Raw genomic sequence first — 922,746 nt, forward strand, 5'->3', positions numbered from 1 at the left:
GTAAATAAAACTGGTAATGTGCCACTGTCAATACTTGCCGATCTCTCAGCCCATTGATATTTTTGAATGACCTGCTGCACTAGGAGATCGTAATCTGGCTCTCCAGTCCCCACAACTTGATAGCTGTATGCCTGTAAAAAATCCTCACCTTTAACCAAGTTTCCGCCAAGGGTTGCACTTGTGGTGCGGCGTTGATTCTGTGCCAATACCCCATGACTAGTAGCGATCGCTGTCCGAATTGAACGCACATGGAAATCCACACCCACCAAAATATCAGGGTTATATGCTCGCACTTGACTGATCAGGCGATCACCAACTTGTACTAAATGATCGGTGCTGGGTTGAGATGTGGAATCAAGTTCTGGTTGATACTGAAAATCCGAAGCAAACTCAAAATCTGCCGCCTCGCCAATTTCCGCAGTTTGCACAGCCGCAGCTACTAATTCATCCAATCGATTTAAGTCCGTAGAACTAGCAAAACCAATTTTGCCATTAACGATTACCCGTAAAGCTACGCCTTGTTGTGCCTTGGTTTGTAGGGTTTTAAGACGGTTATTCTCAAATTCAATCGGGGTATCTTCGGAACTAAGATAGTATGCCTCCGCCGCCGTGGTCGAGGTTTTAGCTTCAGCTATTAATTTTTCTAAGATGGTTTCTAAGGTCTTTGGAGTCGCTACAGTCACAGGATTTAGGTATTGAATTACTTGATTTACTATAACTTAGGGAATAGTGATTAAGAGGAAATCTCTCATTAAAAACAGAGCCTGAAAGCATCAGTAAACTTGAATTCCATGCTTGGATAAATCATTACCAAATTTTTCATCCATTCTAGTGTATGCAGTTCATAACGATCTCGTGCGTCGAGCTAGCCATGCGAGCGATTCATGAACTTAAGTTGGCTTAAGATGGGAAGCATTTTCCGAATTTGAGTAGTAAACGAATATCACCTTTGATGCGGATTTTGCCAGTCAGAATTGCCAAAACAATATTTTGATATTTTCGCAAAAAAGCAATCCAAGTTTTACTATCTGCTTCGACGATCAGATCGGGTTTACCCACCAATCCATCATGAACTTCACAAACTTGATTAAAAATATTGACCGTGAACTGTGAAAATTCCTGACTAGTAAATAAGAAATGGTAGGTCGCGTTGAGACCTTTGGATTGATTCGGTTGAAAAGTTAATGACAAGCCGTTCCTAAAGCCTGCTATGGAAATGGGCGTTAGGCTGTTGCGAACCAGCTTGATCTGCTTGTGGGGAAAACGTTTAGCGGTGTGAGCTTCGGCATCTGAACCAGAAACAACATACACTGTCTCGACCTTATCTTGAAGTGGTTTGACGACCTCTTGAATAAATTCTTTACGGTTATGCAAAAAGGGAGCCATCACATCTTCACCCGCAGGGCAGGAAGCGAGACAATAGGCGGCTTTATAATTGGCTCCAAAGGATAAACTTTGCCACATACTTGCCGAGTCCGCCTCGCCCACTTTGCGCTCGTAGTCTTTCGCCGTTTTACTTTCGGCAATATTCTTTACCCAATCAGTAAATCCTCCTAAAAATTCGCGATAGTTGTGGGTATAGCAAGCTGAGAAATTGAAACTGCCATCCGAGGCGATCGCCCCCACGGGACAGGCAGCTACACAGAGTTTGCACTCCACGCAAGGGTTGTAATCAATCGGGCGATCGTATTCTGTCACCTCAGCATTTAACAGCACAGTACCCAAGAGAATGAAGTTGCCAAATTTGGGATGAATCACATTGCGATGAATGCCCATATGTCCCAATCCTGCGGCGACAGCGATCGGTTTGTGAGAAACCACCCAGACATTTTTGCCGACATTGAGAAAGTCTTGGGCTTCCATCGGAAATCCCATCGCTGGATTGATAGCCCTAATCCCCCGATCTTCTAATTCTCTGACAATTTTGCGAGCGATCATGTTGACATCCTCCCCCGTGTGGTGAAATTCCACATTGGCGACAGAGCGGGCAGGATTGCGAACATTATCTCGATTCATGCGACAGACAAAACTAATCAAACTTTTTGTCTGCGGAAAAGCCTGTAATAGCTTAGCCCGTTGATCGTCCATTTCTGGTTGATTGATACTTACAAAACCCACATCATCAACACCCAAATCTAAGCAGAACGAACGCAACCAATCGCGATCGAGCGGTGATGAGATCATATATTGAGAATTCTGCTCTTGAGATTTTTGTTGCGATCGCAAAAGCTTCACGGTGGGATGGTCATCAAATTTTGTCATGGGAGCTTCCTTAAAATTTAGTGTTTACATAGCTTTGGTTTTAGGCAGAACCTTACGGAAAACAATTTTGTCAATGCCAGATGCATAAAATTCTCGAATCCGTGCTTCCTCCTCGAATCCGTTATTGCGATAAAACCTGCGAACGTATTCAAAGTCTTCGGTTCCAGACGTTTCCACTAATAAAATACGTTCACCTCGATCGCCTAGTGTTTTCTCTACATGCTGTAGCAGGGTCTTCCCGTATCCTTTCTTCTGGTGATTCGGATGCACCGCAATCAAATATAAATTCCATGTTCCTTCGGTCATTCGCTCAGGTGCGACGTAAGCAACTCCGACAGGTTTGTCGCTGTAGTAGGTCAACCACAAGTCTCTAGATTCTGTTTTGCAGTTGAAATATTGATGTATCATTTGGGCGAGAGATTCGATTTGCTCTGGCTCAAACAAACCCGTTGCTTCTGCTAAAGCAATTACATCAGAGATGTCATCAGGGGTAGTTAATCTAATCATAAAGGGAACATTCATGTATGGGGGAGTCGTTAGTCTTCGATTATAACCAGCGACGTACTTTGGCTTTGTAGCGTAGATACTGATCGCCAAATTTCCGCTCTAGGTAAATCTCTTCGCGCTGAATCACTCCGATTTGGACTACCGCTAAAAGTGGTAATAATAGGGGGAAAGCCCAGACTGCATTGAGTAGCAAGCTGATACCGATATAGAGCAATGTAAGAGACAAATAGAGCGGATTGCGACTGAAACGGAAAACTCCATCCGAGACGATCGCTGTAGCAGGTTTTGCAGGATCGATCGCCGTTTGTGCCTGTGTCATCGTCTGAAATGCGGAGGTCGAGAACCATCCCGCAGCAATCAAAGCTAACGCTGCCAAAGACAGAGATATTGAAAGAGGCAAAAAGCTAACTGGGAAAAAGAAACTGAGTCCTAATCCGATCGCTAACGTAACTCCATACAGAGCGGGTGGAAAAGCAATTACTCCAGGGTTATCCACAGTCTGTTGGTTCTCCGAAATTTGTTCATTCATGGGAAAGAAAGTATCTCCTTGTAATTGATTAAGTAATTGATTAATGCGTCATACTCTTCATCACACTGCCCATAATTTGCACCCGCGCCCAACGAGGTAAGGGCGTAAGTGAGTAAGTCAGTAGTTTGGTTAACAGTCCAGGCAACACGAAAGATTTTCGCCCCAAAGCATTCAATGTCCCTTGAGCCACTTCCTTTGGATGCAGAACCTTACCCATCTGCATTCGCGCACGGTCAGCAAATCCACTGTTGGTTGGACCGGGTGCAGAGGCAATCACATCCACACCCGTTGGAGCTAGTTCAACATACAGTGCTTCTGCTAGAGTTTGCACATAAGCTTTAGTAGCTGCATAGTGGGCGGCAAAGGGCATTCCCTGCAAACCTACGATCGAACTCATGAGTACCAACCCGCCACGCCCCTGATTCGCAAACCGCCGCCCGAAGTACCAAGAGAGTGCCAAGATGGCACGACAGTTCACGTTTAGCATTTCCATTTCTTGCTCTAATTGGGAATTGAGAAACGATCCAGATGTACCAAAACCTGCCGATGCTACCAGTAACCCAACATCCAAATCTTGGGTGATAGTCGCAAGGGTATCAACTCCTGTTTCTACTGCCAAATCTAGGCGCACCACTCGCGTATCAATCCCATACTGCTTGCTCAAGTCGGTTGCCATCTGCTCCAAAACATTCTGACTGCGTGCTACTAAGACAAGATTTAATCTGGCTTCAGCCAATCTTAGAGCCATTTCTTTACCGATTCCAGAGGATGCCCCTGTAACGACAGCCCAAGAGCCATAGCGGGAATACAATCGCTTTTGCCAATTATTCATACTGGTAATGTCCACAAAATTGACTTTTTTTGATTTGAATGAGCTAATGGGGTGCATGTTCAGACTGCCAGCGATCGCTACTCATTACGAACTGCGGATCGGACAGGATGGGAAGGAAATGCTGCCGCTCAAATCCATTCAAGTTATACCCGGGGGTAAAGGGAACGAGATTAAATTGCATAAAAGCGCGTAACCGATTCGCAATAGTTTTACGAGCAAACTGCCCACTTCAAACGCCGAGACACCCTGTAAGCGTGCCGCACGTTCAAACATCCACCAAGGCAAATCAAAGGCAAAAACAGGACTGCCCAGCACCTTGCGAATGACCCCAGCCATATCATAGGCGGACATGAGTTTGGAACCAGTTGGACGAAAGCGCTTGCCTGCATAGCGATCAGGAGCCATCAATAGTGCAACGGCAACGCGAGCGATATCCTCGTTAGATGGGGGGGCATTGCGGCTATGCCCAGTCAAGATGGGAAAAAGCCCCAGTAAAGATGCAAAGTCAATCAACCGCAGATAGTTATCGACAAAGTATCCAGGATTGAGATTCACGTAGGCTATATCGGGGATCGCCGCCAACATCTGTTCCACTAGCCACACTTGGCGCGTATGTAGGGAGGGATGGTTGGCACTTGCTGTCCATTGACTGAGTCCTACGATCGCTTCCAGTTTTACCGCTTTTGCCGCAGTAACAAACACCGCCGCACTCTGGATCATTAAGGGATGCATCGGTGGGCAATAATAAGCCCGTACCGTTCCCTGCATTGCTGCCGTCATCCGATCCACATCGAACATATCAGCAACGACGGTTTCCGCACCGAGGCGATCGAGTCGTTGGCTCCTAGTATCACGAGAGCGGACGATCGCTCGCACGGGAAAACCTTTCTCCAACAGTTGGGCTACCACAGCCCTGCCCGTTTTGCCCGTTGCCCCCGTGACTAAAATCTTAGGGCGATGACTGACATGAACCATTAAAACCTCCACAGTTATAAACTACTGCTATGCGTTTTTTGGGAGATAACTTTTTTATCAGCTTCTTTGATTCAAAGTTTTTACCTCCGATAAGAGGGATAGCAAATCTTGCCACTTCTGTTCTCCAAGGTGCTGTCTTACATCGGTTTGGGCTTGTTCCCATAAAGGCAGGGCTTGTTCCAGAACCGATTTTCCGTCAATCGTCAAAGATGCTAGCTTGATCCGCCGATCTTCGCCTAGATTGAAGGCGACCAATCCCCTCTGCTCTAACAACTTGATGTTGCGAGTGATAGTGGTTTGATCCGTCAACAACTCTTGAGCTAACTGGGTGATAGGCACAGGCTCTAATAAGTGAATCGCGACTAACAAAGTAAATTGCGTTTGCACTAAGCCAACTGGACGAAATGCGGCATCATACTGTTGTGCCATAATCCGTGAAGCCCTGCGAACATGAAACCCCATGCAGGTCATAGGCACTTGATAGGCGATCGCAAGTTTAGGCTTTGGAGTTAAATTAATCATATAATATGTATATACATATAATTTAATCTTGTCAAGTACCATTTGTGATTAGAAACTTCACCAATCATTTACGCTGTAGCTGCCCTACTAATAACTAAAATCAGCCCAACTATCAGTTTTCTGGGTAACACAACTAATTTGTAAAAAAACAAAAGACTTTTTAAGTAAGTAACTTAACTTTAGTAGAATACTACTCAGAAAAGCTCAAGATTTTGCTAGTAGACTAGTTCTTAAGTCTAATTAGGGATAAGGTATCTTACCTTAGTCTTTGGGGGTGCCATCAAAGAAGCTATAGAAGCTTTGCTCGCAACTGATGTTAATACTGTATTTATTGGGAAACTGCAATAGTATTAAGAAACCTTTGTCTTTAAGATTTTTGGGGCTTAGGTTCAGTAAGATTTAGATAAAGATTAATTTATCAGCTTAAATTTTCACATCCTCAACTCAAAGAATATGACTGCTTCAACTTTTAATACAACGAAATCGCAAGAAATTTTCAATCAGGCAAAACACCTAATGCCCGGTGGGGTAAGTTCCCCCGTGAGAGCATTTAAGTCCGTCGGTGGTGAGCCAATTGTATTTGATCGTGTGGCAGGGGCGTATGCGTGGGATGTGGATGGGAATAAATATATTGATTACATTGGTAGCTGGGGTCCCGCTATTGTTGGTCATGCTCATCCAGTTGTGATTGAGGCGATCGTTAAAGCCACCTATAAAGGAACAAGTTTTGGCGCACCTTGCATTTTAGAAAATATCTTGGCAGAGATGGTGATTGATGCAGTCCCAAGTATTGAAATGGTGAGGTTTGTAAGCTCGGGTACCGAAGCCTGTATGTCAGTGTTGAGGTTAATGCGTGCCTATACAGGTCGAGATAAAATTATCAAATTTGAGGGCTGCTATCACGGTCACGCCGATATGTTTTTAGTGCAAGCTGGTTCTGGGGTGGCTACTTTAGGCTTACCAGACTCTCCAGGTGTACCTAAATCGACAACAGCTAATACTCTGACGGCTCCTTATAATGACCTAGAGGCAGTTAAAGCACTATTTGAAGCAAATAAAGGGCAGATTGCGGGAATTATTATTGAGCCAGTAGTAGGAAATGCTGGTTGTATTATTCCTAAGCCCGGATTCTTAGCAGGATTAAAGGAACTTGCCCATGAAAATGATGCTTTATTAGTATTTGATGAAGTCATGACGGGATTCCGTGTTTCTTACGGTGGCGCACAGGAAAAATTTGGCGTAACTCCAGACTTGACTTGCCTTGGGAAGGTGATTGGGGGTGGGTTACCCGTGGGTGCCTATGGTGGTCGCAGGGAAATTATGGAAATGGTTGCTCCTGCTGGATCGATGTATCAGGCGGGAACTCTATCGGGAAATCCGATCGCTATGACTGCGGGAATTAAAACCCTTGAGTTACTTAAACAAGCTGGTACCTATAGTCAATTAGAGGCTACTACGAAAAAATTGGCAGATGGGATGCTGGCGATCGCTCACGAAACTGGTCATGCTGCTACAGGTAATCAAATCGGGGCAATGTTTGGACTATTCTTTACAGAGAAGCAAGTTTATGACTACAACGATGCCAAAACCTCTGATTTACAAAAATTTAGTAAGTTTCATCGGGGTATGCTTGAGCAAGGCATTTATTTAGCTCCATCCCAATTCGAGGCAGGATTTACATCTTTGGCACATTCTGAGGCAGATATAGAGGCAACCCTAAATGCTACTCGTTATGTTTTGATTCAGATCAAGCCCTAAAACTCCTAAAACTTAAAAGCCGCTCAATTAATCCTTAAATCATTTACCAGATCATTTATCATAGGCTGAATTGCTTGGAAATAAATCAAGATCACAAACTTGGAAATATCTGAATAGTGTTAATTATTAATGGACATATTACGATCGCTAGTTATTGGTCTGTATTTAGAGCAACCTATTACTTGGCTTCACAAAATTGATCCTCGGGTTAAGTTGTTTTGGCTTCTAACTTTTTTACTATCTCCCACCTTGGCAAACCCTTTGTGGCGGATTGGGATAGTGGTGATTTTAATTGTATTAACCCTAAGCTCGGGCATTCCTGAACGGGTGTGGAAGCAGCAAATGGCTTTGATTTTAGTCCTAGCTAGTTTGGTATTTTCCCTAATTGCCATCTCCGCCGACGGTTTGAATGTTAGTCACCAGCCGCGCCGTCCCATTCCGGAAGTGACTTTGCCCCAGCCCACAAATTATCAATACGCATGGAAGTTTAGTGCTATTCAAGTTAGCAGGCGATCGCTAGACGTAGGCATTAGAGTAGGGGCATTAATTTTTACGTTTCTGTATGCTCCAACCCTTTATCTTTTAACAACTTCTCCCGAAGAAATTACTACTGCCATCAGTGCTTTAAGTTCTCCCTTAAAACGGTTCAAAATTCCCGTTGTCGAAATTACCCTAACCCTAACCCTAGCTTTGCGGTTTGTACCTTTAGTATTAGAGGAAATTCAAAATTTGGTGCGGGCAGTGCGAACCAGGGCAATTAATTGGAAAAAACTGGGCTATAAACGGGCGATCGCTCTATGGTTAGTGGTGGCAGAAAGACTAGTAGATAACCTATTTATCCGTGCCGAACAAACTGCTAGTGCTATGGAAGTAAGAGGCTTCACAAACCCCAATCATCATCAGGTACGTTGGACTAATCTTAAACTTATGAGAGTTGATTTCATCCTTGGGGTAATCTTAATTATGTTCTGGGGACTACGCATCTGGGTTGGAGGCACAAACTGAGGTGGAGCATACATTTTTACTAGAACCTGGTCGCTGGAAGTTGGAAGGAACTTGGATTGAACGCAAGGCTGAGCCTACTCCTGTTAAAGGTCGCACCCTCATAACATGGACAAAGGATGGCTGGTTTACGATGGCAACTAAGTTAACTTTTCCTGAGGCTAATTTACCCGAACAAACTCTAACCTATAAAGGTCGCCTAGACCCTGACGAACGCCGATTCTCTTTTATCTTGCAGCATAGTGTGATGGGTAAAATTGAAGGGGAAGGGTGGGTATCCCATGAGTCAATTATTCAAAGGTACTGGGTGATGGATGATAAGCAACTGCGAACGGGATTTCAAACTACCTATAGACAAAGCGACGACTGTTATCATCTCTGTAATGCCGTTATGGCTGGCACCTCTTTTATTTCCAATATGGAAGCAGTTTTAACCCGCTCCTAGCATTTTTAATCGGTTATTATTTAGTGATTGTGGACGGGGTTGATGGGATTGTTTGAGGCTGATATTGCGGTGTAACTAATTCTCCCAATCGATCATCGGGGGGCCAATAGCGAAAATAGGCTCTACCTACAATATTTTGTTCGGGTAAAAATCCCCAAGCATGGGAGTCAAGACTATTATTACGATTATCACCCATCATCCAGTAGCTACCAGGAGGCACAGTAAAGCTCATGGTTTTGCCTTTTTTAACTATAACTGGTGGGATAAAGCAATTAGGGCATAGGGCGGGATCATTAGTCGGTAGGGTATAGTCAGGGGACTCTTTGATATAAGGTTCATTTAAAGCCTGATCATTTACAAATACTTTGCCATCGTGAATTGATATGCGATCGCCCGGTAAGCCAATTAAACGTTTGATATAAACCAAGCTGGCATCGGGTACGGCAGGTACAGCGGGGGGATTAAATACAAGCACTTCGCCCCGTTCTGGTTTGCGAAATCGATAGGAAAGTTTTTCAATGATCAGGCGATCATTAATCTGGAGGGTTGGCTCCATCGAACTAGAGGGGATATAACGAGGTTCAGCAATAAACGTGCGTACCCCAAACACGATTAATCCTGCTACTGCTAGGGTGGGTAAATATTCCTTGGCTAAATTAGTAAGCTTGGAGGAAGAAGATTGAGGCTGATCTGAAGACATATTTATTTACTATGCGATTTACTGGTGATTTACTATTTTGCGATTGCTGCACCAACTAAAACATTATCATTACCGCCCAGATTAAATTCAGTATGGATAGCTCGTAAGGCAATAGACGCAACATCTTGATGCACTACACAACTAACTTTGATCTCCGAGGTGGCAATCATTTCAATATTAATATTTGCCTGTGCCAATGCCTTAAACATACGAGCAGCAATACCCGGCTGGTTAATCATACCTGCTCCTACAATACTCACTTTGGCGATCGCCCCGTCACTAATCACATCTCGGTATCCTAGTTTAGACGCTGCCTGTTGTAAAACTGTTTCTGCCAAATGCAAATCGGAACTGGGTAAGGTAAAAGCAATATCATTGGCATTTTGATTAGGTTGGGACTGAATGATCATGTCCACGCAAACTCCACGCTCTGCCAGTTGTTGTAATAATCCCGCAGCTATACCTGGGCGATCGGGAACTTGAAGAATTGCTAATTGTGCCTGATTTTGATCCAGTGCTACACCTCGAACGGGAATCTGGTCAGCAGCAGGGTTTACTGGTATAAAAGTTGTAATGATCGGAACATCAAAGTATTTTTGTAATGTGGCGATCGCCTGTTTACTATCCTCCGATGCAATCACACAACTAACTTTAATCTCCGAAGTAGAAATTAATTGAATATTCACACCCGCCTCTGCCAAAGCAAGGAACATCTTGGCAACAATGCCCGGTCTGCCCACAATGCCCACGCCCACAATGCTAACCTTGGCTATTTGGTCTTCAACTACTATATGTTTAGCTCCTAGACTTAAACTATTAACCAAAATTTGGGAACGCTCTAAATCTTTTTTGCTCACGGTAAACGCAATGTCATTAAGGCGATCGCTACCAACAGTTTGTTTATGTACGGATTGGATAATTAAATCTACGTCAATGCCAGCTTCAGCAAAGGCTCCAAATAACTTAAAGGCAATACCAGGGCGATCGGGAATATGAAGTAAAGCAATTTTGGCTTGATCTTGGTCAATACAAACCCCATCGACAAATTTATTTACTTCTAGGGTGTGAAGATTTCCACTGGCAATAGCTGGGGCTGTAACAATGGTGCCGAGATCATCTAACCAACTGGAACGTACCGCCAACTTAATCCCAAAATTTCGAGCAATTTCCACTGCTCTTGGATGTAAGACCTTTGCCCCTAGGCTTGCTAGTTCTAGCATTTCATCACAGCTAATTTCCGATAGTAGTTGAGCATTGGGTACCAAGCGTGGATCGGTGGTTAAAATTCCGGGGACATCGGTATAAATTTCACATAAATCTGCCTGTAAAGCCGCAGCGATCGCCACCGCCGAAGTATCAGAACCACCACGTCCGAGGGTTGTGATTTCATAGGAATCTTGAGCAATACCCTGAAAGCCTGCAATTACTACTACCCTGCCTTGATCTAGCTCAGCCTTAATTCGAGCAGTTTCAATGCTTAAAATTCTTGCCCTTGTGTGTCGATCTTCAGTAATAATGCGGACTTGATTCCCCGTTAGAGCGATCGCTGGTAATCCTAGGGTTTGTAATCCCATTGCTACTAAAGCAATACTAATTTGCTCACCTGCCGCTAGTAATAAATCTAGTTCTCGTCCATTGGGCTGATCGGATAGGGATGTCGCTAATTTGACTAAACCATCAGTAGTTTTCCCCATGGCAGAAACCACAACTACAACTTGATTACCCTGAGTTACCGTTTTTTTAATGCGATCGCTTACGGCTTTAATTCTGTCGGCATCGGCTACGGAAGACCCACCATATTTTTGAACAATTATTGTCATTGAAAACTGGTCTACTAATTTAATTGGCGTTAAGTTGAAAAAGTGAAAAGGATTTTGGTTTTAATTCAACCATTAATTTTTTAAGGCATCACAAACCAGAATAAATTCTAATTTATTTAGTTTATCTTTAGTCTTTATGTTTAAGATTTAAGATATTTAGACTAATGAATATTATTGCTCAATGATCCCTTGATACGCTCTGGCTAATTGTTTGGCAATAGTAGTCCATGAGTATTTTTCTAAGGCATACTTACGTCCATTCTCCCCCATTTTTAGTCGCAGTTGAGGATTATTTAAAAGATCGGCGATCGCCTGTGCCAAAGAATTAATATCTCCATCTATAATTAAGCCCGCCTCCGCAAAAGTAATTTCATCAGCAATTTGTGCACCTGAGGTTGTAATAATTGGTAGCCCAGAAACCATCGCTTCAGCTAAGGCAATACCGAAATTTTCCGAATAGGTTGGTAGCACAAACAAATCCGCACCTTGTAATAGTAAGTCCTTTGCATATCCACTCACAAAACCAACAAATACAACCTTATCTTCTAAATGAAGTGATGTAACTAAATTCAGTAAAGATTGCACATATTTCTCTTCTCCAGAACCCGCCATTAGAAGATAAAAGTCTTGGTGATGTTTGCTTAATTCTGTTAATGATTCAATTAATAAATCTGGACGTTTTTTATAGTGAAGACGGGAGAGAAATAGAATGATCGGAATATTTGGAGACAAACCATACTTATTTCTTAATTCTTGCTGGGCATTGGGAATAATCTGTGGAGGTATAACTCCTAAAGGTAGAACTATTTTAGGTGGCTTTAACCCAAAATTAATGACATCTTCCTTTTCGCCTATGGAAGTACAATGAATAGCGGCTGCTTGATCTAAGTTACGCCTTTCGATTAAGTAGGTATAAATTTGCTTTCTTAACTTACTTTGCGCTAATGCCCAAGGGGCTAGTTGCCCCATAGTTCTAGTTGTATAAGGCACTCTTTGCCATTGAGCAATAATAGCCGCACAGCTAGGCAAATAGGAAAATAAATAGTGATTGTCTAAGATGTCATAGTTACGGATATTTCGCCATAGCCATCGGGTAAAACTAAATGAAGGTAAAAAATCTTTGATTTGAGCAAAGCGTGGAAAAAACCAAACTGGTAGCCCTTGATATTCAACACGTTGCCATAATGGTACATCTAATAACCTATCGCCATCGTCATTAGTAGTAGCAATTTCCACATCAATTCCTTCTTCTCTTAACGCCATTACCAAATTCAAAACAACCTGCGTTGGACCACCCAGCTTAGGGCTGATCGAAGGAATAATATGTAAAACTTTCATTTATGCAAAACTTAGTACAAAATTTATTCAAAACTCATTTGGGTGGCGGATCATAAGCTACATTCTTGTTAATACCCAAAAATCCTGGAAGTTGCTTAGCTAAGAATATTAACCCAATAACTGGCAACATTGAAGTCGTAAATACAATTAAACTTCGCATAGAAATTGCTGCCGTAAAAAAGCCTAAGGCATTAACAACGATACCATAACCACTAGTTTCAAACTTAACTGTGCGAGACCACCAACTAGCTAACATACCTAAAAGTAATGATATTGCTATTACTGCAAAAATCCCCCCTAGCATATAGCACTCACCCAGATAGGTTGAAGAAACAGTCCAACCCTCTGCCCCTACAACATCTTCAATAGAAACACTTAAACCCTCTGGTTTGTCGTGCCATAAAACCCTAGGAATAGGCTTAGTTAAAAATACAACTATCAGTTCAAGACCTAAAAAATCATGATTCTTAGGAAAGGCATCTATTAATAAACCCATGGCAGCAAGGTTAAAATCCACTTTCAGAGTTTCTTGTGCCTGTTCGTTAAATTTACCTGAAGCCAAATAATTTAATATGCCGATATCTCTGAATCCCAACATGTGGTGGGTAGCAAATAGGATGCTATAACCGGCAATGCCAATAGGAATAGCAACATTGAAAAAGGTAGGACGCTTTAATGTTAAAAAATAACCAGCCAAAAAAGTAGCAACATAGGAACAAAAGACATTTCTTGTCCCACTAGCAAATCCTTCAAATATGGTAAACACAAAGATAGATATCACCAGATATATTTGCCAACTAGGAAATAATCGCCGATTATTTAAGATAATCCCTGTTAAGGGGGGGATGGCATTAGCCAATATATTCCATTCAGATATAAGTGCGCGCCAATCTCCTAAACGTCCTCTCCCCCAAGGTACGGCGAAACGCGGACCTAATAAAGCCTCAAATACTCTCATGGGATTGAAATTTACCGACGACAACATATTAAAATAGGCAAGAATGGCGCAAATTATCAACAACCTAAATAGAACTGTATTTGGAATATTACTAAAATCTAACCAACGGGGTGTTTTTGCCTTAGATATGTTGATATGGCGACCAATTGCCAAGCTCGCAAAACCTATTAATAAAACTTTTAGGGCGGCAAGTGTTTGTTCGGAAGTCAAAAATTGATTGAAATCGGGTTGTGGGTATAAAAATTCTACTAATGATAAAAAATACAGAGACAATATACATACCAGATCGGCTCTAAATAAATTCTTTAAGCCCTTTCTGCCATCACAAAAAATACTTATGGCTATGGATACTGCGACTATAATTGCCACTTGACTCGCCATAAATGTAGGAGTCATCTCTGCATTAATACTAATAAAAGCAAAAATTAAGCCAGAAATAAAAACACTTGTTCCTGCTGATGTTGCTTGGGCAGAAGCTTTATTAAGGTTGGGCAAATTTGGCTGTGGGTACTGAGAATTTTTAGGTGTATTCATAGGGGTGGTGGATAAAACATTGATGAGAAATATAAAAATCCCATCCTATTTACAAAAGGCTAGAGTTTTAACTTCATAACGCTGTAAAGTCCTAGATATCTGCTCTGAATTCATCAAGATTTTAACATCCCCAAGCTTTTTTTCATTTTCGGTAATGGTTACACTTGTAATCACGATAATTTTTATGGGTATTTTGGGTTTAATTTCTTAAGCTTTTCCTAGTTTTACGGGGTTGGTTTCGAGACTGTGGCAAATTATTAAGTTATGGAATCGATCGCCCTTAATGACACTATTGTTAACTTTCTTAAGCCCAAGATTACTACCTGTGGGCTAGAGTTAAGTGGATTTGAGGCTTTAGAGTTACTAAAAACTAATCCTTATCTTGTGATTCTGAATCAGCATAGACAGCCTCAGGGATTATTTACGACAGAGTGTGTATGCAAACATTATGGACAATCCTTAGCCGAACTGGATTTGCAACCCTTACCTGCGATCGCCGATCAAACTACGGTACGAGAATTTTTAGATCGTCTGTGCCAGTATGATCATTCCGCTAGTATTTGGGCTGTAGTTGATCGCCGTAATCAATATTTGGGGGTTATTGAGGTTTTATCCTTAATTCGTAGGGTAGCACAGGTGCTTAATCATCAAGCTCTTCATCAATTCACTACGCTAATCGAGCAGTTACCTTTTCCCGTGTCGATCTGCGATCACAAGTATGGAGTAGTGGGTGCTAACGAGCTGTGGCAGCAAGAATTTGGTAGCTTAGCATGGCGTGGAGAACGACTGATCACATCTCAGAGCAAGTCCCAGCAAAGCACATGGCAAATTACCCAAACTGAACTAAGTGGAGATTTATCTGGATTATGGATGGCGATCGCTCAGGATATAACTGCACAGGAGCATTTGGCAAAGGAGTTATCCGAGCAAAACATTGACCTAGTCAAACTTAATCGGATCAAAGATGAATTTATCGCCTGTATTAGTCATGAACTGAAAACACCTTTAACCTCAGTAATTGGGATGGCAAGCCTATTGAGTACAGAAACCATTGGTGACTTAAATGAACGCCAAAAACGTTATGTCAGCATGATTCATCAAAATGGTAGGCACCTGACGTTTATGATTGATAACGTTATGGACTTAGCAAAAGCTGAAACAGGTCAACTAGAGCTATATCCCGATGTTTTATCCATAGGCGAAATTTGCCAACAGAGCATCCTCAAAACCCATAAACTACTTCAACAGGACAATAACTGGGCTAAATCTCCAGATCATCTGGATATAGATATACATATTGATGCAGCAGTTGACCAGATTATTGCCGATGGAATGCGCCTACAGCAAATGTTGGTTAACTTGTTATCTAATGCCATTAAATTTACCGAAAGTATTCCGCAGGTGAAGCTATCAGTACAGATGTGGGAAGGTTGGATTGCCATCTGTGTCAGCGATCGCGGCATTGGTATTCCTCAAGATAAACAACATCTGATTTTCCAAAAATTTCAGCAACTCGAAAATATCCTTACCCGTAAATATGATGGAGTGGGACTAGGATTAGTCTTAACCAGACACCTAGCTAGGCTGCATGGAGGAGATGTCACTTTTATTTCTGAAGTGGGAAAAGGAAGTGAATTCACAATTTTATTACCCCCTGCACCTCCGCACCTATTAAACGTTCCAGAGCAAATTCGCAATGCCTCTAGTAAGTTAGTCCTAGTGGTTGAGCATATTCCCGAAGATATTAGTCATGTAATTACAGTTTTAGGTGGCATGGGTTATCGCTCCGTAGTCGCCCGTTCTGGTACCGAGGCATTAGAAAAAGCTCGAAAATTACAGCCTAGCTTTATTTGTTTAAGTCCAGATTTGCCCGTACTGTCTGGTTGGGATGTTCTATCATTACTTAAAAAAGACCCCGCCACCGCCACAATCAAAGTACTAGTTACGCTCAATGATAGTGCTAATAATCTTGGAACTGAAGCGGATTGGTATATTCCTAAGCCTATCCAAAGCTCAGATTTAGAATTCCTCAAAGCGATCGCCCCAACTAGTCTTAATAAACTCACAATTTTACATATTGGCGAAACCCATAGGCAACTTCTGCCATTAATTCAAGGATTAGAGTGTCAAGTTCTAACGGCAACAGACATTAGTCAAGGTGAAATTTTGGGGAAAATATGGCAACCTAAATTAGTATTACTGGATTATGCGATCGCCGAAGCGTCAACCAAATTAAAAAGAATTAGTCGCTCTATTCTTAAAAATCTACCCATACTACTAATTCATGAACTGGGTATGGATCAAAAGTTAGATCAAAAATTCTTAGAAGAAGAGATAAGTATTTATACCAAGTTTACCAATCTAAATCTCTATTTCCTCAATCAACTAACCTCCATACAAATCAATAAAGCTATTCAAAAAGCTACAGGCAATCAAGATTCAGCAACAATTGGTTTATGTGATTTTAGCAATAATGGCAATCACGATCAATTAATTGAGTCACTATTTCAGTACCTATTAATATCTGGGTTTAAGCCTTATATATTCCATGAGCCAAGTCACATTTCATCATCAATTAATAATCAAAATAATCACCAAAATATTGATCTTCTAGTAATTAAACTAAATTCCGAAAACTGGAAAGTCCAGAGTCAAATATTTAATAGGCTCAAACTAATATCTGTACCAATTATCATAATTAATGAAAGTAATAACCCTCTTGACTTAGATAATTTTGACTTAGATCACCTGAAACAAAAGCAAATACCTGTAACTGTTTTACCTTATTCAGAAGCGATCGCATTATTAATTCCCACCCTAGAAAAATATATCTGTAAATAACCTATTAAATAACCTATAAATAAAAATGACTCAACATTTCTGTCAAGCCACCATTGTTAATTAGTTTTTGAGCTAATTTATTAATTATTCTTAGCATTTTCTAGGCAGATAAAGAATTACCATCCGCGCTTTTCCAGCCCCTTGGCATTTTTAGATCATCGGGATCAACATAATGACATGTTGCTTCATCTAAACAAATTAATGCCCAGCCATTTTTATTAACATCAATTAACTTATAAGAGGATTCTAAAACAAAAAAACCTTTGTGATTGCGAGTTTCAGGCTTAACTCTGACATTTTCTACGTTTTGCATTTTTTATATCTCCGTAATTATAGTTTGAACTTAAGAATGTGATTTTTATAAGGGTGTAGCCTAAGCTACTTAATAATCACCAGATTATCATCAGTTCAAGACATATTACGTTAAGAATTCCTGACTAATAATGCTTTAGAGGTAAAGTTAAATGAGCTTTAATAACGTTTTATTGAGAACTAATAAAAAACAATCAATTAATCAGTAAATTATTAAACCATTAGGATTATTAAGTCTCTAAAATCCATTTCTTTACCCTTTCCAAACTTGCCCAATTAGGACGGCGGCGTAATCCATCTTCAAAATTTTCCACAATTTCTTCTTTTAAATCTGGTAACACGGTTAGTAAGGTATGTGCTAATTGAATATGCTCTCTGACTCCACTTTGGGCTGTTTCTAGCATGGCGATCGCCAAATTAATTCGAGCTTGGGGATCTTCAGGGTTAAGTTTGACAGATTTTTGGGCAGCTTTTAAGGCTAAAGTTGACTGCTTATTAATTAAATACAACCAAGATAGACAAATCCATGAGCTAGCCACCTTGGGAGATTGATCGCACACATCTTTAAATAAAGGAATTAATGTAGCTGCATCTTCTCCCGCTTTATATCTTTCTAATCCCTGATTAAATAATTCTTCAGCCGTTTCCTTAGTCATTTTTGTACTTATGTGTCTATGAACGTATATAACAATTAGCTTGATTTTAGTGATTAAACTTCAATATTTATATTTTGAAGGTAAAAATCCGAAAAAGTAATGTAGCTTGTAATTCACCCCAATTACGAGCTATTCCTAAATCTATAGATAAATTAGAATGGGAGCAAAAAATAGAGCAGACATAATTATCTGCCCTAGATATAAATTATTTAGCTTACTTACCCTTAGCAGGAATTTCCAGAGGAGCAACCTTTTCCTTAAAAGATTTACCCGCCGAAAAAGCAGGAACTGTAGTCGCAGGAATTGTCATCTTTTCTGTGGTCTTGGGATTACGTCCCTCACGAGCTTCACGCCGACGAGGTTCAAAAGAGCCAAAACCAACTAAAGTTACCTTACTGCCTGTAGATACAGCTTCGACAATTGCTTCTAACGTGGCGGTTAGAACTTCATCAGCAGTCTTTTTATTCACACTAGCTTTCTTAGAGATCGCATCGACTAATTCACCTTTATTCATAATTTTATGAAACTCCTATAGGCTATGATTTTCAATAGTTTATTCTAGTGGCAATATAGTGATTGTGTATAGTCAAAACCTTTAATTTATATACATTTGAGCAATTTATTCACAATAGTTATCAAAACTGTCCCTAAAATCACTAAAATCCCATGAGGTTTTCGAGATAATTTGGATTATTCTGTAAGGTACTGATACTAAATGCCAAAATTTTAACCATATCTTTACCTATCAATTGATTTAGTAAAACCTAGTAATCTTCTACTAATCTGGTCAAACAAACTAATTTAATTCATAATATTCCTGTGTTCATTAGCTCAAATACGACTAACTTCTAACTAATCCCAATCCTTAAAAGTAATAGATTCATCTGTACCACTACCTTTAATTACAGTTAATTATGTCCTCATTATCAACAGATGTAGTATTTGGTAAGTTTTTGGAACCACTACCAGCCACCGATGAATATTTGACCATAAATTTTTCACCTACTTCAACATCTCGGAAAGAGCGTTGGCGTAATAACGGTATCTCCGCCGATTTTTTAGGGGATTACTTTGGGTCATTTTTCCCAATTTCTGAGGATTCTCAAGCCATTATTGATAAGCGTGAAGAGATTAAAAGTACCGTTAGCTTTATTGCCAATGAATTACTAGAAAATGCTATGAAATATAGCGATCAGATTTCTAGACTACCAGTAAGTATTTCTTTGCATCTTTACGAAACTGAGCTAGTATTTGTGGCAGCAAATCATGCCCACATTAGTACTGTTGACGGATACCAAAAATTTATTCATGAACTTATCAATTCCGATATTGATGAACTGTACACTAAGCAAATGGAAAAAGCAGCTACAGGAGAAAGTGGCTCCAGTATGGGACTGTTAACTATGATCAATGACTACAACGCTAGCTTGGGGTGGAAGTTTAGGTCATTGCTGGATAAACCAAATATTTTTCAGGTCATTATCATGGTCAGCCTTGCAGTTTAACCAACAGTTACCAATACATTTTAAGATTGATTCAGAGAGGAATGGATTATGGAAATAAAAACTAGCGATTATCGAGTTTGGTACGACCCTGAAAATTCGACGGTTTTTTGCAGTGGTTATCTTCGCCTAGATGGGGCAGAGGAATATCAACCAATTATGGATTTATTGATCAATGCCATTAACGATCAACCCGCAATCACCGTTAATTTACGAGAGTTAGAGTTTCTCAATAGCTCTGGGATTAGTATGCTTTCTATGTTTGTGATTAAAGTGCGCCAAAATGGCAAAATTCAATTAATATTCGAGGGATCAAGTAAAATTTTGTGGCAAACTAAGTCATTAAAAAATCTGCAAAGACTAATGCCATCAATTAAACTAGATTTTGCCTAAATTTTAACTAAATGCCTATAGTAATCACAAGGGTTTGTGAGAGGGGCTAAGGGGTGAAGCCCCAACACCTACTCAATCCGTTTAGGGTTGCTATAAATTTCAGATAGAGCAAATCTTAAATTAATTTGACTTAATTATGAATAGCTTTGATCCTTCAAACTATGAACTACTTTTGGCAGAGTTAGCAAATCTACGGCAGGAAGTGATCAGCCTCAGACAAGCTAAGTCAGATTTAGAGATAGCTATTGAGACGATTACTGCCCATGGTGATGCTGTAGTAGCCGAATTACAGTCATCTAATCAAAAATTGGAAATTGAAATTTCTGAGCGACTGCGCGCTGAAGCATCCTTGCAAGCAATCCTAGAAACAACCTCAAGGGATAAAGATGATTTAGAGACCATGCTACAGCTAACAGTTGAGCATAGCGACTATTTAGAAAAATCCTTGCAAGAGGAGGTCAATGCCGCCAAAAATATTGCTACTATTGATGCGCTTACCAAAATTCCTAATCGTCGCCGCCTTGATGAGTTTATCAATCAAGAATGGACATTAATGATTCGGGAAAAAACCTCAATAGCGTTTTTACTGTGCGATATTGATTATTTCAAGCCCTATAATGACAACTACGGACATCCAGCAGGTGATGAGTGTTTGATGCAAGTTGCCCAAGTGATCGCTAAATCTTTACATCGTCCTTCCGATCTAGCGGCTCGGTATGGAGGAGAAGAATTTGCTGTGGTTTTACCCAGTACTAATGCTCAAGGGGCAATTAAAGTTGCGGAAAAAATTCAGAGCGAACTTGCCCTACTGCAACTTCCCCATCAGTTCTCTAAGGTTAATAAATATATAACTCTCAGCATAGGTATATCTTCCACAGTCCCCAAGCAGGCATCTACACCTCAAAACTTTATTAACAATGCGGATTTAGCTTTATATCAGGCAAAAAAGCAGGGTAGAAATCGCTACGTGTTTAAGTCGTTTGATGCCTCAACTGTTATTGAAAATAGTACTAAAAAATGAACTTAAAATCACCATAGCTGCTCAAACCCTAGCTCATAAAGTTGTTAACCCCCATGCCAGAATCTAATCAACCAGAGTTTAACCAAATCAAGCCTGATGAACTGCTGCGGGAGTTACAGTCTTTGCGAGAGCGAGTTGCCCAGATCGAAAGTGATAATCAGGATTTGCGGATTGCTCTAGATACAACTACTCAACATGGGGATACGATTGAGCAGCAATTACATGAAACTAATGAACAATTGGCTGCAGAAATTTCCGAGCGTAAACTAGCTCAGGCGACTTTAGAATCGATTTTAGAAATGGTCACGGAAGATAAACATGACCTAGAAATCATGGTGGAGACCATGGCTGAGCATGGGGATACGGTTGAATATCAGCTTTATAGTGATGCCGTTGACTTTATGCGTCGCAGTGAAGAGCAGTTTAGAGCGATCGCCGAAGCAACACCAATAATTATGATGATTGGGCATCTACCCGATGGCTTAATTACCTATGCTAATTCTACCTGTACCCAAACCCTTGGTGTTGCTCCTCAGGCAATTAGAGGGCGAAAATTACAGGAATTTTATTGCGACCCCGATGACGAAAAACATTTAGCCGCAATCTTGGCAGAGCATGGGTATGTGAAAAACTATGAAATGCGGATCAAAAAAGGTGATGAATCAATTATTTGGGTGGCAGCCTCACTTCATGCCTTAATCTTATCGGGACATTCTACCTATCTCAGTACTTTTTACGATATAACTGCCCGTAAGCAGGCAGAACTGGCATTACAGGTTTCTGAAAATCTATTAAGAGAGCAAGCAGAAGTATTAGAATCGTTAGTTGCCCGCCGTACCCAAGAATTACAAAGTACCGAAGCGGAATTACGATCGCTATTTGAAGCGATGACCGATACAATTTTGGTCTATAACCAGCAAGGTGTCTGCCTTAAAGTGGCACAAACTAACTCTAGTCGCTTAGCATTATTCTCAAATCGAGTGCTGACCAGTGTCCGTGATATTTTTACGCCCGCCTTAGCCGAAATTCATATTAAATTAATTCAACAGGCACTAACCCAGCAACAGAGCTTAACCATTGAATATTGCCAAGAATTTTCCGATCGCCTTGCTCCATTTAATCATCAATCTAATCGTACTAATACAGAAGTATGGTTAGCGGCTACGGTTTCCCCTTTATCAGAGGATCAAGTAATTTGGGTGGAGCGAGATATTAGCGATCGCAAAAAAGCCGAAGCTGAACTTAAAGCGGCAAAAGAAGCAGCGGAAATTGCTAATCGTGCCAAGAGTCAATTTTTGGCAAATATGAGCCATGAATTACGCACTCCACTCAATGCGATTTTAGGTTTTTCCCAACTGATGCTGGATGATCATTCTTTAACTTCGACCCAACTGGAAAATTTAAAAATTATTGAAACCAGTGGGGAGCATCTTTTATCGTTAATTAATGATGTCTTGGAGATGTCAAAAATTGAATCAGGAAAAGTAGTTTTAAATGAATTTAACTTTGATCTACATGGACTCCTAGATCGCCTAAAAGATATGCTTAACCTCAAAGCCGAGTCTAAGGGACTAACTCTTGATTTTATCCAAGTTAATGAAATTCCCCGCTATGTCATTGGTGATGAGGTGAAGTTAAGTCAAGTTTTAATTAACTTACTCAGTAATGCCCTGAAGTTTACCCAAGTGGGCGGAGTGACATTGACTGTAGAAGCTTTACCGATCGCTCCGATTCAAGCACCAAACCAAACATCTTCCCAAATTAGATCAGATATCTCAAATCACCTTGTGCATTTATTATTCCGAGTTGAAGATACTGGGATCGGAATTTCTAAAACTGAGATCCCAACTATATTTGATGCTTTTATTCAAAGTCAATCGGGACGCAAATCTCAAGAAGGTTCGGGGCTGGGGCTGACAATTAGTCGTAAATTTGTGGAATTAATGGGAGGAGAAATTAGGGCTGAAAGTGCCTTGGGGCAAGGTTCGGTGTTTAGCTTTGATATAGAGCTTCTATCAGGGGATGTAATTTTACCTAAAATCTTGGAAGATGAAGTACTGATTGAGTCGGATGTTGCCCTAGGTGATAATAATGCTTTAAATTTGCGGATTTTGCTGGCAGAGGATAATGTTGTCAATCAAAAAGTGGCATTACGGATGTTGCATAAACTAGGCTTTAGTGCCGATGTAGCGATGGATGGAGAGCAGGTTTTAACTGCCCTTGAGCGTCAGGTTTATGATCTAATTCTGATGGATGTGCAAATGCCTAATTTAGATGGTATTGAAACCACAAAATGTATTTATGAAAGATTCCCCGCAGGCGATCGCCCCATAATTGTTGCCTTGACTGCCCATGCTATGCAGGAAGAACGAGAGCGTTGCCTAGCCGCAGGGATGAGTAACCATCTAAGTAAACCCGTGCGCCTAGAGGAGTTACAAAGAATTCTCGAGCAATGTGTTGGTCTTGTGGGAAAGTAGCACCATGCTAAATAAATCTGGAAATATTCTGATCGTTGACGATAGCTCCATCAACCGCAAGTTACTGGCAGCAATTTTGTCTATGCAGGGTTATCAAATTTGGGAGGCTGCCTATGGCAAAGATGCTCTGGAGAAAGCCCTTAGCGACTCACCCGATCTAATTTTGCTGGATGTAAATATGCCCGATATGAGTGGCTATGATGTCTGTGCTGAACTTAAGCAAAACCCCGAAACCAAGGATATTCCAGTAATTTTTGTCACTGCCCTAGAAACCCTATGGGATCGGATCGAAGGTTTTTCCGTAGGGGGGGTGGATTACATTCATAAGCCCTTTGAAAATATTGAAGTGTTAGCAAGGGTAGATACCCATATTCAATTACGGCAGTTGCAGAAACAATTACATCGCCGTGCCCAGTCCCTAGAACTCCAAAATACGATCCTCCAAAATGAAATTTGCGATCGCTTTGGCGTTGACCCAGAGTTTTATAAAGACCTGGAGTTAGCAGTCGAACGGCAGGAGTTCAAGCTTTACTATCAGCCCATTGTTAATTTTAATACGGGTAAAATTTTAGGTTTCGAGGCGTTAATTCGCTGGCTTCACCCGAGTCATGGCATGATTCCTCCCGATCGCTTTATTCCCGTGGCTGAATGTACTGGATTAATTAATCCCATAGGAGAGTGGGTTTTGTCCGAAGCAATTAGTCAATTAGCGACTTGGAAAAAGTTATTCCCCCAGAGCGATCGCTTATCCGTCAGTGTTAATGTTTCAGCTAATCAGTTATTAAATAATTCCTTGGTTAGCTATATTCGTAAGGTTTTACAGAGTAATCAAGTTAGTTGCAGCCAATTAAAACTCGAAATTACCGAAAGTGCTTTGGTCAATGATCCTGATGCCACTGTAGAAATTCTCAAGGAATTCAAAGACCTAGGCATAGATTTATACATTGATGATTTCGGCACGGGCTATTCTTCTCTTAGTCGTCTGTATGATTTCCCCGTGGATGTCCTGAAGATTGATCGATCATTTATCCAAAAAGGTAGATGGGCAGTGGTGAGGGCGATCATTCAAATTGCCGTAGCTATGGATAAGGAGATTATTGTCGAAGGCGTGGAAACCTTAGAAGAGTTGAATGCTCTTAAGCAAATGTCTTGCTTCCAGGGACAGGGATATTACTTTTATAAACCCCTTGATGCTAGTGCAATTACCCAACTGATTGCAGAAGAGTTGCAAAAAGATTAACTTTCAATATATTTACTGAATTTTGCTCAATTTTGCTCAATCTGACAATGCACCAAAACTGCCGTAATGTTGTCATAGCCATTTAGATCATTTCCAAGCTGGATTAAATCTTGAGCCGCAATGCTTAAATCACTATTTTTGTCTATGGATTGGAGTTGTTGCCAATGATCTTCAACCACGTTATTATCACTCAGTCCATCGGAACATAGTAAAAATAGACTAGTACTATCCAGATTAAAAAAGGCGATCGCTGGCTCAAGGGATGCCGAAATATTAGGTCCAAGTGCTTGGGTGAGTTGATGGGCATCGCCACGGCTGTAAGCAATCGTCTCGGATACACCTTGATCAATTAATCTATTGGCGACTTCATGATCACGGGTAAGTTGAGTTAAGCCATCGGCGGTAATTTTATAAATTCGACTATCTCCAATATGGGCGATCGCCACTTCAGTCCCATAAATAACCAAAATTACTAGGGTTGTTCCCATCCGTCCAGCATCTCGGCGCATTTCCGCTTCATTCCGATCATAAATTTCCTGATTAGCGATCCCAATAATTTCCGTTAGTTTCTCTTGACTAGGTAGCCCCGATGTCCAAAAGGGCTTAAAGCTTTCCGCAATTGATTCCAAGGCGATCGCACTTGCGACTTCACCGCCGTCATGACCACCCATACCATCACATAGAATAAATAAGCCTCGATGGGTCTGAAACTCTGGCTGACTGTGGCTCACGGTAGTCATAAATTGACTAAAGCACCTAAATCCATCTTCATTATGCTCCCGTTCTTTGCCCACATCGCTTAATGCGGCATACTTAAGACTAATTAAGTGGGAATTGCATAGTTCTGGATCGGTAACATCCTCCCCCACATCACCACTGGTTATATCTCCTGAATCAGCCAATCCCGAATTAGCCAATTCCAAAGGATCAGTATCTTCTGAATTTTCTGAAGTGATAATCTCGATCCCACAGTTTTGGCAGAATTTATTAACATCAGGATTATCGAATCCACAGGCAGAACACTTAATCATAGTTTTTTTCACTTATTAAAAAATCTAGCGTAAAACCTGACGACGAAAATCCCTAGGACTTATACGCATAGGATCTTGAGGATTCCATACTCCCAGTTCTAATAGCCTTGCCTCTGACTCTAACATCTTGAGCTTATTTTCATACTTAACATTGGGAGGAAAAACATCAGCAAGGACATAGCCTTCTTTAACTAATTGGGCATTCACTAAGGTATTACCCTGCCAAATATATGCCTGTAGGCGATCGCCCCTCTCTTTCTGTTCTTGATCAAACTCTAAAACAACTGGTTGATCTTTTACTAACTGTTCTAGTCTTTGGCGGGCTAAGTTGCCCCAAGGTTCTTGCTCTTTCCAAGGTGCCGCAATCCCCAACAGACGAATTCGTGTGGTTATGCCAGCATTAGATTTTGCTGCTACAGTTTGCCCAGTTAAAACCCGTGTTACTGTCCAAATTTCACCACTTGGAGCCTTTGGCGATCGCCACCAAACCTGCATTACCAAATTAACTGCAATCAAAACAATTACACCTAGAAAAATCAGAGGTATTCTATTAGCCATCATCAATCAGCCCCAACCTAGTAGGAAACTAAGCTAAAAATCGGAATATTAGCAGGTAGCGCCAATCGCCCAGACAGAAAAGATAGCTCAATTAAAAAGGCAAAGCCTACAACAATTCCCCCTCCTAATTCCACCAACTTAGCCGTAGCGGATGCAGTTCCCCCCGTAGCAATTACATCATCAACAATTAAAACTCTGCTGCCGTTACCAAAAGCATCTTGGTGCATTTCTAGGCGATCGGTGCCATACTCCAAGGCATACTCAGCTTGATATACAGGTGCAGGTAGTTTTTTCGGTTTACGCACAGGAATAAAGCCCGCTTGCAATTTATAGGCGATCGGTGCGCCCAGAATAAAGCCCCTAGACTCAATTCCCACCACATAGTCAATGTGCAAATCTTGAGTTAGGTTAACTAATCCATTAGTGATTTCTGATAAACCTTGTGGATGTGCCAATACTGGAGTAATGTCTCGAAACATAATACCGGGCGTGGGAAAATCAGGAATATCACGAATTAGGCTTTTTATATCCATAGGGCTTTTTTACTTAAATTTAGTTAAATTTACTGGAATTAATTGCACCGCCTTTCCGCCTAACTTTTACCACTCAATTGCTACCAATGGCAAGAGTCGCCTTAACTTTTCATATTCTGAATACAGGTATTCTGGATAGAGAAATTATGGGTATAAACCCTAAGGGTTAAGAATAACTTAAGTATTTAAGTCAAAATAGTAGTAACCAATATTGTTAAGTATGATTTTTGATGAATGCGATGAAGACTGTAATTAATAGTTTGCCCATTTTAGCGATCGCCCCCAGTCAAGTAATTAGAGGGCAGGGCATAGTGCATAAATTAGTAGATTATTTACCGACTTGGTTACAAGGATCAGGAAAGTCTGCCCTTATAATTTCAGGTACAAAGTCTAAAGCATCCGTAAAAACCGCCTTGGATCAAGCAGACATACCCATTCATTACGCCGATCCCATTGAAAATTGTAGTGAAGTCAACCTCAAAAAACTACAGGCAGAAATTACTAAGCACCAGCCCCATTTCATCATCGGTTGTGGTGGAGGCAAGGTTTTGGATACGGCAAAATTAATTGCCCATCAACATAATTTGCCGATAGTGACAATCCCTACGACAGCAGCCACCTGTGCCGCTTGGACAGCCTTGAGTAATGTTTACACCGAAGCAGGTGCATTTAGTTATGATGTAGTGTTAAGTCGATGTCCAGATTTAATCTTAGTTGATTATGATTTAATTTCCACTGCCCCTCAACGTACTTTAATTGCAGGAATTGGGGATGCGATCGCTAAATGGTACGAAGCCTCAGTCAGTAGTGGTAGCAGTGATAAAACCTTAGTAATTGCCGCCGTTCAAGAAGCGAGAATTTTACGGGATATTTTATTTCAGAAATCCACCGAAGCATTACAAAATCCCACAGGCAGTGTATGGCAAGAGGTTGTTGATGCCACAGTTTGTCTAGCGGGAATAATTGGTGGGATGGGAGGAGCGCAATGTCGCACTGTTGCTGCCCACGCTGTCCATAATGGTTTAACCCATCTGCCTCAATCGCATCATACTCTTCACGGAGAAAAGGTCGCCTATGGTATTTTGGTGCAACTGCGACTGGAAGAGTTTCAGGGCAACCAACTAGCAGCTACAGCCCGCCAACAACTTTTAAAGTTTTATAGTGAGATTAAATTACCCCAAAATCTAGGTGACTTGGCGCTAGGAGATATTACCCTTAAGGAATTAGAAACAGTGGCAGCGATCGCCTGTAAAGGTGGATCAGACTTACATAATCTACCCTTTTATGTCCATGAACATCAGCTAATTGCCGCTATGGTTTCGACAACTGTACCGCTTGTTGCGGCTTGATCAATCAGTAACTAATTAAGCTGGGGTTGATTCAGAAATGGTCGCCGAGCTAGGTTGAAACCGACTGAGAACCCAATTCCAAAACATTTGCCATAGAGTGATAAACCAATTGCCCTTTAGTTCTTGGAACATTTCCATATTCAGATGAAAAGCATAATTAGCCTCATCCACAATTTTGTCCTGAGTGGCATCATCGACCGATAGGGTATCCAACAATGCTCGATACTTTTTCTTATATTCCCCATGATTTTTAATAGTAGGAAATTCATAGAAAGCCGTACCATTGCCATCTTTTAGTCCCATCGCTTGCTTGGCAATTTTTTTGAGAATTTGTCCACCCGATAGGTCACCCATATAGCGGGTATAGGCATGGGCAGCCAACAGTTCGGGAGTATTATTAGAAACCGCTTGAATATGCTTTACATATTTTTTGCAAGCTTCGGAGGGTTGGGCTAGATTGCGCCAGTCGGTACCATAGTAGTATGCTAAATCCTGCTCTAGGCTTTTTTCTCTCCAGAGATCGGGGGTATAAAGACTACTTAAAACTGGATGATCTTTGTGCCGAGTTAGTTCAGCTTCTAGGGCAGTATAAACAAAGTAAAAATTTGCAGCCAATTTACGGTAGGACTCTTTATCAATTACGCCCTGTAAAAAGCATTTAATAAAATCTGCCCCTTCTGCCATGGAATGAGACTTGGCGGTACCATCCCGTAATTTTGCGGCTAAACCACTATTTAAATTAGAACTCACTGTGACTCCTGATTATTTACTACTATTAAAAGATTTTTATATTTGTATATATAGCGTTTAGAGCGGTTAGATTGCAGCATTTGTATAAAATTTGTATAAATTTGTATAAATGGATTGGCATAAAGCTGTATAACTGCAAACCAATCATAATTATAAAATTTGATCATGGCGAAGTATGAGTACTGACATAAATTTTTACGGTTAACCCAGCTATACTAGATTTCAGATATTAATTTAGATATATTAAGAGGAAAAGACCTTGGTTCTAAGCGGTTATGAGTACCTTCTGGTATTTTTGATAGTCTGTACCCTTGTTCCTGTCTCAGGATTAGTTTTAGCAAAATTTCTTAGTCCTGCGATCGCATCTCCAACCAGCCGCACTACCTATGAGTCTGGATGTGAACCAAAGGGTGGGGCATGGATTCAATTTAATATTCGCTATTATATGTTTGCCCTTGCCTTTGTAATTTTTGATGTAGAAACTGTGTTTTTATATCCTTGGGCAGTGGCTTTTAGTCAGTTGGGATTACTAGCTTTCATTGAAGCTTTAATCTTTATTGCGATTCTAGTTTTAGGTTTAGTATATGCTTGGCGCAAAGGAGCTTTAGAATGGTCATGAAAGCAGAGAATGTTAGTTTAGATTTTAGTATTGAGGATCAAAAACAACGCTTAATCAATCCCATCGAAGAATCAAGGGTAACCCAAGATTTATCTAATAACGTAGTGCTTACCACCCTGAATGACCTCTACAACTGGGCAAGAATGTCTAGTCTGTGGCCCATGCTCTATGGCACTAGCTGTTGTTTTATTGAGTTTGCGGCAATGTTGGGATCAAGGTTTGACTTCGATCGCTTTGGTTTACTACCTCGTTCTAGTCCCCGTCAAGCAGATTTAATTATTACGGCTGGCACAGTGACCATGAAAATGGCTCCCGCTTTAGTTAGGTTGTATGAACAGATGGCAGAACCTAAGTATGTAATTGCTATGGGTGCTTGTACGATTACAGGCGGTATGTTTAGTACCGAGTCTTACACTACAGTGCGTGGAGTCGATAAATTAATTCCTGTGGATGTGTATTTGCCCGGCTGTCCACCCCGACCCGAAGCAATTTTTGATGCCATTATTAAGCTCCGCAAAAAAATTGATGCCGAGGGTTATAAGGACAAAGCATTTACTAATCAAACCCATCGTTTCTATAGCGTCAAGCATGAACTGAAAGTAGTTGAGCCAATTTTAACTGGTAAATATTTAGAACTACCCACCCGTATAGCTCCGCCCAAAGCTTTAGTGGAATCTGGCATTCCTTTGCCAGCGTTGGAAATTGCCAAGAAGCAGGAGGTAGAAATTAATGGCTGAAGAAATTAAAGCATCAGAGGGGCTGGAAGAAACCACGGCGATCGCTATTACAGATAAAATTTCTGGTTGGCTGACGGAGAATGGTTTTAGTCATGAGTTTTTAGGCTTAGATCATCAGGGTATTCCGATCCTTAAAGTCCAGCGTGACTATTTACTGCCTTTTGCTACAGCCTTGTATGCCTATGGATTTAACTACTTAATGTGTCAGTGTGGTTATGACTCTGGAGCAGGTGCAGATTTGGTCAGTACCTATCATTTGGTGAAGCTTACGGATAACCCTCAAACTAAGCCCGATGAAGTGAAAGTGAAAGTATTTTTACCTCGCCATGACCCTAGGGTACCTTCGGTATTTTGGATTTGGAAATCCGCAGATTGGCAGGAACGGGAGACCTATGATATGTATGGCATTATCTACGAAGGGCATCCAAACCTGAAACGAATTTTAATGCCTGAGGATTGGGTAGGCTATCCGATGCGCAAGGATTATATTACTCCAGATTTTTACGAGCTACAGGATGCTTACTAGGTCTTGAAGTTTAAGTCACTTTTTACCACACTATAGGGCTAAGCTGCCCTTTTTTTATGTTTACTCCCTTCCCACTATAAAAATGGACTTGATTAAATGGGCTGAAGGGTTTGCCTCCTACACTCCGTATCAAAACAATCACAGAAAGGCTGTACTGAGGTAGATATTTCTTTTGCGGGGTAGATTTATTTATGCTAGTTTTTCTAATTCATGGTGTCGCGACTCAAGATTCAGGTTACGGAGATCAATTCAAGAAAAAAGTTAAAGAAATTCTGACTCAGAAAGATAAAAAACTCGTATTACCCATTTTTTACTCTAGCTTTTGGGGACATTCGTTTAAAAACAAAACCGATCAACTCTTTAACTGGGTTCGCTCGGATGTTAACGAATTGTCCGAAAAATGCAAGGAACTAAGAGGTAGTGAACAGGACATCTATCGCTACCAAGAGCATCGTGAAGGCTTTATTGCCAGATTTTTTGGCGACTTCTTGACCTATCTCAATAATGATAGAGGCGCATCAATTCGCAGACAAATCTTTCATCAATTCCAAGACTTTGTTAATAACCATCCCGAGGAACAAGAAATAACGATCTCCTCCCATTCTCTCGGCACATTAGTTCTCTGGGATCTCCTTTTCGCTAAAGACTTACCCGAAAATGATTCGGCTTACGAATTTCGCAAAATATTTAACTCAAGTAACTCTAAGTATAAATTAAACGGACTTGTGACAATGGGATCACCACTGCTATTCATGCGCCTCAAGCAAAATATAGACTTTTCCGCAGTTGATGAGTTTGTAGCCACAAACAAAAACAAGCTCACTTGGATAAATATCATTCATGCTTCAGATCTAATTTCCTATCCTCTTGGTAATGCCATTAAACACGATAAAGCTAAGAATTTCTTTTTTACCGATCAATATCTCTGGATGCACGCCAACGGGTCAGAATCAGGTGCTTTGCGATTTGGTCAAGCCCACGCTGGTATGGCTTTAGGTATGGCAGATGCTCACAGCTCTTATTGGAATAATGATGTTGCTGCGGACTTAGTGGCTTCCCTCATTAGAGGAGACATAACTACCTTAGCCACTCAAACAGTACATACAGGTTGGAGAAGTTTTAACAAAGATTTAAGTTAAAATCCTTAGATCACAAACAATTTTATCTACTAGAAGCCAACTTTGAGCCTAGTTGTATGTATCTGCCAGATTGTATAGAAAACGAAGACCTAAATGTATAATAAATGCAGCAATTATCTCAAAATGAATTCGATAAAATTAGCCCCACGGCGTTATTAGTGGCATACGCCAGAACTTTTACAGACATTCACTACACTAAGCAATTATCTGAGGCAGTTAATTCCCAGTCTGTAGTTGAAGGTCTTTTAGGGCAGAAATTAGAGGAAGTTGCAGAAATTACGGTTTTAATTGAGAGTCGCTATCGCAGTATAGATCGGGCGATCGCCATTTTAAAATCTAAAAAAACATCTAAAAATAATTCTGGGCAGATACTAGAAATTGCCTCAGGGTTATTGCCTCGGGGCATGATTATGTCTGAGGATACTAGTCTTAGGTTTGTCGAAACGGATTTGCCTTTGATGATTGAGCAGAAAGCTAATTTAGTTAAAGTTTTAGTTGGCGATCGCCTTAATCTTCACTTTAAGCCTGTTGATATCACTGCTCTATCTAATCACTTAAAAGACTGTATAGAGTTACTGGATCGGAATCAGCCCGTCATAATTTTATCTGAGGGTTTACTGATGTATTTAACCCATGCTCAAAAACAACAAGCATTTGCCAATGTCCGTGAATTATTGGAATTATTTGGCGGAGTCTGGATTACTACGGATTTAGTGACGGTCAAGGCGATTAATCGGCGTAAGCAAATTAGTCCAGGACTAGGACAGATTTCACAAATGGTATCCCGACTTAGCGATCGCCCCATTGGAGATACTTATTTTCAAGATACAGAACAGATAGAAGATTTTATTACTGTCCAAGGATTTAAATGCGATCGCACCCCAGTTTTAAGCTTAATCAATCTAGATCAACTTAACTGTTTACATTCATTAAATATTAATCCCGAAATTGCGGAGGCAATATTAAGCGATGCCTATGTCTATAGTCTTAGTGTTTAAGTACATTGCATTACAGCCTATTTCACTACTTGGTTCCCCGCCTGTACGCCGAAAAGACTGTAATATCTCTTGATTAACAAGTTCTAACTTAACCACAGCTTAACTACATTGATAATTAGGTTAATATAGCTTCATAGTTTTGTTAACTTCTCTTAATTTTTCTCGTAACTAATGATTGAGATCAAATCCATCCAAGCACAAGTAAAGTCAAGATTTAGCCACAAGTTTGATATAGAGCTATGGGCGATCGCCACGATTTATTTTGTTCAAGGTGCTATGGGCTTATCTCATCTATCGGTCAGTTTTTTCCTGAAAGATCAGCTTAAACTCAGTCCTGCTGAAGTTGCTTCCCTCATTGGTATTGCTATGGTACCTTGGACAATTAAGCCCCTATATGGCATGATTTCTGATGCTTTCCCCATATTTGGCTATCGGCGGCGACCTTACTTGGTGCTATCTAGCCTTTTAGGGGTGATGGCTTGGGCATGTATGGCAACCATAGTTAATTCTGCGGGGTTGGCGATGGTAATGATTGCTATTGCCTCTATGGCGATCGCCTGTTTTGATGCCATTATTGATGCCTTGGTAGTCCAAAGAGCGAGACTAGAATCCGAAGGTGATGCTGGTTCTCTTCAGGCTTTTTCTTGGGCGGCAATGTCCGTAGGAGGTATTACTTCAGCCTATTTTAGTGGATTTTTACTAGAGCATTGGGGCGCAAAATTTGTATTTGCAATTACGGCTGGTTTACCTTTACTAGTGACCTTAGCAGCATTTGCGATCGCCGATCCACCTATTAATCAATCAGAATCTGTTTTTGAAACTACTAAGCAACAGTTTAAGCAATTAGTTACAGCCTGTACAAGCAAGCAAATCTGGTTACCCATGTTGTTTATTTTTCTATGGCAAGCCACACCTAGTGCCGATTCAGCATTTTTCTTTTTTACAACGAACGAACTTAAATTTAATCCCGAATTTTTAGGGACAGTGCGTTTTTTTACCAGTTTGGCAGGGTTAGGGGGAATATGGATATTTCAGCGATTTCTGAAAGATATTCCCATGCGGCGGATTTTTTTGTGGACAACACTGATCGCTACAGGTTTAGGTATGACTAGCTTAGTGTTAATTAGCCATGTCAATCGCAGTTGGGGAATTGACGATCGCTGGTTTAGTTTAGGAGATAGTTTAATCTTGACCGTTGCTGGCAGAATTGCCTATATGCCTGTATTGATTTTAGCGGCTAGGCTCTGTCCTGAAGGTATAGAAGCTACCCTATTTGCCCTGTTAATGTCAGTTATGAATTTAGCAAGCCTCTGTTCATCCCAATTGGGGGCGGGTTTGACTTACCTACTTGGCGTTACCGATGTGAATTTTAAGAATTTGGGCTTATTGGTAACGATCGCAAATTTAAGTAACCTTCTGCCGTTACCTCTTTTAGGCTGGCTTCCCAATGAGAAAGTAGTTCAGGTAGTAGCGCAGCCAAGTATAGAAGCAACAAAGTTAGAACCAATCAATCCTGAATTTGTAGGCTCAATCCCCGAAGTCAACTTAATTTCCAAATAATCCAAATAAAGCGATCGATCTGCCAGACTGAACCTAATCTCGCCGTACTGTCAAAATTGTCTTCTGTAGTGCAAATTTCACTAAACTATAACCTTATATCCTGCGGCAATCACCGCCGCTTTAATACTTTCAATGGTTTGATCAGAGTTAACTATAACTAGCTTAGTTTGGGAATCGGCTTTAACTTCTGCCTGGGGAGCGATCGCCTGAATTGCTTTGGTGATCTTATCTGCACAGATGGCACAAGCCATATCGGGTACTTTCAGTTCTAGGAGCATATAGAATTTAGAGTAAAGTTTACAGATCAAATTTGGAGATAGACTAAGATTATAGAGCTTACCGCTTGTCCGCAGTTAGTAGGGAGAATTAATCTATGGCGATCGCTACGCAACCACAAACTCTTGTAGATTCTATATCCTTAGCAGAATTTTTAACACTTCCAGAAACTAAGCCTGCTAGTGAATATATCAACGGTAAAGTTTATCAAAAACTAATGCCCCAAGGAAAACACAGTACCCTACAAGGACGCTTGATGTATTTAATCAACACGCGAGGTGAATCTAATCGCCTTGGATATGCTTTTCCTAAACTACGTTGTACCTTTGCGGGGCGGGTAATTGTGCCAGACCTTACGATATTTGAGTGGAAGAATATTCCCCTTGATCAAAATGGAGAAGTGCAGAATCGCATTGAAATTCCTCCTGATTGGATCATTGAAATTCTCTCTCCTGAACAGTCTTCGATCAGGCTAATCGAGAAAATCAGTTTTGCCATAAAAAATGGGGCAAAGTTAGGATGGTTAATCGATCCAATCGATCGCAAGGTATTAGTATTTGAGGGCGATCACCTACCTGAGCTTAAAGAAGATGATGATAATTTACCAACTTTAAAAGTTTTTCCCGACTTGCTTATTTCTGTTCGAGATTTATTTAATCTGTTAACATTTTGAATCAAATTTTGGGACTAATTAAACTAGTTTTGGGGTGATAATCGACTGCGTAGAGCCTCGGCAATTTCTGCGGGAACTAGATGATCTACCTGTCCTCCAAACTCGGCGATCGCTTTGACCACACTACTACTTAAAAAACTATGCTCATTAGAGGTTGCCAGAAATATAGTTTCAATGGTGTGATTTAAGGTTTTATTGGTATGTGCCATTTGTAGTTCCATTTCAAAGTCGGAAACTGCTCGTAAACCCCTGATCAAAATTTTGGCACCCTGTTGTTGGGCATATTCCACCGTCAGACCTGTAAAACTATCAACTTTAAGATTATGTATATGCTTAGTCGCTGCAGTAATTTGCGCAATCCGTTCTTGTACTGTAAATAAAGGGGTTTTATTAGGGTTTTTTAATACTGCCACTGTCAGCATTTCCACCATCTGGCACGATCGCTCAATAATATCTAAATGCCCAAAGGTAATTGGATCAAAGCTGCCCGGATAAATGGCAATTAAGTTTTTAGGCACTGGATTTATAGAATTAATAATTTAAAGTACGCTAAGGATTATAAATGGTCAGCACCTAGATATTTAGCGATCGCAGGAGAATAGATTTCATAGATTAAAGTCAAGGGTACGCCACCATGCCACAACAGATAATGCCTACCCCAGTAAGGATCAGGATAACCAAAGGCTTTAACTAATTCAGGACAGTAACCTTGATACACTCCTTTTAGGTCTCGATATAGCTCCGTAAATTCTTGATTCAGACTTTTCCAAATCGGCAAACTGGGGTCTTTTAAGTACTGTTCCATAGTTGAGGCTTGCCACCACGAAGTTGCATGGGAAAAAATCTCACCCGTAGTTGCACTTTTTAACCAAATTTGTCTTCTAATCCGTGGGGCTGGAATTTCATCAATCCCAATCAAAGTATTATCTGTGACATTCCCAATATCGGTCATGGCAATTACATCAACGACAATATCTGACTGGGTTAGCAGTTGCAAATGACGGGTCGGAGCTCCATCACCTAACAAAAACATCTGCCAATAGGGAGACATGCGACTAAAGGGTAAGCCAGTCCGAATATCTTCACTGTTTCCTATCCAAATCGGATTTGTAATACTGTGCCATGAATTTGGAACTTGAACTAGGTCTGTCAGAATTTGCATGAAGGACTAAATTTATCTTAATATTACTTTATATAATATCCTGATCCGATGATTAAACTCTAAATCACGGTGTTATCAAAAATTTTGCCCTCGGTATCGATCGCTTTAATTTTTAGTTGTTGATTACTGACCGTCACAGCGATAAAGCTTAATCTTGCTTCGGAATATGCGGTAAAGTCTGATTTGCCAACGGGTCTGGTATTTGCCCCGCCCCCATGCACGATGTAGGTTGTGCCATTTAAAACTAGCGATCGCTCGTAGTTATGATCATGTCCACATAGGTATAGAGGAACTTTATATTTCTCAAAAAGGGGGGGTAAACTTTCTATCAAAATTCTGGTGCTACCATGCAAACCTGAAGAATATACAGGGTGATGTCCAAATACAATTTTCCAAGTAGCTTTACTTTCACCCAGAGACTGTTCTAACCATTGTAGTTGTCTCCCCCAATTACTGTCACTAGCCCCATCAATATTAGTATCTAGGGCAAAAAATTGGACTTGGTTTTGGCTAAATGTGTAGTAGCGACTAGTCATATTAAATAAGGGATATTTGACCTCATCGTTACCATTGTTAGTAATGACATCGTGGTTACCCAATGCCGCATAAAACTTAACGCCATTTTGTAGTAGCGCCGCATAGGGTTGCTCAAATACCTCTTTAACTCGCTCAATTTCACCAATACCATAGATATTGTCTCCAGCCAAAAGCACCGAAGAATAAGGACTCTGGTTGTAATAATTACTCATAGCATTAGCAACCGCATACTGCCCCTGATCGCCCATCCCTGTATCTGCGACACCTACAAATTGCCAATCCGAATTTTTTGACTGGATGGTAGATTGTCCAACTAGCTGTAGTCCCAGACCTGCTACAAGTCCAGACCCACCTATACCAAATAAAACTTGCCGACGGCTGATAGTCATAAATCCCTCAAAGTTAGCTAAAGGTTAAATTCAAAAAGTGAAGTCATATTTTTTATGTCTTTTTTATGTCAAAGTCCAGACTTCATCAATGGGTAAGGAAGAATAATTGCGTTCACTCAGAAAGTCAGAAATTGTGCTAGCTTGCGGAAACTCTGACTTAAATCCATATACTAATCTTTCTAACAATGCCTTAGATAGTTGTTTGGAAAATTTTCCTCTGAGGCAACGTTCATACCAATCAATTAACTCAGATTCTTTGACGATACCTCGTACACGACTCCCCCAGCTTATTTGATTAGCAATTGTCTCTATAACCCTTGCATCAGCATCTCGGCAAACAATGACAACATTATCGCTTTCAACTTGATTGGTGATTGATTGGGCACGTTCTTGGTTAAGAGTTAAATGCTTTACCTGAATCGCTGCGCCAAAGTTAGCCCACATATCTAAACCCCTATCTGCAGCATTGGTAACACCAACACGATAAATATGAGCGGGAACTTCCCAACTGTTACTTCCTAGTTCAAGTCCAAGCAAAACTTTAGTAAGGTCTGAAAACTCTGCTAGTAGGTTTGTATTTTTAACTGGAATACTAACTTTTACTGTAGTCTCAAGAGCATTGACAATTGTCTCAAAGAGGCTATACACAACTATTTCATAAGCCTTATCTACACTCCTTCTGATCTCACTTTGGCTAGTAAATTTTATTAATAGCTCACTAAGATCAAAGTTCTCTGGCAAAGAGGTCTCAATAAATGTAATGACGCTGGCAACTGTATTTTGACGCTCGCTAAATCTGAGATAGATATAATACTCAACTCCGCCATTTGTTCTTTTATTCTCATGGTCAAGAACTGCGAGTAAATCGGGCGGCATTGCTTTTTGATTCCAAATGTCATGCTGATAATTTGCTGATGAGGTGGAAACTTTACCTATAAGCCTTCTTGTAACTTTATTTCGCCAATGAATTGATGGGTTTTGGTAAGTATCTTGCTTAAGAATTTGAATATCTTTTTGAATGCGTGACCTTCTCAGTACCTCAGCAATTTGAATGGGCTTATACATATCAACTCTTGCTTTTCTGACAATGCTATCAAGCCTTTCTTTGGCTTCTTGAACTGTAGGCATTAAACTTTACCAGTTATGTATTTTGAAGTTTTTTCAAAAATGAGGCTAAGTTGCCCACTAGTTTGAGGTTTGGGGTAATCAGGTATATTACTCGGTTTAATTATTGCATCAAGAACGGAGCCAACAACAGCACTAACGCAGGGAACTGCAACTGAATTCCCAACTTGTTTACGAGTAGCTTGGTAATTACAAACTATTTTATAAGAATCAGGAAATCCCTGAAGTCTAAGCATTTCACGTTCTGTTAATCTTCTTTTCCCGTTGACCAGTAAATAATTATATGAAGCTCCTGCTCTTAACGCACAAGAGTAAGGGTAAGCACTGATGTTTCCGCCTTTATTTTCATGCCAGATGGTTATCTGTTCATGCTGTTTTTTAGCAAGAGTTTTTTCTATACGATTTTTTTGAATTCTTTCAGATGCATAGTAAAAACTTGGGACTTCGCTTTCTAAAATTTCTGATAATGGTTTCATAGGAACTCTATCTTCAGCCCAAACAAAATGACATGACTCTTTAAAACCAATAATAAAGATTCGTTCACGCTTTTGAGGCAAGCCATAATTCAAGGCATTTAGAATTTTATAGTCAGTATGGTAACCAAGTTCTTGAAGAGTTTGTAAAATTCGCTGTAGAGTCTTTCCTTCATTGTGACCCTTCAACTGCTTTACATTTTCTAAAACAAAAGCTTTGGGTTGTTTTGCTTCCAATATTCTGGCAATGTCAAAGAATAAAGTACCTCGAACGTCTTCAAATCCTTTTAAGTCTCCACAAATACTAAAAGGCTGACATGGAAAACCAGCTAGTAAGATATCATGATCGGGAATATCACTCGTACTCACTTTTGTAATATCACCAACGGTCACCTCATCAAAATTTGACTTGTAAGCAACTTGGGCATCTGGATCTATATCGCTAGAAAACACACAAGTTGGATTAATATTTCTCTGGTTACAGGCTATTTCCGCCCCAAGCCGAAATCCTCCAATTCCACAGAATAAGTCAACAAAGCGAATTGATTGATACATTTTACTGGCTAACAATATTTATAGATTTTAACTGAGAGTCTATAGCAACTGCCATTAAGGGTAATTTCTTCTGACTTTAAGTTACAAAGTAATTTACCTAAAACTGTGTGGTGGCAATTAAGTGAGCGCAGGCAAACCCTGAAAACGCTACAGCATTTAAACCTTGAGCAGGAAAAGTACTATCTCCTACACAATATAGATTAGCGATCGCTGTGCGGTTAAAAGGCATGCCCAACAGTCCCATAAGTTTACGCTTAGGAATAGCTCCGTAGGTACCATCGATTCTACCTAAAAATCTACGATGGGTGCGGGGAGTACCGACTTCCATATAGTCTAGGTTTTGGCTTAGGGTAGGAAATATCTTCTCTAGGCGGGCAATGAGCTTATATGCCTCTTCTTCTTTTTTTTGTTCATACTTTGCTTGGGAGAGATTTTGCCAATCATCAATCCAACTGGGAGTAAAGGCATGGACAATATGGTTCCCAACTGGGGCTAAACTGGGATCGAGTAAAGTGGGAATAGAGACAAAGATCGTACCGTGGGGTTTTTCCATATCCTGCCAGTCTTCGAGCAAAATATGATGACAAGCTGAGCCTGATTTAATTGCTTCTGCTTTAACACCCAAATGCAAGCTTAAAAAACTAGGAGATTTCTGGTATCGATTACGCCACTTAACTTCGGACTTGGGTAAATTTTCCTGTTTGAGTAAGTGATCGAAGGTATCCCATCGGGTGGCATTGGAAACCACAGATTTAGCAGTAAGAATTTCACCGTTGCTTAGTTTGACACCAATATTACCATTTGCGGTTTTGGGGATAATTTCTGTAACCCTGATCCCATATTTAATATGACTACCAAATTTTTCTAGTCCCTCTGCCAATGCTTCACCAATTCTGCCTACCCCACCTTTAGGATAATTAATTCCTCCGTAGTGGCGATCGCTAAAAACCATCCCTGCATTAATCATCGGCGTTTTATCTGCAGGCATGACTGACCAGATATAGCACTCCATATCAATGAATTTCAGTAATTCTGGATCGTGAATATAGTGTTTAGCCACATCGCCGACATTTTGGGGTAAATACTTGACTAAACCCAGACAAGCTAAGGGATTTTGGAAGAATACCCGCATTAAATATCTGTACTCTTCCAAGGATAAAAGCTCGATCGCATTCAGACAATTAAATACATCCCAGCAGGCATCATAGAATTTACGAATACCTACCCGTTCATTTGGAAAGCGATCGCCCAATTCTTGGATAAATGTTTCATAGTTACGATCGACCTTAATATCTAAATGGTTAGGCAAATGATAATGCACCTGAGAGTCATCGGGAATAGTTTCTAGTTTCATACCCACGGCAGCTAAGGCACGGGTTAAAAGATTGGTAGTTCCCTGTTCACCAAAGCCAAAAATCATGGATGCACCGACATCAAACCGATAACCATTGCGCTCAAAATAGCCAGCACTACCGCCGGGGATCAAATATTTTTCTAAGACTAAAACTTTTATGCCTTTAGCTGCAAGTTGAGTCGCAGTTACTAAGCCGCCAATTCCTGAGCCAATTACAATTACATCTGCGTCAAGCATGAATTACTTAAATTTGATTATTTATAAATTGAATTACCGAGTCTAATCCCACTTGGGTTTTAAGGTTAGTAAAAACAAAGGGTTTTGCCCCGCGCATTTTTAAAGCATCCCGTTCCATTACGCTTAAATCTGCACCAACGTAGGGAGCAAGATCAATTTTATTAATTACTAATAAATCGGATTTAGTAATACCAGGTCCACCTTTGCGGGGAATTTTATCTCCAGCAGCAACATCAATCACATAAATTGTTAAATCTACTAGCTCAGGGCTAAAGGTAGAAGCCAAATTATCTCCACCACTTTCCACAAATATTAATTGCAGATTATTAAAGTCTTTTTCTAATTGAGCGATCGCCGCTAAATTCATGGAAGCATCTTCACGAATGGCAGTATGGGGGCATCCACCTGTTTCTACGCCCACAATCCGATCACGACTTAAAGCCTGACTGCGAACTAAAAACTGAGCATCCTCTTGGGTATAAATATCATTGGTAACTACGGCAATTTGATAATGCGATCGCAAAGCCTTACACAGACAATCTACTAAAGCGGTTTTCCCCGATCCCACTGGACCTGCTACCCCAACTCGAAAAGCATTCATGGTTAATCTTTTTTACTTGATCTTACTACTTGAGCTAATATACCAACTCCCATCAGATTTTTTAGGGATAGCGATTGGGACGACGATGGCGACTACGTTCAGCCTTATCCCGTTCATAGGCGATTAATTTACCAAAATATTCATGTTTAGTCAGATTCATAGATAAAAATATATGTTTGCGAGCATTGCCAAACCCCTTGCGGGTAAAGAAATTAATGGCGGCTGTATTCGTGGGATCGGTGTCCACTAGCATCGATCTGGCTCCTTCCTCAATCATGCGCTCGACAATTTTATCCACCAACCTATCGGCAACACCCCGCCGTTGAAAACTAGGACTGACACCTAACCACAGAATATAACCATAGGTCCAAGAAGATTTCGTAATAACTGTTCCCAAAACAAACCCACTCAACTGCCCGTCAATTTCGGCAACTAAACAATACTCAGGGTCAGTGTTATAAAGTCCAATGACTTCCCATTCATCCCAAGTGCGATAGAGATAGGGATAAAGCTCACTGGTAAATAAACTTTCGCCCAGATGATACACAGGGGCAATGTCATCGATCGCCATCTCCCGAATTCCCACATCTAAAGACTTACTAGACATAATATCCAAATTTTCTAGCTCACTTATTTCTACTGTGGAGTTTTCCACTGTTACTTCTGCGGTGGAGTCTGGAGCATTAGCCATGTTATTCCTCGTAGTAGTCATCTTGGTTTTCGGCTTGATCATCATCTTGATCTTCCACATCCTCAATATCCACTATAGGCTGTCCCCGTGAAAGCATGTATCTGGTTAAATCACTAAATACATCTCGCCGCAAATAGGGATAGTCACTTACCCATAAATTAATTTGCGGTAAATAGGCATCGGTAGTGATCTTGCTCACACGCCTAAATTTGGGGTCATTGGAAAACAAAAGCATACACACTGATTGCTTCAGCTTAATGCGTTTATATTCACGACGCATGGGAACTCTTAAGGTAGTTGTATAGCCCGTGCGATCGCCAATCTCTAAATTAAAAAAGCTTTGGGTATCATAGTTAACTGCTAACCGTCCTCTTTGATCAAAATCCTCCTGCCGTGATAACACTTCTTCAGACAGATAAATATCTAAAACCTGCGCCTGCCAGAACCCACATTGAGATAAACTCCGCAGTTTAGTATTTTTCCTAATTGCACTAATGACTGGACCCAGCATCCAATACAGACCGCCTAAGCCCGCACAGATAAACATTAATAGCCCAAAAAAATTATCAGGCGTGCGGTTATACAGCAGCGAAAAAGTTACTAGTAGTGCCACAGAGATTAAAATGCGCCTAAATACATCTTGGCTACTACCCCAGAAGTACTGATATTGATCGGATGTTGGTACCGCAGGAATCAATTCATCAAATTTCTTGCGTTTTAGGGGAGTGATCATCTAGAGCTAAATTTTGACTACGAAAAAACCTGATGACGGGATTTACACCTACAACCTACTGATATGGAAGTTCCCATTATGTTTGTTTATTATGACTTTAAATGATTCAAGCATTAGCATAAAAATTAACGATGGCGCAGCAAATAGGTTTAGAATATTTGTTTACTAAGGCGTTTGGGCTTTATTATCTAAACCTGTAAAAGTAATGAGTAGTATTCAAAAACAATTAGAACAATATACTCAAAGGCGATCGCAGGAGGTTTTATTAGTTACCCTTGATATTGATGGCACCACAGAAGAAGTAGTAGTTTTTAAGGGATTTTCTAGCTGTCTGAGCCGAGCTACAGCCTATGATCCAGATGTGCCAGTCATACCAGAGAATGCCCAAATCATTACTATCGATCGCCTCCAAGCTCCCTATAACCCTAGTCAACCAAATTACATTGAAAGGAGCTTAACTTCCTTAGAGTTTATCTTTGAAAAGCATTAAAAACTAAACACAGTACGGAGGGTACCAATCGTAATTAGCCCGTTATTACTGTTATTGTTGCCATTAATAATAAACTGCAAATCTGGGGTAATACTAATATTTTCGGAAAGGGGAAATTTATAGAATGCCTCAATATTAGTCTGAGTGCTATTACCTACGGTGCGTTCAATAAAAGGTTGTCCCACGGCGATCGCAGCTAGGGCTTTTTCTCTGAATAAATTAGGAAATGCTACCCCTGCTGACCAAGTATAAGGATTAATAGTGGAAATGCGATCGCTAATCCCGCCAAACCCAAACCGCCCAAATATTGCTACCGTAGGATTAATCAGCCATTCTAGGTTGACACCACCAATATTAAAATCCAAATTACCAATCGCAGCACGGGTATATTGTAATCTTGCCGCAAATCCTGAATCCTTGGGCGCAAACTCCAGTTCCGCCGTTAGTTGATAGGGATCACCACCGATGCCCCCGTTGGTTAAAGCACTAGAAGCCGCAAACAGGTTATTACCAATGGGATTTTCTGTAATACCAGCCACTGGACTAGCTCCATTCCCCGCCACATAGCCAACCTTAATGTTAAAAGCGCCCCCGCTCGGATTCCACTCTATTACTCCACCTGCTCCAGTATTAAGAGGCAATATTAATGGATTATTAATAAATAGTCCCGATGAAAAATCATGAGCCTCATCATTGGCAAAACTATTTAAGTCAAGCTTATCGCTCAAATCAATTTGCGGACCGATCGCTACTCTAATATCTTGAATCGGCGAAAAATCATAGCGTAAAATTCCCAGAGTTACGGTACTGCCAGACCCCGCATAGTCCACATCGCTATTGGCAAAAATACCATCAAGGAATGAACCAAGCCCAGAGCCACCATTGCCTGTTTCAAGGCGGGTTACTAATAGGTCTTCACCTGTAAATGTCGAATTTAACTCCAATCTGACCCTAGCTATAGCTGTAGTATTGGCTGTTCCAGAGTTACCAGAAAGAGTGCCATTGGGAAGCAGAATATTAGCATTACCTGAACCGCCTCCTGAGAACGCTAAAACCACTTGCCCTGTTAACTTTGTCGTTGTTGAAAATTGCTGAGCTTCTAGGGTTTCCGTTTTAGACTCTAAGCTATCAACTCTACCTTTAAGAGCAGTTAATTCTGTGGCAAATTCCGCTTGTAATTTTTGTAAAGTGGCAAGGTCTTCTTTCCCGACTTTGTCCGCTAAGCCCGTAGATATAATCTGATTAATTTTATCTAAACACGCATTTAAACCTGCTGCAAATTCATACCGACTCAAGACACGATTACCCCTAAAGGTAGCATTGGGATAACCTGCAATACAGCCATACCTTTCCACCAGTGATTGTAAGGACGTAAATGCCCAATCCGTAGGTTGCACATCGGATAATTGCGACACAGAGGTAACTTGGGCAGTAATATTTTGACCTTTCCCCTCTTCGGCGTGCCTTAAAAATGGGGAGTTAATTACAGACTCTGGCTCTGCATAGGCAGCTTGAACTTTATAAATAGAGCCTAAAAGTCCCAATACCATTAGCGATCGCCATATATTTTTCATATTTTTTTAATCCCTGCTCACAGTTAAATTTTTTACATAGTACCAGTAATTTAGAAAATATTAATCATTCTTATTCTTAATAAGGTTTTAACTAAAATCAGGATTGGTCTAAAAATTATTAAAAAACAAGTCCCTAAATCAGTCCAAAAAGGACTATTGCCAATCTGTAAATCAGGTATATTGGGTCTATGTACGAGCCTTAGCTGAGATCAAGCAATTAACACTATGAGAATAAAGGATTCAAACATCTTGATTTTGTCTAGAATGGGTCGAATATTACTCTTAGTCTTTACTCTCACTCTTGTTAATATCAGTACTAGCTCTCAAATTAATACTGCTAATACAAATTACTCTCAAGAACAATTAGCTGAACTCAGAAAAATAGCACCTAACTTTAACCTTGCCCTCAATAAGTCTCAAACATGGACAGAGTTAGCAGAGAACTGGTTAGAATCTGGCTCACCTTTGAAGTATTTCCAAGTTACAAGTAGTCAAGATATTAAGGCTCTAGCTGTAAAATTTCAGGAAGTTGCCAAAAGTTCAAAGCTTACCTTACCCGCCATTAAGTCTGCGCCCGAAAATCAGGTTAAGTTCTTGACAGCCCTCGCCCCAAAGCTAAAAGGGGATCGTCGGTTTACCAAGATGTATGAAGCGATCGCCTCTATTCAATTAAAACCTCAATTAAACCCAAATACTTCTAAGCCAACTAATTACAGTCTTGGTATTTTTATATTTCTCTGCATATTTGCTCCCCTTAGTTATATAGGCTTTATGAAGCGCAGTTATATTCTTAATAAAATTAAGACCTTACAAGGTTCTAGTCAGAATTTATCTATGCAACTTGATTCTTCCCTTCTGTCGGACTCTTTAGCCACACCCAAATGGTTGCAAGAATGGGAAATAGAAAATATAGAAAACTTTGATTCTGGATTTCACCCTGAGGCACGCATCCCCACAGTTCTTGATCGCGAAATTCCCGAAGATGTCCAAACTCTTGCCCTAGAAGCAGCAAATAGGGTTTTATATGCTCTCCAAGTCTCTGATCAGCACTCGATTTTCCTATGCGATGTGGTCAATCAATATGTGCCGAAGGTTTCCCAAAATATTACCTATTTTTATTACGACCTCTTCTGTCAGCTTAATGAAAAAATTGAAGTATATGATGGGCAAAAACAAATCAAAAAAAAGCTAGTAGGTGTGGGATTAAGTAGCTCACTTTTAAAAATAGAGTTTGTGGAGTTTGACTCGGATTCCTCTAAATTTAATCCTTCAACCATTGAGTTAAATCTCAGTTCATTTAATTTAAGTCTTGAAACTCAACTATTACAAATTTCCAGTTGGCTGATTTTCTTAAGTCAGGAATTAGCGAATTTTACAACTAGTAAGGTAACTCCTCTTATAAACTCCAAAACAGTTAATAAAACTGATTCTAAAAATAATAAAAGCGATCGCAAGTTGCGTCAAAAAATTATAAACTTGCAAACCCTATTACAAAAAATAGCCACTTCTAGTTCTATAGAATCTAAAATCGAAAAAACCCAAGAGTTTTATAGAGCCAATACCCTTCATACATCCACCGATGAGCTAATTCAAGACCTAATTCAAAAATCCCGTGAAATTGCTGCTATAAACTGCAAAAACTGGCACTCTCAAAATCCCAATCAATCTAGTGCAGCCCGACAACCCTATGAATATTTAAATTTGGATGCCAATAGTTTTGATGCCTTTAAGTATGAAATGCTGAAATCTAAAAATATCAAGCTGTCCCTAGAAAATGCCCAAAGTACATTGATTGGCTACAAAGAGTTTTTTGCTCCCGCAGCTTTTTACCAAGTCTTAATGAAGACTAAATTTGATAGCTAGGATGGTGTCAACCTAAAACTCCCCCTTCTAAATCTTAAAGTTCTTAAAACTCTTAAAACTTAAGAAAGGAGAATCTAGCCCTGAGCTATTTGCAAAAAATAATTTTAGCTTTTCTTTAACAGTGTATTTACACCATCCAGATCAGACTACGGGAGCAAAAACTATAACTAATCAGGAATATTAACGAGCCAAGAAAGCTCAACAGTTACGAGATTCCCTGACTGCTCTAGGTATTAATGGGTAATCCTTATTTTTTAGATTTGGACTTCAAGAGCGATCGCAAATAAAACTACAAATCTTCTTTTGAATTATCTAATACTAACGATTTCCAGAGTCCAAATGCAATCTTAAACTGCCAGATAGCTACACCAAGAGATATCGGAATCGCAATAAGTATACCAAAAGCGAGAGAATCTGGATTTCTGTGCCTATAACTCACTTGTGCAAGTGCAATGATATTTTTTAGGTAGTTGTAGCAATGATTTCCAGTACAAGTATATAAATAAAATGTTATCCAGATAGCATAGCTAAATACCCCGAGAAATTCGATCCCATTCAAAATAAAGCTAAAACTTGGATGCTTTGTAAAGCTGTGTATTTTTGATAAAAACTTCATTCTAGGAACTGTTTCTCTTACCTATTCCTAGTTTAAGCTGCGAACAATTAAGGTATAGCTGCCTCGTCCAGACTTATCCGAAGCATTAGCAATAACTCTATAGGTACCTGTGGAGGTCAGTTGCACAGTAATTGCAGAATTTTGCTCAGAACGGTCATTCTCTTTGATGATTTGGAGATCGGGAGAAACTAAAGCCACATAGGGTCTAAAATCCAAACTGCTTAATTCAACTTGAATTCTCTGTCCTGCTCTGCCCATAAAGCTAAAGGTTTCATAGAGGCTGCCATCACGGGGAAGTACGTTACTGTTTAATCCTAAAGTTCCCCTGAGTTGCAAAATCACCCCCGCATTGTTCTGGGGATTATTGCTAATGGTTGAGGCACCTAGTTTAGCACTTAGGGTAAATCGCCCATAATCTCCCGGATCGGAGGAGTTCGCAAACAGGGTATAGGTTCCTGATACAGGTAAAACTACTCTAATTCTGGCTGTACCTTCGTTATCATCAACGGCAATTCTTCTACCCCTTGGGTCTACTAATGCTAGATAAGGATTTAGATCACGACTAGTCATCTCTACACTGAGTTTTTGTCCTGCTCTACCGCTAAATCGAAAAGTTTTGTAGGCACTACCATCAGAGGCTCTAGGATCATTGGGGGTTAAAACAAAGGTCTTCAGGTTTCCATCTAAATTAAAAAGATTATTACCCCGTTCTTGTCCGTTGGGATTTCCATTGGGATTATTGAAAGCTACATTTTCATTAACTTGTCCCCGTGGGGCAGTACTAACAAATTGCCTAACTGTATTAGCATTGATCGCAAAGCCCAAGCCCACATTTCCTTCGCCGGGTGTGAAGATCAGAGTATTGACCCCAATTAATTCACCACGACTGTTTAGCAAAGGTCCACCTGAGTTACCCGGATTAATGGCAGCATCGGTTTGGAGTAGTTGGCGATCGCTATCAATTCGACTGATAATGCCCATAGTTAAGGTTCCCGCAAATTGCCCAAAGGGATCACCAATTGCAAAGGCACGTTGACCGACCTTAACAGGACTAGAAGAAGCAATATTAAGTTTAGGTAAGTTGGGAGGTACATTTTGAAGTTGGATCAGGGCAAGGTCTGGATTACGGCTTCTAGATATAACTCTACCTTGAAGTTTTTGCTTATTGGCAAGGGTGACAACCACAGCATCAGAATTTCTAACCACATGACCATTGGTTAACACGATGCCCTTAGAGTCGATAATACTCCCGCTTCCTGTGGCACCACCTGCCCGAATCGAAACCACGGCTGGACTAGCAATTTGATAAACCCGAACCGTAATGTCTTCATCGTTGGTAGTTGTCTGAGCATAGGTTGCTGGAGTTATCCCCACTGCTCCTGTGATGATTAAACTAGAAGCCAATAAGCTTACTAATCCTCTAGTCATATCCCTGTCTCCCAATTGGTGATTATGTAATTAGCTTTGACATTTGCTTTGTATGTAGACTATTGATGATTACAAATAGTTCTTTACAGTGATTATTTACTGGTTAATTCAAATGTGAATTCCCGTAATTAAAACAAAAATAAGATTGACATACTGTTAAAGTCATTACTAGATACTTAAATTATAAATGATTCAATTAGACACCACTACCAGCAACCATCTACTTACCATCGATCGCAAATTAGATTCAGGGTTACATGGTGAAATTTCTATTCCAGGTGATAAATCTATTTCCCATCGAGCTTTGATGTTAGGAGCTTTGGCATCTGGAACAACTACTATTCGGGGCTTACTCCTCGGTGAAGACCCCCGCAGTACAGCCAAATGTTTTCAGGCGATGGGTGCGGAAATTTCCGAACTTAATTCCGACCTAGTTACAGTCCAGGGTATTGGCTTGGGTAATTTACAGGAACCCCTTGATATTCTGGATGCGGGTAATTCGGGGACAACCTTACGTCTGATGTTGGGGGTATTGGCTAGTCATGAGCAGCGTTTTTTTGCCGTAACTGGGGATAAATCCTTGCGATCGCGACCTATGCTCAGAGTAGTTAAACCTTTACGGGAAATGGGCGCAGAAATTTGGGGACGGGAACAGGGCGGTAAAGCTCCTTTGGCAATTTCAGGCAGAAATCTCCAACCCATTCATTATCAGTCCCCGATCGCCTCTGCCCAGGTTAAGTCCTGTATTTTATTAGCAGGTTTAATGATTGATGGCGAAACCATAGTTGCGGAACCAGAACGGTCTAGGGATCATAGTGAACGAATGTTGTCGGCGTTTGGTGCCAAGATCAAAGTGGATGGGAATACTGTATATTTGCAGGGGCGATCGCAATTACAGGGACAGGAAGTGACAGTACCAGGGGATATTAGTTCGGCTGCCTATTGGTTAGTCGCGGGGGCGATCGTGCCAGATTCGGATTTGCTAATTTTAAATGTAGGGATAAACCCAACCCGCACAGGCATTTTAGAGGTTCTCTTAGAAATGGGTGCAGATATTACCCTTGAAAATCCTAGAGAAGTAACTGGCGAACCTGTGGCAGACTTGCGTGTGCGTTCTAGTCAGCTTAAAGCCTGTGCCATTGGTGGGGCGATCATTCCCCGACTGATTGATGAAATTCCAATTTTGGCAGTGGCAGCTTCCTTAGCAGAGGGAACTACAGTAATTAGGGATGCAGCAGAACTGAGAGTAAAAGAAAGCGATCGCATTACCGTTACCGCTAAATGTCTAAATCAAATGGGTGCAAATATTACAGAGTTGCCTGACGGAATGGAAATTAGGGGTGGCTGTAGTTTAAGTGGGGCTGAGGTTGATAGTTGTGATGATCATCGCATTGCTATGAGTATGGCAATCGCCGCTTTAGTCGCTAAGGGTAAAACTATAATTAGTCATGCCGAATGTGCCGCAATTTCCTATCCATCGTTTATTCCGACCTTGCAAAAACTATTTTAGCTTTCTATAAAGATACTTCCCCTTGCATGACCATTTCCCCCTTAGGCTCTGGTGGGGATTGCTTGGGTTCTAGGGTAATTACTACGGATTTAGCTCCCATCAAGATTTGATTAATGGGAACTCGCAGCATCACAGTACCAGTTTGGTCAGGCATAAATTCAGCTATGTAAGTTTTTTTGCCATCCACCAATGCCCAGAGACAATAACTCATATTACTAGGCGGCATGGATAGTTTTTGAATAGTAAGAATACCTGAGTTGGCTTGGGTGGCAATTACTAGACTACCAGAGGCGGCGGGAACTTCACCCATACCTTTTAAGGCTAATAGTCGATTGTTAGGTTGCTTAAGGACGGCGATCGCCTGTTGATAACTAGATAATTCCCCTTGGGCGATCGCTAACTGTTGCCTTGTGTGATAGCTATCAAAGCCAAGCCCAACCAATAAAGCAGCCATGATTCCACCAATAAGGTAGGTTTTATTAGAAATTCTATGGAAAAAAGGCTTAGATATTTTGATCGGAGATTGGATATAGGAATTAGATTCACTAGCTAGATCGGCATCTAATAGTTCGGCATTTAGAAGAATTTGCGATCGCAGGTGTTCAGATGGATAGTCTTCAGGTAATGCCAAGGGCAGCAATGATAAAACCTCTTGTAATTGATCTACTTCTGCAACTAGTTCGGGATGTAATGCTAATAGTTTATGAACTTCTGCCACTTCTTCGGTGGTTAAATCGCCTAAGACATAACCTGCTATTAGTTTTTCCCATTCCTGAAAGTTTAGATCGGGGTTTTGATCAAAATTTTGATAGCTCATTGCTGTTGTACCATGCTCGTGAAAACTTTATATTTAAGGCTTTTCCTTTAAGACTTTTCTGAGGGAAATTAGTCCCTGCCTAGCCCAAGACTTGATCGTACCGAGGGGAATGCCTAAATCCTGAGCAATTTCTGATTGACTGCGACCTTCGTAGTATGCCATTTCTAAAACCTGTCGATGTCTTTCGGGTAAGTTTTGGAGAGCGGCTCTTACCTGATCTGAAATTTCATGCTTAGAGACTTTTTCCATAGGATGATCGGGAACTATATGAGCTATAGCCTGTTGCCATTTTTGTAAAGAAGAAGATTGCGATCGCAGCTTACGAATCCGATCAATTGCCCGAGACCGAGTCATGACCATCAAAAAGGCTTGCATTGATCCACGGGTCGGATCGTAGGCTGTTGTTCGACTGAGGTTGATAAATATATCTTGGCTTAAGTCCTCAGCATCATGCTTATTACCTAAAATCTTCAAAGCTAGTCGATACACTAAAACACCATAGCGATCATACAAAGTTCCTAAAGCTTCACGATTTCCCGATCGCAGTGCCAGAAACAATTCCGTATCAGTTTGAGTAGAAATAGGCATATATTGACTCAAAATAGCTGGGTGGTGGAGGTAAGCTAAGTTAAATTCAAATCTTTGATTGTACTTAGTCTCTCCTTAATAGATTAAAGCTAATTGTAGTTTCTAGTGCCTCAATTGCATGAATTGCCTTGAGTGAATTGCTTTGATTAAACTACCCCACGCATAAATCCGAGAGGCTCCTCTGCTTGAATAATGCGATCGCCCACGGGTTTAATTGATCAGGAAATCGCCCGCCCGTTGGCAAAAGCGATGTAGAACTGGTTAATAATCGTCTGAGCTAAGGAACAAATTGCTTGAATTAGTTGGTTTGGCGATCGCTTTTTTCTCCTTTTAATTGCTCTGCTAATAAATCTTCGACATCACTTAAGAAGCGATAGAGTCCGTAGGGAGATGGGAGAAAATCACCAACCATAGTTAATTGTTCACATTATTCCTTGGCATTTATTAGCCAGTCCATATTGTCCTAATCCTTTGCCATACTTAAGTTAAGGAAAGTTAAGTAATCAGATGAAGAATCCGTAGGCTATTACTTCACTTCCTTAGGATCAAACTTGGCAATTTTACCCTTCTTCACCGCCACAACTACATCAAAAGTCGTGCAAAGCGAAAGTGTTGTGTCATCCTTTTTGCTGTACAAGTTAACCACAGAACCAGCTCCTCCGGGTTGAATACCGATGGGGGTTAGGTCTTTGGCATATAGTTTACGCAATAAATCTCCACTACCGGGTTTCCCCTTGACGGCGGTAATCTGATCGATCTTAGCTTGAGAGGAAGGAGCTTCGGCAATCTTAACCTCGGCGGCAGATGCTTGAAGAGAATTGAGATTAAACGACTGAAAAGGAACGGTAGAAATTGAGACAATACTAGCGATCACAGTTGTAGCAAATAGAGAAGTGAGTTTCATATATGTATCCTTTATGTTCTGTGTACATTCTGTTTACGCAGGGATAAAAGAAATGGATGAAAAATTGCTGAATTTTAATTTTTAAGGCTAAATATTTTAGAAATCACATCTGCCACAACCTTGTCAGGGGTAGAAGCTCCAGAGGTAATACCAATTTTAACTTTGCCTTGAGGCAACCAATTTGGGGACTGGGTTAAAGGCTCACCTAAAGGCTTATGCTCAATTGTATTGGCAGAAATAATGCGATCGCTACTATCAACATGATAGGAAGGTAAACCTTTGGCAATGGCGATTTCCTGTAAGTGGGTAGTGTTAGAGGAATTGTAGCCACCTATAACAATCATTAAATCTAATGGCTCTTCAACAATTTCTAACATGGCATCTTGACGTTCTTGGGTGGCATCACAGATGGTGTTATAGCTCAAGAAATGCTGGTTTAAATTTTCTACCCCGTACTTGACCATTACGGTTTTCTCAAATAGTTTCCCGATCGCCTCGGTTTCACCCTTAAGCATGGTGGTTTGGTTAGCAATCCCCACTCTTTGTAGATGTAAATCGGGATCAAATCCTGTGGATACAGCCTTACTAAATTTGGTCAAAAATTCGGTGCGATCGCCGCCATTGAGCATGTAGTTAGAGACATATTCCGCCTCTTCCATATTCAAAACAACTAAATATCGCTTAGCATAAGAAATTGTGGCGATCGTCTCTTCATGGCTATACTTACCATGCACAATTGAAGTAAAATCAGCTTTCTTATGTTTCTCCACCCGATTCCACACCTTAGATACCCAAGGGCAAGTCGTATCAACAATTGTGCAGCCAATCTCATTGAGTAATTGGGTTTCTTGAATACTGGCACCAAAGGCAGGGAGAATTACCACATCCCCAGTTTTAACGACAGAAAAGTCTTTATTACCCTTAGCATCTGCCTCAATAAACTGCACCTGCATTTCCTTTAATCGCTGATTAACCGCAGGATTATGAATAATTTCATTGGTAATCCAAATGCGCTCTGTGGGAAATTGTTTTCTCGCCTCATAGGCAATGGCGATCGCCCGTTCTACGCCCCAACAAAAACCAAAGGACTGCGCTAAATAGATCGTGACATCACCTTGGGTATATACATAGTTAGCATCACGAATTGTTTGGACTAAATCACTGTAATACTCAGTTTTCATATTACTTTCCACTTCTACCTCATGCCCAAAGCCTTGGCGATGATAGTTAGGAGATTTTTGGAGTGATCGCCTTAAAGCCTGAGTATCTAGTGTATTTTCCATAGCAGTTTTTTACGGTATGTTTCGGAGTGTATTCTTACAATTAAGTATTTTCGATTACCAAGTATGATTCCTATGATTCTAATAAGAGATTCGAGAAACATTGTTTATTTTAACTGCTAATCGTGGTTGCAAATTGGATTAGTCTTTGGTTCTCAAGATTTGATTGCTGCTGCTACGATCGCTTGAAATAATCTTTGTTGAGACAGATCATTACTTGCCATTTCTGGATGCCACTGCACAGCAATCGCCCAGGGATGAAGTTTATGTTCAATTGCCTCGACTACTCCATCGGGAGCCTTTGCCGCTATATCCCAGTTTGGTGACACATTTAGGATGGCTTGATGATGCCATGAGGTTACTTCCGCAGTAGTTACTCCCATAGCGATCGCCAATTTAGTATCCGCTATCACCTCAACTGTATGGATTGTCCCTTTGGTCTCTTCTTCGTGATCATGACGATGGGCAATATCTGTACCAAATAGATCCGGAACATGGGGAACCAAATCTCCGCCATCTGCCACATTTAACACTTGTAAGCCTCGACAAATTCCTAAAATTGGCACATTTTGACTTAAAGCTAACTTTGCCAAGGCAATTTCAAAGCGATCGCGCTCTGGATCAACAGCATAAACCGCAGGATGAGACTCCCCATTATAAATTTCTGGCTCAATATCTCCCCCACCCGCTAAAATTACGCCATCTAGCTTAGATAACAATACACTGGGATCAGACTCACCCGGGGGCAGCAGTAAAGGAATTCCGCCCGCATCTCTAACTGATTTAACATAAGAACTTTGCAGACTATAGTCACCTTCGGCATTTTTGCCGTACATTGTGATCCCAATTATTGGTTTGAGCATTTCTAAAAAATCTGTGTTGATATTTAGTGAATATTCTAAAACTATGAATTTGAGGAAGAGTTAAACCCTATTAAATACCACCTATTAAATCTTAAGAGTGGAAATAATTAGATCAGTTTATTATCCGATCATTATCAACTAAGGTTATGGAATGTAGCCAAATAATTTTTCGATCTAAAAAACTTTATTCCTGAAATTAGTGAATAATTAACATTGTTAGTTTTTAGTACTAATTCATAGACTTTTTAGTCTTATCCATTAAATCTCCCTAGAAAACCTATTTATGACGTTTGATCCTTTAAAAGATGGGAAAAGTCGCATTGAGCTTGTCAGTTCGATGGGTACCGATTTAGATGTGGTCAATGATGCCAGAGCTAGTTTTGAGAAATCTTCGACTGAATTAACCGATAAAGATACCAAGCTGATTAATTATTTGATTAAGCATCATCATACCAGCCCATTTCGAGGAGTAGTATTCAAATTCAAAGTTAAAGCCCCCCTTTATGTGTGCAGACAATGGTGGAAGCACACTGTCGCCTCTAATCATAATGATGAGCAGCTGGGTTGGAATGAAAAAAGTTTTCGCTATGTGGCTGCTACAGATGAGGAGGATTTTTATATTCCTCAAGTATTTAGACAACAATCGGAGAGTAACAGACAAGCAAGCGGAGGAAAACTGCCTTCGGATTTAAATCAACAGGCGATCGCTATCTATGAACGGCAATGTCAAGCTAGTTATGCTACATATCGAGAGCTTCTAAACTTAGGAGTATCACGGGAACAAGCAAGGGGCGTGTTAATACCTAGTGTCTATACTTCTTGGGTTTGGACTGTATCTTTGCAATCGGTTCTTCACTTTGTGGGATTGCGATCAGGGGAAGGTGCTCAATCAGAAATTGGTGCCTATGCCCAAGCGATCGCCCAGTTAATTGCCCCAATCGTTCCAGAAACAATCAAAGCATGGCAGTCTTCTAATTCCCAGTTTTAACTGCCTAATTTTAATAGTTAGCTCATTTCTAACATTCTCTGGATCGGGCGCAGTGCTGCTAAGCGAGTTGATTCATTTAAAGTAATTTCAGGGGTACGGTTTTTCATTGCCAAATATAGTTTTTCTAGGGTATTTAGGCGCATGTGCGGACATTGATTGCAGGCACAGTCATGCTCTGGTGGGGCTGGAATTAAAATTTTGCTAGGGGCAGCTTTTTGCATTTGGTGAATAATGCCAGATTCAGTCACAACTATAAATGTAGAGGATTCATGATTCTGCACATATTTCAGTAGGGCTGTAGTTGAGCCAATAAAGTCAGCGTGCCTAAGCACAGAGGTTTCACATTCAGGGTGAGCTATGACTTGAGAATTTTGGTAAATTTGCTTTAATTCCACCAACTTGCGTTCTGAAAATATTTCATGCACCATGCAGCTACCCTGCCACAGTAATAAGTCCCTTCCTGTTTGTTCCATGACATACCTGCCCAGATTGCGATCAGGAGCAAAGATAATAGGCTGATCCTTGGGAATTTGGTTAATAATCTTGACTGAGTTAGCACTGGTACAGATGATGTCGCTCATTGCCTTAATTTCCGCAGTGCAGTTGATATAAGACACAACTAAGTGATCGGGATGGGCAGCCTTAAATGCAGCAAATTCCTTGGGTGGACAACTATCGGCTAAGGAGCAACCTGCCTGCATATCGGGAATTAAAACCTGTTTATGGGGATTTAAAATTTTGGCTGTTTCTGCCATGAAGTGTACTCCTAAAAATACAATCACATCGGCATCGGTTTTGGCAGCCATCTGGGATAAGCCCAGGGAATCACCTAAGTAGTCGGCAACATCCTGTAAATCAGCATCTTGATAATAGTGCGCCAAGATTATGGCATTCATTTCTTGCTTTAGGGCAGCGATCTCCTTGAATAGATCAAGCGGAATTTTTGGTGTTGTTTTTAGTTTAGTTAAAGTTGCAAACATAGCGACCTCGGAGAAATTATAAGGTTTCTTAGGTGGATAAGGTACGGTACAAAATCAATTTCTTAAGTTCAGAAATATGCCAGAATGCCTGATCGATTTGTTTTAACCGTCTTAATAGTAGGATTAATTATTATTTTATATTAAATTATAGTAAAAATCACCAAAAATACAAAGAAAATATTTATGAGCCTTTGATTTCGGCAAATTTGTTCCTAAGCTTGATTCCTGCATCAACAAAAAAAGATAGCTACCTGTATTAGCAGCCATCAACATTTCTACCTAACCTTTGGGTGCAACCAACTAAATACTTAATTTATTAAATCCAATCGACTTCGGAGTTTTTGCTTACTTACGCATCTGAAGGCGTTGCAGGAGTCTAGCAAGTGGTTCTGCCAAATTTGTGTAATCCTTAGCTAATCTTGCTTGAATTTGGGTGAGGCGATCGACCTCAATGATTATATCTGTAGGATATTTTTCTAAAAACTCAATTACAGAGATTTTATTATCATCGGCAAGGGAGGCAATAATGGCAGCCTTGATCGCTTCTACTGAGGCTGAGTCAGTACCCGGCGGGCGTAATGCTTGTCCTAGGTCCTGTAATAACAATTCAATCAGATAAGAATTTAAGAATTTATCAACCACCACAAGGTTTAGATCGTACTGCTTAATATCAATGGTTACCCCCAAATAGCCCCGCACTAGGTTGGGATCAAGTTTAGCCGTTGCCAAAAGCCCAGATAGAAGGTCTGATTGTTCACCAGTATTAACCAATTTTCTCAGATCGGCTACTGGTAGCGATCTTTCCCCTCCAGAGGCTCGGAAAGATATTTGCTCAGCCGCATTAGCATTAGGTAAGTAAGAAAATATTCCTATACAGATAGAAAATAGAACTTGAGAAAGTGCAGTTTTAATTGAGGGCGATCGCATAGATGTAATTATAGAGATTGATAGAAGTGAATAGGGATGTTTTATCTGCCAGACGGACCAGGGAGCCTAATTCCCTCAGTTGCTGCTCTATATACCTCTACTGTAGAGGAAAAGTCAATGGGTAATACAGCTACTACATTCTCATCGGGACGAGGAATTATGACCCAACCCTCTAATACCCCACCGTGGGCAGTTTCAACCGCAGCAACTCCAGATTCCATAGCTGTTTTGACTTCGGAGACATCACCGCGAATCATTACACAAAATCTAGCACTACCACACCTGAGATAGCCAACTAATGTCACTCTTCCTGCTTTGACCATAGCATCGGCGGCGGCTAAAACCCCGGGAAAGCCTCTAGTTTCCAGTGCGCCTACTGCTTGTTGTGGTGCCATTTTAATTGATCTCCTAATTTTTTCTGAATTTATGTTGTTGAAATAGAATGAAATTAAATGAATTTGATTGAACTAGATTTGGGAATGGGGAGCTAGCTAGGATAGAACTCTTATTTAATTTATTTAATCATCCCAAGAATATGTAACGTCTCGTATTGCTATTTTTAATGATTAATATTTTTGTTAGTAATTTTATTGGTGATTTTGCTGATAATTTTTTAAATGGAATTACTGAAATGGGGCTGAAACTGCGGTGTAATCGATGGGTAAAACCGTAACCACATTATCGGCGGGATTTGGCACAATATAATGAGCAAACAGCTTACCATTATGGACATTTTTTTCTACCGCTTCTACCCCTGCTTCTACGGCTGCCCTAACTTCAGCAATGGTGCCTCGAATTGTGACTGTAAATTGTCCATTTTCCGAAGGTTCATAGCTAACTAATGTAACTTTGCCACTTTTGACCATAGCATCAGCCGCCGCCAATATGCCCGGAAATCCAATTGTTTCAATTACGCCTACTGCTAATGCCACAGAAAGTCTCCACGATTATTCAATTTAAATCTATTCGATCAGCTTTTCAATTTTAGGAGGCTAATGACCATAATTCAAGTTCTGCCCAGTGAAGTAGTAAATTTAATTGCGGCGGGGGAAGTAATTGATTCGTTGGGAGCAGTGGTTAGGGAGTTAGTGGAAAATGCGATCGATGCCCAAGCTACACGCATTTACATTACGGTTTGGACTGAAAGTTTAAGTATTCAAGTTAGGGATAATGGGCATGGGATGAGCCCAGGTGATTTAGAGCAAGCTGCCACCGCCCACACTACCAGTAAAATTCATACTAAATCTGACTTACGCCAAATTCAAAGCTTAGGCTTTAGGGGTGAGGCTTTACATAGTCTGGCACAGCTATCCGATTTACAGATATGTAGTCGAGTTTCCGAACTAGAGGCGGGTTGGCAAGTAAGTTATGACAGCTTTGGTAATGCTATTGCTTCTAAAAATATTGCGATCGCCCTCGGCACCATTGTGACAGCCCGTCATATTTTCCAGAATCATCCCGCTCGCTTAGATGGCTTACCTAGTATTTCTCAACAGTTACGCAAACTTCAATTACTCGTCTCAGAAATGGCGATCGCCCATCCCCAGATCACATGGCAAGCTACCCTAGATCAAAAACACTGGTTCACGATTTGGGCGGGAGCAAATGCTCAGGATATTTTGCCGCAGGTTGTGAAGTCTATCCGTGCCGAGGATTTAGTGCATGGTAGCGCAGGAGATACAACTATCACGATGGGCTTACCCAATCGCACCTCTCGCCACCGTCCAGACTGGGTAAGAGTGGCAATTAATGGCAGATTTATTCAGATTCCTGAACTAGAACAAACTATTATCTCGGCTTTTAGTCGCACTCTACCCCGCCACCGCTATCCAGTATGTATTGCCCATTTATGGGTTAATCCAAGCAAAATTGATTGGAACCGTAGCCCTGCTAAAAATGAGGTGTATTTACATGACCTTAAGGATTGGCAAGATCAAGTTACTAATTTAATTACTAAACTCCTCAAATCTCCTGAACCAAGGGTATCTGCGGCGGTAAATCAACTGCTGCGCACGGCTGAAAGTAATACCAACTATCAGGCTAATGTTTCCCATACCTCTCAACTTAAGGTTTTGGCACAGGTACATAACACCTATATTTTGGCAGAGCGCTCAAGTGGTCTATGTTTGATTGAACAACATGTTGCCCATGAACGGGTACTATTTGAAAATTTAGAAACTCAGTGGGAAATCATACCCCTTGCATCCGCCATGATTGTTAAAAACCTATCGGATTTGGCAGTAGAAAGGCTAAGAGCTATTGGCATAGATATAGAAGAATTTGGAACGGTGTGGGTGGTGCGATCGCTGCCAAAGATTTTAATTGAGTCTTTTCCAGATATAGATAATCAATCAGGCGATCGGGAAGAAGTATTAATTGAATTAGGCTCGCAGGATATATCCCAAGCTAAAGCCACAGCTGCCTGCCGTAGTGCCATCCGCAATGGTACCAGCCTTGATTTGCCAGTCATGCAAGACCTTGTAAATAAATGGGAGCAAACTCGTAATCCCCATACCTGCCCCCACGGTCGCCCAATTTGTTTGGCTTTAGAGTCTACCGATCTAGCTCGATTCTTTCGGCGTAACTGGATCGTGGGGAACTAAGCTTGCATTTGAACTTCAAGGAAGTAGATAAATGTAGAGATCGCCCTTAATTGACTGGGCTAACTATCAGCAGTCCCAATTATACAGAACCCCTGAAAAATCCAAATTCTTCAGAGCAGAAGCCTTAATCCAAAAGTTACCTACACCAATGTCACCCCACTCAATCGAAATCTTTTCCAGTTCACCTGGATCAAAGTCAATCTGGAACAGCAAGACGTATGGCTCCTCATTCTCTGGCAAATTCTTTCTAAAATCGTCTTGAGTAAAGTTAGGATAACCGCCGAGCCGATGCCCGCTTACAAACCTCTCTTGATACTCATTATAAAGCGCGCGATTATTTGCCTGAAACACATCCCAGATTTCATTCCCAATCAACTTCTCAAATTGATAATCACAGCTAGAAATTGGTGCAGCTTTGAGGGTAAAACTGAGAGTAAAACAATCATTTCGATGAGGGGTATACGAAGAGAAAACATAAAAGGGTATCAAGTCTTTATCGTAGTCCCATAGCGTAGGCAGAAAATCGAAATCTGTAACGAGATTATTTTCGTTTAAATCTAGTTCTGGAAAGTAGAGAACCCGAAATTTGGATTGTCTCGTAGGATTTTCAAAATCTAGACCATACATTCCATCTTTGGCAATGTAAAACTGGAGGATTCCTGTTGTCGGAAACCCTGCTAAATGTGGAACTTCATCAAAGTTGATTTGTGCGAGTAAATAGAGGTATTCGCCTTCTGGCGTTGTAGGATATTCAAGGTTTTTAGGTAAATATGGAAACCCTGCAAACTTGCTTTGCCAGAGCGTTGCTTCTCTAGTAAATCGTGTTTGAATATCGATGTACGATTTAATTGTTGGTTCGAGCTTGCTTCTGAATCTTTCTAAACTAGTCGGGAGATCAAGATCGACCATATTTTTAGTACTCGCAATAATTTCACATACGGCACTTATCTCAGAGAACCAAGACTAAGAAGTTTAACGTTTGATTAGACTGGGACTTTTTGTATAGTATCTCAATTTTAGGTGAATAGCAGGAGAACTTCAGCATAATCACCCTATGGAAATCTGCATTGATTTACTTACTAAAATTGATTTACTTACTAAAGTTCAAAAATTTTGTCATCTGGATTAACTACTTACTTTCTCTCTAAAGCAATGAATTATGATGATGGATTTTTAAGATTTACCCCATTTATTGAGAATATTATTGATTTCAACTTTATAAAAGGCTTAAGATAAACATCAATGTAGTCTTTTATCTCGATACTTACTAGAAAAAACCCCCGATTATTATTGAGTTCGGGGACTTGGTTGACTAAGCAAATGTAAATAAAATTTAGTGAGTTAATCCTCAGCAGGCTTGGCAATATCACCCACCTTGAACCCCTTACCGTTTAAGACCTTACCCACAGATGAGCCACTATCCACTTCTGTCAGTTGAACTCGACCAATGCGAGATGTTTGTCTTCTCAGAACTTTACCTGTGGCTGGGTCTTTAATTTCTTTAGTGACTCGTTCTACGGAAACAATCATGCCTGGCTTGAAACCATCCTGTCCACCCTTATTAAATGTTAAAGAATTACCACTGACATCCGCCACCACAGCCGTAACATTAGGTAAAACTGACGGTAATGCTGACACTCTGCTAGAGGCAGAAGCTAACTGAGTCACGATCTGTTGTACGGCTTTTTCACTGGCTGAACTCAATAACTTGTCTGTATTACTGGTAGCAGAACCCGCAGTTCCTAAACCACTGATTACGGTAGAAGTATCACTTTGTTCTTCGGTACCAGCCCCATCGGCGGCAACAATAATTTCACCCGTAGTAGTACCAACCATTCTTGCAGCTAATTTTACCTCTGCCACATTTTTAGTAGTAGCACTGCCAAATCCAAATAAACTTCCACCTGAGGTATTGGTCTCTAGGTTAAAGCGGTTAACAGAGCCAATAATTAAAATATCTGCACCTAATGCTCGACCAATTTGTGCGGCGGTGGTTGCTTCTATTCTGCCCGATGCCCCCAAATTTTGCTCTTTGAGAATTTCTTGAATCCTGCTGCGCTCAATTACGATGTATGTACCATCTTTGACAAGGCTATTAGTAATGAGGTCACTGATCCCTTTGGCGGGACCACCTGCACCAAATAAACTGTATCCCGCCCCAGTTAGTCCAGTACTGGCAAACTCAAAGTCTAAAACTGCCACTCGCTTTTTGGTTTTAACTTGAAGTTGCTCTACCCCTTGGGCATAGGTAGCGGCGGGTAAAGCTATAGTATTGGCACTAATTAGTCCCAGAATTGCTAAAGAGACGGTTAACCCATTGGCAATTTTCACCTGACTTGCTCCTCAAAATTATTTTAAGTACTAACATATCATTCTTCAGTTAACAGTTGATCCAACAGACTTTGGCTCAAATATAGATAATGGATGATATTGCGATCGCTAAAATGCTCAGGGTTAACTAACTATTTTGATAAACTGTCATAATTTTAAACCCAAGATCAGTTCAAGATTTCCTAAGCCTGTTTTCAGTATTTCTATGACTCCCAAGCTCCAAGCCAGATTAGATAGCTACTATCAGGAGGTGTCGGCGGTAATCCTTGCTCGGCAAAACCCCATTACAGGACTATTACCTGCCAGTACTGCTATCAATGCCCACGGTAATTACACCGATGCTTGGGTGCGAGACAATGTTTATAGTATTTTGGCAGTTTGGGGCTTGGCTTTGGCATATCGGAAATTAGATAGTGATCGCGGGCGCACTTATGAGCTAGAACAAAGTGTAGTTAAGCTAATGCGGGGCTTACTATTTGCCATGATGCAGCAGGCACAAAAAGTCGAAAAATTTAAAGTGACCCAAGCTCCCCTCGATGCCCTTCATGCTAAATACAGCACTGCCACGGCTGCCACTGTAGTTGGCGATGATCAATGGGGACATTTACAACTGGATGCTACATCTCTGTATGTATTGATGTTGGCACAGATGACTGCTTCAGGCTTGGCTATTATTTTTACCATTGATGAAGTTAACTTTATTCAAAATTTAGTCTATTACATTGGGCGTGCCTACCGTACCCCCGACTATGGCATCTGGGAACGGGGCAATAAGGCAAATCATGGTAAACCTGAACTCAATGCTAGTTCTGTGGGGATGGCGAAGGCAGCTTTAGAGGCGATCAATGGACTAGATTTATTTGGAGTTAGGGGCAGTCAAGCATCGGTAATTCACGTTTTACTAGATGAAATTGCTCGGACTAGAACGACTTTGCGATCGCTTTTACCAAGAGAATCCAGTTCCAAGGAAGTAGATGGGGCATTATTAAGTGTAATTGGCTATCCCGCCTTTGCTGTGGAGGATCAAGCTTTAGTGGATCGCACCCGCAACAAGGTGATTTCCAAGCTGGAAGGCAAATACGGCTGTAAAAGATTCCTGCGGGATGGACACCAAACCGTCATTGAAGATGCTAAGCGTTTGCACTATGAGCCGTGGGAACTAAAGCAATTTGAGCATTTGGAATGTGAGTGGCCCCTGTTCTTTACCTATTTAATGTTAGATGCGTTATTTAGAGGCGATCGCTCCGAAGCAGAGGCATACTTTCAAAAACTTCAACCTCTGTTAATCGAAAAAGATGGCTATCAGTTATTACCCGAACTATTCTTTGTTCCCAGTGCCAATATAGAAGCAGAACGGCAGCAACCCCAAAGTCAACCCCGTCTCCCTAATGCTAATCTCCCCTTGGTGTGGGCGCAGAGTTTGTATCTATTGGGGAAATTATTACGAGAAGACCTGCTAGCGATCGGAGATATTGATCCCCTCGGACGACATTTACAAATTACTAACTATCGCCTGCCTGTGGTGCAAATTGCGCTCTTAGCTGAGGATAAAAATTTACAATCCGAACTTGCTACCTATGGGATTGAAACTCAAACGCCCAATCAAATTGCCCCAATTCAAGTCCGACAAGCGGAAGATTTATCTAAAATTTATTATCACATTGGACGCAACGATAAACTCCAACTTACGGGCAGACCAATTCGGCGACTTCGGAGTCTGACTACTTCAAGGATGTTTCGGATTCGAGGGGAGGCGATCGCTTTCTTGCCATCGTTTTTAGATCAAGCACAGTTTTATCTCACCCTTGACTATCATTTTTTAGTTTCCCAAATTAAAGGGGAATTAGTCTACATCCAAAGGCACTGGCACCATCGGGGGCGACCAACCATGACTTTGCTGCTAACCCATCGCATGTTTGAAACCGAAGGCAAAGAAGCAGCGATCGCCCAATCGCCATTTCTCCAACTCCTAAAGGAACTGCAAAACGGCACCTGTAATGGGGTAACTATTAAGTTAGGTGGACTGCATCAACTGCTGATCACTGCTGCCACAGAACGCATTGACTTTATCCATGATTTCCAGTTTTCGGAGTCAGCTTTAACAGAAACGCCGCCCATTTCTGAATATTTGCAAACGGATATTAATGCCAGCTATCCCTTATCCCATACCCAAGAATTCCTATTGGAATCAGAGCGAGATGTATCCCAATTATTATTACGCTTGCAAGCATCAAGGAACCTATATGAACAAATAGATTTACTGGAAACCCTAACCCAACTGCGAGGACAGGAATTTGATACCAGATTACATGGCGAATATTTAGCGATCGCTGATCTATTAAATGAAGTCTATGCTAAGGCAGGAAAGTGGCGGTTATGGACAATTATTCGGCGGGCTGCGGGTTTAATGGGTAAAACTGATATTGGTTTGGGTGACGCTGTTACTAGTATTTTGATTCAAGGCAAACAAATTGCCGTAGGGAAATCCTATAGTGAAGCATCTTTGATTACTGACCCCATCCCCTCGGCGGAAGTAATGGCAAAAATTGAAGAATTCCGTAGTGCTGATATTAGAGAGCGATCGCTGACCCAAGAAATTATTATCTATCTCAGTGTGTTAATTAAAGCTGAACCTGAGCTATGTGATGGCTTACTCACCCTCCGAGTTGGCTACTTAATTCTGCTAATTACCAGCGAGCTAGCACAGGAATTAAAAGTTACCCAAGACGAGGCATACGAACATCTGATGGGGCTGAGTCCTTTTGCGGTTAAAAGCCGATTGCGTCAAGTGCTAGTGGGCTATGATAACCTTAACCAAACTTTATTTCGCCAAGAATCCCTGCAAGTAAATCTGCAACAAGAGATTAAATGGGTAATTCCCACAGATATTAATTTATCCCAAACAGATCAACTCCAAGATCAACATCAGGATCAAGATCAAACTGAACAATCCTATTGGTTGCAACAACGCCAGCGTGATGGGGGACTTAATCGTGTTCCGAAAGGTTTTTATCCTCAAGTCTGGCAGGTAATGCAGCATTGTAAGGGTATTGTGATTGGGGATAAGCTCGATCGCCGCAATCGCCTAGATAGTGACATAATTTTGGCAGAAATGACCGCAGGAGAGAAAAACTTTGCCCTTCGGATTGAGCATCTATTGAATAAAATCCAAGCTCCTGAATATCGTCAAGTTAATACGGAGGCATTGATTGAATTAGCAGCAATCGCCACCCAAAATCCCGACCTACAAATAGATGACTATATCGTATTGGATGTGTTAATTGGTCACGCTGTGCGCTTGGCTTGGTTAGATCAAAACTGTAATGAATGTCAAAACTATGATCTGCACAAAGGATTAGCTTGGCGATCGTTTTATGAAACCTCACCTAGTGTATGTGCCACCTACATTGCTAAGGCTCTAAGATTCCTGATGGAACTAGCTCCTAAAATGGTTACAGTTAACTCTTAAATCTAAACACAGTTATTCAGCTATTGCTCTTGCCCCTATCCCAATTCCCAACTCATAATCAGGATGATAATTAAAAACATCTTTGTGCAGTATTTGGCGTATGGTCTGCAATTTTATAACTTTGACGTTTGCTTATAACTACTGTGGCTTAGGCGAATTACTTATATTTTGACAACCGATCGCATAACCAGAATAATAAGTCTGATCCCGCTTACCAAAAAGCTGGTACCGATTATCCCTAACTTGTTCGTAGGTGCGATCACCCAACCATTTAACTCCGGGGATCAACCGATATGCTGTTACAAAAGCATTACCTAGGGGTAATAATCTCCCGATTTCTTCTGCTGCCGCACTTCCCTGCCATTGGGTTTGGGGTGGATTGGGATCAATTAAAATCATGCCCATGTTATAGTCGACTGCTGTAATTCCTAACTGCTCTAAAGTTACCTGATTCTGCATCGGCGCATATTCAAACTGGAAACCTTGATCAATTTTTTCGAGAACTTTGACTAAATTCACACAGAGATTACAGTTACCGTCATAAATTACTTGCTTTTTAACTTGTTTGTTCTGGTTTGCGTTCATAGCGAATTTCTACCACTGTATGCACATTTCCCCGTGGGCTAAAGTCTCCCTTAATATGTACCCGAATTGGATCACTAGCTTTGACAAAATCATCGAGGATTTGATTTACTACCGCTTCATGGGCGATAGTGCGATCGCGATAGCTATTGATATAGAGCTTGATCGCTTTAAGTTCAACCAGTAATTGATTAGGCACATAACTTAAGTAAATGGTGGCAAAGTCAGGATAGCCAGAAAATGGGCATTTGCAGGTAAATTCGGGCAAGGTAATATGCACATCATACTCTCGGTCGGGACGGGGATTGGGAAATGTAGTTAGGCTATTTAAGGAGATCGCCCGTTCTCCATACATTTCGATTTCAATAGCTGAGGTCATAGGTAGATTTGTTAGATTTATTAATAGATCGATATTTAATATTTATTTACATTTTAGCGATAAGTACCAACCTTAAAGGATTTTTAAGAGAGACGAAAAAAAGGAGATAGATAAATTTCTACCCCCACTATTCGCATTAAAAATCTATGACTTTTTGATGAATAAACTAGCTGAATAAATTAGCTAACCTTGCCGTAGAAAATACCACGGATAATTACTTCCTTAGGTTCAATCGCACCTAAATCGGTACCAGAGTTCTGCTCAGTTTCAAAGGTTCCGGCAATTTCCCCAGTGATACTATCAATCTTAGAAATTTGCAAAGACAATTTACCCTTACTAGTAGAGTCATCTTTAGTACTCTTCTCAAACTGATCACGCTTGGCAGGTAAAGCCTCCGCCGCATCATAGCCAATTGCTAAGCCACGACCCTTGGGATCGATAAAGTTGGCACCACGATAGGTAGGAATATCAGTTTCACCCTCAAAGTCTGTAGAGGTAGTGATCCCGCCTAATCCGGGTTGAGTTGTAGCAGTATAGCCCTTGATGCTAAATAGAATTGCTACTCTTTCCCCACCGGGCATTTGTACAGTAATTGGTTGGTAATCTAGTCCTTCTTTTTCTTCTAGCTTGAGGCTGCCATCGGGTAGAGCCGTAACTAATGCTTTAACATAGTCGATACTAGAAGTAGCACGAGTAACCAATTTACTGGCGACAAATTCTGGTTTTTTGCGTTTGTTGGCACTTTCTTCTTTCACAAAGAAACTGGTTGGTTGCAGGCACATTTCTGTAATTTGGACAGTCTTCCCAGTGTCAATGGGGATAATACCACGACCACGGGATGACCCCAATACATCGGGACATTGGTTAGCTAATCCAGTACCTCTAATTTGATCGTAGGTCATAGTTCGATCTACAGCAGCGATTGCTCGATCAGAGAAAGGTACCAATGTAAAAACCAAGCTGACACAGACAGCTAAAATAGATTTAATAGTTGATTTGATTAAAGTACGATTTAAAGTGCGATAGCCCATAATTAACCTTTTAACTCATGATTTAACTAATTTATTTGAAACACCAGAGAATCTTGCTATAGACTAAGCTTAGTATCCTCAATCAATAGTGATAGTAAAATTCCAATCATCATATTAACTTGCAGGAGGGTATTTCTTTTGGAGCAAATTGATCAAAGTGTTTCTTTAAGTTTAGACAATATAGAAGCATTATCTACACAAATAAAATTGTTAGCTTTACAGTCTCAGCATGATCCCTTAGAACTTCTACGGATTCTGAGAATTTTGGAGCAACTACACCTAGAGATTTGTAACGATATATTTCAGCCCGCCTTACCCACAAGTCGTCATGCCCTATTTGATTTTCTAAGAGACCTAGAATCTAATGGAGGTTGGCCCCACATCTATCGGCGTAACCTTGCCCAGGTATTTGATCGCCTTGAATTTTTGTTATCTGATCAGGTGATCCACAATGCAGATAATGATCTTAGTAGATGATGATCCCCTAACAATAAAGAAATTTATTGCGAATATAAAAAAATCATTAAGCGATCCCCAGTTGCGTACCTTTTCAGGCACAATAAAAATCAATAAATCGAGACCAGCTTATATAGAGCCTGTTTCATATCTCATGAGTAGCAATTGTTTTTAGCATCAAGCGAATAAAGCAAAGATTGAGTTTAGCTGTAGCATTAACGAGAGTTCTCTCAAAGTTCTTAACTAAGATTTTGCATCTTTCAACCCAAGCATTTGACCTTTCAATTACCCACCTTGTCAGCACAACTACAAACCCAGACAGACCTTTTTCTGCCTTCTGTTGCTTTGATACCTTAGGAGAAATTTCAAACCTAATCTTAGTCATAATCTCAGGATAAACCTTCTGTAAATCAGTCGTCAATTTTTCGATATGATAACCACTATCCAGCAATATCGTAGTTAGCGTAATGTCATCTGGCTTCGATTTGAAGTAATCAATGTTAAACGTTAACATCTCAATCAGTCCTTGGTCATCTGATACATTTGCTCTTGTTAAATAGGTAAAGAAAGGAAATCCCCAGAGTGTCAACGGCTAAATGTCTTTTGATCCCGTTAGTTGCTTTGTAGGAGCAGAAGCCCTTGGATTCTATACTTGCATTACAAGTATTTTTCACTGCTTGTGAGTCAATGATGATTAAAGTTGTCCATTTTGATTTTTTTTGACTGTTCACGGGCTGTTGCATGTAAAGCTTCCATAATCGCAGTAAATGTACCTGTATCTTTCCACTCCTTGTAGTATCGATACACTGTAGAGAATGGTGGTAAGTCTCGGGGCATATCTCGCCAATTACAACCGTTTTTGAGTTGGTAGAGTATGCCGTCTAAAATTTGTCTTTTTGTCCAAGTTGGCGGTCTAGTTTGCTTTTTCTTTGGGAGCAATGGTTCTATAATTTCCCATTCTTTATCTGTTAGGCTACTTGAGTATGGATTTAGCATTTTCTAAGCATCATAAATCTTGCTCATAATAAATATGAAACAGGCTCTATAAAGGTCTTGAAGGTTCAATAACCCTTTAGTAACTAATTTACTTTTTATCGTTCACAGCGATGTTTGGCAACCCAAGCATCTTTTTTTTATTTATTTTTATGAATAGTTAATTTAGGAGATATTAATTTTGGGGGCAGTATATTACTGAATACGCTGTATGAAATCTTAAGAATGTGGCTTGTAATTTAGTGATACCTATGGATATTCAAAGCATCATTCAAGGCTATGCTCAAGGGCATTTTTTGATGTCTGAGGGAGATAACCAACCCGTGGAATGGTATTACAGTAGTAAGCGCACTTTAATTCCCCTAGATCAAAGATTTACCTATCCCCGATCGCTCCAAAGAAGCCTGAATCAAAATCGGTTTGAGGTCAAAATTAACAAAGCTTTTAATGAAGTTGTGGCAGGATGTGCAGATCGGGATACAACTTGGATTTCTAATGAACTCAGGCAAATTTATGCGGCTCTTAATCAAGCAGGATGGGCGTATAGTTTTGAAACCTGGTATGAAGGTAAGTTGGCAGGGGGCATTTTAGGGATCAGCATTAATGGCGCATTTATTGGGGAGTCTATGTTTTATCGAGTGCCAGATAGCTCCAAAGTGGCAATGGTAAAGTTAGTCGAACATTTGCGACCGCGGGGTTTTGTTCTATTTGATGCCCAGATGATGAATCCACACTTAGCAAGATTTGGTGCCTTGGAAATTAGCGATCGAGACTACAAAAAGCTCTTAAAAACTGCCCTAGAAAAATCATGCTCTTTTATTTAGGCTTCAATTAAGTTTGAAATTTAGGTATTAAAGTGTTAAAAGTATTAAAAATTTGGACTAAATATTTATAAGTTCTGGAGTTCAATCAAATCACTTTATAAAAAGAGTTAAAAGGGCTGAGTTATAAAATTATTTAAATAGTTCTTCAAATTGAAAATCAACTATGACCAACCTTAACCCCAGACAGCAAAAGGTGTTGTGGGCAACTGTAAATCACTACATTGCCACGGCGGAACCTGTTGGGTCAAAGGTGATAGCTGAAGGTTACAAATTTAATATTAGTCCAGCCACCATTCGCAATATTATGGGCGTACTGGAAAAGTCGGGATTACTATATCAGCCCCATACTTCTGCAGGGAGAGTGCCATCGGACTCAGGCTATCGAGTATATGTCGATCATTTAATTCACTTAGATAAAGCCGCACATACGATTCCAATCTTGGAGCAAAAACTAGAACAAAAATTTGATGCGATCGCCTACCAAAATTTAGAACATCTTCTCCGCAGCACCGCCCAAATCTTAGCTACCTTTAGTGGTTGCATTGCCATGATTACTAGTCCTAATCTGCAAACTGCCCGCATTCGCCATGTGCAATTGTTAATGGTCGACCATCAAACTTTAATCCTAATTTTAGTCACTGATACCTATAACACCACATCGGTAACGGTGAAACTACCCCCAGATATGGAGGTAAGTAGCCTAGAGTCGGAAATCCAAATTTTAACTAATTTTCTTAATACCCATCTGCGAGATCAGTTAATTACAGATTTAACTAAGCTGCGATGGCAGGAACTAGATCAAGAATTTCAGCAGTATGCTCAGGTCTTAACCACTTCTCTAAAAGAACTTGCTGCCATTTGCAATCCACCCGAAATTAATCAAATATTCATTAGTGGACTAACTGAACTATTACGCCAACCAGAATTTAGTCAATTGAACCAAGTACAAGCAATTATTCAACTGTTAGAAGTGGATCAAGCATCTTTATTTCCTCTAATTTTTAATAATGCTTCTAATAACCCTGCTAACGCCTTAACTATTAGAATTGGGAATGAAATTTCCCTAGAGCCAATTCAAAACTGCACCCTAATTTCAAGTACCTATAGCTATGATGATGTGCCTGTGGGTAGTGTGGGGGTTTTAGGTCCAACTCGGATGGATTACGAACGGGCGATCGCTTCGGTGCAAGTAATAGCACATAATTTGTCTGAAGCAATGAATCAAAGGCTATAACTAATATAAGCTGAGCATAAATCTGAGGTAAAAAAATGCGACTATTAGGATTGATTGTAACTGTGGGCATAGTTTTATATCTAGTCACATCGTCACTTAATAAGCAAACTAAGCCAGATGCAGTAAATCAAAATCTTTTAGATAAACCCGCAGAGGTAAGAACTGAAGTTAATAAGGCACTAGATGCTACCGAAAAAGCCAGACAAGATGCCTTAAAACAAGCCGATCCCAAAAATTAAGGCTCCAAAATCAAAAAAGATTTATTGTGATGCAGAGTTCTAAAAGCTCTAAGTTTTAACGTTATAGGCTGTGGATTAATATAAACTTGAAGGTTAATTTAGTCTAGCAGCAAAAAATGGCAACGTTTTTATTAGAAGTAGGTACAGAAGAGTTACCAGCAAGTTTTATCACCGATGCCCTGAAGCAATGGCAGCAGAAGATTCCTCTGAGCCTTACGACAAATTATCTAACCGCCACTAAAATTAGCTGCTATGGTACTCCCCGCCGTTTAGCTGTGGTCATTGAAGGTTTACCTAGACATCAGCCCGATCAAACCCTAGAAATTAAAGGTCCTGCCCTTGGAGCCGCTTATCAAAATGGTGAGCCGACTAAAGCATTATTGGGTTTTACCCGTTCTAAGGGTATAGAAATTGCTGACTTAGTAGTTAAAGAAACAGAAAAAGGTAGCTTTGTATTTGCTTACCAAGAAGTACGCGGTAGAGAAACCGATGAAGTATTGACAGAGATAGCTCCCACATGGATCACAGGTTTAGAAGGAAAAAGACTGATGCGCTGGGGTACAGGTGAGTTAAAATTTCCCCGTCCGATTCGCTGGTTAGTTGCCCTATTAGATCAACGAATTATTAGTCTGAGCCTAGAAAATGTCAAAAGCGATCGCCGTAGTTGGGGACATCGAGTTATGCATCCCCGCCCTGTAATTATCGATACAGCTAGAGACTATGTGGCTACCCTCAAGGAAGCTTTTGTGGTTGTAGATGGAGTTGAACGCAAGCAGAGAATTTGTAGCCAGATTAAAGGGGTATCGGAGTTAATGCGGGCAGAGGCAGAGATTCCCGAAGCACTCCTTGAAGAAGTAACGCAATTAGTGGAGTATCCCACCGCCGTTGTGGGCGATTTTGATCAAGATTTTTTGGCACTGCCACCTGTGGTAATTAAAACCGAGATGGTGAGTCATCAACGCTATTTTCCTTTGTATGATCAAAATAATCAGCTTTTACCCAAATTCATTACGATTTCCAATGGTGATCCAGATAAGTCTCGATTAATCGCCGCAGGTAATGGCAGAGTAATTCGGGCAAGGCTATCCGATGGTAAATTTTTCTATGATAGCGATCGCTCTGTATCCCTAGAAAGCTTTTTACCCCTATTAGAAAAAGTGACATTCCAAGAGCAGTTAGGATCGGTGTCTGCAAAGGTGGAACGGATTATCCAAATTGCTGCGGCAGTTACTGAAGTGATCCCGAATCTCGAGCTAACTACAACAGAAACTGACCAAATTAAACGTACAGCCCATCTCTGTAAAGCTGATTTAGTTGCGAGCATGGTTAAGGAATTTCCGGAACTTCAAGGGATTATGGGTAGCTACTATGCTCGATCCAGTGGTGAAGATGAAATTGTTGCCACAGGCATTTTAGAACATTACTTACCAAGAGGCTCGGGGGATCAATTACCGCAAACCTTGACGGGTAAAATTGTAGCAATTAGCGATCGCCTTGATACGTTAGTGGGAATTTTTGGATTGGGATTAATACCCACTGGTTCTTCCGATCCCTTTGCCCTCAGACGATCTGCTGCTGCTATTATTCAAATTGCTTGGGATAGTAAGTATGAACTTAATTTGGTAAATTTAATCACATCTGTAATTCAGATTTATCAAGATCGGATAACTTTACCAGATCAGAATATTCATAAAAATTTATGCAAGTGGTTTCTCCAACGTACCGAGACTTTACTTAAGGAAATCGGAGTTGACTATGATTTAGTAAATGCAGTTATTGGTAGTCATGATTCTGCTTCCGCTTTAGAGAATATAGTCTTAATTCGCGATCGCGCCTTATTTTTACAAGCAGCCCGTCAAGATGGCAGCCTAGGTCAAGTCTATGGAGTCGTAAACCGTGCCAGCCGTCTGGCAGAACAGGGTAATCTAGCCAGTGAAGTTACTGATATTAGCCAAGTTGTTGATCTTGGTCGTTTAACTCAGCCTGCGGAAATTTCTCTGTATAGGGCGATCGCATCTCTACCACCACATAATCCAGAGCATCCAAACTACAGTCAACTGTTAAGAGCTTTAATTGAGATTACACCGATCCTGAGCCAATTTTTTGAAGATGTCATGGTTATGGATGAGGATTTACAAGTACGCAGCGATCGCTTAAATATGCTGGCAGTTATTCGGAATTACAGTCGAATTTTGGCAGATTTTAGTGCAATTAATCCTAGTTAATTAATGACAAACAACTCATGCTTTATTTATCCGTTAAATATAAGTTAAACTGAGTACTCCCTGAAATAAAGTAATAAATCTAGTTAATTCTGCTTATGCCTAAACGCTATACCCTAGACCCAGCCGAAGGGCTTCGTCGTGCTGAAGAACTGGTTGCTGCTGCCCCTAATCGTTATCGGATTACTGTTCAGGTGGCAAATCGGGCTAAACTCCGCCGTTATGAAGAAGCTGATGATTATGATGATCATTTTCTCAAGCCAATTATGCGAGCGATCGTGGAAATGTCTGACGAGTTAACTCAACCAGAAATTCTCAGTGATTAGATGCTAGTTAATAGGTGAGTGAATAAATACTTAATGAGCGGGGAGGGTTGGCGACTGGGTTACTCTCCCGATGCCGAAGTTTTCGTAGGCTTAGTGGGTGCGGAAAATTGGGCGATCGAGCTTACCGAACAAGAGCTTACGGATTTTTATCGCCTTAGCTTGCAACTAATTGAGACTATGGCAGCAATGCAAGCAGAACTTGCCGACGAAGAAAAACTAACTTGCTCTGCCCAAACCACAAATATCTCGATAGAAGCCTCTGGTTTTGCGGATAGCTTTACGATTCATCTCCAACTATTAAACGGGCGCAGAGGCGAAGGGATTTGGACATCAAGGGCGATCGCAGAAATTTTAAGGACATTAGTGCAAATTTACCCGTAATTAAAAACAGACTTAAAGTCACTAAAAATGGGGTGAAACGGGGTATCAGTTTATTTTTCACTGAATTACTCGGGTGGAGAATTTTGATTATTGGCAACACCTAATCGATTTTATGCTCTCTGATTTACCCATGCCTAACTTTCCCTAATTATTGCTCTCTCCTTAACCATAAAGAGCTTATATTTTTGTGTTCAGTAGTTTGATATGAAAATTCATCTACACTTTGTAAGCTTAAAAAAACGCCTAATCCCCCCATAGGTCTTTCCTCAATGGGCTGACTTAAAATTGATTCATCGAACACTCTTTCCCTTGGATCATAAGGCAAACCAGTATCAGCAATTGTGATTTTTAGGTTTTCTGGCTCAATTTCAGCATGGATTTCAAGTATGGATTCAGTCCCAGAATTTCCACAGCCATGAACAATTATATTTGTGACTAACTCATCTACGGACAATCTGAGTTTATATGCCCTTTTAGAAGAAATTCCTGCTTCTTGACAAACAGCCATAATGTACTGACCAATGCTCTTGAGAGAGCTAAGATGAGCAGGTAAAGTCAGGGTTTTCACGATTGTTTTAATTCCAGTAACTTAGTTGCAGTGATCTAAAATGAGTTTCATGCTCCAGCTTTTTATACCATTTCCCATAGTGAGAATCACTTTTTTACAATCTTAAATTTCAATCTTAAATTTTAAGAGTCTAGTTATTTGACCAGCTATTTGTCAAAAATATAGCAAAGTTTGAGAGTAAAATTAGACCGTAATTACAAAAAATTGACGAATGCTAAAAGCTGGAATTGTAGGGCTACCCAACGTAGGCAAATCTACATTATTTAATGCCCTAGTTGCTAATGCCAAAGCAGAAGCTGCTAATTTTCCTTTTTGTACCATAGAACCCAACGTAGGTACAGTCACAGTTCCTGATGAAAGATTGGATACTCTGGCAAAAATTGGGGGTTCTGCCCAAATTATTCCCACCCGTGTTGAGTTTGTAGATATTGCTGGATTGGTCAAGGGTGCCAGTAAAGGTGAAGGCTTGGGTAATCAGTTCTTGGCTAATATTCGTACCTGTGATGCGATCGCCCATGTGGTGAGATGTTTTGATAGCGAGGATATTCACCATGTGGAAGGCTCTACCGATCCCGCCCGTGACATTGAAATTATTAACCTTGAATTGGCTTTATCTGATCTTGCCCAAATTGAACGCCGCATTGATCGCACCCGTAAAGGAGCTAGAAGCGGAGATAGTGATGCTAAATTTGAATTAGCAACCCTAGAAAAAGTGGCAGAATTCTTAAACGAGGGTAAGCCTGCCCGCCGTGCTAATTTAAATGCAGAGGAAAAAGAAGCAATTGCAGTTTTACAGTTATTAACCCTAAAACCTACGATCTATGCTGCTAATGTCTCGGAATCAGAATTGGCTACAGGTAATAAATATGTTGAAGAAGTGCGGGCGATCGCCAAGACAGAAAATGCTGAAGTCATTATTATTTCTGCCCAAGTTGAATCAGAGTTAGTAGATTTGCCCGAAGCAGATCGTAAGGATTTCTTAGAATCTCTTGGTGTAACCGAAGGTGGACTAAAAAGCTTAATTAGAGCCACCTATCACCTGTTGGGATTGCGTACCTATTTCACCGTTGGACCCAAAGAAGCAAGGGCATGGACAATTAATGCTGGCATGACTGCTCCCCAAGCCGCAGGGGTAATTCACTCTGATTTTGAAAAGGCATTTATTCGTGCCGAGACCGTAGCTTTTCCAGACCTAGTGGCAAATGGCTCCATGAAAGCTGCTAAAGAAAAGGGCTTAGTCCGTAGTGAAGGGAAAGAATATATTGTTCAAGAAGGTGATGTAATGCTATTTCTAACCAGTGCCTAGGTGCAAATCTTGCCTATTCCGCTAAAAGTTGCCGCAGTTTAGGAATAGCTTGCCGAGTCCGTTGATAACCTTCAGCAATAATCAAATCCGCTTGATGAAAATCAAAGATGCCATATTTACATAAATCTGGTTCTATCAGCAATTCAGGCGGATCAATCTCTAGATTCAGCTTTGTTACTTTCTGCTCCATAATGTTAATAGTAGTACCGATAATATCAAAAATATTAATTGGGGATTCATTGTTAGGTAGCCACTGTTCTAGCTTCCCTTTCAAGTTTTCAGTCAAAATATTGTAGTGCGCTCGGATTGCTTTAACAAAGTCTTGTTCAACCTCTTTCTCCATTTCCTCATCTTTCTCTAAGCTGTTTCCTTCGTTGTTGTCCTCTAAATTTGGGTTTTCTAGAACTGCGGCTATGTAATTATGATTTAGGTTTACAGCTAAAACCACATCTGCCCCCATTTCTCGTACCACATTGACAGGGACAGGGTTAACAATGCCCCCATCACCCAGATAAAGATCATTTTTCTTAAATGGTGTAAATACTCCCGGCATGGAAATACTGGCTCGAATTGCGTCTGCCATCAAGCCTGATTGTAAACGCATCTCCTGCCCTGAAACTAAATCCGTGGCGATACAGCAAAATGGAATCTCTGCTTCTTCAATTTTAAGATTTTTGATTTGGTCGGTTAGTAGGTTATAGATTTTATTACCGTCCAGAAGCCCTTGATGGGGAAATACCAAGTCAAAATAGGAAAGCATCATCTTCCAACTCAACTCTCGGACAAACACCTCCAATGCTTTAATTTCGCCTGCGGCATGTACTCCACCCACAAATGCCCCAATACTTGAGCCAGCAATATAATTAATCGGAATCTGTGCTTTTTTTAGAGCCTTAATTACACCAATATGCGCCCAACCTCTGGCTCCACCACTACCTAGAGCTAATCCCAATGTTTTAGTCATACTCATTTAAATTTTTATAATAAATTTTTTATAAATTTCCTAAGTAAGTTTCCCTAGCATACATTGTTATTCAAGTGTTGATTGGATAAGGATTAAGCACTTTACAATGAAGATTTCTCACTGTAATTGCTAGGGGTAATTCACAACTCATGGAACTCAAGCAACTAGACTGGTAGATGCAGCGACCTTTAAAATTTTGAGCCATGATGGGGAATTATAAAAAAGTAAAAATCAAAACTAGAAAATTAAAAAAATTTGTTCTCTTACTAATTTTTAGCTTTACTCTCTATGTAATTAGTAACCTAGTATTAATTTCACCTAATCTTCAAAATATTCCCTTTGCTGCCGCCCAACCCACTCGTTCAGAGATTCGTGGGGTATGGATGACTAATAATGACCTAAATATTATGCGCGATCGCCGCAAACTCAACGATTCCCTAACTCAATTAAAGAGACTAAACTTTAACACCATATATCCCGTAGTGTGGAATTCTGGGTATGCCATGTATCCAAGTGCTACTGCCCAAAAAATCGGAATTCAAAATTTTTTATTCAAAGGTACTCAGGGGCAAGATATTCTGGCAGACGTTATTGCTCAGGCACATAGTCAGGGTTTACTAGTAATTCCGTGGTTTGAGTTTGGGTTTATGGCTCCCACCACATCTGAATTAGCGGTAAATCGTAAAAACTGGCTCACGGTAAAGCGCGATCGCGGTCTTAATTCTATCAATGAAGATGGAGAAGTGGTATGGCTTAATCCTTTTCACCCAGAAGTGCAAGAATTTATTACTAATTTAGTGTTGGAAGTTGTCTCTAACTACGATGTGGATGGAATTCAATTTGATGACCACATGAGTCTGCCCAAGGAATTTGGCTATGATGACTACACCATAAATTTATACAGAAAAGAGGCGTTACTTAAAAATCAAGCCTGTGCACTAAGTCGGCGTAGGATAGCATCAAAACCCAAGCTATTACCCAAAGTAGTATCACAAGCCAAAGATTCTAAACCTATACCCCAACCGAGTCCTCAAAATTGCCTAATCATTCCCACTGAACCATCAATTAATGCTGATGATCCAAATTGGGTAAAGTGGAGAGCTAATAAGATTACTGAATTTATGGTGAGGCTGAATAAAGTTGTTAAACAGAAAAACCCCAAGGCAATATTTTCCGTTTCACCCAATTACTTTGACTTTGCCTATAAAGAACAGCTTCAAGACTGGGTAGCATGGGTAAGACAAGATATAGTGGATGAATTAATTGTGCAAGCTTATCGTCCCGATTTACAAGGTTTTCTGAATTTAATCAATCGACCTGAGATCGAAACAACAAGACAAAAAACTCTAACAGGTATTGCCGTACTATCTGGCTTAAGAACTAATCCCGCCCCAATTCGTCAGATTCAATTGCAAGTCCAAGCTGTGAAAGAACGGAATTTAGGTTTATCCTTTTTTTACTTTAGTAGTCTATGGAATTATGGTCCAGAGCCGATTGCCGAACGCCAAACCCAATTTAGAAGCTTTCTTAGCAGTCCGATTCGGAATAATGATTTTGGTCCGCTAATTAACTAACTCTTATCAACTAGGAATACCTAATTCCCGCTTCTTTTAAGAGTTTAAGAGCTACCCCAAGGCGATCGCAGTCAGCAATTAAACTTACACGCACATATCCTTCCCCACCTCGACCAAAGGCATTGCCGGGCGTAATCACAATCCCAGTGCGTTGCAATACATCCAAAGCAAAATCCGTAGAGCCGATTCCCCTCGGACAGGGAACCCAGAGATACATTGTGGCATAGGTTTTAGGAATATCCCAGCCCAATTGCCCTAGACCTTCAATCAGAAAATCTCGGCGTTCTTTGTAGCGATTACGCACAATTTCCAAATAGCTATCGGGTAGATTTAAGGCTGTTTCTGCCGCAGTTTGAATTGCCGAAAAAATTCCATAGTCTAAATTAGTTTTTAATGTGCGTAGGCATTGAATGACATGACGATTACCCACCACAAAGCCTACACGCCAGCCAGCCATATTATAGGTTTTAGATAAAGTATGAAACTCTACCCCAACATCTTTACCCCCGGGAATTTCTAAAAGACTGGTGGGTTGATAGCCATCAAAGGCAAGCTCGGCATAACATAAATCATGAACTAGTAAAATTTGGTATTTTTGGGCAAATGCCACCATATCCTCAAATAATTTCCGAGGAGCGATCGCCGCTGTAGGGTTACTAGGATAGTTAAAATACATCACCTTAGCACGTCTAGCTACATCTTCAGGAATGGAATCCAGATCAATTACCCAGTTATCCTCTGGCTTGAGAATTAGCTCATAGATTTCTGCCCCTGCAATTAAAGGTCCACGGAAATGGGCAGGATAGGCGGGACTAGGCACAATTACTAAATCACCTGGATCAATGAATGCCAAAGCTAAATGGGTCAAACCTTCCTTAGAGCCAATTAGAGGCAGTGCCTCACCTTCAGAGTCCAGATTAACATTGTAACGGCGGTGATACCATTCAGTGATTGTGCGGCGAAAATTTGGGGTGCCTTCAAAGGGGGGATAGCCATGATTGCGGGGGTCTTGCAGGGCAGCGATCGCACTTTTAACTACGGGTTCTGGCGTTGCCCCATCGGGATTACCCATCCCCAGATCAATCAAGTCCAGTCCTTGCGCCCTTGCTCTAACTTTTAATTCATCTAGTCGAGCAAACACATAGGGGGGAAGATTTCCCAATCTTTGAGCAGGCTTCAGCCAATTTAGCATAGTAAAAATAAAGATCACAGACTAATCAATTTACTATTTCTTGAGACTAAATGGTTATATAAATCACACTAATTAGCGGAACTAGAACAACTGACTATCGGGATTTTTATAAATCATTTTTGGGTTTTGGATCATAAAGCTACTTTGCTATGGCTTTGCTAGGCGGCAGATTGACATTTTTGGCTAAACCAACAACTTGTAATAGCCAGATCGACCACCAAGTAATATCAACTTCCCACCACCGCCAACCACATTTCGCCACTTGGGGATAAGCATGATGGTTATTGTGCCATCCCTCTCCGTAGGTAAGTAGGGCTGCCCACCAGAGATTACGGGAATTATCATTACTGGCAAAGGATTTGTATCCCCACATGTGGGTAACTGAGTTGATCAGCCAAGTGGTATGCCAAAGGAGTACGACTCGCACAAATACTCCATAGATAATAAACGACCATCCACCCATGAGGTAAAGTAAGCCAGCTAAGGGAATTTGCAAAGCTAAAAAGTAACGATTGAGCCAACGGTAATAGGGATCACGATCTAGGTCTGGGGCAGAACGTTTATAGAGCCTGTTTCATATCTATTATGAGCAAGATTTATGATGCTTAGAAAATGCTAAATCCATACTCAAGTAGCCTAACAGATAAAGAATGGGAAATTATAGAACCATTGCTCCCAAAGAAAAAGCAAACTAGACCGCCAACTTGGACAAAAAGACAAATTTTAGACGGCATACTCTACCAACTCAAAAACGGTTGTAATTGGCGAGATATGCCCCGAGACTTACCACCATTCTCTACAGTGTATCGATACTACAAGGAGTGGAAAGATACAGGTACATTTACTGCGATTATGGAAGCTTTGCATTCAACAGCCCGTGAACAGTCAAAAAAAATCAAAATGGACAACTTTAATCATCATTGACTCACAAGCAGTGAAAAATACCTGTAATGCAAGTATAGAATCCAAGGGCTTCTGCTCCTACAAAGCAACTAACGGGATCAAAAGACATTTAGCCGTTGACACTCTGGGTATTTAACAAGAGCAAATGTATCAGATGACCAAGGACTGATTGAGATGTTAACGTTTAACATTGATTACTTCAAATCGAAGCCAGATGACATTACCCTAACTACGATATTGCTGGATAGTGGTTATCATATCGAAAAATTGACGACTGATTTACAGAAGGTTTATCCTGAGATTATGACTAAGATTAGGTTTGAAATTTCTCCTAAGGTATCAAAGCAACAGAAGGCAGAAAAAGGTCTGTCTGGGTTTGTAGTTGTGCCGACAAGGTGGGTAATTGAAAGGTCAAATGCTTGGGTTGAAAGATGCAAAATCTTAGTTAAGAACTTTGAGAGAACTCTCGTTAATGCTACAGCTAAACTCAATCTTTGCTTTATTCGTTTGATGCTAAAAAGAATTGCTACTCATGAGATATGAAACAGGCTCTATATTGATCGTATTTAAAGAACTCATCGTGGGGGTAAAAAATCCACATCATGTGACTCCACCAAAAGCCTTTACTTGCCGCATAGGGGTCTTTAACCGCATCTTCAGTAAAGGCATGATGGGAACGATGTCCCGACACCCAAAAAATGGGACCGCCTTGCAATGAAAGTGCGCCGAGGGTAGCAATTATATATTCCAACCACTGGGGTACTCGTAAACTGCGATGGCTAAGTAAGCGGTGATAGCCCAAACAGACACCAATGCTGCCAAATAGCCAATGAAGACAGATCATTACGCCCAAGGCTGACCAAGAGAAAAACCAAGGTGCTAGTAATGCCAAGATATGAATGGCAGAGAAAAAGATGACGGCTGACCAATCAAGAGATGGCGGTTTTTCAGGTTCAGTTCGGAATAGAAAGGATTTCATAGGTAATTAAATTAATGAACTTGTCCACGTTGAGCTTCAGCATCTATAGGATTGATTAAATACACCCTGAGAATTTGCCAGAAAATGCCAAGGAATATGGGTAACTTTTGCAGAGTTTTGATGATCTGGGGGCGATCGCTATGCTCAATAGCTAGAAGTTGGAAATTATAGTCAGAGCATTTTTCTAAGTGGAGGAAAAAGTCGGGATGACTGGTATCTAAAACCGCAGGAAAAGCACTAATGGCAGTATTGTTAGTATTAACTATGACTTCTTTGTTATAGGCACGGGCATCTAAACCAATGGAAGTATAAAAATCCGCACGCTCAAATACAGTCAGGGTATGGGTGGCAAATACAGTTAATAAGAAGAATCTTGACCATAGTTTCGCTTTCCAGTTGTTCCAGAGTTGGGGCTGAGATCGCAATAGTACTTTAAAGAAATCTCCATGACGATTTTCATCTTGACACCAACTTTCAAAGTAGCGAAAGAGAGGGTAAAACTGATGCTCGGGATGCCTCTGCATGTGGTAATGCACTAAAATATATCGCCAGTAACCAATTTTTTCCGATAGGTAAACAGAATAGATGACCCATTCAGGTTTAAAGAAGGTATAGCTACGGTTTTTGGTCATATTCACTAAATCTAGGGACAGATTAAAATCCTTCATAGATTTATTTAAAAACCCCGCATGACGAGCTTCATCCCTTGCCATCAGATTAAAAGCCTCTGCTAAAAGTGGACTACGATTGCCTAGCTGCCGTGATAGTTCTTTAAATAGTAAAAATCCTGAAAATTCCGAAGTGCAAGAGCGTTCTAGGAAATCAATAAAAGCAGCACGGGTTTTACTGTCAATATGTTCCCAAGATTTTTCAAACTCCTCGTCTCTTTTAAAGTGATGGCGATTGTAGTCGGTGCGAAGTTCTTGGACAACTGCTTCTAGTTCTACCTGTTGGGATGATATATCCATTTGAGCTACAGCATCATAGTCCGTAGTATAGAATCGTGGCGTTAATAGGGTTTCTTTAACTGGAACTTTAACCCCTGCACGGAGGAGTTCTGAGTCTGATTGAGTTGTTACCATTTTTTTAGAATTAATTTTTAGAATTACTTGGCATTAACTTAGAAAGGCTAATAAAGGATATTTTTTTAGATGCTTTTTTGAAAAAACCGAATCATTTTCTGATCTTCGCCTTTGATATGGTGAGTTAACCAATCGGTGAGAAATTGGATAATGTCAGTGGTAATTTCAGCTTGGCGATCGCTCCTCGAAAATCCCTCTGATCAAAATCTGTACTTAGTTCTGTGGCAGGTGGATAACTGGTATAGCGTGGCACGGGCTGATTATATTTATGCAATAAATTAAGATCAAATTTAACTGCTTGGGATAAGGTACTCATCTATGTCCATTCCTATTTTTCTTAAATCAGTAATTAATTTTGGTACAGCTTGTTGAACAATCAAGGGATACTTTAGGGGTGTGGGGCGCAGCCCCACGCAGGGGTTACACTCCTGTACCCCTTACTACACAAATCCACAAAAGACTGTAATCAGTTGAGGTGTCAAAAAATCATGCCACTACTTGCCCGTAGTGTTGTTTATGATGATGTTCCGTACTGCCTTGCCGCTCTTGCTTGGTAATTAGCTCAAATACATGACTACCGATCGCTGCCCTTACATCTGCCTCTAGTTCATCCACTACATTACGGTTAAGAGTAAAAGCATAATTGGCTTCAGCAATAATTCTCTGGATGGTCGCTTCATCCAAAGCTAGGGAATCCAATGCTTGGCGATAGGTTTCTTTAAATGCTCGTTTTGCTTCAATTGTCGGTAGTTGATCAAATTCGTATAAGGCAGTACCGCGATCGCTGGGTAAATCCAAAGCAGAACGAACGATTCCTTTTAATGCTTGTCCTCCTGATAAATCCCCCATATAGCGAGTGTAGGCATGGGCAATTAAACATACAGGATCTGTCTTAGAAATTTCACGGATGCGATCGACATAAACCTTGCCTGCCTTGAGGGGAGTAATTTCTGCCCGCCAGTTATCTCCATAATAGAAGGTCAGATCCTGCTCTAAACTTTGCTGGCGATTTAGTTCGGGGAAATATAACTTGCCAACAATGGGATGCTGAATATGTAGCCGTAACTCTTCTTCGATCGCACTATAAACCAAATAAAGATTTGCCAGTAATTTACGAAATGGTTCCCGTTCTACAATCCCCTTGAGAAAGCACTTCATAAATGCAGTATTTTCGGCAGCAGTGTGAGATTTTTCTGTACCTTCTCGCAGTTTAGTGGCTAAGTTACTATTCATAAATTCCTCTGAAAATTCTCTAAAAATTAGGTTTATTAAGCTGTATGACAAGATAAATACGCCCCCAATCAATTTCATAATTGCTTGAGAGTATCAAGTTATCAATGATTTCAGAAATTTTGCTAGGCTAAGAACCGTTTACTTATCTAACCAGCAATGTGAGCAATCCTCTTTTAAGCTAATAATGCCTTGATCGCATTGCTCAATTAAAGGAACAAGTTCATCATGAAGTGCCTGTAGCTGCGTAATTGTTTTCTGAATATGTTCGACTTTTGCTTTCAGGCGATCGCGAACGTTATAGCAACAATCCATGCCATCCCTTTGTTTTAGCGCAAGAATTTCCCCAATTTCTTCCAATGTTAATCCTAAGGACTTAGCACGAGCAATGAAAGTGAGTCTTTCCAAATCTTGATCGGCATAGAGTCGATACCCTGATTCAGAACGATTTGGTGATGGAATCAACCCAATACGCTCATAGAAATAGAGAGTTTGGGGATTTACACCTAATTTGCGTGAGACTTCACTTACTTGCAGCATCATTTACCTAATGAATACCTATAAAACTTGATGGCGTTATCATAAGCCCTATACTTAAGTATAATGTCAAGCCCTCACCCACATTAAGAAGGTAAACTTATTAAGACTTACGCACTTAAATTTACAAAGTAGTGATTCAAAGGAGTTTGAGGTCTACGTCCTCAATTGGGAACCCCTTTCAACTCTGGTTTTTTCTCTTATACTGCGTAAGTCCTGACTAGGTAATTAATTTGAATTCATGAGCAACTCTAATAAAATCCGAGCGATTATTATCGATCCTGCGGTTCCCGAGCGGTTAGTAATTCGAGAAGTTGAGCCTCCTGTAGCATTACCCAATGAGGTGATCGTCAAAGTTGCGGCATTTTCCCTCAACCGTGGTGAAGTACGACGTTCTCTAACTGCGGAAGCGGGATGGCGACCTGGGTGGGATTTTGCGGGAACTATTGAGACTGAGGCTAAAGATGGTTCTGGTTTGCCTGTGGGAACCCGTGTAGTGGGATTTTTACCTGCTGGTGCTTGGGCAGAAAAAGTAGCGGTGCCAACCCATGCGCTCGCCCCTCTTCCCGATGCTGTGGAATTCAAAGTTGCGGCAACTCTTCCCGTGGCTGGATTGACTGCCCTCCTGTCCCTAGAACGAGGAGGACTATTACTAGATCGCTCGGTATTAATTACAGGTGCTTCTGGGGGAGTTGGGTATTTTGCCTCTCAATTAGCGGCTGAAGCGGGAGCGATCGTTACAGCCCAGGTTCGTCACCCTGAATTAGTGGAATTTGTCAAAGCAGCAAAAGCAGATCGAGTGATTGTTGGCGATCAATTCGATCAGTATGCCCCCTACGATCTTGTGCTTGACTCTGTGGGTGGAGAAGTCCTACCTAAAGCATTGGAACAACTGTCCTCAGATGGAACCTATGTGCTATTCGGAGCTACGGCTGGCGCAAATATTACCTTCAATGCCTCTCGATTTTATGGCAAAGGCGGCTTAAGTTTGTATGGATTTATTCTCTTTCACGAACTGAAAAAACAACCCGCTGCTGTCGGATTAGCTCGGTTAGTGAAATTAGTTGCCAATGGTTCTTTAGTTCCGCATATTGATGTAGAAGCTCCGTGGAGTGAAGTTGCCCAAGTCTCTCATCAGTTAAACGATCGCCAGTTTCTCGGCAAAGCTGTTCTCCACATTGAACCTTAAGGAATTTAGGTGTAAAAATCGGGCTAAAGTCCTTTTTATCTTGGTTTTAATTATAGATGATGGTAGATGTAGGCTTTTGAAGATTTGATTTGGATTTGCAATTTATATTTGAAATTTGTTAAGTGCTGCAAATCAATTTATTTTTCGATACTTATTAAACAATCTGCCCCAATCCACTTCGCTTAAACTACATATATACCAATCCTCTTAGCTTAAAAATCAGCATCAAGAAAAGAATTTATGTACGCGTACGGAAATTTCCTAGTCGAACTAGAAGGCATTGAAGTAATTAATTCACCTACCCAAGTAGCTAAGCTATCCGAGGACTACTTTCGCTTTAGCCCCATCCTTACGCCAGTTTTAGAAAATAAAGTTGCTGATTTGGTATTAAGACCTAAAACTGAAAGTGAAGTAATTCAAATCGCCCAAGCCTGCGTCAAGCATCGTATTCCCCTGACTGTGAGAGGGGCTGGCACAGGAAACTATGGACAGTGTGTGCCATTAAATAGAGGCATAATTCTTGATATTACTCGGATGCAGGGAATCAAGTGGCTGAAGCCGGGCTTAGCTTGTGTGGAGGCAGGGATTAAACTGGGGGCATTGGACAGAAAAGCCCAAGAAATTGGTTGGGAAACACGCATGGTACCTTCAACCTTTCGGAGTGCTACAGTCGGTGGGTTTATTGCGGGGGGAAGTGGTGGAATTGGTTCAATTTTGTATGGGCAACTGCGCGATCGCGGTAATCTCAGGGCTGTCAGAGTTGTTACCCTCGAAGACACTCCACGCATAATTGAATTGCGGGGCGACGATGTTCAAAAAGTGAATCACGCCTATGGTACCAATGGGATTATTACGGAACTGGAAATTCCCCTTGCTCCTGCCTATGGTTGGGCAGAATGTATTGTGGCATTTAAGGAATTTGAGGTGGCAGCAAATTTTGGGCAAGCTTTAGGTAATGCCGATGGGATCATGAAAAAAATGATTAGTGTCCATGCGGCTCCTATTCCTAGCTTCTTTATCGCCTTAAAATCCTATATTTCTACCTCAAGTCATTGCGCTTTAGTCCTAGTGGCAGAGTCGGATTTAGAACCATTTAAGTCCTTAGTTCAAGAGTACAAGGGAGAAATTTGCTACGAGAAATCTGCCCAAGACGCAAGCAAGGGTTTAACTTTGGTGGAATTTTCTTGGAATCACACTACCCTCCATGCCCGTACTGTCGATCCATCCTTAACCTATTTACAAAGTTTGTTCCCTGATGTGGAAAAGGTTATGGAGATGTATAGATACTTTAGCGATGAAGTCATGATGCACCTAGAGTTTATTCGCATGAATGGCAAAATTATTCCCGCAGCGATTCAGATCATGGAATTTACAACTAGCGATCGCCTAGAGGAAATTATTAAATATCACGAAGATCATGGAGTTTTAATTGCCAATCCCCATACCTATCTACTTGAAGATGGTGGCATGAAAGCGGTCAATCAAGAACAGCTAGACTTTAAGCGACTAGTTGATCCCTACGGGTTAATGAATGTGGGCAAAATGCGAGCTTATTTATAAGTTATCACAGCGATCACCACAAACGAGGTTAAGGTTCAACCTAAATCTGCAATACCTTATAAACTGTATCTAAATCCACCTGATCTGTAACTATGGCACTACCGATCGCCTTGGGCATAATAAATATTACTTTGCCACGGTCGACTTTTTTATCTTGGGACATGGCGGCAATAATTTGCTTGGGGTCAATATCTTGAGGTAATTTTGTCGGTAATTTTGCCTTATAGATTAATTCTAATTGTGCCTCTTGATCGCTTTGTTGCCAAAATCCTAATTCCACGGCGATCGCACCCGCAATTACCATCCCTAGTCCCACCGCTTCACCATGATTAAATTTGCGATAATTTGTCACCATTTCGATCGCATGACCGACCGTATGACCATAGTTCAGGATTGCTCTTAGGTTTCCTTCTTTTTCGTCTTTACTGACAATTTCAGCCTTTGCTTTGGCGCAGTGAACCAAAATTAGGTATAAAGTTTCAGGTTGTAAGTAACGGATTTGATCTAGGCGTTGGCAAGCAGATAATTGCTCAAATAATTCCCGATCCCAAATTACCCCGTACTTAATTACCTCAGCCATTGCGGCTCTAAACTCACGGGCGGGTAGAGTTTTTAAGACTTCGGGATCAGTCCAAACTAAACGAGGCTGATGAAATGCCCCTATGAGATTTTTGCCTTGGGGATGATTAATCCCAGTTTTACCACCGATCGCCGAATCCACCATCGCCAAAAGTGTAGTCGGTACCTGCACAAAATCCAGTCCCCTGAGCCAAGTCGCAGCCGCATAGCCCGCCATATCGCCAATTACGCCCCCACCCAAAGCCACAATGATTGAAGATCGCTCTAATTTATTATGCAAAGCGGCATCATAGATTTTTTGTAAAGAGGCTGCGGTTTTAAATCTTTCGCCTGCGGGTAAAATCAAACTAGCGACCTCAAACCCTTCTGATGCTAAGGAGTTAACAGTGCGATCGCCGTAGTGCTTAAAAATAACAGGATTAGAAACTATTAAAACCTTCTTACTTTTTTTACCTAAGCCCAAGTTTATTAATTTCTCGCCTAATCCTTCCAGACTGCCCGCAGCGATCGCAATTTCATAGCCCTGAGTTTGTTTATTTGGGAAATCGACGGTGATGGTTGTGGTTGTCATAATTGTCATAGTTGCAAATGTGATTAATTGAAATTACTGTTGGTAAACCCTACCTTTCCATGCCCCACCCTTACCCTGCCAGTGTCGCCAAGCCGAGTCCATAGTCATGAGTGTATATAAAAAAGCGATCGCAGGTAAACACAAACTGAGCCACCACGGACACCGATAAAACCTAATTGTAGGGATATAGGAAATTGTCATGATCGTTAAAGTCAAACCTGAAGCAATCGTCACATAGTTCTGCCCTAGCAATAACCCCAGAACTAAGCCCAAGGGTGGCAGGATATAAATAATGCCCATGCCAATTAGGGTACCAATTAATAACAGAGGGGAGTAGTTAAGCTGCGTGTAGGCGGTGCGAGCTACCATATCCCAGATGGTTTGCAGATTAGGATAGGGTCTAAGACTACAGGTGGTATCACTTAATCCCAGCCAAATTTTACCCCCAGTGGATTTTACGGCTTGTGCCAAAGCGCAGTCATCAATTAAAGCTTGACGGATCGAACTAATGCCACCAATTCGATCTAAGGCTGTGGTTTTAATTAAAATACAACCTCCTGCTGCGGCTGCCATGGAATTTTGTGGATTATTAACCCAAGCAAAGGGATAGAGTTTTTGAAAAAAGAAGACAAAGGCAGGAATGAGCCACTGCTCCCATCGGCTTTCGCAGCGCAGGCGTACCATGATCGAGGTTAAGTCTAGGTTTTCAGTTTCTGCCTTGGCAACTAGATTTTGTAAGTTATGCGACCCATGACAAATATCTGCATCCGTCAGCAAAATATAATCAGGATTGAGGGTTTGGGCATAGCGGGTGCCCTGTGCCATTGCCCATAGTTTCCCTGTCCAGCCAGTGGGTAACGGTTGAGAATTAATAATAGTTATATTCTTAGCTGTCTGTTTTGCCGTGTCGTTGGCGATCGCCGCCGTGCCATCGGTACTTTGATCATCTACTACAATAATTTGGACGGAACCTCGATAGGTTTGGGTGAGAAGCGATCGCAGGGTTATAGGTAATAAATCGGCTTCATTCCGGGCAGGAATCACTACACAGATCGAAGGATAGGGATCAGAATTATTGGTATTAATAGAAGAATCCGCATCTAACTGCTGATCACATCGCCAAAAACCACCCCATCCCCCAATTAATACTAACCAGATTAATAGGGACAGCACAGAGAATCCGAACCAAATTTGAGTGAAATTAGGCATTAGTTAACTAAGGGGATTATTTAAGGATTTGGTTTAGCAGGAGTTAGGGTTGGTGATGAAGTTGGAGTTGGTTGGGGTGATGGCTGTAAGGTGCTTTCCAGAGCATTTTGAGCAGATAAGCCATCCTCTGGAGTACCAAAATACCATAGAGCCACAGCCGCCTCAGCACGGGTGACATTTTTTTGGGGTTGGAAAAGGGTTGTATATCCAAAGCTGCGACGAATATTGGATAAATCCCCAAGCTTAAAGTCCGCTAATACAAATTTGAGACTTATCGGACTAATGCGATCGCTATCTTGAAATCCCCATGCTTGTTTGACTGATTCTAGGTTAGCGGCAGGTATAGCAGCACGAATATCTAAAGGGATTTTCCATTGCAATAACATTTCTCGACTGATGGGATCGTTGGGGCGAAATCTACGACTGGTATTAGCAACACTAGGATCGGTGGGAATTAATCCCACATTCGCTAAAGCCTGAATTACAGGAAAATCTGGATCACTAGGGGGAATATCAACAAAGACAGGAGTGCTGTTAGCATCAGCCAAACGAATTTGACGGGTAGGACGACTGGCATAAAGACGATTATTAGTATTCACCAGCCATCGGGCATATTCACGTTTTTGGATTAAGTCATTGGGCTTGAATTGATTATCAACTTTAGCAGTTATCGTTCCCAGCTTTTGTAAATCCGTAATTGGCGATCGTAAAGCCTCGGACAGAGTCTCAATATCGCTAAAACCATTAACCTGATTAGTCTGTGTAGCAGTTGACGGTACCTGAGCAGGCGTAGAAGTATCTATGTTTTTATTAATTTGGGTATTAAGGGTATTAAGTTGTGGGTCTCGCAGATATTGCAAAAAGATATGGGTAGAACTTGGAGAAGTAGTGGAGTTAGCTGGTGAGTTTTCTGGAGCAGAAGGCGAATTAGTAGTATTAGCTGGAGTAGTAAGAGATTGAATGGAAAGGGTCACTAATAAATCTGATTTTTGGACGACAAAGTTACCATCGGGTGATCGCAAAATTACCCGCCATTGTTGTTTAGTAAAGGCATCATCATAAAATTTAGAAACTTGGGAAACTGAATCTGCGGTTATCCAATGGGCGGAAATATTTGCAGAAATATTTTGGGTACTAATCCAATCGCTTTTTTGGAGGACTGCTTGGGGATAGATGGGAATATCACTACTAAAATCCTTGGGTAAAGTTTGCTCCACAGGTGAAGAATTAGCTACGGTTCTGGCAGTTGGAGCGATCGCCCCTTCTACTGTTGTGCCGATACCTGTGCCTTTGCAAGCACTTAAGCCTGTGATTGAGGCGATAATTAAGCATAAATAAATACTAATACGCCGAAGCTGATCAAGCTGATTCATATTCCCAAAGTTTCTAGGTCTAAGTTAGAAGCAGCACTAGCTAATTCCTGAATGTTGCTTAAATCCGAGATATAGGGTAGCACTCCTAGTACAGGTATAGATGTTAGAGCTTGAATTAGATCGACTGGAGCGAAGTCCTCAATATTGTTTTCTAAATTAGTATCTGGATCAGAATTTGGATTAGAGCAACTTAAAACTATACCCCGCAGTTTAATTTTATACATTCTTGCCAAAGCCACATTTGCCACTGCTTGAGCGATCGCCCCTAATTTTAACGACACTACCAATACAGTTTCAATATGCCAATCCTTAGCTAAATCTGCCACGGTATATTCATAGGTGATAGGTGAACCCAGTCCTCCTAAAGCCTCGACTAATACGCGATCATATTTATTTTGTAAAGTTTGAAAATGTTGCCAAATTAATCCCAAATCTAAAGGTTTATTTTCTCTGAACATGGCGATTGCTGGGGCAATGGGAGTTGTAAAAAAAATCGGCGTAATCTCCTCTAAACTCTGGGTTAACTTAAAGGTGGAATGAAAATATTCCCGATCGCCCACGCCAGACTGCACGGGTTTATAAATTGCCAAACTAGAATCAGAGCGATAAATTTGCTGATAGGCGGCTAGGCTAGATGTTAAAACAGTTTTACCCACACCCGTATCTGAGCCAACAATCAATAAAGGTTGCATTAATAGCTTATTAAAAATAAATAATTAAATTAGAACCATAGGACTAAGGCACTCAAATTCACAAAGCTGATATATGGGAGTTTGAGGGCTACGCCCTCAGTTGGGGCTTTGCCCCAAACCCCTTTCTAATCAAGTTTTTTCTTCTACTGCGTAAGTCACTGACCAATAATTAGGAAACCACCCAGACCGTAGCCTAGGTGGAATGTGGTGTGAGGAGTGAACGGAAACTTTCATTTCCGCTTAGTTTGATCATAACCGATTCTCAGGATCATACCGAATTATCATGATGAATTATTGCACTGAATTAATTTGGGCAGATTAAGGTCGGTGAACTCAGATCATGGGTAAACCTTGATAAATTGGCGATCGCATCTCCCTTGACTGGGTGCAACCAATTAGGGGCAATTTCAGCTAGGGGCAACATTACAAACGCCCGATCGCACATGCGAGGATGGGGTATAACCAAATTATCCGACTCTAAAATATCGTTTTCATACAGTAACAAATCTAAATCTAGGGTACGGGCATCCCACTTAGCACGGCGGATTCTGCCAAACCTTACTTCTACTTCTAGTAATGTTGTCAACAAAACGGCAGCAGTTAGAGTAGTTCTAAGAATGGCACAACCATTAATGTAATCTGGCTGGGGTATATCCGATAGGGTGATCGCCTTAGTTCGATACCAATTGGAAACTGCCTGGACTTCAATTTCGCTGTAATCATTCAGCTTCTGCACTGCCGCTGTCACAATCTGTAAAGAATTGCCAAGATTACTACCGATGGCGATCGCCGCACGTTTCATGCCCTATTCAGATACCAATGGCTGTCGATATAGTTTAGCTCCCAAGTTCCGTAACTTAGTTTCTAATTGATCATAACCCCGATCTAAGTGATGTAGTCCTTGCATTTGGGTTTCTCCCTCTGCGGCTAAGCCCGCTAGTACCAATGCTGCCGATGCCCGTAAATCGGTTGCCATCACTGGTGCACCAGATAAAGAACTAACTCCATTAATCACGGCGATATTACCTTGCAGTTTAATATTTGCACCCATACGACATAATTCGGCAACGTGCTGGAGGCGATTTTCAAATACGGTTTCCTTAACAGTGCTATTGCCTTCACTGAGAGTTAATAATGCCATAAACTGCGCCTGCATATCCGTGGGGAATCCGGGATAGGGTAAGGTCTCAATGTGGGTATGCCGATATTTTTCTTTGCCTTCAATCCGCAAGCGACTGGAGGATTCTTGGACTACTTTGGCACCAATTTCTTCTAACTTAGCGATCGCCGCCGTCAGATGATCGGGAATCACAGGGGAAATAGTAATAGTAGAACGGGTAATCGCAGCAGCAACCATAAATGTAGCAGCTTCAATGCGATCAGGAATAATACCAAAATCCGTAGAATGTAAGCGAGGAACCCCATCAATCACAATAGTCTTAGTCCCAGCCCCACGAATTTTTGCCCCCATTGCCCGACAAAAGTTAGCCAGATCAACTACCTCTGGTTCTTGGGCACAGTTTTCAATTACAGTTTCCCCTTCCGCTAAAGTGGCTGCCATCATCAAAGTTTCCGTTGCGCCCACACTAGGAAAATCCAAGTAAATTTTTGCCCCCTGTAACCGAGATTGACGACAATAGGCTTGGATAATACCCTGATCAATAATGACATCAGCCCCCAGTGCCTGCAGTCCCTTAACATGTAAATCCACAGGACGAGTACCAATGGCACAACCACCAGGTAAAGGTACTCGAGCTACTCCCATCCTTGCTAAAAGTGGACCAATTACAAAAAAACTGGCACGCATTTGACTCACTAAGTCGTAGGGCACATGGGATTGGGAAATGTTCTTAGCATCAATATCTAAGGCTCCCCGATCGGCTGTTACTTTGACCCCCACAGCCCTCAGAATATCAATCATCTTCTGCACATCAACAATGGCAGGTACGTTACGAATGCGAGAGCTACCAGAACAGAGTAAAGCTCCCGCCATAATTGCGAGGGTAGAATTTTTGGCACCACTGATGGGAACATGTCCACTTAGAGTTGCTTTACCTTGAATACGGAGAACTGATTCAGGTCGATCCTGACTGTTGCTCAGCATAGTTTGAATGCTTTCAGATTGTGTAACTGGCAAAATACTCTTAACCCTCACAATTAAATAAATTTGGACTAGATTCTACTCTATAGTTTCCAAAATGTAATGTTTTTTTGATGATCTGGTCGAAAAGTATGGAGAAAATATTTAGAATCACAAAAGAATCACAAACGAAGTACAAAAAAATAAGCCCTTTAACGTAGAGCTTATCTTAAAAATTTGAGACTTGAAAAGGTAAAGGAGCTAGGTAATCTAGATTTTATGCGACTGAAGTCATTTTGTGATTGTATGCTTCTAGCTCAGCATTCATCTCTAAATGAGCAACTAGGGCATCATAATCCCTAAAAATACTGAAGGTACGATCCATTTTACTGATCTCAAAAACCAGACGAACTTGAGGTTGGAGGGAGCAAAGCGCCAAATTAGTTTCGTGGGCGATCGCCGTCTTAAAGATTTTTAGAAGCATTACTAGTCCATCGCTATCAAGAGATTCCACATACTCCATGTCAACAAGGATAGTGATACTAATTGGCTGGCTCAGAGAATTTAGGTGTAAGCAAGCCTCGACTGTTTCTTGTATTTCCAATGCCGCTTGTCGGTTTAAAATCGCATAACTTGGTTGCATTAGAGTAATTTTATGCTTACCAAAGTTACCAAGGAAGGGCTTCTGCTCAAGTTTTATGGAGTTTTGCATAATGTCTCCCGACTAATTTGACCCCGATTAATTTGACAAGATTATGCACGATGCAGTCTGATTTCGTAGCATCGCAGGATACATTATTAAGTTTTTTAAATCCTTCTTTTCGCAGTTATGAATTTTGAGATTTAATCTCTTGAAAGGCTTGCTCAAAATCAGTAGTAGTAATTTTTACAGTGCTAATTCCCAAGGAAGGATTAGCTTTAAGCTCAGACTGGTAACGCCGAATTGCAAAGATCGCCGCCCGATTACTCAAAAATGCTAGATCGGCTCCATTCCAATTTTGAGTTAATTCTGCCCAGTATTCTAAATCTAAGTCCTCGGCACAGGGGCGATTGCCATTATGAATTTCTAGTATTTGTGTCCTTGCTGCCAAATCCGGTAAATCAACCTTAATATGTAGTTCAATCCGTCCCGATCGCAATAAAGCTGGGTCTATAGATTCTGGGCGATTGGTTGCCGCTACTACTAGGATACCTGTCGATGGGTTAATCCCATCTAGTTCGGTTAATAACTGTCCCAGTAGGCGATCGCTAATGCCACTATCTCCTTGATAACTACCACGGGCGGGAGCAAGGGTATCAATTTCATCTATAAATATGACGCAGGGTTGTGCTTGACGGGCTTGACTAAAAAGTTCTTTAATAGCTTGCTCTGAGGCTCCCACCCATTTACTAACTAATTCCGATGCACTGATTGCAATAAAATTTGCCTTTGCTTCCGTGGCGATCGCCTTAGCTAATAAAGTTTTACCCGTACCCGGTGCGCCAGCCAATAAAATTCCCCTAGGTGGGCGTGCTTTCACATGGGCATATAGTTCAGGATTGCTTAAATATCCTGATACTGCCTCTTGTAAATTATGCTTAATCGCATCCAGTCCGCCAATTTCCGACCATTGCACTCGGGGAGATTCTAAGGTAAGCGATCGCAAAACGGCGGGTTTAACTTTTAACAAGGCAGCAATAAAGTCATCAGTTACTACTTCTAAGCTTTCAGGAATTGATTTTAGATCAGTAACCTGACGCTCAAGGGCAATATAGGCAGCGGTTTGGCATAGTCCCTTAAGATCAGCACCGACAAACCCATGACACAGATTAGCGATCGCTCCTAAATCCACATGATTGGCAAGGGGCATATTCCGAGTATGGATTGCTAAAATTTCCTTTCTCGCTGTGGCATCAGGAATGGGAAAAATAATTTCTCGATCAAACCTGCCCGGACGACGTAAAGCTGGATCAAGGGCATCGGGAAGATTGGTGGCTGCCAAAATCATTACGCCCGAATTACCTTTAAATCCATCCATTAACCCCAACATTTGGGCAACTATGCGTTTTTCTACTTCACCTTCCACCTGCGATCGCTTGGGCATGAGGGCATCAATTTCATCGATAAAAATTAAACAAGGTTTTGCCTGTTCTGCCTTTTGAAATAACTCCCGCAGTTTTGCCTCCGCTTCTCCATAGTACTTACCCATAATTTCTGGAGCAACAATGGCAATATAATTTACCCCCAAGGTTTGAGCTAGCGATCGCGCGGTTAGAGTTTTTCCTGTCCCTGGTGCTCCCACTAATAAAATGCCCTTTGGTGCCTCTATCCCTAGTTTCTCTAAAATTTCTGGATGCTTTAATGGAATTTCTACTAGGTTTTGCAGTTGAGATAGTGTTGCCCCTAATCCTCCCACTAGATTATTGATATTTGAGGTTTGGGAAATATTAGAAGCGGCGGATGAGTATTTAGGCTGATCAGAATTAGACTGTGGATTAGATTTTGGCGATCGCTGAGCAGTTTTTTCAGGCTGATCTTGATCTTCATCAATAGAAACTTCAACCTTTTTTTCAACTTTCTCAACTTTAAAATTGGAAGTAGGGTATTGGCGGGGAATATTACCTCGACGGGGAATGCTACTCAGAGGGCGAGTTGTGACTCTAATTTCAGTTTTAATATTATCTTGGTTAGAATTATCTTGATTAGATAGATCAACTTGATCAGCTTTTTCCTGTACCCAATTGATTAATTGATCTAAATTTAGTTTTTGCTTGAGGTCATCAATAAAATCTTCGACAAACCCTTCCACCAAAATTTCTAAGCCAGAATTTACTTGATCTGGATTGTTGGGATTATTTGCATGAAAGGAGTTGTTTTCTTGGCGATCGCTCATGATTTTAGTTTTTATAACTTAGTCTATCTAAACTTGTCTAACCAAAGCTTGCTAATTACAAGGCTATAAACTATGGACTGAAATCTTAAACCGCTTGAAACGCTATGGAAAAATAATTACAGAATCTTAACTATCGGCACCTGTTAACTTTAAGCTGAGCTTGGGTAATATTTGGTGGTAGAGTAAAACCAAAATAAGCAGGCTTTACGGATACAGTTAAAGTTAAAGGTCAAGGAAAGGGTAATTTATGTCTAACCAAAAACAAAGGCAAGTAAATCAGTTTTTTGCAAACTTAATTGCCAAAATCAGAAAATTACTCATCAAAATTGGTAGCCCTTTTCGGATCAGCCGCCGCACCGTCAGAATGATCCAAAATCAAAGTCGTTCCTCCCAAGCTGGCTTTGTTTTACCCACAGTGACCCTTGTAACCGTAGTTGTTACCCTTCTCGTAGTTACCATGGTTGCCAGATCGTCAGATCGTGCCAGAAGTGCATCTAATGCCAGAACTGAACAAGTCTATGCCAATATTACTAAACCCTCCGTTGATCGAGCCAGAGCCAAAATTGAGGCACTAATAAGTGGTTATCTTGACCGATTACCTCCTGAAGACCAAAAAGTGTCAGATTTATTCACTGCAGATGGAGGAAAATATACCTTTGCCGATGAAGTACGTTTGCAAGTTAATACAGATTTTTTAAATGCAGCAACAGCGCCGACTATCGTACCTGTCGTTCCACCCGCAATCGGTGACACCTTTATTAACATAGCAAAATATCCACCATCCCCTAACACAGACCCACTGATTAATGGTGAGACCAAGTCAATTTATGGGGTAAGGGAGTTTGTAAATACTGCATGGAAATTCCCCATAGATACCGATAACGATGGATTCTATGACACCTATGGTTTATACAGTATTGTCTTCAAATCACCGCCAAGTCCAGGATTGACTCCCACTGCACCTACTTATAGACAACCAGCTAAAGGCATTGAGGTTCGATCTTTCCCCGTAGATGAAACATCCTTAACTGATGATTGCGCTGGTTCTGACAATGGTAACGTGGCAACGTATGATGGTTGGACTCAAAAAGGGAACAAAATTGCTAAAAGCTTCTTTATCTATGCCCTTGCAGTTCCAATTACTGATTTAAGTGTTGTTCCCGCCACCGAACAAAGTAAATATAAGTTGTTATCTAACCAAGTAAACACCCCTTTTTATGGTGTGCAATTACAGCAAGATCGGCGCAGGTTACTTGGGAATAATTTTGCAGCCTTCTTTGAAAATGATTTGGAACTTGCCCGCCCAGTCAAGTTTCGTATAAATGGTAGGGTCTATACAAGCGGAAATCTCATGGTTGGCGCAGTTAGTGCCACTAACCCAATTACTTTTTATAATATCAGTAGTCCCTATTCCTGTTACTACAATGAAGATAATTCTTCAATTTCTGTAGCAGGGAACTTGCTCGAACAGGATGCTATTAGTACTGGTAGTGACATATATAAAAATGCTGATGGAGTAAGAATTCATCTATTTAAAGGAAAGTCAGGTGATCAGAGTATTACCCCTGACACAGCCGAGAAGTATTTTGTCACCTCTGATACTACTGTTACCAACACTGGGCAAGAATCAGCAAGTAATAATTTTGCCTTCAATCAGCGTATAAATGCACTTGTTGAAGCTGCTATTGCTAGGGGTCCAAGTTCAGGTGACCCAGCAAGTGTCATAGACAGCACCGTCCTACGCGTAAAAGAAGAAGGAATTTCACAGGATATAGCTAGACGTAAATCATTACAAGAATACTTTAAATTAAGAACTCGCAAGGTTCCATTCATTGAAGTTCCTGCCACTGGTGCCACTAATGTCCAAATCTATGGTTCTAGTTATGTAAGTCTTGCAACTCCCACTGGCTTGCCAGGATTATTAACCGTCCTAACTGCGGATGGGAAGACTGATTTGCAACCTCCCTTAGAGTGGTTAATCCCCTCAGATGTAAACGCAGGTAATTTTTCATACACGGCGGGAAGTTACCCTTTCTCTGGTAGAGCATTCTTAACAGGTTCCAGTACTGATAGCTTAAACCTTAGATATTCAACTCCTCTTGTATCTCCAGCCGCCCTAGAGCTTACCAAAGAAATAGATAACAAGCAAAAATACATTGGCGATCGCATAAAAGTCGGAAATAACTTACCCCTAAACTGGGTCAAGAAAGTCGGAACTGCAAACAAATTTGTAACGGGTGAAAACTACTATTTAACAAAGGATGGCTCTATCAAATGGAATAGCTTAACTAACATAAATAATCCAGACCCAATTGAACGTACCCGCACTTCACAAATTCAAGAACTCGCATCCTTAGGCGATCTGAGTCGTGGTGGTTTTTGGGAGCAATCTTCATCTGCTGATCCCGATCAAAAATTTCCAACAAGTACACCTGTCACTGGGGGATTGAGAGTAGTTACCAATGCTGGCATTTTTAGTCGTCAGGCAGCTAATACTTTTCTGCCTAGATATGTCAGTGGTGTTCCTGACAACCCCACTACAACAACCATAGATGAATCGGGCACCCCCGTTGAAAATAAAGTAACCTTACTACCTTCAGGTACTCTACTAAATACAGCACTATTTAACCCCCCCATAGATACAACGCTTACTCCTAACGATGCTAAGCAATTTGTAGTATGGCCCGATTCCATGCCCATGACTGGTACCGATACATCTCCAACAGGCAAAAAGGGTGACCTGCAAATGCGCGCAACTGCGGTCTATCACTATAAGTATAGTATCTATAATTCCCTTGACACGACAAGTGCGGGCTATCAAAAACCTGTTGCCTGCGTTAGCAGCTACTATGATCCCTCCACTGCAACCACAGCCAAAAATGCTCCAATTGGTGCTAATCCCGCCCCTTGGAATCCCGATCCTAGCGGCAGATCAAATAACGGCATTGTTTATAACGTTGGTTCTACCTCAGCTAATATCACTCTATCTGGGATTTCCTATACGGATAATACTGGGATATTCTCTGGCTACGCGGATGGGGCTGTCAATCCTTACAATGGCAGCATTAATTTAGGCGATCGCCTTGCCTATCAAGCTAATTTGATATATCCCAACGGACGTTTTGTTAATGAGCCTTTGCGTAATACCCTCATTAAAGTAATTAAAGCTGGTGGGGCTGCTGCAACCGCACAACTCAGCTTATCCGACCAGTCTACCCTTGACTCAAATATTTGTGCCCTTCAGATCATGCAAGTAGGCGGTACTCCTTTAACTGTCGTCACTGGTACAATCCCAACTGTAAATGGCGTTCAGATTCCCCACGGCTCCTTTAAAGAGGCGGCATTCCTAGACGGGCGTGAAGTAAAGGCACTCAATCGCAACGAAACTCTAACCGAAGGAGCTAATGGAGTTGGTACTGGTGGTTTATCAGCTATCTCCCAAAATCGAGCCGATATTTATGATCTAGAAATCGAGCAAAGACAACCGCTAGAAATCCGTGTTACGGATATAGACATGGATCGCTTACGCGGTGCCACAGCTACTGGGTCTATTAATTCTGGCGTACCTACTGACTTCCTTCTGCCCTATAGCGGTGTTATTTATGCCACCCGCGAAGATGCCTTAGTTGATCAAAGTTATTTTGATACTGACGGCTCTGGCAATCCTAAGACTACTGATTCTACCAAGCGATCGCTTCTGAGTCCTTTGGACTTTAAGCTCGATCCTACCCGCCGTCCCAATGGCATCAGGTTAATCAATGGATACCGTTTATGGCGTAGTAAATTGACAGGAAACTATGGAAATGTTGATGGTACCAAAGCCATATCTGATACTACTTATACCAGCTCTTATTACAATGTTGGAGAAAAGGGATTAATCCTAGCATCTAACCTTCCTGTATATGTGAAATCACAAATAGACCCAACTATCGCAGTTCCAGATGATAACTCCAAATCTGGCTTTAATGTTCATACCCAAGAAGAGTTTACAACTGCACTTAATCTCACTAACTATTCCAATTTCTATACACGAAATACCTTAAACCCTAACTTTTCCTGTCGCCCCGGAACCCCTAGCCTTCCCAAATGTACAGTTGGAGATGAATGGAGACCAGCTACCATACTTGCAGATTCTCCAGCTATTTTATCCGCCTCATTTATTGATGGGTATCGCTCCGATGGTGACTTTGACATTAGAAATAATTCCAACACCTCCACTAGTATCAACTGGCAATCATTACTCAACTCTAATACCGAAAAAGTCAAGGATAGTAGCTATGTAATCCAAAGACGCAGACAGGGCTTTTATAACAATAACTTTGTTACCAGTGCCAATTGGCTCACACCAGCCTTAAATGCTAGTGCTACAAACCGTTCTAATCTTTTCCCTGCTAAAAACAGTAGTACAGACACTAATCTTGAAAAACGAAGTTCCTATAATGCTAATGGTGTTACCCCTATCCAACGTCGGGCTGCCTTTGGGGAATACAGCATGGAAATTTGCCGTAAACTACCCGTGGAGAATTGTGGACTCAATGATTGGGATAAAAAACTAGCTGGTACAACTGTTCTTCCTAGTCGCAGTGGTGGTCTTGCTACTGAAAAAACCCCTGAGCCAGCAAATCCTGCCACCGACCCCGTAGCTCCCCGATATATTTCCACTGCTGATGAAAGATTCCCCCGTCGAGTTTCCTTCCTCCGTTATGATGATATTTATGCCGATGGCAATCAGGCTTTAGTCTTAGCAAGTAGCTGCCCCGGCAATAATCAGACTTGGCCCATACCTATTGGTGTTAATAGCGGCAACTCTACCAGTGGCTATACTTATCCGCAACCACTAGGAAACCTATCTACCCCCTATAGAACATCTAATCGCAATACCTACGGTGATATTGCCTGCCCCCCACCTACTGCTGCCACGATCACTATTTCGACTCCAACTAACTTGCTCGAGGGTAGATTAAGAAATAACTTCACAAATTTACCTTTAACTGTTAACTCGGTTAATTATGCAACTCAAACAATTGCTGCGGGAGGAGATAGTCCTTTGCCCTTCAGTATTTATCCATTTACAGTTACGGGTAACAACTTAAATGTAGCCTCTGGAAATGTCACTGCTAATATTGCCATTGATGCCCAAACGGGAAGTGCAACCTTGGCAAGGGTTGGACCTTTAACTTTCTCTTCCATTACTATTCCAGACAGTACAGTGGCAAATCTACTTCCTGCAACCATAGCTACAGCTAATGCCACTCTCACGGATGTTCTAGGACAAGTATATACTGCAGATGCAAGTTGTCCAAACGGTTTGGGAGGTACATTGGCAAAAGGAACGGCAATTACTAGTGTGACATTTCAAAATACTACAGCCACTCAAACTTGCAATGTTGCGGCTCTGGTAATTAGAGATAACTTGGATGAGGCAGCTGAATCCTTTACTATTCGCTTGAGTTCTCTTGTTAATGCTACCGCAGGTGCATCTCTCACTGGAACTGGTAATATTGGGCAAAACCCCACTGTTACAAATACAGTCAATAATGATACTACCAATACTGGACCTGCAGCAATAGGTTGTCCCAAACCCGCTGATAGTTATACTCCTTATACGATTCAAAGTACTAATACCACTACAGCTAACGATGATGATGGCTTTATTACAACTATTACTAATAATCGCACAAGAACACTGACCCCGGGTCAAAGCAACTGTCCTACACCTACACCTACACCTACACCTACACCTACACCTACACCTACACCTACACCTACACCTACACCTACACCTAGTGGTCCTGGTGGGATGCTTACGCCTCCAGCGTTTGGCATGCTTCATCCTTCAATAAACTCCTTCAGATATTCTGGAATGACAGGGGCTGCACTTTTACCAAGTTTATCTAGTCCCTTAGCCGCAGCCTATCCAAATAGCAGTGGTACATACCCAGCAACAGCTACTTGTGCAGGAGGTGCAACAATAACATCCTTTGAAGGCAATACTGTTACCTACGACTGTGCAACTGCAACTCCTCCACCTACAAGGTTTAGTGGTAATAGTATTTTTGGGGCAAATAGACAAGTTCCCATTAAGCCTAGGGATCCAGTTAGTAGTACTGATGGTTTTGCCCCGATGCTACCTGGTATGAGTAACACTTCACCAGCAGTTACGCCTAGAGCATTGTGGTTCCGAACTACAACTAATACTAATGATCCTATAGGTACAACCAGTAGCACGAATTACGGTTATAGCGGTAATAGTACTAGTAATCAAAAAAATCTGATGATTTATAATCTCAGTTGGCCCTCTATCAGTTCAACTAATAGTAATCTAGCCAACCTCAATATGCCTACTAGGCTCGTATTACCAGATACCGCTTGTATAGATACCTCTGATGGTTCTGTGGATACTTTATGCTTGAAGCAAGGAACTTCTTCTAGTTTAGTTAACCTTAATCTATCCAATCTAACTTCAAACCCTTATTACCCAAGTACTTCTGCTAGTGCTGCGGGTACAAGTACTACTATTCCCGCTTCCGCCTATGCCGTATGTGGGGTAAATGGGGCTTCCCAAAACTACCAATCTGCAGAAAATAATGGGCAAACTGCAATTACTGGCGGCTCTTGTCCAACTAACCCTAGGGCGGCGATCGCCAACGCTATGGCAGCTAATACAGCAACAAGTTTCCGTAGTGATAACCTCAATCCCGAAAAACTTACATTTAAGGGTATGGGTTCTACCGTTACTGGTATTGGTGTAACTAATCCCCCAACAATAACTGGACAAATAGTATCGGGGAATAAACTTATCAAGATCACTGCTACTAATACTAATCAGGTCAACAGAGTTAATGTTATTAATCTAACTGGACTAGATAGACTTAACCTGCCAGATAATACATTTCCTACTTCTGAAACTGATTTAAATACTCTAAAACCCGACCTTTGGAAGACAGCCTGTCCAGCTACGGAGCAAGGTTTAACACCTAAAGAATTAAAGGATAGGACTCTGCGTCTTGTTGCTAATCCGGGGCAACCCTCTCCTGTGTTTATTTTACGCAGTTGCGAAACCCAAGATTTGCTTCTAAATAACATCAAACTCCAACTAGATGGGGTTGAACCTAATAATGTTTTTTGGGTAATTCCAAGGGTAACCGCAAATACAACTAACGCATCCAATGCTCTTACTATTAAGGCAAGTTCTGCATCAACTGCTTCTGTGGTTAACGGAGGAACTGGATATGCTGTCGGAAATATTTTAACTGTTCAAACAGGTTCAGGTGCTCTTAATCCTAATCCTGTTCTTCCTACACTTCCTTCCACTCCTGTGAAGCTAACAGTATCTTCTGTAAATGCAGGAGTCATAACAGGTGTTAAAGTTTCAGATTCTGGTGACTATACAACATTCCCTGCAAATCCTGTTTCGGTTACTGGTGGTTCTGGTAGTGGGGCTACTTTTAACTTATTCCCCTCGACTGTGCTAAGTGGTAACTTTATAGGAATTATGCCTGCAACTGGTACTCCAGTTGCCAGAAACCTAGCTACTACCCTGAACATTAAAAATACAGCACCATCTAATGCAGGAATTAATGTTTCGTTAAGGAGTACTCGCTTTTTAGGCTTTAGATCGTTTAGGGCTGATGCACTTGCAACTACACCCCCTGAACTTTCAGATGGAATTGATTCACAGTCTCTGGTGGTGGCTATGACTACAACTAACGAGCCAATCGTTCTTCCTGTTTTACAACTTCACTCTCCTACTACCACTAATATTCCTACAGCTAGCACTACAACCCTGCCTCAATCAACTACTGTTGATAACAACGACAGTATGACGGGTGATCCATCCGTAGTAAATCCTAATACAGGACAGTGGACACAGAGAGCGAGAGAGGGTGAGGTAAATGTATATTTTGTTGCAGGTTCTACTCCATCGCGATCTAAAGTTACATACACTACTTCTATAGCTTCCAGCTCTTCATTTAATTCTATTAGTTCAAACACTGCTGTAAATACGGCTGAGACTGGAGGTGGGTTACATAATTTTGTCCGACTGCTGGAGAATTGGACAAACAAGAACTTAAAAATACTGGGAGGATTTATTCAAAATAGTAATAGTGCCTTTGGTACGGCTCCGTATTCTAGTACCGCACCCTATGGAGATGCTTCTAATGCCACAGGTACAAACTCCGTCCCAAGCACCAGCGACATTCAAACTCTATTTATTAATCCATTTAGTAATGCTACAGCTATTCAAGCACTTAGTGGATTTAAGAAAGTATATCAAACGAGCGTTTCACAAAGAATTCCTTACTATGCAGCACCCAATCGACTTTGGGGATTTGATGTGGGCTTGCTAACTCAAAATGCTGATCGATTTGCTCAGAGGTTCAGTGTCCCAGTACCTGGATCAAATGAGTTTTTCCAAAATGTTGACCCACAAGACCCTTGGGTAGAATCACTTCTATGTGCGGCTCAACCAGATGATCTTAGTAAGGTTAATAATCCTTCCACTATAGACAATTACCCAATCAATAGTGGTCTAACAGTTAAAGCTGGTACTGCTCCAGAGGCTTATACAACCTATGCTCTTTATGGCAAACCAATAACGGGTAACACTAAAGCACTCAACTGTCAAACAAATGGGCACCCTTTAAATTACAAGAAGTTAAAATCAGATTTAAGTTCAGCACCAGGTTAGAAATTGGTTGTAAAGTTGTAAATGTATTTATCATTGCATCTAAAAATTTCTAAGAATTTCTAAAAATAGGTATTAGCTATGATTAAATCCAAAAGCAATTTCATTTATTTCTTGAAGGCATCACGCAAAAGTAATTCTTCGGGATATACTCTTCTGGAAGGGATAGTGGCTTTGGTCGTAGTGGGGGTTTTGATAACTTCTGTAGCACCAATGCTGGCTTTAACAACTGCATCTAGGGTACAAGCACGCAGGGTAAACTTGGCTGCTCAAGCATTAAGATCGTACCTTGATGGATTGAGGGGTGGTACCTTGAAGCCACCATCCGTATTTATTGTGACCACTCCCTCACTATTTGTTCAACCAGATTTTGGAAAGCCACCTAGCACTTCGTTAGTTAACTATTTAAGCAATCCTGATCAGGGAACTTTAATTGATACGAATAATAATGGATTTAGCCCTTCCGATTCAGAAGATTTAGTGATTCAAGCAATTCGACCTGTAGCGATTTGCGATAATACTACTGGAACTCTTTGTCCAATAGCTACTAATGACCAAAAAGCTACTGAACTATCCATTGCAAGTGCATCCGGTTATCGGTTAGCTGTAAGAGTTTATCGAGCAGATGCTTTTGATAATAATCAGACTCCTAATCAAACTATTCAAGCTAATACTTCTATTGGTGGTGTTGGCTCTAAGAATAATCCATTACTTCAGGCAGTTGTAGAGATATATCCAAATATTCCCATTGGTACTAGTGATGGGTTAAATAGTATTACGGCTAGAACGAAGAATGGTTCATAGGTAATCGACCATTTGTCAATGAGATTTGATAACTTTTAGAAATAAAATAGAAATTGAAGAAGATAATGCTAAAAATCATTCTGCATAAGTTATTAATAAACGGAAGAAATAATCAACATAGAAGAATAAATGGCTTTACATTAATTGAGCTATTGGTAGCACTTATAGTTGCTTCGATTATTGTGGGAAGTTTATTAGGATTTTTGGTGAATATTTTGGATAGGGATCGGAAAGAACAAGCTAAATCCGATGCTCAAGAGGAAATTCAGTCTGCCCTTAACTATATTGCGGAAGATTTAAGTAGTGCTGTCTTTATATACGATGCCGATGGACTATATCAAAAAGGAGCAGATACTGATTACGTGGCAAATCAGTTACCCCATAGACAAGTTGGTTCTCAGTGCAGACCAAATCTGTCAACACAATACTGTACACCAGTATTAGTTTTTTGGAAATCCACTACTTATGATGTTAACGATGCGGATAAAGATAAATCCCAACCAAAAGGTGGTAATAGTTCAACTCGCAGATTTGTGAACTGTTTACCTTTCCCTTCTGATAATCCAAGTGTATGTAACGGTAGTTCTATTCCTACCTACTCTTTGGTGGTCTATTACTTGGTAAAAAATGATAATAGCAGCATAGGAAATAATGGTACTAGACTATGGTCTGATACTAGTAGAATTGTACGTTGGGAAATGAAAGACGGGGTACCTTGGAGTTGTAAAAATCAATCAAAATCTGATGATCTAGGTGACCCTACAGTATGTCCAGTTGGTGATCCAAAATATATTGCGACTAAGGATGGTGATGGGAATATATTCTTTCCATCTGGATTCACTCCATCCGGTGGAGGACCACCAATTAGCGGCACCCCAACTAGTGGCACCTGCCCTACTGGGCGTACTGCCCCATGTATTGACTATTTAGTTTTGCCAGATAAAGGCTTTAAGAGGTTTGATATTGTTAATGCCACTGGATCATTATCTGATCGGATGAAAAAATGGCGGAAGTCTCCAGAAGTTTATAATTTTCTCGAGAACCCTTTTCAGGTTTTGGTAGATTATATTGATGATACTCCTTATGAACTAGCTCAGGATGATGGAGTTGTAAACAATTCACCAATTAATATTAATATTAAGCCAAATACTCAAGGCTCTTTATCTACCACTGCTAGCCCGTTCGTAAGTTCTAGCAATGATAACTGCAATGATCCAAATACAGGAGTTGGAAGTTATAGTTCTACTGGAGCAGCTATTTTTGCACAGCGAGTCCCACCAGTTTTTAGTAGTACAGCACAGTTTGGGGATATATTTGTTAATCCAACGGGTTTAAGTGGTTTTTATGCTTGTGTGAATGCCAACAACATTTCTGCAAGGGTTTATATTAGAACTAATATACTTGCCAGATTGAATAAATCTTCCTATAGTTCCAGACAGCAACCATCTGTTACGAACCCAACAGCCGTTGATTTGTACCAAAGTTATACTCCTACTTCAAACGTCAGGGTTTTTGGTAGAGGGATTTTGAATTTTCAATAGTTTAACTAAAAAAATGCTTAGAAGATATTTTGTAACTTTTAAAGGTAATAACTCCAAAAGTCAGGCTGGTTATACTTTGCTTGAGCTTTTAGTCGTGATTCTTATGGTAGGAATTTTATCGGCGATCGCTGCACCGGGCTGGGTTAGTTTTCAAAATAATCAGCGGGCTAGAACATCACAAAGTAGGGTTTACTCCGCAATTAAAGAAGCTCAAAGCGTGGCAAAAGTAAAAAAAGTGGCATATCAATTCAGTTTTAGGAATAATAGTGCTGATGGACTAAATACTGGAGAATATGTGATTATTGATTCTAATACTAAACCCACTGATAGCAATGGCTGGAATAATTTGACTTGGCAGAAATTGGAAAGTGGAGTTACTCTTGTTTCAAGCGTAAGTAGTATTAAAGAGTCAGGTGTCGAAGTTTATAGTTTTAATTTTAATTATAAAGGGGAAGCTAAAGAATTAAGTAATGTATATTTACAAATTCAACAAAATAACTCTACTAAGTATTGCCTATTTATCCAAGATTTGCTGGGTAACCTAAAGTCCTATTATCTTGACCTTAATACAGTTTTCGATAGTTCAGCTACAAGTGATTGCGCTAAGTATAGTAAGTATTAATTAGTTATAATTTCAGTACTTTTGAGTAATGTAGTTCGGAAAGCACAGGAACTGCCTGAAGAAATTCAAGACGAAAATGCAGAACAATTTATGGAAGATATAGAAAATGAAATTAAATGGCAGGCGACGCTCTCAAAACCTCAAATTAGTTTGATTCTTACAGAACTTGGACTAAAGGCGTTAAATGAATCAGAAAATGGTGAGACACAACAAATACGTTTTCTATTCTCATCTAGAATATGACAAGTTGTTGAATAAATCATAGATTATTAACTTATTGCTGTATGTCAGCTCGATTTAGATCGCTTTTATATTACTTGCTCACAAGGTTGGTGTTGGCTCCATTGCTTTTATGGGCGATCGCTAGCTTGGTTTTTGTGTTAATGCGGGCAACTCCGGGTGATCCTGTGGATGGAATTTTAGGAGCAAAGGCTCCATTGGTGGTAAAAAATGCTTTGCGGATTAAGTTAGGTTTAGCAGGCTCGTGGGGTGAGCAGTATTTAAGGTACATGGGAGATTTACTGCATGGCAATTTAGGAGAATCTCTGACTAGCTCGGGAACTAAGGTTACGGAAATTATTGGTAATTTTTTCCCTGCTACGGTGGAACTGGCATTTTATAGTATGGCGATCGCCTTAATTGTGGGGGTAAGTATTGGAGCGATCGCTGCCTTAAAACCGAATACAGGTTGGGATTTATTTGGCAGATTGTTTGGAATTATTACCTATTCATTGCCATTGTTTTGGATGGGGATGGTGTTGCAGTTAATTTTATCAGTACAGTTGGGCTGGTTTCCCATTGGCACTAGATTTCCTGCAACGATGACTCCACCAGAATTTATCACTGGTTTATTTACCGTTGACTCTTTGCTCAAAGGTGATATAGACTCATTTTTTACAAGTTTGCATTACCTATGTTTACCTGCTTTGAGTCTGGGGGTTGTGATTAGTGGTATTTTTGAACGGATTGTGCGCGTGAATTTAAAAGATACGTTGCGATCAGATTATGTGGAAGCAGCGATCGCTAGGGGGGTGAATTCTCGTTCTGTACTAATTAATCATGCCTTAAAAAATGCTCTAATTCCTGTAATTACGGTGATGGGCTTGACCTTTGCTTCTTTATTAGGTGGCGCAGTTTTAACTGAGGTAACTTTTTCTTATCCGGGGTTAGCAAATCGCCTATTTCAAGCTCTAGTAGCCCGTGATTACCCTGTGGTGCAGGGAGTGGTAATTATGTTTGCCCTAATTGTCGTGATTGTAAGTATTGCGATCGATTTAATTAATGCGTGGATAGATCCTCGTATTCGGTATTAGGAATAGCCAGGGGAGCGAGAGGAGTTTTGAGATTATAGTCCTTAGCTTCTGGAGTCACAATTCCACCCGATACAATAATTTTAAACGCGTCTTCCACAGGCATAGAAAGGTTAATTACATCAACTTCTGGCACAATTACATACCAGCCAGTAGTGGGATTAGGGGTTGTGGGTAAAAATACGCTGATCATATTTTGTGGCATGGCATTGGCAATTTCTCCACCTAAGGAACCAGTCACAAACCCTAAAGCCCATAAACCCGGACGAGGATATTCGACTAAGACTACTCGGCGGAACTTATTGCCAGTATCAGTCAGTAAAGTACCAAGCAGTTGTTTTAAGGTTTTATAGACATCTCCAGCAAGGGGAATGGACTGTACGAAAGCTTCACCTGTTCTGAGGAGCCACTGCCCCACAAAGTTACGAGCCATCAAGCCAACTAAAACTATTCCCAGTAAAGGCACCGCTAAACCTACTGCCAAGTTAATCAGGTTGACAAGGAGGGGATCGAGACTGACAAAGGGATTAAGCCGTTTGGGAATGCGGGTAAGCAGATCAATACTATAGGTGGTTAGGCTAAAAGTAACCCAGATGGTGGTAGCAAGGGGAATGATTACTAGTAATCCGGCAATTAGATCATTTTTTAATGCTTGTAAAAAGCGATTTGGGGTATCTGGTTTTAAGTTACTTTTTCTTGGGCTCATATTGTTTTCCATTTATTTTTACATTGGTACCTGATCAGATGACTAAAAGAATATAAAAAGTTGCTGGAGCCTCACTGCAATCGATTTAATAGGATGAAGTTGATATGATGTTTCCTGCCTTTTAGTATTTAAACTTAAATTTAGAGTTAACTTTAAAATTAAATTTAGAATTTAGACGGACTTTATTAAGTATAGCTTTGTGTACTTTTATGAAGTGTTGTAAATCAAGAATATCTCAAACCCATTAATGTTACAAGTTGCTTTAGTTTATCCCCAAATTCCCCCTAATACTGGCAATATTGCCCGCACCTGTGCTGCGACTAAAACCCGCTTACATTTGGTAGAGCCTTTGGGGTTTGAAATTAGCGATCGCGCCCTAAAAAGAGCAGGTTTAGACTATTGGCAATATACAGATTTACAGATTCATGCCAATTTAGAATCTTTGGCGGCGGTGGCGGGTCGATGGGTCTGTTTTTCGGCAAGGGGGAAGCATGATTTTCGGAAATTTGAGTTTACAGAGCAGGATATTTTACTATTTGGTAGTGAAACTAGTGGACTGCCCCCAGAGGTTTTAGCTCAAAATTTGACTGTGGCAATTCCCATGGATCATCCCAAGGTGCGGAGCTTGAATTTATCGGTGAGTGTGGCGATCGCTTTGTTTGAGGCACGGAGACAGTTAAATCTGTAATTTATTTTTATTTCACATCTAATTCTGAAATTAAATCAGTTACTGCTTGCAGGCATTGTTGGGGTTGATCGATAACTTCGGCTAGGTTAAAACTAACGACGATCCAGCCCGAATTGAGTAAATAGGTGTGGGAGATTTTTTGCTGTTCTTTGAGAATTGGATCATTAGGCTCATCAATGGCGATCGCTAGATGCAGATTACTCACTGGGTCGATGTAGGTAAATTCAGGACTATAGATATAGTTAAATCCGGGAATTGGAATAGTTACGCCTCTGTAAAAATTTTTGGAAAGATGCTTGGATAGTTTGTGGTTGAGGGCTTGGGCAAATGCCGATGAGTCATTGCTTGAAATTTCTGTATCTGTGTTTTCATTGGCGGCTAAAGCTTTCTGGGCAATTTTGCCGTTAGTACTTTTAAGAACTTCTAAAATCTTGGGCTGACGAAAGACTCTCAAATACTCAGCAGTGCGAGTCTGGGCGTTTTTTTGTTCATGTTCACTGTGGCGGCGGGAGTAGGAAGCAAGCAGGATAAAGTAGTTTTCGGTTAGGGCTGTATGATCACGCAAACGACTTTTATAGGTCAGATATTGAATCTGGAGTCGCCAGATAATTGTCCCTAACCCAAATAGCAAAATGATAACAATAAAGCCAGGATTAATAAAATTACCAACAAAGCCTACAACTGCCATAAGACTAATAATAGCGATCGCTCCTTGGATAATATTTACTGGTTCTGGGGCGGCAGGGGGTGGGGTAGGGGGAACCTCGGCAAAGGTAAAAACAGGTGGTAACTCACGCATTACCTTTTGGATTGGAATTGGAATTTGGATGTGCATAGCCCAAGGTTTTGAATTGATGCAATTTTAGCTTACAAATAATCAGGGCAAATATTCAGGCAGGTTGATATAGCCAGATGCGAGAGTATGTAGAAGTTTTTGCGTGACTTGTAATGACAAAATACTTAAGGATTTGGATAGGTCAGAGCGATCGCTTGCTTCGCAAAATAAGCTAGTTAACTGCTGACTTAGTTTAATAGCTTGGGGATGAGATAGATTAGTCAAGGTTTCGGCGATTGCAATTAGATTCAAGCCTAGAGAAATAGAACCAATGGGAGCAAAGATATGGGGGTAGGTGCTTGCTAGTCTGAGTAAGGAGCAGCAGCGGGCATAGGCATATTGTGTATAGGTAAATTGCGGAAAATTTTGGAAATTCGGAGTGTAGTTTAGTCTGAGATCAGCATCTGCTAGTTGTTCTAGGCAAGCTTGAATATAGGAATCTGTGAGCGTAAAGTTAAGCATTCCCTGATCTGTTACTGCGATCCTTAGCTGAGAATTTAGCTGATAGTTTAAAAATATAGATTGCTGTAGGGTTTGAGCAATTTCTAAGGGTGATTTCTGGAGTTTTGAGCTTACATGATGGGCGATCGCTGAGGTGTAATGGCAGTCATAATCGGGATAGCAAAATCTGACGGGAATTAACTCACGTTCATAGTTATCAATTTGAGCAAGTCCTAAGGTTAAAATTTGTCTGATTTGCTCAGTTGGAAATAAAAACATTATTGCCGTGGTTACTCTAAATGCTCTTTAAGACTATTTATAAAACTAATGGCTCTATCCTTGCTAATACTTCTTCCATTAATTCCATCGATATTCGCTCTATCAAAAAAGCTCCTCTAGCTTTCCAGTCAAGGCTCTTGATTTGATCGCAAAGAACCACGCCGTAGGTTTGTAAGCCTTCAGGTAATAACACCTCAAAATTCAAACCCTTTTGCTTGCTGGTTATCGGACAAATAATTGCTAATGAAGATAGTCGGTTATATGAACTTGGAGAAATTACTAAGGCAGGTCTGAATCCAGCTTGCTCTGAACCTATCTGAGGAGAAAAGTTGATTTTGAGAATATCGCCACGTTCAGGTATATAGCTGCTCAAAGGATTTCTTGCCCAATGGCATTGCCTGTGGAAATTTCTAGATGAAAATGCTCAGGAGTCATATCTTTCAATAGTTCCTCTAGGGTATATTTTTTGCGTTTCAATGGAGCGATCGTCAAGCAATTATCTGATACGGAGATACTTACAGAGCTTCCTTCTTGGAGTTGAAGGCTCTCAGCTATATGTTTAGGTATGCGAAAGGCAAGACTGTTTCCCCATTTGGAAATTGTGGCTTTCATTCTGTTTAATCTAGTATCTACACTGTATATACTAATCTAAATGCTTGGTTATACAACTTAAGTTCAACTAAAAATTGCTGTAAGAATATCAATGTGAGTCCAGTTAGATGCTAGCCATCAAATTATTAAGCACATTAATAAACACCAAGCTAACCAGAATTATCGCTTTAATTGGGATTTGTGCCTATGCCAATCCATCATGGGGTATTTGTGTGGTTGATTTGCCAACGAAGATCGCAGGAATTGTGCAAACTCCACAACTAAAATCAGCAAGAGTGGGGGTATATGCAAGTAAGTTAGATAATTTAGCTAACCCAATTGTGAATATTGATGGGGATAAATATTTTACGCCCGCTTCTAATCTTAAGTTATTCACCACGGCGGCGGCTTTGGAAATTCTGGGGAAGGGCGATCGCATTAAAACCAGTTTATGGCTAGATCAAAACCGAGAAACTCTATGGTTAAAAGTTGAGGGTGATCCTAGTTTTACCGAGGATAATTTAAAGTCTCTGGTGAAATCTCTAGCTCAATACCTACACGTCAATGGGATTAGGGCAATCTCTGGCAATATTAAAACTTCTACTCAGATTAGAGGTTCAGGTATAGGGCAAGGCTGGCAGTGGGAAGATTTACAGGAAGATTATGCAGCGATCGCTAATGCCTTTATTCTGAATGAGAATGTTTTAGATTGGACAACTGCTCCGACTCGGATTAATCAACCGATTAAATTTAGTTGGGATCGCCCAGATTTGGCACAGGGTTGGATCATTGATAATCGGGCTATTACGGTGGATGCTTCCATCCCAAATTCTTTAAAAATAGAGCGATCGCAAGGACAAAACAAACTCATAATTACAGGTAACCTGCCCCAAAATACTCCACCTGAACTAGGTGCAACCGCCGTACCAGATTCTGAATCACATTTTTTGAGGCTCTTGCGATCGGAAATGATCAAGCAGGGAATTAAATTTAAACCTGAACTTAAAAATCTATCTAAAAATTTGCTTGAAAATCAATCAATGCCAGCGATCGCTGTTGCCACTATTTTTTCACCTCCTCTAGCAGAATTGATTAATACAACTAATAAACAAAGTAATAATCTTTATGCTGAATCTTTACTCAATAGAATTGGCAGTTTTTCCAACCCAGATTCAGAACTAGACTCAAGGGAACAAGGCATAGATATAATCACTAAGTTTTTAGCAGATAAAGGTATTTCCGCAATTGTTATGGCAGATGGTTCGGGGTTATCAAATTTAAGTTTAGTCACTCCCAAGACGATCGCTCAACTTTTAACCATAATGAAAGATAATTCCATATTTCGAGACTCCTTACCGATCGCAGGTGTAGATGGAACCTTAAAAAATCGATTGCAATCCTTTAGTAATATTCAAGCTAAAACTGGAACTTTAACAGGTGTAGCAGCCTTGTCGGGCTATATCCAACCACCTAAATATCCAGAAATTGGGTTTAGCATCATTATTAATAATTCCACCCTATCTAACCGTGAGCTAACTCAAAATTTAGATGCGATCGCCCAGCTATTAAGCTCCGTTGAAGTTTGTAATTCAGTACCTTGACCTTGAGATTAAATATTTAGATTAAATATTGACAGGGAGATTATCGCCCCAATATGATTACCCAATTTCTTGGAGAAGGGAAGACTCTCTCGCCGATGTTCCGATCATCTTTTTTAGCTTTCCTCTAGCATCCATTCTAGCGATCTCAGTCCCAGTTGTAGTTCTAGGGGAATACCCACAGCTTTTCCGAGCCTAGGGCGTAATTTAGTGGTAGCGATAAAGTTTTTTACCTGCTCGATCGCTCCCCATTCATGTAGATGCGTAGCCAGACTATCTAAATGCTCTAAATATTCCGCTTCTGATAAGGGAAATGATTGTTGTTCTAGGTACCGCCACATCACCTGTAGCCAAATACGTCCTTGACTGCGGCGGAGTTGCAAATCATAGGAATGTCCCCATTTAGTCTGAATAAGTTGCTGTAGGTCTCGACCATTCATGGTGCTAAGGGGTGATTTTATCGTATTCTATCTCAAGTTTATTATAGTTAAGGGCAATGCCTAGACTTAATGATTGCTTAAAATCGTGGCGGGTGCAAACAGGCTAGTATTCTAAATATTCTCAAGATGGGCTGTAAAGTTTAATTAGGTATCAAAAAATTAGGCTATGGAAAAATTAACTCTAGCAATTGATGTCGGTGGTAGTGGGATCAAGTCGATGGTCTTAAAAGCAGATGGCACTCCCCATACCCAAAATCTGCGAGTTGAAACCCCAAAGCCAGCTAAACCAGAGCCAGTTATTGCGGCGATCGCCGATCTAGCTAATATCCACAAAGAGTTTAATCAAGTTTCTGTAGGATTTCCCGGAGTTGTGCGCCAAGGCATAACCAAAGGAGCAATTAATCTTCACCCCGATTGGGATAATTTTGATTTAGGCACTGTACTCTATGATCGACTGGGTAAACCTGTGCGAATAGCAAATGATGCTGATGTGCAAGGATTAGCAGCGATCGCAGGTAGAGGTACAGAGTTAGTCATTACCCTTGGTACAGGCTTCGGCTCGGCTTTATTTATTGACGGTCGACTAGTACCAAATCTGGAACTGGGGCAGCATCAGTTTCGCAGTGGCGATACCTACGAAGATCGGCTAGGACAACGGGCATTTGATAAGGTTGGGCAAAAACTATGGAATCGAAGACTTAATAAAGCTATAGATGCGATCGCCAACCTTTTTAACTATGACTATCTATATATTGGTGGTGGTAATGCTAAAAAAATAGCACTGAAACTTCCAGAAAATGTCAAAATTGTACCGAATATATTTGGATTAATTGGGGGACTGGCTCTATGGTCATCACAATTAAATCACTGGGAACAATCTTAATCTGAGTTTCATCTTAAAACATAGGTTGCATAAGCCTCAAAATCAATGTAATTAAACCTTTGAGCCAATTTTTTGAGATACACCTATGAAATTACCAATTCTTGCTGCTACAGCTATTTTAATCCTAGCCGCCCTACCTGCTCAGGCACAGAGAAGATCTGAGCGCATCACCTGCTATCGAGAATGGAATGTGATTAGTTGCCCGGGCTATGGCGAGTTTACCATTCGTAATGATCGTAATAATAACTACAGAAGGGATGACGATAACTATAGACCCTACGATAATAGTCGGTATAACGACATAAATGGACTACAGGCAATTAACCAAATCTACTTTGAAGTCCTAGGACGCAGAACTGACTTAAGTGGAGCTAGAACCTATATCAATAATCTCAATAATGGTTGGACTTTGCAAAGGGTGCGTGCTGACGTTGCTTACTCCGCAGAGGCTGAACAGGTAATTAATCGAGCCTACCAAGAGATTCTGAGACGAGATGTTGATCCCAGTGGACTAGAGACTTATAAGCGGTTACTTGCTAATGGCGGCACGATCGCAGATGTGAGACGAGAGTTAGCCAGAAGCCCAGAGGCTCGACTTAGATACTAGATAATTTAGATATGAGATTTAGCTACTAGACAATGACAATAGAACATGTGGGTAGAATGCAAAAGCAAGCCGAAGCTTATTTATCACTAGATAAGCCCCTAAAAGCGATCGCCATCTATGAACAGATCATCAGCCAAGAACCAAACTTTGCACCTGCCCATAGTGAGTTAGCAAGGGTATTAGAATCTCAAGGTTGGTTAGAATTAGCCATACCCCATTATGCCCAAGCGTTGACCCTAGCCCCTAATAGTTATAGTTTGGATTCCCATCTTAATTTTGGCAAACTCCTGCACAGTCGGGGTAATATTGACGGGGCGATCTCCAGCTATCAACGTGCCATCAATATCAATCCTCAGTATATTAGAGCCTATCAGACATGGGCAGAGACCTTAATCCAGTCACAAAGGCTAGATGAGGTATTAACATTGTATGCTCAAGCTGAACTTTACGATCTTGATTTAATTGGTGCCAAGGACTATAGCGATTTGGGAATTGCCTATATTAACCAAGGAAAAGTCATAGAAGCGATTACCTGTTTTCAAAAATCTATTTCCATTCAGCCCAGCTATGCCAGTGCCCACTGCAACTTGGGGAATGCTTTATTACAGCAAAATAACTACAAGGAAGCACTTATTAGTTTTTATGAAGCTTTGAGCATTGATCCCGAATTTGCCGAAGTATATTTTAACCTTGGCATTACTTTAACCAAAATTAATAGACACGATGAAGCTATCGCCTGTTTTGAAGCAGCCCTATCCCTAAATCCTGAATTTAAGGAGGCATATAGTAATCTAGGCTTCATGACCACCCAAGCCCCAAATTTATCGATCAATTCAAATGCAAGTTAAAGTCCAAAATGAAATTTAAATTAAATCTTTACAAGATTGACTAGACAAGATCAGTGATTACCAATACAATGTATCGGCAAACAAAGGTATCCTGTCACCTTTTAGGAGGTCGCTATTCCCGAACAACTAAACCTGACTGTGAGTTTGAGAGGCAGCCGCGAAGTCAAGGAAAACTATCAAATATTTCGCCTCACTGGTCTGTTAGATGCTTTCTCTGAACCCGATTTTCGTCGAGTTGTCAGTAAATGTATTGATGATGGACCCACAAATATAATTTTAGACCTGTCAGCAATTGATTTTATTGACAGTTCAGGTTTAGGCGTGTTGGTGCAGATGGCAAAAAAAACCCAAAGTGTAAATGGGAAGCTTCAAGTAATCAGTAACCCCCGTGTAACCCAGACTGTAAAATTAGTAAGATTAGAACAGTTTTTGTCTCTACAACCAAATATTGAATCAGCTCTTGAGAATTTGGCGAGTGGTGCGGCTTAGGGGATGACTTAATGTCATTATTCAAGATTCCAAATGCTACGGTCGCTGAAATTTCTACACCCTCACTTGCCTATATTGGTGATGCGGTATATGAGTTGCATGTTAGAATGTACTACCTCAGTCCTCCGCGTACAGCCAGTGCCTATCATCAACTTGTCGTAGCAAAAGTTAGGGCTGAAAATCAAGCCAAGCAACTTGATCGCCTCATTCAAACGCTATTTCTTAATGATGCAGAGTCTGACCTAGTGAAAAGAGGACGTAATGCCGCAGGTTACGCCTCTCGGAACATTGATCCAGCAATTTATCAAAAAGCAACGGGTTTTGAGACTTTAATTGGTTACCTCTACCTCACTGATCACGATCGCCTGCACCAAATTTTTGAACAAATAGACCATGAAATTTAAAAACAAAGCCTCCATCGGCAAGCCCAAGCGTTCTTCTGAGCAATCCTCTAGTGGGGATCAGTATGAGCGCAGAGATAATTGGGAAAAACCAGATCGATCTCAGGCTTATGATCGGCGAGATCGGCATGAGCATGATCGTTCCTTTGATCGAAATAGAGAGCGCTCTGAAGAAAGACTAAATGAAAGACCGAATAGATATACTCCCCCTCGTCCACAACGCAAATCATCGGAAGAGTGGGATCGTCCAGAGCGTCTTGATCGCCGCGATCGCCAGCCCTTATCTCATAATCAATCAAATCAAGAGCCTAGTAAGCCAGTGCTTAAGGCTTCGGGTTATGTGCCTAGACCTGATCGTGATCGTTCTGATTCCCCTGATCGCTCATTTAATCAAGAAGATGATCGTGGGTTTGAACCACCTATTAAGCCAATCAGAAATCGTAACTCAGATTATAGCGATCGCTATTCGGGCTATGGATCAGATCGACCAGAAGGAAAGAAAATTGAAAGATCGGAAGGTCGTAAATTTATAGCTACTAGATCGTCAGACCTTAAAGGATTTAAATCAGAGCAAAGATTTGATCGCAATAAAGATAATTCTGACTCCCAAACTTCTGCTAGTTATGACCTAGAAGAAAATCCAGACTTAATCTATGGTCGCCATGCGGTTTCCTCTGCAATTTCTGAAGGGGGAAGGTCAATTCATCGCATTTGGGTTACACCGAAACTGCGCTATGCCCCAGATTTTTTACCCTTGGTTACAGCCGCTAAGGCGATCGGAGCCGTAATTGATGAAGTTGATATTAGTCGCCTCAATCAAATTACTAACTATGCTAAACATCAAGGTATTGTGGCACAGGTGGCTGCCTACGAATATGTGGAACTAGATGAATTGATTGCTACAGCCAAAGCCAAATCTAATCAGCCCGTGATTATTGTTGCAGACAGCATTACTGATCCTCATAACTTAGGTGCCATAATTCGCTCGGCAGAGGCTTTAGGTGCACAGGGAATTGTGATTCCCCAACGTCGGGCAGTGGGAGTAACTTCTGCGGTTGCTAAGGTGGCGGCAGGAGCTTTGGAAAACTTTCCTGTGGCAAGGGTAATTAATCTGAATCGGGCGTTAGAGCAGTTAAAAACTGACGGATTTTGGATTTATGGTACGGCTGCTGATGCGGGGCAACCTGTGCATAAGGTTAAATTTGATGGGGCGATCGCTTTAGTCGTCGGGGCAGAAGGAGAAGGATTAAGCTTAACGATTCAGCGATCCTGTGATATTTTAGTCTCAATTCCCCTTGAAGGAAAAACCAACTGTTTAAATGCTTCTGTAGCTACAGGTATGGCGTTATATGAAATATTTAGGCAGAGATGGGTAAATAAGTTAAGTTTGAACACTATGTAAGAAATACCTAGTGTAAGATAGTTGTAAATTTTTATTAAAGGTGTTTCAGTGATGGAAGTAACTGATAACTTAAAGGAAATATTTATCTCTTTTGTAGATACAATTGGAGTCGCTGTATGGGTAGAAATAGTTACTGAGTCTCCAACTTGCACATACTACTTTGGTCCTTTTTCTGGTATTGCTGAAGCAGAAATTGTTAAAAGCGGCTATGTGGAAGACCTAGAGAGCGAAAAAGCCATAATTAAGTCAATAGTAGTTAAACGCTGTAAGCCTCAAGAATTAACCATCTTTGACGAATCTGCGGATGATCTCCTTAACGGCAGTACCCACAAATTAGTTTTGACCAATCAGATTAGTTAATTGCAGATATAAATACTAGGTAATTAGCCAAGTTGCGGTTTTAGTGATTAGGCGGGCGGGATAAAGTTGATCATCCTCTGATTCTGCCATCACTGCTTTTAAGGCATTTTCCTTACCTGCGCTTGGGACTAGGAATAGAATTTGTTTGGCTTGATTAATTAACTGGGCAGTAAAGGTTAAACGCGGTTGTTGATCTTTCTCTCCGACAGTAATTAAGCGATCGCTCACAGTTAGAGCCTTGGTATGGGGAAATAAAGATGCGGTATGTCCATCATCGCCCAGCCCCAATAAAATTAAATCAAAATTGGGATATTCACCAATATTAAGGTTAAAAAATTCCTGTAAGTGGGTTTCATATTTTTGAGCAGCGATCGCTGGATCAGATTCATCCGTAGGCATTGGATGGATATTTTCGGGTGGAATAGCCACATGATCTAACCAAGCTTTACGGGTCATACCTTCATTACTTTGGGGATCGGTAACAGGGACATAACGTTCATCGCCCCAAAATACATGCACTTTTTGCCAATCTAGGTTTTGTTCTGCCAATTTTTCGTAAAGGAGCTTGGGAGTACTGCCGCCAGAGGCTACTAACGTAAATTTATTATTAACAGCTATAGATTCTTGGTAAGCATTTAACACTAACTCTAAAGCTCTAGCAGTTAAGGCAGAGCGATCGCTTAAAGTTTCAACATGTCTAGAAATATGAATATTCTTAACCATAATCTGAGTGGATTTCTAAAATTTTGTAGTGTTTTGTGTGATCTTTGACTGTTCAGCTTTTCAATGGTTTAATTTGGGAAAGGCAATTGTTACGGAAATCTTAAGCCGAGGTACTGCCCTATGACTCCATCTATTATGCGTTTGTTTTGGAACTTAGTATATCAAGCCCAACCTAATCTGATCCTGCACCTTGAAGATGATAAGCTAACAAACTGGTTGACCGATCAGGTAAGACAAAGATTATGTCTAGATCGCCACCAAGAAGACGATCTAAGTAGTTATATTAGCGATCGCATTCCTCTAATTCGGGATATTGCCAGTAATCAATAAAAAATGCAAATAAATGCAGTTTAGCGATCGCCTTAAGCCCATAGCTCATAATGTCTTTGCCGATATGGACAAAGCCAAGAGCCTAATTCAAGGGCATAGCTTAATTGATTTATCCTTAGGTTCTTCAGATTTACCCACATCTCCAAAAATTTTAGAAGCGATCTCCACCGCTTTAAAAGATCCCCAGACCCACGGTTATTCCTTATTTGCCAGTACTAAAGACTTTCGCATTGCCGTCTCGAATTGGCTCATTAACCGATTTGGTATAACTGTCGATCCCGAAACCGAGGTTTTACCATTAATTGGCTCTCAAGAAGGAACAGCGCACTTACCCCTAGCTATTCTTAATCCCGGCGACTATGCCCTTTTACAAGACCCTGGCTATCCGTCCCACTATGGCGGTATTCATTTAGCCTCTGGACAAATTTATGGGATGCCTTTACGGGCAGGGAATCAGTATTTACCTGTATTTGCTGATATTCCCAAGCCGATTGTGACTGCGGCAAAAATGATGGTGTTGAGCTACCCCCATAATCCGACGACGGCGATCGCTTCTTTAGAATTTTTGCAGTCGGCAGTGGCATTTTGTCAGCTTCACAATCTAGTTTTAGTCCATGATTTTCCTTACCTTGATCTAGTGTTTAATGGGGCAAAGGCTCCATCGATTCTCCAAGCAGACCCCGATCGCAGTGTTAGCATTGAGTTTTTTACCCTGTCTAAGTCCTATAACATGGGGGGATTTAGGGTTGGGTTTGCCGTTGGTAATCGCAATTTAATTCAGGCACTACGTGAAGTCAAAGCTGTAGTGGATTTTAATCAATATCAAGGCATTATGCGGGGAGCAATCGCGGCTCTAAATAGTAAAGACGGGGAAATTCTGGCAGTCGCAAACACATTTAAACACCGTCGAGACGTTATGGTAAATGCCCTTCATACCATTGGCTGGGACGTACCGATCCCCGATGCAACTATGTATATTTGGGCGCAGCTACCACAGCAACTGAGGAAAAAGTTTGATTCCGTAAAATACTGCTTAAATTTAATCCAATCTACGGGAGTGGCTTTATCACCCGGTAATGGCTTTGGTAAATGTGGAGAGGGTTATGTGCGGTTAGCATTGGTACATCCGCCTGAATTGCTTACGACAGCAGCACAGCGTATTGGTGATTTTAATTCTGGACAATTTTAGGACACAAATTTAAGACGCAAATTTAATAATTAATGCAATAACTGGCTCAAAATCTGATTCTGCCCTATATGATTAATCTTAATCAAAGCTATGGAGATCGCAGCCAATAAGTATAAATAGGCATTAGGCAAATCACAAAAACTAGAGCAAACAATATCTTAAGATGAATATGGTTTGGATTGTTGTTACTATACACTTGCTATTGAGCTTGGGACTACTCTGGGCTAGTTGGCAAGCTTGGCAATTGAGGGTAGTTTTAAATTCTGTAGCTAATACAGTAAATGGCTACGCCCGTGCCTGTGAGCAAGGATTATCGGTTTCACCACCAGCAATTCTAATTGCCCAGCAAGGGGCGGCTGTTGCTAAAGTGCAGTATAAAAATTTATTACCGCAAATCAAACGAGTCCAACTGATTCTATCTATCGTCAGTCGGTTACAGTCATTGGGTAAATTTCGGAAGAATTCTAGAAGGAGCGATCGCTATGGCAAACGGCACAGGTAAATTTATCGGCGGATTTTTAATCGGTGGTGCTGTGGGTACGGTTTTAGGTTTATTGCTTGCTCCCAAAACTGGGAAAGAAACCCGCAGACTATTGCGTAAATCGGCAGATGCCATTCCTGAAATTGCCAGCGATATTGCCAATGATATTAGTGCCAACGTGCAGCAGCAAGCTGATCGCTTTACAGAACAAGCAGGAAAAACCATTGATAGTACGATTGAAAGAATGCAGGAGGCGATCGCAGTGGGGAAAGATGCCAGCCAAAAGTTACGCCAAGAACTCAATGCTATGAAGGTTCCCAGCATCAATGCAGATGAAGATAATTTATGATCGAGCCGTTGTTTTGGTTGGGATTATCAATTTTACTGGTGGCAGCAAGTTTAACTGCTCTGCTAGTAACTGCTATTCCTGCCTTTCAAGAGTTAGCCAAAGCGGGGCGCAGTGTCCAAAAACTAGCAGATACCCTTTCCCGTGAACTTCCTCCCACCCTCGAGGCAATCCGATTAACTGGACTGGAAATCAGTGAATTAAGCGACGAATTAAATCAGGGTGCCAAAAATGCTGGGGAAGCGGTTAAGCAGGTAAATGACAGTATTAAAGGGGTTAAGAAGCAGGCAGAGAGTGTATCTATAACTACCCGTAGTGCTTTTGCGGGCTTAAAAGCAGGGTGGAAGGCATTTAGTAAGCCTAAACGTAAAAATGGTAATCCCCTTAGGCAACTCCCTGAGGCATCACAACGCAATCAAATAGCTGATCGAACTGATAGAGATGATGTAATTAATTCAAGAGATGAATAAGTTATGGTGCTTTGGAACTATGCCACACCTGGGATCCCCGATGAGATGTTTGACCGCTTACCTGGTATTCCCCTGAGTAAATGTGAGGTGAGGTTACTCCTAATTAGTCATTTACGCCTGCGATCGCATTCTGTATTTTGGGACATTGGCGCAGGTACAGGCACGATCCCAGTGGAAGTAGGATTACTATGTCCTAGCTGTAAAATTGTAGCGATCGAGCGGGATCAAGAGGTAACGGGTTTAATTGATCGCAATTGCCAGAAATTTGGGATTAAAAATGCAGAAATTATTAATGGGAGTGCGCCAGAATGCCTAGATGTTCTTACAGATATTCCAGATCGAATTCTAGTAGAGGGTGGGCTAACAATTAAAGAAATTTTGGAGTACTGCTGGAATCGATTAGCGACCGGGGGCAGAATCATCGCCACTGCTGCCACCCTTGAAGGACTGTATAAAATATCTGAAAGCTTTTCTCAACTACAAGTTCGCAATATAGAAGTAGTACAGTCATCTTTTAACCGCCTTGAAACTAGAGGTAACCGCCAAATTTTTGCGGCAGTTAACCCAATTTTTATTTTAAGTGGGGATAAAATTAGTTAAAAAATTAGTTAACGATTAATTAAGTCTCGAACCGTACTAGATGCTGCAATCCCGGAACAGTAGGCACCCTCAAGATTTTTGCCAGCACACCAATCCCCTGCACAAACCAAAGGTAAAGGCATTTTAGTAGTTAAACAATCAACTTCTAAAGCCTCTTCCACAAGGGCATATCGCCACCGTTGCAACTGCCACCACTCTGGTTGACTCAACCAACTGTCCAAGTATTCCCCCGCCTTCAGTAAAATTGCCTTACCTACTTTCTCTAAGTCGGTTTCTTCTAGGGAATGTCGTGCAAACTGCGAGGTACTTTGAAACACAAATACTGGTTGGGTAACTTGGTCGGGATGTTTACTGCTGTCATAGCTGATCCAACTTAAGATAAAATCATCAACGCAGCGAAAAGCTCGCCATTGCTCAGGTATAGCTTGAGTTTTAGCATATCCCGCCATAACTGTAATATTGGGATGAAACTTGACTGACTGCACGGTCTTAAGTAATTGAGAGTTTGCCCCCAGCACGCTTTGAAATAATCCTAAAAATTGTGGTGCAGGTATAGTGGAAACGATTGCGGACGCAAATATTTGTTCACCAGTTTCGGTAGTCAGATACCATTGTTGGTCTTGAACTTTAACCTCAACAATTCTAGTTTTCAGTAAAATATCTTGATCTGTGGCTAAATGTTTGGCGATCGCTGTCATCCCGAAGGGAGAAGTATAGCGGGGATAAAGCCAACCCGAACTAGAGAATTGACTACCATCTGGACTCAATTGAGTGATCGAACGTGTCCATTCTTTGACAATACCCTGTTGTTCCAGACTATGAATAAATCTACCAAATACTTCATTGTGGACACTGACATACTGAGCACCGTGATCTGCCCAAGTTCCCTGCAATCTTCTGGTCGCTAGCCGTCCGCCAACACCTGCCGCCTTTTCTACAATTTTGATATTTAGCCCTGCCTGTCGTAATTCCTTCCCACAGCTTAACCCTGCTAAACCTGCCCCAATCACCACCACATCATACATTACTTAATTTCTCCAAATAGGTCGTAATGATCAGCACCCGTAATTTGCACAGAGAGCATTTCTCCCAAGCTCGCTTTATGCTGAGGGTCTTTAAGATATACTACTCCATCCACATCCGGGGCAAACCTAGGCGATCGCCCAATTAATTCTCCAGTTTCAGGATGCTCTTGCTCAATTAAAACATTAACGATCTTACCGATTTCCGCCTGATTTTTACGCAATGAAATGTCCTGCTGGACAGCCATAATTGCATCTTTTCTTGCCTCTTTAATTTCTTCAGGAATTTGATCAGGCAAGTCATAGGCAGGAGTACCCTCTTCCGCCGAATAGGTAAATACCCCAACGTGATCAAACTCATGACGCTGTACAAATTCTAAAAGATGTTGAAACTGTGCCTCGGTTTCGCCCGGAAATCCTACAATTAAAGTCGTTCGCATCACCGCATTGGGAATTGCCGTTTTAATTTGTTCAATAATTTTGTCATTAACCCGACCATGCCAAGGACGATTCATTGCCCTGAGCATATCAGGATGGGAGTGCTGAAGTGGTAAATCTAAATAAGGCAATACATTTGGGATAGATTGCATAGCTTTAATTACTTTCGGGGTCAAGCCTGTAGGATAGGCATAGTGCATCCGAATCCAAGGGACATCTACCTCACCCAAAGCTGTTAAGAGTTCTGCAAGTCTAGGTTGCCCATATAAATCTAGCCCGTAATTAGTAGTAATTTGGGAAATTAGGATCAGTTCTTTGACCCCCTCACTCGCAAGGCGATGTGCCTCAGTCACGATGGATTCAATAGATCGCGATCGCTGATTACCTCTAAGATGGGGGATTATACAAAAAGCACAGCGATAGTCACAACCCTCTGCTACCCGCACATAAGCCACAGACTGATTAGTAGTACGGTACCTTGGCACAGTTTCATCGGCAATATATGTTGGCTCTTGGGATATTTCCTTAACTCGTTCTCCCGCCTCTGCCCGCTCAATTACATTCACAATTTTATGGTAGTCTCCCGTTCCCACCAATGCCACTGCCTCTGGAATTTCATCAAGTAGGGTTTGTTGGAAATGTTGCGCCATACATCCTGCTATTACGATTCGTTTTCCCATTTCCGCCAGTTCTACCAAAGCTCTAACAGATTCTTCTCGCGCTGCTTCAATAAAACTACAGGTATTAACAATTACATAGTCTGCCAACTCTTCATTACTATCCACCCCATAGCCAGCTTGCACCAGTAGTCCTAGCATATGTTCAGTATCTACACGATTTTTTTCACAGCCCAAATGGGAAATGGCGATCGTGGGCTTGATAGTTGGAATCATAAATGTCTTGCCAGAAATAACTTTTGCGTGCTGTTTAACTTTAGGTATTGTCAATAAATAGAGATGAAATGATCAAAACTTAAAACCCCCAAAAGGTGGATTTCCAATCAGGGGTAATTTTGTAAGAAATTGACTTTAGAAATAGACCTTAGAAATAAATTAAATGACTATTTTTTCTTCCCAGTATTAATTTTAGGTGGCTCTCTAAAGAAGATCGCAAAGAAAAATAGACCGATTAGACTAGCAAAGATTAGAACGTAGGTAATAGTTTCCATAATTTTTCCGTAAATTGTTAAGCCTTAAATTAAGCCTCAGCTCTAACACGAGTAGATTTGTCTCCAACTTTTTGGAAGGCACCCCATTCTACTTGCTCTTCATCAAGCTCTGGGTCAATACCTGCAAATACATCACGGAACAGAGTTCTAGAACCATGCCAAATATGACCAAAGAAGAAGAACAGAGCAAACACTGCATGGGCAAAGGTAAACCAACCCCTAGGGCTAGTGCGGAATACCCCATCCGAACTGAACTTATCTACATCAAAGTTAAAGGTTTCGCCTAGTTGTGCTTGACGAGCGATTTTCTTAACAGTAGGAGCATCAGTAAAAGTTTTACCGTTTAGCTCTCCTCCATATAGGGTTACAGAAATACCCGCTTGCTCAAAACTATATTTAGATTCAGCTCTCCGGAAAGGAATATCAGCTTTAACTATCCCATCTTTATCCTGTAAAACCACAGGGAAGGTTTCAAAGAAGTTAGGTAAACGTCTTACAGTTAATTCACTACCATCTTTATCTTTAAATACTGGATGTCCAGCCCAAGCTTGAGCTACACCATCACCACTGTTCATGGCACCAACACGGAATAATCCACCCTTAGCTGGGCTATTACCTACATAGTCGTAGAATGCTAGTTTATCGGGAATAGATGACCAAGCTTCGGATAGGGTTGCTCCCGATCTTAATTCTGCTTGAACACGGCGATCAATTTCCTGTTGGAAGTAGCTATTATCCCACTGATAGCGAGTAGGTCCAAACAATTCAATCGGCGTAGTTGCTGCACCGTACCACATAGTTCCCGCTACAACAAAGGCTGCGAAAAATACCGCTGCAATACTACTAGAAAGAACAGTTTCAATATTTCCCATTCTGAGAGCCTTGTATAAACGCTCAGGTGGACGTACAGTCAGATGAAATAGCCCCGCCAAAATGCCAACGATACCTGCGGCAATATGGTGAGCCACAACCCCTCCTGGATTAAAAGGATTAAATCCGTTAGGTCCCCATTCAGGAGCCACAGGTTGAACATGTCCAGTCAGTCCGTAGGGATCGGACACCCACATTCCAGGTCCAAATAAACCAGTTAAGTGGAATGCGCCAAAGCCAAAACAGAGGATGCCAGATAAAAATAAGTGAATTCCGAACATTTTGGGCAAGTCTAGGGCTGGCTCACCAGTGCGTGGGTCTCTAAAGAGTTCCAAATCCCAGTTAACCCAATGCCAACAGGCAGCCAAAAACAATAACCCTGAAAGGACAATGTGAGCTACAGCTGTACCTTCAAAAGTCCATAAACCTGTATATTTTGCTGCTTCACCAGTTACACTCCAACCACCCCAAGAATCAGTAATTCCTAGCCTCGCCATAAAAGGCAATACGAACATACCCTGTCTCCACATGGGATTGAGAATAGGATCGCTAGGATCGAAAGTTGCTGTTTCATAGAGAGCCATTGAACCTGCCCATCCAGCGACAAGGGCGGTGTGCATGAGGTGAGTAGCAATCAGTCTACCTGGATCATTCAGGAGAACTGTATGCACTCGATACCAAGGTAATCCCATTTGCTAATTTCCTTTATATAAATGATCTTAACGATTTTTATTTTATGCCAACGGGACATTCAATTGTTGAACATAACAATCTTGAGAAGTCCTAATTGGGTTAATATTACCCTAATTATGTAGGTTTATGTGAATGATTGCTCCATTATTTTGCTGACTTGTACTGATTTGATCTAGGTATCGTGGTCTTTTAGCGAAATTGCTGCTATGGGGTAATTTGTTTTTTATTAATTGCAGATCCTCAAAAAATTATGAATTTCATGATATTACGCACGTTTGCTACCGCTATTTTGCCCATACTTATACTAGTAAATTTACCTTTGGGTGCTAAATCTCAGCCAATTTTGCCCTCCGAAGCTCCTCCCGTGTTGACTGCTCCTCCGATTGAAGCCATCCAGACTCCTGATGGCAATGTCACGCCTGTGAATGGGAGTGTGACGGTTAAATTGATTAATAAGACTAACGCTAGGATTAAATTCCAATTTTTGGGTAATTTGGGTACCCGTCAAACTATTCTGGAGGGGCAAGCTGAGTCTCGTTTGTTTAAGTTGTCATTACCTATATCCTTAACTTTTAGGCGTATAGATAACGGATTTTTAAAAGTTGATTTACGGACAAGGGATAATGGGCTGCTGGAAGTAGAGTTTGACTTGACCGCAGATTTTAATGTCGATCGCATTAGTTTATGGGTGAGTCCATCTGGGGAAATTTATCTGAATTGACTTTATAAAATGACTTCCAAGTTAAATTCCAGAACGAGTTTTAGTGTGACTCTATAGGTGAACATGTTAGCCTAAGGTAAAAGCAGGATTTTTAGTTGTTAAATGAATTCAAATACTTTTTTCCCATTGTTGGTTCTAGGCTTTGCCTGCTTAATTTTAGGCTGGAGTTTACGCAAAGCTAATGGCTTTAATAAGCTTAGTTTTTTAGCTTGGCTACAGGGATCAATGTTGGTTTTACCTTGGATTGCCTATTTTGGTTTATTTTTAAGCGGTATATTTATCAGCCTTGCTGGGCTTTTATTATTGCTTTCTATATCGACGATCGCCTACATCTGGTTAGGAAGATTTGTGCGTAAAGTTCAGAATGAGCAACCTAAGCCTACTTTAAAAAAACAGGTGATTGCTCCAATCCTTGAAATAAAGCCAGAACCTAATTTAAAAAGCAAGTCAGAAGTAGAGATAGGCTCTAAACTTCAACCTGAAGATATTAAAAAGATGCAGGGCATATTTGGCATTGAAACTTTTTATGCCACCGAGATCGTCCCCTTTCAACAGGGATTAGTATTTAAAGGCAATATGAGGGGGGAAGCTGAAGCAGTTTATCATCATTTATCTAAGAGTTTAAGCGATCGCCTTGGGCAAAGGTATGAGTTATTTCTTTTGTCTGGTCAAGACTCCAAACCTGTGGTTATGATTTTGCCAAATCGAGGAGAATTAGTAACTGAGACTAAACCTCAGCAAATTTTAGCGGTGATTTTAATAATTTGTACAATACTCACCTGTCTTGCATTGGGAGCGCAGTTGGGAAATATTGATTTGAGTCTGCATCCTGAGCGGTTTTTAGAAGGTTTACCGTTTGGTTTGGGGATTGGGGCAATTTTACTGGTGCGGGAGTTAGGCTGGCGATGGATAGGACAGAAGTATGAGGTCAAGTTGGGTTTGCCTTTTTTCTTGCCTTCTTCGCAAATGGGAGCTTTCGGTGCTTTTAGTCGAATTCAGTCGTCATTACCTAATCGTCAAGTTTTGTTTGATTTAGCGATCGCTCCTGCTATTTGTAGTGGGTTATTATCTCTACTATTTTTAGTGGTGGGTTTATTACTCTCAGGTCACCATGATGGCAACTTGCAGATTCCTAGCCAAATTTTCCAAGCGTCGGTATTGGTAGGAATTTTAGGAAAGCTAACTTTGGGTGGGGCATTGCATATCGATTTAGTGGAAATTCACCCTTTGGTAGTTTTAGGTTGGTTGGGACTGGTAATTACGGCATTAAATCTTTTGCCTGCGGGTCAGCTAGATGGGGGCAGAATTATTCAGGCTATGTATGGCAGAAAAACTGCTGGTACGGCTACATTGTTGACTTTATTGGTGTTGGCGATCGCTACTTTAATTAATCCTTTAGCACTGTATTGGGGCGGAATTATTTTGATTTTACTTAGGGATCAAGAGGGGATTATGCACAATGAGTTGAGTGATTTAGATGGCGATCGTGATGCTTTGGGCATATTTGCTCTATTTTGGATGTTGATAACTTTACTACCCATGACGGCAACCGTAGCGGAGAAATTGGGCATAGGAGGCTAGTGGCTAAATATCCATTTTTACTGAGACTAGGAGCATTTTTAGGAATTTTATTAGGGTTATGGCTCCCCATAGCTTTGCCAGTTTATTTAATCTTCAAAGAAGCCAGTAGTGTATCCCTCGGAATTTTACTCTACATTTTATTCGTAGGATTAATTTGGGTATGGGGACGTAAGGTTGAAGGCGTAGGTCGCCCCTATTATTACTATGGCTTGGGAAGGCATCCTGAAGGAAATCATTACTTTTTTTTAGAGCTTTTAGCAGGTTTTGGTGTTGGCTTTATGGCTTTATTTTTATTGATGGAGCTGCAAGTTAGTTGGGGGTGGTTAAGTTGGCAGCCAAATATTGATTGGATTAGTGCTATCGGTTCAGGCGTGTTAACAGGTCTAGGGGTAGGTTTTGCAGAAGAATTACTATTTCGGGGGTTGCTATTAACTGAAATGGAAAAGGATTTTGGCACGGGGCGATCGCTGTGGTTGAATAGCAGCTTTTTTGCGATTACCCATTTCATTAAATCTGAACCCATTCAAGTCTTAATCTCTCGTTTGGTGCAGTTTCCGGGTTTGATGTTGTTAGGAATGACTTTAGTTTGGGCAAGGCGATCGCAAAATGGCAGTCTGGGCTTAGCAATTGGTTTACACGGTGGATTAGTTGGAGCCTTTTACATTGTTAATACCACTAGCTGGATTCGAGCTAATCAAGTCGTACCTGAATGGATCACAGGCATAGGAGGTAATCCTTTAGCAGGCATTATGGGTTTATTGTTTTTAGGAGCGATCGCCTTGGGGATTAGATTAAAACCCAAATCTTAAGTATCTAAACCTTAAGTAAAATGCTTTAGTAAAAATTACGACACCCGTTTTTGTAGAGATGCTGCTCTTCGTTTTGCAGTTTCATTGTCAGGAGCGATTTCTAGTACCCGTTGATAGGACTCTAGGGCCTGAGGGATTAATTTTTTCTTCTCATACACATGCCCCAAGTTATTTATCGCAATTACATATTCGGGTTGGAGAGCGATCGCTTCTTTATATTTTCTAATTGCCAGATCAAACTGTTGCTGAGAGAAATAGGCAAAACCTAGGGCATTATGCACTTCTGCCATTCCTTCTCCCCCAGATTTTAGGGATTTTTCAAACTCAGAAATTGCCTTAGCATAGAGTTTTTTATTTAGGTACACGCTCCCCAGTTTGTAATAATCGATGGGCGTTCCCGTCTCTTTTTGTAGTTTTGGCTGTAAATCACTAATTACTGATTCTAACTGCCGACTTTTATAAATTTGTCTTACTACTAACCACCCCAAGATACCTAAAATTGTGACTAATGTGGTGAGGTAGGCGATCGCTAATAAACTATCCATGAAGATTCTATAAAATTTTATCCTTAGTAATCCTATGGTAAATTACCTCATTACCTAAGTGTAATTAATAAAATATTCCTCTATAAAATATTTCTGTGTAAACATAACTTTAAACTTATAAACAAACTGAGAAACAAATCAGCAATTAAACTTTGGAATAAATTATTCATACTAGCTTCATAGTATATTAATTCTTAATTCAAAGAAAAACCCTAAAACCTATGTCTTTCAATCTTGGTAAGCCCATAACCTTAGCAATGTTAACAATGATGCCGATCTTATTTGGTGGTGAGCTAGTAGCTCTGGCAGACAATTTTGGAGCGATCGCCCGTTCTCGTAATACTGGAGATAAAGGCTATGCTTGGAATTTTTCTACTAGAGAGCAAGCAGAACGCAGGGCAAGACGGGAATGTGCAAATGTTTCAGGTGCTGATGATTGTAGAGCATTACTGTGGTTTAAAAATGCCTGTGGTAGCATCGCTGAGGCATCCAATGGGGGAGCAGGTACAGGTTGGGGTACTGATGAGGCTCTGGCAGAACGGTATGCCCTTGAATCCTGCAGCACAGTGGGTTCTCGGTGCCGTGTGGTTAGGACCTTCTGCACTGATTAGTATTACTGACTAGGATTTATTCTGAGTATCATGGTAGATAAGTAAAATCAACTGAAAAGCTAATCATGGCAAATGACGGTTTCAATGTATTAGTTGTTGATGATAACGAGATGAATCGTGATACTCTACGTCGTCGCTTAAAATATGAAGGCTTCACGGCAGAGTTAGCTTCTAGCGGTAAAGAGGCAATGACAATGCTGCGATCGCAACCCTTTGATTTAGTATTACTAGATATTATGATGCCAGGTATGGACGGCTATCAGGTACTGGAGGCAATTAAAGCCGATAAAGCCTTAAGTAGTATTGCCGTGATCATGGTGTCTGCCATTGATGACCTAGATAGCATGATGCGATGTACAGAACTTGGTGCCGATGACTATTTAACTAAACCTTTTGATCCTGTCTTATTGAGAGCAGCGATCGCCCGATCCTTAAAGCGCACACCCACAGTTGCTCCTAAACCAGTCAACCAAAAAATTACTACCCTCCAGAGTGAAACTAAGCTCCAATCTGATCCCCAAATCTCTAAGACATCTAAGGAACCCACAAATCCTCCAGACATAAGTTTGCAAGAAATTGTGACCCAGATAATCAATACAGGGCAACTAACGCGCAAGTCTTATATGCACTTCAGTAAAGCCATTTTTAATGGTTTATTTTCCTCTACTCCTCTAACCCAAGTTCAGTACGGGCAGATTAATATTATATTTACCTATCTCCAGTCTGGACGCATCAAAGTTATAGACTAAGACTTCCTCCCTCTGAAACCAGTTTTTTAGAAATGCCTACCCAAAGATACTTATGTAAGGAATTGGCATAACTTTCTATTTTAAATTCCTAGCAGGATTTAGAATTGTCTTTATAACTAATCTATAAACTAACTAATCTATTAGCTTCTCGATCGCTATCAATACATTGAATTACATTGAATAATGCTAAATGGAGAATAAAATGCCTTACGAAAATGCTGTACTAGATGATAAAGACCTTCAAGCTGGTTTATCGGGAATTAATCCCAAATTTGGAGACTTTGTTACCCGTGTTGCGGGCGAAGCTTGGGGGTTACCTCTAATCGATCAAAAAACCAAAGCCTTTATCACTATTGCGGTTGATCTAGTTAATAATACCCAGATCGGGATTGGTAGTCCTTTTGAAGCTCATGTCAATATGGCGCTCAAGCAAGGTGCAACTCGTGAAGAAATCGAAGAACTGTTACTATTTATGGCAGTTTATGCTGGCTTTAATAAATCTGCTAGTGCCTTTGTTGCCCTCAATCAAGTTCTCGGCAGTTCTAATTCCGATTAAATACTTAAATTAGCCTTATCCATTGCATCCTAGTGTATGCTTTCACCCAAAAGAATTTATCTGTAGAAACTATGAAAAAAAGGACTAACTACTACAAAGATTTATCTGCTGATTATTCAAAACCTGGACTAGTTTCTGAAGAATTAAAGGCAAAACTTATAGGTGATGCTGAAGCATTTATTGCTCTCAAAGAAGCAACTCTACCTCAAATCGGAGATGATTATACTACCGCCCAAATTGAGCTAGAAAATAAAGAATGGTGGCCCACCCACTGCGAGGCACTTCGACAAGGCAGGGGTGACTTATTAACTGGTGAATATCGAGATGACTTAGTTTATCTTTGCCAAGATGGACCTTTTTATGGACTAGGTGAGCAGAAAGAACGAGAACAACATTGGTGGGCATTAATTGCTCAACCCGGGGTAACTATGTGTTGGCCAATTGTGCAGTTTTGGTCAGAATTTGTCCACTTTGAGTGGAAATGTGTTGATGATGCAACCAATGAAACTCTTGCCAAAGGTATGGTTTGCTGGGTAAGACGTGGACACCGTGGTGGTTGCTACTTTAAGAGCGAACAATTAACCTTCTATAGGGATGTCTTTGCTGCCCCTGAGTTACTAACATTAATCACTACATAATCAATCAATATAAATCAATACATAAGTTTGGCAGAGATTTGGGTAGATAAAGGCTCATTCCCTAATCTAAATCCTGCCAATTTAGTCCTCAATAAACATCCTACGGAGATAAAGATATGACTGAAATCAAAGGTAAAATTGGCGTAATTATTGAAGACCATTTCGATCAAACTGAATACCGTCTCTTTAATGCTCACTTCCCTGAGTATGGCTATGAAGTAGAATATATTTCCCATCTTTGGGGACAGCCTGCTTTGCATTTTGGTGGTAATCCCGATGATGGAATTTATGACCCCATTGAAAAAGTTACAGTTACCACAGAAATTAATGACATTAACCCAGATGACTATAAAGGGTTTATTTGTATCGGTGCCTATGCCACAGATCGATTGAGGTATCAGGCTAGTGTTAAAAAAGGGCAAAAAAATCAAGCTCCTGCCGTTGTATTTCTGCGTAAGGTAATTAATAATCCTAAGATTAAGCTTGGGACAATTTGCCACAGTCTATGGCTATTTTGTGCTGATTCCGATTTAATTAGAGGAAAAAAAGTTACCTGCGCCCATAATATTATTTGTGATGTGGAAAATGCTGGTGGTGATGTGATTTACGAAGGTGATGCCACCGCAGATTTAGTAATTGACGGCAATTTGATTACAGGTAAACATCCGGGTGTAACTATGCAGTTTATCGAAGCCTTTGTTAAAGAAATCGAATCTGCGTCTTAGTTACTCATTACTCTATATATTTCAACTATTCTCACCTATGGCTCCTACCCTTGGCGTTAACATTGATCACGTGGCGACAATTAGACAGGCACGCAGGGGTATAGAACCTGATCCAGTGGCGGCGGCTGTGATTGCTGAATTAGCTGGGGCAGACGGGATTACAGTGCATTTGCGCGAAGATCGGCGACATATTCAAGATCGTGATGTTCGCATTTTACGGCAGACGATTCGCACTCACTTAAATCTGGAAATGGCAGCAACGCCTGAGATGGTGGAAATTGCCCTAGATATTAAGCCCGACTACGTTACTCTGGTTCCTGAAAAACGGGAAGAGATTACTACGGAAGGAGGCTTGGATGTGATTGGTTTGGGCGATCGCCTAACTAAAATCGTAGTAGAATTACAAAATGCCCAAATTCCTGTCAGTCTATTTGTTGATGCTGATCCCAGTCAAATTAAAGCTTCAAGCCAAACAGGGGCAAAATTTGTGGAACTGCACACTGGTACCTATGCCAATGCCAAAACCGAAGACACCTTAAAACACGAACTAGACTTTTTATCCCTAGGTTGTGAACTAGCACTGGAACTGGGGCTACGAGTTAATGCTGGACATGGGCTAACTTACTGGAATACGAAAGCAATCGCCCAGCTTAGGGGGATGGAAGAATTAAATATTGGTCATAGTATTATCAGTCGTGCTGTCTTGGTGGGCTTAGATCAAGCGGTTAGAGAAATGAAAGCATTAATAATTTAAAATTTTTAAAATTTAACTTAATGGCACCGTGATTCAAAACAATCCCTTGATCTGATTGATATGCTGATTAAATTCCTCAACTTGAGTACAAATTAACTTTGCCCGATCGCTAATTTTTTGCCAATCTTGATTATGAATTGCTTGGGGTAAAAATAAATCCGTAGAAATGCCCACTGCGATCGCCCCAGATTTAAGAAAATCGATCGTATTATCCACCGTCACTCCACCCGTAGGAATCAGGGGAATATTTTCCAGTACGGGCTTAAGACATTTAATATATTCTTGCCCCCCAAGGGTTTTTATAGGAAATATCTTGACTGCATCCGCTCCCCACTGCCAAGCTTGCAAAATTTCAGTTGGAGTCATAGCACCAGCAATAATTGGGATATGGGCATGATTAGCTAATTGAATTAAGTTTTGATCGACATGGGGCGTGAATACGAATTTACAGCCGATCTTGATCGCTTGCCTAGCCATATCTATATTTAAAACTGTACCCGTCCCAATTTGACAATGGGGTAACTCTGCCACAAGTTGAGGAATTAAAAGCTCTACAGATTCAGTATTCCAAGTAATTTCTAGGAGTCTAATCCCGCCATAAGCAGCAGCGATCGCCATTTTATAGGCAGTACTAACATTGGCAGCACGAATTACTGCGAAAATCCGATATTGTTGAAGTAAACTAATCCAGTGGTTCATAACGATTAAATTAGACTAGATCATGTCACGGGCGGGAAATAATTATTACCATACTTTGCAAGTGCATTACCAAGCTCCCCAAGCGGAGATCAAACTTGCCTATCGGAAACTAGTAAAAAAATTTCATCCCGACTGCAATCACGACCTCAATAACCACGATCAAATTTCCGCAATTAATATTGCCTACGAAATCCTAAGTAATCCCCAAACCCGTGCCTCCTACGATCAAAGTATGGGACTTAGCACTAAGGTTTCTAAAAACTCTAATACCTCTAATGTTTCTACCGTAGTTAAAAAGCGATCACAGGGGTTAGATGAAGATGGCAAACTTGATCTATGGCTAACCCAAGTATATGAGCCGATCATAGAAATTCTTAACCAAATTCTGGACAACCTCGATGATCAGATTGATCAACTTGCTGATGATCCCTTTGATCAGGATTTATTAGATAACTTCCAAGAATATATTCAAAATTGCCGCAATGCCTTTAACTATGCCCAGATATTATTCCGTAAAATGCCCAATCCTGCTTCGGCGGCGGGAGTAGCTGCATACCTATATCACTGCCTTAACCAAGTGGGAGATGGTATTGAAGAGCTTAATTATTTCACCCTTAATTTTGATGATCATCACTTGCACACGGGGCAGGAACTATGGCGAATTGCCGATGAAATGCGTAGCTATGCTTTTGATGCGGTGAGAAATTTATCCCGATGAAACCTTAATGAGAAGTTGGCAATGGCTAATTATGGCATTACATTTTCGGGGATCGGTTGCCCCCATTGTTTTGCCACGGGTGTTAATGTTTACAGGGTTTGCCTATGGGGTGGCATGGCTTTATAAGCTCCACTATATTCCCACGTCTGAAGTCCTAGAAAGCCTTACGGGTAATGTAGTTTATAACTTGGTCTTGGGGTTGTTACTGGTATTTAGGACAAATGCTGCCTATGACAAGTTTTGGGAAGGACGGAAATTGTGGGGAACTCTGGTAGTTAATATTCGGAATCTGGCTAGGGAAATCCAACTAGGAATTATTGAAACTGATGAGAAGTCTAAGGCTGCAAAAATCAGGGCTATTAGGCTTTTAAGTGCCTTTGCGATCGCGACTAAGCTGCATTTACGCCAAGAACCCATTGATCAATCTCTCCAATCTTTAGTTTCACCATCGGAAGTTCTCAAACTAGAACAAGTGTCAAATCCCCCCTTAGAAATTACATTTTGGATTAGCGCATACCTGCATCAGCAATATCGTTGTCATCAGCTAGATAGTACACATTTGCATCTGGCAACTGATACGCTAAATAGCTTAATAGAAGGTTTAACAGGCTGTGAACGCATTAGTAAAACCCCTATTCCCCTTGCCTATAGTATTTATCTGAAACGCTTGATTTTAATCTATTGCCTTAGTCTGCCCTTTCATTTTGTCGCAAGTTTGGGACTATGGACAGCCGCCTTTGTGGGATTGGTGAGCTTTATTTTATTGGGTGTCGAAGAAATTGCTAATGAAATTGAAATGCCCTTTGGTACCGATCCCAATGATTTACCCTTGGAGCAAATTTGTCAAAATATTATCGACAACGGCGAAGCTGTAATCGCTTTTACCCCCGATACATTAAACTTCAATCCCGAGCATAGCCTTTAATACAAAATATAAGCCGATAAATCCACTGATGACAGCACTGAATAGAGCGATCGCTGTAACTGGTTTTTTCAGAAATGGTGCCAGGGGTTGCAATGCCGCCGTAAATATTCCTACTACAATCACAATTAAGTATTTAGGATAGTTCAGAACATTTTTAAAGAATTCTTTCATATAAATTTTTCAGTAGTTATTTCCTTATCATCCTAAACTCAAAACTGGATTTGGCAAACTTTCAATAATTTGGATCATCTCTGACTCAAAGCCCACCAACGCCCGATTAGTTTTACCGCCGATATAAAGACTATTACCAGATTTAAGTACCCAAATTTGCGAGTGACTCACATAGCTCATGATTACACCTAGCATCAATAGCCCAAAGCCAGTATAGGCAATAGGAATACCCGGATCAGATTTAATTTGTAACCCCGTGCTACCTACCAGTTCTTTAATGGTTAAAGTTACGCCATTAACTTCGGTGCTACCTCCTGCTCTCACCGTGGATACTAAGTTGCCTTTCTCGTCATAGATCAGTAATGTGCCTTGTAAATCAGGAGTGATTAGGGTTACTCCCGCACTGAGATCGGGTTTAGTTGGTAACCATGCTCCCCACACCTTATTATTAGTACCCTTTGCCTGTAACGCCGTCATCGGTAATTGCAGGACTGGACTGGCATTTAGGGTAAAACGTACCGCCGCAATATCCCAGTTCGCTTGATAAAAAGTAATGCCATCGTAACGCAGGGGTTTATTAACATAAATAGTCTGACGATCCAGTTCTTGTCCAGATTTGTTATCTAAGACGGAAAGATCGGAATAGAACTGATCGATCGCCCCACTGGGTGTATATTCAATCCAAAAGCGATTAACTTTTACAGACCAAGTTTTGGGAATATGTGACCAAATACCCGCTTCAGTGACATTTTTAATTGAAAAAGTTTGCCCACTGGGGATCATCTCCTGCCCGATAAAACCTGCCAATGCCCCCCAAATTGCCCCTAATAAAATTAGCAACATACTGGCATGAACCAAAATCGGTCCAATTCTGCCCACAAGTCCTTTACGGGCATAGAGTTGATCATTCTCTTGAAACACAGCATAGCCAAATTTAGTTAAAACGGGCGCAATTTGATCCAGCGATCGCCCTACTAATTCAGTACTTAATGCCAACTTATTAAAACTTTGGGGCTTGGTATAGTAATGCCAGCGTTTTGCCACCTTGAGCATGGGTAGCTGACGGGTAAATGTACAAACGGTTAAACTAGTACCGAATAAAATTAGTAATGCTAAAAACCACCAAGTGCTATATACATGATTAAGCCCCGCTAATAGCAAAACCTTATAGGTTAAAAACCCAAATAAAGCGGGATGCTCAGGATAGTTCTGCTGATAGAAATCTAGGGTCTCTCCCTGCTCAATGACGGTACCAGACACACTAAAAAGGGCAATGATTAGCAACAAAGCGATCGCAAACTTTAAGTTTCCTAGGATTGGTAATAGTTCACGGCGCAGAAATTTGGGATTGAAGTTTAGCAAGATACTTAGGTACTGTAAATGAGAAAGTAAGCGAAACAGTAAACTTCTATTTTAATATTTACTTGCTCGCAACTTGGGTTTGTAAAGCCTTAATCTCACGCAAAATAATCATTAATCCTTTATTTTGATGCTCTAGTTTTTGAGAAATACTGTCTAGCTTCTTGTCGAGGATATTTAAGGCAGCCTCTTGTTTTTGGACTCGGGTAGATAACGTATTGATGCGGGCTACTACTTCTCGTTGAATGAGGTTTTCAATACCCTGAGCAAGCAGAGTTTCAGTAGCAGTAAGGCGATCGAGTACTCGTTGGGAATTGCGGGAGTCCTCAGTGGGGATAGCCCCGGCAACTGCTGGCACGCCAGTATGCAGGAGATGGTCAATTTTAGAAATTAACACCTCTGGTTCAAACGGCTTTTCCAGAAAATCAAAGTCCCAAGGTTCAGGTACATTTTCCGCCACTTGTTCCCTTAGCCCCGAAATCATAATTACGGGAATGTCCTTGAGGGTATCAACTCGACGCAGTGCCTGTAAAGTCTGGTAGCCATTATATTTAGGCATTACAAAGTCAAGCAAAATTAGATTTGGTGCCACTTTTTTCGCCGTATCAAGCCCTGACATCCCATCATTTGCTTCTAGAACTTCAAACTTGTCTGCCAATATGCTCTTTACCATTTTGCGGATCATGATGCTGTCATCAATCACCAGTACTTTACTTATACTCATGTACAACCCGCCTACTAATTTGTATGATTGTCAGGGTTCTTAAAGGTTTAGTCAAGAGCATGATAAGCCAATCCACAGATCTTGAAAAATTAGGACTCTTGAAAAATAAAGCTAACTCGATCACCCTTACCTAAAGCAATGCGATCGCCTGCGCGTAATTTATGGCGGTTACCTGCGGGTAAAGCAACATTATTTACATAGGTACCATTGGAGCTACCAGTATCTTCAAAATAAAAGGCATTACCTTCAAACCTAATGTCAGCGTGAACACGGGAAACAATATCTGAGTCGGGGAAACCAGAAACATCAATGTCGGGAGGAATCATATTATTGGGTTTACCAATGTGAATCACCTGTAAATTAGTTGGTAGTTCTAACTTGATGTTAGTTTGCACATGAATTAAAAAAGCTCCCAATTGCTGAAGTTGGGTACGAGGGTTAGGTTCTACAGCAACAGGCTCAATCAACTCATTTAAATCGGCTTCCGATAAATTAGGAACTGGTAGAGATTCTTCTTCATGGAGGCTGGATGTATTTTCAGTTTCTTCTGGCATATTTTTAATAGATTGACTAGCAGATTTTAAGTTAAAACCACAACTTCCACAAAAGCTGGCATCGGACTGAACGGTACCACCACAACTTGGACAAGTGCTGATAGTAATTATGGGTAAAGGCGTATAACAGGAATCACAATATTCTGCACCATCTGGATTTTCATGGGAACAGTTAGGGCAAATAATCATGGTTAATTATTTTGGGAAGTTTAGTTTGATATTTAGTTTGGTATCTGCAAAATGGTTTTGGACACCATTCGAGTTTGCTTGCGTTCTGCTTCACTGAGATCGGTTCCTGACTGTAAAGTCGTAGCATTGGCTTGTAAGACCGTTGCTGCTTGATGATCCCCCATTTGCAAAGCGGTTTTTGCTGCTGATTGTAGCATTGTTACTGCCCCAGTGCGATCGCCCTGTTTTAATTTAGTTTCTGCTAATTGGGTCTGACGATATTTTGCCACTGCAAGCATACTGGTCTGCACTTGGGGATTGATTTGCGGGCGGAAGTCTTTAATTAAAGTTAGATCGGCTGTAACTTCTGGAGATAGGATATTTTCCCGTTGGGTTTGCGGATCATCGTAGCGAATTTGGGCAGTTACGGCTGTAAATGTATTGGTATTGGGGATTGAGACATTTTGCTGTGGATTAGGGTTAATATTTTGGTTAATATACAAGTTGACGAGAATTGTGCGATCGTTCCCTAACATTAAGTCTCCCAACCGCACAGTATAGGTATCTAAAATTTTTTCGGGGTCTAGTTCAATGGTTTCGGGCATAACTTGGGCGATCGGTTTAAGTTCAGCCAGCCGTACATTAGGTGCAAGTTTAAGAATTAAATGGGCATTGGTTAAACTAACGGACTGCACCCGCCGTAAGAGTTTATGAAATTCAGAGGTGGCTTGACTGGGGTTTTCAATATATGCCATAGCACCGCCTCCCGCATCGGCAATTTTTTCTAAAACATCTTGATTCCAATAGTCACCAAAACCCAGAGTATGAAGGGTCATGCCATATTCGGCGGCTAGTTGGGAAAACTGCAAACAGCGATCGTTACTACCATGCTCATTTTCCCCATCGGTGAGGACAAATGCCTGACTAATAGCGTTTTTCTTTGCCTTGCTCAGTTCTTGGAGGGCGAGTTTAATTCCTTCATCAATGCTGGTACCACCCGATGCACGTAGAGATTGAATATTGTCCTTAACGGCTTCAGGATTGGTTAAGGTTTGACTAGCTACTACTACTTTGGCTTTGTGATCAAATCCCACGACGCTGATGTAGTCTGTATAGCTCATTTGATCGATAAGCTCTCTAGCCGCCTTTTTAACCGTATCAAGGGGTTGTCCGCCCATAGAGCCACTGTGATCTAGAACTAAGCATAGATTTAGTGGACTAGTGCTAGTAGTAATACTGCCATCGACTGAAACCGTAATTGCCAGTTGACGTTGGCTGGTGCTTAAAGAACTATCAAGGTAGCGATCGCTAAAGTCGCAGGACAGATTTACACTCATACAGATAGCTTTTGGTTAAGATTTACCTAGATCATATCTAACTCGAGGCAAATATCTCTATGAAAACCATCACCACAGGGAATATTTTAAATAATGGCAATAATGGAGCCGCTATGGGAGCAGTTCGAGTAAAGGTGAAGCTAACAAGTGTTTTTGAGGAAGGATTAGTGAGCCTAGGTTCTTTACATCCTAAACATCTCCGTACCTATGAAACTATAGGACTAGTGGATACGGGTGCCTTAACTCTGGTGATTCCGCCTGAAGTTGCAGATACCCTAGGATTAAAGATACGAAAACAACAGGTTGCTCGCTTTGCCATTGGGGCGCAGGAAGTAGTAGGGTTAACTGAGTCTGTTCTAGTTGAATGTCAGGGTAGAACTGCGGCTATAGAGGCATTAGTAGTTGGCGATGAGGTTTTAATTGGGCAAGTAGTTTTAGAATTGATGGACTTTGTAGTAGATTGCAAAAATCAACAACTGATTCCTAATCCCCAAAATCCTGATTATCCCGTCGCCATGATTAAGTAATGCCCAACAATTTTTTAGATTCCCAATTCAGTAGTCAATTTAATAGTCAATTAAACAGCCAATTTATTAAGCCAGATGGTTCCAATCGAGAAGTGATCCGCCAAATGGGTTATGCGTTTGTGGACTTAATTACGGATGAGGTGTTGGCTAATCAGTCCCAAGATTTTGTGAAGGATGCCTCGGTATTAAAATTAGATATTCCCAAGGTGGGTATGGATTGGCAAGATTTGCTCCTAGAAGTGCGATCGCAGGTATTACCCCGTAGTCTTAACCTTAACAATCCCCGTTATATGGGACACATGGATAGCGTACCTTTAGCAATTACGATTTGGGCGGATGCTTTAGCCAGTGCCATTAATAACAATATGCTTAGTAGTGAGTTGGCTCCACTATTTACCCGCATTGAGGCAGATTTAATGTCATGGTTTGGACAGTTATTTGGTTTGGGCGATTGCAGTTTCGGCACATTAACCAGTGGTGGCAGTTTGGCGAATATTACGGCATTGTTAATAGCACGCAATCATAAACTTCCTGAAATTAAATCCGATGGGATTAAGAATAGTATTAATGATAAATTAGTCGCTTTTATTTCCGATGCTGCCCATACTTCCTTTGATAAGGGCATGAACGTGATTGGACTGGGTAGTAAAAATTTGATCAGGGTCGAAACTAATGCTTCAGGACAGGTTAAGCCAGATATTTTAGAGGCAAAGATTCAAGAGCAGTTAAAGTTAGGTAATATTCCTTTTTTGGTCGGGGCGATCGCAGGTACAACGATTACAGGGGTAGTAGATCATATTCAATCAGTTGGAGAAATCGCTCGGAAATATAATTGTTGGTTTCATGTGGATGCCGCCTACGGAGGAGCCGCAATCCTTTCCCCCAAATGGCAACATTTATTATCTGGCATAGAACAAGCAGACTCTATTACCTTTAATCCCCAAAAATGGATGTGGATTGCCCGCACCTGTGCCATGCTCTTGGTTAACGATCGACAGCACTTAATTGATGGCTTTGATCATACACTGCCCTATATGGCGGATAATTCCTTAAATTTTGGTAATTTTAACTTGCAGGGAACAAGGCGCACGGATAGTTTAAAACTCTGGCTGGCGTTGCGATCGCTAGGTTTAGATGGTTACGCTCAACTTATAGATAACTCCATGCACAAAGCTCAGGCATTAAGAGTGTGGGTTGATAATTCTGCTGATTTGGAACTAGTTTGTGAACCGACGATGAATATTGTCTGTATACGATCGCTTAATCCCGATCTAGATAATAGGAAACTCCGCCAACAATGGATTGATCAGGGTAAGTTATGGTTATCTTTACCACTATGGCAGGGAGAACGCATTCTTAAAGCTGTAGTTCTGCATCCCTATGCTCAGTGGGATTAAGCACTTGATCCTTGGAGTCATTAAAACTATCTATAGAACTTAAGTTTGGGCTTTTAGTAGATTATTTGCCAATACAAAATTTACTAAAGATTGTATCTAAGACTGATTCAGTAATCTCTTCACCTGTGATTTGTCCCAAGGCATGAATAGCTTCGCGCAGATCGATTGTCCAAAAGTCCAGAGGTAGAGCGATCGCTCCTAAAACTCTTTCCAAAGCTTGGACTGCTGTTAATAAACTTGCCTTTTGTCTTTGATTAATCGCAACTTCCAAATTAGCGGAACTGATTGAGCCTTGATGGACAGAATTAAGAATAGCTAACTCCAATTGATCAATGCCTTGAGCAAGGGCAGCCGCCGTATAGACAATGGGCTTTTTCTCAAAAACTGATGGCAGTATGGGCGGATAAGTTGGTAAATCCATTTTATTAATTACTAAAATTATGGGGTGATCGCCATCTGTCTTTAAGTCAGTAATTAGTTCATAAATTTCTTGATCCTGATCTGTCCAGCCAATTTGGGCATCAATTACCAGTAAAACTAAATCAGCAGACTTTACGCTAATTAGCGATCGCTCCACACCAATTTTTTCCACAATATCCTCCGTCGCTCGAATCCCCGCCGTATCCAAAACCGTAACGGGAATACCGCTGACAATTAGCTGAGAATCCACCACATCACGGGTGGTACCAGGAAGATCGGTGACGATTGCCCGATCAGTTTGACTCCAAGCATTTAGTAAGCTAGATTTACCGACATTTGGTCGCCCTGCGATCGCAATTTTTAAGCCCGAACGTAATAGTTGTCCTCGATCTGCGGTTGCCATTAATGTATGTGCCTGATCGGTCACTTCCTGTAAATCCCTGAGTAGATTATCCAGATTTAAAGGGACTAAATCATCATCGAAATCTATTCTTGCTTCTATTTCCGCCAGAATATCTACACATTTAGCCCGCATTTGGCGAATGGGATGTGCTAATTTCCCTTGGAGGGAGGCGATCGCAGTTTGGGCGGCTTGGGGAGATTTTGCCCCGACTAATTCTTGAATACTTTCCGCTTGGGTTAAATCGATTCTGCCATTCAGAAATGCCCTTAAACTAAACTCACCTGCTTCGGCTAGTCTTGCTCCTTGTTCTAAACAAAGATTTAATACCCTTTGTACGGGCATAATGCCACCATGACAATGGAACTCAATCACATCTTCACGGGTAAAGGAGCGCGGAGCTTTCATTATGAGCATGAGGCTTTCATCAATTACTTCCTTCGTAACTGGATGTTTAATATAGCCGTAGAGAATGCGATGGGTTTCCCAAATTTGATTATTTGAATTATGAAAAAGAGAACGGGCAATTACTTCGGATTTAGAACCTGATAACCTAACTATACCAACACTTCCTTGTTCTGGAGCTATGGCAGTGGCGATCGCTGCGATCGTGTCATGATGATTCATTAATTTAATTAAGTCTATGTTTATGGTGGGAAGGGAGTATTTGGGGTAATTCCTAAACCTCGGATTGCTTCCAACATCCCTTTCGCTTTATTTAGAGTTTCTTGATATTCCATTTTTGGATCGGAATCGGCAACTATACCTGCCCCTGCTTGGACGCTGAGAACTCCATCTTTGACAATCATTGTCCGAATAGTGATGGCAGTATTTAATTGTCCTTCAAAGTCGTAATAGCCATACGCCCCAGCATAGGTACCTCGGCGATCGCCCTCTAGGTTATGAATAATTTCCATAGCTCGAATTTTAGGCGCACCACTGACCGTACCCGCAGGGAAACAAGCAGCCAGTAAATCCCAAGCGGTTTTATCGGGTTTAAGTTCACCCACAACATTACTAACAATGTGCATGACATGGGAATAACGTTCAATGGTCATCAACTCATCCACAACTACTGTGCCGCTTTGACATACTCGCCCTAGATCATTTCTACCCAAGTCAACTAACATGACGTGTTCGGACACTTCCTTGGGATCATTAAGTAGGTCTTCAGCTAATGCCAAATCTTCGGCTATGGTTTGTCCACGGGGTCTAGTGCCTGCGATCGGGCGGACGGTGGCTTTAGTTTTCCCATCAATTTTATCTGCTTTAACCATCACCTCTGGACTAGAACCAATTACCTGCCAATCGCCAAAATTAAGGTATGCCATGTAGGGGGAGGGATTGACTATGCACAGGGAACGGTACAAATTAAAAGGATCACTACTATAGGGAGTGGAAAAACGCTGAGATAGTACCACTTGGAAAATATCCCCCGCCTTAATATGCTCTTTTGCCTTTTCTACACCCTGCTGGAATGCTTCGGCAGTAAAATTACTGGAAAAATTTACAGGTGGTTGAGTCTTAGGGTTTGTCCAATTCAGAATATTCTGCTCATAATTAAAAGGCGATCGCAATTTAGCAATTAATAAACTCACTCGATCACAGGCATTTTCATAGGCAATTTTAGGATCGGTATGATTGCGTAAATCCGCATAGGCGATCGCCCAAATTTTGCGTTTAACCTGATCAAATACTAATAAACTATCAATCTGCATCCACAGTCCATCGGGCAGATCATGATCTCCACAGGCATACACTGGTACCCTTGGCTCAATCCATTTAATTAATTCATAGCCCCAAAATCCAATTAAGCCACCCGTGGGGAAATCTAATAACTTCACAGGTTTAATCGGTTCTAAACAAGCAGCTAAATGCTCTAGCGGGTTGCCAATATGAGTTTCAGTGGTGCCATCTCGCCAAGTTTGGATCGTGCGATCGCCCCGTGCCTCTAGTCTCCACAATGGATCACAGCCTAATAAGCTATAGCGTCCTATCCGTTCTCCACCTTCCACTGATTCCAGTAAAAAACTATAGGGCTGTCCTGCACATACCCGATACCACGCCGCCACAGGTGTATCCATATCTGCCACTAATTCTTGGTAAACAGGAATGAAATTACCGTTCTGGCAAAGTTGAGAAAAATCAGAGAAGCTAGGCAGAGTCATGGGATTTTAGCAAGATGTTATTAGAAGTCTCACGGATTCAGAGACCTAATTAATTATTAATTCTATGTATTAATTCTATGGTTATCAGGGATCAAATCATAGCGAGCTTTGTGATTGCTTTCCTTCTTGCTTATTTTCTGAGGACAGAAGTAATGATCACAGTGATAGTAGCGGAAGCGATGAGGCTAAAGGCAAGTTGAACTACCCATTGCGTAGCTTTCTGGTAATTGTCAAACTTATCATTAAATGCCTTATTCTCTGAAGATAAAGCATCAAGCTTAGTTAATATTTCCCTAAGATAACCATCATTGTCCACTTTTTCTTCTTGTGTAGATGTCATAATCCATAAATCTCCGTATGTTACTTACTATCGTTAGAATTACCAACTAATTTAATTCTAGTTGATTCTACTTGAGCCTGATTCTTACTAAACTTGCTGTCAAACACTTTGCTAGAATAACTGCGCCATCGTTACTCACTACCCATGCTAAAAGCTTATAGATATTCTGTTCCTACTACTGTTCTAGCGATCGCCTTAACTAGTCAATTAATCGCAATCAATCCTAGTTATGCTGAGCAGGGCAGGACAATTCAGCTTAATGGACAACCTTGGGTAGGGCAGTGGATTAAAGATAATTCCAGTATTTACCTCCAAGATGATTGGATGCGGGTCGCCTTGGGCATAGAACTCATGGATAGCGATCGCCCCCAAGCACAAAGATTACGGTGGTTTTCCGTGCCATTTTTTGCCGCCGTTACCTACGATCAGCCTGTGCAAAGACGGTTTTTAGATATTAAGGATATTTCTAAAGAGTGGCGGACAGAGATTGTTGGTGAAATTTTACGCATCTCTACTCCCAATAGTTTGATCAGTTCTATTCGCCGTTCTAAACAAAACTATGGACAGAACTTTGGCAAAAATCTTGGTGATCGGATCGTAATTGATCTAGATCGGGCAACTCCGTGGCAAGTGCAACGAGATAAAAATGTCATTAGTTTAGCGATCGCTGCGGACTTAGCTGCTAATCTCCCCAAATCCTTAAATAATCAATCGGGAAATCTGGTCAAAGCCGTTGAAATTCAATCTGAACCCAAGCAGACTATTATTAAAATTCAGACTACCCAGCCAATTACCCCTACAATTCAAACCCTTGGTAATCCCTATCGACTGATCGTAGATATTCAGCCCACCTATCAACCGCCCGATCTAACAATTGCTTGGGCAAAAGGTTTAATTCGTAAGCAACAAACCGTTACCCTAGTTGAGGCGGGGCAACCCTTACGATTTTCCGTAAATTCCTTAATTGTGAACTTAAAAGAACCCAGTATTTCCATGCGACCAATTTGGAGTGATCCCGATGGTATGGTTGGGACTTCATCTTTGCGGGCGATCGCTGAGGTTTGGCAAGCAGCAGGGGCAATTAATGGTGGGTTTTTCAACCGTGATCGAAAAATGCCCGTGGGCGCAATTAGAGAAAGTAAACGCTGGATGGCTGGAGGAGTATTAACCCGTGGCGCAGTGGCATGGAATCCATCAGGTAATGTATTTATGGATCGCCTGATTTTTGGGGAAGAAATTATCACTAACCAAGGCAATATTGCTTTAACCCATCTAAATAGTGGCTTTGTCCAAAATGGTTTAGCACGATATACCCCTAACTGGGGATTGACCTATACCCCCCTAACCGAGAATGAAGTAATTTTTGTCATCACAGGCGATCGCATCACCGCTCAATTGCAATCAGGAGCAGCAGGTGACGGTAAAATTAATATTCCTGATAATGGTTATCTGCTTGTGGCACGCAAGTCCCCAGAGCTTTTATCCCGACTATCTGTGGGAGATCAAATTAAAGGAATCACCAATATTAAACCCGAAGCGTTTAGTGATTTTCCCAATATCCTCGGAGCTGGACCACTCTTACTTAAAAATGGAAACCTCGTCCTTGATGCTGCCTTAGAACGCTTTTTACCTCCCTTTGATACCCGTGGAGCCTCTCGTAGTGCGATCGCTACAACTAATATTCCCGCACAAGTTCTCCTGACCACAATTCAAGCTACACCCGAGGGCATCCTACCCAGTCTTAGACAAACCGCAGATATTCTTAAGAAAATGGGGGCAGTCAATGCTCTAAATCTTGATGGTGGCGGCTCTACAACTTTATACTTAGGCGGAGCTATATTGAATCGTTCAGTGGGTAGCGTTGCGCCTGTACATAATGGACTGGGCATTTTTATTAATTCTACGGAATCCCTAAGATAATCACTCACATAACCTTTCACAATATGGAAACAGGTGTCGATGAAGTTGGTAGAGGAGCAATTTTTGGCGTGGTTGTGGCAGGGGCAGTTACCATACCCGATCATCAGTTTGACTACCTGAAGAGTATGGGGGTTAAAGATAGCAAAAAACTTAGTCCTAACCAAAGAGCTAAATTAGATCGGGTTATTCGTGCCGTAGCCGATTGTGGCATTGGCTTAGCCACAGTTGCTGAAATTGAAGAGCTTAATATTCTTAACGCTAGCCTTCTGGCAATGGAACGGGCGATCGCTCAACTAAATACTTTTCCAGCCCATTGTTTCATAGATGGCAATCAACGCCTTAAATTTCAGGAAATTCCCATGATTCCCCACACCACCGTTATTAAGGGTGATTCCATTTACCTATCCATAGCAGCAGCTAGTATTATTGCCAAGGTATGGCGCGATCGCCTGATTACAGAACTGGCACAGGAATATCCTAAATATGATCTAGCCCGAAATAAAGGCTATGCCACTCAAAGACATCGAGATGCACTTTCAATCTATGGCATCACTAATTTGCATCGTCAGTCCTTTTGTACTAATTTCTTAGCCGCAAAATAGCTTAAAAATAACAAGCAATCAGAATTTAAAGCCAAGCAGTCAGGCGATCGTAGAGCTTGTCAGTCGGAATTACGCCTTCAATTCGATCCACAGGCTGTCCATTTTTAAAAATCACCATAGTCGGCAAAGCACTAATTTTATATTGGGTAGCAAGGGCGGGATAGGTATCGGTGTTAATTTTGACAACTTGAGCTTGATCCTTAACCTTTGCACTTACTTGCTCTAAAATTCCTGCCATAATTTGACAGGGACCACACCAAGGAGCGTAGAAATCAACTAAAAGTGGTAGTTCTGAACCTTCAATTAATTCCTCAAAACTATTAAATTGCTTTTTGACAGACATACGCAAGACCTCATGATTTCTACACTTATTTTACTACTACCAGTCAAGACGAGTAAATGCGATTTGCGTAACTTTAGAGTAACAATAGAGAGATATGCTTTGGTTTTGACTCCTAGTTATCTCTGAATCAAGATGTCCAAATCAAGTCTAGTATGTACTTTTGGGTAGTTAAGGTAATTAATGAAAGAAGAATTATTAGTACAGCTAGCTAAGTCTCTTTTATATGAAAAAGCTTTAGTCAAGTTAGATGGAAAATTTGTTGGGGCGATCGCTTCAATTCCCAAAAATAAAAATAGTCAAGACTTGAACTACAACGAAGTTTTTATTCGGGATAATGTGCCTGTTATGATTTATCTATTACTTGAGGGAAAGTATGAGATTGTCAGACATTTTTTAAATACCTGTCTAAGGTTGCAGAGCAGTCAATTCCAAACTAGAGGGATATTTCCTACCAGTTTTGCCGAGATTGAGGGAAAGTTAGTTGCTGATTATGGACAAAGAGCAATTGGAAGGGTTTGTTCAGTAGATGCCAGTTTATGGTGGGTAATTTTAGCTTATATCTATGTGAAAAAATCTGGCGATCGCACTTGGGCAGCTACCTTTGAAGTTCAGAGCGGTATCCAACATCTACTCAATTTAATTCTGCATCCCTCCTTCCGTGATTCTCCTACCCTATTCGTACCCGATGGGGCATTTATGATTGATCGAGCGCTGGATGTGTGGGGAAATCCTGTGGAAATCCAAGTGCTTCTGTATGGTGCCCTCCTAAGTGCTGTGGGCTTAATTCAAGTTGATTTAGAAGAGAAAGGATATACCGATTGCCAATCTTCGGCTAGTGCTTTAATTGATCGACAACTCTATCAAAAATCCTATGCGATCGCTTGGCTAAAAAATCTGAGAAGCTATATGCTCAAGCATTATTGGGTTAATTCCAAAATCGTCCAAACTCTGCGCCGTCGCCCCACGGAACAATATGGAGATAGTGTTACTAATGAATACAATATCCAAACTGAAACCATTCCCCATTGGTTACAGGAGTGGTTAGGCGATCAGGGGGGATATTTAATTGGTAATGTACGCACGGGCAGACCTGATTTTCGTTTTTTTACCCTCGGGAACTGTCTAGGGGCAACCTTTGATTTAATTAGTCCCGCCCAACAGCGATCGCTTTTCCATTTAATGTGCCAAAATCAGACAGCTTTATTTGCCCAAATGCCTTTAAGAATATGCCATCCCCCGTTGGATAATGAGGACTGGCGTAAAAAAACGGGATACGATCGCAAAAATCTACCTTGGTGTTATCACAATGCGGGACATTGGCCCTGTCTATTTTGGTTTTTTGTGATTGCTACTTTGCGCCATAAATGCCATCAATCTTCTGTCGATCATCTGGGGATCGATATTTTGTTACAAGATAACTACGAACTCTTGGCAAGAAGGTTACCCCAGCAGAATTGGGCAGAGTATTTTGATGGACCAAATGGGGTTTGGGTCGGTCAACAGGCAAGACTATATCAAACTTGGACAATTGTCGGATTTTTATTAACCCATCACTTCCTAAAAGTGAATCCAGAAGATACTAATATTATGGACTTACCAAGTCTGAAGGATATCGAAAATGCTTAATTTTCAGACCAGTAAACTTTTAGAAGCCAATCGCCTATTAATTTCTGATATTGATCATACTTTACTAGGCGATCGCATTGCGCTAAAGGAACTCATTGATTATCTGCAATCATCAGAAATTGCCTTTGGTGTCGCTACTGGGCGTTCGATTGAAAGTGCTAAACAAATTCTTGAAGAATGGGAAGTTCCATTTCCTGATCTATGGATTACATCGGTTGGTAGCGAAATTCATTATGGAGAAGCTACGCAAGTAGATAATGATTGGGGCGAACATATTCATGATCAATGGCAACCTGAACTAGTGTGCGAGGCGATCGCTAAGTTATCAGGAATTAAGCTGCAAAGTGCTGAAGGACAACGCACCCACAAAATCAGTTATCTTGTTGATCCCACAAAATCACCTTCGATTAGCGAAATTCAATCACATCTGCGGCAACATCAGCTTCAAGTTCAAGCAATTTATTCCCATCAGGAATTCTTAGATATACTGCCCCTAAGGGCTTCTAAAGGTAATGCGGTGAGTTATTGTGCAAATAAATGGAACTTCTCAATGGAAAAAATCTTAGTAGCAGGAGACTCAGGCAATGATGAGCAAATGCTGACTAGTGGAGCAAATGCCGTAGTCGTAGGAAACTATAGTTCAGAATTAGAAAAATTGCGTGGACGGGATCAGATATACTTCGCTAATGATAAGTATGCTCAAGGGATTTTAGAGGCGATAGCCCACTATAAGTTTTGAATCTAAAGGGATAAACTATTTTGGCTGCCCTAACAACTCCAAAAACTCAGCTTCATCTAAACATTTAATACCTAAAGCCGTCGCTTTTTCTAGCTTGGAGCCTGCATCTGCCCCCACGATCGCATAATCTGTTTTTTTGCTCACAGATTCCATTACTTTTCCCCCTGCTTCTTGAATTAGGCGTTTTGCCTGATCTCGTTTTAGGTTGGGCAGAGTACCTGTAATTACAAAGGTTTTACCGCTCAAAGCCGAATTTATAGGTGGTTTAGTAGATTCCCCTTGAAACTGTAAACCCGCATTTTGCAGGCGCAGAATTAAATTTTGATTACTGGAGATTTGAAACCATTGCTGCACTGCTTGGGCAATTTCCGTACCGATTCCATAGATTTGGGCGATCGCCTCAGAGTTGGCAGTTGCTAATAATTCTACCGAGGGAAAATGATCTGCTAATAATTGAGCATTGACGCTACCCACATGCCGAATGCCTAAACCATACAGTACCCGTGACCAAGGTTTAGTTTTAGAACTATTAATTGCCTCAAGTACTTTTTCGGCGGATTTTCTGCCCGTGCGTTCTAGGGTTAAAAGTTGATCTAGGGTTAAATCGTACAGATCGGCGATCGCCTGAATTAAATTTTGTTCTACTAATTGGCTGATTAATTTTTCTCCTATCCCCTGAATATCCATCGCATCTCGGCTGACCCAATGCTCGATCACTCCACGCACAATGGCGGGACAACTGGGATTAATACAACGGGTAACTGCTTCGGTTTCAGGTTTAATTACGGGTTGATCACATTCTGGGCAGGCGATCGGCATTGTAAATCTGGGAGCAGAACTCGGACGTAACTCGGGTAAAACTCGCACAACTTCGGGAATAATTTCCCCTGCTTTCCGCACAATTACGGTATCGCCAATATGGAGGTCTAGGGTTTGCAGGCGATCGCTATTATGGAGAGTTGCCCGTGAGACGGTAGTTCCTGCCAGTAAAACTGGTTCTAGCTCTGCGACTGGAGTTAATGCCCCTGTTCTCCCCACTTGGACGGTAACGGCTTTAACAATAGTCGGAACTTCTACGGCGGGATATTTCCAAGCGATCGCCCAACGGGGAAACTTTTGCGTAAATCCTAACTGGGATTGGGTATTGAAAGCATTAATCTTAATCACTACGCCATCGGTCATGTAGGGTAGGTTAAATCGATCTTGCTCCCAGCGATCGGCGAAGCTTTTCACGCCTGCTAAATCTGGATAAATACCTCGATTAGGATTGACCTTGAAACCAATTTTTTGGAGAAATTCTAATGCCTCTGATTGAGATTGAACTTGAGCTTGAATTTCAGGTGTATTTTCTGGTAAGTGTAAGGTGTAGGCAAAAAAATCTAGGTTGCGATCGCTAACTTTACGGGCATCTAATTGTCTAAGGGTTCCTGCCGCTGCATTTCGAGGATTGGCAAATAGGGGTTCGCCAGATAAAGCTCGGATTTGATTAATTTGCTCAAAACTCTGTAATCCTAAAAACGCTTCACCTCTGACTTCAAGAATGGCGGGAGGATTTTCTAAATTTAAGCGTAGGGGAATCGAACGAATTGTGCGGACATTGGAAGTTATATCTTCGCCGTTAGTACCATCACCTCTAGTGGCACCTCTGGTTAAAAGCCCATGTTCGTAGGTTAACGCCAGCGCCGAGCCATCGATTTTTAGTTCACACACATATTCAAAGTTGGAATGTTCTAATAGGCGTTCACATCGATCCGCCCAAGCCTGCAGCTCTGCTTCTGTAAAGGCATTTTCCAGACTATATAGGGGAATATTGTGCTGTACCGATGTAAACTGCGTAGCTGGACGTTCGCCAACTCGTTGGGTGGGGCTATCCGTGGTAATTAGTTCGGGATAGGTATGTTCTAAATCCTGTAGTTCTCGATAGAGGCGATCGTAAACCTCATCACTCAAGGTCGGGGCATCCAAAATATAGTAAGCATAGCTGGCAGCTTGGAGAATTTTTTTTAGCTCCTGCGATCGCAACCTAGCTTCAGCGTTATCAAAATTATTTGGCATTTGTTATTGATGATGCAACGATAGAATTTAATTCTAATTGAGGAATAAATCTACAAATCCCCTAACTTGTAATTTTATGAAGTTAAATTCTTCAAACCTGACTACCCTCGATCGCCCTAAGCATTATTATCTGTGGCTATGGGTGGGAATTGTGGCTGTGGTCTTAACCAGTGAAATTGTGGCAAGACTAGGGGGAGAGATGCTGTGGTTTCAAGAAGTAGGCTATTTATACATGTATTGGCGGCGGCTGGCAATCCAGATTGGTTTAGGAGGTACTGTCTTAGCGATCGCTTTAGTATATCTATTCCGAAATTTACAAATTGCCCAAAAGCTTAAATATGCCGATCTGCCCAGTGATTCTTCACAGAGAGCACAGTTAAAGTATCAGATAAAAGCCCAATTCCGTCCAAATGATCCCCAATCACTAGCACTTAGGACTCAAGTTAGAAATCAAGTATCGGCAGCATTTAAGTATGTACCGACTTCTCTACGCTTAAGGTGGCTACTGCCTTTGGTTTTGGGGTTAAGTTTTTTGATTTGTTTATTAGTGATTCACTATGGACAGGTAGCGATCGCTCCGATCACTCAATGGCAGACCACATTAAATCAGTCCAGTATTGCCCCCCCTGCATTATTTCGACCAGAGCTAATTAGCCAATTAATTCAAACCTTAACCGAAACTCGCTTGGCAGTTCTAACTTTTGGTGTAGCGATCGCTATGTTAGTTTATCCTCAGTTTTTGCTTAGGGCGATCGCCGTTTTAATCAGTGTATTCACAGCATGGGTGATCTCACGGCAATGGATGCGGATTATTCCTTACTTCCAACCCACCAGTTTTGAGCGCACTGAACCAGTTTTTAATCAAGACTTGAGTTTTTATATATTCAATTTACCCACCTTAGAAATTTTAGAGTTTGGGCTGGTTGGTATTTGTCTATATGGTTTTATCGCTGTATTTTTAACCTATTTACTATCGGGAAATAGTCTGAGTGAAGGTAAATTTATCGGCATTTCCCACAATCAGCAGCGTCATCTTTACGGACTTGGTGGCGTATTAATGTTGGTGGTTAGCTTCAGCTATTGGTTGAATCGCTATGAGCTTTTATATTCCCCACGGGGCGTTTCCTATGGTGCCAGCTATACCGATATTGTAGTGCAATTACCTGTTTATACAGGCTTGAGTATTTTGGCATTGGCGATCGCTGGGTACTTAATTTTGCGCTGGCTTAAATTTCATCGTCAGCCAGTCAGCCGTAAACCAATATTTGCATCTATAGCTATCTATTTATTAATGGCGATCGGTTTAGGTGTGGGTTTACCAAGTACTGTGCAATCTTTGATCGTGCAGCCCAATGAGCTTGCCCGTGAACAGCCCTATATTAAGCGCACCATTGCTTTCACCCGTGAGGCGTTTGGACTAGAAAGTATTGATACTCAAGTTTTTAATCCCCAGGGCAAATTAACGGAACAATTAATTCAAAAAAATGACCTCACAGTTCGCAATATTCGGCTTTGGGATAAACAACCACTCCTTGCTACTAATCGTCAACTGCAACAAATTCGGCTTTATTATAGTTTCCCCGATGCCGACATAGATCGCTATACCATTACTGAAGAGAATCTAGCCACAACTCCCAATAGTCAGCAACAGGTACTAATCGCCGCTAGAGAACTAGACTATGCTGTCGTACCACTAGAAGCACAAACTTGGGTAAACCAGCATTTAATTTATACCCACGGCTATGGCTTTACCCTTAGTCCCGTTAATCGCGTGGGAGCAGGAGGATTGCCTGAATATTTTATTAAAGATATTGGTGCGACCGCAGGCAGTCCCCTTACCACCTCTAGTAAAGGCATACGGAATAGTATCCCCATTGGGCAGCCTCGCATCTATTACGGGGAGAATACAAATACATACGTGATGACGGGTACAAAGGTCAAGGAACTAGACTATCCCAGTGACAATGATAATGTCTATAACATTTACGACGGCAGAGGCGGAATTTCCCTTAATTCGTTTTGGCGCAGGATACTTTTTTCCAAATATTTGAATGATTGGCGGATGGCGGTAACTCCAGAATTCCTACCCGATACCAAGTTAATGTTTCGGAGGAATATTAGGCAAAGAATTAAGGCGATCGCTCCGTTTTTACGCTATGACAGTGATCCATACCTAGTGGCAGCCGATGCTAAATCTCAGCCCGATGATCCTAATTCGCTCTATTGGATTGTTGATGCCTATACCACTAGCGATCGCTATCCCTATTCTGATATTGCGAACGAAGGCATTAACTACATTCGGGACTCTGTCAAAGTTGTAATTGATGCCTATCACGGCACAGTAAATTTCTATATTGCCGAACCTAGGGATCCAATGATCCGCACATGGGCAAAGATTTTTCCTGAGTTATTTAAGCCCCTAAGTGCGATGCCTGAGGCTTTACGTCAGCATTTGCGCTATCCTGTGGATTTATTCTCGATTCAATCGGAACGCTTGATGACCTATCACATGACCGATCCTCAAGTATTCTATAACCGTGAAGATCAGTGGCAAATTCCCAACGAAGTCTATGGCGACAAACCCCGTCCTGTCGAACCCTATTACCTAATTACTAGCTTGCCCAGCGTTCCCTTTGAAGAATTTATTCTATTATTGCCATTTACACCTAAACAACGCACAAATTTAGTAGCTTGGCTGGCGGCGCGATCAGATGGGGAAAATTACGGGAAACTTCTCCTTTATACATTCCCTAAACAAATCCTTGTCTATGGCACCGAACAAATCGAGGCAAGAATTAATCAAGATCCTATTATTTCCCAACAAATTTCCCTGTGGAATCGTCAAGGCTCTAGGGTAATTCAAGGTAATTTATTAATCATTCCCATTGAGCAGTCTTTGCTGTATGTGGAGCCAATTTATCTGGAATCTACTCAAAATAAATTACCTACCCTCGTGCGTGTAGTTGTTGCCTATGAAAATCAGATTGTGATGGCGCAGACTTTACCACAGGCGATCGCAGCAATCTTTAAACCAGAGGCAGAGGTAACATCACCCATAGTTAGACCAGTTAACTCTCCCTGAATATAGATTAAATACAGAGATTTTTAATGAAATTTTTCGTCTAGCCTGAATTCGCAATTATTAGATTTTTGTTAAGGTTTGGAATGATGCGATCTAGGGTGTTCCAGAATACAAATTTAACCTCTGGGCATTTTCTAGCATAGAGCTAACATATAAATCTAGTTAATTTATTTCTTAGAATACTTAAAATTTATTTTAAAGACGGGCATTATGAAAACTAAGCTGAAGAGCAAAAATAATTCCATATCGGGAATCCCCAAGAGTAACCTGTCCTTAGCAAGTTTAAAGAAGAAAGACAAAAAGAAAGATAAGAATAAACTTAAGAAACAACAAAAGGCTAAACTCCGTATCCCTGAACGCAAGGTTTTCTATCACATTTCCGAAGCAGAGGGTAGTTCCAAACTCTCTGGTAAAGCCTATGAGAGAGAACTCGCGCGCTTACAAGTGGAATTAGTGAAAATGCAATACTGGGTTAAACAGACAAATACCCGCATTGTGATTATTTTTGAGGGGCGTGATGCTGCCGGCAAAGGTGGAACGATTAAACGGATTACTGAACCACTAAATCCTCGTGGTTGTAGAGTTGTGGCATTGGGTACCCCCAGCGATCGCGAAAAAACGGAATGGTATTTTCAACGTTATGTGACGCATTTACCCGCCGCAGGAGAAATTGTCTGCTTTGACCGCAGTTGGTATAACCGTGCTGGGGTAGAGCATGTCATGGGGTTTTGTACTGATGCCGAGTATCAAGAATTTTTACAAACCTGTCCCGAATTTGAGCGGATGTTAGTGCGATCGGGAATTATTTTGATCAAGTATTGGTTTTCCGTCAGTGATGATGAACAGGAACGCCGTTTTCAATCTCGTACTACGGATCCCGCCCGTCGATGGAAACTCAGTCCAATGGATTTAGAATCCCGCGATCGCTGGGTAGAATATTCCCAAGCCAAGGACACCATGTTTGCCTACACGAATATTCCCGAAGCTCACTGGTTCACCGTAGAGGCAGATGATAAAAAATGCGCCCGTCTTAACTGCATTAGTCATTTCCTCAGTAAAATTCCCTATGTGGATATGACCCCCGCACCTTTGCAGCTAGCTCCGCGCAAAAAAGCTCCCCATGACTATGTTCGTCCACCCCACAATGAGCAATTCTTTGTGCCGAAGCGATATTAAACCTAATTAAACCTAGGTAGCTCTAACTGTAAATATGCCCTGACAGTAACAGGAACCGTTAACTATTGATAAATCATTAAGCTTAAATTCGTCGCCAAGTTTTTTTAATATTTCCGTCAAGCTTGCCAAAATATCTGCATCTTCGGTAATCGCGATAAAATTTCTGCCAACAGCTTCCGTGAATAGTGATGCCTCTAGGCAGTGCTGTAGATCGTTAGGGGTTAACTGTAATTCCAAATTTACTTGAATTGGCTCTAATAGTTTCAGTGCCTCTCGACGTAAAACTTGGGGGGTATTGAGATGGATTTGGCTAGAGGTTAAAGATAAATTGCTTAAATGTAAGCCCTGATAGACAACGCCCGTAGCTGCAACTTTGGCACTGGGAATAAAGCCCTTGAGAATTTCGCCATCTTTGCCCCCAATTTCAATGTCGAGGGAGTGTACTGCTTCTACCTGCGATCGCAGCCACAACTTAATTAGGGGGGATAACACCGAACGAATAACTGCTGACATGAAAATTTAAAGCAAGAATTAAATAGAAAAATTTTAAAGATTGGAAGATTTAGGAAAATAAAGGAGCTAGGGTATCTCGAAATTTAACCACATTACCAATTACAGCGATCGCTGGCGGTTGAAATTCAGAGTCATGCACTTTTTCGATCATATCCCCAAGGGTTCCCACCAGTTCGGCTTGGTCAGCACAGGTACCTTGACGAATCAAAATCATAGGCGTATCAATCGCTAACCCTGCATTAATTAACTGGGGAATAATTTCAGGCAGATTGTGCAACCCCATATAGATCACAATTGTTTCTGAGCCTGTGGCGATCGCTTGCCAGTTAATCTTAGGAGAATATCTACCTGCGGCTTCATGTCCAGTCACAAAGGTCACAGAGGAACTATAATCTCGATGGGTTAACGGAATTTGAGCATAGGCAGGAACGGCAATCCCAGAGGTAATCCCCGGTACCACTTCGACTTCAATCCCTGCTGCCAGTAAATCCGCCATTTCTTCACCACCACGCCCAAAGATAAATGGATCACCACCCTTGAGTCGAACGACAACAGCCTGCTCCTGAGCTTTAGTAATTAGTAACTCTGTAGTTTGGGATTGCAAAAGCGAGTGATTACCCCGCCGTTTACCTGCATTAATTTTTTCTGCTAGAGGGTTGATCATTGCCAAAATTTCGGGACTGACCAAGGCATCATAAATTGCCACATCACAATGTTCGAGGAGACTTTTACCCCTAATGGTCATTAACCCCGGATCGCCCGGTCCCGCTCCAACTAAATAAACTTTACCCATCCTGCTGTCTAAATATTGACCTGATTAAAATTACAATAGCTGATAAAAGATGGTGTAGGTTCTCAAGTTTTTAACCTATGGATTTTGGAGTAAAAAAGGCTGCACCCGAATTTGCCCATAGAAGTCTGACTGTACCAGTTCTACTTTAGCCTGAGCTGATAAAAATAACAGTCCTGTAAACACGCCCACTCGATCGCCAAAAACTTTAGCTAACTCAGTAATATCAGTTTCCATAGGGTTTTGATGAAAAAACAACTCTAGCTGCATTGCCATTTCCGAAAGGTTTTCTTTGTGTGCTAACTGGGCGATCGCTCGTAATGCTACCTGTCGGGCTTGGGGACGGTTACGACTGGGATTAGGACGCTTACCAGGTTTCTGTCCCATAGTTTGTGCCATTTCTTCCAACTGGGCAATTAACTCGGCTAGGGTGGTTTTTCGACCTACGGGAGGCAGTGCCACAGGGCGGCGTTTAATTACCTGATCAAAGTTAATGGGCTTATTAGTGGGATCGATGCCAGAAGATTCGGCAAAATCTAAAAATTCATCGACTGCTTCTTGATTCAAAGTTACAGCTTGAGATAGGGTCTGAGCCTTCAGTAAAACCAGCATCGAGGCATAGAGTAAAGCCTGTCCTGATTCATAGAGATCACGGCGATCGTCACTAATCAGTCTTGCTAAAAACCGATCAACCACATCTATAACCTGCACGTCCCACGGATCAATCTCACCCCGTTCGGCAAGATCAATTAATAGGGCGATCGCTTCTTTAGTTACAGAATCAGTTACTGAAGAAGTTATAGAGCCTGTTTCATATCTCATGAGTAGCAATTCTTTTTAGCATCAAACGAATAAAGCAAAGATTGAGTTTAGCTGTAGCATTAACGAGAGTTCTCTCAAAGTTCTTAACTAAGATTTTGCATCTTTCAACCCAAGCATTTGACCTTTCAATTACCCACCTTGTCGGCACAACTACAAACCCAGACAGACCTTTTTCTGCCTTCTGTTGCTTTGATACCTTAGGAGAAATTTCAAACCTAATCTTAGTCATAATCTCAGGATATATCTTCTCTAGTTCTTGGATCAGTTTCTCGATATGATAACCACTATCCAGCAATATCGTAGTTAGCGTAATGTCATCTGGTTTCGATTTGAAGTAATCAATGTTAATCGTTAACATCTCAATCAGTCCTTGGTCATCTGATACATTTGCTCTTGTTAAATAGGTAAAGAAAGGAAATCCCAGAGTGTCAACGGCTAAATGTCTTTTGATCCCGTTAGTTGCTTTGTAGGAGCAGAAGCCCTTGGATTCTATACTTGCATTACAAGTATTTTTCACTGCTTGTGAGTCAATGATGATTAAAGTTGTCCATTTTGATTTTTTTGACTGTTCACGGGCTGTTGAATGCAAGGTTTCCATAATCGCAGTAAATGTACCTGTATCTTTCCACTCCTTGTAGTATCGATAGACTGTAGAGAATGGTGGTAAGTCTCGGGGCATATCTCGCCAATTACAACCGTTTTTGAGTTGGTAGAGTATGCCGTCTAAAATTTGTCTTTTTGTCCAAGTTGGCGGTCTAGTTTGCTTTTTCTTTGGGAGCAATGGTTCTATAATTTCCCATTCTTTATCTGTTAGGCTACTTGAGTATGGATTTAGCATTTTCTAAGCATCATACATCTTGCTCATAATAGATATGAAACAGGCTCTATAGATGTAGTTACGGCTTCTGCCACGCTAGTTTTTCACTCCTTGCTCTTGAGCTTTAATTTGCTCACTAATCGCATAGGCTTGGATCGAAGAGCTAAGGAATGGAGTATCTCGAACGGACTGATTTGCCAATGTGAAGATGGGATTTGAGGCAATACCTGCCACACTGGTAAAAATTAAAGTTACCACGATCGCCACCTGCAAAGACTTCATACCGTCTGCCGTCCAAGTTGGATTAACTGGGTAATTTTTCACCGCCTCAGACATTTCTTGCGGTTCCTTCACCACCATCATTTTTACTACCCGAATGTAGTAGTAAATAGACACAACACTCATTGCCAATGCCAAAATGACTAAACCGTAAGCCTGAGCTTGCCAGCCCGCCCAGAAAATGTAAATCTTGCCAAAGAAACCCGCCAATGGGGGAATTCCACCCAAAGATAGCAAGCACACGCTTAAACACAGGGTTAATAAAGGGTCTTTTTGGTACAAACCGCTATACTCACTGATTTGATCGGTTCCAGTTTTCAGAGCGAATAGGATCACGCAGCCAAAGGCACCCATATTCATAAATAGGTACACCAACATATAAAACACCATACTGGCATAACCCGCTTCGGTACCAATTGCCATCCCCAGAATTACGAATCCTGCTTGTCCAATGGAGGAATAGGCTAACATTCGCTTCATACTGGTTTGGGCGATCGCTACCACATTTCCTAAAACCATACTCAAAATTGCTAACACCACAAAAACGTAGTGCCACTGGTCATAGATCATTGGAAATACAGTGACCATAAAGCGAATGGCAAGGGCAAAACCTGCAACTTTAGAACCTATGGATAAAAATGCTACCACTGGGGTCGGTGAACCTTCATATACATCGGGAGTCCATTGGTGAAAAGGTACCGCCGAAAGCTTAAAGGAAATACCTGCAACCACAAATACCATAGCAATAATTAACCCCAGACCACCAAGGGGCAGACGGGCAGCAATTTCATGCAAATTCGTATAACCACCTGACAAACCATAGAGCAGGGACATGCCGTATAAAAATACCGCCGAACTAGATGCTCCAATTAATAAATATTTTAAGGCTGCCTCATTGGAACGGGGATCACGCTTGGCATAACCAGACAGCAAGTAGGATGAAATACTCAATGTTTCTATGGATACAAACACCATCACCAAATCATCGGCACCCGCAAGGAACATGCCACCCAGAGTAGCCGAAAGCAAGATCGTAATGTATTCACTGATGGCGATGCCTGATTGCAGAAAATATCGCTCGGAAATTAGGATCGTAAGGACTGAAGATAAAGCAATTGTGCCTCTAAAAATAATACTGAGCTTATCTCCATTAAAGCTATCCACAAACGACAAAGGATTAGGCAAGCTAGACCACTGCCAGATCAGTACCACGACTGCACCCAATAATCCACTAATAGCGATCGCAGGCAACCACTTGGAAGTTTTAGAAGAGACTAAATCTGCAACTAATGCTACGAGCAAGGCTACGACTATAATTGCTTCTGGTAGGATCACCCCAGAGTTTAATACGACATTGAGATTTGCAAAGTCCATACGCGTTGGAAGTATTAGAGAAATTTTACCTAAGCTAGATTGTATCTCCCAATGCAATCCTAAAGTTAGCATAGCCATTGAAATTATTAAGGATCAACATAAACCATAGATTAAGCGATCGACTTAAGTAAAAATTGCGCCTCCCTGTAAACGTTGATAGTGATGTTGAAATTCGGTTTTTAAGGCGGGAAATAACTCTAGGGTTGGGTCTTTTTTCATAATGCGCTCGGCGGCAGCACGGGCAATGGTATAGATTTCTTGACGGGCAGCCTCATCACTGAGGCGATCGTCTATGGAAAAACCAGCATGACCCGATTGTTCCTTACCTTCATCTTTACCCTTACCACGCAGTTCAAAGTCCCGTTCCGCAATAAAAAAACCATCTTGGGATTGTTCTAATACTTTTAAGCGTTCGATCGCCGTCTCGGATTTAGAAGCACTCATTAATAAACAAAAAGATTGGGCTGCGCCTCTGCCTACCCTACCCCGTAATTGATGCAGTTGTGCCAAACCAAAGCGATCGCTATGCTCAATTAACATCACCGAGGCATTGGGAATATCAACGCCGACTTCGACTACGGTGGTTGCTACTAAAATCTGGGTTTCTAAGCGACGAAATTGACTGATTGCTTCATCTTTTTCGGCACTACTCATCTGTCCATGCAGTAATCCCACCTTAAAATTCGGAAATATACTGGCTTGCAAATGTTCTCGCTCCTGCACTGCTGCCCTAATATTCTCCATTTTTTCTGATTCTTCCACCAAGGGCAGAACTATATAAGCCTGTCGTCCCTGTGCTACTTCTCGGCGAATTAGATCGTAGGCATCCTTTCGTTGTCCCGCTTTTAATAGGGTGGTGTGAATCGGTTTGCGTCCGGGGGGTAATTCATCAATAATACTGACTTCGATTTCGGAATTAGTGAGATAAAGTGTCCGAGGAATGGGAGTCGCCGTCATAATCAACACATGGGGATCTTCCCCTTTCTGTAATAGCTGCGATCGCTGATCCCGCCCAAATCTATGCTGCTCATCAATTACTGCTAAACCCAACTGATTGAAATTTACCGTATCTTGAATTAGGGCATGGGTACCGATCAGTAAAGGTAATTCTCCCGTTTCCAGTTGGCTTAAAATTTGGCGGCGTTTCGCAGTTTTAGTCGAGCCAGTTAGCAATTCCACGGGTAGATGCAGCAGAGTAAACCATTCCAATAATTTGCGATAATGCTGCTCTGCTAATACTTCGGTGGGAGCCATAAACGCTGTTTGGTAGCCTGACTCGATCGCTGACAATAAAGCATATACAGCCACAATGGTTTTACCCGAACCCACATCTCCTTGGACAAGACGATTCATGGGATTTGGTCTTTGTAAATCTTCTCTAATCTCGGCGATCGCGCGCTTTTGGGCATTAGTTAACTGAAACGGTAAAATCTCCTCTAGCTTCTCAATTAACTGACTACGAGGAATAAACTGGATCGCTTTTTGTTGTTGACGACGATAGAGAGCTACTAAACGACGGTAAAAATATTTATCAAAACTAAGCCGCTTAATTGCTGCATTTAATTTTTCGGTATCATCGGGGTAATGAATCTGGGCGATCGCTTCGGGTAATCCCAGCAAATCATAATCATCCTTAAGCTTTTGGGGAATTGGATCGGCAAGCTTACCAACCGCAGGTAAACATTTAATAATTGTGCCTCTGACTAATTCGGGACTGACTCCTTCAGTTAAAGGATATACAGGTACTACTCTGCCAATGGTATTTGATTCAATGCGATCGCCTGTATGATCCAAAATTTCTAAATCATAATTCTCCAACGTCAAACCATATTTACTCCGCTTTACCATTCCTGATGCTGCCACGGTAGAACCCACAGGATATAAACGTTTTTGTTGTTCTTGCCAACCCCGATTGCTGTAGCGTTTCCCCATCCAAAAACGATTGAGCTTAATCTGTCCAGAGCGATCGCGCAAAAGAATTTCTACAATCGTTAAGTTCTCATTTTTAGGACTGGTAAAGCAATTAAACCGCCGAATCGTACCAATTACTGTAACTGTATCACCATCATTTAAATCAGCGATCGCCACCTGTCGTGCATAATCAATGTGATCACGGGGAAAATACCGCAACATATCCCCCACAGTTTCAATATCCAGCAGCTTTAATTTAGAAATTTGACTACCATTTAGACCTTCCACCTCACTCAACAGAGTTTCAGGCTTGAGGAATTTAGTTTTAGTAGTAACTAAAGGTTGAGTTTTCGGTTTTTTCTGCTTCGGTGGCGGGGATTCTGCACTAATTTCCTTACGCCGCACTTCATACAGTAGTCTTCGGGTTTCTGCCACAATAAACTGACGACGGGCAATGGATAAAGAGTCATATTGCTTAAATTCCTGAGCTAAAGTTTTGGCTTTGCGGCGATCGCTCTCCTCCCAATTTAATTGCTGTGCCAAGCTCAAGTGCATAAAATCAGCAAATAGATATTGCCTACCCTGCAAATTACTAAAACTATGCTCTACTTCAATGGTTAATGCTTGTTGTAGCCGACCGATATCAACTGGACTCACCATAGCTAATTAGCAGTTCCAAACCATTTTTATTTAAGGATATCTATTAGTTTAGTTGACTAGGCAAGGGCAGCAAAAATATGATCTCCCTCAAGATCGCCTATCTCAAAAATCTGGATTAAAAAAGTGGCGATCGCTTGGATTACTAAATTTTTGGTTTCAGTTACAATAACTGAGAAGATTATGATTAGTCGGAGGTTAGTATGCTTGTTTAAATTCCTCAAAAGAGAGCCAGTAATCACAGTACCATTAATCAAATAAGTGGACAGCAACAACAGGAAAAGAAGCTCGAAGGAGGAAGAGTGTACGCTATTGCCTTTGACATGGATATTGAGTCGCTGAAGTTGAACTACGGAGACCCCTATAATAGGTATTGCAAAGAAATGGGTTTACCCGCCAGCAAGGTAGTGTCTATATTTGGGAATAAAAATAAAATATTAATGCTGTTTCCTGCGTTGTAGCTGCGATCGAAGTCTCCAGATCGCTTCCTTAGTTTTCTACATCGGTAAGAGATATTCGTATGCTGAGAATTGAAGAACTTAACGATCTAATGCCAGCCGTTCAGCAAGGTGGAAGAACATAACAAATCTATTTTCTCTTGGGCTGAGAGTTATAAGTTAAGAGTTAGGAGCTTCTCGAGGAGATTGTGAGAGCCACCTGAAAAGACACCTGTGAGATTTTTAGTAACTTATTTAGGAACTTATATGGCTTACCCTAACCTTCTGCTAAACATGAAATGGCTGTAATTATTGCAGGAGAACGGAGTGGAGTAGGTAAGACCACAGTAACCTTGGCTTTATTGGCAGCAATGGTATCTCAGGATCAAAGTGTCCAGTCTTTTAAAATTGGTCCCGACTACATTGACCCCATGTTTCATAGCAAAATTACGGGAAGAGCCTGTCGGAATCTTGATCCAGTTTTAACGTCAGAACAGTATGTGCAGTCATGCTTTGCTAAATACTCTCAACCTGCTGAATATGCCCTAATTGAAGGGGTAATGGGATTATTTGATGGGTCAACGGGTCGGGATGATACTGCCAGCACTGCCCATATTGCGCGGTTACTAAATATTCCCGTAGTTTTAATTTTGAACTGTGCTAGTACTTCTCGATCTATAGCAGCGATCTCCCACGGGTATCGAACCTTTGATCCAAGAATAAATATAGCTGGGGTAATTTTGAATCGGGTGGGTAGCGATCGCCACTTAGAATTATTAACACAGGCATTAGAACCCTTGCATCTACCAATTTTAGGAGTGCTACGCCGTCAAGATGACATTACTATTCCCGATCGCCACTTAGGATTAATACCCACAGGTGAAATAACTAATTTTAATTTAGTGCTGGATCGCCTCACACAATTGGGTAAAACCTGTTTTGATTGGCAAAAATTATTACCTTTAATGAAAACCGAAGCCCCGACCACCGCAAATATCTTGGAATCAAATCTAATTAAACAGCCAGTCAGAATTGCGATCGCCCAAGATGCTGCCTTTAACTTTTACTATGCAGATAACTTAGATATGCTTAGCAATATGGGAGCCGAACTAGTCCCGTGGAGTCCAATTCAAGATACAGCTATACCTCCAAATATTCAAGGTTTATATTTTGGTGGTGGATTTCCTGAAGTCTTTGCCCCACAGCTATCCGCTAATCAATCAGCAAGGAACTCGGTAAAAACAGCAATTAAATCAGGCATACCCACGATCGCTGAATGTGGCGGTTTAATGTATCTCTGCGATCGCCTTGAAGATTTTGATCATAATTTATATGCAATGGTGGGGATTTTTCCAACTACGGCAGTAATGGGTAAAAGGTTAACCCTTGGCTACCGTCAGGCTCTAGCATTAACAGATTCTTGCTTAGTTAAAACTGGCGATCGCATTTGGGGGCATGAGTTCCATCGTTCTACTTTAACGGAATCTAGTAATTTGCCTTTATTTAACCTATCGGGTTTTGACTCTGGATTACAATTCCCCGCCGAAGGGTGGCAGAAATATCAAGTTCATGCTTCCTATGTGCATCTGCATTTTGGGGCGCAACCGCATTTAGTAGAGAGATTCTTAGGTTGCTGTTTGGGATATTAGATATTAGTCATATCTTCTAAGCTTTGCATCCTAGGAATCCTTGCCGCAGTTCTGTTTCATTTAAGTTCCGTCCAATAAAGACGATTTCATTTTTACGAGTTTCCTCTTTTTGCCAAGGGCGATCGCTTTTCCCATCAAAGATCATGTGAACTCCTTGAAATACAAATCGATTAGCTTCTCCATCAATATTTAGAATCCCTTTCATCCGAAAAATATCTGCACCTTTGGTACTTAAAAGCTGATCCAGCCACTCATTGAGCTTGATGCCGTCCATTGCCCCACTTTCGACAATTGCCACAGATTTAACGGTTTGATCATGTTCATGATGGTGGTGGTGATCATGGTGATGTTCGTGATCGTGATGATCAACTTCCTTATGCAGAAAGTGCGGATCGATTTCTAAGGCTCGGCTAAGGTCAAAGGCTCCCACATCTAAAATAGAAGACATTTCCACCTGAGCGGATTGAGTATGATAAATTTTGGCGATCGCATTCATGGATCGGATTTTTGTTTCCAGTGCTGTGAGGATTTCTGGAGTAACAAGGTCAATCTTATTTAATAAAATTACATCGGCAAAGGCAATTTGTTCTTGGGCTTCGCTACTATCCCAATGCTGAGAAATATGCTTAGTATCAACCACAGTTACCACAGCATCTAAATGAGTTTTAGCTTTGACATCATCATCACTAAAAAAGGTTTGAATTACTGGCGCAGGATCAGCCAAACCCGTAGTCTCTATTAATAAATGATCAAAGTTGCGTCGCATCAGTTTAGTGATAATACGGATCAAATCACCCCTAACTGTGCAGCAAATACAGCCATTATTCATTTCAAAAATTTCTTCATCGGTGCTGACAACTAGTTGCTGATCAATGCCAATTTCGCCAAATTCATTGACAATAACTGCCACTTTCTTACCATGCTCATAGGTCAAAATATGATTGAGTAGGGTGGTTTTTCCTGCCCCTAAATATCCTGTGAGTACGGTTACAGGCACGGATGGTTTGGCAATCACATTCATAATATCTAAATTAATCGATAACTTAAAATCGCAATACTGTTTATAGGTTAGCTTATTAGGCTAGCTCATAGGTTAACTAATCAATACAAGTACTGGCTCGGAAATATCTTATAAACCTAAGTACTTAGTAATAATTACTCATGACAGGAATAATAAAAACCTAAGGCGATCGCTACCATATAGACCATAAATGCCACTACATACACAAAGTTACCAATAGCTACATCTGCTTGGAGAAGATTGAGTTTGCCAAAAATGTAAAACCAATCATGGGTAACAGCTTCACCCCCAAGTAAAGGTAAAAATTGAGTTCTAGCATCTTTCATATAGCGGGAAACATCAAAAAGATTGATCGAAACCCAAAATAGAGTGATAGCCCCAGAATATCTTTCTTGACGGATGAAAAAGTAGACTGTAATACCTATGGGAACAATAAGCTGCATCAGAGTTCCCCCCAGAAACATGATGAATTCACCCAAGAGCCTAAAAATAGCATGACCTGCTTCATGCACGATTAGATCAAAGTTATGAATAAATAAAAAGTTGTCATAATCCATCGCTCCCCTAAACCCATAGATAGCGAGTAAAAATATAAACCCTGCCTTGCCGAGATCAATTCTTATCTTTGGCTGTTGAGGAGAAGAATTAGGATTACGAGGTGTCATAGTTCCTAGGGGCGAATAATTACCTCTTGCAGAACTCGGATTTGAGTTTTAGGGTTGTATCCTACTAAGCGAATGAAAGATTTAGGATGATCTTCCACACAGGATTGAATTTCCTGCATAGCTTCGGTTACATTCTGGGGTTGATGCTGCCACTGCCAACTCCGCCAACTATTTTGTGCCTTTTCACGGGGTGTGGCAATTTCCAAACTTAAACGTCCACCCTGTCTAAGTCCATTTTCTAGTAAGCGTTCAATCTCAGTGTAAGTGCCAGATAAATTATTAGGTAATTCTTGTAATGGAGTTGATGCGTGATCTTTAGATAAATAATCCTTGGCAGGTTCTGAAGTAGATATTGGTGGTACGGCGATCGCAATAGTTTTTTGCCCAGTGGTGTACTCCTCAACCAATCCCCTAGACTGCACCCGTTGCTGTTCATGTACCATCATATTTCCCAACTTAATCAAGTAGGGTAAGCCAAAGTTAGGAGACTGTTGGAACTTTACAGTTAGATCAGGATTATTAACGATATGGGTGGAGACCTTATTTATGCCAATTTCCCGAATAAAATCTCGTACCTGTTGATCATAAACCTGCGATCGCAATGCTCCAAAAAAGTCTATAGATTGATGAGGAAAATTACTAATTAGTTCTTCAACATTCTGTTCAGTTAAGCCATCTGCTTTAAAAATTCCCGTCACAATCCCAATCCGATCTTCCTTTGTTGGCTCCCAATAAAATTTCTCCATTCTGCCATCTCGCAACAACGGCGCATACAGAGTGGAAAAGTCATTACCTGTAAGTAAAATTGGCACACGACTAATAGGTTCAGTTTCATAGCTACCGGGCAACTGCACATCGGTTGGGTTATCAGCAATATTCATCAAGGTGCCATTTACAAGCTGAGTGTTCACCGTGTATTGGGTAGAGCTATCAACCCTTCCCGCCCCAGCATCAATATCATTAATGAGTAGCACACACATTTTGCCCCTAACTTTAATGAGGTCGGCTGCCTCACGATACCGAGTCCGAATTAGCCGCACTGGATCACCAGCATCGGGACTTTCCAACTCACCTGCGGACATTCTGACTGGCTCAATTCCCATGAGCTTAAAGACTAATTCACACTGAAATGATTTACCTTCACCTTTTCTACCATGAATACCCAAGATTAAGGGCACAGTTAAACCGGGAAGATTGAGAAAATTTTTGGTGATATGTACCGCCAACTTATCCAAAAAACGGGGAGAAATGTAATAGTTCATGATCAGTGAGCAGAACCCAGATTTTGATCTAGGTAAATATTGTAGTTAAATTTACATTTAGTCCTAAAAGTTAGCATATTTATTGAAAATCTATTTGCAGTGGTGTTATAAATTAGTTTTATTAAATAATTAGGATATGATCACAGCCGCTGTTGTTTACATAGTAGTATCAGTTCTGCTCATAGTGGCATCATCTCTAATTTTTCTCAAGGCGTTGCAGTCCTTAAGACAGGGAAGCAGTATAAAGCCTACAGAAATTTCAGGCTCTAAACCTGTGGTATTGAGTGAGCTTAAAAACCGTGAAGAAATTATTGCCCAACTGGAACGGCAATTTCGCAGCAGTCCATCAGACCTATAACCATGTCTATAAATCAAGCTTGATCTATAGATTATAAACTATGTCTAATCGGTATCCTGAATATCCCGAAGGGGATGTAAACTTTGCAGAGCGACGTCGGCAACGCAAACAAAAGCTGCGTGAAGAATTTTTTAAAGATAAAGCTCCTGCCCTAAAGATGGCTTGGCGAATTTTTGTGTCATCGGGCATATTAATAGCTGGGGTTTGGCTGGTCTCCTTACCAATGTGGAACTTAACCAGTTCTAATCAAATACAGGTGCAGGGGGTGCGCTTACTATCAGCTAATCAATTAAAAGAACAAATTGTAATTCAGTATCCTTTATATATTTTTCGGGTGCAGGCACAGGCGATCGCCGCCCAGTTGGAAAAAAAGGCTCCAGTTTATAATGTGGTTGTGAAACGGTCTTTATTCCCTTTGAAATTGACTGTAATCGTGCAGGAACGTCAGCCAGTTGCCAATGCGATTTTAGATGGGCAGTCAGGATATATAGACCTGAAAGGAGTGTGGATTTCTGAAAAAAGTTATCCTCCTAATTTGAAAAAACCTGAACTTACGGTACTTGGGATAAATCAACGGGTTTTAGGGTTATGGCGGCGGCTTTATACCCAGATTAGTCGTAGTCCTATTAAAATTTTTAAACTAGATTTTCGCAGTGCTGATAACTTAATTTTAAGTACGGAACTGGGCTTAATTCATTGTGGTGACTATACCTACGACAAAATGGAAAAACAAATCCAAATGTTAGATCGCCTCAGAAATTTACCGAAATCCACAACCAATCTGAAATTCACCCATATAGACTTAATTAACCCTAACTTTCCCGTAGTCGATGGGGTAAAGCCCACTCAAACTGAGACTAAGCCACAGGTAAATTGATATTGGTAATTGTAGTAACAGATGTCACTGATTTGGAAAACTAGCTTAAAAACTAAAATTTATACTGTCACTTAACTATTACTCAAAAACTGCGATCGCATAATGACATCGGATAAATCCAAACAAACAGTCTTATTCATTAGTAATGGACATGGGGAAGACTTAAATGCCAGTGAAGTCTTAAAGGCACTAAAAGAAAATTATCCCAATATTAAAGTTGCCGCCCTGCCCATGGTTGGGGAAGGTAATGCCTATAGAAAATTAGGAGTTGAGATTATTGCGCCAACGTTGAGTTTGCCGTCGGGTGGATTTGTATATATGGACAAACGCCAATTATTCACAGATGTGCAGAAGGGCTTATTAAAACTGACATGGCAACAAATTAAAGCGGCAAGGGCATTTGCTCAAAATTGTGATCTAATATTTGCGACAGGAGATATTGTGCCTCTAGCGATCGCCCGTCTGACTGGATGTCCATATACCGCTTTTATTGTTTCTTCCTCCGCCCATTATGAAAATCGGATGCAGCCTCCTTTTGTAATAAATTGGTTAATGCGATCGCCTTTATGCAAGAAAATTTTTACCCGTGATGCCTTTACTGCCCAGTTAATGAAACAGCAGGGTATATCTAAGGCAATATTTGCGGGTTATCCGATTATGGATGTACTTGAACCTAAAGGTATAGATTTGGGACTTAACCCTGAGATACCGATGATTGCCCTATTACCAGGTAGCCGACTCCCTGAAGCCTGTCAAAATTTGGGCTTAATGTTGGATTTAGTAGTAGCGATCGCTGAGGAATTTTCCCCCAGTCCAGTGCAGTTTAGAGCAGCCTTAGTTCCTAGTATGTTGTCACCTGAAATATTAGAAAAAATTGCCCATGACCATAATTGGCAGTTTGAGCCGCCGCATAAATTTATGATTGATCAAGGAGAAAAGCTGATTGAAGTTCTTTGCCCTAATAATAGCTTTGCCGATGTTTTGCATCAATGTAACTTAGTAATTGGTATGGCAGGAACTGCTGTAGAGCAAGCTGTGGGGCTAGGTAAACCTGTAATTCAAATTTTGGGGCAGGGACCACAATTTACCTATTCCTTCGCCGAAGCACAAATGCGCTTATTAGGAATATCAGTTCAAACTATCGGTAAAACTTCTGCTACTGCAACCATCTTAAAAGAGGCAGCCAACCAAGTTAAGCTAACCTTACACAATCCTGAATACCTTAATGCTTGCAAAAATAATGGCATTGAACGAGTGGGATTAAAGGGAGGTTCTGCCCGCATTGCCGATCACATTGCCAAACTGATTTAACAGATCATCATAAGTACATTTGCTTAGGCTTCACCCCCTGTGGGATAGTTCTTTGAAGCATTTTGAGGCTATAAAATCTAAATTCGATTTTCCCATACCTACAAACGTAAAGATGTGTTAAGCTGTCTCAATAATAGTTGCTACATAATAGGTTAAACCTAAGGTAGAATCTTATTATTTAGCAACAAAATTTTCCAGTTCAACGCTTTATCAGCAAATACTGGTTGTCAGTTTTAGAGTTACGGGTTTCGTGATTTCTGAAAACGGCAGCAATAATTAGTTAACTCAAATTAAGTCTGTTTAAGTTTATTAGGTTTAGAGGATTTTAATTTATGACCATTGCAATCGGGCGATCGCAGCAAGCTGAAAGAGGATGGTTTGACATCCTTGACGACTGGCTAAAGCGTGATCGATTTGTATTTATCGGCTGGAGCGGTCTTTTGCTCTTCCCTACTGCATTTTTAGCGGTTGGTGGCTGGATGACTGGCACCACATTTGCTTCTTCTTGGTACACCCACGGATTGGCTTCTAGCTACCTTGAAGGTGCTAACTTTTTGACTGTTGCTGTGTCTTCTCCTGCTCTCAGCATGGGACACTCTCTCTTACTACTTTGGGGACCTGAGGCACAGGGTGACTTTACCAGATGGATTCAAATTGGTGGTCTATGGACATTTGTAGCACTACATGGTGCTTTTGGATTGATTGGCTTTATGCTCCGTCAATTTGAAATTTCCCGTCTAGTTGGTATTCGTCCTTACAATGCGATCGCATTTTCTGGTCCAATCGCTGTATTCGTATCTGTATTTTTACTCTACCCCCTAGGACAATCTGGCTGGTTCTTTGGACCTAGCTTTGGTGTTGCTGGCATTTTCCGCTTTATCTTGTTCCTACAAGGCTTCCATAACTGGACACTTAACCCCTTCCACATGATGGGTGTAGCTGGTATTCTCGGTGGAGCTTTACTCTGCGCTATTCATGGTGCAACCGTAGAAAACACCTTATACGATGATGGTGAAGGTTCTAATACTTTTGTAGCGTTCAATCCAACCCAAGCAGAAGAAACCTATTCCATGGTGACTGCTAACCGTTTCTGGAGCCAAATCTTCGGGATCGCTTTCTCTAACAAGCGTTGGTTACACTTCTTTATGCTTTTCGTACCTGTCACTGGATTATGGTTTAGTAGTGTTGGTATCGTTGGGTTAGCTTTGAACCTCCGTGCCTATGACTTTATTTCCCAAGAAGTTAGAGCTGCAGAAGACCCAGAATTTGAAACCTTCTACACCAAGAATTTATTGTTAAATGAAGGTATTCGCGCATGGATGGCTCCTCAAGACCAACCTGCAGAAAAATTCATCTTCCCTGAGGAAGTTCTACCTCGCGGTAACGCACTATAAATTCGTCTGAAAGGAATAGGGTGTTGGCTTCTAAGTAAATTTTGGCAGCTAACACCTTTACCCGTTATAACTGTAATATTAGAAATCTTAAGAAACCATACGGGAGAAACTACCTCGTGACTGCAACTATTAATTTCAATAATTCTCTAGGAGTAGGCGGACGTACCCAAGATACTACAGGCTTTGCTTGGTGGTCTGGGAATGCCCGTCTTATTAATTTGTCTGGAAAGCTTTTGGGTGCTCATGTTGCCCATGCTGGCTTAATTGTATTTTGGGCAGGTGCTATGTGCTTGTTCGAGGTCGCTCACTTTGTCCCTGAAAAGCCCATGTATGAGCAAGGGCTAATCCTATTACCTCATCTTGCCAGCCAAGGTTGGGGTGTTGGTGCTGGTGGTGAAGTAATTGATACCTTTCCATATTTTGTTGTCGCCGTACTTCACCTGATTTCATCGGCGGTTTTAGGTTTAGGTGGTATTTACCATGCTCTGCGTGGACCTGAGGTATTAGAGAACTACTCAGCTTTCTTTGGTTATGACTGGAAAGACAAAAACAAAATGACCACCATTTTGGGTATTCACCTAATTTTGTTGGGACTCGGTGCTTTCTTATTGGTAATCAAAGCCATGTTCTTTGGTGGTCTTTATGATACTTGGGCACCTGGTGGTGGTGATGTTCGTGTTATTACTAACCCTACCGTTAATCCATTGGTGATTTTTGGCTATATCCTTAGCTCTCCCTTTGGTGGTTCAGGTAATATCATCGGTGTAAATAACCTTGAAGATGTGGTTGGTGGTCATATTTGGATTGGCATCATTTGCATCAGTGGTGGGATTTGGCATATTGTTACTAAGCCTTTTGGTTGGGCAAGGCGTGCGCTGGTTTGGTCTGGTGAAGCATACCTTTCCTATAGTTTAGGCGCGTTATCTTTGATGGCATTTATTGCTACTTGCTATGTGTGGTTTAACAATACTGTTTACCCCAGTGAGTTCTATGGTCCCACTGGTCCTGAAGCTTCCCAAGCTCAAGCTTTGACCTTTATCATCCGTGACCAAAAATTGGGTGCAAATATCGGTACTTCCCAAGGTCCTACTGGTCTTGGTAAATATTTAATGAGATCGCCTTCTGGAGAAATTATCTTCGGTGGTGAAACCATGCGTTTCTGGGATGTGCGCGCTCCTTGGATTGAGCCTTTGCGTGGTCCTAGCGGCTTAGATATTGACAAGCTCAAGAATGACATTCAACCTTGGCAAGCTCGTCGTGCGGCAGAATACATGACCCATGCGCCTTTGGGTTCAATCAACTCTGTCGGTGGAGTTATCACTGAAATCAATGCCGTTAACTTTGTATCACCTCGCTCTTGGTTATCAACTTCTCACTTTGTCTTATTCTTCTTCTTCTTAGTCGGACACCTCTGGCATGCTGGTCGTGCGCGTGCGGCTGTCGCTGGCTTTGAAAAAGGAATTTCCCGTGAGTCTGAGGCTGTGCTTTCGATGCCAGACCTTGATTAATTTGCTAAGTTAATTGGCTAAATAGTTAGGGCAAAAGGTTTACTATCCCTCGGTGATGAAACTGGGGGATTTTTTATGGGGATTTATCCTTCTTCAACAATACTCCCGATTTATCGGCGGGAAAATATCAATGCAACCCCAAGGCACTGAGATATAGAGGTAAAACTTGACCTATAGTAAAATTTTGTTCAAAATACAGACGAGAGTTGATTTCTAAGGTCTGCTGCAAGCTAGGATTATCTGCTAGTTTACATATATATTCGGCGAGTCCTGCGGCATCACCATTACTAAAATATGCCCCACATTTACCTTGGTCTATTAAATCTCTGAGATAGCTATTTTGAGGACAAATTGCCGCGATTGCGCGTCCAGAAGCAAGAACACCGTAGAGCTTTGATGGAGTGACAATCCCCTCCATATCAGATTTAATGGTGACAAGGGATAAATCAGCAGAACTTAAAGAGTAAGACAGGTGTTCTCGAGGCTGATAGGGTAATAGGATCGCATTTGGTAAGTTGCCACTTAGGACTTCAGCCTCTACCTTTTTCTTTCCGTCTCCATCTCCAACAAATACAAATCTAATGCGGGGATGATCTTTTAAGATCGTGGCGCAGTCAATCAGGGTTTTTTCATCATGACAGCGTCCGAGATTGCCAGAGTGCATAACAATGAAGTAGTCTTCCCAGTTATTTTGCTTGATGAACCAGTTATCAGCTTTCGGAACTGGCTTAATTTCCTCTGGATTAGCCCAGCTAGGAATGACGTAGATTTTATCTTTGAGACTGGCATCCTTTGCTAAAATTATGGTTTTCATGGATTCGCTCAGGACAATTAGCGATTTAGCTCTCCGCCAGATTTTATGATTAGCATATTGCCAAAACTTAGCGATCCAGTTTGCTTCGCTGATTACACCTAACTTGATCGCAGCATCAGGATAAATGTCATAAATTAAGCAGGTATAGGAATGCCCAAATAATTTGTGATAGAGCCATCCCACCAAAGGCAAGAAAGGGGGAGCGGAGGTAATTAGAAGATGAGAGCCACGGGACATTCTGCGCCGCATTTTGACTGTGCTACGCAGAAAAAAGATAATGCCATTAAGTAACTTACCCCTAATCCGTTTAGATAAAAGCCTTGAACTACGGGAGCGTTTTACAAAAACCTGATCAAAAAATTCTTCTACAGGGGCATCTAGTTGGTTATAGGCGTAGCCAGGTTGACCCGTAAATACTTGAATAGAATGTCCTTCCCTAGCGATCGCTACCGCCAATTCACTAATTAGCTGTCCTGTGGGTGCATAATCAGGGGGATAGAATTGCGTAATTATAGTTATCTTGACTGGCTGCACAATTTAATCACTATTGATAACTGTTGCTACTAATCATAGTTAGCTAGTTATTTATACCATAAAATTTCGATTAAGGTTGCGTTAAGAAAAGCTCAAAACGTACTCAAGAATTTATAACTCTTGTTTTTACAGGTTCGGCGGGGTTGCCCACATATATAGTCATGGGTTCTAGCGATCGCCCTGTAACAGCCCCAAGACCAAGAACAGCCCCTTTCCCTACGGTAACTCCAGGTCCGATTATCGCTTTTGCCGCAATCCAACTTCCCTCGTGAATATGAATTTCCCTTGCTATGAGCTTAAAGTGGCGATCGCTCCAGTCATGATTACCCGTACACAGATAAACTCCTTGGGATACGCAAACGTGATTTTCAATATGGACAGGGGCAACATTATCAATCCAAGCATTTTCGCCAATCCATACGTGATCGCCAATGGTTAACCGCCACGGAAATTTGATTGAGACATTAGATTTAATTCTGACTTGAGTACCAATCTTGGCACCAAATAAACGCAGTAACCATACTTTAAACCTAGAAAATGGTAACCAATAGGAACGTACCAAAGGAAATCCCCCATAGTACCAAAGCAGTTGCTTAACTAATGAGGCTCCGGGTGTATATGTACCCAAGGTGTATTGGTCTAACTGCATGAACATCCTATGCCTAAATTATGATCTGTTGATTTTAACGATTTAATTTTAACTGTTTAATTTTAATCCTTGAATTACTTGTAGGCTATTACCCGCATAGAGGCGATCGCTAATATTAGTAAAACCAGTTTCAGTTAAAAGCTTTGACACATCAGTATCGATAAATTGCCAAGCAGTCTCGGTTTCAAATAGTTGAAAAAATATAGTTACTCCCGCTTTAAAGAACCAATGATTAGACTTATGAAAATCCACGATCGCAAAGGTACCATTAGGTTTTAAGACTCGATAAACTTCTTTAAAGATTTGCTTAAGTTGATCGGGCTGCATTTCGTGCATAGCAGTATTGGTTAACACTAGATCAAATAGGCAATCACTAAAGGGCATTTCCTCGGCAAAGGCTTGAATATACTGTGCCTGCGGAACATTCTTCTTAGCTCTTTTGAGAGACAGGGGCGAAGCATCTAAACCCGTAACATCCTGGGAATACTGCACTAAAATTTCCGTTGCCTGCCCACTACCGCAGCATAAATCCAAAACTTTAGTATCTGGCTGAATATCTAAATCTCGCAAAAATAGTCGCCGAAACCTATAGTCGCCGCCTACGCTAATTGCCGCTAGTTTAGATACAGTATCGTAGAGCCATTGGTAACGATAGCTCCATTCTCTGAGAATTGTTGCCATGATCTTGCGGTTCTCTAGGTTATATTTAATTTACCTACATATTCTATATCCATCAAAAATATCTATGGAAAAACCTGCTGTTACCGACTACACAATTAATCCTGCGATCGCTAAGCGATGGAGTCCTAGAACTTTTGCCAATACACCCGTAGCTCCTGAACATTTATCTAGTCTATTTGAAGCCGCAAGGTGGTCAGCTTCCTGTTATAACGATCAGCCTTGGAATTTTATTGTTGGTACCACTGAAACTCCTGATACCTATAACCAAATCCTCGATTGCCTGGTTCCCTTTAATGTCAGTTGGGCAAAATCGGCACCTGTATTAATCTTGGCGATCGCTAGAACCACTTTTAGCCATAACAACAAGCTGAACGACTGGGCAGTTTATGATGTGGGACAAGCTGTAGGCACCTTAGCAGTCCAAGCCACAAGTTTAGGTTTATATCTGCACCAAATGGCGGGATTTGATCCAGCAAAAGCCGTTGCCAATTTTAACTTGCCTGAAAATTTTAAACCAGTTGCGGCGATCGCCTTGGGCTATATCGGTGATCTTGATGGTCTGCCTGAGGATATTAAAATCAAGGAACTCCAGCCCCGTACCCGTAATCCCATCTCCAGTTTTGTTTTTGATAAAGCCCTATCTTGAAAGTTTCTAGCAGTCAACCACCAGCGATCATAATTTTAAGTGAATCTAACATAGCGATCGCTCGGCAGATTCAAAATCATCTATCTGGGGCAGTAATCTATGGCTTAGAGCATCGCACCCAATCCGCAGATGTAACCTATGCCAAATTTAGTGATCTGCTCCAGTTACTTTTTAGTCAGGGGCATCCGATTATTGGTATTTGTGCCGCAGGAATTTTAATTCGCACCTTAGCACCACTACTGACAAGCAAAAGAGCCGAACCGCCCGTAATTGCGATCGCTGAAGATGGAAGTGTAGTAGTACCTTTGCTCGGTGGTTTAAATGGTGCCAATGATCTGGCTAGACAAATTGCTGATGGACTAAGTACTAAAGCGGCAATTACAACGGCGGGGGATTTACGATTTAAGACCACACTTCTGTCTCCGCCGATGGGGTGGCGTTTGGCTAATACCGATGATCAGGCTAAGACCTTTTTAGCAGATTTACTGGGGGGCGCACAGGTGCGGTTAATTGGTCATGCCCCTTGGTTAAGTAATCTACCCCTATCTACCATAGCTCAGGATGCAAGTCATACCATTGAAATTATCGAAAATTTGGAACAAGAGCCGCAACCAATACCTAGTTCAACCTACCTAATTTATAAGCGCATACCCAGTTCGGGAAAGGTGTCAATTATTGGTACAGGACCTGGTTCAAACCAATGGATATCGGCACAAGTTAAAGCGATCTTGCAATCAGCTACGGACTTTGTTGGCTATAAAACCTACTTAAATCTGGTGGCAGAATTTACTAAAAATCGCCAAGTTCATGCTTCGGATAATCGGGTGGAACTAGAACGGGCGGAACTAGCCTTGGATTTAGCAGCACAGGGGCGATCAGTGGTAGTAGTGTCCTCTGGGGATGCGGGGATTTATGGCATGGCAACGGCAGTATTTGAAGTTTTAGATCAAGTAGCTAAACCCGAATGGCAATCCATTGATATTGAAGTTGCTCCCGGTATTTCAGCGATGCAGGCTGCTGCTGCTCTGGTTGGTGCGCCCTTGGGACATGATTTTTGTGTGATTTCGTTATCGGATATTCTCAAACCGTGGGAAATTCTGGCACAGAGAATTAGTGCTGCCGCCCAAGCAGATTTTGTCATTGCTGTTTATAATCCCGTATCTCAAACTCGCACATGGCAGTTAGCTAAAGCTAAGGAAATTTTATTACAATGGCGATCGCCTAATACCCCAGTAATTTTAGGACGTAATTTGGGGCGAGCAGGTCAGGAAATACAAGTTATTACCCTAGCTGAATTAGCTCCCGAACTGGCAGATATGCGCACAGTAATCTTAGTTGGCTCTAGCAAAACTCGAATTGTAAAATGGGGCGATCGAGTTAAGGTTTATACACCTCGGACTTACTTTGATTAAAAACTCTAGTTAAAATAAGATCATGCTAGCTGAGATCGAGTGCTTACCCTTAGGAGTAGGGCAGAATGGCGAAGGAATATGCCTTGATTTAAGATTAGGGCAGCATCATTTTTTGCTCGATTGTGGCTTAAAGGATTTATCCTCTCTGGAGTTATTTGCAAGAAAGTTGGCAGCAAAGGAGCATCACTGGTCGGGTTTGTTTTGTAGCCATGCCCACGCCGATCATAGTAGAGGTATTGATGCATTACAGGCGATCGCCCCAGATTTACCAATCTACACATCCGCAGTAACCGCACATTTACTAACTCTCAATTGCCCATCCGCTTCCCTAGCCTCAATTTTCCCTGTAGATTGGGGAGAAACTATAGAGATAGAACCAAATTTATTAATAAAACTACTTCCCTCTGGACATTTGCCCGGTGCTGCTAGTATCTGGCTGACCTATTGCACTCAGGATCAAGATTATAACGTTTTATATACTGGGGATTTCTACATCTCTAATTCTCGCTTAGTTCAAGGTTTGAAATTGGAACAATTCCGAGGCTCTAGCCTAGATGTATTAATCCTTGAAGGTAGTTTAGGTACTACGAAACATCCCCATCGGCGCACTCAAGAACAGAATCTCATCCATCAAATTAATCAGGCAATCGCATCGGGATATTCGGTTTTGTTTCCTGTCCCTAAGGTGGGAATTGGGCAGGAAATTTTAATGCTGTTGCGAAGTCACCATGCGTTTACGGGTAAGGATTTGGATATATGGATTGATCGTGGGATTGGGACTGGTTGTGATTTGTATATGGAAATACTGCCCTATTTGCCCCTATCAGTTCAAAACTTCGCTCAGCATCAATCGCTATTTTGGGATAGTCGTATTAGTCCTCGGATTCAGAGCCTAGACTTAATTAATCAGTCCAATTATAAATCTTCCAATCCCGCAATTATATTGGTGGATCAAGACAATGATTGGTTACATGATCCAAAGTTACAAGCACAGTTAAAAGACCAATTGCAAGGCTCTAATTATCAAATTTTTGTCCCAGAGCAGAATCTAGAATTAAAAACAGAACTCACTAATTTCCATATTCCTTTTTCTACTTATCTATTAGCGGAACACTCTGATATATCTGGTACAACTCAATTAATTCACAATCTTAAACCTCAACATGTGGTTTTTATTCATGGTAATTCCAACTATTTAGCAGATTTAGCAAACCTTGATGAATTGAGCAATCGTTATCATATCCATTGTCCTTCGGTTTCCATGAATTTGGAACTACCCCTAGGAGATTCATTACATATTTCCCATCCTCAAAATCAATTGTCGCCATACGCAGGGGAACTATCTGAACTTAGCTCTGAAGTGATGCTATCTCTACCCATAGAATTAACACAGGATCGGCGGTGGCTCGATTTTTCCGATACAGGGCTAATTGAAGCCAGATGGCAAGGGGAAGACCTATTAATTCGAGGAATCTCCCCTAGAGAATTATCCCAAGCAGTATTTAATCAGCGATCGCCCAGTAAGGATTCCATTCAAGCATCTTGTATTAGTTGTCGTTTTTATAGTGGGCAGTTTTGTCTGAATCGTGAATCTCCACTTGCGGGCATGAAAGTAAGCTCTGATGCCTATTGTCAAGGGTTTGAAAAAATTCCTGCTGATATGTAGTAAGATTTAGGGAACAAGTATGGCTAGATATGGAATTTGTTTTACAGGCTATAGCAACAATTCGCCGCTGGTGGTCAGAGTTTACCCTCCAAACCAAATTGATGGCATTGGTAACTTTGATGGTATCTCTCCTCATGAGTGGAGTGACCTTTTGGGCAGTTAATGATATTCAAACCGATGCTAGACTCAGTGATACAAGATTTGGTCGAGATTTAGGCTTACTCCTAGCAGCAAATGTATCCCCATTGGTGGCACAGGGCGATCGCACTGAAGTGGCAAGGCTTTCCAAAAAATTCTTTGATAGTAGTTCTAGTATTCGCTATATTCTCTATGCCGATCCAACGGGAGAAATTTACTATGGCATTCCCTTTTCCGTCAGTGAAGTACAGAATTCCCTAAGTTTAAGGCGCAGGATTCAACTACCTGAAAATCCCCTTAGCAGTGCTGATCCAACTTGGGTAAAACAACATAATACGCCCCAAGGTGAAGTTACCGATGTGTTTGTGCATTTGGATCATGAGGGAGAAGATTTAGGAATTCTGGCGATCGGCATTAATCCTAATCCTACGGCAGTGGCTTCTTCCTCCTTAACTTTGGATGTGACTACAGCCGTATTTGTCTCGATTTGGATGATGGTAATTTTAGGCGCAGCTTCCAATGTCGTGACCATTACCCGACCGATTAAAGAACTAGTAGCAGGAGTCCAAAGTATTGCTGGTGGGAATTTTAAGCAGCAGATCGACTTACCCTTTGGTGGCGAGCTAGGGGAATTAATTCGCAGCTTTAATAAAATGGCAAAGCGGTTGGAAAGTTATGAAGAACAGAATATTGAGGAACTCACTGCCGAAAAGGCTAAGTTGGAGACCTTAGTATCAGCGATTGCCGATGGAGCTATTCTGTTAGATTCCGAGCTGAAGGTTATTTTAGCTAACCCTGCTGCCATCAAAATATTAGGATGGGAAGATCGACAGGCGATCGGGATTGATATTACCGAAATTCTTCCCCAGTCAGTGAATCGGGAAATCAGCATGCCTTTAACCGAAATTGTCAAAGGAGAACGAGAAGGAGCCGAGTTTCGGATTACTTCAGAATCTGGAGAAACTTCCCTTAGATTCTTGATCATGAGTGTTATAAGTGCCAGTAATGCCATTAAAGGTATTGCCATGACCGTACAGGACATTACCCGTGAAGTGGAACTAAATGCTGCTCAGAGTCGGTTTATTAGTAATGTTAGCCATGAATTGCGGACTCCTTTATTTAATATTAAATCCTTTATTGAAACTCTATATGAATATGGAGATGAACTCACCGAAGACCAAAAACATGAATTTTTAGATACTGCTAATCGGGAAACAGATCGCCTTACCCGACTGGTAAATGATGTCCTAGACCTATCTCGCCTAGAGTCTGGTCGCCAGTTCCGCTTTGATGCTACGGACTTACCCCAAACCATTGAGCAAACCTTGAGAACCTATCAGCTTAATGCTCGGGATAAAGGAATTGAACTACACAAGGAAATTGCTGCTGATATTATGCCTGCGTGGGGTAACTACGATCTGTTGCTTCAAGTTTTGGGGAATCTGGTGGGGAATGCCCTAAAATTTTCTAATTCTGGTGGTAAAGTTGTTATTAAAGCATACAATTGCCAAGAGCCTAGTCCCAATGATCCCCACCATTTAATTAATCGGGTGCGTGTGGAGGTTAGTGATACGGGAACAGGAATTTCGCCTGAGGATCAAAAACGGATATTTGATCGCTTCTATCGCATTGAGAATAAAGTCCATACCCTTGAAGGTACTGGCTTAGGACTATCAATTGTCCGTAATATTGTCGAGAAGCATCATAGTTGCATCCATGTTAAAAGTGAATTAGGTGTAGGTACTACCTTCTGGTTCGATCTGAGCGTATTTCAAGATAAGTGTGATTTGCCACAAGTTTTAAATGCGGAAAGTTTAACCTTTGAATCTGCTGATGTGAGGACTCCTGAGGGGGCTTCAGCAATTAGCCTTGAGCTTGCCTAAAAAACAGCTAAGATAAGTAAAAACTCTCAAAATAATCTTTCAAAATAAACTCTAATTCCTTGAAATCACATCTTCATCTTTCCCAACGGGCAACTCAAACTAAAGAGTCACAAATTCGTGAAGCATCTCGGTACTGCGTTAAGTATGGCGCAATTAATTTGGCTCAAGGTTTACCCGATTTCCCCGCCCCCGAGGCGTTGAAACTTGCTGCTCAAGAAGCAATTGCGGCGGATCACAACCAATATGCAGATACATGGGGATTAGAATCTCTGCGGGTGACGATCGCTGCTAAATTGCAAAGGGATAATCATATTGAGGCTGATCCTGATCAAGAAATTACTGTATGTTGTGGAGCCACGGAGGGTCTAAATATTGCTTTAATGGCGGTGATGAACCCAGGCGATCGCTGCTTAATTTTTGAGCCATTTTACGAAAACTATATCCCTAACCTTGCTACTGTCGGCGGTATTCCAGAATTTATCACCTTGGAAGCTCCAGACTGGGAAATTACCCGAGAAAAACTAGATATAGCATTTGCTAAGGGCTTAAAGGCGGTAATTATTAATACCCCTGCTAACCCCACGGGCAAAGTATGGACATTGGCGGAATTAGAACTATTGGCGGAATACTGCGATCGCTATGATGTCTATGTAATTACCGATGAGATTTATGAGTATATTCTCTACAATGATCAAGATAATCAACATATCAGTATGCTCAGTTTACCCGGTATGGGAGATCGCACCATTGTCGTAAATGGATTTTCTAAGACCTTCTGTGTAACGGGCTGGAGGCTCGGCTATACCGTGGCGAACCCCATTTTAACAGCAGCAATGCGGCGCATCCACGACTTTTTAACCATTTGCGCTCCTGCGCCTCTCCAGTATGCAGCTTTAGCAGCTTTGGCATTTGGTAGAGAGTACTATCAAACTATGGCAAGGGATTATCAACGCAAAAGAGACCTACTCTTCTATGCCCTTAAGGATATGGGTTTATCGCCAGTGCTGCCCCGTGGAGCCTACTATATTTGGACAGATAGTTCGGTTCTAGCGGATGATGCTAATACCGCAGCATTAAAATTGGCGCAGGAAGCTGGGGTGGCGGCGGTACCGGGTAATTGCTTTAGTAATCCCAGTCGCGATCGCATTAATGGACTCAGGTTTTGTTTTGCTAAAAAAGATGAGACTCTTGAAACGGCAGTGCAAAGAATGCAAAGATACCGACTCAACCAATAATCTCGCCCAATAACATAAAGGGTAGAGCAATTAGGGGATATTCCTAATCTGATTCATCTCTCAAATTAATAAATCAGATTAATAAATTCAAATCAACCAAGAATTTAATCGCTAATTATGAACTCCCTGGTTATGGAAAGGTTCAGTTTTCTGCCCCAGTTTTTGCGCTTGGCGGGCATTAATATTCTGTCTAACCTGATGGTACCTTTAGCAGGTCTAGTTGATGTTGCGTTTTTAGGACATTTGGCAATTCAGCACTTAGCAGGTGTAGCACTAGCCACAATTTTATTTAACTATATATATTGGAGCTTTGGGTTCCTCCGCATGGCAACTACGGGAATGACTGCTCAAGCAATGGGAAGAGGCAATCGCCCAGAAATTTTGATCATTGGCTTGCGTAATTGCCTTTTAGCTCTATGCCTAGGACTGTTGATTATAGCGTTACAGCATCCCTTTAGAGAAATTGGGTTTGCACTTTTACATGCCACACCAGAAGTACAGTTATCGGGAAAATCATTTTACAATGCCCTGATTTGGGGCGCACCCGCTACTTTAATTAACTTTGTATTGATAGGTTGGTTTTTAGGACAGGCACAGGGTCGTAAAGTACTACTCCTATCTGTCATTGGCAATGGTGCAAACATTAGTTTAGATTATCTATTGATTGTGAAACTAGGCGGGGAAAGTGCGGGTGCAGGGGCAGCAACTGCCATTAGTCAATACATAATGTTGGCGGTGGGAGCTATTCTGGTTGCCCATCAATGGCATGAATATACAGGAGCATTAAATCAACAGGAGTTGCGATCGCAGATATTTAATCCATCGGCTTTAAAAGAGGCTTTTTCCCTAAATGGTGACATTTTAATTCGTACCCTTGCCCTTATTTCCACCTTTGCCATATTTACTAATTTAAGCTCAGCCTTTGGGACTATTATTTTAGCTGGGAATACTTTATTACTGCAGATCGTCACCCTGTCTGCCTATTTTGTGGATGGATTTGCCTTTGCTACGGAAAGCTTTGCGGGTAGGTTTTATGGTCGAGAACATAGAGATTACCTTAAACCTTTGATTCAAGTTGCGGGAGCTTTTAGTTTGGGATTTGGCATAGCGATCGCTTTGTTAGCTTGTATATTTCCAACTCCTCTATTCAACTTGCTCACAAATCATTTAGAAGTGGTAAATAGTGCAAGTGATTATGTCCTGTGGTTATTACCCGTTTTGGCGTTAGGCAGTATTGCTTATATGCTTGATGGTTATTTTTTAGGCTTAACGGCAGGTAGAATTTTGCGAAAATCGGCTCTCATGGCATCTTTACTAGGTTTTCTTCCTTTATCATTCATGGCTTGGCAACTTAAGAATAATCATCTTTTGTGGTTAGCTTTGACAGGGTTTATGGTGGGTAGGGCTGTAACTTTAGCTCTCAAACTTGATAAAACCTTGCAACTTTCCTAGGGCAATTCTGCGCTATCATTTAAAACCTCTGAAAAAATTCTAAAAAAACTTCTAGGTTTCCCCGAGCTTATGAAACATACCCTGTCTGTTGTTGTTGAAGATGAAGCAGGAGTGCTTACCCGCATCGCTAGTTTATTTGCCCGTCGGGGTTTTAATATTGAAAGTCTAGCTGTGGGAACGGCTGAGCAAAATGGTTTTTCCCGAATTACGATGGTAGTACCTGGGGATGATCATGTGATTGAACAATTGACTAAGCAACTCAATAAATTAATCAATGTGATAGTGGTTAAAGACCTAACGGAAATCCCCTGCGTGGAAAGGGAATTAATGCTAATTAAAGTTAATGCCGCCCCCGCCCATCGTTCTGAAATTATTGAAATAGCTCAGATTTTTCGGGCAAGGGTAGTTGATGTTTCCGATGATTCCCTGACCTTAGAGGTAGTTGGCGATCCGGGTAAAATGGTGGCGATTATTAAAATGGTGGAAAAATTTGGTATTCGTGAAGTGGCACGCACGGGTAAGATTTCTCTAATTAGAGAGTCAGGTGTCAATACTGAGTACCTAAAAGTTACTTAAAAATTAGAAATAAAATAATACTACATAGGGGAGATACAAGTGCAGTTACGCCCTAAGTTTTTAGCACGGTACAAAGCATAGTCTGCTTGTTTAAGGAGATTATAGGTATCTTGGTTATTTGACTTATCAGCGATCGCAATCCCAATACTCACAGTTATATCCAGACTTAAATCTAGGTCTTGTAAATTAATACTAATGGGACGATTGGCGATCGATTGCCTAATTACCTCTGCTAACTCTAACGCTGGGGCAGCCTCTAAATCTGGAGTAATGCAAAGAAACTCTTCCCCCCCATACCGATATAAGAGACTATCCGCTCTGCTACTATTTTGGAGCCGTCCAGCGATCGCTTTTAAGACTTCATCTCCTACTAAGTGTCCATAGTGATCATTTACCAGCTTAAAGTGATCAAGGTCAATCATCATCAAACTAATACACTTATGCTCTGTATGACCGATGAGAGTATCTGAGACCAAGCTTTCTAATAATTTTGGCAATCCCTCATCCATAGCTCTACGATTGAGCAGATTGGTAAGTTGATCAGTTAATGATAAAGATGCTAATAATTCATTGCGGGCTAATAATTTTTGATTGGCTCTTGCCAAAGACTTTGCCATTAGACTAATTCGCAGTCCCGCCCTTACCCTAGCTCTAAGTTCATAGGGATTAATCGGCTTGGTTAAAAATTCATCGGCACCAGCATCTAGCCCCAAAACCCGATAATCAATCTCAGAATGGGCAGTCAGCAGAATGAAGTATGACACCCTTAAATCGGGATACTCAAGATTGGCTTTAACCCTTTCACACAGAACCACTCCAGAAATATCTGGCATTGCCCAATCACAAATAATTAAATCAGGTTGCACTTCTATAATTAACTTCCAGCCAATTTCTCCGTTAGCAGCAGTTTCAACCCTATAACCTTCAGAGCTTAGATGCTTGCATGTTAGCTTTAATAAAACTGGATCATCATCAATTACTAAAATTCTGAGTGGATCGCGTCTGGCATCATATCTTAAGCTTTGCACAGCATGAATTTGTTCATTATTCGTAGATGGCACTTGCATTATTGACAAATTCAGAGGCTAGTGTTGATAAACGTTCATAAACCTAACTCCTAATCATAATACCCTCTTAGTAATTCACAAGTGTCACTGTTGTATAAATTTATTATCTTGATTACTTGATTGCTCCGTTCTTAGTGAAAGATCAAGTTTTTTTGGTGTGAATAACCAGTACCCTCACTTTAGATTTCTTGGTAGCAATATCTAGGTCTACAGGATCATTCTGATTTTCTGCTAGGTCAAGTTCTAAGCCCAAAAACTTTAAAGAATGACAAACAAGTTCACGGACAATCTCTGAGTTTTCACCTAATTCAGCAGTAAAGACTAGCGCATCCATACCACCTAAAATCATCAGCATCGAACCAAGGCATGATCGCAACCGATGAACATAAATATCTAATGCCTGTTTTGCCCGTGAATTATCGGTATCCATTGCATCTGCATCTTCCAAGACCTTAGAAGTACTCACCACACTTGATTGATTACCTGTTTCTAGCTCAACTTCTAACTTAACAGTGGCAGAAGTAGCATCAGTTCCATTTTCCTCCCGCATCATTTGATATAAAACACTTGTATCAATCGATCCAGAACTGTAATCGATCATTAAACCTTCTAAAGGAGTAAATCCTGTAGCTGTATCAATGACCTCCCCATTATGTACAGCAGCAAGGGAACAACCTTTATCTAAATTACAAGTGATCAATCGTAACTCCTTCAAATCACGATTTAAAACTTCAGCAGCCCTTTCTGCAGAATATTGATGGGTACTTTCATTAAGCCCATAATGGCGTTTATCAATTTCTGTAGGAGAGCAGGGAGATTTGGAAATTATAGAAAGCGCAGCAATATTTTTAGCATTTGAAGAATTCACTAGTTCCATATCACTTTCATCACTGGGTTCAGCAGGTGGATCAGCAGCTATATCTCGCCAGTCTAAGTCTAATTTTGCACAAATTTCAAAAAAGGTATAACGCTCAATTGGTTTCCCGCCAAAAAATCGCCAAATTGGTTGCCGTGTTTTGATGCCAATTTCAATCGCAAGAAACTCTTGAGTCCAGCCTTTAGTATCAAACTGTCGCCTAGCCTTTTTAATTCCCGCCTCTGATGCTTTTAATGACCGCTTAGATATAAAAAACTCCTGTTCCTAATTCTCTAAATCTATACTAGCCAAATCTAATAAATCAAAACATATATATTTGTAATAAACTCAAGCATCTGTAAGGGAAGTATAAAAGTTTGGAATCTAATGTATAAGTCTAGGATTTAACTTATTTCTAATGGTTCATGATTAGAGGATATATTACTCCATTTAATTAGCTCTATTTTTATAACGGGAACGAAGTAATTTGATTAACCAAATAATTAGCTAGTGCTGCTTGATTGCAACTTTAAAAAATTATTCAGGGCATTAGTAAGTTTAGGGGGCCATCGACGGATTTTGCTTACCCATTCAATATCTTGATAGCGGGGGTCGGTTTTAGGAACTGAAACCCAATTACTTTCAGCCTCCCCTGTCTTTTTTTGTTCCCATAATAGGGCTGTGAAAGCTGCACGCATATCGACAAAGTTGGGATATTTGCGTAATAAATTTTTTATGGTTTTTTCTGCTTGCTTAACATCACCAGTTTCGTAAAGGGCAAGGGCATAGTTGGCACGGGCAAGGGCATAATTGGGTTCAATTTCAAAGGACTCTTTAAAGTCTGCGATCGCTTCATTCCACTTACCTAAACTAGCTAGGGCATTACCCCGATTATTATAAGCATCGGCATCTTGGGGATCGAGAGCTAGGACTTTATTGTAGTCAGCGATCGCCGCTTCGGGCTGGTTTAAAAATTGTAGTGTGGCACCACGATTTAAGTAAGGATCGGGGGCAGAGGGAGCAAGTTCAATGGCTTTGGTATAGTCAGCGATCGCCTCTTGCAGACGATTTTGGCTAGATTTAGCGTTACCACGATTACTCCATGCTGCGGCATTATCAGGAAATTGTTCGATGATTTCTGTCCAAAAGGTTTCCGCTTGGCTAAATTTACCTTGATTGGTGGCAGTGATGGCTTTAATTGCCAATTCATCAAGAATTATTTGGCTGGGATTTTGAGTTGGATTTTTAGGTTCGGCAGCGATCGCAGGTGTAGTTAAAAGAATTGATAAAAATACGGTCAGAAGAGTTTGTAGAAAGTGACGCATGGTTAATCTTGTTCTAGGCTTTTAATTAAATTTGTTAATAAATCTGGTCAATAAATCTGGTCAATAAATCTATGATTAGCCGTCTGGAGAGCAGCAAAGGCATCTAGTTTATGGTTGCGGGCTAGGGCAATTAAATCAAATAATAAATCGCCTAGTTCTAATTCTAATTGCGATCGTTGATTGGGGTCATTATTACCTACATTAAGATCAAGATGCTCTAGGGATTGTTGAAAGTGTTGCCAAATTGGTTCTATATCTTTGGCAGTATAACTACTGGCTATTTGGGTTTTGTCGATAATTTTTGTGGTTGCCATAATTGGCGGTAAAGTTCGAGTATAGCGATGCAGTTTATCGTTGAGATTATATTCTCCTTTTTCTGCGGCTTTTATTTGCTCCCAATTTTGATGAATCTCTGTTAGGCTTTCAACTTGCAAATCGGTGAAAACATGGGGATGACGGCGGATCAGTTTTTGGCTAATGCCTTGGGCAACTTCAGTAATGGTAAATTGATTATTGTCGCTGGCAATTTGTGCCTGTAAAACCACCTGTAAGAGTAAATCTCCTAATTCTTCGGCGATCGTGTCGGTATCCTGACTACGAATAGCATCAACAACTTCATACGCCTCTTCAATAATGTAAGGAATTAAAGTTTCTGGAGTTTGAGCTAAATCCCAAGGACATCCACCATCGGGCGATCGCAACTTAGCTACGACTTCTAATAATTCCTGTAAAGCCGAGAGTTTTGCATTCATTGTAATTATATTTGGGGCAAAGGGATAATTTTGCTATCTTTAATTTAGCGAATTTAGCGCAGTTTGGATAATCAGCTTTGTCTAATCAAATCCCTAGCTCCCATCAAACCTCCGATCAAAAATTAAACACTTTAATTCTGGTACCCCAAGGAGCCGAGTATCAAGCTGTAGTTAAAGGTCTAAAACATTACCTAAATCCTCAGCAAATTTTACCTATACCCATAGGCTGCGTTGCTGTTGGTAAATATTTAGAAACCCTCACTAATCCTCAGCAATTTACGCAGGTGATCCTGATGGGCTTGTGTGGCAGTTTAAATCCCAACCTGAAGGTGGGAGATATTGTCGTCTATGCCCAATGCTTTGATCTAAGTAGTGGCAATATTTTGGAATGTGAATTTAAACCTAAAATTAGTAATAAATTTACTGTGGTTAAGTCTGTAACTAGCGATCGTCTAATCTATCTAGCTGCCGAAAAACAAAATCTTTACAAGGATACTAATGCTGATGTTGTTGATATGGAAGGATTTGCGGTTGTTAATTTTTTTCGTAAGTTAAATATCCCCGTAGGCATGATTCGCGTAGTTAGTGATGATTCTGGGCATGATTTACCAAATTTAGAACAGGCGATCGATCAAAATGGCAACTTGAAACCTTGGCAGTTAGCGATCGCTTTAATCAAACAACCCCATGCCGCCCTGAGATTAATTAGTGGTTCCTTAATGTCTTTGCGAGTGCTTTCTCAAATTTGTTTAATCAATTCTTTAATCAGCTAAAGTCCAAATTTTTACTGTAAAGTCCGCCGATGCAGTTGCTAAAAGCTTACCGTTAGGACTAAAGCCCAAACCGATCACCCAGTCCTTATATCCGGTTAATTTTGCTAACTCCTGCCCCTCTAAATTCCAAATCCGCACCGTTTGATCTTGAGAAGTCGTTGCCAGATATTTGCCATCGGGACTAAATGCCACATTCCGAACTACGCCTGTATGTCCTTTGAATTCTTGGATCAGTTTCCCATTCAAATCCCAGAGCCTCGCTGTTTGATCCGAAGATGCGGTTGCCAAATATTTACCATCGGGACTGAAAACCACCGATCGAACCCAATCCTTATGCCCTTTCAGTTCGGTAATTAATTTGCCATTAATATCCCACAGTCTAGCGGTTCCATCTGCCGATGCCGTTGCTATATATTTACCATCGGGGCTAAAAGCTGCTGCCCATACTAACCCCTGATGCCCCAGAAAATTTGTAATTACTTGCCCTTGGCGATTCCATAACTTAGCGGTGAGGTCGGAAGAAGCGGTTAAAACTAAACTACCATCAGGACTAAAATTCACAGAAGTAACCCAGTCTTTATGCCCCTTAAATTGACTAATTAACTTACCATTAACGCTCCAGATTCGAGCAATGCCATCCTGCGATCCTGTTAAAACCTGAGTGCCATCAGGACTAAATTTACTGCTCCAAATAATGCTGTCATCTTGCTTTAGTTCGATCGCTTTACCTGTGCTGCGATTCCAAATTTTGGTGGAGCCATTGGAAGACGAAGTGACAAGATAGTTACCATCGGGACTAAAATCTACACTCAGAGCACTGGTACTATGTGCCTGAAATTGTGATTGTAGAGAAACTGTCAGCTTTGAAATTTGCGATGGAATTTGGGCTTGAACTGGGTTTTGAATTATTTTTTGAATTGGTGTTTGACCTGATGGAATTTGCCCAACTTGAAGTATGGCGATCGCTGGAATAGAGATAACAAGACTAGGAATAGACATTTAACTATATTACTGCACTAAAAAGCGGAAACTGGCAGACATCACGATAATATATTGATCATCATTTATTAAAATTTCCTTAATACAACTCCATGCTAACCGATAGCGATCGCGTACAGGTTTTAAGCGAAGCATTACCCTACATTCAAAAATTTGTGGGACGGACAATTGTGGTCAAGTACGGTGGTGCTGCCATGAAAGAAGAAGAACTGCGCCAAAAAGTAATCCGAGATGTAGTGTTTATGACCTCCGTAGGCATTCGTCCCGTGTTGGTGCATGGCGGAGGACCTGAAATTAATGTCTGGCTAAGCAAGCTCAATATTGAACCGCAGTTTATTAACGGGTTACGGGTTACCGATGCTGCCACAATGGAAGTAGTAGAAATGGTGCTGGTGGGTCGAGTTAATAAACAAATCGTCGAATTGATTAACCTTGAAGGCGGATCGGCAGTGGGACTATGTGGCAAGGATGGCAACCTAATTCGAGCTAGACCTCAAGGAAATGAAGCTATAGGTTTTGTCGGTGAAGTAGCAGGAATTGATACTAAGTTACTACATACCCTAATTAAGGCGGGGCATATTCCCGTGATTTCCAGTGTTGCCTGCGATGAGACAGGTCAGGCATATAATATCAATGCTGATACCGTAGCGGGAGAAATAGCTGCTGCCCTTGGTGCCGAAAAACTGATCCTGCTTACGGATATTCCCGGTATCCTTGAAGATCGCTATAACCCAGATAGCTTAATTCGCAGTATTGATATTCAACAGGCAAGGGAGCTAATTCAGCAGGGCGTGGTAAATGGTGGCATGATTCCCAAGGTACAGTGTTGTGTGCGATCGCTGGCTCAAGGTGTAAAAACAGCCCATATTATTGATGGCAGAGTTCCCCATTCTTTACTGTTGGAAATATTTTCCGATGGTGGAGTTGGTTCCATGCTAGTGGCATCAGACTATACATCTGACTAGATAAATGTGGCTAGATAAATGCTGCGGTCTAGGTCTCAGGTTTTTGGTAAGATTTGCAAGGAATTACACGAATTTTGGAATATCTTGTGAATATCAGCTATTTTAACCTAGCCCCCGTTATATATAACTAATATGCAGGGTATAAGCATTAGTCGCATTACTCTATTGTTAGCGATCGCCGCAATGGGGGTAGGGATAGTCCTAAGTATCCAGTTTCTGATTAATCCTTTTTCCTTACCTTGGGTCGAACTAGATCAACCTGCAACAATAGCTCAAACCTTAAGTTCTATTCAAACCCTAGATCAAGTTAAAGCCGAGTTATTAGACTCTCAATTTTTGCTTGGTGATCAACCCCTAATACTGAAGGATAATTTTCAGGTTTATCCAGTTTTAGATAAAGACTCGAAGGCAATTCGACAAATTAGAATTTATCAAACCCTAGGAGCTGATTTGTGGCAACAGCAAAAAAAGTTTAGATTAATTAAACAAACGGAAGTTACCGAACTAGAAGAAGCATTTATTAAAGCCCCATCTCTAAAATATCAAGCTCATCCTCCCCAAATTAAGGAAGGCAATACTTTAGCTCTGACTCAACTCCAATCCATTCCATCTATTAATGGCGAAGCTCCCAGTCAAGGGCTGTGGTTTATGGCGATCGGTAAACTCAAAGAAGGAGTATATGGTCGAGTATTTTCCTATATGCCCAATCAAGCTATCAATATGGAACTGGAATGGACAAATCCTAACGGTAAAATACCCCACTGGCAAAGATTTCTCACCCTCCAAAATCCCGAACCTGATTTAGTTATCGATCAAACCCAAAACTTAGACCCACGGTTTTTAGTTTTTCGCCTTGAGGCTACCACTAATTCTACTAATCCCCTCCAGTTTCGTACCTTGAATCTCCATGAGGCTCCAGCTATGCCTAAGATTTATAGTGATGCCTTAGTTTTGGCAAGTGGTGGATTATGGTCACCTGCCTTAGCAAAATTTGAGTCCTTAAAAGCTGATTTGCAAGCTAAAAATGACCAGTGGGAACCAGTAATCCAAGAACAGTACGACCTCATTCGCTACCATGCCCAGATTACCGCCGATTTAGCGCAAAATCTTGATGCCGATTATGGGATGAACTCCTTGGCTCTAGCTATGAATGGACAGTGGGTCGAAGCTTTCCAAAATTTGCAAGGGTCTGAGTTTGTTGCCAAAAGTGTTATAGATACCTTAGCAACCAAGGCAGGAAATATATGGCTAAGGGTAGATGCGGCTTTGGCAGTGGAACCGATCCCAGAAATAGTGCTATGGGGCAGCGTAATTGTACTGCAATGGGATGATTTACCTACGGCTGAACAATGGCTGCGATCGCATTGGCAATTTCCCAAACGAGATGTTTCTGAAGCGATTAGCCTATTACAAAGATTAGACTTAGCTCCCTTAGGCATAGACCCGCAGCAGTTTATCGGCACCATACAATTATTGGGCAACTCGACCGATCGCCCATGGCAAATTACCCCGCCGCCTTTACTGGATGGACAAACTTGGTATGAGGTAGATATTTCCGTAATTCGGGATCAAGAAGTATGGCGGAATGCCCCGTTTCCTAAATTGGCAAAAAGATCGAAGTTAATGATCTGGAAGGCTTTGGGACTAGAAACCAATAATATCCTCACCGTAGATGTCCCCAATAGGGAGGGAGAAACCATAGATTTAATAGCTCAGTCAATTTGGGTAGGTGAAGATGGGCAAATTAAGCTTTTGGCAACGGGTGCGCCAGAGTTAGGGCAGAGTTTAACCAATGCTTTGGGGTTAGTAAAGGGCGGTAATATCTTTTTTGAGGCACGTGGCACCTACGATACCTTAGGTAATTTAAATTCAGGGGTGTTTGACCAAATTTCCCGAACTATCTATCAGCAATTGTCAGCTTACGGCAAAGTATCAGTTAGTGAGGCGGAATTAAGCCAAAAACTATCACGGTGGTCACTAGAACAGGTCAATCTCCAAACTAAAACTAGTAAAGACATATTATTAAAAATTGATCGAGACAAAGTTGATCTGGGCGATCGCTCTTATCCTATAGTCATGATCTTTAGTAAAAATGGTGATTTATTATTTGAGGACATTTCCCCTAGTGCGCCAAATCAATGGGTAGCATTACTTCCCGGTGCCGAACCCCAAAAGATTTTAGTCAAAACCAATGGTAATTATCAAAGCCTAGCTTTAACACCCTAATGCGGCATAGATGTTTAGTTTATCAATGCGATCGCCCAGTTCCTTATCTGCAGGCATGGAGATGGCAGCAACAATTGGTAAAATTACGCCAACAGGAGCAAATCGAAGATGTTTTAATAATTTTAGAGCATCCATCGGTTTATACCTTAGGGCAGGGTTCCAGTTGGGAGTTTGTTAAATTTGATCCGCAGCGATCGGACATTGAATGGCATCAAATCGAACGGGGAGGAGAGGTAACTTACCATGCGCTGGGGCAGTTAGTGGCTTATCCAATCTTAAATCTGAAAAACCATCAACAGGATTTACATTGGTATCTACGACAGTTAGAAGCAGTAATTATTAGAGTTTTGGGTAGCTATGGCATTAATGGCGAACGAATCACAGGATTAACGGGTGTATGGGTCGATGGTAAAAAAATTGCCCAAGTGGGAATCAAAGTTAGTAAATGGGTAACTATGCATGGGTTATCCCTGAATGTAAATATGGATATGACAGGATTTGGGCAAATTGTGCCTTGTGGCATCAGCGATCGCCAAGTTTGTCAACTGCAAGAATTTATCCCTACCATCAACCTAGAAACAGTGACACAAAGACTGATCGATGCTTTTACGGAGGTGTTTGCTCTTGACGTAGTGATGACTCCTATCCCTTTTCAACTATTTTGTGACACGACCGAATATCGGTGATGACTAAAATGCCAGATTCATAGTCAGAGGCTTTATTATAAAATGGTATTAACTTTTCCTTAATGTATTCTTTTGCTTTATCTAAATCCCAATCCCAAGCTATTGTTTGTTTGCCTTCCAAGTAGCTCCACCTAATACTTAAATCCTCTTTTAATATTTCTGGTAGTTTTTGGGAAACTTCTCTTACCTCTGATGGATACAAATAAGAAGCATGAAATTCATTGTTTTCAATATTGTGACATCCCATCAAAGCATTGATTAGTAAAAATTCTTTCCCCTCCATATCATGAGAAATGATAAAAGATGGCATAGCAAAATTTTCGCTTCCTGATAATAAAAGATGAAGGTTTGCCATCCAATCTTCCCCACGAGTTTCTAATTCAGGGAAATAGTCAATACTATCCGCCCAAAAAAATTTAACAGCCTCAAACCCAGTCTCTTCTATTTCTTGAATGAAGTATGAGGAAATAAGAATGGCTCCATATCCCATAGACATAGCTAAACTCCTAACTCTTTTTACCAAGCAGTATTGTGAATTTAAGCTGCCACACAATCATCTTTAATAACTACTCCTTTCCCATTAAAAGATTAGGTATTGGGGGCGTTTGCCCCTAAGAAGAGGTTGCCCTCCATTTAATTAGCACATGAATATTTATGGACTTACAGAATTTTAAACAGATTTTTAATAAATTGAGCCACGATTAGTAAATCCAATAGGCTAAAATGCGATCTTAGGTTATTAATGAATAAACCATGCTTGATCCAGATTTAAAGACTATTCAACTCAATCAACAGGAGTATGAACGGTATTCTCGCCATCTTATTCTGCCCGAAGTCGGAGTAGAAGGACAAAAAAAATTAAAAGCTGCCAGTGTCCTTTGTATTGGAACTGGTGGTTTAGGTGCGCCTTTATTAATGTACTTAGCTGCTGCTGGGGTAGGACGCATTGGCATTGTTGATTTTGATATTGTTGATGCTTCAAATCTGCAACGTCAAGTTATTCACGGCACTTCTTGGATCGGTAAGCCCAAAATTGAGTCTGCTAAAAACCGGATCTATGAAATTAATCCCCATTGCCAAGTTGATCTGTATGAGACCATGATCAGCTCGGAAAATGCCCTAGAAATTATGGCTCCCTATGACATTGTGGTCGATGGCACAGATAATTTCCCTACCAGATATTTAGTTAATGATGCCTGCGTATTATTAAATAAGCCCAATGTCTATGGTTCTATCTATAGATTTGAGGGACAGGCAACGGTATTTAACTATAAAGGTGGGTGGTTGCGTCCAGATAACTGGGATAGTTTATCTGCTCCAGAAAAGAAAAGCTTACGGGATAGCGATCGCGACTGGATTTATGATGCTAATGCTACAGCCCCTAACTATCGTGATTTATATCCCGAACCACCCCCTCCTGGTTTAGTGCCTTCCTGTGCTGAAGGTGGAGTTTTAGGAATTCTGCCCGGTATTATTGGCGTAATTCAAGCCACGGAGACCATCAAAATTATTTTGGGTAAAGGCACAAATCTCAGTGGAAGACTTCTACTGTTTGATGCTCTAAAAATGAGCTTTAGAGAGCTAAAACTGCGTCCTAATCCTGTACGTCCCGTAATTACTCAACTTATCGATTATCAACAATTTTGCGGTATCCCCCAAGCCAAAGCTATGGAATCAAACGATCAAACTCAAATCCCTGAAATTACGGTTACTGAACTTAAGGATCTAATTAATAATCCAGATTATGTAATTATCGATGTGCGTAATCCCAGCGAATGGGAAATTGGCAGAATTCCGAATACAACTCTGATTCCACTACCTGATATTGAAAATGGGAATGGGGTAGAGCAGGTTCGGTCTTTAGTGGGCGATCGCAAGTTAGTGGTACATTGTAAATTAGGCGGGCGATCGCTTAAGGCACTGGGTATTCTCAAACAAGCTGGCATCGATGGGATTAATGTCAAAGGTGGAATTATTGCCTGGAGTGAAGAGATTGATAGTTCTATTCCCAAATATTAGATAACTATTAGACCTATTTGTTCGCCACTAATATTAGCCCTAAGCCCCATGACTAAGTGCTTGTGATAAAATCGGAACGTAGGCTCAAGCCCTAACTGAGAACTATGAATGCTTTAACGATCAGCCTAGAGTCCGTAATCGATCTTACTGACGAACAGTTCTTTCAACTTTGTCGCAAAAATAGCGATCTCAGGTTCGAGCGCAATGCTCAAGGGGATATCACAATTATGGCTCCAGAAGGCGGCTGCACAGGAATGCGTAGTGCCAGCATTACCACCGATCTAGTGATTTGGAATCGCAAAACTAAGTTAGGCTTCACGTTTGGCTCATCCACAGGATTTAAACTTCCGAATGGAAGCGATCGCTCACCTGATGCCTCATGGATTTTAAAGGAGCGTTGGGAAGCGTTAACGACCGAACAACAAGCAAAGTTTGCACCGATTTGTCCAGATTTCGTTATTGAATTGATGTCGCCTAGCGATAATTTGAAGGTTACGCAAGCCAAGATGCAGGAATATCAGGATAATGGCGCAAGGCTAGGCTGGCTGATTAATTGCAAAGATCGGGAAGTAGAAGTTTATCGGATTGGGAAGCCTAAAGAAGTTTTGCAAAATCCGAGTTCCCTTTCTGGGGAAGATGTTTTACCTGAATTTGTTTTGAGCCTTACGGAAATTTGGTGATTTGGTAATTAAGATGCCTTCTACGTAATGTAAAAAGAGATTTGCCCCTTTGAAATAGGTATTGAAAAAGCGCAAAATACTTTGGTTTGTGCAACTTGCTTTTAGCTTAATTGCTGGTGCAACTGGCACACTAATTATAACTAGCGTTCTCTGTAGGTAACTCATATTTCTTGCCATTAGTTTTTCTTTCACTTAGCGGATACTTTCAACTTTTCCTAACCTTGTAAATCTAATCTCAATTCTTCTACGGGAACTATCAGAACCGCGATTAATTGGTGCCAAACCTCCCTGTGGTGAGACTAATTGAGCAGCAGAGTAAGCTCGAAATTCTAAATTTTTTAAACTAGGGATTGACTGTAATAGATTCATCACTGCTAAGGCACGCATCAACCCCAAATCAGCATTAGAACCAGCCGTAAGTTTATTAAATGGGACTTGACCGCTAGCAACTAGTTCTAGGTTTTGATCTAAGTTACTTACTGTTGCGCCATTAGCTTGACCATCAGTATGTCCAATAATTTCAATGGTATTAATTTGATACTCCTGAGCATTAGCGGCGATCTTAGTTACTAAATTTTGCGTAATAAAATCTGATAAAGCTGGAGGAATATCTGCACTTCCAGATGTAAATTGATAGGCTCCTGTGTCTTGAATAATAATTATTGGCGGAGCTTCTTTAGGAATTTCTGGATTTACTAAACCTGACTTATTTAATAATGGCTTGATTAAAATCAAGAGAAGAAGTAGGCTCATGATCATAAAAGCATTAGACATCAAATCTGTAAAAGATGCCCAAATATTTATGTCTTCTGTATAAAGTGGCTGTCTTCTACGTTTGCTCATTACTAACTAGATTTATAATCAATTATTTATATATCCATCTCTGAATTATGCATTTTTAGGTAATTAATTAGTTTATCAATTGAATTATCAAGAGATTTTAAGAGTTTATTTAATTCTGAAACTTGGCTGCCATAATTAATATATCTTAACTCTTCAGCATGTTTATCAATTTTGGTGCTAAGTTTATCAGTCAAATCATTCCCAGTTTTAATATCTCTCAATAGTTCCAGTATTTGAGTCTTAAAGTCCGTTGTAAATTGCTGTATCTGTAACTTTGTATTATTAAAAATTTCAGATTGATCCTTTTGTTGTACTGATGTTTGACTTCCTACATTAATTAGTTCTTGAATTAGACCATTACTTGTTCTGAGTGCGATCGCAAACTCATCTAAATTGAGAGTCTCTTCAATATGATTAAGCCTATCCTGAATTTGAGATATAACTGTATTAATAGTATTCAGTCCTTCTTCCCCAGAACTAATAACTGTGTTTAAAGTAAGTCGTTCGCTGTTAATTGCTTGAAGTATATCAACAGAAATTTGTTGGAACCTTTGATTGGAAATAATTAAATTTTGAACTTGATCGCTAATATTAGAAGCTTGTATTAATGAATTATTGACAGCATTCATAATGTCTCCTAAAGCAGCAATATTAGATTCAGCTTTTTGTAACTCCTGACTAGCACTATAGAGCCTGTTTCATATCTCATGAGTAGCAATTCTTTTTAGCATCAAACGAATAAAGCAAAGATTGAGTTTAGCTGTAGCATTAACGAGAGTTCTCTCAAAGTTCTTAACTAAGATTTTGCATCTTTCAACCCAATTACCCACCTTGTCGGCACAACTACAAACCCAGACAGACCTTTTTCTGCCTTCTGTTGCTTTGATACCTTAGGAGAAATTTCAAACCTAATCTTAGTCATAATCTCAGGATAAACCTTCTGTAAATCAGTCGTCAATTTTTCGATATGATAACCACTATCCAGCAATATCGTAGTTAGGGTAATGTCATCTGGCTTCGATTTGAAGTAATCAATGTTAAACGTTAACATCTCAATCAGTCCTTGGTCATCTGATACATTTGCTCTTGTTAAATACCCAGAGTGTCAACGGCTAAATGTCTTTTGATCCCGTTAGTTGCTTTGTAGGAGCAGAAGCCCTTGGATTCTATACTTGCATTACAAGTATTTTTCACTGCTTGTGAGTCAATGATGATTAAAGTTGTCCATTTTGATTTTTTTTGACTGTTCACGGGCTGTTGAATGCAAAGCTTCCATAATCGCAGTAAATGTACCTGTATCTTTCCACTCCTTGTAGTATCGATACACTGTAGAGAATGGTGGTAAGTCTCGGGGCATATCTCGCCAATTACAACCGTTTTTGAGTTGGTAGAGTATGCCGTCTAAAATTTGTCTTTTTGTCCAAGTTGGCGGTCTAGTTTGCTTTTTCTTTGGGAGCAATGGTTCTATAATTTCCCATTCTTTATCTGTTAGGCTACTTGAGTATGGATTTAGCATTTTCTAAGTATCATACATCTTGCTCATAATAGATATGAAACAGGCTCTATATAACCTTTCAGGAAAGTTAGTCGTCTTAAACAAATCCCCTGCTTCTTTGAGACGCTCTGCCCCTGCGGCTATGGTTCCAGACGCATCCATAAATCTCAAGCCAATATCACGAGCCATCTCTCTTGATTGATTATTAGCATCTAAGATTTCTTGAGCAGGTCTTTGAAATGCTTGTTCTACTACTTCTCTAACTGCAACTCCAAATCTTATTAAGAATTGATCAAATTGGTCTGTCATCCTCTCAATACTTCTATCTAATCTAGTCCTATTCCTAGCTAGATAGACGTTCTCAAAATAATCTTCAAGATAGTTGAAAATCTGAAATTTAAGCCTATTGGTATTAAAAAAAAGATTAATAAAATTAAGAACTACAGCACAAGATAGAGCAAATAAGCTACTAACAAAAGCGATCGCCATACCCTGTAATGGTTCTCTAAGCACATCGATTAAATTATTACCGCTAATATTTTCTAATGAGGGAATAAGGCTGCTTAAATTAATGGTTAGCCCTAGAAATGTACCAACCAAGCCAAAGGATATTAATAGATTTGGTAGAGTACTACAGAAGTTTTCAATAAACTCATAACTGCAATTCCATAATTTTTGTTCGTTGTAAGCATGATCGATGATAACCGTAACATTAACCTTCTCTAAGTCAAATTCTTTAAAACGCCCTTCTAACTTCTTAATGAATTGATGATCGCTTAATGATTCATTTTGAAGCCTTTTTGTGTTTTTATACAAATCTCTTAAAGAAGACCAGAGTAAAAATCTCAAAAAAACTGAAATTAAACTAAAGCCAATGCAAGTATAAGCAATTAGAGAAACAATTACGTTGCCTTGTGCTAAGTTTAGTATTTTATCCATTAGCTTTGATATTTTGGTAGTGCGTCAAAGTAAAGTAGAGTAGGTGCAAATATTATCCCAAGTCCACTTTCTATTGGTTAAATTAGCTCTCTGGGCAGCAGTTGTCTTTTTTCGAGAGTGAATCCATATCCAATTAAAAAATGTGACTAATAATCTGACTGCTATTTCAGTCCACTCCCATAACTTGCTGAATTTATGCTGTCGTCGATGAAATCTACCTGTCTGTTGCCTTAAAATACCATTCGTCCTCTCTATTCTTTGAGTGCGATCTTTGCCGATATAGTGTTCTACATATTCTGCCAACACTCTCTCATATCCTCCCCACCCATCAGTATTCCAATGCTGGCAATCGGTCTTTCCTAACTATCTCCTCAATTAATTCATCCGTATGTTTTCCTACTCTTGCCGCTAAAATCAATCCACTATCATTACCTATGCTTACCCCAATCCAACAGTCTCCTGACTCAAGTTCTGTTGGTAAGCAGTTTTTCTGTTTTTTCCTACGAATGACCACATTTCATCACTACTGATTTCTTCTGTCTCTACTGCTTTAACTTCTTGGTTATGAACCATTTGGGCTTTCTGTGAGGCTTGTCTAATTATGCTAACCACTGTGTTATATGCTAATCCACTCAATCTTGCTATACCTCGTAAGCTTACTCCTTCACTTTGGCTTTGCAGGACTAAATGAATCTTTTCTGCATCTATATGCCGATGATAGTAAATCGTATCCAAGGTCTCCACAAATGTCTTCTTACATTTAGGACATTCATACCTGACGTTGCCTTTGCTGGTTGTACCATGTCCATAAACTTTATGATGTCCACACAATAGGCATTCCATGTCTTTATCTACTATCTCTTTTCTCTATACTACCTCATCTTGATGCACTACCTAATTATTTGAGATCAATAAAAAATTCAAACTTCTTAAAAATGAGCAAGGAAAGATAAATATAGATTATAAAAACTTACCGTAAAGAAATTGGGAGCTTTATTTTCTTATAGGCTTTTGAAGAGGATACTCTTGATCATGAATAGTAAACATATTTGGATTTTTCAGAATATCTAGCATTTCAGAGGCTTCTATTGCTCTAGCAGTATCTGCCTCCGTCCAATCTGTTACGTCAAGATAAATAGCATCTTCAGATCGACCTTCATTATTAATTCCTGGCTCAGTAGCTATCCCGATAATATGATGAACATCTGGAAACTTAAGTTTTACAACAGAGCAGCAAGCTTCTAATAAATTTCTGCGTGATTCCCGATATTGTTCGTAATTCATCCAATCAAATTGTGGAAGTGTTAGAAAAACGTAGAAGGCTTCTTGGGTTGATTGACAACAACCATAACGAGTTGCACGCCTATCCCTAGGTGCTGATTCGATTAGACCCCAAAGCGCTCCTGCAAGGATTCTTCTGCGAAAGCGTGATTCCCGTGCCAGAAAACGTAGAAGGGGTTCTGTTCCTTTGACATTAGGATGAGTTGCAAAATACTGCGTATCTTCCAGCACGTGCTTACTGAAGGACTCAATCAACTTATCCCAAATATAGCTGACTCTATCAGCCGAGATCTGAGCTTGACGCTGGGGGCTTTGACTGAAGTCCTCCCAATGACCTTCATCGAAGCAAAGGTGAGTAACTCGCTCAGTAGCAGCAGTCGATATAACAAAATCGTGTTCATCCTTTTCATTTATATTCTTTAGGTAATATGCCAATAGATCTTCTTCACTTGCGGCAATAACAACCGTATCGGATCTAAGAAGTTGCTCTTTTTTGGTTAAGTAAGAAACAAAATCTGAAATAGTATCCAATGTACCTAAAACAATATCTAAAGATGTGTCACCTAGAATATGAACAAAAGTATGACTTGGATCAATATCTCCAATAATAAATGGGATACCATCATTGTCATTTATATAATGTTCATCACCTTTAATGGAAGTATTAATTACGAGACTACCACTACCTCCAAGTTCTTGTTGACAGCGCTTAGAATCTCCATGTGCTACAACAATTAGGTGAAATATTGCTGTTGACAAATCAGGCAAATCAAGGGGTAAAGGTATGGTACATAGATGATCTAAAAAAAGGTGATTTTGGTTTCGCTTAATTAACCTTTCAGCACCCCATAGTTGATCTGCTGATTTCTTTACTGCTTTTTTAAACCATCTGTTCCAATCAAGCCCAAGTTGATCGCTATTTGGAAACTGGCAATCTTTGTCTGAAAAAATAATAATGTGATTCTCGAAAACTACTAACAAATCACAGAGTTCTTTCCCTTCCCTTCCTTTACCTAAGCCTTGATCTCTGAATACTCCTGAATAGCTCCAAAGTGACAAAAATGTACGATCACAAAGAAGTTTTAAGTAACGTTCAGATTCAGTAATGCCATCTGCTCGTAAAATAGGCATAATTAATTGTAGGTATTTGCGACTCTGAGACTTTTTTACTTTATCATCACCTTAAACTGGTTGAGTTAGATTATTTTGCGAATTCCTAATAAAAGTCCGTCATATAGGAACTAGGCTCATTTGGTTTAGTTTTAACTGAAATATCTCCGTTGACAACAACCTGACAAGCTAAACGGTAATTATCTGGTTTGCGTTTGAACTTAAAAGTTTCAAAATCAGTACGGGGTGATAAATTTTCTATACCTTTCGTAATTTCCACCACACAGGTACCACATTGACCATAGCCTCCGCAGTTTGTTAGTTTTTCCATAACAACCTCTTCATCGAGTTCAACGGGCTTAGGAGTTAATTCTTGTCTCATAGCGATCGCCTAAAATCAACTAATGAAACCAACAGGAACCCAATATTTAGTATTTGAGGCACTTGATACCTTGAAGGTGATTAAATGATACTTTTTCAATCCAGATACAGGAATTTGGTTTATAGAGGGTTTAAGTCCTATAACTAATATTGCTAAAATTATGCCTAATAGTTCTATTGAATTAGCAAAGGTTGAAGAATGAGCCAAGATGTTAAAGCCAGAATTAAAGAGCTTTTTGCCATAGGCGATCGCCGTCACATACAGCAAGGTAGAACTGGTGCAGTTAACCTGAATGAGTTACTCATGCCTGAAGAAGCAAGCGAATTATCTAAATTATTAAATCAACTGCCTTCTAAAAAGCCTAGTCCTGTGAATTTAACTAAATCTGCCTGACATTCAAATCAAAAACTTAATTATTATGGTTAATGGCAATCGTTTTGGGTCACTAATTTTGAATATAGGCTTGGGTCTAATTGCGATCGCCCTATTATTTCCCTTAATTTTTGTTATAATTACTTCCTTTGCTCCAGCTACATTTAAGCCCACTGAAGGTTTATTTCCTAAAACTTGGACGGTTGCTAATTATCAAAGGGCATGGCAACAGGGAGAATTTTTATTAGCTTTTTTTAATTCAACTTTTGTAGCGATCGCCGTTACAGGCTGTCAAATCTTTACCTCGGCTTTAGCTGGATACTCCCTAGCTCGTTTGAATTTTAAGGGACGTAACGGGGTTTTATTAATTGTCTTAGCAACTTTAATTATTCCGTTTCAGCTATTAGTAATTCCCATATTTTTAGTATTGAAATGGGGACACTTGGTTAATACCTATGGTGCCTTAATTTTACCTACGGCTGCCAATGGTTTTGGCATTTTCTTAATCCGTCAGTATATTCAAACTATTCCTATTGAATTAGAAGAAGCTGCTACTTTAGATGGGGCAAATCGCCTACAGGTATTGTGGAATGTAATTTTGCCCTTGACTCGTCCTGCCTTGGTAACCCTATTTATTTTTACCTTTATTGGCGAATGGAACGATTTATTTAAGGCTTTGATTTTTACAACTAGACCCGAATTAAAAACGGTTCAGTTGGTTTTATCAGGATTTCAAGAACTATTTACGGCGGATTGGTCGCTATTAATGGCGGCAGTAGCGATCGCTACAATTCCTGTGATGGTTTTATTTGCGATCGCTCAAAGACAATTTATTCGAGGGGTGGCAGCTACTGGAATTAAAAATTAGCAGAAATTAGAGCTAAAAATTAGAACTAGCGGGTAGCGTATTTTTTGGAAATTTTACGCAAGCGAATCGATTCAGGTGTAACTTCCAGAATTTCATCGGGTCCAATATATTCCAAAGCCCGTTCCAAGTTCATTTCAATCGGTGCCTGTAGTTGGACGATGTCATCAGCACTGGCAGCCCGCATATTAGTTAGCTGTTTACTTTTACAAATATTCAACTCCAAATCTTGGGGGCGGTTATTTTCGCCAATAATCATGCCTTTATAAACTTTGGTACCGGGCTTAATAAAGAACACACCACGATCTTCGGCATTCTTCAGAGAAAATTCTGTGGCTACGCCTTCTTCAAAGGAGATTAAAACCCCATTGCGCCGAGTATCAATATCCCCAGCCACAGGACGATAATCAAGGAAGCTATGGTTCATGATTCCCGCACCACGGGTGGCACGCATAAAGTCTCCTCGGAAGCCAATTAGACCACGGGCAGGTACGATAAATTCCAGTTGCGATCGCCCACCCAAAGACATCTGCATATCTACCATTTCGGCACGGCGTTGTCCTAAGCGTTCGATACAACCACCCACAGCCTCTTCAGGGACATCCAGCACCAAAGTTTCATAGGGTTCGCACTTTTGTCCGTTAATTTCACGGTAAATAACCTGAGGCTGGGTAACCTGAAACTCATAACCTTCACGGCGCATGGTCTCAATTAAGATACCTAGGTGCAATTCACCTCTTCCTGCTACAGCAAAGCGATCGGGAGATTCGGGATTTTCTTCCACCCTTAAAGCTACGTTGGTTTCTAGTTCACGGAACAGGCGATCGCGCACTTGGCGAGTGGTAACTAATTTGCCTTCTTGTCCCACAAAGGGTGAGTCATTAATGCAGAAGGTCATCTGTAAAGTTGGTTCATCTACCTTAATCATGGGTAGAGCTTGGGGATCGTTAGGACAGGTAATGGTTTCTCCAATATTGGCAGTGGCAAAGCCAGCGATCGCAACAATATTTCCCGCCGAAGAGCTTTGTAATTCCACCCGTTTTAAGCCATCAAATCCTAACAGCTTAGTGATTTTACCCTTGGTAATAGTGCCGTCAGCAGAGATTAAAGCCGCTTGCTGTCCAGCATTAATGGTGCCGTTGTGGATTTTGCCAATGACAATCCGACCTAAATATTCGGAATAATCCAAGGTCGTCACTTGCAGTTGTAGGGGTTTTTCTGGATCACCAACGGGAGGAGCAACGTGATGCAAAAATGCCTCAAATAGTGGCTTCATGTCCACGCTTTCATCCTCTAGCTTTTCCTTGGCAAAGCCTGCTAAACCAGAGGCAAATAGGTAGGGAAAATCACACTGATCATCATCAGCACCTAGTTCTAAAAATAGATCAATAACTTTATCGATCGCCTTAAATGGCTCTGCGGAGGGACGATCAATTTTATTGACCAAGACAATCGGGCGTAAACCTTTTTCCAGTGCTTTTTTAAGTACAAATCTAGTTTGGGGCATAGGTCCTTCATTGGCATCCACAATTAAAATGCAGCCTTCGACCATACCAAGTACTCGTTCCACTTCACCACCAAAATCCGCGTGTCCGGGCGTATCAACAATATTAATTAAAGTATCTTTGTAGCGAACGGCTGTATTTTTGGATAAAATTGTAATTCCACGCTCACGCTCAAGATCGTTAGAGTCCATGACACATTCAACAACTGCTTCACCAGCTCTAAATGCCCCAGATTGTTGGAGAAGTGCATCAACAAGGGTAGTTTTGCCGTGATCAACGTGGGCGATGATGGCGACATTACGGATAGGTAAAGACATGAGATTGGTAGATTTTTAATGTTTCTTCATTTCGATCTTAGCAGCAAATGATCTTACCCGTAAATTGAAACAGTAGCGGAAAGTACCATTTACTACTATTTACTTGGATACTTTACTTAGATACCTAGTGAGAGGCTGTCGCTTAGGGAATACTATAATCAAGAAGGAAATCCGCCTTCTGCTATCATCAAACAACTAGGATCACTTCAGTAATACTAGACATAAACTAGAAATAACTTAACAGCGTCATTAACATCCCTATATGGCTAAAACCCAATACGAAACCATTATTGGACTCGAAACCCATTGCCAACTGACAACCGAGACTAAAATTTTCTGTGGTTGCTCCACTCGATTTGGGGTGTCTCCCAATGGTAATGTCTGTCCTGTGTGTTTGGGAATGCCAGGAATGCTCCCTGTTTTGAACGAAAAAGTGTTGGAATATGCAGTTAAAGCAGGACTTGCCTTGAATTGTGCGATCGCTCCCCTCAGTAAATTTGATCGTAAGCAATATTTTTATCCCGATCTGCCCAAGAATTACCAAATCTCCCAATACGATCTCCCCATTGCCGAACATGGCTGGTTGCAAATTGAGCTTGAAGATGCCATCACTAAAGAAGCCAAAAGTAAAAAAATTGGCATTACTCGTCTGCACATGGAAGAAGATGCGGGTAAATTAGTCCACGGGGGCAGCGATCGCCTTTCGGGTTCTAGTCATTCTTTGGTGGATTACAATCGAGCGGGTGTCCCATTGTGTGAAATCGTTTCGGAACCTGATATTCGCTCTGGGGCTGAAGCTGCGGCATACGCTCAAGAATTACGTCGTATTTTAAGATATTTGGGTGTATGTGACGGCAATATGCAAGAAGGTTCTCTGCGTTGTGATGTCAATATATCCGTGCGTCCTGTGGGTACAGAAAAGTTTGGGACTAAGGTTGAGATCAAAAATATGAACTCCTTTAATGCCATTCAACGGGCGATCGACTTTGAAATTGAGCGTCAAGTGGAAGCTTACGAATCAGGCGAACCAGTGATTCAAGAAACTCGCCTCTGGGAAGAGAATTCCCAACGCACCATCAGTATGCGCACAAAGGAAGGTGCCAGTGATTATCGCTATTTCCCTGAGCCAGATTTAGTAGCGATCGCTGTTCCAGAGCAAACCTTAGTTAAATATCAATCTGAATTACCCGAATTACCCGCCGCCAAACGGCAAAAATATCGAAATTTGGGTTTAACCGCCTACGATGCTCAACTGATTGCTGACGATCGCTCTGTAGCAGAGTATTTTGAAGCTGCGATCGCCCTCGGTGCCGATCCTAAACAAGCATTTAATTGGATTATGGGGGATATTACTTCTTATCTAAAAGAACAAAAGCTCAAAATTGCTGATATTCCCCTAAACCCAACAGTTTTAGCAGAGTTAGTATCTTTAATTACCGATGGAACTATTAGTAGCAAAATTGCCAAGGATATTCTGCCTGAACTTTTGGTAAATGGCGGATCGGTTAAAGCATTGGTCAAAGCCAAAAATCTCACAGTGCTATCTGGGGATGCCTTAGAAAAAATTATTGATCAAGTAATTGCTGCAAATCCCAAGGAGCTAGAACAATATCGGGCAGGTAAAACTAAACTATTGGGCTTCTTTGTGGGACAAGTAATGAAAGCCACCAACGGGCAGGCTGCACCTCAAGCTACTAATCAATTACTCAGCCAGAAACTTAATACTTAGCTAAATGAGATACTTCGCTAATTTTTAACTTCCTTAGCTGCAACGCTAGCAAAATAAAACCCTAAAGCTGATCCAGTTAGAGAACCTAAAGCTACTAGAATTAAGCTAAAAATATCCTTTACCTCGGTAAAACTAACTGTATTAAAGGCAAAGGCGATCGCCAGTAAAATTACAACTACCCTAGATATGGCAGCACAGAGTTGAAGATGGAAGTGGAATAGTAAATAAGATAAGGCGATCTATTGGAAAAAACTAGTAATATTCCAGTTCTTCGATATGGAGTTCTTTTTGTTCATCATTAAGTAAAATTTGCAAATAATGAAAGAATATGAACTATGAATAACAGCAAAGTTCCTGAGGGTATCAATAAATGGAATTGGGGAGCATTTTTACTCACTCCATTCTGGTTGCTTTCCCATCAGGAATGGGTTGGGTTGATTTGTTGGCTACCTCATTTAATATTCAACATAAACTTAGCGTTATTGATGTCAAGCCACAACAAACTATTAGGAGCCAACTTAATTATTTTCACAATAGTAGTTAGACCCATTCTTTTTATAGTTTATATTTGCGTAGCATTATATTTTGGTGTATACGGGAACGTTCGTTTTTGGGGAAAAACAAATTTAACTAGTGTGAAAGAATTTAGAATCCATCAAAGGAAATGGGCAATAGGTGGAATATGTTTTGGGATACCATACTCTTTACTCAATTTTTACTTATGGGAAAGATTTATAGATTGGGAATATTTCATTATTAATCAATACTGACTAAATAACACCTATGATTCGGAGAAGCTTAATCGTAAAACCATAGTAGTCTGCGATACATTGCTAATTTTTAGGTTCCTTTGCTGCAAGAGTACCAAAATAAAAGCCCAAAGCTGACCCAGTTAAAGAACCTAATGTCACTAGAATCAAGCTAAAAATATCCTTTGCCTCAGTAAAACTAACTATACTAAAGGCAAAGGCGATCGCCAGTAAAATTACCACTACTCCAGATATAGCAGAAATGGTAATGACTAAAATCAGGGTAATTGCTGTGCCAAATTTACTAACCTTATTAGCATCAGGATTAGAACTAGTATTTGCGATCGGTTTATCTATTTCACCCATAACCTAACTTTTTATTTACAGGACTTACGCAGTATCGAAGAAAAACCTAGATTTAAAAGGGGGTTTGGGGCAAAGACCCAACTGAGGGCGCAGCCCTCAAACTTCCTTTAGCCAGCACTTTATAAATTTTAGTGCGTGAGTCCTAATTTAAAATATTTTAAAGTTATTGAAAGCGGTAACTCCTTGCCTAAAAAATACAGAATTAGGCAATAGGAACTGTAAGTTGTATAGATGGTCTTAGCTCTAAATTAGCAAACCACTGCGCTAGAAAAGGATACTGATTTTTCCAATCATCACTAATTCGTAGGCTTAAATAGCCCAAAGCCGATAAAACACTAATATCTACAATTGTCCAGTCATCCCCCATCAAGTAGGTATAATTTACGAGTTTTTGTTCGCACACACCTAACAGCCGATCAATAATTTTCTGTAGTCGCAGGGTATTGCCAACACTTGCTTGCTCACCCTTACGTTTCTCCATCCATAAAGCTATACTATTGTCAGCGATCGCATCACCTAATTCTTCCCATTGCCGACACTGAAGCTTAATCGAGGCGGGATAAAAACTAGGTTCAGGATATACCTCGTCTAAGTATTCTACAATCAGGGTCGAATCCCACAGAGTAGTACCATTTTCATCCACAAATACAGGAATTTTACCGATGGGAGAAAGTTGATAAAACTCGGCTGATCTATTTGCCAAATCTACTTCTTGGGCAGTATAACTTAAATTTTTCTCGGCTAAAACAATTCTGACCTTGCGGGCGTAGGGCGATCGCTGGGCATAATATAAAGTTCTGGACATAGTTTAAATCTCATTAATTCTAAATTACGAGAATCAGCTAAACTTATACTATTGACATAAATTTAACCACACAAATTTTAAAAATTAGGGGATATTAAAATCATGGAAGTTAACTTCTTAGGATTAGTAGCAACAGCAATGGCAGTTTTTGTACCCACTGCATTTTTGTTAATTCTTTATATTCAAACTGCTAGCCGTGACGAAGAAGCTGCCAAAAAATAATCAAGGTAAGCTTGAATGCTACATTTGCCATCTAAAACATTGACATTGGCGGACTTTCTTAAATTATCGGAAACAAAGCCCGCTAGTGAATATATTGATGGTCAAATCATCCCCAAACCAATGCCACAAGGAAAGCACAGTGTGATTCAAGGAGAACTTATATCTGCTATTAATCATGTAGTTAAACCCAAGCTCGTCGCCCGTGCTTTCCCTGAGTTACGTTGTACCTTTGGAGATTGCTCTCTAGTCCCAGATATTGCGGTATTTACTATAAATCGTATTCCCCGTGATCAAAATGGTGAGGTTGCTAATTCATTTACTCTTTATCCAGATTGGGCGATCGAAATTTTATCCCCAGATCAAAGCCAAACAAAGGTTACAAAAAATATTCTGCATTGTCTAAAATACGGAACCCAGATGGGTTGGTTAATTGATCCCAATGAGCAAGCGGTATTTATCTTTAGACCCAAACAGGAAATAGAAATTTTCGATCAGCCAAATAACTATCTCCCTGTACCATCCTTCGCCGATGAACTGAAACTAAGCAATAACGATTTATTTTCTTGGTTACTCGAATAAGTTTGAGTGGCTTTTAGGAAAATCCAAAAAATTAGGGCGCAAGTTAATAACTCACCCCCCACTAATTAGGCAAACTTAAAACTAAAACTTAAGGAGCTAGAGCATTTCCTCTTAATAAGCTGCCAATGGTTTTAGCTGTGATTTTTAACTGGACAAAGGGGTTGGCGGGAACTACGGTTTTGTAAAGATAGCTATCAAAGGTCATTTTCTGCACATCTTTATCCGCACACATTTCCACAAATGCTTCACGGCTGGCATCAGAGTTATAAAATACCCGTTGCAGAATATCTAAAACCTTATAGGTAGCACCGTACTTTTTGTCCCAACGTTTTAGATAAACCTTAAGGTCAGCTTCGGTAGGAATGCGGGTATTATTCTGGGAAAATTCCACGATCGCTTCCGCACACATCCGTCCAGACTTAGCTGCAAAGTAAATCCCTTCACCGCTAGATTTAGTCACATAGCCCGCCGCATCACCAACTAAAGCCACTCTACCCACAACCCGCCGAGGTCTTGGATGTTCAGGAATGGGATGAGCTTCTACTTTAATAATTTCACCACCTTCAATGCGATTATGGGCGCGGGTACGAATCCCTGCTTGCAACTTTTTAATATCCCGTTGATGGGGCTTCATGGTTCCAGTCCCAACGGCAACGTGATCGTATTTCGGGAAAACCCAAGCATAGAAATCCGTGGAGACATCATTGCCCACATACATTTCCGCTAGGTCTTCGTAATATTTCATTTTATCATCGGAAATTTTAATCCGTTCTTGGAAGGCGATCGCATAGTTATAATCACCCGCATCAATTGCCTTTGCCACAACTGAGTTAAAGCCATCTGCACCGACAATTAAATCTACTTCCAAGGATTTTAAGGTACCTTCGATTCCACCATCGGACATATCGGAATAGCTAATGGTGTAGGGCTTATTGCCTTTTTCGACAATTTTTATATCTAAAACTCGACCATTAATTAGTTTTGCCCCTAAATCCTTGGCGCGATCGCGGAGAAAAGCATCTAATAACTCTCGGCGACACATACCAATATACTCACCTTCATTCTCAATTTGAATGTCAACTTCCACATTGCTAGGGGAAATCATCTTCATCTTGCGAACTTTACGGTCAATAATGCGATCAGGAATATCAAATTCGGAAACCATACACAATGGGATCGCCCCACCGCATGGCTTAGCGTTATCTAATTTACGTTCAAATAAGTAGGTTTCAATCCCAGCTTTTACTAATGTCTCAGCCGCACAGGAACCAGCAGGTCCGCCGCCTATAACCGCAACTCGTAATGTCATGTTATCTGCTTTTTAACTTTATGCCATACTAACAGCGACAATAGTTGAGACTCAGGGATCGGACATTTATTTTAACATTTAGTTATAAATACCTGATGCGTAAATCCCAATGGACAAATACAAATAAGAGTAAGGCGATCGCTGACCCTGTGGTTAAATAATATGAATATACAGCGTCTGAAATATTTAGCACTAATGGATAGTAAACATTAATACTAAAGCATCAGTGCAGTTGAGCTATGGTTGTGTAATTAGTAAATTTGGAGATTTGTAGATATGGGTCGCGCCAATAAAGTTGTACTTGCTTATTCTGGTGGTGTTGATACATCTGTTTGTATTCCCTACCTCATGCAAGAATGGGGCGTAAAAGAGGTCATAACTTTAGCGGCAGATTTAGGTCAGGGCGATGAACTAGAACCGATTCGCCTTAAAGCCTTAGCCTCTGGAGCAACCGTATCTTTGGTGCAAGATGTTACTGCCGAATTTGTTAAGGACTACGCTTTTCCTGCCATTCAAGCCAATGCCCTCTACGAAAATCGCTATCCCTTAGCTACAGCCTTGGCAAGACCCTTAATCGCTAAAATCTTGGTGGATGCAGCAGCAGAATATGGCGCAGATGCAGTGGCACATGGTTGTACGGGCAAGGGCAATGATCAAGTTAGATTTGATGTGGCGATCGCTTCCCTCAATCCCTCATTGAAAGTATTAGCACCCGCCAGAGAATGGGGCATGAGCCGAGAACAAACCATTGCCTACGGTGAAAAATTTGGCATCCCTTCCCCCGTCAAAAAATCCTCACCCTATAGTATTGACCGTAATTTATTGGGACGTAGTATCGAAGCAGGGATTTTAGAAGATGCTTGGAATGAACCTCCCGAAGAAATTTATGACTTTACTAAAGCGATCGCTGATACTCCCGATCAACCTACCTATACGGAAATTACCTTTGAACAGGGTATTCCCGTTGCTGTCGATGGCAATGCCCTATCACCTGTGGACTTAATTAAAACCTTAAATGCGATCGCTGGCGGTAATGGAGTTGGACGCATTGACATGGTGGAAAATCGCCTTGTGGGGATTAAATCCCGTGAAATTTATGAATCTCCAGCAATGGTGGTTCTAATTCAGGCACACCGTGATCTAGAAAGCTTGACCCTCACCTCAGACCTAGCTCAATACAAACGGGGGATTGAAGATACCTACGCCAAAATGATCTATAACGGTTTGTGGTATAGTCCGCTCAAGTCTGCCCTTGATGCCTTTATTAAAGATAGCCAAACCCAAGTTTCTGGAACAATTAGAGTTAAATTCCATAAGGGTAGTGCCATCATTGTTGGTCGTAAGTCAGAAAATTCTCTCTATGATGAAGAATTAGCTACCTATACTGAATCCGATCAATTTGATCACAAAGCTGCCGAAGGATTTATCTATGTTTGGGGTTTACCCACAAGGGTATGGTCACAAAAATTGAGGGGATAAGATTTAATAATGCTTGTTGGTCTCAATTTCTGAATATCAAAAGATGGGAAAAGAAAAACGTAAGGCTGGAAAAGGTTTTGGAAAAGTACTGATTCCACCTAATCTTGATAAATCATTTGATTTTGAGGAATTAGCTAAGGGTAGTTCTATTCTGGTAGCGTGCGTAATAGGACAGGATGGCGTAGCCATTGCTGATTTCTCTATATGTCTAACTTATGATGAACTTATTAGCAAGTTTGAATACCTCAAAGCAGTTACTGACATTGTATTCCATCCTTCTCAGATTTACTTGGCAAGACGCAGACAACTTGAGCATGGCAAAGGCTTACTAACTCTTACCCCAAAAAGCTATCGCCAAGCCTGTGGACTTGCTGATGAGTCTGATGGCGAAATTATTTTCAACTGGTGGACTTTACCTGAGTTAAAAAAATCGCAACCGAGGAGCTATATCTTTGGTGGGAGTAGAATCATTTCTGAGTTATCAAAACCATTAATAAACTATTCAGATGATCGATTTCCAGTAATTTGTCATGCTGTTCCATTTAAAGCTGATGATCAAGAGATAAGTTATGCTCATCTGTTGTTTACTGTTTCTTTTGATCCCAGTCAAGTAGTAAAGCAGCGAGAGATTTGTCTTCTTGAAAGAGAAACTCAGACACTAATAGAATTATTTATTCCAAATGCAGAAAATGCAACTGTTGATATTCGTAAATTGCGTGATTACTGCTTAAATCAAAATCACGATGAAGGCAAACACAAATCTCGCCTATTTTTAACTATACTGGGAATGACTGCTAGGGAAGCAGAATACCTACAATTAAGACTTCTTGAGGTTGTTAAGACTAACGAAGCAAAACTAGGAAGACGTGATCAATTTGGACAGCGTTATACTCTAGACTTCATACTTGAATGGAAAAATAGAAGGGCAAATATCCGAAGCGGTTGGATTATCGAGGAAGGTTCTAATATACCAAGATTAACAACTTGTTATCCCTTATAGAAAATAGAGATAAAAATAAAATGACTACAAACACAATTAAATTACTTGATGTAGTAACCCTAACGACTGATTTACCTGAATATAATCTATCCCGTGGACAAGTGGGAACTGTGGTTGAAGTCTTAGGAAATGGTAAGGCTTTTGAAGTTGAGTTTAGCGATCGCTCTGGTCGAACCTACGAATCAGTTGGATTAACCCCAAATCAGATCATGGTCTTGCATTTTGAACCGATAATTAGTGAAATAAGTCCAGTAATGGTTTAGTTATGTTGTAGGTATTTTTATCTGAGGGTATTAGGGGGAAGCTTATGTCATCACCAGCAATTACGACTGTAGTTAAAATCATGGAATCTTGACCAATTGAGGTGCAAGATAGTGTTGCCGAGCATCTAAAAACATATATTGACGAGCTTCAAGATGAAACCAAATGGAATAAATCCTTTCAACGAACTCAATCAGGTTTGATCGCTGCGGCAAAAAAGGCTAAACAAGAAATAGCAGCAGGTAAGGCTACCACAATGAACTACGAGTCAAATGTACTTCCATCTTTTTGGGCAGAGTATCAAAATTAGAAGGTGATACTGTGACATGGTTTTGGATTGGTAGCCATGATAATTATGAGAACTTCTTTGGCTAAAGTACTCCCCATAAAACTACTTGATGTGGTGATTTTAGCGATCGCTTTACCAGAATATAATCTAGCTCGTGGACAAGTGGGAACTGTGGCTGAAGCCGTAGGAAATGGTAAGGCTTTTGAAGTTGAGTTTAGCGATAAGGACTGTACGTTTACCAGTTTCATTTTAGAAATAATCAGTGTTGGCATCCAAAAACTCTATGGCTTTTATTTCAGGTCAAGTTCAGCGATCGCCTCTAAACTCTGGTCATAACCCGATTGATTACCTTGCTGTTCATAGAGGGTGGGAGCTTTTTGATAATTACTTTTTTAAATTTCGTCTGCATCAAATTCTTCGTCTTCAACAATATCTGGTACTGCCTTAGTTGCGGAAACCACAGCACCCATTGCCAATTTTTCTTTGACTAGGGTTTCAATTTCCTTAAACAATTCAGGATTGTCCTCTAGGTGCTTTAGCACTTTTTCTCGACCTTGGGCGACATTTTCTCCTGCATAGCTATACCATGCCCCTTTGCGAGTCAGAATTTCAATTTCTTCGGCAACATCCAGTAAGCATCCCGCCACAGAAATCCCTTTACCGAAAATAATATCAAACTCAGCAATGCGAAACGGGGGGGCAACCTTGTTTTTTACAACTTTGACTTTGACCCGATTACCATAGTCCTCGGTTCCTTTTTTCAGGGTTTCCTGCTTGCGAATATCCAGACGCACAGACGCATAAAACTTCAGAGCAGTACCACCAGTAGTTACTTCGGGTGAGCCATAGACCACACCGATTTTTTGCCGTAGTTGATTTAAAAAGATCACCGTACAGTTGGAGCGTCCAATATTACCCGTGATTTTACGCAGTGCTTGGCTCATTAATCTTGCCTGTAGTCCCATGTGCGAGTCACCCATTTCTCCTTCGATTTCCGCGCGGGGAACAAGTGCCGCCACAGAATCGATCACCACAATATCCACTGCCATTGATCGCACTAATTGATCGACAATTTCCAGTGCCATTTCGCCCGTATCTGGTTGGGATATGAGTAAATTATCAATATCTACGCCTAATTTTGCCGAATAGTGGGGATCGAGAGCATGTTCAGCATCCACAAAGGCAGCCGTTCCTCCTTGTTTTTGAATTTCGGCGATCGCATGGAGTGCTAGGGTAGTTTTACCCGAACTTTCAGGTCCATAAATTTCAATGACTCGACCCTTGGGTAAGCCGCCACCTAATGCTAAGTCTAGGGTTAACGCCCCTGTGGAGATAGTTTCAACCTTCATGCCCGTGGCTGCGCCTAGCTTCATAATTGCGCCTTTGCCATGACTTTTTTCAATTTGTCCTAGGACTAAATCTAAGGCTTTTTGTTTTTCAGCGTTATCAACGGGAGCTTTAGGGGCTGGCTGGCTAGCGGATTTTGATTTAGGAGGCATGGGAATCTTAAGCTTTTTAGATACGATACATAATACTCTAGTGCAGGAAATATGGCAGATCATACCCAAGAATTACGACGGTTAATGCAAGTAGTGGGCATCTCAAGTTTTAGGAGTCTAGGTAGTCATTCGCAAGTCAGCTTAAATGCGATCGCTAAATTGCGTAAAGGGCAAGCAGATTTAATTAGTTATAAAGACTTAGCCAGTTTAAGTAAGAGTTTAAAAATTTCCTTGGAGGATTTAGTGAGTAAATTCAGTCAAATTCAGCCTATATCTCCCAATCAAGTAACTGAATTAACCAAATCAGATAAATTAGAGGTTCAGCAAGAGGTAGTAGCCAAATTAGAATCCATGCTGTTGCAATTACCCACAGCTGCCTATGCCATTACCAAAAATCCCGATCTTCCTGCTCGGAACCTGTTAGCGTTATTTCGTCCCTTGGAAAATTTATTACGGGATTGGGGCATCGAGGCGATCGCGGCCGTGGGCATAGAGATAGAATATAATCCTCAGCTCCATCAACCTATGGATGGCTCGGAATCAGTGCAAGCGGGCGATCGGGTTTTGGTGCGTTATACAGGTTATAGGTGGGGCGATCGGCTATTGTATAGAGCTAGAGTGAGCAGAATTACTCCTAATCCTTAAGGTTGATCTGAATTTATATTTCTGGCAAACTTTTGTTCAAGATGAAATTTTTAAGAGTGCATCAAAATAAATTTGACCATATCAAACCAGATAAACTTAACTATCGAAGTCAATTAATTATTTCCCTAGGAGCTTTTAGGTGTTGAGTTGGATACTAGAACCAATTAGTTATCAGTTCATGCAAAATGCTTTAACGATTGGGGTTTTAATTGGGATTTTATGCCCTGTGGTCGGAACTTACCTGATTGTGCAGAGAATGTCATTGTTAGGTGATGTCATGGCTCATTCTGTGTTGCCGGGGTTGGCAGTGGCTTTTTATTGGAAGATTAATATTCTGGTCGGTGCATTTGTGTCGGGCATGATTAGTGCGGTGTTGATTGCTTGGCTGCGATCGCAAACTAGAGTCAAAGTCGATGCAATTATGGCATTAATGTTTAGTAGTTTTTTTGCTCTGGGCATTCTATTAATTACCCTTCTCCGTAATCGCTTAGATTTAGATAGTTTTTTATTTGGTGATATTTTAAGTGTGACCCGTGAGGATGTATGGCGTACAGGAATTATTACTGTAATTGTCTTGATTTTGGTTAAGCTAACCTACAAGGAAATGTTGTTTTATACCTTTGATCCAATTGGAGCTAAAGCCGTAGGGCTGCCCGTGGATTTAATTTATTTAGGGCTGATGGCAGCAGTAACAATGACAATTATTGCCAGTATGCAGACTGTTGGTGTCGTTTTAGTGGTATCAATGCTGATTGGTCCAGGGATATCGGCTTACTTAGTGGTCAAAGAGTTGTACGGCATGATGCGGTTAGGGGCAGTATTTGGGGTGGCAGCAGCAGTGGGGGGAATGTATGTTAGCTACTACTTAAATGTGCCATCGGGAGCAGCGATCGTCTTGTTTAATCTGGCTATTTTTTTAGTAACCTTATTTCTTACCAGTGATTTCAAAAAATTGATCCGAAAATTTGCACCAGAAAATTCATAAATGTATAGCTAAGTAAATTTAATTAACTCCCGAAGTTAGGACTAGATTCAGCTTAAGTTTAATTAAATCCAGTTGTGCCAAACCCAAATTCACTTCACCTTGGATGACTATGCCAGTATTAATAAGGCGATCGAGTAACTCTAAAATTGAGGCATCGCTACTGGGTTGATCGGGGTAGTAAGCACCCTTAGCGGGTAGGAGTTTCCCAGCTTCACCTAAATCTAAATTTAAGTCTTCAGGATTGATTTCCAAAACTTCACACAGGGTTAAAATCTGTTGTTCTAGTGCCTGCAAACTGTTGGCGGCTCGCTCGATTTCTGTTTCTGTCAGTTCTCCTGAGTCCATGCGCCGAATTACTTGAGCCTCCATAAGCTGACGTAGGAGTTCCACAACTGTCATGACTAGGGGAGCTAGACCAGATTTATTGGGCTTGATCGGCAGATTTTCAGTCACAAGTTCCTAGTTAAAAAATCTAGTTAAAAAATAAATTAATCACAAAAGTGATAGGGCGGTAATGGCTTACTTAACTCTAACTGCCAATGGGAATGCTGTAACTGCCATTTTGAAATTAAGATTTGTAGTTCCGTAATTTGCAGAGAATTTGCCAGAAAATATACTCTTAAAAATTCCCCTGACTGCGGGGTAGTCACTTGATGTTGGACTGGTAATATCGAAATTAAAGCTTCACATTCCTGTTGTTGTTGCGATCGCTTTGTTTGCTCAGCAAAAAATTTAGTGCGTTTAGCTAAAAGATAATCTTTACCTTTAAGGTTTTGAGTTGATTCTAGTTGAGATTTTGGAGTTTGAGATTCCCTAACTATGGCAGTCATGGTCAAAAGATATTCAGCGTATCCCTTTAGTTTTTGTAGTTTGCTTAATAGTTGCTCTTGTTCAGATTGTAAATATGCTTCTAAACCTGCTTGAGACTTAAAAACCGTACCAAAGCGTAGGGGTAAAAGGGTCTGTTCCCTAAAAAGCTCATAAATCAGGCGATCATGATCAAGGACAGCTTGAATCAGAATTTCCTCACCACTGGATTTTAAGAGTTCCATATCGACATCTTTGATCACTGCCATTACTAATTGCCCGACTTGGATATATTCGATTAATTTTCCTGTTAAACCTATAGGCTGAGTTTTGGGAATAGGACTAGCTAAGATGGAGATCGCATAAATCATGGTTTGCGCTTAAGTTCTTAGGGCAGGTTTAAACCAATACTTCTATGAAAATCCGCTTGGACATTAGCCGTAAGCTTGCGAGAAATTTGTCTAACCAGTTGCCCAAGGATGGCATCGCCAGTTCTTTCAATTAAAGGCTTAGGCATAATTTTAATAAAATCTGGAAAATGTAAAGTTACAGTTAACTCCAGTTGCCATTCCACACTGGTTAAATCTCTGGCTTTTGGAGGTAAATTTAGATTGGGATTATCGCCCTTGGGTAGCAGTTCTAGGACCGCTCGAAAATCCACCTCATAGCCTTGGGCGGGATAGTTAGGAATAGGAATTGTCTCAATTTTATATTTTTCTTCCTCTTCAGGTAATAGGTGCAAGCCAATTTTAGGCTCTAGGAAAAACCCTAAGGCACCAACTTTACCAATAGTCAGGGCATAGCCATTATTGCCCAAGGGATCGACTTTCATGGGACTGGCACAACGGCGAAACCAACCTTGATGGGTATTCAGATAAGTTTTAATGGTCTGGCGATCGCTATACAAGTCCATATATCCCAAGAAACTATTACGAAACTCACCTAAGGGGCGATCTTGGGGTTTAGTAGATTTCTTCTGTGGGGCGGGTTCAGCTTTTTTGGGCTTAGGCGCGGGGTTTTCGTCATCTTCTAAGTCATAATCCTCATCGGGCAGTTCCGCAATATCATCAAAACTAATATCCTCAATTTCTGAATTAGCCTTTATTTTGGGATTAGGTTGTTCTGAGGAGTTGGAAGGCATAGTTATTTACGGTAATAAACTTGGTTGTTCTGAACTTGAAAATACGCAAAATATGGTTTTAGGAGATACCTAATATTATTGCTGATCGCTTTATCTAAAAGTTTTTACTCGTATCAAAAAATTATCAAAAATGCTGACTAGGAACTAGATTTTGTAGTATATGCTAAGTAAATATTGCAAAGATTAGTGTGAATCACAATTGCCGACTAAAAAACCATGAGACGGGTATTTAAGCAAAAACAACAGCAACTTCCCAATTGGCTCATATTAGCGATCGGGTTATTTGTATTAGCATTTTGGAATTGGCAATTAGTGCTGGCGACCTTGATTGGGGCTACAACTTTAATCTTGGTTTATCTTGCTCAGGATTGGGACTGGAATTTGATCTTGGCAAGGCTACAAAAGTTTTTAAATAGCTCTAACCGTTCCATCATCTTCGCAGCGATCGCTGGCAGTACTTCTATCATCTTGAGCTATGTGGGCTTAATGGTTTGGAGCAGTGTAGATAACCATTGGTTGGCAGGTATGGCAATTACCCAATCTGTGGCGATCTTGGGTGGTTTAGTTCTTCTATTTTTCAAAACTATTAATCAATGGCAGCAACACTCACAACAAAATATTAACTATTTAACAGCTCAACTAACTTCCGATGATGAATTAGAAAGATTAATTGCGGTCAAACAACTAGCTCAAGCTCTGCGTCAAGGGCATTTACCCCTACCTCAAGAACAGGCGATCGCCCAGTATTGCCAAATTCTTTTAGGTCGAGAACAGGCTGAAACTGTCCGCAGTGCTACCCTAGAGGTCTTGGAAGAGTTAAAGTATTTACCTTAAATTCAATTTTAATTTTCAACTTAATTTGAACTGTCAATAATGTCTACATCAACCATCAACTTGCAACTGAATGGGCAAGAGCAAACCTGTCCTGCTAACTTAAATATGCCTGATTTATTAGTCAGCTTAGGTTTAAATCCTCGACTGGTGGCGGTGGAGTACAATGGCGAAATTTTACATCGTCATCTTTGGAGTGAGACTAATTTGCAAGCAGGCGATCGCCTAGAAATTGTCACGATTGTAGGTGGAGGTTGATATGTTTAGATGATTCAAGGTTTATGGATAACTGCTGATGCAATTTGAGTGGGATGAAACAAAAAATCTTGAAAATATTCGTAAGCATAAGATCGATTTTGCTGATGTTCCCACAATGTTTGAGAATGATATGCTAATTGATCTGGATGATCGCTTTGACTATGGTGAAGAACGCTAGTTTGGAATCGGTTTTCTCGGTCTTGGCATAGCAGTAGTAATCTGGACGGAACGTAAAAATGATGTAATACGAATAATTTCAGCAAGAAGAGCTAATCGTCATGAACAGCAAAAATTTGAAGAGTACCTCTCGTACTAATTGGGCAGCCCTAGAGTCAAGCTCAGAGGATAATATTGACTACTCTGATATTCCCCCACTTGAAGATGAATTTTTTGAACGTGCTACCTTACGCATTTCTGCGGAGCAAGCCCGAAGCTTAGTTAAGATTGAGCCAGATATAAAGCTTTGGTTTCAAAAGCAAGGAGTGGAATATAAAGCTTTAATTAACGAAGTTTTACGCCAATACATCAAAGAGCATAACTAATAAAATATAACTAATTTAAGATGTTAGATCATAATCCTCTGCCTATAGGTTCCTTTGGTAATTGGAAAAAGCTGCAAAACGGATCAGATATTCGAGGTGTAGCGATCGCAGGGGTTGTCGATGAACCCGTTAACCTTACACCCGAAATTACGCAAATTCTTGGACAAGCATTTACCCAGTGGTTGACACAGAAAGTTAATAAACCTGTTGCCGAGCTAACTATTTCCGTAGGTCGAGATAGTCGTTTATCGGGTTTAAGTCTGACTGAAGCAGTAATAGCAGGAATTACGAGCATTGGAGCTAGGGTGTATGACTTTGGTATGGCTTCAACTCCCGCCATGTTTATGAGTACGATCGCAGAAGGATTTAACTGTGATGGCGCAATTATGCTAACAGCTAGTCATTTGCCCTTTAATCGTAACGGTTTAAAGTTTTTTACAGCGGGTGGGGGCTTAGAAAAACAAGATATTACTGAGATTTTGGCATTGGCTGAGGCTGGGGAATTTCAAGAATTAGCGATCGCTCCCAGTTCAACAAATCAGATCACAAAGCAAGACTTTATCTCTATCTATAGCCAGCAACTTGTTCAGAAAATTCGTATACAGGTTAATCATCCCCACAATTTTGACCAACCACTGCAAGGCTTAAAAATTATTGTCGATGCTGGTAATGGTGCAGGTGGCTTTTATGCAGCCCAAGTTTTAGAACCCCTAGGTGCAGATACTACAGGCAGTCAGTTTTTAGAACCCGATGGTAATTTCCCCAACCATGTCCCTAACCCAGAAGATAAAGTGGCAATGGCATCAATTTGTCAGGCAGTAATTGATCACAAAGCGGATTTTGGCATTATTTTTGATACCGATGTTGATCGCAGTGCCGCCGTGGATCAGTTTGGGCATGAGCTTAACCGTAATCGTTTGATTGCCCTAATGTCAGCAATTATTCTGCAAGAGCATCCCCATTCTACGATCGTGACAGATTCGATCACCTCTGATGGTTTGAATGAGTTTATTACCAAAGACTTACAGGGAACGCACCATCGGTTTAAGCGGGGTTACAAAAATGTGATTAACGAAGCCATTCTCTTAAATCAGTTAGGAAAGGAATCTTGGCTAGCGATCGAAACCTCTGGACATGGGGCATTAAAAGAAAATTATTTTCTTGATGATGGAGCCTATTTGGTCAGTAAGTTATTAATTGAACTGGCTAAATCTAAATTGGCAGGTAGAAACTTAACGGATTTAATTGCTAACTTAAAAGAACCTGTAGAAAGTAGTGAATTTAGAATCAAGATTACTGCTGAAAATTTCAAAGCTATTGGGAATGAGGCGATCGCCCAACTTCAAATCTTTGCCTCTCAACAACCAGATTGGGAAATAGTTCCTAATAATTACGAAGGAGTAAGGGTTTCCTGTAGTTCAGACAGTGAAAATGGTTGGTTTTTATTGCGCTTATCTTTGCATGATCCTGTCATACCTCTCAATATTGAATCTAATATTGCAGGTGGAGTGACTAAAATAGCGACAAGACTTTTATCCTTCTTACAAACCTTAGAATCTGTATTTGATCTGAGTAGCCTGAAGAATCGCGAGCTTCAGTAACTGGCTAATCTTAATAACTGAGAATTTTAGATAGAAATTGCTGGGCACGTTCTGAGCGGGGAGTCCCAAAAAATTCTTCCTTGGTTGTATCCTCAATAATACTGCCGTGATCCATAAAAATCACACGGTGAGCGACCTTACGAGCAAATCCCATTTCGTGGGTAACCACCATCATTGTCATGCCTTCAGTTGCTAGTTCCACCATGACATCTAAAACCTCATTTACCATTTCAGGATCAAGAGCAGAGGTTGGTTCATCAAATAGCATCACAATTGGATCCATTGCCAAGGCACGAGCGATCGCCACCCGTTGTTGTTGTCCACCTGAAAGCTGTCCAGGGAATTTATGAGCTTGCACAGTTAAACCTACCCGTTGTAGTAGCTGCATTCCTTTGTCTGTGGCTTCCTGTTTACTGCGTTTTAATACTTTAATGGGAGCGATCGTCAGGTTATCAATTATAGTGAGATGGGGAAATAATTCAAAATGCTGGAATACCATGCCCACTTGCGATCGCAGCTTAGGTAGATTAGTTTTAGGGTTACCTACAGAAGTGCCATCCACCCAAATATCACCCTGCTGAAAAGACTCCAAGCCATTGACACATTTAATTAAAGTGGATTTACCTGAACCCGAGGGACCACACACAACCACAACTTCACCCTTATTTACCTGAGTTGTGCAATCATTCAAAACCTGAAACTTACCGTACCATTTAGAAACTTTTTCGAGGGTAATCATGGAAATTCTCCTTATCGGGCAGTACTAAGATTAGATTGAAGTCGTCTGACTAGGCGCGAAAGGGCAAAACTCATCAGAAAATAAATTACAGCCACAAAACTATACATCTCCACTAAGCGACTATCTCGTTAGGCGACTTTAGTGGCGGCACCAAGGAAATCGGTAACGGAAATTACATACACTAGGGAAGTATCTTGGAATAGAACGATGGTTTGAGGTAGCAAAAAATAGGAATCATATTTCTAAATCCTTGTGGCAGAATCACATATCGCATTTGTTGAAGATAGGAAAATTCCACTGCCTTCGCTGCAATGTTCTGGAAGGATTTATCCATAAATAATCTCCTTAGTTAATTTGATTTGTATTACTATACCTTTGCTTATGCAGAACAATATGTGTCAAAGTTGCCTGTTTACTTGCAAACGAGTTAATAGGAACTTCGTCTTTCTGCTTCTTGTCGCAAAGCAATTAGAGTTTTAATCAGACTATCGCTATAGATACTGAAAAATAGACTACTGGGCGTAGAAGGACTCGGTTCCACATTAACTGTATTGGTAACTAAAACCTGATTGGGAGAAATCACTTCAATTTGCCATACACCATTCAAAGACTTAATACTTTCCCCTGTTTGCATTTCAAAGGTGATTAAACTAGGATAATCTGCGGTAGCAGCGATCGTTAATTTACTACTTTGACTAAAAAATAGAATTTGAACTACATTAGTTTGTTCATAAACCGTATAATTCCCTTTGCTCTCCAAAATTTTAACGGAAGTAACAGTAGGTAGAAATTTGGGGAAATTACGATAATCCGTGAGTACCTTCCATGCTTTTTCAATTGGGGCATTAATCAGTATCTTGCTCACATAATGTCCATCCTGACCTGTAAGAATTACCTTACCTGCAGTTAAAGCAGTTTGTTCTTGCTCTGATAATTCGGATAATTTAGATAGCTTGGATAATTTATTGATTGGACTAGATACTTCAGCCTTAGAAAATTGTGAAGTTCCATATAGAGTTTGCCCAGGTAATTGTCCAGTTAAAATAGTGAGAGCCAATGATAATATAAGCGAGGTTTTAGGATACATGTTGAGTTGCAGGTTGATGTGCTTTTAATAATCAGTTCGAGTCTGTGACCATTTTGTGAGCTTGAGCATAGGTTAGATGACTCCTAAAACAATCATTAAGATTCATAGTTCCTCATGAATTTTCTCAAAACCAATCTTAAAGCCAAATTCTAAAACCTAAAATGCTGCTGTACGACCGCAAAACGAGAACAATCCCAATAATCAATATGAGAGATAATTAATTCATCACTACTGATTTCCAATTCACTCCTCCCCGTGACTGAAATGCGAGGTTTCCAAGGTAGCGGAGCATTCCAACTCATTGTCCATCGGGTATGAATTCTATGATTATCTAGCTGTATATCATGGAGTTCTAATTTGAGGTTAGAAAACCAATAGGTAATGAATCCAATCATTTTTTTGTATTGGTCTAATCCTCGAAATTCATATACAGGGTCTTTAAAGAAAACATGAGGATCGTAGATGCTGTAGGTTTGAGCCTCAGGGAACCTAGCATAGTCATCTTTTACAATCTCTAGAAGCTGCATAGGGGTTTGTAATGTCTTGTAACATTTTGTTAAAATACTATTATATTCCTTCTCCGTATTTACCTGCGCCAATATGCCGATTAATGAGTCTTTGCTCGCCCAACTTTCCGATCAAGATTTATCTAGGCTGCAACAGTTCGATCGCTTTTGGCAGAATTATCGCCTTGGTAACAATAAAATTCCCAATCTGATTACCGAAAATCATCAACTCCTCTCTGGGACTGACTGTGATGTGGCGATCGCTGGAGGGACATTAGGGATTATCATTGCCTGCGCTCTGCAAAGACGGGGATGGAAAGTTGTGGTGATTGAAAAGGGAATTCTCAAAGGTAGGGTACAGGAGTGGAATATTGCCAGACGGGAACTAGAGGTATTACTGGAATTAGAATTACTGAGTGAAATAGAGTTAGAGTCAGCGATTGCTACTACTTATAATCCCGGACGAATTGGCTTTAAAGGAGGCGAAGAGATATGGGTGCGGGATGTTTTAAATCTTGGTGTTAGTCCTGTAATTTTATTAGATATTTTGAAAGAACAGTTTTTAGCGGCAGGGGGGCAGGTTTGGGAACATACAGAACTAGAGCAAGCGATCGTTCATCCCGATGGTATAGCTCTGCATTTAGTCTGCGATCGCCAACCTCGACTTTTACAAGCACGATTATTACTGGATATGATGGGACATTTTTCTCCAATTGTGGCTCAAGCCCGCCAAGGTAGCCGTCCTGATGGAATTTGTATGGTTGTGGGTAGCTGCGCCCAAGGCATTCTTCCTAAGGATTTTGGTGATCTCTTCTATTCATTTACATCTATTTCCCATAGTTGTCAGTATTTTTGGGAAGCTTTTCCCGCCCAAGATGGCAGAACCACATATCTATTTACCTATGCCGATCTTCACCCTGATCGCTTCACATTTCAGGAACTGTTTGCCGAATATTTTACCTATTTACCCCAATATCAGGATGTGGCTCTAGAGGAATTACATTTAAACCGAATTTTGTATGGATTTTTCCCTTCCTATCAGCGATCGCCCCTGCAAACTAATTGGGATAGAATTTTGCAAGTAGGAGATAGTAGTGGTAGTCAATCACCCTTGAGCTTTGGTGGATTTGGAGCTTTAATTCGCCATCTCCAACGTTTAACCGCAGGTATTTGTGACGCTCTAAAATGGAATCTACTCAGTCGCAAAGATTTACAACGATTACAGCCTTACCAGCCCAGTCTTTCCGCCACATGGCTATTTCAACAGGCAATGCGAGTACCTATGAATAAGTCTTACCATCCCCAAGCAATTAATGAACTGCTAATTCTCACCTTTCAAATTATGAAAAAGCTAGGTGATCCAGTGCTTAAGCCCTTTTTACAGGATATTGTGCAGTTTCCTGCGCTCTCCCAAACCATGCTAGGGATGATGGTTGCTGATCCAGTATTGGTATCAAAAATTGCCCTTAAGGTTGGACTACCTAGCCTCTTAAATTGGCTACAACATTTTGCTTTGTTGGGTAGTTATGATCTGTGTTATCGCCTTGCTAATTCAACTATCCCTTTATTCCAAAATCTTTTACCAGAGCATCAGTATGTCCTTACCTGCCAGATCAATGCGTGGAAATATGGATCAGGAATGGATTATCACTAATAGCTGCTATCAGCCACACAGATGCCCTGACATTTAATTCCATTGCTAGCAGTACGTTGACAATGGGGACAGAGGACTATTTCTTGCTTCACTTTGCCGAGATTCGACTCTAAATTCTGATTTGGTTTGTGATTAATTGAATGATTAACTGGATGATCAGTCGAAGAAAGTTGAGAGGTCATAGGTTAGTAATATTAACGATTCCACTTGGGGCTAATTTTTGTAATTAATGTAAATAATTCGTTACAATACCTAATATAGCATCACCATTTAGCAAACTTTTATCTAGTACTACTTATCTAAACCTGAAGTGAAAAACTATGTATCTAACCTGGCTAGACAGTAACTCTTGGTTAATTGAGATTGCCAACAAACGCATCTTACTTGATCCTTGGCTAGTTGGATCTCTGACGTTTGGTGATACGCCCTGGTTCTTTAAGGCAGATCGCCGCTCACCTTTACCTGTTTCTATTTATGAAAATATAGATTTAATTTTGTTATCCCAAGGGTTACCAGATCATGCTCATCCCCCCACTTTAAAAGTATTAAGCCGTATCATTCCCATCGTTGGTTCCCCTAGTGCGGCAAAACTAACTCAAGAGCTTGGATATACTAATGTCACAGCTTTAGCCCATGATCAGGTATTTAGCATTCCCAATTTACTGGAAATTCACGCAGTTAAGGGTTCCCCCACAGGTCCAACCACAACTGAGAACGGATATATTCTCAAAGACTTAGGAGAAGGAACTTCTCTTTATTACGAACCCCACGGTTATCACACTCCTACAATTCAGGCATTTGCCCCCGTTGATGTGGTGATTACTCCCATTTTAGACTTAAGACTACCATTGCTAGGAACTATAATTCAAGGACAACAGGGTGCTTTACAGGTGGCGAAGTGGTTAAAGCCAAGGATCATATTACCGACGGCGGGGGATGGGGATTTAATTTATTCAGGATTTTTACTAAATTTCCTGAAGGCAGAGGGTAGTGCGGATATGTTGCGATCGCAATTCCAATCTCATAATCTTGATACCCAAATCCTTGAAGTGAAAGTAGGAGAACGGCGGCAAGTATCACAAACCCGGAATGATGCAGTTGCTTCTAGGTAATTAATTATTGGAATCCCAGCCACTGGTATAACGCTTTAGTTCTTGAGTCAGGGCAAGATCGTTTGATGCAGTTCTAGCTCCAGTTTCGGCTGCCCAACGTTTAAGATGATTAATTTGCTCGTGGGCGATCGCTGCTAAAGGCACAGTTTCTTTAATTGCCAGCATAATATCTGCGGTGGTAAAGTCGCGGCGATTTTGGGCAAATCCGTGGTGCATCCCATCAATAATGACCTGTTCAATCTCAGCTCCGCTAAACTCCTGAGATGCCTGGGATAAAAGAGCTAAATCAAATTCTCGTAACCGATTGGGGCGCAGTCTCTGTAGATGCACTTTAAATATTTCCTGTCTTTCCGTAATTGTCGGTAAATTCACAAAAAAGATTTCATCAAACCTCCCTTTTCGCAATAATTCGGCGGGTAAAATCTGCACATTATTAGCTGTGGCAACGATAAATACAGGCGTAGTTTTTTCCTGCATCCAAGTAATTAAGGAGGCAAATACGCGGCGACTAGTTCCCGAATCACTATCACTGTTAAGGTGGATATTCCCAAAGGCTTTATCGATTTCATCAATCCACAGGACACAAGGAGCGATCGCTTCCACTAACTGAATCATCTGGCGCACGCGGCTTTCACTTTCTCCGACAATTCCGCCAAATAAACGTCCTGAATCCAGTCTGAGCAAGGGTAATCTCCACTCATGGGCGATCGTCTTCGCAGATAGGGACTTACCCGTGCCTTGAATTCCTACTAGTAAAACGCCTTTAGGATTAGGAATTCCATACCGCCTTGCCTCTTCAGTGAAAGCATTTTGCCGTTCTTTGACCCATTGTTTCAAGTTCTCCAACCCGCCCACACTCTTAAGGGAGTCTTTAGTGGTAAAAAATTCTAAAATCCCCGTTTGCTTGATTGCTCTTTGTTTTTCCAAGAGGATTACTTCAATATCAGAATCATCAATCTGTTGCTTAGAAGCTAAGGCTGTGGCTAACACCCTCTGAATTCGCATCCGACTTAATCCTTGACAAGCTTTAACTAACTGCTCCCATGCAAGTCCCGTAATTTTTATGGCTTCAGGGGCGATCGCATTCTGAATTAAATTAGCAATTTCTAGGGTATTAGGTAAAGGAAAATCAATCACTGTCACCTCTTCCGTAAGTTCCGATGGTAACTCTAGGTAGTGACCAGTAATAATTAAAATCTTGCGGGTGCGGGTTAATTCCCTTGCCAAATTCTTAAGCTCTCTAATAATGGGAATATTACTGGGAGTATGGGGATTTTTAAGAAATGGATGCAGTCCCCGCATGATATATATGGTTCCATCCCTTTCAGTAGGATTACTAATCCGTAGCAATGCAGGCATAATCGCACCTTTATCGGTATGATTATCGTCCCAGCCTCTAACAATATCCCAAAATAAAATTTGACGCTCGGGTTGAGATTGAGCCGCAATTAAAGATATAGCTTCTTCCACAGGTTCTTCCTCGATCGCCACAATATATAACAATGGATAACGCGATCGCATCATTAAATCCACTTGCTTGATAAAACTGGAGTGATGAGTTTGGGTATCCATATCTAGGGTAAGAAATCAGTAAATGATGAGCGGTAAAATGAGGGGTAGTCCTAAAGATGTAAGGATAATTAAAAAGCTCTTGAGGTATAGATTACATTGATTATCTCCAAAATACTCAGTGAAAGTTTGATGCTGATTTGAGGCTTGTCAGTTAGTTATATGGTCAATCTTTCGGCTATCAAAGTTAATCTAATCGTTATACTTGTGTTGTTGAATTTCTAGCTAAACTTCTCAAGCTTTTATATAGATAGCCTTATAAGGATCATTACTTGTTTGGCACTACCCATAGGATTACTCCTAGTCAAAGGATTACGCTTTATAATATGCCCATGACTACAACTTTTACAGCTACTGCTTCGGGACAATATTGGACTTGGAGAGAACAAAAAATCTACTACGTCCAAGCGGGTCAAAATTTATCTTCTCCACCCTTACTCTTAATTCATGGGTTTGGGGCATCTACCGATCACTGGCAGAAAAATATTAGTGAACTCAGTCGTGAATTTGAAGTGTGGGCGATCGATTTATTAGGATTTGGGCGCTCGGCTAAACCAAATTGGCAATATGGTGGCGATCTATGGCGGGAACAACTCCATGACTTTATTAGCGAAATTATTAAACGTCCCACAGTTTTAGCTGGAAATTCTATCGGTGGCTATGCCTGCTTAACCGTTGCCGCAGATTATCCCGAATCAGTTGCAGGTGTAATTTTACTGAATAGTGCTGGCTCATTTACCGATACGAATCCACTCGGTGCCAAAAAAATTAGTCCTTTACAGAAATTCCTACGAGATCTATCCCAATCTTTACTTAAGCAATCTTGGGCAATTAGTTTATTATTTCAGTTTGTAAAACAGCGATCGCAAATTCGTAAAACCTTACTTAAAGTCTATATCAATAAATCTGCCGTAACTGATGAACTGATAGCTAATATTCAACGTCCTGCTAATGACTTGGGAGCGATCGATGTGTTTAGGTCTGTATTTTCTAGCCCCCAAGGGAAAAAAGTAGATGAACTACTTCAAACTATGAACTGTCCGCTTTTAGCAATTTGGGGTGAGGCTGATCCGTGGATGAATACCCAAGCCCGTGGAGCTAAGTTCAAAGAATATTATCCGTCTCTAACTGAGCATTACATTAAGTCAGGACATTGCCCCCATGATGACACTCCTGAGTTGGTGAATCCGATTATTAAAGACTGGTTAAAAAGTTGGGCTTAGGGAGAATTAAGATAGCTTTTTAGATCGGAGAAAATTGGTAAAGAAGTAACTCCCATATTTACTAAATCAGGAAATTGGCTTAATCCATCAACTATATTCTGGGCGAAGTTAAATTGGGGATCATTTCCATAGTTGATTGTGAGATATTTCAGCAACTCTAGAGCGTAATCGCTAAAGTTAAGAACATCGGCAATACAAGCCAACTTAAAAATTCTCTCTGGAGTTTTAGGCAGAGATGAAGTACTCTCTCCGATTAAATCTCGAAAATAAAAGACATCTCCCCAGAGTATATGACCTGGATGGATTTTTGATTGAATCGGTGAATTGATGCGATTACGGCGTCCAACCAAGATTTCAAATAAACTGAAACCATTGTTTCTCATAAATATATCCACATCAGCAAATAAGGGCTGACCAATGTAAAGTGGAAAAAACTGGTAGTGCGTCAAAGTAAAGTAGAGTAGGTGCAAATATTATCCCAAGTCCACTTTCTATTGGTTAAATTAGCTCTCTGGGCAGCAGTTGTCTTTTTTCGAGAGTGAATCCATATCCAATTAAAAAATGTGACTAATAATCTGACTGCTATTTCAGTCCACTCCCATAACTTGCTGAATTTATGCTGTCGTCGATGAAATCTACCTGTCTGTTGCCTTAAAATACCATTCGTCCTCTCTATTCTTTGAGTGCGATCTTTGCCGATATAGTGTTCTACATATTCTGCCAACACTCTCTCATATCCTCCCCACCCATCAGTATTCCAATGCTGGCAATCGGTCTTTCCTAACTATCTCCTCAATTAATTCATCCGTATGTTTTCCTACTCTTGCCGCTAAAATCAATCCACTATCATTACCTATGCTTACCCCAATCCAACAGTCTCCTGACTCAAGTTCTGTTGGTAAGCAGTTTTTCTGTTTTTTCCTACGAATGACCACATTTCATCACTACTGATTTCTTCTGTCTCTACTGCTTTAACTTCTTGGTTATGAACCATTTGGGCTTTCTGTGAGGCTTGTCTAATTATGCTAACCACTGTGTTATATGCTAATCCACTCAATCTTGCTATACCTCGTAAGCTTACTCCTTCACTTTGGCTTTGCAGGACTAAATGAATCTTTTCTGCATCTATATGCCGATGATAGTAAATCGTATCCAAGGTCTCCACAAATGTCTTCTTACATTTAGGACATTCATACCTGACGTTGCCTTTGCTGGTTGTACCATGTCCATAAACTTTATGATGTCCACACAATAGGCATTCCATGTCTTTATCTACTATCTCTTTTCTCTATACTACCTCATCTTGATGCACTACCAAAAAACTCTACTTCAATTTTCCCAGCCAAAATACTACGTTCTAAAATCCAACTAGCACCCTTAAGTACGTCTAAATCGGCACCTTGAACATCTATTTGGAGGAAATCAATTTCACTTACTCCTTCTATTTGGCAAAAATCATCTAGGGTTGTAACTTCTATATCCACTTCAAAGTCAAGGTTCATAAATTCGGGTAATTCCTCAAACCTAGATATATATGGTTCATTAGGTGGATAAAGCGAACTGCACATAGGGTTTTTAGTAACATAGAGTTTTGACTCACCAATGAAACTACTTAAGCCTATTGGCACATGAATTTCTGTCCAATTTACTTGACCACTTTGCCGTCTTATTTTAATGTCAGCATTTGCGATTGCACAGGCTTCTGGATCGGCATCAAACCCATAGATAGTCAGGTTAGGGGCGAAAACCTCCCATCCTTGACTACCATAGTCATCATCAGCCCTTAATTTTCGAGAGCCAACATTACAAACGGTTATATGTAGAGAGTCTAATCGACCGCTTTGCTTAAGACTTTGAAGAAAAATAGCCATAGTGCAATAGCATTTAAAAGAACTAACGTTATACTTTACTATTTTGTAGCAATCACATTCAGGCTAATACTATAACCAAGGTAAGAAATGGTACTACAGTCATTAAAAAGATTGAATTCAGATACTCGCTTATAACCCGTAAACCCGACTTCATTCAAATACATCGCTAAGGTGTCAAAGTCAAATCCAACTTTGTGAACATCATATTCATTAACCTGTCCACCAAACATCATTCTCATAATATTAAAACGATTTCTAACATCTAATTTAGGTTGAGAATAAAGCCAACACAGAATCTGTATGTCTGGAACGCTAATCATTAGCTCGCCGCCAATTTTTAGGACACGATGCCATTCTGCAAGCGTAAAAATTAATTCATCATCTAAACCATAGTAAAAGTGTTCTAGGACATGACTAGCATAAATGGATTCAATTGACTGATCTTCAAATATACCTAGATCACGGGCGTTCCCAATAAAGTCAACTTCAGGACGATCTTCAACATCAAAGATTTTCCAATCAGGATGTGCAGTTGTTCCGCCAATATTTAGTTTCATATATTCCCCACTTCTTAAAACTAATTAATTTGTTTTAAGAATAAAGTGTACTTCTTTTATGGAGTGACATCTATGTAGCAACATTGAAATAACTGGGTGAATTTAGATCAAATAACAGTAGAAATTACCATCAAAAATCACAATAGCGATCGCCAAGGTTTTCAGATAATTGCATAAACAAGCAAATTTGGGTATCTGCGTCTTATCATAGAGCAAAGTAGTCAAAGTAGTCGTCTATATTAATCATCTGCTAATCCCGTGAACGAAACGATTAAAAAACTGCCGTGGCTAACCTGTGTAGTGATTATATTTTTCTATTGCCTCTATGGTTGGGGTTTAACTGTAATCAGTGCGCCTATACTTTACTGGGCGATCGCATTCGGGGCATCAGCTTTTTTAAGTATGACAATTACCTATTCTTTCTTAGTATCTTTACCCACGATTTTATTGGCTTCAATTTTTGTAATTACGCCTTTGCTGTTAGATGTCAGTGTCATTCGCGGTGGTGATGTTTTGCTTTTATTGGTTAATAATTTTCGCAATGTATTTCTATTTGCCACCTTAGCTGTGGTGATCGCAATGCTGTGGTTCTCCCCATTATTTTGGTCGCATCGAGTCTTAAAAACTAGCGATCTAAGTACTAAGAAAATTATTGGCATTTTAACGTTTTGTAGTTGGGTAGGATTGGGATTAGGAAGACTCTTGGGAATATGGTATTAACCGTAATTGGTTCCGGTGCTTGGGGACTAGCTCTAGCTCAGTTATGTGAGGCTAATGGGCATCAAGTAGTTGTGTGGTCAAGGCGTAGTAAATTAAGTTTAGAGACTGCGATCGCCCAGGGTGAGATTATTATTTCCGCCGTATCTATGGCAGGGGTAAGAGCAACAGCCCAGCAATTACAATCTTTATCCTTAAACCCTGAAGCAATTCTAGTCACAGCAACGAAAGGGCTTGATCTTGAAACTGGAGCCACGCCTTCACAAATTTGGCAAAGTACTTTACCCAATCATTCCGTTGTAGTTTTATCGGGACCTAACCTATCCAAAGAAATTAGTCGAGGATTACCTGCGGCGACGGTGGTAGCTAGTTCTAATTTAGCGGCGGCTATATCTGTCCAAAATATCTTTGCTTCTAAAAATTTCCGTGTTTATACTAACTCCGATCCCATTGGCGTGGAACTGGGGGGAACCCTTAAAAATGTAATAGCGATCGCTGTGGGAGTATGTGATGGGCTGAAACTGGGCACTAATGCTAAGGCGGCTTTGATTACGCGATCGCTACCAGAAATTATGCAGGTAGGTAAATATTTTGGGGCGCAACCAGAGACTTTTTGGGGCTTATCAGGTTTAGGAGATTTACTGGCAACCTGTAGTAGTAACCTCAGTCGTAATTATCAAGTGGGTTTTGGTTTAGGGGAAGGGAAAAACCTAGAGCAAATTCTTCAAGATTTAGAAGGAACCGCCGAAGGTGTAAATACAGCTAGAGTTTTGCATGACTTAACTAATCGAACGGGGCTAACTTTACCAATCTGTGGATATGTTTATCGCCTACTAAATGGTGAAATAACACCAATCCAGGCTGTAGCAGGCTTAATGGATCGGGACTTAAAAGCAGAGTTATAAACCTAATTTGCAGCCCAAGCAGGAACCATCTGCCAAACATCACGCAGTTGTGGATCGAGAATTAGATAATTTGGCTCGAATTTCTGCACTAGTTTCCAGAATTTACTAGAGTGATTTAAGTGGATCGTATGACAGAGTTCATGGATCAGCACATATCTAACTAGGGCTGGAGGTAGAAATAGCAGTTTGTAATTTAGGCTAATGTTTTTAGATTGGGAGCAACTTCCCCAGAGCGTCTTTTGCTGTCTAATCGTAACTTTACTGAAGGGTAAACCGATCTCAAGGCTAATCCTTTTCAACTCCTTGGCTAAATAGCGATCGCCCATACTCAATAGCCAATGGCGTAATAATTGATGACAGAGATCAGGAGAGTTGGTATTTAAAAGTAACTTCAGGTTAGGATTTTCGCTATATTTTCCAGCTTTGGGAGTAGTTATATTGTCTTCATAATTTACTTGCCATATTTGAGCGATCGCCTGCAAATTAACTTCACTGGGCAGTAGTGGTTGGGACTTATGAAACTCGGTTCGGGCTTGGGCATTACCTAAGGTTTTGGTTATCCATGCTTGCTTTGCCAGTAAAATCGGTTCAATTCGAGTTTGATCGTAGTCCTTGGGGACAATTACCTCTAATCCATGTTCACTGGAAACCCTTAGTCTTAAATATTTAGCGCGATCGCTAATCCGAATTGTGTAGGCTGGTAATAGGAATTTAACCATTGTCGAAGTATTAGTTTAGGTTCTTATAATCTGCGTCTGAAATTATCCTTCAAATTTAATCTATGACTTCTATAACTAAAATTGGTCTAAAGTCTATATTTTTGACTATGGCAAGTGTTTCTATTTATATGCTCCCACCAGTTTTTATTTCTGATAGCCAGATTAATATTATTTTTCCTGCAAAAGTTTCGGCTCAAGAGAGCTTTAAGCAATATAAAGCGCCTAGGCAATTTTCGTTTAGTTATCCTCAGTCATGGGAAATTGTCGAAAATATCAGCAGAGATGGCACAAAGACTGTGTTATTTTCACAAAAAGGAGCCACCCATCCCTTCTTAGGTACCGTTTATATGCGGGTAACTTTATCGGATTCTTTGTTTCAATACTTAGTTCAGAGGAAGCAAAATTCATCATTTAGCCAAAGAAAGAATTTACTTATCAACTCACCAAAATCATCTGGTCTTGTGGTGATAAGCCAAGGCAAAATAAGTGGACGTAGATACATTCGGTTTGAAGGTGATCAATATCAACGTTTTTATAACTTAAAAAATACTAATTTCTTGATTGAATATTCAGACCAATTCGACCTTTTGATTGAGACAGCTATAGTCGATCAATTAGAAATCGGCAACAAACAGGTACTTAAGTTAGATAAAGAATCCTATGTGAAGTACAATCAAGAGCTAAATACAGTAATTAGTTCCTTAAAAATAGGCTAAATAACCTTTGAGAATCAAAGGCAAGCAAAGGCAAGCAGGATAGAAAGATCGCTAGGTTAGTGACATTTTTAAGTATCCTAAGTTTTTAAGTATCATTGTGGTGGCAAAAGCGGCAAAACAATAGTGGCAAAATAATATACCAGAGGAGCAGTAAACACATAACTATCAGCTCGATCTAAAATACCGCCATGACCGGGCATAATTTGTCCAGAGTCCTTAACCCCAGCATCTCGCTTCATCATTGACTCAGTTAAGTCACCTAACAGACTGGCAACCCCAATCAATAAACCCAACGCCCCACCAGTGAAATACCATGCTGACCAATGCAGATAATATGCTCCTGTTAAAGCTACGGTCACACAACTGAGTAGTCCAAATGCTGCTCCTTCTACGGTTTTCTTGGGACTAATATCTGATAATCTTGTTCGCCCCACTAGTTTGCCGATTGTATAGGAGCCAATATCTGAAGCCCAAATGCAAGCAAATGTTAGCAACACAAATATGCAGCCTTCACTCAGTTGCCAAGGATAGGAAATATTACTATCTAAGCCTCGCAACCTGATCCAATAACTGGGTAAGTAGCCACCATAGAATAATCCCAAAACCGAAGCAGAAATATCGGCGATCGTGGCAAATTTAGGTTGAAATAATAAATAAAAGCAGATAAATGTACCAGCTATGGGCAGAACCGCATCAGCAAATTCGGGCTTACTCTGGCAGACTATTAATAAAACTTGACTGACAAATAGGGTGGTTTTAACCGCAGGCTCTGACCCTTTTGAGCGAGCTAATTGAAAATATTCCTGCTGCCCTAGGAAAATGAGCAAACTAAAGGCGATCGTAAAACCCCATCCTCCAAACATAATCGCCATTAAAGCTAGAGGAATAGCAATAAGAGCACTGATGATCCGAACCCAAGGCATCTCTTAACTCAACTTTAAGATGATTGTAGCAAGCTTATACATGAAATCAGTCCTCTATAATCTAAATAATTTAGTTTTAATGTTCTGTTTAGAATTGCTTTTTAGAATTAATGGCTATCAATAATAATTACTATGAAATTTTAGGAATTACGCCTTGGGCTAATGAGCGGCAAATTCGATCAGCCTATCGTGATTTGAGTAAACTTTATCATCCTGATACCACAAAGCTGAGCCCCGAGGTTTCCTTAGAAAAATTCAAAGAACTAAATCAGGCGTATGCGACCTTGAGCAATCCCGATCGCCGTAAATCCTATGATCAATCTATTCAGTTTACTCGCTCCTATACGTTTACAGTTAAAACTCAAGCCCATCAACCTCTCAGCTATGATAATGGACTTCCAAGCGAACGACCACTATCGGCAGGGGAATTATTTGCCCTATTTATAATTGGCTTAAGTTTACTAGTTTGTTTAGGCTTGGCGATCGCTGTAAGTATTTTAAGAGGAGATCAGTTACTATTTGCTGTTCCTTAATGGCGTTTACCAGTGATGATATAGGCGACTCTTTGTCCCACATTAGCGGCATGATCTGCCATGCGTTCAAGATGATGAATTGCTAAAACTAAAAGCATGATTGGCTCTAAGCTGGTTTCAGAATTTTTTTGCTGGGCAATCAGGTTATAAAGATTAGCATAGTCGGAATCGACCGCATCATCCTTTTGCTTAATTTGCAAGCCCAAGTCTGCATCTAGGTTAGATAAAGCACTTAAACTTAAAGCTAACATTGCTCGACAACGATTAGACATAACTTCAACTTCCGCCATGCAGTTTGGGGCGGGATAGGAGAAGAGTTTTATGGCAATTTCGCCTAGGTTTTCGGCATAGTCACCAATGCGTTCTAAATCTCGAACTAAATGAATCAAAGCCGTTAACAATCTTAAATCACGGGCAACTGGGGATTGCAAAGCTATTAAGTCCATACAATCCACTTCAATTTGGCGGTAATATTGATCAATGCGTTTATCCTGGGCATCAATTTCCATAGCAGCTTCCAGATTGCGATCAAATAAAGCGGTATGTGCCAGCCATGAGGACTGTTCAACTAAGGCTCCCATGCGTAGAGCATCCTGTTCTAGCCGTCGCATTTGCCGCTCGAAGTGAGGTTTAGAATATTTCTGCCCTGAGGCTGGTAGTTCTAGCATTAGACTATCAATACAATCCCAAACATGAATTAAAGTGAACCTGCCTACATATCAATATATAGAATATACAGACCTTTCTATAATTGGTACCAATTTTAAGGCAAGTTTATGATTTTAGCGATTAAGGTTGGGATAAGAAGTGATTTAGATAACTTTATTACCCCGTTTTCCTCCTGGTAGTGGGCAGAGTTAATAGTGATAATTCCGAATTTTGGAGCTATTGGGAAACCGGATTAAAACCATCAGGGCATCTGATTTCTTTGATCAATTCACCAATTTTAATAAATCTAACTTTAGGGATCAGTTGTTGTGAGTTTTGTTTACCTTGGCAAGTCAGAGAGGCAATGGTGTTGATGCCTGAGGGTAATTGATTGAGGTAGGAAATCCCAATAAAGATGGAACTTTGATCCTTAGCCTGATCTGGATTCTGGTTTTTGAAAATAGCTAGAGCCTGAACAATAAATTTCGGCACAATTGGTTCAATTTTGTAGCTAAATACTTCACTACTAATTTCCGCACCAAAGCCTAGGTCTTCTAATTTGGTAGCAAATTGATTATTTTTAGCAAAATATTCGCTCTGGGCAGCATGAATGGTACTTAATACGGTTTGAGCTTCGGTTTGGAGTCGGCGATTTTGGCGGGCGATCGCTTCGGCTTTTGCCTGAGCCTGAATGTCAATAATTTTAATATTGTCGGGGATTGTTGCCTGATCAGATACCTTTTCGATTAAGGTCATGATTTCGATCGCTTGTCCTTTGACCTTATCTATGTAAAACACTCTGCCATCGGCAGTAATTGCCACTTCAATATCAGCATTAGCATCGGTGGTGGGGAACTTAACTTGCCATCTGCCCACGGGAGTTTGATCTGGGAATGGTTGGGCGATCGCACTCAAATTGACACTTAAACCACAAACTACGCCAATTATGCTCACTTTTAACTGCCTTAATATGTTCACGATCTTAGGTTTCACAAGCTTAGGATTTAACTACATCTCAGACTATATCAACAACTATATCGACAATTTTGCTGGCTGCCCCCCGTTGTCCACAAATTGCTTGCAGGCGATCTCGCATAATCTCTAATTTTTCTGGTTGCTGTAATAATTCTAGTAAAGCCGATCCTACTGTAGCTGCGGTTAAATGCCCAAAGAGTTCAGGAACAATTTCCTCCCCTGCCCAAATATTTGCCCATGCAAACAATTTTTTGCGTCCATCTTTAGGATTCAGAAAGGACTTGATCACAAAATAATTAATTAACTTGGCAAAGCCTGTACCAATGATCGGTAAATTCGCTAAAATTCCCCCAATTCCATCCCAACTTCGCATGGCATCTAGTTGATTTGTGGGTAAAACAATCAGCATTGGTACGCCAAAGGCAGCCAGTTCCGCCGTATTTGCCCCTACGGTGGTTAAACAAAGTTCACAGTCTTGCCATAGATCGTGGGCGGGGAACTTAGTATAGATTTCCACATTGGTACCTGATGCGGTTTTGAGGTAAGGCTGGGGCTGATCAATTAGCGTGGCAGTAGCTCCTGCAACTAAATCAACTACGGGATTCGGTTCCGCATATTTAGCTAGTTTTTCTGGTGTGAGCGTGGGAGCAAGGGCGATCGCAAATTTCAGATTAGGTAACTTAGATTGCAAATAATCGGCGGCTCCCAACATTAAAGGTACTCCCTGCATCAGTTTCATGGCTTTAGAACCGGGCATAAGTACGATCTTGGATGCTTGGTGGTTCTGAATTTGAGGAGAAACTTCTTGATCCACCATCAAATCCCCAACTACGGAGACTTTTGAGGCATACTTAATGGGAATTTTAATACTGGCATTTCTGACGGCATAGCGATCGCCCCAATTTAGCCACCGCGCCTCCCATTCCGCATAAATTATGGTTTTATATCCCAAGCGTTTGCCAATTATGATCGGAAATACTTGATCGCCACCCAAGAAAATCACCACACCATCCTGAGACCAATCCCAATCAGGAGTTCGATTCCAAAGTAAAAAATTAAAGAATTGTTCGGGTGGCAAAACTCGATCTACATTGGGAAAATTCTGAGCAATACTGGACTCATTACCACTGGCATGGGCGCAGGGTGATAGGACTATGGATATACGGAAATTAGAGTTTTCGGGTCTCTGTGCTAACTCTCTCAACACAGGATATACCCAAGTTGTCAGTTCCCCAGGAGCATTGGAAAGAATTAGAATATCTGTAATTTCGCTCATTAATTCATTTCGTTAATTTCATTGGTTGAGATGAAAAATCGAGATATAAAGAAGACTTCAAGGTTGAAAGCGCAAATGTTGCAGCGATCTTACTTGGGCAATAGTCTCAAAGTCACGATCATTATGGATTAAGAGTAAATTTTTTTCGAGAGCGATTTGAGCTATACAGCAATCGATTGGACTACGAACAGTAAGCCCTTGTCGGCGTAAGTCATAGTAAATACGGGCAGCCGCTTTCCATGCTTGAGCTGTGATCTCAACGTAATCTTGTGTTTCGAGGTAAATAGAGAGGATAGACCATTCTTGTTCATTTAGGCTTCCTTGCAGTAACTCAAGTTGAGTAAATCGGGTGAGTAAAATTTGCCGATCAGAAATCAATGTTTCAAGCTGCTGGCGAACTTGCCCCGTCTGATCCCGAAAGAGACTAATCCAAACTGATGTGTCAATCAGTAGCATGATTAATTTCTCTCAGTATCTTATAGTTGAAATCTGGAGAAAATTGAATTTTTCCTGCAAGGTCAAGTAAATTCCTCTGGTGTCCTGATGAGTCAGAGTCAACACTTCTGGAAATTACCAGCTCTTGGAGGGCTAGATTTATCAACTCTAGCTCAGTGTTAAGTTTAGTCAGTCTTAATGCCTCATTGAGAAGAGATTCATCAAGGGTAAGGGTAATTTGCATAGGATAAAATAATCACAATAAGAACGTCAGATTTTTCAGCCCGTAAGGAATCGCTAGGAATTATCATACTGTCTAAGGTGGTTGTTCTAGCTCCGCCCTATTATTCCACCATACAAGAAATGTAGCGATAGAATTAAATGCTCTACCTACCAATTTAACTCAAATCTATGAGTGGCGATCGCCTTACCATCCATCCCACTGCTGATGGGTCTAGTACATTTTTCTCGGAACAGTGGCAAGAAGCTTTTCACAGTGTGCATGGGGCTAAACAGGAAGCGATCGCCAAGTTTGTTTTACCTTCAGGGATTTTAGAGAAACCACAGGATTGTATTCGCATTTTAGATGTTTGCTATGGCTTGGGCTACAACTCGGCAGCCGCAATTGAACTTCTAGCTGAAAAAGGAATTGCTAATCAGGTGGAAATCATTGCCCTTGAGCTTGATCGGTCAGTTCCCCAGCAGGCGATCGCCTCGAATTTACTAAATATCTGGACAGATGAAGTAGCTACAGCCCTAACAAATTTAGGTAGAGACCTTAAACTCCAAACTCAAATTAGTGGCAAAAGCTTAAATATGAATTTGATCATCGGTGATGCCCGCCAAACTCTCTTCCAAGTGGCGATCGCTTGGGCAGATGTAATTTTTCTTGATCCTTTTTCACCCGCCCATTGTCCCCAGTTATGGACAGTAGAATTTATGCAGCTTCTTGCTAATTGCCTTAAGTCCGATGGTTGTCTAGTCACCTATTCCTGTGCATCGGCGATCAGAACAGCTTTGATTATGGCAGGTTTAAATATCGGTAATACTGTTCCTGTGGGTAGGCGATCGCCCGGAACCATTGCCGCTTTTTCCCCCTACCCATTACCACCTATATCTTTAGCAGAACAAGAACTGCTCCAAACCCGTGCCAGCATTCCCTATCGTGACCCTAATTTAACTGCAATTAAGGAAGATATTCTTGCGGATCGGCAACAGGCACAGCAGATGTCTTCCCTAGAATCCACATCCAGATGGAAGAAACGCTGGTACAGTATCTAACTTTCCTGCAATCTAGTTAAGATCAATGGACAAGGTGCATTAACCCTTACATAGTCAGATACAGAAGTTCCTAATAACCGATCTAAATCTGGAATTCCTTTAGCGATCGAAGGGCGGCGATCGGGTGAACCCAAAACTAAGAGACTAGTATTACTCTCATCGGCAGCCTTGCAGATTTCTTTGCCAGTTTCTCCTGTTCCTAGAAATAGCTTGTAGGGAATATTTAAGCGTTTAAGTTTTTCGATCGCCTTATCAACCACTGGATCGGAATCATCTTTTTTCTTGCTTACTCTTGTTAAATAGATCGCAGCATCCTTAAGTCCACTAATAATAGCGATCGCCTGATCTAAAGCGTGCTGACCAGAGGGAGAACCATCCAAAGCCACCATCACATTGCGAATACTTTTAATATAGACATCATCCTTAACTAAAAGCATTGGTACCGAAGCAAGCTGAAATACATAGGTACTGACAGAATTATTCAAGATCGATTGCAATCTCCCCATCCCCCTCGAACCCATAATCAAGAGATTAGGTTTAAGTTGATCGGCAATTTGACAGACAATATCCTTCGCATCCCCCTCTTTCAGGATAGCCACTGAACTATTATTAACCCCTAGTTTTAATTCAGCCCTTTCTTTTTCTAGGATTTTCTCCCCCGCCAACCGATATTCTGTCACTCCCTCCACCGTTGCTTGCATGGGAATAACATGGAGAATTGTAATTTGCGTACGTTGCATACTAGGGAGTTGCAGCAACATATTCATCATTTCCCGCGATCGCCCAGAACCATCTACAGTTAATAAAATACTTTCAAACATATTATTTAGAGGAATTTTCTTACTAAGTTTTTTGCAAATTTTTTGGTAATTTAAAAAGCGGACTAAGATCATCTTAATTAATCAACTGCGATCGCCTAGGTAAAAGACTTAAAATGTTGCGTATCTTAAAATATTGAATAAATATTCAGTAATATTCCGTAAGCACATAAGTAATGAGTATTTTTACCCTCCAATCCATCAAAAAAGACTTTGGCATCAAAGAAATCCTCAAGGAAGCCAGCTTCAGCCTTGGCACTACCGATAAAATTGGCTTAATTGGTACCAACGGTTCAGGTAAATCTACCCTCTTAAAAATGATTGCAGGGCTAGAATCAATCGATGGCGGACAGTTAATCGTTAACTCGGGAACCAAAATTGTTTACTTACCCCAACAGCCCAACTTAGATGAAAGTCTCACCGTCCTTGAGCAAATATTTCATGTTAAATCCAGTCAAATCAATGACCATTGGGAAACGGAAACCAATGCCAAAATTATCCTCACTAAGTTAGGTGTCACTGACTTTAAAGCAAAAATTGGACATCTATCGGGCGGCTATCGCAAACGCATTGCCCTAGCTACAGCTTTACTCGATGATCCAGATGTTTTACTCATGGATGAGCCGACCAACCACCTAGATGCTCAGTCCGTGGAATGGCTCCAAGGTTATCTGAATCGGTTCCGAGGCGCAATTCTGCTAATTACCCACGATCGCTACTTCTTAGATAAAGTCACAAATCGGATTTTAGAAATTGACCGAGGTGATCTGTTTACCTATAGCGGCAATTATTCCTACTACCTGGAAAAAAAAGCGATGGCAGAGGAATCAAATCTCAATACCCAACGCAAACACAAAGGCTTACTCCGCCGTGAATTAGAATGGCTGGCAAAAGGACCCAAAGCTCGCAGCACCAAACAAAAGGCAAGAATTGAACGGGCTTATGCTCTTAAAAATACGGAATTTAAGCAGGCTCAAGGCAAGGTTGATATATCCACCGTGGGAAGACGGATTGGCAAAAAAGTTGTAGAAGTGCAAAATATTTCTAAAGGCTATGGCGATCGCACTTTAATTAAAGACTTTAGTTACGAATTTTCCCCCGAAGATCGCATTGGTATTATTGGTGCTAATGGCGCAGGTAAATCCACCCTGTTGGAAATGATTATTGGCAGACTTACCCCTGATACAGGTAAAGTAGAAATTGGCTCCACCATCCACATCGGCTATTTTGATCAACACTCCGAACCCCTCGATACTGCCCAACAACAACGGGTAATCGACTATCTTAAAGAAGAAGGGGAATTTATTAAAATCTCCGATGGCACCGAAATTAGTGCTTCGCAAATGTTAGAGCGATTTCTATTCCCTGGGAATCAACAATATGCGCCCATTGCCAAACTATCAGGCGGCGAAAAACGGCGGTTATTTTTGTTGCGAATTTTAATGAGTGCGCCTAATCTCCTGATTTTAGATGAACCCACCAATGATTTAGATGTCCAAACCTTAGCTGTTTTAGAAGAATATCTTGAAGATTTTAATGGTTGCGTGATTACCGTATCCCACGATCGCTATTTTCTAGATCGAGTTGTAGATACTATCCTAGAGATCGAACCCACTGGCGATATTCGTTCCTATCCTGGTAATTATTCTACTTATTTAGACTATAAAAAACAGGAAGAAGTCGAGAAAAATCCTAAAGCTCAAATAAAAATAGAGGATACTAAGTCCAAATCAAGCTCTGTCAAGCCTAGAAAATTATCCTTCAAGCAAGCCCGTGAACTAGAAATGTGGGAAACTAAAATTCCTGAACTAGAAGCTGAAAAACAGGCGATCGAAAAAACTCTTTATTACTCCCCACCTGCAGGCTTTACTGAAATCCAAAAATTATCCCAACGCCTATCCGACCTAAACCATGAAATCGAAACGGGTACAGAACGCTGGCTGGAATTATCTGAATTAACTTAGAGGTAATTGAGGAAATATATCTATCTCTAAATATCATCGCTTCTGGCACCATCTTAATTTGATAAGCTATTAGGGTAATCTATCAACCTCAAATATGTATATTGCTTTGAAAGTAGCATGGGCAGTAATTGCCGCTTCTTTAATCTTTTTAATTTTATTACACAGCCCCAAAGGTGACGGACTAGGTGGTATTGGTGGACAGGCACAGCTATTTGCCAGCACCAAAAGTGCAGAAACCAGCTTAAATCGCCTAACTTGGATTCTCACAGTTTTATTTCTAGGATTAACCATAGTCCTAAGTGCAGGCTGGATTCCCAATAATGTCAGCAAGCCCACACCATCAGCATTAGTATCACCCATAGACCAACCTCAATCCTCAATTCCCCTGAATCTTGAGGCACAAACTGAGTCAATCCCTCAACCTGGAACCTAGGCTTAAGCGAAATATAGAGTAAATAAAAAAAGCCCCAATCAATAATTTGAAAGGGGTTTAATATTTTATGCAATCTAGTTAGTTCTGTGGCGGATTGGCAGGAACTCGATTATTTTCTAGGATTTTTGTAACCTCGGCACCTGGTTGATAGGTATAACCAAATTGAGAGCGATCGCTATCATCCAGAATCCTCGGAGTTACTACAATTACCACTTCATTACGAGTTTTTTCCGTTTGTTGACTGCGGAATAAAGCCCCAATAATTGGTAAATCTCCCAAGAAAGGCACCTTAGAAACTGTCTCTCGATCAAGGTCTTGAATTACTCCAGAGATGATCAAAGTTTGATTATCCCTTAAGCGAATTTGTCCCGAAGTCAAAGTTCTGCGAGATAATAGTGATGCTGTATCCCCATTACCCAAGCGCACAATTTGGGATGGAGCTGTTACTGAAGGCGAAATCGACAGATTAATGAAACCATTATCATCAACACGGGCAATATTAATATTTAAAGTTAATCCTGCCTGTTGAATATTAGGTTGGACGGTGGTGGTTGTCACCTGATTAATTGTGGTTTGATTTTGCACAGTTCCCACCAATACATCCTGGGTCAAGCTCACCTGAGCAGTTTCACCTTCCTGTACAGTTAAAATTGGGTCAGTCAGGATTTTAGCTGTACCATTTTGGATATTAGATTGCAATCTCGCTAAAAACTGGCTGGGATACTGGAACAAAGTCGGCAAACTAAAAGTCACAGTAGTTGGGGTACCACTAGTGTTGCCAGAGGGAGGAGTACCAGGGGTAACATTAGTAATACCTGGCTGGAGAGGATTTCCTGAACCCAATGGGGAGATAGCTGAGTTAAGTACACTAGTAAGTAAACCAGTAGTTGGATCAATAGTAGCAGGATTAATAAAGGGAGTACCTGTAATCGGATTAGTAATTACTGGGCGACCAAATAGATTAGTACTGGCATCTCCAGCCGTAGAAGGACGATTTTGTCCAAAGTTGACAACCGCCGCTCCATTATCAAAGGTAAAGAATGTATCATTTATCCCAAACGAAGAACTAGCAGTCTGGATTTGATTTCCTTGAAGGGTTACGTCCACAATTCGGACATTAACTGAAACTTGACGCTTTCTGGCATCTAACCTACCCAGTTGAGCAGCAGCATAGTCAACCAAGCTAGGCGCACCTATTAGAGTGATCGAGTTATTTCGCTCTTCCGCCGCAATTTGTAATCCCCGCAGAGGTAGGATTGAATTAGCAGATGGGGTCAAGCTTTCTAAAGTAGGTATCGTCTCAGTAGGAATGGTTACGTTAGTTATTCCACCCGCAGTACCAACCTGTGCTGTCGTCACCCCTGGCACTGGTCTTTGACGGTTAACTGTTCTTTCTGCCCCTAACCCCAACAGGAACCCTGAAGCCTCACCCACGCTCACTTGGTTCAAACGATAACTACGGGTAACAATATTCTTTAGGTTGATTGGTAGCTTAGCAGCCACAAAAATTGTCTTGCCAATTCTACTAGCATCAAGATTACTCAAACGCAGAACGCTGTTAAAAACATCCTGAGCAGTTTCGTTCTCAATATCTAAGGATACCCGAGGACCACCTGAAGTTGCGGCAGTTGTGGTAGTACCGGGAGCAGAGTCATCGGCAAACGCAACATTCAAACCTGCCACACGGGCAATTAAAGTTAAAACATCCCTGACTGGAGCCTCCCTAAGGGAAATACGAGGAACTCTTTCTGCGCTACCTAAATCAATAGTGTCTGGTTTAATACTAAAGGTGCCAATGGAAATATCCCCTGATGGAGCAGGAATTGGTCTTCTTTGAAATGGAGGAACTATACCTTGAACTGCCCCAGGCAAAGGTTTTGAGTTTATAGAGGGAGAAGTTAAAGTTGGGGTAGTGGTTGGTTTTGCTTGAGCAATTTTAGGTTTGCCATTAGCATCCGTAATTGTTACCTTAGATTCAAATAATGGTTTAATTATTGGTGAATTTTTGGAATCAGGGGTAGTAGCTTGAGCTACTCTAACTGGAAGAGACAAGCTACTTATATCAGCTTGCACCTCATTACTTGCCTCAGACGGTAAGGCAGCTAATAAAATTTGCGGGCATACTGATGTCAGCGCAAGGGAACAAAATAACAATTTAGTATTCATATACATAACTCCTCTAAACCACTCCATAAATCATAAACTTACAAATAGAAATCTAACTAATTACTAATTAAACCTTGAAAATTATTTCTTGGTAGCTGCTGCTGCCTGAGCTAATGTCTTAATTTCTTCATCACTTGCGGGTATATAGGCAACTAATCTAAAAGTTACGCTAAGAACTGGCGGCAGTCTAGCAATTTGAGCCTTTTGTTGTTCTGGGGTAAGGTTACCAGGATTACGTATGGTTACATTCTGTCTTTTTGTTAGTTGAATATCCTGCACCACAATTAAGGTTTTAAGAGACTCAATACTTCTAAGAATTGTGATTAGGTCACTATAAGCTGCGGCAAACTGGATATTGAGTGTTTGAGTTCTATACTGTCCCTCGGGTACAATTGGACCAGGCGGAGTGGGAGAAAATGACTCCAGAAGATTCCCACTCAATTGAATTGGACTCACATTACTAGATTTAATTAATTTATTGAGATCAATTAACAAAGTATCCATAGAGTCCTGACTTGGGAGTAGAGATAATACGGTTTCACTCCGCTCCTTGGCTGCAGCAACTTTTTGGGGCAAGTCAGCTTTTTGTTTAATTTGCGTATCTTTATCAGCTATGCTTGCTTTCTTGCTATCAATTCCCGACTTAGTTGTATCTATCGTTGTCCAGAGCGGCTGAACAAAATTAAAGAATATATAACCTGCAGTGGCGATGCCAATTACACCTAGAGCTATGCCCAAGGTTTTAGCTGAGAGGGTCTGACCGAATAGTACCACTCCACCTGCATTTTCTTCAAAATCAGCACCAATGTTAGCTGTCATTGTGCAACTACTCCTTTTTCTTGTAGTAATTTAACTCGCGAAACTGCACCTTGAGCATCAGACTTTTGCAAATCCGCAACTAGTTTATCTGTAGTGGTGTCAGTTAGAGATGTTGTAATCTGATAGTCGACTAAAGTAATATTGACACCCTTAACTGGAGGTTTTTGCTTTGCTGAAACCAACTTAGTTTTGGTTGGGTCTAGATATGGCGATTTTTGTAAAACCAGAAGAAAATCATTAGCCTCATCAAACCCAGTAGATTGTCCTGTTATAGTAAGATTTTTCCCCGATTCAGCTATTGTAAACACTTGAATGGTTTCTGGTGTCCTGACTCTGATGTCTTGAAGAACAACGGAGGTGGGTATATCTTTTGTAATTAGGCTTGCTAAGGTCTGTGTACGGGCTTCCGCAGCTTTAACCTCCGCCTCCGAACCAGCTAGTACTTTCAGCTGGGCATCCAAAGCACTCTCCTTAGTAGTTAGCTGTCCAAGTTCTGCTTGTAAGGAATTAACTTGAGATTGGAGATAAAAGTAAATACCACCAACGATCGCCAATGCAACTAAAGCTACTGCCCCACCTCCAATGAGGAACTGAGAATCAGCAATAGGTGCGGACACTCCTTGATCTAGAGTCTCTGGCTCTCGATCTTTTAAAAAATTTATATCAAGCTTATACATAACTTAAGGCTCCCTCACACTTAAACCCAACACGACTGACATTCCCATTCTTTCTTGCTTGGGAATTTCGACATCACTACTTATTGACAATGCTTCAAGGGGATCAACTTGGGATGCGGCAATTCCAAGTCTTTGACTGAAAAACTCACTGAGTTCACCAATACATGCTCCAGGTCCAACAATTAATAGTTGGATTACATCCGAACCAGCATTTTGACTAGTATGAAAGTCAATGGAACGCCTTAGTTCATCAGCTAGATCACCTAAAACTCGAAATATGGCGGCATCACCGGGACTACTACCTTGACCAGAAAGTCCTACGGTATCGCTATTTTGAAATGGTACACTCATTGCTGCGAGCATATCCATATCGGTGTTACGCCTAGGAGGAAGGTTAATTGCCCGTAGCTGAGCATTTTGAATTTGAGCAGTACCTATGGCTACAGTCCGAGAAAACTGGGGTACTCCATCTACAGCTATGGTAATTTCTGTGGATTCATACTCAATGTCAACGATCGCCACTGCCTCTGCTGCTGAAGCAAACCCCGACAAACGATCTTTTAAGGCTCTAATCAAAGCAAAGCTCGTAACTTCTACCACCTCTGTATTAAGTTCAGCCGTCTGCATAGCCTGTAAATACATATCTGTCACTTCTTTGGGTGTGGCAACCATTAAAATCTCTAGTCGTTCTACCCCATCATCATCTAAGGTAGTGCCAAGTTTTTGATAGTCAACATCAGCATCCTCTCTAGGAAAAGGTAAATATAGGCTGGCTTCTTGGTTAAGAACCATTTCCCGTAGTTCGCTATCGGATATCTCAGCAGGCAATCGAATCAACCTACTTACTGTTTCTCGCCCGGGGATGGCAGTGACAACTTTTTTTTCTTTAATTTTCTTTTCGGCGATTAGAGAGCGAATAATCTCTCCTAATACAACTGGATCATTTATACGTCCTTCCTCGACCACTCCTTCGGGCAGAATAGTACTAGCATGACTTACTAGTTTAAAGCCAGATTTCCCCTTGCGGCGGACTTGAACAATGTTAACTCTTTCTGAGTTGATTTCAATGCCAATCCCCTGAGCTTTTACATTGAAGAGCTTGCTTAGACTACCAAAACTTAACTGAGATAACATAAGTTTTTAGATATTTACACTTTGACTCACACCAACCTAACTGTGATTTCAAGAATTGAAATTTCAATATTTAAGTCCAAGATTAAATTTGTTAGTTGGATTAGAACAGCACTTAATTTAACTATTTGGGTAAATTTAAATATTGATAGTCAATCCTAAATTACACAAGACAATATTACACAATTTAAGCTAAATGAACTATAAATTTTGGGTAAATTTATTTTTATTTGGCTAAGTTTGTTGAAAAGTTTAAGCTAATCCAAACCAATTCAGGTAACTCCTTAGAAATTGTTCACCATAGACTAGAGAAAATGTGGCAGCGATCGCTAAAAAAGGTCCGAAGGCAAAGGGTTGTGTTTTAGCCAAGTTAATTAATCTAAGTATAAATACTCCCACTAAAGAACCAATCACCGCCGCTAGGAATAAAGTTAATAAAACCTGTTGCCACCCTAACCAAGCTCCAATCATCGCCGCAAGTTTGGCATCTCCTGCTCCCATTGCTTCTCTCTGTAACAGCCAAGTACCTAAAAATCTAACTGCATCAACCAGCCAAATGCCTACAACTGCACCTAGGACACTAAAAATTAATTGATCTAGTAATGACTTGCCTGACGATATGCCAATACAAATATGAAAACAAATTCCTGAAAATAGCCCCAATTGGGTTAATGGATTAGGTAGGGTCATGGTGTCAATGTCAATTACTGCTAAGGCAATTAAACAACTGACAAATAGGCAATAACCTACTATAACTAGGGGAGGTTTAGTAATGAAATTAACTGTAACTAGCCAAAATATTAGTGCTGTTAAGAATTCAATCAATGGATAACGCCAAGCTACTTTTTGATGACAATAGCGACATTTGCCTTTAATTAAAAACCAGCCAATAATGGGAATGTTATCTATGGGCTTTAGTCGGTTAAAGCAACTTGGACATCTTGAGGGTGGATAGAGAATAGAAATGCCAGCAGGCAGCCTATAGATCACCACATTGAGAAAGCTACCAATGCTAGCACCAAAAATAATTGCTAGGGCTTGAAATATTAGGCTCTCTAACATTTAGGCTGAGGATATTTAGATATCTAACTAAAGTGAATAACTCTAAAGTAAATAAAGTTTATTAGCAATCTTAAAGCAACTGAGGCGATCGCCCAAGAAATTAGCGCAGAAATTTAAGCCGTAGATAATCATGACAAAAAGTTCTCAAGCAAAGTATCGAATTATAGGACTAGTAGGGCGGGGGCAGTTTGGTCGAGTATTTTGTGCGCGCGATCGCTTAGCTCATAACCAATTAGTCGCTCTTAAGGAATTGGAACCACGCCGATTTCCCACTAATCAATTTTTGCGAGAGTTAAGATTTTTATTATCTTTACGCCATCCCCATATTGTTAGCTGTATTTCTGTGGATTACAGTCAGAATCGCCGTTATTTGGTGATGGAGTATTGCGAGGCTGGCACCTTAAGAAATTTAATTGACGGGAATTTAGAGCGATCGCCTAGCTGGCAAAACAACTTACCCCAACATAATTTACAGCAATATCTTAGGTTGGTGATCGAAATTTTAGCAGGCTTAAAATATGCCCATAGCTTGAATATTGTCCACTGTGATATTAAACCTGAAAATGTTTTATTGAAGCTGACAAAAACAGGATGGCAAGCTAAGATTTCTGATTTTGGCATTGCCCGCTTAGCACAGGAAAACGATAAGCCTGATAATAATGGCTCACCCGGCTATATGGCACCAGAAAGATTTTATGGACAGTATTCCCATGCTTCCGATCTCTATGCTGTGGGTGTAATTTTGTATGAATTATTAACTAAAGAACGTCCCTTTAGCGGCAACCCCATAGAATTAATGTATGCCCATTTAAATCAAAGGGTTAAGGTGCCAGATTATGTGCCAGATGTATTAAAAACTTTTTTGTATAAAGCCTTAGAAAAATTACCTGCTCGTCGCTTTAAAAGTGCAGACCAAATGCAAGAGCAATTAGAGCCAATTTTGTCGGCATCACTGACTTTGCCAATTGGCGAAAATCCAATTTGTGAAAATCAAGCCTTAATATCTAATAAACCTGATCCGAACACCTTAAGTTTTGCGATCGTGGAAAAAAGTTTGACTGAACCTATCATTGCCCTAGGCGTATTTGCACATTCTAACCTTAGCTTAAGTTTTTATAGTGCCAGTCAATTCCTATTAACAAGGAGGAACCTATCATCAATTTTAAATTTTAGAAATTCCTTTACTTTTACGGCAAAAATTACCGATTTGGCAATTACCCAAGATCATGAATTCGTAATTACGAGCGAATCCATAGGTATGATGATTAATAACTTTCAAGATTATCAAGTTTTATACACTGCCGATTACAATGCTAATCAAAAATTTTACTGGGCGATCGCTAATCAATGGCTGGGCGTGTTGACTGCAACTCCAAATTCTGGGCAATTTCAACTGCAAATTCAGAGACTTGCAAAAACATTTATAAAACCAAATTGGAAGTCATTAATAATATCGAGTTTATTAAAAAATTCGGAAATTGTCGCTCTCTTAGCAATTGATCATAACCATTTAACAGCCATCATCAGTAATTCTACTGCTAGTAATATTCACGTTATTTCTCGGCGGGGTAATCTGATAGCAACCTATGCTTTACCTGTGGGAGTTGTAATGGCGATCGCCAGTGACCAAGTTGGAAGAATCTTAGTTGTGACGGAATTAAATTATCTACTGCTCATAGATTGGCGACCCTATCGATTGCAACGGGTGGAATTAGGCTATCGACCACAGATGATCAAAGCTACAAAGTGGGGCTATATAACCACTCAAGGGGAAACTAATTCTCTATTAAGTTTTATGGACGAACAGGGTAATTATGTAGGGGAATATGCAGTTACAGGTCATGTAGAGGCGATCGCCTGTATTAGTAATAATGTCTTAGCAATTGCGGTTAAATTCTTAACTAGTGAGATGAATGATGGCGGTGGCAAGCTTTTACTTTTAGACCTAAGGCAACTGAATTTAGATTTAGTGTTCTAACCCTCTTTGTTCCCTTTGCATTGATGGCTTTAATAAGATTGCTATGATTAGCTATTAGACTTTACATTGATTACCTAACAATATTCTTAAAGTAGTCTTAAACTAGAAAGAGAGTTGCCAAAATTCCATTACTTCAAAACCCTTAATTAAAATCCTCAAAATTTAATATGTCCATTGCCGTTGTCATCGCTGTTCTTGCAGTTTTAGTTATAGTTCATGAGTTAGGACATTTCCTTGCGGCAAGGTTGCAGGGGATTCATGTTAATCGATTTTCCATTGGGTTTGGACCAGCATTATGGAAATATCAAGGGAGTCAAACTGAATATGCCTTGCGATTATTTCCCCTCGGTGGATTTGTGGGCTTTCCAGATAATGACGAAGAAAGTACAATTCCTGATGATGATCCTAATTTACTTAAAAATCGACCCATTGGCGATCGGGCAATTGTGATCAGTGCGGGCGTGGCAGCTAATTTAATTTTTGCCTATTTAGTTTTAGTATTAATGACCGTCAGTGTGGGTGTGGGCAGTGTTGATCAACCAGGGGTAAAAATTTCAGTTAATAATCCAGATTCTCCAGCAGCGATCGCAGGCTTGCAAGAGGGGGATGTAGTTTTAAGTGCAGACAGCATAAATTTTGGGAAAAGTCTTAAAACCCTAGATCAGTTTCAAACTCTAATTGCCTCTAAAGCTAATCAGCCTTTGGATTTAAAAGTAAAGCGATCAGAGCAAATTCTTGATCTCAGCGTTACCCCCCTCGGGGACAAGGGTAAAAGTAAAATCGGAGTCAGGCTGAGTTTTGTAGGTAAACCCTATCGTCGTCCCGTGGCTAATTTCGGTGAAGCATTAGCGATCGCTGCTGAGGATTTCCAGAATTTAGTAGTTTTAACCGTAAAGGGACTGGTGCAGTTGGCAACTAATTTTGAAAATACCGCATCTCAAGTGGCTGGTCCTGTGGCGATCGTGGCAATGGGTTCGGAGCTAGTGAAATCAGACTTTAAAAGCATCTTTGACTTTACGGCAATTATTAGTATTAATCTTGCCATTATTAATATTCTGCCGTTACCTGCCCTTGATGGTGGACAGTTAGCTTTTCTCTTAATTGAGGCTGTGCGTGGTGGCAAACCTTTACCAGAAAAATTCCAAGAAACTGTAATGCAAGGTGGATTAGTCTTGCTACTAGGTTTAGGTGTTGTGATGATCTTTAAGGACTCTTTTAATTTGATCAAACAAAGTTTATCGATGTAAAAAGTCTATGACCTTAACTAAATCAAAAATTTATACTGCCACAGAATATCTGGAGTTTGAGGTAAATGCTGAAGGTCGCCATGAGTATATTAATGGGGAAATTATACCAATGACTGGGGGAACACCAAATCATAATGATATTGCCAGCAACCTCCTAATTATCATCAAACTTGCCCTTAGGGGAAAACTTTATCGCACTTTTATTACGGATCAAAGACTGTGGATTCCACAATTAAACAAGTTTACCTATCCTGACGTGATGGTTGTGTCTGAACCTATCCAATTACAGGCAGGGCGAACTGATAGTATTACCAATCCCTTACTGATTGCCGAGGTATTATCTCAAGGAACAAGAAGTTATGATAAGGATGAAAAGTTTACAGCTTATCGCACAATCGCCAGTTTTCAGGAATATTTGCTAATTGATCAGTATGCCCCCAGTGTTGAACAATATACAAAAATCAGCAATCATCAATGGATTTTTCGAGAATATAATAATATAGGTGAAATAGTGGCTTTGGAATCAATTCCTGTGGAAATTGCGCTGACAGATTTATATCAAAATATTCAGTTTGAAGCTCCTTAACTAAGGGAAAATATGAGCATCGGATAGAAATCACCTAACCAATTTTAACGAATTTTAGACTTAAAGAACTAACTACTACACTAATTGAACTAAGTGCCATAGCTAAACCAGCGATCGCAGGATTCATGGAAATACCAAAGTTGGGATACAGCACACCCGCAGCGATGGGAATACTCAGGGTATTATAGGCAAATGCCCAAAATAGGTTCTGGCGAATTTTATGAAAAGTAGCTCGACTCAATTTGATGGCAGCTAAGACATCGCTAATATCATTTCGCATCAATACCATATCTGCTGTTTCCATTGCCACATCCGTACCTGATCGCAACGCAATTCCCACTTCCGCCTGAGCTAATGCTGGAGCATCATTCACCCCATCTCCGACCATTGCCACTTTATAGCCTTGATTTTGTAATTGAGCGATCGCCTGTGCTTTACCATCGGGTTTAACTTCAGCAATCACCCGCTCCGAATTTATATTTAAGCTTTGGGCAATTACTTGAGCAGTTTCAGAGCGATCGCCAGTAAGCATCCATACCTGTAACCCTAAATCTTGTAAAGACTTAATCAGTTGAGGAGCTTCGGGTTTAATGGGGTCTTGAATGGCAATAATGCCCATAAACTCAGAATTAACAGATACAAATACAGGGGTTTTACCTTGATCAGCCAGATGTTTCGCCTTTACTAGCCACACCTCAGGAATATGCACATGGCGATCTCTTAACCAATCTTGATTTCCTACTAAAATTACTTTACTGGCAACTTTGGCTTGCACCCCTGATCCAGTTTCAGAGATTTCTGCTGATTCTATAACTAAGTTATCGCTCTGGGCTTTGGCAATAATTGCCGTCCCTAAAATATGGTTTGCTCCAGTTTCAGCATTAGCAGCAATTTGAATCAGATTAATATGGTCGTTAATTGGTAACACGTCAGTAACTTGCGGTTGTCCAAGGGTTAAGGTACCTGTTTTATCAAAGGCGATCGCTGAAAGGTCATAGATTTTTTCTAAACTAGCCCCACCTTTAATTAAAATACCCTGCTCTGCTCCAATACCTGTTCCGACCATAATGGCACTGGGAGTAGCTAAGCCCAAAGCACAGGGACAAGCCACTACTAAAACCGTAATTGCCTGTTTGAGGCTAAACAAAATTTCTGCCTGTATTAATCCCCACCATACTAGAAAAGTCAAAGTAGCGATCGCCATGACTCCATAGGTAAAATAGCCTGCTACGGTATCAGCTAAATGTTGAATGGGAGCTTTACTTGCCTGTGCTGCTTCGACCAAGGATACAATGCGGGCTAAAGTTGTATGCTCTGAGGTTTGCATAACTTCTAGGGTAATTACCCCCGATAGATTGAGGGTGGCACCTGTAACCCTAGAGTTTACTTGCTTAATTACAGGCATTGACTCCCCAGTAATCATGGACTCATCCACACTGGTAATACCTTTAATAATGGCACCATCAATGGGAATTTTTTCACCGGGGAGGACGATTAGGCGATCTCCAATTTGTAAATCCTCCACAGCAGTTTGGACTTCTAATTCCCCGATTATTAACCTTGCCCTCTGAGGTTGTAAGCTCATAAGTGTGCGCATAGACTGAGATGCTTGGTTTGTAGCTATGGACAAAAGCGATCGCCCCAACAATACAAACCCCAACAACATGACTGGCTCTTCAAAAAAACAATCCCAGCCCAATTCTGGTTTAACTAAGGCAACAACACTGGCAAAATAGGAGGAAATTACACCTAAGCTTACCAAGGAATTCATATTTGGCACTCGAAACCATAGCCCCCTAAAGCCATCTCGCCAAATCTCCCAACCTGAAGTAATTAAAGCCACCGTAGCGATCGCTGCATGGGCAGACATATTCCCCAAAATTGTCATGGAGCCTAAATGTCCAACAATTGCCAGTAAAATTAATCCAATCGCCAGTAAAAGTTCTAACTTAATTGGTTTAATTGTCGAGTTGCCAGAATTTTTGTGATTCTGACCATTAATATCGGCTAAGTGCTTACTTGGATGCTTACTTGAAATGGGCGACACCGTAAATCCCAACTGAGAGATTGCACTAGTAACCTCAGCCAAAACAAGGTCTAATTTAGTTTCAGGATCATAGGCGATCGCCACCCGCTCTGTAATTAAATTCACACTGACTGCCCGCACCCCCGCACAAGTTAGTAGCTTTTTCTCTACCGCAGCCACACAACCTGCACATTTCATCCCCTTAACCTCTAGGAATAACTGAGTAGAGATCGCAGAGACCGTAGTATTAGTCATGAAATTTCAAAATTACTCTTTAAAAATTATCTATCTCACTATCTTACAGATTTTCTATCCTACAAAAATTATAGGTATCTCTATAACTAAGCGATCGTCATTTCGCTATCATTTTTCCACTTAAATACCACCTACGACTAAGTATATAGTACCTATCCATAGATAGATACACTGACCACTGCAGGTATATGTATAAATTGTCAATAGTAGATGGTACACACTCAGCTATATTCTGATATATGGGAATTAAGCTACCAAATCTGATTTCTCAAAACAGTATTTATAACAATCTGGGTATTAGTTTTCCTAATATTAAGAATATAAAACTATAATCCTACTTTATTGCAAAAGCTCCGCCGTAGCGATATTCTGGATCATAGGATCGTAAAGTCTGTTACATATTCAATAATGACTATACCCGTCGCGATTAAACATCTAGCAGGATTTATAGTTGCTATTGACTAAACCAACGTCCCAACACAAATACAAAATTCATAGGAGAATTTCGGAGAACCCGATATGGCGATCGCTGTAGGAATGATAGAAACTCAAGGCTTCCCCGCCGTTGTAGAAGCAGCCGATGCAATGGTAAAAGCAGCCCGTGTGACCCTCGTGGGTTATGAAAAAATTGGAACTGGACGTGTCACTGTAATCGTGCGCGGAGATGTTTCCGAAGTGCAGGCTTCTGTTGCTGCTGGAGTTGATGCGGCAAGGCGTGTAAATGGAGGTGAAGTTTTATCTACTCACATCATTGCTCGTCCCCATGAAAACCTGGAATATGTTTTACCCATTCGCTATACCGAAGATGTAGAAATGTTCCGTGTTTAATCACTTGTTTAGATCAGACTCACAATCTTAATTTCACACTCTTTCACTTTCACTCTCAATAATTTAACGAAAACGCATAATTAAGGATAAATACTCATGGCAATTGCAGTTGGAATGATTGAAACCCTAGGTTTTCCCGCCGTTGTAGAAGCAGCCGATGCGATGGTAAAGGCAGCCCGCGTCACCCTAGTTGGTTACGAAAAAATTGGTACTGGTCGAGTGACTGTAATCGTCCGTGGCGATGTATCAGAAGTTCAAGCATCCGTAGCGGCTGGTGTTGAATCAGTCAAGCGTGTTAATGGCGGACAAGTTCTTTCTACCCACATCATCGCTCGTCCCCACGAAAACCTGGAATACGTTCTACCCATTCGCTACACCGAAGCAGTGGAACCATTCCGTGAAAATGTTAGCGGCATCCGTCCTCTTCCCGTTTCTAGACCATAATGCAAATAGCTAGAGTCCTGGGTACAATCGTCAGCACCCAGAAAGAACCTAGTTTAACCGGGGTAAAGTTCCTCCTTTTACAAATATTGGATCAGGAGGGACAGCCATTACCGTTATATGAGGTTGCAGCCGATAGCATTGGTGCAGGCATTGATGAGTGGGTATTAGTAAGCCGGGGTAGTGCTGCCCGCCAAATTCCTAGAGGCGAACAACGCCCTGTTGATGCCGCGGTTATAGCAATTATTGATTCTATTAATGTCAGCGATCGCCTGATTTATAGCAAAAGAGAACAATATCGTTAAAGCCTGTTAATAACTTAAACGTAACTTCAATTTAATATTTTTACTTTCTGATTTAGTTAGGAGAATTTCCCTATGGCAGTCCGTAGTTATGCGGCTCCTCCCACGCCTTGGTCAAAAGGATTAGCTGAACCCAAAATCGATAAATCCACCTATATTCACCCTTCCGCTAATATTATTGGGGATGTCCGCATTGGCGCTAACGTTTTAATCGCCCCTGGAACTTCGATTCGTGCCGATGAAGGTAAGCCTTTTTATATAGGCGAAGGCACAAATGTCCAAGATGGTGTAGTAATTCACGGGTTAGAGCAGGGTAGAGTTACAGGGGATGATCAAAGTTCCTACTCAGTTTGGATTGGTAATGATACATCCATTACCCACATGGCACTGATTCATGGACCTGCCTACGTTGGCGATCATTGCTTTATTGGCTTTCGCTCCACAGTTTTTAACTCCAGAGTTGGTGATGGTTGTATCGTGATGATGCACTGTCTGATTGAAGATGTGGAAATTCCACCGGGTAAGTATGTCCCATCTGGTTCTATTATTACCTCCCAAGAGCAAGCAGATCGTCTATCGGATGTACAGGCAGGAGATACTAAGTTTGCTGAACATGTAATTGGTATTAATGATGCGTTACGAACGGGCTATCGCTGTGCCGATGACATTGCCTGTATTACTCCAATTCGCGTCCAAAATAATCCCAAAACTTCTTCTAATTCACCTTCTAATTCACCTATAAATGTAGAAATAGTTACTGGCATGAATTCAACTATTAGTTCAACCACTTCAGGTAATATCTCAGGTAATCAAATTGTAGAGCAGGTAAGACAACTCTTGTCTCAAGGCTATAAGATCGGCACCGAGCATGCTGATGATCGACGGTTTCGTACCAGTTCATGGACAAGCTGCGCTCCTTTTCAATCTATTCGAGAGGCAGAGGTAATTGCTGAATTAGAATCCTGTCTGAACGAACATAGCGGCGAATATATTCGACTGATTGGCATCGATACTAAGGCAAAGCGCAGAGTTTTAGAGCAAATCATTCAACGTCCCCATGAAAAGGTCGTATTTAATGCCTCTGCTCTTAATTCTTACACAGCCCCCAGTTCTCGTAATAGTTCCTCTGGATTTCCCCCCAGTGGAGTGATCGCTTCTGACGTAAAAACAACTATAAATCAACTTCTAGCCCAAGGTAATCGAGTGACAGTGGAATGGGTGGATGAGCGCAGATTCAAAACTGGTTCTTGGCAGACTGCTGGTGCTATTACCTCCCTATCCCAATTAGATCAAATCACCAACGAACATCAAGGGCATTATGTCAAGGTCATTGGTACTGATCCTAAATCCAAGCGTCGTCTGGTGGAAGCGATCGTGCAGCGTCCTAATGGTAAGTATGTAGCCAATGCAGCTAGTCCTAGCAAGAGTAGTTCTAATACTGCGACTGTAGTTGGCTCTGACGTAACAACAACCATAAATCAACTTCTAGCCCAAGGTAATCGGGTGACAGTGGAGTGGGTAGATGAGCGCAGATTCAAGACCGGTTCTTGGCAGACTGCTGGTGCTATTACCTCCCTATCCCAATTAGATCAAATCACCAACGAGCATCAAGGACATTATGTCAAGGTCATTGGCACTGACCCTAAATCTAAGCGTCGTTTGGTGGAAGCGATCGTACAGCGTCCTAATGGAAAAGTCCTTAGCGTTCCCCCTAAAGCTGTAGGTTTTGGTACAGTGGCTACTTCTACGAAGGCTAACTCTTACTCTTCCAGCTCATCTCCAAGTAGTCTTAATTCTGATGTAGCAAGCCAAGTTAGCCAACTTTTTGGTCAAGGACATCGGGTGACAGTGGAAGCAGTGGATAGCCGTAGATTTAAGACTGGTTCTTGGCAGACTGCTGGTACTATTACTACCCTTTCTCAACTGGAACAAATTATTCAAGAGCATAGCGGTGAATACGTACGAGTCATCGGGACTGACACTAAAACCAAGCGCCGAGTTTTAGAACTAATGGTGCAACGCCCCACTAAGTAAAGACATGCTCTTACAGCCACTACATTCAGTCAATTATTCTGATTTTCATGTCAGTGGTGATGTCACTATCCAACCCAATGTAGCGATCGCCCCTGGAGTGTTAATTCAAGCTGATCCCGATAGCCAAATCATCATTGAGTCTGGAACCTGTATTGGCATGGGTACCATTATTCATGCCTTTAAGGGTAAAATCGAGATTAAAGCTGGCGTGACTATCGGTACTGGAGTTTTAATTGTGGGAGCAGTCAAAATTGGGGCAAACGCGTGTGTTGGCTCAATGACAACTGTATTTAATACATCTATCCCTAATGCCGACTTGGTAATAGCGGGGTCTTTACTCGGAATAGATATATCTAACCGTTTAGAAAAAAAATCAGAAAAACCTCAAGTATTGGTAAATTCAGCTAAGGTAGAGCCTGATATTTCCCAGATTTCAACCCAGACTATAAATCAACCTCTCCCATCCTTTGAGAATAATCAATACCAAGAACCCCAAGCCTATAAAACAACTCTAGTTATTGAGTCATCCTCTGAGGTGCAACTAACTGAATCATCGAGCGATCGCTCTGAGACTTCTATTGTAATTAAGGAATCGATCAAAGGCACTGAATCCACTCCCCAAGTCTATGGACAGGAAAATCTAAATCGATTGCTGGCAAAGCTCTTACCCCATCGGCAGTCTTTAAATCGTCCTCTTAACGATAATAAAACCTCTTAACTACTGAAATTAACTTGAATAAAGGCTTAATTGTTGTTTTAGGAGCTACTGCCACTGGTAAAACCAGTCTAGCCATTAAGCTAGCTCAAAAATTTAATGCTCCCATTCTTAGTGCAGATTCTCGGCAGGTATATAAACATTTTGATATTGGTACATCTAAGCCTAACCTTACGGAACGGCAGGGAATTTCCCACTATTTAATTGATATTGCTGAACCCAACACCACTCTGACCCTAGCGGAATATCAAGGACAAGCACAAAAATTAATTGCTGAGTTCCATGCCCAAGGAATTACGCCAATTTTGGTTGGAGGTACAGGTTTGTATATCAAATCTATAGTTGCGGGTATGCAAATTCCTAGAGTTGCACCTAATTATTACTTGCGATCGCAGTTGTTAGAGCTAGGACAAAGCCAATGTCACCAAATCCTGCAACAAGTTGATCCCCGATCTAAAATTCATGCCAACGATCAAGCTAGAACCATTAGGGCTTTAGAAGTATTTTATGTAACTGGAAAACCCCTAACTGAGCAACAGGGTGAACATCCGCCCACCTATCCTATCTGCCAAATTGGTATATCCAGTCCTCCCCTAGAAATCTATAAAAAAATTGTGAGCGATCGCATCGAACACATGCTCAAGCAAGGATGGCTCGAAGAAATTAAATTTATCCAAAATCAGTATGGCAGCGGTTTACCTTTACTATCCACATTAGGCTATAAGGAAATGGGAACATACCTATCAGGACAAATCAATCTTGAACTGGCAAAAGAATTAACTGTTAAGCATACCCTGCAATTTGCTAAACACCAGAGAACTTGGTTTAACTCAAAAAGTTACGGGGAGGTAAATTGGATTAATAACCCCCAAAATTTTGACTCAAGTTTTAACAATATTGAAGACTTACTTAATTTTATCCATAATTGAGAAGATCGGAAGATACATGCCCACAAGGATTGAACCTACCATACCCCCCAATACTACAATCATCAGAGGCTCCATAATACTAGTTAAAGCTTTGACTGCCTCTTCCACTTCATTTTCGTAGAAGTCAGCCACCTTCATCAACATTTTATCCAGTTCCCCAGTTTCCTCACCGATTGTGATCATCTGAATTGCCATCGCTGGAAAAACCTCTTCTTTCTCAATAGCTGGAGCAATTTGCCCTCCCTCTCTTACCACTTGCCTTGCCGTAGCTAAAGCATTGGTTAAAACTTGGTTGCCAGCCGTTTCACCCGTAATTTCCAAGGCACCTAGAATTGGTACACCTGCTCTCGAAAGGGAGCCAAAAGTACGAGAAAATCTAGCTACAGCAGTTTTTCTAAGCAAATCACCAAATAGAGGTAATTTAAGGTAGAGTCCATCTAAATATAATTTGCCAGGGGGAGTACTGTAAATATAACCATAGATAGCACCGATGATGACAATTACGATTGGAATAAGGAGAACTTGAGGGCTTCTTAAAAATAAGCTGATATTTACTAATATTTGCGTAAAAGTTGGCAATTCTCCACCCAACTGCTTAAATACACCTTCAAAGGTGGGTAGTATAAATACACACATCCCTACAAAAATTAAAACTGCAAGAATTGATACTGTAACTGGATAGGTCATAGCTGACTTAATTTGGTTATTGAGCCGTGCTGAATCTTCTAGCAATTTTGCCAAGCGACCTAATACATCATCCAACACCCCCCCTGCTTCACCTGCTTCAACCATGGCACAGTAAAGTTTATCAAAACATTCAGGTTGTTTACGCATGGCATCAGAAAGATTGGCTCCCTGCTGCACATCCGCAAGAATGTCTTTAAGAGATACTTTAAGCTTAGGATTCTCACATTGATCTGTTAAAACACCTAAGCCTCTTACTATTGATACGCCAGCATTTACAAGGGTTGCTAACTGACGGGAAAAAATTGCCTTATCCTTGACAGTAACTTTCTTTATAGACATGGATAGTTTTTCAAGGCTAAAACCATCAGCTACTTCCTTAATTTCTACAATCGAGAAACCTTGCTCACGCATTTTATCCCGAGCTTCTTTGATGGATTCGGCAATAATAGTTTGTTTTACCGAGATGCCTTGGGCATTTTTAAGATCGCATTTAAATTTGGGCATACTTTTACCTATTTTAGAGACCTATGGTTAACCACTAATGGAGCGGGACTTAATAAGAGATTGATCCTTGGGATCGTACACAGCCTTTTTACGAACTACAGAAGCTGGATTTGGACCAACCAAACGATGTAATTCCTCAGGACGAGAAGTTTTAGAAATTGCAGCTTCAAAGCTAATCTCACCTTCTTTGTATAAATCTGCTAAAACTGACTCTAGGGTCTGCATGGACTCTTTACCTCCCGTTTGGATAAACCCATACATCTGTGCCGTTTTACCTTCCCGAATCAGGTTAGAAATTGCTGGAGTTACGATCATAATTTCCTGTGCCATGACTCGACCAAACTGCCCAGGTTGGGGATTCGCCCGTGGAATTAAAGTTTGGCTTAGGACAGCAACGAGAGAGTTAGATAATTGCACCCGAATTTGTCCCTGTTGACTAGGTGGGAATACATCTACCATTCTATCTACGGTTTGGGCTGCCGAACTAGTATGCAATGTGCCGAATACCAAGTGCCCTGTTTCTGCTGCCGATACTGCTAATTGAATTGTTTCTAAGTCTCTCATTTAGGGCAGCTTTGAGCGCAAAAGCAAAACTTTTAGTATCTTCACCAACCTGTCTTTGATTAATGACACTTTTGACAGATTCGTAGACAAATTCAATGGGGTCTTCAACCGTCAGAATATGCTCGGCTCTAGTTTTATTAATGGTTTGGATCATTGCTGCTAGGGTTGTCGTTTTACCTGATCCAGTCGGACCTGTTACTAGTACTAATCCCCTAGGTTTCTCCGATAATTCCTTCACAATTGGGGGTAGCTTCAAATCATCCATGTCGGGAATTTTAGAAGATAATGCCCTTAAACAAGCAGCAACTGTTCCTCGATCTTTATAAACATTGACCCGAAATCTAGCTAAGCCCTTAACTCCGTAGGAGCAGTCTAGTTCCCAATTTTGCTCAAATATTTTACGCTGATTATTGTTTAACATCGCAAAGATCAGCCTTTGGGTTTCCTCAGGGGTAAGTGGATCGCGATCGGTAGGTGTGAGATGTCCACTAATCCGAATATAAGGAGGTAAACCAGCCGAGATATGAAGGTCAGAAGCTTTGCGCTCCACTACCTCTTCCATTAAGTCCTCAATAATATAGTCCATTACCATAGTTGTATTCTCCTCTATTCTTCTATAAGTTTAAATATCTCTAACCGTAGTACAGTAAGGGCACTCGATCATTTCTGGTTTTAAGATGGCATGGCAAGTTGTACATTCTAGGCTGGTTTTACGTTTTGCCCGTTCTTCCGCTTCTCGCCCTTTATCTGTGTAGGTAACACGCAAGACTTCTTCAAGGGTGGTTCTACCTTCACGCACTAGATCAAAGCTGTAAGCCATAAGAGTTTTCATCCCTTCTGCTACCGCAATTTCTTTGATCGCATCAGTGGTTGCACCTTTATTAATCGCACTTTGTAGCCGCTCGGTCATTTTCATGATTTCATAGCAGCCAACTCTACCTTTATAGCCGTTGCCTCCACATTTGGGACAGACTCGACCTCTACCTGCTTTAGCCGCCGCAATTTCAACGTGACCAATAGTATTAGCTTTATAGAAGGTTAGTTCCATATCGCTTTTTGGTAGTCCAAACTGCTCAATTTCCTCTTTAGAAGGGTTATAGGGAATGCGGCAATTATCACAGACTTTACGCAGTAGCCTTTGTGCTAAAACCCCAATTAAGGCTGTACTGGTCATAAACGGTTCTACCCCCATCTCATCAAGACGGGCGATCGCACTGGGAGCATCGTTGGTATGCAGAGTTGTTAATACTAAGTGTCCAGTTAAAGCAGCTTCAATGGCAGTTTTCGCAGTTTCTTTATCTCTAGTTTCTCCCACAAGGATCACATCAGGGTCTTGACGAAGGAATGCCCGTAAAATCATGGGAAAATCCATACCCTTATCTCGAATCACTTGGCACTGGGTTAAACCGGGCAAGCTATATTCAATGGGGTCTTCGGCGGTACTAATATTAATACCAGGATCATTTGCTTCAGCTAGAGTTGAGTAAAGAGTTGTGGTTTTACCTGAGCCAGTTGGTCCTGTAACCAAAATCAGCCCGAATGGTCGCCGTGCCATGTCTTGCATAATTTTTAAGCTTTCAGGATCAGTAATTAGTTTATCTAAACCAAGCTGAGTATTGGAGTTGTCTAGAATCCGTAGTACGATCTTTTCACCGTAGGGAGTAGGTAATGTACTGACCCGAAAATCTACCCTGCGCCCTTGGAAGTTACGCTTAAGTTTGCCATCTTGAGGTTTACGGCGTTCAGCAATATTCAGGTCAGAGATAATTTTGAATCTTGAGGTAACAGCGTTAACAATCTTACGTGGCAGTTGCTTATCTTCATCGGTAATCATGGGTCTGAGTACCCCATCTTTGCGGAATCTAATTCTTAACTCCTTTTCTTGAGGTTCAATGTGAATATCTGATACTCCCTCTTTAAGGGCACGGACAAGAATTTGATCAACAAGCTTAATAATCGGAGCGGAATTTTCACCTACGGATTTGTCGAGATCGTCATCGGGATCGGAAACATCTGATAATGAAGCTCCTTCATCAAAATCTGCTATTTCTAGGTCTTTTTCACTGACCGAATCATTACTTTTACTTTTTGTAACTTGCAGATCAATAATTTGGTCAAAAATTGTGAGGAAATCTTCTTGGGAAATCACCCTCCTCTTAAGACTGAGCTTTTGAGCATCTGCTATGCGTTTAAGTTCAGTATCTGCTTTGGAGTTAGCAGGTGAGACTAGTGCTACGAGTAGGGATGATTCGTCCTTTGACAGGGGGAGAACTTGATATTCTCGACATGTGGCAATTGGAACTACGTTAGCTTCGATCAGTTCACTTAGTTTGGCGGGGTTAAACTTTTCAATTTCAATGGCGGGATCTATGCTTTCCAGCCCATAGAGTATTTTAAGCTCAAATAGGTTAACTTGCTTATAAAAGCGAACAATACCAGGAGCAAGTGCTTGACCAATAATGTCTTCTAGGGCGGCAACAAGTGTTATTCCTGATTCTTGGCTTTTTTTACGAGCTTGGTCAAACTGTTCTTGCGTGGCTTGCCCATCTGCAATCAATTTTGCTTCAAAGGGAGTTCTGCCACTTCTAATGGCAAGGGCATTAACTCTATTGGTGGGAGTAGATGGGGGCATAGCTATTTTGAAATCAGGTGAGCAAAACTATTATTTAGATACTTAATCAGATACTAAGATATTAGCGTTGATATTAGCGTTTTAATTAACTTTTAGAGGTTAAAGATTGAGATAAAAATAATTTTTGTTTTAACTCAGCCCTTATTTCTTCATAAATAAATCATCATTTCTCTTAAATTGCTAGTCTTAATTCCTATTAAATATTTCTAAATTCACCTAGAGATTGACTAAGGTGACCTTGGTGCGAATTTAGTAGGCGATCGCTTGCCTCGGAATCTAACCCTGTCCAGTGCATTAGTAATGCTAATTTGACTCGATTTCCAGATTTTTGTAATAGGTCTGTGGCAGTTGAACGGTCGAGACCGGTTAAGTCCATGATGATTCTGGTGGCGCGATCGCCCAGTTTAGAATTAGTAACAGCCACATCTACCATGCGATTACCAAAAACTTTACCCAACTGCACCATTACCCCTGTGGAGATTGTATTTAGTACGAGTTTGGTGGCGGTACCAGCTTTGAGCCTTGTTGATCCTGCTAAAACTTCGGCGCCAACCAAGGGGCGAATTTCTAAATCATAATTTGTGGGTACTTGATCGGCTGGGACGCAGGTAAAAAATATGGTCTTGGCTCCGATCGCCTGTGCTGTTTTTAAAGCTCCATGGACATAGGGAGTTGTTCCTCCTGCGGTGATTCCGAAAACCACATCATTTTTAGTTACCTTTGCCTGGGCGATCGCTTCAGCTCCGTCCTGTTCTCGATCTTCTAAAGCCTCTGAACTTCTAACTAAAGCGGGTAATCCCCCTGCAATAATCCCTTGAATTAGATCAGGGTCTGTACAAAAAGTAGGTGGACATTCGGCGGCATCTAGGACTCCTAAACGTCCACTGGTACCAGCCCCCACATAAAATAAGCGCCCACCTGATTGGATGGCTTGGGTAATTAGGGCGATCGCCTGAGCAATATGTTCATTTTCTTTACCCACGGCAGCAACAGCATAGGTATCTTCTTGGTTAAATAACTCTACTAATTCAGCAATGGAGAGGCGATCAAGATTTGCACTTTTAGGATTTGCCTGTTCGGTGAGCAGATGTCCACGTTCTATGGTCATAGGTTAGGGATGGTAATTTGGGTTCAATTAGTTTCAACTTTGAGGATAAAGTTTAGGGATCAAGTTTGAGTAGAGGGATGCCAATTAAGCTAATATAATTTGGCTCGGGTTTTATCAAAAATTAATTAACTAACATAACTTTTTATCATGACTCCATCCCCTGAAGTAATCAAGCAAATGAAGCAAATGGTGGGAATTGCCGCCGCTCAACGGGTAAAGTCGGGCATGGTAGTAGGACTCGGTACTGGTTCCACCGCTGCTTTTATGATCGAAGAATTGGGTTCCTTGCTGGCTTCGGGTGCATTGACAGATATTATCGGAATTCCCACTTCCTTTGAGTCGATTGTGTTAGGAAAGAAGTATGGAGTTCCCATTCGCTCTTTGGATGATGTGAGCAAAATTGATATAGCGATCGATGGTGCCGATGAAGTTGATCCACGTAAAAATTTGATTAAGGGTGGTGGTGCTGCCCATACCCGTGAAAAGGTTGTGGATACGATCGCTGATACTTTTATTGTTGTAGTTGATAGTTCTAAATTAGTAGATAAATTAGGTTCTACCTTTGCTGTGCCTGTGGAAGTAATTCCGATGGCGATCGCTCCTGTCACTAGGGCAATTGAGAAATTGGGCGGTGTGCCTGCTTTACGTATGGGTGTGAGAAAAGCTGGTCCAGTGATTACCGATCAGGGCAATATGGTTATAGATGTGAGATTTGCGGATATTCCCGATCCCTTGGGGCTGGAGCAGGCATTAAATAATATTCCAGGAGTGCTAGAAAATGGTTTATTTGTGAATGTGACTGATGTAGTTCTGGTGGGAGAGGTTAAGGATGGAGTGCCTTTAGTCCGAGAATTTTAACGACGTTTCCAAAATACATCCAAATATACCCAATCAAGACTACTAACAGCTATAGAGATAGTTGTCGATCAACCTAGTTCCTGAATATTTAGGTTGAAGATAGTATCATGGGTTAAATATTCTGGAATACTGAGTGGCTGGGCATGGTTGATTCTGTTGATTTAGTAAAATTGCGATCGCAACTGATGGAAACCTACCGCAAGGTAACGCCCTTAGAGCGAGTGATCATTCAACTAGCATCTGTGATCTATGCCCCAACTAACAGAACTGATTTTTTAGACTGTCTGCGTACCGTCGTCAAAGAGGAATACCTAAAACAATTAATCCCAGCCAGTTTTAGAACGATTGTTGAGCGGCTTGTTAAATTTGAACTATTAGTACAGTCTAATCTAGGTATTGCTTGCCATCCTGCTTTTGTGGAAATTGCTACCCGTGAAGCGATAAAATCGGGAACCTTTGAGCCAATGGTGCTGAAGGTAGAATCGGAATTACCCATTGCTACCTCCTATAGGCAGGATGTGCGGCGTTTTACTAGTTTTGCCCATCTAGTGCGAGAGGCAAGGATTGGTATTTATCGGCAGGATATGCCCTTTGTCAAAAAGCAGATTCAAGATTTTCTGTCCTACTCCTACACTAAAGAAAAAGTTGAAGTTATCGACCTCCTGCACCTCGTGTGTGATAACCCCTTTGCCCCCGAGTGGTTTAGCACCTTATCACAGGATTTCTACGAACAGGGAATGGCAGCAATCTTAGAGGCTTCAGAGTGGAAATTAACTAATGCCGATGGTGCGATCGCTTTACTAGAAAAAGAATTAACTAATAAGGGTAACCATGCGTCTCCTAAACTCTATGGGCTATGGATTCAGCAATTATTACTCAGGGGCTATGTGGAAACGGCGCAAATTCATTTACAAAAGTTAGAGCAAAACCTAGAACAAACCCCTGAACAAAAGACAAACCTGAAACCAGAAAACTATCAAATTCTGTGGGGTTGGTCAAAATTTCTAGTCGGAGATAATGCGGGGGCGATCGCCGATCTAAGCAAAACCTTGGGTAAAAAAACTAAACAAGAGCAATCATTAGCAGTATTAATTCTAATTTTGGCATTAATTAAAGATGGAAACTATGATAATGCCGCCACATTTGCCAACTCCCGATCATTTAATCTAGCAGTTCCCAGTATTAGTAATCGCCTTAAGGCTCTCATTCAATTCCAGCAGGGGGATCAATCTCAAAAAAGCCTACTGAGCAATCCCATTGCCCTCGATCGCCTAAATTACCAAGTTGAACACCATGATTTTAATAATTGCCTAGATGTTTTAATTTCCAGCCTATGTATATATTGGGTGGATCAGGCAACAGCCAAGGCTAAATTACCAAATATTTTATTTAAGTTTTGTCGGCAGGCTGAAGCTGCAGGATATAACTGGATTGCCCTCCAAGCTGAACGGTTGTTAGATAAAACTCATCCGCTTAAAAGTTCCGTTAGACTTAAAACTCTTCCCCAAGAAGCACAGCTAATTTCTTTAGTTGATCTTATTCAAATTCAAGAACCCTGGGAAATTTCCCTCAATGCCCTGACTCGATTACAGTCCATCCCGATCGCTCTGCCCAAATCTGGAAGCGGGTTTCGGTTGGCATGGTTTATTACTCTGCGTCAGCAAAATTGGACAATTCAACCTAAGGAACAAAAAATTAGTGCTAAAGGGGTATGGAGTGCAGGACGAAATATTGCCCTTAAACGCCTGAAAAAATCGGGAGAAGTGGAATATCTTTCCGACCATGATTTAAAAGTTTGCGCTCACATTGAAGTGGAGTCAGACTATTACTATGGCAGTGGAGAATATGAATTTAATGAACGGGCAATCGCCGCTTTAGTTGGACATCCTTTGGTATTTTGGGAGGATTCACCTACGACCCGTGTGGAAATTGTCAAAGGGGAGCCAGAGCTATTAGTAAGGCAGGGAACCAAGGATCGATTAATTTTAGAATTTTCTCCCCCCATTGTTGAGGATCAAGAAATTACCGTAATTAAGGAATCACCCACCAAAATTAAAGTCATCGAAGTTTCCCCTGAACATCAAAAAATTGCCGCAATTTTAGGGAATAAACATCGACTTGAAGTGCCTGCGATCGCCAAAGATAAAGTACTAAATGCCATAAATTCCATTGCTAGCATTGTGACGGTACATTCGGATATTGGTGGGGGTACTGAAGTGGAACAGGTTGAGGCTCTAGCTACGCCCCATTTTCATTTATTACCTGCAGGCAGTGGGTTGAAAATTGCTGTCTTAAGCCGTCCTTTTGCCACTGGTGGCTCCTACTATCAACCGGGTAAAGGTGGCGAAACTGTAATTGCCGAAATTGAAGGTAAACGTTTGCAAACCACCCGCAATCTTAAACTAGAGCAGAAATTAGCAACCTCGGCGATCGCTGACTGTCCCACCCTATCTGCCCAAATTGCCACCGATGTCGAATACATCATAGATGACCCTGAAACCTGTTTAGAAATACTTTTAGAACTGCAACAATTAGGCGATCGGGCAATTATTGAATGGCTACAGGGGCAGAAGTTTAAGATCAGACAACAATCTGGTTTAGGGGATTTACGCTTAACAATTCAACGCCAAAATGATTGGTTTGCCGCAGGCGGTGAGTTAAAGCTGAGCGAAGAAGAAGTGATGGATATGCAGCGACTGATGGAACTGCTCGGACAAACATCCAGTCGGTTTATTCCTTTGGGTGATGGCGAATTTCTGGCATTAACCCAAGCTCTGCGGCAACAATTAGATACCCTGCGTGCCTATTCGGAAAAGCATGGTAAGGGGCAACGGTTCCATCCCTTAGCAGCTATGGCTTTAGAGGATTTTGTTGATGCCGCAGGGGAGGTCAAAGCCGATCGCCATTGGCAGTCACACCTCAAACGCCTAAAGGAAATGAAAGACCTGCAACCACAGGTACCCAAAAACCTAAAAGCAGAACTGCGGGATTATCAAATTGATGGCTTTAACTGGATGGCAAAGCTGGCGCACTGGGGTGTAGGTGCTTGTTTGGCGGATGATATGGGCTTAGGTAAAACTCTACAGGCATTAGCTCTAATTCTCAGTCGAGCAGCAGCAGGAGCGACTTTAGTGGTTGCCCCCACTTCGGTATGCTTGAACTGGGTCAGTGAGGCGGAACGGTTTGCCCCTGATCTAAATATTATTCAGTTTGCCAATTTAGATAAAAATCGCCAAGAGACAGTCGATCATCTCAAGCCCTTTGACCTGTTAATTTGTAGCTATGGGTTACTGCAACAAGAATCTGTCGCGACTATGTTGGCGCAAGTTCAATGGCAGACGGTGGTTTTAGATGAGGCACAGTGGATTAAGAATTTTGCCACCAAGCGATCGCAGGGCGCAATGCAACTGCAAGCAGGATTTAAGCTCATTACCACTGGAACTCCCATTGAGAATCACTTGGGCGAACTATGGAATCTCTTTCGATTTATTAACCCCGGTTTATTGGGTTCCCTTGAACGGTTTAATCAAGACTTTGCGAATCCAATCGAGCGATCGCAGGATCAACAGGCAAGGGAAAGATTACGCAAACTGATCCAACCCTTTATGCTCCGCCGCACCAAATCCCAAGTTTTGCAAGAATTACCCCCGCGTACCGAGATTCTGCTCCATGTGGATTTAAGTCGAGATGAAATTGCCATGTATGAGGCTCTGCGACGGCAGGCGATCGATCGCTTAACTAATAGTGATGCCACGGGTGGGGCAAAACATCTGCAAATGCTCGCGGAAATTATGAAACTACGGCGGATGTGCTGTAATCCTCAGTTGGTAATGCCAGAGCAGCCGATTCCTAGTTCTAAATTGCAATTATTTGGTGAAGTCATAGGTGAACTGTTGGAAAATAACCATAAGGCTTTAGTATTTAGCCAATTTGTTGATCATCTCCAAATTATTCGGGCATACCTAGATCAGCAAAACATTAGCTATCAGTACCTAGATGGCAGTACTCCTGCCAAGGAACGCAAAAAACGCGTTGATGCCTTTCAGTTGGGGCAGGGCGATGTATTTTTAATTAGTCTTAAGGCAGGAGGTACAGGCTTAAATCTTACGGAAGCGGACTATGTAATTCACATGGATCCTTGGTGGAATCCTGCTGTTGAAGATCAAGCTAGCGATCGCGCCCATCGCATCGGACAACAACGACCTGTTACCATCTATCGTCTGGTTGCAAAAAACACTATTGAAGAAAAAATTGTTGACCTGCACCACCATAAACGGGAACTGGCGGATAGCTTGCTAGAAGGTACTGACAGCAGTGGCAAAATTTCTACCGATGACTTACTTAACCTAATCACCAGTAATACCTAAATTTAGATTTTAATTTAGACTCTAAAGCGGGGTTGAAGATTATTCCAAACAAAGCCTTAGGTTATGGTAACTTCAATTTACCTCTGGTAAAACATCGAATTAGAAATCGAGTTCAAAATCGAATTAAATATATATGAATGAGCGATCGCTGCATTTGTCACCCGAAGGCATTAAAAAAGTAAATCTGGCTCTAGCTGCTAAAACCATGACCACCGAGCGGTTAGCTATAGAGTTAAAGTTGGCGAGCTTATATGTGAATAAATTTTTCCGAGGTGAAGCGATTCCCACCCAACTATTTGCCCAAATTTGTGATGGACTAAGCTTAAATTGGCAGGAATTATTTGATAAATCTGCACCACCTCCCGCCACCTTGAGCATTGACAGCACCGTGCAGGAAATCCGCCAAAAGTGTCACGAAAATCTAACCAAACGCTGTAATCGCATTAGAATCCCTGACATGACCGAACCTAGGGAGCTAAAAGAGGTTTATACCAGTATCAATATTGTTGAGGAAATCGGACAACTACGGGAAAGACTGAGTTTTATCAACGATCGCTCTGGCATTTTGACTAAGATTGGCGATCGCCTGAAACGAGATGGGAATGCCGAAGATTTAGATCGATACCTGAGCCGAGTTGCGGTGAAATCTGTACCCGCCCTCAATGCCATCAAAGAATACAGTAAATTAATCATCCTCGGTGGTGCGGGCAGTGGTAAAACTACTTTTTTAAAGTATTTAGTCCTGCAATGCCTCAATAGTAACTTTCACGGTGAACTGGTTCCCCTATTAATCTATCTTAAGGATTTTGCCGAAAGTTCTAAAACCCTACCAGAATATATCCTAGCCACATTTTTAAGCTATGGCATTAAAGACTTGCACCATATTGAGCAATTTTTAAATCAAGGCAATTTACTAATTCTCCTAGATGGCTTGGATGAAGTCGATCAACCGAAACAAAGACAGGTAATTACGGAAGTTAAAAATCTCGCCGATCAGTTTCATCGCAATCATATTTTTGTGACCTGTCGGGTTTGTGACTATCGGTTTGAGCAATTTTCAGAGGTACAGATTGCTAGATTTAATGATGAACAAATTCAAACATTTATTCGCCAATGGTTTAATAATCGGGATATTACCAAAAACTTTATGGCAGCGATCGCTGAAAATCCAACCATCAGAGAATTTGCCGAAAATCCCTTACTTTTAACTTTTTTATGCTTAATCTTTGAGTCGAAAAGTAGTTTTAATTACCTTGAAATTATTGATAAGTGTCTAGGTTTATACTTAAAGAAATGGGATCAAGAACGAGATATTACGACTAGAAACTTACCCATAGAACTTAATGCTTGGAGTCGTCTTGCTCTTCTAGGCATGGATGCTGGTAAGTATATATTTAAGGAAAATTATCTGATAGCATCTCTTTTTTCTCCTACTCAATCTAATCAAGAGCTAGATTTAAAAGCCATCCTCAAAAATGGCATCCTTACTCAGAGACACGAAGATACCTATGCTTTCTCCTACAGTCCATTTCAAGAATATTTAACAGCCAAGAAAATTGCCGAAAGTTCTAATCCCCAGGCATTAAATTATTTAATATCTCGATTTGAACAACCAAGGTGGCAAAATGTAATTCTGCTAACATCAGGAATGCTAGAAAATGCCGACGAATTAGTGATTAAACTACATAAAAAAGCTAATCAAATACTAGAAAAGCAACAAAATATTCAAGAATTCTTAGACTGGATTAATAAAAACTCCAACTACCTAAGAGTTTCCTATCAGCCTAGTACCTTACGCGCCTTTTATTTAGATATTGACCTGAATAACTTTCGGATTCAAGATCGGAATCGCGCGATCGAAATTACCCGCAATCGTACCATTGACAGACTAAAGGAACGCTCTGGTGATACCACTGGCTCTGCCATAAAAAAGCCTCTAGATGAAGATACTAGCGGCATCTCTGTTACTTCCTTAAATCCAGATTACGACCTCGCAATCGCCCTTAATCATCACCTTGCAATATATGTGGCTAATCATTCTATACTCTACCTAGCAGGATTATTGGAACCGCAACTAAGGCGATCGCTGCAAGTGCTGAAGGAGCAACTACCCGACCCCTCAACTGAAGCAGATAAGTTTAATAGTTGGTGGCAAAGCTATGGCATGAACTGGTCGAAGGACTGTCGCAGTCTTTTAATTCAGCATCGTAAGGGTACGCAAGACTGGAGCTTTAGTGCTACTGAAGAAGCTTTACTCAGGCGTTACCATGATGCCCATGTACTTTTAGTGAACTGCCTGAATACCAGTGCGATCTCTCTATCTGTGAAGCAGGCTGTTTTAGATACGATGTTTTTACCAATTTGGCAGCAACCTTAAATTAATTACCAGATCGGGGCTATTTCAGAAATATTAGCAACACCGTGATTAGGAACTAAATCTCAATTCTAGGTATTTGATCAACCGCCATAAATTGCCTATAAATCTATGACTCTCAATGTAGATTCAGTGGTTCTTTGCGTTTATAATCTGATCGCTAGCTCCATAGTCTATCTATAGTCAATAGATTAATCTATCGGTAAAGTTTTAGTTTAAGAATATAAAATTATTAAAGTACTAAATTATCTTTTTGTAACTTTAGGGATTTTAGGGCTACATTGATAGGTCTTATACAAATCATGTGTTTATGCCGTCCAGTGACGAATTAAGTAGTGGTAGATTACTACAAAGGAGTTTGCTCCCTCAAGCTATCCCTAGTTATCTGGGGCTAGATATTGCTGCGGATGTATGGACAGCGGTGGATTTAGGTGGTGACTATTATCAATTTTTAGAGCAACCAGGAATTTTGGGTGTAGCGATCGCTGACTCTTCGGGAAAGTCTGTGGCTGGTGCCATTCATGCTGCTTTATTTAAAGGACAATTAGACGCTTTTGCGACCCAAGGAAGACTGCGGAACCCTACCACGGTGATGACATCGCTGAATCAATTACTATGTGCCACTAATACCGATGATGCTGTAGCTCTAGCCTATGGAGTTTTAGACCTAGAAACCTATGAATTTCAAATTGGGAATGCGGGAATTCCTGGTCCAGTTATCTATCGTGCTGCCACAAAAAGCTGTGAAGAAACAGTCAATCCCTCTATGGCACTGGGTCGATACGAAGGCATCCCCTACAGAACCCTAACCAAGCCTTTTAATGAAGGTGACATCGCCATTTTCTTTAGTGATGGATTATACGAAGCGAGCAATGCCAATGGAGATGAGTTTGGTACTGCTAATGATAAAGGTATTAGCCCGTTAAAGTTTGTCATTAGTAGTTTGGCTCACCTCCCCGCCGCAAAAATTTTGGTTGGCTTAAAACTGGCACTAGATAAATTTACGGGACGGGAAATTCCCGAAGATGACGTATCCATTGTGGTGATTAAGCTGAACCAAAAGGTGGCGATGACCAAAACTCGGGACTGCCCCTACCAAGAAGCATTACAGGCATGGATGCGCTCTGATGAAAAGGATGATTCCGCTTTACTGCGTGGTACCAGATTAGTTGAAGCTTTAGGCTGGGCAAAGGCGCAACCAAGTTTAAGTAGACTGGATACAGAATTTTTAGAAGCCAGTGAACGGGTCAATGAGCGCGAACAAATGCAGGCTCAATTACTAGAGGCCGCTACTAGTAGGGCTGCGGCTGCCGATCGCCTCGAAAAACTGAGTCAAGACCTTGCCAAAAGCCTAGAAAGTGAAAAGCAGCAACGCATTCAAGCGGAAATGGGAGAAATTAGTGAGCGAATTGTAGCTCTGACCATGTCCTCTGAGGCATTATTTCTTTCCCATAATCACATTGAAGCTTTAATTTCTAGCGTGATAGCTGGGGTTAAAATTCGCCAACTCACTTCCCAAGTTACCAATGGCATTGCCCACCTGAAAGCAAATACGCAAATTCGCACGATCACCGCCCTAGAACAAGTAATTTACGGAATCCATGAATACAACCGCTATGAAGGACATGGTTTTTGGGTAAATAAAGTCTGCTTCAGTGCCGATGGTAAGTTTTTGGTTTCCGCTAGTAGCGATCGCACGATCAAAGTTTGGAATATCAATGGCACATTACTACAAACCCTCTACGGACATACTAATTGGGTTACAAGTGTTGCTATTAGTCCCAACGGGAAAATGATCGCCTCTGCTAGTCGGGACAATATGATTAGGCTGTGGAATTGGGATCAAACCATTGGTGCCTTCAAAGAAACTGGCTCCACTATGCTTAAAGGACATGATGGTCCAGTCCTAGATGTCTGTTTTAGCTCTGATGGTGAATACATTGCCTCGGCGGGAGAAGATACAACCGTAAGGCTATGGAAAGCCAATGGTACCTTAATTAAAACTTTTCGAGGTGGACATGAACGCTGGGTTACCTGTGTTGCTTTTAACCCCAATGGGAAAGAGGTGGTTTCAGGAAGTGCTGATCGCACCCTAATTATTTGGAATATCAATGGGGCTGTGGTTAAGACTCTCAAAGGACATGATAGCTTTGTGGAAGCTGTGGCATACGAGCCCCACGGACAGGCAATTATTTCTGGTAGCCGCGATCGCACCATGAAGCTTTGGGGTAGTGATGGAGTACTTTTACGCACTTTCCACGGACATACGGATAAACTTTGGAGTGTTGCCTATTCCCCTGATGGTAAAACCATTGCCTCCGCAGGTAGCGATCGCACGATCAAAGTCTGGGATACCGATGGCACCTTACTCAGAGACCTAGCTGGACATGGCGATGCCGTTAATAGTATAGCTTTTAGCCCTGATGGCAAAAGTCTAGCTTCTGCCAGTCGGGATACAACCGTAAAATTATGGAATATTCGCGGTAATCCCCTGCGGAAACTCTTAGCACAAGATGATGTTTGGGCAGCAGCCTTTAGTCCGAACGGTAAATTTATTGCCACTGGTGGTAAAGACAAAAATGTAAATATTTGGAATATGGCGGGAAATTTAGTAGCGAGTTTGTCTGGACATAATGATGCCATCAATAGCATTTGTATTAGCCCTGATAGCTCCGTGATTCTATCGGCAAGCACTGACAGTAGTATTAAATCCTGGAGTCCTGATGGTAGGGCGATCGACACCCTCAATGGTCACAGATCAGAGGTTTATTGCCTGAGTTTTAGATCCGATGGACAGGTATTTGCCTCTGCCAGTGCTGATAACAGCGTAAGGCTATGGAGCGCAGATGGAGTATGGTTACAAACCTTAAATGGGCATACCGCAGAGGTCTATGCCGTTTGCTTTAGTCCCGATGGCAGTATGTTAGTTACAGCAGGCAAAGATAAAATCATTAATCTCTGGAGTTGGGATGGCAGACTGGTTTACAGCTTTGAGGGACATAGTGCTGAAGTTTTGACCCTCTGCTTTAGTTCAGATAATAGTACCTTTGCCTCGGGTAGCATGGATCAAAGTGTAAAAATTTGGAGCGTAGATGGTTCCCTCCTTAAAACCCTGAATGGTCATAGTGCCGAAGTTCGCAGTATTTGTTTTAGTCCCGATGGCAAAACCATAGCCTCCGCTAGTGAAGATACTCTGGTACAACTTTGGAGCCTAGATGGTACTTTACTAAGAACCTTTAACGGACATAAAAGCGCAGTCAAGAGTATTTCTTTTTCAGCCAATGGCAAAATCTTGATGTCTGCAAGTGCGGATAAATCCGTAATTCTCTGGAACTTGGATTTAGATAATTTGCTCATGCGGGGTTGCAGTTGGCTACAGGAATATCTAAAAACCAATACAAATGTATCCGAAGAAGATCGCCGTAATTGTTTAGGTGGCTGTAGTTGGCTGTATAAGCACCTTAAATCTAATGCTGCCAGCTAGGGAAACCTTTTCTTTTTAGAATGGAATATCATCTTCCTTGGCAATAACTGATGCCGCAGGAGGAGCATACTTAGCAGGAGATGGGGCAATTGGACGGTTTAAATCACCAGTTTTAGCTGGAGTAGAAATCTCTTTATCTATGGGGTGGATACGCTGGGCAGTTAGTTCGGTAACTTTTTCCTTGTAACCATTGCGTTCTATTACATTAATGCGAAGACGACCTTCAATAATCAAGAGATCGCCCTTTTGATATTTTTTTTCTATGATCTCTTTAGCTAAGTTATTCCAGCCTGTAACCTTGAGTCGAGCGGGAGTATCTTCAGCATTTTTGCCGGGAAACTGTACCAAGAAACTGGAAACCTCATTTTGGTTGTCTGGGGTGGATCGCAGTTCTGGCTCTGTAAAAACTTCAGCCATTAGAATAAAGGTATTCATAACTTAAACCTGCTCTATATTTTTACTTTAGCTTTATCTTGAATCTCTGCACAGTTAAATTAACTAAATAAATTAACTAAATGAGTTAACTAATGAATTAAACCAATTAATCATTAAACTGGTTTAATCCTACCTTCAATCATTACCAATTCATCCTCAAAATTCAGACAAATTTGCAGATAATGACAAAATATCCTAGTTCTGAAAACACATAAAACTTACCCTACTAACACCATCTCATCTTTAGCAATTCTTTAGCGATCGCATTTACGCTAATATCAACTTGGAAATTTAACTTTAATGATGAGTAATATTATGTCAAATTTAACAAGCACAACTGGGGCAGATGCCATTGATGAAGCGATCGCCAGAGGTATAGACTTTGATGGTTCTCAAATTCCCGATGCTCCCCTAGCTCTGTATCACAAGGTCATGGCATTAGAGGCAGGTCGGCAACGCAGTGGGGTAATTAATACGATGCGATCGCGGATTGTCAGAATTGGGGCAAAACATATTCCGCAAGCTGAACTAAATCAACTCCTCATAGATGCCAATTTCAAACCCCTCAAGGATAAAGAAATCGCTTTTTATTACGGTACTTAATTAGGTAGTGACAATGGAACTGCCGCAGCTATATCAGATTAAGGCACATCTGGATTTGATCCTTTTAGCACTAGAGGCATTAACTGAGATTAGTTCGGAAACGATGCTCCAAGCGGCAGTAGAGTTAAAGTTACATAATATTCTGAGCGATCGCCTAGTTTTATGGAGATTGAGGCAAGCTAATCCTTTCCGCAAGGGCAGCAGTGGTAAGACTACAAGTGGTAGAAAAAAGTTAGATGTGGATGAGGCAAAAGCGATCGCCCTAATTACCTCTCATATTGCCAGTAAAGAACAAAGGACTATTCGTGAGGCGGTCGCAGAATTAGAAAAATGTACACTTAAAAAGGCTTCTCCCCATCAACAAAGGATTTTAGGTGATTACCTAGATCGGTTTTATTCCTTGTACGAAGAAAGAATGGCGGAAGCAACTTCCAATCAAAATTTGGAAAATCTAGCACTAAAGCTATTAATAGATTTATTGTTTTATAGCTCCGTTACAGGCTCACGACGATTATGGATGTCTTTATTAGAAATGAGTTTAGTTGAGTCAAAAAACTCACTGAATTAACCTTCAGCTTTTTAGGTAGTGTATGGATAAGCTTGAAGATTTTTAATTTTTTAGTTTAGAATCATTATCATATTATTTAGCTAAGGTGTACATAATCGCAACTGCTAGAACCCCAAAAATTTAGTAGTTAAAGTAGTTACGGAGGATGCCCGTTGTCTTATTCTTTCTTTAATTTCATATCTCCAGTTGCTAAAGCCAGCCTCGGATTAGTGACGGCAATCTTAATAGTAAATATTAATGAGCCAGCGATCGCCCAGACTCGTTTTCCCAAGGCTGACCCCACAGAATTAATTAGCCGAGGTAAAAAACTTTGGGATGCCCAAGATATAGCAGGAGCATTGGATGCCTATACTCAAGCAGCAGCCCTAGTACCAAATAATGCACGAATTCAAACTAGTATTGGATTTCTTTTAACTCAGCAGCAAAAATACCCCGAAGCGATCGCTGCCTTTGAGCGTGCCACAACCTTAGATAAAAATGATCCAAGACCATTGATAGCCTTAGGCTATGTATATACACAACAGCAAAGATTACCTGATGCTTTAACAGCATACCGTAGAGCTATTAGACTTGATCCTCGTAACGCTGATGCCTATTTAAGTATTGGCTATGTTTTAACCCAGCAGCAGGACTTTTTAGGAGCGGTGGCAATTTATCGACAAATTATTACCCTTCTTCCTAACAATATTAAGGCATATCTCAGCTTAGGCTACTTACTCCAACAAAAGGGCAACTTAGATGAGGCATTTAATACTTATATGAATGCTAATCGCCTTGATCCCAACAATCTTGATGTATTGGTAGCTTTAGCTAGTGTCAGTGAAAGTAAAAATGATCCCCAAGAAACCCTGGAAATATATCGCCGAGTTTTAGCGATCAATCCCCGTCACTTTAAAGCCAATATGGCGATCGCCCAATACTATCGAAATCAAGGCAACTACGATGAGGCGATAGCAACCTACAGACGTATGACAATGGGACAATTAGACGCTGACACTTCTGCCCAAGTTCAAAAAGCGATCGCAGCAACCTATCTTAGACAAAATAATATTGCAGGCGCAATTGTTGCCTATCGAGATATTTTAGCTCAAAACCCTGAAGATGGATCTGCCTACCTTGCCCTTGGTAAACTACTAATGGATCAAGATCGTAAACCTGAAGCTAATCAGGCACTAAAGCAAGCAGAACGATTATTTAGTGCCAAGGGAGACCTAAAATCCCTTACGGAAGTCAGAAAAATTTTAGACCCAAACTATGGCAACTAAAAGCGATCGCCTCTGCGTCCAACCTTACCCATATTCAGGGAGTCCCCAATTCCTTGGATAATCCCCTTACCAATTAGACCAATTCCCCTACCTAGGACATTTTTAAGTACATAAACTAACGCAGTACCAATAAATCCTGTAAGCGTACGCAGTCGGGGAGTAACAGCATCTTGTAATTCCAGTAAAAGCGTTACTAATAAAGACACACCAGTCAACTGGGCAAGTTCACGACTACGGGGGGCATAGACATCAATTTTATTAATCCCAGATTCAGTAAAAGTAAAGAGATGAAATTGACTCTCATAAATTGCCTGTGCCTCTCCCCACCAACTCTCAAGCCGATAATGCCAAGAAAGATCATTGCGAAACCTTTCAATTTCACGGCTAGCAATTAGATGGTAACTGTAAAACTTTTGCTTAATTTCCTCCACATCCGCAAAATGATTAAGTAATGGCTGCATTACTGCATTGGCTACTTGAATGAGCAAATTATTTAAAATTGCCTCAGACCTAGCGATCGCCTCTGGGGTATTAAACTCATACAAGCTATTATTAATTATTAGATCTGACTTAAAGAGTAAATAGTTATAGAGATCAAATACAAAGGGAATTTTTGCTAAAATTGCCTCCTCCACAATTTTTTGATCCTCTAGGAGAATGCTGACCACTTCTACAGGCTGGTCATTATTATATAAGGTGTAATATTTACCAAGAAACTTAGTGGTTGCCGATCGCCACAAATCAGTTGAAATCAGAGGCATTTTTTCTACTAACTGCCCAGTAGATAGCTGTGAGTTTTGCAACTCTTCCAGTAAAAGCTCAAATTCCTGCAAAACTATCTGCAAAAGTAGTCGTTTTTTATCTTCTTTCAGAATATCAATTTCTAATGGGGTAGAAGTCTGATTTTCTAAGCTCAGTTGTATGCTTTGTAAAGCAGATTGAGAGAGTTTTTTCCACGCGGATTGATAAATATTGAAGCCCAAGCCCGTAACTCCATTACTTTTAGAATTAGACTTGCTTTTAAACTTGCCCTTAAATTTAAGGCTGGAGTTTTTGTCAGATACCAGTTGTTGTGGATAAAGCGGGTAAAGTACCTGATCAACTAGCCACCTTGCTGCCCTTAACTCTCGACATCTCCCCTGAAGCACCAATATCTCTATTAAATTTAAGCGAGAACTAATTAACTGCTGCTCAATTCCTTGTAGGGTACTATCAATTTGTTTAAGCCCAGCATTGCGCAAAGTGAGCCGAATTTTAACCAGAGCTTCATCCATCCTAAGACTCCTTAGTTACCTCAGTTTTTAATTCTTTAGATTCCAAATCAGGACTAATTCCAAATGCTACTCTTAATAGAGGTGGGGCAATGAAAGTAGTAATAATAACCATAATAACGATCGCAGCATTCAACGATTCCGATAAAACCCCACTGGATGAACCAATGCCCGCAAATACTAACCCCACTTCGCCACGGGGAATCATGCCCACACCGATCGCCCAACGATTAATCCCCGGTTGCCCAAATGCGCCTAGACCAGTTGCTACCTTACCGACAATTGCCACCACAATTAAAAATGCTGCAATGATCAACCCTTCACGATTAACTGGAATTAAAGGATTCAAGACCCCGATATTAGTTTTTGCCCCCACGGTCACAAAGAAAATTGGTACTAATAAATCCGCCACAGGTACTACTTGTTTTTGCAGTTCGTTGCGTTCATCGGATTCATCTAAAATTAGTCCTGCCGTGAATGAGCCTAAAATTGCCTCTAAATGAATTGCATTCCCCAGATAAGCCATGGCAAAGGCAAAAATAAAAGCAGGCGTAATAATTTCACCTCTGGTTTTGAGATTAGTTGCCACTGATACATACAATTTATTTACTAATTGTCCCAGCAGCAAAGCCCCAACTAAAAAGCTCGCAGCACTAATAATTAGGATGATCACATTCCCCAAGTCCACCGTTCCCGTCTTAGCTAAACTGGCTACTATTGCCAACACAATAATCCCTAAAACATCATCGGTGACTGCTGCACCCAAAATAATCTGCCCTTCCTTGGAGGTTAATTTACCCAACTCAGACAGAACTCTCGAAGTTATGCCAATGCTAGTTGCAGTTAGTGCTGCCCCAGCAAAAATAGCAGGAATCGGTGCCATCCCAAATAAAAATATTAATCCAGCAGTACCCGCCGCAAATGGAAGTACTACGCCAATTACAGCCACTACTACAGCCTGAGCCCCAACTCCCAGTAGTTGCTTTAGATCGGATTCTAGCCCAATTTCAAACAGTAAGATAATGACACCTAACTCAGATAACAGTAAAACCACATCACTAACTTGAGTAAATACAGCTGACACCTCAGAAGCTGGTAAGCCTAAGGTTGTTTGCAATAGCCACATAATTACTGAGTCGGAACCATCACTGCCACTTTCGGGAAATGTTAACAGTTTTAAAGCTGAAACCCCAACTATAACTCCCGCTAAAAGCTCACCTAAAACTGGGGGAAGACCTAGCCTATTTGAAATTTCACCACCAATTTTACTAGCAAGATAGATGACAACTAGACTGAGTAGCACTCCTGATAGGATAAACGGTGCATGATCAATACTTGGTTCACTACTCACACTCGCAATCAAAAAATTCATTAACACCTCTCAGCTTTAGAGCACTTCATGACTTACTCCCTTCCCAGTGCAAGATTAAGGTATTAGGGTGTAGGAAAGGAATATCTGACCTAAAAAGTATAAGTGAATATGCCCAAAAATTTTGTAGCCAATCAAGCTATAGTTTTTCTTCTATTTCAGAATCGGCTAGAATAATTGCCATGCTCAGAGCGGAAATTCATGCAAAATACTCGCCTTACAGTAATTACCAATACTAGCCTATCAAGATTAGAACGCTGGTTCTCAAATCCTTGGCGACGTATATCTTTGTACATTATTTCTCCTCTATTGGGCTTTTTTTTAGCTTCGATCATTTCCACAGTTTCGGGTGCTAAATCAGCTTTTGATCCCTATGTTGCTGCGGCATTATTATTGGTAACGGAATTAATTAGCTTTGTTGCCTACAGAAGAACTAAAGAGAAGCGATCTTTATATTTAGAAATCTTAAATCTCTTAAAAATTGGTTTGATTTATGGCATGTTTTTGGAGGCATTCAAGCTTGGTTCTTAGATACTATTATTAAAAATAAAAAATAAAGAGGCGATTAGAAGCTAATGCCCCTCGATTATATTCAGTTGAATGATGACTATTTAGGCATTTACCTTAACTTCACTAATTACAGCATCCACTGCTTCAGGACTGTTTGCCTCAGAGGGTGGAACTAACTGCCAGAACTTGGGAAGATAGGTTGACCAGTTTTCCAGAATAGTTTTTGCCTTAGGGCTACCTGTGCGATCGCCTGTCAATTGAATTAACTCTTTTAACTGCGCTTCGCCTGCTTGGGTAGCGACTCGTTGCACTTTTAGGCTTTCTTTGCTGAGATATTCCTTAAAACGGTCGTCTTCATCCAAGAAGTACGCAATTCCCCCCGTCATCCCCGCACCAACATTTCTACCAGTTTTACCCAGTACGACAATTACGCCACCAGTCATGTATTCACAGCAGTGATCGCCTGCCCCTTCAATGACTGCCTTTGCCCCAGAGTTCCGTACCCCAAACCGTTCTCCAGCCTTGCCATTGGCGAATAGATAACCACCCGTAGCTCCATATAGACAGGTATTCCCAATAATGACGTTTTCGGCGGGATCGATCACGGCATCTGGCTTAGGTTTGATCGTAATTTCTCCGCCATGCATACCTTTACCGATATAATCATTCCCTTCGCCAATGAGAATTAAGTTCATGCCTCTGGAATTAAATGCCCCAAAGCTTTGTCCTGCACTGCCGATAAATTCCAGATTTAAGCTACTAGCTAAACCAGAATTACCATAGAGTCTAGCAATTACCCCTGATACTCTTGCGCCAATGGAGCGATCGGTATTCACGATTTTATAGGACTTAGTTAGATCAGTTTGGTTGTGAATAGCAGATTGAATTTCTGCATCCAACAGCATTTCATCATCTAAAACATATCCGTTAGTGTGGGGTTCCTCGTCATGGATTAACCAACTGCGATCGCTTCTGGTATCAGGTAGTTTAGTTAAGCAGTCTAGGTTGAGATTTTCTAGTTTTGCCAGTTTTACATTTTGGCGCTGGGATAAAAGATCGGAACGTCCAATCACATCGGTTAAGGATTTATAACCTAACTTTGCCAGAATTGTCCGAATTTCTTCAGCAACAAAATAGAGGAAGTTAACTACATGTTCAGGGGTACCAGGGAAGCGTTTGCGTAAAGATTCTAGCTGTGAAGTGACACCGACAGGGCATTTATTGGTATGACATACCCTTGCCATAATGCAACCTTCAGCAATCATTACAGCTGTACCAAAGCCATACTCTTCTGCACCCATCATTGCTGCCATGACCACATCCCAGCCTGTTTTGAATCCACCATCAGCCCTGAGTAAAACTCGATCGCGCAGTTGATTTTCTAATAGGACTGTATGTACTTCGGTTAAACCTAACTCCCAAGGTGCACCCGCATGTTTAATAGAACTCAGAGGTGAAGCACCCGTGCCGCCATCATGTCCAGAGATCTGGATAATATCCGCATTTGCCTTTGCTACCCCTGCGGCGATCGTGCCAATACCAATTTCGGCAACTAACTTTACGGACACCTTAGCTTGATCATTAATTTGGTGCAGGTCATAAATTAGTTGAGCTAAATCCTCAATGGAGTAAATATCATGGTGAGGTGGTGGCGAAATTAGAGATACTCCGGGCTTCGAGTTCCGCAGCATGGCAATATATTCGCTCACCTTGGGACCAGGTAATTGTCCGCCTTCGCCGGGTTTTGCCCCTTGAGCGACTTTAATTTCTAATTGATTAGAGCTAACTAAATAAGCGGGGGTAACGCCAAACCGACCCGAAGCAATTTGTTTAATGGCAGAATTAGCGGTATCGCCATTTTTTAACCCCTTAAGGTGGGGGAAAGAGGTGGAAATTCCCGTTTCAGGGTTCACGTCTTCAATGGGTTGATAGCGGGCTGGGTCTTCACCACCTTCACCACAGTTAGATTTACCGCCGATACGATTCATGGCGATCGCTAAAACCTCATGAGCTTCACGACTTAATGCGCCTAGGGACATTGCCCCTGTACAAAACCGTTTAAATATTTCACTGGCAGGTTCAACTTCAGAAATATCAATGGCGGGGCGATCGCTGGTAAATTCCAATAAATCTCTTAAAGCTGTCGGAGTACGACTTTGTAATTGTTTGCGATAAACTTCATAGTGATCGTATCCCTCTCCTGTCACCGCCTTATGCAATGCCTTTGCCATTTCAGGACTATTCATGTGGTATTCGCCACCATTTTTGTACTGAACAAAGCCATAGTTTTCCAGTTTCTTAGCGTGTAGTTCGGGAAAAGCTTGGTGATGCAAACTGATAACTTCTGAGGCAATATCTTTGGCTTGCATGCCACCCACACGAGAAACAGTACCCCTAAAGCACAGGTCGATTACTTCCGAACTCAGCCCGATTGCTTCAAAAATTTGGGCACCGTTATAGCTAGCTAAAAGCGAAATTCCCATCTTAGAGAGAATCTTTAATAATCCATCTTCCACTGCCTTGCGGTAAGCCCCTTGAACTTGGGTAATCGATAACTGTTTGATTTTGCCCTGCGACATTTGCATTTGGGTTTTGGGCTTACCAAACCACTGCCGCACAGTTTCAAACGCTAAGTAAGGACAAATGGCACTGGCTCCATAGCCAATTAAGCAAGCAAAGTGATGGGTACTCCAACATTGGGCTGTTTCGACAATAATCGAAGCTCTCATTCTTAAACCTTCAGCAATTAAGCGGTGATGCACTGCCCCTACTGCCATTAACGGAGGAATAAAAGCATTTTCGGCATTGAGAAGGCGATCGCTCAAAATCAGAATCTTACTACCAGCATTCACCGCTGCAACAGCTTGATCGCAGAGGTTAATAATCACCTGCTGTAATCCTTCTGCCCCTGCGCTTAAAGGGAAAGTAATATCTAACTTATGATTGTTAAAGTTCGTACCTTGAATTTCTGCTAGTTCAGCCTCATTCAAAACCGGACTCTTAATTTTTAGTTGACGGGCATGTTCGGGTTTAGCTTCTAGTAAATTACCGCGATCGCCTAAATTCATCGCCAAAGACATTACCATCCCTTCCCTAAGAGGATCAATGGGAGGATTTGTTACCTGAGCAAAGCGTTGCTTAAAGTAATCGTAAAGCAAATGGGGATTATTAGACAAAACTGCTAAAGGCGTATCATCACCCATGCAGAAAGTCGGTTCCTTCCCTTCCTGAGCCATTGCCTCGATTATCATATCCACATCTTCAAAGGTATAACCAAAGGCGGTTTGGAAGGTAAGAATAACTTTGTCGTCCAGTTGAGGCTGATCTAAAAATGACTGAGGTGATAGAGTCTGCTGGTATTCCTGAAGCCATGTGCCGTAGGGATTTGCCGCGGCAATGCGTTGTTTAATATCCCAATTTCTGAGAATTTCATGGTTAACCAAATCCACAGCAATTACCTGTCCAGGTCCCAGCCTGCCTCGTTCGAGGATTTCCGATTCATCCACATCCACAGAACCAGCTTCGGAACCAACCACCACCAAACCAGTAGTGGTAATTAAATAACGGGCGGGGCGTAACCCATTACGATCTAGGGCTGCTCCTACGGTTTTACCATCACTAAAAGCTAACAGGGCGGGTCCATCCCAAGCTTCTTGCAATCCACTGTAATATTCGTAGAAATCTACAATCTCTTGATGATCCTTGAGATCGGGCTGACTATCATACGCTTCTGGCACTAAAATCATTAGGCTTTCTAAGGGACTGCGACCACTTTCGACTAAAAGCTCTAAAACGTGATCTAAAGAAGCTGAATCGCTTTCTCCATCTTTGATTACGGGCAGAATTTCACTGATGCGATTACCCCAGTTAATATGAGCTAAATCCTGTTCCCTTGCCTTAAACCAGTTAATGTTACCCAAGAGTGTATTAATTTCGCCATTATGCCCCAAAAAACGCATGGGCTGTGCTAGGTTCCACTTGGGCATGGTATTAGTGCTAAAGCGACGATGGTAAAGGGCAAAGGGAGTAATATAATCTGGATTTTTCAGGTCTTCATAAAACTCGCCTAGGACTTCCGATCGCACTAAACCCTTATAGACAATGGTGGAATTAGATAGAGAAACAATGTAAAAATCTTGCTGCCACTGGGGATAAAGCCTTTCGATTTCTAGCTTAATACGACGACGGGTAATATACAAACACCGTTCTAGGGAAGCTCTACCATCTTTACCATCGGCAAAAATCACCTGCTCAATCTGGGGTTGATTTGCTTTAGCTTGACTACCTAAAACCTGTGATCGCACGGGGACAGTCCGCCATCCTAAAATTTCCAGACCCTCTTCTGTGGCAATTTTGGCAATAACTTCACGGGCTAAAGCTTGATATTCAGCTTCTTGGGGTAAAAAGATCATACCGACGGCATTGCGATCGCCATTTAATTTAGGTACAGACCCTATACTACTTACTAAATCTTTGGCAATTAAATCCCAAGGTACAGCCGTCATGATCCCTGCACCGTCACCTGACTCTTTATCAGCACTGCAACCACCCCTATGCTCCATACAGTCAACAGCTCTTAAAGCTTTAACGATCAAATCATGGCGGGCATGACCCTCAACATCGGCAATAAAGCCTACACCACAAGCATCACGCTCTTCAACAAGCCAAGATTGACCAGGGATGGATAAATGATTTTTCACAACGGGTACAGCCATCAAAAGTTTATATATATGTCTAGTCTAATTATTTTAGTCCCACTTAGTTCATGTTGTGGCTTAAGATACTAAGTTACTACGGGTTTGATCCACTGACTCCTATTCTATAACTTAAATAAAGATTTTTGGCGTTGCATAATTGAGTATGAGTTCAAGCAAGAGAAAAGGTGTATCTCAATGATACGGAAATACTGTACCGATCATTTGGTATAATTTCAACAATTTACTTATAACTTCATTACTTTATTAAAGGATTAGAAAATCTTGTCTCGCAATACTTATATTCCCTGTTTACTTAACCTACTTTGCCAATATGGCTATGACGGTGCCACCCTTAGTAAAATCTCTGAAGCCACCGGACTTGGTAAAGCCAGTCTTTATCATCATTTCCCCAATGGTAAGGATGAAATGGTAACAACGGTATTAAACTTTTTGGCGGATTGGATGGAGCAGAATATTTTGCCTGCACTCAAAACCGAGGGAAGTATATTAATCAAAATGGAACGTATGTGCGATCGCCTTAATGAAGTCTATGCAGGTGGAGAAAAGCCCTGTCTATTTGCGATTTTGCTGATGGGTTCATCCCGAGATATTTTCCATGATCAGGTGAAAGTAATTCTGCTTAAATGGATCAATGAGATGACAGAAGTTTTAAGTGCATCAGGTTTAGATACAGCTATAGCTAGGGGAAAAGCAGAAGATGTAGCGATCGCTATTCAAGGTGCTTTAATTTTAAGTCATGGGTTAGATGATGTTTCCTTGTTTCAAAGGATAATTAGACAGTTGCCGCAAAGGGTATGTGGCTAAGATTAAGAATGAAGTTGTAATTATGATTTGTTGAGACTTTTACATGGCAACCGATCCATCAAGCTGAGGAAGATTTCATCACTTCTAATTCATTGCTATCTAAATTTATTTTTAAGTATTTTTACTGATTAACCAATAGGTGGTCATGTTACCTTTACCCTTGATCGGAATTTCACCCCTTTTCTCAAAGGTATATCGATCCTTAAGTTGAAGATAGGTTGCCTCGGATACTTGAATTCTTTGTGGCTCTCCGTGGGACTCCATGCGACTGGCAATATTAACCGCATCTCCCCAAATATCATAAACGAACTTATTGGAACCAATTACACCTGCAACCACAGCCCCAGAATTAATCCCGATGCGGAGGCTCATGGGTTGGTTAAGATGATTTTTAAATTTAGTAATTTCTGTCAGCATACTTAACGCCATATCAGCAATGATTTCGGCATGATCTGGTCTAGGGTTGGGCATACCACTGACAACCATATATTGATCACCAATGGTTTTAATTTTCTCTAAGCCATAGTCGTTGCTTAAATGATCAAAATTGGAAAAAATATGATTAAGGAGTTCTACGGTTTCGCTGGCAGAAAAATGAGAACACACCTGCGTAAACCCAACTATGTCGGCAAATAGTACAGAAACTGCATCATAGGCACAGGCGATCGGTTTGCGAGTTTGTTTAAGGTGTTGGGCAATTTCTTGGGGGAATATACTTTGTAGTAATTCTTCTGATTGTCTATAGTCAATTTCCATAGATTCTAAAAGCAGTTCATAGGCTATTTCCATATTTTTCTGCTGGGAAATATCAATGATTACTCCATCCCAAACAATGTCTTTATTAATTGATTGATGGGGCTGTGCTAAGATTCTGACCCACCTAGCTGCACCAAGCTCTTGCACAAGTCGATATTCGTAGTCGAGATTGCTAAGTTGGCGTTTTGATTCCTCTAAGGCTCGATATAGCTCCATCCGATCTTCAGGGTGAACCACATCAAAAATCCATTCAAAGGTTTCCGTAAATTCTTGAACAGTTATGCCAAGGAGTTGTTTGATCCTAGGGCTAAGATATGGCATTGTGACTCGACCATCTTGATGGGATATGGCTCGGTAAACTACACCGGGGATATTGGCAATGAGGGCAGCTAATTGTTGTTCTTTTTCTTTGATCTGATTGGTGAGAATTAGCCGATCGCCTGATTCCTTTTGTAGTTGGATATTTTTTTCTTGCAGGTGACGTTCTATATTTTGACGAGTTTGAATTTCCGCTTGGAGAATTAGGTTTTGTTCCTTCAGCAGTTTTTCCGTTTTGAGCCTACTCTGAATCTCTTTTTGGAGCAGAATATTTTGTTCTTGCAGGACTTGATCTACTTCTACCCGATGTTCAACTTCTTGTTCGAGAAGGTGATTTTGCTGTTTTAGTTGATTTTTAAGATGGCAAATAGTCAATTGGTTTTCGACTCGGGCAATGACTTCTTCCACCTGAAATGGTTTCGTAATATAATCAACGCCGCCAAGGTTAAAAGCCCTCACTTTATCCAGAACTTCATCAAGGGCACTAATAAAAATAATGGGAATATCTTTGGTTTTAGGACTGGACTTTAGCCTTTGGCAGACTTCATAGCCATCCATTTGCGGCATCGTAATATCCAATAAAATTAGATCGGGAGCAGATGTTTGTACGGCAGTTAGAGTCATCATGCCATTGACAGCCTTACGCACTTTATACCCTCTTTCACTGAGCATACTTGATAAAAGCCGAATATTATCAGGGCGATCGTCAACTACGAGAATGTCAGGAATGGTAGTTCGAGGTGAAAAATTACTATCTATAGTTCTTATGTCTAAAGTATTTATGTCTAAATCAGTGGTACCATCTATATGCTTAGCGGCGATCGCCTGCCAGTCTAAGTTTAATTTTTGAGAAATTTCGACAAAATTCAAATAATCAATGGGCTTGCCGTTGAAGAAACTATTTACGGTCGGACGGGTTAAGCCCACATCAATCGCCAGCGCACTTTGACTAGGGTAAGAGCTTTGTCGTAGCGCAAGCTGTACCCTTTCTATATGTTCTGGAGCTACTCGGATCGACCTACCCATAGCTTGAAGAATTACTTAAGAACTCTTTTAATCTTACAACTTTTACGGAAGTTTTACACCTATGACTTTTATCTTTAGATAGATGTTAGACAGTCATGGCTTTCAATAGTATTAGTAACAAAGATTACATTGTTATTCCCTTCTGACTTTAAAGATTCAAGAAAGATTCAAGAGTCTAGGGAGTATGGCAATAGAGTCTGAATCGTTAAAAATGTGCTGAAAGTCATGATTACTAAATGTTTGGAGCTATTGCAATTGTCTAAAAAAGTAGTAATATTTAAGCCCAATGGTCGGCTGGATGCTGAGTCTTATGCACAGATAAGAACTGAGGCAATGGCGATCGCTAATACAAATCCCGATATATTAGTGGTGGACTTAGAAAATATTGCATTTGTAGACAGTAGGGGTTTAGGGCTATTAATTACCCTATTAAAGTTAATGCGGAGTAGAGAAGGACAATTGGTTCTGTGTTCAGTCCGTCAAGAAGTTCAGGCTTTATTGGAGTTAACGAATACTGATCGCTTGTTTGAAATTTCTGAACATTATCCTAGTAACTTAAATTAGGAGTAGTTCACGAAGGTGGGTACCAAAACATTCCTTTGATTCCTTCTGGATCGGGACTAAAGCCTAATTGTTGATAAAAAGTAACCACATGACCATCTGCAAATAAACTAATGTTACTAATATCTTCTTTGCGGAGTAAATAGATCACCTCACGCATTAGCTCTTTACCCAAACCTCGCCCTTGGAACTCTGGATGCACAACCACATCCCACACCGTGGCATTAAAAGCATGATCGGAAGTAGCACGGGCAAAGCCAATTAGACGCTTAAAGCTTCCTTTTTTGTGCCACATCGTTACAACTACAAAACTATGCTCGATCGCAATCCGCACCTTCCGAATAGGACGACGAGACCAGCCGACAGAATCACATAGCTCCTCTAACTCGTATAGATCAAGATCGCGATCGCTACTAAATAAAATTTCCCCATCACAGTTAGGTACTGAGTTATGTATGGAATTAGATACAGATCGAAACTTGGATCTTTGGTCAGACACACTAGAGTCATTACCGCTAAATAAGTTTTTCCAGAAGCCCATTGGTAATTAAATTCAAGCTTAAGCGGCTACAAAATATTTCTAAGAATTGTATCATGCTCAAAAATTTTACCTTATTTCTGCCTATGGCTACTTGTCTCCCCGTGAAAAATTAAGTTATCGGTGGACTGAGCTCCGTTTAATTAGCTAAGTAATTTCCAAAGCTACTACCTACTTTTATAGAACTAAGGATTGAGCATCGGTTTCCAGTAATTTAGCAAGGTCTTGTAAAAACTTGGCGGCATCAGCACCATAGATAATGCGGTGATCGGCAGTCAGGTTAACTTGCATTTGATTGCGCACTGCGATCGCTCCGTCTTTGGTAGCAACCACTTGGGGATGAGATGCACCGATAGCTAAGATCGCACCTGTATTTGGTGGCAAGATAGCATCAAATCGATCTACTCCAAACATACCTAAATTGGAAATAGTGAAAGTTCCCGAATTATATTCTTCTGGTTGCAGTTGTTTGGCTCTTGCCCTTTCCACAAGGGATTTCCAGTGACGGGATAGGCTGTAAATATCACTTTCGTTTGCCTTAGGTAGCACGGGTGTAATTAAACCACCATCTTCCATGGCTACGGCGATCGCCACATTAATATCGGATTTATAAACGATACCCTGATCACTAAAACTAGCATTAACTATGGGATGCCTTTGGAGGGTCACTGCTACCGCCTTTGCTAACAGAGCTGTTATGGTTACACCTTTAGATTTAATCTGCTTGTAAAGTTCATCTAAACCAGTGGTGGTGATGGTATAGCCCACATGAAAAGTCGGAACACTTAAACTGGCATTCATGTTACGCACTACAGCATTTTGCAGAGTTGTGAGGGGTTTAGTAGTTCCCAGTTGAGGCGTATAGGTGACTTTGGGAGTGGTGGAAACTGGGGCAGAGGGAATTGACGCAGCGATCGGTTCAGGTGCCTTTACTGATACTTTAGCAGGGGTGGCTTGAACTGGAACTTGCAACAGGGCAGTAACATCTTGCTCAGTAATTCTGCCATTGGGTCCAGAACCGTTAATTTTAGCTAGGTCTAGGTTATTTTCTTTAGCAATGCGTTTTGCTCTAGGAGTGGCAATTAGACGATCGCTTTTGGCTATAGCTGGGGTTTCAACCTTAGTAACCACTACTTCAGGAATAGCTGTGCCAGTACTAGTGCCGTTAGTAGAAGCCGCAACTGGCTCAGAGGTTTGGCTTAGTTTGGACTTAATATCAGCAATTTCGGCAACTGTTTCTGCCACATAGCCTAGGGTACTACCTACGGGTGCAGTTTCTCCCGCAGGTACGGCGATCGCCCCTAAATAGCCTTCATAGAAGCTTTCCACATCCATATCTGCCTTATCAGATTCCACAACTAAGACGGTTTCACCCTTTTCTACTTTGTCGCCAATGGATTTAACCCAAGCCGTGATTTTACCCTCGGTCATCGTGGAACTTAAAGCGGGCATGAAAATTTCGTAGATCATGGAAAACTTGCTATGTATTTGATGTAACTAGTTAATTTTACATACCTAAGCAAGGATTAAAACATGGAATTGATCGAGAATTTTAGATTTGCATTTCCTTTGGTACTGATGTCCATAGTCTGTGGGTGTTTGGTTCTTCCACTACCATCGATATTAATCCCATATCAAGGTCTCGGCGGCAAGCAGGTACTAGTTTTTGGACTTCACCTGCAAGATTTGTCGGGAGAAATGCCTTTCCTAAATAGCTGATCGCCTGCATTTTCTGCCCTAAAACTGATATTTCAATATTGTTTGTATCTGATAACTTCACAATCATTGGTTTAAATATTTCCAATATTCAGGTAAATAATTACCCTCTTACTATCTCGGAATTATTGGTTCTGTTCTGTGAGCGATCGCTAATGGTATTTGTAATTCCTATGTCAATAATCTGTGCGGAGAATCACACAGTAATCATAAAGTTAGAAATTATCCAAGAGTCATATTGGTCTCTATAAATTTCAGCGTTTGGTTGATCTGATGTTGATTATTTCAACGTTTTTAGGGTTTTTTCCAAGAAAAAGACGGAATTAAAGCTTTCCGTGGGACGACCGTAAATTATAGGGGTATAACCTAAAGCCCGCCGCACTTCTCGATTTTTAATACTGTGTAGAGAACGATTTTCGGTAATTGCCTTGGCTATGGCGATCGCCAATCCTTCACCTACAGATACATTAAATTCCACAATCCTCCCCGCCGCCGTTCCTAGTCCCCCAAATCCAGAGGTTGGACCTAAAACCGCTAAATTTTGACGCTCTTGGGGCAGAGTATGGCGAAATCCATAGTTAAATGTGGGCATATTTAATAGGTCTAAGTTTTTTACCCCTTCACTAGTTGCCCTTGCTCTTAATCCCTTAATCCCTCCGCGCACATCTAAGTGATAAGTAAATGTACCTAAAGCCTCATCGGCTGGTATGCCCCCCTCGGTCATCACCGTGGCAGATAGCTCCTCAATCGGATTAGCAATTTGGGCTGTAGTGCGGATATATAACTCTTTCATAATTTCCACCTTAGTAGCCCCAAGACTGAGATAAAATCGCTTGACTTTCTCAGCAAATGCCTGCATATAAGGCTCAGGTTTGGCACCACTATTACTCAATTTGAGGGCTGTTTCGGCAGTGGTATAAAACAACATAGCGTTGTAACTAAGTCGGTCATCTAAAACCGCAATATTGGCACGATCCAGAATTCCTTCTGGGTTTTGGATACTGAGATTATTTTGTCCATGAAAGGCTGTTGTAAATGCCAGCGATCGCACATCCGCAGAATCATTAGTACCTTGATAAAGAGTTCTGGGATTACCTTCACTGGTGAGTAGAGTCACTAAAATTGCTTTTTCCTGTTTGGGATTATTGCCACTAGCTACTTTTAACCATGTCTGTGCCTCTTGATCCCGTGTATCTAAGAAGCGACGAATTAGTTTTAATTCAATTCTGCGGAGTTGTTTAATAGTTAAGCCATAGGTTTCAAATGCTAATCCTATCCCTAAGCTACTATCGGGCAGTCCCAAAGCACCAAACCCCGTCAACATTTTTACACCCGCCATTTCTGCAAATTTACCGCCTTGACTCGCATCAATAAATTGTTGGGCTGTGTATTGTTGAATAGTATCCTTTGGAGGATCAGAGGAGACAGTGACCGTAAAACTACATACAGAGTTTCCCGCCGACAATACCGACTTCAGTTTTACGTTACCAATTACATCAATTTTGGCTTGGGCAAGAACCTGCTTAAACGCTGCTGCTGCTTTAAATCGATCAAGGGCAATGGTTTCTGTTTTAGTTATGTCTAAAAACTCTTGATATAGTCTGCTAGTGGGTGCGAATTTCCCCAACCTAGAGCGCATATCCCGAGGAATTTGATTACGATCCAGATATGCTAATCCCCCTCGGACTAAATGTCCACCAATGCCATGCTTAATATTTCCCTCAGTAATTAACCCAACTTTTGCAGATTGGTTACGTTGCTTTAGTTCCCGTTGTACTTGGATGGCAGTCATGACCCCGGGGACTTCATCACCAAATACGATTACGTCATAGCTCTTAGCCTTAGGATCAATGTTAGGACAAGTAATTGCGGCTAGGACTGGATTACCAGAAAACTGAGCGATCAGAACACTGAGAAGGAGGATATGTCTACGGATTTTCATATTGTGGCTTAATTCTGAGCGATCGCCCATTGTCGTAACGCTCTCCTTAAATCCGTAGGGACTCTAACTGTTACTTTAACCCATGACGAATAATCCACTGTAGGTATAGATAATAGATAAGTTATAGATAATATAGAAATATCGACTAAGCCAACGGGGAATCGGTGATTAACTCAAAGCAAGCTCCTATTAAGCTCTGCAACTTTAACATTAATTTCAATTGGAATTCAAGGGCTTACCTTTTTGATGGCTCTGCCAAAATGAGGCTTTGGGGTAAGTATCTTTGTCAAGATGTCTTAAAGTTTGTTTTTTATGACTGTCTCTTAGTAAGAACCGAAAAAGCTGCCTTTGCCTTTTGTAAAGATTCTAGCCATTCCGTTTCTGCCATACTATCAGCAACAATTCCTGCTCCCACTTGTCCCCACAGGCGATTATTGCACTTGAGTAAAGTCCGAATTAAGATATTCAAGTCCAAATTACCTCGACTATCTATGTAGCCACAGGAACCATAGAAAAGACTACGACGCACGGGTTCTAGACTCTCAATTATTTCCATACATCGTACTTTGGGACAGCCTGTAATTGTGCCACCGGGGAATACTGCCCGAATTAAATCAACATTATTAAAATTAGGACTAAGTGTGCCGATGACATTACTAACTAAGTGCATAACATGACTATAGTTTTCGATCGCTAGCAATTCATTAACCTGCACCGTACCCCAATTAGAAACTCTACCTAAATCATTACGTTCCAAATCTACCAGCATGATATGTTCTGCCTGCTCTTTGGTTGATGCCATTAGTTCTTGGGCATAGAGGCGATCCAATTCAGGGGTGACTCCACGGGGACGGGTACCAGCAATCGGTCGAGATTCAATGCGATCGCCTTGTAAACTCACTAATCTTTCAGGAGAAACACTAATTACTTCTCCCCAGGGGCTGCGCCAATAACTAGCAAAGGGGGAAGGATTAAGTTGGTGTAATTGCTTATATATATCCCAACCATCGGTAGTAGTATCAAAGAAAAATCGTAAAGATAAATTTGCCTGAAAAATATCACCTGCTTGGATGTGCTGCTGTGCCTGTTCTACCATCGCTATATAGTCGCTTTGATCCGTACAGAACTGAATAGATGATTGAATAGATGAGGCTGTAGAAACCAGATTTTTATTAGATATTTGATAATTAGATAGGCGATCGCCCATTGCCTCTAAATCACCTTTAGAATCTGCCCCTAGCCACACCGCATTAGTTAAATGATCGATTACGGCAAAATTACCAGGTTGGTACCAAAAAGCCACAGGAAACGGTAGAGTATCTGCTCTGAGATGAGGTAATTTCTCAATTTCCCATGCTAAGTCGTAGCCAAGCCAGCCTAAATAACCGCCGATAAAAGGTAAATCATCGGGATTACTTGAGTATGTACTCTCTGTTTGTATTTCCTGTTGTATTTTCTCTACGCAACTGAGAATTTTACCCAAGGGTGGAGTCCAGATGCTTTGTGGTTTTGCCCCTAGGATGGAATAGCGAGACGTTTTAGATAGAACCTGTGATGGGCTTTCTAGCAGGGTTGTAACTGATTCATGAGCAAATAATGCTTGCCATACGTCAGAACCAGTGAGCTTGGATATTTGCTTTTGCCAATAGATCAATGTATCAAGTACCTGCTTATTTAGTCCTCTAAAAAATGGAGAGCTTCGGTGCGCTCATGGGTAGGACTTTGCTTTCCTTTGTCCATAGCTTTATTTAAGTAATAACTTAAGTAATAGTCCTTGATCGCATTACTGACCTTATCTAGATCGGCATTTTCGTTGGGTAAAAGTTGTCGCCAAAGCTCTATAGGTATTGCTACCGCAGTTAGTTTGCCTTCACTATGAGTTAAATATTCCAAATCTGTAATCATAATTTTAATAGTTTATTTGACAGTTAAATTTGACAGTTTAAATTAGTGAGAAAATTCCTGAAAAAAAACGCATGGATTGATTAAATAAATTTTCAAAGCGATCGCTCCAAGTCGCAATAGGTTTCTGTGGTTGCCATTTTGCCAAGATTTCATAACCGAGGGGGGTTAGGCGAAAGCTATCCGTAATACCTTGACCATCGACTTCTCGCCGTAATACACCCACATCAATTAGCCACAGCAGGGAATTTTCTACGGTAATTAAATTAGCAAATTTGGTTAGGTAGCCATTTTTTAAGCCTTCTTCGGCAGCGATCGCTTTTAATGACACCCCTTGATTGGATAAATCACTTAATAGTTTTAGGGTAAATGGCGAAGACACTATAGCTTTTTCTGCCCTGACGATACTAGCTGGGGAATACTTCATTACAAATTGTTGGTTATTAATGCTAATTATCCCAGATTTTCTTGAATTTCTGAGAAGCAACTAATGCTAAACTCAAGTTCTATCCATCGGGAGAGGTGGCAGAGTGGTTGAATGCGGCAGTCTCGAAAACTGTTATGGTGAAAGCTATCGAGGGTTCAAATCCCTCCCTCTCCGTTTTTACTTTTTATTATTGCGCCTTGTAGCATCATCCTCATCATCATGATCTCCGATTTCGTCGCATCTTCCGAGCAAACTTCTCAACAACTGTCTCAACAACCGTCTCAACAAGAAGTACAAGAGCTTTTTAATCAAATTGCCCCCATGTATGACCGCCTCAATGACTGGTTGAGTTTAGGGCAGCATCGAGTTTGGAAGAAAATGGCGATCGCTTGGACAAATCCCAAAGCAGGAGATACATACCTAGACCTTTGTTGTGGTAGTGGGGATGTGGCAATGATGTTGGCACGCAAAATAGCCAATAAAAATCACACTGGACAGGTATTTGGGGTGGACTTTTCCGAATCTCAACTAGCGATCGCCTGCCACCGTACCCAATCTTTACCCCATCTGCAACCCTACTTAACTTGGCAACAGGGAGATGCTTTACATTTAGAATTTCCAGATCAGACCTTTGATGGTGCTACCCTATCCTATGGCTTACGCAATGTCCTTGATATTCCCAAATGTTTAGCTGAATTATATCGAGTTCTTAAGCCTAAGGCTGTTGTGGCAATTTTAGATTTTCACCGTCCGTCCAATCCCCAAACACAGCAATTTCAACAATTTTATTTAAATAATTTGGTGGTTCCCATTGCTAAACTATGGAATCTGGAACAGGAATACGCCTATTTAATGCCGAGTTTGCAAAGATTTCCCATCGGTTCAGATCAGGTAAAACTAGCGATCGCATCTGGCTTCTCAAAAGCAACTCACTATCCAATTCTGGCGGGACTAATGGGAATTTTAGTTTTAACCAAATAATTCTATGGGTCTGGGGTTAGGGTGGTTTATGGTAAATTTTGATAGCCCTAACTTTTAATTTTTATCTATGTCCACCCATGCAGAGCCTCCAATTCGCTTCGGTACCGATGGTTGGCGAGGTTTGATTGCCGATGAATTTACCTTTAAAAGATTAGGAACCGTTGCACCCTTAGCAGCACAGGCTTTGGCAGATAGCTTTGGCAATTATTTTCACTCCAATCATCCCAGTAAGACCATTATCATAGGTTACGATCGCCGCTTTTTATCCCCAGAATTTGCTCAATATATTGCTAAAAAAGTTGCTGCGGTTGGCTTTGATGTGCAGTTATCTCAAGGATTTGCCCCCACTCCCGCTTTTAGTTGGGCAGCTTTCAGTCAAAAGGCTTTAGGTGCTTTGGTAATTACTGCTAGCCATAATCCCGCAGGTTACAGTGGCTTAAAGATTAAAGGAGCCTTCGGTGGTTCCGTATCCCCAGATTTAACGAAACAAGTCGAGCGGAAATTAGATGCTGGTTTAACTCTGCCCCAAGTTAATACAGGTAAAATCACAGTTTTTGATCCTTGGGAAAGCTATTGTCAGGTGCTGCGATCGCTTGTGGATATTCAGGCAATTCAAAATTTAATTTCATCAGGGGAATTAACGGTTTTTGCTGACCCAATGTATGGAGCGGCGGCAGGTGGTTTAGCCAAAATTTTAGAACTACCTATTCGCGAAATTAATAGCAAATCCGATCCGACATTTGGTGGCTCTGCCCCTGAGCCTTTACCCCGTTACCTTTCAGCTCTATTTCGTAAGGTGAGAAGTTTTCATTTTGCTAATCCTGATCAATCTTCTCCTAAGTTATCCGTAGGCTTCGTGTTTGATGGGGATGGCGATCGCATTGCGGCGGTGGATAGTACAGGTAATTTCTTAAGTTCGCAAATTCTGATTCCGATCTTGATCGATCACTTAGCAAAGCGTAGGGGATTTACGGGCGAAGTGATTAAAACCATTAGTGGATTGAATCTGATCCCTAAAGTCGCAGCCCTCCATAATCTCCCAGTTTTTGAAACTCCCATTGGCTATAAATATATTGCCGAAAGAATGTTATCAGGGATTGCTAAACCCTTACTCGGTGGCGAAGAATCTGGGGGGATTGGTTACGGTACTCATATTCCAGAACGGGATGCTTTACTTTCAGCTTTGTATTTACTAGAAGCGATCGCTATCTCCAAGCAAGACCTGAGTACCATATATGACAACCTGCAAACCCAAACAGGATATAAATCTTACTATGATCGCATTGATAAACATTTAGCCAGTAGCGAAGATAGTAAAAAAGTTCTGCAAATTCTCCAAACTGAACCATTCATAGAAATTAATGGGAGAAAAGTTATCAGCATCAATACTGTAGATGGATTTAAATTTGAGCTAGAAGATGCCAGTTGGCTTTTAATTCGTTTTAGTGGAACGGAACCAGTTTTGCGGCTTTATTGTGAAGCAGCTACTCCAGAATTGGTTAAACAAACCCTAGGGTGGATTAGCGATTGGGTGAAAGTAGTGGTATAGATTTGCGGTTTAACTACATTTACCTTTGAAGCTTTAATTTAGGTTCTTAATTTTCTGTAATATGCTAGTCTTGGCATATTTGTAATGTGAGTAGTTTATTTTTGAAGCCTGTTGAGTGGATTGGAAGTTCCCTAGATGATTTAAAAGATTTCCCAGACGAGGTTCAGCAAGTGGTTGGTTATGCTCTGTATATCGCGCAATGTGGAGATAAACATCCTGCTGCTAAGCCACTTAAAGGTTTTAAAGGTGCTGGTGTTGTAGAAATGGTAGAAGATTTGATGGAGATACTTATCGGGCAGTTTATACGATCAAATTTACTGATGTTGTTTATGTTTTGCATTCCTTTCAGAAGAAATCGAAACAGGGTATTGCCACTCCAAAGCAAGATATGGATTTGATTGAAGTAAGGCTAAAACGAGCTAAAGAACATTACTCTGAGCATTACAACAAGAAATAAAGAAAGGTGCAAAATGACAGAAGAAATTAAGGTACAAAAAAGTAGTGGTAATGTGTTTGCTGATTTGGGATTAGAGAATTCTGATGAGTTGCTGGTCAAAGCAGAACTTGCTTATAAAATCAGTAGTATCATTACTAAGTTAGGAATAACTCAAGTTGAAGCGGCTAAACTATTGGGAATTGATCAGCCTAAGATGTCAGCTCTAATCAATGGCAAGTTATCAGGCTTTTCGACTGTAAGGTTGTTTAGATTTTTAAATTCTCTAGGTCGTGATGTGGAAATTGTAGTGAAAGATAAGTCTAAATCACGTTCTCAGGCTCGTACTCTGGTTGTCGATAAGTAAAGTGATCGCTATATCAGGCGATCGTTTAACTACATCTACTTTTAAAGCTAACAAATTGTTTGAATATTATAGGTATAATTCCCAGTATTGCTTAGCTTGGTTATTGTCATGCGTAAACAAATTACTGAATATACATCACCTCTGGATGCTTTAGTAGCTTTGACTAAGCAGTTATACAGTTATGAGATTAAATATCAAACTGATTCTGCCGACTTTTTTTTACAATATCAACAGGGGAAAACAAGCGATGATGAAGACGCATTTGATTGGGCAAGTAATTACCGTCATTATCTAGCTTTACGCCAAGAATTAGAGATTAAGTTAAGAAATGTCGCGTAATAGTTTTAGGGATTATTTCGATCAAATAGATCAAGTTTTGGAAGCTTATCCTAATGTCTATGTAGAGAATTACAATGCCACAATTTTATCTAGTGAGCGAGCTAACCTGAAACTTCGATTGCGTTTTTATTTCAAATATTTGCTTTCTATCAGTGAGGCTTTAGTTGTTGTAGATAATCAAATTACGGCGATTGATTATCGCTATCATTTCCAAGATGGACAGAACAATTTGATTTTTCGCTATGACAATACGCCCCATTTCCCTAGTTTGTCGAGTTTCCCTCACCACAAGCATTTGGCAGATCGAGTAATTTCTTGTAATCAGCCAAGTATTGCGACGGTCATTCAAGATGCGATCGCTTTTCTTAAGGAAGTTGAAAGTAATGATACAAATTAGCGATCGCTATATCAGGCGATTATTTAACCACATCTGCTTTTAAAGCTACCAAATTGTCTGAATATTGGATAAGTTACTGATTTTATGGTCTTTGGTAACTAGAGGCAGATTAAGATATAGAGAAGTTGCGGCAATAATGCGATCGCCCATTTCTGGGACAATTTCACGTGGGATTTGAGTAAAAGCTTTGGCTACTGGCGTATCTAGTGGAACTACAAATAAGTTCACAAGTGGATCGTCTATTAGTTGTAAAAGCTGCTCTAGCGAAATTGAGGGAATTCGATTTTTCTCAACTAAATAATTCATTTCCACAAGAGAAATTGCAGATATAAAAATTGATTCGCTATTGTTCAAAGCATTATCAAGAGCATTCACTGCATTTATTGACAATTTCTCTGGACTTCGCAGATACCAAATAATTGTGTGGGTGTCAGCAACAACAGCGCTCATAGTTCAATATCCTTAGGGAAATTTGCCCACATTTCTTTTCTATTTGTGGAGAGTTCTTCTTCTGTGAGGTTAATATCTGCATTTGCCCATAAGCCTTTGATGCTTTTGCTTGGGGATTTAGAGGCTGTTTTGGCTTGCAAAAATTCGGCAAATTCTAATAGTGCTTGCTGTTTTTCGGTTGGTAAGGTTTTGATGACTGCGATTAACGTTTCTTCGATTTTAGGTAGTGTTTGCATGGTTTTGATTCCGTTTAATTGTTAGATGATTAGAAAACTAATTTTCTTCATTCTTTTCTCTTAACCCGTTTTTTCTTCTCGACTTTGAGCAATGGCGCATTTAGGGCTTCATAGAGACTGAATAAATATTCAATGCGGTTTAGTTCACTAACGAAGGGTTGGGGACGATAACAAAGGTCTACGGCTTTGTCTAGGGCTTGATGTGCCTTTACCAAGTCGGGCGGCATAGTAAGAGGATCGTAAAGATCGGCGAGGCTGCTATCGGGATATTTTGCTCTTATGTCTAATACTGCTTGTGCGGCAGTTTCTACTTTTTGCTTTTGTTTATCATTTGTAGTTTCAGGGAATGGATAGTTGTTGTAAACGATTGTATTGGAATAGCGAAAATCACTTTTTAGTCTTCCACAGACATACTTAACCCAAGTCATGTGCATTTCAGAAGTGAGAACACCAAAAATATACAGATCACCATTTGGAATAGTAATACAGGTATCACTAGCGATCGCTTTGCTATCAAAAAATCCCATTGGAATATATTTTCGATTTTCTGATGAAACCCTTGGTACGAGTACATAGTTACTATTAGGCTGTCTATTTTCGGTGAATACTGTAGGAAAATCTGCCCACTTTACTGTCGCTTGCTTGGTACTCGATAGGCGCATTTGACGAACCTTGTTTACTCGCTCCATCAGTAATGGTAATTTCTTTAACTCATTTGGTTGAATATCTGTAAGCCAAAAGCACCAGCGAGTTTTTCCATTTAGAAATTCATCTGCTGAAATAAAAGGTCGAATAAATTTTGTACCAGATTGCTCTTGATAAGTATATTGATTTTTATCTTCATCAGTTAGCAAGAGATTACCACCATCAGTAGGTTGGCTACCTTTGAGCATTTCAGGCACATTACAAATCGGCTTACCTCTTTTTAAAATGATTAAATCATTTCCTTCAGTTAAGTATGGATTAATATTTTTCGCTTTTCTCTCTGTTGGTTCGCCTTTAATATCTACATACTCAAAAAGCCTCTTGTTATCAACATTCTGTAACCCAAAGCCAATGATTACACAATGCACAGCCGCATTACCTTTTGCCTCATTACTCCATCTAAAAGTACGATGAGCAAAATGAATCTTAATTTTGTATTGGTTGTAAAGTTCTTGCCAGAGAATCCCGACTTGCTCACCTTGAGAAATTGAACTTGTACTAACAAAAGCACAACGAATATCTGTATCTTGAATTAGCTGAGCAGTCTTGATATACCAAGGCGTTACATAGTCCAATACACCCGCACCATTTACCCCAGCAAAGATCACCTCCATATCTGCTTTCTGAGCAGCATTTTGTAAATGTTTTCCGACAAATGGAGGATTACCTAAAATGAAATTTAACTTCTCTTTTGAAACAACAGACTCCCAATCAATCCGCAACGAATTACCATGCACAATTTTCGCCGCCTTCTTCAAAGGCAACCGCACAAAATACTGCCCAAACTCATTACTCACCTTCACATTCATCTGATGGTCGATTAACCACATCGCCACCTCAGCAACCCGCACCGCAAACTCATCATACTCAATCCCCGCAAACTGATCCACATCTACTTGAATAATTGAGCTAACATCCGTCACCAACTGTCCACTCTTATTCAACTCCAACAAAATCAAAATCTCTAAATCGCGCAACTCTCGATAAGTAATAATCAAAAAATTACCGCAACCACAAGCAGGATCGAGAAAATGCAAATTTGCAATCTTGTTATGTAACTCCTCTAATTTGCCTTTACTACCCTTAGCCTTCTCAAACTCCGCATAAAGATCATCCAGAAAAAGCGGTCTAATCAACTTTTGGATATTCTTCTCAGAAGTGTAATGTGCTCCCAAATTTCGCCGTTCTGTCTGATTCATCACCGCCTGAAACATCGACCCAAAAATTGCAGGGGAAATCTTACCCCAATCAAATCCACAAGCCTCAAGCAACATCTCGCGCATCGGCTTATCAAACGCCGCAGGTTGCAATGGCTCCTCAAATAACTTCCCATTCACATAGGGAAACTGCGCCAAATTCTCATCTAAATTCTTTAAGCGACGTTCATTTGGCGTATTCAAAACATGAAAAATCGAAGCAATATGCATTGCCAAATCACTGCCATCTTCCTTCGTATGCAGATCGATATATTCCCAGAAAATCCCCTTATTAAAAATCCCCGTATCATCAGCAAACATACAAAACAACAGCCGCACCAGATACACCTCTAAGTCATGCCCCGTGTAGCCAATCTCCTTAAGGCGATCGTGCAGCTTGCCCATCAACTCTGCCGCCGCAATATTGACAGGATCTTCATCCTTATAAACCCGTTTCTCATATCCCGCAATGAAGCCGAACAGATGCACATGACTAACAAAGTCCTGTAACTCAAACTCTGTAGTAGTGTCACTCTCTAAATCGTAAAGTCTGAATTTCTGAAAATCCGACACCAAAATATATTTCGGTAACTCATGCTCCTTCAATCCCGAAAAATAGTCTTTTGCCTGTTGAAATGCTTTATCTAAGCTCTTACCCCGTGATTTATGCTCAACTAAAATCACCCCTTTCCAGAGCAGATCGATAAATCCCTGCTTTTTGTCTAATTTCTTTACTGAATGCTCAAAGGTTGCCACCCGCCGCCGAGAGATACCAAACACATTAAAAAAGTCATCCCAAAAAGATTTTGCCTCGGCATCTTCTGAAGATTCATCCTCCCACTTCTTAGAAAAGGCGATCGCTCTTTGCTTAATCTCATTCCAACTTAGCGGCATATCTGGAAATCTTGAATTAAAATCTTAGCTAATCTTTATACTAACATTCACTTTCTAGGACATTTATAACGAACTTACACCCACCTCTAATCAACAAACAAGAACTTGAAAAATCTCTGCTTATAGCCTAAATATTAGCTAACTAAAGAACTGCTTGCTCACAGTCCGCTTTAATCTGGGCTTTTAGCTGATCTAAATTCGCAAACTTCCGTTCTGGACGCAGGAATTTTATGATCTCTACATTGATTTCACTGCCATATAAGTCTCCCTGCCAATTAAAGATATGTATCTCGATCGCCCGTTGATTTGGATTTTCTGAATTAGCGATCGTAGGTCGAATACCAATATTCATAACTCCATTCACTTCATTTATAGTCGGAGCAATTAAATCACCTGTTAAATTATTAGTTACTCGTACCGCATAAACTCCATCTCTCGGCAGAAATTTTTGGGGATGGGTTTGAATATTTGCCGTTGGGAATCCAATAGTTCTTCCCAGTTTTTGCCCAGTAATTACGGTTCCAGTCAGGATATAGTTACGTCCTAGCAGATAACTAGCACGACTGACATCACCCATTGCTAATGCCTCACGAATGGTTGAACTACTAATACGAACACCATTAAACATTACCTGCTCAGAAATAATATCTAGGCGATCTCCCCAAATTTCCGCCAAATCTGCCACTGAACCCGCACGCTGATAGCCAAACCTAAAATTAAAGCCCACACTTACTTCCTGGGCATGAAGTTGATTAATTAAAATTTGGTCTATAAATTCCTTAGGGCTGAGTTGCGCCAATTTTGCTGTAAAAGGTAATAATACTAGCTGTTTAATCCCTAGTTTTTCCAGATATGCGGCTTTTTCGGGTAATGGGGTTAATAAAAGGCGGGGAATTTTACTAAAAAACTCTTGAGGATGGGGATCAAAGGTAACAACCGTAGGTACTAGACTGGGATTCGCTAAAACAGGGGCAATTACCCGTTGATGTCCTCGGTGCAAGCCGTCAAAATTACCCAAAGCGATCGCTGTAGGTACAGTAATTTGTTGAATATCAGAAATTAGTAACACCATTTTCTAGTGTTTTCTTGCTGTCCTTGTCACGTCAGTTTGCAGATTATTGCGCTTATTAGCTTTATTTTAAATTTATTTTTATTAATGTAGCTAGACTAAATCTAGTATTGATAACTAAATTTCAAATCTAACTAATTCCTAAAACTAATATCAAATGTCTAATTTAATTTCTGATCAAATTACAGTCAATGTCAAACTATTTGCAGCTTTTCAAGAAGTAATTTCTCAGCCAGAAATCTACCTAGACATACCACAGCATAGTCCAGTGTCTCTAGTTTATGAAAAATTAGCTACCGCCCATCCTGTGCTTGAGCAGTGGAGAGCAGTAACAAGGTATGCTATTAACCTTAACTTTGTTGACGAAACCACATTGCTCCATGATGGGGACGAAGTAGCTCTAATCCCCCCCGTGAGTGGAGGTTAGGGGCAAAATTAAGCTTCTTGATTTAAGAATGGGAGTAAGGCGATCGCCCGTGCTTGTTTGATTGCTTTGGTTAAATCTCGTTGTTGTTGAGCAGTTAAACCTGTGATGCGTCGAGGTAAAATTTTTCCTCTTTCGGTAATAAACTTACGCAGCAAATCTACATCCTTGTAGTCAATGAGGGCTGTAGGTTTAATTGGAGAGAGTCTTTTACGAAAAAAAGCCATGATAATTACTTGATTTCCTTATGTACAGTATGTTTATTGCAGTGAGTACAGAACTTTTTAAGCTCTATTCTTCCTGTGTCGTTACGACGATTTTTGGTGGTGGTGTAGCGAGAAACGCCGGGCGATCGCTTGTCAATATTGGTGCGACACTCGGTGCATTCTAAGGTGATGATAATACGAACGCCTTTAGCCATTGTTTTAGCCTAAATTTTTGATCTTAATTATTTGAAAGCACGGTCTAACACTCTATCACGGTTCAATTAAATCTGCAATTGTGATTATAGGTTTTTAGCAGATGTAATAATATTTTGCCAATTCTGAAGCCAGATTAGTAACTGTTGAGTATTAATTTTTGTCTTCGGTGGATTGAGTAAACTTTCGATTTCCGCAGGTGATCCTCCCGTTTGTTGCACCCAAGCTTTGACCAAAGCCTCTTGATCCTCTTGCGGAGAGATACCAAGTTTTTGTCTCAGTTTTTTCTGCTCTGCCTTAGCGATCGCCTGCCACACAAATTCATGTCTTTGTGCTTTTTGCAGAATTGATGAAAGAGCCTCTATATATGCCTGACTATTATTTATAGATACTGACTCTGGAGCGATTGGTGCGCCAAATCGACGATTATTAGCGATGATAAATATTACTAAAACTACAAATGCCTGAACTATGCCCACAAATAGAGGTGTTGATATTAAGTAGTCAATCCAACTTTTTACCCCTTCCAAATTTTCATCGGCATTTTGATCTTTATAGCCATGAATATACTCATCCACATAAATTGGAATATCACTTGAGTTATCTAAGTTAGATAATAAACTGGCTAAAAACTTAAAGTTTCCCTCTTCATTTTGATAGGCATTGGCAGCGAGGTAAGGAGTAACAGAAGCAATAAATGTACCTTGGCTTTCCTTTTTCCACACTATGATCCCAAATTCATCATCTAATAGGTTTGTCTGTGGGAGAATGCCGTCTGCTTGTGCTAGGGACTTAATATTACCTAAAGCCAACTTTTCATCTGGTCGATTTTCCTTTGGTTGAGGCAAGCGAGAATCACCTCTACGGCGGGTTGTTTCGATTTTGACATTACCAACTTTACTGGAAATTAATTCACTAAAAGGAGCCTGCGTGGTTTTAGCACTTACCCCCAAAATTACTAAGTTATTACCTTTGTTTAGCCACTCTAACTCGGCATAGCTAACACTTTCTATTTCTGGCTTAATGCGGATTAAGGTTATAGGAGAGTTGCGCTTAAGTTTTTGTAAAGGTTTTTGCCATCGCTCAATTTTTATGCCTTGGGCTGTCATAAACTCATACCAAGCTCCATAGCCACTGGGGGAACGATTATAGGTAGAACCCGCTAAAACTTGACTACGGTTAGGAGGGACAATCACAGTTAGTAAAATTACTACGGCGATCGCTATTACAGCTACCCATTTTTTGCGAAACTTCTTAAGCATACTAGGTATTAGGTATCTAGGTATCAGGAGAATTAAGGGGCATTAACCTGTTGGCTGATCCGTTCATAGGCGGATTGGCAATGATTAAAAACTTCACTGGAAATGGGTCGATCGCTAAAGCACAGTTGCTCATGGGTTGATAGTAAAACTTGATAGTGATCGGAACTTGCTAAGTTTGCGACTAAATTCCGATATTCGCCATCGGTTAAACTATATTGTTGGGGAATAATTTGGCGATCGCTTAATAACTGCAGCATTCCCATATATAAAGCTCGGCACGCTTCAGCATAGTTACCTTCTAGTTGATATTTTCGGGCTTGTTTTAACCACTGATCTACAGAATAGATAGGTATGATCTGAGGCTGAGGATTAACCATACCCCAGTTCAAGATTTGATGAGAAGAGGTAAGCCAATAGTTGCGTATTAACCGAAATAGTATTAACCCTAGCCAAGCGACAGCCAAACTTAAAATAATCCAAGCCACCCAAACTAAAACATCGTATAGCCAGTCTGGAAAGCCAATGCCTATATCCACAGCTTTTTTTAAAGCTATCGCTAGGTTGAACTCAATCCACTCTTGGACACGTTGTTGTAATTGCTGAACTTGCCAGCCCAAACTAGAGGTTTCAAAATCCTTACTAGCCATGCCATTCAGTGATTAACCTAGAGCCGAATTTAGCTGTAACTTTATCAACACCAAACTGCCACAACTGTCGCAATAGGTTGCCCATCGTTTCAGGATCAGCGATCGCCCAGATATTAATTGCTAAACAGACTATGCCTAAGCTTAATAAAATAAAAGTTGGAGCCATGACCACACCCACGACAAACCATGTAAAGACATGCAGAATCATGGTTAAAGCATAAATTACAGATGCAAGAATAATCGGGGATAACCTAGGCGATCGCCTGCCCACAAAGATAAGAGTTTGAAGTGTAGCGATCGCATTTGCTGGCACTAAAAAAGCACAGATCGATAGACAATGGCATCTGGAAAATTCAAACAAAAAACTAAAATCAAGCATTAACTTCTATGAATTCTATTTTTTATTAATTAATGATAAATATTCATAGCTCCCATGGTAGGTTACAAAGCCTAGTTATACCTATAACTTAATGTTAATTAAAGAGAGTGTGAATTAAAGAGTCTTTTGCCACTGCATAGATTTAGGAATCGAGCTCACCAGCGCACCTATATAACCTTGGGGATAGGAGAATTGATAAATCATCCAATTTAAGGGAATCTGATTTACTTTCAATCCAATAATTTCTCCTTCTTTCCAAATTGTCGATACTTGCGATAACTTATCTAAACCTTCACCTGTGGCTTTGAGATATGCCTCTTTTACTGTCCAGACTTTCAAAAAGATATTTGGATCGGTTGATGTGCTAATGATTTGAGCTTCTTCTTTACTAAAAAATCGGTTTGCCAAATTAGGAAACGCATCTCTCGGTTTTTGAAACTCCAGATCAATTCCCACCAAACTATTCAATGTTACAGCGCATACAGCCATGTCCTCAGAGTGCGATAGATTAAATTGGAAGTTCCGATCTAAATTCTGATCTAGAGCCAAAGTTGGTTTACCCTTGGCGTTATAGATAAATTTAATTTCCTCTGGAGCAAGATTAAGATATTTACCCAGAATAATGCGTAAATTTGCCCTAGCAACTATAAAGCGATGACGATGAATATCAAACCTATAGCGATCGGCTCTGGCTTTTTCATCTTGCGTTAACAGTAACTCTAGGCTCCGAATTTCAGAACTTGAAACATTTAAGCTAATACTCCAGATGATAATTTGATCCAGATTAAGCATGATTTCAACATTAAGTTAATTAATCGATTTAATTAATGGGTTAGTTAATAGGGCTTTAGATAGTGGGCAAATTCTTCCGCAAAGGTGCCATTAATAATTGCCGATCGCATTTGTTGTGTAAAGCGAATTAGTTCCGTAATATTGTGAATGGAAAGCAGGGAATAACCTAAAACCTCTTGCGATCGCAATAAATGCCCTAGATATGCCCGACTGAAATTTTTGCAGGTATAACATGGACATGCAGAATCAATGGGATCGAAGTCTCGGCGGAATTTAGAATTTTTTAAGTTCCAGCGATTTTCACCAGTGGTACCTACTTGGGAATGATCTCGAACCAAAACGGCTCCATGTCGTGCCAAACGGGTGGGAATGACGCAATCAAATAAATCCATCCCTGCGGCTACTGCCTGCGCCATTTCTCGGTGGGTACCTATGCCCATTAAATATCGAGGTTTATCTTCAGGTAAAAGTGGAGTGATCGCTTGGACAATTTTGGCAATTAGTTCGGGGGGTTCACCCACACTTACGCCACCGATCGCATAGCCAGGTAGATCAAAACTAGTAATTTCTCGGGCTGATTGTTGCCGTAAATCCACATATACTCCGCCTTGGACTATGCCAAATAACGCTTGATCGTGACTTCTAGTATGAGCTTTTAGACATCTTTCTAACCATCTGGTCGTGCGATCGCTAGCATTTTTAATTTGGTCACGAGTGGCAGGATAGGGGGCGCATTCATCAAACGCCATAATTACATCGGCACCCAGCAGGTTTTGAATTTGAATAGATTTCTCTGGGGTGAGATTAATCATTTTGCCATCACGGGGAGACTTAAACTTTACGCCTTCATCACTAATTTCCCGCATATCACTGAGGCTAAAGACTTGAAAGCCCCCAGAATCAGTTAAAATCGGTGCATCCCATGCCATAAATTTATGTAATCCTCCAGCTTCTGCCACTAAATCCTCACCTGGCTGTAAATGGAGGTGATAGGTATTTGCCAAGACCATTTCTGCTTGACATCCTTTAAGCTGATCTGGGGTTACGGTTTTGACATTGGCTAAGGTACCAACGGGCATAAATCTGGGAGTATGGACAATTCCATGAGGGGTATGAAACTCTCCTACTCGGGCAGAAGTACTACGGCATTGGCACTGCACCTGAAACTGAAATGGTTTTGTCACTGTTATTGCTATCCTAATCCCGCTATATTTCGCCACGGTAGATCAGGATAGCTTAGTTGGCGGTGGTTGGGTAAGGGTTTTATCAGTAATAATTATCAAATTTTCAACATTCTTAAGAGTTATCTCTTTTATCCAGATTTCTTGATCACTAAGGCTACATACTTAACAAAAAGTATTTATCAAATCATAAAATTACCTGATAATTTAAGGTTAGTTTAAACTTTTCCTAAAAGTTAAGATGGATTCTAAGTGAGGGGATATTGCGCTGCTATTTATCTATATTCAGATGTGTTTCAGTTAAGTCATGTATAAAAACATTATTGAAGACTTTGTAGTTAAAAAAGCCAGATACCTCATCGCTCAGCAGGAATCAGAAACCAGTAAAGATATAGATTTATCTGCCGTAGCTGCGATCGCCCTCAATAATTTGCAACCTCTTTATGCCACCACCTTAAATGGTTGGATTAATCAGCGTTTGAATGCTAGTAAAAATTTTCACAATGAGATTGAAACAGCCGTAAATAATGCCCTTAAAAAAGTGCAACAGGGCGATCCACTCAATAGTTTTTCCCCAATTCCAGAAAGTGAGCTATCTTCCCCAGCATATTCTTTAGTTAAAATTAGCCAGATTCTAGGCAAAGAAAATGTGCGGTGGCGAGAAATTCCGAAATTATTAGAGTTAGCGATCGCCGAAAAATATGCAGAAAAAAATTCAGCCAAAACTAAAAACAAGGATGAAGGTGAAACACATATAACAAATCGTAACTTACTTAACCACCTCAAAACCCACTTCCAAAGTCCTAGGTACACCCATAAAAGCGATCGTCAAATTTCAGAACGCCCGTTTTTCGAGCAACAAGTACTAGATTCCTATCTTTTAAGAGCCAAGCTGCGAATTAGTAACGTTATGGAAAAGATAGTGGAAGAAGCAGTTTTGAACATAATGAGTGAATGGTCAACAGAAATGAAAGCCCAGGTTAATACTGAAGCGATCGTGGCATTTGCCCTGAATCGACTGCCACCTATGTATGCCACAAGTGAACTAGGTTGCCGATTTTTGCGCTCTAGGGCGATAAACCAACTTCATCAAGAGATAAATTTAATTGTTTCTGATGCCCTTGTTCATGTTAGAAGAATGCCCGAGTATAATAATACCCCCCTCCCTATCTACCAATTAGATGATGAAATGGCAAAAGTGATTCCCAAGATTAGCTCCATATTGAAGCGATCGGATGTGAATGCGGATAATTTGGTTAACGTTCTTGAAGAATACTTTGGCTAAGGTTTAGGGAATTCCTTAGAGATTCTTTGACGATTTCGACATCAAGCTATGGGTAACATCAACAATAGGCAATAAGGTGCGAAAGCTGGTAATATTAAAAAAATCTGTAATTATCACTACTTAAAGCCATGGCACCTAAATCAACTGTTATTGCCCCTTCAATTTTATCTGCTGACTTTAGTCGACTGGGAGATGAAATCCGTGCAATTGATGCTGCTGGTGCCGACTGGATTCATGTGGATGTGATGGATGGACGCTTTGTGCCTAATATTACCATTGGACCTTTAGTTGTAGAGGCAATTCGCCCTGTAACTAAAAAGCCCTTGGATGTGCATTTAATGATTGTAGAACCTGAAAAATATGTGGCAGATTTTGCTAAAGCTGGAGCCGATCATATCTACGTTCATGCTGAACACAATGCTTCTCCCCATTTACATCGCACCTTAGGACAAATTAAGGAATTAGGTAAATTAGCAGGTGTGGTTTTAAACCCGGGTAGTCCTTTGGAGTTAATTAAATATTCCTTGGAATTATGTGACTTGGTCTTAATTATGAGTGTTAACCCTGGTTTTGGTGGACAGAGCTTTATTCCTGAAGTTGTTCCTAAAATCCGTGAACTACGCCAACTCTGTGATGAAAAAGGGCTTGATCCTTGGATTGAGGTAGATGGTGGACTTAAGGCAAATAATACTTGGCAGGTTTTAGAGGCTGGTGCCAATGCGATCGTGGCAGGTTCGGCGGTATTTAAAGCTAAGGATTACGCCAAGGCAATCGCTGATATTCGGAATAGTAAGCGTCCAGAATTAGTTTTGGCTTAGGCAGATATTTGCTTAACCACAGTCAGGGCAGAATAACTAACTCCTGCTGTACCTTCACCGGGATGGGTGCAATCTCCCACTAGCCAAATATGCTTTAAGGGGGTACGGTTGGCAAAGCCGAAAGGTGAAAATGTAGAAATACGCATACCAAGTCCCCCAACCATACCCTGATCACGCCCTGTATAACGGATAAATGTTTGAGGGGTGGCAGCTTCTTGATAAATAATTGTATTTTCCAAGTTAAAGTACTTACTCAGTTGGGCGATCGCCCGTTGGGAATACTTAGATTTTAAGGTTTGGTAGTCTTCGGTTTGCCACTCTAATATATCTGTAAATTCCGAAGCGATAATGGTTGCCTTGCCTGTGGGTGCCCTGCCGTCTCCTGCTTGGCTTACGGATACAAAGAGGGAACGCTGATCGGTATAGCTATCTAAAAACTGTAAATGGGGTGGACAGCGATCGGGAATAGCTTGGTGATCAACACCTAAATATAATACAAATGCCCCCGAAGCAGGCTTGAGCTTTTCTACTCGGCGTTTGTAACCCTGCGGAGCCTGATCGCCCAATAACTTTACCAAACTTTGTACTGTGACGTTGGCAACTATATGATCGGCTGATTCCCAATTTAGGGCTTGACTAAGCTGATTATAAACCTTGACCTGCATAGATTTAGGGTCGATCGCTTGTACGGTGTGGCGCATATACAGTTTGCCTCCATATTTTTCTAATGCCTCTACTAGGCGATCGCTTAGTACCTGCATACTCCCCTTGAGGTGCCATAATCCCAGAGGAGATTGGGAAACTGCCAAACTAGTAGCGGCATAGAGCAAAGCAGTCTCTTCGGCATTAACTTGGGAATAGAGTTTAAGCTGGAGGTCTAAAAAAGTTCGCAATCGGCGATCGCGATCTAAACCAAAACCCCTGAGGGCATCTCCCACCGTAGAGAGGGTAAAAGGCACGGTAGCTAAAGTATCCCAACGCATCGCTTTTAGTAATTGTGCTAAGTCCCAAAGATTACGGGGTGGTAAGATTGGGTCTCGTAACTGAAATCTCCAACTAGGCTGAAATAAATTCTGTAAAAATTGCCAGAAAGGTTCACTATGGGGAAATTGTCGCTGTCTTTCTGCCTGCCACTGCGTAGGGTCTCGCCAAATATTTATAGGCTCAGGTTCATCGGGTAAATATACGGCACAGGCAGGATCACAAGGGGTAGCTTCAGGTATATCTATGCCCAGTTCTGTAAAAATACGGTGATGAATTCCGCCCACTTCTAGTCCAGCCACTTGAGTTGCGCCCACATCAAAGGTAAAACCTTGACGCTTAAAGGTTGAAGCACAACCACCGGGAATGATCGCTTGATCGTATATTTCTACCTGAAAGCCACGCTTTGCCAATAATGCCCCAGTAGTTAGTCCACCGATGCCAGCACCAATGATAATTACCCGTTGTGACCTAGATTTAAGTAACATGATTTTTAATATTTCTTTATTAATCTTAACTTTAATCTAGCCCTAGGGAGTCTGCTACCACTGAATTAAAAAGTTGATTGCAAGCCCTAAGTCAGTAGCCTAAAAATTCTGTCTGGTAGCTTACAGTCTATTTCCGTAGACCACAGCATAGGTAAAAATTGTCACTAATATAATCACAACGTACAGGATTCGAGATGTATAGTTAAGGTAGGTTATCGCAGTTTTGTGTCCTTTACTTCTTAATTTTTCTAGGACTAAACCAACTAGGATGCAAAGTAGGCAAAGGGTAAAAAATACATAGAAGCCGTATTCGATCGCCACGGTATAGCCCGTATCCGAAAGCTGATTATTAATAGAAGTCAATAGCACAGCACTAGATAGCAAAGTAGCGATCGGCACCGTCAATCTTTCCTTTGCTAAATTTTCAGAAAAGTAAAGGGTGCTACCAAGTACCAAAGCCAACAAAATCAATGGTAGTAGGGTTTTGACTAGAAATACAGAAAATTGTCGTTGTAGAGTAATAATTACACTCAATCCAGAATAATCAATTCTCAGATTAGTATTAAACAACCGAGGATTTCCCCTTGTGGAATTACTACTAAAGGTCTCACGGGCATACTGGATATCTTCAAACCGCCAGAGTTGTAGGGATTGATAGGGCTTTTTTCTCTGATTTTTAGGAGTTTCAGACAACTTTAGTCCAAACACATCGATGACGTAAATTAAGCGATCGCTGGGAACATTAGTATTCTGAAAGTAAATTTGTAGTTTTTGCTGATCGAAGGGATAGTCACGGAAATCAAAGCTACCCTTAAATTCTCCCTGAATTTGATAGAGGCGATAATTCAATCCATTTATGACTTCTGAGCGCAGTGGCTTAGTCGCATCAAATAATGGCAGATTTTGATTGACGCTGTTGGTAACCCCATTGGGAAACTGAATTGTAGTAGGGGTAATATTGTCTGTGTAGCGCATCCATAGATAGAAGTCGGCACTAAAACTAGATTTACTTTGATCAACCCGCCCTATCTTATTAATGTCGATGCCCGTATATACGACATCTTGTCGCCAAAAATACTGCTTTTTCAGCTTAAAAGTCAGTTCTAAAATATTGCCGGCTTTCAACTCTTCCTCTAGGTTAATGGATGCCAAATTCTCGATGGGGCTGAATTGAATAGGGGCTGAAATAAAGCGTTGGCTGACATACTTTCCAATGCGGACAGGAGGAGTATTGTCGTGGCTGCTATTAAAGTAAATGAGACCATTCAAGCCCTTGATTCCCAACTCTCGACTATTGATTTGCTCTAATTGATTACGAATTTTTTGTCGATCTGCTCTGATACTACTGGGGGTATTTTCAATCATTGCCTTTTGTAAAGCCCAAACGATAACCCTCGCCACATCGTAATAGGCGGCTCCCACATAGCTGGCAGGCTCGCCGTATCTTTTCTGATAAAGTGTGGCAAATTCTTGGGCATCAACTCCTGCACTGTCAAAGATTAGGGGAGTGGGAATGTAGATGCCTTCAAGAAAATAGCCGGGCTTTTGTTTTTCTTCTTCATAGTCAGCAAACAGTTGCGGCGCTGTCTCTCGTGCCAGACTTTGGCTGGCAAATAGGGAGGTTTTTAGTCCCCGCCGCCGCATTGCCACAATAAAATCTTTACTGGCAATTTCTTCCATGGCTAGGAATACTACGCCAGCATCTGGTTTAGTGGCTAGTTCTTGAATAATGGAGTTAACCGAAGTCGTCAAATCTTTCTGTTTTGGATCGAATTTCCAAACATTTTGGATTTTGCCTTTGCGTTTAAATGTCTCTTCAAATGCCTGATCTAGGGTTCTGCCCAAACGATCATCGGAATAGATAATACTAGCAGTCGTCAAATTCAGAGCTTTCTGCATGTACAGAGCTACTACACTCCCTTGGATGGAATTGGTAAATACAGTCCGAAAATAGTAGGGATTGTTGGCGGTAATGAAGTCCTCACTGGCTGTACCAGTAATGGCTGGGATTTCTAAATCCTTGTACCCTGGGGCAGCTTCCACCGCCGTAGAACTGTTGAGGTGTCCTAGTACAGCTAATGCCGGAGATTTGGCAATCTGTTGGGGAATTTGACGGGCAACATTACGATCGCCTTTATCGTCAAAAATTAATAGTTTTAGGGGATGACCGTTTACTCCACCTTGTTGATTGACGGTATCTAGGTACAGTTGCGTACTTTGAATCATCTCTTGGGCTGCCTCACTGCGAATTCCAGTTTTTGGTGCAACCACTGCTAGGTGAATTGGACTTGAGGAAGCTGATTGAGAAAACTGTACCCAGACAAAACTAATTATTAATACCATAGTGAGAGTAGCCAAGACGATCGCCCCTAGCTTCCTAGTATTACGAACATTTCTGAACTTGGCACGAACTTTTTTGAGCTTAGAAAGTAGGGTAAGCAGTTTCATGGTTTATGAGGTCTTAAGTTCAACTCAAACTATCCCTAAACACATACCAGTAAAGTAGAATAATGCCCAAAATTACTAAGCAGTAAAATACTTGGGAGACTAGATCAAGCTGATTTGCTCGCACTGTCTGCCCCTTTAAAACTAGGAGATCGTGAATGATCCCAATCACAATACAAAATATACTCAAGGCGAAGAAGGTATGAAACACATACTCCAAAGCCATGGTGTAGCCGACATCAGGTAACTGTAAATTTAAACCCACCAACAGGACAATACCCGTAATCAGTGCTGATACAATCACGGGCGGGCGTTCTTTTGATAATCTTTGGGGGAAGTATAGGGTCATAAAAGGGACAAAAGTTAGTAAGAATAGTGGTAGGAGGTTTTTAGACAGAAAGATGACGGAACGCCGTTGCATGGTAATCGTGGCACTCATACCTGAATAATCGGTAGGATTATTGCTATGAAATAGGTGAGGATCACCAATGCTGGAATTTGTTCTAAATGTTTCTTGGACATACTGAATACCCTTAAACTTCCACTGTTGTAATCCTTGGTATGGCTTTTGATCATCTTGATTTTGATCACTATGGGGTAAGCGTAAACCCACAGTATCAATGACGTAAATTAAGCGATCGCTGGGAATTGTATTATTTTGAAACTTAATAGTAAGTTTTTGCTGATCAAAGGGGTAATTACGCAAATCAAAGGTATTTTTAAATTCCCCTTGGATTTCATACAAATGATAATTTAAGCCATTAACTGTAAATGAGTCTAGGGGCTTCTTGGGGTCAAAGAGCGGTTGATTAGGGATCAGGTTATTCCCATTGGCAAAGGTAACATCTTCAGCTTGTTCATTGCCGCCACTACGAAACCACAGATAAAAATTAGCAATAAAACTAGAAGTACGCTGGTCAATTTTACTAAGCTTATTTATATCTATACCCGCATAGACCACATCCTGTTTCCAAAAGTAGTCCTTGCCCAAGTGGAGCAGATTTCCTGATTGGAGTTGACTGGGCAGATCATCAATAGCCTCAAGATTAGCTGCTAGGGTAAATTGTTGGGGAGCGGAAATTAGTCTGCGTTTTTGAAATTGGGCAATCCGAATAGGGATATCGCTGCTATGACTTTCATTGAAGTACAGGGTTCCTGTTAACCCTCTTAAAGAACTACTGGGATTGTTAATGGCAGCAAGGGCATTGCGGGTTTCTTGACGATCTTGGTTCAAGCTTTCTGGGGTTAAGTGTAAATTTGCCTGACGCAGTGCCTCTACCCCAGCGATCGCCGCCTCGTAGAATTTAATTTCAGCGTAGGTGGGTAATCTCCCGTAGGTTTTTTGATACTGACTAGCAAATTCCTGAGCATCTAAGCCTGCACTGTCCAAAAGAATCGGTGAATAGCCATAGAAATTATCCGTAAAAAATCCCGCCTGAGCTTGCTCCTCTTTATATTTACTAAAGCGGTTGGCATAGGCTTCCGTTGCTGCTAGGGGAAGCGCAGAAAAAATGGGTGTTGTCAGTCCCGCCCGACGAATCGCCACAATCACTGCCTCTATTTCATTGGGATCACGGATGGTTAAAAAAAGCGGGACAGAATTACCATCCGCCTTAAGTTGACGCACAATTGTCTGAATGGATTGCTCTTGCGCCTCTGGATCAACATCACCGATATATTGAATTCTACCGCCTTCAGAGGTAAACAGGCTGGTAAAAAGTGGAGCTAGGGCGAGGTCAAAGGATTTGCCTGAGCGAATAATACTAGCGGTCTTAGACTTTAAGACTGACCTCATGTAGAGAGCAATAAACTTTAATTGATCGGAGGACTTAGGGACGGTTCGGAAAAAATAGGGATTCTGATTTGTTAATTGATCTAGGATATTTATGGAAATGACGGGTAATTGATTTGCCCGATAGATCGAATTCACCTGAAGAGTCAATTCCGAATTCTGATGTCCCAGTATTAGTAATGACGGACTAGCAACTGCGGCTGTGGCTGCGGCTTTTGTTCCTTCTATGGTTCCTCGATCATCTAAGGCTAAAAGTTGGAGAGGATGTCCATTGATCCCCCCTGTCTGATTTATCTGATTGATGTATAGTTCAATACTTTGGCGAATCTCCTGTCCCGCTTTGCCGTTTTGTCCACTTAAGGATAGAACCATGGCAATGGAAATGGGAGAGCTAGCGTTGGTTTTTGGCAATAGCCCCACGCCAAGGACGATCAATAAAATCATGCTCAAGGAGATCGCTAAATACTTTAGATATTTAATCCCCTGTTTTACATCGATTGCAGGAAATCTCATAGCTACCGTTTCCTAGAAAATATTTTTAAACACCAGATTCTAGGACATTAAACCCTTAGCATTATGTTAAACCAGTATAGATAATGTGCCAAGTTCAAGTTTATGGGAAGATTCAAGGTGCGTCTTTTTCGTCATTACCCTTATGTCATTACCAGATAGAAAGGTTTTGCCTATACTGAATCAAGCGATCGCAGTTTTTCAGTTTTGTCCATAGTTTTCTAGTGCTTTTTTAGTGATGAACCAATTTAGCCACGGCGTTACCCTGTTTTTAAGCCTTTTAGTCGAAGCTATGCCCTTTTTACTATTGGGGGTACTGCTTTCTGGGCTTTTGGTCATGTTTGTGGACGAAGGTAAATTAATTAAAGTTATGCCTAAACAGCCAGTCCTAGGCGCATTAGTTGGCAGTATGTTGGGGTTTTTATTTCCCGTGTGCGAGTGTGGAAATGTACCTGTGGCGCGCAGGTTAATTGCTCAAGGAGTACCTGCACCAGTGGCAGTAGGCTTTTTACTATCTGCACCTACAATTAATCCCATTGTGATTTGGGCAACTTGGACAGCATTTCGAGACCAGCCTGAGATTGTATTTTTACGCGTTGGGTTTTCCTTGGCGATCGCTACGATTATCGGCTGTGTATTTGGCACTCAGAAAGATTTGCGTCCATTTTTACAGCCCCAAATATCTAGTCAAAGATCGCTGCAAATAGCTAATAACATCGCCGTAAGTGAGCCTCAGTCCGTAGTTCCAACGGGAACATTTTTCTTGGGACAGCCGCAAATCCCCCTTGAAAACATCAAACTATCAATATCTTGGTCGGAACGGTTTAAGCTGCTGGTGGATACCATGATTAATGAATTACGAGAATTAGGGGGAATTTTAGTACTGGGTAGTGCGATCGCTGCGATAATTCAAGTCGGCATTCCTAGGGATATAATTCTCAACTTGGGACAGGGGGCAGTCAGTTCGGTGATCGCCATGATGACTTTGGCAGCAGTGGTATCAGTTTGCTCAACGGTTGATGCTTTTTTTGCCCTTTCCTTTGCTTCAACTTTTACTAGTGGCTCGATTTTGGCATTTTTAGTATTTGGTCCGATGATCGACTTTAAATCCATAGGTTTGATTCTAACGATTTTTAAAAAACGAGCCGTGGTCTATTTATTTTTACTCGCTGCCCAACTTACATTTTTAGGCTGCCTGTTTATAAATTTGCGTATAGATTAAATACTGATAATAGGTTAAATTAACGAAAACAGACTTGAGGACTTCATGCAACGCAGGCAATTTATCCGATTGGCACAGACTGGTTTGATTGGTTCCCTAGCTACGGGATTAGCCATAGCCGAAAGAGCGATCGCTGCCCCACCTAAACCCGAAACCTTGAGCATAGAGTGGTTAGGGCATATGTCTTACCTATTTACAGGACAGGGGCAAACAATTTTAAGTCATCCTTTTCGCCCTGCTGGTTGTACTGCCAATTTCCCCGCTCCCAAGCCCAAAACCGATTTAATTTTAATTGGCTCCAGACTCTTAGACGAAGGGTTCCTACAGGAAGTACCGCAGAATACTCAGCTTCTCTATCTGCCCGGTGCCTATCGTGTAGGGGGAATTAATCTTCAGGGCATTCGCTTTGAGCATGATCGTCTTGGTGGTCGTAGGTTTGGGTTCAATGTGGCATGGCTATGGCAACAGGCAGGGATTCGGATTCTGCACATGGGCGGCTCAGCTACCAGTATTAATACCGATCAACGGATTTTGCTAGGACGACCAGATGTTTTAATTGTGCCAGTGGGGGGCGGGGAAAAAGCATACAATGCTGCTGAAGCTAAGGCAATAGTTGAAACCTTAAATCCCAAAATCGTCATTCCCACCTACTACCTCACCAACAAAGCGGCAAGCACCTGTGAACTGGCAAAAGTAGATGAGTTCCTAGCACTGATGCCTAATATTAAGGTTAATAATATTACCAAATCTAAGTTACAGCTAACTGCTGCCAGCCTGCCTGAAACTATGTCCATATCAGTATTTAGAACATAATGGCTGATGTCGATCTGCTAACTGCAGAAAATCTATCTAAGTCCTTTGGCGGGATTCAAGCGGTAAAAAATGCCTCAATTAGTGTGCCATCAGGTTCAATTACAGGGCTAATTGGTCCGAATGGGGCGGGTAAAACTACTTTTTTTAATTTACTATCTAATTTTTTGGTGCCAGATAGCGGTACGGTTTGTTTAGATGGGAAGCCTATTCATGGTAAACCTCCCCACGCGATCGCCCAGATGGGTATGGTTAGAACATTTCAAGTGCCTCGGGTGCTTTCACGGCTGACGGTATTAGAAAATATGCTACTTGCTGCCCAAAATCAAACGGGTGAAAAGTTCTGGAATGCTTGGTTCCAAGGGGAAAAAATTGCCAAGGAAGAAAAATTACTGAAAGCCAAGGCTAAAGATATTCTGGCATCCGTGGGCTTAAGCCAGATGGCGGATAAATATGCAGGGTCAATGTCGGGTGGACAACGTAAATTACTAGAGATTGCCAGAGCGTTGATGACTGATCCCAAGATTGTGCTTTTAGATGAGCCAGCAGCAGGGGTAAATCCAGCTTTAATCGAGGAAATCTGTGGACATATTCAAGCTTGGAACCAAAACGGGTTAACTTTTTTGATTATTGAACACAATATGGATGTCATTATGTCCCTGTGCGATCGCATTTGGGTATTGGCAGAAGGACGAAATCTTAAAGATGGTAAGCCCAGTGATATTCGTAGTTCTCCCGAAGTTTTAGAAGCATATCTGGGTAGTGATTAATTTTATTCATGGATTTTATAAAATATGGCAATTTCCCAAGTCAGTGTGCATGAGTTAGTTAATTATTTAAATCAAAACTTAGATCGAGATAATTTACCTGATGCTTTAGCAGTGCAGTTAATAGATGTACGTGAACCAGAAGAACTAGCGATCGCTCACCTTGATGGATTTATCAATTTACCCCTAAGTCAGTTTGCTAATTGGGGCAATCAAATTCACAGCTTACTTGATCGAGATACGGAAACCCTTGTCCTTTGTCATCATGGTGTGAGATCGATGCAGATGTGTCAGTGGTTAGTCCAACAGGGATTTACTAATGTTAAAAATATTGCCCACGGAATTGATGCCTACTCTCAACTGGTAGATGATTCTATCCCTGTGTATTAAATATGAGTGTATTAAGAATTAACTAATCAAGTTTCTCCTTGGTTAAGGCTGCCTAGTATCAGCTATGATCATGGTTAGGAATCATCAAATCGATTGACTATGAACTTGAGTAAAGTGGCTCGCTCCAATAGCTTAACTGTAAGATTACTCAGGGAAGGAATTTTAGAGTCTGTCCATGAATGTGAAGCTGCTGTCTCCGATGCCAAAGGCAGGATTTTATCAATGGCAGGAAGCTCTCAAACTGCTACCTTCGTTCGTTCAGCCCTTAAACCCATTCAGGCGATCGCCGTTTCAGCTACGGGAGCGCAGGATCGATTTAATTTATCCGAAAGTGACCTAGCCATTATCTGTGGTTCCCACCAAGGTACGGTTAGCCAAGCAAGACAGGTATTCAATATTTTATGGCGGTGTGATGTGGAGCCAAGTGCTTTACAATGCCCAATTCCTCAAGGTGGTACTAGCCCATTGCAATACAACTGTTCAGGTAAACACGCTGGCATGATCGCTGTTTGTCAACAGCAGGGATTACCCCTATCTTTTTATATGAGTCCCAGTCATCCAGTCCAAGAACTAATTTTACGAACCCTATCCGAACTTTTACGCATGCCCGCCGCCGAGTTTATCAGTGTCCATGATGATTGTGGCGTTCCTACCTATCTCTTAGAAATTGGACAAATGGCATATCTCTATGCTCAACTGGCATCCCATAGTCAACTGCACCTAGAAAGAATTACCCGTGCTATGACTCGTCATCCCGAAATGGTATCGGGAGCAGGACAGTTTGATACGGAGCTAATGCGGTTAACCAATGGCGAAATTGTCAGTAAATCTGGAGCAGAGGGCGTGCAATGTCTTGGACGGGTCGGAGAAGGACTAGGACTGGCAATCAAGGTTATGGATGGGGCGAAACGAGCTAAGCACGCTGTAGCTATTCATTTGTTACGACAATTAGGTTGGATCAGTCCTGTAGTGGCTGAGTCTTTGGAGGATAGTTTCACAGTAATTGGCAGATATAACCGCCTTGAGGTAGTGGGTGAACTTTCCTATCTTTAGTTTCTATTTTTGACTGATTCCTAAACCGATGAATACTGATCGGGATACCAACGATAATCCCTTAAATTAATTTTATTTAGGGAAAACTTAATGCCTTCCTGTTCTAAGAGCGATCGCTGGAGATAATCGCCGCCATTGCGAAAGGGAGACTCGGAAATTTCTCCTTTAGCATTGACAACTCGATGCCAAGGAATATCAGAGGTTTGAGGATCGACCCTATATAACGCATAGCCCACAACCCTAGCTTTTCCTACTAACCCACTAAGCTCGGCGATTTGTCCATAGGTGGCAATTTTACCCTGAGGAATTTGGCGAACAATGGCATAAATGCGATCATAGGACGATGCACTTACACCCATAACTCTTGCGCTGCCAGCCTAAAACTGATCAAGACCTTTTGAGTACTAACCATGTCTTCTACTGTAAATATTTGTTTGGCTTCTTTGATAATAATAATTATCCATAGTGCTTCGGGTAAAACTAGATTAATAATGATTACCAACTTTACGATGATGGGTGGCAGTTAGGGCATCGGGCTTAGCAACTTTACCTTCCTCCGCCGTAGCATAGACGATCCAATGATCACTGGCTTCCATTCTGCTCAGGACTTCACATTCCAAAAATGCTAAAGCATCAACCAGGATAGGTGAACCATTTTTCGCAACTTGAGTTTTAACCCCAGCAAAGCGATCGGCACCGGGTGCAAACCTTCTCAGAAAATGCTGCATGAGTTTGGCATAATTACCTTCTTCAAGGACATTTAATACAAAGCGATCGCCCACATGCATAAAAGACTCAATTGCCCGATCCTTTGCTACAGCGATCGTAATTCCCAGGGGTTTAAAACTAGCCTGCATTACCCAGGATGCTAACATTGCACTTTGCAGTTCCCCTTTTTGGGCGGTAATAATATAAAGTCCCCCTGCTAGTCGCCCGATTGCCTTGTCTAAGTCAGCATCTAAAGCTTTAATTTGCTTGATATTTTCTTTACGGGTCAATAACTGCCCCAAGTCTGTACCTGATTCTTCACATAGTTGATAGGTAGCTTCCGTAGGAGTTTCACGAATATTAATCAACGGGAAGCCCACACTCAATCCCAAATCCTTAAATCTATTATTTAATAAATCAATGGACTGGTCATCGCCACCGTAGGACTCAAAAATTCCCACTAATTGTTTTTGCTTAGCACTTCCTAAAATCGCACTGATGGCAGTTTGGGCAGATTCCAAGAAACTTGGTGCAGGTGTAACCACAATTCCTGCGGCATGATCTACCACTTCTCTTAGTTCTTGCAAATCAACCGATCGCAAATCGAGCATTTCCACAGCAATCCCAGTTTTGGTAATCCCCTTGGCAATTGCTTGAGACAGGCGATCGCTATAACCATAATCCGAGACATAAAATACAGCTACATTGGTTTCGCCCTTAGTTTGATTTTGACTCCAAGTGCGGTAATTCTCCGTCATTTCCACTAAATTATGGCGCAACAAGGGACCATGCCCCGTAGCAATAGTAGTAATTGTGGGTAAATCATCCATTCGCTTCATTGCTGCTAACACAGATCGGGCGTTAGGTGCCATCAAGCAATCATAATAAAACCGATAATCAGGGGCGATCGCTGTTAAATCCTCATCAAAAATGCGATCGTCACAAAAGTGCATACCAAACACATCGCATGTGAAAAGAGTTGATGTCCCATGATCGTAGGTCAGCATCGTATCGGGCCAGTGCAAATTCGGCGCACTTACAAACTGTAAAATATGCCCATTACCCAAATCAATCTGATCGCCATTTTTGACAATCTGTCGCTTAAACGGGTGATGAATTAAATCCTCTAAAAACTGAATAGCAACCTTTGCTCCCACTACCGTAATCTCTGGAGCTAATGCCAAAACATCTTTCACTAACCCACTGTGATCTGGCTCAGTGTGGCTAATTACTAGGTAGTCTATTGTTGTAACATCAATTTCGGCTTGGAGCGCATCTAAGTAAAGCGATCTAAACTTGGCATGGGAGGTATCAACTAGGGCAATTTTTTCTCCCCTAATAATATAAGAGTTGTAGGTAGTCCCGTTCTGCAATCCAAACTCAATATCAAATCGATCTCGATCCCAATCAAGCGATCGCAGGGTAGTAGTATCAGTTGCAATTTCCGCAGTTTGGATCGTGAGTCGGCGCTGACTTGATAGTTGACTTGCTACAGGAACAGAAGCTAAAGACACCATAATTCAAACCTCTTAAATATCTTAAATAATTTATATATTCAGTAAAAATCCCCAACCCCTAGCTTCAGTTTAACCCTTAGATCAAAGTTTAATTAATTGATAGTTCTAATACTTGTCATCAGTTATGACTTATTCACCAATCCTAAACTCTCAGTTTTAAGTCGATTTTAAGTCAGACTTTGACCATATTCGGAGATTAAATTGCTTAAATATTAACGATATATGGAATATTCATCAGTCTGTGATAATTAAAGCAAATCGTAGAATATCAGAAAAAAAAAGAGCTAGAAAAAATAATGTGAATTAGTAGCCATAAAATTCTCTCCAAAATATTTGGACATTTTCTATACTTTGTAAAACCCAGAGATTATTCAAACTCATTTCTGGTATGGTTTTAAGCAAATTAATTAAAATTATGAAATTGTAAAAAATAAACTTAACTCCAAATCTTAGAATTTATAGTTTTAAGGTATTTTCGCCTAATATTTTAACTTGATATATATTTGAAAATATGCGTGTAGGTAGTAAACCGTTCTTAAAGCATAAAATTTAGATTTTGTCTGTTCTTAGTGAACTTGTTTAATTGAAAGAAGTAATGTAGTTTTACTTAGGATTAAGTTAATAACTTAAGTGTGTGTGGAGCCGTAACTGTCAAACCTGTATCCGTAAACTAAATACAAATTTAACGGTATAGTCAAACCAAGGAGGCTAAATTTGAATAGACTACTTTCTTCAAAACAAAGATTAAGATTTGAGCAACTAACTACCTTAACCACTAGGTTAACAAAATTAATCAGTACTTCAGTAGTTGTTTTAGGAGTATTCACCCCCGTTCATGTGGCAAGTGCCGCAAATCCTTTAGACTTGGGCAAAGAGGCATACTCGGCTTTATCATCTGTAATTCCTGATTATAGTCTAGCAAATACTAATCCTTCCAAGCCTAAGAATGTACTTGCCAATCAGCCAATTCCTCGGTCTTTACAGGTGAAGGTAGGCATTTCAGATGTTAGTAGTACAGTTCCCAGATTAGATTTTGAGCCGACTCCAGATTTATCCTTAATATCGGAATCCATAATACCAATCCTGCTAAAGTCAAATACAACTGGCTCACCAACTCAGTTCCATGTTCTAAGTGCCTCTAAGAAACCTTATGAACTCATAGCAACGGAATCTAATCTTCTCCCAAACCCCAACGATATTCAGAAATCTAATCTAAATCAAAAGCCAAGTAAAATCTCTAGTCAACTGCTCGAAAATCTAGAGTCTGGACTTGAATCTGTTGTTAGTACTGCAAGTTTGGTGCCTGAGCTACCAGCTTTAGTTGCTAAGGTTTATTTGCCCGATACCTCAGATTATGGATTATCCTCCAACTTCGTTTGGCCAGCCCAAGGTATGCTCTCATCACGATTTGGTTGGCGCTGGGGAAGATTACATCAAGGTATTGATATTGCGGCTCCAGTGGGAACTCCAATTTGGGCTGCTGCTGGTGGTGTAGTAGATTATGCAGGCTGGAATAACGGCGGTTATGGCAATATGATAGATATACGTCATAGCAACGGAAGCATTACTAGATATGCCCATCTTAGTGCTATTTATGTAAGACAAGGACAGCCAGTTAATCAATCTCAAGTTATTGCTGCTATGGGTAGCACTGGCTTTAGTACTGGTCCACACCTACATTTTGAGATTCGCCCTAATGGACGTTCGGCAATTGACCCAATGGCATTTTTAGCAAGGATTATTACTCCCAGTTAAATGTAGCTTAAGGTTTGGTTGATAACTATCACTGCCAGCTAAGGTTTAGGCTTTCTCCAAGAATTAGAGAATTTTTGAATAAAGCCAAAAATCTTATTTGTACGAGTGGTAGTCTCTTCAGCTTTTTTTACTTTCTTGGGCGGCTCACCTTGCATTTTTATAATTTCATAAACATTAAAATTCTTGGCACTGGTTGATGATGCCCCTGTAGCAAAATTAATGGTTCCACTGCGATTAATCACAGCTTTTTCTTTAATCAGTTCATATACTGCTTCTGTAACTAGTAATTCGCTGCCTACTTCTCGATTAGCGGACTCAACTCTACCTACTAGATTGGCAGCATCGCCTAAGGGTATAAGAATTTCTGGCTTATTCACATCCACCGGTACTAATACAGTTGTGCCGTAGTGAATGCCAATGCTCATTTGTAGAGGACGATAGGATAGTTGTTCTAAATAGGTATTTAAATCTGCTAGAGCTTTAAGCATATCCAATCCCGCCCACACTGCTCTTTCTACGGGAGTATCAATCTCACTAATGCCGAATATAGCTAACATTTTTACGCCCATGTAGTTGGAAATTACACCACCGTAATCGCCCACAACTTTCTGCATAGTGTTAAAGTAACGGCTCATGATGTAGAGAATGTCGTAGTGAAAGTTGACCTCATCGAAATTAGTGGCACCACGGATAGAAGCAACTAACATAACCACAGGTCGATCATTGGCGATCGCTCCATGGGCTAATTGCCCTTCAACAATATCTATATCTTCGTTATCAATGACCATCCGCCTAATTGCAACATCACCTGAGACCCTAGTTTGGCAGGCAAGGCGAATATGCACTGGGAAGTCTAATTTTTTAGCTAAAGCCCTTTCAGCACTAGTTGGCGCACTGCAATTTTGAATGCCGTCAAGAATCATAATTCGACAGGTAGAACAGTAGGCATTACCACCACACACATGGGTATGATCTATGCCACCAGCGAGCAAAGCAGCTAAGACCGTTGTATCAGAATCACTAATTTCTACGAATTGCTTATCTGGCAGACAATTGATTTGCGGCATAGTTTTAGTAAAAGGCTTAATAAAAGTAAATTCTCAGCAGTTACATGACATATACGTTATTTACAGGGTTTTAGATTTTAACTCCTTCTAACCCGTATTTCGCATCCCTGCCGCAATCCCATTCACAGTTAAGAGTGCACCCCGTAGTAGCTCGCCTTTAGAATAGCGCGATCGCATGTCTGATTTATGTTGACGCAGCCGTTTGATTAAAGAAGCTTGGATAAATCCTAACGGCACAATGGAACCATTCCGAAGTTGAACCGATCTTTGCAGGTCGCGATCGCCATCTAGTAACCGCTCGTGGTTAGTAATTTGTAATACCACCTTGCAAGTCCGCATATACTCCTGATTAATCTGCGTAAACATCTGCTCAAAGGTTTCTCTATAGCTCGGTTCCGATAGTTCTCGCACATAGTGGTGGGCAATTTGCAGATCGGCTTTCGCCAAGGTCATCTCCACCTTAGAAATTACTGTCTTAAAAAATGACCATTTAGAATACAAAGATTGCAACAGAGTTAAATGCAGGTCAGGGTTTTCATTTAAGAACTCTTCCAAAGCTGTACCCACTCCATACCATGAAGGCAATAAAAACCGACTTTGAGTCCAGCCAAATACCCAGGGTATTGCTCTTAAGCTAGCTAAATCTTTTTTCCCAGCACGGCGGGCAGGACGAGAGCTAATTCGCAGTTGGCTAATCTCTTCAAGGGGGGTGACTTGATGAAAGAAGGTGGCTAAATCAGGTTGCTCATAGATTAATTCTCGATACACACTTCGCGATCGCTGTGCTAAGTCTTCCATCAGTTCTAGCCAAGCGGTTAAAGTGCCGAAACTGTTGGGTAGCAGTCCCGCTTGAATTACGCCAGTGGTAATACTTTCCAGGTTGTATAAAGCCAACTCTGGTAAAGAATACTTAGAAGCAAGGACTTCTCCCTGTTCCGTAATTTTAATCCTGCCATTTAGCTGATGCCCCGGTTGTGCCAAAATTGCCTCGTAGGTTGGACCACCGCCCCTGCCCACGGAGCCGCCCCGACCGTGAAAAATCCGTAACTCTACTCCAAATTTTTGGGCAGTAAGTTGCAGTGATTGCTGTGCTTTGTATATTTCCCAGTTGCTACTTAAAAATCCTGAGTCCTTATTACTGTCAGAGTACCCTAGCATCACTTCTTGCAGATGGTCTTGACTAGCAAGGTAATTGCGATAAATCTCGATTTGGAATAATTGCGTCAATACCTGCGGGGCATTTTTAAGGTCTTCTACGGTTTCAAATAAAGGCACGATCGCTAGGGTGCCTGAACCTTTTGCCACATCATATAATCCCGCCCCTTTTGCTAGTAACATTACCTCTAAAATATCGCTTACACTATGATTCATGCTGATAATGTAGGTATGGCAGATGCTAGGGGAAAATTCCTTTTGCAGTTTTGATACCATCCGTAACGTGGCGATCGCTTCAATGGTTTTATCAGAAAATCCCGCTAAATCTCTGGGTATAAGTGGACGACGAGTTTGGAGTTCATGGGATAGCCATGCGACTTTATGTTCCTCTAGTAGCTCTGAATAGGGTTCTCCCAAGGTCTGTAAATGGGCAGCCACTTCAGCGATCGCCTGCTCATGGCGGGTACTTTCTTGTCGAATATCCAAGTGAGCGAGGTGGAATCCATAGACTTCGACTTGACGGATCAAAGCTTGTAAGTCTTTGCAATTTAACTTGGTTTCAGTCAAACTTGATTGCAGCAAATATAACTCTTCTAAAAATTGGTTGGCATTACGGTAGATACTGCGATCGTCATCGGGAATCCTTAACACAAACTCCGAAGCTTCCCAGCCCGTAGATTTAACTTTAAGATTGCGATCGTAGGTATTCTCTAATCGTTTGCGAATATAGGACAACTTAAATCGATAAGGCTCATAGCGAAATCTGACAGCACAGGACTGATAAACATCAGGCATATAAAACTGATCTTGACTCAATGAGTCCAGCAAAGACTGGGATACATCGGTTAATTGCTGGGATAGAGACATACTGCCAATCAGTTTATTAACGGAGCTAATATATTTTCCTAAAACTAGACCACGTTGATAGCAGGCAGTTTGCCAAGTGATTTCAGGGGTGACAAAGGGATTGCCATCGCGATCGGAACCAACCCATGACCCAAACTTACAAAAATTAGAAGCAGGTAACTTCATGTGAGGAAATGATTGCTTTAATGCCCGTTCTAGGCGATCGTACAAAATGGGAACAGCATCAAATAAAACCTCTTGGAAGTAATGCAAGGCGTAATCCGCTTCATCTAAAACCGTAGGCTGAGACTGATTAAGTTCATCAGTACGCCACCACACCCGAATTTCCTCTGCTAGTCGCTCTTGTAAAGCCTGCGCCTCCCAGCTTAGGGAACTATCTGGTATAAAGCCATCTAACTGCTTCAAGATTTTAGCAATGCTGCGCTGTTTATCTAAGATCGTATGGCGCACAATCTCCGTAGGATGGGCAGTAAATACCAGTTGAATATCCAGTTGATCAAGTAAGGTTTGAATATAGCGATTGGGGACATTCTGCCGTTTTAATTCAGGAAAAAGCCAACGAAATGTACCTACGGGAAACTTTGACTCACCCATAATGTGATCTGCACGCTGCTGGCTAGTTTCCTCCTGTTCATAGTTTTGTTCAATAATGTTAATAAGCTGAAAATAAAGAGCAAAGGCACGGGCAGCCGTAATTGCTTGGGGTAAGTCAAGGCTTTCTACCACCTTTAATACTTCTTGGGCGGGATAGGCGGGAGCTTGTCCTTCGGGTGAACACATTGCCCGTAATTGGCGTAAAAGATCAACCAGTTCCTGTCCACTTTCATCTAGCAAGACTGATTCTAAAAGCTCTTCCATTACCTTGAGGCGGTAGCGAAAACGAGAGTCAATTACTCGTAAAGCATTTTCTTGATCAATAACTTGAGCCAGTGAAAGCTCTAGGACTGAGGAACTCATCAAAATTTCTCCAAATTTGATCTTTATATAGAAAGTCTTAAAAAGTCTTTAATTTCTTTACTACCCAAGTCTAGCCGTAAGCGTTCTAAAAATTTTGTATAACCTGAACTAATTATCCACAACTAGGCTAAAGATCGATACAAATATCGGTAAAGTTTTTTAATATCAATTTGAAGATCGGAAGCCAAATCACAAGGAAAATTATAAATCTTGATTTTGCCAGCGTTGCCGATAAATTAGCTCTAGATCATTGCCTGCACGGCGAAATAGGCGAATTTGCTCAGAATGTAGAGCTAAGAATAAACGATGAAACGCCAAAGTGATAATAGAAACGACCAAACCCGTGGCTGTGGAAATTAAAGCCTCACCGATGCCTTGGGTAATACTACTGGAACGGGCATTACTGGCAATATCTCCAACTTTTAAGTTGCTAAATGAGACAATTAAGCCAATTACCGTACCTAGCAGCCCCAAAAGCGGAGCTAGGGAAATTACGCCCTCTAAGATTTTGTCCCCACGCATCATACTTGCCAGTTCGTCATCGGCATTATTTTCTAGGGCAAGGCGAAATAACTCTGGATCGGGTTTACTGTCTGGTTTAATCAGTGCCAAGGGTGCCAATAAAAACCGCCCAATGGGTGTATGCTCTGCTAACTTAGCAATTTGAGTGGCTCGATCAAAGTCTTGATAGGCAGTAATTAGAATTTGACTAGCAGTTTGCTTTTCATTGATTAACGTGGTGATCCAAAACCAAGAGCGTTCAGCAATCACAGTTATAGCCATTACCGATAGTGCCATCAAAGGTAACATTACGGGACCACCAGCTTTAAATAAATCGCCCATTTAGTGCTATAGCCTGAGAGTTTTTGCGCTATTATTTTAACTCTTTCTTGGATGGATACTAAGTTTAAGAGCTAGGGTTTAAGGGTTAGTTAGTTTCAGAGACAGCTTAAGAGTTATGGGCTTGTTGATTTGTCCCTATTACCTTTAACATTACCTGTAGGATGTTGTCCAAGCTACTAAGAGATTTGCCTAATCACAATATTCTGCATATAAATTCAGCGCACAGCACATAGATATTAATAAGTTTAAGTAGTAAGTACAAGGAGAAATAAGATGACGGATCGCTTACCCGTAGGAATTATTGGGGCATCAGGCTATGGAGGAGTACAGTTAGTAAGGTTACTGTTAGAGCATCCCTTAGTAGAGATCACATATTTGGGGGGTAGTGGTAGTGCTGGTCAAACTTTTGCTGACTTGTATCCCCATCTGGGGCATTGTATTAATATGGAGATCGAGGATTGTACACCTGCGGAAATTGCAGCAAGGGCAAAAGTTGTATTTTTATCTTTGCCCAATGGTTTAGCTTCTAAATTAACTCCAGAGCTTTTGGCTTATGGCTGTAAGGTTTTAGACCTATCGGCAGATTATCGATTTAAAGATTTAAGTGTGTATGAAGCTTGGTATCAGGGCGGTACCCGAACCGATCAAGATGTTGCCCATAAAGCTGTGTATGGGTTACCTGAACTGTATAGCGATCGCATTGCTGAAGCTGATTTAGTTGCCTGTCCCGGTTGCTATCCCACGGCGAGTTTATTGGCACTTTTGCCACTGTTAAAACAAGGATTAGTCGATCACACTACTATTGTTATTGATGCTAAGTCGGGAACATCGGGCGGGGGCAGACAGGCAAAGACAAATTTACTCTTGGCTGAGGCTAGTAACTCTTTAGGAGCTTATGCGATCGCCTCCCATCGCCATACTCCCGAAATCGAACAAATTGCCAGTGCGGTATCAGGGCATGAGGTGCTATTACAATTCACTCCCCACTTAATTCCCATGGTGCGTGGGATTCTAGCTACGGTATATGCCAAATTACGAGACCCCGGATTTACCAAAGATGATTTGCTTACTATTTACAAGTCTGTCTATCGCTCTTCCAAGTGGGTTAGGGTTTTACCCAGTGGTGTTTATCCTCAAACGAAATGGGCAGTGGGGACAAATATGTGTTTCATTGGCTTAGAGGTTGATCCCCGCACGGGTCGGATTATTGTGGTGTCGGCGATCGATAATCTAATGAAAGGGCAAGCATCTCAGGCAGTGCAATGTCTGAATATTATGATGGGATGGGATGAGTCTCTGGGTATTCCCAAACTGCCTTTTTATCCATAGATTTATGCTTACATTTATCTTTAGAGCTATGGGTTAGGCGAAGGAAGTGTAAAGTCAATGGTAATATTACTTAAGTTCATAAGCCGTTAGACCAACCATTATGCGTGTACTAGCTTTAGTCCCGGGCGGAATTGGCGATCAATTACTGATGTTTCCGACTTTAGACAGCCTCAAACAAATCTATCCCCAAGGATTAATTGATGTGGTTGTCGAGCCGCGATCGCAAGGAGCTTACCGAATTTCACAGTCAGTTAATAAAGTTTGGAATTTTGATTTTAAGGGTATCAATAGTCTGGCAGACTGGGGTAACTTAATTGGTACAATTCGGGATCAAGAGTATGATGCCGTGTTCTCCTTGGGGCAGCGCTGGTCAGTGGGGTTTTTACTCTGGCTGACAGGAATCCCCAATCGGATTTCCTATGCGGGACAGGGAGATATATTTTTGACGAGGGCTATTCCCTTAAATCGTGATCAGTATGCCGCTAAGATGTATCACGACTTGCTCCAAGGCTTAGATTTAAACCCCGAATTTTCTGGTATTAAGGTTAGTATTCCTAAAAAAGATTTAGATTGGGCAGAAGCTGAGCAGATTCGCTTAAATATTAAAGAGAGTGGTTATATCTTAATTCATGGTGGTTCCAGTGCTTTAGCTAAGCAAAAGGGTATTGATAAAATTTATCCCGCTACGAGTTGGGCGAAGGTGATCGAGTCTTTGCAAACTAGACTAGTCAATTTACCTGTGGTTTTAATTGCTGGTCCAGAGGATGGAGATTTGGTTAAGGAACTACAAGAGCAGGTTTCTAAGCCCCTTTTAGTAACCTCACCACCAGATATAGGCAAATTAGCAGGCATAATTGGTGCAGCAAATCTCCTTTTATGTACGGATAGTGGTCCTATGCACATTGGTGTGGGTGTTGGTACTAACTTGGTGGCGTTATTTGGACCGACCGATCCAGAGAAACTGCTACCTCAGGAAAAACGGATTATTGCGATCAAATCTCCTGCGGGTCAGCCGATTAGTGCGATCGCCCCCGAAGATATAATTGCGCGCTTGTTCCCTTAATTCCCTCAATATGGATTAGATTTTCTGAACATGGAGCAGGACTGGCGTTGGGATTTTTGGTATCCGCTTCCTTTATATCCCTATAATCTTAGGCGCACGGTGCGGACTGAGATTGTTAAGGATCAAATTTGGGCATTCGATCAACTGCAAGGTATTTTCTATGTGGTAGTGCCGATTCGCATGACTGTGGTAAAGCTGGAAGCAGGAGGATTAGTAGTCTATGCCCCGATTGCTCCAACTGCAGAATGTTTAAAGCTATTAAGGGAATTAACAACTGTCCATGGGGAGGTTAAATATATAATTCTGCCCACAGCATCAGGTCTGGAGCATAAGGTGTATGTGGCTCCCTTTGCCCGACATTTTCAGCAGGCTCAAGTTTATGTGTCGCCCAGTCAGTGGAGCTATCCCCTTAATTTACCCTTAAGTTGGTTAGGTTTTCCCCGCGATCGCACCCATATCCTGCCCCAAGATTCATCTCAGACCCCCTTTGCCTCAGAATTTGACTATGCGATTTTAGAGCCAATTAATTTGGGTTTAGGAACCTTTGAAGAGGTGGCTTTTTATCATCGGCGATCGCAAACTTTATTAGTTACTGATATTGTGCTATCCATTCCTGACAGCCCACCTGCAATTACCCAACTCGATCCCTATCCGTTACTATTTCACGCCAAGGAGGACGCTGCTCACAATCCTGAAGATACCCCCGCAAATCGGATCAAAGGCTGGCAACGTATTGTTTTATTTACCTTTTATTTCAAGCCCCATGCCCTAGAAACCCTAAGCTTAGGTGCAGCATGGCAAAATTCTTTTGGAGCTAAGGAGCGATCGCCCAAGACCTATTTTGGTTTATATCCATTTCAATGGCAGGATCACTGGAGAGCATCTTTTGAAAATTTATGCAGACATGGGCAATTATTAGTTGCACCAATTTTACAGACTTTAATTCTTAAGCGATCGCCGCAAAAGGTGAGGTATTGGGTAGAAAAAGTCAGCCGTTGGCAGTTTACCCGCATAGTTCCCTGTCACTTCCAAGCAGAGATCAAGGCAACACCAGCAGAATTTAAGCAAGCATTTGTATTTTTAGATGATCAAGTTCCTAATCCTTTACCCGATCAAGATTTTCAATTATTAAAGGCGATCGAACACAATCTAATTAAGCTTAAAATTTTGCCCAAATAGTTTCTAAATTCCAATGAGTCTAGAATGTGCAACACCCAGTCCTTAATCCAGTGTTTAATTAAGATGCTTGAGATGCTCTTTAGGTAAGATAAACTTCTGCTTTGGTTTTCTGCGCTTTTGTAGTTTTTGGCGGAGTGATTCCATGTAGAGATAAAACACAGGTGTAATATACAAAGTCAACAGTTGGGAAAATACTAAGCCTCCCACCACTGCCAATCCTAGAGAACGACGGGCATCTGCTCCCGCCCCAAAGCCCACAGCAATGGGTAAAGAACCGACTAAGGCGGCGATCGTTGTCATCATAATTGGACGAAAGCGAACTAGGCATGCTTCATAGATGGCTGCACGGGGGGGCTGGCGATTTTCTTTTTGGCTAGCGATTGCAAAATCAATCATCATAATCCCATTCTTTTTCACAATTCCCACCAGTAGAATTACACCGACAAAGGCATAGATATTTAAATCCATTTGGAACACCATCAATGTCAATAAAGCACCAAATCCTGCTGATGGCAAACTGGAAAGGATAGTGAGGGGATGGATAAAGTCTTCATAGAGAATCCCCAAGACAATGTAGATGATAAAAATTGCTGCCAAGAGCAGAAATCCTAAGCCTTGCAAAGAAGACTGAAATGCCTGGGCAGTACCTTGGAAGGCGGTGCTAATGGTTGCAGGTAAAATCTCTTTTGCCTGATTTGTAATAATGGCAGTAGCATCACTCAGAGAAATCCCCGGCTTTAAGTTAAAAGAAATGGTGACGGCAGCTAGTTGTCCCACATGGTTAACCGATAAAGGTCCTACGGTTTTTGTTAAAGTGGCGACCGTACTTAAGGGAATTTGTTGTCCATTGCTAGAACGCACAAATAGCAGATCGAGAGCATTAATATCTTCTTGATATTCAGGAGCAAGTCCCATGATTACCTGATATTGATTTTCAGGGGCATAGATTGTCGAAACTTGACGGGTGGCATAGGCATAGGAAAGCGTTGATTCAATTTGTTCCGCGGTTAATCCTAGTGCTGAGGCGCGATCGCGATCAATATTGACCTTAACTTGAGGATTTTTGATTTGCAGGTCGCTATTGACATCCTGTAATTCTGGGATTTGCTTCAGCTTTTTCTCCAGTTGCGGAGCATATTGGTATAACTCATTCAGATCAGTACTAGACATGGAGAACTGATATAAAGCCTTGGTCTGTTGACCACCAATCCGAATTTGGGGCGGATTCTGTAAAAATACCCTAATTCCGGGAATGCCTTGCAGTTGAGGTCTAAGCTCTTGCACGATCGCATCCGCATTCTTTTGGCGATCATGGCGGGGTTTCAGGCGCATGAATAACCTCCCATTATTAGCAGAAGCATTAGGTCCCCCTGCCCCAATGGTAGAGTTGACAGCATCAATATTAGGATTTTTTCTAATAATCTCAACTAACTGCTCTTGATGTTTTGCCATCTCTGTAAAGGAAATCCCTTGGACAGCTTCAGTAGTTGCCGTGAGTTGTCCTAGATCGTCATTGGGAATAAAGCCTTTAGGAATGGCAATAAATAGATAAACGGTGACTAAAAAAATCAATCCCGATAGCACCATAGTTACCCGATGATGTTGGAGAGATTTACGCAAACTCCAGCTATAAAAACGGATAAATATGCCCTGATGTTCTGGTTCACTATCTTGATTATGATGATTATGTTCGCTTTCATGGGTCTTATGTCCATGCGATCGCAAAAATCGACTGGATAGCATTGGCGTTAAACTAAGAGATACAAAGCCAGAAACTAAGATAGCGATCGCCATAGTCACGGCAAACTCTTGAAATAACCGCCCTAAAATTCCACCCATAAATAAAATGGGAATAAACACAGCCACAAGGGAAAGAGTCATGGATAAAACCGTGAAGCCAATCTCTTTGGAACCATTCAAAGCCGCTTGAAACGGACGTTCTCCCATTTCTAAATGGCGCACAATATTCTCTAATACCACCACGGCATCATCAATTACGAATCCTACGGACAGGGTAAGCGCCATTAGGGATAGATTATCTAGGGAAAAATTGAGGCGAGACATCACCGCAAAGGTAGCCATAATGGATAACGGTAACGCTAGACTGGGAATGATCGTAGCAGAGAGATTTTTGAGAAAGATAAAAATCACCATTACTACGAGGGCAATGGAAAGGAGTAAGCTAAACTGCACATCCTCCACTGAAGCTTTCACCGTTTGGGAGCGATCATACAGAATCTCCATGTCAATGGCAGCGGGAATCTGTGTCTGAAAGTTGGGAAGAATGGCTTTAATTGACTCAACAATTTGGACTGTATTAGTACCAGGTTGACGTTGAATCGCCAAAATAATTGCCCTAGTGCCGTTATACCAGCTAGCTAGTTTATCGTTTTCCACACTATCGGAAATTTTGCCAATCTCTTCTAAATGAACAGGTGCGCCATTACGGTATGCAACTACTAGAGGACGATAGGCGGCGGCATTATTCAGTTCAGCATTAGATTCTACGGTTAGGCTCTGCTCTTGTCCATAGAGAGTACCCACGGGCTGATTGGAATTTCCTTGGGCGATCGCTTTAGCGACTTCATCAATGCTAATACCTTTAGTTTGCAAAGCTTGGGGATCGAGTTCAATGCGAACTGCATATTTTTGGGAGCCGAACACCTGTACCTGCGCCACTCCATCCACCATCGATAGCCTTTGTGCCAGCATCGTATTCGCATATTTATCCACTTCCGATAGAGGCAGAATGTCCGACTTTAGAGCAATATAAAGAATTGGTTGATCGGCGGGATTAACTTTGCGATAGGAAGGTGGAGTGGTTAATGTAGTAGGAAGTTGTTTAGCAGCTTTGGCGATCGCCGACTGGACATCTTGGGCGGCTCCATCAATGGGACGATTAAGAGCAAATTGTAAAGTAATCTGAGTACTGCCCACATTACTAGTAGAAGACATGGAATCTAAGCCTGCGATCGCCGAGAATTGCTGCTCCAGAGGAGTTGCGACCGATGCTGCCATGGTTTCTGGACTAGCACCGGGCAAATTGGCTGATACTTGAATAGTAGGAAAATCGACACTAGGTAAATCACTAACAGGTAAAGATGTATAGCCGACGATGCCAAAAATCAGGATTGCTAACATAATTAGCGTCGTCATAACGGGGCGGCGAATGAATGGCTGGGAGATATTCACAGTCTTGCTCCTGTAACTTGGATATTAGTTTTGAGATGTTTGTTTGGGAATGTCTTTAGATTGATCGGGAGATTGATTTTTCTCAGCAATCTTCACGGTAACTATGGATTTAGGCGTGAGATTAAATTGCCCATCTATGACTACTGCTTCCTTAGCCTTTAAGCCTTCTATAATTACACTTTCATTGCCCACCGTAGTTCCAACTTTTACCGATCGCATATCTACGGAATTATCGGGTTTAACTACATATACAAATTGTCCTTTCTGCCCAGTTTGAATCGCTGTGGAAGGTACGACGATCGCATTTTGTGCCTGAGTGAGAAGCAACCGTACATCCAGTCTTTGTCCGGGAGATAGTTGAGCTTTAGTATTGGGAAAAGTTGCCTTGAGTAAAACCGTGCCAGTGGTGGTATCAACAATACTATCGATAAAAGTTAATTCCCCTTTAGGGTTCTGATTAAGCTTTTCAGCAGATTTCTTAGTGCCAGTATTTCCTCCAATATTAGCGATTACCGTAAGTTTGTGCTGGGCTGAGTACTTTCTCACATCGAAGAGCGATCGCTCTGGAATTGTAAACCTGACATAAATTGGCTTGACCTGACTAATGACAACCAAAGGACTAGTATCATCAGCTTTGACAAGATTACCTTGATCCACATTCAGGCTACTGGTTTTACCATCTACAGGTGAAAAAATTGTGGTGTAGGATAACTGCACTTTGGCACTCTCAATCGCCGCTTCTCCAGCCGCTATCTCTGCCTTTGCCGCTTCAATATCCGCCTTTGTTCCCTCTGCTGCTGCGATCGCATTTTCGATGGCATTTTGATCAGCATTTAGGGTGGCTTTGAATACGGCTGAATTGGTTTGAAACTCCTCTAGCTGCTGTTTACTGGTGACTCCCTGCTCCAACAGACTGGTATATCTTTGGGTTTGAACATCGGCATTTTTAGCTAGTGCCAAGTCCTTAGCCTTAGTAGCCCTTGCTTGATCAATGAGAGCGATCGCCTTAACTTGATTTGCTAGAGCCTGATTAAGCTGCGCTCGATTTTTTGCCTGATTAGCGATCGCCTGCTGCAAAGATGCTTCTAGGGGAAGAGGATCGATTTTGAATAGCAAATCCCCCTTTTTAACAGCTTGACCTTCCTTAAAATTAACTGCTATTAATTGTCCCCCCACCTGAGACTTTACAGCTACGGTTGAATATGCCTCTACGACTCCATTACTGCGAATTTCCACAGGGATGGTTTTCGTCATAGCCATAGCTATTTCTACAGGCACAGGCGGTCGAGCCTCGGTTTGGGAATTTGAAGTACCACAGGCAGAAATTACCCAAGGCAAACTTAATACAACTACTCCAGACACAAATAGAGATAAATGTGAATAGCTCATGCAGATTGCCCTATGGAATTTACGATATTATGACCGCAATAAATTTAACAAATAAATTTAATTAGTTAGATAAGCTAACAGTTAGCTATACAATACTATACCTGTGATCAAATCGTAAGTCTAGGTATAACTTTAAAACTTGAAATAAACCCTTGAAAACTTGCAGTTAAAATTTGTAGTTTATGAACCCAGAGCAGCTTTCCGAACCCCTAGCCTCCGAGCAATGTGCTAATAAGGTCATGGAAGTTTTACCTGTGGTGATGAAGTTTCTCCGTGCTGAAATGCGTAGCCATAAATCCTCTTCGCTTTCGGTGCCGCAGTTTCGAGCCTTAGCTTTTTTGCATCTTAGCCCCGGTAGTTCGCTTTCCGATCTAGCTGAACATTTGGGTGTAACCAAAGCCACCGCCTCAGCTATGGCAGAAAGACTAGTCCAACGTGATCTGATCACTCGTTTGGAGCATCCTCAGCAACGACGACAGGTAGTACTAACCTTAACTGCTGAAGGCTTAACTCTTTTACAGGAGTCTCGTCAATTTACCCGCAACAAAATTGCTGATATTTTGAGTCAACTGCCTCCGCAAGAACTGCAAGCGGTGGAAACAGGCTTAGCTAAACTTGGCAACTTATTTATGATTTCTTAGGGTCTAGGGAGATTCTATGCCGTTCCCAGTCAAGGAACATAGGAACCAAAGAGCAAATGTATGTCATAACTAGACTAAAATAATCGGGTTCGGTGAATGTGCTTAAGCTGAATCGAGCTATTAGTAGGGAGCATTTGGTTAATCATCTGGTTAATCATAAATATCACTTGATCAGGCTTTAGCACAAATCCATCAGGGCATTGCCCCCCAACATACCGTATCGACTGATTATCAATTAGTTCCAATTCATAGAGCCGATCGCGGAGTTCCAGCCTATATTCCTGTCCCGATTTAGAAACTTTGGGTATAAGGATAGAAATGGATTCATTAACTTGGGCGATCGCATCTCACCACCAATAAACCCGATCGCCTATTCCTCCAATATCCAAACATCGATTGTCCCTTACCACCAACAAACTCTGATCGCTTGTCTATGCTTTTGTTTTATAATGAGGTGAGTTATATCGTGCAATGTAATGACACTAAATAACTTATTGGAAATGAAAGGGATTATTCATCGCGATCCCGATATAATGAGTGGAGTTCCAGTTTTTAAGGGAACGAGAGTTCCTCTGCAAACTTTTTTTGACTATCTTGAAGGCGATGGAGGCTTAGCTGAGTTTATTGATGATTTTCCTTATCTGAAATCACAAGTCATGAGAGTTTTGGAAAGTGCCGCTAAATTATTAATTGCTCAGGAACGTTCTGCTTGACGATTATATTATTGGATGAAAATCTTTTGAGTAGAAAACTCAAGCAGCCTTTTCTATCTAAAGGTCATGAAGTTTACAATATTGATGATATGGGATGGCGTGGATTTAAGGATAGTGAAATTCTTCGCTTAGCTGAGAATCATCCTTTTGAGGCTTTTATTACTGCGGATAAGAACTTGCGTTATCAGCAAAATTTAGTGGGAAAGAGTTTGAGGATTGTGGTTTTGGATGCTCCTAGTACTAGACCTGATTATTTACTTCCGTTGATGAAACGAATAAGTGAAGTGATTACATCTTTACCCGCAGGAGTTGTCATATCAATCAATGACTCGTGTGAGTTTATATAAATTTGTTCTAAATCTTAAACAGCGATCGCCGTCCGTCAAATTTATCTAATACTTCCCCTCTGAATCATTCAATAAATTTTCAACGGCAATCTGTTCTTCTTTACTGTCACCATAATCATAAAGAATCATACAAAACTGCTTTAGTTTTGTTTCTTTGAGAGAAAATTGTTCATATTGTTTTGGCAAAGATTTTCGATCCATCTTTATCAAAGCATAAAACCTCGGCGGTATATAGAAGTTGTAAAAATCTACTCCATCAATAGTACATTTCTGCGGCTGAAATCCCATATCGCTATATGGAAAATTAGTTCGACAAAAGAGTATAACTTCATACTCATCTTTTAACGGAGTTTTTCCTTCAAGAATATAGAGCCTGTTTCATATCTCATGAGTAGCAATTCTTTTTAGCATCAAACGAATAAAGCAAAGATTGAGTTTAGCTGTAGCATTAACGAGAGTTCTCTCAAAGTTCTTAACTAAGATTTTGCATCTTTCAACCCAAGCATTTGACCTTTCAATTACCCACCTTGTCGGCACAACTACAAACCCAGACAGACCTTTTTCTGCCTTCTGTTGCTTTGATACCTTAGGAGAAATTTCAAACCTAATCTTAGTCATAATCTCAGGATATATCTTCTCTAGTTCTTGGATCAGTTTCTCGATATGATAACCACTATCCAGCAATATCGTAGTTAGCGTAATGTCATCTGGTTTCGATTTGAAGTAATCAATGTTAATCGTTAACATCTCAATCAGTCCTTGGTCATCTGATACATTTGCTCTTGTTAAATACCCAGAGTGTCAACGGCTAAATGTCTTTTGATCCCGTTAGTTGCTTTGTAGGAGCAGAAGCCCTTGGATTCTATACTTGCATTACAAGTATTTTTCACTGCTTGTGAGTCAATGATGATTAAAGTTGTCCATTTTGATTTTTTTGACTGTTCACGGGCTGTTGCATGTAAAGCTTCCATAATCGCAGTAAATGTACCTGTATCTTTCCACTCCTTGTAGTATCGATAGACTGTAGAGAATGGTGGTAAGTCTCGGGGCATATCTCGCCAATTACAACCGTTTTTGAGTTGGTAGAGTATGCCGTCTAAAATTTGTCTTTTTGTCCAAGTTGGCGGTCTAGTTTGCTTTTTCTTTGGGAGCAATGGTTCTATAATTTCCCATTCTTTATCTGTTAGGCTACTTGAGTATGGATTTAGCATTTTCTAAGCATCATACATCTTGCTCATAATAGATATGAAACAGGCTCTATATGAACGTAATATTGGCTCATGCGTGCCTAAATCCACAGACGAGAACAAAGGCTGTGAAGATACGTGCGCTCTCCATAGCATTGATAGAAAGAAAAGTTTTAATTTATAAAAATCAACATCCTCAATTAAATAAAGAGGTTGGTTAGTCAAAAGATCATACTGAATTATCTTATTCAAAAATGATTTTGATAGAACTTCGTATCCATGTTTATCAAATTGGTCAAATTTTTTCTCGCATTCACTGCAAACTATAGTCGGATCATAAATTCCCTTTAGAGATCTTTTTGAGGTTAGTATTCCTTTGTCAACCCTAATTACTCTATAAGGACTTCTTTCTTCATGTATTCCCCAAGGACTATTAGCAGAACGATTATAAAAACTCTGTGGAATGATATGTGCTTTAACAAGCTTTGGATGATAGGAAAGACAAAGTTTACATTTCATCATTGATTTAGAAAATATTGTTTTTATCCAAAGCCTTTAGCTTTAGCTTGTTCAATTGAAATAATGTATGGATGCAGTAGATTATTATCTTGCAGATATCTTGTAACTTTTCTAACATTCTTGGTCGTAACAACTTTAATAAATTCTTCTTGTTTAGCAAGAAAAACCATCAATGCCAGATCACCAAAGATGTCAAAACCCAATAGTTTTTTGGTGTTGCCTCTCAATGAATTTTGAAGATAGCTACCTAAATTAGAAGTTTCAGAAACATAATGCCCTCTTCCTCCTGTAACATCTGAAATGGATTTGACTTTATCAAGATATTTACGAACTTCTAAGGGTGGTAAATTGTTTATTGCCTCAGCTTTACAAAATTGATGATTCAAAACCGATAAAGTCTTTCTACAAGGAATAGGGTGCTTTTTATGAATTGAACAAGCTCCTTCTCCATTAAGTAACGGACACATCCCTATGTTAATACGACGAGACTTTAAGTAATCTAATTCACTCTTACTTTCTTTTACATATTTAATTAACTTGTCTAAGTAAGTTCTTAACTTATCTTCATTTACTACATCATTATTGAAATTATCAGAAATCAATAATGCTTCCGCGAGAGTTATGCTAACAGGAAGATCACAGCAGTTGTTGCAGCCTTTGTGACAAAATACTTGACCGCCAGAAGAGGTGTAATTTTCTATCCACGTTTCTATAAATGAGTCAAGTTGATTATAAACTTGCTGGATTTCAGATTTTAGGACTTCAACAGCATTCATTACTTATTTCTAGTTTTAGTTTATCTGGCTTCAACTCTAACATACTCAATATTTGCCAGATTGATTTTATCGTCATAGATGAAATTCAGATTGCCATGATCGCAAATACTATGTCTACCGACCGCAATCGTTGTGACTATTTAAGTATGCCTGCAACCAAAGCTCAAATCCAAAAATTCCTCAATTTATGGGTTAGTGCAATCCTCCAAATTCCCTATAAATTTTAAACCGAATTTTAAGATAGGCTAACCCGATGGATATGAGTAAGTTTGATTAGCGCATCGGAAGAATTTAGAGTAATCATTTGGTTAATCATGAACATAACTTGATCGGGCTTGAGAATCCAACCGTCAGGAGTTTGACTACCCACATACCTTAAAGACTCACCATCAATTGACTCTAGCAAATATAGGCGATCGCGGATTTCCATCATGTATTCATGCCCTGATTTTGAGGTTTTAGGAATCAGAATAGAGGTGGTATCTTTAATCTGAGCGATCGCCAGATCCAAAACATTCCGATCAATTTCATTAAATGTAAGAATATATTCAGCCTTAGTAATGGCTCGTTCCGCCGAAATCGCTTTTAGATCTATTTGCTCAACTGCATAAATCGGCATATCCGCAGGTAGCTTAGAAGATAGCCGTTCCCTAAATTCCAGAATATCCATTGTTTCTGAGAGTTCAAAATCGGCAATTTTACCCGAACTGGTAACACCCAAAGCTAAGGCACTGGCGAGGGAAAACTTAGGCGTGGGATGGAAACCTTGACTGAATGCCATGGGAATTTCGGCTCGGCGTAGCGATCGCTCTAATAGTCTGATTAAATCCAGATGGGAAACTAAAGCCAATTTACCTAATTTACCAAATGTAATTCTAATTCTCTGCACAGGTTCTGATGCCTTCTGATTTGCATTCCCCAAAAATTCAGGAATAGGAGGCGCAGGAATAACAATATTATGTCCAAAGTCAGGGCTACATACTCCACACTTAGAGCAACCATGAAAGGAACAATCAGGAACGGTAACTGCAGTGATCGCCTTTTGCCAGTCTTCCTTTAGCCAATTTTTATCGATCCCCGTATCAATATGATCCCAAGGTAAAACCTGATCCATATTTAAGTCAGGACTAGTCCAAGTTAAACCTGCTAGTTCTAGGGACTGCTGCCAAGCTCCAAAAGCCCGTTCCGCATTTTCAAACCAAGCATCCATTCCTGCCCCTAGTTGCCATGCGGTTTTTATCACTTTTCCTAAATGGCGATCGCCCCGACCCAGAATATCTTCCATTGCTGAAATTCGCACATCGGTATAGTTCACTTTTACCCCCCGTAGCTTCCGAAATTCTGATTTAAGCAGTTTCTGTTTACGCAAAAAATCCTCTGGCGAAACTTGGTGCCATTGGAATGGAGTATGGGGTTTAGGGGTGAAGTTGGAAATAGTCAGATGCACATTGAGAATTTTACGATTTGGTAAGCGACATTCCTCTTGTAATAAGGCGATCGTATCGACAATGCCAATTACATCCTCATCGGTTTCCGTGGGTAAGCCAATCATAAAGTAGAGCTTAACTTGATTCCAACCCTGTTCGTAAGCAATTTTTACGCCCCGTAGGAGTTCTTCATCGGTAAGTCCTTTATTAATTACATCTCGTAAACGTTGGGTTCCCGCCTCTGGGGCAAAGGTTAAACCCTGCTGTCTGCCATCTTCACTTTTCAGAATATTGGCAATATTTTGATCAAAGCGATCGACTCTTTGACTGGGCAACGAAAGGGAAATATGCTGATTTTTAAGGCGATTTTTAATTTCCATACCCACGGAGGGTAATGCCAAATAATCAGAACAGGAAAGGGATAAAAGGGAAAACTCATTATAACCTGTTTCCTTCACTGCCCTTTCAATGGTACTAACCACAGCCTCTGGTTTGACATCCCTAGCTGGACGGGTGAGCATTCCGGGCTGACAAAACCGACATCCTCTAGTACAACCTCTTCTAATTTCGATGGTCAGGCGATCGTGAACTGTCTCTACTAAAGGTACTAATCCAATACTATGTTCAGGCATAGGCGCAGCCACTCGCCGCAGGATTTTGGCAGGAATATCACCACGGTTGGGAATTACGGCACCATCTTGGTAACGATAAAATTGTGGTACATACACCCCATCCACTTGAGCTAAATCCAGCAATAACTCTAGGCGAGATTTTTCTGCTAATTTGCCCAGTTTTATGACCTCCCCAATCTCAGGCAACAGTTCTTCCCCATCCCCTAGGGCAAGAAAATCAAAAAAGTCAGCATAGGGTTCAGGGTTAGAGGTAGCAGTTTGTCCACCCGCAAAAATTAATGGAACATGATCTATGGCATTGCCTTCTTGGTTACGTTCCTGCCAAGTAAGGGGAATATGTGCCAAGTCCAGCATTTCCAGAATATTAGTGGCTCCTAGTTCATAACTAAGACTAAATCCTAAAATATCAAATTCCCTTAGGGAACGTTGAGACTCAACTGCAAATAGAGGTGTATGAGTTTCACGCAGCTTAAGAGCTAAATCAGGAGCAGGTAAGTAGGAGCGATCGCACAGTTGTCCCGATTGAGCATTTAAAATACTGTAAAGAATAATATGCCCCAAATTAGAGGCTCCCACTTCATAGATTTCTGGATAGGTCAAGCACCAGCGCACTAATGCCAACTCCCAAGGTTTATGCACAGCCCCCAGTTCATTACCTAAATACCGAGCAGGTTTAAGAATATCAGCCGTGATTAACTCAGAAATAGGTGCAGACATAATCCAATAAGAACAAATAGGAGACACTGAAATTTTAGCCGAGTCATCCATTAAAATCGAATATTTAAGATTGCCATATTTCAGATTTGAGATAAATCAACATTTTTAAGACACACATTATCTTAATTGATGCCTTTAAGATCAATACGAGTAAAGTCTTTCTTGCTCTCACTATATTCCCTTAATATTCGCTCTCTCATAATTTTTGAAATATTATTCTTATGTATTCTCAAATTAAATTCTTAGCATGAGTATTCCCGAAATCGTTGAAACCCAAAGGCAGTTCTTCAATACGGGTGTGACTAAAGAGCTTAAATTTCGGCTGGAGCAATTAAAGCTATTAGCGAAAATTACCGAAAATAACGATCGCAGAACTTTAGATGCCCTCAAAGCAGATTTACACAAACCAGCGATCGAGGCTTATGGTTCTGAAATTTTAGTCACCCTAGGGGAAATTAAATATACACTCAAGCATCTCAAAAGTTGGGTCAAACCGCAGAAAGTACCAACTCCCCTCAGTCAATTCATTGCCAGCAGCTATATTTACACTGAACCTGTCGGCGTAGTTTTAATTATTAGTCCGTGGAACTATCCCTTTCAGCTTGCTATTGCCCCCTTAATTGGCGCGATCGCGGCGGGGAATTGTACCGTAATTAAACCCTCAGAATATGCGCCCCATACCTCAGCCTTGCTTGCAGAATTAATTTGTGAGAATTTCGATCCTAGATTTTTAACCGTAGTCCAAGGGGAAGTGGAAACCAGTCAGGCACTCTTAGCAGAGAAATTTGATCATATCTTTTTCACGGGTGGTACTGAGGTGGGAAAAATTGTCATGGGGGCAGCAGCCAAGCAACTTACACCTGTAACCCTCGAACTCGGTGGTAAAAGCCCCGCCATTATTGATGCCGAATGTGATTTGGATTTAGCGACAAAACGCATGATTTGGGGCAAGTTTTATAATGCAGGACAAACCTGTATTGCCCCAGACTATGTTTTAGTCCATGAATCTATTAAGTTCGCTGTCATAGCTAAAATTAGGCACTATTTACAGGAATTTTACGGTAATCAACCCCAACAAAGCCCCGACTATGCCCGTGTAATTAATCAGCGTCAGTTTGATCGCCTAATTGGATTAATCAAAGATATAGATCAAGCTCAAATTATTATCGGTGGACACAGTGATCGCCAAACCCTATATATTGCTCCAACTGTAATTGATGTTCATGCCGATCAGTTAGATACCAATCTCATGCAAGAAGAGATATTTGGTTCAATTTTACCGATACTTACTTATAAAAATTTGAATGAAGCGATCGCCTATGTAAATGCCAAACCTCGTCCCCTAGCTCTATATTTCTTTTCGACTAACAAGCAAAATCAAGATCGACTTATTCGTGAAATCTCCTTTGGTGGTGGCTGCATCAACGATACAATCATGCATCTTTCTACACCAGAATTACCCTTTGGTGGCATCGGTAATAGTGGTATAGGCAGCTATCACGGTAAGGCATCCTTTGATACGTTTTCCCATCGTAAAAGCATTCTTAAAAAATCATTTCTCTTCGATCTAAAATGGCGATACCCACCGTATAAAATTAGCTTTGAATTAATGAAAAAGCTAATAAACTAAAGATCAGAAATGCCTATATTTAGGATTAGAGCCTAGTTGATATTCTCACAATAACTATGGCGATCGCATCCCATCAATCTCTTGAGCAATCTTCTACAAGTTCTCAACTATACGAACAAAACTTTTGTCTATGGGTAGAGTAAGCAAATTTACCGAACTAGATATGGAGAATTTGCCTGCACTGCTCCGTTTAGCTTTAGTAACTATTTTCACCATTTTTATGAATGTATCTTTTTGAACTCCACAATACCTATTGAACTCTTCTAATGGCTTTTTACTTAAAGCATTAATTGGTTTTCCTAAATTTTATACTTTTACTCTATCCTAAGAGTTTCGCAAGAGGTCTAATATTTACCAGAGGAATAATTGGCTTACACTGTCGTGACTCAAACGATCAAGATCTTGTCTAAGCGCAGATAACTCACATACTTGCAAGTATAAAGTGTAGAGATGGCAATTAAACTTTGCTGTTGAAGGTTTTGTCTTTATATTTGTCAGAGTTGCGGAAAAATCAAGCTCAAGTAAAACTAACACTCGATCACATTATTCCATTAACCCAATGTGAAACTAATGATTTAAGTAACTTACAAACTTTATGCTCAGCTTGCAATAGGCATAGGTATAATAAGCACGATCCCAGATTTCAACGCCGTTTTAGTGACTGATTCAGTAGTTGGTTTGCGGAGAGTTATTTAGATTACTTCTTATTACGATCTTAACGTGATGCTCTAACCGTCTGAGCTATGTATTCTTAGGCTTAAAATATAATACAAGTTAAGCTAGGTTATGCTTATAAGGCTTGTAAAAAAACTAGTGTATTTGGCATGGGACAGAATCTAACATTTCCTATCAGTGCTGTGGTAGGGCAGGAAGCAATTAAAACTGCATTACTCTTAGCCTCTATTGATCCAATGCTAGGGGGAGTAGCGATCGCTGGACGTAGAGGAACAGCTAAGTCAGTCCTAGCAAGGGGAGTTCATGCTTTATTACCACCGATTGAAATTGTGGCAAACTCTATTAGTAACTGCGATCCAACCAAGCCTGAAACGTGGGATTCAGCTACAAACCCAGATATAGTCGAAACAAAAGTAATTCCAGCCCCTTTTATCCAAATTCCCTTAGGTATAACTGAAGATAGATTAATAGGATCGGTGGACGTGGCAAAGTCGGTGCAGCAGGGCAAAACCATCTTCCAACCTGGCTTATTAGCAGAAGCTAATCGGGGGGTACTGTACGTGGATGAAATTAATTTACTTGATCCCCAAATATCTAATCTTTTACTCGCAACTTTAAGTAATGGAGTTAACCAAATCGAACGTGAAGGCATAAGTTTTCAGCACCCCTGTGAGCCAATTCTTATTGCTACATATAATCCCGAAGAAGGAGCTTTAGGGAAACATTTGCTGGATCGCATTGCTATTCATTTATCAGCCGATGAGGTTTTAGGTATAGATGATCGGGTAGAAGCGGTGGATATGGCGATCAGTTATGCTAATTCTCCCGCAAGTTTTTTAGCTCAATATCAAGGGAATTTAGACAATCTGCGTACCCAAATTATTTTAGCGAGGGAATGGTTAAAGGATGTTCAAATTAGCTCGGCTCAGATTAATTATTTAGTCCAAGAAGCAATTCGGGGCGGAGTTCAGGGACATAGAGCAGAACTATTTGCTCTAAGAGTAGCAAAAGCTTTGGCAGCGTTAGATAGCAGAGTAAATGTCAATGCTGATGATTTGCGTACTGCCGTCGAATTAGTAATTGTTTCCCGCTCAACCATCAAGCCCGAACAACAGCAACCTCAACCACCTAATGCTCCACCCCCACCTCCTCAAAACTCTAATCAAGATCAAGAAAATCCTGAGGAACCAGAGGATGAAGAAGAGCCAGAAGAAACCCAAGAGCCACCTAGCATACCTGAAGAGTTTTTATTTGATCCAGAGGGAGTAATTCTTGATCCAGAGGTAATGTATTTTGCTCAAACTTTTACTAAACAAGGAAATTCTGGCTCGAGAAGTTTAATTTATTCCCAAGATCGAGGACGCTACATTAAACCCGTATTACCTCAAGGTAAGGGTGATCGCATAGCGGTCGATGCCACATTAAGAGCTTGCGCTCCCTATCAAAAAGCACGCCGTTTAAGGAACCCTCATCGTAAAGTGATTGTGGAAAACCCTGATATTCGTGCTAAGAAATTAGCAAGGAAAGCAGGAGCATTAGTCATATTTCTGGTGGATGCTTCTGGATCAATGTCATTGAATCGAATGCAATCAGCCAAAGGAGCAGTATTAAGACTTTTAACTGAAGCATACCAAAATCGAGATCAAGTTTCTTTAATTCCATTTCGGGGTGAACAGGCAGAGGTACTTTTACCACCTACGCGTTCTATTGAAGCGGCAAAAATTAGATTAGATGTATTACCCTGTGGTGGTGGATCACCTTTGGCACATGGCTTAACCCAAGCAGTCCGTGTCGGTATCAACGCCAAAGCATCTGGAGATATTGGGCAGGTAATGATCGTAGCCGTTACGGATGGTAGGGGAAATATTTCCTTAGGGCGATCGCTAGGTGAAACAATTGATCCAGAAAATAAACCGAATATTAAAGAAGAGCTTTTAGAAATTGCCAAAAAAGTTAGAGCTTTGGGAATAGCCCTATTAGTGATTGATACTGAGAATAAATTTGTTTCTACAGGATTTGCTAAAGAGTTAGCAGCGGCGGCAGCAGGCAAGTATTATCATCTACCTAAAGCTTCCGATCAAGCGATCGCCAATGTCACTAGAAATGCAATTAATGATATGCGGAATTAACTTTTACTAATTTACAGTTTTTTATAGGTTTGTGTAGTATCAGGTACAAGGTTGGAACCCCTGCGTGCGCTGTATCTCCACCCCCCCAGAAGATCCCGAGGATTGTTTCATTCTTCATAAAAATGAAAAGACTAGAATGAAAAGACTAGGCAATAAATATGAGTTAGAATACTACAGCTAAAGATAGTATAAAAAATCGGAAAAGAGTCTAATTGATTATCTAAAAGAAATACCAGATTTTCGAGAAGCAATTGGGCGTAGACTGTGGTTGATATTGTTAATCATGATTATGGGCATAACCAGTAGAGAATATGGATGCCGAGGGCTAGGAAGATTTGTCAAGCGTTATCGATGAGGCAAAGCCCAAATATGTCATCTGGGAAAACGTATTTGGAGCGATTTATACGGGCAGACTTGATGAATTCTTGTGAGGACTATAGAGCCTGTTTCATATCTCATGAGTAGCAATTGTTTTTAGCATCAAGCGAATAAAGCAAAGATTGAGTTTAGCTGTAGCATTAACGAGAGTTCTCTCAAAGTTCTTAACTAAGATTTTGCATCTTTCAACCCAAGTACCCACCTTGTCGGCACAACTACAAACCCAGACAGACCTTTTTCTGCCTGCTTTTGCTTTGATACCTTATACCAAATCGTTAAATACGAGCTACAGATAAAGCTTCTAAAATATAATCCCACCCAACAATCGAAGCAATTACCTCCTGAGTCATAACTTCTAACCTTTCCCGCATTAATGCACGCAACTGGTCAAGATCTTTTGGCAGTTTCCACCTCAACCCTAATTTGAAATGCTGCCACACTCTTTCAATGGGATTAGTCTCAGGTGCATGGGCAGGCTGAAATAGCAAAATAATATTTTTAGGAATCTTTAACCGTTTTGCTCTGTGTGCTCCTGCTTGATCCACTTGCATAACGATGATGTCACCTTGAAAATATGCGCTTACTAAGTTCAGAAATACTTGGAAGCATTCACTATTAAGGTGAGTAAATTCATAGAAAAAGCTTTCCCCTGTTGATGGTTCTACAATTCCATAGAGGTAAGTTGCCTTAAACTGCCACTGAACTTTACCTTTGGGTTTGACTCCTCTTGCTGTGATCTTCCTTCCACTAATTGTCTTTAACCCAATTCGTGTTTCATCTTGACAAAAGAATCTCACTTTGCCATTTAGTCCGATTATATTAATGCCAAACCAAGCAATCATGCTTATAATACTGGCAAGGTTTTTTTATATGCTTCTACTTGCTCTTCTGACTTTCCTGCGCTGACTGGACGTGTCACTTTCGGTCTGGCTTTCAGCCGATATCGGACTAGATGATGCACAGTTTTATAGTTTGATTTGATTCCTAATTGGTTCTCTAACCATTGGCAGATCTGCCCATAACTTTCAAAGCCTTCTGCTTCTTCCAGCTTTTTTATCAATGCTTTCTGCGCCCATTGTGGAATACTCTGTTTTCGCCCTGTTCTAGGTTTATGTCCTAATAGTCCTACTATTCCCCCTTTGCGATAATTCCCTAACCAATCTTGCAATGTAACTCGATGCCGTCCCAGTATTGTCGATGCTGTCTGGATTGTGCTTGCTTGTTTTGTTTTTAACAGATACAGCATCTGAATTCTTTCTTTATCTGATGCGGTCTTTTGCACTCTCAGCATATGTTTTAGCTCTTCTTCACTTTCGCTGATCTCTAATTTGTATAGAGCCTGTTTCATATCTATTATGAGCAAGATGTATGATACTTAGAAAATGCTAAATCCATACTCAAGTAGCCTAACAGATAAAGAATGGGAAATTATAGAACCATTGCTCCCAAAGAAAAAGCAAACTAGACCGCCAACTTGGACAAAAAGACAAATTTTAGACGGCATACTCTACCAACTCAAAAACGGTTGTAATTGGCGAGATATGCCCCGAGACTTACCACCATTCTCTACAGTGTATCGATACTACAAGGAGTGGAAAGATACAGGTACATTTACTGCGATTATGGAAGCTTTGCATGCAACAGCCCGTGAACAGTCAAAAAAAATCAAAATGGACAACTTTAATCATCATTGACTCACAAGCAGTGAAAAATACCTGTAATGCAAGTATAGAATCCAAGGGCTTCTGCTCCTACAAAGCAACTAACGGGATCAAAAGACATTTAGCCGTTGACATACTGGGATTTCCTTTCTTTACCTATTTAACAAGAGCAAATGTATCAGATGACCAAGGACTGATTGAGATGTTAACGTTTAACATTGATTACTTCAAATCGAAGCCAGATGACATTACCCTAACTACGATATTGCTGGATAGTGGTTATCATATCGAAAAATTGACGACTGATTTACAGAAGGTTTATCCTGAGATTATGACTAAGATTAGGTTTGAAATTTCTCCTAAGGTATCAAAGCAACAGAAGGCAGAAAAAGGTCTGTCTGGGTTTGTAGTTGTGCCGACAAGGTGGGTAATTGAAAGGTCAAATGCTTGGGTTGAAAGATGCAAAATCTTAGTTAAGAACTTTGAGAGAACTCTCGTTAATGCTACAGCTAAACTCAATCTTTGCTTTATTCGCTTGATGCTAAAAACAATTGCTACTCATGAGATATGAAACAGGCTCTATACTTGGTAAAGAAAAAATATTAGTAATAAAAAATGCGCCAAAGCTACGACAGTGATTTAACAGATCAGGAATGGGAAATAATTGGAGGAATGCTACTAACCCCATCAAAGCTAGATAGACCAGTAATTGTAGATAAGCGAGAAGTCGTGAATGGTATTTTCTACATATTCAAAAATGGCTGTACATGGAAAAACTTACCGCATGATTAACCGTATATTTCTACTTCCGAAGATGGACATTCATCGGGTTAATGGTAGAGATAAATCAGAAATTAAGTGAACGAGTAAGGATAGAGGATGGAAGAGAAGCAACAGCAAGTTTGGCAAGTCTACATAGTCAAACGGTGAAGACAACGGAAAGTGCAGGGAGCTGAGGTTTTGATGGAGGCAAAAAAATCAAGGGTAGAAAACGGCATATTATCGTAGATACTCTGGGATTATTAGTAGGAGTGGTTGTACACACTGCTGACATTGGAGAACGAGCCAGTGCAAAGTTACTATTAGAAAGCTTAAAATATCCATTGACAAGACTAAAAAAGATATTAGTAGATAAAGGATATTCTGGAGCAGAGATGACAGATTGGGTTAAAGAAAACTTTAATTGGGTCTGGGAAGTAAGTAAAAGTCCAGATAATCAGAAGGGATTTATAGTGGAATCGAAACGTTGGGTAGTAGAGAGAACCTTCGCATGGTTAGGTAAATGTCGGAGGCTGAGTAAAGACTATGAATATCATGAAAAAATGTCTGAGTCCTTTGTATACTTGTCTTTAATCCGCATAATGCTCAGAAATTTGTCCCCCGTGAATTCTTAAATGGGTTCTAAGAGAAACTCACGAATTTTGGTTTCGTTAAAGGCTCCTTGCTCCCTCAGTTCTTGGGCAATATTCTGTCCGTCTATAAATTCTTGTACTAGGTATTGTCGCCCCTCTTGTTCAGTATGTGCCAAAAGTTCAGGAATTTGAGCATGTTTGCCCAGCTTTTCTAATTGTTCTACCTCTTGCTGAAAAAGTTCGCTGGCTTTCTGCATTCCTACGCCAGTATAAGTAAATTGCTTAATTACACATTTAGGTTTCGATGGCTTACCCTCATCCTGTGCTAGTAAAGTTTTACCAAAAACACCCTGCCCGATTACCTTAAACGCACGATAGCGATCTTGAATTAATAATCTTGCTCCACACTTAGCGCAAAAATTGGCATTGGAATGATTGACAGTAATACAGGCAAGGCACAGGCTCATAACTATTAATTTCCCTGTCGTTTAAGGCTGTTATAGCCATATTAATATATTTTACCAGTGAGAGGCTCAGAAATTTAACCCGCTATTCGCAATCTTAGGTGCTTTTTTAAGTAGACTTTATAGCTCGACACAGCGCAGTCCAGCAAATATTTGGCGTACATGGGGTTGGTACCAGTTCCGAAAAGACGATCGCAAAGTATAGGAACTACTAGCCCAACTGCCGCCCTTAAGCACATAGTGTTGTTGATCGAAATAGGGACTGGAATACCCAGAATATGGATAGGGCAGAAAATTCGGATAGGGATGAAATAAACTAGATGTCCATTCCCAGACTTGACTTTTACCAAGCAAGCGATCGCCCAAATAGTTAGCTGCTTTTTCCCATTCTGCTTCTGTTGGTAATCTCATACCTGCAAAATTAGCGTATGCCTTAGCCTCATACCAATTAAGCCCACAAACTGGACGGTCAGGATGATCGCCAAAAATCTGCCAATGTAAGGCTTTTGATACCTGCTCCTTTTGTAACCATTGCCATCCCGCTTGACTCCACCATTTTTGATCGCAATAAGCACCCGCACTTATAAAGTTTTGATATTGTCCTTGTGTCACAGGATGGGCAACAATCCTAAAACTATCCACATACACTGCATGGGCGGGACTCTCATTATCCATAGCATTAGGGCGATCGCTACCTTGCGTAAAATACCCAGAGGGAATTGTAATTAGTTCAGGCTCACCAATTTGGCTCAGGCTTTGTTTCAGACTTTCAGTTAATCCATCAGTTAATATAATTGGGGATGGAAGTTGACCCTGCAACTGTAAAACTATAGCTATGGTCTCAGCGTGTTGGCTTTCATGTTGAATCAACCATTGCCACAACTTTTCTTCTTCTTGGGATAACGAGCTAGATTCTAAGTAACCTAGCAGGCGATCGCTCACCAAATTCACATAATCAAGTACTTCAGATATTTGCGGTAATCCCACTCGCTCCGACTTTGTCAATCCATCCACCGTAAATAACTGTCTATACTCTGGCTTGGTGGGAGCTAAATCCGCGTACTTAACTACTATCCAATCATCCCAAACCTGAGCAATATGTCCAAGGTGCCAACCTACGGGACTAAATTCGGGATGTATCTGGGTTGAGAAAACTTGATAATCTAACTTCTCAAATAGAGATAAAGTATTGCTACGGCAATCCAAAAAGTCTTTCTGAATCAGGGTTTTAACAGATGAATTCATCTTGGCTTGACTAAAAATCTAAACTAACTGAACAAATAACTGAACAAAAACTGAAAGCAAGAATGTCTCCCAGAATACACTAATAGCCCATAGCAAATGTGAAGGATCACCTAGCTAATGCTAAACTATGACCGATAACGAGTTCAAAGTTAGCCCCATGGAAACCTTGCGAGAGGAAAATAATCGACTTCAACAGGAGTTACAGCAACGAGACCTCCTTGTTCAACAGCTATCAGAGGAGATACTGCGCCTTGTTAAGGGTAATATTGCCTTTCTGCCCAATCAGGCTTTAACTGATCAACATGCCGAGGAAATGCGATCGCTTAACCATAAACTCGCTAATGCCGAAGAGCAACTTATCCTCAGCCAACTTTTACTCAAAGAACGAGATCAGCAAATCCAAGAACTGCGCCATGCCCTAGCTGAGTCAAATGCTCGCTCCCAAGACTTGCAACATAAAATAGAGAACTTACCCGCCGTCTATGGTAATAAATTTTCTGAGCGGATGGAACCAGTCAAATCCAAAGTTGAAGAACTGCAAAAACAAAATAGCCAACTAAATTCTGAAGTCCAAAATCTTAGCCATCGCCTTGCCCATAGTACTCCACCACAACGCATTGAAGTTCCAGAAATTCAAACATCAGGTCTGTCTTTACCAACCTTTGGCGATGATTAACTGGACTTAATTAAGTATGCTTTATAGGTGTGATTTTATATGATTTCGCAAACATGACTAAAGACATAATGGCAACCTGTGCCGAACTCAGCAAACTCAGAGACCTTGTAAACCAAAGATTTGGCTTTAATTTCACAACTACAGGAAATTTCTGGCTTCCCTTAGTGTGTACAGCTAGAGGTACTATCTATGGTGAGGTGATCACTCAAGTTGCCCCTAATCAATACCATCAGCCCTATCATTTACCCGATCGCCACAGGCAGCCTCTATACCGCTTAGGATTTAAACTCCTAGATTATCTCAACGCTCCTCCTGCGGTTTATTTACTCCAGTTTGATATAGTTCCTCTATTTGAAAATGAGGTTGAGAATGATGGGAAGTTTTTATTTGATCGCCTAATCCCATTTCCCGATCAACCTGCGATCGCTTCTGTCGGAGTGCAAGAACCAAATTTATACGAGTGCCATCTTCTTTGTACGACTAACCAGCCTATCTACGATCTGGTGATTAAAGCCAAATAATTACTTGGTTTGATAATTCAGTTTGGTGACTCAATAACTTCAGGTTTCGATTCAGGAGTAACAGGCGGATTTAACTTTGGTGATGTGATTGGGGTAGCAGTCGGCTTAGTTGCCACACTAGATTGAGGTCGAGACTCAGGTAAAGCTAGTTCAATTTGATCCAGATTATCCACAGGTGCGGTTTTGGCGATCGCTGGCACAACAGGTTCTACTTTTTTAGCTTTTTTCTGGACTTTGACTTCAGGTTCGACTCGAATTGGTGGCTCAAATGACCGACCAGTCGTTGGTGGAATTAGCGGCATTAAGGGGCGTAAAACTTGTGCGGATATTCTCTGGGCATCTTGGGATTTAGTAACAGCAAAATCCACAAAGGGCAGTTGCTCTATTTTTTCAGAACTATTTTTAGCTTCAGGAGGGAATAACTCTAGGTTTTGAATCGTACTAGATTTAGTATCATCTTTTGCTGGTTTAATTAACCGATTTAGTCCCGAAGGATCAACCCACAGATAACCAATGGTTGCACTGGAAATCAGCAGTAGGATCATAGAGATAATTCCCACAGGACTGAGCAACTTAAATGTTGATTCTGGCGATTCTTGAGAATATTCTGGAGAATTTTGCTGATATTGATCTTCTAATTCTGATCTGGGGAATATGTCTGTAAACTCTGTAGTGATTAGGTCTTGAAACTCTTCATCTAGGGTATTTTCTAAACCCGTTGGTTGTTGATCGTCCAAGTAGGATAAATCTAAATTTTGCGTATTTGGCTCTGAATCTGGTTCTAAATATAAGTTGAAATCTGAGTTTGCAACTGTATTTGGATGAATGTTAGTTAAACTAGCTTCACCTTTATATCTGGCTAGTTCTTGATCAAGATTAAGCTCTAAACCAGCAAGAGCTGTCTTTAATATAGGATTTACTGATGTCATAGCTTCATAAAAAAATTTATAATAAAACTTCTAATGATTCTGAAAAGCTTAGGCTTTGACCATACCTGATAATAGATAAATTTCTTGAATATCCTGTGGTAAAAGTTCTGTAATCGCCAAACTTGCCCTAGCAATCAATGCCTCAATATCTTTAACTTGATACCCCTCCCCCTCGGAGCGTAAATAGGCAGCAATGCGACTGGAACTCCAATCAAAGGTCTGGGATAAAACTAGCACTAACCGTAAATCCTTTGGTAATGCTGCTAATGCTTGATCCAGATACCATAAAAATGGCGGGGAAGTCAAAGCTGGGTTATAGTCCATTACGTTGTTATTTTTAGTGGCGGTTTTAATGTTTTTAATATTGTTGCGATCAAATTCGTTAATTACCACGGCGGCAATGTCTGTCAGAAAGCTTTGCAAAGAGTTACTAATTTCTAGATCAATTAACCTTAGCTCTTGAAAAATTCGCTTCCATACCTGTACAAATAAATAATCTGCCTCTATGGGCGATCGCTCTACATCATGGGTCAAGGTATAAATAATCTGTCCATATCGACAAAAAATTAAGACTAAATATTTCCCCGACTGTGGCTCTGCCCGAAATGAAGTCAGAAGTTCTTGATCTGTTTTTCCAATAAGAGGCTTAACCAATGGATGATTAGTTTCTATAGGTTTAAACACCATATATATCGAACCAAATTACTAACTTTAATCATAAATCTAATCCAATAAACAGGCAGGCAAATTTGCACCAGATTAGGCTATATTCACATACCCATTGATCAAATAATAGATTAAATAACTTAATTCAATAATTTTAATAAGTAAGCTTAAGCTATGGAAAATTCTAACTTTCACCCCCTAATCATCCAACTTAGCGATCGCATTGAAGCAATCTGGCACCAATATCTAAATATCTCCGACTATGAAATGCCCGCAGACCTGGGCTATGTGGAAGGCAAACTGGAAGGAGAAAGACTAACAATCCAAAATCGCTGTTATCAAGCTCCCCAATTTCGCAAACTCCACATCGAGCTAGCACAAGTCGGTAGCAATCTCGATATTCTTCACTGTGTTATGTATCCTCAATTTAACTATCCTTTACCAATATTTGGAGCAGATTTAATTGGTGGTAAAGCGGGAATTAGTGCAGCGATCGTGGATATTTCACCTACAGTAACTATTCCTGACACCATCAGTGAGCCAATTAGAGCATGGCAAGCATCCCAACCCCAGTTTAGCCAGCCTCGAGAACTACCTGCATGGGGGAAAAATATTTTTTCAGAATTTTGTATATTTGTCCGACCTCAAGGGCAGCTAGAAGAAAATTTATTTTTGCAAACCCTCGAAAAATACTGCACCCAAGTTTGTACGGTTGCTTCTGAATTAGAGTCTGTTTCAGAAGAGATCAAAACCATCATTCAAGATCGTCACCGCCATTACTGTCAGCAGCAGCAACAAAATGATAAAACTCGACGCATTCTCGAAAAAGCCTTTGGGAAAGAATGGGCTGACCGCTATATGAACACAGTTTTATTTGATGTGGTCTAACTCAATTTCTATAAATTTATATTTGAGTTCATAAAAATTAAAAAATAATTGAGACAGCACCCTCAAGACTGTTTGGCAAACCTTGACTAGATAGTTTATATTTAGTTGAACAGAAAAACTTAATTAGATTTAATATTTAGTTAAGCTTAATATTAAAGCAGCATTACCACCACTAACATACTGCCGTAGTCACAATGATTAAAGATAATGTTTTAGAGCTAGGCAATCATAGCTCTCGAGATGAGAAAGCAGCTTTGGCAGCAGATGCCGAACAAATTACCCGTCGCCAAGTCACTCCATCCCGTAATAACACTATCACCAGTACAAGGCAGCAGGTATTACCCGATTCCGAAACTGAAAATATCATGCTTAGTAGCGCAGCTAAAATTAAAGTGATTGGTGTTGGCGGTGGTGGTGGCAATGCAGTCAACCGTATGATTGCCAGTGAAATTAGTGGCGTTGAGTTTTGGTCACTTAACACTGATGCTCAAGCTTTACTGCAATCTAGCTCACCCAAACGCTTTCAAATTGGGCAAAAAATTACTAAAGGGCTTGGTGCTGGTGGCAACCCTGCGATCGGACAAAAGGCAGCAGAGGAATCAAGAGCCGAAATTGCCCATGCCCTCGAAGGAGCCGACCTAGTATTTATTACTGCGGGAATGGGTGGTGGAACTGGGACTGGTGCTGCTCCAGTAATTGCAGAAATTGCCAAAGAAGCAGGGGCATTAACCGTTGGGATTGTGACTAGACCCTTTACCTTTGAAGGAAGAAGAAGACTTCAGCAGGCTGAAGAAGGCATAGACGCGCTGCAAAGCCGAGTTGATACTTTAATTATTATTCCCAACAATAAATTACTATCGGTCACAGCAGAACAAACCCCAATCCAAGAGGCTTTTCGAGTTGCTGATGACATTCTGCGCCAAGGCGTACAGGGTATATCAGACATGATTACTATCCCTGGGTTAGTTAATGTGGACTTTGCCGATATTCGAGCAGTGATGGCAGATGCAGGTTCTGCATTACTAGGTATTGGTATCGGTTCTGGTAAGTCTCGGGCAAGGGAGGCAGCGATGACAGCAATTTCCTCACCGTTACTAGAATCTTCCATTGAGGGCGCAAATGGTGTGGTGTTCAATATTACTGGTGGCTCTGACCTTACTCTTCACGAAGTTAATGCTGCTGCCGAAATTATTTATGAAGTGGTTGATCCCAATGCCAACATCATATTTGGGGCAGTAATCGACGAAAAAATGGCAGGGGAAGTAAGAATTACCGTTATAGCCACAGGATTTAGTAATAACCCTGATGGTTCAACGTACCGCAGGTCTTCGACTTTAGGTGGATTTGATGCGAAAAATACTAAGCCTAGTTTGGATATTCCCGACTTTTTGCAACGCCGTCGTCCTAATCGCTCTTAGCTAATATGCAGTTAAGATATTAAATAATAATTATCTGGATTTATATAAGGTGATTCAATCAACTAAGGCTAAGTATCAATCAAGATTTATCCCTGTTGCAGGAACAGATGATCGGCTCAGGCTATTTGCTGGTTCTGCAAATATTCCATTAGCTCAAGAAGTAGCTCGGTACTTAGGAATGGGACTTGGTCCAATGGTGCGTAAAACCTTTGCCGATGGAGAAATCTATGTCCAGGTACAAGAATCTATCCGTGGTTGTGATGTTTACTTAATTCAGCCTACTTGCCGCTCAGTTAATGATAATTTAACCGAGTTGTTAATTATGATTGATGCCTGTCGTCGTGCCTCTGCCCGTCAGATCACTGCAGTCATGCCCTACTATGGCTATGCCCGTGCCGATCGCAAAACCGCAGGTAGAGAATCTATTACTGCCAAATTGGTGGCAAACTTAATTGTCAAGTCTGGGGCGGATCGGATTATTGCCATGGATTTGCACTCAGCCCAAATTCAAGGATATTTTGATATTCCCTGCGATCATGTTTATGGTTCACCGGTTTTATTTGATTACCTTTTGAGTAAGAATTTACCTGATATTGTTGTGGTTTCTCCAGACGTAGGTGGGGTGGCTAGAGCTAGGGCATTTGCTAAAAAGCTAAATGATGCTCCGATCGCAATTATTGATAAACGTCGTCAAACCCATAATGTGGCTGAGGTCATGAATGTTGTCGGTGATGTGGCGGGGAAAACAGCAGTATTAGTCGATGATATGATTGATACGGCGGGGACTATTCATGAGGGTGCTAAAATTCTCAGAAAAGAAGGTGCGCGCCAAGTTTATGCCTGTGCTACCCATGCGGTATTTTCGCCCCCAGCGATCGAGCGGCTATCGGGAGGTTTATTTGAAGAAGTAATTGTCACGAATACGATTCCTTCGGATGCTCAATTCCCACAGCTTAAAGTTTTATCCGTAGCTAACTTAATTGGCGAAACAATTTGGCGGGTACATGAAGATACTTCCGTAAGTAGTATGTTTCGTTAATTTAACCTTGCCATTCTAGAGTTATGACTAAACCCAAACCTAAATATATTTCCTCGGAGCATTATCGACAGATGTTAGTTCGGGATGGCGATCGCCGCTTTCAGGAATGGCATAGTAAGTTCTTAAAATATCAAAAAGATTTTATTAATCGAACTAAATAATTCGTTCACCACTGGATGCGCCCATTAGATAAAGTAGGCTCATGCGGGTAGCAACGCCATTGGTTACCTGTTTATCAATTAGGCTCAGGCGGGGATCATCCATCAAATCTGAACTAATTTCTACGCCTCGGTTCACTGGTCCAGGGTGAAGAACTTGTACTTTAGGGGAGCATTTAACTAGGCGATCGCGGTTAATGCCAAATTGAGTATGATATTCCCGTAGGCTAGGTACTAGAAACTGCCCCATGCGCTCAGTTTGCAGGCGTAAAGTCATAATGAAATCCGCATCTTCTAAAGCGGGTGCTAGGGTGTGATGAATAGTTACCCCATAGCTACTAAAATCTGCAGGTAGTAAAGTTGGGGGAGCGACTAAATGCACATCAGCCCCCAAGGTAACCAAGCAATAAAGATTAGAACGGGCAACGCGGGAATGGAGTATATCGCCAACAATCAGAATTTTTTTGCCTTTTAGATCATGGACGGATGGATATCCCAGGTTTAAGTAACTAGTTAATGTAAATAAATCGAGTAAAGCCTGACTGGGATGCTCATGTTTGCCATCACCTGCATTTAAGACTCCCACATTACCACTTAGTTTATCCATATCCTGAGCGATCGCTAGTGGTACTCCTGAAGCTTGATGCCGAATCACCATAATATCGGTACCCATTGCCAGAAATGTGCGGGCAGTATCTAAGATCGTTTCACCTTTAGATAAAGAAGAACTACCCGGGGCAAAATTTAACGTGTCTGCTGAAAGTCGTTTTGCTGCTAACTCAAAGCTGTTGCGAGTGCGGGTAGATGGCTCAAAAAATAAATTAGCAACGACCTTACCTTGGAGAGTTGGAACTTTTTTGTTGCGCCGAGATAAAACTTCCCTAAAGGAGCAAGCTGTTTGGATTACCAATTCATAATCAGATACCGTAAAATCCTCTAAGGAAATTACATGTCGCCAAGTTCTTGTACTCATTCAGTTAAATTAATAATCACTCCTACTGGCGCAGGCAGAACCATATCACTGGGTAAAAAGGTGCGAGATGTTACTAGAACTAGGGTAAAGATAAAAATCACAAAAATAATTATGGGAGCAATGTACTGACGGAAGAATTGCATAGGTTTAGAAATCAGTGTGTTGTTCTAGGTATTGGTTTATATCTTCAATTAAACGGCTCAACTCAGCCTCTGTGGTAAGTCTAATCCGATCATCCCTAAGGGTAATTAAAACTTTGGCGGCATAGGGATTAGCCCAAATATTAGGATTACAGAAAATTTCTAAAAATACCTCGCCCGTATGTTGATATTCCAGATTGGGTTGGGGAGATGATTTGGTTTTTGCTACATCCCCACTGGGCTTTACCGCCACTAGTCGCAGTCTTTCCATCAGTTGATTAATGTGCGATCGCAACTCACGGGCAGACTCGGGCGAAAAATTAATATCAACGGAACCTTCTTGCAGATTAATCTTGAATTTAGGTAGCGGTCGAGGCATAGAAACAAACTTTATAGTCTCAACATTTTATAGCAGTTTTACTGAACCCGACTAAGTAAAAATAGTCCTGCCCCTAAACCAATTAAATTAGGCAACCAAGCTGCTGCGATCGCACTTAAAATTTCCACCTGCCCCAAGGCTCCACAGATAAATAGCAACAAATAGTAGCCAAAGATAATCAAAATACTTAACCCAAATCCCCTCGCAGCACTGGTTCGTTGCGGACGCATACCCAAAGGGGAACCAACCATAGCAAAAACCACACAAATAAAGGGTAAGGCATACTTTTGCTGGAGGCTTACCTCTAGTTTTTTTACCTCCTTGTAATTACCTGATGCTCTGACTAGCTCAATATGGTTTGCCAATTCACTAATATTCATTTCAGCGGAATTACGCTGCTCATTTGCCAAATCCAAGGGCGCACGGGGTAATCTTAGTTGTTGGCGATCAAATCTCAAAATGCTGCGATAGGAACCATCGGTACCAATTAAATAGGTCGTACCATTTTCTAAATCCCAGACATTGCGATCGGGTAGCCAAACGGCGGATTCTGCTGATAAGACCTGCTGTAAAGTACCTTGGGAAAAGTCTAGGATCGTCAACCCTAACATCTTAGTGCCATCAAAGCGACGGGCATAAAAACTGCGAATTAAACTTTGCTCTTTACCTCCATTAGGTTGGATAACTTCCCCATACTGCTGGTAAAAAATATCCTTGCTCTTAAACTGGGGATTATCTTGTTTTAAGGCAGACTTTAAAATAGTTTTAGCTTGCCAATTGGCAGATGGCACCACCACTTCACTAAATAAAAAAGTCATCCCCGAAATAAACAAACTGAGGACAAGGGCTGGAACCACTAAACGATAGGGGCTTACACCCGAACTTCTTAAAGCTGTAGTTTCGCCATCCGTAGAAAGCCGACTATAGGAAATAAGAGTGCCCAGTAACACGGACATCGGAAAGGAATACATCATGAATTGGGGTAGCTGCAAGGCAAAAATCTGAAGTGCCGTCACAATACCTAAACCTGCATCGGTAATTAACCGTACTAACTCAAATAGTGAACCAATCACAAGGGCGATCGAGGAAAAAGCCCCAACTCCAAATAAAAATGGAGCTACCATTTCATTACTTAAGTAGCGATCCATGATCGAAATATAGGGAACCCAGTGCCTATGGCTTGATGACTTAATTTTGGTACGAGTTGATTTAGTTACGCTTGCCATTATCTAGCACAAAAGTTTATAGAATTTTATATGAATACTAATATTAATAATGAGTAGTTTGGGATAAACCCTTAAACCTGAAGTTTAAAACTGAAAGTTTTCACCTAAGTAGTATTTGCGAACTTCAGGATTACTGGCAAGTTGTTTGCTGGTACCTGCAGCTAAAATTTCTCCATCTCTAAGGATATATGACCGATCAGTAATTGCTAGGGTTTCCCGAACATTGTGATCTGTAATTAGTATGCCAATATTGCGATCGCTCAGTTTGGAGATAATTTCTTGAATTTCCGCCACAATAATTGGATCAATGCCAGCGAATGGCTCATCTAGTAGTAAAAACTTAGGATGAATCGCTAAGGCTCTGGCAATCTCGGCTCTACGTCTTTCTCCGCCTGAAAGTTGAATGCCTTTACTATTGGCTACAGATGTCAGTCTAAATTCCTCTAATAGTAAATTAATTTCAGCTTGTCTTTGGCGCAGGGGAATATGAGCTTGTTCCATCACTAATAACAAATTATCACGCACGGATAAGTTCTGAAAAATAGTTGGTTCCTGTGCCAAATATGCCATGCCCAGTCTTGCCCGTTGATGAATCGGGAGGTCGGTAATATTGCGATCGCCCAAAAATACTCTTCCCTGATCTGGTTGAACCAAACCAGTCGTGATATAAAAGCTGGTGGTTTTCCCCGCTCCATTGGGACCTAATAAACCTACGATTTCCCCTTGATCAACATTAAAACTAACTTGATGTAAGACTTGGCGTTGACCATAAACCTTACTAACATTGTCAAGGGCGATCTTCATTTTTTTATTTTTATGCCTATTTATACCTTAAACTTTGCCTTCATTACCTTAGCAGCATAAGCATAGCCCCCATCAGCTCCATCGATAAAATGTACCTGCCGACCATTGCGCTCAAATACTAAACAAGTCATCAACGCCCGATCAGAAACATGAAACCCATACACTAATCTACCATTCACATATTCTGTCTCCAAATAATTTAGCAGTTGTTTCCTTTGCGCTGTAGTACTAGAAATCACCATCCTTAATAAATCATCAAACTTGCGGTAATCAGTGGCATCTGTAACTATATTTTTATAATCACCCCAATCAATATCCGTAGTTTTGAGCTTAAGTTTGATCACAATCCATGCCAATAAGTTCTCAAGGGTAATTTTTAATAGATAAGACTGCCGACCTAGCCAACTAGTTTTTTTTGATTTGGCTTTGGTTTCCGAGGATAGTTGCTTTGGACTAAAACTCAGATTTAATCGCTCAGGACTCACAGGGTTAAGTTTATGCTCTGCTCCATAAATTTTACTAATTTTTGTAATTACCCGTTTATATACCTGATCCGATTGGGATTGATTTGCGGTAGTAGCTTGCACAATTAAACTCAAAATCTCACCATGCCTACCATTAATATCCTGCCAACGACATTCTAAGCCTGCAAAATTTGTCACTCCATCACTGCTGTGATGTTTGAGTTGATAGGTATCTGAATCCTTGACTAAGCGTGTAGCATAGGTTAATCCCCCACCTTTGAAAATGGCTTGACTATAGTTGGGTGAAACTTGCAACTTTGCAACCCTAATTTCATGTTCACGCATAACTTTGGCAACGGGAATAATTCCTACCCTTAGATCAATGGCAAAACTGTCTTTGACTAGATTTTGGATGTTAATCAAGGCATTCTGCGCCGATACCAATAGGTTTGCAGGAATTAAGATCGAGGCTCCATCGCCACCAAATACAAAGGGGATGTCAATAGGATCAGCAATATTTAACATTGCCACAATTGTACAGGCACCCACTAAGTTCACATTTTTATAATGTCCCGTTTCTATCAGGATAGTGGAGTTGACAATATCAGTAATAATAATGAACCAACTAGACGGCATTGACGCAAAATTAGCCAACTCTGTAATGTCGATAAACTCATGGATATAGGGTAAGTCACTGTAAAAGCTTTCCTGTAAGTCTGATGTCATATTTTTACACTTTTGAGTTTATTACCTTACACCCCTTAAGGCTAAGATCGCACTACCATAGGCTGCTTGATTATGCTGAGGTTTAATTATTTCGGTATCCAGATACTTTTGGCGAATTACCGTCCATAGCGAATTATTGGCACCTCCACCCGTGGTCAATATTTTTGTCGGAGCAGATGCACCAAGTTCTTGCAAAAGTTGATAGCCATCTCCTTCAATCTTGGCAATCCCATCGAGTAAACCATAGAGAAATTCATGATTACTGGCAGGGCGGGGTGTGATCCTTGGCAGCATTTGGGGATCATTAATGGGAAACCTTTCGCCCATTTGAGGCAATGGATAGTAATTCAGATTAGTTTTAGGATTATTTTGTAAATCATTGAGTAAATCGCTATTGCTGACAATATCTAGGCTGAGACTTGCTAATTCGGCATCAGTAAAAAACTGCTTTAGAACTGCCCCGCCAGAATTTGATGCCCCGCCAACTAACCATAAATTCCCGAAGCGATGACTATAGATACCATAATCAGAATTTGTGATCGGCTTGGGACTAAGGATTTTTAATACTAAAGTGGAACCTAACGAAGTTACAGCTTCACCCACAGATTTGGCACCACTGGCAATAAATGAGGCAGTACTATCGGTTGTACCCGCACAGATTAAACATTGGGGATTAATTTCCCACTTAGTAGCAGTTGCTGGTTGAATTTTGGTGATCGCTTGACCGGGGATTAAAACTTCTGGTAATAACTTGCTAATTTGCAGACTAGTTTTCAGACTAATTTCTAAACCTTGGAGCCAATCGGGATATTGTAAATTTTGGGGATCATAGCCCAGCTTTAGAGCATTGTGGTAGTCACTAATTCCCAGTTGTCCGTGCAGTAGATAAGATAGCCAATCTGCCTGATGAAGAAAATAATAATTTTGCTCTTTAAAGTTTAGATTAAAGTCTAAATTTTTAACTAGCCATAACAGCTTTACTAGACTCGATGTGGAACTAATCGTAATATTCCCCACTGGAGCGATCGCTCTTAATTCTGCTAAGACCTCACTACCTCGTGTGTCATTGTAAAGTAAAGTTGGATAAATTGCTTGTCCCAAGGAATTACAAATTAGCACCGTAGAAGAAGTACCATCAATAGCGATCGCTTGCAGCTTTTGTCTAACTTCTATAGGGATTTGACTAATTACAGCTTTTAGTGCTAACTCCCAACTTTGAATATTATTAATTTCATAACTGGTTCTAGTTTCAGCGACTATACTTTGGTCATTATTAATGGCGATCGCCCTTACCCCCGAAGTACCAAAATCTATCCCTAAATACATGCCAAATATTCCTGTGAGATCTTAATAACTCCATTTATCATTTTCTACCAAATCATGACAAACTTAGTTACAGAGAATCACAGGATTATTGATTATGGCAAATGAAGAACATCTTGCCCTCATTCACAAGGGTGTAGCAACTTGGAATCTGTGGCGACAATCCCATCCCCATATTCAAGACCTAGACCTTTCCGATTGTGATTTTACAGGAGCTAATCTGAGTGAAGTTGACTTTGCAGGTACAGACTTACAAAAAGCAAATTTTTCAGGGGCAGACCTCAGCAGAGCTAAACTACGGCGGGCAACCTTTGGTGAGACCAATTTCAGTAATACTAACCTCAGTGAAGCCGATTTACGCCGAGTTAACCTGTCAGGGGCAGATTTACGGGGAGCAAATCTTAGTACCGCCGACTTAATTGGCGCCGATTTACGACGAGCAACTTTGGAAGGAGCAATTTTAGCTGAAGCAGATTTAAGCCGCACTAACTTAGTTGGAACAAATATGACCGATGCCAATCTGAGTATGGCAAATTTTACGGGTTCAGATTTATCGGGTGCTATTATGATCCGTGCCGATTTAAGAAGGGCAAATATTAGCCGTGCCAACCTCAATGAAGCCGATATTAGTAGAGCAGACCTATCTGGTGTGGATTTTAGCGGTTCTAATCTCAGCCAAGCTAATTTTGAGGAGGCGAATTTCCTTGGCACTAATTTTAGTCGGACTAATCTGATCGAGGCAAATTTTAGTAACACTAATTTTAGGGAAGTTGACCTAAGTGGGTCTGATCTAATTGGGGCTGATTTAAGCAATGCTAACTTTGCTGAGGCTGATCTACGCCGTGCTAACTTGGTGGGTGCCAATTTTAATAATGCTAATCTTAAGGAAGCTGACCTCAGTGGTGCCTATTTAATTGGAGCAACTCTTGTTAATGCCAATATTGTCAGAGCAGATTTTAGGCGTGCCAATTTAATTGGGGCAGATTTAACGGGAGCAGATTTAACGGGAGCAGATCTAGTGGGAGCAAACCTCAGCGGAGCAAACCTCAGTGACTGCAATTTAACCTCCGTGAGTTTAACTAGTGCCGATTTAAGTATGGCAAACTTTGCGAACTGTGACCTTACCAATGCTAATTTATCCCGAGTTCAGGCTTTATCAACTAATTTTAGTGGGGCAATGTTGACAGGGGCAAATTTAGAAGACTGGAGCGTTAATTCTAAGACTAAGTTGGATGATGTGGAATGTGATTACATATACTTGCGTGCCAACCAAGAGCAACGACTTCCAAGTATTGGCATATTTGCCCCCGGTGAATTTACCCAACAGTTTATGATGCTTACTGATCGCCCATAATGCACTGCATTCCCTATAAAAATTTCACTATTCTTAACAATAAATTTTGAGTTCCAGTTTTCGGGTATATTGCCATTTGAAGCATACTGTAAATTAATTAACAATTTTTATGCAAGCGATCGCTAAATTCTTCGGGCAAATCTTAAAACTGCTACAGCAATCTTGGGCAGAACTTGGTCAAGCACCTAGGAGATTATGGGTTTCTGTAGTGGCGATCGCTCTAGTGGTAAGTTTAGGAGCCTGCAGTAGTAATAGCTCAGAGATTACTCCCCCACCTAAGCATAATTTAAATGCCATTAAGCCAGCACCCACTAAGATCACAATTACGGAAGTTTCACCACCCCTCGGAATTCAAAAACTCAGTCGATATTTTGATGCCTACGAGCCTCAGGTTAAGATTGTAGAACCCAAATCCGATCAAGTACTTATGGATACAAAGGTTGCCATAAAATTTGACGTTAAGGACTTACCAATCTTTAAGAATCCAGATTTAGGTTTGGGTACGCATATCCATGTCATTCTCGATAACCAAGAATATAAAGCGAGTTACGATCTGAATCAACCCGTAGTCTTTGAGAATCTGACCGCAGGCACCCACACAATTAGAGCCTTTGCTTCCCGTCCTTGGCATGAAAGCTTTAAAAATGAGGGAGCCTTTGCTCAAACTACTTTTCATGTCTATACCAAAACTAGTGAAAATACCCCCAATCCTCAATTACCATTGCTAACCTATAGCCGTCCTGTGGGTAACTATGGGGCTGAGCCAATTATGTTAGATTTTTACTTAAAAAATACGCCTTTGCACGCTGCCCTACTAGATGAAGACCCAGCTAAGGACTGGCAAATTCGGGTTACAGTTAATAATCAAAGCTTTAATATCGATCAATGGCTACCGATTTATATTAAGGGCTTAAACCCTGGTTTAAATTGGGTCAAACTAGAGTTCCTTGATGCCGCAGGACATGTGGTTCCTAATCAGTTTAATAGCACTGCCCATTTAATAAACTATCAACCCGGTGGTACTGATACTTTGTCTCGCTTAGTAAGAGGAGAAACTATCGAAGGGATTGAAGCGATCGCTGACCCCAACTATTTCCCCAATGACTCTAAAAAAGCTAAGGAACCTGAAGCCAAGGAGCTTAAATCTGAACCTACGGTACCTAAGCCGACACAAGAGCCTACTCAAGTAGTTGCCCCCAAAATCGAACCCCTTGAACTCAGTACACCCAAGCCTGAAACTCCTATAGCCAAAGAAACGCCCGTTAAACTTCCCGAAATTCCTAAAACTATCCCAACACCTAAAGTAGTTATTCCTGAAGTTATTTCAACTCCAGTTACGCCAATTACTAAGTTGAAAATTTCTGAGCCTACTGATACTGAGGATTTCCAACCTGTAGAACAAATCGCTAAGCCCACAGTTACGGAAGTTAAACCAGTTACTCCAGTTATAATTGCACCCAAGTCCCCTGAGCCTGAACCTGCTGTTGAGCTTTCTAGTCCTGCTACTTCAGAACCTGCCGTTAAACCCATAGAATCAGAATCATTACCTAAACCATCAAAAGGATTGGATAGTCTAAATTTAGGTGAAAGATTAAAGCAGGCACGGCAGAAAAAAGTTACTATCACCGATCCCCAAACCAAGCCTGAAGCTGACCTAAAAGTTAATTTGAAAGAAGAAGTAAAAGCAGATGTGGAGATTGATCCCCAAATCAATACTAAGACTGAGCCAAAGCTTGATTAGGTAGATTTAGGTAAATTCAATTTTTGATAAATACCAATGGCTAAAGTTTTATGTTTAGGAGAAATCCTAGTAGATCAAATTGCATCTCCAAGTAGCGAAAAGATCAGTAAGTATTATGGTGGTGCACCTGCAAATGTTGCCTGTGGTTTGGCTAAATTGGGTACAACTTCGGCTTTTATTGGTTGTATTGGGACAGATCAAATCGGAATCGAGTTATTAGAAGTTCTAAATAATAATGGGGTCGATACATCAGGAGTGCAAATTCACCCCTCCGCTCCTACAAGGCAAGTTTATGTGCAGCTTGATCAAAATGGCGATCGCCACTTTAAAGGCTTTGCGGCTCAAACGGATAATCGCTTGGATGATCAAAAAACAGTATTTGCCGATGCTTTGCTGAATGCTGCCGATTTACCTGTTAGATTATTTGAAGATGCTGAATTTTTGGTGTTAGGGACATTAGGACTTGCTTCCGCAGTGACGGCAAAGGCAGTACATCGGGCATTAGATTTAGCTGAGGATAACTTTATAAAAGTAATCGTTGATGTTAACTGGCGACCAATATTCTGGTCAAATCCCGATCAAGCCCCTAAACTAATTAATGACTTAATTTTACGGGCTGACTTTGTCAAATTTTCCGCAGAGGAGGCAGAGTGGCTGTATCAAACTTCTAATCCAAGAGCGATCGCCCAAGAATTCGATCATCTTGAAGGTGTAATTGTGACCAATGGAGATCAGTCATGTCGCTATTATCTGGGAGAATATACTGGGCAGGTTTCTGCTTTTAAGGTGGAGGTTGTAGATGCAACTGGAGCAGGTGATAGCTTTTTGGCGGGTTTTTTACATCAAATTTGCCAAATTAACTTAGATCTGCTTGCCGATCCACCAATTAGTAGTGAAATTATCCGATACGCATCTGCGGTTGGTGCCATTACGACTATGGGTATGGGGGCGATCGCTGCTCAACCCAATGGTTTACAAGTACAAAATTTTTTAAAGGAAAGGATATAAATATGGGCGTTTGGGGCGTAGATAGTTTTGAAAATGATGATTCCGCCGATTGGATCACCGAGTTTATCGCACAGCCCAGTATTACTGCGGTGATTGATACCTTGACCTTAGCGGCAGAAGCGGGCAATGATGACTATTTAGAGTTGGCTGAGGATGCGGCTGTAATTGCGGCGGCAGAAATTGTGGCGGCTCTTAACCACCAACCCAGTGCCGATTTACCCGATGAAATTGCTGAGTGGGTTGCTAGTCAAAATGAGATCGATACGGATTTAATTGATTTAGCTCTACAGGCGATCGCCAGAGTTAAGAGTAATTCTGAACTCCAAGACCTATGGCAAAACAGTACTAGCTTAGATGAGTGGCTGACAGCCGTAAGTAACCTAGAGGAACGTTTAAAATCCTAGGTTTTAATTTTGTAGTCAGTTATTTACCCAGCTATTTAAAAGCTTATTTAATCAGTTATCAATAATCAATTAGTTTAATTTCTCCATTAATTCATCTTTTAATTTATCTAAAATGTCCAAGCTCAACATCACCATCGGTTCCCGCAAAAGTCAACTAGCATTAGTCCAAAGTCATTGGGTACAGGCAGAACTCCAACAAGCATATAGCGATCGCACCTTTACAGTTCAAACCATGAACACCCAGGGCGATAAAATTCTGGATGTGGCACTATCTAAAATTGGGGATAAAGGGCTATTTACCAAAGAACTAGAAGATGCCATGCTCTCGGGAGAAGTGGATTTTGCTGTCCATAGTCTTAAGGATTTACCGACAAATTTACCCGATGGGTTAATGTTAGGTGCAGTAACAAAGCGAGAAAACCCTGCGGATGCCCTCGTCATTAATGCTAAATACAAAGACCACAAGTTAGACTCTCTGCCTGCGGGTGCTGTCATTGGCACTTCATCGTTACGGAGGTTGGCACAGTTACGGCATTACTATCCCCATCTAAGTTTTAAGGATATTCGTGGTAACTTAAATACCCGTTTAGCAAAGCTTGATGCAGGGGAATACGATGGCATTATTTTGGCAGTGGCGGGATTAGAACGATTGGGTATGGGCGATCGCGTTGATGAAATTATTAGCCCAGATATTTCCCTTCATGCCGTAGGACAGGGAGCTTTAGGGATTGAATGTCGCACTAATGATGAGGAAATTTTAAATCTGTTTGCCCCGATCGCCGATGTGGAAACCACCCAAAGATGTTTAGCAGAACGGGCATTTTTACGCGAATTAGAAGGCGGCTGTCAAGTTCCGATTGGTGTAAATACTGCTATTGAGGCGGAAACCCTCACCTTAAAAGGTATTATCGCTACTTTAGATGGAAAAACCCTAATTAGAGGGGAAGTGACGGGGGGAGTTAAAGATGCAGAAGCGATCGGCATTGAACTAGCTAATCAACTTAAGGGTAAAGGCGCACAAGCAATTTTAGATGTAATTATTGCCGAGAATAGAAGCTAAGTCAGAAATCTTTTATGGGTTTGTGTAAGGGGGTACAGGAGCGCAACTCCAGATTAGAATTTGTGTAATCCGATTAATCTTACGCAGAATTGCCTAAAATGATTGCAAACAGGTTCTATAAATCTACGGGATTAACAGCGACTATCCCCTCACCAGCATATCGATTAAAATCAACTGTATTTAACGTCAGAATATGGGTAATTCCATACACCTTCATAACAGCAACAAGATGAGCATCATGAACCTGAATGCCCATAACCTTAAAAGTATTAGTTAACCGCCTCCATTCAGGATAAACAGCTTGAACATCTGGAAGAATCGGGAAAAGACGCTCTACAAGTCGTAAAAGCTTATCTGCTTGTTCAGAACTTAGACCAAACCCATTGCGATCACAGGGTCATGTAGCAACATTTCTAAACTCAATACAATTCTGTGATGCAACTTGCAGTCTAATCCCATCAGTTTGTAGATTACGAATAGCAGTGCGAATAGTTTCGTGAAGAGAATGATTGCGGTCACATAGACGCAGCAAAATATTAGTATCAACTAAATACAACATACCTAAAGATGCTCTTCATAAATTCCATCACGGCTTACCACATAGTCTGATAGTAGAGGGATACCCTCAGTAATAGTAACAAGTTCATCAATTAGGCGATCGCTTAGTTCTTGGCTTTCATTAAGGTTATGTGTTTCTTGCCAAGTCAGATATTCCACAAAATCTAAAATCTCATGTAATCTCATGTAATCTCATGTAATCTCAGTGGCGAAAGCCTACTTATTTTGCTAGTAATGTTGTCGTGGTGTCCATAGCATTTATACTCAAGTTCATCTCATTGTTTAAGTATACCTAGTAGATGAGCATAGATAATTTGGCAGTTGAAACGAAGTTATGGGCAAGGCTTATTCAAACTGTTTTGTCGGTCAATATTTATTTGCTTTACTATCTACTAGCCCAATATTCCCTCCAAAGGAATGTGATTACTTAGAGTGAACGTCTTGAAGAATTTATTTGCTTAAATTAGTCGCTTGAATTATGCATAATCCCTGCCCCACGGATACCATTTCTCCTTCAGTGCAAAGAAGATCAATTACTGTTCCTGCCACATCAGCCACTATATTCATTTCCATTTTCATCGATTCTAAAATCATAAGGCGATCGCCTACTTTTACTTCTTCACCTTTTTTTACAAGAATTTGCCAGACATTTGCAGGAATATGAGATACCACTAGTTCGCTGTTGGGTGGTAAGTCAATACTTGTTTGATCCGATGGCACTTCAGCAGAAGTATTCTCATCCATTAATAGATCATCAGCAATCCACCGTTCTCGCTCTGCCTCAAATGCAGCCTGTTGATTAGCTTTAAATGCTGCGGCTTCAGGGGCGATCGCTGCTAGGAATTCATTATATTTACTCAGGCTAAAAGTCTCATGTTCAATGCGTAACTTAAATCTGCCGTGGATAAAGTCCCGACGATGCTGGAGTAATTCTGCCTCAGACACTGGATAAAACCGAATTTGATCAAAGAAGCGTAACAACCAAGGTTTTCCTGCTTCAAAGTCTTCAGTTTGGGAACTATCATAGCGATAGGTATTCCACATTTGAATTGTGCGCCCAAAAAACTGATAGCCTCCTGGTCCTTCCATGCCATAAACACACATATATGCCCCCCCAATACCCACTGCATTTTCAGGAGTCCAAGTCCGAGCAGGATTATACTTAGTTGTCACTAGGCGGTGACGAGGATCAATGGGAGTGGCAACGGGTGCGCCTAAGTAAACATCTCCCAAACCTAGGACTAGATAGCTGGCATTAAAGATAATTTCTTGCACTGCTTCGATGCTTTCCAGTCCGTTAATGCGGCGAATAAACTCAATATTGCTAGGACACCAAGGAGCTTTAGGATTGACCGATCGCACATATTTTTCAATTGCCAACTGCGTTGAAGGATCATCCCAAGATAGAGGTAGATAGACAATTCGAGTGGGAACTTCCATGTCAGCGATCGCAGGTAGTTCAGATTCGGCATTGATCAGAGTTTCTAATAGGCGTTCAAGGGATAGGAGCCGATGATCGTAATGAATTTGTAATGATCTAATCCCCGGAGTTAAATCCAGAATTCCTGCTAATGGATGTGCCTCTAACCACGACATCAAAGCATGAACCCGAAACCGCAGATTCAAATCCAGTACCATTTCGCCATATTCAATTAAGATATTATCATCTCCCGAACGGCGATATTTTACGGCAATTTGATCATTAGAACCATCAATCTTATGGAGAACTGCCTCTGTATTTAGAGAATTTAGGTTCAGGAAAGGAGAAGAGAGTGGAATAGATTTTGTCTTTACGGCTTGTAAGGTCGTAATTTCTTGATCCTGTTGTGATTTTAGTTGTAGTGCCTGTTCGTGGGTGATGCGAATGAATCGAACGGTATTACCCGGTTTAAGTTGTCCAATTTTCCATATTTCCCCAAGGGCAATCGTGGCGGGACAAACGAATCCTCCCAAACTCGGACCATCCACCGCTAGAATAATTGGCATATCGCCAGTAAAATCGATCGCTCCGATGGCATAGGCATTATCGTGGATATTGGAAGGATGTAAACCTGCTTCACCCCCATCTTTTCTTGCCCACTGGGGTTTAGGTCCAATTAATCGAATGCCAGTGCGGGCGGAGTTATAGTGAACTTCCCAATCCGTGGAAAAGAACATTTCTATATCTTCAGGGGTAAAGAAATCAGGAGCACCGTGGGGACCGTACAATACGCCAATTTCCCAATGTTCAGGATATACAGGGATAAGATTGCTAGATAAAGATGAAGGGGCGATCGCCTGATCAGGATTATTAATAGAATTTAGTTTGAGCACATCCCCAACTCGTAAAATTCTGCCACAATGTCCGCCAAATTTACCTAAAGTGAAAGTAGATTTACTGCCTAAATAATCAGGAACATCAATTCCATTCCGCACAGTTAAATAGGCACGCAGTCCATTGCCGATGATACCTTTAATCTTTAAAATACTACCCCTGCTCACAGAAATTGCTTGCCAAAACGGAATAGAATTACCGTCTATTTCCGCCTCCATTCTTGCCCCTGTGAGACAGATAATCGTATCTGTATTAAATCGTAAAGTTGCCCCATTGATCGTGAATTCTAAACCTGCTGCTGATTCAATATTTCCCACTAAGCGATTGCCATAGCGTAAAGCTAAGGTATCCATTGCCCCCGAAGGTGGCACCCCAATATTCCAATAGCCCACTCGTCCAGGGTAGTCTTGAACAGTGGTAAAGGTTCCTGCCGCTAAAACATCTATGGTCTGAGGAAGATAGGCAAAGGAATTGAGAAAGCGGGTATTCAGATTTCCTGACGCAAACCTCGGATCGGCTAAAATTTGGCGCAAATAATCTAGGTTAGTTTCTATGCCTGCAATCTGACTATGTGCCAAAGCTGACTGCATCTGAGTGATCGCCTCGGTTCTGGTCTCTCCATAGACAATTAATTTTGCCAACAAAGGATCGTAGTAAGGTGTAACTTCTGTTCCTCTTTCAATCCAGCGATCGCACCTTATCTCTTTACCTTCATTAAAAATCTCTTCAGGAAATCTCACATCAGTTAAAATCCCCGAACTAGGCTGAAAGTTTTTCGTAGGGTCTTCAGCATAAATCCGCACTTGAATCGAATGCCCTTGGGGTGAATGTTGATAGGTGTCAAAAAAGCTACTATCCCCTGCTGCCAGCCTAATCATCCACTCGACTAAATCAACACCCGTGACCGTTTCCGTAACTCCATGCTCGACTTGCAAACGGGTATTCACCTCTAAAAAATAGAATTCTTGGCGATCGCAATCAAACACAAATTCTACGGTTCCTGCCGATTGATAATTAACCGACCGACCAAGCCTTAACGCTGCCTCGTATAGTTCTTGCCGTTGTTCATGCGTAATTTCTGGGGCAGGAGTTTCCTCTATCACTTTTTGGTTACGTCGTTGCACCGAACAATCGCGATCGCCCAATGCTAAAACTCGACCTTCACCATCACCAAAAATCTGCACCTCAATATGCCGAGCAGTTTCTACAAATCTCTCTAAATAAATGGCACTTTGCTTAAAGTTATTCTGACTCAACCTTTGTACTGTAGCATATAGTTGCGGCAATTGTTCTTGACTGCGACAAAGCTGTAACCCAATCCCGCCACCTCCTGCGGAACTCTTGAGCATCACTGGATAACCAATCTGCTCTGCTGCTGTTAGTGCTTCTTCTACACTACCTAAAAGTCCAGTACCAGGTAATAAAGGTACTTGATTTTGTTCTGCTAATTCACGGGCGGTATGCTTTAGGCCAAAACTTCGCATCTGTTCTGGAGTAGGCGCAATAAAAATAATTCCTTCTCTGGCACAAGCTTCCGCAAATTCCGCATTCTCACTCAAAAATCCATAGCCCGGATGAATCGCCTCTGCTCCCGTTTGTTTTGCCGCCTCTAAGATTCGTTCCCACCGTAGATAGCTTTCCGATGCTAAAGCCCCACCGATCGCTACTGATTCCCTTGCCATCGACACATGCAGACTATAGGTGTCCGCCTCAGAATAAACTGCCACGGTTGATATGCCTAAGCGATCGCATGTTCGTATAATCCGACAGGCAATTTCACCACGATTAGCAATAAGAATTTTAGAGAACATAGTAATTAAGTAGTCAGGTAAAAATGAGAATATATGAAAAGGATAACTTTTACCCTCAAAACTCTATCCCAATATCGTCAGGGAAATTAGAATCAAGTAATTCTGTTAAGCTATAAGGGCAGACATCAGGTAATACTTTTTTGCTAATCGGTGTTTCACTTAAAACCTGTGCTAATCCCAGTCGAAAGCCCTGTAGCAATGCTTTATCTAAGTAAGACTTCAAGCTAGGATTGTCTTGTAAAAGGTCATAAATTTCTTGTCGTTGCAATTGAATTGTTACCTGCCAGCTTCGAGTTCGCTTTTCTGATTGATACTGCCATTTTAAGAGATGTCCGATTAGCAGACCTAAACGATTTCTAAGTTCTTGTTGTTGCTGCTTACCCAAAGATGTGATCTCCTCTATTAAATTGTCAAAGTCTAAATGATCTAGCTTTCTTCGTTGCAAAAGCTCTGTCTGCTCAATTGTCCAAGCGTAAAAGTCTGATTCATATAAATTAGTTTGCATATATTCCTAATTCCTCTTTGTTATAATTATCACATTAAGTTTAGTCCTGATCGCAAGTCCGAATTATCTGACAGGCAATTTCACCACGATTAGCAATTAAGATTTTAAAGAACATAAGTGAATAGTTGATATTATCAGTAGAAAGTCTTGGGCGATAGCGAAAGTTATGGTTCCATTAGAAAATTTAAGTCTGATTATTTATTACAGAATTTGCTATCTCAATAACAGTTTTTTTCTTGCCTAATTTAATTGCAACCGTATATAAATACCCATTCTGCTCCCACGAAACATGGCTGAAATTTCCATGACAATTTGCTCCACAAATTCCCGCAACATAATAGCCGTCTACTCCTTTAGTGAGTGATACAGCACCACTTTCAGAATAAGATTTTTCATAACGCCTAGGTTCAAGATTAGATAAGCCTCGAAGATCCGATATGGATTTTTTAAAACGAATAGCTAAACTAGGCGAACTGGAAGTTAGTTTTTCTCCACTGAAGAAAGCAACATTTGTCTGATAACGCTCTAATAGCCCCCAAGTTATTCCTATAGAATATCTATTAGTATTAGTTCCATAAGCATCTATGTAGGCATAATGTTTTCTATCTTTTAGATATGAAGGAATTGGTACTGTTGAAGGAAAAATAAGCGGCACTTTGGTCATCTTTAGTAACTTGGAGATACATGGCCTAAAAATTGGATCGACTTTTTTTAGTGCTAGCTTTTTATAAATATCTGAGCTATCGCTACAAAATTTGGCATCTTCAGTATCAGCTAATTTCCCAATTTCTTCTAGACTAAATGATTTCAATCGATCTTCAGCGATAGTTTGCTTTTCGGGGATTTGGACTTCAACTTTTGGTGTGTTGTATTTAAGTTGTAGAGTTGCGGATAAAAGTGTAAGGATAACTAATTCTTGTATTTGCATAAAATTATCGCAATAACTCCATAGCCTTATCAGCTTGAGCCACTGGCACAAATAGATGATCGTGGTAGTAAGCTGAAACTGGATTAGTACTAATATTATGCTCGGAAAGTTTGGTGGCGATCGCTGCGATAAATCCTACGGCTTCCAGACTAGAATGCACTGACAGCGTAATCATCCTAAATACCGAGTTATAGGAAAGTGCAGCCTTATCAGCATGTTGGCGGAGCAGAATTAAACTTATACCTTCATCTTCTTGAAATAGGCATACAGGATTGAATTTGATCAGATCCTCCAACTTTTGATTAACGGTACAAAATACATACTCACCATCTCGCAGGACGGGCTGCATTGACTTCAATAATACCGACAGATTAGTTTCACCAGACATTTTTGTATTTTAAGAATCTGCATCCCAAATCAGTAATTGAATCGGTGTAGGATTATAGGCATTGCAAGGATTATTAATCTGAGGACAATTAGAAATCAGGAATAGTACATCCATCTCAGCCCGCAGATCGACAGTGCTACCAGGATCAGAAATTCCATCCACAATCTCTAAAGTGCCATCTTCACTGACAGGAACATTCATAAAGAAATTGATGTTACTGACCAGATCCTGTTTCCCCATGCCATAATCCTTCAGAGCATAAAGATAGTTCTCCACACAGGCATGAAGCCACTTCTTATCCAATCCATACCGCACGGAATTACTCTCCCGACTGCAAGCCCCACCAGATGTGTCATGCTTACCGCAAGTATCATTCAGAACTGTCATTAGAACATTGCCATCACTGGAATAGAGCTTTGTCCCTGTTGTGATAAAAATATTGCCTTGATTTCTAATTGTATCAGGCGCACTATAGCGATCGCTGGTATCCGCCGCATTATAAATCAATACATCCACTGCCTGATTTCCACCTAAATCAACTATTCTCAAGGTTTGACCTTTTTTAATTAATTGCATCCACGGACGACGGGCGGGTAGCACCTGATCATAAATCGCTTCTTTGGGATCGAGTGCTTTAAGTTCAATTGATGTAGCTAACATAATTTAATTCTCTAATTCTCTAAATTTCTCTAAATACGTGGTTTCTATGTAATTAACGGGATAGGATTGATAACTCGGCAAAATAAGCATCAGTATTTTGGAAGCCTCGTACTGCTTCTGGACAACTGGTTCGACAAAGATCGTCACTCATAGGCTCAGGGGAATTCCAAACCGTAACTTTAATGGGACTTGGATCGTAAACAGGATTAGGGTCAAGTACATGGGGCGTATTAGAAAGCACTGCTAATACATTCATCTCAGCCCTCAAGTCAATAAAATCACCCGCCTGCGCTACTTTCTCCGCCCAGATCAAGTTACCATTACCATCCACAGCTACATGGGCAAACCAATTTACATTGGGCATAATATCTCGCTTGCCCATATTCCGCTTTGCTAATGCCAGTAAAAAATTATCACGGGAACTGCGATAAAAACTATCTTCACCATACTTAGCAGAATTCGTAGCAACATTACTACAGCCTGACAAGGTATCGTGATGACGGCAGGTATCTTCTGTAATCGAGAACAAAACTCTTCCCATATCAGAATATAAGAGCTTTCCTTTTTTTAGAAACGCATTAAATTGAATCTTGGCGGTATCGGCGGCATTGTAGCGTTCAATTACGTTGTCAGCATTGTAACAAAGAAAGGAAATACCCCTAGAACCTTCGGGAGCAGCTATTCGCAATGTAGTTCCCTTTTTAATAATTCTTGACCAGTATGTTCCTCCAGGAATTACTTCATCCCAAATAACTAAGGCGGGATCTAGGTCAGTATTAAGATCAAATAGTGGCTTTGTCAGCATGATTTACTCCTTGATGAATTAATTACGAAGCGCATGTCTGCAATAGCGAAAGCCCAGGAAGCCCCGAACAAGTCGCCATTAAGACTCCTGTTGGTTGACTCTCCCGGGCTTTTATCCCGCCGTGTGACTAATTGATCAAATTGATCAAGTTTTACAAAAACTTTTTTTAATTAGCTGCTTCTCTCGGACCAGCCTTAAAGTTGTTTACACCTTAATCGGAACCCTAGAAGCTAATATTTATTAATGTTTTAATCATAATCCTAAAAATGCTAATCACTTCTGTATTCATTAATACATTTAAGATATTTATAAAATATTTGACAAAATTTAAGATTGGTATCTACAGGCACAAAAGTTTTTAGACTAAGTTGATAGGTTACGCCTGTATCTGAACCCATACAATTAAGAGTTTTATAAAAGTTTTAAATTTATAGGTTCAAGTTAAAAATTTGTTTGCTTCTAGGGTTCCGATTTGACTGTCCATTTCAAATGCTGGTCCGAGAGAGGCAGGGTAATTCTAAGGTAGCTATAGAATAATGTTGCTTTAGAGTTACTTACACGGCGGGATAAAAGCCCGGGAGGAGCTTCAGCTGTTGCTGCTGGATGTTTCTTCTGGGTTTTTGTTTTTTAAGATTATTCACCTAACCTAAAATCTCTATGAAATTGCGATCGCTCCTTTCCTCTCTTCTCCTGTTCATTGCCACCCTAACGCTGACAATTAGTTGTACCAACCCCGCAACTAATGTGGAAACCAAACCTCCCGTAGCATCAACTCCAGATAAAGTGCAGGTTCGTCTGGGATTTAGTGCTTGGCCCGGCTGGTTCCCGTGGCAGGTTAGCCAAGAACAAGATATATTTAAACAAAATAATGTAGATGTCGATTTGAAATGGTTTGACGGTTATTTAGAATCCATAAGTACATTAACCGCAGGACAAATTGATGCCAATAGCCAGACTCTAGGAGATACGGTTAGCTCAGTTGCTGGTGGTGCTGATCAGGTAATTGTTTTAACCAATGATAACTCTACGGGTAACGATAAAATTATTGTGCGTAAGGGTATTAATTCCATCGCCGATCTAAAAGGTAAAAAAGTTGCAGCGGAAGAAGGAACAGTTGATCACTTTCTGCTTTTACTAGGACTCCAAAAATCTGGCTTAACTCCTAAGGATATTGAATTTGTACCTTTAGAAACTGGTAAAGCTGCAACAGCCTTTGTGGGTGGTCAAGTCGATGCAGTGGCTGTATTTGCCCCCTTCACTACTCAAGCTCTAAAACTAGCGGGTAGTAAGGAGCTATTTAGCTCTAAGGATTTTCCAGGTTCAATTTCCGATCACTTGGTATTCACGCGTAAATTTGTGGATGCCCATCCTGATCAAGTACAAGCAATGGTAGATTCTTGGTTTGCAACTTTGGACTATATCAAAGCTAATCCTGCTAAAGCTAATGAAATTTTAGCTAAACGGGCAGGCGTATCTCTGGATGAATATAAACAGTATGCTGATGGTACCAAGATTTTTACAATTGAAGAAAATCTAAAGGCATTTGAAGATGGCAAAGATCGAACTTCTTTGAAATTTGCGGCAAGAGAGATGAGTAAGTTTCTATTTGATATTGGTTTAGCTAAATCAACCCCAGATGTAGATAAATTATTTGACGATCGCTTTGTCAAGGCATACGCTCAAAAAGCCAAGAAGGCTTAATTATTGTGGAAATTTAGATTAACTACAAATGCTATGAATGAAAGCCATGAGGAGCAGAGATCAATTAGGGAGTTTATCCGACCCCAAAAAGTTAACTCCAGTGTGTTTTGGCAAATTGCTGAAGATATCCCCCCCCGTTTAAAGATGGTTTTCACCATTACTTCCATTGCTCTTCCTTTTTTGTTATGGTGTGGAGTTAGCATCTTTGGACAGATTGATAGTAAGTTTTTACCTTCTCCTTGGCAAGTATTCATAGCATTTGGAAGACTGTGGAATAGTGGAGAACTGCAAAAAGATACAATCGCTAGTCTATGGCGGGTAGGAGTTGGTGCCTTATTAGTAGCCCTATTTTCGATTCCAATTGGGGTTTTGATGGGGAGTTTTGCTAGTATTCGTGCCTTGCTAGAACCTCTATTCGGATTGGTGCGGTATATGCCTGCTCCCGCCTTTATTCCGTTACTAATTCTCTATTTAGGAATTGGCGAAGAACCTAAAATTATGCTGATTTTTATTGGCGTATTTTTCTTTAATTCTTTAATGGTGATGGATACAGTTAAATTTGTACCAAAGGAATTAATTGAATCGACTTATATTCTTGGTGGGAACCGAACTTCAACCCTATTTCAAGTAATATTTCCCTATGTGACCCCAGGAATTCTAGATGCCTGTAGAATTAACTTAGCCGCCGCTTGGCAGTTAGTAATTGTGTCTGAGTTAATTGCCGCCACTGAGGGACTAGGACGAAGAATTAGCGTGGCAGGTAGATTTCTTAAAACCGATGAAATTTTTGTGGGATTGATTGTAATTGGCGTGATTGGTCTATCCTTTGACTTGTTTTTTCAAGCCATGATTCGCTTTTCCTGTCAGTGGGCAAGCCAAAAACGCTAGGCTTCTAAATTAACTCAGTTTTTCTACCGTGTACTTGATTTACTATGTGCTGGTTTTATGTATTTGCAAATAAAAAATCTCTATAAAAGTTTTCCAATTAAGTCGGGAGAATTATTAGTCCTCAAAGATATAAACATGACGATCTCCCAAGGTGAATATATTTGTGCTGTGGGAGCATCTGGATCTGGCAAATCCACACTGTTACGTCAAATTGCTGGACTAGACCGTCCGACTACTGGGGAAGTCAGAATTGATGGTCAGCTAATTACTGCACCTGGACATGATCGCGGCATGATTTTTCAGCACTATACCCTTTATCCTTGGATGTCGGTTTTAGAAAATACAGAATTTGGACTGAAGTTATTAGGTGTGCCTAAGAAATTACGCCGTGAGCAAGCTAGTTACTATTTAAGTGTGGTCGGATTAACCAATTTTGCCCAAGCTTTACCGAAACAATTATCTGGTGGCATGAAACAACGAGTAGCGATCGCCCGTGCCTTAGCCTCGGAACCCAAGGTATTACTAATGGATGAACCTTTCGGGGCATTGGATATTCACACAAAAGAATCTATGCATGAGTTCATGATTGATCTCTGGCAACGTACTAACATTACAATTTTTATGATTACCCATGATGTGGAAGAGGCAGTATTTTTGGCAAATCGCATCTATGCCCTTGGCTCTCGTCCGGGTACTGTCCGCAAAGAAATTACAGTGGAATTGCCTGATCGCAGCTTTGCCGTTAAGCGTCATCCGATCTTTCACGATTACCGTGATGAATTAATGGAACTACTGCGTCAGCATGGTAAAGAAGCGATGTAGAAAATATGATTTAGATAATCACCATCTTTGAACAATTTGAATTTGCATAAAAATCATATAAAAACATAAAAAAAGGATAGCCCTCAGACTACCCCGAACTTTATTCTAAGTTGTTAAAACTGTAAAAAATTAGTCTATAGACTTACACAGATACAGCTACACGCACAGGAGCAGCATAAATACCTTTAGCATACTTAGCTGCAAATTCATCTAAGGATACAGCCTTAATCTTGCTGGCATTACCGGCAGTACCAAATTGGTTATAGCGATCGGCGCAAACTTTCTGCATATACTTAATAGATGGCTTCAGGAAGTGACGAGGATCAAACTCCGCAGGAGCAGTAAACAATGCCTCACGCACAGCCGCAGTAATTGCTAAACGGCAGTCGGTATCAATATTAACTTTGCGTACCCCATTTTTAATGCCTTTTTGGATTTCTTCCACAGGTACACCATAGGTTTCAGGAATTTCGCCACCGTACTGGTTAATTAATTCTAGTAAATCTTCAGGCACAGAGGAAGAACCATGCATTACTAAGTGAGTATTGGGCAAGCGGCGGTGAATTTCAGCAATGCGATCCATAGCCAAGATTTCGCCTGTGGGCTTGCGGCTAAACTTGTAGGCACCATGACTAGTACCAATCGCCACCGCCAGAGCATCCACTCCAGTTTGATTAACGAAATCGACAGCTTCATCGGGATCGGTTAACAGTTGATCATGGGAAAGTGTGCCTTCAAAACCATGTCCATCTTCCTTATCACCCTTGCCAGTTTCTAAGGAGCCAAGACAACCTAATTCGCCTTCAACGCTAACACCTACAGCATGTGCCACTTCAACCACAGAACGGGTTACTTCCACGTTATACTCATAGCTAGATGGAGTTTTAGCATCTTCTTTTAATGAGCCATCCATCATCACACTGGTAAACCCATGACGAATTGCCGAGAAGCAAGTTGCAGGTCCATTACCATGATCTTGATGCATAGCAATAGGAATATTCGGGTAGGTTTCTACTGCTGCTAGAATTAAATGCTTAAGAAAGTATTCACCTGCATATTTACGGGCACCACGGGAAGCTTGCAAAATGACTGGACTATCAGTTTCGGCTGCGGCTTGCATGATGGCTTGGATTTGCTCCATGTTGTTAACGTTGTATGCTGGGATGCCATAACCATTTTCGGCGGCATGATCCAACAAAAGACGTAATGGGACGAGTGCCATATAGAATTCTCCTAAAGTTCTTGAAAAGTCGGTAATTCGATTAATTAAAATCTTAAGACATTTTGATCAATTCTTAACTATAGATATTTTTCTGCATACAAATTTATGACTGCTATCTCCATCGTCTGGCATCGTCGGGACTTACGCTTACAGGACAACCCTGCTCTGGCAAAAGCAGCCGTAATCCCCAATAGTGAAACCGTAGGAATCTTTATTTTTGATCCAGATATTCTTAAAAGCCCAGAAACTGGTGGAGGCAAAGTTGACTTTATGTTGGGATGCCTCAAGGAACTACAACAGAGCTACAGAGAATTAGGAAGCGAGTTACTATGTTTTTATGGTAACCCTAAAGAAGTCTTAGCCAAGTTGGCACAAGTCCTAAAACCCCAAAGACTATTTTTTAATCAAGATGTTGAGCCTTCAGCAATTAAAAGAGATCAAGCAGTAATCCAAGAATTATCGGCAATTGGGATTGAGGTTAAAGGATTTTTAGATATTGCCTTACATGCTCCACAGGCGATCGCCACCAAATCAACGGGTGAACCATACAAAGTATATAGTCCCTTTTGGAAAAACTGGATTACCCAACCTAAGCCTTCTCCTTTACCTAAGCCCCAAAAACTCCTAGGTTTAAAAAACTGTGATGGACTCGATGCCATACCATTACCCAGTCTTGCTGAGTTAGGATTTAGCCATAATCAAACCATACCTGCATCGGGTGAAGAGATCGCCCAAAAGTTATTAACAGAATTTTGTGACTCTCAAAAACTATATAACTATAAAAAAGATAGAGACTTTCCTGCGATCGATGGCACTTCTAACCTCAGCCCACATTTACGATTTGGTACGATCGGGATCAGAGACTGCTGGGCAGCTACAGTGGCTGTAATGATAGATGCAGAGGCAGATATTACATCAGAACAGGATCAAAGAAATGCTCAAAAATTGGAAGGTATTCAAACTTGGCGACAGGAACTAGCATGGCGGGAATTTTATCAGCATGTATTATTTCATTTTCCCCAACTTAGTCAATCTGCCTATCGTCCCCAAATGCAAAGATTTGCATGGGATCAAAACCATGAATATTTCCAAGCATGGAGTAATGGACGCACAGGTTATCCCATTGTCGATGCCGCAATGCGTCAGTTAAACCAAACTGGATGGATGCACAATCGCTGTCGAATGATCGTAGCAAGTTTTCTGACCAAAGATTTAATCCTTAACTGGCAGTGGGGAGAATTATATTTTATGCAAAAGCTGATCGATGGAGATTTAGCAGCCAATAATGGCGGTTGGCAATGGAGTGCATCCAGTGGCATGGATACTCAGCCTTTAAGGATTTTTAATCCCAGTTCTCAGGCTTTAAAGTTTGATCCTGAAGGGACATACATACGCAGATGGTTACCAGAATTAGTACATTTAACTACTGCTGAATTGTTAAGCGGCAATATCTCTAACTATCAATTGCAGAAATCTAATTATCCTGCTCCTATAGTTGATCACGCTATTCAACAACGCAAATTTAAAGAGCGTTATCAGTTGTGTAAATAATGGATAGCCTGGTAGTGCATCAAAGTAATGTAGCATAGCAAAAAATATAAAATGCTTATTGTGTAGTCATCATAAAGTTCATGGACATAATACTTAGGTATGAATGTCCTAAATGCAAAAAAAACATTTGTAGAGACTTTTGACACGATTTACTATCATCGGCATATAGGTGTAGAAAAGATTCATTTAGTCTTGCAAAGCCAAAGTGAAGGAGTAAGCTTGCGTGGAATTGCCCGATTAAGTGGATTAGCATACAACACAATAGTAAGCATCATTAGGCAAGCCTCGCAGAAAGCTCAAAGGATTCATAATCAGGAGGTTAAATCAGTAGTGATGAAATGTGGTCGTTCGTGGAAAAAACAGAAAAACTCCTTACCAACAGAACTTGAGTCACAAGACTGTTGGATTGGGGTAAGCATAGCGGATAATAGTGGATTGATTTTAGCGGTAAGAGTCGGAAAATATACTGATGAGTAAATCGAGGAAATAGTCGTAAGTACTGAAGGTAAAACGGATTACCAGCATTGGAATACAGATGGATGGGGAGGATATGAGAGAGTATTGACAGAAGAAGTAGAGCATTATAGAGCCTGTTTCATATCTATTATGAGCAAGATTTATGATGCTTAGAAAATGCTAAATCCATACTCAAGTAGCCTAACAGATAAAGAATGGGAAATTATAGAACCATTGCTCCCAAAGAAAAAGCAAACTAGACCGCCAACTTGGACAAAAAGACAAATTTTAGACGGCATACTCTACCAACTCAAAAACGGTTGTAATTGGCGAGATATGCCCCGAGACTTACCACCATTCTCTACAGTGTATCGATACTACAAAGAGTGGAAAGATACAGGTACATTTACTGCGATTATGGAAGCTTTACATGCAACAGCCCGTGAACAGTCAAAAAAAATCAAAATGGACAACTTTAATCATCATTGACTCACAAGCAGTGAAAAATACTTGTAATGCAAGTATAGAATCCAAGGGCTTCTGCTCCTACAAAGCAACTAACGGGATCAAAAGACATTTAGCCGTTGACACTCTGGGATTTCCTTTCTTTACCTATTTAACAAGAGCAAATGTATCAGATGACCAAGGACTGATTGAAATGTTAACGATTAACATTGATTACTTCAAATCGAAGCCAGATGACATTACCCTAACTACGATATTGCTGGATAGTGGTTATCATATCGAAAAATTGACGACTGATTTACAGAAGGTTTATCCTGAGATTATGACTAAGATTAGGTTTGAAATTTCTCCTAAGGTATCAAAGCAACAGAAGGCAGAAAAAGGTCTGTCTGGGTTTGTAGTTGTGCCGACAAGGTGGGTACTTGGGTTGAAAGATGCAAAATCTTAGTTAAGAACTTTGAGAGAACTCTCGTTAATGCTACAGCTAAACTCAATCTTTGCTTTATTCGCTTGATGCTAAAAACAATTGCTACTCATGAGATATGAAACAGGCTCTATATTGGCAAGGATCGTACTCAAAAAATAGAGAGGACTAATAGTATTTTGAGTCAACAGACAGGAAGATTTCATCGACGACAGAATAAATTTAGCAAGCTATGGAAGTGGGCAGAAATTGTAGTGAGATTTTTGGTTACTTTCGTGAATTGGATTTGGGTTGATTCTCGGAAAAATACAACTGCTTCCCAGAGAGCCAACTTAACTACCGAAAAGTGGAATTGGGGTAACGTTTGCTCCTACAGCACTCTATATTGACGCACTACCGATAGCCTTGTATAAATTAAAATTTTATTGATTTTTTATCGATATAAAGTTACTGAAAACTATTCGATCAAACATGGGGCTTGTATAATCTCCACAACCAAGTAAAATTACACCAACACCACACTGCCAACCTAAACCATGTTCAAAAGTATAACCTCAAAGATCATTGCTTCCTGTTTAGGATTAATAACTTGCTTCTGGATCGTAGCTTGTCAACCAGAAACTCCAACTCCCCCTACAGCAACTGTGGCGACCGATCAACTTCGGTTGGGTATCGTCCTTCCTGCCACTGGTGACTTAGCCTCTATTGGCGCACCTATGGTTAAAGGGATTGACTTTTTAATTGATACTGTCAATAACTGTGGTGGAGTGTTAGGCAAACCTATTCAAGTATTTAAAGAAGATGATCGGACGGAACCAACAGCGGGTGCAGAAGCAGTAACTAAACTAGTACAAGTTGATAAAGTTGGAGCGATCGTAGGTTCTTTTGCTAGCAGTGTCTCGACCGCAGGCATTGCCGTAGCAGCCCCCAATAAGGTGGTCATGATTTCCCCCGGCAGTACAAGTCCAGTATTTACAGAAAGAGCAAAAAAAGGTGACTTTGATGGTTATTGGTACCGTACTGCTCCACCTGACACCTATCAAGCTGCTGCCCTTGCTAACTTGGCATATAAAAAGGGATTTCGTAAAGTTTCTACGGTCGTAATTAATAATGACTATGGGGTCGGTTTTGAAAAAGTGTTTGTGGCAAAATTCAAGGAACTTGGAGGTCAAATCTTAAATGAAGCTAAACCAACTCGCTATGACCCTAAAGCTACTACCTTTGAAGCAGAGGCAAGAAGTGCGTTCGGTGGTAAACCTGACGCTGTAGCGGCGGTACTTTATCCTGAAACTGGAGCCCCACTAATCAAATCCGCCTACGAACAAGGATTAACCGAGGGTGTCACAATTATGTTAACCGATGGTGTGCAAACCGAAGATTTTCCCAAGGCGATCGGGAAATCTGCAAGTGGCAAACTGATTTTAGAGGGTGCTATTGGCACCGTTCCCGGAGCTAGTGGCAAGTCCTTAGATACTTTTAGTAAAGCATTTACCGCAAAGACTAGTGAGTCCGTAGGAGCATTTGTTCCCCATTCTTACGATGCTGCTGCCTTAGTAGCACTTGCGGCTGAATCTGCTAAAAGTGGATCGGGCGAGGCAATTAAGTCTAAAATTCGTGAAGTTGCTAACCCTCCTGGTACCGAAGTTACAGATGTATGCGAAGCTTTAAAATTGGTTAAGGCAGGGACAGAAATTAACTACCAAGGGGCGAGTGGTAATGTTGACCTTGATGAACTTGGTGATGTGAAAGGTAGCTATGATGTATGGACAGTTGAACCAACAGGTAAAATTAAAGTAATTGATAAGGTATCCCCATAAAGAATATGGCACTAGACATTCAAGCGGCACCTACAGGTGATGTTGTATTGTACTTACCCTATTGTAAAAGGGAGCAGCAACAGGCATTACCCTACGCTATTAGCCTTTATAAAGTTGGCAACTTACAAGGGGAAAGGCAAGTAGAGGGGGCTCCATCCGTTCCTTTCTCTGCTTTTTGGAAGGTTTCAACTTTACCTGTAGACCCCATTATTTGTACGGTTATATTCACAAATGAAGTAAATGAAGAATACAAATATGAACTGGAGATGCAAAGTCTTGAACTTGTAAGGTATTTAATTGAAGTTATCCTTGTAGATCGAGAAACACAGATAGTCGATTTTCCCCAAGCTTTTTACGCAAAATTATTTAGGTTAAAACTTGATGCGTTTGAAGGCAATTAATGTATAATCCTGAGCTTAACAAGGGATTAAATCGAATTACTAAAATTATTACTGAGAGATTAATAAAGTGTCGTACACTACTTCAAAACGTTCTGAAAGACAAAAGCAAATCACCAATATTGATTCGTTGGTTTTAAAAATAGCTAGACAGGTGTATAGGTTGTACCAAGAGTCTTATCCTGAATTACCAACTCCCTACGGCATCGCAGTTAATCGTGGAACTATGACTGGTAAACTTATTTACTCTCATCCTATTCTTTTGCCGACGGAAATCTTTGTGCCAATTGAAATTATTGAATCAAGTGAATATCACTAGTTTGTACCTCAATTGCACTTAATTTTTACTTAAAATGAGGCGATTCTATAGGTTATTTTTAGTTGTTTATTCTCTATTATGGGTATTACCTGCTCATGGGGATACTTCTAGTAAATGTCCAGATTCTTTTCAGGATTTAGCGATCTCCCTTAGTCAAGACTTACCAAGCTATCTAAATCGTACCTACACCAGGCTAAAAATTAATCAGCAAGCTATAGTTGCGAGCTTACCAGACCTTAATCCCTTACCCTTAGTAACTGGTGATAGGAATTTACCTTCGCCCTCACAAATGTTTATATCTGTCTTAAGTGGGAAAGTCGGGCAAACTAAAAGTGAGACTCATCCCTACTGGTTATTTATAGTGAAGACAGAGAAAGGATGGCGGTTAGCAATGGCTTTTACTAAAACTGGTAATGCTCCTATTCAAGATATTAGTGATGGGGCGATCGCTGACGCTACAAGCACTTGGCTTAGGGATCGTTGTCATTAACTTGAGATTGTGAATTAGTGTTAATATTTTAAGTACAAACTACTGCAATTTTAAGTTCATGAGTAAAGTTTATGAATGGTTCGATGAGCGACTAGAAATAGGTGCTCTAGCTGAGGATGTTACGAGCAAATACGTTCCTCCTCACGTTAATATTTTTTATTGTTTGGGTGGAATTACCCTCACTTGCTTTTTAATTCAATTTGCTACAGGGTTTGCCATGACCTTTTACTACAAGCCCACTGTGGAAGAAGCATTTGATTCCGTTCGCTACATCATGACCGAAGTTAATTTTGGATGGTTAATTCGTTCTATTCATCGCTGGTCAGCCAGTATGATGGTGTTGATGATGATCTTGCATACTTTCCGAGTTTATTTAACTGGTGGATTTAAGAAACCCCGTGAGTTAACTTGGGTAACAGGCGTAATTCTTGCAGTTATTACTGTTTCCTTTGGGGTAACAGGATATTCCCTACCTTGGGATCAAATTGGCTACTGGGCAGTAAAAATTGTATCTGGGGTACCAGAAGCAATCCCTATAGTTGGCGGTACACTAACTGAACTACTTAGAGGTGGAGCTAGTGTGGGACAAGGCACATTAACACGTTATTACAGTCTCCATACCTTTGTATTACCTTGGTTAATTGCTGTATTCATGTTGTTACACTTTCTGATGATTCGTAAACAAGGGATTTCTGGTCCTTTGTAGTTTTTAGCTATAATTTAGTTCAAATGGAGAATTTTTATGTCCAAAATCGAAAAACTACCAGATTTGAATGATCCAGTACTTTTGGCTAAATTAGCTAAAAACATGGGTCATAACTATTATGGTGAGCCTGCTTGGCCCAATGATTTACTTTATATTTTTCCTGTGGTAATTTCGGGCTCGATCGCTTTGTGTGTTGGTTTGGCTGTTCTTGATCCCGCTATGATTGGCGAGCCTGCTAATCCCTTTGCTACGCCTTTAGAGATTTTACCCGAATGGTACTTATATCCTGTTTTTCAAATTTTGCGTACTGTACCTAATAAACTTTTAGGTGTATTTCTGATGACGGCTGTACCCCTAGGTTTACTGGTTGTACCCTTTATAGAAAATGTCAATAAGTTTCAAAACCCCTTCCGCCGCCCGGTGGCAATGGCAGTATTTCTCTTTGGTACAGCTTTCACCTTATATCTCGGTATCGGTGCTACCTTACCAATTGATAAATCGTTAACCTTAGGGTTGTTCTAAATTTTTTCATACATATTGAGACTTTAATATTAGAACGTTGGGAAGATTAAGTTAATTAGTCTTCCTTTTTCTTGCGTAAAATTTTTTTTAATAAAGCTTGAATAAGACTAAATCATTAAAGTGAGGAGCAATTATAGTTTAGCAAGACAGATTTAAACTAAAATTTGGGTAGAAGCATCTTAGGGTTAATGGCAAAGAAAATTGTACGAGTTGGAGTAGCAATCATCTGGAATAGCGATCGCTCTAAGATTTTAATTGATAAACGCTTACCCAAAGGCGAATTTGGTGGTTTTTGGGAATTTCCAGGTGGCAAACTTGAGGAAAATGAAGATGCGATCGCCTGTATCCATCGTGAAATCCGTGAAGAATTAGGCATTGAGATTGTAGTGCATGAGCATTTAGTCACCGTAGAACAAAACTATGGCGATCATTTTTCCTTAAATCTAATTGTGCATCAGGCAGGCTATATTAGTGGTGAGCCTCAAGCTTTAGAATGTGCCGAGATCAGGTGGGTAGGTTTGCATGAACTACATGAATACGCCTTACCCCCTGCTAACTCTGAAATTGTGGAGGCATTACTTAAACTTGGCTAATACCTGCACTAATTTGGGTAAATATAAATCCACATACTGTGACCATCCCACCACCACATCCTGTTGATGTGCCAAATTAACTGGATCAATGACATCGGGCTGATATTGAATTACTGCCCCATCTAAATCACAGACAGTTACACTTGCAAATTTTGCCATTGCCATCGGTGCCACGGTATCCCATAGTTTCACCCGCCGATTGAGATAAAAATATAGTTCGGTATTACCCATCAGCACTTCCATGACCTTTAAGCCAAATCCGCCCATATTATAGAATTCAGTTTCAGGAGCTAAGTTTTGGATTTCTTCACCATATTTACGTTGATCTTTGTCCCCGATTAATAACCTGTGGCGATCGCGCAAAGGCGGAGTTTTCGGAATAAGCTGAATGGGGTAGTTATCTCCCGTTTGGGTAAATAGCCCCCCGATCGCACTGCCACCATAAAACATCAAATCTCGTTCTGGGGCATAGATCCAACCCATACTTGGCTGATTATGTTCTAATAAACCCACCATGACCGCATAGTTTTCGCCACCAGCAATAAAATCATCGGTACCATCAATGGGATCAATCAACCACAGACGATCATGATCTTGCTGCCAAATCTGCATTGAGTCGGGATTTTCTTCGGTAATGATGCCATCGTCAGGGAACCATGCTTGAAATTGAGCCGTACAAATTTGATCGATAGTGCGATCGACCGTAGTCACATAATCTAAATGCCCCTTTTGGATCACCTCGAACTTATCTTGGCGTAGTTGTTTTGCCTTTTGTCCAACTTGGCGAATAAATGCTCGAACTTGATCAAATTCAGTAATGGGATTCACGGTTTACTCCATGGGAAAGGTGACTAGGGGGAGCATCTTTGGAAAATAAACGAAAATATAGCGATCGCCCCAATTCTTTAATCGGGAAAATTAAATAGGTAAAAGGATTAAAGGTGACAATAATATCTCGAAAATCTCGTTTTGCCAGTCCTAAAATCGCCCAAGCCACAAAATCGGGAGACATAATACCAATGGGGTTGAGATTACTTTTAAATGCCCCTAATACTAACTTACGCACTACACAGGGCGCATCTAACCGCCGTAGGGTAATTAGATCACCCAGGGTACGCTTAGACATCTCATACAAAGGACTAAATGCAGGATTGACTTCAGCTTCAGAGGTATTGATCCAGACTTCTTTCAGTGCTTTATGTTTGGATTGCTGTACCGTCTCAAAAAATATCTCCATCAGTCTCCATGCCGAGAATGTATTAATCTCAAAGGATTTTTGAATTGCCTCAGGGGTGCGATCTCCGTGGGCATTAGCACCATGATTAATAATTAAAATATCAACTTTTTGTAAGCGTTGAGTTAATTCCGCTTCGTGACCCACTGACCATTTAACTACTTCCACATTTTCGCCGAATTTCTCGCCAAATTTAGGGTCACTACTAGTTAAAGCAATCACCCTTGCTCCTTGAGTTTGTAACTGAGCTACAAGCGATCGCCCCAAAGACCCATTGGCACCAGTCACAGCGATAGTTTTACCTTTTAATGCCAAAGCTGTACCTAAAAGCTTATCTATTAATGTAAAGGTACTGCAAAAATATGCCTCGCCGCGATCAAAATGATGCCGCCAGTGATAGGTGCGGTTTACTGTCCACTCCGTTGGAATTGTGGTTAAATCTCCGGGTTTATGGGTTAAATCCGTCGCCAGCAACCATCCTCCTGCCCTAGCGATACTAGTAGTGAGAAATAATAAAGAATAAAGACAGCCAATTACTAAACCGTAACTCTGCCCGAACCAGTAACCTAAATAGGCGATCGCCCCTGTCAAGATCACCATTACCATAGCTTCAGGAACGTCATTATGCCACTGTGCCTGACGGTATGCTTCAATGCTAACCATACTTAGATCAGCGCGATAGGCTTTATGGTGTAAAAGATGCCCTGCTTGAAGGGGCTGCCAGTAGTGACCAGCAATGTGATATAAGTCACGAATAACTTCGGCTATGACTATGGAAACAACAGCTAAAATTAACTCTACAGAGTAATTCATGAGTCTAAATACGGCTTAACAATCGCTTCATGATTCTACATCTTTAGTAGGAGGATTAATCACCTTGGGTAAACAATCCGAATAACTGTGGTGCTGCTCAACTAAATTACGCTGGGAGTTTCTACTACTTCTAATGTTCCAATATTGGGAAAAAAACGCCCAACTGTAGCGGCATATTGCAGATAGCGATCGCCATGCACCTTAATTAAGGCTGCTTCTTCGTAACGAGTTTGCAGAGAAATTAATAAAGTAAATTGACACCAACCCATCACTAGCCAAGGGCAGGGAGTTAAAAGTAAATATGCCCCTAAAGTGGTAAGCATGCCTGTGTAAATGGGATTACGGCTAAATTGAAATAAGCCACTTGTTACTAATCCAGTGGGTTGCGGATCAACTCCCATCCGCCACGATAACCCCATTTGTGCCTGTCCTGTAATTGTCAACCCTAGACCTAAGCTTAAAACTACCCAACCGATACTTTGAATTGTTACAGGTAGTTCCCATACTCCTAAAGCTGAATCACCTAGAACTGCATAGAAAATTGCCCAAACACAAAAAGCGGTCATGTAAAAGGCGATCGCTGCTCCCACTAGTTTTTGAATCGGATCACGGTTACGGCTAAATGCCATGGCAAAGGTTCCAGTTTGCAACCATAGTCTTACTAAGGGTAAAACAAAACCACTTAAAAAAAAGATCAGTACACTTACAGGCACTAAGGAATTAGTCATTATTTTTGTCAGTATTTTCAATAATTATTTAATTAAGTGAATTTAATTTAATGGGTTTAATGATCACAACAGATAATTTTCCATACTAATTTGTGCTTGAATCTGATTAGCTGTAGTACAGAAGCCTGCAATCAGGATAACTTCGACCCCTGAACACAAAATAGCTCCTGACACCTTCTGGGGAATTGCGCCGCCAATAAACATAACTAGGCTAGATACAAATAACCAGGGAAATCCTAATTGTTGCCAGATCAGCCCACCAATAATCCCCACAATAATTGTCGTTATAATCGATGCTACGGGAAGGCATTTGTAAGCACTATTGGTGTAGCGGAGGATGGCATGATCCCAAACCGCCTTGGGCTTAAACTCTTTGTAGTAGGTTAAAACTTCGGCTGTAATTAATACGAGTGTTGCCAACCATACCCCCACTACGATAACTGGCTGAGATGCCCATCCTAAACCCGATTGATAGCAAAAACTAAAGGCAGCAATTACGGAAAGCGGAGTTAAAAGAACATGACCAAAAAAACGAGGCTGACTCAGCAACAGCAATATTTCTCCTTCCCCAATCCATCGCCCGATGCTGACAATAAAGTTATCGTAGGTAATAGCTACAATAATAATCATCAAAACAACCAGACCTAGTTGATGGGACTGCTGATAGAGTAAGAAAGTCCAACCCAAAAGAACTAGATGGCATATAGTAAAAATTGGAAAAAGAACCGCTGCCATGTTTAATCCTTAAATTTTGTAAAATCTGGGAACTATTGCTTTATACCTTATCAATCAATTTTTAAGCAATATCAAGAATCACAAAAAAAATAAACTTTATATTTTCATTACATTTTTGCCAAATTTGCCTAGTAATAGCTATTTCTCAGCTTTAAATCTTAATTTTTATATTAAAGAAACAATACTTTTTGTAACGAATTGCAAATCAAAAATAACTAGCAAGTTTAAACAATAAATCATTAAGAAATTATGAATAAATAGCGATCGCTACAAAACTCTTAAGAAATTCCACAAACTTAAAATTGCTGCATTAGAATTGCTGCTAACGTAATTCCAAAATTAACTGTAAAAATTAATCTTTATTTAATTCTCTATTTAATTCCGATGGTAGCAAGCACTCAACCCCCACAAATTGATACTTCGCAAACGACATCTCAGACCAAAATACTCAAAAATTTCTGGTATGGCATTGAGCATAGTGCCAGTGTTTCTACTAAGCCCAAATCTATAACGTTTATGGGGCATGACTTGGTACTTTATCGCGGTAGTAATGGACAGGCGATCGCCCTAGATGGACGTTGTGTACATAGGGGTACAGACCTAGGTGCAGGTTGGGTGGAAGGTGATTGTATTCATTGTCCCTATCACGGCTGGAAATATGAATCTAACGGTGCTTGTAGTCTTATTCCTGCTAATCAACCCGGTGTAGTGATTCCCCGACGGGCAAAATTACAGTCCTATCCAGTTCAAGAAAAGTATGGTTTGATTTGGCTTTTTTGGGGAGACTTACCACCAGAAGAATGCCCTTCAATTCCCATATTGCCCGAGTTTGATCAAGCCGGTTGGCGGAGTATCCACGGAGATTTTAATTGGGAAGGTCATTACAGTCGAGTTATTGCCAATACCATTGATATGGCTCATGCTCCCTTTGTCCATGCCAGTGCCTTTGGGCGTAAGGATTCACCTGCAGTACAGGCATATAAACTAGAGTCGGGGGCATGGAGTGCCAGTGGTTTTATTACCTTTGAAACTAAACCAGCTTACTCACTTAAATTTATTTTGGGTAACGATCCGCCCGATGGCATTTTTAGGGCGACTTTTTATATGCCTAATGTCTCTAGGGTAGATTTACAATTTGGCAGGTTTCAGTTTGTATTATTCTTGGTGCATCTACCTGTAAGCGATCGCCAAACTATTACCAAATGGCTACATATCCGTAATTTTATTCTGACCCCTTTAGTGGATGGCTTTATGCGGCGAGATGTGGTCAAAACCTTTGTTCAAGATAATCAAGCTGTCAAAATTCAGGCAGGGGCAGCACCCGATGACCTCACAGTCGAAATTCATGCACCCTCGGATGCTTTAGAACTGGCATATCGCAAATTTTATAATCAAGCGGTGGAGATGGGATGGGTTTAAGGAGTTTTTCCCTTTCATTTTCATCTCATGAGGATTGAATTCATGAATCATCTTGCGGAAACCCAAAGTCTTTATTTGCGGAAACATGCGGAAAATCCAATTAACTGGTGGTATTGGTGCGATCAGGCTTTGGAATTGGCGCGATCTCAGGACAAGTTAATATTTCTATCCATAGGCTACTCTAGCTGTCACTGGTGTACGGTGATGGAAGAAGAGGCATTTTCCGATACCGTGATTGCCAACTATATTAACGAACACTTCATTGCGATTAAAGTTGATCGAGAGGAACGCCCTGATCTGGATAGCATTTATATGCAGGCGTTGCAAATTATGGGGGAAAATGGCGGCTGGCCCCTCAATATGTTTTTAACCCCCGATGATTTAATTCCTTTCTATGGTGGTACCTACTTTCCCATTGAAGCTCGCTATGGTAGACCTAGTTTTCTGCGGGTTTTACAATCTTTGCATCAGACCTATACAAATAAACGGCAAGAACTACTAACCTATAAGTCGCAGATTATGCAAAATTTGCAGGCTATTAACCAACTCCAGCCGTCACCTATTCCCCCACAGGAGATTTTAAATCTGGGAGTGCAGAAATGTAGTGAAGTTGTGCAGAATCGGGGACAGGGAAATTGTTTTCCGATGATTCCCTATGCTGATTTAGTCCTACGTCGCAGTCGATTTCAGGATGCGGATATTTTAGGAAGTAAAGCGAAGCAGAGAGGATTAGATTTAGCTTTGGGCGGAATTTTTGATCATGTGGCAGGAGGATGGCATCGCTATACCGTCGATTCAGATTGGACTGTACCGCACTTTGAGAAAATGCTCTACGATAACGGACAGATTATGGAATATCTGGCAAATCTTTGGTCTGCAGGGATAAAGGAAGATGGCATCAAAGTGGCAATTGCTCGCACTGTGGAATGGTTGCAAAGGGAAATGACTGCTGAAGAGGGATATTTTTATGCTTCCCAAGATGCCGATAGCGAAGGGCGAGAAGGAAAATTTTGGGTATGGAGTTATCAAGAACTAGAGCGAATTTTGACAAAATCAGAACTCCAAGCTCTAACAAAGGAATTTACAATCACGCCCGCAGGTAATTTTGAGGGTAATAATGTTCTAAAACGCAGATATGGATCGCGGTTATCATCTAACACGGAATCAGCCTTGGATAAGCTATTTAATCATCGCTACGGTCAAAATTTAGCACGAACGGATATCTTTCCTCCCGCCTGCGATCGCCAAGCTATTAAAAATCGGATTTGGCAAGGTCGAGTTCCCCCAGTTACCGATCCCAAAATGATTGTGGCTTGGAATGCGTTGATGATTTCAGGTTTAATACGGGCATATATAGTATTTGATCAGGAAATTTATCGTCAATTAGCCGTAAATGCGATCACATTCATTTTGCAAAATCAATGGCAAGTTCCGCCTCAAACCCAAACTGCCAACCTTAAAACTAGACTGCATCGAGTTAACTATGGCGGTAATCCTGCGGTTTTGGGACATTCAGAGGATTATGCTTTATTGATCAAGGCACTTTTAGACCTTACCCAAGCCTGCCCTAATAGTATTTACCTTAATCATGCCATACGGGTACAGGCGGAGTTTGATCAATATCTGTGGGATGCCGATCACGGCGGCTATTTTAATACGGATATCAATCCCGATCTGCTAATTCGAGAAAAAACCTACATGGATAATGCTACCCCTGCTGCTAATGGCATTGCGATCGCTAATTTAATTCGGTTGAGCTTACTTACAGAAAATTTAGAATATTTGGATCGAGCAGAAAAAGCCCTTCAGGTATATGCAGGGGCGATCGCTAATAGTCCAATTGGTGTCCCTAGTTTAATCACAGCCCTTGATTGGTGGTATAACCAAACCCTTGTCCGCACCACTAAAAAACTATACCTAGAGCTTCAAGCTAATTACAATCCTGTGATTATACTGCAAGAGGTGAATGAGTTACCCCAAAGAGCGATCGCTATGGTATGTAGAGGATTAGCCTGCCTAGCACCCGCCACTAATATTGATATGTTCAAGTCACAGGTTGCCATTACCCAAACCCGCACTTGATTTTAGATTTGATCCAATACCGATCTGCTTTGGTACCTACCAGATTATTGAAATATTCCAAAAATATACCAAGATTGAGTTAAAAGTTAGCAAGTGTTAACAATCCCATCACTGCCAAAATAAATTTTTAGATATTTCTGAAAATAATTTTCCACAGAGTTTTCCACAACTTTAGCAAAGTTTTCCACAGGTTAACCATGGGTTTCCACAGGTCTAAATTTGATGATCTGATGCTAGCTATGGGCTAAGGGGAAAGTGCGATCAGGGTTGGGGAAAACAATGTAAAGCATGAAAATTATTGCCAAATGTAACAATAACAGCTTGAAAATATCGATTATAAGCTGTCAAGTCCCCTAAAAAGCTCTAAAATCCTACTAGGCGATCGCATTGACAAGCCCGATAATAAGCCACAAAATGTAAAGCCTATTAGCCCATTAAGTCCAAGTCATCATTATGAATTCTAATGTCAGCATTTTGGCGGAAATCCCTGAAGAACTCCATGAAACTCTAAAAAACTATCTTGAAACGCACCCCGACTGGGATCAAGATCGAGTATTTGCTGCTGCCTTATCTTTGTTTCTATTGCAAAATGGGAACTGTGAGACCGTCAACTCATCCAGAAGCTATCGCAGTGCAGCTAAAGTGTACTTGAATAGCCTGTTTCAGCATTCTGCCTAGAATTAGCTTTAACAAGTTAAAGACAAGTTAGAATATTAGCCAGTAAATTTCTGCGAATGACAATAAAAGACTAAAGACTATGGAAGGAATTGATTCGCTGTTTTCAACTCAAGCCATAATGATCATGCTTTTGGGTGCTTACGGTGTCGCCATGTGGATGTTTTTAAGTAGTGCGCCTAAGGTACATACGGTGATGGTGTCGGACTTGGAGCAAGCCAGAATCTTTTATGAAAGTCAGCTAGAATTACCGATCGCTGATATACCGCTGCATTATTACGGTTATGAGCAGACCCTTAGTACTACGATTGATCCCATTTATTTACCCAATGAAGGTCGCCGCAGTCGCAAAATTAAACCTGAAGGACTCTGGTACCAGCTAAAAAAGAATACGCAACTACATATTGTTCCGGGTGCTAATCAGGGCGATCGCAATCGAGACCGTCACATGTGTTTTAATCGGGACTGCGTGGAACAGGTACTATTACGGATTCAAATGCGAGGAATCAAGCATAAAATTCGCAGTGAAAAGCCCCTCCAGTTTTTAGTTAAAGATTTTGATGACAAGGTGATTGAAATTGCTGAAGTTGTAAGCTAATTATGGAATTTAGGCGATGGCAGCCCCTAGATCGATTGGCGATCGCTTTAATTGCAGTTTTGACTGTATTAATTGGGTTATTACTTCTCAATGGTGATCAAACTGTTCCCTATGTGCGTAATTTTAGCTGGGATCAGCAGCAGATTAGTGCCAATGATCAGGCTTTTACCATTACCTTTAGTCGTCCGATGGCGCATCAAAGTGTGGAGCAGCACCTAAAACTAGAGCCACCTGTAGGGGGTAAATTTAGTTGGTCAGGACGAAAAATGGCTTATACGGTTACCACTCCTCTTATCTATGGTCAAACCTATAAACTCACCCTAGACAATGCCCACGATGCCTTTGCCAGTAAGTCTGTAATTAAACCCTTTAATAGTAGTTTCTCTACACCTGATCCTGCTTTTGCCTACATTGGCTTATCCGCAGATGAGATCGGGCGTTTAGTTATTTATGATCTACCTAAAAATACCAAACAAATTTTAACTCCTGCTAACCTAACGATTTTAGACTTCAGAATCTATAGCGATCGCTCCAAAATCTTATTCTCGGCTGTACCTAAAACCTCTGGGTTTATTAATCCGTTAGAACAAAGACTTTATACAGTTAGCCTATCTTCTAGCAATGAAGTCAATAAGCCTAAACTAGTTTTGGATTCAGGAGATTTCCAAAATCTAAAATTTGATCTGTCTAGTGATGGTAAGGCGATCGTGGTACAAAGATTAAGTCGAGTTAAAATCGGACAATATGGGCTATGGGTAATTCGGGATGGAGAAGAACCAAAATCCTTAGATAATCAACCAGGTGGAGATTTTTTAATTGCCCCAGATAATGAATCCGTAGCGATCGCCCAGGGGGAAGGTGTAGCGATATTACCTTTACAGGAAGGCGGTACCCCTTTAGATTTTTTACCCAGATTTGGTACGGTTTTGAGCTTCAGTAAGGATGGGGCAGAGGCAGTAATGGTAAAGTACAACAAAGATTACACGCGATCGCTATTTCGAGTCACAAATCAGGGAGTGCAAACTGAAATTTTGAAAACTAAGGGATCGATTCTATCCGCCGAATTTGATCGGGCTAAGCAAAATATTTATGGCATCTTTACCGATGTTAAACAAACCGCAACTAGCTATCAAGAAACTCCATATATCGGCACCATTAATCTTAAAACTGGTCAATTACAAAGATTACAAAATCTCCCACTATGGCAAAGAGATACTAAGCTCAGCCTTGCCCCCGATGATACAGCGCTGCTATTTAATCAAGCGTTAGAGGCATCAGCTAATCCCTTTAGTCCAAGAACTAAGATCGATTTTCTGGCTCTGCCTGATAACTTGTCTAATAATCCTAATCATAAAGATAGGGTATTAAGTGAAAATCCAACGGAGAATTCTGAAAATAAAATTGCTCAAGTTACATCTAAAAGCCAGTTATCCGATCGCTTTCCTGAAATTCTCGGTACCCATCCTGAGTGGCTTCCCTGATATACTGCTTTCCATTAATTACAACTAATTAAAACCAGTAAAAACTATGATTCCCGGTGAATACTTTGTCGAAGTAGGAGAAATAATCCTCAATGCCGATCGCCCCACTACCAGACTAACCGTGGCAAATACAGGCGATCGCCCCATCCAAGTTGGATCACATTTTCATTTTTATGAAGTTAATGATGCCCTAGAATTCGAGCGAGAAATTGCCAAAGGAAAACGTTTAAACATTCCTGCTGGCACTGCTGTTCGCTTTGAACCGGGAGATCAAAAGGAAATTATCATAGTACCCTATGCAGGTCTTCGAGAAGTCTATGGATTTAATGCCAGAGTGGAAGGCAAACTAGACTAAGTAAACCTGTGAAGACTTAGGTTTGATCAAGTGCTGGGAACTGATCGTAATTGTAATTAAGCTAGGGTTTCAATCACATCAGAAATAGGAAAGCGCACCTTTGCCAATTCAGCATACTTATCATCACTGGCACGATACCCAGCTGCACAGGCTACCACCGTGGCATAACCCTTAGTAGGCAGTTCCAGCACCTTATCATAATTAGCTGGCTCTATGCCTTCCATAGGGCAGGTATCCACACCCACAAGAGCGGCAGCCGTCATAAAGTTACCCAAGGCAATATATACCTGTCGAGTTGCCCACTCATTTACAGTCAGACTTCTAGGTCCATTTACCACATCACTGACTATGATATTACGATAGCCACTCAAAGACTCTGGAGCAACACCTCGTACTTCTGCTGTTCTTTTGATAAAACTATCAACATGATCAGTAGTCAAATTTTTCTTGATCGTAAACACCACAAAATGTGAACAATCAGTTACTTGGGATTGATTCCATGATACAGGCTTCAGCTGTGCTTTAATCTCAGGATTAGTAATTACCAAAAATTTCCAAGGTTGTAAGCCATAAGAAGAAGGGGTCAAAAGTAAAGATTCACTTAATGCCTCCCATTTGGACTCAGGGATAACTTGATTAGGATCAAATTTTTTCGTTGCATACCGCCATTTAAGGGATTCTAGAAGTTGAGAAGTACCTATGGACATAGACTTTACTCTTATAAATTTGGAGCTTTCATGTACTCGATTAGTTTAGCAAAATTTTCGGAATCATAGACAATATTCTCGAACTATCGAACAACTGACTGAATTTGTAAACTGAATTGTAAAAAGAGCTAAATTTGCAAAAACAAACCTATATTTAGGTTATATCTCCACACTCTCTTGCAGAGACTATAAACTTTAGAGTTTTATGCCTAATCTACTTGATAATTATCTATCCCATGCTCAGTTAGTTCCCGATCAGGTATATTCATTTGCGGATTTAGCATTCCCCACTGACGGAATCAAGTTTGAGTACCAATCTCAAGTTTATACCCGCCCTTACATCATTTTTAATATGGTGTCTAGTGTTGATGGCAAAGCTACGACTAATCACGGTGAACTGACAGGCTTAGGATCAAGAATGGATCGGAAAATCATGAACCGTCTGCGATCGCAAGTAGATGCGGTTTTAGTGGGTGGGGAAACTCTAAGGGTTGATCCATTTATTCCGACCATACCCCCAGAGCTTTTAGATGAGAGATGGCAAAACTTTTCAGGGCAGCCCTTAGGCATTGTGATTAGTAATAGTGGAAATTTACCCTTAGATCATCGTTTTTGGCAGGCAGGCAAAGAATTACGGATTGTATTTCTTGGGGTACCAGCTAGTTTAGAGGCAGAGAAACTATTGGCAGAGAAAGCACAGGTATTTAGACTGTCAGATACAGGTATAGCAGGGATGTTAGATTTCCTATGGCAGCGATTTTCTGTAAAAAGACTTATGGTAGAGGGTGGTGCCAGTGTGAACTACGAATTTATTTCCCACGGTTGGAGTGATGAGATATTTTTAACTTTATGTCCTAAGTTAGTGGGCGGGATCAAAAATACCTCGATTTTGGGCGGAAATGACTATGGATTATCAGATGCCCTTGGAGTTTTGCCTGATTTAGAATTGCGATCGCTCTATCATCATGAAAACGAGTTATATTTACGCTACAAAATTGAATTTGCTCAAGGCTAATATTTATTACAACTGCACTTAAACTGGGCAGCGATTTTGCATGGTATTTCTCCGAGCTTGATAGGCATTTCTTCGTTCTTGGGCAATCGCTTTTTGGCAGAGATTAGTAGTTCTTTTAAGCTGAGTTATAACCTTAATCACACCGACATTCCCAGTTGATTGCAAGATCGGGATACTTTGGTAGGACTGTGCCGAAATCTTTTGTAAATAAAGTGTGGTGTTAGGCATTGGCTAAATTTAAGAATTACGCTACACCATAACCATAGCAGACAAAAACAGGCTCTCACTGTTGTCAGTAAGAACCTTGAATCCTAGTTATAAACTTAATACTAGATAATTCCCCAAAAGTGAAGAACACCTTGTCCAGTTATCAATTCAACAGCGATCGCAGCTACGAAGCCGATCATAGCAAGACGACCGTTCCAGTTTTCAGCACCGTTAGTAAATCCAAAAGTCCAAGCGTTACGATTATCGTCTGACATATTTTTTAGCTCTGTTAATTTGTTAACACTAAGAAATGTAACATAATGTTGAGCGGTTTGCAACATATTTATCTAATCCCATTGCAAATATCTAAAGAAAAACTTAAATATTAGCTGCTTGATCACGTTCTGAGCTACTACTCTACTGAGCTAATAGTCAAAGCAATTTGATAAAGCTGACGGCGGGGTAATTTTGTCACTTCTGCTAGTTGCCGACTTGCCTGCGATCGCGATATGCCATCTGCCATAATTGCTATGAGTTCTGATTTAAGCTGCATTTCTGTCCACACTTTGGTATCACTAATAGGTAGTCCCGCTATAACTAGGGTAAATTCGCCTCTGGGAGCATGATTACGATAGTGGGAGATCGCCTCTAATAAATTTCCTCGCCAAAATTCCTCATGGAGCTTGGTTAATTCTCTGCCGATCACGATTTGCCGATTTTCACCTAAAGCATTGATCAAGTCTTGTAGAGTTTTAATTAGCCTATGGGGAGCTTCATACAAAATCATGGTGCGTGGTTCCAGTCCCAGTTGTTCTAGTTGCGATCGCCGTAATTGGGAATCTGTTGCTAAAAAACCAGCAAAGGTAAAACTGCTAGTCCCCAAACCTGAAGCCACCAAAGCTGTGGTACAGGCACTAACTCCAGGAATTGGAATTACGGCAATATTTGCTCCTATGCAGGCTTGAACAATCTCTAACCCCGGATCAGAAATACTGGGCATCCCTGCATCACTCACAACTGCAATATTTTTACCTTCCTGTAAAAGGGCTAAAAGTTCAGGAATGCGACCTTGACTATTATGACTGTGATAACTAATTTGCGGAGTTTGAATCTGAAAGTGATGTAGGAGTTTACCCGTATGGCGAGTATCCTCGGCGGCAATTAGATCGACATTTTGTAGGGTCTTGATCGCCCGCATGGTCATGTCCTCAAGGTTACCGATGGGAGTTCCTACTAAATAAAGTGTACCTAACGCCAATTTTTATTCTCCAACTCTCTGACCTGTCGTTCTAGGCGATCGATCCGCCCTCTCAGTTCATCCACCTCATTTTGTCTTGGCACACCTAAGTCCTGTAGGGTATTGCGAATTTGCTTTTGAATTAGGGTTTCAAAATTTACCTGTTCTGACTTAAAGCGATCAGCAAAGTCATTAATAAATTCCGAAGCTTGATCCGAGTTAATTTTGCCATCTTTGACATATTCATCGGCAACTTCTTTCAGTTTCTCTACCATTAAAGAAGTAGTACCAACCCCAATCATTAAAAGTTGCTTGAGTAGATTATTGTTGTCCATAGTGCCGATAGTTCCTAAGTCAGTGAGCCGATATTACCTACAATTCTGCCTTAAATTCTGCATTAGGTTGAGAGAGAGTTTAGGGTGATCGCCTCATAGTTAGATCGGTTTTCTTCCCCAAGTTTAGCGATCGCAGTGCCAGAATATATGAATCTTTATGAACTCTAACCGAGGAACTATCCAAAATGTTTGAAATTCAAGATACAGGTTCTAATAATGCCTTACTAACATACTTAAAAAGTCAATCTCCAGAAGCTATTGAGTTAGCGGCAAAAGGCGTTAGTCCAGAAATTCGCCAAATTATTAATCATAATATTCAAGGTTTAGTGGGAATGTTGCCACCGCAGCAGTTTCAGGTCTCTATAACCACCACCCATGAAAATCTCGCTAATCTGATTGGGTCAGCGATGATGACAGGCTATTTTTTAAGCCAAATGGAAACTCGGATGAAACTTGATTCAGCTTTTGGTAATAGCTTTTCCCTCTCAAACCCAGAGCAGATTAATGAATTTAATGAAGTAGATAAACCTGCCGCCGAATAGTCATACTACTTATGCCCGTGAAACCTAATTCCTAGGAATATATCGTATAAAAATCCACCAAAATCATTAAGCTTTAGTAGTCCTAGGCTTTGGGGGGCATCATTAGCATCTAGTAACGGCTTCATTTGACTGTAGGCACTTTTATAGTTATACCAAGGGACAGAGGGCCACAGATGATGGATAAGATGGTAGTTCTGTCCTAAGAGTAGGATATTTAGTAAGGCACTAGGATAAACTCTGGCATTTTTCCAACGGGAAGTTTCCTTAAAAGGTCGGTGGGGCAGATAGTCAAAAAATAAACCCAAAGCTAAGCCCATGATTGCAGCTGGGACAAACCAGAAATTGAGAATATAGCTTAAAAAGTGAAATTCATACCCTGCAATTAATACACATACCAATATTAATCGGCTAATACCCCATTCTGCCAATTCATACTTGCGCCAGAGTTTTCTTTGAAAGAAAAATACTTCATGGTAGAAAAATCGCACGGCAATTAACCAAAGTGGTCCGCCTGTGGAAACAAAGTGATCGGGATCATTCTCTGGGTCATTAACATTGGCATGGTGCTGCATATGTACCCTTGTAAATACAGGATAGACAAATCCCTGCAATACGGCAGAAATATGTCCCATAGCGGCATTAACAATGCGATTGCGGTGAGCTACTCCGTGGGAAGCATCATGAATAACTGTGCCTAAAACGTATAAAGAAACAAAATTTGCGATAAACACTAGCCAATGCGCCCAATGCCAGACCCAATAGCCAGTAGTTGAGGCGATCGCTAGAATAACAGAACCAATCAGTAGGCATAAAGTGGGATTAAAGCCTTGAGGAGCTCCCATTAGACTAATTGGTACAGTCAGGGTTTTCCCTGTCTGCTGCATGTTTACACTCCTTAAGTTATCTAAAGTTATCTAATAAAAATGTCTAATAAAGATTAGAGTTTGGATAAATAGTTTGTACAAAAAATATAAATGGAAAGCTGATCCAAGTTAATGGAAACTTCCTTTCGTAGTATAGGTTAATCCTCGGTCATTATATATAGATTTGTAAAGGATTTGGTGTGGTTATAACTAATTTCAATAGGTTTAGGAATTGAGTTCAAGATTAAAGTAGTAGTTGGGATTAGTAATAGATTAGTAATTCTTAATCAAAAAAAGCTGTAATTATGGCACAGGTTAAATTAGAAAAAATTTTTAAGCGTTGGTCATCAACCGATGGAGTAGAGTCAATTAACTTAGATATTGCCGACGGCGAGTTTGTGGTTTTAGTCGGACCTTCAGGCTGTGGTAAGTCTACGATTTTACGCATGATCGCTGGCTTAGAACAACCAACCTCTGGCAATTTATATATTGGAGATCGCCTTGTCAATCAAATTCCCGCCCGACAACGGGACGTGGCTATGGTGTTTCAGAACTATGCTCTCTATCCCCACATGACGGTGGCAGAAAATCTGAGTTTTGGGTTGAAAATGCGAAAAATTGGCGATCGCACTGCAATCAATCAACGCATTCACACTGTCGCCGCATCTCTGGGCATTGAGCAATTACTCACCCGCAAACCTGCCCAACTATCGGGAGGACAACAGCAAAGGGTGGCATTAGGTCGAGCGATCGCCCGTGAACCCCAAGTATTTTTACTAGATGAACCTTTATCTAATTTGGATGCTCAACTGCGAGATGACACCCGTGGTGAACTGAAACTACTCCACCAAAAACTAGGTATCACCATGATTTATGTCACCCACGATCAGACTGAAGCTATGACCCTTGCCGATCGCATAGTTGTCCTTAATCGGGGCAGAATTCAACAGGTGGGCAGCAGTAGCGAAATTTATCATAACCCCCAGAATTTAATGGTTGCCACATTTTTGGGTAGTCCTCCCATGAATATTCTGACCGTCGTTTATCGTAATCACTCATTTGTAGTGGATAGTAATACAGGTGGCAGTAATGGAGCTAGTCAAGTTATAGATTGTCCAGAAACCATGCGATCGCTGTTAATCTCAGCAGAGGGACAGTCGCTAAAATTGGGAATCCGCCCTGAACATTTACAGCCTTTAGTCCCCCACGGACAAGGCACTCGTATAGATTTAAAAATAGTGATTGTTGAGGCTTTAGGCAATCGAACTTTGATTAAAACTTGTTTAGTTGATGATCCTGAGCAGTTTATATATTTAGAGGATCGTACTAATCGGCTTTGGCATGCAGGTGACTCAGTATGGGTAGAGTTTAAGCCAGAGCATTTATTTCTGTTTGATCCCACCAGTGGCGATCGCATTAGTTGATCCTACTAGTATTAGTTGCAAGTATTTACAATTGCTTGAGCTAATCCCTCTAGGGTAAATTCCTGTGCCTCAATATCGACTCTACCTAATAATTCTCTACAGGCGATCGATGTTTGCGTGCCAATAGAGGCGATCTGGACTGAGTCTAATAGTTGATCCCATTCGTCTGGTAAGGCTTTAGAAATTAACTGATGGAAGTTTCTAACGGTTTTGGAACTGGCAAAGGTAAGAATATCGATTTGGTGAGTTTGGAGCGATCGCAATGCAATTTCATCTATATCCTGAGGACAACCCGACTCGTAGGCAGGAACAGCATCAACTTTTGCCCCTTTCTGTTCAAGTTCGGTAATTAACACTTCTCTGCCGCCCGATTGTACCCGTGGGAATAAAATCCTTGAGTTCACACATTCAGGAAACCTAGCAACTAGAGAGTCGGCAATAAAATCTGAGGGAATTAAGTCGGGAATAAGACCTTGGATTGATAACAGTTCGCCAGTTTTGCGACCAACCACAGCAATTTTAAGATGATGTAAGCTGCGACTATCTAAATTATGAGCATGGAGGCGTTGGAAGAAGAATTCTACGGCATTGGCAGAGGTTAAAATTAACCAGTTGTAGGTTCCAATTTGGGCGATCGCCTGATCCAGAGGTTCCCAGCTAGCTGGCGGAGTAATTACTAAGGTCGGTACTTCCACAACTTCTGCGCCTTGATGTTCTAGGAGTTGTCTAAACTGGCTAGATTGCCCTGCGGCTCTAGTAATCAAAATTGTTTTTCCTGCTAAGGGCTTAGGTTTAAGAGGCTGATAGAGCCATTCATGATACTTAACCACATCACCCACAACAATTACGGCGGGGGAAAGCTGAGTTGGAAGTTTTAACTGAATATCCGCCAAGGTACCTGTCCAGATGCGTTGATTAGCTCTACCTGCCCATTGAATTATGGCGATCGCTGTTTCTGGGGATTTATACTCTTTTAACTTAGCCAACAGGCTGGAAAAATTAGCTGTCCCCATGAGAATCACTAGGGTTGGGATTTGTCCTAAACCCTGCCAAGGCAAAATTTCTAAATCATGTCCAGTTAACACACTAAAGCAAGAACTCAAGTCGGCATCAGTAACTGGAATACCTGCCAACATCGGCGCAGCGATCGCTGAAGAAATCCCCGCCACAATCTCGAATTCGCAATTTGCAGCATGGAGGGCAGTCACCTCGGAAACCGTCCGCCCAAAGATCATCGGATCACCACTTTTTAGCCTTACTACTTGATAATTCTCTGAATGATTAGCCAGACATTCTGTAACTAAAATTTGATTAATTTCTGCCTGGGTAATTGCCGTCTGTCCGCCCCGTTTGCCCACAGGGATTAACTTACATGACTTGGGGACTATTTCCAGAAGCTTTGGATCGGCAAGGGCATCATAAATTAATACTTGCGCTGTGCTGAGAATCCTATGTGCCTTGAGCGTTAAATATTCAATCCCACCAATACCTGCCCCGACAATAAAGACTTTTCCCATAATTTTAAGTTTTCGTCAATTCGCCGATAAGGTCAGTTCATCTAGGTTCCATAATGCTCCACCAATGGGGGAAAACTTCACGCCTTGAATGCGATCGCGAACCGCAGAAAGAGATAACGGTGTAACTAAGTGAATTAGGGGTAATTGTTCCTGTACTAATTGTTGAAACTGGGCATAAATTGCCTTGCGCTTATTTTCATCCACCTGTTGTGAGGCATCAATCATTAAATTCTCAATTTGCTTTTCCCAATCTGCCACTTTATAACCGGGAATGGGTGGTTGTCCTTCATCTGCACCTTTATTAAACATGTGCAGGTTACCCGTAGTTGACCACAGGTTAATACTGCCGTGGGGTTCAATCCCACCTGTAAAGCCTAGAATTATGGCATCCCATTGCTTAGAGTTATCCAGCTTATCAACCAGAATATTAAAATCAATGCCCGTGAAATCTACAGTAATGCCAATGTTTTCCAGATCATTTTTGATTTGCGATCCCACCTGTCCCCGCACAGGATTACTACCAGCATTAGTGAGTAGGGTAAATCTCACTAAATTTCCGTCAGCATCCAATAGTTGATTTTGAGAATTATAACGATAACCAGCATCCGTGAGGATTTTCTTTGCTTTGGTAGGATTATATTCGTAAACCTTTAAGCCTTTAGCAGGAGATAAATAGTAGGGACTAGGTACAGAGATTGGGGAATTTTGTTCTTCTCCTAACCCCACATAGAGATTTGTAACCATCGTTTGTCGATCTATGGCATGGGCGATCGCTCTACGGAAATTGACATCATTAAACCATTTAGATTTTTTAGGTTCCACGAAGGGTTGATTAGTCTTTGCGTCTCGCCCTTGATTAAGGTTAAACATCACAAATAGTTCCCCCGTGGCAGCACCGCCATTATAGATTTTAAATTTATCCCTTGCCTCGGCGGATTTAAGCAGTTGAAAATCTTTGACTCTGGCACCAAGATCAAAAATATCTAACTCCCTAGAGCGGAATTTTAAGAGGGCAGTATCACTAGAATCGAGAATTTGCAGAACAATATTTTTAATAAATGGTTTAGGTTGATCCCAGTAGTTGGGATTGCGTTTATAGATAAATCTTTCGCCCGGACGATAATCAGCAAACATATAGGAACCACTGCCCACAATCTGATCTAAGGGAGTCTTGATCGACCACGTTTCTAGGAATTTAGGCTTGCCTGCGGCATCATTTTCCTGAAGCGTTTTTTCTAAAATATGTTTTGGTAAAATACTGGTACCACCCATATACCGCACAAAGGGGGCAAAGGGTTCAGAAATAGTGAACTTGATCCTTCGGGCATCCAACTTTTCTAGTTTAGGTAATTCTCGCTTTTTGCCAACTCTCAAGACATCTCGGCTGCTAGTGGGAATCCTCTCATCGAAAATTAGATTAAAAGTGAAGACAACATCATCAACGGTTAAGGGCTGACCATCTGACCATTTTAGGTTATCCCGCAATGTAAAAGTTACCTCTAAGCCATTGGGAGCAACTGCCCATGATTCTGCTAATTCTGGTTCTAACTCCGCCGTCAGTCCATTGGTTTTGAGTAAGCTGCTAAAAATATAACCTAGCACTCCAGAACTGGTAGCATCGGTGGTCAAAATTGGATTGAAAGTTTTGGGGTCTTGGACAATAAAATCGACGAGGCGATCGCTCCGACTAGAATTAACTGCAGGGGAACCACAACCAATAATAAAAATTGAACAGACAGCCGTTAGCACCAATAATAAAATAACTTGAAACTTTTTACTGACTTGGCGTTTACGGTATCTACTCATGGTGACAAATCATAGGGACAAAATGCGGAATTAACCTAATTATGATTGACCTAATTATAGAGAGTCTTAAGTAAATTGTGTAAAGGTAAATTCTGTAGAGGTTGCAGATGAAAGTTAGAGATGAAAGTCATATTGCGATCGCAGTCCCGTATGATCGATCAGTAAGTATGCTTGACCTCATTTTGATTCCTACTATCCATGATTACCGTTGCACTGCCCAAAGGCTCTTTACTCAAAGATTCGATCGCTATTTTTCAATCAGTTGGTTTAGACTTTAGTGCCTTTCTTGATCCCGCTAGTCGGCAATTACAAATTACTGATCCCACAGGCGTAGCACAGGCATTATTAGTCAGGGCGCAGGATGTTTCGGTATATGTGGAATATGGACAGGCACAGCTTGGAATTGTGGGAGAAGATGTTTTACGGGAAAAAATGCCCAAGGTGGCACGGTTACTAGATTTAGGATTTGGTAAATGTCGGATGTCGATCGCTGTTTCTAATCAAAGCCCCTATCGTTCTGCCCTGGATTTACCGCCGCATTCCCGCATCGCTTCTAAATCCGTAAGAATTGCCCGTGAATATTTTCAAAGCCTAGATTTACCCGTAGAAATTATTCCCCTCTATGGTTCGGTGGAATTAGGTCCAATTACAGGCATGTCGGAGGCGATCGTGGACTTAGTATCCACGGGTAGAACCCTCAAAGAAAATGGCTTAGTGGAAATCGAAGTTTTATTTGAAAGTACCGCCAGATTAATTGCCCATCCTTTAAGTTATCGAGTTAACAGCGATCGCCTTAGTGATTTAGTCAACAAACTAAAAATTACAGCAGCGAACTAAAAAAAGGTTATATTCTACTATAACTGTACAAAAACATGCTTTCCGCTCTTGTATGCCTGAGCCTGACATTAGTCTTTACAGAAACCAAATTTTGCAGCTAGAAGCAGAATTAAATTATGTTAAAGCTCAGTTGGCGCAAGTAACACAACCTGGTAGTAATTGTGGGCTGACCTGTGATGACTATGTGCAGTTACTATTTGAGGTTGCCTTTGAGGGTTTATGTATTCATACCAATTTTGTAATTGTTGATGTTAATGCTGCCATCTGCAAACTCTGGGGCTATGAGCGGCATGAAGTAATTGGCACGAATGGCTTAAACTACATTGCGCCTGAATACCACGAGATCGTTAAAACACACATTAGGAATAACTACCCCCATACCTACGAAGTTGAAGGGATCAAGCGAGATGGTTCAAGGTTTCCTATGGAGGTTCAAGGTAAATCTATTCAGTGGCAAGGACAAACAGTTCGCGTAACCGCCGTTAGAGATATTAGCGATCGCCAAAAAATAGAAGCTGCCCTCATTGACGCAAAAATCAGGTATCAAGCTCTGTTTAACCATAAATCTGAAGCTGTATTTATTAATAGTTTTACAGAAACAGGAAGACCTAGCCAATTTATCGAAGTTAATGATACTGCCTGTAAAAGCTTAGGATACACCCGTGCAGAGCTTCTGAATATGAGTCCTAGTGACATCATGCCCAAGGATTTCTTTTGCAAAAGGGAGGTGATTGAAACCCTGCGTAGTCAAAAGTATGCAACCGAAGAAATTTTACACCAAACCAAGGATGGCAGAATTTTCCCTGTAGAACTGAGCCTGCATGAAATAGAAACTGTTGAAGGTAAACCGATTGTGATTGCCTTTGCCCGTGATATTAGCGATCGCAGGGAAGCCGAAACCGCCTTAATCGAAGGGGAAAAAAGGTATCAGGCTTTATTTGACGCCAAGGCAGAATCCGTATTTATTCATAATTTCAACCATGAAGGCATACCCAGTAATTTTATTGAAGTGAATGAAGCTGCTTGTATAAGTTTGGGTTACACCAAAGCAGAATTGCTGCAAATGTCGCCACGGGATATTACCCCCAAAGGTTATAAACCACCCATTAACATTCCCCAAAAATTAGCTCTGGATCAATTTGCAATCTTTGAAGCTCAACACCAAACCAAGGACGGCAAAGTTGTTCCCGTAGAAGTTAGAGCAGTTTTACTCGAGTCCACTGAAAATTTAGTTATAGATTTTGTGCGGGATATTAGCGATCGCAAAGCTATGGAGATGGATTTAGAACTAGTAGCATCCTTAGACTATTTAACCAAAATTCCCAATCGGCGACAGTTCGATCATTTTTTAGAAATAGAGTGGCGGCGCAGTTGTCGAGAGCAAACAAACATATCGTTAATTTTGGCGGATATTGATTTCTTTAAGCCCTATAACGATTACTATGGACACCAAATGGGGGATGAATGTCTGCAGCAGGTTGCCCAAGCGATCGCCCAAACCATCAAACGCCCCGGAGACCTAGTGGCAAGGTATGGTGGTGAAGAATTTGGCATTATCTTACCAACGACTAATCGAGATGGGGCAATTTTTGTTGCTGAAAACATCAGACAGGCTGTTAAGGATTTAGGCATTAAACATGAACGATCAACTATTAATCCCTATGTGACCCTAAGCTTAGGTATAGCTACTTTGACTTCCACCTCCGATCAGTTCTCAATTTTAATTAAAGCTGCCGATCTCGCCCTTTATAATGCCAAGCAATCAGGTAGAGATCGCTGCTGTACTAACTAACTTAATAACTTATTAACTTACCCCTGCCTTCATCAGGTCTTACATTCAGGTCTTACATAAAGTTTTAAATTTGGCAGATTTTAAGCTCAGAATTATAAACAACTAAGCTGTTCATTAAATCAGGCTTACAGGAATTTCAATCTAAACCCCAATTATATAAGTGACCTATGACTCAACCCAAATTGGCAATTACCATTGGCGACCCTGCAGGCATTGGCACGGAAATAGTGCTTAAGGCTTTGGCAAAAGTTTCCCATGATCTTGCTAGTTTTACAGTGATTGGCGATCGCTCGGTAATTACTAGCACCTATCAACTCCTTAAAAAATATGATCTCCAACTAGCCGATCCCGACTCCCTAGAAATATTAGATACCAATACCCATCTGCCAATTACTTTAGGTGAAGGCAATCAAAATAGCGGAGAAGCAAGTTTTCATTATCTGGATACAGCGATCGCTCAAACCCTAACAGGTAAATTTCAAGGTATAGTCACCGCCCCCATTGCCAAATCCGCATGGAAATTAGCAGGACATTACTACGCAGGGCAAACCGAACTGTTAAGTGAACGCAGTGGTAGTAAAGATACAGGAATGTTATTTGTCGCCCGATCACCTCATACAAACTGGGTAATGAGAACTTTACTAGCAACCGTCCATATTCCTTTAGCTCAGGTGCCAAAAGTTTTAACCCCGCAGTTAATTGAACAAAAATTAGAATTACTCAGACGATCGCTATGTACAGATTTTCAACTTACAACTGCAAAAGTGGCGATCTCTGGACTAAACCCCCACAGTGGCGAACAAGGACAACTAGGTACGGAAGAACAGGAATGGCTAAACCCGTTAATCGAGAGCATACATCAATCATGGAGCGATCGTAATTCTAAATTTGAACTGATCGGGGCAATTCCCCCTGATACCCTGTGGGTAAATCCCAATTTAGCTTGGCATAATCCTCATAAAGTTCATCTTGGCTATGATGCCTATGTAGCCCTATACCATGATCAAGGCTTAATTCCTGTCAAGCTGCTGGCATTTGATCAAGCCGTTAACACCACAATTGGACTCCCATTTATTCGCACTTCCCCCGATCATGGTACTGCTTTTGATATTGCAGGAAAAGGTATTGCCAAATCAGATAGTTTAGAAGCAGCGATCACCACTGCCATAGAACTAGTTCAAGTTAGAGTTGTAAATAATCCAAATTAAATACTAGACAGGCTCTAATAATTAAGCTATATTTAATTTCCGTGTAAAAAAGGATACTGAAAGTTTGTGCTTTTAAGTCCTTGCAGGTGAGTAGTAAATCGCAGCCCTACCGCATTAAGTTTCTGAGAGCTAGGCTTTACCCAAAGTTCTAAACATTACGTCAGAAAGTTCTACATTCATCTTCGTATTGAAGTAAGAGGATTATTTTCATGTCTGTTGGTATTCTTGGTACAAAACTTGGTATGACCCAAGTCTTTGACAGTAATGGTAATGCTGTTCCAATCACAGTGGTTCAAGCTGGTCCATGCACAATTACGCAAGTTAAAACTCCTAGCAAAGAAGGCTACAGTGCCATCCAAATTGGCTATGGGCAAACAAGAGCAAAATTAGTTTCAAAGCCAGAATTAGGACATCTTAAAAAGTCCGACTCTTTGCCAGTCAAGCATTTACAAGAATATCGAGTTGCAGACACATCCAGCTATCACCTTGGGCAAGAACTCAATGTTAGTCAGTTTTCCGAAGGGCAAGTAGTAGATGTAATTGGTACCAGTATTGGTAAAGGTTTCGCAGGCTATCAAAAACGTCATAACTTTAAGCGTGGACCAATGGCTCACGGCTCCAAAAATCATCGTGCTCCTGGTTCTACTGGTGCAGGTACAACTCCTGGTAGGGTTTATCCTGGTAAGCGCATGGCAGGTAGATTGGGTGGCAAGCAAATCACCACTAAAAAGCTAATTCTTGTCCAAGTAGATACGGAAAAGAACCTACTTTTAATTAAGGGTGCTTTACCTGGTAAACCTGGAGCATTAGTGAATATCGTACCTGCAAAAGTTGTAGGCAAGAGGAAGGAAAAATAGATGATTACTGTACAAGACTGGGATGGTAATAATACTGGTGAGATTAGCCTAGACCTTAAAACAGCTAAGGAAACAACAGCTAATGGTATTGTTCACCGAGCTTTGATTAGACAACTAAATAACCAACGTCAAGGCACTGCATCCACTAAAACTCGTGCTGAAGTTAGAGGTGGAGGACGTAAACCTTGGAAGCAAAAAGGTACTGGTAGAGCCAGAGCAGGTTCTAACCGATCGCCCCTGTGGAGAGGTGGAGGCGTTATATTTGGACCTAAGCCTAGGGATTTTGACATTAAGATGAATCGCAAGGAAAGACGCTTAGCCATAACCACTGCACTAGCAGGAAGAGCAAGCGATCTAGTAGTAGTTCAAGACTTTAATGGGCAACTACCAAAGCCAAAAACCAAAGATTTGGTAAATGCTCTAAGTCGATGGGGTGCAGAGCCACGTAAAAGAACTCTTTTGATAACCGATCAAAAGCATGAAAACATTGAACTGTCTGCTCGCAACGTTAGAAACTTAGTTTTAATTACAGCTGATCAGTTAAATATCTTTGATATAGTCAATGCTCACAAACTAATTGTCACAGCGACTGCCCTCGATAAAATTCACTCTATCTATTCAGCTAAAGTCACAAATAACGTACAACAAGAGGTAGAAAGTCATGGGTAGAAAGCTTCAAAAAGTTTTTGATCAAAGAAGACTGCCAGATGTGATCCGTCGTCCCCTAATCAACGAAAAAGCTACACTTTTACTTGAAAATAATCAATACACCTTTGACGTTATTCCTGACGCCAATAAGATCGAAATCAAGGTGGCTGTTGAAACTCTGTTTTCAGTAAAGGTCAAATCTGTAAATACTCACACCCTTCCTGCTAAAGCTAGACGTGTCGGTAAATTTGCTGGCAAACGACCTCAATACAAAAGAGCGATCGTGACCCTTGCTCAAGGCGACAAAATAACTCTATTCCCAGACGTATAAGGAAAAAATCAATGGGCATCCGCATATACAAACCCTATACTCCTAGCACCCGAGGGCTAACGGTATCCGACTTTAGCGAAATCACTAAATCAGAACCAGAAAAATCTCTAACCAAACATATTCACCGTGCGCAAGGACGTAATAACCGAGGAGTTATTACCAGTCGTCGCCGAGGTGGAGGTCATAAACGGCTCTATCGTATCATTGACTTTAAGCGCAACAAAACTAGTATCCCCGCCGAAGTTCTCGCCATTGAATATGATCCCAACCGTAATGCTCGTATTGCTTTAGTATCCTACGCAGATGGCGAAAAGCGATACATCCTTCATCCCAAAGGGCTACAAGTCGGAGCATCTATTCAATCTGGTGAATCTGCTCCCCTCGAAGTTGGGAATGCCTTGCCACTATTCAGTATTCCCCTAGGTACCATTGTTCATAATGTCGAACTGGTTCCTGGTAAAGGTGGGCAGTTGATTAGAGCTGCGGGTGGTGGTGCACAAATTGCCGCAAAAGAAGGTAACTTCGTTACGCTTAAACTCTCTTCTGGGGAAGTACGAATGATCCGAAGAGAATGTTACGCCACAATTGGACAGGTAGGTAATACCGAACAAAGTAACTTCACCTTGGGTAAGGCAGGGCGCAATCGCTGGAAAAATCGCCGCCCAATGGTTCGTGGTTCAGCTATGAACCCTGTGGATCACCCCCATGGAGGTGGTGAAGGTTGTGCTCCAATCGGTCGTCCTGGACCAGTTACACCTTGGGGTAAACCAGCCCTAGGCTATAAGACTAGGAAGAAGAAAAAACTTAGTAGCTCATTGATTGTGCGTCGTCGCCGCAAGGGTTCCAAACGTGGTAAAGGAGGACGTAATGCTTAGTAGTTTTGACAAACTTTTTGACAAATTTATGATTTTTAATCAAGACTTGAGGATACTTTTATGTCTCGTTCGTTAAAGAAAGGTCCATTTGTGGCTGATAGTCTCCTTACTAAAATTGAAAATCTCAATGCTAAGGGTGAAAAAACGGTAATTAAAACTTGGTCGAGAGCTTCTACGATCTTGCCTCAAATGATTGGACATACTATCGCTGTTCATAATGGGAAACAGCATGTTCCAGTCTTTGTAACAGAGCAAATGGTTGGACATAAACTCGGAGAGTTTTCCCTAACTCGTACATTTCGTGGTCACGCTAAAGGTGACAAAAAGGCAAGGAGATAAAATATATGATCTTATCTGAGAATGAAGTTCCAGCCATAGTTAAGTTTATACGGATGTCTCCCCACAAGGTAAGACGAGTACTCGATCAAATTCGCGGTCGTAGCTACAGAGAGGCTCTAATCATACTTGAGTTTATGCCATATCGAGCTTGCGAACCAATATTAAAACTTTTACGGTCTGCAGCGGCAAATGCTGAACATAATAATGGATTTGATCGGGCTAACCTTGTAGTTAGTCAGGCCTATGCAGACATGGGAAGTAGTCTAAAGCGGTTTAGACCTCGAGCACAGGGTAGAGCCTATCAAATTCTTAAGCCCACCTGTAGTATCACCATCACAGTTAAACCAATGGAGGAATCATAACTATGGGACAGAAAATTCATCCAACTGGTTTACGGCTTGGTATTGTCCAGCCTCATTTATCCAAATGGTTTGCTGATACTGATAGATACCCTATCTTAGCTGCAGAAGATTATGAAATTCGTCGTCATATCGAGAAAACCCTAAGTAGTGCCGGAATTTCCAGAATTCTAATTGATCGTAAAGCCGATCAAGCTGATATAGAAATTCGTACGGCTCGACCTGGTGTTGTGGTTGGAAGGCAGGGAACAGGTATAGACCAGCTTCGTAAAGGATTATTTGAATACCTAACTAAAGTAGGTAGTATTAAGAAGTCTGGTACCAGCCAAATTCGGATTAACGTTGTGGAAGTTGCTAAGGTTGATTCTGAAGCTCCTCTCATTGCTGAATATATTGCCCAACAATTGGAACGTCGCGTTTCCTTTCGTCGCATAGTCAGACAGGCAATTCAAAGAGCCCAACGAGCGGGAATTGAAGGGATAAAAGTTCAAATTGGTGGTCGTCTTAATGGTGCTGAAATTGCTCGTAGCGAGTGGGTAAGAGAGGGGCGAGTACCCCTACATACTCTTCGCGCCGACATTGATTATTCCTATAAAACTGCCCAAACTATTTATGGAGTAATTGGAGTCAAGGTGTGGGTATTTAAAGGAGAAATTATTCCTGGAAGAGAGGAATCAACACTCCAACAGGAACAACCACGCCGCCGCCAGCAACGCCGTCGTACACAATTTGAAGATCGCTCAGGAGTTGGGGAGAGTTAATTTTATGTTAAGTCCTAAACGTACTAAATTTCGTAAAACTCAAAGGGGTAGAATGTCTGGTCCCGCAACAAGGGGTGCCAACATTGACTTCGGAGACTTTGCTATGCAAGCTCTAGAACCAGCCTGGATTACATCTAGACAGATTGAATCTAGTCGTAGAGCCATGAATCGCTACATTAAAAGAGGTGGCAAGATTTGGATTCGGATATTTCCAGATAAATCAGTTACCCAACGTCCAGCAGATACTCGTATGGGTTCTGGTAAGGGAGCCCCAGAATATTGGGTATGTGTAGTCAAACCCGGACGGATTATGTTTGAAGTTGCTGGAGTGACTGAAGAAACTGCTAAAGAAGCTATACGTCTTGCTGCAGCCAAAATGCCTATAAAAACAAGATTCATTAAACGTGAGAAGGAGTAAATAAATGTCACTCCCCAAAATTGAAAAAATTCGGGAATTATCTGATGCTGAAATATCCACTGAGATTTTGGCAATTAAAAGAGAGTTATTTGAATTAAGACTAAAAAAGGCAACTCGTCAACCGTTTAAGCCTAGTGATTTTGGCTTTGCCAAGCATCGTTTAAGTCAACTATTAACTATCGAAAATCAACGTAAACAAGCTGTGAATGGAGGGCAAAACTAATGGCTATTAAAGAGAAAGTCGGACTAGTTGTTAGTAATAAGATGGATAAAACAGTAGTTGTGGCTGTAGAAAATCGTTCATCCCACGGCAAATATGGAAAAATTGTGGTTCAAACTCGTAGGTTTAAAGCCCATGATGAGCTTAATGCCTGCAAAGAAGGTGACCAAGTCCGTATTCAAGAAACTCGCCCACTCAGTCGTACTAAGCGTTGGCAAGTGGTTAATGTAATCAATTCCACATCTACTTGATTTAAAGTTTATTTGATTAAAAGTCATGATTCAACAAGAAAGTTACTTGAATGTAGCGGATAACAGTGGAGCTAAGAAGTTACTTTGTATCCGTGTCCTTGCTGGAGGAAGTCGTAAGTTTGCTGCGGTTGGAGATGTAATCATAGCAACTGTCAAGGATGCAACTCCTAATATGCCTGTTAAGAAGTCTGATGTGGTAAGAGCTGTGGTAGTTCGCACTAGGAATACAATTAGACGAGACTCGGGTATGAGCATCAGGTTTGATGATAATGCTGCTGTTATTATCAATGCTGAGGGTAATCCTAAAGGTACTCGCGTATTTGGTCCCGTAGCTAGAGAGCTAAGGGATAAAAACTTTACCAAAATTATATCTCTGGCACCGGAGGTACTCTAAATGTCTAAAAAATTACCAACATATCAAGGCAACGCTACATCTTTCAAGATGCATGTTAAAAAAGGTGATACTGTTCAGATTATATCTGGAAGCTATAAGGGAAAAGTGGCAAAAATTCTAGCTGTCTTCCCTAAGACTAGTACTGTTTTAGTTGAAGGCGTAAACCTCAAAACAAAGCATGTCAAACCTCAAGGTGAGTCTCAACCAGGGGAAATCGTTACCCGAGAGTTCCCGATTCACAGTTCAAAAGTGATGGTGTATTCAGATAAGGAAAAATTAGCAAGTCGCATTGGCTATACAGTCACTGAAGCAGGCAAAAAGGTCAGAACTCTGAAAAGAACCAACGAAATTCTCAGTTAATTAAATTTCTGGATTAAATTACTGTTAAATTTCAATTTATTTTCCTGACCAAGACCAGGGTATCCACTCAATTAGTTCATCAAAAGCAATGTCAAATCGATTTAAAGATAGTTATTATAGCCAAGCTATACCAAAGTTGGTAGAGCAGTTTAAGTATACTAATGTACATCAAGTACCTAAGTTTGAAAAAGTTGTTATTAATAGAGGCTTGGGGGAGGCAGCTCAAAATTCTAAGTCTTTAGAAGCATCTCTAGTTGAAATAGCTGCTATTGCTGGTCAAAAACCAGTAGTTACAAGAGCTAAAAAGGCGATCGCTGGCTTTAAAGTAAGACAAGGTGTTCCTGTTGGTATGATGGTGACCCTAAGACGGGAACGGATGTACGCATTTTTAGATCGATTAATTAATTTTTCCTTACCTCGAATTCGTGACTTTCGTGGGGTTAGCCCTAAAAGTTTTGATGGTAGAGGTAACTATACTTTGGGTATACGCGAACAGCTAATCTTTCCAGAAATTAGCTATGACAGCATTGACCAAGTTAGAGGTTTAGATATTTCAATTATTACTACAGCAAAGACAGATGAAGAGGGGCGAGCTTTGCTTAAGGCTATGGGTATGCCCTTTAGAGATCAAAAGGATCAATAGGAGGTAAAGATGGCAACTAATGATACTATTTCCGACATGCTTACAAGGATTCGTAACGCAACTAGTGCTAAGAACCAAGTTACAGCAATTCCTGCAACTAAAATGACTCAGAGTATTGCGCAGGTATTAAGACAAGAGGGCTATATCAGTGATTTTGAGGAAATTGGCGAAGGCATAGATCGACGTTTAATGCTTTCCCTAAAATATAAGGGTAAAAATCGCCAGCCGATTATAACTATGCTTAAAAGGGTTAGTCGTCCTGGTTTACGAGTTTATTCTAATCACAAGGATTTACCGAAGGTTTTAGGAGGAATTGGTATTGCCATTGTGTCAACGTCCAAGGGAATCATGACTGATCGCGAAGCCCGTAAGCAAGGTGTAGGTGGAGAAATACTCTGCTTTGTTTATTAATTTTAGTTTACTGAATTAGGAGTATCACTTATGTCCAGAATTGGCAAGCGCCCAATCAATATTCCCCCTAAAGTTAGCGTGGCGATCGCAGGTCAAGATGTTACCGTCAAAGGGGCTAAAGGGGAGTTACATCGCACATTATCTCCCAAAATTGAAATAGTTCAGGATGGTAATAACTTACAGGTAAATCGTCGTGATGATTCAAGATCAGCAAGACAGCTACACGGTTTATCTCGTACGCTTGTGGCTAATATGATTGAGGGAGTCTCTAATGGCTTTCAGACTCGCCTAGAGATTCAAGGTGTGGGTTATCGTGCTCAGGTACAAGGTACCACACTAGTTTTAAATGTTGGTTATAGTATTCCAGTGCAGATTAATCCTCCTTCTGGCATTGATATTAAAGTCGAAGGAACTACCAACGTTATTGTCAGTGGTATTAATAAAGAAGTAGTTGGTAATGTCGCTGCCCAAATTCGCTCAGTCCGACCACCTGAAGTTTATAAAGGTAAAGGTATCCGCTATGCAGGTGAGGTTGTCCGTCGTAAAGCTGGCAAGACTGGGAAGAAGTAAGTGAAATTAATATAATAATTTTGAGACGTTAAGGATATGAAAACAAGTCATAAAGAGGCTACTCGTAGTAGACATAAGCGGATAAGACGGAAGCTTTCTGGCACTCCAGAGCGTCCTCGCTTATCAGTTTTTCGCTCAAACAAACATATAGTTGTGCAGATAATTGATGATGCCAATCAACATACTCTTGTTGCAGCATCTACCTTAGAGTCGGAGCTAAAAACTAGTCTAAGTTCCACCGCAAATTGTGAAGCCTCTGCTAAGGTGGGAGAGTTAATTGCCCAACGAGCGATCGCTAAAGGAATATCTCAAGTTGTATTTGATCGTGGCGGCAATCTTTACCACGGACGTATAGAAGCATTGGCTGAAGCAGCACGGGCATCGGGACTAGTTTTTTAGTATCCTGTGAAGGTAAATAAACAGTAAGTAATTAGTTAAATTGAATCAGTAAATTGAATTAGTTAAATTGGTAAAGTAAAGTGGCAGAACGTAAAAATAAAGACAGTCGTAATAGCAGTCCTAGAGATGCTGGCACTCCAGAGGGTGGACGCGAAGATAAGCGTGGTAAAGGTAAGCGCGGCGAAACCAAAAAAGCCAATGATCGTAATGCTCGTGGGGAAAAAGAGTCCGAGTGGCAAGAGCGTGTTGTGCAAATCCGTCGTGTAACCAAGGTAGTAAAAGGTGGTAAAAAGCTTAGCTTTAGGGCGATCGTCATTGTTGGTAATGAAAAGGGACAAGTCGGTGTTGGTGTTGGCAAAGCCAGCGATGTAATTGGTGCCGTTAAAAAAGGCGTTGCCGATGGCAAGAAACACTTGATTGAAGTACCCATCACTAAATCTAATTCGATTCCCCATCCCAGTCATGGAGTTGGGGGTGGCGCTCAAGTTATGATTCGTCCTGCCTCGGCTGGTACTGGAGTAATTGCTGGTGGTGCGGTCAGGACTGTTTTAGAACTAGCTGGGGTAAAAAATATTCTTGCTAAGCAACTAGGTTCTGGTAATCCATTGAATAATGCTCGTGCTGCGATCAATGCTTTGTCCACATTACGGACTTTTAGTGAAGTTGCCAAGGCTAGAGATTTAACGCTAGAAAATTTATATACTTAATTAACATACTTAAACGGTTATGAAATTAGAAGATTTAAAACCACAAGCAGGCTCACAGCATCGTAAGCGCAGAGTTGGAAGAGGTATTGCTGCTGGGCAGGGTGCAAGTTGTGGTGTGGGAATGCGGGGACAAAAATCTCGATCTGGAAGACCAACCAGACCAGGATTTGAAGGTGGTCAAATTCCTTTGTATAGACGGATTCCTAAGCTTAAGCATTTTACGGTAATTAATAAGCGTGAATATACTCTTATCAATATTGCCAAACTTGAGCAACTAGCTCCTAACTCTGAGGTGTCCCTAGAGTCGCTAATTGCATCGGGAATTATTACTCAAAATGACGGTGACTTAAAAGTTCTAGGAAATGGGGATATATCTATTCCCTTAACAGTTCATGCCAGTGCTTTTTCCGCAAGTGCTAAAGCCAAGATTGAAGCCGCAGGTGGAACTTGTGTTTTAGTTTAGTATGATTAGATATAACTAATTTACTTTTTTACACTGGTTTTTATCTTGGTTTTATATTCAGAGGTAGGCTAAATAATGGTAGTCAGTAAAGGGAAAGCACCTTCTGCTCAAGAAACATTTATGCAAATGGCTCAAGCAAGTGGCTTAAGAGGTCGCCTGCTTGTAACTATAGGTATGCTAATTTTGGTAAGGTTAGGGATATTTTTGCCTCTTCCGGGTATTAATAGGGCGATCTTTGCTGAAGCTGTTAAGAATAACTCCGTAGTCAATTTTCTAGATATTTTCTCTGGAGGGGGATTGTCGGCTTTGGGTATTTTTGCCTTAGGAATTATTCCTTATATTAATGCCTCAATTATTATGCAGTTAATGACCACTGCCCTGCCAACTCTGGAAAATCTTCAGAAAAATGAAGGAGAGGCAGGAAGAAGAAAAATATCTCAATATACAAGATATGTGGCGTTGGGCTGGGCATTATTGCAGAGTTTTGGTATATCTATTTGGGTGCAGGGGACTGGTGCAGTTGTAAATCCAGGTATTGGATTTTCCCTTGAGACTATGGTTGCTTTAACAGCTGGTTCTATGTTTGTAATGTGGGCAGGCGAACTGGTTACGGAAAGAGGAGTTGGTAATGGTGCTTCTCTGCTAATATTTGTGAGTATTGTTTCTGGGTTACCGCGATCCCTTGGCAGCACGATCGCCCTTGCTCAGGCAGATAGTTCTAGGGTTGGTGGTGTTCTCCTTTTATTATCAATCTTCTTAGTAATGATTGTATGTATCGTCTTTGTCCAAGAGGGTACCCGCAGAATTCCAATTATTTCCGCCCGTAGGCAGGTGGGGAGAAAGCTATATCGTGAGCAGTCTAGTTACTTACCCTTGAAGTTGAATCAGGGTGGAGTTATGCCAATTATCTTTGCTTCATCGGTTTTAATCCTGCCTTCTTTTATAGGGCAAACCTTTGCTAGTAACCAGATTGTTGCCTCAGTGACTAGTTTTCTCGCCCCTAATACTTGGGGATATGTTTTATTCTATCTAGTCCTAATTCTAGGGTTTAGCTATTTTTACTCTTCTTTAATTGTTAACCCTGTGGACATGTCCCAGAACTTGAAAAAGATGGGTTCAAGCGTGCCAGGAATTCGTCCAGGTACTGCCACTTCTACTTATTTAACTAAAGTTTTGAATCGTTTAACTTTGCTGGGGGCGATCTTCTTGGGTGCGGTGGCAATTATTCCTACGGCGGTTGAAAGGGCGACAGGTGTGGCAACCTTTAGTGGGATTGGGGCAACGACATTATTGATTTTGGTGGGTGTGGCGATCGAGACTTCCAAGCAAATTCAAACCTATGTGATTTCTCAAAAGTATGAGGGTATGGTTAAACAATGAGTGTTTTAAACAACCCAATTAGAGTAATTTTAATGGGTCCTCCTGGTGCTGGGAAAGGAACTCAAGGAGAGATACTAGCAGCATTATGGCAAGTACCTCGAATTGCGCCAGGTGATATTTTTCGAGCAGAGATTAAGGCTGAGACTGAATTAGGACTTAAAGTTAAGGCTTTTAGTGATTCTGGTAAGCTCGTTCCCGATGAAACTGTGATTGAACTTATGCGATCGCGGCTTAATCAACCTGACACAAGTTCTGGCTGGATATTAGACGGATTTCCTCGAACTGTTGTCCAAGCTGAGTCCCTTGATATGTTACTAGCAGAGATGTCTCAAGTTTATGATTATGTGATCAATTTAGAGGTACCTGATCACATTTTAATTGAGAGGCTCTTACTTCGAGCTAAACAGGATGGCAGAGTTGATGACACGGAAGATGTGATTAAAAATAGGCTTCAGGAATACTATGCAAAAACTAAACCTTTACTGGATTTTTATGGTCAAAGGGTTATAGTTATTGATGGAACCCCAGTTCTTAGTGAAGTCACCAAAGATATTCAAAATAAGCTAGGCTCACTATAAATTAGTATATTCATTCATATATTCGGAGAAAGATTTTTTGTCTAAAGAAGATTCAATTGAAATGGAAGGTACTGTGACTGAGTCACTGCCTAACGCTATGTTTAGGGTGGATTTAGATAATGGTTTTAATGTCTTGGCTCATATTTCTGGCAAGATTCGTCGTAACTATATTAAAATCCTGCCTGGTGATCGGGTTAAAGTTGAGTTAACCCCCTATGATTTAACTAAAGGTCGAATTACCTATCGACTAAGAAATCAAGGGGGAGGAACTAAAAAGGGTATATAGATAATCTGACACTCAACCTATATGGCGGATAGAAGTTCTGCTTTAGGAGTACTATTTACTTTATCTATAAAACTTTTAAGATTGCTCATGAGTTGAGGGTCTTTATCTTGGGGCGTGAATACTTGTAAGATCATTTCTGAACGGAGCTTGTAAATATCTTGGTTTTTCGGTTCAGTTTCGAGTTGATTAGTATATATACTCAAAGCATCAAACCAATATCCATACTGACTATAGAGTTGAGCTTTTTCAATATTTGTCGTGGCTTTAGCGATCGCCTTCTGCATATCACCATCTAACCTACTTAGTAAGATTGAACCAACGGTTTGTAAATTACTACTTGCTGTACTGCCTCGCATTCTTAATTGCCAGACGTATAGTTTATCAGGCTTTAAAGCTGGTGCGTTTTTGGGAAGAGTTAACTTATACAGTCCACTTTTTTCAGCGATCCCTTCTACTTTGAATAGAACATTGCCATCTCGATCTGTGGGGTCTTTTAATTCAAAAATAGTTTTATAGGGGAAATTAGCACTATCAGCTAAATACCAATAAAAAGTGGGTCTTTCTGAGGCTGTTCTGCCGCCATCATCAGGAACCAAGGGAATTACCAGGGACGTATTAATGGAACGAACAGCACCCCCAGTACCACTAGAAATAGGGATTCCCAGTCCGTAGGGCTTTTGAGTTGGGGCAGAAATTGCTACTCCACTTAGACTCAAGAACACGGATAAAACTGAAGTAGCTAAGATTTGTTTAGTTTTTGATAGGTTATTCATATGGAAATCTCACTGAGATGAGTTTGGCTGTAAGCTATGACAATAATTGGGAGCTATAGGTTGCCAGCTTGTGATGATTGCTGACTCTGAGTATAAATCTTAAGTCTGATCTGGATGATCTTAAATGATGATAATCACTATGGAGTAAATTCTTAATCACTTAACTACAGTGATATTTTTTTATCCTAGCAAGATTAATATATCTATGATTTATTAATCTTGCTAGCAATATAGTTCCTAAAGCAAACTATAGAATTAAGTATAGTTCTACAGCTAAGGCAATGGGTGAACAAGTACCAAAAACTATGCAACCTTCTAATACTTTTATAGTATGTGGACTAGGGAGTCTCGGACAAAGTTGTGTGCAGGCAATCTGTGATTTTGGTGGTAGTGTTAGGGCGATCGAGCAGGCGCAACCATTGACATGGGAAATTCCAGAACTACCAGTATTGCTGGATAAATTGGTTATTGGTGATTGTCGCCAAGCAAGAATTTTAGAGGAAGCGGGAATTTATGAGTGTAGGGCGATTTTGCTGGTTACTAGTAATGAAAGAGTTAACCTAGAGACGGCTTTTGCGGTGCGATCGCTTAATCCTGATATTCGTTTGATTGTGCGATCTGGTAAACAAAACTTAAATGATCTACTCCAAGAGCACTTAGGTGATTTTATTGCCTTTGAACCCACTCAGCTACCTGCACCTACTTTTGCCTTAGCTGCTTTGAGTGATGAAATTGTCGGTTTTTTTACCTTAGATGACCAATTAGTAAGAGTTGTGCAAAAGCAAATTGATCAAAGCCATAAGTGGGCAGAAGTAAGAATAATTTATGAACTCAATACCCGTAATCGCCAAATTTTAATACATAAATCCGCACAATTCTCTGATCAAGAAACAACAAATACCTTATTTAATCGCTTGGAATTAGATACCCGTATTAGGACTGGAGATACTTTAACCTATATTGAGTTAGCAGATTCCGATCTATTAGAGCGATCGCAGGCGAATCAAAAACAGGACGGAAGCCAAAAATTTGATTCCAACTTAATCTGGACAAATTTTCAAGCCAATTATATCAACTTTCAGCAGTGGCTTTCTGAGAGTCGAACCCGAATGGCAGCAGCGTTATGTGGGGTAGTAGTTATCGTATTGACTATAGTCGGGACTATTCTGTTTAGACTCTTCTATCCTGGGATTAGCCTTCATGACTCTTTCTTTACTACGATTTCATTAATCCTAAGTGGCTATGGAAATATTTACAGCGCAATTGTAAGTACTGATCCTGGACCACAGTGGTTAAGATTTTTCGGGTTAATTCTTACTATAATTGGAACTGGACTTTTAGGTTTACTCTATGGGCTTTTGACAGAGAGCCTTTTAAGTGCAAGGTTTCAGTTTTTATCGCGCCGTCCGCCTATACCTGAAACAGACTATGTGATTTTGGTGGGTTTGGGAAGAGTGGGACAGAAAGTAGCAAAATTATTGCAGGAATTTAGTCAGCCCTTAGTTGCCATTACGAATTTAGAGATTGATCCCACGCTTTTACCTAATATTCCAGTGATATTTGGCAATATCAATAGTGCTTTGGAAAAAATTAGCCTTACTAAAGCTAAGAGCCTAGTTGCTGTTACCGATGATGAAATGCTGAATTTAGAATTGGCAATGATGACCCATGCAGTAAATCCCCAAAGTCGCCTAGTAATTCGGACATTTGAACAAAGTTTTAGTAAAAATCTTGCCCAATTACTACCCTATGCTGAGGTTCTCTGTGCTAACTCAATTTCTGCGGAAGCATTTGCGGCGGCAGCCTATGGAGAAAATGTGATTAGTTTATTCCGGCTGCATAATCAAACGGTTCTGGTTACAGAGTACTTTGTGGAAACTGGTGACACTCTTAATGGCTTAATTTTGGCTCAAGTTAAGTATGGCTACGGGGTTGTACCTGTATTGCATCAGGAACCTCATAGTACAGCTAAGTTCATGCCCAGTGATGATACAAGATTAAATCATAGCGATCGCTTGGTGGTTTTAGCTACGATTAAAAGTCTACAAGTAATTGAAGTAGGCACATTAATTGAACCAAATTGGTATGTGTATATTGAGAAGCCTATGAATAAAGAGGCAATATTTGAAGGCGCAAATGTGATTGTACGAGTTTGCAACTGTTCGATGCCTAGGGCAAGGGAAGTAATGGAAAATTTACCGAATCGTCTGAATTTTGCTTTATATAAGCTACAGGCTCAAAGGTTAGTACGAGAATTGCTTAAAGCTCAGGTGACTGGATATATAATTATCTGATTGTGCTAATACTTAAGTATTTCAGGAACCTAAAAGTCTAACTTTCAAGTCTTATTTTTAGAGTCTTTGGGATTGCTAGTTATTTCTTGAATATGATGAAAAGTATTAAGCGACTGGTTGTATATGCCCTGCGTCGTTGTCGTAAATTTCTTTTGGCAGTAGTAATTACGACGTTGTTAGCAATTTTGGTCAATCCCTATTCAGCCCATTCATTGGATTTATCAGATTTATTACGCATTGTGCCTAGTGTAATTCAAGTAGTAGAGATTTCTAATATTTCCGATACCGATGAAGTTAAATTGGGTAGCCAGATTAATCGTAATATTTTGTCTCAGGTGCGTTTGAGTCGAAATCGGGAAGCTAATAATCTGGTTAAAAGCATTGGTGCGGAGTTAGTCCCTCAGAGCGATCGCCCCAATATTCCCTATACATTTCAAGTTGTAGATGATCCTGATATAAACGCTTTTGCCACGATGGGGGGCTTTGTCTATATAAATACTGGTACTATTGCCGCCGCAGATAATCGAGCGCAATTGGCTAGTGTGATTGCCCATGAGATGGGTCATATTGCGGGTAGGCATGCCCTAGAACAGGTGAAGCAACAGGCAATTACCCAAGGGATTGTGTCTATTGTGGGTGCTGATCGCAATCAGATTGTGAATATTGGCACTGAGTTGGCTTTGCGGTTACCTAATAGTCGAGAAGCAGAATTTGATGCCGATCGCCGTGGACTCCAAAACCTGAATAATGCCGATTATGCTGTGCAAGCTATGCCAGATTTTATGCAAAAGTTAGCACGGAGTTCTAATAATGCCCCTGATTTTTTAAATACACATCCTGCGGTTAAAGATCGAATTGTGGCTTTGAATCAAATGATTAGAGATAATAGCCTTCAGGGATACAAAGGTTTGGATAATACTGCATATCAAAAACGCTGGCGATCGGCGAGATTTTAGGACAATTTATTTGACATTACGTTCCGAACTCTCCCAGCCTGCGGGTGCCATGATAATTAATTCTCCCGTACTTGTTAACTCTAGGCGCAGATCGGGGTTTAGCTGACACAAACGCTCAAATTGAGAGTGATCGGCATGGAGAACCATATCACTGACGTTTAATATTAAATCCGTTGGAGATTGAGCTACGGACATAGACCTAAGAGTATTTAATGGTTTAATTTTATATTTTAAAGAGTCTTAAGAACATCTACCAAAAGCTTAATATCATCCATAGTGTTGAGATATTGTAAAGAAGCCCTTAGGCAATCTGGCGTGGGAATTGAGCGGATAATAATTTGATGATTTGTCTCCAAATATTGAGAAACCTGAGCATGGGACTGATTAGCGATCGCAAAACTAACTAATCCACATTTTGGTGGTTCCTTTTTAATACATTCTACGTTAGGAACTTCCTGTAAAGCTTCCCATAGATATTTACTGAGTTCGCAAATACGAGCATATCTTTCAGTCTGATTTCCAAAGGTATTCCCTTGGGCGATCGCTGTTTTTAAAGCTCCATAGAGAGGATAGGTAGAAGTTGCCACTTCAAATTTTTGAGCATCCTGTCTCCATGCCACTGTAGGAGAGCCATAAACCAAACTGCGCCAACCCGCAAACGTAGGCTGTGAACTAGCAAAAATGCGAGGATTAATATAAAGTCCACCCACGCCTAAAGCTCCATTCCACCACTTATGACCAGTGAAGGCATAAAAATCCACATCTAAAGCTTGTAAATCTAAGGGTAAAACTCCCACGGACTGAGCCGCATCTATGGCTACTAGGACATCTTGAGCATGGCAAACCGTAATGATTTCTGCTAAAGGTAACACTTGTCCTGTATTCCAGCAGATATGACTAAACATGACCATGCGAGTTTGCGGCTGGAGATGCTTTTGAATGGTCTCGATCGCCACGGACTGATCGGCATTTACAAATAATGGAAAATAGTCAACTTCAATGCCAAACCGAGCTTGCAAAGATTTAGCGATCGCCAAAATACTAGGATGCTCACAATCAGAAATTAGTAACCGATCTCCTTTTTGCCACTTAAAACTCCACAGGGCAATATTACAGCCGTGGGTCGTATTTTCAGTGAGGGCAATGGTTTCAGGTTTTACATTAAGTTCGTGGGCGATCGCCGATTTTAATAAGCTAGTCTCTTGGTTTACCCAACTATTAGCAGCGATGGAAAAAGAACCAATGGATTCGACATAGGCAAAGTTTTCCGAAATTTTAGCTAAGACTTGATGAGATAAGACCCCTTGTCCTCCAAAGTTAAAATAGGTTTTGTTTGCTAGGGCGGGATAGAGCGATCGGATAGCTGCGAGGTTAAAAGTATGCGGGGCGGTCATTTTGAAAACTCCTGTGTCAGTCACTGTCTAAGTCATATTTGTGATCTTTTCAGTTATCTTCGCATGAGCCTTGGTAGTCGGTGCTTAAAGCCACAGAGAATTTCCCAAGAAATTGTACCGAGAATCTCTGCCCAGCGATCAGCATTATTGTCTTCACTATTTCCGAGGATCGTCACCACATCGCCAATCTTCACTTCAGGTACATCGGTCACATCGATTAAGCATTGATCCATCGTAATGGTGCCAACTTGAGCTACTGGTTCAGAGCGATCGCCCACAGTGACAAAAAGCTGATTAGATAAGCCCCTAGGCACACCATCGGCATAACCGATCGCTACGGTGGCAATACGCATATCCTTAGGAGCAATAAAGGAATAGCCATAGCTAACTCCAGTACCAGCAGCAATATTTTTAACTTGAGTAACTCGAGCCTTTACCTGCATGGCGGGACGTAGGGATTCTTTTAACTGTGTTTTTAGATGTATTTTTAAATGAGGAGCAGGATAAAACCCATATACACCTAGACCACAGCGTACTAAATCATAATGCAAATCTGAATTAGTCATCATGCCCGCCGTATTAGCAATGTGTATAAGATGGGGTTGAATATTAAACTCTTTGAGTAAACTAATTACCTGCTTAAATCTCTGGTGCTGAAGCCGCAAAATAGTCTGATCAGACTCATCCGCCGTTGCCAAATGGGAATAGATACTATGAATTTTTAGGTAAGGCAAACTGTGAACCAGTTTTATAAAATCCTTTGCCTCCTGCCAAGAGGTTCCCAGACGAGACATACCCGTATCAATTTTAAGATGAACTAGCACAGGAGAATTAATGACAGTACTAACAGAATGCTCCTCCCATGCTTCATTCAATATCTGGTTAAATGACAGTGCTTGATCAATGGTGCAAATCGTGGGTTGTAATCGGTTCTCGGCGATCGCTTTAATTTCATCGGGACTATTAGTTGCTCCCAAAATTAAAATTGGGGCGGTAATTCCCGCATTGCGTAACTGCACACCCTCGACAATTGTAGCTACCCCCAGCCAAGTTGCCCCTGCTTCTAATACGGCTTGACTAACAGCGATCGCTCCATGTCCATAGGCATCAGCTTTAACCACTGCCATTAATTCTTTGGAGTCAGATAATAAACTTTTTAAGGTGCGAATATTATGCCTAATTGCGGATAAATCAATCTCAACCCAAGCTCTATAGTTTTGCTTTAGCATCAGCTTAAAATTATTTATTTTAGAAATTATTTATTTTAGATACTTACTTTACATATTCACTTTATATATTCACTTAGTTGAATCCACTGCTCCACACTGAGGTCTTCTGCCCGCACCTGTGGATTAATTTGGATTGCTTCTAAAATATTTACGAGACGATCGCGATCAATAATTGCCCCCAAGTTATTGCGTAACATTTTACGTTTAGTGGCGAATCCCAGCTTGATGATGGTTTCTAGGAATTTTGGATCAGAGGCAGGTTTAACAGGCGATCGCGGTAATAAACAGACTACGGCTGAATCAACCTTTGGCGGTGGGGTAAAAGCTTTGGCGGGAACATCACAAATAAAATGACATTCTGCCAGATACTGCACCCGCACACTCATCGCTCCGTATGCCTTATGTCCTGCCTTTGCCACTAGGCGATCGCCAATTTCTTTTTGGACTAATAATACAATTTGCTCAAACTGCGCCACGGGCTGACTGATGGAGCCTAGAAGTTTTTCTAAAATTGGGCTAGTAATGTTGTACGGAATATTAGCAACGACTTTATTGCAATCTGGCAAAGGTAGGCTCAGAATATCACCTTCAATTAGCTCTAATTTCTGTTCTAAAATTGGTTCAGCAAATCTATGGCGTAGGTTTTGGCACAGGTCACGATCAATTTCTACAGCAACAAGCGATCGCACCAATGGTAAAAGTTTCACAGTTAAAATGCCCGTACCAGGTCCGATTTCTAAAATGCGATCGGTTAGTTGTAAATTTGCAGCTTGGAGAATTTTTGCCAAAGCCTTATCACTTTTTAGCCAATGCTGCCCAAATTGCTTACGAGGATGAATCATGAATTAACGATACAATAAATACCTAAAATAAAGAATTAAAGCTAAGTTCAAGCTGAATCAGATTGAATCAGATCAAGCCGAATCAGAGTATCACACACAGTGGCAGATAAAAGCACAGATAAAAGGGCAGATAAAAACCCAGATAACAGTAAAAGTTCATCTTTTCAGATTCGTCTGGCGCACCAACGGGACGTACCCCACATTTCTCATATTTTAGTAACTAGCTTTTATCATCAATGTCCCCCGTTGCTTTATCCTTTAGCAGTATGGTCGATTTCCCTAGATTTAGGACTGAGGCTTTTAGACTATAGCCCCTACTATGCCTGCCTAGTTGCGACTTCAATTTTAAGTTCAGAAGCGATCGCCACCCTCGAAGTCAACCTTAAAGATATTCCCACCCTAAAATCGGGCAAATCTGACTATTGGTTCAACTGGCATACTACCGAACAACCCTACATTTCCAATCTGGCAGTTCATCCCCATTGGCGAGGGCAGGGCATAGCCTTCAAACTATTGACTACCGTGGAATCTAAGGTGCGTTCGTGGGGATTTAAGTATGTTTACTTGCATGTCCTAGACAGTAATAATTCTGCCTTGAAACTGTATCAACTTTCGGGCTATCAAGTTTATAAGATTGATCCAGAATTTAGCTTTAATCCCTTTACCTCTGGGAAAAGACTATTAATGCGTAAAGCTCTGTAACTATCGGTAGTGCTATACAAAAGTGTAGGCAAATCTGTAACACTTGCTGAAGCTTTTACAGGTAGTCATTTTTACACCATAAAGGCTAAAGCCCAAAAGCCTTGGTAAATGGACATACTACACATATCTGATGCACTACCTAACTATATAACAAAGTCCTTATAGAGAAAATACCTGCCCATCATAGAGCAATCGAGTAATACCTTTTTGAGAAAGATGCGATCGAGTGGCGTAAATTAACGAACTAGGGAACTTAATTACCTTTTGGTTAGGGGTAGAAAACCGCCGCGCCGACCTGTGATTATCAAAAACTGGTAGTGCCTGTAGATTAATTTCATCCGTTGGCACCTTACCTAAGTCCTTAAAATCTCGCATTGGTCTGGTCACAATTTCCGAGGCTTTATCAACCACAATGTAGCAGATATGAGATAGTTCGGCTTCCTCTAAGGGCAGAATCGAGAGAATATTGGCAACCGAATTTAGGTCAGGATTAATCAGACCAGAAGCTGAATCCTCATCAAATTCGTCATCCTCGGGGTCTAGTTCGTCGTCTTCATCAAATTCGTCATCAATAATATCTTCTTCATGGACTAAATCATGAACTAAATCTTCGACTACACTTTTCTGCTCATCAAAATCTTCTAAATCGTCACTATCACTAAAGTCACTAGGCAATTCTTCTTCAGTAATTTCTACTGGAGCTTCTTCAATAATTTCTTTAATAACTTCTTTAACTTTAATAACTTCTTTAGTAAGAGGTGTAATTGGCATAGGTCTGATTGGGGCGGCGGGTCTGCCTAACTCAACCACAGCTTTGGGGCTTTCGGTCTCTTCTATCGCAGCTAATAGTTCTAAGTCAAGTTGGCTGGCTACTTGGTTAGTTGATTGAGTAATGGATTCAGATGCAATGGGTTTGCTCTGGTTCTTGATTTGTTTATTAGATTTTTGGGCAGATTTTGGAGATTTAGTTTGTTTTTTCTGCACAATTTCCTTGTATGCTTCGGGCGACATCATTTCTTGTAATAGGCGAAGGGTAGTACTCGGACTTATGCCAAATTGTTTGGACAACTTAGCTGTAGATAGGTCAGTCTCACAGTACAGACGCAATATTTCTTGTTTGTCGGCGATCGCCAATTTGGAGGAACTCATTTACACAGAAAAAATAAACAGAAAAAATTGAAGCTTCCTATTATATTAGCTCTTAGAACATGGGTTCTTACATTTTTATGTTGTTTTCCCGATGTTGTTTTCCCACAAATGCCGATCATAACTTGCTCTTAACAAATAAATTATGATCCTATGCTTAGATATTGATCAAACGGCAATGGATCAGGGTTATGAATGTTCTGTTTCTCTTCATTTGGTCATTGGCTTTTATTGGTGGCTGCGGAGTTAGGACTTTTTTTGAGGGGACAAGCTTTCCTTGGTTAGCTGCTGTGATTATGCTGGGACTGGGAGCGATCGGGGCGGGGCTGATCCCATTTAGGTTGATGATGGTTAATCGATGGGTGTGGCTGATGGCAGGGTTAATCGGAGCATTTGCCACTTTTTATATCCAGTTTCGAGTTCCTCAACCTTTGCCCAATGATATTTCTAAACTGGCACCGCTAAATCAGGTAACGATTAGGGGAGAGTTGTTGGATTCACCCATGACTTCGGGTAGTGGCAGAGGTAAGTTTACCCTCGCAGCAAGGGAAATAAAACTAAGTTCGGGAGAGCAGAAATCTGTAGAAGGTAAACTCTACGTTACTACCCCTTTGACCCAGGTTACGGGTTTAAGACCATCTCAAAGTATTGCCATCACGGGCAATTTATATTTACCTCAACCTCCTAATAATCCTAGTGGGTTTGACTTTAAGGCATTTTTGGGGCGATCGGGAATTTTTGCTGGACTTAGTGGCAAAAGTCTGAAGGTGCTGAGTGATCCGCCTATATTCGGTGATTGGTGGATTCGGAATCGAATTGTGCGTACCCACGTGACTGGGGCAGGAATGCCTGAAGGAGCCTTACTCAGTTCTTTGGTATTGGGAAATCGAACTATAGATTTACCCTCAGATATAAAGCAAACATTTATCGAGGTTGGTTTAGCAGCAGCACTGGCAGCCTCAGGCTTTCAAGTTTCTATTATTTTGGGAACAGTTTTAGCAATTACCAGTGATAACTCTAATAGGCTTAAATTTATAGCTGGAACTATTAGCTTGGTGGGATTTTTGCTCCTAACTGGCGTGAGTCCATCGGTTTTACGGGCTGTGGTCATGGGTATGGGTACTTTGACAGGTTTAGTTATTGGTCGCCAAATTCGTCCCGTTGTGGGTTTAACTTTAGCGGCAATGATTTTGTTAATAATTCAACCCCTATGGATTAAAGATTTAGGATTTCAGTTAAGTTTTTTAGCTACCTTGGGTTTAGTAGTTAGTGCTGGGGCGATCGCCAAAAAATTAGAATGGCTGCCACCTTTGCTTGCAACTTTATTAGCTGTACCGATCGCTGCTTATTTTTGGACTTTACCTCTGCAACTCTATGCCTTTGGCAAAATTAGTGCCTATAGTATTCTTGCCAACGTCTTAACTACGCCTTTAGTATCATTGGGAACCATAGTGGGGATAGTAAGCGGTCTGCTGGGGATATTTTTTGTACCTTTAGGGGCTGTAATTAGTTGGCTACTAACTGCTCCCATGTCATTAATGATAGCGATCGCTAATGGGATTCGGTCTTTACCTGGAGCTATTACCAATGCGGGATCAATTGCTCTATGGCAGGTACTACTAGGCTATGGCATTATTTTGGGGATTTGGCTTGTGCCTAGGGTTAAAAAACTATGGCTCCCTTTTTCTGTGATTTTTCTAATGATTCTATTTATCCCCGGTGCTATCACTAGATCATCGTTATTTCAAGCTTTAGTAATCTCTAGCGATCGCACGCCTGTCATGCTAATTCAAGATCAAGGCAAGGTAGCTTTAATTAATAGTGGAGATCAGCAGATTGCCAATTTCACCCTAGTACCATTATTTCAAAAGGTGGGGATTAATCAAATTGACTGGGCGATCGCCACTGGTTCGGAGCGTAACATATCCGCAGGATGGCAGGTTATTAAGGATAAACCAATTCCGATTAAAAATTTTGCTAGTTCTGTACCTATTAGCTTAACTGACTCTTTAGCCGATTCTGGTGCCAGTGTTACTGCTTTAAAATTAAACCAACCTTTAGAATTTACCAATCAGAGTCAAATTGAACTAATCAATCAAAGCCCCAACCTGATTCGGATTCAAACCGCTGATACTTCTTGGCTGCTAATGACTGATGCCAAACCAACTTCCCAAAAACAGTTACTTAATCAAGCTCAATTACTTCCCAAGCTAAAGGCAAAAATATTCTGGTGGACGGGAGAAGATTTAATTCCAGAATTATTAGAAGCAGTTCAACCTACTACAGCGATCGCTTCTACTTCCAGTCAAAATAAGGCAAATCAGAATAAAGTTACAATTTCTGCCGACACTATTAGTAAATTAAAAGCTGCCAATATTGATTTCTATCAAACTAATACCGATGGGGCGATCTCATGGACAAATAATCAAGTTCAGGCACTTAAGGATCGAGATGATACTGAATCCCCAATTTAACGAGATTGACGTTGTGCAGTTAAAATTTGGGCTAGAGCCTGTTGAATTTCCTCTGATGTCATAGAATTTTCCTGAGGATCAAAATTATCTTAGCCCAGTCCAAGGTAGTAATTTAATCCTGAGAGACAAATCCGCGATCGCTATCCAAAAATGCCACAGGTTCAGTTAAGGTAAATTCTCCTGCTAAAATCCATGATTTCAAAGCTTCAGCTACTTGTTCCGAGCGATAAATACTGGCAACTGGCGCAGTTCTTACATTTATGCCATCAATTCTAATTGTTCCAGACTTCAATGCCGCATAGCTTACAGTCCCAAAGGAGGGTTTAACTCGGCGGGCGATTGCAAAATCAAACACCGAAGTCACAATCTCCGAGTCTGGAACCGCAGCTTTAGCCACAACTTCTTCATCAATCACTGGTAAAGGAATCCCCACACCTAGCATCAGCGATGAGCCATAATTACGAAAATAGCAACCCCTTACCCATTCAGGCTGCATTTGCTTAGCATCACCGATTAGAGCTAAAGTTGCAGCAGGAGCTACAGGTGTACGATTCGGTAGGCGTTTTTGTAAAGGAAAATGTTGAGTTCCTTCCCATGCCACATAGCCAATACCACCGCCCATAAAAATTTTGGTACCAATACCAATTAGGCGTAAATCTGGATCATTCCATAATGGCGCGATCGCTCCCGGATTAGCATAGACAGCATTACCTAAACGGGGATTTAATGCCCCCAGATAAGTATAAAGAATCTGATCTCCACTGTTTACACCCACAATAAAATTTTGATATAAGTTACGCGGATTAAATAGGTAAAACTGATTAATACTATCTTTAGTAATTGTTGTCTCAAAACTGGCACGAGGATAACAGTCATTAGGCTTACCAAGTACCTTAAGATTTACAGATTTACCAGCAATCAAGTCGGCAATAATATGACCACCTCCACGATTGACCGTCATCTCACTATCAGGTTCTTGACTTGCTCCTAAATATAAATCTACGGCTCCTAAGCCTCCATAAACTGATACCCCATCTAGCCAGCAGCTACGAATTTTAATCGGTGGATCGGTCTGTCCCAAGTTAATAACTGCTCCAGAAGATTCCATCGGCTCAAAGGTACCTGTGGTAATTACATCGACTTGGGTAGTAGCCTGTTTAACCCCAACTTCCAGCACTAGTTGCTTTAGTTCTGTAACAGTAAGTACCTTAGCTGTAAGGTTTTGAATCTTGGCATTAATTTCGGCAACGGTTTGAGCCATAGAAATAACTCTTTACATTTTTGTTTACACTTTTTTAACAAAGTTTCTGTATCAAAAGCTACTATTAGTGTTATATTAAATTAGTAGCAATACACACAGAAACTTATAACTTAAAAGAGCTTAATATGAACGACACTCAAAAACAAAGAAAGGTTGAAGCCTCCTTAAACCACAAGGCTAACATTGCTGCTTCTCTAAAACACCGCTTGGAAGTAGCCAAGAATAATAAAGACAAAAATCTTATTAGCCTATTAGAGCAAGAAATGAACCAAGTTGGTATCTAGGTAGTCTATACCGAAGTAGTTAGTAACTTAGTTACGAAGAGCCGCCAACCTAGGGCGGTTTTTTCATGTCAATGTTGATCTTAAACTGTTGATCTGAAATAGCTGCTAAAGCCAGTTGAAATTGTAACCTAAATACTTTGATCCATACTTGCTAAAGCACAGCCTATAATTAGTCCAGAGAATTATCAAGAAATTATCCAGATCATTAAGAGCCATGCCCCAAACCTATTACTTCATTGCTGCTAGTCGTAAATTTTTGGTTGAGCAAGAACCATTAAGTGAATTCCTGAAAGAAAGGGCTAAAAATTATAGCGATCGCCGCAAAGAAATTGACTTTTGGTTTATTGAAAATCCTGCCTTTCTCGAAGCTCCAGAATTAGCTGCAATTAGAAATATTTGTCCATCCCCCTCTGCCGCAGTTATCTCTACTGACCCCCAAGTGATCCGTTGGCTCAAGCTAAGATTAGAATTTGTCGCTGTGGGTGAATTCATAGCTCCAAGTACATCCATACCCGATCCCTTAGCTGTATTAAGCTTTAGTTAACCTTATAAATTATAAATTTTGATCACTAGCCAATACTAGGTAGGGAATATCAGGAATGATAAAATTAGGCTAAACAAGTAATAACCCTCAAATCCATGACTATAGAAGAACTAGACATACGACTGTATAGAATTACTGCCCTGACAGAGGCAAATACCGCAAATATTGCAAAACTTGAGGTGGAATCAAAAAAGTGGGATGAAAGATTCTTTCAACTGATCCGAGATACGCTAAATTTCTCCCGCAATATTCCCGCAATATTATAGTCACGGCGGCTGTGGTTACTGTAGTAACACCTTTGCTTAAAGAGTCGGTAACTTTTGCTCTACAACTGATTAGGGAAGCACGATAACAGAATTCCAATCGGAGCAGGAATCATCTCCCCACGACTATCTAGAATTTGTACCAAAACCAAGTAGCCCACTCCCAACAAAATGGCAATAGCCCCCGTAAACACTGCTAACCATTGCGATCGCTGCATAATTACCTCAAATTTATCTCTGAAATATATTGAATTTATCTAGGCTTGGCGCAGATTTTCCCATAGCTGTTTATATTCTTGATTACTAGTTTCTGACAAAGGCAAAATCAATTCACTTTTAGCTAAAATCTGATCAGGTGGAAACTTAAGTATATTACTCGTAACACTTTTCGGGAGTTTTCCTAGATCAGGATTAGTGGCAGTGGCATCGGTTAGGGCAGTAATTTGATTGGCGATCGCTGGTGTTAAACATAAATCCAACCAATCTTGACCAAAAATTTGATTTTCTGGACGGTTAACTCGCTGGGGGAATACCCAAAGATCACTCCAGAGAGCAGTTCCCTCCGCAGGAATTACCACCTTAATATCAGAATTTTGTTCTGCGGTATTAACTATGTCCTGAGACCAGCCCACTGCTAACCAGCTATCACCAATTAAGAGAGGTTGCAAATAGCTATCAGAGGTATAGGTTAAGACCTGTTGATTTAATGCCTGTAATGCTGGTGTTAATGGAGCGATCGCCTTAATATTGGCAGTATTGTAGGAATATCCTAGCTTTTTTAAGGTTAAGCCAATTACTTCACGAGGATCATTAGGTAGGGTGATTTTTCCTTTTAGCTCCGTCCGCCATAGATCAGCCCAGCCATTAATCGGTATATCCAGCTTATCTGAACGATAGGCGATCGCCGTTAGTCCCCAACGATAGGGAATACCCCACACTTTACCATTACGCGTAACTGCTTGCTTCCATAGAGGCGATAGGTTTTGCCATTGGGGAATTGAAGTTATAGTAAGAGGAGAAATTAGGTGCTGGGCGATCGCTAAATCTAGCCAAGCATCACCCAAACTGGCAACATCAGGCACTTTAACTGGTTCTACCGTATCTTTCAGGAATTTCCAAATGGCATCGGGAGTAGGTTCAGTTTTCAGTTCCGTCGGCTTATTAAACTGGGTTTCAAAGGCTTTAACTATCCGACTGGGAATTGCCCCTGCTAATCCTAATATTCTTAATCGCTTTGGATCGGCAAATAGGTCACAGCCGCTTAATCCTCCCCCTAGAGTGATCGCTGCCCCACCAATTAATACATCTCTTCTCCGCATAACTCTAGTCATAATTAAGGAGCTTTAGGAGGAGTTGAACGCCTTGTAATCGGGATTAAATAAGCAATAATTGCTCCACCGATAAAACCTGCAACATTACGAGTAATTGGCAACCAATCTGCGGTGCGACTAATCACTGGGGCGATACCAAATGCTACAAATAGCATTCCCCACAGAGGTGTAAGAATTAATGCCCAACGCAGAGCAAAGGTTTCCCCTTCCCGTCGAGGTTGACCTGCAAAGCCAAAAATTAAGCCGCCTAAAATCGAAGTTAATAAAGTTAAAACCCATTGCTCCTGAGGTAGTCCCGGTACAACATTACAGCCATCCTGTGCCAAGCAAGTGGTAATTGCCGCTAAAGATGCCAGAATTGCCTGATCCTGCCCCTGTTCTCTAACAAAAAACTGATTGCCATAGCGTGACTGCAACTCAATCCAAAATCCCCTAGGCAGAAGGCTGTACACCTCATCACCCACATTGAAATTGAGAAGATTGCGATCGCGGGAATCTGCGACTAACAAAACACTGCGCTCATTCAAATCCCAAAAATCTTTTACTGCCCGTCCCGGAGTCAGATCAACTTGGGTAAGTACTCGCAATTTCCAACCCGTCTTGGCTTCAAATTCGGTAATGTCCTTATTTAACTTAGTCTCTTGAAAATCACTTAAAAACTTACCTAAGTCAATCACATTGGTCATTTGTTGAGGCAATAGTTCGGGTGCATCAATAGCATAGGAAGAATTAGGACTACTAAGGGTGATGATTAGCACTGCTAAACAGGCGATCGCCAAAGCCAGATAACGATGGAGGAAATTGAACATAAACAGCTTTATTAAATTAAGGATGAATTAATAGTGAAATAGCAGAAATAGATAGTTTTAATAAATCTTTACTTAATTGTAGGCTCAAACCTATCCCTATGGGACACTTCTACCAGATTAAAGTCCCAATCTTGCGGTAAATTGTGAACAGTCCATTACATAAATCATAATTTCAACCCTAATGAAGGCATATCTAGCAGCAGCCATACAAATGACCAGTCTTCCCGACTTACACAAAAATCTGGCACAAGCCGAAGAATTAATCCAACTTGCCGTCAATCGTGGGGCTGATCTGGTGTGTTTACCAGAAAACTTTTCTTTTTTAGGGGACGAAGAGGCTAAAACCCAACAGTCACAAGAAATTGCTGAGCAAAGCATGAAGTTTTTGCAAACCATGGGAAAACGCTATCAAATTACGTTACTCGGCGGCGGTTTTCCCGTACCTCAAAATACCAATAATCCCAAATCTGGCAAACTTTTTAATACGGCGGTCTTAATTGGTAAAGACGGACAGGAACTGGCTAGGTACCATAAAATGCACCTATTTGATGTAAATCTACCCGATGGTAATACCTACCAAGAATCAGAGACGATCGAGGCGGGTTCCATTGCGCCACCAATTTATTACTCTGAAGAATTAGGGAATTTAGGCTTATCGGTTTGTTACGATGTCAGATTCCCTGAACTCTATCGCTACCTCTCCCTTCATGGTGCCAATGTTTTATTTGTCCCCGCCGCATTTACTGCCTATACAGGTAAAGATCACTGGCAAGTTTTGTTACAGGCACGGGCGATCGAAAATACTTGCTATGTAATTGCTCCCGCTCAGGTGGGTCGTCATAATCCCCGCCGCCAGTCCCACGGTCATGCCATGATAGTTGATCCTTGGGGGGTAATTTTAGCGGATGCTGGAGATCAGCCCGGGGTAGCGATCGCCCCCATAGAACCATCTCGATTAGAACAAGTCCGCAGGCAAATGCCTTCTCTCCAACATCGGGTATTTAAAAACTAGGAAATGCCAGATTCCTATAACCCTAACGCCTCTGCCATAACTGCAATCGGGGCTGGTTTTTCTATCCAAAACTCCAAAGCGATCGCTCCTTGATGCAGTAACATTTTTAAGCCATCTATGGTAACTAAACCCTGAGCCTCAGACATTTGCAAAAACTTAGTCGGACGGGGTGTATAAATTAAATCGTAGGCGATCGCCCCTTGGGGAATTAAACCTAACTGAGATGCAGTCAAAGGTGAACCTAAATCATGCCCCATTCCAATAGGCGTACTATTAACCACTAATCCTGCTGAAGGTAATAAATGCTCAAGATCATGCCAAGTATGTACCCGTAAATCATCTACCTGAAGTTGCTCCGTCATAGCTCGCCTAAATTCCCGTAGTTTAAGTTGATCCCGTCCAATTACATGCACCACAGGACAACCCAGTTTCAAGCAGCCTGCCACCACCGCCTTTGCTGCCCCGCCATTCCCTAAAATCACCACGGGTATACTTTGCCAATCTCGATCAAGGATTTGTAAAGGCACTAAAAAACCATGCACATCGGTATTAGTCCCAATCCAGCCCCGTTCAGTGCGTTTAACCGTATTCACAGCCCCCACTGCCCTAGCTACTTCCGTAATTTCATCTAGTAACGGGATAATTTCTTGCTTATGGGGAATTGTCAAATTAAAGCCAAGGACAGAAGTGATCGCACCTAAACCCTTAAATGCTATTGCCAAGTTCTCAATCTTTACTGGCAACGGTATGTATACATAGTCCAAACCTATGGCTGCGATCGCCGCATTATGCATTACTGGAGATAAACTATGACTCACTGGATCACCAATGATGCCTAAAATTTTAGTAGTTCCTACAACTGTCATTTTTTAGCTATTCAATTTAACTTTTCTGCTTTCTAATATTGTTTTAGCAGCAATAAACATTAATAAGACAGTAAATAACCCGATCCAAAGTTAAAAACCTTCAAAGAAATTTCATAAAATCAAATTTTTTACTAAATAAATGCTATGTAAATATATCTACGATAGAATAAGCCCTAAGTATGTTTAACATAAAGGAGTGGTGTGATGCGTAATCTTTATCTAGCAACGATTTTTCTGTCCACAGTTTGGCTGGGGGCTTGTACAACTGACAGTGGAGTTACTATTAAATGTACCATTAAGGGAGAAACCAAAGAATTTGTAACATCTCCCGGCAGAGAGGACTGCGATAAAATTAGAGCGAGCGGTCAAACTGATACCCCCGGACCTGTTACGACAACGACTGCACCTGCCAAAACAGAGCCAGACAAAAAAGAACCTCCCATCTTTGCTAATCCTGTAGTCTCGAAAACACCCATTAGTTTTGTGGAACCTACCAACAAAAAACAAAGACAAGATGAACTAGTATCCAAAGTTACAGGTATAGAGCGAGACCCATTTATTACTATTCCTGGTAGTGAACCAGCCCCCGCAGTCTCTGTCCCCCGCCCTGTTATCCGTTCCACCAATCGTCCTCAAATATCGATAAAACCAGTGGAGCCGCCCTCTACAGCTGAAGCCAGTGCTGTTCTTGTCAGTGGAATTTTAGATATTGCTGATGGTAAGTATGCGATCGTCAATGCTCCCGGTGAGCCAACATCTCGCCCCATCTCTCTAGGGCAAACCTTTGCAGGAGGTAAGGTATTATTCAAACGGGTTGAAGATATCTCAGGAACTACCTTTGTAATTCTTGAGCAAAATGGGGTCGAAGTTTCAAGACCAGTAGGTAAGCAAACTGTCGCTGAAGCCCCAAAACCAAAATAAATCTGCAATTCTGGTTTTATTCAACCAACTTGAAGAGCAACTCTAAAATCAAGTGGGGAGAGCTTTCTACCCCATAGTTTTTTTGACTTACTTTCTTTTTATCTTATTTTTTAGGAGCCATTAACATGGTGATATTACGTCCTTCTCGCTTAGGAGCCTGTTGAATTTCAGCGATCGGTCCTAGGTCAACTGCCATACGGTTCAATAGTTCTTCAGCAAGATCAGCATGTTGGATTTCTCGCCCCTTAAACATTACGGTTGCTTTAACCTTATCTCCTTCTTTTAAAAATCTTTCGGCATGATTAATTCTCACTTGATAGTCATGCTCTTCAATTTTGTAGCGCATCTTAACTTCTTTGACATCAACTGTATGCTGCTTTTTACGAGCCTCACGGGCTTTCTTTTCCTGCTCAAACTTAAACTTGCCATAGTCCATAATCCGACAGACAGGGGGATCGGCTTTATCACTTACCAACACTAAATCCAGCTCTTTTTCCTCAGCTAGTTTAGATGCTTCACGCGGGGTCATAATTCCTAGTTGCCCGCCATCGGCATCGATGACACGGACTTTTGGGAAGCGAATACGTTCGTTGATTGTGGGTAGATCTCTGGTCGGTTTTTTCATGCAGTAATTTTTAGGTGGTAGTTTAGTTTAAGTTGTTGAATGAATTAAGTTAGCTAAATTGATAATTAATTGTAGCACTTGACATAAGTCGATGTTTACAGTATTGAGGTTTTTAACTTAATCTTAACAGGTGTTTTAGTTAACCTGCCTAAAGAAGTCTATAAATAAATCTGCTAAATGTATCGTTTGACTATAAGAACGTAATATAAACATAAAAAACAAGTTTTGCGAATTGATCAGACGTTAATATATTCTGTACAAAATCAAGAACTCAGCAATTAATACAATTAATATTTGTTCAAGTAATCCCATGACTCAAACTGAAAAAGAAAAAACTGAAAAGAAGGATATTCCCGTAAATATCTATCGACCTGCTAGTCCATTCGTGGGTAAGTGCATTTCCAATGAACCATTACTCCGTGAAGGGGCAATCGGTATCACGCAGCACGTTAAATTTGATATCTCTGGTAGTGAACTTCGCTATCTAGAAGGGCAAAGTATTGGTATTGTTCCTCCCGGCACTGATAAAAACGGTAAACCTCACAAACTCCGCCTTTATTCTATTGCTTCTACTCGCCTTGGTGATGACCTTGATAGTAAGACTGTATCTTTGAGCGTAAGAAAGCTCGAATACAAAAATGAAGCTGGGGAAACAGTTGAAGGGGTCTGCTCTAGCTTTATTACAGGGTTAAAACCGGGTGATGAGGTTAAAATCACTGGTCCTGTGGGTAAAGAAATGCTATTACCTGATGATCCTAATGCCAATATCATTATGATTGCTACTGGAACAGGAATTGCACCTTTTAGAGCCTTTTTATGGCGGATGTTTAAGGAAAATCATCCTGAATATAAGTTCAAAGGTTTGGCTTGGTTGTTTTTTGGAGTAACTACGGAAAGTGCAATTTTGTACAAGTCCGATCTTGATTGGCTATCCTATAAAAATAAACTCAATTTCCGATGTGACTATGCCCTCAGTCGGGAACAAAAAACTGCTGATGGCAAAAAAATGTATGTACAAAATCGGATGGCAGAGTACGCTGATGAGCTATGGACATTAATTCAAAAGCCTAATACTCATACCTATATTTGTGGGTTGAAGGGTATGGAAGATGGTATTGATGAGTTTATGATTGCCACTGCCGCTAAGAGTGGAGTTGACTGGAAAACCTATGAAAAGGAAATGAAAAAAGCTGGTCGTTGGCATGTGGAAACTTACTAATTCTAATCTTTGATTAAAAATAAAAAAAGCTATGGGGAGGGTTAATCTTCCCCTTTTTAATATTTATCAACCAGATCAACTAGAACTGCTTTTTCCCAAATACTAAAATGGCGATCGCCAAAACTAAAAGGGCATAACTCAAGATATAAATTCCATTGCTAAAGAGATCGGTTAAAGGGGGCAGAACTCCATAGACAGCTTCGTTTTTAAGATTGGCACGGGACAGATCGGGCAGAACCAAATAAATGATCCGAGTCACCGTTTGTAGGCTTTCATTTTTAGAAATTTCCCCCAAAGCTAATAAATCTCGACTAAAGTTGCCCATTAGATAGGTAGCAAAGGTCAGAAAAGCTGCTAGTAAAGAACTACTAAATGTACCAAATAGGATGGCGATCGCTCCTAGTAACATTAACTGCCCAAATATATAGAAATTGGCAACTAAAATTGAGTAAATGGGTAAGGAAATCTTGGCTAAACTTAGTACTACCACATAAATTACTGTCATTATCCCAACGATCAGAGCTAAAACTGAGGTAATACCTAAATGCTTACCCAAAATAAACTCGGCACGACTCATGGGTTTAGCAATCAACACAAAGATGGTGCGCTTATCAATCTCTTTATTCACCAACGTCGTACCCACAAATACTGCTACAATCAGCCCGACTATTTCAATTGCGGCAATGCCAACATCAATAATTATCTTTTTTTCGCCGCTAGCGGAAAGCTGGGGCAGGAGATTAACAGCAGCTACTAAGATTAAAGTAAATAATAAAGTTAGGTATAGTACCTGTTCGCGCAAGGTTTCACGAAAAACATTGAAAGCAATGACGCTAATTCGACCTAAATTCATAATTCCGTGCAATTTGTAGTTTACTTAAGATAGATTTTAAGCATTTAGTTGCACCAATTTTTTAAATCCTTACAGGGTATTTTTATGATCACGGAGATAGAGCCAATAAACCCACTAAATCCGCAGGTAACCACGATCGCATCTAATAACGAGAATCCAGAGCCTAATCAGCCAACTAATCTCAAAAATAAGTTAATTAATAGATTACTGATCGGCATAACTTTTCCTTTAATTATTATTAATGGTTGGTTGGGGCTAGAGTTTTTTCGATTTTTTCAGCCTATTTTCAGCATTCTCATTGCCGCCTCGATTTTGGCATTTTTATTAAATTATGCAGTGGGCTTGGTAACTTCTACCCTAGGCATGAAGAGAGGTAGTGCTGTTTTATTGGTGTTTTTATTGGCAGTTTCGGTGTTGGCTGCGGTGGCAGTGGTGCTAGTCCCGATCGCCTTAACCCAGCTTAATGAATTAGTAAAAGGTTTACCGAGTTTAATTGAGTCGGGTAATCAGCAGTTAAATAGCTTGCAACTGTGGTATCAAGAGCAGAATATTGATGTGAATATCCGTGGCATTGCCATTCAGCTTACTGATCGCCTGTCGGGACAGTTACAGTCACTGACGGGAAAAGTCTTGGGATTTGCCCTAGATACCGCAGGGAGTGTTGTTAATCTGTTATTGATTTTAGTAATGACCTATTACCTGTTATCCTATGGCGATCGGATTTGGGCGGGTATTTTTAGTTGGTTTCCCAATAGCTGGGGTGGACAGGTACAAAAATCCTTACGGCAAAACTTTAAAAATTATTACATTGGACAAGCTACATTAGCATCCCTTAGTGGCAGTTCTGTGACTCTGGCATTTCTAGCGATGAATGTGCCTTTTAGTATTTTATTTGGCTTGGCGATCGGAATTATGGGTTTAATTCCCTTTGGTGGTGCCTTAACTGTAAGTATTATTTCGTTTGTATTGGCACTGCAAAATTTTTGGCTAGGGGTAAAGGTTTTAGCGACGGTAATTATAATTGACCAAATTATTGCTAATGTGATTGCCCCCAGAATTTTAGGAGATTTGACGGGTTTAAACCCTGTATGGATTTTAATTTCTCTGTTTGTGGGCTTGCAAATTGGTGGCTCTTTAGGTTTAGTAATTGCTGTACCGTTGGCGAGTGCGATTAAAAGTACAGTCGATAGCCTTAGAAGTCTTCCAAGTAATTAAATTTATAATTAACTTTTTTTAACTTGATCTAGGCTGGATTTAAGTCCAATCACCAACAAAATATTAGTAATAGTCAAGAAAGACTCAGCCCCACCATGCAGCCAATCCACATTAGCTAAAGAAGTGCCATAGACAGTTTGAGCGTAAATCCCCGCAGGAATGGTAATTGCTACAAATACGAGGGTACCGTAAAAACCCCAGAGTGATAGTTTTGGTAATCTTTTCGATCTGGTAATGAAAAACAAAAATAGCAAATAGGGAAAAAGGGATAAACCGAACAGAGATTCTTTTGTCATTAGGCTTTTCATTCAATATAGAGTTTACAATCATACGGAATTAATCCGCTTTGTAGCAATCTCTTAAAATATAGGGAGTATAGCGAGTTGCAAATATGGAGGAGCAAATAAAATCATACCTACAGCAGAACAAAAAACTCGATGTTATGTTTTATGTTGCTGGTTTACTTAGTTTTACTTGCCCGTAAACATAGTTCGCATGGATGAGCGTACAGGAAATATATTCTTCCTTGCTGGTGAGGAGAATATTATAGAGAGATATCCCAACGATAATTGGAGGTACATTGGACGAATAAGCCCAATTTTCAAGTAATGAGTCGAAAAGAGTTGCATAGTTATGTTCTCGATCACCGAGAAGATCAAGAGGCATTTTATATATATGTAGATAAACTTCACGCAGAAGCCAACTGGGTTGAGATGCCAGCAGTAGAATCTTTGGAGGATTTGGAAAAATACCCAGAATTTACTAGACATTTTCAGCGCGGTTCTGGGGTAAAAAATAACGCCTAAACATAATTTTTGAATATAGCTTAATGACTCGATCGCTCACAGTATTATTAATTATTCCCACTGGGATTAAAGCGGCAATTGGTGGCTATGCTGGAGATGCTTTACCTGTGGCAAGGGCGATCGCTGCGGTGGCAGATACTGTGATTACCCACCCTAATGTCTTAAATGGGGCAAGTTTATTTTATCCCATGCCCAATGTTTTGTATGTGGAGGGCTATGGGTTAGATCAAGTCGCTTTGGGAAATTGGGGGCTACAGCCAGTGCATTCCAACCGAATTGGGGTAATTTTAGACCGAGGTATAGAACCAGAATTAGAATTACGACATCGACAGGCGATCGCTGCGGCTCAAGCAACTTTGGGATTAACTATTACTGATACTGTAATTACCGATCAAAATTTGGGAGTAGAACTACAAATTGGTAAATCGGGCGCAACCTGGGGAACCATTGCTCATCCTGATAGTTTGCTTCGGGCTGCTGATTATTTAGTAAATGTTTGTAAAGTGCAGGCGATCGCCGTAATCACGAGATTTCCTGATGATACTGATAGCCTAGCATTACAAAATTATCGCCAAGGACGGGGAGTAGATGCCCTAGCAGGTGCTGAGGCGGTAATTAGTCATTTACTTGTACGGGAGTTTGCCATTCCCACTGCCCATGCTCCAGCCTTATCTCCATTACCCCTTGATCCTAGTGTTTCAGCTCGGGCGGCGGCGGAAGAACTAGGCTATACGTTTTTACCCTGTGTTCTGGTGGGGTTAAGCAAAGCACCTCAGTTTATTACTACTAAGGGAAATACTGATTTAGTTATAAATTTAACAAAAGCGATCGCCCGAAATCATATTGATGTCATTATTACCCCAGAAAGTGCCTGCGGGGGAACAGCAATTTTAGCTTTGCAAAAACTTAATCATATTCACTACATTTTTGTACGAGAAAACACTACAGCGTTGCAGGTGTATCCCCAAATGTTGGGCTTAACGGGAACTACTGTGAATGGATATTTAGAAGCGATCGGGGTTTTAGCCGCAATTAAAGCTGGTGTTAATCCACAGGCACTGAGATGTTGATTATATTTTGTGGGCAACATGAAAAGCAGATACGAAGGAGAGATGGAGGCGATCGCCTCGATGATGATGTAATATTTTTCGTAACTGAGCAAAGAGGTTAATTCTGGTCTCGGTAGTTAGGGCAATGTATGGAGATAGAGTACTTAATAGCAAAAGATAGTCATCGAGGCTATAAACAACTTCGTAAATGGAGGAGTCATAGCTCAGATGGTTAAAATAGCCAGAATCAATAATAATTTGACTAAATTTTAGAAAATCGGCTTGATGATTTATTCTACTTTCATATCGCGCATAGACAGGGATAGAGGGTGCTAAAGCCTGATAAGTGTTATTAACTAACTGATAGGTTTCTTCGTCTACCTGTGGTGGAGTATTCCATAATAGGATAAGACTGCCTTTGGGTTTTAATGCTGCTGCTGATTTTGCATAGGCGATCGCAGGATCAATCCAATGCCATGATGTGGCGGCGAGGACAGCATCGAAGTAATTAGATTTCAGTTCCCATTCCTCAAAAGCCAAATTTTGGATTTCCACAAGCGGATAATTCGCACAGTTCTGTTTTGCCAATTCTGCGGCTTCATTATTTGGCTCCAGACTCAATAACGAAAACCCCAGCTTCGCAAAGTCGACAGTGGCGATCGCTGGACCACAGCCTAGTTCCAAAATTTGAGCATGGGGTGGCAGTTGGGCAAGTTCAATTGTGCGGTCAATAATTTCTGATGGATAGCGAGGTCTCACCCGATTATAGGCATCGGCAACTGAACCATGCCAAGTCTTTCTTTCATCTAAATTTTTTCCAGCATATTCCTTAGCTACCTCTGTCCAACTTTTTTGATCACCACTCTGATCACCATGAATTGTAGTAGTATCGGTCATTTTAGCTTTCGGACTGGATAAATTTTGCAAATCAGTCATAAAATTGACTTTAGCTAGTAATGCTAGTTTACTACTTCTTAATCGCAGCTATTTACAACCCCATTTAAGTAAACAATAAGCATTGCGATCAAAATCCTAGGCTTAAAGTGTATTTTGGAGCTTTTAATACCAGAGAACAAAGTCCAGTAATAGAGGCTGATAAAATTTGCGATCGCCTTGACTAAGTATTAACACTGACGAGTCTTTGCTCAAATATAGCTTCAAATATAAATTTTGAAGACATAGGCTTAACATCCGTTAATTAAGTTCATGGACGTAACCTTAATATTTTAGAATTGCTTCAATATAAATAGTAAATAAGCTTTGGGTGCAGCAAATTTTATGCGCCTTCATGGAAAAAATAATATATGACTATTGGATACCTTGCCCTAGTTCTACACGCTCACCTTCCCTTTGTACGGCATCCAGAAAGTGACTATGTTTTAGAAGAAGAGTGGCTATACGAGGCAATTACTGAAACCTATATCCCTTTATTAAAAGTTTTTGAAGGCTTAAAGCAGGATGGTATCGACTTTAAAATTACCATGAGCATGACTCCGCCCCTGATTTCTATGCTCAGCGATCCTTTATTACAAGAACGCTACGATCTACATTTAGCCAAGTTGCAAAAGCTAGTTCAAACTGAGTATGAAGTTAATAATCATGGGCATTTGCGTTATCTAGCTGATTACTATGTCCAAGAATTTGCCGAAGTGCGATCGCTCTGGGAAAAATATAAGGGTAACTTAGTTATTGCCTTTAAACAATTTGTCGATAGCAATAATCTGGAAATCATTACCTGTGGGGCGACTCACGGCTATTTACCCCTGATGCAAATGTATCCACAAGCAGTGTGGGCACAGTTAAAAGTGGCAGTCGATCATTATGAAGCGGCGTTTGGCAGACCTCCCAATGGGATTTGGCTCCCTGAATGTGCTTACTTTGATGGCTTAGAGCGTATGATTGCCGATGTGGGCTTACGCTACTTTCTCACCGATGGACATGGCATTTTATATGGAAAACCCCGCCCCCGTTATGGTACCTATGCCCCCATTTTTACGGAAACTGGTGTAGCAGTATTTGGACGAGATCACGAATCCTCGCAACAGGTATGGTCATCGGAGGTAGGTTATCCGGGCGATCCAGTATATCGAGAATTTTATAAAGACCTTGGTTGGGAAGCAGACTACGAATATATTAAACCCTATATCATGCCCAATGGACAGCGCAAAAATACGGGGGTTAAGTATCATAAAATTACTGGTCGTGGTATGGATTTGAGTGCAAAGCAACTGTATGATCCTTACTGGGCAAGGGAAAAAGCTGCCGATCATGCCAGCAATTTTGCTTTTAACCGTGAGCGTCAGGTGGAATATTTACACAAAGTCATGGGACGCAACCCGATTGTAGTTTCTCCCTATGATGCTGAACTATTTGGGCATTGGTGGTACGAAGGCCCTTGGTTTATTGACTATCTAATCCGTAAGTCTCACTTTGATCAAAGCACCTTTAGTATGACCCACCTTGCAGACTATTTACGCCAAAATCCAAATCAACAAGTAGCTCGACCTGCCCAGTCTAGTTGGGGTTATAAGGGCTTCCACGAATATTGGCTGAATGAAACTAATGCCTGGGTTTATCCCCATTTGCATAAAGCGGCTGAACGCATGATTTCCTTATCCCATCGGGAGCCTGTCGATGAATTGGAATTAAAGGCACTAAATCAAGCAGCGCGAGAACTTTTGTTGGCACAGTCTTCGGATTGGGCATTTATTATGCGAACTGGGACTATGGTTCCCTATGCTGTCCGCCGTACCCGATCGCATTTATCCAGATTTAATCAACTATTTGACGATATTAACGCTGGCACCATAGATAGTGGCTGGTTAGAAAAGGTGGAATTTATGGATAATATTTTCCCTGAAATTGACTATAGGGTTTATCGCCCCTTGGTATAGCTTATGCCATTGCTAGTGCCTAGGGTAAAGATAAAATGTTAGGGTATAGTCAAATCTAGTCAAATAGATAAGTAGTCAAACAGTAAGAGTAAATTGATTCTATGGCTCGTCGTCGCAGTTCATCCCCTAATTCTCCTAATTCCTTCACATCCTCTGGTATGAGTTCAGGGGTAAAGTTAGCGATCGCTGCCGCTATTTTTGCCTTAGGACTTGGCTTAGGAGTGGCACTATCTACCCTTAACCCTACGCCCCAAACCATTGATGCCATTAGTTTAGATGTAAATGCTCCCAGTCGGGATTTTTGTAATAACTATGGAGCTTCGGCAATGGTGATGACAAGCCACGTCTATGTTACCTTGAATCCCTTTAATGTTTATGTCAGCCAAGCAAAAGCTGTACCTGGCTGTGTGGTTTTACCTAACAACTGGAACTTACTTTTACAAAGAAATGCCATTAGCGATCAAGATATACGCGACTGTAAAGATCGGATGAATACCTTTGGCTATACCGGTGATTTAGAAAAAAGTCCCCGTGTGGAGTGTGTGTATGAGAGCAAAGATGCTAAAAAACAGCTAACGGGGAATAATATTGCTCAGTAATATTAACTATGGTTGAGAAATTGGTAGAGTTAGCGCAGAAAATTATTAACCAGTCTTCTTTGCAGCTTGCCAGAGTCAGAACCATTCCCAGTTACTAAAAATAAAACAACTCCCTTGTCACTGATACATCTAATGGCAGCTCTGTAGTCATCATTAACGCCAAAGGTGGAAACATCGGGAGAAGTGCCTACGGTTTCAACACTATCATTAAATCCTGCATCTCTAATGGCAGAGTCAGCCCGATCAAGGCATTGTCTATGACTAATTCGTACTTCTCTCCATGTCCAAGACATCCCCGGAGCATCGGCTGCGGCTTTAGGAGTTGTCATTGTCATCATCACTGCGGCTAAGGGAATCAAACCGAAAAGCTTTTTCATATTCTGACTAAGGTTAATTAAATTAAACTGGGTAATTTTTCCTAAAATTTTACTCTATGTGATCGGGATTTTAAACGATCTAAATCACCCACAGTCAGTGCTTTTCACTCTTTGTCCATCTTCGGAAGTAAAAATATAGGAATTACGCAAATACAAACCAAAACCTTGATATTAAGTGGGGCGCAGCCCTCAAACTCCCTTAAATATATAGATTCTAAAAAAGAAAAAATAAAGACTAAAAAAAGGGAAGTTTATAAAAGCTCCCCTTAGTTTGATGTAACTATTAAAGAATTGATTATAGTAATCCAGCTTGCCCTAAACCCAGAATCAGCCCTATTCCCAAAATATGTCCAAAGCTAGTTACAGCCAATAACTCAGCCACGCCAAAACCCTGAAATAATCCGGGTAATTGTATAGGTAAGCTGGGACCAACGCCTTTAACTTGGATGGCTTTGCTACCGATCGCCAGTACAAAAAGATTAGCGGTAATCATAATCAGGGCAACACTAAAAGACCAAGTAGGGGTAGCAGGAACTGCTGCAAGTAAATTAAGCATAGTGTTATGTAAATATTAAAAATTTTATGAAAATATCCTATGCCGATTTGTCATGCTTTCCTAAAAATGGGTATGCACTCTCAACTTAAATTAATTAATCTTTGTATTTCTCAAAAATATTGATTGCTTAAATTTTTAATATTGCTGAAGCTCCTAATCTTCAGGCAAATAATCTTCATCAAGAGTCTGTTCTGGTGTAAATGGAGTATTTATAGGAAAAGTTGCGATCGCAATACCAGTTTCCACACTGGCAAGTTTCCTAGCACCTTTATAGCAATCAGCAAATTCTTGTAAAAAATATCTTTTCAGACTTGGACTAGTTTTGAAAGCCTCATCTAAGCGGCGGCGATGTTCCAGTAAAGTATAACGCCAACTGTTAGATCGCTTTTCAGACTGATATTTATACTTTAATAGGTGCATCAAAATAATTTCTAAGTTGCTTTTAACTGCTTGTCTTTCACTTCTCCCCATGCTTTCAACTTCTTCGATTAAACTGTCTATGTCGATCGCCCCTAAATTTCCTTCTCTCAATAATTGTGCGGTTTGCTCTAGCCACAGAGAGAAATCTTGTTCATAGAGTGTATTTTGGGAAGTTGCCCTGAGAGACAAAGTATCCATAGGTTATTCCTATCAAGTTCTAAATAAACTATATCTGGAGTATTAATCAGCAAATTTATCCTACTTTTTAGGATTAGCTCCATCCACCAAAATCGGATTAGTTACCCCTAACTGCTGACGTTGCTGCTTGCGAAATTGTAAACTTGCCTCATCAAGAGTCTCTTTCTGTCCCACAGTAACCTCTTTAGCCGACTTCCCCTCAAGCAAACTAGCACTTTGAATTAGCTGCAACAGGTTTAAACCACTACCACTATTACCAATCGCAAAGTTAGATTGAGCAGGCTGCTGAAATTCCTGTAAGCTCTGTTGAGAAGCAAGGGGTGGTGGAGTTTGGGCGATCGCTATATTACTAAAGCCAGAAATTCCCACAACCGTAAGGGCAGAAACAAAAAACTTGGGGTATTTCATATTAATCTCCTTCTAATTTTCTTCCAATCTCCTTAATTGTCGCTAATATCAGGTAACAAACCTAGTCCAATGAAAGTTGTTTGACTATATTTGAAAGCGGACATTTCCCTTAATTCTTACTTCAATGTTACCATCGCTAGAACCTAATTGGGTTTCAATAGATACAGGAGTAGCAGGAACTTGATAACGCAAACTCACCCCATAATTAGAAGCGGTTTCACGGGTATCAATACCTTGATTAATATCAGTAAAGTTTTTATAAAATGCCCCAACTGTAAAGTTAGGAGTAAGTTGTTGAGTTCCCTCAAATGACCAAAAGGTATTTTGATCAAATTCCACACTAGAGCGAAATCTTAGTCCATTCCCTATATCTATACTGCCTTGAACAAAACTTATGGTTCTATAACTTGTCTTTTGATCTGCCACCGTTACCCCAGGGGTAATAGAAAAGCTAAAGCCCGGAATCTGGCGAGAAAACGTGCAAGATAGACTATAGGTGGATGAATTATTAGAATTTGGAGAACTATTCCATGCCAGTCTGAGCAAAGGTGAAATCGTCATAACCGATAGTGGATTATTTTTATCATCTCGTTCCACCATAGTTGAGTTAAATGTCAGAAAAGCATTGGCATAGACCCCAACGGACGGTTCTGAAGTCCCCAAGGTATTATTTTCCACGTTTCCTGCATTATTTGGTGCAGTATTGAACCACAAACCTGACGTAACGCCATAATTTAGACCTTCATTAGAACCATTCCAACCCAACTCGACACTAGGTAAAGATACATAACCAGAATAAACAAAAAATTTACTAGTCTGGCGATCGCGGCGGGTAAGTTCAATGCGATCAAAAGCTAACTCTGCTCGTTTAATACCTATGGGAATTGCCACAAGTCCGGGATCACTAGAGTTAATATTCTGGACAAACTGCCTACCATCAGGAGCAGTCAGAACCACCTGAGAGGCAAAGGCTTCATTGGCAGGAATACCCGTCACGTTGCGGGGAATGTTACTACCAATAAAGGTTAAAGGACCAAAATTTTCAAAGGAGACACGGGCAACGGAAACAGTCGTATCACCTTTAATTACTTCACCGATTTCACTGCCCACAAACTGCACAGCCCGCCGATATAAACCTGTCCTCACTTGAAACACATCAGAACTTGTGGGGGCAATATTACTAGCAAAGGTGAGGGTGCCAGATACTTGTTCTAGGCTACTGCCTAGGGTGCTATAAAACAGGCTGCTATTCAAGCGTTGGTTAATTTGCTGTCTTTGTTCAGATGTAGCGACAGTAACTAGGGGTGTAAACTTAGCCTTTTCATCTCGTAATTGCTTTGCCTGATCCACCTGTCCTTGAAGATTTTGCGGATCAGCGAATAAAAAAGTCCCACCGAGCAGCATCCCAATCGTGCTGTTTAGTGACTGTTGGTAGTTAAATTTGCCCGTATCGTTGGAATAGCTAACGGAAACTCCCAGATTGATAAAGCGATTATTGTAGGTGGCTCTAATTTCCTTTGGATCATAGCTAATTAGGGTTTGATTGACAGGTCGGCTAAGATAAATGCGCTGCCACGAATTTGTTGTTTGAGTTTGAGTAGTACTAACTAACGGCTGGCGAATGCCCAAATCTGACCAAAAAAGGGAATTTAGGTAATAGAACTCTCTATCACTCCTGCTTAAAAAGGGATTAGTTAAAATTTGCAGTAAATCCTGATTATCAAATCTATTAAGCTGCAAAATTTTGAGTCCGGGCGATGAAGTTGTCCCCCCCAAGGTGTTATTTGGATTATTGGGACTATTAAATGAGAGTCCAAGGGGTAAAAGATTTGCCTCTGGAATCACCGATCCCACAGCTATGGGAATTGCGCCATTGCCAAATAGACTTTGCAAATTATTAGTTGGAAAGCCTTGGAGAACTTGAGGGGTATTATTCGGCTCCAAATTACCAAAGTTGGAACCACCACCTTGGCTATTATTAGTTGAGCCAACACCAGCACTGATAACCGTAACATTGGGGCTGTTCAGATTAATTCCCGTATTCAAAACAATGGGGGGGGCGGGAATCCCGGGCGGGTTAAATACCTCTGCAGAAGTGGATTGAATGGTAAATGTAGATGGATTTATATCTTTGGTAATTTCCGCAAAATTTTCGGGCAGAGTTGTAACTACCTGCCTACCTGACAGCGCCCTAGTAAATGTCACAGTTTGGCTAACGGTAATATCTGTACCCGAACCCTGTTGCAAAACCCCGCCTTGAAAGCCTTGGGTCTCAAAAATCACACGGTTGTCGGGCAGTACCCAATAAAACTGTTCGCTGCGAGGGAAATATCCGTATGTTAGCTTTTCAATGGTGGGATTCTTTTTAGCAAAACGAATATCCGATTCAGAGTAGTTATTGGCATCAGAGGGATTAAAGGTGCTGGGACTAAATGTTAATCTATCGCTAGGATTTGCCAAAAACGGATAACGAACCGCAGTAGTAGTGATAGCAAAACGAATAATCTCATCAATTTGATTGCTATCAAACTTTATTTGGGGTGTTTCTGGAGTGGGATTAAGAAGGTTATTTTGCTGTTGGATTTGATCGGGAATTTTACCAGGGTCAAGGGGAATAGTTTGAGTAATCGACTGTGCTTGTAATTTACTGGGCAGAGTGAAAATAGCGCAGCAAGACAAGATTAAGTAAAAAAGTCCTCTAACCCTGACGGATTTTACCTGCAATTCGGTCATGGTTCATCAGATTTTAGGGGCAAGATTAATTTGGTAATTCGATTAAAGCTAGTTAATAAACTAAACTAATATTTTGATTAATCTAAACCGTTAATCCCAGCCCCTGCTTTGATGACGGCAGCAACCGAGTCAATATTATTTTTAATACTTGCACTACCATTTGCTGCATTTAAAAGAGTTTCAGCCGCCGCCCGATTAAAAGTGGAATTAGGGGATACAACCGTGAGAGTACCGGGGTTTATGGTTAGAGTTTGAACCACATTACCCACACCTGCGGTAGTACCATAAGTAGGACTAACAGTAACACTACCGCTAAAAAAGTAACCTTGGGGTAAAACAGTTTCGCCAGACACCGAGCTAGTATAACCTCCACTACTGATGGTTTGGATAACACCGTTGGTGATGGTTGTGGTTATAGTGGGATTGATAGTCAAGGTTGAGGAACCTGAAGCACTAGCAACTTGGGCAGAGACAGAATCATAACTAAATAACGTAGAACCAGCCGCAAGCCCCAGTAATATCATGATTTTTAACTTGCGTTTGGTGTAAATAAATTGGTTTAGCATAGTTAAAGATTGTTAATTATTAAAATTAAAGGCTAAAGTTTTCTCAAAAAAATAGGAGATACGACTTAACCATACCTCCATGTACTTTTACCACCTAATTTCTTAAGTAAATATAGAACTTAAGAATAATTAGTCTAAGCCGTTAACACCAGCACCAGCTTTGATGATCGCAGAGATGAAGTCGATGTTTGCAGAAGCATAGGTTGTACCAGCAGCAGTCCCGTTACCAGTAGTTCTACCATTATCAACCAGAAAAGTAGTACCCTGAGCAATTGCAGCAGCAGCATCGGTTAAGACTCTAGCAGCGGCTTGATTGAAGGATGCAGGGAAAGTAGTTGGAGCAACAGCACCACTGGAAGCAACTTGCAAGGACTCAGCAGCAACTGAGAAACCTTGTAAGGAGAATTGAGGAAGAACGATCACATCGGGGGTAGCCAAAGAAGCCTTGGCACCAAATGGGTTTGCCGCTGTAGGGTTAGTAGAACCAGTCAAGACAGAACCAGCTGTACCGAATTGAAATCCAGAAGCAAGAACAGACTCGCCACTTGTGGTGGAAGTAAAACCAGCAGGGGAAATAAAGGTGGCAGAGCCAGAAATAGAACCGGGGGTACCAGCAAAGGCAGGTGCGGCAAAGGCACTAGCGATTACGGTGACAAGACCTAAAGTTGATAGACGCATTAGAGAATCTCCAAAAAATGTAATTAAGTTAGTTGAATTAAGGCATCATCACTCAATGGATGAAAAAGCGGAAATTAGTCTAAGCCGTTTACACCAGCGCCAGCTTTGATGATGGCAGAAATGAAGTCGATGTTGCCAGAAGCATATACTGTACCTGTAACAGAACCACCAACTACTACGTTTCCACTACTATCAAGACGAACAGTTCTACCATTAGCAGCCAAGATAGCAAGATCACCAGCAGAACCATCTCCAGCAGTTGCTCGAGCAGCATTAGCCAAAACAATAGCAGCAGCTTGATTAAAGGATGCAGGAGTAACTGTTGCAGTAGGAGCGACACTAGAACCTATTGATAATGATTCAGCAGCGATCGAGAATCCTTGTAAGCTGAATTGAGGTAACACGTTCACTGCAGAACCATCGGTAGCAGGAAGAGTAGCACCAGCATCAGGATTGGTTAAAGATGCCTTAGTACTAAATGTGGGAGTAGCCCCACCAGCAACAGCAATAGAATTAGTGACTGTACCAGAACCATACAATGTGGCTCCTAGGGTATTATAAATCAGTCCAGAAGGAAGAACTGATTCACCACTTACGGTAGAGGTAAACCCAGCAGGGGAAATAAAGGTGGTAGAACCAGAAATGGAAGCAGGTGTTCCAGCAAAGGCAGGAGCAGCAAAGACACTTGCGATTAGGGTAATTAAGCCTAGATTTGATAGACGCATTAGAGAATCTCCAAAAAATTTTGTAGTTAGTAGTTTTGGCTACGAAATCATACTATCTGAACAAATGCAACTTGTCTATTGCTAAATGAACAAAATATAGTAGTTTTTTTAAGAATTTTTAAGAGATTGTGATCTAAAACACAACTAATTCTTAATTTATTTAATTGCCAATAGCATTAGTTAGTTCTTAGTATTTTTTAGACTCAATTTTAGAAATTCAGCCGTATTTGAATGTTTTTAATGATTAAAGTAAATTAAATCCATAGATCGTCTTGTATTTTGACAGAGTAAAAACTCATATCTATTTAATATTTAATTAACCTTTTAGAAAATAATAATATTTAGTTAATAATTGAGTTTGGAGCTACAAATTTATATCACAAATTAGACTTAATTCAATATTCAATCTGGGCTGGGTATGTGTTTGGCAGGGCAATCGTACAAGTTTCTTAACAAACCAGTCAACATTTTTTAATAAAGAAGAAATGCTAAAGACTAAACGGGAGAATTGCATATTCACAGTTGCTGGTCTTCCTACCTTGAATGCTTTTGGCAAAATTGGCGCTTGTTTCCCATTCTTGATCTGTTAAGTCAGTATCGTAAGGTGGGCGCATTTTTTTATTGGTAATATTCTCTCAATGCTAAGTAGAAATACTTTCTTAAATAGATTCTTAAGGCTTTGCCAAAACCCCATTGAGGAAAATATCTGAGACCCCCTCAGCCATAGCTTTTAGCTCCATTGCTGAATCACTAGCAGTCAAGGTTTCATTACTAAACCCTGCTACTGCAAACATCCCCACAAAAACTTTAGCAATAACTTTAGGACTTAAAGACTTTCTATATATACCTTTAGCGATCGCCTCTTCAAAATACACCTCAGCAATATCCGTCATTTTATCCACCACTTCTAACTGAATCTGATCCCGTAGTTCGGGGTGAAATTGTACCTCCATAAAGCAAACTTTCATCATGTCAAGGTTCTCTGCCATATTTAGCATGCGCCGTTGCATCATTTGAGCGATCGCTTTATAACTCCCCATTTCACTAAGTTCGGTCAACAGATCAGTCAACAAATTAATCCAGCCCTGGGTAGCAACTTCAATAAGGATTGCTTTTTTATTGGCAAAATGTCGAAAGATTGTACCTTCAGCTACCCCAGAGGCGATCGCTAAGTCTTTAGTTGTAGTACCATCAAAACCTCTACGGGCAAACAATTTTTGAGCGGATTGTAAAATTTTGGTCTTCGCATCTAGTTCAACTTGGACTGGAGGATTAAAAAGTTTCATGAGATAGTTAAAGTAATAGGCGAAGTAAACAAATTCTTACCTACTTATTTAAATTTTGTTTAATCCTGAATAATTTCTTTATTAATTAACGAGAGCTATTTACTCTTCAACCGTTTGTTCAGTAACTACAGTCACCGCCGTTTCTCCGCTCGGAACTGAACTTAATTCAGGCACAATTGTATTTTCTTCAATAGCCGCAGGAACTAAAGTGACATCAGCGATCGCATCATCGGCATCTAGTCTTTGCAGTCTAACTCCACGGGCGGTACGAGATTGGCAGGCGATCGCATTGGTAGCTTGGCGCATCACAATCCCTCGGCTCGTCACAATCATTAACTCTTCATCAGCATCAACTAGTTTGAGAGCAGCTAATTGATCTTGCCCAGACTTAAATTTTGTAGCTCTAATACCTTTGCCAAAGCGCTTTTGAATCCGAAACTGTCCTACAGGCACTTTTTTCCCGTAACCACCCTGAGTTACAACTAAAACCCAAGGAGCCATACTTTTATCGTCACAAAGCTCTTCGGTAAGTTCTTCAGGGGTATCAGTAATTTCTGACTCTTCTACTTCGGAGACAGAAAGATTATCGGTCGTTTCCACATCTTCAATTTCTGCTAATCCTGCGGGCAGAATATCCATGCCCACGATTTCATCATTTTCACTTAAACGCATTGCCCTTACCCCTCTGGTATCTCTACCCATAGGTCGCAGTTGCTGATCATCGGTACGAAACCTGATCGCCATACCCTGTTTAGAGCCAATGATAATGGTGTTATTCACCTTTGCTCGCCTTACCCAGCGTAGTTGATCATTATCTTCTAGGAAAATTGCAATTAAGCCGTTACTGCGAATATTGGCAAAGGCTGACAATTTAGTTTTTTTGATATAGCCGCCTGCGGTTAACATGACCAAAAATTCATCATCGGTAAATTCACTGATCGCCAATACGGAAGTAATTTTCTCTTCACTGGAAATCGGCAACATTTGCACGATCGCTCCACCTCTGGCAGTACGACTAGATTCAGGAATTTCATAACCTTTGAGACTATAAACCTTACCGCGATCGCTAAAAAAGAGAACTGAATCATGGCTGCGACAGGCAAAGAAGTGATCAATAGCATCATCATCCTTCATGTTGGTACTGGATTTACCCCTAGTGGCACGACTTTGAGCAACAAAGGTATCTACGGGCATCCGCTTAATGTAGCCCTGTTCAGTCACAAGGACGATGGTTTCACGATTAGCGATTAAATCGGCGGTATTAATATCTCCTTCTCCATCTAGGATGATGGTACGGCGAGGAGTGGCAAATTCGGCTTTTATTGCTTCTAGTTCAGTTCTGGTAATTGCTAATACCCGTTGGCGATCGCTCAAAATATTATTTAAGTCCGCAATTTCAACTACTAATTCTTCATGTTCCTTTTGAATCTTGTCCGCTTCTAGGGCAGTCAGGCGGCGAAGTTGCATTTGCAGGATTCCGTCTGCCTGTACTTCCGATAGTCCATAGGTTTCAATTAGTCCTAATTTGGCACTGGCGGTATCATCTGCCCCTCGAATTAAAGCAATAATTGCGTCTAGGTGAGATAGAGCAGTTAACAAGCCCTGTAATAAATGATCCCGTTCTTGAGCTTTACGCAGTTGAAATTGAGTGCGGCGAGTAATAACTTCAGAACGAAAGTCGAGGAATACCTGTAGGGCTGATTTCAGGGTTAAAACCTGAGGCGCACCATCCACGATCGCCAACATATTACAGCCAAAATTCGATTGTAAAGGCGTAGTCTTAAATAAATTATTCAAAACCACTTTGGGATAAGCATCCCGCTTCAGTTCAATTACCAATCTCATGCCGTTGCGATCGCTTTCATCCCGAATATCGGAAATACCATCTAAACGCTTTTCATTGACTAATTCAGCAATCTTTTCAATTAAGGCTGCCTTATTAGTTTGATAGGGCAGTTCCGTAATAATAATTGCTTCACGATCTTGGCGCCCCGGATTAGAGATTACTTCAAAATCTGCTACCGCCCGCATCGTCACAGAGCCACGCCCTGTGGTGTAGGTTTCTCTGATTGCCTCTCTACCTAAAATTAATGCCCCAGTCGGGAAATCTGGACCTTGCACATATTGCATTAACTCCAAATCCGTTAAGTCTGGATTAGCGATCAAAGCTACTAACCCATCCACTAATTCACCTAGATTATGGGAAGGAATATTTGTTGCCATCCCCACCGCAATACCCGAAGAGCCATTGAGTAATAGTTGGGGAATTCTTGCAGGTAAAACTAGGGGTTCTTCTTGGGAACCATCATAGTTATCACCAAAGTTAACGGTTTCGGCATCTATATCTTGAATTAAGCCAACTTGAGCCACACGGGTCAGACGACACTCGGTATATCGCATCGCTGCCGCAGGATCATTATCCACACTGCCAAAATTGCCATGTCCATCCACAAGCCGTTCGCGCATGGAAAAATCCTGAGCCATCCGTACCAATGCTTCATACACCGAAGAGTCACCGTGGGGATGATATTTACCGATCACGTCACCAACTACACGGGCGCATTTCCGAAAAGGGCGTTCTGGGGTTAACCCTAACTCGTGCATAGCATATAAAATCCGACGGTGCACTGGTTTTAAGCCATCCCTTGCGTCAGGTAATGCCCGCCCCACGATTACGCTCATGGCATATTCTAAATACGACCTCGACATCTCACCTCGCAGATCAGTTGGCACAATGCGATCGCTTTGATTTGCAGTTGAGTTGGTCATAGTTATTTATTTAAGTCCAGTCTTGGCGGTCTAGTCAGTTATGATCTATTTTAACCTATGTGCTACCCCCCCCGCCTTGAATCAAGATAAACCATGGCTATAATTCTTAGCTGATTGGTACTATATTTTGTCCCCTTTTCTTGTAAAAAATCCAACAATTATCCACAATGCTCCAATAGCAGCGAGCACATATATACCCTTGTACCTGAACCATCACAGTAAATTATCAAAGAAATTATCAAGTACTTTAAATGCCCATGCGCCTAACTACGAATAGACTGATCACTGCGGCAATGGTATAAGTATTTCCCTTGATTTCATAAATTAGATATTTGCAGATAATTTACGAATTGACTATATTTCCAATTCCCAAAAGATTCTTAAACAGAGTTTTAAAATGGGGGAAGAGGGACTTGAACCCTCACGACTTATAAGGTCAACGGATTTTAAGTCCGATGTACAAATCATAAAAATAGCTTTGAAATAAGAATCTTAGAGATTATTAATTTATAAGTTCTTAAATTTTGCCTTAGAATTTAGGCATGATATTAAAGGCTAAACAAAATGACAGCAATCACACTATCTACAGACATCCCATCAAACATCACAACACTTGAGCAGCTCCATGTCTGGACATCGGTAGCTTTAGCAACCTGCAACCCAACAAAGCAGATAGTCGAGTCAGAAAATAGTACCGAATTTACTTGTCGATATTTTGTTGCACTTGCCTATGACGCAACTACTAGGTGTGTTGATCGAATAAGCATCCCTATCGATCCGACTTATGTATCAGACAAGAGTAAAAAATTCTGGATGTTTGCCAATCCTATTTCAGATACTGCCTTACCATCAACTTTCAAAGCTAACTAGATGTTTGCAGCCCCTGCACTGCCATTAGTTCCACCCGTGCCGGTTGTGCCAACGCCGACGGCACCAAATTCTAATTATTCTTTGCCAGATTTACCACCAATCCCAGCCCCTAATATCCCCGGTCTATCTAACTTAACCAGTGGCACTCAAAAGCTATTAGATTCTTTATTTGGGACACCGCCGGCGGCAGCCCCAACATTGCCAAGAGACTTTAAGGATCGGAAGTTTATAAGTCCTGCTCCTGCAACCCCTGATAGTTTAGGAAAATTACCATTTAGAGGCGGTCAAAGTGTAGGCGTTAACTACACTGTAAATTACAGTTATATATATACTCGCCCCGGTATTAACCCTCAAAGTGGGAGTACTGCAGTAGTTGTAGTAGGTCCACTAAGCGCATTTGAAGTTATTGACGGACCGCCTGACTCATCCCAAATCTCACTAAAAGTAGTTGATAGGGATGGCACAAGATATTTTCTGACTAGGACTGGTAAAGCAGTTGATCCAGCAATTACACTAACCGTTACGATAATTAGTATTACCAGAAATGATAACCAACCTGATACAGGGGGGAATCCGCCTGCTGTTGGTGGTAATCCTGCTGGTGTAGGTAATCAATTAACACCACCACAGGTTTATGGTTTTGGTCCGACTACAGCCCCGCCAGTTCCAAAGACAGCCCCTAAAAGGAAACCACCCATAACACCAAGACCTGATGAGAAACCAGACGAAAGAATAAAGCCATTCCCACGCCCCGGCACACCTAACGAAAAACCTAAAAATCCACCTGCTAAACCAGAAACACCAAAAGAACCACCAGCTAAACCGGGAGAGAAACCGGGGACACCTAAAGCTCCACCTTTAGACCCACCAACATTACCCCCTGTTAGCCCACCTAAGCCAGATACAACACCTAAACGAGAAACACCGTCTAAACCTGCTGACGACCCAAATACTAAACCAGATGCACCAACCAAGCCACTAGATAACCCTAAGATAGATCGTCCTGAGACTCCAAATCAAAGACCCGATCCTGTTAGGATTCCTCCATTAATTCCTTCTCAGACTCCCCAAGAGCCGCAGCAAGACCAAGAAAAAGAGAAGGTAGGAATTCCACCTGCTTTACCAACTCCACCCACAATTACCCCGGGTACAAACCAACCAACTCCACCAACAATTATCTCACCTCCACAATTACCACCGGGTAGTAATCCACCGGGGTCTAGTAATGGTGGTCAAATCACTACAGGTAATCAAAATTCTGGAAATAACAACAATAATTCTAATAATGGCAGTGGTCCAGGGATTGATGAAGTTAGCCAACAAATTAAGGATTTAGACCGCAAAATTGGCTCACTCACGGGTAATAACGTCACCAACATCACTAATATCAATAATCAAGGCATGACCTGCCAAGAGCTTAAAGATTGCCTATCTGGTAATACAGAGACTGCCAACATCAAGAAGTTCAAACAATGTAACTTAACCACTGGGGAACCTGAGTTTGAGACTGTGCAGATACAGGTTAACAAGGGTGATAAGGCTGCTATTGAAGCTATTGCGGAAAGATTAGCTAATGTTGAAGGTCAACAATGTAAAGAGTGTGATGCTGTTGCACTAGTTCCTGAATGGTGGCAAGTCAGAACAGGTCAAAGACCACAATTAGTTGTGAGGTTTCAAAATATTAAAGAGGATGGGACTATTGGTGATTCCAAATGGTCATTATCTATTCCACATTACAACAGAGATCAAAATTTTAAACCTAGGTTTCCTAATTATAAAAAAGGTGATATTCAAGGAATATTAGTACTTGATGATAATAGTAAGGTTATTGTTAATTGCTTTAATATAACTGAAGCAAAAAGGGTAATAGCGGCTATAAAACAATATATTGATCCAAACTTTTTAAAAAATAGTTATGAAAAGTATGGTGAGAGAAAAGGTAACGCATTTAGTCAAGTTCAAGTTAAAGCTATATTTGCAAAATATTTCCCAGATGGACAAAAAAATACTACTCCTGAATGGACTATAAAGTTGGTTGGAGATTAACCACGAACTGAACTTACTTGTCTTTAACTATTAGAAAACATAGGCTTTAGATGTTCACTCACACATGAAAATCTAATGTCAACATTTACCCCCGGAACTGGTGGAACTTTAGAATCTACTAATTTACCATCTGCTTTTCTTGAAGTATCAAGAGTTCTAGTTCAAGCCGAAAATACCCGTAATGCTGCTAACTCTGGCGTAGCTCCTATTAACAACATCACTGCTAGTTTAAGTATTGATGGTGGAGTTGCTTCCATAGCCGCTACTATTCCTATTGCTCCAACTTTATCTACCAGTGGAGTCCCAACAATTGCCGCTCAAAATTATCTCGGTTCAACTTACACAACTTTTGCTCCCGGTACAGGTGGAACTCTTAAAAGCACTAATACCATTGCCGCATTTTTAGAAACTGCTCAATTATTAGCCAGTGCAGAAAAAGCAGTAACCCCTGTGGAAAATCAGCCTAACAACATCCAAATTACCTATGATTTGGAAGCTTCTCAAGCTACTATTTCCGCTAATTTACCTTTTAGTTCCACATCTGTTAGCGGTGATATTACTATTGAAGCTCTCGACTACTTGTAAACCTAATTTCAGGAATTTAATTAACTCAAATTAGCAAAAAATAAGTAGGTGAAATTATGGCAACAACAACTAAAAGAGCAAAGGTTGGACCTAGAGCATCGGTTGTAATTGGCACTGTTAAAAAGACCATTGGCGGTAAATCTAAAACCGTTAAATTGGTTAGTTACATGGCTAAATCTACTGCTGATTTCTTTGGATTCAAGACGGAAGCGGTAAAGAGTACGGCGACTAAAAGCGCAGGTGGTAAGACCGTAGCTCCACGTTTAATTCGTGGCTCTATCGGTGCTGGATCGATCAAGGTTCCAGCAGGCAAAACTAGCGCAGCTAAGGGTGGTGTGCAAAAATTTAAGCAGATTCCTATCCCTAGCGGTGCTACTAATGTCCAGATTGAGGCATTTCTCAAGACTGCCACTAAAAACAAGCCTACAAGCTTTGTTTCGAGGGATGGTAGGACTTATGCAGTAAGCGGTACTAAATAGTGTTTATCTATAGGCAAAGTTTCACTAGGCTTGATTCTTTGCCTATTTATATTCCTGTTTTAATCGACAGCGATCGCATTGTTTTTGGCATTGAAGTAGAAAATCAGCTACGAACATGGAACCGTGCGGGTACTTTAACCAGAAAGGTTTTATTAGATGGGATTGGTTTTGCTGTCGAAGAGCCTAAAACCTTAGCGATCGCTAAAAATATTTTAGAGTTCCAACCAGAGGGTAACTATCGGCTCGAATTTACCCCTTTTAAGTGGATTCAAAATTACACCATATCAATCTGGAAGTTATGACAAGTTCCCAAATCCCAGAACCACAAAATTCTAAAGCTATTCAGTTCCATCAAATCGCTAATATCATCTTAACTGTGATTTTGGGAGGTGCTATAACATCATGTGCATCATTCATAATTCAGACAAATAACTCTCTGATTTTGCTATCGGAAAAGATGCAAGTTTTATCAAGTGTGACATCTAAACTATCGGATAAGATAGATAAATTTGATGATAGGTTGAGAACTCAGGAGATGAGAAAATAGTTATGATTAATCTTTTAGACGTAGTTAAATACTTTAAGTCACAATCTCATCAAATAAAGGCTTTGCAGATTCTCAATAACAAGATTGCGAGTTCTTATCCTGAACTATTAGATGATTCTCAAGAATGGGTAAAGGAATGGAGAAGTGTTAATAATTTCTCTTTGACTGATTCAAAAAGCGAAGGTATCAATTCTAATCTTAAAGCTTTCCTTTTAGCGATAAGAGTACATGAGGGAACTAGTGGAAGTGATGGGTATAATTTGATTTTTACGGGTAAATATCTTTCTGATTTTTCCGATCATCCCAGACAAGAATATTGTGCTGGGGATTTATGCAGTGATGCTGCTGGGGCATACCAATTTCTAAGCACTACATGGGATGTGGTCAAAAAAAGGTTAAACCTTAGAGATTTTTCACCACAAAACCAAGACCTTGGGGCAATTGAGTTAATTAAAATGCGGGGTGCTTATGATTTTGTGATCAAGGGTGATTTACCCAATGCGTGCGATCGCTGTTCTTGGGAATGGGCAAGTATGCCAGATCGTAATGGTAATGGCAGATATGGACAACCTAACTGTAGCTTTGCTGAGTTTAGGAAATTGTTTATAAAATATGGTGGTAAGCCTTTATGAATTCCCGTATGCCAGTAATTTTAAGCTTGGCTGTTTGTACTTTCTGCTTAGTTATGATTGCAAGTGGTAAAAATGAGGCTCAATATTGGAGTACAGTTACAGGAATTTTAGGTTATTGGATGCCTCAACCTTTAGCAAATACACCTAAAAGGGATTAATTATTCTGACAGTCGCCCTGAATCCTGTCTTTTGAGCTTGTGATAAATGCACATACTGAACCATGACAGCCAATAGCCCCAGTAACGTGATATTCCCTAAGAATATAATCTTTCATTGAATATCTGGGATTATTAACATAACTTTCAAAGACTTGCTGCAAAGACATTCCATATCCTTTAGCCATACCACCGCCCCCGAAGGGATAATAGTATGACATTGTTGTTTCAAAAACCTGCTCATCTTCATTAAAGCCAAATTGCTTTTTTAGGGTTATTGCACATATCCCAGTTTTAGGATTTGTATCTGCTATGTAGCCCTCGGTGTCCATATCTTTTGCACGAGCAACTGCAAGACTATATGCTCTGTCATCCCACATAATGGGTTTTAATCCTTTTTTGGCTCTCAGAGAGTTTATATATTCCATGTTTTTATCTGATTCTTGCCAAGAACTAAAGATATAAGCTCCATCAGGTCGATAGTCATAAGCAGTAGTTCTATTGGGAATAGACTGCATATAAGCTGCACATCCAAGTCCCAAAAAAATAAACCCAAAAGCTAATTTCTTTTGAGTATTTGTACTAATTCTGTCTTTTATTCTCATCTTTACCCCACGCTTTCTGCGATCGCATACAATCTATCAGAAACAGCCCGACCTAATAAAGCTAAATCCTTTGCAGGCATATATCTCACCTCTGCAACAAGTCTTTCTACAGATATATTGGAATCTCTTTGACTATCTTTAGAGTTTCCTTCAAGGTAATCCATTAATTCAGTAAGTGTATAACCGCCCTCACTAGCTATTTTAGAAAGGTTCCCAGACCCCGGGGTTACTTCTCCATTTTCCCAAGATTGAATAGCACCATGAGTTACCCCCAAACGCTTAGCAAATTCTTTTTGAGTTTGATTACCCCTTAGTTGCTTTACTAAGTTCGCAAGTTTTAATTTTGACGAGTGGTTCATAGGTATCCACAAATACACATAAACATATATATGTTTTACCACATTTACACATATCTGTATTTGCGAAATTCTGTATTGACACATTTATGTATATGCGTTAATAAATATATATCAGTCTAAGAAATATATTTATGTACACTAAATCCAGATTTAACCTTGTCCTAGATGAAGACCTTGACCTACAAGTCAGGCTCAAAGCCACAGAGAACCGTCAAACCATCAGCGACTTTGTGGCTGAGGCATTGCGGCACTACCTAAAAAACTACGCCCGCATTCAAAAGCAGGCACAAAAAAATAAAGAGCCTGAGATTGAGTACTAACCAGTCTTTGCTCTTTATTAAGTTGTAAATTTACCTAACTAATTAAACATCATGAAACCAATTAACCACTACACAACAATTAGCGAATATACAGAACAAGTTATAAACAATTTAGATCGATCCCAAAAAATATCTCTAATGTTTTGGATACTCTCTAAATTGGTGATTGTGTCAGAAGCTTCTGGTTTTTATTTACTTTCAAAATCCAAAATTGAAATCCAAGAACTAAGTCTTAATGAATCACTGGGTTTAATTAAAGCACTAGCTGACCAGTGCCAAGAAACCCTAATTTCAAAATAAATCACTGGCGATCGCCCTGATGACTTGGGAGCGATCGCCCTTTTTTTTTACCTAAAAACCTATGGAAGACAAACTAAATCAAGCATCAACCCAAATCCTGATCAATCAAATGATTGGGATATACAACGATCCTAACAAAGACTGTTTTGATAAATATTGCGCTGCACGGGCAATAAATCAGGCATTAGGTCAAAACCATGAAGGGCAAAAGCTCAAATATTGGTTTTTAGCATTTTTACTTGAACACAATCAACCTCAAACGGACTTATTTTAGCCATGTTCAAAATTACAGACCATATCGAATTTGACCCCAAGGGCAGAGCATCATGCCCAGTATGTGAAGCAAAGAAAGGTAAACCAAATAAAAATCTTGCATTGATACCTAATAGTGATGGTGCTTATAAATGCCACAACACATCATGTACTACAGATCTGATTAGAGAGGCAATAGGACAACCTAAAGACCAGATTATTCCCAGTGCGATCGCTAAGGCTAAACCAATCAAATACCATGATCAAGAACGCATAGATATAAACAATGAAAAGCTGTTTAACGATTCAAAAATAGCTAAAAAGTGGCTCACAGATAGAGGTATTAGCTTATATCTCATACAAAAATTCAAATTAGGCATTGCACTCAGAGAAATCAAAAAATATGAACAAGGTAAGTTAGTTGAGAGTAAAGCTTTACCCTGTATCACAGTTCCCTATCAGTACCCAGAAGGATACTTACAGAAATACTTTGTAGCTCCTTGGCTAACCAGTGAAGAACGATTAGATACCAGAATGATTCAAGATAGTGGGCTTGCTGCTAGATGGTGGTTTACCCAAAAATCAGACTCTAAAGAGGTTTGGATCTGTGAAGGTGAATGGGATGCAATGTTGATGTCTGAAATTATTAATTGTTCTGAAATTGCTGATTGTGATGTGGCAACCTCAACGGCTGGATCGGGCAATGTTCCCCAAGACCTTAGACCTCTTGACCAATACGATCACATATTTATCTGGTATGACCTCGATCCTGCTGGAGAGGCTGGAGCCGAAAAATTAGCAAAAGCAATTGGTAATAGAGCTAAAATTGCCACGGTTCCATATACGGTAGACGCTAAGTTAGGCTGGGATATTAGCGATGCAATAGTTAATGGCTTTAGTTACTCTGATTTTGCCAAGGCTAGGGATAATGCTAAGTGTGTTGAAATTCAACCAACGCCAGGAAAGAATAAATTAGCAGATAGACTAATAACCACTGCCGAACTAATGGCACGGGCAAAGGATTATACCGATTGGCTGATTGATGAAATATTACCCATCAATGAACTAATACTTTTAGCAGCTTCACCAAGAGCGGGTAAATCTTTGATGGCAATGAATATTGCTCAGTGTGTGGCAAGTGGAACTAATTTTTTAGATCGGCCCGTAACACAAGGTTCAGTAATCTATGTCCAGTGTGAGGACTCAGAAACTAAGACGAAACAGAGAGCGATCGCCCAAGGTTGGGATGAGAATCTCCCAGTTTACTGGTTAGAAAAATTCAAAATGTCCGAGCTCGCTGAACTAATCGAACTGGCAAGAAAGATCGAGCCAAGACTAATCGTATTAGATACTTTGTCCAGGGTGCGTGATGATAACACCACAGAGTCAAGCGCAGAGATGTCTAGAATTTTGGAACCACTCCAAGAATTTGCCCGTGATCACAATTGCTGTATCCTACCAATTCACCACACAGGCAAAATTAAATTAGAAAATGCCGATGCCTTAGATGTTTTTGACACTATTAGGGGTAGCAGTGCCATCCGTGCTACTTGCCGTGGAACCTTAGTAATTGCGGCAAATGATCAGGGTTATCGTCTCTGTGTCGAAAACGGGTATAACAAGCAAGACTTAAAAGTTAGCCTAGACCTAAACTCTCTCACATGGAAACTTTTAGGTAAATGGGGCGTACAAGCTGATGCCTCCCAATCTGATCAGATATTGGGATTTTTAACAAAAGTACAGTCTGCAACCCTTGAACAACTGTATGAATTTACCAACATAAATAAAGCAAGTTTGTACAAGGTACTCTCTAGGCTTGTTCATGATAATAGAATCTCCAAAACTGGCTCTAGGAAAGCAGTTGTGTATTCAAAACTGCAAATCGAGCAGCCTAAAACCCAATCTGACATATCAGACATGTCAGATACGTTGTCAGATTCCGAAATCCAGACAGAGACAAGCTTAGAGGTGTTATCTGACAAAAATAATATTTTATATATATCTGACAACATGGTTAGTAATTTATCAACACATATATCTAACACAGGTGAAGCAAATTTGTCAGATTGTCAGATAAGTACCTCAAATCAAGACACAGCAGGCGATACCGAATCTGACAAGCAATCTGACAAACCCGTTTTTGTCAGATACAAAGTAGGTTGTCAGGTTGAAATCTTGACTGGTAGGTTCGCTGGCATGAAGGCTGAAGTCATTGATATACAAGGCGATGAGGTTGAGGTTAAGGCTAAAAAATGGGTGGTTACTCGTTGCTATCCAACTATGTCGTTAAAACTACTTGTCAGATAAGGAAATTAATATGTCAGATGAAATTTTAACCACCAAGGAAATGGCAAGTAAACTCAAGGTTTCTACCGATCATTTACTTGATTTATGCAAAGATGGCACTCTACAGCCCCAAATTCACTTTATTGACATCAGGAAACAAAGTAGTTCTAAACCCTGCTATAGATTCAAAATGCAAGCCTGTTTAGAGCGTTTTGCTATCCCTGCTGATGTTCGGAGCTAGTGGGCGATCGCTTCGATTCATCAACAGATCGTAAGCTTTTTGATGATGGCGATCGCTAATCCAATGATGATATTGCTCTGAGTGTACCTGTACTGAATGTCCCATTTGTTGAGCAGCTAGGCTAATATCCAGTCCAAACTCTAAAGTCCTAATAGCCCAACAGTGCCGTAGGTCATAGGGTTTAAAGCTAAGTTCATATCTTGAAAATGCCTTAGTAACTCTGCTACCTAACTCTGTATTATTTTTGCCTGTTACCACTGGGAGTTTAATATTTTGCAAATCAAAATCTACTGCCCATTCAGGGTAACAAGCCCATACCCTACGGCGATCAGTTTTAGTCCCATCTGTAATTGTGGCGATCGGGAAGTCTGCAAAGTCTAAGTAAAATATTTCGTGAGGTCTTAACCCGTATGTTGCCAGTACACCATATACCCATTGCCATTGTGGATTTTTAATTTTATAAAAGGTTTCGGCAATCAAGCGATCGTCTGGTAAGTTTCTGGGTGTTGCTCGCTTGGGGGAGTAGTTGCCGCTAAGTTGGGATAAGTCAATATCGATGTGAGCAAACTTAGCTAAGGCTCCTAGAGCCATGCAATATCGCTTTCTAGTTCTGGTATCTGGGGTAGTTGTAAGAACCAAGTTCTTAATTATCTCTGCATTAAGGGCTTGATTTGGCAGATGTTTAAATACTTCTAGGTAATCTTTTGCCCATGTAGTTTCAGATTTTGGTGATCGCTGTCTGCGAGTGAAATAATCTTGCTCAAATTTTGTTACCCAGTCTTTCCCAAGTTCAGTATTTATAGCCTGTTTTAGGTAAGGTTCCCAAGAAAATTGCTCTAGGTCTAATAATGCCCCTATCTTTCTTGCCTGTGCCTCAGCAGTAGATACACCAGCCCCGTTAGCATGAACCCCAAGAGCTAATTTTTGTTGATGTTGTTGTTTTATTTTTGAAGTTGGCTTAGGCGGGAAAGTTGCCTGTAAATATAGCCTATTTCCTTTCAATATGATTGATACGCCGACTTTTGCCGCTTTTAATCTGCCATTTGCCTGTGAAATTTTACCCTCAATCACGGTTCTTAAATTTTGCCTTAAAAAAATAGCGGTATATACCAAGATAAACCACTATAAACCGTTATTAACCAGTATCAAGATATTGGATTTACTGGATTTTAAGATGGGGGAAGAGGGACTTGAACCCTCACGACTTATAAGGTCAACGGATTTTAAGTCCGCAGCGTCTACCATTCCGCCACTCCCCCTTAGTAGAGCTTTGTTATTCTACTGCAAACTTAGGCTATTTCAACATAATTTTTTTCTTGGAATTATGTTAAGTTTAACGAGTGCCGATTTGCAAATTTAATAAGAATATGATTAATCCATCTCTACGGGCAGAAAAGAGAAATAAGCCTGCTGCCATCATCTCCTCCACCCAACAGATTTCGATTTTAGATTGGTTGGCATCTACAGGTCGCCTCATTGCCCGTGAGTCAAACGCTTTTGACTATAGAGAAGATGTTGAAGACTTACAAGAATTAATAGTTGGCGATGATGCTAGCTATTTAGACGAGGAAGAAGAAGATGAAGATATGGGTGCCGATGATGATGAAGATTTAGACTAAGGCTATTTCCAATCATGTCAAATTCAGAGCCAAATTCTTCACAGTCACAGCTTTCTAGCCCAATCGCCAAGTTTCCTACAGGGACACAGTTATCTGGTTTTGCTGTGGTTATGGTTTTAGCTTTGGCTTTTGTTGGACAGTTGGTCATTGAGTCTTTGCCATTAGTCTCTACATTTGTAGCGGTAGTTATAGCTGGGTACTTTGCCGTACCAATTTTGCAGCAAATGAAGGCGGGACAGGTAATCCGAGAGGATGGACCTGAGGCTCATCTTAAAAAAGGTGGCACTCCAACTATGGGAGGAATTTTTGTGGTTCCCGTGGGTTTGGTGATGTCATTGCTATGGTCAGGGTTTAACTTTGATGTCATTGCCGCTTGTGGTTTAACCTTGGGGTTTGGATTGGTTGGCTGGTTAGATGATTGGCAAATTTTACGTTACAAGTCTAATAAAGGAATTTCACCACGCACCAAACTTGGACTACAAGCTTTATTTACCCTTGCTTTTTGCCTTTGGGTTGGGTTTACGCATTCGGAACTGACTACTGTTAATTTACCGTTTATATTGGTTCTGCCCTTAGGGATTTTATTTTTTCCCCTTGCTGCTTTTGTATTGTTGGGTGCTAGTAATTCTACGAATTTAACTGATGGTTTAGATGGTCTAGCGGGTGGTACGGGGGCGATCGCTTTGATGGGTATAGGATGTTTACTAGCTCAGGCTCCATCTTCTAATTTGGAGTTAGCAGTTTTTTGTAGTTGCATGAGTGGTAGTTATCTAGGATTTTTATGGCATAACCGCAATCCTGCTCGGGTATTTATGGGAGATACGGGTTCATTGGCTTTGGGGGGAGCGATCGCCTCCGCTGCAATTCTCGGTAATATGCTCTGGGGACTATTGATTATTGGGGCAATTTTTGTATGGGAAGCGATTTCGGTAATCCTCCAAGTTAGCTACTACAAACTCACCAAAAATGATCAAGGCGTGGGTAAAAGATTATTTAAAATGGCTCCCTACCATCACCACCTAGAGTTAAGTGGCTGGAAGGAAACTCAAGTTGTTGGAATTTTTTACATTACTCAGGCTTTATTAGTTTTAGTAGCGATCGCCCTTAATTTCGTTTCTAAAGCCCATTAACTGCCTTTTTTAGGTTTGATATTGCCTGGTTATAACCAATAATTGCCTGAGTGCGGTTGACATCAGCCTGGGTAAGAGAATTTTCAGCATTAATCACCTCTAACTGCGTACCTACCCCAGCACTAAGCCGCAGACGAGCTAAACGTAAAGCTTCAGTTGATTGCTCCACCGCTTTAGTGGCAGTATCTATTTGCTTAGAGCGAGATTGGGAGTTAATAAATGCCTGTTCCACATCAAACCGAACTTGATTGGCAGCCTGTTGAAATTGACTTTCGGCAAGAGCCTGATCAGCTTTGAATTGATCTACTTGAGCACTGGCAACCCCACCATCAAATAGACTAATGCTGACATTTACCCCAACTCTATAGCCAAGAGCGAATCCACCTGCTTGATTGAAATTATCAGCAGTATCGAGATTTCCAGTTAAGGCTATTTGCGGCCCAAGGCGAGCAATACTAGCACGGGCGCGTTCTCGAGCCACCTCGCGTTGCAATTTCTGGGTATCTAGTTCTGTTCGATTTTTTAAAGCTAGCAGAATTGTATCTTCTATGGTCAGTTTCCAAGGCTCAACGGGGGCAATTTTATCCGCCGCCGCTAGGTCAAGGTTATTGGGATATTCGATTTGACGAGCTAATTCTCTACGGGCAATAAGTTGGCTGGCTTGGGCATCGAGAAGTGCCTGCTGAGCATTCGCTAACTGTACTTGGGCTGTTAATACGTCAAACTTTGTTCCTACTCCTGCCCGTTCCAATGCTGTTGTATCTCTGAGGCTGACTTGGTTATTTTCTACGGACTTTTGTTGAATTCTCACGTTTTCGTCCGTATTTTGAAGATTGTAATAGGCGGTAATTACAGCGATTTTGACGGTTTGAGTAACTTGGTTTAGTGCCAGTTCGGAAATGCGTAGCTGATTTTCAGCAGCTTTAATATTTGCTTCGACTAGCCCAGAGGTATAGATGTTGTAGTTGAGTCCAACGGTACCAGATACAGGTTGAGTGATTGTACTACTACTACCAAAGCCATTGGCAGAGGCAAAGCCACTGGATATATTACCTAATCGGGCTTGAGCAGAGTCATTAAATGTATAACTGCCAGAGGCAGTAACGGTGGGCAGTCTTGCTGCTTCGGCTTCCCTAAGGGAGGCTCTATTTCGATCTACGGTAATTCGGGCTTGAATAATATCTCGGTTACTACGATTGGCGATCGCTATGGCTTCTTCTAGGGTAATGGGTTGTGTGCGTTCGATTTTGACTTGGCTAGGAGTTGTAGGGACAGTTAAAGGAGCCGCAGTGGGAAGATCATTGTTAAAAAATAGTTGGGCGTGAGCAGATGGGGTCAAAATTAAGCCCAGACCAAGGCTAATAATGGAAAGACGCATAAATTATTATTTGTTACTCCTCAATAAGTTTAGTTTACCAGTACAAATAGGCTATTCATTTCTCAGTTTTACTTTGCTGCAAAGCTCTTCCAAGGAAATTTGTAATTATCATGGCTTTGGAATATCTGTAATTAATGAGCAGGAATTAAAGCAAGCGCGGCATCTTTGGCAAGATAACCATCTTCCATGTGGACAATGCGATCGGCTATGTCTAAAATTCGATTATCGTGGGTCACCATCAAAATTGTGCAGCCTTGTTCTTTTGCCAGTGTTTGCATTAAATTAACCACATCTCGTCCAGATTTACTATCTAAAGCAGCAGTGGGTTCATCTGCTAATACTAACTTGGGATGACTAACTAAGGCACGGGCGATCGCTACTCTTTGTTTCTGTCCGCCAGATAGATTATCGGGATAATAATTAACTCTTTCTCCTAGTCCAACTTCGCTTAAAATCGCTTCGGCTCTAAGACTAGCTTCATGATAGGAAAACTGACTATGGAGTTCTAAGGGCATTTGCACATTTTGTTTAGCAGTGAGGGAACCTAAAAGGTTATGTGCCTGAAAAATATATCCAATATTTCGACGTATTTCTACCATTTTCGTTTTAGTTGCCCCTAAAAGCTCTTGTCCGAGGATTTTCATACTGCCTTCTTGGAGCGATCGCAAGCTACCAATTAAAGTTAAAAGTGTAGTCTTACCTGAGCCAGAAGGTCCTGTCATAATCACAATTTCACCTGCATTGATTTCTAAATTAATATCAAATAAAATCTGCTTTTTTAAGACTCCCTGCCCATAGTAGAAGTTCAAATTTTGAATAGAAATAACTGGTTCTAAGCTCATGGTTTATTACTCCTGATGTAAGTCTTTATGTAAATAGGTAGCAAATTTTTGTTTTTGATCTGGCTTAAGGCGATAGGGCTGCATGGTGTCTGGATCAGCAAATATTCCCTTCTGCTTGGCGATCGCCACTAAAATTTCTTCACTCTTTTTTTCACTATTGTCTTCACTACTAGAACTATCGATCTTAAAAAATCTAAAGGACATTTCTGCAGAGGCATGGCGTAATTCTGATACCCATAGTTCAACAGAAACTCGATCCCCAAGGTGTACAGGAGCCTTAAAACTAATTTCCGTACTAACTAAAACTGGGACAAAACCCTCTTGGGCAATTTTATAAACGGGCATAGCGATCGCCTCTAAAAGCTTAGTTCTGCCAATTTCCATCCATTCACTATAAACAATGTTGCTCACATGACCATTGAAGTCAATATTGTAGGCATAGATTTCAAGTTCAAATTTCAGTATGCTCACAGCTACATTTTTAGTTAACTAATTTCTATTATTGGTAATCAAAGGTTCAACAGTGATTTGCCAATCCCAATCACGCTGCCTAATAGCAAAATAATTGCCACTAGAGAATTAATTGCAAAGCCTAAGCCTCTTTTTCCAGCCTCAGCATAGTAGCCCCACGCATAGAGAATTCTGCCGATAATCCAAATTCCTCCTAAAATATTGGCGGCGATCGCATTTACAAATAAGGCAAACATCCAAAGGGCTGGAATAAAAATAATTAACTGCTCTAAGGTGTTTTGCTGAACCCGAAACACCCGTTCAAAGTTCTCATCGCCTGTTATTTGTGGTACAGGAACTTTATATTTTGCCCTAGCGATACCGACATTAAAACTGAGAATAAAAAATACGATTAGACTAAGAATCGTGACTAGCCCAGTTATTTGTAATTGTTTAATATCAATCATATTTTTTATAAATTAGTTAATTTTGAAAAGACAGCTTAAGTCCCATAATGTTCTTTAGAATATATCAGCAGGATCGGCAGCTTGCAGTTTACGCATCGAAATCACCCCTGAAATTACGCACATAATAATGGTTAGAGTCAAGACTAACAAAGCTCGATCGCCTGTCATAGCAATGGGTAAACGAGTAGCATTACGGGTCAAATTATATAAACCAATAGCGATCGCAAACCCCGGCACAAATCCTAAAATTCCCAAAACCAATGCTTCTTGAAAAACTATTCCCAACAGATAAAAATTAGTGAATCCCATCGCTTTTAAGGTGGCATATTCCGCCAAATGATCGGAAACATCACTATATAAAATCTGATAAACAATCACCACACCAACGATAAATCCGATCGCTGTACCCAAACTAAAAATGAAGCCAATGGAAGTATTTTTCTGCCAATAGGTTTTCTCAAAATTAGCAAATTCCACCGCCGTTAAAACTTTGACATCTTCGGGTAATTGAGTTTGGAGCGTATTTTGGAGGCGAGGAATATCGGTATTGGGCTTAACTTTGATTAATGCCACACTGACTTCACTATCGGTACGCCGAGGAAATATGCGTAAAAAATTGCTGTCACTGGTAATTAAACTACAATCAGCCGCAAAGGAAGCTCCAATGGTGAATAAGCCATTTAGGGTAACTTCACGCCCAGCAATCTCTGCTCCAACTTCTTTCCCCTGTTCCAATTTTTTGACTGTAGTATCATATTCGCCCCTAGCTGCGCGATCAAACATTAAAGTATCAGGGAGTTTGATTGCCTCCAGATTGTTTTTGACTTCCTCTAACTTAAATGGAGAAGTCGTAGGATCAAAGCCAATCACTAAAATACTGCTGCTGGCACGGGTGGTGGGATTCTTCCAATCAGCAAAATTGATATATAGGGCTTGGGCAGATTCCACATCCTCAAAATTCATAGCTTGATAGAGCCGCCGCCGAGGAAATGTCTGCATATTGGGTAGGTTTCTTGCCTGTGGGCTAATCAGGACTAAATCCGTATCCAAAAGCCTATGTACTCTGGTATTACTATCAAATAAAGCCGCTTGAAATCCCAACTGAATGAACATCAACATTCCTGCAAACCCAATTCCTAAGAGTGCCACAATCAGGCGAGTTTTCTGGTGAGTTAGTTGCAGCCATGCTAAAAAAATGCGCCGTTTAATCATGGGTTCAATTTTTTAATTTAGTATTTGACCTGTATTTGACCTAAAGTGCGATCGCTACTTTGAGTTGGAGATTAGTTAAATTTTTCACGACCTTACTAGCCTCAGGCGAAAGCCGCACCTTAACTTCTACCACTCTGGCATCTTGATCGGCGGCGGGATCAGTCCCTAACACATCCTGTTTCGCAATTTGCCAACCGATTTGATCAACTACGCCCTTAAGTTCACCTGTAAAGGCATTACTGGTAATAATCGCTGCTTGCCCCATTTTGACTTGCTTAATATCACTCTGATAGACCTCAGCCACCGCATACATAGTTTCGGTATTCCCAATTTCGGCAATGCCTTTCTTTTGATCGCTGATCACTTCTCCCGACTTGGTATGAATCTTGAGAATTCTGCCATCACGAGGCGCACGCACATAGGATAGTTCTAATTCAGCTTCTGCTTGGTTTACGGAGGCGATCGCTCTATCAACTTCAGCCCTAGCTACCTGTACATCCACGGGACGAACTTCCGCAATCCGATTTAAGGTTTCCTTTGCTTCCTTTAATTGATCTTTAACCGTAGCGATTGTACGCTCTTGACTAGCTTTTGCTTCCCTCAATCGAGCTTGGGCAGTTTGCAGAGTTAACAGGCGAGAATCACGGCTAGAGGCGGAAATAGCCCCATCTTGATATATAGATTGATAGCGTTGATATTCTGCTTCTGCATTTCTGAGTTCAGCCTCACTACTAGCAACTGTGGCAGCTTGGGTGGCAATTTGTCCACTTAATTCCGATTCGAGGCGAGAGATATTTGCCTTTTGTGCCTGAATTTCCCCAGACTTTGCCCCTGCTTCAACTTGAGCTAGTCTGGATTCCGCAACTTTAACATCCTCCTGTGCCTGTTCTAAGGCTGAAGCTCGGCGATCGCGACTATCTAAAATCGCTACAACTTGCCCTGATTTTACCTGATCTCCCTCTTTGACCAAAATCTTGGACACACGGGTACTACCACTGGATTCAGTTACCGAAAGTTTGATGGTTTCACCTTCGGGTTCTAGTCTTCCTAAAGCTGTAATTTTATTAGCTTTGGGCGTATCTGAAGCACGGACAGAGCTTTGAGAAGTTTGAGAAGACAGGAAAAAAATAGAAGTCGATCCAAGAATGACAGTCGCCGAAATTACGCCAATAGTGACGGGGTTGATTATGCGTGGGGATATTTGCATAGATTTTAGGCATATATGACTATTTATATACAAATGATTTTATTCAATCTGTTTTATTCAACAAATTTTACTCAATAAATTGTATACATGATGTACGATAAACTAAGTCTTTGAAAATTGTCAAGCAATTATTTATGTCTCTTGGTCATATCATTTTGTCTGTTTTATCTCTTTGCCCTCAAAGTGGGTATGATCTTGCCAAAAAATTTGATGGTACTGTGGGTTGCTATTGGAAAGCGAGTCAGCAGCAAGTCTATAAGGAGCTAGCAAAGCTTGAAGAAAGAGGTGCAGTGTCCTATGAGGCTATTCCCCAAGAAGGACGTTTAGATAAGAAGGTTTATTGTTTAACCCAGCAAGGTACCGAAGAGCTAATTAAGTGGGTAATGGAGCCATCAGAGCCAACTGTAATAAGAGAAAGTCTGGCAGGTAAACTTAAAGCCGCACACCTTGTCCCTAAAGCGGTAATGATCAAGGATATTGAACGTCGTCGTCAAATTCATCAAACTAATCTTGAACATCTGAAGGCAGAACTAGCAGCCTATGAACAAATGTATGATCAAGGACTGCTTCCCCCTAAAGGTAAAATTTATTGCCAAATCGGAATTGGTAGAGGCATTCGCTACGAAAAGGACTGGGTGGCTTGGTGTGATGAGTCTTTAGCTCTTCTTTTGGCAAGTTCTGACTAAAGTATAAATCTGATCTGATGGTTGATTTGTTGATCTCATAGAGGCATAAGGTAAATAATTGCATATTAATTACCAACTATTAGGGCAAGTGGTCGAAATAGATGGCAGAATATGGAAAAAATCTAATTTAAATTCATGGCTAGATCCCAACGTAACGACAACTTTGTTGACCAAACCTTTACAGTTATTGCTGATACTATTCTTAAATTCTTTCCTGCTAGTCAAAAAGAGAAAGAGGCATTTGCATATTATCGTGATGGGATGTCAGCCCAAGGTGATGGAGAGTATGCTGAAGCACTAGAAAACTACGAAGAAGCTCTAAAACTGGAAGAAAACCCCTATGATCGCAGCTATATTCTTTATAACATTGGTTTAATTCATGCTAGCAATGGTGATCATGACAAAGCCTTAGAGTATTATCATCAGGCGATCGATATAAATCCCCGTTTACCTCAGGCATTAAATAATATTGCAGTCATCTATCATTACAAAGGCGAAAAGTCAGAAACCGAAGATGATAGAGAAGACTTTTTTACCAAAGCTTCGGAGTACTGGGTACGAGCAATTAGGATTGCCCCTAATAACTATATTGAGGCACAAAACTGGCTCAAAACTACTGGCAGAGCCGATATTAATGCGTTCTTTTAATGATTTTCAGGGGTTTTTAGAATATTTGTAAACCCCGCAAGCTTAAACTCGTTTTTTCCTAAAGAGTAAACTAAAAATTGCCGATCTTCTACCAGAATTTTGCCACCAAAATCTCAGGAATAGTAAGGCTATAATCACTGCACCAACCACAGATTTAACGGTTCTCTTGCGAATCGACTCATTACTGTTGTTTACAGATTCTTCAATTTGAGACTGAACCGTTTTAATTTGATCATCCAGTTGTTGCAATAGGTTTTCTCTAATCTTGCCAGGGCTTTGAATGGGATTAGGAGTTTCTGAAGTGTTAGGTATCTGTTTTTGAAATACTTCTAGTTCTTGATCCGTAGCGGTATTAATTTTTTTTCGTAACTCTTCAGCCTGGGAAATTTTTTGTTTTTCTTGAATTGAGTATTGAATATTGGTAACTCTAGTCAGTTTTAGCGAGGCAGATACACCGAGAGGAATTAGGGCAAAATAAATCAGGCTCAGAAAGAGAGAAAACCATGCAAAGACTCTAATTAGGGTTTTTTCAATTTTAAACTTATCTAAGTCTTGCTTAAGCTCACGGGATAAAATTAACCAAAACCCAATCAAAGTTCCCGGTGAGCTATCCACAAAGTAATTAAAGGTATTAAATTCCCAACTAAAGTCAAAAAATTTGAGTGGAATTAAGTAAATTATGAGGTCTAACAGCGAAAAAAGGGCTAATCCGTAACCTACGTAGGGTAAAGTAGCTTTGGCATTCTCAGAATTGATCATGTAAATAATAGATTCAGGACTAAATTTTAGTTTGGTTTTTAATCTGGATTCGCAAAACCCTTAAAATATTGATAGCGATTACTATCTATATGTTGCCAAGCAGTAACTAAAGTTTTATAGCTTTCGTCAACATTATTCATATTACTGGGAATAGACAGATTTATCCATAAACATCGCCAATCCCTCAGTCTTTCCATGCCTAAAATTACTGGTATCCAGCGTTTGGGATTAAGATCATAGCGATCACGGTTGGCTTGAAACTGCTCATTAGTGACGGTACTGCCACCTCTAGGATTAATACAACTGGAAAGATAGGCAGTGTTTTGGTTGTAGTACAGCCCGTAAGAGCTTCCCGATTCCTGTGCAATTTTCATTACTGGCACCTCATATTTTGATTTTTTGCTTTGAGCGTAAAGCTTTAAAAAACTATCCACCCCACCACTAGGCGATTGAAAATAAAAAACTTCTAGGGCTAAAGGTAATTGGGAAGCTTGAGAGTAAGTGTAGCGTCTGCCTGGTATTGCCTGAATTTCCCTAGTTCCCCAAGCTCGAGTAGTGAGTGATGTGGGAGTTGAATTAAGATCAGACCATGCAGGTATAGGTATGCGATCAGGAATAGTCGGAGGCTGGATTCTGCCCCAAGTTGGATCAATTAGCGATCGCCCCATAATTGCCAAAACACCAACTGTTAAACCTCCCAGTAACCCTAGGTACCAAATTCTAGATTGTGCAGCCATCAATTAGTCTCCGATTTTTCCTGAGTATGAGTCTGCTCCCATATCCACTCACAAAGTAATCCAAATAACACCATGGAAATAATACTAAATACCTGCTCTCCCATACCTTCATGCCAATAGTCAAACGCTGATTTATTTTGAGCATTAGTTAGTATGGCTAGAATCATGATCCGAAATCCATTGACTAAAAACGCAATTAAAGCACCAGTTAATGGCAGTAATAAAGCAATAAGGCGAGGCACTGGACAATAAATCGCAAATAAGGCTCCCATCTGCAAGAGGATAGCTATAGATGGTAAACCCGAACATCCAGAATTAACTTCGATCGCTCCATTGGGAAGGGCAAGAACTACATTTTTACGAACTACATCAAAGTTGGCGTAGTACAAAATTACTCCAACAAACTTAGCAGCAAGGAGACTAAAATTAAGGACTCTATCTAACAATTGGCATTAAGATACCAAAGGGGATCACGGAAACCAATACTAGAGCTAGCTCACGCTTATATAACTTTAAATTTTTAAAACCACTGGCAAGCAGTACTAACCCCACTGCTGAAAAAAGTGGCAGAATATCTAAAAGAACGTCATTAGATCCCCTGAAAAACCAACTGCGAACTAAAACCAAAGTGATTAGAGTTGCTCCGATCGCTATAGATATTAGATCGGATGAATCAATGGGTAGGGTTTTGCGTCGTTGCCAAATTAGAGAAACCACACCAACCCACGCTAACCCTCGCACAATGACGTAATTAAGGTTAGGACTTAAGACGTATGGCAACTGTAAATGCATAACAAGCAACGCAGAACCCAGTGCGGCAAGCCAGAAACTAGATTTATACAGCCATGATTGCCATGTATTATTTACTTCCATAAACTCTTAGGCTTTGAAGTTATCACAAACACCTTATTTTAGTTCTAATTGTCCTGTACCCAGGGAAATTATTTATTGTTGGATGGAATCTATATTTGAACAACTAAAGCTTAGAACTCTTTGGCTGCGATCGCCGTCTAAAATCAACAAGTGAATTAATATAAGCTCCATTAAATAAAGTGAAATCGGGATAGACATTTATGGCGGAGTCCTCCTACTCAAATAAAAGCCCAAACAAAAACGATTTAGATAAAAATACCTTAAAAGATGATCAGCAAGATGACCTAGAGAATTCCGAACTCCCAATTAAGGAGTCTAAGGGCAAAGGACTAGTGCTGAAAATATTACTGGGATTAGTGCTTGTCATCATTTTAGGGGGAGCAACCTATTGGTTTGTGGGAATGAATAAGCCAGAAACTAACCGCCGAGGTAGGGGGGGAGTGGTAGAACGCTCGAATTTAGAGATTACAATTTCTGCCAATGGCACCATCCAGCCTGAAAAATTAATTAATGCTAGTCCAAAGACCTCTGGTCGGCTGAAAAGTTTGGTTGTTCAAGAAGGTGATCAAGTTAAAGAGGGACAAATTCTTGCCTATATGGATGACTCTAACTTACAGGGACAGATCAAACAAGCTCAAGGGCAATTGGCATCAGCACAGGCAAATCTGCAAAAACTGATTGCTGGTAACCGCCCACAGGATATTATGCAGGCACAGGCAGCCCTTGCCAATAGTCAAGCCACCCTACGTCAAGCTGAAGCTAATTTTAGGCAAAATCAAGACCTTTACAGCAGTGGGGTAATTTCGCAACGGGATTTTGAGACTTCGCGGACGGCAAGGGATAATGCCCAAGCTCAGGTAAAAGTACAAGAGCAGATATTAGCTTTACAAAAGATTGGTTCTCGTCCTGAAGATATTGATCAAGGGCGATCGCAGGTTGAAGCTGCCCAAGGTGCATTGGAAATTGTTCAAGCGCAGTTGGAGGACACAATTATCCGAGCCGCCTTTGCTGGGACTGTAATTAAAAAGTATGCCGATCCGGGGGCATTTGTTACTCCTACAACTTCTGGTAGTGCTGTATCCTCCGCCACAGCCTCTTCGATCTTGTCATTATCGGCGAATAATCAGGTGGTAGCAAACGTGGCAGAACGGGATATTCGTCAAGTTAAGCTGGGACAAAAGGTATCGATCCAAGCCGATGCCTATCCTAATCAAGAATTTAGCGGAGTAGTTCAAGCGATCTCACCCCAAACCACAGTTACCCAGAATGTCACCAGCTTTGAAGTCAAAATAAATATTACCGATGACTCTAAACAGCTTTTGCGATCGGGCATGAATGTTAATGTCAATTTTCAAGTGGGGCAATTGGCAAATGTTTTAACGGTACCAACGGTAGCGATCGCTCGTCAAACTAAGGTTACGGGAGTATATCTACGGAGGGGCAGAGATAAACCTCCAGAATTTGTTCCCATTGAAATTGGACTTACTGTTGGCGATCGCACAGAAGTAAAGTCGGGATTAAAGGAAGGCGATCGGGTACTAATTACCTTTCCCGAAGGTCTGCGTCCCAATAGTGCGGCAGGTCGGAATAATACGCCCGGTTTGCCTAGCAGCCCCAGCGATCCAAGTAGTGGTAGAAGGCGACCTTAATTTTATGTTAGCTTGCAAAGTTAGTTCTAGTAAGAGTTTTGTCTGTGAGGTTCCATCTTAAAAATTAGCCCTGCGCTAAAATTATTCACAGTAAGCAAATAAATATACACCAAACTAAAGAAACTTATGGCTGAAGAAAGTCTTGCAATTGTACTTATACCATCAGGAAATACACCTTCTCAGATTGAGACTTCCATTGGTGCATTCAGTCAGCCTCTTGCAGATCTTCTTCAGCATATCGGCTTGCCAACGGAAAATATACTTTCGCCCATTCAAGAGCGGAGGAAAGTCATTTATGCTTTAGAAAGCACTTTAGAAATCCTTCCGTTAGAAGATAGGGCTAAAGCTGATTATCTGTCTAAGTTTACAGTCGCAATTACAGTTGGCTTATTTGATGGTGCGCTCACATTTTTATGGGACGAGACTATCAAAGCTCTAGGGCGGTTAATAGTTAGTTTTGACCTGCAATATTTTTATAATGTAGCGGAAAGTATATCTCCAAAATATAAGAACCTTGATTCACCAGAAGATCTTGAAGCAATATCATCACATGATCTTCTCGAAATATCTAGGAGAATAGGATTAGTTAACGATATTAATTTTGAAAGATTGCGTCAAGTCAACTATCTTAGAAATCATGCAAGTTCTGCTCACCCGAATGAAAATGACATCTCTGGCATAGAAATGCTCTCTCTGCTAGAAACTTGTCTAAAGTATGCGATAACCGCTCAACCAAATCATTCTGTAATTAGAATTAAGCAGCTTCTGGAAAACATTAGGAAAAATAGAATACCTGATGAAGATTTTACTGTTATCGGTGATGATCTTTCTCACCAGCCTCAAGAGAGAATAGACGATTTTCTCCTATCAATATTCGGTATTTACTGTGATCCCAAGCAAGAGCAGCACGTCAAGACTAACATAGAAAAACTGGTTCCTTATGTTTGGCAATGTGCATCAGAAGAAACTAAGTACCAAATCGGTTCTAAGTTTGGTTGGTATAGGAAAAATGGAGATACGGATAGAAAAAATGCAACTCAAAAGATTTTAGAATTAGTTGACGGTCTTCGATATCGAGATGAAGATAGCTTGGCAGCAGAGCTTATGGAAAAGCTGCAAAATCTAAAAACCGTCCATTTTGAGTGGAATAATTTTTATAATGAGTATCCTCATGCTAAATCTATAGGAGAATCGATTCCAAGAACTGGAGTACCAAGATCAGTCAGGAAGTTGTTTGTAAAAGTCGTATGTATTTGCTATTGCGGCAATGGTAAAGGATATAAAAGAGGCATTGATGAAAATGCTTTACCTTATTACCAAAGCTTTATTGAAAGTTTTACCATTGACGAAATCAAAGAGTTTCTGAAACTTTTCAGCGATAATGAGTTTGTCTATGATCTAGGTACAACTAAAGCTGATGAACGTATGCGGAAGTTAGCGACAGAGTTAAAGTCAAAAACAACGAATGTTCACATCAATAAGGTATTGGACGTTATCATAAGCTTTCCGAAGCAGCTCTTACCTAGACTGTCCAACGACTCTTCTTATAAAACACCACTGAAGTATGTATAACGGAGTAAAGTTTCTTATTGGAAAAGCCAACAAGCTCATGCACTCAGAATGAAGGCATCCACTACCATTTATGATACAAGCATCATTGTCATCTCCTATATTTTTTATTTTTTGAATTTTAATCACTGGTCAGCAGAAAAGTAAAATGCCTAAAACTACTTCTGTATCTTTAATTGAAGTTTTAATCATGTCCTTTGACTCCCTGTGGAGTAATCGCCTGCGCACGAGTTTGACGATGCTAGGGATGATTATTGGTATTGCGGCTGTGATTGCCATTACCTCGGTGGGACAAGGAGTGCAATTGGCGACTGCCCAACAAATTCAGGCTTTAGGCTCTAATGTTTTACTGGTACTTTCAGGAGTATCACGCTCGGGGGGGATTAGTCTTGGCGGTGGTTCGGCTTCGACTTTAACTTGGGAAGATGCGAAGGCAGTACGAGCGCAAGTACCCTCAGCCAAAGGGGTTACCGCATTCCTACAACGGGGAAATATTCAAATGGTCTATGCGGATCAAAATACTGCCACCACCATAATCGGTACGGATATAGATTACAGTGATGTTAAAAATATCTATCCGCAGTCTGGACAATTTTTTGCTCAAACCGATATGGATGCGGCATCGGCAGTTGTAGTCCTAGGCTCAAAGGTACGTGATGATTTATTCCCATCGGGAGAAAGTCCTCTAGGACAAAGCATTCGCATTCAAAATCGTCGCTATCGGGTTTTAGGGGTAATGGAGTCTAAGGGGGCTGTGGGTACTACGGATCAAGATGATCGAGTCTATATTCCTTTAACTAATATGTCTTCGCAGGTAGTGGGAAATAATGCGATTTCAGGGGTTTCCATTAGTGGGTTTTGGGTCAGTGCTAGTGACAGTGATGAACTAGAAGCTGCTCAGTTTCAGGTTTCTAATCTGCTGCGCCTGCGTCATAATATTATTGATCCTAGATTTGATGACTTTCGTATGATCAATCAAGTTGATACAATTGCTGCTTCTAATCAGGTTGTGGGCTTATTTACGGTTATGGTCGGAGCGATCGCTGGTATATCCTTAGTCGTTGGCGGGATTGGCATTGCTAATATTATGTTGGTTTCAGTTGTAGAAAGAACTAGAGAAATTGGTGTGCGTAAAGCAGTTGGGGCAACCAGAGGGGCAATTTTAACTCAGTTTTTAATGGAAGCGATCGTGGTTTCGGCAATTGGTGGCTGTCTAGGAGTAATTATGGGGATTGGCTGTGCCTATGCTGCATCTGGGGTTTTTGCCTTTCCCTTTGTGGTTTCACTATGGTCAATATTTGCTGGGTTAGGGCTATCTGTAGCTGTGGGGCTAGTAGCGGGGGTAATTCCAGCCCGCAGTGCCGCAGGACTTGATCCGATTACAGCATTAAGAAGTGATTAGATTGCTTTTTATTTATATTACTATTCGTGATTTTCCAGTTGATTTTCAAAGATAGTAAGCTGTTGTTTCGGAATTTTATCTTCTTTCTGGGTTTGTCCCGATCGCCTTAAGCCCGTAGCAATACGACTATGACTATCTATTTGTTTTAATAATTCCTTGGCACGACTGATCACCACTGGGGGTAATCCTGCGAGACGACCGACCTCTATACCATAGGAGCGATCAGCACCACCTGCTTGGACTTGATGCAAAAAGATAATTTCATCTGCTAATTCCTTAACTGTAACTTGATAATTAGCGACATTATCTAATAATCCTGCCAGTTCATTCAATTCGTGATAGTGAGTAGCAAAGATAGCTCTAGCTTTAATGCTTGAGGCTAAATATTCGGCAACTGACCAAGCGATCGCCATCCCATCAAAAGTCGAAGTTCCTCTACCAATTTCATCCAAAAGTACTAAGGAATTAGTTTGAGCATGGTTGAGAATATTTGCAGTTTCTAACATTTCCACCATAAAGGTTGATTGCCCGGTAGCAAGATCATCCACGGCTCCTACTCTTGTAAAAATGCGATCGCAAACTCCCAATTTCGCCATATCCGCAGGCACAAAACTTCCCACCTGAGCCATTAACTGAATTAGTCCCAACTGCCGTAAAAATGTACTCTTACCACTCATATTTGGACCCGTGAGAATGATTACATCTGGATGTCCTTCTCTTCCTAAATTAATCGAATTCGGCACAAAGAATCCTGAAGGTAAAGCCTGCTCAACCACAGGATGCCGACCATTAGCAAGTTGAATTGAGCGATTAGATTGCAACTCAGGTTTTACATAGTTATGGGTTACAGCCACCTCGGCAAGACTGGTTAGGGCATCGGCTGCTGCCAAAGAGTTAGCGATCGCTCGACATAGATCAATATGATTTGCGGTTTCGGTTCGCAGTTCCGTAAATATTTGATATTCCAATTTATACAAAGCATTTTGGGAGTTCGCAATCCGTTCTTCCTTTTCTTTGAGTTCAGGGGTGATATATCTCTCTTCGGTGGTGAGGGTTTGTTTGCGAATATAGTCCTGAGGAGCTTGATCGCTTTTGCCTCGACTGATGCTGATGTAATAACCAAAGGTCTTGTTATAGCTAACCTTGAGCGTATTTATGCCCGTGCGTTCTCTTTCCCTTTGTTCTAGGTTCAAAAGCCATTGGGCATCATCGATCGCTTGCTGTTTTAGTTGATCTAGTTCGGGATTAATGCCTTTGCGAATCAAGTTCCCTTCTGTGAGAATAATTGGTAAATCATCAGCCAGAGTTTGAGATAGGCGATCTCCCAGTTGGATAATTTCAGGAGGGATAGTTTGCAGAGCAGTTAAATATGGAGATTTTGCCTTGATCAAGAGCTTAGCAATATCCTTGAGTTTGATTAAAGAAGTAGCCAAAGCCATTAAATCCCTGGCATTAGCTGTACCTGCGCCGATGCGACTACAAAGACGTTCAATGTCATAGATACCACTAAGCTGAGTGCGTAAGTTTTTGCGTAGGGTATGATTTTTTACTAATTCCTGTATAGTATTTTGGCGATCGCAGATGTGGGAAATATCCTTTAGTGGTTGCAATAGCCATCGGCGCAAAGCCCGACCACCCATCGTTGTGCAAGTGCGATCCAAAGCCCATAACAGTGAACCTGTAAACGTACCATCCTTGGCAGTTTGGGTAATTTCCAAATTTCTACGGGTTTGATAATCCAGAACTAAATAATCACTGGTTATGTAAGTGGAAAGAATGCGTAACGGTACTTGGGTATTTTTGTGGGTAGTTGCTAAATATTCTAATAATCCACCTGCAGCTCGGATTGCGAGGGGTAAACTTTCACAGCCCATGCCTGCAAGTGATCGCACCTTAAAGTTCTCTAAAATTCTTTGTTTGGATTCAGTTAAGGAAAAATTAGCTAGCGATCGCTGGGTATAACAAAACTGAGTTGGTAATTGAGGATGAATATCAGTGGATTTTTGCAGAATATTTGGCGCATTTACAGGAATCAAAACTTCCGCAGGTTGTAATCTTAGAAGTTCCTGCACCAGATTATCAGTGCCTTGAATTTGTGTAGTCAAAAATTCCCCCGTAGAAATATCTGCGTATGCCAATCCCCAATTTTGATCCGCATTAGCGATCGCCACGAGAAAATTATTCTTTTTTGCCGTTAGCATTCCCTCTTCCATTACCGTTCCGGGCGTGATAATGCGGGTAACTTCTCTTCGCACTAATAATCCTTGAGCTTCGGCAGCAGTTTCCACTTGATCACAAATGGCAATGGATATGCCTTTTTCCACTAACTGACTGGCATAGCGTTCGAGGGCGTGATAGGGAATTCCTGCCATTGGCACTCGACCAACTTCCTTTCCTGCATCTTTTCCTGTCAAAAATAATTCTAATTCTCTTGATACCAGATGGGCATCCTCAAAAAATGCTTCAAAGAAATCTCCTAGGCGATATAAAACTACAGTATGGGGATACTTCTCTTTAACATCAAGGTATTGCCTCATCATCGGTGTTAATAAATTGCGATCGACATCAGAGGCACGGAGAATAGCAGGTTCAGGCATTACTGAGACTTTTAAAATTTAGAGTAAATCCCATTTTATACTCTCAGCTAGGCTTAAGTATTTAGCCTTGAGATTTTTGATAACTACTCTATTGTAAAAGTGCCGCAGGGACATTATGGGCAGACATTAACCCAACCACATTTCGCCAATTAGTAGCATTCCCACGTCCATCTTTCCCCCAGCGAATATCATCCAGATTTGCCCCCTCTAAATTGGTACGGCTCAAGTTAGCATCCCGCAAATCCGCACCCGATAAGTCCGCATCCCGTAGATCAGCACCCGATAAGTCCGCACCACTTAAATCTGCATCTTGGAGAAGCGATCGCCTCAGATCGGCACAATATAACTTAGCACTCCACAAAATTGCCCGACTTAAATCAACATCAGATAGGTTTGTTTGCCAAAAAATGGCGTGACTAGCATTAATATCCTGTAAATTGGCACCTTGCAGATTAGCACTATTGAAATTTGCAGCGATCGCACTCGATCCTTGGAGATTAGCTTGACTGAGATTGGCGAATGTGAAAGCTGAACTATAGAGATTAGCCAGACTGAGATCAGCATAAATTAGAGAACCTGTAGCGATCGCCCCATTTAAACTAGCCCCAGCTAAATTGGCATATTCTAAGTTAGCCTCAATTAAGTTGGTATGATACAAATCCGCTCCTTCCAGATTGGCATGACTTAGGTTGGCATAACGGAGATTGGCGACACTGAGCATTGCATTTTGGAGAAGGATTGGAGTATCTGGGAAATTTTTGCGCCATTGATTCCAAGAATCTACCCCCTCAGCCAGCAATTGTAATTGTTGTAAATTAGCCACATTTATCTCTTAAAACATCAGCCTAGCTCTTCAAGGTGCTTGTAATTGATTATACCAATTAGACCTGAGTGGAATTTTTTAGTTTTGACGAACTACCATAGGGATAGCGATGTCTATATTAATTAGGACTGATCTTGGGTGTAAGCAGGTGAATTTTTAACAAAAACTAGTATGAGTGAAATACCTGCAAATTCGCCAATTTCGATATGGAAGCGACTACGCAATCAAGAAATTACCTGTGATGAGGCAATTCAACTTTTAGTTGATAAACGGGGTGGAGTTCGGATTGAACTACTTGATGAAGAAGTTAGTTATCGATTTTTTCATCGCTTTGAAGATCGGAAATCATTACCGCCCGTTATTCCCTTACTGCTATGGCATGGCTATTTTTATCTAGGCTCACCCCGTGAACTTACCCATGAAGAAATTAAACAGTTGAGTAATGGAACATTAACAGGTATTAAAAACGTGCTTGTTTCATCGGATAGTTACTTGCTATGGTTTCTGAGGCAAAATCTTCCTGAACCTAGTACTATTGCTCCGCCAATTATCAATCCACTCACAGGGGTAAATGATGAAGCACATTTGGATGAAATTTCTAATATGTATTTATCCCAGGCACTAGACCAAACTCATCGGATTAATGCTCTAATTTCTGTTGCCCTCCAACATCGTGCCAGTGATATTCATTTAGAACCAACCGAAGCTGGATTACGAGTACGCTATCGAATTGATGGCATATTAAGGACGACAAGGGTTTTGCCTCCTGAAGTCAGCCGTAAAACAATTGTTGCGCTTAAGGTCATGAGTAAGATGAATATTAGCGAAAGTCGCCGCCCTCAGGATGGACGCATTAGTCAGCACTACATTACCGCCGATAATCTTGATCTTGACCTAGATATGCGAGTCAGTACCTTTCCCTGCCTTGATGGGGAAAAAGCCGTAATTCGGTTGTTAATGCGTAACCAAATGATTGCAACCAGACTGCAAGATTTAGGTTTTTCGGAGCGATCGCTAAATATTTACCGCAATTGGTTAACTCAACCCCAAGGGCTAATCATTGTTACTGGTCCAACTGGTTCGGGTAAAACTAGTACCCTGTACGCCTCCTTGCAATTCTTAGCAACGGATCAAGTAAATATCGTCACAATGGAAGACCCCGTTGAATATACTTTACCTAATATTACCCAAGGACAAGTGCAGGAAACAGGAGGGCTTACTTTTGCCGCAGGTTTAAAAGCAATTTTGCGTCAAGACCCCGACATTATTATGGTGGGCGAAATTCGTGATTTGGAAACTGCCGAAATTACAATTCGATCTGCGATGACAGGACATTTAGTTTTATCGACCATGCATACCAATGATGCGATTGGGGCGATCGCCCGTTTACATGATTTAGGGCTTCATCCCAGTTTAATTGGAGAATCTTTGTTAGGGGTGGTTGCCCAACGATTAGTACGCAAAGTATGTTCCTTTTGTTCGGAGCCGTATATCCCTACCCAAGCTGAACTGGATTTACTAAATTTGACGATGGAAGATGTCAAAACTCAAGATTGGCGACGGGGTAAAGGTTGTGAACATTGTTTTGGTTCAGGACATTTAGGGCGAGAGGCAATATTTGAGCTATTAAATATCACTCCCCAAGTACGAAAAATAATTAATCGGGGAGTGCAATCGCAATTAACGGATTACTGGATAGATCAAAGTTATGAATCTTTTAGTAATAGTGTACGGGAGAAGATTTGTGCAGGAATCACCACGACAGAAGAAGCTTTACGGGTGCTGCCACGGCAAATGTTTGTCAATGTGAATATGCCTAGTGAACTAAGCAAAAAGTTGATCTAACCTTGCGATATTTAGTTGACGATGCCAGTAATGTAACTTGGTTAAAATCCGAGTGAAAGTAAAAGCTAACTCGATCGCAGGAAATAAACCCTGATTTTGTAAAATATCATCACTTTGGCTCCGTTCATGGCGATGGTGTTGAAATAGTGCCAACATTTGACCAGAAATATGCCGAATCCTTGTGGCAAAACTATCTTGAAAAGCCCAACTGGCAAATCCCCAAAACTTAGCTAAATGATTAATTTCATCTTTGAGTGGTTGAGCGATCGCCTGCTGTAACTCGCCCGTAGAATGTACCATTAACCATAAATAAATAGATACCGCCGACCATTCTGTGCCAATCCGACTGAGGACATGATTATAAACTTCATAAATTGGATTTTCATTAAATTGATTATCTCGAACTGAATTTGGTTTTGGGCAGAGCTTTATCCCCGTCAATTTTTCATAGATTTTACTGAATACAGGAGCATGTTGCCGTTCTTCCTTTTCCCATTCACTTATTTCCACAATTTTGCCATTGTCATCTCTGACTCCACCCATAAAATATGCCATTTGGGGATGCACAGACTTAAAGAAATGCCAACTTTCCGTGGAATACTCTCGAATTGGAGTTTCAATTTCTACAGAACTAGCTAGAACTGATAAAAATAAAGCGGGATCAATACCAACAATCTGATCTTTATTAATGGCATTCCAGTGAATAGGTTGCCAAGGGCGTTGGTGTGGCGATTCAAATTGCTTGGGCAGATCAAATAAATGTGCGGTCAAAATTTCAGGATCAAGGTAGCGATCAATTAGTCGATTAATTCTGGCTCTGGTTTGTAAATAGTGAAGTTGGGGAGCACAGAAACCAGCAAGATCAAAGGTGGGTTGGCTTTTAGTTAGTGAATTCATGGCTTTGAGTTAATTCTGAGTTGATGAAATTAAGTATCAAAGATTTATGGAATTGAGAAATATACCGCTATGCCACTTTTCTAACTGGCTAACCAATCTGGCTAAATGATGATGATTATAAGCACCGAATTTAGGTGAATTTAGCGACTACCTTTTAAAAAATCAAATAGTGGGCGACTAAGCCAGTTAAACCCAACTTTAACCTGATGTTGAAATGTAGGCATCCGCAATAAATAGGCAAGGCGACGGGCAATAAGAGCGGGAACCCCTTCAACGCCAAATTGTCCAAATATAGACATGGCGGCATTATCTTTTCCTAGGCTCATAAATTCTCCCAGAGCCAGATAGGTAAAAGGGATCAAAGCGTGCTGATTCAGGCTTGCCCATACATTTCGAGCGCAGTACTGAGCTTGCTGAAATGCAACCTGTGCTGTAGCTGGAAGAATCTGCCCCGCAGGATCACGACACTCGGCTATGTCTCCTAAGGCAAAAATCTGCTCATGCCCTTGAACCTGTAGAGTCGGCTCTATAATAATTTGTCCACGTCCAGAACTATGGGGTAAGTTCAAGCTGCGAGCTAGTTTTGATAGAGAATTACCCACCGTCCACAGCACTATATCCACAGGTAAAGTATCACTGCCACTAGCGTAGTTGAGAAGAATTTCCCCATCGCCAATATGAGCGACATTTGTGCATAAGTCTGTCCAAATTCCTCGACTTGCCAAAGCCCGTTCTGCTGCAATCCGATTAGAAATAGGAGAATTAGCTAAAATACTAGTATTGCGATCTACAATCCTAACTCTCCCAATTCCTTGCAGGCGATCGCTAATTTTACAGGCAAGTTCGACTCCACTTGATCCAGCCCCAGCAATACAAACTCGGATTTTTTCTGGTTTTGACTGTTCTAGCTGTAGTAGCCGTAGCTGCAACCGTTGGGCATCAGCTAAAGTCCGAAAGGGAATTGCATACTCTAAAGCCCCAGAGACCAAATCTACAGGAGTTTCACCTCCCAACGCTAAAACCAATCGATCATACTTAAAGCTAATTACTTCTGTGGGCAGTAAAGAATTAGTAAGACTGACTTGGCAGTTAGCAATATCTATATCCGTAACATTACCCTGCACAAAGCGCACCCCTGACCCTGATAGTAGTTCACTAAAAGTTGGGGCAATTTCCCAAGTCTCTAGTTCGCCTGTAATTAATTCATAGAGCAGAGGACTAAATACAAAACGATCATTACGATCAATCAAAATAATTTCTGGTTGAACTGTCCAAGGTAGTTGGTTTAGTTGTAAGGCAGTATATAAGCCTCCAAAGCCACCACCAAGAATACAAATACGACTCATAAATTACTTTTTGTTAAGGACTCACTTAAATCATAGCAAGACTGCGATCTTGATCCTGACAGAATTATGATCCAAATAAAACATCAGCAGAGTTAAGCATAAAAAAGCAGCCCCATTATGACTGCTCTATTACTCTTATTTAGTTTTTTATTTCTTTAGAGATTAACTAGAGAGATTAATTAGCTTGGTACTTGGGCAGGGAAGTCTCCAGCTTGGACAGCGATTGTTAAGCCTTGACCATTACGTTTGATTTCCACTTGCAGGCGATCGCCCACAGCCTTAGTTTCAACCAACTGTTGGATTCCATCGGCAGAATTGACGCTAGTGCCATCCATTTTCACAATAACGTCACCAGACCTAATGCCAGCAGCAGCAGCAGGGGAGTTAGGTACGACTCTAGTTACAAGTACCCCTTTATCCTCAGTAACATTAATGCCTGCGTTGGGATCGCTGTTAATTTCCTGCTTGACATTAGCATCCAAGGTCACCATCTGAATGCCGAGGTAGGCTCTTTTTACTCCACCTTTTTCGATAATTTGCTTGGCAATGCGTTGGGCAGTTTCAATGGGAATCGAGAAGCCTAGTCCTTGAGCACCCTGAATAATGGCAGTATTTACGCCAATTACTTCGCCCTGTTGATTTAGTAAAGGTCCACCAGAGTTACCGGGGTTAATCGCAGCATCGGTTTGAATAAACTTAACCCGCTTATCTACGCCAATTTCTGTGGAGTTCCGCCCCAAGGCACTTATAATCCCTGCGGTCACAGTGTTATCTAGTCCTAACGGATTACCAATGGCGATCGCCCATTCACCGGGCTGTAAATTTTGGGAAGTACCAAGAGTCACAGTAGGTAGGTTTTGATCCGATATTTTTACCACAGCAATATCTGTGAGGGTATCACTACCTAGAACTTTACCCTCCAACTTTCTACCATCTTTGAGGATTACAGTTACCTTATTTGCCCCATCAACCACATGGGCATTCGTGATAATATCTCCTTCTTTGTTAATAATAAATCCAGAGCCTGTACCTCTTTCTACCCTAGATTGGGGCATCCGTCGGGGTTGCTCATCGCCAAAAAACTGACGAAACATTGGATCATTAAAGACATCGGGCAGGGCTTCGGAAGTTACAGTCCGAGAAGAGTTAATTCTAACTACCGCAGGACCAGTACGGTTTACGGCTTGAGCAATAAAGTTATAGTTACTATCTGGAATGGGAGCTAACGCAACTGTACTAGATTCTTTAGCTACGGCAACAGGTTGGACGGGTAACGGTGCCAGACTTTGAACAGTCGAAGGAGCAACTCGACTTAAAACTGTCCAAGACCCGATAACCACTCCAACTAGAATGAGACTAAAGTATAGAACTACCTTATTTAGCGGTGATTTGTGTTGATCTTTCATAGCCATCTAAAATTATCCACCTGAGTATTTATTTTACAAAAATTTTTTTAATTTATGCCTATTTTACCTATGCTCATTCAGTTAACTCTCTATAGCAATCACCAGTGAACTGTAAATGGGGTTAAGGGGTAAAGCCCCTAACTAATCAATCCGTTTAGGACTGCTACCGTTAACGATTCTTAGGTAAAGACTGAGGTAAAGGTATAATTGGTTCTTCCATTGCCAAAATTAATTGCTCTTCTTTATTAACGGGACTATTGGTGGTTTCCTCTGCTACTTTCCATCTATAGCTAGTAGCTACTGAACCAAAGGTCGCAATCATAATTGCCACAAATGCCGTACCTATAGACAAATTGCGCTGCGATCGCTTTTTAATTTTAGTAATTACCTGATCCACCACATATTCGGTTTTAACAGTAGCGGGAATCGGCAGATCAATTAGTAACTTTTTCACCTTAAGGAGTTGCTGATATTGATGGCGATAGTTAGGGTCGTCCCTAAGCCACTGCTCAACTTGAATTTTTTCCGCACCAGTGACCTCATTGTCCACATAGGCACTTAACAATTCAAATCGCTCTTGAGCAGGATTTTTACCATGAATGCTCATCTGATTACCTCGTCTATATCATTCCATCTGGATAAATTCATAGCCGTAAACTAGATACTCGATAAATAGGGTTGTAATTGTTCTTGTAGTTTTAGTCTAGCTCTTGCAATGCGAGATTTTACAGTTCCTAAGGATACACCTGTAATTTCGGCAATTTCTTCATAGGTCAGCCCTTCAATTTCTCTCATCACGATTGTGGCACGAAAGCCCTCAGGTAGTTCAGCGATCGCTAGACGTAAATGCTCATAAAATTCCTGAGTAGATAAGGTTTCCACTGGACCTGGACGATCACTGGGTAATTCCCAATCAATTTCATCTCCATCTAACATTTGCAGAGGATTATCTAAGGACAAAGGATTGCCTACCCGCTTCCGCTTCCGCAATTCGTCATAGAATAAATTAGTAGTAATTCGACTCAGCCAGCCTCGAAACTTTTCAGGCTCATTGAGCTTTTTGATATTGCGATATACCCTCAGCCATACCTCTTGGGCTAGATCAGCCCGATCCTGCCAGTCGGGGGCAAGTTTGTATAGAACCTGATCGACGTAGGATTGGTGAAGACGCATTAGGGCAGCAAAAGAAGATTGATGGGGCTGTAAACCTTTCTGACACAAACGCACTAAATCGACACTAGAAAGCTCTGACACAGGGGATGACTCATACCTGATTTTTGTTGACCAAGATAGACTGTAGCTCATTATATTAGTACCGTCTTCAGTTGTTGCAAATTTAGCTGTAATTTTTACCTTAGACCTATGACGAAGCAAGTATAACCTTGTTCCAAAATTTCAGTACTCCCAAAAAAATTGACATGAATTTAACAAAAGCCATCACCATCTTCATCTCTGGCATCTTTACGATTCTTGATGGAACTGGCTCCTAAAATGGCAACAGCCAACCCTTAAAATTTAGTGAAAGGCATGACACAACATATCTCTTCAAAGGAGCAGAATTTGAATATTAAATCAACAAAAGTAACAGGAACTAAAATCAGTGCTTGGCTAGATGATCAGGCGATCGCTGCATGGGTATTTTTAGCACCTGCTCTGTTAATTTTAGGCATATTCGTCTTATTTCCTGTCCTTTATATGGCTTACCTGAGCGTTACTGATGGACATTTAACCTTAGGTGGTGTGCGTTGGGTAGGATTAAATAACTATGTGAGATTACTTAAAAATCCAGACTTCTGGCAAATTCTTGGTAATACCATTTACTTTACGTTTTGGACATTAATCCCCAGCATTGTCTTACCTCTGGGTTTAGCGGTATTGTTAAATCGTAATTTTGTGGGTAAGGGTTTCTGGCGATCACTATTCTTTTTACCCTCTGTAGTGTCAATTGTGGCAGCAGGTTTAGGGTGGCGGTGGCTTTTTCAGCCTGACGGAATTATTAATGGCATTTTTGGACTAAATCCCCCTTTAGCATGGTTTAACGATCCCAACTTGGCAATGGCGGTATTAATCTTGCTCAGTATTTGGAAACAATTGGGATTTAATATGGTGGTATTTTTAGCAGGATTACAGGCAATTCCTCAAAGTCGCTATGAAGCTGCCGAACTAGATGGAGCAGATGCTTGGGCGCAGTTTTGGCATATTACGATCCCTGGATTAAGACCAACAACAATTTTTGTCGTAATTTCTACGGTGATCTTTACCTTTAGAAGTTTTGAACAGGTGTATGTAGTTACAGGCGGTGGACCTTTGAATGCTACAAATATTTTGGTTTATTACATTTATGAACAGGCATTCGGGATGTTTGATTTTGGCTATGCAGCGGCAGCAGCAGTATTAATGCTAGTGGTAGTTTTGGGTTTAGTGTATGCCCAGTTAAAAATCTCTGATTAGGTTAGTACGGTATTAACTTAGATTTTGATCTTGATAAATTGATCTTGGTAAAATAGGCGTACTTGCAATCCTGTATTTGCATTCACCGAGAGAATCAAAATTATGATGAATCCCTTTAGTAACATTGTCCAAAAAGCTTTTTATCTGGGTATGGGACTGGCATCGGTAGCAGGGGAAAAGGCGGGTTCCACCCTGAATGAGCTTAGAACCCAAGCCACAAAATTAGCAGAAGAGCTAGTAGAAAGAGGAGAAATGACTACGGAAGAGGCAAGAAAATTTGTTGATGACATGATCCGTCAATCCCAAAAGTCTCAAGATCAAATTAACCAAGACCAAGTTAAAACTGGAGGTAATTACTCTGCGCCTCGTACTATTAATATTGATGATGAAGGAGACCTAGATCAAAATCCCCAAGCAAAATCCCCTAGTGATGATGATTTAGATGCTCTGCGCTCAAAGGTTCAGCAATTGCAAGCAGAACTGCGTAAAATTCAGCAATGACTACTTCTAATACTTTTTCTAGCACTTTTAAGTCCATAGTTAAACTCCTGCGCTGGGATAAGCCCGAAGGTCGTTTGATCTTAATGATTCCTGCGCTCTGGTCTTTATTATTGGCAGCTAAATCTTTATGGCAACTACCTCCCCTTGATTTACTCGGAGTGATAGTTTTAGGAAGTTTGGCAACTAGTGCGGCGGGTTGTGTGGTTAATGATCTATGGGATCGAGATATTGATCCTTTGGTGGAACGGACTAAACATCGCCCTTTGGCGGATCGATCGCTCTCAGTTAAGCTGGGCATTGGTGTTTTAATAGTTGCTACGCTCTGTGCTTTTTTTGCGGCGGCATATCTTAACCCCTTGAGCTTTGGGTTGGCGGTGGCTGCTGTACCTGTAATTGCAATTTATCCTGCTTGTAAGCGTATTTTCCCTGTACCCCAGTTGGTTTTATCCATTGCGTGGGGCTTTGCGGTGTTAATTCCTTGGGCAGCGATGACGGGATATTTAAATCAAAATACATGGATTTTATGGGCGGCAACTTTGGCTTGGACTATGGGGTTTGATACGGTTTATGCTTTAAGCGATCGCCCCGATGATCTGAAAATTGGGATTAAATCTAGTGCAATCTTTTTTGGTAAGTTTACACCTCAAGCGATCGGATTATTTTTTCTGCTGACGGATTCTCTGCTGATTTGGCTAGGGATTAGCATGAACTTGGGATATTTTTATTTTGGTTGTGTGGCGATCGCCTTGGGTATTTGGATATGGCAATATCTTAAAATTTCGGCACCAGCACCTGAAAGCTCGATTTATCAAAGTATTTTCAAACAAAATGTGGCGATCGGGTTTTTAGTGTTACTAGGTATGTTTAGTAGTGAAATTAGAAACTTAAGCATTTGGTAATTATTAGAACCATAGGTAAATTTACGATTCTGTTACAATGTAATTTAGTAAGTAATAAAAACTATGACTAACATTCAAGAAAAAATCAAAGAAGAGCTACAAATTGCCCGTGACGCTTGTGAAGTTAACGGTACTAACTCCGTCGAATGTGCTGTAGCTTGGGACACTGTAGAAGAGCTTCAATCTGAGGCTGCTCACCAAAAAGAACATGGTAAGAACTCCCTTGAAAAGTTCTGCGATGATAATCCTGATGCGGCTGAATGCCGAATTTACGAAGACTAATAACTTAAAACCCAATCCTAATTTATGTCTGTGAGTCAACTTCACAGGCTTTTTTTATGGCTGCCAAATTGCATTGATAGTTGAGATCGTCTGTTCAATATTTTCATAGTTTTCCATCAAGACAGTAACATGACCAAGCTTACGCCCTATCCTAGAAATATTTTTGCCGTACCAATGCACAGAACAATTGGGTAATTTTTCTAACTGGTGGCGAATATCCACATACTCTGACTCCACGTTTTCATAGCCTAAGAGATTTACCATTACTGCTACGGGCGATCGCATCGAAATATCACCTAAAGAGTTATAGGTTACTATTCTTAAAAGTTGCTCAAACTGGGAAGTATGACAAGCTTCAATCGTGTAATGCCCGGAATTATGGGTACGAGGGGCAATTTCATTAACGCTAACCTTGCCATCAGCAGTTAAAAAATATTCAATGCCAAATATACCGACTGCATCTAGGTTGGTGACGATCGCCTTAGCAATTTCCTGAGCCTGAGTAGCGATCGCTTGATTAATGCGGGCAGGGGCAATGACATGGGTACAAACTTGATTTAACTGATGGGTTTCCACCACGGGATAGGTTAGGCATTCTCCAGTGCTAGAACGAGCAATCATCACTGCCAACTCCACCACAAAATCTACTTTTTCTTCGACTAGGGCGGGAACCTTACCCATGCTGTGCCAAGCATCTCTTAACTCTGCCTCGGAATTCACAATTCTTGTACCTTGACCGTCATAACCATTGCGGCGGGCTTTTAGTACTAGGGGAAAGGAAATTGGTTGAGTGGATAAATCTGCTGCTGTTGTGATTGCCGAGAACTTGGGAACAGGAATTCCATGCTCTTGCAGATAACTTCTCTGCGTATATTTATCCAGTAGAGGCTCTAAGGTTTGCAGACTAGGGATAAACTTTGTGCCAGCATCCGCCAAAACCTGTAATTTTTCCAAATCCACAAACTCATTTTCAAAGGTAATCACATCTACATATTGAGCTAACTCGGCTGTTGCCTTAGCGTCATCAACTTTACCTAAGATAATTTTCTCTGCCCAAGTTACCGCAGGATCATCTAATCCCTGTGCCTGTACTGCTATGGATATATCTAATTCTTGTGGTTTAGAGGCGATCGCCATCATTGCCGCCAACTGTCCGCCGCCAATTATTCCTACCTTGATTGTCAATATTTTGTCCTACCAATTCATGCCTAATTCAACATAACCGATCTATAGTCCAAATATATAATTTATGATTGGCGAAAATTCCTAGGCTCTTTTAGGGTCTTTTTAATCAAGGCTGGCAGTATTTACCTCTGAAATTACATATTGCCAAAACTGTTGATGCAGTTTTTGATTGATCTGGCGATCACTTTTAATTTCTAAGACTTGAGTACCTTGAGTTTGTAAGGATTCTAATACAGCTTCTTGCAGGTGTTGCCAATTTTGAATCTTGACATAATCGCAGCCGTATGACTTGACAATGGGAGCAAAATCTAAGCCGTGGGCAGTACCAAAAAACTCCTCAAAGGGTGGATTAAATTTAGCAATAGGTAACATTTGAAAAATACCACCACCATCATTATTTAATAAAATTACAGTTAAATTAATTCCATATTTCTTCACTGCCATTAATCCATTGAGATCATGGTAAAAAGCTAAATCTCCACAAATTAAAATCATGGGGCGATCGCAACCCCAAGCGGCTCCTAAGGCTGAAGATAAAGTGCCATCAATACCATTAGCTCCCCGATTTACTAGGACTGGAATTGAGAGATCGCTATGGAAGAAACTATCTAAATCTCGAATTGCCGTACTATTAGCCACATATAAATATGTATATTCTGGCAACCATTGCGCTAACTCACTATAAACTTTGCCGTCAAATAAAGTATGAATTTTACTTAAGAAATTATTAACAGCAGCTTTAGTAATTGATTCTATATTTGTAAATTTTTGCTGCCAACTTATTTGCTCATAATTAGGTGGTTGATAATTATTAGTTTTTAAATAATTAGTTACTTCCAAACAAAAATTAATTGGGTCAGCATTAATAATTTGTGCGAAGTTATGAGTCGGATCAGTATTTTTGCCATTACCAATTATAATTTGTTGAGTAATTTGCTGAGTCTGATTTTGCAGCCAAAGTTGATACGCCTTCGATGTGGGCATGGCTCCAAACCTGATTACTAAGTCGGGAATATGAGTCTGGGTAAATTGGGGCGATCGCAAAAAACTATCGTAGTGACTAATTACGCCATGCCGATTCATCCCCGTAGCTTCAGCCAAAAGAGGATAACCTGTAGCAATTGCTAAAGCTTTAACTGCTGCTTCAAATTTTGGTTTAATTTCTAAAGGAACATCATAAACTCCAACCACAATTATGCCTTTGGGATAGCTTTTAAGCTGGTCAGCAATTTGAGCGATCGCCGATTCAGATAAGATATTTTTCCCCTTAATTGTTTGAATGTGAGATTTCTGATTTAAGTTCTGATCTAATTGCAAAGGATAATCTGCGAAATTAGGAAGTAATGGATCGGCAAAGGCAAAATTGAGATGGACTGCCCCTGCTAGGGTAAACGATTCTCCTCTGGCAATAGATACACTATGACTGATCAGCGATCGCAAGTAATTTAACTTAAACTCGCTAATCTCAGGAGTTCCCACCTCAAAAAAATAGCGAGTATGATTTCCATACATTTGGATTTGATCGATGGTTTGTCCTGCACCACAGTCCCTTAATTCCGGTGGGCGATCGGCTGTCATTACCACTAAGGGAATTTCACTATAGAATGCCTCGATAATTGCTGGATAATAATTTGCAGCGGCTGTCCCAGAGGTGCAAACTAAAGCCACGGGTTGCTTGGTAACTTTGGCTAGACCCAAGGCAAAAAATCCTGCCGATCGCTCATCAATATGTACTAATAGCTGTAAATCTTGATGAAATTCTCTGTAGTTGGCACAGGCTAAAACCAAAGGAGTGGAACGGGAACCTGGGGAAATACAAATTGTGCGTACGCCCGAGCGATAGAGTTCATCCACAACAATATTTGCCCAGATCGTATTGGGATTAGTCATAATTCAAATATGAGTATCCAGAATAATCATTGTTTGGCATCTATTAGTAGTTTTAATTGTTCTCGGTTAATCATATTTGGCTACTAATTCAGATGTTTTTTAATATTCCAGTTCCTTAACTTTAAGAAGATCAACTCGACGTTTAAGCTCAGACTCTATCTCAAGTTCTAACACTTTATTGAAATCATCAGTTGCTGCTTGAAAATCTCCAAAAGAATTTTTCGCCTCGCCTCGATTTTTGTATGCCTGAGCAAATTTTGGATCGATTTCTATAGCTTTGATAAAATCAGCGATCGCCCCTTGATAGTCTTTAAGAAAGTATTTTGCTTTACCCCGATTATTATACGCAAGAGTATAGAGCCTATTTGAGATCTAATTTTGTGCAAGCCTTATGAGCATTAGCCTTAGGAAACAGAGGTTCAATTTCGTTTTAGCAATGAATAACCCCGCCGCAAGCGGCGGGGTATCCAACTTAAAAGAGTTCTAGCTGATTATTTATGTGTAAGCCTGTGTAATCTTTTCCTTGAGCTTCTACATACTTTTTAACTATTCCTTCGTTTCCATGCTTTCCAACTATACTTGCGTAATACCCGTCACTCCAAAATTCACCTCCCCACAATTTTTTCTTGACCCATGGGCATTTCTTAAATATTTCTCTTGCTGTTAGACTTTTGATCAGTCTTACCAATTTTGTAACGCTATAGAGCCTGTTTCATATCTATTATGAGCAAGATGTATGATGCTTAGAAAATGCTAAATCCATACTCAAGTAGCCTAACAGATAAAGAATGGGAAATTATAGAACCATTGCTCCCAAAGAAAAAGCAAACTAGACCACCAACTTGGACAAAAAGACAAATTTTAGACGGCATACTCTACCAACTTAAAAACGGTTGTAATTGGCGAGATATGCCCCGAGACTTACCACCATTCTCTACAGTGTATCGATACTACAAGGAGTGGAAAGATACAGGTACATTTACTGCGATTATGGAAGCTTTGCATGCAACAGCCCGTGAACAGTCAAAAAAAATCAAAATGGACAACTTTAATCATCATTGACTCACAAGCAGTGAAAAATACTTGTAATGCAAGTATAGAATCCAAGGGCTTCTGCTCCTACAAAGCAACTAACGGGATCAAAAGACATTTAGCCGTTGACACTCTGGGATTTCCTTTCTTTACCTATTTAACAAGAGCAAATGTATCAGATGACCAAGGACTGATTGAAATGTTAACGATTAACATTGATTACTTCAAATCGAAGCCAGATGACATTACCCTAACTACGATATTGCTGGATAGTGGTTATCATATCGAAAAATTGACGACTGATTTACAGAAGGTTTATCCTGAGATTATGACTAAGATTAGGTTTGAAATTTCTCCTAAGGTATCAAAGCAACAGAAGGCAGAAAAGGTCTGTCTGGGTTTGTAGTTGTGCCGACAAGGTGGGTAATTGAAAGGTCAAATGCTTGGGTTGAAAGATGCAAAATCTTAGTTAAGAACTTTGAGAGAACTCTCGTTAATGCTACAGCTAAACTCAATCTTTGCTTTATTCGCTTGATGCTAAAAGAATTGCTACTCATGAGATATGAAACAGGCTCTATATGTCGGTACTGATTGAACAAGATAATGAACATGATCTTTATCTACTCCTATTTCTAAAAATTTAACCTCATATCGTTTCTCTATCTCTAAACAAACTTCTTTTAGTACCTGATCTACTTCTTGATCAAATACCGCCCTTCAATATTTTGCTGGAAATACAAGATGATATATCAATACACTTACGTTATGTTTTTTGTGTATATATTCACTCATTCCTGAATGTTAATCGAAAGCCGCCCCAACGGGCGGGGAATTTACCCAAGAGATTAAAAAGAGTCCTCTCATAGTTCTTAACTAAGATTTTACATCTCTCAACCCAAGCATTTGACCTTTCTACTATCCATCGCATCTTTAGGGGTACAAAGCCTGACTTACCTGCTGCTGTTTTTTCTGCCTTTGTTAGTTTAGGAGATTGCTCAGACTTAATCTTACTCATGATCTTTGGGTAGATTTTCTCTAGTTCCTCCATAGTCTTCTTAGGATGATAACCATCATCTACAAGTATTGTAATCTTGGGAATATTCATAGGCTTAGCTTTGAAGTAATCTATGTTTTCAGTAAACATTTCGATTAATCCTTGGTCATCAGTAACACTAGCTTTGGTGCAATGGGTAAAAAATGGAAATCCTAGGCTATCAACGGCTAAGTGTCTTTTAATCCCATTAATACATTTGTAAACACAAAATCCTTCAGCATTACAAGTATTCTTTGTTGCCTGAGAATCAACCATGATTAATGTTGTCCATATTCTTTCTTTTAGTCTGTACACGCACCATGCTATGAAGTTTAATTACGCCTTCATTTCGCCATTGCTTGTAGTGCCAGAATACGGTTGAGTTGGTGGTAGATCTTTGGATAGGTCAATCCAATTACATCCATTCTTGAGTTGATATAAAACACCGTTAACAATTTCCCTTTTTGTCCAATTTGAAGGTCGGGTCTTCTTTCTCTCTGGTAACAGTGGCTCTATGATTTCCCATTCTTTACCTGTTAAGCTGCTTGTGTACTGCATTTTAGCTCTATACTAACATTTATAGATGTCAAATAGGCTCTATATAACCACCAAAATGAGCAGCTAATTCAGGAGACCTCAGAACCTTTTTAATTGTAACTATCTCTTCATCTCTAGCGTCCTCCATGTCTTGGATACCAAATCGAGATTCGAGTAAATAACCTAAGTTGCTACCCATAGATTAACGCTAAGAGCAAGGACAAAGAGCATAGCTTTAAGCTCAAATCCCTTAGCCGTGACAGCATGAATAGATTTAGGTAAAAGTTGGGATATTAAACTGCCAGTGGTTTCAATAACTTTGCGCTTATGGTGTTGAAGAAACTGAACATAACCAGCAAGAGGTCGAGTTGAGCTGCTTTTTCGCATAGCTGAGAGCTGGATATTTTCGGCTTCAAGCAACAAATCCTCAACCTCATAATCGTTGTAAGCTCTATCTGCATAGACCACAGAGCCTTCAGGTAAATCAAATGGAAATACTCTCAAGCCCTTAACATCAGCAAATGAACCATTAGTTAGAAAAAATTCCACAGGCTCTCCTGACTCCGTCACCATCAGATGAATTTTAATACCATAAAAGTATCTTCTCTTGCTGGCTTGATAGCCTCGATACTCTTGTTTGCCATCATAGATTTTTGACCTTGGAATGCGGATATTGGCACAGACAGGTATGGGAAAACTATCAATGCTGTAAACCCATTCCGTGTTTAGTTGTTTCCATGTTTGCCCCAACGCTTCAAACAATATCAACAGCATTTGCTCAACTCGATATAGTCTGCGGTTGATCTGATAAATATTTTCTTTCCCTCTCGTAATTTCTACAAAAATACATAGTGGCAACTATAGCGGTGGTCATTACTTCGCCATCACTCATTTCTTGTTGTCGATCACCACGATGATTCATTGCTCTTAGAATGTCATCGCATAAGCAATAAATCGCTATAATTTCATCATTCATTTTTCTTGCTGCTACTTGCATCTTTTCCTTTGTAGCAGATTTCTTTCCCTCAGCTATTAGGTAGCAACTTGGGTTATTAAAATTAACAGTGCTTTGAGCATTTGCTAAAGTCTTTAAATCTATGATTGAAGAGGGAGATGTCTGAACTGATTGAGTGTGTGGTCTAATCGCCTGTTCTGTGATTTTTGCTGCTTTCTTTTCTCTATCTACTTTAGCAATATCTTGAATAGATGTTGTAATGTGACGATAAACTTTCTCTCTAAATTCTGAAATATCTGCATATTCATCTGTAAGATTTTTGAAATTCTGTTTGTATTGTTGAAGTTGATCATACTGTTGTTGATCAACATTTGATAGTGAAACTGGTTTATCTGAAAAGTAAATAATACATCATTTTCCATTAGCAGTAGATCTTTCGATTTCTTCTATAGTGCCTGATTCTGCATCAAGAGTTGGAGTACCAATACGAGTCCAGAAAATGCCAATCAAAAGATCACAACTATCTACAAGTTGACGATTAATAGCTGTCTGTGCGCTCACTCCACTATTTGGCGTAGCATCTGTTTCCCAGTCAGTAGGAAGCAAAACTATTGCCTTACTTTCAGCGTGGATTGAATTCCATCGAGCAATTTCTTCCCTGACTATCTTTCTTTCGTCTGTAACGTCTCTTGGACTGGCAATTAGAACTCGATATAACTTTGTTTCAATTGTGGCGTTGCAGATATAGGTATGAAATATACAAACCTAAGAAATTAAAGCTTATGCTGGATATTATTCCTAGCCTTTAAACAATATTTGGTTCATACTAAACTCTGCAACGCCCAATTGTCATATCCTGGGATTTAAGTTAGTAGCTTTTTATGCAGGATAGTTTTATGTGTATTCTATAGTTGTGCCTCTGTTATGATTTTAAGCCACAATTATGGTTACACTTCCTTGGACAATTAACCCAGCTCCACAAATCCAAGAAAAGCGGGTTACCCTTGATGGCATAACTTGGGAATCTTATCAACAAATTCTCCATGCCCTGCCCCAGAAACGCACTAGTCACCTTACGTATGATTGTGGAACTTTAGAAATTACCATGCCATTAGAAAGTCATGAATGGGCAAGTGAGCTAATCGGTTTATTCATTCGCATTCTGACAGTAGAGATGGGTTTAAAGCTTAAATCTCTAAGATCAACAACTATAAATCGTCAAGACCTTGATCGTGGAGCAGAACCAGACTGTGCCTACTATATTCAAAATCAAGCCAAAGTTGCAGGAAAAACTATTGATTTTACCCAAGATCCACCACCTGATCTAGTTGTAGAAGTTGATATTACCCATACCGATATTGATAAAAATCGCATTTATGCCAGTATGGGAGTACCTGAATTTTGGAGATATAACGGCAGAGAATTAAAGATTTATAAATTAGAGCAAAACACATATCTAGAATGCGATCGCAGCCCTACATTTAATTGGATTGATAAAGAATATCTATATGGCTTTTTAGAGGATGCTCAAAAAGACGAAGTTGAGGCGGAAATTAAACTTCGCTCCTTTGTTCAACAAGTGCTAAAAAGTGATCGCTAGTTAGGGAATGCGATGGCGATCAGTTTAGTGGATACTTACCGAAAAAGTGATCGCTAATTATGGTTTAGTCGTAGATAGCCTCAAAACTGCTGCTGATCTATCTAATCTATTTGCTCCAGAACATTTGGAACTAGTGAAGGATTACCATCCCACGGTGATTCCGTTAGACTGAGGCTTCAAGACTTGTAAATTGCAAATGAATTTCAGAGTGAAACCGCTACCCTAAACCCCACATGGTTTAACCAAATATCTGCCCCGTAGCGATGACGACTGGCAGCACGACACCTACCTGCCACATTAAACCAAGACCCACCGCGAAGCACTCTTTCTAAATTTTGCTCCGATTCCTGCCATGCCTTACCGTCAGTGGGAGCATTTTGATAATTTTCATGCCAAGGATCGGCGCACCACTCCAAAACCTGTCCGTGCATGTCATACAGTCCATAGCTGTTAGCCGCATCAAAACTACCAACATCTATAGTTTGTTCTCGATATGCTCCTGTTGCTCCAAATCCGTAGGCGTAACTACCGTCATAGTTAGCGATTTCAGACGAAATGGTTTCGCCAAAACAAAATGGATGCTTTGTACCAGACCGACAAGCATATTCCCATTCTGCCTCAGTGGGCAACCGATATTGAATCCCAGTTTTAATGGCGAGGCGATCGCAAAACTCCACGGCATCATACCAAGATACATTTTCGACAGGATGATTATCTCCTTTGAAGCAGGAGGGATCAGGTTCTAGTTTTTTATTGACGGGTGGTAAGGCGGCGATCGCTCGCCACTGTGCTTGCGTAATTGGAAACTTACCCATAAAAAATGGTGTCACCGCCACCCAATGCATCGGACTTTCGCTACTTTCATGCCCTGTTTCGGTACGAGGAGAACCCATGCGAAAAATACCACCGGGAATATATACCATCTCTAAGTCAATATTAGGTTCTAGGGCGTACTTAAAAAACTTAGTTCGATGGGAACGGCTGCGGCGAACTTGTCCTTGGGCATTAATTTTGAGGACGGTAAATTCAAATTCCTCGTTATATATTAAATTCATTACACTAAGTTGGCAGTCGATACTAATGACGTTAAAACAAGCATTTAGTTTCTTGATATAGTGCCATTCTTCAAGCTTGAAGGCTGATTGGATCAGTTGAGCTAGGTCTTTAATTTTAGTAGTAATTTCGGTATTAACGGTAAATTCGCTAAGCTCAATGTTTGCTAATTTGAGCCATGTTTCCATAAACTCAATGACATAGGATTGAAGATAAGACTTATCTTGAAAATGACTTAAGCTCAGGGCGAAGTCAAGGCTAAGACTATATTGAATGCTGTGACTTAGGCTTTGATAAATTGTCTGGAAGTGGTGGATCAGGGATTTTTCCAGTTCTAAACTAGGTGCGCCAGTCCCGAAATAGCCGTGCAAAAGCTCTGGCAGTAAGGGTGATATCCCCAATTCCAAAAAATGTTGATCCAGTTGCAAAGCTATATAAATTTCGACAAAGCTAGGTATTATCTCTAGCCAATTATCTCGAAATTCCTGCCATGATTGCGCCAAAGTTTGCAGATCAATGGAGAAAGATTTTAATAAGCAGGTTTCCCAATGCTCTCGCCAATAACCCGAACATAAATTTAGACTTTGCTGCTCCAGATTTTGGTAAGGGTTGGCGTAACCTGTATCTATAACTATGACGGATTCAGTATTTAAGATATTAAATAGGGTGGCGATCGCCCGCTCTTGACAAAAATCAGGGTTAAACCAATTGCCTACATATAACTGTACTGTCCGCCCTAATTGGGCATACAGATTACAAAGTTCTTGGGTTTTGTGGGCAATTACTTGAAAGGGGAAATCCTCTTCGTCACCTCCTAAAAATATGGAAATAATCGGCGATCGCTTACTTTGGGAGTTAGGTTTAGAGTTCAGAAGTTCATAGATAAGCGGGTAAATTGGAGAAGCTTGTAATAATTCTGGTTTGGGAAAGTCAGCTTTGGCAGCCAGAGATTTGCCTTGGGAAGCATCAGCAATGTACGCTACCAGATATTCCTGAACTTGATCCCAATATCGCCCCATTTGAACTTACTAAGTTAATTTTATTAAGTTAATTTAAGACCATTTAATTATCCAATTAATGGTTCTGATCTAGAGGGTGGGGTTTCACCCCTGAATCCCAAAAGCATAAACCTGCTTTCTTTAACACTACCCAATTAATTATCTAAAAGAGAAGAATCCTTAGATAAAGCCACTTGCATTTTACAGAAAGAATCAATGTATTCGCTAAACTCTTGCATTTGTTGTTGTACCCAATTTTGTTGATCCGAGTAATTATTACTATTAACATAGAGATTAATCACTGGATCACCCGCATCAGGTAGTATTAATACCCAGTTATGATTTTCATAAAATATTTTGACTCCATCGGTTAAATCCAAGGGGTTCTGATTATGAGATTCGACAAGATGCCGCATCAGAGAACCTTTGACACTCCAAGGACATTTGATAACGTTTGTATCATAGTGAAACTTAGGTAAATCCAGCCGTACTTGAGATATGGTGCGCTCCTGTACTGTAATCCACTCAATAATTTTAGCGATCGCAAACATGGCATCAAAGCCGCAATGTAATTTAGGAAAAATAAATCCCATTTCCGCACAGCCACCTAAAGCCACATTTTTTTCCTTAGAACAGGTCAGCATCACTTCGGTGGGATTAGATTTAGTCCGAATTACCTTTCCTTGATGCTTGGCGGCAATTTCATCAATCACACCAGAGACAGATACTGGCACAACCACAGAACCCGTAGGATATGCTGTTAAAGCCATTTCCATTAATACAGCCGTTAATAACTCTCCTTGAATCGGATAACCAGTATCATCAATTAAAATTAAACGCTCACCATTGGCAGATACCTGTACCCCAAAGTTTGCCTTTAGTGCCGTTACCACATCACTGAGTTGAGTCAGAAGGCGATGGCGTTCGCTCATAGGCGGAGCAATTTGATTGAGGCTGGCATTTAAGACTATTACCTCACTGCCAAACTTACCTAAAATTCTGGGTAGTACTGCTCCAGAAACTGCATAGACATAGTCAATGACTACTTTTTTGCAAGCACTATAGCGAATGGTATCAATATTTAGGTTTTGGGAAAAGCCACTATTGTAGTAATCGACAATGCGGGAAGGATAGCTAATTTCGCCAATTTCTTCAATGCGGGCGCGGCGAAAATCCTCCTTAAAATAGGTGCTTTCAATCTTCTTTTCTTGGGGTTTGCTGATATTAATCCCATTACTATCTAAAAATTCAATTAACACATGATCGTGGCGATCAGGATGAATCCGCACATGCACGCCTCCAACTACACCAAGGGTGGGAGCAATAAACCTAGAAATCGGAATAGCAGTTGCTTCGAGGTTTTGAATATTTACGCCCACTGACATTAAGCCTGAAATTAGCGATCGGGTCACCATACGGCAAATTGGACGTTGATCCCGTGAAACCATAACTTGGGCACCGGGACGCAGAGTGGCTCCATAGGCTGCCCCCAGCTTCACCGCAAACTCAGGAATAATTTCGACATTTGCCAAACCCGAAACACCTCGATGTCCGAATAAATTGCGACTGACGGTAATTCCCCAAATTAAGTTGTGGGTGAGAATAGTTCCCGTTTCTACTTTTTTGCTGGGCCAAATTCTGACATTAGGACAAATCCTGACCTCTTCTTCGATCACGCAACCAGAGCCAACTACTGCTCCTTCCATGACTTGACTGCGGCGGCTAATTCTAGCATTACGAGCGATCACACAAGCCCAAATATGACACTCTTCGCCAATAATTACACTATTGCCAATAATTGGACGCTGGAGGTCGGAGTTGGCACCAATAGTAACGTGATCACCAATGATTGTTCCCGCCGAAATTGTGACTCTAGCTGCGATCGAACAGTTATTACCAATCATGACTGGAGGCTCTATCTGCACAGAGGGATCAATGAAAGTATTATGTCCCACATAGACACCCGTGCGTTGCTGTCCATAGCTCAAATCTAAAAAAACTCGACCACGAATGGCATCATACTGAGACTGGCGATAGGTTTCTAGAGAACCAACATCACACCAATAACCCTCAGCAACATAGCCAAACATGGGAACCGATCGCTCGAGTAAAATCGGAAATAAATCCTGAGAAAAGTCACTGGGAGTATTAGGCTCAAGGTATTGCAAAACCTCTGGCTCAAGGATATAAATACCTGTATTGACCGTATCAGAGAAAACTTCACTGGTCGACGGCTTTTCTAAAAAACGTTGGATGCGATACTCTTCGTCCGTAATCACTACCCCAAATGCCATCGGTTCTTTAACTCTATGTAAAATTAAAGTGGCTTGAGATCGCTTGTCCCTATGAAATTTAATTGCTGCCGTTAGGTCAAAGTCAGTAATACTATCACCACTAATTACTAAAAAAGTCTGATCTAAGAGTCCCTCAACATTTTTGACACAACCTGCTGTCCCGAGGGGTTGCTCTTCTTCGACTACATAGCGCATTTTGACATCAAAATCACTACCATCACTAAAATAATCACGAATTACATCTGGCAAATAGTGCAGTGTCGCAATAATTTCTAAAATCCCATGGCGTTTAAGGAGGTTAATAATATGCTCGGTGATGGGACGATTTAAGATCGGCACCATTGGTTTGGGTAGATCGCAGGTTAGTGGTCGCAGCCTTGTACCTGTTCCGCCTGCCATTAGCACTGCTCTCATGGGTGACTCCAGATAAACCTGTTATTCCTAGCCTATTACCTATAGATATTAACTTAGATTATTTATTGCAAACCATTTACTAACAAAATTGCATTTAATTTAAGCAATAAAACCACTACAAGAACAGTGAATAGTCTGTGCAATTGGTATATTGTTATCCAAGCAGAATTACGGCAACAATCATGACAGCAAAAGTATTGGATGGTCGTTATAAATTGATTAAAGCCCTTGGTTCGGGTGGTTTTGGGCGGACATATATTGCCAGAGACATGAGAAGACCGGGTACGCCTACCTGTGTGGTTAAGCATCTTCAGCCTGCTAGTAATGACCCCGATTTTGTGCGTGAAGCTCGAAGACTATTTAACAGTGAGGCAGAGACCTTAGAGAAATTGGGTAAGCATGATCAAATTCCGCAGCTATTGGCATACTTTGAAGAGGAAGAGCAGTTTTACTTAGTTCAAGAATATATTGAAGGGCGATCGCTCCAAGAAGAAATTATTAACAAGGGTAATGGCACGGAAAAAAAACTCACAGAACATGAAGTAATCGCAATTTTACGGGATGTCCTCAATATTTTAGATTTTGTGCATAGTGAAGGCGTAATTCACCGCGACCTTAAACCCGATAATATCATCCGCCGTGCTAAGGACAGTAAACTCGTATTAATAGACTTTGGTGCGGTCAAAGCGATCCAAGATGTGAGCACGCAACTTGATACTAATAGCAGTAGTAATGGCGAATCCAGATTTACCGTCACCATCGGTACCCCCGGCTATATGCCCAGCGAACAATCCATGGGCAGACCTAACTTTACGAGCGACATCTATGCTTTGGGGATGATTGCCATCCATGCTTTAACGGGTTTAGACCCCATGGAAATTCCCTCAGACCCACTAACAGGGGAATTAATTTGGCGAGAACGGGCTAAGGTGACAAATTTAAGCGGGACTTTGTGCGAAGAGATCAAGATTAGTAATGGGTTAGCGATCGTACTTACACGGATGGTACGCTATCAGTCGGCACAAAGGTATCAGTCAGCGAAGGAGGTATTGCAAGCTTTATCAGCTTTTGTCATTAGTAATGAGCCTCAAACCCAAAAAATTTTAGTGGGAACTGCAAATCCATCAACAAGGGTGGTAAAAACGGAAAGACGCTCGGCGGAAACTTCTTTAGGCTTACTAATTGGTGGTCTGTTTGTCGTGGGAGCATCTACAATCCTCTACCTACATAGCTTAAGTAAGCCAGACAAGCCCATTATTGTTAGTCCAGTACCGACGATCGCTCCCAATAATACTGCTAATACTCCCACCCCAGTTTCTACCCCTGAACTCAATCCCGTTGCGCCAGCTACATTTAGTCAAAGCTTGGATGTACAAGTGGGTCAGCAGTTAAATCAAGAGGGAAGCCTTAAACCAAATCAAGTTTTAAATTATATTTTTGCGGGGCAGGAAGGGCAGAAATTAACAACCAGTATCTCCGGAGAGGGGTTAACTATTACAGTTCTAGCTCCTAATGGCGCACCAGTAAATGCTGGTTCCGTTGGTGTTACAAACTGGGACGGTACCCTAATTTATACAGGTAACTATCAAATTCAAGTAAAGCTCAATCCTAATACCCCTGTGGTTAAAGCCCCTGATCCTAATGAGGGTGTTAAGTATAATTTGTCAGTATATATAGCCCAAGATATTCCCCGTGTAATTGATCTGCCTCCATCTGCGCCCCCATCAAATTAGCCTATGCTCTAAATTTAAATAATTTTAATAGGGGTTTGGGGCAAAGCCTTCAGACTCACTTCTATCCATACTTTTTAAATTTAATTGCGTAAGTCCTATTAAAAATGCCTTCATCACTTTTACCCCACCTCCAGAAATATCTACGCAGTTCTCCCCAAACTCCATCTCGACAGGTTATGCGATCGCCTAGCTATGATGAACAGGCAGGATTTGATGCGGTAGAGTCTAAGTTTTCCGAAGCGACATTACTTGAAGCTCCTATGCAGGCGTTTGATATTCCTAGTTGTACCGTATCCGAGAATGGCTTTACGCACTTTATGGATGGGATTCAGCGTAGTTATCTCCTTTATTATCAAAACTATGTCCCAGTTTATTACGGTTATACGGCTGCCGTAGTCAGACAAAGACAAAAAGCTCTCCTCTCTAAATGGCAACACCAAGTCCGTGAAGCTCTGTATCTACCATTTGTGGAATTTGATTCTGAAGAACTAAATCGTCTGCGATCGCAGCAACTACCCCTAGTTGACACTCTCAAATTACTAAATTCTCCCAAAGTCACATCAGGAGAAGAAGCCAGTGAATCCCAATTGCAGGTCATGCAGGAATGCCAAAATGCCCGTAATGCCATTACCCTCACACGGGAACGCCTAGAAGCAGAACTGGCAGAAACATGGATTCAATCCCAGACTATGGGCTGGTTGGTGATGGATGGTTCGATTACAATTTCGCCCGAATCCTCTCAACATCCTAGAATTGTTGGGCTAATTAAAAGTCATAATACGCAATATTTTCGCTTTCCCGATCAGCAGGTAATCCTGAATCTCCGCCAAGGACAAAGAAGCTCAGCATTTATTCCCCGTGGTCGCCATCCTGTGTGCAGTTGGTATCTAAGGCTTAGGGATAATACTAATCAGGATTTATATTTTGGGTTAATTCGGGTTGAAGCAGCATTGCAGTCTTCTATGGAATTGCAAAAACAGGAATGCGATCGCCTCAGTGCTTGGATCATGACCGAACGCCGACCTCTATCCCTACCCGATTCACGCTGGGACAAGATGATTTATCCAATTCGTGACTGTGAACAATTTTTGCGGAGCCAAGAACCATCTAAAGCTTCCTTTGCCTGATCTATCTCCGTAGCCCACAGAATTACCAACAGGCAGTTACATTCGGCTATATTAATGATGCTTTCATGAGTTTTATATCCAAACAAGTATTTAGTAAGAAGAGTCGGCACATAAATTGAACAAGCTATCTAATCGATCCATCTATCTCTATTTAGGCTTAGGCATAACTGCGATCGCTGGGGCTGTAGTAGTTGCCCTATTACCCTCTAAACCCAAATTACCCAATCCCACCGATGCCCTGCGCCAAGCTGACCAACTTAGTACGGAGCAACTCACCCAATTAGAAATAGATGATCAAACTCGCGATCGATTACGCACTGATCCCCAATGGCAGGCGATCGCCAATGACATCAGGCAGGACTTAATTATCCTCAAGTGGGGCAATGGCAAACTTACAAATCCTGTGTGGCAGCGTTATGGGGCGAAAGCATACCCTCTATTGGCATACTATGCCCGCAGTCGAGATCAAACCCGCCAAACCTATGGTATTGCTGGAATTCGTAGCTTGGGCAAACCTTATACAACTATTTGGCTAGAACAGCAGCTTAAACGACATACTTCTATTTCAGATTTTTCTTTACTCACTGAAAATGTTAACTACTTACTAAGTCAAGAAGGGACTTCACTGAGCTATGAGTCTAAGCAATGGGAAGCAGAATTTAACCTCAATGATCCGACTACCCGCGATCGCCTGATTAAACTAGCACAGCAAAACCTAGAACCCAAAAACTCACCCAATTACTACAGTCAATTTAATCTGGAATTTTTGGTGAGATTGCTAGGCTATGAACAAGTCTATGGTAAATATTCAGAACCACCAACTCCCTCGGTACCGAAATGGCTAGAGTTAGAAGCGATTTCTCAACCAACCAGCCAGCAAATTCAAGATGCCGTTATCTACTTTCATGGTCTTACCAAAGCCGAAAAGTCCTATATTTTCCTAGAACGCTTGGGGATACAAAAAGCTGGGGAAGCGACTAAATTTACCCAAGACTTTCTACTGGCACTAGCACAGGATACAAATAGCAGTCCCCTTGAAAAAATTTGGGCAATTTTAGAACTAGATCGTCATGACAACAAAGCAGGGAGTGACGCACTTCAGCCCATTATTAACGGTGATTTTCAGCAACTCTATCCACTGACTCAGCTTGTTAGCTATGAAAGCTATGATCCCCTTGGTGCCTATGGCTACTATCTATTGCTGGGCATTACCACAAAATATCCCCAGTCCAAATTTAGCACTGGCTGTCGTGAATATGGTGACTTAACAGGCAAGTCCTATTTTGGTGGAGAAGCTCGTCCCCAGCTAATTTTAGATCGGATTGCCCGACGCTCAAGCACAGAACAGATTAAGTTGTGGCAGGAATGGTTAGTTAAATACACCAATCATCCTGGTGCCGATGATGCCGCCTATTTCCTTGCTCGCAGTTATCAAGCCGCTAATCTTGAACCAGAGGCAGTAAAGGTTTGGGCAAAAATGATGATTACACCAACGGGGGATAGTGATGCGGCTTATTTAGCATTTCCCCATGTGCGTACCCAATTAGATATAGGTTTATCCGCAGAGGAATTACAAAGTTTAAGTCAAGCTCCAGAAATCAAGCCCCTTGCTCCTCTATTTACCTACGCTCTAGCTGTCCGATTTGGGCGATCGCAAAATTATACAAAAGCCTTAGAACTTACTAGCAACCTAGATATTGAGCAAATTCCAACTGCCTATCTTTCTACCTACTACAACTCCAGAATATGGTACGAAGAACAAAAAGTTACAGAAGTCCAAAGTCAAATCCAAAAATTTCTAACTGAACAACGACTACGCTGGCAAAAGCTAGAAGCATTACAAAAATCTAATACCCCTGAATCTTCATATCAAATTGCCTCCAATTGGGCAGATGTGGGTGGATGGAAAAATGGTTACTTTCCCCTTTGGTCCGGGAGCCGTACCTATACATTACCGAGCTTAACTAAGGATAACTGCCAAGTTTGGTTTACCTGCCCATCGGGAAAGATACCTAAGGCGATCGTCACTAATTATTTAGCCAGCACTCAAAATGCCGTAGCTTTATCTCTCTATCGGCAGATATTAAGCGATCCTCAAACTCCAGTACTGGAAAAAACTCTATATATGGAGGCGGAAACTCTATTAGAGCAATGGGAAAATCATGACCTTATTGAAACCCTAAGTCTGCATGGTTTAGTTAATCCCACATCTCCTTTAACTAGCTTTGCTTTGGATAACTATGAGCAGTACGAATATGCAGAGAAACAAATGCTCACTGACTATCAAAACCGCCTCAACCAAATTACGGCACAACTCCAGCAACAATTTCCTAACAGTAATTATATTGATGACTTACTATTCTCTAGCTACTTTTTAAGCAAAGACCGCAACTATTTACGCCAAATCATTGAAAAATATCCCAAGAGCGATCGCTATGCCGAAGCAAAGTTTTTATTGGCACAACCACCTCACTCTAGTTAATTACAGCCTATCCTACGACCAAGGCATACATCCCCCTACACTCGAAAAGGAGTAAGAACAAAGGCAAAATATTTAGGAAATGTTGGATCATGTCTAAAGATTCAGGTTTCAGTAACATCATAAAGTGTTTCAGCACAGACCAGAACATCTCAATCGGATTAAAATCAGGAGAATGTAATATTTACATCCAATTTGCTTGTAAGTAAGTTTTTAGATCGCAATCCTATTCACTTAGTTATGCGATCGCAATATTCCATAACAGAGTAAATTTGCACCAACTATGGCTCAACTTTCTCAAGACTTGCATCACTTTTTTATTGAATCACCACCCTCTGCGCAGATTACCCTAGCTGAAGTTTTAGCATTAGCAGGTGAGCGCACCTTTGATTTCTGTATGTTTTATACTTTGAAATGTTAAAGTAAATCTCAAATTGGAAGGTAAAGATTAGGGCTAGGGCTATGAAAAAAACGATGAACCTCATAGGGACTAGTTATACTTTATGCCTTATCTTATCAATGTGCGCCTTCCAGCCAATGTACGCTGGACAACTAATCCAAAAGGATTCTGAACAATTAGTCCAGAGAGACTTAGATCCTACTGATGCTCAAGCCTTTTCTGATCGGGGTACGGTCAAGGCTCGGTCAGGCGATTATCAAGGAGCGATCGCTGACTATGACAAAGCTATCAGTATTAATCCTGATTTTGCTGTAGCCTTTTACAATCGAGGTCTCGCCAAGTATTATTTAGGCAATTATCAAGGAGCAATAGCTGACTATGACAAAGCTACCAGTATCAATCCTGATTATGCCAGTGCCATTTTTAATCGGGGTACTGCCAAGGATAATTTAGGTGATTATCAAGGAGCAATAGCTGACTATGACAAAGCTATCGGTATTAATCCTGATTATGCCAATGCCTTTTACAATCGGGGTATCGCTAAGGATAATTTAGGCGATTATCAAGGAGCTATAGCTGACTATGACAAAGTTATCAGTATTAATCCTAATTATGCCAATGCCTTTTACAATCGAGGTCTCGCCAAGTATTATTTAGGCAATTATCAAGGAGCAGTAGCTGACTATGACAAAGCTATCAGTATTAATCCTAATTATGCCCATGTCTTTTTCAATCGAAGTATTGCCAAGCTTAAGTCTGGTGATAAAAATGGAGCAATTAAAGATATAACAATATCTGTGGAATTATTTAGGAAACAGGGCAACAAAAAAGGTGAAACTATAGCATTAGCCTTTTTGAGAAAGTTGCAAAATCGATAAGAAGTCAAGTTTTTTACGATTGGCTCAAACTTGGGCTTAAAAATCTCTTGAGGTAAATAATATGCCCAATAGCCCCGAATCCCTAATCCAGCCCCTCGATCGCTATAATCAAGCTCTACTTAATCATGTTCATCCTTTAGATTGGCAAAATCCCGATCCTGCAAAATGCTATGACTTGGTAGTGATCGGAGCAGGGACGGCAGGACTAGTGGTAGCAGCAGGAGCAGCAGGCTTGGGCTTAGGCTTAAAAATAGCACTGATTGAGAAACACCTCATGGGGGGAGATTGTCTAAATGTGGGCTGTGTGCCATCTAAAGCCTTAATTAGAGTGGGTCGGGCTGTGGCGGAAATACAGGCGGCTCATTCCTTTGGTATTGATCTTCCTGAAGCGATCGCCGTTAATTTTGATCAAGTCATGGAACGGATGCGCCGACTGCGAGCCAGTATTAGCGAAAATGACTCCGTGCAAAGATTTCAGCAACTAGGAATAGATGTGTTTTTAGGATCGGCTCAGTTCATTAATACAAAAGCCCTAGAAGTTAATGGTTTACGCTTAAACTTCAAGAAAGCGGTAATTGCCACGGGTGCAAGAGCCACCGATCCGCAGGTATCGGGATTATTAGAAGCTGGATTTCTCACCAATGAGAGCGTTTTTTCTTTAACCACAAGACCTAAGCGGTTAGCAGTAATTGGGGGCGGAGCAATTGGTTGTGAACTGGCGCAAACATTTCAAAGATTAGGCTCTGAGGTCACACTAATTCATCGAAATCCACGGCTACTAAATCGAGAAGATGCAGATGCGGCGGCAATTATCCAAGAACGGTTAGCCCAAGAGGGAGTAACTTTAATTTTGGGAGCAAATCTTGAAAGAGTGGAGAAAAAAGGAAAGAATAAGGCTATCTTTTATCAGCAAAATGGAGTAAATGTCAGTTTAGAAGTCGATGAGATTTTAGTTGGGGTGGGGCGATCGCCAAACGTAGAAGGCTTAAACTTAGAAACAGCAGACGTGGCATACAATCAGCGTCAAGGTGTAATTGTTAATGATTACTTACAAACGACAAACCCTGCTATTTATGCGGCGGGGGATATTTGTATGAACTGGAAATTTACCCATGCTGCCGATGCTGCTGCCAGAATCGTACTTAAAAATCTGCTATTTTCTCCCTTTGGACTTGGACGGAGTAAACTCAGCAATTTAGTTATGCCCTGGGTTACGTTTACCGATCCAGAAGTTGCCCATGTGGGTTTATATGCTGCTGAAGCTCACGCTCTCGGTTTAGATACAAATGAGATTAAAATTCCCTGCTCAGCGATCGATCGGGCAATCCTAGATGATCAAACAGCAGGCTTTGTTAAAATCCTCTATCAACAGGGCAGCGATCGCATCCTCGGCGCAACCATTGTTGCCAGTCATGCTGGGGAAATGCTCAGTGAAATCACCTTGGCGATCGCTACTAAACAAGGATTAAATCGGTTATCTGGAATCATCCATGCCTACCCAACCCAAGCCGAAGGCATAAAAAAAGCTGCCGATGCCTACCGTAAAACCCTATTAACAGATCGGACTCGTTCTTTCTTGAAATTCTTAACTTGGTTCAGCTAGATGTGAGGAATTAATAAAAAAGTTCTATGTCTTTAACTAGCCTATCTCCTATTATCGCTACAATTCAGGCACAGCCTAGTTGGCAGGATCGCCGTAGGTTTTTACAAATTATTAGCCATTGGCACACCGTAGTAGGAGCCTCAGTTGCCCAGCAAACCCGACCCACAGGTATTTATCGTAATGTTTTGCAAGTTGCAGTCGCAAATTCAGCATGGTCACAGGCATTGGCATTTGAACGATTACGAATTCTCAGTAAATTACAGCCTTTATTACTAAACGGGATGGAGCCAATCGTTGATATACATTTTTCGACTGCTAAATGGAATGCAATTAAACAACCTATTAAAGAGTCTCTAAATTCATCCCAAGAACCTAAAAAGCCGATACCTGAGTTACTGATCCAACATCCAAGCTATATTTCCCCAAAGCGATTAGAAGCCTCACAGGTTAAGCAATTACCCCTTCCCCCCAGTAATGCCCTTGAAGCTTTTCACAGACTAACAGCTATTGTTAAAACCCAAAATGCCACTATGCCCAAATGTCCAAGATGTAAATGCTCTACCCCTCAAGGAGAGTTAAAACGATGGCAAATGTGTAGTACCTGTGTTCGTCAAGAATTTTAATTCAGCCGATGAAAAAGTTTAACTTTGTAGATAGGATAATCCTTTAGTTACAAAGTTCTGGCGATCTAATCCCGATGGCAAAGATCGATCCTGTAAAAATGCCTTAGCTCGTTCTGAAATACCCCCAGACTTAGGCATTAAATCCTTGGATTCTAATAAACCTACTTGGGGCGATCGCAGATCAAGTAAATAATGCACAGCCAGAGATTGAAATGAGCGTAATTGTCGATAGTCCAGTTGAGTTTGAACAGATTTAGGTAAATTAATTACCCGTTGCCGCACCAATTTATCGGTAATATCAACTTGCTTAACATGATCAGAAATTAGGCGATCGAGGCTGGGGGCATCATAATTAGCCGCATCAATAATCGGAAAATCTATGGTTGAACGGGGACTTTTTAAAGGGTGAAACTTAGCCTTATGGGTTTCTAGATCAAATTCAATAAAACCTTTATCTTCCTCTGCTTCTTTCCAAATATCATTGCTAGTGCGCTCGATCGCCCCTGCATAATAGGCATTGCGCCCCAAATGGGTGTAGCTGTGATAATGTCCACAGGCAACATAGTCCCAAGGCATTTGTAAGACTTTTTCAGGAATATCATAACCACCGTAATCATTAATGCGATCGCTATCCACAGTGCCATGCAACATCAATAGGTTATAGGTAACCTCAGCATCTGGAGCAATTTGAACTTGATCTAAGCGTTCCAAAGCATTATGGGGCAAACAAAATACCTTGACTTTACCACCACATACCTCCACTGCTTCAGGCTTAGAAGTTACAACCGTAATATCAGGAATTAAACTTAATAGGTCTAAAATACAGCGATTATCTGCGGTCTTAATAGATTCATGGTTGCCAGCGATTACTACAATTTCCGCACCACATAAACTCCGAAATCGTACTAATTCCCGTTGAGTTTGACAGATTGCCAAGTTAGTAGGGCGAGGCACATGAAAAATATCTCCTGCCATCAAAACTAAATCAGGTTTTAAGGCGATGGTTTTTTCCAAAGCTTCCCTAAATGCCGCAAATACATCTGCCTCCCGTCGATTAATACCTTGACTAGTGACACGATTGTATGCACGAAACCCTAAATGTAAATCTGCTAAATGGACTACCCGCATTCAATTACTAATTCAATTACTATAAGCTTTACAAACCAATTAAATATTTCTTCCATTCTTGATGCCCACCACTGCGTAAATACTTTGTTACCTCAAAATAAAGCCCACTGTGGGGACGGCGGGGATTCTTACGGAGGGGCATATTTGCTTCTTTAGGAGTTTGGTTACCTTTTTTGACATTACACCGTACACAGGCAGTAACCATATTTTCCCAAGTATCGCCACCTTTACGAGATTTAGGAATAACATGATCAAGAGTTAAATCTTCGCCTGTATAGCCGCAGTATTGACAAGAATGTCCATCTCTATGTAGGATGTTTCTCCTAGTGAGTGGTACATCTTTATAAGGTAAATTCACATAGTGATAAAGTCGAATAACTGTAGGCAGTGGAAAATTTGGAGCAAGCATTTTACCATTATGCTCAACTTGCTCGGCTTTCCCTTTGAGTAATAAAACAACAGCACGTTGCCAGTTTGTGATGTTTAACGGCTCATAGGATGCATTGAGGACTAGGACTTTAGCCATAGCTCATTATGATCTGTTTAGTTTTTTAAAAACTCTTTCAGAGATGCTAACACACTGGGGCTAATCCCACAATTTTTTTACCTTTTTATCTGCAATTTCAAATTCAAAAAGCTAGGAAGAGTTAGACAACTCAGAAAAGTCTCCATTGTATTATGTAATTTTAAGGTGGATAAATTGAATCATTCAGGAATGCTCTTATGGTTTACAGGCTTAAGTGGAGCAGGAAAAACTACGATCGCTCTTGGAGTCACTGAAAAACTAAAAGCCCAAGATTATAAAGTTGAACTACTAGATGGGGATGTTGTCAGAACTCATCTATACTAAGGGTTTGGGTTTTACTAAAGAAGACCGAGATACTATAATATTCGCAGAATTGCTTTTGTCGCAAATTTACTCAGTCGGAATGGCGTAATTACCATCGTCGCAGTTATTTAGTCCCTATCGAGAACTGCGTGATGAAATTCGCAGAACTACCACAAATTTTATTGAAGTGTATGTAAATGCAACCTTAGAATCATGCGAAGCCCGTGATGTTAAGGGGCTATATGCGAGGGCAAGGGCAGGGGAGATACCTAATTTCACTGGAATTAGCGATCCCTATGAAGCACCAATCGCACCAGAAATTATTTGTTATACCGATGTAGAGACCGTAGAGCAAAGTATTGATAAGGTAGTTAGTTACGTTCTTAAAGATTCTGATATGGAAATTCTGGATAAATAGTAACCTCGACTAATTCCCCAACTCCCAAGCTTTAGACCTTAGATCATGTAAGGAGGTTTAAGGTTATAAATGATTAGTTAAGAATTTTTATAGACTTTTACTAGATTCACAAAAGTCATATTGAGCCTTTCTGTGAGCCAAGAAAAATTATTTGACTTGAAGATCGATAATCAAGTATAAGTGAACAAGGTTTTACATGCTATAAGCAATATATAACGCAAAATACGCAAAACATACAAAGTTCATAGCCAAAAGCAAACAAATCAGATGGTTAATGCTCCAGCCAAGTTAAAAGTTAATACATCTCGCATTCTTAAATTTTAAAAAATGACAAATCATGATTCTGTTTTGCCCAACCCCAACACGCCGCCAACAACCAAGAGTGGGGAAGATGTAGCTGTCCAAGCCGTATTTCCCAATGTGCGCCAACTTATGATGATCACATTACTTAAAATGCTGGCGGCGGGTGTGCTACCAGATATATATAACTGTGGAAATACTTGAGCCTACTCGTAATGGCATTAAGCAAATTAAATTACCGAGGCAATCCGAAGAAAAATTCAGGAATTATATCTCCGTATCTTAAATAAATCCAACTAATAAATATTATGTCTAACGAACTAATAATATCAAATCTAACGCCAAGCATGGCAGGGCTATCTGATTCTCTAGACAACACATTTGCCTCAGTCCAAAATATATTACAAGGCTTTGCTCAAGAGAGAGATCGCTTTTACAGCATTTTTGGTCAAGCCTTTGGCAGTGATTTTAATATAACCCTTGCCGAAACCATTCGTAGCCAATGGGCAAGTGGCGACTTTAGCCAAATTCCGACTATTCAAATACTTGACAGTGGCATGAATGGGGCTTTGGGAGCCTATGCAGCTAGCACCAATACGATTTATCTATCGGAAGGTTTTTTAGCACTAGCCACTCCAGAACAATTAACGGCGGTGATTCTCGAAGAGATCGGGCATTATGTTGATGCTCAGGTTAACACAACGGATACCCCAGGAGACGAGGGGGAATATTTTTCCCGATTAGTATTGGGGCAAAGTCTATCAGTCGCAGAATTAACGCGAATTAAAACGGAAGATGATACTGCGATCATTTCCGTCAATGGAGTATCAATACAAGTTGAACAAGCAAGTCAGAGCATTGGGACGAAACTGTCCTGGAATGGATCTAGTTCAATTGGTTACTTTGGTGAAGGCGCAACTCCTACCTTTGGGCAGACTTTCACTGTTCCTTCAGTCTCAAATCCAACCCTAAATAATTTTACAATTTATATAAATGACTTTTTAAACTCAGATGTCATTGATTTCGGCTTTTATGTTATGGCGTGGGATGGCTCCAAGGCAACTGGTCCAATTTTATATCAAAGTGGTGTGCGTTCAACCACAGGCTTTGCAGGGATGGAAGCACTTGTCTTTGACACTAATCGGCTTAGTCTAAACCCTGGACAGCAATATATTGCTTTTGTAAATGCATCTAATTTTTTTGATGGGCAGACAGGGTATGGGGATGTGGGTTTCCTCGGCGACTATTACGGTGGAGGTAGTTTTTGGTATCAAGGAGGAAATTTTAGTTCTTTAACCTCATCACCATGGGGAAATTATGGAGGAGACTTAGCATTTCAAGCCGAATTCTCTTCTAATACTGCCTCACCAACACTAGCATCAATTAGCCCTGGCACTCTCACCGACACTGCAACCTACAATACCTTTAGTAACATCACAGGCACCCTGTCTGGCAATGATGTTGATACAGATACAACCCTAACCTACGGTATCAGTGGCGGTACGGGTGGCGTTACCCTTGTTCAAAATTTAGTGGTTGATTCCCAAAAAAATGTGGCATCAGTAGGACAGCCTCGTGTGTTTTCTGCCCCTTTAACTGCAGGTGTGCAATATAAAGTTGTAGTTTCAGGAACTTGGAGACCCGATTACTCTAGGCCTAACTGGGAAGCTGATGCTCGTTATGTAAGCAATAACGCATGGTCATCTGCTCAAGATTTTGACCCGAATGGTTATGGCGATCTGGGTTTATATTCTTCTGCTCTAGGTAATAGTGATGATATTTGGGGAGCATACAACAGTAGTCATATCTATTCGACTTTAGTGACAGGAACAGGATCTGCTATAGATTTCTTCGTCCAAGATGTTAACTATGGGGATAATTTGGGAGTCTATCAGGTTGCTATCTATCAAATCCAAACTGTTACAAAAGCTGGCACCTACGGTAATCTCACCCTTAATCCTCTGAATGGGCAATATACCTACACTCCTAATAACTCTGCAATTAATGCCCTGATTAGTAATGCAACGGACGACTTCACTCTCACAGTTAGTGATGGTCGCTCTAGTGCCAGCCGACCCTTCACCGTTAACATCACAGGAGCTAACGATATTGCCAGTATTAGTGGTATATCAACTGCCAATCTTACAGAAGATGCTAATGATCCAACTCTCACAGCATCGAGTAATCTCAGCGTTAGTGATGTGGATTCTGGACAAAACAAATTCAACACCACCGTCTCTTCTTCAGGAAATCTAGGTACTCTGACAATTACGGACACAGGAACCTGGAACTATAGCGTCGCCAATAGTGCGGTTCAGTATTTAGGTGCTACACAGACTAAAACAGAGACTTTTACTGTGCAGTCCTTCGATGGCACCGCCAGCCAGAATGTTACCATTACTATCAATGGCGTGAATGATACACCAACCGATTTAGTCCTCAACACTAGTAGTATTAATGAAAATGTTGCAGCCAATTCGATTGTGGGCAGCTTTACCAGTACCGATCCCGATAGTAGCAACACCTTCAGCTATTCTTTAGTAACTGGCACAGGCAGCACCGATAATGCATCCTTTAGCATCGTCAATGGCAACCAGTTAAGCATCAATACTTCACCAGACTACGAAACCAAGAGTAGCTATAGCGTTCGAGTTCGCACCACCGATCAAGGCGGATTGACTTATGAGAAAGCCCTAACTATTGGGGTCAACAATCTTAATGAAGCTCCCACTGACCTAAGTTTAAGTGCCACTACCATCAACGAAAATGTTGCTACTAACATCGTTGTTGGCAACTTCAGCAGCACTGACCCCGACACAGGTAATACATTTACATACAGCCTAGTTTCTGGCACAGGCAGCACCGATAATGCCTCCTTCAGCATCATCAACGGCAACCAGTTAAGCATCAATGCTTCACCCGACTACGAAACCAAGAGTAGCTACAGCGTCCGCATTCGCACCACCGATCAAGGCGGATTGAGCTATGAAAAAGCGCTGACCATCAATGTCAATAATCTCAACGAAGCCCCGACTATCACTTCAGGCGCAAGTATAAATTTCGCTGAAAATGGTACGGGCACAGTTTATACCGTCACAGGAACCGACCCCGACGCTGGAAACACCCTTAGCTACAGTATCAGTGGAACCGATTCGGCTCTGTTCAATGTTAACAGCAGCACAGGAGCCGTCACCTTCAAAACCGCACCTAACTTTGAAGCTCCAACCGATAATGGCGCAAACAATGTCTACGACATCAACGTCATTGCCAGCGATGGTTCCCTCAGCGATACCAAAGCCGTAGCGATTAGCGTCACCAACGTCAACGAAGCCCCCACAGCCGCTGCCTTAACCAATACCTTAACCACACTGGCAGAGAACAGTGCAATCAATACAGGCATCAAAGTTGCCGATATTTCCATCACTGATGATGCTTTAGGAACTGAAACCCTATCCTTAACAGGAACCGATGCATCTAGCTTTGAGATTAGGGGCACCCAACTCTTCTACATTGGAGCCAGTCCTAACTTTGAAGTCAAATCTAGCTATACCGTCAACGTAATAGTAGATGACACCACCGTCGGCAGCACTCCAGACTTCACCCTACCATTTACTCTAAATATCACCGATGTTAATGAAGCCCCTACCGCCGCAGCCTTAACCAATACCTCACCCACATTAGCAGAAAATAGTGTAATTAGTACTGGTATTAAAGTCGCAGATATTTCCATCACTGACGATGCTCTAGGAACAAACTCACTATCTTTAACTGGAGACGATGCATCTAGCTTTGAGATTAGAGGTACTGAACTCTTCTACATCGGAGCCAGTCCCAACTTTGAAGTGAAATCTAGCTATACCGTTAACGTAGTAGTCGATGACACCACTGTTGGCAGCACCCCAGACTTCAACTTACCTTTTACTCTAAATATTACCGATGTTAATGAAGCTCCCACAGCCGCAGCCTTAACCAATACCTCACCCACATTGGCAGAGAACAGTGCAATCAATACAGGCATCAAAGTCGCAGATATTTCTATCAATGACGATGCTCTAGGAACTGAAACCCTATCCTTAACAGGAACCGATGCATCTAGCTTTGAGATTAGGGGCACCCAACTCTTCTACATTGGAGCCAGTCCCAACTTTGAAGTCAAACCTAGCTATAGCGTCAACGTAGTAATTGATGACACCACCGTCGGCAGCACCCCAGACTTCACCCTACCATTCACTCTAAATATTACCGATGTCAACGAAGCTCCCACAGCCGCAGCATTAACCAATACCTTAACCACATTGGCAGAGAACAGTGCAATCAATACAGGCATCAAAGTCGCAGATATTTCTACCAATGACGATGCTCTAGGAACTGAAACCCTATCCTTAACAGGAACCGATGCATCTAGCTTTGAGATTAGAGGTACTGAACTCTTCTACATCGGAGCCAGTCCCAACTTTGAAGTCAAACCTAGCTATAGCGTCAACGTAGTAATTGATGACACCACCGTCGGCAGCACCCCAGACTTCACCCTACCATTCACTCTAAATATTACCGATGTTAATGAAGCCCCAAGCGTTACCAGTGGCACAACATCAAACTTCGCTGAAAACGGAACAGGAACCGTCTACACCGTCACAGGAACCGATCCAGATGCAGGAACTACCCTGACCTATAGCATCGATGGAACCGACTCGGCACTGTTTGACATCAATAGCAGCACAGGCGCAGTTACCTTCAAAACTTCACCCAACTTTGAAGCACCCTTAGACATCGGCGCAAATAACATCTATAACATCATCGTAATTGCTAGCGATACTGGCTCTCTTTTCGATACTAAAGCTGTAGCGATTAGCGTAACTGACATCAACGAAGCTCCGACAGCCGTAGAATTAATCAATAACTTAACACTAACACTTGCAGGGAATAGTGCAATAAATACAGGCATCAAAGTTGCCGATATTTCTATCACCGATGATGCCCTAGGAACAAACCTCTTATCCTTAACAGGAACTGATGCATCTAGCTTTGAAATTAGAGGCACTGAACTCTTCTATATCGGAACAACCGTTAAATCTAGCTATACCATCAACGTAGTAGTTGATGATACAACCGTAGGCAACACTCCAGACTTAACTTTAGTACTTAGCGGTATAGTTGGTGGGGCTGGCAATGATATTCTAACAGGTACTTCTGGCAACGATATTATTGATGGTGGTTTAGGTACAGACACAGTAAAAGAATCTGCCGATGTCAACTTTATATTGACTAATACCAGCTTAACTGGGCTAGGGACAGACACATTAATTAGTATCGAATCTGCAAATTTAACAGGGGGTATTGGCAACAATATACTTAATGCCTCTACGTTTACCCTAGGCTCTGTAACCCTAAATGGTGGAACAGGAGATGATACATTAATCGGTGGAAATAGTACTGATACTTTAACAGGGGGACTCGACAATGACTCCCTTAACGGTGGAGATGGTACAGACACAGTAAAAGAATCTGGCGATGTCAATTTCACCCTAACCAATACCACATTAACTGGACTAGGCTCTGACACCTTATTCAGTATTGAATCTGCAAATTTAACAGGTGGCATTGGCGACAATACGCTTGATGCTTCTGCCTTTACCCTAGGTTCTGTAACCCTAAATGGTGGTGCAGGAAATGATACTCTTACTGGCGGAACAGGAAACAATACATTAATCGGTGGTAGTGGAATAGATACAGTAAAAGAATCTGGCAATGTCAATTTCACCCTAACCAACACCTCCTTAACTGGACTAGGGACAGATACGTTAAATACTATTGAATCTGCAAATTTAACAGGTGGAATTGGCGACAATACACTTGATGCCTCTGCCTTTACCCTAGGTTCTGTATTTCTAGATGGCGGATCGGGAGATGATGTTCTTACTGGTGGAACAAAAAACGATACATTAATCGGTGGGAATGGTGACGATACTCTAACAGGAGGACTTGGGAACGATGTCCTCAACGGAGGCAATAATACAGATACCGTCAAAGAATCTGGAAATGTCAATTTCACTTTAACCAATACCAGCTTAACTGGGCTGGGGACAGACACATTAATTAGTATCGAATCTGCAAATTTAACAGGTGGAATTGGTAACAATACCTTAAACGCTTCTACCTTTATAGGAGCAGTCATTCTTGATGGCGGTGGAGGAAATGATATTCTTACTGGTGGAACAGGAGACGATACATTAATCGGTGGAATAGGAAATGATACTTTAACAGGGGGACTCGGCAATGACTCCCTTAACGGTGGAGATGGAACAGACACAGTAAAAGAATCTGGCGATGTCAATTTCACCCTAACCAATACCACATTAACTGGACTAGGCTCTGACACTTTAATCAGTATTGAATCTGCAAATTTAACAGGTGGCATTAGCGACAATACGCTTGATGCTTCTGCCTTTACATTAGGTTCTGTAATCCTAAATGGTGGTGCAGGAAATGATACTCTTACTGGCGGAACAGGAAACGATACATTAATCGGTGGTAGCGGGATAGACACAGTAAAAGAATCTGGAAATGTCAATTTCACCCTAACCAACACCACATTAACTGGACTAGGGACAGATACGTTAAATACTATTGAATCTGCAAATTTAACAGGTGGAATTGGCGACAATACACTTGATGCCTCTGCCTTTACCCTAGGTTCTGTATTTCTGGATGGCGGATCGGGAGATGATGTTCTTATTGGTGGAACAAAAAATGATACATTAATCGGTGGTTATGGTGACGATACTCTCACAGGAGGGCTTGGCAATGACTCCCTTGATGGCGGTAGTGGAATAGATACAGTAAAAGAATCTGGAAATGTTAATTTCACCCTAACCAATACCAGCTTAACTGGACTAGGAACAGATACGTTAAATACTATTGAATCTGCAAACTTAACAAGTGGAATTGGTAATAATACGCTGAATGCCTCTGCCTTTACCCTAGGTTCTGTGACCCTAAATGGCGGTGCAGGAAATGATACTCTTACTGGCGGAACAGGAGACGATATATTAATCGGTGGAGATGGTACAGACACAGTAAAAGAATCTGGCAATGTCAATTTCACCCTAACCAACACCACATTAACTGGACTAGGGACAGATACGTTAAATACTATTGAATCTGCAAATTTAACAGGTGGAATTGGCGATAATACGCTTGATGCTTCTGCTTTTACCTTAGGTTCTGTAATCCTAAATGGTGGTGCAGGAAATGATACTCTTACTGGCGGATTCCTAAATGATTCTTTGTTCGGTGGGGATGGCAACGATATTCTCAATGGAGTAGGTAGTAACAATGGAGTAGGTTCTATTGATACCCTTACAGGAAATGCAGGAAATGCAGGAAATGATACTTTTATTCTTGGTTCAAGTACGCTCGCTTTCTATAACGATGGAAATGACAATAATGCGGGATTAGGAGATTATGCTTTGATCAAAGATTTCAGTTCTACTTTGGATAAAATTCAACTATATGGTGCTGCTAATCTTTATGTTTTGGGTACTTCGCCAATAGGTGGGGTGTCTGGTACAGCTATCTATTTAGATACAAATAGTAATGGAGCTTTTAGCTCTACAGATGAATTAATTGCTATTGTTCAAGGCTCGGGTAAACTGAGTCTAGGTTCTAGCTATTTTAGTTATGTTTAGATTAGCGAAAAATTAGCTGCATTAGGAATTACACATGAGTTATATATTGGCAAAGGCACAGTTTTTTATGGGTTTGTGTTAGCAGCCCCACACCCCAGCATAAAACGTATTTCGATCAGAGTGACTGTGAGCATTAGCAATGTTTCATTGCAGTGGTTATAGAGTTATATTTTACAAACTTACTCCTTCCCCAGTCAAAGATTGGGGTCTGGAGTTGCATTCCCACAAAGGGGTTTATGCCCTTCAGCCTATTTCATTAGCTGTATTCTTATAGTAGGAAGGGAGTATGCCAGCATTAGAAGTTGACGGTCAAAAGTTTCAAGCAGATCAAATAGTCGAGAAAATTCTAGACTATGGGATGATACGCCAACTGATTAAAGAAATACTTCTAGATCGCTGCACAGCAGATATACAGCTAACAGCCGAAGAGCAAAATCTGGCGCAGGAGCAAGTCCGAAAACAATTGGGAATTGATAAATTAGAAGTATGGTTAAAGCAACAGGGTATGACTCAAGCTCAATTAGATAAAAGGGCAGAGCGATCGCTTAAGTTAACAAAATTCAAACAGGCAAAATGGAGTGCAAAAGTTAATTCAGCTTTTCTAGAAAGTAAATCCAAGCTAGATCAAGTAATCTATTCGCTCATTCGGACTAAAGACTTTTGTACTGCTCAAGAGCTATATTTTCGGATTAATGAAGGAGAGCAAAGTTTTGATCAGTTAGCAAGGGAATATTCCCAAGGCTCAGAAGCTCAAACTGGAGGATTGGTTGGACCTTGTGAATTTAGAGTGATTCATCCGACTCTACAAAAAATTCTTCTATCCAGTGACCTTGGGCAAGTGCAGTTTCCCACAGTGATTGATGAGTGGATAGTGATCGTAAGATTAGAAAAAATAATACCCGCCACCCTAGATACTAATACCCAGCAAAGAATAATTGATGAAAAGTTTAGCCAATGGCTAGAAGAAAGCCTAAATCAGCAAATGATAACTCTTATCATTAGACCATAAAGGATAAAGACCAAAAGCCTTGGTAAATGGACATACTACATATATCTGACGCACTACCGCATTTATCTAAAAGGTGGAGCATACATTAGTCCGCCGTTTGTCCACAGTTTATTTAAGCCGCGATCAATATTTAATTTGGTGGTACTCCCAAGATTGCGCTCATAGATCTCTCCGTAGTTACCTACAGCTTTTACTTCCCTTGCCACAAAATCATTGGTTAACCCCATATTTTTGCCCAGATCACTACCTTTGCCTGATTGATCAGGAATGCCTAAAAATCTGACAATCTCAGGATTTATTGAGCTTTGTTGATTAATATTCTTAGACGTAATTCCTAGTTCTTCGGCAGCAATTAGTCCATATACAATCCAACGCACCGCATTAGACCAACGGGAATCTCCATCTTTAACTGCAGGTGCTAGAGGTTCCTTAGATAAAACTACATCTAGTAAAACATGATCATTAGAGTTTGGTAATAAGGTACGGCGCGCACTTAGAGCAGAGCGATCGGCAGTAATGGCAACACAACGTCCTGCTTGATAGGCATTAAAGGTAGCATTGACATCATCAAAGGTAATGGGTTTATAGGGAATATTGCGTTTTGCCATTTGGTCAGTTAGATTTGCTTCGTGGGTGGTACCAATTTGCATACAAATAGAAGCATTCTTTAAATCGGCTAGGGACTTGATATTGCTATTTTTTTTAACCATGATTCCCTGCCCATCATAAAATACCACGGGGGCAAACTCTAAGCCTGTATCCGTATCACGACTGGCGGTAAGGGTTGTATTCCGACTTAAAATATCAATTTCCCCAGTTTGCAGGGCTGTAAATCTTTCTTTGGCACTAAGGTTACGGTATTCAACTGCTTCGGGATTATTAAATAGTGCTGCGGCGATCGCTCGACAAATATCCACATCTAAGCCTGAGTATTTACCTTGGGGATTGACAAAACTAAACCCCGGGACTTCACCACTCACACCACAAATTAAGCTGCCCCGACTTAAAACAATATCTAATCTACTTGGAGGCTTACTCTGGTCTGAATTGCTTAGAGAGCTGCAAGCAACAAGATTAACGGCAACTAGACCTGTAATTATTCCTAGGAGGGGATGTTTAAATTCCCGCCCCTTCCATAAATTCATCATTTTCAGGTTTTGTGCCATTACGACTAAAATTTTTAGGTCTCACATCCTTAAGCAATTCACAATCAATTACAAAAGTATTAGTTAATTTCTGTTGTTGACTTGCTAATTTTTGACTTTCTAGGTGCTGCTTTTCCAATTGCTCCACCCGCTTTAGTAAGCCTCTAATCACGTCACCCTCTGGATCGGGAATATGGGAGTGATCTAGGGGAGCGACAATTTCTCCATGCCGATGCACCACCCGCCCCGGAATTCCTACTACGGTGCAATCACTGGGTACGCTTTTTAAGACCACTGAACCCGCACCAATACGGGAATTATCACCGATTTCTATATTTCCTAGTACCTTAGCACCTGCCCCTATGACGACATTATCACCAAGGGTAGGATGACGTTTACCGATTTCTTTACCTGTACCGCCAAGGGTAACTCCCTGGTAAATAAGGGCATTATCACCAATAATTGCGGTTTCACCAATCACCACTCCCATACCGTGATCGATAAATGTGCCTTTACCAATGACCGCCCCAGGATGAATTTCAATACCAGTTAACCACCGTGCCAGTTGGGAAACCAAGCGGGGAATTACGGGCAATCTGAGATTATGAAGCGCATGGGCAAACCTATATAACCATAGTGCATGCAAGCCCGGATAGCAGAGTAACACTTCTAGCCAATTTCGAGCAGCAGGGTCTCTAGCAAAAATTACTTCAAAATCAGTGCGGAGGGTGTTGAACACTTTCTATATCTCTAAAAATTTAGGTGAAACATTTAAGTGAAAGACCGAGGTAAGAAAATTCTTTAGCTTAAGAATTGTAAAAATGCTTACTATGATCATATCAGGTATGAGTGCAAGCTGATTTTTGCCATACAAGTAGATAGTTTTTACGGTTAGATTAAATATTTCTACATTAAAGGCAGAAAGAAGCCAAGATAGACAGGGCGCAAGTTCACACCCCGCCAAATTAAACCTATTTACTGTTAAGAGCGGAGATCGCTGCCCCAATTCCCGCCCCAGAGGTAAAGCCTGTATGCCCTAAAATTTGCAGAGTTCCTTCTAAAGCACTAATTGCCGTGAGAATATCCCGATCGCTAACAAAACCTAAGTGACCGATGCGAAATACTGAACCATTGAGATGATCCTGACCACCTGCCATGACAATATCAAAATGCTTTTTAATTGTGGAACGGATTTTTTCAGCATCAGGTGTGGCGATCGCTGTAATAGAGGGACTTGCGTAATTATCGGCACCAGCATATAAGCTCAAACCTAGTGCCTTAGCCGCCGCACGGGTAGCATTACGATGGCGTAAATGACGGGCAAAAATATTTTCTAATCCTTCCGCCTCCATGATCTTTAATGCTGCTTGCAGAGCCACAACCATATTCACGGAAGTTGTAAAAGGGGTGCTATTTTTCTTAGCATCTTTGCGAGCTTTGCCTAGGTCTAGGTAATATTTAGGCAAATCAGAGGCTTTATAGGCTTCCCATGCCTTATCACTCACCGCCACAAATCCTAATCCCGGTGGAATCATATAACCTTTTTGGGAACCAGAGGCAACCACATCCAAACCCCAAGCATCGATGGGAACATTGATCGCTCCTAGGCTGGTAACGGCATCGACTATGATTAATGCCTTGCCATGATTTTTAACATGACGATTAATGGTTTCCAAATCATTGAGAACACCCGTTGAGGTTTCACTATGGGTAATAATTACCGCCTTAATCGATTTTTCGGTATCGGCTTCTAAAATGACTCGAAATGCCTCTGGATCGAGGGGCTGTCCCCATTCTGCCTTGACTCGTTCGGTCTTAATCCCGAAGGCATCACAAACTTCACCCCAACGTTCGCCAAATTTGCCATTTTCGCCGACCAGAACGCGATCGCCCTTGGACAAGAAATTAATAATTCCTGCTTCCATTGCCCCTGTGCCACTGGCGGTCAAAATCAACACATCATTTTCCGTTTGATGGAGCCACTTCAGCTTTGCTGTGACATCTGCCATGATTTTGGTGAAATCGCCGCTACGATGACCGATAGGAGACTTAGCCAGAGCCAACAGTACTCTTTCGGGTACAGGCGTAGGACCTGGAATCATCAACATTAACTTGTCTTCCATGAATTTCGGGTTATAACTTTTTTATTTATTCAGATAATGTATTTTAAATCGCTTACGCTCAAGTTGAATGAGTAATCAAAATTTCTTACTAAACTACGGGACTAAATTACGATCCTAGGTTTTGGAGTTTGCGATCGTTAAGATTTAATACAGCCTTTTAATGATTTAGGAATGGCTACGTTGGGCATAGCCCTAAACATCAGTGCCACCTGTACCCCGAATGGAATTATTAATAATCTGGAAATCTCTTACACAAAAAAGTCTGACCTCCAAATATGAACTGCTCGTTGTGCTAAGTATCTTTGCCTTGTAGTAAGTGTATTTGGGTGCCATTCTTCAGCCAAAACATTTTTTGTTAGTGTGTAAACGCTCTGCTGATAAACCGTTCGCTTGATTGGATAAAGCTCATTTCCTACTTGACGATTAAGATGAGGCTCCAAAGGAGTTAGGTTGCCAATGCGGTACACCATTTCTTCTATTTGAGCATCATTGAAGCTCTGCCGCCATTCACTACCTGGCGATTCAGGTAAGATATGTTCAATAGAAAAACTATCTTCATTGACCTCTATATGTGACGCATCTAACTCAAGCTTGAACAGAATATATCGTACTAACTTCTTCTTTTGTCCTTTTGTAGAGATTGATAGTAAAGAGAAGTCTTGTAAAAACTTTTCATCCGAAACGTAAACTGATCTGAGGTTGTCAAAAACCTGTCTGGGATTGATTATTTCACCATTTGTAATTGCAATTGCAACCTTGCTATAAAGTGTCTCTAATTCATTAGGATTTAGACTACTAACAATGGTATAGCGGAAAGAAAGTACACATACAAGTTTTAATAAGCGAGTAAAGTTTTCGCGAGAAAACCTTGCGTATGCAGAAAATAGAGATGGATAAGCTTGCTTGACCCTAAATAGCTCAAGTTCACGAATATAGGGCTGATTCTCTGGAGTATCTCGCCAGAACTCGTCATTAGAATTACTCAGAGCAATAAAAAGATTGCTGTAATTTTCCAGTTGATCAAGTAATTCAAATGCTTGTTGAGCATTCTTCACAGACTCACGAACAAGTTTAAATAGTCGTTCACGTCTCACACGAGTTTGTTTAAGGCTAAGGTAGTAACGGAGAAACTCAGGAAATTTCTCCATTTGTACCGTACTGATAATTCTTCTCCATTGCCTTTGTGCCTCTTGTAGATCGTCTGGTCCTTGAAACAGGGAAAACAGGTAATTCTTGAGTAAATCTGTGGAACTTAATTCTATACCTCTAGCATTCAATGTCTCAAACACTGTATAAGCATTCAATTCATCCTCAACGTTAATCTGAATAAAAAGTAGTCTTTGAGCAACGGTATCTGTTAAAAATTCAGTCAGCATTTCCCCATTCTGGACAACATCTTGAAGTTCCTCTAAATGATTTGAGAAATATTCAAACGCCTGCCAGAGTAATTGGTTAGATGTTGAAAGCGATCTGATATTAAGTGGCTTTCTAAGATTAATCAAATTGCTTTGATAAAAATGGTAGTGCGTCAAAGTAAAGTAGAGTAGGTGCAAATATTATCCCAAGTCCACTTTCTATTGGTTAAATTAGCTCTCTGGGCAGCAGTTGTCTTTTTTCGAGAGTGAATCCATATCCAATTAAAAAATGTGACTAATAATCTGACTGCTATTTCAGTCCACTCCCATAACTTGCTGAATTTATGCTGTCGTCGATGAAATCTACCTGTCTGTTGCCTTAAAATACCATTCGTCCTCTCTATTCTTTGAGTGCGATCTTTGCCGATATAGTGTTCTACATATTCTGCCAACACTCTCTCATATCCTCCCCACCCATCAGTATTCCAATGCTGGCAATCGGTCTTTCCTAACTATCTCCTCAATTAATTCATCCGTATGTTTTCCTACTCTTGCCGCTAAAATCAATCCACTATCATTACCTATGCTTACCCCAATCCAACAGTCTCCTGACTCAAGTTCTGTTGGTAAGCAGTTTTTCTGTTTTTTCCTACGAATGACCACATTTCATCACTACTGATTTCTTCTGTCTCTACTGCTTTAACTTCTTGGTTATGAACCATTTGGGCTTTCTGTGAGGCTTGTCTAATTATGCTAACCACTGTGTTATATGCTAATCCACTCAATCTTGCTATACCTCGTAAGCTTACTCCTTCACTTTGGCTTTGCAGGACTAAATGAATCTTTTCTGCATCTATATGCCGATGATAGTAAATCGTATCCAAGGTCTCCACAAATGTCTTCTTACATTTAGGACATTCATACCTGACGTTGCCTTTGCTGGTTGTACCATGTCCATAAACTTTATGATGTCCACACAATAGGCATTCCATGTCTTTATCTACTATCTCTTTTCTCTATACTACCTCATCTTGATGCACTACCATAAAAATCATTATTATTTTCGTTCAAAAGCAGCTTACTTGAGTAACGAAGAGAACGTGGATCTCTATCGCTAAGATAAGTACGTTTGAGAATTTCTTGTCGTTCTTGATTAGCCTCCTTTTGCACTTCTCGCTCTACTAATTTTTGAATCTTATCAATAATAGCGATCCCCATAATACTGAGAGTGGCTAACCTTTGTTGCCCATCTATAATCGTAAACGCTTTGTCTGAAGTGTTAGAGCTTTGCAGAACAAGCGCACCCATATAATGGCTAGAATCATGGTTTATATGGAGTCCTAGAATATCTTGCCAAATATCCTCCCAATTTTCCTCATTCCAAGAGTAATCACGCTGGAAAGGTTGCACTCGGTAAATCTTGCCATTACCGATCAAATCGCCGAAACTGGTAGTGCGTGTGTCCAACAGATTAATTCGAGCCATAAGTACTTCTTTCGCCCAGCCATGTAATCACCTGATCCGCCAGTCTTGTACCATTAAGCCGATCGATTTCTCTGATGCCCGTTGGACTAGTAACATTTACTTCCGTGAGGTAGCCCCCGATGACATCAATTCCCACGAAAATCAAGCCATCTTTTTGTAAAACAGGAGATAGCTCGCGGCAAATCTCTAGCTCCCTTGGGGTAATCTCAATTTTTGCCACACTACCCCCTGCTGCCATATTGCCCCTAAATTCTCCCGAACTAGGAATCCGATTCACTGCGCCAATGGGTTCGCCATTTAATAAAATAATGCGCTTATCTCCTGCTTGGGCGGCGGGTAAATACGCCTGTACCATGACGGGAACTTTGCCAAATTTGGTACTGATTTCGATGAGGGAGTTAAGATTGCGATCACCTACAGTGGCAAATAAAATTCCTTCTCCACCCTTGCCATCGAGGGGTTTGATTACAGCCTCGCCCTTTGCTTGGATAAATTCTTTAATTGTAGATTTGCTACTAGAAACAATGGTCTCTGGGGTGCAACTAAATTGCAAAGCGTAAACTTTTTCATTGGCGGAGCGAATGCCTTTAGGAGAATTAACAACTAGGGTACGACTCGGATCGACGTAATCCAAAATATATGTGGCATAGATATATTCCACCGTAACAGGCGGATCGGGGCGCATCCATACCACCTGCATATTTCCCAATGGTTGATAGGAGCCTAAATCTTCCTGATACCAAGGGGTTTGGGTATTCCATTTGCCATTGATTAATTCAACGGGATAGATATGTACTGGCTCTAAAAATGCTTGAGCTTTGCCATTGACAATACTCAAAGATTCTTTACTAGTTACAAATACCTGATGCCCCTGCCCACAGGCTGCTTCCATCAATGCCACACTGGTATCGTGGGTGGGATCGAGCTTATGGATGGGGTCGATGATAAAAGCCAATTTCATATTAATCTTCACATTCCAAGGTTTCTCTGGTGTCTCTCCCTGTAACTGGGTTAGTACCCTTAGCCACTTTACATAGCAGTGATCGAGTAGTGTTGCGGAGGTCAACATCGGAAAAATCGGCACCATCAATTACCGTCCCCACAAAGGAAGTGCCATAGACAAATGCCCCTTCTAGTACAGCATTGGTTAAATTAGCTCCATTCATTCTGGCTGTATCTAGGGTGCTATACCGCAGATCCGCTCCCGTGAAATCCGCAGCAGTCATATTGGCACCAAATAGACTAACTCCCGCTAGATTGGCATTGCGAAAATTAGCATTGTGCAGATCGGTTTTGTTAAATTGTGATCCCTGTAGCGCTTGCCCCGAAAAGTCTGCTCCCGCAAGAATGCGCTTATCAAAATCTTCGGCATACACAGGATTAATATTTATATTTAATGCGATCGCTAAGACGACCAAAAGTAACGCTAATATCCTAGTCAAAAATGAGTTTAAGGGCATAGTTAAAAGTATCTGCTAATACTGTTATTTTATCGCCAAATCAGCATGGCATCACCAAAGGAATAGAATCGATAATCTTGGGCGATCGCTTCTTTGTACAAGTCTAATAATTTCTCTCTGCTATTTAAAAAAGAAGCAACCAACATCATCAAACTGGACTTGGGTAAATGAAAATTGGTAATTAGTCCATCTAAAACCTGCCATTCATAGCCCGGGTAGATCATTAATCCTGTTTTACCTTTATAGGGCTGGAGCTTAGTTGTTTCCAAGGAACGGGCTGTCGTGGTACCAACCCCAATAATTCTGCCACCTTTTGCTTTAGCTGCTTGAATGGCGGCGATCGCGGTGGGGGAAACTTCGATCCATTCTTGGTGTAAATTGTGCTGGGTAATATCCTCGACTTCTACAGGACGAAAGGTGCCAACCCCAACATGCAGGGTGATGTAGGTATGAGCAACTCCTATATTGATTAATTCATCTAGTAATCTTTGGGTAAAATGTAGTCCTGCGGTGGGTGCGGCGATCGCTCCTTGGGTTTGGGCATAAATGGTTTGATATTGATCGGGTGTGGATTGCGAGTTAGTAATGTAAGGTGGTAACGGAATTTCTCCCAGTTCTGCCAGCATTTCCGTAAAGGTTTGGTCTGGGGGCAGTTCAAATAATAATTCTCTACCTTTAGTCACCTCATCTGTTCTAATTACTCTGGCTTTGAGGCGATCGCTAAATCTAATTTCACTACCCACAGGTAAACGCTTACCCGGTTTTACCAATGCTAACCACCGATTTAAACCCACAGGTTCGATTAACAAAATTTCGACGGCAACACCGTTAGGTTTTTGTCCATATAAGCGGGCGGGAATGACCTTAGTATTATTTAAAACCAATAAATCATGGGGACGCAGTAATTGGGGTAATTCATAAAAATGTCGATGCTCAAGATTACTAGCACCAACTACCATTAACTTTGAAGCATCCCTAGGCACAACTGGATTTTGGGCAATGCGATCACTTGGTAGCTCATAATTGTAATTACCAAGGTAAAGGTCAGAATCTATCATTTAAGTCTATAAAGGCTATTGAGCAGAACTTGGTTTTCGTGGGATAAGAGATGTGAGAGTATCAATGCTTGAATTACTAAGTATCATGGAACATAGAATTAGCAGATATAATGGGGTTATAGCAATAGAAATTTACACATTGCTGACAAGAAACAGTGGTATATAAAGAGTAAGGCATAAACAAATTTTAAGTTTGGGCTAACTTAATCAGCCGAATTACAGACAAATTACAGTCATTCTAAAAAATCTCCAGAGACATTTCCAATGCAATATTTAATGACGGATCTTCATCAGCGATTTATCGGATCACTAAATCGTAGTACTCCCCTTGTGATTGGTGAGACTCTTGAAGTTGGTGAACCCGACTCAGTTAAATCCTATACCGTGGTCAGTATTGATGCCTCCCGTAGTCGTGATCAAAATGTTAAATCTGTAACCGTAATCGTTAATTCCCTCTCTTCAACTAAAGCTGTGGAATAAAGTGGAATAAACATAAGGAATGGAGTCGCAGTATAGATTATTCACCCAACCATCCCCGTAAATTCTCCTGCTGGATTAAGTTAGGTTTTTTGATCTGAGAGACCAAAAAGCGATCGCATCTAGGATTTTCTAACTTTAAAAGCACTTGTTTTAACTGATCTTGTTTAAATAGGGTAATCGTAATTTCCGTATTTGCTTGGAAGTCTTGGAGGCGATCGCTAAAGGATTCAGGGGTAACTCGAAAGTTATTGATTGCTAAAATTTCATCATTGGGATCAATTCCTACCAGTTGAGCAGGAGAATTTGCATCCACAGATTTAACCACAGCCGTACCATTGTTAGAACGCACGGATATACCCGTATAAACTGACTTTTGGGCATAGCCAGAATATAACTCTATCCCAAACGGCTCAAAGTAGTAGTTATAATCTAGCTCATCGGTCGTATAGATATGTTTTTCTAGGAAATCCTGAAGATTACTACCCGCAACGGTGGCAATGACTTCATATAAATCTGCTTCGGTGTAGCCAATTTCAGCTTCACTATTAAGATTACCATCCGGATTACCAAACTTCTGCCACAGCGATCGCATCACATCATCTAAAGAACGGGCATGGTTACTAGAGATACGAATGGCTAAGTCCAGCAGCAGTGATACTAATTCACCTTTTAGATAATAGGAAATTTGACTGTTAGGGCTATTGGCATCAGGGCGATAGAGCTTAATCCAAGTATCAAAACTAGATTCATATAGTGACTGCACCTGCCGACCAGGGGTATTTTGCAGCCTTGTAATTGTTTCGCCCAAATTTTTCAAGAACTGTTCTTTGCCATAAACTCTTGCCCTGAGTGGGATAATCTGGTCATAGTAGCTAGTTGCACCCTCGGCAAACCACAAAGAGGTCGTATAGTTTTCTTGATCGTAGTCATATTTCTCTAATGCTTTTGGTCGAATCCGTTTAACATTCCAAGTATGGAAAAATTCATGGGCAACAAGATTCATAAACTTCAGGTATTGATCGCCCCGAAAGTTAAACCTTGGATAGATTAAAGAACAGCAATTGCGATGCTCTAACCCCCCGTAGGCATTGGATAGGTGCAGAATAAATACATAGTGATCGTAGGGCAGTCCACCAAATAAATCAGCTTCAGTGGTAATAATTGCCTTAGTGTCCGTTTCAACCTGAGCCATATCCAGATTGCCTTCACCCCAAATAATAAGCTCATGGGGCTTACCTTGGACTTCAAACTTGACTTGGGTATGTATGCCAATTTCAAAGGGACTATCCGCTAAAGTATCGTAGCGATCGGCAAAAAAGACAGATGGCTGATACTCAAAATGCGGTAAGGCTGTGGCAATTTGCCAGTTCTCACTCGGTAATACTATCTCTACGGTAAAAGAATGATCCTCGTGGTGGGGAACAAACATAAACGTAGCTGCGCCATTAAAATAGCCGTGACTAGCATCTAAATGATTGGTACGAACGGTTAGCTCATGAGCAAAGATTTGATAACTAATTTGGCATGGTTGCTTAGAGGTGTGAACTCGCCAATGATTTTTGGTGATTTTTTGCCAGTTTAAGTTTTTACCATCAAGATTGATCGCATTAAAATTTTGAAGATGTTTGGCATATTCCCGCACTAAATAGGAACCAGGAGACCATACGGGTAGGTGTAAATCTATAAACTCCTCTATCCATTCGGAAATAGTTAACTGCACATTGAATAAATGATTTTCTGGTTGCGGCATGGAAACCACATACTGCCAAGGCTGGGACATAATTTTAACTATTCTCAAGCATGAATTGAACCATCTGGCATTACTGCCCCAGATAAATCAGCGTTAGTTATATTTGCCCCCGTAAGATCAGCTGATGTTAAGTTTGCCCCTACTAGGCTTGCTCCTACCAAGTTAGCGTTACTGAGGTCGGCAGCATTTAACTTGGCATTACTCAAATCAGCATTAGTTAAATTAATACCCCTTAAAACTGCCTGACTCAGGTTTGCCCCCGTGAAGTTTGCCAAATTGCCATTAGCTCCAGTCAAAATAGAGCCTCTGAGATTAGCATCCCTCAGAGTTGCCCAGCGCAAATTTGCATTAGTTAAATCCGCATCACTAATATTCGCCGTATCGAGATTAGCCTCGGTAAAACTAGCATCAGATAGATCCGCCTCAGCAAGGGTGGCTTGAGTTAGAATTGCTAGGGATAAATTAGACTTATATAAAGACGCAGACCTAAGGTTAGCGGCGGTAAGATTGGCACCACTCAGATCAGAAGTACTAATGTAGGCATTCCCCAAATTTGATTCTTTCAGTACAGCTCCCCGTAAACTGATCCCACTTAAAATGCTACTACTCAGATTAGCAAGGGTGAAGTTGGTACCACTGGCTAAAGCTTCACTCAGATTGGCTCCATTTAACTGAGCAGAATTAAAATTGGCTCCAACTAAATTAGCTTTATGCAAAACAGCCCAATTCAGAATGGCACTGGCAAGATTAGCTTTACTTAAATCTATTTTTGCTAAAAATGCCCTAGTTAAATCAGCACCACTTAGATCAATTAAAGAAACCGTATGCAAGCTGCGCCAATTATTCCACTCAGTAGCGCCTCTAAGAATTATGCTAAGTTGTGATTTATCTGACACGGCTATTTGGGGTTGGAGAAGGTAGTAATTACTTTAGTTAGCATAATACCCCAAGCGTATAGGTTTAATTAATTACTAATTATGAATTTTACCATCGGGCATAATTGTGCCACTGAGGTTAGCTCCACTGGTATAGGCGGTTAAAAAAAGTGCAGATGTCAAGTTAGCTTCGGTTAAATTAGTTCGAGCCAGACTAGCAAAACTTAAATCCGCATTACTAAGGTTGGCATTACTAAGATTGGCATTATTAAAATTGGCTTTTGTTAAGTTGGTTCCACTTAGATCGGCTCCACTTAGATCGGCTCCACTTAGATCGGCTCCAACTAAGTTTCCACCCGACAGATTAGCTTTAACTAGTTTGGATTCAGTTAGGTTAGCATTACTAAAATTTACTTTGACTAAATCAGCATTAGTTAAATTAGCTTTAGTTAGATTTGCACCTTCAAGGTTGCTATTAGATAAAAATGCTTTGATTAAGGTTGTTTCACACAAATTAGCACTACTTATATCTGCCATACTTAAGTAGGCTTCATTTAAGTTTGCTTCACTGAGATTAGCACCGACTAAATTGGCTCCACTTAAAATGGTACTACCCATGTTTGCCCTTAACAAATTTGCTCTTGATAGGTTTGATTCACTAAGATTGGCACCGATTAAATTGGCAGTGGAGAGATCAGCCGCACTAAGGTTGGCGCAACTCAAATTAGCCATACTTAAAATCGCCATTTTCAGGTTTGCTTCTCCTAGAAAAGCTTTGTAAAGATTTACCCCACTGAGTCGGGCAGTACTGAGGTTAACATCAAAAAATTTTGCTTCGCTCATATCAATGTAGGTGAGGTGGCTATTTTCCTCACGCCAAGCATTCCATACGGTTGCTCCTTGTTGTAGTATCGCAAAGAGTCGTTTATTTGCCATTTGCAGTTCCCTAATTGTTAATTACATTGTATGTATTTAGAATCAGTCTAAGCATAGATGTCTAGTTACTTCTGGGTATCTCCATGCGGGCAAAGCCAATTAGCTGCAATTGTGAATCTGTAACTTCTAGTTTTAAGATGCGTGCATATATACCTGATGATTCCAATGCACTAAAATCTAGGAGTTTATTTATGCCCTGTGCCAAGGTATTGGTAATTTGCTCTGGAACTTTGATGCCTTGGAGGTTGATTGTGGGTGATAGTAGCTCGATACGGGTGCTATCCACCAGAGCAATCTTTGCCTCGATCGCAATTTCTAGTCCAGATTTTGGGTTGCTAACGGGCTGAAGGGTGGCATTAACGCGCAGACGGTTATCTTCTAAAAAGGTGACTTCGGGATTAACTAAATCAAATTCCTCAGCCCTGGTATTATTCCCTGTGGTGGGAGAAAGACTGAGTTTAATACCTTGAAAGGATTTGCTAATAGTGGGCGATCGCAGTGCCTGATTAATATCTGCGGCTTTTAAGATTACCCTTACGGCGGCTTGGGCGGGAGCAACTAGCTTTAACTGTCCAGACTGGAGGAAAGCAGGATCAATACTAATGGGGTCAGATTCTAGATCAACGGTATCAATGCGGAGAAATGAGGATAGATAAATACCTCGACCAGCAAGGCGCACTCGATCAATTCTGCCCTGAAGTAGTTGATAGTTGGGAGTATTATCTAGTCTGACTTCCAGTTGATCCGCTCGTACTAGTTGTCCCCGTAGCGCATCAGTAATCAGGCGATCGATCACAACTCCGGGCGCACCTGCTACTCCTAATAAACCCGTAAGAACTGCTGCAAAAATTTCCATGATAGTAGCAAGTAAAATCGCTGAACTTAAGATCGCTGAACTATAGTCTATCCTTTGATGGGGTTTTCTGTTAGATTTTTAGAGTCAGAATAATCCCACTCTAATATCACTCTACTTTGGTATCTGCCCCCCGTCTCAAGTTATTAGTCTTAGTTATTGCTAGTGGTTGCATTGCGATCGCCATCTGGGGTTTAGTAAGCGGCAGTCGTCAATGGGTTTTACCTGCCATTGGGGTAGCTAGCGTAATTGTATTACCGATTTTGATCCCTGCGATTGGTAAAGGCTTAGCTAACTCTCCTCTAGGTAAGCATTGGGATGTGAGTTTGGCGGCGGCGATCGCTTCGGCGGGACTAGTAATATTTGGCACCTTGACTAAGCTGGATGATGCCTTTTGGATTTGGTTTAATGGGTTGCGTTGGGATGCGCTCGGTGCCGTGGGGCAGATTTTAATTGCGATCTTGGCAGTGTGGGTGGCATGGCGGCAAAATGAGATTTCCGAAAAACTAACGGGACAACAAAACTCAATTACCCAGCAGCAAACCATAGATACTTATTTTCAGGGTATTTCGGACTTGATTTTAGATGCCCAAGGACAAATGGAAGACTGGCCCCTAGAACGGGCGATCGCCCAGGCAAGAACTTCAGCCTTGTTAGGTAGTTCCGACGCTGACGGGAGAGCTAAAATTATTCGATTTTTGTCCAGTGCAAATTTACTAGCTCCTTTGAAACGGGATGGTTTATTAGGGCGGGCGATTTTAGATGGCTCTGGGGGCTATGTGGTGGATTTAGAGCATGGGGTGCGGGTAATTAACTTGGGATTAATGTTGGCGGGCAAGGATATTAGCAATTCCGATCTACGCTATGTGGATTTGACGGGGGCAAATTTTATTAAAACTAACTTCAGTGGCTGTAATCTGACGGGGGCAAATCTGTTTGGGGCGATTTTATGTCGTGCCAATATGCGGAATACGGACTTAAGTAAAGTTAGTTTTTTCTGTGGTGATATTGCTACTGCTTCCCCCCGCGATCGCCAACATCTACCTAATTTTGTTACGGGTGAATATACTGGGGCTGTGGTCGAAGAAGCAGATTTTAGCTATGCTAAAGACCTATCTGATGAAAATCGCCAATATCTTTGTGCATGGGGTGGAAGTAAAACACGGCGGACAATTGCAGGAGGATGCCAAGGTGTACCAAATCGGTTGGGTAGGTAAGGGTTTAGTTATCGGTTTATGTTTAATGGGCATATCTTTGCCTGCGATCGCTGAAACTTCAGTAAGTCCATCTGGTTCTAGTATTACTAACGATGCTAACAATATAAAAAATAATGAAGACATACCCGAAGAGGTGTTACGCACAGAAATTTATACGGAAGCCCGATCGCCAGTAGATGGGAGTTTACTAAGTGCGGCTGAATATATTGAACTAGGTGAATCTTTAAAGCAATCGATTGAGAATATTCCACCCAGATTTTTGGTGTCTGACAAACTGCAATATTTAATTGATTTGTTAAAGCTGCGCAAGCTAATTCGGCAGGTTGTGCCTTTTTTCTAAAGGGAAAGCTACAGGAAGATTTTACTATGGTTTCAAGCCAAAATATACTTGGCAATGCGTTGGGCGGCTCCCGCTTCTCCCATGCGTTCTTTCCCATTAATTACAGCAATTTGAAAATAATCAGGGTTATTCAGCAGTAGGGCGATCGCTTCATTAACTTGGGTGGGATTTTCCACTAAGATTATCGACTGTCCTAATAATCTGGCTTGATCTCGGGCAAAACTGGGCGTAAATTGCGGACCTCTACCCATAATGGTAATTACAGGCTTACCTAATCCGACTAATTGTTCCGTGGCAGTACCAGCCATCGCCAAGCCCAAGTGCGCTAAATGCAAACAATCCCCATATCCTTGGGTGACTAAATGCAGTTTGGCAAGATTTTGGACATAGGTATGCAGATCGAGCTGTAGCCAGCCCTTTTGGATTAATAGTTCTCCTAATTTTTCTAGGGCTAAATCAGGGGCGATCGCCGCTAAAAAGTTAATTGGTTCAGTCAGTTTTCGCATAATCCCTTGAATTGCTACTAAAAGCGTAGCCCAGTTTTCATAAGCCTCTGGGGTGCGAGAACCGGGTAAAATTGCCATGACCCATTCTTCAGACTTAATCCCTAAATCTAAGCCCGAAGGCTCTAGTCCATCCATCATCGGATTACCCAAATACTGCACAGGTAACTTAAATGAATCTTGCAAAAACTCGGCGGTGAGTTGATCCCGTACAAATGCAGCTTTACAGTGACGATTGGAGATTAGTGATCGCTCCCACGGATAAAAAGTAGAACCACCCAAGGGTTTAGGAACATTTGCTAATTTGCCATGGCGATCGCGCCAGTAATATTCAGATTTTGCCGTGGCTATAAATACATAATTACAACCGCCCTGCCAAGTGGGTAACCATGCCAAAACTAAAGGTACAATATCTCCGACAGCAAGGATAAGTCTTTGGGGATTTTGACAAGACCATCGCCAAATTAGTTGTAACTGCCGCCAAGTTAGTCCAATTAATCCGCCCCGTATATCCTTTAAAAGCTCTTTACTATCCATACGGCTAAAGCCCCCCGTCGGTAATTTTTGCGTAATTGGTAATTTGGGGTTAACTTCTGTAGCGATCGCAATCTGAGCAGACCGATAGGCATGACCAACTCCAACTAGGGGCAGGGCGGTAATTGATAGTCGTTTAGGTTTGAGTGCTGATAATTCCGTACAAACACGAGCGGCAATTTGATCTTCCCCATGTCCATTGCTGACACATAAAATTTCAGTTATTTCCGACATTTATTTTAGGCTTTAAGATTTTAGGTTTTAATTTTTGATCTTGATTTTTGATCTTGATTTTTGATCTTGATTTTTAATACTGAATATTAATTCTGACAGTCTTTTGTCGGTTTCTGTACTATAGCAATCCTAAACGGATTGAGTAGGTGGGGGGTGAAACCATTTCACAAATCACTTGTGACCAGCGTGGTTCAAATCTAAAAACTCTCCTAAGCTAGAAACCTTGTGGGGGGGGTGAAACCATTTCACAAATCACTTGTGACTGCTATACAGTTGAGATTGAATGAATTGATATTTTGCAGGCTTTTTATACCTTAGAACGGACAAGCTACCATTAGAATACAAGCTAGGACTGTATATCACCTAAGCCCAAATATCCCAAATATAGGATTAAGTCAGGAATAAGCCCAAATATTGCCTCTGAAAAGTTCTAAGAGAATTATGAAATCGACAAATTTACTGTATATTCACCATGTCAATTTCTATGTTCAGGATGCAGCTTTTTGGCAGAAGTGGTTTGAATTTTGCTTAGACTTTCAAGCGATCGCCACCACAGATAGTAATCACACGCACACGATCATCCTCCAACAGGAAAAAGTCCAAATCCGAGTTTCTCAGGCATTAAATCGGCATAGTCCCGTAGCAAAATACCTAGAAAAGCATCCCCAAGGCATTGGTGAAATTGGCTTTGCGGTCAAAGAACCGGCACCTAATTTAATCCCACCGTGGGGAGATATCATACATACCTTTGTGCCATATTCAACTGTAATTGAGCAAAATCAAAAAATTTACCAAAATCAAGAGTCTAGTAATTTATTTACAGCGATCGATCATGTCGTGGTTAATGTTGCTGAAATATCCTCCACCGCAGCTTGGTACGAAAATATGGGTTTACACCAAGGCGATCGCTTTACAATTCAAACTCCATATTCTGCCCTGCGTAGTGTAGTTATGAAATCAGTAGATCATGATCCAACTCACCCGATTCAAGTTCCGCTTAATGAGCCATCCACACCCAATTCCCAAATTCAAGATTTTCTAAATTATAATAACGGCGCAGGAGTTCAACACTTAGCCCTACTGACCGATGACATTTCCGCCACTGTCGCTAAATTAAAGCAACGGGGCATTGATTTTTTAGAAACATCACCACCAATTTTAATCGAACGGCAAAATATCATTTCAGGACAGACCTTGATGCAAATTTTTACTAAGCCCATATTTAATGAACCAACTTTCTTTTTAGAAATTATCCAACGCCAAAATCTTGCCCACGGGTTTGGAGAACGAAATTTTCAAGCACTATTTGAAGCAGTAGAACGGCAACAACTTCTTAAAACTGCTTAAAGTCTATATTTGAGGTGATCTAAAGGTGAGTTGATCTAATATCTAATACAAAAGAATCAACCGCAGCAGGTAAGAGAGTAAAGCCGTAGTGCAAACTATTAAGAACTGCCCAGGTATTTTTTGGACTGAATACTGCATCAGGTTTTCAGCAAAAGGGAAAGGATCATCTGAAGTACCAGTTAATAGTCCCAGCAAGATCAGATAGATTGCGCCCACAAGGTGAATGACGATTAATCCTAACGTACAAATTAGCGTGAGTTGAGTGAGAGTAACTTTACCCTTGCCCTTAAATGCTAGAAATCCACAAAGATAGCCCGCAGGCACAAATCCTAAGAGAAATCCAAAGGCAGGCGATCGCCAGTAGTTAATCCCACCACCTTGGAAAAATACCCCATAGTCCGTTAGTCCCAGAAATAAATACATAACTTGGGCAAACATCCCCGCATTCTTCCCTCCAACACATCCCGTAAGTAGGACAGCCCCAATTTGTAAGCTGACATTAATTGGTTGAATTGCTAAATTGCCACCAATGATATAGCCCTGTAAAAACGTCGCCCCCGTTGTTAGGAATAGTCCTATTACTGCCCACAGGGTTTGGAGAAGATTTTGCACAGAAAAATTATTAACTACTGAAACTTTATTTGAGACTTTCACATGATAGTTCAACTCAGATTTTTTAGAAATTTTACCTACAACCTAAACCAGACCCCATAGATTTAGTGTATGGCTTGATACAGGCTTTGACTCTCGGTGATGTCCATACGAGCATACGATCGCAAACTTAAATCCGAAACCTCTCCCCGTTTTAGGTGCATTGCGCCAGCACAACCAATCATAGCGGCATTATCTGTACATAAAACCAAGGGCGGAAATACTAGGTGCAGATTGTGAATTTGTGCCAGATGATTTAAATGCGATCGCAACGCTGAATTAGCAGCAACCCCACCTACAACCACGATCGTACCTAGATCATTTTCTACAGCACAGTTAATTGCCCTTGTACTTAAAGCCAATGCCACGGTTTCTTGAAAACTAGCAGCAATATCCGCCACAGGAATCTCTTCTGTAAATTTTTCAGTTTGGCGCAGTACCGAAGTCTTTAAACCACTAAAACTAGAATCGTAGGGAAAATTAGGAATATGTCCTTGTGGAAACTTAAAGGCTTTGGGATTTCCTTGTTTTGCCACCTGATCAATAGCAGGTCCACCAGGATAACCTAGTCCCAGTAGCCGAGCCACCTTATCAAAAGCCTCTCCCGCAGCATCATCACGGGTTCTACCCAAAACTTGGTATTGTCCGTAGTCTTTTATTAAAATTAAACTGCTATGTCCACCCGATACTAATAAACATAAAAATGGTGGTTCTAGGCTTGGTTCCGCTAAGAAGGCAGAAAAAATATGTCCCTCTAAATGATGTACGCCTATTAGTGGTTTCTGATGAATTAAAGACAGAGTTTTAGCGGCGGTCATGCCAATCATTAATGAGCCAATTAGTCCGGGGGCAGCAGTTACAGCAATGCCATCTATTTCATGCCAAGTTAATCCTGATTCCTGATATGCCTGAGCGATCGCATAATTAATTGTCTCCAAATGATTCCTAGCCGCAATTTCTGGTACTACTCCACCAAACTCCGCATGAATTTTAATCTGGGAGGTAATGATGTTACTAAGAATCTGGCGATCGCTCACCACTGCGACTGCGGTTTCATCACAACTGGTTTCAATTGCTAATACTGTAGCCATGCTATTAAGCTTTTAAAATATAGATACTACATTAGACTATTGTGACAGTAACTATTTACAAAGCACCTCAACTGCATAAACGCGAGAAATTTCGGCAAAATGGTTTTCAGGGTGTTAGTCAGGGATACATTTCAGGGCGATCGCTAATGATAAAGATTTTACACCTATGGCATGGTAGGTCTGGTTTGTTATGGGTATGTATCTGTAAAGTATTGCAGGCTTGAACATAATGCTTGATTCCAAGCTGGAACTGTCAGTAAAAACTAGTCCTGATTTAGCTACTGATTTATATGAAGTTGACTTTTATACTTGGACACAGGAGCAGTCAGCACTATTAAGGCAAGGTCAATGGCAATCCTAGGACATAGAGAATTTGGTGGAGGAAATTGAGTCATTGGGTAATCAGCAAAAACAAGAACTTCGCAATCGTTTGGGTGTTTTGATCGGACATTTACTGAAGCAGGAATTTCAACCCCAATTGCGCGGTAAAAACTGGCGGTCAACCATTATCGAACAACTGGATCGCATCACACTGCATTTAAAGGAAAATCCCATCTTAAAGCCCTATCTCAATCAAGCCATAATTGATGCCTATGAAATAGCTCTTGCTTTGGCTGTGCGAGAAACACCTCTTGATTATCCAGACTTACCCTCAGATTGTCCCTATGCGACTAACCAAATCCTCGAACCACAATTTCCAGAAAATTTGCAATGACACTAACTTTTTTACAATCTTTCTAACGCCAGATTAGAAATTGGATCGGTGGGATAAGGCGGGATTACTAGAAAACAGATGGGATAAGGGTTTTGATTTTTGGAGCCAAAATCCAACGCATCGCTGCAATCCATGTTGGGAATTTGTTTAGGACAATTGCTAGGACATTAAAAACTTATCATAAATAACCTTTGCTTACCCTAGACCGCCATAATGTGATCGCTTGAAATGCTTACCGAATATTTGCTTTAAAAGACTTGATATAAACTAATAGCAGCACCCGGAATTGAACCGGGGACCTACGGATTATGAGACCGTCGCTCTAACCAACTGAGCTATGCTGCCGCAAAAATAACTTTAATTTAAGTTGGGATAGTATCATAAACCATATCATAGCCTATTGAAAAATATACTTTAGGAGGAAGTAAACTTTTTTTCTAAAAGTAGTTTGTCAACCAGTTAAATTTTTGATATTGGCTGATTAGGAATTTATTTAAGAATTTAAGGCAGCTTTTCTAGTTAGTAATGCTACGATAATTAACGCTGTATTTTTTAACTTAAAGTCGTGGCAAATATCAAGTCTTCAGCAAAACGTGCTCAAATCAGTGAACGAAATCGTTTGCGTAACAAATCCTATAAGTCTGCTGTCAAAACTCTCATGAAAAAGTATTTTGATGCAGTGAATAACTACCAAACTGCTCCTGGGGAAGAGTCTTTGGAAACCGCAAACACTAAACTGTCTCTAGCATTTAGCAAAATTGACAAAGCTGTCAAAAATGGTATTCTGCATCCTAACAATGGGGCGCGTAAAAAGGCAAGATTAGCAAAAGCCTTAAAAGCTGTACAACCTCAACCAGTTTCGTAAACTCAGATTAAAATTAATCTAATCAACTATATACATAGCAAATCAAATGCCTGATCCTACTGGGAAAGATGAATTTCTGTATCCTACAGGTCGATTTTATGGAGATTTTTCGCCAGAGAAGCTCTTATTTGATGCGAATCTTCAAGAATTTAGTCATAGAGTCACAATTATATGTGCTTTGGAAAATGGGGGTAAAATTCCCCCGATTGAGGCATATAAGCAGATTAAGTTACTTTGGAAGCAGCTAAAAGTCTCAAAGAATAATTTGCTAACTGATGATGAAGATGAACTTTAGCTGAACTATACCTAAAATTAGGCGATCGCAGTTCCTAGCTCTGGAGGAACATCTTGCCATCTGCCATTACCTACGGCTCTAATTGCTTGTTTTAGATCGATACTGCCTGTATATATTGATTTGCCTAAAATTGCCCCAGTCACTCCTAACGGTTCTAGGCTCATAACACCAAGTAAGTCACTAATTGAACTAATACCACCAGAAGCGATAACTGGTACATTTATGTTTGTCGCTAAATGCGCTAGTGCTTCCAGATTTGCGCCTTGCATCGTACCATCACGATAGATGTCGGTATATATAATTCCAGCCACGCCGATATTAGTCATGCGTTTTGCTAATTCTGTTGCCACTACTTCAGATGTTTCTAGCCAACCCCTAGTCGCCACCTTGCCATCACGGGCATCGATCCCCACCAAAATTTGTTCTGGGAATTCAGCACAGATATCAGCAACTAGTTGAGGTTTTTCTACGGCGACTGTCCCGAGAATTACCCGACTAACTCCAGTTCCTAGGACTGCCAAAATGCTATTTCGATCGCGCAAACCGCCGCCAACTTGGACATGGATAGGAATTGAGCGGGCGATCGCTTCTATAATTTTTAGATTTTTAGGTTCCCCTTCCCTTGCTCCATTTAAATCAACCACATGAAGGTATTTTGCGCCCTGACTATACCATTGCTGCGCTACTTCCACAGGATCATCACCAAATATTTCTGATTGCTGATAATCGCCTTGATATAGCCTGACACAATGCCCATCTAATATATCGATCGCCGGAATTACATCCATCTTTACTTCTTTCCTTGATCCAGAGTGAACCGCACTACTTTGTTCTAATTCTTGATTAAAAATTTGATTAGAAAGCAGTATTTTATTGTAGCCAGATTTAGAGCCAAGCGTCTTGATTTAGTTGAGATATTTTCGATATTAATGAAGAAATTATTAAAACTTCCTAGGGACTCCTTAATATCTCTTAGTATGTGACCGTATGATTACTCATAGCTGTGTAATAATTCTTAGCCTAACAATTTTAACTTTTGCGAATGCTTGAATCCTTTAGCTCTGAACGGTCACTAGATTCAAATTCCCCTAATCTTCTAGTTTATATTCGGCGTTTAGTGATCTTAATGGCGATCGCTACGCTGTTTTTAATGGCATTAGGTAGTGCTACTAGAGTCATGAATGCAGGTTTATCCTGCCCTGATTGGCCCCTATGCTATGGCGAGTTTGTGCCTACGGAGCAGATGAACTTACAGGTTTTTTTAGAGTGGTTTCATCGCTTAGTTGCCTCCAGCCTTGGGTTTGCCTCAATTATTCTCGCAGGCTCAACTTGGTGGTTTCGTAAATCTTTACCCCAATGGTTACCTTGGTTTGGTCTGGGAGCCTTAATTCTAGTAATTATCCAAGGAGCTTTAGGAGCTTTTACTGTCACTGAGTTACTCCGATTTGATATTGTCACCGCCCACTTAGGCACGGGGTTATTATTTTTCTCTACACTAACGGTGGGTGCTAGTGCCTTATTTCCCTATAAGCCTGATGGCAATTCGGGTAAATTACCTTGGTTTAGTCTTGTCACAGCGATTTTAATCTATGGTCAAAGCATTCTAGGCGGATTAGTTGCTTCCCAGTGGGCATTGCATCAATGTTTGGCATATTCTAATAGCTTATGTGCGGTTATGAATAACCACTTATTAGGCATAATTCCAGTCTGCCTATCGGTCTTGGCTATTGGGTTTTGGTGCGCTTACAGTAAAAGTATTGACTCTACAGTTAAAGCTATGGGTGCAGTTGCCGTAGTTTTTTTATTTATGCAAGTGGCGATCGGCTTTGCTACCTATAAATTACACCTGCAAGTTGAGCCGTTAACAGTTGCTCATCAATCTGTCGGAGCTTTATTACTGGGGAGCATGATTATCCTGACGGTTTTGGGATTTCGCAGTCAAAATCATTCGGTTTCAGTTATTTCCAGTTAAACAGAGCAATAATTTAAAAATAAGCTTTAGGAGTTTGATCGATGCAAAATATAACCTATGCTGACCGTCGCAATCGGGACTTGTCAGAAATAGTACAAAGCTACTTTCAACTCACCAAACCTCGAATTATAGTTTTATTATTAATCACCACCGCAGGTGCAATGTGGATTGCCAGTGCAGGCAAGGTTGATCCCCTATTACTATTAGTCACTGTATGTAGTGGAGCATTAGCTGCCGCCAGTGCCAATACCATTAACTGTATCTATGATCGAGATATTGATTATGTGATGGAGCGGACTCGCAGTCGTCCTTTGCCTTCGGGTCGAGTTAGTCCTAGGGATGCTTTAATCTTTGCGATCGCCCTCGCCCTAATTTCCTTTAGTTTGCTCTATGTATTTGCAAATTTATTAGCAGCAGGCTTGGCAATGTCTGGGATTGCAGTCTATGTAGGGGTTTACACGATCTGGCTGAAGCGTTCTAGCACCCAAAATATTGTAATTGGTGGGGCAGCAGGTGCCATTCCACCTTTGGTTGGTTGGGCAGCAGTTACAGGTGAACTGAGTTGGGCAGCATGGGTATTATTTGCGATCATTTTTGTCTGGACTCCTCCCCACTTTTGGGCTTTAGCATTAATGATTAAAGATGAATATGCCAAGGTTGGTGTACCCATGTTACCTGTGGTTGAAGGCTGCGAATCTACCAGTTGGCAAATCTTGGCTTACACAATTTTATTAGTGCCAGTAACTTTACTGCTAGTTTATCCTTTGCACGTTATGGGTGCTGTTTACGGAATTACTGCTGTCAGCTTAGGTATAGTGTTTATTTTTAAGGCGATAAAGCTAATCAAAAATTCTAGCGATCGCCTTGCTGCCCGTGATGTATTTAAGTATTCCATTCTTTACCTAATGCTGCTATGTATTGCCATGGGAGTAGATAGTCTAGCGGTAACTGATAATTTACTAACTTACTTGGGCAGCAAGATTACTGACTTGATTTAATATCTGCAACCACAAATTAGGAAAAAGCTTAAGGAAATAGAGCAGGATTTAGTACTCTTAAATTTTGTGATCTAGAATTACCTAGTCATTACCTAACATTTTTGTCCAATATCCTTAAACATACATAACTTAAAGAACAGCAGAGCTATGCAGCCAATTCGTACATTTAACGTCACCCCTGCCATTCCAGAGAAGCTAGAACCTCTAAGAAAGCTGGCATATAACCTTTATTGGAGTTGGAACGTCGAGATCAAAGATTTATTTCGCCGCCTTGATCCAGAGCTTTGGGATGCAACCCGCCATAACCCTGTGTTAATGCTAGGTACAATTAGTCAAGAGCGTTTGCAAGCTGCCACCGAAGACGATGGGTTTGTGGCACAAATGGAGCGTTCTGCCCAACAACTAGATGATTATTTGGCACGGCGCACTTGGTATGCCCGTCATCGTTCCTGTGAAGCTGCTCCTACGGAATGCTATGCCTACTACTCCGCCGAATTTGGCTTAACGGACTGTTTACCGATTTATTCTGGGGGCTTAGGCATTTTAGCGGGAGATCACCTTAAGTCTGCTAGTGATCTCGGCTTACCCTTGGTGGGTGTCGGTTTGCTCTATCAAAAAGGCTACTTTGCCCAATACCTAAATCCCGATGGTTGGCAACAGGAACGGTATCCGATCAATGACTTTTTCAATATGCCCATTCATCTAGAGCGTAATCCTGATGGCTCGGAACTGCATATTAGTGTCGATTATCCCAACAGTAATGGCAATGGGTTTAAACCTGTCTATGCCAGAATTTGGCGCATTCAGGTCGGTTCGGTACCTTTGTACTTAATGGACACAAACATTGAACCCAATAACCAAGAAGATCAAGATATTACCGATTATCTTTACGGTGGCGATATAGATGTCAGAATTCGCCAAGAAATGATGCTGGGAATCGGTGGCACCAAAATGCTAGAAGCACTAGGACTAAAACCAACCGCCTATCACATGAACGAGGGTCACGCTGGCTTTTTATCTTTACAGCGTTTGACAAGCTTAATGCTAAATGATGGCTTGAACTTTAAAGAAGCAGCCCAAATGGCACAATCGACCCAGATTTTTACAACCCACACTCCAGTACCTGCGGGGATTGATTTATTTCCTGCTGATAAGGTTTGGTACTACTTAGGCAATTATTGCGATCGCCTGAAAATTTCCAAAGATGACTTTTTAGCCCTGGGCAGACTTAATCCTCAGGATCACAATGAGCCGTTTAGTATGGCAAACTTTGCGATCAAAATGGCAACCTATATTAATGGGGTAAGTAAGCTACACGGAGCGGTATCTCGCCAAATGTTTAATGGACTGTGGGATCAGCTACCAACGGATGAAGTCCCAATTACCTCTATTACCAATGGGGTTCATGCCCGCACTTGGGTACAGGAAGATACGCAAACCCTCTATGATCGCTATTTTGGACCTAGTTGGTCATCAGCCGATCCAGAGGATCAAAAAATTTGGGATCGCATCTCCACTATTCCCGATGAAGAGTTATGGCGGAATCACCAAAGAGCCAAGGCAAGATTAGTCGTATTTGCCCGTGAGCGGTTAAAAAAGCAGCTAAGTAAGTGGGGAGCATCATCGGCGGAAATTCAAGAAGCAGGGGAGGCACTAGACCCAACCGCCTTAACCATTGGCTTTGCAAGAAGGTTTGCCACCTATAAACGGGGAACTTTATTCCTGTTAGATCGAGATCGGATTAAGAAATTACTCTGCGATCGCACCCGTAAGCTCCAATTCATCATTGCTGGTAAAGCTCACCCTAAAGACACTCCGGGTAAAGAACTAATTCGAGATATTGTGCGTTTCAGTCGTGAACATGATGTCCGTCACAGTATTGTCTTTATTGAAGATTATGATACCTATGTATCTGGTTTGATGTTGGCTGGTTGTGATATTTGGCTAAATACACCTTTGCGTCCCCGTGAAGCATCTGGTACCAGTGGTATGAAAGCAGCAATGAATGGTTGTGCCAATATGAGCGTCCTCGATGGTTGGTGGGATGAGGCAGACTATGTTAAAACTGGTTGGCCCATTGGCTTAGGCGAAGAATATGATGACTTGTCTTATCAAAATCGGGTTGAATCTAATGCTATTTATGAACTTTTAGAAAAAGATGCTCTGCCTTTGTTCTATAACCGCACTGAAGATGGGGTTCCTAGAGGTTGGGTGGCAAAAATGAAGGAAGCTATTCGCTTAAATACCCCTTTATTTAATACTGCCCGTATGGTTAGAGACTATGCGATCGAGGCTTATATTCCCGCTAGCGATCGCTTTGTTCAACTCCATGATGATCATTATGCAAAAGCCAAGGAATTATCAATCTGGAAACAAAAACTGGAACAGCAGTGGCATAGTGTAGCAATTACTTCCATCGATATTTCTGAAACCTCAGAAGTTAGGGTTAACCAGCCGATCGCTGTCAAAGCTCAAGTATATTTGGGCGGATTGACCTGTGATGATGTCCAAGTTGAACTTTATCAAGGTGAAGTTGCCGAAAATGGTCATATTGTCAAAGGACTGGCAACAGCAATGACCTTGGAAACCTGTTCTACTGATGGATACGGGGTTTATCTAGGCGAAACTAGCTACACAGGTAGTGGCTTGCATGGTTTAGCTTTACGGATTTTACCTAAGCATCCTAGCCTAGCAAATGCCTACGAACCTCGTTTAATTCAATGGGCTAAATAAAGTAGTTAATTAGTTTAGTTAATTAATTCATGTCCCCTTTCCTAAAAATTACTTAGGAAGGGGGATATTGCTTAAATACAGGTTTAAACACGGGCGATCGTGACTACTTCCGTTTGATCTTGGTACTTACCCTGACGGGATTGATAACTGACTGAGCAGGGTTCACCTTCTAGGAATAGTAATTGCACAATGCCTTCATTGGCATAAACCCGACAATCAGCACTGGAAGAGTTAGAAAATTCTAGAGTTAAATATCCGCGCCAGCCTGCTTCCACGGGGGTAATATTAGCGATCACTCCTACCCTTGCCATAGTGGATTTTCCCATACAAATAGCAGTAATGTTATCAGGCATTTCCAAACGTTCCAAAGCAACACCTAAACCGTAGGAGTGGGCAGGCAGGATAAAAAAAGCATCTTTACCGTCTGTGTGGAGTTTGGCAGTTTCCAGATTATCGGGACTAAATCGTTTGGGATCGACGACTGTACCAGGTATATGCCTAAATATTCTAAATTCCTTGGGACTCAGGCGAATATCATAGCCAAAACTACTTAGACCATAGGAAATCACAGGATGACTATCTACAGAGCGTACCTGTGAGGGTTGAAAGGGTGTAATCATTCCTTTCTCAGCCATTTCTTTGATCCAGATGTCATTCTTTAACATAGTCGTTGATTGCTTATCCTGATGATTGTAGGTAAATTTTATTGGTTATCCTGAGCTTCTAAGCTTACAGTTAAGAATGGAATTACGGCAATAATTAGTGCCAGTAAATCTGGAGTGAAGCTCTGTAATAATTAGATCAAGCTTGAGCGATCGCTTAGAGGTAGAAACTATGGAAAGTCTGACTATTAGCATAGATACAATTATTGATCTTAGTGACGACAAGCTGTTTGAACTGTGTCAGCAACACTCTGAACTTAGATTTGAACGCAATGCTCAAGGGGATTTGGCAATTATGGCACCTGAAGGAAGTGATACGGGCAGAGTTAGCTTTGAGTTAAGCGGACAGCTTTGGAATTGGAATGAAAGGAAAAAACTTGGTGTAGCATTTGGTACTTCCGCAGGTTTTATTTTACCCAATGGTGCCATGCGATCGCCTGATGTGTCATGGATACTCAAAGAAAGATGGGAAGCATTAAGCCCAGCACAACAAGCAAAATTTGCCCCGATCTGTCCAGATTTTGTGATTGAGTTAATGTCCCCTAATGATAATTTGATAATTACTCAAACAAAGATGAAGGAATATCAGGATAACGGCACAAGACTGGGTTGGTTGATTAATCGCAAGGATCGGCAAGTGGAAATTTATCGCTTTGGTCAATCGGTGGAAATTCTGGAAAATCCTAATTCCCTCTCGGGAGAAAATGTCCTGCCTGAATTTAGCTTAAGTCTTGAGACGATTTGGTAAATAATGGCTTCATTAAATCTGAAATCTCATTTGCAATTTCAAAGGGATCAAGCGGTTAATGTTGCGGATACTAAAGATTTTGTTTATGCCCCTCCCCAACAAGCGATCGCTGCTAAAAGAATACTAGTTAAACCCAATTTAGGCTACCCTAATAAAGCACCAGTCACTGTGAGTATAAAGGTATTAGCAAAGGTCTTGCAGGGATTACGGGCAGCAAGTCCAGATGCAGAAATTCTGATTGTGGAAGGGGTATGTTCGGCTTTGTCTTTACGGGAAATATGCGATCGCCAAGGGGTAGGAAATTTACTAGATGAGGGAATGCAGGTTTTAGATGCGGATACATTGCCCTGTAAGGAATATCAGAATTTGCAGCCTAATCCTGTACGATTTAAAACTATGCTTGCACCTACTCTATTAGAGGAAGTAGATTGTCGGATTACGGTGGGGGCATTTAAGCGCACCATTCTCAAAGATGAGCCTTTAATTTCCGCTTCCTTAAAGAATTTGTATGGCTTATTTCCCCGATCGCACTATAAAGCTCGCAGTCCTAATTCCCGTGGGCAGTTGCATCGTCCCAGTGTGTCGTTAATTTTACAGGATGTGTATTTTTGTATTGGGCATTTATTTGATGGGGCTGTGGTAGATGGCGATCGCAAGCTGGAAAGTCTCGATTGGAAGCCAGATAAAGGGAAATCAGTAGAGTTGGGTAAGGTATTTTGGGGCAATGATCCGATTAGTGTGGATCGTAAAGCCTGTGAACTGGGGGGTGAAAAGATTCCGAGTTATTTAGAGGCGATCGACAATTTGAGGCAAAAGTTAAATTAGTTAAATTATTAGAGCGATCGCAGGTTTGCCTTAACTTCTCCTTAAGCCAGTCCCTCAGCTTTCTATGCTATCTTCTTGCTAATTCTAGAAAGAACCTATGTATCAATTCCAGATTCGAGCATATACACAGATCGGAGAGGCGATCGCTGTAGTTGGTTCCACAGAGGAGTTAGGGAACTGGGATGTGGCAAAAGCTATACCTCTAACTACGTCCAAGGCAGAATATCCCCTTTGGCAAACACCACAAAAAATCAGCTTTGCAAAAACAGCTAATATTAACTACAAGTATCTACTGCTTAAGCCAGATGGTAGTGTAATTTGGGAAAACTGGGGTAACAACCGATGGCTGCCTGCGGATACCGATCGGGTAACTGTAGTCGATGATGGTGGGTTTGGTTATATTCAGCCCTATCCCTTTGGTTATGAATTAAATCCTGCAAGTGTAAATTTAAATCACCCCCAAAATCAAACGGGCTTAAAAATCGTAATTATTGGTAGCTCAGTCGCCCAAGGGCATAAGGCATGGTTAATGCAAGGTTGGGCAGCACTTTTAAGCGATCGCCTAACCAAAGATTATGGACATAAGGTGATCAATGTATCCGAAGCAGGGGCAAATGTAAGTAGAACGATCGCCCGATTTTCCCAAGTAGTAACGCCCGCATCCCCAGACATCGTGATTACTGCCCTATCCCTTGGCAACGAAGGCTTTGCCACCTGTCCTCCCCAGCAACGACGCACCATTAAAAGAAAGTTTGAATCGGGATTACAACAACTCATAAAAATGACCCAAGCGATCGGAGCCATGCCTATCCTTGCGGGAATCTATCCCCACGGTGAATATGAGAGCGAACATCGACAAATGCTCTGGGAAACCCATCGACGGATGTTAAATTGGGGCGTACCTGTTTTAGATTGGCTGGCAGCAATAGAAGACGGGCAAGGACGTTGGCAATCTGGCATATCCTTCGATCCCGCCCATCCCAATAGCCTTGGTCATCAGAAAATGTATGCGGCGATCGCTCCTCAAGTTCCCAATATTTTTGCCATAACCAAAGCTCAAATTCAGGAAACCATCAAACGCTGGCAACAGCAAACTGATATTTATCTGGATCGCAATGGCTTTCGGATATTTATTGAAGATGAGCAGATCAGAATTATTAATCCTAGTCAGTATGAATATGCGATCGCTCCCTATTGGCAAGAACTCCAAACTGCATTTCAATCCGCATTACAAACTCAAGGGCAATTAATACTTGGAATTTACCTTGCTGATCCATCTGAAAACTTTCCGACCACACCCTATTTATATATTCAAGAAGATGGCAGCATCGATACCACCGTTAAAATTCCCGCCCATGCCGATCTAACCTATAGCTCCGCTTTCAATCATTTTACTTCAGCCCCATCCACAACCAAGATTTTATGTCAAGAGGGTGATCTAGGCATTTTTAAAATCAGCGATCGCTACCTGTGGATTATTAATGAATCCGAACATCAATATAATATTCAACCGATGTGGCAGCAGGTACGCACAGCATTAATGGCTCTACCCCAGGGCGTTTACATCGACCGCTTTAATCCCGATACTCCCTTTCGCACCTTAATGATTGGCAAAGATGGGTTGGAAAGTCGAGTTAAGGTTCCCCCCAAGTCTGCTTTGTTTTTTAGCTATAAATGTGACCTGTCCGATATTAAACGGGTGGCAATTCTTCCCCTAGGCGATCGCTGCGCTGTAAGAATGATGCTCTATAAAATGGAATATGATGGTCCCGCTTTTCCCTTTGATCTGACCCGTAGCACTAAAATTTCTGATGTTGCTGATGCGATCGCTACAGGATTTGAGGATATGTGGAATCCCCAATATCTGCATTATAATCCCGCTCAAAACCGCATTTATCACTCTAAATGGCAGGGTTTATCCTTTGCCCACGAAGTTGAAGCAGACGAAGACCCAGTTCGGGATATGACTCCCATTTACAAAAGGATGCAAACTCGTTACGCAGCTAGGTCTAAGCGGTTTTGGTACACCCTCAATCACTGTGATCAAGTTCTATTTGTCCGCACTGGTGTATGCGATCGCCCTGGGGTTATAGATTTAGTCGAGAAACTCAAAACCAAGTGCCATATCAATAATCGGGACAAACCCTTTCAACTTTTACTACTTTCGCCCCAGTCCAGTCACGAGTTTGCAGGCTTAGATCATGTCTTACATTACAATGTGGAATTTAACCCCGATCAAATGTATGACAACCTTGATCATTGGCTGTACTGCACCAAAATCATGCACAACATTTTAGAATCCCTTAATATTTCTAGTAAAAATCTATTCTGGTGTCCACCGTATGTTTAGTTAGCAAGTTTAGTTAACTTAATGTCTGGGTAAATAATTCCCATTGCTCTTGCACATAAACCTTAAATTCCTGTCTAAATCTTTCAGGAGAAAATCTGAGGGCATTGTTTCGGCAATTTTCAGATGTAATGCGATCACTATTTTGGCTAAATTCCCTAACTGCTATTTTTAAGCTTGCCACCGACTGCTCATGAAAAAATACCCCCGTGGGCTGATCAGTATGCAAACCTTGAATCGTTTCTAAAGCTCCGCCCCGACCAAAGGCAATCACAGGTGTCCCACAGGCTTGAGCTTCAACTACGGTAATACCAAAATCCTCTTCAGCAGCAAATACAAAGGCGCGAGATCGCTGCATATAATCTCGTAATACCTGCGGTGGCTGATAACCAATCAAAGTAATATTCGGACAATTACTGGCTAGAGCCTGAATTTTTGCTAAACCCGCTCCATCTCCAATCACAATTAGGTTTTTGTCTGGCATTTGGGCAAATGCCTCTACAATCAAATCCACCCGTTTATAAGGCACAAATCTGGCTGCTGTTAAGTAAAAATCTTCCTTGGGTAATACCCCAATTTGAAAATCCTCCACATTTACAGGGGGATAAATCACATGTGCTTCCCGCCGATAAACCTTATAAATTCTGCGGGCAATAAACTTTGAGTTAGCAATAAATCCATCAACACCATTAGCAGTGCGTACATCCCACAGCCTGATCTGATGTAAAAACCAGCGAGCCAGCCAGCTTTTTAAGCCCTTTTCTAAATTTGCCTCTCGTAAGTACTGATGCTGCAAATCCCAAGCATAGCGAATTGGTGAATGCACATAGGAAATATGCAATTGATTCGGACTGGTTAAAACGCCCTTAGCCACCGCATGGGAACTAGATAAAACTAAATCATAACTAGATACATCCAACTGCTCAATGGCGATCGGCATTAAGGGCAGATAGAAACGATATTTAGTTTTCGTAAAGGGTAGTTTCTGAATAAAGGTAGTCTGAACAGATTTGTCTTGAATGAATCCTTTTAATTCCTTTGGCAAAAATTCTACTACAGCAAACACATCTGCTTGGGGAAATATCCGTAAAATCTGCTCTATTACCCGTTCCGAACCAGAATAATCCACCAACCATTCATGGACTAATGCCACCCGCAGTTTATCTAGCATGGGATAATTTTATCTAAATTGCTCTAAGTAGATTTATTGTTCTTATAGCACTTTTAGATCAAATTCACTACAAGGAAAGGGACACAGGGTGTATCCCTGTAATGGTTTTAGCTGTGGGGCAACTGATCAAAATATACTGCAAGGCTGAATATTTATTTGATAGGATGTAAGCAATTTATTTTAGCCTTATTTGTGGTGATTCATAAAATGTCCAGCAGCCAATCGGATTTATTAGAGAAAATTCGCCAACAATTTGATAGTAGTCCCTACCCTCGCATTCCCTTAGATAAATCTCCTAAAGACAATCCTATTGCGTTATATATTCATAACTTAGTTACCTCTTTTTATCTAAGAGATCAAAGGGTTATAGATACTAAAGGAAAAGTTATATTAGATGCTGGTTGTGGTTCTGGTTATAGGTCACTCATCTTAGCTGAAGCTAACCCCGGGGCAAAGATAGTCGGAGTAGATATATCCTCAGAGTCCGTTAAATTAGCAGAGCAAAGATTAAAACATCATGGTTTTGATAATACTGAATTTTACGTTTTATCTTTAGAAGATATATCTAGTTTGGGCTATCAATTTGATTACATTAATTGTGATGAATTATTATATCTTTTCCCCAATCCTGTAGAAGCACTGAAAGCAATGCGATCAGTACTGAAATTGGATGGAATCCTTCGTACTAACTTGCACAGTTCCTATCAGCGATCTAATTTTTTTAGGGCACAAAGCTTATTCTCCATGATGGGTTTACTTGATAGCAATCCAGAAGAAATGGAAATAGAAATTGTGGTAGACACAATGGAGGCTTTAAAAGACGATGTATTACTTAAAATTCAGACATGGAAGAACTTAAACTATTCCCTTGAGAATAAAGAGGGAATTCTGATGAATCATTTATTCCAAGGGGATAAAGGCTACACTATTGCTGATATGTTCTCATTTTTAAGAGCGTCCAACTTAGAGTTTATCAGTATGGTGAACTGGCGAGAATGGGACTTTAGAGATCTATTTAAAGATGCAAATAATTTACCAGTTGTTTTAGCAATGGGGCTAGAAGATATGAGTATAGAGGCTCGACTTCAACTATACGAAATTTTGAATCCAATTCACAGGCTTTTAGATTTTTGGTGCGGACATCCCCAACCCTCATCTAGTTTTATTCCCTTTACTAATTGGACTGATAATGACTGGCATTGCGTTAAGGTCTATCTGCATCCTCAGCTACTGACCGAGAATTTTAAACAGATTTTGGGTACATGCATCAGGGAATGTAAACCTCTTTATCTAAATCAACTTTTTTCTACTCACAAACAAGTAGTAACCCTAGATAGTTCAATTGTTAGCAGCCTATTACCTCTATTAGAAGCACCCCAAACCATCGATTATTTAGTAGTAAGATGGATGCAAATTAGACCCATAGATCCTTTGACCTTAGAGGCTACTGAACCCGAAACAGCTTTTAATTTAATAAGAGATATTATTAAATTAATTGAGAATCTTGACTATCTTATCCTAGAACCTCAGGAGCGCATCTAGGAATGGCAGTAAATCTTCCACATTTGCTGATACGCATTTTCCATATCTTTAGTAAACTGCTTAGCATCCCAAAGTGGGGAGCTCTTGCGAGATTCCTTTAGCTTCCAAAATACTTGTTTACGTAGATTCTCATCCCTACCCAGCCTAATTCCCCACTCTACATACTCCTTATCCGTCCAGGCAATTCCTTCCGTAATTCCAGCATTCATCATCATCGTGTAGCTATTGCGAGCTGCGAATTGCTGACCTACTTTTGTGACCATCGGGATACACATCCATAATGTTTCCATAGTTGTAGTTGCACCATTATAGGGATAAGTATCTAGCACCACATCAGCTATATCTAAATTTGCCCGATGTTCGAGTACTCCCTTGGTCATAGGTAAAAATCTCAGGCGATCTCTATCAAGTCCAACCTCCTCACCAATTTCGTAAAAAAGAGTTTTTAGTGTTTCTTGATTTGCTGTACCTTTTATGATTAAAAAACTATGGGGAACTGCCTTAATAATTTGCAATTGCAGTTTTATGGTGTCGGGATGTCGTTTATACCCACTCTGGGAAGTAAAATAAACTATGGCACCTTCGGGAATATCGAGTAGACTGCGGTGAATCGTGGGGAATAATACCTCAAAGCCATCCACAGCTATGTAAGTATTAGGCAGTCGCCAGATTTTCTCGGCATAGTAATCCTGCGCATGATCTGGTAGCACGTAAGGGTCAGCAATAAAGTAATCAATACTTGGAACCCCTGAAGCATCCATGCCCAACCAAGTAACTTGAATGGGTGCGGGTTTGAGTGCCATGACTTGACAGCTTAAATCTAAAGTATTGCTATCAAGGTCAACCAATATATCAATGTCGTCATCATTAATTTGTTTGGCGATCACCTCGGCTTCAAATCCCATTTGATAAACTTGATCACAGTGGGAAGCTATCTTATCTCTGATCGCATCAATGTCTGGCTTATCTGCCACAAAGTAGCCATATATCTTAAACTGTTCACGATCGTGATGCTGAAATATCCACCGCGCCAACCAACCCACAGAATGGCTCCGCAAACAATGGGAAAGATACCCAATTTTTAAAGGTCTATCCTCTAGGGTTGTTGATTTGGTGTGGACATAACTCTCTAACTCCCTTGTCAGGGTTTCCGCACAAAATTGTGATAGCTGATTTTGGATAGTACGATTTTTTAATGGTTCATCTCGAACATAGGATAGAAAAAAAGTCGAACTATATAATCTATTCACTAGAGAGTTAGGCAATATCTTAGAATGAGTTTTTACCAAGTTTTGAATAAAATCTATTTGCAAATGCCCAACCTCAAAAATTCTTGTCCAATCATTACCATCTTTAAGTAAGGCATTTTGAATCAGAAAATTAGCAAAAATTTGATCAGCCAAGTTATCAGATAGCTGACTATAGACTTCAGCCGTAGCAATACATTCACTATGTTTAGAATCAAACAGCAAAAATCGAGATAAATCTCTCAATAAATCTAAACTTTCTGGCTCTAAATCCACTGCCACCCGAAGTATATCCGTAGCAATATCTAGCCTATTCAGCCTCAGTCCAAACTCCCTAGCCACATTACCCAAAAATCCTGTTAGCTCCTTGGTACTGGGATAACTCTCATCAATGGTTAGCCACCAGGTCATCTGCGCCTCATCAGGCTCACCTTGAAGTAAATAGCATAAACCTAGATACCAGTATGAGATTTTAGTTTCAGGCTCTAAATCTATAACTTCTTGAAATAATTCTGCTGCGTCTGCAAATTTATTGATATAAAAAAGATCAACCGCCTTATCCATTATGAATTTCCCACATTTCCTTAAGTGCTGTTTCAAATTCCCTAGTAAACTGTCTTGCATTCCATAGAGGTGAAGTTTTACGAGACTGCTTGAGTTTCCAAGCTACATCACGGCGCAAATCTTCCTCTAAGCCAAACCTTACTCCCCACGCTACATATTCTTCAGGAGTCCAAGCAATCCCTTCTGAAATTCCCGCATTCATCATCATAGTATAACTATTCCTTGCCGCAAACTGCTCTCCCACCCTAGTCACGAGGGGGATACCTGACCACAGTACCTCCATAGTTGTAGTTGCGCCATTGTAGGGATAAGTATCTAGTACCACATCAGCAATGGGCAGATTACCTCTATGTTCGTTTTCCTCCCTCGAATATGGTAAAAATCTCAACTGGTCACGGTTTACACCCTCTAATTCAGCCATTTCATAGAAGAAATCTTTAATAGAATTTTGATCTGATAATCCCTTTATTAAAAAGTAGCTGTTGGGAACCTGCTTCAAGATTTGCATTTGCAAGCGCACAGTTTCGGGATGCCGCTTATCACTTTTTTGGGAACTAAAATAAATAATCCCATTAGCGGGAACTTCTAACTGTTCTCGCGTTAGGGTGGGGGAGCTGGCTTCAAAGCCATCCACGGCTAAATAACAATGGGGCAATCTCCAGATTTTTTCAGTGTAATACTCTTGAGCATTATCTGGTAAAACAAATGAGTCGGCAATGTAGTAATCAATTGCTGGTATGCCCGAAGCATCCCAACCCAACCAAGTTACCTGAATTGGAGCAGGCTTCAATGCCACTAACATGGTACATAAACCTGATGTAGTACTTTCTAGGTCGATCAAAATGTCGATCTCATCGCGATTGATTTCTTCCGCAACCCGAAAATGATTGCCCCAATACTCAACATGATTTCTAAATACTTTGTGCATCATGCCCACATACCATTCCTGTAAAAAGTCTCTACCTTCGTAGTATTCAGGGAAATAGCCATAGATCTCAAACTGCTCCCGATCTAAATACTGAATCAAATACCTTGCCAGCCATCCTACCGAGTGCAGGCGTAGAGTTGTAGATAGAAAACCAATTTTAAGTTTGCGGTGACCAATTATTGAGTTTTTAGCCAAACGCCGTTCTAGTTGCCTTGCTTGAAACAATTGGGTAAGTTCTGATTTAAGTACCTGTATGTTAGCCTGAAATAGCTGAGAAATCTGGTTTTGCCAAGATCGAGTAGGGCGGGGAGTATCACTAAAGTAAGGAGCAAAAAAGGCTGAAAGCATAATAAAGGATAATGGTACTTCGGGGATATCTCTAGAAGCTTCTTTAATAACCTTAGCAATTAACTTTTTATGATCTTCAAATACTCGTTCTGCATCCTGCCACTTACCACCAGATCTTAGAAGCGCACCCAGTAATAAATGGTTGGCAACAACATGATTATTTAAGCTTGCTTGATTTTTTACCAGAAATTCCTTTGCCTCCCGAATAGCCATTTGATGAGAGTTAATTTTTAATAAGATTTCAACCCGAGTGGTAAATATACCCAAAATTTCGAGACAGCCCGTTTGGAGTATATCTAGTAGTGTTAATGCCAAATCCTGACGAAATCGGTTTATATAACCGATAATTACATTAACAAACGCTTCTTTTTCCCGAATCTGTGGAAAAGACCAACTAATAAATTCAAATTTTAAATCTTCAGCTAAAACTGAGCATAGAATATTTTGATATAACTGCAATAATAAATTCTTGGCTGTAGGATCGGAGTTAATCCTGTCCATACTGCCTTCAATAACAGATTCTAGGTTTAACTCTGCATAGGTTTCGGTACTTACCAGCCTCAGGGGTAGGTACAAATAAAATGACTGTACGACATTATTAAGATCTTCGGGAAAAAGTTGACGGAAAGCTTTACGAATATTTAAAGCGACTTGATATTCCTTGATTTGCTCTTGGCGATCAGCTTCATCATTAAGGATTGTTTGTAAATCTTTGGTAAATTGTACGGGATCGGATGCTTCTTTTAATCCACAAGCCCATGTATCCAGTGCATGTTCTTGCTGCTCGAGAAATATATACGCTAACCCTAGATATTGATAGTTGTTGGATAAACCCAAATCATCTTCTAGAAATCGTTCAAGGCGATTAACAAGTTCGGCGTAGTCATTATCAGACTCTGTAATTAAATCTTCCCAAGTCATGATTAGCTCAGTGTGTGAGGGTAGGTTACTAATAATACCAGACTTCAAAATTTAGCTTTGTAGCCCCAGATATTAATTGATATCCTCTCCCGATTTATTGGGGATTCCTAAGATTCAGAATGCCTACAAAGTTTAAGACTAGACAACTAAGGATTAATCTTGGCGAAATTACGACCATACTAATCATACTTATATTCAAGCTGTCTGACCAATTTCGACAAACTAGCATCACTTATGTCAAAAGCAAGTTTGTGATCTTTAACCATATTCTTCATAGACAAGTTTTTGATCGCAATCGTTTGGTTTTTATGTGTCAATCGAATACAAATAGTCAGCCTGTGGAGAACATCATTACGATCATCGCTAATTTCTGCTTGTTCTACATTATTGTATGAAGTATTGACGGCAATTCATCTCACTGATTTATCGGTAGTCCTCTTCCAGAAAAAATAAACTGAAAATTACGGTTTCAAAAATATAAAAAACCACCGCAGTCATCATAACCGCAGTGGGCAGAAGTATTAGATTATCGCAGTCAACTAAACCTAGCTGATAGGAGACCAACCAGTAGAGGTGTCAGTGTTACCTACGCAAGTAGGAGCAGAATTAGTAGCAGTGGTAGCAAAAGCAGTGTAGGTAAAATCTGTAGCTTTGGATATAGCGTTTACACCTGCAGTATTTTGTTCACAAAGGATTGAAAGAGTAGATGCATCAGTAGATTTGTCAGGGGTTACTACGTTTACAACCCCAGCGTAGGCTTTAAGAGGTGCACCTGTAGCCGCAGATGCAATGGTATCTGGGCTGGTGGTAGTAATGTTTCCAGCAACGGCATTAGTCCCAGCTAGAGGTAACCCAAATCCGTATACCTGTTGACCCGTCACGCCTTTACCGTAGGTTAAACGGTTGACTCCATAACCATAGTTAGGGGTATTTTGAGGAATGCCAACGGCTAAGTTAAGCAAGTTAGGGGCAAACTGTTGCTTTTCTAGGTAGTATGCCTGTTGAGCGCGGTTGATGGAACCAACATAGTTTTTAGCTTCAGATTGACGAGCTTTGTTGGCTTGGTTTAGGAAGGAAGGTAGTGCAATAGCAGCAAGAATACCGATGATGATGATTACGACGAGAAGCTCAATTAAGGTAAAACCCTTTTCAGAGTCTTTTTTGCTGAGCATGTGTTGAATTAGTTTTGCTTTGAATTCAGATCTCATGATTTTTGTCCTGATTTGATAATTTAAGGATTGTTGAAAGTTTGGGGAACTTTTTCAGTCGCTTTCTCAACTTACCCTGATTCTTTCAATTCCATATCACTAGTCCTAAAAATTTTTCAAATCGCTCTGAACCTAAACGCATTGGATAAATTCTTTACTTAAAAATCTTCATTTATAGAAGGACGATCAAAAAATACGGATAAAGAATAGCTAATTTATAGGTGACCAACCAGTGCTACCTGAAGTTATACAGGTAGGTCCGCTAGTGGTAGAAGTATTGACAAAGGCAGTGTAGTTAAAATCTGTAGCTGAAGAGGGGTAGTCAACTCCAGCAACATTTTGCTCGCAGAGCACCGATAAAATAGCCGAATCAGTTGCCCCAAATAGATTTGCGACGATCACTACACCAGCGTAAGCTTTAATAGGCGCACCTAGGGCAGCGAAGTTTATAGTATCTGGATTAGTGGCACTACCAGGAACAGCATTGGTACCGCCGTTAGGTAGTCCAAACCCATAGACCTGTTGGTTAGGAACACCTTTACCATAGGTCAGACGGTTGACTCCGTAGGCATAGTTCGGGGTATTTTGATTAATGCCAACATTGAGGCTGGGAAAGTTAGGGGCAAATTCTTGTTTTTCCAGATAGTACACCTGTTGAGCGCGGTTGATTTCGCCAACGTAGGTTTTTGCTTCGGACTGGCGGGCTTTGTTGGCTTGGTTGAGAAAAGCAGGGAGGGCGATCGCAGCCAAAATACCAATGATAATAATGACAACGAGAAGTTCGATCAAGGTAAATCCAATTTCAGAGTCTTTTTTGTTAAAGTTGGTTTGGAGTAGTTTTCGATTAAATTCAGTTACCACTTTTTTGCCCTGATATACGAAAGTTAATAATTTGGTCATTTTTCAGTCTTTGCCTCAACATACCCCTATTTTTTGTCAATGCTATCTTTCAGAATTATTAATTTTTGCAATCAATAAAAATTAGTAATTGCTTAAAAACAAATCTACATAATTAATTTAATCTTGATAAATCTGAGGTTTTGGTGCTAACCTTATAAAGCGCAAAAATAGCGTAAAGCGCAAAAACAGCCGGAATAGCTCAGTTGGTAGAGCAGAGGACTGAAAATCCTCGTGTCCCCAGTTCAAGTCTGGGTTCTGGCATAACTAAACACTAGATGTAGTAAGAATTACAGGAAATAAACATTAGATGTAGGGGTGTCCTATGATGTCCTACACTGTCTTATTGTCCTAAAGTGTCCTAAAAGTGTGTAGCGATGCACTGGATTTTGGATCCAAAAATCAATATTGAAATTTCGGCATTTTAATTACTCAATCCATCAATAAAACCAGATTACTGTCCCCTCAGTGTCACAGGTACCACCTAACCCACAGCCAAATCTTTAACAAAAATCTGCCTAGCATAACCCTCTCAGCCATCGGCAAGGACAGTTTTTACTAATCCCGTAACAGCATCCTTACCCGCATAAATACTAACTACAGCAGGATTACTAGCAACCTCCGTACTAATTCTATTTGCAGTGCGAGTGCAGTCATTCCTAAGCCTAATTCTTTGGGCGATTTCTTTGTAATCCATAACTAAGGACATGTAGGGGGCAGGTTTTTATCAGGAAGAGAATCAAGCGGTGTGACTGTAAAGTTTTTAACCGTAAATCTTACTGATTGCGGTGTACCTATAATCGGGTCAAATTCTGATCTTGCATCAAGCGTAATCACGACACCATCAGCCGTATATTCAAGATATTTGGAGTATGACGCTTCTCTAGTATAAGGATAGCCGATCGCTATATAGAGCCTGTTTCATATCTATTATGAGCAAGATGTATGATGCTTAGAAAATGCTAAATCCATACTCAAGTAGCCTAACAGATAAAGAATGGGAAATTATAGAACCATTGCTCCCAAAGAAAAAGCAAACTAGACCGCCAACTTGGACAAAAAGACAAATTTTAGACGGCATACTCTACCAACTCAAAAACGGTTGTAATTGGCGAGATATGCCCCGAGACTTACCACCATTCTCTACAGTCTATCGATACTACAAGGAGTGGAAAGATACAGGTACATTTACTGCGATTATGGAAACCTTGCATTCAACAGCCCGTGAACAGTCAAAAAAAATCAAAATGGACAACTTTAATCATCATTGACTCACAAGCAGTGAAAAATACTTGTAATGCAAGTATAGAATCCAAGGGCTTCTGCTCCTACAAAGCAACTAACGGGATCAAAAGACATTTAGCCGTTGACACTCTGGGATTTCCTTTCTTTACCTATTTAACAAGAGCAAATGTATCAGATGACCAAGGACTGATTGAGATGTTAACGATTAACATTGATTACTTCAAATCGAAACCAGATGACATTACGCTAACTACGATATTGCTGGATAGTGGTTATCATATCGAGAAACTGATCCAAGAACTAGAGAAGATATATCCTGAGATTATGACTAAGATTAGGTTTGAAATTTCTCCTAAGGTATCAAAGCAACAGAAGGCAGAAAAAGGTCTGTCTGGGTTTGTAGTTGTGCCGACAAGGTGGGTAATTGAAAGGTCAAATGCTTGGGTTGAAAGATGCAAAATCTTAGTTAAGAACTTTGAGAGAACTCTCGTTAATGCTACAGCTAAACTCAATCTTTGCTTTATTCGTTTGATGCTAAAAAGAATTGCTACTCATGAGATATGAAACAGGCTCTATACAGACTTAAGCAGCAGTAAGCTGATTTACCTTAGTTTCTAAGGATGCTATCAAAGAAGCAAAGGGCTTCACAAACTTATCAACACCCTCGGTTTGGAGTTCCATCATAATTTGGTCGAGGTCGAGACCGACAGCTTTTACTTGATCAATTACTTTATAGGCAGCATCAATATCTATCTCAATCCGATCTTCAATATCGCAGTGATCGATACAGGCGGCGATGGTTTCAGGAGGCATAGTATTTACGGTATTTTCGCCAACTAGATTGTCCACATACATCACATCACTGTAGGTAGGATTTTTGGTACTGGTACTTGCCCAAAGTAAACGCTGTTCTTTCGCTCCTTTGGCTTTGAGGGCTTGCCACCGATCGCCTGCATAGATTTCCTTATATTTTTGGTAGGCAATTTTGGCATTAGCGATCGCCACTTTTCCTTTAATTGCCGATAACTTAAAAATTTCCGATTCATCAGTTGTAGCTTTAATCTTGGCATCTAATAAAGCATCAATTTTGCTATCAATACGGCTTAAAAAGAAACTAGCAACCGAGGCAATTTGTGAGATATCTCCACCTGCGGATACACGAGCTTCTAAACCTTCAATAAATGCCCAAGCGGTTTTCTCATAATCAGAAACTGAAAATAGCAAAGTCACATTTACAGGAATACCTTCGGCAATTACCTTAGCGATCGCCCCGAATCCAGCATCAGTCCCAGGAATTTTAATCATAATATTGGGACGCTTAAGGGTATTCCAAAATCTCAAAGCTTCAGCGATCGTACCTGCGGTATCATGTGCCAGATTTGGGGAAACTTCAATGGAGACATAGCCATCTTCGCCCTTGGATTCTACAAATACTGGTTTGAGAATATCCGCAGCATTCTGAATATCCTCGAAAACTAAGGATTCATAAATATCATTAATAGATTTACCAGTTTCAATTCCCGCCCTAATAGCACTGTCATAAATAGCATTCCCAGCGATCGCTTTCTCAAAAATCGCAGGATTAGAAGTAATGCCCCGAATACCTTGGGTTTGCACCATTTCTGCTAATTGTCCCGATTGGATGATGTCTCGACTTAGATTATCCATCCATACACTTTGTCCATGTTCGTGTAGCTCTAGCAAGTGATTAGTAGTCATAGTTTTAAGCCCTGTAACTCTTAAATGAATGTAATTCTTTATGCTAAATTTTTAGACTTTAATCGAAATTATATTTGTAGATACTTAACTTATCCTAAAGGTTGTTTAAGGAAGTACCTAAAACTTTCAGAATAATTATAGAAAGACATACCTATGCCACTCGATAACTAAAACCAATAGTTGCCCAATTACCCACGCCTAGTACCCAAGCATCTTCCGTACTGGTTTCATAATTAGAATCTTGATTATGTAAATCTGATAGTAAAGCCTTTGCCACTGACAGAGGATCACTCACATTGACAAGCCCTGTGGGAGACTGACGGGAAAATCGATCTAAAAGGCTGAGGGTCTGAGACAAAGGCGATCGGCTGGCGATAATTTGCACATCTACTAAACCTTGGGGGGCGGAAACAGTCCATTCAAAGGGGGTAATTGGCTCTGGAATAATCAGGGTTTGATGGGGGGGAATATTACTATCATTGGCATAGGGGCTTGTAACAAAACTGGGAGTCATGACTTTTCCCCTAGCATCAAAGGTAAAAATGACGATATGCACCAGTTCATCGGTTAAGTTTTCCAACCTACAAGATAGGCGATCGCCCACAGTAAGACATTTATTAAAGAAGGCAGACTCTTGGGATTCAGTAGTTCGTAAATTAGTAGATTGATAGGCAACCATTTTGATACGATTACTCGAAGTTGCTTCTAGGCTAACCTTTAGGTTTAAAAGCGAAGAGTTTTGATTAGTAGTTGCATGAATAAGTTTGGCAGCTAAAAAGCTTTCAAGCTGAGGCTGCAGTCGCCGAATAGCTGTACCTACGGATTCTCCCACAGCCCCAAACGACCCCAAAATTGGCGATCGCCCTACCGAAAATAAACCATAACTGGAAGCTTGATAGCCAAATAAACAGTCTGCATATTGTTCAGTAGCATTAACCCCAATAACAAATGGTAAAGCCGACAAAGCACTGGTAGCATCTATGCGCTCAATTTTTGAAAGCTCTGCATCTAAAGCCACAACCAACTTGAAATTATGGGGTAAAACTCTAATCGTTTCTTGCAGCAGCATATCAGGTTGTAAAACTTGCCCTAGGGTCATAGCCTCAACTTTTGCGGTTAGACCATTGTGGGATTTGACCTTAACTAAACTAGTTACATTGGCGTTAGAGTCATCAATGATACTAAACACGGAACCAATACCATAGTTCTCCAAGGACGTAAGGGGAATTCCACCTAGCCAAGCCTCTCCTGTATGGCGATCGCTACTCACTGTTTGAATAAAAGCATCTGCTGATTGATCATTACGCTTACTAAATAGGTCGCCAAGGTCATAGTTAGATAAGATTTTTAGTTGTTTGGCTTGTACTTCTTTTTCCGCAGAATTTAATTCTTTGACTGGTAAAGCCAGATGATCGGAGGTATTAACTACATTACCTAAAACCGTATATAGAGAAGTTCCAGAAGTCATTTGCCATAGCTGCTGCGTCAAAGTATAGGTAAACAAGCCACTACTAAATCCATTCCAGTTAGCATCCACACAGACTTGCTCATTAGTTGCCGCTTTCAGCAAGACTATAGGTTTAATTGGTTTAGTTGGGCTGGGTATATCAGGAAATTTATCAGCAAATTCGTCTTGTAAAGCTAGTTCCTCTGGACTAAGTTGCCATTCTTTGCGGGTTGGTCTTGCTCGAATCCGAAAATTACCAAGGATGGGATTTCCTAAACTACTGTAACCTGCATCCAAAATACAAGTGATTTTATCTGCGGCGATCGCCCGTAATAGCAGTAAAAGACTTGGGATTGTAATATCATTTACGGTTTCATTGGCGGCGGCAAAACTACCATCCACAGGAACTAAAGATGGTTGAGCCTGAACTTGGGAACCATGCCCACTAAAATGCACGATGACTACATCACCAAGAAGTGCTTGGGAAATTAAATGTGACCTAATGCCATCAATAATATTTGCCCTAGTAGCTTGGCGATCGCTCAGGATCAGAATATCTTTAGGGTTAAATCCAAACCGATGGATTAACAGTTCCTTTTGTAGTTCTACATCATTGACACAACCGCGCAGGGGTAACCATTCATTTTTGGCATCGTACTGATTAATCCCCACAAGTAATGCCAGTTTGCGTCTAGTTTTCTGCCCTAGGTTCTGAGCATATTTGTCCGCAGCCCATGCCACTTGGTCTGCATATTGATCGATAGTAATTTGACTGCCTATAAAGCCAGCGATAATACTCTGCAACAACTGTCTTCGTGCAAGTTTCATTGCTATATTCCTAGATTTTATAGGCACAATTTGTTGACAAACTTTAGTCTATCTTAATTAATCTGCTAGCTAGTAACATTTTCCTAATGCCCTACCAATCATCTACCTAATGATCTAAATGATGTAACCTAGCAATTACTTGACAAGGCAGCAAATAATACCTGAAGTAGCTTAAACCCTAAAATTTCTCTACTAAATTTCAGTAACTAAATTTCTCTATAAGTATTGCAAAAATGATATTTCAAAATGGGAATTGCTGTGACAAGATTAAATACCTAGATAAAATATCTAAATAAAATATAGGTAAAATTCAAATGACTGCTGATTTAGATAACTTAAAACTCAAACTCCAATCTTTATCTACCGATGCCGCCGCTGCCGTGGCAAAAGTGGAAACAGCAGAACAACTAGAACAGGTTAAGGTAGAGTTTTTAGGCAAAAAGGGTGTTTTACCGCAACTGTTAGGAGGAATGGGTAAGCTTTCACCTGAAGAACGTCCCCAAATCGGAGCGATCGCCAATGAAGTTAAGCAGTCTTTACAAAATCAGCTAGAGGAAAAGCGGGTAGCTATTCAGCAAGCAGAAATCATTGCCCGACTAGAATCAGAAACCTTGGATGTGACAATGCCCGCAGTGATTCGATCTCCCCAAGGTAGGATTCATCCATTACAAAGCACCATTGACAGAGTGCTAGATATACTAGTAGGGTTAGGCTTTACCACCGCCGAAGGCCCCGAAATCGAGACAGATTACTATAATTTTGAGGCTTTAAATACGCCTGCTGACCATCCCGCCCGTGATATGCAGGACACGCTCTATTTAAATAATGGTAAGCTCCTACGGACGCAAACCTCTTCTGTGCAAGTGCGGTACATGGAAGCGAATGAGCCACCGTTTCGGATTGTCTGCCCTGGTGGTCGAGTCTATCGCAAGGATGAGGTTGATGCTACCCATTCCCCGATTTTTCATCAAATGGAACTTTTGGCAGTGGAAGAAGGTTTAACCTTCGGTGATCTGAAAGGAACAGTTAGAACTTTATTAGAAGAATTACTAGGCGATCGGGCAGTGAGATTTCGTCCCAGCTATTTCCCGTTTACAGAGCCATCGGCAGAGGTAGATGTGGAGTGGAATGGACGTTGGCTAGAAATTGGTGGCTGCGGCATGGTTGATCCAAACGTATTCAAGTCCGTGGGCTATGATCCAGAGGTTGTATCAGGTTTTGCCATGGGGTTTGGTGCTGATCGCATTGCTATGGTGCTACACCAAATTGATGATATTCGCCGACTATTTACCAGTGACTTAAGGTTTTTACGCCAGTTTTAACTCAAAAGCAATCAAAAGAAATTAGGGGAGATTTTAGCAATAAATTTCCATACAAAAGTTTCACAAAAAAAGGAGGCATCTGCCCCCTAGTTTTTCAATTTCAACCTAACTTTTCGATCTAACTACTTACAATGAACGAATTAAGCTAATTAAACCTTGATCAGCACCGTACTCAATTACTAACAGCAATACAAAACCGATCATAGCGAAGCGACCATTCCATTTTTCAGCAAATTCGGTAAAGCCAACTCTGGATTCTTCATCTACATAAACAGGAGGCTCGTAGGCAAAGTTGTTTAATAAACCACGATCATCGATTACTGTAGTACGTTGTGCCATGTTCTTAAATCCTTTTTAGAAATTTGTTTTAACCTTATGTAAATTATTGTAACAAACTATTGCTTGAATGTAAAGTAAGATTTTCAAAGTAAGGATAACCTTAATTACCTGAGAAAAAAGTAAACAATTTAGCAAAGTTAATCCAAATTTACTTTAAACCAAGGTATCTCCGATTTTAGTCCCATCATGAAACGCCGCAAATAAAACTGAGGTCGTTTTACCCCAAGCGATCGCCCCATTCACATCAATGCAAATTGCCCCAAAGTCTCGGTTTCTGGATTCAGCCTCTGCAAAGGATTTATCCACTGCTGTTTGTAAGCTCATACCATCGGTAACTCTGACTACAATTTTTGCTGCCAAGCACTCATCAATAATATCTTCCCCCACGCCTGTACAACTTACTGCTGCTGTTGCTGTCGCATAGTTACCTGCGGGCATTGCCGAATCACTAACTCTGCCAATGCGCTCAAATCCTCTTCCCCCTGTGGATGTACCTGCACAGAGTTTCCCGTTTTGATCTAATGCCACCACACCAATTGTTCCCATTGCTACATCTGCCATTTTTCGAGAAAAATTAGTTTTACGTTCTTCGATCCATTCGTATAAGCGTTGATCGGTTAGGGGATTATAAACTGGTATGCCTAATTCCCTAATTAGTTCGATGGAGCCTTGATCAGAAAGCACCCGATCATCGGAAGTTTGTAGTGCCTGTGCCAGATAAATCGGATTTTTGACCCTAGCTGTATTAATCACTCCGCTAAAGCTTTGGCGATCGCCATCCATAATCGAAGCACTCATACGAATCTGTCCATCGGATTGTAAAACTGAGCCAGTACCAGCATTAAACCGAGGATCATTTTCTAAGAGTTCACACCCTTTGACTACAGCAGCGATCGCACTTTCACCATTTAAGAGCATTGGGTAAACCGCATTGAGAACAGCATATAAGGACTGACGCACTGCTTCTAAGCCCCCTTTACTTTCCACTGTACTGCCTGCCCCGCCATGAATAATGAGTTTCGGTTGAATCGCCATAGATTAGATAAATTAGATTTAATTTTTAATTAGTGATTTTTTAATTAGTGTAAATCTAAGTTATACCAAACTTGACGCTACCTTACTTTTAGATATGGCAGAGATATAGCCAATCCCGTTTAGTTCGTTAATATTTACTGCTGCCTTAAAAGTAGCTCGGAGCTTTGGGATTGATTATTTTCGCGATTAGTTGCTGTCATCCGCACCCGATAACGAGTCCCTGAGGTTAGATTGCTAGACCCAGGTATATTGACGTTAAATCGCCCTCTTTGATTAGCACGAACTGTGTTATTGAATATGGGCTGAGAAATATCGATAATTCCACCCACAGACCTAAGAGCCTCAACTATTACACGCACATTGGCATTGGGAAGAGTTTGTCCAACGAGATTAACAGGTAGGTTGATGAAGTCATTGTTATTGACATTGGTAATTTGCGGCTGTAAAGTCCCATAATTATTATTGCCAGGGTTGTTATCAGGGTAATTATTGGTATTAATGGCGATCACCTGATTTAGTTCTTGGGTAATAGGTCTTATTCCTTGTCTAGAAATAGTTGCCACTAGTTTGGCTCTTGTTTGCCCATTTTGACCATCATTGCGCCGAATTGTATAGCGTCCTTCATACACACCACTATCAATTTCATTCGTAGAGATAGGGTTATTTTGATTTAGTCCGACCAGTGTGAAGCTAGCAGTAGCTCTTGGTGTAGCATAGATGGTTACCACTAGTTCATCCCCAGCAGATAAAACTTGGCGAGAGTTGATATTAGTTTCAATTCTGTTGATATTTAAGTTAGATGTTACAGGCACAGAACTAGAGTCTAATGTCCCAATGGTAATTGCTGGTAAATTGCGATCGCCCAATCGGAAAATAGTTTGATAGATCAAGGCAGCAACTTCCCCACGGGTAGCTAGGTTATTGGGGGCAATGCGGCTGGAATCAGGGAAATTAGCAATAATTCGGGCGCTAGCGGCTTTGGATACACTATCTGCTGCCCAATCAGGAACGGCATCGCGATCGGAATAGCGGTTAAGTTCATTGGGGTTAGGGCTAAATCTATTGCCCAGTGCCTTTGCCAAAATCACTAAAGCTTGAGCTCTCGTAATCCGATCTTCAGGGCGGAAGGTACCATCGGGAAATCCAGTTACTAAGCCAGAATTACTCACTGCACTAATGGCAGAACTTGCCCAATAATTCGGGGAAACATCGTTAAAATTACTGTTATTTGAGCTAGAAGATAGGTTAAAAGCTTTAACAGCGATCGCCGCAAACTGCGCCCGGGTAATATCTGCACTTGGCTTAAACGTCCCATCGGGAAATCCACCGATAATACTGCGATCGGCTAAGGAAGTGACGTACTGTTCTGCCCAATATCCTCGAATATCATTAAAGTTAGAAGATTGAGCTAAGACTTGGGGTACATACATTAATGCCCCTAGGGTAGAGGCTGCTAAGATGCTGTTGCTAAATTTAGACATAGGTTTAAGAAATTTTTTGCTAATTTTTTACTAGAAAGATGAATGAATAAACGTAAGCGCGCTGATCTTCACATTTACTGGCACTGGCTTAAATTTAACTAAAAATTTAACTAAGGACTTAAAGGTACTGACTTATAGTGACTGAATGTAGTTCCCTGTGGGTGTTATTCGTATCTCTTCCTAGGGAAAGTTTAAGGTACGGGGATATGTAAACTTGTGTATCCATAAGCTTATTCAAACAACACAGAATGATAGTGTTCATAAATTAAACTCATAAATTATTAATTAACTATTTAAGCTAACTATTCAAACAAATATGAACTTAAGTGTAATTGCCACAATTGCCTATGGTGTGCTTGCGATCGCTGGTGGGGTCATGGGCTATGTTAAAAGTCAAAGTCAGGCTTCTTTAATTTCAGGCATTATTAGTGGTGCCTTGCTTCTAGTTGCGAGTATAGTGCAGTTAAGTGGGCAGGATTGGGGTAAGTATTTAGTCGTGGCGATCGCGGCTGCATTGGTGGTGGTATTTATCGTCCGTCTTGCTAAAACTCAGAAGTTTATGCCCGCAGGTATAATGATCATTGCTGGTGTGGCAACGTTAGGGGCAGTACTGCTCTAGGTTGTTGAATAGAAGAATTTTCAGTAGGACGTTGGGCAAAATGCGATCGCTTGATTTAACACCTATTTCACAGGCGATCTCTTATACCCTTAGTCAAGCTAAATCCCTAGGTCAGTCCGTAGTATTGTCCTATTCTTGGGACTATGGTGAATCTGAGCAAACTTCTGCTGATGCTCTGTTAGCTATGGCTGGAGTCGGAGAATATAAATTTTATTGGCAACAGCAATCCTTAACCCTAGCAGCGATCGGAGTAGTCGCCCAACTCGAACTAACGCCTAATCTTAATAGGTTTGAAGCAGCACAGTTATTTTGCCAGAACTATCTGAATCATTCTGTAACTAGAGGTGAAACCTGCCTAGGCTATATTCCCACCTATGCCTTAGGAGGATTTGCCTTTCACGATCACTCCCAAAATAGTTGGCAGGGGTTTCCCAATGCTAGGTTGTTTATCCCCCAGTGGTTAATCCAAAAGCAGGATAATTCACCCTTAGTTATTACCTTAAATTGTTGTATTTATCCCCATGATGATTTCCATAAATTAGAAAAACTAATCTGTCAGAGGGTTTTAGAATTTCCTAACCTAGGGGAGAGCGACACAAGTGCTAATAACCACCAACCAAACTCTAATTCCGATCAGAACCCAGTGCAGAGTCTGGAGGAGGTCACAGGCGATCGCCCTTGGACAGAAATTGTCGAACAAGCAGTGAATCTAATTAAGAAAGGAAAATTAGAAAAAATTGTACTGGCAAGAGCCTTAGATGTTCATTCGCTGGCGCATCCAATCGAAGTATTGAATTCCTTACGATGTAGCTATCCTGAGTGCATTTCTTTTTTATTAAATTTTGGGATGACTAGCTTTGTGGGGGCAACGCCAGAAATATTATTGCAGTTTCAAGGTGATGACTTTGGTAATTTACAACTTAAAAGTGATGCGATCGCTGGCTCAACCCGCCGAGGATTATCCACATCTGAAGATATACTTTTAGGAAATTTGCTCCTTGCAAGTTTGAAAGATCGCTACGAACATGAAATTGTGATCAGATCAATATGCGATCGCCTGCAAAACCTAGGTGTGGACTTACAACCATTATCACCACCCCAACTAAAGCGATTAAGAAATGTGCAGCACCTTTATACGGAAATTAAAGGCAAATTAGCGGATTGCCCTTGGCTCAAAAGTTTTGAAATTTTAGGTCAGCTTCATCCCACAGCCGCAGTAGGAGGAGAACCTCAAGATATATCCGTCCAGTTAATTCAGGCTTCCGAAGCTTGCGATCGCGGTTGGTATGCAGCTCCGATCGGGTGGGTTAATAGCAATGGTGCAGGCGTATTTGCCGTGGGTATTCGTTCAGGCTATATTAACGGTGAGACTGCTCGTATTTATGCAGGGGCGGGAATAGTTGCCGATTCTGATATTGCCTCGGAACTGGGGGAAACGGCGATTAAGTTTGAGGCTTTGTTACGAGCGTTAAAGTTCTCTTAAAATCTTAAAGCGCACATGGTTTAAAGCTAACTCGCCAATAGAGAAGGGTTGAGGGCGAATCGTTTCAAAGGTAACACCTTTACCAATTTCCACATGGTACCAAGGTAATCCCATAAACCAACGGGTAGGGTAGGGGCGATCGCCAGTATCATCAGGATTAGATTCCATCGGCAACCAACCAATACCAGGAATATAAAACTCTACCCACACATGATTGTAATACTGCACTAAAGGTATATTCTGCTGATCGGCAACGGGCGGGCATTTATATCTGCCTACGGTGCGACAGGCAATTCCATTCAGACGAGCTAATGCTAAAAGTAAACCCACATACTCTCCACAGGAGGCTGTTCCTCTGGCAATTACTTCATCGGGGGTACTAATGTAGGGAATCATGCGATATTCCAACTTATCGTACACATATTCCCGAATCAGCAGCATCTTTTTTAAGATATTATGCTCATTGCCCACTGCTTCCCTTGCCGCATCTTTGATTGCCTGTATATCCATCCCCAAGCCATCATCATCAATTAAATATTCCGCTTGTAGTTCGGGCGATAGCGGCGGGGCATTATCAACTTCATCATAATTAATTTCGTATTTAATCCCTCGCAGTTCTAGGGTTGCCTTCCAACCAAACATTCTTGCTTCTTCAGCTCGCAGTTCCCCAATCTTAAATACGGCAATTCTCTGCCCATTCACTATATTTTCTTCAAAGGGCATGCCGATCGCTTCGGTGGAAATCACTTTTTGCCGATCAGTATCATCGGGTAAGGCAATCCGCCAAGTCAGATTATGCACATCTTGGGGGTCTTCACAGGCGGTTTCCTCTAAGTAGATCATCTCCACCAAATAGCCATTGGAGAGCGTGTAGCGAGGTTTACCGTGATGGGGAATAATTTCTAAGCGATGAATAAAGGTGCGATCGCGAATCGCCACAGACAAAGGAATCGGATCATTGGGATTATCCCGAATATAATGTTCATCACCCGTATAAACCACATAGGGTTGATCACCGTGAAAGGCAATCCCCAAAGGATTCGCAAAGGGAGTCAAGGCACGTTGCTTAATTTCCCCTGTTTTAGTATCCATGCAATAAACTGTTTCTTCTTGGCGATCGCACACCCACAGATCACCATTATGAATGGTTAATCCTTCTTCCCCAATTCCTGGTGCATCAATGACACGAATCAAGCCCCTAGTAGCACGACCAAATACAAAAATTTTATTAACCGCATGGGAACTGACATATACGGCGCCATCGGATACGGCAATCCCATGAATTTCCTCTGGCAGTTGGATAAAGGGCTGTAGGTCAAAATCATCCATGTTGCAGTAATAGATGGTATTACCTTGAGCCAACCATAAAATCTCACCCGTAATTGCTATACCTGTACCATCGGCAAAGAGTTTGGAATTATAGACATTCAGAATCGTCGAACCTTCAGTGCGGGGATCAATTTTCAATAAATGCCCCTGATAAGCATCTAGAGCGATCGCATAGTCAGACTGCCACACCAAACCATAGAGAGTATAGGCACCAACAGGATGAATTACGGAAGGTAAACTTACCATTACTTACAAAATTTAACTACAAATTTAACTAGAATATTGAGCCAATGGAGGCATATTAGCATTACCGTTCCCTATAAATTAGCTCGGATCATACTTTCTTAGTATTGTGATTTAAGACGATCTGGATAGGTTTTTGTAACAGCACCGCCTAGAATTTAGAGAGAACTGGAATTACTAAAATTAAATTAATAAAACTAACGTGACTGCGATTGCTGTAATTGACTATGATATTGGCAACCTGCATTCTGCTTGCAAGGGCATAGAAAAGGCGGGGGCAGAGCCAATTATTACTTCTGACCCTAAAATAATTGCCAATGCTGATGGTGTAGTCCTGCCTGGAGTAGGTGCATTTGATCACTGTATGCAAAACCTCCGAGGACACAATTTAGAGTTGCCAGTTAAAAATGCGATCGCCTCTGGCAAGCCATTTCTAGGAATTTGTGTCGGTATGCAAATTCTATTTGAAGGTAGTGAAGAAGGACAAGAATCGGGCTTAGGCATAATCTCAGGTAGGGTGCAAAGATTTAAAGCTGAACCCCAAATTACGATTCCCCACATGGGTTGGAACCAATTAAACATCACTCAGCCCAATTGCCACCTGTGGCAGGATTTACCCAAACATCCGTGGATGTATTTTGTCCATTCCTATTTTGCTGTACCAAGTGATATTTCTGTAGTTGCCGCATATACCCAGCATGGGAGTCAAAACGCCACCGCAGCGATCGCTATAAATAACCTAATGGCAGTACAGTTTCATCCCGAAAAATCCTCTGAAATGGGAATCAAGGTACTTAGTAACTTTGTAGATTTTGTCCGTCAGCAATAATTCTCTTGCACTTCCCGTATTTCATTAGTTATTAAAAATACTAGTGAATTACTGATGGGAAAATAAATCCTCATAACCCAATAAATCTAGCTCAACAAGGGTATGCAGGTAGCCAAAACTCTTTTGTGCCAACTCATAGCGACCTTCACGCACTAGCATCTTAGTTAATTTATTTTTAACTGAGACTAAGTAACGCACATCATTGGCGGCATATTTTAATTGCTGATCAGAAAGCTCGTAGGTACTTCCCCAATCTGAAGAACCAGCACTTTTATCTAATTCAATTTGCTCTAGTTCTTTGACTACTTCCTTTAGTCCGTGGCGGCTGCTATAGGTACGGGCAAGTTTACTAGCAATCTTTGTACAGAAAATAGGATTAGTAGTGATGCCTAAGTGGACTCTAAGAGTACAGATGTCAAATCTGGCATAGTGAAATACCTTGGTGACATTACTTGCTTCCATAAGCTGCTGAATCAGCGGTGCCGACTTAATGTTCTGTGCTAATTCTTGAGAAATGCGTACCACTGTCACATGATCTTGATCATCACAAATCTGGATTAAACACAATCGATCGCGGCGGGGAATTAATCCCATAGTTTCCGTATCTACAGCGATCGCCTCACAATTTAGATAGTAATTAAGGGTATCAAGATTAATATCGTTATCAAAAACCTGAAAACTTGGAATCATATAAGAAAATATAAAAAGCTGGAAATTTGTAAATACCAGAGTTAAATGCCTGAGCTAGAGTATCTACGCTAGTAAGTATCCTCCATTAAATCACTACTAATGCCTCTGATGTTCAAAAGTAGTTAACTATCTGCCATAACAAATCAAACGCTCGTCCGCCCTGAAAATAAAGATTCGGGATATTTTCCAAATTTATCCCTACCAACCCATTGAACTGCGATCACCCTTAAAAGGACCAACAATATCACTGGTAATCCAACCGCCATAAAATCCCCCTGGTTGCGGTGTAACTTTCTCTCCGTTTACATAACAGCCATCCATCGGGGCGGGGTAGAAAGCAATGTAATCTTTAATACTGCTAAATGCTTCTGTGGGTTCGGGATAGCTCCATGCTACTTTTTCGAGGAGTTTACCGTTAACTTTAACGCTGTAGTAAATAGCAAGTCCTTTCCATTCACAAAAACTTGTCCCTGATGCTGGGATTACGTACTCCATAACAATATCTTCAGGCGAAATGTAGTACACAGGCGGATGACTTGTTTCTAGGACTCGTTTAGCTTTATTTGTCTTGGCGATCACTACCCCATTACAAACAATTTCAATGAGCTTTGATGTATCTTCTAATCGAGGTGGACGGGGATAATCCCACACTGATTCCTGTCCTTGCTGCGGTGGAATGGGTATGGGTTTATTAACTATTTGATTAAAGGGATTAAACATAATGTCACCGTATTTTTCAGAATTTACAACTAGATTTTGGTAGCTGCAGGAGTAATCTGGTGAAATAGCCTATAGTCAATCGATCGCCCACCATCGGGCAGTTTTGCTAAAATATCCACAAACCTCATATTCCAAGCAATCTCATCACAAATAAAGGAATGGCGCGCATAAATAGTCTGGGCAAAGGTTTCGTCTATACCTGTTAGGGTAACGATAATTTCGGCATCGACTTCCTGTAAAGTTTGGGTCGTAAATCCATGCAAGGGACTGGTTTCATCAATAATATGCATTGCCATCCAAGTCAAAGAAAAAATTGGTGTTTGGCTGCGGGTTAGCTTTAAATCATAAAATCTCCGCATAGTTGAACCTTCATCACTAATCTCATCTCTGAGTAAAACTGCCCAAAGTTTTGCCTCTAAAATTGTATTTTGACGTTCGTTAGCAGCCCTAAACATCAAAGTTGGTAAGCCATTATAATTAGTAATTACTGCCACTTGGCTAAATAAAATTCTGGATGTGGGTCGGGCAAATCGGGCAAACATCAGTCCAGTTGCCATGGCTACGGTAATCAAGCCAACTAAAGCCTCTACCACCACTATCACATTGGCATAGACCGTACTGGGATAAATGGAGCCATAGCCAATAGTTGCCATAGTTTGAACACTAAAAAAGAAAGCATCTCCAAAGGAATTAGGCACAGCATTTTTAAGACAGTCACCACCAGCAAGATAAAGCAAGGCAAAACCTGCATTAATCGCTACATAGCCTACACAAATTAAGCTAACTAACCATAGCCAATGAATTGTCAATAGTAAATGATAAATGTCTCGCCAATAGGAATGCTCACTACCCAAACGAATTACGTTTAAGGCAGGACTTTGCCTACGTTTTACCAGTCGAGGACGCAGGTTAGGAGGTTGGGATTTATGTACGGAAGCCAAGATATGAACTAATAGAGACTTGATAAATTTATAAACTGAACCAATATAGGAATAGAGAGAATACCCAGCTTTTTTTAATCTTGCAGGTAAAAATACAACCTCTTAAGTAGCTGATAAATAGCTTAAAATTACACCTCAGCCTTTTTTTTACTTTTGTTTAATTTTCAATTTTTGTTCAATTTTATCCAAAATTTTAATTCTTTATTAAATTCACACCATGTATTGTGACTATTTAGTCCAAATTCTCACCGCCCGTGTTTATGATGTTGCCCAAGAGACTCCTTTAGAATATGCTGCCAACCTTTCCACTCGACTAAATAATCGACTGTTACTGAAGCGGGAAGATATGCAGTCGGTTTTTTCCTTCAAATTGCGGGGAGCATACAACAAAATGGCAAAGCTATCGCCTGAATTACTGGCAAAGGGAGTGATTGCGGCATCGGCGGGGAACCATGCCCAAGGGGTAGCACTAGGGGCAAAAAGACTGGGAACAAAGGCAATAATTGTCATGCCCGAAACCACGCCAGATGTAAAGGTCAATGCGGTCAAGTCCCTTGGTGGAGAGGTAATTCTGCATGGGGATAGCTTTGATGATGCCTATGGCTATGCGCGTAAATTAGAAATACAAGAAGGTTTAACTTTTATTCATCCCTTTGATGATCCCGATGTGATTGCAGGACAAGGCACCATTGGTATGGAAATTCTGCGCCAGTGTCAGCAACCGATCGCTGCTATTTTTGTGGCTATTGGTGGCGGTGGCTTAATCTCTGGTATTGCGGCATACGTGAAACGATTACGTCCAGAAATAAAAATTATCGGTGTAGAACCTGTGGATTCCGATGCCATGAATCAATCTCTCAAGGCAGGACACCGAGTCCGCTTAAATCAGGTGGGGCTATTTGCCGATGGTGTGGCGGTCAAAGAAGTGGGAGAGGAAACCTTTCGTCTGTGTCAGCAGTATGTGGATGAAGTGATGCTAGTGGATACCGATGATACCTGTGCGGCAATTAAAGATGTATTTGAAGATACGAGATCAATTTTAGAGCCTGCTGGAGCTTTAGCGATCGCTGCGGCGAAGATGTATGTGGAACGAGAACAAATTCAAGGACAAACTCTAATTGCTGTTGCCTGTGGTGCCAATATGAACTTTGATCGCCTGCGGTTTGTGGCAGAACGTGCCGAATTTGGGGAACGGCGAGAGGCAATTTTTGCCGTAACTATTCCAGAGACTGCGGGGAGCTTGCGTAAATTTTGTGATTGTATTGGCAAGCGTAACATGACCGAATTTAACTATCGCATTGCCGATGCTGAAACCGCCCATATTTTTGTGGGAATGCAAATTGTTAACCGTGCCGATGCTAAAAAAATTGTGGAAACCTTTGAAGCTAATGGGTTTAAAACCCTTGACTTGAGTGATGATGAACTGACAAAACTGCACTTACGTCATCTAGTTGGTGGGCGATCGCCCTTAGCTAGTAATGAATTACTCTATCGGTTTGAGTTTCCTGAACGTCCGGGCGCATTAATGAAATTTGTCGGCTCCATGAGTCCCAATTGGAATATCAGTCTATTCCACTATCGTAATAACGGTGCAGACTACGGCAGAATTGTGGTGGGTATTCAAGTTCCCCCAGATGAAATGACCGAGTGGCAATTATTTCTAGATCATCTGGGCTATCGCTACTGGGATGAAAATAAAAATCCTGCCTATAAGCTATTTTTGGGCTAGGGTACTTAGTTAAATATCAACATTTACAGATAAACTTAAGCGATTGAGACGCTCCCAACTTGATGATTCCAACTTATTCTCAGCTTATAGAGTTGGGAAAAATTTGAAAACTCTGCTAATCTTCTGAGTAAAGAAATAAATAAAGATTTGTTCTAAAGATTTACTTTACTATTGGCATCCTAATATATAGCTGTCTAATATCTAAGTTGGGAATCTCGTAAGGAAGTCTGCATTTAGTCTAAATTAGCTAGTATTAATTTCTCCCGCAACTGAGTCGATGACTAAAATTTTTGCTTTTACCAATAATAAAGGCGGTACAGGTAAGTCAACCCTATGCTCTAATACTGCTCACTTCACAGCATTAACTGGTGCAAAGGTTCTAGTGATTGATATGACTTCTCAGACTACCTGTAGCAGTTTGTTTTTAGGAACAACTAAGGGCTTAGAAGAAAGTGAAACTGTCCTAGCATTTCTCAAAAAGCGACCAGATCGGCATATTGAAGACCTAATTTTTGAAAGCAAAAAAGGACTTGATATAGTATCTTCCCATGTGTCTATGGCAGAAGCAGTAGCACAACTATCAGCAATGCAAATGGGTAAGGAAGGAGTCTTAAAGCGGGAAATTGAGAGAATTAAGGAACATTACGACTATATTTTTATTGATAGTCCCGGCGATCTAAACGAACTAACCGCCAATGCCCTTGTACCTGCAACGAAGGTATTTATTCCCACAAGGCTTAATCGCACTGATTTTCAATGCACTGAAACTACTATTAGCTTTATCAAAGAGGCGGAAAATTTTATTGGCGTGCGGGAAGTAAAGGTCATAATTAATATGTTAGACGATCGCTACCTAGCAAATGGGGTATGGTCGAACTCACATACAGGGGCTTTATACAAGCAAGCTCAAAGTGCCTTTGCCCATATTTTATCTCCAGTTACGATTCCCGACAGTACTGATATTCGTACAGCGTTCGATCGCGGGTTAACCGTAATAGAATATAAACCAGGTGAGGTGGCAGCAAAACGCATTCAAGAATTAGTGAATAGGGAGGTCATCGGTGACTGAATCTAATTTGGCGGCTAATCTTTTTCCCAGCGAAGTGTCTCACACTCAACTTAATCATGGTGATAATTTTGAAGTTAATGGCTCTCAAGTTAACAGTAATCCTACACCCGACTTAAATCATCAAGAATTAACAGAATTAATTGCTCTCCGTCAAGAAGTAGCTCACCTCCAGCAAAGGTGCCGAGACCATGAGCAAGATCAGCAACAAAGGCTAACGGAATCAGAGCGGCTGCATAGAGAAATCAAGCATCTGAAATTGGAACTTAACCATACTGAGGCTACGGCAAAAGAACTACAGCGATCGCTCCACAGTCAACTTCAACACTCATGGGAACAACAACAGCATGATTTAATCACGTCCTTTGCCAAATTACGGGCGATCGACCAGGAACGACTAGCGCATCAGGAACAGCAAATTCAAGAACTTAATGAACAGAAACTACTCCTAGAGGCAAAGCAACTGGAGCTAGAGAATAATCTGGAAACAGCATTGTTAGAAATGGCACAAAATACTAAAACTCTGCAAAAATTACAATCTAGTCCTAGCAACTCCCACCGTGAACAGACCCGAAATATTTCTTTGCAATCGGTACTAGAGCAATCAATTAGAAGCTTGCAAAACGAATATACCAACTCCCAAAATCGGATCAAAGAATTAGAACATCAAATTGGGGAACTACAGGAACAAATCTTACAACAATCTGGACAAGCCATAGAGTACGAAGCCGCTGTCCAACATTGGCGAGAAAAATCTCTAATTCATCAAAACCATGCTATTCAGCTAAGTACTGCCCTCGAACGATTTATAGATGGTAAGGATATTCCTAAAATTATCGAACCGAATAAAGTGGACTTACCCTCATTTTTAATCAGACAGAGAACTGGCTAACTATATTTATCAGGGATTTATTAGCGATAATTATTAAATTGAAGGGCAGTGGGAAAGTCTTGGGCTTTCAGAAGTTGCATAACTGCTTGTAATTCATCTTTGGACTTAGAAGTTACTCGTAAGGAATCCCCTTGAATTGCGGCTTGAACCTTGGGAAAGTTATCTCTAATCAGTTTAGAAATTTTTTTGGCTAAATCCTGCTCAATTCCTTTTCTGAGTTTAATGACTTGAACTATGCGATCGCCACTGGCTGATTCAATTTTGCCATAGTCGAAGATTTTCAGAGATAAATTTCGTTTAATTGCCTTAGATTGTAAAACATCATGGACGGAGGTTAGGGTAAATTCACTATCAGTTTTAATGGTGATACTATCTGGTTCTAGGTTTATTTCTGTACCTGTGTTTTTGAGATCATAGCGGCTAATAATTTCTCGTTTACTCTGATCGATCGCATTAACCATTTCCTGATATTCAAATTCACTAACCACATCAAAGGAAAAACTTGTTGCCATAGATAGATTTTTTTTAATAGATTTTTTATTTAATTATTATTTAGTTATTAGATGCTTAATTTAGAATTGTAGTAAGAACTTAATATAACATTTAATTTTTTTAATTTTTTCAATCTGATGCTTACTCAGACATTTTGATTGCACTTTTAGCATGATCCCTAGGTATGGAGCTAATTTAATTAACTTATTCAATTTAAGATGATATTAATGAAGGCTGCACTGCAAGAAAAGCTGTAAAATCAACGAAATGTGGGAAAGCAGAACTTATTTATACTGCCTACTGATTACTTAAACCTATGAATAATTTTGCCACCGCCACTTTATCCAATAAAGGATTTACTAAAGGTTCACCCGTAGGAGCTTTGCAGCATTTTTGTAGCAATCAAACTTCTGGGAGACTACAGGTGGTATGGCGAGATGTAACTTGGATTATTAGGCTTGAAAATGGCAAGATTACCTATGCTCGACATTCAGTAGAGCCGTTTGATAATTTAATTTGTCATCTGCGGCTGATGAGTTTTGAAGTTCCCAGTTTGACTAAGGAATTTCGCTCAAGGGTTTCAGAGTTGTTTGAAGATGTCAGTGTAGCTAAACAAGAATTACTAGACACGGAAGAAATTACCTACCAATGTAATGAATATGAAGCTTTATGCTGGTTGCTAAATCAAGGGCATCTTACACCTGAGCAAATGAAAGTAATGGTACAAAGAATGACCAAGGAGTCGTTAGAGCTATTATTTTGGCTGGATGAAGTTAACTATAAATTTAGCGATCGCCTTGATATTCCCCAGAGTCTTTGTCATTTAGAATTATCAGCCTTAATTGCTCATACTCAACAACGCTATCGGCTTTGGCAATTTTTATCACCCCAAGTTTGGTCTCCCTATCAACGTCCCTATTACTTTGGACAGAGTAAGAAACAAAAAGAATTGCTGCCAGAAATGAAGTTGCAGGAAAAATTCAGCACGATCTTGAAGGGCTTTAGTTTCCGTCAACTGGCAATTTTAATGAAACAGGATGAGTTAAAAATTGCTGGGGGATTACTCCCGTACATGGCAGAAGAGGTGGTGGTATTGAGAGACCCTCAAGCTCCCTTTGATAAATTACCCCGAGTTCCCGCAGAGTTACCTTCGGTTTTGGTACAGGCGATCGCTACTAAATCTGCACCGACAACTGCACCCATAGGCGAAAAGCCCGAACCTGTTGCGAATTTGATCAAAGATATTAAAGTTGAAGAAACCACCTATACGATCGCCTGTGTGGATGATAGCCCTACGGTTTTAACGGAAATTGGTAGATTTTTAAAGGACTCCAACCTCAAGTTCTTTGCTATTAATGATTCACTTAAAGCTCCGATGCAAATTCTTAAACTTAAGCCTGATCTGATTTTGCTGGATGTGAATATGCCTAAAATTGACGGCTATAAGCTCTGTAGTTTACTCAGAAATAATCCTGCCCTTAAAAATGTGCCTATTATCATGGTGACTGGTAATACGGGAATTATTGATCGGGCAAAGGCTAAAATTGCTGGCTCCACCGACTATTTAACTAAACCATTTACCCAAGAAGGCTTACTCAAAATGGTATTTAAGCACTTATCTTAGGTTTTAGTGGATTAGGGAAAAACAGAGAAAAACCCATGACTGATTTTCTAGAGGTTCGAGTTGGTCAAAGTTTGCTCTTGTTACCCATAACTTGTACCCAAGAGGTCTTAAATATTCCTGCTAGTTTAATTGTTCCCGTACCTAATATGCCATCTGCGGTTTTAGGAATGCTGAGTCAGCATAGCCAAGTTTATTGGACATTCGACTTAGGGGTAATTTTAGGCTTGCCCGCCCTTGGTAATCTCTCTAGGTATGCGGTGATTATTATCGTTAGTGAAAATCGGGTCATGGCGATCGCTACGGAAACCATCAACGGCATTCATAAATTATCCACATCAATTAAATTAGACAATAAAGCACAGGAAACAACTAAATTAGCTCCCTATCTTGATGGTTATATAGATAATTGGCTGGTATTAAATCCTCAAGCTCTTCTCAAGTCTGTAATTTAGACTGAATAATCATCTAAAAGTCATCCAAAAATGATGAAATGGCAACCATTGCGCGATCACAAATTTCTTGTTTATCCACCATTGCCTGAAGTGTACGAGCATCATACTGTCCCTCATTAACTTCCAATGAAGCTTGGTTAATAGCCTGACGATAGCCACTCTCTAAGGATTCTCGTAACTCTTGGTCATTTAGATACGTTCCCTTTGAATTAGGTCTTGCGTTCAGGTCTTGAATTTCCAAAACTGCGTTGCGGATTGATACATCCCAAGAACGAGTTGTGCGATTTTCGACTTTTTGCTTAATCAGATGCAAAAGCAAAATAATGCCATAGCTACGAATTTTATTGAGAATATCTTTTCTGCTCATTTCTTCCATTTCATCAATCATCAGCATGGCACTAGATATATTACCTTTCTGTAGCAATGTGCGTAATTCTATTAGTTCTTCCATAATGATTTTTTATTGTTTTTGGTTGCTCTACCTTAGTTCTATTTTCACAAATTCTAAGGTTTATATTTGGCAGATTGATATAGCACTGAGTTCATTTTTCCTGCCAAACAGTGCCTTGGGTTTAACTAAACTACGAAATAGTAACCACAAAGAAGCAATTTCACTGGGATTATTTTGGTGTTTCCATTGTCCGGGACGACAGAATAGCATTTCCACTAGGCAGCGATGTTGGGTCAGGCTCACTTGATTAAAGGCAACTTTGATCACTGGGAATCCTCCTTCTAGGCTGGTTTTATAGACATAGGCATTTAACTTTAAGCTTTCTTCCATAATCTCTAGGTTGACCTCGGTTTCTGCTTGAATCCCACTTTGAGTCAGGACAATTTCTGCCCCTACCTCTGAAATAATGGCAGTAGTTCCCCAAAAGTTGCGATCGCCCACTTGAATTTTGACGACCCGCCGCAGATCAAACCACTCATATAAATTGGGTTTAGGTACGTCTAGCATCACCAACAGGGCAATGCCCAGCAGCACAAGGTTATAGGTACTCCATAGCCATCCCAAATTTAAGCCTTTAACCTGATCCGTAACGTCATAACTAGATAATTCCATCACGCACATGCCCAAGTTAATCCATAAACTCACGGCTGTAGCAATAAATACGATCACCAAGGGGGATGCTAACGTCCAATTAAAACTAAGGCGATCGCGATTAGTACCTTTGGGGGTGACCTTAAACCCCTTAGAAAAGGGCTGAAATAAAGTTTGAATTACGGTAGCGGCAAGGGGAAAACACAGCACCACATCATAAATATCTGATAAAAAGGCAGAACGACTATAGTTACTCAGCCATGCAAATACTGTTAAGTTGACAATATATAGAGGGAGGAAATAATACAAAATTTCATCGGTGCTTGCTCGCACAGGAATCACGCCGATAAAAGCCGTAGCCAAAGGAATAAGTAAAAATCCTACCCTAGACAGGCTGGTAAACCAATGCAGAATTCCTGTCAGGTGCGAAATGCGTTGTAATGGTCGTAAGCCAGCGATCGTCAGGGGGTTTTCCTTAATAAAAAATGCTTGCAATGTTCCCTGCGCCCACCGCAGTCTTTGGGTAGCTTGAGCCCCCATATCATCAGGAGCAGCCCCAGCACTGAGTTTTTCATCTAAATAAATTAAGCGATACCCTTTACCCGATAGGCTAATAGCCGTGAAGTAATCTTCGCTGAGGGAACTAGTCACAAATTCACCCCCTGAACTTTGCAATGCCGATCGCCTCATCACAAAAGAAGTCCCAGCACAAACCACGCTGTCGGTACCATCTCGTACGGGTTGAATCTGGCGATAAAATGCCTCTTGTTCGGGTACCAAAATATTTTCTAAGCCTAAATTGCGGGCAATGGGATCAACACTATAAAAACTTTGGGGGGTTTGCACTAGGGCAGTATTGTGATCTTGGAAAAAGCCAACGGTGCGGGTTAGGAAATTACGGGTGGGGATAAAATCAGCGTCAAAACAAACAATTAGCTCCCCATTGGTGCGGGCGATCGCATGGTTTAAGTTACCAGCTTTAGCATGTTGATTATCAGGGCGAGTTATATACTCACATCCCAATTCCATCGCCAAGGCTTTAATTTCGGGACGGCGGGTATCATCCAGTACATAGATGGTTTTGCGATCGTAGTCTAATGCCTGACAGCCAATAATAGTGCGCCGCAGAATAAACTCTGGCTCGTTATAGGTAGGGATCAAAATATCAACACTCGGCAGATACTCCTTCCTTTCAACTGCTTGAGCCATGAGATCAGCTTGATGACGGCGGTCCTTGGTGCGAACCATTAAAAATAATTGCAACACCCCGTTAAAAATCGTCAGCATTTCCAGTATAAATAACCCCACACTAAACACACTATTGGTTACGTCAGACAGGTTAAGTGTAGAGAGCGATCGCCAAACCACATACCGAAACGTCAAGATTAACAACAGAGCAACCACTAAAAATCTTGACCAAGCTTGAGGCTGAGGCGAAATTTTCGTAATACTAAAAGCAACCGCAAACACACCCAAGGGTAATGCCACCACTGGTTGAGAAAGCGTATATAGGGTGGTCATGGGTAGCTGTAGCCAAGCTGGGCGATTAATCGGCAGTAACTGCATCTGCTCCATAATCGTATGCAGTGAACCCTGACTGGTAAACCAAGCTGCCACAACGCCACCACAAATAACAACGATCGCCAACATTAACAAACTAGCGGTGGGTGGACGAAAGGATAATCTTGGATCAACAACAAATGCTTTGGATGGTTGAGTATTAATATTTAATTGTTTCATTGTCTCAATCTGGCAATTACGTTATTGATTCAGCAAAATAGACTTAGCAAACTAGATCACGAACCCTAATCACATTATGGATGTTAGAACCCAAATTAGCCAATAGGGTTCCTAGTTCCATACCACAGCAACCAAAATAATTAACCACACACAGATTAAAGCCAAAGGCAAAAAAGAAGTAGGAAAGTTGCCAAAGGAATGCTGCCACTCGGTTTGTCTAACTCCTAATTTATAAAATCTATCTTCGCCATGTTCTAGGGACAAAGCATCTTCTAGGGAATTACGGATATTTTTGAGCCGATTAATTACCGAACGTGCGGCAAAAATCGCTGCGATCGCAAATAAACAGCTTAAAATTCCGATCGATGGAATTAACAGTCGCAATAGGTCTATAACTTTTCGCATAGAGTGATCTACGGAACTATTGGCACTCGCAGCTACGGCTGTAAACAGAAATGATTGGGAAATTACCATCCAAGACATGCGTTGTCCCATGAGGTCATATTCCATGTGAATTTGATCGTCGAGCCGCTTTAAGGTTGAAAAGTCCATTAATTAACCCAATTCTCTAATCCTAACTCAGTTATCATAACTTGAGCATTTTCACAACTTTTATCTACTGCCTGATAGCGGTTACTAGGGTTACTAAACTTGAATGATCAGAATTTAAGATGAAGCGATCAAGTTATTAGGCAAGGCTAACTATCGAAACTAAGCTAAATTAGGATAGCAAAATATTGACTAGGGCAAAATACATGGAAGCCTTTAATCCAACCCCCCCCGATTGGGCAATTACCGCAACTCATGCCCATAACTTTTGTTGTCCCAGTTGTCTGCGGTTACCTAAGGAGGCTAAGTCTGTATGGTTAAATCGGCGATCGCCCGTATATCTAGAAAATCGACGGCGCAAGTGGCAGGAATTTTATCATTGTGAATGTGGAACTGCTTGGTGGGCTTGGAGTAGCGATCGCCCGCCTTCCGAATTCGCCAAACGAGACCAAGACGAATAAAGCTATACTAGACATCCAAATATGATTTGGAAATATTATTTTGAATATTACTCCACATAACCAATATGTTCTGGGCTGATAAAATTGCATTAGATACGGAAACACCACAACCTTCTCAAATTATCGTTGTAAATGACTCAAAAACCCCATCAGGGCGGGTTCATGTCGGGTCTTTAAGGGGTGTAGTTATCCATGATGTGATCTATCGGGCTTTGAAACAAGCGGGCAAGCCAGTAAAATTTATCTATGGCGTTGATGACTATGATGCCCTAGATACAGTTCCCCATTATTTAGATCAAGAGAAATTTTCCCCCTATTTGGGATTTCCCCTGTGTAACGTCCCTTCCCCTGAAGATCATGCCCCTGAGTATGCCAAATTTTTCATGGGTGAATTTTTAGAAGTATTTGATTACTTGGGGATCAAGCCTGAAATTTATTACCTCAGAGATAAATATCGCTCTGGGGATATAAACAAATATATAGATATTTTCCTGACAAAAGCCCACCTAGTTAGGGAAGCATACAAACAAGTAAGCAAGGCTGACCGTCCCTCTGATTGGCTGCCTTTTCATCCAATTTGTGAGAACTGTGGCAAAATTGCGACTACCGTAACCACTGACTATAACGGTAAAGAAGTTTTCTATACTTGCAAACCCCATGCTACTAACTATGTCAAAGGCTGTGGACATTCGGGCTGGGTATCGCCCTTTAATGGCAATGGCAAATTACCGTGGAAAGTTGAATGGGTCGCCAAATGGGATTTAGTTGGGGTCAGTATTGAAATGGCAGGGAAAGATCACTCCCAAAAGGGTGGCTCTAGGGATGTGGCAAATTCCATCTGTCGTAAAGTTTTAGCTAAAGAACCTCCATTCCATAGTCCCTACGAATTTATTCTTGTCAATGGTACTAAGATGAGTTCTTCTAAGGGCGTGGGTTCTAGTGCCAAAGAGATGGCATCCTTACTGCCGCCAGAGCTATTAAGATTTTTAATGCTGAGAACTCCGCCAAAAACCGTAATTAATTTCTCTCCTAATTACGAAACCATTACCCGCCTATTTCGGGATTACGATACCCTAATTGCTAAATCTAGTGGAGATGAGCTTGAAGGAAAGGAAAAAGCTCCTTTAATCTATGCCCAGTTAGAAACTGAATCGGATCAAATCTCTATCTATCGGGCATTTGATATTAGTACTTTAATTTCTCTGCTGCAAATTCCCCATTTAGATATTGAAGCGGAAATTGAAAAACGTAGTCCTGACTTAAATGAATTTGACTGGCAGATTGTACGTCAAAGAATTGCAGTTGCCCGTAAATGGTTACAGGATTATGCCGATGAAGAAGAAAAATTAGTCTTGTATTTGGATCAAATTCCTGATCGCGCCCAAGAAATTACCGAACCACAAAAGCAATATTTTCACAAGCTAATTCAAAACTTGGAAGCTACTACTAATTGGGATGGAGATGCACTCCAAACTCTAATATTTGCTACATCTAGGGAGGTAGAGTTATCGCAAAAAGAGGCATTTCAAGCCATTTATTTTGCCTTTTTAGGAAAAGAAAGAGGTCCAAAGGCTGGAAGTCTATTTTCCTATTTAGATAAATCCTTTGTACTTAAAAGATTAAGTGATGTTAGTAGTTAGCAATTGATTTCAGGACTTCTAGAGCTTTTACATACTGTAAATCTGAGGAGGTACCTTTCCGATGGAGCCGAGTTAGTTGCTCCTTTTGTCTTTTAGTTATAGTAACTTCTACATTGGGCTTCGTTTCAAAGCGATCGCCAATTTTGGACAAACTTAGTGGCATCTGCTGCGGGTAGGGGTCTAGCAAATAAATATCCCTGTCCCATTTCACAGCCCAAATTTGTGAGCAATCGTAGCTGATTTGTAGTTTCAATTCCCTCTGCCACCACATCCATGCCTAATCTATGGGCAAGGGTAATGATCGTCTGTACAATTTCCGCATCCCCAGTGATTCTGCCAATGCGTTTGACAAAGGAACGATCTATTTTTAAGGTGTCAATGGGAAACTCATGGAGGCAACTCAAGGAAGAATAACCCGTGCCAAAATCATCAATACATAATTTAATCCCTGAATTTTGCAACTGCCGTAAAATCTTAATTTCTTGGGAAAAGGGATCAATTAAACAACTTTCCGTAATTTCCAGTTTGATTGAAGGTTCGGGTAAACAAAATTGCTGCAATATCGCCCTTAATCTTTCCACAAATCCCACTTGATGCAGTTGAATTGCGGATAAATTAATAGTCACCATTAGATGAGGCAGTAAAGTTTTTTGCCATACTGAGATTTGGCGACAGGCTTCTTCCATAATCCACCAGCCAATTTCTTTAATTAATCCTGTGTCTTCAGCGACAGGAATAAACTTATTTGGAGAGATAATCTCGTTAGTATGATTTTGAAGCCTAACTAGTGCCTCAAACCCAGAGATTTCGTTAGTGGCAAGATCGATAATAGGCTGATAGTAAAGGATAAAATTCTGGTCTACGATCGCCCGTTTCAGATCGGCTTCAATTTGTAACCGTTCCTTGGCTTGGGTTTTCATGGCTGGGGTAAAAATAGCATAGCTCCCTTTACCATTAGCCTTGGCATGGTACATCGCCGTATCTATATCTGTGAGAATATCCTCAGTGCGTTCGTAACCAATGGAGCTAATCGTCAACCCAATATTACTATCTGTAAGCACTTCATAGCCTTCAAGGGTAAATGGCTGGCGTAATTGGGATTGAATCCTCTCAACAATAGCGATTACCTCTTCAATATTAGTAATCGACTCTAGGAGTACCATAAAATCATCTCCCCCAAAGCGGGCGATCGTATCTTGGGGACGCAGGCAGTTTTTAGTGCGATGTGCCACACTTTTCAGCAGTTGATCACCAATAAAGTTACCAAGGGTGTCATTTACTAATCTGAATCGTTCCAAGTCAATGAATAAAACCGCATAAAGATAATCTGGATTACCTTGGGCGATCGCTATGATTTGGATTAAGCGTTCAATAAAGTAAAAACGATTAGGTAATTCTGTCAGGGCATCATGGCAGGCAGTATAAATTAACCGTTGTTCCCGTGCTAATAGCTGTTCTTGGACTGTCTGTAGTTCTGTTAAGGTTTGAGTTAATTCGCTGGTGCGTTCCCACACTTTCTGCTCTAGCTCAGTGGTCAGTTTTTGTAAAGCCGATTGAGCCACAATCCGTTCCGAAACTTCGGCTTTAAGGGCAATATTTTGACGGTCATACAACCTCACCAGGTTTTTCAGCTTAAGGTGAATTCTAACTCTAACTAATACTTCTTCGTGTTGAATCGGTTTAGTAATATAGTCCACTGCACCTGCTTGCAAGCCCTTAACTTTATGCTCCACATCCGATAATGCGGTCATAAAGATCACGGGAATATCTTTAGTATTGGGGTTACTTTTAAGGCTAATACAGGTTTCAAAGCCATCTATACCCGGAGGCATCATCACATCTAATAGAATCAAATCTGGAGCTGCATACTCTGCTTTCTCTAAGGCACTTTCCCCGCTTCTAGCCACTAAAATTTCAAACCCTTCTTCGCTTAGAAAATCAAATAAAATATCTAAGTTATCAGGATTGTCATCAACAATTAGTATGGTACTGTTTTCTAAAAACTCCGAGTTCATACCAGAATAGTGATGTTTTTAGGACTACGAAAAGCTTAATTTCCCTAAAGGTTATAACTAAAATCGCAATTAATCAGTACCAAAAAATAATAATTTAATTTTAATAGGATAAGTATTAATTTTAAGTAAAAAGGACTACGACTCAAGTTAAGAATTCGGGTACTGGTAAAACCACAGCCAATGCTATAGTTAGCAGCAAAATTCCCCATAGCTCTCTCCCTAAATTTAATTCGGTTACATCATCAAGAGGAGTAGGCTGAGAATAGTTTAATAAAAATAGGGCTATAGCAACGATAATTAGCCACGGTTGGGATATTAGTCCTAATCCAAGCAAGATCATGCGCATAATTGGTATAGCGATCGCCATGTTACCCTCCCCAAATATACTTCTTAGTAAATAACCTCCATCGGTAATACTGACAGGAATTAAGCTAATTGTCGTTAAATTGAGGCACCACCATCCCGCCCAGGAGATCGGGGACAAGAAATTTCCAGAATTAGGCGAAATTTGATGTAATCCCATCATTAATAGAGAAGCGTTAAAGTTAAACTCTACAGCTAAATTCCCTTGTAAATCACCTAGATGGGTTGGCTGTTGCATTAGTCCGAATAATACAAGGCATATTCCTATGATCAAACTAACTAAATTCGGGGCGATCGCCAGATCAAATAATGCTTGACGGTTGGGAATGTGGGACTGACACCATACTACGCCACCAAAGTGGGGCATAAAATGGGGTAGGGAAATTTTAATTTTATAGCGATTGGCTACCCACCTGCGCCCTAACTCTCTCAGAACCACACAAATAATTAAAATTGGGGCGATCGCCTGCAAAAGTGGAAATAATGGCGAAGCTTGATAATACAAACCTAATAATGCTAGTGGACATAAACCAATCATCACCGAACTAAACCACACTAAATGATGATGAAACTGGCTAAAGGGACTTTGAGGCGTAAAACTAGGAACAATAATAAAACTAGATCGAATTGCTTCCTGCTCTGAGTTCTGATCTGATATTTGATTTGTAGTTCTAGGTTCTGATTGCAATAAAACTAAAAAGCGATCGCCAAAAGCTTTCTGGATATTTTCACTAATTAGATGAAAGGCAGAACTAGTGGAACCGCGCAAATTACCTCGACAAACGATCGCATCATCACGATATTCTAGGGACTGTAAAAAATAAATAGACCAAGGGAAACAGCCTTTTAGCTTACTTTCATCGGGTAAGGCATAGCTAGATTTACTTTTATTGATTTCAGGCTTGATTACGGGCGATCGCCCAAACAAACTTAGGTATAGCCATACCGCAATTAAAGATGCTCCAGTAAAAAAAATGATTAATCTCTGCATTTAATTTCTGCAATTAATCTTTGCACAAGTCGAGATAGCAAAGCCCATGAAACTAGATAAACTCAAAATTCTAGTCCACGGGCTGAATTAGTAATTATTCGGGACGATCTTCAATCACTCGATCGATCAAGCCATAATTTTTAGCCTCTTCTGCGGACAAGAAATAATCCCGATCCATATCCCGCTCAATTTTTTCAAGGGGCTGTCCCGTGCGCTTGGCATATTCAAGGTTTAATTGCTTTTTAATCCTTAAAATTTCCCGTGCCTCAATCTCAATGTCCGTAGCTTGCCCCCTAGTACCACCCATAGGTTGGTGAATCATAATCCTAGAGTGCGGAAGTGCAAACCGTTTACCTTTGGTACCAGCCATCAATAGAAATGAACCCATAGAAGCTGCCAGTCCAACGCAAATGGTCGTAACATCAGACTTGATATGCTGCATAGTGTCAAAAATCGCCATGCCCGCCGTCACAGAACCACCAGGAGAATTAATATATAAGCGAATATCCTTAGTTGGGTCTTCGGAGTCAAGATACAGCATCACTGCCACAATTTGGTTAGCGATTTCATCATCCACCTCTTTACCCAAAAAGATAATGCGCTCCCGATAAAGGCGATTATAAATATCAATCCACTGGGTGTAGGGATCACCGGGCATTTTATAGGGAACTTTAGGAACTCCGATTGGCATAGTTTTTTCCGTTTTTTAGCTTTTAAGATGAAGTTTGTACTTTTTTAGCTATATTTCTAGCTTATTTCTAGTTTTTTAAATGACGGCTGGAATAGCCTTAGGTAAATCTTTACGACTCTCTAAAACCTTATCAATTAAGCCATAGTCCTTTGCCTCTTGGGCAGTCATATAAAATAACCGATCCATATCCTTAGACAATTTTTCTTTAGTTTGTCCAGTGTTACGGGATAGCACATCAATCATGGTATCTCGATTAGCCATTACCTCTTTTGCCCGAATTTCAATATCCGTGGCTTGACCTCTGGCATAGCTTTTGGGTTGGCGTAAAACTATACTGGCATTAGGTAAACTGGCTCGCAGCCCCTTAGTCCCAGAGGATAGCAACATGGCGGCTGCACCGATCGCTGTACCAATACAAATGGTATGAATAGGCGGCTTGATATAACGCATAGTATCAGCTATGGCAAAAGCCTCGGTTTCATAGCCCACTGGCTCCCCATCTTCCCTGCCTGTACCCGTAGAGTTGATGTAGATATAGATAGGTTTGTCTGGGTCTTCGTACTGCAAATACAGCAATTCCGCCGTAATTAGTTCAGTGACGGCAGCAACTAAAGGTAAACCGATATATACAATCCGTTCTTTGAGTAATAAGGAGGGTAAATCTGGAGGGGGAGAACGAAAGTTAGTATCTCCGTAGTAACCTGCTTGAACAGCTTGATTCATCGTCTTTTGCTGGGGATTATATGCGTGTGAATATTGTTAGCTTATCACAGGGATTTGATCGTAATTTTATGGAATTGTAGGGTTATCCGAATTCTGCCGATCTGCCCACTGTTTAGGTGTAAATGTACTAAGGGATAGGGCATGAATGCTTGTCTGCATTTCCAAAGCTAGGGATTCATAGACTAGACGGTGTTGTTGCATCAGGCTTTTGCCTGCAAATAAGGGAGACACAATAATAGCGTCATAATGTCCACTACCTTCGGGTCTGTGCTTGTGGTGTTTATGGCGATCGCTTTGGTTCGTAATTTGCACAAATTCGGCTTCTAGTTTTGCAGTTAAGGTTGCCTGAATAGCAGAAATTAAGTCAATGGAATCAGTAGTCTCAGTATTCATTTATTAATTTGATTCAAAAGGTGGAGGACTTGATGGCGTTAACAGTCTTGCCGCAATTATGCCACCAATAAACCCAAATAAATGTCCTTCCCACGAGATGCCATGCTGAATCGGTAAAATACCCCATAGCACTCCGCCATAGAGAAAGGCAGCCAGAAATGACAGAATAACAGCAACAAAACTGCGTTCAAAGTAGCCCTTAAAGATTAAAAACCCTAGATAGCCAAATATGACACCACTGGCACCCACATGGACTGAATTAGGATTGCCCACAAACCATGTTCCCAAGCCCCCAATTAAAGCCGCCCAAAATGAGACAACGAAAAATTGATTTACTCCCCGCAGCATAATAAACCAGCCTAGGACTAAAAATGGCATTGTATTTGCCGCAACATGGGTAAAACTACCGTGCAGAAAGGGCGCAAATAAAATCCCCCTAAGTCCAATAATATTGTGGGGAATAATTCCAAATTGATCTAGCGATCGCCTAAATACAAAGGTATCAAGAATCTCTATAAACCAGATTAAGGCGACAAAGCTACCTAAAATTTGCAAATGATTACTAAGTTCAGCCCAAATTGTGGATTTTTTCTCAGTCATAGCCATCTAAAACTAGGGATTAAAACTAGAGATCGGATAATTTTTGCTGCTTGAGCTTCCAAATTAAGCCCGAGAGAGAGTTAGTAAAAATATGAGTCGTAACGGCGGGCAAAAGACTATCGGTGGCGATTGTTACTAGTCCTAAGCCAATACCAACTATTACCGCCCATGCTGCATACTGCCAATGTTTTAGGCTTGCCATGTGTAGGATACCAAAAATTAGACTACTCACAATTAAGCCAACAGCATTCATGCCAAAACTTGGTAATACCACTCCCCTAAATAGTAACTCCTCGCTCATACCGGGTAAAATACCCAGCCAAATCACATCTACTAACTCTAGGGGTTTAAGTACCATTTCCAAATAGGTATTGGCAGCAAGGCGGTAGTCCGCCCAAATTTCATAGATTAAACTACTGAGGAGAGTCACTAGTAAACCCAAGCCTATACCCCAAGCCAAGTGTATCGGCTGCCAACTAAGGGAAATCACCCGAGCATCAAATAAAAATGTCCAAGTTTTAGCAACAACCAACATGACCACTGCTGAGACTGCCATGCAGATTAAAACCTGCGATCGCGTAAGAGTAGGCATAACTGGTTCGGTCATCGTAATTGCATTTTTAGGATTTGCTCAGTAATAATACCCTGTTTCCTAGGACTTTGCCCTGACTAACTTACCATCAGCATTGACATGTAAGCCACATTCTTGGTTGTTTTGTTCCCACCACCATCTACCCGCCCTAAGGTCTTCATCGGGAGCGATCGCCCTAGTACAAGGAGCGCAACCAATACTAGGATAGTTTTGGTCATGGAGAGCATTATAGGGGACATTATTGGCTCGAATGTATTCCCATACTTGATCATAGCTCCAATCAATTAAAGGATTAATCTTGGCAATATCCCTAGCCACATCTAGCTCCACCACCTGCATTTCTTGGCGATTACTAGTTTGATCCCGCCTCAGCCCAGTCATCCAAGCATTTAAGCCCGTTAAAGCTCTTTCTAAGGGTTCTACTTTGCGAATGCGACAACAGAGCTTGCGATTATCCACACTGTCATAGAACAGGTTAATGCCATGCTGCTGTACCATAGTTTGTACAGATTCTGTATCAGGATACATAGTTTTAATCTGTAACTGCGGATATTTTTTAGCGATCGCTGCCATGACATCGTAGGTCTCCACAGGTAATCTGCCCGTATCTAAGGTAAATACACAGGCATCGGGTTGAATCTGCGCCAGCATATCGATTAAGACTACATCTTCTGCCCCAAAACTAGAAGCTAATCCTATTTGCGGATGAAACTTAGCGATCGCCCAGGTAATAATTTCTTGGGGGGTGGCATTTTGTAACTGGGATACGCCTGCATTAATCAGGTCTGTAGTGGATGAGGTCATGGCAAAAATCAATTTAGGTCTATGTCTAGAATATGGGATTTTGGAGCTTTTGATTTTGGTACTAAGAATTGGGAGTAGAATTAGGATTAATTTGGTCGAAGTCTTGCTCTGCTTGATCCTTAAATTGGCTACCATCGGGCATAGTGGCACCGTAGAAATTAGCATCACCCAAATTTGCCCCAATCATCGTGGCATGAACTAGTATAGCTTCCTTAAAAATTGCTCCTGTTAAATCTGCTCCAATTAAATTGGCTCTAACTAAAATCGTTCCACTGAAATTAGCAGACTTGAGGTTAGCATTACTTAACTTGGCTTTGTGCAGTAAGGCATCTTCTAAATTGGCATCACTTAAATTTGCTCCGCTTAGATTCGCCCCACTTAAGTTAGCACCGCTTAAATTGGCATTCTTTAAATTGGCATAGATCAAATCGGCATTAGTTAAATTAGCCTGTCGCAGATCAGCATTCTCTAAATTCACATAGACTAAATCGGCGTTACTGAGATTACTGCCTGTGAGGTTTACCCTTGCCATCCTTGCATTTCGCAAAATAGTTTCTCGCAAGTCGGCACCTTTAAGATCAGTATCATTGAGGTTAATTGAGCGCAGGTTAGCTCCGACCAGATTGGAACCACTTAAATCTACATGACTTAGATTAGCACCAATTAAATAGGCACCCATAAGGTTAGCATAGATCATCTCGGCACCGATTAATCTAGCGTCTCTGAGGTCAGCCGAACTAAGATTGGCTCCACTTAAGTTAGAATTCCTGAGGTCGGAATTACTCAAATCCGCATACATCAAATTTATATGTTCTAGGTAGCATCCCACGCACTTTTTCGTATCTAGTAATTGCTGTCGAAGCGATGGCTGCATAGATTTCAATGATCCTAGGTTTTTGTTAATATACCAAACCACCATCTTGCTTGCTTAAAAAGTTAGGAATTGCCTGATAAACTGCCAGACGAATTACTAGACTCTAATGTCAAAGTGTTGGAGATGCTCTTTTACGAGCTAATCAAGGTAATCCAAAAATAAAGGGACTAAAAACCTCTTTTTAATTTATGAAAGAACTCCCTATACTGAAACTCAAGGTTATGATAGTTGGAGTAGTAATGTATTGCTAGATTAACAGGTGTTGCTAGATTAATAGGCGTGAACTCTTTAGACCTCGATAAGTTATTTCCATTTGATTTAGATCAATTTCAGCATGAAGCGATCGCTGCTCTTAATGCTAGAAAGTCAATTGTAGTTTGTGCGCCCACGGGTTCCGGTAAAACCTTAATTGGTGAATATGCCATCTATAAAGCACTAAATGATCAGCGCCGAGTTTTTTATACTACTCCCCTTAAAGCCTTATCCAATCAAAAATTACGAGACTTTCGCGATCGCTTTGGTAACGAGAATGTAGGCTTACTCACTGGAGATACTTCCGTAAATCGTGATGCGCCGATCTTGGTCATGACTACGGAAATATTCCGAAATATGCTCTATGGTACCCCCATTGGGGAGGTGGGGACTTCGCTAACTGGCGTAGAAGTGGTGGTTTTAGATGAATGCCACTACATGAATGATCGAGCTAGAGGAACGGTTTGGGAAGAGTCAATTATCTATTGTCCTCCAGATATTCAATTAGTTGCCCTGTCTGCCACCGTTGCCAATAGCGCCCAATTAACCGATTGGATTAGTAAGGTACATGGAGTTACGGAATTAATCTATTCCGACTATCGCCCCGTGCCATTGCAGTTTCACTTTGCTAACCCCAAAGGTTTATTTCCCCTATTAGATAATTCGGGTAAAAAAATTAATCCTCGCCTGCGGGGTAATCCCCGTAATCTCAAAAAAGATGCGAATGGCAAACCCCCTAGGTATGAATCTCCTAGTCTGCCCTTTGTGATCTCGCAGTTGCAACAACGGGATATGCTGCCCGCCATTCACTTTATCTTTAGTCGCAAAGGGTGCGATCAAGCCATTGGACAACTGGATAAAATGTCGTTGGTGAATGAATCGGAGGCGTATCAACTTAAAACCCAAATCGATGCTTTCCTAGAAGCTAATCCTGAAGTGGGACGATCGCAATATATTTCTTCTTTATACCGAGGTATTGCCTCCCATCATGCGGGAATTTTACCAGCATGGAAAGGGCTAGTGGAAGAGTTATTTCAGCAGGGCTTAATTAAGGTAGTCTTTGCCACAGAAACCCTAGCGGCGGGAATTAATATGCCAGCACGAACCACGGTGATTTCCAGCCTATCTAAGCGCACCGACCGAGGGCATAGACTGCTTACAGCCTCAGAATTTTTACAAATGGCAGGAAGAGCAGGACGAAGGGGTATGGATGCTGTTGGTTATGTGGTGACGGTGCAAAGTCCCTACGAAGGGGCAAAGGATGCTGCCTATTTAGCCACCGCCCAAGCTGATCCCTTAGTTAGCCAATTTACGCCTAGCTATGGCATGGTCTTAAATCTGTTGCAAACCCATTCCATTGATGAAGTTAGAGAATTGGTAGAACGCAGCTTTGGTCAGTACTTGGCTGGCTTAGCAATGGAACCGCAGCAAGAATCGATCCAAGAACTGGCGGATGAAGTGGAGTTACTGGAAACCCAACTGGCATCTATCGACTTAGATTTACTAGAAGGTTACGAGAAACTCCGCGATCGCCTGCGGGAAGAACGCAGATTACATAAGATTCTATTTCAGCAATCCGAAGAACAAAGACTTAATGAATTAGCCGCCTATATTCCCTATGTACTTACAGGAACTTTGCTAATGATTAAATCAGAGTCAATTAAAACTCCGATCTCGGCTCTGCTTGTCGCTAAAATTCCTAGTTCTGGTAAATTTCCGTGGCTAGTTTGCCTGAGTCAGCGCAATAACTGGCATGTGATTTTATACAAAGATGTATTCCTGTTAGGCGAGCAGTGGTCTAGTTCCGACTTGGTTTATCCCGAACTACTAGTGCTAAAACCAGGGCAACATCTTAAGGGCGATGATTCCACCTCCGCGATCGCCGCTTCTATACCCACCCTAGAATTTCCCAATCTTCCACCCGAAGTCTTGGCACAGCAAGAAAAAGTTATTGAAGTCGAGGCACAGCTAAATGAACATCCCGTATCGACGTGGGGCGATCGCAGCATTATTGCCAAAAAAGCCCGAAAACTAGAGCAATTAAAAGAAAAACTCGAATATCAACGGGGAGTCTTGTCCCAAAAACAACAGCATCACTGGCAGGAATTTTCCAGCCTAGTCACAATTTTACAAAGCTTTGGTTGTTTACAAGGAGTTGAACCCACCGCCGCAGGACAAGTAGCAGCATCTTTACGGGGAGATAATGAGCTATGGCTGGCATTAGCATTTTTATCAGGGGAACTAGATAACCTTGATCCACACCATTTAGCTACAGCCTGTGCTGCCTTGGTTACGGAAAATAGTCGCCCTGATAGTCGAGTTAATTTTACGATTTCGCCCCTAGTTGAAGAGTCTCTAAGTGGATTGCGGGGACTGAGAAGGCAATTATTTCAAATTCAAAAAAGACATAATGTGGCAATTCCAATCTGGCTAGAATACGATTTGGTTGGATTAATTGAACAATGGGCATTGGGGATGTCATGGACGGAACTATGTGCAAATACCAGCCTGGACGAAGGAGATATAGTCCGCATTGCCCGTCGTACCTTAGATTTACTTTCGCAAATTCCCCATATTCCCCATCTACCTGAAACTATTCGTCAAAACGCCTATCGAGCAATGCAATTAATTGATCGGTTCCCCGTAAATGAGGTGATCTAGTGATCTGAGTTAGCAATCTAAGGCAAAAATTTTAGAGCAGAAATGATAATTTATCTAAACTGCCACTATGATATTGCTATGGTTTTCTTGGAGTTTTATTTGTGCTAGGAACGAAATCTAAGTCCCCTGAAATCGAAAATCATCACTATTGGTACGACCAAGGTACAGTTTTACTCAAGCAAAATCTCTACGTCGAAGCGATCGCCTCCTATGACATGGCGATAGAAATTCACTCCGAATATCCCCAAGCATGGTATAGCCGAGGCACGGCTCTCCGTAAATCAGAAAGGTACGAAGAAGCGATCGCCTCCTACGACACCGCCATTAAGCTCAAACCCAGTTATTACCAAGCATGGAACCTGCGAGGGGTAGCACTATTTATGTTATCTCAGTATCAAAATGCCCTAGATTCCTTTGATAAAGCTATTGGCTTTAAGTATGACTATTATCAAGCATGGAATAATCGAGGTAGTACCCTAGTCGGTTTGGGTGACTATAAGGAAGCGATCCTTTCCTATGATGAAGCAATTCGATTTCACCCTAATTTTTACCAAGCATGGAATAATCGGGGCAACTTACTCCGAAAGCTTCAACAATTTAGTAAAGCTCTTACCTGCTATGAAGAGGCACTAAAATACCAATCTAACCTCTATGAGACCTGGAATAACAAAGGGACAGTATTAGCAAGCTTAGAGCGTTATGATCAAGCGATCGCAGCCTACGGACAGGCAATTAGAGTTAAGCCCGACTACTATTTAGCTTGGTATAACCGTGGGCAGGTATTTGTAACCCTAGAACGCTACCAAGAGGCGATCGCTTCCTATGATCAAGCATTAAAACTGCAACCTGAATCCTATGAAGCACTTAATGGTAGAGAGACTGCTGTACAGAGATTTCAATCCTTAAAAGATCAATCTTTAAAAGATGAAGAAATAGCAACAAATTCATCTCCAGAGGAATGAGGGCAAACCAATGCGCTTGGATATAAAGCAACTTTAATAGCAGCAACAATCTATCTATAATGGTTAAACATTCTAAATTTCAATAAAGCTAGAAATTAAGCTACAAATATGGTTGCCGTAAAATCCGTTGATGCCTCTGCTGAAAATTTACCTAGTATGCTGCCCAAAGATATTCTCCGTCTGGCAGATCAAGAGCATCTTAAGCGTATTCGTCATACTTGCTCCCATGTGATGGCAATGGCAGTGCAGAAACTATTCCCAGAGGCAAAGGTCACCATTGGACCTGCGACTGAAAACGGATTTTATTATGATTTTGATCGGGCGGAACCTTTTACGACCGCTGACTTGAAAGCGATCTCCAAGGAAATGAAGCGGATCATCAAATGGAATCAGCCCCTTGTTCGTCAAGAATTTACCCGCGAAGAGATCAAAGCGGCAATTATCAAGCTCAATGAACCCTATAAACTAGAGCTTTTAGATGCTATCCCCGAAGGTGAAATCATTACTCGCTATACCATTGGTGATCCAGAGAAAATCGAAAATCCTTGGTGGGACTTATGTGCAGGACCACATTTGGCAACGACTGGGGAAATCAATCCCGATGCTTTCATGCTCGAAAGTGTGGCAGGAGCATACTGGCGGGGTGATGAAAAAAATGCCCAATTACAAAGAATTTACGGCACTGCCTGGGAAACCCCTGAGCAGCTAGAAGCATATAAAGCACAGATCGAAGAAGCAAAGCGCCGAGATCACCGCAAAATCGGTGAGGATTTACAGCTTTTTAGCATTCAAAAAGATGCGGGTGGTGGCTTAGTATTTTGGCATCCCCGTGGTACAGTCATGCGGAATATCATTGAAACATTTTGGAAAGAAACCCATGTTCAAAATGGCTATGAGCTGGTAACTACACCGCACATGGCAAATCTTGACCTTTGGAAATTATCTGGACATAACGACTTTTATCGGGAAAGTATGTTTCAGGCGATGGAAGTGGAAAATCAGTTCTACCAAATAAAACCCATGAACTGCCCTTTTCATATTTTGATCTATAAAGATACTCTGCATTCCTATCGAGAGTTACCAATCCGTTGGGGTGAACTGGGAACGGTTTATCGGTATGAGCGATCGGGAACCATGCATGGATTAATGCGGGTGCGAGGCTTTACCCAAGATGATGCCCATATTTTCTGTACTGAAGAGCAAATGTCATCGGAAATTTTAGGGGTTTTAGACTTAGCTGAGCTAATTCTTTCGACCTTTGGCTTTGCTAATTACGAAGTTAATCTTTCCACCCGTCCCGATAAATATGTCGGTTCTGATGAAATTTGGGATAAAGCTACGGATGCGCTGAAATCTGCTTTAAATCAGAAGGGATGGGCATATCAAGTGGATGCTGGTGGTGGTGCTTTTTATGGTCCCAAAATTGATATTAAGATCGAAGATGCGATCGGTAGGCGTTGGCAATGTTCCACCATTCAAGTAGATTTTAATTTACCCGAACGCTTTGATATGGAATATGTGGGTGCAGATGGTAATCGTCACCGTCCAATCATGATCCATCGGGCATTATTTGGTTCTTTAGAACGGTTTTTTGGCATTCTTACGGAAAACTATGCAGGGGATTTCCCTTTGTGGTTAGCTCCTGTACAGGCACGTTTAATTGCTGTCAATGAAGACCCCGCAATTTTAGAATATGCCCAATCCGTAGCGGCAAAAATGCAAAAACTAGGATTACGGGTGCAGGTTGATACCAGTGGCGATCGCATGGCAAAGCAAATTCGTAAGGCAGAACTAGAAAAAATTCCTGTAATGGCAATTATAGGAGCCAAAGAAGTAGAGGCAGAGTCTCTGAGTATCCGTACCCGTAAATATGGGGATTTAGGTGTAATTCCTACAATGGAGGCGATCGAGAAAATGCTAACAGCTGTTAAAAATCATGATTGGTTCTAACGTTTGAGATTACTACACGTGGATAACCCCTAACGCGGCTGGAGTAATCAAATATATATTCTCTTCCCCGAACTCAGGTTTATGAGACTTCAAGTTGCAAATTCATAGGGGCAATAGATCAAAAAGATAGAGCTAGTTTTTTAATTTTCTTAATGCGATCGCAGCTAAAAAGTTTAAGCTTATACAGGCAAAACCTGATTGCATAGGGAATAGGAATGAACAAATACGGATACTATAGTGCTGACTACCGAGAATTTATTATTACCGATCCTCGCACGCCACGCCCGTGGTTTAACTATATGTGGAATGGGCATTATACAGGTTTAATTTCCCATACTGGTGGTGGATTTAGCTTTTTAGATTCTCCCCGTGATAATCGTATTACCCGTATGCGTTACAACTCCTTACCTTGGGATCGCCCCGGTCGCTATGTAATGGTTAAGGATATTGCTACAGGCAAGTATTGGTCTCTTAGCTGGGCACCGACCATTGATTTAGCCTATGACAAATATGAATGCCATCATGGGCAGGGTTACACCAAGATTATTACCGAGATAAATGGGATTCGGGGTGAGATTACCTACTTTGTCCCCAATGATATTAATGCCGAGATTTGGCAAGTCAAGCTGACTAATTTAACAGATGAAAACCGCAACCTAGAAATTTATAGTTTCACGGAATTATTAATGGGTAATGCCCTCAACGATCTCATCAACCAACCCAATGATAAGCACTTTACAGATATTCACTTTGATCAAGAAACTCAAGCATTAATTGCCACTCGCCGTTACTGGGTCTTAAATAAAAAAGTGTCGGTGGCACAGCCGAATATTGATTGGAAATATCAACTTTATTTTGCTAGTTCCCTCCCTATTTCTGGGTTTGATAGTAGTTTGGATACTTTTATTGGACGCTGGCGATCGGAAGCAAATCCTCAGGCAATAGAAACAGGGATCATGCAAAATACGGAAATTACGGCGGGTGATCCAGTGGTGGCATTGCAATCAAAACTAGAATTAAAAGCTAATGAGTCGTTGGAATTTGTGATTACCTTAGCGATCGCTCCGAAAAATGCAGAATCTCCTCTAAAAAGTTATCCCCTAACTAGTCTTGAGTTTGTTAATACTAAGTTCCAAGAATTAAAAACTAAATGGGATCGTCATCTTTCCACAGTTCAAGTTAATACGCCCGATCCAAATTTCAATATCATGCTCAATGTTTGGAATCAGTATCAAGCGGCTGTAACCTTTGATATGGCAAGAAATTCTGGCTATTATCACGGTGGCTTACTATTTGGGACTGGCTTAAGGGATCAGTTTCAAGATATTTTGGGCGTGGTCATGGTCGATCCCGATCGCGTGCGGAGCCGTTTATTAAATGCTTTAAGGTTCCAGTTTGCTGATGGTTCGACTTTGCATAACTTCTTTAAACTCACTGGCACTGGGGAAAAAACTAATCACTCTGATACGCCGCTATGGATTCCCTTTGGTTTAGTGGAATATCTCAATGAAACTGCTGACTTCACAATTTTAGATGAGGTGGTTGTCTATCATGATCAGGGGGACGGTACGGTTTACGAACATTTAATTAAGGCGTTGGATTTTGCTATTGCCAGTATGAGCGATCGGGGAATGCCGAAAATTAGAAACGGAGACTGGAATGATACCCTTGATCACATTGGTACCCAAGGGAAGGGCGAAACGGTTTGGGGTACTTTTTTCTTGGGCTATGTTCTCAAAAAGACCTTTGCCTTATTAGAACTTAGGAACGATCAAACTAACCTAAATCGCTTTCAAGCTGTTTATACAAATTTGGGTGAAACTGTTAATAAATACTGCTGGGATGGAGAATGGTATTTACGCGCCTTTAGGGATAATGGGGAGCCAATTGGGATTAAAGCCCATAAACAGGGGCAGATTTTCCTCAATGCTCAGTCTTGGGCAGTAATTTCGGGGTTAGCTCCAAAGGATCGTGCCGATCAAGCTTTACAGTCCTGTCAAACATATCTAGCAAAACCCAACGGCATGCAGATTGTCTTTCCCTCCTATACCGTAGTTGAGGATAATGTCGGGCTAATTAGTCGGTGTGTACCGGGCAAAAAGGAGAACGGTGCCATTTTTAATCATGCTTCCTCTTGGTTTGTGTTGGCTTCTCTTTTAAATGGTGATCAAAACAATGGAGGCGTGGATTTTGGCTATGAAATTTATCGGCGGATGATGCCTATTAACTCTTCGCAAAATAGCGATCGCTACGAAGTCGAGCCCTACGTTTATGCCGAATATGTCACTAGTCCCGATCATCCCACCGACGGACAGGCAAGTCATTCATGGCTTACGGGTACAGCCGTTTGGATGCTGCGGATTGGCTTAGATTACATTCTGGGCTTCCAACCCCACCTAACGGGCATGATTATCGATCCACATATTCTTTCGACATGGGAGGGGTTTACAGCTACTCGAAAGTTCAGGGGTAAAACTATTCATCTAACAGTGAAAAATCCAAATGGTAAAAACTCTGGGATTCGCTCTATGTTGGTTAATGGGATTAGAGTAGAAGGTAACTTCTTAAATATTACTCAATTTACGGAAACTATATTAAATGTGGAAGTATTGATTGGGTAACAGTTGAAACTAAGGCTCTTCGCTCTGCATAAGCTCTAGGTATTCAATTAAAGTTTGGAGTTGCTTATCGGCTGAGAGTGCTGCCATCCCTCTAGCGATCGCCTTACCAGATTGAAAGGCAAACCTTGATTGCAGATGTTTAGGTAATCTTTGATGGAGAGTTTTCCATGCGGGTTCTTCCATTTTGGTCTCAAGGATAATATTTTGCTTCCCTTCGGGTTTAATGCGGGAGAATCCGATTTTTTTAGCAACTTGTTTCAGTTCCATCACTTTAACTAATTGTTGGGTGGCGGCTGGTACTGTTCCATAGCGATCGCGCCATTCTTCTAAAATTTGGTTGAGTTCACGGCGGGAATTCACGGCGGCTAAGGCTCGATAGGCTGCCATTTTTTGATCTGGATCAGGAATGTAATTATTGGGAATAAACGCTGTCAGTGGTAAATCAATTTGGGTATCGTCAACTTGGGGAATTTCTGAACCTTTAATCTCGGCGATCGCCTCTTGCAGCATTTCCATATACAGATCAAAACCGATCGCTTCCATTTGCCCCGATTGTTCGGCACCAAGTAAACTACCTACGCCTCTAATTTCCATATCCCGCATCGCCAACTGATAGCCAGAACCAAGGTGGGTAAATTCTTGAATTGCCCTTAACCTTTGCCTTGCTGGCTCGGAAAGTTCACCCTTTGCCTGATAGAACAGCCACGCATGTGCTTGAACGCCTGATCGCCCTACCCGTCCGCGTAATTGATAAAGTTGAGCTAATCCCAGTTTCTGAGCATCTTCAATAATAATTGTATTCACACGGGGAATATCCAAGCCAGATTCAATAATCGTGGTACAGACGAGAATATCTGCTTCTCCACTGTTAAAGGTCAGCATCGTCGTTTCCAGTTCACCCTCGGGCATTTGTCCGTGGGCGATCGCTAATCTGGCACTGGGAATCATTTCTCGCAGTTTGGTGCTGGTTTCTTCGATCCCTTCAATGCGTGGCACCACATAAAATACCTGTCCCCCTCGATCTAACTCTTGACGAATGGCGGAACGAATAGCCTCTGGATCGTAGCGAGATAGATGGGTTTTAATCGAACGCCGAGAAGGTGGGGGCGTAGTGATTAAGCTCATTTCCCTGACCCCAGATAGCGACATATAGAGAGTTCTAGGAATCGGAGTTGCCGATAGTGTCAGGACATCGACTTCGGTTTTGAAGGATTTAATCTTTTCCTTTTGTGCCACGCCAAATCTTTGTTCTTCATCAATCACCAGTAAGCCCAAATTCTTAAAATTAATCTCCTTGGATAATAACTGATGGGTACCCACGACTAAATCTAATTCACCTGTGGCAAGCTTTTGAATGATTTCTTTCCGTTCCATAGTGCTTTTAAAGCGATTTAATAGAGCAATATTAATGGGATAGGGAGCAAACCGTTCCTGCATAGTATGGTAATGCTGCTGTGCCAGAATTGTGGTCGGTGCTAATAGAGCTGACTGTTTTCCTGCGGTTAAAGCCTTAAATAATGCCCGAATTGCCACTTCGGTTTTGCCAAATCCCACATCTCCGCAGACCAATCGATCCATTGGGCGATCGCTTTCCATATCCTGCTTCACATCTTGGGTAGCTTTAAGCTGATCGGGAGTAGGTTGATAGGGAAAAGAATCTTCCATTTCCTGTTGCCAAGGCATATCGGGAGGAAAGGCATAACCCACTTGCTGCGATCGCCGAGCATAGAGTTCTAATAAGTCAATGGCAATTTTTTTAATGGATTTACGCACTTTGTTAGTGGTATTTGCCCATGCTTTACCCGTCATTTTATTTAACGTGGGCTTGGTATCACCGCTAGAGCGAAATCTAGATAGAGAGCCAACTTGATCCGCAACTACCCGCAGTAAGCCATCTTCATACTGAATTACCAAATATTCTCGGGTTTCTTTATTGATAGTCAGACTTTCTAACCTTAAAAACTGCCCAATGCCATGATGACGATGTACCACATAATCTCCCGCCGAGAGTTTATCTAAATCTACTTTTTTAGAAGCAGCAACTCGGCGTTTTCGGACATAGCCGGAACTCCCAAGGGTGTGTTGTCCAAAGAACTCGCGATCGCTAACAATTAAAATCCGAAATGTCGGTAAGATAAATCCTTGAATTTCCGCTAACCCAGAATACTTAACCGCAACAGGCACTCTAGCAGTTTGCAGTTTTTCAATTGCCAGAAAATCTTGGGGATTGGGGACAAATTGAGCAGGACAATCATGCTCTTGTAATAAAGACACTGCCCTAGAAGGCTGGGCGGAAACTAGCGTAATTTGATAGCTTTGATCGCGAAATTCCCGTAGGGTGCGTGCCAAATTGCCAAATTGATGGGGAACGGCGGCGATGGGACGACTGGCTAAATTAATGCCTTTATTCTCTTCCGCTAATTCCGATAGATAAATTCGCGGAAAAAGCTCAATTTCAGCTAAACATTCTGTCCAATTGCGATGGAGTTTATTTACTGCGATCGCAGTTTCCGTAATGCCATCAGCCAAATCATTTTCTAAATTACCTTCTAAATCGTCCTCTAAATTTATTTGGGGATGACTATCTGCTAATACCGCAGCAGCATACCAACTTTGACTATGAGCCTGACATTGGTCTAATTCATCGATCGCTATTAAAAAATTAGAATTAATTTCCGCTAGATAGCTCAATAACGACTCCGTACAAGCACTATTTCCAAAACTGGTAGGGGTAAGCATAATCCCCGCGATCGCATCTAAGCCCCGTTGGGATGTCAAATCAAATTCCCGAATCCGTTCAATCTGATCCCCAAGGTAATCGATCCGTACAGGCATTTCGCTGGAGACAGGAAAAATATCAATAATATCTCCCCGCCGACTCCACTGTCCTTCAGTTTCCACCAAACTAGTGCGTTCATAGCCTAAATTGGTCAGGCGATCGCCTAAGGCTGATAAAGATATATCCATACCTGTGACTAGGGCAAGGGACTGTTCTTGGAAATCTTTAACCTTCGGTAAATGGGGCTGTAAAGCTCTGACTGTGGCTACTATGGCAATTTGCTTAGACTTAACTGCTAAATCCGTTAACACCTGCATCTGTCCCCAAATTACTTCAGGTTCAAGGCGTTGTTCTTGGGGTAAGGCTTCCGAGGCAGGATATAAATGCACCTGCTGCCAGCCCATTGCCTCTAGTTGTAATGCCCACCGTCCCGCTTCTTCAAGGGTTGCCGTAATCACCAGTAAGGAACTTTTAGAGCTTAAGGCTGAGGCAATAATTCCTTTGGCTAAACGCGATACTCCAGTTAGGGTTAATACTTGGTTGATTTTTAATTTAGTTTCTAATTCATTACACAGGTGCGATCGCCCTATTGTCCGAATAACTGAAGAGAATGCCATGAATATAATTTGTTCTAACTGGATTAAATCCATACTAGCCTAACCATACTTTATGGAGTAAGCGATCGATCTCAAAATCATATTGTTAACGAGTTAGCCCATGATCGATCACAGTTACGGTAAGCTCTATACCATACAACGATTTCCCAGACAACGCCTTTTGTACCCGATGAACCTATCCGATATCCTGAAAGACTCTGAGTATAAGCTTTCGCAGTTTAAGCCTGATGAAGTGGCTTGGCTTGAGCAGACTATTTTCTTAAAAACAAGTACTAAGGGGGATGTGCCTTATATTAAGTGTTTGGTTAGGGGTAAGGATATTAAGCTGACTCCTGAAGAGGCGGTTAGGCAGCTTTATTTAAATGTGTTAACAGGGCGCTATCAATATCCAGCTAATCGGATTTTGGTAGAGTATGAGGTTTCTTTTGGGCGGGAGAAGAAACGGGCTGATATTGCAATTATGGATAGGGATCGCCCGAATGTGCCTTATATCATCGTTGAACTGAAAAAGCCAAAACTTAAAGATGGTAAGGAACAGCTAAAGTCTTATTGCAATGCTACAGGTTCACCGATTGGGGTTTGGACTAATGGCGAACAGATTTCTTTTTATCAACGCAAAGACCCTAACTATTTTGAGGATATTACGGATATTCCAAATGTTAATCAAACATTGGCAGATATTCTCAATGAAAGGTTTACCCTCAACGATCTGGTAAAAAAAGATAAGCTGGTTACGGAGAAAAAGTCTTTAAAAGCACTGATTCTGGAAATGGAGGATGAAGTTCTTGCGAATGCGGGGGTTGATGTTTTTGAAGAGTTATTTATGCTGATTTTCACGAAGCTTTATGATGAGTGGGAATCTGGACGGGATGAGAAGCGTAAAAATACGAGATTGTTGGAATTTCGGAATACGGGACAAACTGAGACTGAGCTAAAAATTAAGATTCAAGGCTTATTTGATCGAGCTAAAAAACAGTGGGAAGGCGTATTTAAGGAAAGTGACAAAATTACTCTTAGTCTTTCTCATTTATCAATTTGCGTATCATCTTTGGAAAATGTGAAATTGTTTAATTCCAATCTTGATGTGGTTGATGAGGCGTTCGAGTATTTGATTAGTAAAAGTAGTAAAGGTGAAAAGGGGCAGTATTTCACACCACGCTATGTAATTGATATGTGTGTGAAGATGCTGAATCCACAGGAGGATGAGGCGATTATTGATACGGCGGCGGGTTCATCAGGTTTCCCTGTGCATACTATTTTTTATGTGTGGCAGCGAATTATTGATGATGAGGGTTTGCAGGTTAGCAACTTGTTCTCGTTGGAAAAGAAGCCTGTGCGTTGTGAAGATTATGTTAAAGGTAAGGTTTTTGCCATTGATTTTGATGAGAAGGCGGTACGGGTATCACGCACCTTAAATTTGATTGCGGGAGATGGACAGACAAATGTTTTACACTTGAATACGCTGGACTATGGATCGTGGAAAGAGAGAGCTAAAGAGGATGATTGGCGTGATGTTTATGGTGATGGGTTTAAGCGGTTGCGGGGTTTTGCTGATAAGAAGGATGATTTCAAGTCTTTTCAGTTTGATATTGTGATGGCTAATCCGCCGTTTGCAGGGGAAATTAAAGAATCACAAACTATTTCAAAGTACGATCTGGCGGTTAAGGGGAATGGTAAGCGGCAAGAAAAGATGGGACGAGATATTTTGTTTATTGAGCGCAATCTAGACTTTTTGAAGGCGGGAGGGCGAATGGCGGTGGTGTTGCCGCAGGGAAGGTTTAATAATTCTTCGGATAAGTATATTCGTGATTTTATTGCGGAACGTTGTCGTATTTTGGCGGTGGTGGGTTTGCACGGGAATACGTTTAAACCGCATACGGGGACTAAGACTTCGGTGTTGTTTGTGCAGAAGTGGAATGATGATCCGAGGGCTGGGGCTTTGTGTCCGCGTCGGGATAATTACAATATCTTTTTTGCGACGATGCGTAAAAGTGGTAAGGATAATTCAGGAGATAAAATCTATGTCAAAAAGTCCGATGGTTCAGGTGAGTTTTTGTTAGATGCTCATGGTCATTTGATTGTGGATCACGATCTGTTTAATCATGATGGCAAAACTCAAGATGGGATTGCTGAGGCTTTTATTGAGTTTACGAAGAAGGAGAATTTAAGTTTTTTTGATTTAAGCTCATCTGTTACGCCGTTTGATGCTGAGAAGTATGATCGGTTAATGGGTGAGCTGGAAGCATCAGAAGTTCGATATAGTGACTTGGAACGTACCCATAGAATTGATTCTGAGTTCTTTAAGAAAGAATATATTGAAATTACAAGGATATTAAAACAAAAAAGATTAAACTCGATAACTAACTTGGTCAAGGTTTTTGATGGGAACCACATGAAAATCAGTGATAACTTTACTGATAATGGTATTCCGTATTATCGAGGACAAGATATTCATCACTTTTTTATTGAACAATCATCACCTATTTTTATTGATGAAGATACTTATAACTTGAGTTATATGAAACGGTCTCATCTAAAAAAAGGAGATGTTTTACTCTCGATTGTAGGAACGATTGGAAGCGTGTCTTTTGTCAGTACAAATCAACCCGCAACTTGTAACTGTAAACTAGCAATTTTGCGACCTCAAAAGGTTAAACCCGAATATTTCTCTACCTATCTAAATTCTAAATTTGGTCAAAGTCAAATTAAGAGATTTACTCGTGGAGCCGTGCAAATGGGACTGATCCTAGAAGATATGGATCAAGTTATAATTCCAGAGTTTTCATCAAAGATTGAAGAAAGTGTTTCTGATGTAATAATGCTTGCCGAAAAATGTCTAAGACAATCTGATAAAAGATATCAACAAGCTGAAGATTTGTTATTGTCAGAGCTTGGGTTGAAGGACTGGCAACCGACGGATGAAAATATTGCGGTTAAGAGTTTTTCGGCTTCATTTGGGACAAGCGATCGGCTTGATGCTGAACACTATCAACCTAAATTTGATCAACTCATCGAAAAAATTGAACAAAAAGTAAACTTATCAAAACTCGGAGAATTATTAACTTGGAATCAACGAGGTAAACAGCCAAGCTACTTTGAAGAAGATCAAAATATATTAGATGGTTTACCAGTTGTTAACTCAAAGCACGTTAGAGAAGGTCAAGTTATCTTAGTTGATAACCGTTATGCAAAGTATCAACCTGAAGATAAACCTCTAATTATTCAAACTAATGATGTCCTGATTAATGGTACTGGTGTAGGAACTATTGGGCGATGCGCTCCATATCTACATAAGCAAAATGCTTTGCCAGATAATCACGTTACTATTTTAAGAACCAAGGTACTTGATCCAGTCTATTTATCAATTTATATCAATAGTATTGCTGGTCAATATCAAGTTGAAAAATATTTAAAAGGTTCGTCTGGACAAACAGAGCTATACCCTAAAGATATAGATAATTTTTGGGTATGGGAAGCTCCAGATAAAATTCAACAAAGGATTAAAAATAAGGTTGAAGAAGCACATCAAAAACGTGAACAATCCAAGCAACTTTTAGAAATTGCTAAAACTGGAGTAGAAAAGGCGATAGAAGAAAATGAAGAATTAGCGATTAATTGGATTGAGAAAGAGCTTCAAAAACTAAATGTTTCTATAAATCAATAGGAGAAATAACCATGCAAGCAGTTAAAGTAATGGCAAGCATCAACGAAAAAGGTCAACTCACCTTAGATTATCCCCTTGAGCTAAAGACAAATAGCCGAGTTGAAGTAATCATTCTTGTGTCTGAACCCGAAGAACCCGAAGAAATATCTAAACAAGAAATCATCGCTGACTTTCGACAAGCTTGGCACGAAGCAATGACAGAGCAAACCATTCCTGTATCAGCAATGTGGGAGCAACTAGAAAATGACTAACCAAATCCACGTTGAAGCCTCACCAACATTTCTAAAAAATATCCGCACACTTCGCAAAAAATATCCACGCATTCAGAATGATATGCAATCAGTCATTCAACAACTAGAGCAAGGAAAGTTATTAGGCGATCAAATATCAGGTGTTGGTTATCCTGTCTTCAAACTGAGAGTTAAAAATAGTGACATTCAAAAAGGAAAAAGTGGCGGCTATCGTCTAATTTATTATGTCAAAACAGCGACAGGAATCGTTTTGCTGACCGTTTACCCCAAATCTGAATAAGCAGATATTGATGCAACTGAAATTTGCGACATTATTGCAGAATACAACACATAAAAATTTTAGGCATAAACTTATGATCGGAGATACAACTATGGAAGTCCAAATGCTTAGAGACACCATCAGGCAAAGTGTTCGTGAAGTCTTGAGAGAAGAAAGAGAAGAACGCTTATCTCTTTTTCTAGCACTTATCCCAATTGTCAGCGACAAAGATATCCACAAAATCGAAGCAAAATTTCCCACTCCGTCAAAATATGCTCCCGAAGAATTTACTGACATGACCGACTGGATCAAATCATGAAAGTTAAATTCAGCAAAAATGCAATTAAATTCTTAAATGCTCTATCCTCAACAGACCAAGAGAGGATACGAGAAATGCTGAAAACGCTTGTACTCTGAATCCCTTGTTGAGGAGCTAATAATTTACGAGATCGACTTTAGAGGTGATATTTACAAGAGAAAATGAAAATCACATAAATTGCTAAAACTGGATTAGAAAAGGAGATCGCCCCTAAACGAGTCAAGCTTATAATAATGGCAACTCATAGATAATTCATCGGCACCTAAGCCTATGCAACAACTCCAAGAACAATACATTACAAACTCTCAAGGCGATCGCAAAGACAAATAATTGATAAGAGATCGGGACATAACACATCTTTCGAGCGGAAAATATTGTGATATTTCGGCATTGAGTTGAAAGTTGCCTTCATGCTTAATTTTCAGAGTTTACACAATTTACTTGACATTTTCACTTATGGGCAAAGAGTAATATCAAAGTGAAGTATCTAGTCTCAGTATACCCAAACCCTAAATTTCCATGATTAAGGCAATTAAAAATGTTTTTTAGTTTTTTGCCTTTAAACTATTGAAGAAACCTATGTGAAAGCGCAATTTAGGAGCTTAAGACTATGGTAAATGGCATTTATAAACCCTTTTGGCTGGATGGGGAAAGTTTAATAATCATTGATCAAACTAAATTGCCCTTTAGCTATGAAACCTTAAGATTAACTACTCCCGATGATGCGATCGCCGCCATTAAAAATATGAATGTGCGTGGGGCAGGAGTAATTGGTAATGTGGGGGCATTTGGGGTTTATTTAGCAGCGATCGCTTCCGTAGGAAATCTGGACGCAATTATAGCCATAGCTCAACAAATTCGTATAGCTCGTCCCACGGCGGTTAACTTAACTTGGGCAGTGGATCGAGTCATTAAGGTATTAAAAAATCTAGGCTCAGAAAATCCTGAAATTATTATTAATACTGCCAAACAAGAGGCAATTAATATCTCCGATGAAGATGTGGAAAATTCCGAAAAGATCGGAAAATTTGGCTGCGATCGCATTCAAGAAATTAGTAATGCCAAATCGGGACAAACAGTAAATATTCTGACTCATTGTAATGCTGGGTGGTTAGCGATCGTGGATAGTGGTTCTGCCCTTGCTCCGATTTATGAGGCACATTCTAGGGGTATAGATATTCACGTTTGGGTAGATGAAACCCGTCCTAGAAATCAAGGAGCATCTTTAACAGCATGGGAACTTCAACAAGCGGGAATTAAACACACAATTATTGCTGATAATACAGGCGGTTTATTAATGCAGTATGGCTTAGTGGATATGTGTATTGTTGGAGCCGACCGAGTCACTGCCCAAGGTGATGTCATTAACAAAATTGGGACTTACTTAAAAGCACTAGCCGCTAAAGATCACAATATTCCTTTCTATGTGGCTTTACCCAGTTCTACCTTTGATTTTGAGTTAATCGATGGCATTAAAGAAGTGGAAATTGAAACCAGAAATCCCGATGAGGTTTTATACATACAGGGAATCACTGCTGATCAAGTTTTATCTACGGTGAGAATTGCCCCTTATGAAAGTAACGCCATAAATTATGCCTTTGACATTACTCCTAATCGCTTAGTAACAGGTCTAATTACCGAACAAGGAATTTGTGCTGCTAATCAAGAAGCGATCGCCCACCAGAAAAAAGAATTGAGCAGATAAATTAGGATTTTCTGTAAGATTTTTGGGTTAAGGTTTTTTAACTATACCAATAACGTGGTTGTAAATTACCCCATTAAAGTTATAAGCTTTGCCATCCGATTGCCAAGGGCTAGTATCAAATTCCATGTTTTGCCAGTCTAGGGGATTAATCGCAATTAAGTTGGGAATATTTGTGCAGGCGATCGCTACTAAACCACCTTTAACTTCAGGAATTTTAATCAGAACTAGGGTAATTTCGGAGGTCGGTGGACAGGATTTTCGTCCAAATATTACTGGTATAGTCTCAGTTCGATACTGAGTAATACTGCGCTCCGATTCAAGGGTAACAGAGGCTTTGAGCAGAACTTCTTGAACTAGATCAACACTAAAAGCCAGATTTAAGTCTTGGGATTGTAAAAGTAGTCCCTTTTCTGTGTATATGGGCGGTGGAGCAACGGCTCGAAAGGGTTGAAGCATATAAATAATTAGGTGGTTATGCGATTTTGAACTAATTTCGGGCTAATTTTCAGCTAATAGAGAGGCAACTTTGGCTAAAAGCTCTGGGGTTGTAAAGCCTTTGGTTAAGTAATCATCAGCCCCCAGCCGTTTAGTTTCCTTTGACCACTCTTCCGCTAGACGAGAAGAGATTACCATAATCGGCATATTCATTCCTGCTTGGCGGCAACGGTCAATGAGGGTAAATCCATCCATCCCTGGCATTTCAATATCGGTAATTAGCATAGTCGGTTGGGCATGATTTTGCATCCAATCCCATGCTTCTAAGCCATCGCTACAGATATGAATGTTATAACCCTGATTGCTCAGACTACTTTCAATGCGGCGGCGCATCAGGGCAGCATCATCTACAACGAGAATGCGGGCTATATCTTCAACCTCAGTTACAGTTGGGATCGCGATCGCCCCTTGAGTAGAGCTTAAAAGTCGATCAATTAAGGAAACTGGGTCTATGATTGGGATTAATTTGCCATCGGACTGTAAACTTACGCCCATCACCCCCACAGGACTGGTTAAGGGACTGGGAATAGCGTTAACTAGTAAATCGCTCTGCCCCACTAGACTATCAGCAATTATCCATACCCCTAAGGTATCCTGCGATCGCTTGGTACGCACGGCAATAGAAGTCGGTAAATAGGTACGGTTAGATGTTTCTCCCTGCCAGTATTGATAGAGGTCAAGGGCGGGTACAGCCCCAGTATCTTCGGTAATGGTCATCGAATATAGGGCAGAATCCTGTTTTTGCCAGAGTAAATCCCCCAATAGCATTGTCGTAAAAATATCAGAGGTGGGAACACCAAAAATGCGATCGCCTGCCTGGAGCAACATACACCGCACAAATAAATTGGGTACAGGAATTTGAATCGTAAAAGTTGTCCCCACTCCCAGTTTAGTATCAAGGCTTAGCTGCCCTCCGATCGCTTCAATTTGATTAGCAACCACATCCATGCCCACACCCCGACCAGAAATATCACTGACTACTTGGGCTGAGGTAAATCCAGGTTGACATATAACTGCTAACAGAGCCGCAGAATTATCGGTATTAGTTAAGGGTAAATTTTTAGCGATCGCAATTTTCTGAATCTTTTCTGGATCAATACCTCGACCATCATCATTAACTTTCAAGACAAACACACTACCACGACGGACTAAAGATAGGGTAATTGTGCCTTTTTGGGGTTTGCCCAGTACAGCCCTTTCACCCACGGTTTCTAAGCCATGATCAAAGGAATTTCTAATCAGGTGTAGAAGCACAGGTTCTAGGTTCCGTAACGTACCTGCATCTAGTTCCAGTTTTTCCCCAATTACTGTCAATTGCGCCCGCTTATCTAAATTTCGAGTGGTCAGATCGCGCAAAATTCCTCGTACCCGAAAACTTAGAGTTTCAAAGGCAACAAGGCGACTTTCTTCTAGGGTTTGTTGTAGTCCCCGTAAACTGCGTTCCAGTCTTTGTAGGCTTTCTGCTGTCCGTCTTGCCGATTCCCCTGTTTCTGCCCCTAGCTCAGTTAAGCGCAAACTAATTTCTAAAAGACGGTTAATGGCTGTGTAACCTTGGCGATAGCTTTCTACTTCGGGAGATTCTTGATTTTTGGAAGATTCAATTAAAGCATAGTCATCTTGAACTTCCCGCAACTGCCCAATGTACTGAATGCTATCTTGCGCTAGAGACACAATCGGCAGCAGATTATCGTAAACCAGTTGATAAAACCCCTGGGTAGCACGGGTTGCCATGAGGGTTTCCACTAAATGCTGAGAAGAGCGATCAAGACGTTCTAGGGGTACGGGAATTTGCACATCGGCGGCTGATACTACTAGTTCCTTTGGCTTCTTGCGCTTGGGTTGAATGTATTGAATAAACTGCTCAGGGACTATATCCAAGGAGCTAGGTAAATCCTCAATCTCTGCAATTTCATTAGTTGCATCAGCCAGATTATCAGTTAAATTAGTAAACTCAAGTTCATTAGTTAGTGGTTTAGTAATTACTGGTTTAGCAATTTGGGGAGCCTTACCACCGTTGCGGGCGTACTCTTTTAAGGTTCTGAGTCTATTCATAAATTGCGATCGCCACAATTCACAATCAGGACTTTCTAATAGGGTTTGGGTTTGTGCTAATAAATCTTGCCAATCTGTGGCTAAGCCAATTTCATTACCAATTTCCTGAAGCTGCATCAGGGTCATAGTTGCAACCTCAAGGGATTCCGAGGATACGGTACCAGTTTCGGGTAACTGCTCGATCGCCATTTCCAAGTCCAAAATCACCAGATCAAAGCCCTGTTCGGCAAATTCCCGTGCTAACTGTTTCTGCTCATTCCACTCTTCTAGGTAATTTGTTTTAACTTGGGTTTGCAGTTCTAAAATTCTTTGAATTGAACTAGTAGGAACTGCAGATTTACCAAGGCTGGCAACTAAAAGCTCACCGCACTCAATCAAAACCTGTTGCAAAAAGCCATTGCTAAGGTCAGGGACTGGGTCAACATTACGCAAATCCGATAGTAAATCCTCAAAAACCGTGGATACCTGCAAAATAGCCTCTGCCCCAACCGTCACCGCCCCCCCTTTAATCGTATGGATGGCACGATACATTTGCTGAATGTCCTGTTGCCAAGTGGACTCCTGTAGCTGCTTTACTGTACCCATATATAGCTGTAAGGAGTTTTGGGTATCTAAGTCAAACAGATTCCGTAGCTCTTGCTCTAAAGGATCAACTGGATCAGAAGGCTCAACTGGTTCCGAAAATTCAGCAATATCAGAAATTTGGTCGGTAATTTCAGTAATAAAATCTTCAAATTGATTAGTTTGATTAGATGAATTAGATTGATCCGTCTGATCGAGTTGATGAATTGGCATAGATAGTTCGGGAATTTTGCCCCCATGCTTGGCGCATTCCTTGAGTGATCGCAAATAACCAGACCATTGAGATAACCACACATCACTGCTGGGATTTTGAATCAGAGCTTGACTTTGGCTGAGTAAGGTTTGCCAAGACTCCCCCAGGTTAATCTCTTCCCCGATCTGCTGTAGCTGCATCATGGTATCGGCGGCAATAGTGACAACATCTGATGTGACAATACTGTTAGGACTAAGCTGCTCAATCGCCATATCTAGCTCTAACACCACCAAATCAAAGCCCTGTTCGGCAAATTCTTGATGTAATTGGTCTTGATCGCTCCAGTTGGGAAGGTAGGTGGCTTGGAGTAGCGATCGCATTGCCAAAATCCTGTCTGCCAAAGCTGTGGCGGAATCGTTACTTGATAATTCAAGGCTAGCTGTTAACAGTTCACCTGCTTCTACTAGAATCTCTTGCAGTTGGCGATCGCTAAGACTGGGGGCATCATCTAAGTAACGTAAATCTGACAGTAAATCCTCTAAAACTGTAGAAACTTCTAAAATTGCCTCGGCACCGACCGTAACTGCTCCTCCTTTAATGGTGTGAACGCAGCGATAAATCTCCTGAATATCATGTTTCCACGAGTCCTCACTAAGGTTTTGGGCAGTACTGATGTACAACTGCAAATACTTTTGAGTATCTAAATCAAATAGGGTACGCAATTCCTGTTGGAGTTGATCTTCGGCAGTATTCAGCATTGGTTTGGTAAAGGTTTAACGTAGGGGCTGATCTGATTTACGAATAGAATAACTAAGAAATTAAACTTTCCTAGCTTAATTTGATTTTTAACTGTACTTAATTAGGTATTAAATTAGTTATTAAAGACTGGCTACTATAATAGATATTAAAGCGTTGCTCGTTTTTTGATTGTCTTTCAGTTAACTTTTCCATCCTTTTTCCCATTTTCTTTGTTGATCTAAAAGCTAATCTAAATCAATTATCTCCTTCTTTTAAGTTATCGTTGGTGCTAGCAAATAGAAAGTTTTGGGGAATCTTATCCGCTGGTAATTGAAAAAAGCGTACATCATTTAACAGTCTTCTTGCCAATTGCCCCATCTGTGCCGATCGCTCAAGAGTTAAATTAGATTGACTAGCGGAACGTTGTGCCAAGGCTGCAATTTCTTGGATCGAATCTACACCGCTTTGCACAGCAACAGCAATTTCTTGACTCGATTGCAAAACACTATCTCCCAAGGCTGCTACCTGCTCAGTTACATCTTTAATATCCTTAAAAGCCTGACTTGATTGCTCAACTCCAGTGGTAAACTCGCTCACATAGTCGGTCACATCCTTAATATCTTGACTAATCCCCGATACCACAATTTCAATAAATCCCGTGCGTTGCTGTAGCACTACTAATCCCTGACTGGTTTGAGTCGCCAAGTTATTTACCTGAGAGGCGATTGCTTCAAATTCACGGGCAACACTAGCAAACTGATCTGGCTCTTTTTGTTCCACGGCACGGGCAGCAATCATGGAAGCGTTCATCGCCACCACTTGGGTTAGGGAGGATAGGCGTTTTTGATCCTGCACAAACTGTTTTGCCAAGTCCACAAACTCACCGAGGGTTTTTAACCTTTGCACAATTTGGGTGGTTCCCTCCTGTAATAGGGCAATGGAATTATTCAGCTTCGTAATTTCTTCCTGCCCCAATGACACTGCAGACTGGGCTGATTTAACGGCAATATTTGCGGCGATCGCTTCTTCGGAGGCAGTGGTGGCTAACTGATTAATATTTTCAATTTCCTTGGTAGCTTGAGCTACAGACTCAGACTGAAGTTGGGCATTTTGAGTTACAGAAGTCGCCAGTTGTTCCAGACTATCTGCACCTTGAGTTACTTGCTGGGCGGTACTTAACACCGTGGACATGATGTTTGCCAATTGTTCAATCAAGCGATTCAGCGTATCTGCCACTAGCCCCGTAGCTTGATCAGTCACCTGTGCCTGTACAGTTAGGTTTCCAGATTCCAAATCAGATACCACATCTAAAAGATCACCAACTTCATCCTCTAGTTCTATGGTCTGCGCCTGAACCTGTGCCCTAGCCTCCGCCTGCTCAATTTCGCTGTTTTGGAGCTTAGCAATCAGATTATTAAATAGGTTAGCTAAGGTGCCAATTTCATCTTGGGTAGATACCTTAATTGGAGTTGTTAAATTGCCCCGACTATATTCCCTAGCTGAGCGTTCTAATTTTTGAATTGATTTAATGATTTCCGTCACAATTGATAGGGCAAAAACGTAGCCAATTATGAGAAATATGAAGCCGATGCCAATTACCTGCACAAAAATTAAAGGAGGTTGATATTTATGTCCATGGATAAATACGGCTATGGGCTTACCTGCATAATTAAGAATTGGTGCGCCTGCAATTAAGAAAGACTGTCCCTCAATTTTGAACTCTTCTACAGTAGTTTTGCTCGAAGCCTCTTTAGCAATCTTGATGGGGAAGGTAGGGCTAAGTTTAGGATTGGCTAGATCATTGGGGGTGGCGATCGCTGTAAATTCAAGCAAAGCTTTACTAATTCCCGCCGTAGAAGCTTGAGTGTCCACGGGTTTAATCCCCACAATTGCCCCCAAAATATTTTGATTTTTAATCGGGGTAACTGTGTAATTCACTAAACTATTCTCGGAGGTCAAATCAGTCACACTAATTCGAGTACCCGAAGCGAGCGCCTTACTCACAAGCCCACTGGGATCAAACTTACTCCCAACTGGCACAGTACCCAAACTTGCAGTGACATTTGCCGATTGATCCACTATCAAAACAGATTTAGAGTCGCCCCTCAGGCTGGATAACTCTGAGCTATCAGGTAGTTTATCCCTTGAAATTGTAATAGGAGAAGAAGTTTGATTAAAGCCTTCAGCTAAAGTTGCTAGTTTAGATTTTTCCTGATTTTCTAACTGCTCCCACTGGCGATGTTCAGCTACTAATCCCGCCAAACTTATTCCCAGCAAAGTTAATACACCAGCAACACCCAAGGCTATATTTAACTTAGTGCCGATCAACCGATTTTGAAAAATATTAACCCCAGCAGATTGAATACGCTTACCCATGATCTTCGTCTCCTGTGTTGAAATCTTCAAGATTGGGTATTGACTCAATGTCAAGGGTTTGCACCTCTAGCCTAGGCGTGATCCCTGTATCCCCCAAGCTCAATAACAAAGAGTCTGGCAAACGGAAGAATTGAATACCTGCCAGTAATTTCCGTGCTAAAGCACCCATTTGTTCTGCTTGTAAACTAGTGCTTCGGGTTAAATCCGCAGTTTGGGTAGCTAATTTATCGATTTCACTCATGTACTGCACCGTAGTTTCAGCAGCATCAGCAATCTTAACACTAGACTCAGTAATACTCTGACCTGCATTTACCACCAACTCAGTCACTTTTTGAATGTCATAAAATGCCTTTTGCGATTGTTCAACCCCAGAGTTAAAGCCTTCCACTAGTCCACCCAAGCTTTGCACTTCGGAATCGATCGCACTTACTACAGATTGGATTTGGGCTGTCCGTTGTTGCAGAATTGCTAGCCCCTCGTTGGTCTGATTCGCTAGATTATTTACCTGTCCAGCGATCGCTTCAAATTCCCGTGCTACACCAATAAATTGCTTAGGGTCTCTTTGTTCCGCCGCCCGTGCCGCAACCAGAGTAGCATTAATTGCCAGTACCTGAGTTAAGGAAGCGATTTGCCCTTGATCCTGCACAAATTGTTCTGCTAACCCCACAAACTCACCCAGGGTTTTCATTTTTTGGACAATCTGGGCTGAGCCCTTTTGCAGAACTGAAATTCCTTCGGTTAGGGTGTTAATTGCCACCTGTCCTTCTTCCACCGTAGATTGCGCTGTGAGTAGAGATTGGTTGGCGGCACTAGCTTTAGTTGCTGAATCTTGGGCTGCGATCGCCACTTCCTCCGTTAAAGACACACCCTGAGCTACAGATTGAGCCTGCTCCACCGTATTGTCTGCCACGACCCTTGCTAATTTCTGTAAATCTTCTGCTCCATGCACCACCTGCTGAGTTGTACCTAATACACGGGCAATAATTTCTGCTAACTGCTCCCTCAACCGATTCAAAGTATCAGCTACTAGACCTGTGGCGCGATCACTAACCTCTGCCTCCATTGTTAAGTCACCCTCTTCCATTGCCGATACCACATCTAGCAAGCCCCCAACCTCATCTTCTAGGAACTCTGCTTCTGCCTGCGATTGTCTGGCTTGGTTTAATCTTTCCTGAGCCTGTACTGCTGCCGATACCTCTTCTCTAATTTTCTGCTCGTTTCTAGCAATTTGATTAATCAGCTTGTAAAAAGACTTAGATAACTGATCAATTTCATCTTGATTCCGCTCATCCTCAATGGAAGCCTCCCCCCTCTGTTCCGATATTTTTTCACATTCATCTAAGATCGGTTTAAGGCGATTATTAAGCTGCCGCACAAATATAAATACAACAACACCTAATAACGCTGCCACACTCATAGAAGCTAGGAGAACACCGACAAAAATTGGGGTTAAAACCGATGACTGGGGAACTTGAGCCAGTAATAACCATTTAGTTGAAGGTATGCGCCGAAAAGCCCAGAAATCTCCGCCTGATTCAATTAATCCAGCAGGCTCAGATTGGATGCGATCCCAAATTTGACTAATCTCAGGAATTGCCCTGTAACCCTTGATAGTATCTGATTTAGATAAATCTGGTGATGCCAATAGATAACCTTGGGAGCTTAAAATTAAAAAGGAGCCGTTATTATTTAGAACCTTAGTTTTTACTGCTTGGGAAAGGCTAGATAAGGTAACATCGGCAATAGCTAGACCAATCTTTTCTCCTGCTTGATCATTTAAGGGAGAAATAAATGAGGTCATAATTATGCTGCTGTTAGTATTAGCGTCATTAAAAGTAAAGGGTTCTAGCCAAATCGGTTCTTTGGAACTAATTTTCTGACTAAATTCTCCTTTCTCCGCAAGGCTATTGCCCGAGTATAAAGTGGCAAGGTCTGCGTATTTAATATCATCCTTATCTACTCCTCTACTAAAATAAGGATAATAAAATTTGCGATTAGGAACTAACTGATTGGGTGATTGGGCAAGACCCATAGCATAGGCTAACCCAACATTTCGGAACTGCTCTAGTACCAATTGTTTATACAAGTCTGCATCTTTAACATTAGCTTGCTTGAGAGACTTTGTGGCAGAACCCAATGCCAGTACGGACTGGTTAACAGTTAATAACTTAGACTCAATCCCATTGACTTCGGTATATACCTTCTGCTCAATTTCACGCTTGGCACCACTGACTAACTCATGGTAAAAGAAGTAAGATAGTCCTGCTAGTCCTAATAAAGCACTTCCCAGAACGTAAATAAACAGCCTTGAACCCAAAGAAGACATTATGGGAATAGTAGGGTTTCCTGTGGCTTTCTGAGATCGGCTATTGAGAGAAGACGCTTTACCAAATGACATAACACCTCAACTAGTTAATAATAATTGGCTTGACCTTTAGAACCTTAAGATAGGCTAAGATAACGGATGCCATCGCAACGGCTCCCATAATGTTTCCCCTAAACGGGTTAATAAACCTTCCAACCTTAGGTATTCAGATTGCTTGACCTCAGAGCTTAATTGCAAATACTGATCCGAGGTAACACTACTAATAACTCGATCAACAACCAAGCCCGCTCCAGCTATTTCTTCTAATTCCTCTGATAGTCTAACCACAGTAATTTTTTCAGGCACTAGAGCTTTAATTCCCTGTAAAGCCCGCTTCAAAGAAACCAAAGGCGTGATTACTCCCTGCTGTTGAACTAAACCCAGAATTGAGGGATTAAAAAATGGGATAGGCAAGAGTTCAGAGCGTTCAACAATCATGATCTCTGCCACAAACACATCAGGGAAAACCAACTGCAGATGATCTAAGCTAGCAAGAACGTAGCGACTATAGGAGGGTAGGGAATCTTGGGTGATCATTTGACTTTGTCTAATGCTTCAACAAGTGCCTCACGGCTTACAGGTTTTGGTAAATAGTCATCGGCTCCAGCTTTTTTAATTCCATAATCCATCTCTAGTTTGGTGCGTTTAGTAGAGCTAAAAATGACGTACTGATTTGCTGTTTCAGGTGTAGAACGAATTTTTCTGAGAAACTTGTAACCATCTAGGTCTGGCATGACCACATCTAAAAACACAGCCTTATAGTTACCTTGAACAATTTTGTCCAAAGCCCCCTCTGTGCTTTCACATACATCAACATCATGTCCTAAGTCTTGGAGTAAAGACCTCAGTAAATGTCTTTCAGCCGCACTGTCATCAATTATTAAAAAGTTGCCCACCATATAATTCGCTTAATGTCTTACAAAATTTATTGAACTAAACTAATCACACAAGTACATCCGAAGGTAAAGGTGCAACCTCTCTTAGGAGTGATCGCAGCTGTTCGCGGAATGATTCCGTATCTTCAGAAGTTCTGGGTTTTGCAATAAACCTGCAACTTGCCCACTTGGCTCTAAAACTATTGGTCATACTATTTTCTGCCGTTACCATAACCAAAGGAGTTGAGGCTAAGGTTGGTTGTCGCCGAATCTGTTTAATTAACTCAAACCCATTTAACCCCGGCATATTTATATCCAGAAATACCACTGAAGGGTTATGGGCTAATATCATCTGGGTAGCATTGGTAGCATCATCAGTTAGATTAACTTGATAACCCCAACCTGTGAGCAAATCTCTAAACTGACGTAATAAAACTGGCGAGTCATCCACCACAAATACACTGGGTTTTCCTGCAATTGTATCGGTACGGATAATATCGGGTACAACGCTAGTAAGGCTATCGGGTGACTCCCGTTCTGGTAAAGGCAATATAGAAACTATATTTTTCTGTGCCAGTTTATCTAATAACAAAGCACTGCGATAAATAGGTTGCTTAAAGCTGTCGGCAATTTCGCAAATCCGATGCTGACCCGTAGTAACCTTAGCAAACATTGGAAAATTATCGTTACCAACCCTAGCTAACATATTGGCGGCATCTATTAACTGCACGGTTTGATAAGGATGCTTAACACATTGAAATTGGAGCCATTGCTTCGCTTCGCTACTTGCTTTAGTCTCTAATAGAGGAAGCTGCCATACGGGTAGATTGGAGTTTAATCCATTAATTGGACGCCACACAAACGAAAACCTATCCTCAAGGTGCAGAGCCAACATACTTTCCAGTAAAACTTCCTTAAGAACAGCTTTGGTTGGCTCGGGATAGCGTTTAAAGACTTGGGTAATGAAAGGATAAGAATATGGTTTAGTACTTTGCTTTTGATCCCATTCAGGTAATCTTGCAAACTGCATTCCCGCATTCGCAAACTTACGAGTTAGGGTTTGCATAACTTGCCCTTCCTCTTCCATAAGCACAAGTCCCCCCATTTTCATAAGTATTTTCCACTTATGGTATGGAGTTTCAATCTGCAGAATACCTGTGGAACGGACAATTACTCTCATAGCTGCTAGTAAAGTTAGTAAGGAGGCATCCTTTACTACCTGACCTTCCGCAGGAACGTTCACAGGCGCAGATTCTGAGGCACGAGACATTTGCTGATCTAGAATACTTTGAAGTATTTCTTCTTGAGGATTAGACATGACAAAACACTCTATACCACTGTGAATAGTATTTAAACTTTGATGGAACAACTATAGTTTTAGAAGTTTTAGATCATAAGTTTTAGATAATAGAATCTATAAATTTATAAAGAATTTATCATCTATCGACATAATAGCAGCAACTAGCCTAATGTTGAACTGGCACTGTTTTTTATTTTTGCATAATTTTCTCTGGACAAAACTAGGCTGTATAGAAATCTTAAATAGTATACATAGTCAACGTATGCCCGCCCAATTTACCGAGCTTTAAAATATCTGATTTGATGCTATTACATGGTTTATGTTTAAGCTGCTAGATTGTGGTTGAGGTTTAAGAGTAGGTGGTTTGGGAGGGGGAATTAGAAGTAAAATAGCTGAGGCGATCGCTAAGGTGCTAACTCCTATAAATGCTGGTAAAACCGCAACTGAAGACTTGGAGGAATGTGCCACAGGCTCAATCACAACTTTTAGATCAAGCATAACTTGGGGATCAGTGCAAAGTTGATCAATACTTTCAGTTAAATCAAATAGTTGTACAGTATCCAAACTGATTTCTACAGGCTGATTTAGATCGCTGGATTTAATAGAGAGTTTGTGTAAGTAGTCTCCAACAACTTCTAGACGCACTGACTGATCGTCAACTGTAGTGGGAATTGCTGCTTGTAAAGCCTGAACATAGGTGCTTGTAGATCTAATTAGACTCTCTAGTAAATCTCTTCCCCCTGTAACCTTGGTACCGTTATGGTGAAATTTAAACTCAAACCCAGTTAAAATCGATAATTTGTTTCCTACCTCTGCGCTTATACCTTCAATTTGCAGAGTACAACTAGGTAAGCTATAGAGGCGTTGAATAGGCATAGTTCATTTTTAGGATCAATTACTTTTTAGAACCAATTAAATTACTCCAAAGTCTCTGCTCTCCTAAACTACCACTACAGAATAATAACTGAGTTAATAGATGGGTTCCTAGGTCTTGGATTTGTTGATCATTAAGTATAGATGGCGATCGCATTCTACTTAGGAACAAATCATGAAACTGGTGTAAGTAGGCATTTAAATAACCGAGATTATTTTGTAATCCTAGAGGCTCAATTTTGTTTTCACTGGCTTGGTAACTTGTAATGACTAACAATCGCAGGTGCGTATTAATTCTTCTGGCAATATGACAAATAATTACAACTATAGCTTTTGCTTCTTGCCAAGTCATAGTACCCCTCTGGTAGTTACGTCTATAGGGATTTGTGTTACGCATCCGCCAAAGACTAACTCGATTAGGAATTACGTCATTTAAAGCCAACTGCTCCACCAACTCAAGAATTACTTCTGTCGCCTGTAAATCAATGGCTTCGATCGCCAAAAGTAAATGATCCAAATCTACACGTATAGCTGGTGAACACCCCTGAGTTTGGGGCAGTTGTAGCTCAATAGATGGTTGAGGAAGTTGTAAGGTATTTGCCTGCATAGTTAGCAGTATAGGGGCTGAAGAGCTTGTTAAGTAGCTAACTGTATAGAAAATTAGGACTAGGCTTGACGTGAATAGTATTCAACCACAAGTAGTTCATTGACTTGAAGGGCAATCCACTCCCGTTCAACAACTCCATTGATCTTGGCAGTTAATTTTGCCTTCTCAAATTCGAGATGGCTAGGGGTATTAGCTAGCCCGGGAAATTCTAAGTTCTGCTCAACCAATTTACGAGATTTTTCGGAATCCTTAACACCGAGAACTTCACCAGGACGACAACCATAGCTGGGAATCGATACAACCTTACCATTGATGGTGATATGCCCATGACGAACCAATTGACGAGCCGCAGGAATTGTTGGTGCCATGCCAGTTCTAAACACAGTATTATCTAGGCGCATTTCTAAAAGTTGCAACAGGACTAAACCTGTGGAACCTTTAACCCTACGAGCTTGACGCACATAGCGTAGGAGTTGTCTTTCAGTTAAGCCATAGTTAAAGCGTAGTTTCTGCTTTTCTTCTAGGCGGACGCCATACTCGGATTTTTTCTTACGTTCTTGCCCATGTTGTCCAGGTGGATAGGCATGTTTAGGTTGCTTACGGCTGAGACCGGGTAGCTCTCCCAGTCTTCGTACAATTCTGAGGCGCGGTCCTCGGTATCGAGACATGATGTTCCTTGATAATTGATATTTTTACAGGCTTTCTAGTATAAACCGAATTTCCAAAAGTTGCTAGATTAAATTTGATCTAGTTTGTATTTATTTTGGCTAACTGTTTTGCTTAACTTATAAAATTATTTGGTGAAATTATTTTATAAGTTAAGCAAAATTATAAAAGCTAAAGAAAAAAAGGGTTAAATTCAGGGATCATTAAGGTTTAGCTAAAATGCTGGTGTCATATTTAACATCAATCATAGTTAACATAATAATGACTCAGCTCCTATGGTACAAATACTAGAAAATCCTTTACGTGTTGGGCTACAGCAGGAAAGAACTCCTGAACCTTTGATTTTGGTGATATTTGGGGCATCGGGAGACTTAACTGCTCGGAAGTTAGTACCAGCTATTTATCACCTCAAGCAACAACGTCGATTACCTGCGGAGTTAACTATTGTGGGGGTGGCACGACGACCTTGGAGTCATGATTATTTCCGTCAGCAGATGCGGGAAGGCATAGAGCAGTTTTCTGATGGTATTGGGGCGGAACCTCTATGGGAAAACTTTGAGCAAGGGTTATTTTACTGTGCCGCCGATATGGATAACCCCGATGATTATCAAAAGCTTAATGCCCTACTTACGGAGATTGATCAAAAGCGTGGCACTAGAGGAAATCGAGTTTTTTATCTAGCTGTAGCACCAAAATTTTTCCCTGAAGCAATTAATCAACTGGGAACAGCAGGCATGATTAAGGATGCACTTAAAACTAGATTAGTAATTGAAAAGCCCTTTGGTCGAGACTTAGCCTCATGTCAAGAGCTTAATCAGGTGGTGCAGAGGGTTTGTAATGAAAGCCAAGTTTATCGGATTGATCATTATCTTGGCAAAGAAACTGTGCAGAATCTCTTGGTTTTGCGCTTTGCCAATGCTATTTTTGAGCCGCTATGGAATCGCCAGTTTGTCGATCATATTCAAATTACCGTTGCTGAGACAGTGGGTGTAGAGGATCGAGCGGGATACTATGAAAGTTCGGGCGCATTACGGGATATGTTGCAAAACCACCTTATGCAGCTTTTTTGCTTAACTGCTATGGAGCCTCCTAATACTATGGATGCTGATTCATTGCGTAATGAGAAGGTAAAAGTAATTCAATCTACCCGCTTATCTGATAGCCGTGATTTAACTTTTTCAGGAATTCGCGCCCAGTATGGAGTCGGAGCAATTAAGGGTAAGCCTGTGCCTGCCTATCGCACCGAACCCAATGTTAATCCTGAGTCCACGGTTCCTACCTATGTGGCAATGAAATTCTTTGTGGATAATTGGCGTTGGCAAGGTGTGCCATTTTATTTACGCACAGGCAAACGGATGCCTAAAAAAGTAAGTGAGATTGCGATCCAATTTCGAGATGTACCTCTAACACTATTTCAGTCGGCGGCAAAGCAGGTTAGTCCTAATATTCTCGCTCTGAGGATTCAACCCAATGAAGGTATAGCTTTGAGATTTGAGGCTAAGATGCCCGGTGCGGATTTGCGATCGCGATCGGTGGAAATGGACTTTGGCTATGGTAAAACCTTTGGAGTTGAGGGTTCTGATTCCTATGAGCGACTATTGCTAGACTGTATGTTGGGAGATCAAACTTTATTTACCCGTGGTGATGAGGTGGAAGCGGCGTGGAAAGTTGTTACGCCTGCACTTTCGGTGTGGGATCAACCCAGCGATCCAACCCTAATTCCCCAGTATCAAGCAGGTTCTTGGGGCCCCCTAGAGGCGGATATTATGCTCAATCGTGACGGTCGACAATGGCGAAGATTGTAGTAGTTCACTTATAAAATAAAACGAGTAAAACGAGGAGGTTTTATGCAGTCAGCATCAGTTTTATCTCTACAAGCACCAAAAGATGTATCTCTATCCCAGATTGAGCTTGAACTTAGCAAAATTTGGCAATCCTATGGTGACACGGCTGCCGCTAGGGCAACAACTTTTAACCTATTGGTTTATGAGCCTGAAAATGAAGTTGGGGCAAGGTTGGTTTCGATTGATACCATATCTAGTCAAAATCCCTGTAGGGTGATCGACCTTTGTCCGATCTCTGGGGAAGATGAGGGTATTACTGCCCAAGTTGCTGCCTACTGCCCTATTCAGAAAACTTCTAGTTCTTTAATTTGCGGTGAATATATTACCCTCAGGGGAACTAGGGAGGCTTTTAGTCGGATTCATCCCCTATTATCAGATTTGGTGATTCCTGATTTGCCTACGTTTGTCTGGTGGAAAGATAGTCCCGCTCCCTATACGAAGATGTTTGAGCGCTTAACCAATTTGAGCGATCGCATGATTTTTGATTCGGCATTTTTCAAGGACTCGGAAGCGGATTTATTAAAAATGTATGAATTGATTAATAATCATGCCCAAGTTGCTGATTTAAATTGGCGACGCTTAGCTCCTTGGCAAGAACTGACAGCCCAAGCCTTTGACTCTCCCGACCGCCGTCCCGGAGCATGGAAGGTAGATCGAGTCACCATTGACTATGAAAAGGGTAATAGTACCCAAGCTTTAATGTTTTTAGGCTGGTTGGCGAGCCGCTTAGATTGGCAGCCAATATCTTTGGTTAAAGAAGGGGGGGATTATAACATTCAAAAAATTAGGTTTATTGGACGCAATAATCTGGATGTTCAAGCTGAACTAGCAGCAATTCCCGTTGGTGATGTTGGTGATGTGGAAGGCGATTTAGTCGGACTAAAATTAACCTCTACCGATCCTGATGCGGAAATTTCTAATGTATTCTGTTCGGAATCCATGGGCTGTATGCGGATGGAGGCGGGCGCACAGAGTATCCAGACTTATCAGGTATCTCCCCTTTCTGATCAAAGTGCAAATCTTCTGCTCAGTCAGCAATTACAACGCTGGGGCAGAGAGGTGCTATATGAGGAAAGTTTAGCTTTGACGGCGGAAATCCTTAAGCTATCTTGATGGCAATCTATGACAATCCACCGCCTAATAATTTGCCCAATGATTCTAAAATGCTAAGCCTATTCTACCGTGACAGATTTTGCTAGGTTTCTAGGCTGATCCACATCCAAGCCACGATGGGCAGCAATGTGATAAGCAAAGAGTTGTAAGGGAATTACGGTGAGAATAGGCGAGAGGATTTCTTCAACAATGGGGATGGGCAGAAGATGATCAAAGGTTTCTACGGCGACTGGATCATCCATAGGAGCAACACCAATTAATTGGGCATCCCGTGCCTTTGCCTCTTGCGCGTTGGATAATACTTTTTCATAGACATTACCCGGTGTGGCGATCGTAATTACAGGTACGTTTTCGTCAAGTAGGGCGATCGGTCCATGTTTCATTTCACCTGCAGGATAGCCTTCAGCATGGATATAACTAATTTCCTTCAGTTTTAATGCTCCTTCGAGGGCAATGGGGAAATTAATGCCTCTACCTAAATAAATAATGTCATGGGCATGGCTAAATCTATGTGCTAGGTTTTCAATGTAGCGTTCTTGACTTTCTAAAATTCGCTCAATTTGGGCTGGTAGTTGGCGCAGTCCTTCAATAATTGTGGAGATTTTCTCTGGGGTGAGCGATCGCCTAATCTTACCTAACTCCAGTGCTAATACATAGAAGACTAATAGTTGCGCCACAAAGGTTTTAGTTGCGGCTACGCCAATTTCTATACCTGCTTGGGTATCTAAAACTTGATCGGCAAGGCGACCAATGGAACTTTCAGGACGATTAGTAATCCCTAGGGTGCGATCGCCCCTTGATTTAGCCAATTCTAGTGCGGCTAGGGTATCTGCCGTCTCTCCCGATTGGGTTACACCAATAACAAGGGTATTAGGAATAATAGGTGGAGCCGCATAGCGATACTCAGACGCATAGTTAACTGTGGTAGGAATACCAACTAGTTGCTCTAGTAAATATTTACCAACTAAAGCAGCGTGCCAACTGGTACCACAGGCTAGAATTTGAATATTAGTTAGGTCTTTGAGACTAGATTCTAGTTTTAAGCCCAAGTTAATTTCATTGGTTTCAGTGACAAACTTCGCCAAACCTGCCCGAATTACGCCCGGCTGTTCGTGAATTTCCTTGAGCATATAGTGACGAAAGCCTTGCTTTTCCACCATAACGGGATTCCAACTGAGGGTTTGAACACCACGTTTTTGCCGATCGCCATTAAAGTTATAAATTTCCACACCACGACGGGTGATTCTGCCAATTTCGCCATTATCTAAAGCCATAACCACATTTGTATAGGCAATCAGGGCGGGAGTATCAGAAGCAAAGAAGTTTTCATCTTTCCCAATGCCAATAACTAAAGGTGCCTGTTGCCGCACAACAATTAATTCATCGGGGTATTCAGCAGAAATTACAGCGATCGCAAATGCCCCTTGTAACTTACCCACCGCCAGTCTGACCGCTTCAAGTAGGGTATTGCCCCGTAAAAATTCGGAAATTAAATGGGGGATTACCTCCGTATCGGTTTCACTCACAAATTCATGCCCCAGATATTTTAACTCTAGGCGCAGAGCATGATAGTTTTCGATGATGCCATTTTGGACGACAGCCAAGGAACCTGTATTATCGGTGTGGGGATGGGCATTATGTTCTTCAGGTTTACCGTGGGTTGCCCAGCGTGTATGTCCAATTCCAGTTTTAGCACTTACACAATTTGGTTCGGTAGTTAATTTTTCTTCAAGATTACTTAATTTGCCTTTAGCTCTTACTCTTAATAACTCCTTAGAATTAGTCGAAATGGCTGCTATCCCTGCGGAGTCATAACCCCGATATTCTAATTTGCGTAGTCCTGAAATTAAGACTTCTACCGCACCGCGATCGCCTATATAGCCAACTATTCCACACATAAGCCTATGACTCTAAGGGTTTTAGATTAAAACTTTTAATTTTGTAAGATCATCAATAAATTTATAGTTAGTCCATCATCAGCCCTAAGAAGCTCTAAACAGTTGCAAGCCCTATGGCAATTAAGGGTGGAACTGTAACTCCTAGACAAAAACTACTAATTAAAATGATGAAAGGCACTGCCAAGGTCGCTAAAGATTCGGAGATACCTAAAATCTGATGACAACCACTGTACAGAGTTAAGACAAGATAGCATAATCCCACTATTACTAGTGCTAGGTAAAAATGAAAATTACTAATTTCTATGAGTGTAATTAACGCCCCCACCAAGCTTAGATAACCAATGGGTAAAAGTCCTACCCCTGCTAAAAACAGATCACTAACCCAATTACCTTTACCTTGAAAAATATTGCGGAGGATAAATCCAGATAGAAGAAGACTTAACCAAGCAATTGCTCCGATCGCCAGCAAAATTGGAAATGAGACTTTCACATACTGGGCAACTTGGCGGAGGCTAATGTAATTACCAACGGCAAAGCATAGATTAAAAATTAGGGCAAAAATAATTCCCACATAAATAGCCCGATTACCCGTGAGCCTCAGATACATAGAGCGCATTCTACCGATCGGGTTCACAGTCACTACAACTAAGCTAAGCACCACATCTGTCCATAAATTATTAAAATTGTGAAAATGCCTGACCTGAAAATGATTACTTACTTTTCTAATTTCTTCCACAGTTAATTTGTGGTTTTCAGTATCTCCCTGTTGTGTAAAAATTTGCGAGGCTTTACCTAGGTCGGCGATCGCTGCTTGTCTATTATTAAGTTGAGCATGGGCAATACCGCGCCGATAAAATGCCTGTCCGTAATTATATCTAAGATTTAGGGCATGGGTGTAGTCTTCGATCGCACCGTGGGCATAGCCTAGTTTTAATTTAGCAAGACCCCGATTATAGTAAGCCTCAGCCATATTAGAGTTGAGATTAATCGCTTTCCCAAAATCAATAACTGCCTCAGATAATGCCCCTAGCTTGTAATAACAAAGTCCACGTTTATTGTAGGCATCCGCATAATTTTTATTGAGGGCGATCGCTTGGTTATAGTCTTTGATCGCATCTTGATAATTGCCATTTTGAGATTTCTTTAGCCCTTGACTGTAATATATTTCCGCACCTTTGCGGTTAGAGCTATTAGAACTATTAGTAGTATTTAGATCAAAATTTGTACCATCGTACTGCGATCGTCTTTGCTGGTCAGATAGTACTGTATATGCCTCATTAATCACACGAAACTTATCCGCAGATGTAGAGTCGTGGGGATTGAGATCGGGATGATATTGCCGAGCTAAGGCACGATAGGCAGCTTTTATCTCTTCAGCCGTAGCCTTTGGTCTAATACCCAAAATTTTGTAGTAATCAGGAGATTTCTGCACTTTGGATTAATGATCTTTATGCTTACTTTAGGGGATTTAAGATAGGCTATATCTATAGATTAAGATAGCAGTTGCAAGACTATCATTGATAACTTTTGATTTACATCTAGCTTTTGATTTGCATCTAACTTTAGAGAAGTTTAAACAAAAATTAAAGAAAAATCTTTCCAAAATAGAAAGCGGAGAAAAAGTATTCTCAAAATAGCGGGGTAAAAACTTGATCTAATAGTGCAAATATGTTAGGTTTCGCTACGCTAATCGTTTTCAATTGGTACCAGATGCGGTCTCAATCTGCTGAATATTATCCCGACAGCGACCAACAGGAGTTAGAACTCTATCTGATTGAGTCTGCTCTAATCAACCAAGAACAACTAAATCTAGCCAAAAAGCTCCAAGCTCGGCAGGAAGGACCATTATTAATGATCTTGCTGCAACTTAATTTTATAGATGTAAATCAGTTCAGTGGGCTGATAGACTGGACACCTAAGGCAAGAATTGATAACTAAGCATAATGGGGAATACTTTTGGGCATTTATTTCGGGTTACCACCTATGGAGAATCCCACGGCGGGGGAGTTGGGGTAATTATTGATGGCTGTCCGCCCCGTCTGGAAATTAGTGAAACTGAGATTCAACTTGAACTAGATCGCCGCAAACCTGGGCAAAGTAAAATTACAACTCCCAGAAAAGAAGATGATCGCTGTGAAATTCTCTCCGGTGTATTTGAGGGTAAAACCCTTGGTACCCCAATTTCGATTATGGTGCGGAACAAAGATGCCCGTGGTCAAGACTATGCGGAAATGGCAGAAAAATTTCGTCCTTCCCACGCTGACGCTACCTATCAGGCAAAGTATGGTATTCGTAATTATCAAGGGGGCGGTAGAAGTTCAGCCCGTGAAACCATTGGTCGAGTTGCAGCAGGGGCGATCGCTAAAAAACTACTCAATCAATTTGCAGGGGTGGAAATTATTGCCTATGTTACCCAAATTCAAGATTTAATTGCCCCCATTAATTCCGATACTGTGACCATGCCTGATGTGGAGAGCAATATTGTGCGCTGTCCCGATCCAGTAATGGCAGAAAAAATGATTGATTTAATTGAAGCAATGCGGCGTGAAGGTAACTCTGTCGGTGGAATTGTGGAATGCGTTGCCCGTAATGTCCCAGTGGGCTTGGGCGATCCGGTATTTGATAAACTTGAAGCAGACCTTGCTAAGGCAATTATGTCTTTACCTGCTACCAAAGGCTTTGAAATTGGCAGTGGATTTGCGGGAATTCACCTGACGGGCAAAGAGCATAATGATGAGTTTTACCGAGATGGCGATCGCATTCGCACAGTTACTAATCGGTCGGGCGGGATTCAAGGGGGAATTTCTAATGGTGAAAATATTATCATTCGGGCTGCCTTTAAACCCACAGCTACGATTATGCAGGAGCAGAAAACCGTAAGCATAACTGGCGAAGAAACAACCCTTACTGCTAGAGGTCGCCATGATCCCTGTGTACTGCCCCGGGCGGTGCCGATGGTGGAAGCAATGGTAGCTTTAGTTCTGTGTGATCACTGGTTAAGAAATCGAGCGATCGCTATTTAGTTTACATTATTTAATGTAATAGATAGGTTATAACGTCAAGGGCTGCGGATTTTAACCATTTGTCGGCATCATTTTCTAGGATGAGCCAATGAGCTAGGTTCTTGGCAACTTCTGGTTGTCTTAGGCTAAGTTCAAGTATCGCCGATGTGGCACACGAGGGTTCATCTTGATAATTCTCGATCAATTCGATTAACACATGATCTGAGACATCCTGCCATTCTGGAACTTCAGGATAGATCATTTGAATACCAGTGGCTGTCCAAATTTGGTTACTCATGATTTATTTAGATTAATTGAGCTGGCAAGATTAGCGATCGCCTCAAAGTTAAAATTTTCAATTAGCTCCATGAGTTTGTACCTGAGATCAGTGTATTCCGTAGATTCACTGGAGATTTCTCCAATTAGTTGCATTATTGCTTCGTCATCACCCGCTTGGGCAGCAAGTTTGAGATTGGTTATCCATGTCTCTGGCATCAGATCAGCAATTTCCCTAGAGGTTAAGCGTTCAGTGGGGATTACCTGCTCCTGTGATTCTGGGTTGGCGTTACTGTAGGCATATTTAACCCCCAAATGGGCAGCAATCTTTGTCAGTAAAGTCTCTTCTCGAAAGGGTTTACGGATAAAGTCGTCACAGCCTGAGGACATAACTATAACTCTTTCTTCTTCAAGTACGCTGGCAGTCAGGGCAATGATAATCGTAGCTTGTCCCTTGAGGTGGGATTTAATATATTCCGTAGCGGCGTAGCCATCCATTATAGGCATCCGCATATCCATGCAAATTAGGTGTGGTGACCAGGTTGCCCAGAGATCGATCGCTTCTTGTCCGTTACTTGCTTCTTTGACCTCGAAGCCCAAGGGAGTAAGGAGTTTAGTAATTAGTTTGCGATTTTCAAGGCGATCGTCTACGGATAATATGCGATAAACGGGCTGATTTGGTTCTAAGCCAATGATTTGAGACTGGGGCAGGTTTGCCTCTACCTCTAGGGCATTACCAATTTTTAAGGGAATACTAAACTCAAATCTTGATCCCACTCCAACTTGGCTGGTGACGGAAATATGACCATGCATTAGCTGTACTAGTTTTTGTGATATTGCCAATCCCAAACCTGTGCCTTCTTGGGCGTGGCTAGATGCGGTTTGGCTAAAGGCGGTAAATAAACGTTCCTGTTCGGCGATCGCAATTCCTAAACCTGTATCTTGGACAGCAAAGTGTAAAAAGTCCTGATCCTGATCAACTTGTAGGGTAATGCTTCCAGCCTCGGTAAACTTCACAGCGTTGCTTAAGAGATTGAGTAACACCTGCCTTAATTTACGTTCATCGGCGATCACATAGTGGGGAATAATCCCATAATCACAAATTAGTTCCAGATTTTTAGTTTCTGCCCGTAGTCGCATCATTTGAACAAGGGAATCCAGCATTTCCTTAAGATTAAAGTTATCTTCCTGAAGCGTCATCTTGCCCGCCTCAATTTTGGACATATCTAAAACATCGTTAATTAAATTCAGGAGATGTTCCCCACTGCGACTGATAATATTCAAATTTTCCTGTTGTTCAGCATTTAGGCTGCGATCGCGAATCAGAACTTGGGTAAAACCTAAAATGGCATTTAAAGGTGTGCGGAGTTCGTGACTCATATTTGCTAAAAATGCACTCTTAGCCTGATTGGCGGTTTCAGCAGTTTGGATGGCAGTTTGCAGTTCTCCTTCGATCGCTTTACGAGTGGTAATATCCTGAACTGTACCCTCATAAAATAAAATTTCATTGTCACTATCTTTAACCATACGAGCAGTTTCGGAAATCCAAATGATGCTGCGATCCTTACGATAAACCCTAGACTCAAAATCATTAACTTCACCATATTGACTGATTAATTGCTCAAACTCATGACGGCGATTGGGTAAAACGTACAAATTATGGTTAAGGTCTTGTAAACTCACCATCAGGTCTTCTCGGGAGTCATAGCCCAAAATTTTGACCAAGGCGGGATTAGCATTAATGTAATAGCCAGCAGGAGTAGTCTGAAATATCCCTTCCACTGAGTTTTCAAACATACTGCGATACTTACGCTCTGCCCGTTGGAGTTGCCATGTACGCTGTTCAACTTTTAGTTCAAGGTTATCTAACGCCTCACCGAGATCAGCAAAGGAATTTTGTAACTGCTCCGACATGTAATTATAGGAATGTGCCAGAAGGTCTAGCTCCTTTATGCGTTGGGGGCTAATTTTTGCATCTAAATTTCCATCGGCGATTTCTCGACTAGCATTAACAATCTTTAAAATTGGGAATGAAATCCACCGAGATGTAAACCAAGCAACTATAGATATGGCGATCGCTGTAATTACATAAACCAAAATCAGGTTATTGCGGTTTGCCTCGATCTGTTCCATAAAGTCAGATTCGGGAATTATCACTACAGTTAGCCAATTTAGTCCTAGATTATTAGTAACGGGAATTACCTGTAAAAAATAGGCTTTTTGGTCAAAATTTAACTGCATTTGTCCCATAGTATTAGACTGAGAATTCCCATAGCTATCAACAGCGTTTGCCACAGCCTTGGTCAGAGCATTAGTACTATTTACCGCTTTAAATAATTCTCGTCCCTGTCCACCTTGCACTCGAAATGGTAACTCTGCGGTTGAAGTGGCAATTAAAATCCCATTTTTATCCATAATGAATGCCTGTCCCGATCCACCGACTTTAAGATTACGCAAGTAGCTGCCAATGCCATCTAGGCGCAGGGCAGTGTTAATTACCCCTACGGGTTGGTTCTGCTCATAGATCGGGGTGACAGCACTAATCAATAAAGTTGGCTCTAATAGGGAAATATAGGGATCGCTCCATGTGGTTTTTCCTGCTGCCACTGCCTTTTGGTAAAAACTCCATTTGGTTGGATCAAAGTTCTCCATAATTAGTGATCCCGTGGTGCGATCGCCCAAAGCATTAGTCTTAAAGGAATAAAAATTTCTGTTAATAGTTTTTTTACCCAATTGGGTAATTTTGACTGGATCAACTACATTAATTCTAAAACTTCCATCTGCCAGCCTTTCTCCAGTGCGGTACTCTCCCTTGTAGTTGCCCACAGAAATAAAATTAACCGTGGGATAGATCTGGACTTGCTGCCATAGATACTTTTCCCAAGTTTTTAAGTTCTTAATATCAAGGAGTTTAAGCTTAACGGCATTAAGATTGGTTTGGTTGATTTGTTTAGGAATGCTCAGGTAATTTTCTAAGTTCTGATCAATGCGATCGCCAAGACTTTGACCTAACTGCTGGGCTATATCCTTAATACTTTCCTGTCCGTTTTTAATAGATAAATAGCTCACTACCCCCATTGCTAATAGGACTTGAGAGATAAACGGGACTGCCAAAATAAATAGCAGGGGAACTTTGATTTTAGGTTGTTTGAATTTAGCTTGTAAGTTAGTTTTTAAGTTAGCTTTTGAGTTATTCATTAGGCGATCGGGGAGTCTATATGAAATTTACATGAGATTTTGTGAGAAAAAATTAAGTTTAGCCTAATCTAAATTCATCGGAACTAACGTAATTATTGGTAGTATTTCAGGATAGTTTTCGCAACTTCTAAAACAACTTAAATCAACAACACAAATCCAAGTCTGGCAACTGTAAGCGAGTAAAGTAAGCAATGGAACTAACAGATTTTTTAAGGATAATTCATCCCTCGGTGGCCGTTACCGTAGTATTTCCGATTCTGGGCATGGTGCTAAATATGGCATGGCAAACTCGACAACGCCGACTGAAATCCCAAGATGGTAGTAAGTCTAAAATCCCGCCATCAGTGGGTATGGAGCATGTCAAACTGGGTAAAGTACTATCTGGGGCAGTGGTTGGTATCAGTTTATTGGGAATGACGCATCCAACCGTAAAGTACATTCTGAAAAATGATTTAGTCACTAAAGACTTTACCCAAGTCCTAATTTTGGCTCTGCTATTTGTAGCAACGATCGCTTCATTAGTATTTTTATACATAGCTCGTGAGCGTCTATGGTTGGGAATATTTGCAACTTTAACAGGGCTGGGCGTGGTTCTCATTGGATTTCAGGACAATATTTTTAAACGGGAAGGCTTTGGTGCTATCTTTCGGCGGGATAACGAATGGATGGTTTCGCATTTTTACTATGGTATTTCTGTAACCATGCTAATGATCTTTTCCTTGGCAATTATTCAAGATATATACCAAGATCGGCAAAATCGTTGGCGTACCTTACATATAGTTCTAAATTCTATTGCTGTGTTATTTTTCATTGCTCAGGGATTTAGTGGTGCGAGGGATTTACTGGAAATTCCCCTTAGTTGGCAAGAACCCTTTATATATAGTTGTGATTTTGACAAAAAGGTATGTAAAGCCAGCTTAGATAGTCCTTATCTAGTTGGTAATCAAATTGGACAAAGTCCTAATAAGATCAACAAGATATAAGCGTTTTAGGTCTTCGATATATCTTTCTCCCCAAGATTTTATAGCGATGCAGCATGAATGTCGTAAACTTTGGAATGAGTGATTATCGACCGAGGGATTTTTGACAAACTTCTATCGCCATTTTAGGAATGCTGGACTAATAAAATTGACTTAAAAACTATGAATAATTTGTGGGTAAATTTACAAAGTAAGATTAATGGAATTGGGCGATCGCTTGTCTTGCTTTTGATGTTGCCCTTGCTGCTGTGGGGCTGCGGCTCCTCTACGGCTCAGGCTGACATTGATCCCAAACTAGAATCACAGGTCTTAGAAATTATTCGCAAAAATCCCCAAGTTATTCTGGAGTCAGTGCAAGCTTATCAAAAGGCACAACGAGATCAACAATCTCAGGCACAGGATCAAATTTTAAAACAAATTCAAGCTAAGCCCCAAGCATTTATTCAAAACTCTCCCACTAAAGGGGCTACCAGTCAAAAGTTAATCCTGACGGAGTTTTCTGACTTTCAGTGTCCTTTCTGTGCCAAGGCACATGCTGTGGTCAAGCAGTTTATTGCCAGCCGTGGCGATCGCGTAACTTTAGTTTATAAGCATTTTCCTTTAACTAATATTCATCCCAATGCTGAACCCGCCTCCTTAGCATCATGGGCAGCCCAGCAACAAAATAAGTTTTGGGAATTTCATGATGGCTTATTTGAAAATCAAAGCCAACTAGGGGAAGATTTGTATATCTCTCTGGCAACTAAGCTCGGACTGAATGTGCAAAAATTTAATAGCGATCGCCAAAGTGAAGCAGCTAAACAAGCAGTTAATAAAGATGTGGAATTAGGGAAAGCGATCGGTGTCCCCGGAACTCCATTTTTCATCATTAATGGTGTACCACTGCAACCCTCCAATGACTTACTTACGGATTTAGAGAATGCCGTAAAAGGTTAAGCTAAAGACACTTGAAAATTATTCAGTAAAATTATTTGGTTTTTACCCAGTGCCTAGAATTTCCTATTTTCTAGTTACCCACGGGAGTCGTAATCCCTCGGCGGCTGAGTTTTTGCATAATTTAATTAATCTAGCAAAGGCAAAATCTGAAAATTTAGTAGGAGGTGGACTGCTAGAAGGGCATGAATTAACTCTAAGTCAGCAATTAGTTAACTTTGCCAATTCTGCTAAATCACAGGTTTGCGATCAGATTTTAGTTATCCCCATATTTTTATTGGCAGGAGTCCATGTTTGTGAAGATTTACCCAAGGAGGTGAAAATTGCCCAAGAAACCTATGGATCACAGTTAGAAATTAAAATTGCTAATCACTTTGGCACCTATCCGATTATTCCGTCTTTACTAAAATCTAAATTCCCTAAAAAATCCACAGCTAGAATCCTGCTGGCACATGGTAGTCGCCGTCCAGAAACTAGACAATATTTGGAAAAATTAGCCCAAGCATTAGAATCAATTCCTGCCTATTGGTCGATCGCTCCTAGTCTCCAAACGCAAATAGAAGCTTTAGTTAGTCAAGGACATTCAAATATTACCGTTCTACCCTATTTCCTATCATCTGGCGGCATTATGGAGGCAATTGCTACTATAACTTCCAATTATGAAATTCCAATTCAACTCCTAGAACTACCCTTTGCTCCACAGGCGATCGTTGAAATAGTAATTAATCACATTGAATTTTATGAAAACCATCAAGTTCAACCGAGGAGAATAGCTAGATAAAAAACTCAATCTGTCTTTGTCCCTATTCTTCTAACTGGTCTTGCGTATAGTCACTGCCCACTGAACCTGAAACCTGAAATCACCACCCGTCACAGCAGAACTCAACCCAGATTGGGGTATGCGGAACGGGGGACTTGAACCCCCAACATGTACCTGAATCAGTATTGTGTCTCCTAGAACTTTTTAATAATGAGCATCTTGGAAATCTATATATTTTAGGACTATATATTGGACTAGATTTTTTGAGATCTGGTTTTCAAAATTTCTGCAGGACTAACCTCCCGGTTACTGCCTGAAGCATTACGCCGACGGTAATGGTTCCCGTATTGCCAGTCAGACTTGCTACCCGTTGCCCGATCTCGCTCACATTGTTGGATCTTGTCATATATCCCGTTATACCAAATCGAAGAGTATAGACTACAGATGGTATAAATATATAAACCGAGTTCAAAGAAAAAAATGGCAGGAGTATACAAATTAGAGATCAAAGAAAGTGAAGAAGAGCTAAAACATATGCTGAGAGTGCAAAAGACCGCATCAGATAAAGAAAGAATTCAGATGCTGTATCTGTTAAAAACAAAACAAGCAAGCACAATCCAGACAGCATCGACAATACTGGGACGGCATCGAGTTACATTGCAAGATTGGTTAGGGAATTATCGCAAAGGGGGAATAGTAGGACTAAACCTAGAACAGGGCGAAAACAGAGTATTCCACAATGGGCGCAGAAAGCATTGATAAAAAAGCTGGAAGAAGCAGAAGGCTTTGAAAGTTATGGGCAGATCTGCCAATGGTTAGAGAACCAATTAGGAATCAAATCAAACTATAAAACTGTGCATCATCTAGTCCGATATCGGCTGAAAGCCAGACCGAAAGTGACACGTCCAGTCAGCGCAGGAAAGTCAGAAGAGCAAGTAGAAGCATATAAAAAAACCTTGCCAGTATTATAAGCATGATTGCTTGGTTTGGCATTAATATAATCGGACTAAATGGCAAAGTGAGATTCTTTTGTCAAGATGAAACACGAATTGGGTTAAAGACAATTAGTGGAAGGAAGATCACAGCAAGAGGAGTCAAACCCAAAGGTAAAGTTCAGTGGCAGTTTAAGGCAACTTACCTCTATCGAATTGTAGAACCATCAACAGGGGAAAGCTTTTTCTATGAATTTACTCACCTTAATAGTGAATGCTTCCAAGTATTTCTGAACTTAGTAAGCGCATATTTTCAAGGTGACATCATCGTTATGCAAGTGGATCAAGCAGGAGCACACAGAGCAAAACGGTTAAAGATTCCTAAAAATATTATTTTGCTATTTCAGCCTGCCCATGCACCTGAGACTAATCCCATTGAAAGAGTGTGGCAGCATTTCAAATTAGGGTTGAGGTGGAAACTGCCAAAAGATCTTGACCAGTTGCGTGCATTAATGCGGGAAAGGTTAGAAGTTATGACTCAGGAGGTAATTGCTTCGATTGTTGGGTGGGATTATATTTTAGAGGCTTTATCTGTAGCTCGTATTTAACGATTTGGTATTACGGCTTGTACCGAGGTAGGGAGATGCTTTTGATAAAGTGAGCCACTGGGATGGAGCACCACCATTAAAAGCAACTTCTAAACTTTCGTATAGCGTAGAGGCAAGCGCTTCAGAAGCAGCCTCAATTTCCAAACTAATTGTTTTAGCTTTGATCGCAATCTTTACATCGTGTTTCATAATGCCTACTTTATTTATTTCTTTTGCAAAAATCCATAAGATCCCGTGAAAACTCCCAAGCAGTGGTATGTCCCCAATTGACCAAACACTGCTCTCCTTGAAGAGAGATCGCCTCACCTGCCCATCCATACAACCCACGCTTAGTAACCTTGTCTCCCACCTGCGGCACATACAATAGCTCAGGATTGTGCCAAACCAAAAGAAATAATGGCGTTGCAGAGTTTAGTATGAACCAAATATTGTTTAAAGGCTAGGAATAATATCCAGCATAAGCTTTAATTTCTAAGGTTTGTATATTTCATACCTATATCTGCAACGCCAAAGTAGAATGTATATCAGTAAAGATATTGAGTTAATTGCTGATAAAGGATATCAACGGATAAAGAAGCTTCATAAAAATAGTAAAACCCCAAATAAAAAGCCAAGGGGTAAAGACTTAACAAAAGAACAAAAGCAATCTAATCGAACTTTAGCTAGGGAGAGAATTGCTATTGAACATACTTTTAGGAAACTAAAAATATTTAGAATATTATCTGGAAGGTATCGCAATCGAAGACAACATTTTGGGCTAAGGTTTAATTTGATTACTGGTACCTATAATTATGAGCTGAAATTAAAACTATCTTCTTAAATACACAAGCAAGAGGTCTAGTGTATTAGGCGGTTTATTTTGTTTCACAATAAGCGTCATCCCAGCAAAATGGGTGGTGATATCGACAAACGAGTTGGATGTCATACATTTCGCCATAGCTTTGCCACACATTTGTTACAGAATGGCTATGATATTCGCACGGTGCAGGAGTTGCTGGGGCATAAAGATGTGAAAACCACCATGATTTATACCCATGTGCTGAATCGGGGGGGGAAAGGGGTAATCAGTCCGCTTGATCGCTAAATCAGAGAAGGATTAATATTATTTCTAACCCGATCGCAACTGTAAGCCTAAAACTTGAGTATGTGCGCCACGAGCTTGAGTAACACCGATGGTTCGATCTGCGGCTTCAATCATAGGACGGCGAAGACTGACCACAATAAACTGGGCGGATTCTGCCTGTTTACGCACCATTGCTGATAAACGTTCCACATTAGCACCATCAAGGAACATATCAACTTCATCAAAGGCATAGAAAGGTGAAGGGCGATAGCGTTGTAAAGCGAAGATGAAACTAAGGGCAGTGAGGGATTTTTCACCTCCGGACATGGAGGCAAGATGAGTTACCTGTTTCCCCTTGGGATGGGCGACTAGGGTTAATCCACCTGAAAGCGGGGCAGAGGGATTTTCTAACTGCAAATGTCCATCACCATCGGAAAGTTCGGCAAAAATGGTTTTGAAATGTTCGTTGACAGCATCAAAGGCTTGCATAAACGATCTCTGGCGCAGAGTTGTAAAATTCTCAATGCGTAAAAGTAATTCTGTGCGTTCTTGGCTCAGGGTTTCAAGGCGTTCACTGAGTTCCGTGAGGCGGTTAGTAGTGGCTTCATATTCAGCGATCGCCATCATATTAACTGGTTCCATTGCCGTAATGCGCTTTTGCAGTCGCCGTACTTCCATTTGCAACTGTTCTAAGGTCATATCTGATGGCAGTTCAGAAATCGGATTAGGAAGTTCAATTTTTTCAATATCTTGGGCAATTTGTAGGAGTTGAGATGTAACTTCTATTTGTTCCTCCTGTTGCTTTTGCAGTTGCCATTGCAGTTGTTGCTGCATAGCTTGATGATTTCTGAGATTGCGATCGCTCTGATCCCGTTCCTGTTTAACTGCGCCAAGGGTTTGATCCACCACATTTAATTTAGTTTGTAGTTCCAGAATTTGCGACTCCATACCTTTAGCTTGAGTTTGAGATTGGGCGATCGCATTCAGCAATCCCATTTGTTCAGAACGTAATTCTTGTAGTCGGCTCTGCCGTTGATTAATCTTCTCCTGGTTGAGATGCCCTTGATTTTGGATACGTTCTAACTCTTGGGTCGCAGCACTGAGATTCAATTCATGGTGATTTAGTTCCTGTTCGGCAGTTTGGACAAGGGTTTGGGAGTTTTGCCAATCGGTATGGGTACTAGAGGATTCCAAGTTGGCTAAATTAGTTCTGACAATGGCAAGGCGGGATTCGAGGGCTGTAATATTCGTAACGAGGGTTTCCATCTGTCCATGACTGAGATTTAGGGCGGTTTGCTGTTGTTGAATTTGAGTTTGGATTTGCTGCTGGCGTTGGATTTGCTTGGTATGGCGATCGCTTTGTTGTTGTAGTTGTTGAACCTGCAATTTTGAGGCTTGGAGTTCGGTTTCAGCAGTCTTAGCGGTAATTTGCAAACTAGAGAGCTTTTGGTTCAGGCTTTGCAATATCCGATCGATTTCTTCCAGTCTTGTCGATAGCTCAATCACTTCCGATGATTCCCTTGGTTCCTTTTGAGCATAATTACCAAACTGCATTCCCGTGTGATTACTAGAACTCCCGCCAGTCATTGCTCCTGTGGTTTCCAATAGATCGCCATCCAATGTCACCATGCGGTACCTGCCAATGTGAGGACGGGCTTGATCTAGGCGTTCATAAATTAAAGTCTGTCCGAAAATAAAAGCGAACACATCCAAATATTCATGATCAAATTCGATTAAATTCAAGGCGTAATCGATCGCCCCGCAGCGTGGATCGAATCTTGGTAATGCCCCTGCCCGCTTCAGTTTATTTAAGGGTAAAAATGTCGCCCGCCCCGCCCGTTGGGTTTTGAGTAAGTTAATGGCATCGGCAGCCACCCCATCATCATCGACTACTAAAAACGTCATCCGATTTCCCGCCGCAATCCCTAAAGCTGATTGATACTGCGGTTGCACCCAGCCCAGTTCCGCCACTAAGCCATGTACTCCCCTGAGGTTCGCTTCCATAATTACTTGGGATGCCCTTGTACCTTGAATTTCCCTCGTAGCCTGAGTCTGTGCTTCTAATTTATCTAGCTGCCGAGATTTTAGCCTTTGTTCATTAATTAAGCGTTCTTGGGTAGTTTTTAGGGTTTGAGTTTCTGCTAAAGCTTCACTGAGGGCGATCGCATGGGATTGAGCTAAGGCTTGAATATTAGTTAAATCCAGATCGCAAGAAGATTCGTTTAATTCCAGATGATTAAGTTCATTGGTTAATGCCTCAATTTGCAGTTGCCATTGTTGCGATCGCTCTTGCAGGCGGGTGAGTTCTTGGCGTTGGGGATCGAGTTGCGCTAATAAGTTATTTATCTCGGTTTGTAGTTGAGCTTGTTGTTTAACCCAATCCGTTGAAGCTGAGGCGATCGCCTGTAATTGGGTGCGATAACCTGTCACAATTTCCAATTGCCGATTGCGGACTTGGGTTATATCTAGAATTTCCTGCTCCTTAGCTTGCCGCTGCCTAGATAGCTGCTCAGTTTCTTGTAAATATTGACTGATTTCCGTCTGGATACGTCCAATTTGTTCTTGATTAGTGCGATCGCGATTGCTAGATTCCTGTTGTGTCCGTTGTAAGGCTCTGAGTTCAGCATTTTTAGTGGCAATTTCACTGGTTAATGCTAAATGTTCATCTTCCCCTAAACTTTTTACCTTTAAATTCAAAGCTTCCAGTTCTAAATTAGATGTAGCAATAGTTTGAGCTAGTTCCGCTAATTCCTGATCGAGTTCCTTAATCGTGACCCGAATATTAGCCTGTTGCTTTAGTTTCTGCTTTTGCTGTTGTTGCAGTTGGCGGTGGTGTAATACTACCTCTGAGGATTCTAAGGTTGCTAATTCCTGCCGTAATGCCTGATATTTTTGTGCCTTGAGGCGATCGCTTTTCAGTTTTTCCTGTGCTAGGATCAATTCCTGCTCCACAATCCGAAACTTATCCTCTTGGGATTTGACATCATCTAGCTTTTCTTTGGCAGTAATAATTTTGCGATCAAATTCACCCACTCCTGCTAATTCATCAATAATGGCACGGCGATCGCGGGAGTTCATGGAAATAATGCTCGTCACATCTCCCTGTAAAACCACGTTGTAGCCTTCGGGATAAATTCTCAAACTAGCCAACTGCTCATGGAGTTCGGTTAAGGTGCAAGGCGAACCATTAATGTAATAGGTAGAAGTATAGGTACCCTGTCCTGTAACTCGTAATCTACGGCTTACAATCCATTCATCTAAGCCATTCACTGGTTGATCAAGGGCAAAGGTCACAGTGGCACTTGCTTCTACGGTCTTACCCTTTTTGCTATGTTCTTGATTTACCAAATCTGGTAGCCGCTCCGCCCGCATCCCCTTGGAACCAGATAAACCGAGGGCAAATAATAAAGCATCAAGAATATTAGATTTCCCCGAACCATTAGGACCTGAAACCACCGTAAAACCGGGCAACATCGGAATGGGGGTGGTGTTACCAAAGGATTTAAAACGGGATAGCTCAATGTGCTTGATATACATGGGGCTAGCAGTGCTTGAGAGACTTAAATCTATCTCAAATTTATGATGCCAATACCTTAGCACTAACTATGGAAATTAGGCTATTGAAGTTAGTTGAAAGACTAGTTCAAAGACTGGCAAAAAAATCCTTTGACTCCTTCGGTGTGGGTGTCATCGTTGCCTGACCGGGTTGCCAACCTACGGGACAAACTTCGTTAGGATTAGCTTGGGTATATTGAATCGCTTTCAGATTCCGTAAGGTTTCATCTACACTCCGCCCCACATCAAGGTTATTAATAGTGGTGTGCTGTAAAATTCCTGCTTTATCAATAATAAATAACCCCCTTAATGCCACACCTGCTTCGGGAATGAGGACATTGTAGGCAGCACTAATAGATTTGGTAATGTCAGCAACTAGGGGATAATTTAAGTCACCGATACCACCTGATTTACGATCGCTTTGAATCCAAGCCAAATGGGCAAATTCACTATCTACGGATACACCTAATATTTCCGTATCAAGGGCTTTAAACTCATAGTAGCGATCGCTAAATGCCGTAATTTCTGTGGGACAGACAAAAGTAAAGTCCAAGGGATAAAAGAACAGCACAACGTATTTTTTCTCTCGATAGCTGGAAAGTTTTATGGTCTGAAATTCCTGATCGATAACCGCCGTAGCCGTAAAGTCGGGAGCAGTTAGCCCTACTCGTAAAGCTTGAGTAAAATCATTAGTCATATCAAATATACCTAAATTCATTCATCCGCTAAATCATATAAGATTCGGTTAAAATATTACTCCTAATTAATTCTTGAGCAGCCTTTATGTCAGCAGCACGCACCGCCACAGTTCACCGCCAAACAGGAGAAACTAATGTTAAGGTCTCCTTGGATTTAGATGGTAAAGGCAAAGGGGCGATCGCTACAGGGATTCCGTTTTTAGATCACATGTTGCAGCAAATCTGTACCCACGGATTAATTGATCTAAATATTCAGGCGCAGGGGGATTTACACATAGATGATCACCACACGAACGAAGATGTTGGTATTACCCTAGGACAGGCTTTAGCAAAATCCCTGGGCGATCGCAAAGGCATTATTAGATTTGGACATTTTACTGCCCCATTAGATGAAGCTTTGGTACAAATAAGCTTAGATTTTTCGGGTCGCCCTTACCTAGTCTATGGCTTAGATATTCCGACCCAGCGAGTTGGTACCTATGATACTCAGTTGGTACGGGAGTTTTTTCAAGCAGTTGTTAATCATGCCCACATTACTCTGCATATTCGCCAGTTAGATGGTATTAATTCTCACCATATTATTGAAGCTACATTTAAAGCTTTTGCCCGATCGCTGCGCATGGCAGTAGAACCAGACCCTCGACAGATCGATGTAATTCCTAGTTCTAAAGGGGTCTTATAGTTTGTAAATTAGCTTTTAAGAATTAACTACGTCTAATGGTTAAACAAGTCCAGTCTTTAAGTTTCCACAGAGTCCCAACTACCCAACCATGACTTTCTAGGGCATCAACAATGGGATGAACTTGAGACAATAAAATTCCACTTAAAATTCCCCAGCCATTAGGTTTAATTAAATGCTGAAAACTGGGAATCAAGCCCAAAATCACATCGGCAATGATATTACAGGCAAAGCCATCCACAGGTTCTGGTATGTTCTCTAGTAAATAATCTAGGCTGCCTTCTCCTACCCAAATTTTCTCAGCAGGAATGTGATTAAGTTCACGATTTTCATTGGTGGCTTTGACTGCCATAATATCAGTGTCAATGGCATAGGACTTAGTTGCACCCAGTAAAACTGCGGCGATCGCTAAAATTCCAGAGCCACAGCCAATATCGGCAAAGGTAAGGTTTTGATTGTGAGCATCATATAGGCGCATTTCGAGAGCTTCAAGGGATAGTTGAGTGGTGGGATGATTACCTGTACCAAAGGCTGATCCCGGATCGAGACGGACAACTAAGCGAGTATTGTCAGCAGGTGCTTCTAACCAAGCGGGAATAATAATTAATTGATCGCCAATTTCTTGGGGTGCCCAGTGCTGTTTCCAACTGCTTGACCAGTCTTCTTCATTGATGAGGTGCCATTTAACCCTGGGAGGTTCTGAATCCGCAGCGATCGCATCTTGTTTTAGCCATAGGGATAGAGCCGCAAGATCAAGAAAAGAAGCCTTAGCAGATGGGAGGTACGCTTTAGTTAAAGAATTTGTTTCCGTAACTTGGGTAGCGGTACCTTGGCAGCCAAATCTCTGTAATCGCCAAAATATCTGTTCTTCTAGGACTGGATTCCCCAAGACTTGGATTTCCCACCAGCTATTACTCACAATTTCCTTGGTCTCCATAATCTTGAATTAAATTTTGGCTGCAAATTTAGACTTAATCTTGAATAACTTAATCTTGAATATATGTTTGATTTTGACGTAAAGCCCACTCTGCCTTTTGTGCCTCCCTGCCTATATAGGCGGCATGATCCAGCATGGTCACTGGGGGTATAGAACTATTTTCAAAAATTTCCACACATAATTGTTTTGCGGTATATGCCTGAAATACCCTAGTCGGTTCCCGTTTAACTTGTCCTTTAGCGGGAATCACCTTGCCAGTTTCTGGATCGGTGGCTAACCCTTGGGCGTTGATCTCGTTAGTAAAGTGCTTGGCAAAAATTAGCTTTTGAATTGGATCGATATAGATAATAAAATAGCCCGCCGTATCCAGTGCTATAAACCGTTTTGACAGTTCCGCATCAATTTGATCAATGTTTTCATCAATATTTTGATTGTGCTTAATGACAATTTGGTTCGGCACTAATGTTTCGGGTGGAGTGGGCATGTTAGATAATGAATCGTACTTTTAATATCTTATCGCAGGCTTATGCTTAATTATCTTGGGATTCTGGCTTCTGGTAGTGGCAGTAATATGGAGGCGATCGCCAATGCCATTAGTAATAAAGAAATTAATGCCCAAATTCGAGTGGTTATTTATAACAATCCCGATGCCAAGGTCAAAGAGAGGGCGGAAAGACTGGGAATTCCTGCGGTGCTAATTAATCATCGAGATTATAAAAGCCGTGAAGATTTAGATCGGGCAATTATTCAAACCCTAAATGAATATCAAGTTAATCTGGTGATTATGGCGGGTTGGATGCGGGTTGTGACTCAGGTATTAATTGATGCCTTTAGCGATCGCATTTTAAATATTCATCCCAGTCTATTACCGAGCTTTCGTGGTACCCATGCTATCGATCAGGCGTTAAATTATGGTGTAAAAATTGCTGGCTGTACGGTGCATATTGTTAGTTTGGAAGTAGATAGTGGCAAAATTTTAGAACAAGCGGCGGTACCAGTTTTAACAAGTGATACGGTTGAGTCCCTACAACAACGCATTCAGGTACAAGAGCATATAATTTATCCCAAGGCGATCGCTAATTTTCTAGCTCCAGTCTCAAATACCTGAATGGCATATTTAATCTAAAATTCGCATTCTCTACAAAATACTTACTAATAGAGCTTTTTGCGCGTGAAGTCGATTTTCTGCTTCATCCCATACCTTAGATTGACTACCTTCTAAAACTTCTACTGTAATTTCTTCACCACGGTGGGCAGGTAAGCAATGAAGAACGATCGCTTTGGGGTGTGCTAATGCCATCAGTTCAGAATTTAGTTGAAACGGTTGAAATAACGGAATGCGATCATCAGCCTCTTGTTCCTGCCCCATACTTGCCCAGACATCGGTATAAAGTACCTGCGCTCCCTTGGCAGCTAAGTGGGGATCGTTAGTGACTAAAACCTCAGATTTACCATTGGCAATAGTTTTAGTTTGCGCTACGATTTCTGGGTCGGGCGTAAACCCGACTGGGGAAGCAATTCGCACGTTCATCCCCACCAAAGCGCAACCTAACATTAAAGAATGCGCCATATTATTGCCATCACCAAAGTAAGTTAGGGTTAGTCCTGTTAAACCACCAAAGTTTTCGATAACGGTTAATAAATCTGCTAGTGCCTGACAGGGATGTTCACGATCGCTCAGGGCATTTATGATCGGAATTTTACAATATTTGGCAAAGGTTTCTAATTCTGACTGAGCAAAAGTTCTGATCGCCAGAGCATCTACATAGCGATCTAAAACCCTAGCAGTATCTTCCACGGGTTCCCCTCGCCCAACTTGGGTAGTGCTGGGCAGTAGATCAATTACATGACCGCCTAACTGATGCATTGCTACCGAAAAGCTAACTCTGGTGCGGGTTGATGCCTTACGAAATAATAACCCTAGAGTTTTACGCTCAAAATTGGGACGTAGCTCGCCTGACTTTAATTGCTTTGCTAGGTCTAAAAGTTCCAGAATTTCGGAGGTCTGTAAATCTGCCAGACTGAGTAAGTCACGCCCTTTCAAGTTAGTCATGGATGCTTAGTCAAAAAATATCCCCTTATCATAGCCTAGTTAAGCTTTTTTCTTAGCCATGTATGAGTTAGGTTTGGGGTATTGTCAATAAATGAGCGGGATAAGTTTTGGGGTAACCTAAAGAACTAATTCTGATTTACAGAAACATACTCGGCTAATTGGTTAAGGTTAGAGATATTGAATAACTTGAGATTACTGGCAGTGCGCTTAATCAATCCCGTCAAAACCTTACCTGAACCAATTTCTACAGCCTGTTCATAGCCCGATGATTGTAAGTACAGACAAATCTCTCGCCAGCGCACGGGTGCAGTCATTTGCTGGGCAATTAGTGATTTTAGTTTTGTAGGATCGGTGGTGGGTTGGTGGGGTTGTACATTTGACAGGACAGGGATTTGGGCATCTTTAAACTCGACCTTGGCTAAAATTTGCGTAAACTTTTCCGCCGCCCCTGCCATCATGGGTGAGTGAAATGCTCCGCTAACTGGTAAAGGAATAGCCCGTTTAGTTTTGACTCGATCGCAAACTTGCTTTATAGCCTCAATATCACCAGAAATTACAACTTGATCAGCACTGTTATCATTGGCTAAGACTACACCTGCGGTTTGAGCAATTACTGCCTCTAGTGCAGCTCGATCAAAACCTATTAAAGCTGTCATTCCTCCAGTTGTTGCCTGAGACATTAGCAGCGATCGCTCTCTTACCAACTCTAAACCCGTAGCAAAATCAATAACCTCAGCCGCATATAAAGCGGTAAGCTCTCCTAAACTATGCCCAGTAAGAACATTGGGACTATAACCTTTGGATTTGAGGATGTCGATTAAAATTGCCGAAATAACGTAGAGGCAAGGCTGAGTAAACTGAGTTTTTGATAATTCTGTAATTTCTTTGTGGCATTTATCAGCGATCGCCCAGCCCAAAATATCTTGAGCTATTTGTAATTTTTCTTGACTAGATTGTTGATTGAACAGGTCTGCACCCATATCTACTGCTTGCGATCCCTGCCCTGGGAAAACCCACACTGTTTGCATAGAATTTATTAAAAATTAAAACTAGATATTAAAAGCTACTTAAGGAATGAAAAATAAAAGATCTTAACTAGATTAAGGTTAACTAGCTTATCATCTTGCTGATTCAGTTGATTTGCTAATACTAGATTTGCAGCGATCGCTTGGGGAAGGCATTCCTAAGTCTTTGATATAATTTTTCAATACGAATCAGGATAGGCATTTTGAGAAAACCTATGATTGCAAATACCCAACCAAAATTAGGATCGGACATAGAGCAGGAGATGAATCTTAGTTTTGAGCAATTCTTGGGTCAAAGCCCTGAAGACGGTCGCTATGAACTGGTGGATGGCAAAATTAGTTTTTAGCCTAGATGCTGAAGGAAAATATCAACTAACTCGGTTTCAAAATGATGAGCTAATTATTTCGCCCACATTTCCCCAATTACAACTTACAGCTACTCAAATTATTTCCGCTTAGATTTGGCTATCGCAACCCAAAGAAGTTACCACTATTGGCACTAAAAGGAGTAGCACCCAGTAAAGGTGGGGTAATTTGCCAATTTCCCTGTTCATATTTATATTGGGCTAATTTAACTTGCCGATTGTTTTCAACTACAATGTCATAGCGATTTTCTAGGGCAACGTTCCCCAGTTTTTGCATAATCTCGTAACGCTTGATGTAGTTAGCTGTTAACCATGTCTGACTGTTAACTTGGAGTCTAATAAGTTTGGCATCTTGATCAATTATCCAATTTTCAATAAATCCTTCCCCTAGGCGATCGCTAATCCACCATAAACTTGGCTGAGATGGTGCCAATGGTACTAGCGCATCTGGGTTTTGTGCTTGTGCTGCCAGTGGGAGTAATACGAGTAAAACCATTAACCAAAACTTCATAACTAGCCTAGTGGTAATGCAATGCCCCACTTCTATCTTGAACTACAAACACAACTAAGTCAATGGAATCAATGGATCAAGGCAAAAGATCAATGACATCTGCGAGTATTTTACGAGACAGGAGCATCGTTAGAATAAGTATAAAATTATACCTAAGCTAGACTGAGTATAGACCTGTTCACTTTTACGAATCTATCTAAATCACCCCTAATTATTGACTGGATTATATGACACCTCTGACTTGGACAGAACTAGAAGCCCTCACAGATTTTCAAATCGATACTACTAACGGCAATACCAACTCCCAATCTCGATTACGGCTATTTGGACAATCAGAATCTGATGTGCGGGTTACCCTATTTCGAGATCATCATGCTTGGTGTCCCTATTGTCAAAAAGTTTGGCTATGGCTAGAGGAAAAGCAAATCCCCTATCGCATTGAAAAAGTGACAATGTTTTGCTATGGCGAAAAGGAAAGTTGGTACAAGCACAAAGTCCCTTCGGGAATGCTGCCAGCGATCGAGTTGGATGGCAAAATTATTACGGAAAGTGATGAAATTTTGATTGCCCTAGAACGGGTATTTGGCAAACTCAATCACAGTATGAAAGACTCCTTGGTTATGCCCTTGAGAAAATTAGAGAGACTTCTGTTTAGAGCATGGTGCAATTGGTTATGTTACCCCATAACTTCAGAACGTCAAGATCAAACTCTTCGTCAGCAATTTAAAGATGTGGTAGCAATGGTTGAATCTGCTCTAGCAAAGACCTCTGGTGATTATTTTCTGGATCAGTTTGGGATCGTGGATGTGATCTTTACCCCATACGTTGAGCGTATGAATGCCAGTCTTTATTACTACAAAGGCTATTCCTTGCGAGATGAAAATCCCTATTTATCCCATTGGTTTAATGCCATGGAAACCCGCCTTACCTACAGAGGTACTCAGAGTGATTTTCATACCCATGCCCATGATTTACCGCCGCAAATGGGAGGCTGCTATAGGAACAATGAGCCGCAAACACTGATTAATCAAACAAAGGTAGATAACGGTTCTTGGTTTGAGCTACCCGATGTTAAGTATCCAGAACCAGAGAATGCCCGTGCGGAGGCACTATACCGAGTCTTGAAGCACCGACATAATATTATCCGTATTAATCCTGCGGAAAATAGCTTAATTGATCAAGCATTACGCTGTGCTTTAACTTTTATGGTTACTCAAGAAGTATGTGTACCACCTCAGGATTCTGATCTAGCTCTAAGATATTTGCGCGATCGCATTAGTGTGCCACGGGATATGTGTATTTATGCGGCAAAACATTTACGGGAGTCCTTAGAAAAAACTGCTGCCTTGGTGGGCGATCGCCCTTCTCCTCCGTTACCAACCTCCCATCGTAGGGATCAAGACCCAGCAAATTTTAGGTCTTGAGTTTCCAGTTACTCAATCCAGCCCAATTATGAAGGGTTTTGTTCGGCTTACTAGATGCAAGAAAGTTACTCAGAAAAATTAAACTATAAACTTTAGCTATTTAGACTAATATGCTAGGCTAGTAAAGCTGTATTTAAGTTTCTATACCTTTCTATATTCTATAGCCATGCCTAAACCTAATATTCACCCCACATGGTATCCCGATGCCAAAGTTATCTGTAACGGCGAAGTAGTTGCAACCGTTGGCTCCACAAAGCCTGAGCTCAATGTTGATATTTGGTCTGGCAACCACCCCTTTTATACTGGTACCCAAAAAATTGTTGATACCGAAGGGCGTGTAGAAAGATTTTTGCGTAAGTATGGGATGTTCGATGCTAACGCTGCTGAAGATGCTGTTCCTCAAGAAGAAGTTAAAGTTAAAAGAGGCATCAGAAGTCGCAAGAAATAGCAGTATTGATTGTTTGGCTTTTCCCTTGATTTCCCACCTCATAAATGCAGTATGCCCGCTCCCTATCTTCTTAGCAAGCTCAAATCCGTAGAGCAAACCTTTAATGAACTGACCCGTCGCATGGGTGATCCTGATGTTGCGAAAGACCCTTCTGAATTTCAGCGCATCGCCAAAGCCCGTGCATCTTTAGAGGAGACTGTCCAAACTTTTGATACCTTGCGGAAAGCGGAAACTGATCTACAGGAATCTGAGCAAATTCTCAAAGAGTCCAATGATCCTGAGTTAAAAGAAATTGCGTCCTTAGAGATTGAAGAGCTAAGAGCTAAGTTAGAACATTTAGAAGAGCGGCTAAAATTACTGCTTTTACCCCAAGACCCCAATGATGATAAGAATATCATGCTGGAAATTAGGGCTGGTACTGGTGGTGATGAAGCTAGTATTTGGGCGGGAGATTTACTCAGGCTCTATTCCCGCTATGCCGATCGCCAAGGTTGGAAAGTAAAACTAGTCAGCGAATCCATTGCCGAATTGGGTGGTTTTAAAGAAGCTGTGTTAGAAATTCAAGGCGATCGAGTTTATAGCAAGCTGAAATTTGAGTCAGGGGTGCATCGAGTGCAACGAGTCCCTGCCACGGAGGCATCGGGTAGGGTGCATACTTCTACAGCTACAGTCGCCGTTATGCCCGAAGTAGATGCGGTGGAAGTGCATATTGATCCCAATGATATTGAGTTAACAACCATTCGCTCAGGCGGTGCGGGCGGACAAAACGTGAACAAAGTGGAAACTGCGGTGGATTTAATGCACAAACCCACAGGGATTCGGGTTAAGTGTATGGAAGAGCGATCGCAACTGCAAAACCGAGAACGGGCAATGCAGATTCTGCGGGCAAAACTGTATGAAATTAAAATGCAGGAACAACAGGATGCCGTAACGTCAATGCGGCGATCGCAAGTTGGAACTGGTGCTAGATCAGAAAAAATTCGTACCTATAACTATAAAGATAGTCGCCTTACCGATCATCGTCTCAATCAAAACTTTACCCTAGCTAGTATTTTAGATGGGGATTTAGAAGAAGTAATTCAAACCTGCATTTCTCAAGATCAACAGGAACGCTTACAAGAACTTGCTACTTCTATGGGTGAATAGTCGGCTTTATTGATCAGAGCCTTATTCCATAGGATATTTGCAGGTATTGCTAGTTGCCTGATCCCTGAGGTGATGCAAAATCATTCTGAATTTATTTTTGCTGGGTTCAGCTACTTTCTTCTGTTTCTAAGCATTAGTTTTGCAATATTGCTCTGCATTTTTCCGTGTTATACCCCGTATAAGGATGTTATCCAGAAAAATTCTGCCTAGTACACTAAATAATTGTTTTACTCGACAGTTTCCGTATAATCACCTTGTATTGGGTAGTTATACAGAAAGTTTCAGTATAATACTTAGGTAGCTTAACCCTCGGGGGAGTCGTTATGGAGGGCATGCTCACTCCAATCAATTCATAAGATCAAAGTTAAGATTTGTAAGCTGCTTGTATTAAAGAAGTTCGGATACTAGCCGATTGCAGTATTCTTATCTCTATTTGTTGACGGATACTTCTTTAAACACATGGTCAAGATTGAACAGTACGAGGACAATGAGCATATTCTATTTCATGGCGATGCCCTACATACTTTGTCTAGTAAAGTTCCCTCTGAGTTTGTGGATCTTATTTTTGTTGATCCTCCCTACAACATAGGAAAGCGATTTTCAAATTTTTACGACAAATGGGAATCTGAAGAAGAATATGCGAAGTGGGCATATAAACTGCTTGATGAATGTCTTCGAGTGTTGAAGCCAAATGGAAGTTTGTATGTCATGACAAGCACCCAAGCAATGCCGTACTTTGACCTTTACTTAAGACAAAGAATGGTAATTCTTAGTCGAATTGTTTGGCATTATGATAGTTCTGGAGTTCAAGCAACAAAATATTTTGGCTCAATGTATGAGCCTATACTTCACTGTGTCAAAGATAAGAATAATTACATTTTTAATTCAGAAGATATTAAGATAGAAGCAAAGACAGGTGCACAACGAAAATTAATTGACTACAGAAAAGCAATTCCAAGCCAATACAGTACAGAAAAAGTGCCCGGTAATGTATGGTATTTTCCACGTGTAAGATATCGGATGGAAGAATATGAAAATCATCCTTCGCAAAAACCCGAATCATTACTAGAGAGAATTATTCTTGCAAGCACTGGTAAGGGTAACATTGTGCTTGATCCATTTGCAGGAACTTTTACTTCGGCTGCTGTAGCAAAGCGTTTAGGACGAAATTCAATTAGCATTGAATCTCAAGAAGAATATCTGAAAGTTGGTCTTAGGCGAGTTTTGGGATGGCAAGAGTACAAAAAGGAAAAACTATTGCCTCCATGTAAGAAGAATACTAGAAAGAATAAGAACGGACAAAAAATTAACGTAATATAGGAGAGCATTTTTGATGCCGATAGTACAGCATGAGTTCACAAGCAAGATTGTTGAAATTCTAAATTCTCATTTTCCTAATCAGGGAGTTACAGTTCTGAATTCTAGTGAGTTATTACAGTATCTAAACATTAAAACAAAAGCTGCTAATCGAGGCTCAAAATCACGAGCGGGGTTTGCAAATCACTATGCTATTTATGTTCTAGTTGAAGACTATCTCAATAATGAATTTCATATTCGAGGTGGGTATGATGATTATCAAGGTGCTCAGTTTGTCACACTTTTTCGTAGACAGAGAGAGCTTCCATTTGGCAATAAGCTACAAAATCACGCACTAAATCATCGTCTGAATGAAGAATTTAAGAAATACTTCCCGACAATATCCTATGTGCCGGTAATAAGAGATGCTACAACAAATAGATATTGGATCAACGAAAATCTTATTAAAATTTCAGTTGGTGGAAATCAAATAAATATTGCTGAAGCTGTAAAGAACATTATTGATGCTTACGTGCAAGCACGGAGAGAGTCGTTTAGTGACTTCATGATCTACTGCCAGCAAATGATCGATATCCAACAGCAAGAGCCTCAGCGGGCTCTTGAATTCATTCGAGGTTTGCTAAGACCAAATATCGATGCAAGAGTTTTTGAAATTGTGAGCTATGCAATTTTAAAGGAATACTATGGCGATCAAAAAATTTACTGGGGATGGTCACCTGATGAGCTAAATGTTGAGTATTTGATTTTATATAAAACTGGTCGCACAAATGCGAATGATGGAGGAATAGACTTTGTAATGAAGCCTCTGGGACGATTTTTTCAGGTAACAGAAACTATTGACGCTGGAAAATATTTTTTAGATATCGATAAAGTGCAAAGATACCCTATAACCTTTGTTGTAAAAACTGAACAGACGACTGAAGAAATCTTAGATAAGGTTGAGGAACAAGCTGCGGCAAGATATAGCATCAAGGCTATTGTTAGAAGGTATATGGAATCCATAGAAGAAGTCGTAAATATTCCAGAACTAATGGATCGTTTTAATTCAGTTTTACAACAAGGCAAAGGAGGTGCCGTTATCGAAGAAATAGTTTTACAGAGTCGTGTTGAATTCAATGTAGAGGCAGAGGAACAGGACGTTCTCATCTATGGAGATACAGTAGACGATGATTAATATTCACGCCACCTAACACTGCGTTGGTGCGGACGGAACAGAGGTTATCGGTGAGAGTTCAAGGTTATTTGCCGCCGCACAACTTCACCGTTATATCTACCGATACTACTAATTGAGTTTGTTGAGATTGTCTGAGTGCGACCATACTAAATAATTGAGCCATAATAACTGATTATAATTTTTCTCTTTGTAACTAGAGCCGCGATCGCTATACTCATAATTAGTGTCAACACTGGCTAGTAAACAATTTTTTAAGCAAATGTCCACTTTTTTAACCAAATTAGATTATCTCCTGCGCGAAACTTTACTGGGAATCAAGCGAGGCGGCTGGATGAACTGGGCAGCAATTAGCACCGTAGCAGTTTTATTATTTTTATTTGGTGCCAGCTTACAAACTAGTTGGCAACTGGAAAATGTCTTAGGGCAGTTGGGTAGTCAGCTTGAGATTTCCGTATATTTAGAGCAGAATGTTGCTGGAATAACTATGCAGCCGCAAATAGAAGGTATAGCAGGCGTGGCTACGGTGCAGATAATTGACAAAGAGCAAGCTTGGCAGAAATTACTTAAAGATTTAGGCGATATTGATCCTAAAAATGCTACGGCACAATTGGGGGTAAATCCCCTAGTAGATGAATTAAAAGTACGAGCAATCAATAGCGATCGCCTGCCAGAATTAGCAAAACAAATTCAGAAAATTGCAGGAGTAAATGAGGTTTGGTACACCAATGAGGTGGTGGATCGGCTCCGTCAATTGCGACAGGCTGTAACCAGTACTAGTTCAGTGGTAGTGGTGGTTTTTACCCTAGTAGCGATCGCCGTAATCATGACCACGATTCGCTTGATTGTGATGGCAAGACGTTTGGAAATTGAAATCATGCAACTGGTGGGAGCTACTGCCAATTGGATTTATTTTCCATTTATATTACAAGGTGTTTTCTTTGGCATTATCGGCGCAGCGATCGCCTATACGATGCTAGTCCTTGGCTTAAATTTGCTTTCGGGCATAATTGTGAACCAGCCTGAATTAATTAAATCTTTGAGTATGGGATTAACTAATGATCCACGAGTAGAGTATTTCTTGCCAGTAATTTTATTGGGATTCGGGTCGGCGATCGGCGTTTTAGGCAGTTTAATTGCCGTCCGCAGATTTTCTTTAAATCAAACTTAAGCTATTTTTCTGACAAACTTCCTTGGCAAATTTCTCTAGTGTAATCCTTGCATTTGTCTAACTAGGTGAATAATTTCAGGTTGAATTAACTGCTCGATCGCTAATTTGACAGCATTACTAGAACCGGGTAAGGAAAACACTAGCTTATTTTGATAAATACCTGCCACTGCCCTAGAAGCGATCGCCCGTGATCCAACTTCTTGCCAACTTAAATAGCGAAACATCTCCCCAAAGCCGGGCAAAGTTTTTTCTAACAAGGCAGCGATCGCATCGTAGGTGGTATCCCTAGGCGCAATCCCCGTCCCTCCATTTAAGATAATGGCATCAAGCTCTGGATCGGCAGCTAATTTTTGCACATATTCCCGAATTTGCTCAGGCTCATCTTTAACAATTACATAGCTACTGATGATGTGACCAGCATTACTAAGTGATTGTTTAATAAAGTTACCACTCTTGTCATTGTCAAAGGAACGAGTATCACTAACCGTAATTACAGCGCAGTTAACTCGATGCAATGGTGGATCAGGGCAGGGATTATTAGTTGCCATAGCTGAAATAATTGCTGGAATAATTTAAGTTAACAATCTAAGCTTTATTAAAGCCCATCCCATTCGCTTCGGCATAGCGATTCATAAACCGCATAAACCGATCCCAGGCTTGGGGGCTATCAATAATATATACTGCTTCAATGCCCGCAGGTTTACCATTAATAAATTTGGCATTGACGTTACGAGTTACCAATTCACCTTCTTCATCGGTCATAAACATCCCCGTAATATCAGTTAGGGCTTTATTTGCCTCATTAGTGCATTTTGGGTCTTTAAAGATAAACGTGGCAGTGCCGTTAGAACCATCTTTGGCACGAGTCAGACGAACATCGGAAACATCTTCGTCAATTCCACGGGTTAATTGAATTTTTGCAGTCATATTATATTTTTATAGTTTATTTTTTGTGGTTATTATTTTGTGGTTTATAGTTTTTTAAAAATTTGTTCAGTATATTAAAAAATTTAGTTAGAAGGTCATTATTTCACAATTCCATTAATATTGATACAAGCTATTGGATTGCTATTCTAAGGGAGCGAAATTGAAGAAAATTATCCTAACGGGTGGAGGTACGGCGGGTCATGTTACCCCAAATATTGCCTTAATTCCCAGATTGCAGTCTTTGGGCTGGGAAGTTGAATATATTGGCTCCAAGCATGGCATTGAGCAACGGCTAATTTCTGAATTACATATTCCTTTCTATGGAATTGCTTCGGGTAAATTAAGAAGATACTTTGATCTACAAAATTTTATTGATCCTTTTAAAATTATTAAAGGTGTATTTGATGCCTATTTTCTATTAAGGAAAATCAAGCCCGATATTATATTTTCCAAAGGTGGCTTTGTGACCGTTCCCGTAATTTTAGGAGCTTGGGCAAATGGCATTCCAATTATTATTCATGAATCAGATATTACCCCCGGATTGGCAAATAAAATCTCTATTCCTTTCGCTACCAAAATCTGTGTTACCTTTCCTGAGACCCTGAAGTATATTCCCCAAGCTGTTTTTACAGGTTTACCCATTAGAACTGAAATCTTAGGAGGAAATGCGGAACGGGGACGAGAATTCTGTGGATTTAAGCAAGAATTACCGATTTTATTAGTAATTGGTGGTAGCTCTGGCTCTGAAAAAATTAACTTAGCTGTACGAAAAATTCTGGGGCAGTTAATCACTAAATTTCAAGTAATTCATGGTTGCGGTAAAGATAATACCGATCGCAATTTTGATGATTTGCCTAATTATAAACAGGTGGAATATTTAGGTGCAGAACTGGCTGATGTTTTAGCGATCGCCGATGTGATTATATCCCGTGCTGGAGCTAATTCGATTTTTGAGTTTCTGGCATTAAAAAAACCACATTTACTCATTCCGCTATCTAAAGCCGCTAGTAGAGGTGATCAAATTCTTAATGCTCAGTCCTTTCAGCACTTAGGGTATAGCTCGGTGTTATCAGAAGAGGATTTAACTAGTGAAAGTTTATGGCAGGCAATTAATCAGTTATATGACCGACGGCAGGAATATATTGAGGCGATGACTGGTAGCGAAATTGGCGATATTATTAGTAGGATCACTCAGTTAATAGAGCAAGTCGTAGGTTAGGTATATGGCACAAAGCAGCATTTTAGAACTTGCCAAACAGGGAGATGGAGATGCGATCGCCACCCTAATTAATCGTTCCATTCAAGCTAAGGGCATTACGGCTACAGCTAATTTGGATCATGCCTGCTTACATATTGATCTGCGATCGCCCCAAAAAATCAACCAAAAAGCTATGGTATCTCTGATTCGGAAAGGGATGCTGAGCCTACAGGTTAAAACTATTCAGGAATTAGAAATTTCTGCCTATCTATCTGATTATGAAACCGCCAGCGATCAGTTAATTTGGGAAATTCATTTACATCTGGAATCATCGGAAGTAGCTTTAGAACCAAACTCTGCGATCGCCCTTAATGAAAATAAAGGTGAAAGTAAAAATGCAATTCCCGATCCCATACCTCCAACCCAAATTCCTAACCAAATTTCTACAGATGCAACCGTCACCGCTCTAACTGTTCACCAACCCGTCCAAATTAAACACATTCCCCAATCTTACCAAGATATTATTATTCGCTTTACCGACCCGCTTTACGGACATATTAAATGCCTTTGTACTCTGACGGAATTAGTACAGGTAATTAATAACTTTAGTTTTGGTAGTGCTAATCCTGCCCTTAAAAACCTATTGGAAGCGATCGCTGAATCCACAACTATTGATCAAAATGGCGATCGGATCATTAATAATATTTCTGTCCTGCAACCCGGTTCTCAATGGCAAAAGGCAAAAATCAGATTAGTAGTCAATATCTTTTTTGAATCAGAAGGCTATGTGCCACCGACAGATACTAATATAAATAGCAATACAGACGTAATTACCCTCGAAGCTGCCCCGATCGAAGAAAAGCCCGAACCAGCCAAAACACCCAAACAAATATTACTTGAAGACCTGTCCAGCTTACTTAGTGACATTGGGAAATCAGAGCCAACGGAGCCACTAGCTAGTAAATCAGAAGCTCCAGAGTCAGATAATGATGTCATGACCCTAGATGAATTAAGCAAAGTTTGGTAATGGATCAAATTAGGTTAGCGATCGCAAAAATGTCATAATCTGTAACAGTAAGGCTTTTAAAAAACAAGTTTATGGAACCCGAAATTAATAATTCTGAGCAATCAATTCAGGAAATAAATCCACCAAGCCCAGTCCTATTAGAGCCTGTAGTAGCAATTGAAGAGCCGCACCGCTACGAATGTGGTTCCTGTGGCTATGTCTATGAACCGACTTCTGGTGATCCCAAGCGGGGAATTATTCCCGGTACTCTATTTACCGATTTGCCAGCCGATTGGCGTTGTCCTGTTTGCACATCTCGTCCCGCCGTATTTTCGGATATTGGGATTCCCAGTAAGCCATCGGGATTTACGGAAAATTTAGGGTATGGATTTGGGGTAAATGTGATGACTCCGTCCCAGAAGAACCTATTAATTTTTGGGTCTTTGGCTGTTGCATTTGCCTTTTTTATGAGCCTTTATGCTCTTGATTAAGCTTTTTAAAAAATATCAATATAAATATCAATAAAATTAGGAATTTTTCTGGTGAAAAAATATCTTTGTGCTGTTTTTCTGGCTTTTATTTTAGTTGTTACTCTTACCTTTACAGGCAATTCCCCACAGGCGATCGCTGCTAATTTAGATACAGGTCTAAATTCTGGAACTTGGCATCGGGTGGAACTACCCACCAAAGCTACTTTGCTTGATATTGCTTTTAGTAGCACCAATCCAGATAGTGGCTGGCTAGTCGGTACAGATGGAGCTTTGCTAGAGACTAAAGATGGCGGTAAAACATGGGAACCTAGAAACCTTGAACTTGGTGATGGCATCTATCGGTTTATATCGGTAAGTTTTATCGGTGATGAAGGTTGGATTGTCGGTAAGCCTTCGTTACTTCTACATACCGAAGATGGAGGTAAGTCGTGGAACCGTATTGGTTTAAGTTCTAAACTGCCCGGTGATCCAGCCCTAATTAAAGCCCTAGCCCCCCAGACAGCAGAAATGGCGACCGATGTTGGCGCAATCTATCGCACAAGCGATCGCGGACAAAATTGGAAAGCTTTAGTAACTCAGGCTGTGGGTAACGTGCGAAATCTCTATCGTGCCGATGATGGTAGATACATTGCGGTGTCGGCAAAGGGTAACTTTTACTCCACTTGGTCACCAGGGGAAGCAGCATGGACACAACATAATCGTAATAGCTCCCGTCGTGTGCAACGCATGGGCTATAGTCCCGATGGCAGAATTTGGATGCTAAACCGAGGTGGGCAGTTACAGTTTAGTAAATCCACTACGGTCGATAGTTGGGAAAAACCCCAATATCCAAAGCAGGCTAAGGGCATAGGATTCCTGGATTTAGCATACCAAGACGATCAAAATGTTTGGGTTACGGGTGGTAATTCTATTTTGTTGCACAGTGAAGATGGCGGTAAATCTTGGGTCAGAGATGAATCCTTAAAAGGTACTGGAGCAAATTTTTATAGTATTTTGTTTGTGGGTAGCGATCGCGGCTATATCCTAGGACAGGATGGTAGCTTATTAACATACTCCCCTAATTCCTAGACTTCATCATGGGTATTGCCAAAAAGAAATATGCCAATCAAATTCGCGCCTTAGAGATTTTAGTACGCTTAAAACGGCTTTACCCTGATGCTACTTGTACGTTGAACTATGAAACCCCTGTACAGCTTTTAGTTGCAGTAATTCTTTCTGCCCAATGTACCGATGAACGCGTAAATATTGTCACAGCAGAGTTGTTTCGGCGATTTCCTGATGCTAAGGCGATCGCCGAGGCAGATTTAGCAGAAATTACAGAAATAGTACGCCCTACGGGTTTCTATCGCAATAAGGCTAAAAATATTCAAGCCACCTGTGCCTTATTACTGCAAAAGCATGGGGGAGAAGTACCGAAAACCATGCCCGAAATCATAGAGCTACCCGGAGCCGCCCGCAAAACCGCCAATGTGGTATTGGCACATGCCTATGGTATTAACGCAGGTGTGACCGTAGATACCCATGTCAAAAGGCTTTCAGGCAAACTGGGTTTAACCAAGCATGATGACCCCATTAAAATTGAACGGGATTTGATGGGTTTGCTACCCCAAGCAGATTGGGAAAACTGGTCAATTCGTCTGATCTATCACGGTCGAGCCGTATGTAAAGCACGGAAACCCGATTGTAGCAATTGTGCCTTGGTAGATTTATGTCCATCATCGGAGGTATCAGCTCCAACTAATCCGTAGCGAGAATTTAGCAAATTTCCAAATATTCTGAGTATGTGGATACACAACTTAGTACAATAAGAGCCGAATCTAAAAAATCAAGCGCGCATGATCTCCAGTAACGATTTCAGACCGGGTGTAACTATAGAAATGGATAACGGTGTTTGGCGAGTGGTAGAATTTCTCCACGTCAAGCCGGGTAAAGGTTCTGCCTTCGTGCGAACTAAGCTTAAAAATGTCCAAACAGGAAGTGTCCTAGAAAAAAACTTCCGAGCTGGAGAAATGATGCCCCAAGCTGTGCTCGAAAAAAGTACGATGCAGCACACCTATAAAGAAGGTGATCAATTTATCTTCATGGATATGTCCAGCTATGAAGAAGCAACCTTAACTGCTGCTCAAATTGGCGATCGCGTCAAATACATAAAAGAAGGAATGGAAGTTAATGTAATCATGTGGGGCAAGCAAGTCCTAGAAGTTGAATTACCTAACTCTGTTACCTATGAAGTGATTCAAACCGATCCAGGATTAAAGGGTGATAGTGCCACGGGTAGCTCTAAACCTGCAATTATTGAAACGGGAGCTCAAGTTATGGTGCCTCTATTTATCTCCACTGGCGAAAAAATAAAAGTTGATACTCGTACAGATACATATTTGGGGCGTGATAACTAAGTGGAACTTAATTTAGAGGAACTAAAAGAACTAATCTCCCTGATTAACCAGACAGACCTAACGGAATTGAGTCTAGAATTTGGGGATGTGCGTTTAAATATTCGCAAAAGCGAGAAAACCATAGCTCCAGTGAGTCAGGTTGTTTCTGTAGTTCCCTCTGAACCTGTAATTACAGCTGCTCCTGTGCAGGCTCCTCCTCCGAGCAATAAGAACTTAATTGACATTCCCTCTCCAATGGTAGGAACTTTCTATAGGTCGCCTAAACCCGATGAGCCGCCTTTCGTAAATAAAGGGGACTTAGTTCGTAAAGGTCAGCCTGTATGTATTATTGAAGCTATGAAGCTGATGAATGAAATAGAAGCGGATATGGATGGGCGCATTGTCGAGATTTTAATAGATAATGCTCAACCAGTGGGTTATGGACAAGTGTTAATGAAAATTGATCCTACAGCCAAGTAAAAATATTTATCTAAATATCTAAATTAATTGCCGAGGTTTGGGTATGAAACATTGGAGTTACCTAGGAGTATTATTGTTTACTTCTTTTACTTGTTTCCCGATCGCTGCTCAACTTAGATCAGAACTGAGCAATCCTGCAATTGATATGACGGGCTATCTAAAAGTTGCCCAAGAAACTGCTATCCATCGAGAATCAAGGCGATTATCTGAACCTGATTTTATCCTAAAAAGCCTTGAGCCAAATACAATTATCCTAGATGCCCGCAGTCGGCAAAGATATAATGAACTGCATGTTAAAGGAGCTATTAACCTCAGCTTTCCTGACATTGCGATCGCTAGTTTAGAGCAGTTAATTCCAGATAAAAGTACAACTATTCTCATTTATTGTAATAACAATTTTCTGGGAGCAGAGAGTCCATTTCCCACCAAAATTACCACAGCTTCCCTCAATCTCTCGACCTACATCACTCTTTATAATTATGGCTATCGCAATGTATTTGAGTTAGCTCCATTAATTGATATTAAAAATTCTCAGCTTGAGTTTGAGTCTTCTCCGTAAGTGTTTATGTATCGATATTATTGATCGGTATAACTGAGCTAAATTAATCAATTATATTTTTTGTTGAATAACTCTTTAGCTTTTTTATAAATCTCGATTGTAATCTCGTTAAGGTGATTTTCCTGTGCGTAGGTTTCAATCTTTTTACGGGCAAAAGGACGGATAAAAAATGGAATTTCTTTTAGCATTGCCTCAGCTTCTACAGTCCACGAAATTATTTCACTCATTAACTTTAGGAAGGTGTTACCTAATTTTTATCTAAGGATTCTAACATTTTGGGTTAAGGATGCGTCAAAGACAAGAAAACTTTAGCCTAATCAAGCTGGAATCTTAGGTGTTTCTTTTGCCAGTGCGATCGCCTCCACATCAAAAGTCATAAAATCATAGGAAATGTAGGTATTTGGGAAAATCATTCTTGCCTCATGCAATAAATCATCTAGCTGCACAGAATTGCCTGGAGCATATCTGGGGCTGAAGTGGGTCATAATCAGAGCTTTCACCCCTGCAGCTAGAGCGACTTGGGCTGCCATTGTGGTGGTGGAGTGCATTCTCTGATATGCCAAATCTGCATCTTGATGGGCAAATGTTGCCTCATGAATTAAAACATCCGCATCCTTCGCCAGTTCTACAGCATTTTCGCAATAGATCGTATCAGTGCAGTACACCACCTTATGTCCGATTTGGGGGGGACTTTGAAAATCGCTGCCATTAATAAATCTACCATCGGCTAAAGTCACATTCTGCCCCCGTTTTAACTGCCCATACAGAGGTCCTGAGGGAATCTTCTGAGCGATCGCTTTTTCCACATTAAATCTTCCCAATCGATCTTTTTGCTCAATCCGATAACCGTGGGCTGTAACTCGATGCTTTAGTGCTGCACAGGTAACGGTAAATTCTTCATCTTCACAAACAAATCCCGGTGCCACTTTATGAACTTTAATTGGATAGGAAAGACGGGTATCACTGTAGCGTAAACAGGAATTCAGATACTCCCCTAAGTCCGCAGGTCCGTATAAGTCAATATGTTCGACATTCCCAGCCATGCCACAACTTGCAAGTAAACCAGCTAGTCCAAAAATATGATCACCGTGCATGTGGGTAATAAATATCTTGGTAATTTGGCTAATCTTGACATCACTGCGTAAAATTTGCTGCTGGGTACCTTCACCGCAGTCCATTAGCCACACCTCAGCCCGTTGAGGCAACCGTAGCGCAATACTGGACACATTACGTTTACGGGTGGGAACTCCAGAACTGGTACCAAGAAAGGTGATTTGCATATAAGGTCAAGATCGGCGGTGTCTGTATTCTAGGCTAGAAACTCACCGACTAGATATAAAGAGCCACAAAGAATTACAAGATCGGAGTCTGCATAATCATAACTAAATGCTGTTTCTAGTCCGCCCTCAAGATTGGTGCACAGGTAAGCAGGGCATTCTAGGATTTCGTTGGCGATCGCCTGCACAGTTTCAGGATTAACGGATTGATGATTAGGAATTGGGACGATAAATAATAGGTCTTGGGGTTGTAAAAGCGATCGCAAAATGCCTGCATGATCCTTAGTATCCAACATTCCGATCACCCACCGTTTTTTGACATGGGGATAATATTCATCGACAAATTGGCGTAAATACTCAGCTGCGGCTTGATTATGCGCTCCATCTAGTAAAAGTTTATGAGATTTATTATGAGATTTATAGGTAGTCCATTGTAATCTTCCCTGCCATTGGGTTTGCTGCACTCCTGTATAAATAGCATCCGCAGAAATGTTCCAACCTTGATCATTCAAAGTTTCAATGGTGGCAAGGGCAATCCCTGAGTTCATTAATTGATGTTTACCTAAAAGTGCTAAGGGATACTCTAAACCTCGCCATAATGCCTGATTAGGATTCTTATTGGTTGCGGATTCCACCCAAGCGATCGGGGCGTGACAAACTTCAGCTTTCTGGCTAATCACCGCTGCTGCCTCTGGGGGTAACTCTCCCACAACTACTGGACAATGAGGTTTGATAATTCCTGCCTTTTCCGAGGCGATCGCTGCTAAAGAATCTCCTAATCTCTGCCAATGGTCACGACTAATGGAGGTAATTACGGAAATTAAGGGGCGATCGCATACATTCGTAGCATCCAGCCTTCCCCCTAATCCTGTTTCAATCACGGCAATATCAACCTGAGACTGGGCAAAATACCACCACATCGCTGCGGTAATCACTTCAAACTGAGTGGGCATAGCGTCAGGTTTAATGACAGACTGTACTCGCTGTAGAGCTTTTAATAAATCATCATTACTAATCCAGACAGAGTTAATACAAATGCGTTCTCGCCAATTGACTAAATGGGGGGAAGTATATCTCCCAACCTTATATCCTGCTGCCATTAGGATAGACGAGAGATAGGCGCAAACTGAACCTTTGCCATTCGTCCCCGCCACATGGATAATCGGCACTTGATTCTGAGGGTTCCCTAAATCTGCTAAAAGCTGTTGAATGCGCTCTAAACCCAAATGAATCCCAAAGCGGGCAAAACTGGATAAAATCTCTTCTGCGGTTGTCATTATTTATCAGATTTTTAAGGCATCATTGTCAAACAGACTAATTTTAAGCAAATTTTTATTTATAAAGACGGATTTAATATGTCTAACTTGGATTTTAACTTGCTTTTTGTTGATACTGAGGGCAACTCAGGACTCAAGTTTTCCTAACCTTTGCACAGCTTCTTTAATAAAGGATTTAATAAATTCATCACGACGGTTAAGTTGAAATTGCCGTTCTACAACTGCACTAATGCCACCATCTCCCCAATTTTGATTGGCACTAAAGTATTCCATAAAACTTTTACCTGCAATGTGGGTGAGGTATGCCCCTGTAACACCTTGAACCGTTGATTTTAGTAGGTATCCCACCACTGTCACTGAAATCGCCGAGGTTACAATTTGGGATATCCCTTTAATAATGCCCAGACTTGCCATAGTTTTTGCCAAGGAGGATGCTAATTCCTTACCTTGATTAATATTTAGTTCGCATTCATAGACCTTCGCAATTTCCACAACCATTTGGGCATTAATTGCCGCCGTTGCCAGTAAATCGACTACAGGTAATGGGGTGGCAAAAATCACGCCGACGACTAACCATTGAAATTTGGTAATTATTTGCTCGGCTGCCTGTTGTCTTTGCTGATTAAGTACCTCACGGGCTTGAGTGCTAAGCTTTTGAGACTGGAGCAAAATATTATCTGCAACTAGATCATCGCCTTCCGTATCCAGAACTATGACTAAACGTTTGAGTAGGGGTTTCAAAATAGGAATAGGTGTGATTATTTCTCCCGACTCTAGGGTAATGGGTTTAGGATTAGCAGCGATCGCCACCACATCTTTAGGGTTAATAAATTCTTGCACTCGCTCCCTAAGCCGATCTAGGATAATTTGCTGATCACTTTTAGTAAACAGATCAATTTTATTGAATACTAATAGCGATCGCTTGCCAATGGCACTGAGATTTTTTAAGAGTTCATATTCAGATTTGAGCAAGTCATTATCTACAACGAATAATAGTAAATCTGATGTGGTTGCGACCGCCTTTGCCATTCGTTCACGCATTGTCCCCGCCGTACCTACTTCTAAAATTCCCGGAGTATCGGTAATGGTTAATGTCAAGTCGATCCTTTGTCCAGAGACCCTTCCCGAAATTTGTACGGAGCTATAGACTGTTCCCACTTCTGTAGTTCCCATCGCTGCACTAACTTTTCCCACTTGCGAACCCAACAAAGCATTAACTAAAGAGGTTTTACCCGCCGAACCAGTACCAAAGATAACTACGGAGATTTCTGCTGTTTCTAATTCAGTTTGTAACTGCTGGGATTGAGAAAGGAGCGATCGCTTGATCACTTCATCTTGAATTTGATTAACCTGCTGTTGAATTGCCTCCAGATTTTCCGTAGCTGCTTCAAACTTATCAGTAGAGACTTCTGGAATGACAACCTTGGGCGATCGCCTCGAAAATATCCCTAAATATTTCCAACTGACTAAACCTAAAGCCACAACTAAAGCCAGTAACAGCAATACAACTAATACTGCTAATAGGGGCTGATACTGGGCAACAAATTGATAAATGGCAGCAAGCCGATCCAGTAGCGTAATTACCAATCCGAGGGTCAAGCCACTACCAATTAAAAAAATGAGCGATCGCCACCAGGGAAAATTAGGCATTCAACAGAAAAATCTTAAAGTAAGCATTAATCGATTATGACAATGTTTATGGCAATGTTAAGTTAAAAAATCATTCATTCCAAAAAGTCACCGCCTGCTATGGGTTATTATTGGGAAACGCTAGGAGTGTCTGGTTTAATTTCCAGACTGAGATAACATCCTTAGAACCTGTTCGGCTCACACCGGCGTAGGAAAGCAAACTATAGAGAATCATAACCAATGACAAACACGACTTCAGCAGCACCCACCCGTAGGGGCATATATCGCGGTACCCAAATGGACTGCGCCCGTAGAGGAGAGATTACCGAAGAAATGCACTATGTGGCATGGCGAGAAAATCTACCTGTAGAATTAGTGCGTGACGAAGTGGCAAGAGGTAGAGCAATTATTCCTGCTAACAAAAATCACACGAACCTTGAACCCATGATGATTGGGATTGCGTCTCGATGTAAGGTAAATGCCAATATTGGTGCATCACCTAATTCCTCGGATATGGCTGAAGAAGTGGCAAAACTACACCTTGCCGTCAAATATGGGGCTGATACGGTCATGGATTTATCCACGGGTGGGGGAAATCTGGATACCATTCGCACCACAATTATTAATGCTTCGCCCGTTCCCATTGGCACTGTACCGATTTATCAAGCATTGGAAAGTGTGCATGGCAGAATTGAAAACCTGACGGCTGATGATTTTTTACATATTATTGAAAAGCACGCCCAGCAAGGGGTGGACTATCAGACTATCCATGCAGGCATTTTAATTGAGCATTTGCCCCTAGTTAAAAATCGGATTACAGGGATTGTCTCCCGTGGGGGAGGGATTTTGGCACGGTGGATGTTGGCACACCATAAACAGAATCCTCTTTATACTCACTTTAATGACATCATTGAGATTTTTAAAAAGTATGACGTGTCCTTCAGTTTAGGAGATTCTTTGCGTCCCGGTTGTCAGCATGATGCCTCCGATGCCGCCCAGTTGGCAGAGCTAAAAACCCTTGGCAATCTGACTCGCCGTGCTTGGGAACACAATATTCAAGTCATGGTTGAAGGTCCTGGTCATGTGCCGATGGATCAAATTGAATTTAATGTCAGAAAGCAAATGGAAGAATGTTCCGAAGCTCCTTTCTATGTGCTGGGTCCCTTGGTTACGGATATTGCCCCTGGGTATGATCATATTACTTCGGCGATCGGAGCGGCAATGGCTGGTTGGTACGGTACGGCAATGCTGTGTTATGTTACGCCAAAGGAACACCTTGGACTGCCCAATGCCGAAGATGTAAGGAATGGGTTAATCGCCTACAAAATTGCTGCCCATGCTGCGGATATCGCTCGTCATCGTCCGGGGGCGCGCGATCGCGATGATGCTTTATCCCATGCCAGATATAACTTTGATTGGAATCAACAGTTTGCCCTGTCCCTTGATCCAGAAAGAGCTAAGGAGTACCACGATGAGACCTTACCTGCGGACATCTATAAAACAGCAGAGTTCTGTTCTATGTGTGGACCAAAGTTCTGTCCAATGCAAAGTAAAATTGATGCCGAGGCTTTAGCAGATTTGGAAAAATCCTTAGCAAAACACCCAGTTGTAGTCTAAATCTATAGTCTTACCTACTTTTGAAAGTATAATTACTTAGTGAAGTTACTTATCCCTTGACTCTTTATATTTACGCTTTGATATAAAGTTTGGAGCATAGGTAACTTTCATTTTTTCTGTAACTTTCTCTCCAGCTTCTTAACCCAAAATAATTAGAATTAATGTTGGATTTTGCTAAGAATCGAATTTTATCCCCTAAGCCAAGTTGGAGTCATAAATTCAGTGATTACGTTACGGCGATCGCTTGGGCTGAAGAATCTGATCATTTAGCAATTGCCACCGCAGATGGGGAAGTGGGTTTATGGTTGGGGAATAAATCTACACAAATTTTCCAAGGGGCAAATAACGAGTCAGTGGACTGTTTAAGCTTTAGTAGTCAGGGTTTTAGCGGTAATTGGTTAAGCGCAGCAGGCGAAGGCGGTAAAATTAAGCTCTGGAACTTGAATTTAGCAAATTTTTCCGAACAGCCCATAATAAGTCCCCAAATAAGTATTGATCAGGGTAATACTTGGATTGATTTTTTGGCATGGCATCAGTCAGATTTTGCCTTTAGTTTGGGTAAGTATGTGCAGGTTTGGAGTGTAAAAACTCAAGATATTGTCACAACAGTCAACTTTGAAAATTCTTCTGTACAAGGTTTAGCGTGGCATCCAACGGGAAATTATCTGACTGCCAGTGGTTATCAAAGCATAAAAATCTGGAATGCTGCTGATTGGGATCAAGACCCCTTTACTTTACCTTTACCTACGGCTATAACAGCGATCGCTTGGCAGGATCGAGGGCAGTATTTAGTAATTGCTACCGCCGATAAGATGGTAATTTTTTTAGAATACCAAGATGGCGAGTTTACCCTGTCGCCCTTTCAGCTTCGGGGATTTGTCAGTAAAATCAAGGCGATCTCCTGGTCAAATTATCAAACTGGGAATACCTTTGCCCTAGCTAGTGGAAATGAGATTACTCTGTGGCAGCCCCATCCTCAGCCCAATAGCGGTTGGCAAGCCGAGGTCTTGAACCAACATTCAGGCAATGTCAATGCTTTGGAATTTCAACCCCACAGTAAAGTTTTAGCTTCTGGGGATACCGAAGGTAAGCTCTATTTATCTAGGGGAACAAATACCATTCAATCTTTCAATCTAAATTCAGAAATTACCTGCCTCAAGTGGCACCCCCAAGGACATAAACTAGCTGTGGGTACTGCCCAAGGTGAGGTTCTAGTTTGGGAAATAAATAAAAAGTCTAGTAAGGGATTTGGTACTTAAGCAAAGGATTTTGTACTGATGTCTATTTTATATCTTGCCCTAGTTAGCTTTTTTGCTTGGATCATTAGTACCCTAGCGGGTGGTGGTAGCCCCTTTGTGATGATTCCTCTAGTTAACTTAATGCTAGGCGCAGAAGCAGTCCCGCCAGTAATCACCATTGGCATGTTTTTGGGTAACTCCCATCGCATCTTATTATTTTGGCGATTTATAGACTGGAAACTAACTCTCTGGTATTTCCCAGGGGCGATCGCTGGCGCATTTCTTGGTGCTTATACGTTTACCCAAATCCATTTGGAGTGGCTACAGTTACTGATTGGGGTATTTTTAGTTATCAGTGTAATTGGTTTTGCGTTGGAAAGTCCTAAACAGAAAGAGCCGCAAACTACTGAATCAACGAAATCAAGCGAATTAGGAGAATTAAAGAAAACTCGGTTTAAGCTTCAAGCTTGGCACATCATGCCCGCCAGTTTTTTAAAGGCATTTGTCTCTGGTTTGATCGGTACCACAGGTCCTGTATTAAATCCTTTTTACCTGCGTTATGGTTTAGTCAAGGAAGAATTAATCGCTACCAAAGCTACCCATGTCGTAATTATTCACACAGTCAAAATTTTTACCTATGGGTTATTAGGGGCATTAAACACCCAAGAAATTTATGCTGGACTAGCGATCGGACTAGCAGCAATTCCTGCTAACTTTGTTGGTAAATACCTGCTGGAGCGCATCAGTTCTCAGTTATTTCGGCAGTTTGTTCTGACTTCGATGATTATTAGTGGCTTGTATATGTTCTGGGAACAAAGAGGATTTTTAAGTTTGGGTTAAATTTCGACTAATTCACTAAAAATCTAGCAGAGAAACCTCAATCAATGCAAAGTTAAGAAATCATATAACCAAATAAGTTAGGATCAATAAGTTAGGATCGCCACCATCGTAAGTATGATTAGTCTCAGCTACGAGATTTATGCCTGTAGGATCGGAGTAACGCTTTTTATTGCTTGCTGGCTTGGCTAATGGCATTACATCTATTCATCTCCCCGATAAACTAAATTATCTCCATCAATTTCATACCCAGTACCTGTGAAATCAGCATCAGTCCAGTCTGAATTGCTAATATTGTAAATATCTTTTAGGTTTGCATTTTTAAGACTTGCATTCTTTAAATCTACATCTAGCATATATGAATGAAAGAAATTCACATTATCTAAAATGGCTGATACTAAATTAGTACCAATAAATTCAGTGTTTGAACAGTTTGCTCCAGTTAAATCAACTTTAGACATATATGTATCTATTAATGATGAGTAATTTAAGTTTGCGTTTCTCATGTTTGCATCTCTTAAATTACAGCCACCAAAATTTGCATGATCTGAGTATGAATACAAAAACTTTGCGTTTATCAGTTGAGAACCAAGAAAGTTTGTTTTTGATAAATTGCAGTAAGAAAAATCTGCAAAATTGATTATCGCCGAAAAAATTTCATTCTTGACTAAAATTGAATGCTGAATATTACTGTATTCGAGATTTGCAAAACTAAGCTCAGAGATTACTAACTTTGAATTGTTAATAGTTATACCTTTAAGATTTGCACGATAGAAGTTCATTTTAACTAGATTAGAGTTATTGATAGAAGCTCCTTCAAAGTTAGAGTCTGAGAAGTCAACATTTTTAAGGCAGACGTTATCCAAATTGATACCTTTAAGATTGATTCCAGTAAAGTCTCTCTTACCCTCTTCATATTCCTTTAGTATTTTTTCCCTCATGGCAGTCTTTTAAGAAATCATATAGCCAAACAAGTTAGGATCACCACCTTCTAAATTTAAGTCTGCTAATCCATATTCCGCCCAACGGCGATCGCACATAGCAGCAATTTCAGGATCAGATTCTAAGGCGGCTCCCCATTCATGATCAGCTTCTGGCGCAATTTTAGTCGTAGCGTCAATGCCCATGCGTCCACCTAGTCCGATTTTTTCACTGGCAAAATCCAAAGAATCAAAGGGAGTTTGGGGCAGAATAAACACATCTCGCACTGGATCAACTTTGGAACTAATCGCCCAGACCACTTGTCTTGGATCACGAATATTTATGGACTCATCCACCACGATCACGAATTTAGTATAGGTAAACTGGGGTAAGGCACTCCAAAATGCCAAGGCTGCCCGCCGCGCTTGACCGGGATATGCTTTTTTAATGGAAATAATTGCAGCTTTATAACTCAATGCTTCCATGGGCAAGAAAAAGTCCGTGATTTCTGTGACCTGTTGGCGCAAAATTGGCGTGTAAATGCGATTCAGAGCGATCGCCATCATTGCTTCTTCCTTGGGTGGTCTGCCACTAAAAGTAGTAAGGTAAATCGGGTTTTGCCGATGGGTAATTGCCTGAAATCTCACTAAGGGTGAATCCTCAACTCCACCGTAATAGCCCATGTGATCACCAAAGGGTCCATCGGGCAGTACTTCACCGGGGGTAATTGTCCCTTCTAAAATAAATTCAGCTTGAGCAGGTACTTCTAGGTCTAGGGTTCTGCACTTCACCAGTTGTACGCCTTCACCACCGTAAAGCCCCGCAAAAATCCACTCTGATAAATCCACAGGAATTGGGGTCGCTGCCGCAAGGATTAATAATGGATCAACACCAAGGGCGATCGCAATTTCTAATTTTTTGCCCATTTCGGCTGCCTTGCGGAGATGTCTGGCACCACCTCGGATCGAGAGCCAATGCACGGTCATCGTATTGTGAGATTGCTGCTGTAAGCGATAAACACTAACATTAGGAATCCCATTTTCTGGGTCTTTGGTAATTACTAAGCCCAAGGTAATCACTTTACCTGCATCATGGCACCACGGACGGATCAAGGGCAGAATATTTAAATCCACTTGATCGCCTGTTAAAACTACTTCTTGACAGGGAGCATTACCAAATAAGACCTTTTGCGGACGGGACTTGACCACATCAAATAAAATTTTGCCGAAGTCGATCGCCTGAGATAGTTTTTTAGGAGGTTTGGGGCTTTGTAACTTACCGAGCTTTATTCCCAGTTCCTCTAGTTCATTCTGCTTTTCCATCCCCATTGCCCAGCAAACCCGTTCTACGGTTCCAAGCAAGTTAACCACCACAGGGATACTCGAACCTTTAACATTCTCAAATACTAGAGCTGGTCCTCCAGATTGCAAGAGCCGATTGCTAATTTCTGCTATTTCTAAGTCTGGATCAACCAGAGCCTTAACTCGCCTCAATTGACCACGTTGCTCTAGTAGTCCGAGAAAAGATCGAAGATCACGGGTCATAGACTATTTTGTTATTTTAATATACCCCTAGGGGAATTCGAATCCCCGTCGCATCCGTGAAAGGGATGTGTCCTAGGCCTCTAGACGATAGGGGCAAAACTTTCAGCTTTCTAAGAATACACAAATAGTATCGCAATTGTCAAATTAAATTAAAAATTCAACTTTTTTACCTTTGAGTCATACCCCAAATATGCTATCTTGGCTACAAATATAAAGCTTTGGTTAAAGTCTGATAATTTGACTAAAAACTTAACTGCAAAATTGAGCATGCAACAAGACGGTAGTCATATAGACCAAGTAAATTTAAATCCTCTCCATGAACAGGCTGAGGAGTTGATGGATTCACTATTTTCTGAAGTTGAGCAAACTCTGGCGATCGCTGATACTAAACTACCGTCCAGCACCAAGACAACTACCTCAAAAGCTAAACTAGAGTCGTCCATAGTAAAAATTAGACCTGAAACGATCACTAGACCAGCCAAACCCAAGCCCAAACTCAGTTCATCAATTAGCTCGCCGCAACCACCCGCAACAATTTTCCTAGAGTCAACTCCAGTAGCTGCATCCTCCTCAGTTAGCTTCATCGATAGCCTCCTGCTTGGTTCAGCTTTGACCTCTGCTATTTTTGCGATTTTATTAGGGTTTATAAACTTTAAAATAACTACGTCTAGTTCCCAAACATCACCTCAAACATCAATATTGTCGCAAACCGATAACGTATCAGCACCTGTAGCAGAAAAATTACGGCGATCGCTTCTAGAAATCAAACCGACAAATACTTCAGCCTCTCCAACTAGTGATACTTCTGCTGTTAATTCTCCTAATTCCTTGGCACAGCCTTTAGTAAAGCCCATATATATTCCCATTTATCAACCTGCCCCGCCATCAAATCCTCCGACTGCATCCTCAGTAACTTCAACTTCTCCAGCATCTATTCCTGGCTCAAGGGTTGCGTCAGTTGTGGCTACACCTAAAAAACCCGCAGGCAGCTATACCTTAATTGGGGTTCTGGATTTGGGCGATCGCTCCTCAGCAATATTTGATGTTAATGGTTCTACTCAATCTTTTAAACTTGGTAGTGTGGTTGCGGATTCTGGTTGGACTCTTGCCCGCATTACGCAGCAGGAGGTTACACTCAAACGGGGTAGCGAAGATACAAAGATTACCGTTGGTCAAAAATTCTAACCACAATTTTAAAGACATAAGTCAATTCCTAATTCTTAAGGAGCAATCATGGGCTTAATTGAAGATATATCAAGGTTTTTGGAAACTCGGCTCGAAGAGTATATTCGTAAAAATCCACAGATGGAATTGCAGGTGCTGTTGGAGCAGCTTAAGCAGCAAGAAGCAGAAATTCTCAGGATTATTCTTGACTTTGAAAAGAAGGAAAAGCAGTTTCAGGATCAAATTTTAGCGATCGCCGAGGATATAAAGCTATGGCATGAACGTGCAAGTAAGGCAAAGGAATCTGGTCGTCAAGACTTAGCAAATGCCGCAAATGAACGGGAAGCCTCATTGTTAAAGCAAGGCAATCAGGTATGGGGACAAATGGAACTCACAAAACAAAGGTTGGCACAAACCCTAGAACTCCGCACCCAGATTAAAGATCGGATTAAAGAGGTACAACTAAAAATTGATCAAATACCTAAATCCCGCCCAGCGAGTGGAAGTAGTGAATCTAAATCCACCTTTAGTTGGGAAACCCTTAACCCTCCTCCAAGTTCTGGTGCTGATGATCCCCTAGAAGCGCAGTTTCAAAAGTGGGAAATGGATGAGGAAATCGAAAGACTAAAGCGGAAAATGAGATAAAAGCATATCTAGTAGCAACCTCAACCCAATATTTGCTAAGCTAAAATTCTGGATTAAGAATAGCAATATAGGCAAAAATAAAACTAAAAGTAAAACCAAAACTAAAACTAAAAATATATGAGCGAAATTATATTCCCCGGTTCGGCTGTGCGTGTTTCTAATGTTGCTGATACCTACTATGGATTTGAAGGACAGGTGCAAAGAGTTAGTGATGGTAGAGTGGCAGTGCTGTTTGAAGGTGGGAATTGGGATAAATTAGTTTCCTTTCGACCTACGGAATTAGAATTGGTGGATGCAACTCTTAGCCGTAACAAAGGTAGAAAAAAATAAGCTCTGATAAATCAGAGACCTCAGCCTTGGCATAATTTCGCAATGATCTGGATGATCTGCTGGATACTAAAGGGTTTAGCAATGTAATCATTCATACCTGCTTCTAAACAAGTTTGGCGATCTTCGGGCATAGCATTGGCGGTCATGGCAACGATCCAAGGCTGATTTACCAAGTTTTGGCGAATTAAGCGGGTGGCAGTTAATCCATCCATTTCTGGCATTTGGATATCCATAAATATGAGATCATATGCCTCTGCTTGCAGGATGTTTAAAGCTTCTAAGCCGTTATTCACAATATCTATTTTATAACCTAGTTTCTTTAGGGCAAACTTGGCAACTTTTTGATTAACGAGGTTATCTTCGACTAATAAAATGCGGAGAGGGTATTTCTCGGCGACAGTGCGATCAATTATCGATGGGGCTATGGCTTGAGTCTGGGTAGTATTTGATTTTGATTTTAGGGCGATCGTAAAATAGAAAGTGGAACCTTGGGTATTTTCTGGTGGTTGCCAGTTTAAGGGTGGGTTGCCGCCTATATGCCCGTGGCTTTCTACCCAGATCGTACCTTTCATTAATTCCACTAGACGTTTGCTAATTGCTAAGCCCAGCCCTGTGCCACCATATTTACGGCTAATAGAAGCATCAGCTTGGGTAAACGGTTGAAAGAGTTTATGTAACCGGGCAGGATCAATACCGATGCCTGTATCTTTGACAGTAAAGCTGAGTTCATACTGATTTTCATGCTGATTAAATGCCCGATCCAGTAACTTAGTGCTAAATGTGATGGAGACGTTACCACTTTCCGTAAACTTGATGGCATTGCCCACTAGATTAAGTAGGATTTGCCGAAGCCTTGCACTATCACCAATAAAGGTTTGGGGCATAGATGAAAGCGTATAGCCAAGGGTAATGTGTTTATCCGCAGCTTGGCTACTCAGCAGTTTACAGACAGACGCTAAAATATCTCCTAGGGAAAACTCATGGGATTCTAGGGCTAACATTCCTGATTCTATTTTTGAGAAGTCAAGGATATCGTTAATGATTGTCAGTAAAGCATTACCACTATATTTAATGATTTGGACTAGTTCTTGCTGCTCGGTGGTTAAATCCTGTTCGGCAAGCAGATCGGCAATGCCAATTACGCCGTTCATCGGTGTCCGAATTTCGTGACTCATGTTGGCAAGAAAAGCACTCTTGGCGATGGTGGCAGCTTCAGCTTTTTCCTTAGCTTGTTCCAGTTCGATTTCTGCTTGTTTACGATCGCTAATATCCAAAGCAGTACCAAATAGACGCACAACCTGTCCTTGATCGTTTATTTCAACTTCTCCTCGTCCTTCATGGTAACGCATTGAACCATCGGGTTGAATTGCTTGGTAATCAATGGTGTAGGGGGTGCCGTGGGCGATCGCTGCTTCGATTTTTTGTTGTAAAGCCAATCGATAGTCAGGATGAATCATCTGTTGGAGATACTGCTCGAAAGGCGGTTCTGATTGCTGTGGATCAAGCCCAAACATCCGAAATAGTTCCTTTGACCAAGTAATTTTTTGAGTGGCAACATCAAACTCCCAACTACCAATATGAGCGATCTGTTGTGCCTCGATTAAAGCTTTTTCACTTTTTTGTAGTGCCTCTTCAGCTTGTTTGCGATCGCTAATGTCTGAGGTAAGTATCGTGACGACATAGGCATTCAGGAATGTATCCCAGCGAGAATGGTTTGTTTGCGAAATCCAACGTAGATTTCCGTCTTTATGTCTAAATCTATAGATATAAGTCCCACCAGTCTCATTAAAAATATCTGCGTAAATTTGATCTACCAAACTTTGCCAATCTTCAGGGTAAATCGAACTGATCCAAAGTGCTTGATCATCAATTAATTCCTTGGGACTATACCCAGAGACTGCTTCACATGCCTTAGAAACATAGGTTATTTCCCATGTGCCATCTCTCTTAATCTGCGTTCTCGTAATTATTGCTGATGTACTATTTAAGATGTCATTTAGCTTACTTTCTGATAATCGTAGGTCGAGTTCTAATCGCTTGCGATCGCTAAGATCAATATCAACACAATACATTTCTGGTTCGCCATCAATATTTGTCAACATGATGTGACTAGAATAGACAGAAACTATGGAACCATCTTTGTGCAGTAAGTCCAATTCACCCGCAGGAATTTGCTGCCCTTCGGTGTACCAATTGTCGATCGCATCAATTACTGTTTGCCTCATCTCAAGGGGAATCATCAAGTCTTCAATCTGCTGACCAATAGCTTCAGATTTACTAAATCCATACAGTTTTTCACTAGCGTCATTCCAATAGATAACTTGGCGGTGGCAATTGTATCCCTGTACAGCAATTAGGGGCGTGGATTCAAAGAGCAGGCGAAATCTTTGCTCACTTTCTCGGAGGGCAATGTCGGCTCGTTTGCGATCACTAATATCTCTTCCAGCCGATTGAATGCCAATAAGTTGACCTTGAGCGTCAAAAACTCCTTGATTAATCCATTGCGTCCAGCCGATCTGCCCATCCCCACGCTGATCGGGGTTCTCGGCGGTAAAACTGGGATTACTGGGACTGAGGGCAGATATTTTTTGGAATGTTTCTTCTAAGTCCTCTGGGGCAACAAAATTACTCCATTTTTGCCCAATTAATTGATTGATCGGTACATCCAAAGCACGACAGATAGAATCGTTGGCAAAGGTAATTGTGGTATCTGGCAAAGACTGCAGAATAAAATCTACTTGGGTTTGCACAACCTGCCGATAGCGGTTTTCACTTTCGATTAAAGCATTTTCAATTTCCTTTTGTTTAGCTTCTGCTTGTTTGCGTTCGGTAATATCCTCAGAAAAACAAAGGAGGTATTGGGGATTTTGATGGCGATCATATAGTGGAACTTTTACTGTATGCAGAATGCGTCGCCCCAAACTTAAGCTATCAATTGGTTCTTCAGAAATATCTTCAGGAATACCATTAATAAATGCTTCTTGGTCTTTTTGATAAAAGAAATCAGCCTGTTCCTTAGGAAAATGATTATATACAGTTTTGCCGATCGCCTCTGCTGCGGTTAAGCCAAACATCTTTTCACTAGTACTATTCCAAAGCAACATTTCCCCAAAATGCTCGGCATTGCCATTTTTAACAAATAAAGCTACGGGGATGTGATCGATAATAGTTTGCAAAAAGTTGCGAGTATCTTCGAGTTTGATTTCAGACTGCTTGCGATCGCTAATATCTCTTACATTAACTACAATCCCTGAGATTGAGCCGTTTAGTTCGATATAAGGGCTATAGGTGGCTTCTACATCCAATAAACCTGCTTTAGTATAACTAACCCTATGTTCAAACCTTTGCATTTCCCCTGCAAGACATCGTTCAAACCGAGATTTAATAACTGTTTCAAATATTTCTGCACCGAGTAAATTGCTTACAGAATGCCCGATAATTTCATGGATAGGTTTATCATGCCATTCTAAATAAGATTGATTAATTAATTGATAGTTGTAGTTAAGATCGACAAGGGCAATACAATCACTAGTGGCAGAGGCAATTCGTTCGTAGCGGCGCAGATTATCTTCATTTTGTTTGCGATCGCTAATATCTAAATAGATCGAAACTACTCCACAACCATCTACAGGAATAGGACTAGCACTGACGCTAAACCACCGCAACACCCCATCCGCACAGACAACTCCCTTTTCCACATCATAGACAGAAGCTTGGGTTCTTAAAGCCTGCATACGAGCATATTCTGCCACTGGCATGGGGGAACCATCGGCACGGATGGCATTGGCACTAATTTGATTCTCTAAGAATTCAACTTCATCGACATTGGGTACCCCAAAAAACTGCGCCAAGAGCCTATTGCACTCAATAATTCTGCCCTGGGAATCGGTAATGGAAATGCCAATGGGTGAGATTTGAAAGAGTACCTTATACTTTTCCTGTGATTCTTGGAGTACAGCTTCCACCCGATCAAAAGATTTCTGTACCTGACTTGCCATCAAATTAAATGATGTTGCTAGGGTCTGAAGTTCGGCGATCGCATGATTTTCGGGTAACTGTTCCTGCCATTCTCCCTGAGCCATTGCCTTACTAGCTCGACTTAAGCGCAGAATTGGACGAGTAATCCGATGGGCTGTCCAAATACTAATGCCAATGGAAACTAAAACGGCAAAACCACATAAAAATACTGTACGCCTTATATTGTCTTGAATTTCCGCCGTAAAGTCAGATTCTGGAATCACGGTGACTACATGCCAATCTAAACCATACTCGTCTTGATAGGGTGTAATCTGCACAAATTGCTTCTGCCCTACCACAGTTAAGCTTAGTTGGTGGGATTTCTTAATTTTGTCAAAATTACCTAATTGCTGAATCAGTTGTTGAACTACTGCCCTTGTAACTTGATCTTGGCTATTTAAAACATTTGGTCTTAATGATTTGCCATTGGTTTGGTCATTGATCAAAGTCTTACCTGATGCTTCGTCAAGTACAGATGTAGCAACTAGATCACCCGATCGCTCAATAATAAAAACCTGTCCATTAACTGATAAATCTAGCTGATCCAGAAATTCCCCAATTTGCAGCAGCGAATAGTTAGCAGTGAATAAACCCTGAAATTTGCCTGCTTTATCTATAACAGGGGCGATCGCCAGTTTGAGGAAGAGCATAGAATCCTGTGACCTAAATACAGGAGACCAATGTTGGGTTCTATTAGTTTTTGCCAGGCGATACCAATCAAGCTCCCGATAGTCATTTTGCAGTTTATAAATTAGCTTCCGTGGCTTGCCCTGAGAGTCTGTTAAATAATAGCGATGTTGATTAGCCCTAAACTCCATCAAAGCGATCGTGCCGATGGGGATGGTTTCACCACTAACTTGGCTGGCAGCTGTACTTTCTGTTGCGGTGGCAATCCGAATGTAACCTATGGCATTACCCTGATCGTTCCAATAACTAATTGTGGGAATTAAGGGATTTGAGCGAATTTGTAGCCAAAGTTGACGGCGTAGTTGTTCGGGATCATTGATATTAAGTACTCCCTGCTTAACCGATAGATCATTTGCCGCTACCACCTGTTGAGATACTTGCAAGTAACTACCAAGGCGATCGCTTACCCTTGCTGAAGTTTGTTTTAATAACTGATTTGCTAGATTTTCTACCGCCTGCTGCCCACTCTGATAGGACAGGTAACCAACTAAACCCGTAACTCCCACCACTTGCACCACAAAGGGTAATGTCAGGACTAAATTCATAGGAATTCTCGGAACCATCAATCCACCTGATTGTTTCCTGAGAAAATTCTGAATAAAACCCAATCGAAAACCCATTACATTTACGAACTGATTATAGATAAATAATAGTATCCCCTATTCTTAATCTTGCTTAGAACCAATTTATTAAAGTATTAAAGCTGTCAATATTTACTTTTATGTAGTGGAAATGAACACGACTTAAGCCCCAGATACAGACCAGAGATTAGGGAATGATTGTAGATAATTTTAACTTTTCCTCCAACCAAATCCTAACAATTATGTAAACCTTTCAATAACTTATCAATCTAAATTCTGCTGTAAAAAAGTATCTGGTTATTGTTAGGTATAAGGTTGCGATCGCCTTTAGTAGTCCAATCAACTAAATTCAGAAATTACCAATTGTTTTATGTCATCTGTGTTAAATTGCAAAGTAGTATCGGTGAGATAACTTTAATATGGAAAACCTGCTTTCAAGGATTACTTTTAATAAAGGGATTCTCTGCGGTAAACCTATCATTCGAGGTTTGAGAATTTCAGTAGCAATGATTTTAGAGTTACTAGCCAAGGGAGCCAGCATACAAGAAATTTTGGAAGATTATCCAGAACTAGAAATAGGTGACATATATGCAGCTTTACTCTATGCCCATCACCTTGTTGCCAATGAAGAGATATTTGAACGCTCTGCTATACTCCAGCAATGTCTAAACTTTACCACTAGAACTTAGAAGATAAGTAGCCTGTAATCAGATAATCCTCACCAATAGTAGTAATTTGAGTATTAGTTAAAGCCAAAGCCTGAGTCATTTGACTATTACCAAAATTAGCGATCGCTTCCAAACCACCACCAATAATTTTAGGAGCAATAAAAGCATAAACCTTCTGCACTACTCCATCAGCGATCGCACTAGCAGCTAAATTTCCGCCACATTCCCACAAAACACTATTACAACCTCTTTTTCCTAGTTCTACCATCACAGCCTTAGGCGAGAGTTTTTCTAATGCCATCACTTCAACTTGGCGATCGGTCAGATACTTAACCATTTCACTATTCACATTGCCACTTTCGGTAAATACTAAGGTCTTCTCATGATCATTCATATCCCATAGATTAGCTGATTGGGGTAAGTTCAAAGTTCTCGACATCACCACCCTCAAAGGAGAATGTTTAGTTAAGTTATGAGTTGTCAGATGGGGATTATCGATCCTGACCGTATTTCCCCCCGTAATTACGGCATCACAATTAGAACGAAGTAAATGCACTTGCTGGCGGGCAGGCGATCCAGTAATCCAGTAACTATGCCCTGTGTGGGTAGCAATTTTTCCATCTAGGGTCATTGCATATTTAAGAATGCCAAAGGGTAGGTTAGTTTTAACTCGATGGATAAATCCTTCATTTAGTTTTAGACAATCTTCCTCTGCAATTCCTACTGTAACTTCAATTCCTGCCTGAATTAAGCGATCGCAGCCTTTCCCCGAAACTCGCCCATCTGGATCAATCATTCCTATAACTACACGTCTAATTCCCGCTTTGATAATTGCCTCCGTACAGGGAGGTGTGCGTCCAAAATGATTACAAGGTTCCAAGTTTACATATAGCGTTGCCCCTTGAGTTGATTCTGATTGCGCTTGGGCATCGGCGATCGCAAAAACTTCCGCATGGGGTTGTCCCGCCTGAGGATGAAATCCCGCTCCAATTAGCCTACCATCTTTGATAATTACCGATCCGACCATGGGATTGGGTGCTGTCATTCCCTGTGCTTGGGCTGCCAGTTTCAGGCATTCCTGCATCCATAACTTATCTTCACTCACTTTATAACTCTAAATTTTAGGTAGATTATTACAAAGCCTTCTGCTCTGAAGCTACTCTCGGTTATTGTGAATTATAAAACTAATAGACTGATTCGGCGATCGCTTTAAGTAGGTTTTTATCAAGCTTATAATTCCCAAAACCAGCTTACTAAGTTAGCATGTTAGTCAGCTTGAGTTATCAGTGTTGACGGCACTTGGAGTTTGTTGATTAGACTCATTAAACTTGAAAAGCTAAGTAAGCTTATCCTAGAAGTAGCTTTGGAACTATGTCATTTGAATTTGACCATCTCTTTATCTGTACTGATATTGGTGCCTACGAAGCTGATTGTTTAGTATCATTTGGTTTAGTGGAGGGAACATCTAATACACACTCTGGGCAAGGCACAGCCAATCGCCGTTTCTTCTTCCGCAACGCAATGTTGGAATTATTGTGGGTTCACGATATGGAAGAGGCAAAATCAGAGTCAATTCGTCCTACTCGTCTTTGGGAGCGATGGACAAATCGAAAGGATAGTAGCACATGTCCATTTGGATTTTGTTTGCGCTCAGGGATAAGTGATAGTGACACCGTTGCATTTTCCAGTTGGGCATATCGTCCCCCTTATTTACCTGAAACATTAAGTATTGCAATAGGTACAAATAGCGATGTGCTAACCGAGCCGATGCTATTCCAGATTCCATTTGGTAAACGTCCAGATCAATACTCGCCTGAAAAAGCACAGCCGCTAGAACATTATGTTGATTTGTGCGAAATAACTCGTATAGAGTTGGTCAGTCCTACAGCAGATAGTCCATCATCAGAACTTCAAGCAGTGATCGACACCAATCAGGTCAGGTTAAGATTAGAAGCAGAGTATTATGTAGAGCTTGGTTTTGATGGGGAAGTGCAGGGGCATCAAGTAGATTTTCGCCCTGAATTGCCGCTTATCATAAGTTGGTAGCGCAACTTCACAACTGCAATGCCCCAAAATGTCTCAATGTGGTCGATTGCGTTCAGTGATTGCAAACGCTATAGAGCCTAATTTATATAAAAAAGCCCACCTCCATTACGGAAGCAGGCTGATTCTATCTTAATTATTTCTATTTAGACTCAGTGAAATCAGCATCAATTACTGAGTCATCACCACTGGCTGCATCCTTAGTAGTATCATCGCCTCCATCGGTTGGAGCACTGGCACCTTGCTGATACACAGAAGTACTTAGGGCATAGAGAGCTTGCTTCAGTTCTTCAGTTAAGGTCTTGATTTGATCATGATTTTCACTGGTAATAGCAGCCTTCAAGTCCTTAATTAAGCCTTCAATTTTAGTTTTGTCGCCGGCAGGCACTTTGTCACCCAAGTCAGCAATTTGCTTCTCAGCTTGGTAAGCAAGGGAATCAGCTTGGTTCTTAGCCTCAACTTTTTCCCGCTTGAGCTTATCTTCGGTAGAATTACGCTCTGCTTCTTTGACCATGCGTTCAACTTCGCTATCGGGCAAGGTCGAAGCTCCAGTAATGGTGATCGATTGTTCTTTACCTGTACCTTTGTCCTTAGCCTTTACAGCAAGAATACCGTTAGCATCAATATCGAAGGTAACTTCAATTTGTGGTACACCACGGGGAGCAGCAGGAATACCATCTAAACGGAAGGTTCCTAAACTCTTGTTGTCAGTTGCCATTTCTCTTTCACCTTGCAGCACGTGGATTTCCACATTGCTTTGTCCATCTACAGCAGTAGAGAAGGTTTCCGATTTCTTAGTAGGAATAGTGGTATTCCGTGGAATAATCTTGGTCATCACACCCCCAAGGGTTTCGACACCCAAGGACAGAGGTGTAACATCAAGTAAGAGAATATCTTTAACTTCTCCAGCTAGAACACCTGCTTGAATCGCAGCACCTACAGCCACAACTTCATCAGGGTTTACACCTTGGTTCGGCTCTTTACCAATTACTTTCTTCACTAGTTCTTGGACAGCAGGAATCCGAGTGGAACCACCAACCAAAACTACTTCATCTAGCTTAGATTTATCAATCTTGGCATCCCGTAGGGCATTTTCCACTGGAATACGGCAGCGATCAATTAAATCAGAGCAGAGTTCTTCAAACTTAGCACGGGTTAGACCTACATCTAAGTGCTTAGGTCCATCTTGGGTAGCCGTGATGAAGGGTAAGTTGATTTCAGTTTGGCTAACACTGGATAGCTCAATTTTTGCTTTTTCCGCAGCTTCGGTTAAGCGCTGCAGAGCCTGCTTATCTTTACGTAAATCAATACCTTCACTTGCTTGGAACTGATTAGCTAACCAATCTACAATCTTCTTATCAAAGTCGTCACCACCTAAGTGGGTATCACCACTGGTGGACATTACTTCAAATACGCCGTCACCAACTTCTAAAACGGAAACGTCAAAGGTACCACCACCAAGGTCAAATACTAAGATAGTTTCATTTGCTTTGCTATCTAATCCGTATGCTAGAGCAGCAGCAGTAGGTTCGTTGATAATCCGTAGAACTTCAACCCCAGCAATTTTACCCGCATCTTTGGTGGCTTGACGTTGAGAGTCATTGAAATAAGCAGGGACAGTTACAACAGCTTGAGTAACTTGTTCACCTAAATATTTACTGGCATCATCAATCAGTTTACGCAATACTTGAGCAGAGATTTCTTCAGGGGCAAACTGCTTTCCTGCTGCAGGAGCATCAATCTTAACGCTGCCACCTTGATTTAGAACTTTATAGGCAACTTGGGTGGATTCTCCAGTGATTTCGTCATACTTTCTGCCGATAAATCTTTTTACAGAATAGAAAGTGTTATCTGTGTTCATTACTGCTTGACGCTTGGCAATTTGCCCCACAAGGCGATCGCCATTTTTAGCGTAGGCAACTACAGAAGGGGTGGTACGGAAGCCCTCGGCGTTTGCAATTACCGTAGGCTTGCCGCCTTCCATCACGGCAACAACTGAGTTTGTCGTACCCAAGTCAATTCCAACTACTTTTGCCATAAGGCTTCCAACTCCTGAAATGTAACTTTATGATTTTTAATAAGATTAGCGACTTTTTCGGAAAAGCACATCAGGGGTACGCCCTAACTTTGGTATGGTTTACCGTACTTTAGTTTTTACCTAGCTGAACACTTCAATATTTTCAGATAGACATACAGGCAAAGCATGATCAACTCGGATCGTTTGATTGGGTTCACCTTTTCCACAAAATACTCTATGTTACGATATTCTGTGTGATTGCTAATTCACTATCTTCATAACCTTTTTGTTCTCTAGATTTTATTTGATTCATCTTTTTTCTGCAGTAGCATAATATCTTGTCCGTTCGGTTAAGCACAGAGCATTACCTAAGTTCCAAAACTGTATTATTATCGGCGGGTGGGCGATCGCTAAAAGCTTCAAAGTAATTCCGAGATTTTAAGGCAAATTGGGGAAACCTAAAGTCGGCATCACCACCTGCTATATCAGCCCAAAAGTAACGTAAATCCTTCGCCATTTCCAGAGCAGCAATGGAATCATTACAAAGAGGTGGATCGGTAAGCAGACGCATTACAAAAGGAACAGCCCGATCGCCCATCCATTCCCGTGAAAACTGCTGTAAGTCTTGGCATTCAGGTATGGATTTAACAACGTAGGATTCCACCTGCAAACTACCATCGGTGTAGGTTAAGACTCGATAGGGATGGGGGTAGCTGACGAGTGAGCCTGTAGTAATGTCGTAGAGATCATAGCGATCGCTTTTAGCAATATCTTGTACATGTAAATGTCCCGTAAATACTAACTTCACCCCAAATTTATGCAGCAATTCACACAGGCGATCGGCATTACTAAGCATATAGCGTCTGCCTAGGGGATTAGTTTTTTGTTGGGGTAAATGCTCCACCACATTATGATGCACCGTAACTAAAATTAATTCATCGCTAGGAATATTCTCTAAAGTTGCTTCTAGCCAGTTGATCTGCTCTGGATCAATCTCGCCAACTTGATCCCCATAGGAATTAAAATTATTGGAATTCAGCCCAATTAGCCACACCTTGGGTAAAATCTGCTTGGTATAGTAAAGTTGTGATTTGTCTGTGTAGCCGAAAGCCTGATACATAGGAGCAAACTCACCCATGGTTTCAGGTCTAGGTACATCATGGTTACCCGGAATTACATACACAGGATAAGGGAGCTTTGATAACCTCTGTACTAACCAAGCATGATTTTCTGGTTCGCCATGCTGAGTCAGATCACCGGGTAGTAATAAAAAATCAATATCTAGCTTAGCAATTTGCTCTAAGACCACCTCAAAGGCAGGAATACTATATTCAACCAAGTGAAAACGTGAAGGATGATGCCAAATTGTTTGGGGCAGAGCAATATGGAGATCGGAAGCGATCGCAAATTTAAAGCTGGTTTTCATGCAAAATTAAACAAAGATTACGATATCTAATGTCTTACTTCTATTATTGCTTTGATCCCCAAACTTAACCATAAAAATCATGCCTACGCACTAGGTATAACTGGCTGATTTTCCGCCGCAGGTCGAGGTACTCTGGGGAGCCAACTAGGGGGTAATTGCGATTCGTCTTGCACTTGTAATTGAATGCAGGGGATCACGTCTGACAAAATTGAGCTTGCCATCATGCCCGTATGAATTTCTAGTTGGGCATCAATAACTGTCTCAAATATTAATTGCTGACCCGGAAAGACCACTTTTTCAAAGTACCAGTTGTCGATATTTGTAATCCTTGCTACTTGAATTTTGCTGGTCGCATTCACATAACAACAGACTAGTTTTTGATCATGATTTTCTGGGACTGAATCGAGTATCTGTGACATGGCTTTGCCTAGAGGATATAAAAACTGACGAAAATTTATATTATTAAAGTTCCCAAAGTTTTGAGATTTCATAGTTACAAAAAATTATAGTGACAAATCTAAGTAGCTTCGATAATTGGACATGACTGGACTACAGCTTTAATAATTTATTGATAATTAATAAAGGAAGAGGTATATCTGTCTTTTAGTCAAAGCCTGCGTAAATTTGCATGACTAAACTTAACATTAAAGTAATCTGAAGTAATGTAAGCGTAATTACCAATGCTCATAATTTACGCCATCTCCGTGATTTTATAGTTGTAGTTTTTATAAATCCTCTCTAATCAAGGATTTTAGCGATCCCTATGCCAGACTGGCAATTTCTTTGAGGGTAAGTAGCTCACCCATTTGCTCTTGTCCAGCCGTATTTAGCTCGCTATAGCACAGATATATTCTTTGTTCAGTACGGTAGCTGATGTCTTGTAGCAGCCGCTCTAGTCTTTGTCTGTTCATCATATTTTCATAGTCAGCATTGATAGTTTCCCCTTGCCATGATTTTAGAAATACTGGTGCGCCAAATAAAGCGGCACTCCCACCCTGTGACCATAGAGGCGAACCTGTATCTAACCAAAATTGCCAACGGTGCTGGGTATGTGCCATGCGATATTGATAAATAGTTGCCAGAGTGACGCTTTGATCCTGTTGACTACTGGGAATTTGAGGGTTAGCTGTCACTATGCCAGATCGAATTAGATCAATAAATCCGATTAAAATTTGTCGCTCTTGCCACCCTAGGCGATAACCAATTTGCCAATAGTACTGGGCTGTTTCTAAAAGTGCTTGCAGATTAGCTAATTGTTCATAGCTAGATTTTTGTGGTACTAAAAATTTTTGGATGGCTCGATCTAGTAATAATAGGGGTGAAACCGTTGCAGATTGGTCGGCAATCCATTGGCGAATTTGCTCATAGCCACTACTTGCTTCATAACCTAGGCGATAAATTTCAGTGTAGTCACAGCTAGGTAATAGTTTGGGATTGGATATATCAGGAATAAAACAGCGATCGCTCAGCATCCCCGCTCGCACGGGGTCAATGGTAGGTTGTAGGTTTGTTAGCATCTCTGCCACTTGATCTCGACTAACTAAACTTCCAAGCTGGGGATAGATCAAAGTCATTAAAGTTAAAAGCGATCGCACTAGGGCAGAGTTAGCAAGGGGATGTTGATCGCTGAGGCAGATAATGGGGATATTATTTTTAGTCAAAATCTCCCGTAGGGCATAGTTGGCAATGTTGTCCAAGCCCGGAGCAATGATGGCAATATCTTGGGGTTGAATTTCTGATGCGGCGATCGCTGTGATAATTACTTCGGCAGTAGTTCGTAATAAGCTACCCCGTGAACGAGTTTCTAGGCTAAAAAACCCTGCAATGGGCTGAGGATTGTAGAATGGATCGGGAGTTAAGGTGAGATTGAGCAAGGACGGCAGCGCAGTTTCAGCAAAGGGATTAAAATTCTGTAGAGATACTAATTCACATTTTTCCTCTATTTGTGATTGCCAATAACCGGGGTCTGCGCCTAAACCTAAGCGGGCTGAGCCGTAGGGATTATAAGTAAATATGCCAGTTGTACCTTGATTGAGCATCACTAGACTTAAATCGCAGGCGATCGCCGGATATTCATCCACATCATCCATGAACAAATATTTATATCTAGTCTTGAGGCTGGCTTGATATTGGGGATCGGGCAATAAATATCTACCAAATAATTCCGTAATGATCCCATAGGTAAGTAATCCCTTCTCCCAGCAAAAATCTCGCCATGATTCTAGGGCGATCGCCATTTCTTGCCACAGAGCAGGAGACTGATCAGTTAGTTCTATGCCATCTTGAAGTAGTTGTGGTATTTGGGCTAAGGGAGTACCACTGTATGCGGCTAGTAGATATAGGTCAAGTATTCTGCGTACCAACCGTATATCATTAGTTCCCGTCATTTTCAGTTTGCCGTTTAGCTGATCTGCCCAGAGTTTAGCTGCCAATTCCTGTTCATTTTCCACCCGCAGTAAAATCGGAAATTGGGATTTTAAGTTTAACTTTTTGATTAATAATGGAAAAAACAGAGTAACTTCATTCCGAAAAAAACTCAGGGGCGTAACGTTTGTAAATGATTTACCTGTGGTGGCTTGGGCGAGGCGATCGCTCAGTTGTCTACGATTATCAGCATCTATGGCAAAAATAAGGATTGATGTTGTGATTAATTCATGGTTTGATTCTGAATTCAGTTGCTTGGATTCTATTAATTGACAAACCTGTTCTACTAAATAAGCACTTTTTCCACTGCGACTACCGCCTCTGACCCAGATACTCATAATACGTCGCCTCTTTTAGCATCGGTAATTATAGATATTATTGCAGTTCTTTATCTGCTAAGCTGCTTTTATCCCACAGATGTCAAATAGACTCTATATGTCACAGCTAATTGGTCGAGTCTTTGCTACAGAAAGTAGCCCTAACACCCCAGACACCTTTAACTTTTGGACAGAATTAAACTCACCTGTGGGGATTGGTACTATCGTTAAGGTTTCGGTTCCACAACCATCTCGACGGAATTTTGGCAATGTGAATGCTACGGAATGGGATACCTACGGTATTGTAGTCGAAGCGCATGGATATACCGACTTAGCCTCTGCTTTACATGATTACATTGGAGCCGATCAAAGTCCTCAATTAGCGGATGATGCCCCCACGATTAGACCAGAAATTCGGGCATATAAAGCTGCGGTGTTGCGAATGGAACCAGAGGAACCCTTGCAACCAGTTCCCATTGGTTCAGTTTATCTGGCAGATGATGAATCCGTAATCATGTCTCTCCGTATGGATGAGTACTATAAAAAGCGAGGGATTCCCGTAGGTGTATATGTTAAGGGAGGCATGAATTCTCCTGTATATTTAGATGCTGACTTTTTACTGGGTCCTGAAGCAGCGCACCTCAATATTACTGGGGTTTCGGGGTTAGCCACAAAGACATCTTTAGTTGAGTTCTTATTAAAAAGTATTTTTGCTCACTACTATCCCAATGATCCGAGTAAGAGTGTAGCGGCGGTATTTTTTAATGTCAAAGGACCAGATTTATTATATTTAGACTTACCACCTACGGATTCAGGAAAACTGACCGATGAAGAGTTGGCAATTTATGACAAATTAGGCATCCCTGCTACACCCTTTGCCAATGTCCAATATTACGCTCCCTATAAGCCCGATGGCTATAATCTCAACACGTTACGCACTCATCCAGACTTAATGCATAATGTTTCAGTTTTACAGTGGGGCTTGAGAGAGATTTTTGAATATGCAGAGGTTTTACTGAATCGAGATGATGTGGATGCCAAAGCTGATGCAGTATTAGCTTTAATTGAAGAGAAGGTGATTCGCACCAAAGACCCTAACTATACTTTGGGGATTAAAGTTACGAACTTTCAACGCCTAGAGGAATGGTTCCGTACCGTAATTGAAGAGATGGAAGCAGAGAACAAAAAGGAATGGCATAGTCATCACATTGCCACAATCTATAAAGTTCGCAATCGGTTAATGAATATTACCAATCGTTGCAAAGGACTAGTCGGTAATGGTGATAATGTCAGTGATTTACCTTGGGGAGAATTTAAAAAGAATCATGTGTATGTAATTGATGTGGCAAATTTGGAGCAAACTGCCCAGGATTTAGTATTTACCCGCACCGTCAGTAAAATTCGTGAATCCTTAGAACAAAATAATTTAGGCGTAGAACGAGTGGTGATCTTTGTGGATGAGTTAAATAAATATGCTTCTTCCGATGGGCAAGATAGTTATCTCAAGCGCACTTTACTAGATATTTCCGAACGGGGGCGATACTTAGGCGAAGTTCTATTTTCCGCACAGCAGTTTCGATCGCAAGTCCATAAACGCATAGTTGGTAACTGTGGCACAGGCTTGTATGGACGCATGGATATGGATGAATTAGCTACTCCCGGCTATGGCACCCTTTCTAGTGCGGTTAAAACCAAATTAGCAACATTACCCAAAGGGGAACTGATGGTTAGACATCCCCATTTTACCCAGCCAGTATTTTTGAAATTTCCCCGTCCACCAGTGATGCGTGGGCAAGATGGGAGAAACTTATATCAACCTCAAACAGATATGCCCTTTGCTGAGGCGATGGTATGGCGACTCCGACAACTGGATCGAAATTTATCAGCCGTCAAAATTAAAGATGCGATCGCCGATTTTGATCAAGAAACCGTAATGGCAAAGATCAACCAATTGGAGCAGCAAAAACCTGAGGATATATTGGCATGGCTGAAATCTAATTTACAAAAGATACAAACCCGCAAAAATGGACATCAAGTTAAAGTTGCTCCTGTATTTGAAATTGATGATGATGATCCTTACAAAGATTAGGCGATCGCTTTTGGCAAACATAGCATTTTCATGAAATTTTTTCTGAAACTCTCCGCCTAACCAGCTTATTGTCAATATACTTCAATAAATTTGCTCCCAGAATATAAGCGTAGAGACTAGATGGGCAAAATTCAAACTCTACCCCTTTATACTGAATGTCTTTATCTGAGATAGTTTGGCTAGTTATCAAAATTGGTTGAGATATATTGGGATGCTTATTCACAAATTCAACACAATTATCTAGTTCTGCAAGTGTCCTATAAGGGCGATCGCTCCACTTCACTTCAACAATCCAAGAGGGTAATTGATTAACCTTATCTAAATGTACAATATCAACCTCTCCCGACTTCCATCTTGCATAATAAAGTTCAGTAATTTTGCTGTGCTGCCATTGACTAAAAATTGCAGTTTCCGTCATCGCTCCTATAGATTCGGAACTTTCATCAATCTGTCCAAATAATGCAGCTCTCATGGATGGATTGGTTAAGTAAACCTTGAAACACATCGCTCTTTTAAATCTCTTTGCATTGTTATCTATTCGCTCAACACGTCGAATTAGGAACGCAGCCTCAAGATATTCGAGATAACGCTTGATCGTATTTTTAGCAACACCAGAGGATTTAGATAATCCATCCAAGCTCACCTCATTCCCAGAGTTGTAAGCTAGGGTCGTAAATAGTCTATTTAATTCTTGAATGTCGTTAATACCGTAAAGACTTGGAAGATCTCGGAGTAATACCTTATCGATAATGTCACTTTTGATGTATTGTCTAGGATCTTGTCTGATGGTTTCTGAAAAGACTGCCTCTGGATATCCACCAAAGTTTAAGTAATTTATAAACTCTTCATTGAGTGCTTTGATATCTGTAACAGAGTATTCATTTTTCTCCAAATCAAAATCTTCAATTGGCGTTAACTTTATAAGTTCAGATTCTCGCCCAGTAAACATTAAGTACTCAGCGAAAGTTAATGGCGGCAGAACATAATCGCTAAAGCGACCAGCGCCAGACTCATTGCTCTTTAGTCTTAATGCTGCCGCAGCAGAACCTGTGGCAATAAAGCGATAGTCCGCGTATGAATCAACTAGAGATTTGAGATGTACTTCCCAATTACGCAAATACTGAATTTCATCAAAAAAGACAAATAGTTTGGCATTGCGTTTATGTTCAAAAAGTTTCTGAAAATAATTGAGTATCTGTTCTAGATGTAATCCTGTGTAGATTGGAGTTTCAAGGGAAATGTATAAAATATTTGTTGCTTCTACACCAGAGTCTAAGAGTGCGCGAATGGTGTGATAAACCATAACAGTTTTACCGACGCGCCTTGGTCCCATTAAAACGATCGCTCGGCGAACATTTGAATCCAAAATATTTTCGTAAAAGGTCTCGAAGTACTTACGTCGAGGTGTATTTTCGTAAGTTATTTTCCCTTCTTTACCTTGTTCCCACCAAGGATTATCAAACCGCAGTCGGGACAAAATATCTGGTTCTGAAATTTCCAGCATAAATTCTAAATAAGATTAATTAACTAATCTTATTTTATCTTGGTTTTGTATTTAAGATTAATTAACTAATCTTATTTTTGATCTCACAAGCTTATCTATTGGTATATGTATCAATCACTAACATAGGCGCAGTTCTGATGCAATCTTGGCTGACTCGCACATAGAAAATTGATGCTTTAGAAAGTGGACTTTACCTTTGGTTCTTTATAATCTAATTCCTTAAGCTTACGCAGAATTCTGCCAAAGTATTCCTGTAGGTATGATTCTAGGGTGGTGATCTGTTCTGGATCAATGCCTAAAATTCTATAGGTTTCAGTCATATCCGCAGTTACTGGCATCCCGCTAGCTTGGACTTCTACATAGGCTACCCGTTCGGCAAAACTCCAACCACCTTCAAACCACAGAGCCAAGTTGCGCGCAAACCTAACTGCACCCAAAGGCATTCTAGCAGTACGGGCGGTACGACCTGAGAATCTTTCACATTGACGAATAATTTCGCTGGGTGCCCATGCTTTTAATCCAGCAATCGGTAAAGTTTGACGAGTTGCCTCAGAACTTGATAGGGCGGCGATCGCAAATTTGGCAATATCTTGAGTATTCATATAGGCGATCGGGGCATCTTCAGCACCTACCCAAATAGTTTGATTTTCGAGCATGGGAATGGCATATTCAGAAATCAAATTTTGAAAAAACCCACAGGGGCGCAGAATTGTGTAGTTTAAGCCTGTCTGTGCCAGAAATTTCTCTGTACAGTTTTTAATATCCATTAATGGTACTTTGGGATATTTTTCGGCATTAAGAATGGAAAAAAAGATGAACCGCTCAACCTGTGCCTTTTCTGCGGCTTGAATTAACGCAACTTTTCCCTCCCAGTCGACTTTTTTAATGCGGGCAGAATCTGTGGCTCTAGTAGTAGCAGCATCAATTATCATAGTTGTGCCTTCGATCGCCTTAGTTAAAGTCTCTGGCTTAGTTAAATTTCCTATAACTAGGTCGGCACCCCATTCTTTTAAAAAAGCAGCTTTTTGAGGGTTGCGTACTAAACATTTAACTTTCAGCCCCTGATCCAACGCATGGCGAGTAATCTGGCGACCAAGGGTACCTGTAGCCCCAACGATCAGTAAGGTCATATAAAATAAGATTTAAAAAAGAATTGTTAACATTTATAAATCTACCAGATAAATTTACCAGATCAGGTAAAGCCCAAATTAATCGCCACCGCTCTAGAAATCTATAACAAAATTTACAACTGTGAACAATCTAACCACTCACCGCAAACTTAATCTACATAATATCTTGGCTAAATTAGATTTACCTAAGGCTGATTGGATAGGACTACGGGAGGTTCGGGAAACTAATACTACTCGTTATGTTAGAGATGGTAAACCACAGGCAAATGGGCGCAGTCAAACCCACGGCATTATGGTTGAAGTTTTAGCGAATGGGCAATTTGGCTACGCTAGTACCAATCAACTCAACTTAATTAGTATTCAAACCGCCGCCGATCATGCTTACCAACAGGCGATCGCCGCTTCTAAGTGGGCAATTCATAGCTTTACGACTCACCAAAGACCTCAAGCAATCGGGCAGTATCATTCTCCGTTTCTGCTACCCCTAGAGGCAATGTCTGTAGGAGAGATTAATGATTTACTGATCAAAATTTGTGATGCTCTAAAGGTGTCAGACAAAATTGTGAAAACCACTGCCTACATGATTACCACCGAAACTGAGGTGCAGTTTGTGAGTAGCAATGGCTCTGATATTTACCAAAAATTTATGCTACTTGCCACCGATTATGCTGCTATAGGGCAGGACGGGAATATTATTCAACGGCGGGGCGATAACGGACAACTGGCAAGGTGTAATCAAGCAGGGCTGGAATTATTGGATCAAGACTCCGTACTAAATCGCGCGCAGGTAATCGGTCAACAGGTTTTAGAATTACTCAATGCTGAGGATTGCCCCACCACCACTACATCTTTAGTTTTAGCTCCCGATCAAATGCTGTTGCAAATCCATGAAAGCGTGGGACATCCTTTGGAAATAGATCGAATTTTGGGAGATGAGCGCAATTATGCGGGTAGCAGTTTTGTCAAGCTAGAGGATTTTGGCAATTTGGTTTACGGTTCTGATTTGATGAATATTACTTTTGACCCAACAGTAAGTGGTGAATATGCCAGCTATGGGTTTGATGATGTGGGAATGCCTGCGACTAGGGAATATTTAATTAAAGATGGATTATTACTAAGAGGCTTAGGTAGTTATGAAAGTCAGGAGCGATCGCAAATTGCGGGTGTGGCTAGTGCTAGAGCCTGTTCTTGGAATCGACCTGCTATCGATCGCATGGCAAACTTAAATTTAGAGGCTGGGGATACTAGCTTTGAGAACATCATCAGTGGGGTAGAACATGGCATTTATATGCAGTCCAATCGCTCTTGGTCAATTGATGACTACCGCAATAAGTTTCAGTTTGGTTGTGAATATGCTCAATTAATTGAAGATGGCAAGTTAACTAAAACCATCCGCAACCCCAATTACCGAGGCATTACTAATCAGTTTTGGCGGAGTTTATCTAAGGTGGGCGATCGCTCTACCAGTGAATTCTATGGATCACCATTTTGCGGAAAAGGCGAACCCAATCAAACGATCCGAGTCGGTCATGCTTCGCCCATGTGCCTATTTGAAAATATTGAGGTGTTCAGCTAGGTAGAAACTAAAGGCAAAGAATTAATAACTAATTTTCTTCACTATCTTTGAACATGGTAAGCACAGGGAAAGATGCACCTACACAGGAAGCGATCGCTGCCACCCCACCAAAAATATTAGGTGCCTGGAAGTAGTTAAGAATATTTTGAAAAGTCTCTCCAAGGGTAAAAAGCAATAGGGCTGAAATTGCCAGACGGGAGAAGATTTGACTAGTGTTCATACACACTCCTTAAATTCAGTAACACTGGGAGCTTCATTTATGCCTCATTTATTATCGATGGATTTTTCCAATAAACAATTATAAACAAGCATAGCTTAGAGTATATGTACTCATTTTGATCCCCAATGTATTCTGCCACACATATAGGCGTGACTTTGATCACAAGATAAAGAAAAAAGTTAACGTCTGACCTTGCCCGTAAAACCTGAAGCTTTAAATTGGACTAAACTCAATGGCTCTGGCATATCTGCGGGAACACTGATCGTAATTTCAAAGTTACTTTTACCCGGTGGCAGTTCAGCGATCGCCCCTAATCTGGTTCTTTCGGGCATGGCATCATTACCATTAGCATCATAAACTCGACCAAAGACATCAGCGTTATAGACGGTTTTATTTTTAGGATTATTGGCTGTACCAGTTACTAAATAGCAATTTGCAGACATTACACCCCCGCCTAGCACCATATTGGCGGCAATTTCTGGTGGACATCCTCCATATTTAATATCACTGAGCTTGATCTGCACAGCCGCATTGGCAACGGGTATCCAAGTCATAAGGCTTAGACAGAGGGAAAGTATGGCTATTTTAAAAAAATTCATGGATCAAAAATAAATAATCGTTTAATAGATTGTACGGCGATCGCAGCATGTTAAAATTCACATTAAGATTTCGTCTAAATTTTGTTTACTTTGTTTGTTTAAAGTTTAAAAAAGGGTTATTTTACATGGAAATTTTATTTGCCGTACTGCCTGAAGCCTACAGAATCTTTGATCCTTTAGTTGATGTTCTGCCCGTAATTCCCGTATTTTTTCTTCTATTAGCCTTTGTATGGCAGGCATCGGTTGGCTTTAAATAAGCTCAACAATTTGCTGAGATCATGGCTTATACAATCGTCACCGATATTTGTGAAGGGGTAGCAGAATGTGCATCTCAATGTCCCGTAGCTTGTATTCATGAAGGTGGCGGTGCTAATCTTAAGGGCACTAGTTGGTATTGGATTGACTTTGATACCTGTATTGATTGTGGAGTTTGCTTAGTTGTATGTCCAGTGCAGGGAGCAGTATTACCTGAAGCTAGACCAAATTTACAAAGGACTCCACAGTAATTATTAATTCATCTGATTGTATAACTATCACCTAACCAATTGCCTAACCATGGGATGCACGTTTGTATGCTTCATCTAAAACTTCGCTGAGGGTAGGATGGGCATGGACATTGCGAACTAGATTATGCACAGAGGCTCGTTGGGCGATCGCTGCTGAAGCTTCATGAATTAAATCGGAGGCATGAATCCCAATAATATGCGCCCCTAGAAGCTCACCCGTATCCTTACGATAGATAATTTTAGCAAACCCATCGGTTTCGATTTCTGCCAGAGCCTTAGCATTACCTTTGTAATAGGAACGCACTGTAGCAATTTCAAATCCTTCAGCATCAGCTTTGGTTTTTGCCTGTGGTTCAGTTAAGCCGACAAAGCTAATTTCAGGATGGGTAAAGGCAGCAGCAGGAATACTCTGATAATCAATGATAGCAGCACGTCCAGCAATATTTTCCACAGCCACAACGCCTTGAGCAGCAGCAGCATGTGCCAACATCATTTTGCCCGTAGCATCGCCGATCGCCCACAGATGAGGGACTTTAGTTGCCATAGTTTCATCTACTTCAATGAATCCACGGCGATCGCTCTCAATACCGACAGTTTCTAAGCCTAGATTTTTAGTAGCAGGAATCCGACCAGTAGCAACTAGGCAAGCATCTACTTCCAAGACTTCGCCTGTATCTAATTCAATCACCACAGGAGAACCAGGGATTACCTTTTTGGCACGGACTCCCACTTTCGTTTCGATGTCACGGGGTTTAATCAAAATCCGTTCCGCTAATTTCGCAATATCTGGATCAAACCCAGGCATTAATACATCCAAAGCCTCAATCATTGTGACCTCAGAGCCAAGGGCGGTATAAATATCGGAAAACTCTAAACCAATATACCCACTGCCAATGATCGCAATCCAACTAGGGAGCCAGTCCAGTTTTACACCCTCATCACTGGTAAATACGGTTTTACCGTCTAATGCAATCCCTGGGGGAACAAAGGGAATAGAACCTGTGGATAAAATAACATCTTTGGCGGTAATAATTCTGCCATCGACATCAACTTTTTGAATGCCTGCAAGTTTTCCCCAGCCTTGAATAATATCTACTCCTAGCTTTTTGAGACTATTGGTTAAATCACCTTTTTGTTTGTTGACCATGTTGCCCGCATGGGTAGCGATCGCACTTCGATCAAACTCAATTTCCCCGATTTCTATCCCTAAAAGTTTTAAATGCTCCTTGGCTTTAAGTTCTCGGACTCGTCCTGATGCTGCTAGTAGTGCCTTAGAAGGAATACAACCTCGATTTACACAGGTACCACCCATGTCTGCGGCTTCGACGATTGCTGTTTTCAAACCATTTGCTACAGCATGAAGGGCTGCTCCATGTCCACCTACCCCTGCGCCAACAATCACGAGATCGTAATCAAACTGTTCTGACACGCTATTTATCCTTTACTTAAAGTTTTGACCTATTCTAACTTGATTCTATGTCTCATTTTTAGCTTCCAGATGGTTTGATCAAACTTGAAATTATGTTTTCCCTGAGTTTGTCAATATTTCTATACCAATCCGTTAGCTGGGACATTGCTAGATTTATGATTTTTGCTAAGTCCTGAGCCAGCCTTAAACAACCTTAAAATGAATGACAAATAAATTAGTCCTAATTTTAGTGGGGCTACTTATAGTTGAATTTGCCCTCTTAGGTTTTTTGGCAACGCCGTACTATATTGGTAAACTTGCCGCAACTGCCCTTCCTGCCTATACTTTAGTTAGTGGAGTCCCGATTTGGGTTCTGAGAATTATGCTCCAATTCCAAAAATTCTGGAATGTAGTCCTTACCCTCTTCGTGATTTTCCATGAGGTGATTTTCCTGTACTTTGTACCTTTATTGATCATTCTAGGACTGAGGTTGCCAAGAACCAATTGGGTTAAGGTATGTGCGATTAGCTATGGAGTGGGCTTTTTAGTTCTGTTGTCCACCTTTTTGAATACTATCAATTTCAGTGTAACCTTAGCGATCGCTGTAATTGCCTTAGGTGTCTTTACGGGTGCATTAATCAGGCTATTCTGGCAAGCTAGGTTTCATAAAATCTATAGTGTCTCCACAGTGGTATTTGGAATCATACTTGGTAAGGTTTTGGGAGTTTTTGCGATCGCTGCTATCTTCTCCGTTCAAACCGTGGGGGCTTTTCCAATCCAATGGACAACGTTACTAATGCCAATTTTTTTACTGCTATTATGTCTGGCACTTTCCCTTAGGTATCAATTTAAAAGGGATAGTTAAAAGGAATACTTAAAGTCAAGTAATAAAACAATTCGGGTGCGATCGCTTTTATTCCAAGCCTCATGCTCAAAGGTATCATCAAAAATCAAGCACTTTCCTTCTGCCCAGTTCCGAGTTTGAGTTCCGACTCTAATCCCGCATCGAGTTTCACAGTTGTCTGGCACAAATAAGCCAAGATGACACCTTAAAACTTGCTCAGGATAGCCAGTATGCGGAATGATATGTGTTCCTGCTTCTAGGGATGAAAATGCAGCTGTATGTAAATTTGGAATCTTTTCAATTAGTTTTGTGGTTTCAGGACAAAGTTCACAATTACGTTCAATTTTAATTCCGAAGGCATAAAGCCCTAGGGTTTTCCAACCACTCTTATATAAAAACTTTTCACTATATTCAATAAAGTTCATGCCTTGGAGTTGGGTTAACTCTTGGCGAATTATCTGCCAATTTGCTTCTAAATTTGCTACAAAGGGAAAATTAGATGAGTCATAAAATTCTAACCTTGGTGCATTCGATTTGAAACTTGATAAATCATCGCTATTTGGCTGCTGGGTGGATTGCTGTGTAGCTTGTTGATGACTTCGTAAAATATGAATTAACTTTCCTAAAGCTCTCAACCATGATTTAACGCCACCTACTTGGGAAATTAATTGAACTACAAATACAAGCCAATCCCAGCCTCTTTTAATTGCCTCTCGTAGGGATGGATTTGCGGTTTCATTAATCATTAGAAGAGGATGAATTTATCGTTATTTTTGATTATATTTAGACAAATGCGAAATCACAATCTAGTCACCTTTATTTTTTTAGAAATTTATTGTTTAGGAGTTTATGTACTCGACCTAGGGCTGAAAATATCTGAAACTTTAATTTTAAATTCAGGGAAAGCCAAGGGTGAGAGGCGAATATCTAGTAAGGTCATGCTAATTAATCTCTTCACTCTCTAATCTCAAATCTTCAATCTCAAAGTTTAGTAATTATGCTTCTCGAATTAAACCCAGCGATCGCTGCAATTCCGCTAATTCATCCTTATGCCCTTTAACCCATAGTTGCGTATTTGGTCGCAGTTGGAGACTAATTTCTTCAATCCGATCTGCCCCATTCCAGTAAAACAAACCTGCCCCAATGGCTGTAAACACTGCAATTTCAGCGATCGCTAACCAGTTATCACTAAAAAACGGCACTAAAATCGTCAAGACTAAACCCAAGCACCCCATGCCGATCGCTGCCACAACCACCAAAACTAAAGTTAGAAAAATACTAGGTCGGACTCTGCCTGCTAAGGTTACAGTTTCCCGATCGCCCTCCAGTTTGATCACTTGATAACCCCTTTGCTTAAAATGATCCCTAGTTTTGCTTAAGAGTTGATCTTCATTAAAATTCACACTTTTTAGAATCATCTCTGTAGTCCGATCTTTCACCGATGAACGTAAAAATGAAAGCAACCCCACAAGGAGCAGAACCGTCAAAAGGAGAGTAGAGGTTAGAACCTGATCAGTGAAGTCCATAGCTAGTGCAATAATATGATCGATGGTTAAATCATAGCCTTTACCTAGTAAATCGAGGCAGATTCCAAGGCAGATAAAGATTAGCAAAAACCCATGAAAGTATATTCAAGTAAAGTTTTCTCACCTCTTCTGTCCACATTCTTAGTGAGAAGACTTGTACGCAAACATTTAGTCACAGTGATTTCTACCACCGCCCTAACCCTTGGCGGCGCAGCAATTTATACATTTAATCAACCATTTTTATATGAATCTAAAGGGTCTTTATTAATAGAAAATGCCCCCACCGATGGTAATAGCCTATCCACCCAAGCTGCTATTCTGGCGAGCAGACCCTTGATTGAAACAGCTTTACCCAAAATTCCTGCTAATCTTTCTACCAATTTATCGAAACAGGACTTGATTACGCAAATTTCCGATCACCTGACGATTACCCCCGATGCCAAAGTCTTAAATATTAGCTATAGCGATCGCAACCCCAAAACCGCAGCTACCATTCTCCAAGGATTACTAGAAACCTACAAAGCTTACGGAGCAAACAAAGCCAATCAAGCTACCCAATTAATTCAAGCCCAGATACCCGATGCCAAAAAGCAATTAGACCAAAATTCCACCGCCCTCACTAGATTTCGTCAGCAATACAATATTACCGACCCCGATACCTATGCGGCTTCAATTTTTAGTACAAAACAGGGACTAGCAACCCAGATTCAAGATTTACAGATTAAAATGGCGCAAACCCAACGCCAACTACAAGAGTTACAACGCCAAGTGGGAAGACCTGCGGATGTGGCAATTAGTAGTGCCATTCTCAGTCAGGATGCCAACTATCAGGCTTTGGTAAAACAGTTTCAAGAGGCACAGACCAATTACTTTTTAGAACGGGCTAGATTCCAAGATGCCTATCCCAAGGTTCAAGCTTTACGCGATCGCCGCGATCAAATTTATAATCTCATGCAGGCTCAAGCCCAAGCTATTTTGGGAACTAAACCCGCAGATGTCACCCCAGAAGGACAATCTAGCATTAAACAAAATCTCGCTACCCAATTATTCGACACCCAAACTCGCCTTGCCACCCAAACCGCAGAACTAGGTAGCCTGAAAATCGCCCAAACTCAAGTCGAACAGGTATTTGCCCAGATTCCTCAACTGCAACAAACCTATATTGAATTGCAGAGACAGTTAAAACAAGCCTCTACTCGGTTATCTACCCTTTCGCAAAAATTAGAAGAAGCAAAAAGTCAAGAAGTGCAAGAAGCAACCGCATGGCAAATTTTACAGTCGCCTAGTCTTCCCAGCTATCCCAGTTCTCCGAACGTGATCCTTAATTTACTGTTAGCGGGACTGGCTGGCATATTAGTAGCAGCAATAATTATCACAGTTCTAGAAAACTCTGACGATCGCTTGCAACAGGTCTCCCAACTCCAAACCCTGAGTGATTTACCCCTGTTAGGAGCCGTACCCTACCTTGCCACCAATGCCAAATTATTATCCCCATCCTTGGAGTTAATTTCCGAACGGGCATTTTTACCCCACAGCTATAATCACAGTGCCTTTACCGAAGCAGTAAATTCCTTAGCTTTGAATATCCAGAATTTAGCAGCCCAACGGACTTTTAAAACCATTGCTTTTACTTCTTCCATTCCCTCTGAGGGCAAAAGCACAATCATTTATAACCTGAGTCTAACCCTTGCGGAATTGGGGTACAAAGTTTTACTGGTGGATGCGGATATGAGAAAACCCACTATTCATAGTCTGGCTGGAGTTAGTAATAAATTAGGTTTATCCCAGGCGATCGCCACCAAACTACCTTGGCAACAAATCATTCACACGGGCGATCATTCTCAATTTTCGGCAGGCTATCTGCATATCATCACGGCGGGTGCCACTCCTCCTAATCCCATGATTTTGCTTGAGTCTAATAAATTTCAGAAACTTTTAGGAGAATGGGATCAAACCTATGACTATGTGTTGATTGATACTCCGCCCATAGTGGGAATTACCGATGCCCAAAGTCTTGCTCCAAGGATGGATGGTGTTGTTTTAGTTACGGCGATCGAAAAAGCGACAAAACAGGCAATTTTCCGTGCGATCGAAATTCTGAAGATTAATAACTGTAAGGTGGCGGGAATCTTGGTGAATCTTGTCGATCGCTATGACAGCATCTATTGCTACGACTATTCCACTTCTGAGTATTACAGTAATCAAACACCCCAACGTTTACTAAGTGCTGCCAGTGACTCAGATGAATAGCCCTAAGGTGATGTTTGGGAGATTAACTACACCGTTAACAGTCTCGGACATAACCTCTCATTTTTTGTCTTTTTAGCGATGGGGATTGAGTAAATAACGGGGATCAAATTTTTGCTTGAGCGCAGTCATAACCTGTTGGGCATTACCAGCATATCCCCCCACATCTAGCTGATTTTTAAATTCAACTGGTGCTTCTAAAATCGTCAGAAACCCACCTGTAGTTGCTAGTAAATTCCGAACTTGTAAAATTTTGGATCGATCTGATCGATCAGCGTCTTCACATCTGAGGATACCTAAACCTGAACTAGCGTGAATTTGTAATGCTATATTTCTAACTTTTTGAGCCGACATCTGATCAGAAATTTTAATTAAATTCTCAATGGCATGGTCAGCTAAAGTGCCAATCTTACAAATTATCTGAGATTCTGATTGCTTAAAAAAAGCATTTTGAATATGTTGCCAAGTTTGCTGACTTTCAACTAGATTAAGGTTTAACCCTAAGTTGTTTGTAATCTCTATTAATTTATTAATTTGAGCCTCCACCACTTGATCTAGTCCACCAAAGCGCATGATTAGGTTAAATGCCGATACTTCTGATGTTTTTGATTGATTTGATTGAGGTGCAAACTCCGATAATATACTTTCAGAAATAATATCCATTGCCCAAGGTGTGAGCGTAGAGGTAAGAATTTTTGCCCTAGCTGTATTGATCGCATCCATGTTTCCAGAAATAATTACAGTGCGATCGCATTTCGGTAAAGGATACAGACGAAAAGTAACTTGAGAAACAACACCCAAAGTTCCGTATGCCCCAGTTAATAACTTCATGAGGTCATAGCCCGCCACATTTTTAACAACTCTGCCCCCAGCCTTGACTAATTCCCCATCTGCCCGCACGAAGGAAATGCCTAAGATCATATCTCTAATGCCGCCATAGCGTTGACGGAAGGAGCCAGTATTAGCAGTATTAACGATTTCACCAATGGTTACAGTTTCGGAATAGGCGGAATCAATCGCCAAGAATTGCCCAGATGCTACCAAGATATTTTGTAAATTCCTGAACCTTATCCCCGCTTCACAGGTTACGGTTAAATCGCCCACAGCATGATCAATTAAGTTATGGAGGCGAATAGTACTTACCACAATCCCGATTTTAGAAAATTTCACCAAACCTCCCCAACTTAAATAGCTATCAGAGGTCAAGATGGGGATTTGATATTTGCTAGCAAGGGCGATCACTTGGGTTAACTCGGTTGGAGTTTGGGGATAAATAATACAGGCGGCTTCAGCACTATCGGGATGAAGTAAGTTTCTAATTTTAACGATCTGATCTCTAATTTGATCTGTAATCTGACCTGTGGATAGAAGATCAACCCCTTGTACTCCTAATAGATCAGTAAAAAGTTGATAAATTTCATTGGAATTCATTGGATGCTGCCAAAACACCTGAGGAAATTTGCTTGGGTAGGACTTTGACTTTATCAATGGAGGCACAATAGGCAATATCCAAGTCTCCACCTAATCGGAGCAAACGCTGCCCGTGACTGGCATGACGAAATAACTCTTCAAGGCGATCGCTCCATTGTTGATATAAACACTTAGCGGCAATAGCTTCATCATTGCCAAATTCCCAGTCTAAACCTGCGGCGATCGCTCCAGCACAGGCGGTATCTTCTAAGGAATAACTACCTTCCCATCCCGATGCTACGATCCATACAGTTGGGGGTTGAGTTTTTTGTAAATATGCCAATACTGAACCCAAGTTAATCATGGACGCTGCTAGGACTACAGGAACAGCCTGAATACATTGCAACGCCCTAGTACCGTTAGTGGTACTCATAAAAATGCGCTTGCCGTTAACCCTTTCATGGGTATAGTCAAAGGGTGAGTTCCCTAAATCAAATCCCTCAACCGTCTTTCCACCCCGTTCTGCCGATCGCAGTCTTAATGCTTCTGGATGTAATTCACTGGTTTTAGCTAATTCATCTAAATCGGAAAATACTTGTACCGCCTCCGCCCCTGCTGCCAAAGCTGTGGAAATTGTGGTTGTAGCTCTTAGAATATCGACAGCGATCGCACAATCAGGCAACCCCACCTTAGGAGTTAATTCAGGGGTGTGATAGACAAATAGTTTCATTAATTAATATTTGAGAAAATATGAGATTTGAGAAAATATGAGGCGATGGTACTAGTTCTAATAATTTCAGAATATCAGCAAGCGATCACGCCATCTAAACCAGATGCCTGTAAATAAATAGCAGTATATCCTACTCTATCTTTATTTTATGAAGTAGCCCGCCACTCGCCATAAACTATCCTTGTCATGAGTGGATGTCACTGTTTCAATCGCAGATGCTTTATTTTGGAATTGGGTGGTAAATTGAATGACAACATACTCACCATCGGGTACACCTGGAAGCGATCGGGTAAAAGTAGCAGAATTGAGCTTTCGTGACTTTAAATCGCCAAAAGGTATTCGGACAGTCTTGAGCGTTGTTTCCCAATTAGCTTTTGAGATGGATGCCTTAAAAATAGATGCAGCGTTATCCCAACTCTGGGCATACTTACCACTATCAGTCAATGTGAGCCAAGATTTAGCCGCAACCTCAGCTTTTGATATGGCGACATTATTGTCTGCTAATACTGGTAAGGCTCCTAAACTAGAGGAAACAATAACTGTGGCGAGAAAATATTTCATTATGTTACTCTCCAAGAATTAAGTATTTAAGTATAAATTAAGCTCAACAAAACAACTTATTTACAGTTTTTTATGGGTTTGTGTAATACGGGGTACAGGAGTGGAATCCTTAGTCCTAAAATAGGCTGTAAGTAAGTTAATGCAAGCTAGTTAATTGTATAGCTACGAAATCAACCCGATGACAAAGCTCAGAAAAACTTAAAAGTAAAATATATCCTTTTTAGCTCTAATTAGTTTAAGGACTGAGTCTGAGATTTGAGTGCCGCCAATTCTGCTCTAAAACCTTCTTTGACTTGCTCATACTCATGGTCAAGCTCAGCAATTAAATTTCCTAATTGACGGGTATTCGCCAGCTTTGCCTGTTTTTCAATAGTTCTTGCTAATTCAGCCATACTGACAGCGCCTAAACTACCACTAGTAGATTTTAAGTTATGGGCGGAAAAATACAGTTTATCGAAATCCTGCTGTTGTAATTGGCTTTCTAATGTTTGAATTAGTTCGGGGGTGGTGGTTATATATTCATCAATAATTTTAGCCAGACTTTCAACGGATAAATATTCTAAAAGTGACTTGATGACATTAGGATTAATCACCCGTTTGGAGTTCACCCCAGTGGTTGATGGCTGGCAACGTTCAATTACTTTAGCTAGTTCTTCTGTTAATACGGGCTTACTGATGTAGTCATCCATTCCTGCTTCAAAGCATTCAGCGATCGCCTCTTGGAAAACATTAGCAGTCATGGCAACAATCCGAGGGCGATTTCCTCTGCCATTTTTTATATTTTGTAAATCCTGACTACGAATAATGCGGGTGGCTGTTAATCCGTCCATTTCGGGCATGTGAATATCCATAAAAATCAGATCAAATCTCTGCTGCTCGGTCATGACTATAGCTTCTTTGCCATTGCCAGCGATCGCAGGGTTATAACCAAATCTTTCTAGCATTGCCACAGCTACTTTTTGATTAATGGCATTATCTTCTACCAAGAGAATTTGCAGAGGTTTAGTCAATCCAGAAACCTGTGGGTGAGATATTTCGGTCACCTCAGAACCATGCAGGGAAAAAATCCGCAGTAGAGTTTTGAGCAGTTGGGAACTCTTAACCGGTTTGCTGAGAGTAGCGGCAGCAGCTTCAATTTTACGATGGTAATCCAAGGAAGTTAGAAGGATAATCGGAAATGTATGCCCCTTTTCCTGAAGAGCGATTGCCAATTCTGCTCCATTGATTTCAGGCATTTTTAAGTCAAGGATCGCCAAATCAAAATTAGGATCAATTTCTAAAATATCCAGTGCCTCTCTCCCTAAGCCAGCACTTTGGACAAGCATCCCCCAACCCTGTAGCTGAATGGTCAGGATATGGCGATTGGTGGCATTATCATCAACTATTAATATGCGTTTGCCCTTGAGGTCATCTTCAAGTATAGTTTCTGGGAGATCATGACCGCAGGCAACTGGAATCGTAAAGCTAAAAGTAGAACCAACGCCAATTTGCGAATTAACTGTCAAGGTACCACCCATCATTTCACACAGTCGCTTACTGATGACTAAGCCTAAACCCGTGCCGCCGTATCGTCTGGTAATAGAGCTATCTGCTTGGGCAAAGGGCTGAAATAGTCTTCCTATCTGCTCATCCTTAATGCCAATGCCTGTATCTTTAATTTTAAATTGGACTAAACAGTCTACGGCGGAATTTTCGATATAAGTAACAACAATTGTGACTTCACCTTTTTCCGTGAATTTAATGCCATTACTGACTAGGTTAATTAAAATTTGGCGCAGTCGCCCTGCATCTCCATTAATAACCGATGGGAGTTTGGGATCAATTAAAGCTGCTAGTTCAATCTTTTTCTCGGTGATTTTAGGAGCAAATAGGTCTAGGATTTCTTCAACACATGCCTGGATCGAAAACGGCTCAATCTCCAATTCCATGCGATTTGCTTCAATTTTAGAGAAATCTAAAATATCATTGATCACGTTAAGTAAGGCATCTCCGCCCATACGGATAGTTTCTACGAAGTTTCTTTGTTCATTATTTAACTGAGTATCTAAAAGTAATCCAGTCATACCGATCACCGCATTCATAGGGGTACGAATTTCGTGACTCATCATTGCTAAAAATTCGCTCTTTGCTTGGTTTGCTGCCTCTGCCGCTTCCTTGGCGACTTTTAGTTCCAATGCTTGTTTTTGCACTTGGCTAAATAACTCGGCATTTTTAACGGAAATTCCCAACTGACTCCCAATTTGAATGGCGATCGCTACTTCATTCTCCTTCCATGTCCTAGGTGCAGAATTTTGATAGGCAGCCAACAGTCCCCAGAGTTGTTGTCCTTGAAAAATTGGTACGATTAGGTATGCCCTTGCTTGGATAGTTTCTAAAAGCTCCACATAGCAGGTAGAAAATCCCGCTTTATAAATATCATTAATGCAAAGATGGGTACCAGAACGATAGCCACCACCTTGGGTATTTTGGAGATAGGTATCAACCACATCACTGCTCATTTGATCCAACTCTTCCATTTGTTTGACAATGCAGCGATCACTATCTACAGCACTATTTTCGATCACAATGCCGTTACTTTGTCCTTCAATTAGGGAAATCCAACCCGATCCCACCGACTCAGCAACCAATAATCCACTCCAATCGGGATTAAACCGATAGATAATTACCCGATCGCAGCTTAACACCTCACGCAATTCCACAACGGTGGTACTGAATATATCTTCTAGGTTCAGGGTACGCCGAATCCGATTACTAATCTGAAATATTAATTGTTCTTGGCGTAGCTTCTCTTGCAATATTGCCTCCGTAGTTTTGCGATCGCTAATGTCAAAGGCGATGGTACCAACAGCATAGGGTAAATTATGGGAGTCTATAAGTGGAAATCGGGTAGTAATGTAGGTATGGGAGCCATCAAATAAATCAATTACTTCTTCGTCCGAGATCACGACTGCTTCCTTTAAAATCTTCTGATCCTTATCAGTAATGTGTTCAGCCTGTTCTAAGCCAAAAAAATTGTATGCGGTTCTGCCAATCACTTCAGTTTCAGCCAGTTGTAAAGCCGATTGAAATTCTAGGTTCGCAAAGAGATATTTGCCCTCACGATCCTTAATATGAATCATGGCAGGAGCATAACTAGTAAAGGATTTTAGTCTTTGTTCGCTATCTTTTAGAGCTTGTTCCGTAATTTTGCGATTGGTTATATCTGTGGCGATCGTGATCCCAAGCAACTTGTCCCCCAATTTTCCCAATGAAGCACAATTCAATTCCACATCAATGATTGCTCCATCCATCCGTACTAATTTGTACTCCTGCTGTGGTAAAGATTCTCCATCAAAATTTCTCTTGATTCGATCATCTAAAATCTGATGTTGGGAAGGATGAATAAATTTAGAAATGGGTTCTTGCAAAATTTCCTCTAAGGAATTCCCCCCTAGTAACTGCACTCCTGCTGAATTGATAAAGTGAAACCTCAGATCAGAATCATAGATCATAATCGCATAGGGGCTAATTTCTACTAATTTCTGAAAATATCCATTGTTAGGATCAATCTCCCTAGGATTATGGGAATTAAGACTAAGGGGCGATCGCAGCAAAATATCCTCTAACGTAATTACGCCCAAAATTTGTTGATCTGAACCCAATACCCCTAAATACTGAGCTTGATGACTACGCAAGATCGTTAAAACTTGATCGGGGCTGGAATTTGCCAGTAGTTCTGTTTCAGAAATCAAGGGTAAAGTGGTTTTACATACATCTCCTACGGTTAGTTCTGGGTTGATTGTCCCCTTTGTTACTAAGGAAACTATCTCTCTCTCTGTGATAATGCCTATGACTTCATTTGCAACCAGAATATAGCTAAAACCTTGACCGATCTGAGAATTACTCTGAAAATTGATCTGGGAATTAACTTGAGCGATCGCATCAGATAGTTTTGTGTTTGGGCTTACTATCAAAGGCAGCCGTTCTAGCCAATTAATTTGCTGAGAAGTCATATCTATCACCATTACTACATCTATTTTCAGTCAAAACTTCAATAGTCAGCCGCAAATCACTATTTTTTTAAAAATAAAAAGGTGAGCATAAACCCACCCTCACAGTTATTTATAATCAAATTAATCGACTGAAACTACTTAAGCCGAGGCTGCCAACTTAGCACGCGCACGTTTTACATCCTGCACTGCTTGAATTTTGCCCTGCTTATCATCATCTTTAACACTGGCTAGGTGCTTTTCTGCTGCTTCTAGTTCTTGACGCACCTTGGTAACATCAACATTACTACCTGTGATCGCCGAGTTTACTAATACAGTTACTTCATTTTCTTCAACTTCAGCCACACCGCCCATTACAGCGATCGCCTCCCATTGGTTCTTGGTTTTAAAGCGCAATACTCCAATATCTAGCACAGCCGTTAGGGGAGCATGGTTAGTTAAAATTCCTAATTGTCCCGTAGAGCTAGGTAAGATCACTTCATCCGCCGTAGCATCCAAAATAATCTCACCCGGAGATATAACCTTTACAGTTAGAGTCATATTACTTAGCCTTTAATTTTTCTGCCTTGGCGATCGCTTCTTCGATATTTCCCACCAGATAAAAAGCCTGCTCAGGTAAAGCATCCAATTCACCGGAAAGAATTTTCTTAAAGCCAGTAATCGTTTCTTCTAGGGTTACATACTTGCCAGGTGAGCCAGTAAATACTTCTGCCACAAAGAAGGGCTGAGATAGAAAACGCTCCATTTTCCTTGCACGGGCAACTACGGTGCGATCATCTTCAGACAATTCATCTAGTCCTAGAATCGCAATAATATCCTGTAGTTCCTTATAGCGTTGCAGAGTTTGTTGAACTTCACGAGCCACAGCATAATGTTCATCACTGACAATACCCGGCTGAAGCATTGTCGAAGCAGAACCTAATGGATCAACTGCTGGATAAATTCCCTTAGATGCCAAGCTCCGAGATAGAACGGTAGTAGCATCCAAGTGAGCAAAGGTAGTTGCAGGGGCAGGGTCAGTTAAGTCATCAGCAGGCACATACACAGCTTGAACAGAGGTAATAGAACCATCGGTGGTACTGGTGATCCGCTCTTGCAAGTCTCCCATTTCCGTACCCAAGGTAGGTTGGTATCCCACTGCTGAAGGCATCCGACCTAAAAGGGCTGATACTTCAGAGCCAGCTTGAACAAAACGGAAAATATTATCAATGAATAACAAAACATTCTGTTTAGCAACATCACGGAAATATTCTGCCATAGTCAAAGCTGACAAAGCCACGCGCATTCTGGCTCCAGGTGGCTCATTCATTTGTCCATAAACCAGAGCAACTTGGTTAATTACTCCCGATTCTTTCATTTCTTGGTACAGGTCATTACCTTCACGGGTACGTTCACCTACCCCACCAAATACCGATACACCAGAGTGCTTTTTAGCAATGTTATTAATTAATTCCATAATTAAAACCGTCTTGCCCACACCAGCACCACCAAACAGACCAATCTTGCCACCACGCCGATAGGGAGCTAACAAATCAATAACCTTAATACCAGTTTCAAAGGTAGATGGTTTAGTTTCTAAATTGACGAATAAAGGTGCATCACGGTGAATAGGAAGAGTTTCTTGGGTATCCACAGGCCCCAACTCATCTACAGGCTCTCCTAATACATTAAAAATACGTCCGAGAACGGCATTACCCACGGGAACACTGATTGCTGCTCCAGTATCTGCTGTTTCCATGCCCCGAACTACACCATCGGTGGTACTCATTGCTACGGCTCTAACTTGGTTATCGCCCAGTAGTTGCTGAACTTCACAAGTAACCCGTACATCTTGACCAGCTTCATTTTTTCCAGAGATCACCAAAGCGTTATAAATCTCAGGCAATTTACCGTTGGGAAATTCCACATCCACAACAGGACCAATGACTTTGGTAATGTAACCAATATTTGTTTTTTCTGCGGTAGTGACCATGCTTGCTACTAGCTTTTAAAGTGATTATTAATACTGCCAATCACCAAAATATCATTTTATGGACAGTTTATAGATAGTTTTTAATGGAGAATTTAGAGGCTTACCTTAAAAAATTTGTGCTATCCATACTGAGAACCCGCTTTGGTCTCAAAATATAAAATATCAATAAATATAGCTCCAGCTAAAAGTAATAACTTCTGATCAGAAGTCAGTGATTGATCTATAAAGGTTATCTTAAAATTATCAGCGTCTGTAAATAATTCTTTACCCAGCCCTGACCACTTTTTTTGAATTAGTGAGACATTTCTCCCAGCCTTGGTTACGGGAAAATGCCAAAACCGCCAAAACGGGGAAGACATAGTCATAACGACACGATTTTGAGTATCTAAAAAATCAAACTCCTTATTGAACCAAGCAAAATTCTGCTGCAAACTTCCCACAGGGCGATCGCCTGCTCCATAAATATCTAAGCGATTAAAAAACCAACGAAATGGATGATGGGCTCTAAATACTTTCTGTTGCAGTGTATCCGTACCAATTATGTCAAAAGTGCGCCAATGTCCTAAAAATTGCCGTAGGATCGCATCCCCAAACCCAAGTTTTGCCTCAGCACAATAGCCGATTTCTTGACTATATTCGTTGTAAATTCGGTAACGATTACGAGTCTCAAACCCAAATAGCTCAAACACCTCAAATTTTTGTTTGATCGAAATGGCGTTGCAACTAACTAGCGACTGCAAGAACTTACTCATGGCTGATTAAGCGTATTTTCTTTAATACTTAGCTAATTCTCTAAGGGCTAATTTTCTAAAGCGATACCTAGGACTACATTAAGAATAAGCCCTAGGATTTAGTGATTATATTATTTAACTATTTGCCAATTACTCTTTGCTTAAGAGTTGTAGTTTTGAGGGCAAGTTCACGACGGGTATCTGCAAATAGCAAGTAGCGGTAGGTAAACCAAATAAAGTAAACCAACCCGATTAGTTCTAGCAATGAAGAAAACAGGGGAATATTATTAATAATATTGATGACCCCAATCACAATGGTTAGCAGGGGAATCGCCACCAGGATAATACCAATTAAGGTGAGGGTAGCGAGTTGCTCTTCGGAAATTGCTTTTTTCCAGAGAATTGTTAGTTGTGCCAATGTTGCTCGGACAAATTCCATAAATTGATCTGCGATTTGTTGGGATGCCTCAGGACGCTGACTAAAGGTTGATAATGTAGCAATTTCATTTTTGACATCAACTTGAATGCCAGATTCTTCCTTTACTTCTACTATATTTTCATCAGTCATGGGTTTTCCTCCAATTAAATTTAAAACTCACTGCCTATTAACTCAGCTTATTTAACTCAGCTAAGGATACACAACTTTACTACTTTATGTGTACTGGAGAATGCAATTTTTAATGTTCAGTTAATGAGGATTACTTATCTCAAAAGCCCAAGAATTAAACTAACTACAGAGGCGATCGCTACAACTACAGAAACAATAAAAGCATTGATCGTGGCGGGTTTAACCTGAGCTTCAATCATTTCCTCTTCGGTTTGCGCTTGCCTGCGTCGCTGTTGCTGAATAGTAAAATAAATTAATTGCGATCCAATAAGTAATCCCTGAGGTAGTAAAACCCAACGACTCATAATCAATAATCCTAGCCCACTGCAAAAAGTAAGAATAGAACCAATAAACAGAAACCGATTAATTAAGCGATTTTGCTTGGTATAGGTTAAAGCCTCAAGAGCATCGTCTATAACATTGGCATATCTTGCTTGGCGTAATGCGAATACTCCACCCACCATCCAAAACAAGCCAAATATCCGTAAACTCCACTCTAAAATTGGCAAGACCATATCGCTTAAATTAATTAATTAAATAAAATTAACCCGATGAAACAAAATCTTGAATCACCGTTACCAGATTTTCGGGACTGAGGTCGGGACGATTAAGGATTTTAATTATTTCCAGAATCGCAGTCTGATATTCTAGGTTGAATTGCTTGAAATATAAAGGGTTATTCTTTTTGTAAATTTGACCTTGAAGTTGGGTATGGCTATTGGAAATTAGGGCATTGACGCTTTCCGCTTGATTAGTAAAAAAATACTTACAAATTTGATTAAGTCCCCGTTCACTGGTGGTGTACAAAGGCGGTAATTTATTCAGGGTATGGGCTAAAATTTGTGCAGAGTTTGAGCTTTCATCAAAAATATCAATCATTAAAAATAGAGCTTGGGCTAGTGCTAACTTCTCGATCACATTAACAAATTTCAGCTTGCCTCGCAGGGTATAGAGTTCAAGGAATTTGGTTTCAACACTGGGATTTCTGCTGGATTGTTCTTCTTGTTCATGGTTACTGTGGCGGAGCTTAGAGCGTTGTAGGTACATCTGCACATTACTAGCCTGACTTTGCCTGATATAGTGGATAGAGCCTGATGATGTTTGTGGTGATATTGAGGGCGTTGATGGCGATCGCTGTTCTTTGAGCTTAAGTAAAATTTTAGGTATATCAGACCAGCGCAAATCCTTACGATTAAAAGCCAAGGAAAGACAGCCTAGTAATCCTGCTGGCTCACAAAATAACTCGTCGGGCAGGGGTGTAGAATCATGCAGTGGATCACCCATACGCAAAGAGTGAATGGCACGTTTAACAGCATCGCTAATTTTCGGTTTCATGTCATTAGAAACAAAGCGGATTTGCTGGTTATAGTCATCTAGGGTAGTCACATACATACTCGGTAAACGATTGAGGGCATAGGCAGCAACTTCAATGGGCTTAAACTTAATTCTGATATCTACGGCAAGCTGGGAGTGCTGGGATATTGCCTCTTGAATAACGGGATATTCTATGACATTTACTAAAAAAGACGCATCTATTACTCCCAGAGCCATGTAGTAATATTTACGTCTTTGGGCGATTTGAATCTTACTTTTTAAGTTTTTTCTTTTTTCTTGAATTTTTTGAATTTGCGCTTCGGTGGCGGTAATCTTATGTTTGAAAGTCTGTGCTTTATTAGTTAAACTCTCATATTCCTGTTTGAGCTTACTAAGAGTTTGGGTAACATGAAGGCGATCTCCTAGGATAATTTGGATACTATCGGGGTTATTTCGTACCTTTGCAACTTCCAATGCGCGATTATACTTAACAACCTCATCGTGGGCTTGTTTATATTTCTGCTCAACTCGGCGAACATTTGCCAAGGTGTATGCTAAATCTCGGCGATAGGAGGGTAGTGTTTCTTCGAGCAAAGCTACAGCACTAACTAGGGTGCTATCTGGGATTGTTTCAGATGATATGATTTCCTCTAGATTAATATCCATTTAAAGTTTCTATCAGGTAGGGGATCAAAAGTCAATTCTCAGAGTGATAAGCCTACGGAGAAACTACTTACATTTATGATGGTTTTAAGTTGTAAAATTTGCAGTTAAGCCCAGCCGTTTAAGATTAAGTTTAGGATCAAGAGATCAAAAAATCCATGTCACAATCTCCCCCTCATAATTCTGAAAAAAATATGCCTAAAAGAACAGAATTTGTTACAAAAATGCATAAGGAGTTGGATGACTTGGAAGACATGTTGCTTGATACGTTTACGATATTTGGACGCAAACTAGTTGATGAGGATAAAGCCTATGATCAAATTGATCGAGTACGAGCGGCAATTCCCGAGGCAATTATTAAAGCTCAAGACATCTTAGACTATGAGGAAAAAATTGTCCTAGAGGCAGAACAGCAGGCTAGACAGATTGTCTTACAAGCAGAAGAAAAAGCCCGAATGTTAGTTGATGATTCTAAAATATTACGTCAGGCAGAAATCGAAGCCAATCAGATTCGGCAGCATAATCAAATGGAATCCGAGGCATTGCGATCGCAGGTATTAGCAGAAATCAATCAACTTCGCCAGCAATATAAACAGGAGCAGGAACAAACGCGTAAGCAAGAGATTGCCTATTTACAAAATATGCGTCAAGAAGTTACAGAGTATAGCGATCGCACCCTTGAAGACCTAGAGCGAAAAATGCTAGAGATCACAAAAATAGTTCAAAATGGGCGCAAGTATATTCAAAAAGAACTAAAGTCACAAAAATAAGTCATAAAAATAAGTTGATGCCTAAAAAAACCGTTAAGCTCTCCAAATTTAATGCTGCTTATTTGGATGTGGGTGAAGGCGTGCCATTGGTATTTTTACATGGCTTTTTGGGAAATAGTTCTGCATGGCTACCAATTATGGATGAGTTGAAGGGTGAATTTCGCTGTATTGCCCTTGATTTATTAGGATTTGGAGATTCGGCTAAACCTCAGCTTAAATATAATATTTGGCACCAAGTGGAGTTTTTACAAGAATTTTTAACAGCGATCGCCATTGATCGTTTCTACTTAATTGGACATTCCTACGGTGGTTGGACAGCAGCAGCCTATGCCCTAACCCATAAAACCCACGCCTTAACTTTAATTGCCCCCGCAGGGATCAGAGATGATAGTTTTGTCGGTCGCTATAATTACTTAAAACCTCTACTTTGGGAAAGCCCTCTAGTTGATTGGGGATTAAAAGCAATTGCCCCACTATCTAGCCTGATGGGGAAAAAGCAAGAATTTCAGGTAATTTATGAAGCTCGTCAAGCCTTAGTTTCTCAACCCGTAGCTAAGTCATTTCTCTATGATCGCCTCCGTCCTGAAGATGCGATCGACACTCTCGAACATGATATTCATAAAATTACCGCTCCTACACTAGTTATAGCTGGGGGTAACGATGACACTATTCCACTCTGGCATTGTCAGGTTTATGCCGATAGAGTACCCAATGCAGAAATTAAAATCCTTGAAAATGCTACCCATGCCCTGATTAAAACCCATAGTCAAGAAGTAGCAAGGTTGATTAAGCTTAATAACTAAATACAGCGTTGCATAAGCACTCTTAGTTAGATTTTTGGGGTTAGATTTAGGACTAGTTGCCAGTTAAAGACCCCATCAATAGATAAATTCCACCCAAAATTACGCCACCGCCCGCCCAGCGAATTAAGTTTTCTTTTAAGAATTTTTTAGATGTCAGTGCTGCAACCATACCCAACAGGTGTAATCCCGTAGTTGCTAGGATAAATCCCGCCGCATATTCTAGTCCAGATAACTCTTTGGGCATTTCTGCTCCATGGGCATATCCATGAAACAAGGCTAATATTCCCACAATACCGATACTGACGCGCAAAGGTAAGCGAGTCGCCATCAATACTAAGCCCCCAAGGATCAGATCCGATGCCACAATGCCCTGTTCAACCCAAGGTAATGGCACACCTAAAATGCATAGAACTCCACCTAGGGTCATGACACCGACAAAAGCTAGGGGTACTGCCCAAGTTGCCACGCCCCCCAACTGTGCCGCCCACAGTCCCACCGCTACCATTGCCAAAATATGATCTAGCCCCCCAATTGGATGCTCTAGTCCATGTAAAAAGCCGGATGTTTCACCCGCAATAACGTGAGCGTATGCGATCGCTGGGAACATACCAATCGTAAAGGCAAATATGAACGCAAGTAATCGTTGGCTAAATTTATTGAGCATAATTAGTAGAGATAGATTTTGAGTGCTTAGCTGATGCAATCATATTCAAGCATATAAACTTAATAAGACTCAACTTCCCAAAATTTTATTAAGAATTTATATAAAGAATTTAGGCTATTGGACTAACCAGTTTTTGCCGAATAGCAATGGAAATCGCCTGCTTGCGATCATGAACTCCCAATTTATGCAAAATACCATGCACATGTACTCTTACTGTTCCATGGGCAATAAATAGGATTTCGGCAATTTCTGCATTAGTTTTACCCGTCACCATTAAAGCCAAAATCTCTTGTTCCCTTTGGGTAAGAGGGAGTGTAAGAGCGATCGCTTCATTTTGATTCGTTTTTTGCACTAGTTGATCTGATTGCCAAGTAGATTGCAAGATTGATTGAATTTCTAAAGTAGCGGTAGCATCCCACCAAGAGGCTCCAGCAGCCACAGACCGAATTGCTAAGATTAATTTTTCTGTGGCAATCCCCTTAACACAATATCCTCTAGCTCCCACTTCTACCAATTGGGCAATTAGCGATCGCTCTGTGTGGGAAGTTAATACTAAAATCGGTAATTTAGGATGCTGCTGCTGAAACTGACGACAGGTTTCGATTCCGCCTAGCCCCGGTAAACCTATATCTAGTAAAACCAAATCAAAAGCTTGCTGTTTTGCCAAATCAAGGGCTGTTTCTCCATCCTCAGCCTCGTCTGTAATTTCTATACCTACTTCCTGTTGTAAACGTACCTGCAACCCCAGACGAAATAGTTCATCATCCTCAACCAACAAAATTTGGAGAATTTTCAGGCGATCGCTAATCACTTACTACTTAATACAACTAACTTACTTTACCTAGCAGAATCCAAACTCACATCATGGATTAACACTGGCAATCGTACTCCAAATATAGCACCGTGGGGTAAATGATTCTCAGCCCAAATTGTTCCCCCATGCCCCTCCATAATTTGTCGAGCTAAATATAGTCCTAAACCTGAACCTCTAGCTTGGCGATCGCTAACCCCTTGATAAAATCTTTGAAATAAATACGGCATTTCCTCTAGCTTAATTCCACCACCATGATCAATCACTTTAACCACTTGGTAGGCACTCTCCGCTTCCAAGACCACTTCAACTTTTGTGCCTCGAGGTGAATGATTAATTGCATTAGTAAACAAGTTCAGAAATACCCGCCGCAGTTGCAAGGGATCACCATTGACCCAAAGAGATTTACGATAATCCGATGCCCCATAGTTGATAGATAGATAAACCCGCCGATTTGTCGCAACATGAATCAACTCCCTAGTTACATCCTCAACTAAATTGACTAAATTCACAGGCGCAAGGTGCAGCACCAATCCCTCAACTTCATTACGATAGACATCAAGCAAAGTCTCAACTAACTTCAAGCTATTTTGGTGACTACGAATTACCGTATCTAGTATCTTTACTTGGGAGGTATGAATACTGCCAAATTGTTGATTTTGCAAAGCTGTTAGGGTTTCGATCGCACCTAAAAGGGGAGTTTTTAGATCGTGCACTAGAGTAGAAACAAAATCTTCTCGCATATACATCAGTCTTTCCTGCGCCTGTAGCTGCGCTTGCTGTCCTCCTAAAATTATTTGAGCTTGGCGATTGCGATCGCTTAGAACTCCCGTAACGATTAAAGCAATAACTGTGATTATCCGATTTATCACCGTTGCCCCCTGCACTGGATATTGTCCAGGGAACCAAATATTACTCAAAGTCAGAATTACGGCTAGTCCTGTTAGTTGAAAAGTGATCGAACGGCGGAATTGGGAGTTTGCCAGCAAGATTGGAGCCACATACAAATAACCCATCACATAACTGGGATCAGTGGCAATCTCTAGGCTAAACACACCGATAAATAATCCCAGAATCAAGGCAACTAGAGATGAAGACCGAGATAGGGGCTGAGACATTGTTTAACTTGATCTTTATGTAAGATTTTTTAGGATGTAAGATTTTTAGGAATGTTTTTGTAGGCTTACTATAAACCTGACACAATAAACAATACTTCATTCCCAAGTTTCAGTCCCTATGACTCCTAATCGACGTGGTAAGCATAAAATCTTTATTGGTATGAGTCCGGGTGTAGGCAAGACCTATAAAATGCTGGAGGAAGGACATCGTCTGCTTTCGGAAGGAGTGGATGTAGTAATTGGACTCTTAGAAACTCACAATCGGGAAGAAACCGCTAACAAGGCAATTGGACTGGAACTAATTCCCCGCCAACAGGTGCCATGGCAAGGCATAACCCTACCAGAAATGGATACCAAGGCTATTTTGGCACGTCAACCTCAGCTTGTTTTGGTGGATGAACTGGCACATACCAATGTTCCCGGCTCAGAACGAGAAAAACGCTATCAGGATGTAGAAGTAATACTAGCGGCAGGCATAGATGTATATTCCACTGTAAATATCCAACATATTGAAAGTCTGAACGATACTGTGGCAAAAATTACAGGAGTCATAGTACGAGAACGGATTCCCGATCGCATTCTCGAAGCCGCCGATGAAATTATAGTCGTAGATGTCACACCCGAAACTCTACAGGAACGACTCAAGGACGGCAAAATCTATGCACCTGATAAAATTGATCAGTCGCTAAATAACTTCTTTCAACGTCACCACTTAATTGCGCTCAGGGAGTTGGCACTAAGGGAAATCGCTGACAATATTGATGCGGAAGGCATAGAAGAGGAAAGTCCTCAAAATAACTTTTATAATGTTCAAGAACGAGTTTTAGTCTGTGTTTCTACTTACCCAAATTCTTTACAACTCCTACGGCGGGGGGCAAGAATCTGTACCTATATGCACGGACAACTTTATGTGCTGTTTGTGGAAGACCCCGATCGCTTTTTAACTAAATCTGAAACTCTACATATCGAAAACTGTCAAAGGCTTTGCCAAGATTTTAAGGGTGAGTTTATTAGAGTGAGGGAATATAACATCGCTAAGGCAATCACTCAAACTGCCCAAAAACATCGGATTACGCAAATAGTAATGGGGGAAAGCCAAAAATCACGATGGCAAATGCTCTTAAAAGGTTCATTAACCCAAACAATTCTCCGCCAACTAAAAAATGTGGATATTCATATCATCTCCACTAGCGATCGCCCTTAGGTCTAATTAGATAAAATCAACAAAAAAGGGATGGCATAACCACCCCAAACTTTTTCTATTCTTTTCCTAATTTAAGATTTATCAGTCTTAGATTAGCCTTAGTAATCGTAGTCTCCAGCACCGCCACCAGCAGGAGCAGCAGCTTTTTCTTCGGGCTTATCTACAACAATACATTCTGTGGTTAGAATCATGCCTGCGATCGAAGCGGCATTTTGTAAAGCAGAACGAGTTACTTTAGCAGGATCAACAATACCAGCAGTAAACATATCTTCAAACTGGTTGGTCATAGCGTTATAGCCAGTATTAAAGTCTTTTTCCTTGACTCTTTCGGCAATTACGGCACCATTTTGTCCAGCATTTTCAGCAATACGCTTAACGGGAGCCAATAAAGCCTTGGCTACGATCAATGCACCTGTAAGCTCTTCCGCCTTGAGGTGAGCATTTGCCCAAGTTTCGAGTTCGGGAGCTAGGTGAGCATAGGTTGTCCCACCACCGGGAACGATCCCTTCTTCTACGGCAGCTTTAGTAGCATTGATGGCATCTTCTAAACGGAACTTGCGATCCTTCATTTCAGTTTCCGTAGCAGCACCAACTTTGATTACAGCTACACCACCCGCTAATTTAGCAAGGCGCTCTTGGAGTTTTTCCTTATCAAAGGAGGAATCAGATTCTTCGATTTGGCGACGGATTTGTTCACAACGTGTCTTCACCGCAGCTTCATTACCTTCAGCCACAATGGTTGTAGTATCTTTAGTGATCACAATACGACGAGATTTACCCAGCGCATCTAACTTGACTGTGTCTAAACGTAATCCTGCATCTTCAGTAATAACTTGAGCACCAGTTAGCACAGCAATATCTTCCAGCATGGCTTTACGGCGATCGCCAAATCCAGGAGCTTTAATAGCACACACATTCAAAATGCCACGGAGACGGTTGACCACTAGGGTTGCCAAAGCTTCTTTTTCAATGTCCTCAGCAATAATTAATAGAGGACGACCAGTGCGGGCTACTTGTTCCAGAACGGGTACAAGGTCTTGAACTAGGGCAATTTTCTTATCTGTAACTAATAAGAATGGTTCCTCTAGGGAAGCTTCCATGCGCTCAGAGTCAGTGACAAAGTATGGGGAGATGTAGCCCTTATCAAACCGCATTCCTTCGGTAATTTCCAGTTCGGTAGTCATAGACTTACCTTCTTCGAGGGAAATTACGCCTTCTTTGCCAACCTTATCCATAGCATCGGCAATCATTTGTCCTACAGCCTCATCGTTACCTGCAGAAATTGAGCCAACTTGAGCGATCGCTTTAGAATCGACTACTGGACGAGAATGAGCCGCAATTTTTTCAACTAAGAAACTAGACGCTTTATCAATACCACGCTTCAGGGAAATCGCATTAGCTCCAGCAGCGACGTTACGCATACCTTCTTTGACGATCGCATGTGCCAGTACAGTTGCCGTAGTTGTACCATCTCCAGCCGCATCATTGGTCTTAGAGGCAGCCTGACGAATCAAAGCTACACCAGTATTTTCGACATTATCTTCAAGTTCAATTTCTTTGGCGATCGTGACACCATCATTAATGATTTGGGGAGAACCAAATTTCTTTTCTAAAACGACATTTCTGCCTTTAGGACCAAGGGTAACAGCTACCGCTTCGGTCAAAATATCCATACCACGTTCGAGTGCACGACGGGCATCTTCGTTATATATAATTCGCTTTGCCATAATTTTCTAGCCTTAGATTTAGATTAATTTCGATTAATTGAAGGGATTAAGTAAAGATCAAATTGAAGGTTTATACTTACAAAAAGCCTATCTAGTAAGACCTATGCCACGATCGCTAGAATATCTTTCTCTGCAAGTAAAACATACTCAACACCATCAATCTTGAGTTCATTGCCCGCATACTTGGAGTAGAGAACCTTATCGCCAATTTTGACTTCTAAAGGTTGACGGACTCCCTTATCATCAAGCTTGCCAGCACCAACAGCAGAGACTTCACCAATTTGGGGCTTTTCTTTGGCTGTATCAGGTAAAAAGATGCCACCTGCGGTTTTTTCTTCCTTCTCGCTGATTTTAACAAACACGCGATCGCCCAAGGGCTTCACGGTAGAAACATTTAAAGACACTGTTGCCATAGCGTTTAATCCAATAACAATACTATTTAGCACTCTTGACTGCTGAGTGCTAATGTAGCTGAATTTGGGTAACTCCTACCAGTGTGGTTTACCGAACTAGGAAAAATTCAAAAGTTAAGTTTTAAGTTTATAGGCAATAAATTAACTATAATATTTCTAAATATCTTTATCTTCAAAATTCAGCCGCAGATAAATTCAAGTCCAAAATCAAGCCACAATAAAGGTAAGTTCAAGTCTTATATCCAAATTTTAATGGATAGAATATGGATAGAAATTATGGCTTATTAAAGTTTTCAGAAAAAAAAGAGACAAATCAGAATCGCAAGGCTAGGTTCCCCATTATGGTTTTATATTTCTTTTTGTGCCGCATCAAAAAGCATAATAGTCGAATAATAGAATCTTCCTATGCAATTAATTAAACTAGCTATTAATCTTGGGGCGATCGCTGCCTTTGCGCTTACTTCCATTGGTTTACAACTACCTCGACTGCAGCAAAAGCTAGTGGGACAAACACCAGAGGCGGATCAACGGTGGATACAGCAAGAAAAGGCGCGCCTAAAGTTCTTAAATCAACTACCGCCTAAAGGATTTGGGTTCAATAATATAATTGCTGACCTGACGTTTTTAGGATTTCTACAATATTTTGGTGATGATGTGGCAAGGCTAAAAAATAAAACGGGCTATGTATTAAGTCCCGACTATTTTGATGTCATTATCAGTCGTGATCCCAGACATATTTACGCTTATTTATTCATGTCTAATAGTGTTACTTTATTTGCAGCACAACCCCATCGGGCGATCACTCTCTATGAGCAAGGACTACCATTCATTATTCCTGAAAAACAATATGATGCCTATACCGTATGGCGGAGGCGGGCGATCGATGAATTATTATTTTTAGGGGATAGTGCCGCAGCCCGAAAATCCTATCTTAAAGCGGCGGAGTGGGCAGATCGAGCAACCTTTCCCCCTGATGCCCTCCCAGAAACTAAATTTGTAGCAGCATACTCTCGTGCCTCTGCTGAATTTTTACGTCAAGACCCCAATAGTTCAGCCGCCAGAATTTCCGCCTGGGGATCGGTTTTAACGTCTGCCGTAGATCAGAAAACCTTTCAGATTGCTGTAAATGAGCTAGATAAATTGGGTATGCTAGTCCAAACTGATGCCCAAGGGCGATTACAATTAGTCCCAAAGTCGAAAAATCCATAATTTATCTAAATCATTTATCCTTCTGCGTAACATAGGGATATGAATAATAAAAAATGAATAAAAAACAAGTTTTACTGCAGGCGATCGCTCCATTTCAAATAGGATTAAATCAAAAAGGCTTAAAACCTACAGAAAATCAAACTAAAGAAATCCTATCTGCCGTTGCCTATCTTGAAGAATCAAATCCCAATCCTTCTCCCCTAGAAGTCCCAGAATTACTCTTGGGTGACTGGCGCTTATTATTTACCAGTAGTAAAGAACTTTTAGGACTAGATCGATTACCCATTATCCGCACCCAATACATCTATCAATGTATTCGAGACGGTAAAATTTATAATATCGCTGAATTTACAGGTTTTCCTTTCCTAGAAGGCTTCGTAAGTGTATGCGCTAGTTTTACCCCTGTATCCAGACAACGAGTTAATGTTAGATTTGAACGCTCTGTTTTGGGTTTACAAAGACTCTTAAACCACAAAAATGTTAGTGAATTTGTGAAAATCCTAGAATCTAAGGTAAAGTTACCTGCGGTGGATTTTCCTATTACCAGTACAAATCAAAAAGGATGGTTGGAAACTACCTATTTGGATGAAAACCTACGCATTGGCAGAGGCAATGAAGGCAGTATATTTGTCTTGGAAAGAAAGTAAATAATTCAGCCTTAATTTCTGATTTGCACTGGCATAATTAAATAGGTCATATTCACCGTACCAATTGGCTGAAGAATCACTGGGCTGGTGGCAGTATTAATCTTAATTTGGATTTCCTTACTAGATAGAGCCTTTAGACCATCAAGTAAATATTTGACATTAAAAGCTATATCTAAGTCATTACCAGAGATTTGAGCAAGTACAGATTCTTTACCTGTCGCAACATCAGGGGCATCCACAGTAGCAGAAATTTCCTGGGCGGTTGCATTTAGTGAAAGTTTCACAATATTATTCTTTTGATCTGCTAGAACTCCGATGCGCTCGAGAGCAGAAATAAATACTTCTCTTTCTAGGGTAATTTGACGCTCAAACTGCTTAGGAATCAACTGATTATAATTAGGGTAACTTCCATCAATTAATCGAGAGGTCAGAGTCTGATTGGCAAGAACGAAGATCATCTGATTTTGATCAAACTTAACGGTTATCACTCCTTCTTTTTGATTTTTGAGCATTCTTTCCAGTTCCCGCATTGCTCTAGCTGGAATTGTAACTTCAAGGCTAGTCTGATTTTCTAGCTTGATTGGAATTCCATCCTCTTCCTCTAAGAACTTGGTTTGAATTACGGCAAGTCTATGTCCATCGGTGGCAGCAAATTCTAAAAAGTCAGAGTTCGCAGTGATATGTACACCTGTTAAAACTCGTTTACTTTCATCGGTTGATGTGGCAAATAGTGAAGAATCTAATCCCAGTAAAAGGGACTCTACGGGTAAATAAGTCACTTGACCACCTTCAGTAATTTGGGGTAACTCAGGAAACTCTTCGATCGGTAAGCCATGGACTTGATATTTACCTGAACCGCAAGTAATTAAGGCGATCGCGTCTTTATCGACAGTCCAAGTAATATCTTCATTGGGTAGGCGGGAAACAATATCACCTAATAGTCTAGAAGGCAAAGTAATTGCCCCAGATTCTGTTACATCCGCAGGGAACACAACTTGAATTCCTAGATTTAAGTCAAAAGCAGTGAGACTAAGAGTTTGAGAGCTTTGATCGGCTAAAAACAGAATATTTGCTAAAACTGGATGGGTAGGACGACTGGCAACCGCACGACTGCAAAGGGAAAGGCTGGTACTAAGTTGGGATTGAGAGCAAACAAACCGCATAGAGCTTGAACTAAATTTGAGCAGTGACTTGAAGTGACTAGTGACTTAAGCAGGGATTTGAAAATTAAAAATTAGAAGCCCATACTAGCACTGTTACCTAGAGATGCAACCAAGAAATCAAAATTTTTTCTTTGAACTTTCTCTAAAACTCTACTTCTTGAATATTTTTTAAAATTTAAAATCTTAATAGTAGTAGTAGGGGTTGTGGAAAATGTGGAAAACTTTTTAAAAACTATATTTAGCTATAGCTTTGAAGTTTTTAACCTGTGGATAAATCTGTGGATAAATAGGGAGTTTTTCCACAGAGTATAAATACTTAGTCAAGTTTTTCCACAGATCATGCAGAGTTTTCCACAGCTTTCAGGAAGTTTTCCACATAGTTTTCCACAGGCTAATCTAGCGTTAATCATGATTATTTACAGAAATTAATATAAAATTTAATAAAAATTTACAGATTTTTTAATCAAAAATCTGGATTTGTTGAAGTTTTGTTAAGGGTTAGGTGGTGCTATACAAATGTCAAAATTAAATCAACATTAAAAATGCCAAAATTAAAATTATCTTTAGCTATAAAAATTTTCTGATTGTAAAGCTTTTAATTAATTAAGAATATTTAAAAAAATATGGTGGAACAGGTTATGACATTCGCATTATTAGAGAGAAAATTCTTGAAAAGAGATTTATTAAAAAGAGATAAATTGATACTGCAGAAATTAGTACTAGCAATTGTGAGTTTAATCTTGGTATTTCAGATATTTACGACAGGGGCGATCGCTTCAGAAGTAGCAGATTTACCAGACTTAACACCAGATGATCGAACTTGGGTAATCGATTTTGCTAAGGTTATTAGTAGTTCAACAGAAAGCACTACTTCGGAGGCTTTGGAGAAATTGGCAACTGAAACTGGAAATCAGGTGAGATTTGTGACCATCCAAAGAATTGATTTTGGACAGCCTGCTAGTGAGTTTGTATCAGAACTGTTTGATAAATGGTTTATAACCCCTGAGCAAAGGGCAAAACAAACTTTAGTCCTGCTGGCAACGGAGGATCACCGTGTGGCGATTAAAACAGGGGCAGAGGTTGATCAAATCTTACCTAAGGAAATTGCTGCCAGTATAGCGTCTGAAACTATGCTGTTCCCATCGCAGAAGTCTAACTATAATCAGGCTGTAACTGATGGTATGAATCGCTTGGTTGCTGTGCTTTCTGGTTTAGCTGATCCCGGTGCACCTGTGATTGTGGCAGAAACAGATTTATCAATTAAACCCTCGGAAATTAAAACGGAACCTGTCAGTGCTAGTTTGGTAGTTGGTGGTTTTCTGATTGCGGCAACAGTGATTCCGATGGTGACTTACTATTGGTTTCAAAATCAGTCCTAAAAATTAGGTTCAGAGGGATGGATAGATGCTGAATGTTAGCCCTGATCTGGTTGCTCTAGCTCGATCGCAGGTGGTGTTATTAACCCAAACCCTTGGGGCTGCATCCAGTGTCATGTATGTTGCTGAGGATATATCAGGCGAAAGGCAACCAAATTTGATTGAAGTTGTAACCTACCCTGATACGGTGACATTAGCGGATACGGGATTTAGTAATTCTTTACTGATGCTTCCACCTTCTAGTTTAGAGCAGGGAAGTGCGATCGTCCAACAGGGCAGAATTGTGATTCCTTTACTCTATAAGGATGGAATTATGGGTTTCTTGATGACTGGTCGTGATGATCGAGACTGGACAGATCAAGAGCAAATTCAGATTCAACAGGTTGCTAATACTTTGGCGATCGCCTGCGCTTTGGATCGACGTTCCCACTGGCTGAAACAGAGTATTAGAGATATACAAAGGGATGCGGTAATTAGTCAACAGGACTTTACAGCTTCACTTTTTCATCAGTTGCGAAATCCTCTAACCGCTTTAAGAACCTTTGGGCAATTATTAATTCGGCGGATTTTACCCGAGGATCCTAACCATAATTTGGTCATGGGAATTGTTAGAGAAACCAAACATATTCAAGACCTATTAGTTGAGACCGATACTCTGGCTTCCACATCTACTTCTGTTATCCTTCCGAGTGACTCCGACTTCCCACTCTTACTTCCTCCTGTTTTAGAGATAGTTGCTGTTAACCTAGCGGAGATTTTAGAAAATTTATTATTATCTGCTACAGCGATCGCCCAAGAGAAACAACTTCAACTCACTAGTCATATCCCCCATGAACTTCCGTTTGTCCAAGGTAATGCCATCGCTTTAAGGGAAGTCCTGAATAATTTAATTGATAATGCCATCAAGTACACACCTATGACAGGTAAAGTAGATGTAGTGGCCACGTTTAATTCTGAGCATGTGGAAGTGAAAGTTAAAGATACTGGCGTAGGCATTGATGAATTCGATTTATCACATTTATTTGAGCGTAATTTTCGAGGTCGGCAGGCAAAGGGAAATATTACTGGAACTGGTTTAGGTTTAGCGATCGCCCGAGATTTAGTAGAAAAAATGTCTGGAGAAATTAAAGTGGAAAGTAAACTAAATATAGGTACTTGTTTCACTGTAATACTAAAACGTGCAAATAATTAATAGACTGGTTAATAGACGGGTAAGGTAAAGTGAAAGCTACTACCCTGCTTACCGGCACTATCGACCCATATTCTGCCGTAGTGAGCACGAATTATGCGCTGACATACAGCTAAACCGATGCCATAACCCTCCTGTTCATCGTTTTCTTGGACTCGAAATCGATCTTCAAAAATGCGATCGCGCAGTTTCATAGGAATTCCCAAGCCATTATCAGTAACTGTAATTTCAACTTTTTGAGAAGTGCGATGCAAGACAGCAACGGTAATCTCGCCACCTATGGGAGTATATTTAATGGCATTACCGATGAGATTGATTAAAACTTGACGAACTCTTTCAGGATCGGCATAGACCAATGGCAAATCTGTAGGAATATCTGTGACTAAGGCTTGCTGTTTTGCCTGTAAGCGGCTGATTAACGAGTAATCACTAACCACACTCTTGCAAAGTTCCCCAATTTGAATTTTTTGAAGATAAATTTTAAGCTCAGAAGTACTACCCTGGGATGCTTCTAGGATATCTGTAATCATAATATCTAAAGCTTTGGTTTGATTTCGAGCGTGCTTAAAAAGTTGCATTGCTAAATCGGAGGTGAGTTGCTCATGATTTAGTTCTATAGTTTCCAAAGCTAAGGATATAGCTGTAAGGGGACTACGCAGGTCATGGGCAAGGATGGCAATAATGCGCTCCTTAAATCGTAATTCTTCTTCTAAGATTGCCTTTTCTTGGCTCAGGCGAAACATTTCATCGGCAAGCCGAATTAATTCTGAAGAGTAGGGTATGTCTAATTGATCTAGTGGCTTATCCTCATTAGTGATCGCCTGATTTTGCCAATCTTTCCAGCAATCTGCAAGCTGAGAGATTAAATTTTTACCTGCAATTACCTGACGTGGAGATGGGTTAATTTTAAGCAGAGCAGGAGTCATTATTACCTTAAAATGCTCTGCTAAGTATGGTTGGCTGGAGACATTAATTACTTGTAATCTGGATTGATTGGGTAAATTATGGTGTAAAAACTCTTCTAATTCTTTGATTAGATCACGGGTAATCGGGCGATCGTCAATGAAGAGTAATAGTTGCAACATTGACCTACGCAAATTTATAGTTTGTTCCTAAGATTCTTAATTTTTAATTAAGTTTAGCCTAGTTAGATACATTTTATTAGTCACATTTTATAAATGAGCGTCGTAATCGAAATTTTTCACCCTTAACTCTGGTGATGTATGTCTTGCTAATAATTTGATCGCCATCAGGGATAAAACTTAGATCAATAATCCAAGCATCAGTGACATAGAAATAAGATTACCATGCTGCCATGATTGCCCATAATGGCTCAAAAGTTTTAGCACTGTGATCGCCTACAGTCCATCCAAGGATACCTTTGCATTCATTGGGCTACTACTGTCCACAATAATACTTGCATCTTGCATCATAACTGATAGAGTAAAGCTCCGTTCTGAGTGGAAGTGCTTTGTTATACGGTTGATACGCCTTTGTCATGCCACCGAGGGGCGTGGTTTGAATTTCCCCATAACAGGAAGTGAAAGGAAAACGCGTACAACGAGTCCAAACGAAAACGGTTCTTCCCTATTCCAAGGCAACAGATACATCGTTCTTCCTAGGAATTAGTTTCAAGTACCTTTGTATAAATTTGCTTAATAGTTAATAATACCAGCCCGATCGCAATTACGCCAAAAATAATTGTAATTCCACTACCCATGGCTAACAATATAGTTCTGATTGCTGCACCAATGCGATCAGCAAGGGTTTGAGCATTTTGAAACGGACTCAGAGCTAGTTTGCGTGCTACACCTAGGGTGAAGTTATATAATCCATAGGCAAGGATGGCAGAAATTACTGCACCGATAATGCCTGAAATTGGCGAAATATTTTCTTGAGACTGAGAATTTGGGGGGGATTTAGGATTTGGTTCAATCATAAAATTGTGTTAAAAGTACTAACATACTACCTTCCCAATATAAAAAATAGGGCTAATTAAGTTTTCAGAGTTTCCACTAACTCTAATCGGGGCGATCGCTCAAAAGATGTTCTAAGGCAGTTAACATTTCGGTGGTGTTAGTTGTAGTTGTACCAAACTGTCTAACAACAATGCTAGCTGCTAAATTGCCCAAAACTGCTGCTGCCCAAACGGAACCACCATTTGCCAAAGCTAAGGTTAGGGCTGCTACTACTGTATCTCCTGCCCCTGTGACATCAAAGACTTGAGTACGATTAAAGGCGGGAATATGGTCTGCGTTACCATCTTGACCAAATAAGCTCATGCCATTTTCACCTCTGGTAATTAAAATTTGTTTAGCATTGGTTAGTTTTAATAAATCTTGGGATGCGGTTTGGATATTAGTATCAGAAATGCCATAGCCAACTGCTAACTCAGCTTCAGGTAAATTGGGGGTAAAAATTGTTGCCCCTTGATAACGATCTAAATCCTTTTGGGTATCTACAACTACTAATTTATGCTTTAGGGCAGCATCGATCACGATTTCGGTCATTACACCTTCGCCATAGTCAGAGCAGACGATCGCATCAACTTGATCAATATGGGCTTGAATAAACTGTGCTAATTGGGTTTGTAAGGTTTCACTAATTGGTGCATCGGATTTACGATCAATCCTGACAATTTGTTGAGTTACCGACTGGCGGGCATGGGCAGAAATTCGGGTTTTTGTAACTGTGGGGCGATCGCAATCGATAAATATGCCAGATGTATTAATTCCCGCTTCGGTAAAAATGGTTTTCAGAGCTTTACCCTGATCATCATTACCAATAATGCCAACAGCAATTACTTTAGCTCCGAGCTTTGCCAGATTATAGATAGCATTGGCACCTCCACCGGGGACTTGTTTTGTACCTTCATGGCGAATGATTAAGACGGGAGCTTCACGGGAAATGCGTTCTACCTGCCCTGTGAGAAATTCATCAAGAGTTAAATCGCCCACTACTAAAACCTTAGCTTGATCAAATTTTTGAATTAGTTCTATTAGCTGGGAATTAGATTCAGAAAGGATTTTATTAAAATTATCGAGCATATAATCTTTATTCTCTATGGTGTGAAATGCACTCACCTGCCACCATAAACATTGAATGACTATGAAACTCTACCATAAGGTTAGGGGCAGCATTATTAGGAGTTAAATTGCAATTTGGTTTCAGCTATTTAGTGATAATGCTAGTTATTTTTTCTATGGAAATCTGATACCAGCGTTTTTGGTTTTCTAGTTCGGTGCTCAGGGGCTGAGTTGGGGGGAAATTTGCACAATCATATCCAAGTTCTCGCCATGTCGATACAATTACGCAGGGTGCTAGCCATAGCTTTTGTCCTAAATCTAATAAATTAACCTGTAAATTAGCTGACTCAGTACCTGAACCAATATATAGGGATAACTTCTGCTTAAGTTCTGACTGTGTGGGTAAAACTGGAATTTGACTACCTAAATAGATTAAGGCTGGTTTGGTTAAGGCAATTAGCCAGCGCAGATGTGTAATTGAAGGGGGAAGGCTCCAAAGTACTAGAGATTTATAGGTTTTATGGGGAATCGGGCGATCGCTATCTCCAGTAAACTCGGGATGATCATAACCATAAATTAAGGCAGGCTGAGGAATTTCGGCTAGGGCTTTTAAGTTTTGCCATTTAGGAGCGATCGCGATTTTCGGGGCAGGTTTAGATTCTAAAATCGGAGTCCAAGGTGTTCTGATGCCTACTAACTCTAGTTCTACGGAAGTTTTATCCTGCCATTTATTCGCTCTTAATTTATATGCTAAGTCCACATAATCAGGAATCGGATAATATTCTCCCCATCGCCAAGAAATTGCCTTAATTTTGGAGCCATTGCCTCGATCCAGTTCCAGTGCTAGACAAGCTTTATTTTTACCTCTAATTTGCTGTGAAATTACCCGTACATTAGGCGTATAAAACACTGGATCACTATTACCCATGCCACAGGGATGTAATAAATCAATTTGTTCTAAAAGTGTGAGGGAAATATCATGTAAGTCGGCTTTAACATCTACTTGAATTAAGGGCTTGAGGTGATGAGGTTCTAGGTGTTGATGGGCAAATTCGCGCAGGCGATCGCTAAATTTCTGTAAATTCTGACTTGGCATGGAAAACCCACCCGCTGCAGGATGTCCACCATATTTATTTAAAAATTCTCGGCAAAATTCCAAGGACTCAAATACATTAAATTCTGGAATGCTACGCACAGAACCTCGAATTGCCAAATGATCCTGTTCTTCTTCGTAGGTCCCAATAAATACTGGTACTCCATATCGCTCAACTAACCGTGATGCCACGATGCCAATTACGCCATGATGCCAATTGGGTTGAACTACGACTAAAACTCGTTCTTGGCTTAAATCTAAATTTAGAGACTGAATGTAGGCGATCGCTTCCCGTTCAATTTGGCTACATAGTTCTTGGCGGGTACGGTTGGTTTCTTCGCATTTTTGTGCCAGGGTAATCGCTATGCCCATGTCATCGGCGGTTAAAAGCTCAATTACGGTTACAGGGTCACCAATTCTTCCCACAGCGTTAATGCGTGGTCCTAGGCTAAACCCGATCGCCTCTGGCTTTAACCCTATTTTTTGATCATCCGCTATGCCAGAAGCTTGAATTAGGGCTGTAACTCCGGGTAATTGCGATCGTCCCAATAATCTTAAACCTTGCTTCACTAAACGCCGATTAATGCCTGTTAAATGTGCTAGATCAGCGATAGTACCAAGAGTGAAAAGCTCTAGGAGTAAGGATTCTAATGCCTGTCTTTTGCCAAATCGATCAGCCAACTCTAACGCTAACACATACGCCACTCCCACGCCAGCGATCGCATAGTAAGGAGAACTTAGATTAATTAACTTGGGATTTAGAATGGCATTGGCGGGAGGTAATTGTTCGGGCAAGTCATGGTGATCGGTAATAATTACGGCTAAATTTAATTCTCTGGCACGGGCGATCGCTGCGAATGCCGAGATTCCATTATCCACGGTAATAATCAAACCCACACCCCTAGCCTGTAATTCCTCCACCATGCGGATATTAATGCCATAGCCCTCATTCATTCGACTGGGAATTTCATAACTCACCTCAACTTCTAAAAGCCGTAACGTTCTTAGCAGTAAAGCCGTACTAGTCATACCATCGGCATCATAATCCCCACAGATCGCCACTTTCTGATGATTCTTAACTGCTGCTTCTAAAATATCCAGACTGGCAACCAAATCAGGAAATTCTAATTTAGGATCAACTAATACTTCACGATCAGGATCAAGAAAAACCTGCGATCGCTCAGGTGTATTCATATCCCGATTGATCAAAACTTGTGCCAGTAGGGGTGAAAGACCAGTAGAATTAGAAATCTCACTGGCTAACTCTGGCTGAGGAGCCGCAATCTGCCAACGCTGAAGAGGTAAAGTCATATATTTAATTGGTTGAATATGACTTAGTTTTTATACTGCATGCTCCCGATACCAAGCGATCGTATTTTGCAAACCCTGCTTAAAATCCACTTGGGCAGTAAACTTAAAAGCCGCTTTAGCTCTTTCCGTATCCAAACAGCGTCGAGGTTGCCCGTTAGGTTTATCGGTTTGCCAGATAATTTCTCCCTCAAATTCCATGAGGTCGCAGATTAGAGTAATTAAATCTTTAATCGAAATTTCGTAACCCGTGCCTAAATTTACTGGTTCTGGATCATCATAACTTTGAGTACCCATGACAATCCCCCGTGCCGCATCCTCAGAATATAAAAATTCACGGGTAGGGCTACCATCTCCCCACACTGGCAGTTGTTTATCACCTCTAACTTGAGCCTCATGGACTTTACGAATTAAAGCGGGGATCACATGGGAACTCTTTGGATCAAAATTATCCGCAGGACCATACAGGTTCACGGGCAGTAAATAAATACCATTGAAATTGTATTGTTGCCTATAGGCTTGTAGCTGCACTAGTAAGGCTTTTTTAGCCACCCCATAGGGGGCATTAGTCTCTTCGGGATAACCATTCCAAATATCATCTTCTTTAAATGGTACAGGTGTAAACTTGGGATAGGCGCAAATTGTACCCACACAGACAAATTTCTTTACTCCTGCTAAATGGGCAGCATGGATTAGTTGTGTACCCATGATCAAGTTATCGTAGAATAGCTCACCCGGCTTTTCCTGATTTAAGCCAATTCCCCCTACATGGGCAGCCAAATGAATCACAATATCTTGATTATCCACAGCCTTTTGGCAGTTTTCCCACACCCGAATATCTAGATCGCGCGATCGCGGAATGGAAATTAAATCTTTACTAGCACCAGCAGCTAATAATTGGGCAACTACTTGCTGTCCTAAAAATCCTGCTCCGCCCGTAACTAGAATTTTTTGATCTTGAAGTGAAAGTGTCATTTTAAGAATCCTAATGCTTAATGAATAGTGATAAAAATATTGGTTTAATTTTAGCTATTGCAGATTTCAGTTAAATGTGGCAGAAATAAAATACTAAAACCAAGGCGGAGAACCTAGCCCTGCGACCCTTTTTTCTCCGAGCTTGATCGAAAACCTCAATAAGAGTCAGATTTAAAGCTTTACCTAGCTCCAGCTAGAAACAGAATTTTGCCTTAAGGTTGCAATATCCGTAGTTTGATTTGGACTTTTTAATCCTAGTGCTTGCATATCGGCATCAACCATTAAATATACTAATTCCTTGAAGTTAACGCTAGGTTTCCAATTGAGCTTTTGCTTAGCTTTAGTAGGGTCACCTAAAAGTAACTCGACTTCGGCAGGACGAAAATAGCGTGGATCAATTTCCACATAATCTTCCCACTTGAGGTCAACATAGCCAAATGCTACATCTAAAAACTCTCGAATGGAATGGGTTTCCCCAGTCGCTACTACATAATCATCGGGTTGTTCTTGCTGTAGCATTAGCCACATCGCTTCTACATAGTCTTTGGCATAGCCCCAATCCCGTTTAGCATCAAGATTACCAAGATATAATTTCTTTTGCTGTCCCGCCACGATCCGAGCGATCGCCCTGGTAATTTTACGCGTAACAAAGGTTTCTCCCCGTCTTGGTGATTCATGGTTAAACAAAATCCCATTACAAGCAAATAAACCATAGGATTCTCGGTAATTTACCGTCTGCCAATGGGCATAAACCTTGGCACAGGCGTATGGACTACGGGGATAAAATGGTGTGGTTTCACTTTGAGGTACGGCTTGAACTAGCCCAAACATTTCTGATGAACCAGCTTGATAAAACCGAATTTCTTTACCCTTGCGTTGCTGAAAATCTCTTACTGCTTCTAATAGCCGTAAAGTTCCCATTGCTACTGAGTCCACAGTATATTCAGGTGAATCAAAACTCACTCTGACATGGGACTGCGCTCCTAAGTTATACACCTCATGGGGTCTAATTGCTTCCAATAATCTACCTAGGGCTGTGCCATCGGTAAGGTCACCATAGTGCAGAAATAACTTGGTTTCAGGTAAGTGGGGGTCTTGGTACAAATGATCAAGGCGGTCAGTGTTGATTGTGGAACTACGGCGAACAATGCCGTGAACTTGATAGCCTTTTGCCAGTAAAAGTTCAGAGATATAAGACCCATCTTGTCCAGTGATTCCAGTAATTAAAGCTCTTTTTTGGTCGGTCATGTTCTAGTTTTGCTACAGTTTAATAATTTAGATTATGATAGAAAAATTCTCTACTACGACAGGACTGTAATAGTCAATTTATAGTAATCCCATATAGGGCAAAGAATAAACTGATTATTTATAAATAAAGAGTGATTTGGATTACACCTGAATCAGTAAAGTATGCTTAAAAGCGCAAAATTTGATTCCCCTTAACAACACAATAGGCACTAATATAGGCAATTATTAATAAAATATAAAGCTGTTCCGTGTCTCCAATTTTACAAATTTGCTGTTTATTACCGCAAACATCCCACCATAAATTTATTACCCAGTTTTTGGAAGCGGATCGATTTAATGTGACTAGTTTTTATAGTATCGAACAGTTATCAAAAAATCTCATAGAGGAGCAATCCAGTCAAGACTGTCTGATTGCATGGCTTGAGGATGAAGCGATTAAGCATCGCCTTTCTAACTTAGGTATTTGTTTGCCCACGGTTTTAATTATTTCTGCTCATAATTTTCAAGAACAGAATCTTCAAGAACAGAATCTTCAAGAATTAGATCAGCCAGAATTAGATCAGCCAGAATTTATTTACCCCACAGCCGCAGCCGTCAGCCTAGAAGTAGATAACCTGATTGAATTACCCGATGCCATTGATCAGGCGATCGCTTTATTTTTAAAACTCCCCCCTAGATTACCAAATCAATTTAACAACTCTGATAGCCCAGAATCAAATCAAACTAAAATTACCCATCTCGCCACAGCCCAACAGCGACTTTCAGAAAAGCTCCAAGAAAGATTAGGCTATTTGGGGGTTTATTACAAACGAGATGCTAAGCAATTTTGGCGGCGGCTACCAAAAGCAGATCAAGAGCTATACATTCAAAGATTACAAACAATTTATCGTTCTATAATTTTGGAGTATTTCAAAGACAACTCGAAACAACTTAATATTTTGATTGATGAGTTTGCCAGCATGTGCTTTTTTGCAGATATATCCGTATCCCAAGTATTACAAATTCATATGGAACTAATGGATGATTTTGCTAAGCAGTTAAGATTGGAAGGGCGTAATGAAGAGATTTTGCTAGATTATCGTATTACCCTAATCGATGTCATTGCTCACCTGTGCGAGATGTATCGCCGCTCTATTCCTAAGGAGGTACAGAAATGAGTTTTATTCGTAAAAATTATGTACTTAAGCTCTATGTGGCAGGAAATACCCCCAACTCTATTCGAGCCCTCAAGACCTTAAATGACATTCTGGAAAAAGAATTTCAGGGAGTCTATGCCCTAAAAGTCATTGATGTGCTTAAAAATCCCCAACTCGCTGAGGAGGATAAAATTTTAGCAACGCCCACCCTAGCTAAGGTCTTACCACCGCCAGTACGAAAAATTATTGGAGATTTAAGCGATCGCGAAAAAGTTTTAATTGGATTAGATTTATTGTACGAGGAATTAATTGATGAAGCGTGATGGAATCAATGGTGCAGTGGAAAGCCAAGAACTTGGGGTACAGAAACTACGCACAATGATTGAAGGACTAGATGAAATCACCCACGGCGGCTTACCAATGGGGCGATCAACCCTCATCAGTGGTACTTCAGGAACAGGAAAAACTTTATTTGCTGTGCAATTTATTTATAATGGGATTGTTGAACTCGGTGAAAATGGTGTATTTGTAACCTTTGAAGAATCTCCCGCTGACATTATTAAAAATGCCCATAGTTTTAACTGGGATTTACAAAAACTAATTGATGAAGGCAAGCTATTTATCCTTGATGCTTCACCCGATCCAGAGGGGCATGAAGTTGTCGGTGATTTTGATCTTTCTGCCTTAATTGAGAGGATTCAGTACGCGATCTTAAAATACAAAGCCAAGCGTATTTCCATTGATTCAATTACCGCTATTTTTCAACAGTACGAGTCTTTGGGGCTAGTCCGCAGGGAAATTTTTAGGCTGGTGGGCAGGTTAAAGTCTTTGGGTGTGACTACAGTTATGACCACAGAGCGGGTGGAAGAATATGGTCCAGTTGCCAGATTTGGGGTAGAAGAGTTTGTGTCTGACAATGTAATTATTGTTCGTAATGTTTTAGAGGGGGAACGGCGGCATCGCACAGCCGAAATCTTAAAATTGCGGGGTACTACCCACATGAAAGGAGAGTTTCCTTTTACGATGACCAGTAATGGCATTAATATTTTCCCGCTTGGTGCCATGCGATTAACCCAAAAGTCTTCTAATGTTCGAGTTTCATCAGGAATTGATACTTTAGATACCATGTGCGGAGGGGGCTACTTTAAAGACTCAATTATTTTAATTACTGGAGCCACTGGCACAGGTAAAACCCTAATGGTGAGTAAGTTTTTGCAAAATGGCTGCCAAAATGGAGAAAGGGCATTACTATTTGCCTATGAAGAATCCCGTGCCCAATTATCCCGCAATGCTTCTTCATGGGGGACGGATTTTGAAAAACTCGAAGGTATGGGACTACTAAAAATTATCTGTGCCTATCCAGAATCTACGGGGTTAGAGGATCACCTCCAAATGATTAAGTCTGAGATTGATTCTTTTAAGCCCTCTCGAATTGCGATCGATTCTCTTTCAGCATTAGCCCGTGGGGTTAGTAATAATAACTTTCGTCAATTTGTGATTGGTTTAACTGGATTTGTGAAGCAAGAGGAAATTACAGGGTTATTTACAAATACTACCGATCAGTTTATGGGTTCTCATTCTATCACTGAATCTCATATCTCAACGATCACTGATACTATCATTTTGTTGCAATATGTTGAGATTAGAGGAGAGATGGCAAGGGCGGTAAATGTTTTCAAAATGAGAGGTTCGAGACATGATAACAAGATTAGAGAATATATAATCACTGACCAAGGGGCACAAATTCAAGATTCCTTTAAGGGATATGAACAGATTCTTAGTGGTTCTCCCTCCCGTAGTTCTATAGATGAAAAAAGTGAACTATCACGGATTATTAGAGGTGTGCAACCAGAATAATTTATGTTTAGAGATCAGTTTTTACAATATTTTTGTTCTCTATGCACATAATTGCTTTTTATTAAACCAAAAAAGATACAAATAATTTATATCTCGACATACTCAGATCACATCTATTCGTGATTCAGATTACAGAAAAATCCATCTCTTTTATGGTTTTAAAGTTTAATAAGTCTCAATTAGACAATCACTCACGTCAATCATAATTTGTCAATCCCCTAATTATCAATCCTTTTAAGGTATTAGTTTTTCCAATCATTGCAACTTTGACGATGGAAGTCGTGATAGGGTTATTCTGCGTCAGAAATTTCTTCATCTGACTTTAGATAAGTAGAAGCGAGTTCCTCAGAGTCTTCTATTTTTGTTCACTCACATCTCACATGCTTGATTTATGACAAAAAAAACATGGAGATGCCTTTTATTGGCTCTCATTGCAATAAGTTCTCTAGCTGTTGTTCCTTTTAATGATTCAGCTAACGCAGATACGCCTCTGCAATCTAAAGAACCTTCTGATTTCGATTCCTCTGCTCTATCCTCTACCCTAAAAGTTGGAGAGACTCGTTCTGAATCCCTTTCTCGCCCTAATACTGCGATCGCCAAAGTCTTTCCTTATCAAATTCGTAATAAAACCGCAGCTACAGTCTACGTCAATAATCTACCAGTTTTTACCTTTATAGATACTTCAACTCCAACTTCAGAACAGAAAGTTAAGTATCCTACACCTCGATCCTCTGCGAAGCTTCCTTCTAAGAATGGAAATTTGCTTACTTACGTTGATCCTGTGGAGCGTGCCACTGTTATGGCATCTACCTTTAATCAGTTAGCCCGTGATGGGTTTGACGCTAAAAATATTGTTGTAGTTTGGCAGTCTGGCGACTATGTGCTGAAGTTGGGTGACCAAATGAGTCTTAAACTTGATAGTAGTCTGTTAATTCCTGATGCCACTAAGGATAAGGCTAATGATGCTATTGCCACAGCAAATTTACTTAGGCGTTTACTAGGTAAGGCTCAACCATTGACAACTATAGCTGGTATGCCTGCCACGAATATTAGACCATCCTATAGCTTGCCAATTGCGATCGTCAGTCAAGTTATTTCTGGCATGGCTTCTTGGTATGGACCTGGTTTTCATGGTGGATATACTGCTAATGGCGAAAGGTTTGATAAATATACCCTAACCGCTGCCCATCCTACTCTACCTTTTGGTACGCCTGTAAGGGTTACTAATACCTATAACGGTAAGTCTGTAGTTGTGAGAATCAATGATCGCGGACCTTATTCAGGGGGAAGGGTTATAGACTTATCCCAGGGTGCAGCGCAAATGATTGGGTTAATCTCCTCAGGAGTTGCCCCTGTTAAGCTGGAAGTGATGGGCAGATAGTTAAACTCTGGCTACATAATGACCGTAGTTATCTCAACTATAGAAACTCTAAGAGCCACTCTGGACAAGGCTCTAGACTCTGTAGGGTTAGTCCCAACAATGGGTGCTCTCCACGCAGGTCACCTGAGCTTAATCCAACAAGCTAAGCAAGAAAATGGCTGTGTTGTGGTCAGTATTTTTGTTAACCCTTTACAGTTTGGTCAAGGTGAAGATTATGCCAAGTATCCTCGAAATTTAGCAAGTGATCGCCAAATTTGTGAAGAAGCTGGGGTAGATATTATTTTTGCGCCAGCCGTAGACCAAATCTATGGGATAGGGGAGATAACTCAGGTAATTCCGCCAGAATCCATGACATCAGTACTTTGTGGGCGACTGCGCCTAGGACATTTTACGGGTCTGGCTACGGTCGTGACAAAATTATTAAATATAGTACAACCCCATAGGATTTATTTCGGACAGAAAGATGGACAGCAATTGGCAATAGTGCGACGGTTAATTAGGGATTTAAATTTTGTCACAGAAGTAGTGGCTTGTCCCACAAGGCGATCGCCATCAGGTTTGGCATTAAGTTCCCGTAATCAATATTTAACGCCCGATCAATTAGTAACGGCTGCTAGTTTGTATCAGGCTTTGCAGGTGGCTGAATCTGCATTTAGAGCCGGAGAAGTTGCGGTAAATGCTCTAACTTCCTTAGCCCAAAACTCCTTATCTCCAGATGTGGACTTAGAGTATGTAGAGCTAGTAGATTTGGAAACCTTACAACCTTTAGCTAATGCTAAGAACTTATCAATGTTGGCGATCGCCGCTAGAGTTGGGGGAACCCGATTAATTGATAATATAGTCTTGAATTAAGTATCAACTAAAAAACTTAGAAAAAATTTTGCGTAAGCCAATTATTGCCATTGACGGTCCTGCGGGGGCGGGAAAATCAACGATCGCTCGTTTACTATCCCAGCAATTAAACCTAATCTACTTAGATACTGGGGCAATGTATAGGGCTGTAACTTGGTTAGTATTGCAATCAGGGTTAGTTCTTGATGATGAGCTTGGGATCACTAACTTGGCTAATAGTTGCAAAATTGAACTTACACCCGCCACTTCTGAAGGCTTTACCACCCAAGTTAAAGTAAATGGCGTTGATATTACCCGTGAAATTCGGACTAGTTCGGTCACGGAAAATGTGCCTGCGATCGCTGCCCAAGCAGGAGTAAGACAAGCCTTAGTGGCTCAACAACAGGAACTGGGTAAAGCGGGCGGGATTGTCATGGAAGGTAGAGATATTGGCACAACGGTTTTTCCCGATGCGGAGATAAAAATTTTCTTAACAGCTTCAGTGCAGGAGCGTGCCTATCGTCGTCAGCAGGATTTATTAGCCCAAGGGCAACCCATACCCGATCTTTCTGTGCTTGAAACTGCGATCGCTGAACGAGATCAAGCTGACAGTACTCGCAAAATTTCTCCGTTACGACAGGCGGAAGATGCCATCATACTAAACACAGATGGGTTAACTATTGATATGGTAGTCCAGAGAATTATCGAACTATATAGGGGCATAGATCATGACTAATCATTTAACGAAGCTATATATCGGAGTTGCTCTTGGTATTTCCACAATACTGGGTACAACTGTGACAATGGCACAGCCTGCGAATACGGCATTGACAATTCGGGCAGATATTCAAGAAGCAGATTCTCGAAACGGTATTATTACAGCCCGTGGTAATGTCAAGATGAACTATCCTGCCCGTCAAATTGACGCTACTTCAGCCAAAGCTCAATATTTCTCTAAGGAACGACGTATAGTTTTATCGGGGAATGTGGTAGTAACTCAGAAAGGTAACGTGATTAAAGCGGAAACCATTACCTATTTAATTGATCAAGCTAAATTTGAGGCTTTGCCTGTTACTAATCAGCAGGTGGAATCAGTGTATATAGTTCCCGATCAAAGCTTGCCTCAAAATCCTGCCACAGTGCCAGCTACGGAAATTAAACCCTCATTTAAAAATCGTGTGAGTCCTACGGTACCTAAAACTTAAATGTAAAATCACAGCCTTGAAGATCATTAATAGATCATTTACCAATTAATTTAATTAATTTGCCAATAAGAGAGGTAAAGCTTTATGGATGTTAACCAAGTAATTAAAACTGCTGCCGATCTAATTACCCAAGCAGGATTAAAGATCGTTGCAGCAATTATTTTATGGTTTGTGGGGCGTAAGTTAGTTAGCTTAGCTGTAAAAATTACTTCTACAGCTCTGGCTAAAAGTCGTACCGAGCCTACAATCATTCATTATTTGGGATCAACTATTTCCGTAGTCCTCAATATTATTTTAATTGTTGCTCTTTTAGGCTTTTTTGGGATTGAAACAACTTCCTTTGCGGCTTTATTAGCGGCGGCTGGTGTGGCGATCGGAGCGGCATGGAGTGGGCTTTTATCAAATTTTGCGGCGGGAGCATTTCTAGTTGTGTTTCGCCCATTTAAAGTTGGAGATTTCATATCTGTAGCGGGTTTATCTGGAACGGTTAGGGAAATTGGTATATTTTTTACAATTATAGATACCCCTGATCACGTTCAAACCATCATTGGTAACAACAAAATTCTGTCTGATAATATCCAAAACTATACTAGCAATGCCTATCGTCGGGTTGATTTAACAGCTACTATTGACTACAGCGTTGATCATAACCATGCTATGCAAATTTTGCGGGAAGGTTTAGATCAAATTCCTAATGTACTGCCCACGCCTGCGCCAGATGTGGAAATTTTAGAGTTTAGTCCGTCAGGTGTAGTGTTAGCTATCCGCCCCTATTGCAAACCCACCAGCTATTGGCAAGTCTATTTTGATGCAAACCGCTTAATTCGGGAATCATTTGTAGATGCTGGTTTCCCAGTCCCGCAGCAACATCTGGCAGTTCAGCAAGTAGCTCAAAGTAATTAAGTTGTTAATTAAACATGATTTCTAAATACACATTAGCTTTTGTTGGCGGACTAGTTGCCCTTAGTGCAGTTCCCGCTTTAGCTCAAACTCCAAAAGTAAATATTCAATCCGAAGAATGCGATATTTTAATTGCTGGCGGTGGGTTAGCGGGATCGGCAGCAGCCTATGAGAGCCTATTGGCAGGTAAGACTGTATGTGTAACCGAAATTACCGATTGGGTGGGGGGACAAATTTCTGCCCAAGGTACATCAGCTTTAGATGAACGTAAAACTCAGCGATCGCTATTATTTTTTAATCGTGGGTACTTAGAGTTAAGGGAAAGAATCCAAAAACGCTATGGCATGTTAAATCCTGGTGGTTGCTGGGTAAGTTCCTCGTGCTTTATGCCCAAGGATGGACATGAGTTACTATTTTCCATGCTCCAAGATGCGGCTAAAACTGGAAAAGGTACTTTGAAATGGTATCCAAATACGGTTATTAAGGATTTAGATATTAGCAATGGCATTATTAACAATGCGATCGCCATTAGCCATAAACCCGCCCCCAATGCACCACCCTTAAATACATTACCCCTGTCCCAAACAATTTTAGATGCCTATAGTTACCAAGATTCACCATCATTTACTAAGGCTGTCACAAAGTTTATTCCCAAATCTGGGTCAACTAACCTACCTGCTAACTCAGCACCCAAGTGGTACGTAATAGATGCTACCGAAACTGGTGAATTAATTGGTTTAGCTGATGTACCTTACCGTTTAGGGATTGATCCGCTTTCCTATTTAGAGCCATCCTCTTCTAGTCGTACCGCCGATCCCTACTGCCCCCAAGGATTTACCTATACCTTTGCGATGCAGGCAACAGCCCAAACCCAAACCTATGAAATCCCCAGCTTTTATGCCCGTTATGCTCCTTACTACAGCTATGAGTTGCCCAGCCTAGCTAGTTTTCCCTTTGTCTTTACCTATCGTCGGATTTTTACACCCAATCCTGCTAAGTTTGAAGGTATAGATTTTAGCTTTTACAAAAAAGATGAAGCGGTTGTAGTCGGCGATATTTCTATGCAGAACTGGACTTGGGGTAATGATTATCGACCAGGTACGAGTAATGACAACTTAATTTATAGCCGTGAGCAGCTTCAAGCCTCTGGACAGTTAAAAAAAGGGGGTTGGATGGGTGGACTGAGAGCAAGTACCCTTGAACAGGCAGAGCTATTGGCAAAGGGCTATTTTTACTGGTTGGTGACTGGAACCACCGATTCCCAACTTAAAGATATTCCCAAACTGCCTAATCCCAACTATATTTTTCTGTCAGGTTTAGATTCTCCCATGGGTACACGTCATGGTTTGTCTAAGTATCCCTATATGCGCGAAGGACGCAGAATTATTGGCAGACCAAGTTGGGGCTATCCCACGGGTTTTACGATCTCTGAAATTGATATTTCTCGCCGTAATTACAATGATGACTACTACAAAAAAAATCTCCCTCCCCAAATGTATGCCAATTTAAGAGTGGCTTTAGCTGGATTAGAAAGTGCCGCTGCCATCACCGGTTCTACCCCTAGTAGTGAAATTCCGATTAGAACTCGTTCCACCATCTATCCTGATACCGTGGGCATTGGTCACTATGCCATTGACTTCCATCCTTGCCTGAATCTTAGTCCTGTGGAAACTGTAGGAAATACGGAAAGAGCAGGGGAAAGACGAGGACAGGGACAGGCTTATCCTTTCCAAATTCCCCTACGGGCATTAATTCCGCAAAAAATTGATAATTTGTTAATTGCTGGAAAAAGTATTGCCACTAGTCACATTGCCGCCGCCGCCTATCGAGTGCATTCCTTTGAGTGGTCATCGGGCGTGGCAGCAGGAATTACCGCCAGTTTTGCCCTAGAACAAAAGATTGCACCCTTTGAACTAGTTAATAATTTACCTCGCCCAGAACCTAAATTGGCAGAATTACAAAAACGCATTGAAAAATCTGGTAATCCTATTGCTTTTCCAGATACTTCGATTTTTAATCAAGATTGGAGTAAGTGGGAGTAGAAAACGATGAACTTAAGAAATTGGGCAGCATTTTTAGGCATTTCTATGATCTTGCTCGGTTTACCTACAAAAGTAAATGCTCAAGGGAAGATACAAGCATTAGTTAAAGTTTCTTTAGCACAAATTTTAGCTTCAGATACCAAGGGTTTAGTTGATGATTTATTAGCTAGCGATCGCCCCGCCCTCTTAGCTGCTATTGATCATAGTTTGAAATATATTCGCACACCCACGGCAAGCAAAACCTACCCCATTGGTGCAATTTCGCAGGTACGCATGGAACAGAGTTTGATCAGATTTCGCTACCTAGTTCAAACTTCGCCCACTGCCGTAGATTTAAATAATGCCGTTAAGAAAGAATTTAACTTCTACAAATCCGTAGGATTAGATCGGAAAGGCACGGTACATTTTACTGGCTACTATGAAGCCGTGTATCCCGCTAGTCGCACTCCCACCGATGTATATAAATATCCGATTTATAAGCTGCCAAGTAACTTTCAAGCATGGACTAGTCCCCATCCTACTCGTGCTGACCTAGAAAATGGGGATCAATTAAAGGGATTAGAATTAGCATGGCTTAGCGATCGCCTACAGGCATTTTTAATTCAAGTGCAAGGATCGGCAAGATTACAATTAACTGATGGCACAACTTTAACTGTAGGTTACGCAGGTAAAACCGATCGCCCCTATACTTCCGTGGGTGCTGAACTAGTTAAAGATGGCAAAATTAAGCTAGAAGAATTAACCTTACCCCGCCTAGTCAGTTACTTTGAGACCAATCCCCAAGACCTAAATACCTATCTTCAGCGCAATCCTAGTTTTGTATTTTTTCGGGAAACATTTATGCAGCCAGCTACAGGTAGTATTGGAGTTCCTGTTACCGCCGAGCGATCCATTGCCACTGATAAATCCGTAATGCCACCGGGAGCGATCGCCCTGATCAGTACCACCATCCCAGTTATCGAACAAGGGCAGTTAGTTTCTCGTCCCATTCGGCGATTTGTCTTAGATCAAGATACGGGTGGGGCAATTAAAGGTGCCGGTAGGGTCGATATTTTTATGGGGACAGGACAAATTGCTAAAGATCGGGCAGGATTGCTAAATAATGATGGAGAATTATATTATTTAGTCCTAAAGTAATGTTTGCTACCTTGACAAAACCTAGGCGATAAAATTAACACAACATTAAAACTATGCCCAAAATTATATGTGTGCATTCCTATCGTGGTGGTACGGGTAAGTCCAATCTAACCGCAAATATTGCCACAGCCTTAGCCATGGAAGGGCATCGAGTTGGAGTCGTAGATACAGATATTCAGTCACCGGGGGTACATTTCATCTTTGGGCTAGAAGAAGATGATATGGATAAAACCCTAAATAATTTTCTATGGGGGCAGTGTAATCCTGAAGAAGTTGCCTATGATGTTTCCCCGCAACAGGTAATTGACTTAGGGGGCAAAATATTTCTGTTTCCTGCCAGCATCAAGCCTGAAGATATAACCCGCATCTTAAATGAAGGCTATGATTTTAAGCTACTACACTTTGGCTTTCGGCAATTTGTGAAGCGTTTAGAGCTTGATTACCTAATTGTGGACAGTCACCCAGGCTTAAACCGAGAAACATTGCTGTCCTTTGCGGTTTCTAATCTGTTAATTTTAATTTTGCGTCCTGATCGCCAAGATTTTCAAGGTACCGCCGTCACTGTGGATATCGCGAAAAAACTCAGCGTTAATAAAATGTCGTTGGTGATTAATAAGGCTTTGGACAGCATGGACTTGGTAACTTTGCGGAAAAAAGTAGAAAAAACTTACGATCTAAATGTTCTCGGAGTCCTAACCCTTTCCGAAGATATGTTGAGGTTAGGGAGTAAAGGCATATTTTACCTAGAGTTTCCAGAGCATCCCTTTAGTGATGAAATTCATCGCATTATTAAGCAAATTGAGTAACAACACATAAGAGTTGGAAATTTTATGCCGCAACTAACCCCTGACCAAGAAGCACAGATTCCCTATTATGCAAAAAAGTGGCGTGACATTGCCTATTCCACTGATCCCATCGATCGAGAAAAAGTCACAGAGATTATCAACCGAGCATATTCCCTAATTGGTAAAAAAGCCCCACCGATTATTTTCTGTGGTAGCCCCTTTGACTATATTCAAAAAGTATCAGTTTTTAGTAAAAATTATCAGCCCATAGATTACTCAAGACTTGCAGATAAGCTTAATCAATCTTTTAGTGGCATATTTCAGGGATTAGGAGAGTTATATAAACAGGCTGAGGAAGTTAATAACCAGACTGAGGATCTTGCTCAGGGATTGGAAGGATTAAATCCAAAATTGCAGACTTTAGTTGATGAAGTTTTAAAAACAAGTTTCCCGCAAGTATTCAATTTAGATAATTTGGAACCAAATTTAGAACAATTAGCACAAGAAAGCAAAGCCTCTTCCCAACTGTTCAAACAAGAATTAAAGCAAAGCTTCCCAGAGTTTGAGCTTCCTGAAGAACTTGGGGAAGGCTTAAATACAGACTTACAATGTGGTAATGATTTATTTTTTAAAATCCCCGCTCAGATAACCCATGAATTAGGAAGTTGTATTCGAGGTTTACTTGGAAACGGACGTGAATTCTCTCCAATGAGACTACACAACTTGATTGACAGGTCAATTGACTCTTTTAGGCAAAACTTAATTCCTAGATTACTGGGAAACTGCATCTCTAATATCTCACTTTCTGATAACTATAATTGGTGTGATTTCAGTATTTCTATTCTCAATTGTAAATGCGCTCAAGAGAGGTGGCAGGTTTCCCTTGATATTGTGCAAAATTGTGGATATGTCTATCCATTTGAGAATCTTTGTTATGTTTGCGATCGCCCTACAAAAATCCTATTAGATGAGAATGAACTAGCTCATGCTTTAGGAGAACCTGCGATCAAGTATCCTGACGGATTCAAAATCTATGCCTATCGTGGAACTCTACTCACTGAAAAGTATACTTCTGTTCCCCCCTCTGAATGGCAGGCAGAATGGTATAAAGAAGAATCAGAAAGCCGTTTAAGGGAAGCTTTGATTGAGGTTTTACCTTCTGAGCAATTGCAGGTTAATTGGCTACTAGAAGAAGAAAATACAACTCTCAGAAAGTTTTTGATGGAAAAATTTGGATATGAGCGCATTTCTGCGGAGTTAGATATCAATGACGATTTAAATATCTTGCCGCAAGCTCTTCAAGATACCTATGGTTCAAGCCTATGGGTTGCGCGTGCTATATTACAAAATAGGGTGGAGCCAAAAATTCAACAGGTGATCGAAAGATGGCAAGAATTAGGTGATGATTTTAATCAACTCCGAAGGATGATTTTGATTGATTCTTTAGAACGTATTTTGGATTGGTATAAAAGTAATGTTCCAGATTATCAAGATGATTTCCTGCCAAGATTGACATTTGAAGAAATTGAAGAACAGGTCAAGGGCTTACCATTTAAACTTCCTAAGGAAGTCTATGATCTATACCAATGGCGCAATGGTAGTGAATCTCAGACAGTGAGCTTTGATGGATATTATTTCTCTTCTTTAGAAGTAGCTATAGAAAATAATGAATATATCAATGAAGATTGGAATATAGATATGCGGAAAGAATATAACTACTCTCCCTATCTTTTTCCTGTTTTTCAAGGTGATAAAGGTTCCTACGATATTCAAGTCAATGAGACTAAAGTTGATACAGTCCCCATCTTTGATGATTTTTATCAAGAGCCTGAAATGACAACACTTTTTAATAGCCTAACTACGATGATGATGGCGATCGCCGAAAGCTATGAAACAGGTGTATATGTTTACAATCCCGAATATAACAGTGTGAATTGGGAAGACATGAAAAAATCTGGAGAAATTCGTCTCAAATACAATTTTGGTACCGTAAAACAAATTTATTGCGATGGAGGATGAATAACTATGCAAGTGTTATTAAAACCCTCAAATAAGTCAGATCAAAAGATTACCTTAACAGGAATTAGTTGGGAGCAGTTTAAATTAATTCAATCAGGCTTGGTAGATACAACTGGAACTAGGCTTTTTTATCACCGAGGAGTATTAGAAATTTTGTCCACGTCATTGGATCATGAGCTAATTAAGGGATTACTTGGCGCACTTTTAGAGTTTTTCTTTTTAGAGAAAGATATAGAATTCTTTATTGCAGGCAACTGTAGCCAAGAACAGCCCAAATTAGTCTCCCTTCAAGCTGATGAGTCCTACTGTTTTGGTGAGCTTAAATCTATTCCAGACCTCTCGATTGAGATTATCTTTTCTAGTGGGAATATGGGAAAACTAGAGAAGTATTTAACTTTAGGTACAAAAGAAGTTTGGCTATGGGAAGATGGCACATTGGATATTTATTACTTGCAAGAAGATAAGTATCAGAAACTTAGCCGCAGTCACTTTCTCCCAGATTTAGATATTCAGCTTTTACAGAAATGTTTGCTGATTTCTTCACACCTAGAAGCACTTAAAGAGTTTCGGCAAGGAATACGCTTAAATAATGGCTAAACCTAAATCTCGGTATGTATGTAACCAATGTGGATCAGAATTTGCCCAGATGTTTGGGCGTTGTCCAGATTGCAGTGCTTGGGGTTCTTTGGTTGAAGAAGCGATCGCCCCTGTGGCAGAAATCCACTCCTTAGCTCAGTCTATAACTAAATCTGCTAAAACTAAAAACACCCCTGCTGCTGCCAAGGCATCCCTTACCCTTGCCCAAATTGGTGATGATCATCAAACTAAACTACCTTCGGGCTATGAAGAGCTAGATCGAGTTTTAGGTGGCGGGATTGTACCGGGTTCCTTGGTTTTAATTGGCGGTGAACCGGGCATTGGTAAAAGCACCTTGCTCTTGGGTATGGCTCAACAATTGATGCAACGCTATCCCACGTTATATGTCTGTGCTGAGGAATCTGCCCAGCAGGTTAAATTACGATCGCAGCGTTTAGGCTTAACAGATACTAATTCCAATCAACTTTATCTTTTACCTGAAACTGATCTAGAGACAATTTTGCAGGAACTGCGATCGCTCCGTCCACCTGTGGCGGTAATAGATAGTATTCAGGCTCTCTATTTCGCTAATTTGAATGCTGCTCCAGGGTCGGTTTCCCAAGTACGGGAATGCACTTCGGCGTTAATGCGAGTGGCAAAACGGGATAATATTTCGCTGTTTATAGTTGGTCATGTCACTAAAGATGGGGCGATCGCAGGACCTAAGGTTTTAGAGCATTTAGTAGATACGGTTTTATATTTTGAAGGCGATCGCTATGCTACCCATAGATTATTGCGATCGGTCAAAAATCGGTTTGGAGCTACCCAAGAGATCGGCGTGTTCGAGATGGTAGAGCAAGGACTTTTAGAAGTACGAAATCCTTCAGAATTATTTTTAGGTAATCGAGATGATCCTGCCCCCGGCACTGCCACCATTGTTGCCTGTGAGGGCACTCGCCCGTTGGTGGTGGAATTACAAGCATTAGTTAGTCCCACCAGCTACAGCTCTCCTCGGCGTACAACTACTGGAATTGAAAGTAATCGGTTTTTACAAATTCTTGCTGTCCTCGAAAAACGCATTGGTATTCCCCTATCTAAGCTAGATGCCTATGTTTCGGCGGCAGGGGGCTTAAATGTGGCTGAACCTGCGGTGGATTTGGGGGTGGCGATCGCCCTATGTGCTAGTTTTCGCGATCGCACTGTTGATCCCCGTACGGTAATGATTGGTGAGGTGGGATTAGGTGGTCAAGTACGGGCAGTTTCGCAGTTGGATTTACGCTTAAAAGAGGCAGCAAAATTAGGATTTAAGCGCGCAATTATTCCCAATGGTCAGGTAATTCAAGACTATGGCTTAGAAATAATTCCAGTCACTAAAGTTTTAGAAGCAATTATTGCAGCTTTGCCTGTAACCTCTAAAATAAAGGAAGGCTCCGAAAGTACAAATAATCCTGATGGGGGTCTGGGGCTGCGCCCCAGTTGAGGGCAAAGCCCTCAAACTCCCCTCCCAATATAAGAATAGAGCTAGTTAAATGGGGTGAAACCCATTCTTAGAAAACCTGACCTCTAGATTCAGTAGATCAGTACCCAATATTCAATAGCTCAAATTACCTAAAAATTATCTAAAAATGAAATACAAAGTCCAAATTCATAATCGCCAAAACCAAACCATTTTTGAAACGGAAGTTGATGGCGATCGCTATATCCTCGATGATTTAGAATCTCAAGGTGTGGATTTGCCCTCTGCCTGTATTAGTGGAGCTTGTACCACCTGTGCGGTGCGGGTCAAGTCGGGAACTATCTATCAACCTAATGCGATCGGGCTATCGCAAAAACTTCGCGATCAAGGCTATGCCCTGATTTGCTCTGGCTATGCTGAATCGGATTTAGTGCTAGAAACCCAAGATGAGAATGAGGTGTATTACCTCCAATTTGGACAATATTTTGATAAGCAAGTCCGCCGCCGTTTTTGGTTTAGTTTTCCACCTTTAGATCAGGATTAATCTTGATGATCGGTAGAAGGTACTTAGGTTTTGCATATGCAACAACTACCAATTTTGATTAAAGATAAATTTTTTAAGTACTTAAACGGATCGGAACCCATTACAGAATTTGAGCCTTGGATTTATCAAACTAAGGTTCTGGAAGACATACTCAGTAAGGATGACTACTTATATTTAATTTCCTTAGACTTCTCAAACAAATGGGTGAAATATAAAATTGACAACATTTTAAGGCGATATATCGACCTTGGGGAATATGAAACATGGAAACTAAAGCATCTACTATTCGCATTTATAAATGAAGATGGAAATCCTCAGCAACTGCTAGATGATATCTACGATCTCTACTACGATGGTTATTATTTCCTAGAAAGTCTTGGGCTTGGATATGAATTGTGTTTGGAATCATGGGCAGATTTAAGTAGAAGCCAAGAACTTGATTCCTTTCTCCAAAGAGCTAGAGGGGAAGCTCAAGAAGTATTATCTTGGTTAGAAACAAATAAAATTGTAATTAAAACTGCCCACGATGATAGGAATCATTTCTCAGTTATAGATACCAGAACCGAAAAAGAGAAGAAACCAACTTGGTACAAATTAGCTAAATTTTCAAATAGGCAACAATCCCAACCTTGGTGGAAATTTTGGGGTTAAATTAAATTAATACATCTCTAACGATTTATACTCATTACCACTGATTAGCACTGAGTTATAAATACTGAAATTAATTTACTATCAAGCAAAGCCGATCTATTCAGAAACACCTAGCTCCTTCCACACCGTTTGTAATAGGGTATCTAATCCTTGCTTAGTTGCGGCTGAAATTATTAAAGGAGGTTCAGGAAATTGGGCAGCGATCGCTTTTACTTCCTCTGGACTAAGTACATCACTTTTATTTAAAACTAATATCTGCTTTTTCTGGATTAAATCATGCCCGTATGCCGACATCTCTTCTTGAATTGTCTCGTAATCAGCAAGGGGATTTGCGGAGGCGACATCGACTAAATGGATTAAAATCTTAGTCCGTTCCACATGGCGGAGAAAATCATGCCCCAGACCAATGCCAAGATGAGAACCTTCAATTAATCCCGGAATATCTGCAAATACAATGCCATCGCCATCGGGTTTGGAAACCACCCCTAAATTTGGCACTAAAGTTGTAAACGGGTAATCAGCAACCTTGGGACGAGCCGCAGATAACACAGATATTAAGGTGGATTTTCCCGCATTGGGCATTCCCACAATTCCCACTTGAGCAATTAGCTTTAGTTCCAACCGCAAATGAAACTCTTCGCCTTCTAGTCCGGGTAGAGCATGTTCAGGAGCGCGATTACGATTACTCAAAAAGAACTTATTACCTAGCCCCCCTTTACCACCCTTCGCTGCGAGATAGCGATCGCCTTTTACAGTCAAATCTGCTAAAACCGCTTCCGTAACGGCATTCACAATTACCGTCCCACAGGGAACCTTAATTAAGAGATCGGCACCCTTTGCCCCAGTCATGTTTTTAATTCCACCCCGAACCCCATCCTCAGCCTTAAAAATATGCTGAAAGCGAAAATCTAAGAGTGTTTGTAAATCATCCACAGCCTCAATAATTATAGAGCCGCCATGACCACCGTTACCACCGGCTGGACCTCCTGCGGGAACATACTTTTCCCGTCGAAAAGCCACAATTCCATCTCCACCCTTACCAGCTTTAACTTGGATTTCTGCTTGATCTATAAATTGCATTGCTTAAATTGAACTAATTAAATATCCTAATTCCGAAAAATATTACCCGATCGCACCCAGCCCTTTTCCTGACTACTCTCCACTTGGATATAAACCCATTCCTTATCAGGAGTTTCCTTAAGTACGGATACATCGGCTTTGTATTCTACTCCACCTACACGGTTAGAATTGGGCTTAGGCTCACTTCTTAACACCAATCCCCTAGATACATTTACTTTGCCCTTATATTTTATGTCAGCAGCAATTGGCTTAAATGGTTGGGGCTTTGGCGGTGGGGAAAATTTGACAATGGGCATTGCCAGTCGATCTTTATATAAAGTATCACTCTGATTCTTGAACATTGGTTTACTGGGGCTAACTAAATAGGGAGCTAAAAGACCTTGCCACACCACATGCACACAGGCAAGAATTATCCCGAGTATAAAGGCAAAGACTATAGTGGATTTGATAATACGAGCTAATCTCATCAATTTTGTCAATCAAGCTAATCAATCTTCTGAATTTTGGTGAATATAAACTTATAAATAATTTATTTAGGACTTATGCAAATACAAACCAAAACCTTGATATTAAGTGGGGTGTGGGGCTGCGCCTCACTTGAGGGCAAAGCTCTCAAACTCCCTTCTCGCAATACTTTTAAATTAAACTGCGTAAGTCCTATTATTAAATAACTTATAAATACAGATAGAACTGATATTACTCCAATAACTAGATCAAGTAGAATGTGATATGTCTATGTTTAGTTTAAGGTTTAGTTCAAGCCGCATAAAATCATTACCTATGAATTCCTCTAGTGCCAGTTCTGCCAATTATTTGAGAAATTTATTAGTAGCGATCGCTGCCATAGGTTTAACCATTGCCTTGTTTTTTAGCTTACGGGTGCAAAGTAGTGAGGTTTCCTTAAAAGCAGTTGCCCAGTCTAGTATGCCCTTAGATGTGGCTCTAGCTAATCCCCAGCCTACAGTTATGGAGTTCTACGCTGATTGGTGTAGCAGTTGTCAGTCTATGGCAGCAGATAATTTAAGTTTGCAGCAGCAATACTCAGGCAAGATTAATTTTGTCATGCTCAATGTTGATAATAATAAGTGGCTTCCAGAAATAGATCGGTTTCAGGTGGATGGGATTCCTCATTTTGTATTTTTAGGGGCAGATAATAAAGTTTTAGGTACGGCGATCGGGGCAATTCCTCGCAATATTTTGACTGAAAATCTGGAGTCAATGCTGGCGAGTTTGCCTTTACCACATATCAGATTGAATTCAGGAGAGACTTCACCATTTAGTTCGCCTCGACCCGCCGATACCACTAATCCCCGAGATCACGGTTAAGCTTGACTGTCTTTTATTAAAACTCACTACTAAACCTTATATGTAGCTCCACGCTCTTTCATTCTCTGCTCAGGCTTAATGGAAGCATTTTTAGAAACCTGTTCCCAGTTCGTATCTTCTAAAATGGCATCAAGTACATCTGACAGGTTGCATCTTTGCTCAAAAGCCACCTTTCTCAAAATTTCGTGATGTTCGGGCTTAATATAAACAGGCTTTCTTTGAGTTTGTGCCATATTTTTAAGGTATCAGCAAATCTAAATATACATTAAATAGCTATTTATTTATATTGACATTTAGCTAATTAGCTAATTAAAATGAGAAAAGTTAATCCTCTAAACATTTAAGACTATGTCAAAAAAACTACTATCCCTATTTTCAGGTTGTGGAGGCATGGACTTGGGGTTTGATGGTGGATTTAAGGTACACAAAGATTTAGTAAATTCCTTGATTAATCCTAATTGGATTTTAGAAACACATAATAATCAAGTATTACTATCTAAAAATAATTTTGACTTGGTGTTTGCCAATGACATTGTTAAAGCTGCCAAAAATGCTTGGGTTTCTTACTTCGGACAAAGAGGCATAAGTCCATCTGTTTTTCACCTTGATAGTATTGTAAATTTGGTCAAAGACTCCGAACTTGGAAAATTCTCCTTCCCATCTAATATTGATATTGTGACTGGAGGGTTTCCATGTCAGGATTTTAGCGTCGCAGGGAAAAGGAAAGGATTTAATTCTCATAAAAGTCATAGTGGAGATTTACTGGATAAAAGTGAAATATCGGAAAATCGAGGTCAGTTATATCAATGGATGAAAAAAGTCATTGAAATTACTGCTCCAAAGGTATTTATTGCCGAGAATGTTAAAGGACTTATCTCCCTTGCTAATGCTAAATCAATTATTGAGTCGGATTTTAAATCTATTGGTGAGTATGGTTATATAGTCTTTGCCAAAGTTTTATTTGCTCCCGATTATGGTATCCCCCAACGGCGTGAACGAATTTTTTTTATAGGACTTAACAAACAATATTTACGCCCTGAAGCAGTGATCGCTTTACAGCAAGAATTAATCCCTGCAAGGCTTGATCCATTTCCTCCTAAGACTCATACGGCAACTGCCACTCAAGGCTCATTATTTAGCTCTTTGCTTCCCTTAAAACCATATACTACAGTCCGATCAGTATTAGAATCTTTAAATGAACCTGAACAAGAGAAGCAAGACTTAGCGCAGATGAAATACTCAAAGGCTAAACATTGCGGAAACCATCAAGGACAAATCGAAGTAAATTTAGATGGACTATCTCCGACAATTCGGTCTGAACATCATGGTAATATTGAATATCGAAGACTATCTTTAGAGCATGGTGGACGATATATTGATGAATTAAACAAAGGGCTATCAGAAAGAAGGCTAACTGTCAGGGAATGTGCTAGGATTCAAACTTTTCCTGATGACTATGAATTTGTTCGAGAATCTAAAGATGAATTACAACTAGGGGCAAGTAGTAGCTATAAATTAATTGGTAATGCCGTTCCTCCATTTCTAGCCTATCACTTTGCTAAAAGGCTTGAACTAATATGGGATAAGCTATTTATAACTGATAATCTGATAGTAAATCAACGAAAAGATTTGGTCTTACCTAAGATTTGTCTAACATCAGTAAGTTAGAAATTTTGATCATCATCGTCTGATACTTCAGTATTCAAATCCTCAATGGTAATATTCTCTTGCAGTGCTATTTTGATGATCTCTCGGACTAAATCATCTTGCCAAGAATACTTGATATTATTCTGGTAAATTCGGTTAATAGCTGCTCTAGCGTATTTTTTGATCCAATCTTTATCATTAATCATTAGTTCAAGTTTAGGGCTTTCACTTCCAGATTGAAATTTTCCCCAACTTAATCTAGGGCGTGGGGTTCTATCTTGAAATAAATCAGTCTCTCCTGTTGTGATCCCTAAATAGTAACGACCATACCTAAATTCAAATTTTGAATTATTTGATGATCGGCAACAAAATATGACCCAGATATTAAAGTCAAGTTTGCTAATAGTGGAACCAGGAATAATGCTTGAGTCTTTACAACTTTTAAGTTCAACCTTTCGCTTAAATTGATGATTGCCGTCACTAAAGGTTATTTGAATGTCAGGAGATTTAATTTCTACAATTTCAATATTCTTATGATTGGATAATCTGAATGCCTCTTCAAACTTTTGACAAGCTAATCTCGAATAGTCAGAATCAGTATTTGCTTCGCTATCTGTCCATCTTATCCGTAGAAGTTCATCAATAGCAGATTCTAGTATCTGAGTAGTTTTCTGTACTAATTGCGGAAGTAGCACGAAATCAAGAAAGCTTTGACTATCCATAGGTTTTAAGACTTGGTATTTGGCTTAAGTATGTTTAGTTACCGCACATTCATTGCCGATATTAGCCATTTATTATTGGTTTTAGTCAAGATGTACTCCACATCATAGGTATCCTGCTTGGAGTCTTTTTGATCAAGTTGTCCATTGGTATAGTAATTGCGGACTTCTGAAATATTAGTTAGCACCGATGCTTGGTTTTTATCAATTGACTTAAACTCTTTAACCGTAGCGGATTTGAGAATATATTCAGCATAGGAATTAGTATTTTTAAGTCCCGTAGCCCGCGATCGCCACTGGGTAAGTAGCGGTTCTGCCAAAATTTGCTCTAATCCTTCTAGTTTAAATTGACTGCCAAGGGCATCGGCTTTAGTTTTTTGCCAAGTTGTAATGATTTCCGTTGCCAGTTTTTGATCAATGCTTTCTGCTAGGTTAGGAACTATGGGTGCGATCGGTTTAAGATTAGCAAGGCTAGCAATAATTACAGGCTTTAAGACTGGCTCAGAGCTAATTGCAGGGGCTTTAGTCTTAGTAAAGTAATTCCAACCCATATATCCCAAAATAATAGAACCTCCACCGATCGCAAAAACAGTCAGTAAAAATAGGATCAAACGTTCGGGATGAAATTTATATCTAGCCTTTGGTCTGGGGCGAGAACTAACCCTCGGAGCGACTACCGTAGGCAGAAGGGGATCATTGGTTTGGCTGTTTTTTTGACTTTTCGGAGTATTTTTGGGAAAAATTTCTGTAAATGTAGGACTAGCAGCTACTTGGGGAAAAACTAACGGTTCTGAGATTACGGGACTAGTATTAGGGAGTTCATTGATATATGCCTGAACATGGCGATCGCTAAAATAGGAATCTAAATCTACGGTTTGACCAATTAGGTCTTTAAAGTGAGGGTAAATCTCTGTATTCAGCCATACCTGAGTATATTGATATAGCCCCTTCACGGGATCATTTTCTGGTTTTGCCATTGCATAAATGGTCGTTAATCGCTCAGTTTCATTACTTTGATCTAAAAATTCAGTGGCTTCTGTTAATTGCCCCAACAATAAAGCACAGATTGCAATTTCCAGATAGATATTTTGGGAGGAGCCAATTTTACTCAGGAGATTTTTAGCCTTACGAATTGCATTGGGTTGGGATTGGGATACACCTTTGGCAATCAGGGCATAAACCGATAGGTAACTGGCAACTAAAGATGGACGACGAGATTCTTCTTCAAACAATTGCTCCTGCTCTGCTGTGGTCATATAGGCTCTTATTTCTAAGATAAATTGTAAAAACTTGTCAATGTTTAAGCCCGAATGATCATCTCCTTTCCCGTCAATCCCGCGCCGTTGCTCTAAAATCTCTTTGAGTAAGGCAATACCCTCAGCCTTTGTCTCTGGCGATGCGATTAATTCCAACACTCGATAGGGGCGCAACTGCCATAATCCAGCTTGTAATTCTTGTTTGATTTCCGCAAAAAATTCCGACTTGGCTAAAACCTCATAACCACGCTCATAGTTATAAGAAGCAGCTTGATATTTACCTTGACTCCAAAATTCTCGCCCTAGTTCTAGGTATGCTAAACCCGTTGTGAGCAGGAAATCACGATCGCTAAAATTGGTACTAGTGGTACTCAGCTTAATAATCTGATCGTATTCGCCTAGCTCGTACAATAACAGCATTGCCCCACATAGATCACGATTATCAATTTCAATCGAGAATGTATGTTCATGCTTAGACTGCAATAACTCAGGTAGAATTTGAGCATCGTACAGTTGCCGTTGTGAACTATCTGCTAAGACTGTGTGGGCAACATTTAAGAGCTTTTGACGGGATGAGATTGCTTTTTCAGAATATTCACGGCGAGGCAAGGATTTATTGCGATCGCTGTACGCCTGATTAATCTGCTCAATTTTTGCTTGGGGAGTTAGACCTAAAATGCGATAGTAATCTAGTTGAATCCGCACGGTTTAATCCTTATATTGGCGAAACTAGTAAAAATAATAACTTATATTATATTTTCCAGAAACTAAATCCTCATAACCACTTAAAAACGCATATAGACAAATCTCAGATTTAGGCTTTGCTTGTATTTTTTTATTTAAGCTATAAGCTCCAAAGGACTACCTAAAGGCACAATTCCATTGGGGTTAATTTCAGGAATACCCATGTAGTAAAGCCTTTTAACATGATCAGCATTACAGACTTCCTTTACCCCATCAATCCTATAAAGATGGAGAAGGTACTGCCAAAGGTGAGGATAATCCCGCAATTGCCTCAGATTACACTTGAAAGCTCCATAATAGGCAAGGTCAAATCTAAAGAGGGTTGGAAATAAGCACCAATCAGCTAAGGTTAAGCGATCGCCAACCACATATTTCTGATTTGCTAACACTCCTTCCCAGTAGTCCAGAGCCGCAAATAACTCTACTACAGCACTTGTGTAGGCAGATTGGGATGTGGCAAAGCCAGCACGATAGACTCCGTTATTAATTGGTTGATAGATTTTTGCGATCGCTTCATCAATCTCAGTTTGTAAGTCGGCAGGATAAAAGTCCAGTTCAGGATGACGGGCAAATTCATTAAATTCAGAATTTAGGATTTTAATTATCTGCTGAGATTCATTATTAACAATGGTCTGGGTTTTGCTGTCCCACAGTACAGGCACCGTAACTCGACCTGTGTAGTCAGATTTTGCCTTTACATAAATTTCAGCAAGATACTCGGCTCCATTTAAGCGATCTGGAATACAGCCTTGATAATCGGAAAACTTCCAGCCGCGATCGCTAATCACTGGATCAACAATGGATAGTCCGATCGCATGTTCTAAACCCTTAAGCTTCCAAATAATGGCGGTGCGGTTTGCCCAAGGACATCCTAACGAAACATAGAGATGATAGCGATTTGGCTCTGCTTTAAAAGTTTTTCCATCCTTGGTAATTTGATTATGAAAATAAGTCGGCATTCTCTTGAACTCCCCACTTTCATTATGTTCTGTCCATTCTGTTTGCCATTTGCCATCCACTAATAACCCAAGTGCCATGATTTTTCTCCTGTTTTTAGTTTTGAGGTGAGAACTTCGTAAGAATAAGATAATGGAACGATCAAAAAAGCTAACTTCTAAGATAAAACTGATTCAAACCTAAAGGCTGCCATACTTAATATTCCGTGGGTGTAGCTATCGTGGATTTGAGTGGCTTGAGCATCTTTGCCACTGGCTCCCATCACTACGAATAGGGGTAAGAGATGTTCGGGAGTAGGATGGTTCCGTTTAGCATGGGGGGCTAATAGTTTGTAGTTGAAAAGTGCATCTAGGTCAAAATTTATGATCTTATCGCTCAACCAATCAGTAAATTCTCTTACCCAAGCGGGCGGGGATACATATCTACCGATTTCCATGAGGTTATGGGTGGCACTTCCACTACCAATGATCAGAACTCCTTCTGCTACTAGAGGAGCAAGAGCTTGTCCCAAGTGGAAATGATAGGCAGCATCTTTCTCAGGTTGAACTGATAGCTGGGTGATAGGAATATCAGCATTTGGGTAAATTAACATCAGTGGGCTCCAAACCCCGTGATCAAGACCGCGATCGCTAACAATTTCGGTAAAAAATCCGTTTTGATCTAATAGATTTTTGACGCGATTTGTAACTTCTGGAGCGATACTTGCTGGATAATTAAGTTTATAAAGCTCGGAGGGAAATCCCCCAAAATCATGTAATGTCTGTGGTTGAAGCGTAGCATTAACTTGAGGAATTCTAGTATTCCAGTGGGCAGAAATGATCAAAATTGCTTTAGGCTTGGAAATTTTCTGTCCTAGTTGCATCAAAAAGCTTCGAGCTGGGCTGGGTAAAATAGCCATATCAGGGGAGCCGTGGGAGATAAAGATAGCTGGGAGCATAGATGCCTCTTAATCGGGACAAAAGTCTGCATGAAAGGGAGAATTAAATCTCCCCCTGTTTTAGTTAGCACCTTACATTAGGAAGCGTAGTAGAAGCGTTCGTGGATTACTTTGCCATCTTGCCAACGCTGCACTGAAACTTGATCGTGGGTAACTTTGCCCCATTCAGCATGGGTATAGTCCACAAACCATTCGGAAATAATCACATCTTCGCCAAAGGCAACAGCTTTCACCTCTGCGGCTCTAAATTCCGTCACTTTAGAAAAGAAATCTAGTTCGCGATCGCGGTTAGCAGATTTACCCTCAGTGGCAGGATTTTCATTCTCTTGCATGACTACGTTTTCGCCATAGTATTTTTCAAAGGCATCCATTGCTTGCCCAGATAAAACCAGATTTTTAATTTCCTCAAACTTTGCTTGCAGGTCAGTTGTAGTAGCCATAATTTCTCCTATTATGATTTTGGTTTAGGTTTTTTAGAGCTTGTGCTGCTCACTAAATTAATTATGTTTTATGCTATACACTTTGAGAAGATGGCAAAATAGAATATGTATTATTCCTAATAAGAATAAATAAAATGCTGGATCGTCTTTCTTGTATTCAAAGTTTTGTGCGAACAGTGGAAACTGGCAGTTTTTCCGCAGTGGCAAAGGAGCTAAATACAACTCAACCCACAATTAGCAAACAAATTGCTGCCCTTGAAGAATATTTAGATGTGCAGTTACTAGTACGTTCCACCCGCAAAGTCAGTTTGACCGATGAAGGTGATCGATTTTATGAAATTGCCCTCCAACTATTGGCAACATTGACTGAAGCAGAATCTCGGGTGGGAAAACGACAGGAACCGAGTGGACTTTTACGGGTTAATTGTTCGGTAGGGTTTGGGCAGCTTCAGCTTGTGCCTGTTTTGGATAAATTTTTAAGTCGCTATCCCCAAATTAAAATGGATTTAACTATGGCTGATCATTATATTGATCTAGTTGAGGAAGGCATTGATCTAGCAATTCGGATTGGCACTTTTAGCGATCGCAGCCTCATTTCCGAACAAATTGGCGAAACCCGACTGGTAACAGCAGCAGCAACTAGCTATTTTGCCCGATTTCCTGAACCAAAGGTACCTTCAGACTTAATTCACCATAACTGCATAGTTTATACTCGCCAATCCACAGGCAATTTATGGCATTACAAGGGAGCCGAAATTACCGTACAAGGAAACTTGCAGGTGAATAATTCAGGGGCATTAACGGAGCTAGTTTATAAGGGTTTAGGGATTGGCACAGCACCAATGTGGGGATTCAACGCAGGACTGGAAAATAAATCTCTAAAATTAGTGCTAGAGGATTACGAGCCTTCTCCCTTACCCGTAAAAGTTGTCTATCGGCGTGGACGATTTATCTCAGCAAAAATTAAGTGCTTTATTAGTTTTCTGAAGCAGGAATTAAAATTCTAAAGCATCCGATTATTAAGGCAACTCGTTTTTAAGGTAACTTGGGATATTGACGAAAATTAGGCTTACGCTTCTCTAAGAAGGCATTTTTTCCCTCCTGCGCCTCTTCCGTCATATAAAACAACATCGTCGCATTACCCGCTAATTCTTGAATTCCCGCTTGCCCATCACATTCAGCATTAAAAGCAGACTTGAGACAACGGATTGCCAACGGACTTTTATCTAAAATTTCCTCAGCCCAAGCAATTCCCTCTGCCTCTAGTTGCTCAATGGGAACCACCTTATTTACTAATCCCATTTCCAAAGCTTCTTGGGCATTATATTGACGGCATAGGTACCAAATTTCCCTTGCTTTTTTCTGTCCCACGATCCGAGCTAAATAGGAGGCACCAAAACCACCATCAAAACTGCCGACCATAGCCCCCGTTTGCCCAAAAATCGCATTTTCCGCAGCGATCGTTAAATCACAAATGACATGTAAAACATGACCACCCCCGATCGCATAGCCAGCCACGAGAGCAATTACAGGTTTAGGAATAGTTCTAATTATGCGTTGTAAATCAAGGACGTTTAAGCGGGGAATGCCACTTTCAGATATATAACCACCATCGCCGCGAATTTTTTGATCTCCGCCTGCACAGAAAGCATACTTACCATCAGGAGCAGGATTAGCACCTGTTAAAAGCACAACTCCAATCGTAGTATCTTCACGGGCATCATTAAAAGCCTGAATCATTTCGGCGATCGTTTCGGGTCGAAAAGCATTACGCACATGGGGACGATTGATCGTAATCTTGGCTATGCCATCATGCTTGTGATAAAGAATATCTGTAAACTCGCCTACATTCTGCCAATCTTTCATTTAACTGATTTCATTTAACTTAAATATTCCCTATTTAGTTTTCATTTAGTTATCAGTATTAGGTGATGAATTATAAATTGCATCAAGGCGAGATCGGGCATCATCAAAATTTAGCGATCGCATTACTAACAAGGGTTCGTCGGTAATATTGCCGTTTTCATCAATTAATTCAGGGTGAATAGTTGGACGAGGTCTTCTTGCCGCGCGATTGGTAGCCTTGATCTCAGTTTGGGACAGAGCGATCATACTTTTAATTAAATTCGACACAGCAACTAAAGAAAGGAGTGTAAAGGCAACTATGTATAAAATTTGCAGCATGGTTCGGGTTAATTATTTTTAAATCTTTTGGTAAATCTTAAATTCTAAAAAATCGAATATTTCTTTAATTAGTAATACTCTTAATATACAGCATTCACCATAGTAGGCTCGCCCACAGCTTAAAAAGCCAGCAATTCTAATTAATTATGCGAATTTTGCATCAAATTTATTGGTATTATTGAGAATAATCGCAATACCGAACCTTGAAAAGCCTATATCTTCGTCAGAAATTTGTAAGCTGGAGTAGCTTATAGGCAAGTTAAAAGTCAAAATGAGAATGGTTGTTCTTGCATTCAGGATTTCTATTGTCTATATCTATTGTCTGAGCGTCTAAAGCAAGCTAATCTAGGAATAGCTAATCTAGGAGCAAATGATTGACCCAAACCCAGCCGTAACAGTTGATAGCTCATCGCAAAATTCTTTAATGTCAGCAGATGAGGAGCTATTTCATCCTGACCCAGAGGAAATGTTGGTACTTTTAAGCTCTGAAAATGTATTAGAAAGAATGCAGGCAGCAAGGGCATTTTGTGAGATTCAAGATCATAGAGCAATTCCTAAACTGATTTTGCTACTAGAAGATACCTGTACATTGGTGAGGGTTAGTGCCGCCTACGCTTTAGGACGTAATCCAGTTTTATCTCTAGATTTTTTAACTCAATTTCTGCCCGAACTTTCCGATCATTTTTCCATAGTTGATTATCTAATTGCTAAGCTCAGTAATGAGTGGAATGGCTATGTGCGTAAAGGGATTGTTTGGACATTAGGCAATTATAAGGATGTTAAAGCTCTCAATCCACTGGTCTCAGCCTTAAAATATGATATTGCGGCGGTTAGGCTTTGGGCTGCTAGTGCTTTGGGGCAGTTAGGACAACCACAGGCAGTAGATGCGTTAACATCAGCTTTGATTAGTGATCATGTTGCTGGAGTGAGGAGTAATTGTGCATGGGCTTTAGGTAAGCTATTGATAAAAGTAAGCGATCGCTCACCCCAAAATGATACCTATCAATCTGCCATAGATGCTTTAGTTAATGCCATAGATGACATAGACTTGGGTGTGCAGAGTGATGCCAAAGTAACACTACGCAGACTTGGAGACCCTAGAGGACTAAAGGTTTTAGAAAAAATAGATTACGAGCAGGGATACTGTGACTACCCAATTTAGGAGAATTTAAGCAAAGTTTAATTGAAAAATTTTAAGATAGATTTTGACTTTTATATCTATGACAGTATGCTATATAGAACTTATTGGTTAAATTTATTAAATTTGAATAAGTAAAAAATCAGTGATTACCCTACATCTTTTACACCCCACCGAAAAAACTCCTATGCAAAAATGGAGCTTTGAATCGGAGCCAGTAATTCGCATCGGTCGAGTAGAAGATAACCATGTCATCCTCTATAGTTCTGTGGTTTCTAGACATCATGCTGAACTCCGCCGACAGCCTCGTTATTGGGAAATAGTAGGACTGGGAGCAAATGGCACTTTTATTAATGGAGAAAAGATAAGTCAAGCCAAGATCACCAGTGGTACCATTATTAGACTAGCTAACTCTGGTCCCAGAATTCAGATTTTCCTCGATGCTAGTGAAAATGAAGTGGTAAACGATGAAAATGTACTAGAGAGCCAATCCTTACCCTCTGAACGCAAAAATGACCCAGCCAAAGAACGTAGGACTTTTTTAGCCCCTCGACTAGATCGGTAGAGAGAAATTAGCTAAAAATCCTATTACCAGCGCAATAAATTAAACTGCTCCATATCAACTGTGTCACGACTACGGTAAATAGATAGAATGATTGCCAAACCAACAGCAGCTTCAGCAGCAGCGATCGCAATCACAAAAGTAGCAAATACCTGTCCTCGAATATTGCCAGAATCTAAAAAATTAGAAAATGCTAACAAATTCAAATTCACGGCATTTAGCATTAGTTCCACAGACATTAATACCCGTACAGCATTACGACTGGTAATTAGCCCATAGATGCCAATACAAAACAAAGCTGCTGCAATCAGTAAAAATGGTTCTAGAGACATAATTTTTATTATTTATAGAAAATACTCGGATAAATTTAAGGCTTGGTACTAACTAACTGTTCCCGTGGTTTCTCCAGTAGAGATAAGGAATCATCTTCAGAGATACTAGATTTTATGGTTTCGGGAATAAACTCACGGCGCGCCAACACAATTGCTCCAATTAAAGCTACTAATAGCAGTACAGATGCCAACTCAAAGGGTAACAAGTAGTCGTAGAAGAAATGTTTAGCGATCGTGACTAAAGTTGAAGTTAAAACAAAGGTAGCAGGCTGGACTGTCCAGTTAGTTGAGGTTAAAGTCACAGCTAACAAGGTAAATAGAGCAATGGAAACTAGAGCGGTAATTGTATTTCTCAAACCACTTAGCTTAAATACAGGATAGTCTTGACGCTTATTTACAAGCATAATTGCAAATAAAATCAACACATTGACAGCCCCAACATAAATTAAAACTTGAGCAGCTGCCACAAAGTCGGCATTGAGTAACAGATAAAGACCAGCTACACTCACAAATACGCCACCCAATAAAAAGGCTGAATAGACGATGTTAGGTAATAAAACAACACCCATAGCTGCGGCTACTATCATCGCTGACAGGATCACTAGTGAAACAGATTGAACTCCATCACTTAAATTCATAGTTCTAATTCCTAATTTGTATTGGCTTCGATGATTTCTTCGGGTCTTTGTCCCGCCCTACGCTCGGTATAGGAGACTTCATGCCCATCCATTACCCCTTTAGGCAAGTATCCCAGTTCACGAATGGGGGTAACTAGAGGGTCTTCGGTAACCTTGGAGGGTAGTCGTCCTAGAGCCACATTATCAAAATTTAGTTCGTGGCGATCGTAGGTAGATAAATCATATTCCTCGGTCATGGATAGACAATTGGTAGGGCAGTACTCCACACAGTTACCGCAAAATATACACACGCCGAAGTCAATGCTATAACTTTTTAGTTCTTTTTTCTTAATTTGGGGGTTAAACTCCCAGTCAACCACGGGTAAGTTTATGGGGCATACTCGAACACAAACCTCACAGGAAATACATTTATCAAACTCAAAGTGAATACGCCCACGGAAGCGTTCGGAAGGAATCAGCTTTTCGTAAGGATACTGCACAGTAATCGGGCGACGGCGCATGTGATCGAAGGTTACAGATAAACCCTGACCAATATATTTAGCTGCTTGTACTGCTTCTTTGGCATAGTCACCGACCTTATTCAAAAATTTCATTTTAGTATTTTCTTGATTAGGCTATTTGGTTAATAAGTTGGCATAAAATGTGAGCGTACTGTTCTAGTGGTTGTATTGAACCTATTAGACTGGCTCTTAAGTGACATTAATACATTAATATATTACAGCGATCTGAATTTCTATGGTTTTTTACTTTAGACTACAAACAATAGTTAATTATCTATAGATTCAAAGCAGATTCACCGCTATTCTTTGCTAAATAACTGACTAATTGACGGAACTTAGTTTTTTACGGTATTTCTTAAGTTAAATTTTCCACATAGTTGTTTATGATCGACCAGACTGAAGCTAACCTTAGAGCAGAGCAAATAATTGAGACTGAGGGTGTTAAATTAATCGATAACCTTTTGGCGATCGGTAATGCTTTATCCACAAGGACAGACCTTCAGGATATTCTCAATCTGATTTTGCTTAAAGCCCGTGAGATTACTTATAGCGATGCGGGAAGTTTTTACTTGATTGATCATCGCTTACCCCATCCCGCTATTTGTTTTGAGGTTTCTCAGAATTCTTCCCAGCCTGAACGGTCTTTAGTTGATTTTGCTGTACCAATGACGAAGCAAACCTTAGTTGGATATGTGGCAATTACGGGAGAGGTCTTAAATATTCCCAATGTCTATGAAATTCCTACGGATGCTCCCTATCACCATCATCACGCCTTTGATGAAGATATTAGTTATAGGGCATGTTCGGTGGTAGTTTTACCGATGAAAAATGCTGAAGGTTTGGTGTTTGGAGTAATGCAGCTAATTAATCGCAAACTTAGTCCAGATATTATTCTTACTCCAGATAATGCCTTGGCAATGACCCAGCCTTACTCGATTTGGGAAGAAAAAATCCTGAGATCGCTCGTCAGTCAGGCTACTTTATTTGTTGAGCATTATCGCTTATTAAATCCTGAGTCTTCAATACATTAACTGATAGCTGCCATAGGGTGAGTTTATAGTTCATCTTGACTTTAGCTGACACTTCACCTGAGGGACACACAAACTCCAAAAGAAATAATGATCCCAGTAGGTGCTGAACACAGCCCCCATGAGTAATACCAAATCGTTAAATACGAGCTACAGATAAAGCCTCTAAAATATAATCCCACCCAACAATCGAAGCAATTACCTCCTGAGTCATAACTTCTAACCTTTCCCGCATTAATGCACGCAACTGGTCAAGATCTTTTGGCAGTTTCCACCTCAACCCTAATTTGAAATGCTGCCACACTCTTTCAATGGGATTAGTCTCAGGTGCATGGGCAGGCTGAAATAGCAAAATAATATTTTTAGGAATCTTTAACCGTTTTGCTCTGTGTGCTCCTGCTTGATCCACTTGCATAACGATGATGTCACCTTGAAAATATGCGCTTACTAAGTTCAGAAATACTTGGAAGCATTCACTATTAAGGTGAGTAAATTCATAGAAAAAGCTTTCCCCTGTTGATGGTTCTACAATTCGATAGAGGTAAGTTGCCTTAAACTGCCACTGAACTTTACCTTTGGGTTTGACTCCTCTTGCTGTGATCTTCCTTCCACTAATTGTCTTTAACCCAATTCGTGTTTCATCTTGACAAAAGAATCTCACTTTGCCATTTAGTCCGATTATATTAATGCCGAACCAGGCAATCATGCTTATAATACTGGCAAGGTTTTTTATATGCTTCTACTTGCTCTTCTGACTTTCCTGCGCTGACTGGACGTGTCACTTTCGGTCTGGCTTTCAGCCGATATCGGACTAGATGATGCACAGTTTTATAGTTTGATTTGATTCCTAATTGGTTCTCTAACCATTGGCAGATCTGCCCATAACTTTCAAAGCCTTCTGCTTCTTCCAGCTTTTTTATCAATGCTTTCTGCGCCCATTGTGGAATACTCTGTTTTCGCCCTGTTCTAGGTTTATGTCCTAATAGTCCTACTATTCCCCCTTTGCGATAATTCCCTAACCAATCTTGCAATGTAACTCGATGCCGTCCCAGTATTGTCGATGCTGTCTGGATTGTGCTTGCTTGTTTTGTTTTTAACAGATACAGCATCTGAATTCTTTCTTTATCTGATGCGGTCTTTTGCACTCTCAGCATATGTTTTAGCTCTTCTTCACTTTCTTTGATCTCTAATTTGTATACTCCTGCCATTTTTTTCTTTGAACTCGGTTTATATATTTATACCATCTGTAGCCTATACTCTTCGATTTGGTATAACATCAAAATTGGATTCATGATTAGTTTATAAATCCTTTAATGGAAAATTACAGGTTAATCGCAATAGCTTGATAGCGGATAAATTGTCCTAAGCTAAGGCGGGAATTTTAGTGGCTGTATATAAGTTTGGATAAAGCGGAAAGTGATCGCACAGAGTAGCTACCCTTTGTTTACATTTTGCTTCGATATTTTGATCTTCAGGATTGAGTAGGCGATCGGCAATAATATCGGCAACTTCCCTAAAGTCTTCTACCCCTAATCCCCGTGTGGTCATTGCTGGCGCACCTAAACGCAAGCCACTGGTAACAAAAGGTGAAGCAGTATCAAAGGGAACTGTATTTTTATTGGCAGTAATATTGACATCACTAACTAGCTGGTCAGCCACCTTACCAGTCATATTAATCGATCGCAAATCTACCAAAATCAAATGATTATCCGTACCATTGGAAACCAGCTTAAAGCCTCGTTCCTGTAAGCGTTCTCCCAGAGCTTTAGCATTAGCAATTACTTGCCCAGAGTAAGTTTTAAATTCTGGTTGTAAAGCCTCACCAAAAGCCACAGCCTTGGCAGCAATTACATGTTCTAAGGGTCCACCTTGGGTGCCGGGGAACACAGCCTTATCAAACTTTTTACCCAATTCCAGATCACGGGTTAAAATCAAACCACCACGAGGTCCACGCAGGGTTTTGTGAGTTGTAGTCGTAACCACATCACAGTAAGGAATGGGGCTAGGGTGATGTCCGGTGGCAACCAGTCCCGCAATATGAGCAATATCTGCCATTAGGTATGCCCCAATTTCATCGGCGATCGCTCTGAATTTATCAAAGTAAATTGTCCGAGGATAGGCAGAATAACCGCAAATTAAGAGCTTAGGTTTATGCAAAAGAGCCTGTTCACGAATTAAGTCATAGTCAAGCTGCTCAGTTGTGGGACTAACACCATAGCTTGCTACCTTAAACCATTTACCTGATACATTTACTGGAGAGCCGTGGGTGAGATGTCCACCGTGGGACAAGTCCATTCCCATGATTGTATCGCCCGGTTCTAGTAGGGATAGGAAGACAGCAAAGTTAGCCTGCGCTCCCGAATGGGGTTGAACATTGGCATGGGCTGCCCCAAATAATTCCTTTGCCCGATCAATGGCGATCGCTTCAATTTCATCAACAAATTCACAACCACCATAGTAACGCTTGCTGGGTAAACCTTCAGCGTACTTATTGGTTAAAACTGATCCCTGTGCTGCCATCACTGCGGGCGAGGCAAAGTTTTCACTGGCAATCAATTCAATATTATTACGTTGTCTATGTAATTCCTTGCCAATAATTAAAGCGATGGTAGGGTCGGTATTACTCAAAAGTCCTAAATCTGACACAGTTGTCTCCTAATTCTTTAAAAAATTTCCCCAAAACCTTGACATGATTCTAACCTAGGCGATCACCACGGGTTTTTCCGCAGAGCGTCCTACTACCTTTGCCATCACATTGATCTCTTTCATTAATTGATCGAATTGCTCAGGAGTCAAAGATTGAGGTCCATCGGATAGAGCTTTTTTAGGGTTAGGGTGAACTTCAATCATCAAGGAGTCTGTCCCTGCGGCGATCGAAGCTAAACACATGGAAGGTACATAATCTGACCACCCAGTACCGTGACTAGGATCAATCATGATCGGTAAGTGCGTAAGCTTGCGTAAAACTGGAATACAGGAAATATCAAGGGTATTACGGGTATATTGGCGATCGTAGGTGCGAATGCCTCGTTCACAGAGAATGACATTAGGATTACCTGCTGCCAAAATATATTCTGCTGCCATTAACCAATCCTCAATGGTTGCTGACATACCCCGTTTCAGTAACACGGGCTTGTTTTGCTTGCCAATTTGTTTAAGTAGGGAAAAGTTTTGCATATTGCGCGCCCCAACTTGAAGAACATCGGCGACTTCAGCAATTTTATCAATGTCTGGGGTATCCATAACTTCGGTGATAATTCCTAGACCTGAGGCTTTTCTGGCTGCAGCTAATAAAGACAATGCACTTTCACCATGTCCTTGGAAGGCGTAGGGAGAAGTACGGGGCTTGTAAGCTCCACCTCTAAGGAAATGTGCGCCTGCAGCTTTAACTCGTAGGGCAACGTTAACAATCATTTCTTCGTTTTCGACAGAGCAGGGTCCAGCCGTAATTACTAAAGGATGAGCTTCACCGAAATAGATATCACCGTTTGGGGTTGGGACTTTAATTTCACTTGCCTCGTTTTGGCGGTAGGCACGGCTGGCACGCTTAAAGGGTTGTTCTACTCTTAAGACTGACTCAATCCAAGGGCTAACTTCTTCAATACGATAGGGATCAAGTTCGGCAGTTTCTCCAACTAAACCCAAAACCACTTTATGTTTGCCTACGATTTTCTCTGGAGTCAATCCCCAAGTCTCTAGCTCAGAGCAGACACGGTTAACTTCAACTTCAGGCGTACCGATCTTCATTACTACAATCATGCCAATACCTCAAATGGTTTTTAAAGATTTCTATCAAGATTCATAAGTGAATTCTAATCAGGTTTTTGGGAAGATAGCTTTTCTGCTCTTTGTGCTTTCCAAGCTTCACGTAAGTAACCAAAATTTTGCTTAAACTCTTGCCAGCCCCACCAATGTCCTTCACGATTTTCGTCCCAAGAGGCAGAGAGGGCTCCATAGCTTAATCCCAACACTCCTATACCTAAAAACAGCATACTTACTAAGACTACGGCAGAATTAGGTAGGTCTGCCCATTTCTTCACAACAATAATATAACTAGCTATAAATGTCAGAAACCCCAAGGAGGTAGGAATTCCACAAAAGAGGGCAGCTCTTCTAACTAAGCGACGATTAACCTCTGGGGGAATGGAGTTGGCAGCAGCAGGTTGTTCTGGCTTTTGACTAGATTTGATTACAGGCGATCGCCCTTGAATCTTATTATTTTTAGGTTTTTTACCCGAATTTGGTTCAAAGGGAATCTCTGACCTGCTCACTTTGTTTAACCCCGTACTCCTAGGCGTTGAATTAATTCTTTATAATCAGTCTGACTACCTTGCTTGATGTAAGCCAAGAGCCTTTTTCTTTGTCCAATGAGTTTTAACAAACTGCGGCGGGAGGAAAAGTCCTTAGAGTGGGCTTTAAGGTGAGTACTTAACTGATTAATTCGTTCTGTTAACATCGCTACTTGAACCTGAGAAGAGCCAGTATCAGTAGGATGAATTTGGTAGGAGCTTAGCAGCTCTTGTTTACGCTCTTGTAGCAATGCCATCTTAATATATTCTAGGTAGTACTTAAAAGTTTAGAGTAGACTAGCTTATCATATTTTGCCAAAAAGCTGGTACAGCCAATCCAAACATTTGTGCAGAGTTTATAGAGTTGGTCTAATGGGCAGAGCCATTACCGTGATACTTATCAGAATCATAGAAACCGTTACGGGTACCAAAAAATAAGCAAGCGATAGAGAAGACTACAGTTAAACCGATTAAAAGTAATTTGAAATCCATGATTATTATTTAGTTATTCAGATTATCTTAATTTTAATTATCTACCTAATATGAATCGTAGCATTTGATATCTGGGGGCAATTATTTAATTCTGCTTAAGTTTTTACCTAAATTCTTAAGAATTACCATAAACCCTACCTCGCCACTGTTTAGGCTTAGTTAAAGCCGATAGCCATATTCTGAGAACGGCAACAGGATCCGCGAAGGGAGACAGCCAAAACATAAATCCCAACTCGGTATAACTACTACGAATTCCACCAACTAACAAGAATCTGATCAAAACTAAAAATCCATTGAGCCATAGCAAAGACTGGGTAAAGATATTTAATTCCAGATCGAAATAGACTAAGCCTAATATTAAACCTAAAAATAATGGGATCGGTAGGCACTGGACGGCAAATAGTAATAAACAATCTCCTAGGGTTTGAATTGAGGTAGTTGCATCTTTTAAGTCTAGCGATCGCCCCCATTCCGTCCATGTTTCTGCCATTGAGGTGTACATCCTAACTTGAATTAAATTAGCACCATCTAAAAATCCCACCTTTGCACCCTGCTGGGCTGCCGATCGCACAAGGGTGACATCATCACAAAAAGAGGATTTAGCTAATTCATAGCCTTGAATTTTTTCCAGAATTGCTCGCCGTGATAAAAAGCATTGACCATTTGCCATGATCCGCTCTTGACTAAATTGTTGGCGATCGCCAGTGGCACCAAACCGAAAAATTAAGGTTACAAGTAAAGCAGGTTGTAGCCATTGTTCGCCAATAGTTTTCAGAATAAATTTGGGTGAAAGGGATACCATGTCATAGTTTTCAGCGATCGCTTTTTGGACTAAACTTTGGACTAAACCCACTTGAGGCTGAGTATCCGCATCTATACCCAATATCCATTCACTGTCAGGATCGGAATTTAAGAAGCCCGTATGTAATGCCCAAGGTCTGCCTACCCAACCCTGGGGTAACGGATCATCGGTAATTAAGCGTAGTTTAATTGGATAGTTCTCTTGGATTTCTTTGACATATTCAGGCGTACCATCTTGGGATCGACTATCGACAATAATAATTTCATGAACTCCTTGCTGCGATCGCAAACCTTCCAAACAATAGGGCAGTCGCAGTCTTTCATTTAAGGTGGGGATTACAATAGTAACTTTTGCACTACTAATACTTCCATCTTCAACTGGGACTAACGCAGGAATCCGACTAGGGGCTGTACTTAAACGACGGAGCAGAATTAACACAAAAGGAACTTGGAAAACTAAAACCGATAACCACAAAAAATTCATGTTTGGTAAATAATGCTACTAGCTTGCTATGCCGAATCTAAACCTATCACATCAGGCTGACAACATAATCATCACAAGAGCCTAAGCATCATAATTCTGTGTACCCAAATATGTAGTGTCATGATTACCCGAAATACCGACTTCAAATAACGGGGATTAGAGCTATGGGAAAGGTCGTAATATTTGCCAAACTAAATAGATGAAAACCCCAATATTTCTAATTGGTCTTGGGTAGAGTAAAAACTACTAATACTAAAAGTCCTGTTACCAAATCTCAGGCGGCGTTAAGCACAAAGTTTGATGGTAATACAGCCTGTTTCATGACTGAGGGATACGTTGAGATGTGGGGCGCAGCCTTTACTTGGTAAATTTGAGTGCGTAAATCCTAATTCGTTGACTAAGATACTAACCAACACAACCCTTGACTAATATGCCTAGCAAAAACCCTAAGCCACTAAATCTCACAATTTGCCAAAAAGGTTCCTTAAAGCTACTCCAAGTAATTAACTGGGCAGCGATCGCTGTATCAATATCTTCTAATTTGGTTTGAATGATACTGAGTTCAGTTTTTAATGCTTGGCGTTGGTGTAGATTTGGTTTAGTTTTATCTTGATTTTTAAGCCGAGTTTCTAATTCTGCCTGCTGTGTTTGTAGATCACTGCGATCGCTATCCAGAGTTTGAGCATCAGCAAATTTTTGTTTGATTGCCTGCAATTGTGCCTCAGTCTCTTGAATTTGCAACTCGATTTCCTGCCAGTGATTAAGAGAACTATCAGGCTTCATAAAAAAATCTAAAATAATAAAACAACAATAACCTAACACCGATCATGGTTCTCAAAAAAGCTCAATTTTCCCCAGATCATGGTAATCGCTCCATGGGTAAGGACTTACAAGCCCCTATCCTTTTGGCGATCGCAGCTTTACTATTGGGCTTAATTGGCGCAAGGCTGGCGTATATTCAAATTGTAGAGGGCGATCGGAATCGGCAGTTAGCGGAAAATAATCGCATTCGACTCATTGCCAAGGCTCCTGAACGAGGACGCATCCTAGATCGCTACGGCAAAATTATGGCAACTAATCGCCTCTCCCACGCTATTTACCTGTGGCCCGTTGCCCAATCTAAGGAAAAATGGCAAGACACGATCGCAAAGTTATCCGAAATTATTAAAATTCCTGCATCGGAAATTACACGCAAACTAGAACAAGAAGGCTACAACTCTCCTAATAAGGTACGGATTTCCGCAGCAATCAGCCCAAAACTAGCTATAGAACTTGGTGAACGTTTTAATGAACTCAAAGGAGTAGAAGTCGATCCTGAACCAGTGCGCTACTATCCTAATGGCGATGTGGCTGCCCATGTCCTTGGCTATACGGGAGAATTAACAGAAACGGAGCTAAATCAACTTAAAGCTAAGGGTTATCGACTGGGAGATGTAATTGGTAAGGCAGGAGTAGAGTATGCCTTTGAAGATAAGTTTCGGGGCGTATGGGGTGGGCAACAGGTAGAAGTTGATGCTGCTGGTAAAGTTATTAGAATTTTAGGACAAAAACCTCCGAAAGCGGGTAATACCGTAAATCTAACCATTGACTTGGAACTACAAAAAGTCGCAGAAAAGGCTTTGGGCAATCTCCAAGGTGGCATAATCGCCATGAATCCTCAAAATGGAGAGGTTTTGGCTATGGCAAGCTATCCTAACTTTGATCCCAATTTATTTTCAGGGCGCATTTCTAATGACGCTTGGCAAAGGTTAACAGCTAAGGATCACCCCTTTGTTAATCGTACTCTGCAAGGATTTCCCCCCGCCAGCACCTATAAGATTATTACAACGACTGCTGGTTTGGAATCAGGTAAATTTTCTCCTAATTCCTATCTGGATACTTTTCCCTATTTGGAAGTTGGCGGCATTCAATTTTGGGATCATAATAATGCGGGATTTGGCACCATTGGCTTTGCTGATGCGATCGCTTTTAGTAGTGATACTTTCTTTTATCAAGTGGGTAGAACTATTGGGGTTGATACTTTAGTGGCATGGACAAAAAAATTCGGTTTTGGTAAGCACACAGGCATTGAATTAAAAGATGAAGAATCCCCGGGATTAGTACCCGATCCAGAGTGGAAGCAAAAGGTCTTAAAAGAACAGTGGTATGTGGGTAATACAATTAATATGTCTATTGGGCAGGGAGACCTTCAAGCAAACCTGTTGCAAGTGGGAATGATGGCAGCAGTGGCAGCAAATGGTGGGTATTTGATTCAGCCTCATCTACTTTATGAAAATACTGATGCTAAGTTATGGCGAAAATCCCTAAACCTTGCCCCTAGCACGATCGCAGTTTTAAGAGAAGGACTTAGACGGGTAGTTACTAGTGGTACAGCCCAGGCATTAAATGTCGGTACCGTGGCGATCGCTGGTAAATCTGGAACTGCTGAAGATCATCCAAGACAAGCTCATACTTGGTTTGTAGGCTATGCTCCCTTTGATAAACCAGAAATTGTCGTAGTTGCCTTTGGAGAAAACTCTGGCGGTGGTGGTGGTTCTGTGGCAGGACCAAAGGTACTAAAGGTGATTGAGGCATACATGAACTTAAAAAAGTCCCGCAAATCTTAAGTATCTAAAAATTCTCTCTAAAAATTCTTTAAAGCCACTTTAAGCACTGCTGCATAGAATAAGCCATAGTTTCAGGATCAGAATGATACCGCCGCCCATGTCCCGGTAGCACCCACTCAAATTTATAGCTAGATAACCTGTGCATTGAATTTATTAACTCTGTCCAGGAGTACCAGCAGGCATTACGAAAAGCGAATAAATGTCCTAACTGCTCAGACCAAGCCAAATGATCACCCGAAAACAGAAACCTATTTTTGTATAACAAAACCGTATGTCCCTTAGTATGACCGGGTACTGGAATAATTAATAACTCATCACCCAAGGCGCGCGCATCGTTGCCACTAATCGGCATTTCCACGTCCTTGGTATCTAGGGAAATATCATCTTGATGTAAAATCCGTACTGCGCCAAAATGTTGATGAAACTTGGCATGATCAGCCACATCATCACGGTGAGTTAGATATAAATAGCGCACGCCGCCCATCTGCTCTAATTTCTGAACTAGGGGTGGAGAAAACCGAGGGGAATCAATCAGAATATTACCCTCTGGTAGCTGAATTAAATAACTAGCGGCTCCATAGGAGGACTGGGAGTGATAACCGCAGTGATAGACATTTTCGGCAATTAAAATGGGAAAACTTTGTTGAACCTGCCCTATATCCTTGGGCTTTGCCACAGTACCAATGGAAGCAGTGGGACAAGCTAATAATGCCTGTAATGCCTTTAGTCTTTCCGCCTCATTAGCGGGTTGATGATATACCGCCGATCGCTCATCTACTTCTATAAAAATCTCTGGAGCCATCCACCGACAGGTATCACAATCAATACAAGAGTGATCTACATAAAAATCACCACTGACATTTTGCGATCGCCTTTGACTAATCTGAGCCATGATCTTACGGGATAAGGAATACCAACTCTGAAAATCATTGAAACTATCCTAACAGAATCTATAATTCCCCAGTGCATTTCCTAGTGGGCAGCCTAAAGTTTGTAATAATATTTTTTATATCAACATCAAGGCAATGCAGGATATTTTGTGAATTTGACTATTACATTAGGTGTTGGGCAAGTTCATGATGCTATTGTAAAACCCTATAACTGAGTGAATTAGCAGTTGGGTAAGCCAAAACTAATGTAATGAAAGTAGTAACTCCTAATAATCTTGTTTGTCCCATTGATGGTAAAGAACTAACTCCTCGTAACCAGAGTTTGATTTGCTCTAAAGGACATAATTTTGATATTGCCCGTCAAGGCTACTTTAATCTCCTCATGGTTCAACACAAGGCATCTCGTGACCCAGGAGATACTAAGGAAATGGTGGCTGCCCGTAGTCGATTTTTACAGACTGGCTGTTATGAGGCGATCGCTCAGACAATTGCTAACTTAACTGAAAAGCATGTATCTAATCTATCCGATCTCAATTCCATAACGATCCTAGATGCAGGCTGTGGCGAAGGTTATTATTTAAATTGGCTACTGACTATGGCGCAAAAGTGGAAATACCCCGAAGTTGGAATCTTAATTGGCATGGATATTTCTAAATGGGCAGTGCAATCGGCAGCAAAGCGAAATCGGGAAATTACATGGATAGTTGGCAGTAACGCACGTCCGCCATTTTCACCAAACTCAATTAACTTAATTCTGTGTGCCTTTGGCTTTCCCAGTTTTGACGTGTTTAGAAGGGTTTTGAAACCTCTAGGTAAGATCATTATGGTTGATCCTGCCCCCAATCATCTTATGGAGTTGCGTCAATTAATTTATCCTGAACTAAAATCTAAGACCTCAACTGTGCAAACTCTTCCGAGCAAGGGATTTAATGGATTTAATTTAGTGGAGAGTTACCATCTCACATATAAAGCAAAAGTCGAGAATTCCCAGGCAGTTCAAGATTTATTTTTAATGACTCCCCATTATTTCCGCAGTCCGCCCACAGCTAAAACTACCATTGCTGCTCTGCAAGAACTGGAATTCACAGTGGATGTTAATTTTCAGGTGTTGGCTAAAGCCTGATTTTACAGATTTACAGAAATTTCTCCAAAGTCTCGGATTCTAAGTTAACTAAATCAGCTGTACTTGAGGAGAAAACTAGAGTAAAAACCTAGTCGTCATAATAAACTGTAGTAATGAGCAAAAATGACGAAAAAATAAACTTTAAGCCGCCCAGTGGTTTTGATATTGAATTTCTACCTGCGGAAAAACGCCTAGAGCAGTTTCTGATCGATACAATGCGCCGAGTGTTTGAACAGTATGGCTTTACCCCGATTGAGACTCCTGCTGTAGAAAGATTAGAGGTGTTGCAAGCCAAAGGGAATCAAGGTGACAATATTATCTATAGTATTAATCCAATTGTGGCTGAGGATGGGGATAAAGATAGCGATCGCCGAGGGTTAAAATTTGACCAGACCGTACCTTTAGCTGCTTATATTGCCCGTCATCTGAATGATTTGACCTTTCCTTTTGCTAGATACCAAATGGATATGGTATTTCGGGGTGAACGGGCTAAAAAAGGACGTTATCGGCAGTTTCGCCAGTGTGATATTGATGTCGTGGGAAGAGGGAAATTAAGTCTGCTCTACGATGCCCAAATTCCTGCCATTATTGCCCAGATTTTTGATGATATTAAGATCGGCAAGTTTTTAATTCGGATTAATAATCGTAAGGTTTTAACAGGATTTTTCCAAGCGATCGCCATTACTCCCGATCAAATTCGTACCTGTTTAAAGGTTGTGGATATGTTGGATAAAATTGGCGAAGCTAAAGTCAAACTAGAACTAGAAAAGCAAGGTATTTCCGCAACTCAAGCACAGGAAATTATTGGCTTTACTCAAATTAAGGGTGATACTGATTCCATTCTCGATCAACTGGCACAAACATCTCAGGCATTAGGCAATCCCACGGATTTTGAGCAGGGAATTTCTGAACTAAAAACTGTTATAGCAGGAGTAATTGCTTTAGGAGTTGCTGCGGATAAATTTTGTATTGATTTAGCGATCGCCCGTGGCTTGGAATATTACACAGGCACAGTTTATGAAACTACGCTGATTGGTTACGAAAGTTTAGGCAGTATTTGTTCGGGTGGTAGGTACGAAGAATTGGTGGGAATGTTTGTGGGTGAGAAGATGCCGGGTGTGGGAATTTCCATTGGTTTAACGAGGTTGCTACGACAATTAATGGATGCCAAAGTGCTTAAACCCCTTGCTCCTTCACCTGCTCAAGTTATGGTCTTAAATCTGCAACCAGAATTAATTGATACCTATCTGCAAGTATCCCAAACTTTGCGTCAAGCGGGAATTAATGTGTTCACAGGGTTTGAATCTCGTCCCATTGGTAAGCAATTTCAACTGGCTGATAAATTGGGGATTCCCCTCTGTGTAATTATTGGAGAGGCAGAGATTGCTAATAAAACCTGTGGTCTTAAAAATTTGCAAACAGGCACCCAAATAGCGATCGCTCTGGATGATTTAGTGACTGAACTACTGGCAGAAATTGCTATAAAGCATTAATTCAAAATAACCAAATCCCAAATATATGAAGACTTCCCAATCGCCAATTAAAAATTTTTTGTTTCTAAGTTTAGTTTTGCTTTATCCTACTGGTGCTGCTATGGCAGTGGAAACACGATGTGGTTGGTTGGATAATCCTACTCCCGCAAATTGGTGGATCACCGATAGTCAAGCTACATGGATAATCTCCGTTCAGGGTGGTTTTAGAGCCAAAGGAATGGACAATATTGAAGAACCTAAGGAATTTGTCAAAACCAATGGTAGCTATGGATATTCCTGTGCTTGTATGGATGTAGTATCCAATTCTAAGCAAAAAAGAATTCTCTCTATTCAAAGCGTTGAGCAATTACCCTTAAAAAATTGCCAAACTGATCAATCTTTGCTCCGTCGTAAATAGTTTTGTAAACTAACCCATAAATTCGAGGGCTTTTGGTAGCCTTGAGAATGGTCACTCAAGGGATAAAATAAATCCGAACCTAAGGGCGATCGCTTAAATAATGGCTAAACCAAAACCTCCTTCAGAATGCAATCAGGCTTGATTGGCACACCCAAAACGATCAAATCCAAAAGTATAAATTAGGGGTAATTACACCTAAATCCTTGAAAACCAGTAGATCTTGTTTTTTAAGCCTAATTATTAGGAATAGGATTAATATTTCTCAAGACTCCATTAATAAACCGATAACCATCTTGGCTACTGTAACGCTTTGCCAGCTCTACCGCTTCATTCACAGCTATAGCCTTAGGAACCTGTAGATAGGCAATCTCCGCCGTGGCAATTCTGAGAATATGCTGATCAACTTGGGATAGTCGATTTAACTGCCAATCTACTAAAGCTCCAGTAATTAATTTATCGATATGCGATCGCTGCTCATAGATAGTTTGGAGAATTTGAATGACATAGGCTCTCACCTCTTGTTGGCGGGCAGTTTGAATTAATTCAGGAAATTCTAAAGCTAATCCTGCGCGATTAATGGCAGTTTGAGTTAAGGCGATCGCATCTTTGACCATCACTTGGGCAGTAGCTAAATCCGCAGCACGGGTTTCACTGGAAAACAGCATATCCTGTCCCCTTTGCAGTTCATCACTGGCGGTCATGATTAGTTCTTTAACTTCCTCAGTTAGCGATCGCACAGCCGCAATTACCATGTCATCAATCGTTTTGGTAATTAGGTTTTCAGGTTTAACAGGCAGTTGGCTGATACTTAAGAGGACGAGTTCACGGGCAATATGACGGGCTTGCATAAAACGGGAGTAATAAAGCTAAAATAGCTTGTTGATCCTACCAGCAAAATCACCTTCTATGACTCAGACCTTTACCGCTAAACTTCATCACCAAGGTCAAATTTTTACAGTTAACCTACCCGAAGATCAAACCATCCTCGAAGCTGCCACCGATCAGGGCATAGATTTACCTTGCTCCTGTTACACGGGTGTATGTACCACCTGTGCCGCACAGTTAATCTCTGGAGAAGTTGATCAAAGTCAGGGTATGGGCGTTGGGGGCATGGGTGCCGAACTGGATGCCAAAGGCTACGTTTTACTTTGTGTGTCTTATCCTAAGTCAGATGTGGAAATAGTTACAGAAAAAGAGTCCGAAGTTTATGAATTAAGATTTGGTAGGGGGTCAGCCTAATCTAATTTGTAAATCAAGATATTAGTTGGGTATATCTATAGCGTCTCAGCCTTGTATTTTTAACCTCAACTCTAGTTATCTGGGCTTTGTTAAATAACTTAGTACCGTTTTTAGGATTTAGGCTCAGTTAATGAATACTGTTAAGTTTAGATTAAGAATAGATTATCCTTAGTGAGTTGCAAATGTTTATCCACCAGCCCAAGATATTAGGTGTGACTTAATTTCCAGAGGGATAAGGATATGGCTGAGCTACAAAAACGAGTATTGTTGACCCAGCTATCAGAGGAGCAGCAGAGGTTTTGGCAGACAGCATTAGTAGCACAGGGAATAGAAGTTTCAACGGAACCTGCTAGTAGCGATCTAGTGGAAGTGCTTGAGCAGCTTGGTAAAAATCAACAACAACTCCCAGACCTATTACTCATGGATATAGGCATTACTACGGCTAACTCCACGTCTCTTCAAGCTAGGGCTGTCTGTCGTTGGTGTGCAGATAATAATCCAGATACCAAAGTCATTCTCACTAATCCTAGGGAAGATCAGGTTAAAAGTGTGGGATTAAGGTGGGCAATTAGACAGGGAGCGATCGATTTACTGCCCCGTCTCCATAGTCAAACTGCAGTGGAATGTATGACTAAGGTTTTGGAAGTACTAGGAATTCAGCCCCATGCCGAAAAACTAGAGCAGTTAGCCAGTGCTTTGGATAGTCAGGAAGTGCAAGCAACTGAGCCTGAAGGAGTAAGCATTAGAGAAACTGCTACCGCCGATCTAGTACGTCGCATGGCAATGATTCCTATGATTGTAATGGCTACGGCTGAAACAGAAGAAACCCAAGCATCTGATAGTCCTAATGTTTCCCTTGCTTCAACTTTGGATGAATTGAGCTTATATGATTTGGCGATCGAGTTAGATAGTTTGGGAATCAATGCCAGTAATGCTTTTAAGGACAATCCACTTTTACCCGGTGTCATTCTGACTGAGAATGGCAATTATATGGGGATGATTTCACGGCAGAGATTTTTGGAATATATGAGTCGCCCCTACTCCCTGGAGCTATTTTCTAAGCGTCCTCTGAGAATTCTCTATGAAACCGCCCAATCTGAGATTATGGTTTTAGATGGCAAAAGTCTAGTAGTTGCTTCAGCGCAGCAATGCTTAGGGCGATCGCCAGAGCTAATTTATGAACCAATTGTAGTTTTATCCAACGGTACCTATAAATTACTTGATGTCCATGATCTATTTGTGGCTCAGTCTCAAATCCATGAATTGGCAACAAGGTTAATTAGGGAGCAAACCCAAGATCGGATGGTGCAAACTGAAAAAATGGCAACCCTTGGCGAAATTGTTTCCGAAGTTTCCCATGACATCGGCACTCCAGTGGAAACCATATACAGTAATTTAACGTATCTCACCGACTATACCCATAGCCTGATTGATGTGCTTAAAGCCTATGAAAATCAAAGGGTTAGCTCTAGCCAATTGACAGATCAAATTAATGATCAAATCACAGAGATTAAAGACGCGGTCAATATTGACTTTGTGTTAGAGGACTTGCCCAAGGTTATTAATGGCATTGTGGCGGGAACGACTCAACTCAAAAAAATTGTAGCGGGACTAAAGACTTTTTCCAAAATGGAAGAAACCATGTCCAACGATATAGATATTAATGAGTGTATAGAAAACAGCTTGGCAATTCTCAACACCCGACTAAAGCAAAATGTGGAGATCTCCAAGAATTATGCAACTTTACCCCATATCGTTGGCTTCCCCAGTCAACTTGTGCAGGTATTTATGAACTTGATTGGTAATGCCCTTGATGCTTTGGCAGCGATCGCCAACTTCCCCCAAGAAGCCGATTGGCAACCTAGAGTGGAAATTACCACAAGTACCTATACTGCGGAAGGTAAAAATTGGGTAGTGATTAAAGTTGCTGATAATGGTTCAGGTATTCCTGAGGAAATTCAATCGAAGATTTTTGAAAACTTTTTTGCGACCAAAGACACAGGTAAAGGCAAGGGACTAGGCTTAGCTATTTCCCATCAAATTGTCAGTCAAAATCATAAAGGTAAAATTTCCCTGCGATCGCCTTGGCTGGAGGATGGCACGGGTACAGAATTTCAAGTTTTACTACCCATTTCTAGTACTTGATCTAGGACTTGATTAAGCTTGCCACTGCGGAAGCCTTCTAGGTCTAGGGTCACAGTCTGGAAACCAAATTGTTTGAAAGATAATACCAGTTGGGAAAAGTCAATTTCAGCCACAAAACTAGGAATTACCTCGACAGGGATTTCAATCTGGGCAGTGTCACCATAGGAACGTACCCGCAGATCGATTTCGTTACCCATTAAGGTACGGAGATGTTGCTCCGCATTTCCTACCCTTTGCAGCTTGGAGATCGTGATACTTTCCCCGTAGGGAAATCTTGAACTTAGGCAGGGTTGAGATGGTTTATTCCACCAAGGTAAATGCAAATACTTAGATAGCATCCGCACTTCTAGCTTAGTAATTCCTACTTCTGCTAAGGGCGATCGCACCCCTCTTTCCTTTGCGGCGGCAATACCAGGACGATAGTCCTTAAGATCATCAGCATTTAAGCCATCAATGACATAATCGTAACCCAGTTCTTGAGCAAGGGGTTTAAGGCGATCGTGCAATTCGCTTTTACAAAAATAGCAACGATTGACAGGGTTAGAAGTGTAATTGGGATTTTCCATCTCCGCCGTTGTAATCACTTGATGGGTTATGCCAATTTCTACGGCTTGGGTGATGGCGGACTCTAAATCAGTTGGTAAGAGAGAAGGAGAATTTGCAGTTACGGCGATCGCTTGATCTCCTAAAACATCAAAGGCAACTTTTGCCACCAAGGTACTATCAATTCCCCCCGAATAGGCAACTAAAACTCGTTCACATTCTTTAAATATCTGATGCAAGTGCGCTAGTTTTGCGGTTAAGTGAGAATCCAACATACTGAAGTTTGAGAATATTTGAGAATTATACGAGGCTCAGGGATGCCTTGCTCGCCGATTAATTGAGCTAATTTAGAATCCACATTAATGGTCATAGCCTCATTTTCGCCTTAACTGAATACTATAAAATCCTAATAATCCTAAGTTCAGACCAACAATTAACAGACAATTATAGTTGCCTAAGATGCAGACTATTCTTGAGGGCTTACAATACTATTCTAAGCCAAGACCCTAAGCTATGTTAAAAAGTAGAACGCATGAATGCAACCGAAAAGGCTAATAGTATTGAAGTAGCCACCAAAATTGCGGCGATCGCCTCATTATTTAAGCACCAATTTCCCATTGCTAAGGCAGATTTAAGTCCTTGGGCAGATGATTCCTGTACCCGCGAGCTTGTTGATCCTGACTCCATTGATATTAGCTTTAACTTCCCGGGCGTAAATAAAAATATTACCAGTCGTAGTGTGTTATTACAGATCAGGTTTTATGAAGGTAAGCTAATTGGTATTGAATCTTCAGGCTTTGGTTATCAGGGCAAGCAGTGGAGTCTTTCTACAGTTGAAAATTGGGAATTTGTTGGAGACTTTCCCCCTAATGAGGTATTTGCTAATAAGCTGAGGCGGGTTTATCGAGATATATTTGAGCTATTTCAGGCTAATTAATTTACTTTAATTCCTTGCTGATTGTTTATATGCCCGACGGTTAATGCTAGAGTAGTTACTGATCCGAATCTATGCGATCGCAACACCCGAACCGTGTCAGGAATGAAACAGCAGCACTAAGGGATGCTTGAGATAGGCGTAGCGTTCGGGTCTTTTTTTTAGAGTAATCTTTAATTAGTTTTTAATTTTAAAGTAATTCAGTTCTCTAATCCCACACCATAAAGACTAAAAAAGTAAGTATGAAAAAATTAGCCAGTTTTGTCCTAGCAGCCCTAATTACTTTGCTTGTAGTAGCTGGGGGAAATCAATTTAATGCTTTTAATGCGGCTAATGCTCAGAATATTCCGCAAATAAATGTTAATGCTGGTCTAGCTAAAGCAGGACTTAAACTACAAGAACTTGGTTCTGGGATATACGGCTTAATCGCTAGTGTTGATCTCCCTCCCGCCAGTAGTGACTTAGCAATTTGTAATGGTGGCATAGTGATTGGTAGTGATAGTGTGCTTGTCATTGATCCTTTTCACACCCCAGCTTTAGCAAATTTACTGTTTGCAACTGTAAAAACCCTGACCGATAAACCAATCAAGTATGTATTGAATACCCATTACCATAATGATCACACAGGTGGAAATATTGCCGCAAGGTCTCTAGGTATTCCCATTGTCGGACGAGGTACCATTCGTGAGTATATGCTCAATCGGAGGGGTCCAAATGCCCAAGATTCTAACCCAATCCCGCCCGATCTTATTGTTAATAGTGAAACTAATTTGTGGCTAGGCGATCGCCAAGTCAAAATCGAAAGGGCTGAAGGACATTCTAGTGGTACTGATATTACTGCTTATGTTCCTGATGCTAAGGTTTTATTTAGCGGAGATATTTTATTTAATGGTCGTATACCCTTTGTTGGTGATGGAGATATCAGGGCTTGGCAGGGCAGTTTGTATCGATTAATTTCTACCTATCCAGAGGCAAAAATTGTACCCGGTCATGGTGAGGTTGGCGATCGCTCTTCCCTTCAACAGCTACAAGCCTATTTTAATGATTTGGAAAAACTAGCACTAAGTTGGAAAGCAAGAGGTTTATCTAAAGAGCAGGCGATCGCTGAATCCAGTAAAATCCCTGATACCTATAAAGACTACAAATTCAAACCTCTGTATGCGGCGGAAATTCCTAATTTGCCTAGTAATTTAGTGACTGCCTACGACCAATTCACCCGCAGCACGCCAATTCCTTTGATCCCTTAGCGAAATTTATAATTTTTTACGGAACTAAAAAAATTTTTGATTAATCGAACCAAAAAGTATGCGATACTTACAAAGCTGAGGTTAGTCAAAACAAATTGCCCTCATGGCTCAGGGGTAGAGCATCTCCTTGGTAAGGAGAAGGTCATGGGTTCAAATCCCATTGAGGGCTTACCTTTCAGGAAATTGGTAAAAATATCCTACCAGCTTCCTACCGTTTCTTTCTCCCAGCAATCTTGTCTTGATTGTCTGGCTGTAAATTTAAATACGCTTCGATCGCTCTTTGGTAAGCAGGAGCATCATTGCGGTATTGCATCCAAATTAGTAACACCTCAGAGTTATACCTTAAAGATGTACGACCGAGCCTAACATAATGTAAGCCTTCAATAAACTCACCTACGCTGCGCTTCTGCTTCAAAGTATGCTCACTTAGGCTGATTAACTCAGATGCTTTATGTTTATCTAAAAATTTAGGTGTCATTTGTCTATCCAAGATTCTAAAAATAAAACTCTTTTCAAAGCGATCGCCGCCACAGTAGGCACAACCGAATTACCTAACACTGCAAGTCTGTCTAATCTTTTGGATAACCCATGAGCCACTCCACAAACTGGGGATTCAACACTTGACCACTGGGCAGATAAGCCTTTACCCGCTTGGGAAAGTCCCCGCCTTGAGAAGCTGTCGGTGTAGGTAACAGCCTTAATTTCCGATCTAACTTGGTTTGATCAGGACGGCGTTTTCCTGAATAACTCATAGGCGTAGGCAACCACAAAAACCCTTTCCCGCAGATGCGGCGCACCGATTTCCGCAGCCGATAGGATCTCCACATCAAACAAATAGCCAATTCTACTGAGTCCTCGCAAGACTTCGGTAAGTCCGCCTGTGTAGATTGCCCCCTTGACGTTTTCCCAGACCACGAACTTGGGTCTTGCCTCATTGATGACTCGGAGCATTTCAAACCAGAGAGAAGATCTCTCTCCCGTGATTCCAGTTCTGGCTCCAGCAAGGCTGAGGTCTTGGCATGGAGATCCGCCAGTGATGAGGTCATATTGATTGGGTTCGGCATGGAAGGTATGGATGTCTTGGTGAATGGGGATATTGGGGAAGTTTTTAGTAAGGACATGGCAGCAATAATCCTGAATTTCGACAAATTGGATTGTTTCTATGCCAAGGGCTTGAGCCGCCAGAGTAAAGCCGCCAATGCCAGAGAACAGATCGAGATGTTTCATACTCAAAAAGCCTCCCATTCAAACAAAGGTTGATCTGGATTTTCAACACGGGAAAGCCTAATTCCTTGCTTATCAACAATCAGCCCTAGTTTGTTAGCCTCAGAGATCGCCGACTCCCTATATCTTGGATGATGCGTAATCAACCATTGAGCCTGAAGCCTTGCCACCTCACCGCCAATAGTCCGAATTACCTCATGTTCAGGAGGAGGCTGAAATAGCTTGTAACAATCACCATTTTCATGGGCTAAATTTCTGAGTCGATGATTTTCAGCAAGTCAATTATCTTTGGTATGCGTTCCGCATTTCCCAAAGTCAACAACCCCGATCATGGATAAAATCCCTAGGCGTTTAAATCATAAATTCAAAAATTCTTGATACTATATTTTTAACTCAAGCGTTCTCATGAAGCCAGTTATCAAAGGTACTTCTTTGATCATTATATAAGATTCTTTGATACTTACTTTTATCAGATAAATAACAAAGATGTCTTATCTCCGTGTACGGATTAAAAGGATGCCTGATCCCGTCACTAATATAGGCTTTATACTTATCAACTAAATCAAATCCTTTCTCAATTATCTCTTGCTTGAATTTACTTGGGGTAAGATTTTCTTCAAACGTTAAAACTTCAGTAACAAATCCATCAACTTTATAAGGTTGGAAATTATAGTGGGGAAATTTCTCTTGAACTATGCTAAGAAATGAAAACGCATTTAGCTTGTCTGTCTCTGAGGGATTTAGAGACTTTTGCTTCTCTTCTTCTTCAGGTTTTCTTGTAGCTTCTCTAATATAGGACTTACGCAAGAATCATAGAAATAGAAGGATTTATGAGTTGAGATTTTAAGTAATCAGATAAAAGTCCAAACTTGATTTGGTAGATAGTCTTACCTGCTTGAAAAGCCAAACGCTTGAGGTGATTCCACACTAGCATGGCACAAGCAATATGATTACGCTGAATTCTAGACTTACGGCATTGGCAAGCTTCAACACCAGTCAGTTGTTTGAGTTCACGATGAAATTCCTCAATCTTCCACCTTATGGAGCAAATAGCTAGTACTTCAGGGGTGTAGTCTTGAGTTAAGTCGTTGGTCACGACAAATTCTGTCCTGCTTGGAGAAACAGTGACCCAGAATAGGTTCCCCTTCTTATCTTTGGGGAATTTATTGATTTTGACCAATTTTCCCTGCAACAGTTCCTGTTCAGACCAAGTTAACTGGTCAATGCGTTTATATTTTTCCACTCCACCACTATCATCAACTAGGCGATTGGACTTGAGTGGACAGTAATAAATCTTGCCGAAGTTATCAATTTCTGCCATCAGTCGTTGTGTGGCATACCAACTATCCATCAGCACCGTCTGAAATGGTAATTGTTTGATATTGATCAACCCTTTAAGCATATCGGACACATGATCTAATTTACTCTTGCCATCACCATTTGGGTCATAAACCCGATAGTCTACTACCCAAAATTCTTGCCGTTTGACATTTACATACACACAGTTGACCACCCCTATACCTTGCACAATTCCATGTTCGTTGCCACTGTATTGTCTTTTGGCATGGCGTTTATCTAATACTGTGTCGTCAAACAGCACGTACATATACTCGGCTTCATCTGACACAATTGTTGATTTCACATTCTGCCATAGCAATCTCGGTGTTAATCTCTGGGATGCCAAATATCGGTTGATCTTGTCATGGCTATGTCCTTCTATATGTTCTGCTAAATTCGTGATTGTGTAGTTTATTTGACTACTTAGCAAGTACTGACAATAATCTAGGGTAGTAAACTTTTTTGACATTGCTCTCCCTCAAATCATTCTTCTGCGTAAGTCCTATATTTAAAATCATTGATTTCTATCCTCCCAATCGATCTCTTCCTGTTTTCTCTGGGCAAACAGTTCGCTACTGGTCTGAACATGAGCATACTTACCACGAAGGGAACGAATAATCTCTGCTTTCTTGTCTTGAGAAGGTGCTGTTTTTTGTTGGGTACTGATAGACCTAAGCGATCGGATCACATCAAGAGCTTTCGCAAGCTCTAAGTCTGACATTGCATCAATTTCATTGATTAGTAATTCTTTGACAGTCATAACCTATGTAACTCCTTTTAAGAATTTTCCTGACGCTTGCGGATATCAGCCAAAATATCATCCATACTCATCTGATCTAGCCATTGATGACGCTCCGCAGTATAGTCACCACTACCTTGATCAAATAATCTCAGAAACCTGACAGCATCGACATAGCCAAGTGTATCAACCAACGCTTTAAAGCCTTTTCTTGTGAGTTCAACTGCGGTCATTATTTTATTCTCCTTCTTGTATTGCAATATTCATTAACCAAATGACAGGATTAGCTACGCTGACTTTAAGTGTTTTTTCATAGGCTATTGCCTTCTTCAGCAAGCGATCGTCAGTTGTCAGAAAAATATCAACATTTCCGCTTTCAGCACAAGCAATATGCAAAGCATCAAACTGTTTAAAGCCCAATTGGATTAGCTCCATAGCCCTACTGACAATTGATTCTGTAACTAATATTCTATCTTGGGCGATCGACAAAGCCTCCATAACCTGTTCAGCGATATTGGGCTTTCGATTTTGAGCAATTTCGGATTCAAGTGCTGTACTTCTAATCAAAACAAATTCTCCTGATACACATCGCTCCGTAAGCTCATCAATTGCTTCTGTTTCAAGTTTAATCCGTTGTTGTGATTGGTCATCAAAAGGACGATTTAGACAGCAAACATCCATGTAAATTCGGTATTTCATGGATTTACCTCCTTTGCCATCATACAAACTGCCACGCCCTGCTGAATATCAAACACATTTTCATCCTTTGTGCCATCGATCGCCGTCTCCTTCTTTTTAGAATTACCATGCAAATCCAAAATCCTTATCCAATTAAAGCTCTTCGCCAAACTCTGACGCATTCCCCGAAAAGTAGGATTATCCAAATAACCGTGATTAGTCACAAAAGACAAAATCCCTTTCCCCGTCTTATCAATTCGCCACTGTGAAAAGCGAATAAACTTCACATAGTCATCCTGCAACCATTTTGGATTTTTCTCTCCCAAAGGCAACCCATCTACAAAATAATAATCCTTCACCAAACTCCCAACCCACTCGCTCTTATTTTCCGAATGTCCCGAATAAGGAGGATTGCCAATCACCACCATGACAGGAATATCTAGCTTGACCCCAGCCGCTTCGTTGGATTCTTCAGCAATAAACTCCTTAAATAAACTTTCCGATTGCCGTTTAGCGTCATCAAGCGTATTCGTCAGATAAACCCCTAACCTTTGATCGCTATCAAACGCATAACCCGACTCCTCCAAAAACAAACCCAACTTCAAATGACAAATCGCATAGGGAGCCATCAACAACTCAAACCCAAATACACGGGGCAATAAATTATCCTTCACATAGTTTGACCATGAAATATTACCAAGCTTTTGTTTAATTAGCGATCGCGCCTCACCATCATTTTTAAAACGCTCCTCAATCAACTTAAAAATCCATAACAAAAACGTCCCCGTCCCACAAGCAGGATCGAGAATCATCACCTCTGGATCGGCTAAACCTAGGGGCTTATTAAACTTCTCCTTTAGCAAAATATCTACACAGCGCACCATGTATGACACTACAGGCTCAGGCGTATAATAAACTCCTCGCCCCTCACGCATCTTCGGCTTATACGCCGCCAAGAAATCCTCATAAAACCGAATGACAATATCTTCTCGATTCATCTTCTGCCGAAAATCCGAGAGAATTGCATCCATCTTTGCCGCTCGGAGGATACCAAACACCTCAGCAATACTCTCAACCAGCTCATCCCCCAATTCTTCGAGAGACCTTTCAGACACATCCTGAAATAGCTTTCTTAAAAAAGGGTTAGTCTCTGGCAATTGCTGCCATGCACCCTGACGGTTAAAATCGGCTTTAGGATCATGCACATGACTGAATACTCTAGCTGTAAAAAGTCCATAGGCGATCGTCTGGGCATAAATATCAGCAAAGCTATAATCCTTCTCGTTCTCAGCCTTAAGCTTCAAATTAGGCAACAACTCACGCTGAAAACTCTCTAGCAGATTATGTAAATAACCATCTACACCCTCCGCCTCATAAGCTAAAGGTAACGCCTGTTCCATCCGCCTTGTCACCTCTGCCAAAAGTTGAGCCAGTTCTTTTGCCGTGTGGGCAGCTTCATAAAATACCCACTCCACCAATGGTATCGATACTAAAGCTCTAGCGGCGATCGGTAATTGCCCCTGTTGCAAACGGCTCAACCGTCCTAATAATTCCTGCTTATCCCACCCAAAACTCTCAACTTGACGCTGACGGATACCACCCTCAATCGGCAATACAAAAGTTACCCGCCCCATCTGCTCACCTTCAGGCAATAGCAAATACATTACAGGCTGCTGCGCCGCTATTTGATTGGTGTAATGCCCATAGGTTTCTTGTTGCTGGACTTGATCAGTAAAAAAAGCTTTAATTTCACTCTTACTTAAGCGATCGCACTCAGCATAAAACCCCACTGCGATCGGGCAAGTATCCTCAGCTTCCGCACTATTAACCCCTGGACGCAAGTACCAATATTTTGAACCACTAACATCACGCTCTTTGATTGGATACCCTAAGAGCGATCGCAATGCCTCTACCCGTTCTGCTTGAGTACCCTTAGAAATTGCTAGTAAACTGCGTAAATCCATTAATTATCCCAGATGTAGATGCCTTTAGAATGCCATATTAACTTTACTACAGGCGAACTGATCTAGGATTAACAAAGCAATCGCCCAAGCTTGAATAATTGTTCTACTCAATTCTTTGGAGTAAATTAATTTTATCCTCAGAGGTTTCAACCTCATTAATAAACTCGCTAAAAATCTGAGAGAGAGTTTTGTTCTCACTGACAGCTTTTAAGATAATTCGTTCATTTCTTTGCTCAAACAAATCTATTAGCTTTCTAGCATGAATAAAATCTTCTGATCTTTTATGTAAGAATTTTTGGTTTACACCTCTAAAACTAAAAAGATAAATAAGTGCTAGTAAAGAATTTTGTTTGTACTGATAGTTTCTCTCTTGTTCATCTCTTTGAGATCTAAGAATAAGCGTTCTACTAATAAAGAAAGGCATAGACATTAGCCTCGAAATAATTGCTTTAGTATGTGCTTGATAATCATTGTATTGTCCATAATTATAATTTGAATACCAAAGGAGTATGCGACTATAGCCCCACATATATACATCTAACAAATATGCTTGATCGTTGCCAAATTGATCGAAGAATAATTGAAAGTAAGCTAACTGTAGTCTTGGTGTAGTTGCTACTCTTGCTAAGAATCTTAAATACTCATCTTTAAGTTTTATAAAATTATTATTATCCTCAACATGATTTGAAACTTTAGTCAAGAGATTCCTATCATAAAATTTTAATAATTCGGTTTCTGGGACCTGTTGCGTAAACATATACAGCTTTCCAACAAACATTAATGCCTGCTTAAGTATTTCAATATCAGATGAAATAAAGCTATGACTATTTAGTAAATTAATCATAAACCTTACTAATTCAATCAATTCCAACTTTTGAAAGAGACGTGTTAGACATAACTCAGAATTAGGCATGATGTTAATAAGAGCATCTGTTCCATCTCACATACTCCGATGAATTAATCTTTTAGAATCATCAATTATCTTTCGTAATTTATTATTTCTTAACCTTAAAGATTCTCTTAGATTTATTAATAGCTCTTCTAATTTACTAATATCTAAATTATAAAGTAATTCAATTTTATTCCTGGATTTATATTGACGGCTTTCAATAATTTCAGACACAGTTAGATAGCCTTTGATGGAAACTTCACTTCTGTCTAAAAACTCAGAATCCAGCTTACGTGCTTGCTCATCTTTAACTATTAGAATAGGTGGATTGCCTAAACTTACAAAAAAAATCTGTACATTATTACTGAAGTTAGAATCCTGTGCACTAATACTTGTGTCTGTTATCTGATAAGCTTGCTCCTTTGAATTCTTAAATATATTTTTATCATTAACCCTTATGGGTAGCTGAACAGATCGACCAGCCATACTAAATTTATCTATGATACGACTACCTTTTTGATACTTAGCAACAAATTCTCGACTTTTTGATTATCCCTCGTAAGAAATTGGATTAACTTTAATATCCATTTCACTGGGCACATCTATCCAATCTTCATCAGAACTACCGACTTCAAAAGAGATTTTATCTAAATATTGTCCAAAAAGAGGAAAGTTAGTTACCTTCTTCTCTTACCAAACTCGATCAAATTCAGCTTTATTTAAATTTGGCAAACAAAAGCCTAAAGAAAGAGAATTACAAAACTTAGGTAAAAAGTTATATTGGCTAATTAAAACAATCTTATAGTTTGAATTTGTACGAGCATAATCTAATAAAGCTCCACAATTTATTGTTTCAGTTACTATCTTATCAATCTGGTCAATTTCTAATTCAGCCTTAGTATAGTAGTCCTGATTATTATGAAAAAACTTTATTAGAAAACTAATATTTCTGGAATTGTTACTTAAAATAGGCTTTACGGCTTGGAAGAAATTGCTTGACTGAGTGTTGGTTGCCAAGTATTCTTCTAAGATGGTGAAGAAATTAATCTCCTGTAAATATTTTGAGATAGAGTTTAGAGCAGTAGAAGCGATCGCTGAATTTTTATTAATTATTTCTTGGGCTAAGTGATCGCATATTTTTTTATATACTGTCTTTGGATCGAAAGGCAGGTTTAGTCTGTCATAGGTTCCGATTTTTCAAGTATCTAGAATTGGAATTAACTTAGATGTGCGATCGCTCTTCCTAAATTCAATGGGAATCCTTGCAGCAGGAGTAAAAGCATCTAAATCAATAAGCACTACTTGATATTTTTGTAAATCTACAGACTCAGAAATTTGGGATACATAATTCCAATAATGGTAGGCACTTGTATAAAGATACTGTTGTCTAAGTTGACGTAAGGATAAAATACTACTATCCCTGACGATTAGTAGCTTGTTACTGCTGCTATCATTAACATCATGACCAATATAATTATTTACAGCTTTTTTGGAAGTATTGAGATCAGGAGCTAATTCTGAAGCTTTAACAGAATGGTTGATATAGAGCCTGTTTCATATCTCATGAGTAGCAATTGTTTTTAGCATCAAGCGAATAAAGCAAAGATTGAGTTTAGCTGTAGCATTAACGAGAGTTCTCTCAAAGTTCTTAACTAAGATTTTGCATCTTTCAACCCAAGTATCCACCTTGTCGGCACAACTACAAACCCAGACAGACCTTTTTCTGCCTTCTGTTGCTTTGATACCTTAGGAGAAATTTCAAACCTAATCTTAGTCATAATCTCAGGATAAACCTTCTGTAAATCAGTCGTCAATTTTTCGATATGATAACCACTATCCAGCAATATCGTAGTTAGGGTAATGTCATCTGGCTTCGATTTGAAGTAATCAATGTTAAACGTTAACATCTCAATCAGTCCTTGGTCATCTGATACATTTGCTCTTGTTAAATAGGTAAAGAAAGGAAATCCCAGTATGTCAACGGCTAAATGTCTTTTGATCCCGTTAGTTGCTTTGTAGGAGCAGAAGCCCTTGGATTCTATACTTGCATTATACCAAATCGTTAAATACGAGCTACAGATAAAGCCTCTAAAATATAATCCCACCCAACAATCGAAGCAATTACCTCCTGAGTCATAACTTCTAACCTTTCCCGCATTAATGCACGCAACTGGTCAAGATCTTTTGGCAGTTTCCACCTCAACCCTAATTTGAAATGCTGCCACACTCTTTCAATGGGATTAGTCTCAGGTGCATGGGCAGGCTGAAATAGCAAAATAATATTTTTAGGAATCTTTAACCGTTTTGCTCTGTGTGCTCCTGCTTGATCCACTTGCATAACGATGATGTCACCTTGAAAATATGTGCTTACTAAGTTCAGAAATACTTGGAAGCATTCACTATTAAGGTGAGTAAATTCATAGAAAAAGCTTTCCCCTGTTGATGGTTCTACAATTCGATAGAGGTAAGTTGCCTTAAACTGCCACTGAACTTTACCTTTGGGTTTGACTCCTCTTGCTGTGATCTTCCTTCCACTAATTGTCTTTAACCCAATTCGTGTTTCATCTTGACAAAAGAATCTCACTTTGCCATTTAGTCCGATTATATTAATGCCGAACCATGCAATCATGCTTATATTACTGGCAAGGTTTTTTTATATGCTTCTACTTGCTCTTCTGACTTTCCTGCACTGACTGGACGTGTCACTTTCGGTCTGGCTTTCAGCCGATATCGGACTAGATGATGCACAGTTTTATAGTTTGATTTGATTCCTAATTGGTTCTCTAACCATTGGCAGATCTGCCCATAACTTTCAAAGCCTTCTGCTTCTTCCAGCTTTTTTATCAATGCTTTCTGCGCCCATTGTGGAATACTCTGTTTTCGCCCTGTTCTAGGTTTATGTCCTAATAGTCCTACTATTCCCCCTTTGCGATAATTCCCTAACCAATCTTGCAATGTAACTCGATGCCGTCCCAGTATTGTCGATGCTGTCTGGATTGTGCTTGCTTGTTTTGTTTTTAACAGATACAGCATCTGAATTCTTTCTTTATCTGATGCGGTCTTTTGCACTCTCAGCATATGTTTTAGCTCTTCTTCACTTTCGCTGATCTCTAATTTGTATAGAGCCTGTTTCATATCTATTATGAGCAAGATGTATGATACTTAGAAAATGCTAAATCCATACTCAAGTAGCCTAACAGATAAAGAATGGGAAATTATAGAACCATTGCTCCCAAAGAAAAAGCAAACTAGACCGCCAACTTGGACAAAAAGACAAATTTTAGACGGCATACTCTACCAACTCAAAAACGGTTGTAATTGGCGAGATATGCCCCGAGACTTACCACCATTCTCTACAGTGTATCGATACTACAAGGAGTGGAAAGATACAGGTACATTTACTGCGATTATGGAAGCTTTGCATTCAACAGCCCGTGAACAGTCAAAAAAAATCAAAATGGACAACTTTAATCATCATTGACTCACAAGCAGTGAAAAATACTTGTAATGCAAGTATAGAATCCAAGGGCTTCTGCTCCTACAAAGCAACTAACGGGATCAAAAGACATTTAGCAGTTGACATACTGGGATTTCCTTTTTTCACGTATTTAACAAGAGCAAATGTATCAGATGACCAAGGACTGATTGAGATGTTAACGTTTAACATTGATTACTTCAAATCGAAGCCAGATGACATTACGCTAACTACGATATTGCTGGATAGTGGTTATCATATCGAAAAATTGACGACTGATTTACAGAAGGTTTATCCTGAGATTATGACTAAGATTAGGTTTGAAATTTCTCCTAAGGTATCAAAGCAAAAGCAGGCAGAAAAAGGTCTGTCTGGGTTTGTAGTTGTGCCGACAAGGTGGGTAATTGGGTTGAAAGATGCAAAATCTTAGTTAAGAACTTTGAGAGAACTCTCGTTAATGCTACAGCTAAACTCAATCTTTGCTTTATTCGCTTGATGCTAAAAAGAATTGCTACTCATGAGATATGAAACAGGCTCTATAGCCTCTTTATCAAATAACTGTTTTGCCTTCTCAGCATTATCTGTACCTTGAGCTTGAGGGAAAAATTGTTTGATTACGCATTTGGGTTTTGATGGCTTTTGCTCATCGACTGCTAGAAAAGTTCCGCCAAATCCTCCACTACCAATAATTTTACTTGCTAAATAGCGATCACCTAATAGCAATTTATGTCCGCACTTCACGCAGAACTTTATACTAAACTGATTTTGGCTTAGACACTCAGGGTTAAGACATTGACTAATTGGGCTACTCATAACCCTACTTCAGATTTGACAATGCTTTAATTTAGCATTACTCCAAGGGGAAAGTACTGAATAAATCATGTCTGGATTCTCAATTATTTTAGCGATCGCTCATTAATAATTTTCATAATGAGGATTGCTTTAGTAATCTTTAATCTTGGTGATCTGATGACTAAAGAGTAAGCTTAGAGCTTTTAAGGAATGAGCCATGACTTGGAGATATACTTATTAAGCTAAGAATTATAAACTTTTTAAATGACCTTCGACTTTCTGACGCTTGAACATGTGAAAGACCTAGTCCAGAATTATGGATATGGAGTAATATTTCTGGGAATCATGCTAGAAAATGCGGGAATTCCGATCCCCGGTGAGACTATTACCTTAGTAGGGGGATTTTTAGCAGGTAGTGGGGAATTAAAATATCCCTTTGTGCTGGGTGCCGCAGTCAGTGGAGCTATTATTGGCGATAGTGCAGGCTATTGGCTTGGACGATGGGGTGGGATGAACTTAGTGGAATCTGTGGCTAAGATATTTAAAATTGAGGCTGAGGAAGTAGTCAAAGCCAGAGAAAAATTTACTGCTAATTCAGATCGGGCTGTATTTTTTGGTAGATTTATTGCGCTGCTAAGAATTTTTGCTGGTCCTATGGCTGGACTAACTGGTATGCCCTATCGGCGGTTTTTATTTTTTAATGCTCTAGGTGCGATCTCCTGGGGAACAATTATGACTGCTCTTGCTTATTTTACGGGCAGCTTTATTCCCTTAGATAAGTTAATAGATTGGGTTTTAAGATTTGGAATATTTGCTTTAATTGCTTTAATAGTTTGGGTCTGTGTAGTCCGTTTACAAAAGACTTTAGCTCAAGGTATGGATTTAGAAAAATAGCTGTCTAGTTTCAAAATAGTGTGTAAAAGCACATTGGCACCTTGGATACAAAGCTCTGGGGAGGTAAACTCAGTTTCAGAATGACTTACGCCATTTTGACTTGGCACAAAAATCATTCCCATTGCTGTCAGCTTCGCCATTTCTTGAGCATCATGTCCCGCCCGACTCGGTAAATGTAGATAGGTTAGCCCTAAATCTTCACAGGTTTCAGCGATCGCAGATTGAATTACGGAATTGCATAGCGCAGGTTGGTTTTGCATATACGGGTGCAAACTAATTTCTGTTTTGGTTGCTGTGGCGATCGCTTTAAGATCGGCAGTTAATATTTCCAATAAATGATCTAGGTGCCGATCGGATAAATCCCGAATATCCAAAGACATTTCCACAAAATCAGGAATTGTATTAGGGGCATTGGGTTTAACTATCACTCTGCCTACGGTTGCCACTTGTTGTCCGGGTAGATTTGCTAAGTGATTTATACTTAATACTACCTGTGCGGCGGCAACGAGGGCATCTTGACGCATGGACATGGGTGTAGTTCCTGCATGACTAGCACTACCTTTAACAATAATTTTAAAACGCCGTTGCCCTACGATTCCTTCCACAACTCCAATTTGGACTTCAGCACTTTCTAATACTGGACCTTGTTCAATATGCAGTTCTACAAAAGCAGCCAGTTCTGATCGGTGGCGTTTTGCCTGCATAATTTGCTCCCAGTTTCCACCAATTCTACTTAAACAGGACTGAATGTCTAGTCCACCGTAATTTTGCAGATCTGGAATCAGGCTCCCAGCCATTGCTTTACAGCCGATCATGCTTCCTTCTTCATCGGTAAAGACAATTACTTCTAAGGGATGGTTGAGTTGTACAGAACTTTCTTGGAGCGATCGCACCACTTCTATAGCTGCTAAGACCCCGTATGCCCCATCATAAAGCCCCCCATTAGGCACAGTATCAAGATGGGAACCCGTAGCGATTGCAGGCAGGTCTGGATTTTTGCCATTTGAATTTTTACTACTATAGCGACCGATGATATTACCAGCAGTATCAACTCTAACCTGCATTCCAGTTTCAGCCATCCATTGCTGTACTAAGTCACGAGCTTTAACATCGGCGGGACTAAAAGCTATACGTTGAACACCTCCATTAGCCAACTGACCAATTGTTCCTAACTTTGCAATAGTATTTAAGAGGCGATCGCTATTGATTGAGACCTTGGTTAAAATTGAGGATGACATAAAAAAACTTGCAAAGTAAAGGCACTTACTATGTATACTGTATACATCAAAACCATGCAAGATAATAAGGAACTTATACCTTGAGTTTGTCCACGATCCAAAGAAGCCAATCTTTATACGAACAGACCTATCAAGTCCTACGCACAAATATCTTTTCGGGAATGCTGGCACCTAATGAACGTCTGGTTGAAACTCAGTTGGCTGAGCGTTTACAGGTTAGTCGCACTCCAATCCGTGAAGCTATTCGTAAATTGCAGCAAGAAGGTTTGGTTACCTCCGATACCAGTGGGGGAATGCGAGTAACAACCCTTTCCATTGAGGATGTGATTCAGCTTTATGACTGTCGGATTGCCCTAGAACAACTTTCTGTAACCGGAGCCTGTGATCACGCCAGTGCCGTTGAGATTGAGCAGCTAGAAGAATACGTGATTTCTGCCGAAAAGATCGCCCATGCTAAATCTACAAATCCTGCCAAACTTTTAGAACTAGATTATCAATTTCATCACCTGATTGCGGAAAGTTCGGGGAATAAGTGGTTAGTCTCCTTACTGGAGCAGGTATTTGATAAGATGTTTCTCCTGCGATTGCGGACAACTAATCAGAACCCAGAAGTATTGGAAATTCGGTTAGAACACCGCCAAATTTTTACAGCGATCGCCAAGAGAAATTCTAATTTAGCAAAGGAAGAGATTTATAGTCATCTCACCAATAGCAAAACCAGAGTTGTTAGTGCCGTGGAAATTCTTCAGACAGGTATAAATTCCAAAGATTAATTTTGAAAATCCTTAAATAAAAATCATGACTGACTTAACAACCCCAATCGAACAACTAAATACGGAAGATACAGCAACAAAAAAAATATTCATTTGTGGTTCTGCCCTCAAAGGTCAACCCGATCATCAAAACCTGCAATCTGCTAAGTTTATAAAAACAGCTAAAACCAAACCTCTCTATCGTCTTCATGCGGCTGAAAACGGATGGCATCCTGCAATTTATGAAGTAGAAAATGGAGGGATTAGTATCCCAGGGGAAATATATGAGTTAACGATCGCCCAATATGAGTATCTACTAGCAAATGAACCGCCTCACATGTATCCCAGTGATGTAATTTCCGAAGACGGCGAAATTCTCACAGCAATGCTTTACCCACGGGAACTGGTGGAAAAACACCAATGGCTAGATATTTCAGATTTAGGCGGATGGGCAAATTATAAGACAATGAACACTGCGCCAGATTAAGCAGCATCTTGATATTCAACATATAATCAAGAAAAACTATCTTCATTTCACTTGTTAAATTTTTTAATTTTTAAATTTGCGATCTGAACTATGGCTAAGCAACTCTTGACTACAGAAGAACTCAAGTCTTTAAATGTCCGCTCCAATACTCAAGGTTTGATCCGCTTGGCTTTTCATTTAGGCGTGATGGGGGTTAGCGGTTATCTGTGGGCAACGAATTTGAGTGGTGATCGCTGGTATATTGCCGTTCCTGCTTTAGTTCTATACGGGTTTAGTTTTGCCATCATGTTCGCACCTCTGCATGAAAGTTCCCATCGTACTGCCTTTGCCAATAATCAGTTGAGTGATGCGATCGCTTGGTTCGCTGGATTACTATCTTTTTATAACAGCACTTTTTATCGGCAATATCACAAATGGCATCACCGTTATACGCAAATTCCCGATCAAGACCCTGAACTCAGTGATCCAAAACCGACAAACTTACAAGAATATTTGCTAGAAATTAGTGGCTTACCTTGGTGGATTGGCAAAATTAAAACCCACTTGCGGGTGGCATCAGGTCTGGTAGATGACTATATTTTTATCCCTGAAGCGCAAAGGAAAGCGGTAATTAGTTCAACTCGATGGCAATTATTAGTGTATGGTTTGGCGATCGCTATTTCCATTGGGTTTAGACAACCTTGGTTTCTCTTATATTGGCTATTACCTTTAGCAGTGGGGCAGCCTTTTTTGCGCTTTATTTTACTTACCGAGCATACAGGTTGCACCAATGATGACAATGGGCTGACTAATACAAGAACTACTCTCACCCTGCCAATTTTACGTTACCTAATGTGGAATATTCCTTTCCATACTGAACATCATCTTTATCCTTCCATTCCCTTTTACTTACTTCCCACTGCCCATGAGAAGTTAAGTAGTCACTTTGCTCACATTGGAGATGGGTATGTGAATGTTAATTTGGAAATAATCAATAATATCAGTGGTCGTGAGATCGCAGTATGAATCTGTTTGTAATTCAAAACTTTGAACTGCAATGTGGAATCGTCCTCCCAGAGGCAAAGCTTGGGTATCAAACCCATGGAGAACTAAATAGCGATCGCTCCAATGTCATTCTGTATCCCACTTCCTACGGCGCACAACACCCCGATATTGAATGGTTAATTGCCAAGGAGGGAATTCTCGATCCAAGTCAATGGTTTATTATCATTCCGAATATGTTTGGGAATGGACTTTCTAGTTCTCCCAGTAATTGTGCAGAATGTGGCTTAGCAGAACAGGGATTTTGGTTTAGCCATTGGGATAATGTGCGTGCCCAAGAACAACTATTACGAAAAGTTTTTGGTATCGAGCGTCTGGCTCTGATCTATGGCTGGTCAATGGGGGCGCAGCAGGCATATCATTGGGGTAGTTTGTATCCAGATCGGGTTGAGAGAATTGCGGCTCTATGCGGTACTGCCCAGACTACCGATCATAATCGAATTTTTTTGGAAAGTTTGCGATCGGCTTTAACCTCTGATCCCACTTGGAATGGTAGCGGCTTTGATGGGTTTCCAGATCGGGGCTTACATACCTTTGCTCTGATCTATGCCAGTTGGGCAGCTTCCCCTGCTTTTTACCAAGCGGGACTGTATTATCAATTTGGCTATAGTTCTTTAGCAGATTATTTAGAACGAGGTTGGGAAGCCAATTATCGTAAACGCGATCCCCGTAATCTGATTGCAATGATCGATACGTGGTTAAGATGTGATGTCAGTGATAATCCCATATATAAGGGTGATTACGCCTTGGCGTTAGCCTCTATTCAAGCCGAAACTCTGGTAATGCCCAGTGCCAGCGATCTTTACTTTACTCCCGCCGATTGCCAAAGGGAAGCAAATATGATTCCTAAAGCTAAGTACCAAGTTATTGCCTCAATTTGGGGACATAGGGCAGGCAATCCCTATCAAAACCCCGAAGACGCTAACTTTATCCGTCAAGCGATCGCTTTATTAATTGCTCCAGTTTAGATATTTGTAGAGAAGCGTAAAAGTTCAGACATCAATCAAAGTACCAATCTTTACTGGTTATTGTCGTAATTTACAAATATTCCTTGGAACAAAATTATGGCTTTAAGAGACATTTATAACTATTGAAGGCAACTTAAAATTACTAAGAAAATTACTGAAAATCATTAAAAGAAATATAAACTTTTAGTCTTTTTTGATTAAAGAACAAGTCAATTAATAGTACTGCTCTTCAAATTCACCAAGGATTTTATCTAGGAATTTACCAATGAATAAATTATTGAAAGCTCTTACTTTCGGAGCGGTTTTATTTGCAGTGACTACTAGTCAAGCATCAGCCGAAAATACAGTAACAATCAAAGGGGCAGGTTATGGCGGTAACGGTTGCCCAAATGACTCAGCCAGCGTTACAGTCAGTCCCGATGGACAGGTGTTAACTATTCTATTTGATAAGTATATTGCCGATGCCAGCAAACCATCTACTGCTAGAAAAAGCTGCAATCTTAGCATCCCTATTTTCATTCCTAATGGGTTCCAAATTTCGCTTTATGATGCCGAATATCGTGGTTATGTAGCTCCTAATACTAGAGGAACTTTACGCTCGGAATATTTCTTTGCGGGCGGTCGAGGTCCAGTATTTCAATCTACCTTCAATGGTGAGACTAACTATGATAAGCAAGATAGTTTAGCAACAGTGGCAAATGTTTGGTCTTCCTGCGGTGCCAGCGTGAATATGCGCGTGAATACTTCTTTGCGGGCTAGTGGTGAAGGCATAGCTACAGTTGACTCCTTTGACTTAACTCATCGAGGTTTGGTTTATCACATCAAGTATCGTAACTGTCAATAGCTATTAGACTTTACCGTAGATCAAAATAATTGTTAAAGCAAAGTGCCAGTGCAGTTGATAAAAACTCTAAAGTTAAGACCTTCTGGATTGGCACCTTATTAATTTTTAGATATTTCCTAGATTACTTTCTCTACGGCTCTTTGTTCTTTCTGTTTTTGTACTAACTTTTTTCTGAGAAAACGTACTCCTATTAATAATGGTACTGATACTATCACTCCTTCCGCAGAGTTGAAATTGAAGGGAACGGCTGTAGAATCGATAGAAGCAATGTAGTTAGCATTTTTACCACTTACTACATTGAAGTCTCCATTTCTAAAAGCAAAGGTATCATTCTCAGTTATAGTGTAGTTATTCAGAGCAGCAATTTCCAGATTACCCCCTAGGTATGTAGGGAAATCAGTTGGATCAAAGTTGCCATAGTTAGATAAGGAAATTACGCCACTGATGGCTAGATTCAATGTACTAGGGTTTAGGTTGTTATTAGTAAAGCTTACGCCGCCATTATACTTAATAGATAAAATACTACTCCCAGCGTTATATGACGTGATCGTAGCCTTAAACGATCCTGTACCGCCTGTGAATCGGAGAGTAGCAAAATAATTCAGGGCATCTTGTAAATTTGCGGGTGGGGTAATAGAACTGTTGATCGTAACGAATTTGATGCCAACATTGGTTATGTCCAATACATAGTTAGTATCTGTGACTTTTGTATAAGAAATTAATGATGGGTCGATGGTAAAGGAAGGATTTATATTTTTATAGGCACCTAAATTAACTGAATTAACGAAAACATTTCCCCCAGTACTTACGCCTGTGAAATTCAAAGGAACCGCCCTCGCACTAGCTACTTGAGACATCATACTCAAGCCAGCTAACCCTAATGCCGAAATAATAGTTTTGAGCTTCATACGATTAATCTATTTGCTTAGTGACTTTGCATATTTAAATTTTAGATTAGGAAATCTTAATATGTCTATAGATCTCGTAACAAAAATAAGTTTTAGAAACGGGCTTCATATTCTACAGATACGCTGTTATTGCCCTTAAGATCAGTATTCGTCAACAGTAAAGTGTTGGGATTGGCACGGTAACGAAATGTATAGTTAGTAACTTGACTGGGATCGTTAAGTACTGATCGCACAGCTATGGAAAAACTGGGGCTGATGGAAATTGCTGCTTCTGCTGCTAGTCCGATGGAGCTTAAGTTTCCACCACTGGCAGAGGTGGTTGTGGGGCTGAGATTAAACTCACTTAGGTTTAAAGCATCGCCAATTAGGTCTTGAAGAAAACCAATAATCGTACCGCCCGCCAGGTTAGCTAAAACTGCTGTGGGATCGCTGCCTCCCTGTTGTAATAAACCACCGCCTAAAAGGGTTAAGATTTCCGACTGGCTGCGAGGTGGGCTACTGCGTAATTCAATATTGGGACTTTGGACAGAACCTGTGACGCTGGCTTGAATCTGGATCGTGCGTTGCGCGCCTAAATTGCTCACGGGAATATTGGTGGGATTAAAGGAATTGATTAAACTATCATCAACACGGGTACGGGTTACCTCTGGGATCGTTCCTAAAACTCTGACATTCAGATTAGGGTTAAGCCCTTGGGAAGGGACAAAATCCGCATAGTTTTCAAAATCCCGATCTAGCCGTAGCCTTGTGGAAATCGTATTAATCTGCCCGCGCTCAATATTGACTCTACCACTAGGACGAATATCCCGTAAGGAACCATTAACCGTTAGCTCTCCGTTTGCCAGTAAGTTCAGCAATGGAAACCTTGTGACTTGAATATTCTTGCCAAGGCTAACTAGCAGATTATTAAAGCCGATATTGAATTGATCTCGTTCGAGACTACGACCATCGGCGGGAGCTTCTTCACCAATAATTACCCGTCCATCCGAGATAGCAACCTTACCCGATACTTCAGGGAATAAAAGAGACCCACGGACTGTTAAAACCCCGTTAGCAAGACCTGTATAAAGATTTTTAAGATCGAGATTTAGTTTGTCAGCAATGATTGTGAGAGGATTATCGTAACTGGAGTCGGTAGGTGTAATTAAGTTGGGATTAGCGATCGCCATCACCCCATTAGCTGAAAAGTTACCCTGACTGAACTTACCGCTTAAGCTGGCTTTAAAGCGATCGAGATTAAAATTAATTTTGCCCTGTACCTGTGTAACATCACTAGGTAATCCTGCCACTTGAAATGCAGCTTGATCTAGGGTAACGCTCCCCCGCACTTTAGGATCATCTAGCGTCCCACCAATGGTAATCATGCCCGTACCCTGTCCATCTAACCAACGCACGGGGGCATTGAGAATATTGATAAATGCTAGTCCTCCATTCTTAACACTAATGTCAATATTTAAGGATTTGCTGAGGGATGTACTGGCAGAGCCGACTAGATCACACAAAAGCCTTAGGGAACTTCCATCAGGAATGGGGCAGAACTGATAGGGAACATCAGCCTTAATTTGAATAGGTTCAGATTGGGCATTGATGGTTACAACTTTGCCATTAAATTTGAAGCGTCCGTTGGCATAGTCAAAATCTCCACCTACTTCATCAAGGGCTTGACGGTTAATCGTGGCATTATCGAGGCTAATTTTACCCATTGCCTTGGGGTTGAATAGCCCCCCACTCAGGTTTGCAAATCCATTGGCAAGTCCAGTGATATCGACGGGCAAGCTATTAAAGAACGGAATAGGACGTAGGGACTCCACGGGAAAGTTGGCTAGATCGACTCTGCCAATTAATGACTTTAGGGTAATGCGGGTGTTGGTAATTTGCCCAAAGCGATCGCCTGATTGGAGTTTAACCGTATCTAAAACTAGAACATCTTTATTAAAACTACCCTTGAGCTTGACATCATCCACCGCAAATTTGCCATAGTCCCAGCCTGTCCCCATTAAATCAAAGCCTAATTTCAGCCCTTGGTTGGGTAAAAGCGCAAACTTAATCTCTCCTGCTAAGCTGCCTTTAAATTCGGAAAGACTAGGAAAGCTACCCGTGGCTTCAGAAAGTTCCTGTTGATCTTTGCGGGCTTTAATTTGGGAAAAGTATTGGAGTTGCTGATAAAAAGATTGACTCTTGTCAACTTTGGGTAGGGATGCCAAAGTCGAGGCTTTACCATATTGAGGTGGACTGAGGACATTGGTAATATCACTAAACTCTTCTAGTTTTAGAAAGTTAAAGAGTTCAGCTACTGATCCAGACTCAATCTTAATTTTGCCCTGTAGTGTGGTGGATGGGGTTGAACTATATGCCAGCTCAAACTTGTATTTGGATGCTTGGTTGGGAGAGATTTGCAGCAGTCCATTCCTAATTCCTAGATTGCCTTTATTAAAGTTAACTTTCGCCGCCAGTCTATTAGCCTGCACTTGTCCAAATCTGGGCTTGGTAATCTCTATATCTCCGATCGCTTGGATTTGATTATTGAGGTTAACTACTAACTCGCTGGATAGGCTGCCATCAATTAGGTCTGGTTGTCCTGCGATCGCCCCGATTAAGGATAAAGATAAATCTGTTACTTTGATTGCTAGGTCTTGATTTTTGAGGCGATTTCCCACAACTGAGGTTGAGGCTAACTTGATATTAAAATCTATAGGTTGGAATGTAGGGTCTAAACGGACTGCGAGGCGATCAGTTTTTCCTTGTAAATTTGTGGTTAAGCCCGTTTGAGAATTAAATTCTAAAAATCCTGTAATTAGCGGATCAAACTTTCTTGCGCCTAAACCTAAATTCACAAGCTTGACTATACCTTTAACTTGTGGATTAAATTGTGGATTAACTCGAGAGGATGCTGCATTAACAACTCCACTCACTTCGCCAGTAAAAGCTACTTTACCTTGGGGTAAAAAGCTAGGGTTAATGTTCCTGCCTAAAGCAACTAATTCGGGAAGATCAAATTCCTGTAAACTAATCTTGGCAAGTAATTTGATTTGATTTAAAGTCCCGCTAATCTTGGCATTGAAGTCTATGGTGCCATTAGTAACTTGGAGAATAGGGGGTAAAAATGCTTGAAACTTTTGAATTTGCTGCCGTGAGAGCGATCGCAGATTGAAATCAACATTGGTAATCGCTAAATCCCGATCCAGACTGATCACGCCATTGCCGCCCACATAGTTGCCTAACTGTAATTGTGGTACTTTGAGGTTCCTCCCATTCCAATTAATCGTTGCTGTAATCAAGTCTGGAAGTTGCGTTATTTGTAAATCCAGATTGCCATTGGCATTAATGTCCTTGGGGGCAAAACTGCCTTCGGGACTGCTTAGTTTCAGTAACCCAAATAAATTGCCTGTGTTTAGTGCCTTAGGTAAGAGATTACTGGGAAATACAGATAAAGGTGTACCATTGCTGGATAGCTCTAGTTGCCATGGGCGTTTACCATCTAAAGAAATTGCCCCACTTAAACCCAGATTACCTGTGGGAAACTGCACCCTAGTATTGCGTAGAGTTGCGATATTATCGACAATTTCCACTTCCCCATTAGTGGGATAAAGAGCCTGTGGAGCTTGAAAGTTAGCACGAATTGTCGGATTATTAACCTCCCCATTAATTTGCACCTGGGCAGTAACCGCACCAATGGGAATCGGCAGTTTAGTATTGTAAAGGGCAGCGATCGCCTCGCTATTAATATTTTCCAAGCCTAAGTTAAACTGAAGTCCTATGCTATTCGGTTTTGGCTGTTTCCCAATTTCCTGTGGTTGTCCCAAAGAAAGAATACCGTTACCAACTAGATTCCCAATGGCATTGGATTTAGCTTTAATTTGCCTAAAAATTAGCGATCGCTCATCCTTATTTTCAATCTGCCCCTGTACTTGGCTAACCACAAACCGATCAACGGTAATTGACTTCGTAGAACTAAAAGTAGCAGTAATTTGGGGCTTTTTACCAAAAATCTTGCCATTAAGCTTAATTTCCCCTGTTATGGGCAGTGAGGGTTTTAAGTCAAGGCTAGCCAATGCCTTAGCAATATCCGTCGGTTCTAGAGCTATATCTAAATTGAGTCCCGATAGATTGACAGTACCATTCACTTTTCCCACAAGGCTGCCATAGTTACCTGAAATGCCTCGGAGAGTTGCGATTTTACCATCAAAGGCGATCGCCCCGGAGATATTTTTAACTGGCTTGGGTAAGTCTGGGATTTTTATACTTACATCATGAATTTTAATATTGCCATCAATATCAGCTTGATTATTTCCTGCTTTAAGCCTAAAGCCGACAGTCCCATCCGCTTTACCTTGGAGAGGTGTAATTGGCAAATTAGGAAAAAAGCCATCAATTACCGAGATGCCTATATCTTGTGATCGCAACTGTAAATTGCCTGAACCATTGGTCAGATTAAATTCAGCTTTGGTAATACTAAGGGTACCATTGGGGTTTTGGGCGGCGATCGCTTTCCTTAGTGCGGTTGGGGTAGGAATATTAGCATTTAAAAACCTTATCCCCAGAACTTGCCCCGCACCCTGAAACTGCACCCCTTGACGAGTTGGATCAATTATCTGCCAGTTACTGCTTAGGTTTAGCTTAGTTAAAGTAATCGCCTTTTGGGAATTTAGGGGCTGGAGGGTAAGGTCAGCATCCTCAATTTTAACTGAGCGCAAATCAATGGTTCCCACCTCTGTGCTAGTGGATGGTTTAATCAGTTGAGGCAAGTACTGTCCATTGGCAAAATCCTGCCTTAGAAAGACATGGGGTTTAACTACGGTGACATCTAAACCAAGTTGGCGAGTCTGGATATAGTTCCACAGATCAACCTGCACATCGATCGCTTCCGACACAAGAAAATTTGGCTCTGAGTCGGTTGTAGGGATTTCAGTTTGACCAAATCTCACCCCATTCCAACTAAAGCGATCCACTCCCCCCAAATTTACGGGTCGATTTAATAACTTAGATAGCTCAGTTTGAACTAATGGCGACAATTGCTGTTCGAGGAAATATTTACCATAGAAAAATGCAGCTAAACATGAACCAGATAATCCCAAGGCAGCGATCGCTAGCAACTGGTTACGTCTTTTTTTTGGTTGTGGTAGTTGTTCCACAAGTTTTCCCCCCACACTTTCCATTCCCAAATGTTATACCACTTATCCCGAAATTAGAATTCCAAAATTAAAGTTCTAAAATTAGAGTCTTAAATCAGAAAGAGATATTCATTTGGGGAAATTCGTTAAATCTGACAGGCAATCCCAATTTTTTCACCTAATGTCAATAGCTGTGATCGGTCTGCGGCTATTAAATCCTGATCTTCTTCAGTGGTAACTTTAGTCAAATAGCTAAGATATAATTCCTGAGAGCGATCAAGATTTAATGGGATTTTTAAGTCTTGAGCTAGCTGTAGTACCTGCCCAACCTGGTTAACACTATAGGAAATACTTTGATCGTCTCCACTATAAACTAGATGCCAGAGATGATTAAGAATTACTCGTTCGAGGATTTTTGCGGATTCAATTTGATCTAGACTACAACCTAAATGATTCGCCTCCTTAACTACAGCGTCTAATTGGGTAATGGGAAGTTTTTCTCCTGCTTCAAGGCGTTTTAAGTCGGCAAGTAACCGATGATTTAAGGTAATCTCCGCTGCCACCTGGAGTTCTTTGGGTACTGGCAAACCATCGCGGCGAAAGGAAGCAAGAATACCGTAATTATCTCGATAGACTTGGGCATAGAGTTGATCTAAGCGCAGTAAGGTTTCGCCTGAAAGTAAGTGCAGAATCCGATGCCTTTCCTCGGCAAATAGATGTTGCAGGCTAAAGTATTCATTCCCAAATGCCCTAGCTATGGACAAGATTATGCCCGCCGCACTAGCATGTTTGAGTGCCGCAAAGCAGTCCAGCTTAATCTCTTCGTAATCCTTTCTGCCACTAAATTGCTTGATACCGCAGTGAAAGTCATAGCCTCCAAGATGAACAACGGCAAATATATATTCCACAGACTCTTGGGTAATGCTGGAAATAATATGAATATGCCCGATCGCCAAAGCCATCGATCCAATCCGTTCCAGTTGATAATCCAGTTGATTAATAGCGTAGCAATATAGCTGCTGAGCATCTTCCCGTAAATAGTTAGTAAATAGGGAGCTAACAGCATAGTCGGCTGCCACCTGTTTCATGGTGATCTTAAAAGGATTAACAAGCTGACGATAGACCTCAGCCCCATTGCCAAAATCCTCGACATTACTAGGACATTGAGCTAACCTCTGCACAAATTCTGACTCTAGGAGAATGCCAGTTACATCGGCTGCTAGTTCGATCGCTCGGGCAGCATAACGTAAAATTTGTACCCCTTCAGGACGAGATAGTTCCTCAAAAAACCAACCACAGCTAGTAAACATTAATAGAGCATGACGCTGCATTTCCAAAAGTCTAAGGGCATCAACTTGTAAATGAGTGGATTTTGATGGTGCCGAAATTATGCCTGCTTTACCATAGGTACTAAAAAAATCATCTAGGGTATTTTGGCTATTGATAGTGCCATGCCGTAAAGAATCCCTGAGGACATGAATATAGCCATCCCTTGCTGCCCAAGGATCATTAAAATATTTAGCACCTGCTTCACCGAAAATTACTTCTAGGCGATCGCGTAACCAATTTAAAGCTTGGCGTAGGGGCTTCCGCCATTTGCCAAAACCGACATCGGCACCACAACCACAGTCATCTTGCCATCGATCTACACCGTGGGCGCAACTCCAAGCCGTAACTGGTTTAATTTCTACTTCCCAAGTGGGCGGAAATAAGCTGAGATAGTGGGCATAATTAGTTACCTGCCAACCCCGTCGTGGAAATTCTTCGGTAAAGGCGTAGGCGATCGCTTTTTCCGTAAAGTGCTTATGATGTCCAAAGGTTTCACCATCGGTTGCCACAGAAATTAACTGAGAGGAACGATGATCTCCCCGTACAGCCCGTCCTAATCTTGCCGCTAGATTATGGGAGCTATTAAGTAAATCGCTAAAACCCATATCACGGGAAATGGGACCATCATAAAAGAAAATATCTATGTATGCCGAGTTAGGATCGGAAGAATCTAAGTAGCAACGATAGGGACGGTTGGGATCGATTTGCCCACCATTTACCTCTGTCCAAACTTCTTTCCAAGACTGGCGATCGCTAGAACCAAGAGGACGACAACGCTGAGCCTGAGACGGAGCTAGGACAATAAATTTAATCCCTTCGGCAATCAAAGCTTCTAGGGTTGGATAATCCACAGCCGTTTCTGCCAACCACATGCCTTCGGTATCTCGCCCAAATCGGGCTTTAAAGTCAGCTTTGCCCCAACGAATTTGCGTCAGCTTATCCCTAGGGTTAGCTAAGGGCATAATAATATGATTGTAAACTTGGGCGATCGCGTTACCATGTCCGTCTAGTCGTTCAGCCGAGGCTTTATCCCCATCAATAATACGCTGATAGACTTCGGGATCATACTGTTCTAGCCAAGACAATAACGTGGCACCAATGTTAAAACTCAGGTATTCAAAGTTATTAACTATTCTTAAAATCTTGCCATTACTATTCAGAATGCGGGCAAAGGCATTGGGACGATAGCACTCGTGGTGAATCCGTTGGTTCCAGTCATGAAAGGGAAAAGCTCCCTCTTGAGTTTCGATCGCATTCAAGTAGGGATTCTCACGGGGAGGCTGATAAAAATGCCCATGCATGGTGATATAAACTCCCGAATCAACCAAGGAGTTAGCAGTCTGTGTAGCAATGGGAGAAGATGAAGCAATAGTCACGATGATTGCCCTATGGGGTGAATATTTAATTTAATGACTTAATTTAATGATTTAAATAACTGACAAAACGTTCTGCAAATTTTAAATAACCTACAACGTTAAAGCAAGAAACTCCTGACATACAATGTTTTCTTAATAGTTCTCTTAACAACTGTCACAAGTGAGGTAATCGGGTGATGGGGAGCTATCAGCCAGAAGTCAGTAATAGCAATTAAAGCATTAGATAAGTCGATTTCGCTCTCTGCTGCTATACCAGTTAGTTCTGAAAAGTGCTGTATATTACATTGATACTACTGCTCGCTTATACATTCTTAATAATTTATAATTTGATTCGCAGCAGCTTATATTTATCCATTACTAATGGCGATCGCTCTATCTTTGTCTCCTGAAGAGGCTTTAGGTTATCTGGCACGGATTCATAGCATCATTGTAATTACTCATGCCACACCACCATTGGCAGTGATTAATCAAAGAATCTACATTCATACCCTTGGGTTTCCTGATCACCCTGAATTAATGCAAGGATGTTTTGAGATTTTAGAAGAATTTGGATTTACGCCAGAAACATTTCCTGCCTTCACGATCCAAGGATATGCAACTGTTGGGGAAGTGTTTAGGTATGAAGCTCGAAAATTTAGTCAGGATCGCCATGCTCACGGACATTCTGAAAGTTTAACGGAATATAGGTCAAGGTTAGATCTGCGATCGCCAGTTTGGGGAGTGCGATTTATTGATACTTACATTTTAGAGGAGCCAATTACGGATATTTTACCTCCCGTTGGGATTGAGAGTAATAGGTTTTGGCACTTTGGCGAATAACTCTACCTTTTTGAGTCAAGAGCCTTGTTGAGCCAAAAAAATGCGTGGAAAGCTAGAAATTTTAGATGTAAAAATCCTAGAGTTTATCCCTATTGTTCCTTCTGGGATATGATCCAAGAAATTTAAAATTTATAAGTGCGGCATTGCCAAGTAGTTCATGAATAGTGATTCTCCGATATTGACAGTTAAAGATGTGATCGCAGGCTATGTAGCTGGGGTAGATATTTTACAGGGCATTAACATAGTGGTGCATACAGGGGAATTAGTAACTGTAATTGGTGCCAATGGTGCGGGGAAATCTACTCTGGCGAAAATGATTTTTGGTTTAGTCCCTGTGCGATCGGGAGAAGTGATATTTAACGGGAAAAGAATTGATGGGTTGTTACCTAATCAGATCGTATTGGAAGGTATGGGTTATGTACCACAGGTTGCTAATGTGTTCCCATCCTTGAGTATTTCCGAAAATCTTGATATGGGGGGATATACAACTGGCACCAACATTCAAGCCCAAAAACAAAAAATCTATGATATTTTTCCTGCTTTAGCAAAAAGACAACGACAGAGGGCAGGTACTCTTTCGGGGGGAGAACGCCAAATGTTGGCAATGGGTAGAGCTTTGATGGTGTCGCCAAAATTGTTAATTTTAGATGAGCCGACGGCTGCACTTTCACCGATTTTAGTCCAGGATGTATTTAATTTAATTCAGTATGTTAATCGTCTGGGGACTACGATTATTTTAGTAGAACAAAATGCCCGTAAGGCTCTAGCGATCGCCCATCGAGGTTACGTTTTAGATGCAGGAAAAGATCGCTTTGAGGGTAAAGGTAGTGACTTACTTAATGATCCTAAAATTGGAGAGTTATATTTGGGCATTAGTCACGGGCAAGGACAAGATTGAGTGTTATTCTGCAATAAATTAAAACTCTATTCAATTTAGATTTAAACCCTATAAACTGCTAAAAAAATTGCTAAAAGCATGAATAATTTAGGTATCTGGTTTGTTAAAGTCCTTCAGACCTTTTTGCTGGCAGGACAGGTAGTATGGCACCTTCTAGTAAAAAGAAAATTACATTGGCGTAATACCCTAGAGCAAATGTCAGCAGTTGGTACAGAGTCTTTATTAATTACTCTAGTGACAGCTAGTTTTGTGGGCGGAGTATTTACAATTCAAGTAGCTAAGGAATTTATTAATTTTGGAGCGCAGCAAGCGATTGGAGGAGTTTTAGCGATCGCCCTGACCAGAGAACTATCACCAGTATTAACGGCTGTAATTATTGCGGGACGAGTGGGATCGGCATTTGCGGCAGAAATCGGTACCATGCAGGTTACGGAACAAATCGATGCTCTGTATATGCTGCGAACTGATCCTATCGATTATTTGATTACACCTAGGGTAATTGCCTGTATTTTAATGCTGCCGATTCTCACAACCCTATCGCTATTAACGGGGATGACAGGAGGCATTTTAATTTCCCAGAGTCTTTATAATATCCCCCAAGCTGTGTTTCTAAACTCAGTCTTAAATTTCTTAAAAACGTGGGACTTAATTAGTGCCGTGATCAAATCCATTGTGTTTGGTGGACTGATCGCTCTGATTGGTGCAAATTGGGGAATTACTACTACTGGCGGCGCAAAGGGGGTAGGACAATCAACTACTACGGCAGTGGTAACAGCGTTACTGGCAATATTTATATCTAATTTTCTACTGACTTGGTTACTATTTGGGGATGTGGGTAAAAATTTAGCTGGGTCTTTTTAATTGATTAAATTAAATTGATTGAATAATTTGATCCTAAGATTTCCTATTGGTTAAGTACTCCTCTAACCTAGTTATTTGTAAATATTTCTGATAATTCCAGTACAAAATTTGGCAGGATGTTCTCACCAGAGACACTGATCGGAGATTGCAAGATTTGTACCACTTGGTTAGGACGATAGATTTCTACAGTTCTCTGCTTGGGATCAATGAGCCATCCCATTTGGCAGTCGTTATCTATGTATTCCTGCATTTTAACTTGAAGTGGTTTGAGGCTATCTGTGGGCGATCGCAACTCCACCACAAAATCAGGACATAGGGGGAGAAATTTTTGACGTTGTTCTAGTGTAAATGCGGCTAATCTTTCTAGTTTTAACCACGAAGCATCGGGCGATCGCTCTGCCCCATTAGGCAAAATAAAACCCGTTGATGAATCACATACCTTCCCTAATTTGTACTGACGATTCCAAGCTTGAAGTTGATAGATCAGATCGCTGTTACGATTACCAGTTTCAAATCCAGTGGGAGGCATAATCACTAGTTCTCCATTACTACTCCGTTCGATTCTTACATCTCGGTTTTGTTGGCAAACTTCAAATAACTGATCAGGGGTTAGATCAATTGTGGGCTTGAGATTTAAAGTGATAGATTCCATAGCACACTACCTAATTCATGATTGGCTTGATTGGTTTGATTTTATCTTAGCTAATGCCCAATCCACGACGGAGAGTAATTATATGGCTATATATTTAGGGATAATTTCAAGATATAGGGGAAATCTTTGCAGATAGAAGGTTGCCAGATGCCAAAGACTTGAGTTTAATAGTATTTATACTAAGCATGGAAAAAAACAGTGACTAAACCAAGTGCGATCGCTAATATCACGGCACAGGAAATCCTAGATTCACGGGGAAGACCAACCATTGAGGCAACAGTCCAGCTTGAATCTGGAGTAATAGGATTGGCTCAAGTCCCCAGTGGTGCTTCTACGGGTAGTTTTGAGGCTCATGAATTGCGGGATGGCGATAAAAGTCGATATGGCGGGAAAGGTGTATTAACTGCCGTACGGAATGTCACCGAGAAGATTTTGCCAGTATTAAAAGGTTTAGATGCCCTTGATCAAGAAACCTGCGATCGCACCATGCTGAAACGAGATGGATCGCAAAATAAATCTAATCTGGGCGCAAATGCAATTTTAGCGGTGTCCTTGGCAACTTCTAAGGCGGCAGCAAATTACTTACAACTGCCTCTATATCGTTATTTGGGCAGCAGTATCTCCAACGTTCTGCCCGTCCCCCTAATGAATGTGATTAATGGTGGTTCCCATGCGGATAACAACGTAGATATTCAGGAATTTATGATTGTGCCAGTGGGCGCACCGAGCTTTAAGGAAGCTTTGCGCTATGGGGCAGAGGTGTTTGCCAAATTGCAATCGGTTCTCCATGCCAAAGGTCTAGCCACAGGGGTGGGAGATGAAGGTGGATTTGCACCTAATTTGGAGTCTAATCAAGCAGCTTTAGAATTATTAATTCAAGCCATTAGTCAAGCGGGATATACCCCCGGCAAAGACATTGCCCTAGCCCTAGATGTGGCTTCTAATGAGCTTTATAAAGATGGCTTATATTATTTTGATGGCAAAGGTCACACCGCATCCGAAGCGATCGCCTATTACGAAGGTTTAATTTCTCAGTATCCAATTATTTCCATTGAAGATGGGTTACAGGAAGAAGACTGGGCAAACTGGCAGCTTATGACCAAGCAATTAACTAATACTCAGCTTGTGGGCGATGATTTATTTGTCACGAATCAAACTCGCCTAGAAAGGGGAATTAAAGAAGGTTGTGCCAATGCTATTCTTATTAAGCTAAATCAAATTGGTAGCCTCACCGAAACCCTTGAAACCATTGCTACCGCAGATAAAAATGGTTATCGCTCTGTAATTAGTCATCGTTCGGGTGAAACAGAAGATACTACAATCGCTGATTTGGCTGTGGCAACAAGGGCGGGACAAATTAAAACTGGTTCTTTGTGTAGAAGCGAAAGAATTGCTAAATATAACCGTTTACTACGAATTGAGGCAGAACTTGGCGATCGGGCAGTTTATGCTGGGACAGTTGGCTTAGCGGTTTAATGTTTATTGATTCAGAAAGCTTAAATCTTCAATAAAGCCTTGAGGCGAACTGATGGCAGTACTTTGGGCTGTTTGGCGATCCCTTTGCGCTAGATTGGTATTGCCCAATCCCAGATAAGCAGCAGCACGAGCTTCGTAGGCATAACTGATATTTGGGTTAATAGCGATCGCCTCATTTAGTATAGTCAGAGCCTGTTGGTAATTCTGGGTGGCAATTAGTAGCTGCCCTAAAAGCACCCGACTGCCGGCAGATTGAGGATTAATTTGTAAAGCTTTCTCCACAAATGAAAATGCCTTTGGTAAATTACGCCTCAAGGCATACAGTAATCCAAGGTTGTAGTAAGCATAATAGGAGTTGGGATCGAGGTCGATTGCTTGCTCTAGATCGGTTTGGGCAGAATCCGAGTCTTGAAGATTGGCATTGACTAATCCCCGCACGTTGTAGGCGATCGATAGTTTTGGGTCTAGTTTAATCGCGCGATCGCAGAAACCTAATGCCTGTTGCCATTGATGCAATTCGTTTAACAGAAAACATTTCCCCGCATAACCAGTAGCATAATTGGGAGCGATCGCAATTACACTTTCCATATCAGCTAAGCCTTTACCAATTTGATTGAGCATATAGTTAGCCGCACCCCTAGCAGTATAAGCACGCAGGTATTTAGGATTAAGTTGAATTGCCCGATCCATCATGGCAATAGCTTCTGCCCATTTACCTCGACGAAAGCGATCGACACCCTGCAAGAAAAAGTCGTCGGACTTCGGAGCAGCAACCACAGGCGAAGAGCCAAGTGCCACTTCTGAAAACTTTAATCCTAATCCATTTGAGAGCTTTAGGACTGTGGATATAGTAATTCCAAGATTAAAGCCAGTTTTAATCCTAACATTCTCATTAATCTCGGAAGGTTTACTACTTTCTTGAAAATCTCCCCGTCCATGAATAGCAATTAACTCGCCATCGGCATTAAAAACAGGTCCACCGCTCATTCCTGGTAAAGTATTGTTGCTATAAACCAGAGAATATCCGTAGGACAGAGGACGGGCAGCATTAGCGGTAACTTTACCTTCCGTAAAATTGTAGATAGTTTTGGTAATGACTTGAGTTACCGATGGGAAGCCAGATACATAGACCGTTGCACCTTCCGAAGATTTATTAGCATCCCCCAACTTGGCAACTTGCAGACTCGTTTTACTCGTGAATTTAACTGTGGCTAAGTCAGCATCTGGAGTGATTGTCGTGCCAGTAATTGCATATTTCTGCCCATTTGGAGTGATAATTTCTAAGGATTTGGGTCGATCCTTCACCACATGGGCGGCGGTCAAAACCGTGTAAGTATCTCCATCCTTGGTAATCAAAACCCCAGAACCATTAGATTCATCCGTCGTAATCATGACCGTAACCGCTTTAGCAACTTTCCCCACCTCTGTCGCCGACATGCCCCAAGCCGATCGGAGAAAAGATGTGAAGGTAATTCCGTGGAGAAGTATGAGCGTACATAGGTAGGGTTTAATTCGCATGATCGCACTAATAAACTCAAGTTCATTTTAATGCTATGTTCTTTAATCACTATAGTATCTTGGGGATTAGCGGTGACCAACTAGTGTAAGCATCATACCAATAACCATTGCTGGTGTAGATTCTAGCAGGCTCTAAGTTGTTTTTAGCCGCACAGCCCCTATGGGTAATGAGTTAGACTAAAAGCCAAGCTAAATTTAAATTCCCCATGAGTACAGTTGATATTCTTGATTTACGCAATTTACCAAATTTACCAAATTTAAAAGAATCACTGCATAATCAAGTCAAAAAGCTAAACATCGATAAAATTCAAAAGCATTTATTTCTTTGCGCTGATCAAACTAAGCCATTATGCTGTTCTAAGCAGATTAGTTTGGATAGCTGGGATTACTTAAAGCGGCGGCTGAAAGAACTAAATTTAGAGACTTATATATTTCGGACTAAGGCAAATTGTTTAAGGGTATGTGGGCATGGTCCAATTTTAGTAGTTTATCCAGATCGTATTTGGTACCACTCCGTAACTATCCCTGTAGTTGAAAGAATTATCCAAGAACATATTATTGGTGGTCAAGTCGTTGAAGAGTTTAGTTTTTATGGCGTTATAGATAGTGAATCAAAATGATGTAGCACAGACGAAATAGATAGAGCATTAAGTCTGAACTTTTACAGCTAGGATAAACTGGCTCTAACCACATTGAAGTAAGGTTGCTAGAAGTTAATTTGTCGAATCTCATCTAAGGGCGATCGCTTTGCGTAAGGATGCTTATACGGAGGTTGTATCAAGCGATCGGAGAGTTGGTTCCTGTTGTAAAAGTTGAAAGATAGATTCTACTTGAGTCTGTAAGTCTTGGCACTGGGCGGGAAGGGAGATTAAAGACATGGAAGACCTTTGAAATAGTTGTTAAACAAAAGTATATCCCAGAGGATTGCCAGCTTCAATGCAGAAACTAAAGGTTAACCATAACTAAACTGATTAAAAAAACTTTAGCTAAGTCCAAATAATTAAAATGCAATAATACTATTATCGTGAATAAGTCACGCAATTTAACCTTAAAGTAACATATTATGCTTTTAGATTTCACAGTAGAGAACTTTCGCTCAATTAAAGGGGCTGAAACTCTGAGTGCTGTGGCACAGAAGAAAAGAGCAGGTGGCGGAACTAGTGATAATCGGAGACGAGTTAAATCTGATGATGAAATTGCCCCTCCCTATCATATTGAAGGTTGGGATATAGATGTTTTACCAGTTTTAGCCATTTTTGGGGCTAATGCTTCAGGTAAAAGTAATATCTTAAAGGCTCTTGATTATCTGCTCAAATTTATGTTTGCTGGCAACTTCGATCATGGATCACAGCTAATCCCTTTTAAGCTAGATAAGCAAAGCATAGGAAGTCCAACTCAGTTTATCCTCCGTACCGCATTTAATGAAACTATATATACTTACTCACTGGTTCTAAATAGTAGACAGATATTTTCAGAAAGGCTTGAATATGCCTTAGCATCTACAAAACGAGATCGCCTTTTATACAGTCGAACTTGGAATGATGAAGAAAAAATATTTGATTGGAAAAACGGCTCGGATTTCTCTGGAGCGCACAATCAGCTTGAAAAAAGTTTGCAAATACGTGAATCTTTTATAAGTCTTCTCTTTAAACTTGAGGTTAAGCCAGTTCAGCCACTTCTTGATTGGATTATTAACCAACTTGGCATAGGCATCAGTCTGGAACATGATAAATTTGCTGTTAAGGTTATTAAAGAATTATCAACTTTGAAGCCTCTAACATTTTCTCAATTATTAGAAAGCTCCAAAAATCTATTGCGTAGATTTGATACAGGTTTATACGATCTAGAGATCAGGAAGAATGGCGAAGACTCTCAAATATATGCTTTACATGAAACATTAGATGGAGAAACTATGTCTTGGGAGTTTGAAGAAGAGTCCACAGGAACTCAATATTTATTTGGCTTGATATTCAATATCCAAACTTATATTGGGCGAAGTTCACTATTCGTATCTGACGAACTAGGATCGAATATACATCCAAATATCATTTGTGAGATAGTGCGCCTATTCCAAAATCCTAAAACCAATCCGAAACGTACCCAACTAATCTTTACTAGCCATGACAATACATTACAAAGAAATAATCTGCTAAGAAGAGATCAGATATGGTTTACAAAGAAGCGTTCCGATCAGAGTACAGAGCTATATTCCCTTAGTGATTTCAAAGTGCGTAATGATCTAGCTATAGATAAGGCATACTTAGATGGGCGATTTGGAGCAGTACCATTTATTCCTGATGATGAAGACTTGGTTTCTACGATGCATAAGGATAATGGCTAAATCTTTCAAAAGAAATGATCCGACTATACCAGTTGGGAAAAAGATTTTGATTGCCTGTGAAGGAAAATATACAGAACCAAGATACTTCTATGCTATTAGAGAAGACCTTCGTTTAAATAAAGAGCTAATTAAAGTAGTTCCCCATGATGGCACCGATCCGCTAAGTATTGTCAATGCGTTAGTGGAAGCAAGACAAGATGCAAAAAGTGAAAGAAGATGGAGTAGTGGAGATTCAGCTTGGGCAGTTATGGATGGAGATGAGCATATTACAAATAATCCCGCTAACTGGTATCAAGCTATTCAAAGAGCAAAAAGTCAAAAAATCAATCTTGCTATCACAAATCCTAGTATTGAGTTTTGGTATCTTATCCATTTTCAAGATCACTTTGCAAATATTCAGAGGGATAAAGCTACGGAACTTCTAAAGCAACATATTCCCGCCTACGATAAATCGGTATGCTATTACTTTAATCTTCTCAAACCAAATACTCCAAATGCGATCGCACGAGCTAATAAGCTTACAAATTTATCTAAAGGCAACAATCTATCTGAATATTCAAACCCATGCTGTAGTGGAATATCACGGTTAGTTCAGAGTTTATTTAGCTTAGGGAATTAATTTTTTAACGATAAATAATCCAGAAGAATATTTTGATGATATTTCCCCATAGGACAGACCTTTCCCGCTTTTTCAGAATAGCGATCGCCTCTCTGAATATCCTCAATCGTAAATAATCCTAAATCCCACCCTTCCAGTAAATTTAATGTTTGTACTTCCACAACTAAAGGAACAGCAAAAACATGACGGACTATACCTTCACTGTTGAAATTCCCAAAGAATGTCGCTTCAGGAACAACATAATCAATTTCTTCTAGAAGTTCTCTTCTCAAAGCTATTTCTGGGGTTTCCCCATCATCTAAATGTCCACCAAAAAATGCCCAATGCCCAGGATAAAGAATATTCGGAATATCATCCCGTAGTTGTAATAAAAACTTATCCCCTTGATATAGAATTGCGATCGCCACTTCAGTCATGATGATTCAACCCAATATATCACCGTTTTTTAGCCATTGATTCCCATTCAGAAATTCCTTAGCTGACTGCGATCGCTTGCCTGCGGGTTGAACTTCCTTAATTAGTAATAATCCATCGCCAGTGCATACGGTAAAACCGATATTTTTTTCAATGTAGTAGATTGTTCCCGGAGGATTGGGAATGTTATACATGCTGCTTACTTGCGTAGTCATAATTTTAAGCCGTTGATTCCGCAGGGTGGTATAACAATTGGGATAAAACCCCCGAATTTGGTTATGGATAGCGATCGCTGATTTTGACCAGTCTATTTGCCATAGTTCCTTAGAGATAGTGGGAGCATAGGTAAATTGGCTATGATCTTGAGGAGTGGGAGTAATTTGTTCTAAATTTTGTAAAGTCTCAATTAGTAAATCGGCTCCTAAAACTGCTAACTTTTGGCTTACACTTTCTGCTTGATCTTCAAGGGCAACTTCTAGACTAGCTTTAAGCAGCATATCACCAGTATCTATCCCCGCATCCATTTGCATTGTCGTAATACCAACGGTGGTTTCTCCATTAGCGATCGCCCATTGAATTGGAGCAGCACCTCGATATTTAGGTAAAAGTGAACCATGCACATTAATACAACCTTGCTTGGGCATATCCAAAATTGCCTGAGAGAGAATTTGTCCATAGGCAACTACCACAAACACATCAGCCTGAGAATTAGCTAAAGTCGCTAGGGTTTCAGTATCTTTTTTAATCCGTTCTGGTGTCCAAATTGGGATATTAGGATTATGGGCGAGGGCGATCGCTTTTACGGGCGATGGAGTCGTCTGATTCCCTCTTCCTCTTTTCGCATCAGGTTGAGTAACCACACCGATTACTTCAAAATCTGGAGAGTTTAAAAGTCTCTGTAAAGTGGGGACAGCAAAATCTGGTGTGCCAAAAAAAACTACGCGCATATTCTCTCTAGTGGAATTTGTATAACTATCATTTTTGGGTTACTCATTCACTGGCTAAAATCAATCCCATTGCTTGATCTAAAATTACAGTCCGATCAATCATATTAGCGATCGCTTCCGTTTCATACCTACCCTCAAAAGCTTCTAATGCTGCTTGCCGCACAGCTAAATCATAGGCATCTACTAGGGTTTCCATTAATTCATCTACCGTAAGATAAGTTCCACCTGCTTTGCGACGTTTATTGGAGCGTTGAATCTGCTTGACGGCATTGAAAATAGATATTTCCCACGATCTAGTGGAGCGTTTTTCGGCGGATTGCTTAATCAAATGAATTAGTAAAACAACACTGAAACTATAAATTCGATTCAGTTTATCCTCTTTGCTCATTTCTGTCATCTCCTCCACCAATAGCAAAGCCTCTGGGATATGCCCACTTACTAATAAATCTTTGAGTTCTGATAACTCTTCCATTGTGTATCTCTCCTGAGCTAGGCTGCCCAAATCTATTTCTAGCAGTGAAATGTATAGATAAATAAAAAGAGCCAGTAAAAAGCCTGACTCTCTCAATATACTTCCTAAATATAACTAAATCACTAAATTAATAAGCTAGATCAACCGCATAGGATTAACCTAGAACCTTACGCGCTGTAGCAATAATATTATCAACGGTAAAGCCAAACTTTTCATAAACAACTGGACCTGGGGCTGAAGCACCAAAGGTATCCATCCCAATCACTGCGCCTTCGGAGCCAACATATTTATGCCAGCCAAAGGTACTACCAGCTTCCACACTGACCCGTTTTTTCACAGAAGCTGGAAGGACGGATTCTTTATATTCATCGGATTGCTCGTTGTAGAGTTCTTGAGAAGGCATAGACACAACCCGCACAGCTTTACCTTCGCTAGTCAAAATTGCCGCTGCTTTAACAGCCAACTCAACTTCTGAACCAGTAGCAATAAAGATTAATTCAGGATTAGGGGCGTCAACAACAATATAGCCACCTTTTTTGGTTCCTTCAATGGAAGTGCCAGGTAGATTTTTTACGTTTTGACGAGTGAATGCTAACGCACTAGGACGCTTACGGTTAGCGATCGCTACCTGATAGACTCCAACGGTTTCCTTAGCATCAGCGGGACGTAAAACCAATAAATTAGGAATCACACGCAAAGAAGCGAGGGTTTCCACTGGTTGGTGGGTCGGACCGTCTTCACCTAGCATTACAGAGTCGTGGGTCAAAATATATAACACACCTACTTCTGATAGGGCAGACAGACGAATAGCACCACGCATATAGTCTGCGAATACGAGGAAGGTAGCACCGTAGGGAATTGTCCCGCCATGCAGGATCATGCCATTCAGGATGGCACCCATACCATGTTCACGCACACCAAAGCGGAAATTACGACCTTCATAGGAACCGGGTTGGAAGTCGGGCAAGCCTTTCACATAGGTCATATTGGAGTGAGCTAAGTCTGCTGAACCACCCAGAAACTCTGGAAGGATAGGAGATAGCGCATTTAAACAAGCTTCAGACAGTAAACGGGTAGAGGTTTCTTTTTGAGCTACGGGTTCTAGTGCTTTTTCCCAGCCTTCGGGCAACTCACCAGCCATGATCCGCTTGTATTCGGTAGCTTCGGCAGGATAGGCTTTTTCGTAGGCAGCAAAACGCTCATTCCATTCTGCTTCAGCCTCTGCTCCTTTGGCGATCGCTTTATGAAAACGAGTATAGGCATCTTCAGGCACTACAAACGGTTCGTACTCCCAACCTAAATTGGCACGGGTAGCAGCTACTTCATCAGTTCCAAGCATGGCACCGTGGACACCAGCAGTTCCAGCTTTTTTAGGAGAGCCATAACCAATGGTGGTTGTGACCACAATTAAACTAGGTTTATCCTTAACCGATTTAGATTCTTCAAGTGCCTTAGCGATCGCATCCAAATCATTATTACCATCAGTCACATAGGTAACGTGCCAGCCGTATGCCTCATAACGTTTGCCCACATCTTCGGTAAAGGCTAGGTCAGTGCTACCATCAATGGAAATACTGTTACTGTCATAGAGCATGATCAGTTTACCTAGTTTGAGGTGTCCACCCAAGGAAGCTGCTTCAGAGGCAATACCTTCCATGTTGCAGCCATCACCAAGAATGACATAGGTATAGTGATCAACAATATTGTGACCAGGCTTGTTAAAACGTGCTGCCAAATGAGCTTCAGCGATCGCTAAACCAACAGCATTACCAACACCTTGACCAAGAGGACCTGTAGTAACTTCTACCCCAGCAGTTTCAAAATTTTCGGGGTGACCGGGGGTAGGACTGCCCCACTGACGAAATTGCTTAATATCATCTATGGATACACTGTCATAGCCTGTGAGGTGGAGGAGGGCATATTGCAGCATACAGCCATGTCCAGCAGATAAGACGAAGCGATCGCGATCGACCCATTTAGGATTTTTGGGATTAAATTTTAAAAATTGATCAAACAGAACAAAAGCCATTGGAGCCGCACCCATTGGTAATCCAGGATGTCCAGACTTAGCCTTTTCTACAGCGTCTATAGCCAGAAATCGAATTGAGTTAATGCAAAGTTGTTCTAAAGATTGGGTCACAACAGCCATGATTATTTACCGTTTGTTTAACTTATTAATGCTTTTATCTATATTCTCATCTTGCCGTCACTCCAACAAAACCATTTTTCAATTTTTCTGCTGTGATTGCCATATTACGAATTGGCTACTAAATCTCTAGTTTTATCTAGTCCAATTATCGAAGTATTGGGCGTATCTATAGTGCGATAGGTTAGTGGTTTAATCAAAAAGTCTGGATGAAGATTCCAACTAAATAGTCCTGATAGCCCCATAATTAGACCTAGAACAGTGGGAACCATTGCCACACCGTATAACCAGCGTTTTTGGGTAAGAGAAGTTACAGCTAGAATTGAGATGGCGATCGCTAAGCTAGCATCAGAAAGATCAAATTGATCATCATGAAAGTTAAGTTGATCATAATCTGCTTGAGCTTTTTTAGCAGCCTCTAATTGCTCTTGTTTCTTTTTACTTTGATCGTTGGCTAGTTTTTCATAAGTAGCGATTGCCTTCTGATATTCTGACTGCAGTTTAACTGGCTGATTAATGGCTTGCAGTTTTAACTGAGTAATAGTGCTTTTATCTATTTCTTCACGAATATTACGAGCCTGATAGAAGTTATATTGATCTACTTTATCAGCTTGAGCCTGTTGCATAGCTTGAACAATATTATCATCCTTGACTTTACAGATACCTATAAATGTGGCTAACAGGGCTATAGTAATGGCAATGTAGGTATTTAGACGATCTTTGCGATCCTCCTTTTTTTGTTCTTCTTCAGCTTTAGATTGGATTATTTCTGTAACTTCGTCCATAGCTATCTTATCCTACCGTAATTGACATACTTCCAATAATATAGAACCTATCTATCACTGAATTCAAATTTATCATAGTGCTATGCCTAAAAAGGATGATAGTTCAAGTATTAGTAAAAAATAGGTTCTATAATTTATAGGGTTTTATAGGGTTTCTATGCTTTTGCGAGGTGAAGGAGTAATTTATTAGAGCGATCTAAAAATGCCTTCATGCCATTAGCATCAAACCCTTTTTGGGCAATTAATGCCAAGTCATACACATGGTTACAAATTAGATTTGCCAATTCCTTGGATTCTGAGGGTTTCCCAGCCGCCGAGAGAATAACGCTGTGATCTAAGCTCAACAAGTTCTCCATTAAAGGATGAGATGTATTAACTAACAGAATATGATCCTCAGGGAAAGGGGCATTAGTCTGCTGCATCAACGCTGCCATTTCTTGCATCCGCCGTGCTGACTCTGGCAATAGAATCATAGCTGGTGGTGCCGAAGCAAGGTCTTCATACTTTAATGCCTCTGTGCGAATCACTAATTTAGGATTATGTAAAGCGGCTCTAAAGATTTCCTGTAATTGATCACTCTTAGTTTTATTAGTTTTAGGATCAACTAATTCAGTTTTAGCATCTTGGTTAATTAGGCGATCGCTCAGTTCCGAATCCACCCGTGAGAATTTAACATCACTAAACTCTCGTTCTAAAAAGTGAATAAAGTGACTATCAATAAATGAATCTAGGGTAATTACTTCCAAGCCCTGTGCTTTGTGCAAGTCTATATAGGTTGCCTGTGCTACTGGATCGGAAGTGTAAAATACTTGATTTTGATGTTGTTCTTTATTGCGTTCTAGGTAGTTCTGGAGCGTAGTATAGTTGCCATATTCGCTCTTTGCTTCTGAATCAATAAAGGTCGTAGGATAAACTAGAATTTCCTTCACTTGGCTATAGAACTTATCACTATTCATTGCCCCGAACTTCATAAATAGGCTAATATCCTGCCAGCATTTAAGGAACTCTTCCCTTTGGTCAGCATATAAATTACTGAGGTGATCACCAACTTTTTTGGCAATATAATCTTGAATTTTTCTGACTTTGCGATCGCCCTGCAAGAAGCTCCGAGACACATTTAAGGGAATATCAGAACTATCAATTACGCCTCTAAGGGGTAGCAAGAACTTAGGAATAACTTCTTCACAATTGTCACTAATAAAGACCTGATTACAAAAAAGCTTGATCTGTCCTTTGTTGGGATCAATATCAGCCTTGAGTTTAGGGAAATAGAGAATACCTTTGATGATAAAAGGATAGTCAGTATTTAGATGAATCCAAAACAGAGGGTCTTCTTGGAAAGGATAAAGATAACGATAGAATTCCAGATAATCTTCTTTAGTTAAAGAACTAGGAGACTGATTCCACAAGGCTGTCTGCTTATTAACAACTTCATCATTGAGCTTAATCGGAACAGGAATAAAATCACAATAGTTGCGAATAATCCGCCTCAGTTCAAATACTTCTAAAAACTCCTCCGCATCTTCCTGCAATTTCAGAGTTATAGTCGTGCCTACGGTAGTGCGATCGCTCCGACTCAAAGTAAAGGCTGTAGAACCATCACAGAACCAATGCACCGCTTCAGCCCCATCTTTGTAGGACAAAGTATCAATTTCCACTTGGGCTGCTACCATGAAAGCAGAATAGAAACCTAAACCGAAGTGTCCAATAATCTGCTGCTGGCTATCGTTAGAGGTATTCGTATATTTTTGAATGAATTCTTCAGCACTGGAAAAAGCCACCTGGTTAATATACTTTTTCACCTCATCGGCGGTCATACCAATACCATTATCAGTTACGGTGATAATTTTCTTTTCCTTATCAACGGTAATGCTAATTTCTGGGGCTGGAACTTCTGCAGTTGTCTCCCCAGCATAGGCGACCATCTTCAGTTTGCTAGTAGCATCAACCCCATTGGAAATTAATTCCCTTAAAAAAATATCTCTCTCTGAGTAAAGAGCCTTCTTGATAATGGGAAAGATATTTTCGGTATGAATGCTAATCGTTCCCTGTTCAAGCATAGTCTGTGTCTCCTGATCTTTCGTTAAAGAGTTTAGTAATGTGCCGATTATACGATCGCACTACCATGCACTTAAGGTGGGTTATCCGTAATTTATCCAGACTTTAGACTTACTTTGGCAAATTCAATTGGGTAAAGAAATTAAAACTAAACCTACACAAATCAAAACTGTACTAACCCATCTCACCTTTGTCACCTTTTCCTTTAGTACAAACTTTGTCCCCAGCATATTTACGGGTTCAGTCAGAGCCGTAGCAGGTAAAGCAAAACTTAAATCTGCCCAACTTAACAGAGCAATAAACATAAAAAAAGTAATTGCCATGCACACTATGCCCAGTCTTAACAGAGGATTGCTTAATACTTTTATGACAGTTTTCCAGACTTCTTGGGGATTTAAGCTAGAAACTGCACCCACCTGTTTCATCCCTTGGGTCAAGTATAAATTGCCAGCAGAATCCGCCAGAACCAAAACTATTAATGCCAGCCATGTTTTAATCAAACTAATCCTGATTCCTTAAATTTACTTGTTAATGCGTTTTTTGAAAGAGATCGGAGAAAAAGGGGCGTAGGGCGAAGCCCCACCTTGGTTTTAGCATTTTATCTGTGCCACATTTAACTGAAAATTGCAATACTTAAATACAAATATTTCTGCTGATAAATCATAATATTATCCTCCGAGAAATACTTAATTAATTTAAGCAGTCCAGCGATTTGAACAATTTGATCGATTTAATAAAATACGTCTACAAAATACGCCAATGATAAAAGATGCTTTAAGCCCAAATTTAAGCTTAATTTAAACCTCTAGCTCCATGTTGGTATTAATGTTAAGTAGAAGCTAAGGCAAGATTGCGGTAATATTGCCAGAGATCATGAATTTTAGCTAGGTCTTACACGAATTTTATGAAAGAAATCCTCATCAGCTTTAGCATTACTGCTGTGGCTGTTTTGGTTTTGGTAATAGCACAATTTACTACCAACTCCATGCCCGCAGCGATCGCCGCAACTACCCCAAATGATACACAATCCGTACAAATCGCTATGACTCCTCCTAATTCTGAGACTGTTACAACTCCCTCTGGACTGAAATATCAAGAAATTACCATTGGCACTGGGGCTATCCCTAAGCAGGGTAATAAGGTCACAGTTCATTACATTGGCACATTGGAGAATGGCACTAAATTTGATAGCTCCCGCGATCGCAATCGCCCCTTTGACTTTAATCTTGGCGTGGGACAGGTAATCAAAGGCTGGGATGAAGGACTATCAACTATGCGAGTTGGCGGTCGGAGAATTTTAATTATTCCTCCAGAGCTTGGTTATGGTGCTAGGGGTGCGGGCGGCGTAATTCCACCTAATGCCACTTTAATTTTTGATGTGGAACTTTTGAAGGTTTCTTAGCATTGAACAAGCTACCTCTTTAATATCACCTTTATCCCCTTATGTTATGCCTCGAGCTAATGTAGGGGGTTTTTATTATCCACATTTTTTTGATATTTTCTTGTGATTTAGATTTTTAAAGTAAAGCATCATCAAATTTACCTTCTTCTTTGATCATTAAATAATCAAAACCTTCCCTTAAGCTGGGCGATCGGTGCATCAGAGTTTTATACATTTCCATAATTATATTCTCGGGAACGGGATTAGTTCTATGTTCATTACGCTCTAGGCAAATCCACAACGGTACATTCAACCAAATGCCTGTGATTGATGTAAACCCAATATTTTTACTGAGGGTAATAATTTCTTGACGATAGTGAGAGCGATAGTTGGTAGCGTCATAAATTACAGATTTCTGCTCCTGATAGGATTCCTGAAATTGCAGCTTGATCTGAGCATAGATTTCTGTCCAATTTCCTTGAATATTACTAGAGCCATAGAGTTCACATCGAATTAGATCGGGAGAAACCACGGTGATCGGAGTAGCAGAGCTTTGGACTAGGTTACTGACAAAACTAGATTTACCACTGCCGGGAATACCAATCAGGATAATTACTCTAGGCATAAATACATAAATGAGAATCTAGATATATTTTACAGGTGATAAATCTTAGTAATTTCCGATGCTGGTAAGGGCTTAGAGAATAGATAACCCTGTCCAAACTGACAACCAAGTTTTTGCAGGTATTCAAGTTGTTGAGTTGTTTCTATACCTTCGGCAATTACCGCTAAACCCAATTGATTACTCAGGGCAATAATAATTTCCGTAACATGATAACCAGAATCCTGCAATTCAATTTGATTGACAAAGGAGCGATCTATTTTCAAGTTATCCAAGGGAAACCGATGTAAATAGCTAAGTGAAGAATAGCCTGTGCCAAAGTCATCAATACTGATTTGAATATGTCTAGCTCGTATTTCTTTAGTCAGGGCGATCGCCATTTCCGCATTATCCATGATCGCACTTTCCGTAATTTCCAACTTGAGATGCTTGGGATTAATTCCAGTTTCTTGTAAGACCTGGTCAATATCAGCTAGTAAAGTCGGAGAAGCAAACTGCCGCACCGATAAATTTACACTCATGGTTAACTCTGTCCAACCTTGGAGTTGCCATACTCGGAGTTGCTGACAGGCTTGCTTTAGTACCATCATGCCCACAGGTACAATCAGCCCTGTTTCCTCCATGCAGGGGATAAATTCTACGGGTGAAACCATACCTCGATGGGAATTTTGCCAACGCACTAAAGCCTCAAAGCCTGATAGTTTTTGAGTGTGCAGATCAATAATTGGCTGGTAGTAGAGAATGAATTCCTGTTGCTCTAAGGCTCTTTGCAGATCATGTTCTAGTGCCAACCGATTGATCATAGCTAGGTGCATAGTCCGATCGAAGATTTGATAGTTATCTTTGCCCTTTAACTTGGCTTGATACATGGCGGTATCGGCATCTTGTAGAAGTTCCACGGGATCACGATCAATCTCATTACCTAAGGCTATGCCAATGGAAACGTTAGTGTAAACTTCACAATCGGCAACGATAAACGGTGGGTGAAAGCTCTGCAAAACTTTATGGATAAATGGCTCTAGTTCATTGTCAATGTGAGATAGCAAAAAACAAAATTCATCTTCTCCCATACGAGCTAGTAAATCTTGGGGGCGGAGATGTTGCTGTAAACGGTGGGCGATCGCTACTAATAATTGATCACCAACAGTATGCCCAAAGGAACCATTCACCAACTTAAATTGATTACAATCGAGATACATCAAGGCAAAGGATGATTCTCCAGTACTTAAAATTTCACTTAATCTTTGTAGTAAAAACCTACGACTGGGTAAGTTAGTTAAGGCATCTTGGAAAATCATTGCCTGTAACTGGGCTGTGCGTTCCTGTACAGTTGCCTCGAGGCGGGTATTAAAAGTAGCTAATTGCTGATATTGCTGGCGAATGCGTAACATCGATCGCACCCTAGCAGTTAACTCTAAACGATTGACAGGTTTACTAATAAAGTCATCGGCACCTGCGGCTAAACATTGAGCAAGGTCTTTTTTGGTGGTTAGAGCCGTAACCATAATGATGGGGAGTGCTTCATATTTAGGTATAGCTTTCAGATACTTACAAACCTCTATGCCATCCATACCCGGCATCATCACATCTAGCAAGATCAGATCGGGATTAAATGTATCTATGCCAGCGATCGCCTCTTGCCCATTGGCAGCATAATGTAAGCTATAGTCATGATCACCTAAAAATGCTTCAATCACGTCAAAGTTATTAGGTTCATCATCAACCACTAAAATTGAATAGGTAAGCGAATGGGAATTTGAGAAGGTATCTATCATGGCTTTCTGATTACTAGTCCCAAATCATAACAATCTATAATTGTAATCTGGTTTTAGGCTACTTCCTATGTCGGTGAACTTTCGAGAGCAGATTGATCTAGGTAATTTTGTAAATAGGCTATAAGTGAGGGCAAGAGTTCCTCAACCTTTGTCATGAGAATATCAACTTGATCTAATTGGCGTTGACGACCTGCAACTTCCATGGCAAAACAAGCATCTGCAAAGGCGATCGCTCCCAACATTCTGCTACTGCCCTTTAAGTTATGGGCGTTATATTCTATTTGGTCTGCATCTTTATCTAAGGTAGCTTGACGCAGGTTTTTGAGCAAATTCGGAGATTCGTCTGTAAGGAAGATCGTGATCATGCGTTTGGGTAAGTTCAGTGAAACTTTGGCAATCTCATTGAGGGCATTCTCATCAAATTCAGTATTAACTTCAGCCGTGGTTTGGGGCGTGGCAATTTCCTTAGGAACATTTCCCCATCGCTCTAGGATTCTTTGTAAGGTATCAAAAAATATGGGCTTAGTAATATAGTCATCCATGCCCGCATCCAAACACATTTCTCGATCGCCCTGCATGGCACTAGCAGTCATCGCAATTAAAGTCGGTCGAGACGGATGAGTTGATATTTCTACCCATTGGTTGACAATATAGGTGGCAGTTTCTAAACCATTCATCACTGGCATCTGCACATCTAGGAATACCAGATCATAGGTATCAGTTTTAAGTGCGGCAATTGCTTCGGCTCCGTTATTGACAACGGTGGGAGCGTAGCCCATTTTTCCTAGCATTGCTAAAACTAGCTCCTGATTAATCAGATTATCTTCGGCAATTAGGATATTGAGTGGCATTTTAGTTGCCAGATTTGTATTGAGGGGATGAGTTTGCCGCAGCATATTTCTACCTTCAAACGGCGTAATCGCTTGGGGAATTTCAGTGGTAATGACGGCAGGTAAAACGAAGGAAAAGGTAGAACCTTCATTAATCACACTTTCCGCCCAAATTCTGCCGCCCATCATCCGCACAAGCTTTTGACAAATTGCCAGCCCTAATCCTGTGCCGCCATACTTACGCGCTGTGGAGATTGATGCTTGGGTAAATGGTTGAAATAGCTTTTCTAATTGGGCAGGAGTTAACCCAATACCTGAATCTTGCACTTTAAATAGAAGTTCCAGTCCATTTTCTGTGTCTGGGGATAGGGATACAGATAAACGCACTACACCTGCGGGGGTAAACTTAACGGCATTATTAGCCAGATTCAGTAAGATTTGGCGGAGACGAATGGCATCTCCAATGATATAAGTCGGCGTGCTTGCATCAACCTCACAACTTAACTCAATGCCTTTTTCTTGAGCTTGTTTAGCCAGAAGTGAACAGGTATCAGCCACGATCGCGTGGACATCAAGGGGTATATGCTCTAGTAAAAGCTTTCCTGATTCCAATTTGGAGAAATCGAGGATGTCATTAATTACAGTTAAGAGAATTTCGCCGCTAGTTTGAATAGATTGGACAAATCTTTGTTGATCCTGTTCTAGGGGGGTAGTTGATAAAAGCTCTGTCATACCTAGGACACCATTAATCGGAGTGCGGATTTCATGGCTCATCATTGCCAAAAAGTCAGACTTGATCCTTAGGGCAGATTCGGCTTCTTCCTTTGCCTCTTGGAGGGCTTTTTCTTCTAGTTTGCGATCGGTAATGTCTCGAAATCGCCACACAAAGCCCCAAAACTTACCATTGGGTGAAGTAACAGGACTACTAAAGTATTCATAGATCAGGTCATCGGTTTCTAGCTCTCCGTAACTGACTTGATCGGGGGAATCATAGGTATCTTCCAGAATTGTAGAGAGTTTTTCAGGAAATTTGGCTTCATGTAACAAAGGCAGTAACAGTAAATCCTGTGCTTCAAGTTCTTTAGCAATGGGATGAATACCCCACATATCACAGATTTTTTTGTTGTATGCCACTAACTGCCCCTGTTCATTGGCAGCAATTACCCCTTCTAAAGTTGCCTCCAGTTGAGCAAGAATCAGAGCATTGGCACGTTCTAGGCGGTTTTGTTGTTCTCGAATCCGTAGCATTGACTTAACTCTTGCTCTAAACTCCAGAGAATTTAGAGGCTTGCTAATAAAGTCAGTAGCCCCTGCATTCAGGCATTTGGCTAAATCTTCTTTGGAATTTAAAGCAGTTACCATTACGATTGGAATTGCTTTCCACTCAGGTAGAGTTCTAATGACTTTGCAGACTTCTATGCCGTCCATGTTGGGCATCATCACATCTAGTAAAATCAAATCAGGTTGGAATACCTCCAGAGAGGCGATCGCAATTTCTCCACTTTCGGCGTAATGCAACTGGTAGTTTTGATCACTTAAAAGAGTCTCTATTACATCAAAATTATCGGCTTCGTCGTCAATGATTAAGATAGATGCTAGATTCATTACTTATCCTCCTAAGAAACTCCTAAAACTTGTTGTATAGAGCTTACCAATTGCTTTAGCTTAACAGGTTTAGCCAAATAATCACTAGCTCCTGCGGTGAGACAACGCTCCCGATCATCGGGCATTGCTAGGGCTGTCAGGGCAATAATTGGTATCTTAGTTAAGTCGGGATCGAGCCGAATCAGTTTAATAGCTTCTAGTCCATCCATGACTGGCATTTGAATATCCATCAAAATTATGTCTGGATGATGGGCTTTTGCCATGGCGATCGCTTCTTTACCATTCTGAGCCAAGATCATCCGATAACCCTTGGCACTCAAATAACTAGAGACAGTTATAGTATTGGCATCATTATCATCAGCTATGAGGATCAAAGGGGATAGTTGTTTATATTCAGCGTCTGGTAAATCCGTTACTAAGTTTTTTAGGGGTTGATCAAGAGGTTGATCAGAGGCGATCGCTTTAGAAATGCTATCAGAAACTATGGGCAGATCAATCGTAAAGCAGCTACCTATGCCTAATTCACTGGTCAAACCTACCTTGCCACCATGCAACTCCACCATTTGTTTAACCAGAGCCAGTCCCAAACCTGTGCCTGTGTACTGACGATTTAAGGCACTATCAATTTGGACAAAAGGCTGAAATAACTTTTTAATATTGTCTGAAGAAATCCCAATCCCTGTATCAGCGATCGCAAAGTGGAGCCAATTTTGCTGCTGAGAAACTTCTAAAGAAATCCGTCCACCCTCTGGCGTAAATTTCATGGCATTATTCAACAAATTAATCAATACCTGCCGCATCCGTCGCTCATCTAGCATTTGCTCAGGTAAATCTTGGGGTACTTTAATCTCTAACTGAATTCGCTTATTCAGAGATTGCTGTTTAATAAATGCCAGACTAGATTGGCATAGGGTCGAAATATTAGTGGGAGCAAAATCTAGTTCAATCTGTCCTGATTCAATTTTAGCGACATCAAGAATATCATTAATTAACGCCAACAGGTGACTGCTACTACGTTCCACTGTTTGCAACGCTTTCATCTGCCGCTCATTTACAGAACCAAAGACTTCATCTTGCAATCCTTCGGTCATACCTAAAATGGCATTGAGGGGGGTACGAAGTTCATGGCTCATATTGGCTAAAAACTCATCCTTTAAGCGGGTGGCACGAGAGAGTTCTTGGTTAGTTAGTTGCAGTTGCATTTCCGTTTGTTTGCGATCGCTAATATCCAGAGCCGTGCCAAACAGATAACTTATTTCCCCCGCCGCATTACGTCTGGGATTACCCTGAGCAAAGATATAACCAGTGGAACCATCGCCCCTAATAATCTGTAAATCGACTTCATAGGACTCACCAAATTTAATAGCATGGGTAATTAAATCATCTAAAGTATGCCAATCAGGAGGATGAAAGTATTTACTGATCTCCTCGTAGGTAAGCTCAATTTCCTCTGGATTAAGCTTAAAGATGCGATAAAGCTCAGGTGACCATGAAACCGTTTGGGTGAACACATCAAATTCCCAACTGCCGACATGGGCAATTTTCTGAGCCTCTGCTAAATCCATTTGAGTTTTTAGTAACTTTGCCTCAGCTTGTTGGCGTTCGGTAATATCGTGGATAGATATCAAATATGCAGGTTCTTGATCCCATGTAATTGGCACAACTTGAAACTCACTTTCGCCAATTTTGCCATCATGGGAGAAATAGGTAATTTCAAATTGATTATGCACAATGTTGGGTACGCCAATAAGTATCCCCTTCAATTGCTGAACCTCTATCCCAAAGATTCTACTCGCCGATGGATTTGCAAAAACTATACGCCCTTCTTGGTTGGCAATTAAAATTCCTTCCGAGATATTAGAAACAATCAAATCTAAGCGGTTCTCACTGTTTTGTAGGGCAGTAGTCCGTTTTACGATTTTGCTTTCTAGTTCTTGATTGAGACGCTGCAATTGCATCATTGTACTTGATTGCTGAATGGCAATTCCAATATGCGTAGCCAAGTTTTGCAGTAGTGATATGGTTAATCCTTCCCAGTGGCGAACTTTGGCACATTCTTGTGCTGCTAATAATCCCCAAAGCTGATCGCCATTCAAGATCGGTACAACAATAATTGCTTTCACTTCAATCTGAATCAGAAAATCTCTATGACACTCAGTTAGGTTCCCTTGATAAATATTATCTGTGACCTGAATGCGTCCATTTTTATAAGGCTCCACCATATGCTCTTGAAAGTGTGGATCAGTGATGGTTCTGTCTAGGAGTGAACTCCATTGAGGTACAACCGATTCGGCAACAATGATGCCACTCCAGTCGGGTTCAAAACGGTAGGCAATTACTCGATCGGTTTGCAGAAACTGCCGAATTTCTTGAACTGTGGTATCGAGAATAATCTGTAAGTCTAATGAAGTTTGAATGCGATTAGCGATCGCTGTTAATAATGATTCGGATTGCATCTTTTCCCTATGATTATTGATCTCTGTGAAATCAATAATTGGCAATAGATCATTTAAAGTAAAAAGCCCAATCGGATAATTATGCTCATCTACAAGTGGCAAATAACTAATGTGATGTTGGCGTAACAAATTCAGAGGCGTAAAAGCATCTTCAACTTCTGATTTTCGTAATGTAATCACAGGTTGAGTCATCACCTCGGCAACCTTAATTTCATTACGAATTTCCTTACCGCCTGAGTTTATGACCATTAATCGCAATAGATCAGACTGAGTTAAAATTCCTACAATTTGAGCATCAGCAATTACCAAAACACATAAGTGACCATTTCTAGGCGATTTTATCCTTTCTCCTGATTGCCCAGAATTATGCTCATGGGTTTGCTTAATTAACTCTAATACATCACCGAGACAAGACTCCGCACTAATAATTAGCAGATCTTGAGCGATCGCCTGCGCTAGTATCGAGGCACTAAAGGTTTTGGTCACGGGAGGTTACGAAGGTTAACTAATAGCTACCCACTTAGGCAATATCACGTCTATTATCTCTTACGACTAAAAGAGAAACATAACTTTGACATAATTAAGCAACAATAATTAGGATAGATTCCAAGATTATGGTGACACCAAATCGAGTTTTATGCTCAAAATAATTAATAATCTCAAACCGCAATTACCCAAATGCCTGACGGGGATTCATGGACTAGATGAAATTACGGGTGGCGGACTACCACAAGGGCGACCAACTTTAGTCTGTGGTTCTGCTGGTTGTGGCAAGACCCTGCTAGGAGTTGAGTTCTTGGTACATGGAGCCGTGGATTATGGTGAAGCGGGTGTGCTAATGACCTTTGAAGAGACAGCCGAGGAAATTACCCAAAACGTGGCTTCCTTAGGATGGGAGCTTGATCAGCTAGTAACCGATGGCAAGCTCATTATTGACCATGTTTATATTAATCCTCTGGGAATAGAAGAAACAGGTGAATACGATCTTGAAGGCTTATTTATCAGACTTGGTAGTGCGATCGCCGAAATTGGAGCAAAGCGGGTAGTTCTGGATACAATTGAGGTCTTATTCGCAGGTTTGCATAATACCAATATCGTACGGGCGGAGATCAGGCGTTTATTTGGATGGTTAAAACAACAGGGTGTAACTGCAATTATTACAGGTGAACGGGGAGAAAATACCTTAACTCGCCAGGGATTGGAAGAATATGTCTCAGATTGCGTGATTCGGCTGGAGCAGCGAACTGTTGCAGAAATTAGCACCCGTTATTTACAAATATTTAAATATCGAGGGACTAGGCATGGAGTTAATGAATACCCGTTTTTAATTGAGGAAAATGGTATTTTTGTCGCCCCGATTACCTCACTAAAGCTAGACCATGATATTTCGACAGAACAGATTTCCACAGGAATCCCTCGCCTTGATACGATGCTAGACGGTGGTGGCTATTATCGGGGCAGCAGCATTTTAGTAACGGGAATGGCAGGTACAGGTAAAACTACCTTAGCTGGTTATTTTGCCTCCTCAACTTGCGATCGCGGTGAACGCTGTTTATATTTAGCAACTGAAGAAGCTCCTCAACAAATCTTGAGAAACCAACGTTCCATTGGATTAGACTTAAACCATTATATCGACAGTGGATTACTGCGACTAGAAGCAGTCCGCCCCACTGCCTATGGATTGGAAATGCGCTTAATCAAAATCCTTGCTTGGGTAAATGAATTTCAGCCGACCGCCGTTGTCATCGATCCCATGAGTAATCTTGCGACCACTGAAACCCATAACCAAACTAAAAACTTTCTGATGCGCCTGATCGATCTGTTTAAGGCTCAACAAATTACAGTTTTTTTTACTAATCTGCTTCAGTCTGGGAATTTGGGGGAATCTATCGAAGTTAATATCTCCTCGCTCATGGATACTTGGTTAGAACTCCGTACCATAGAAACCAATGGAGAGCGTAATCGCACTTTGAGCATTCTCAAATCCCGTGGCATGAATCATTCCAACCAAGTACGGGAATTTCTGGTCACCAGTGAAGGAGTGGAGTTGGTAGATGTTTATCTAGGGGCGCATGGTTTCCTGACGGGGACAGCCCGAGCCGCTCAACAGGCACAGGAAAAGTCAGATAAATTAAGCCAACAGCAAGAGTTTGAGCGTAAAAAACGGCGATTTGATTATCAGCAAGCATTTATCCGCGCCCAGATCGCTGCCCTTGAAGTTCAGTTAGCAACGGAACGGGAAGAATTAGATATGTCGAATCGTCAGGAGAAGGTAAATCAACAGATTTTATTTGATGATCGCGATAGTATGGCAGAACTACGCAATGCTGACTAAAGTGATAGAAGCTAAATTTGAGATGGAGATAGCGAGGTAAATGTCTACTAATTCACTGGATGAGCTTAATTTATCTGAACATGAAATGTGGGAACTGCGACTATATGTGGCGGGAAAATCAGCTAAGTCACTTTTAGCGATCGCCAATTTGCAAAAAATCTGTGATGAGTTCCTAGATGGACAATATCGGATTGAAGTAATTGATTTAATTGAGCATCCGCATATTGCCAGAAAAGATCAAATTATTGCCGTGCCAACTTTAATTAAAAAATTACCTCTACCCTTTAAACAAATTATTGGTGATTTGTCCAATCAAGAAAAGGTTTTAGTGGGACTAGAGTTAAAGAAAGTGACTAATTAGCAAATCCACAGCATTGATTTTTTAATAAATTTGAAGATGCTTTTTAAGGTATCTAAAAATATGGGCTTAATATCCGCCTAAGAAACTGCTAAAACTGCTTGGATAGTGCTTACCAATTGCTTTAACTTAACAGGTTTAGCCAAATAATCATTAGCTCCTGCGGTGAGACAACGCTCCCGATCGCCGGGCATTGTTAGGGCTGTTAAAGCAATAATATGTATATCTAATTTAAGGTCTTCACGAATGTGCTTAATTGCTTCGATGCCATCCATACCCGGCATTTGAATATCCATCAAAATTAGATCAGGGGTTTCGGTTTGCACCAGAGCGATCGCTTCTTCGCCATTTTTTGCCACAGTAATGCGATAGCCCTTTGCTTTGAGGTAACTGGTAAAGGTACTGATATTTGCCTCATTATCTTCTACTAGCAGGATCAGGGCTTTGTTGTCTGAGGAGCTTAATTCTGAAGTGGTGGTTAATTTATCTTCTACGATCGCTTCAGGTGAGATGGCAAAATTAAGATCATAGGGTAGATCGATTGTAAAGCGGCTTCCCACACCTAGTTCGCTAGTTAGTCCTACAGTGCCATCGTGGAGTTCGACAATACGTTTAACGAGTGCAAGCCCCAAACCAGTTCCTTCATATTGTCGATTTAAGGCACTATCAATTTGAATAAAGGGCTGAAACAGTTTTTTAATATTCTCTGGTGAAATCCCAATACCTGTATCGATTACAGCAATGTGTAAAAATTGTGGCGATGCGGAATCTGTAGTGGATATGGGGGGAAGTTGTTTAACTTCTAGGGTGATGCGTCCTCCCTCTGGGGTGAATTTCACGGCATTGTTAAGCAGGTTGATCAACACCTGACGGATACGGCGCTCATCCACTAGCAGGTCGGGTAGATTCAGTTGGATTTTAATCTCTAGCTGGATGCCTTTTTTTAGTGCCTGTTGTTTGACGAAGGCAAGACTAGATTGACAGAGTAGAGATACAGAGCAGAGGTTACGGTCTAGTACCATCTGACCAGATTCGATTTTGGCGATATCGAGGATGTCGTTGATCAACTCCAGTAGATGATTACTGCTACGTTCTACGGTTTGTAATGCTTTGATTTGCCGCTCATTTACAGAACCAAAGACTTGCTCTTGTAAACCTTCTGTCATGCCCAAGATCGCATTGAGAGGAGTGCGGAGTTCGTGGCTCATGTTAGCTAAAAACTCATCCTTGAGGCGGGTGGCACGGGCAAGTTCTTCGTTAATGGTTGAGAGTTCTTCATTACTGCTGGTGAGTTTTATTTCAGTTTCCCGCCTTATCAACAGTTCAGACTGAATTTGCTGGTGTAGGCTGGCTTGTTGAATGGCGATCGCCAACTGGCTCGCAATTTGTTTCAGTAAATTAATTTCCCAGTCTTGCCACTGGCGTGGAAAATCACATTGATGAACGCTCAGAAATCCCCAGAGAGTTTGATGCTGAATAATTGGAACTACAACTGCGGCTTTGACTTGGATTTTGGCAAAGAATTCACGCACGCTCGGTAAGACTGACTGGTTATCATTTTCGCGATCGCAAAAGGTAAATACTGCTCCTTGGACATAGTAATCGTATCTGTCTTGGGTAATAACGCTTTCAGGAAATTCGATATTGAGAATTTTGAGCCAATTTGGCAAAACAGTTTCGGTAATAGCAGACGCTGCTCCATTTGGAGCCAAACGATAGATCAACACTCGATCTGACTGTAAAACCTGACGAATTTCCTTAATAGTGTCATTAAGAATCTCTTCTAAGTTTAAAGACGATCGCACCCGTTCTATAATCAATCCTAATAGGCGTTTATGTTCGGCTTGGTGTTTTAATCTAGCTTCAGTTTGGCGGCGAGTGGTGACATCTTGAGTTATCCCTACTAAACCAATAATCTGACCTTCCGAGTCTCGCAGGGGGGCTTTGTGAGTTTCTAACCATCTCTGTTCACCATTAGGTAAGGTTAGGGTTTCCTCGATTACTAATCTGGGTTCAGCAGATTCCATAACACGCTGATCGTCGGCACGATAGGCGATCGCTTCGGCTTCCAAAAATGAAAGATCAAAATCAGTTTTGCCAATAATTTCGGTTGTTGAGGACAAACCTAGGATTGCAGCAAGTTGCTGATTGCATCCTAAATAGACAGACTCTCGATTCTTCCAAAATAACGAGAGTGGAATAGTATCAATTATGGTTTGAATAAACTGTTGAGATTCTCGCAAAGACTTCTCAATCTGTTTGCGATCGCTAATATCACGCACAAAAAAGACTACTTCATCATGGTTGCATGGAGCAACGCGCACTTCCTCGTGACGGAGTTTGCCCTCAATCCAAACCTCTTGTTCGTAGCTCTGCACGGTTTGAGTGGCAAGGGCTTGCTGCAGAGCCGCATATTTAGTTTCTGAATGAGTTGGGACAATATCTGCTGGCAAAGCCTCATATATACTTTTGCCCATCGCTTGATCAGGATCAACCAGATTTTTACCTTGAGGTGATGTGAGGAAATCCAAATATTGACCATCACGGTTAACTCGAAATACCAAATCGGGTAAGGCTAATAAAGTGGCACGGGCGCGTTCTTCGCTGTGTTGTAGGGCTTCTTGGATGGCTTTGCGATCGCTAATATCCATGACAATTCCAAATAATCCGATCACCTGCCCTGACGCATCCCAGATCGGTTCTGCCTTGGCAAAAGTATGCACAGAGGAACCATCGGCTCGAATAACTTGGAAGTCTGCTTCATAGGGTTCACCCTGAATTGCTCTATCTACAAAATCAGTGACACGCTTTCGTTCATCCAATGGATAATATTGGAGCATTTCTTCATAGGTGGGTTCAGGCTGATTAGGGTCGAGACCAAAAATCTTAAAAACTTCAGCAGACCAAATCAGTTTCTGGTTTAGGAGGTCTAGGTTCCAATCACCAAGACGGGCAATCTGTTGTGCCTCCCGCAAACGGGATTCACTCCGTTGCAAAGCGGCAGTACGTCTCTCCACTCTGCGTTCAAGATTTTGGTTGAGTTTATGTAAGGCTGCTTCTGCCTGTTTGCGATCGCCAATATCCCGCACAATAGCCAAAACTTCTTGGTCATTAATTGCGAGTATCCTGACTTCTTCGTAAACTACACGATCCTGCTTGAGAAAGCTGTGTTCATAGACTTGCAGTTCACCTGTGGCGATCGCCTGCCCGATAATTTGTAGCTGGTTTTGGAGCAAATCTGGTGGTAGAACTTCGGAAATATGATTGACAATTGGCAGAAAATCCCCAGTTTCAATTCCTGGATTGATGTAAGCCAAGCAAGAGCCATCTCGCTGAAGTCGTAGCAACAAATCTGGAATCGCCTCCAGCATAGTGCGATTAGTTAGTTCGCTAGCTTGTAAGGCAGCAGTCCGTTGTTTCACTTTCGCTTCTAAGTCTTTGTTGAGTTGCAAGAGGTTCATTTCGGCTTGTTTACGCACGATCTCAACTAAGGAGTCTTTGTCTAGTAGCCCCACGATGCGATCTTGATCATCTAGGATGGGCAAATGCCGAATCCGATTCTGCTGCAATAGCTCCAAGACATTAGTGATGTCCGTAAGCGCAGATTCATGGAGAGTAGTAACTGGATGGCTCATCACCGTCTGAATTGGCAACTGGTTTAGGGGGATGGGCTGGGTGCAAATGCGGACAATATCTCGTTCGGTCAGAATGCCAATCAAGCCTGCTCTTTCAGGTTGTATACTTTCCACCACTAGCACATAGTTTGAACCAGTTTCACCCATCATAGCGATCGCTACCATAACTGTCGTATCTGCTGTCACCACCGAAGGATTACGGTCGATCGCAGACAGTAAATCGTTGGGGATGGGGGGATTTGAAGTACTCATCATAGATATCTCTTCTAATGGGTTAACAGAGTTTGAATCATCTGAGTTAGTTCTTTTAGTTTGACAGGCTTGGCAAGATAGTCATTTGCTCCTGCTTCTAAGCATCTTTCCCGATCGCCGGGCATTGTTAGGGCTGTTAAGGCAATGATATGTATATCTACTAATTTAAGGTCTTCACGAATGTGCTTAATTGCTTCTAGTCCATCCATAACTGGCATTTGAATATCCATCAAAATTAGATCGGGGGTTTCGGCTTGAACCAGAGAGATCGCTTCTTCGCCATTTTTTGCCACAGTAATGCGATAACCCTTCGCCTTGAGATAACTGGTAAAGGTACTGATATTTGCCTCGTTATCTTCTGCTAATAGGATTAGGGGTTGTTTGATGGGCTGATTATTTTCTGGAATATTTTGTTGATTATTTAACGGACTTTGCCCGTGAGGTAGTTCAAATTGATCAGAAACTTGATCCAGTTCATAATTCGCTTCATCCGTAACTATTGGCACTCGAACTATTGGTGCTGGATAGGGAAGATCGATGGTGAAACAACTGCCTACCCCCAACTCACTGGTAAGACCAACTTTGCCACCGTGCATTTCCACAATGCGTTTGACGAGCGAAAGTCCTAATCCTGTACCTGCGTACTGACGATTGAGCGCACTATCAATTTGTACAAAAGGCTGAAATAGTTTACTAATATTTTCGGAGGCAATGCCAATGCCTGTATCGCTCACAGCAATGCGAAGAGAATCCCGCACTTCCACACTTCCCTCTTGGGGGGGAATTCCTAATTCCTGCTCGGCTAAGGTTTTATATACTCTAACTTTTGTAATCCCTTGTAAGGGTGACTGGCTAGGTTTAATGATCAGTTTTTTACAACTGGCTTTAAGGGTAATACGTCCACCTTTAGGGGTAAACTTCACAGCGTTATTAAGTAAATTAATTAACACCTGACGGATACGCCGTTCATCTATAACTAAATCAGGTAGATTGGGTGGCACGATCATTTCCACTTGAATGCCTTTTTTTTGTGCCTGTTGTTTGATAAATACCAAACTGGAATTACACAGAGGAGCGATCGCTGTGGGGGTGCAGTCGAGTTCAATTTGTCCCGATTCAATTTTGGCAACATCAAGGATATCGTTAATTAGCTCTAGTAAATGGGAAGCACTACGTTCAATGGTTTGCAGAGCCTTAATTTGGCGATCGCTCACATTCCCAAAAATTTGTTCTTGCAGTCCTTCAGTCATCCCCAAAATCGCATTAAGCGGAGTTCGCAGTTCGTGACTCATATTGGCGAGAAATTCATCCTTCAGTCGGGTGGCACGGGCGAGCTCATCATTGGAAGCTGCTAATTGTTGGTTGCGCTCGGTGAGTTGTTGTTCTGCTAGTTGTCGTTCCGTGAGTTGTTGTTGTACCTGTTGGAATAAATCGGCTTGCTGAATGGCGATCGCTAACTGGTTCGCAAGCTGCTGGGTAAAATCAATTTCAGGCTGCTGCCATTTGCGTGTGGATGCACATTGATGAATGCACAATAAACCCCACAGTTGATCCGCAGAAAGTAAGGGAACTACCAGATTAGAACGCACCTGAAACTTTGCTAAAATATCGACATGGCATTCTCTTTGCCCATTTTCGTAGATATCCTCAGCGACATAATATCTGCCTTTTGCATAGAGAGAAGCATAATTTTCACCAAAGGTGTGATCATGAACTCGCTCGGCAAGAACGGAGGGAAAGCCATCTACAACTGATTCCGCCACAAATTCACCATCATCAAAACCAGATTCAGGGTAAAACTTAAAGACTCCCACTCGATTTGCCCCCAAAACATGGCGAATTTCTAAACAAGCAGTATCAAAAATCGTCTGTAGATTGAGGGATTTGCGAATGCGTTGGGTCACTTCCCGTAGGAGTTTTTCACGGTTTGCCTGTTGATGAATAATCTGCTCGGCTTGCCTGCGATCGGTAACATCTCGAAAAATAGCACGGGTTGCCACAGGTACCCCATCCTTCATCCGACAGTTAATACTACCTTCAGCAATTACTTCCTGCTGAGTTTTGGTTAAAAATACCAACTCGACCCAATCAACTTTGGTGAGGATACCCGCTTGCATTTGTCTCAAAATTTCCCGATATGGCATCTGAGAGTGGGAATGTAGCACATCAAAAATTGTAAGTTTAACCACTTCTGCTTTTGAGTAACCTAGGGTTTCCCGCCAAGCTTGGTTAACGTATTCAAACCTACCATCGGGCAGAAAAACACTCTGAATTAAATCATTGGCATTATCAAAGAAATCATTTAACTGATTTTCTCGCTCAAATAGTTGGGCTGTGCGCTGTGCCACCCGTTTTTCTAACTCGGTATTTAGTTCTTGTAGCTGTAGTTCATAGTGGATAAGATCAGTAATATCTTGGACAGTACCCCTTGTCAAAATTGGGCTGCCATCTTCAGCATAAATAGTTTCTGCCTGTTCTTGGACATACTTAACCTGTCCATTTGCCAATAGGATACGGTGCCTAATCATGTATGGAGTGCGATTGCGAACGGAGTTATTAAATGCTTGAGCAACTGCCTCACGATCCTCTGGATGCACAGCATTTTGGAATACCTGAAGGGTAAGTTCAGTTAGTCCCCCCTCGGTACTCTTGGTGTTTGGGGTGATCTCAAATATCCGATAAACTTCATCTGACCAATACAGATTCCCATTACTAAAATTCTGCTCCCAGTTGCCGATACGGGCAATCCTCTGTGCCTCTTGCAGGCGATCGGACAGCAGTTCAAGTTGTTGTTGATCGTAAGCTCGCTCTTGGGCATCAGCAATGGTTTGCCCCATCACGCCCAGTAATCTAATACTTTCTTGACCCCAAGTATTCACCTCACCAAAGGTGGCAAATCCGATCGCCCCAGTCACAACTGATTTTCGTACTAACGGCACCATCAAAATTGATCTGAGGTTTAACTGTTGCCAATTAGCTTGATCGATCGCTGCTGCTGGAGGTAAATCATTGACATCATGGATATATACAGTCTCCCTTGCCATAATCAAAGGACTACTCCACGGGAATAATATCCAACTGGGAATATTTTGGGCGACACCAATTTGGGCGGGGTACCCAGCTTTAACCCATTCATTGGTCATGCTTGTGGTACGGCTGATCTCGTCATAGGCAAAAATGTAGCAGGTATCAACTTGGGTAACTTCACCAATGAGATCGAGGGTATGTTGAATTTCGGCATTGAGGTCATTAGGGCTGACATCCACAAATCGACCAATAATTTCGGCAATTAAGCGGTTAAAATCTCGTTGAATTTGGAGAGCCTGTTCTGAAGCTTTGCGATCGCTAATATCAGTAATTGTGCCTAAAAACCCATTAATTTTCCCATTACTATCCACTTCAGCAACGATCTGTCCATAGACCCAAACCACTGCCCCCTCTGGACTTAGATAACGATACTCCAACTTAAAAGGACGATTTTCCGCTACAGCTTTTTGACGTTCTAGGGCAACTCGCTCCCGATCATCAGGGTGTAATGCCTGTTGTAATTGATCTCCTAAGATTGCTTCTAAAGGAATTCCGGCAATTTCGCACCAACGTTGATTGGCATAAATACATAGTCCAGAGACATCCGTTCGGAAAATTCCCACTGGCGATGCCGCGACTAAAGAGGCATACTGCTGTTTACTGTGACGTAACCACTCTTCCGTTTGTTGGCGTTCAATTAATTCCTGCTGTAATTGTTCGTAGGTAGTGGCTTGTTGCAGGGCGATCGCTAATTGAAATGATAATAATTCTAATAACTCTATTTCTTCAGGTTGCCAGTTTCGAGCAAATTCACTTTCCGTGGCATTGAGTAATCCCCACAGTTGATCACCACACAAAAGCGGAACTATCATCTTGGCACGGGTATGGAGGCGGATTAATAATTCCCGATGACAATCTGTCATTTCAATCGCATAAATATCGGGGACAACTCGAATATGCCCTTGGCGATAAATTTCTGACCAATCTTGCTGAAAACAACTATCTTGAATACGTTCACCGATTAGAGATATTTCCGAGTTCGTAGATTCAGCCACAATTAACATCTCGCCATTAGCTTCACACCGAAAAATATTAGTGCGATCGCAACCTAAAACTTGGCGGACTTGTTCTACGGTCGTATCCAAAATTGATTGAAGGCTTAAGGATGAGCGAATTTCTGCGGCAATTTTTGCCAGTAATTGATCCCGTTCTAACTTTACCTTTAGTGTATTTGTGCGCCTCTCTATCTCCTGCTCTAGCTCAAGTGTGCGCTTTTCTAAAAGCTCAATTTTTTCAACTTCCAATCGTATTAATTTCTGCTCTAGGACTTCAGCTAATTTATATAGCTCCAAGGGGTTAAGTGCCTGTAGTAGATTGCTCTCAGTTACAATTCCCAATAATTCACCTTGGCTTCCAGTCACTGCCAAACGGCGGATGCGCTTATCCTGCATGATTTGATGCACAGCCCACAAAGACTCCTGGGGCGATATCGCAAATACTGGCGTACTCATGACCGATTGCACAGGACAATTTACCCAATCTAAGCTCAGTGCCTGAAACTGCACAATATCTCGCTCGGTAACGATGCCCACGGGAATTTTTAGAGATTCTCTTTCCTTAATCAAAACAATGCAACTGACTTCCTGCTCTGTCATTAAAGCGGCGATCGCTAAAATTGAAACATCATCTTTGCTATAAATTACCTCCGTGGTCATAACTTCATTCACCAGGCGCAACCGCAAAAGGTCAATGGGATGGGAGGTTTGGCGTAAGCTTTCTTGGGTTAATAAACCAGCCAAATGATCATCATCGTCAAGCATAGGTAAATGGCGAATTTGATGCTGTTGAAATAAACTTACGGCTGATAATAAATCTGTGAATTTAGACTCCTGTAAACTAATTACAGGATGAGACATCAGATTGGAAATCGGTACCCGTAAATCCTGCTGCTGCCCAATTAGCCTTACTACATCTCGTTCCGTCAGAATACCAACTAAACGCTTATGCTCGACAACGATAATGCAACTAGATTTAGCTCTGCTTATACTCTCATGTAAATTCTCTAGAGGAAAATCAATAAATTCTTTTGAAGCTTCTGCATAACTAATTAACACTCCACTCATCTGGGCGATCGCCTCAATTGCCAAAGTATGCGGTGACACAACCAAGGGATCACGAATAATCGCCGTCTGCCGTTGGGCGAAAGTAAGAGCATTGGAACGATTAAGCATAGGTTTATTAAAGCTTGGGTTTGATCTTATCTGCCACACTCTGTATAAGCGACTCCACCAAGACTTAGGAATAAAAGCTAACTACTAAATAGCTAAGTAGTAATATTTAATGATTCCAAAAACTATAGTTTTATGCTACCTATGATTGTCCATGATTAAACAATAATTTAGTTGTTAATTTAATTCAAGAAATATTAAACAGCCCCGCCCATACTGTCGATAAATGTGTCAATCAAAGACTTAATCTTGTTGGATATGCGATCGAAGGTTGCCTTGCGTTCTAATTTTGAGAGCAGAAAAACTAAAACCCACTCCAGAGCTTCTTCCCTTTCTATTTTTAGATTATTTATGTTTGCCCACTTACTGAACTTACGGCTGAACTTACGAAGGAATAAAATACTAATCGCCATTTAATTGCAAAATCGCCATGAACGCCTCTTGGGGAACATCCACAACCCCAATTGATTTCATCCGTTTCTTTCCTTCCTTTTGTTTCTCTAAGAGTTTTTTCTTTCGAGATACATCACCGCCGTAACACTTACTTAACACATTTTTTCGCATCGCAGGAATATTCTCACGGGCAAGGATTTTTGTGCCGATCGCTGCTTGGACAGGAATTTGGAACTGGTGACGGGGAATTAATTCCTTGAGCTTAGAAACTAAATTTTTACCTAAATGATAAGCCTTTTCACGGTGAGCAATACAGGCAAGGGCATCGACGGGTTCTTCATTCACTAGAATATCGACTTTGACTAGATCATTCTCCCGATAGCCAATCACCTCGTATTCCATACTGGCATAGCCTTTAGTGCGGGACTTCATTTGATCAAAAAAGTCAGTCACAATTTCTGCCAAAGGAACTTCGTAGGTCAAGGTAGCTCGATCTTTGGTGATATATTTCATGTCGATATAATTACCTCGTCGGGTTTCACATAGCTCCATCAGCGTACCGATATAGTGTTGGGGAGTCATAATATCCAGTCGGACGTATGGTTCTTCAATTTTTGTCCGTTCCTGAGGGTTAGGCAGTTCGCTGGGATTATCAATTAACACCACTTCACCCTTAATTTTTGTCACCCGATAGATCACTGAAGGAGCGGTCACAATTAAATCCAGATTATATTCTCGCTCCAGTCGCTCTTGGACAATTTCCATGTGCAGTAATCCCAAAAAGCCACAACGGAAGCCGAATCCCATTGCACTGGAGCTTTCTGGTTCATAATTTAAGGCGGCATCATTAAGTTTGAGTTTTTCCAATGCTTCCCTAAGGTCTTCAAACTGATCGGCATCGGTGGGGAACATACCGCAAAATACCATAGGCTTTGCTTCAATGTAGCCCGGTAATGCTTCTGGCGCAGGATTTAGTCCAGAGGTAATAGTATCGCCAACTCTGGCATGTTCTACGGATTTAATGGCGGCGGCTAAATATCCTACTTCTCCCGCATGGAGTGATTCCACTTGAATTTGATTTGGTGCCAAGACTCCCAGTTCATCAATTACATATTCTTGCCCTGATGCCATGAAGCGCACTCGATCGCCCCTGTTAACTGTGCCATCCATGACCCGAAAATAGACAACAACGCCGCGGTAAGCATCATAATAACTATCAAAAATTAGCGATCGCAAAGGTTGATCAACGGTATCTTTGGGGGCGGGTACTTTTTTAACAATTTCCTCTAAAATTTCAGGAACGCCAATTCCCGCTTTAGCAGAAGCTCTAACCGCTTCGGAACAATCTAAGCCAATTAATTCTTCGATTTCCGTAGCAATGCGTTCTGGTTCAGCACTAGGGAGATCAATTTTATTTAATACGGGAATAATTTCCAGATTATTCTCTAAAGCCAAATAAACATTCGCTAATGTCTGAGCCTCTACGCCCTGGGAAGCATCCACTACCAGTAAAGCCCCTTCACAGGCAGCCAAACTTCGAGATACCTCGTAAGAAAAATCCACATGCCCCGGAGTATCAATTAAATTCAAAACGTAAGCTAAGCCATCTTGGGCTGTGTAATCCATCCGTGCCGCTTGGAGTTTAATCGTAATTCCCCGTTCCCTTTCTAAGTCCATGTTGTCCAGAAATTGTTCTTTCATCTCCCGTGACTTTACGGTACCTGTAGCTTGCAATAAGCGATCGGCAAGGGTAGATTTCCCATGATCGATGTGGGCAATGATCGAAAAGTTACGAATTCGAGATACGGGAACGTCAGTCATAGCTTAATTGTTTCTATCGGGGCATATACTTTTTCCCATATTAACCTCTAAACCTGACAATAAAGCGATCGCTCTCGAGCTAGTAAGAGGCTGATTAGATTGCTCTAAAATTTTTCCAAGGGGATAAAATGCCCCAATTTTTCTGCTTTTGTTTCTAAATAGCGTGAATTATACTCATTAGTTTCAATTAGCAAAGGTAACCGCTCGACAATTTGGATGTCAAAGCCTTTCAAACCAGAAATTTTGCGGGGATTATTAGTGACTAGGCGCATTTTTTTGACCCCTAAATTATGGAGAATTTGAGCGCCAACGCCATAGGTACGCAGATCGGGAGCAAACCCTAGTTTTTCGTTTGCCTCGACGGTATCTAGACCTGCATCTTGGAGATTATAGGCTTTAATTTTATTGATCAGCCCGATCCCTCTGCCCTCTTGGCGCAGATAAACTACAATCCCTGAACCTGCATATTCAATCATCTTTAAGGCACTTTGTAGTTGTCCCCGACAGTCACAGCGCAGGGAACCTAGGGCATCTCCCGTTAAGCATTCAGAATGGACTCGCACCAGCACTTCTTCGTCTTTAAATCGGCTTTTATCGCCCTTAACGATCGCTAAATGTTCAGTGTTATCCAAACTATTACGATAGGCATACACCGTGAAATTGCCAAACTGGGTGGGTAATTCAGCCACGGATTCCAGATGGACAAACTGCTCATGGGCTAATCGGTAACTAATTAGATCGGCGATACTAATAAGCTTGAGGTTATGTTTTTTGGCATATTCCACCAATTCGGGTAACCTTGCCATGGAACCATCATCATTTTGAATTTCACAGATTACACCTGCGGGATATAGACCAGCAATTTCTGCTAAATCCACAGCCGCTTCCGTATGTCCAGCCCGTTTTAGGACTCCACCAGTGCGCGATCGCAACGGGAAAATATGCCCCGGACGCTTAAACTCATTGGGCTTGGCGTGGGGGTGAATTGCTAGTTGAATAGTATTGGAGCGATCTTCAGCAGAAATACCTGTGGAGGTACTCATAGCATCAATACTCACAGTAAAGGCGGTTTGATTATTGTCGGTATTGCGATCAACCATCAGAGGAAGTTCTAATTGATCGAGGCGATCGCCCTGCATTGCCAAACAAATTAAACCTCTGGCGTGAACTGCCATGAAGTTGACCATTTCTGGAGTTGCAAACTGGGCTGCCCCGATTAAATCTCCCTCGTTTTCACGGTTCTCATCATCAACTACCACAATTAAATGACCTGACTTTAGGGCGTGCAGTGCATCAGGAATTGAATCAAACTGGAATTCCATGGAAGATTTTAAACTTTTGTAACATTAATAACCCTATTCTACGTTACCCTGAGTTGTTCAGCTTTTTTGCAAGCCAAATTCGCGAACTGGTTAATCATTTAGATCATCATTTAGAACCAGTTTGCCTGAATCCGATAGCTTTAATCTGCGTCCCCGCCAGTTCATGCTATTACTAAACCAGCTATACAACCATATCCCAAAGCTGAGTAAATCCCGAATAGGCACCAACCACAGAAATTTTGATGCGGTTCGATCTTTGAGTCCCCATACTGCCACTACCCAAGCTAAAATCATCCGACTTATCCAAGCGATCGCTAGTCCTACCCACCCCCACCCAGAACCGCCGGAGATCAATAAAAATATTAGACTAGTGGCAATACCTTGGGTAAAAAACAAGCCTAAATAGCCCCAAGGACGAGATACCTTAGTGCAGTATGCCCAGCGCAGTTGCCGATCTAGCAATTCGGGAAAATTATTGGTTGAGATGAAGTGATCGATAATGTAATGAGACAAAACAACTTTGTAGCCCAATTGCGATGTTAGATAACCAATTTGATAGTCATCTGCTAAATAAGCCGCAATCGCCTCAAAACCGCCAATTTCCGCTAGAACAGTTTTCTTGATGGCAATAGTTGTACCTAGGGCAAACTTAATTCCTTCCAATTGATTCGCAACCAAAACGCTAGATAGATAATCTGTGGAAATTCCTACTGCCTCAAGGGTTGCCACCCATCCATTCATAATTGGGCGGTATAAGCAAGTTACAGCCCCTACCCTAGGATCAGCTAAAGGTTGGACTAAGGTTTGCAGATATTCTGGATCAACCCTAACATCACTATCTGCTAATACTAAAGTTTCATACTTTGCCATAGGTAGAGCATTTGCCAGATTGCTAATTTTATAATTTGTCCCAATCAGGCGATCGTTTTGAACCAATTCAATATCAAGGTGAGGAAAATCAACGGAAGGAAAGTCATGGATAATCTGCTTAACTACGGCAATAACTGGATCATTAGGGTCACTGACGGCAAAGATGAGTTGATACTTAGGATAATTTTGGGTGCAAAATGAGGCAAAATTCAGGTAAATTTCAGGGTCTAACCCACATACTGGTTTCAAAATTGTAATTGGGGGCAGATAATCCAATTTTTGAATAAGAGCGTATTTACCGTAAGGATTTTTAAAAAAAGCGATCGCTGCGTAGATACCATAACAGGCATAAACCGTGGCGGGTAAGCAAAAAATCAAGCCTAAAAAGTCCATCACCCTAAAATAACTCAATAAAAATTCAATTTTGCAAGAAATGTACTATTCTAAATCGACAAAACCACTTAAAATTAGGCGGATTGAATGAGATATTTCAGTCTCTCGGTTTATTTAGTGGGAGCACCATAGAGGAGTGAGCCAATGAATTTACGTAAAGATGCCCTAGAAGTTCTTAAAGAAACCAGTCGCACTTTCTACATTCCAATTAGTAGATTACCCAGTGGTTTACAGGAAGCAGTTACTTCTGCCTATCTGTGTATGAGAGCAATTGATGAAATTGAGGATCACCCCAGTTTAGATAATGCCATTAAATCTGATCTATTGCAGAAAGTTAGTATAGTTTTGCAATCGGGCAGAGATAGTTTCGCTCTCAATGCCTTTGCTAATGCCTTAAGTACCCATGATCATGTTTTGCCAGAGGTTTCGCTCCGCATTGGCGAATGGGCAATGATGGCTCCTGCGTCGATCGCCCCTAGGGTTTGGGATGCTACGGCAGCAATGTCTGATCGGATGGCATACTGGGCAAATCGTAACTGGCAAATCCATTCTGAAATCGACCTTGATGGTTACACCTTCAGTGTGGCTGGGGCTGTGGGCTTACTGCTATCTGATCTGTGGGCTTGGTATGACGGTACTCAAACTAATCGGATTCAGGCGATCGGTTATGGTCGAGGCTTACAAACCGTCAATATCCTTCGTAACCGTTCCGAAGACCTTTTACGGGGTGCAGACTTAGTTCCCGATGGTTGGAATAAAGAAGACCTGATTGACTATGCACGTCGTAATTTGGCACTGGGGGATATTTATACTAAGGCACTGCCACGGGGACCAGTTTTAGACTTTTGTCAAATTCCCCTAACTTTGGCACATGCTACCTTAGAAGCGATCGCCCACGGTGCAGACAAACTCACAAGGTCTAATGTCATGGCATTAATTGAACGAGTATGCAGCTAAATATGGTCGTACTCAAATATGTGTAGTATGTTGATGTGCCAAGGCTTTATCCTTTATCGTCTAAAACTAACTACCTGTAACACTTGCCAGAAGTTTTACAGGTTTATCCACACTTTTTATAGTACTACTCTAAGTATATTTACCAATGAATGTCTATTCTCAATCTGCAAAATTGCAATCAGTTAATAATAATCTCAGTAAATCAGCCACACGATCCAAGGTTAACCAAGAAAGTGCGGACATCCGTAAAATTGGACTTAATCCTAATTTTTGGTATCCCTTAGCTCGCTCAAAAAACTTGCGCATAGGGAAGCCTTTGGCGGTTACCTTTGCAGGTGAACCAATTATGCTTGTCCGTCCTGAAAAGGGTGATTTATTTGCCCTTGAAGATCGTTGTGCCCATCGCCAAATCCCACTTCATCTCGGAGTAGTAAGAGGAGAACGGGTGCAATGTCATTACCACTGTTGGACGTATGATCGTCAGGGATCATGCGTTAATATTCCCTATTTAGATGGGCAAAAACATCTTCCCAATGGGGTACATAGTTATCCAGTACGAGAAGCCTATGGACTGATCTTTGTCTATACTGGTGATCTCAATGCTTCTGGGTTTTCCCAGTTTCCGGAAGTCCAAACTTTTGCTAATCCCAAGTATAAAACTCGTATCCTTGATCGTTCTATTTCCTGTCATTACTCGTTTATGCATGAAAATTTGATGGACATGAATCATCAGTTTCTGCACCGTAGTTTAATGGGATTAATTCGTACTACATTGCTAGATATTCGAGCTAAAGATGGCTGGGTAGAAGCAGATTATACGTTCTCACGCTTGGCAGGTAAGCAGTCTCTTGGGGAAAAGTTTATAATTGGCAGTCGCAAAATTGAGACCGATGAGATTGATAAAATGACGATCCGCACAGGCTATCCCTATCAAACTCTTAAATTTTGGATGGCAGGGAGTAGTGAACCAGCTTTAGATTTATGGAATTGCTATGTGCCCACAGATCGTGAACAAAGACAAAATCAGACTTATGGACTATTGATGATTGCTAAACCAAGCATTACCATGCTGATTCACTTGCTTTGGCCATTTATTGTGGCTTTTACCAATGGTATTTTTGCTCAAGATCAAGAAATTGTCGAGGTTGAGCAACGAGCATTTGATCAACAGGGCGCAGATTGGAATCATGAAATTTCTCCAGCAATTTTGCAGCTCAGAAAGCTTCTAATTCATGCGGGTGTTCCTTTAAATTTTTAGCCTTAATAATATCCATTTGCCCTACTTTTAGGGGCATAAATTTCTATAAAATTATTAACCAAGCTTAGAGAAAAACTTACAGATTGGTTTTAGCTTTTTGATTTCTTTTTGCTTAAACCCAAACTAGGTTAATAATAGGAGTTACGCACTCAAATTTGCCCAGTACTTATAGACGGAAGTTTGAGGGCTGTGCCCTAAATTGGGGCTTTACTCCAAACCCCTTTGGATCCAAGATTTCTTTTATGTTGTGTAAGCCCTGAATAAGCCTTGACTAAATTTATAAGTAGTTCAGGGATTTACTTTTGAGCAAGCTTGGCTATATCCATGTGTTCATACTTCTCAAAGGGTTGATGAATCCAAGGACTATCAGGAAGATAATCCACATAAAAATCTGGGACATATATACTTACTGCCTTATACCAAATTACCGCTGTTCTGATCTCAGACACATCATAATGCTCATGCTCATTCAGCCAAACTATGGTCTGCCCTAATGTCATACCCGAATCAACTAAATCATCTACCAACAGCACCTTATCCCCAAGGGTGGGAGTAGTCATGGAAATAGATTTAGCAAAGGTAAGCCTAGGACGACGCACCTTATCATCATAGGAGCTAGCAGAAAGAATAGCGAGAGGTTTATTAAATATGCGGGAAAAAATATCACCGACTCGTAAGCCACCTCTGGCTAAACATAGAATTTGATTAAATTCCCAACCAGAACGATAAATTTTAACTGCTAACTGCTCAATTTTTTCGTCATACTCTGCCCAAGAGAGATAAATATCGGATTGAGTATCTGACATAGGAAATAGTATAAGAAATAAAATAAATCTTGGCTTTGGATTTCAGTCTTAAATACTTTATCAGGAAAAGTTAAATTATTTCCGTAGTCCTTTCCGTTAAAGCAATCCAACCCGGTTGCCACAGGTTACGATCTTTTAAGGCTTTAGCATTTAGCCAAAACCGCACCGATTGATCACAAGTTGCCTTAAGTTCAGCGAAGACCATATTTTTTTCATTCTGGCGATTAGTTACAATAAAGTGCCGCCAGCCGAAGGTATCTTGTCTGGCAGTCCACTTGGAGCCAACTAGATAAGGGAATTTTTGTTTTTTGGGCATTAATTTGGAGATTTATTATTGATATTTAAGATTAATCAACAAAGCACTAGAATTTAGTTGTAGCATAAGCCTATGTACTTTGAACCTGCTTACAATCGTTTACCCCTTGCCCCAATTGGTAAAAGAATTGGCAGCTTTGCGTTGGACTTTTTTGGCTGTGCTTTTATCGGCAAGCTTGGGGAATCTTTACTAGGGATCAATGAGCAGTCTGGTTGGGGTTTAGTTGTGTTTGCCCTAGTCTGGGGTGGCGATCGCGTTTTATTTGCAGGCAATAACCAAGGACAAAGTTTGGGACGGTGGTTACTGAGTCTTAAAACCGTGGATATGCAGTACGGTAAATCCTCAGGAATAGCTGAGCTATTTAAGCGGGAACTGGTTGTCTATCCATTTTTGGCATTTGTATTGGCTGCCTCCAAGTCTCCAACTTCTTTGGCATTATTTGCGGTTTTACCTTTAGTCATTGATGCTGCCTTTGCGATCGCTGACAGTCGAAAAATGCAAACTTTACATGATAAGTTAGGTAAAACCATTGTGATTGAGACCCGCCGAGGTTTTCAAGTTGATCAAAAGCTATCTAAATTATTTAGGCAACTGAGTAAAATGCCCCGCCCTAGTTTTCCTAAACGGAATGTTTCCGAGGGCAATTTTGATGATTACTTTAATCCCCGTCCACCTAAATCTTTTAAACGTCGACCTCGAAGACGGGAATAAGTAGAAGTCTAAACAACAAAACTAGACAGCAACAATACACTCAATTTCCACAGCCACATTTAACGGTAATCTTGCCACTTGTACACAGGAACGAGCAGGGGCTGGATCAAGAAAATACTGACCATATACGGCATTCATCGCCGCAAAATCTGCCATATCCGCCAAAAATACCGTGGTTTTAATCACATCCTTAAATTCAGCCCCCGATGCAGTTAATACAGCTTTGATATTTTGTAAAACCCGTTCAGTTTGGATAGTAATGTCACCAGTTTCTACCTTACCTGTATGGGGATTTAGGGGAATTTGTCCCGCCAAGTAGATCAATTTAGAATTAGCAGGTATGACGATCGCTTGATTATAGGGACCAACGGGTAAGGGTGCTTCGGCAGTGCGGATAACTTGAAAACTCATGAATTAACCTAGTAAATTTAGTAAATTATGGATTAGGAGGTTGCTTAAACATTTTGGCGTAATCTTGGTCATTTAGATCAGTTTCTGTGGTGTATGCCAAATTATCCGTACCAATTACCTCGGGGGCGATCGCAAACTGTTGGGCAAGTTCTAGCTTTTGTTTGATCTGTGGATTTAATTGTTTTAAAACATCAGCCCGTTCAGAGCGTTGACGATTCCTTTTGATAATCTTGCTATTTATGCCCTTAAGCACAAAATATCTAACCGTGGGGATGGTTAAAAATAAAATGGCATAACCCAATAATAGGTAATAGGAGCCAGCTATAATTCCCAAAAAGTCACTTAGCTCTGTACCGCCCAGTTGCCCCAGTAAAGAACCCAGAAATAAAGCTGAGCCTAAATAAAATACACCTAGGGCGATCGCTAAGGTAATTTTGCCTGCCCCTGCTTTACTAAATTGCCATATTTTTTCCTGTAGAAAACTATTACTAGGATTAGATTTAGAGCGATCGGCAGCCACTTTTTGTAGGTCGGGAAAACTATAGGCAAGGGTACCAATTTCCGTAACTTGGGGCAGTCCATTAAATTTGGTTAGCACGGGGATCATATAGTCTTCAAAACCCTCTTGAGTATCTGCAATCTCATCTAGGTAAGGAGCCACTTGTTCAGCTATGACTACGCCTTGGTGACTGCGGATCAACGCAGAAATCTCTTGACTCCGCCGTTCTTCCAGATCATAGTTAGGGTTTCCATCTCCAAATAAAAACGAAAAAATACTTTCGAGGAAGCCCATATTCGAGTCGTTTGCTTTGGATTTAATCCGATCTGGATGTTCGTAGTAGCTGGGCGCGAATATATTACCGAAATCAATCCAGAAGAAATTAGGAATAAAGTTGAACCCACCATCCCGATCATCAGACCTCCGATTATCATTATCACTACTCCGACTTTGGAGGGCAATTACCGCCAAGACTATACCAATTACGACGATCGCAATGGAAACCACTAATAAAATCCCAAAGGAAATTCTAATTAAATAAAATACCCATTTCCAAACTTGTCCTAACCATGCTTGCAGTCTCAGCTTAAAATTACGACTCCATAAAATTTGCCGCACTTGGGGCGAGAACACATAGACAATTTCCCCAGTTTCCGAGACTTGGAGATTACCACTGGTTTGCGTAGCTAGGGCTAATAGTTCCCTCTGCGCTAAATTTACATCTAAGCCAGATTGGGCAGCAACGTCACCTATAGTTACTCGATAGTTTAATTTTTCTACGGCTGTAATTACGGAAAATTGAGAACTCATAAGCTTTGATTACTGGAGGATCGTATAGTCGGCGTAGTTATCGAGTTCATTTTCGTTATGGTTAATAGTCGGAACTAAATACTGGGGAACGTTTATAGATTGGGTAAAGGTCTTTAAGATTTCTTGAGCTTGAGGATGATTAATCCTGCGCAAGGCACGCATTGCTGAATTACGAACCGAGCGATCGCCATCTTTGAGCATCATCGCTAGGGGATGAATACACTCAACAGAGCCAATTTCACCGAGAGCCGCCGCCGCATTACACCGCACATGGGGAAACTCATCATTATATAAGACATCGATTAATAAGGGTACAGATTGATCTATAGCCATTTGCCCTAAGGTACGAGCAGCAACGGTTCTAGTATCGCTAGACGGACTCTTCAGCATTTCTGACAGGGCGGGGATGCAGGGACTACCAATATTTTTGAGGGCTTGAGCAGCTTGAGATTGCACACTGAGATCGACATCAGTTAACCTTGCAGCAAGGGCAGTGCAGGCTAGGGGTGAGCGTATTTGTCCTAAAGCCCAAGCTGCTTCTAGTCTTACGGTTCTTACGGGATCGCCTAGGGCATTAATCAGGGCAGGAACGGCTAGGGGCGAGTTGATCTGTCCTAAGGAATGGGCGGCATGGATACGGACTAGTTCTTCCCCCCGTTTAAGAATATCCACCAGAGGTGAAACCGCACTTAAACCACCACGAGCTAGGGCTTTAGCCACAGATGCCTGAACTTGTACAGACTTGTGATTCAGCATTTTCACTAGCCACCGTATTGCTTCCATTGTTCCCATACAGCCAAGGGCAGTAGCAGCGTGGGAATAGAGTTGGCGATCAGGGTTACCCAATGCTTCAACTAGGTTAGGAATTGCTTGCGGTGACTGCATATATCCTAAAGCTAAAGCGGCTTTCTTAGCGATCGCTAGATCATCTCCATCTAAACGGGCAATTAAATCAGGGATGATATTATGCTTGGATTTAATTAATTTGCGTAGAGCCTGTGAATATTGGTCAGAACGAGTAGCAGCATCAAATTCCGCCAAAATCGCTGCCACCCCACCTACATCTGGAGCAGACTTTTGCCATTTATATTCAGACTCAGAGTTAATATTATAGTCTGACAGTCTAGGTGGCTCTGGCTTATGACTAGCCTCTATTTTACTTTTGCCTGAGTCTTCCATAACTGCTTAATTTTTAGTATGGGGAGAGATATAGGGAGACAATCAATACTAACTATCATACCCAAAACTAAAATAACTAATGCGAATTAAATACATATATTTTTTAGTCTCTTTTTTCTGATCTCTTTCTGAATCTCTTTAAAAATAATGACGAAAGAGCTATGCCTCAAAAATCTAGATGTTAATGCCAATTTTGCTATTTTTGCTATTCCGCAATTGTGAACCGAGTTTCAACCAAAACCAACTCATGAATTTTTAATTTTTGTTAATTCTATTAACCTTGATTTAAGATTGTGAAGTTATTAGTAGTTATTAAATGTAATCCCTATATGCACTCAAAAACTGGGGAATTAATACCGTCGAAGTTTCTACTGATTTTATTAATTGTGGCGATCGCTTTGGGGATTTGCCTGAGATTTTTGGCACTAGACCATAAGTTATATTGGCATGACGAAGTTTATACATCATTCCGTGCGGCTGGGTTTACAAGTCAAGAAATAAATCGAGCAATTTTTACCGATCAAATTACCTCACCGCAGTCAATCCTTAAATTTCAGGAATTAAAGCCCAATAGCTCTGCCCTAGATACTATTTTCTCGCTTGCGATCGAAGACCCCCAGCATCCGCCGTTGTATTATTTAGCCTCTCGCCTATGGATGCAAATATTTGGTAGTAGTACGGTGTCGATGCGATCGCTAGCCGCCCTCATTAGCCTGATTGGTTTACCATTAATCTATGGGTTGGCATGGGAATTATTTAAATCTCGGACGATCGCCTTAATTGCTGTAATATTTCTAGTCTTATCTCCCTTTGATGTTTTATTTGCCCAGATTGCCCGTCAATATAGCTTATTGTGTGTAATTAGCCTTGCCAGCAGTTTGTGTTTTTTAAGAGCCGCACGAATAGACTCTAAGCACAGTTGGATCATTTATTCCCTAGTAAGCGTCATTGGACTATATACCCATCCTTTTTTTGGCTTTACCTTAGTTGGGCATGGCACATACCTCCTAATTTTGAAATTAACCTACTTAAAGTTAGATCAAGATTCTCTCCCTATTAAAAGATACTTGCAGGCGATCGCCCTAGCAGCCTTAATTTATTTACCTTGGATCTGCGTCATGGTATTCAACTACCAAAGGGTATCGGCTACGACCAATTGGGTAACAGGGGCAGCAGATTGGCTATTTTATATTCGCACTTGGTTACTCAGTTTTACCTGTCTATATTTCGATCTGGACTGGGGATTTGATAATGTCTGGACATATGTACCACGCTTACTAATTTTTATCCTGATGGTGGCAGGAATTTATTTAATTTATCGCCGTACTGAACGCCAAACATTCATATTTATCCTTACCGCAATAGTCGTACCATTTGCACTTTTACTGCTTCCAGACTTGATCTTAGGAGGACGACGCAGTACTGTGACTCGTTATTTAATTGGTAGTTACGCTGGGTTACAACTAGCGATCGCTTATTTAGTCGGCATTACCTTACAACACAGGCAAATTGTAGGACAAATTTTGGGACGGAGTTTGATAGTTCTATTGGCAGCCTGTAGCATTGCTTCCTGTATAGTCAGTAATAGTACTGATACATGGTGGACTAATATTCCCAGTTATTTTAATGGTATAACTGCAAAAATTGTTAACTCTAAACCTGCCCCACTATTAATTACAGATGCAGAAAATGGAATCAATTTAGCCGATATTATTTCCATATCTCATTTACTGAGCGATCGCCCAAAACTCTTGCTCTTAAGTCATTCCCAGCTACCCAAATTACCTGATATTTTTAGTGATTACATGGTATTTCGTCCATCAAGTCAATTAAGGCAAGCGATCGGGGATAAAAACTTAGAAAGCATTCCAGATACTGGCGGCGAGTTATGGCGACTGAAACTGAGAGATAATCGGTTAGTTTTCCCAGCTTAAAATAGTGCCATAAAAATATTAAGTAGGTGTACTCAGGCAAAGTTAATACTTTTAGGCGTACAACCAACTATGAAAAAGAGTACATAGAAACTTTTCCATATACTCCAATTACTTATATTTTTAGATAATTTTTAGGTGATTTTCAAATAACCTTTAGACAAGCCATTCGGGAACTGCTTCCTCCTTGGTGTTTGTCCGACGCTCTAGGGTTTGACGCTCAAACTTCAGATGAATAGACCGATTTTGTTCACCATCCGCAGCAAGGGCGAAGATAGGATAATCGATAATGCCATCTTGGAACGACATGTGGTGACGGAAAGTACCATCATCATTAAGCTTAATGGGGCGACCACCAATGGTAACAGTTGCATCTGGTTCAGTGGCACCATAGACAATTAATTCAGCATCAGCCACAAGCCAAAACTGCCGAGGACGAACGCCCACCCCTAGTAAAGCGGCTCCAGACATACCCACGCCAGAGGCGGTTAAGCCAGATATACCTGCACCACTCCACAAACCTACTCCAGAGGGAAATACATAGGAACTCAAAGACTCAAAGCCTAGACCAGCACCCGACTGTTGTTGAGAACCATACAGTGAACCAGCAATACGTTGCTCTTCTGCGGATTGGGCAAGGTTAAATATTTGATCATAGATGGGGGCAGGTTCTTGAGTAGGGGATTCTTGGGTAAAGGATTTTTGCTCAGGGGTAATCAAATTAAATAGGGTTTCACCGACTAAATTTTGTTCCCAAGGCACGGTAATGAAGTGATCCTCAATCCAGTCCGTAGGATAAACAGGTGGGATATTTACTGGCACTGACCGAGAAAGCACTAGCCAACGTCCGTCAGCACATCTATAGCCAATTTCGACCACATAACTGCGATCGCTCACAGGTACAGGTAAATACCATTCCCTTGCTAATTCATCACAGGGATATTCTTGGATACTGTGGGGATACTGATAGTCAAGATTTAGATTAGTCGAATCATACAAGCGCAAAGCTAATTGCTGACCACCTTGCAGACGCTTCTGCTCCTTTTCAGAGTTAGGAATATCCCAATAAACATAAGCCCACTGGGGATCACGGGGCAAAAGGACGATTCTACTTTCACCATAGCCATCGGGAATTGTTCTTTCTTGAATAGTGGTGAGATCGGTAGGAGAAATTTCCTGTTCACCTAGATCAAACTTAGTTGCTTCTACAATTTCTTTTGCATCTGTCATATTTTTATCCAAATTACGATTCAATCTGTTAAAAGACCCCTTGCTTTGGGCAACTTGAATTGCCTCTAAAAGCTGAGATTTACGCATTCGACTGTAACGGAAAATTTCAAATTCGGCAGCGACCTTACGCAGTTGACGCAAAGTCATCTCTTCAACTGGTGGACGTTCTTTTGCCATTTTTTACCTCCGATGATAGATGGTGATCCCAATGAAAGTATTACTAATACATAGTAGTCATTTATACTGGCACATTGCCTAATATCCTTGGGACTAAGGCTTTTAGGGAATCACCTAAATTTGTTGAGATTAACTTAACAAATCTACTTAACAACTCTATTGTTGACAAATTACCACTGATCGTCAATGGTTTCGGGATCATTTTTTCTGTGAATTTTAGGCAGGTTTTAACTATTGCCTAGTAGTAAATGCTTAGTGCTAGGTGCTTAAAATATATATCTAGCGAGAGATTTGATAATTATACTCACTAATTCAATCATGCCCAATAACGATCCCCAGCGATTATAAAATGTCAGAATTCCATAACATTGTAAAAAAAACTTATCAAAGGAGTTCGTAATCTTTTAAGATTAAGGTTGAAAAATAAAATAAAAAATATACAAAAAATAAAGTATGACAAAAAATTCAATCTCATTTTTCTCTAGCCTTACTACCCGATTAATCGCACTGGCTTTAGTAGCAGTAATATTTTGGGTTGGTGGTAATGCTGATGCGGCTTTAATTGGTTCAGGGCAGAAAGTTACTACAAATAAAGAAATCTTAGAAAAGGCTAATGCGGGGATGACGGGCAACTATGTGGAAGATACTAAGGCTGTAGTTAAGAGCCTACGATATGCTGTGGGTTTAGACCCTAAAGACCCCAATAAAATTGCTGCTCAAACCGATGCCCGTTACAAAATTAATGCCTATGCCTCTCGTTATCGGAGGGATTCAGAAAAATTGGGCTTGACTTCTTTTACGACTTTACGCACAGCCTTGAATGCTTTAGCTAGTTACTATAATGGCACTACTAAGCGTTCTGTTCCCCCTAAGGTGCGCGATCGCGTGATTTTAGAACTAGATCGAGTTGATATTGCCTTAGAACAAGGGCGTTAAACCCGTTTTTATTAGAAGGACTGAGGGTTAATTTCCACTTTATGTCCAGCAAATTTTAGGCTATAGCCAAGTGCCTGTAACATTTCTCGCAATAGAGGTAAACTTAAACCCAAAACATTTGTATGGCAGCCTTCTAGCCCTTCTATTAAAAAGCCTCCTAAGCCTTCCAAGGTACAACAACCTGCACAATTTAGAGGTTCACCCGTATCTATATAGCTTTCAATTTCGGCATCCGTAGCATTAGCAAAACCTACAGTGGTGATGCCATAGCGAGTGAGAGTGCGGTGGTTTTTAATGTCGATTAAACAATGTCCCGTATATAGTTCACCTTGATTGCCCCGCATTTTCTCCCACATAGCGATCGCCCGTTCTTTATAAATCGGCTTACCAAAAATCTCACCATCAACCACCATCACGGAGTCACAACCTAAAATTAATGCCTCTTGATCTTGAAATCGAGATTGAACTGCCTCAGCCTTGGACTTTGCTAAAATTTGCACTAATTCTATGGGATCGGTAGTTGTGATTTGATCCTCATCAAAATTGCTCACAGCTACAAAGGGATCAATACCTGCTTGAATTAGAATGGCACGGCGGGCAGGAGAAGCAGAGGCAAGGACAAAAAGAGGAGACATTTGTTGATAATTTAAGAATATTTGAGAATAAAGATAAGTGCTAATTATAGATTTTTACAGAATGTAGTCGGCTAATCTCTAGCTCTGGAATCTTTAAACCTGAACTATTACAAGGCTCTAGGGGAATTCTCACTAATTCGAGTTCCACAATTTTCTCTCCAATTTTAGATTGATGATCGTCTCTACTAATACCTAAATGAATATGTGCCTGATTTGGCAAAATCGGAGCGATCGCCGCTAATGAATCTTCTTTATTCTTAAACATAATTGACTGAGAGCCAATACTTGCCCGTGATGACAGCCGAATATCTTGGGCTTTTAGGCGTTTGGCATAACCTTGGGCGGTAATTAGTAATAATTCTAAATCTGTTGCCAAGGGTATTACTCCAATTAGGGTTTCTGAGTTTCTTAGACGTAGTGCCATTGTTCCCATTGCCGATCGCCCTAGGATTGAGACTTGAGATTCATCGGTATTCATTCTTAAAATTCTACCCGTGGAAGTAGCGACCGCAATTTGTTGATCGAGGCTGACAATTCCTCCCCAAAATAGTTGATCCTGTTCTCCCAGTTTGATCGTGATTAAGCCCCTGCTACTAATTCCCCCTAATTCAGATAGGGATAGACGTTTAATTTTTGCTTCGGCTGTGACTAAAACTATACTGGCTTCGGGCTGGCGATCCCAAACAAAATGAGATACTACTGGTTCAGCAGAGTCTGGTAAAAGTCTAATTAATGGCGTACCTTTGGGTTTACCTTTAGGAATATCGGCGATCGCCACGGGGAAAGCTTTACCACTATTGGTTAAAACAATTAAATCTTGATCGGTACTGGTATGGTAGTCGGCAATTACGATGTCATCAGCAGAAGAATTAGCACTTGAACTACCATTCTTACTTTTTGGCTCTAAACGCTTAATGTAGCCTTTTTGCGTTAGTTGGATTAATGCTGGTTGTGGAGGTTCAACTGGAGTAATTTCTGGAAGTTTAGGATCGGGATTAGCTGGAGAAATCTGACCATTACTGATCCCATTACTTAAACTCAAAAGGCGAGTACGGCGATTATCACCATGTTTTTTCTTGAGTTGGCGTAGTTCTTTTTTAATATTTTTGAGGAGTTCACGGCGATCGCCCAAGTAAACTTCTAAACTGGCAATTTGGGTTTTTAGTTCAGTCATTTCCGCTTGTAATCCCGATTGCTCCATTGCTGTGATTCTGCGTAAGGGCATAGATAAAATTGCCTCTGCCTGAACTACAGAGAAATTAAATTGTGCTTGTAATTCGGTTTTAGCGATCGCATTGGTGGCAGCAAACCTCAGTAGACTAATTAGAGCATCTAAATTTTCAATGGCACTAACTAAGCCTTCGACTAAATGTAATCTTGACTGTGCTTCTTGCAATTCATGGCGATAGCGACGAGTTAGGGTTTCCTCCCGAAAAGCTAAAAATTCTTCTAAAAGTTGCCGTAAAGTTAGCTGCTTAGGCATAGAACCACATAGAGCCAACATACTACCGCCAAAGTTTGATTGCAAAGCGGTTTGGCGATATAACTGCTCTAAAACTCCATCGGCAGTGACATCTTTTTTTAATTCCAGTACCACCCGCATTCCCGTGCGATCACTTTCATCCCTTAGATCATCAATACCTTCGATTTTGCCGTGATTGACTAGTTCGGCAATTTTCTCAATCCATGCTGATTTATTCACCTGAAATGGTAACTCTGTAACTATTATGGCTTGGCGCGATCGCTTATTTTTACCAATAACTGTCTCTAAACTATGCACTCCCCGCACGGTAATGCTGCCTCGCCCTGTGCTATAAAGCTCTCGAACTCCAGTATTTTCGACAATAATGCCACCCGTGGGAAAATCTGGCGCAGGAATTAACTCGAACAGTTTTTCATCCTCTAGATCGGGGCGATCGATTAGGGCAATCATGCCATCTACCACTTCCGCTAAATTATGGGGTGGAATATTAGTTGCCATCCCTACGGCAATCCCCGAAGCTCCATTTAATAAGAGCATGGGTAACTGAGCGGGTAAAACCGTTGGCTCCATTTGGGAACCGTCAAAGTTGGGGGCAAAATCAATGACAGCCTCATTAATATCACTGAGTAACACTTCATTGCCAATGGGAGCTAATCGACACTCGGTATAGCGCATAGCCGCCGCAGGATCATTATCTACGGAACCAAAATTGCCATGCCCCCCCAAAAGGGGATAGCGGCTGGAAAAATCCTGTACTAAGCGCACTAGGGCATCATAGACCGACTGATCGCCGTGAGGATGATATTTACCTAATACATCACCAACCACACGGGCAGATTTCCGATAGGGACGTTCGGGTACTAGACCAAGTTCGTGCATCGCAAAAATAATCCGACGATGGACAGGTTTTAAGCCATCCCGCACATCAGGTAAGGCACGACCCACAATGACGCTCATGGCATATTCTAAGTAGGACTGCTGCATTTCTGTATGCAAAGAAACGCTGATTACCCGACCTGCCGATGGTTCTGGTGATGTCAAAAAATTTAACTGCTGTCCCCGATTTGTCATAAAAAAATGCTGGATCGCTCGATCACTAAAAACGTACTAGAAGCCCATAGTAGCTGCGATCGCAAAAGTCGAATTAGATTTTTTTAAATTTTCCCTGATTTTCTTTACTTTTTTGTATTTTTGGTCTGTATTTTGGGCAGCCTATCATCTTCAAGAGATTGGGAAATGTCAAATCCAAGCAAAATATTTACCAAATGACAGAGATGAGGATGAACCAACTGAACCTAAAGTTATTAACGATCTGCGTAAACAGATTCTTAATTATTTTACTGCTGTTATGCAGAAGGGAGAGAGGATTTTTGAAGTTGAGATAAGCTAGCTCTAATCGCATTAAAGTATAGTTTTGCCTTAAGCGCAAAATGATTAAGCCCAGAGTTGATAGAAATAGGCTCCAACTTAACAAATACATAGAAACATTGAGTATTAAATCAAGACGAGTAGGAGATTTATACTCTCCTAACAAATTCCAAATTTAGAATGTAAATTTACGAATTCGCTTACCATTTTGCTTACTACAAACTTGTAGAAACTCCAATTGACGGTACAATTTAGCAGTCTAATGACATATATTTCCAAGATTTTTTTTAAGATTTTCAAGAATTCTTCAAGGATTAAGTAGCATGAACAAACAGTCTGCAATTCTAGTTTTAGCCGATGGCAGCATTTACAAGGGTTTTGCCTTTGGAGCAACAGGTACAGCCATTGGAGAAGTAGTCTTTAATACTGGCATGACAGGTTATCAAGAAGTCCTCACCGATCCTAGTTATGCGGGGCAAATTGTTACTTTCACCTATCCCGAACTCGGTAATACTGGCATAAATTTAGATGACGAAGAATCCGATCATCCTCAAGTCAAAGGCGCGATCGCCCGCAATATTACTTATACCCCTAGCAATTGGCGTTCCCGTCAGTCTCTGCATGATTACTTAAAGGCACATGACGTTGTAGCGATTGGAGGTATTGATACCCGTGCTTTAACTCGAAAACTGCGATCGCTAGGGGCTATGAATGGTGGCATTTCCACAGAAATTTTAGACCCAGAAATATTACTAGCTCAGGTCAAAGCTGCTCCATCAATGCAAGGCTTAAATTTAGCACAAACTGTGACAACGCCTAGAATCTATGAATGGAAAGAGGCAACACCAACTGCTTGGGAATTTATCGAGCCTTCTGACCCTTTAACTGCACCCTTAACTGTGGTAGCGATCGACTTTGGGGTAAAACGTAATATCCTGCGCCGTTTAGTCAGCTATGGTTGCCGTGTCATAGTTGTTCCCGCCGATACCCCCGTGGAGAAAATTTTAGAGTTTAATCCCGATGGTATTTTCCTATCCAATGGACCTGGCGATCCCTCTGCGGTAACTGGTGGCATTGAAACTGCTAAAGCCCTGCTAGGATTAAATAAGCCAATTTTTGGGATTTGTCTAGGGCATCAAATTTTGGGGTTATCCTTGGGTGGAGATGCTTTCAAGCTAAAATTTGGACATCGAGGCTTGAATCAACCTGCTCAAAATCAATTGGAGTCTAGCGATCGCCGTGTGGAAATTACCAGTCAAAATCATGGATTTGCTCTCAATGGAGACTCTTTAGCCGATTCTGAAGCTGAAATTACTCATATTAATCTTAATGATCGTACCGTAGCTGGATTAAAGCATAAAACCCTACCAATTTTTTCCGTGCAGTATCACCCTGAAGCCAGTCCAGGTCCCCACGATGCCGATTATTTATTTGCTGATTTTGTCAAATCTATGGCAGATGCAAGAGCAGTGAAGGCTTAAAAATCCTCGCAAAAAAGGGTATGCCTTCATACCCCCATGTTTATATTTAAACTATTCCAAAATTTATTTGTTAGGCTGAGGAGTCATGCGTAAATAAGGTTTCAAAGCCGTATAACCTTTAGGGAATTTAGCTTTAATTTCTTCAGGGTCTTGAATTGAAGGCACAATTACGCAATCACCACCATCTGTCCAATTTACAGGAGTAGCCACGCTATAGTCATCTGTTAGCTGTAAAGAATCAATTACTCGCAGAATTTCGGCAAAGTTCCGTCCAGTACTGGCGGGATAGGTTAAAGTCAAGCGTAGTTTTTTGTTGGGGTCAATAATAAACACTGATCTAACGGTCAAAGTATTATTAGCATTGGGGTGAATCATGTCATACAGGTCAGATACCTTGCGATCGGGATCAGCCAAAATTGGAAAGTTCAGTTTTGAACCTTGGGTTTCTTCAATGTCACCAACCCATCCTTTATGAGATTCTATGTCGTCAACACTGAGAGCGATCGCCTTAACATTACGAGCATCAAATTCTGGCTTAAGTCTAGCAACTTCTCCTAATTCAGTTGTGCAAACGGGAGTAAAGTCCTTAGGGTGTGAAAATAAAATTGCCCACTGATCACCGATCCACTCATGGAAGTTAATTACGCCATCAGTAGAGTCTTGAGTAAAGTCTGGGACAACATCACCTAAACGAAGTGTCATATATCGGTATTCCTAGAGTAGTAGTGTAGATTCTGATCATATCTTAAAAATGGTTCAAATTCTTGACTATTAAGCATGTTTAAAGAATTTAGAATTTTAACCCCATTGACATTACTTACTAGTTAAAGGATATTTATAGATCGCAACTAAGTTTGCACCTGCGGATCTGGCGGAATTGGTAGACGCGCATGTTTCAGGTACATGTGCCGCAAGGCTTGGGGGTTCAAGTCCCCCGTTCCGCATATACTCTATCTTTGCCTTCAATCGCTTGCTATATATGAGCCTTGAGGGTTTTTACTTTATAGACACGATCATGGTTAATTAGACCAAATCAACCAAAATTAGTCCAGAATCTAGTCCAAAAAATAGGCACAGAGTTAATAGTTGACACCATGTTGCGCCATTATGAGCGTATATATAAATCAATAAATGAGGCAAATCTTAGACTTAGAGCTTTGCGAATTACAATTGAGCGTCGCGGAGACCGCTTTGCTTTGAGAACAATTTTGCCACCCAAGCCCAAAAGCAAACAAGATAAATGGACTCAACAACGAATTAGCCTTAATAGGACTTAGGCAAGATTCATAGGAATAGAAGGATTTATGAGTTGAGATTTTAAATAATTACAAACATAAGTTGATGGATAGCTTTACCAACATGAAAAGCTAAACGCTTGAGCTGATTCCATACCAGCATGGCACAAGCAATATGATTACGTTGAATTCTGGACTTACGGCATTGGCAAGCCTCAACACCAGTCAATTGTTTGAATTCATGATGAAATTCCTCAATCTTCCACCTGAGGTCGCAAATAGCTAGTACTTCAGGGGTGTAGTCTTGAGTTAAGTCGTTGGTCACGACAAATTCTGTCCTGCTTGGAGAAACAGTGACCCAGAATAGGTTCCCCTTCTTATCTTTGGGGAATTTATTGATTTTGACCAATTTTCCCTGCAACAGTTCCTGTTCAGACCAATCCAATTGGTCAATCCGTTTATATTTTTCCACTCCACCAGAATCATCGACCAGACGGTTCGATTTTAGTGGACAGTAATAAATTTTACCGATATTATCAATTTCTGCCATCAACCGTTGTGTAGCATACCAACTATCCATCAGCACCGTCTGAAATGGTAATTGTTTGATATTGATCAACCCTTTAAGCATATCGGACACATGATCTAATTTACTCTTGCCATCACCATTTGGGTCATAAACCCGATAGTCTACTACCCAAAATTCTTGCCGTTTGACATTTACATACACACAGTTTACCAGTCTGATTCCATGTGCGTTGCCACTGTATTCTCTTTGTGCCATCTCAATCTGCTTGGCATGACGTTTATCTAATACTGTGTCGTCAAACAGTATGTACATATACTCGGCTTCGTCTGACACAATTGTTAATTTCACATTCTGCCATAGTAATCTCGGTGTTAATCTCTGGGATGCCAAATATCGGTTGATCTTGTCATGGCTATGTCCTTCTATATGTTCTGCTAAATTCGTGATTGTGTAGTTTATCTGACTACTTAGCAAGTACTGACAATAATCTAGGGTAGTAAACTTTTTTGACATTGCTCTCCCTCAAATCATTCTTCCTTTTTAACTCATTTCCTCTTTTGCGTAAGTCCTATAGAGCCTGTTTCATATCTCATGAGTAGCAATTCTTTTTAGCATCAAGCGAATAAAGCAAAGATTGAGTTTAGCTGTAGGATTAAAAAGAGTTCTCTCAAAGTTCTTAACTAAGATTTTGCATCTTTCAACCCAATTACCCACCTTGTCGGCACAACTACAAACCCAGACAGACCTTTTTCTGCCTGCTTTTGCTTTGATACCTTAGGAGAAATTTCAAACCTAATCTTAGTCATAATCTCAGGATAAACCTTCTGTAAATCAGTCGTCAATTTTTCGATATGATAACCACTATCCAGCAATATCGTAGTTAGGGTAATGTCATCTGGCTTCGATTTGAAGTAATCAATGTTAAACGTTAACATCTCAATCAGTCCTTGGTCATCTGATACATTTGCTCTTGTTAAATACCCAGAGTGTCAACGGCTAAATGTCTTTTGATCCCGTTAGTTGCTTTGTAGGAGCAGAAGCCCTTGGATTCTATACTTGCATTACAGGTATTTTTCACTGCTTGTGAGTCAATGATGATTAAAGTTGTCCATTTTGATTTTTTTTGACTGTTCACGGGCTGTTGCATGCAAAGCTTCCATAATCGCAGTAAATGTACCTGTATCTTTCCACTCCTTGTAGTATCGATACACTGTAGAGAATGGTGGTAAGTCTCGGGGCATATCTCGCCAATTACAACCGTTTTTGAGTTGGTAGAGTATGCCGTCTAAAATTTGTCTTTTTGTCCAAGTTGGCGGTCTAGTTTGCTTTTTCTTTGGGAGCAATGGTTCTATAATTTCCCATTCTTTATCTGTTAGGCTACTTGAGTATGGATTTAGCATTTTCTAAGTATCATACATCTTGCTCATAATAGATATGAAACAGGCTCTATACAAATTAGAGATCAGCGAAAGTGAAGAAGAGCTAAAACATATGCTGAGAGTGCAAAAGACCGCATCAGATAAAGAAAGAATTCAGATGCTGTATCTGTTAAAAACAAAACAAGCAAGCACAATCCAGACAGCATCGACAATACTGGGACGGCATCGAGTTACATTGCAAGATTGGTTAGGGAATTATCGCAAAGGGGGAATAGTAGGACTATTAGGACATAAACCTAGAACAGGGCGAAAACAGAGTATTCCACAATGGGCGCAGAAAGCATTGATAAAAAAGCTGGAAGAAGCAGAAGGCTTTGAAAGTTATGGGCAGATCTGCCAATGGTTAGAGAACCAATTAGGAATCAAATCAAACTATAAAACTGTGCATCATCTAGTCCGATATCGGCTGAAAGCCAGACCGAAAGTGACACGTCCAGTCAGCGCAGGAAAGTCAGAAGAGCAAGTAGAAGCATATAAAAAAACCTTGCCAGTATTATAAGCATGATTGCTTGGTTCGGCATTAATATAATCGGACTAAATGGCAAAGTGAGATTCTTTTGTCAAGATGAAACACGAATTGGGTTAAAGACAATTAGTGGAAGGAAGATCACAGCAAGAGGAGTCAAACCCAAAGGTAAAGTTCAGTGGCAGTTTAAGGCAACTTACCTCTATCGAATTGTAGAACCATCAACAGGGGAAAGCTTTTTCTATGAATTTACTCACCTTAATAGTGAATGCTTCCAAGTATTTCTGAACTTAGTAAGCGCATATTTTCAAGGTGACATCATCGTTATGCAAGTGGATCAAGCAGGAGCACACAGAGCAAAACGGTTAAAGATTCCTAAAAATATTATTTTGCTATTTCAGCCTGCCCATGCACCTGAGACTAATCCCATTGAAAGAGTGTGGCAGCATTTCAAATTAGGGTTGAGGTGGAAACTGCCAAAAGATCTTGACCAGTTGCGTGCATTAATGCGGGAAAGGTTAGAAGTTATGACTCAGGAGGTAATTGCTTCGATTGTTGGGTGGGATTATATTTTAGAGGCTTTATCTGTAGCTCGTATTTAACGATTTGGTATTAGGCTACTTGAGTATGGATTTAGCATTTTCTAAGCATCATACATCTTGCTCATAATAGATATGAAACAGGCTCTATAACAAATAGCACATTGTCGATAAACGGTTGGTAAAGATTGCCATAACCCCAAGGCTGTTTCTTGGTCTCGACTACCAACAAACACTCCAACAATTTCTCTAGTATTTCGGTCAATTGCTAACCAAATCCATACCTTACATTTTTTATCCCCTACAAATGACCATAGTTCATCGCATTCAATGGTCAGGCGTGCTTTTTTTTAGGGATTACCTTAACTTGCGGTTCTACACTTATAGACTTACCATTTACATAACTCTGTAACCACTGTAATGACACCTTGGCAACACGCTTAATCCCTCGCATGGATATACGTTCTAGCAGCAGATTATCGACTAATTTAATTGTGGATTCAGCTATTGGCTGGTTTTTGGGATTAATCACAAATTGACGATTACACTTTTTACATTTGTAGTTTTGTTTTTTGTGACGGGTTATGCCATTCTTAACTATCTGGTCACTTTCACAGTAAGGACATTTTACTTCCATAGTTACTTCTGTTTTGTTTTACCCCTTTTTTTATCTATCATGCCCTCTTGATCACTACCACTTATTGAATGGGTTGTCTCAAAGCTTTAACCGTAGCCATAAAATGCTGAACAACTTGGCTAATTTCAGATGCCGTATTAAACCGCCCAATGCCAAAACGGATAGAAGCATAAGCTAAAGCTTCCGATCGCCCTAAAGCAGTCAAAACATGGGAAGGGGATTTTTTCGCCGAAGAGCAAGCGGAACCGGAAGATACTGCCATGATTGGCTGTAATCCCAGTAATAAGGCATTACCATCAACCCCGCTTACACTAACATTCAGATTTCCTGCTAGGCGTTGAGTCGGATGACCATTCAAATAAATTCCGTCTAGGCAACTAATTTTTTGCCACAGTTGATCCCGCAAGGATTCTATAAATTTTTGCTCTGTAGTTAAAGATTCTAGGGCGATCGCCACTGCTTTTCCTAAACCCACAATTTGGGGTGTATAAAGAGTACCTGATCTCATGCCCCGTTCATGTCCACCGCCATGGAGTTGAGGCGCAATATTTACCCTAGGATTTTTTCTCCTGACATATAAAGCTCCAATGCCTTTGGGTGCATAGACTTTATGCCCAGTGATTGACATTAAATCAATATTCATGGTTTGGACATTTATATCTATCTTGGCGATCGCCTGTGCTGCATCGGTATGAAATAAGACCTGATGGGATTTGCAAATTTCACCAATTTTCTCTAGGGGTTGAATTACACCAATTTCATTATTTGCTGCCATGATCGAGACCAAAACTGTATCAGGGCGAATAGCTTGCTCTAGAAGACTTAAATCTACTATGCCATCTGTTTCTACGGGTAAGTAAGTTACATCAAACACCAATGATTCTAAATATTTACAGGGATCGAGAATGGCATTATGCTCGGTTGCCAGGGTGATTAAATGCCTGCCCTTACTTAAATATGCCTCTGCCACACCTTTAATTGCCAAATTATTTGCCTCGGTGGCTCCACTGGTAAAAATAATTTCTTCAGGACTTGCGCCAATAGCCTCTGCTAGAATTTCCCGTGCCTGCTTAACTGCCCCTTCTGCCTCCCAGCCATAGATATGTGTAGTGCTGGCAGGATTGCCAAAATATTCAGTAAAGTAGGGCAACATTGCCTCCAATACACGGGGATCAACGGGAGTGGTGGAGTGATGATCGAGATAAATTGGTCTTTGGAGCATTTTGCATAATTGGGAATAAACTAATTGGAAAATGAAGTCTACAAAGTGATTAAAGCCATAAATGACTCATGCTATGCTAGCAATTATCAAGTAATACAGTAGGTCAAATCCCTAGACTCCTTGAGTACATCAGTAAGACCATTAGAAGAAATAGTCAGAAAACTATCACCCTAGTTACAGCAGTTTTGTATCAAACCCGCCACAAAAAAAGGGTCGCAGGGCGAAGCCCCGCCTTGCTTTTAGCATTTTAGCTGTATCACAACTGATCAAAATTTGCTGTAAAACTAGACTATAACTATGAAGTTATTTAAGCATCTCTTAAAGCTGCACCAGCTATATTTATTGCTTCCAAAAAATCACTCAGAGGGAATTTCAATTCCGACAAAAAATCTGGAATAATATATTCTGAATATATATCTATTTCCATTGCATCAATACCTTTATCTTTATTGATTTGTGCAACCTGTTGTCCCATATAGAGCCTGTTTCATATCTATTATGAGCAAGATGTATGATACTTAGAAAATGCTAAATCCATACTCAAGTAGCCTAACAGATAAAGAATGGGAAATTATAGAACCATTGCTCCCAAAGAAAAAGCAAACTAGACCGCCAACATGGACAAAAAGACAAATTTTAGACGGCATACTCTACCAACTCAAAAACGGTTGTAATTGGCGAGATATGCCCCGAGACTTACCACCATTCTCTACAGTGTATCGATACTACAAGGAGTGGAAAGATACAGGTACATTTACTGCGATTATGGAAGCTTTGCATTCAACAGCCCGTGAACAGTCAAAAAAAATCAAAATGGACAACTTTAATCATCATTGACTCACAAGCAGTGAAAAATACTTGTAATGCAAGTATAGAATCCAAGGGCTTCTGCTCCTACAAAGCAACTAACGGGATCAAAAGACATTTAGCCGTTGACATACTGGGATTTCCTTTTTTCACCTATTTAACAAGAGCAAATGTATCAGATGACCAAGGACTGATTGAGATGTTAACGTTTAACATTGATTACTTCAAATCGAAGCCAGATGACATTACCCTAACTACGATATTGCTGGATAGTGGTTATCATATCGAAAAATTGACGACTGATTTACAGAAGGTTTATCCTGAGATTATGACTAAGATTAGGTTTGAAATTTCTCCTAAGGTATCAAAGCAACAGAAGGCAGAAAAAGGTCTGTCTGGGTTTGTAGTTGTGCCGACAAGGTGGGTAATTGAAAGGTCAAATGCTTGGGTTGAAAGATGCAAAATCTTAGTTAAGAACTTTGAGAGAACTCTCGTTAATGCTACAGCTAAACTCAATCTTTGCTTTATTCGTTTGATGCTAAAAAGAATTGCTACTCATGAGATATGAAACAGGCTCTATATTGAATTTCAATAGTCATTCCATTGTATTTAAGGTCACTAAGATAAATAATTTCAAAACCAGAATCTAGTTTTATAGACATTCTGAACCTCTTAGTCTAGAAATGTAACGTCATCAAGTTCACTTGTCTCAAAGTTATACATATTTTTTATTTGTTTTGTAAAATTTCAAAAGTTAGCTAATTTTTAGGCAATCATTGAAAATTTAGTATGCAACTTCTCCCTTTCGGGTTAAGAATTCTAAATCATCTTATTTTCACCCAATAAGACTATCTCTAATTTTTTGTCTCTACGGGTTTAGTTCTGGATACTTGAAGGTTGAATTAATTTCTCTAAGGCAGTTTGGAGTTCGGCGGTTACGGTTGCCACACATTCTTTAGCATTTGCCCGACTGGATTGATATTTAGGAAAGTAATTACTGACAATAATGGGATCGCCTATGGATATATAACAGGATCGATCGCCAAGGTAGGGAAATTTACCAAAGGGTTGATTTTTAATCCGACTAAGCGATCGCCAAATTAGGAGTAATATCTCGGCAAATCTGGTGGGGCTGGGATGGGATTGCACATAGTTTCCCGTAATTGCCATTAAGCTTTCTGCCATTCTCAAATGCCAATGACTCATATTCGCTTCCTTTGCCAGTTGATTTGCAAATCCTTTCTCTAAAACGGAAAGCCTATCAAGATCAGAGCGAAAAATTCGATCCCATCCCGCTTGCTCTAGTCTTCTGGATCGGTCTATGATTGTACCTTTGCTTTTAATCCCAAAGTTAGCTTCAGCCACACCGAGAATTTGATCTAGTAGTTTTTGCAGGCGATCGCCAAATTCTGGATTTCCTGATTCCGAGCTTTGATTATTTTCCTGCTTAATATCTAGCCTAAGATAGCTTGGATAAAACTGCTGATAGTGCTTATGGACAAATTCTAATAAATATTCACCCAGTGCGTATAGTCTTGAATACCTCTCTTCGGATTGAATTGACGGCTTCTCTAATCCACATTCCTGTTCTAAATGAGTTAAAAGGTGATCAATTTTGACCCACGGATTGCCTAAATACTGATACTGAATGCCCACGGGTAAAATCACCACCTGTTCCTGTCGTCCTGCGGCGGCTAAATCTTCACAACCCCAAAATCCCATCTGGGCTACCCCCGGTTCAAGGGCAGATACCATTTCACTATGCCCATTGGTACCACCTTCGGGCGAGATGGCGATCGGATATTCTCCTTCGAGAAAAAATTTACGGATAGTCTGCAAGCCTTGGCGATCGAGCTTCCCCCGATAGATGGGAATCCCCCCTGTGCGAGGATAAAGATAAGCGACAATTTCACCCGCCCATAAAGGAATACCGCGATCATAGACATAGTAGGCTGAAAAGTTCTTAATTTTATTAATACCCGAAGTTGCTTGGGGTAGCGCGTATGCCAATAGATGAAACATGGCAAACTGATCATCGATAGTAGGATGGCGAAATGCCAAAATATACCTGACTTTACCTGCCTTAAATTCTGTAGTGGTTTGAATTAACTGCTCTAAGTTAGAAACCTCAATTTTTGCAACTTTACATTGATAACGTAGCCAATAGGGTAAAAGCGATCGCAGTCCTAGTAAAAGCCAATTATTTATCCTTGGAGCCAAAAACTCCATATCCGGTTGTACTTGATCTAAGGACTTGGGCATAATCAATCACTGTATATGTTTGATTATCCTAGAGCAAAATCAGTAGAAATATCTCTCTGGAAAATCTAGTTCAAAATCTAGGTGTATAATTTGATGCAACTTAACAACTCAGCTAAAACTTAGCATCCAAACCTAACTTCTGAAAGCACTTTACAATCAACCCCAATTGAAAAGCAAAATGAAAGAGTAAAAAGATGGAAAAAGATGAACTTGTAAAACGCTATAGAGAGGGAGAAAGAGAATTTGCGATCGCCGATTTTAGTGCGAAAGACCTCAGCCATATTGATCTGAGTGGTACTGATCTGGGGGGAGCAAATATGACTGGATGCAGTCTGAAAGGCGCAAATCTATCAAATTTCACGAATTTAAGCGGCGCAGATTTGCGGTTTGCTAATCTCAGTGGTGCCAACCTGCGAGATGCTGATCTAAGTGGAGCAGACTTGCGTAAAGCTAACTTAACCAATGCTGATCTTAGGCACGCAGAACTACGAGGCACTGATTTTAGGTGGGCAAATTTAGCAGGAGCGAAGCTAGGGCAGACAGATTTAGAAGATGCTGACTTTACCGAAGCGGACTTAACAGGAGCAGATTTAACGGGGGCGAGTTTACAAAATACCGAACTTTTGAAGGCTAACCTGCGGAGAGCCAACCTCATGGAAACTGATTTAACCACGGCAAACCTCACTGAATCTGATTTAACCGATGCCCAAACCTATGGTTCCCGCCGACCCAAATTAAGTGGTGACGAAAACATCACCTTTATTGATGGTACTAAGCAAAAACCAGCCTGGTGGTAGGCTCAAATTCATTACAGTTAATAAAAACTAATAAAATTAATGGAATTTGCAGAATATCTAATTCAAGCCAACCATAACTTCAAACTGGCTGGTGTGGGTTTACAGATTGAAGTGAGGGGTGAAAAACTTTATTTAAGAGGGATCCTTCCACCTAAACCAGATAGCGCCAGACTTCGTCCCCATCAACAACGACTTAATCTCCATGAAACTGCGAACTTGGCGGGGCTAAAACGGGCGGTGACGCAAACAAAACTGATCTGCGCTCAATTAATTCAAGGTACTTTTCAATGGCAGCACCACACTGAATTCTTTTCCCCTTTTCACTCCCACGGCTCTTCTTTGATCGATGCTATACCAAGATTTGAACAACACTTTTGGACAACTAGAAGTTCTAAAAACCCCGCCTCAGTCCAAACCACATGGCAAACTGCCTACGCTCCATACTTAGCCAAATTGCGAGCGATCGCCCAGCATAATTCCGTATTAAGTGATAGCGAACTGATCTACCAAGCGATTTTATCTACTACCCCCGATACCAGATCAAGGCAAATTTGCTGTACCACTTTTAAAAGCCTTGCGAAATTTGTGGGACTAACCCTACCCTTCGATCTGCAAAAATTGAGTGGCAAGTATAGCTATAAATCCCTCAAACCCAGAGAGCTACCCGATGACGAAACTATTCTTCAGTCCTACCACCTAATTCCTAATCCCCAGTGGCAATTTGTCTATGGAGTCATGGCTACCTTTGGACTGAGAAATCATGAGGTTTTTTTCTGTGATTACAGCACCCTTTCTCAACAACTCCGCAACCAACAAGCTACCGTCAGAGTCCAAGCATCAACTAAAACAGGCATCCACGAGGTTTGGGCATTTCCGCCAGAATGGATTGATCGGTTTGATCTAAGAGCAGAGAACTTGCCGCCCCTCAATCGAGATTTGACTAAAACCTCTTTGCAAAAAATCGGACAGCAGGTGACAAGGCAATTTCAACGCTATAAAATCCCCTTTTCTCCCTATAATCTCCGCCATGCTTGGGCAGTTAGGACTATTCATTATGGGCTTCCCGATGCGATCGCTGCTCAAATGATGGGACATTCCATAGCTATTCATACGCAAACCTATCACCGTTGGATTAGTCGCCGTGATCAACAACAGGCAGTGGATGCAGCTTTAAGCCATTAACTGTGCTTCAATTATGATTTCAATCGTGAAAAGGTGACCATAACACAAGCATTAGTTACAGCTATTGAATCAATCAACCCATCTAACTTTGCAAGCCCTTTAACTTTACTGAATATGCTCCACAATCACAATAAACCGATCCATGCTGAAGAATTAAACGAAGAGGATGAGTACGAGGACTTTGAATATACATACCATGAGCCGGGTAGCCCACCGGGAACTTTAGTAATTGATGAAGATTCCACAATTCCCAATATATTTTTAATTGATTACAACGCTGATAGTGCTGTTGGGATTCAGCTTGCTACTCCAGAAGAATGCGTTCCCTATTTAGATTCTCAATCAGTTTCTTGGGTTGATGTGCAAGGGCTGGGCTCGGAAGCGGTTTTACAAAGATTAGGAACTGTTTTTAGTTTACATCCCCTAGTTTTGGAAGATGTGGTAAATGTCCCCCAAAGACCGAAGGTGGAAGAATATGCCGATCAGCAGTTGATTATTGCCCAAATGGTATCTTTAAAGCCCGATGGCAAAGGATTTGTCAATGAGCAGGTTAGTTTTGTATTAGGAAAAAATTATCTGTTAACAGTACAAGAGGAACCAGAATCTGATACCTTTGAACCAGTGAGACAGCGTATTCATAATAATAGGGGCAATATTCGCCAACAGGGTGCAGATTATCTGCTTTATGCTCTGTTTGATACGGTAATTGATGGGTTTTTCCCAGTGCTAGAAGATTATGGCGAACGGCTAGAAGAACTTGAAGATGAAGTGGTGGAGCATCCTAGTCAAGCAACTTTGGATAAGATTCACAAAATTAAAAGGGAACTGTTACTCCTACGTCGGGCAATTTGGCCCCAGAGAGATGCCATTAATGCCTTAATTAGAGATGGTAGTAATTTGATTAGTCCTCCGATTTATATCTATCTGCGGGATTGTTATGACCATGCGGTGCAGATTATTGATATGGTGGAAACCTACCGAGAACTGGCTTCTAACTTAATGGATGTCTATTTATCTTCCATTAGTAATCGCATGAATGAGGTGATGAAGGTTTTAACCGTGATTTCCACGATTTTTATTCCTTTGACTTTTATTGTGGGCGTATATGGCATGAACTTTGATACGGCAGTGGTTGGTAATATGCCCGAACTGAAAATACCCTATGGTTATACCTATTGTTGGGTGGGAATGTTAGCGATCGCCCTATCCTTACTTTTCTATTTCTGGCGCAGAGGCTGGCTATTTAGCTCTAATCTCAAATAAATCTTAAACTTTGGTCTGATTCTGGTACCAAGCATTAAAATGGAGAGGCTTGTGACCAACTGTGCTTATGAATTCCGATCTGTCTTATCTTTATAGGAGCGATTTTAACAGCCATGATTGGTATCAATATATTGCTGAAACTGTAGCTGAAGGAATTTGGATTGTTAATCAGGATGTCGAAATTACCTTTGTTAATCAGAAACTAGCAAAACTTTTGGGCTATTCCTCGGATGAAATGTTGGGAAAGTCTCTGTTTGGCTTTATGGATATGGAGGCAATGGCGATCGCCGACCAAGAATTTCAACGCAGATTGGAAGCGAGTCCCGCCGAGATTAGAAGCGAGTATGATTTTAAGTTTGTTTGTAAAGATGGCAGAGGTTTATGGGCGATCGTAATTACTAAACCTCTATTTGAACAAATTGATCAAACCTCTAGCTATATTGGCTCCCTTGGTATGATCACTAATGTCACACGGCGCAGACAAGGCGAAGAAATAATTAGAGAACGGGAGGAATATTATCGACTTTTGGCAGAAAATTCTACAGATATGGTTTCCTGTCATGGGGCAGATACCACTTTTGTTTATGTCTCCAGTATGTGCTTGAGTTTAACTGGCTATGGGGCAACGGAATTACTAAACCGCCGAATTTTAGACTTTATTCATCCTGAAGATCAGCTTAAGGTGCAATTGGCGCATAGGGTGACCCTAAAACATATTGGCATGGTTAACCGTATAACCTTTCGCTTTGCCCAGAAAAATGGCAACTATATCTGGCTAGAAATGACAAAGAGAGGATTCGTAGAGTCAGGCGAAATCAAGGTAATCTGCTCATCCCGTGACATTCAGCAACGCAAAGAAACTGAACAGGCATTGGAAACAACTAATTCTCGCTTAAATTTAGCATTGTCAACCAGTGCGATCGGAACTTGGGAGTGGGATGTTTTATCTGGGGAAGTGATTTGTTCTGAGCGTACCAAGGAAATATTTGGATATGAATTAAATGAAACTAAGCAAAACTATTTGACTTTTAAGAATTTTATGCGATCTGTGCATCGAGACGATCGCTATTATGTAAGGACTGCCTTCAGCCATGCTTTGCGCTATCATACCAATTATCAAGTTGAGTTTAGAGTTATCAAAAATGACGGTAAGTTAATTTGGATTGATGGCAGGGGGCAGGTGTATTGTGATCGTAGTAATCAGCTAATATTGGTAATCGGAGTGGCAATTGATATTACTAAGCGCAAGGAAACGGAGCAAGAAATTAAGCGTCAACTGCAAAAGGAATTATTACTCCGCCAGATTACTGAACAGATTCGCTTTAAGTTTGATCTCAGTCAGATTTTTGACACTACGGTAAAACAACTAGGCGAAGTATTTAATGTTAGCCGTTGTTTAGTGCATACCTTTGAGTTTGAGCCTGAACCCTTAATTCGGGTTGTGGATGAGTATGTGCAATCGGGCTATGATCCAATATTGGGTAGTGTAATTCCCCTTAAAAATAATCCCCATGCCACTGAAGTTATGAGTTCAGATCGGGCATTGGCGATCAATGATGTTTTTAATGATCCAAGCTTAAGTAATCACAATGATTTTTGCCGAGAAATTAATTTAAAGTCAGTGTTAGTGGCACGCACTTCCTATCAAGGAAAACCCAATGGCATGATTTGTTTACACCAGTGCGATCGCTTTAGACATTGGACAGAGGAAGAAGTAGAGCTATTAGAGGCAGTAGCGGCACCCGTGGGAATTGCGATCGCCCAGGCACAAATGCTGGAAACCGAAAAATCACAAAAACTCCAACTCACAGCCCAGAACCAGAGTTTACAAGAATCCCAACAGGCAGCAGAGTCAGCTAATCAGGCAAAAAGTGAATTCTTGGCAATGATGAGTCATGAAATTCGGACTCCCATGAATGCCGTAATTGGCATTACGGAATTACTCTTAAATTCAGACCTAAGTGAACAGGATAAAGAACATTTGGAGATGATCCGTCTGGGGGGGCAATCTTTAATCACAATTATTAATGATATTCTTGATTTTTCTAAAATTGAATCCAATAAGCTGGAACTAGAGGAAAATCCCCTTAATCTTTACGAGTGCATTACTAATGTTGTGGAATTGCTAAAACCCGCAGCGATCACCAAGTCTCTAAATTTAATTTTGGATATTGATCCCCAAGTGCCAACCATAATTAATGGAGATAGCACCCGAATTAAGCAAATTTTAACTAACCTGCTCAGTAATGCCATTAAATTTACCCAAGTGGGGGAAGTAAAAATAACGGTAACTGCCACGCAGATTTTAGGGCAGAAAAATTTATATGAAATTCTATTCACAATCAAAGATACAGGTATAGGTATTCCTAGCCACCTAATGCCTCGCCTATTTAAACCCTTTAGCCAAGTTGATGCCTCTACCACACGACAGCATGGCGGTACTGGACTGGGTTTAGCAATTAGTAAAAAACTTTGCGAAATGATGGGGGGGAAAATGTGGGTACTCAGTCGTAGTTTAGAGGATATAAGCACTGATCTAAGCACGATTGAATGTCTAGCAGGAGATACGCCCGATCATTTTCTACCCATGTGTCCTTTAGAGGTTGGATCAACTTTTCAGTTTACCCTTGGGGCAGCTTCTCTATCTAGCCTGAAATCTGCGCCTATGTCACAATTGTTATCAACTCAGGTAAATTTTATCGATCCACCCTTAGCAGCAAGCCTGCCCCTCAATATTCTGCTGGTTGAAGATAATGTGGTTAATCAGAAGGTGGCAATCAGAATCTTAAAACGGATGGGATACAGTGCTGATCTCGCTGAAAATGGCTTAGAGGCGATCGCTACTCTGCAAAAATCTAGCTATGATGTCGTATTTATGGATATTCAAATGCCAGAGATGGACGGACTAGCGGCAACTAAGGAAATTAGAAAACTGTGGAAGTCAGCTACTTCTCCTTACATTATTGCTATGACTGCCAATGCCATGATCGGCGATCGCGAGATATGTCTGGATGCGGGCATGAATGATTATGTAAGTAAGCCCATATCTATTGAAAAGATTGGTAATGCTCTAGCGCAAATCCATTTATAAGAACTAATTACTAACAAACTTACCTGAAATTGCTTGATTAATATCATTTTCATCCACTAACCAATACAAAGCATCAAATTGATAGGGTTCGCTGGGGATACCACCTAAAGACTCAGTGTGAATTTGCTCAGATTTAAGACTAATACTAAAAAGAGCGATCGCCATAATTTCATCATTACTTAAATTTGTGTCAGTATGTTTTTGGATAACACTAATTAATTCTGGAAGCCTAATTAAGGTCAGAGGATTAGCCATTTTAGCTTTTAGTGCCTGTAACAACATTTGCTGCCGTTTAATCCTGCCAATATCTCCTAACTCATCGTGACGAAACCGAATAAAGCCTTCAGCTTGCTTCCCATTTAGGGTTTGCAGTCCAGGTTGTAAGTCTATGGTGAGCTTTTGGGTTTTATCCTCATATTTCATAGACTTAGGTACATCTATGTCCACGCCGCCGATCGCATCAATAACTTCATCTAATCCAGAGCTATCTACCCTGATATAACGATCAATTTTTACCCCATTTAATTTTTGTTGGACTGTGGAAATAGCTAATTTTGCGCCCCCATAAACATTGGCAGCATTGATTTTGGCATAGCCATAGTTGGGAATCCTCACCCTCGTATCCCTAGGAATTGACAGGATATTAGTGCGGCGATCGCTATTGTCAAACCTGACCAGCAGCATCGTATCACTCCGACTATTAAAACCATCAGCCCCATCAATACCCATGATTAGAACTTGGTAAGGCTGAGTAAGTTTATGCCCCAAACCTTCAGCAAATACCTCTTGGGGATTTCTACCTGAAACTAATCCACCCCAATCAAAATTTTGCAATGGGACAATCTGCGCCAAGCCAATACCCAACCCAACGGCGGTCAGAGTTGTCAGACCTATAAAAATCTTACCGAGAGAAATTACACGAAAAATTAAAGGGCGCGATCGCAATTTAGATAACCTAGAAATTTTGTCGTTATTATCATCCACTATTGTTAAATAATTTGGTTAGCAAGCTTGATAGTTCAAAACTAATTTTTCTAAACCCTAGCGGTAAAAGTAAGGAAATTTCCAGAACAGATATAATGTGAAGTGTAAATTACTAATCTTAAAATATCTTAAAACTATGAGTTGCCCAAAGCGATCGCTCCTATATACAGCCATCAAAAGCCACAGAGACTTCCATTTCAAAACAGGTTTAATTTCTGATAAGGTTGTCCGCCTATTTGGAGTCCATAAATGTCCCCTAACAAGTCCTTTATATAAACTGGCAAAAGTTGCAGGATATGCCAATGTCGCCGCCGCTAGTATTGCCCTCGTAGTTCTAGAATAGTTTTGATAACGATTAATTAAATTGATCAGGATTTAAGGGGTGGGATTAAGTCTCGCCTCTATAATTAAATATCTAAAGACTAAAAAAGATTAAAGATAAGTAGCCCCAAACATAGACCTATGATTACCCTTACTGATTCAGCGATCGCCAGAGTTAAAAACCTCCAAAATCAACGTGGTACCACTGCCCCTTTGCGTGTAGGAATTAAACAAGGTGGATGTTCTGGTCTTTCCTACATGATGGATTTTCCCCAAGAACTAGAAGCTCAAGATCAGGAATATGACTGCAACGGCGTTAAAATTGTGATCAATAATACCTATCTTCCTCAATTGCAAGGCATGGAGCTAGACTATACCGAAGACCTCATGGGCGGTGGATTTCGTTTTCGTAACCCAAATGCTAGTAAGTCCTGTAGCTGTGGTACCTCTTTTGCTACTCCCAAGGAAATTGGCGCACCTGTAGCTTGTAGTTAAATCACTTTCAAAAATCTAACTTAAAAATCTAAGTTGAAACCCTAACTCGTCAGGAGACTCGGGCTATGCTTACACTAAAAAATAACCCAAGCCTGAGCCTGAGTTTGATTAGTTATTTTGATGGAGTTATGAACTTAATTAAACTACTTTTTCTTTATTAACTTACCACTCAGCTTTTTCGCCACCAGCACCCCACCTAAAACACCCAAACCTAACACTGGATTAAACTCAAAGGGAACAGCCGCAGCGATCGGGGTAAAAGTTGTTTGACCAGAAATTGTGAACCAACTAGCAGGTGGAACATTAGAAGT

Annotated in this window: 901 protein-coding genes, 7 tRNA genes, 1 other RNA gene, 19 pseudogenes and 3 riboswitches (2 of these 931 running past the window's edge); of the genes and pseudogenes, 441 read left to right on the top strand and 487 right to left on the bottom strand. The window is 40.8% G+C overall.

Annotation, left to right across the window (positions count from 1 at the left end; all coding sequences use genetic code 11):
- The 7 genes from SYN7502_RS01645 to SYN7502_RS01675 form a co-directional block, all read right to left on the bottom strand.
- Positions 1–683, bottom strand: partial view of a TldD/PmbA family protein gene (locus SYN7502_RS01645; RefSeq protein WP_015167159.1) — the 5' portion only. The gene continues 646 nt to the left of window position 1, outside the view; the window shows 683 of its 1,329 coding nt (coding positions 1–683); it begins with the start codon at positions 681–683; the stop codon falls past the left edge of the window.
- A gap of 217 nt (positions 684–900) precedes the next feature.
- A complete protein-coding gene (locus SYN7502_RS01650) occupies positions 901–2,262 on the bottom strand; it encodes an SCP2 sterol-binding domain-containing protein (RefSeq protein ID WP_015167160.1) in 1,362 nt (453 codons plus the stop codon).
- A 24-nt stretch (positions 2,263–2,286) separates the two neighbouring features.
- On the bottom strand, positions 2,287–2,784 hold the full coding sequence (locus SYN7502_RS01655) for a GNAT family N-acetyltransferase (protein ID WP_015167161.1): 498 nt from the start codon (positions 2,782–2,784) through the stop codon (positions 2,287–2,289).
- A 25-nt stretch (positions 2,785–2,809) separates the two neighbouring features.
- Positions 2,810–3,298, bottom strand: a complete 489-nt coding sequence (locus tag SYN7502_RS01660; RefSeq protein ID WP_015167162.1) for a methyltransferase family protein — start codon at positions 3,296–3,298, stop codon at positions 2,810–2,812.
- 40 nt (positions 3,299–3,338) lie between these two features.
- Complete coding sequence (locus SYN7502_RS01665; RefSeq protein WP_015167163.1) at positions 3,339–4,130, bottom strand: SDR family NAD(P)-dependent oxidoreductase; 792 nt, start codon at positions 4,128–4,130, stop codon at positions 3,339–3,341.
- Positions 4,131–4,268: 138 nt separating this feature from the next.
- On the bottom strand, positions 4,269–5,105 hold the full coding sequence (locus tag SYN7502_RS01670) for an NmrA family NAD(P)-binding protein (RefSeq protein ID WP_015167164.1): 837 nt from the start codon (positions 5,103–5,105) through the stop codon (positions 4,269–4,271).
- A gap of 57 nt (positions 5,106–5,162) precedes the next feature.
- Positions 5,163–5,627, bottom strand: coding sequence for a MarR family winged helix-turn-helix transcriptional regulator (locus tag SYN7502_RS01675; RefSeq protein WP_041429167.1), 465 nt, complete (start codon positions 5,625–5,627; stop codon positions 5,163–5,165).
- A 453-nt stretch (positions 5,628–6,080) separates the two neighbouring features.
- Between SYN7502_RS01675 and hemL the strand changes: the two genes are divergently transcribed.
- The 3 genes from hemL to SYN7502_RS01690 all read left to right on the top strand — a co-directional run bounded on the left by hemL (position 6,081) and on the right by SYN7502_RS01690 (position 8,832).
- On the top strand, positions 6,081–7,385 hold the full coding sequence (gene hemL / locus SYN7502_RS01680; RefSeq protein ID WP_015167166.1) for a glutamate-1-semialdehyde 2,1-aminomutase: 1,305 nt from the start codon (positions 6,081–6,083) through the stop codon (positions 7,383–7,385).
- 129 nt (positions 7,386–7,514) lie between these two features.
- The gene (locus SYN7502_RS01685) at positions 7,515–8,390 is read left to right on the top strand and encodes an energy-coupling factor transporter transmembrane component T family protein (RefSeq protein WP_015167167.1); all 876 of its coding nucleotides are present in this window, start codon (positions 7,515–7,517) and stop codon (positions 8,388–8,390) included.
- Between the two features lies 1 nt (position 8,391).
- Positions 8,392–8,832, top strand: coding sequence for a hypothetical protein (locus SYN7502_RS01690; protein WP_015167168.1), 441 nt, complete (start codon positions 8,392–8,394; stop codon positions 8,830–8,832).
- 16 nt (positions 8,833–8,848) lie between these two features.
- Here the strand turns inward: SYN7502_RS01690 and lepB are convergent, their stop codons facing one another.
- From lepB to SYN7502_RS01710, 4 genes are all read right to left on the bottom strand, one after another.
- A complete protein-coding gene (lepB, locus tag SYN7502_RS01695; RefSeq protein WP_015167169.1) occupies positions 8,849–9,532 on the bottom strand; it encodes a signal peptidase I in 684 nt (227 codons plus the stop codon).
- A 32-nt stretch (positions 9,533–9,564) separates the two neighbouring features.
- A complete protein-coding gene (locus tag SYN7502_RS01700) occupies positions 9,565–11,352 on the bottom strand; it encodes an aspartate kinase (RefSeq protein WP_015167170.1) in 1,788 nt (595 codons plus the stop codon).
- 171 nt (positions 11,353–11,523) lie between these two features.
- The gene (locus SYN7502_RS01705; protein ID WP_015167171.1) at positions 11,524–12,690 is read right to left on the bottom strand and encodes a glycosyltransferase; all 1,167 of its coding nucleotides are present in this window, start codon (positions 12,688–12,690) and stop codon (positions 11,524–11,526) included.
- A gap of 34 nt (positions 12,691–12,724) precedes the next feature.
- The gene (locus SYN7502_RS01710) at positions 12,725–14,143 is read right to left on the bottom strand and encodes a hypothetical protein (RefSeq protein ID WP_210391313.1); all 1,419 of its coding nucleotides are present in this window, start codon (positions 14,141–14,143) and stop codon (positions 12,725–12,727) included.
- A gap of 303 nt (positions 14,144–14,446) precedes the next feature.
- Between SYN7502_RS01710 and SYN7502_RS18040 the strand changes: the two genes are divergently transcribed.
- Positions 14,447–17,023 (top strand): ATP-binding response regulator, encoded by a 2,577-nt coding sequence (locus SYN7502_RS18040; protein WP_015167173.1) that lies wholly within the window; start codon positions 14,447–14,449, stop codon positions 17,021–17,023.
- A 100-nt stretch (positions 17,024–17,123) separates the two neighbouring features.
- Here SYN7502_RS18040 and SYN7502_RS01720 read toward each other — a convergent pair whose 3' ends face one another.
- The 3 genes from SYN7502_RS01720 to SYN7502_RS01730 all read right to left on the bottom strand — a co-directional run bounded on the left by SYN7502_RS01720 (position 17,124) and on the right by SYN7502_RS01730 (position 18,505).
- Positions 17,124–17,336 (bottom strand): hypothetical protein, encoded by a 213-nt coding sequence (locus SYN7502_RS01720; protein WP_015167174.1) that lies wholly within the window; start codon positions 17,334–17,336, stop codon positions 17,124–17,126.
- Between the two features lie 229 nt (positions 17,337–17,565).
- Positions 17,566–17,991 (bottom strand): tetratricopeptide repeat protein, encoded by a 426-nt coding sequence (locus SYN7502_RS01725; RefSeq protein ID WP_015167175.1) that lies wholly within the window; start codon positions 17,989–17,991, stop codon positions 17,566–17,568.
- 214 nt (positions 17,992–18,205) lie between these two features.
- Positions 18,206–18,505, bottom strand: a complete 300-nt coding sequence (locus SYN7502_RS01730; protein ID WP_015167176.1) for an HU family DNA-binding protein — start codon at positions 18,503–18,505, stop codon at positions 18,206–18,208.
- A gap of 400 nt (positions 18,506–18,905) precedes the next feature.
- Here SYN7502_RS01730 and SYN7502_RS01735 point away from each other — a divergent pair, with 400 nt between their 5' ends.
- The 5 genes from SYN7502_RS01735 to SYN7502_RS01755 all read left to right on the top strand — a co-directional run bounded on the left by SYN7502_RS01735 (position 18,906) and on the right by SYN7502_RS01755 (position 24,624).
- Entirely contained in the window at positions 18,906–19,496 is a 591-nt protein-coding gene (locus SYN7502_RS01735; RefSeq protein ID WP_015167177.1) for a slr1658 family protein, read from the top strand.
- Between the two features lie 48 nt (positions 19,497–19,544).
- Positions 19,545–19,886, top strand: a complete 342-nt coding sequence (locus tag SYN7502_RS01740) for a slr1659 superfamily regulator (protein WP_015167178.1) — start codon at positions 19,545–19,547, stop codon at positions 19,884–19,886.
- Positions 19,887–20,022: 136 nt separating this feature from the next.
- Positions 20,023–20,907, top strand: a complete 885-nt coding sequence (locus SYN7502_RS01745) for a diguanylate cyclase (protein ID WP_015167179.1) — start codon at positions 20,023–20,025, stop codon at positions 20,905–20,907.
- 53 nt (positions 20,908–20,960) lie between these two features.
- The gene (locus tag SYN7502_RS01750) at positions 20,961–23,384 is read left to right on the top strand and encodes an ATP-binding protein (RefSeq protein ID WP_015167180.1); all 2,424 of its coding nucleotides are present in this window, start codon (positions 20,961–20,963) and stop codon (positions 23,382–23,384) included.
- Between the two features lie 4 nt (positions 23,385–23,388).
- Complete coding sequence (locus SYN7502_RS01755; protein WP_015167181.1) at positions 23,389–24,624, top strand: two-component system response regulator; 1,236 nt, start codon at positions 23,389–23,391, stop codon at positions 24,622–24,624.
- A 26-nt stretch (positions 24,625–24,650) separates the two neighbouring features.
- Here SYN7502_RS01755 and SYN7502_RS01760 read toward each other — a convergent pair whose 3' ends face one another.
- The 3 genes from SYN7502_RS01760 to SYN7502_RS01770 are packed head-to-tail and all read right to left on the bottom strand — an operon-like array spanning position 24,651 to position 26,746.
- Entirely contained in the window at positions 24,651–25,655 is a 1,005-nt protein-coding gene (locus tag SYN7502_RS01760) for a protein phosphatase 2C domain-containing protein (RefSeq protein WP_015167182.1), read from the bottom strand.
- Positions 25,656–25,679: 24 nt separating this feature from the next.
- Positions 25,680–26,216, bottom strand: a complete 537-nt coding sequence (locus SYN7502_RS01765; RefSeq protein WP_015167183.1) for a thermonuclease family protein — start codon at positions 26,214–26,216, stop codon at positions 25,680–25,682.
- Positions 26,217–26,230: 14 nt separating this feature from the next.
- Positions 26,231–26,746 carry an adenine phosphoribosyltransferase gene (locus SYN7502_RS01770; RefSeq protein ID WP_015167184.1) on the bottom strand — a complete coding sequence of 172 codons (516 nt, stop codon included), beginning with the start codon at positions 26,744–26,746 and terminating at the stop codon, positions 26,231–26,233.
- Between the two features lie 230 nt (positions 26,747–26,976).
- Here SYN7502_RS01770 and SYN7502_RS01775 point away from each other — a divergent pair, with 230 nt between their 5' ends.
- On the top strand, positions 26,977–28,095 hold the full coding sequence (locus SYN7502_RS01775; protein ID WP_015167185.1) for an iron-containing alcohol dehydrogenase family protein: 1,119 nt from the start codon (positions 26,977–26,979) through the stop codon (positions 28,093–28,095).
- A 15-nt stretch (positions 28,096–28,110) separates the two neighbouring features.
- Here the strand turns inward: SYN7502_RS01775 and SYN7502_RS01780 are convergent, their stop codons facing one another.
- Complete coding sequence (locus SYN7502_RS01780) at positions 28,111–28,845, bottom strand: biliverdin-producing heme oxygenase (protein ID WP_015167186.1); 735 nt, start codon at positions 28,843–28,845, stop codon at positions 28,111–28,113.
- Between the two features lie 259 nt (positions 28,846–29,104).
- On the opposite strand from SYN7502_RS01780, the gene ndhC reads away from it, so the two are divergent.
- The 6 genes from ndhC to SYN7502_RS01810 all read left to right on the top strand — a co-directional run bounded on the left by ndhC (position 29,105) and on the right by SYN7502_RS01810 (position 34,424).
- Positions 29,105–29,464 (top strand): NADH-quinone oxidoreductase subunit A, encoded by a 360-nt coding sequence (ndhC, locus tag SYN7502_RS01785; RefSeq protein WP_015167188.1) that lies wholly within the window; start codon positions 29,105–29,107, stop codon positions 29,462–29,464.
- Complete coding sequence (locus tag SYN7502_RS01790; protein ID WP_051023554.1) at positions 29,461–30,201, top strand: NADH dehydrogenase subunit K; 741 nt, start codon at positions 29,461–29,463, stop codon at positions 30,199–30,201. The genes ndhC and SYN7502_RS01790 overlap by 4 nt, the downstream gene beginning before the upstream one ends.
- A complete protein-coding gene (locus tag SYN7502_RS01795; RefSeq protein WP_015167190.1) occupies positions 30,194–30,727 on the top strand; it encodes an NAD(P)H-quinone oxidoreductase subunit J in 534 nt (177 codons plus the stop codon). The genes SYN7502_RS01790 and SYN7502_RS01795 overlap by 8 nt, the downstream gene beginning before the upstream one ends.
- A 191-nt stretch (positions 30,728–30,918) precedes the next feature.
- Positions 30,919–31,866, top strand: a complete 948-nt coding sequence (locus SYN7502_RS01800) for a hypothetical protein (RefSeq protein WP_015167191.1) — start codon at positions 30,919–30,921, stop codon at positions 31,864–31,866.
- Between the two features lie 104 nt (positions 31,867–31,970).
- Positions 31,971–32,864, top strand: a complete 894-nt coding sequence (locus SYN7502_RS01805; protein ID WP_015167192.1) for a class I SAM-dependent methyltransferase — start codon at positions 31,971–31,973, stop codon at positions 32,862–32,864.
- 171 nt (positions 32,865–33,035) lie between these two features.
- Complete coding sequence (locus SYN7502_RS01810; protein ID WP_015167193.1) at positions 33,036–34,424, top strand: folate/biopterin family MFS transporter; 1,389 nt, start codon at positions 33,036–33,038, stop codon at positions 34,422–34,424.
- An 80-nt stretch (positions 34,425–34,504) separates the two neighbouring features.
- On the opposite strand, the gene SYN7502_RS01815 is transcribed toward SYN7502_RS01810, so the two are convergent.
- Positions 34,505–34,702, bottom strand: a complete 198-nt coding sequence (locus SYN7502_RS01815; RefSeq protein WP_015167194.1) for a heavy-metal-associated domain-containing protein — start codon at positions 34,700–34,702, stop codon at positions 34,505–34,507.
- 95 nt (positions 34,703–34,797) lie between these two features.
- On the opposite strand from SYN7502_RS01815, the gene SYN7502_RS01820 reads away from it, so the two are divergent.
- The gene (locus SYN7502_RS01820; protein WP_015167195.1) at positions 34,798–35,373 is read left to right on the top strand and encodes a Uma2 family endonuclease; all 576 of its coding nucleotides are present in this window, start codon (positions 34,798–34,800) and stop codon (positions 35,371–35,373) included.
- A 23-nt stretch (positions 35,374–35,396) separates the two neighbouring features.
- Here SYN7502_RS01820 and coaD read toward each other — a convergent pair whose 3' ends face one another.
- From coaD to SYN7502_RS01865, 9 genes are all read right to left on the bottom strand, one after another.
- Positions 35,397–35,891: a pantetheine-phosphate adenylyltransferase gene (gene coaD, locus SYN7502_RS01825; protein ID WP_015167196.1), complete on the bottom strand. Its 495-nt coding sequence runs from the start codon at positions 35,889–35,891 to the stop codon at positions 35,397–35,399.
- A 38-nt stretch (positions 35,892–35,929) separates the two neighbouring features.
- On the bottom strand, positions 35,930–36,535 hold the full coding sequence (locus SYN7502_RS01830; RefSeq protein WP_015167197.1) for a chorismate lyase: 606 nt from the start codon (positions 36,533–36,535) through the stop codon (positions 35,930–35,932).
- 59 nt (positions 36,536–36,594) lie between these two features.
- Entirely contained in the window at positions 36,595–37,461 is an 867-nt protein-coding gene (locus SYN7502_RS01835; RefSeq protein WP_015167198.1) for a metallophosphoesterase, read from the bottom strand.
- Positions 37,462–37,524: 63 nt separating this feature from the next.
- Positions 37,525–38,589: a HaeII family restriction endonuclease gene (locus SYN7502_RS01840; RefSeq protein WP_015167199.1), complete on the bottom strand. Its 1,065-nt coding sequence runs from the start codon at positions 38,587–38,589 to the stop codon at positions 37,525–37,527.
- Entirely contained in the window at positions 38,589–39,614 is a 1,026-nt protein-coding gene (locus SYN7502_RS01845) for a DNA cytosine methyltransferase (protein ID WP_015167200.1), read from the bottom strand. The genes SYN7502_RS01840 and SYN7502_RS01845 overlap by 1 nt, the downstream gene beginning before the upstream one ends.
- A 97-nt stretch (positions 39,615–39,711) precedes the next feature.
- The gene (gene crtH / locus SYN7502_RS01850; protein ID WP_015167201.1) at positions 39,712–41,205 is read right to left on the bottom strand and encodes a carotenoid isomerase; all 1,494 of its coding nucleotides are present in this window, start codon (positions 41,203–41,205) and stop codon (positions 39,712–39,714) included.
- 7 nt (positions 41,206–41,212) lie between these two features.
- Positions 41,213–41,806: an urease accessory protein UreG gene (gene ureG, locus SYN7502_RS01855; RefSeq protein ID WP_015167202.1), complete on the bottom strand. Its 594-nt coding sequence runs from the start codon at positions 41,804–41,806 to the stop codon at positions 41,213–41,215.
- A gap of 61 nt (positions 41,807–41,867) precedes the next feature.
- Entirely contained in the window at positions 41,868–42,518 is a 651-nt protein-coding gene (locus tag SYN7502_RS01860; RefSeq protein WP_246828952.1) for a GNAT family N-acetyltransferase, read from the bottom strand.
- Complete coding sequence (locus tag SYN7502_RS01865; RefSeq protein ID WP_015167204.1) at positions 42,499–43,230, bottom strand: hypothetical protein; 732 nt, start codon at positions 43,228–43,230, stop codon at positions 42,499–42,501. Before SYN7502_RS01865 ends, SYN7502_RS01860 begins: the two co-directional genes overlap by 20 nt.
- A 205-nt stretch (positions 43,231–43,435) precedes the next feature.
- On the opposite strand from SYN7502_RS01865, the gene SYN7502_RS01870 reads away from it, so the two are divergent.
- Positions 43,436–43,720 (top strand): DUF7734 family protein, encoded by a 285-nt coding sequence (locus SYN7502_RS01870; RefSeq protein ID WP_015167205.1) that lies wholly within the window; start codon positions 43,436–43,438, stop codon positions 43,718–43,720.
- Here the strand turns inward: SYN7502_RS01870 and SYN7502_RS01875 are convergent.
- A complete protein-coding gene (locus tag SYN7502_RS01875; protein ID WP_041429169.1) occupies positions 43,717–45,294 on the bottom strand; it encodes an iron uptake porin in 1,578 nt (525 codons plus the stop codon). The genes SYN7502_RS01870 and SYN7502_RS01875 overlap by 4 nt on opposite strands.
- 264 nt (positions 45,295–45,558) lie before the next feature.
- On the opposite strand from SYN7502_RS01875, the gene SYN7502_RS01880 reads away from it, so the two are divergent.
- Positions 45,559–47,157: a hypothetical protein gene (locus SYN7502_RS01880; protein WP_015167207.1), complete on the top strand. Its 1,599-nt coding sequence runs from the start codon at positions 45,559–45,561 to the stop codon at positions 47,155–47,157.
- A 643-nt stretch (positions 47,158–47,800) separates the two neighbouring features.
- Here SYN7502_RS01880 and SYN7502_RS01890 read toward each other — a convergent pair.
- A complete protein-coding gene (locus SYN7502_RS01890; RefSeq protein ID WP_015167208.1) occupies positions 47,801–49,201 on the bottom strand; it encodes a S1C family serine protease in 1,401 nt (466 codons plus the stop codon).
- A gap of 187 nt (positions 49,202–49,388) precedes the next feature.
- Between SYN7502_RS01890 and aroA the strand changes: the two genes are divergently transcribed.
- Positions 49,389–50,711 carry a 3-phosphoshikimate 1-carboxyvinyltransferase gene (aroA, locus tag SYN7502_RS01895; protein WP_015167209.1) on the top strand — a complete coding sequence of 441 codons (1,323 nt, stop codon included), beginning with the start codon at positions 49,389–49,391 and terminating at the stop codon, positions 50,709–50,711.
- Positions 50,712–50,715: 4 nt separating this feature from the next.
- Here the strand turns inward: aroA and SYN7502_RS01900 are convergent, their stop codons facing one another.
- The 5 genes from SYN7502_RS01900 to SYN7502_RS01920 all read right to left on the bottom strand — a co-directional run bounded on the left by SYN7502_RS01900 (position 50,716) and on the right by SYN7502_RS01920 (position 55,163).
- A complete protein-coding gene (locus SYN7502_RS01900) occupies positions 50,716–51,528 on the bottom strand; it encodes an anti-sigma factor (protein WP_015167210.1) in 813 nt (270 codons plus the stop codon).
- 33 nt (positions 51,529–51,561) lie between these two features.
- Positions 51,562–52,116 carry a sigma-70 family RNA polymerase sigma factor gene (locus SYN7502_RS01905; protein WP_015167211.1) on the bottom strand — a complete coding sequence of 185 codons (555 nt, stop codon included), beginning with the start codon at positions 52,114–52,116 and terminating at the stop codon, positions 51,562–51,564.
- A 526-nt stretch (positions 52,117–52,642) separates the two neighbouring features.
- Entirely contained in the window at positions 52,643–53,020 is a 378-nt protein-coding gene (locus SYN7502_RS01910) for a hypothetical protein (protein WP_015167213.1), read from the bottom strand.
- A 74-nt stretch (positions 53,021–53,094) separates the two neighbouring features.
- Positions 53,095–54,303, bottom strand: coding sequence for a 4-hydroxy-3-methylbut-2-enyl diphosphate reductase (locus SYN7502_RS01915; RefSeq protein ID WP_015167214.1), 1,209 nt, complete (start codon positions 54,301–54,303; stop codon positions 53,095–53,097).
- 152 nt (positions 54,304–54,455) lie between these two features.
- Positions 54,456–55,163, bottom strand: a complete 708-nt coding sequence (locus SYN7502_RS01920) for a gamma-glutamyl-gamma-aminobutyrate hydrolase family protein (RefSeq protein ID WP_015167215.1) — start codon at positions 55,161–55,163, stop codon at positions 54,456–54,458.
- Positions 55,164–55,446: 283 nt separating this feature from the next.
- Here SYN7502_RS01920 and thyX point away from each other — a divergent pair, with 283 nt between their 5' ends.
- Positions 55,447–56,151, top strand: a complete 705-nt coding sequence (thyX, locus tag SYN7502_RS01925; RefSeq protein ID WP_015167216.1) for an FAD-dependent thymidylate synthase — start codon at positions 55,447–55,449, stop codon at positions 56,149–56,151.
- Between the two features lie 17 nt (positions 56,152–56,168).
- Here the strand turns inward: thyX and nadA are convergent, their stop codons facing one another.
- The 4 genes from nadA to SYN7502_RS01945 form a co-directional block, all read right to left on the bottom strand.
- Positions 56,169–57,131: a quinolinate synthase NadA gene (gene nadA / locus SYN7502_RS01930; RefSeq protein WP_015167217.1), complete on the bottom strand. Its 963-nt coding sequence runs from the start codon at positions 57,129–57,131 to the stop codon at positions 56,169–56,171.
- Positions 57,132–57,476: 345 nt separating this feature from the next.
- Positions 57,477–58,058, bottom strand: coding sequence for an alpha/beta hydrolase (locus SYN7502_RS01935; protein WP_015167218.1), 582 nt, complete (start codon positions 58,056–58,058; stop codon positions 57,477–57,479).
- Positions 58,059–58,099: 41 nt separating this feature from the next.
- Positions 58,100–58,453, bottom strand: coding sequence for a carbon dioxide-concentrating mechanism protein CcmK (locus SYN7502_RS01940; protein WP_015167219.1), 354 nt, complete (start codon positions 58,451–58,453; stop codon positions 58,100–58,102).
- A 228-nt stretch (positions 58,454–58,681) separates the two neighbouring features.
- The gene (locus SYN7502_RS01945; protein WP_015167220.1) at positions 58,682–58,990 is read right to left on the bottom strand and encodes a carbon dioxide-concentrating mechanism protein CcmK; all 309 of its coding nucleotides are present in this window, start codon (positions 58,988–58,990) and stop codon (positions 58,682–58,684) included.
- Between the two features lie 63 nt (positions 58,991–59,053).
- On the opposite strand from SYN7502_RS01945, the gene mutL reads away from it, so the two are divergent.
- Positions 59,054–60,661, top strand: coding sequence for a DNA mismatch repair endonuclease MutL (gene mutL, locus SYN7502_RS01950; RefSeq protein WP_015167221.1), 1,608 nt, complete (start codon positions 59,054–59,056; stop codon positions 60,659–60,661).
- A gap of 66 nt (positions 60,662–60,727) precedes the next feature.
- Here mutL and SYN7502_RS01955 read toward each other — a convergent pair whose 3' ends face one another.
- Positions 60,728–61,570 carry a YwqG family protein gene (locus SYN7502_RS01955; RefSeq protein WP_015167222.1) on the bottom strand — a complete coding sequence of 281 codons (843 nt, stop codon included), beginning with the start codon at positions 61,568–61,570 and terminating at the stop codon, positions 60,728–60,730.
- A 432-nt stretch (positions 61,571–62,002) separates the two neighbouring features.
- Complete coding sequence (locus SYN7502_RS01960) at positions 62,003–62,992, bottom strand: CsgG/HfaB family protein (RefSeq protein ID WP_015167223.1); 990 nt, start codon at positions 62,990–62,992, stop codon at positions 62,003–62,005.
- Between the two features lie 205 nt (positions 62,993–63,197).
- Between SYN7502_RS01960 and SYN7502_RS01965 the strand changes: the two genes are divergently transcribed.
- Positions 63,198–66,461 carry a glycoside hydrolase family 15 protein gene (locus SYN7502_RS01965; protein WP_015167224.1) on the top strand — a complete coding sequence of 1,088 codons (3,264 nt, stop codon included), beginning with the start codon at positions 63,198–63,200 and terminating at the stop codon, positions 66,459–66,461.
- Between the two features lie 138 nt (positions 66,462–66,599).
- Here SYN7502_RS01965 and SYN7502_RS01970 read toward each other — a convergent pair whose 3' ends face one another.
- From SYN7502_RS01970 to psbO, 3 genes are all read right to left on the bottom strand, one after another.
- A complete protein-coding gene (locus tag SYN7502_RS01970; protein ID WP_015167225.1) occupies positions 66,600–67,046 on the bottom strand; it encodes a thiol-disulfide oxidoreductase DCC family protein in 447 nt (148 codons plus the stop codon).
- Complete coding sequence (gene queF / locus SYN7502_RS01975; protein ID WP_015167226.1) at positions 67,018–67,422, bottom strand: preQ(1) synthase; 405 nt, start codon at positions 67,420–67,422, stop codon at positions 67,018–67,020. The genes SYN7502_RS01970 and queF overlap by 29 nt, the downstream gene beginning before the upstream one ends.
- A gap of 179 nt (positions 67,423–67,601) precedes the next feature.
- Positions 67,602–68,453: a photosystem II manganese-stabilizing polypeptide gene (gene psbO / locus SYN7502_RS01980; RefSeq protein ID WP_015167227.1), complete on the bottom strand. Its 852-nt coding sequence runs from the start codon at positions 68,451–68,453 to the stop codon at positions 67,602–67,604.
- 138 nt (positions 68,454–68,591) lie between these two features.
- Here psbO and SYN7502_RS01985 point away from each other — a divergent pair, with 138 nt between their 5' ends.
- Positions 68,592–68,930, top strand: a complete 339-nt coding sequence (locus SYN7502_RS01985; RefSeq protein ID WP_015167228.1) for a hypothetical protein — start codon at positions 68,592–68,594, stop codon at positions 68,928–68,930.
- A 124-nt stretch (positions 68,931–69,054) separates the two neighbouring features.
- Here the strand turns inward: SYN7502_RS01985 and SYN7502_RS01990 are convergent, their stop codons facing one another.
- From SYN7502_RS01990 to SYN7502_RS01995, 3 genes are read right to left on the bottom strand one after another with little or no spacing between them, the layout of a single operon-like run.
- The gene (locus SYN7502_RS01990) at positions 69,055–69,423 is read right to left on the bottom strand and encodes a transposase (RefSeq protein ID WP_246828953.1); all 369 of its coding nucleotides are present in this window, start codon (positions 69,421–69,423) and stop codon (positions 69,055–69,057) included.
- Positions 69,424–69,439: 16 nt separating this feature from the next.
- Positions 69,440–69,640 (bottom strand): hypothetical protein, encoded by a 201-nt coding sequence (locus SYN7502_RS20825; RefSeq protein ID WP_246828954.1) that lies wholly within the window; start codon positions 69,638–69,640, stop codon positions 69,440–69,442.
- The gene (locus tag SYN7502_RS01995; RefSeq protein ID WP_015168729.1) at positions 69,594–69,905 is read right to left on the bottom strand and encodes a transposase; all 312 of its coding nucleotides are present in this window, start codon (positions 69,903–69,905) and stop codon (positions 69,594–69,596) included. Before SYN7502_RS01995 ends, SYN7502_RS20825 begins: the two co-directional genes overlap by 47 nt.
- A gap of 242 nt (positions 69,906–70,147) precedes the next feature.
- Here SYN7502_RS01995 and aat point away from each other — a divergent pair, with 242 nt between their 5' ends.
- From aat to SYN7502_RS02025, 6 genes are all read left to right on the top strand, one after another.
- A complete protein-coding gene (gene aat / locus SYN7502_RS02000; RefSeq protein WP_371257838.1) occupies positions 70,148–70,726 on the top strand; it encodes a leucyl/phenylalanyl-tRNA--protein transferase in 579 nt (192 codons plus the stop codon).
- A 163-nt stretch (positions 70,727–70,889) separates the two neighbouring features.
- Positions 70,890–71,960, top strand: a complete 1,071-nt coding sequence (gene hrcA / locus SYN7502_RS02005; protein ID WP_015167230.1) for a heat-inducible transcriptional repressor HrcA — start codon at positions 70,890–70,892, stop codon at positions 71,958–71,960.
- 35 nt (positions 71,961–71,995) lie between these two features.
- On the top strand, positions 71,996–72,199 hold the full coding sequence (locus SYN7502_RS02010) for a hypothetical protein (RefSeq protein ID WP_015167231.1): 204 nt from the start codon (positions 71,996–71,998) through the stop codon (positions 72,197–72,199).
- Positions 72,200–72,315: 116 nt separating this feature from the next.
- Positions 72,316–74,424 carry a glycine--tRNA ligase subunit beta gene (glyS, locus tag SYN7502_RS02015; protein WP_015167232.1) on the top strand — a complete coding sequence of 703 codons (2,109 nt, stop codon included), beginning with the start codon at positions 72,316–72,318 and terminating at the stop codon, positions 74,422–74,424.
- 95 nt (positions 74,425–74,519) lie between these two features.
- On the top strand, positions 74,520–74,747 hold the full coding sequence (locus SYN7502_RS02020; protein ID WP_015167233.1) for a DNA-directed RNA polymerase subunit omega: 228 nt from the start codon (positions 74,520–74,522) through the stop codon (positions 74,745–74,747).
- An 18-nt stretch (positions 74,748–74,765) separates the two neighbouring features.
- A complete protein-coding gene (locus SYN7502_RS02025) occupies positions 74,766–75,128 on the top strand; it encodes a DUF1818 family protein (RefSeq protein ID WP_041429174.1) in 363 nt (120 codons plus the stop codon).
- A 148-nt stretch (positions 75,129–75,276) separates the two neighbouring features.
- Here the strand turns inward: SYN7502_RS02025 and SYN7502_RS02030 are convergent, their stop codons facing one another.
- On the bottom strand, positions 75,277–75,696 hold the full coding sequence (locus SYN7502_RS02030; protein WP_015167235.1) for an ATP-binding protein: 420 nt from the start codon (positions 75,694–75,696) through the stop codon (positions 75,277–75,279).
- 211 nt (positions 75,697–75,907) lie between these two features.
- On the opposite strand from SYN7502_RS02030, the gene ychF reads away from it, so the two are divergent.
- On the top strand, positions 75,908–77,002 hold the full coding sequence (ychF, locus tag SYN7502_RS02035; protein WP_015167236.1) for a redox-regulated ATPase YchF: 1,095 nt from the start codon (positions 75,908–75,910) through the stop codon (positions 77,000–77,002).
- Positions 77,003–77,015: 13 nt separating this feature from the next.
- Here ychF and SYN7502_RS02040 read toward each other — a convergent pair whose 3' ends face one another.
- The gene (locus SYN7502_RS02040; protein WP_041429175.1) at positions 77,016–77,966 is read right to left on the bottom strand and encodes a patatin-like phospholipase family protein; all 951 of its coding nucleotides are present in this window, start codon (positions 77,964–77,966) and stop codon (positions 77,016–77,018) included.
- A gap of 203 nt (positions 77,967–78,169) precedes the next feature.
- Here SYN7502_RS02040 and SYN7502_RS20830 point away from each other — a divergent pair, with 203 nt between their 5' ends.
- Complete coding sequence (locus tag SYN7502_RS20830) at positions 78,170–79,540, top strand: glycoside hydrolase family 10-like protein (protein ID WP_246828955.1); 1,371 nt, start codon at positions 78,170–78,172, stop codon at positions 79,538–79,540.
- A gap of 10 nt (positions 79,541–79,550) precedes the next feature.
- On the opposite strand, the gene SYN7502_RS02050 is transcribed toward SYN7502_RS20830, so the two are convergent.
- Complete coding sequence (locus SYN7502_RS02050) at positions 79,551–80,732, bottom strand: aspartate aminotransferase (RefSeq protein ID WP_015167239.1); 1,182 nt, start codon at positions 80,730–80,732, stop codon at positions 79,551–79,553.
- Between the two features lie 139 nt (positions 80,733–80,871).
- Positions 80,872–81,246 (bottom strand): annotated as a pseudogene (locus tag SYN7502_RS02055) (fatty acid desaturase); the annotation flags it as partial.
- A gap of 98 nt (positions 81,247–81,344) precedes the next feature.
- Between SYN7502_RS02055 and SYN7502_RS02060 the strand changes: the two are divergent.
- Genes SYN7502_RS02060 through SYN7502_RS02065 form a run of 3 tightly spaced genes read left to right on the top strand, consistent with a single transcriptional unit; the run spans position 81,345 to position 82,178 of the window.
- A complete protein-coding gene (locus tag SYN7502_RS02060) occupies positions 81,345–81,656 on the top strand; it encodes a transposase (RefSeq protein WP_015168135.1) in 312 nt (103 codons plus the stop codon).
- Positions 81,610–81,771, top strand: coding sequence for a hypothetical protein (locus tag SYN7502_RS20835; RefSeq protein WP_246828903.1), 162 nt, complete (start codon positions 81,610–81,612; stop codon positions 81,769–81,771). Before SYN7502_RS02060 ends, SYN7502_RS20835 begins: the two co-directional genes overlap by 47 nt.
- Positions 81,772–81,809: 38 nt before the next feature.
- On the top strand, positions 81,810–82,178 hold the full coding sequence (locus SYN7502_RS02065; protein ID WP_246828904.1) for a transposase: 369 nt from the start codon (positions 81,810–81,812) through the stop codon (positions 82,176–82,178).
- On the opposite strand, the gene SYN7502_RS02070 is transcribed toward SYN7502_RS02065, so the two are convergent.
- The 5 genes and pseudogenes from SYN7502_RS02070 to SYN7502_RS02090 all read right to left on the bottom strand — a co-directional run bounded on the left by SYN7502_RS02070 (position 82,162) and on the right by SYN7502_RS02090 (position 85,469).
- Positions 82,162–82,614, bottom strand: coding sequence for a hypothetical protein (locus tag SYN7502_RS02070; protein WP_371257795.1), 453 nt, complete (start codon positions 82,612–82,614; stop codon positions 82,162–82,164). The two genes, SYN7502_RS02065 and SYN7502_RS02070, sit on opposite strands and share 17 nt — an antisense overlap.
- An 11-nt stretch (positions 82,615–82,625) precedes the next feature.
- Positions 82,626–83,696: a magnesium-protoporphyrin IX monomethyl ester (oxidative) cyclase gene (gene acsF / locus SYN7502_RS02075; protein ID WP_015167240.1), complete on the bottom strand. Its 1,071-nt coding sequence runs from the start codon at positions 83,694–83,696 to the stop codon at positions 82,626–82,628.
- 175 nt (positions 83,697–83,871) lie between these two features.
- A pseudogene (locus SYN7502_RS02080) lies at positions 83,872–84,012 on the bottom strand (oxygen-independent coproporphyrinogen III oxidase); the annotation flags it as partial.
- Positions 84,013–84,182: 170 nt separating this feature from the next.
- A complete protein-coding gene (locus tag SYN7502_RS02085) occupies positions 84,183–84,929 on the bottom strand; it encodes a biliverdin-producing heme oxygenase (protein WP_015167242.1) in 747 nt (248 codons plus the stop codon).
- Positions 84,930–85,067: 138 nt separating this feature from the next.
- Positions 85,068–85,469 carry a heavy metal-responsive transcriptional regulator gene (locus SYN7502_RS02090; RefSeq protein WP_246828956.1) on the bottom strand — a complete coding sequence of 134 codons (402 nt, stop codon included), beginning with the start codon at positions 85,467–85,469 and terminating at the stop codon, positions 85,068–85,070.
- 235 nt (positions 85,470–85,704) lie between these two features.
- Here SYN7502_RS02090 and SYN7502_RS02095 point away from each other — a divergent pair, with 235 nt between their 5' ends.
- Both SYN7502_RS02095 and SYN7502_RS02100 read left to right on the top strand, forming a co-directional pair.
- Positions 85,705–86,652, top strand: a complete 948-nt coding sequence (locus SYN7502_RS02095; protein WP_015167244.1) for a zinc-binding dehydrogenase — start codon at positions 85,705–85,707, stop codon at positions 86,650–86,652.
- A gap of 240 nt (positions 86,653–86,892) precedes the next feature.
- On the top strand, positions 86,893–88,212 hold the full coding sequence (locus tag SYN7502_RS02100; protein WP_015167245.1) for an FAD-binding oxidoreductase: 1,320 nt from the start codon (positions 86,893–86,895) through the stop codon (positions 88,210–88,212).
- A gap of 40 nt (positions 88,213–88,252) precedes the next feature.
- Here the strand turns inward: SYN7502_RS02100 and aroB are convergent, their stop codons facing one another.
- The 8 genes from aroB to SYN7502_RS02140 form a co-directional block, all read right to left on the bottom strand.
- Positions 88,253–89,347: a 3-dehydroquinate synthase gene (gene aroB / locus SYN7502_RS02105; RefSeq protein WP_371257839.1), complete on the bottom strand. Its 1,095-nt coding sequence runs from the start codon at positions 89,345–89,347 to the stop codon at positions 88,253–88,255.
- A 48-nt stretch (positions 89,348–89,395) separates the two neighbouring features.
- Entirely contained in the window at positions 89,396–90,571 is a 1,176-nt protein-coding gene (locus SYN7502_RS02110) for a glycosyltransferase (RefSeq protein ID WP_015167247.1), read from the bottom strand.
- A gap of 20 nt (positions 90,572–90,591) precedes the next feature.
- Positions 90,592–91,944, bottom strand: a complete 1,353-nt coding sequence (locus tag SYN7502_RS02115) for an S-layer homology domain-containing protein (protein WP_015167248.1) — start codon at positions 91,942–91,944, stop codon at positions 90,592–90,594.
- Entirely contained in the window at positions 91,941–92,636 is a 696-nt protein-coding gene (bioD, locus tag SYN7502_RS02120; RefSeq protein ID WP_015167249.1) for a dethiobiotin synthase, read from the bottom strand. Before bioD ends, SYN7502_RS02115 begins: the two co-directional genes overlap by 4 nt.
- A 304-nt stretch (positions 92,637–92,940) precedes the next feature.
- The gene (folK, locus tag SYN7502_RS02125; protein ID WP_015167250.1) at positions 92,941–93,438 is read right to left on the bottom strand and encodes a 2-amino-4-hydroxy-6-hydroxymethyldihydropteridine diphosphokinase; all 498 of its coding nucleotides are present in this window, start codon (positions 93,436–93,438) and stop codon (positions 92,941–92,943) included.
- 3 nt (positions 93,439–93,441) lie between these two features.
- On the bottom strand, positions 93,442–94,740 hold the full coding sequence (murA, locus tag SYN7502_RS02130) for a UDP-N-acetylglucosamine 1-carboxyvinyltransferase (protein ID WP_051023663.1): 1,299 nt from the start codon (positions 94,738–94,740) through the stop codon (positions 93,442–93,444).
- Positions 94,741–94,993: 253 nt separating this feature from the next.
- Positions 94,994–95,428 carry an STAS domain-containing protein gene (locus SYN7502_RS02135; protein WP_015167252.1) on the bottom strand — a complete coding sequence of 145 codons (435 nt, stop codon included), beginning with the start codon at positions 95,426–95,428 and terminating at the stop codon, positions 94,994–94,996.
- A gap of 115 nt (positions 95,429–95,543) precedes the next feature.
- Positions 95,544–97,589 carry an AAA family ATPase gene (locus tag SYN7502_RS02140; protein WP_015167253.1) on the bottom strand — a complete coding sequence of 682 codons (2,046 nt, stop codon included), beginning with the start codon at positions 97,587–97,589 and terminating at the stop codon, positions 95,544–95,546.
- A 247-nt stretch (positions 97,590–97,836) separates the two neighbouring features.
- On the opposite strand from SYN7502_RS02140, the gene hpsA reads away from it, so the two are divergent.
- The 6 genes from hpsA to SYN7502_RS02170 all read left to right on the top strand — a co-directional run bounded on the left by hpsA (position 97,837) and on the right by SYN7502_RS02170 (position 110,558).
- Positions 97,837–106,281: a hormogonium polysaccharide biosynthesis protein HpsA gene (gene hpsA / locus SYN7502_RS02145; protein ID WP_015167254.1), complete on the top strand. Its 8,445-nt coding sequence runs from the start codon at positions 97,837–97,839 to the stop codon at positions 106,279–106,281.
- Between the two features lie 78 nt (positions 106,282–106,359).
- Entirely contained in the window at positions 106,360–107,082 is a 723-nt protein-coding gene (locus SYN7502_RS02150) for a prepilin-type N-terminal cleavage/methylation domain-containing protein (protein ID WP_015167255.1), read from the top strand.
- A gap of 65 nt (positions 107,083–107,147) precedes the next feature.
- Complete coding sequence (locus SYN7502_RS18050; protein WP_015167256.1) at positions 107,148–108,623, top strand: prepilin-type N-terminal cleavage/methylation domain-containing protein; 1,476 nt, start codon at positions 107,148–107,150, stop codon at positions 108,621–108,623.
- Between the two features lie 13 nt (positions 108,624–108,636).
- Positions 108,637–109,245, top strand: coding sequence for a pilus assembly FimT family protein (locus SYN7502_RS18055; RefSeq protein ID WP_015167257.1), 609 nt, complete (start codon positions 108,637–108,639; stop codon positions 109,243–109,245).
- 21 nt (positions 109,246–109,266) lie between these two features.
- Positions 109,267–109,488: a hypothetical protein gene (locus SYN7502_RS02165; protein ID WP_015167258.1), complete on the top strand. Its 222-nt coding sequence runs from the start codon at positions 109,267–109,269 to the stop codon at positions 109,486–109,488.
- Between the two features lie 41 nt (positions 109,489–109,529).
- On the top strand, positions 109,530–110,558 hold the full coding sequence (locus tag SYN7502_RS02170; protein WP_015167259.1) for an ABC transporter permease: 1,029 nt from the start codon (positions 109,530–109,532) through the stop codon (positions 110,556–110,558).
- Here the strand turns inward: SYN7502_RS02170 and SYN7502_RS02175 are convergent.
- Positions 110,524–111,261, bottom strand: a complete 738-nt coding sequence (locus tag SYN7502_RS02175; protein ID WP_015167260.1) for a DUF502 domain-containing protein — start codon at positions 111,259–111,261, stop codon at positions 110,524–110,526. The two genes, SYN7502_RS02170 and SYN7502_RS02175, sit on opposite strands and share 35 nt — an antisense overlap.
- 247 nt (positions 111,262–111,508) lie before the next feature.
- Here SYN7502_RS02175 and SYN7502_RS02180 point away from each other — a divergent pair, with 247 nt between their 5' ends.
- The gene (locus SYN7502_RS02180) at positions 111,509–111,949 is read left to right on the top strand and encodes a tRNA (cytidine(34)-2'-O)-methyltransferase (protein WP_015167261.1); all 441 of its coding nucleotides are present in this window, start codon (positions 111,509–111,511) and stop codon (positions 111,947–111,949) included.
- A 7-nt stretch (positions 111,950–111,956) separates the two neighbouring features.
- Here SYN7502_RS02180 and SYN7502_RS02185 read toward each other — a convergent pair whose 3' ends face one another.
- Genes SYN7502_RS02185 through SYN7502_RS02200 form a run of 4 tightly spaced genes read right to left on the bottom strand, consistent with a single transcriptional unit; the run spans position 111,957 to position 114,116 of the window.
- The gene (locus tag SYN7502_RS02185) at positions 111,957–112,784 is read right to left on the bottom strand and encodes a hypothetical protein (protein ID WP_015167262.1); all 828 of its coding nucleotides are present in this window, start codon (positions 112,782–112,784) and stop codon (positions 111,957–111,959) included.
- A gap of 42 nt (positions 112,785–112,826) precedes the next feature.
- A complete protein-coding gene (locus SYN7502_RS02190) occupies positions 112,827–113,504 on the bottom strand; it encodes a hypothetical protein (RefSeq protein WP_015167263.1) in 678 nt (225 codons plus the stop codon).
- Between the two features lie 37 nt (positions 113,505–113,541).
- Positions 113,542–113,877, bottom strand: a complete 336-nt coding sequence (locus SYN7502_RS02195; RefSeq protein ID WP_015167264.1) for a type II toxin-antitoxin system PemK/MazF family toxin — start codon at positions 113,875–113,877, stop codon at positions 113,542–113,544.
- Positions 113,874–114,116, bottom strand: coding sequence for an AbrB/MazE/SpoVT family DNA-binding domain-containing protein (locus SYN7502_RS02200; RefSeq protein WP_015167265.1), 243 nt, complete (start codon positions 114,114–114,116; stop codon positions 113,874–113,876). The genes SYN7502_RS02195 and SYN7502_RS02200 overlap by 4 nt, the downstream gene beginning before the upstream one ends.
- Positions 114,117–114,223: 107 nt before the next feature.
- Here SYN7502_RS02200 and dacB point away from each other — a divergent pair, with 107 nt between their 5' ends.
- Positions 114,224–115,696: a D-alanyl-D-alanine carboxypeptidase/D-alanyl-D-alanine endopeptidase gene (gene dacB / locus SYN7502_RS02205; RefSeq protein WP_015167266.1), complete on the top strand. Its 1,473-nt coding sequence runs from the start codon at positions 114,224–114,226 to the stop codon at positions 115,694–115,696.
- Positions 115,697–115,809: 113 nt separating this feature from the next.
- Here the strand turns inward: dacB and SYN7502_RS02210 are convergent, their stop codons facing one another.
- Complete coding sequence (locus SYN7502_RS02210; protein ID WP_015167267.1) at positions 115,810–116,133, bottom strand: DUF3067 family protein; 324 nt, start codon at positions 116,131–116,133, stop codon at positions 115,810–115,812.
- A gap of 166 nt (positions 116,134–116,299) precedes the next feature.
- Here SYN7502_RS02210 and SYN7502_RS02215 point away from each other — a divergent pair, with 166 nt between their 5' ends.
- The 7 genes from SYN7502_RS02215 (at position 116,300) to SYN7502_RS02245 (ending at position 121,123) form a co-directional block, all read left to right on the top strand.
- Positions 116,300–117,016: an ROK family protein gene (locus SYN7502_RS02215; RefSeq protein ID WP_015167268.1), complete on the top strand. Its 717-nt coding sequence runs from the start codon at positions 116,300–116,302 to the stop codon at positions 117,014–117,016.
- A gap of 85 nt (positions 117,017–117,101) precedes the next feature.
- Positions 117,102–117,623, top strand: a complete 522-nt coding sequence (locus tag SYN7502_RS02220; RefSeq protein WP_015167269.1) for a DUF4214 domain-containing protein — start codon at positions 117,102–117,104, stop codon at positions 117,621–117,623.
- A 32-nt stretch (positions 117,624–117,655) separates the two neighbouring features.
- Positions 117,656–118,471 (top strand): tetratricopeptide repeat protein, encoded by an 816-nt coding sequence (locus tag SYN7502_RS02225; RefSeq protein WP_015167270.1) that lies wholly within the window; start codon positions 117,656–117,658, stop codon positions 118,469–118,471.
- A gap of 138 nt (positions 118,472–118,609) precedes the next feature.
- A complete protein-coding gene (locus tag SYN7502_RS02230; RefSeq protein ID WP_015167271.1) occupies positions 118,610–118,960 on the top strand; it encodes an STAS domain-containing protein in 351 nt (116 codons plus the stop codon).
- Between the two features lie 11 nt (positions 118,961–118,971).
- Positions 118,972–119,364 (top strand): Mini-ribonuclease 3, encoded by a 393-nt coding sequence (locus SYN7502_RS02235; protein ID WP_015167272.1) that lies wholly within the window; start codon positions 118,972–118,974, stop codon positions 119,362–119,364.
- Entirely contained in the window at positions 119,354–120,763 is a 1,410-nt protein-coding gene (rlmB, locus tag SYN7502_RS02240; protein WP_015167273.1) for a 23S rRNA (guanosine(2251)-2'-O)-methyltransferase RlmB, read from the top strand. The genes SYN7502_RS02235 and rlmB overlap by 11 nt, the downstream gene beginning before the upstream one ends.
- A gap of 51 nt (positions 120,764–120,814) precedes the next feature.
- Entirely contained in the window at positions 120,815–121,123 is a 309-nt protein-coding gene (locus SYN7502_RS02245; RefSeq protein WP_015167274.1) for a DUF1816 domain-containing protein, read from the top strand.
- A 15-nt stretch (positions 121,124–121,138) separates the two neighbouring features.
- Here SYN7502_RS02245 and pgl read toward each other — a convergent pair whose 3' ends face one another.
- Positions 121,139–121,846, bottom strand: coding sequence for a 6-phosphogluconolactonase (pgl, locus tag SYN7502_RS02250; protein WP_015167275.1), 708 nt, complete (start codon positions 121,844–121,846; stop codon positions 121,139–121,141).
- A 120-nt stretch (positions 121,847–121,966) separates the two neighbouring features.
- Between pgl and SYN7502_RS02255 the strand changes: the two genes are divergently transcribed.
- The 6 genes from SYN7502_RS02255 to cbiT all read left to right on the top strand — a co-directional run bounded on the left by SYN7502_RS02255 (position 121,967) and on the right by cbiT (position 125,262).
- On the top strand, positions 121,967–122,176 hold the full coding sequence (locus SYN7502_RS02255; protein ID WP_015167276.1) for a hypothetical protein: 210 nt from the start codon (positions 121,967–121,969) through the stop codon (positions 122,174–122,176).
- 13 nt (positions 122,177–122,189) lie between these two features.
- Positions 122,190–123,365, top strand: coding sequence for an LL-diaminopimelate aminotransferase (locus SYN7502_RS02260; RefSeq protein WP_015167277.1), 1,176 nt, complete (start codon positions 122,190–122,192; stop codon positions 123,363–123,365).
- A 169-nt stretch (positions 123,366–123,534) separates the two neighbouring features.
- A complete protein-coding gene (locus tag SYN7502_RS02265) occupies positions 123,535–123,867 on the top strand; it encodes a hypothetical protein (protein ID WP_015167278.1) in 333 nt (110 codons plus the stop codon).
- Positions 123,848–124,195 (top strand): YtxH domain-containing protein, encoded by a 348-nt coding sequence (locus SYN7502_RS02270; protein WP_015167279.1) that lies wholly within the window; start codon positions 123,848–123,850, stop codon positions 124,193–124,195. The genes SYN7502_RS02265 and SYN7502_RS02270 overlap by 20 nt, the downstream gene beginning before the upstream one ends.
- Positions 124,192–124,662 (top strand): hypothetical protein, encoded by a 471-nt coding sequence (locus SYN7502_RS02275; RefSeq protein ID WP_015167280.1) that lies wholly within the window; start codon positions 124,192–124,194, stop codon positions 124,660–124,662. Before SYN7502_RS02270 ends, SYN7502_RS02275 begins: the two co-directional genes overlap by 4 nt.
- Before the next feature lie 3 nt (positions 124,663–124,665).
- Positions 124,666–125,262, top strand: a complete 597-nt coding sequence (cbiT, locus tag SYN7502_RS02280) for a precorrin-6Y C5,15-methyltransferase subunit CbiT (protein WP_015167281.1) — start codon at positions 124,666–124,668, stop codon at positions 125,260–125,262.
- 8 nt (positions 125,263–125,270) lie between these two features.
- Here cbiT and SYN7502_RS02285 read toward each other — a convergent pair whose 3' ends face one another.
- The 4 genes from SYN7502_RS02285 to psbB form a co-directional block, all read right to left on the bottom strand.
- The gene (locus tag SYN7502_RS02285; RefSeq protein ID WP_015167282.1) at positions 125,271–126,287 is read right to left on the bottom strand and encodes an NAD(P)/FAD-dependent oxidoreductase; all 1,017 of its coding nucleotides are present in this window, start codon (positions 126,285–126,287) and stop codon (positions 125,271–125,273) included.
- Positions 126,287–127,615: a 30S ribosomal protein S12 methylthiotransferase RimO gene (gene rimO / locus SYN7502_RS02290; RefSeq protein ID WP_015167283.1), complete on the bottom strand. Its 1,329-nt coding sequence runs from the start codon at positions 127,613–127,615 to the stop codon at positions 126,287–126,289. Before rimO ends, SYN7502_RS02285 begins: the two co-directional genes overlap by 1 nt.
- A gap of 167 nt (positions 127,616–127,782) precedes the next feature.
- Positions 127,783–127,890 (bottom strand): photosystem II reaction center protein T, encoded by a 108-nt coding sequence (locus tag SYN7502_RS18665; protein ID WP_015167284.1) that lies wholly within the window; start codon positions 127,888–127,890, stop codon positions 127,783–127,785.
- Positions 127,891–127,919: 29 nt separating this feature from the next.
- On the bottom strand, positions 127,920–129,452 hold the full coding sequence (psbB, locus tag SYN7502_RS02295; RefSeq protein ID WP_015167285.1) for a photosystem II chlorophyll-binding protein CP47: 1,533 nt from the start codon (positions 129,450–129,452) through the stop codon (positions 127,920–127,922).
- Positions 129,453–129,703: 251 nt separating this feature from the next.
- Here psbB and SYN7502_RS02300 point away from each other — a divergent pair, with 251 nt between their 5' ends.
- From SYN7502_RS02300 to SYN7502_RS02310, 3 genes are all read left to right on the top strand, one after another.
- Positions 129,704–130,174 (top strand): hypothetical protein, encoded by a 471-nt coding sequence (locus tag SYN7502_RS02300; protein ID WP_144050158.1) that lies wholly within the window; start codon positions 129,704–129,706, stop codon positions 130,172–130,174.
- Between the two features lie 102 nt (positions 130,175–130,276).
- Positions 130,277–131,755 (top strand): site-2 protease family protein, encoded by a 1,479-nt coding sequence (locus tag SYN7502_RS02305; RefSeq protein WP_015167287.1) that lies wholly within the window; start codon positions 130,277–130,279, stop codon positions 131,753–131,755.
- On the top strand, positions 131,755–132,564 hold the full coding sequence (locus tag SYN7502_RS02310; protein ID WP_015167288.1) for a CPBP family intramembrane glutamic endopeptidase: 810 nt from the start codon (positions 131,755–131,757) through the stop codon (positions 132,562–132,564). Before SYN7502_RS02305 ends, SYN7502_RS02310 begins: the two co-directional genes overlap by 1 nt.
- A gap of 35 nt (positions 132,565–132,599) precedes the next feature.
- On the opposite strand, the gene SYN7502_RS02315 is transcribed toward SYN7502_RS02310, so the two are convergent.
- Complete coding sequence (locus tag SYN7502_RS02315; protein ID WP_015167289.1) at positions 132,600–133,109, bottom strand: tetratricopeptide repeat protein; 510 nt, start codon at positions 133,107–133,109, stop codon at positions 132,600–132,602.
- A gap of 221 nt (positions 133,110–133,330) precedes the next feature.
- Between SYN7502_RS02315 and SYN7502_RS02320 the strand changes: the two genes are divergently transcribed.
- From SYN7502_RS02320 to SYN7502_RS02345, 6 genes are all read left to right on the top strand, one after another.
- Positions 133,331–133,720, top strand: a complete 390-nt coding sequence (locus SYN7502_RS02320) for a DUF4189 domain-containing protein (protein ID WP_015167290.1) — start codon at positions 133,331–133,333, stop codon at positions 133,718–133,720.
- A gap of 65 nt (positions 133,721–133,785) precedes the next feature.
- Complete coding sequence (locus SYN7502_RS02325) at positions 133,786–134,469, top strand: response regulator (protein WP_015167291.1); 684 nt, start codon at positions 133,786–133,788, stop codon at positions 134,467–134,469.
- Positions 134,470–134,671: 202 nt separating this feature from the next.
- Entirely contained in the window at positions 134,672–135,025 is a 354-nt protein-coding gene (locus SYN7502_RS02330; RefSeq protein ID WP_015167292.1) for a carboxymuconolactone decarboxylase family protein, read from the top strand.
- Positions 135,026–135,096: 71 nt separating this feature from the next.
- Positions 135,097–135,663 (top strand): hypothetical protein, encoded by a 567-nt coding sequence (locus SYN7502_RS02335; protein WP_041429769.1) that lies wholly within the window; start codon positions 135,097–135,099, stop codon positions 135,661–135,663.
- Positions 135,664–135,779: 116 nt separating this feature from the next.
- Positions 135,780–136,388 carry a DJ-1/PfpI family protein gene (locus SYN7502_RS02340; protein ID WP_015167294.1) on the top strand — a complete coding sequence of 203 codons (609 nt, stop codon included), beginning with the start codon at positions 135,780–135,782 and terminating at the stop codon, positions 136,386–136,388.
- Positions 136,389–136,425: 37 nt separating this feature from the next.
- Entirely contained in the window at positions 136,426–137,142 is a 717-nt protein-coding gene (locus SYN7502_RS02345) for a pyridoxine 5'-phosphate synthase (RefSeq protein WP_015167295.1), read from the top strand.
- A 33-nt stretch (positions 137,143–137,175) separates the two neighbouring features.
- Here SYN7502_RS02345 and SYN7502_RS02350 read toward each other — a convergent pair whose 3' ends face one another.
- On the bottom strand, positions 137,176–137,841 hold the full coding sequence (locus SYN7502_RS02350; RefSeq protein ID WP_015167296.1) for a bifunctional 4-hydroxy-2-oxoglutarate aldolase/2-dehydro-3-deoxy-phosphogluconate aldolase: 666 nt from the start codon (positions 137,839–137,841) through the stop codon (positions 137,176–137,178).
- 22 nt (positions 137,842–137,863) lie between these two features.
- Here SYN7502_RS02350 and SYN7502_RS02355 point away from each other — a divergent pair, with 22 nt between their 5' ends.
- The gene (locus SYN7502_RS02355) at positions 137,864–138,559 is read left to right on the top strand and encodes a J domain-containing protein (RefSeq protein WP_015167297.1); all 696 of its coding nucleotides are present in this window, start codon (positions 137,864–137,866) and stop codon (positions 138,557–138,559) included.
- A gap of 7 nt (positions 138,560–138,566) precedes the next feature.
- Positions 138,567–139,484: a bestrophin family protein gene (locus SYN7502_RS02360; RefSeq protein ID WP_041429180.1), complete on the top strand. Its 918-nt coding sequence runs from the start codon at positions 138,567–138,569 to the stop codon at positions 139,482–139,484.
- Here SYN7502_RS02360 and SYN7502_RS02365 read toward each other — a convergent pair.
- The 5 genes from SYN7502_RS02365 to SYN7502_RS02385 form a co-directional block, all read right to left on the bottom strand.
- On the bottom strand, positions 139,455–139,655 hold the full coding sequence (locus SYN7502_RS02365; RefSeq protein WP_015167299.1) for a DUF751 family protein: 201 nt from the start codon (positions 139,653–139,655) through the stop codon (positions 139,455–139,457). The genes SYN7502_RS02360 and SYN7502_RS02365 overlap by 30 nt on opposite strands.
- A gap of 27 nt (positions 139,656–139,682) precedes the next feature.
- Positions 139,683–141,017 carry a cytochrome c biogenesis protein gene (locus SYN7502_RS02370; protein WP_015167300.1) on the bottom strand — a complete coding sequence of 445 codons (1,335 nt, stop codon included), beginning with the start codon at positions 141,015–141,017 and terminating at the stop codon, positions 139,683–139,685.
- 58 nt (positions 141,018–141,075) lie between these two features.
- The gene (locus SYN7502_RS02375) at positions 141,076–141,738 is read right to left on the bottom strand and encodes a response regulator (protein WP_015167301.1); all 663 of its coding nucleotides are present in this window, start codon (positions 141,736–141,738) and stop codon (positions 141,076–141,078) included.
- An 89-nt stretch (positions 141,739–141,827) separates the two neighbouring features.
- On the bottom strand, positions 141,828–142,481 hold the full coding sequence (locus SYN7502_RS02380; protein ID WP_015167302.1) for an FHA domain-containing protein: 654 nt from the start codon (positions 142,479–142,481) through the stop codon (positions 141,828–141,830).
- Between the two features lie 32 nt (positions 142,482–142,513).
- Positions 142,514–143,797, bottom strand: a complete 1,284-nt coding sequence (locus tag SYN7502_RS02385; RefSeq protein WP_015167303.1) for a vWA domain-containing protein — start codon at positions 143,795–143,797, stop codon at positions 142,514–142,516.
- 59 nt (positions 143,798–143,856) lie between these two features.
- Here SYN7502_RS02385 and SYN7502_RS02390 point away from each other — a divergent pair, with 59 nt between their 5' ends.
- Positions 143,857–144,324, top strand: coding sequence for an aspartyl protease family protein (locus SYN7502_RS02390; protein WP_015167304.1), 468 nt, complete (start codon positions 143,857–143,859; stop codon positions 144,322–144,324).
- Complete coding sequence (locus SYN7502_RS02395; protein ID WP_015167305.1) at positions 144,324–145,721, top strand: pyridoxal phosphate-dependent decarboxylase family protein; 1,398 nt, start codon at positions 144,324–144,326, stop codon at positions 145,719–145,721. The genes SYN7502_RS02390 and SYN7502_RS02395 overlap by 1 nt, the downstream gene beginning before the upstream one ends.
- A gap of 61 nt (positions 145,722–145,782) precedes the next feature.
- On the opposite strand, the gene mnmE is transcribed toward SYN7502_RS02395, so the two are convergent.
- The 3 genes from mnmE to SYN7502_RS02410 all read right to left on the bottom strand — a co-directional run bounded on the left by mnmE (position 145,783) and on the right by SYN7502_RS02410 (position 149,049).
- The gene (mnmE, locus tag SYN7502_RS02400; RefSeq protein WP_015167306.1) at positions 145,783–147,168 is read right to left on the bottom strand and encodes a tRNA uridine-5-carboxymethylaminomethyl(34) synthesis GTPase MnmE; all 1,386 of its coding nucleotides are present in this window, start codon (positions 147,166–147,168) and stop codon (positions 145,783–145,785) included.
- A 20-nt stretch (positions 147,169–147,188) separates the two neighbouring features.
- A complete protein-coding gene (gene trpE / locus SYN7502_RS02405; protein ID WP_015167307.1) occupies positions 147,189–148,709 on the bottom strand; it encodes an anthranilate synthase component I in 1,521 nt (506 codons plus the stop codon).
- 130 nt (positions 148,710–148,839) lie between these two features.
- Positions 148,840–149,049, bottom strand: coding sequence for a ssr2422 family thylakoid membrane protein (locus tag SYN7502_RS02410; RefSeq protein ID WP_015167308.1), 210 nt, complete (start codon positions 149,047–149,049; stop codon positions 148,840–148,842).
- Between the two features lie 144 nt (positions 149,050–149,193).
- Here SYN7502_RS02410 and SYN7502_RS02415 point away from each other — a divergent pair, with 144 nt between their 5' ends.
- A complete protein-coding gene (locus SYN7502_RS02415; protein WP_015167309.1) occupies positions 149,194–150,969 on the top strand; it encodes a phosphodiester glycosidase family protein in 1,776 nt (591 codons plus the stop codon).
- A gap of 23 nt (positions 150,970–150,992) precedes the next feature.
- Complete coding sequence (locus tag SYN7502_RS02420; protein WP_015167310.1) at positions 150,993–151,571, top strand: ribonuclease HII; 579 nt, start codon at positions 150,993–150,995, stop codon at positions 151,569–151,571.
- A 25-nt stretch (positions 151,572–151,596) separates the two neighbouring features.
- Here the strand turns inward: SYN7502_RS02420 and trxA are convergent, their stop codons facing one another.
- Positions 151,597–151,914, bottom strand: a complete 318-nt coding sequence (gene trxA / locus SYN7502_RS02425; RefSeq protein WP_015167311.1) for a thioredoxin — start codon at positions 151,912–151,914, stop codon at positions 151,597–151,599.
- Between the two features lie 180 nt (positions 151,915–152,094).
- Between trxA and SYN7502_RS02430 the strand changes: the two genes are divergently transcribed.
- Both SYN7502_RS02430 and SYN7502_RS02435 read left to right on the top strand, forming a co-directional pair.
- Positions 152,095–153,540: a glycoside hydrolase 100 family protein gene (locus tag SYN7502_RS02430; RefSeq protein WP_015167312.1), complete on the top strand. Its 1,446-nt coding sequence runs from the start codon at positions 152,095–152,097 to the stop codon at positions 153,538–153,540.
- Positions 153,533–154,279, top strand: a complete 747-nt coding sequence (locus SYN7502_RS02435; RefSeq protein ID WP_041429183.1) for an HAD family hydrolase — start codon at positions 153,533–153,535, stop codon at positions 154,277–154,279. Before SYN7502_RS02430 ends, SYN7502_RS02435 begins: the two co-directional genes overlap by 8 nt.
- A 15-nt stretch (positions 154,280–154,294) precedes the next feature.
- On the opposite strand, the gene ligA is transcribed toward SYN7502_RS02435, so the two are convergent.
- A complete protein-coding gene (gene ligA, locus SYN7502_RS02440) occupies positions 154,295–156,334 on the bottom strand; it encodes an NAD-dependent DNA ligase LigA (protein WP_015167313.1) in 2,040 nt (679 codons plus the stop codon).
- A gap of 76 nt (positions 156,335–156,410) precedes the next feature.
- On the opposite strand from ligA, the gene SYN7502_RS02445 reads away from it, so the two are divergent.
- Together SYN7502_RS02445 and ppk2 are read left to right on the top strand one after the other, a co-directional pair.
- A complete protein-coding gene (locus tag SYN7502_RS02445) occupies positions 156,411–159,416 on the top strand; it encodes a UPF0182 family protein (protein ID WP_015167314.1) in 3,006 nt (1,001 codons plus the stop codon).
- A gap of 210 nt (positions 159,417–159,626) precedes the next feature.
- Complete coding sequence (gene ppk2 / locus SYN7502_RS02450) at positions 159,627–160,592, top strand: polyphosphate kinase 2 (RefSeq protein ID WP_015167315.1); 966 nt, start codon at positions 159,627–159,629, stop codon at positions 160,590–160,592.
- A gap of 12 nt (positions 160,593–160,604) precedes the next feature.
- On the opposite strand, the gene SYN7502_RS02455 is transcribed toward ppk2, so the two are convergent.
- The 6 genes from SYN7502_RS02455 to recG all read right to left on the bottom strand — a co-directional run bounded on the left by SYN7502_RS02455 (position 160,605) and on the right by recG (position 167,758).
- Positions 160,605–161,105, bottom strand: a complete 501-nt coding sequence (locus SYN7502_RS02455) for an LmeA family phospholipid-binding protein (protein ID WP_015167316.1) — start codon at positions 161,103–161,105, stop codon at positions 160,605–160,607.
- 49 nt (positions 161,106–161,154) lie between these two features.
- Complete coding sequence (gene cobA / locus SYN7502_RS02460) at positions 161,155–161,898, bottom strand: uroporphyrinogen-III C-methyltransferase (RefSeq protein WP_015167317.1); 744 nt, start codon at positions 161,896–161,898, stop codon at positions 161,155–161,157.
- A gap of 75 nt (positions 161,899–161,973) precedes the next feature.
- Positions 161,974–162,717: a segregation/condensation protein A gene (locus tag SYN7502_RS02465; protein ID WP_015167318.1), complete on the bottom strand. Its 744-nt coding sequence runs from the start codon at positions 162,715–162,717 to the stop codon at positions 161,974–161,976.
- Positions 162,707–163,555, bottom strand: coding sequence for an IS5 family transposase (locus SYN7502_RS19220; protein ID WP_015167319.1), 849 nt, complete (start codon positions 163,553–163,555; stop codon positions 162,707–162,709). Before SYN7502_RS19220 ends, SYN7502_RS02465 begins: the two co-directional genes overlap by 11 nt.
- A 75-nt stretch (positions 163,556–163,630) precedes the next feature.
- The gene (locus SYN7502_RS02475; RefSeq protein ID WP_041429775.1) at positions 163,631–165,187 is read right to left on the bottom strand and encodes an NAD(P)H-quinone oxidoreductase subunit N; all 1,557 of its coding nucleotides are present in this window, start codon (positions 165,185–165,187) and stop codon (positions 163,631–163,633) included.
- 123 nt (positions 165,188–165,310) lie between these two features.
- Positions 165,311–167,758 carry an ATP-dependent DNA helicase RecG gene (gene recG / locus SYN7502_RS02480; protein WP_015167321.1) on the bottom strand — a complete coding sequence of 816 codons (2,448 nt, stop codon included), beginning with the start codon at positions 167,756–167,758 and terminating at the stop codon, positions 165,311–165,313.
- A gap of 733 nt (positions 167,759–168,491) precedes the next feature.
- Between recG and SYN7502_RS02490 the strand changes: the two genes are divergently transcribed.
- Positions 168,492–169,841 (top strand): cobyrinate a,c-diamide synthase, encoded by a 1,350-nt coding sequence (locus SYN7502_RS02490; protein ID WP_015167322.1) that lies wholly within the window; start codon positions 168,492–168,494, stop codon positions 169,839–169,841.
- Between the two features lie 16 nt (positions 169,842–169,857).
- On the opposite strand, the gene SYN7502_RS02495 is transcribed toward SYN7502_RS02490, so the two are convergent.
- The 3 genes from SYN7502_RS02495 to SYN7502_RS02505 form a co-directional block, all read right to left on the bottom strand.
- Positions 169,858–170,862 carry a CobW family GTP-binding protein gene (locus tag SYN7502_RS02495; protein WP_015167323.1) on the bottom strand — a complete coding sequence of 335 codons (1,005 nt, stop codon included), beginning with the start codon at positions 170,860–170,862 and terminating at the stop codon, positions 169,858–169,860.
- Between the two features lie 134 nt (positions 170,863–170,996).
- Entirely contained in the window at positions 170,997–171,527 is a 531-nt protein-coding gene (locus SYN7502_RS02500) for a hypothetical protein (RefSeq protein WP_015167324.1), read from the bottom strand.
- Between the two features lie 5 nt (positions 171,528–171,532).
- On the bottom strand, positions 171,533–172,789 hold the full coding sequence (locus SYN7502_RS02505) for an AAA family ATPase (RefSeq protein ID WP_015167325.1): 1,257 nt from the start codon (positions 172,787–172,789) through the stop codon (positions 171,533–171,535).
- A gap of 136 nt (positions 172,790–172,925) precedes the next feature.
- On the opposite strand from SYN7502_RS02505, the gene SYN7502_RS02510 reads away from it, so the two are divergent.
- The 5 genes from SYN7502_RS02510 to psbC all read left to right on the top strand — a co-directional run bounded on the left by SYN7502_RS02510 (position 172,926) and on the right by psbC (position 178,237).
- A complete protein-coding gene (locus tag SYN7502_RS02510) occupies positions 172,926–173,147 on the top strand; it encodes a hypothetical protein (protein ID WP_015167326.1) in 222 nt (73 codons plus the stop codon).
- Between the two features lie 40 nt (positions 173,148–173,187).
- On the top strand, positions 173,188–174,024 hold the full coding sequence (locus SYN7502_RS02515; RefSeq protein WP_015167327.1) for a cell division protein FtsQ/DivIB: 837 nt from the start codon (positions 173,188–173,190) through the stop codon (positions 174,022–174,024).
- Positions 174,025–174,126: 102 nt separating this feature from the next.
- A complete protein-coding gene (locus tag SYN7502_RS02520) occupies positions 174,127–175,335 on the top strand; it encodes a lipid-A-disaccharide synthase-related protein (RefSeq protein ID WP_015167328.1) in 1,209 nt (402 codons plus the stop codon).
- Between the two features lie 332 nt (positions 175,336–175,667).
- A complete protein-coding gene (gene psbD / locus SYN7502_RS02525) occupies positions 175,668–176,729 on the top strand; it encodes a photosystem II D2 protein (photosystem q(a) protein) (RefSeq protein WP_015167329.1) in 1,062 nt (353 codons plus the stop codon).
- Between the two features lie 128 nt (positions 176,730–176,857).
- On the top strand, positions 176,858–178,237 hold the full coding sequence (gene psbC, locus SYN7502_RS02530) for a photosystem II reaction center protein CP43 (RefSeq protein WP_246829018.1): 1,380 nt from the start codon (positions 176,858–176,860) through the stop codon (positions 178,235–178,237).
- Between the two features lie 127 nt (positions 178,238–178,364).
- On the opposite strand, the gene SYN7502_RS02535 is transcribed toward psbC, so the two are convergent.
- The 3 genes from SYN7502_RS02535 to SYN7502_RS02545 form a co-directional block, all read right to left on the bottom strand.
- Positions 178,365–179,585, bottom strand: a complete 1,221-nt coding sequence (locus SYN7502_RS02535) for a glycosyltransferase family 4 protein (RefSeq protein WP_015167331.1) — start codon at positions 179,583–179,585, stop codon at positions 178,365–178,367.
- 103 nt (positions 179,586–179,688) lie between these two features.
- Complete coding sequence (locus SYN7502_RS02540) at positions 179,689–180,234, bottom strand: WcaF family extracellular polysaccharide biosynthesis acetyltransferase (RefSeq protein ID WP_015167332.1); 546 nt, start codon at positions 180,232–180,234, stop codon at positions 179,689–179,691.
- Positions 180,235–180,282: 48 nt separating this feature from the next.
- A complete protein-coding gene (locus SYN7502_RS02545; RefSeq protein WP_015167333.1) occupies positions 180,283–180,915 on the bottom strand; it encodes a class I SAM-dependent methyltransferase in 633 nt (210 codons plus the stop codon).
- 64 nt (positions 180,916–180,979) lie between these two features.
- Here SYN7502_RS02545 and SYN7502_RS02550 point away from each other — a divergent pair, with 64 nt between their 5' ends.
- From SYN7502_RS02550 to ilvN, 7 genes are all read left to right on the top strand, one after another.
- Positions 180,980–181,561 carry a nitroreductase family protein gene (locus tag SYN7502_RS02550; protein ID WP_015167334.1) on the top strand — a complete coding sequence of 194 codons (582 nt, stop codon included), beginning with the start codon at positions 180,980–180,982 and terminating at the stop codon, positions 181,559–181,561.
- A complete protein-coding gene (gene cobJ, locus SYN7502_RS02555) occupies positions 181,558–182,973 on the top strand; it encodes a precorrin-3B C(17)-methyltransferase (RefSeq protein WP_015167335.1) in 1,416 nt (471 codons plus the stop codon). The genes SYN7502_RS02550 and cobJ overlap by 4 nt, the downstream gene beginning before the upstream one ends.
- 22 nt (positions 182,974–182,995) lie before the next feature.
- The gene (locus SYN7502_RS02560; protein ID WP_015167336.1) at positions 182,996–184,639 is read left to right on the top strand and encodes an MBL fold metallo-hydrolase; all 1,644 of its coding nucleotides are present in this window, start codon (positions 182,996–182,998) and stop codon (positions 184,637–184,639) included.
- Positions 184,640–184,668: 29 nt separating this feature from the next.
- Positions 184,669–186,660 (top strand): two-component system sensor histidine kinase NblS, encoded by a 1,992-nt coding sequence (nblS, locus tag SYN7502_RS02565; protein ID WP_015167337.1) that lies wholly within the window; start codon positions 184,669–184,671, stop codon positions 186,658–186,660.
- A 59-nt stretch (positions 186,661–186,719) separates the two neighbouring features.
- Entirely contained in the window at positions 186,720–187,895 is a 1,176-nt protein-coding gene (locus tag SYN7502_RS02570; RefSeq protein WP_015167338.1) for a pyridoxal phosphate-dependent aminotransferase, read from the top strand.
- Between the two features lie 117 nt (positions 187,896–188,012).
- Positions 188,013–189,347, top strand: coding sequence for a guanitoxin biosynthesis MATE family efflux transporter GntT (gene gntT, locus SYN7502_RS02575; protein ID WP_015167339.1), 1,335 nt, complete (start codon positions 188,013–188,015; stop codon positions 189,345–189,347).
- Positions 189,348–189,416: 69 nt separating this feature from the next.
- Positions 189,417–189,923, top strand: a complete 507-nt coding sequence (gene ilvN, locus SYN7502_RS02580; protein WP_015167340.1) for an acetolactate synthase small subunit — start codon at positions 189,417–189,419, stop codon at positions 189,921–189,923.
- Between the two features lie 20 nt (positions 189,924–189,943).
- Here the strand turns inward: ilvN and SYN7502_RS02585 are convergent, their stop codons facing one another.
- The 4 genes from SYN7502_RS02585 to mazG all read right to left on the bottom strand — a co-directional run bounded on the left by SYN7502_RS02585 (position 189,944) and on the right by mazG (position 193,923).
- Entirely contained in the window at positions 189,944–190,990 is a 1,047-nt protein-coding gene (locus SYN7502_RS02585; protein ID WP_015167341.1) for a diguanylate cyclase domain-containing protein, read from the bottom strand.
- A 142-nt stretch (positions 190,991–191,132) separates the two neighbouring features.
- On the bottom strand, positions 191,133–191,858 hold the full coding sequence (locus SYN7502_RS02590) for a hypothetical protein (RefSeq protein ID WP_210391315.1): 726 nt from the start codon (positions 191,856–191,858) through the stop codon (positions 191,133–191,135).
- 491 nt (positions 191,859–192,349) lie between these two features.
- On the bottom strand, positions 192,350–193,171 hold the full coding sequence (locus SYN7502_RS02595; protein ID WP_015167342.1) for a tetratricopeptide repeat protein: 822 nt from the start codon (positions 193,169–193,171) through the stop codon (positions 192,350–192,352).
- A gap of 47 nt (positions 193,172–193,218) precedes the next feature.
- Positions 193,219–193,923 carry a nucleoside triphosphate pyrophosphohydrolase gene (gene mazG, locus SYN7502_RS02600; protein WP_015167343.1) on the bottom strand — a complete coding sequence of 235 codons (705 nt, stop codon included), beginning with the start codon at positions 193,921–193,923 and terminating at the stop codon, positions 193,219–193,221.
- Between the two features lie 77 nt (positions 193,924–194,000).
- On the opposite strand from mazG, the gene SYN7502_RS02605 reads away from it, so the two are divergent.
- A complete protein-coding gene (locus SYN7502_RS02605; RefSeq protein WP_015167344.1) occupies positions 194,001–194,696 on the top strand; it encodes a phosphorylase family protein in 696 nt (231 codons plus the stop codon).
- Here SYN7502_RS02605 and SYN7502_RS02610 read toward each other — a convergent pair.
- Positions 194,685–195,695: a WD40 repeat domain-containing protein gene (locus SYN7502_RS02610; protein ID WP_015167345.1), complete on the bottom strand. Its 1,011-nt coding sequence runs from the start codon at positions 195,693–195,695 to the stop codon at positions 194,685–194,687. The genes SYN7502_RS02605 and SYN7502_RS02610 overlap by 12 nt on opposite strands.
- A 92-nt stretch (positions 195,696–195,787) precedes the next feature.
- Between SYN7502_RS02610 and argB the strand changes: the two genes are divergently transcribed.
- The 3 genes from argB to lipB all read left to right on the top strand — a co-directional run bounded on the left by argB (position 195,788) and on the right by lipB (position 199,572).
- Complete coding sequence (gene argB, locus SYN7502_RS02615; RefSeq protein ID WP_015167346.1) at positions 195,788–196,660, top strand: acetylglutamate kinase; 873 nt, start codon at positions 195,788–195,790, stop codon at positions 196,658–196,660.
- Between the two features lie 132 nt (positions 196,661–196,792).
- A complete protein-coding gene (locus SYN7502_RS02620) occupies positions 196,793–198,886 on the top strand; it encodes a hypothetical protein (RefSeq protein ID WP_015167347.1) in 2,094 nt (697 codons plus the stop codon).
- Complete coding sequence (gene lipB, locus SYN7502_RS02625) at positions 198,886–199,572, top strand: lipoyl(octanoyl) transferase LipB (RefSeq protein ID WP_015167348.1); 687 nt, start codon at positions 198,886–198,888, stop codon at positions 199,570–199,572. Before SYN7502_RS02620 ends, lipB begins: the two co-directional genes overlap by 1 nt.
- Here the strand turns inward: lipB and SYN7502_RS02630 are convergent.
- Entirely contained in the window at positions 199,529–200,062 is a 534-nt protein-coding gene (locus SYN7502_RS02630) for a DUF1877 family protein (RefSeq protein WP_041429186.1), read from the bottom strand. The two genes, lipB and SYN7502_RS02630, sit on opposite strands and share 44 nt — an antisense overlap.
- A gap of 263 nt (positions 200,063–200,325) precedes the next feature.
- Here SYN7502_RS02630 and moeB point away from each other — a divergent pair, with 263 nt between their 5' ends.
- The gene (moeB, locus tag SYN7502_RS02635; protein WP_015167350.1) at positions 200,326–201,591 is read left to right on the top strand and encodes a molybdopterin-synthase adenylyltransferase MoeB; all 1,266 of its coding nucleotides are present in this window, start codon (positions 200,326–200,328) and stop codon (positions 201,589–201,591) included.
- A 104-nt stretch (positions 201,592–201,695) separates the two neighbouring features.
- Complete coding sequence (locus SYN7502_RS02640) at positions 201,696–202,271, top strand: Uma2 family endonuclease (protein ID WP_015167351.1); 576 nt, start codon at positions 201,696–201,698, stop codon at positions 202,269–202,271.
- Positions 202,272–202,463: 192 nt separating this feature from the next.
- On the opposite strand, the gene SYN7502_RS02645 is transcribed toward SYN7502_RS02640, so the two are convergent.
- From SYN7502_RS02645 to SYN7502_RS02680, 9 genes and pseudogenes are all read right to left on the bottom strand, one after another.
- A complete protein-coding gene (locus tag SYN7502_RS02645) occupies positions 202,464–203,114 on the bottom strand; it encodes an OmpA family protein (protein ID WP_015167352.1) in 651 nt (216 codons plus the stop codon).
- 26 nt (positions 203,115–203,140) lie between these two features.
- Complete coding sequence (locus tag SYN7502_RS02650; protein WP_015167353.1) at positions 203,141–203,743, bottom strand: hypothetical protein; 603 nt, start codon at positions 203,741–203,743, stop codon at positions 203,141–203,143.
- A gap of 167 nt (positions 203,744–203,910) precedes the next feature.
- Positions 203,911–204,165: a hypothetical protein gene (locus tag SYN7502_RS21270; RefSeq protein WP_371257777.1), complete on the bottom strand. Its 255-nt coding sequence runs from the start codon at positions 204,163–204,165 to the stop codon at positions 203,911–203,913.
- A 38-nt stretch (positions 204,166–204,203) separates the two neighbouring features.
- Positions 204,204–204,365: a hypothetical protein gene (locus tag SYN7502_RS21275; protein ID WP_246828903.1), complete on the bottom strand. Its 162-nt coding sequence runs from the start codon at positions 204,363–204,365 to the stop codon at positions 204,204–204,206.
- Complete coding sequence (locus SYN7502_RS02660; RefSeq protein WP_015168135.1) at positions 204,319–204,630, bottom strand: transposase; 312 nt, start codon at positions 204,628–204,630, stop codon at positions 204,319–204,321. The genes SYN7502_RS21275 and SYN7502_RS02660 overlap by 47 nt, the downstream gene beginning before the upstream one ends.
- A gap of 3 nt (positions 204,631–204,633) precedes the next feature.
- Entirely contained in the window at positions 204,634–205,548 is a 915-nt protein-coding gene (locus tag SYN7502_RS02665; RefSeq protein ID WP_015167354.1) for a hypothetical protein, read from the bottom strand.
- Between the two features lie 24 nt (positions 205,549–205,572).
- Positions 205,573–206,391, bottom strand: a pseudogene (locus SYN7502_RS19225) (IS1 family transposase).
- 150 nt (positions 206,392–206,541) lie between these two features.
- Positions 206,542–207,960 (bottom strand): hypothetical protein, encoded by a 1,419-nt coding sequence (locus SYN7502_RS02675; protein ID WP_015167355.1) that lies wholly within the window; start codon positions 207,958–207,960, stop codon positions 206,542–206,544.
- Between the two features lie 85 nt (positions 207,961–208,045).
- The gene (locus SYN7502_RS02680) at positions 208,046–208,321 is read right to left on the bottom strand and encodes a 2Fe-2S iron-sulfur cluster-binding protein (RefSeq protein ID WP_015167356.1); all 276 of its coding nucleotides are present in this window, start codon (positions 208,319–208,321) and stop codon (positions 208,046–208,048) included.
- Between the two features lie 198 nt (positions 208,322–208,519).
- Here SYN7502_RS02680 and SYN7502_RS02685 point away from each other — a divergent pair, with 198 nt between their 5' ends.
- Complete coding sequence (locus SYN7502_RS02685) at positions 208,520–208,714, top strand: hypothetical protein (protein ID WP_015167357.1); 195 nt, start codon at positions 208,520–208,522, stop codon at positions 208,712–208,714.
- Positions 208,715–208,739: 25 nt separating this feature from the next.
- Positions 208,740–209,561, top strand: coding sequence for a carbohydrate ABC transporter permease (locus SYN7502_RS02690; RefSeq protein ID WP_015167358.1), 822 nt, complete (start codon positions 208,740–208,742; stop codon positions 209,559–209,561).
- A 25-nt stretch (positions 209,562–209,586) separates the two neighbouring features.
- Here SYN7502_RS02690 and typA read toward each other — a convergent pair whose 3' ends face one another.
- Positions 209,587–211,380 carry a translational GTPase TypA gene (gene typA, locus SYN7502_RS02695; RefSeq protein WP_015167359.1) on the bottom strand — a complete coding sequence of 598 codons (1,794 nt, stop codon included), beginning with the start codon at positions 211,378–211,380 and terminating at the stop codon, positions 209,587–209,589.
- Positions 211,381–211,642: 262 nt separating this feature from the next.
- On the opposite strand from typA, the gene gatB reads away from it, so the two are divergent.
- Both gatB and SYN7502_RS02705 read left to right on the top strand, forming a co-directional pair.
- Positions 211,643–213,109 carry an Asp-tRNA(Asn)/Glu-tRNA(Gln) amidotransferase subunit GatB gene (gatB, locus tag SYN7502_RS02700; protein WP_015167360.1) on the top strand — a complete coding sequence of 489 codons (1,467 nt, stop codon included), beginning with the start codon at positions 211,643–211,645 and terminating at the stop codon, positions 213,107–213,109.
- A gap of 335 nt (positions 213,110–213,444) precedes the next feature.
- A complete protein-coding gene (locus SYN7502_RS02705) occupies positions 213,445–213,879 on the top strand; it encodes a hypothetical protein (protein WP_015167361.1) in 435 nt (144 codons plus the stop codon).
- 63 nt (positions 213,880–213,942) lie between these two features.
- Here the strand turns inward: SYN7502_RS02705 and SYN7502_RS02710 are convergent, their stop codons facing one another.
- Positions 213,943–214,224: a hypothetical protein gene (locus tag SYN7502_RS02710; protein WP_015167362.1), complete on the bottom strand. Its 282-nt coding sequence runs from the start codon at positions 214,222–214,224 to the stop codon at positions 213,943–213,945.
- A gap of 202 nt (positions 214,225–214,426) precedes the next feature.
- Complete coding sequence (locus SYN7502_RS02715) at positions 214,427–215,029, bottom strand: glutathione S-transferase family protein (RefSeq protein ID WP_015167363.1); 603 nt, start codon at positions 215,027–215,029, stop codon at positions 214,427–214,429.
- 102 nt (positions 215,030–215,131) lie between these two features.
- On the opposite strand from SYN7502_RS02715, the gene psbM reads away from it, so the two are divergent.
- The gene (psbM, locus tag SYN7502_RS02720; protein WP_015167364.1) at positions 215,132–215,251 is read left to right on the top strand and encodes a photosystem II reaction center protein PsbM; all 120 of its coding nucleotides are present in this window, start codon (positions 215,132–215,134) and stop codon (positions 215,249–215,251) included.
- A gap of 15 nt (positions 215,252–215,266) precedes the next feature.
- Positions 215,267–215,830: a Uma2 family endonuclease gene (locus SYN7502_RS02725; protein ID WP_015167365.1), complete on the top strand. Its 564-nt coding sequence runs from the start codon at positions 215,267–215,269 to the stop codon at positions 215,828–215,830.
- 88 nt (positions 215,831–215,918) lie between these two features.
- On the opposite strand, the gene chlP is transcribed toward SYN7502_RS02725, so the two are convergent.
- A complete protein-coding gene (gene chlP / locus SYN7502_RS02730; protein ID WP_015167366.1) occupies positions 215,919–217,139 on the bottom strand; it encodes a geranylgeranyl reductase in 1,221 nt (406 codons plus the stop codon).
- Positions 217,140–217,415: 276 nt separating this feature from the next.
- Between chlP and SYN7502_RS02735 the strand changes: the two genes are divergently transcribed.
- From SYN7502_RS02735 to SYN7502_RS02760, 5 genes are all read left to right on the top strand, one after another.
- Positions 217,416–218,618, top strand: coding sequence for an argininosuccinate synthase (locus SYN7502_RS02735; RefSeq protein ID WP_015167367.1), 1,203 nt, complete (start codon positions 217,416–217,418; stop codon positions 218,616–218,618).
- A 43-nt stretch (positions 218,619–218,661) separates the two neighbouring features.
- Positions 218,662–219,618 carry a DUF6883 domain-containing protein gene (locus tag SYN7502_RS20840; protein WP_015167368.1) on the top strand — a complete coding sequence of 319 codons (957 nt, stop codon included), beginning with the start codon at positions 218,662–218,664 and terminating at the stop codon, positions 219,616–219,618.
- 20 nt (positions 219,619–219,638) lie between these two features.
- Positions 219,639–219,881, top strand: coding sequence for a DUF4926 domain-containing protein (locus SYN7502_RS02750; protein ID WP_015167369.1), 243 nt, complete (start codon positions 219,639–219,641; stop codon positions 219,879–219,881).
- A gap of 101 nt (positions 219,882–219,982) precedes the next feature.
- On the top strand, positions 219,983–220,189 hold the full coding sequence (locus tag SYN7502_RS02755; RefSeq protein WP_246828958.1) for a hypothetical protein: 207 nt from the start codon (positions 219,983–219,985) through the stop codon (positions 220,187–220,189).
- A gap of 57 nt (positions 220,190–220,246) precedes the next feature.
- Positions 220,247–220,504 carry a DUF4926 domain-containing protein gene (locus SYN7502_RS02760; RefSeq protein ID WP_041429795.1) on the top strand — a complete coding sequence of 86 codons (258 nt, stop codon included), beginning with the start codon at positions 220,247–220,249 and terminating at the stop codon, positions 220,502–220,504.
- Between the two features lie 56 nt (positions 220,505–220,560).
- Here the strand turns inward: SYN7502_RS02760 and recA are convergent, their stop codons facing one another.
- A complete protein-coding gene (gene recA / locus SYN7502_RS02765) occupies positions 220,561–221,667 on the bottom strand; it encodes a recombinase RecA (protein WP_015167371.1) in 1,107 nt (368 codons plus the stop codon).
- Positions 221,668–221,718: 51 nt separating this feature from the next.
- Here recA and SYN7502_RS02770 point away from each other — a divergent pair, with 51 nt between their 5' ends.
- Together SYN7502_RS02770 and SYN7502_RS02775 are read left to right on the top strand one after the other, a co-directional pair.
- Positions 221,719–222,312: a nucleotide exchange factor GrpE gene (locus tag SYN7502_RS02770; protein WP_015167372.1), complete on the top strand. Its 594-nt coding sequence runs from the start codon at positions 221,719–221,721 to the stop codon at positions 222,310–222,312.
- Between the two features lie 178 nt (positions 222,313–222,490).
- Positions 222,491–223,297 carry a metal ABC transporter permease gene (locus SYN7502_RS02775; protein ID WP_210391316.1) on the top strand — a complete coding sequence of 269 codons (807 nt, stop codon included), beginning with the start codon at positions 222,491–222,493 and terminating at the stop codon, positions 223,295–223,297.
- An 18-nt stretch (positions 223,298–223,315) separates the two neighbouring features.
- On the opposite strand, the gene SYN7502_RS02780 is transcribed toward SYN7502_RS02775, so the two are convergent.
- Genes SYN7502_RS02780 through SYN7502_RS02790 form a run of 3 tightly spaced genes read right to left on the bottom strand, consistent with a single transcriptional unit; the run spans position 223,316 to position 225,245 of the window.
- Entirely contained in the window at positions 223,316–223,750 is a 435-nt protein-coding gene (locus SYN7502_RS02780) for a gas vesicle protein K (protein ID WP_015167374.1), read from the bottom strand.
- A gap of 35 nt (positions 223,751–223,785) precedes the next feature.
- Positions 223,786–224,475: a GvpL/GvpF family gas vesicle protein gene (locus SYN7502_RS02785; RefSeq protein WP_015167375.1), complete on the bottom strand. Its 690-nt coding sequence runs from the start codon at positions 224,473–224,475 to the stop codon at positions 223,786–223,788.
- Between the two features lie 17 nt (positions 224,476–224,492).
- The gene (locus SYN7502_RS02790) at positions 224,493–225,245 is read right to left on the bottom strand and encodes a DUF1997 domain-containing protein (protein WP_015167376.1); all 753 of its coding nucleotides are present in this window, start codon (positions 225,243–225,245) and stop codon (positions 224,493–224,495) included.
- A 216-nt stretch (positions 225,246–225,461) separates the two neighbouring features.
- Here SYN7502_RS02790 and SYN7502_RS02795 point away from each other — a divergent pair, with 216 nt between their 5' ends.
- The 5 genes from SYN7502_RS02795 (at position 225,462) to SYN7502_RS02815 (ending at position 228,477) form a co-directional block, all read left to right on the top strand.
- Complete coding sequence (locus tag SYN7502_RS02795) at positions 225,462–226,079, top strand: hypothetical protein (protein WP_015167377.1); 618 nt, start codon at positions 225,462–225,464, stop codon at positions 226,077–226,079.
- 39 nt (positions 226,080–226,118) lie between these two features.
- Entirely contained in the window at positions 226,119–226,334 is a 216-nt protein-coding gene (gene thiS / locus SYN7502_RS02800; RefSeq protein WP_015167378.1) for a sulfur carrier protein ThiS, read from the top strand.
- Positions 226,335–226,371: 37 nt separating this feature from the next.
- On the top strand, positions 226,372–226,512 hold the full coding sequence (locus tag SYN7502_RS20845; RefSeq protein WP_246828959.1) for a BrnT family toxin: 141 nt from the start codon (positions 226,372–226,374) through the stop codon (positions 226,510–226,512).
- A gap of 100 nt (positions 226,513–226,612) precedes the next feature.
- A complete protein-coding gene (locus SYN7502_RS02810) occupies positions 226,613–226,876 on the top strand; it encodes a BrnA antitoxin family protein (protein WP_015167379.1) in 264 nt (87 codons plus the stop codon).
- A 20-nt stretch (positions 226,877–226,896) separates the two neighbouring features.
- Positions 226,897–228,477: a phosphomannomutase/phosphoglucomutase gene (locus tag SYN7502_RS02815; RefSeq protein WP_015167380.1), complete on the top strand. Its 1,581-nt coding sequence runs from the start codon at positions 226,897–226,899 to the stop codon at positions 228,475–228,477.
- Positions 228,478–228,487: 10 nt separating this feature from the next.
- Here SYN7502_RS02815 and SYN7502_RS02820 read toward each other — a convergent pair whose 3' ends face one another.
- The 3 genes from SYN7502_RS02820 to SYN7502_RS02830 form a co-directional block, all read right to left on the bottom strand.
- Positions 228,488–229,216, bottom strand: a complete 729-nt coding sequence (locus SYN7502_RS02820; protein WP_015167381.1) for an amino acid ABC transporter ATP-binding protein — start codon at positions 229,214–229,216, stop codon at positions 228,488–228,490.
- Between the two features lie 427 nt (positions 229,217–229,643).
- A complete protein-coding gene (locus tag SYN7502_RS02825; protein ID WP_015167382.1) occupies positions 229,644–230,303 on the bottom strand; it encodes an SRPBCC family protein in 660 nt (219 codons plus the stop codon).
- Between the two features lie 149 nt (positions 230,304–230,452).
- Complete coding sequence (locus SYN7502_RS02830; RefSeq protein ID WP_015167383.1) at positions 230,453–230,830, bottom strand: DUF2358 domain-containing protein; 378 nt, start codon at positions 230,828–230,830, stop codon at positions 230,453–230,455.
- Between the two features lie 73 nt (positions 230,831–230,903).
- On the opposite strand from SYN7502_RS02830, the gene SYN7502_RS02835 reads away from it, so the two are divergent.
- Positions 230,904–232,463 (top strand): FAD-dependent monooxygenase family protein, encoded by a 1,560-nt coding sequence (locus SYN7502_RS02835; protein ID WP_015167384.1) that lies wholly within the window; start codon positions 230,904–230,906, stop codon positions 232,461–232,463.
- On the opposite strand, the gene SYN7502_RS02840 is transcribed toward SYN7502_RS02835, so the two are convergent.
- The gene (locus SYN7502_RS02840) at positions 232,460–232,645 is read right to left on the bottom strand and encodes a hypothetical protein (RefSeq protein ID WP_015167385.1); all 186 of its coding nucleotides are present in this window, start codon (positions 232,643–232,645) and stop codon (positions 232,460–232,462) included. The genes SYN7502_RS02835 and SYN7502_RS02840 overlap by 4 nt on opposite strands.
- 138 nt (positions 232,646–232,783) lie before the next feature.
- On the opposite strand from SYN7502_RS02840, the gene SYN7502_RS02845 reads away from it, so the two are divergent.
- Entirely contained in the window at positions 232,784–233,575 is a 792-nt protein-coding gene (locus tag SYN7502_RS02845; protein ID WP_015167386.1) for an MBL fold metallo-hydrolase, read from the top strand.
- Here SYN7502_RS02845 and SYN7502_RS02850 read toward each other — a convergent pair whose 3' ends face one another.
- Complete coding sequence (locus SYN7502_RS02850; RefSeq protein ID WP_015167387.1) at positions 233,576–235,147, bottom strand: AAA family ATPase; 1,572 nt, start codon at positions 235,145–235,147, stop codon at positions 233,576–233,578.
- Positions 235,148–235,476: 329 nt separating this feature from the next.
- On the opposite strand from SYN7502_RS02850, the gene SYN7502_RS02855 reads away from it, so the two are divergent.
- Entirely contained in the window at positions 235,477–236,367 is an 891-nt protein-coding gene (locus tag SYN7502_RS02855; protein WP_144050162.1) for an alpha/beta fold hydrolase, read from the top strand.
- Here the strand turns inward: SYN7502_RS02855 and SYN7502_RS02860 are convergent.
- From SYN7502_RS02860 to SYN7502_RS02875, 4 genes and pseudogenes are all read right to left on the bottom strand, one after another.
- Positions 236,364–236,717 carry a hypothetical protein gene (locus SYN7502_RS02860; protein WP_210391317.1) on the bottom strand — a complete coding sequence of 118 codons (354 nt, stop codon included), beginning with the start codon at positions 236,715–236,717 and terminating at the stop codon, positions 236,364–236,366. The two genes, SYN7502_RS02855 and SYN7502_RS02860, sit on opposite strands and share 4 nt — an antisense overlap.
- 95 nt (positions 236,718–236,812) lie before the next feature.
- A pseudogene (locus tag SYN7502_RS19235) lies at positions 236,813–237,631 on the bottom strand (IS1 family transposase).
- A gap of 34 nt (positions 237,632–237,665) precedes the next feature.
- Positions 237,666–238,238 carry an FkbM family methyltransferase gene (locus tag SYN7502_RS02870; protein ID WP_051023565.1) on the bottom strand — a complete coding sequence of 191 codons (573 nt, stop codon included), beginning with the start codon at positions 238,236–238,238 and terminating at the stop codon, positions 237,666–237,668.
- A 38-nt stretch (positions 238,239–238,276) separates the two neighbouring features.
- Positions 238,277–238,795, bottom strand: coding sequence for a class I SAM-dependent methyltransferase (locus SYN7502_RS02875; protein WP_015167389.1), 519 nt, complete (start codon positions 238,793–238,795; stop codon positions 238,277–238,279).
- A gap of 258 nt (positions 238,796–239,053) precedes the next feature.
- Between SYN7502_RS02875 and SYN7502_RS02880 the strand changes: the two genes are divergently transcribed.
- On the top strand, positions 239,054–239,515 hold the full coding sequence (locus tag SYN7502_RS02880) for a hypothetical protein (protein WP_015167390.1): 462 nt from the start codon (positions 239,054–239,056) through the stop codon (positions 239,513–239,515).
- Positions 239,506–240,417 (top strand): NAD(P)H-dependent glycerol-3-phosphate dehydrogenase, encoded by a 912-nt coding sequence (locus tag SYN7502_RS02885; RefSeq protein ID WP_015167391.1) that lies wholly within the window; start codon positions 239,506–239,508, stop codon positions 240,415–240,417. The genes SYN7502_RS02880 and SYN7502_RS02885 overlap by 10 nt, the downstream gene beginning before the upstream one ends.
- Positions 240,418–240,419: 2 nt before the next feature.
- Here the strand turns inward: SYN7502_RS02885 and SYN7502_RS02890 are convergent, their stop codons facing one another.
- Positions 240,420–241,136, bottom strand: coding sequence for a M48 family metallopeptidase (locus tag SYN7502_RS02890; RefSeq protein ID WP_015167392.1), 717 nt, complete (start codon positions 241,134–241,136; stop codon positions 240,420–240,422).
- A gap of 107 nt (positions 241,137–241,243) precedes the next feature.
- Between SYN7502_RS02890 and SYN7502_RS02895 the strand changes: the two genes are divergently transcribed.
- Positions 241,244–241,852 (top strand): hypothetical protein, encoded by a 609-nt coding sequence (locus tag SYN7502_RS02895; protein ID WP_210391318.1) that lies wholly within the window; start codon positions 241,244–241,246, stop codon positions 241,850–241,852.
- Between the two features lie 92 nt (positions 241,853–241,944).
- On the opposite strand, the gene SYN7502_RS02900 is transcribed toward SYN7502_RS02895, so the two are convergent.
- The gene (locus SYN7502_RS02900; RefSeq protein ID WP_015167394.1) at positions 241,945–242,775 is read right to left on the bottom strand and encodes a phosphatidate cytidylyltransferase; all 831 of its coding nucleotides are present in this window, start codon (positions 242,773–242,775) and stop codon (positions 241,945–241,947) included.
- 110 nt (positions 242,776–242,885) lie between these two features.
- Between SYN7502_RS02900 and SYN7502_RS02905 the strand changes: the two genes are divergently transcribed.
- The gene (locus SYN7502_RS02905) at positions 242,886–243,308 is read left to right on the top strand and encodes a J domain-containing protein (RefSeq protein WP_015167395.1); all 423 of its coding nucleotides are present in this window, start codon (positions 242,886–242,888) and stop codon (positions 243,306–243,308) included.
- Here the strand turns inward: SYN7502_RS02905 and phoU are convergent.
- The 5 genes from phoU to SYN7502_RS02930 form a co-directional block, all read right to left on the bottom strand.
- Positions 243,305–243,976, bottom strand: coding sequence for a phosphate signaling complex protein PhoU (phoU, locus tag SYN7502_RS02910; protein ID WP_015167396.1), 672 nt, complete (start codon positions 243,974–243,976; stop codon positions 243,305–243,307). The genes SYN7502_RS02905 and phoU overlap by 4 nt on opposite strands.
- A gap of 217 nt (positions 243,977–244,193) precedes the next feature.
- A complete protein-coding gene (locus SYN7502_RS02915) occupies positions 244,194–244,934 on the bottom strand; it encodes a type IV pilin-like G/H family protein (RefSeq protein ID WP_144050164.1) in 741 nt (246 codons plus the stop codon).
- Between the two features lie 37 nt (positions 244,935–244,971).
- Positions 244,972–246,207 carry a glycosyltransferase family protein gene (locus tag SYN7502_RS02920; protein ID WP_015167398.1) on the bottom strand — a complete coding sequence of 412 codons (1,236 nt, stop codon included), beginning with the start codon at positions 246,205–246,207 and terminating at the stop codon, positions 244,972–244,974.
- Positions 246,208–246,264: 57 nt separating this feature from the next.
- Complete coding sequence (gene vapC / locus SYN7502_RS02925) at positions 246,265–246,663, bottom strand: type II toxin-antitoxin system VapC family toxin (protein WP_015167399.1); 399 nt, start codon at positions 246,661–246,663, stop codon at positions 246,265–246,267.
- On the bottom strand, positions 246,650–246,886 hold the full coding sequence (locus SYN7502_RS02930; protein ID WP_015167400.1) for a type II toxin-antitoxin system VapB family antitoxin: 237 nt from the start codon (positions 246,884–246,886) through the stop codon (positions 246,650–246,652). The genes vapC and SYN7502_RS02930 overlap by 14 nt, the downstream gene beginning before the upstream one ends.
- Before the next feature lie 167 nt (positions 246,887–247,053).
- Here SYN7502_RS02930 and SYN7502_RS02935 point away from each other — a divergent pair, with 167 nt between their 5' ends.
- The gene (locus SYN7502_RS02935; protein ID WP_015167401.1) at positions 247,054–247,923 is read left to right on the top strand and encodes a tRNA (5-methylaminomethyl-2-thiouridine)(34)-methyltransferase MnmD; all 870 of its coding nucleotides are present in this window, start codon (positions 247,054–247,056) and stop codon (positions 247,921–247,923) included.
- Here SYN7502_RS02935 and SYN7502_RS02940 read toward each other — a convergent pair.
- Positions 247,920–248,744: a universal stress protein gene (locus SYN7502_RS02940; protein ID WP_015167402.1), complete on the bottom strand. Its 825-nt coding sequence runs from the start codon at positions 248,742–248,744 to the stop codon at positions 247,920–247,922. The genes SYN7502_RS02935 and SYN7502_RS02940 overlap by 4 nt on opposite strands.
- Before the next feature lie 173 nt (positions 248,745–248,917).
- Here SYN7502_RS02940 and SYN7502_RS02945 point away from each other — a divergent pair, with 173 nt between their 5' ends.
- Both SYN7502_RS02945 and secG read left to right on the top strand, forming a co-directional pair.
- On the top strand, positions 248,918–250,705 hold the full coding sequence (locus SYN7502_RS02945; protein WP_015167403.1) for an ABC-F family ATP-binding cassette domain-containing protein: 1,788 nt from the start codon (positions 248,918–248,920) through the stop codon (positions 250,703–250,705).
- 94 nt (positions 250,706–250,799) lie between these two features.
- Positions 250,800–251,024: pseudogene (gene secG, locus SYN7502_RS21140) on the top strand (preprotein translocase subunit SecG); the annotation flags it as partial.
- A 192-nt stretch (positions 251,025–251,216) separates the two neighbouring features.
- Here the strand turns inward: secG and SYN7502_RS02955 are convergent.
- The 5 genes from SYN7502_RS02955 to SYN7502_RS02975 all read right to left on the bottom strand — a co-directional run bounded on the left by SYN7502_RS02955 (position 251,217) and on the right by SYN7502_RS02975 (position 256,993).
- Complete coding sequence (locus tag SYN7502_RS02955; protein WP_015167405.1) at positions 251,217–253,304, bottom strand: type II secretory pathway, component HofQ; 2,088 nt, start codon at positions 253,302–253,304, stop codon at positions 251,217–251,219.
- Between the two features lie 81 nt (positions 253,305–253,385).
- Complete coding sequence (locus tag SYN7502_RS02960; RefSeq protein WP_015167406.1) at positions 253,386–254,123, bottom strand: type IV pilus inner membrane component PilO; 738 nt, start codon at positions 254,121–254,123, stop codon at positions 253,386–253,388.
- Positions 254,120–254,800 (bottom strand): PilN domain-containing protein, encoded by a 681-nt coding sequence (locus SYN7502_RS02965; RefSeq protein ID WP_015167407.1) that lies wholly within the window; start codon positions 254,798–254,800, stop codon positions 254,120–254,122. The genes SYN7502_RS02960 and SYN7502_RS02965 overlap by 4 nt, the downstream gene beginning before the upstream one ends.
- A 3-nt stretch (positions 254,801–254,803) precedes the next feature.
- Positions 254,804–255,934, bottom strand: a complete 1,131-nt coding sequence (pilM, locus tag SYN7502_RS02970; protein WP_015167408.1) for a type IV pilus biogenesis protein PilM — start codon at positions 255,932–255,934, stop codon at positions 254,804–254,806.
- A gap of 249 nt (positions 255,935–256,183) precedes the next feature.
- Positions 256,184–256,993: a prepilin peptidase gene (locus SYN7502_RS02975; RefSeq protein WP_015167409.1), complete on the bottom strand. Its 810-nt coding sequence runs from the start codon at positions 256,991–256,993 to the stop codon at positions 256,184–256,186.
- 130 nt (positions 256,994–257,123) lie between these two features.
- On the opposite strand from SYN7502_RS02975, the gene SYN7502_RS18060 reads away from it, so the two are divergent.
- The 3 genes from SYN7502_RS18060 to SYN7502_RS02990 all read left to right on the top strand — a co-directional run bounded on the left by SYN7502_RS18060 (position 257,124) and on the right by SYN7502_RS02990 (position 260,804).
- Entirely contained in the window at positions 257,124–258,971 is a 1,848-nt protein-coding gene (locus tag SYN7502_RS18060) for a serine/threonine-protein kinase (protein WP_015167410.1), read from the top strand.
- A 167-nt stretch (positions 258,972–259,138) separates the two neighbouring features.
- Positions 259,139–260,218 carry an RIP metalloprotease RseP gene (gene rseP / locus SYN7502_RS02985; protein ID WP_015167411.1) on the top strand — a complete coding sequence of 360 codons (1,080 nt, stop codon included), beginning with the start codon at positions 259,139–259,141 and terminating at the stop codon, positions 260,216–260,218.
- 7 nt (positions 260,219–260,225) lie between these two features.
- Complete coding sequence (locus SYN7502_RS02990; RefSeq protein WP_015167412.1) at positions 260,226–260,804, top strand: Uma2 family endonuclease; 579 nt, start codon at positions 260,226–260,228, stop codon at positions 260,802–260,804.
- A 34-nt stretch (positions 260,805–260,838) separates the two neighbouring features.
- Here SYN7502_RS02990 and SYN7502_RS02995 read toward each other — a convergent pair whose 3' ends face one another.
- The gene (locus tag SYN7502_RS02995) at positions 260,839–263,085 is read right to left on the bottom strand and encodes a heavy metal translocating P-type ATPase (protein ID WP_015167413.1); all 2,247 of its coding nucleotides are present in this window, start codon (positions 263,083–263,085) and stop codon (positions 260,839–260,841) included.
- A 519-nt stretch (positions 263,086–263,604) separates the two neighbouring features.
- On the opposite strand from SYN7502_RS02995, the gene SYN7502_RS03000 reads away from it, so the two are divergent.
- The 6 genes from SYN7502_RS03000 to miaA all read left to right on the top strand — a co-directional run bounded on the left by SYN7502_RS03000 (position 263,605) and on the right by miaA (position 268,334).
- Positions 263,605–263,913: a carbon dioxide-concentrating mechanism protein CcmK gene (locus tag SYN7502_RS03000; protein WP_015167414.1), complete on the top strand. Its 309-nt coding sequence runs from the start codon at positions 263,605–263,607 to the stop codon at positions 263,911–263,913.
- A gap of 96 nt (positions 263,914–264,009) precedes the next feature.
- Positions 264,010–264,357 (top strand): carbon dioxide-concentrating mechanism protein CcmK, encoded by a 348-nt coding sequence (locus SYN7502_RS03005; RefSeq protein WP_015167415.1) that lies wholly within the window; start codon positions 264,010–264,012, stop codon positions 264,355–264,357.
- Entirely contained in the window at positions 264,357–264,659 is a 303-nt protein-coding gene (locus SYN7502_RS03010) for a EutN/CcmL family microcompartment protein (protein ID WP_015167416.1), read from the top strand. Before SYN7502_RS03005 ends, SYN7502_RS03010 begins: the two co-directional genes overlap by 1 nt.
- A gap of 72 nt (positions 264,660–264,731) precedes the next feature.
- Entirely contained in the window at positions 264,732–266,690 is a 1,959-nt protein-coding gene (locus SYN7502_RS03015; RefSeq protein WP_015167417.1) for a ribulose bisphosphate carboxylase small subunit, read from the top strand.
- A 4-nt stretch (positions 266,691–266,694) separates the two neighbouring features.
- Positions 266,695–267,408 carry an LbetaH domain-containing protein gene (locus SYN7502_RS03020; protein ID WP_015167418.1) on the top strand — a complete coding sequence of 238 codons (714 nt, stop codon included), beginning with the start codon at positions 266,695–266,697 and terminating at the stop codon, positions 267,406–267,408.
- Between the two features lie 14 nt (positions 267,409–267,422).
- Entirely contained in the window at positions 267,423–268,334 is a 912-nt protein-coding gene (gene miaA, locus SYN7502_RS03025; protein ID WP_015167419.1) for a tRNA (adenosine(37)-N6)-dimethylallyltransferase MiaA, read from the top strand.
- On the opposite strand, the gene SYN7502_RS03030 is transcribed toward miaA, so the two are convergent.
- The 4 genes and pseudogenes from SYN7502_RS03030 to murQ form a co-directional block, all read right to left on the bottom strand.
- On the bottom strand, positions 268,311–269,525 hold the full coding sequence (locus SYN7502_RS03030) for a type II secretion system F family protein (RefSeq protein ID WP_015167420.1): 1,215 nt from the start codon (positions 269,523–269,525) through the stop codon (positions 268,311–268,313). The genes miaA and SYN7502_RS03030 overlap by 24 nt on opposite strands.
- Before the next feature lie 27 nt (positions 269,526–269,552).
- Positions 269,553–270,675, bottom strand: a pseudogene (locus SYN7502_RS03035) (type IV pilus twitching motility protein PilT).
- A 36-nt stretch (positions 270,676–270,711) separates the two neighbouring features.
- A complete protein-coding gene (locus SYN7502_RS03040; RefSeq protein WP_015167421.1) occupies positions 270,712–272,721 on the bottom strand; it encodes a GspE/PulE family protein in 2,010 nt (669 codons plus the stop codon).
- 196 nt (positions 272,722–272,917) lie between these two features.
- Positions 272,918–273,829, bottom strand: coding sequence for an N-acetylmuramic acid 6-phosphate etherase (gene murQ, locus SYN7502_RS03045; protein ID WP_015167422.1), 912 nt, complete (start codon positions 273,827–273,829; stop codon positions 272,918–272,920).
- A 147-nt stretch (positions 273,830–273,976) separates the two neighbouring features.
- Here murQ and rpiA point away from each other — a divergent pair, with 147 nt between their 5' ends.
- The 4 genes from rpiA to SYN7502_RS03065 all read left to right on the top strand — a co-directional run bounded on the left by rpiA (position 273,977) and on the right by SYN7502_RS03065 (position 284,912).
- Positions 273,977–274,687 (top strand): ribose-5-phosphate isomerase RpiA, encoded by a 711-nt coding sequence (gene rpiA, locus SYN7502_RS03050; RefSeq protein ID WP_015167423.1) that lies wholly within the window; start codon positions 273,977–273,979, stop codon positions 274,685–274,687.
- A gap of 143 nt (positions 274,688–274,830) precedes the next feature.
- Positions 274,831–279,054, top strand: a complete 4,224-nt coding sequence (locus SYN7502_RS03055; RefSeq protein ID WP_015167424.1) for a DEAD/DEAH box helicase — start codon at positions 274,831–274,833, stop codon at positions 279,052–279,054.
- 133 nt (positions 279,055–279,187) lie between these two features.
- The gene (locus tag SYN7502_RS03060; protein WP_015167425.1) at positions 279,188–281,431 is read left to right on the top strand and encodes an NACHT domain-containing protein; all 2,244 of its coding nucleotides are present in this window, start codon (positions 279,188–279,190) and stop codon (positions 281,429–281,431) included.
- Between the two features lie 307 nt (positions 281,432–281,738).
- Complete coding sequence (locus SYN7502_RS03065; RefSeq protein ID WP_015167426.1) at positions 281,739–284,912, top strand: SpoIIE family protein phosphatase; 3,174 nt, start codon at positions 281,739–281,741, stop codon at positions 284,910–284,912.
- A 15-nt stretch (positions 284,913–284,927) separates the two neighbouring features.
- On the opposite strand, the gene SYN7502_RS03070 is transcribed toward SYN7502_RS03065, so the two are convergent.
- The gene (locus tag SYN7502_RS03070; protein ID WP_015167427.1) at positions 284,928–285,347 is read right to left on the bottom strand and encodes a single-stranded DNA-binding protein; all 420 of its coding nucleotides are present in this window, start codon (positions 285,345–285,347) and stop codon (positions 284,928–284,930) included.
- A gap of 315 nt (positions 285,348–285,662) precedes the next feature.
- Here SYN7502_RS03070 and SYN7502_RS03075 point away from each other — a divergent pair, with 315 nt between their 5' ends.
- From SYN7502_RS03075 to SYN7502_RS03085, 3 genes are all read left to right on the top strand, one after another.
- Entirely contained in the window at positions 285,663–285,950 is a 288-nt protein-coding gene (locus SYN7502_RS03075) for a small RNA NsiR4-regulated ssr1528 family protein (RefSeq protein ID WP_015167428.1), read from the top strand.
- 13 nt (positions 285,951–285,963) lie between these two features.
- Positions 285,964–286,518 carry a DUF3038 domain-containing protein gene (locus SYN7502_RS03080; RefSeq protein ID WP_015167429.1) on the top strand — a complete coding sequence of 185 codons (555 nt, stop codon included), beginning with the start codon at positions 285,964–285,966 and terminating at the stop codon, positions 286,516–286,518.
- A 152-nt stretch (positions 286,519–286,670) separates the two neighbouring features.
- Positions 286,671–287,783: a tetratricopeptide repeat protein gene (locus SYN7502_RS03085; RefSeq protein ID WP_015167430.1), complete on the top strand. Its 1,113-nt coding sequence runs from the start codon at positions 286,671–286,673 to the stop codon at positions 287,781–287,783.
- On the opposite strand, the gene SYN7502_RS03090 is transcribed toward SYN7502_RS03085, so the two are convergent.
- Together SYN7502_RS03090 and SYN7502_RS03095 are read right to left on the bottom strand one after the other, a co-directional pair.
- Entirely contained in the window at positions 287,780–289,057 is a 1,278-nt protein-coding gene (locus tag SYN7502_RS03090; RefSeq protein ID WP_015167431.1) for a DUF3685 domain-containing protein, read from the bottom strand. The two genes, SYN7502_RS03085 and SYN7502_RS03090, sit on opposite strands and share 4 nt — an antisense overlap.
- Position 289,058: 1 nt before the next feature.
- Positions 289,059–290,426, bottom strand: a complete 1,368-nt coding sequence (locus SYN7502_RS03095; protein WP_015167432.1) for a cation:proton antiporter — start codon at positions 290,424–290,426, stop codon at positions 289,059–289,061.
- Positions 290,427–290,624: 198 nt separating this feature from the next.
- Here SYN7502_RS03095 and SYN7502_RS03100 point away from each other — a divergent pair, with 198 nt between their 5' ends.
- Positions 290,625–290,954 carry a DUF565 domain-containing protein gene (locus SYN7502_RS03100; RefSeq protein ID WP_015167433.1) on the top strand — a complete coding sequence of 110 codons (330 nt, stop codon included), beginning with the start codon at positions 290,625–290,627 and terminating at the stop codon, positions 290,952–290,954.
- An 80-nt stretch (positions 290,955–291,034) separates the two neighbouring features.
- Here SYN7502_RS03100 and SYN7502_RS03105 read toward each other — a convergent pair whose 3' ends face one another.
- Entirely contained in the window at positions 291,035–295,648 is a 4,614-nt protein-coding gene (locus tag SYN7502_RS03105) for a glutamate synthase-related protein (protein WP_015167434.1), read from the bottom strand.
- 264 nt (positions 295,649–295,912) lie between these two features.
- Between SYN7502_RS03105 and SYN7502_RS03110 the strand changes: the two genes are divergently transcribed.
- Positions 295,913–296,455 (top strand): TetR/AcrR family transcriptional regulator, encoded by a 543-nt coding sequence (locus SYN7502_RS03110; protein ID WP_015167435.1) that lies wholly within the window; start codon positions 295,913–295,915, stop codon positions 296,453–296,455.
- Positions 296,456–296,566: 111 nt separating this feature from the next.
- On the opposite strand, the gene SYN7502_RS20045 is transcribed toward SYN7502_RS03110, so the two are convergent.
- Positions 296,567–298,555: an adenylate/guanylate cyclase domain-containing protein gene (locus SYN7502_RS20045; protein WP_015167436.1), complete on the bottom strand. Its 1,989-nt coding sequence runs from the start codon at positions 298,553–298,555 to the stop codon at positions 296,567–296,569.
- A gap of 255 nt (positions 298,556–298,810) precedes the next feature.
- Between SYN7502_RS20045 and SYN7502_RS03120 the strand changes: the two genes are divergently transcribed.
- Positions 298,811–299,119: an STAS domain-containing protein gene (locus SYN7502_RS03120; RefSeq protein ID WP_041429816.1), complete on the top strand. Its 309-nt coding sequence runs from the start codon at positions 298,811–298,813 to the stop codon at positions 299,117–299,119.
- A 7-nt stretch (positions 299,120–299,126) separates the two neighbouring features.
- Here the strand turns inward: SYN7502_RS03120 and SYN7502_RS03125 are convergent, their stop codons facing one another.
- The 7 genes from SYN7502_RS03125 to SYN7502_RS03155 all read right to left on the bottom strand — a co-directional run bounded on the left by SYN7502_RS03125 (position 299,127) and on the right by SYN7502_RS03155 (position 305,641).
- The gene (locus SYN7502_RS03125) at positions 299,127–299,657 is read right to left on the bottom strand and encodes a GNAT family N-acetyltransferase (RefSeq protein WP_015167438.1); all 531 of its coding nucleotides are present in this window, start codon (positions 299,655–299,657) and stop codon (positions 299,127–299,129) included.
- Between the two features lie 174 nt (positions 299,658–299,831).
- Positions 299,832–301,124, bottom strand: coding sequence for a dihydrolipoamide acetyltransferase family protein (locus tag SYN7502_RS03130; RefSeq protein ID WP_015167439.1), 1,293 nt, complete (start codon positions 301,122–301,124; stop codon positions 299,832–299,834).
- Between the two features lie 82 nt (positions 301,125–301,206).
- The gene (locus SYN7502_RS03135; RefSeq protein ID WP_015167440.1) at positions 301,207–301,440 is read right to left on the bottom strand and encodes a hypothetical protein; all 234 of its coding nucleotides are present in this window, start codon (positions 301,438–301,440) and stop codon (positions 301,207–301,209) included.
- A 210-nt stretch (positions 301,441–301,650) separates the two neighbouring features.
- The gene (locus tag SYN7502_RS03140) at positions 301,651–303,312 is read right to left on the bottom strand and encodes an FAD-dependent oxidoreductase (protein ID WP_041429818.1); all 1,662 of its coding nucleotides are present in this window, start codon (positions 303,310–303,312) and stop codon (positions 301,651–301,653) included.
- 310 nt (positions 303,313–303,622) lie between these two features.
- Positions 303,623–304,966, bottom strand: a complete 1,344-nt coding sequence (locus SYN7502_RS03145) for an anthranilate synthase component I (RefSeq protein ID WP_015167442.1) — start codon at positions 304,964–304,966, stop codon at positions 303,623–303,625.
- A gap of 20 nt (positions 304,967–304,986) precedes the next feature.
- The gene (locus tag SYN7502_RS03150) at positions 304,987–305,217 is read right to left on the bottom strand and encodes a hypothetical protein (RefSeq protein ID WP_015167443.1); all 231 of its coding nucleotides are present in this window, start codon (positions 305,215–305,217) and stop codon (positions 304,987–304,989) included.
- Positions 305,218–305,254: 37 nt separating this feature from the next.
- The gene (locus SYN7502_RS03155) at positions 305,255–305,641 is read right to left on the bottom strand and encodes an Npun_F0494 family protein (RefSeq protein ID WP_015167444.1); all 387 of its coding nucleotides are present in this window, start codon (positions 305,639–305,641) and stop codon (positions 305,255–305,257) included.
- An 89-nt stretch (positions 305,642–305,730) separates the two neighbouring features.
- On the opposite strand from SYN7502_RS03155, the gene SYN7502_RS03160 reads away from it, so the two are divergent.
- The 7 genes from SYN7502_RS03160 to tumE all read left to right on the top strand — a co-directional run bounded on the left by SYN7502_RS03160 (position 305,731) and on the right by tumE (position 309,707).
- Positions 305,731–305,815: transfer RNA gene (locus SYN7502_RS03160), tRNA-Ser, on the top strand.
- Positions 305,816–305,860: 45 nt separating this feature from the next.
- Complete coding sequence (ubiE, locus tag SYN7502_RS03165; RefSeq protein ID WP_015167445.1) at positions 305,861–306,622, top strand: bifunctional demethylmenaquinone methyltransferase/2-methoxy-6-polyprenyl-1,4-benzoquinol methylase UbiE; 762 nt, start codon at positions 305,861–305,863, stop codon at positions 306,620–306,622.
- Positions 306,623–306,689: 67 nt separating this feature from the next.
- A complete protein-coding gene (locus SYN7502_RS03170) occupies positions 306,690–308,171 on the top strand; it encodes a phosphoglucomutase/phosphomannomutase family protein (RefSeq protein ID WP_015167446.1) in 1,482 nt (493 codons plus the stop codon).
- Between the two features lie 334 nt (positions 308,172–308,505).
- A complete protein-coding gene (locus SYN7502_RS20855) occupies positions 308,506–308,628 on the top strand; it encodes a hypothetical protein (protein WP_246828960.1) in 123 nt (40 codons plus the stop codon).
- A gap of 13 nt (positions 308,629–308,641) precedes the next feature.
- On the top strand, positions 308,642–308,971 hold the full coding sequence (locus SYN7502_RS03180; protein WP_015167448.1) for a helix-turn-helix domain-containing protein: 330 nt from the start codon (positions 308,642–308,644) through the stop codon (positions 308,969–308,971).
- 108 nt (positions 308,972–309,079) lie between these two features.
- Positions 309,080–309,310 carry an antitoxin TumA gene (tumA, locus tag SYN7502_RS03185; RefSeq protein WP_015167449.1) on the top strand — a complete coding sequence of 77 codons (231 nt, stop codon included), beginning with the start codon at positions 309,080–309,082 and terminating at the stop codon, positions 309,308–309,310.
- Positions 309,300–309,707 (top strand): toxin TumE, encoded by a 408-nt coding sequence (gene tumE / locus SYN7502_RS03190; protein WP_015167450.1) that lies wholly within the window; start codon positions 309,300–309,302, stop codon positions 309,705–309,707. The genes tumA and tumE overlap by 11 nt, the downstream gene beginning before the upstream one ends.
- Before the next feature lie 45 nt (positions 309,708–309,752).
- Here the strand turns inward: tumE and SYN7502_RS03195 are convergent, their stop codons facing one another.
- From SYN7502_RS03195 to SYN7502_RS03210, 4 genes are all read right to left on the bottom strand, one after another.
- Entirely contained in the window at positions 309,753–310,157 is a 405-nt protein-coding gene (locus tag SYN7502_RS03195) for a type II toxin-antitoxin system VapC family toxin (RefSeq protein WP_015167451.1), read from the bottom strand.
- Positions 310,154–310,393, bottom strand: coding sequence for a DUF2281 domain-containing protein (locus tag SYN7502_RS03200; protein ID WP_015167452.1), 240 nt, complete (start codon positions 310,391–310,393; stop codon positions 310,154–310,156). Before SYN7502_RS03200 ends, SYN7502_RS03195 begins: the two co-directional genes overlap by 4 nt.
- Before the next feature lie 47 nt (positions 310,394–310,440).
- Complete coding sequence (locus SYN7502_RS03205) at positions 310,441–313,188, bottom strand: DNA methyltransferase (protein ID WP_015167453.1); 2,748 nt, start codon at positions 313,186–313,188, stop codon at positions 310,441–310,443.
- Positions 313,189–313,330: 142 nt separating this feature from the next.
- Positions 313,331–314,260 carry a bifunctional riboflavin kinase/FAD synthetase gene (locus SYN7502_RS03210; protein ID WP_015167454.1) on the bottom strand — a complete coding sequence of 310 codons (930 nt, stop codon included), beginning with the start codon at positions 314,258–314,260 and terminating at the stop codon, positions 313,331–313,333.
- 154 nt (positions 314,261–314,414) lie between these two features.
- On the opposite strand from SYN7502_RS03210, the gene SYN7502_RS03215 reads away from it, so the two are divergent.
- Entirely contained in the window at positions 314,415–314,684 is a 270-nt protein-coding gene (locus SYN7502_RS03215; RefSeq protein WP_015167455.1) for a MoaD/ThiS family protein, read from the top strand.
- Between the two features lie 8 nt (positions 314,685–314,692).
- On the opposite strand, the gene rpsR is transcribed toward SYN7502_RS03215, so the two are convergent.
- From rpsR to tgt, 7 genes are all read right to left on the bottom strand, one after another.
- On the bottom strand, positions 314,693–314,908 hold the full coding sequence (gene rpsR / locus SYN7502_RS03220; RefSeq protein WP_015167456.1) for a 30S ribosomal protein S18: 216 nt from the start codon (positions 314,906–314,908) through the stop codon (positions 314,693–314,695).
- A gap of 5 nt (positions 314,909–314,913) precedes the next feature.
- The gene (gene rpmG, locus SYN7502_RS18690) at positions 314,914–315,102 is read right to left on the bottom strand and encodes a 50S ribosomal protein L33 (RefSeq protein ID WP_015167457.1); all 189 of its coding nucleotides are present in this window, start codon (positions 315,100–315,102) and stop codon (positions 314,914–314,916) included.
- A gap of 84 nt (positions 315,103–315,186) precedes the next feature.
- Positions 315,187–316,362 carry a DUF4350 domain-containing protein gene (locus SYN7502_RS03225; RefSeq protein WP_015167458.1) on the bottom strand — a complete coding sequence of 392 codons (1,176 nt, stop codon included), beginning with the start codon at positions 316,360–316,362 and terminating at the stop codon, positions 315,187–315,189.
- 32 nt (positions 316,363–316,394) lie between these two features.
- Positions 316,395–317,009, bottom strand: a complete 615-nt coding sequence (locus SYN7502_RS03230) for a DUF4129 domain-containing protein (protein ID WP_015167459.1) — start codon at positions 317,007–317,009, stop codon at positions 316,395–316,397.
- Positions 317,002–317,388, bottom strand: a complete 387-nt coding sequence (locus tag SYN7502_RS03235) for a hypothetical protein (protein WP_015167460.1) — start codon at positions 317,386–317,388, stop codon at positions 317,002–317,004. Before SYN7502_RS03235 ends, SYN7502_RS03230 begins: the two co-directional genes overlap by 8 nt.
- A gap of 114 nt (positions 317,389–317,502) precedes the next feature.
- Positions 317,503–318,180 carry a 4'-phosphopantetheinyl transferase family protein gene (locus SYN7502_RS03240; protein WP_015167461.1) on the bottom strand — a complete coding sequence of 226 codons (678 nt, stop codon included), beginning with the start codon at positions 318,178–318,180 and terminating at the stop codon, positions 317,503–317,505.
- A gap of 44 nt (positions 318,181–318,224) precedes the next feature.
- A complete protein-coding gene (gene tgt / locus SYN7502_RS03245; protein WP_015167462.1) occupies positions 318,225–319,364 on the bottom strand; it encodes a tRNA guanosine(34) transglycosylase Tgt in 1,140 nt (379 codons plus the stop codon).
- Between the two features lie 304 nt (positions 319,365–319,668).
- Here tgt and SYN7502_RS03250 point away from each other — a divergent pair, with 304 nt between their 5' ends.
- Both SYN7502_RS03250 and rpe read left to right on the top strand, forming a co-directional pair.
- The gene (locus SYN7502_RS03250) at positions 319,669–320,646 is read left to right on the top strand and encodes a late competence development ComFB family protein (RefSeq protein WP_015167463.1); all 978 of its coding nucleotides are present in this window, start codon (positions 319,669–319,671) and stop codon (positions 320,644–320,646) included.
- Between the two features lie 128 nt (positions 320,647–320,774).
- Positions 320,775–321,464 (top strand): ribulose-phosphate 3-epimerase, encoded by a 690-nt coding sequence (gene rpe / locus SYN7502_RS03255; RefSeq protein WP_015167464.1) that lies wholly within the window; start codon positions 320,775–320,777, stop codon positions 321,462–321,464.
- Here the strand turns inward: rpe and crtD are convergent.
- The 3 genes from crtD to SYN7502_RS03270 form a co-directional block, all read right to left on the bottom strand.
- Entirely contained in the window at positions 321,461–322,933 is a 1,473-nt protein-coding gene (crtD, locus tag SYN7502_RS03260; RefSeq protein ID WP_015167465.1) for a C-3',4' desaturase CrtD, read from the bottom strand. The genes rpe and crtD overlap by 4 nt on opposite strands.
- A 120-nt stretch (positions 322,934–323,053) precedes the next feature.
- The gene (locus SYN7502_RS03265) at positions 323,054–325,381 is read right to left on the bottom strand and encodes an ABC transporter substrate-binding protein (protein ID WP_015167466.1); all 2,328 of its coding nucleotides are present in this window, start codon (positions 325,379–325,381) and stop codon (positions 323,054–323,056) included.
- A gap of 19 nt (positions 325,382–325,400) precedes the next feature.
- Positions 325,401–327,683 carry an ABC transporter substrate-binding protein gene (locus SYN7502_RS03270; RefSeq protein ID WP_015167467.1) on the bottom strand — a complete coding sequence of 761 codons (2,283 nt, stop codon included), beginning with the start codon at positions 327,681–327,683 and terminating at the stop codon, positions 325,401–325,403.
- 235 nt (positions 327,684–327,918) lie between these two features.
- Here SYN7502_RS03270 and SYN7502_RS03275 point away from each other — a divergent pair, with 235 nt between their 5' ends.
- The 5 genes from SYN7502_RS03275 to SYN7502_RS03295 all read left to right on the top strand — a co-directional run bounded on the left by SYN7502_RS03275 (position 327,919) and on the right by SYN7502_RS03295 (position 331,922).
- A complete protein-coding gene (locus tag SYN7502_RS03275; protein ID WP_015167468.1) occupies positions 327,919–328,902 on the top strand; it encodes a permease in 984 nt (327 codons plus the stop codon).
- 45 nt (positions 328,903–328,947) lie between these two features.
- Positions 328,948–329,715 (top strand): MBL fold metallo-hydrolase, encoded by a 768-nt coding sequence (locus tag SYN7502_RS03280; RefSeq protein WP_015167469.1) that lies wholly within the window; start codon positions 328,948–328,950, stop codon positions 329,713–329,715.
- The gene (locus SYN7502_RS03285) at positions 329,715–330,482 is read left to right on the top strand and encodes an ABC transporter ATP-binding protein (protein ID WP_015167470.1); all 768 of its coding nucleotides are present in this window, start codon (positions 329,715–329,717) and stop codon (positions 330,480–330,482) included. The genes SYN7502_RS03280 and SYN7502_RS03285 overlap by 1 nt, the downstream gene beginning before the upstream one ends.
- A gap of 24 nt (positions 330,483–330,506) precedes the next feature.
- Positions 330,507–330,869 (top strand): rhodanese-like domain-containing protein, encoded by a 363-nt coding sequence (locus SYN7502_RS03290; RefSeq protein ID WP_015167471.1) that lies wholly within the window; start codon positions 330,507–330,509, stop codon positions 330,867–330,869.
- A gap of 99 nt (positions 330,870–330,968) precedes the next feature.
- Entirely contained in the window at positions 330,969–331,922 is a 954-nt protein-coding gene (locus tag SYN7502_RS03295) for an asparaginase (RefSeq protein WP_015167472.1), read from the top strand.
- Between the two features lie 20 nt (positions 331,923–331,942).
- On the opposite strand, the gene SYN7502_RS03300 is transcribed toward SYN7502_RS03295, so the two are convergent.
- Together SYN7502_RS03300 and SYN7502_RS03305 are read right to left on the bottom strand one after the other, a co-directional pair.
- Positions 331,943–332,281, bottom strand: a complete 339-nt coding sequence (locus SYN7502_RS03300; RefSeq protein ID WP_015167473.1) for an MGMT family protein — start codon at positions 332,279–332,281, stop codon at positions 331,943–331,945.
- A 126-nt stretch (positions 332,282–332,407) separates the two neighbouring features.
- Complete coding sequence (locus tag SYN7502_RS03305) at positions 332,408–334,147, bottom strand: diflavin flavoprotein (protein ID WP_015167474.1); 1,740 nt, start codon at positions 334,145–334,147, stop codon at positions 332,408–332,410.
- A 714-nt stretch (positions 334,148–334,861) separates the two neighbouring features.
- Between SYN7502_RS03305 and SYN7502_RS20860 the strand changes: the two genes are divergently transcribed.
- Positions 334,862–335,902 (top strand): M23 family metallopeptidase, encoded by a 1,041-nt coding sequence (locus SYN7502_RS20860; RefSeq protein WP_015167475.1) that lies wholly within the window; start codon positions 334,862–334,864, stop codon positions 335,900–335,902.
- A gap of 38 nt (positions 335,903–335,940) precedes the next feature.
- Here the strand turns inward: SYN7502_RS20860 and SYN7502_RS03315 are convergent, their stop codons facing one another.
- The 3 genes from SYN7502_RS03315 to SYN7502_RS03325 form a co-directional block, all read right to left on the bottom strand.
- Positions 335,941–336,969, bottom strand: coding sequence for an adenylate/guanylate cyclase domain-containing protein (locus tag SYN7502_RS03315; protein WP_015167476.1), 1,029 nt, complete (start codon positions 336,967–336,969; stop codon positions 335,941–335,943).
- 87 nt (positions 336,970–337,056) lie between these two features.
- A complete protein-coding gene (gene ppc / locus SYN7502_RS03320) occupies positions 337,057–339,948 on the bottom strand; it encodes a phosphoenolpyruvate carboxylase (protein ID WP_015167477.1) in 2,892 nt (963 codons plus the stop codon).
- Positions 339,949–340,149: 201 nt separating this feature from the next.
- Positions 340,150–340,791: a MotA/TolQ/ExbB proton channel family protein gene (locus SYN7502_RS03325; RefSeq protein WP_015167478.1), complete on the bottom strand. Its 642-nt coding sequence runs from the start codon at positions 340,789–340,791 to the stop codon at positions 340,150–340,152.
- 273 nt (positions 340,792–341,064) lie between these two features.
- On the opposite strand from SYN7502_RS03325, the gene argC reads away from it, so the two are divergent.
- From argC to SYN7502_RS03340, 3 genes are all read left to right on the top strand, one after another.
- Complete coding sequence (argC, locus tag SYN7502_RS03330) at positions 341,065–342,120, top strand: N-acetyl-gamma-glutamyl-phosphate reductase (protein ID WP_015167479.1); 1,056 nt, start codon at positions 341,065–341,067, stop codon at positions 342,118–342,120.
- Between the two features lie 100 nt (positions 342,121–342,220).
- Positions 342,221–343,183: a glycosyltransferase family 9 protein gene (locus SYN7502_RS03335; protein WP_015167480.1), complete on the top strand. Its 963-nt coding sequence runs from the start codon at positions 342,221–342,223 to the stop codon at positions 343,181–343,183.
- 30 nt (positions 343,184–343,213) lie between these two features.
- Entirely contained in the window at positions 343,214–344,362 is a 1,149-nt protein-coding gene (locus SYN7502_RS03340; RefSeq protein WP_015167481.1) for a DUF4336 domain-containing protein, read from the top strand.
- A 54-nt stretch (positions 344,363–344,416) separates the two neighbouring features.
- Here SYN7502_RS03340 and SYN7502_RS03345 read toward each other — a convergent pair whose 3' ends face one another.
- Together SYN7502_RS03345 and SYN7502_RS03350 are read right to left on the bottom strand one after the other, a co-directional pair.
- Entirely contained in the window at positions 344,417–347,554 is a 3,138-nt protein-coding gene (locus SYN7502_RS03345) for an efflux RND transporter permease subunit (protein ID WP_015167482.1), read from the bottom strand.
- A gap of 24 nt (positions 347,555–347,578) precedes the next feature.
- Complete coding sequence (locus SYN7502_RS03350) at positions 347,579–348,943, bottom strand: efflux RND transporter periplasmic adaptor subunit (RefSeq protein WP_015167483.1); 1,365 nt, start codon at positions 348,941–348,943, stop codon at positions 347,579–347,581.
- A 182-nt stretch (positions 348,944–349,125) separates the two neighbouring features.
- On the opposite strand from SYN7502_RS03350, the gene SYN7502_RS03355 reads away from it, so the two are divergent.
- The 3 genes from SYN7502_RS03355 (at position 349,126) to SYN7502_RS03365 (ending at position 350,644) form a co-directional block, all read left to right on the top strand.
- On the top strand, positions 349,126–349,584 hold the full coding sequence (locus SYN7502_RS03355; RefSeq protein ID WP_015167484.1) for a MarR family winged helix-turn-helix transcriptional regulator: 459 nt from the start codon (positions 349,126–349,128) through the stop codon (positions 349,582–349,584).
- Between the two features lie 476 nt (positions 349,585–350,060).
- Positions 350,061–350,297: a DUF433 domain-containing protein gene (locus SYN7502_RS03360; RefSeq protein WP_015167485.1), complete on the top strand. Its 237-nt coding sequence runs from the start codon at positions 350,061–350,063 to the stop codon at positions 350,295–350,297.
- A gap of 11 nt (positions 350,298–350,308) precedes the next feature.
- A complete protein-coding gene (locus SYN7502_RS03365) occupies positions 350,309–350,644 on the top strand; it encodes a DUF5615 family PIN-like protein (RefSeq protein WP_256377885.1) in 336 nt (111 codons plus the stop codon).
- A gap of 45 nt (positions 350,645–350,689) precedes the next feature.
- Here the strand turns inward: SYN7502_RS03365 and SYN7502_RS20050 are convergent, their stop codons facing one another.
- The 5 genes from SYN7502_RS20050 to SYN7502_RS03400 form a co-directional block, all read right to left on the bottom strand.
- Positions 350,690–350,932 carry a hypothetical protein gene (locus SYN7502_RS20050; RefSeq protein WP_015167487.1) on the bottom strand — a complete coding sequence of 81 codons (243 nt, stop codon included), beginning with the start codon at positions 350,930–350,932 and terminating at the stop codon, positions 350,690–350,692.
- A gap of 90 nt (positions 350,933–351,022) precedes the next feature.
- The gene (locus SYN7502_RS20865; protein WP_246828961.1) at positions 351,023–351,391 is read right to left on the bottom strand and encodes a transposase; all 369 of its coding nucleotides are present in this window, start codon (positions 351,389–351,391) and stop codon (positions 351,023–351,025) included.
- A 38-nt stretch (positions 351,392–351,429) separates the two neighbouring features.
- A complete protein-coding gene (locus tag SYN7502_RS20870) occupies positions 351,430–351,855 on the bottom strand; it encodes an IS5 family transposase (protein ID WP_068841717.1) in 426 nt (141 codons plus the stop codon).
- A 518-nt stretch (positions 351,856–352,373) separates the two neighbouring features.
- Complete coding sequence (locus SYN7502_RS03390; protein WP_015167489.1) at positions 352,374–353,126, bottom strand: YkgJ family cysteine cluster protein; 753 nt, start codon at positions 353,124–353,126, stop codon at positions 352,374–352,376.
- Positions 353,127–353,361: 235 nt separating this feature from the next.
- Positions 353,362–355,902, bottom strand: a complete 2,541-nt coding sequence (locus SYN7502_RS03400; RefSeq protein ID WP_015167490.1) for a TIGR03960 family B12-binding radical SAM protein — start codon at positions 355,900–355,902, stop codon at positions 353,362–353,364.
- A gap of 247 nt (positions 355,903–356,149) precedes the next feature.
- Here SYN7502_RS03400 and SYN7502_RS03405 point away from each other — a divergent pair, with 247 nt between their 5' ends.
- From SYN7502_RS03405 to bchD, 3 genes are all read left to right on the top strand, one after another.
- The gene (locus SYN7502_RS03405; RefSeq protein ID WP_015167491.1) at positions 356,150–357,532 is read left to right on the top strand and encodes an aldehyde dehydrogenase; all 1,383 of its coding nucleotides are present in this window, start codon (positions 356,150–356,152) and stop codon (positions 357,530–357,532) included.
- 500 nt (positions 357,533–358,032) lie between these two features.
- A complete protein-coding gene (locus tag SYN7502_RS18695; RefSeq protein ID WP_246829019.1) occupies positions 358,033–358,197 on the top strand; it encodes an HNH endonuclease in 165 nt (54 codons plus the stop codon).
- Positions 358,198–358,356: 159 nt separating this feature from the next.
- A complete protein-coding gene (bchD, locus tag SYN7502_RS03410) occupies positions 358,357–360,336 on the top strand; it encodes a magnesium chelatase ATPase subunit D (protein ID WP_015167493.1) in 1,980 nt (659 codons plus the stop codon).
- 546 nt (positions 360,337–360,882) lie between these two features.
- Here bchD and SYN7502_RS20875 read toward each other — a convergent pair.
- From SYN7502_RS20875 to SYN7502_RS20395, 3 genes are read right to left on the bottom strand one after another with little or no spacing between them, the layout of a single operon-like run.
- Positions 360,883–361,032 carry a hypothetical protein gene (locus SYN7502_RS20875; RefSeq protein ID WP_246829021.1) on the bottom strand — a complete coding sequence of 50 codons (150 nt, stop codon included), beginning with the start codon at positions 361,030–361,032 and terminating at the stop codon, positions 360,883–360,885.
- A complete protein-coding gene (locus tag SYN7502_RS20390) occupies positions 360,990–361,556 on the bottom strand; it encodes an IS630 family transposase (RefSeq protein WP_015168490.1) in 567 nt (188 codons plus the stop codon). The genes SYN7502_RS20875 and SYN7502_RS20390 overlap by 43 nt, the downstream gene beginning before the upstream one ends.
- A gap of 2 nt (positions 361,557–361,558) precedes the next feature.
- A complete protein-coding gene (locus tag SYN7502_RS20395) occupies positions 361,559–362,062 on the bottom strand; it encodes a helix-turn-helix domain-containing protein (protein ID WP_015167991.1) in 504 nt (167 codons plus the stop codon).
- Positions 362,063–362,096: 34 nt separating this feature from the next.
- Between SYN7502_RS20395 and SYN7502_RS03425 the strand changes: the two genes are divergently transcribed.
- The 4 genes and pseudogenes from SYN7502_RS03425 to SYN7502_RS20405 form a co-directional block, all read left to right on the top strand.
- A complete protein-coding gene (locus tag SYN7502_RS03425; RefSeq protein ID WP_015168729.1) occupies positions 362,097–362,408 on the top strand; it encodes a transposase in 312 nt (103 codons plus the stop codon).
- The gene (locus tag SYN7502_RS03430; RefSeq protein ID WP_371257776.1) at positions 362,362–362,946 is read left to right on the top strand and encodes a transposase; all 585 of its coding nucleotides are present in this window, start codon (positions 362,362–362,364) and stop codon (positions 362,944–362,946) included. Before SYN7502_RS03425 ends, SYN7502_RS03430 begins: the two co-directional genes overlap by 47 nt.
- Positions 362,947–362,990: 44 nt before the next feature.
- Positions 362,991–363,167: a transposase gene (locus SYN7502_RS20400; RefSeq protein WP_081581074.1), complete on the top strand. Its 177-nt coding sequence runs from the start codon at positions 362,991–362,993 to the stop codon at positions 363,165–363,167.
- Between the two features lie 176 nt (positions 363,168–363,343).
- Positions 363,344–363,769, top strand: a pseudogene (locus tag SYN7502_RS20405) (IS5 family transposase); the annotation flags it as partial.
- Here the strand turns inward: SYN7502_RS20405 and SYN7502_RS03440 are convergent.
- Positions 363,766–364,194: an inactive serine/threonine-protein kinase VRK3 gene (locus tag SYN7502_RS03440; RefSeq protein ID WP_015167494.1), complete on the bottom strand. Its 429-nt coding sequence runs from the start codon at positions 364,192–364,194 to the stop codon at positions 363,766–363,768. The pseudogene SYN7502_RS20405 and the gene SYN7502_RS03440 sit on opposite strands and share 4 nt — an antisense overlap.
- Positions 364,195–364,311: 117 nt before the next feature.
- On the bottom strand, positions 364,312–365,436 hold the full coding sequence (locus SYN7502_RS03445; protein ID WP_015167495.1) for an SUMF1/EgtB/PvdO family nonheme iron enzyme: 1,125 nt from the start codon (positions 365,434–365,436) through the stop codon (positions 364,312–364,314).
- A gap of 127 nt (positions 365,437–365,563) precedes the next feature.
- On the opposite strand from SYN7502_RS03445, the gene SYN7502_RS03450 reads away from it, so the two are divergent.
- A complete protein-coding gene (locus SYN7502_RS03450; protein ID WP_015167496.1) occupies positions 365,564–366,112 on the top strand; it encodes an Npun_F5560 family protein in 549 nt (182 codons plus the stop codon).
- A 53-nt stretch (positions 366,113–366,165) separates the two neighbouring features.
- The gene (locus SYN7502_RS03455) at positions 366,166–366,633 is read left to right on the top strand and encodes a hypothetical protein (RefSeq protein WP_144050165.1); all 468 of its coding nucleotides are present in this window, start codon (positions 366,166–366,168) and stop codon (positions 366,631–366,633) included.
- A gap of 17 nt (positions 366,634–366,650) precedes the next feature.
- On the opposite strand, the gene SYN7502_RS03460 is transcribed toward SYN7502_RS03455, so the two are convergent.
- Both SYN7502_RS03460 and SYN7502_RS03465 read right to left on the bottom strand, forming a co-directional pair.
- A complete protein-coding gene (locus SYN7502_RS03460) occupies positions 366,651–367,562 on the bottom strand; it encodes a hypothetical protein (protein WP_015167497.1) in 912 nt (303 codons plus the stop codon).
- A gap of 48 nt (positions 367,563–367,610) precedes the next feature.
- Positions 367,611–368,249 carry an RNA polymerase sigma factor gene (locus SYN7502_RS03465; RefSeq protein ID WP_015167498.1) on the bottom strand — a complete coding sequence of 213 codons (639 nt, stop codon included), beginning with the start codon at positions 368,247–368,249 and terminating at the stop codon, positions 367,611–367,613.
- A 153-nt stretch (positions 368,250–368,402) separates the two neighbouring features.
- On the opposite strand from SYN7502_RS03465, the gene SYN7502_RS03470 reads away from it, so the two are divergent.
- The 4 genes from SYN7502_RS03470 to SYN7502_RS20055 all read left to right on the top strand — a co-directional run bounded on the left by SYN7502_RS03470 (position 368,403) and on the right by SYN7502_RS20055 (position 371,734).
- The gene (locus SYN7502_RS03470; RefSeq protein ID WP_015167499.1) at positions 368,403–369,116 is read left to right on the top strand and encodes a phycocyanobilin:ferredoxin oxidoreductase; all 714 of its coding nucleotides are present in this window, start codon (positions 368,403–368,405) and stop codon (positions 369,114–369,116) included.
- Positions 369,117–369,481: 365 nt separating this feature from the next.
- Positions 369,482–370,534, top strand: a complete 1,053-nt coding sequence (gene ftsZ, locus SYN7502_RS03475; protein WP_371257840.1) for a cell division protein FtsZ — start codon at positions 369,482–369,484, stop codon at positions 370,532–370,534.
- Positions 370,535–370,586: 52 nt separating this feature from the next.
- Positions 370,587–371,573, top strand: coding sequence for a ribose-phosphate pyrophosphokinase (locus SYN7502_RS03480; protein ID WP_256377886.1), 987 nt, complete (start codon positions 370,587–370,589; stop codon positions 371,571–371,573).
- 23 nt (positions 371,574–371,596) lie between these two features.
- Positions 371,597–371,734 (top strand): hypothetical protein, encoded by a 138-nt coding sequence (locus SYN7502_RS20055; RefSeq protein WP_015167502.1) that lies wholly within the window; start codon positions 371,597–371,599, stop codon positions 371,732–371,734.
- On the opposite strand, the gene SYN7502_RS03485 is transcribed toward SYN7502_RS20055, so the two are convergent.
- The 7 genes from SYN7502_RS03485 to SYN7502_RS03510 all read right to left on the bottom strand — a co-directional run bounded on the left by SYN7502_RS03485 (position 371,727) and on the right by SYN7502_RS03510 (position 377,769).
- On the bottom strand, positions 371,727–372,704 hold the full coding sequence (locus SYN7502_RS03485; protein ID WP_015167503.1) for an aspartate carbamoyltransferase catalytic subunit: 978 nt from the start codon (positions 372,702–372,704) through the stop codon (positions 371,727–371,729). The genes SYN7502_RS20055 and SYN7502_RS03485 overlap by 8 nt on opposite strands.
- Positions 372,701–372,847 carry a hypothetical protein gene (locus SYN7502_RS20060; RefSeq protein ID WP_015167504.1) on the bottom strand — a complete coding sequence of 49 codons (147 nt, stop codon included), beginning with the start codon at positions 372,845–372,847 and terminating at the stop codon, positions 372,701–372,703. The genes SYN7502_RS03485 and SYN7502_RS20060 overlap by 4 nt, the downstream gene beginning before the upstream one ends.
- Positions 372,848–372,851: 4 nt before the next feature.
- The gene (locus SYN7502_RS03490; RefSeq protein ID WP_015167505.1) at positions 372,852–373,223 is read right to left on the bottom strand and encodes a hypothetical protein; all 372 of its coding nucleotides are present in this window, start codon (positions 373,221–373,223) and stop codon (positions 372,852–372,854) included.
- Positions 373,224–373,261: 38 nt separating this feature from the next.
- On the bottom strand, positions 373,262–374,449 hold the full coding sequence (locus SYN7502_RS03495; RefSeq protein ID WP_015167506.1) for an LptF/LptG family permease: 1,188 nt from the start codon (positions 374,447–374,449) through the stop codon (positions 373,262–373,264).
- A gap of 84 nt (positions 374,450–374,533) precedes the next feature.
- Positions 374,534–375,253, bottom strand: coding sequence for an LPS export ABC transporter ATP-binding protein (gene lptB, locus SYN7502_RS03500; protein ID WP_015167507.1), 720 nt, complete (start codon positions 375,251–375,253; stop codon positions 374,534–374,536).
- A gap of 20 nt (positions 375,254–375,273) precedes the next feature.
- A complete protein-coding gene (locus SYN7502_RS03505) occupies positions 375,274–376,443 on the bottom strand; it encodes a DUF3095 domain-containing protein (protein ID WP_015167508.1) in 1,170 nt (389 codons plus the stop codon).
- 21 nt (positions 376,444–376,464) lie between these two features.
- A complete protein-coding gene (locus SYN7502_RS03510; protein WP_015167509.1) occupies positions 376,465–377,769 on the bottom strand; it encodes an FGGY-family carbohydrate kinase in 1,305 nt (434 codons plus the stop codon).
- Between the two features lie 94 nt (positions 377,770–377,863).
- On the opposite strand from SYN7502_RS03510, the gene SYN7502_RS03515 reads away from it, so the two are divergent.
- From SYN7502_RS03515 to hemC, 5 genes are all read left to right on the top strand, one after another.
- A complete protein-coding gene (locus SYN7502_RS03515) occupies positions 377,864–379,120 on the top strand; it encodes a pentapeptide repeat-containing protein (protein WP_015167510.1) in 1,257 nt (418 codons plus the stop codon).
- Between the two features lie 109 nt (positions 379,121–379,229).
- Positions 379,230–380,861: a hypothetical protein gene (locus SYN7502_RS18075; RefSeq protein WP_015167511.1), complete on the top strand. Its 1,632-nt coding sequence runs from the start codon at positions 379,230–379,232 to the stop codon at positions 380,859–380,861.
- A 36-nt stretch (positions 380,862–380,897) separates the two neighbouring features.
- Positions 380,898–381,869, top strand: coding sequence for a carbohydrate kinase family protein (locus SYN7502_RS03525; protein ID WP_015167512.1), 972 nt, complete (start codon positions 380,898–380,900; stop codon positions 381,867–381,869).
- 2 nt (positions 381,870–381,871) lie between these two features.
- Positions 381,872–382,273 (top strand): DUF4259 domain-containing protein, encoded by a 402-nt coding sequence (locus SYN7502_RS03530; protein ID WP_015167513.1) that lies wholly within the window; start codon positions 381,872–381,874, stop codon positions 382,271–382,273.
- Positions 382,274–382,385: 112 nt separating this feature from the next.
- Complete coding sequence (hemC, locus tag SYN7502_RS03535) at positions 382,386–383,333, top strand: hydroxymethylbilane synthase (protein ID WP_015167514.1); 948 nt, start codon at positions 382,386–382,388, stop codon at positions 383,331–383,333.
- 115 nt (positions 383,334–383,448) lie between these two features.
- Here hemC and SYN7502_RS20410 read toward each other — a convergent pair whose 3' ends face one another.
- The 9 genes from SYN7502_RS20410 to SYN7502_RS03575 form a co-directional block, all read right to left on the bottom strand.
- Positions 383,449–383,589, bottom strand: a complete 141-nt coding sequence (locus tag SYN7502_RS20410; RefSeq protein ID WP_210391321.1) for a hypothetical protein — start codon at positions 383,587–383,589, stop codon at positions 383,449–383,451.
- Between the two features lie 305 nt (positions 383,590–383,894).
- Entirely contained in the window at positions 383,895–384,077 is a 183-nt protein-coding gene (locus SYN7502_RS03545; RefSeq protein WP_041429213.1) for a hypothetical protein, read from the bottom strand.
- 264 nt (positions 384,078–384,341) lie between these two features.
- Entirely contained in the window at positions 384,342–388,016 is a 3,675-nt protein-coding gene (uca, locus tag SYN7502_RS03550; protein WP_015167515.1) for an urea carboxylase, read from the bottom strand.
- A 55-nt stretch (positions 388,017–388,071) separates the two neighbouring features.
- A complete protein-coding gene (locus SYN7502_RS03555; protein WP_015167516.1) occupies positions 388,072–388,521 on the bottom strand; it encodes a DUF29 domain-containing protein in 450 nt (149 codons plus the stop codon).
- 40 nt (positions 388,522–388,561) lie between these two features.
- Positions 388,562–388,636 (bottom strand): biotin carboxylase N-terminal domain-containing protein, encoded by a 75-nt coding sequence (locus SYN7502_RS21280; RefSeq protein WP_144050258.1) that lies wholly within the window; start codon positions 388,634–388,636, stop codon positions 388,562–388,564.
- Positions 388,637–388,705: 69 nt separating this feature from the next.
- Complete coding sequence (locus SYN7502_RS03560; protein ID WP_015167517.1) at positions 388,706–389,449, bottom strand: hypothetical protein; 744 nt, start codon at positions 389,447–389,449, stop codon at positions 388,706–388,708.
- Positions 389,450–389,453: 4 nt separating this feature from the next.
- Positions 389,454–389,837 carry an ACT domain-containing protein gene (locus SYN7502_RS03565; RefSeq protein WP_015167518.1) on the bottom strand — a complete coding sequence of 128 codons (384 nt, stop codon included), beginning with the start codon at positions 389,835–389,837 and terminating at the stop codon, positions 389,454–389,456.
- Between the two features lie 9 nt (positions 389,838–389,846).
- Positions 389,847–390,497: an urea amidolyase associated protein UAAP2 gene (locus SYN7502_RS03570; RefSeq protein WP_015167519.1), complete on the bottom strand. Its 651-nt coding sequence runs from the start codon at positions 390,495–390,497 to the stop codon at positions 389,847–389,849.
- Positions 390,498–390,549: 52 nt separating this feature from the next.
- Complete coding sequence (locus tag SYN7502_RS03575) at positions 390,550–391,302, bottom strand: urea amidolyase associated protein UAAP1 (protein WP_015167520.1); 753 nt, start codon at positions 391,300–391,302, stop codon at positions 390,550–390,552.
- Positions 391,303–391,400: 98 nt separating this feature from the next.
- Positions 391,401–391,540: riboswitch (guanidine-I (ykkC/yxkD leader) on the bottom strand.
- Positions 391,541–391,750: 210 nt separating this feature from the next.
- Positions 391,751–391,885, top strand: a riboswitch (guanidine-I (ykkC/yxkD leader).
- A 74-nt stretch (positions 391,886–391,959) separates the two neighbouring features.
- Here SYN7502_RS03575 and SYN7502_RS03580 point away from each other — a divergent pair.
- Genes SYN7502_RS03580 through SYN7502_RS03590 form a run of 3 tightly spaced genes read left to right on the top strand, consistent with a single transcriptional unit; the run spans position 391,960 to position 394,713 of the window.
- Positions 391,960–393,003 (top strand): ABC transporter substrate-binding protein, encoded by a 1,044-nt coding sequence (locus tag SYN7502_RS03580; protein WP_015167522.1) that lies wholly within the window; start codon positions 391,960–391,962, stop codon positions 393,001–393,003.
- Positions 393,004–393,036: 33 nt separating this feature from the next.
- On the top strand, positions 393,037–393,891 hold the full coding sequence (locus SYN7502_RS03585) for an ABC transporter permease (RefSeq protein WP_015167523.1): 855 nt from the start codon (positions 393,037–393,039) through the stop codon (positions 393,889–393,891).
- A 57-nt stretch (positions 393,892–393,948) separates the two neighbouring features.
- The gene (locus SYN7502_RS03590) at positions 393,949–394,713 is read left to right on the top strand and encodes an ABC transporter ATP-binding protein (protein ID WP_015167524.1); all 765 of its coding nucleotides are present in this window, start codon (positions 393,949–393,951) and stop codon (positions 394,711–394,713) included.
- A 142-nt stretch (positions 394,714–394,855) separates the two neighbouring features.
- On the opposite strand, the gene fba is transcribed toward SYN7502_RS03590, so the two are convergent.
- Positions 394,856–395,935, bottom strand: a complete 1,080-nt coding sequence (gene fba, locus SYN7502_RS03595; protein WP_015167525.1) for a class II fructose-bisphosphate aldolase — start codon at positions 395,933–395,935, stop codon at positions 394,856–394,858.
- Between the two features lie 105 nt (positions 395,936–396,040).
- On the opposite strand from fba, the gene SYN7502_RS03600 reads away from it, so the two are divergent.
- The 11 genes from SYN7502_RS03600 to mutT all read left to right on the top strand — a co-directional run bounded on the left by SYN7502_RS03600 (position 396,041) and on the right by mutT (position 403,676).
- Complete coding sequence (locus tag SYN7502_RS03600) at positions 396,041–397,486, top strand: cryptochrome/photolyase family protein (protein WP_015167526.1); 1,446 nt, start codon at positions 396,041–396,043, stop codon at positions 397,484–397,486.
- Between the two features lie 99 nt (positions 397,487–397,585).
- Entirely contained in the window at positions 397,586–397,963 is a 378-nt protein-coding gene (locus SYN7502_RS03605) for a hypothetical protein (RefSeq protein ID WP_081581039.1), read from the top strand.
- A gap of 156 nt (positions 397,964–398,119) precedes the next feature.
- Entirely contained in the window at positions 398,120–398,431 is a 312-nt protein-coding gene (locus SYN7502_RS03610) for a transposase (protein WP_015168729.1), read from the top strand.
- The gene (locus SYN7502_RS03615) at positions 398,385–398,855 is read left to right on the top strand and encodes a transposase (protein ID WP_371257774.1); all 471 of its coding nucleotides are present in this window, start codon (positions 398,385–398,387) and stop codon (positions 398,853–398,855) included. The genes SYN7502_RS03610 and SYN7502_RS03615 overlap by 47 nt, the downstream gene beginning before the upstream one ends.
- A 512-nt stretch (positions 398,856–399,367) precedes the next feature.
- Positions 399,368–400,648: an ABC transporter substrate-binding protein gene (locus SYN7502_RS03620; protein ID WP_015167527.1), complete on the top strand. Its 1,281-nt coding sequence runs from the start codon at positions 399,368–399,370 to the stop codon at positions 400,646–400,648.
- A gap of 5 nt (positions 400,649–400,653) precedes the next feature.
- Entirely contained in the window at positions 400,654–401,049 is a 396-nt protein-coding gene (gene ebsA, locus SYN7502_RS03625; protein WP_015167528.1) for a type IV pilus biogenesis protein EbsA, read from the top strand.
- A gap of 67 nt (positions 401,050–401,116) precedes the next feature.
- Entirely contained in the window at positions 401,117–401,365 is a 249-nt protein-coding gene (locus SYN7502_RS03630; protein WP_015167529.1) for a hypothetical protein, read from the top strand.
- Positions 401,366–401,399: 34 nt separating this feature from the next.
- Positions 401,400–401,855: a hypothetical protein gene (locus SYN7502_RS03635; protein ID WP_015167530.1), complete on the top strand. Its 456-nt coding sequence runs from the start codon at positions 401,400–401,402 to the stop codon at positions 401,853–401,855.
- A gap of 58 nt (positions 401,856–401,913) precedes the next feature.
- Entirely contained in the window at positions 401,914–402,561 is a 648-nt protein-coding gene (gene petB, locus SYN7502_RS03640; RefSeq protein WP_015167531.1) for a cytochrome b6, read from the top strand.
- A gap of 36 nt (positions 402,562–402,597) precedes the next feature.
- Positions 402,598–403,083, top strand: coding sequence for a cytochrome b6-f complex subunit IV (petD, locus tag SYN7502_RS03645; protein WP_015167532.1), 486 nt, complete (start codon positions 402,598–402,600; stop codon positions 403,081–403,083).
- Between the two features lie 188 nt (positions 403,084–403,271).
- Complete coding sequence (gene mutT / locus SYN7502_RS03650) at positions 403,272–403,676, top strand: 8-oxo-dGTP diphosphatase MutT (protein ID WP_015167533.1); 405 nt, start codon at positions 403,272–403,274, stop codon at positions 403,674–403,676.
- Here the strand turns inward: mutT and SYN7502_RS03655 are convergent.
- From SYN7502_RS03655 to SYN7502_RS03670, 4 genes are all read right to left on the bottom strand, one after another.
- Positions 403,659–404,504 carry a 3'(2'),5'-bisphosphate nucleotidase CysQ family protein gene (locus SYN7502_RS03655; protein WP_015167534.1) on the bottom strand — a complete coding sequence of 282 codons (846 nt, stop codon included), beginning with the start codon at positions 404,502–404,504 and terminating at the stop codon, positions 403,659–403,661. The genes mutT and SYN7502_RS03655 overlap by 18 nt on opposite strands.
- Positions 404,488–405,723, bottom strand: a complete 1,236-nt coding sequence (locus SYN7502_RS03660; protein WP_015167535.1) for a bifunctional sterol desaturase/short chain dehydrogenase — start codon at positions 405,721–405,723, stop codon at positions 404,488–404,490. Before SYN7502_RS03660 ends, SYN7502_RS03655 begins: the two co-directional genes overlap by 17 nt.
- A 101-nt stretch (positions 405,724–405,824) precedes the next feature.
- A complete protein-coding gene (locus SYN7502_RS03665; RefSeq protein WP_015167536.1) occupies positions 405,825–406,451 on the bottom strand; it encodes a methyltransferase family protein in 627 nt (208 codons plus the stop codon).
- 63 nt (positions 406,452–406,514) lie between these two features.
- Positions 406,515–407,186 (bottom strand): hypothetical protein, encoded by a 672-nt coding sequence (locus SYN7502_RS03670; RefSeq protein WP_015167537.1) that lies wholly within the window; start codon positions 407,184–407,186, stop codon positions 406,515–406,517.
- A gap of 384 nt (positions 407,187–407,570) precedes the next feature.
- On the opposite strand from SYN7502_RS03670, the gene SYN7502_RS03675 reads away from it, so the two are divergent.
- The 6 genes from SYN7502_RS03675 to SYN7502_RS03700 all read left to right on the top strand — a co-directional run bounded on the left by SYN7502_RS03675 (position 407,571) and on the right by SYN7502_RS03700 (position 413,796).
- Complete coding sequence (locus tag SYN7502_RS03675) at positions 407,571–408,605, top strand: aromatic ring-hydroxylating dioxygenase subunit alpha (RefSeq protein ID WP_015167538.1); 1,035 nt, start codon at positions 407,571–407,573, stop codon at positions 408,603–408,605.
- A gap of 42 nt (positions 408,606–408,647) precedes the next feature.
- Positions 408,648–410,687, top strand: coding sequence for a thioredoxin domain-containing protein (locus SYN7502_RS03680; RefSeq protein WP_015167539.1), 2,040 nt, complete (start codon positions 408,648–408,650; stop codon positions 410,685–410,687).
- 453 nt (positions 410,688–411,140) lie between these two features.
- The gene (locus SYN7502_RS03685; protein WP_015167540.1) at positions 411,141–411,365 is read left to right on the top strand and encodes a DUF2811 domain-containing protein; all 225 of its coding nucleotides are present in this window, start codon (positions 411,141–411,143) and stop codon (positions 411,363–411,365) included.
- A 79-nt stretch (positions 411,366–411,444) separates the two neighbouring features.
- The gene (locus tag SYN7502_RS03690; RefSeq protein ID WP_015167541.1) at positions 411,445–411,960 is read left to right on the top strand and encodes a VOC family protein; all 516 of its coding nucleotides are present in this window, start codon (positions 411,445–411,447) and stop codon (positions 411,958–411,960) included.
- A 2-nt stretch (positions 411,961–411,962) separates the two neighbouring features.
- Entirely contained in the window at positions 411,963–413,441 is a 1,479-nt protein-coding gene (locus SYN7502_RS03695; protein WP_015167542.1) for an Ig-like domain-containing domain, read from the top strand.
- A gap of 46 nt (positions 413,442–413,487) precedes the next feature.
- A complete protein-coding gene (locus SYN7502_RS03700) occupies positions 413,488–413,796 on the top strand; it encodes an urease subunit beta (protein WP_015167543.1) in 309 nt (102 codons plus the stop codon).
- A gap of 56 nt (positions 413,797–413,852) precedes the next feature.
- Here the strand turns inward: SYN7502_RS03700 and SYN7502_RS03705 are convergent, their stop codons facing one another.
- On the bottom strand, positions 413,853–414,503 hold the full coding sequence (locus SYN7502_RS03705; RefSeq protein ID WP_015167544.1) for an NAD(P)H-dependent oxidoreductase: 651 nt from the start codon (positions 414,501–414,503) through the stop codon (positions 413,853–413,855).
- Between the two features lie 205 nt (positions 414,504–414,708).
- Between SYN7502_RS03705 and SYN7502_RS03710 the strand changes: the two genes are divergently transcribed.
- Positions 414,709–415,518, top strand: a complete 810-nt coding sequence (locus SYN7502_RS03710; RefSeq protein ID WP_015167545.1) for a RibD family protein — start codon at positions 414,709–414,711, stop codon at positions 415,516–415,518.
- Positions 415,519–415,536: 18 nt separating this feature from the next.
- On the opposite strand, the gene SYN7502_RS03715 is transcribed toward SYN7502_RS03710, so the two are convergent.
- The 4 genes from SYN7502_RS03715 to SYN7502_RS03730 all read right to left on the bottom strand — a co-directional run bounded on the left by SYN7502_RS03715 (position 415,537) and on the right by SYN7502_RS03730 (position 417,297).
- Positions 415,537–415,746: a hypothetical protein gene (locus SYN7502_RS03715; protein WP_015167546.1), complete on the bottom strand. Its 210-nt coding sequence runs from the start codon at positions 415,744–415,746 to the stop codon at positions 415,537–415,539.
- A 101-nt stretch (positions 415,747–415,847) separates the two neighbouring features.
- The gene (locus SYN7502_RS03720) at positions 415,848–416,000 is read right to left on the bottom strand and encodes a chlorophyll a/b-binding protein (RefSeq protein WP_041429844.1); all 153 of its coding nucleotides are present in this window, start codon (positions 415,998–416,000) and stop codon (positions 415,848–415,850) included.
- Positions 416,001–416,137: 137 nt separating this feature from the next.
- The gene (gene rsmI / locus SYN7502_RS03725; protein ID WP_015167548.1) at positions 416,138–416,983 is read right to left on the bottom strand and encodes a 16S rRNA (cytidine(1402)-2'-O)-methyltransferase; all 846 of its coding nucleotides are present in this window, start codon (positions 416,981–416,983) and stop codon (positions 416,138–416,140) included.
- Positions 416,974–417,297, bottom strand: coding sequence for a phasin family protein (locus SYN7502_RS03730; protein ID WP_015167549.1), 324 nt, complete (start codon positions 417,295–417,297; stop codon positions 416,974–416,976). The genes rsmI and SYN7502_RS03730 overlap by 10 nt, the downstream gene beginning before the upstream one ends.
- A gap of 185 nt (positions 417,298–417,482) precedes the next feature.
- On the opposite strand from SYN7502_RS03730, the gene SYN7502_RS03735 reads away from it, so the two are divergent.
- Complete coding sequence (locus SYN7502_RS03735; protein WP_015167550.1) at positions 417,483–417,839, top strand: DUF760 domain-containing protein; 357 nt, start codon at positions 417,483–417,485, stop codon at positions 417,837–417,839.
- A 5-nt stretch (positions 417,840–417,844) separates the two neighbouring features.
- Here the strand turns inward: SYN7502_RS03735 and crtR are convergent, their stop codons facing one another.
- The gene (gene crtR / locus SYN7502_RS03740) at positions 417,845–418,723 is read right to left on the bottom strand and encodes a beta-carotene hydroxylase (RefSeq protein ID WP_015167551.1); all 879 of its coding nucleotides are present in this window, start codon (positions 418,721–418,723) and stop codon (positions 417,845–417,847) included.
- A gap of 284 nt (positions 418,724–419,007) precedes the next feature.
- On the opposite strand from crtR, the gene SYN7502_RS03745 reads away from it, so the two are divergent.
- Positions 419,008–420,126, top strand: coding sequence for an ABC transporter ATP-binding protein (locus tag SYN7502_RS03745; RefSeq protein ID WP_015167552.1), 1,119 nt, complete (start codon positions 419,008–419,010; stop codon positions 420,124–420,126).
- 11 nt (positions 420,127–420,137) lie between these two features.
- Here the strand turns inward: SYN7502_RS03745 and SYN7502_RS21285 are convergent, their stop codons facing one another.
- The 3 genes and pseudogenes from SYN7502_RS21285 to SYN7502_RS03755 all read right to left on the bottom strand — a co-directional run bounded on the left by SYN7502_RS21285 (position 420,138) and on the right by SYN7502_RS03755 (position 423,449).
- Positions 420,138–420,956, bottom strand: coding sequence for a uroporphyrinogen-III synthase (locus tag SYN7502_RS21285; RefSeq protein ID WP_371257821.1), 819 nt, complete (start codon positions 420,954–420,956; stop codon positions 420,138–420,140).
- Positions 420,951–421,643: pseudogene (gene cobA, locus SYN7502_RS21290) on the bottom strand (uroporphyrinogen-III C-methyltransferase); the annotation flags it as partial. The gene SYN7502_RS21285 and the pseudogene cobA (SYN7502_RS21290), both read right to left, overlap by 6 nt.
- Positions 421,644–421,658: 15 nt before the next feature.
- Entirely contained in the window at positions 421,659–423,449 is a 1,791-nt protein-coding gene (locus SYN7502_RS03755; protein ID WP_015167554.1) for an ABC transporter substrate-binding protein, read from the bottom strand.
- A gap of 198 nt (positions 423,450–423,647) precedes the next feature.
- On the opposite strand from SYN7502_RS03755, the gene hisG reads away from it, so the two are divergent.
- The 24 genes from hisG to infA all read left to right on the top strand — a co-directional run bounded on the left by hisG (position 423,648) and on the right by infA (position 438,536).
- Positions 423,648–424,286, top strand: a complete 639-nt coding sequence (hisG, locus tag SYN7502_RS03760) for an ATP phosphoribosyltransferase (RefSeq protein WP_015167555.1) — start codon at positions 423,648–423,650, stop codon at positions 424,284–424,286.
- Between the two features lie 52 nt (positions 424,287–424,338).
- Positions 424,339–426,078 carry a sensor domain-containing diguanylate cyclase gene (locus SYN7502_RS18080; protein WP_015167556.1) on the top strand — a complete coding sequence of 580 codons (1,740 nt, stop codon included), beginning with the start codon at positions 424,339–424,341 and terminating at the stop codon, positions 426,076–426,078.
- A gap of 167 nt (positions 426,079–426,245) precedes the next feature.
- Complete coding sequence (gene pdxA, locus SYN7502_RS03770) at positions 426,246–427,286, top strand: 4-hydroxythreonine-4-phosphate dehydrogenase PdxA (RefSeq protein WP_015167557.1); 1,041 nt, start codon at positions 426,246–426,248, stop codon at positions 427,284–427,286.
- Positions 427,287–427,495: 209 nt separating this feature from the next.
- Positions 427,496–428,143, top strand: coding sequence for a 50S ribosomal protein L3 (gene rplC / locus SYN7502_RS03775; RefSeq protein ID WP_015167558.1), 648 nt, complete (start codon positions 427,496–427,498; stop codon positions 428,141–428,143).
- Positions 428,144–428,812 (top strand): 50S ribosomal protein L4, encoded by a 669-nt coding sequence (gene rplD, locus SYN7502_RS03780; RefSeq protein ID WP_015167559.1) that lies wholly within the window; start codon positions 428,144–428,146, stop codon positions 428,810–428,812. It begins immediately after the preceding gene.
- Positions 428,805–429,122, top strand: coding sequence for a 50S ribosomal protein L23 (locus tag SYN7502_RS03785; RefSeq protein WP_015167560.1), 318 nt, complete (start codon positions 428,805–428,807; stop codon positions 429,120–429,122). The genes rplD and SYN7502_RS03785 overlap by 8 nt, the downstream gene beginning before the upstream one ends.
- Positions 429,123–429,133: 11 nt before the next feature.
- Positions 429,134–429,997, top strand: coding sequence for a 50S ribosomal protein L2 (gene rplB / locus SYN7502_RS03790; protein ID WP_015167561.1), 864 nt, complete (start codon positions 429,134–429,136; stop codon positions 429,995–429,997).
- A 60-nt stretch (positions 429,998–430,057) separates the two neighbouring features.
- A complete protein-coding gene (rpsS, locus tag SYN7502_RS03795; protein ID WP_015167562.1) occupies positions 430,058–430,336 on the top strand; it encodes a 30S ribosomal protein S19 in 279 nt (92 codons plus the stop codon).
- 5 nt (positions 430,337–430,341) lie between these two features.
- Positions 430,342–430,698, top strand: a complete 357-nt coding sequence (rplV, locus tag SYN7502_RS03800; protein WP_015167563.1) for a 50S ribosomal protein L22 — start codon at positions 430,342–430,344, stop codon at positions 430,696–430,698.
- Between the two features lie 2 nt (positions 430,699–430,700).
- Entirely contained in the window at positions 430,701–431,456 is a 756-nt protein-coding gene (gene rpsC / locus SYN7502_RS03805; protein ID WP_015167564.1) for a 30S ribosomal protein S3, read from the top strand.
- A gap of 4 nt (positions 431,457–431,460) precedes the next feature.
- A complete protein-coding gene (gene rplP / locus SYN7502_RS03810) occupies positions 431,461–431,874 on the top strand; it encodes a 50S ribosomal protein L16 (RefSeq protein ID WP_015167565.1) in 414 nt (137 codons plus the stop codon).
- A gap of 4 nt (positions 431,875–431,878) precedes the next feature.
- Complete coding sequence (gene rpmC / locus SYN7502_RS03815; protein WP_015167566.1) at positions 431,879–432,097, top strand: 50S ribosomal protein L29; 219 nt, start codon at positions 431,879–431,881, stop codon at positions 432,095–432,097.
- Positions 432,097–432,345, top strand: a complete 249-nt coding sequence (rpsQ, locus tag SYN7502_RS03820) for a 30S ribosomal protein S17 (RefSeq protein WP_015167567.1) — start codon at positions 432,097–432,099, stop codon at positions 432,343–432,345. The genes rpmC and rpsQ overlap by 1 nt, the downstream gene beginning before the upstream one ends.
- A gap of 25 nt (positions 432,346–432,370) precedes the next feature.
- Positions 432,371–432,739 carry a 50S ribosomal protein L14 gene (gene rplN, locus SYN7502_RS03825; RefSeq protein ID WP_015167568.1) on the top strand — a complete coding sequence of 123 codons (369 nt, stop codon included), beginning with the start codon at positions 432,371–432,373 and terminating at the stop codon, positions 432,737–432,739.
- Positions 432,740–433,099 carry a 50S ribosomal protein L24 gene (gene rplX / locus SYN7502_RS03830; RefSeq protein ID WP_015167569.1) on the top strand — a complete coding sequence of 120 codons (360 nt, stop codon included), beginning with the start codon at positions 432,740–432,742 and terminating at the stop codon, positions 433,097–433,099.
- Positions 433,100–433,187: 88 nt separating this feature from the next.
- Entirely contained in the window at positions 433,188–433,742 is a 555-nt protein-coding gene (gene rplE, locus SYN7502_RS03835) for a 50S ribosomal protein L5 (RefSeq protein ID WP_015167570.1), read from the top strand.
- A gap of 9 nt (positions 433,743–433,751) precedes the next feature.
- A complete protein-coding gene (gene rpsH / locus SYN7502_RS03840) occupies positions 433,752–434,153 on the top strand; it encodes a 30S ribosomal protein S8 (protein WP_015167571.1) in 402 nt (133 codons plus the stop codon).
- Positions 434,154–434,183: 30 nt separating this feature from the next.
- Positions 434,184–434,723, top strand: a complete 540-nt coding sequence (rplF, locus tag SYN7502_RS03845; RefSeq protein WP_015167572.1) for a 50S ribosomal protein L6 — start codon at positions 434,184–434,186, stop codon at positions 434,721–434,723.
- A gap of 36 nt (positions 434,724–434,759) precedes the next feature.
- Entirely contained in the window at positions 434,760–435,122 is a 363-nt protein-coding gene (gene rplR / locus SYN7502_RS03850) for a 50S ribosomal protein L18 (RefSeq protein ID WP_015167573.1), read from the top strand.
- A gap of 80 nt (positions 435,123–435,202) precedes the next feature.
- Positions 435,203–435,829 (top strand): 30S ribosomal protein S5, encoded by a 627-nt coding sequence (rpsE, locus tag SYN7502_RS03855; RefSeq protein WP_015167574.1) that lies wholly within the window; start codon positions 435,203–435,205, stop codon positions 435,827–435,829.
- Between the two features lie 19 nt (positions 435,830–435,848).
- Positions 435,849–436,292, top strand: coding sequence for a 50S ribosomal protein L15 (rplO, locus tag SYN7502_RS03860; RefSeq protein ID WP_015167575.1), 444 nt, complete (start codon positions 435,849–435,851; stop codon positions 436,290–436,292).
- A 75-nt stretch (positions 436,293–436,367) separates the two neighbouring features.
- Positions 436,368–437,672, top strand: coding sequence for a preprotein translocase subunit SecY (gene secY / locus SYN7502_RS03865; RefSeq protein ID WP_015167576.1), 1,305 nt, complete (start codon positions 436,368–436,370; stop codon positions 437,670–437,672).
- Positions 437,669–438,250: an adenylate kinase gene (locus tag SYN7502_RS03870; RefSeq protein ID WP_015167577.1), complete on the top strand. Its 582-nt coding sequence runs from the start codon at positions 437,669–437,671 to the stop codon at positions 438,248–438,250. Before secY ends, SYN7502_RS03870 begins: the two co-directional genes overlap by 4 nt.
- 37 nt (positions 438,251–438,287) lie before the next feature.
- Positions 438,288–438,536, top strand: a complete 249-nt coding sequence (gene infA, locus SYN7502_RS03875) for a translation initiation factor IF-1 (RefSeq protein WP_015167578.1) — start codon at positions 438,288–438,290, stop codon at positions 438,534–438,536.
- 17 nt (positions 438,537–438,553) lie between these two features.
- On the opposite strand, the gene SYN7502_RS03880 is transcribed toward infA, so the two are convergent.
- Entirely contained in the window at positions 438,554–439,309 is a 756-nt protein-coding gene (locus SYN7502_RS03880; RefSeq protein ID WP_015167579.1) for a DUF928 domain-containing protein, read from the bottom strand.
- 281 nt (positions 439,310–439,590) lie between these two features.
- Between SYN7502_RS03880 and SYN7502_RS03885 the strand changes: the two genes are divergently transcribed.
- Both SYN7502_RS03885 and SYN7502_RS03890 read left to right on the top strand, forming a co-directional pair.
- Positions 439,591–441,603: a potassium channel family protein gene (locus SYN7502_RS03885; protein WP_015167580.1), complete on the top strand. Its 2,013-nt coding sequence runs from the start codon at positions 439,591–439,593 to the stop codon at positions 441,601–441,603.
- Between the two features lie 92 nt (positions 441,604–441,695).
- Positions 441,696–442,559, top strand: a complete 864-nt coding sequence (locus tag SYN7502_RS03890; protein ID WP_015167581.1) for a M48 family metallopeptidase — start codon at positions 441,696–441,698, stop codon at positions 442,557–442,559.
- 6 nt (positions 442,560–442,565) lie between these two features.
- Here the strand turns inward: SYN7502_RS03890 and SYN7502_RS03895 are convergent, their stop codons facing one another.
- The 4 genes from SYN7502_RS03895 to rsmA are packed head-to-tail and all read right to left on the bottom strand — an operon-like array spanning position 442,566 to position 446,021.
- A complete protein-coding gene (locus SYN7502_RS03895; protein ID WP_015167582.1) occupies positions 442,566–442,754 on the bottom strand; it encodes a PDDEXK family nuclease in 189 nt (62 codons plus the stop codon).
- A gap of 35 nt (positions 442,755–442,789) precedes the next feature.
- Positions 442,790–443,953 (bottom strand): aminotransferase class V-fold PLP-dependent enzyme, encoded by a 1,164-nt coding sequence (locus SYN7502_RS03900; RefSeq protein ID WP_015167583.1) that lies wholly within the window; start codon positions 443,951–443,953, stop codon positions 442,790–442,792.
- Positions 443,954–444,006: 53 nt separating this feature from the next.
- Positions 444,007–445,182, bottom strand: coding sequence for an alanine racemase (gene alr, locus SYN7502_RS03905; RefSeq protein ID WP_015167584.1), 1,176 nt, complete (start codon positions 445,180–445,182; stop codon positions 444,007–444,009).
- A 56-nt stretch (positions 445,183–445,238) separates the two neighbouring features.
- Positions 445,239–446,021 (bottom strand): 16S rRNA (adenine(1518)-N(6)/adenine(1519)-N(6))-dimethyltransferase RsmA, encoded by a 783-nt coding sequence (gene rsmA, locus SYN7502_RS03910; protein ID WP_371257822.1) that lies wholly within the window; start codon positions 446,019–446,021, stop codon positions 445,239–445,241.
- 102 nt (positions 446,022–446,123) lie between these two features.
- On the opposite strand from rsmA, the gene SYN7502_RS03915 reads away from it, so the two are divergent.
- Complete coding sequence (locus tag SYN7502_RS03915; protein ID WP_015167586.1) at positions 446,124–446,726, top strand: GNAT family N-acetyltransferase; 603 nt, start codon at positions 446,124–446,126, stop codon at positions 446,724–446,726.
- A gap of 159 nt (positions 446,727–446,885) precedes the next feature.
- Here SYN7502_RS03915 and SYN7502_RS03920 read toward each other — a convergent pair whose 3' ends face one another.
- Positions 446,886–447,875 carry a hypothetical protein gene (locus SYN7502_RS03920; protein WP_015167587.1) on the bottom strand — a complete coding sequence of 330 codons (990 nt, stop codon included), beginning with the start codon at positions 447,873–447,875 and terminating at the stop codon, positions 446,886–446,888.
- 188 nt (positions 447,876–448,063) lie between these two features.
- On the opposite strand from SYN7502_RS03920, the gene SYN7502_RS03925 reads away from it, so the two are divergent.
- On the top strand, positions 448,064–450,346 hold the full coding sequence (locus SYN7502_RS03925) for a ComEC/Rec2 family competence protein (RefSeq protein ID WP_015167588.1): 2,283 nt from the start codon (positions 448,064–448,066) through the stop codon (positions 450,344–450,346).
- Positions 450,347–450,458: 112 nt separating this feature from the next.
- Here SYN7502_RS03925 and SYN7502_RS03930 read toward each other — a convergent pair whose 3' ends face one another.
- Positions 450,459–451,607, bottom strand: coding sequence for a homocysteine biosynthesis protein (locus SYN7502_RS03930; RefSeq protein ID WP_015167589.1), 1,149 nt, complete (start codon positions 451,605–451,607; stop codon positions 450,459–450,461).
- A gap of 125 nt (positions 451,608–451,732) precedes the next feature.
- On the opposite strand from SYN7502_RS03930, the gene SYN7502_RS20065 reads away from it, so the two are divergent.
- The 3 genes from SYN7502_RS20065 to SYN7502_RS20070 all read left to right on the top strand — a co-directional run bounded on the left by SYN7502_RS20065 (position 451,733) and on the right by SYN7502_RS20070 (position 452,701).
- Complete coding sequence (locus SYN7502_RS20065) at positions 451,733–451,891, top strand: hypothetical protein (RefSeq protein WP_015167590.1); 159 nt, start codon at positions 451,733–451,735, stop codon at positions 451,889–451,891.
- A gap of 214 nt (positions 451,892–452,105) precedes the next feature.
- Positions 452,106–452,435 (top strand): MgPME-cyclase complex family protein, encoded by a 330-nt coding sequence (locus SYN7502_RS03935; RefSeq protein WP_015167591.1) that lies wholly within the window; start codon positions 452,106–452,108, stop codon positions 452,433–452,435.
- A 95-nt stretch (positions 452,436–452,530) separates the two neighbouring features.
- A complete protein-coding gene (locus tag SYN7502_RS20070; RefSeq protein WP_168130306.1) occupies positions 452,531–452,701 on the top strand; it encodes a hypothetical protein in 171 nt (56 codons plus the stop codon).
- 59 nt (positions 452,702–452,760) lie between these two features.
- Here SYN7502_RS20070 and SYN7502_RS20075 read toward each other — a convergent pair whose 3' ends face one another.
- The 3 genes from SYN7502_RS20075 to SYN7502_RS03950 are packed head-to-tail and all read right to left on the bottom strand — an operon-like array spanning position 452,761 to position 454,838.
- The gene (locus tag SYN7502_RS20075) at positions 452,761–452,916 is read right to left on the bottom strand and encodes a hypothetical protein (RefSeq protein ID WP_015167592.1); all 156 of its coding nucleotides are present in this window, start codon (positions 452,914–452,916) and stop codon (positions 452,761–452,763) included.
- A 39-nt stretch (positions 452,917–452,955) separates the two neighbouring features.
- On the bottom strand, positions 452,956–454,029 hold the full coding sequence (locus SYN7502_RS03945; protein ID WP_015167593.1) for an extracellular solute-binding protein: 1,074 nt from the start codon (positions 454,027–454,029) through the stop codon (positions 452,956–452,958).
- 2 nt (positions 454,030–454,031) lie between these two features.
- Positions 454,032–454,838: a TPM domain-containing protein gene (locus SYN7502_RS03950; RefSeq protein ID WP_015167594.1), complete on the bottom strand. Its 807-nt coding sequence runs from the start codon at positions 454,836–454,838 to the stop codon at positions 454,032–454,034.
- A 181-nt stretch (positions 454,839–455,019) separates the two neighbouring features.
- Between SYN7502_RS03950 and SYN7502_RS03955 the strand changes: the two genes are divergently transcribed.
- Positions 455,020–455,850 (top strand): carbon-nitrogen hydrolase family protein, encoded by an 831-nt coding sequence (locus SYN7502_RS03955; RefSeq protein WP_015167595.1) that lies wholly within the window; start codon positions 455,020–455,022, stop codon positions 455,848–455,850.
- Between the two features lie 14 nt (positions 455,851–455,864).
- On the opposite strand, the gene SYN7502_RS03960 is transcribed toward SYN7502_RS03955, so the two are convergent.
- Positions 455,865–456,716 carry a shikimate dehydrogenase gene (locus SYN7502_RS03960; protein ID WP_015167596.1) on the bottom strand — a complete coding sequence of 284 codons (852 nt, stop codon included), beginning with the start codon at positions 456,714–456,716 and terminating at the stop codon, positions 455,865–455,867.
- Positions 456,717–456,920: 204 nt separating this feature from the next.
- On the opposite strand from SYN7502_RS03960, the gene SYN7502_RS18085 reads away from it, so the two are divergent.
- Complete coding sequence (locus tag SYN7502_RS18085) at positions 456,921–457,637, top strand: hypothetical protein (protein WP_015167597.1); 717 nt, start codon at positions 456,921–456,923, stop codon at positions 457,635–457,637.
- Between the two features lie 103 nt (positions 457,638–457,740).
- Here the strand turns inward: SYN7502_RS18085 and infC are convergent, their stop codons facing one another.
- Positions 457,741–458,262 (bottom strand): translation initiation factor IF-3, encoded by a 522-nt coding sequence (gene infC / locus SYN7502_RS03970; protein WP_015167598.1) that lies wholly within the window; start codon positions 458,260–458,262, stop codon positions 457,741–457,743.
- A gap of 298 nt (positions 458,263–458,560) precedes the next feature.
- Here infC and SYN7502_RS03975 point away from each other — a divergent pair.
- Positions 458,561–459,481 (top strand): annotated as a pseudogene (locus tag SYN7502_RS03975) (ferredoxin--NADP reductase); the annotation flags it as partial.
- Positions 459,482–459,560: 79 nt separating this feature from the next.
- Here SYN7502_RS03975 and SYN7502_RS03980 read toward each other — a convergent pair.
- Complete coding sequence (locus SYN7502_RS03980) at positions 459,561–460,334, bottom strand: ABC transporter permease (RefSeq protein ID WP_015167600.1); 774 nt, start codon at positions 460,332–460,334, stop codon at positions 459,561–459,563.
- A gap of 84 nt (positions 460,335–460,418) precedes the next feature.
- On the opposite strand from SYN7502_RS03980, the gene SYN7502_RS03985 reads away from it, so the two are divergent.
- The gene (locus tag SYN7502_RS03985; RefSeq protein ID WP_015167601.1) at positions 460,419–461,549 is read left to right on the top strand and encodes an AI-2E family transporter; all 1,131 of its coding nucleotides are present in this window, start codon (positions 460,419–460,421) and stop codon (positions 461,547–461,549) included.
- A gap of 8 nt (positions 461,550–461,557) precedes the next feature.
- On the opposite strand, the gene SYN7502_RS03990 is transcribed toward SYN7502_RS03985, so the two are convergent.
- Positions 461,558–461,845: a DUF3593 domain-containing protein gene (locus tag SYN7502_RS03990; RefSeq protein WP_015167602.1), complete on the bottom strand. Its 288-nt coding sequence runs from the start codon at positions 461,843–461,845 to the stop codon at positions 461,558–461,560.
- Positions 461,846–462,023: 178 nt separating this feature from the next.
- Between SYN7502_RS03990 and SYN7502_RS21295 the strand changes: the two genes are divergently transcribed.
- The 3 genes from SYN7502_RS21295 to SYN7502_RS04000 are packed head-to-tail and all read left to right on the top strand — an operon-like array spanning position 462,024 to position 463,425.
- Positions 462,024–462,158 (top strand): DUF6888 family protein, encoded by a 135-nt coding sequence (locus SYN7502_RS21295; RefSeq protein WP_465245762.1) that lies wholly within the window; start codon positions 462,024–462,026, stop codon positions 462,156–462,158.
- Positions 462,119–462,355, top strand: coding sequence for a DUF6887 family protein (locus SYN7502_RS03995; protein ID WP_015167603.1), 237 nt, complete (start codon positions 462,119–462,121; stop codon positions 462,353–462,355). Before SYN7502_RS21295 ends, SYN7502_RS03995 begins: the two co-directional genes overlap by 40 nt.
- Before the next feature lie 23 nt (positions 462,356–462,378).
- A complete protein-coding gene (locus tag SYN7502_RS04000) occupies positions 462,379–463,425 on the top strand; it encodes a DUF3326 domain-containing protein (protein WP_015167604.1) in 1,047 nt (348 codons plus the stop codon).
- Here SYN7502_RS04000 and SYN7502_RS04005 read toward each other — a convergent pair whose 3' ends face one another.
- Positions 463,426–464,340, bottom strand: coding sequence for a class I SAM-dependent methyltransferase (locus SYN7502_RS04005; RefSeq protein ID WP_015167605.1), 915 nt, complete (start codon positions 464,338–464,340; stop codon positions 463,426–463,428).
- A 368-nt stretch (positions 464,341–464,708) separates the two neighbouring features.
- On the opposite strand from SYN7502_RS04005, the gene SYN7502_RS04010 reads away from it, so the two are divergent.
- Positions 464,709–466,298 carry a glycoside hydrolase family 57 protein gene (locus SYN7502_RS04010; RefSeq protein ID WP_015167606.1) on the top strand — a complete coding sequence of 530 codons (1,590 nt, stop codon included), beginning with the start codon at positions 464,709–464,711 and terminating at the stop codon, positions 466,296–466,298.
- A 101-nt stretch (positions 466,299–466,399) separates the two neighbouring features.
- Entirely contained in the window at positions 466,400–466,897 is a 498-nt protein-coding gene (locus SYN7502_RS04015; RefSeq protein ID WP_015167607.1) for a DUF3172 domain-containing protein, read from the top strand.
- Between the two features lie 29 nt (positions 466,898–466,926).
- On the opposite strand, the gene SYN7502_RS04020 is transcribed toward SYN7502_RS04015, so the two are convergent.
- The 10 genes from SYN7502_RS04020 to gyrA form a co-directional block, all read right to left on the bottom strand.
- Positions 466,927–467,274, bottom strand: a complete 348-nt coding sequence (locus SYN7502_RS04020) for a hypothetical protein (protein WP_015167608.1) — start codon at positions 467,272–467,274, stop codon at positions 466,927–466,929.
- Positions 467,275–467,569: 295 nt separating this feature from the next.
- Positions 467,570–467,830 carry a photosystem I reaction center subunit PsaK gene (gene psaK / locus SYN7502_RS04025; RefSeq protein WP_015167609.1) on the bottom strand — a complete coding sequence of 87 codons (261 nt, stop codon included), beginning with the start codon at positions 467,828–467,830 and terminating at the stop codon, positions 467,570–467,572.
- Between the two features lie 153 nt (positions 467,831–467,983).
- Entirely contained in the window at positions 467,984–468,448 is a 465-nt protein-coding gene (locus SYN7502_RS04030) for a DUF29 domain-containing protein (RefSeq protein WP_015167610.1), read from the bottom strand.
- 60 nt (positions 468,449–468,508) lie between these two features.
- Positions 468,509–468,856 carry a hypothetical protein gene (locus SYN7502_RS04035; RefSeq protein ID WP_015167611.1) on the bottom strand — a complete coding sequence of 116 codons (348 nt, stop codon included), beginning with the start codon at positions 468,854–468,856 and terminating at the stop codon, positions 468,509–468,511.
- A gap of 84 nt (positions 468,857–468,940) precedes the next feature.
- Complete coding sequence (locus tag SYN7502_RS04040) at positions 468,941–471,589, bottom strand: hypothetical protein (RefSeq protein WP_015167612.1); 2,649 nt, start codon at positions 471,587–471,589, stop codon at positions 468,941–468,943.
- A 77-nt stretch (positions 471,590–471,666) separates the two neighbouring features.
- Complete coding sequence (locus SYN7502_RS04045) at positions 471,667–472,155, bottom strand: hypothetical protein (RefSeq protein ID WP_015167613.1); 489 nt, start codon at positions 472,153–472,155, stop codon at positions 471,667–471,669.
- A 129-nt stretch (positions 472,156–472,284) separates the two neighbouring features.
- Complete coding sequence (locus SYN7502_RS04050; RefSeq protein ID WP_015167614.1) at positions 472,285–472,833, bottom strand: hypothetical protein; 549 nt, start codon at positions 472,831–472,833, stop codon at positions 472,285–472,287.
- A 74-nt stretch (positions 472,834–472,907) separates the two neighbouring features.
- A complete protein-coding gene (locus tag SYN7502_RS04055; protein ID WP_015167615.1) occupies positions 472,908–473,558 on the bottom strand; it encodes a hypothetical protein in 651 nt (216 codons plus the stop codon).
- 671 nt (positions 473,559–474,229) lie between these two features.
- The gene (locus SYN7502_RS04060) at positions 474,230–474,844 is read right to left on the bottom strand and encodes a TetR/AcrR family transcriptional regulator (RefSeq protein WP_015167616.1); all 615 of its coding nucleotides are present in this window, start codon (positions 474,842–474,844) and stop codon (positions 474,230–474,232) included.
- A gap of 99 nt (positions 474,845–474,943) precedes the next feature.
- Positions 474,944–477,613, bottom strand: coding sequence for a DNA gyrase subunit A (gene gyrA / locus SYN7502_RS04065; protein ID WP_015167617.1), 2,670 nt, complete (start codon positions 477,611–477,613; stop codon positions 474,944–474,946).
- A gap of 564 nt (positions 477,614–478,177) precedes the next feature.
- On the opposite strand from gyrA, the gene SYN7502_RS04070 reads away from it, so the two are divergent.
- The 7 genes from SYN7502_RS04070 to SYN7502_RS20080 all read left to right on the top strand — a co-directional run bounded on the left by SYN7502_RS04070 (position 478,178) and on the right by SYN7502_RS20080 (position 482,930).
- A complete protein-coding gene (locus SYN7502_RS04070) occupies positions 478,178–478,483 on the top strand; it encodes a hypothetical protein (protein ID WP_015167618.1) in 306 nt (101 codons plus the stop codon).
- Entirely contained in the window at positions 478,484–480,529 is a 2,046-nt protein-coding gene (locus SYN7502_RS04075; RefSeq protein WP_015167619.1) for a hypothetical protein, read from the top strand.
- 75 nt (positions 480,530–480,604) lie between these two features.
- Positions 480,605–481,114, top strand: coding sequence for a hypothetical protein (locus SYN7502_RS04080; protein ID WP_015167620.1), 510 nt, complete (start codon positions 480,605–480,607; stop codon positions 481,112–481,114).
- A 56-nt stretch (positions 481,115–481,170) separates the two neighbouring features.
- Positions 481,171–481,593, top strand: coding sequence for a hypothetical protein (locus tag SYN7502_RS04085; protein ID WP_015167621.1), 423 nt, complete (start codon positions 481,171–481,173; stop codon positions 481,591–481,593).
- 38 nt (positions 481,594–481,631) lie between these two features.
- Positions 481,632–481,895 carry a hypothetical protein gene (locus SYN7502_RS04090; RefSeq protein ID WP_144050169.1) on the top strand — a complete coding sequence of 88 codons (264 nt, stop codon included), beginning with the start codon at positions 481,632–481,634 and terminating at the stop codon, positions 481,893–481,895.
- 247 nt (positions 481,896–482,142) lie between these two features.
- Positions 482,143–482,772: a glycoside hydrolase family 24 protein gene (locus tag SYN7502_RS04100; RefSeq protein ID WP_015167624.1), complete on the top strand. Its 630-nt coding sequence runs from the start codon at positions 482,143–482,145 to the stop codon at positions 482,770–482,772.
- Positions 482,769–482,930 (top strand): hypothetical protein, encoded by a 162-nt coding sequence (locus SYN7502_RS20080; protein ID WP_015167625.1) that lies wholly within the window; start codon positions 482,769–482,771, stop codon positions 482,928–482,930. The genes SYN7502_RS04100 and SYN7502_RS20080 overlap by 4 nt, the downstream gene beginning before the upstream one ends.
- Here the strand turns inward: SYN7502_RS20080 and SYN7502_RS04105 are convergent.
- Both SYN7502_RS04105 and SYN7502_RS04110 read right to left on the bottom strand, forming a co-directional pair.
- Positions 482,927–483,532 carry a CAP domain-containing protein gene (locus SYN7502_RS04105; RefSeq protein ID WP_015167626.1) on the bottom strand — a complete coding sequence of 202 codons (606 nt, stop codon included), beginning with the start codon at positions 483,530–483,532 and terminating at the stop codon, positions 482,927–482,929. The genes SYN7502_RS20080 and SYN7502_RS04105 overlap by 4 nt on opposite strands.
- A gap of 2 nt (positions 483,533–483,534) precedes the next feature.
- A complete protein-coding gene (locus tag SYN7502_RS04110) occupies positions 483,535–483,891 on the bottom strand; it encodes a helix-turn-helix domain-containing protein (RefSeq protein ID WP_041429221.1) in 357 nt (118 codons plus the stop codon).
- A 131-nt stretch (positions 483,892–484,022) separates the two neighbouring features.
- Here SYN7502_RS04110 and SYN7502_RS04115 point away from each other — a divergent pair, with 131 nt between their 5' ends.
- The 4 genes from SYN7502_RS04115 (at position 484,023) to SYN7502_RS04135 (ending at position 487,290) form a co-directional block, all read left to right on the top strand.
- Complete coding sequence (locus tag SYN7502_RS04115; RefSeq protein ID WP_015167628.1) at positions 484,023–484,211, top strand: hypothetical protein; 189 nt, start codon at positions 484,023–484,025, stop codon at positions 484,209–484,211.
- A 361-nt stretch (positions 484,212–484,572) separates the two neighbouring features.
- Positions 484,573–484,785, top strand: a complete 213-nt coding sequence (locus SYN7502_RS04125) for a hypothetical protein (protein WP_015167630.1) — start codon at positions 484,573–484,575, stop codon at positions 484,783–484,785.
- A 2-nt stretch (positions 484,786–484,787) separates the two neighbouring features.
- On the top strand, positions 484,788–487,070 hold the full coding sequence (locus SYN7502_RS04130; RefSeq protein WP_015167631.1) for an AAA family ATPase: 2,283 nt from the start codon (positions 484,788–484,790) through the stop codon (positions 487,068–487,070).
- Between the two features lie 10 nt (positions 487,071–487,080).
- The gene (locus SYN7502_RS04135) at positions 487,081–487,290 is read left to right on the top strand and encodes a hypothetical protein (RefSeq protein ID WP_015167632.1); all 210 of its coding nucleotides are present in this window, start codon (positions 487,081–487,083) and stop codon (positions 487,288–487,290) included.
- On the opposite strand, the gene SYN7502_RS20880 is transcribed toward SYN7502_RS04135, so the two are convergent.
- Both SYN7502_RS20880 and SYN7502_RS04145 read right to left on the bottom strand, forming a co-directional pair.
- Positions 487,252–488,361 (bottom strand): site-specific integrase, encoded by a 1,110-nt coding sequence (locus SYN7502_RS20880; protein ID WP_015167633.1) that lies wholly within the window; start codon positions 488,359–488,361, stop codon positions 487,252–487,254. The genes SYN7502_RS04135 and SYN7502_RS20880 overlap by 39 nt on opposite strands.
- Before the next feature lie 104 nt (positions 488,362–488,465).
- Positions 488,466–488,549: transfer RNA gene (locus SYN7502_RS04145), tRNA-Leu, on the bottom strand.
- Between the two features lie 108 nt (positions 488,550–488,657).
- Between SYN7502_RS04145 and SYN7502_RS04150 the strand changes: the two genes are divergently transcribed.
- Both SYN7502_RS04150 and mraY read left to right on the top strand, forming a co-directional pair.
- Positions 488,658–488,909: a DUF3134 domain-containing protein gene (locus SYN7502_RS04150; protein ID WP_015167634.1), complete on the top strand. Its 252-nt coding sequence runs from the start codon at positions 488,658–488,660 to the stop codon at positions 488,907–488,909.
- A 14-nt stretch (positions 488,910–488,923) separates the two neighbouring features.
- The gene (mraY, locus tag SYN7502_RS04155; protein WP_015167635.1) at positions 488,924–490,039 is read left to right on the top strand and encodes a phospho-N-acetylmuramoyl-pentapeptide-transferase; all 1,116 of its coding nucleotides are present in this window, start codon (positions 488,924–488,926) and stop codon (positions 490,037–490,039) included.
- Here mraY and SYN7502_RS04160 read toward each other — a convergent pair.
- The 6 genes from SYN7502_RS04160 to SYN7502_RS04185 all read right to left on the bottom strand — a co-directional run bounded on the left by SYN7502_RS04160 (position 490,026) and on the right by SYN7502_RS04185 (position 495,595).
- Positions 490,026–491,417, bottom strand: coding sequence for a TolC family protein (locus SYN7502_RS04160; protein ID WP_015167636.1), 1,392 nt, complete (start codon positions 491,415–491,417; stop codon positions 490,026–490,028). The two genes, mraY and SYN7502_RS04160, sit on opposite strands and share 14 nt — an antisense overlap.
- A gap of 131 nt (positions 491,418–491,548) precedes the next feature.
- Complete coding sequence (locus tag SYN7502_RS04165) at positions 491,549–492,259, bottom strand: DevA family ABC transporter ATP-binding protein (RefSeq protein ID WP_015167637.1); 711 nt, start codon at positions 492,257–492,259, stop codon at positions 491,549–491,551.
- Between the two features lie 6 nt (positions 492,260–492,265).
- Complete coding sequence (locus SYN7502_RS04170) at positions 492,266–492,730, bottom strand: acyl-CoA thioesterase (protein WP_015167638.1); 465 nt, start codon at positions 492,728–492,730, stop codon at positions 492,266–492,268.
- A 38-nt stretch (positions 492,731–492,768) separates the two neighbouring features.
- The gene (locus SYN7502_RS04175) at positions 492,769–493,176 is read right to left on the bottom strand and encodes an MAPEG family protein (protein WP_015167639.1); all 408 of its coding nucleotides are present in this window, start codon (positions 493,174–493,176) and stop codon (positions 492,769–492,771) included.
- Positions 493,177–493,230: 54 nt separating this feature from the next.
- A complete protein-coding gene (devC, locus tag SYN7502_RS04180) occupies positions 493,231–494,388 on the bottom strand; it encodes an ABC transporter permease DevC (RefSeq protein ID WP_015167640.1) in 1,158 nt (385 codons plus the stop codon).
- Between the two features lie 40 nt (positions 494,389–494,428).
- Entirely contained in the window at positions 494,429–495,595 is a 1,167-nt protein-coding gene (locus SYN7502_RS04185) for an ABC exporter membrane fusion protein (RefSeq protein ID WP_015167641.1), read from the bottom strand.
- 134 nt (positions 495,596–495,729) lie between these two features.
- Here SYN7502_RS04185 and SYN7502_RS04190 point away from each other — a divergent pair, with 134 nt between their 5' ends.
- Positions 495,730–496,281, top strand: a complete 552-nt coding sequence (locus SYN7502_RS04190; protein WP_015167642.1) for a PadR family transcriptional regulator — start codon at positions 495,730–495,732, stop codon at positions 496,279–496,281.
- 135 nt (positions 496,282–496,416) lie between these two features.
- The gene (locus SYN7502_RS04195) at positions 496,417–496,929 is read left to right on the top strand and encodes a photosystem I assembly protein Ycf3 (protein WP_015167643.1); all 513 of its coding nucleotides are present in this window, start codon (positions 496,417–496,419) and stop codon (positions 496,927–496,929) included.
- A gap of 42 nt (positions 496,930–496,971) precedes the next feature.
- Here SYN7502_RS04195 and hpsJ-A read toward each other — a convergent pair whose 3' ends face one another.
- The 4 genes from hpsJ-A to SYN7502_RS04215 are packed head-to-tail and all read right to left on the bottom strand — an operon-like array spanning position 496,972 to position 499,298.
- A complete protein-coding gene (gene hpsJ-A / locus SYN7502_RS04200) occupies positions 496,972–497,688 on the bottom strand; it encodes an HpsJ-like protein, cyanoexosortase A-associated (RefSeq protein WP_015167644.1) in 717 nt (238 codons plus the stop codon).
- A 38-nt stretch (positions 497,689–497,726) separates the two neighbouring features.
- Positions 497,727–498,425 (bottom strand): cyanoexosortase A system-associated protein, encoded by a 699-nt coding sequence (locus SYN7502_RS04205; RefSeq protein WP_041429223.1) that lies wholly within the window; start codon positions 498,423–498,425, stop codon positions 497,727–497,729.
- Positions 498,425–498,871 carry an archaeosortase/exosortase family protein gene (locus SYN7502_RS04210; protein ID WP_041429225.1) on the bottom strand — a complete coding sequence of 149 codons (447 nt, stop codon included), beginning with the start codon at positions 498,869–498,871 and terminating at the stop codon, positions 498,425–498,427. The genes SYN7502_RS04205 and SYN7502_RS04210 overlap by 1 nt, the downstream gene beginning before the upstream one ends.
- Positions 498,861–499,298 carry an archaeosortase/exosortase family protein gene (locus SYN7502_RS04215; RefSeq protein ID WP_041429227.1) on the bottom strand — a complete coding sequence of 146 codons (438 nt, stop codon included), beginning with the start codon at positions 499,296–499,298 and terminating at the stop codon, positions 498,861–498,863. The genes SYN7502_RS04210 and SYN7502_RS04215 overlap by 11 nt, the downstream gene beginning before the upstream one ends.
- Positions 499,299–499,498: 200 nt before the next feature.
- On the opposite strand from SYN7502_RS04215, the gene SYN7502_RS04220 reads away from it, so the two are divergent.
- The 3 genes from SYN7502_RS04220 to SYN7502_RS04230 all read left to right on the top strand — a co-directional run bounded on the left by SYN7502_RS04220 (position 499,499) and on the right by SYN7502_RS04230 (position 503,918).
- Positions 499,499–500,947 carry an efflux RND transporter periplasmic adaptor subunit gene (locus SYN7502_RS04220; RefSeq protein WP_015167645.1) on the top strand — a complete coding sequence of 483 codons (1,449 nt, stop codon included), beginning with the start codon at positions 499,499–499,501 and terminating at the stop codon, positions 500,945–500,947.
- Positions 500,948–501,073: 126 nt separating this feature from the next.
- Positions 501,074–502,519, top strand: a complete 1,446-nt coding sequence (locus SYN7502_RS04225) for a hypothetical protein (RefSeq protein WP_015167646.1) — start codon at positions 501,074–501,076, stop codon at positions 502,517–502,519.
- Positions 502,520–502,664: 145 nt separating this feature from the next.
- Positions 502,665–503,918 carry an ABC transporter permease gene (locus SYN7502_RS04230; RefSeq protein WP_015167647.1) on the top strand — a complete coding sequence of 418 codons (1,254 nt, stop codon included), beginning with the start codon at positions 502,665–502,667 and terminating at the stop codon, positions 503,916–503,918.
- Positions 503,919–503,938: 20 nt separating this feature from the next.
- Here the strand turns inward: SYN7502_RS04230 and mutS are convergent, their stop codons facing one another.
- Entirely contained in the window at positions 503,939–506,515 is a 2,577-nt protein-coding gene (gene mutS / locus SYN7502_RS04235; RefSeq protein ID WP_015167648.1) for a DNA mismatch repair protein MutS, read from the bottom strand.
- An 88-nt stretch (positions 506,516–506,603) separates the two neighbouring features.
- Positions 506,604–507,338 (bottom strand): pentapeptide repeat-containing protein, encoded by a 735-nt coding sequence (locus SYN7502_RS04240; protein WP_015167649.1) that lies wholly within the window; start codon positions 507,336–507,338, stop codon positions 506,604–506,606.
- A gap of 171 nt (positions 507,339–507,509) precedes the next feature.
- Here SYN7502_RS04240 and SYN7502_RS04245 point away from each other — a divergent pair, with 171 nt between their 5' ends.
- On the top strand, positions 507,510–509,183 hold the full coding sequence (locus SYN7502_RS04245) for a GspE/PulE family protein (RefSeq protein WP_015167650.1): 1,674 nt from the start codon (positions 507,510–507,512) through the stop codon (positions 509,181–509,183).
- Here SYN7502_RS04245 and SYN7502_RS04250 read toward each other — a convergent pair.
- The 5 genes from SYN7502_RS04250 to SYN7502_RS04270 form a co-directional block, all read right to left on the bottom strand.
- Complete coding sequence (locus SYN7502_RS04250) at positions 509,163–510,080, bottom strand: hypothetical protein (RefSeq protein WP_015167651.1); 918 nt, start codon at positions 510,078–510,080, stop codon at positions 509,163–509,165. The genes SYN7502_RS04245 and SYN7502_RS04250 overlap by 21 nt on opposite strands.
- A 140-nt stretch (positions 510,081–510,220) precedes the next feature.
- Positions 510,221–511,426 carry an NAD(P)/FAD-dependent oxidoreductase gene (locus SYN7502_RS04255; protein ID WP_015167652.1) on the bottom strand — a complete coding sequence of 402 codons (1,206 nt, stop codon included), beginning with the start codon at positions 511,424–511,426 and terminating at the stop codon, positions 510,221–510,223.
- A gap of 179 nt (positions 511,427–511,605) precedes the next feature.
- Positions 511,606–512,838: an HhoA/HhoB/HtrA family serine endopeptidase gene (locus tag SYN7502_RS04260; RefSeq protein WP_015167653.1), complete on the bottom strand. Its 1,233-nt coding sequence runs from the start codon at positions 512,836–512,838 to the stop codon at positions 511,606–511,608.
- A 163-nt stretch (positions 512,839–513,001) separates the two neighbouring features.
- Positions 513,002–513,439 carry an anti-sigma factor family protein gene (locus tag SYN7502_RS04265; RefSeq protein WP_015167654.1) on the bottom strand — a complete coding sequence of 146 codons (438 nt, stop codon included), beginning with the start codon at positions 513,437–513,439 and terminating at the stop codon, positions 513,002–513,004.
- Between the two features lie 50 nt (positions 513,440–513,489).
- Positions 513,490–514,137: a sigma-70 family RNA polymerase sigma factor gene (locus tag SYN7502_RS04270; protein ID WP_041429229.1), complete on the bottom strand. Its 648-nt coding sequence runs from the start codon at positions 514,135–514,137 to the stop codon at positions 513,490–513,492.
- A gap of 222 nt (positions 514,138–514,359) precedes the next feature.
- Between SYN7502_RS04270 and SYN7502_RS04275 the strand changes: the two genes are divergently transcribed.
- From SYN7502_RS04275 to SYN7502_RS04290, 4 genes are all read left to right on the top strand, one after another.
- Entirely contained in the window at positions 514,360–515,283 is a 924-nt protein-coding gene (locus SYN7502_RS04275; protein WP_081581042.1) for a carbohydrate ABC transporter permease, read from the top strand.
- A 102-nt stretch (positions 515,284–515,385) separates the two neighbouring features.
- Complete coding sequence (locus SYN7502_RS04280) at positions 515,386–515,784, top strand: phasin family protein (RefSeq protein ID WP_015167657.1); 399 nt, start codon at positions 515,386–515,388, stop codon at positions 515,782–515,784.
- Complete coding sequence (locus SYN7502_RS04285) at positions 515,781–516,683, top strand: 4-hydroxybenzoate solanesyltransferase (RefSeq protein WP_015167658.1); 903 nt, start codon at positions 515,781–515,783, stop codon at positions 516,681–516,683. The genes SYN7502_RS04280 and SYN7502_RS04285 overlap by 4 nt, the downstream gene beginning before the upstream one ends.
- A 63-nt stretch (positions 516,684–516,746) precedes the next feature.
- Positions 516,747–516,965, top strand: coding sequence for a Calvin cycle protein CP12 (locus SYN7502_RS04290; protein WP_015167659.1), 219 nt, complete (start codon positions 516,747–516,749; stop codon positions 516,963–516,965).
- A 54-nt stretch (positions 516,966–517,019) separates the two neighbouring features.
- Here SYN7502_RS04290 and SYN7502_RS04295 read toward each other — a convergent pair whose 3' ends face one another.
- The 4 genes and pseudogenes from SYN7502_RS04295 to SYN7502_RS04305 form a co-directional block, all read right to left on the bottom strand.
- On the bottom strand, positions 517,020–518,150 hold the full coding sequence (locus tag SYN7502_RS04295) for a 5-(carboxyamino)imidazole ribonucleotide synthase (RefSeq protein WP_015167660.1): 1,131 nt from the start codon (positions 518,148–518,150) through the stop codon (positions 517,020–517,022).
- A gap of 102 nt (positions 518,151–518,252) precedes the next feature.
- Complete coding sequence (menD, locus tag SYN7502_RS04300; protein ID WP_015167661.1) at positions 518,253–520,040, bottom strand: 2-succinyl-5-enolpyruvyl-6-hydroxy-3-cyclohexene-1-carboxylic-acid synthase; 1,788 nt, start codon at positions 520,038–520,040, stop codon at positions 518,253–518,255.
- A 99-nt stretch (positions 520,041–520,139) separates the two neighbouring features.
- Positions 520,140–520,412, bottom strand: coding sequence for a tetratricopeptide repeat protein (locus SYN7502_RS19250; RefSeq protein WP_081581087.1), 273 nt, complete (start codon positions 520,410–520,412; stop codon positions 520,140–520,142).
- 100 nt (positions 520,413–520,512) lie between these two features.
- Positions 520,513–520,743 (bottom strand): annotated as a pseudogene (locus tag SYN7502_RS04305) (transposase); the annotation flags it as partial.
- Between the two features lie 47 nt (positions 520,744–520,790).
- Between SYN7502_RS04305 and SYN7502_RS04310 the strand changes: the two are divergent.
- From SYN7502_RS04310 to SYN7502_RS21305, 3 genes are read left to right on the top strand one after another with little or no spacing between them, the layout of a single operon-like run.
- A complete protein-coding gene (locus SYN7502_RS04310; RefSeq protein ID WP_015168729.1) occupies positions 520,791–521,102 on the top strand; it encodes a transposase in 312 nt (103 codons plus the stop codon).
- Positions 521,056–521,478, top strand: coding sequence for a transposase (locus SYN7502_RS21300; RefSeq protein ID WP_371257799.1), 423 nt, complete (start codon positions 521,056–521,058; stop codon positions 521,476–521,478). The genes SYN7502_RS04310 and SYN7502_RS21300 overlap by 47 nt, the downstream gene beginning before the upstream one ends.
- 2 nt (positions 521,479–521,480) lie before the next feature.
- Positions 521,481–521,663: a hypothetical protein gene (locus SYN7502_RS21305; RefSeq protein ID WP_371257841.1), complete on the top strand. Its 183-nt coding sequence runs from the start codon at positions 521,481–521,483 to the stop codon at positions 521,661–521,663.
- Here the strand turns inward: SYN7502_RS21305 and tnpA are convergent.
- The 6 genes and pseudogenes from tnpA to SYN7502_RS20090 all read right to left on the bottom strand — a co-directional run.
- A pseudogene (gene tnpA / locus SYN7502_RS18715) lies at positions 521,649–521,864 on the bottom strand (IS200/IS605 family transposase); the annotation flags it as partial. The gene SYN7502_RS21305 and the pseudogene tnpA overlap by 15 nt on opposite strands.
- Positions 521,857–522,420 carry a transposase gene (locus SYN7502_RS04320; protein ID WP_246828924.1) on the bottom strand — a complete coding sequence of 188 codons (564 nt, stop codon included), beginning with the start codon at positions 522,418–522,420 and terminating at the stop codon, positions 521,857–521,859. The pseudogene tnpA and the gene SYN7502_RS04320, both read right to left, overlap by 8 nt.
- A 21-nt stretch (positions 522,421–522,441) precedes the next feature.
- The gene (locus SYN7502_RS04325) at positions 522,442–522,663 is read right to left on the bottom strand and encodes a transposase (protein WP_015167663.1); all 222 of its coding nucleotides are present in this window, start codon (positions 522,661–522,663) and stop codon (positions 522,442–522,444) included.
- A 162-nt stretch (positions 522,664–522,825) separates the two neighbouring features.
- Positions 522,826–523,416 (bottom strand): IS982 family transposase, encoded by a 591-nt coding sequence (locus SYN7502_RS04330; protein ID WP_051023577.1) that lies wholly within the window; start codon positions 523,414–523,416, stop codon positions 522,826–522,828.
- Positions 523,417–523,420: 4 nt separating this feature from the next.
- Positions 523,421–523,639 (bottom strand): hypothetical protein, encoded by a 219-nt coding sequence (locus SYN7502_RS20420; RefSeq protein WP_210391322.1) that lies wholly within the window; start codon positions 523,637–523,639, stop codon positions 523,421–523,423.
- Between the two features lie 369 nt (positions 523,640–524,008).
- Positions 524,009–524,356: a DUF4062 domain-containing protein gene (locus SYN7502_RS20090; protein ID WP_144050170.1), complete on the bottom strand. Its 348-nt coding sequence runs from the start codon at positions 524,354–524,356 to the stop codon at positions 524,009–524,011.
- Positions 524,357–524,540: 184 nt separating this feature from the next.
- Between SYN7502_RS20090 and SYN7502_RS04340 the strand changes: the two genes are divergently transcribed.
- Positions 524,541–525,197 (top strand): Uma2 family endonuclease, encoded by a 657-nt coding sequence (locus tag SYN7502_RS04340; protein ID WP_015167665.1) that lies wholly within the window; start codon positions 524,541–524,543, stop codon positions 525,195–525,197.
- A 46-nt stretch (positions 525,198–525,243) separates the two neighbouring features.
- Entirely contained in the window at positions 525,244–525,369 is a 126-nt protein-coding gene (locus SYN7502_RS20885) for a hypothetical protein (RefSeq protein ID WP_371257800.1), read from the top strand.
- A gap of 31 nt (positions 525,370–525,400) precedes the next feature.
- On the opposite strand, the gene SYN7502_RS19565 is transcribed toward SYN7502_RS20885, so the two are convergent.
- Both SYN7502_RS19565 and SYN7502_RS04350 read right to left on the bottom strand, forming a co-directional pair.
- Complete coding sequence (locus tag SYN7502_RS19565) at positions 525,401–527,269, bottom strand: formylglycine-generating enzyme family protein (RefSeq protein ID WP_015167666.1); 1,869 nt, start codon at positions 527,267–527,269, stop codon at positions 525,401–525,403.
- Between the two features lie 134 nt (positions 527,270–527,403).
- Positions 527,404–529,956, bottom strand: a complete 2,553-nt coding sequence (locus SYN7502_RS04350) for a mannose-1-phosphate guanyltransferase (protein ID WP_015167667.1) — start codon at positions 529,954–529,956, stop codon at positions 527,404–527,406.
- 182 nt (positions 529,957–530,138) lie between these two features.
- On the opposite strand from SYN7502_RS04350, the gene SYN7502_RS18105 reads away from it, so the two are divergent.
- The 7 genes from SYN7502_RS18105 to SYN7502_RS04380 all read left to right on the top strand — a co-directional run bounded on the left by SYN7502_RS18105 (position 530,139) and on the right by SYN7502_RS04380 (position 538,799).
- The gene (locus tag SYN7502_RS18105; protein ID WP_015167668.1) at positions 530,139–531,689 is read left to right on the top strand and encodes a serine/threonine-protein kinase; all 1,551 of its coding nucleotides are present in this window, start codon (positions 530,139–530,141) and stop codon (positions 531,687–531,689) included.
- 104 nt (positions 531,690–531,793) lie between these two features.
- On the top strand, positions 531,794–532,816 hold the full coding sequence (locus SYN7502_RS04360) for a hypothetical protein (protein ID WP_015167669.1): 1,023 nt from the start codon (positions 531,794–531,796) through the stop codon (positions 532,814–532,816).
- A 115-nt stretch (positions 532,817–532,931) separates the two neighbouring features.
- Positions 532,932–535,298 (top strand): hypothetical protein, encoded by a 2,367-nt coding sequence (locus tag SYN7502_RS04365; RefSeq protein ID WP_015167670.1) that lies wholly within the window; start codon positions 532,932–532,934, stop codon positions 535,296–535,298.
- A gap of 280 nt (positions 535,299–535,578) precedes the next feature.
- Complete coding sequence (locus tag SYN7502_RS19570) at positions 535,579–535,716, top strand: hypothetical protein (RefSeq protein WP_015167671.1); 138 nt, start codon at positions 535,579–535,581, stop codon at positions 535,714–535,716.
- Between the two features lie 116 nt (positions 535,717–535,832).
- Positions 535,833–536,573: a tetratricopeptide repeat protein gene (locus SYN7502_RS04370; protein ID WP_015167672.1), complete on the top strand. Its 741-nt coding sequence runs from the start codon at positions 535,833–535,835 to the stop codon at positions 536,571–536,573.
- A 61-nt stretch (positions 536,574–536,634) separates the two neighbouring features.
- A complete protein-coding gene (locus SYN7502_RS04375) occupies positions 536,635–538,176 on the top strand; it encodes a mercuric reductase (protein ID WP_015167673.1) in 1,542 nt (513 codons plus the stop codon).
- Positions 538,177–538,202: 26 nt separating this feature from the next.
- Complete coding sequence (locus SYN7502_RS04380) at positions 538,203–538,799, top strand: DciA family protein (protein ID WP_015167674.1); 597 nt, start codon at positions 538,203–538,205, stop codon at positions 538,797–538,799.
- A gap of 18 nt (positions 538,800–538,817) precedes the next feature.
- On the opposite strand, the gene SYN7502_RS04385 is transcribed toward SYN7502_RS04380, so the two are convergent.
- Both SYN7502_RS04385 and SYN7502_RS04390 read right to left on the bottom strand, forming a co-directional pair.
- On the bottom strand, positions 538,818–539,927 hold the full coding sequence (locus SYN7502_RS04385; RefSeq protein WP_015167675.1) for a metallophosphoesterase family protein: 1,110 nt from the start codon (positions 539,925–539,927) through the stop codon (positions 538,818–538,820).
- 28 nt (positions 539,928–539,955) lie between these two features.
- Positions 539,956–540,453 (bottom strand): HNH endonuclease, encoded by a 498-nt coding sequence (locus SYN7502_RS04390; protein ID WP_015167676.1) that lies wholly within the window; start codon positions 540,451–540,453, stop codon positions 539,956–539,958.
- Positions 540,454–540,642: 189 nt separating this feature from the next.
- Between SYN7502_RS04390 and SYN7502_RS21310 the strand changes: the two are divergent.
- From SYN7502_RS21310 to SYN7502_RS04405, 5 genes and pseudogenes are all read left to right on the top strand, one after another.
- Positions 540,643–540,888 (top strand): annotated as a pseudogene (locus SYN7502_RS21310) (adenylyl-sulfate kinase).
- Positions 540,889–540,937: 49 nt separating this feature from the next.
- A complete protein-coding gene (locus SYN7502_RS21315) occupies positions 540,938–541,174 on the top strand; it encodes an adenylyl-sulfate kinase (protein WP_371257823.1) in 237 nt (78 codons plus the stop codon).
- A 327-nt stretch (positions 541,175–541,501) separates the two neighbouring features.
- The gene (locus tag SYN7502_RS20095) at positions 541,502–541,678 is read left to right on the top strand and encodes a hypothetical protein (protein WP_015167677.1); all 177 of its coding nucleotides are present in this window, start codon (positions 541,502–541,504) and stop codon (positions 541,676–541,678) included.
- A gap of 143 nt (positions 541,679–541,821) precedes the next feature.
- Positions 541,822–549,162 carry a beta strand repeat-containing protein gene (locus SYN7502_RS04400; protein ID WP_015167678.1) on the top strand — a complete coding sequence of 2,447 codons (7,341 nt, stop codon included), beginning with the start codon at positions 541,822–541,824 and terminating at the stop codon, positions 549,160–549,162.
- 286 nt (positions 549,163–549,448) lie between these two features.
- Positions 549,449–550,171 carry a peptidylprolyl isomerase gene (locus SYN7502_RS04405; RefSeq protein WP_015167679.1) on the top strand — a complete coding sequence of 241 codons (723 nt, stop codon included), beginning with the start codon at positions 549,449–549,451 and terminating at the stop codon, positions 550,169–550,171.
- A 62-nt stretch (positions 550,172–550,233) separates the two neighbouring features.
- On the opposite strand, the gene SYN7502_RS04410 is transcribed toward SYN7502_RS04405, so the two are convergent.
- The 9 genes and pseudogenes from SYN7502_RS04410 to queA all read right to left on the bottom strand — a co-directional run bounded on the left by SYN7502_RS04410 (position 550,234) and on the right by queA (position 558,797).
- Positions 550,234–551,337 carry an amino acid ABC transporter substrate-binding protein gene (locus SYN7502_RS04410; protein WP_015167680.1) on the bottom strand — a complete coding sequence of 368 codons (1,104 nt, stop codon included), beginning with the start codon at positions 551,335–551,337 and terminating at the stop codon, positions 550,234–550,236.
- Complete coding sequence (gene cysE, locus SYN7502_RS04415) at positions 551,288–552,055, bottom strand: serine O-acetyltransferase (RefSeq protein WP_015167681.1); 768 nt, start codon at positions 552,053–552,055, stop codon at positions 551,288–551,290. The genes SYN7502_RS04410 and cysE overlap by 50 nt, the downstream gene beginning before the upstream one ends.
- A gap of 232 nt (positions 552,056–552,287) precedes the next feature.
- Positions 552,288–553,439, bottom strand: a complete 1,152-nt coding sequence (locus SYN7502_RS04420; RefSeq protein WP_041429234.1) for a pyridoxal-phosphate-dependent aminotransferase family protein — start codon at positions 553,437–553,439, stop codon at positions 552,288–552,290.
- Positions 553,440–553,687: 248 nt separating this feature from the next.
- Positions 553,688–554,941 (bottom strand): DUF262 domain-containing protein, encoded by a 1,254-nt coding sequence (locus tag SYN7502_RS04425; protein ID WP_246828966.1) that lies wholly within the window; start codon positions 554,939–554,941, stop codon positions 553,688–553,690.
- A 26-nt stretch (positions 554,942–554,967) separates the two neighbouring features.
- A pseudogene (locus SYN7502_RS19255) lies at positions 554,968–555,786 on the bottom strand (IS1 family transposase).
- Positions 555,787–555,820: 34 nt separating this feature from the next.
- Complete coding sequence (locus tag SYN7502_RS04435; protein WP_246828967.1) at positions 555,821–556,261, bottom strand: DUF262 domain-containing protein; 441 nt, start codon at positions 556,259–556,261, stop codon at positions 555,821–555,823.
- A gap of 4 nt (positions 556,262–556,265) precedes the next feature.
- Positions 556,266–557,240 carry a glutathione synthase gene (gshB, locus tag SYN7502_RS04440; protein ID WP_015167683.1) on the bottom strand — a complete coding sequence of 325 codons (975 nt, stop codon included), beginning with the start codon at positions 557,238–557,240 and terminating at the stop codon, positions 556,266–556,268.
- Position 557,241: 1 nt separating this feature from the next.
- The gene (locus tag SYN7502_RS04445; RefSeq protein WP_015167684.1) at positions 557,242–557,739 is read right to left on the bottom strand and encodes a pentapeptide repeat-containing protein; all 498 of its coding nucleotides are present in this window, start codon (positions 557,737–557,739) and stop codon (positions 557,242–557,244) included.
- 29 nt (positions 557,740–557,768) lie between these two features.
- Complete coding sequence (gene queA / locus SYN7502_RS04450) at positions 557,769–558,797, bottom strand: tRNA preQ1(34) S-adenosylmethionine ribosyltransferase-isomerase QueA (RefSeq protein ID WP_015167685.1); 1,029 nt, start codon at positions 558,795–558,797, stop codon at positions 557,769–557,771.
- 276 nt (positions 558,798–559,073) lie between these two features.
- Between queA and SYN7502_RS04455 the strand changes: the two genes are divergently transcribed.
- Positions 559,074–559,277 carry a hypothetical protein gene (locus SYN7502_RS04455; RefSeq protein WP_246828968.1) on the top strand — a complete coding sequence of 68 codons (204 nt, stop codon included), beginning with the start codon at positions 559,074–559,076 and terminating at the stop codon, positions 559,275–559,277.
- Positions 559,278–559,314: 37 nt separating this feature from the next.
- Here the strand turns inward: SYN7502_RS04455 and SYN7502_RS04460 are convergent, their stop codons facing one another.
- The 4 genes from SYN7502_RS04460 to SYN7502_RS04475 all read right to left on the bottom strand — a co-directional run bounded on the left by SYN7502_RS04460 (position 559,315) and on the right by SYN7502_RS04475 (position 563,694).
- Entirely contained in the window at positions 559,315–561,057 is a 1,743-nt protein-coding gene (locus tag SYN7502_RS04460; protein ID WP_015167687.1) for a M61 family metallopeptidase, read from the bottom strand.
- Between the two features lie 14 nt (positions 561,058–561,071).
- Entirely contained in the window at positions 561,072–561,923 is an 852-nt protein-coding gene (locus SYN7502_RS19260) for a pentapeptide repeat-containing protein (protein ID WP_015167688.1), read from the bottom strand.
- A 75-nt stretch (positions 561,924–561,998) separates the two neighbouring features.
- Complete coding sequence (locus SYN7502_RS04470) at positions 561,999–562,838, bottom strand: pentapeptide repeat-containing protein (protein ID WP_015167689.1); 840 nt, start codon at positions 562,836–562,838, stop codon at positions 561,999–562,001.
- Between the two features lie 61 nt (positions 562,839–562,899).
- Positions 562,900–563,694 carry an LmeA family phospholipid-binding protein gene (locus SYN7502_RS04475; protein WP_015167690.1) on the bottom strand — a complete coding sequence of 265 codons (795 nt, stop codon included), beginning with the start codon at positions 563,692–563,694 and terminating at the stop codon, positions 562,900–562,902.
- A gap of 116 nt (positions 563,695–563,810) precedes the next feature.
- On the opposite strand from SYN7502_RS04475, the gene SYN7502_RS04480 reads away from it, so the two are divergent.
- Both SYN7502_RS04480 and SYN7502_RS04485 read left to right on the top strand, forming a co-directional pair.
- Positions 563,811–564,908, top strand: a complete 1,098-nt coding sequence (locus SYN7502_RS04480; RefSeq protein ID WP_015167691.1) for a pentapeptide repeat-containing protein — start codon at positions 563,811–563,813, stop codon at positions 564,906–564,908.
- Complete coding sequence (locus tag SYN7502_RS04485; protein ID WP_015167692.1) at positions 564,883–565,248, top strand: hypothetical protein; 366 nt, start codon at positions 564,883–564,885, stop codon at positions 565,246–565,248. Before SYN7502_RS04480 ends, SYN7502_RS04485 begins: the two co-directional genes overlap by 26 nt.
- A gap of 32 nt (positions 565,249–565,280) precedes the next feature.
- Here SYN7502_RS04485 and SYN7502_RS04490 read toward each other — a convergent pair whose 3' ends face one another.
- Positions 565,281–566,519 (bottom strand): lipid-A-disaccharide synthase-related protein, encoded by a 1,239-nt coding sequence (locus SYN7502_RS04490; RefSeq protein WP_015167693.1) that lies wholly within the window; start codon positions 566,517–566,519, stop codon positions 565,281–565,283.
- A 441-nt stretch (positions 566,520–566,960) separates the two neighbouring features.
- Between SYN7502_RS04490 and SYN7502_RS04495 the strand changes: the two genes are divergently transcribed.
- Positions 566,961–567,866, top strand: a complete 906-nt coding sequence (locus tag SYN7502_RS04495; protein ID WP_015167694.1) for a 4-hydroxyphenylpyruvate dioxygenase family protein — start codon at positions 566,961–566,963, stop codon at positions 567,864–567,866.
- Positions 567,867–567,908: 42 nt separating this feature from the next.
- On the opposite strand, the gene SYN7502_RS04500 is transcribed toward SYN7502_RS04495, so the two are convergent.
- Both SYN7502_RS04500 and tsaD read right to left on the bottom strand, forming a co-directional pair.
- The gene (locus SYN7502_RS04500) at positions 567,909–568,478 is read right to left on the bottom strand and encodes a biotin transporter BioY (RefSeq protein WP_041429891.1); all 570 of its coding nucleotides are present in this window, start codon (positions 568,476–568,478) and stop codon (positions 567,909–567,911) included.
- Positions 568,479–568,582: 104 nt separating this feature from the next.
- Complete coding sequence (tsaD, locus tag SYN7502_RS04505) at positions 568,583–569,608, bottom strand: tRNA (adenosine(37)-N6)-threonylcarbamoyltransferase complex transferase subunit TsaD (protein ID WP_015167696.1); 1,026 nt, start codon at positions 569,606–569,608, stop codon at positions 568,583–568,585.
- A gap of 41 nt (positions 569,609–569,649) precedes the next feature.
- Here tsaD and SYN7502_RS19575 point away from each other — a divergent pair, with 41 nt between their 5' ends.
- Together SYN7502_RS19575 and SYN7502_RS04510 are read left to right on the top strand one after the other, a co-directional pair.
- On the top strand, positions 569,650–569,832 hold the full coding sequence (locus SYN7502_RS19575; protein WP_144050172.1) for a hypothetical protein: 183 nt from the start codon (positions 569,650–569,652) through the stop codon (positions 569,830–569,832).
- Positions 569,833–569,837: 5 nt separating this feature from the next.
- Positions 569,838–570,323: pseudogene (locus tag SYN7502_RS04510) on the top strand (DUF29 domain-containing protein).
- Positions 570,324–570,594: 271 nt separating this feature from the next.
- Here SYN7502_RS04510 and SYN7502_RS04515 read toward each other — a convergent pair.
- Positions 570,595–570,668: transfer RNA gene (locus SYN7502_RS04515), tRNA-Met, on the bottom strand.
- Between the two features lie 220 nt (positions 570,669–570,888).
- Between SYN7502_RS04515 and rpsT the strand changes: the two genes are divergently transcribed.
- Positions 570,889–571,188: a 30S ribosomal protein S20 gene (rpsT, locus tag SYN7502_RS04520; RefSeq protein WP_015167697.1), complete on the top strand. Its 300-nt coding sequence runs from the start codon at positions 570,889–570,891 to the stop codon at positions 571,186–571,188.
- Positions 571,189–571,234: 46 nt separating this feature from the next.
- The gene (locus SYN7502_RS04525; protein ID WP_015167698.1) at positions 571,235–571,483 is read left to right on the top strand and encodes a DUF7219 family protein; all 249 of its coding nucleotides are present in this window, start codon (positions 571,235–571,237) and stop codon (positions 571,481–571,483) included.
- Positions 571,484–571,500: 17 nt separating this feature from the next.
- On the opposite strand, the gene hisA is transcribed toward SYN7502_RS04525, so the two are convergent.
- Complete coding sequence (gene hisA / locus SYN7502_RS04530) at positions 571,501–572,271, bottom strand: 1-(5-phosphoribosyl)-5-[(5-phosphoribosylamino)methylideneamino]imidazole-4-carboxamide isomerase (protein ID WP_015167699.1); 771 nt, start codon at positions 572,269–572,271, stop codon at positions 571,501–571,503.
- 254 nt (positions 572,272–572,525) lie between these two features.
- Between hisA and SYN7502_RS04535 the strand changes: the two genes are divergently transcribed.
- The 3 genes from SYN7502_RS04535 (at position 572,526) to glgP (ending at position 577,186) form a co-directional block, all read left to right on the top strand.
- Positions 572,526–573,455: a COX15/CtaA family protein gene (locus SYN7502_RS04535; protein ID WP_015167700.1), complete on the top strand. Its 930-nt coding sequence runs from the start codon at positions 572,526–572,528 to the stop codon at positions 573,453–573,455.
- A gap of 41 nt (positions 573,456–573,496) precedes the next feature.
- On the top strand, positions 573,497–574,453 hold the full coding sequence (locus SYN7502_RS04540) for a heme o synthase (RefSeq protein WP_015167701.1): 957 nt from the start codon (positions 573,497–573,499) through the stop codon (positions 574,451–574,453).
- A 147-nt stretch (positions 574,454–574,600) separates the two neighbouring features.
- On the top strand, positions 574,601–577,186 hold the full coding sequence (gene glgP, locus SYN7502_RS04545; RefSeq protein WP_015167702.1) for an alpha-glucan family phosphorylase: 2,586 nt from the start codon (positions 574,601–574,603) through the stop codon (positions 577,184–577,186).
- A gap of 83 nt (positions 577,187–577,269) precedes the next feature.
- Here glgP and dcd read toward each other — a convergent pair whose 3' ends face one another.
- Positions 577,270–577,851, bottom strand: coding sequence for a dCTP deaminase (dcd, locus tag SYN7502_RS04550; RefSeq protein ID WP_015167703.1), 582 nt, complete (start codon positions 577,849–577,851; stop codon positions 577,270–577,272).
- Positions 577,852–578,020: 169 nt separating this feature from the next.
- On the opposite strand from dcd, the gene SYN7502_RS04555 reads away from it, so the two are divergent.
- The 3 genes from SYN7502_RS04555 (at position 578,021) to SYN7502_RS04565 (ending at position 581,771) form a co-directional block, all read left to right on the top strand.
- On the top strand, positions 578,021–578,596 hold the full coding sequence (locus tag SYN7502_RS04555) for a Uma2 family endonuclease (protein ID WP_015167704.1): 576 nt from the start codon (positions 578,021–578,023) through the stop codon (positions 578,594–578,596).
- A gap of 3 nt (positions 578,597–578,599) precedes the next feature.
- Complete coding sequence (locus SYN7502_RS04560; RefSeq protein WP_015167705.1) at positions 578,600–579,421, top strand: DUF362 domain-containing protein; 822 nt, start codon at positions 578,600–578,602, stop codon at positions 579,419–579,421.
- 97 nt (positions 579,422–579,518) lie between these two features.
- Positions 579,519–581,771 carry a DUF1796 family putative cysteine peptidase gene (locus tag SYN7502_RS04565; protein ID WP_015167706.1) on the top strand — a complete coding sequence of 751 codons (2,253 nt, stop codon included), beginning with the start codon at positions 579,519–579,521 and terminating at the stop codon, positions 581,769–581,771.
- A 13-nt stretch (positions 581,772–581,784) separates the two neighbouring features.
- Here the strand turns inward: SYN7502_RS04565 and SYN7502_RS04570 are convergent, their stop codons facing one another.
- Positions 581,785–582,939 carry a glycosyltransferase family 4 protein gene (locus tag SYN7502_RS04570; protein WP_015167707.1) on the bottom strand — a complete coding sequence of 385 codons (1,155 nt, stop codon included), beginning with the start codon at positions 582,937–582,939 and terminating at the stop codon, positions 581,785–581,787.
- Between the two features lie 207 nt (positions 582,940–583,146).
- On the opposite strand from SYN7502_RS04570, the gene SYN7502_RS04575 reads away from it, so the two are divergent.
- Positions 583,147–584,481, top strand: coding sequence for a class I SAM-dependent methyltransferase (locus tag SYN7502_RS04575; RefSeq protein ID WP_015167708.1), 1,335 nt, complete (start codon positions 583,147–583,149; stop codon positions 584,479–584,481).
- Here SYN7502_RS04575 and SYN7502_RS04580 read toward each other — a convergent pair.
- The 4 genes from SYN7502_RS04580 to SYN7502_RS04595 all read right to left on the bottom strand — a co-directional run bounded on the left by SYN7502_RS04580 (position 584,478) and on the right by SYN7502_RS04595 (position 590,597).
- A complete protein-coding gene (locus SYN7502_RS04580) occupies positions 584,478–586,292 on the bottom strand; it encodes an O-linked N-acetylglucosamine transferase, SPINDLY family protein (RefSeq protein ID WP_015167709.1) in 1,815 nt (604 codons plus the stop codon). The two genes, SYN7502_RS04575 and SYN7502_RS04580, sit on opposite strands and share 4 nt — an antisense overlap.
- Positions 586,285–588,489, bottom strand: coding sequence for an O-linked N-acetylglucosamine transferase, SPINDLY family protein (locus SYN7502_RS04585; protein WP_015167710.1), 2,205 nt, complete (start codon positions 588,487–588,489; stop codon positions 586,285–586,287). The genes SYN7502_RS04580 and SYN7502_RS04585 overlap by 8 nt, the downstream gene beginning before the upstream one ends.
- Positions 588,490–589,034: 545 nt before the next feature.
- A complete protein-coding gene (locus SYN7502_RS04590) occupies positions 589,035–589,661 on the bottom strand; it encodes a type IV pilin-like G/H family protein (RefSeq protein ID WP_305808198.1) in 627 nt (208 codons plus the stop codon).
- 246 nt (positions 589,662–589,907) lie between these two features.
- Complete coding sequence (locus SYN7502_RS04595) at positions 589,908–590,597, bottom strand: type IV pilin-like G/H family protein (RefSeq protein WP_015167712.1); 690 nt, start codon at positions 590,595–590,597, stop codon at positions 589,908–589,910.
- Between the two features lie 188 nt (positions 590,598–590,785).
- Here SYN7502_RS04595 and SYN7502_RS04600 point away from each other — a divergent pair.
- A tRNA-Phe gene (locus SYN7502_RS04600) sits at positions 590,786–590,858 on the top strand.
- Positions 590,859–591,126: 268 nt separating this feature from the next.
- Here SYN7502_RS04600 and SYN7502_RS20100 read toward each other — a convergent pair.
- Entirely contained in the window at positions 591,127–591,291 is a 165-nt protein-coding gene (locus SYN7502_RS20100; protein WP_168130308.1) for a hypothetical protein, read from the bottom strand.
- Positions 591,292–591,553: 262 nt separating this feature from the next.
- Here SYN7502_RS20100 and SYN7502_RS04605 point away from each other — a divergent pair, with 262 nt between their 5' ends.
- On the top strand, positions 591,554–591,865 hold the full coding sequence (locus tag SYN7502_RS04605; RefSeq protein WP_041429164.1) for a transposase: 312 nt from the start codon (positions 591,554–591,556) through the stop codon (positions 591,863–591,865).
- Positions 591,819–592,403 carry a transposase gene (locus SYN7502_RS04610; RefSeq protein ID WP_371257757.1) on the top strand — a complete coding sequence of 195 codons (585 nt, stop codon included), beginning with the start codon at positions 591,819–591,821 and terminating at the stop codon, positions 592,401–592,403. The genes SYN7502_RS04605 and SYN7502_RS04610 overlap by 47 nt, the downstream gene beginning before the upstream one ends.
- A gap of 18 nt (positions 592,404–592,421) precedes the next feature.
- On the opposite strand, the gene tal is transcribed toward SYN7502_RS04610, so the two are convergent.
- Together tal and SYN7502_RS04620 are read right to left on the bottom strand one after the other, a co-directional pair.
- A complete protein-coding gene (gene tal / locus SYN7502_RS04615; RefSeq protein ID WP_015167714.1) occupies positions 592,422–593,558 on the bottom strand; it encodes a transaldolase in 1,137 nt (378 codons plus the stop codon).
- Positions 593,559–593,709: 151 nt separating this feature from the next.
- Positions 593,710–595,833: a caspase family protein gene (locus tag SYN7502_RS04620; RefSeq protein WP_015167715.1), complete on the bottom strand. Its 2,124-nt coding sequence runs from the start codon at positions 595,831–595,833 to the stop codon at positions 593,710–593,712.
- Between the two features lie 314 nt (positions 595,834–596,147).
- Between SYN7502_RS04620 and pheS the strand changes: the two genes are divergently transcribed.
- The gene (gene pheS / locus SYN7502_RS04625; RefSeq protein WP_015167716.1) at positions 596,148–597,155 is read left to right on the top strand and encodes a phenylalanine--tRNA ligase subunit alpha; all 1,008 of its coding nucleotides are present in this window, start codon (positions 596,148–596,150) and stop codon (positions 597,153–597,155) included.
- A 126-nt stretch (positions 597,156–597,281) separates the two neighbouring features.
- Here pheS and SYN7502_RS04630 read toward each other — a convergent pair whose 3' ends face one another.
- From SYN7502_RS04630 to SYN7502_RS18110, 3 genes are all read right to left on the bottom strand, one after another.
- On the bottom strand, positions 597,282–597,494 hold the full coding sequence (locus SYN7502_RS04630; RefSeq protein WP_015167717.1) for a hypothetical protein: 213 nt from the start codon (positions 597,492–597,494) through the stop codon (positions 597,282–597,284).
- A 153-nt stretch (positions 597,495–597,647) separates the two neighbouring features.
- Positions 597,648–598,523 (bottom strand): isoaspartyl peptidase/L-asparaginase, encoded by an 876-nt coding sequence (locus SYN7502_RS04635; protein ID WP_210391365.1) that lies wholly within the window; start codon positions 598,521–598,523, stop codon positions 597,648–597,650.
- Positions 598,524–598,663: 140 nt separating this feature from the next.
- Positions 598,664–600,010 (bottom strand): S-layer homology domain-containing protein, encoded by a 1,347-nt coding sequence (locus tag SYN7502_RS18110; protein ID WP_015167719.1) that lies wholly within the window; start codon positions 600,008–600,010, stop codon positions 598,664–598,666.
- 316 nt (positions 600,011–600,326) lie between these two features.
- On the opposite strand from SYN7502_RS18110, the gene SYN7502_RS04645 reads away from it, so the two are divergent.
- Positions 600,327–600,629 carry a TMEM14 family protein gene (locus SYN7502_RS04645; RefSeq protein ID WP_015167720.1) on the top strand — a complete coding sequence of 101 codons (303 nt, stop codon included), beginning with the start codon at positions 600,327–600,329 and terminating at the stop codon, positions 600,627–600,629.
- A gap of 40 nt (positions 600,630–600,669) precedes the next feature.
- Positions 600,670–602,112, top strand: a complete 1,443-nt coding sequence (locus tag SYN7502_RS04650; RefSeq protein ID WP_015167721.1) for an isochorismate synthase — start codon at positions 600,670–600,672, stop codon at positions 602,110–602,112.
- Here SYN7502_RS04650 and SYN7502_RS04655 read toward each other — a convergent pair.
- Positions 602,098–603,687: a transglutaminase domain-containing protein gene (locus tag SYN7502_RS04655; protein WP_015167722.1), complete on the bottom strand. Its 1,590-nt coding sequence runs from the start codon at positions 603,685–603,687 to the stop codon at positions 602,098–602,100. The two genes, SYN7502_RS04650 and SYN7502_RS04655, sit on opposite strands and share 15 nt — an antisense overlap.
- A 199-nt stretch (positions 603,688–603,886) precedes the next feature.
- On the opposite strand from SYN7502_RS04655, the gene hisH reads away from it, so the two are divergent.
- Positions 603,887–604,513, top strand: a complete 627-nt coding sequence (gene hisH, locus SYN7502_RS04660; protein WP_015167723.1) for an imidazole glycerol phosphate synthase subunit HisH — start codon at positions 603,887–603,889, stop codon at positions 604,511–604,513.
- 48 nt (positions 604,514–604,561) lie between these two features.
- Here the strand turns inward: hisH and SYN7502_RS04665 are convergent, their stop codons facing one another.
- The 3 genes from SYN7502_RS04665 to SYN7502_RS04675 all read right to left on the bottom strand — a co-directional run bounded on the left by SYN7502_RS04665 (position 604,562) and on the right by SYN7502_RS04675 (position 606,864).
- Positions 604,562–605,203, bottom strand: coding sequence for a ribonuclease H-like domain-containing protein (locus SYN7502_RS04665; protein WP_015167724.1), 642 nt, complete (start codon positions 605,201–605,203; stop codon positions 604,562–604,564).
- A gap of 198 nt (positions 605,204–605,401) precedes the next feature.
- A complete protein-coding gene (locus SYN7502_RS04670; protein ID WP_015167725.1) occupies positions 605,402–605,923 on the bottom strand; it encodes a DUF427 domain-containing protein in 522 nt (173 codons plus the stop codon).
- Positions 605,924–605,952: 29 nt separating this feature from the next.
- Positions 605,953–606,864: an ion channel gene (locus SYN7502_RS04675; protein WP_015167726.1), complete on the bottom strand. Its 912-nt coding sequence runs from the start codon at positions 606,862–606,864 to the stop codon at positions 605,953–605,955.
- Positions 606,865–607,081: 217 nt separating this feature from the next.
- On the opposite strand from SYN7502_RS04675, the gene ilvA reads away from it, so the two are divergent.
- The 3 genes from ilvA to SYN7502_RS04690 all read left to right on the top strand — a co-directional run bounded on the left by ilvA (position 607,082) and on the right by SYN7502_RS04690 (position 610,551).
- On the top strand, positions 607,082–608,593 hold the full coding sequence (ilvA, locus tag SYN7502_RS04680) for a threonine ammonia-lyase, biosynthetic (RefSeq protein ID WP_015167727.1): 1,512 nt from the start codon (positions 607,082–607,084) through the stop codon (positions 608,591–608,593).
- Positions 608,594–608,870: 277 nt separating this feature from the next.
- On the top strand, positions 608,871–609,662 hold the full coding sequence (locus tag SYN7502_RS04685) for a ParA family protein (RefSeq protein WP_015167728.1): 792 nt from the start codon (positions 608,871–608,873) through the stop codon (positions 609,660–609,662).
- Entirely contained in the window at positions 609,655–610,551 is an 897-nt protein-coding gene (locus SYN7502_RS04690) for a coiled-coil domain-containing protein (protein ID WP_015167729.1), read from the top strand. The genes SYN7502_RS04685 and SYN7502_RS04690 overlap by 8 nt, the downstream gene beginning before the upstream one ends.
- A gap of 20 nt (positions 610,552–610,571) precedes the next feature.
- On the opposite strand, the gene SYN7502_RS04695 is transcribed toward SYN7502_RS04690, so the two are convergent.
- Positions 610,572–611,063, bottom strand: coding sequence for a YajQ family cyclic di-GMP-binding protein (locus tag SYN7502_RS04695; RefSeq protein WP_015167730.1), 492 nt, complete (start codon positions 611,061–611,063; stop codon positions 610,572–610,574).
- A gap of 296 nt (positions 611,064–611,359) precedes the next feature.
- Between SYN7502_RS04695 and SYN7502_RS04700 the strand changes: the two genes are divergently transcribed.
- Together SYN7502_RS04700 and SYN7502_RS04705 are read left to right on the top strand one after the other, a co-directional pair.
- Positions 611,360–612,667, top strand: a complete 1,308-nt coding sequence (locus SYN7502_RS04700) for a response regulator (RefSeq protein ID WP_015167731.1) — start codon at positions 611,360–611,362, stop codon at positions 612,665–612,667.
- Positions 612,668–612,702: 35 nt separating this feature from the next.
- On the top strand, positions 612,703–613,119 hold the full coding sequence (locus SYN7502_RS04705) for a chemotaxis protein CheW (RefSeq protein WP_015167732.1): 417 nt from the start codon (positions 612,703–612,705) through the stop codon (positions 613,117–613,119).
- A gap of 13 nt (positions 613,120–613,132) precedes the next feature.
- Here the strand turns inward: SYN7502_RS04705 and SYN7502_RS04710 are convergent, their stop codons facing one another.
- From SYN7502_RS04710 to SYN7502_RS04720, 3 genes are all read right to left on the bottom strand, one after another.
- Positions 613,133–613,570 (bottom strand): DUF29 family protein, encoded by a 438-nt coding sequence (locus SYN7502_RS04710; protein ID WP_015167733.1) that lies wholly within the window; start codon positions 613,568–613,570, stop codon positions 613,133–613,135.
- Positions 613,571–613,630: 60 nt separating this feature from the next.
- Positions 613,631–615,901, bottom strand: a complete 2,271-nt coding sequence (locus SYN7502_RS04715; RefSeq protein WP_015167734.1) for a glycosyltransferase family 2 protein — start codon at positions 615,899–615,901, stop codon at positions 613,631–613,633.
- 111 nt (positions 615,902–616,012) lie between these two features.
- A complete protein-coding gene (locus SYN7502_RS04720) occupies positions 616,013–616,453 on the bottom strand; it encodes a RipA family octameric membrane protein (RefSeq protein WP_015167735.1) in 441 nt (146 codons plus the stop codon).
- A gap of 203 nt (positions 616,454–616,656) precedes the next feature.
- Between SYN7502_RS04720 and SYN7502_RS04725 the strand changes: the two genes are divergently transcribed.
- Both SYN7502_RS04725 and lysS read left to right on the top strand, forming a co-directional pair.
- On the top strand, positions 616,657–616,911 hold the full coding sequence (locus SYN7502_RS04725; RefSeq protein ID WP_015167736.1) for a hypothetical protein: 255 nt from the start codon (positions 616,657–616,659) through the stop codon (positions 616,909–616,911).
- Positions 616,912–616,976: 65 nt separating this feature from the next.
- Positions 616,977–618,551, top strand: coding sequence for a lysine--tRNA ligase (gene lysS, locus SYN7502_RS04730; protein ID WP_015167737.1), 1,575 nt, complete (start codon positions 616,977–616,979; stop codon positions 618,549–618,551).
- Here lysS and SYN7502_RS20105 read toward each other — a convergent pair.
- The 10 genes from SYN7502_RS20105 to SYN7502_RS04775 form a co-directional block, all read right to left on the bottom strand.
- The gene (locus SYN7502_RS20105; protein WP_015167738.1) at positions 618,541–618,714 is read right to left on the bottom strand and encodes a hypothetical protein; all 174 of its coding nucleotides are present in this window, start codon (positions 618,712–618,714) and stop codon (positions 618,541–618,543) included. The genes lysS and SYN7502_RS20105 overlap by 11 nt on opposite strands.
- On the bottom strand, positions 618,677–620,566 hold the full coding sequence (locus tag SYN7502_RS04735; protein WP_015167739.1) for a two-component system response regulator: 1,890 nt from the start codon (positions 620,564–620,566) through the stop codon (positions 618,677–618,679). Before SYN7502_RS04735 ends, SYN7502_RS20105 begins: the two co-directional genes overlap by 38 nt.
- A 142-nt stretch (positions 620,567–620,708) precedes the next feature.
- The gene (locus SYN7502_RS04740; RefSeq protein ID WP_015167740.1) at positions 620,709–621,920 is read right to left on the bottom strand and encodes a site-2 protease family protein; all 1,212 of its coding nucleotides are present in this window, start codon (positions 621,918–621,920) and stop codon (positions 620,709–620,711) included.
- A gap of 94 nt (positions 621,921–622,014) precedes the next feature.
- The gene (locus tag SYN7502_RS04745; RefSeq protein ID WP_015167741.1) at positions 622,015–622,611 is read right to left on the bottom strand and encodes an ATP-dependent Clp protease proteolytic subunit; all 597 of its coding nucleotides are present in this window, start codon (positions 622,609–622,611) and stop codon (positions 622,015–622,017) included.
- Between the two features lie 75 nt (positions 622,612–622,686).
- Positions 622,687–623,334, bottom strand: a complete 648-nt coding sequence (locus tag SYN7502_RS04750) for an ATP-dependent Clp protease proteolytic subunit (RefSeq protein ID WP_015167742.1) — start codon at positions 623,332–623,334, stop codon at positions 622,687–622,689.
- Between the two features lie 66 nt (positions 623,335–623,400).
- On the bottom strand, positions 623,401–623,727 hold the full coding sequence (locus SYN7502_RS04755; protein ID WP_015167743.1) for a BolA family protein: 327 nt from the start codon (positions 623,725–623,727) through the stop codon (positions 623,401–623,403).
- Positions 623,728–623,730: 3 nt separating this feature from the next.
- On the bottom strand, positions 623,731–624,327 hold the full coding sequence (locus SYN7502_RS04760; protein ID WP_015167744.1) for a rhomboid family intramembrane serine protease: 597 nt from the start codon (positions 624,325–624,327) through the stop codon (positions 623,731–623,733).
- A 25-nt stretch (positions 624,328–624,352) separates the two neighbouring features.
- Positions 624,353–624,934 carry a CPBP family intramembrane glutamic endopeptidase gene (locus SYN7502_RS04765; RefSeq protein WP_015167745.1) on the bottom strand — a complete coding sequence of 194 codons (582 nt, stop codon included), beginning with the start codon at positions 624,932–624,934 and terminating at the stop codon, positions 624,353–624,355.
- A 45-nt stretch (positions 624,935–624,979) separates the two neighbouring features.
- Positions 624,980–625,723 carry a phosphoadenylyl-sulfate reductase gene (locus tag SYN7502_RS04770; protein ID WP_015167746.1) on the bottom strand — a complete coding sequence of 248 codons (744 nt, stop codon included), beginning with the start codon at positions 625,721–625,723 and terminating at the stop codon, positions 624,980–624,982.
- 61 nt (positions 625,724–625,784) lie between these two features.
- Positions 625,785–626,597: a pentapeptide repeat-containing protein gene (locus SYN7502_RS04775; protein ID WP_015167747.1), complete on the bottom strand. Its 813-nt coding sequence runs from the start codon at positions 626,595–626,597 to the stop codon at positions 625,785–625,787.
- Between the two features lie 279 nt (positions 626,598–626,876).
- On the opposite strand from SYN7502_RS04775, the gene SYN7502_RS04780 reads away from it, so the two are divergent.
- The 4 genes from SYN7502_RS04780 (at position 626,877) to SYN7502_RS04795 (ending at position 635,043) form a co-directional block, all read left to right on the top strand.
- Positions 626,877–629,510 (top strand): DEAD/DEAH box helicase, encoded by a 2,634-nt coding sequence (locus SYN7502_RS04780; protein WP_015167748.1) that lies wholly within the window; start codon positions 626,877–626,879, stop codon positions 629,508–629,510.
- A gap of 101 nt (positions 629,511–629,611) precedes the next feature.
- A complete protein-coding gene (locus SYN7502_RS04785) occupies positions 629,612–630,472 on the top strand; it encodes a tetratricopeptide repeat protein (RefSeq protein WP_015167749.1) in 861 nt (286 codons plus the stop codon).
- Positions 630,473–630,580: 108 nt separating this feature from the next.
- On the top strand, positions 630,581–632,422 hold the full coding sequence (thrS, locus tag SYN7502_RS04790; protein WP_015167750.1) for a threonine--tRNA ligase: 1,842 nt from the start codon (positions 630,581–630,583) through the stop codon (positions 632,420–632,422).
- Between the two features lie 215 nt (positions 632,423–632,637).
- Complete coding sequence (locus tag SYN7502_RS04795) at positions 632,638–635,043, top strand: glycoside hydrolase family 94 protein (protein WP_015167751.1); 2,406 nt, start codon at positions 632,638–632,640, stop codon at positions 635,041–635,043.
- A gap of 9 nt (positions 635,044–635,052) precedes the next feature.
- Here the strand turns inward: SYN7502_RS04795 and mfd are convergent, their stop codons facing one another.
- Positions 635,053–638,439, bottom strand: a complete 3,387-nt coding sequence (gene mfd / locus SYN7502_RS04800; protein ID WP_015167752.1) for a transcription-repair coupling factor — start codon at positions 638,437–638,439, stop codon at positions 635,053–635,055.
- Between the two features lie 100 nt (positions 638,440–638,539).
- Here mfd and SYN7502_RS04805 point away from each other — a divergent pair, with 100 nt between their 5' ends.
- The 5 genes from SYN7502_RS04805 (at position 638,540) to mtnA (ending at position 644,637) form a co-directional block, all read left to right on the top strand.
- Entirely contained in the window at positions 638,540–642,103 is a 3,564-nt protein-coding gene (locus tag SYN7502_RS04805) for an N-6 DNA methylase (protein WP_015167753.1), read from the top strand.
- 11 nt (positions 642,104–642,114) lie between these two features.
- Positions 642,115–642,354, top strand: a complete 240-nt coding sequence (locus tag SYN7502_RS04810) for a type II toxin-antitoxin system RelN family antitoxin (RefSeq protein WP_015167754.1) — start codon at positions 642,115–642,117, stop codon at positions 642,352–642,354.
- Complete coding sequence (locus SYN7502_RS04815; RefSeq protein ID WP_015167755.1) at positions 642,347–642,634, top strand: type II toxin-antitoxin system RelE/ParE family toxin; 288 nt, start codon at positions 642,347–642,349, stop codon at positions 642,632–642,634. The genes SYN7502_RS04810 and SYN7502_RS04815 overlap by 8 nt, the downstream gene beginning before the upstream one ends.
- Before the next feature lie 91 nt (positions 642,635–642,725).
- Positions 642,726–642,932, top strand: coding sequence for a hypothetical protein (locus SYN7502_RS04820; protein WP_041429914.1), 207 nt, complete (start codon positions 642,726–642,728; stop codon positions 642,930–642,932).
- A 610-nt stretch (positions 642,933–643,542) separates the two neighbouring features.
- On the top strand, positions 643,543–644,637 hold the full coding sequence (mtnA, locus tag SYN7502_RS04825) for an S-methyl-5-thioribose-1-phosphate isomerase (RefSeq protein WP_015167757.1): 1,095 nt from the start codon (positions 643,543–643,545) through the stop codon (positions 644,635–644,637).
- Between the two features lie 27 nt (positions 644,638–644,664).
- On the opposite strand, the gene SYN7502_RS04830 is transcribed toward mtnA, so the two are convergent.
- The 10 genes from SYN7502_RS04830 to rpsD all read right to left on the bottom strand — a co-directional run bounded on the left by SYN7502_RS04830 (position 644,665) and on the right by rpsD (position 657,761).
- Positions 644,665–645,093, bottom strand: a complete 429-nt coding sequence (locus SYN7502_RS04830) for a hypothetical protein (RefSeq protein WP_015167758.1) — start codon at positions 645,091–645,093, stop codon at positions 644,665–644,667.
- Positions 645,094–645,135: 42 nt separating this feature from the next.
- Positions 645,136–648,717, bottom strand: coding sequence for a response regulator (locus SYN7502_RS04835; protein WP_015167759.1), 3,582 nt, complete (start codon positions 648,715–648,717; stop codon positions 645,136–645,138).
- Between the two features lie 235 nt (positions 648,718–648,952).
- Positions 648,953–651,073, bottom strand: coding sequence for a methyl-accepting chemotaxis protein (locus SYN7502_RS18115; RefSeq protein ID WP_015167760.1), 2,121 nt, complete (start codon positions 651,071–651,073; stop codon positions 648,953–648,955).
- Positions 651,066–653,471 (bottom strand): methyl-accepting chemotaxis protein, encoded by a 2,406-nt coding sequence (locus SYN7502_RS18120; RefSeq protein ID WP_015167761.1) that lies wholly within the window; start codon positions 653,469–653,471, stop codon positions 651,066–651,068. The genes SYN7502_RS18115 and SYN7502_RS18120 overlap by 8 nt, the downstream gene beginning before the upstream one ends.
- Positions 653,472–653,525: 54 nt before the next feature.
- Positions 653,526–653,975, bottom strand: coding sequence for a chemotaxis protein CheW (locus SYN7502_RS04850; RefSeq protein ID WP_015167762.1), 450 nt, complete (start codon positions 653,973–653,975; stop codon positions 653,526–653,528).
- Positions 653,972–654,337: a response regulator gene (locus SYN7502_RS04855; protein ID WP_015167763.1), complete on the bottom strand. Its 366-nt coding sequence runs from the start codon at positions 654,335–654,337 to the stop codon at positions 653,972–653,974. Before SYN7502_RS04855 ends, SYN7502_RS04850 begins: the two co-directional genes overlap by 4 nt.
- Positions 654,338–654,380: 43 nt before the next feature.
- Positions 654,381–655,631 (bottom strand): response regulator, encoded by a 1,251-nt coding sequence (locus tag SYN7502_RS04860; protein WP_015167764.1) that lies wholly within the window; start codon positions 655,629–655,631, stop codon positions 654,381–654,383.
- Between the two features lie 267 nt (positions 655,632–655,898).
- Positions 655,899–656,489, bottom strand: a complete 591-nt coding sequence (locus tag SYN7502_RS04865) for a DUF4335 domain-containing protein (RefSeq protein ID WP_015167765.1) — start codon at positions 656,487–656,489, stop codon at positions 655,899–655,901.
- Between the two features lie 19 nt (positions 656,490–656,508).
- Positions 656,509–657,093: a DUF3038 domain-containing protein gene (locus SYN7502_RS04870; RefSeq protein WP_015167766.1), complete on the bottom strand. Its 585-nt coding sequence runs from the start codon at positions 657,091–657,093 to the stop codon at positions 656,509–656,511.
- A 59-nt stretch (positions 657,094–657,152) separates the two neighbouring features.
- Positions 657,153–657,761, bottom strand: a complete 609-nt coding sequence (gene rpsD / locus SYN7502_RS04875; RefSeq protein WP_015167767.1) for a 30S ribosomal protein S4 — start codon at positions 657,759–657,761, stop codon at positions 657,153–657,155.
- 273 nt (positions 657,762–658,034) lie between these two features.
- Between rpsD and zwf the strand changes: the two genes are divergently transcribed.
- Together zwf and opcA are read left to right on the top strand one after the other, a co-directional pair.
- Positions 658,035–659,564 (top strand): glucose-6-phosphate dehydrogenase, encoded by a 1,530-nt coding sequence (zwf, locus tag SYN7502_RS04880; RefSeq protein ID WP_015167768.1) that lies wholly within the window; start codon positions 658,035–658,037, stop codon positions 659,562–659,564.
- A gap of 42 nt (positions 659,565–659,606) precedes the next feature.
- Complete coding sequence (gene opcA, locus SYN7502_RS04885; protein ID WP_015167769.1) at positions 659,607–660,716, top strand: glucose-6-phosphate dehydrogenase assembly protein OpcA; 1,110 nt, start codon at positions 659,607–659,609, stop codon at positions 660,714–660,716.
- A 59-nt stretch (positions 660,717–660,775) separates the two neighbouring features.
- On the opposite strand, the gene glmS is transcribed toward opcA, so the two are convergent.
- Together glmS and SYN7502_RS18125 are read right to left on the bottom strand one after the other, a co-directional pair.
- On the bottom strand, positions 660,776–662,614 hold the full coding sequence (glmS, locus tag SYN7502_RS04890) for a glutamine--fructose-6-phosphate transaminase (isomerizing) (protein WP_015167770.1): 1,839 nt from the start codon (positions 662,612–662,614) through the stop codon (positions 660,776–660,778).
- A gap of 94 nt (positions 662,615–662,708) precedes the next feature.
- Positions 662,709–664,046 carry a J domain-containing protein gene (locus tag SYN7502_RS18125; protein WP_015167771.1) on the bottom strand — a complete coding sequence of 446 codons (1,338 nt, stop codon included), beginning with the start codon at positions 664,044–664,046 and terminating at the stop codon, positions 662,709–662,711.
- Positions 664,047–664,324: 278 nt separating this feature from the next.
- On the opposite strand from SYN7502_RS18125, the gene SYN7502_RS04900 reads away from it, so the two are divergent.
- Positions 664,325–664,552 (top strand): DUF2949 domain-containing protein, encoded by a 228-nt coding sequence (locus SYN7502_RS04900; RefSeq protein WP_041429924.1) that lies wholly within the window; start codon positions 664,325–664,327, stop codon positions 664,550–664,552.
- Between the two features lie 5 nt (positions 664,553–664,557).
- Complete coding sequence (aroC, locus tag SYN7502_RS04905) at positions 664,558–665,637, top strand: chorismate synthase (protein ID WP_015167773.1); 1,080 nt, start codon at positions 664,558–664,560, stop codon at positions 665,635–665,637.
- A 10-nt stretch (positions 665,638–665,647) separates the two neighbouring features.
- Here aroC and SYN7502_RS04910 read toward each other — a convergent pair whose 3' ends face one another.
- Positions 665,648–665,914, bottom strand: coding sequence for a hypothetical protein (locus SYN7502_RS04910; protein ID WP_015167774.1), 267 nt, complete (start codon positions 665,912–665,914; stop codon positions 665,648–665,650).
- Complete coding sequence (locus SYN7502_RS18130; protein WP_015167775.1) at positions 665,911–669,090, bottom strand: ATP-binding protein; 3,180 nt, start codon at positions 669,088–669,090, stop codon at positions 665,911–665,913. The genes SYN7502_RS04910 and SYN7502_RS18130 overlap by 4 nt, the downstream gene beginning before the upstream one ends.
- A 191-nt stretch (positions 669,091–669,281) precedes the next feature.
- On the opposite strand from SYN7502_RS18130, the gene SYN7502_RS04920 reads away from it, so the two are divergent.
- The 3 genes from SYN7502_RS04920 (at position 669,282) to SYN7502_RS04930 (ending at position 671,784) form a co-directional block, all read left to right on the top strand.
- Positions 669,282–670,073 (top strand): DUF4079 domain-containing protein, encoded by a 792-nt coding sequence (locus SYN7502_RS04920; protein ID WP_015167776.1) that lies wholly within the window; start codon positions 669,282–669,284, stop codon positions 670,071–670,073.
- A gap of 159 nt (positions 670,074–670,232) precedes the next feature.
- Entirely contained in the window at positions 670,233–671,006 is a 774-nt protein-coding gene (locus SYN7502_RS04925; RefSeq protein WP_015167777.1) for a DsbA family protein, read from the top strand.
- Positions 671,007–671,055: 49 nt separating this feature from the next.
- The gene (locus SYN7502_RS04930; protein WP_015167778.1) at positions 671,056–671,784 is read left to right on the top strand and encodes a sirohydrochlorin chelatase; all 729 of its coding nucleotides are present in this window, start codon (positions 671,056–671,058) and stop codon (positions 671,782–671,784) included.
- Positions 671,785–672,040: 256 nt separating this feature from the next.
- Here the strand turns inward: SYN7502_RS04930 and SYN7502_RS21145 are convergent, their stop codons facing one another.
- The gene (locus SYN7502_RS21145) at positions 672,041–672,169 is read right to left on the bottom strand and encodes a hypothetical protein (RefSeq protein WP_256377866.1); all 129 of its coding nucleotides are present in this window, start codon (positions 672,167–672,169) and stop codon (positions 672,041–672,043) included.
- A 74-nt stretch (positions 672,170–672,243) separates the two neighbouring features.
- On the opposite strand from SYN7502_RS21145, the gene SYN7502_RS20425 reads away from it, so the two are divergent.
- From SYN7502_RS20425 to SYN7502_RS20435, 3 genes are read left to right on the top strand one after another with little or no spacing between them, the layout of a single operon-like run.
- Complete coding sequence (locus SYN7502_RS20425; protein ID WP_210391276.1) at positions 672,244–672,522, top strand: helix-turn-helix domain-containing protein; 279 nt, start codon at positions 672,244–672,246, stop codon at positions 672,520–672,522.
- Entirely contained in the window at positions 672,519–672,734 is a 216-nt protein-coding gene (locus SYN7502_RS20430; protein ID WP_210391275.1) for a winged helix-turn-helix domain-containing protein, read from the top strand. Before SYN7502_RS20425 ends, SYN7502_RS20430 begins: the two co-directional genes overlap by 4 nt.
- Positions 672,735–672,736: 2 nt before the next feature.
- Positions 672,737–673,303 (top strand): IS630 family transposase, encoded by a 567-nt coding sequence (locus SYN7502_RS20435; protein ID WP_015167904.1) that lies wholly within the window; start codon positions 672,737–672,739, stop codon positions 673,301–673,303.
- Here the strand turns inward: SYN7502_RS20435 and SYN7502_RS20110 are convergent.
- Both SYN7502_RS20110 and SYN7502_RS20115 read right to left on the bottom strand, forming a co-directional pair.
- Complete coding sequence (locus SYN7502_RS20110; protein ID WP_015167779.1) at positions 673,283–673,492, bottom strand: hypothetical protein; 210 nt, start codon at positions 673,490–673,492, stop codon at positions 673,283–673,285. The two genes, SYN7502_RS20435 and SYN7502_RS20110, sit on opposite strands and share 21 nt — an antisense overlap.
- Positions 673,493–673,502: 10 nt before the next feature.
- Complete coding sequence (locus SYN7502_RS20115; protein WP_210391323.1) at positions 673,503–673,661, bottom strand: hypothetical protein; 159 nt, start codon at positions 673,659–673,661, stop codon at positions 673,503–673,505.
- Between the two features lie 159 nt (positions 673,662–673,820).
- On the opposite strand from SYN7502_RS20115, the gene SYN7502_RS04950 reads away from it, so the two are divergent.
- Both SYN7502_RS04950 and SYN7502_RS04955 read left to right on the top strand, forming a co-directional pair.
- The gene (locus tag SYN7502_RS04950) at positions 673,821–674,123 is read left to right on the top strand and encodes an IS5/IS1182 family transposase (RefSeq protein ID WP_051023581.1); all 303 of its coding nucleotides are present in this window, start codon (positions 673,821–673,823) and stop codon (positions 674,121–674,123) included.
- 39 nt (positions 674,124–674,162) lie between these two features.
- The gene (locus tag SYN7502_RS04955; RefSeq protein ID WP_465245763.1) at positions 674,163–674,387 is read left to right on the top strand and encodes a tyrosine-type recombinase/integrase; all 225 of its coding nucleotides are present in this window, start codon (positions 674,163–674,165) and stop codon (positions 674,385–674,387) included.
- Between the two features lie 24 nt (positions 674,388–674,411).
- On the opposite strand, the gene smc is transcribed toward SYN7502_RS04955, so the two are convergent.
- A complete protein-coding gene (smc, locus tag SYN7502_RS04960; protein ID WP_015167780.1) occupies positions 674,412–677,903 on the bottom strand; it encodes a chromosome segregation protein SMC in 3,492 nt (1,163 codons plus the stop codon).
- A gap of 106 nt (positions 677,904–678,009) precedes the next feature.
- Positions 678,010–678,618 (bottom strand): peroxiredoxin, encoded by a 609-nt coding sequence (locus SYN7502_RS04965; RefSeq protein WP_041429935.1) that lies wholly within the window; start codon positions 678,616–678,618, stop codon positions 678,010–678,012.
- A gap of 86 nt (positions 678,619–678,704) precedes the next feature.
- Here SYN7502_RS04965 and hisB point away from each other — a divergent pair, with 86 nt between their 5' ends.
- Positions 678,705–679,301 carry an imidazoleglycerol-phosphate dehydratase HisB gene (gene hisB / locus SYN7502_RS04970; protein ID WP_015167782.1) on the top strand — a complete coding sequence of 199 codons (597 nt, stop codon included), beginning with the start codon at positions 678,705–678,707 and terminating at the stop codon, positions 679,299–679,301.
- A gap of 22 nt (positions 679,302–679,323) precedes the next feature.
- Here hisB and prmA read toward each other — a convergent pair whose 3' ends face one another.
- Together prmA and SYN7502_RS04980 are read right to left on the bottom strand one after the other, a co-directional pair.
- Positions 679,324–680,235 (bottom strand): 50S ribosomal protein L11 methyltransferase, encoded by a 912-nt coding sequence (gene prmA, locus SYN7502_RS04975; protein ID WP_015167783.1) that lies wholly within the window; start codon positions 680,233–680,235, stop codon positions 679,324–679,326.
- Between the two features lie 49 nt (positions 680,236–680,284).
- Entirely contained in the window at positions 680,285–680,719 is a 435-nt protein-coding gene (locus SYN7502_RS04980; protein ID WP_015167784.1) for a DUF4346 domain-containing protein, read from the bottom strand.
- A 42-nt stretch (positions 680,720–680,761) separates the two neighbouring features.
- On the opposite strand from SYN7502_RS04980, the gene purN reads away from it, so the two are divergent.
- Positions 680,762–681,343, top strand: a complete 582-nt coding sequence (purN, locus tag SYN7502_RS04985) for a phosphoribosylglycinamide formyltransferase (protein WP_015167785.1) — start codon at positions 680,762–680,764, stop codon at positions 681,341–681,343.
- 30 nt (positions 681,344–681,373) lie between these two features.
- On the opposite strand, the gene argF is transcribed toward purN, so the two are convergent.
- The 3 genes from argF to SYN7502_RS21150 form a co-directional block, all read right to left on the bottom strand.
- Positions 681,374–682,288 carry an ornithine carbamoyltransferase gene (gene argF / locus SYN7502_RS04990; RefSeq protein ID WP_015167786.1) on the bottom strand — a complete coding sequence of 305 codons (915 nt, stop codon included), beginning with the start codon at positions 682,286–682,288 and terminating at the stop codon, positions 681,374–681,376.
- A gap of 125 nt (positions 682,289–682,413) precedes the next feature.
- Positions 682,414–683,316: an ACP S-malonyltransferase gene (gene fabD / locus SYN7502_RS04995; RefSeq protein ID WP_015167787.1), complete on the bottom strand. Its 903-nt coding sequence runs from the start codon at positions 683,314–683,316 to the stop codon at positions 682,414–682,416.
- Between the two features lie 121 nt (positions 683,317–683,437).
- Positions 683,438–683,566: a hypothetical protein gene (locus tag SYN7502_RS21150; RefSeq protein WP_256377867.1), complete on the bottom strand. Its 129-nt coding sequence runs from the start codon at positions 683,564–683,566 to the stop codon at positions 683,438–683,440.
- A 23-nt stretch (positions 683,567–683,589) separates the two neighbouring features.
- On the opposite strand from SYN7502_RS21150, the gene SYN7502_RS19585 reads away from it, so the two are divergent.
- A complete protein-coding gene (locus SYN7502_RS19585; protein WP_144050173.1) occupies positions 683,590–683,772 on the top strand; it encodes a hypothetical protein in 183 nt (60 codons plus the stop codon).
- Between the two features lie 6 nt (positions 683,773–683,778).
- Here SYN7502_RS19585 and SYN7502_RS05000 read toward each other — a convergent pair whose 3' ends face one another.
- A complete protein-coding gene (locus SYN7502_RS05000) occupies positions 683,779–684,189 on the bottom strand; it encodes a hypothetical protein (protein ID WP_015167788.1) in 411 nt (136 codons plus the stop codon).
- Between the two features lie 227 nt (positions 684,190–684,416).
- Between SYN7502_RS05000 and SYN7502_RS05005 the strand changes: the two genes are divergently transcribed.
- The 6 genes from SYN7502_RS05005 to SYN7502_RS05030 all read left to right on the top strand — a co-directional run bounded on the left by SYN7502_RS05005 (position 684,417) and on the right by SYN7502_RS05030 (position 690,866).
- Complete coding sequence (locus SYN7502_RS05005; protein WP_015167789.1) at positions 684,417–685,613, top strand: glutathione S-transferase family protein; 1,197 nt, start codon at positions 684,417–684,419, stop codon at positions 685,611–685,613.
- A 166-nt stretch (positions 685,614–685,779) separates the two neighbouring features.
- On the top strand, positions 685,780–686,061 hold the full coding sequence (gene rpmE, locus SYN7502_RS05010; protein WP_015167790.1) for a 50S ribosomal protein L31: 282 nt from the start codon (positions 685,780–685,782) through the stop codon (positions 686,059–686,061).
- A gap of 51 nt (positions 686,062–686,112) precedes the next feature.
- On the top strand, positions 686,113–687,207 hold the full coding sequence (prfA, locus tag SYN7502_RS05015; RefSeq protein WP_015167791.1) for a peptide chain release factor 1: 1,095 nt from the start codon (positions 686,113–686,115) through the stop codon (positions 687,205–687,207).
- Positions 687,208–687,666: 459 nt separating this feature from the next.
- On the top strand, positions 687,667–688,527 hold the full coding sequence (gene yhdJ / locus SYN7502_RS05020; protein ID WP_015167792.1) for an adenine-specific DNA-methyltransferase: 861 nt from the start codon (positions 687,667–687,669) through the stop codon (positions 688,525–688,527).
- Between the two features lie 13 nt (positions 688,528–688,540).
- Positions 688,541–689,698, top strand: a complete 1,158-nt coding sequence (locus SYN7502_RS05025) for a hypothetical protein (protein ID WP_015167793.1) — start codon at positions 688,541–688,543, stop codon at positions 689,696–689,698.
- A 259-nt stretch (positions 689,699–689,957) separates the two neighbouring features.
- Positions 689,958–690,866 carry a cell division protein FtsX gene (locus SYN7502_RS05030; RefSeq protein ID WP_015167794.1) on the top strand — a complete coding sequence of 303 codons (909 nt, stop codon included), beginning with the start codon at positions 689,958–689,960 and terminating at the stop codon, positions 690,864–690,866.
- A 35-nt stretch (positions 690,867–690,901) separates the two neighbouring features.
- Here the strand turns inward: SYN7502_RS05030 and SYN7502_RS05035 are convergent, their stop codons facing one another.
- Entirely contained in the window at positions 690,902–691,414 is a 513-nt protein-coding gene (locus tag SYN7502_RS05035; RefSeq protein ID WP_015167795.1) for a MogA/MoaB family molybdenum cofactor biosynthesis protein, read from the bottom strand.
- Positions 691,415–691,451: 37 nt separating this feature from the next.
- Positions 691,452–691,793 (bottom strand): photosystem II reaction center protein Psb28, encoded by a 342-nt coding sequence (psb28, locus tag SYN7502_RS05040; RefSeq protein ID WP_015167796.1) that lies wholly within the window; start codon positions 691,791–691,793, stop codon positions 691,452–691,454.
- A gap of 160 nt (positions 691,794–691,953) precedes the next feature.
- Here psb28 and SYN7502_RS05045 point away from each other — a divergent pair, with 160 nt between their 5' ends.
- The 8 genes from SYN7502_RS05045 (at position 691,954) to SYN7502_RS05080 (ending at position 697,902) form a co-directional block, all read left to right on the top strand.
- Positions 691,954–693,012: an undecaprenyldiphospho-muramoylpentapeptide beta-N-acetylglucosaminyltransferase gene (locus tag SYN7502_RS05045; protein ID WP_015167797.1), complete on the top strand. Its 1,059-nt coding sequence runs from the start codon at positions 691,954–691,956 to the stop codon at positions 693,010–693,012.
- A gap of 4 nt (positions 693,013–693,016) precedes the next feature.
- Positions 693,017–694,018, top strand: coding sequence for a hypothetical protein (locus tag SYN7502_RS18135; RefSeq protein ID WP_015167798.1), 1,002 nt, complete (start codon positions 693,017–693,019; stop codon positions 694,016–694,018).
- 71 nt (positions 694,019–694,089) lie between these two features.
- A complete protein-coding gene (locus SYN7502_RS05055; protein WP_015167799.1) occupies positions 694,090–694,488 on the top strand; it encodes a rubredoxin in 399 nt (132 codons plus the stop codon).
- 51 nt (positions 694,489–694,539) lie between these two features.
- A complete protein-coding gene (locus SYN7502_RS05060) occupies positions 694,540–695,556 on the top strand; it encodes a photosynthesis system II assembly factor Ycf48 (RefSeq protein ID WP_015167800.1) in 1,017 nt (338 codons plus the stop codon).
- Between the two features lie 8 nt (positions 695,557–695,564).
- On the top strand, positions 695,565–696,236 hold the full coding sequence (gene nth / locus SYN7502_RS05065) for an endonuclease III (RefSeq protein WP_015167801.1): 672 nt from the start codon (positions 695,565–695,567) through the stop codon (positions 696,234–696,236).
- Positions 696,237–696,323: 87 nt separating this feature from the next.
- Entirely contained in the window at positions 696,324–696,884 is a 561-nt protein-coding gene (gene efp, locus SYN7502_RS05070) for an elongation factor P (protein ID WP_015167802.1), read from the top strand.
- Positions 696,885–697,343, top strand: coding sequence for an acetyl-CoA carboxylase biotin carboxyl carrier protein (gene accB, locus SYN7502_RS05075; RefSeq protein ID WP_015167803.1), 459 nt, complete (start codon positions 696,885–696,887; stop codon positions 697,341–697,343). It begins immediately after the preceding gene.
- A 43-nt stretch (positions 697,344–697,386) separates the two neighbouring features.
- Positions 697,387–697,902 carry a rhodanese-like domain-containing protein gene (locus SYN7502_RS05080; protein WP_015167804.1) on the top strand — a complete coding sequence of 172 codons (516 nt, stop codon included), beginning with the start codon at positions 697,387–697,389 and terminating at the stop codon, positions 697,900–697,902.
- Between the two features lie 47 nt (positions 697,903–697,949).
- On the opposite strand, the gene SYN7502_RS05085 is transcribed toward SYN7502_RS05080, so the two are convergent.
- The 4 genes from SYN7502_RS05085 to SYN7502_RS05100 form a co-directional block, all read right to left on the bottom strand.
- Entirely contained in the window at positions 697,950–698,129 is a 180-nt protein-coding gene (locus SYN7502_RS05085; RefSeq protein WP_015167805.1) for a PCP reductase family protein, read from the bottom strand.
- A 90-nt stretch (positions 698,130–698,219) separates the two neighbouring features.
- Positions 698,220–699,182: a ribonuclease Z gene (locus tag SYN7502_RS05090; RefSeq protein ID WP_015167806.1), complete on the bottom strand. Its 963-nt coding sequence runs from the start codon at positions 699,180–699,182 to the stop codon at positions 698,220–698,222.
- A 29-nt stretch (positions 699,183–699,211) separates the two neighbouring features.
- Positions 699,212–700,456 carry a bifunctional folylpolyglutamate synthase/dihydrofolate synthase gene (locus tag SYN7502_RS05095; RefSeq protein WP_015167807.1) on the bottom strand — a complete coding sequence of 415 codons (1,245 nt, stop codon included), beginning with the start codon at positions 700,454–700,456 and terminating at the stop codon, positions 699,212–699,214.
- A gap of 126 nt (positions 700,457–700,582) precedes the next feature.
- Positions 700,583–702,106 carry a YcjF family protein gene (locus tag SYN7502_RS05100; protein ID WP_015167808.1) on the bottom strand — a complete coding sequence of 508 codons (1,524 nt, stop codon included), beginning with the start codon at positions 702,104–702,106 and terminating at the stop codon, positions 700,583–700,585.
- A gap of 112 nt (positions 702,107–702,218) precedes the next feature.
- A riboswitch (TPP riboswitch) is annotated at positions 702,219–702,317 on the top strand.
- Between the two features lie 8 nt (positions 702,318–702,325).
- Between SYN7502_RS05100 and thiC the strand changes: the two genes are divergently transcribed.
- The 3 genes from thiC (at position 702,326) to SYN7502_RS05115 (ending at position 705,780) form a co-directional block, all read left to right on the top strand.
- A complete protein-coding gene (gene thiC / locus SYN7502_RS05105) occupies positions 702,326–703,702 on the top strand; it encodes a phosphomethylpyrimidine synthase ThiC (protein WP_015167809.1) in 1,377 nt (458 codons plus the stop codon).
- A 161-nt stretch (positions 703,703–703,863) separates the two neighbouring features.
- The gene (locus SYN7502_RS05110) at positions 703,864–704,961 is read left to right on the top strand and encodes a WD40 domain-containing protein (protein ID WP_015167810.1); all 1,098 of its coding nucleotides are present in this window, start codon (positions 703,864–703,866) and stop codon (positions 704,959–704,961) included.
- Between the two features lie 18 nt (positions 704,962–704,979).
- Positions 704,980–705,780, top strand: a complete 801-nt coding sequence (locus SYN7502_RS05115; protein WP_015167811.1) for a sulfite exporter TauE/SafE family protein — start codon at positions 704,980–704,982, stop codon at positions 705,778–705,780.
- Between the two features lie 200 nt (positions 705,781–705,980).
- Here SYN7502_RS05115 and SYN7502_RS05120 read toward each other — a convergent pair whose 3' ends face one another.
- The 3 genes from SYN7502_RS05120 to SYN7502_RS05130 form a co-directional block, all read right to left on the bottom strand.
- Positions 705,981–706,718, bottom strand: coding sequence for a pentapeptide repeat-containing protein (locus tag SYN7502_RS05120; RefSeq protein WP_015167813.1), 738 nt, complete (start codon positions 706,716–706,718; stop codon positions 705,981–705,983).
- A 9-nt stretch (positions 706,719–706,727) separates the two neighbouring features.
- The gene (locus tag SYN7502_RS05125; RefSeq protein ID WP_015167814.1) at positions 706,728–708,242 is read right to left on the bottom strand and encodes a UbiD family decarboxylase; all 1,515 of its coding nucleotides are present in this window, start codon (positions 708,240–708,242) and stop codon (positions 706,728–706,730) included.
- 22 nt (positions 708,243–708,264) lie between these two features.
- A tRNA-Glu gene (locus tag SYN7502_RS05130) sits at positions 708,265–708,337 on the bottom strand.
- A gap of 172 nt (positions 708,338–708,509) precedes the next feature.
- Here SYN7502_RS05130 and SYN7502_RS05135 point away from each other — a divergent pair.
- The 3 genes from SYN7502_RS05135 (at position 708,510) to SYN7502_RS05145 (ending at position 710,381) form a co-directional block, all read left to right on the top strand.
- Positions 708,510–709,427 carry a hypothetical protein gene (locus SYN7502_RS05135; protein WP_015167815.1) on the top strand — a complete coding sequence of 306 codons (918 nt, stop codon included), beginning with the start codon at positions 708,510–708,512 and terminating at the stop codon, positions 709,425–709,427.
- Between the two features lie 48 nt (positions 709,428–709,475).
- A complete protein-coding gene (locus tag SYN7502_RS05140; RefSeq protein WP_015167816.1) occupies positions 709,476–710,051 on the top strand; it encodes a TIGR04376 family protein in 576 nt (191 codons plus the stop codon).
- Between the two features lie 126 nt (positions 710,052–710,177).
- A complete protein-coding gene (locus SYN7502_RS05145; RefSeq protein ID WP_041429949.1) occupies positions 710,178–710,381 on the top strand; it encodes an NAD(P)H dehydrogenase subunit NdhS in 204 nt (67 codons plus the stop codon).
- A gap of 20 nt (positions 710,382–710,401) precedes the next feature.
- Here SYN7502_RS05145 and SYN7502_RS18140 read toward each other — a convergent pair whose 3' ends face one another.
- Positions 710,402–715,630, bottom strand: a complete 5,229-nt coding sequence (locus SYN7502_RS18140) for a PAS domain S-box protein (protein ID WP_168130312.1) — start codon at positions 715,628–715,630, stop codon at positions 710,402–710,404.
- 455 nt (positions 715,631–716,085) lie between these two features.
- Here SYN7502_RS18140 and SYN7502_RS05155 point away from each other — a divergent pair, with 455 nt between their 5' ends.
- Positions 716,086–716,355, top strand: a complete 270-nt coding sequence (locus SYN7502_RS05155) for a DUF433 domain-containing protein (RefSeq protein ID WP_015167819.1) — start codon at positions 716,086–716,088, stop codon at positions 716,353–716,355.
- On the opposite strand, the gene ribD is transcribed toward SYN7502_RS05155, so the two are convergent.
- On the bottom strand, positions 716,345–717,439 hold the full coding sequence (gene ribD / locus SYN7502_RS05160) for a bifunctional diaminohydroxyphosphoribosylaminopyrimidine deaminase/5-amino-6-(5-phosphoribosylamino)uracil reductase RibD (RefSeq protein WP_015167820.1): 1,095 nt from the start codon (positions 717,437–717,439) through the stop codon (positions 716,345–716,347). The two genes, SYN7502_RS05155 and ribD, sit on opposite strands and share 11 nt — an antisense overlap.
- A gap of 347 nt (positions 717,440–717,786) precedes the next feature.
- On the opposite strand from ribD, the gene SYN7502_RS05165 reads away from it, so the two are divergent.
- Positions 717,787–718,380 carry a hypothetical protein gene (locus SYN7502_RS05165; protein WP_246828969.1) on the top strand — a complete coding sequence of 198 codons (594 nt, stop codon included), beginning with the start codon at positions 717,787–717,789 and terminating at the stop codon, positions 718,378–718,380.
- A gap of 139 nt (positions 718,381–718,519) precedes the next feature.
- Here SYN7502_RS05165 and dnaK read toward each other — a convergent pair whose 3' ends face one another.
- From dnaK to SYN7502_RS05185, 4 genes and pseudogenes are all read right to left on the bottom strand, one after another.
- On the bottom strand, positions 718,520–720,415 hold the full coding sequence (gene dnaK / locus SYN7502_RS05170; RefSeq protein ID WP_015167822.1) for a molecular chaperone DnaK: 1,896 nt from the start codon (positions 720,413–720,415) through the stop codon (positions 718,520–718,522).
- A 343-nt stretch (positions 720,416–720,758) separates the two neighbouring features.
- Positions 720,759–721,820, bottom strand: a complete 1,062-nt coding sequence (locus tag SYN7502_RS05175) for a metallophosphoesterase family protein (protein ID WP_015167823.1) — start codon at positions 721,818–721,820, stop codon at positions 720,759–720,761.
- 83 nt (positions 721,821–721,903) lie between these two features.
- Positions 721,904–722,242 (bottom strand): annotated as a pseudogene (locus SYN7502_RS05180) (DUF1830 domain-containing protein); the annotation flags it as partial.
- Positions 722,243–722,581: 339 nt separating this feature from the next.
- Positions 722,582–724,582, bottom strand: a complete 2,001-nt coding sequence (locus tag SYN7502_RS05185; protein ID WP_015167825.1) for a hypothetical protein — start codon at positions 724,580–724,582, stop codon at positions 722,582–722,584.
- A 97-nt stretch (positions 724,583–724,679) separates the two neighbouring features.
- Here SYN7502_RS05185 and SYN7502_RS05190 point away from each other — a divergent pair, with 97 nt between their 5' ends.
- A complete protein-coding gene (locus SYN7502_RS05190; RefSeq protein ID WP_015167826.1) occupies positions 724,680–726,650 on the top strand; it encodes an ATP-binding protein in 1,971 nt (656 codons plus the stop codon).
- A gap of 28 nt (positions 726,651–726,678) precedes the next feature.
- Here the strand turns inward: SYN7502_RS05190 and SYN7502_RS05195 are convergent, their stop codons facing one another.
- Positions 726,679–728,154: an ATP-binding protein gene (locus SYN7502_RS05195; protein ID WP_015167827.1), complete on the bottom strand. Its 1,476-nt coding sequence runs from the start codon at positions 728,152–728,154 to the stop codon at positions 726,679–726,681.
- A gap of 176 nt (positions 728,155–728,330) precedes the next feature.
- A complete protein-coding gene (locus SYN7502_RS05200; RefSeq protein WP_015167828.1) occupies positions 728,331–729,284 on the bottom strand; it encodes an NAD(P)H-binding protein in 954 nt (317 codons plus the stop codon).
- Positions 729,285–729,405: 121 nt separating this feature from the next.
- Between SYN7502_RS05200 and SYN7502_RS05205 the strand changes: the two genes are divergently transcribed.
- Positions 729,406–730,860: a TldD/PmbA family protein gene (locus tag SYN7502_RS05205; RefSeq protein WP_015167829.1), complete on the top strand. Its 1,455-nt coding sequence runs from the start codon at positions 729,406–729,408 to the stop codon at positions 730,858–730,860.
- A gap of 28 nt (positions 730,861–730,888) precedes the next feature.
- On the opposite strand, the gene SYN7502_RS05210 is transcribed toward SYN7502_RS05205, so the two are convergent.
- On the bottom strand, positions 730,889–731,080 hold the full coding sequence (locus tag SYN7502_RS05210; protein ID WP_015167830.1) for a hypothetical protein: 192 nt from the start codon (positions 731,078–731,080) through the stop codon (positions 730,889–730,891).
- Between the two features lie 179 nt (positions 731,081–731,259).
- Positions 731,260–731,634 (bottom strand): hypothetical protein, encoded by a 375-nt coding sequence (locus tag SYN7502_RS05215; protein WP_015167831.1) that lies wholly within the window; start codon positions 731,632–731,634, stop codon positions 731,260–731,262.
- Positions 731,635–731,804: 170 nt separating this feature from the next.
- Between SYN7502_RS05215 and SYN7502_RS05220 the strand changes: the two genes are divergently transcribed.
- Both SYN7502_RS05220 and SYN7502_RS05225 read left to right on the top strand, forming a co-directional pair.
- Entirely contained in the window at positions 731,805–731,936 is a 132-nt protein-coding gene (locus tag SYN7502_RS05220; RefSeq protein ID WP_041429959.1) for a photosystem II reaction center protein K, read from the top strand.
- A gap of 21 nt (positions 731,937–731,957) precedes the next feature.
- Complete coding sequence (locus tag SYN7502_RS05225) at positions 731,958–732,185, top strand: indolepyruvate ferredoxin oxidoreductase subunit alpha (protein ID WP_015167833.1); 228 nt, start codon at positions 731,958–731,960, stop codon at positions 732,183–732,185.
- Between the two features lie 43 nt (positions 732,186–732,228).
- Here the strand turns inward: SYN7502_RS05225 and lpdA are convergent, their stop codons facing one another.
- On the bottom strand, positions 732,229–733,614 hold the full coding sequence (gene lpdA, locus SYN7502_RS05230; protein WP_015167834.1) for a dihydrolipoyl dehydrogenase: 1,386 nt from the start codon (positions 733,612–733,614) through the stop codon (positions 732,229–732,231).
- Positions 733,615–733,816: 202 nt separating this feature from the next.
- Between lpdA and SYN7502_RS18575 the strand changes: the two genes are divergently transcribed.
- Positions 733,817–734,458: a hypothetical protein gene (locus SYN7502_RS18575; protein ID WP_015167835.1), complete on the top strand. Its 642-nt coding sequence runs from the start codon at positions 733,817–733,819 to the stop codon at positions 734,456–734,458.
- On the opposite strand, the gene SYN7502_RS18580 is transcribed toward SYN7502_RS18575, so the two are convergent.
- Positions 734,455–735,183: an aspartyl/asparaginyl beta-hydroxylase domain-containing protein gene (locus SYN7502_RS18580; protein ID WP_015167836.1), complete on the bottom strand. Its 729-nt coding sequence runs from the start codon at positions 735,181–735,183 to the stop codon at positions 734,455–734,457. The two genes, SYN7502_RS18575 and SYN7502_RS18580, sit on opposite strands and share 4 nt — an antisense overlap.
- 249 nt (positions 735,184–735,432) lie before the next feature.
- Positions 735,433–736,050: a cofactor assembly of complex C subunit B gene (locus SYN7502_RS05245; protein WP_246828970.1), complete on the bottom strand. Its 618-nt coding sequence runs from the start codon at positions 736,048–736,050 to the stop codon at positions 735,433–735,435.
- Between the two features lie 6 nt (positions 736,051–736,056).
- Between SYN7502_RS05245 and SYN7502_RS05250 the strand changes: the two genes are divergently transcribed.
- Entirely contained in the window at positions 736,057–738,213 is a 2,157-nt protein-coding gene (locus SYN7502_RS05250) for a polysaccharide biosynthesis tyrosine autokinase (RefSeq protein ID WP_015167839.1), read from the top strand.
- Positions 738,214–738,285: 72 nt separating this feature from the next.
- On the opposite strand, the gene SYN7502_RS05255 is transcribed toward SYN7502_RS05250, so the two are convergent.
- The 10 genes from SYN7502_RS05255 to SYN7502_RS05300 all read right to left on the bottom strand — a co-directional run bounded on the left by SYN7502_RS05255 (position 738,286) and on the right by SYN7502_RS05300 (position 750,190).
- A complete protein-coding gene (locus tag SYN7502_RS05255) occupies positions 738,286–739,641 on the bottom strand; it encodes an FAD-binding oxidoreductase (protein WP_015167840.1) in 1,356 nt (451 codons plus the stop codon).
- Positions 739,628–740,350, bottom strand: coding sequence for a 2-phosphosulfolactate phosphatase family protein (locus tag SYN7502_RS05260; RefSeq protein WP_015167841.1), 723 nt, complete (start codon positions 740,348–740,350; stop codon positions 739,628–739,630). Before SYN7502_RS05260 ends, SYN7502_RS05255 begins: the two co-directional genes overlap by 14 nt.
- 141 nt (positions 740,351–740,491) lie before the next feature.
- Entirely contained in the window at positions 740,492–740,911 is a 420-nt protein-coding gene (locus SYN7502_RS05265) for a DUF4019 domain-containing protein (RefSeq protein WP_015167842.1), read from the bottom strand.
- A 230-nt stretch (positions 740,912–741,141) separates the two neighbouring features.
- Entirely contained in the window at positions 741,142–744,903 is a 3,762-nt protein-coding gene (locus SYN7502_RS18145) for a response regulator (protein WP_168130314.1), read from the bottom strand.
- Positions 744,904–745,041: 138 nt separating this feature from the next.
- Entirely contained in the window at positions 745,042–745,440 is a 399-nt protein-coding gene (gene atpC, locus SYN7502_RS05275) for an ATP synthase F1 subunit epsilon (RefSeq protein WP_015167844.1), read from the bottom strand.
- Between the two features lies 1 nt (position 745,441).
- Complete coding sequence (gene atpD, locus SYN7502_RS05280; RefSeq protein ID WP_015167845.1) at positions 745,442–746,872, bottom strand: F0F1 ATP synthase subunit beta; 1,431 nt, start codon at positions 746,870–746,872, stop codon at positions 745,442–745,444.
- A gap of 119 nt (positions 746,873–746,991) precedes the next feature.
- Complete coding sequence (locus SYN7502_RS05285; RefSeq protein WP_015167846.1) at positions 746,992–747,624, bottom strand: scramblase; 633 nt, start codon at positions 747,622–747,624, stop codon at positions 746,992–746,994.
- Positions 747,625–747,742: 118 nt separating this feature from the next.
- On the bottom strand, positions 747,743–748,171 hold the full coding sequence (locus SYN7502_RS18150) for a CAAD domain-containing protein (RefSeq protein WP_015167847.1): 429 nt from the start codon (positions 748,169–748,171) through the stop codon (positions 747,743–747,745).
- 134 nt (positions 748,172–748,305) lie between these two features.
- Positions 748,306–748,725 (bottom strand): hypothetical protein, encoded by a 420-nt coding sequence (locus tag SYN7502_RS05295; protein ID WP_015167848.1) that lies wholly within the window; start codon positions 748,723–748,725, stop codon positions 748,306–748,308.
- Between the two features lie 28 nt (positions 748,726–748,753).
- Entirely contained in the window at positions 748,754–750,190 is a 1,437-nt protein-coding gene (locus SYN7502_RS05300; RefSeq protein ID WP_015167849.1) for a late competence development ComFB family protein, read from the bottom strand.
- A gap of 155 nt (positions 750,191–750,345) precedes the next feature.
- Here SYN7502_RS05300 and SYN7502_RS05305 point away from each other — a divergent pair, with 155 nt between their 5' ends.
- Together SYN7502_RS05305 and SYN7502_RS05310 are read left to right on the top strand one after the other, a co-directional pair.
- Positions 750,346–750,957: a hypothetical protein gene (locus tag SYN7502_RS05305; protein ID WP_015167850.1), complete on the top strand. Its 612-nt coding sequence runs from the start codon at positions 750,346–750,348 to the stop codon at positions 750,955–750,957.
- 17 nt (positions 750,958–750,974) lie between these two features.
- Positions 750,975–751,760: an alpha/beta fold hydrolase gene (locus SYN7502_RS05310; RefSeq protein WP_015167851.1), complete on the top strand. Its 786-nt coding sequence runs from the start codon at positions 750,975–750,977 to the stop codon at positions 751,758–751,760.
- A 52-nt stretch (positions 751,761–751,812) separates the two neighbouring features.
- On the opposite strand, the gene SYN7502_RS05315 is transcribed toward SYN7502_RS05310, so the two are convergent.
- The 3 genes from SYN7502_RS05315 to SYN7502_RS05325 form a co-directional block, all read right to left on the bottom strand.
- Positions 751,813–752,424 carry a HupE/UreJ family protein gene (locus tag SYN7502_RS05315; RefSeq protein WP_015167852.1) on the bottom strand — a complete coding sequence of 204 codons (612 nt, stop codon included), beginning with the start codon at positions 752,422–752,424 and terminating at the stop codon, positions 751,813–751,815.
- A gap of 109 nt (positions 752,425–752,533) precedes the next feature.
- The gene (locus tag SYN7502_RS05320) at positions 752,534–753,235 is read right to left on the bottom strand and encodes a response regulator transcription factor (protein ID WP_015167853.1); all 702 of its coding nucleotides are present in this window, start codon (positions 753,233–753,235) and stop codon (positions 752,534–752,536) included.
- Positions 753,236–753,261: 26 nt separating this feature from the next.
- Positions 753,262–754,353 carry a sensor histidine kinase gene (locus tag SYN7502_RS05325; RefSeq protein ID WP_015167854.1) on the bottom strand — a complete coding sequence of 364 codons (1,092 nt, stop codon included), beginning with the start codon at positions 754,351–754,353 and terminating at the stop codon, positions 753,262–753,264.
- Positions 754,354–754,471: 118 nt separating this feature from the next.
- On the opposite strand from SYN7502_RS05325, the gene SYN7502_RS05330 reads away from it, so the two are divergent.
- The gene (locus SYN7502_RS05330) at positions 754,472–755,557 is read left to right on the top strand and encodes a universal stress protein (protein WP_015167855.1); all 1,086 of its coding nucleotides are present in this window, start codon (positions 754,472–754,474) and stop codon (positions 755,555–755,557) included.
- A gap of 98 nt (positions 755,558–755,655) precedes the next feature.
- On the opposite strand, the gene groL is transcribed toward SYN7502_RS05330, so the two are convergent.
- Complete coding sequence (gene groL, locus SYN7502_RS05335) at positions 755,656–757,284, bottom strand: chaperonin GroEL (protein WP_015167856.1); 1,629 nt, start codon at positions 757,282–757,284, stop codon at positions 755,656–755,658.
- 101 nt (positions 757,285–757,385) lie between these two features.
- Positions 757,386–757,697 (bottom strand): co-chaperone GroES, encoded by a 312-nt coding sequence (gene groES / locus SYN7502_RS05340; protein WP_015167857.1) that lies wholly within the window; start codon positions 757,695–757,697, stop codon positions 757,386–757,388.
- Positions 757,698–758,102: 405 nt separating this feature from the next.
- Between groES and SYN7502_RS05350 the strand changes: the two genes are divergently transcribed.
- Both SYN7502_RS05350 and SYN7502_RS05355 read left to right on the top strand, forming a co-directional pair.
- A complete protein-coding gene (locus tag SYN7502_RS05350) occupies positions 758,103–758,906 on the top strand; it encodes a hypothetical protein (RefSeq protein WP_015167858.1) in 804 nt (267 codons plus the stop codon).
- Positions 758,907–758,959: 53 nt separating this feature from the next.
- Positions 758,960–759,553 (top strand): PAP/fibrillin family protein, encoded by a 594-nt coding sequence (locus SYN7502_RS05355; RefSeq protein WP_015167859.1) that lies wholly within the window; start codon positions 758,960–758,962, stop codon positions 759,551–759,553.
- Between the two features lie 11 nt (positions 759,554–759,564).
- Here the strand turns inward: SYN7502_RS05355 and dnaN are convergent, their stop codons facing one another.
- Positions 759,565–760,716 (bottom strand): DNA polymerase III subunit beta, encoded by a 1,152-nt coding sequence (dnaN, locus tag SYN7502_RS05360; RefSeq protein ID WP_015167860.1) that lies wholly within the window; start codon positions 760,714–760,716, stop codon positions 759,565–759,567.
- A 728-nt stretch (positions 760,717–761,444) separates the two neighbouring features.
- On the opposite strand from dnaN, the gene psb32 reads away from it, so the two are divergent.
- Complete coding sequence (psb32, locus tag SYN7502_RS05365; RefSeq protein WP_246828971.1) at positions 761,445–762,095, top strand: photosystem II repair protein Psb32; 651 nt, start codon at positions 761,445–761,447, stop codon at positions 762,093–762,095.
- Positions 762,096–762,120: 25 nt separating this feature from the next.
- Entirely contained in the window at positions 762,121–763,284 is a 1,164-nt protein-coding gene (locus tag SYN7502_RS05370; RefSeq protein WP_015167862.1) for a sensor histidine kinase, read from the top strand.
- An 8-nt stretch (positions 763,285–763,292) separates the two neighbouring features.
- On the opposite strand, the gene SYN7502_RS05375 is transcribed toward SYN7502_RS05370, so the two are convergent.
- The 7 genes and pseudogenes from SYN7502_RS05375 to gmd all read right to left on the bottom strand — a co-directional run bounded on the left by SYN7502_RS05375 (position 763,293) and on the right by gmd (position 770,931).
- Positions 763,293–764,366: a histidine kinase gene (locus SYN7502_RS05375; RefSeq protein WP_015167863.1), complete on the bottom strand. Its 1,074-nt coding sequence runs from the start codon at positions 764,364–764,366 to the stop codon at positions 763,293–763,295.
- Positions 764,367–764,466: 100 nt separating this feature from the next.
- Positions 764,467–764,661: pseudogene (locus SYN7502_RS20895) on the bottom strand (IS1 family transposase); the annotation flags it as partial.
- Between the two features lie 238 nt (positions 764,662–764,899).
- A complete protein-coding gene (locus SYN7502_RS05380; protein ID WP_015167864.1) occupies positions 764,900–765,220 on the bottom strand; it encodes a DUF3082 domain-containing protein in 321 nt (106 codons plus the stop codon).
- An 82-nt stretch (positions 765,221–765,302) separates the two neighbouring features.
- Complete coding sequence (gene rfaE1 / locus SYN7502_RS05385) at positions 765,303–766,328, bottom strand: D-glycero-beta-D-manno-heptose-7-phosphate kinase (protein ID WP_015167865.1); 1,026 nt, start codon at positions 766,326–766,328, stop codon at positions 765,303–765,305.
- A gap of 124 nt (positions 766,329–766,452) precedes the next feature.
- Positions 766,453–768,711 (bottom strand): single-stranded-DNA-specific exonuclease RecJ, encoded by a 2,259-nt coding sequence (gene recJ / locus SYN7502_RS05390; RefSeq protein ID WP_015167866.1) that lies wholly within the window; start codon positions 768,709–768,711, stop codon positions 766,453–766,455.
- A gap of 30 nt (positions 768,712–768,741) precedes the next feature.
- The gene (locus tag SYN7502_RS05395; RefSeq protein ID WP_015167867.1) at positions 768,742–769,683 is read right to left on the bottom strand and encodes a GDP-L-fucose synthase family protein; all 942 of its coding nucleotides are present in this window, start codon (positions 769,681–769,683) and stop codon (positions 768,742–768,744) included.
- Between the two features lie 183 nt (positions 769,684–769,866).
- Positions 769,867–770,931 (bottom strand): GDP-mannose 4,6-dehydratase, encoded by a 1,065-nt coding sequence (gene gmd / locus SYN7502_RS05400; RefSeq protein ID WP_015167868.1) that lies wholly within the window; start codon positions 770,929–770,931, stop codon positions 769,867–769,869.
- Between the two features lie 248 nt (positions 770,932–771,179).
- Between gmd and SYN7502_RS05405 the strand changes: the two genes are divergently transcribed.
- From SYN7502_RS05405 to SYN7502_RS05475, 16 genes are all read left to right on the top strand, one after another.
- Positions 771,180–772,088: a circadian clock protein KaiA gene (locus SYN7502_RS05405; protein ID WP_015167869.1), complete on the top strand. Its 909-nt coding sequence runs from the start codon at positions 771,180–771,182 to the stop codon at positions 772,086–772,088.
- Positions 772,085–772,390 (top strand): circadian clock protein KaiB, encoded by a 306-nt coding sequence (gene kaiB, locus SYN7502_RS05410; protein ID WP_015167870.1) that lies wholly within the window; start codon positions 772,085–772,087, stop codon positions 772,388–772,390. Before SYN7502_RS05405 ends, kaiB begins: the two co-directional genes overlap by 4 nt.
- Positions 772,380–773,924, top strand: coding sequence for a circadian clock protein KaiC (gene kaiC, locus SYN7502_RS05415; protein ID WP_015167871.1), 1,545 nt, complete (start codon positions 772,380–772,382; stop codon positions 773,922–773,924). The genes kaiB and kaiC (SYN7502_RS05415) overlap by 11 nt, the downstream gene beginning before the upstream one ends.
- Positions 773,925–774,315: 391 nt before the next feature.
- Positions 774,316–775,305 carry a septal ring lytic transglycosylase RlpA family protein gene (locus SYN7502_RS20900; RefSeq protein WP_051023583.1) on the top strand — a complete coding sequence of 330 codons (990 nt, stop codon included), beginning with the start codon at positions 774,316–774,318 and terminating at the stop codon, positions 775,303–775,305.
- Between the two features lie 18 nt (positions 775,306–775,323).
- The gene (gene panC, locus SYN7502_RS21535) at positions 775,324–776,157 is read left to right on the top strand and encodes a pantoate--beta-alanine ligase (protein ID WP_015167873.1); all 834 of its coding nucleotides are present in this window, start codon (positions 775,324–775,326) and stop codon (positions 776,155–776,157) included.
- Positions 776,158–776,185: 28 nt separating this feature from the next.
- Positions 776,186–776,872 (top strand): (d)CMP kinase, encoded by a 687-nt coding sequence (cmk, locus tag SYN7502_RS21540; protein WP_015167874.1) that lies wholly within the window; start codon positions 776,186–776,188, stop codon positions 776,870–776,872.
- The gene (locus tag SYN7502_RS05430; protein ID WP_015167875.1) at positions 776,865–777,341 is read left to right on the top strand and encodes an LptA/OstA family protein; all 477 of its coding nucleotides are present in this window, start codon (positions 776,865–776,867) and stop codon (positions 777,339–777,341) included. The genes cmk and SYN7502_RS05430 overlap by 8 nt, the downstream gene beginning before the upstream one ends.
- 84 nt (positions 777,342–777,425) lie before the next feature.
- On the top strand, positions 777,426–778,244 hold the full coding sequence (locus SYN7502_RS05435) for a mechanosensitive ion channel family protein (protein WP_015167876.1): 819 nt from the start codon (positions 777,426–777,428) through the stop codon (positions 778,242–778,244).
- 14 nt (positions 778,245–778,258) lie between these two features.
- Positions 778,259–780,283: an FAD-dependent oxidoreductase gene (locus tag SYN7502_RS05440; protein ID WP_015167877.1), complete on the top strand. Its 2,025-nt coding sequence runs from the start codon at positions 778,259–778,261 to the stop codon at positions 780,281–780,283.
- A 6-nt stretch (positions 780,284–780,289) separates the two neighbouring features.
- Complete coding sequence (mltA, locus tag SYN7502_RS05445) at positions 780,290–781,420, top strand: murein transglycosylase A (protein WP_015167878.1); 1,131 nt, start codon at positions 780,290–780,292, stop codon at positions 781,418–781,420.
- Between the two features lie 53 nt (positions 781,421–781,473).
- Positions 781,474–782,226, top strand: coding sequence for a MinD/ParA family ATP-binding protein (locus SYN7502_RS05450; protein WP_015167879.1), 753 nt, complete (start codon positions 781,474–781,476; stop codon positions 782,224–782,226).
- 24 nt (positions 782,227–782,250) lie between these two features.
- Positions 782,251–784,224 carry an SMI1/KNR4 family protein gene (locus SYN7502_RS05455; RefSeq protein WP_015167880.1) on the top strand — a complete coding sequence of 658 codons (1,974 nt, stop codon included), beginning with the start codon at positions 782,251–782,253 and terminating at the stop codon, positions 784,222–784,224.
- A gap of 6 nt (positions 784,225–784,230) precedes the next feature.
- Entirely contained in the window at positions 784,231–784,821 is a 591-nt protein-coding gene (locus tag SYN7502_RS05460; protein WP_015167881.1) for a Uma2 family endonuclease, read from the top strand.
- Positions 784,814–786,280, top strand: a complete 1,467-nt coding sequence (gene radA / locus SYN7502_RS05465) for a DNA repair protein RadA (protein ID WP_015167882.1) — start codon at positions 784,814–784,816, stop codon at positions 786,278–786,280. The genes SYN7502_RS05460 and radA overlap by 8 nt, the downstream gene beginning before the upstream one ends.
- A 145-nt stretch (positions 786,281–786,425) precedes the next feature.
- Positions 786,426–786,800 (top strand): 2Fe-2S iron-sulfur cluster-binding protein, encoded by a 375-nt coding sequence (locus SYN7502_RS05470; protein ID WP_015167883.1) that lies wholly within the window; start codon positions 786,426–786,428, stop codon positions 786,798–786,800.
- A 36-nt stretch (positions 786,801–786,836) separates the two neighbouring features.
- Positions 786,837–787,451 carry a hypothetical protein gene (locus SYN7502_RS05475; protein ID WP_015167884.1) on the top strand — a complete coding sequence of 205 codons (615 nt, stop codon included), beginning with the start codon at positions 786,837–786,839 and terminating at the stop codon, positions 787,449–787,451.
- Positions 787,452–787,547: 96 nt separating this feature from the next.
- On the opposite strand, the gene obgE is transcribed toward SYN7502_RS05475, so the two are convergent.
- Positions 787,548–788,531 (bottom strand): GTPase ObgE, encoded by a 984-nt coding sequence (gene obgE, locus SYN7502_RS05480; protein ID WP_015167885.1) that lies wholly within the window; start codon positions 788,529–788,531, stop codon positions 787,548–787,550.
- Between the two features lie 26 nt (positions 788,532–788,557).
- The gene (locus SYN7502_RS05485; protein WP_015167886.1) at positions 788,558–788,998 is read right to left on the bottom strand and encodes an SH3 domain-containing protein; all 441 of its coding nucleotides are present in this window, start codon (positions 788,996–788,998) and stop codon (positions 788,558–788,560) included.
- 313 nt (positions 788,999–789,311) lie between these two features.
- Here SYN7502_RS05485 and SYN7502_RS05490 point away from each other — a divergent pair, with 313 nt between their 5' ends.
- Entirely contained in the window at positions 789,312–789,857 is a 546-nt protein-coding gene (locus SYN7502_RS05490) for a thioredoxin domain-containing protein (RefSeq protein ID WP_015167887.1), read from the top strand.
- Between the two features lie 29 nt (positions 789,858–789,886).
- On the opposite strand, the gene SYN7502_RS05495 is transcribed toward SYN7502_RS05490, so the two are convergent.
- Positions 789,887–790,090, bottom strand: a complete 204-nt coding sequence (locus SYN7502_RS05495) for a hypothetical protein (protein ID WP_015167888.1) — start codon at positions 790,088–790,090, stop codon at positions 789,887–789,889.
- Positions 790,091–790,205: 115 nt separating this feature from the next.
- Between SYN7502_RS05495 and SYN7502_RS05500 the strand changes: the two genes are divergently transcribed.
- Complete coding sequence (locus SYN7502_RS05500; protein ID WP_015167889.1) at positions 790,206–791,525, top strand: DNA cytosine methyltransferase; 1,320 nt, start codon at positions 790,206–790,208, stop codon at positions 791,523–791,525.
- On the opposite strand, the gene SYN7502_RS05505 is transcribed toward SYN7502_RS05500, so the two are convergent.
- The 5 genes from SYN7502_RS05505 to SYN7502_RS05525 all read right to left on the bottom strand — a co-directional run bounded on the left by SYN7502_RS05505 (position 791,522) and on the right by SYN7502_RS05525 (position 796,557).
- Entirely contained in the window at positions 791,522–792,226 is a 705-nt protein-coding gene (locus SYN7502_RS05505; RefSeq protein WP_015167890.1) for a hypothetical protein, read from the bottom strand. The two genes, SYN7502_RS05500 and SYN7502_RS05505, sit on opposite strands and share 4 nt — an antisense overlap.
- A 38-nt stretch (positions 792,227–792,264) precedes the next feature.
- The gene (locus tag SYN7502_RS18160; protein WP_015167891.1) at positions 792,265–794,184 is read right to left on the bottom strand and encodes an IMS domain-containing protein; all 1,920 of its coding nucleotides are present in this window, start codon (positions 794,182–794,184) and stop codon (positions 792,265–792,267) included.
- 134 nt (positions 794,185–794,318) lie between these two features.
- Positions 794,319–795,260 (bottom strand): glutathione S-transferase family protein, encoded by a 942-nt coding sequence (locus SYN7502_RS05515; RefSeq protein WP_015167892.1) that lies wholly within the window; start codon positions 795,258–795,260, stop codon positions 794,319–794,321.
- A 77-nt stretch (positions 795,261–795,337) separates the two neighbouring features.
- The gene (locus SYN7502_RS05520) at positions 795,338–796,117 is read right to left on the bottom strand and encodes a DODA-type extradiol aromatic ring-opening family dioxygenase (RefSeq protein WP_015167893.1); all 780 of its coding nucleotides are present in this window, start codon (positions 796,115–796,117) and stop codon (positions 795,338–795,340) included.
- A 77-nt stretch (positions 796,118–796,194) separates the two neighbouring features.
- On the bottom strand, positions 796,195–796,557 hold the full coding sequence (locus tag SYN7502_RS05525) for a SnoaL-like domain-containing protein (protein WP_015167894.1): 363 nt from the start codon (positions 796,555–796,557) through the stop codon (positions 796,195–796,197).
- 134 nt (positions 796,558–796,691) lie between these two features.
- On the opposite strand from SYN7502_RS05525, the gene SYN7502_RS05530 reads away from it, so the two are divergent.
- Entirely contained in the window at positions 796,692–797,564 is an 873-nt protein-coding gene (locus SYN7502_RS05530; protein ID WP_015167895.1) for a LysR family transcriptional regulator, read from the top strand.
- 28 nt (positions 797,565–797,592) lie between these two features.
- Here SYN7502_RS05530 and menB read toward each other — a convergent pair whose 3' ends face one another.
- On the bottom strand, positions 797,593–798,423 hold the full coding sequence (gene menB, locus SYN7502_RS05535; RefSeq protein ID WP_015167896.1) for a 1,4-dihydroxy-2-naphthoyl-CoA synthase: 831 nt from the start codon (positions 798,421–798,423) through the stop codon (positions 797,593–797,595).
- 45 nt (positions 798,424–798,468) lie between these two features.
- Positions 798,469–798,741, bottom strand: a complete 273-nt coding sequence (locus tag SYN7502_RS05540; RefSeq protein WP_015167897.1) for a DUF2973 domain-containing protein — start codon at positions 798,739–798,741, stop codon at positions 798,469–798,471.
- Between the two features lie 370 nt (positions 798,742–799,111).
- Between SYN7502_RS05540 and SYN7502_RS05545 the strand changes: the two genes are divergently transcribed.
- Together SYN7502_RS05545 and SYN7502_RS05550 are read left to right on the top strand one after the other, a co-directional pair.
- On the top strand, positions 799,112–799,903 hold the full coding sequence (locus SYN7502_RS05545; RefSeq protein ID WP_015167898.1) for a HEAT repeat domain-containing protein: 792 nt from the start codon (positions 799,112–799,114) through the stop codon (positions 799,901–799,903).
- Positions 799,904–800,024: 121 nt separating this feature from the next.
- Positions 800,025–800,444 carry an FHA domain-containing protein gene (locus SYN7502_RS05550; protein ID WP_015167899.1) on the top strand — a complete coding sequence of 140 codons (420 nt, stop codon included), beginning with the start codon at positions 800,025–800,027 and terminating at the stop codon, positions 800,442–800,444.
- A 23-nt stretch (positions 800,445–800,467) separates the two neighbouring features.
- On the opposite strand, the gene nuoK is transcribed toward SYN7502_RS05550, so the two are convergent.
- From nuoK to ndhI, 3 genes are read right to left on the bottom strand one after another with little or no spacing between them, the layout of a single operon-like run.
- Positions 800,468–800,773: an NADH-quinone oxidoreductase subunit NuoK gene (gene nuoK, locus SYN7502_RS05555; protein WP_015167900.1), complete on the bottom strand. Its 306-nt coding sequence runs from the start codon at positions 800,771–800,773 to the stop codon at positions 800,468–800,470.
- Between the two features lie 35 nt (positions 800,774–800,808).
- Positions 800,809–801,411 carry an NADH-quinone oxidoreductase subunit J gene (locus tag SYN7502_RS05560; protein ID WP_015167901.1) on the bottom strand — a complete coding sequence of 201 codons (603 nt, stop codon included), beginning with the start codon at positions 801,409–801,411 and terminating at the stop codon, positions 800,809–800,811.
- An 11-nt stretch (positions 801,412–801,422) separates the two neighbouring features.
- Entirely contained in the window at positions 801,423–802,004 is a 582-nt protein-coding gene (gene ndhI / locus SYN7502_RS05565; protein ID WP_015167902.1) for an NAD(P)H-quinone oxidoreductase subunit I, read from the bottom strand.
- 290 nt (positions 802,005–802,294) lie between these two features.
- Here ndhI and SYN7502_RS05570 point away from each other — a divergent pair, with 290 nt between their 5' ends.
- Positions 802,295–802,942: a GAF domain-containing protein gene (locus SYN7502_RS05570; protein ID WP_015167903.1), complete on the top strand. Its 648-nt coding sequence runs from the start codon at positions 802,295–802,297 to the stop codon at positions 802,940–802,942.
- Positions 802,943–803,078: 136 nt separating this feature from the next.
- Here the strand turns inward: SYN7502_RS05570 and SYN7502_RS20445 are convergent, their stop codons facing one another.
- The 9 genes from SYN7502_RS20445 to SYN7502_RS18165 form a co-directional block, all read right to left on the bottom strand.
- Positions 803,079–803,645: an IS630 family transposase gene (locus SYN7502_RS20445; protein WP_015167904.1), complete on the bottom strand. Its 567-nt coding sequence runs from the start codon at positions 803,643–803,645 to the stop codon at positions 803,079–803,081.
- Complete coding sequence (locus SYN7502_RS20450) at positions 803,623–804,147, bottom strand: helix-turn-helix domain-containing protein (protein ID WP_015167905.1); 525 nt, start codon at positions 804,145–804,147, stop codon at positions 803,623–803,625. The genes SYN7502_RS20445 and SYN7502_RS20450 overlap by 23 nt, the downstream gene beginning before the upstream one ends.
- Positions 804,148–804,301: 154 nt before the next feature.
- Positions 804,302–805,585: a serine hydroxymethyltransferase gene (gene glyA / locus SYN7502_RS05585; RefSeq protein ID WP_015167906.1), complete on the bottom strand. Its 1,284-nt coding sequence runs from the start codon at positions 805,583–805,585 to the stop codon at positions 804,302–804,304.
- Between the two features lie 54 nt (positions 805,586–805,639).
- Positions 805,640–806,698 carry a 3-deoxy-7-phosphoheptulonate synthase gene (gene aroF / locus SYN7502_RS05590; RefSeq protein ID WP_015167907.1) on the bottom strand — a complete coding sequence of 353 codons (1,059 nt, stop codon included), beginning with the start codon at positions 806,696–806,698 and terminating at the stop codon, positions 805,640–805,642.
- Positions 806,699–806,751: 53 nt separating this feature from the next.
- Entirely contained in the window at positions 806,752–807,210 is a 459-nt protein-coding gene (locus tag SYN7502_RS05595; RefSeq protein WP_015167908.1) for a PAM68 family protein, read from the bottom strand.
- Between the two features lie 5 nt (positions 807,211–807,215).
- Complete coding sequence (rpsO, locus tag SYN7502_RS05600; protein ID WP_015167909.1) at positions 807,216–807,485, bottom strand: 30S ribosomal protein S15; 270 nt, start codon at positions 807,483–807,485, stop codon at positions 807,216–807,218.
- Between the two features lie 112 nt (positions 807,486–807,597).
- On the bottom strand, positions 807,598–807,720 hold the full coding sequence (locus SYN7502_RS21155) for a hypothetical protein (RefSeq protein ID WP_015167910.1): 123 nt from the start codon (positions 807,718–807,720) through the stop codon (positions 807,598–807,600).
- 115 nt (positions 807,721–807,835) lie between these two features.
- Positions 807,836–809,005 carry a glycosyltransferase family 2 protein gene (locus tag SYN7502_RS05610; protein ID WP_015167911.1) on the bottom strand — a complete coding sequence of 390 codons (1,170 nt, stop codon included), beginning with the start codon at positions 809,003–809,005 and terminating at the stop codon, positions 807,836–807,838.
- Between the two features lie 405 nt (positions 809,006–809,410).
- Positions 809,411–809,788, bottom strand: a complete 378-nt coding sequence (locus tag SYN7502_RS18165; protein WP_015167912.1) for a sll0565 family protein — start codon at positions 809,786–809,788, stop codon at positions 809,411–809,413.
- A gap of 44 nt (positions 809,789–809,832) precedes the next feature.
- On the opposite strand from SYN7502_RS18165, the gene mrdA reads away from it, so the two are divergent.
- Positions 809,833–811,611: a penicillin-binding protein 2 gene (gene mrdA / locus SYN7502_RS05620; protein ID WP_015167913.1), complete on the top strand. Its 1,779-nt coding sequence runs from the start codon at positions 809,833–809,835 to the stop codon at positions 811,609–811,611.
- 28 nt (positions 811,612–811,639) lie between these two features.
- Here the strand turns inward: mrdA and SYN7502_RS05625 are convergent, their stop codons facing one another.
- Positions 811,640–812,503: an MBL fold metallo-hydrolase gene (locus SYN7502_RS05625; RefSeq protein ID WP_015167914.1), complete on the bottom strand. Its 864-nt coding sequence runs from the start codon at positions 812,501–812,503 to the stop codon at positions 811,640–811,642.
- A gap of 248 nt (positions 812,504–812,751) precedes the next feature.
- On the opposite strand from SYN7502_RS05625, the gene SYN7502_RS05630 reads away from it, so the two are divergent.
- The 3 genes from SYN7502_RS05630 to SYN7502_RS05640 all read left to right on the top strand — a co-directional run bounded on the left by SYN7502_RS05630 (position 812,752) and on the right by SYN7502_RS05640 (position 815,514).
- Positions 812,752–813,624 (top strand): putative RNA methyltransferase, encoded by an 873-nt coding sequence (locus SYN7502_RS05630; protein WP_015167915.1) that lies wholly within the window; start codon positions 812,752–812,754, stop codon positions 813,622–813,624.
- A gap of 113 nt (positions 813,625–813,737) precedes the next feature.
- Positions 813,738–815,117 carry a histidine--tRNA ligase gene (hisS, locus tag SYN7502_RS05635; RefSeq protein ID WP_015167916.1) on the top strand — a complete coding sequence of 460 codons (1,380 nt, stop codon included), beginning with the start codon at positions 813,738–813,740 and terminating at the stop codon, positions 815,115–815,117.
- A 25-nt stretch (positions 815,118–815,142) separates the two neighbouring features.
- Positions 815,143–815,514, top strand: a complete 372-nt coding sequence (locus SYN7502_RS05640; RefSeq protein WP_015167917.1) for a DUF4087 domain-containing protein — start codon at positions 815,143–815,145, stop codon at positions 815,512–815,514.
- Between the two features lie 233 nt (positions 815,515–815,747).
- Here SYN7502_RS05640 and nusB read toward each other — a convergent pair whose 3' ends face one another.
- Positions 815,748–816,362, bottom strand: a complete 615-nt coding sequence (gene nusB / locus SYN7502_RS05645; protein WP_015167918.1) for a transcription antitermination factor NusB — start codon at positions 816,360–816,362, stop codon at positions 815,748–815,750.
- Positions 816,363–816,420: 58 nt separating this feature from the next.
- Here nusB and SYN7502_RS05650 point away from each other — a divergent pair, with 58 nt between their 5' ends.
- A complete protein-coding gene (locus SYN7502_RS05650) occupies positions 816,421–816,753 on the top strand; it encodes a 2Fe-2S iron-sulfur cluster-binding protein (protein WP_015167919.1) in 333 nt (110 codons plus the stop codon).
- A gap of 240 nt (positions 816,754–816,993) precedes the next feature.
- Positions 816,994–818,898: a sensor histidine kinase gene (locus SYN7502_RS05655; RefSeq protein WP_015167920.1), complete on the top strand. Its 1,905-nt coding sequence runs from the start codon at positions 816,994–816,996 to the stop codon at positions 818,896–818,898.
- Here SYN7502_RS05655 and larE read toward each other — a convergent pair.
- Positions 818,868–819,716 (bottom strand): ATP-dependent sacrificial sulfur transferase LarE, encoded by an 849-nt coding sequence (gene larE, locus SYN7502_RS05660; RefSeq protein WP_015167921.1) that lies wholly within the window; start codon positions 819,714–819,716, stop codon positions 818,868–818,870. The two genes, SYN7502_RS05655 and larE, sit on opposite strands and share 31 nt — an antisense overlap.
- Before the next feature lie 257 nt (positions 819,717–819,973).
- Between larE and SYN7502_RS05665 the strand changes: the two genes are divergently transcribed.
- The 4 genes from SYN7502_RS05665 (at position 819,974) to SYN7502_RS05675 (ending at position 821,791) form a co-directional block, all read left to right on the top strand.
- Positions 819,974–820,378, top strand: coding sequence for a hypothetical protein (locus SYN7502_RS05665; protein ID WP_015167923.1), 405 nt, complete (start codon positions 819,974–819,976; stop codon positions 820,376–820,378).
- Between the two features lie 60 nt (positions 820,379–820,438).
- An RNA gene (gene ffs, locus SYN7502_RS18585) (signal recognition particle sRNA small type) lies at positions 820,439–820,533 on the top strand.
- A gap of 84 nt (positions 820,534–820,617) precedes the next feature.
- Positions 820,618–821,622 (top strand): MBL fold metallo-hydrolase, encoded by a 1,005-nt coding sequence (locus SYN7502_RS05670; protein WP_015167924.1) that lies wholly within the window; start codon positions 820,618–820,620, stop codon positions 821,620–821,622.
- A 97-nt stretch (positions 821,623–821,719) separates the two neighbouring features.
- Positions 821,720–821,791 (top strand) — tRNA-Thr (locus SYN7502_RS05675).
- A gap of 39 nt (positions 821,792–821,830) precedes the next feature.
- On the opposite strand, the gene SYN7502_RS05680 is transcribed toward SYN7502_RS05675, so the two are convergent.
- From SYN7502_RS05680 to SYN7502_RS20460, 16 genes are all read right to left on the bottom strand, one after another.
- Positions 821,831–822,100, bottom strand: coding sequence for a hypothetical protein (locus tag SYN7502_RS05680; protein WP_015167925.1), 270 nt, complete (start codon positions 822,098–822,100; stop codon positions 821,831–821,833).
- A 91-nt stretch (positions 822,101–822,191) separates the two neighbouring features.
- Positions 822,192–822,374, bottom strand: a complete 183-nt coding sequence (locus SYN7502_RS20915) for a hypothetical protein (RefSeq protein WP_015167926.1) — start codon at positions 822,372–822,374, stop codon at positions 822,192–822,194.
- The gene (locus SYN7502_RS05685; protein WP_015167927.1) at positions 822,346–822,849 is read right to left on the bottom strand and encodes a DNA cytosine methyltransferase; all 504 of its coding nucleotides are present in this window, start codon (positions 822,847–822,849) and stop codon (positions 822,346–822,348) included. Before SYN7502_RS05685 ends, SYN7502_RS20915 begins: the two co-directional genes overlap by 29 nt.
- A gap of 2 nt (positions 822,850–822,851) precedes the next feature.
- Positions 822,852–823,016, bottom strand: coding sequence for a hypothetical protein (locus SYN7502_RS20125; protein ID WP_168130319.1), 165 nt, complete (start codon positions 823,014–823,016; stop codon positions 822,852–822,854).
- 223 nt (positions 823,017–823,239) lie between these two features.
- A complete protein-coding gene (locus tag SYN7502_RS05690) occupies positions 823,240–823,653 on the bottom strand; it encodes a hypothetical protein (RefSeq protein WP_051023585.1) in 414 nt (137 codons plus the stop codon).
- Complete coding sequence (locus SYN7502_RS05695; protein ID WP_015167928.1) at positions 823,646–824,653, bottom strand: IS701 family transposase; 1,008 nt, start codon at positions 824,651–824,653, stop codon at positions 823,646–823,648. Before SYN7502_RS05695 ends, SYN7502_RS05690 begins: the two co-directional genes overlap by 8 nt.
- A 45-nt stretch (positions 824,654–824,698) precedes the next feature.
- A complete protein-coding gene (locus tag SYN7502_RS05700) occupies positions 824,699–824,944 on the bottom strand; it encodes a hypothetical protein (RefSeq protein ID WP_015167929.1) in 246 nt (81 codons plus the stop codon).
- 17 nt (positions 824,945–824,961) lie between these two features.
- Positions 824,962–825,156, bottom strand: coding sequence for a hypothetical protein (locus tag SYN7502_RS05705; protein ID WP_015167930.1), 195 nt, complete (start codon positions 825,154–825,156; stop codon positions 824,962–824,964).
- Between the two features lie 4 nt (positions 825,157–825,160).
- Positions 825,161–825,622: a PIN domain-containing protein gene (locus SYN7502_RS05710; RefSeq protein ID WP_015167931.1), complete on the bottom strand. Its 462-nt coding sequence runs from the start codon at positions 825,620–825,622 to the stop codon at positions 825,161–825,163.
- Positions 825,619–827,565: an N-6 DNA methylase gene (locus tag SYN7502_RS05715; protein WP_015167932.1), complete on the bottom strand. Its 1,947-nt coding sequence runs from the start codon at positions 827,563–827,565 to the stop codon at positions 825,619–825,621. The genes SYN7502_RS05710 and SYN7502_RS05715 overlap by 4 nt, the downstream gene beginning before the upstream one ends.
- 103 nt (positions 827,566–827,668) lie before the next feature.
- Positions 827,669–828,409: a hypothetical protein gene (locus SYN7502_RS05720; protein ID WP_041429263.1), complete on the bottom strand. Its 741-nt coding sequence runs from the start codon at positions 828,407–828,409 to the stop codon at positions 827,669–827,671.
- 96 nt (positions 828,410–828,505) lie between these two features.
- The gene (locus tag SYN7502_RS05725) at positions 828,506–828,940 is read right to left on the bottom strand and encodes a hypothetical protein (RefSeq protein ID WP_041429264.1); all 435 of its coding nucleotides are present in this window, start codon (positions 828,938–828,940) and stop codon (positions 828,506–828,508) included.
- A 204-nt stretch (positions 828,941–829,144) separates the two neighbouring features.
- The gene (locus SYN7502_RS05730; protein WP_041429266.1) at positions 829,145–829,471 is read right to left on the bottom strand and encodes a hypothetical protein; all 327 of its coding nucleotides are present in this window, start codon (positions 829,469–829,471) and stop codon (positions 829,145–829,147) included.
- 635 nt (positions 829,472–830,106) lie between these two features.
- Positions 830,107–830,559 (bottom strand): IS5/IS1182 family transposase, encoded by a 453-nt coding sequence (locus tag SYN7502_RS05735; RefSeq protein WP_371257803.1) that lies wholly within the window; start codon positions 830,557–830,559, stop codon positions 830,107–830,109.
- A complete protein-coding gene (locus SYN7502_RS20455) occupies positions 830,517–831,083 on the bottom strand; it encodes an IS630 family transposase (RefSeq protein ID WP_015168288.1) in 567 nt (188 codons plus the stop codon). Before SYN7502_RS20455 ends, SYN7502_RS05735 begins: the two co-directional genes overlap by 43 nt.
- A 2-nt stretch (positions 831,084–831,085) precedes the next feature.
- The gene (locus SYN7502_RS20460) at positions 831,086–831,589 is read right to left on the bottom strand and encodes a helix-turn-helix domain-containing protein (protein ID WP_041429268.1); all 504 of its coding nucleotides are present in this window, start codon (positions 831,587–831,589) and stop codon (positions 831,086–831,088) included.
- A 34-nt stretch (positions 831,590–831,623) separates the two neighbouring features.
- On the opposite strand from SYN7502_RS20460, the gene SYN7502_RS05750 reads away from it, so the two are divergent.
- Positions 831,624–831,935, top strand: a complete 312-nt coding sequence (locus SYN7502_RS05750; RefSeq protein ID WP_015168135.1) for a transposase — start codon at positions 831,624–831,626, stop codon at positions 831,933–831,935.
- Positions 831,889–832,359 carry a transposase gene (locus SYN7502_RS05755; protein ID WP_371257804.1) on the top strand — a complete coding sequence of 157 codons (471 nt, stop codon included), beginning with the start codon at positions 831,889–831,891 and terminating at the stop codon, positions 832,357–832,359. Before SYN7502_RS05750 ends, SYN7502_RS05755 begins: the two co-directional genes overlap by 47 nt.
- 68 nt (positions 832,360–832,427) lie before the next feature.
- On the opposite strand, the gene SYN7502_RS05760 is transcribed toward SYN7502_RS05755, so the two are convergent.
- A complete protein-coding gene (locus tag SYN7502_RS05760) occupies positions 832,428–832,742 on the bottom strand; it encodes a hypothetical protein (RefSeq protein WP_015167933.1) in 315 nt (104 codons plus the stop codon).
- A 243-nt stretch (positions 832,743–832,985) separates the two neighbouring features.
- On the opposite strand from SYN7502_RS05760, the gene SYN7502_RS05765 reads away from it, so the two are divergent.
- Positions 832,986–833,615 (top strand): DedA family protein, encoded by a 630-nt coding sequence (locus tag SYN7502_RS05765; protein WP_015167934.1) that lies wholly within the window; start codon positions 832,986–832,988, stop codon positions 833,613–833,615.
- Here SYN7502_RS05765 and SYN7502_RS05770 read toward each other — a convergent pair.
- Positions 833,591–834,853 (bottom strand): Zn-dependent hydrolase, encoded by a 1,263-nt coding sequence (locus SYN7502_RS05770; RefSeq protein ID WP_015167935.1) that lies wholly within the window; start codon positions 834,851–834,853, stop codon positions 833,591–833,593. The genes SYN7502_RS05765 and SYN7502_RS05770 overlap by 25 nt on opposite strands.
- Before the next feature lie 86 nt (positions 834,854–834,939).
- On the opposite strand from SYN7502_RS05770, the gene SYN7502_RS05775 reads away from it, so the two are divergent.
- From SYN7502_RS05775 to SYN7502_RS05795, 5 genes are all read left to right on the top strand, one after another.
- Entirely contained in the window at positions 834,940–835,626 is a 687-nt protein-coding gene (locus SYN7502_RS05775) for a GntR family transcriptional regulator (protein ID WP_144050267.1), read from the top strand.
- Positions 835,627–835,651: 25 nt separating this feature from the next.
- Positions 835,652–836,092: a gamma-glutamylcyclotransferase family protein gene (locus tag SYN7502_RS05780; protein WP_015167937.1), complete on the top strand. Its 441-nt coding sequence runs from the start codon at positions 835,652–835,654 to the stop codon at positions 836,090–836,092.
- A 90-nt stretch (positions 836,093–836,182) separates the two neighbouring features.
- Positions 836,183–837,097: a fatty acid desaturase family protein gene (locus tag SYN7502_RS05785; protein WP_015167938.1), complete on the top strand. Its 915-nt coding sequence runs from the start codon at positions 836,183–836,185 to the stop codon at positions 837,095–837,097.
- Positions 837,094–838,101 (top strand): alpha/beta fold hydrolase, encoded by a 1,008-nt coding sequence (locus SYN7502_RS05790; RefSeq protein ID WP_015167939.1) that lies wholly within the window; start codon positions 837,094–837,096, stop codon positions 838,099–838,101. The genes SYN7502_RS05785 and SYN7502_RS05790 overlap by 4 nt, the downstream gene beginning before the upstream one ends.
- A 265-nt stretch (positions 838,102–838,366) precedes the next feature.
- Complete coding sequence (locus SYN7502_RS05795; RefSeq protein WP_015167940.1) at positions 838,367–838,945, top strand: DUF4360 domain-containing protein; 579 nt, start codon at positions 838,367–838,369, stop codon at positions 838,943–838,945.
- Positions 838,946–839,061: 116 nt separating this feature from the next.
- Here SYN7502_RS05795 and SYN7502_RS05800 read toward each other — a convergent pair whose 3' ends face one another.
- The 3 genes from SYN7502_RS05800 to SYN7502_RS05810 form a co-directional block, all read right to left on the bottom strand.
- The gene (locus SYN7502_RS05800) at positions 839,062–839,853 is read right to left on the bottom strand and encodes a hypothetical protein (protein ID WP_015167941.1); all 792 of its coding nucleotides are present in this window, start codon (positions 839,851–839,853) and stop codon (positions 839,062–839,064) included.
- 92 nt (positions 839,854–839,945) lie between these two features.
- Positions 839,946–844,985, bottom strand: a complete 5,040-nt coding sequence (locus tag SYN7502_RS05805) for a translocation/assembly module TamB domain-containing protein (protein WP_168130321.1) — start codon at positions 844,983–844,985, stop codon at positions 839,946–839,948.
- Positions 844,986–845,110: 125 nt separating this feature from the next.
- A complete protein-coding gene (locus SYN7502_RS05810; RefSeq protein ID WP_015167943.1) occupies positions 845,111–847,669 on the bottom strand; it encodes a DUF3536 domain-containing protein in 2,559 nt (852 codons plus the stop codon).
- A gap of 360 nt (positions 847,670–848,029) precedes the next feature.
- Between SYN7502_RS05810 and SYN7502_RS05815 the strand changes: the two genes are divergently transcribed.
- The 3 genes from SYN7502_RS05815 to SYN7502_RS05825 all read left to right on the top strand — a co-directional run bounded on the left by SYN7502_RS05815 (position 848,030) and on the right by SYN7502_RS05825 (position 850,247).
- Complete coding sequence (locus SYN7502_RS05815) at positions 848,030–848,488, top strand: hypothetical protein (protein ID WP_015167944.1); 459 nt, start codon at positions 848,030–848,032, stop codon at positions 848,486–848,488.
- 157 nt (positions 848,489–848,645) lie between these two features.
- Positions 848,646–849,386, top strand: coding sequence for an ABC transporter ATP-binding protein (locus SYN7502_RS05820; RefSeq protein ID WP_015167945.1), 741 nt, complete (start codon positions 848,646–848,648; stop codon positions 849,384–849,386).
- A gap of 78 nt (positions 849,387–849,464) precedes the next feature.
- Positions 849,465–850,247, top strand: a complete 783-nt coding sequence (locus SYN7502_RS05825; RefSeq protein ID WP_015167946.1) for an MlaE family lipid ABC transporter permease subunit — start codon at positions 849,465–849,467, stop codon at positions 850,245–850,247.
- A gap of 67 nt (positions 850,248–850,314) precedes the next feature.
- Here SYN7502_RS05825 and SYN7502_RS05830 read toward each other — a convergent pair whose 3' ends face one another.
- A complete protein-coding gene (locus SYN7502_RS05830) occupies positions 850,315–850,899 on the bottom strand; it encodes a Uma2 family endonuclease (RefSeq protein WP_015167947.1) in 585 nt (194 codons plus the stop codon).
- Between the two features lie 198 nt (positions 850,900–851,097).
- On the opposite strand from SYN7502_RS05830, the gene eno reads away from it, so the two are divergent.
- Entirely contained in the window at positions 851,098–852,375 is a 1,278-nt protein-coding gene (gene eno, locus SYN7502_RS05835) for a phosphopyruvate hydratase (protein ID WP_015167948.1), read from the top strand.
- Between the two features lie 3 nt (positions 852,376–852,378).
- Here eno and SYN7502_RS05840 read toward each other — a convergent pair whose 3' ends face one another.
- Positions 852,379–853,893 (bottom strand): tetratricopeptide repeat-containing S1 family peptidase, encoded by a 1,515-nt coding sequence (locus SYN7502_RS05840; protein WP_015167949.1) that lies wholly within the window; start codon positions 853,891–853,893, stop codon positions 852,379–852,381.
- 206 nt (positions 853,894–854,099) lie between these two features.
- Here SYN7502_RS05840 and SYN7502_RS05845 point away from each other — a divergent pair, with 206 nt between their 5' ends.
- The 3 genes from SYN7502_RS05845 to SYN7502_RS05855 all read left to right on the top strand — a co-directional run bounded on the left by SYN7502_RS05845 (position 854,100) and on the right by SYN7502_RS05855 (position 856,853).
- Complete coding sequence (locus SYN7502_RS05845; RefSeq protein WP_015167950.1) at positions 854,100–854,513, top strand: (2Fe-2S) ferredoxin domain-containing protein; 414 nt, start codon at positions 854,100–854,102, stop codon at positions 854,511–854,513.
- Between the two features lie 443 nt (positions 854,514–854,956).
- Complete coding sequence (locus SYN7502_RS05850; RefSeq protein WP_015167952.1) at positions 854,957–856,234, top strand: AAA family ATPase; 1,278 nt, start codon at positions 854,957–854,959, stop codon at positions 856,232–856,234.
- The gene (locus SYN7502_RS05855; RefSeq protein ID WP_015167953.1) at positions 856,227–856,853 is read left to right on the top strand and encodes an RloB family protein; all 627 of its coding nucleotides are present in this window, start codon (positions 856,227–856,229) and stop codon (positions 856,851–856,853) included. Before SYN7502_RS05850 ends, SYN7502_RS05855 begins: the two co-directional genes overlap by 8 nt.
- On the opposite strand, the gene SYN7502_RS05860 is transcribed toward SYN7502_RS05855, so the two are convergent.
- From SYN7502_RS05860 to SYN7502_RS05890, 7 genes are all read right to left on the bottom strand, one after another.
- Positions 856,850–857,269 carry an NUDIX hydrolase gene (locus tag SYN7502_RS05860; RefSeq protein WP_015167954.1) on the bottom strand — a complete coding sequence of 140 codons (420 nt, stop codon included), beginning with the start codon at positions 857,267–857,269 and terminating at the stop codon, positions 856,850–856,852. The two genes, SYN7502_RS05855 and SYN7502_RS05860, sit on opposite strands and share 4 nt — an antisense overlap.
- A gap of 6 nt (positions 857,270–857,275) precedes the next feature.
- Complete coding sequence (fmt, locus tag SYN7502_RS05865; protein WP_015167955.1) at positions 857,276–858,214, bottom strand: methionyl-tRNA formyltransferase; 939 nt, start codon at positions 858,212–858,214, stop codon at positions 857,276–857,278.
- Positions 858,215–858,257: 43 nt separating this feature from the next.
- A complete protein-coding gene (locus SYN7502_RS05870) occupies positions 858,258–858,686 on the bottom strand; it encodes a DUF29 family protein (protein ID WP_015167956.1) in 429 nt (142 codons plus the stop codon).
- A gap of 154 nt (positions 858,687–858,840) precedes the next feature.
- A complete protein-coding gene (gene tkt, locus SYN7502_RS05875) occupies positions 858,841–860,835 on the bottom strand; it encodes a transketolase (protein WP_015167957.1) in 1,995 nt (664 codons plus the stop codon).
- A 104-nt stretch (positions 860,836–860,939) separates the two neighbouring features.
- Complete coding sequence (locus SYN7502_RS05880) at positions 860,940–861,617, bottom strand: DUF4337 domain-containing protein (protein WP_015167958.1); 678 nt, start codon at positions 861,615–861,617, stop codon at positions 860,940–860,942.
- Positions 861,618–861,772: 155 nt separating this feature from the next.
- Positions 861,773–863,677 carry a molecular chaperone HtpG gene (gene htpG / locus SYN7502_RS05885; RefSeq protein WP_015167959.1) on the bottom strand — a complete coding sequence of 635 codons (1,905 nt, stop codon included), beginning with the start codon at positions 863,675–863,677 and terminating at the stop codon, positions 861,773–861,775.
- A 123-nt stretch (positions 863,678–863,800) separates the two neighbouring features.
- Positions 863,801–864,175 (bottom strand): EamA family transporter, encoded by a 375-nt coding sequence (locus SYN7502_RS05890; RefSeq protein WP_015167960.1) that lies wholly within the window; start codon positions 864,173–864,175, stop codon positions 863,801–863,803.
- A 404-nt stretch (positions 864,176–864,579) separates the two neighbouring features.
- Here SYN7502_RS05890 and SYN7502_RS05895 point away from each other — a divergent pair, with 404 nt between their 5' ends.
- Positions 864,580–865,077: an FKBP-type peptidyl-prolyl cis-trans isomerase gene (locus SYN7502_RS05895; protein ID WP_015167961.1), complete on the top strand. Its 498-nt coding sequence runs from the start codon at positions 864,580–864,582 to the stop codon at positions 865,075–865,077.
- 115 nt (positions 865,078–865,192) lie between these two features.
- Here the strand turns inward: SYN7502_RS05895 and SYN7502_RS05900 are convergent, their stop codons facing one another.
- The 4 genes from SYN7502_RS05900 to SYN7502_RS18170 all read right to left on the bottom strand — a co-directional run bounded on the left by SYN7502_RS05900 (position 865,193) and on the right by SYN7502_RS18170 (position 872,830).
- The gene (locus tag SYN7502_RS05900) at positions 865,193–865,681 is read right to left on the bottom strand and encodes an AAA family ATPase (protein ID WP_015167962.1); all 489 of its coding nucleotides are present in this window, start codon (positions 865,679–865,681) and stop codon (positions 865,193–865,195) included.
- A 29-nt stretch (positions 865,682–865,710) separates the two neighbouring features.
- On the bottom strand, positions 865,711–867,453 hold the full coding sequence (locus tag SYN7502_RS05905; RefSeq protein WP_015167963.1) for an EAL domain-containing response regulator: 1,743 nt from the start codon (positions 867,451–867,453) through the stop codon (positions 865,711–865,713).
- Positions 867,454–867,518: 65 nt separating this feature from the next.
- Positions 867,519–869,888 (bottom strand): hybrid sensor histidine kinase/response regulator, encoded by a 2,370-nt coding sequence (locus SYN7502_RS05910; protein WP_015167964.1) that lies wholly within the window; start codon positions 869,886–869,888, stop codon positions 867,519–867,521.
- 11 nt (positions 869,889–869,899) lie between these two features.
- Positions 869,900–872,830: an ATP-binding protein gene (locus SYN7502_RS18170; protein WP_015167965.1), complete on the bottom strand. Its 2,931-nt coding sequence runs from the start codon at positions 872,828–872,830 to the stop codon at positions 869,900–869,902.
- Between the two features lie 151 nt (positions 872,831–872,981).
- Between SYN7502_RS18170 and kaiC (SYN7502_RS05920) the strand changes: the two genes are divergently transcribed.
- Complete coding sequence (gene kaiC, locus SYN7502_RS05920; RefSeq protein WP_015167966.1) at positions 872,982–874,679, top strand: circadian clock protein KaiC; 1,698 nt, start codon at positions 872,982–872,984, stop codon at positions 874,677–874,679.
- Between the two features lie 40 nt (positions 874,680–874,719).
- A complete protein-coding gene (locus SYN7502_RS05925; RefSeq protein WP_015167967.1) occupies positions 874,720–875,040 on the top strand; it encodes a circadian clock KaiB family protein in 321 nt (106 codons plus the stop codon).
- Between the two features lie 77 nt (positions 875,041–875,117).
- Here SYN7502_RS05925 and SYN7502_RS05930 read toward each other — a convergent pair whose 3' ends face one another.
- The 6 genes and pseudogenes from SYN7502_RS05930 to hpnI form a co-directional block, all read right to left on the bottom strand.
- The gene (locus SYN7502_RS05930; RefSeq protein WP_015167968.1) at positions 875,118–878,927 is read right to left on the bottom strand and encodes a PAS domain-containing protein; all 3,810 of its coding nucleotides are present in this window, start codon (positions 878,925–878,927) and stop codon (positions 875,118–875,120) included.
- Between the two features lie 11 nt (positions 878,928–878,938).
- The gene (locus tag SYN7502_RS20465; RefSeq protein ID WP_015167969.1) at positions 878,939–884,182 is read right to left on the bottom strand and encodes a GAF domain-containing protein; all 5,244 of its coding nucleotides are present in this window, start codon (positions 884,180–884,182) and stop codon (positions 878,939–878,941) included.
- A gap of 194 nt (positions 884,183–884,376) precedes the next feature.
- Positions 884,377–884,592 (bottom strand): hypothetical protein, encoded by a 216-nt coding sequence (locus SYN7502_RS05945; protein ID WP_041429275.1) that lies wholly within the window; start codon positions 884,590–884,592, stop codon positions 884,377–884,379.
- Positions 884,582–886,393, bottom strand: coding sequence for a translation elongation factor 4 (gene lepA / locus SYN7502_RS05950; protein ID WP_015167970.1), 1,812 nt, complete (start codon positions 886,391–886,393; stop codon positions 884,582–884,584). Before lepA ends, SYN7502_RS05945 begins: the two co-directional genes overlap by 11 nt.
- Positions 886,394–886,515: 122 nt before the next feature.
- A pseudogene (gene ribBA / locus SYN7502_RS05955) lies at positions 886,516–887,715 on the bottom strand (bifunctional 3,4-dihydroxy-2-butanone-4-phosphate synthase/GTP cyclohydrolase II); the annotation flags it as partial.
- Between the two features lie 90 nt (positions 887,716–887,805).
- Entirely contained in the window at positions 887,806–888,978 is a 1,173-nt protein-coding gene (gene hpnI, locus SYN7502_RS05960) for a bacteriohopanetetrol glucosamine biosynthesis glycosyltransferase HpnI (RefSeq protein ID WP_015167972.1), read from the bottom strand.
- Between the two features lie 144 nt (positions 888,979–889,122).
- On the opposite strand from hpnI, the gene SYN7502_RS05965 reads away from it, so the two are divergent.
- Both SYN7502_RS05965 and SYN7502_RS05970 read left to right on the top strand, forming a co-directional pair.
- Positions 889,123–889,935 (top strand): squalene/phytoene synthase family protein, encoded by an 813-nt coding sequence (locus SYN7502_RS05965; protein WP_015167973.1) that lies wholly within the window; start codon positions 889,123–889,125, stop codon positions 889,933–889,935.
- A 145-nt stretch (positions 889,936–890,080) separates the two neighbouring features.
- Positions 890,081–891,193 (top strand): aromatic ring-hydroxylating oxygenase subunit alpha, encoded by a 1,113-nt coding sequence (locus tag SYN7502_RS05970; RefSeq protein WP_015167974.1) that lies wholly within the window; start codon positions 890,081–890,083, stop codon positions 891,191–891,193.
- 296 nt (positions 891,194–891,489) lie between these two features.
- Here SYN7502_RS05970 and SYN7502_RS05975 read toward each other — a convergent pair whose 3' ends face one another.
- Both SYN7502_RS05975 and SYN7502_RS05980 read right to left on the bottom strand, forming a co-directional pair.
- Positions 891,490–891,999: a phosphoribosyltransferase gene (locus tag SYN7502_RS05975; protein WP_015167975.1), complete on the bottom strand. Its 510-nt coding sequence runs from the start codon at positions 891,997–891,999 to the stop codon at positions 891,490–891,492.
- A gap of 70 nt (positions 892,000–892,069) precedes the next feature.
- Positions 892,070–892,315, bottom strand: a complete 246-nt coding sequence (locus tag SYN7502_RS05980; RefSeq protein ID WP_015167976.1) for a TIGR02450 family Trp-rich protein — start codon at positions 892,313–892,315, stop codon at positions 892,070–892,072.
- Positions 892,316–892,387: 72 nt separating this feature from the next.
- Between SYN7502_RS05980 and SYN7502_RS18180 the strand changes: the two genes are divergently transcribed.
- A complete protein-coding gene (locus tag SYN7502_RS18180) occupies positions 892,388–893,026 on the top strand; it encodes an RDD family protein (protein WP_015167977.1) in 639 nt (212 codons plus the stop codon).
- Positions 893,027–893,047: 21 nt separating this feature from the next.
- Here SYN7502_RS18180 and SYN7502_RS05990 read toward each other — a convergent pair whose 3' ends face one another.
- Genes SYN7502_RS05990 through SYN7502_RS06000 form a run of 3 tightly spaced genes read right to left on the bottom strand, consistent with a single transcriptional unit; the run spans position 893,048 to position 895,925 of the window.
- The gene (locus SYN7502_RS05990) at positions 893,048–893,437 is read right to left on the bottom strand and encodes a RidA family protein (protein WP_015167978.1); all 390 of its coding nucleotides are present in this window, start codon (positions 893,435–893,437) and stop codon (positions 893,048–893,050) included.
- Between the two features lie 25 nt (positions 893,438–893,462).
- The gene (locus SYN7502_RS05995) at positions 893,463–894,746 is read right to left on the bottom strand and encodes a hypothetical protein (RefSeq protein WP_015167979.1); all 1,284 of its coding nucleotides are present in this window, start codon (positions 894,744–894,746) and stop codon (positions 893,463–893,465) included.
- A 9-nt stretch (positions 894,747–894,755) separates the two neighbouring features.
- Positions 894,756–895,925: a HEAT repeat domain-containing protein gene (locus SYN7502_RS06000; protein ID WP_015167980.1), complete on the bottom strand. Its 1,170-nt coding sequence runs from the start codon at positions 895,923–895,925 to the stop codon at positions 894,756–894,758.
- Positions 895,926–896,218: 293 nt separating this feature from the next.
- Between SYN7502_RS06000 and SYN7502_RS06005 the strand changes: the two genes are divergently transcribed.
- Positions 896,219–897,859: a glycosyltransferase family 39 protein gene (locus SYN7502_RS06005; protein ID WP_015167981.1), complete on the top strand. Its 1,641-nt coding sequence runs from the start codon at positions 896,219–896,221 to the stop codon at positions 897,857–897,859.
- 153 nt (positions 897,860–898,012) lie between these two features.
- Here the strand turns inward: SYN7502_RS06005 and SYN7502_RS06010 are convergent, their stop codons facing one another.
- On the bottom strand, positions 898,013–899,263 hold the full coding sequence (locus tag SYN7502_RS06010; RefSeq protein ID WP_015167982.1) for a DUF4912 domain-containing protein: 1,251 nt from the start codon (positions 899,261–899,263) through the stop codon (positions 898,013–898,015).
- Positions 899,264–899,716: 453 nt separating this feature from the next.
- Here SYN7502_RS06010 and SYN7502_RS06015 point away from each other — a divergent pair, with 453 nt between their 5' ends.
- Positions 899,717–900,199, top strand: a complete 483-nt coding sequence (locus SYN7502_RS06015) for a hypothetical protein (RefSeq protein WP_015167983.1) — start codon at positions 899,717–899,719, stop codon at positions 900,197–900,199.
- Between the two features lie 11 nt (positions 900,200–900,210).
- Here SYN7502_RS06015 and SYN7502_RS06020 read toward each other — a convergent pair whose 3' ends face one another.
- Together SYN7502_RS06020 and SYN7502_RS06025 are read right to left on the bottom strand one after the other, a co-directional pair.
- Positions 900,211–900,834 carry a Maf family protein gene (locus tag SYN7502_RS06020; protein ID WP_015167984.1) on the bottom strand — a complete coding sequence of 208 codons (624 nt, stop codon included), beginning with the start codon at positions 900,832–900,834 and terminating at the stop codon, positions 900,211–900,213.
- Between the two features lie 40 nt (positions 900,835–900,874).
- Complete coding sequence (locus SYN7502_RS06025; protein ID WP_015167985.1) at positions 900,875–903,388, bottom strand: DNA gyrase/topoisomerase IV subunit A; 2,514 nt, start codon at positions 903,386–903,388, stop codon at positions 900,875–900,877.
- 620 nt (positions 903,389–904,008) lie between these two features.
- Between SYN7502_RS06025 and carA the strand changes: the two genes are divergently transcribed.
- Entirely contained in the window at positions 904,009–905,166 is a 1,158-nt protein-coding gene (gene carA, locus SYN7502_RS06035) for a glutamine-hydrolyzing carbamoyl-phosphate synthase small subunit (RefSeq protein WP_015167987.1), read from the top strand.
- A 63-nt stretch (positions 905,167–905,229) separates the two neighbouring features.
- Here the strand turns inward: carA and SYN7502_RS06040 are convergent, their stop codons facing one another.
- Positions 905,230–905,868 (bottom strand): peroxiredoxin, encoded by a 639-nt coding sequence (locus SYN7502_RS06040; protein WP_015167988.1) that lies wholly within the window; start codon positions 905,866–905,868, stop codon positions 905,230–905,232.
- Between the two features lie 160 nt (positions 905,869–906,028).
- Here SYN7502_RS06040 and SYN7502_RS06045 point away from each other — a divergent pair.
- A tRNA-Leu gene (locus SYN7502_RS06045) sits at positions 906,029–906,110 on the top strand.
- 329 nt (positions 906,111–906,439) lie between these two features.
- Here the strand turns inward: SYN7502_RS06045 and SYN7502_RS06050 are convergent.
- The 4 genes and pseudogenes from SYN7502_RS06050 to SYN7502_RS19615 all read right to left on the bottom strand — a co-directional run bounded on the left by SYN7502_RS06050 (position 906,440) and on the right by SYN7502_RS19615 (position 908,330).
- Positions 906,440–907,443, bottom strand: a pseudogene (locus SYN7502_RS06050) (IS701 family transposase).
- 167 nt (positions 907,444–907,610) lie between these two features.
- Positions 907,611–907,865, bottom strand: a complete 255-nt coding sequence (locus SYN7502_RS21325; protein WP_371257805.1) for a hypothetical protein — start codon at positions 907,863–907,865, stop codon at positions 907,611–907,613.
- Between the two features lie 38 nt (positions 907,866–907,903).
- Complete coding sequence (locus SYN7502_RS21330) at positions 907,904–908,065, bottom strand: hypothetical protein (RefSeq protein ID WP_246828903.1); 162 nt, start codon at positions 908,063–908,065, stop codon at positions 907,904–907,906.
- Positions 908,019–908,330, bottom strand: coding sequence for a transposase (locus SYN7502_RS19615; RefSeq protein WP_015168729.1), 312 nt, complete (start codon positions 908,328–908,330; stop codon positions 908,019–908,021). Before SYN7502_RS19615 ends, SYN7502_RS21330 begins: the two co-directional genes overlap by 47 nt.
- Positions 908,331–908,364: 34 nt before the next feature.
- Here SYN7502_RS19615 and SYN7502_RS20470 point away from each other — a divergent pair, with 34 nt between their 5' ends.
- Positions 908,365–908,868, top strand: a complete 504-nt coding sequence (locus SYN7502_RS20470; RefSeq protein WP_015167991.1) for a helix-turn-helix domain-containing protein — start codon at positions 908,365–908,367, stop codon at positions 908,866–908,868.
- Between the two features lie 2 nt (positions 908,869–908,870).
- Positions 908,871–909,437: an IS630 family transposase gene (locus SYN7502_RS20475; protein ID WP_015167904.1), complete on the top strand. Its 567-nt coding sequence runs from the start codon at positions 908,871–908,873 to the stop codon at positions 909,435–909,437.
- Between the two features lie 86 nt (positions 909,438–909,523).
- Here the strand turns inward: SYN7502_RS20475 and SYN7502_RS20920 are convergent.
- From SYN7502_RS20920 to SYN7502_RS20130, 3 genes and pseudogenes are all read right to left on the bottom strand, one after another.
- Positions 909,524–910,011 (bottom strand): annotated as a pseudogene (locus SYN7502_RS20920) (IS1 family transposase); the annotation flags it as partial.
- 61 nt (positions 910,012–910,072) lie between these two features.
- Complete coding sequence (locus SYN7502_RS06080; RefSeq protein ID WP_015167992.1) at positions 910,073–911,233, bottom strand: cysteine desulfurase family protein; 1,161 nt, start codon at positions 911,231–911,233, stop codon at positions 910,073–910,075.
- A gap of 307 nt (positions 911,234–911,540) precedes the next feature.
- On the bottom strand, positions 911,541–911,708 hold the full coding sequence (locus SYN7502_RS20130) for a hypothetical protein (protein ID WP_015167993.1): 168 nt from the start codon (positions 911,706–911,708) through the stop codon (positions 911,541–911,543).
- 50 nt (positions 911,709–911,758) lie between these two features.
- Between SYN7502_RS20130 and SYN7502_RS06085 the strand changes: the two genes are divergently transcribed.
- Together SYN7502_RS06085 and SYN7502_RS06090 are read left to right on the top strand one after the other, a co-directional pair.
- On the top strand, positions 911,759–912,070 hold the full coding sequence (locus SYN7502_RS06085) for a transposase (RefSeq protein WP_015168135.1): 312 nt from the start codon (positions 911,759–911,761) through the stop codon (positions 912,068–912,070).
- Positions 912,024–912,608: a transposase gene (locus tag SYN7502_RS06090; protein ID WP_371257780.1), complete on the top strand. Its 585-nt coding sequence runs from the start codon at positions 912,024–912,026 to the stop codon at positions 912,606–912,608. The genes SYN7502_RS06085 and SYN7502_RS06090 overlap by 47 nt, the downstream gene beginning before the upstream one ends.
- Positions 912,609–912,916: 308 nt before the next feature.
- Here SYN7502_RS06090 and SYN7502_RS06095 read toward each other — a convergent pair whose 3' ends face one another.
- The gene (locus tag SYN7502_RS06095; RefSeq protein WP_015167995.1) at positions 912,917–914,302 is read right to left on the bottom strand and encodes a lysophospholipid acyltransferase family protein; all 1,386 of its coding nucleotides are present in this window, start codon (positions 914,300–914,302) and stop codon (positions 912,917–912,919) included.
- A 194-nt stretch (positions 914,303–914,496) separates the two neighbouring features.
- Here SYN7502_RS06095 and SYN7502_RS06100 point away from each other — a divergent pair, with 194 nt between their 5' ends.
- From SYN7502_RS06100 to SYN7502_RS18185, 4 genes are all read left to right on the top strand, one after another.
- Positions 914,497–915,099, top strand: a complete 603-nt coding sequence (locus SYN7502_RS06100) for a pentapeptide repeat-containing protein (RefSeq protein WP_015167996.1) — start codon at positions 914,497–914,499, stop codon at positions 915,097–915,099.
- A 39-nt stretch (positions 915,100–915,138) separates the two neighbouring features.
- Positions 915,139–916,281: a site-specific integrase gene (locus tag SYN7502_RS06105; RefSeq protein ID WP_015167997.1), complete on the top strand. Its 1,143-nt coding sequence runs from the start codon at positions 915,139–915,141 to the stop codon at positions 916,279–916,281.
- A 33-nt stretch (positions 916,282–916,314) separates the two neighbouring features.
- Positions 916,315–917,544: a magnesium/cobalt transporter CorA gene (corA, locus tag SYN7502_RS06110; protein ID WP_015167998.1), complete on the top strand. Its 1,230-nt coding sequence runs from the start codon at positions 916,315–916,317 to the stop codon at positions 917,542–917,544.
- A 67-nt stretch (positions 917,545–917,611) separates the two neighbouring features.
- The gene (locus SYN7502_RS18185; protein WP_015167999.1) at positions 917,612–920,635 is read left to right on the top strand and encodes a PAS domain-containing hybrid sensor histidine kinase/response regulator; all 3,024 of its coding nucleotides are present in this window, start codon (positions 917,612–917,614) and stop codon (positions 920,633–920,635) included.
- A 3-nt stretch (positions 920,636–920,638) separates the two neighbouring features.
- Here the strand turns inward: SYN7502_RS18185 and SYN7502_RS06120 are convergent, their stop codons facing one another.
- On the bottom strand, positions 920,639–921,619 hold the full coding sequence (locus SYN7502_RS06120) for an LCP family protein (RefSeq protein WP_015168000.1): 981 nt from the start codon (positions 921,617–921,619) through the stop codon (positions 920,639–920,641).
- 136 nt (positions 921,620–921,755) lie between these two features.
- Between SYN7502_RS06120 and SYN7502_RS06125 the strand changes: the two genes are divergently transcribed.
- Both SYN7502_RS06125 and SYN7502_RS06130 read left to right on the top strand, forming a co-directional pair.
- Positions 921,756–921,962, top strand: coding sequence for a hypothetical protein (locus SYN7502_RS06125; RefSeq protein ID WP_015168001.1), 207 nt, complete (start codon positions 921,756–921,758; stop codon positions 921,960–921,962).
- Positions 921,963–922,081: 119 nt separating this feature from the next.
- Entirely contained in the window at positions 922,082–922,435 is a 354-nt protein-coding gene (locus tag SYN7502_RS06130; RefSeq protein WP_015168002.1) for a HesB/IscA family protein, read from the top strand.
- A gap of 143 nt (positions 922,436–922,578) precedes the next feature.
- On the opposite strand, the gene SYN7502_RS06135 is transcribed toward SYN7502_RS06130, so the two are convergent.
- On the bottom strand, positions 922,579–922,746 hold the end of the coding sequence (locus tag SYN7502_RS06135) for a PFE-CTERM domain-containing protein (protein ID WP_015168003.1). It continues 372 nt past the right edge of the window; the window shows 168 of its 540 coding nt (coding positions 373–540); the start codon falls outside the window, past its right edge — the gene reads right to left on this strand; its stop codon occupies positions 922,579–922,581.

Source organism: Synechococcus sp. PCC 7502 (assembly GCF_000317085.1).
Lineage (GTDB): Bacteria > Cyanobacteriota > Cyanobacteriia > Pseudanabaenales > Pseudanabaenaceae > PCC-7502.

Excerpts from the sequence above, each read along its gene's own strand:
- SYN7502_RS01650 (WP_015167160.1), bottom strand. The coding sequence starts at position 2,262 with ATGACAAAATTTGATGACCATCCCACCGTGAAGCTTTTGCGATCGCAA.
- SYN7502_RS01655 (WP_015167161.1), bottom strand. The coding sequence starts at position 2,784 with ATGAATGTTCCCTTTATGATTAGATTAACTACCCCTGATGACATCTCT.
- SYN7502_RS01660 (WP_015167162.1), bottom strand. The coding sequence starts at position 3,298 with ATGAATGAACAAATTTCGGAGAACCAACAGACTGTGGATAACCCTGGA.
- SYN7502_RS01665 (WP_015167163.1), bottom strand. The coding sequence starts at position 4,130 with ATGAATAATTGGCAAAAGCGATTGTATTCCCGCTATGGCTCTTGGGCT.
- SYN7502_RS01670 (WP_015167164.1), bottom strand. The coding sequence starts at position 5,105 with ATGGTTCATGTCAGTCATCGCCCTAAGATTTTAGTCACGGGGGCAACG.
- SYN7502_RS01675 (WP_041429167.1), bottom strand. The coding sequence starts at position 5,627 with ATGATTAATTTAACTCCAAAGCCTAAACTTGCGATCGCCTATCAAGTG.
- hemL (WP_015167166.1), top strand. The coding sequence starts at position 6,081 with ATGACTGCTTCAACTTTTAATACAACGAAATCGCAAGAAATTTTCAAT.
- SYN7502_RS01685 (WP_015167167.1), top strand. The coding sequence starts at position 7,515 with ATGGACATATTACGATCGCTAGTTATTGGTCTGTATTTAGAGCAACCT.
- lepB (WP_015167169.1), bottom strand. The coding sequence starts at position 9,532 with ATGTCTTCAGATCAGCCTCAATCTTCTTCCTCCAAGCTTACTAATTTA.
- SYN7502_RS01700 (WP_015167170.1), bottom strand. The coding sequence starts at position 11,352 with ATGACAATAATTGTTCAAAAATATGGTGGGTCTTCCGTAGCCGATGCC.
- SYN7502_RS01705 (WP_015167171.1), bottom strand. The coding sequence starts at position 12,690 with ATGAAAGTTTTACATATTATTCCTTCGATCAGCCCTAAGCTGGGTGGT.
- SYN7502_RS18040 (WP_015167173.1), top strand. The coding sequence starts at position 14,447 with ATGGAATCGATCGCCCTTAATGACACTATTGTTAACTTTCTTAAGCCC.
- SYN7502_RS01720 (WP_015167174.1), bottom strand. The coding sequence starts at position 17,336 with ATGCAAAACGTAGAAAATGTCAGAGTTAAGCCTGAAACTCGCAATCAC.
- SYN7502_RS01725 (WP_015167175.1), bottom strand. The coding sequence starts at position 17,991 with ATGACTAAGGAAACGGCTGAAGAATTATTTAATCAGGGATTAGAAAGA.
- SYN7502_RS01730 (WP_015167176.1), bottom strand. The coding sequence starts at position 18,505 with ATGAATAAAGGTGAATTAGTCGATGCGATCTCTAAGAAAGCTAGTGTG.
- SYN7502_RS01735 (WP_015167177.1), top strand. The coding sequence starts at position 18,906 with ATGTCCTCATTATCAACAGATGTAGTATTTGGTAAGTTTTTGGAACCA.
- SYN7502_RS01740 (WP_015167178.1), top strand. The coding sequence starts at position 19,545 with ATGGAAATAAAAACTAGCGATTATCGAGTTTGGTACGACCCTGAAAAT.
- SYN7502_RS01745 (WP_015167179.1), top strand. The coding sequence starts at position 20,023 with ATGAATAGCTTTGATCCTTCAAACTATGAACTACTTTTGGCAGAGTTA.
- SYN7502_RS01750 (WP_015167180.1), top strand. The coding sequence starts at position 20,961 with ATGCCAGAATCTAATCAACCAGAGTTTAACCAAATCAAGCCTGATGAA.
- SYN7502_RS01755 (WP_015167181.1), top strand. The coding sequence starts at position 23,389 with ATGCTAAATAAATCTGGAAATATTCTGATCGTTGACGATAGCTCCATC.
- SYN7502_RS01760 (WP_015167182.1), bottom strand. The coding sequence starts at position 25,655 with ATGATTAAGTGTTCTGCCTGTGGATTCGATAATCCTGATGTTAATAAA.
- SYN7502_RS01765 (WP_015167183.1), bottom strand. The coding sequence starts at position 26,216 with ATGATGGCTAATAGAATACCTCTGATTTTTCTAGGTGTAATTGTTTTG.
- SYN7502_RS01770 (WP_015167184.1), bottom strand. The coding sequence starts at position 26,746 with ATGGATATAAAAAGCCTAATTCGTGATATTCCTGATTTTCCCACGCCC.
- SYN7502_RS01775 (WP_015167185.1), top strand. The coding sequence starts at position 26,977 with ATGAATGCGATGAAGACTGTAATTAATAGTTTGCCCATTTTAGCGATC.
- SYN7502_RS01790 (WP_051023554.1), top strand. The coding sequence starts at position 29,461 with ATGAAAGCAGAGAATGTTAGTTTAGATTTTAGTATTGAGGATCAAAAA.
- SYN7502_RS01795 (WP_015167190.1), top strand. The coding sequence starts at position 30,194 with ATGGCTGAAGAAATTAAAGCATCAGAGGGGCTGGAAGAAACCACGGCG.
- SYN7502_RS01800 (WP_015167191.1), top strand. The coding sequence starts at position 30,919 with ATGCTAGTTTTTCTAATTCATGGTGTCGCGACTCAAGATTCAGGTTAC.
- SYN7502_RS01805 (WP_015167192.1), top strand. The coding sequence starts at position 31,971 with ATGCAGCAATTATCTCAAAATGAATTCGATAAAATTAGCCCCACGGCG.
- SYN7502_RS01810 (WP_015167193.1), top strand. The coding sequence starts at position 33,036 with ATGATTGAGATCAAATCCATCCAAGCACAAGTAAAGTCAAGATTTAGC.
- SYN7502_RS01815 (WP_015167194.1), bottom strand. The coding sequence starts at position 34,702 with ATGCTCCTAGAACTGAAAGTACCCGATATGGCTTGTGCCATCTGTGCA.
- SYN7502_RS01820 (WP_015167195.1), top strand. The coding sequence starts at position 34,798 with ATGGCGATCGCTACGCAACCACAAACTCTTGTAGATTCTATATCCTTA.
- SYN7502_RS01830 (WP_015167197.1), bottom strand. The coding sequence starts at position 36,535 with ATGCAAATTCTGACAGACCTAGTTCAAGTTCCAAATTCATGGCACAGT.
- SYN7502_RS01835 (WP_015167198.1), bottom strand. The coding sequence starts at position 37,461 with ATGACTATCAGCCGTCGGCAAGTTTTATTTGGTATAGGTGGGTCTGGA.
- SYN7502_RS01840 (WP_015167199.1), bottom strand. The coding sequence starts at position 38,589 with ATGCCTACAGTTCAAGAAGCCAAAGAAAGGCTTGATAGCATTGTCAGA.
- SYN7502_RS01845 (WP_015167200.1), bottom strand. The coding sequence starts at position 39,614 with ATGTATCAATCAATTCGCTTTGTTGACTTATTCTGTGGAATTGGAGGA.
- crtH (WP_015167201.1), bottom strand. The coding sequence starts at position 41,205 with ATGCTTGACGCAGATGTAATTGTAATTGGCTCAGGAATTGGCGGCTTA.
- ureG (WP_015167202.1), bottom strand. The coding sequence starts at position 41,806 with ATGAATGCTTTTCGAGTTGGGGTAGCAGGTCCAGTGGGATCGGGGAAA.
- SYN7502_RS01860 (WP_246828952.1), bottom strand. The coding sequence starts at position 42,518 with ATGACTACTACGAGGAATAACATGGCTAATGCTCCAGACTCCACCGCA.
- SYN7502_RS01865 (WP_015167204.1), bottom strand. The coding sequence starts at position 43,230 with ATGATCACTCCCCTAAAACGCAAGAAATTTGATGAATTGATTCCTGCG.
- SYN7502_RS01870 (WP_015167205.1), top strand. The coding sequence starts at position 43,436 with ATGAGTAGTATTCAAAAACAATTAGAACAATATACTCAAAGGCGATCG.
- SYN7502_RS01875 (WP_041429169.1), bottom strand. The coding sequence starts at position 45,294 with ATGAAAAATATATGGCGATCGCTAATGGTATTGGGACTTTTAGGCTCT.
- SYN7502_RS01880 (WP_015167207.1), top strand. The coding sequence starts at position 45,559 with ATGGGTCGAATATTACTCTTAGTCTTTACTCTCACTCTTGTTAATATC.
- SYN7502_RS01890 (WP_015167208.1), bottom strand. The coding sequence starts at position 49,201 with ATGACTAGAGGATTAGTAAGCTTATTGGCTTCTAGTTTAATCATCACA.
- aroA (WP_015167209.1), top strand. The coding sequence starts at position 49,389 with ATGATTCAATTAGACACCACTACCAGCAACCATCTACTTACCATCGAT.
- SYN7502_RS01900 (WP_015167210.1), bottom strand. The coding sequence starts at position 51,528 with ATGAGCTATCAAAATTTTGATCAAAACCCCGATCTAAACTTTCAGGAA.
- SYN7502_RS01905 (WP_015167211.1), bottom strand. The coding sequence starts at position 52,116 with ATGCCTATTTCTACTCAAACTGATACGGAATTGTTTCTGGCACTGCGA.
- SYN7502_RS01910 (WP_015167213.1), bottom strand. The coding sequence starts at position 53,020 with ATGAAACTCACTTCTCTATTTGCTACAACTGTGATCGCTAGTATTGTC.
- SYN7502_RS01915 (WP_015167214.1), bottom strand. The coding sequence starts at position 54,303 with ATGGAAAATACACTAGATACTCAGGCTTTAAGGCGATCACTCCAAAAA.
- SYN7502_RS01920 (WP_015167215.1), bottom strand. The coding sequence starts at position 55,163 with ATGCTCAAACCAATAATTGGGATCACAATGTACGGCAAAAATGCCGAA.
- thyX (WP_015167216.1), top strand. The coding sequence starts at position 55,447 with ATGACGTTTGATCCTTTAAAAGATGGGAAAAGTCGCATTGAGCTTGTC.
- nadA (WP_015167217.1), bottom strand. The coding sequence starts at position 57,131 with ATGTTTGCAACTTTAACTAAACTAAAAACAACACCAAAAATTCCGCTT.
- SYN7502_RS01935 (WP_015167218.1), bottom strand. The coding sequence starts at position 58,058 with ATGCGATCGCCCTCAATTAAAACTGCACTTTCTCAAGTTCTATTTTCT.
- SYN7502_RS01940 (WP_015167219.1), bottom strand. The coding sequence starts at position 58,453 with ATGGCACCACAACAAGCAGTAGGCGCACTGGAAACTAGAGGCTTTCCC.
- mutL (WP_015167221.1), top strand. The coding sequence starts at position 59,054 with ATGACCATAATTCAAGTTCTGCCCAGTGAAGTAGTAAATTTAATTGCG.
- SYN7502_RS01955 (WP_015167222.1), bottom strand. The coding sequence starts at position 61,570 with ATGGTCGATCTTGATCTCCCGACTAGTTTAGAAAGATTCAGAAGCAAG.
- SYN7502_RS01965 (WP_015167224.1), top strand. The coding sequence starts at position 63,198 with ATGACTCCCAAGCTCCAAGCCAGATTAGATAGCTACTATCAGGAGGTG.
- SYN7502_RS01970 (WP_015167225.1), bottom strand. The coding sequence starts at position 67,046 with ATGAACGCAAACCAGAACAAACAAGTTAAAAAGCAAGTAATTTATGAC.
- queF (WP_015167226.1), bottom strand. The coding sequence starts at position 67,422 with ATGACCTCAGCTATTGAAATCGAAATGTATGGAGAACGGGCGATCTCC.
- psbO (WP_015167227.1), bottom strand. The coding sequence starts at position 68,453 with ATGGGCTATCGCACTTTAAATCGTACTTTAATCAAATCAACTATTAAA.
- SYN7502_RS01990 (WP_246828953.1), bottom strand. The coding sequence starts at position 69,423 with ATGTTAACGTTTAACATTGATTACTTCAAATCGAAGCCAGATGACATT.
- SYN7502_RS01995 (WP_015168729.1), bottom strand. The coding sequence starts at position 69,905 with ATGCTAAATCCATACTCAAGTAGCCTAACAGATAAAGAATGGGAAATT.
- hrcA (WP_015167230.1), top strand. The coding sequence starts at position 70,890 with ATGACCAACCTTAACCCCAGACAGCAAAAGGTGTTGTGGGCAACTGTA.
- SYN7502_RS02010 (WP_015167231.1), top strand. The coding sequence starts at position 71,996 with ATGCGACTATTAGGATTGATTGTAACTGTGGGCATAGTTTTATATCTA.
- glyS (WP_015167232.1), top strand. The coding sequence starts at position 72,316 with ATGGCAACGTTTTTATTAGAAGTAGGTACAGAAGAGTTACCAGCAAGT.
- SYN7502_RS02020 (WP_015167233.1), top strand. The coding sequence starts at position 74,520 with ATGCCTAAACGCTATACCCTAGACCCAGCCGAAGGGCTTCGTCGTGCT.
- ychF (WP_015167236.1), top strand. The coding sequence starts at position 75,908 with ATGCTAAAAGCTGGAATTGTAGGGCTACCCAACGTAGGCAAATCTACA.
- SYN7502_RS02040 (WP_041429175.1), bottom strand. The coding sequence starts at position 77,966 with ATGACTAAAACATTGGGATTAGCTCTAGGTAGTGGTGGAGCCAGAGGT.
- SYN7502_RS20830 (WP_246828955.1), top strand. The coding sequence starts at position 78,170 with ATGATGGGGAATTATAAAAAAGTAAAAATCAAAACTAGAAAATTAAAA.
- SYN7502_RS02050 (WP_015167239.1), bottom strand. The coding sequence starts at position 80,732 with ATGCTAAATTGGCTGAAGCCTGCTCAAAGATTGGGAAATCTTCCCCCC.
- SYN7502_RS02060 (WP_015168135.1), top strand. The coding sequence starts at position 81,345 with ATGCTAAATCCATACTCAAGTAGCCTAACAGATAAAGAATGGGAAATT.
- SYN7502_RS02065 (WP_246828904.1), top strand. The coding sequence starts at position 81,810 with ATGTTAACGTTTAACATTGATTACTTCAAATCGAAGCCAGATGACATT.
- SYN7502_RS02070 (WP_371257795.1), bottom strand. The coding sequence starts at position 82,614 with ATGAAATCCTTTCTATTCCGAACTGAACCTGAAAAACCGCCATCTCTT.
- acsF (WP_015167240.1), bottom strand. The coding sequence starts at position 83,696 with ATGGTAACAACTCAATCAGACTCAGAACTCCTCCGTGCAGGGGTTAAA.
- SYN7502_RS02085 (WP_015167242.1), bottom strand. The coding sequence starts at position 84,929 with ATGAATAGTAACTTAGCCACTAAACTGCGAGAAGGTACAGAAAAATCT.
- SYN7502_RS02090 (WP_246828956.1), bottom strand. The coding sequence starts at position 85,469 with ATGATGCTGCAAGTAAGTGAAGTCTCACGCAAATTAGGTGTAAATCCC.
- SYN7502_RS02095 (WP_015167244.1), top strand. The coding sequence starts at position 85,705 with ATGAGCAACTCTAATAAAATCCGAGCGATTATTATCGATCCTGCGGTT.
- SYN7502_RS02100 (WP_015167245.1), top strand. The coding sequence starts at position 86,893 with ATGTACGCGTACGGAAATTTCCTAGTCGAACTAGAAGGCATTGAAGTA.
- SYN7502_RS02110 (WP_015167247.1), bottom strand. The coding sequence starts at position 90,571 with ATGCCTAATTTCACTCAAATTTGGTTCGGATTCTCTGTGCTGTCCCTA.
- SYN7502_RS02115 (WP_015167248.1), bottom strand. The coding sequence starts at position 91,944 with ATGAATCAGCTTGATCAGCTTCGGCGTATTAGTATTTATTTATGCTTA.
- bioD (WP_015167249.1), bottom strand. The coding sequence starts at position 92,636 with ATGCAACCTTTATTGATTGTTGGCTCAGATACGGGTGTGGGTAAAACT.
- folK (WP_015167250.1), bottom strand. The coding sequence starts at position 93,438 with ATGAAACGTGCGGCGATCGCCATCGGTAGTAATCTTGGCAATTCTTTA.
- murA (WP_051023663.1), bottom strand. The coding sequence starts at position 94,740 with ATGCTGAGCAACAGTCAGGATCGACCTGAATCAGTTCTCCGTATTCAA.
- SYN7502_RS02135 (WP_015167252.1), bottom strand. The coding sequence starts at position 95,428 with ATGCAAAACTCCATAAAACTTGAGCAGAAGCCCTTCCTTGGTAACTTT.
- SYN7502_RS02140 (WP_015167253.1), bottom strand. The coding sequence starts at position 97,589 with ATGAGCGATCGCCAAGAAAACAACTCCTTTCATGCAAATAATCCCAAC.
- hpsA (WP_015167254.1), top strand. The coding sequence starts at position 97,837 with ATGTCTAACCAAAAACAAAGGCAAGTAAATCAGTTTTTTGCAAACTTA.
- SYN7502_RS02150 (WP_015167255.1), top strand. The coding sequence starts at position 106,360 with ATGATTAAATCCAAAAGCAATTTCATTTATTTCTTGAAGGCATCACGC.
- SYN7502_RS18050 (WP_015167256.1), top strand. The coding sequence starts at position 107,148 with ATGCTAAAAATCATTCTGCATAAGTTATTAATAAACGGAAGAAATAAT.
- SYN7502_RS18055 (WP_015167257.1), top strand. The coding sequence starts at position 108,637 with ATGCTTAGAAGATATTTTGTAACTTTTAAAGGTAATAACTCCAAAAGT.
- SYN7502_RS02170 (WP_015167259.1), top strand. The coding sequence starts at position 109,530 with ATGTCAGCTCGATTTAGATCGCTTTTATATTACTTGCTCACAAGGTTG.
- SYN7502_RS02175 (WP_015167260.1), bottom strand. The coding sequence starts at position 111,261 with ATGAGCCCAAGAAAAAGTAACTTAAAACCAGATACCCCAAATCGCTTT.
- SYN7502_RS02180 (WP_015167261.1), top strand. The coding sequence starts at position 111,509 with ATGTTACAAGTTGCTTTAGTTTATCCCCAAATTCCCCCTAATACTGGC.
- SYN7502_RS02185 (WP_015167262.1), bottom strand. The coding sequence starts at position 112,784 with ATGCACATCCAAATTCCAATTCCAATCCAAAAGGTAATGCGTGAGTTA.
- SYN7502_RS02190 (WP_015167263.1), bottom strand. The coding sequence starts at position 113,504 with ATGTTTTTATTTCCAACTGAGCAAATCAGACAAATTTTAACCTTAGGA.
- SYN7502_RS02200 (WP_015167265.1), bottom strand. The coding sequence starts at position 114,116 with ATGAAAGCCACAATTTCCAAATGGGGAAACAGTCTTGCCTTTCGCATA.
- dacB (WP_015167266.1), top strand. The coding sequence starts at position 114,224 with ATGCTAGCCATCAAATTATTAAGCACATTAATAAACACCAAGCTAACC.
- SYN7502_RS02210 (WP_015167267.1), bottom strand. The coding sequence starts at position 116,133 with ATGAATGGTCGAGACCTACAGCAACTTATTCAGACTAAATGGGGACAT.
- SYN7502_RS02215 (WP_015167268.1), top strand. The coding sequence starts at position 116,300 with ATGGAAAAATTAACTCTAGCAATTGATGTCGGTGGTAGTGGGATCAAG.
- SYN7502_RS02220 (WP_015167269.1), top strand. The coding sequence starts at position 117,102 with ATGAAATTACCAATTCTTGCTGCTACAGCTATTTTAATCCTAGCCGCC.
- SYN7502_RS02225 (WP_015167270.1), top strand. The coding sequence starts at position 117,656 with ATGACAATAGAACATGTGGGTAGAATGCAAAAGCAAGCCGAAGCTTAT.
- SYN7502_RS02235 (WP_015167272.1), top strand. The coding sequence starts at position 118,972 with ATGTCATTATTCAAGATTCCAAATGCTACGGTCGCTGAAATTTCTACA.
- rlmB (WP_015167273.1), top strand. The coding sequence starts at position 119,354 with ATGAAATTTAAAAACAAAGCCTCCATCGGCAAGCCCAAGCGTTCTTCT.
- SYN7502_RS02245 (WP_015167274.1), top strand. The coding sequence starts at position 120,815 with ATGGAAGTAACTGATAACTTAAAGGAAATATTTATCTCTTTTGTAGAT.
- pgl (WP_015167275.1), bottom strand. The coding sequence starts at position 121,846 with ATGGTTAAGAATATTCATATTTCTAGACATGTTGAAACTTTAAGCGAT.
- SYN7502_RS02255 (WP_015167276.1), top strand. The coding sequence starts at position 121,967 with ATGACTCCATCTATTATGCGTTTGTTTTGGAACTTAGTATATCAAGCC.
- SYN7502_RS02260 (WP_015167277.1), top strand. The coding sequence starts at position 122,190 with ATGCAGTTTAGCGATCGCCTTAAGCCCATAGCTCATAATGTCTTTGCC.
- SYN7502_RS02265 (WP_015167278.1), top strand. The coding sequence starts at position 123,535 with ATGGTTTGGATTGTTGTTACTATACACTTGCTATTGAGCTTGGGACTA.
- SYN7502_RS02270 (WP_015167279.1), top strand. The coding sequence starts at position 123,848 with ATGGCAAACGGCACAGGTAAATTTATCGGCGGATTTTTAATCGGTGGT.
- SYN7502_RS02275 (WP_015167280.1), top strand. The coding sequence starts at position 124,192 with ATGATCGAGCCGTTGTTTTGGTTGGGATTATCAATTTTACTGGTGGCA.
- cbiT (WP_015167281.1), top strand. The coding sequence starts at position 124,666 with ATGGTGCTTTGGAACTATGCCACACCTGGGATCCCCGATGAGATGTTT.
- SYN7502_RS02285 (WP_015167282.1), bottom strand. The coding sequence starts at position 126,287 with ATGTATGATGTGGTGGTGATTGGGGCAGGTTTAGCAGGGTTAAGCTGT.
- rimO (WP_015167283.1), bottom strand. The coding sequence starts at position 127,615 with ATGATTCCAACTATCAAGCCCACGATCGCCATTTCCCATTTGGGCTGT.
- SYN7502_RS18665 (WP_015167284.1), bottom strand. The coding sequence starts at position 127,890 with ATGGAAACTATTACCTACGTTCTAATCTTTGCTAGTCTAATCGGTCTA.
- psbB (WP_015167285.1), bottom strand. The coding sequence starts at position 129,452 with ATGGGATTACCTTGGTATCGAGTGCATACAGTTCTCCTGAATGATCCA.
- SYN7502_RS02300 (WP_144050158.1), top strand. The coding sequence starts at position 129,704 with ATGAATTTCATGATATTACGCACGTTTGCTACCGCTATTTTGCCCATA.
- SYN7502_RS02305 (WP_015167287.1), top strand. The coding sequence starts at position 130,277 with ATGAATTCAAATACTTTTTTCCCATTGTTGGTTCTAGGCTTTGCCTGC.
- SYN7502_RS02315 (WP_015167289.1), bottom strand. The coding sequence starts at position 133,109 with ATGGATAGTTTATTAGCGATCGCCTACCTCACCACATTAGTCACAATT.
- SYN7502_RS02320 (WP_015167290.1), top strand. The coding sequence starts at position 133,331 with ATGTCTTTCAATCTTGGTAAGCCCATAACCTTAGCAATGTTAACAATG.
- SYN7502_RS02325 (WP_015167291.1), top strand. The coding sequence starts at position 133,786 with ATGGCAAATGACGGTTTCAATGTATTAGTTGTTGATGATAACGAGATG.
- SYN7502_RS02330 (WP_015167292.1), top strand. The coding sequence starts at position 134,672 with ATGCCTTACGAAAATGCTGTACTAGATGATAAAGACCTTCAAGCTGGT.
- SYN7502_RS02335 (WP_041429769.1), top strand. The coding sequence starts at position 135,097 with ATGAAAAAAAGGACTAACTACTACAAAGATTTATCTGCTGATTATTCA.
- SYN7502_RS02340 (WP_015167294.1), top strand. The coding sequence starts at position 135,780 with ATGACTGAAATCAAAGGTAAAATTGGCGTAATTATTGAAGACCATTTC.
- SYN7502_RS02345 (WP_015167295.1), top strand. The coding sequence starts at position 136,426 with ATGGCTCCTACCCTTGGCGTTAACATTGATCACGTGGCGACAATTAGA.
- SYN7502_RS02350 (WP_015167296.1), bottom strand. The coding sequence starts at position 137,841 with ATGAACCACTGGATTAGTTTACTTCAACAATATCGGATTTTCGCAGTA.
- SYN7502_RS02355 (WP_015167297.1), top strand. The coding sequence starts at position 137,864 with ATGTCACGGGCGGGAAATAATTATTACCATACTTTGCAAGTGCATTAC.
- SYN7502_RS02360 (WP_041429180.1), top strand. The coding sequence starts at position 138,567 with ATGAGAAGTTGGCAATGGCTAATTATGGCATTACATTTTCGGGGATCG.
- SYN7502_RS02365 (WP_015167299.1), bottom strand. The coding sequence starts at position 139,655 with ATGAAAGAATTCTTTAAAAATGTTCTGAACTATCCTAAATACTTAATT.
- SYN7502_RS02375 (WP_015167301.1), bottom strand. The coding sequence starts at position 141,738 with ATGAGTATAAGTAAAGTACTGGTGATTGATGACAGCATCATGATCCGC.
- SYN7502_RS02380 (WP_015167302.1), bottom strand. The coding sequence starts at position 142,481 with ATGATTATTTGCCCTAACTGTTCCCATGAAAATCCAGATGGTGCAGAA.
- SYN7502_RS02385 (WP_015167303.1), bottom strand. The coding sequence starts at position 143,797 with ATGAGTGTAAATCTGTCCTGCGACTTTAGCGATCGCTACCTTGATAGT.
- SYN7502_RS02390 (WP_015167304.1), top strand. The coding sequence starts at position 143,857 with ATGAAAACCATCACCACAGGGAATATTTTAAATAATGGCAATAATGGA.
- SYN7502_RS02395 (WP_015167305.1), top strand. The coding sequence starts at position 144,324 with ATGCCCAACAATTTTTTAGATTCCCAATTCAGTAGTCAATTTAATAGT.
- mnmE (WP_015167306.1), bottom strand. The coding sequence starts at position 147,168 with ATGAATCATCATGACACGATCGCAGCGATCGCCACTGCCATAGCTCCA.
- trpE (WP_015167307.1), bottom strand. The coding sequence starts at position 148,709 with ATGACTCTGCCTAGCTTCTCTGATTTTTCTCAACTTTGCCAGAACGGT.
- SYN7502_RS02410 (WP_015167308.1), bottom strand. The coding sequence starts at position 149,049 with ATGACATCTACACAAGAAGAAAAAGTGGACAATGATGGTTATCTTAGG.
- SYN7502_RS02415 (WP_015167309.1), top strand. The coding sequence starts at position 149,194 with ATGCTAAAAGCTTATAGATATTCTGTTCCTACTACTGTTCTAGCGATC.
- SYN7502_RS02420 (WP_015167310.1), top strand. The coding sequence starts at position 150,993 with ATGGAAACAGGTGTCGATGAAGTTGGTAGAGGAGCAATTTTTGGCGTG.
- trxA (WP_015167311.1), bottom strand. The coding sequence starts at position 151,914 with ATGTCTGTCAAAAAGCAATTTAATAGTTTTGAGGAATTAATTGAAGGT.
- SYN7502_RS02430 (WP_015167312.1), top strand. The coding sequence starts at position 152,095 with ATGAAAGAAGAATTATTAGTACAGCTAGCTAAGTCTCTTTTATATGAA.
- SYN7502_RS02435 (WP_041429183.1), top strand. The coding sequence starts at position 153,533 with ATGCTTAATTTTCAGACCAGTAAACTTTTAGAAGCCAATCGCCTATTA.
- ligA (WP_015167313.1), bottom strand. The coding sequence starts at position 156,334 with ATGCCAAATAATTTTGATAACGCTGAAGCTAGGTTGCGATCGCAGGAG.
- SYN7502_RS02445 (WP_015167314.1), top strand. The coding sequence starts at position 156,411 with ATGAAGTTAAATTCTTCAAACCTGACTACCCTCGATCGCCCTAAGCAT.
- ppk2 (WP_015167315.1), top strand. The coding sequence starts at position 159,627 with ATGAAAACTAAGCTGAAGAGCAAAAATAATTCCATATCGGGAATCCCC.
- SYN7502_RS02455 (WP_015167316.1), bottom strand. The coding sequence starts at position 161,105 with ATGTCAGCAGTTATTCGTTCGGTGTTATCCCCCCTAATTAAGTTGTGG.
- cobA (WP_015167317.1), bottom strand. The coding sequence starts at position 161,898 with ATGGGTAAAGTTTATTTAGTTGGAGCGGGACCGGGCGATCCGGGGTTA.
- SYN7502_RS02465 (WP_015167318.1), bottom strand. The coding sequence starts at position 162,717 with ATGAGATATGAAACAGGCTCTATAACTTCTTCAGTAACTGATTCTGTA.
- SYN7502_RS19220 (WP_015167319.1), bottom strand. The coding sequence starts at position 163,555 with ATGCTAAATCCATACTCAAGTAGCCTAACAGATAAAGAATGGGAAATT.
- SYN7502_RS02475 (WP_041429775.1), bottom strand. The coding sequence starts at position 165,187 with ATGGACTTTGCAAATCTCAATGTCGTATTAAACTCTGGGGTGATCCTA.
- recG (WP_015167321.1), bottom strand. The coding sequence starts at position 167,758 with ATGGTGAGTCCAGTTGATATCGGTCGGCTACAACAAGCATTAACCATT.
- SYN7502_RS02490 (WP_015167322.1), top strand. The coding sequence starts at position 168,492 with ATGGCTGTAATTATTGCAGGAGAACGGAGTGGAGTAGGTAAGACCACA.
- SYN7502_RS02495 (WP_015167323.1), bottom strand. The coding sequence starts at position 170,862 with ATGAATGTGATTGCCAAACCATCCGTGCCTGTAACCGTACTCACAGGA.
- SYN7502_RS02500 (WP_015167324.1), bottom strand. The coding sequence starts at position 171,527 with ATGACACCTCGTAATCCTAATTCTTCTCCTCAACAGCCAAAGATAAGA.
- SYN7502_RS02505 (WP_015167325.1), bottom strand. The coding sequence starts at position 172,789 with ATGAACTATTACATTTCTCCCCGTTTTTTGGATAAGTTGGCGGTACAT.
- SYN7502_RS02510 (WP_015167326.1), top strand. The coding sequence starts at position 172,926 with ATGATCACAGCCGCTGTTGTTTACATAGTAGTATCAGTTCTGCTCATA.
- SYN7502_RS02515 (WP_015167327.1), top strand. The coding sequence starts at position 173,188 with ATGTCTAATCGGTATCCTGAATATCCCGAAGGGGATGTAAACTTTGCA.
- SYN7502_RS02520 (WP_015167328.1), top strand. The coding sequence starts at position 174,127 with ATGACATCGGATAAATCCAAACAAACAGTCTTATTCATTAGTAATGGA.
- psbD (WP_015167329.1), top strand. The coding sequence starts at position 175,668 with ATGACCATTGCAATCGGGCGATCGCAGCAAGCTGAAAGAGGATGGTTT.
- SYN7502_RS02540 (WP_015167332.1), bottom strand. The coding sequence starts at position 180,234 with ATGCAGTTAGACCAATACACCTTGGGTACATATACACCCGGAGCCTCA.
- SYN7502_RS02545 (WP_015167333.1), bottom strand. The coding sequence starts at position 180,915 with ATGGCAACAATTCTCAGAGAATGGAGCTATCGTTACCAATGGCTCTAC.
- SYN7502_RS02550 (WP_015167334.1), top strand. The coding sequence starts at position 180,980 with ATGGAAAAACCTGCTGTTACCGACTACACAATTAATCCTGCGATCGCT.
- SYN7502_RS02560 (WP_015167336.1), top strand. The coding sequence starts at position 182,996 with ATGCTAGCTGAGATCGAGTGCTTACCCTTAGGAGTAGGGCAGAATGGC.
- nblS (WP_015167337.1), top strand. The coding sequence starts at position 184,669 with ATGGAATTTGTTTTACAGGCTATAGCAACAATTCGCCGCTGGTGGTCA.
- gntT (WP_015167339.1), top strand. The coding sequence starts at position 188,013 with ATGAACTCCCTGGTTATGGAAAGGTTCAGTTTTCTGCCCCAGTTTTTG.
- ilvN (WP_015167340.1), top strand. The coding sequence starts at position 189,417 with ATGAAACATACCCTGTCTGTTGTTGTTGAAGATGAAGCAGGAGTGCTT.
- SYN7502_RS02585 (WP_015167341.1), bottom strand. The coding sequence starts at position 190,990 with ATGCAAGTGCCATCTACGAATAATGAACAAATTCATGCTGTGCAAAGC.
- SYN7502_RS02595 (WP_015167342.1), bottom strand. The coding sequence starts at position 193,171 with ATGCGTCACTTTCTACAAACTCTTCTGACCGTATTTTTATCAATTCTT.
- mazG (WP_015167343.1), bottom strand. The coding sequence starts at position 193,923 with ATGAATGCAAAACTCTCGGCTTTACAGGAATTATTAGAAGTCGTAGCT.
- SYN7502_RS02610 (WP_015167345.1), bottom strand. The coding sequence starts at position 195,695 with ATGTCTATTCCTAGTCTTGTTATCTCTATTCCAGCGATCGCCATACTT.
- argB (WP_015167346.1), top strand. The coding sequence starts at position 195,788 with ATGCTAACCGATAGCGATCGCGTACAGGTTTTAAGCGAAGCATTACCC.
- SYN7502_RS02620 (WP_015167347.1), top strand. The coding sequence starts at position 196,793 with ATGCAGGGTATAAGCATTAGTCGCATTACTCTATTGTTAGCGATCGCC.
- lipB (WP_015167348.1), top strand. The coding sequence starts at position 198,886 with ATGCGGCATAGATGTTTAGTTTATCAATGCGATCGCCCAGTTCCTTAT.
- SYN7502_RS02630 (WP_041429186.1), bottom strand. The coding sequence starts at position 200,062 with ATGGGATATGGAGCCATTCTTATTTCCTCATACTTCATTCAAGAAATA.
- moeB (WP_015167350.1), top strand. The coding sequence starts at position 200,326 with ATGCTTGATCCAGATTTAAAGACTATTCAACTCAATCAACAGGAGTAT.
- SYN7502_RS02640 (WP_015167351.1), top strand. The coding sequence starts at position 201,696 with ATGAATGCTTTAACGATCAGCCTAGAGTCCGTAATCGATCTTACTGAC.
- SYN7502_RS02645 (WP_015167352.1), bottom strand. The coding sequence starts at position 203,114 with ATGAGCAAACGTAGAAGACAGCCACTTTATACAGAAGACATAAATATT.
- SYN7502_RS02650 (WP_015167353.1), bottom strand. The coding sequence starts at position 203,743 with ATGAATGCTGTCAATAATTCATTAATACAAGCTTCTAATATTAGCGAT.
- SYN7502_RS21270 (WP_371257777.1), bottom strand. The coding sequence starts at position 204,165 with ATGTTAACGTTTAACATTGATTACTTCAAATCGAAGCCAGATGACATT.
- SYN7502_RS02660 (WP_015168135.1), bottom strand. The coding sequence starts at position 204,630 with ATGCTAAATCCATACTCAAGTAGCCTAACAGATAAAGAATGGGAAATT.
- SYN7502_RS02665 (WP_015167354.1), bottom strand. The coding sequence starts at position 205,548 with ATGGATAAAATACTAAACTTAGCACAAGGCAACGTAATTGTTTCTCTA.
- SYN7502_RS02675 (WP_015167355.1), bottom strand. The coding sequence starts at position 207,960 with ATGCCTATTTTACGAGCAGATGGCATTACTGAATCTGAACGTTACTTA.
- SYN7502_RS02680 (WP_015167356.1), bottom strand. The coding sequence starts at position 208,321 with ATGAGACAAGAATTAACTCCTAAGCCCGTTGAACTCGATGAAGAGGTT.
- SYN7502_RS02685 (WP_015167357.1), top strand. The coding sequence starts at position 208,520 with ATGAGCCAAGATGTTAAAGCCAGAATTAAAGAGCTTTTTGCCATAGGC.
- SYN7502_RS02690 (WP_015167358.1), top strand. The coding sequence starts at position 208,740 with ATGGTTAATGGCAATCGTTTTGGGTCACTAATTTTGAATATAGGCTTG.
- typA (WP_015167359.1), bottom strand. The coding sequence starts at position 211,380 with ATGTCTTTACCTATCCGTAATGTCGCCATCATCGCCCACGTTGATCAC.
- gatB (WP_015167360.1), top strand. The coding sequence starts at position 211,643 with ATGGCTAAAACCCAATACGAAACCATTATTGGACTCGAAACCCATTGC.
- SYN7502_RS02705 (WP_015167361.1), top strand. The coding sequence starts at position 213,445 with ATGAATAACAGCAAAGTTCCTGAGGGTATCAATAAATGGAATTGGGGA.
- SYN7502_RS02710 (WP_015167362.1), bottom strand. The coding sequence starts at position 214,224 with ATGGGTGAAATAGATAAACCGATCGCAAATACTAGTTCTAATCCTGAT.
- SYN7502_RS02715 (WP_015167363.1), bottom strand. The coding sequence starts at position 215,029 with ATGTCCAGAACTTTATATTATGCCCAGCGATCGCCCTACGCCCGCAAG.
- psbM (WP_015167364.1), top strand. The coding sequence starts at position 215,132 with ATGGAAGTTAACTTCTTAGGATTAGTAGCAACAGCAATGGCAGTTTTT.
- SYN7502_RS02725 (WP_015167365.1), top strand. The coding sequence starts at position 215,267 with ATGCTACATTTGCCATCTAAAACATTGACATTGGCGGACTTTCTTAAA.
- chlP (WP_015167366.1), bottom strand. The coding sequence starts at position 217,139 with ATGACATTACGAGTTGCGGTTATAGGCGGCGGACCTGCTGGTTCCTGT.
- SYN7502_RS02735 (WP_015167367.1), top strand. The coding sequence starts at position 217,416 with ATGGGTCGCGCCAATAAAGTTGTACTTGCTTATTCTGGTGGTGTTGAT.
- SYN7502_RS20840 (WP_015167368.1), top strand. The coding sequence starts at position 218,662 with ATGGGAAAAGAAAAACGTAAGGCTGGAAAAGGTTTTGGAAAAGTACTG.
- SYN7502_RS02750 (WP_015167369.1), top strand. The coding sequence starts at position 219,639 with ATGACTACAAACACAATTAAATTACTTGATGTAGTAACCCTAACGACT.
- recA (WP_015167371.1), bottom strand. The coding sequence starts at position 221,667 with ATGCCTCCTAAATCAAAATCCGCTAGCCAGCCAGCCCCTAAAGCTCCC.
- SYN7502_RS02770 (WP_015167372.1), top strand. The coding sequence starts at position 221,719 with ATGGCAGATCATACCCAAGAATTACGACGGTTAATGCAAGTAGTGGGC.
- SYN7502_RS02775 (WP_210391316.1), top strand. The coding sequence starts at position 222,491 with ATGCAAAATGCTTTAACGATTGGGGTTTTAATTGGGATTTTATGCCCT.
- SYN7502_RS02785 (WP_015167375.1), bottom strand. The coding sequence starts at position 224,475 with ATGATTTATGCGATCTCCATCTTAGCTAGTCCTATTCCCAAAACTCAG.
- SYN7502_RS02790 (WP_015167376.1), bottom strand. The coding sequence starts at position 225,245 with ATGCCTTCCAACTCCTCAGAACAACCTAATCCCAAAATAAAGGCTAAT.
- SYN7502_RS02795 (WP_015167377.1), top strand. The coding sequence starts at position 225,462 with ATGAGACGGGTATTTAAGCAAAAACAACAGCAACTTCCCAATTGGCTC.
- thiS (WP_015167378.1), top strand. The coding sequence starts at position 226,119 with ATGTCTACATCAACCATCAACTTGCAACTGAATGGGCAAGAGCAAACC.
- SYN7502_RS20845 (WP_246828959.1), top strand. The coding sequence starts at position 226,372 with ATGCAATTTGAGTGGGATGAAACAAAAAATCTTGAAAATATTCGTAAG.
- SYN7502_RS02810 (WP_015167379.1), top strand. The coding sequence starts at position 226,613 with ATGAACAGCAAAAATTTGAAGAGTACCTCTCGTACTAATTGGGCAGCC.
- SYN7502_RS02815 (WP_015167380.1), top strand. The coding sequence starts at position 226,897 with ATGTTAGATCATAATCCTCTGCCTATAGGTTCCTTTGGTAATTGGAAA.
- SYN7502_RS02820 (WP_015167381.1), bottom strand. The coding sequence starts at position 229,216 with ATGATTACCCTCGAAAAAGTTTCTAAATGGTACGGTAAGTTTCAGGTT.
- SYN7502_RS02825 (WP_015167382.1), bottom strand. The coding sequence starts at position 230,303 with ATGTATCCTAAAACCTCGCTTATATTATCATTGGCTCTCACTATTTTA.
- SYN7502_RS02830 (WP_015167383.1), bottom strand. The coding sequence starts at position 230,830 with ATGCAGCTTCTAGAGATTGTAAAAGATGACTATGCTAGGTTCCCTGAG.
- SYN7502_RS02835 (WP_015167384.1), top strand. The coding sequence starts at position 230,904 with ATGCCGATTAATGAGTCTTTGCTCGCCCAACTTTCCGATCAAGATTTA.
- SYN7502_RS02840 (WP_015167385.1), bottom strand. The coding sequence starts at position 232,645 with ATGACCTCTCAACTTTCTTCGACTGATCATCCAGTTAATCATTCAATT.
- SYN7502_RS02845 (WP_015167386.1), top strand. The coding sequence starts at position 232,784 with ATGTATCTAACCTGGCTAGACAGTAACTCTTGGTTAATTGAGATTGCC.
- SYN7502_RS02850 (WP_015167387.1), bottom strand. The coding sequence starts at position 235,147 with ATGGATACCCAAACTCATCACTCCAGTTTTATCAAGCAAGTGGATTTA.
- SYN7502_RS02855 (WP_144050162.1), top strand. The coding sequence starts at position 235,477 with ATGACTACAACTTTTACAGCTACTGCTTCGGGACAATATTGGACTTGG.
- SYN7502_RS02870 (WP_051023565.1), bottom strand. The coding sequence starts at position 238,238 with ATGGCTATTTTTCTTCAAAGTCTTAAGCAAAGCGGTCGATTAGACTCT.
- SYN7502_RS02875 (WP_015167389.1), bottom strand. The coding sequence starts at position 238,795 with ATGAAACTAAATATTGGCGGAACAACTGCACATCCTGATTGGAAAATC.
- SYN7502_RS02885 (WP_015167391.1), top strand. The coding sequence starts at position 239,506 with ATGGTATTAACCGTAATTGGTTCCGGTGCTTGGGGACTAGCTCTAGCT.
- SYN7502_RS02890 (WP_015167392.1), bottom strand. The coding sequence starts at position 241,136 with ATGGTTAAATTCCTATTACCAGCCTACACAATTCGGATTAGCGATCGC.
- SYN7502_RS02895 (WP_210391318.1), top strand. The coding sequence starts at position 241,244 with ATGGCAAGTGTTTCTATTTATATGCTCCCACCAGTTTTTATTTCTGAT.
- SYN7502_RS02900 (WP_015167394.1), bottom strand. The coding sequence starts at position 242,775 with ATGCCTTGGGTTCGGATCATCAGTGCTCTTATTGCTATTCCTCTAGCT.
- SYN7502_RS02905 (WP_015167395.1), top strand. The coding sequence starts at position 242,886 with ATGGCTATCAATAATAATTACTATGAAATTTTAGGAATTACGCCTTGG.
- phoU (WP_015167396.1), bottom strand. The coding sequence starts at position 243,976 with ATGCTAGAACTACCAGCCTCAGGGCAGAAATATTCTAAACCTCACTTC.
- SYN7502_RS02920 (WP_015167398.1), bottom strand. The coding sequence starts at position 246,207 with ATGAGCGAAATTACAGATATTCTAATTCTTTCCAATGCTCCTGGGGAA.
- vapC (WP_015167399.1), bottom strand. The coding sequence starts at position 246,663 with ATGCTACTGATTGACACATCAGTTTGGATTAGTCTCTTTCGGGATCAG.
- SYN7502_RS02930 (WP_015167400.1), bottom strand. The coding sequence starts at position 246,886 with ATGCAAATTACCCTTACCCTTGATGAATCTCTTCTCAATGAGGCATTA.
- SYN7502_RS02935 (WP_015167401.1), top strand. The coding sequence starts at position 247,054 with ATGAGTGGCGATCGCCTTACCATCCATCCCACTGCTGATGGGTCTAGT.
- SYN7502_RS02940 (WP_015167402.1), bottom strand. The coding sequence starts at position 248,744 with ATGTTTGAAAGTATTTTATTAACTGTAGATGGTTCTGGGCGATCGCGG.
- SYN7502_RS02945 (WP_015167403.1), top strand. The coding sequence starts at position 248,918 with ATGAGTATTTTTACCCTCCAATCCATCAAAAAAGACTTTGGCATCAAA.
- SYN7502_RS02955 (WP_015167405.1), bottom strand. The coding sequence starts at position 253,304 with ATGAATACTAAATTGTTATTTTGTTCCCTTGCGCTGACATCAGTATGC.
- SYN7502_RS02960 (WP_015167406.1), bottom strand. The coding sequence starts at position 254,123 with ATGACAGCTAACATTGGTGCTGATTTTGAAGAAAATGCAGGTGGAGTG.
- SYN7502_RS02965 (WP_015167407.1), bottom strand. The coding sequence starts at position 254,800 with ATGTATAAGCTTGATATAAATTTTTTAAAAGATCGAGAGCCAGAGACT.
- pilM (WP_015167408.1), bottom strand. The coding sequence starts at position 255,934 with ATGTTATCTCAGTTAAGTTTTGGTAGTCTAAGCAAGCTCTTCAATGTA.
- SYN7502_RS02975 (WP_015167409.1), bottom strand. The coding sequence starts at position 256,993 with ATGTTAGAGAGCCTAATATTTCAAGCCCTAGCAATTATTTTTGGTGCT.
- SYN7502_RS18060 (WP_015167410.1), top strand. The coding sequence starts at position 257,124 with ATGACAAAAAGTTCTCAAGCAAAGTATCGAATTATAGGACTAGTAGGG.
- rseP (WP_015167411.1), top strand. The coding sequence starts at position 259,139 with ATGTCCATTGCCGTTGTCATCGCTGTTCTTGCAGTTTTAGTTATAGTT.
- SYN7502_RS02990 (WP_015167412.1), top strand. The coding sequence starts at position 260,226 with ATGACCTTAACTAAATCAAAAATTTATACTGCCACAGAATATCTGGAG.
- SYN7502_RS02995 (WP_015167413.1), bottom strand. The coding sequence starts at position 263,085 with ATGACTAATACTACGGTCTCTGCGATCTCTACTCAGTTATTCCTAGAG.
- SYN7502_RS03000 (WP_015167414.1), top strand. The coding sequence starts at position 263,605 with ATGGCGATCGCTGTAGGAATGATAGAAACTCAAGGCTTCCCCGCCGTT.
- SYN7502_RS03005 (WP_015167415.1), top strand. The coding sequence starts at position 264,010 with ATGGCAATTGCAGTTGGAATGATTGAAACCCTAGGTTTTCCCGCCGTT.
- SYN7502_RS03010 (WP_015167416.1), top strand. The coding sequence starts at position 264,357 with ATGCAAATAGCTAGAGTCCTGGGTACAATCGTCAGCACCCAGAAAGAA.
- SYN7502_RS03015 (WP_015167417.1), top strand. The coding sequence starts at position 264,732 with ATGGCAGTCCGTAGTTATGCGGCTCCTCCCACGCCTTGGTCAAAAGGA.
- SYN7502_RS03020 (WP_015167418.1), top strand. The coding sequence starts at position 266,695 with ATGCTCTTACAGCCACTACATTCAGTCAATTATTCTGATTTTCATGTC.
- SYN7502_RS03030 (WP_015167420.1), bottom strand. The coding sequence starts at position 269,525 with ATGCCCAAATTTAAATGCGATCTTAAAAATGCCCAAGGCATCTCGGTA.
- SYN7502_RS03040 (WP_015167421.1), bottom strand. The coding sequence starts at position 272,721 with ATGCCCCCATCTACTCCCACCAATAGAGTTAATGCCCTTGCCATTAGA.
- murQ (WP_015167422.1), bottom strand. The coding sequence starts at position 273,829 with ATGACCATAGAACGTGGACATCTGCTCACCGAACAGGCAAATCCTAAA.
- rpiA (WP_015167423.1), top strand. The coding sequence starts at position 273,977 with ATGACTCCATCCCCTGAAGTAATCAAGCAAATGAAGCAAATGGTGGGA.
- SYN7502_RS03055 (WP_015167424.1), top strand. The coding sequence starts at position 274,831 with ATGGTTGATTCTGTTGATTTAGTAAAATTGCGATCGCAACTGATGGAA.
- SYN7502_RS03060 (WP_015167425.1), top strand. The coding sequence starts at position 279,188 with ATGAATGAGCGATCGCTGCATTTGTCACCCGAAGGCATTAAAAAAGTA.
- SYN7502_RS03065 (WP_015167426.1), top strand. The coding sequence starts at position 281,739 with ATGCCGTCCAGTGACGAATTAAGTAGTGGTAGATTACTACAAAGGAGT.
- SYN7502_RS03070 (WP_015167427.1), bottom strand. The coding sequence starts at position 285,347 with ATGAATACCTTTATTCTAATGGCTGAAGTTTTTACAGAGCCAGAACTG.
- SYN7502_RS03075 (WP_015167428.1), top strand. The coding sequence starts at position 285,663 with ATGTCAAATTTAACAAGCACAACTGGGGCAGATGCCATTGATGAAGCG.
- SYN7502_RS03080 (WP_015167429.1), top strand. The coding sequence starts at position 285,964 with ATGGAACTGCCGCAGCTATATCAGATTAAGGCACATCTGGATTTGATC.
- SYN7502_RS03090 (WP_015167431.1), bottom strand. The coding sequence starts at position 289,057 with ATGGATGAAGCTCTGGTTAAAATTCGGCTCACTTTGCGCAATGCTGGG.
- SYN7502_RS03095 (WP_015167432.1), bottom strand. The coding sequence starts at position 290,426 with ATGAATTTTTTGATTGCGAGTGTGAGTAGTGAACCAAGTATTGATCAT.
- SYN7502_RS03100 (WP_015167433.1), top strand. The coding sequence starts at position 290,625 with ATGCAAAATACTCGCCTTACAGTAATTACCAATACTAGCCTATCAAGA.
- SYN7502_RS03105 (WP_015167434.1), bottom strand. The coding sequence starts at position 295,648 with ATGGCTGTACCCGTTGTGAAAAATCATTTATCCATCCCTGGTCAATCT.
- SYN7502_RS20045 (WP_015167436.1), bottom strand. The coding sequence starts at position 298,555 with ATGGGTAGGTCGATCCGAGTAGCTCCAGAACATATAGAAAGGGTACAG.
- SYN7502_RS03125 (WP_015167438.1), bottom strand. The coding sequence starts at position 299,657 with ATGGGCTTCTGGAAAAACTTATTTAGCGGTAATGACTCTAGTGTGTCT.
- SYN7502_RS03130 (WP_015167439.1), bottom strand. The coding sequence starts at position 301,124 with ATGATCTACGAAATTTTCATGCCCGCTTTAAGTTCCACGATGACCGAG.
- SYN7502_RS03135 (WP_015167440.1), bottom strand. The coding sequence starts at position 301,440 with ATGATTGTGAAGTTATCAGATACAAACAATATTGAAATATCAGTTTTA.
- SYN7502_RS03140 (WP_041429818.1), bottom strand. The coding sequence starts at position 303,312 with ATGAAAATCCGTAGACATATCCTCCTTCTCAGTGTTCTGATCGCTCAG.
- SYN7502_RS03150 (WP_015167443.1), bottom strand. The coding sequence starts at position 305,217 with ATGATTACAGATTTGGAATATTTAACTCATAGTGAAGGCAAACTAACT.
- SYN7502_RS03155 (WP_015167444.1), bottom strand. The coding sequence starts at position 305,641 with ATGAAGTATTCCCCAGCTAGTATCGTCAGGGCAGAAAAAGCTATAGTG.
- ubiE (WP_015167445.1), top strand. The coding sequence starts at position 305,861 with ATGATCTCCGATTTCGTCGCATCTTCCGAGCAAACTTCTCAACAACTG.
- SYN7502_RS03170 (WP_015167446.1), top strand. The coding sequence starts at position 306,690 with ATGTCCACCCATGCAGAGCCTCCAATTCGCTTCGGTACCGATGGTTGG.
- SYN7502_RS03180 (WP_015167448.1), top strand. The coding sequence starts at position 308,642 with ATGACAGAAGAAATTAAGGTACAAAAAAGTAGTGGTAATGTGTTTGCT.
- tumA (WP_015167449.1), top strand. The coding sequence starts at position 309,080 with ATGCGTAAACAAATTACTGAATATACATCACCTCTGGATGCTTTAGTA.
- tumE (WP_015167450.1), top strand. The coding sequence starts at position 309,300 with ATGTCGCGTAATAGTTTTAGGGATTATTTCGATCAAATAGATCAAGTT.
- SYN7502_RS03195 (WP_015167451.1), bottom strand. The coding sequence starts at position 310,157 with ATGAGCGCTGTTGTTGCTGACACCCACACAATTATTTGGTATCTGCGA.
- SYN7502_RS03200 (WP_015167452.1), bottom strand. The coding sequence starts at position 310,393 with ATGCAAACACTACCTAAAATCGAAGAAACGTTAATCGCAGTCATCAAA.
- SYN7502_RS03205 (WP_015167453.1), bottom strand. The coding sequence starts at position 313,188 with ATGCCGCTAAGTTGGAATGAGATTAAGCAAAGAGCGATCGCCTTTTCT.
- SYN7502_RS03210 (WP_015167454.1), bottom strand. The coding sequence starts at position 314,260 with ATGGTGTTACTAATTTCTGATATTCAACAAATTACTGTACCTACAGCG.
- SYN7502_RS03215 (WP_015167455.1), top strand. The coding sequence starts at position 314,415 with ATGTCTAATTTAATTTCTGATCAAATTACAGTCAATGTCAAACTATTT.
- rpsR (WP_015167456.1), bottom strand. The coding sequence starts at position 314,908 with ATGGCTTTTTTTCGTAAAAGACTCTCTCCAATTAAACCTACAGCCCTC.
- rpmG (WP_015167457.1), bottom strand. The coding sequence starts at position 315,102 with ATGGCTAAAGGCGTTCGTATTATCATCACCTTAGAATGCACCGAGTGT.
- SYN7502_RS03225 (WP_015167458.1), bottom strand. The coding sequence starts at position 316,362 with ATGCTTAAGAAGTTTCGCAAAAAATGGGTAGCTGTAATAGCGATCGCC.
- SYN7502_RS03230 (WP_015167459.1), bottom strand. The coding sequence starts at position 317,009 with ATGGCTAGTAAGGATTTTGAAACCTCTAGTTTGGGCTGGCAAGTTCAG.
- SYN7502_RS03235 (WP_015167460.1), bottom strand. The coding sequence starts at position 317,388 with ATGCTTGATTTTAGTTTTTTGTTTGAATTTTCCAGATGCCATTGTCTA.
- SYN7502_RS03240 (WP_015167461.1), bottom strand. The coding sequence starts at position 318,180 with ATGCTTAATCTGGATCAAATTATCATCTGGAGTATTAGCTTAAATGTT.
- SYN7502_RS03250 (WP_015167463.1), top strand. The coding sequence starts at position 319,669 with ATGTATAAAAACATTATTGAAGACTTTGTAGTTAAAAAAGCCAGATAC.
- rpe (WP_015167464.1), top strand. The coding sequence starts at position 320,775 with ATGGCACCTAAATCAACTGTTATTGCCCCTTCAATTTTATCTGCTGAC.
- crtD (WP_015167465.1), bottom strand. The coding sequence starts at position 322,933 with ATGTTACTTAAATCTAGGTCACAACGGGTAATTATCATTGGTGCTGGC.
- SYN7502_RS03265 (WP_015167466.1), bottom strand. The coding sequence starts at position 325,381 with ATGAAACTGCTTACCCTACTTTCTAAGCTCAAAAAAGTTCGTGCCAAG.
- SYN7502_RS03270 (WP_015167467.1), bottom strand. The coding sequence starts at position 327,683 with ATGAGATTTCCTGCAATCGATGTAAAACAGGGGATTAAATATCTAAAG.
- SYN7502_RS03275 (WP_015167468.1), top strand. The coding sequence starts at position 327,919 with ATGAACCAATTTAGCCACGGCGTTACCCTGTTTTTAAGCCTTTTAGTC.
- SYN7502_RS03280 (WP_015167469.1), top strand. The coding sequence starts at position 328,948 with ATGCAACGCAGGCAATTTATCCGATTGGCACAGACTGGTTTGATTGGT.
- SYN7502_RS03285 (WP_015167470.1), top strand. The coding sequence starts at position 329,715 with ATGGCTGATGTCGATCTGCTAACTGCAGAAAATCTATCTAAGTCCTTT.
- SYN7502_RS03290 (WP_015167471.1), top strand. The coding sequence starts at position 330,507 with ATGGCAATTTCCCAAGTCAGTGTGCATGAGTTAGTTAATTATTTAAAT.
- SYN7502_RS03295 (WP_015167472.1), top strand. The coding sequence starts at position 330,969 with ATGAACTTGAGTAAAGTGGCTCGCTCCAATAGCTTAACTGTAAGATTA.
- SYN7502_RS03300 (WP_015167473.1), bottom strand. The coding sequence starts at position 332,281 with ATGGGTGTAAGTGCATCGTCCTATGATCGCATTTATGCCATTGTTCGC.
- SYN7502_RS03305 (WP_015167474.1), bottom strand. The coding sequence starts at position 334,147 with ATGGTGTCTTTAGCTTCTGTTCCTGTAGCAAGTCAACTATCAAGTCAG.
- SYN7502_RS03315 (WP_015167476.1), bottom strand. The coding sequence starts at position 336,969 with ATGCCGCAAATCAATTGTCTGCCAGATAAGCAATTCGTAGAAATTAGT.
- ppc (WP_015167477.1), bottom strand. The coding sequence starts at position 339,948 with ATGAGTTCCTCAGTCCTAGAGCTTTCACTGGCTCAAGTTATTGATCAA.
- SYN7502_RS03325 (WP_015167478.1), bottom strand. The coding sequence starts at position 340,791 with ATGGGCGATTTATTTAAAGCTGGTGGTCCCGTAATGTTACCTTTGATG.
- argC (WP_015167479.1), top strand. The coding sequence starts at position 341,065 with ATGACGGATCGCTTACCCGTAGGAATTATTGGGGCATCAGGCTATGGA.
- SYN7502_RS03335 (WP_015167480.1), top strand. The coding sequence starts at position 342,221 with ATGCGTGTACTAGCTTTAGTCCCGGGCGGAATTGGCGATCAATTACTG.
- SYN7502_RS03340 (WP_015167481.1), top strand. The coding sequence starts at position 343,214 with ATGGAGCAGGACTGGCGTTGGGATTTTTGGTATCCGCTTCCTTTATAT.
- SYN7502_RS03350 (WP_015167483.1), bottom strand. The coding sequence starts at position 348,943 with ATGAGCTATTCACATTTATCTCTATTTGTGTCTGGAGTAGTTGTATTA.
- SYN7502_RS03355 (WP_015167484.1), top strand. The coding sequence starts at position 349,126 with ATGAACCCAGAGCAGCTTTCCGAACCCCTAGCCTCCGAGCAATGTGCT.
- SYN7502_RS03360 (WP_015167485.1), top strand. The coding sequence starts at position 350,061 with ATGACACTAAATAACTTATTGGAAATGAAAGGGATTATTCATCGCGAT.
- SYN7502_RS20050 (WP_015167487.1), bottom strand. The coding sequence starts at position 350,932 with ATGGGATTTCAGCCGCAGAAATGTACTATTGATGGAGTAGATTTTTAC.
- SYN7502_RS20865 (WP_246828961.1), bottom strand. The coding sequence starts at position 351,391 with ATGTTAACGATTAACATTGATTACTTCAAATCGAAACCAGATGACATT.
- SYN7502_RS20870 (WP_068841717.1), bottom strand. The coding sequence starts at position 351,855 with ATGCTAAATCCATACTCAAGTAGCCTAACAGATAAAGAATGGGAAATT.
- SYN7502_RS03390 (WP_015167489.1), bottom strand. The coding sequence starts at position 353,126 with ATGAATGCTGTTGAAGTCCTAAAATCTGAAATCCAGCAAGTTTATAAT.
- SYN7502_RS03400 (WP_015167490.1), bottom strand. The coding sequence starts at position 355,902 with ATGTCTGCACCTATTTCTGAGTTAATCACGGCTGATATTCTTAAACCT.
- SYN7502_RS03405 (WP_015167491.1), top strand. The coding sequence starts at position 356,150 with ATGAGTATTCCCGAAATCGTTGAAACCCAAAGGCAGTTCTTCAATACG.
- bchD (WP_015167493.1), top strand. The coding sequence starts at position 358,357 with ATGGGACAGAATCTAACATTTCCTATCAGTGCTGTGGTAGGGCAGGAA.
- SYN7502_RS20390 (WP_015168490.1), bottom strand. The coding sequence starts at position 361,556 with ATGATTGCTTGGTTTGGCATTAATATAATCGGACTAAATGGCAAAGTG.
- SYN7502_RS20395 (WP_015167991.1), bottom strand. The coding sequence starts at position 362,062 with ATGAAACAGGCTCTATACAAATTAGAGATCAGCGAAAGTGAAGAAGAG.
- SYN7502_RS03425 (WP_015168729.1), top strand. The coding sequence starts at position 362,097 with ATGCTAAATCCATACTCAAGTAGCCTAACAGATAAAGAATGGGAAATT.
- SYN7502_RS20400 (WP_081581074.1), top strand. The coding sequence starts at position 362,991 with ATGCGCCAAAGCTACGACAGTGATTTAACAGATCAGGAATGGGAAATA.
- SYN7502_RS03440 (WP_015167494.1), bottom strand. The coding sequence starts at position 364,194 with ATGAGCCTGTGCCTTGCCTGTATTACTGTCAATCATTCCAATGCCAAT.
- SYN7502_RS03445 (WP_015167495.1), bottom strand. The coding sequence starts at position 365,436 with ATGAATTCATCTGTTAAAACCCTGATTCAGAAAGACTTTTTGGATTGC.
- SYN7502_RS03450 (WP_015167496.1), top strand. The coding sequence starts at position 365,564 with ATGACCGATAACGAGTTCAAAGTTAGCCCCATGGAAACCTTGCGAGAG.
- SYN7502_RS03455 (WP_144050165.1), top strand. The coding sequence starts at position 366,166 with ATGACTAAAGACATAATGGCAACCTGTGCCGAACTCAGCAAACTCAGA.
- SYN7502_RS03460 (WP_015167497.1), bottom strand. The coding sequence starts at position 367,562 with ATGACATCAGTAAATCCTATATTAAAGACAGCTCTTGCTGGTTTAGAG.
- SYN7502_RS03465 (WP_015167498.1), bottom strand. The coding sequence starts at position 368,249 with ATGGTGTTTAAACCTATAGAAACTAATCATCCATTGGTTAAGCCTCTT.
- SYN7502_RS03470 (WP_015167499.1), top strand. The coding sequence starts at position 368,403 with ATGGAAAATTCTAACTTTCACCCCCTAATCATCCAACTTAGCGATCGC.
- ftsZ (WP_371257840.1), top strand. The coding sequence starts at position 369,482 with ATGCTTAGTAGCGCAGCTAAAATTAAAGTGATTGGTGTTGGCGGTGGT.
- SYN7502_RS20055 (WP_015167502.1), top strand. The coding sequence starts at position 371,597 with ATGACTAAACCCAAACCTAAATATATTTCCTCGGAGCATTATCGACAG.
- SYN7502_RS03485 (WP_015167503.1), bottom strand. The coding sequence starts at position 372,704 with ATGAGTACAAGAACTTGGCGACATGTAATTTCCTTAGAGGATTTTACG.
- SYN7502_RS20060 (WP_015167504.1), bottom strand. The coding sequence starts at position 372,847 with ATGCAATTCTTCCGTCAGTACATTGCTCCCATAATTATTTTTGTGATT.
- SYN7502_RS03490 (WP_015167505.1), bottom strand. The coding sequence starts at position 373,223 with ATGCCTCGACCGCTACCTAAATTCAAGATTAATCTGCAAGAAGGTTCC.
- SYN7502_RS03495 (WP_015167506.1), bottom strand. The coding sequence starts at position 374,449 with ATGGCAAGCGTAACTAAATCAACTCGTACCAAAATTAAGTCATCAAGC.
- lptB (WP_015167507.1), bottom strand. The coding sequence starts at position 375,253 with ATGAAGATCGCCCTTGACAATGTTAGTAAGGTTTATGGTCAACGCCAA.
- SYN7502_RS03505 (WP_015167508.1), bottom strand. The coding sequence starts at position 376,443 with ATGACATCAGACTTACAGGAAAGCTTTTACAGTGACTTACCCTATATC.
- SYN7502_RS03510 (WP_015167509.1), bottom strand. The coding sequence starts at position 377,769 with ATGTATTTAGGGATAGATTTTGGTACTTCGGGGGTAAGGGCGATCGCC.
- SYN7502_RS03515 (WP_015167510.1), top strand. The coding sequence starts at position 377,864 with ATGGCAAATGAAGAACATCTTGCCCTCATTCACAAGGGTGTAGCAACT.
- SYN7502_RS18075 (WP_015167511.1), top strand. The coding sequence starts at position 379,230 with ATGCAAGCGATCGCTAAATTCTTCGGGCAAATCTTAAAACTGCTACAG.
- SYN7502_RS03525 (WP_015167512.1), top strand. The coding sequence starts at position 380,898 with ATGGCTAAAGTTTTATGTTTAGGAGAAATCCTAGTAGATCAAATTGCA.
- SYN7502_RS03530 (WP_015167513.1), top strand. The coding sequence starts at position 381,872 with ATGGGCGTTTGGGGCGTAGATAGTTTTGAAAATGATGATTCCGCCGAT.
- hemC (WP_015167514.1), top strand. The coding sequence starts at position 382,386 with ATGTCCAAGCTCAACATCACCATCGGTTCCCGCAAAAGTCAACTAGCA.
- SYN7502_RS20410 (WP_210391321.1), bottom strand. The coding sequence starts at position 383,589 with ATGGGCATTCAGGTTCATGATGCTCATCTTGTTGCTGTTATGAAGGTG.
- SYN7502_RS03545 (WP_041429213.1), bottom strand. The coding sequence starts at position 384,077 with ATGAGATTACATGAGATTTTAGATTTTGTGGAATATCTGACTTGGCAA.
- uca (WP_015167515.1), bottom strand. The coding sequence starts at position 388,016 with ATGTTCTCTAAAATTCTTATTGCTAATCGTGGTGAAATTGCCTGTCGG.
- SYN7502_RS03555 (WP_015167516.1), bottom strand. The coding sequence starts at position 388,521 with ATGCAAACTAATTTATATGAATCAGACTTTTACGCTTGGACAATTGAG.
- SYN7502_RS03560 (WP_015167517.1), bottom strand. The coding sequence starts at position 389,449 with ATGCAAATACAAGAATTAGTTATCCTTACACTTTTATCCGCAACTCTA.
- SYN7502_RS03565 (WP_015167518.1), bottom strand. The coding sequence starts at position 389,837 with ATGTCTGGTGAAACTAATCTGTCGGTATTATTGAAGTCAATGCAGCCC.
- SYN7502_RS03570 (WP_015167519.1), bottom strand. The coding sequence starts at position 390,497 with ATGTTAGCTACATCAATTGAACTTAAAGCACTCGATCCCAAAGAAGCG.
- SYN7502_RS03575 (WP_015167520.1), bottom strand. The coding sequence starts at position 391,302 with ATGCTGACAAAGCCACTATTTGATCTTAATACTGACCTAGATCCCGCC.
- SYN7502_RS03580 (WP_015167522.1), top strand. The coding sequence starts at position 391,960 with ATGAAATTGCGATCGCTCCTTTCCTCTCTTCTCCTGTTCATTGCCACC.
- SYN7502_RS03585 (WP_015167523.1), top strand. The coding sequence starts at position 393,037 with ATGAATGAAAGCCATGAGGAGCAGAGATCAATTAGGGAGTTTATCCGA.
- SYN7502_RS03590 (WP_015167524.1), top strand. The coding sequence starts at position 393,949 with ATGTATTTGCAAATAAAAAATCTCTATAAAAGTTTTCCAATTAAGTCG.
- fba (WP_015167525.1), bottom strand. The coding sequence starts at position 395,935 with ATGGCACTCGTCCCATTACGTCTTTTGTTGGATCATGCCGCCGAAAAT.
- SYN7502_RS03600 (WP_015167526.1), top strand. The coding sequence starts at position 396,041 with ATGACTGCTATCTCCATCGTCTGGCATCGTCGGGACTTACGCTTACAG.
- SYN7502_RS03605 (WP_081581039.1), top strand. The coding sequence starts at position 397,586 with ATGAATGTCCTAAATGCAAAAAAAACATTTGTAGAGACTTTTGACACG.
- SYN7502_RS03610 (WP_015168729.1), top strand. The coding sequence starts at position 398,120 with ATGCTAAATCCATACTCAAGTAGCCTAACAGATAAAGAATGGGAAATT.
- SYN7502_RS03620 (WP_015167527.1), top strand. The coding sequence starts at position 399,368 with ATGTTCAAAAGTATAACCTCAAAGATCATTGCTTCCTGTTTAGGATTA.
- ebsA (WP_015167528.1), top strand. The coding sequence starts at position 400,654 with ATGGCACTAGACATTCAAGCGGCACCTACAGGTGATGTTGTATTGTAC.
- SYN7502_RS03635 (WP_015167530.1), top strand. The coding sequence starts at position 401,400 with ATGAGGCGATTCTATAGGTTATTTTTAGTTGTTTATTCTCTATTATGG.
- petB (WP_015167531.1), top strand. The coding sequence starts at position 401,914 with ATGAGTAAAGTTTATGAATGGTTCGATGAGCGACTAGAAATAGGTGCT.
- petD (WP_015167532.1), top strand. The coding sequence starts at position 402,598 with ATGTCCAAAATCGAAAAACTACCAGATTTGAATGATCCAGTACTTTTG.
- mutT (WP_015167533.1), top strand. The coding sequence starts at position 403,272 with ATGGCAAAGAAAATTGTACGAGTTGGAGTAGCAATCATCTGGAATAGC.
- SYN7502_RS03660 (WP_015167535.1), bottom strand. The coding sequence starts at position 405,723 with ATGAATTACTCTGTAGAGTTAATTTTAGCTGTTGTTTCCATAGTCATA.
- SYN7502_RS03665 (WP_015167536.1), bottom strand. The coding sequence starts at position 406,451 with ATGACTAATTCCTTAGTGCCTGTAAGTGTACTGATCTTTTTTTTAAGT.
- SYN7502_RS03670 (WP_015167537.1), bottom strand. The coding sequence starts at position 407,186 with ATGGCAGCGGTTCTTTTTCCAATTTTTACTATATGCCATCTAGTTCTT.
- SYN7502_RS03675 (WP_015167538.1), top strand. The coding sequence starts at position 407,571 with ATGGTAGCAAGCACTCAACCCCCACAAATTGATACTTCGCAAACGACA.
- SYN7502_RS03680 (WP_015167539.1), top strand. The coding sequence starts at position 408,648 with ATGAATCATCTTGCGGAAACCCAAAGTCTTTATTTGCGGAAACATGCG.
- SYN7502_RS03685 (WP_015167540.1), top strand. The coding sequence starts at position 411,141 with ATGAATTCTAATGTCAGCATTTTGGCGGAAATCCCTGAAGAACTCCAT.
- SYN7502_RS03690 (WP_015167541.1), top strand. The coding sequence starts at position 411,445 with ATGGAAGGAATTGATTCGCTGTTTTCAACTCAAGCCATAATGATCATG.
- SYN7502_RS03695 (WP_015167542.1), top strand. The coding sequence starts at position 411,963 with ATGGAATTTAGGCGATGGCAGCCCCTAGATCGATTGGCGATCGCTTTA.
- SYN7502_RS03700 (WP_015167543.1), top strand. The coding sequence starts at position 413,488 with ATGATTCCCGGTGAATACTTTGTCGAAGTAGGAGAAATAATCCTCAAT.
- SYN7502_RS03705 (WP_015167544.1), bottom strand. The coding sequence starts at position 414,503 with ATGTCCATAGGTACTTCTCAACTTCTAGAATCCCTTAAATGGCGGTAT.
- SYN7502_RS03710 (WP_015167545.1), top strand. The coding sequence starts at position 414,709 with ATGCCTAATCTACTTGATAATTATCTATCCCATGCTCAGTTAGTTCCC.
- SYN7502_RS03715 (WP_015167546.1), bottom strand. The coding sequence starts at position 415,746 with ATGCCTAACACCACACTTTATTTACAAAAGATTTCGGCACAGTCCTAC.
- SYN7502_RS03720 (WP_041429844.1), bottom strand. The coding sequence starts at position 416,000 with ATGTCAGACGATAATCGTAACGCTTGGACTTTTGGATTTACTAACGGT.
- SYN7502_RS03730 (WP_015167549.1), bottom strand. The coding sequence starts at position 417,297 with ATGGACAACAATAATCTACTCAAGCAACTTTTAATGATTGGGGTTGGT.
- SYN7502_RS03735 (WP_015167550.1), top strand. The coding sequence starts at position 417,483 with ATGTTTGAAATTCAAGATACAGGTTCTAATAATGCCTTACTAACATAC.
- crtR (WP_015167551.1), bottom strand. The coding sequence starts at position 418,723 with ATGCAGCAGACAGGGAAAACCCTGACTGTACCAATTAGTCTAATGGGA.
- SYN7502_RS03745 (WP_015167552.1), top strand. The coding sequence starts at position 419,008 with ATGGCACAGGTTAAATTAGAAAAAATTTTTAAGCGTTGGTCATCAACC.
- SYN7502_RS03755 (WP_015167554.1), bottom strand. The coding sequence starts at position 423,449 with ATGAGTAGATACCGTAAACGCCAAGTCAGTAAAAAGTTTCAAGTTATT.
- hisG (WP_015167555.1), top strand. The coding sequence starts at position 423,648 with ATGATTACCGTTGCACTGCCCAAAGGCTCTTTACTCAAAGATTCGATC.
- SYN7502_RS18080 (WP_015167556.1), top strand. The coding sequence starts at position 424,339 with ATGCCTGAGCCTGACATTAGTCTTTACAGAAACCAAATTTTGCAGCTA.
- pdxA (WP_015167557.1), top strand. The coding sequence starts at position 426,246 with ATGACTCAACCCAAATTGGCAATTACCATTGGCGACCCTGCAGGCATT.
- rplC (WP_015167558.1), top strand. The coding sequence starts at position 427,496 with ATGTCTGTTGGTATTCTTGGTACAAAACTTGGTATGACCCAAGTCTTT.
- rplD (WP_015167559.1), top strand. The coding sequence starts at position 428,144 with ATGATTACTGTACAAGACTGGGATGGTAATAATACTGGTGAGATTAGC.
- SYN7502_RS03785 (WP_015167560.1), top strand. The coding sequence starts at position 428,805 with ATGGGTAGAAAGCTTCAAAAAGTTTTTGATCAAAGAAGACTGCCAGAT.
- rplB (WP_015167561.1), top strand. The coding sequence starts at position 429,134 with ATGGGCATCCGCATATACAAACCCTATACTCCTAGCACCCGAGGGCTA.
- rpsS (WP_015167562.1), top strand. The coding sequence starts at position 430,058 with ATGTCTCGTTCGTTAAAGAAAGGTCCATTTGTGGCTGATAGTCTCCTT.
- rplV (WP_015167563.1), top strand. The coding sequence starts at position 430,342 with ATGATCTTATCTGAGAATGAAGTTCCAGCCATAGTTAAGTTTATACGG.
- rpsC (WP_015167564.1), top strand. The coding sequence starts at position 430,701 with ATGGGACAGAAAATTCATCCAACTGGTTTACGGCTTGGTATTGTCCAG.
- rplP (WP_015167565.1), top strand. The coding sequence starts at position 431,461 with ATGTTAAGTCCTAAACGTACTAAATTTCGTAAAACTCAAAGGGGTAGA.
- rpmC (WP_015167566.1), top strand. The coding sequence starts at position 431,879 with ATGTCACTCCCCAAAATTGAAAAAATTCGGGAATTATCTGATGCTGAA.
- rpsQ (WP_015167567.1), top strand. The coding sequence starts at position 432,097 with ATGGCTATTAAAGAGAAAGTCGGACTAGTTGTTAGTAATAAGATGGAT.
- rplN (WP_015167568.1), top strand. The coding sequence starts at position 432,371 with ATGATTCAACAAGAAAGTTACTTGAATGTAGCGGATAACAGTGGAGCT.
- rplX (WP_015167569.1), top strand. The coding sequence starts at position 432,740 with ATGTCTAAAAAATTACCAACATATCAAGGCAACGCTACATCTTTCAAG.
- rplE (WP_015167570.1), top strand. The coding sequence starts at position 433,188 with ATGTCAAATCGATTTAAAGATAGTTATTATAGCCAAGCTATACCAAAG.
- rpsH (WP_015167571.1), top strand. The coding sequence starts at position 433,752 with ATGGCAACTAATGATACTATTTCCGACATGCTTACAAGGATTCGTAAC.
- rplF (WP_015167572.1), top strand. The coding sequence starts at position 434,184 with ATGTCCAGAATTGGCAAGCGCCCAATCAATATTCCCCCTAAAGTTAGC.
- rplR (WP_015167573.1), top strand. The coding sequence starts at position 434,760 with ATGAAAACAAGTCATAAAGAGGCTACTCGTAGTAGACATAAGCGGATA.
- rplO (WP_015167575.1), top strand. The coding sequence starts at position 435,849 with ATGAAATTAGAAGATTTAAAACCACAAGCAGGCTCACAGCATCGTAAG.
- secY (WP_015167576.1), top strand. The coding sequence starts at position 436,368 with ATGGTAGTCAGTAAAGGGAAAGCACCTTCTGCTCAAGAAACATTTATG.
- SYN7502_RS03870 (WP_015167577.1), top strand. The coding sequence starts at position 437,669 with ATGAGTGTTTTAAACAACCCAATTAGAGTAATTTTAATGGGTCCTCCT.
- SYN7502_RS03880 (WP_015167579.1), bottom strand. The coding sequence starts at position 439,309 with ATGAATAACCTATCAAAAACTAAACAAATCTTAGCTACTTCAGTTTTA.
- SYN7502_RS03885 (WP_015167580.1), top strand. The coding sequence starts at position 439,591 with ATGGGTGAACAAGTACCAAAAACTATGCAACCTTCTAATACTTTTATA.
- SYN7502_RS03890 (WP_015167581.1), top strand. The coding sequence starts at position 441,696 with ATGATGAAAAGTATTAAGCGACTGGTTGTATATGCCCTGCGTCGTTGT.
- SYN7502_RS03895 (WP_015167582.1), bottom strand. The coding sequence starts at position 442,754 with ATGTCCGTAGCTCAATCTCCAACGGATTTAATATTAAACGTCAGTGAT.
- SYN7502_RS03900 (WP_015167583.1), bottom strand. The coding sequence starts at position 443,953 with ATGACCGCCCCGCATACTTTTAACCTCGCAGCTATCCGATCGCTCTAT.
- alr (WP_015167584.1), bottom strand. The coding sequence starts at position 445,182 with ATGCTAAAGCAAAACTATAGAGCTTGGGTTGAGATTGATTTATCCGCA.
- SYN7502_RS03920 (WP_015167587.1), bottom strand. The coding sequence starts at position 447,875 with ATGAGTTCCTCCAAATTGGCGATCGCCGACAAACAAGAAATATTGCGT.
- SYN7502_RS03925 (WP_015167588.1), top strand. The coding sequence starts at position 448,064 with ATGAATGTTCTGTTTCTCTTCATTTGGTCATTGGCTTTTATTGGTGGC.
- SYN7502_RS03930 (WP_015167589.1), bottom strand. The coding sequence starts at position 451,607 with ATGGCTCAAACCGTTGCCGAAATTAATGCCAAGATTCAAAACCTTACA.
- SYN7502_RS20065 (WP_015167590.1), top strand. The coding sequence starts at position 451,733 with ATGAACGACACTCAAAAACAAAGAAAGGTTGAAGCCTCCTTAAACCAC.
- SYN7502_RS03935 (WP_015167591.1), top strand. The coding sequence starts at position 452,106 with ATGCCCCAAACCTATTACTTCATTGCTGCTAGTCGTAAATTTTTGGTT.
- SYN7502_RS20070 (WP_168130306.1), top strand. The coding sequence starts at position 452,531 with ATGACTATAGAAGAACTAGACATACGACTGTATAGAATTACTGCCCTG.
- SYN7502_RS20075 (WP_015167592.1), bottom strand. The coding sequence starts at position 452,916 with ATGCAGCGATCGCAATGGTTAGCAGTGTTTACGGGGGCTATTGCCATT.
- SYN7502_RS03945 (WP_015167593.1), bottom strand. The coding sequence starts at position 454,029 with ATGACTAGAGTTATGCGGAGAAGAGATGTATTAATTGGTGGGGCAGCG.
- SYN7502_RS03950 (WP_015167594.1), bottom strand. The coding sequence starts at position 454,838 with ATGTTCAATTTCCTCCATCGTTATCTGGCTTTGGCGATCGCCTGTTTA.
- SYN7502_RS03955 (WP_015167595.1), top strand. The coding sequence starts at position 455,020 with ATGAAGGCATATCTAGCAGCAGCCATACAAATGACCAGTCTTCCCGAC.
- SYN7502_RS03960 (WP_015167596.1), bottom strand. The coding sequence starts at position 456,716 with ATGACAGTTGTAGGAACTACTAAAATTTTAGGCATCATTGGTGATCCA.
- SYN7502_RS18085 (WP_015167597.1), top strand. The coding sequence starts at position 456,921 with ATGCGTAATCTTTATCTAGCAACGATTTTTCTGTCCACAGTTTGGCTG.
- infC (WP_015167598.1), bottom strand. The coding sequence starts at position 458,262 with ATGAAAAAACCGACCAGAGATCTACCCACAATCAACGAACGTATTCGC.
- SYN7502_RS03980 (WP_015167600.1), bottom strand. The coding sequence starts at position 460,334 with ATGAATTTAGGTCGAATTAGCGTCATTGCTTTCAATGTTTTTCGTGAA.
- SYN7502_RS03985 (WP_015167601.1), top strand. The coding sequence starts at position 460,419 with ATGATCACGGAGATAGAGCCAATAAACCCACTAAATCCGCAGGTAACC.
- SYN7502_RS03990 (WP_015167602.1), bottom strand. The coding sequence starts at position 461,845 with ATGACAAAAGAATCTCTGTTCGGTTTATCCCTTTTTCCCTATTTGCTA.
- SYN7502_RS04000 (WP_015167604.1), top strand. The coding sequence starts at position 462,379 with ATGACTCGATCGCTCACAGTATTATTAATTATTCCCACTGGGATTAAA.
- SYN7502_RS04005 (WP_015167605.1), bottom strand. The coding sequence starts at position 464,340 with ATGACTGATTTGCAAAATTTATCCAGTCCGAAAGCTAAAATGACCGAT.
- SYN7502_RS04010 (WP_015167606.1), top strand. The coding sequence starts at position 464,709 with ATGACTATTGGATACCTTGCCCTAGTTCTACACGCTCACCTTCCCTTT.
- SYN7502_RS04015 (WP_015167607.1), top strand. The coding sequence starts at position 466,400 with ATGGCTCGTCGTCGCAGTTCATCCCCTAATTCTCCTAATTCCTTCACA.
- SYN7502_RS04020 (WP_015167608.1), bottom strand. The coding sequence starts at position 467,274 with ATGAAAAAGCTTTTCGGTTTGATTCCCTTAGCCGCAGTGATGATGACA.
- psaK (WP_015167609.1), bottom strand. The coding sequence starts at position 467,830 with ATGCTTAATTTACTTGCAGCAGTTCCTGCTACCCCTACTTGGTCTTTT.
- SYN7502_RS04030 (WP_015167610.1), bottom strand. The coding sequence starts at position 468,448 with ATGGATACTTTGTCTCTCAGGGCAACTTCCCAAAATACACTCTATGAA.
- SYN7502_RS04035 (WP_015167611.1), bottom strand. The coding sequence starts at position 468,856 with ATGAAATACCCCAAGTTTTTTGTTTCTGCCCTTACGGTTGTGGGAATT.
- SYN7502_RS04040 (WP_015167612.1), bottom strand. The coding sequence starts at position 471,589 with ATGACCGAATTGCAGGTAAAATCCGTCAGGGTTAGAGGACTTTTTTAC.
- SYN7502_RS04045 (WP_015167613.1), bottom strand. The coding sequence starts at position 472,155 with ATGCTAAACCAATTTATTTACACCAAACGCAAGTTAAAAATCATGATA.
- SYN7502_RS04050 (WP_015167614.1), bottom strand. The coding sequence starts at position 472,833 with ATGCGTCTATCAACTTTAGGTCTTGTCACCGTAATCGCTAGTGCCTTT.
- SYN7502_RS04055 (WP_015167615.1), bottom strand. The coding sequence starts at position 473,558 with ATGCGTCTATCAAATCTAGGCTTAATTACCCTAATCGCAAGTGTCTTT.
- SYN7502_RS04060 (WP_015167616.1), bottom strand. The coding sequence starts at position 474,844 with ATGAAACTTTTTAATCCTCCAGTCCAAGTTGAACTAGATGCGAAGACC.
- gyrA (WP_015167617.1), bottom strand. The coding sequence starts at position 477,613 with ATGACCAACTCAACTGCAAATCAAAGCGATCGCATTGTGCCAACTGAT.
- SYN7502_RS04070 (WP_015167618.1), top strand. The coding sequence starts at position 478,178 with ATGACAGCAATCACACTATCTACAGACATCCCATCAAACATCACAACA.
- SYN7502_RS04075 (WP_015167619.1), top strand. The coding sequence starts at position 478,484 with ATGTTTGCAGCCCCTGCACTGCCATTAGTTCCACCCGTGCCGGTTGTG.
- SYN7502_RS04080 (WP_015167620.1), top strand. The coding sequence starts at position 480,605 with ATGTCAACATTTACCCCCGGAACTGGTGGAACTTTAGAATCTACTAAT.
- SYN7502_RS04085 (WP_015167621.1), top strand. The coding sequence starts at position 481,171 with ATGGCAACAACAACTAAAAGAGCAAAGGTTGGACCTAGAGCATCGGTT.
- SYN7502_RS04100 (WP_015167624.1), top strand. The coding sequence starts at position 482,143 with ATGATTAATCTTTTAGACGTAGTTAAATACTTTAAGTCACAATCTCAT.
- SYN7502_RS20080 (WP_015167625.1), top strand. The coding sequence starts at position 482,769 with ATGAATTCCCGTATGCCAGTAATTTTAAGCTTGGCTGTTTGTACTTTC.
- SYN7502_RS04105 (WP_015167626.1), bottom strand. The coding sequence starts at position 483,532 with ATGAGAATAAAAGACAGAATTAGTACAAATACTCAAAAGAAATTAGCT.
- SYN7502_RS04110 (WP_041429221.1), bottom strand. The coding sequence starts at position 483,891 with ATGAACCACTCGTCAAAATTAAAACTTGCGAACTTAGTAAAGCAACTA.
- SYN7502_RS04115 (WP_015167628.1), top strand. The coding sequence starts at position 484,023 with ATGTACACTAAATCCAGATTTAACCTTGTCCTAGATGAAGACCTTGAC.
- SYN7502_RS04125 (WP_015167630.1), top strand. The coding sequence starts at position 484,573 with ATGGAAGACAAACTAAATCAAGCATCAACCCAAATCCTGATCAATCAA.
- SYN7502_RS04130 (WP_015167631.1), top strand. The coding sequence starts at position 484,788 with ATGTTCAAAATTACAGACCATATCGAATTTGACCCCAAGGGCAGAGCA.
- SYN7502_RS04135 (WP_015167632.1), top strand. The coding sequence starts at position 487,081 with ATGTCAGATGAAATTTTAACCACCAAGGAAATGGCAAGTAAACTCAAG.
- SYN7502_RS04150 (WP_015167634.1), top strand. The coding sequence starts at position 488,658 with ATGATTAATCCATCTCTACGGGCAGAAAAGAGAAATAAGCCTGCTGCC.
- mraY (WP_015167635.1), top strand. The coding sequence starts at position 488,924 with ATGTCAAATTCAGAGCCAAATTCTTCACAGTCACAGCTTTCTAGCCCA.
- SYN7502_RS04160 (WP_015167636.1), bottom strand. The coding sequence starts at position 491,417 with ATGCGTCTTTCCATTATTAGCCTTGGTCTGGGCTTAATTTTGACCCCA.
- SYN7502_RS04165 (WP_015167637.1), bottom strand. The coding sequence starts at position 492,259 with ATGAGCTTAGAACCAGTTATTTCTATTCAAAATTTGAACTTCTACTAT.
- SYN7502_RS04175 (WP_015167639.1), bottom strand. The coding sequence starts at position 493,176 with ATGATTGATATTAAACAATTACAAATAACTGGGCTAGTCACGATTCTT.
- devC (WP_015167640.1), bottom strand. The coding sequence starts at position 494,388 with ATGATTAAACGGCGCATTTTTTTAGCATGGCTGCAACTAACTCACCAG.
- SYN7502_RS04185 (WP_015167641.1), bottom strand. The coding sequence starts at position 495,595 with ATGCAAATATCCCCACGCATAATCAACCCCGTCACTATTGGCGTAATT.
- SYN7502_RS04190 (WP_015167642.1), top strand. The coding sequence starts at position 495,730 with ATGTCTCTTGGTCATATCATTTTGTCTGTTTTATCTCTTTGCCCTCAA.
- SYN7502_RS04195 (WP_015167643.1), top strand. The coding sequence starts at position 496,417 with ATGGCTAGATCCCAACGTAACGACAACTTTGTTGACCAAACCTTTACA.
- hpsJ-A (WP_015167644.1), bottom strand. The coding sequence starts at position 497,688 with ATGATCAATTCTGAGAATGCCAAAGCTACTTTACCCTACGTAGGTTAC.
- SYN7502_RS04205 (WP_041429223.1), bottom strand. The coding sequence starts at position 498,425 with ATGGCTGCACAATCTAGAATTTGGTACCTAGGGTTACTGGGAGGTTTA.
- SYN7502_RS04215 (WP_041429227.1), bottom strand. The coding sequence starts at position 499,298 with ATGGAAGTAAATAATACATGGCAATCATGGCTGTATAAATCTAGTTTC.
- SYN7502_RS04220 (WP_015167645.1), top strand. The coding sequence starts at position 499,499 with ATGGCGGAGTCCTCCTACTCAAATAAAAGCCCAAACAAAAACGATTTA.
- SYN7502_RS04225 (WP_015167646.1), top strand. The coding sequence starts at position 501,074 with ATGGCTGAAGAAAGTCTTGCAATTGTACTTATACCATCAGGAAATACA.
- SYN7502_RS04230 (WP_015167647.1), top strand. The coding sequence starts at position 502,665 with ATGCCTAAAACTACTTCTGTATCTTTAATTGAAGTTTTAATCATGTCC.
- mutS (WP_015167648.1), bottom strand. The coding sequence starts at position 506,515 with ATGCCTGAACCTGCTATTCTCCGTGCCTCTGATGTCGATCGCAATTTA.
- SYN7502_RS04245 (WP_015167650.1), top strand. The coding sequence starts at position 507,510 with ATGAGTGAAATACCTGCAAATTCGCCAATTTCGATATGGAAGCGACTA.
- SYN7502_RS04250 (WP_015167651.1), bottom strand. The coding sequence starts at position 510,080 with ATGAATTCACTAACTAAAAGCCAACCCACCTTTGATCTTGCTGGTTTC.
- SYN7502_RS04255 (WP_015167652.1), bottom strand. The coding sequence starts at position 511,426 with ATGAGTCGTATTTGTATTCTTGGTGGTGGCTTTGGAGGCTTATATACT.
- SYN7502_RS04260 (WP_015167653.1), bottom strand. The coding sequence starts at position 512,838 with ATGGCTATGAAAGATCAACACAAATCACCGCTAAATAAGGTAGTTCTA.
- SYN7502_RS04265 (WP_015167654.1), bottom strand. The coding sequence starts at position 513,439 with ATGAGCATTCATGGTAAAAATCCTGCTCAAGAGCGATTTGAATTGTTA.
- SYN7502_RS04270 (WP_041429229.1), bottom strand. The coding sequence starts at position 514,137 with ATGAGCTACAGTCTATCTTGGTCAACAAAAATCAGGTATGAGTCATCC.
- SYN7502_RS04275 (WP_081581042.1), top strand. The coding sequence starts at position 514,360 with ATGACACAACATATCTCTTCAAAGGAGCAGAATTTGAATATTAAATCA.
- SYN7502_RS04280 (WP_015167657.1), top strand. The coding sequence starts at position 515,386 with ATGATGAATCCCTTTAGTAACATTGTCCAAAAAGCTTTTTATCTGGGT.
- SYN7502_RS04285 (WP_015167658.1), top strand. The coding sequence starts at position 515,781 with ATGACTACTTCTAATACTTTTTCTAGCACTTTTAAGTCCATAGTTAAA.
- SYN7502_RS04290 (WP_015167659.1), top strand. The coding sequence starts at position 516,747 with ATGACTAACATTCAAGAAAAAATCAAAGAAGAGCTACAAATTGCCCGT.
- menD (WP_015167661.1), bottom strand. The coding sequence starts at position 520,040 with ATGACTAATCCCAATACGATCTGGGCAAATATTGTTGTGGATGAACTC.
- SYN7502_RS04310 (WP_015168729.1), top strand. The coding sequence starts at position 520,791 with ATGCTAAATCCATACTCAAGTAGCCTAACAGATAAAGAATGGGAAATT.
- SYN7502_RS04325 (WP_015167663.1), bottom strand. The coding sequence starts at position 522,663 with ATGCAGTACACAAGCAGCTTAACAGGTAAAGAATGGGAAATCATAGAG.
- SYN7502_RS04330 (WP_051023577.1), bottom strand. The coding sequence starts at position 523,416 with ATGCTGTTGATATTGTTTGAAGCGTTGGGGCAAACATGGAAACAACTA.
- SYN7502_RS20420 (WP_210391322.1), bottom strand. The coding sequence starts at position 523,639 with ATGCAAGTAGCAGCAAGAAAAATGAATGATGAAATTATAGCGATTTAT.
- SYN7502_RS04340 (WP_015167665.1), top strand. The coding sequence starts at position 524,541 with ATGGTTACACTTCCTTGGACAATTAACCCAGCTCCACAAATCCAAGAA.
- SYN7502_RS19565 (WP_015167666.1), bottom strand. The coding sequence starts at position 527,269 with ATGGGGCGATATTGGGATCAAGTTCAGGAATATCTGGTAGCGTACATT.
- SYN7502_RS04350 (WP_015167667.1), bottom strand. The coding sequence starts at position 529,956 with ATGAGAGCAGTGCTAATGGCAGGCGGAACAGGTACAAGGCTGCGACCA.
- SYN7502_RS18105 (WP_015167668.1), top strand. The coding sequence starts at position 530,139 with ATGACAGCAAAAGTATTGGATGGTCGTTATAAATTGATTAAAGCCCTT.
- SYN7502_RS04360 (WP_015167669.1), top strand. The coding sequence starts at position 531,794 with ATGCCTTCATCACTTTTACCCCACCTCCAGAAATATCTACGCAGTTCT.
- SYN7502_RS19570 (WP_015167671.1), top strand. The coding sequence starts at position 535,579 with ATGGCTCAACTTTCTCAAGACTTGCATCACTTTTTTATTGAATCACCA.
- SYN7502_RS04370 (WP_015167672.1), top strand. The coding sequence starts at position 535,833 with ATGTACGCTGGACAACTAATCCAAAAGGATTCTGAACAATTAGTCCAG.
- SYN7502_RS04375 (WP_015167673.1), top strand. The coding sequence starts at position 536,635 with ATGCCCAATAGCCCCGAATCCCTAATCCAGCCCCTCGATCGCTATAAT.
- SYN7502_RS04380 (WP_015167674.1), top strand. The coding sequence starts at position 538,203 with ATGTCTTTAACTAGCCTATCTCCTATTATCGCTACAATTCAGGCACAG.
- SYN7502_RS04385 (WP_015167675.1), bottom strand. The coding sequence starts at position 539,927 with ATGCGGGTAGTCCATTTAGCAGATTTACATTTAGGGTTTCGTGCATAC.
- SYN7502_RS04390 (WP_015167676.1), bottom strand. The coding sequence starts at position 540,453 with ATGGCTAAAGTCCTAGTCCTCAATGCATCCTATGAGCCGTTAAACATC.
- SYN7502_RS20095 (WP_015167677.1), top strand. The coding sequence starts at position 541,502 with ATGACAAATCATGATTCTGTTTTGCCCAACCCCAACACGCCGCCAACA.
- SYN7502_RS04400 (WP_015167678.1), top strand. The coding sequence starts at position 541,822 with ATGGCAGGGCTATCTGATTCTCTAGACAACACATTTGCCTCAGTCCAA.
- SYN7502_RS04405 (WP_015167679.1), top strand. The coding sequence starts at position 549,449 with ATGCCAGCATTAGAAGTTGACGGTCAAAAGTTTCAAGCAGATCAAATA.
- SYN7502_RS04410 (WP_015167680.1), bottom strand. The coding sequence starts at position 551,337 with ATGGCACAAAACCTGAAAATGATGAATTTATGGAAGGGGCGGGAATTT.
- SYN7502_RS04420 (WP_041429234.1), bottom strand. The coding sequence starts at position 553,439 with ATGGAAGACAAGTTAATGTTGATGATTCCAGGTCCTACGCCTGTACCC.
- gshB (WP_015167683.1), bottom strand. The coding sequence starts at position 557,240 with ATGAAATTGGCTTTTATCATCGACCCCATCCATAAGCTCGATCCCACC.
- SYN7502_RS04445 (WP_015167684.1), bottom strand. The coding sequence starts at position 557,739 with ATGCCCTTAAACTCATTTTTGACTAGGATATTAGCGTTACTTTTGGTC.
- queA (WP_015167685.1), bottom strand. The coding sequence starts at position 558,797 with ATGATAGATTCTGACCTTTACCTTGGTAATTACAATTATGAGCTACCA.
- SYN7502_RS04455 (WP_246828968.1), top strand. The coding sequence starts at position 559,074 with ATGACGGATCTTCATCAGCGATTTATCGGATCACTAAATCGTAGTACT.
- SYN7502_RS04460 (WP_015167687.1), bottom strand. The coding sequence starts at position 561,057 with ATGTCCCAGCCTTGGCAGTATGTGGTTTCCATGCCGCAACCAGAAAAT.
- SYN7502_RS04470 (WP_015167689.1), bottom strand. The coding sequence starts at position 562,838 with ATGGCAAATAAACGACTCTTTGCGATACTACAACAAGGAGCAACCGTA.
- SYN7502_RS04475 (WP_015167690.1), bottom strand. The coding sequence starts at position 563,694 with ATGGAAATTTTTGCAGCAGTTCTTACGGGTTTATTAGGAGTAGCAGGT.
- SYN7502_RS04490 (WP_015167693.1), bottom strand. The coding sequence starts at position 566,519 with ATGTCGGAAATAACTGAAATTTTATGTGTCAGCAATGGACATGGGGAA.
- SYN7502_RS04495 (WP_015167694.1), top strand. The coding sequence starts at position 566,961 with ATGAAATCGACAAATTTACTGTATATTCACCATGTCAATTTCTATGTT.
- tsaD (WP_015167696.1), bottom strand. The coding sequence starts at position 569,608 with ATGGCTACAGTATTAGCAATTGAAACCAGTTGTGATGAAACCGCAGTC.
- SYN7502_RS04525 (WP_015167698.1), top strand. The coding sequence starts at position 571,235 with ATGCCTGATCCTACTGGGAAAGATGAATTTCTGTATCCTACAGGTCGA.
- hisA (WP_015167699.1), bottom strand. The coding sequence starts at position 572,271 with ATGGATGTAATTCCGGCGATCGATATATTAGATGGGCATTGTGTCAGG.
- SYN7502_RS04535 (WP_015167700.1), top strand. The coding sequence starts at position 572,526 with ATGCTTGAATCCTTTAGCTCTGAACGGTCACTAGATTCAAATTCCCCT.
- SYN7502_RS04540 (WP_015167701.1), top strand. The coding sequence starts at position 573,497 with ATGCAAAATATAACCTATGCTGACCGTCGCAATCGGGACTTGTCAGAA.
- glgP (WP_015167702.1), top strand. The coding sequence starts at position 574,601 with ATGCAGCCAATTCGTACATTTAACGTCACCCCTGCCATTCCAGAGAAG.
- dcd (WP_015167703.1), bottom strand. The coding sequence starts at position 577,851 with ATGTTAAAGAATGACATCTGGATCAAAGAAATGGCTGAGAAAGGAATG.
- SYN7502_RS04555 (WP_015167704.1), top strand. The coding sequence starts at position 578,021 with ATGGAAAGTCTGACTATTAGCATAGATACAATTATTGATCTTAGTGAC.
- SYN7502_RS04560 (WP_015167705.1), top strand. The coding sequence starts at position 578,600 with ATGGCTTCATTAAATCTGAAATCTCATTTGCAATTTCAAAGGGATCAA.
- SYN7502_RS04565 (WP_015167706.1), top strand. The coding sequence starts at position 579,519 with ATGTATCAATTCCAGATTCGAGCATATACACAGATCGGAGAGGCGATC.
- SYN7502_RS04570 (WP_015167707.1), bottom strand. The coding sequence starts at position 582,939 with ATGCTAGATAAACTGCGGGTGGCATTAGTCCATGAATGGTTGGTGGAT.
- SYN7502_RS04575 (WP_015167708.1), top strand. The coding sequence starts at position 583,147 with ATGTCCAGCAGCCAATCGGATTTATTAGAGAAAATTCGCCAACAATTT.
- SYN7502_RS04580 (WP_015167709.1), bottom strand. The coding sequence starts at position 586,292 with ATGGATAAGGCGGTTGATCTTTTTTATATCAATAAATTTGCAGACGCA.
- SYN7502_RS04585 (WP_015167710.1), bottom strand. The coding sequence starts at position 588,489 with ATGACTTGGGAAGATTTAATTACAGAGTCTGATAATGACTACGCCGAA.
- SYN7502_RS04590 (WP_305808198.1), bottom strand. The coding sequence starts at position 589,661 with ATGCTCAGCAAAAAAGACTCTGAAAAGGGTTTTACCTTAATTGAGCTT.
- SYN7502_RS04595 (WP_015167712.1), bottom strand. The coding sequence starts at position 590,597 with ATGACCAAATTATTAACTTTCGTATATCAGGGCAAAAAAGTGGTAACT.
- SYN7502_RS20100 (WP_168130308.1), bottom strand. The coding sequence starts at position 591,291 with ATGGATTACAAAGAAATCGCCCAAAGAATTAGGCTTAGGAATGACTGC.
- SYN7502_RS04605 (WP_041429164.1), top strand. The coding sequence starts at position 591,554 with ATGCTAAATCCATACTCAAGTAGCCTAACAGATAAAGAATGGGAAATT.
- tal (WP_015167714.1), bottom strand. The coding sequence starts at position 593,558 with ATGACTACTAATCACTTGCTAGAGCTACACGAACATGGACAAAGTGTA.
- SYN7502_RS04620 (WP_015167715.1), bottom strand. The coding sequence starts at position 595,833 with ATGAAACTTGCACGAAGACAGTTGTTGCAGAGTATTATCGCTGGCTTT.
- pheS (WP_015167716.1), top strand. The coding sequence starts at position 596,148 with ATGACTGCTGATTTAGATAACTTAAAACTCAAACTCCAATCTTTATCT.
- SYN7502_RS04630 (WP_015167717.1), bottom strand. The coding sequence starts at position 597,494 with ATGGCACAACGTACTACAGTAATCGATGATCGTGGTTTATTAAACAAC.
- SYN7502_RS18110 (WP_015167719.1), bottom strand. The coding sequence starts at position 600,010 with ATGTCTAAATTTAGCAACAGCATCTTAGCAGCCTCTACCCTAGGGGCA.
- SYN7502_RS04645 (WP_015167720.1), top strand. The coding sequence starts at position 600,327 with ATGAACTTAAGTGTAATTGCCACAATTGCCTATGGTGTGCTTGCGATC.
- SYN7502_RS04650 (WP_015167721.1), top strand. The coding sequence starts at position 600,670 with ATGCGATCGCTTGATTTAACACCTATTTCACAGGCGATCTCTTATACC.
- SYN7502_RS04655 (WP_015167722.1), bottom strand. The coding sequence starts at position 603,687 with ATGGTAAGTTTACCTTCCGTAATTCATCCTGTTGGTGCCTATACTCTC.
- SYN7502_RS04665 (WP_015167724.1), bottom strand. The coding sequence starts at position 605,203 with ATGATTCCAAGTTTTCAGGTTTTTGATAACGATATTAATCTTGATACC.
- SYN7502_RS04670 (WP_015167725.1), bottom strand. The coding sequence starts at position 605,923 with ATGTTTAATCCCTTTAATCAAATAGTTAATAAACCCATACCCATTCCA.
- ilvA (WP_015167727.1), top strand. The coding sequence starts at position 607,082 with ATGTATTGTGACTATTTAGTCCAAATTCTCACCGCCCGTGTTTATGAT.
- SYN7502_RS04685 (WP_015167728.1), top strand. The coding sequence starts at position 608,871 with ATGACTAAAATTTTTGCTTTTACCAATAATAAAGGCGGTACAGGTAAG.
- SYN7502_RS04695 (WP_015167730.1), bottom strand. The coding sequence starts at position 611,063 with ATGGCAACAAGTTTTTCCTTTGATGTGGTTAGTGAATTTGAATATCAG.
- SYN7502_RS04700 (WP_015167731.1), top strand. The coding sequence starts at position 611,360 with ATGAATAATTTTGCCACCGCCACTTTATCCAATAAAGGATTTACTAAA.
- SYN7502_RS04705 (WP_015167732.1), top strand. The coding sequence starts at position 612,703 with ATGACTGATTTTCTAGAGGTTCGAGTTGGTCAAAGTTTGCTCTTGTTA.
- SYN7502_RS04710 (WP_015167733.1), bottom strand. The coding sequence starts at position 613,570 with ATGGAAGAACTAATAGAATTACGCACATTGCTACAGAAAGGTAATATA.
- SYN7502_RS04715 (WP_015167734.1), bottom strand. The coding sequence starts at position 615,901 with ATGAAACAATTAAATATTAATACTCAACCATCCAAAGCATTTGTTGTT.
- SYN7502_RS04720 (WP_015167735.1), bottom strand. The coding sequence starts at position 616,453 with ATGGACTTTTCAACCTTAAAGCGGCTCGACGATCAAATTCACATGGAA.
- SYN7502_RS04725 (WP_015167736.1), top strand. The coding sequence starts at position 616,657 with ATGGAAGCCTTTAATCCAACCCCCCCCGATTGGGCAATTACCGCAACT.
- lysS (WP_015167737.1), top strand. The coding sequence starts at position 616,977 with ATGTTCTGGGCTGATAAAATTGCATTAGATACGGAAACACCACAACCT.
- SYN7502_RS20105 (WP_015167738.1), bottom strand. The coding sequence starts at position 618,714 with ATGCCACTAAGTTTGTCCAAAATTGGCGATCGCTTTGAAACGAAGCCC.
- SYN7502_RS04735 (WP_015167739.1), bottom strand. The coding sequence starts at position 620,566 with ATGAACTCGGAGTTTTTAGAAAACAGTACCATACTAATTGTTGATGAC.
- SYN7502_RS04740 (WP_015167740.1), bottom strand. The coding sequence starts at position 621,920 with ATGCAGAGATTAATCATTTTTTTTACTGGAGCATCTTTAATTGCGGTA.
- SYN7502_RS04745 (WP_015167741.1), bottom strand. The coding sequence starts at position 622,611 with ATGCCAATCGGAGTTCCTAAAGTTCCCTATAAAATGCCCGGTGATCCC.
- SYN7502_RS04750 (WP_015167742.1), bottom strand. The coding sequence starts at position 623,334 with ATGAATCAAGCTGTTCAAGCAGGTTACTACGGAGATACTAACTTTCGT.
- SYN7502_RS04755 (WP_015167743.1), bottom strand. The coding sequence starts at position 623,727 with ATGAATACTGAGACTACTGATTCCATTGACTTAATTTCTGCTATTCAG.
- SYN7502_RS04760 (WP_015167744.1), bottom strand. The coding sequence starts at position 624,327 with ATGACTGAGAAAAAATCCACAATTTGGGCTGAACTTAGTAATCATTTG.
- SYN7502_RS04765 (WP_015167745.1), bottom strand. The coding sequence starts at position 624,934 with ATGACCGAACCAGTTATGCCTACTCTTACGCGATCGCAGGTTTTAATC.
- SYN7502_RS04770 (WP_015167746.1), bottom strand. The coding sequence starts at position 625,723 with ATGACCTCATCCACTACAGACCTGATTAATGCAGGCGTATCCCAGTTA.
- SYN7502_RS04775 (WP_015167747.1), bottom strand. The coding sequence starts at position 626,597 with ATGCAGCCATCGCTTCGACAGCAATTACTAGATACGAAAAAGTGCGTG.
- thrS (WP_015167750.1), top strand. The coding sequence starts at position 630,581 with ATGGTTGCCGTAAAATCCGTTGATGCCTCTGCTGAAAATTTACCTAGT.
- SYN7502_RS04795 (WP_015167751.1), top strand. The coding sequence starts at position 632,638 with ATGAACAAATACGGATACTATAGTGCTGACTACCGAGAATTTATTATT.
- mfd (WP_015167752.1), bottom strand. The coding sequence starts at position 638,439 with ATGGCATTCTCTTCAGTTATTCGGACAATAGGGCGATCGCACCTGTGT.
- SYN7502_RS04805 (WP_015167753.1), top strand. The coding sequence starts at position 638,540 with ATGATCGATCACAGTTACGGTAAGCTCTATACCATACAACGATTTCCC.
- SYN7502_RS04810 (WP_015167754.1), top strand. The coding sequence starts at position 642,115 with ATGCAAGCAGTTAAAGTAATGGCAAGCATCAACGAAAAAGGTCAACTC.
- SYN7502_RS04815 (WP_015167755.1), top strand. The coding sequence starts at position 642,347 with ATGACTAACCAAATCCACGTTGAAGCCTCACCAACATTTCTAAAAAAT.
- SYN7502_RS04820 (WP_041429914.1), top strand. The coding sequence starts at position 642,726 with ATGGAAGTCCAAATGCTTAGAGACACCATCAGGCAAAGTGTTCGTGAA.
- mtnA (WP_015167757.1), top strand. The coding sequence starts at position 643,543 with ATGGTAAATGGCATTTATAAACCCTTTTGGCTGGATGGGGAAAGTTTA.
- SYN7502_RS04830 (WP_015167758.1), bottom strand. The coding sequence starts at position 645,093 with ATGCTTCAACCCTTTCGAGCCGTTGCTCCACCGCCCATATACACAGAA.
- SYN7502_RS04835 (WP_015167759.1), bottom strand. The coding sequence starts at position 648,717 with ATGCTGAATACTGCCGAAGATCAACTCCAACAGGAATTGCGTACCCTA.
- SYN7502_RS18115 (WP_015167760.1), bottom strand. The coding sequence starts at position 651,073 with ATGGGTAAGCGTATTCAATCTGCTGGGGTTAATATTTTTCAAAATCGG.
- SYN7502_RS18120 (WP_015167761.1), bottom strand. The coding sequence starts at position 653,471 with ATGTCATTTGGTAAAGCGTCTTCTCTCAATAGCCGATCTCAGAAAGCC.
- SYN7502_RS04850 (WP_015167762.1), bottom strand. The coding sequence starts at position 653,975 with ATGATCACCCAAGATTCCCTACCCTCCTATAGTCGCTACGTTCTTGCT.
- SYN7502_RS04855 (WP_015167763.1), bottom strand. The coding sequence starts at position 654,337 with ATGGTGGGCAACTTTTTAATAATTGATGACAGTGCGGCTGAAAGACAT.
- SYN7502_RS04860 (WP_015167764.1), bottom strand. The coding sequence starts at position 655,631 with ATGTCTAATCCTCAAGAAGAAATACTTCAAAGTATTCTAGATCAGCAA.
- SYN7502_RS04865 (WP_015167765.1), bottom strand. The coding sequence starts at position 656,489 with ATGCCTATTCAACGCCTCTATAGCTTACCTAGTTGTACTCTGCAAATT.
- SYN7502_RS04870 (WP_015167766.1), bottom strand. The coding sequence starts at position 657,093 with ATGCAGGCAAATACCTTACAACTTCCTCAACCATCTATTGAGCTACAA.
- rpsD (WP_015167767.1), bottom strand. The coding sequence starts at position 657,761 with ATGTCTCGATACCGAGGACCGCGCCTCAGAATTGTACGAAGACTGGGA.
- zwf (WP_015167768.1), top strand. The coding sequence starts at position 658,035 with ATGGTACAAATACTAGAAAATCCTTTACGTGTTGGGCTACAGCAGGAA.
- opcA (WP_015167769.1), top strand. The coding sequence starts at position 659,607 with ATGCAGTCAGCATCAGTTTTATCTCTACAAGCACCAAAAGATGTATCT.
- glmS (WP_015167770.1), bottom strand. The coding sequence starts at position 662,614 with ATGTGTGGAATAGTTGGCTATATAGGCGATCGCGGTGCGGTAGAAGTC.
- SYN7502_RS04900 (WP_041429924.1), top strand. The coding sequence starts at position 664,325 with ATGCGGTCTCAATCTGCTGAATATTATCCCGACAGCGACCAACAGGAG.
- aroC (WP_015167773.1), top strand. The coding sequence starts at position 664,558 with ATGGGGAATACTTTTGGGCATTTATTTCGGGTTACCACCTATGGAGAA.
- SYN7502_RS04910 (WP_015167774.1), bottom strand. The coding sequence starts at position 665,914 with ATGAGTAACCAAATTTGGACAGCCACTGGTATTCAAATGATCTATCCT.
- SYN7502_RS18130 (WP_015167775.1), bottom strand. The coding sequence starts at position 669,090 with ATGAATAACTCAAAAGCTAACTTAAAAACTAACTTACAAGCTAAATTC.
- SYN7502_RS04920 (WP_015167776.1), top strand. The coding sequence starts at position 669,282 with ATGGAACTAACAGATTTTTTAAGGATAATTCATCCCTCGGTGGCCGTT.
- SYN7502_RS04925 (WP_015167777.1), top strand. The coding sequence starts at position 670,233 with ATGAATAATTTGTGGGTAAATTTACAAAGTAAGATTAATGGAATTGGG.
- SYN7502_RS21145 (WP_256377866.1), bottom strand. The coding sequence starts at position 672,169 with ATGACAAGATCCAACAATGTGAGCGAGATCGGGCAACGGGTAGCAAGT.
- SYN7502_RS20425 (WP_210391276.1), top strand. The coding sequence starts at position 672,244 with ATGGCAGGAGTATACAAATTAGAGATCAAAGAAAGTGAAGAAGAGCTA.
- SYN7502_RS20435 (WP_015167904.1), top strand. The coding sequence starts at position 672,737 with ATGATTGCTTGGTTTGGCATTAATATAATCGGACTAAATGGCAAAGTG.
- SYN7502_RS20110 (WP_015167779.1), bottom strand. The coding sequence starts at position 673,492 with ATGAAACACGATGTAAAGATTGCGATCAAAGCTAAAACAATTAGTTTG.
- SYN7502_RS04950 (WP_051023581.1), top strand. The coding sequence starts at position 673,821 with ATGTATATCAGTAAAGATATTGAGTTAATTGCTGATAAAGGATATCAA.
- smc (WP_015167780.1), bottom strand. The coding sequence starts at position 677,903 with ATGTATATCAAGCACATTGAGCTATCCCGTTTTAAATCCTTTGGTAAC.
- SYN7502_RS04965 (WP_041429935.1), bottom strand. The coding sequence starts at position 678,618 with ATGACTAATGATTTTACTCAAGCTTTACGAGTAGGGCTAACTGCTCCC.
- hisB (WP_015167782.1), top strand. The coding sequence starts at position 678,705 with ATGTCAGCAGCACGCACCGCCACAGTTCACCGCCAAACAGGAGAAACT.
- prmA (WP_015167783.1), bottom strand. The coding sequence starts at position 680,235 with ATGGAGACCAAGGAAATTGTGAGTAATAGCTGGTGGGAAATCCAAGTC.
- SYN7502_RS04980 (WP_015167784.1), bottom strand. The coding sequence starts at position 680,719 with ATGCCCACTCCACCCGAAACATTAGTGCCGAACCAAATTGTCATTAAG.
- purN (WP_015167785.1), top strand. The coding sequence starts at position 680,762 with ATGCTTAATTATCTTGGGATTCTGGCTTCTGGTAGTGGCAGTAATATG.
- argF (WP_015167786.1), bottom strand. The coding sequence starts at position 682,288 with ATGACTAACTTGAAAGGGCGTGACTTACTCAGTCTGGCAGATTTACAG.
- fabD (WP_015167787.1), bottom strand. The coding sequence starts at position 683,316 with ATGCAAACAGTGTGGGTTTTCCCAGGGCAGGGATCGCAAGCAGTAGAT.
- SYN7502_RS21150 (WP_256377867.1), bottom strand. The coding sequence starts at position 683,566 with ATGTCCGATCCTAATTTTGGTTGGGTATTTGCAATCATAGGTTTTCTC.
- SYN7502_RS05000 (WP_015167788.1), bottom strand. The coding sequence starts at position 684,189 with ATGAAGTTTTGGTTAATGGTTTTACTCGTATTACTCCCACTGGCAGCA.
- SYN7502_RS05005 (WP_015167789.1), top strand. The coding sequence starts at position 684,417 with ATGACACCTCTGACTTGGACAGAACTAGAAGCCCTCACAGATTTTCAA.
- rpmE (WP_015167790.1), top strand. The coding sequence starts at position 685,780 with ATGCCTAAACCTAATATTCACCCCACATGGTATCCCGATGCCAAAGTT.
- prfA (WP_015167791.1), top strand. The coding sequence starts at position 686,113 with ATGCCCGCTCCCTATCTTCTTAGCAAGCTCAAATCCGTAGAGCAAACC.
- yhdJ (WP_015167792.1), top strand. The coding sequence starts at position 687,667 with ATGGTCAAGATTGAACAGTACGAGGACAATGAGCATATTCTATTTCAT.
- SYN7502_RS05025 (WP_015167793.1), top strand. The coding sequence starts at position 688,541 with ATGCCGATAGTACAGCATGAGTTCACAAGCAAGATTGTTGAAATTCTA.
- SYN7502_RS05030 (WP_015167794.1), top strand. The coding sequence starts at position 689,958 with ATGTCCACTTTTTTAACCAAATTAGATTATCTCCTGCGCGAAACTTTA.
- SYN7502_RS05035 (WP_015167795.1), bottom strand. The coding sequence starts at position 691,414 with ATGGCAACTAATAATCCCTGCCCTGATCCACCATTGCATCGAGTTAAC.
- psb28 (WP_015167796.1), bottom strand. The coding sequence starts at position 691,793 with ATGACTGCAAAAATTCAATTAACCCGTGGAATTGACGAAGATGTTTCC.
- SYN7502_RS18135 (WP_015167798.1), top strand. The coding sequence starts at position 693,017 with ATGGCACAAAGCAGCATTTTAGAACTTGCCAAACAGGGAGATGGAGAT.
- SYN7502_RS05055 (WP_015167799.1), top strand. The coding sequence starts at position 694,090 with ATGGAACCCGAAATTAATAATTCTGAGCAATCAATTCAGGAAATAAAT.
- nth (WP_015167801.1), top strand. The coding sequence starts at position 695,565 with ATGGGTATTGCCAAAAAGAAATATGCCAATCAAATTCGCGCCTTAGAG.
- efp (WP_015167802.1), top strand. The coding sequence starts at position 696,324 with ATGATCTCCAGTAACGATTTCAGACCGGGTGTAACTATAGAAATGGAT.
- SYN7502_RS05080 (WP_015167804.1), top strand. The coding sequence starts at position 697,387 with ATGAAACATTGGAGTTACCTAGGAGTATTATTGTTTACTTCTTTTACT.
- SYN7502_RS05085 (WP_015167805.1), bottom strand. The coding sequence starts at position 698,129 with ATGAGTGAAATAATTTCGTGGACTGTAGAAGCTGAGGCAATGCTAAAA.
- SYN7502_RS05090 (WP_015167806.1), bottom strand. The coding sequence starts at position 699,182 with ATGCAAATCACCTTTCTTGGTACCAGTTCTGGAGTTCCCACCCGTAAA.
- SYN7502_RS05095 (WP_015167807.1), bottom strand. The coding sequence starts at position 700,456 with ATGACAACCGCAGAAGAGATTTTATCCAGTTTTGCCCGCTTTGGGATT.
- SYN7502_RS05100 (WP_015167808.1), bottom strand. The coding sequence starts at position 702,106 with ATGCCTAATTTTCCCTGGTGGCGATCGCTCATTTTTTTAATTGGTAGT.
- thiC (WP_015167809.1), top strand. The coding sequence starts at position 702,326 with ATGACAAACACGACTTCAGCAGCACCCACCCGTAGGGGCATATATCGC.
- SYN7502_RS05110 (WP_015167810.1), top strand. The coding sequence starts at position 703,864 with ATGTTGGATTTTGCTAAGAATCGAATTTTATCCCCTAAGCCAAGTTGG.
- SYN7502_RS05115 (WP_015167811.1), top strand. The coding sequence starts at position 704,980 with ATGTCTATTTTATATCTTGCCCTAGTTAGCTTTTTTGCTTGGATCATT.
- SYN7502_RS05120 (WP_015167813.1), bottom strand. The coding sequence starts at position 706,718 with ATGAGGGAAAAAATACTAAAGGAATATGAAGAGGGTAAGAGAGACTTT.
- SYN7502_RS05125 (WP_015167814.1), bottom strand. The coding sequence starts at position 708,242 with ATGACCCGTGATCTTCGATCTTTTCTCGGACTACTAGAGCAACGTGGT.
- SYN7502_RS05135 (WP_015167815.1), top strand. The coding sequence starts at position 708,510 with ATGCAACAAGACGGTAGTCATATAGACCAAGTAAATTTAAATCCTCTC.
- SYN7502_RS05140 (WP_015167816.1), top strand. The coding sequence starts at position 709,476 with ATGGGCTTAATTGAAGATATATCAAGGTTTTTGGAAACTCGGCTCGAA.
- SYN7502_RS18140 (WP_168130312.1), bottom strand. The coding sequence starts at position 715,630 with ATGAATTTAGTCCTGACATTACCCTTTGTGGTGCAAGTGGTGGGAGTT.
- SYN7502_RS05155 (WP_015167819.1), top strand. The coding sequence starts at position 716,086 with ATGGAAAACCTGCTTTCAAGGATTACTTTTAATAAAGGGATTCTCTGC.
- dnaK (WP_015167822.1), bottom strand. The coding sequence starts at position 720,415 with ATGGCAAAAGTAGTTGGAATTGACTTGGGTACGACAAACTCAGTTGTT.
- SYN7502_RS05175 (WP_015167823.1), bottom strand. The coding sequence starts at position 721,820 with ATGAAAACCAGCTTTAAATTTGCGATCGCTTCCGATCTCCATATTGCT.
- SYN7502_RS05185 (WP_015167825.1), bottom strand. The coding sequence starts at position 724,582 with ATGAGTATCTGGGTCAGAGGCGGTAGTCGCAGTGGAAAAAGTGCTTAT.
- SYN7502_RS05190 (WP_015167826.1), top strand. The coding sequence starts at position 724,680 with ATGTCACAGCTAATTGGTCGAGTCTTTGCTACAGAAAGTAGCCCTAAC.
- SYN7502_RS05195 (WP_015167827.1), bottom strand. The coding sequence starts at position 728,154 with ATGCTGGAAATTTCAGAACCAGATATTTTGTCCCGACTGCGGTTTGAT.
- SYN7502_RS05200 (WP_015167828.1), bottom strand. The coding sequence starts at position 729,284 with ATGACCTTACTGATCGTTGGGGCTACAGGTACCCTTGGTCGCCAGATT.
- SYN7502_RS05210 (WP_015167830.1), bottom strand. The coding sequence starts at position 731,080 with ATGAACACTAGTCAAATCTTCTCCCGTCTGGCAATTTCAGCCCTATTG.
- SYN7502_RS05215 (WP_015167831.1), bottom strand. The coding sequence starts at position 731,634 with ATGACTTGGATACCCGTTGCCAATGCGGCTGTGCAGATCAAGCTCAGT.
- SYN7502_RS05220 (WP_041429959.1), top strand. The coding sequence starts at position 731,805 with ATGGAAATTTTATTTGCCGTACTGCCTGAAGCCTACAGAATCTTTGAT.
- SYN7502_RS05225 (WP_015167833.1), top strand. The coding sequence starts at position 731,958 with ATGGCTTATACAATCGTCACCGATATTTGTGAAGGGGTAGCAGAATGT.
- SYN7502_RS18575 (WP_015167835.1), top strand. The coding sequence starts at position 733,817 with ATGACAAATAAATTAGTCCTAATTTTAGTGGGGCTACTTATAGTTGAA.
- SYN7502_RS18580 (WP_015167836.1), bottom strand. The coding sequence starts at position 735,183 with ATGATTAATGAAACCGCAAATCCATCCCTACGAGAGGCAATTAAAAGA.
- SYN7502_RS05250 (WP_015167839.1), top strand. The coding sequence starts at position 736,057 with ATGAAAGTATATTCAAGTAAAGTTTTCTCACCTCTTCTGTCCACATTC.
- SYN7502_RS05255 (WP_015167840.1), bottom strand. The coding sequence starts at position 739,641 with ATGAATTCCAATGAAATTTATCAACTTTTTACTGATCTATTAGGAGTA.
- SYN7502_RS05260 (WP_015167841.1), bottom strand. The coding sequence starts at position 740,350 with ATGAAACTATTTGTCTATCACACCCCTGAATTAACTCCTAAGGTGGGG.
- SYN7502_RS05265 (WP_015167842.1), bottom strand. The coding sequence starts at position 740,911 with ATGAAATATTTTCTCGCCACAGTTATTGTTTCCTCTAGTTTAGGAGCC.
- SYN7502_RS18145 (WP_168130314.1), bottom strand. The coding sequence starts at position 744,903 with ATGACTTCTCAGCAAATTAATTGGCTAGAACGGCTGCCTTTGATAGTA.
- atpC (WP_015167844.1), bottom strand. The coding sequence starts at position 745,440 with ATGACTCTAACTGTAAAGGTTATATCTCCGGGTGAGATTATTTTGGAT.
- atpD (WP_015167845.1), bottom strand. The coding sequence starts at position 746,872 with ATGGTCACTACCGCAGAAAAAACAAATATTGGTTACATTACCAAAGTC.
- SYN7502_RS05285 (WP_015167846.1), bottom strand. The coding sequence starts at position 747,624 with ATGAGTAAGTTCTTGCAGTCGCTAGTTAGTTGCAACGCCATTTCGATC.
- SYN7502_RS18150 (WP_015167847.1), bottom strand. The coding sequence starts at position 748,171 with ATGACTGATGAAAATATAGTAGAAGTAAAGGAAGAATCTGGCATTCAA.
- SYN7502_RS05295 (WP_015167848.1), bottom strand. The coding sequence starts at position 748,725 with ATGGTCTTGCCAATTTTAGAGTGGAGTTTACGGATATTTGGCTTGTTT.
- SYN7502_RS05300 (WP_015167849.1), bottom strand. The coding sequence starts at position 750,190 with ATGGATATTAATCTAGAGGAAATCATATCATCTGAAACAATCCCAGAT.
- SYN7502_RS05305 (WP_015167850.1), top strand. The coding sequence starts at position 750,346 with ATGTCACAATCTCCCCCTCATAATTCTGAAAAAAATATGCCTAAAAGA.
- SYN7502_RS05310 (WP_015167851.1), top strand. The coding sequence starts at position 750,975 with ATGCCTAAAAAAACCGTTAAGCTCTCCAAATTTAATGCTGCTTATTTG.
- SYN7502_RS05315 (WP_015167852.1), bottom strand. The coding sequence starts at position 752,424 with ATGCTCAATAAATTTAGCCAACGATTACTTGCGTTCATATTTGCCTTT.
- SYN7502_RS05325 (WP_015167854.1), bottom strand. The coding sequence starts at position 754,353 with ATGTCTCAGCCCCTATCTCGGTCTTCATCTCTAGTTGCCTTGATTCTG.
- SYN7502_RS05330 (WP_015167855.1), top strand. The coding sequence starts at position 754,472 with ATGACTCCTAATCGACGTGGTAAGCATAAAATCTTTATTGGTATGAGT.
- groL (WP_015167856.1), bottom strand. The coding sequence starts at position 757,284 with ATGGCAAAGCGAATTATATATAACGAAGATGCCCGTCGTGCACTCGAA.
- groES (WP_015167857.1), bottom strand. The coding sequence starts at position 757,697 with ATGGCAACAGTGTCTTTAAATGTTTCTACCGTGAAGCCCTTGGGCGAT.
- SYN7502_RS05350 (WP_015167858.1), top strand. The coding sequence starts at position 758,103 with ATGCAATTAATTAAACTAGCTATTAATCTTGGGGCGATCGCTGCCTTT.
- SYN7502_RS05355 (WP_015167859.1), top strand. The coding sequence starts at position 758,960 with ATGAATAAAAAACAAGTTTTACTGCAGGCGATCGCTCCATTTCAAATA.
- dnaN (WP_015167860.1), bottom strand. The coding sequence starts at position 760,716 with ATGCGGTTTGTTTGCTCTCAATCCCAACTTAGTACCAGCCTTTCCCTT.
- SYN7502_RS05370 (WP_015167862.1), top strand. The coding sequence starts at position 762,121 with ATGCTGAATGTTAGCCCTGATCTGGTTGCTCTAGCTCGATCGCAGGTG.
- SYN7502_RS05375 (WP_015167863.1), bottom strand. The coding sequence starts at position 764,366 with ATGTTGCAACTATTACTCTTCATTGACGATCGCCCGATTACCCGTGAT.
- SYN7502_RS05380 (WP_015167864.1), bottom strand. The coding sequence starts at position 765,220 with ATGATTGAACCAAATCCTAAATCCCCCCCAAATTCTCAGTCTCAAGAA.
- rfaE1 (WP_015167865.1), bottom strand. The coding sequence starts at position 766,328 with ATGCTCGATAATTTTAATAAAATCCTTTCTGAATCTAATTCCCAGCTA.
- recJ (WP_015167866.1), bottom strand. The coding sequence starts at position 768,711 with ATGACTTTACCTCTTCAGCGTTGGCAGATTGCGGCTCCTCAGCCAGAG.
- SYN7502_RS05395 (WP_015167867.1), bottom strand. The coding sequence starts at position 769,683 with ATGACACTTTCACTTCAAGATCAAAAAATTCTAGTTACGGGCGGAGCA.
- gmd (WP_015167868.1), bottom strand. The coding sequence starts at position 770,931 with ATGACCGACCAAAAAAGAGCTTTAATTACTGGAATCACTGGACAAGAT.
- kaiB (WP_015167870.1), top strand. The coding sequence starts at position 772,085 with ATGAGTTTTATTCGTAAAAATTATGTACTTAAGCTCTATGTGGCAGGA.
- kaiC (WP_015167871.1), top strand. The coding sequence starts at position 772,380 with ATGAAGCGTGATGGAATCAATGGTGCAGTGGAAAGCCAAGAACTTGGG.
- SYN7502_RS20900 (WP_051023583.1), top strand. The coding sequence starts at position 774,316 with ATGACAAAAAAAACATGGAGATGCCTTTTATTGGCTCTCATTGCAATA.
- panC (WP_015167873.1), top strand. The coding sequence starts at position 775,324 with ATGACCGTAGTTATCTCAACTATAGAAACTCTAAGAGCCACTCTGGAC.
- SYN7502_RS05430 (WP_015167875.1), top strand. The coding sequence starts at position 776,865 with ATGACTAATCATTTAACGAAGCTATATATCGGAGTTGCTCTTGGTATT.
- SYN7502_RS05435 (WP_015167876.1), top strand. The coding sequence starts at position 777,426 with ATGGATGTTAACCAAGTAATTAAAACTGCTGCCGATCTAATTACCCAA.
- SYN7502_RS05440 (WP_015167877.1), top strand. The coding sequence starts at position 778,259 with ATGATTTCTAAATACACATTAGCTTTTGTTGGCGGACTAGTTGCCCTT.
- mltA (WP_015167878.1), top strand. The coding sequence starts at position 780,290 with ATGAACTTAAGAAATTGGGCAGCATTTTTAGGCATTTCTATGATCTTG.
- SYN7502_RS05450 (WP_015167879.1), top strand. The coding sequence starts at position 781,474 with ATGCCCAAAATTATATGTGTGCATTCCTATCGTGGTGGTACGGGTAAG.
- SYN7502_RS05455 (WP_015167880.1), top strand. The coding sequence starts at position 782,251 with ATGCCGCAACTAACCCCTGACCAAGAAGCACAGATTCCCTATTATGCA.
- SYN7502_RS05460 (WP_015167881.1), top strand. The coding sequence starts at position 784,231 with ATGCAAGTGTTATTAAAACCCTCAAATAAGTCAGATCAAAAGATTACC.
- radA (WP_015167882.1), top strand. The coding sequence starts at position 784,814 with ATGGCTAAACCTAAATCTCGGTATGTATGTAACCAATGTGGATCAGAA.
- SYN7502_RS05470 (WP_015167883.1), top strand. The coding sequence starts at position 786,426 with ATGAAATACAAAGTCCAAATTCATAATCGCCAAAACCAAACCATTTTT.
- SYN7502_RS05475 (WP_015167884.1), top strand. The coding sequence starts at position 786,837 with ATGCAACAACTACCAATTTTGATTAAAGATAAATTTTTTAAGTACTTA.
- obgE (WP_015167885.1), bottom strand. The coding sequence starts at position 788,531 with ATGCAATTTATAGATCAAGCAGAAATCCAAGTTAAAGCTGGTAAGGGT.
- SYN7502_RS05485 (WP_015167886.1), bottom strand. The coding sequence starts at position 788,998 with ATGAGATTAGCTCGTATTATCAAATCCACTATAGTCTTTGCCTTTATA.
- SYN7502_RS05490 (WP_015167887.1), top strand. The coding sequence starts at position 789,312 with ATGAATTCCTCTAGTGCCAGTTCTGCCAATTATTTGAGAAATTTATTA.
- SYN7502_RS05495 (WP_015167888.1), bottom strand. The coding sequence starts at position 790,090 with ATGGCACAAACTCAAAGAAAGCCTGTTTATATTAAGCCCGAACATCAC.
- SYN7502_RS05500 (WP_015167889.1), top strand. The coding sequence starts at position 790,206 with ATGTCAAAAAAACTACTATCCCTATTTTCAGGTTGTGGAGGCATGGAC.
- SYN7502_RS05505 (WP_015167890.1), bottom strand. The coding sequence starts at position 792,226 with ATGGATAGTCAAAGCTTTCTTGATTTCGTGCTACTTCCGCAATTAGTA.
- SYN7502_RS05515 (WP_015167892.1), bottom strand. The coding sequence starts at position 795,260 with ATGGCACTTGGGTTATTAGTGGATGGCAAATGGCAAACAGAATGGACA.
- SYN7502_RS05520 (WP_015167893.1), bottom strand. The coding sequence starts at position 796,117 with ATGCTCCCAGCTATCTTTATCTCCCACGGCTCCCCTGATATGGCTATT.
- SYN7502_RS05525 (WP_015167894.1), bottom strand. The coding sequence starts at position 796,557 with ATGGCTACTACAACTGACCTGCAAGCAAAGTTTGAGGAAATTAAAAAT.
- SYN7502_RS05530 (WP_015167895.1), top strand. The coding sequence starts at position 796,692 with ATGCTGGATCGTCTTTCTTGTATTCAAAGTTTTGTGCGAACAGTGGAA.
- menB (WP_015167896.1), bottom strand. The coding sequence starts at position 798,423 with ATGAAAGATTGGCAGAATGTAGGCGAGTTTACAGATATTCTTTATCAC.
- SYN7502_RS05540 (WP_015167897.1), bottom strand. The coding sequence starts at position 798,741 with ATGCTGCAAATTTTATACATAGTTGCCTTTACACTCCTTTCTTTAGTT.
- SYN7502_RS05545 (WP_015167898.1), top strand. The coding sequence starts at position 799,112 with ATGATTGACCCAAACCCAGCCGTAACAGTTGATAGCTCATCGCAAAAT.
- nuoK (WP_015167900.1), bottom strand. The coding sequence starts at position 800,773 with ATGTCTCTAGAACCATTTTTACTGATTGCAGCAGCTTTGTTTTGTATT.
- SYN7502_RS05560 (WP_015167901.1), bottom strand. The coding sequence starts at position 801,411 with ATGAATTTAAGTGATGGAGTTCAATCTGTTTCACTAGTGATCCTGTCA.
- ndhI (WP_015167902.1), bottom strand. The coding sequence starts at position 802,004 with ATGAAATTTTTGAATAAGGTCGGTGACTATGCCAAAGAAGCAGTACAA.
- SYN7502_RS05570 (WP_015167903.1), top strand. The coding sequence starts at position 802,295 with ATGATCGACCAGACTGAAGCTAACCTTAGAGCAGAGCAAATAATTGAG.
- SYN7502_RS20445 (WP_015167904.1), bottom strand. The coding sequence starts at position 803,645 with ATGATTGCCTGGTTCGGCATTAATATAATCGGACTAAATGGCAAAGTG.
- SYN7502_RS20450 (WP_015167905.1), bottom strand. The coding sequence starts at position 804,147 with ATGGCAGGAGTATACAAATTAGAGATCAAAGAAAGTGAAGAAGAGCTA.
- aroF (WP_015167907.1), bottom strand. The coding sequence starts at position 806,698 with ATGATTGTAGTAATGAAGATCGGTACGCCTGAAGTTGAAGTTAACCGT.
- rpsO (WP_015167909.1), bottom strand. The coding sequence starts at position 807,485 with ATGGCATTGCTACAAGAGCGTAAACAAGAGCTGCTAAGCTCCTACCAA.
- SYN7502_RS21155 (WP_015167910.1), bottom strand. The coding sequence starts at position 807,720 with ATGGATTTCAAATTACTTTTAATCGGTTTAACTGTAGTCTTCTCTATC.
- SYN7502_RS05610 (WP_015167911.1), bottom strand. The coding sequence starts at position 809,005 with ATGAATTTTTTGTGGTTATCGGTTTTAGTTTTCCAAGTTCCTTTTGTG.
- SYN7502_RS18165 (WP_015167912.1), bottom strand. The coding sequence starts at position 809,788 with ATGAAGCCTGATAGTTCTCTTAATCACTGGCAGGAAATCGAGTTGCAA.
- mrdA (WP_015167913.1), top strand. The coding sequence starts at position 809,833 with ATGGTTCTCAAAAAAGCTCAATTTTCCCCAGATCATGGTAATCGCTCC.
- SYN7502_RS05625 (WP_015167914.1), bottom strand. The coding sequence starts at position 812,503 with ATGGCTCAGATTAGTCAAAGGCGATCGCAAAATGTCAGTGGTGATTTT.
- SYN7502_RS05630 (WP_015167915.1), top strand. The coding sequence starts at position 812,752 with ATGAAAGTAGTAACTCCTAATAATCTTGTTTGTCCCATTGATGGTAAA.
- hisS (WP_015167916.1), top strand. The coding sequence starts at position 813,738 with ATGAGCAAAAATGACGAAAAAATAAACTTTAAGCCGCCCAGTGGTTTT.
- SYN7502_RS05640 (WP_015167917.1), top strand. The coding sequence starts at position 815,143 with ATGAAGACTTCCCAATCGCCAATTAAAAATTTTTTGTTTCTAAGTTTA.
- nusB (WP_015167918.1), bottom strand. The coding sequence starts at position 816,362 with ATGCAAGCCCGTCATATTGCCCGTGAACTCGTCCTCTTAAGTATCAGC.
- SYN7502_RS05650 (WP_015167919.1), top strand. The coding sequence starts at position 816,421 with ATGACTCAGACCTTTACCGCTAAACTTCATCACCAAGGTCAAATTTTT.
- SYN7502_RS05655 (WP_015167920.1), top strand. The coding sequence starts at position 816,994 with ATGGCTGAGCTACAAAAACGAGTATTGTTGACCCAGCTATCAGAGGAG.
- larE (WP_015167921.1), bottom strand. The coding sequence starts at position 819,716 with ATGTTGGATTCTCACTTAACCGCAAAACTAGCGCACTTGCATCAGATA.
- SYN7502_RS05665 (WP_015167923.1), top strand. The coding sequence starts at position 819,974 with ATGAATGCAACCGAAAAGGCTAATAGTATTGAAGTAGCCACCAAAATT.
- SYN7502_RS05670 (WP_015167924.1), top strand. The coding sequence starts at position 820,618 with ATGAAAAAATTAGCCAGTTTTGTCCTAGCAGCCCTAATTACTTTGCTT.
- SYN7502_RS05680 (WP_015167925.1), bottom strand. The coding sequence starts at position 822,100 with ATGACACCTAAATTTTTAGATAAACATAAAGCATCTGAGTTAATCAGC.
- SYN7502_RS20915 (WP_015167926.1), bottom strand. The coding sequence starts at position 822,374 with ATGAGTTATTCAGGAAAACGCCGTCCTGATCAAACCAAGTTAGATCGG.
- SYN7502_RS05685 (WP_015167927.1), bottom strand. The coding sequence starts at position 822,849 with ATGAAACATCTCGATCTGTTCTCTGGCATTGGCGGCTTTACTCTGGCG.
- SYN7502_RS05695 (WP_015167928.1), bottom strand. The coding sequence starts at position 824,653 with ATGTCAAAAAAGTTTACTACCCTAGATTATTGTCAGTACTTGCTAAGT.
- SYN7502_RS05700 (WP_015167929.1), bottom strand. The coding sequence starts at position 824,944 with ATGACTGTCAAAGAATTACTAATCAATGAAATTGATGCAATGTCAGAC.
- SYN7502_RS05705 (WP_015167930.1), bottom strand. The coding sequence starts at position 825,156 with ATGACCGCAGTTGAACTCACAAGAAAAGGCTTTAAAGCGTTGGTTGAT.
- SYN7502_RS05710 (WP_015167931.1), bottom strand. The coding sequence starts at position 825,622 with ATGAAATACCGAATTTACATGGATGTTTGCTGTCTAAATCGTCCTTTT.
- SYN7502_RS05715 (WP_015167932.1), bottom strand. The coding sequence starts at position 827,565 with ATGGATTTACGCAGTTTACTAGCAATTTCTAAGGGTACTCAAGCAGAA.
- SYN7502_RS05720 (WP_041429263.1), bottom strand. The coding sequence starts at position 828,409 with ATGATTAATTTACTAAATAGTCATAGCTTTATTTCATCTGATATTGAA.
- SYN7502_RS05725 (WP_041429264.1), bottom strand. The coding sequence starts at position 828,940 with ATGGCTGGTCGATCTGTTCAGCTACCCATAAGGGTTAATGATAAAAAT.
- SYN7502_RS20455 (WP_015168288.1), bottom strand. The coding sequence starts at position 831,083 with ATGATTGCATGGTTCGGCATTAATATAATCGGACTAAATGGCAAAGTG.
- SYN7502_RS20460 (WP_041429268.1), bottom strand. The coding sequence starts at position 831,589 with ATGAAACAGGCTCTATACAAATTAGAGATCAGCGAAAGTGAAGAAGAG.
- SYN7502_RS05750 (WP_015168135.1), top strand. The coding sequence starts at position 831,624 with ATGCTAAATCCATACTCAAGTAGCCTAACAGATAAAGAATGGGAAATT.
- SYN7502_RS05760 (WP_015167933.1), bottom strand. The coding sequence starts at position 832,742 with ATGAGTAGCCCAATTAGTCAATGTCTTAACCCTGAGTGTCTAAGCCAA.
- SYN7502_RS05765 (WP_015167934.1), top strand. The coding sequence starts at position 832,986 with ATGACCTTCGACTTTCTGACGCTTGAACATGTGAAAGACCTAGTCCAG.
- SYN7502_RS05770 (WP_015167935.1), bottom strand. The coding sequence starts at position 834,853 with ATGTCATCCTCAATTTTAACCAAGGTCTCAATCAATAGCGATCGCCTC.
- SYN7502_RS05780 (WP_015167937.1), top strand. The coding sequence starts at position 835,652 with ATGACTGACTTAACAACCCCAATCGAACAACTAAATACGGAAGATACA.
- SYN7502_RS05785 (WP_015167938.1), top strand. The coding sequence starts at position 836,183 with ATGGCTAAGCAACTCTTGACTACAGAAGAACTCAAGTCTTTAAATGTC.
- SYN7502_RS05790 (WP_015167939.1), top strand. The coding sequence starts at position 837,094 with ATGAATCTGTTTGTAATTCAAAACTTTGAACTGCAATGTGGAATCGTC.
- SYN7502_RS05795 (WP_015167940.1), top strand. The coding sequence starts at position 838,367 with ATGAATAAATTATTGAAAGCTCTTACTTTCGGAGCGGTTTTATTTGCA.
- SYN7502_RS05800 (WP_015167941.1), bottom strand. The coding sequence starts at position 839,853 with ATGAAGCTCAAAACTATTATTTCGGCATTAGGGTTAGCTGGCTTGAGT.
- SYN7502_RS05815 (WP_015167944.1), top strand. The coding sequence starts at position 848,030 with ATGGCGATCGCTCTATCTTTGTCTCCTGAAGAGGCTTTAGGTTATCTG.
- SYN7502_RS05820 (WP_015167945.1), top strand. The coding sequence starts at position 848,646 with ATGAATAGTGATTCTCCGATATTGACAGTTAAAGATGTGATCGCAGGC.
- SYN7502_RS05825 (WP_015167946.1), top strand. The coding sequence starts at position 849,465 with ATGAATAATTTAGGTATCTGGTTTGTTAAAGTCCTTCAGACCTTTTTG.
- SYN7502_RS05830 (WP_015167947.1), bottom strand. The coding sequence starts at position 850,899 with ATGGAATCTATCACTTTAAATCTCAAGCCCACAATTGATCTAACCCCT.
- SYN7502_RS05840 (WP_015167949.1), bottom strand. The coding sequence starts at position 853,893 with ATGCGAATTAAACCCTACCTATGTACGCTCATACTTCTCCACGGAATT.
- SYN7502_RS05845 (WP_015167950.1), top strand. The coding sequence starts at position 854,100 with ATGAGTACAGTTGATATTCTTGATTTACGCAATTTACCAAATTTACCA.
- SYN7502_RS05850 (WP_015167952.1), top strand. The coding sequence starts at position 854,957 with ATGCTTTTAGATTTCACAGTAGAGAACTTTCGCTCAATTAAAGGGGCT.
- SYN7502_RS05855 (WP_015167953.1), top strand. The coding sequence starts at position 856,227 with ATGGCTAAATCTTTCAAAAGAAATGATCCGACTATACCAGTTGGGAAA.
- SYN7502_RS05860 (WP_015167954.1), bottom strand. The coding sequence starts at position 857,269 with ATGACTGAAGTGGCGATCGCAATTCTATATCAAGGGGATAAGTTTTTA.
- fmt (WP_015167955.1), bottom strand. The coding sequence starts at position 858,214 with ATGCGCGTAGTTTTTTTTGGCACACCAGATTTTGCTGTCCCCACTTTA.
- SYN7502_RS05870 (WP_015167956.1), bottom strand. The coding sequence starts at position 858,686 with ATGGAAGAGTTATCAGAACTCAAAGATTTATTAGTAAGTGGGCATATC.
- tkt (WP_015167957.1), bottom strand. The coding sequence starts at position 860,835 with ATGGCTGTTGTGACCCAATCTTTAGAACAACTTTGCATTAACTCAATT.
- SYN7502_RS05880 (WP_015167958.1), bottom strand. The coding sequence starts at position 861,617 with ATGGACGAAGTTACAGAAATAATCCAATCTAAAGCTGAAGAAGAACAA.
- htpG (WP_015167959.1), bottom strand. The coding sequence starts at position 863,677 with ATGCTTGAACAGGGAACGATTAGCATTCATACCGAAAATATCTTTCCC.
- SYN7502_RS05895 (WP_015167961.1), top strand. The coding sequence starts at position 864,580 with ATGAAAGAAATCCTCATCAGCTTTAGCATTACTGCTGTGGCTGTTTTG.
- SYN7502_RS05900 (WP_015167962.1), bottom strand. The coding sequence starts at position 865,681 with ATGCCTAGAGTAATTATCCTGATTGGTATTCCCGGCAGTGGTAAATCT.
- SYN7502_RS05905 (WP_015167963.1), bottom strand. The coding sequence starts at position 867,453 with ATGATAGATACCTTCTCAAATTCCCATTCGCTTACCTATTCAATTTTA.
- SYN7502_RS05910 (WP_015167964.1), bottom strand. The coding sequence starts at position 869,888 with ATGAATCTAGCATCTATCTTAATCATTGACGACGAAGCCGATAATTTT.
- kaiC (WP_015167966.1), top strand. The coding sequence starts at position 872,982 with ATGCTCAAAATAATTAATAATCTCAAACCGCAATTACCCAAATGCCTG.
- SYN7502_RS05925 (WP_015167967.1), top strand. The coding sequence starts at position 874,720 with ATGTCTACTAATTCACTGGATGAGCTTAATTTATCTGAACATGAAATG.
- SYN7502_RS05930 (WP_015167968.1), bottom strand. The coding sequence starts at position 878,927 with ATGATGAGTACTTCAAATCCCCCCATCCCCAACGATTTACTGTCTGCG.
- SYN7502_RS20465 (WP_015167969.1), bottom strand. The coding sequence starts at position 884,182 with ATGCTTAATCGTTCCAATGCTCTTACTTTCGCCCAACGGCAGACGGCG.
- SYN7502_RS05945 (WP_041429275.1), bottom strand. The coding sequence starts at position 884,592 with ATGGCGATTAGTATTTTATTCCTTCGTAAGTTCAGCCGTAAGTTCAGT.
- lepA (WP_015167970.1), bottom strand. The coding sequence starts at position 886,393 with ATGACTGACGTTCCCGTATCTCGAATTCGTAACTTTTCGATCATTGCC.
- hpnI (WP_015167972.1), bottom strand. The coding sequence starts at position 888,978 with ATGGACTTTTTAGGCTTGATTTTTTGCTTACCCGCCACGGTTTATGCC.
- SYN7502_RS05965 (WP_015167973.1), top strand. The coding sequence starts at position 889,123 with ATGAATTTACGTAAAGATGCCCTAGAAGTTCTTAAAGAAACCAGTCGC.
- SYN7502_RS05970 (WP_015167974.1), top strand. The coding sequence starts at position 890,081 with ATGAATGTCTATTCTCAATCTGCAAAATTGCAATCAGTTAATAATAAT.
- SYN7502_RS05975 (WP_015167975.1), bottom strand. The coding sequence starts at position 891,999 with ATGTCAGATACTCAATCCGATATTTATCTCTCTTGGGCAGAGTATGAC.
- SYN7502_RS05980 (WP_015167976.1), bottom strand. The coding sequence starts at position 892,315 with ATGCCCAAAAAACAAAAATTCCCTTATCTAGTTGGCTCCAAGTGGACT.
- SYN7502_RS18180 (WP_015167977.1), top strand. The coding sequence starts at position 892,388 with ATGTACTTTGAACCTGCTTACAATCGTTTACCCCTTGCCCCAATTGGT.
- SYN7502_RS05990 (WP_015167978.1), bottom strand. The coding sequence starts at position 893,437 with ATGAGTTTTCAAGTTATCCGCACTGCCGAAGCACCCTTACCCGTTGGT.
- SYN7502_RS05995 (WP_015167979.1), bottom strand. The coding sequence starts at position 894,746 with ATGAGTTCTCAATTTTCCGTAATTACAGCCGTAGAAAAATTAAACTAT.
- SYN7502_RS06000 (WP_015167980.1), bottom strand. The coding sequence starts at position 895,925 with ATGGAAGACTCAGGCAAAAGTAAAATAGAGGCTAGTCATAAGCCAGAG.
- SYN7502_RS06010 (WP_015167982.1), bottom strand. The coding sequence starts at position 899,263 with ATGGCAAAAGAACGTCCACCAGTTGAAGAGATGACTTTGCGTCAACTG.
- SYN7502_RS06015 (WP_015167983.1), top strand. The coding sequence starts at position 899,717 with ATGACAAAAAATTCAATCTCATTTTTCTCTAGCCTTACTACCCGATTA.
- SYN7502_RS06020 (WP_015167984.1), bottom strand. The coding sequence starts at position 900,834 with ATGTCTCCTCTTTTTGTCCTTGCCTCTGCTTCTCCTGCCCGCCGTGCC.
- SYN7502_RS06025 (WP_015167985.1), bottom strand. The coding sequence starts at position 903,388 with ATGACAAATCGGGGACAGCAGTTAAATTTTTTGACATCACCAGAACCA.
- carA (WP_015167987.1), top strand. The coding sequence starts at position 904,009 with ATGAACAAACAGTCTGCAATTCTAGTTTTAGCCGATGGCAGCATTTAC.
- SYN7502_RS06040 (WP_015167988.1), bottom strand. The coding sequence starts at position 905,868 with ATGACACTTCGTTTAGGTGATGTTGTCCCAGACTTTACTCAAGACTCT.
- SYN7502_RS21325 (WP_371257805.1), bottom strand. The coding sequence starts at position 907,865 with ATGTTAACGTTTAACATTGATTACTTCAAATCGAAGCCAGATGACATT.
- SYN7502_RS19615 (WP_015168729.1), bottom strand. The coding sequence starts at position 908,330 with ATGCTAAATCCATACTCAAGTAGCCTAACAGATAAAGAATGGGAAATT.
- SYN7502_RS20470 (WP_015167991.1), top strand. The coding sequence starts at position 908,365 with ATGAAACAGGCTCTATACAAATTAGAGATCAGCGAAAGTGAAGAAGAG.
- SYN7502_RS20475 (WP_015167904.1), top strand. The coding sequence starts at position 908,871 with ATGATTGCTTGGTTCGGCATTAATATAATCGGACTAAATGGCAAAGTG.
- SYN7502_RS06080 (WP_015167992.1), bottom strand. The coding sequence starts at position 911,233 with ATGCTCCAAAGACCAATTTATCTCGATCATCACTCCACCACTCCCGTT.
- SYN7502_RS20130 (WP_015167993.1), bottom strand. The coding sequence starts at position 911,708 with ATGGGACAACAGGTTGCACAAATCAATAAAGATAAAGGTATTGATGCA.
- SYN7502_RS06085 (WP_015168135.1), top strand. The coding sequence starts at position 911,759 with ATGCTAAATCCATACTCAAGTAGCCTAACAGATAAAGAATGGGAAATT.
- SYN7502_RS06095 (WP_015167995.1), bottom strand. The coding sequence starts at position 914,302 with ATGCCCAAGTCCTTAGATCAAGTACAACCGGATATGGAGTTTTTGGCT.
- SYN7502_RS06100 (WP_015167996.1), top strand. The coding sequence starts at position 914,497 with ATGGAAAAAGATGAACTTGTAAAACGCTATAGAGAGGGAGAAAGAGAA.
- SYN7502_RS06105 (WP_015167997.1), top strand. The coding sequence starts at position 915,139 with ATGGAATTTGCAGAATATCTAATTCAAGCCAACCATAACTTCAAACTG.
- SYN7502_RS18185 (WP_015167999.1), top strand. The coding sequence starts at position 917,612 with ATGAATTCCGATCTGTCTTATCTTTATAGGAGCGATTTTAACAGCCAT.
- SYN7502_RS06125 (WP_015168001.1), top strand. The coding sequence starts at position 921,756 with ATGAGTTGCCCAAAGCGATCGCTCCTATATACAGCCATCAAAAGCCAC.
- SYN7502_RS06130 (WP_015168002.1), top strand. The coding sequence starts at position 922,082 with ATGATTACCCTTACTGATTCAGCGATCGCCAGAGTTAAAAACCTCCAA.